Annotated in this window: 634 protein-coding genes, 5 tRNA genes, 7 pseudogenes and 1 riboswitch (1 of these 647 only partly in view); of the genes and pseudogenes, 307 read left to right on the top strand and 339 right to left on the bottom strand. The window is 63.8% G+C overall.

Going from position 1 to position 677,088, the window contains the following annotated elements; all coding sequences use genetic code 11:
* Positions 1-512: the 3' portion of a metallophosphoesterase family protein gene (locus IVB40_RS28245; protein ID WP_247357259.1), read on the top strand. 226 nt of this gene lie to the left of the window's left edge; the window shows 512 of its 738 coding nt (coding positions 227-738); its start codon lies beyond the left edge, outside the window; its stop codon occupies positions 510-512.
* An 85-nt stretch (positions 513-597) separates the two neighbouring features.
* On the opposite strand, the gene IVB40_RS28250 is transcribed toward IVB40_RS28245, so the two are convergent.
* A complete protein-coding gene (locus tag IVB40_RS28250) occupies positions 598-861 on the bottom strand; it encodes a hypothetical protein (RefSeq protein ID WP_247282708.1) in 264 nt (87 codons plus the stop codon).
* A gap of 560 nt (positions 862-1,421) precedes the next feature.
* Here IVB40_RS28250 and IVB40_RS28255 point away from each other — a divergent pair.
* Positions 1,422-1,688: a hypothetical protein gene (locus IVB40_RS28255; protein ID WP_247282706.1), complete on the top strand. Its 267-nt coding sequence runs from the start codon at positions 1,422-1,424 to the stop codon at positions 1,686-1,688.
* Between the two features lie 672 nt (positions 1,689-2,360).
* Here IVB40_RS28255 and IVB40_RS28260 read toward each other — a convergent pair.
* From IVB40_RS28260 to IVB40_RS28270, 3 genes are all read right to left on the bottom strand, one after another.
* Positions 2,361-2,576: a hypothetical protein gene (locus tag IVB40_RS28260; protein WP_247816955.1), complete on the bottom strand. Its 216-nt coding sequence runs from the start codon at positions 2,574-2,576 to the stop codon at positions 2,361-2,363.
* A gap of 351 nt (positions 2,577-2,927) precedes the next feature.
* Positions 2,928-3,344, bottom strand: a complete 417-nt coding sequence (locus IVB40_RS28265; RefSeq protein WP_247282732.1) for a DUF5681 domain-containing protein — start codon at positions 3,342-3,344, stop codon at positions 2,928-2,930.
* Between the two features lie 328 nt (positions 3,345-3,672).
* Positions 3,673-5,163, bottom strand: a complete 1,491-nt coding sequence (locus IVB40_RS28270; RefSeq protein ID WP_247816956.1) for a hypothetical protein — start codon at positions 5,161-5,163, stop codon at positions 3,673-3,675.
* Positions 5,164-5,550: 387 nt separating this feature from the next.
* On the opposite strand from IVB40_RS28270, the gene IVB40_RS28275 reads away from it, so the two are divergent.
* Positions 5,551-6,432, top strand: coding sequence for a hypothetical protein (locus IVB40_RS28275; protein ID WP_247282704.1), 882 nt, complete (start codon positions 5,551-5,553; stop codon positions 6,430-6,432).
* Positions 6,433-6,485: 53 nt separating this feature from the next.
* Here IVB40_RS28275 and IVB40_RS28280 read toward each other — a convergent pair whose 3' ends face one another.
* The 4 genes from IVB40_RS28280 to IVB40_RS28295 all read right to left on the bottom strand — a co-directional run bounded on the left by IVB40_RS28280 (position 6,486) and on the right by IVB40_RS28295 (position 10,040).
* Positions 6,486-7,796, bottom strand: coding sequence for a DNA methyltransferase (locus IVB40_RS28280; protein ID WP_247816957.1), 1,311 nt, complete (start codon positions 7,794-7,796; stop codon positions 6,486-6,488).
* A 101-nt stretch (positions 7,797-7,897) separates the two neighbouring features.
* A complete protein-coding gene (locus IVB40_RS28285) occupies positions 7,898-8,410 on the bottom strand; it encodes a tautomerase family protein (protein ID WP_247816958.1) in 513 nt (170 codons plus the stop codon).
* Positions 8,411-8,418: 8 nt separating this feature from the next.
* Positions 8,419-9,000, bottom strand: a complete 582-nt coding sequence (locus IVB40_RS28290) for a hypothetical protein (protein WP_247816959.1) — start codon at positions 8,998-9,000, stop codon at positions 8,419-8,421.
* Between the two features lie 524 nt (positions 9,001-9,524).
* Positions 9,525-10,040, bottom strand: coding sequence for a hypothetical protein (locus IVB40_RS28295; RefSeq protein ID WP_247529929.1), 516 nt, complete (start codon positions 10,038-10,040; stop codon positions 9,525-9,527).
* A gap of 181 nt (positions 10,041-10,221) precedes the next feature.
* Between IVB40_RS28295 and IVB40_RS28300 the strand changes: the two genes are divergently transcribed.
* A complete protein-coding gene (locus tag IVB40_RS28300) occupies positions 10,222-10,467 on the top strand; it encodes a helix-turn-helix transcriptional regulator (protein ID WP_247816960.1) in 246 nt (81 codons plus the stop codon).
* Between the two features lie 1,042 nt (positions 10,468-11,509).
* Here IVB40_RS28300 and IVB40_RS28305 read toward each other — a convergent pair.
* The 3 genes from IVB40_RS28305 to IVB40_RS28315 all read right to left on the bottom strand — a co-directional run bounded on the left by IVB40_RS28305 (position 11,510) and on the right by IVB40_RS28315 (position 23,992).
* Positions 11,510-12,190 (bottom strand): hypothetical protein, encoded by a 681-nt coding sequence (locus tag IVB40_RS28305; protein WP_247816961.1) that lies wholly within the window; start codon positions 12,188-12,190, stop codon positions 11,510-11,512.
* A 139-nt stretch (positions 12,191-12,329) separates the two neighbouring features.
* Positions 12,330-22,355, bottom strand: a complete 10,026-nt coding sequence (locus IVB40_RS28310; protein ID WP_247816962.1) for a VCBS domain-containing protein — start codon at positions 22,353-22,355, stop codon at positions 12,330-12,332.
* A 551-nt stretch (positions 22,356-22,906) separates the two neighbouring features.
* On the bottom strand, positions 22,907-23,992 hold the full coding sequence (locus tag IVB40_RS28315; RefSeq protein ID WP_247816963.1) for a helix-turn-helix transcriptional regulator: 1,086 nt from the start codon (positions 23,990-23,992) through the stop codon (positions 22,907-22,909).
* A 387-nt stretch (positions 23,993-24,379) separates the two neighbouring features.
* On the opposite strand from IVB40_RS28315, the gene IVB40_RS28320 reads away from it, so the two are divergent.
* The gene (locus IVB40_RS28320; protein ID WP_247816964.1) at positions 24,380-24,622 is read left to right on the top strand and encodes a hypothetical protein; all 243 of its coding nucleotides are present in this window, start codon (positions 24,380-24,382) and stop codon (positions 24,620-24,622) included.
* A 3-nt stretch (positions 24,623-24,625) separates the two neighbouring features.
* Here the strand turns inward: IVB40_RS28320 and IVB40_RS28325 are convergent, their stop codons facing one another.
* The 3 genes from IVB40_RS28325 to IVB40_RS28335 all read right to left on the bottom strand — a co-directional run bounded on the left by IVB40_RS28325 (position 24,626) and on the right by IVB40_RS28335 (position 25,672).
* Positions 24,626-25,012 carry a hypothetical protein gene (locus IVB40_RS28325; RefSeq protein WP_247816965.1) on the bottom strand — a complete coding sequence of 129 codons (387 nt, stop codon included), beginning with the start codon at positions 25,010-25,012 and terminating at the stop codon, positions 24,626-24,628.
* A gap of 220 nt (positions 25,013-25,232) precedes the next feature.
* Positions 25,233-25,487 carry a hypothetical protein gene (locus IVB40_RS28330; protein WP_247816966.1) on the bottom strand — a complete coding sequence of 85 codons (255 nt, stop codon included), beginning with the start codon at positions 25,485-25,487 and terminating at the stop codon, positions 25,233-25,235.
* A gap of 17 nt (positions 25,488-25,504) precedes the next feature.
* A complete protein-coding gene (locus IVB40_RS28335) occupies positions 25,505-25,672 on the bottom strand; it encodes a hypothetical protein (protein WP_247816967.1) in 168 nt (55 codons plus the stop codon).
* A 420-nt stretch (positions 25,673-26,092) separates the two neighbouring features.
* On the opposite strand from IVB40_RS28335, the gene IVB40_RS28340 reads away from it, so the two are divergent.
* Genes IVB40_RS28340 through IVB40_RS28350 form a run of 3 tightly spaced genes read left to right on the top strand, consistent with a single transcriptional unit; the run spans position 26,093 to position 28,684 of the window.
* A complete protein-coding gene (locus IVB40_RS28340; RefSeq protein ID WP_247816968.1) occupies positions 26,093-26,956 on the top strand; it encodes a YqaJ viral recombinase family protein in 864 nt (287 codons plus the stop codon).
* The gene (locus IVB40_RS28345) at positions 26,940-28,085 is read left to right on the top strand and encodes an ERF family protein (RefSeq protein WP_247816969.1); all 1,146 of its coding nucleotides are present in this window, start codon (positions 26,940-26,942) and stop codon (positions 28,083-28,085) included. Before IVB40_RS28340 ends, IVB40_RS28345 begins: the two co-directional genes overlap by 17 nt.
* Before the next feature lie 41 nt (positions 28,086-28,126).
* Positions 28,127-28,684, top strand: coding sequence for a hypothetical protein (locus IVB40_RS28350; RefSeq protein ID WP_247816970.1), 558 nt, complete (start codon positions 28,127-28,129; stop codon positions 28,682-28,684).
* A gap of 31 nt (positions 28,685-28,715) precedes the next feature.
* Here the strand turns inward: IVB40_RS28350 and IVB40_RS28355 are convergent, their stop codons facing one another.
* Complete coding sequence (locus IVB40_RS28355; RefSeq protein ID WP_256468204.1) at positions 28,716-29,687, bottom strand: GDP-L-fucose synthase; 972 nt, start codon at positions 29,685-29,687, stop codon at positions 28,716-28,718.
* Complete coding sequence (gmd, locus tag IVB40_RS28360) at positions 29,668-30,738, bottom strand: GDP-mannose 4,6-dehydratase (RefSeq protein ID WP_247816971.1); 1,071 nt, start codon at positions 30,736-30,738, stop codon at positions 29,668-29,670. Before gmd ends, IVB40_RS28355 begins: the two co-directional genes overlap by 20 nt.
* A gap of 879 nt (positions 30,739-31,617) precedes the next feature.
* Between gmd and IVB40_RS28365 the strand changes: the two genes are divergently transcribed.
* Complete coding sequence (locus IVB40_RS28365) at positions 31,618-34,704, top strand: hypothetical protein (protein WP_247816972.1); 3,087 nt, start codon at positions 31,618-31,620, stop codon at positions 34,702-34,704.
* A 556-nt stretch (positions 34,705-35,260) separates the two neighbouring features.
* Here the strand turns inward: IVB40_RS28365 and IVB40_RS28370 are convergent.
* From IVB40_RS28370 to IVB40_RS28390, 5 genes are all read right to left on the bottom strand, one after another.
* Positions 35,261-37,174 carry an HAD-IIIA family hydrolase gene (locus IVB40_RS28370; protein ID WP_247816973.1) on the bottom strand — a complete coding sequence of 638 codons (1,914 nt, stop codon included), beginning with the start codon at positions 37,172-37,174 and terminating at the stop codon, positions 35,261-35,263.
* On the bottom strand, positions 37,171-38,130 hold the full coding sequence (locus IVB40_RS28375; protein ID WP_247816974.1) for an SDR family NAD(P)-dependent oxidoreductase: 960 nt from the start codon (positions 38,128-38,130) through the stop codon (positions 37,171-37,173). The genes IVB40_RS28370 and IVB40_RS28375 overlap by 4 nt, the downstream gene beginning before the upstream one ends.
* Before the next feature lie 191 nt (positions 38,131-38,321).
* Complete coding sequence (locus IVB40_RS28380) at positions 38,322-38,918, bottom strand: SIS domain-containing protein (RefSeq protein ID WP_247816975.1); 597 nt, start codon at positions 38,916-38,918, stop codon at positions 38,322-38,324.
* A gap of 193 nt (positions 38,919-39,111) precedes the next feature.
* Positions 39,112-39,990, bottom strand: coding sequence for a class I SAM-dependent methyltransferase (locus tag IVB40_RS28385; protein ID WP_247816976.1), 879 nt, complete (start codon positions 39,988-39,990; stop codon positions 39,112-39,114).
* A gap of 135 nt (positions 39,991-40,125) precedes the next feature.
* Positions 40,126-41,331: a WecB/TagA/CpsF family glycosyltransferase gene (locus IVB40_RS28390; protein WP_247816977.1), complete on the bottom strand. Its 1,206-nt coding sequence runs from the start codon at positions 41,329-41,331 to the stop codon at positions 40,126-40,128.
* A 168-nt stretch (positions 41,332-41,499) separates the two neighbouring features.
* Here IVB40_RS28390 and IVB40_RS28395 point away from each other — a divergent pair, with 168 nt between their 5' ends.
* The gene (locus tag IVB40_RS28395) at positions 41,500-42,564 is read left to right on the top strand and encodes a glycosyltransferase family 4 protein (RefSeq protein ID WP_247816978.1); all 1,065 of its coding nucleotides are present in this window, start codon (positions 41,500-41,502) and stop codon (positions 42,562-42,564) included.
* A gap of 20 nt (positions 42,565-42,584) precedes the next feature.
* Positions 42,585-43,253: pseudogene (locus IVB40_RS28400) on the top strand (IS5/IS1182 family transposase); the annotation flags it as partial.
* Positions 43,254-43,498: 245 nt separating this feature from the next.
* On the opposite strand, the gene IVB40_RS28405 reads toward IVB40_RS28400, so the two are convergent.
* The 6 genes from IVB40_RS28405 to IVB40_RS28425 all read right to left on the bottom strand — a co-directional run bounded on the left by IVB40_RS28405 (position 43,499) and on the right by IVB40_RS28425 (position 48,470).
* On the bottom strand, positions 43,499-44,377 hold the full coding sequence (locus tag IVB40_RS28405) for a GHMP kinase (RefSeq protein WP_247816979.1): 879 nt from the start codon (positions 44,375-44,377) through the stop codon (positions 43,499-43,501).
* Between the two features lie 102 nt (positions 44,378-44,479).
* Positions 44,480-45,505 carry a class 1 fructose-bisphosphatase gene (locus IVB40_RS28410; RefSeq protein ID WP_247816980.1) on the bottom strand — a complete coding sequence of 342 codons (1,026 nt, stop codon included), beginning with the start codon at positions 45,503-45,505 and terminating at the stop codon, positions 44,480-44,482.
* Positions 45,506-45,606: 101 nt separating this feature from the next.
* Complete coding sequence (locus tag IVB40_RS35820) at positions 45,607-45,738, bottom strand: hypothetical protein (protein ID WP_256468205.1); 132 nt, start codon at positions 45,736-45,738, stop codon at positions 45,607-45,609.
* A 33-nt stretch (positions 45,739-45,771) separates the two neighbouring features.
* Entirely contained in the window at positions 45,772-46,308 is a 537-nt protein-coding gene (locus IVB40_RS28415) for a transglutaminase-like cysteine peptidase (RefSeq protein ID WP_247816981.1), read from the bottom strand.
* 733 nt (positions 46,309-47,041) lie between these two features.
* Entirely contained in the window at positions 47,042-47,317 is a 276-nt protein-coding gene (locus tag IVB40_RS28420; RefSeq protein WP_247816982.1) for a hypothetical protein, read from the bottom strand.
* Positions 47,318-47,516: 199 nt separating this feature from the next.
* Complete coding sequence (locus IVB40_RS28425; protein WP_247816983.1) at positions 47,517-48,470, bottom strand: ABC transporter substrate-binding protein; 954 nt, start codon at positions 48,468-48,470, stop codon at positions 47,517-47,519.
* A gap of 280 nt (positions 48,471-48,750) precedes the next feature.
* Between IVB40_RS28425 and IVB40_RS28430 the strand changes: the two genes are divergently transcribed.
* Both IVB40_RS28430 and IVB40_RS28435 read left to right on the top strand, forming a co-directional pair.
* On the top strand, positions 48,751-50,241 hold the full coding sequence (locus IVB40_RS28430) for an undecaprenyl-phosphate glucose phosphotransferase (protein WP_247816984.1): 1,491 nt from the start codon (positions 48,751-48,753) through the stop codon (positions 50,239-50,241).
* 189 nt (positions 50,242-50,430) lie between these two features.
* Complete coding sequence (locus IVB40_RS28435; protein ID WP_247816985.1) at positions 50,431-51,282, top strand: hypothetical protein; 852 nt, start codon at positions 50,431-50,433, stop codon at positions 51,280-51,282.
* Positions 51,283-51,345: 63 nt separating this feature from the next.
* On the opposite strand, the gene IVB40_RS28440 is transcribed toward IVB40_RS28435, so the two are convergent.
* Entirely contained in the window at positions 51,346-52,269 is a 924-nt protein-coding gene (locus IVB40_RS28440) for a glycosyltransferase family 2 protein (protein ID WP_247816986.1), read from the bottom strand.
* A gap of 771 nt (positions 52,270-53,040) precedes the next feature.
* On the opposite strand from IVB40_RS28440, the gene IVB40_RS28445 reads away from it, so the two are divergent.
* On the top strand, positions 53,041-54,300 hold the full coding sequence (locus IVB40_RS28445; RefSeq protein ID WP_247816987.1) for a hypothetical protein: 1,260 nt from the start codon (positions 53,041-53,043) through the stop codon (positions 54,298-54,300).
* A gap of 533 nt (positions 54,301-54,833) precedes the next feature.
* On the opposite strand, the gene IVB40_RS28450 is transcribed toward IVB40_RS28445, so the two are convergent.
* The 8 genes from IVB40_RS28450 to IVB40_RS28485 form a co-directional block, all read right to left on the bottom strand.
* A complete protein-coding gene (locus IVB40_RS28450) occupies positions 54,834-55,898 on the bottom strand; it encodes an acyltransferase (protein ID WP_247816988.1) in 1,065 nt (354 codons plus the stop codon).
* A gap of 294 nt (positions 55,899-56,192) precedes the next feature.
* A complete protein-coding gene (locus tag IVB40_RS28455; RefSeq protein WP_247816989.1) occupies positions 56,193-57,506 on the bottom strand; it encodes an O-antigen ligase family protein in 1,314 nt (437 codons plus the stop codon).
* Positions 57,507-57,697: 191 nt separating this feature from the next.
* Positions 57,698-58,504, bottom strand: a complete 807-nt coding sequence (locus IVB40_RS28460; RefSeq protein WP_247816990.1) for a hypothetical protein — start codon at positions 58,502-58,504, stop codon at positions 57,698-57,700.
* Positions 58,452-60,707 (bottom strand): polysaccharide biosynthesis tyrosine autokinase, encoded by a 2,256-nt coding sequence (locus tag IVB40_RS28465; protein ID WP_247816991.1) that lies wholly within the window; start codon positions 60,705-60,707, stop codon positions 58,452-58,454. The genes IVB40_RS28460 and IVB40_RS28465 overlap by 53 nt, the downstream gene beginning before the upstream one ends.
* A gap of 230 nt (positions 60,708-60,937) precedes the next feature.
* On the bottom strand, positions 60,938-61,642 hold the full coding sequence (locus IVB40_RS28470; protein ID WP_247816992.1) for a hypothetical protein: 705 nt from the start codon (positions 61,640-61,642) through the stop codon (positions 60,938-60,940).
* Between the two features lie 70 nt (positions 61,643-61,712).
* Positions 61,713-63,167, bottom strand: a complete 1,455-nt coding sequence (locus IVB40_RS28475; RefSeq protein ID WP_247816993.1) for an O-antigen ligase family protein — start codon at positions 63,165-63,167, stop codon at positions 61,713-61,715.
* A 23-nt stretch (positions 63,168-63,190) separates the two neighbouring features.
* Positions 63,191-63,898 carry a hypothetical protein gene (locus tag IVB40_RS28480; protein WP_247816994.1) on the bottom strand — a complete coding sequence of 236 codons (708 nt, stop codon included), beginning with the start codon at positions 63,896-63,898 and terminating at the stop codon, positions 63,191-63,193.
* 29 nt (positions 63,899-63,927) lie between these two features.
* Positions 63,928-65,130, bottom strand: a complete 1,203-nt coding sequence (locus IVB40_RS28485; protein ID WP_247819606.1) for a polysaccharide biosynthesis/export family protein — start codon at positions 65,128-65,130, stop codon at positions 63,928-63,930.
* Positions 65,131-65,389: 259 nt separating this feature from the next.
* On the opposite strand from IVB40_RS28485, the gene IVB40_RS28490 reads away from it, so the two are divergent.
* The 3 genes from IVB40_RS28490 to IVB40_RS28500 all read left to right on the top strand — a co-directional run bounded on the left by IVB40_RS28490 (position 65,390) and on the right by IVB40_RS28500 (position 67,755).
* Positions 65,390-65,965 (top strand): hypothetical protein, encoded by a 576-nt coding sequence (locus IVB40_RS28490; RefSeq protein ID WP_247816995.1) that lies wholly within the window; start codon positions 65,390-65,392, stop codon positions 65,963-65,965.
* 74 nt (positions 65,966-66,039) lie between these two features.
* Positions 66,040-66,315: a hypothetical protein gene (locus IVB40_RS28495; RefSeq protein ID WP_247816996.1), complete on the top strand. Its 276-nt coding sequence runs from the start codon at positions 66,040-66,042 to the stop codon at positions 66,313-66,315.
* Positions 66,316-66,474: 159 nt separating this feature from the next.
* On the top strand, positions 66,475-67,755 hold the full coding sequence (locus IVB40_RS28500) for a hypothetical protein (RefSeq protein ID WP_247816997.1): 1,281 nt from the start codon (positions 66,475-66,477) through the stop codon (positions 67,753-67,755).
* Between the two features lie 10 nt (positions 67,756-67,765).
* On the opposite strand, the gene IVB40_RS28505 is transcribed toward IVB40_RS28500, so the two are convergent.
* Entirely contained in the window at positions 67,766-68,389 is a 624-nt protein-coding gene (locus IVB40_RS28505; protein ID WP_247816998.1) for a transglutaminase-like cysteine peptidase, read from the bottom strand.
* 192 nt (positions 68,390-68,581) lie between these two features.
* On the opposite strand from IVB40_RS28505, the gene IVB40_RS28510 reads away from it, so the two are divergent.
* Both IVB40_RS28510 and IVB40_RS28515 read left to right on the top strand, forming a co-directional pair.
* Entirely contained in the window at positions 68,582-69,319 is a 738-nt protein-coding gene (locus IVB40_RS28510; protein WP_247816999.1) for a metallophosphoesterase family protein, read from the top strand.
* 59 nt (positions 69,320-69,378) lie between these two features.
* Positions 69,379-70,041, top strand: a complete 663-nt coding sequence (locus IVB40_RS28515; protein ID WP_247817000.1) for a hypothetical protein — start codon at positions 69,379-69,381, stop codon at positions 70,039-70,041.
* Positions 70,042-70,080: 39 nt separating this feature from the next.
* Here IVB40_RS28515 and IVB40_RS28520 read toward each other — a convergent pair whose 3' ends face one another.
* Positions 70,081-70,443 carry a hypothetical protein gene (locus tag IVB40_RS28520; protein WP_247817001.1) on the bottom strand — a complete coding sequence of 121 codons (363 nt, stop codon included), beginning with the start codon at positions 70,441-70,443 and terminating at the stop codon, positions 70,081-70,083.
* Between the two features lie 228 nt (positions 70,444-70,671).
* Here IVB40_RS28520 and IVB40_RS28525 point away from each other — a divergent pair, with 228 nt between their 5' ends.
* Together IVB40_RS28525 and IVB40_RS28530 are read left to right on the top strand one after the other, a co-directional pair.
* Entirely contained in the window at positions 70,672-71,064 is a 393-nt protein-coding gene (locus IVB40_RS28525; protein ID WP_247817002.1) for a hypothetical protein, read from the top strand.
* A 1,281-nt stretch (positions 71,065-72,345) separates the two neighbouring features.
* Positions 72,346-73,569, top strand: a complete 1,224-nt coding sequence (locus tag IVB40_RS28530) for a hypothetical protein (protein WP_247817003.1) — start codon at positions 72,346-72,348, stop codon at positions 73,567-73,569.
* Positions 73,570-73,589: 20 nt separating this feature from the next.
* Here the strand turns inward: IVB40_RS28530 and IVB40_RS28535 are convergent, their stop codons facing one another.
* From IVB40_RS28535 to IVB40_RS28545, 3 genes are all read right to left on the bottom strand, one after another.
* Positions 73,590-73,865, bottom strand: a complete 276-nt coding sequence (locus IVB40_RS28535; RefSeq protein ID WP_247817004.1) for a hypothetical protein — start codon at positions 73,863-73,865, stop codon at positions 73,590-73,592.
* Between the two features lie 205 nt (positions 73,866-74,070).
* Positions 74,071-74,487 (bottom strand): hypothetical protein, encoded by a 417-nt coding sequence (locus IVB40_RS28540; protein WP_247357162.1) that lies wholly within the window; start codon positions 74,485-74,487, stop codon positions 74,071-74,073.
* Between the two features lie 41 nt (positions 74,488-74,528).
* Complete coding sequence (locus IVB40_RS28545) at positions 74,529-74,804, bottom strand: hypothetical protein (RefSeq protein WP_247817005.1); 276 nt, start codon at positions 74,802-74,804, stop codon at positions 74,529-74,531.
* Between the two features lie 996 nt (positions 74,805-75,800).
* Between IVB40_RS28545 and IVB40_RS28550 the strand changes: the two genes are divergently transcribed.
* The 3 genes from IVB40_RS28550 to IVB40_RS28560 all read left to right on the top strand — a co-directional run bounded on the left by IVB40_RS28550 (position 75,801) and on the right by IVB40_RS28560 (position 78,575).
* Positions 75,801-75,974 carry a hypothetical protein gene (locus tag IVB40_RS28550; RefSeq protein WP_247282662.1) on the top strand — a complete coding sequence of 58 codons (174 nt, stop codon included), beginning with the start codon at positions 75,801-75,803 and terminating at the stop codon, positions 75,972-75,974.
* 562 nt (positions 75,975-76,536) lie between these two features.
* A complete protein-coding gene (locus IVB40_RS28555; protein WP_247817006.1) occupies positions 76,537-78,087 on the top strand; it encodes an EAL domain-containing protein in 1,551 nt (516 codons plus the stop codon).
* Positions 78,088-78,209: 122 nt separating this feature from the next.
* Positions 78,210-78,575 (top strand): VanZ family protein, encoded by a 366-nt coding sequence (locus IVB40_RS28560; RefSeq protein WP_247357165.1) that lies wholly within the window; start codon positions 78,210-78,212, stop codon positions 78,573-78,575.
* A 44-nt stretch (positions 78,576-78,619) separates the two neighbouring features.
* Here the strand turns inward: IVB40_RS28560 and IVB40_RS28565 are convergent, their stop codons facing one another.
* Entirely contained in the window at positions 78,620-79,018 is a 399-nt protein-coding gene (locus IVB40_RS28565) for a CHRD domain-containing protein (RefSeq protein ID WP_247357262.1), read from the bottom strand.
* A 196-nt stretch (positions 79,019-79,214) separates the two neighbouring features.
* Positions 79,215-79,499, bottom strand: coding sequence for a hypothetical protein (locus IVB40_RS28570; protein ID WP_247357166.1), 285 nt, complete (start codon positions 79,497-79,499; stop codon positions 79,215-79,217).
* A gap of 208 nt (positions 79,500-79,707) precedes the next feature.
* Between IVB40_RS28570 and IVB40_RS28575 the strand changes: the two genes are divergently transcribed.
* Together IVB40_RS28575 and galE are read left to right on the top strand one after the other, a co-directional pair.
* Positions 79,708-79,887 carry a hypothetical protein gene (locus IVB40_RS28575; RefSeq protein WP_247357167.1) on the top strand — a complete coding sequence of 60 codons (180 nt, stop codon included), beginning with the start codon at positions 79,708-79,710 and terminating at the stop codon, positions 79,885-79,887.
* A gap of 6 nt (positions 79,888-79,893) precedes the next feature.
* Entirely contained in the window at positions 79,894-80,886 is a 993-nt protein-coding gene (galE, locus tag IVB40_RS28580) for a UDP-glucose 4-epimerase GalE (RefSeq protein WP_247817007.1), read from the top strand.
* Positions 80,887-80,926: 40 nt separating this feature from the next.
* Here galE and IVB40_RS28585 read toward each other — a convergent pair whose 3' ends face one another.
* Positions 80,927-81,385 (bottom strand): hypothetical protein, encoded by a 459-nt coding sequence (locus tag IVB40_RS28585; protein ID WP_247817008.1) that lies wholly within the window; start codon positions 81,383-81,385, stop codon positions 80,927-80,929.
* A gap of 594 nt (positions 81,386-81,979) precedes the next feature.
* On the opposite strand from IVB40_RS28585, the gene IVB40_RS28590 reads away from it, so the two are divergent.
* Together IVB40_RS28590 and IVB40_RS28595 are read left to right on the top strand one after the other, a co-directional pair.
* Positions 81,980-82,651, top strand: a complete 672-nt coding sequence (locus IVB40_RS28590; protein WP_247468597.1) for a hypothetical protein — start codon at positions 81,980-81,982, stop codon at positions 82,649-82,651.
* A gap of 18 nt (positions 82,652-82,669) precedes the next feature.
* Positions 82,670-84,820, top strand: a complete 2,151-nt coding sequence (locus tag IVB40_RS28595) for an adenylate/guanylate cyclase domain-containing protein (protein ID WP_247817009.1) — start codon at positions 82,670-82,672, stop codon at positions 84,818-84,820.
* A gap of 35 nt (positions 84,821-84,855) precedes the next feature.
* Here the strand turns inward: IVB40_RS28595 and pobA are convergent, their stop codons facing one another.
* A complete protein-coding gene (gene pobA / locus IVB40_RS28600) occupies positions 84,856-86,028 on the bottom strand; it encodes a 4-hydroxybenzoate 3-monooxygenase (protein ID WP_247817010.1) in 1,173 nt (390 codons plus the stop codon).
* Between the two features lie 47 nt (positions 86,029-86,075).
* Here pobA and IVB40_RS28605 point away from each other — a divergent pair, with 47 nt between their 5' ends.
* A complete protein-coding gene (locus IVB40_RS28605) occupies positions 86,076-86,981 on the top strand; it encodes a helix-turn-helix domain-containing protein (protein WP_247817011.1) in 906 nt (301 codons plus the stop codon).
* 5 nt (positions 86,982-86,986) lie between these two features.
* Here the strand turns inward: IVB40_RS28605 and pcaG are convergent, their stop codons facing one another.
* Positions 86,987-87,613 (bottom strand): protocatechuate 3,4-dioxygenase subunit alpha, encoded by a 627-nt coding sequence (gene pcaG, locus IVB40_RS28610; protein WP_247817012.1) that lies wholly within the window; start codon positions 87,611-87,613, stop codon positions 86,987-86,989.
* A 4-nt stretch (positions 87,614-87,617) separates the two neighbouring features.
* Positions 87,618-88,405: pseudogene (gene pcaH, locus IVB40_RS28615) on the bottom strand (protocatechuate 3,4-dioxygenase subunit beta).
* 95 nt (positions 88,406-88,500) lie between these two features.
* On the opposite strand from pcaH, the gene IVB40_RS28620 reads away from it, so the two are divergent.
* From IVB40_RS28620 to IVB40_RS28635, 4 genes are all read left to right on the top strand, one after another.
* On the top strand, positions 88,501-89,430 hold the full coding sequence (locus IVB40_RS28620; RefSeq protein ID WP_247817013.1) for a LysR family transcriptional regulator: 930 nt from the start codon (positions 88,501-88,503) through the stop codon (positions 89,428-89,430).
* Between the two features lie 169 nt (positions 89,431-89,599).
* A complete protein-coding gene (locus IVB40_RS28625) occupies positions 89,600-90,844 on the top strand; it encodes an Lpg1974 family pore-forming outer membrane protein (RefSeq protein ID WP_247817014.1) in 1,245 nt (414 codons plus the stop codon).
* 145 nt (positions 90,845-90,989) lie between these two features.
* On the top strand, positions 90,990-92,294 hold the full coding sequence (gene pncB, locus IVB40_RS28630; RefSeq protein WP_247357174.1) for a nicotinate phosphoribosyltransferase: 1,305 nt from the start codon (positions 90,990-90,992) through the stop codon (positions 92,292-92,294).
* A 245-nt stretch (positions 92,295-92,539) separates the two neighbouring features.
* Positions 92,540-93,847: a GGDEF domain-containing protein gene (locus tag IVB40_RS28635; RefSeq protein WP_247817015.1), complete on the top strand. Its 1,308-nt coding sequence runs from the start codon at positions 92,540-92,542 to the stop codon at positions 93,845-93,847.
* A 14-nt stretch (positions 93,848-93,861) separates the two neighbouring features.
* On the opposite strand, the gene IVB40_RS28640 is transcribed toward IVB40_RS28635, so the two are convergent.
* Positions 93,862-94,482, bottom strand: a complete 621-nt coding sequence (locus IVB40_RS28640; RefSeq protein ID WP_247819607.1) for a TetR/AcrR family transcriptional regulator — start codon at positions 94,480-94,482, stop codon at positions 93,862-93,864.
* Positions 94,483-94,533: 51 nt separating this feature from the next.
* Here IVB40_RS28640 and IVB40_RS35925 point away from each other — a divergent pair, with 51 nt between their 5' ends.
* The 3 genes from IVB40_RS35925 to IVB40_RS28650 all read left to right on the top strand — a co-directional run bounded on the left by IVB40_RS35925 (position 94,534) and on the right by IVB40_RS28650 (position 99,272).
* Positions 94,534-94,800 carry a hypothetical protein gene (locus IVB40_RS35925; protein WP_346283303.1) on the top strand — a complete coding sequence of 89 codons (267 nt, stop codon included), beginning with the start codon at positions 94,534-94,536 and terminating at the stop codon, positions 94,798-94,800.
* Positions 94,801-95,151: 351 nt separating this feature from the next.
* The gene (locus tag IVB40_RS28645) at positions 95,152-98,556 is read left to right on the top strand and encodes an acyl-[ACP]--phospholipid O-acyltransferase (RefSeq protein WP_247817016.1); all 3,405 of its coding nucleotides are present in this window, start codon (positions 95,152-95,154) and stop codon (positions 98,554-98,556) included.
* Between the two features lie 5 nt (positions 98,557-98,561).
* On the top strand, positions 98,562-99,272 hold the full coding sequence (locus IVB40_RS28650) for an alpha/beta fold hydrolase (protein WP_247817017.1): 711 nt from the start codon (positions 98,562-98,564) through the stop codon (positions 99,270-99,272).
* Here the strand turns inward: IVB40_RS28650 and tcuB are convergent.
* Genes tcuB through tcuA form a run of 3 tightly spaced genes read right to left on the bottom strand, consistent with a single transcriptional unit; the run spans position 99,236 to position 102,794 of the window.
* Entirely contained in the window at positions 99,236-100,342 is a 1,107-nt protein-coding gene (gene tcuB / locus IVB40_RS28655; protein ID WP_247817018.1) for a tricarballylate utilization 4Fe-4S protein TcuB, read from the bottom strand. The two genes, IVB40_RS28650 and tcuB, sit on opposite strands and share 37 nt — an antisense overlap.
* A 4-nt stretch (positions 100,343-100,346) precedes the next feature.
* The gene (locus tag IVB40_RS28660; RefSeq protein ID WP_247817019.1) at positions 100,347-101,375 is read right to left on the bottom strand and encodes an esterase; all 1,029 of its coding nucleotides are present in this window, start codon (positions 101,373-101,375) and stop codon (positions 100,347-100,349) included.
* A 27-nt stretch (positions 101,376-101,402) separates the two neighbouring features.
* Positions 101,403-102,794 (bottom strand): FAD-dependent tricarballylate dehydrogenase TcuA, encoded by a 1,392-nt coding sequence (gene tcuA / locus IVB40_RS28665; RefSeq protein ID WP_247817020.1) that lies wholly within the window; start codon positions 102,792-102,794, stop codon positions 101,403-101,405.
* A gap of 155 nt (positions 102,795-102,949) precedes the next feature.
* Between tcuA and IVB40_RS28670 the strand changes: the two genes are divergently transcribed.
* Positions 102,950-103,645: a GntR family transcriptional regulator gene (locus IVB40_RS28670; protein WP_247817021.1), complete on the top strand. Its 696-nt coding sequence runs from the start codon at positions 102,950-102,952 to the stop codon at positions 103,643-103,645.
* Positions 103,646-103,658: 13 nt separating this feature from the next.
* Here IVB40_RS28670 and ybaK read toward each other — a convergent pair whose 3' ends face one another.
* The 8 genes from ybaK to mobB all read right to left on the bottom strand — a co-directional run bounded on the left by ybaK (position 103,659) and on the right by mobB (position 113,571).
* Positions 103,659-104,132 carry a Cys-tRNA(Pro) deacylase gene (gene ybaK, locus IVB40_RS28675; RefSeq protein WP_247282639.1) on the bottom strand — a complete coding sequence of 158 codons (474 nt, stop codon included), beginning with the start codon at positions 104,130-104,132 and terminating at the stop codon, positions 103,659-103,661.
* A gap of 240 nt (positions 104,133-104,372) precedes the next feature.
* The gene (gene fdhF, locus IVB40_RS28680; RefSeq protein WP_247817022.1) at positions 104,373-107,141 is read right to left on the bottom strand and encodes a formate dehydrogenase subunit alpha; all 2,769 of its coding nucleotides are present in this window, start codon (positions 107,139-107,141) and stop codon (positions 104,373-104,375) included.
* A complete protein-coding gene (locus tag IVB40_RS28685; RefSeq protein ID WP_247817023.1) occupies positions 107,138-108,847 on the bottom strand; it encodes an NADH-ubiquinone oxidoreductase-F iron-sulfur binding region domain-containing protein in 1,710 nt (569 codons plus the stop codon). Before IVB40_RS28685 ends, fdhF begins: the two co-directional genes overlap by 4 nt.
* Before the next feature lie 246 nt (positions 108,848-109,093).
* A complete protein-coding gene (locus tag IVB40_RS28690) occupies positions 109,094-109,381 on the bottom strand; it encodes a hypothetical protein (RefSeq protein ID WP_247817024.1) in 288 nt (95 codons plus the stop codon).
* A 92-nt stretch (positions 109,382-109,473) separates the two neighbouring features.
* The gene (locus IVB40_RS28695; protein ID WP_247817025.1) at positions 109,474-111,129 is read right to left on the bottom strand and encodes an OFA family MFS transporter; all 1,656 of its coding nucleotides are present in this window, start codon (positions 111,127-111,129) and stop codon (positions 109,474-109,476) included.
* A gap of 318 nt (positions 111,130-111,447) precedes the next feature.
* Positions 111,448-111,711, bottom strand: coding sequence for a sulfurtransferase TusA family protein (locus IVB40_RS28700; RefSeq protein WP_027567850.1), 264 nt, complete (start codon positions 111,709-111,711; stop codon positions 111,448-111,450).
* A 66-nt stretch (positions 111,712-111,777) separates the two neighbouring features.
* A complete protein-coding gene (glp, locus tag IVB40_RS28705) occupies positions 111,778-113,034 on the bottom strand; it encodes a gephyrin-like molybdotransferase Glp (protein WP_247817026.1) in 1,257 nt (418 codons plus the stop codon).
* A gap of 9 nt (positions 113,035-113,043) precedes the next feature.
* On the bottom strand, positions 113,044-113,571 hold the full coding sequence (gene mobB / locus IVB40_RS28710) for a molybdopterin-guanine dinucleotide biosynthesis protein B (RefSeq protein WP_247817027.1): 528 nt from the start codon (positions 113,569-113,571) through the stop codon (positions 113,044-113,046).
* Positions 113,572-113,779: 208 nt separating this feature from the next.
* Here mobB and fdhD point away from each other — a divergent pair, with 208 nt between their 5' ends.
* Positions 113,780-114,670 carry a formate dehydrogenase accessory sulfurtransferase FdhD gene (fdhD, locus tag IVB40_RS28715; protein ID WP_247282632.1) on the top strand — a complete coding sequence of 297 codons (891 nt, stop codon included), beginning with the start codon at positions 113,780-113,782 and terminating at the stop codon, positions 114,668-114,670.
* On the top strand, positions 114,615-115,292 hold the full coding sequence (gene mobA / locus IVB40_RS28720) for a molybdenum cofactor guanylyltransferase MobA (RefSeq protein WP_245287785.1): 678 nt from the start codon (positions 114,615-114,617) through the stop codon (positions 115,290-115,292). Before fdhD ends, mobA begins: the two co-directional genes overlap by 56 nt.
* A 7-nt stretch (positions 115,293-115,299) precedes the next feature.
* Here mobA and IVB40_RS28725 read toward each other — a convergent pair whose 3' ends face one another.
* Genes IVB40_RS28725 through IVB40_RS28735 form a run of 3 tightly spaced genes read right to left on the bottom strand, consistent with a single transcriptional unit; the run spans position 115,300 to position 119,256 of the window.
* Complete coding sequence (locus tag IVB40_RS28725) at positions 115,300-117,249, bottom strand: molybdopterin biosynthesis protein (RefSeq protein WP_247817028.1); 1,950 nt, start codon at positions 117,247-117,249, stop codon at positions 115,300-115,302.
* 12 nt (positions 117,250-117,261) lie between these two features.
* A complete protein-coding gene (locus tag IVB40_RS28730; protein ID WP_247817029.1) occupies positions 117,262-118,368 on the bottom strand; it encodes a molybdopterin-binding protein in 1,107 nt (368 codons plus the stop codon).
* Between the two features lie 54 nt (positions 118,369-118,422).
* The gene (locus IVB40_RS28735; RefSeq protein ID WP_247817030.1) at positions 118,423-119,256 is read right to left on the bottom strand and encodes a substrate-binding domain-containing protein; all 834 of its coding nucleotides are present in this window, start codon (positions 119,254-119,256) and stop codon (positions 118,423-118,425) included.
* Between the two features lie 399 nt (positions 119,257-119,655).
* Here IVB40_RS28735 and IVB40_RS28740 point away from each other — a divergent pair, with 399 nt between their 5' ends.
* Positions 119,656-120,549: a helix-turn-helix transcriptional regulator gene (locus IVB40_RS28740; RefSeq protein WP_247817031.1), complete on the top strand. Its 894-nt coding sequence runs from the start codon at positions 119,656-119,658 to the stop codon at positions 120,547-120,549.
* Positions 120,550-120,649: 100 nt separating this feature from the next.
* Positions 120,650-121,876 carry an ABC transporter substrate-binding protein gene (locus tag IVB40_RS28745; protein ID WP_027567841.1) on the top strand — a complete coding sequence of 409 codons (1,227 nt, stop codon included), beginning with the start codon at positions 120,650-120,652 and terminating at the stop codon, positions 121,874-121,876.
* A 70-nt stretch (positions 121,877-121,946) separates the two neighbouring features.
* Here IVB40_RS28745 and IVB40_RS28750 read toward each other — a convergent pair whose 3' ends face one another.
* Positions 121,947-122,924 carry a TAXI family TRAP transporter solute-binding subunit gene (locus IVB40_RS28750; RefSeq protein WP_247817032.1) on the bottom strand — a complete coding sequence of 326 codons (978 nt, stop codon included), beginning with the start codon at positions 122,922-122,924 and terminating at the stop codon, positions 121,947-121,949.
* 107 nt (positions 122,925-123,031) lie between these two features.
* On the opposite strand from IVB40_RS28750, the gene IVB40_RS28755 reads away from it, so the two are divergent.
* From IVB40_RS28755 to IVB40_RS28765, 3 genes are all read left to right on the top strand, one after another.
* Positions 123,032-124,006, top strand: a complete 975-nt coding sequence (locus IVB40_RS28755; RefSeq protein WP_247817033.1) for a tripartite tricarboxylate transporter substrate binding protein — start codon at positions 123,032-123,034, stop codon at positions 124,004-124,006.
* A gap of 379 nt (positions 124,007-124,385) precedes the next feature.
* Positions 124,386-124,461, top strand: a tRNA-Ile gene (locus IVB40_RS28760).
* A 147-nt stretch (positions 124,462-124,608) separates the two neighbouring features.
* Positions 124,609-125,382 (top strand): hypothetical protein, encoded by a 774-nt coding sequence (locus tag IVB40_RS28765; RefSeq protein ID WP_247817034.1) that lies wholly within the window; start codon positions 124,609-124,611, stop codon positions 125,380-125,382.
* Positions 125,383-125,563: 181 nt separating this feature from the next.
* On the opposite strand, the gene IVB40_RS28770 is transcribed toward IVB40_RS28765, so the two are convergent.
* Complete coding sequence (locus IVB40_RS28770) at positions 125,564-126,241, bottom strand: TetR/AcrR family transcriptional regulator (RefSeq protein ID WP_247817035.1); 678 nt, start codon at positions 126,239-126,241, stop codon at positions 125,564-125,566.
* A 114-nt stretch (positions 126,242-126,355) separates the two neighbouring features.
* On the opposite strand from IVB40_RS28770, the gene IVB40_RS28775 reads away from it, so the two are divergent.
* The 7 genes from IVB40_RS28775 to IVB40_RS35825 all read left to right on the top strand — a co-directional run bounded on the left by IVB40_RS28775 (position 126,356) and on the right by IVB40_RS35825 (position 132,630).
* Entirely contained in the window at positions 126,356-127,249 is an 894-nt protein-coding gene (locus IVB40_RS28775) for an NAD(P)/FAD-dependent oxidoreductase (RefSeq protein ID WP_247817036.1), read from the top strand.
* Positions 127,250-127,285: 36 nt separating this feature from the next.
* A complete protein-coding gene (locus tag IVB40_RS28780) occupies positions 127,286-128,041 on the top strand; it encodes an alpha/beta hydrolase (RefSeq protein ID WP_247817037.1) in 756 nt (251 codons plus the stop codon).
* 154 nt (positions 128,042-128,195) lie between these two features.
* Entirely contained in the window at positions 128,196-129,122 is a 927-nt protein-coding gene (locus IVB40_RS28785) for an NmrA family NAD(P)-binding protein (RefSeq protein WP_247817038.1), read from the top strand.
* 93 nt (positions 129,123-129,215) lie between these two features.
* Positions 129,216-130,079: a class I SAM-dependent methyltransferase gene (locus IVB40_RS28790; protein WP_247817039.1), complete on the top strand. Its 864-nt coding sequence runs from the start codon at positions 129,216-129,218 to the stop codon at positions 130,077-130,079.
* Positions 130,080-130,349: 270 nt separating this feature from the next.
* The gene (locus IVB40_RS28795; RefSeq protein WP_247817040.1) at positions 130,350-131,999 is read left to right on the top strand and encodes an amidohydrolase; all 1,650 of its coding nucleotides are present in this window, start codon (positions 130,350-130,352) and stop codon (positions 131,997-131,999) included.
* A 168-nt stretch (positions 132,000-132,167) separates the two neighbouring features.
* A complete protein-coding gene (locus IVB40_RS28800) occupies positions 132,168-132,395 on the top strand; it encodes a hypothetical protein (protein ID WP_247817041.1) in 228 nt (75 codons plus the stop codon).
* A 106-nt stretch (positions 132,396-132,501) separates the two neighbouring features.
* Complete coding sequence (locus IVB40_RS35825) at positions 132,502-132,630, top strand: hypothetical protein (RefSeq protein WP_007600646.1); 129 nt, start codon at positions 132,502-132,504, stop codon at positions 132,628-132,630.
* A 27-nt stretch (positions 132,631-132,657) separates the two neighbouring features.
* Here IVB40_RS35825 and IVB40_RS28805 read toward each other — a convergent pair whose 3' ends face one another.
* Complete coding sequence (locus IVB40_RS28805; protein WP_247817042.1) at positions 132,658-134,070, bottom strand: NAD(P)/FAD-dependent oxidoreductase; 1,413 nt, start codon at positions 134,068-134,070, stop codon at positions 132,658-132,660.
* A 246-nt stretch (positions 134,071-134,316) separates the two neighbouring features.
* On the opposite strand from IVB40_RS28805, the gene IVB40_RS28810 reads away from it, so the two are divergent.
* From IVB40_RS28810 to IVB40_RS28825, 4 genes are all read left to right on the top strand, one after another.
* On the top strand, positions 134,317-134,526 hold the full coding sequence (locus IVB40_RS28810; RefSeq protein WP_247282614.1) for a hypothetical protein: 210 nt from the start codon (positions 134,317-134,319) through the stop codon (positions 134,524-134,526).
* Positions 134,527-134,645: 119 nt separating this feature from the next.
* Positions 134,646-134,825, top strand: coding sequence for a hypothetical protein (locus IVB40_RS28815; protein WP_027568146.1), 180 nt, complete (start codon positions 134,646-134,648; stop codon positions 134,823-134,825).
* Between the two features lie 242 nt (positions 134,826-135,067).
* Positions 135,068-135,280: a hypothetical protein gene (locus tag IVB40_RS28820; RefSeq protein ID WP_245287811.1), complete on the top strand. Its 213-nt coding sequence runs from the start codon at positions 135,068-135,070 to the stop codon at positions 135,278-135,280.
* A gap of 100 nt (positions 135,281-135,380) precedes the next feature.
* Complete coding sequence (locus IVB40_RS28825; RefSeq protein ID WP_247357202.1) at positions 135,381-135,674, top strand: hypothetical protein; 294 nt, start codon at positions 135,381-135,383, stop codon at positions 135,672-135,674.
* Between the two features lie 242 nt (positions 135,675-135,916).
* On the opposite strand, the gene IVB40_RS28830 is transcribed toward IVB40_RS28825, so the two are convergent.
* Entirely contained in the window at positions 135,917-136,468 is a 552-nt protein-coding gene (locus tag IVB40_RS28830) for a TetR/AcrR family transcriptional regulator (RefSeq protein WP_247817043.1), read from the bottom strand.
* A 115-nt stretch (positions 136,469-136,583) separates the two neighbouring features.
* Here IVB40_RS28830 and IVB40_RS28835 point away from each other — a divergent pair, with 115 nt between their 5' ends.
* Complete coding sequence (locus tag IVB40_RS28835; RefSeq protein WP_247817044.1) at positions 136,584-137,441, top strand: oxidoreductase; 858 nt, start codon at positions 136,584-136,586, stop codon at positions 137,439-137,441.
* A 7-nt stretch (positions 137,442-137,448) separates the two neighbouring features.
* On the opposite strand, the gene IVB40_RS28840 is transcribed toward IVB40_RS28835, so the two are convergent.
* Entirely contained in the window at positions 137,449-138,246 is a 798-nt protein-coding gene (locus IVB40_RS28840) for an adenylate/guanylate cyclase domain-containing protein (RefSeq protein ID WP_247817045.1), read from the bottom strand.
* A gap of 116 nt (positions 138,247-138,362) precedes the next feature.
* Between IVB40_RS28840 and IVB40_RS28845 the strand changes: the two genes are divergently transcribed.
* Complete coding sequence (locus IVB40_RS28845) at positions 138,363-138,866, top strand: hypothetical protein (protein ID WP_247817046.1); 504 nt, start codon at positions 138,363-138,365, stop codon at positions 138,864-138,866.
* Positions 138,867-138,887: 21 nt separating this feature from the next.
* Here the strand turns inward: IVB40_RS28845 and IVB40_RS28850 are convergent, their stop codons facing one another.
* The 7 genes from IVB40_RS28850 to IVB40_RS28880 form a co-directional block, all read right to left on the bottom strand.
* Positions 138,888-140,075, bottom strand: coding sequence for an adenylate/guanylate cyclase domain-containing protein (locus IVB40_RS28850; RefSeq protein ID WP_247468489.1), 1,188 nt, complete (start codon positions 140,073-140,075; stop codon positions 138,888-138,890).
* A 141-nt stretch (positions 140,076-140,216) separates the two neighbouring features.
* The gene (locus IVB40_RS28855) at positions 140,217-140,801 is read right to left on the bottom strand and encodes a HutD family protein (RefSeq protein ID WP_247817047.1); all 585 of its coding nucleotides are present in this window, start codon (positions 140,799-140,801) and stop codon (positions 140,217-140,219) included.
* Positions 140,802-140,967: 166 nt separating this feature from the next.
* Positions 140,968-142,599, bottom strand: coding sequence for a hypothetical protein (locus IVB40_RS28860; RefSeq protein ID WP_247817048.1), 1,632 nt, complete (start codon positions 142,597-142,599; stop codon positions 140,968-140,970).
* An 11-nt stretch (positions 142,600-142,610) separates the two neighbouring features.
* Positions 142,611-143,978: a hypothetical protein gene (locus IVB40_RS28865; protein ID WP_247817049.1), complete on the bottom strand. Its 1,368-nt coding sequence runs from the start codon at positions 143,976-143,978 to the stop codon at positions 142,611-142,613.
* Between the two features lie 310 nt (positions 143,979-144,288).
* Positions 144,289-145,134: an SDR family oxidoreductase gene (locus IVB40_RS28870; protein ID WP_247817050.1), complete on the bottom strand. Its 846-nt coding sequence runs from the start codon at positions 145,132-145,134 to the stop codon at positions 144,289-144,291.
* Position 145,135: 1 nt separating this feature from the next.
* Positions 145,136-145,696 carry a carboxymuconolactone decarboxylase family protein gene (locus IVB40_RS28875; protein WP_247357214.1) on the bottom strand — a complete coding sequence of 187 codons (561 nt, stop codon included), beginning with the start codon at positions 145,694-145,696 and terminating at the stop codon, positions 145,136-145,138.
* On the bottom strand, positions 145,674-146,375 hold the full coding sequence (locus tag IVB40_RS28880; protein ID WP_247817051.1) for a TetR/AcrR family transcriptional regulator: 702 nt from the start codon (positions 146,373-146,375) through the stop codon (positions 145,674-145,676). The genes IVB40_RS28875 and IVB40_RS28880 overlap by 23 nt, the downstream gene beginning before the upstream one ends.
* Positions 146,376-146,479: 104 nt before the next feature.
* Here IVB40_RS28880 and IVB40_RS28885 point away from each other — a divergent pair, with 104 nt between their 5' ends.
* From IVB40_RS28885 to IVB40_RS28895, 3 genes are all read left to right on the top strand, one after another.
* Positions 146,480-147,469, top strand: coding sequence for a tripartite tricarboxylate transporter substrate binding protein (locus IVB40_RS28885; RefSeq protein WP_247817052.1), 990 nt, complete (start codon positions 146,480-146,482; stop codon positions 147,467-147,469).
* A gap of 40 nt (positions 147,470-147,509) precedes the next feature.
* Positions 147,510-148,046 (top strand): VOC family protein, encoded by a 537-nt coding sequence (locus tag IVB40_RS28890; RefSeq protein WP_219685325.1) that lies wholly within the window; start codon positions 147,510-147,512, stop codon positions 148,044-148,046.
* Positions 148,047-148,158: 112 nt separating this feature from the next.
* The gene (locus IVB40_RS28895; RefSeq protein ID WP_247357217.1) at positions 148,159-148,971 is read left to right on the top strand and encodes a class I SAM-dependent methyltransferase; all 813 of its coding nucleotides are present in this window, start codon (positions 148,159-148,161) and stop codon (positions 148,969-148,971) included.
* Positions 148,972-148,996: 25 nt separating this feature from the next.
* Here the strand turns inward: IVB40_RS28895 and IVB40_RS28900 are convergent, their stop codons facing one another.
* The 3 genes from IVB40_RS28900 to IVB40_RS28910 all read right to left on the bottom strand — a co-directional run bounded on the left by IVB40_RS28900 (position 148,997) and on the right by IVB40_RS28910 (position 153,539).
* Positions 148,997-150,553 carry a L,D-transpeptidase gene (locus tag IVB40_RS28900; protein ID WP_247817053.1) on the bottom strand — a complete coding sequence of 519 codons (1,557 nt, stop codon included), beginning with the start codon at positions 150,551-150,553 and terminating at the stop codon, positions 148,997-148,999.
* 356 nt (positions 150,554-150,909) lie between these two features.
* Positions 150,910-151,935: a fatty acid desaturase gene (locus IVB40_RS28905; protein WP_247282728.1), complete on the bottom strand. Its 1,026-nt coding sequence runs from the start codon at positions 151,933-151,935 to the stop codon at positions 150,910-150,912.
* Positions 151,936-152,102: 167 nt separating this feature from the next.
* Positions 152,103-153,539, bottom strand: coding sequence for an oligosaccharide flippase family protein (locus IVB40_RS28910; RefSeq protein ID WP_247817054.1), 1,437 nt, complete (start codon positions 153,537-153,539; stop codon positions 152,103-152,105).
* 305 nt (positions 153,540-153,844) lie between these two features.
* Between IVB40_RS28910 and IVB40_RS28915 the strand changes: the two genes are divergently transcribed.
* Positions 153,845-154,912, top strand: a complete 1,068-nt coding sequence (locus IVB40_RS28915; RefSeq protein WP_247817055.1) for an endo-1,4-beta-xylanase — start codon at positions 153,845-153,847, stop codon at positions 154,910-154,912.
* A 61-nt stretch (positions 154,913-154,973) separates the two neighbouring features.
* On the opposite strand, the gene IVB40_RS28920 is transcribed toward IVB40_RS28915, so the two are convergent.
* The 3 genes from IVB40_RS28920 to IVB40_RS28930 form a co-directional block, all read right to left on the bottom strand.
* On the bottom strand, positions 154,974-155,927 hold the full coding sequence (locus IVB40_RS28920; protein ID WP_247817056.1) for a DUF6492 family protein: 954 nt from the start codon (positions 155,925-155,927) through the stop codon (positions 154,974-154,976).
* Positions 155,928-156,022: 95 nt separating this feature from the next.
* Positions 156,023-156,817: an rRNA adenine N-6-methyltransferase family protein gene (locus IVB40_RS28925; protein ID WP_247817057.1), complete on the bottom strand. Its 795-nt coding sequence runs from the start codon at positions 156,815-156,817 to the stop codon at positions 156,023-156,025.
* Position 156,818: 1 nt separating this feature from the next.
* Positions 156,819-160,283 carry an AAA family ATPase gene (locus tag IVB40_RS28930; protein WP_247817058.1) on the bottom strand — a complete coding sequence of 1,155 codons (3,465 nt, stop codon included), beginning with the start codon at positions 160,281-160,283 and terminating at the stop codon, positions 156,819-156,821.
* A gap of 142 nt (positions 160,284-160,425) precedes the next feature.
* On the opposite strand from IVB40_RS28930, the gene IVB40_RS28935 reads away from it, so the two are divergent.
* The 4 genes from IVB40_RS28935 (at position 160,426) to IVB40_RS28950 (ending at position 169,147) form a co-directional block, all read left to right on the top strand.
* Positions 160,426-166,881 carry a non-ribosomal peptide synthetase gene (locus IVB40_RS28935; protein WP_247817059.1) on the top strand — a complete coding sequence of 2,152 codons (6,456 nt, stop codon included), beginning with the start codon at positions 160,426-160,428 and terminating at the stop codon, positions 166,879-166,881.
* 141 nt (positions 166,882-167,022) lie between these two features.
* The gene (locus tag IVB40_RS28940) at positions 167,023-167,193 is read left to right on the top strand and encodes a hypothetical protein (protein ID WP_162847227.1); all 171 of its coding nucleotides are present in this window, start codon (positions 167,023-167,025) and stop codon (positions 167,191-167,193) included.
* Positions 167,194-167,438: 245 nt separating this feature from the next.
* On the top strand, positions 167,439-168,170 hold the full coding sequence (locus tag IVB40_RS28945) for a 4'-phosphopantetheinyl transferase superfamily protein (protein WP_247817060.1): 732 nt from the start codon (positions 167,439-167,441) through the stop codon (positions 168,168-168,170).
* Entirely contained in the window at positions 168,167-169,147 is a 981-nt protein-coding gene (locus tag IVB40_RS28950) for an LLM class flavin-dependent oxidoreductase (RefSeq protein WP_247817061.1), read from the top strand. The genes IVB40_RS28945 and IVB40_RS28950 overlap by 4 nt, the downstream gene beginning before the upstream one ends.
* Before the next feature lie 138 nt (positions 169,148-169,285).
* Here the strand turns inward: IVB40_RS28950 and IVB40_RS28955 are convergent, their stop codons facing one another.
* From IVB40_RS28955 to IVB40_RS28965, 3 genes are all read right to left on the bottom strand, one after another.
* Complete coding sequence (locus tag IVB40_RS28955; protein WP_247817062.1) at positions 169,286-170,311, bottom strand: histone deacetylase family protein; 1,026 nt, start codon at positions 170,309-170,311, stop codon at positions 169,286-169,288.
* Between the two features lie 121 nt (positions 170,312-170,432).
* Complete coding sequence (locus IVB40_RS28960; protein WP_247817063.1) at positions 170,433-171,374, bottom strand: SMP-30/gluconolactonase/LRE family protein; 942 nt, start codon at positions 171,372-171,374, stop codon at positions 170,433-170,435.
* Entirely contained in the window at positions 171,331-173,403 is a 2,073-nt protein-coding gene (locus tag IVB40_RS28965) for a PQQ-dependent sugar dehydrogenase (protein ID WP_247817064.1), read from the bottom strand. The genes IVB40_RS28960 and IVB40_RS28965 overlap by 44 nt, the downstream gene beginning before the upstream one ends.
* A gap of 206 nt (positions 173,404-173,609) precedes the next feature.
* On the opposite strand from IVB40_RS28965, the gene IVB40_RS28970 reads away from it, so the two are divergent.
* The 3 genes from IVB40_RS28970 (at position 173,610) to IVB40_RS28980 (ending at position 175,863) form a co-directional block, all read left to right on the top strand.
* The gene (locus IVB40_RS28970; protein WP_007606355.1) at positions 173,610-173,843 is read left to right on the top strand and encodes a hypothetical protein; all 234 of its coding nucleotides are present in this window, start codon (positions 173,610-173,612) and stop codon (positions 173,841-173,843) included.
* A 9-nt stretch (positions 173,844-173,852) separates the two neighbouring features.
* Positions 173,853-174,029 (top strand): hypothetical protein, encoded by a 177-nt coding sequence (locus IVB40_RS28975; RefSeq protein WP_197031156.1) that lies wholly within the window; start codon positions 173,853-173,855, stop codon positions 174,027-174,029.
* Positions 174,030-174,273: 244 nt separating this feature from the next.
* Positions 174,274-175,863, top strand: coding sequence for a gamma-glutamyltransferase (locus tag IVB40_RS28980; RefSeq protein ID WP_247817065.1), 1,590 nt, complete (start codon positions 174,274-174,276; stop codon positions 175,861-175,863).
* Positions 175,864-175,865: 2 nt separating this feature from the next.
* On the opposite strand, the gene IVB40_RS28985 is transcribed toward IVB40_RS28980, so the two are convergent.
* From IVB40_RS28985 to IVB40_RS29000, 4 genes are read right to left on the bottom strand one after another with little or no spacing between them, the layout of a single operon-like run.
* Positions 175,866-177,152 carry an FAD-binding oxidoreductase gene (locus IVB40_RS28985; protein ID WP_247817066.1) on the bottom strand — a complete coding sequence of 429 codons (1,287 nt, stop codon included), beginning with the start codon at positions 177,150-177,152 and terminating at the stop codon, positions 175,866-175,868.
* Between the two features lie 12 nt (positions 177,153-177,164).
* Positions 177,165-177,896: an amino acid ABC transporter ATP-binding protein gene (locus IVB40_RS28990; RefSeq protein ID WP_247468427.1), complete on the bottom strand. Its 732-nt coding sequence runs from the start codon at positions 177,894-177,896 to the stop codon at positions 177,165-177,167.
* The gene (locus IVB40_RS28995; RefSeq protein ID WP_007600584.1) at positions 177,893-178,546 is read right to left on the bottom strand and encodes an amino acid ABC transporter permease; all 654 of its coding nucleotides are present in this window, start codon (positions 178,544-178,546) and stop codon (positions 177,893-177,895) included. Before IVB40_RS28995 ends, IVB40_RS28990 begins: the two co-directional genes overlap by 4 nt.
* A 31-nt stretch (positions 178,547-178,577) precedes the next feature.
* On the bottom strand, positions 178,578-179,336 hold the full coding sequence (locus IVB40_RS29000; RefSeq protein WP_247817067.1) for an ABC transporter substrate-binding protein: 759 nt from the start codon (positions 179,334-179,336) through the stop codon (positions 178,578-178,580).
* A 181-nt stretch (positions 179,337-179,517) separates the two neighbouring features.
* Here IVB40_RS29000 and IVB40_RS29005 point away from each other — a divergent pair, with 181 nt between their 5' ends.
* Positions 179,518-180,192 (top strand): XRE family transcriptional regulator, encoded by a 675-nt coding sequence (locus IVB40_RS29005; protein WP_247817068.1) that lies wholly within the window; start codon positions 179,518-179,520, stop codon positions 180,190-180,192.
* 96 nt (positions 180,193-180,288) lie between these two features.
* Here IVB40_RS29005 and IVB40_RS29010 read toward each other — a convergent pair whose 3' ends face one another.
* Both IVB40_RS29010 and IVB40_RS29015 read right to left on the bottom strand, forming a co-directional pair.
* A complete protein-coding gene (locus tag IVB40_RS29010) occupies positions 180,289-181,554 on the bottom strand; it encodes a D-amino acid dehydrogenase (protein ID WP_247817069.1) in 1,266 nt (421 codons plus the stop codon).
* Positions 181,555-181,624: 70 nt separating this feature from the next.
* Positions 181,625-182,959: an aspartate aminotransferase family protein gene (locus IVB40_RS29015; RefSeq protein WP_247817070.1), complete on the bottom strand. Its 1,335-nt coding sequence runs from the start codon at positions 182,957-182,959 to the stop codon at positions 181,625-181,627.
* 142 nt (positions 182,960-183,101) lie between these two features.
* Here IVB40_RS29015 and IVB40_RS29020 point away from each other — a divergent pair, with 142 nt between their 5' ends.
* Together IVB40_RS29020 and IVB40_RS29025 are read left to right on the top strand one after the other, a co-directional pair.
* Positions 183,102-183,650 carry a cupin domain-containing protein gene (locus tag IVB40_RS29020; protein ID WP_007606338.1) on the top strand — a complete coding sequence of 183 codons (549 nt, stop codon included), beginning with the start codon at positions 183,102-183,104 and terminating at the stop codon, positions 183,648-183,650.
* A 140-nt stretch (positions 183,651-183,790) separates the two neighbouring features.
* A complete protein-coding gene (locus tag IVB40_RS29025; protein ID WP_197031157.1) occupies positions 183,791-183,943 on the top strand; it encodes a hypothetical protein in 153 nt (50 codons plus the stop codon).
* Positions 183,944-183,985: 42 nt separating this feature from the next.
* On the opposite strand, the gene IVB40_RS29030 is transcribed toward IVB40_RS29025, so the two are convergent.
* From IVB40_RS29030 to IVB40_RS29040, 3 genes are read right to left on the bottom strand one after another with little or no spacing between them, the layout of a single operon-like run.
* The gene (locus tag IVB40_RS29030) at positions 183,986-186,241 is read right to left on the bottom strand and encodes a xanthine dehydrogenase family protein molybdopterin-binding subunit (RefSeq protein WP_247817071.1); all 2,256 of its coding nucleotides are present in this window, start codon (positions 186,239-186,241) and stop codon (positions 183,986-183,988) included.
* Positions 186,228-187,289 carry a xanthine dehydrogenase family protein subunit M gene (locus tag IVB40_RS29035; RefSeq protein WP_247817072.1) on the bottom strand — a complete coding sequence of 354 codons (1,062 nt, stop codon included), beginning with the start codon at positions 187,287-187,289 and terminating at the stop codon, positions 186,228-186,230. The genes IVB40_RS29030 and IVB40_RS29035 overlap by 14 nt, the downstream gene beginning before the upstream one ends.
* Positions 187,286-187,783 carry a (2Fe-2S)-binding protein gene (locus IVB40_RS29040; protein ID WP_247357236.1) on the bottom strand — a complete coding sequence of 166 codons (498 nt, stop codon included), beginning with the start codon at positions 187,781-187,783 and terminating at the stop codon, positions 187,286-187,288. The genes IVB40_RS29035 and IVB40_RS29040 overlap by 4 nt, the downstream gene beginning before the upstream one ends.
* 240 nt (positions 187,784-188,023) lie before the next feature.
* Here IVB40_RS29040 and IVB40_RS29045 point away from each other — a divergent pair, with 240 nt between their 5' ends.
* Entirely contained in the window at positions 188,024-188,665 is a 642-nt protein-coding gene (locus tag IVB40_RS29045; protein ID WP_247819608.1) for a TetR/AcrR family transcriptional regulator, read from the top strand.
* 2 nt (positions 188,666-188,667) lie between these two features.
* On the opposite strand, the gene IVB40_RS29050 is transcribed toward IVB40_RS29045, so the two are convergent.
* Positions 188,668-189,573, bottom strand: a complete 906-nt coding sequence (locus IVB40_RS29050) for a LysR family transcriptional regulator (protein ID WP_197031158.1) — start codon at positions 189,571-189,573, stop codon at positions 188,668-188,670.
* 93 nt (positions 189,574-189,666) lie between these two features.
* On the opposite strand from IVB40_RS29050, the gene IVB40_RS29055 reads away from it, so the two are divergent.
* Both IVB40_RS29055 and IVB40_RS29060 read left to right on the top strand, forming a co-directional pair.
* A complete protein-coding gene (locus tag IVB40_RS29055) occupies positions 189,667-190,083 on the top strand; it encodes a cupin domain-containing protein (protein WP_051462822.1) in 417 nt (138 codons plus the stop codon).
* Positions 190,084-190,149: 66 nt separating this feature from the next.
* Positions 190,150-190,551, top strand: coding sequence for a DUF4864 domain-containing protein (locus IVB40_RS29060; RefSeq protein ID WP_247357237.1), 402 nt, complete (start codon positions 190,150-190,152; stop codon positions 190,549-190,551).
* On the opposite strand, the gene IVB40_RS29065 is transcribed toward IVB40_RS29060, so the two are convergent.
* Complete coding sequence (locus IVB40_RS29065; RefSeq protein ID WP_027568191.1) at positions 190,548-191,813, bottom strand: MFS transporter; 1,266 nt, start codon at positions 191,811-191,813, stop codon at positions 190,548-190,550. The two genes, IVB40_RS29060 and IVB40_RS29065, sit on opposite strands and share 4 nt — an antisense overlap.
* A gap of 176 nt (positions 191,814-191,989) precedes the next feature.
* Here IVB40_RS29065 and IVB40_RS29070 point away from each other — a divergent pair, with 176 nt between their 5' ends.
* From IVB40_RS29070 to IVB40_RS29105, 8 genes are all read left to right on the top strand, one after another.
* On the top strand, positions 191,990-192,412 hold the full coding sequence (locus IVB40_RS29070) for a hypothetical protein (protein ID WP_245287812.1): 423 nt from the start codon (positions 191,990-191,992) through the stop codon (positions 192,410-192,412).
* 79 nt (positions 192,413-192,491) lie between these two features.
* Positions 192,492-192,776, top strand: a complete 285-nt coding sequence (locus IVB40_RS29075) for a hypothetical protein (RefSeq protein ID WP_027568193.1) — start codon at positions 192,492-192,494, stop codon at positions 192,774-192,776.
* 9 nt (positions 192,777-192,785) lie between these two features.
* Positions 192,786-194,207 (top strand): TolC family protein, encoded by a 1,422-nt coding sequence (locus tag IVB40_RS29080; RefSeq protein ID WP_247357239.1) that lies wholly within the window; start codon positions 192,786-192,788, stop codon positions 194,205-194,207.
* Positions 194,208-194,220: 13 nt separating this feature from the next.
* Positions 194,221-195,558: a copper oxidase gene (locus IVB40_RS29085; RefSeq protein ID WP_247357240.1), complete on the top strand. Its 1,338-nt coding sequence runs from the start codon at positions 194,221-194,223 to the stop codon at positions 195,556-195,558.
* Positions 195,559-195,593: 35 nt separating this feature from the next.
* The gene (locus IVB40_RS29090; RefSeq protein WP_027568196.1) at positions 195,594-196,049 is read left to right on the top strand and encodes a cupredoxin family protein; all 456 of its coding nucleotides are present in this window, start codon (positions 195,594-195,596) and stop codon (positions 196,047-196,049) included.
* Positions 196,050-196,065: 16 nt separating this feature from the next.
* The gene (locus IVB40_RS29095; RefSeq protein WP_247357241.1) at positions 196,066-196,368 is read left to right on the top strand and encodes a copper-binding protein; all 303 of its coding nucleotides are present in this window, start codon (positions 196,066-196,068) and stop codon (positions 196,366-196,368) included.
* Between the two features lie 348 nt (positions 196,369-196,716).
* The gene (gene flhA, locus IVB40_RS29100; protein WP_247817073.1) at positions 196,717-198,858 is read left to right on the top strand and encodes a flagellar biosynthesis protein FlhA; all 2,142 of its coding nucleotides are present in this window, start codon (positions 196,717-196,719) and stop codon (positions 198,856-198,858) included.
* Between the two features lie 294 nt (positions 198,859-199,152).
* Complete coding sequence (locus tag IVB40_RS29105) at positions 199,153-199,353, top strand: hypothetical protein (protein WP_247357243.1); 201 nt, start codon at positions 199,153-199,155, stop codon at positions 199,351-199,353.
* A gap of 299 nt (positions 199,354-199,652) precedes the next feature.
* On the opposite strand, the gene IVB40_RS29110 is transcribed toward IVB40_RS29105, so the two are convergent.
* The 6 genes from IVB40_RS29110 to fliI form a co-directional block, all read right to left on the bottom strand.
* A complete protein-coding gene (locus tag IVB40_RS29110) occupies positions 199,653-200,873 on the bottom strand; it encodes an FAD-dependent oxidoreductase (RefSeq protein WP_247357244.1) in 1,221 nt (406 codons plus the stop codon).
* 141 nt (positions 200,874-201,014) lie between these two features.
* Positions 201,015-201,974 (bottom strand): AraC family transcriptional regulator, encoded by a 960-nt coding sequence (locus IVB40_RS29115; protein ID WP_027568199.1) that lies wholly within the window; start codon positions 201,972-201,974, stop codon positions 201,015-201,017.
* A gap of 237 nt (positions 201,975-202,211) precedes the next feature.
* On the bottom strand, positions 202,212-203,270 hold the full coding sequence (locus IVB40_RS29120) for an anti-sigma factor (protein ID WP_027568200.1): 1,059 nt from the start codon (positions 203,268-203,270) through the stop codon (positions 202,212-202,214).
* Positions 203,271-203,337: 67 nt separating this feature from the next.
* On the bottom strand, positions 203,338-203,883 hold the full coding sequence (locus tag IVB40_RS29125; protein WP_027568201.1) for a sigma-70 family RNA polymerase sigma factor: 546 nt from the start codon (positions 203,881-203,883) through the stop codon (positions 203,338-203,340).
* A gap of 179 nt (positions 203,884-204,062) precedes the next feature.
* Positions 204,063-204,482 (bottom strand): flagellar export protein FliJ, encoded by a 420-nt coding sequence (fliJ, locus tag IVB40_RS29130; protein WP_007600546.1) that lies wholly within the window; start codon positions 204,480-204,482, stop codon positions 204,063-204,065.
* Positions 204,483-204,615: 133 nt separating this feature from the next.
* Complete coding sequence (fliI, locus tag IVB40_RS29135; RefSeq protein WP_106946294.1) at positions 204,616-205,941, bottom strand: flagellar protein export ATPase FliI; 1,326 nt, start codon at positions 205,939-205,941, stop codon at positions 204,616-204,618.
* A gap of 415 nt (positions 205,942-206,356) precedes the next feature.
* Between fliI and IVB40_RS29140 the strand changes: the two genes are divergently transcribed.
* The 4 genes from IVB40_RS29140 to IVB40_RS29155 all read left to right on the top strand — a co-directional run bounded on the left by IVB40_RS29140 (position 206,357) and on the right by IVB40_RS29155 (position 209,220).
* Positions 206,357-207,058 carry a response regulator transcription factor gene (locus IVB40_RS29140; RefSeq protein WP_007600544.1) on the top strand — a complete coding sequence of 234 codons (702 nt, stop codon included), beginning with the start codon at positions 206,357-206,359 and terminating at the stop codon, positions 207,056-207,058.
* Positions 207,059-207,227: 169 nt separating this feature from the next.
* Entirely contained in the window at positions 207,228-207,632 is a 405-nt protein-coding gene (locus tag IVB40_RS29145) for a DUF350 domain-containing protein (protein ID WP_027568203.1), read from the top strand.
* Between the two features lies 1 nt (position 207,633).
* Complete coding sequence (locus IVB40_RS29150; protein ID WP_247817074.1) at positions 207,634-208,056, top strand: hypothetical protein; 423 nt, start codon at positions 207,634-207,636, stop codon at positions 208,054-208,056.
* 3 nt (positions 208,057-208,059) lie between these two features.
* Positions 208,060-209,220 carry a glutathionylspermidine synthase family protein gene (locus IVB40_RS29155; RefSeq protein WP_247817075.1) on the top strand — a complete coding sequence of 387 codons (1,161 nt, stop codon included), beginning with the start codon at positions 208,060-208,062 and terminating at the stop codon, positions 209,218-209,220.
* Between the two features lie 48 nt (positions 209,221-209,268).
* On the opposite strand, the gene IVB40_RS29160 is transcribed toward IVB40_RS29155, so the two are convergent.
* The 6 genes from IVB40_RS29160 to IVB40_RS29185 form a co-directional block, all read right to left on the bottom strand.
* Positions 209,269-210,141, bottom strand: a complete 873-nt coding sequence (locus tag IVB40_RS29160) for a protein-glutamate O-methyltransferase CheR (protein ID WP_247817076.1) — start codon at positions 210,139-210,141, stop codon at positions 209,269-209,271.
* On the bottom strand, positions 210,138-211,340 hold the full coding sequence (locus IVB40_RS29165) for a chemotaxis response regulator protein-glutamate methylesterase (RefSeq protein ID WP_027568207.1): 1,203 nt from the start codon (positions 211,338-211,340) through the stop codon (positions 210,138-210,140). Before IVB40_RS29165 ends, IVB40_RS29160 begins: the two co-directional genes overlap by 4 nt.
* A 75-nt stretch (positions 211,341-211,415) precedes the next feature.
* Positions 211,416-211,781 carry a response regulator gene (locus IVB40_RS29170; protein ID WP_007600538.1) on the bottom strand — a complete coding sequence of 122 codons (366 nt, stop codon included), beginning with the start codon at positions 211,779-211,781 and terminating at the stop codon, positions 211,416-211,418.
* A 73-nt stretch (positions 211,782-211,854) separates the two neighbouring features.
* Positions 211,855-212,325 (bottom strand): chemotaxis protein CheW, encoded by a 471-nt coding sequence (locus IVB40_RS29175; RefSeq protein ID WP_247817077.1) that lies wholly within the window; start codon positions 212,323-212,325, stop codon positions 211,855-211,857.
* Between the two features lie 24 nt (positions 212,326-212,349).
* Positions 212,350-215,172: a hybrid sensor histidine kinase/response regulator gene (locus tag IVB40_RS29180; protein WP_247817078.1), complete on the bottom strand. Its 2,823-nt coding sequence runs from the start codon at positions 215,170-215,172 to the stop codon at positions 212,350-212,352.
* Between the two features lie 197 nt (positions 215,173-215,369).
* The gene (locus tag IVB40_RS29185; RefSeq protein WP_027565198.1) at positions 215,370-216,023 is read right to left on the bottom strand and encodes a histidine phosphotransferase family protein; all 654 of its coding nucleotides are present in this window, start codon (positions 216,021-216,023) and stop codon (positions 215,370-215,372) included.
* Between the two features lie 171 nt (positions 216,024-216,194).
* Here IVB40_RS29185 and IVB40_RS29190 point away from each other — a divergent pair, with 171 nt between their 5' ends.
* The gene (locus tag IVB40_RS29190; protein WP_247817079.1) at positions 216,195-217,022 is read left to right on the top strand and encodes a 3'(2'),5'-bisphosphate nucleotidase CysQ; all 828 of its coding nucleotides are present in this window, start codon (positions 216,195-216,197) and stop codon (positions 217,020-217,022) included.
* A 13-nt stretch (positions 217,023-217,035) separates the two neighbouring features.
* Here the strand turns inward: IVB40_RS29190 and IVB40_RS29195 are convergent, their stop codons facing one another.
* Positions 217,036-217,521 (bottom strand): YHS domain-containing (seleno)protein, encoded by a 486-nt coding sequence (locus tag IVB40_RS29195; protein WP_247819609.1) that lies wholly within the window; start codon positions 217,519-217,521, stop codon positions 217,036-217,038.
* A 139-nt stretch (positions 217,522-217,660) separates the two neighbouring features.
* On the opposite strand from IVB40_RS29195, the gene IVB40_RS29200 reads away from it, so the two are divergent.
* From IVB40_RS29200 to IVB40_RS29210, 3 genes are all read left to right on the top strand, one after another.
* Positions 217,661-218,266, top strand: coding sequence for a DUF1134 domain-containing protein (locus IVB40_RS29200; RefSeq protein ID WP_027565201.1), 606 nt, complete (start codon positions 217,661-217,663; stop codon positions 218,264-218,266).
* A 119-nt stretch (positions 218,267-218,385) separates the two neighbouring features.
* Complete coding sequence (locus tag IVB40_RS29205; RefSeq protein ID WP_247359232.1) at positions 218,386-219,684, top strand: hypothetical protein; 1,299 nt, start codon at positions 218,386-218,388, stop codon at positions 219,682-219,684.
* Positions 219,685-219,850: 166 nt separating this feature from the next.
* Positions 219,851-219,925 (top strand) — tRNA-Val (locus IVB40_RS29210).
* A gap of 400 nt (positions 219,926-220,325) precedes the next feature.
* On the opposite strand, the gene IVB40_RS29215 is transcribed toward IVB40_RS29210, so the two are convergent.
* The 4 genes from IVB40_RS29215 to IVB40_RS29230 form a co-directional block, all read right to left on the bottom strand.
* Positions 220,326-221,003: a hypothetical protein gene (locus IVB40_RS29215; protein ID WP_247817080.1), complete on the bottom strand. Its 678-nt coding sequence runs from the start codon at positions 221,001-221,003 to the stop codon at positions 220,326-220,328.
* Between the two features lie 54 nt (positions 221,004-221,057).
* Positions 221,058-221,540: a transcription elongation factor GreA gene (gene greA / locus IVB40_RS29220; RefSeq protein ID WP_247817081.1), complete on the bottom strand. Its 483-nt coding sequence runs from the start codon at positions 221,538-221,540 to the stop codon at positions 221,058-221,060.
* Between the two features lie 40 nt (positions 221,541-221,580).
* A complete protein-coding gene (locus IVB40_RS29225) occupies positions 221,581-222,093 on the bottom strand; it encodes a hypothetical protein (RefSeq protein ID WP_247817082.1) in 513 nt (170 codons plus the stop codon).
* 150 nt (positions 222,094-222,243) lie between these two features.
* Positions 222,244-222,582 (bottom strand): hypothetical protein, encoded by a 339-nt coding sequence (locus IVB40_RS29230; RefSeq protein ID WP_247282441.1) that lies wholly within the window; start codon positions 222,580-222,582, stop codon positions 222,244-222,246.
* A gap of 253 nt (positions 222,583-222,835) precedes the next feature.
* Between IVB40_RS29230 and IVB40_RS29235 the strand changes: the two genes are divergently transcribed.
* From IVB40_RS29235 to IVB40_RS29250, 4 genes are all read left to right on the top strand, one after another.
* A complete protein-coding gene (locus IVB40_RS29235; protein WP_007596464.1) occupies positions 222,836-223,069 on the top strand; it encodes a DUF3551 domain-containing protein in 234 nt (77 codons plus the stop codon).
* A 324-nt stretch (positions 223,070-223,393) separates the two neighbouring features.
* Positions 223,394-224,929: a heme peroxidase family protein gene (locus IVB40_RS29240; RefSeq protein ID WP_247817083.1), complete on the top strand. Its 1,536-nt coding sequence runs from the start codon at positions 223,394-223,396 to the stop codon at positions 224,927-224,929.
* Positions 224,930-225,192: 263 nt separating this feature from the next.
* Complete coding sequence (locus IVB40_RS29245; RefSeq protein ID WP_247817084.1) at positions 225,193-226,794, top strand: hypothetical protein; 1,602 nt, start codon at positions 225,193-225,195, stop codon at positions 226,792-226,794.
* A gap of 22 nt (positions 226,795-226,816) precedes the next feature.
* Positions 226,817-227,383 (top strand): hypothetical protein, encoded by a 567-nt coding sequence (locus IVB40_RS29250; protein ID WP_247282444.1) that lies wholly within the window; start codon positions 226,817-226,819, stop codon positions 227,381-227,383.
* A gap of 45 nt (positions 227,384-227,428) precedes the next feature.
* Here the strand turns inward: IVB40_RS29250 and IVB40_RS29255 are convergent, their stop codons facing one another.
* Both IVB40_RS29255 and IVB40_RS29260 read right to left on the bottom strand, forming a co-directional pair.
* A complete protein-coding gene (locus IVB40_RS29255; RefSeq protein ID WP_247817085.1) occupies positions 227,429-227,947 on the bottom strand; it encodes a hypothetical protein in 519 nt (172 codons plus the stop codon).
* A 37-nt stretch (positions 227,948-227,984) separates the two neighbouring features.
* Positions 227,985-229,532: an acetolactate synthase large subunit gene (locus IVB40_RS29260; protein ID WP_247817086.1), complete on the bottom strand. Its 1,548-nt coding sequence runs from the start codon at positions 229,530-229,532 to the stop codon at positions 227,985-227,987.
* 257 nt (positions 229,533-229,789) lie between these two features.
* Here IVB40_RS29260 and IVB40_RS29265 point away from each other — a divergent pair, with 257 nt between their 5' ends.
* Positions 229,790-230,368 carry a L,D-transpeptidase gene (locus IVB40_RS29265; RefSeq protein ID WP_027565212.1) on the top strand — a complete coding sequence of 193 codons (579 nt, stop codon included), beginning with the start codon at positions 229,790-229,792 and terminating at the stop codon, positions 230,366-230,368.
* Positions 230,369-230,437: 69 nt separating this feature from the next.
* A complete protein-coding gene (locus IVB40_RS29270) occupies positions 230,438-231,253 on the top strand; it encodes a DUF2927 domain-containing protein (protein ID WP_027565213.1) in 816 nt (271 codons plus the stop codon).
* A gap of 34 nt (positions 231,254-231,287) precedes the next feature.
* Here IVB40_RS29270 and IVB40_RS29275 read toward each other — a convergent pair whose 3' ends face one another.
* A complete protein-coding gene (locus IVB40_RS29275; protein WP_247817087.1) occupies positions 231,288-232,094 on the bottom strand; it encodes a class I SAM-dependent methyltransferase in 807 nt (268 codons plus the stop codon).
* Positions 232,095-232,197: 103 nt separating this feature from the next.
* Positions 232,198-233,325, bottom strand: a complete 1,128-nt coding sequence (locus IVB40_RS29280) for a threonine synthase (RefSeq protein WP_247817088.1) — start codon at positions 233,323-233,325, stop codon at positions 232,198-232,200.
* A 387-nt stretch (positions 233,326-233,712) separates the two neighbouring features.
* On the opposite strand from IVB40_RS29280, the gene IVB40_RS29285 reads away from it, so the two are divergent.
* The 4 genes from IVB40_RS29285 (at position 233,713) to IVB40_RS29300 (ending at position 237,188) form a co-directional block, all read left to right on the top strand.
* Positions 233,713-234,969 carry a GTP cyclohydrolase II gene (locus IVB40_RS29285; protein WP_007614497.1) on the top strand — a complete coding sequence of 419 codons (1,257 nt, stop codon included), beginning with the start codon at positions 233,713-233,715 and terminating at the stop codon, positions 234,967-234,969.
* 7 nt (positions 234,970-234,976) lie between these two features.
* Entirely contained in the window at positions 234,977-236,215 is a 1,239-nt protein-coding gene (locus IVB40_RS29290) for a URC4/urg3 family protein (protein ID WP_247817089.1), read from the top strand.
* A 55-nt stretch (positions 236,216-236,270) separates the two neighbouring features.
* The gene (upp, locus tag IVB40_RS29295; protein ID WP_007614501.1) at positions 236,271-236,900 is read left to right on the top strand and encodes a uracil phosphoribosyltransferase; all 630 of its coding nucleotides are present in this window, start codon (positions 236,271-236,273) and stop codon (positions 236,898-236,900) included.
* 78 nt (positions 236,901-236,978) lie between these two features.
* The gene (locus IVB40_RS29300) at positions 236,979-237,188 is read left to right on the top strand and encodes a hypothetical protein (protein WP_027565218.1); all 210 of its coding nucleotides are present in this window, start codon (positions 236,979-236,981) and stop codon (positions 237,186-237,188) included.
* Positions 237,189-237,203: 15 nt separating this feature from the next.
* Here IVB40_RS29300 and IVB40_RS29305 read toward each other — a convergent pair whose 3' ends face one another.
* From IVB40_RS29305 to IVB40_RS29315, 3 genes are all read right to left on the bottom strand, one after another.
* Entirely contained in the window at positions 237,204-237,695 is a 492-nt protein-coding gene (locus IVB40_RS29305) for a DUF305 domain-containing protein (RefSeq protein WP_247403599.1), read from the bottom strand.
* A gap of 102 nt (positions 237,696-237,797) precedes the next feature.
* On the bottom strand, positions 237,798-238,904 hold the full coding sequence (locus tag IVB40_RS29310) for a M48 family metallopeptidase (protein ID WP_247282453.1): 1,107 nt from the start codon (positions 238,902-238,904) through the stop codon (positions 237,798-237,800).
* Between the two features lie 3 nt (positions 238,905-238,907).
* Positions 238,908-240,062 (bottom strand): YjgN family protein, encoded by a 1,155-nt coding sequence (locus IVB40_RS29315; protein ID WP_247358077.1) that lies wholly within the window; start codon positions 240,060-240,062, stop codon positions 238,908-238,910.
* Between the two features lie 370 nt (positions 240,063-240,432).
* On the opposite strand from IVB40_RS29315, the gene IVB40_RS29320 reads away from it, so the two are divergent.
* Together IVB40_RS29320 and IVB40_RS29325 are read left to right on the top strand one after the other, a co-directional pair.
* On the top strand, positions 240,433-241,698 hold the full coding sequence (locus tag IVB40_RS29320; protein ID WP_247817090.1) for a cytochrome P450: 1,266 nt from the start codon (positions 240,433-240,435) through the stop codon (positions 241,696-241,698).
* A 92-nt stretch (positions 241,699-241,790) separates the two neighbouring features.
* Positions 241,791-243,065: a cytochrome P450 gene (locus tag IVB40_RS29325; RefSeq protein ID WP_247817091.1), complete on the top strand. Its 1,275-nt coding sequence runs from the start codon at positions 241,791-241,793 to the stop codon at positions 243,063-243,065.
* Between the two features lie 232 nt (positions 243,066-243,297).
* Here the strand turns inward: IVB40_RS29325 and IVB40_RS29330 are convergent, their stop codons facing one another.
* Positions 243,298-244,218 carry a LysR substrate-binding domain-containing protein gene (locus IVB40_RS29330; RefSeq protein ID WP_027565224.1) on the bottom strand — a complete coding sequence of 307 codons (921 nt, stop codon included), beginning with the start codon at positions 244,216-244,218 and terminating at the stop codon, positions 243,298-243,300.
* A gap of 124 nt (positions 244,219-244,342) precedes the next feature.
* Between IVB40_RS29330 and IVB40_RS29335 the strand changes: the two genes are divergently transcribed.
* The 4 genes from IVB40_RS29335 to mdlC all read left to right on the top strand — a co-directional run bounded on the left by IVB40_RS29335 (position 244,343) and on the right by mdlC (position 249,247).
* Complete coding sequence (locus tag IVB40_RS29335) at positions 244,343-245,512, top strand: acyl-CoA dehydrogenase family protein (protein WP_007614510.1); 1,170 nt, start codon at positions 244,343-244,345, stop codon at positions 245,510-245,512.
* A 9-nt stretch (positions 245,513-245,521) separates the two neighbouring features.
* Complete coding sequence (locus tag IVB40_RS29340; RefSeq protein ID WP_027565225.1) at positions 245,522-246,625, top strand: CaiB/BaiF CoA-transferase family protein; 1,104 nt, start codon at positions 245,522-245,524, stop codon at positions 246,623-246,625.
* A 15-nt stretch (positions 246,626-246,640) separates the two neighbouring features.
* On the top strand, positions 246,641-247,489 hold the full coding sequence (locus IVB40_RS29345) for a MaoC family dehydratase N-terminal domain-containing protein (RefSeq protein WP_247817092.1): 849 nt from the start codon (positions 246,641-246,643) through the stop codon (positions 247,487-247,489).
* A gap of 138 nt (positions 247,490-247,627) precedes the next feature.
* Positions 247,628-249,247 (top strand): benzoylformate decarboxylase, encoded by a 1,620-nt coding sequence (mdlC, locus tag IVB40_RS29350; protein ID WP_247817093.1) that lies wholly within the window; start codon positions 247,628-247,630, stop codon positions 249,245-249,247.
* A 173-nt stretch (positions 249,248-249,420) separates the two neighbouring features.
* On the opposite strand, the gene IVB40_RS29355 is transcribed toward mdlC, so the two are convergent.
* Both IVB40_RS29355 and IVB40_RS29360 read right to left on the bottom strand, forming a co-directional pair.
* Positions 249,421-250,215, bottom strand: coding sequence for an SDR family oxidoreductase (locus IVB40_RS29355; RefSeq protein WP_247817094.1), 795 nt, complete (start codon positions 250,213-250,215; stop codon positions 249,421-249,423).
* Positions 250,216-250,271: 56 nt separating this feature from the next.
* Entirely contained in the window at positions 250,272-250,967 is a 696-nt protein-coding gene (locus tag IVB40_RS29360; protein WP_247817095.1) for a hemolysin III family protein, read from the bottom strand.
* Between the two features lie 184 nt (positions 250,968-251,151).
* Between IVB40_RS29360 and IVB40_RS29365 the strand changes: the two genes are divergently transcribed.
* Together IVB40_RS29365 and IVB40_RS29370 are read left to right on the top strand one after the other, a co-directional pair.
* Positions 251,152-252,621 carry a YcjX family protein gene (locus IVB40_RS29365; RefSeq protein ID WP_247817096.1) on the top strand — a complete coding sequence of 490 codons (1,470 nt, stop codon included), beginning with the start codon at positions 251,152-251,154 and terminating at the stop codon, positions 252,619-252,621.
* Positions 252,618-253,646: a TIGR01620 family protein gene (locus IVB40_RS29370; RefSeq protein ID WP_247817097.1), complete on the top strand. Its 1,029-nt coding sequence runs from the start codon at positions 252,618-252,620 to the stop codon at positions 253,644-253,646. Before IVB40_RS29365 ends, IVB40_RS29370 begins: the two co-directional genes overlap by 4 nt.
* Here IVB40_RS29370 and IVB40_RS29375 read toward each other — a convergent pair.
* On the bottom strand, positions 253,555-255,219 hold the full coding sequence (locus tag IVB40_RS29375) for a glycosyltransferase family 39 protein (protein WP_247819610.1): 1,665 nt from the start codon (positions 255,217-255,219) through the stop codon (positions 253,555-253,557). The two genes, IVB40_RS29370 and IVB40_RS29375, sit on opposite strands and share 92 nt — an antisense overlap.
* Before the next feature lie 297 nt (positions 255,220-255,516).
* Between IVB40_RS29375 and IVB40_RS29380 the strand changes: the two genes are divergently transcribed.
* From IVB40_RS29380 to IVB40_RS29395, 4 genes are all read left to right on the top strand, one after another.
* Positions 255,517-257,250, top strand: a complete 1,734-nt coding sequence (locus tag IVB40_RS29380; RefSeq protein ID WP_027565233.1) for an adenylate/guanylate cyclase domain-containing protein — start codon at positions 255,517-255,519, stop codon at positions 257,248-257,250.
* Positions 257,251-257,385: 135 nt separating this feature from the next.
* Positions 257,386-258,585, top strand: coding sequence for a molybdopterin-dependent oxidoreductase (locus tag IVB40_RS29385; protein WP_247817098.1), 1,200 nt, complete (start codon positions 257,386-257,388; stop codon positions 258,583-258,585).
* Positions 258,586-258,596: 11 nt separating this feature from the next.
* The gene (locus IVB40_RS29390; protein WP_027565235.1) at positions 258,597-258,905 is read left to right on the top strand and encodes a sulfite:cytochrome C oxidoreductase subunit B; all 309 of its coding nucleotides are present in this window, start codon (positions 258,597-258,599) and stop codon (positions 258,903-258,905) included.
* A gap of 208 nt (positions 258,906-259,113) precedes the next feature.
* A complete protein-coding gene (locus tag IVB40_RS29395) occupies positions 259,114-259,314 on the top strand; it encodes a cold shock domain-containing protein (RefSeq protein WP_007596519.1) in 201 nt (66 codons plus the stop codon).
* Between the two features lie 171 nt (positions 259,315-259,485).
* Here the strand turns inward: IVB40_RS29395 and IVB40_RS29400 are convergent, their stop codons facing one another.
* On the bottom strand, positions 259,486-259,947 hold the full coding sequence (locus IVB40_RS29400; RefSeq protein WP_007596520.1) for an Lrp/AsnC ligand binding domain-containing protein: 462 nt from the start codon (positions 259,945-259,947) through the stop codon (positions 259,486-259,488).
* Between the two features lie 114 nt (positions 259,948-260,061).
* On the opposite strand from IVB40_RS29400, the gene putA reads away from it, so the two are divergent.
* The 3 genes from putA (at position 260,062) to IVB40_RS29415 (ending at position 265,191) form a co-directional block, all read left to right on the top strand.
* Complete coding sequence (putA, locus tag IVB40_RS29405; RefSeq protein WP_247817099.1) at positions 260,062-263,073, top strand: bifunctional proline dehydrogenase/L-glutamate gamma-semialdehyde dehydrogenase PutA; 3,012 nt, start codon at positions 260,062-260,064, stop codon at positions 263,071-263,073.
* Between the two features lie 114 nt (positions 263,074-263,187).
* The gene (locus IVB40_RS29410; protein WP_247817100.1) at positions 263,188-264,393 is read left to right on the top strand and encodes a CoA transferase; all 1,206 of its coding nucleotides are present in this window, start codon (positions 263,188-263,190) and stop codon (positions 264,391-264,393) included.
* Positions 264,394-264,543: 150 nt separating this feature from the next.
* On the top strand, positions 264,544-265,191 hold the full coding sequence (locus IVB40_RS29415) for a glutathione S-transferase family protein (RefSeq protein ID WP_247817101.1): 648 nt from the start codon (positions 264,544-264,546) through the stop codon (positions 265,189-265,191).
* Positions 265,192-265,200: 9 nt separating this feature from the next.
* Here IVB40_RS29415 and IVB40_RS29420 read toward each other — a convergent pair whose 3' ends face one another.
* The 3 genes from IVB40_RS29420 to IVB40_RS29430 all read right to left on the bottom strand — a co-directional run bounded on the left by IVB40_RS29420 (position 265,201) and on the right by IVB40_RS29430 (position 268,105).
* Positions 265,201-265,365: a hypothetical protein gene (locus tag IVB40_RS29420; RefSeq protein WP_197031092.1), complete on the bottom strand. Its 165-nt coding sequence runs from the start codon at positions 265,363-265,365 to the stop codon at positions 265,201-265,203.
* A gap of 99 nt (positions 265,366-265,464) precedes the next feature.
* Entirely contained in the window at positions 265,465-267,015 is a 1,551-nt protein-coding gene (locus IVB40_RS29425; protein WP_247817102.1) for a hypothetical protein, read from the bottom strand.
* A 94-nt stretch (positions 267,016-267,109) separates the two neighbouring features.
* Complete coding sequence (locus IVB40_RS29430) at positions 267,110-268,105, bottom strand: hypothetical protein (protein ID WP_247819611.1); 996 nt, start codon at positions 268,103-268,105, stop codon at positions 267,110-267,112.
* 289 nt (positions 268,106-268,394) lie between these two features.
* On the opposite strand from IVB40_RS29430, the gene IVB40_RS29435 reads away from it, so the two are divergent.
* Positions 268,395-268,766 carry a Crp/Fnr family transcriptional regulator gene (locus tag IVB40_RS29435; protein ID WP_247817103.1) on the top strand — a complete coding sequence of 124 codons (372 nt, stop codon included), beginning with the start codon at positions 268,395-268,397 and terminating at the stop codon, positions 268,764-268,766.
* Positions 268,763-269,575: an MBL fold metallo-hydrolase gene (locus tag IVB40_RS29440; RefSeq protein ID WP_247282469.1), complete on the top strand. Its 813-nt coding sequence runs from the start codon at positions 268,763-268,765 to the stop codon at positions 269,573-269,575. The genes IVB40_RS29435 and IVB40_RS29440 overlap by 4 nt, the downstream gene beginning before the upstream one ends.
* Before the next feature lie 157 nt (positions 269,576-269,732).
* Here the strand turns inward: IVB40_RS29440 and IVB40_RS29445 are convergent, their stop codons facing one another.
* The 3 genes from IVB40_RS29445 to IVB40_RS29455 form a co-directional block, all read right to left on the bottom strand.
* On the bottom strand, positions 269,733-270,230 hold the full coding sequence (locus tag IVB40_RS29445) for a TPM domain-containing protein (protein WP_247817104.1): 498 nt from the start codon (positions 270,228-270,230) through the stop codon (positions 269,733-269,735).
* A gap of 4 nt (positions 270,231-270,234) precedes the next feature.
* Positions 270,235-271,125 carry a YgcG family protein gene (locus IVB40_RS29450; protein WP_247817105.1) on the bottom strand — a complete coding sequence of 297 codons (891 nt, stop codon included), beginning with the start codon at positions 271,123-271,125 and terminating at the stop codon, positions 270,235-270,237.
* 132 nt (positions 271,126-271,257) lie between these two features.
* A complete protein-coding gene (locus IVB40_RS29455) occupies positions 271,258-271,860 on the bottom strand; it encodes a LemA family protein (protein WP_247282472.1) in 603 nt (200 codons plus the stop codon).
* 184 nt (positions 271,861-272,044) lie between these two features.
* On the opposite strand from IVB40_RS29455, the gene IVB40_RS29460 reads away from it, so the two are divergent.
* Genes IVB40_RS29460 through IVB40_RS29470 form a run of 3 tightly spaced genes read left to right on the top strand, consistent with a single transcriptional unit; the run spans position 272,045 to position 275,268 of the window.
* Positions 272,045-272,902 carry an enoyl-CoA hydratase gene (locus tag IVB40_RS29460; RefSeq protein WP_247817106.1) on the top strand — a complete coding sequence of 286 codons (858 nt, stop codon included), beginning with the start codon at positions 272,045-272,047 and terminating at the stop codon, positions 272,900-272,902.
* 5 nt (positions 272,903-272,907) lie between these two features.
* A complete protein-coding gene (locus IVB40_RS29465) occupies positions 272,908-274,056 on the top strand; it encodes an acyl-CoA dehydrogenase (RefSeq protein ID WP_247817107.1) in 1,149 nt (382 codons plus the stop codon).
* 15 nt (positions 274,057-274,071) lie between these two features.
* Complete coding sequence (locus IVB40_RS29470; protein ID WP_247817108.1) at positions 274,072-275,268, top strand: acyl-CoA dehydrogenase family protein; 1,197 nt, start codon at positions 274,072-274,074, stop codon at positions 275,266-275,268.
* A gap of 90 nt (positions 275,269-275,358) precedes the next feature.
* Here the strand turns inward: IVB40_RS29470 and IVB40_RS29475 are convergent, their stop codons facing one another.
* From IVB40_RS29475 to IVB40_RS29485, 3 genes are all read right to left on the bottom strand, one after another.
* Positions 275,359-277,683: a xanthine dehydrogenase family protein molybdopterin-binding subunit gene (locus IVB40_RS29475; protein WP_247817109.1), complete on the bottom strand. Its 2,325-nt coding sequence runs from the start codon at positions 277,681-277,683 to the stop codon at positions 275,359-275,361.
* Positions 277,684-277,825: 142 nt separating this feature from the next.
* Positions 277,826-278,701 carry a dihydrodipicolinate synthase family protein gene (locus tag IVB40_RS29480; protein WP_247817110.1) on the bottom strand — a complete coding sequence of 292 codons (876 nt, stop codon included), beginning with the start codon at positions 278,699-278,701 and terminating at the stop codon, positions 277,826-277,828.
* Positions 278,702-278,761: 60 nt separating this feature from the next.
* The gene (locus IVB40_RS29485) at positions 278,762-279,727 is read right to left on the bottom strand and encodes a VOC family protein (RefSeq protein ID WP_247817111.1); all 966 of its coding nucleotides are present in this window, start codon (positions 279,725-279,727) and stop codon (positions 278,762-278,764) included.
* A 194-nt stretch (positions 279,728-279,921) separates the two neighbouring features.
* On the opposite strand from IVB40_RS29485, the gene IVB40_RS29490 reads away from it, so the two are divergent.
* Positions 279,922-280,788: a S1C family serine protease gene (locus IVB40_RS29490; RefSeq protein WP_247817112.1), complete on the top strand. Its 867-nt coding sequence runs from the start codon at positions 279,922-279,924 to the stop codon at positions 280,786-280,788.
* Positions 280,785-281,156, top strand: coding sequence for a helix-turn-helix transcriptional regulator (locus IVB40_RS29495; protein ID WP_247403653.1), 372 nt, complete (start codon positions 280,785-280,787; stop codon positions 281,154-281,156). The genes IVB40_RS29490 and IVB40_RS29495 overlap by 4 nt, the downstream gene beginning before the upstream one ends.
* Here IVB40_RS29495 and IVB40_RS29500 read toward each other — a convergent pair.
* From IVB40_RS29500 to IVB40_RS29515, 4 genes are all read right to left on the bottom strand, one after another.
* A complete protein-coding gene (locus tag IVB40_RS29500) occupies positions 281,153-282,226 on the bottom strand; it encodes a HAMP domain-containing sensor histidine kinase (RefSeq protein ID WP_247817113.1) in 1,074 nt (357 codons plus the stop codon). The genes IVB40_RS29495 and IVB40_RS29500 overlap by 4 nt on opposite strands.
* Positions 282,213-282,905: a response regulator transcription factor gene (locus tag IVB40_RS29505; RefSeq protein ID WP_007596553.1), complete on the bottom strand. Its 693-nt coding sequence runs from the start codon at positions 282,903-282,905 to the stop codon at positions 282,213-282,215. The genes IVB40_RS29500 and IVB40_RS29505 overlap by 14 nt, the downstream gene beginning before the upstream one ends.
* A gap of 97 nt (positions 282,906-283,002) precedes the next feature.
* The gene (locus IVB40_RS29510) at positions 283,003-283,452 is read right to left on the bottom strand and encodes a hypothetical protein (RefSeq protein ID WP_247817114.1); all 450 of its coding nucleotides are present in this window, start codon (positions 283,450-283,452) and stop codon (positions 283,003-283,005) included.
* Between the two features lie 239 nt (positions 283,453-283,691).
* Positions 283,692-286,028 carry a Tex family protein gene (locus tag IVB40_RS29515; protein ID WP_247817115.1) on the bottom strand — a complete coding sequence of 779 codons (2,337 nt, stop codon included), beginning with the start codon at positions 286,026-286,028 and terminating at the stop codon, positions 283,692-283,694.
* 399 nt (positions 286,029-286,427) lie between these two features.
* Between IVB40_RS29515 and IVB40_RS29520 the strand changes: the two genes are divergently transcribed.
* Positions 286,428-287,540 carry a ring-opening amidohydrolase gene (locus IVB40_RS29520; protein ID WP_247464591.1) on the top strand — a complete coding sequence of 371 codons (1,113 nt, stop codon included), beginning with the start codon at positions 286,428-286,430 and terminating at the stop codon, positions 287,538-287,540.
* Positions 287,541-287,665: 125 nt separating this feature from the next.
* Positions 287,666-289,135, top strand: coding sequence for an amidase (locus tag IVB40_RS29525; RefSeq protein WP_247817116.1), 1,470 nt, complete (start codon positions 287,666-287,668; stop codon positions 289,133-289,135).
* A gap of 38 nt (positions 289,136-289,173) precedes the next feature.
* Here the strand turns inward: IVB40_RS29525 and IVB40_RS29530 are convergent, their stop codons facing one another.
* Positions 289,174-289,494: a hypothetical protein gene (locus IVB40_RS29530; protein ID WP_027565258.1), complete on the bottom strand. Its 321-nt coding sequence runs from the start codon at positions 289,492-289,494 to the stop codon at positions 289,174-289,176.
* A 147-nt stretch (positions 289,495-289,641) separates the two neighbouring features.
* Here IVB40_RS29530 and IVB40_RS29535 point away from each other — a divergent pair, with 147 nt between their 5' ends.
* Positions 289,642-290,550 carry a PaaI family thioesterase gene (locus IVB40_RS29535; protein WP_247817117.1) on the top strand — a complete coding sequence of 303 codons (909 nt, stop codon included), beginning with the start codon at positions 289,642-289,644 and terminating at the stop codon, positions 290,548-290,550.
* A gap of 67 nt (positions 290,551-290,617) precedes the next feature.
* Positions 290,618-290,983, top strand: coding sequence for a hypothetical protein (locus IVB40_RS29540; RefSeq protein ID WP_027565260.1), 366 nt, complete (start codon positions 290,618-290,620; stop codon positions 290,981-290,983).
* Here the strand turns inward: IVB40_RS29540 and poxB are convergent.
* The 3 genes from poxB to IVB40_RS29555 all read right to left on the bottom strand — a co-directional run bounded on the left by poxB (position 290,980) and on the right by IVB40_RS29555 (position 294,357).
* Positions 290,980-292,716, bottom strand: a complete 1,737-nt coding sequence (gene poxB, locus IVB40_RS29545) for a ubiquinone-dependent pyruvate dehydrogenase (RefSeq protein WP_247817118.1) — start codon at positions 292,714-292,716, stop codon at positions 290,980-290,982. The two genes, IVB40_RS29540 and poxB, sit on opposite strands and share 4 nt — an antisense overlap.
* 80 nt (positions 292,717-292,796) lie before the next feature.
* Positions 292,797-293,429, bottom strand: a complete 633-nt coding sequence (locus IVB40_RS29550; protein WP_247817119.1) for a 2-dehydro-3-deoxy-6-phosphogalactonate aldolase — start codon at positions 293,427-293,429, stop codon at positions 292,797-292,799.
* Positions 293,430-293,442: 13 nt separating this feature from the next.
* Entirely contained in the window at positions 293,443-294,357 is a 915-nt protein-coding gene (locus IVB40_RS29555) for a 2-dehydro-3-deoxygalactonokinase (protein WP_247817120.1), read from the bottom strand.
* Positions 294,358-294,598: 241 nt separating this feature from the next.
* Here IVB40_RS29555 and IVB40_RS29560 point away from each other — a divergent pair, with 241 nt between their 5' ends.
* The gene (locus IVB40_RS29560; protein ID WP_247817121.1) at positions 294,599-295,696 is read left to right on the top strand and encodes an LLM class flavin-dependent oxidoreductase; all 1,098 of its coding nucleotides are present in this window, start codon (positions 294,599-294,601) and stop codon (positions 295,694-295,696) included.
* A 57-nt stretch (positions 295,697-295,753) separates the two neighbouring features.
* Positions 295,754-296,308, top strand: coding sequence for a flavin reductase family protein (locus tag IVB40_RS29565; protein ID WP_247817122.1), 555 nt, complete (start codon positions 295,754-295,756; stop codon positions 296,306-296,308).
* Between the two features lie 78 nt (positions 296,309-296,386).
* Here the strand turns inward: IVB40_RS29565 and IVB40_RS29570 are convergent, their stop codons facing one another.
* The 4 genes from IVB40_RS29570 to IVB40_RS29585 all read right to left on the bottom strand — a co-directional run bounded on the left by IVB40_RS29570 (position 296,387) and on the right by IVB40_RS29585 (position 304,177).
* Entirely contained in the window at positions 296,387-298,255 is a 1,869-nt protein-coding gene (locus tag IVB40_RS29570) for a sigma-54-dependent Fis family transcriptional regulator (RefSeq protein WP_247817123.1), read from the bottom strand.
* Positions 298,256-298,365: 110 nt separating this feature from the next.
* Positions 298,366-301,671, bottom strand: a complete 3,306-nt coding sequence (locus IVB40_RS29575; protein ID WP_247817124.1) for a carboxyl transferase domain-containing protein — start codon at positions 301,669-301,671, stop codon at positions 298,366-298,368.
* 127 nt (positions 301,672-301,798) lie between these two features.
* A complete protein-coding gene (locus tag IVB40_RS29580) occupies positions 301,799-302,482 on the bottom strand; it encodes an aspartate/glutamate racemase family protein (protein ID WP_247817125.1) in 684 nt (227 codons plus the stop codon).
* A 12-nt stretch (positions 302,483-302,494) separates the two neighbouring features.
* Positions 302,495-304,177: a cache domain-containing protein gene (locus IVB40_RS29585; protein ID WP_247817126.1), complete on the bottom strand. Its 1,683-nt coding sequence runs from the start codon at positions 304,175-304,177 to the stop codon at positions 302,495-302,497.
* Positions 304,178-304,622: 445 nt separating this feature from the next.
* Between IVB40_RS29585 and IVB40_RS29590 the strand changes: the two genes are divergently transcribed.
* Together IVB40_RS29590 and IVB40_RS29595 are read left to right on the top strand one after the other, a co-directional pair.
* Positions 304,623-304,973 (top strand): hypothetical protein, encoded by a 351-nt coding sequence (locus tag IVB40_RS29590; protein WP_247817127.1) that lies wholly within the window; start codon positions 304,623-304,625, stop codon positions 304,971-304,973.
* An 11-nt stretch (positions 304,974-304,984) separates the two neighbouring features.
* On the top strand, positions 304,985-305,458 hold the full coding sequence (locus IVB40_RS29595; RefSeq protein WP_247817128.1) for a hypothetical protein: 474 nt from the start codon (positions 304,985-304,987) through the stop codon (positions 305,456-305,458).
* 3 nt (positions 305,459-305,461) lie between these two features.
* On the opposite strand, the gene IVB40_RS29600 is transcribed toward IVB40_RS29595, so the two are convergent.
* A complete protein-coding gene (locus IVB40_RS29600) occupies positions 305,462-306,061 on the bottom strand; it encodes a TetR/AcrR family transcriptional regulator (RefSeq protein WP_247817129.1) in 600 nt (199 codons plus the stop codon).
* Between the two features lie 110 nt (positions 306,062-306,171).
* On the opposite strand from IVB40_RS29600, the gene IVB40_RS29605 reads away from it, so the two are divergent.
* Complete coding sequence (locus tag IVB40_RS29605; RefSeq protein ID WP_247817130.1) at positions 306,172-306,549, top strand: tautomerase family protein; 378 nt, start codon at positions 306,172-306,174, stop codon at positions 306,547-306,549.
* Between the two features lie 2 nt (positions 306,550-306,551).
* Here the strand turns inward: IVB40_RS29605 and IVB40_RS29610 are convergent, their stop codons facing one another.
* Positions 306,552-307,502, bottom strand: a complete 951-nt coding sequence (locus tag IVB40_RS29610) for a GTP-binding protein (RefSeq protein ID WP_247817131.1) — start codon at positions 307,500-307,502, stop codon at positions 306,552-306,554.
* A 3-nt stretch (positions 307,503-307,505) separates the two neighbouring features.
* Positions 307,506-308,996, bottom strand: a complete 1,491-nt coding sequence (locus IVB40_RS29615) for an amidohydrolase family protein (RefSeq protein WP_247817132.1) — start codon at positions 308,994-308,996, stop codon at positions 307,506-307,508.
* A 903-nt stretch (positions 308,997-309,899) separates the two neighbouring features.
* On the opposite strand from IVB40_RS29615, the gene IVB40_RS29620 reads away from it, so the two are divergent.
* Entirely contained in the window at positions 309,900-310,925 is a 1,026-nt protein-coding gene (locus tag IVB40_RS29620; RefSeq protein ID WP_247817133.1) for an alpha/beta hydrolase, read from the top strand.
* A 96-nt stretch (positions 310,926-311,021) separates the two neighbouring features.
* Here IVB40_RS29620 and IVB40_RS29625 read toward each other — a convergent pair.
* Positions 311,022-311,096, bottom strand: a tRNA-Glu gene (locus IVB40_RS29625).
* Positions 311,097-311,324: 228 nt separating this feature from the next.
* Complete coding sequence (locus IVB40_RS29630) at positions 311,325-311,669, bottom strand: hypothetical protein (RefSeq protein ID WP_027565287.1); 345 nt, start codon at positions 311,667-311,669, stop codon at positions 311,325-311,327.
* On the opposite strand from IVB40_RS29630, the gene IVB40_RS29635 reads away from it, so the two are divergent.
* The 3 genes from IVB40_RS29635 to IVB40_RS29645 all read left to right on the top strand — a co-directional run bounded on the left by IVB40_RS29635 (position 311,668) and on the right by IVB40_RS29645 (position 314,325).
* Entirely contained in the window at positions 311,668-312,675 is a 1,008-nt protein-coding gene (locus tag IVB40_RS29635) for an RluA family pseudouridine synthase (RefSeq protein WP_247282498.1), read from the top strand. The two genes, IVB40_RS29630 and IVB40_RS29635, sit on opposite strands and share 2 nt — an antisense overlap.
* 217 nt (positions 312,676-312,892) lie before the next feature.
* On the top strand, positions 312,893-313,792 hold the full coding sequence (rpoH, locus tag IVB40_RS29640; protein ID WP_007596598.1) for an RNA polymerase sigma factor RpoH: 900 nt from the start codon (positions 312,893-312,895) through the stop codon (positions 313,790-313,792).
* Between the two features lie 191 nt (positions 313,793-313,983).
* Complete coding sequence (locus IVB40_RS29645; protein ID WP_027565289.1) at positions 313,984-314,325, top strand: hypothetical protein; 342 nt, start codon at positions 313,984-313,986, stop codon at positions 314,323-314,325.
* A 4-nt stretch (positions 314,326-314,329) separates the two neighbouring features.
* On the opposite strand, the gene IVB40_RS29650 is transcribed toward IVB40_RS29645, so the two are convergent.
* From IVB40_RS29650 to IVB40_RS29665, 4 genes are all read right to left on the bottom strand, one after another.
* Complete coding sequence (locus tag IVB40_RS29650; RefSeq protein ID WP_247282499.1) at positions 314,330-314,956, bottom strand: peptidoglycan recognition family protein; 627 nt, start codon at positions 314,954-314,956, stop codon at positions 314,330-314,332.
* A 34-nt stretch (positions 314,957-314,990) separates the two neighbouring features.
* The gene (locus IVB40_RS29655) at positions 314,991-316,202 is read right to left on the bottom strand and encodes a GGDEF domain-containing protein (RefSeq protein ID WP_247282500.1); all 1,212 of its coding nucleotides are present in this window, start codon (positions 316,200-316,202) and stop codon (positions 314,991-314,993) included.
* 581 nt (positions 316,203-316,783) lie between these two features.
* Complete coding sequence (locus tag IVB40_RS29660) at positions 316,784-317,395, bottom strand: LysE family translocator (RefSeq protein WP_247358035.1); 612 nt, start codon at positions 317,393-317,395, stop codon at positions 316,784-316,786.
* A gap of 56 nt (positions 317,396-317,451) precedes the next feature.
* Positions 317,452-317,826 (bottom strand): response regulator, encoded by a 375-nt coding sequence (locus IVB40_RS29665; RefSeq protein WP_027520278.1) that lies wholly within the window; start codon positions 317,824-317,826, stop codon positions 317,452-317,454.
* Between the two features lie 131 nt (positions 317,827-317,957).
* Here IVB40_RS29665 and IVB40_RS29670 point away from each other — a divergent pair, with 131 nt between their 5' ends.
* On the top strand, positions 317,958-318,794 hold the full coding sequence (locus IVB40_RS29670) for an SDR family oxidoreductase (protein WP_247358034.1): 837 nt from the start codon (positions 317,958-317,960) through the stop codon (positions 318,792-318,794).
* Between the two features lie 130 nt (positions 318,795-318,924).
* On the opposite strand, the gene IVB40_RS29675 is transcribed toward IVB40_RS29670, so the two are convergent.
* Positions 318,925-319,731: a lytic murein transglycosylase gene (locus IVB40_RS29675; protein ID WP_247817134.1), complete on the bottom strand. Its 807-nt coding sequence runs from the start codon at positions 319,729-319,731 to the stop codon at positions 318,925-318,927.
* Positions 319,732-319,906: 175 nt separating this feature from the next.
* On the opposite strand from IVB40_RS29675, the pseudogene IVB40_RS29680 reads away from it, so the two are divergent.
* Positions 319,907-320,845: pseudogene (locus IVB40_RS29680) on the top strand (OmpA family protein).
* A 590-nt stretch (positions 320,846-321,435) separates the two neighbouring features.
* Positions 321,436-321,672: a hypothetical protein gene (locus IVB40_RS29685; protein ID WP_007614643.1), complete on the top strand. Its 237-nt coding sequence runs from the start codon at positions 321,436-321,438 to the stop codon at positions 321,670-321,672.
* Positions 321,673-321,837: 165 nt separating this feature from the next.
* Here IVB40_RS29685 and rpoD read toward each other — a convergent pair whose 3' ends face one another.
* Together rpoD and dnaG are read right to left on the bottom strand one after the other, a co-directional pair.
* A complete protein-coding gene (gene rpoD / locus IVB40_RS29690) occupies positions 321,838-323,988 on the bottom strand; it encodes an RNA polymerase sigma factor RpoD (protein WP_247817135.1) in 2,151 nt (716 codons plus the stop codon).
* 377 nt (positions 323,989-324,365) lie between these two features.
* Positions 324,366-326,387 (bottom strand): DNA primase, encoded by a 2,022-nt coding sequence (dnaG, locus tag IVB40_RS29695; RefSeq protein ID WP_247403721.1) that lies wholly within the window; start codon positions 326,385-326,387, stop codon positions 324,366-324,368.
* Positions 326,388-326,577: 190 nt separating this feature from the next.
* On the opposite strand from dnaG, the gene IVB40_RS29700 reads away from it, so the two are divergent.
* Positions 326,578-327,141 (top strand): chlorite dismutase family protein, encoded by a 564-nt coding sequence (locus tag IVB40_RS29700; protein ID WP_247817136.1) that lies wholly within the window; start codon positions 326,578-326,580, stop codon positions 327,139-327,141.
* Here the strand turns inward: IVB40_RS29700 and IVB40_RS29705 are convergent.
* Positions 327,138-327,536 carry a gamma-glutamylcyclotransferase family protein gene (locus IVB40_RS29705; RefSeq protein ID WP_247817137.1) on the bottom strand — a complete coding sequence of 133 codons (399 nt, stop codon included), beginning with the start codon at positions 327,534-327,536 and terminating at the stop codon, positions 327,138-327,140. The genes IVB40_RS29700 and IVB40_RS29705 overlap by 4 nt on opposite strands.
* 45 nt (positions 327,537-327,581) lie before the next feature.
* Positions 327,582-328,493 (bottom strand): transglutaminase family protein, encoded by a 912-nt coding sequence (locus IVB40_RS29710; protein ID WP_247282505.1) that lies wholly within the window; start codon positions 328,491-328,493, stop codon positions 327,582-327,584.
* Positions 328,494-328,584: 91 nt separating this feature from the next.
* Between IVB40_RS29710 and IVB40_RS29715 the strand changes: the two genes are divergently transcribed.
* Entirely contained in the window at positions 328,585-329,391 is an 807-nt protein-coding gene (locus IVB40_RS29715) for an N-formylglutamate amidohydrolase (RefSeq protein WP_247282506.1), read from the top strand.
* Between the two features lie 11 nt (positions 329,392-329,402).
* On the opposite strand, the gene IVB40_RS29720 is transcribed toward IVB40_RS29715, so the two are convergent.
* A complete protein-coding gene (locus IVB40_RS29720; protein WP_247428549.1) occupies positions 329,403-330,023 on the bottom strand; it encodes a LysE family translocator in 621 nt (206 codons plus the stop codon).
* A gap of 166 nt (positions 330,024-330,189) precedes the next feature.
* On the opposite strand from IVB40_RS29720, the gene IVB40_RS29725 reads away from it, so the two are divergent.
* The 3 genes from IVB40_RS29725 to IVB40_RS29735 are packed head-to-tail and all read left to right on the top strand — an operon-like array spanning position 330,190 to position 331,476.
* Complete coding sequence (locus IVB40_RS29725; RefSeq protein WP_027565303.1) at positions 330,190-330,504, top strand: metalloregulator ArsR/SmtB family transcription factor; 315 nt, start codon at positions 330,190-330,192, stop codon at positions 330,502-330,504.
* Positions 330,497-330,967: an SRPBCC family protein gene (locus tag IVB40_RS29730; RefSeq protein WP_247817138.1), complete on the top strand. Its 471-nt coding sequence runs from the start codon at positions 330,497-330,499 to the stop codon at positions 330,965-330,967. The genes IVB40_RS29725 and IVB40_RS29730 overlap by 8 nt, the downstream gene beginning before the upstream one ends.
* Positions 330,964-331,476 (top strand): SRPBCC family protein, encoded by a 513-nt coding sequence (locus tag IVB40_RS29735; RefSeq protein WP_247358025.1) that lies wholly within the window; start codon positions 330,964-330,966, stop codon positions 331,474-331,476. Before IVB40_RS29730 ends, IVB40_RS29735 begins: the two co-directional genes overlap by 4 nt.
* A gap of 18 nt (positions 331,477-331,494) precedes the next feature.
* On the opposite strand, the gene IVB40_RS29740 is transcribed toward IVB40_RS29735, so the two are convergent.
* Positions 331,495-331,716 carry a hypothetical protein gene (locus tag IVB40_RS29740; RefSeq protein ID WP_247282510.1) on the bottom strand — a complete coding sequence of 74 codons (222 nt, stop codon included), beginning with the start codon at positions 331,714-331,716 and terminating at the stop codon, positions 331,495-331,497.
* 364 nt (positions 331,717-332,080) lie between these two features.
* Here IVB40_RS29740 and IVB40_RS29745 point away from each other — a divergent pair, with 364 nt between their 5' ends.
* Together IVB40_RS29745 and IVB40_RS29750 are read left to right on the top strand one after the other, a co-directional pair.
* Positions 332,081-332,887: a transglutaminase family protein gene (locus IVB40_RS29745; RefSeq protein WP_027565307.1), complete on the top strand. Its 807-nt coding sequence runs from the start codon at positions 332,081-332,083 to the stop codon at positions 332,885-332,887.
* Positions 332,887-333,078, top strand: a complete 192-nt coding sequence (locus tag IVB40_RS29750; protein ID WP_027565308.1) for a hypothetical protein — start codon at positions 332,887-332,889, stop codon at positions 333,076-333,078. The genes IVB40_RS29745 and IVB40_RS29750 overlap by 1 nt, the downstream gene beginning before the upstream one ends.
* Positions 333,079-333,105: 27 nt before the next feature.
* On the opposite strand, the gene IVB40_RS29755 is transcribed toward IVB40_RS29750, so the two are convergent.
* Positions 333,106-333,879, bottom strand: a complete 774-nt coding sequence (locus tag IVB40_RS29755) for a DUF2189 domain-containing protein (RefSeq protein WP_027565309.1) — start codon at positions 333,877-333,879, stop codon at positions 333,106-333,108.
* Positions 333,880-334,192: 313 nt separating this feature from the next.
* On the opposite strand from IVB40_RS29755, the gene IVB40_RS29760 reads away from it, so the two are divergent.
* Complete coding sequence (locus IVB40_RS29760) at positions 334,193-336,421, top strand: ATP-binding protein (protein WP_247817139.1); 2,229 nt, start codon at positions 334,193-334,195, stop codon at positions 336,419-336,421.
* Positions 336,422-336,435: 14 nt separating this feature from the next.
* On the opposite strand, the gene IVB40_RS29765 is transcribed toward IVB40_RS29760, so the two are convergent.
* The 4 genes from IVB40_RS29765 to IVB40_RS29780 form a co-directional block, all read right to left on the bottom strand.
* Positions 336,436-338,046, bottom strand: a complete 1,611-nt coding sequence (locus IVB40_RS29765) for an acyl-CoA synthetase (protein ID WP_247817140.1) — start codon at positions 338,044-338,046, stop codon at positions 336,436-336,438.
* 119 nt (positions 338,047-338,165) lie between these two features.
* The gene (locus tag IVB40_RS29770) at positions 338,166-339,302 is read right to left on the bottom strand and encodes an epoxide hydrolase family protein (protein ID WP_247817141.1); all 1,137 of its coding nucleotides are present in this window, start codon (positions 339,300-339,302) and stop codon (positions 338,166-338,168) included.
* A 221-nt stretch (positions 339,303-339,523) separates the two neighbouring features.
* Positions 339,524-339,979, bottom strand: a complete 456-nt coding sequence (locus tag IVB40_RS29775; RefSeq protein ID WP_247282516.1) for a GatB/YqeY domain-containing protein — start codon at positions 339,977-339,979, stop codon at positions 339,524-339,526.
* Positions 339,980-340,012: 33 nt separating this feature from the next.
* Positions 340,013-340,843: an alpha/beta hydrolase gene (locus IVB40_RS29780; protein WP_346283271.1), complete on the bottom strand. Its 831-nt coding sequence runs from the start codon at positions 340,841-340,843 to the stop codon at positions 340,013-340,015.
* A 44-nt stretch (positions 340,844-340,887) separates the two neighbouring features.
* Here IVB40_RS29780 and carA point away from each other — a divergent pair, with 44 nt between their 5' ends.
* Both carA and IVB40_RS29790 read left to right on the top strand, forming a co-directional pair.
* On the top strand, positions 340,888-342,078 hold the full coding sequence (gene carA, locus IVB40_RS29785; protein WP_247817143.1) for a glutamine-hydrolyzing carbamoyl-phosphate synthase small subunit: 1,191 nt from the start codon (positions 340,888-340,890) through the stop codon (positions 342,076-342,078).
* A 128-nt stretch (positions 342,079-342,206) separates the two neighbouring features.
* A complete protein-coding gene (locus IVB40_RS29790) occupies positions 342,207-342,728 on the top strand; it encodes a hypothetical protein (protein ID WP_247465916.1) in 522 nt (173 codons plus the stop codon).
* A gap of 123 nt (positions 342,729-342,851) precedes the next feature.
* Here IVB40_RS29790 and IVB40_RS29795 read toward each other — a convergent pair whose 3' ends face one another.
* On the bottom strand, positions 342,852-343,376 hold the full coding sequence (locus IVB40_RS29795; protein ID WP_027565316.1) for a DNA starvation/stationary phase protection protein: 525 nt from the start codon (positions 343,374-343,376) through the stop codon (positions 342,852-342,854).
* Between the two features lie 113 nt (positions 343,377-343,489).
* Here IVB40_RS29795 and IVB40_RS29800 point away from each other — a divergent pair, with 113 nt between their 5' ends.
* Positions 343,490-344,191 carry a class I SAM-dependent methyltransferase gene (locus IVB40_RS29800; RefSeq protein ID WP_247282519.1) on the top strand — a complete coding sequence of 234 codons (702 nt, stop codon included), beginning with the start codon at positions 343,490-343,492 and terminating at the stop codon, positions 344,189-344,191.
* A gap of 279 nt (positions 344,192-344,470) precedes the next feature.
* On the opposite strand, the gene IVB40_RS29805 is transcribed toward IVB40_RS29800, so the two are convergent.
* On the bottom strand, positions 344,471-344,842 hold the full coding sequence (locus tag IVB40_RS29805) for a helix-turn-helix transcriptional regulator (RefSeq protein WP_247817144.1): 372 nt from the start codon (positions 344,840-344,842) through the stop codon (positions 344,471-344,473).
* Between the two features lie 112 nt (positions 344,843-344,954).
* On the opposite strand from IVB40_RS29805, the gene IVB40_RS29810 reads away from it, so the two are divergent.
* The 3 genes from IVB40_RS29810 (at position 344,955) to greA (IVB40_RS29820) (ending at position 350,419) form a co-directional block, all read left to right on the top strand.
* On the top strand, positions 344,955-346,124 hold the full coding sequence (locus IVB40_RS29810; protein ID WP_247817145.1) for an MFS transporter: 1,170 nt from the start codon (positions 344,955-344,957) through the stop codon (positions 346,122-346,124).
* 144 nt (positions 346,125-346,268) lie between these two features.
* Entirely contained in the window at positions 346,269-349,733 is a 3,465-nt protein-coding gene (gene carB / locus IVB40_RS29815) for a carbamoyl-phosphate synthase large subunit (protein WP_027565320.1), read from the top strand.
* Between the two features lie 212 nt (positions 349,734-349,945).
* Positions 349,946-350,419 (top strand): transcription elongation factor GreA, encoded by a 474-nt coding sequence (gene greA, locus IVB40_RS29820; protein WP_007596674.1) that lies wholly within the window; start codon positions 349,946-349,948, stop codon positions 350,417-350,419.
* Between the two features lie 89 nt (positions 350,420-350,508).
* Here the strand turns inward: greA (IVB40_RS29820) and IVB40_RS29825 are convergent, their stop codons facing one another.
* Positions 350,509-350,988, bottom strand: coding sequence for an Lrp/AsnC family transcriptional regulator (locus tag IVB40_RS29825; RefSeq protein WP_007596676.1), 480 nt, complete (start codon positions 350,986-350,988; stop codon positions 350,509-350,511).
* Positions 350,989-351,253: 265 nt separating this feature from the next.
* Between IVB40_RS29825 and trxB the strand changes: the two genes are divergently transcribed.
* The 5 genes from trxB to IVB40_RS29850 all read left to right on the top strand — a co-directional run bounded on the left by trxB (position 351,254) and on the right by IVB40_RS29850 (position 355,122).
* Positions 351,254-352,219: a thioredoxin-disulfide reductase gene (gene trxB / locus IVB40_RS29830; protein WP_247817146.1), complete on the top strand. Its 966-nt coding sequence runs from the start codon at positions 351,254-351,256 to the stop codon at positions 352,217-352,219.
* A 5-nt stretch (positions 352,220-352,224) separates the two neighbouring features.
* Complete coding sequence (locus IVB40_RS29835; RefSeq protein WP_007614700.1) at positions 352,225-353,148, top strand: LysR family transcriptional regulator; 924 nt, start codon at positions 352,225-352,227, stop codon at positions 353,146-353,148.
* 461 nt (positions 353,149-353,609) lie between these two features.
* A complete protein-coding gene (locus IVB40_RS29840) occupies positions 353,610-354,518 on the top strand; it encodes a 4-hydroxy-tetrahydrodipicolinate synthase (RefSeq protein ID WP_247817147.1) in 909 nt (302 codons plus the stop codon).
* 179 nt (positions 354,519-354,697) lie between these two features.
* Positions 354,698-354,844, top strand: coding sequence for a hypothetical protein (locus tag IVB40_RS29845; RefSeq protein WP_166517545.1), 147 nt, complete (start codon positions 354,698-354,700; stop codon positions 354,842-354,844).
* 98 nt (positions 354,845-354,942) lie between these two features.
* On the top strand, positions 354,943-355,122 hold the full coding sequence (locus tag IVB40_RS29850) for a hypothetical protein (protein WP_027565323.1): 180 nt from the start codon (positions 354,943-354,945) through the stop codon (positions 355,120-355,122).
* A 76-nt stretch (positions 355,123-355,198) separates the two neighbouring features.
* Here IVB40_RS29850 and IVB40_RS29855 read toward each other — a convergent pair whose 3' ends face one another.
* Together IVB40_RS29855 and IVB40_RS29860 are read right to left on the bottom strand one after the other, a co-directional pair.
* Positions 355,199-355,876: a ParA family protein gene (locus tag IVB40_RS29855; RefSeq protein ID WP_007596685.1), complete on the bottom strand. Its 678-nt coding sequence runs from the start codon at positions 355,874-355,876 to the stop codon at positions 355,199-355,201.
* 448 nt (positions 355,877-356,324) lie between these two features.
* On the bottom strand, positions 356,325-356,687 hold the full coding sequence (locus IVB40_RS29860; RefSeq protein ID WP_027565324.1) for a hypothetical protein: 363 nt from the start codon (positions 356,685-356,687) through the stop codon (positions 356,325-356,327).
* 321 nt (positions 356,688-357,008) lie between these two features.
* Here IVB40_RS29860 and IVB40_RS29865 point away from each other — a divergent pair, with 321 nt between their 5' ends.
* Genes IVB40_RS29865 through IVB40_RS29875 form a run of 3 tightly spaced genes read left to right on the top strand, consistent with a single transcriptional unit; the run spans position 357,009 to position 360,040 of the window.
* Positions 357,009-358,169 (top strand): CaiB/BaiF CoA-transferase family protein, encoded by a 1,161-nt coding sequence (locus IVB40_RS29865; protein ID WP_247817148.1) that lies wholly within the window; start codon positions 357,009-357,011, stop codon positions 358,167-358,169.
* A 2-nt stretch (positions 358,170-358,171) separates the two neighbouring features.
* Positions 358,172-359,095, top strand: a complete 924-nt coding sequence (locus IVB40_RS29870) for a CoA ester lyase (protein ID WP_247817149.1) — start codon at positions 358,172-358,174, stop codon at positions 359,093-359,095.
* Positions 359,096-359,101: 6 nt separating this feature from the next.
* Positions 359,102-360,040 carry an AEC family transporter gene (locus IVB40_RS29875; protein WP_247817150.1) on the top strand — a complete coding sequence of 313 codons (939 nt, stop codon included), beginning with the start codon at positions 359,102-359,104 and terminating at the stop codon, positions 360,038-360,040.
* 289 nt (positions 360,041-360,329) lie between these two features.
* On the opposite strand, the gene tenA is transcribed toward IVB40_RS29875, so the two are convergent.
* The 5 genes from tenA to IVB40_RS29900 all read right to left on the bottom strand — a co-directional run bounded on the left by tenA (position 360,330) and on the right by IVB40_RS29900 (position 363,088).
* Positions 360,330-361,004: a thiaminase II gene (gene tenA, locus IVB40_RS29880; protein ID WP_247817151.1), complete on the bottom strand. Its 675-nt coding sequence runs from the start codon at positions 361,002-361,004 to the stop codon at positions 360,330-360,332.
* Positions 361,005-361,149: 145 nt separating this feature from the next.
* Complete coding sequence (locus tag IVB40_RS29885) at positions 361,150-361,710, bottom strand: HNH endonuclease signature motif containing protein (protein WP_247817152.1); 561 nt, start codon at positions 361,708-361,710, stop codon at positions 361,150-361,152.
* 18 nt (positions 361,711-361,728) lie between these two features.
* On the bottom strand, positions 361,729-362,277 hold the full coding sequence (locus tag IVB40_RS29890; RefSeq protein WP_247817153.1) for a hypothetical protein: 549 nt from the start codon (positions 362,275-362,277) through the stop codon (positions 361,729-361,731).
* 105 nt (positions 362,278-362,382) lie between these two features.
* Positions 362,383-362,459 (bottom strand) — tRNA-His (locus IVB40_RS29895).
* A 194-nt stretch (positions 362,460-362,653) separates the two neighbouring features.
* Positions 362,654-363,088: a phasin gene (locus IVB40_RS29900; protein ID WP_247358007.1), complete on the bottom strand. Its 435-nt coding sequence runs from the start codon at positions 363,086-363,088 to the stop codon at positions 362,654-362,656.
* A gap of 515 nt (positions 363,089-363,603) precedes the next feature.
* Between IVB40_RS29900 and IVB40_RS29905 the strand changes: the two genes are divergently transcribed.
* Positions 363,604-367,047 carry a PAS domain-containing protein gene (locus IVB40_RS29905; protein ID WP_247817154.1) on the top strand — a complete coding sequence of 1,148 codons (3,444 nt, stop codon included), beginning with the start codon at positions 363,604-363,606 and terminating at the stop codon, positions 367,045-367,047.
* A 223-nt stretch (positions 367,048-367,270) separates the two neighbouring features.
* Positions 367,271-368,440, top strand: a complete 1,170-nt coding sequence (locus tag IVB40_RS29910) for an AI-2E family transporter (protein ID WP_247817155.1) — start codon at positions 367,271-367,273, stop codon at positions 368,438-368,440.
* 90 nt (positions 368,441-368,530) lie between these two features.
* On the opposite strand, the gene IVB40_RS29915 is transcribed toward IVB40_RS29910, so the two are convergent.
* The 11 genes from IVB40_RS29915 to IVB40_RS29965 all read right to left on the bottom strand — a co-directional run bounded on the left by IVB40_RS29915 (position 368,531) and on the right by IVB40_RS29965 (position 379,624).
* On the bottom strand, positions 368,531-369,703 hold the full coding sequence (locus tag IVB40_RS29915; protein WP_247358004.1) for an acetyl-CoA C-acyltransferase: 1,173 nt from the start codon (positions 369,701-369,703) through the stop codon (positions 368,531-368,533).
* Between the two features lie 153 nt (positions 369,704-369,856).
* Positions 369,857-371,446, bottom strand: coding sequence for a phosphoglycerate dehydrogenase (gene serA / locus IVB40_RS29920; protein WP_247817156.1), 1,590 nt, complete (start codon positions 371,444-371,446; stop codon positions 369,857-369,859).
* Between the two features lie 133 nt (positions 371,447-371,579).
* On the bottom strand, positions 371,580-372,752 hold the full coding sequence (locus IVB40_RS29925; protein ID WP_247817157.1) for a phosphoserine transaminase: 1,173 nt from the start codon (positions 372,750-372,752) through the stop codon (positions 371,580-371,582).
* A gap of 79 nt (positions 372,753-372,831) precedes the next feature.
* Positions 372,832-373,023: a hypothetical protein gene (locus tag IVB40_RS29930; protein ID WP_247817158.1), complete on the bottom strand. Its 192-nt coding sequence runs from the start codon at positions 373,021-373,023 to the stop codon at positions 372,832-372,834.
* A 173-nt stretch (positions 373,024-373,196) separates the two neighbouring features.
* On the bottom strand, positions 373,197-373,661 hold the full coding sequence (locus IVB40_RS29935) for a GNAT family N-acetyltransferase (protein WP_247817159.1): 465 nt from the start codon (positions 373,659-373,661) through the stop codon (positions 373,197-373,199).
* A 25-nt stretch (positions 373,662-373,686) separates the two neighbouring features.
* Entirely contained in the window at positions 373,687-374,277 is a 591-nt protein-coding gene (locus IVB40_RS29940; RefSeq protein WP_247428425.1) for a glutathione S-transferase family protein, read from the bottom strand.
* A gap of 75 nt (positions 374,278-374,352) precedes the next feature.
* Positions 374,353-375,180: an outer membrane beta-barrel protein gene (locus tag IVB40_RS29945; protein WP_247817160.1), complete on the bottom strand. Its 828-nt coding sequence runs from the start codon at positions 375,178-375,180 to the stop codon at positions 374,353-374,355.
* A 167-nt stretch (positions 375,181-375,347) separates the two neighbouring features.
* Positions 375,348-376,175 carry an outer membrane beta-barrel protein gene (locus tag IVB40_RS29950; protein WP_027565342.1) on the bottom strand — a complete coding sequence of 276 codons (828 nt, stop codon included), beginning with the start codon at positions 376,173-376,175 and terminating at the stop codon, positions 375,348-375,350.
* 234 nt (positions 376,176-376,409) lie between these two features.
* Positions 376,410-377,657 carry an MFS transporter gene (locus IVB40_RS29955; RefSeq protein ID WP_247817161.1) on the bottom strand — a complete coding sequence of 416 codons (1,248 nt, stop codon included), beginning with the start codon at positions 377,655-377,657 and terminating at the stop codon, positions 376,410-376,412.
* 236 nt (positions 377,658-377,893) lie between these two features.
* Positions 377,894-379,237 carry a phosphoglucosamine mutase gene (gene glmM / locus IVB40_RS29960; protein WP_027565344.1) on the bottom strand — a complete coding sequence of 448 codons (1,344 nt, stop codon included), beginning with the start codon at positions 379,235-379,237 and terminating at the stop codon, positions 377,894-377,896.
* Between the two features lie 219 nt (positions 379,238-379,456).
* Positions 379,457-379,624 carry a hypothetical protein gene (locus IVB40_RS29965; RefSeq protein WP_007596725.1) on the bottom strand — a complete coding sequence of 56 codons (168 nt, stop codon included), beginning with the start codon at positions 379,622-379,624 and terminating at the stop codon, positions 379,457-379,459.
* 145 nt (positions 379,625-379,769) lie between these two features.
* Here IVB40_RS29965 and IVB40_RS29970 point away from each other — a divergent pair, with 145 nt between their 5' ends.
* A complete protein-coding gene (locus IVB40_RS29970; RefSeq protein WP_027565345.1) occupies positions 379,770-380,906 on the top strand; it encodes an alpha-hydroxy acid oxidase in 1,137 nt (378 codons plus the stop codon).
* Between the two features lie 210 nt (positions 380,907-381,116).
* On the opposite strand, the gene IVB40_RS29975 is transcribed toward IVB40_RS29970, so the two are convergent.
* The 8 genes from IVB40_RS29975 to IVB40_RS30010 form a co-directional block, all read right to left on the bottom strand.
* On the bottom strand, positions 381,117-381,740 hold the full coding sequence (locus IVB40_RS29975) for a hypothetical protein (RefSeq protein ID WP_027565346.1): 624 nt from the start codon (positions 381,738-381,740) through the stop codon (positions 381,117-381,119).
* Positions 381,741-381,755: 15 nt separating this feature from the next.
* Positions 381,756-382,382: a hypothetical protein gene (locus IVB40_RS29980; protein ID WP_247817162.1), complete on the bottom strand. Its 627-nt coding sequence runs from the start codon at positions 382,380-382,382 to the stop codon at positions 381,756-381,758.
* Between the two features lie 66 nt (positions 382,383-382,448).
* Positions 382,449-383,282 carry a shikimate dehydrogenase gene (locus IVB40_RS29985; protein WP_247817163.1) on the bottom strand — a complete coding sequence of 278 codons (834 nt, stop codon included), beginning with the start codon at positions 383,280-383,282 and terminating at the stop codon, positions 382,449-382,451.
* A 91-nt stretch (positions 383,283-383,373) separates the two neighbouring features.
* Positions 383,374-385,128, bottom strand: coding sequence for a SulP family inorganic anion transporter (locus IVB40_RS29990; RefSeq protein WP_247320704.1), 1,755 nt, complete (start codon positions 385,126-385,128; stop codon positions 383,374-383,376).
* 110 nt (positions 385,129-385,238) lie between these two features.
* Entirely contained in the window at positions 385,239-385,511 is a 273-nt protein-coding gene (locus IVB40_RS29995; RefSeq protein WP_007614761.1) for a helix-turn-helix transcriptional regulator, read from the bottom strand.
* A gap of 176 nt (positions 385,512-385,687) precedes the next feature.
* Complete coding sequence (locus tag IVB40_RS30000) at positions 385,688-387,736, bottom strand: elongation factor G (protein ID WP_247817164.1); 2,049 nt, start codon at positions 387,734-387,736, stop codon at positions 385,688-385,690.
* Positions 387,737-387,873: 137 nt separating this feature from the next.
* Positions 387,874-388,353: a DUF992 domain-containing protein gene (locus IVB40_RS30005; protein WP_027565351.1), complete on the bottom strand. Its 480-nt coding sequence runs from the start codon at positions 388,351-388,353 to the stop codon at positions 387,874-387,876.
* Between the two features lie 160 nt (positions 388,354-388,513).
* Positions 388,514-389,716, bottom strand: a complete 1,203-nt coding sequence (locus IVB40_RS30010; RefSeq protein ID WP_007596745.1) for a pyridoxal phosphate-dependent aminotransferase — start codon at positions 389,714-389,716, stop codon at positions 388,514-388,516.
* A 611-nt stretch (positions 389,717-390,327) separates the two neighbouring features.
* On the opposite strand from IVB40_RS30010, the gene IVB40_RS30015 reads away from it, so the two are divergent.
* The 6 genes from IVB40_RS30015 (at position 390,328) to IVB40_RS30040 (ending at position 394,220) form a co-directional block, all read left to right on the top strand.
* Positions 390,328-390,978 (top strand): glutathione S-transferase family protein, encoded by a 651-nt coding sequence (locus IVB40_RS30015; protein ID WP_007596746.1) that lies wholly within the window; start codon positions 390,328-390,330, stop codon positions 390,976-390,978.
* A 152-nt stretch (positions 390,979-391,130) separates the two neighbouring features.
* Positions 391,131-391,307, top strand: a complete 177-nt coding sequence (locus IVB40_RS30020) for a hypothetical protein (protein WP_197031094.1) — start codon at positions 391,131-391,133, stop codon at positions 391,305-391,307.
* Positions 391,308-391,344: 37 nt separating this feature from the next.
* Positions 391,345-391,539, top strand: coding sequence for a hypothetical protein (locus IVB40_RS30025; protein ID WP_155809328.1), 195 nt, complete (start codon positions 391,345-391,347; stop codon positions 391,537-391,539).
* Positions 391,540-391,668: 129 nt separating this feature from the next.
* Positions 391,669-392,481 (top strand): PAS-domain containing protein, encoded by an 813-nt coding sequence (locus tag IVB40_RS30030; RefSeq protein ID WP_247817165.1) that lies wholly within the window; start codon positions 391,669-391,671, stop codon positions 392,479-392,481.
* 66 nt (positions 392,482-392,547) lie between these two features.
* Positions 392,548-393,003, top strand: a complete 456-nt coding sequence (locus IVB40_RS30035; RefSeq protein ID WP_027565353.1) for a GNAT family N-acetyltransferase — start codon at positions 392,548-392,550, stop codon at positions 393,001-393,003.
* A 275-nt stretch (positions 393,004-393,278) separates the two neighbouring features.
* Entirely contained in the window at positions 393,279-394,220 is a 942-nt protein-coding gene (locus IVB40_RS30040; RefSeq protein WP_247817166.1) for an aldo/keto reductase, read from the top strand.
* Between the two features lie 18 nt (positions 394,221-394,238).
* Here the strand turns inward: IVB40_RS30040 and IVB40_RS30045 are convergent, their stop codons facing one another.
* The 3 genes from IVB40_RS30045 to IVB40_RS30055 form a co-directional block, all read right to left on the bottom strand.
* Positions 394,239-394,562: an antibiotic biosynthesis monooxygenase gene (locus tag IVB40_RS30045; RefSeq protein WP_247817167.1), complete on the bottom strand. Its 324-nt coding sequence runs from the start codon at positions 394,560-394,562 to the stop codon at positions 394,239-394,241.
* A 77-nt stretch (positions 394,563-394,639) separates the two neighbouring features.
* Positions 394,640-395,857, bottom strand: coding sequence for a DUF1501 domain-containing protein (locus tag IVB40_RS30050; RefSeq protein WP_247819612.1), 1,218 nt, complete (start codon positions 395,855-395,857; stop codon positions 394,640-394,642).
* 2 nt (positions 395,858-395,859) lie between these two features.
* Entirely contained in the window at positions 395,860-397,449 is a 1,590-nt protein-coding gene (locus IVB40_RS30055; RefSeq protein WP_247817168.1) for a DUF1800 family protein, read from the bottom strand.
* 114 nt (positions 397,450-397,563) lie between these two features.
* Here IVB40_RS30055 and IVB40_RS30060 point away from each other — a divergent pair, with 114 nt between their 5' ends.
* The 3 genes from IVB40_RS30060 (at position 397,564) to IVB40_RS30070 (ending at position 399,091) form a co-directional block, all read left to right on the top strand.
* Positions 397,564-397,761 carry a cysteine-rich CWC family protein gene (locus IVB40_RS30060; protein ID WP_247817169.1) on the top strand — a complete coding sequence of 66 codons (198 nt, stop codon included), beginning with the start codon at positions 397,564-397,566 and terminating at the stop codon, positions 397,759-397,761.
* Positions 397,762-398,015: 254 nt separating this feature from the next.
* The gene (locus tag IVB40_RS30065) at positions 398,016-398,612 is read left to right on the top strand and encodes a hypothetical protein (protein WP_247817170.1); all 597 of its coding nucleotides are present in this window, start codon (positions 398,016-398,018) and stop codon (positions 398,610-398,612) included.
* A complete protein-coding gene (locus IVB40_RS30070; protein WP_247817171.1) occupies positions 398,609-399,091 on the top strand; it encodes a hypothetical protein in 483 nt (160 codons plus the stop codon). The genes IVB40_RS30065 and IVB40_RS30070 overlap by 4 nt, the downstream gene beginning before the upstream one ends.
* A gap of 14 nt (positions 399,092-399,105) precedes the next feature.
* On the opposite strand, the gene IVB40_RS30075 is transcribed toward IVB40_RS30070, so the two are convergent.
* Positions 399,106-399,804 carry a glutathione S-transferase family protein gene (locus IVB40_RS30075; protein ID WP_247817172.1) on the bottom strand — a complete coding sequence of 233 codons (699 nt, stop codon included), beginning with the start codon at positions 399,802-399,804 and terminating at the stop codon, positions 399,106-399,108.
* 199 nt (positions 399,805-400,003) lie between these two features.
* On the opposite strand from IVB40_RS30075, the gene IVB40_RS30080 reads away from it, so the two are divergent.
* Entirely contained in the window at positions 400,004-401,119 is a 1,116-nt protein-coding gene (locus tag IVB40_RS30080; RefSeq protein ID WP_247357989.1) for an MBL fold metallo-hydrolase, read from the top strand.
* A complete protein-coding gene (locus IVB40_RS30085; RefSeq protein ID WP_247817173.1) occupies positions 401,119-401,724 on the top strand; it encodes an SCO family protein in 606 nt (201 codons plus the stop codon). The genes IVB40_RS30080 and IVB40_RS30085 overlap by 1 nt, the downstream gene beginning before the upstream one ends.
* 33 nt (positions 401,725-401,757) lie before the next feature.
* On the opposite strand, the gene IVB40_RS30090 is transcribed toward IVB40_RS30085, so the two are convergent.
* Complete coding sequence (locus IVB40_RS30090) at positions 401,758-401,988, bottom strand: hypothetical protein (protein ID WP_247817174.1); 231 nt, start codon at positions 401,986-401,988, stop codon at positions 401,758-401,760.
* Positions 401,985-402,764, bottom strand: coding sequence for a sulfite exporter TauE/SafE family protein (locus IVB40_RS30095; RefSeq protein WP_247817175.1), 780 nt, complete (start codon positions 402,762-402,764; stop codon positions 401,985-401,987). Before IVB40_RS30095 ends, IVB40_RS30090 begins: the two co-directional genes overlap by 4 nt.
* 125 nt (positions 402,765-402,889) lie before the next feature.
* Here IVB40_RS30095 and IVB40_RS30100 point away from each other — a divergent pair, with 125 nt between their 5' ends.
* The 4 genes and pseudogenes from IVB40_RS30100 to uvrB all read left to right on the top strand — a co-directional run bounded on the left by IVB40_RS30100 (position 402,890) and on the right by uvrB (position 407,531).
* Entirely contained in the window at positions 402,890-403,807 is a 918-nt protein-coding gene (locus IVB40_RS30100) for a LysR substrate-binding domain-containing protein (RefSeq protein ID WP_247817176.1), read from the top strand.
* A gap of 123 nt (positions 403,808-403,930) precedes the next feature.
* Positions 403,931-404,158: a hypothetical protein gene (locus IVB40_RS30105; RefSeq protein WP_247817177.1), complete on the top strand. Its 228-nt coding sequence runs from the start codon at positions 403,931-403,933 to the stop codon at positions 404,156-404,158.
* A 57-nt stretch (positions 404,159-404,215) separates the two neighbouring features.
* The gene (locus IVB40_RS30110) at positions 404,216-404,446 is read left to right on the top strand and encodes a hypothetical protein (protein WP_247817178.1); all 231 of its coding nucleotides are present in this window, start codon (positions 404,216-404,218) and stop codon (positions 404,444-404,446) included.
* A gap of 107 nt (positions 404,447-404,553) precedes the next feature.
* Positions 404,554-407,531: pseudogene (gene uvrB / locus IVB40_RS30115) on the top strand (excinuclease ABC subunit UvrB).
* Positions 407,532-407,595: 64 nt separating this feature from the next.
* On the opposite strand, the gene IVB40_RS30120 reads toward uvrB, so the two are convergent.
* From IVB40_RS30120 to IVB40_RS30130, 3 genes are all read right to left on the bottom strand, one after another.
* On the bottom strand, positions 407,596-407,961 hold the full coding sequence (locus tag IVB40_RS30120) for a hypothetical protein (RefSeq protein ID WP_247284281.1): 366 nt from the start codon (positions 407,959-407,961) through the stop codon (positions 407,596-407,598).
* A gap of 7 nt (positions 407,962-407,968) precedes the next feature.
* Positions 407,969-408,355 carry a hypothetical protein gene (locus IVB40_RS30125; protein WP_027565364.1) on the bottom strand — a complete coding sequence of 129 codons (387 nt, stop codon included), beginning with the start codon at positions 408,353-408,355 and terminating at the stop codon, positions 407,969-407,971.
* 120 nt (positions 408,356-408,475) lie between these two features.
* Positions 408,476-408,718, bottom strand: coding sequence for a hypothetical protein (locus tag IVB40_RS30130; RefSeq protein ID WP_247357983.1), 243 nt, complete (start codon positions 408,716-408,718; stop codon positions 408,476-408,478).
* A gap of 261 nt (positions 408,719-408,979) precedes the next feature.
* Between IVB40_RS30130 and IVB40_RS30135 the strand changes: the two are divergent.
* The 5 genes and pseudogenes from IVB40_RS30135 to IVB40_RS30155 form a co-directional block, all read left to right on the top strand.
* Positions 408,980-409,426: pseudogene (locus IVB40_RS30135) on the top strand (nuclear transport factor 2 family protein); the annotation flags it as partial.
* A gap of 218 nt (positions 409,427-409,644) precedes the next feature.
* Positions 409,645-410,085: a nuclear transport factor 2 family protein gene (locus IVB40_RS30140; protein ID WP_018453530.1), complete on the top strand. Its 441-nt coding sequence runs from the start codon at positions 409,645-409,647 to the stop codon at positions 410,083-410,085.
* A 213-nt stretch (positions 410,086-410,298) separates the two neighbouring features.
* Positions 410,299-411,216, top strand: coding sequence for a hypothetical protein (locus tag IVB40_RS30145; RefSeq protein ID WP_247817179.1), 918 nt, complete (start codon positions 410,299-410,301; stop codon positions 411,214-411,216).
* Positions 411,217-411,552: 336 nt separating this feature from the next.
* Entirely contained in the window at positions 411,553-411,975 is a 423-nt protein-coding gene (locus tag IVB40_RS30150) for a hypothetical protein (RefSeq protein WP_007614810.1), read from the top strand.
* A 283-nt stretch (positions 411,976-412,258) separates the two neighbouring features.
* Positions 412,259-412,396: a hypothetical protein gene (locus IVB40_RS30155; RefSeq protein ID WP_007614812.1), complete on the top strand. Its 138-nt coding sequence runs from the start codon at positions 412,259-412,261 to the stop codon at positions 412,394-412,396.
* 41 nt (positions 412,397-412,437) lie between these two features.
* On the opposite strand, the gene IVB40_RS30160 is transcribed toward IVB40_RS30155, so the two are convergent.
* The 3 genes from IVB40_RS30160 to IVB40_RS30170 form a co-directional block, all read right to left on the bottom strand.
* On the bottom strand, positions 412,438-412,584 hold the full coding sequence (locus IVB40_RS30160) for a hypothetical protein (protein WP_007596790.1): 147 nt from the start codon (positions 412,582-412,584) through the stop codon (positions 412,438-412,440).
* 198 nt (positions 412,585-412,782) lie between these two features.
* Entirely contained in the window at positions 412,783-413,265 is a 483-nt protein-coding gene (locus IVB40_RS30165; RefSeq protein ID WP_247817180.1) for a MaoC family dehydratase, read from the bottom strand.
* Positions 413,265-413,717 (bottom strand): MaoC family dehydratase, encoded by a 453-nt coding sequence (locus IVB40_RS30170; protein ID WP_247817181.1) that lies wholly within the window; start codon positions 413,715-413,717, stop codon positions 413,265-413,267. The genes IVB40_RS30165 and IVB40_RS30170 overlap by 1 nt, the downstream gene beginning before the upstream one ends.
* Positions 413,718-413,894: 177 nt before the next feature.
* Between IVB40_RS30170 and IVB40_RS30175 the strand changes: the two genes are divergently transcribed.
* Positions 413,895-414,191: a DUF4282 domain-containing protein gene (locus tag IVB40_RS30175; RefSeq protein WP_007596805.1), complete on the top strand. Its 297-nt coding sequence runs from the start codon at positions 413,895-413,897 to the stop codon at positions 414,189-414,191.
* Positions 414,192-414,238: 47 nt separating this feature from the next.
* Here the strand turns inward: IVB40_RS30175 and ychF are convergent, their stop codons facing one another.
* The 4 genes from ychF to IVB40_RS30195 all read right to left on the bottom strand — a co-directional run bounded on the left by ychF (position 414,239) and on the right by IVB40_RS30195 (position 417,262).
* A complete protein-coding gene (gene ychF, locus IVB40_RS30180; RefSeq protein WP_027565368.1) occupies positions 414,239-415,336 on the bottom strand; it encodes a redox-regulated ATPase YchF in 1,098 nt (365 codons plus the stop codon).
* Positions 415,337-415,341: 5 nt separating this feature from the next.
* Entirely contained in the window at positions 415,342-415,947 is a 606-nt protein-coding gene (gene pth, locus IVB40_RS30185) for an aminoacyl-tRNA hydrolase (RefSeq protein ID WP_018453522.1), read from the bottom strand.
* Positions 415,948-416,005: 58 nt separating this feature from the next.
* Positions 416,006-416,725: a 50S ribosomal protein L25/general stress protein Ctc gene (locus IVB40_RS30190; protein ID WP_027565369.1), complete on the bottom strand. Its 720-nt coding sequence runs from the start codon at positions 416,723-416,725 to the stop codon at positions 416,006-416,008.
* 285 nt (positions 416,726-417,010) lie between these two features.
* Complete coding sequence (locus tag IVB40_RS30195; protein ID WP_007596812.1) at positions 417,011-417,262, bottom strand: accessory factor UbiK family protein; 252 nt, start codon at positions 417,260-417,262, stop codon at positions 417,011-417,013.
* Between the two features lie 169 nt (positions 417,263-417,431).
* Here IVB40_RS30195 and IVB40_RS30200 point away from each other — a divergent pair, with 169 nt between their 5' ends.
* The 8 genes from IVB40_RS30200 to IVB40_RS30235 all read left to right on the top strand — a co-directional run bounded on the left by IVB40_RS30200 (position 417,432) and on the right by IVB40_RS30235 (position 425,000).
* A complete protein-coding gene (locus tag IVB40_RS30200; RefSeq protein ID WP_027520357.1) occupies positions 417,432-418,163 on the top strand; it encodes a dienelactone hydrolase family protein in 732 nt (243 codons plus the stop codon).
* 14 nt (positions 418,164-418,177) lie between these two features.
* On the top strand, positions 418,178-419,023 hold the full coding sequence (gene lgt / locus IVB40_RS30205; protein ID WP_247817182.1) for a prolipoprotein diacylglyceryl transferase: 846 nt from the start codon (positions 418,178-418,180) through the stop codon (positions 419,021-419,023).
* Between the two features lie 21 nt (positions 419,024-419,044).
* On the top strand, positions 419,045-420,163 hold the full coding sequence (locus tag IVB40_RS30210) for an SAM-dependent methyltransferase (RefSeq protein WP_247817183.1): 1,119 nt from the start codon (positions 419,045-419,047) through the stop codon (positions 420,161-420,163).
* Positions 420,160-420,927, top strand: coding sequence for a peptidoglycan editing factor PgeF (gene pgeF / locus IVB40_RS30215; protein ID WP_247428352.1), 768 nt, complete (start codon positions 420,160-420,162; stop codon positions 420,925-420,927). The genes IVB40_RS30210 and pgeF overlap by 4 nt, the downstream gene beginning before the upstream one ends.
* Positions 420,928-421,040: 113 nt before the next feature.
* Positions 421,041-421,655, top strand: coding sequence for a hypothetical protein (locus IVB40_RS30220; protein WP_247403876.1), 615 nt, complete (start codon positions 421,041-421,043; stop codon positions 421,653-421,655).
* Positions 421,656-421,848: 193 nt separating this feature from the next.
* On the top strand, positions 421,849-422,802 hold the full coding sequence (locus IVB40_RS30225) for a ribose-phosphate pyrophosphokinase (protein WP_007596822.1): 954 nt from the start codon (positions 421,849-421,851) through the stop codon (positions 422,800-422,802).
* Positions 422,803-422,940: 138 nt separating this feature from the next.
* Positions 422,941-423,969, top strand: a complete 1,029-nt coding sequence (locus tag IVB40_RS30230; protein ID WP_247403879.1) for a putative zinc-binding metallopeptidase — start codon at positions 422,941-422,943, stop codon at positions 423,967-423,969.
* Positions 423,966-425,000 (top strand): ATP-grasp domain-containing protein, encoded by a 1,035-nt coding sequence (locus IVB40_RS30235; RefSeq protein WP_027565376.1) that lies wholly within the window; start codon positions 423,966-423,968, stop codon positions 424,998-425,000. The genes IVB40_RS30230 and IVB40_RS30235 overlap by 4 nt, the downstream gene beginning before the upstream one ends.
* A 75-nt stretch (positions 425,001-425,075) precedes the next feature.
* Here IVB40_RS30235 and IVB40_RS30240 read toward each other — a convergent pair whose 3' ends face one another.
* Positions 425,076-425,654, bottom strand: a complete 579-nt coding sequence (locus IVB40_RS30240) for a 6,7-dimethyl-8-ribityllumazine synthase (RefSeq protein ID WP_247403882.1) — start codon at positions 425,652-425,654, stop codon at positions 425,076-425,078.
* A 76-nt stretch (positions 425,655-425,730) separates the two neighbouring features.
* Positions 425,731-425,890: riboswitch (FMN riboswitch) on the bottom strand.
* A 410-nt stretch (positions 425,891-426,300) separates the two neighbouring features.
* Between IVB40_RS30240 and IVB40_RS30245 the strand changes: the two genes are divergently transcribed.
* Both IVB40_RS30245 and proC read left to right on the top strand, forming a co-directional pair.
* A complete protein-coding gene (locus IVB40_RS30245; RefSeq protein ID WP_247357974.1) occupies positions 426,301-426,801 on the top strand; it encodes a YbjN domain-containing protein in 501 nt (166 codons plus the stop codon).
* Between the two features lie 190 nt (positions 426,802-426,991).
* Positions 426,992-427,819: a pyrroline-5-carboxylate reductase gene (gene proC / locus IVB40_RS30250; protein ID WP_247465795.1), complete on the top strand. Its 828-nt coding sequence runs from the start codon at positions 426,992-426,994 to the stop codon at positions 427,817-427,819.
* Between the two features lie 131 nt (positions 427,820-427,950).
* Here the strand turns inward: proC and IVB40_RS30255 are convergent, their stop codons facing one another.
* The 5 genes from IVB40_RS30255 to IVB40_RS30275 all read right to left on the bottom strand — a co-directional run bounded on the left by IVB40_RS30255 (position 427,951) and on the right by IVB40_RS30275 (position 432,131).
* Entirely contained in the window at positions 427,951-428,346 is a 396-nt protein-coding gene (locus IVB40_RS30255) for a hotdog domain-containing protein (protein ID WP_247817184.1), read from the bottom strand.
* A 181-nt stretch (positions 428,347-428,527) separates the two neighbouring features.
* The gene (locus IVB40_RS30260) at positions 428,528-428,812 is read right to left on the bottom strand and encodes a tautomerase family protein (protein ID WP_256378942.1); all 285 of its coding nucleotides are present in this window, start codon (positions 428,810-428,812) and stop codon (positions 428,528-428,530) included.
* A gap of 18 nt (positions 428,813-428,830) precedes the next feature.
* Positions 428,831-430,351, bottom strand: a complete 1,521-nt coding sequence (gene hisS, locus IVB40_RS30265; RefSeq protein WP_247465792.1) for a histidine--tRNA ligase — start codon at positions 430,349-430,351, stop codon at positions 428,831-428,833.
* Positions 430,352-430,401: 50 nt separating this feature from the next.
* Complete coding sequence (locus IVB40_RS30270) at positions 430,402-430,926, bottom strand: DUF2314 domain-containing protein (RefSeq protein ID WP_247284438.1); 525 nt, start codon at positions 430,924-430,926, stop codon at positions 430,402-430,404.
* Positions 430,927-431,048: 122 nt separating this feature from the next.
* Positions 431,049-432,131 (bottom strand): branched-chain amino acid aminotransferase, encoded by a 1,083-nt coding sequence (locus IVB40_RS30275; protein WP_027565383.1) that lies wholly within the window; start codon positions 432,129-432,131, stop codon positions 431,049-431,051.
* Between the two features lie 339 nt (positions 432,132-432,470).
* On the opposite strand from IVB40_RS30275, the gene IVB40_RS30280 reads away from it, so the two are divergent.
* From IVB40_RS30280 to IVB40_RS30290, 3 genes are read left to right on the top strand one after another with little or no spacing between them, the layout of a single operon-like run.
* Positions 432,471-433,010, top strand: a complete 540-nt coding sequence (locus IVB40_RS30280; protein ID WP_247817185.1) for a MarR family transcriptional regulator — start codon at positions 432,471-432,473, stop codon at positions 433,008-433,010.
* Entirely contained in the window at positions 433,007-433,738 is a 732-nt protein-coding gene (locus tag IVB40_RS30285; RefSeq protein WP_018453502.1) for a response regulator transcription factor, read from the top strand. Before IVB40_RS30280 ends, IVB40_RS30285 begins: the two co-directional genes overlap by 4 nt.
* 17 nt (positions 433,739-433,755) lie before the next feature.
* Positions 433,756-435,144, top strand: coding sequence for an ATP-binding protein (locus IVB40_RS30290; RefSeq protein ID WP_027520375.1), 1,389 nt, complete (start codon positions 433,756-433,758; stop codon positions 435,142-435,144).
* A gap of 105 nt (positions 435,145-435,249) precedes the next feature.
* On the opposite strand, the gene IVB40_RS30295 is transcribed toward IVB40_RS30290, so the two are convergent.
* Both IVB40_RS30295 and IVB40_RS30300 read right to left on the bottom strand, forming a co-directional pair.
* A complete protein-coding gene (locus IVB40_RS30295; protein WP_247284451.1) occupies positions 435,250-435,780 on the bottom strand; it encodes a DUF3617 family protein in 531 nt (176 codons plus the stop codon).
* Between the two features lie 42 nt (positions 435,781-435,822).
* Entirely contained in the window at positions 435,823-436,116 is a 294-nt protein-coding gene (locus IVB40_RS30300) for a hypothetical protein (protein ID WP_027520377.1), read from the bottom strand.
* A 182-nt stretch (positions 436,117-436,298) separates the two neighbouring features.
* Here IVB40_RS30300 and IVB40_RS30305 point away from each other — a divergent pair, with 182 nt between their 5' ends.
* From IVB40_RS30305 to IVB40_RS30320, 4 genes are all read left to right on the top strand, one after another.
* Entirely contained in the window at positions 436,299-436,763 is a 465-nt protein-coding gene (locus IVB40_RS30305; protein WP_027565385.1) for a hypothetical protein, read from the top strand.
* A gap of 114 nt (positions 436,764-436,877) precedes the next feature.
* Positions 436,878-437,570, top strand: coding sequence for a ribonuclease T2 (locus IVB40_RS30310; RefSeq protein WP_247817186.1), 693 nt, complete (start codon positions 436,878-436,880; stop codon positions 437,568-437,570).
* 52 nt (positions 437,571-437,622) lie between these two features.
* A complete protein-coding gene (gene rlmJ, locus IVB40_RS30315; protein ID WP_247403900.1) occupies positions 437,623-438,483 on the top strand; it encodes a 23S rRNA (adenine(2030)-N(6))-methyltransferase RlmJ in 861 nt (286 codons plus the stop codon).
* A gap of 249 nt (positions 438,484-438,732) precedes the next feature.
* Positions 438,733-438,948, top strand: a complete 216-nt coding sequence (locus tag IVB40_RS30320; RefSeq protein WP_007614865.1) for a cold-shock protein — start codon at positions 438,733-438,735, stop codon at positions 438,946-438,948.
* Positions 438,949-439,034: 86 nt separating this feature from the next.
* On the opposite strand, the gene IVB40_RS30325 is transcribed toward IVB40_RS30320, so the two are convergent.
* Positions 439,035-439,658 (bottom strand): outer membrane protein, encoded by a 624-nt coding sequence (locus tag IVB40_RS30325; protein WP_247817187.1) that lies wholly within the window; start codon positions 439,656-439,658, stop codon positions 439,035-439,037.
* Positions 439,659-439,908: 250 nt separating this feature from the next.
* On the opposite strand from IVB40_RS30325, the gene uvrC reads away from it, so the two are divergent.
* The 9 genes from uvrC (at position 439,909) to IVB40_RS30370 (ending at position 448,694) form a co-directional block, all read left to right on the top strand.
* Complete coding sequence (gene uvrC, locus IVB40_RS30330) at positions 439,909-441,978, top strand: excinuclease ABC subunit UvrC (protein WP_027565389.1); 2,070 nt, start codon at positions 439,909-439,911, stop codon at positions 441,976-441,978.
* 97 nt (positions 441,979-442,075) lie between these two features.
* The gene (gene pgsA / locus IVB40_RS30335; RefSeq protein ID WP_027565390.1) at positions 442,076-442,693 is read left to right on the top strand and encodes a CDP-diacylglycerol--glycerol-3-phosphate 3-phosphatidyltransferase; all 618 of its coding nucleotides are present in this window, start codon (positions 442,076-442,078) and stop codon (positions 442,691-442,693) included.
* Entirely contained in the window at positions 442,690-442,941 is a 252-nt protein-coding gene (moaD, locus tag IVB40_RS30340) for a molybdopterin converting factor subunit 1 (protein ID WP_247403906.1), read from the top strand. Before pgsA ends, moaD begins: the two co-directional genes overlap by 4 nt.
* Before the next feature lie 3 nt (positions 442,942-442,944).
* Positions 442,945-443,421: a molybdenum cofactor biosynthesis protein MoaE gene (locus tag IVB40_RS30345; protein ID WP_247817188.1), complete on the top strand. Its 477-nt coding sequence runs from the start codon at positions 442,945-442,947 to the stop codon at positions 443,419-443,421.
* Positions 443,421-444,380, top strand: coding sequence for a 50S ribosomal protein L3 N(5)-glutamine methyltransferase (gene prmB, locus IVB40_RS30350; protein WP_247403909.1), 960 nt, complete (start codon positions 443,421-443,423; stop codon positions 444,378-444,380). The genes IVB40_RS30345 and prmB overlap by 1 nt, the downstream gene beginning before the upstream one ends.
* A gap of 90 nt (positions 444,381-444,470) precedes the next feature.
* Positions 444,471-445,070: a phage holin family protein gene (locus IVB40_RS30355; protein WP_247817189.1), complete on the top strand. Its 600-nt coding sequence runs from the start codon at positions 444,471-444,473 to the stop codon at positions 445,068-445,070.
* 2 nt (positions 445,071-445,072) lie between these two features.
* Entirely contained in the window at positions 445,073-446,203 is a 1,131-nt protein-coding gene (locus tag IVB40_RS30360; RefSeq protein ID WP_247284520.1) for a YihY/virulence factor BrkB family protein, read from the top strand.
* Between the two features lie 142 nt (positions 446,204-446,345).
* Entirely contained in the window at positions 446,346-447,824 is a 1,479-nt protein-coding gene (locus tag IVB40_RS30365) for an EAL domain-containing protein (protein ID WP_247817190.1), read from the top strand.
* A gap of 15 nt (positions 447,825-447,839) precedes the next feature.
* Positions 447,840-448,694 carry a TIGR01459 family HAD-type hydrolase gene (locus IVB40_RS30370; RefSeq protein ID WP_027565397.1) on the top strand — a complete coding sequence of 285 codons (855 nt, stop codon included), beginning with the start codon at positions 447,840-447,842 and terminating at the stop codon, positions 448,692-448,694.
* Positions 448,695-448,814: 120 nt separating this feature from the next.
* Here IVB40_RS30370 and IVB40_RS30375 read toward each other — a convergent pair whose 3' ends face one another.
* Positions 448,815-449,210 (bottom strand): response regulator, encoded by a 396-nt coding sequence (locus tag IVB40_RS30375; protein ID WP_007596883.1) that lies wholly within the window; start codon positions 449,208-449,210, stop codon positions 448,815-448,817.
* 229 nt (positions 449,211-449,439) lie between these two features.
* Between IVB40_RS30375 and IVB40_RS30380 the strand changes: the two genes are divergently transcribed.
* The 7 genes from IVB40_RS30380 to arfB all read left to right on the top strand — a co-directional run bounded on the left by IVB40_RS30380 (position 449,440) and on the right by arfB (position 458,585).
* The gene (locus IVB40_RS30380) at positions 449,440-450,411 is read left to right on the top strand and encodes a bifunctional riboflavin kinase/FAD synthetase (protein WP_247465777.1); all 972 of its coding nucleotides are present in this window, start codon (positions 449,440-449,442) and stop codon (positions 450,409-450,411) included.
* Between the two features lie 202 nt (positions 450,412-450,613).
* Complete coding sequence (gene ileS / locus IVB40_RS30385; RefSeq protein WP_247465775.1) at positions 450,614-453,622, top strand: isoleucine--tRNA ligase; 3,009 nt, start codon at positions 450,614-450,616, stop codon at positions 453,620-453,622.
* Between the two features lie 157 nt (positions 453,623-453,779).
* A complete protein-coding gene (gene lspA / locus IVB40_RS30390; protein WP_247320846.1) occupies positions 453,780-454,274 on the top strand; it encodes a signal peptidase II in 495 nt (164 codons plus the stop codon).
* 97 nt (positions 454,275-454,371) lie between these two features.
* On the top strand, positions 454,372-455,097 hold the full coding sequence (locus IVB40_RS30395) for a hypothetical protein (protein ID WP_027565401.1): 726 nt from the start codon (positions 454,372-454,374) through the stop codon (positions 455,095-455,097).
* Between the two features lie 201 nt (positions 455,098-455,298).
* A complete protein-coding gene (locus tag IVB40_RS30400) occupies positions 455,299-456,690 on the top strand; it encodes a pitrilysin family protein (RefSeq protein WP_247403920.1) in 1,392 nt (463 codons plus the stop codon).
* Positions 456,687-458,054 carry a pitrilysin family protein gene (locus IVB40_RS30405; RefSeq protein WP_247817191.1) on the top strand — a complete coding sequence of 456 codons (1,368 nt, stop codon included), beginning with the start codon at positions 456,687-456,689 and terminating at the stop codon, positions 458,052-458,054. Before IVB40_RS30400 ends, IVB40_RS30405 begins: the two co-directional genes overlap by 4 nt.
* 114 nt (positions 458,055-458,168) lie before the next feature.
* Positions 458,169-458,585, top strand: coding sequence for an alternative ribosome rescue aminoacyl-tRNA hydrolase ArfB (arfB, locus tag IVB40_RS30410; protein ID WP_247817192.1), 417 nt, complete (start codon positions 458,169-458,171; stop codon positions 458,583-458,585).
* Between the two features lie 62 nt (positions 458,586-458,647).
* Here the strand turns inward: arfB and IVB40_RS30415 are convergent, their stop codons facing one another.
* The gene (locus IVB40_RS30415) at positions 458,648-458,956 is read right to left on the bottom strand and encodes a hypothetical protein (RefSeq protein WP_247284547.1); all 309 of its coding nucleotides are present in this window, start codon (positions 458,954-458,956) and stop codon (positions 458,648-458,650) included.
* A gap of 305 nt (positions 458,957-459,261) precedes the next feature.
* Between IVB40_RS30415 and IVB40_RS30420 the strand changes: the two genes are divergently transcribed.
* From IVB40_RS30420 to IVB40_RS30435, 4 genes are read left to right on the top strand one after another with little or no spacing between them, the layout of a single operon-like run.
* Complete coding sequence (locus IVB40_RS30420; RefSeq protein ID WP_247817193.1) at positions 459,262-459,648, top strand: c-type cytochrome; 387 nt, start codon at positions 459,262-459,264, stop codon at positions 459,646-459,648.
* Positions 459,649-460,044 (top strand): VOC family protein, encoded by a 396-nt coding sequence (locus IVB40_RS30425; RefSeq protein WP_027565406.1) that lies wholly within the window; start codon positions 459,649-459,651, stop codon positions 460,042-460,044.
* Positions 460,045-460,091: 47 nt separating this feature from the next.
* A complete protein-coding gene (locus tag IVB40_RS30430) occupies positions 460,092-460,640 on the top strand; it encodes a gluconate 2-dehydrogenase subunit 3 family protein (protein WP_247817194.1) in 549 nt (182 codons plus the stop codon).
* Between the two features lie 29 nt (positions 460,641-460,669).
* On the top strand, positions 460,670-462,238 hold the full coding sequence (locus IVB40_RS30435; protein WP_247817195.1) for a GMC family oxidoreductase: 1,569 nt from the start codon (positions 460,670-460,672) through the stop codon (positions 462,236-462,238).
* A gap of 138 nt (positions 462,239-462,376) precedes the next feature.
* On the opposite strand, the gene IVB40_RS30440 is transcribed toward IVB40_RS30435, so the two are convergent.
* Entirely contained in the window at positions 462,377-462,694 is a 318-nt protein-coding gene (locus tag IVB40_RS30440) for a ribbon-helix-helix domain-containing protein (RefSeq protein ID WP_027565409.1), read from the bottom strand.
* A 234-nt stretch (positions 462,695-462,928) separates the two neighbouring features.
* On the opposite strand from IVB40_RS30440, the gene mutL reads away from it, so the two are divergent.
* Positions 462,929-464,740: a DNA mismatch repair endonuclease MutL gene (mutL, locus tag IVB40_RS30445; RefSeq protein ID WP_247817196.1), complete on the top strand. Its 1,812-nt coding sequence runs from the start codon at positions 462,929-462,931 to the stop codon at positions 464,738-464,740.
* Between the two features lie 9 nt (positions 464,741-464,749).
* On the opposite strand, the gene rsmD is transcribed toward mutL, so the two are convergent.
* Positions 464,750-465,304: a 16S rRNA (guanine(966)-N(2))-methyltransferase RsmD gene (rsmD, locus tag IVB40_RS30450; RefSeq protein ID WP_247284559.1), complete on the bottom strand. Its 555-nt coding sequence runs from the start codon at positions 465,302-465,304 to the stop codon at positions 464,750-464,752.
* Positions 465,305-465,306: 2 nt separating this feature from the next.
* Complete coding sequence (locus tag IVB40_RS30455) at positions 465,307-467,478, bottom strand: pseudouridine synthase (protein ID WP_247357950.1); 2,172 nt, start codon at positions 467,476-467,478, stop codon at positions 465,307-465,309.
* A 119-nt stretch (positions 467,479-467,597) separates the two neighbouring features.
* Here IVB40_RS30455 and IVB40_RS30460 point away from each other — a divergent pair, with 119 nt between their 5' ends.
* Positions 467,598-468,056, top strand: a complete 459-nt coding sequence (locus tag IVB40_RS30460; protein WP_247819613.1) for a nucleoside deaminase — start codon at positions 467,598-467,600, stop codon at positions 468,054-468,056.
* Between the two features lie 124 nt (positions 468,057-468,180).
* On the opposite strand, the gene IVB40_RS30465 is transcribed toward IVB40_RS30460, so the two are convergent.
* Together IVB40_RS30465 and purD are read right to left on the bottom strand one after the other, a co-directional pair.
* A complete protein-coding gene (locus IVB40_RS30465) occupies positions 468,181-469,083 on the bottom strand; it encodes an alpha/beta hydrolase (protein WP_247817197.1) in 903 nt (300 codons plus the stop codon).
* Positions 469,084-469,266: 183 nt separating this feature from the next.
* The gene (gene purD / locus IVB40_RS30470; RefSeq protein ID WP_247817198.1) at positions 469,267-470,550 is read right to left on the bottom strand and encodes a phosphoribosylamine--glycine ligase; all 1,284 of its coding nucleotides are present in this window, start codon (positions 470,548-470,550) and stop codon (positions 469,267-469,269) included.
* 446 nt (positions 470,551-470,996) lie between these two features.
* Between purD and IVB40_RS30475 the strand changes: the two genes are divergently transcribed.
* On the top strand, positions 470,997-472,799 hold the full coding sequence (locus tag IVB40_RS30475) for an RNA-directed DNA polymerase (RefSeq protein WP_247817199.1): 1,803 nt from the start codon (positions 470,997-470,999) through the stop codon (positions 472,797-472,799).
* Between the two features lie 62 nt (positions 472,800-472,861).
* Here IVB40_RS30475 and IVB40_RS30480 read toward each other — a convergent pair whose 3' ends face one another.
* Genes IVB40_RS30480 through IVB40_RS30490 form a run of 3 tightly spaced genes read right to left on the bottom strand, consistent with a single transcriptional unit; the run spans position 472,862 to position 474,722 of the window.
* Entirely contained in the window at positions 472,862-473,161 is a 300-nt protein-coding gene (locus tag IVB40_RS30480; protein ID WP_247817200.1) for a transcriptional regulator, read from the bottom strand.
* Positions 473,161-473,715, bottom strand: coding sequence for a hypothetical protein (locus IVB40_RS30485; RefSeq protein ID WP_247817201.1), 555 nt, complete (start codon positions 473,713-473,715; stop codon positions 473,161-473,163). Before IVB40_RS30485 ends, IVB40_RS30480 begins: the two co-directional genes overlap by 1 nt.
* Positions 473,712-474,722, bottom strand: a complete 1,011-nt coding sequence (locus tag IVB40_RS30490; RefSeq protein ID WP_247817202.1) for an alpha/beta fold hydrolase — start codon at positions 474,720-474,722, stop codon at positions 473,712-473,714. The genes IVB40_RS30485 and IVB40_RS30490 overlap by 4 nt, the downstream gene beginning before the upstream one ends.
* A 137-nt stretch (positions 474,723-474,859) precedes the next feature.
* Between IVB40_RS30490 and xseA the strand changes: the two genes are divergently transcribed.
* On the top strand, positions 474,860-476,482 hold the full coding sequence (gene xseA, locus IVB40_RS30495) for an exodeoxyribonuclease VII large subunit (RefSeq protein WP_247817203.1): 1,623 nt from the start codon (positions 474,860-474,862) through the stop codon (positions 476,480-476,482).
* A gap of 268 nt (positions 476,483-476,750) precedes the next feature.
* Here the strand turns inward: xseA and IVB40_RS30500 are convergent, their stop codons facing one another.
* Together IVB40_RS30500 and IVB40_RS30505 are read right to left on the bottom strand one after the other, a co-directional pair.
* Positions 476,751-476,915 (bottom strand): hypothetical protein, encoded by a 165-nt coding sequence (locus tag IVB40_RS30500; RefSeq protein WP_106941443.1) that lies wholly within the window; start codon positions 476,913-476,915, stop codon positions 476,751-476,753.
* Between the two features lie 200 nt (positions 476,916-477,115).
* Complete coding sequence (locus IVB40_RS30505) at positions 477,116-477,940, bottom strand: dienelactone hydrolase family protein (protein ID WP_247817204.1); 825 nt, start codon at positions 477,938-477,940, stop codon at positions 477,116-477,118.
* Positions 477,941-478,115: 175 nt separating this feature from the next.
* Between IVB40_RS30505 and IVB40_RS30510 the strand changes: the two genes are divergently transcribed.
* Positions 478,116-478,343 carry a DUF2093 domain-containing protein gene (locus tag IVB40_RS30510; RefSeq protein ID WP_007596922.1) on the top strand — a complete coding sequence of 76 codons (228 nt, stop codon included), beginning with the start codon at positions 478,116-478,118 and terminating at the stop codon, positions 478,341-478,343.
* 109 nt (positions 478,344-478,452) lie between these two features.
* Here the strand turns inward: IVB40_RS30510 and lpxK are convergent, their stop codons facing one another.
* The 6 genes from lpxK to IVB40_RS30540 are packed head-to-tail and all read right to left on the bottom strand — an operon-like array spanning position 478,453 to position 483,992.
* Complete coding sequence (lpxK, locus tag IVB40_RS30515) at positions 478,453-479,469, bottom strand: tetraacyldisaccharide 4'-kinase (RefSeq protein WP_247817205.1); 1,017 nt, start codon at positions 479,467-479,469, stop codon at positions 478,453-478,455.
* Complete coding sequence (locus tag IVB40_RS30520; RefSeq protein WP_247817206.1) at positions 479,462-480,808, bottom strand: 3-deoxy-D-manno-octulosonic acid transferase; 1,347 nt, start codon at positions 480,806-480,808, stop codon at positions 479,462-479,464. The genes lpxK and IVB40_RS30520 overlap by 8 nt, the downstream gene beginning before the upstream one ends.
* The gene (locus IVB40_RS30525; RefSeq protein WP_027520420.1) at positions 480,771-481,484 is read right to left on the bottom strand and encodes a lysophospholipid acyltransferase family protein; all 714 of its coding nucleotides are present in this window, start codon (positions 481,482-481,484) and stop codon (positions 480,771-480,773) included. Before IVB40_RS30525 ends, IVB40_RS30520 begins: the two co-directional genes overlap by 38 nt.
* Positions 481,481-481,723 carry a DUF4170 domain-containing protein gene (locus IVB40_RS30530; RefSeq protein ID WP_007596929.1) on the bottom strand — a complete coding sequence of 81 codons (243 nt, stop codon included), beginning with the start codon at positions 481,721-481,723 and terminating at the stop codon, positions 481,481-481,483. The genes IVB40_RS30525 and IVB40_RS30530 overlap by 4 nt, the downstream gene beginning before the upstream one ends.
* A gap of 60 nt (positions 481,724-481,783) precedes the next feature.
* Positions 481,784-482,602: a 3'(2'),5'-bisphosphate nucleotidase CysQ gene (locus IVB40_RS30535; protein ID WP_247817207.1), complete on the bottom strand. Its 819-nt coding sequence runs from the start codon at positions 482,600-482,602 to the stop codon at positions 481,784-481,786.
* Positions 482,589-483,992 (bottom strand): TldD/PmbA family protein, encoded by a 1,404-nt coding sequence (locus IVB40_RS30540; RefSeq protein WP_027565429.1) that lies wholly within the window; start codon positions 483,990-483,992, stop codon positions 482,589-482,591. The genes IVB40_RS30535 and IVB40_RS30540 overlap by 14 nt, the downstream gene beginning before the upstream one ends.
* A 264-nt stretch (positions 483,993-484,256) precedes the next feature.
* Here IVB40_RS30540 and IVB40_RS30545 point away from each other — a divergent pair, with 264 nt between their 5' ends.
* The gene (locus tag IVB40_RS30545) at positions 484,257-484,775 is read left to right on the top strand and encodes a DUF6101 family protein (RefSeq protein WP_247817208.1); all 519 of its coding nucleotides are present in this window, start codon (positions 484,257-484,259) and stop codon (positions 484,773-484,775) included.
* Here IVB40_RS30545 and ubiA read toward each other — a convergent pair.
* Positions 484,772-485,704, bottom strand: coding sequence for a 4-hydroxybenzoate octaprenyltransferase (gene ubiA, locus IVB40_RS30550; protein WP_247357934.1), 933 nt, complete (start codon positions 485,702-485,704; stop codon positions 484,772-484,774). The genes IVB40_RS30545 and ubiA overlap by 4 nt on opposite strands.
* Positions 485,701-486,360, bottom strand: coding sequence for a hypothetical protein (locus tag IVB40_RS30555; protein ID WP_247284634.1), 660 nt, complete (start codon positions 486,358-486,360; stop codon positions 485,701-485,703). Before IVB40_RS30555 ends, ubiA begins: the two co-directional genes overlap by 4 nt.
* Before the next feature lie 210 nt (positions 486,361-486,570).
* Between IVB40_RS30555 and IVB40_RS30560 the strand changes: the two genes are divergently transcribed.
* The gene (locus IVB40_RS30560) at positions 486,571-487,323 is read left to right on the top strand and encodes a 16S rRNA (uracil(1498)-N(3))-methyltransferase (RefSeq protein WP_247817209.1); all 753 of its coding nucleotides are present in this window, start codon (positions 486,571-486,573) and stop codon (positions 487,321-487,323) included.
* A gap of 9 nt (positions 487,324-487,332) precedes the next feature.
* Here IVB40_RS30560 and IVB40_RS30565 read toward each other — a convergent pair whose 3' ends face one another.
* Positions 487,333-488,277 (bottom strand): helix-turn-helix domain-containing protein, encoded by a 945-nt coding sequence (locus IVB40_RS30565; RefSeq protein WP_247817210.1) that lies wholly within the window; start codon positions 488,275-488,277, stop codon positions 487,333-487,335.
* Between the two features lie 743 nt (positions 488,278-489,020).
* Here IVB40_RS30565 and IVB40_RS30570 point away from each other — a divergent pair.
* The 5 genes from IVB40_RS30570 (at position 489,021) to IVB40_RS30590 (ending at position 494,112) form a co-directional block, all read left to right on the top strand.
* Positions 489,021-490,172 carry an ATP phosphoribosyltransferase regulatory subunit gene (locus IVB40_RS30570; protein ID WP_247817211.1) on the top strand — a complete coding sequence of 384 codons (1,152 nt, stop codon included), beginning with the start codon at positions 489,021-489,023 and terminating at the stop codon, positions 490,170-490,172.
* A gap of 3 nt (positions 490,173-490,175) precedes the next feature.
* Entirely contained in the window at positions 490,176-491,153 is a 978-nt protein-coding gene (hisG, locus tag IVB40_RS30575; protein WP_247817212.1) for an ATP phosphoribosyltransferase, read from the top strand.
* A 100-nt stretch (positions 491,154-491,253) separates the two neighbouring features.
* Positions 491,254-492,300 carry a glycosyltransferase family 2 protein gene (locus IVB40_RS30580; protein ID WP_027565437.1) on the top strand — a complete coding sequence of 349 codons (1,047 nt, stop codon included), beginning with the start codon at positions 491,254-491,256 and terminating at the stop codon, positions 492,298-492,300.
* Positions 492,297-493,142 (top strand): ChbG/HpnK family deacetylase, encoded by an 846-nt coding sequence (locus tag IVB40_RS30585; RefSeq protein ID WP_247357930.1) that lies wholly within the window; start codon positions 492,297-492,299, stop codon positions 493,140-493,142. Before IVB40_RS30580 ends, IVB40_RS30585 begins: the two co-directional genes overlap by 4 nt.
* Positions 493,143-493,275: 133 nt before the next feature.
* Positions 493,276-494,112, top strand: a complete 837-nt coding sequence (locus IVB40_RS30590) for a DUF2076 domain-containing protein (protein WP_247357929.1) — start codon at positions 493,276-493,278, stop codon at positions 494,110-494,112.
* 72 nt (positions 494,113-494,184) lie between these two features.
* On the opposite strand, the gene IVB40_RS30595 is transcribed toward IVB40_RS30590, so the two are convergent.
* Positions 494,185-494,985: a L,D-transpeptidase gene (locus tag IVB40_RS30595; protein WP_247357928.1), complete on the bottom strand. Its 801-nt coding sequence runs from the start codon at positions 494,983-494,985 to the stop codon at positions 494,185-494,187.
* 315 nt (positions 494,986-495,300) lie between these two features.
* Here IVB40_RS30595 and IVB40_RS30600 point away from each other — a divergent pair, with 315 nt between their 5' ends.
* Positions 495,301-496,080, top strand: coding sequence for a protein phosphatase CheZ (locus IVB40_RS30600; protein ID WP_007614982.1), 780 nt, complete (start codon positions 495,301-495,303; stop codon positions 496,078-496,080).
* Between the two features lie 167 nt (positions 496,081-496,247).
* Here IVB40_RS30600 and IVB40_RS30605 read toward each other — a convergent pair whose 3' ends face one another.
* A complete protein-coding gene (locus IVB40_RS30605) occupies positions 496,248-496,769 on the bottom strand; it encodes a hypothetical protein (protein ID WP_007596953.1) in 522 nt (173 codons plus the stop codon).
* Positions 496,770-497,082: 313 nt separating this feature from the next.
* On the opposite strand from IVB40_RS30605, the gene IVB40_RS30610 reads away from it, so the two are divergent.
* From IVB40_RS30610 to IVB40_RS30620, 3 genes are all read left to right on the top strand, one after another.
* Positions 497,083-497,379, top strand: a complete 297-nt coding sequence (locus IVB40_RS30610) for a co-chaperone GroES (protein ID WP_007596954.1) — start codon at positions 497,083-497,085, stop codon at positions 497,377-497,379.
* A gap of 147 nt (positions 497,380-497,526) precedes the next feature.
* On the top strand, positions 497,527-499,158 hold the full coding sequence (gene groL, locus IVB40_RS30615; protein ID WP_027520435.1) for a chaperonin GroEL: 1,632 nt from the start codon (positions 497,527-497,529) through the stop codon (positions 499,156-499,158).
* 201 nt (positions 499,159-499,359) lie between these two features.
* Complete coding sequence (locus IVB40_RS30620) at positions 499,360-500,571, top strand: hypothetical protein (protein ID WP_027565441.1); 1,212 nt, start codon at positions 499,360-499,362, stop codon at positions 500,569-500,571.
* A gap of 127 nt (positions 500,572-500,698) precedes the next feature.
* On the opposite strand, the gene IVB40_RS30625 is transcribed toward IVB40_RS30620, so the two are convergent.
* Together IVB40_RS30625 and IVB40_RS30630 are read right to left on the bottom strand one after the other, a co-directional pair.
* A complete protein-coding gene (locus tag IVB40_RS30625; RefSeq protein ID WP_007614988.1) occupies positions 500,699-501,097 on the bottom strand; it encodes an META domain-containing protein in 399 nt (132 codons plus the stop codon).
* Between the two features lie 137 nt (positions 501,098-501,234).
* Entirely contained in the window at positions 501,235-502,899 is a 1,665-nt protein-coding gene (locus tag IVB40_RS30630) for an L-lactate permease (RefSeq protein WP_027565443.1), read from the bottom strand.
* 314 nt (positions 502,900-503,213) lie between these two features.
* On the opposite strand from IVB40_RS30630, the gene IVB40_RS30635 reads away from it, so the two are divergent.
* Positions 503,214-504,977 carry an ABC transporter ATP-binding protein/permease gene (locus IVB40_RS30635; RefSeq protein WP_247284643.1) on the top strand — a complete coding sequence of 588 codons (1,764 nt, stop codon included), beginning with the start codon at positions 503,214-503,216 and terminating at the stop codon, positions 504,975-504,977.
* 237 nt (positions 504,978-505,214) lie between these two features.
* Here IVB40_RS30635 and IVB40_RS30640 read toward each other — a convergent pair whose 3' ends face one another.
* The 5 genes from IVB40_RS30640 to IVB40_RS30660 all read right to left on the bottom strand — a co-directional run bounded on the left by IVB40_RS30640 (position 505,215) and on the right by IVB40_RS30660 (position 511,252).
* Positions 505,215-506,219 carry a TorF family putative porin gene (locus tag IVB40_RS30640; protein ID WP_247284644.1) on the bottom strand — a complete coding sequence of 335 codons (1,005 nt, stop codon included), beginning with the start codon at positions 506,217-506,219 and terminating at the stop codon, positions 505,215-505,217.
* A 415-nt stretch (positions 506,220-506,634) separates the two neighbouring features.
* Positions 506,635-507,036 carry a histone gene (locus tag IVB40_RS30645; protein ID WP_247817213.1) on the bottom strand — a complete coding sequence of 134 codons (402 nt, stop codon included), beginning with the start codon at positions 507,034-507,036 and terminating at the stop codon, positions 506,635-506,637.
* A 100-nt stretch (positions 507,037-507,136) separates the two neighbouring features.
* Positions 507,137-508,459 (bottom strand): glycolate oxidase subunit GlcF, encoded by a 1,323-nt coding sequence (gene glcF, locus IVB40_RS30650; protein WP_247403996.1) that lies wholly within the window; start codon positions 508,457-508,459, stop codon positions 507,137-507,139.
* The gene (locus tag IVB40_RS30655; RefSeq protein WP_027565447.1) at positions 508,460-509,695 is read right to left on the bottom strand and encodes an FAD-binding protein; all 1,236 of its coding nucleotides are present in this window, start codon (positions 509,693-509,695) and stop codon (positions 508,460-508,462) included. It abuts the gene before it with no gap.
* A gap of 63 nt (positions 509,696-509,758) precedes the next feature.
* A complete protein-coding gene (locus IVB40_RS30660; protein ID WP_027565448.1) occupies positions 509,759-511,252 on the bottom strand; it encodes an FAD-linked oxidase C-terminal domain-containing protein in 1,494 nt (497 codons plus the stop codon).
* 272 nt (positions 511,253-511,524) lie between these two features.
* Here IVB40_RS30660 and cycA point away from each other — a divergent pair, with 272 nt between their 5' ends.
* Positions 511,525-511,920: a cytochrome c-550 CycA gene (gene cycA / locus IVB40_RS30665; protein WP_247357923.1), complete on the top strand. Its 396-nt coding sequence runs from the start codon at positions 511,525-511,527 to the stop codon at positions 511,918-511,920.
* Positions 511,921-512,028: 108 nt separating this feature from the next.
* Here the strand turns inward: cycA and IVB40_RS30670 are convergent, their stop codons facing one another.
* On the bottom strand, positions 512,029-512,985 hold the full coding sequence (locus IVB40_RS30670) for an alpha/beta hydrolase (protein WP_247817214.1): 957 nt from the start codon (positions 512,983-512,985) through the stop codon (positions 512,029-512,031).
* A gap of 325 nt (positions 512,986-513,310) precedes the next feature.
* On the opposite strand from IVB40_RS30670, the gene IVB40_RS30675 reads away from it, so the two are divergent.
* Positions 513,311-513,493, top strand: a complete 183-nt coding sequence (locus tag IVB40_RS30675) for a hypothetical protein (protein WP_007596968.1) — start codon at positions 513,311-513,313, stop codon at positions 513,491-513,493.
* A 12-nt stretch (positions 513,494-513,505) separates the two neighbouring features.
* Here the strand turns inward: IVB40_RS30675 and IVB40_RS30680 are convergent, their stop codons facing one another.
* The 3 genes from IVB40_RS30680 to ykgO form a co-directional block, all read right to left on the bottom strand.
* The gene (locus IVB40_RS30680) at positions 513,506-513,766 is read right to left on the bottom strand and encodes a hypothetical protein (RefSeq protein ID WP_027565450.1); all 261 of its coding nucleotides are present in this window, start codon (positions 513,764-513,766) and stop codon (positions 513,506-513,508) included.
* 123 nt (positions 513,767-513,889) lie between these two features.
* Positions 513,890-514,531, bottom strand: a complete 642-nt coding sequence (locus IVB40_RS30685; RefSeq protein ID WP_027565451.1) for a tetratricopeptide repeat protein — start codon at positions 514,529-514,531, stop codon at positions 513,890-513,892.
* A 107-nt stretch (positions 514,532-514,638) separates the two neighbouring features.
* Complete coding sequence (gene ykgO / locus IVB40_RS30690) at positions 514,639-514,764, bottom strand: type B 50S ribosomal protein L36 (protein ID WP_006611362.1); 126 nt, start codon at positions 514,762-514,764, stop codon at positions 514,639-514,641.
* Positions 514,765-515,100: 336 nt separating this feature from the next.
* Between ykgO and IVB40_RS30695 the strand changes: the two genes are divergently transcribed.
* Positions 515,101-515,985, top strand: coding sequence for an amidohydrolase family protein (locus tag IVB40_RS30695; protein ID WP_027565452.1), 885 nt, complete (start codon positions 515,101-515,103; stop codon positions 515,983-515,985).
* Positions 515,986-516,097: 112 nt separating this feature from the next.
* On the opposite strand, the gene IVB40_RS30700 is transcribed toward IVB40_RS30695, so the two are convergent.
* Positions 516,098-516,445: a MerR family transcriptional regulator gene (locus IVB40_RS30700; protein ID WP_247284651.1), complete on the bottom strand. Its 348-nt coding sequence runs from the start codon at positions 516,443-516,445 to the stop codon at positions 516,098-516,100.
* Between the two features lie 84 nt (positions 516,446-516,529).
* Here IVB40_RS30700 and IVB40_RS30705 point away from each other — a divergent pair, with 84 nt between their 5' ends.
* The 3 genes and pseudogenes from IVB40_RS30705 (at position 516,530) to IVB40_RS30715 (ending at position 518,883) form a co-directional block, all read left to right on the top strand.
* A complete protein-coding gene (locus IVB40_RS30705; RefSeq protein ID WP_247817215.1) occupies positions 516,530-517,540 on the top strand; it encodes an NAD(P)-dependent alcohol dehydrogenase in 1,011 nt (336 codons plus the stop codon).
* A 92-nt stretch (positions 517,541-517,632) separates the two neighbouring features.
* A complete protein-coding gene (locus IVB40_RS30710; protein ID WP_247817216.1) occupies positions 517,633-518,364 on the top strand; it encodes a haloacid dehalogenase type II in 732 nt (243 codons plus the stop codon).
* A 41-nt stretch (positions 518,365-518,405) separates the two neighbouring features.
* Positions 518,406-518,883 (top strand): annotated as a pseudogene (locus tag IVB40_RS30715) (YbaK/EbsC family protein).
* Here the strand turns inward: IVB40_RS30715 and IVB40_RS30720 are convergent.
* Both IVB40_RS30720 and IVB40_RS30725 read right to left on the bottom strand, forming a co-directional pair.
* Positions 518,880-519,230, bottom strand: coding sequence for a hypothetical protein (locus IVB40_RS30720; RefSeq protein ID WP_247428130.1), 351 nt, complete (start codon positions 519,228-519,230; stop codon positions 518,880-518,882). The pseudogene IVB40_RS30715 and the gene IVB40_RS30720 overlap by 4 nt on opposite strands.
* A 94-nt stretch (positions 519,231-519,324) precedes the next feature.
* On the bottom strand, positions 519,325-520,308 hold the full coding sequence (locus tag IVB40_RS30725) for a tripartite tricarboxylate transporter substrate binding protein (protein ID WP_247817217.1): 984 nt from the start codon (positions 520,306-520,308) through the stop codon (positions 519,325-519,327).
* Positions 520,309-520,462: 154 nt separating this feature from the next.
* Between IVB40_RS30725 and IVB40_RS30730 the strand changes: the two genes are divergently transcribed.
* Positions 520,463-520,720: a hypothetical protein gene (locus tag IVB40_RS30730; RefSeq protein ID WP_027520456.1), complete on the top strand. Its 258-nt coding sequence runs from the start codon at positions 520,463-520,465 to the stop codon at positions 520,718-520,720.
* A 130-nt stretch (positions 520,721-520,850) separates the two neighbouring features.
* Here the strand turns inward: IVB40_RS30730 and IVB40_RS30735 are convergent, their stop codons facing one another.
* Positions 520,851-521,786 carry a LysR family transcriptional regulator gene (locus IVB40_RS30735; protein ID WP_247817218.1) on the bottom strand — a complete coding sequence of 312 codons (936 nt, stop codon included), beginning with the start codon at positions 521,784-521,786 and terminating at the stop codon, positions 520,851-520,853.
* Between the two features lie 117 nt (positions 521,787-521,903).
* Between IVB40_RS30735 and IVB40_RS30740 the strand changes: the two genes are divergently transcribed.
* The 3 genes from IVB40_RS30740 to wrbA all read left to right on the top strand — a co-directional run bounded on the left by IVB40_RS30740 (position 521,904) and on the right by wrbA (position 524,072).
* Positions 521,904-522,656, top strand: a complete 753-nt coding sequence (locus IVB40_RS30740; RefSeq protein ID WP_247817219.1) for an SDR family oxidoreductase — start codon at positions 521,904-521,906, stop codon at positions 522,654-522,656.
* A 35-nt stretch (positions 522,657-522,691) separates the two neighbouring features.
* Positions 522,692-523,390 (top strand): pirin family protein, encoded by a 699-nt coding sequence (locus IVB40_RS30745; RefSeq protein ID WP_027565463.1) that lies wholly within the window; start codon positions 522,692-522,694, stop codon positions 523,388-523,390.
* A gap of 82 nt (positions 523,391-523,472) precedes the next feature.
* On the top strand, positions 523,473-524,072 hold the full coding sequence (gene wrbA / locus IVB40_RS30750) for an NAD(P)H:quinone oxidoreductase (protein ID WP_247357909.1): 600 nt from the start codon (positions 523,473-523,475) through the stop codon (positions 524,070-524,072).
* A 41-nt stretch (positions 524,073-524,113) separates the two neighbouring features.
* On the opposite strand, the gene IVB40_RS30755 is transcribed toward wrbA, so the two are convergent.
* The 3 genes from IVB40_RS30755 to IVB40_RS30765 form a co-directional block, all read right to left on the bottom strand.
* Positions 524,114-525,259 carry a GNAT family N-acetyltransferase gene (locus IVB40_RS30755; protein ID WP_247817220.1) on the bottom strand — a complete coding sequence of 382 codons (1,146 nt, stop codon included), beginning with the start codon at positions 525,257-525,259 and terminating at the stop codon, positions 524,114-524,116.
* A gap of 65 nt (positions 525,260-525,324) precedes the next feature.
* A complete protein-coding gene (locus IVB40_RS30760) occupies positions 525,325-526,725 on the bottom strand; it encodes an O-antigen ligase (protein WP_247817221.1) in 1,401 nt (466 codons plus the stop codon).
* A 40-nt stretch (positions 526,726-526,765) separates the two neighbouring features.
* Entirely contained in the window at positions 526,766-527,830 is a 1,065-nt protein-coding gene (locus IVB40_RS30765) for a glycosyltransferase family 1 protein (RefSeq protein ID WP_247357906.1), read from the bottom strand.
* A gap of 247 nt (positions 527,831-528,077) precedes the next feature.
* Between IVB40_RS30765 and IVB40_RS30770 the strand changes: the two genes are divergently transcribed.
* On the top strand, positions 528,078-529,064 hold the full coding sequence (locus tag IVB40_RS30770) for a glycosyltransferase (RefSeq protein WP_247819614.1): 987 nt from the start codon (positions 528,078-528,080) through the stop codon (positions 529,062-529,064).
* A 15-nt stretch (positions 529,065-529,079) separates the two neighbouring features.
* Here the strand turns inward: IVB40_RS30770 and IVB40_RS30775 are convergent, their stop codons facing one another.
* Positions 529,080-530,108: a glycosyltransferase gene (locus IVB40_RS30775; RefSeq protein WP_247817222.1), complete on the bottom strand. Its 1,029-nt coding sequence runs from the start codon at positions 530,106-530,108 to the stop codon at positions 529,080-529,082.
* Positions 530,109-530,504: 396 nt separating this feature from the next.
* Here IVB40_RS30775 and IVB40_RS30780 point away from each other — a divergent pair, with 396 nt between their 5' ends.
* The 4 genes from IVB40_RS30780 to IVB40_RS30795 all read left to right on the top strand — a co-directional run bounded on the left by IVB40_RS30780 (position 530,505) and on the right by IVB40_RS30795 (position 535,394).
* Positions 530,505-531,305, top strand: a complete 801-nt coding sequence (locus tag IVB40_RS30780; protein ID WP_247817223.1) for a methyltransferase — start codon at positions 530,505-530,507, stop codon at positions 531,303-531,305.
* 291 nt (positions 531,306-531,596) lie between these two features.
* On the top strand, positions 531,597-533,969 hold the full coding sequence (locus tag IVB40_RS30785) for an exopolysaccharide transport family protein (RefSeq protein ID WP_247817224.1): 2,373 nt from the start codon (positions 531,597-531,599) through the stop codon (positions 533,967-533,969).
* Positions 533,962-534,768 (top strand): WecB/TagA/CpsF family glycosyltransferase, encoded by an 807-nt coding sequence (locus tag IVB40_RS30790; RefSeq protein ID WP_027565472.1) that lies wholly within the window; start codon positions 533,962-533,964, stop codon positions 534,766-534,768. Before IVB40_RS30785 ends, IVB40_RS30790 begins: the two co-directional genes overlap by 8 nt.
* Positions 534,769-535,052: 284 nt before the next feature.
* Entirely contained in the window at positions 535,053-535,394 is a 342-nt protein-coding gene (locus tag IVB40_RS30795; protein ID WP_247284666.1) for a hypothetical protein, read from the top strand.
* On the opposite strand, the gene IVB40_RS30800 is transcribed toward IVB40_RS30795, so the two are convergent.
* Positions 535,368-539,483: a GAF domain-containing protein gene (locus tag IVB40_RS30800; RefSeq protein WP_247817225.1), complete on the bottom strand. Its 4,116-nt coding sequence runs from the start codon at positions 539,481-539,483 to the stop codon at positions 535,368-535,370. The two genes, IVB40_RS30795 and IVB40_RS30800, sit on opposite strands and share 27 nt — an antisense overlap.
* Before the next feature lie 294 nt (positions 539,484-539,777).
* Here IVB40_RS30800 and IVB40_RS30805 point away from each other — a divergent pair, with 294 nt between their 5' ends.
* From IVB40_RS30805 to IVB40_RS30815, 3 genes are read left to right on the top strand one after another with little or no spacing between them, the layout of a single operon-like run.
* The gene (locus IVB40_RS30805; RefSeq protein WP_247817226.1) at positions 539,778-540,830 is read left to right on the top strand and encodes an Ldh family oxidoreductase; all 1,053 of its coding nucleotides are present in this window, start codon (positions 539,778-539,780) and stop codon (positions 540,828-540,830) included.
* A 36-nt stretch (positions 540,831-540,866) separates the two neighbouring features.
* A complete protein-coding gene (locus IVB40_RS30810) occupies positions 540,867-542,234 on the top strand; it encodes an LLM class flavin-dependent oxidoreductase (RefSeq protein WP_027565476.1) in 1,368 nt (455 codons plus the stop codon).
* A gap of 15 nt (positions 542,235-542,249) precedes the next feature.
* Positions 542,250-543,035, top strand: coding sequence for a fumarylacetoacetate hydrolase family protein (locus IVB40_RS30815; RefSeq protein ID WP_247817227.1), 786 nt, complete (start codon positions 542,250-542,252; stop codon positions 543,033-543,035).
* Positions 543,036-543,138: 103 nt separating this feature from the next.
* Here the strand turns inward: IVB40_RS30815 and IVB40_RS30820 are convergent, their stop codons facing one another.
* Positions 543,139-543,594, bottom strand: coding sequence for an Lrp/AsnC family transcriptional regulator (locus IVB40_RS30820; RefSeq protein ID WP_211396773.1), 456 nt, complete (start codon positions 543,592-543,594; stop codon positions 543,139-543,141).
* A 150-nt stretch (positions 543,595-543,744) separates the two neighbouring features.
* On the opposite strand from IVB40_RS30820, the gene IVB40_RS30825 reads away from it, so the two are divergent.
* Positions 543,745-547,194, top strand: a complete 3,450-nt coding sequence (locus IVB40_RS30825) for an indolepyruvate ferredoxin oxidoreductase family protein (RefSeq protein WP_247817228.1) — start codon at positions 543,745-543,747, stop codon at positions 547,192-547,194.
* Between the two features lie 75 nt (positions 547,195-547,269).
* Positions 547,270-548,694 (top strand): indoleacetamide hydrolase, encoded by a 1,425-nt coding sequence (gene iaaH / locus IVB40_RS30830; protein WP_247817229.1) that lies wholly within the window; start codon positions 547,270-547,272, stop codon positions 548,692-548,694.
* On the opposite strand, the gene IVB40_RS30835 is transcribed toward iaaH, so the two are convergent.
* Positions 548,689-549,600 (bottom strand): LysR family transcriptional regulator, encoded by a 912-nt coding sequence (locus tag IVB40_RS30835; protein WP_247817230.1) that lies wholly within the window; start codon positions 549,598-549,600, stop codon positions 548,689-548,691. The genes iaaH and IVB40_RS30835 overlap by 6 nt on opposite strands.
* A gap of 274 nt (positions 549,601-549,874) precedes the next feature.
* Here IVB40_RS30835 and IVB40_RS30840 point away from each other — a divergent pair, with 274 nt between their 5' ends.
* The 3 genes from IVB40_RS30840 to IVB40_RS30850 all read left to right on the top strand — a co-directional run bounded on the left by IVB40_RS30840 (position 549,875) and on the right by IVB40_RS30850 (position 553,278).
* Positions 549,875-551,056, top strand: a complete 1,182-nt coding sequence (locus IVB40_RS30840; RefSeq protein WP_247817231.1) for an HlyD family secretion protein — start codon at positions 549,875-549,877, stop codon at positions 551,054-551,056.
* A 114-nt stretch (positions 551,057-551,170) separates the two neighbouring features.
* On the top strand, positions 551,171-552,787 hold the full coding sequence (locus IVB40_RS30845) for an MDR family MFS transporter (RefSeq protein ID WP_247817232.1): 1,617 nt from the start codon (positions 551,171-551,173) through the stop codon (positions 552,785-552,787).
* 29 nt (positions 552,788-552,816) lie between these two features.
* Positions 552,817-553,278 carry a carboxymuconolactone decarboxylase family protein gene (locus tag IVB40_RS30850; RefSeq protein WP_007615070.1) on the top strand — a complete coding sequence of 154 codons (462 nt, stop codon included), beginning with the start codon at positions 552,817-552,819 and terminating at the stop codon, positions 553,276-553,278.
* Between the two features lie 127 nt (positions 553,279-553,405).
* Here IVB40_RS30850 and IVB40_RS30855 read toward each other — a convergent pair whose 3' ends face one another.
* The 6 genes from IVB40_RS30855 to IVB40_RS30880 form a co-directional block, all read right to left on the bottom strand.
* Positions 553,406-554,266 (bottom strand): D-amino-acid transaminase, encoded by an 861-nt coding sequence (locus IVB40_RS30855; protein WP_027565485.1) that lies wholly within the window; start codon positions 554,264-554,266, stop codon positions 553,406-553,408.
* Positions 554,267-554,364: 98 nt separating this feature from the next.
* Entirely contained in the window at positions 554,365-555,096 is a 732-nt protein-coding gene (locus tag IVB40_RS30860; RefSeq protein ID WP_007597027.1) for an amino acid ABC transporter ATP-binding protein, read from the bottom strand.
* Positions 555,097-555,104: 8 nt separating this feature from the next.
* The gene (locus tag IVB40_RS30865; RefSeq protein WP_027565486.1) at positions 555,105-555,797 is read right to left on the bottom strand and encodes an ABC transporter permease subunit; all 693 of its coding nucleotides are present in this window, start codon (positions 555,795-555,797) and stop codon (positions 555,105-555,107) included.
* A 4-nt stretch (positions 555,798-555,801) separates the two neighbouring features.
* Complete coding sequence (locus tag IVB40_RS30870) at positions 555,802-556,533, bottom strand: amino acid ABC transporter permease (protein ID WP_027565487.1); 732 nt, start codon at positions 556,531-556,533, stop codon at positions 555,802-555,804.
* Between the two features lie 115 nt (positions 556,534-556,648).
* Complete coding sequence (locus tag IVB40_RS30875; RefSeq protein ID WP_027565488.1) at positions 556,649-557,560, bottom strand: amino acid ABC transporter substrate-binding protein; 912 nt, start codon at positions 557,558-557,560, stop codon at positions 556,649-556,651.
* A 99-nt stretch (positions 557,561-557,659) separates the two neighbouring features.
* Positions 557,660-559,069, bottom strand: a complete 1,410-nt coding sequence (locus IVB40_RS30880) for a M20 family metallopeptidase (RefSeq protein WP_247817233.1) — start codon at positions 559,067-559,069, stop codon at positions 557,660-557,662.
* 241 nt (positions 559,070-559,310) lie between these two features.
* On the opposite strand from IVB40_RS30880, the gene IVB40_RS30885 reads away from it, so the two are divergent.
* The gene (locus IVB40_RS30885) at positions 559,311-560,690 is read left to right on the top strand and encodes an LLM class flavin-dependent oxidoreductase (protein WP_247817234.1); all 1,380 of its coding nucleotides are present in this window, start codon (positions 559,311-559,313) and stop codon (positions 560,688-560,690) included.
* A 117-nt stretch (positions 560,691-560,807) separates the two neighbouring features.
* Here IVB40_RS30885 and IVB40_RS30890 read toward each other — a convergent pair whose 3' ends face one another.
* The 5 genes from IVB40_RS30890 to IVB40_RS30910 all read right to left on the bottom strand — a co-directional run bounded on the left by IVB40_RS30890 (position 560,808) and on the right by IVB40_RS30910 (position 567,087).
* A complete protein-coding gene (locus tag IVB40_RS30890; protein WP_247817235.1) occupies positions 560,808-562,469 on the bottom strand; it encodes a thiamine pyrophosphate-binding protein in 1,662 nt (553 codons plus the stop codon).
* Between the two features lie 108 nt (positions 562,470-562,577).
* Positions 562,578-563,081: a GFA family protein gene (locus IVB40_RS30895; protein WP_247817236.1), complete on the bottom strand. Its 504-nt coding sequence runs from the start codon at positions 563,079-563,081 to the stop codon at positions 562,578-562,580.
* 156 nt (positions 563,082-563,237) lie between these two features.
* Positions 563,238-564,365, bottom strand: coding sequence for an alkene reductase (locus IVB40_RS30900; protein WP_247817237.1), 1,128 nt, complete (start codon positions 564,363-564,365; stop codon positions 563,238-563,240).
* Positions 564,366-564,522: 157 nt separating this feature from the next.
* Complete coding sequence (locus IVB40_RS30905; protein WP_247463014.1) at positions 564,523-565,386, bottom strand: outer membrane beta-barrel protein; 864 nt, start codon at positions 565,384-565,386, stop codon at positions 564,523-564,525.
* A 204-nt stretch (positions 565,387-565,590) separates the two neighbouring features.
* Positions 565,591-567,087, bottom strand: coding sequence for an aldehyde dehydrogenase family protein (locus tag IVB40_RS30910; RefSeq protein WP_247817238.1), 1,497 nt, complete (start codon positions 567,085-567,087; stop codon positions 565,591-565,593).
* Between the two features lie 195 nt (positions 567,088-567,282).
* Between IVB40_RS30910 and IVB40_RS30915 the strand changes: the two genes are divergently transcribed.
* Positions 567,283-568,128, top strand: coding sequence for an SDR family NAD(P)-dependent oxidoreductase (locus tag IVB40_RS30915; RefSeq protein ID WP_247817239.1), 846 nt, complete (start codon positions 567,283-567,285; stop codon positions 568,126-568,128).
* A 129-nt stretch (positions 568,129-568,257) separates the two neighbouring features.
* Here IVB40_RS30915 and IVB40_RS30920 read toward each other — a convergent pair whose 3' ends face one another.
* From IVB40_RS30920 to IVB40_RS30945, 6 genes are all read right to left on the bottom strand, one after another.
* The gene (locus IVB40_RS30920) at positions 568,258-568,464 is read right to left on the bottom strand and encodes a hypothetical protein (protein WP_007615092.1); all 207 of its coding nucleotides are present in this window, start codon (positions 568,462-568,464) and stop codon (positions 568,258-568,260) included.
* Positions 568,465-568,535: 71 nt separating this feature from the next.
* On the bottom strand, positions 568,536-568,949 hold the full coding sequence (locus IVB40_RS30925; protein WP_027565497.1) for a Rieske (2Fe-2S) protein: 414 nt from the start codon (positions 568,947-568,949) through the stop codon (positions 568,536-568,538).
* Positions 568,950-568,964: 15 nt separating this feature from the next.
* Entirely contained in the window at positions 568,965-570,077 is a 1,113-nt protein-coding gene (locus IVB40_RS30930) for an amidohydrolase family protein (protein ID WP_247817240.1), read from the bottom strand.
* Between the two features lie 14 nt (positions 570,078-570,091).
* The gene (locus tag IVB40_RS30935; protein WP_247817241.1) at positions 570,092-571,156 is read right to left on the bottom strand and encodes an amidohydrolase family protein; all 1,065 of its coding nucleotides are present in this window, start codon (positions 571,154-571,156) and stop codon (positions 570,092-570,094) included.
* A gap of 228 nt (positions 571,157-571,384) precedes the next feature.
* The gene (locus IVB40_RS30940) at positions 571,385-571,660 is read right to left on the bottom strand and encodes a YiaA/YiaB family inner membrane protein (RefSeq protein ID WP_007615098.1); all 276 of its coding nucleotides are present in this window, start codon (positions 571,658-571,660) and stop codon (positions 571,385-571,387) included.
* A gap of 40 nt (positions 571,661-571,700) precedes the next feature.
* Entirely contained in the window at positions 571,701-572,396 is a 696-nt protein-coding gene (locus IVB40_RS30945) for a PspA/IM30 family protein (RefSeq protein WP_247817242.1), read from the bottom strand.
* Positions 572,397-572,498: 102 nt separating this feature from the next.
* On the opposite strand from IVB40_RS30945, the gene IVB40_RS30950 reads away from it, so the two are divergent.
* The 3 genes from IVB40_RS30950 (at position 572,499) to IVB40_RS30960 (ending at position 576,385) form a co-directional block, all read left to right on the top strand.
* On the top strand, positions 572,499-573,101 hold the full coding sequence (locus IVB40_RS30950) for a TetR/AcrR family transcriptional regulator (RefSeq protein ID WP_247817243.1): 603 nt from the start codon (positions 572,499-572,501) through the stop codon (positions 573,099-573,101).
* 113 nt (positions 573,102-573,214) lie between these two features.
* Positions 573,215-574,669 carry a dihydropyrimidinase gene (gene hydA, locus IVB40_RS30955; protein ID WP_247817244.1) on the top strand — a complete coding sequence of 485 codons (1,455 nt, stop codon included), beginning with the start codon at positions 573,215-573,217 and terminating at the stop codon, positions 574,667-574,669.
* 96 nt (positions 574,670-574,765) lie between these two features.
* Positions 574,766-576,385, top strand: coding sequence for an ABC transporter substrate-binding protein (locus tag IVB40_RS30960; RefSeq protein ID WP_247817245.1), 1,620 nt, complete (start codon positions 574,766-574,768; stop codon positions 576,383-576,385).
* Here IVB40_RS30960 and IVB40_RS30965 read toward each other — a convergent pair.
* Positions 576,382-577,725 (bottom strand): glycoside hydrolase family 3 N-terminal domain-containing protein, encoded by a 1,344-nt coding sequence (locus IVB40_RS30965; protein ID WP_247817246.1) that lies wholly within the window; start codon positions 577,723-577,725, stop codon positions 576,382-576,384. The two genes, IVB40_RS30960 and IVB40_RS30965, sit on opposite strands and share 4 nt — an antisense overlap.
* Positions 577,726-577,912: 187 nt before the next feature.
* Here IVB40_RS30965 and IVB40_RS30970 point away from each other — a divergent pair, with 187 nt between their 5' ends.
* The 3 genes from IVB40_RS30970 to IVB40_RS30980 are packed head-to-tail and all read left to right on the top strand — an operon-like array spanning position 577,913 to position 581,715.
* Positions 577,913-579,415, top strand: a complete 1,503-nt coding sequence (locus IVB40_RS30970) for a DUF4173 domain-containing protein (protein WP_247817247.1) — start codon at positions 577,913-577,915, stop codon at positions 579,413-579,415.
* A gap of 12 nt (positions 579,416-579,427) precedes the next feature.
* Entirely contained in the window at positions 579,428-580,132 is a 705-nt protein-coding gene (locus tag IVB40_RS30975; protein ID WP_247817248.1) for a response regulator transcription factor, read from the top strand.
* The gene (locus IVB40_RS30980; RefSeq protein WP_247817249.1) at positions 580,129-581,715 is read left to right on the top strand and encodes an ATP-binding protein; all 1,587 of its coding nucleotides are present in this window, start codon (positions 580,129-580,131) and stop codon (positions 581,713-581,715) included. The genes IVB40_RS30975 and IVB40_RS30980 overlap by 4 nt, the downstream gene beginning before the upstream one ends.
* On the opposite strand, the gene IVB40_RS30985 is transcribed toward IVB40_RS30980, so the two are convergent.
* Positions 581,712-581,852, bottom strand: coding sequence for a hypothetical protein (locus IVB40_RS30985; RefSeq protein ID WP_007597071.1), 141 nt, complete (start codon positions 581,850-581,852; stop codon positions 581,712-581,714). The genes IVB40_RS30980 and IVB40_RS30985 overlap by 4 nt on opposite strands.
* A gap of 79 nt (positions 581,853-581,931) precedes the next feature.
* Here IVB40_RS30985 and IVB40_RS30990 point away from each other — a divergent pair, with 79 nt between their 5' ends.
* The 4 genes from IVB40_RS30990 (at position 581,932) to IVB40_RS31005 (ending at position 585,794) form a co-directional block, all read left to right on the top strand.
* The gene (locus IVB40_RS30990) at positions 581,932-582,501 is read left to right on the top strand and encodes an alpha-ketoglutarate-dependent dioxygenase AlkB (protein WP_247817250.1); all 570 of its coding nucleotides are present in this window, start codon (positions 581,932-581,934) and stop codon (positions 582,499-582,501) included.
* A gap of 231 nt (positions 582,502-582,732) precedes the next feature.
* Entirely contained in the window at positions 582,733-583,227 is a 495-nt protein-coding gene (locus IVB40_RS30995; protein ID WP_247817251.1) for a hypothetical protein, read from the top strand.
* A gap of 134 nt (positions 583,228-583,361) precedes the next feature.
* A complete protein-coding gene (locus IVB40_RS31000; protein ID WP_247817252.1) occupies positions 583,362-584,291 on the top strand; it encodes a carboxylesterase family protein in 930 nt (309 codons plus the stop codon).
* Positions 584,292-584,567: 276 nt separating this feature from the next.
* Entirely contained in the window at positions 584,568-585,794 is a 1,227-nt protein-coding gene (locus IVB40_RS31005) for an ABC transporter substrate-binding protein (RefSeq protein ID WP_247819615.1), read from the top strand.
* Positions 585,795-586,016: 222 nt separating this feature from the next.
* Here the strand turns inward: IVB40_RS31005 and IVB40_RS31010 are convergent, their stop codons facing one another.
* Positions 586,017-587,579, bottom strand: coding sequence for an adenylate/guanylate cyclase domain-containing protein (locus IVB40_RS31010; RefSeq protein ID WP_247817253.1), 1,563 nt, complete (start codon positions 587,577-587,579; stop codon positions 586,017-586,019).
* Positions 587,580-587,755: 176 nt separating this feature from the next.
* Here IVB40_RS31010 and IVB40_RS31015 point away from each other — a divergent pair, with 176 nt between their 5' ends.
* The gene (locus tag IVB40_RS31015; protein ID WP_247817254.1) at positions 587,756-588,847 is read left to right on the top strand and encodes an enolase C-terminal domain-like protein; all 1,092 of its coding nucleotides are present in this window, start codon (positions 587,756-587,758) and stop codon (positions 588,845-588,847) included.
* Between the two features lie 68 nt (positions 588,848-588,915).
* Here IVB40_RS31015 and IVB40_RS31020 read toward each other — a convergent pair whose 3' ends face one another.
* The 7 genes and pseudogenes from IVB40_RS31020 to IVB40_RS31050 form a co-directional block, all read right to left on the bottom strand.
* Positions 588,916-589,449: a RidA family protein gene (locus tag IVB40_RS31020; protein ID WP_247817255.1), complete on the bottom strand. Its 534-nt coding sequence runs from the start codon at positions 589,447-589,449 to the stop codon at positions 588,916-588,918.
* Positions 589,450-589,555: 106 nt separating this feature from the next.
* Positions 589,556-589,798: a hypothetical protein gene (locus IVB40_RS31025; protein WP_027565516.1), complete on the bottom strand. Its 243-nt coding sequence runs from the start codon at positions 589,796-589,798 to the stop codon at positions 589,556-589,558.
* Positions 589,799-589,812: 14 nt separating this feature from the next.
* Positions 589,813-590,286 (bottom strand): L-2-amino-thiazoline-4-carboxylic acid hydrolase, encoded by a 474-nt coding sequence (locus tag IVB40_RS31030; protein ID WP_027565517.1) that lies wholly within the window; start codon positions 590,284-590,286, stop codon positions 589,813-589,815.
* 118 nt (positions 590,287-590,404) lie between these two features.
* Positions 590,405-590,941, bottom strand: coding sequence for a DUF488 domain-containing protein (locus IVB40_RS31035; protein ID WP_247357870.1), 537 nt, complete (start codon positions 590,939-590,941; stop codon positions 590,405-590,407).
* 6 nt (positions 590,942-590,947) lie between these two features.
* Positions 590,948-591,164, bottom strand: a pseudogene (locus IVB40_RS31040) (DUF2945 domain-containing protein).
* A gap of 140 nt (positions 591,165-591,304) precedes the next feature.
* Positions 591,305-591,379: transfer RNA gene (locus IVB40_RS31045), tRNA-Val, on the bottom strand.
* A gap of 74 nt (positions 591,380-591,453) precedes the next feature.
* Entirely contained in the window at positions 591,454-591,813 is a 360-nt protein-coding gene (locus IVB40_RS31050) for a response regulator (RefSeq protein ID WP_007597092.1), read from the bottom strand.
* A 420-nt stretch (positions 591,814-592,233) separates the two neighbouring features.
* Between IVB40_RS31050 and IVB40_RS31055 the strand changes: the two genes are divergently transcribed.
* From IVB40_RS31055 to IVB40_RS31065, 3 genes are all read left to right on the top strand, one after another.
* A complete protein-coding gene (locus IVB40_RS31055; RefSeq protein WP_027565520.1) occupies positions 592,234-593,124 on the top strand; it encodes an N-formylglutamate amidohydrolase in 891 nt (296 codons plus the stop codon).
* A gap of 536 nt (positions 593,125-593,660) precedes the next feature.
* A complete protein-coding gene (gene hisN / locus IVB40_RS31060) occupies positions 593,661-594,443 on the top strand; it encodes a histidinol-phosphatase (RefSeq protein WP_247284704.1) in 783 nt (260 codons plus the stop codon).
* 75 nt (positions 594,444-594,518) lie between these two features.
* Complete coding sequence (locus tag IVB40_RS31065; protein ID WP_247817256.1) at positions 594,519-595,484, top strand: tripartite tricarboxylate transporter substrate binding protein; 966 nt, start codon at positions 594,519-594,521, stop codon at positions 595,482-595,484.
* A 42-nt stretch (positions 595,485-595,526) separates the two neighbouring features.
* Here the strand turns inward: IVB40_RS31065 and IVB40_RS31070 are convergent, their stop codons facing one another.
* Complete coding sequence (locus tag IVB40_RS31070; protein ID WP_027565523.1) at positions 595,527-596,417, bottom strand: LysR substrate-binding domain-containing protein; 891 nt, start codon at positions 596,415-596,417, stop codon at positions 595,527-595,529.
* Positions 596,418-596,506: 89 nt separating this feature from the next.
* On the opposite strand from IVB40_RS31070, the gene IVB40_RS31075 reads away from it, so the two are divergent.
* On the top strand, positions 596,507-597,259 hold the full coding sequence (locus IVB40_RS31075; protein ID WP_247427960.1) for a sulfite exporter TauE/SafE family protein: 753 nt from the start codon (positions 596,507-596,509) through the stop codon (positions 597,257-597,259).
* A 6-nt stretch (positions 597,260-597,265) separates the two neighbouring features.
* Here the strand turns inward: IVB40_RS31075 and IVB40_RS31080 are convergent, their stop codons facing one another.
* Positions 597,266-597,898 carry a LysE family translocator gene (locus IVB40_RS31080; RefSeq protein ID WP_027565525.1) on the bottom strand — a complete coding sequence of 211 codons (633 nt, stop codon included), beginning with the start codon at positions 597,896-597,898 and terminating at the stop codon, positions 597,266-597,268.
* Between the two features lie 246 nt (positions 597,899-598,144).
* Here IVB40_RS31080 and IVB40_RS31085 point away from each other — a divergent pair, with 246 nt between their 5' ends.
* Both IVB40_RS31085 and IVB40_RS31090 read left to right on the top strand, forming a co-directional pair.
* Entirely contained in the window at positions 598,145-599,941 is a 1,797-nt protein-coding gene (locus IVB40_RS31085; RefSeq protein WP_247817257.1) for a tetratricopeptide repeat protein, read from the top strand.
* Between the two features lie 175 nt (positions 599,942-600,116).
* A complete protein-coding gene (locus IVB40_RS31090) occupies positions 600,117-602,882 on the top strand; it encodes a di-heme-cytochrome C peroxidase (protein ID WP_247817258.1) in 2,766 nt (921 codons plus the stop codon).
* Between the two features lie 136 nt (positions 602,883-603,018).
* Here IVB40_RS31090 and IVB40_RS31095 read toward each other — a convergent pair whose 3' ends face one another.
* A complete protein-coding gene (locus tag IVB40_RS31095; RefSeq protein WP_247284709.1) occupies positions 603,019-603,966 on the bottom strand; it encodes an alpha/beta hydrolase in 948 nt (315 codons plus the stop codon).
* A 220-nt stretch (positions 603,967-604,186) separates the two neighbouring features.
* On the opposite strand from IVB40_RS31095, the gene IVB40_RS31100 reads away from it, so the two are divergent.
* Both IVB40_RS31100 and IVB40_RS31105 read left to right on the top strand, forming a co-directional pair.
* Positions 604,187-604,648: an Hsp20 family protein gene (locus IVB40_RS31100; protein WP_007597127.1), complete on the top strand. Its 462-nt coding sequence runs from the start codon at positions 604,187-604,189 to the stop codon at positions 604,646-604,648.
* A gap of 310 nt (positions 604,649-604,958) precedes the next feature.
* A complete protein-coding gene (locus IVB40_RS31105; protein ID WP_027565529.1) occupies positions 604,959-605,729 on the top strand; it encodes an alpha/beta hydrolase in 771 nt (256 codons plus the stop codon).
* A gap of 223 nt (positions 605,730-605,952) precedes the next feature.
* Here the strand turns inward: IVB40_RS31105 and IVB40_RS31110 are convergent, their stop codons facing one another.
* Positions 605,953-606,702 (bottom strand): hypothetical protein, encoded by a 750-nt coding sequence (locus IVB40_RS31110; protein WP_247817259.1) that lies wholly within the window; start codon positions 606,700-606,702, stop codon positions 605,953-605,955.
* Positions 606,703-607,193: 491 nt separating this feature from the next.
* Here IVB40_RS31110 and gltB point away from each other — a divergent pair, with 491 nt between their 5' ends.
* Together gltB and IVB40_RS31120 are read left to right on the top strand one after the other, a co-directional pair.
* Positions 607,194-611,927, top strand: coding sequence for a glutamate synthase large subunit (gltB, locus tag IVB40_RS31115; protein ID WP_247817260.1), 4,734 nt, complete (start codon positions 607,194-607,196; stop codon positions 611,925-611,927).
* Positions 611,928-612,072: 145 nt separating this feature from the next.
* Positions 612,073-613,524: a glutamate synthase subunit beta gene (locus IVB40_RS31120; RefSeq protein WP_247817261.1), complete on the top strand. Its 1,452-nt coding sequence runs from the start codon at positions 612,073-612,075 to the stop codon at positions 613,522-613,524.
* Between the two features lie 161 nt (positions 613,525-613,685).
* Here the strand turns inward: IVB40_RS31120 and IVB40_RS31125 are convergent, their stop codons facing one another.
* Both IVB40_RS31125 and IVB40_RS31130 read right to left on the bottom strand, forming a co-directional pair.
* Positions 613,686-613,952 carry a hypothetical protein gene (locus IVB40_RS31125; RefSeq protein ID WP_211396829.1) on the bottom strand — a complete coding sequence of 89 codons (267 nt, stop codon included), beginning with the start codon at positions 613,950-613,952 and terminating at the stop codon, positions 613,686-613,688.
* 12 nt (positions 613,953-613,964) lie between these two features.
* On the bottom strand, positions 613,965-615,731 hold the full coding sequence (locus tag IVB40_RS31130) for an outer membrane beta-barrel protein (protein ID WP_247817262.1): 1,767 nt from the start codon (positions 615,729-615,731) through the stop codon (positions 613,965-613,967).
* 191 nt (positions 615,732-615,922) lie between these two features.
* Here IVB40_RS31130 and IVB40_RS31135 point away from each other — a divergent pair, with 191 nt between their 5' ends.
* Complete coding sequence (locus IVB40_RS31135; protein ID WP_247817263.1) at positions 615,923-616,930, top strand: KpsF/GutQ family sugar-phosphate isomerase; 1,008 nt, start codon at positions 615,923-615,925, stop codon at positions 616,928-616,930.
* 101 nt (positions 616,931-617,031) lie between these two features.
* On the opposite strand, the gene IVB40_RS31140 is transcribed toward IVB40_RS31135, so the two are convergent.
* Positions 617,032-617,589 (bottom strand): carboxymuconolactone decarboxylase family protein, encoded by a 558-nt coding sequence (locus IVB40_RS31140; RefSeq protein ID WP_247284716.1) that lies wholly within the window; start codon positions 617,587-617,589, stop codon positions 617,032-617,034.
* A gap of 72 nt (positions 617,590-617,661) precedes the next feature.
* On the opposite strand from IVB40_RS31140, the gene IVB40_RS31145 reads away from it, so the two are divergent.
* Positions 617,662-617,997 (top strand): helix-turn-helix domain-containing protein, encoded by a 336-nt coding sequence (locus IVB40_RS31145; protein WP_247817264.1) that lies wholly within the window; start codon positions 617,662-617,664, stop codon positions 617,995-617,997.
* 111 nt (positions 617,998-618,108) lie between these two features.
* On the opposite strand, the gene IVB40_RS31150 is transcribed toward IVB40_RS31145, so the two are convergent.
* From IVB40_RS31150 to hemH, 4 genes are all read right to left on the bottom strand, one after another.
* A complete protein-coding gene (locus tag IVB40_RS31150) occupies positions 618,109-618,555 on the bottom strand; it encodes an NfeD family protein (RefSeq protein WP_247817265.1) in 447 nt (148 codons plus the stop codon).
* A gap of 70 nt (positions 618,556-618,625) precedes the next feature.
* Positions 618,626-619,627, bottom strand: coding sequence for an SPFH domain-containing protein (locus IVB40_RS31155; RefSeq protein ID WP_027565538.1), 1,002 nt, complete (start codon positions 619,625-619,627; stop codon positions 618,626-618,628).
* Between the two features lie 282 nt (positions 619,628-619,909).
* Positions 619,910-620,884, bottom strand: a complete 975-nt coding sequence (locus IVB40_RS31160; RefSeq protein WP_247357856.1) for an ABC transporter substrate-binding protein — start codon at positions 620,882-620,884, stop codon at positions 619,910-619,912.
* A gap of 25 nt (positions 620,885-620,909) precedes the next feature.
* Positions 620,910-621,947: a ferrochelatase gene (hemH, locus tag IVB40_RS31165; RefSeq protein WP_247817266.1), complete on the bottom strand. Its 1,038-nt coding sequence runs from the start codon at positions 621,945-621,947 to the stop codon at positions 620,910-620,912.
* A gap of 79 nt (positions 621,948-622,026) precedes the next feature.
* Here hemH and IVB40_RS31170 point away from each other — a divergent pair, with 79 nt between their 5' ends.
* Complete coding sequence (locus IVB40_RS31170; protein WP_247817267.1) at positions 622,027-622,425, top strand: MAPEG family protein; 399 nt, start codon at positions 622,027-622,029, stop codon at positions 622,423-622,425.
* A 110-nt stretch (positions 622,426-622,535) separates the two neighbouring features.
* On the opposite strand, the gene IVB40_RS31175 is transcribed toward IVB40_RS31170, so the two are convergent.
* The 3 genes from IVB40_RS31175 to IVB40_RS31185 are packed head-to-tail and all read right to left on the bottom strand — an operon-like array spanning position 622,536 to position 626,337.
* On the bottom strand, positions 622,536-623,621 hold the full coding sequence (locus tag IVB40_RS31175) for a nickel/cobalt transporter (RefSeq protein ID WP_247817268.1): 1,086 nt from the start codon (positions 623,619-623,621) through the stop codon (positions 622,536-622,538).
* Positions 623,618-624,256, bottom strand: coding sequence for a DUF1007 family protein (locus IVB40_RS31180; protein ID WP_247817269.1), 639 nt, complete (start codon positions 624,254-624,256; stop codon positions 623,618-623,620). Before IVB40_RS31180 ends, IVB40_RS31175 begins: the two co-directional genes overlap by 4 nt.
* On the bottom strand, positions 624,256-626,337 hold the full coding sequence (locus IVB40_RS31185) for a M3 family metallopeptidase (protein ID WP_247817270.1): 2,082 nt from the start codon (positions 626,335-626,337) through the stop codon (positions 624,256-624,258). The genes IVB40_RS31180 and IVB40_RS31185 overlap by 1 nt, the downstream gene beginning before the upstream one ends.
* Before the next feature lie 135 nt (positions 626,338-626,472).
* On the opposite strand from IVB40_RS31185, the gene IVB40_RS31190 reads away from it, so the two are divergent.
* The 5 genes from IVB40_RS31190 (at position 626,473) to IVB40_RS31210 (ending at position 631,287) form a co-directional block, all read left to right on the top strand.
* Positions 626,473-626,727, top strand: a complete 255-nt coding sequence (locus IVB40_RS31190; protein ID WP_007597166.1) for a hypothetical protein — start codon at positions 626,473-626,475, stop codon at positions 626,725-626,727.
* Positions 626,728-627,396: 669 nt separating this feature from the next.
* Positions 627,397-628,539, top strand: coding sequence for a type III PLP-dependent enzyme (locus IVB40_RS31195; RefSeq protein ID WP_247427912.1), 1,143 nt, complete (start codon positions 627,397-627,399; stop codon positions 628,537-628,539).
* Positions 628,540-628,671: 132 nt separating this feature from the next.
* Entirely contained in the window at positions 628,672-629,259 is a 588-nt protein-coding gene (locus tag IVB40_RS31200) for an N-acetyltransferase (RefSeq protein WP_247284725.1), read from the top strand.
* Positions 629,260-629,406: 147 nt separating this feature from the next.
* Entirely contained in the window at positions 629,407-629,796 is a 390-nt protein-coding gene (locus IVB40_RS31205; RefSeq protein WP_247817271.1) for a RidA family protein, read from the top strand.
* Positions 629,797-629,844: 48 nt separating this feature from the next.
* Entirely contained in the window at positions 629,845-631,287 is a 1,443-nt protein-coding gene (locus tag IVB40_RS31210) for a homospermidine synthase (protein WP_247817272.1), read from the top strand.
* Positions 631,288-631,400: 113 nt separating this feature from the next.
* Here the strand turns inward: IVB40_RS31210 and IVB40_RS31215 are convergent, their stop codons facing one another.
* From IVB40_RS31215 to IVB40_RS31265, 11 genes are all read right to left on the bottom strand, one after another.
* Complete coding sequence (locus tag IVB40_RS31215; protein WP_007597175.1) at positions 631,401-631,736, bottom strand: hypothetical protein; 336 nt, start codon at positions 631,734-631,736, stop codon at positions 631,401-631,403.
* Positions 631,737-631,837: 101 nt separating this feature from the next.
* Positions 631,838-632,554: an MgtC/SapB family protein gene (locus IVB40_RS31220; RefSeq protein WP_247817273.1), complete on the bottom strand. Its 717-nt coding sequence runs from the start codon at positions 632,552-632,554 to the stop codon at positions 631,838-631,840.
* A 30-nt stretch (positions 632,555-632,584) separates the two neighbouring features.
* Positions 632,585-633,604 carry a WD40 repeat domain-containing protein gene (locus IVB40_RS31225; protein ID WP_247819616.1) on the bottom strand — a complete coding sequence of 340 codons (1,020 nt, stop codon included), beginning with the start codon at positions 633,602-633,604 and terminating at the stop codon, positions 632,585-632,587.
* The gene (locus tag IVB40_RS31230) at positions 633,604-634,647 is read right to left on the bottom strand and encodes a GTP-binding protein (RefSeq protein ID WP_247284731.1); all 1,044 of its coding nucleotides are present in this window, start codon (positions 634,645-634,647) and stop codon (positions 633,604-633,606) included. The genes IVB40_RS31225 and IVB40_RS31230 overlap by 1 nt, the downstream gene beginning before the upstream one ends.
* 54 nt (positions 634,648-634,701) lie before the next feature.
* Positions 634,702-635,565, bottom strand: a complete 864-nt coding sequence (locus IVB40_RS31235) for a zinc ABC transporter substrate-binding protein (RefSeq protein ID WP_247817274.1) — start codon at positions 635,563-635,565, stop codon at positions 634,702-634,704.
* A 5-nt stretch (positions 635,566-635,570) separates the two neighbouring features.
* Positions 635,571-636,440 carry a metal ABC transporter permease gene (locus IVB40_RS31240; protein ID WP_007597190.1) on the bottom strand — a complete coding sequence of 290 codons (870 nt, stop codon included), beginning with the start codon at positions 636,438-636,440 and terminating at the stop codon, positions 635,571-635,573.
* Between the two features lie 6 nt (positions 636,441-636,446).
* Positions 636,447-637,202 (bottom strand): ABC transporter ATP-binding protein, encoded by a 756-nt coding sequence (locus IVB40_RS31245; RefSeq protein WP_247284733.1) that lies wholly within the window; start codon positions 637,200-637,202, stop codon positions 636,447-636,449.
* 2 nt (positions 637,203-637,204) lie between these two features.
* Positions 637,205-637,456, bottom strand: coding sequence for a hypothetical protein (locus tag IVB40_RS31250; protein WP_035961020.1), 252 nt, complete (start codon positions 637,454-637,456; stop codon positions 637,205-637,207).
* Between the two features lie 43 nt (positions 637,457-637,499).
* Positions 637,500-638,000, bottom strand: coding sequence for a hypothetical protein (locus tag IVB40_RS31255; protein ID WP_247817275.1), 501 nt, complete (start codon positions 637,998-638,000; stop codon positions 637,500-637,502).
* Complete coding sequence (locus IVB40_RS31260) at positions 637,997-638,608, bottom strand: permease (protein WP_247284735.1); 612 nt, start codon at positions 638,606-638,608, stop codon at positions 637,997-637,999. Before IVB40_RS31260 ends, IVB40_RS31255 begins: the two co-directional genes overlap by 4 nt.
* Positions 638,609-638,854: 246 nt before the next feature.
* Positions 638,855-639,451, bottom strand: a complete 597-nt coding sequence (locus tag IVB40_RS31265) for a superoxide dismutase (protein ID WP_007615200.1) — start codon at positions 639,449-639,451, stop codon at positions 638,855-638,857.
* A 238-nt stretch (positions 639,452-639,689) separates the two neighbouring features.
* Between IVB40_RS31265 and IVB40_RS31270 the strand changes: the two genes are divergently transcribed.
* The 3 genes from IVB40_RS31270 to IVB40_RS31280 all read left to right on the top strand — a co-directional run bounded on the left by IVB40_RS31270 (position 639,690) and on the right by IVB40_RS31280 (position 642,225).
* A complete protein-coding gene (locus IVB40_RS31270; RefSeq protein WP_247817276.1) occupies positions 639,690-640,217 on the top strand; it encodes a GNAT family N-acetyltransferase in 528 nt (175 codons plus the stop codon).
* Positions 640,218-640,299: 82 nt separating this feature from the next.
* A complete protein-coding gene (locus IVB40_RS31275; RefSeq protein WP_247817277.1) occupies positions 640,300-641,685 on the top strand; it encodes an MATE family efflux transporter in 1,386 nt (461 codons plus the stop codon).
* Between the two features lie 105 nt (positions 641,686-641,790).
* Positions 641,791-642,225 (top strand): DUF2147 domain-containing protein, encoded by a 435-nt coding sequence (locus tag IVB40_RS31280; RefSeq protein WP_027565559.1) that lies wholly within the window; start codon positions 641,791-641,793, stop codon positions 642,223-642,225.
* Positions 642,226-642,229: 4 nt separating this feature from the next.
* On the opposite strand, the gene IVB40_RS31285 is transcribed toward IVB40_RS31280, so the two are convergent.
* Complete coding sequence (locus IVB40_RS31285; protein ID WP_247817278.1) at positions 642,230-643,369, bottom strand: DUF3095 domain-containing protein; 1,140 nt, start codon at positions 643,367-643,369, stop codon at positions 642,230-642,232.
* 225 nt (positions 643,370-643,594) lie between these two features.
* Between IVB40_RS31285 and IVB40_RS31290 the strand changes: the two genes are divergently transcribed.
* The gene (locus IVB40_RS31290; RefSeq protein ID WP_247817279.1) at positions 643,595-643,972 is read left to right on the top strand and encodes a ribbon-helix-helix domain-containing protein; all 378 of its coding nucleotides are present in this window, start codon (positions 643,595-643,597) and stop codon (positions 643,970-643,972) included.
* Positions 643,973-643,976: 4 nt separating this feature from the next.
* Here IVB40_RS31290 and IVB40_RS31295 read toward each other — a convergent pair whose 3' ends face one another.
* From IVB40_RS31295 to IVB40_RS31315, 5 genes are all read right to left on the bottom strand, one after another.
* Positions 643,977-644,192, bottom strand: coding sequence for a hypothetical protein (locus IVB40_RS31295; protein WP_247817280.1), 216 nt, complete (start codon positions 644,190-644,192; stop codon positions 643,977-643,979).
* A 113-nt stretch (positions 644,193-644,305) separates the two neighbouring features.
* A complete protein-coding gene (locus IVB40_RS31300) occupies positions 644,306-645,028 on the bottom strand; it encodes an SDR family NAD(P)-dependent oxidoreductase (RefSeq protein WP_027565563.1) in 723 nt (240 codons plus the stop codon).
* The gene (locus tag IVB40_RS31305; RefSeq protein WP_247817281.1) at positions 645,021-646,403 is read right to left on the bottom strand and encodes a fatty acid--CoA ligase family protein; all 1,383 of its coding nucleotides are present in this window, start codon (positions 646,401-646,403) and stop codon (positions 645,021-645,023) included. Before IVB40_RS31305 ends, IVB40_RS31300 begins: the two co-directional genes overlap by 8 nt.
* Positions 646,390-646,635: an acyl carrier protein gene (locus tag IVB40_RS31310; RefSeq protein WP_007597226.1), complete on the bottom strand. Its 246-nt coding sequence runs from the start codon at positions 646,633-646,635 to the stop codon at positions 646,390-646,392. Before IVB40_RS31310 ends, IVB40_RS31305 begins: the two co-directional genes overlap by 14 nt.
* Positions 646,636-646,775: 140 nt before the next feature.
* Positions 646,776-648,590: a long-chain-acyl-CoA synthetase gene (locus tag IVB40_RS31315; protein WP_247817282.1), complete on the bottom strand. Its 1,815-nt coding sequence runs from the start codon at positions 648,588-648,590 to the stop codon at positions 646,776-646,778.
* Between the two features lie 261 nt (positions 648,591-648,851).
* On the opposite strand from IVB40_RS31315, the gene IVB40_RS31320 reads away from it, so the two are divergent.
* Positions 648,852-649,559, top strand: coding sequence for a GDSL-type esterase/lipase family protein (locus IVB40_RS31320; protein ID WP_247817283.1), 708 nt, complete (start codon positions 648,852-648,854; stop codon positions 649,557-649,559).
* Between the two features lie 44 nt (positions 649,560-649,603).
* Here the strand turns inward: IVB40_RS31320 and IVB40_RS31325 are convergent, their stop codons facing one another.
* From IVB40_RS31325 to IVB40_RS31345, 5 genes are all read right to left on the bottom strand, one after another.
* A complete protein-coding gene (locus tag IVB40_RS31325) occupies positions 649,604-649,873 on the bottom strand; it encodes a DUF3551 domain-containing protein (protein ID WP_247404245.1) in 270 nt (89 codons plus the stop codon).
* A gap of 33 nt (positions 649,874-649,906) precedes the next feature.
* The gene (locus IVB40_RS31330; protein WP_247817284.1) at positions 649,907-650,191 is read right to left on the bottom strand and encodes a DUF3551 domain-containing protein; all 285 of its coding nucleotides are present in this window, start codon (positions 650,189-650,191) and stop codon (positions 649,907-649,909) included.
* Between the two features lie 128 nt (positions 650,192-650,319).
* Entirely contained in the window at positions 650,320-652,197 is a 1,878-nt protein-coding gene (gene htpG / locus IVB40_RS31335) for a molecular chaperone HtpG (RefSeq protein WP_247817285.1), read from the bottom strand.
* Between the two features lie 123 nt (positions 652,198-652,320).
* Positions 652,321-652,734, bottom strand: a complete 414-nt coding sequence (locus IVB40_RS31340; protein WP_247817286.1) for a hypothetical protein — start codon at positions 652,732-652,734, stop codon at positions 652,321-652,323.
* 262 nt (positions 652,735-652,996) lie between these two features.
* Positions 652,997-653,596 carry a nuclear transport factor 2 family protein gene (locus tag IVB40_RS31345; RefSeq protein WP_247817287.1) on the bottom strand — a complete coding sequence of 200 codons (600 nt, stop codon included), beginning with the start codon at positions 653,594-653,596 and terminating at the stop codon, positions 652,997-652,999.
* Between the two features lie 190 nt (positions 653,597-653,786).
* Between IVB40_RS31345 and IVB40_RS31350 the strand changes: the two genes are divergently transcribed.
* Entirely contained in the window at positions 653,787-654,554 is a 768-nt protein-coding gene (locus IVB40_RS31350; protein WP_247817288.1) for an energy transducer TonB, read from the top strand.
* Between the two features lie 91 nt (positions 654,555-654,645).
* Here IVB40_RS31350 and IVB40_RS31355 read toward each other — a convergent pair whose 3' ends face one another.
* Positions 654,646-655,452 (bottom strand): response regulator, encoded by an 807-nt coding sequence (locus tag IVB40_RS31355; protein ID WP_027565571.1) that lies wholly within the window; start codon positions 655,450-655,452, stop codon positions 654,646-654,648.
* Positions 655,453-655,673: 221 nt separating this feature from the next.
* Between IVB40_RS31355 and IVB40_RS31360 the strand changes: the two genes are divergently transcribed.
* Entirely contained in the window at positions 655,674-655,904 is a 231-nt protein-coding gene (locus IVB40_RS31360; protein WP_027565572.1) for a NepR family anti-sigma factor, read from the top strand.
* Positions 655,904-656,452 carry a sigma-70 family RNA polymerase sigma factor gene (locus tag IVB40_RS31365; protein WP_007597240.1) on the top strand — a complete coding sequence of 183 codons (549 nt, stop codon included), beginning with the start codon at positions 655,904-655,906 and terminating at the stop codon, positions 656,450-656,452. The genes IVB40_RS31360 and IVB40_RS31365 overlap by 1 nt, the downstream gene beginning before the upstream one ends.
* 119 nt (positions 656,453-656,571) lie before the next feature.
* Here IVB40_RS31365 and IVB40_RS31370 read toward each other — a convergent pair whose 3' ends face one another.
* From IVB40_RS31370 to IVB40_RS31405, 8 genes are all read right to left on the bottom strand, one after another.
* Positions 656,572-657,270, bottom strand: a complete 699-nt coding sequence (locus tag IVB40_RS31370) for a nitroreductase (RefSeq protein ID WP_247817289.1) — start codon at positions 657,268-657,270, stop codon at positions 656,572-656,574.
* A gap of 139 nt (positions 657,271-657,409) precedes the next feature.
* Positions 657,410-658,654, bottom strand: a complete 1,245-nt coding sequence (locus IVB40_RS31375; protein WP_027565574.1) for an acyl-CoA dehydrogenase — start codon at positions 658,652-658,654, stop codon at positions 657,410-657,412.
* 137 nt (positions 658,655-658,791) lie between these two features.
* Complete coding sequence (locus IVB40_RS31380; RefSeq protein WP_247817290.1) at positions 658,792-660,036, bottom strand: acyl-CoA dehydrogenase; 1,245 nt, start codon at positions 660,034-660,036, stop codon at positions 658,792-658,794.
* Positions 660,037-660,050: 14 nt separating this feature from the next.
* Positions 660,051-661,178 carry an acyl-CoA dehydrogenase family protein gene (locus IVB40_RS31385; RefSeq protein ID WP_247817291.1) on the bottom strand — a complete coding sequence of 376 codons (1,128 nt, stop codon included), beginning with the start codon at positions 661,176-661,178 and terminating at the stop codon, positions 660,051-660,053.
* A 110-nt stretch (positions 661,179-661,288) separates the two neighbouring features.
* On the bottom strand, positions 661,289-663,160 hold the full coding sequence (locus IVB40_RS31390; protein WP_247817292.1) for an AMP-binding protein: 1,872 nt from the start codon (positions 663,158-663,160) through the stop codon (positions 661,289-661,291).
* 43 nt (positions 663,161-663,203) lie between these two features.
* Positions 663,204-664,010 carry an enoyl-CoA hydratase/isomerase family protein gene (locus IVB40_RS31395; RefSeq protein ID WP_247817293.1) on the bottom strand — a complete coding sequence of 269 codons (807 nt, stop codon included), beginning with the start codon at positions 664,008-664,010 and terminating at the stop codon, positions 663,204-663,206.
* A gap of 186 nt (positions 664,011-664,196) precedes the next feature.
* Entirely contained in the window at positions 664,197-664,955 is a 759-nt protein-coding gene (locus IVB40_RS31400; protein WP_007615252.1) for an SDR family NAD(P)-dependent oxidoreductase, read from the bottom strand.
* A gap of 66 nt (positions 664,956-665,021) precedes the next feature.
* Positions 665,022-665,624: a TetR family transcriptional regulator gene (locus IVB40_RS31405; protein WP_018453285.1), complete on the bottom strand. Its 603-nt coding sequence runs from the start codon at positions 665,622-665,624 to the stop codon at positions 665,022-665,024.
* 208 nt (positions 665,625-665,832) lie between these two features.
* Here IVB40_RS31405 and IVB40_RS31410 point away from each other — a divergent pair, with 208 nt between their 5' ends.
* A complete protein-coding gene (locus tag IVB40_RS31410; RefSeq protein WP_247817294.1) occupies positions 665,833-667,005 on the top strand; it encodes an acetyl-CoA C-acetyltransferase in 1,173 nt (390 codons plus the stop codon).
* Between the two features lie 147 nt (positions 667,006-667,152).
* Positions 667,153-668,697, top strand: coding sequence for an acyl-CoA synthetase (locus tag IVB40_RS31415; protein ID WP_247817295.1), 1,545 nt, complete (start codon positions 667,153-667,155; stop codon positions 668,695-668,697).
* Between the two features lie 17 nt (positions 668,698-668,714).
* Here IVB40_RS31415 and IVB40_RS31420 read toward each other — a convergent pair whose 3' ends face one another.
* On the bottom strand, positions 668,715-669,257 hold the full coding sequence (locus IVB40_RS31420) for a methylated-DNA--[protein]-cysteine S-methyltransferase (protein ID WP_247817296.1): 543 nt from the start codon (positions 669,255-669,257) through the stop codon (positions 668,715-668,717).
* A gap of 137 nt (positions 669,258-669,394) precedes the next feature.
* Between IVB40_RS31420 and IVB40_RS31425 the strand changes: the two genes are divergently transcribed.
* The 5 genes from IVB40_RS31425 to IVB40_RS31445 all read left to right on the top strand — a co-directional run bounded on the left by IVB40_RS31425 (position 669,395) and on the right by IVB40_RS31445 (position 674,312).
* Positions 669,395-670,213: an alpha/beta hydrolase gene (locus IVB40_RS31425; RefSeq protein ID WP_247817297.1), complete on the top strand. Its 819-nt coding sequence runs from the start codon at positions 669,395-669,397 to the stop codon at positions 670,211-670,213.
* A gap of 2 nt (positions 670,214-670,215) precedes the next feature.
* On the top strand, positions 670,216-671,028 hold the full coding sequence (locus IVB40_RS31430) for an alpha/beta hydrolase (protein WP_247817298.1): 813 nt from the start codon (positions 670,216-670,218) through the stop codon (positions 671,026-671,028).
* Between the two features lie 188 nt (positions 671,029-671,216).
* Positions 671,217-671,894 carry a GntR family transcriptional regulator gene (locus tag IVB40_RS31435; RefSeq protein WP_027565584.1) on the top strand — a complete coding sequence of 226 codons (678 nt, stop codon included), beginning with the start codon at positions 671,217-671,219 and terminating at the stop codon, positions 671,892-671,894.
* Between the two features lie 85 nt (positions 671,895-671,979).
* Positions 671,980-672,780, top strand: a complete 801-nt coding sequence (locus tag IVB40_RS31440) for a phytanoyl-CoA dioxygenase family protein (RefSeq protein WP_247290141.1) — start codon at positions 671,980-671,982, stop codon at positions 672,778-672,780.
* Between the two features lie 203 nt (positions 672,781-672,983).
* Positions 672,984-674,312 (top strand): Gfo/Idh/MocA family oxidoreductase, encoded by a 1,329-nt coding sequence (locus IVB40_RS31445; protein WP_247817299.1) that lies wholly within the window; start codon positions 672,984-672,986, stop codon positions 674,310-674,312.
* Between the two features lie 468 nt (positions 674,313-674,780).
* On the opposite strand, the gene IVB40_RS31450 is transcribed toward IVB40_RS31445, so the two are convergent.
* A complete protein-coding gene (locus tag IVB40_RS31450) occupies positions 674,781-675,758 on the bottom strand; it encodes a prolyl oligopeptidase family serine peptidase (RefSeq protein WP_247817300.1) in 978 nt (325 codons plus the stop codon).
* Between the two features lie 120 nt (positions 675,759-675,878).
* Positions 675,879-676,964, bottom strand: a complete 1,086-nt coding sequence (locus IVB40_RS31455) for an NAD-dependent epimerase/dehydratase family protein (protein ID WP_247817301.1) — start codon at positions 676,962-676,964, stop codon at positions 675,879-675,881.
* Positions 676,965-677,088 lie beyond the last annotated feature (124 nt).

Below are 677,088 nucleotides of genomic sequence, written 5' to 3' on the forward strand. Positions count from 1 at the left end.
TAGTTGAACGAAGCCGGCGGGGAAACTCGATTTTTCTCAAGGGAAACCACGAGGCATTTCTGGTGAGGGTTTTCGAAGACCCATCGTTGTTTGAAGATTGGATTCGCATCGGAGGCGCCCAGACGCTCATGTCCTATGGACTCGCGCCGCCAGACCTGAAGCGCGACGACCCGGCGTCGATCATGCGCGACTTGATCCGCGCAATGCCGGGGGAGCATCTGGAGTTCCTGGACGAACTACGCCTTAGTTTTACCTGTGGAGACTTCTTCTTTGTCCACGCCGGCGTTCGCCCGGGTGTCCCCTTGGCCGAGCAAAGCGAAAGCGACCTGCTTTGGATTCGCGAAGAATTCCTTCGGAGCGAGGAGCAGTTCAGCAAATATATCGTTCATGGTCACACGCCGGTGCGCACCGCCGAAATCCTGGCAAACCGGGTCAACATCGATACGGGCGCCTACGCGACGGGCAATCTGACTCTCATGAGCATACAAGGCAGCCGGATGCTCGCGGTATGACCAGCCCGGGATGACTGCCGTTCCGTCGGGGAGATTGTTCCTGAAGCGAACGGATGGCCTCGCAGTCACGGGCTAACGGCGTCACCTAGTTGAGCACGAGGGGCACTTCCCGTCCTGCTCGCGTGTCGGCCATCCAGTTGCGCCAGGCCCGCTCATGCTTGGCGTATAGCTCCAGCCATCGTTGTCCCGGCTTGCTCTGATCGAGGCGAAGGCCAGGGCCGAGTGGCGCGTCGGGCTTGTCCAACGTCTCGAACTCGATGGTTTCCGCAATCGTCAAACCGAAAAGCACACGCTGTCCTGTACCGTCCACGATGTAGCGTCGCGGTGCGTCCCTCATCGGCTGGGTCATGTCCTATGTCGCCTATGATCGTGAGAACCGAGGTGTCGCCCGCACCCTGGATGAGGCCTAAAAGGCACGTCGGGTGTGTCCGAATGCCGAACTGGGAGTCGATCGGGCCGTTCTGCGCGGCGTATCGGAGGGCTCGTTCGTCGTCGAGCGTTGCGGGCGCAAGGTCCGCAGCGCATAGCCCAACATGACGCCGGCGCAGAAGATCAAGGCGAAGACAAAAGCAGAAGCCATAGGAATCGTCCTGAAGAGTGCGGTGCTCATCAAGAGTGAGCAGTGTGTCCACATGATGATTCCCGATGACTCTCCTGGCGCCAAAAGATTGTTCAGGCCTGATCATGTCGTGAGCAGCAGCATCTGAGTTGTCGGCTCATCGGTAGCGCTGTCTTCACCAGCCCCAACGACAGGTGTCACCCTCAAGTCTGCTCTGCCCGAACCTTCCGGCTGGATTCGCGCACCTGAAAAGCTGGATTTCGCAGCCGTTCTATGGAACGATGCGCTTGCAACCTTTCACAGGCCGTCGCATTTTCTATTTCTCGCCCATTTCGAGAGGGATTGATCCAATGAACTTCCGCACCCTTGCTCCATCCATTGCTCTTTCTGTTCTTGGCCTTGCTTTGATAACGACCACAGCTTCAGCCGCGGAGCTTGCGCTGGCTCCTGCGCATCATCGGTCGGCCTACGTCCGAACCGGCTACGTGTTTTGGGATGATGTTTACCCGCCTGCGATCTATGGCCCCAACCTTCGCTCTGTCGAGGAAGTCGCGGCGCTCAAGGCGGAGGCGCGGCCTGTGTCGCAACGCTGGTGGGGGTATTGGTACGCTCGGTGAACGCAAAGCGTTTAGCGACCAGCCGTGTCAACCATGAATCGCCGCAACACCGGGCAGCCGGTGGCGGCGATTTTGTTTGAGCATGCCTGGCCCATCCAATCATGATCACCGCACGGGCGGCAGCATGAGGCTCAAAACAGCGGCGGCAAGTCTATGTTTTTTCGCGGGATACTGGCTGCAAGCGCATGCTGCGACCGCGGGTGAATGTGCCTTGCGGCCCGAACGCTTTGTACTGCTTTCCGACACCGTATATTGGGTTATTTCAATCCCAGCCGGGACGGAATGCCTGCAAGGCCTGCGCGGCAGAACTCAGCTTTTGGACGAAGTTAAACTGGCAGAGGCGCCCAGTGCCGGTAGCGTGACGATCGCCGGCCCGTCATTTCGCTACCAAGCCCCCTCACGTCCAGGAACTGACCGGTTCCGAATTGCCGTGTCGGGCGAAAACCGCAGGCAGCGCGGATCCTCGGTCATCGCTGTGGAAGTGACCGTCAGATAGGCCGTGCCGACTGGCGAGGAAGCGGAGCCAGAGCCCGCTGCCCCGGGCGGCTCGATAGAGAAATTGAGGCAGCTCAGCTCAGCCCGTGCCGCGTAAACTCAGTTCCGTCACGGAAGGCTCCTTACGGAAGGCTGCCGATTGCCGGCAAAGCCTGCGAGTTCCCGTCGAGAACGCTGCTACTTCGCCTGGGCGCCCCGGTCCCAAGGCCGCTTGCCATCCGCGCCCCGGTCCCACGGGCGCGCGGTTGGGGCGTCCTTCTCCTGCGTGGCGGCCTGCGCACGATCGGCCTGAACCCGTTCGCGATCGGTCAATGGGGCCTTCGCAGCTGGCGGTTCGGGCTGCGCCAATGCCGGCGTCGTGATGAGCAGCATCGCCAAAATGAATTTTTTCATCCCCGCCTTTAACACACCGGTCGAGGGCTGTCCGATCTATTCGGGGCCCTCCAAACGGAGCGGGATGAAGCTTCTCCTGTCGCCTGAAAAAAATCGCGCTCGATGGCCACCGTGGCGGCTGGCGAGAAAAGCTGGCGATTAACAAGGACTTGCGCGGCGCAATGGGTTTGCGAAGGAATGGCCGAACAGGCCCGAAACAGGCAGCTAACAGGAACTTAACAGGTGCCAAACACGCTCGGATCTGTCGCGGACGAGTCGCATCCCGACGGGCCTGTGCATGGCCAGCAGCAAGACAAAAAAAGGGAGCGCGAGAAGCGCTCCCAATTTGCGAGTGTGAAACGTCGAGTTTGTTTAAAGCAAGTAGTCCGGATCGATCTTCATGCGCAACAGCGCGAGCACGCGCTTATACTCATCCGTGACGTCTTCAGGAAACATCCGGATCCGGTCTTCGCCCTCGAAGATGAGTTCGAGACTCTTAAGCTGCGCCCGGACATGCTCCAGTGTGTAGCGCTCGCGCCTCTTGTTGTATTCGCAGATGGCCCGCATGTCGCCAGACACCGCCTTGATGACCAACTGCTTGTCAATGGCATGGTGCGCAGGGATCATCTTACGCTCATTGCCTTCGATGATCGGCACCAGCATTTCCGTCGCATCAAAAAAATCGCGCCGCATCTGACCATCCGAGATGGGATGCGACCGCTTCCGCGGACGGCCCTTTGGATTGCCAGTCGTGCCCTTGTCGAACTGTCCCTTGCTGTTGCGAGGCATGTCGTTCTCCTTGAACAATGGATTCAGGGAGGACCCACAAAAGAGAAATGGCGTGGCCCTCCGGGTGACCAAATCCCTGCACGCAGGAATTCGGACCCATCAGGCGTCACGCCATCATTTACGCACTACATGCCGGGTTTCGGCGTCACGCAAAGCCCATATGGGCCCAACCACAGCTCTCGTGCGAGGCAATTAACTTGTACCAAAATCTGCGATCTCAATCAAGTAAACCGGGCAGTTAGGCGCTTCATCAACGCTGCGCAGTGACTGCGCGACCTTGGCCTCAGCGGGCCTCAAAGAGCAGCAATGCTGCACCGAACTCTTTTCGTCATCGAACCCAGGAGGCTCCTTGGGGAGGCCTGTCCTCCACGGCCACGATCCCGCGGGCGGACGCGCTAAATCGCCGAACGATGTTGCGAAATTCCTCCGGCAGGTGCTCATACTTCGCGTCACGCGCAAATACAGTGACGGTGCCAGCATCGAGCAATGCTGCACGAACAGATCCATCGTGAATGGAAATCCAGACGGTTGCTTCCTTTATACCACCTTGATGCTCGGCATTGCCCGTCAAGACGAGGTCTGCGCCAATGAGCCCGATAGGGCTCATGACCGAGATGGAGTCCCGGAGCTTCTTCACTCGTCCGTCGCCAACAAGCTCTTGCAGCGCGCGCTTGACCTCGGGATCGTCCAGAACAGCATCATAAGTGTAGGTGCCGGCAAACGAGCTTAAGCGGCCGAGCTTGCCATTCTTCCAGTCGACAAATGGGCCATCTCGATCACTTGGCCGAGCTGATGGCGCCCCGCTCATGGCGAGATCAGCCTGCGTGCTCGTCACAGAGGCAACTTCAGTGCGGCTCACGGCAACGGAGGCAATCTCTTTCTCAAATCCTCCGTTTAAAACGGGATCAAAGTTGAACTCGAGCCTGGCATGCTTTGAGTCCGAGGAGGCTGAGGATACGCGGCAGGAAGACTTGTCGCGGCGGGGAGCAGCGCCCTCCAGAACCAGAACGCCATTCTGTCGCTTACCCGTGACCGGATAACCAGCTCCTTCGCAATTTGCCTTGAAGACGTAGGCGGTTCCGCTTAGCGCTCCGCCGGTCTCTTGCCCCGAAAAAAGAACAGTGTTCGGCTGTATGGGAAGGCCCTTTCGGGGCTCCTTGTAGCGGATCTCAATAAGCCCGCGCTCGGATCGGGTCAGCTCCACGATGGAGCCGTTATGGTCTAGCAGCTCGGAGGAAGCGAAATAGAGGTCTAGCCTGCTGACGTTGCTTCCATCAACGTCGGCCGCCAACGAAGGCTTGTCGATACCACATCGGAATAGCGGAACACGATCATCCGCCAGCTTGCGGGCGTTGTTTAGGGCGCTCACCCCCAACGCACCGAACGTTGCAACGGCGCAACTACCCCGATCTGTGACTTTCACAACCAAATATTCGAGGCGGCCAGAGTTACTGGCGCCCTCCCCGGCGGCCCGCCATCGCGCGATGATGGCCGCGAACGGGATGCCGTTTGACATCCTCCATTCAGCTCGCACGCCGATTGCGTCGATCGTTGTCCCGCTCCAGGAGGAATCGGCGGTCAGCTCTTTCTCCTGATTGGTCCGTCCGAAGCCTATGCCGCTCTCGCCCTCACCTCCCGAATAGACAAGTGAGAAGCCTGCAGGTCCAGGGCACCGCCATCCCACGGCCTCCCATTGCGCGGGCAGATTTTTGCAAGTTTCCCCTTTCGCCGGCATCAAAACGGATTCGGCGGCGATTGAAGGAGCCAAAGACAAGATAAGCAGGCCCGCGGTCGACGCGGTAAGGCTGAGAAGACGCATGCAATGTCCCACGAGGCAGACCGAGCGTCGCCCCGGTCAGGAATTCGATGTCCTGCGTACATTAGTGACGCGCATTGAACGCAGCGTTTGCCTGCCGCAGAAAATACCTCGCACCCGTGGGAGGTTCTTTTAACCAAGCGCTGGGGGCGAGCTTGGATTGAGCCAAAGATCGCCTGGACCGGGCGTTCTAGACCTCAGAGCTCGCGAAGCGCCGCGACATGGCCGAACAAGACCGGTCGTCAGTGGGTACGCCATTCCACAAATTGAGAGGGGCATGCGGCATTCAGAGGGCATCAACCTTCAGGACAACAGGCTGCACGGCTTAATGCAATCTTTGGCACTCGGCTCCCATCGTACGGCACATCAACAGGAAATGGTCTGACCGCGATGACCCAAGCCGTCCTCAAGCTTAAGAAAATCAACTCGCAACGCCTCCGATCGCTAGCTCTGAACGAATCTTGGCTCCAGCAACAGATTCTGGATGATCCCTCGCTGCTCGGACTTGGCGATTTGCAGGTGATCAAGCGGGAGCGAATCCAGGCCTCGGGCGGGCGCATCGACTTCCTGATGGCTGATTTCGAAAACGATACCCGCTATGAGGTCGAGGTGATGCTCGGCCCGGTCGACGAGAGTCATATCATTCGGACCATCGAATATTGGGACGTGGAGCGGCAGCGTTATCCGTCGCTGCAACATTGCGCGGTGATTGTCGCCGAAGAAATCACAAGCCGCTTCTTCAATGTCATTCGATTACTGAATCGCGCAGTGCCGCTGATCGCCATTCAGCTCAGCGCCTTCCAAATCGACAACGAAGTCGCCCTGCAGTTCATTCGGGTGCTTGATACCCACGAATTCAATCCGAATGGCGATGGCGATGAGCCGCAATCGCCGGAGGCCAATCGCGCCTATTGGGAAGCACGGACAAAGCCGGAACTTCTTGCCGTGGTCGATGCTTGCTGCTCGCTGGTCCCAGCAACAAGCGGTGAAGCGAAGCTGTACTACAACAAGTCGCATATCGCTTTGACTACGGGCGGCTATCTGTTCTGCTGGTTTTTTCCGCGGAAGGTGGCATCGCATTGCGCCGTTTGGATCAAGGTTGGCGCTACGGAACGGCAATCGATCATCGATAATTTGGAAGCGGCAGGACTGGAAGCGCTGAGCAAGGGCAAGGAATCCATCCGGATGAACGTCCGAATGGATGATATCCACAAGCACAGGAATGCTCTTATCGAGCTCTTTCGAAAAGCCGAGGAATGGTCGCAGCGCTGAGCTAGGACTTCGCCTTCGTCGCTGCGTCAGAAAGCCTGGGCGCAGAGCAATCCCTACTGCAGCGGGTCGGCGCGACGCCGCTCGATCTCCGTAAAGGTCTCTGCCGTCAATGCCATGGTCGCCGGCTGCCCCGTATAGGCCTGCCAGCGGCGGATGGCGACATCGACATACAGCGGGTCGAGCTCGATCGCGCGGGCCCGCCTCCGGCACTTCTGGGCCGCCATGATCGTGGTGCCGGACCCACAAAACGGGTCGAGCACGATATCGCCGCGGCGCGAGCAATCCTTGATGGCATCGATCACGAGTGCGGTGGGCTTGACCGTCGGGTGCATCTCGAGCTCGGCGTCCCTGCCCGACCGAAAGCTGTTCGCGCCGGCATAATCCCAGACATTGGTACGATAGCGGCCGTGCTTGCCGAGCTCGATCGTATTCAAATGCGCCGCCTGGCCCACCTTGTAGACGAACACCAGCTCGTGCTTGGAGCGGTAGAACGACCCCATGCCGCCATTGCTTTTGGTCCAGACGCAGACGTTCTTCAGCTCGGAATAGACCCCTCCGGTCGCCTTCAACACCTCGCCCAAATGACGCCAATCCATGCAGATGAAATGGATCGCGCCGTCCAGGCTCACCCGCGCCATATTGCCGAACACCATGGCCAGGAACCCGGCAAATTCGGCCGAGCTCATCTCGCCGGAGGCCATCTTGAATTCGCGATGCTTCACTGCCCCAAGCCCGCTGACATGACCATCGATCCGCACATTGTAGGGGGGATCAGTGAAGACCAGGCGGGCCTGGTCGCCGTCCATCAGATCGGCAAACGAAGCCGCATCGCACGCATCGCCGCACAGCAGACGATGCTCTCCGAGAGTCCAGAGATCTCCGATTCGCGACACCGCATCTGACCGGACCGGTGGAACCAGATCACTACGATCCGGCTTCTCGCGCATCGCTTCGCCATCGACCAAGAGATCAATCTCGGCAGTCTCGAAGCCGGTCACTTCCAGATCGAAATTGACCTCCGCGCCCGTCAGCTCGCGCCAGAGCACGCGCAGCTGGTCTGTATCCCAATCCGAGTTCAGCGCAACCTTGTTGTCCGCGAGCGAGAACGCGGTCTTCTGCGCGGGTGTCAAATGGCCGACCCGCAGCACCGGCACCCGCTCCAATCCCGCAAAGCGGGCGCCCTCGACCCGGCCATGGCCGACCAGGATCACCCCCTCCTCATCGGCCACAACGATGCTGTTGAACCCGAACTCGCGAATCGAGGCGGCGATCTGGTGCAGCTGCTTGCGCGAATGCCGCCTGGCATTCGCCGGGTTCGGCTTCAAATCGGCGATGGGCAGATGGTCAACGCGGAAATCACTCATGAGACCTCTCCAACAGACAAGGTCCCAACTATACCATGATCATATACTTCAGCTATACTTGGTGGATACATAGCCCGCGATCGCGACATTGGTTAATTCGGTCACCCCTTGATCGTGATCTCAACATCTTCGGGCCGCACGCCAAAGGTGGCCGCCAACGCTTTCTTCGCCTCGGCAATGGTGAGCCCCCCTCGCGCCTCATCAGAGCCGTTTGACGCGTCGGGCACCGGTTGAAACTTCAGCCGCTTGAGCTGGATTCCGAGCTGCTTCAGGCCAGCATAGGCGACCGGGTTGCGCAGCTCCTTGCGCCAGACATCCGCGACCGCAACGTCGGCGAACTCGGAGATTCCGATGTGAAAACGAGCCTGCCCTCGCGAGTTTTTAGTCTCGTCGAGAGGCGTGAGCGATGAAATTCGGCCGACCAGGAATGCAGTCCGAGGTGCGATGCCCTCGGCTTTGTTTTCCCAATCCTGCCGGCGGCAGCAGACGAGGTAGTGGCAGTGCTCGACACTCTTGGGACTGAGAACCCAGCCGCGCGACCCCGCGTGAGCCAAGATCTCTTGACGCGTCTCAGAGGTAAAGACGACCAGGGCGGCGTCATCGGTCTTGGTCATACCCGATTTCAATCCAATTCCTCAGGGCGGTCACCCGCGGACTCATTCTGGGCGCCGTGAGCGACCATCATCTCGTTTCCAGCCTTCTGGAGCAAGCGGCTCGGCTTCAAGGATCCGTAAGCCCCCCGTTCGTTCCGCGCGCCGTGCACCAGCAGAAGCAGCTTATCTGCAAGCTCTAAGGGATCGCGCAGTTTTGCGGCCTTGCAGAGTCCGACTACCCGCCGCCGCTCCGCCTGCCAATAGTTCTCGATTTCCTTCAACAAGGGATGATGCTTGAGCGGCTCGAACAATTCCGCCGCGGTGCGCGACAGCAGCACCGCGGGCTCCATCATGTAGCCTGTCTGATGTCCTTCGTAGGCGAGCCATTCCCGCAGCTGCGACACAGGATCGTTCGGATACTCCTCAGAGCGACCGCGCCAATATTCTTCCGCGTCCGCAACCAAAGACTTGATGAAGCGATCCACCAACGGATCGCCATGGCCGAAATACTTGATCAGGGTGTCCATGTTCGTATGCGCATCGTGAGCGATCAAGCTTGGTTCGACCCTGATCCCGAGCAACCGGAAAAACCTGTCGGCGGCTTCGATCAAACGCTCCTTGGCAGGCTTTTCGAACTGGGTCGGAGGCGACTGTACCTTTTTGGGAGGCTGATGCATCAAATTGGCTCCTCAGCAATGTATCCGCCAATTATAGCATGACTTGTGCCAATTCCCCTGTATCGGGCCGGCGCCGGTATTACAGCCCGCGTTTGGCCCGCGAACGGGTGAAAGAACGCCATCCAAGCCACTGAGCCGCACCTAAACCATTGTTTTCGCTTGAGATTTATCGCCATACAAACCATGGGCGCACCGCATAGGCTTCGCTTGAGGTGCGATTTAAAGGATTCCGGACCTGTCGGAGTGCGGGGAGCAGACAAATCTCCTCCACGGCCTTCCCTGGGGCTTGGCCAGGCTATCGACTTTTTCGCTCATAATCGGGCACGCCACGATCATCCGCGGCCGCCGCCACCCTGAACCCACCAGGTCAGGCGGCCGGCCTACAACGAGCGGCCTAATCGACTACGCGAGCTGCCGCTCGCCCCCAGGGGGGGGCGCGTCGTCTGTCGTCCCTGGAGCTAACCGAACAGCCTGGCGAGCAGCTGATCTGCACTATCGAGACGCTCAAAGCAGGCCTTGCCCAGGTCGCGATGCATCGGGCGCTCGGGCTTCAGCCCGGTACTATCGCCGCGGGAGTGCCGGCTGATCTTCGAGCCCAGATCCGGCAGCCTTGCTCCCGGCTCGCCACCGAACCAGAGGTAGCTCTCCAGCGCCAGCGTCCGCTGGTCGACCTCAAGCCAGACCACGCAGCCGCTCGGCTTCTCAAGCAGCCGGGTACTGACGGTCACATGCCTGACCGCGGACCCTGACAAGGTCGACTTCAACTGGACATGTCGAAGGATCCCGTTGGCTTCCAACACGATGTCGTAGCCGCCCCTATCGACCTCGCTCTTGAGCACCTCGATATCGTGGCAGCCCTGCTGCCAGCGGGCGGCCATGAGCTCTCCGAGAAGCAGATGAAACAGCGCCTGCTCGCGGATGCTCGAGGCGCGGGAGTGAGACGTAAGCGGATCCTGATGCAGTTCGGCCAGCACTGTGAAACTCCTTGAGTTTGGGATGCCCGGCCGCCATTGCGCTCCGCTGGCCGCACAAGTCCAGCGCGACCGCGCCCTTCGGCAGCCAGCTTCGCACAGCAGAGTTAATATTATCCTCTTTTGGGATAATCCCGTTCCAGGATCAGATTGACCGCCGCCCAATCGCAAGCCCCGGCGGCCAATGGAAAAATCCCTCAAATCCGCCGAATATGCCCGCCTCATCGCCCTTCTTGTCGCAACGCGACATAAGGCCGGGATCCGTCAGCAGGCACTCGCCAAGAAGCTGCGCAAGCCGCAATCTTTTGTGGCTAAATACGAGGGCGGCGAACGCCGGTTGGACGTCGTTGAGTTCATCGTCATCGCAGAAGCACTTGAGGCCGATCCGATGAAACTCCTGCGGCGGTTCGTGCGCGGAAGAAAACAATAGCTGTCGGGCAGGTACTGCTCCGATCGCGCCTAGCTTGGTCCGCGAAGCAGGATATGAGCCCTTCTTCACGAAGCGCTACTTGATTTCAGCTATGGGCTTTCATGTTTGCGACCGCTCAAGAGCTCTCAGCGTGGCCCGTGATGCTGGGCAACGTGTTGCTCACTCTTCGCTGAAAGGATTCCGGGCTCAGATCTTGAGAGGCAACCCAATAGCGCGGTTCGGGCAGCGGTCGGTTCAGATTGATGCTCGGAAAGCAAGAGTTCGCATGCCTGCGGTTGTGGTTGGACTCCCGCGTTAACAGATTGCTAACCGACTTTTACTAGGGTTCCACTGGCGGAACTTTGTTGGTCGTACCGCGCAAGGCGGCACGCAGCGTTGGTCAAGCACGTCGCAATAACATCTGCAACTATAGCGCTCATCCTCAGCGGCTGCGCCGGTACGCCCTCCGCAAGGATGACGTCTGTTGTTGCCTGGGATGGACTTGATCCCGCCCCCCATCTCGTTCCGATGAAAAAAAATCGTCAAGCGCCGAGGCCGTCGCAAGCGGGTGAGGAGCGCAATGTCGAACGCCAAAAGACAATCGCTACCCTGCGTCCTTATTCAGACGCGTGGTGGGTCGTACACGACGAAATCGAAGCCGAAAGCGACCGACAGCTGACCTCGAAGTTGGTTATTTGTCGAGGCTGCATCGTTCAGGATAGCGATGTAACGGGTTCGGTCCCATGATGCTGGAACTTGCATTGCTCGCTGCGGATTGAGGCACGAGCAGCAGGAACCTTGGCATGGCCAGCGATAGCTATCCGATTATCAAACGGTGGACCTCCGAAGACGAGCGGCAGTTGCGCGAAATGGTGGACCGAGGCTACCGACCATATCAGGTCGCAGTAGCCTTGGAGCGTACCCAAAAGGCAGTTCGCAATCGCGCAAACTCGTTGGGGCTAATGTTCGGACGGACTAGGCGACCCAACTCTGGAGCAGAATGAGCTTGGGTCGGCCGTGGGACGCGCCGACTTTCGCGCACGGCTGGCACCTCGCCTCCCGGTCAGTGCAGCAGGAAGTTGGCGTCGGTAAGCGTGCCAGTGTAGTTGACCAGATGAATCTCCATATCACCGGATCCGAACTGTCCGTCTCCATTAACGTCGATCTGCAGTGTGGCGTTCGCGCCGGGGCCATCGACGCGGGCGTCGGAATGCAGAGATCCGGCCGTCCCGTCGAAGCCGCCGGTGCCGACGAAATGGATCGGCCCGGTGAAGCCGTTCGGACCGGTCATGTTGGTGAAGACGAAGGCGTCGTTCGCGGCGTTGAAGCTGACGACCGTGTCGCCGTTTCCGGTCTGCGATTCGGCGGCGCTGTTGAAATTGAAGTTGTCCGCGGCAACGCTTGCCGTGATGTTGTCCGCTCCCATCCCGCCGGTCACCATCGTTGTTCCCGAGGTGTTGCCGATGGCGATGAAGTCGTTGCCGATGCTGCCGTTGACGGTCTCGGCGTTGACCACGATGACCGTTCCGGCGGTGCCGACGAAGTTGACGGTGTCGTTGCCGCCGCCCATGTCGATGGTGCCGAACGACTGCTGGGTCAGCGTCAGGACGTCGTCTGTTGACGAGCCGTTGATCTGGTTGATGTTGTACAGGCCGTCCAGCGAGTTCGTTCCAGCGGCTAGGGTGACGGTGTTGGTGCCGGGCCCGAGATCGATCGTCAGGCCGGTGACGTCGATGAGAAGCACCAGCGTGTCGTCGGAGGCGGGACCCGAGAAGTCGCTGGCGCTGACGCTGTCGACGCCCGTCAGCGATACTGAATTTAGTCCGCCTGCGAGGTTGACGTGGTCGGTGCCGGTGCCGAGGTCGATCGAGACGCCGGCAAGGTCATTGTTGAAGGGTCACGATGTTGTCGAGACTGTTGCCGACGATATGCTGGATGTTCAGGGCGGTCATCGAGAAGCCGCCGCCGCCGAAATTCAGCGTGTTGTTGCCGCCGGCCAGGTCGATGATACCGTTGTTGTCGAAGGTGAAGTAGCTGTTGGCCACGGTCAGGACATCGTCGGATGCCGTGCCGTTGACGTGCTGGATGCCGAACAGTTCGTTAAACGAGTTGCTGCCGGCGGCAAGGTTCAGGGTGTTGTCGCCCAGGCCCAGGTTGACGTTCATGCCGCCGCTGATGTTGTTCTGCAGCGTCAGCGTGTCGTTGACGGCCGTCCCGCTGAAGTCGGTGGTGGTGAGTATCTCGACGTTCGTCACGCTCAGCGAATTGAGGCCTCCGGCCAGCGTCATGTTGTCGGTGCCGTCGCCGAGGTCCACCACGAGGCCCGCGGCATTGTTGACCAGATTGACGTTGTCGTTTCCGGTGGTTCCCGTGACGTGTTCCACGTTCACAAGGTTCAACTGATAGAAGTTCGGGGAAGCGAGGCTTACGGTGTCGTTGTTGCCGGCTCCGAGGTCGATCTGGTGGCCGAACGCGTTGCCTCCGACCGCCAGGAAGTCGTCCGCTCCGGTCCCCAGGATCTGGCCGGCGCCGAGGTTGAAGGCTGAGATATCGACCGGGTTCAAGGCTGTTCCGGCGGTCAGCATAACGGTGGCGTCGCTGAACTGCAGGACCTCGATGGTGGTCAGGGTGTCGACGCCGTCGCGCGCCGCGCCCTGGGCGTCGGTGACCGTGGTGACGCCTGTGGTGCCGTTGGTTGAAACGGTGTACTGGCCGCGGCTGCCGGTGAAGGACGCCATGTCGGTGCCGGTGCCGCCGTCGAGGGCGTCGTTACCGCCCTGGCCGGTGAGCGTGTCGTTGCCACCGCCGCCGTTGAGGGTGTCGGCACCGGCGCCTCCGAAGAAAAATTCGTTGCCGGATCCGCCGGTGATGATGTCGGCGCCGTTTGATCCCTGGACCGAGTTGACGCCGCCGAGGATGGTGTCGACGCCGATCCCGGCGCCGTCGGAGGCCGCGATGCTGTGGGCGTTCCCAGTTGCGCCCGACAGATCGACCGAGACGCCGGACGCGGCCTGGGTATAGGCGATGCGGGTGCTGCCGTTGCCGGTGATGGTGTCGGCGCCGCCCAGTCCTTCGAACAGGTTGAAGGTGCCGGAACTGAAGGCTCCGGTATCGACGAAGCCCGTGGCGACGTAGGTGTCGGCCAAGTTGCTGCCGGTAGCGCTGTTGACCCCGGTGAAGGTGTCGTTTCCGACCGAGGCGCCGCCGCTGGCGGTGCCGGCCGCCATATTGATGCTGACCGCTTCTGCGGCGCTCGAGTAGATGACCCGGGTGTTGCCGTTGCCGGTGATGGCGTCGTTGCCACCGAGACCCTCGAACTGGCTGAAGGTGCCGTTGTTGCCGATATTGAGCGCGGTGCCGGTGCCGTAGGTGCTGGCGTTGAACGTATCGTTGAAGTTGGTGCCCTGGACTGCTTCGATCGACCGCAGCGTGTCGGTGCCGACCGAGGCGTCTCCGGTCACGGTGCCTGCCCCCATGTTGACGGTGATGGCGCCGGTCGAGAAGTAGATGTTGTTGTAGGTGGCGAGATCGAAGCCGCCGCGGCCGTCGATCGCGTCGTTGCCGGCACCGCCGTAGAAGGTCTCGGTGCTCGCGATGTTGCTGCCGAAGATCGTGTCGTTGAACATCGAGCCTTGGACGTTGTTGACGCCGCTAAAGGTGTCGTGCCCCGTCGAAGCATCGCCATCGGCGGTGCCCGTTTGGGGTGTGGCGCCGGTCTGCATGTCAACGACGACGCCCCCGGTGGCGTTGATGTAGGAAATCCGGGTATTGTTGTTGCCGATGATGTTGTCGTCGCCGCCCATGCCGACGAACTCGTTGAAGGTTCCGTTGGAGCCCAGGTTAGACCCGCTTGTGCCAGAGAAGCCAGTGGCGTCATAGCTGTCGGCCTTGTTGGTCCCGCGCACCGATTCCACGGAGCGCAGCGTGTCGGTGCCGACAGTGCCGTCACCGGTCACGGTTCCGGCGGCCATGTTCACGGTGATGCCCGAGGCCGTGCCCGGATCGTTGCTGTAATCGGCGCGGTCAAATCCACCGCGACCGTTGATGAGGTCGGCGCCGGCGCGGCCGTCGAAGATCTCGACGGTCCCGTTGGCATTGTTGCTTCCAAGCAGCGTGTCGGCACCTGCGGAACCGACGACGCCGGCAAACCCGGATCCGACGAGAATGTCGGTGCCGACCGTTGAATCTCCGGTTGCGCTGTGGGCCTGGAGGTCGACCGTGACGCTTCCGGTCGCGTTGGCGTAGGATATCCGCGTCAGCATCGCGCCCTGACTGTTGAAGGCGCCGCTGATGATGTCGGCGCCGCCGCGGCCCTCGAACTCGTTGAAGCCGATCTGGGTGCCGAGAATGCCGGTGTCTCCGGCAAATCCAGTGGCGTCGAACGTATCGGCATTTTCGCTGCCGACGATGCCTTCGATGCCGATCAACGTGTCTGACCCGGAGCCGCCGGTTACGGTGCCGGCAGCAAGGTTGACGGTGATGGCTGAAGCCGCCTCGGTGTAGACCGCGCGGTCGAAGCCCTGGCCGCCGTCGAGGATGTCATTACCCGCGAGTCCCTGCAGGCGGTCGTTGGCCTCGAGGCCCTGGATGGTATCATCGCTGGTGGTGCCGGTGAGGGTGTCCGGCCCTGAAGTGCCGACCACGAGGGCACCGCCGTTGACGGTGATCCCGATGGTCTTCTGGAACGAGAGGCCACCGGCGTCGGTGGCGACAACCGTGATCTGCTCCGTGCCGGTGGTCAGCGGGCTCGTGACGACGATGTTGCCACCGCTGATGCCGAACTGGCCACCCGCGTTGTCGGTCAGCGTGTAGCTGAAGGTATCGCCTGCGTCCGGGTCGAGCGCGGAGAGGGTGCCGACAACGGTGCCGCTGGCGGTTCCCTGCGGGATGACGGTGTTCGACAGCGAGATGTCGGTCGGGGCTTCGTTGATGTTGGTGGTCGCGATCGCGAAGGTCGTATCGTGGGTGAGTCCGCCGGCGTCGGTGGCGCGCACCGTGACGGAGTGGGACGTCGCCTGCTCGAAGTCCAGCGGGGCCGCGGTGACGAGGTTGCCGTTTAGAATCGCGAACAAGCCACCGGGATTGCTGGTCAGCGTGAAGGTGGCGCTGTCGCTAGCGTCGGGATCGAGCGCGGAAAGCGCCCCGACGACCGTGTTGGCTGCGCTGTTCTCGGCGACCGAGGAATTCGACAGCAGGACCGCCGTCGGGGCCTCGTTGACGTTGGTGGTGGAGATCGTGAAGGTCCGGTCGACCGAGAGGCCGCCGGCATCGGTGGCGCGCACCGTGATCTGGTGGGAGGCCGCCTGCTCGAAGTCCAGCGGACCCGTGGTGACCACCTGGTTACCGACCAGGCTGAACAGCCCGCCGCCATCGTAGATCATCTCATAGGTTGCCGTGCTTCCTGCGTCCGGGTCGACGGCGGTCAGGAAGCCGACGACGGCGTTGGCCGCGCTGTTTTCCGCGACCGTATTGTTGCTCAGCGTGACGTCGGTCGGCGCCTCGTTGACGTTGGTGACGCCGATCTGGAAGTTCTTGCTGAAGGTGGCGCCGGCCGTATCGGTCACCTGGACGGTGACCTGGTGGGATGCGGCCTGTTCGAAATCGAGCGGCGCGGTGGTGACGATCTGGTTGCCGTTGACGATGGCAAACAGGCCGCCGAGGTTGCTGGTCAAGGCGTAAGTGGCGCCGTCGCCCGCATCCGGATCCATGTCGGAGAGCAGGCCGACCACCGATCCCGGTGCGCTGTTCTCGGGGACGATTGCGGCGCCCGACAGCAGGATGTCGGTCGGCGCGTGGTTCGGGGTGATGACGGCGAAGTTGGCGTCGCCCAGGGTCCCGCTGAGGCCGTTCACGATGACGGAAATGTCGTTCGTGTCAATCACTCCGTCGCCGTTGACGTCGATCTGTATCTGCTGCTGTCCGCCGACATCGACGAGAATGGCTTCGGCGCGTGGCGTCGCCGCGGAGCCGTCGAGCACCCCTGAGACCATGAAATGCACCTGGCCGGCGGTGCCCGCGACGTTATCGAGCAGGAATTGGTCGTGCGCGGCGTCGAAGTTCGTCACGGTGTCGAGTGCGTAACCCGACGACGACTCGGACGCGTCGGTGTAGCGGATGACGTCGTTGCCGGCGCCCGCGGTGATGAAGTCCGCGCTTCCTCCCCCGGTGACGGTGGCGCCGACGGGGCCGGTCACCGTGATGAAATCGGTGAAGGCTCCGCCGTTGACGTGCTCGACGTTCGTGATGGTGACGCTGGAGGCTCCGACGAGATTCAGGGTGTCATTCCCGGCGCCGAGGTCGACGGCGGCGCCTCCGGCGTCGAACATGGTCAGCACGTCGTCGGACGCGCTGCCGTTGACGTGCTGGACGTTGTAGGTGGTGATCGAGTTGGTGCCGGCCGCCAGGTTCAGGGTGTTGTCGCCCTGGGCCAGGTCGATAATGGCGCCGGAAACGTCGTTGAGCAGCTTCAACGTGTCGTTCGAGGCAGGCGCGGTGCCGCCGAAGAAATCCGCGGATCCGATGCTCTGTACGTTGGTGACCGCGATCGAATTGCTGCCGGATGCGACGGTCAGATGGTTGTTTCCGCCGCCGAGGTCGACCGTCAGGCCGTCCTGGATGTTTTTCAGGACGTAGGAGTCGTCTCCGGCACTGCCGACGAGGTGTTCGACGCCTTGAAGCGACGCCGAGAGATACTGGCCCCCGAACTGCAGCGTATCGCTGCCCCCCTTGAGGTCGATCGACAGATCGTCGGTGAAGGTACCAAGTCCGCCAGCGACGACGAGGGTATCGTCGGATCCGGAGCCGTTGATGGTGTCGACGCTGAACACGTTTCCGAACGAATTCGCGCCGGATGCGAGATTCAGCGTGTTGATGCCCTGCTGCAGGTTGATGTTGACGCCGGCGACGTTGTTGCTCAGGGTCAGGACGTCGTTGGAAGGTGCGGCGAAATCGTTGGTCAGGACGGTCGCGGTGCCGATGACGGCGATGGTGTTGGCGCCCGAGGCGAGGTTCACGAAATCGGCGCCGCCGCCCGTGTCGACGGAGAGTCCGTTGGCGACCGTCGCCAGGTTGATGGTGTCGTTGCCGCCCGTTCCGACGATTTTCTCGACGCCCACGAGGCTGAGGTTATAGCCCCCGGTCACGCCCAGCATGACCGTGTCGTTGGCGCCGGATCCGAGATCGATCTGATGTCCGGACAGACCCTGGTTGATCTTGACGTAGTCGTCGATTCCAACCCCCGTCACCGAAACGAGGGGATTTGCGCCTGCGTTGAAGAACAGTCTGCCGTCGGAAAGGTCGATCGGAGCGGCCTGACTGCCGGACGCGACGAGGACGTTGGAATTGGTGAACTGCAGCATTTCCACGTTCGTGAGCGTATCGACCCCGTCGCGGTTGGCCGTCAGGTCGCTCACGGTGACCACGCCGGCGGCGTTGATCGCGACGGAGTAAGCCCCGCGCCCGTTGTTGTAGATGGCGACATCGCCGCCCGCGCCACCGTCGATGGCGTCGTTGCCTCCGCCGCCCACGAACATGTTGCTGTTCGCGTCGCCGATCAGGGTGTCGTCGAAGGCCGATCCCGTGGCGCTGAAGACGCCGGTGAAAGCGTCGGTGCCGATGCCGGCCAGGTCGCCTGCGGCGGTGCCGTGGGCGGTTCCGAGCGTCAGGTCCACCGTGACGGCCGCGGCCGCGCTGCCGTAGATGACGCGGGTGTTGCCGTTGCCGGTGATGAGGTCGTTGCCGCCGACGCCTTCGAACTGGTTGAAGGTGCCGTTGTTGCCGATGTTCGAGGCCCCGGACCCGGCCACGCCGTAGCCGACTGCGGTGTAGGTGTCGGCGTATCCGGTGCCCTGCACGCCCTCGATCGAGCGCAGCGTGTCGTTGCCGATGGAGGCGTCGCCCTGGGCGGTGCCGGCCGCCATGTCGACCGTCACTCCTCCCGTCACGAAGTAGCTGTTGTTGTAGCTGGCGACGTCGAAGCCGCCGCGCCCGTCGATGAAATCATCGCCGCCGTTGCCGGTGAACGTGTTGTTGGCGCCGTCGCCCTTCAGCGAGTCCGCGAAGTTCGAGCCCTGCACGGCGTTGACGCCGGTGAAGGTGTCGGTGCCGACGGAAGCATCTCCGGAGGCGGAGCCTGCCTGGAAATCGACGGTGACGCCCGCGGTGGCGTTGTTGAAGCTGATGCGGGTGTTGCCGTTGCCGGTGATGAGGTCGTTGCCGCCGTTGCCGGTGAACTCGTTGAAGGTGCCGTTGGAGCCGATGTTGAATCCCGACGTGCCGAAACCCGCCGCGTCGTAGGTATCGGCGAAGTTGGTGCCGCGGACCGCCTCGACGGAGCGGAGCGTGTCGTTGCCGACGGTGGCGTCGCCCGTGACCGTGCCGGCCGCCATGTGGACGACGACGCCCGTGGTGGTGGCCGGATCAGTGTTGTAGTCGGCGCGGTCGAAGCCACCGCGTCCGTCGATGAGGTCGTCGCCGGCCATGCCCGCGAACACCTCGACGCTACCGTTCGGGTTGGCGCTGCCCAGCAGGGTGTCGTTATGGCTGGAGCCCCAAGCGCCGTTGATCCCCGCGGTTCCGAACGTGTCGTGGCCGACGGACGCGTCGCCGTCGGCGAACCCCGCCTGGATGTCCACGGTGACGCCGGAGGTGGCGCTGACATAGGAGATGCGCGTCAGGGCGACCCCGAGCGCGTTGACGGTGCCGGTGACGACGTCGTTGCCCGCACCGCCCTCGAACTCGTTGAAGCCCACGGGAGTGCCGGCCACCCCGGAATCGCCGGTGAAGCCCGCCGCATTGTAGGTGTCGGCAAAACCGCTGCCGACGATACCTTCGACGTTGGTCAGAGCGTCGCTGTCGACGCCGGCGCCGGAGGCCTTGCCGGCCGCCATGTCGATGGTCACGCCTCCGGTCGCGTCGGAATAAATCGCGCGGTCGAAGCCTTGGCCGCCGTCGATGCGGTCATTGCCGGCGTTGCCGGTCAGCCGGTCGTTGCCCGCTCCGCCGAGCAGCACGTCCGCTCCGTCGCCGCCGGATATCTGGTCGTTGCCTTCGCGGCCGTCGATGGTGTCGATGTCCGGCGTTCCGGCCAGGAGGTCGCCGCCCGAAGTTCCGACCACGGGAGGAAGGACGGCCACATGGGCGGCTGCAACCTGGGCCGCCAGTGCGGTGGGGTCGGCGTAAGTGCTCTGGATCGCCGCCACCGCCTGGGCATCGAACTGGCCGGCGGCCGCGCTGGCGAGGTCCGCGGCGGCTGCGCCCTGCGCGACCTGTCCGGCCTGGGCTATCTGCGTAACGGTGGTGGCCGACTGGATGCTGTCGTTGGCCGCGCTGACCGTGCTGGTGACCAGATCGGCGGCCGCGCCGTTGACGCCGGAGTCGGAAACGATCACAGCGACCGTATCCGGGACACTGAGGTCGATGACGCCGGTTCCCGTGCCTGTGTTGGCCGTGGTTATGGCGCCGGCGATGGCGCTGAAGACGTCGGTCTGCGAAGCGCCGACCGCGGAAATCTGCGCGACGGTGCTTTGGACCTGGACTCCGGCCGACAGCACGTTCTGCGCACCGGCGGTGCCGGAGGCTGCCTCCGACACCGGGTCGAAATGGTTGATATCGATCGCGGTCGGATCAATGCCGAAGGCGGCGGCCACCTGCGTCGTCGCCGCGGTGGTCGACACGGGACTACCGGCGGCGGCCGCCGAGGCGATCACCGAGGCGACGAGGGTCGTCAGCGGCGTGACGACGGTCGAGCCCTCCGGCGCCTTGAGGGTGCCGTTGAAGGCAAGTCCGGTGGAGACGTCGATGCCGCCGGTCATGATCAGGGTGCCGTGGGCATTGTGGAGCGTAAAGCTACCGTCGGAACCGGTCGTCGCCGAGGCCTCGCCGTCGTCGAACTTGCCGTTGTCGTTGGCGTCGGCGAACACGAAGGCGCCGGCGATGTAGCCGTCGACCGCGCGCTGGCTGACCGCATGCTCGCTTCCCGTGACGTCGACGGTCAGGGGAGCGTTCGCGACGGCCTGATGGCCGCCTTCGATCGAGGCCACGGAAACGTGCAGCGTCAGCGTCCCGGCTTGGGCGTCCGGTCCCGGAACGAGCGCTAGCGTGGACAGCGTATTGAAGTCGGAGGGGACTTCCCAGTGCCCGTCCCCGGCGCCGTCGAGCACGAAGACGCCGTGGTTGAGCGTGAAGGTGTCCGGAATCCCGGTGATGACGACGATGCCGAGCGTGCCGCTCTCGATCGTGTGGGCGTCGATGTGAAGCGCGATCTGGGCGTCGTCGGCTTGTCCGGCGGCGGTCGCGACGTTCAGCACCGGCGCGTCCTGGGTACCGTGGATGGTGAACGAAACCGGCTTGGTGGTGCCGTCGATCGATGAAACCGTGAAGGTCTCGACCTTGACTTCGCCTGCGGCCAGGCCCTGAACCGCCGCGTTGTCGACGCTGTAGGTGTATTCGCCATCGGCGCTGATTGTCAGGAGGCCAAGGTTTCCCGGGGCGGGAATGACGACGGTACTGAAGAAGGGCTGATCGTGATCGGCGTCGGTGACCGTCAATTGGCCTGAGACCGACAGCTTCCCGACGCTTGCGTCCTCGGTGACATCGTTCTGAGTCGGAACGGATATGACAGCAGCGTCATCGGCGCCGTGAATTGTAACCGACACAGCCTGATGGGCGGAGCCGTCGATCGACGTGACCGTAAAGCTATCCGTAAGGGTTTCTCCGGCTCGAAGTTGCTGAATCGCAGCTTGGCTATCGTCGGCCACATAGGTCCAGTGGCCGTCTGAAGAAATCGAGAAGTGGCCGTATGAACTGCTCTTGTCGGATTGCGCGACAAACTCGGACTCGCCGGAGTCGGGATCCGCAATGTTCAGCGAGCCGCCGGCCACAAGATAGCCGTTCGATAAGGCGAAATCCTCCGTCACCTCTCCAGACGCCGTCCCACCGATCACGGCCACATGGTTCGCGTAAAAATCGATGTGATCGACGACATTGCCGGCCGAATCATAGGCCGTCCACTCCACAGGCTGCCAACTGGCGTCGAACGTCTCATGAGTCGAAACATAGGGCGAATTGGCAATGTGGTTGGTATCGACCGTGGCGCCTTTGAATTCCCAGTTTGAGCCGAACGATTGAGTCCAGTGGTTGTCCCCCTCCGAATACGTGAAGGTCGCGCCCTGGAATTGCCAATGCGCGTCGAAGTGCTGAACGGTTGTGCTGCCGTGCGAACTGGTCTGCACGTCCGCTGAGGTGAGCGACCAATTGTGATCGAACTGTTGGGTTGTCGTAGACCCGCCATCCACCCTTGTGGTCGTCGCCCCGAGAAAGTGCCAATCGGCATCGAAGTGCTGAACCGTGCTCGTTCCCTTCGACATGGACTCAACGTCCGCCGACATGAACGACCAATGTGAATCGAAGTGCTGCGTCGTCTTGGAGCCGCCATTGATGGTGATCGAGGTGGCGCCTAGGAAATGCCAACTAGCATCGAATTGTTGGGTTGTCGTCGAATCACCGTCTATGGTTACGGAGGTCGCTCCCAAGAATTGCCAGCTGGCGTCGAAATGCTGAATTAAGCTGGCTCCGTTCGAGGCCGACTCCACGTCTGCGGAGACAAACGACCAGTTGGAATCGAATTGCAGGATCGTCTTGGAATCGCCGTTGACGGTTGTCGCCGTCGCACCCGTGAAATGCCAATTGGAATCGAAATGCTGCACGGTGCTAGTACCGCTCGATGTCGACTGGACGTCTGCCGAAGCGAATGACCAATCCGAATCAAAGTGTTGCGTCGTGGTGAATTCGCCATTGACCGAAATTACTGCAGCCCCTTCAAAGCGCCAATCAAGATCGAAGAATTGCTCGACCGTTGCGTCGCCCGTCTCGGTCGAAACAAATCCATTCGAAGTCTTTTTGACCGTCATCGAAATTCTCCCATGCCAATATATTTCGGACCGAGGGCATCACAGCCCGCGAAAACATGTCGACCATCTCGAAATCCCGCCGTCGCGAGCGGTGAATACAGATCCGGCTTTCGCTTTTACGTTCAGCCTAGATCATGCTGAATAGTTTGAATTGACATCGCCGGAATCGCAGGAGCGCAAATCAAGAGCCCGCCGAGAATCGCGCGCCCGGCACTCGAGCAGTACGCGACATAGCCTCGGGTGTGATTGCGTGGTCCGAACAGACGTTTTCTCGCCCACGCAACAATTACCACGCAGCCAATTGCGGCTGTTTCAGACATGGCTCCCCCTGGCAGATTCACTGCTATTTCGCCTTGGCCATTTCGGATGGAATTGGGCTAGGTCGGTGCGCTAAGTGCCGGTTAATGATCCATTAGGTATTTGCAATCGCCGCTATATTCATCAGCCCGACGTTCGCGTCAAGCGACCAAGCATCGGTAGTTACACGGCAATCTTCACCCATTTGGGTCAGGAATTTTATCATAAGTTGTGCCGCAAAGACATTGCTATCGTCATCCGGGCAAATTGATCGTTTCACCCAATAGGCTGACAAGCTCCGCCTGCCGTTGCACGCCGGTCTTTGAAAAAACGGACTTGAGCTGGCTCCTGATCGTGTTGTGCGACAGTCCCGTCGAGATCGCGATTTCTTCGATTGAGCTGCCATCGGTCAACTGGCTGGCGATGCGCGCTTCGGCGGGACTGAGATCAAACAAGGCTCCCAGCAACTCAGGTGCGAAACTACTGTTCGGTACCACGGGCGTCACGAAAACGATCGATATCGCGCCGCTAAAAATATCTAGACCCGCACCGCGCAGCGGCAAGACATGTACGACCGACGGCGGCGCCCGCTTAGTTGCACCGACCGGAATTGATCGGCCCAAACTTCGCGCGGACGCACTGTTTCGCGCAATCGCCTGCATCAGCATTTCTTGCGCCGCCGGGCTCGCCAGCCGGATCATGTCGTTGGCGGCAACCTCAATGCCGGACCCCTGATGCGACAGGCCGGCGTTAACGGCAACGACTTTTCCCGAGTCTGTGACCGCGGCAGCGGGCAGGCCAATCATTTCAAGGGTGGCGACCGTAGTAGCGGCGCGGTCGAGCCCCAATCGCGCGGAAAGTAACGCGGCACGCGCCAGGTGCGGACGTAACTCGTCAAGCCGAGCCGCCACCTCACGCGGAACTGGCCCCTTCATGTTTGCCTTTTCGATCGAGAATACGAGTGTGTCGCCCGATGGCGACCGGATCGACGTGCCGACGCACCAACCCAGTCCGCGTGGCCGGAGAAGTTCGGTATAGTAGGCTGACGCTTCGATCTCTTCGATAGTCAAGGCGTCGAAGTCGGTCAAGAACCTCGGCTCATTCAGCGGAACGAGCCGTTTACCACGTGGATTGTCGAGAAACCATTTGCTTCGAGTCCACTCAACAACCACATGCTCGATCGCGGCGGAAGAGACCCATCGCGGTACGCCCGGACCGGCAGCGAACAGCAATGTACCCTCGGCATCGGCAAGTTCAGCCAGCCGGTCTAAAACGCCTTGCCATTTTTCGGGAACGATCGCCGCTTCGTAGATGTCGCTGATGAAAGGCTCGACAAGCACCGCACCCCCCGCTCCAATTTTCGTTGGACTCACTCTGCGAGGCCAGACAGTGCTCGTCAATCTGGAAGCTGCCTTAGGGTGAGCAAACAAGCTTAATGTCGTCGGATTGAAATCGCCGATCAGTTGGAGTCGACATTTTAAAATTGGTGTTTGTCAAAATCCCTATCATCAAACGACACTACACGAAGTGGACATAGCCGCTCCCGCGTTGAAGACCTGCGTTCCACGCCATGGCACTATTTCAGCGACATAAGACATCCTCAGAGACAGTCCGTACGCGATGCACTATGGGTCCAATTCTCCTAAGCTTAGGATGTGCTCCGATGATCCCTCGGGGAGCCACAGGGTTGCTCTGAAATGGCTGGATTTCTGTAACGACCGGAGCGCATGCGACGAGCGAATTGGTCAGCGAAGTCCGACTTCTATGAAAGCGGAACCGTTGATGAAGCCATCAAATCATGTTCTGCGAAATCCGTTGCCAAGCTGAAGGGCCAAAAAGAACGCCGGGCGGCACAGGCCTGCGCAGAGGCGAGCCGGGTGGTTGAGGCAATTCAGGTCTCAATGGAGATCGACCAGCTCATCTACAAAGTCGGACGGCGTCACGATGCTACAGCGCCCACCCTCTTGTGATCCCTAGTCCAACAAGCGTTTCAGGACACGCCGTTGCGCAGCCCGGGCCTCTCTCTCATAGCGTTCCAGTCCAGCAAGCCGCTTCGCCAGCTTCGGGATCGGGCATTCCAGCAACGCAATGAGCATGTCATAACGGGCTTGGCGGATGCGACCCAGCCACAGATTGGCACGGACAAGATCATCAATGCTCAACGAGCTGTTTTGCTGCGCCAAGCCTGCCGTGATCGCCCGCCCTAAGCAGCTGGAGCTAGCATCACGTTCCGCCTTCACGCGCGAGAGCCCATGTTGACGGGCATTGCGGCTCGACTTCGCTTTTCCCGTGTTTGTCTTGGGCCCTGTGCTTCGTTTGGCGTTCAGCCTGTTTGTTTCGATCTTTCGTTGTGACGTCATGAGGCTGCGTTCTCTGATGTCTGCTCTACGGGAGCGACCGTGGATGTGTGTCGCATAAAATCGGATCGTACGGCGCCTCGCGTTCCGACCTAGCCAGGTCGCACGCTTTCAGTGTGGATCCTGGGTTCCGGCGCTTTCGCTAAGTGCTAAACGGACTGCACCGACACTTGCCTCTGCGCTCGCAACGAACCCGGTCGGCACGCGGTACGCATCGAGTAATTTAAGTTGAGGAAGTCTTCAGCGATTCAATGGGCACCTCGCTTGCACCACTATTAATGTCGGTGCGTTTGGACCACGCGATGCGTTTGCAGTGAAGTTCGCGGCGTTCGATCTCCGAGGACAGTCGCTCCGCCCGCTGTCTCGCGGCGGCTCCGACTAGGCTCGTGCCAGCCAATGCGTCGGCCACAACTTCGTTTCGGATGAACTCGTACATCCGCAGGAGGAAATGATCGGAAAGGCCTTCGAAGTCGTTCATGGTAGGCACAATCGAATTCAGGAAATAATCCAGAGTATCAAACGAAAACCTACCCAGCCAAGCGCCACAATCCAAGCAATCATCGCCAGGCCGGCGGCCCCGAAGAAGACAAACGCCAAGAGATGGTCGCCGATGCGCCTTTGCCGGCTAGTCGGCTCATCGCTCTGCTCAGTTCGATCAAGCATTCTGACCTGCCCTTGGGAATTCAAGGAATTACAGGCCGCGCGATGGGACGACAAACGATAGCTGCGATTAACCTCACCGGTCAACGTTAAGGACTAGCGGAAGAGGCCGATCGCGCCCAGGAGGGAGACCCGGAGCCCTGCGTTAGTGCCAACCTTGAGGCGACGCCGATGCACTTTCGCCCGTATCATTGGCTTCGATTTGTCGATTTGCGCTGGAGGGGCCCGGATAGCCGATCGCGACGCCAATTTACAGACGATATGAGCAATATGATTGCTGCAGAAACGACTGGCATTCCGCCGCGATCGGAGCGTTACTGAGTCGGGCCGGGCGCAATGGCAGCGCCGGTATCTCGCCCCGCGGACGCGGGGCTTCAGGCAGTGCGGCGAGGAGCGCCGCTGTTCCTGGAGGAGGAGATACCCGTGCGTAGCTTACAGAGTGACGGCGTGGCCGAGCCACAGCATCCCATTATGCGTTTCAATCCGAATGATCGACGGCATTTCATCGGTGGTTCGGATGCCCGCATCATCATGGGACATAATCAGGAGAACCTCATCCGCCTTTGGCGGGAAAAGCGCGGCGAAATCGAATTGCAGGATCTCTCAGACAATCTGATCGTCCAGCTCGGAACTGTGACGGAGGTCTTGAACCGCGCCTGGTATCAACGCGCGAGCGGCCACACGGTTAAGGACATTCAGAAGCGCGTTCGTCATCCCATCCATAAATGGATGGCGGCAACGTTGGACGGGACGGTCGAGCAGACCGGTGCCGTCTTCGAAGCCAAGTTCATGCTGCCTTGGGCCTTTACGGAGGAAGCTGCGGCCGAGAAGCACATGGCCCAGCTGCAGCACAACATGTGGGTCACCGCGTCACGCAGCGCCGTTCTCTCGATCATCACCGGCGGCGGTAAATGGGTCGAGATCAAAATTCACGCCGATCCGCTCTATCAGCATCTCCTGCTCACGGCCGAAAAGAAGTTCTGGCGTTGTGTCCAAAGCGGCGAGCCGCCGATCCTCTTCAATATCGAAACACCTCGTCCAAGACTCGAGGCGGTGAAAGTCGTCGATATGTCGACCTCCAACCAATGGGCTGACCTGGCGGCGATCTATCTGCGGACGCGCGAGGCCCAAGGCGAGCACGAGACGGCCAAAACGGATCTGAAAAAGCTGATGCCGGAGGATGCCAAGGAGGCGACCGGCCACGGCATCAAGGCCAAGCGTTCGAAGTCGGGTGCGATCAGCTTCGAGGCTCAAGCAGCGGAGGGGTCCCATGCACCAATCCAGTGAGCGCATCGGGACCATCGCGGCCGCCCTTGCCCGAGCCCAGGCTGAACTGATGAATCCCGAGAAGACCCTGACGGCCGTCATCAGGTCGCCCTTCCCGCGCGAGGAGGACCGGACTTTCCGCTACGCCTCGTTGGCCTCTGGTCTGGACATCGTCCGCAAGACCCTGAGCCAGCAGGAGATCGCCACGATCCAGACCACCCGGATCGAACAGCCGACCGGGCAAATTCACCTCACCACCCTGCTAGCCCACGCCTCAGGGGAGTGGATCTCCTCGGACCTCCCGGTCTGCGCCTCCAAGGAGGTCGAGGCGCCGCATCGGATGGGGGCGGCGCTGACTTACGCCCGCCGCTATGCGCTGTTTGCCTTGGTCGGCATCGCCGGGGAGGACGATCTGGACGCCCCGGACCTCATGACAGGGTCTCCCGCTGCCATCGAACCGCAGATCCAGCTAGGACCGAAAGGCAAGCCGCACAAAGGCGTCCTGAACCGAGCTCCCGTCCTGCCGCCCGACCGCTCCGCTGAGCTGTTGGATCGGCTCTTGGGCGAGCTTGCCGTGCGAGAAGGCGGCGAGGACCTGCTCGCCTGGGCCAAGATCAGCCTCCCGCTCAAGAACACTCTTCTGGAGGCGGACGCCCGCCTGCTCGAGGCCGCCTACCAGAAGAGGTTCGAGGAAGCCGCCCTTCCCGATCTCGATTTAGCAGACCAACAGCCCGTGACAGCGATCAGACAGCGCGAAGTTGAGGGACCCGCCAACGCCTCGTCCCGAGCAGAGGTCGGCCTCGCCTTCCCGAAAGAGCTGCCTCGGAGACGAAGCAAGGATCACCTCGGCTTCATTCGCAGCCAGGGTTGTTTGGTCTGCCAGAAGACCCCCGCTGACGCGCATCACTTGAAATTTGCTCAACCGCGGACCCTGGGACGCAAAGTCAGCGATGAGTTTACCGTGCCGCTGTGCCGATCCCATCACCTATCCCTGCACCGGAACGGAGACGAAAGAGCCTGGTGGACCAATCTGCAAATTTCACCATTGCCCATTGCGAAGCAATTTTGGGATGCGAGCCCCATCCATGTGACACATGGTGTACCGGTCGCTCTACCGCCGCTCCATCCGCTGTCTGAGGCGCAAGGTTAATGAATGGTCCCGTCAACCTACCTCCGAGGTTGCGAAGTGTCTTGCCGCCTCAATTTGAAGCACTATGTCCTCCGCCTCAACTTCTGCCCGGAGAGAACATTGACCACTATTATGCAGTCCAGGCCGCGATCTTTTGCGATATAAATCCTCAATCTGCCGTCGAGTGGCTACTCGCTATCGACGTTGCCGAACTCTCGTGGGAGATGCAGCGCTACCGGGTACTGCGGCACAGGCTCCTAAACACCTATCGTCAGAAGGCTATCGAGATGACGCTTCGCCGCGTCGATCTCGCTGGTGTTATTCCGGAATTCCGGGATATTGCCGAGACCTATACCATGACTAACGCGTTGGATTGGCAACTGGATGCCTCTGCCGCACGGGATATCGAAGCCCGCCTTGAAACGCATGGCTTCGATCAGCACGCCATTAGCATGGAGGTTTACGTTCAGGCGCGCGAGATCATCCTGCTATTTGAATCACTCCTGAATGGAGCACAGCTTCGACGTCTATTGCTATTGAAGGAGATCAACAATGTTCGCCGGTCCACTATAGTGAATGGTGCCGGGGCGAGATCGCGCGATGAGGCTTCGTCTCAATAAGAGAGGTTAGGGCGCCATCTAAGGCCAACGCTCAACTATGGTCAGTTGGCACGAGATCATAGTGCAAGTTCGTCAGAAACGCGTCATACGCCCGCCGCAGTCCTTCACCGAGCGACGTCTGCACTTTCCAGCCCAGCCCAGTAAGCCGGCTGACGTCGAGCAGCTTGCGCGGGGTGCCATCGGGGCGTGAGGTGTCGAAGGTGATCTCGCCGCGATACTCGATCACGTCCGCGACCACTCGGGCGAAGCTGGCAATCGTGATATCCTCACCGGTTCCGATATTGACCAGCTCGGCAGCGGAGTAGGTCTTCATCAAATGTACGCACGCATCGGCCATGTCATCGACGTAGAGGAACTCGCGGCGTGGCGTACCGGAGCCCCAGACCGCAACGCTTTGGGCGCCGGCGACCTTCGCCTCATGGAAGCGCCGGATCAGGGCGGCGACCACGTGGCTATATTGTGGATGATAATTGTCCCCGGGACCGTAGAGATTGGTCGGCATCACGCTGATGAAGTCGCTCCCGTACTGATGGCGATAGGCCTCAGCCATTTTGATGCCAGCGATCTTGGCTATCGCATAGGGTTCGTTGGTCGGCTCGAGCGGACCCGTAAGCATCGACTCTTCCCGGAGCGGCTGGGCAGCGAGCCTTGGATAGATGCAGGACGAGCCGAGAAACATCAGTTTCTCGACACCGTTCAGATGTGCGGCGTGAATGACGTTCGCTGCGATCGCGATGTTGTCGTAGATGAATTCGGCGCGCAACGTGTCATTGGCGACAATGCCTCCGACCTTCGCGGCGCCAAGGAACACGATCTGTGGCCTCGTCTTTGCGAACCAATCGAACACGACAGCCTGATTGCAAAGATCGACCTCGCGCCGGTCGACAGTCACAAGCCTAACATCCTCTCGAGCGAGCCGGCGTAAGAGCGCACTGCCGACCATGCCGCGATGACCGGCGACATAGACGTTCTTTCCTTTTAGCTCAAACGGTATGCGTTCCACTTCCGGCGTTCCGTTTTGCTTGGGCTAGATCGCTAGCTACCATTTCCTCAACAAGCTGGGAAAAGGTTCGTTTCGGCTTCCAGCCGAGCTTCTCACGCGCTTTGCTCGCATCGCCCACGAGGAGATCGACTTCAGTTGGGCGAAAATAGGTCGGATCGATCTTCACCACCGTCTTGCCGCTCGTCTCGTCGATCCCGATTTCCTCGACGCCCTTCCCGCGCCAGGCGATACGACGGCCGACTTGCGCAAAAGACAGCTCGACCATCTCGCGGACCGAGTGCATCTCCCCGGTGGCGAGCACAAAGTCGTCCGGCTTGTCGGCTTGGAGGATCAAGTGCATACCCTCAACGTAGTCCTTGGCATGGCCCCAGTCACGTTTAGCCTCCAGATTTCCAAGATAGAGCGTTTCTTCCAGACCCATCTCAATGCGGGCGACGCCGCGGGTAATTTTGCGAGTTACAAAGGTCTCGCCGCGGATCGGACTCTCGTGATTAAACAAGATACCGTTGCTTGCAAACATTCCGTAGGCTTCGCGGTAGTTCACTGTGATCCAGTAGCCGTAGAGTTTTGCTACTCCGTAAGGAGAGCGCGGATAAAACGGCGTGCTCTCCTTCTGCGGAATCTCTTGCACGAGACCGTATAGCTCGGAGGTAGAGGCTTGGTAGAACCGCGCCTCATTCTCTAAGCCAAGGGTACGGATTGCTTCAAGCAGACGCAGCACACCGATTGCGTCGGCGTTTGCGGTGTATTCTGGGCTCTCGAAGCTAACAGCAACGTGACTCTGAGCTGCGAGATTGTAAATCTCGGTCGGTCTGATCTGCTGCACGAGGCGGATTAGATTGGATGAATCGGTCATGTCGCCATAGTGCATCAAAAACGGCACATTCCCGACGTGAGGATCCCTATATAAATGATCGACCCGCGCGGTGTTGAATGATGACGACCGGCGCTTGATGCCGTGAACGATGTAGCCGAGCGACAGAAGATACTCGGCGAGATAGGCACCGTCTTGCCCGGTCACGCCGGTTATCAGAGCAATCCTCTCTTGCATGTGTAAACCCGGTCCAATCAGTTGGAAGCGACCGCGCACGCTTGGATATCAACGCAACAGCGCCTAAGCGCCTTCGAGATAGTCGCTTTTGGACTTAACCGCAATCCAGGTCAACCCCGACATGGTGGCCAACTTACCAAGAATTTAGTAGTTGGTTTCAGCCGATCGCCTGCGGTCGCTTCGGACTATTTCCAAGTCGTCGCTAGCCTTATCGAGCTGAATTCGCCATCTAGCGGGCTGTTAAACTTGCCGCATATTTTCCAAATGGCAACTTCACGCAGACGGCAGAGTACGGAGTGAAGTCAGGCCGACGGTCCTATCAACGAGAGGTTCCGTCACTTGGCACGCTCCTGAGTTTGCCGCCTGGGCCTTTATCCAAACGCACCGTGGCGCATGTGAACCTCCTCCGAATGAGTGGACACCCGTAGTAGACTCGTTGAGCTTGGAGGTGTCGAATGGAAGATCCACGTCGTCATTTACAGAAGAGTACAGGCGCGAGGCCGTCGATCTGATGGTGTCGAGCCGCCGCTCGATCGCGGCGTACAATATGCTTCGCAGGCCTACCGCAACGCCCTGGTGGGGCCGCCATAAGAGCATCATAAGCCGCAAGGCCAATTACTACGAAAATGTCTCGATGGAGAGCTTCTCTCCATACCCTGAAGACCGAGCTCGTGCATCATCGCAACAACAAAATTCGCGCTGAGGCAAGGAGGCACAGGTCAAGCGCGCCCCACCGATTTGGCTGTATTCCTTAGACGCTCCGCCGCGCAGCCTACAAACTCTAAAATTTTAGGCATCATTTTTTAATTGTACTTAGAATCTTCCTGAACCGTTCCTTCGGACATCACTGGGCAATGTGCACTAGAACAGGAGATGCACATGCCGACCTACGTTAATGTCAAAGGCGAAGCGCTTTCATTGTCCGCCACACCTACAAGGCAGATGAGCAATACTCCCACTGCGGAGATCCAGACCGGCACTGCCGCCAATGAAGCGTATCAGGGCGCCGGCGGTGATCGGCTTGTCGGAGGTGCCGGCGATGACACGTATTTCCTCTGGGACAGCGCGTCGAAAGTTATCGAAAGAGCGGGTGAAGGCATCGATACCATTGACAGCCGGTACTGGGGGGCCGTGACGCTGCCGGACAACGTCGAGAATCTTCTGCTTAGTTCACCGGGATCAACGGCAGGTACCGGGAACGCCCTTAACAATATCATCATCGCGGGCGACGTGGGCGCAACGATAGACGGGATGGCCGGCGATGACGTTCTTGTTGGTGGACGAGGCGCCGATGTGTTCCGCGTTTCGGCCGGCAACGGTTCAGACACTATTATGAACTTCAAGCCAGGTTACGATGTCATTCAATTGCAGGGCTATGGCATCAGCAACTTTGCCCAGCTCACTGCACTCGGGGCTCAGGTCGGGCCCGATGTGATTTTCACATTTGCAAACCAAGAAAAGCTGTTACTGCGTGACGTCTCTCTGGCGAATTTAACGCCCTATGAATTTGGTCTGAAGCCGCCGGCGGTCGAGGCGCATTCGAGTGAGACTTTGCTGGCCGGACCTGGACAGTTTTTCAGCGCTCATGGCTACGGAATTCTGAATAACGTCTGGAATTCCGGCAGCATGGTTTATGGAAAGGACTATTCAATCGACAGCCTTGTCAATACTTCCGATGTTACGGCGGGCACCACGTTCAGCTGGTCCTTTCCCCTCGTCACCGAAGCATTCACGACGATTCGCGCCTATCCAGAGATTATCTTGGGTGTTAGCCCTTTTGGCGGCGGCAAGCCGATCGCCAGCGCGGGCGGATTCGCGCCCACACAAGTTAGTGCGTTGTCTGCACTGACGATCGACTACGATGTGAGCTACAAGGGCAACATAGGAGGCTTCAACGTCGCGTTCGACATCTGGCTCACAAATAAGGCGTATGGCGACGCATCGACGATCACGAACGAGATCATGATTTGGGTTCACAAGGGTGATCTCACACCGTGCGGCGACCTCATCGGCACTCTCCAAATTGGCACATCTTCTGCCAAGATATATTCGACTGGGACGGTCACCTCGGTGGCGCTCGATACCGATCAACCGGCTGGTGAAATCGACGTAACAGCAATCTTAGCTAAGCTGCAGCAGCTCCAAATTGTTGCTCCAAAATCCTATGTTGCATCGATTCAGCTGGGCTCCGAAGTTGCGTCCGGGGCGGGGTCGCTCACGATCAACAACCTTGATGTAGCCGTGCAAACTCAGAATCCAGACGGTTCAAAAACGCTGACAGAGATCACTGGTACTGAAACGACTTCTCACATCATAGCTGCTAAATTGACGACCGGGATCGACCTGTCGGGTGACGACCAAGTCCTTTACGATCCGTCTGCATCAACCGTCGACGGTGGTGCTGGAACCGACACCCTGATTGTGAAGGCTGCCGCAACAGTCAACCTTGGCAATTTCTCTTCTAGTCAGGTGGTCGGGGGCAACGCCTACGTCATGGGTTTCGAAAACGTTGATGCATCGGCGGCGACAGCCGGCGTCGTTCTCACCGCTTCTCCCTTCGGAAGCAACCTGAAGGGCAGCGCCCATGCTGATACCCTGACCGGCGGGGCGGGTTCAGATGTGTTGGATGGCGGCGCGGGCGACGACGTCATCGACGGCGGTGCCGGTGGCGATCGCCTCTCCGGCGGAACCGGCAACGATCGAATTGTTTACGATGCCGCCGACTATTCTATCGACGGTGGTGCGGGAACCGACACCCTGATCCTGAAGTCCGCGGCAACCGTCAACCTTGGCAATTTCTCTTCCAGCCAAGTGATCGGTGGTAACGCCTACGTCGCCGGTTTTGAGAATGTCGATGCATCAATGGCAACGGCCGGCGTCGGCCTCGACGCCTCTCCGTTCGGAAGCAACCTCAAGGGCAGCGCCTATGCCGATAGCCTGACCGGCGGGGCGGGTTCGGACGTGCTGGATGGCGGCGCGGGCGACGACGTCATCGACGGCGGTGCCGGTGGCGATCGCCTCTCCGGCGGAGCCGGCAATGATCGAATTGTCTACGATGCCGCCGACTACTCCATCGACGGTGGTGCAGGAACCGATACGCTGATCCTGAAGTCCGCGGCAACCGTCAACCTTGGCAATTTCTCTTCGAGCCAGGTGACCAGCGGCAACGCCTACGTCACGGGTTTTGAGAATGTCGATGCATCGATGGCAACGGCCGGCGTCGTTCTCAACGCCTCTCCGTTCGGAAGCAACCTCAAGGGGAGCGCCTATGCCGATACCCTGACCGGCGGAGCGGGTTCAGACGTGCTGGATGGCGGCGCGGGCGACGACGTTATCGACGGCGGTGCCGGTGGCGATCGCCTCTCCGGCGGAGCCGGCAATGATCGAATTGTCTACGATGCCGCCGACTACTCCATCGACGGTGGTGCAGGAACCGATACGCTGATCCTGAAGTCCGCGGCAACCGTCAACCTTGACAATTTCTCTTCCAGCCAGGTGACCGGCGGCAACGCCTACGTCACGGGTTTTGAGAACGTCGATGCATCGGCGGCGACGGCCGGTGTCGTTCTAAATGGCTCTCAGTTTAGTAATGTGCTGATCGGAAGCGGCTTTGCGGACGTTATTTTCGGTGGAGGGGGCGGTGATACGCTGACCGGCGGGGGCGGTGCGGACGTATTCCGATTTACGCAACTAACGTCAGGACAACTATCTACCATTACCGATTTTTCTCATACGCAGGGCGACAGAATTGATCTCTCCGCCATCGACGCAATTGCTGGAGGGCAGGACAATCCGTTTACCTTTATTGGAAATTCCAGTTTCCATAACCAAGCCGGCGAATTGCGCATCAATTTGATCAACGGTGGATCGATGGTCGAAGGTGACATTGATGGAAATGGGAAGGCAGACTTCTCAGTTTTCGTCGCTGCCACGACCGCGTTGAATCAGCACGATTTTATCCTTTGAAGACGACCCGACTGTTTTGCATGCCTGAAAAAATGAAATTCGAGCAGTTAGCGAGAAGTTTCTAACCGCTCTCGGTTGGCAAACAGCGCAAAGTCAGACCGGACTGGGTGGGAGCACTGATCGGCCGTTGCGACGTCAAAGGGCAACCGCACCGATGAGCGTTGTCCCACCCTTCTGGCCGTTCGACGAACTATTCATCCGGCAAAACCACCTTTCCGATCAGGGCAGGCGCGCTTGCCAACAATTTTGTTCTCAGATTCGATGCCAGCCCCAACGGCCGAGCGGAAGCATATCTTCAATCATCGCCTTTGTCTCTACCAAGAACCAGAGACGATGGCGGATCCGTGGGATCTCACGCCAACGCGCCGCCGTTACCTCCGGAAGCCAACTTTCGCGCTGGCGCTGCGTTCCGGGATCGCGCCCCTCGCGTTGGGTAGCTTGTCGGCGACCGCCTTCGCTGGCAGCCGGGTCGGTCAGCTGGCGATAGCCGACCTACTGACATTCGGATCGCTCTGCGCGATCGATCTTTGTTAGCCAACAACAACACATAACGAAATTACGATATCTTCCGACCGGAAACAATTGCATCTAGCGACAGAACAACGTCCGAGAATGAGCGCCCTGCCTCAACTAATTCAACCTCATCGGCCTGTCGTTCGTTGTAGATGCCGACTGCTTGTTGAGGTGTCGCTAGACCGCGATCAACAAGATCATCGATCACGCGCGTTCTGCGTGCGTCTTCGTCACCTGTAACGTAAAGCCGCCGTGTCGAACGCGCTGTCGGCCAATCCGCCAGAAGTGCGGGTACTCCTTCCAGAATAAGTATGCTTTCCTTGGATAGCTTTAGGTTGCCACCTTCGACCCGCAACCGCTTAGAACGATCGTAACCAGGCAGCGATAATTCGCAGCCGCTTCCCTCAAGCCAGCCGAGAAGCGATGCTTGAGCCTCAGCAATCCCATACCGTCCGTACACGCCGGTTCCACGATCCGCCTCGGGGAGTATCCATCGATCGAGAGAGAGAGACTGCACGTTGAGCCCGCGGCTCCTCAATTCTCTTTTCAGCACGCCCGTCAGAGTAGTCTTGCCAGAGCGAGCAGGTCCTCCGACCAAAATCAATTCTCCTGGGGCGACCTTCGACAACACCGAGCCCACTGCGTTGACAATCAGGGGATAAACATCAACGATCAAACGGACAGCTGCACCAAAGTCATGGGCAACGAAATCAGGTGCGACAGGATATTTGCCATCAGCACCGCCTTCGCCGGTCGCCACCAGTACAGAACTGACGCCGACGCGCTCCGCGGCCAGTAGATCACTTGTTGTATCACCTACCATCCAAGATCGACACGGGTCGATGTTCATCATTGCAATTGCCTTGACAAACAAACCCGTAGACGGTTTGCGACACTCGCAGGCGAACTTCAGCGAGGTCACTTCGCCAGGAAAGCCTGCGTCTGGATGGTGAGGGCAATAGAAGGTTGCGTCGAGATACGCTCCTTCCGCACCGAGCACGGATTCTAATCGATTGTGAATCTGCTGGAGTTCCTCGTCAGTACACTCCCCCCGAGCGACTACCGGTTGATTTGTTATCATGACAACCCGATACTCCGCATCGTTGAGGCGTTTCACGGCGGCAGGAACCCCGGGCAGCACCACCAGATCTTCTGGGCGGGAAATGTACCCTTTCAAAGCATTTAGGGTGCCATCGCGGTCAATGAAAACTGCACTCTGGGGCTTAGAGCGGCTGGCCCGGGCCACAACACCATTGCGGAGGTGGCCAACAACTTTGTCTAGCCTGGAGGGCGTACCGAGATCCTTGATATATTCGAAGCTCACAAATCCGTTAAGATGCGCGCCGGAAACCAGCATAGCCGGGAATAGATCCTTGGCAAAGTCACACGGGGTCGAGAAGCTCCTCCACGGCTCAAGCGCGGAACGCTCGACAACATAAAGAGCTGCATTGACCAAATTGCGAAGTTCTCTACCGGGAGCATGAGGGTAAGAATGGAACGCTTGAATGGCTCCGCTGCTAGCGAGCTCGACAAGATCTGAATCGGCTGGGTGATCGTTTGGATGCAGCAGAAGCGTCGCATCGGCACCGGCCATCTCGTGAGCAGCAATCATGTGCTCCAGATCGATGTCAAACAGTGTATCTCCATAGACAATTAAAAAGCGCTCGGCCAGCATATCAATACAAGCGAGTACGGCACCGGCGGTGCCCTTAGGTTCACCGTCGTGGACCAGCCTTACCTTGCAGCCAAAATCACGGCCTGAAACGAAAGCCTCGATCTGCTCAGCGGCGTGATTGACCAGCACGAAGACGTCGTCAACGCCGTGAGCGGCTAATGCTCGGAGTTGGCGTTCCAGGAGAGGAATGCCATCGACGTCCACCAAGGGTTTTGGGCGCCCATTCAGCCGTTCGGCCAAACGGGTGCCTTTACCACCCGCAAGTATCACCGCCTGTGTCAAGCGCCCACCTCCTGACAAGCGATCTCTTCGATAGCACGGCGCACGGCTTCGTCCGACCCAAGCGTTGGCGTCCAACCAGTTTCGACCAACTTACGTACGGAATAGCGGAAGCGCGGCACATCTCCTACCCAGCCTCGATTGCCTTGGCTGTATGCAATCATTGCCGTTGGCGACACTCGATCTCTTACAGCTTCAGCAATCATTCTCACCGTAACTCCCTTATCAGTGGGGCCAATATTGAATACTTGATAACGCCCCTTTAGGCGACTGATATGCATCATCGCTTCGATGAGATCATCGACGTGCAGATAGGACTTCTTCTGTGTTCCATCGCCCAGCACCTCGAGTCGGTTGGGCGTGGCCCTCAGCTTGCGGATCAAATCCAAAATCACACCGTGAGTGGCGGGCACCCCAACAACATTTGGAAAACGGAAAATATTCGCGCGCGGCAAATACGCCTCCACCGCCGCCCGTATTTGAGCCTCAGATGCAAGCTTCATTGCGCCATAGTTCGAGATTGGCTCAAGGGGGCCAACCTCTTCATGTATTTCCAATTCACCGAAATCACCGTAGATTGCCGAACTTGAGGCGAAGTGCAACTCCGGGATTTGAGCAAGACGCATTGCCAGCAACACGCCGAATGTTGTCAGAAAAGTTCGGTTAAGATCGATATGCGGGTCTGCAATGCCTGCCGGTATGTCCGAGTTGGCTGCCATGTGCCACACATGGGCTATTCGGTCCCCGGCATGTTTGATCGCATCAAAAAGAGCATCTGGATCCGAGCAATCGATCTGTCGAAACTGAAAACGTGGGTGCACCTCAAGCTCGGCGAGCAACTCAAGCTGGCCGCGCGACAAGTCGTCAACCGCAAGCACCCGCTCCCCATCCACCAGCAACCGACGCGCTAAGTTCACGCCAACAAAGCCGGCGCCACCCGTGATCAGATGTAAGGCCATCCGTCCCTCGCCCAGCTCCGCTGTCTCATTCCATAGCCACTACCCAAAACGAACGTCTCTGCATCGTCTGCAACCGAAGGATTGAAGATGGTTATTGGTACAAATGCCATACTTACAGATTGGTCGTTCTTGGGAAACCTATCGCAAGTTCAATCAAAATCATCGATGCAATCTCAAAAAGAACGCGCCATTTAGGGAGCGGCAATGCGCCTGGAGCCGACAGCAGCCTCTTTAACACCTCCGCAAAGACGCTGCATAACGATATGCCCGAAGACAGCGTGTATGTCCTCACAAATTTGCATATCATCGATATCCACCCAAACCGGATACTTTGCTAGTTTGCGTAGCTTTCCTCCATCGAACCCACAAAGGCCGATCGTCTCGCACCCAATCTCGTTCGCCAGCTCGACTGCTCGGACGACGTTCGCAGAATTGCCACTTCCCGAAATGGCAACAACAACATCGCCCCTACCCGCAGTGTGCTTCAACTGTTCCGAAAAAATTTCGGCATAAGAGACGTCATTAGCGTAGGCGGTGACCATGCCAACATTGTCCAACAACGTTCGACCATAAAATGGTCGGCCGCTGTGCATGGAAATCATCTTGCTCCAGTCGGTAATGAAGTGAATAGCCGTCATGGCGCTTCCACCATTTCCGAGTGTTATGATTTGCTTACCTCCTTGCCACGCGCGTTCAATCGCGCCAATGGAGGCCTCGACCTCAGCGCTATCCGTCATGTCAATAGCCGATTTCAGTTTATTAAAGTAGATTCGAGAATACTGCGTCATCAAGAAACTCCCAAGAGAAAGGTTAAACAGGCACACGGAGAACGCGACTTGAGCATAGCGAAGTGCCTCATCGAACAACAACGCTTCCGATCACTTAAATCAGCGCTCACAGCCGAATGCATCGAGAAAGCCGCCGCAGCTTGCTACATCAGAGGCGCGCCTACATTCCAACCAAGTCACAACCAGAGGACAATCACTCTTCGATCGAGAAGGCATCGTCATAGAGACTTGCCGGCGGCTTTTTAAGATCCACTGAGGATTTGGGTGTGGGCTGGCGACCGAGCACATAAATCGCCGGCGAATATGCGCGCAGGCCAGGCATACACGCGATCGCACGGTAAGCTGGACGGAGCCACCGCTTATCTGAGGTCGGCGATGGAAAAACACCCGCCTTAACGATATCAATACCAAGAAATTCATATAGCGCTTTAAGCTGAGACATCGTGTACTCGTGCTTATGGCGCCCTGCTGTGTCCGCACGGTAGCGCATGTAGATATTCTTGTGAAAGATCAGTCTAATTATGTTGGCGACTGAAGCGACATTGGGCACGGTAATGCACAAATAACCTCCCGGCCGCAGGACTCGGCGCATTTCACTCAGTAGCCGCCCCGGGAATCGGTCAAGGTGCTCAAGTACTTCACAGGCCGTCACAACATCGAAGCTGTCATCAGCGAAGGGGAGATTCTCGTTCTCAATATCCGAGTGATGAATATTGATAGCGCCGCAGCCGGAGTATACGGTACCTACCCCTTTTAGGGGATGTTCATCGTTGGTAAAATAGACCCCATCAGCAGAGCTCGCGCCATGAGCCAGTGCGCGGTAAAGAAGATAAAACGGAGACGCGCCAATATCGAGGACACGGCTACCTGGCACCTCGCTTTTCAAAAGATCGAACGTTCGATCCATGCGATCACGCGCCTTGCGCACGTAATCACCCCGAATGTGATAGGGCGTCGAGCGGATAAGATCTTTGTCGAAATACAGATGAAATCGGTCGCCCGTCGCATCCTCTGAAATCTGAGAATGCAGCGAAGGCGTCAGATTACTTCTTTCGTTTGCAGGTGTCAGCATCTCTACCAAGCTTTAGTCTTGAGAAGCGCAGCTTAGCGCAATTGATTTTCGACCGATACGGTCGCTATTTGCCGTTGTGAATTTAACGATAACACGAGCTGTCTGCGGCCTTTGTCCAATCAGACTTTGAACGCATCAAGCTCGCGCGCCAGACACATATTGACGGAACACCTCTATGAAGAAGAACCAAGACTCTACCATGTACCGCCTCCACAATCGTTGAGGCTCGAGCATCAGGCGAAAGGCCCATTCCATTCGAATATTTCTGACCCAAGTTGGGGCTCGCTCAACCTCACCGGCAATGAAATCAAATAGACCACCTACGCAGATTCCAACCGGAGCAACAGCCGGGATGTTCTCAGCCATCCAAAGTTCCTGCCTGGGATTACCCATTCCAATCATTACGATATCAGGCTGCAACCGAGCAATGCTCGCAGCAATTTCGTCAGGATTACGCTTATCCGCGTAGCCGTCATGCCACCCAACAAAATCGTGCCGGGGCCACCGCGCTTTGAAGACCTCTAGGACGCGCTCTGCCAACTCTCGCCGAGAACACACAAGATAGATGCGCAGAGAATGCACGCTGCGGTCGAGATAGGCCGGATATAAATCGGTTCCGTTCAGATTTTCCACATAGGGAAAACCATAGAGCAATTTGCTAGCTATATCGACACCAACGCCATCGTTGAACAGCAAAGAACTACGAAGAGCCTGAAACAGATCCCTGTTGCGAAGGCTTTTCTGCGCGAGATTCACGTTCAAGCCCGTCAGGCGCAAGCTTGTCCGTTTCCGAACAGCCGAGTCGAGGATCTCTATGGCCTCAAGTTGGGAGGCGACCATTGTTCGAATGCCTAAAATCGCGCGCCACTTCTGGCCCACGACGCACCGGTAAGCCATACCGATATCCGCGACTTCTTGGGCCGAATAAACATCTGACGACTTCAGGGGTTGCACACCATATTTCCGCAACTCAAGCTCGTCGGCCGATCCATCCATGAACACATACCCAATGTGTTTCGCTATGCGACGAATCCGGGACAGCGCACTTTGGGATTGAGCATCATTCTTCAGGCCAGGAAGCAATGTCGCAACAAGCCGTATTTTTCTGGGGGAGATCTCGCGCACCATGCGCAAAAGGAAGCCTACGCCCCCATGAAGATGGCACAAGTCCGCGCCGCAAAGATAGCCTGACAGCGACGAGCCTGATTCTTCAGCACTTATTATCTTAACATCGTCGCCAGCCCGCAGTTGGCTTTCCACCAGCTTGCGAATTTTATCCACATAGGTATCAGGGAGAGCCGTGCTATCGATGAGGTGGACAATGCGGAGTATCTGCTTCACAGAACCGTAACTGCACATGAGAAAAACGCGGTGAAATAAATTGATTAAGAAAACAGCTCCACAAGAGCATGTCATCTAGTGGTAGACCACTTAGCGTGTTTTTGCCAAACGAGCAATGTTGCACTATGAGAGTGTCGATTTCTTTAGCTTATTAACCATGAAGAGCATATGAAGTTAGTCATCGTTGGAGGGGCGCCAGGCAAACTGGGGGGGGTCGAGGCCTTTTGTGCTCGAGCTATAGAAGCTCTCGCCCAAAACGGCATCACTGATGTCAAACACATCCCAAGCGGCACTGCTTTCTTGACACTCGCCGGCCTTCCCGGCCTCTTCCGCGGGCTTGTCAAACTCGTGGGCACCCTTCGCGAACGGGCGGACTGCGTGTGGCTCCAGTACGTCAATCTTCCAGATCTTTTGTATTTGCTGCTCGCCAAGAGCCTTGGCATGACGGTCATGGTCACGCCGCACCTCGGTTCGAATTGGCGCTCGCAATCAAATCCATTTCTGCGTGCATTGAGTGGGCTTGTTCTCAGGCTCGCGGATCGCTTCGCGTTGATTTCGAAAACGCAGGAACTTGAACTCAATCTGCCCTCAAATGTCCCTCGCTCCGCGATACGGAATTTTTTGCCTCCCGCGATCCTGACCGATGCCGGAATAGATCATTTGCCTTCTCAAACGGAGGGACCCTTACGTTTGGTACACGCAGGTCGGCTATCAGCGGGCAAAGGAACCTTTCTCTTCTTGGAGGTATGTCACGCTCTTGCGCAGCGCAACGTAGCTTTTGACGCCAAAATTGCCGGCGATACGGACAAGGAGACGTTCGAGCAAATTCATCAGTTGATCGCTCGGTACAGCCTGGACAGTCGAATCAAGGTGCTTGGTCGCATTCCCGATAACCATCTGCTCTCACTATTGGAAAAGTCTGATGTGCTGGTGCATTTGTCAAAAATCGACTCTTATCCGTTGATAGTACTCGAATGCATCGCATTCGGAACTTTCCCTGTATGCATGGAGCTCGCAGGCGCACGCGATATGGTCGACACCTACACGGGCAAAATCGTGAGCCAGGCAGATCCCGTATCTGAAGCGAGCGCCTTTCTTGGCTCTGCTTCCGTCGAGGATCTCAGACGGATAACAGCGCTGGCCGCGAGATCGGTGCGCCGTGACTATCATTGGGATGAATGCGTGCGGCTTGTACGCACGGCTCTTGAGCAGACAATCGCTCCAGCAGATTAACGGTCGTGGTCAGTACCAGGCAGCTCGCCCTCAACTAGCATCAGCGCTGCTATGCCCACGCCAAGCAGTTCTAGCGCTCCAACCGGAACCTCAAGACGCTGTGGACCTATCTCGGCCGCGTAAACTGCGACATTGGCCGCAAGATCGAGGGTAACAGCGAGCTCAAGGCGGCGTTTGCAATGCTGCCGCAGGCGCGGCGCGTGCGCGAGTAGCAGCAGCAGCGTCATCGCGGGCCCAAGGTTTATTCCGTGCACGCGCCGAGATTGAATCATCGGCGATGGCAAGACCCACCGGCCTACGAGTTCGGCGTCAAAGTCTCCGTCGCCACCACGATTAGCCGGGCCCAGGGTGGCCAGTTGGTCGCCTAGGGAAGGCGCTGCCCGGCAATCCCCATGATGGTCACACGCTGGCCACCGCGATCCAGGATATGGAGGCGCTGGTCGGCAACACCATCGCACGCCCCCTCGCCGACAAGGCATACCGCGGCCACAAAGCGCCGCTTGATCAAAAGCTCAGGGTCTTCATCTCCGGCAGAAGCAAGGGGTGACGCCAAAGATCAAGCGAGAACTGCGCCGCAGGGCCGCCGTCGAACCCGCCATCGGCCATCGCCAGGCTGAGCGCACCTGATGGGCCGCGACTATCTCTGGTGCTGTCACGGCGCCGCCAACGCCGACCTTGCCGCCGCCGGCTAGGCCGCCCTATCCGTGGCTCGGCCTGTCACTGCCCGAATCCTCTCAGCCCTCACTGCCGCGGTTCAGACCGTTCCGACCTGAAACCAGAGTTCTTCACGGAAGACTAGTTAGGCAGCTGCCGGAGAGGACTTTCCGATGGGAGCTTCGACCCGAAGCCTTCCAATTACAATTAGCACCTTTATTCTAACGCTTTCGGTGATCTATCAAATTTCCGCGTCTGATTGAGCTTGCTCGCGTCACGACTATTCGGAATATACAATCGTCGTTCCAATTGGATCCAGGCGAACATCGTATGGCCTGTACTCGCTCAAGGCCGTGCAAACACTATCGCGCGCGCCGTCCGGCGCGTAGACCAGCAGAAAACCTGCACTGCCTGCTCCGAGCAACTTGCCGCCGGTTGCGCCGGCCTCCATCGCACGCTTATACGCATCTTCGATTTTCGGATTGCTTATCCCACTAGCCAAGCTGCGCTTTCTTTCCCACCCCTCACGAAGATAGGGACCAATCACGTCAATGTCGGTTGTAATCTCCGCACGCAGACTGCGGGCCTGGCGAACCATAGCCTTCAAGTTACTTTCGACGCTCTTGTTGGACATGAGCTGCTCGGTTTGCTCCTTCAACACAGCGCTCGCCGAACGCGTTCCTCCTAAGTAGAACATTACTAGGCCGTCCTCCAGTCGACGGCGATTTTGGTGTGAAAGAGGCACCGCTTCGCACGTCACGCTATCGTCCGTGTGGAATTCAATAAAATTGAGGCCGCCCAAGGCACAACCATACTGATCCTGCTTCCCTATAGGCTCGCCGAGCTTTTCGATCTCAATTTGGCATGCCTTCGCCGCAAGCACGTTTCGCGGCTCGTAGCGGCTCTGATAAGCGTTGCAAAGATTCAGCAGGCCCACGGTAAACGCGCTGGACGAACCAAGCCCAGTGCCGGCAGGAATATCTGCGCTTGAATTGAAGTCGACCCCCTTGATCCCGTAGTCGGAAAAGACTTGCCGCAAAATTCGATGTTCAATTTCACTAGTCTTTCGAACCGTCTCAGTCTTGGAGTATTTAAGTAGGTACCCATCGCTTTCAAAATAGTCGTGCATCGAAAGATACACATACTTTGCGATCGACATACTCAGCACGGCGCCACTGTGCTTCCGGTAGAATTCAGGAAGATCGCTTCCGCCTCCGCAAAAGCTAACTCGCAAGGGAGTTCGTGAGATAATCATTTTGTCCTATCTAACTAAGGTCCGGGCTCTGAAAGCAGAACTTGCAACACGTTCTCGGTTATGGTGAAGCCGTTCCACATGTCGAACAGTGTTCGCGGAACCCATGACGAGCGGAGTTCGTTGGTGGAGGCTTCGGGGCGCCAAGTCTAGGATTGATGAGCGACCAGTCGATGCTTTGCCGCCGGCCTGTTCGACGATGAAAGCCATAGGGTGGGCCTCGTAGAGTAGCCTAAGCCGCCCATTGGCGTATTTTTTTCGTGCGTCCGAAGGATAAAGGAAGATTCCGCCTCGGATGAGAATCCGGTAGGTTTCGGCAACCAGGGATGCGATCCAACGCATATTGAAATCTTTGCGAAGTGGGCCTTCCATGCCGGCAGTACATGCCCGGATGAATTCCTGAACCGGCGGCTCCCAGTGCCTGACGTTCGATGCGTTGATGGCATATTCAGCGCAATCAACCGGAATTTGAACACGGTCGCGGACGAGTTTGTAGATGCGACTCTTACGATCTAGAGTAAAGATGTCGACGCCGTCACCGAGTGTCAGAATTAATGAGGTCTGCGGGCCATAAACGACGAACCCAGCGGCGAGCTGCTCAGTCCCGGGTCCCGTGAATGGCTGAAGACCCGGCGTGTTTGGTAGAATTGAAAAGATCGTTCCCACCGTCATGTTGGTTTCGATATTCGAAGATCCATCCAATGGGTCGTAAGCGATCGATATCGGAGCCTCATCATCGGCCGACTCGGCCAACACGCATTCTTCGGAGATAACTGCTCCGTAATGAACCGAGGCAAGGTGTCGACGAATAATGCTGTCGCATTTGACGTCGAGGTCTTTTTGGTCATCCCCGTCGGCATTCTCTAGGCCGACGTTCTTACCGGAAACGCCGGCAAGCGCACCCTGTCCGATCAAATCCGATATTTCGATGGAAGCAGAACAAAACGCACGAACTGCTTCGACAGTCGCGGCGCGCAACGGATCGCGTTTAGCGTTTCGCTCGAGATACCAGGTCAGGGTCCGGTGTTCAGTCATGCGGCTTTTCTAACGGTCCTCTCTGTGGAAACCTATGGGATGGTCGCGGAAACGAGGAATTAGGCTTAATTACCGGGTCGAGCGCTTGCGCTTGGCCTCGGTTAAGAAGCAAACCGCGGCCAACAGCCCCACTTTTTCGAGGACATGCGCCAGAATGTGAAAGCGCGGCCAAGGCCGAAGCCGAGGAGCAGACCAAGAAAAAGCATTCCGTAGGCAAGGTTGTCTTCGGTCATTCGTGGTCTCCGCTGCCACGGGCCATACGCCAGCTATTTTGTGAGGACAGAGGTCATCCAAATATCCGGATTGGGACTTGCGAACCTGACAATCCGATAGCGATTTTCGACGTCATGGAGCTTGACGACTTCCTTTTGGAGATTGTCGAGCACCCAAATGGAGCCGTGCACAAACGCGAGTAAAACGAGGTGATGTTCCCCCGTTTTGCGAATGGCAACTTCGGCGAGACGGAGCTGCGAAGCTGGCCATCCGATCGAGAGCAGCGTATGTCGCTTCGACACCGCATAATCAGCGCAATCTCCATGACTGGGATAGAGGCGCCATCCGTCGCTGGATTGCCGGATCGGTGTAATCGCGCCATTCGCAAGAGAGTTTACGCTTTGGAGATGAAGCAATGCTGCTGCCTCATCCGGAAGTCTGCCGGTGGAACGGTTGCATTCCGCCGGATAGCTCCGACAGAACAGGGTGTACTCCATCGGGGGCAAGGCATAATTCGCTGCCGCTGAAGGGATGATCAGAAATTGAGCAATCATCGATGGCGCGAACGCACTCAGCAATCGAAATAACATCAATTCAACTCGCAATATCAGCCGCGTCTACAATGCTTCTCCAAAGCATAAGGCGTGCCAAAATGCTAGTGGCGGTCCCCGTCTACTCCCTTCAAGACAGGGGCCGCTCGCCTCAGGGCTGTGGCGCCCGCTCCTTGATCACGGCCAGGACGCCGTCGACGAACGCTTGGCATTCGGGGTAGGTCTTGAAGGTGCCTTTGTATCTACCGAACAAGAAGACCGTTCGGCCGTGGCCCTTGCCGTAAAAGTACTGCCCGACGTGTTGGCCGCCTTCATCTTTGAGTTCGATACTTTGGAGACCCTGAGCCGATTTGAGGTCCGTTTCGGGAAATCGTCACGTCTCAATCGACGAATTCATAAGCTTGCGTAATACCCCAAGCTCGCTAGCACAGGCGGAATACCACAGCCCCTCACCTTCGACGAAGGCAAGAAGTCGCAGCACACTTGACCACTCTGTTAGGTGAAACAAGAACCTCCGGCTTTAGGAGGGAAGAACCGTCTGCTGCCCGTGCCAGCGCAGCGGGCAAATCATTCATGAAATCTCTTGGGCCGAACTAATCAGTTGGATCACTATCGCATCGCTTTGAGATAACGAAGCAAACATCCACCAAACGCACCAACGCCGCATTAAACAGGCAACCTGCTTGGCAAACCGATACTTAAGGCGAGTTCCGGCATTTGGCGATGTAGACGAATTCTCAAAGCGACAGAACTCGAACGGCACCCGTCTGGATCAGTATGCGCGGCGCAGCACCGGACTAGCCAACGTAACGCAGACATGATCCCAGTACCAGCCATAGGGAGTCTCGACCCGCACCAGAGGACATCGACGACGCGGCACATAGCGGTAAGGGTAAGGATGAGCCCAGAAAGTGATCGGGGCCGTATAGCTGTCGCCAATCAGTAGGGCTGAACTCGCGCGCAATTGCATGGCGGCGCTGGCACCGCTCGACATACAGAGAGATGCAGCCAACGTCAAAAGAAAACCACGTACGAACGTCTTCAACATCCGAAAAGCTCCCTTACCCAACGGTACCCACAATCAATCCACGCCCCGACGAAGCCCTCGCAGAAGCAACGACCTGTGAATCAACCGGAATCGTCCTCAAAACATGGGTAGACTATCAAGTTTGAGGGGAGGAAGGCAACTGGCCCAACCGTGGAATTGGAACTTGAGACGAGATTGCGCGCACCTGTAGCCCTGCGTCCTAGTTCTGAATACCCCAAGCGCCCGGAGCAGCGAGATTGGGCGAGCGCCGGTAGACGTCCCGCAAGAACTGGAAGTTGACGGATTGGGCAAGCGGTACGGTCTCCTCGCCAAGCTTCCCGAAGATTAGGATATCGCGCAGCGTCCGCCAGCGGCTTTCGTCATAGTCCGCGACGCGGCCGCCTGTCGGCAGGACCAAGCTTCTTTGCTGCTGCAGCTCGAACTTCATTCGGTCAGGACTAAGCCTTTCCGGGTCAAAGTCGACCAGAATAGGTACGCTTCGTGCATAGTCACGATAGACGAAGTGCCAGCCTTTGATGAGACCCTCGAGAACTTGCGTGACTGCAGAAGGACGGTCATGTACCAAGTCGGAACTCGCGAAATAGACCAGTCCAGGGACGTGAATCCCATAATCCTGTGGCTTGATCACGTTCAATCGAATGTACGGTTCTGATGATGTTGCCTCTTGGCCGCTCGTCGTGATGATCGCATCCACCTCTCCGGCGCGCAGCGCATCCAAGGTATCCCGGTCCTGGATTTTGGTGATCTGGCTGCGCGGCAGTCCGAGTTGAGCCATCATAGCGTCAAAAACCACGTCTCCTTCGCTCGCCTTCCGATAACCAAGCCGCTTTCCAACGAGATCGGCCGGACGGCGTAGACCGGAGCTTTCCAAGGTAAGGATCACTGTGGGCGTATCGAGCAGGCTCGCCGCAAAAGCGGTCACCGGGACGCCGGTCCAAGCGGCAAGCAGAAACTTCTGCCCGGTCGTCACGCCTATGGCGCGTTTGCGGGCGACTGTTGAGACGAAATCGGGCACATTCGGATCGGCACGCAGTGTGACGTTTGAAGCAAAAAACCTCTCGCGTTGCGCTACCATTTCGCCGGCGAACCGCGCTCCCAAAGAGCCATCCACCAGGAAACTGATTTGCCCAGCAGCGTCCGACCCCGTCTCCACAGGCAGAGACTCCGGCCTAAGGGCCAGAATTCCCGTTAATGCGCTGACCGTGGCAGCGAGAAGGAACAGGGCAAGCCGCCGGAATAGGCGTCGTGCACTTCGCCGCGACCTTTTTCGGGACACTTGAAGCTTCCTGCCGTAGCGCCACGCGCGGGCCCTTCAATACACCCGCTAATATGACGAAGGTAAGGTTACTTTTCTCTGAAAAGTTAGTTAAACTTTGACTTTGCTAAATGGACTGCTAGACGAATCTTTTCCCAATTTCGGATTTTTCAAAAATATGACGCTCGCATCCTTTTCCAAGCAAAATTCCGAGATCCGGATTTCGGACGAGGTGATTGCAGACCCCTTGCATCCGAGATCGAGTTGGCTGCGGCCAGCGGTGGTCGAACGGCTGATGGTGATAGCGGACGGCCTGCTAATAATGATTTGCGGCATTGGCTGTGCGGCAATTTATCATCTTTTTTTCCTATCCACGCTTGGCAAGGCTGATATTTACGCAGCCGCCAGCCTGCTGGTAGCGATCAATTTCAGCCTACTGATTACGGTACAGCACGCGTACCGGCTGAAGAGTATCACTGATCTGCCGCGACAGTTGCAGATCACGCTAACAACCTGGACAGGCGTCTTTGCGGCGCTGCTCGCCATCGCCTTCACCATGAAGGTTAGCGACGCATTTTCCCGCGGCGCAACGATCTTGTTTTACCTGTTCGGCCTTGCCGCGCTGCTCGTCTGGAAAACTGCCGCTTCCCGTTGGATCGCTCGTTCGTTGCGCCGCGGCGCTTTCGCCAACAGCCGCGTAGTTATGATTGCCGAACTCGGCCTGCCGGCCTCATCCTCTGCGATGGTCGAGCTTTGCCAGCACGGCTACCGTGTGGTGCGCACACTTGAGATCCGGGCCAATGAACTCGCCTCCCCCCTCCTCATGTCGAAGATCGGCCCCCGCTTCGAAGAGCTGATTGCTTATTCGCGCGAGAACCAGATCGAGCAGGTGTTCCTCCTGATGGACTGGGGCCGCCAGCACGCCATCAACAGCATCCTCGACGGACTAAGGGTCCTACCGATCCCGGTGAACCTCGTGCCCGATGCAAATGTCTCGCGCTTTCTTAAGTATCCAAAGATCCATGCCGGCGGCACTTGGACGGCGGAGCTCAGACGCGCGCCCTTGAGCTGGAAGGAGCGCGGCTTAAAACGCGCGCTCGACCTCGTAGGCGCGTCAGTCGCCCTGTTCGTATTTGCGCCGATGATGCTGGTCACGGCCGTTCTGATCAAAGCGAGCTCGCGCGGCCCAGTGTTCTTTCGGCAGACGCGCAACGGCTTTGGCGGCCGCGCATTTCGTATCTACAAATTTCGAACCATGCACGTGCAGGAGGACGGGGACGGTCCGACCGTCGTACAGGCGACGAAGAACGACCCGCGCGTGACCTTACTAGGCAAATGGCTGCGCAAGACATCGATCGACGAGCTGCCTCAGCTCTTTAACGTACTGAGCGGCGACATGTCGTTGGTCGGCCCCCGGCCCCACGCCGCTGCCCACAATTCCAAATACGAGCAGATGATCGGCCACTACGCTTTTCGCCATCATGTCAAACCAGGCATCACCGGCTGGGCGCAAGTGAACGGACTTCGAGGCGAGACGAAAGATATCCGTTTGATGGAAAAGCGAGTAGAATTCGATCTCTGCTATGTGAACGACTGGACCATTTGGCTCGATTTGAAAGTCATCGCCCTTACCGTTCTGACCGTTTTTCGGCAGCCTCAAGCCTACTGACTACTGTTTCTCTCTTGCGCCTTCTATTCGTGCGCGTAAACGAGCTAATTTGAACGTGCCCGATCATTGTGGCGTACAATCCTACCTAAATCAGGTCAAACTCTAAGACGTGCAAGCTAGCAAGCTGCGCTCCTCAAGGCTGTTCAACGGTTAGGAGCCGCGATGCCAACCACTTACACTTGAAGTTACATGGAGGCACCTTTGCCCGCGCGACAGTTCTTCATGTTGTCTATTTCTTTGTTTCTCTCAATGCAGGAAACAGCAGTAAGCGCTGCAGAGCGTGAGGTCGTAACGGAAGATATGAAGCTTTATAGTTCAGTTCCGTTTGGACAAACGCCAGCCAACGGCTTCATCTATCTTAACAATACCTTTGGGCGGGGCAATTTAGTCAATGGCCTGGACTATATTCAGCGGCTCGTTGCCGTGCCTGCGACGTTTCCGATCGATGCCACCATCGAATGGGATTGGAAAGGAGGCCCCTGCTCAGGCTGCGGCGCCTTCGCTTATAGCTACCCCGTGATCAACTACGGCGGCTCCAACTACGACAACCCTTTCCACGTCATAGGCCCCTGGCCCCAACAAATTGAGCGCAATTCGGTTCTCAAAGTAACCTACGATGTAATATTGAATGGCAACTTAGACTCGTACGACACTCTACTGGATATTTTTGTCACTGCAGAACCAACTTCGGAAAACGGCGACTATGTTGCTGAGATTTCCTTCTTCCCTCAGTCCAATAATGCTCCGCTGTTGGGGAGGCCACACGAATTTTCCTTCGGCACAGCGTACGTCGGCAGCCAAGGCACTCCACCTCAGATTTGCATTTCACCGGTTATCGAGAACAAGCGGCGTAACATTCTTTCCGGCACGATCGATTTGAACGAAATTCTCAGGCACCTCGTCGCAACTGGTCACTTGAGCGGTAAAGAATGGTTGCGAGGTGTGCAATTTGGCGTGGAAGTCCAGGTTCCCGCAAAGTATAATTCTCCTCCTTACAGAGGCAGCATGACCATCAATAATCTTGCGTATGAGTGGAAATAGACTGAGCAGGGCCAGCACGGCGAGGCCGATCGCGCCGACCGACTTCGTGCTCTGACTAATCTCTTAACTGGTTCGATCGGGGACGGACCAATTCGACCGCTGTCCGCTTATTAACGCGCGAATTCTGTGCCTGAGACTGTCCCTTAGTAGCCAAATGACGGTGAACGCAAAAAGCTGTTTGGCAGTTGGCCGTCCGTGACGAAACGCCAGACGCAGGAACTGCAAGAATGCTCTATTTCGATCAGACGTTTCGACACCTTGGGTCGCGACAGTGAGGCAGAATCCACTGATTGCTCGCGGAGAAAGAAGATCTCCGACGGCTTCCACCCATTCCGCCGATCGTTGCCACGGGTAATGTCCACCAGCATAGTATATGACTAGCGGTTCTTGAACCGTCACCAAGCGAAACCCATGCTGCTTGATCGCACGAATTGCCAACTCCCATTCCTCATGACGACTTTCTCCAAAGCGCAACCTTTCGAAGATTGCTCGCGGCAGCATGAGCGACGACGTTTGCAGCATGCTCTCACCAGATTTAAACCAGGAGCTTCGCCCAAATAACCACTCGTCAATCGGTTTGTCGCCCGCGTAAGGAATGGCAGGTCGAATGAAACTCCCAAAGGGAGTCACTACGCGGGAAAGCGTCGTCACGATCACATCGGACGAGGCAGAGGCCACTGCCACTTGCCGCTCGAGCTTTTGATCAAGCCACTCATCGTCATCGTCTAAGAAAGCGACCCATTTTCCCTCGCACGCGGCGATTGCCGTATCCCGGGCTACTCCCGGCCCCCTCTTTTCTGGGTTCAAGACGTATCGCACTCTGCTATCAGGACAGTCATGAAGCACGTTAACGGACTTGTCATCGTCCCTTTCAATCGCGACAACGACTTCTAGATCGCCCATCGTCTGTCTCAAGGCACTCGCGAGAGCTCGCGCCAATAGCTTCGGTCGTCGATAGGTCGCTATCACAACGCTGACGTGCGGCATTCGCCAATTCCTGCTACCAAGCTTTACTTACCGCCTTATGCCGAGAAAAACGCATTCCTGCTGTAAGGCCTCACCAACATCATAGCGCACAGGAGACACCCTTAATGCCCACGTAGCCATTTCTAGCCGGAGCGGCCTGCGTCTCGGTTTCTAGCCTTAACAACCGGCTAGAATCCTGATTTTTCCTTGAGCCAGACCGATCTGTGTGCTTCTGATATGCACGACAAATAGCAGCGAGATCTTGCGAAGACAATGAAAGCGGCGACCTCTGGTAGGCATGACTGCCGATCGCTTATCGACCAGGTCTTAACAACATTCATCCCGTCAGCACACCTAGACGTTATTTCAATTTCTACGCATTGGGACCAAAGAGGATTTGAGAGAGTTGATCGAGCTTGCCAAGCGCTTGTCCCACAGTACCAACAAGGTCTTAATCTCAGGCCCCATCGTAGAGTACGATCAATCTCTCCCTCGCCTGCTCGTAGAAGCCAAGCTCCGCGGGATTCGGGAGGAGACATTCGCCGGTCAACATAGGCGGGCCGTTCAAGAGAGGCTCGATCAAGATTTCGCTCAGGCATTGAAAGCCAACCACTTAGCCTATTTTTCTGTACACTGTGCAACCTGCAACACGGACTGCGTGGTGTGGGCTTCCCCGATTCTCACCTCACTCGCTGCGGGTCCGCCTTTGTCGGAAAGCAATTGGTTCAGAGCTTGCTTTCGGCACCTCCAGATCAGCACATCAACTTACCTCTCGAACAGCCGATATATTCTTTGAGCAAAATCTTCGACCAGCCCCTTCTGCGTTACGCACTTGCCATTGGCGGTCCAATATCGGCAGCCGGCGTACAGTTCATACTTGCGTATGTTTTGCTTCACACCGTCGACGCATTTAGCTTCGGAGTATTTTCGTTTTACCAATTGGTAATTCAGTTAACGCTCGGCATTTCGAGCGCGCTTTACTGCGCTCCCTTGGCCCACGATTTCAACCAGGAGGCCGGATACGACGACCTCATCTATAAGACATCTGCGCTACTTTTCGCTACACTTACGTCGGCGATCCTTTGTGCTTCGCTATCACTGTCCGCCGACCCCACCAGCGGTATCGCGGTAGGCTTATTTGCTTTCTTTGCTCATCTACGCTGGTTCGCGCGAGCCCTCGCTTATGTAGAGCTAGATTGGCACAAATCGTTTCATTCCGACTTGGTTTTTGCACTGTCTCTGGCTTCTGTCGGACTTTGGCTTGTTTGGGACAATCATCTCAGTTTGAGCACAACCTTTGCGGCATACGCGTTTGCTGCGGGCGTGAGCCTAGTACCATTCGGCTTTGGTGCGCTGCTGGTTGATGCGCGCTCGTCGAGGTTTCATCATCTTCGCGACTATAGTCGGGTCTGGAAGAAATACTCGCGTCATGCACTCCTAGGGGTCATCACGACCGAGGCGACCAGCAATGCCCATGCGTACATGATCACACTCCTATCGGGCGCCTCAGCATACGCGCCGATTGCGGCAGCTGGTCTAGTCATTAGACCCATCACTCTTTGCGCGAACGCAATCACCGACATTGAACGACCCAGGATCGCGCAAGAAGTTGAACGCTCTTCCGAGAAGCTCTCGCATTCACTGACAACTTTTCGCGCGATTTTGTTTGCGGGATGGCTGGCTTCAGCGGGGCTTCTGTACCTCGTAGCATGCCAACGACCAAATCTAATATTCGGTGGTTATGACTTCGCAATGATGATTCACGCTTCTTCGATATGGCTTGTCATCTCGCTTTTTCGGTCTTTGGCACGACCTGAATCCGTGCTGCTTCAAGCGACCGGCCAGTTCGAAATTCTTGCGACGGCAAACGTCTTTGGTGGCGCGGTATCCGTCATCTCGTGCGGGCTACTTTTCCTAGTTTATGGCAGCGTAGCCTCGCTCTACGGAATTCTCCTCGGAGATCTGACTGCTGCCCTCATGACATGGAGTAGGGGAAGAGCTTGGCAGAAGCTCTTCCTCCAACAGCGTGTTCACCGCCAGCCCCCAAGTTGACGCCCGAAGGTTCCAAGTTTGGCGCAAGGGCAACACCCTAGCCACCTTGCTAGTTCGGGTGCAAATCCGGATTGCCCGCTTGCCATCACGCCCAAGAGCTTGCAGTTCTACACGCTCGGTCGCTCGGTCCCGTCATCGCCCCCCAATAACTCAACAGCTTTGCAGCGCGGCGCATTCACAGCGACAAGGCCTAGCGCGGCCCCAACGAGCTCGCACGCATTGGCCGGCACCCCAGTCAAACGCGATGGCCTGCCGCGAAGCGCTCCGGCAGCCAGGCAGCAACAGCGGTCTTGGACCTGGCCCGAATTCCAATTTCCAGGAGAACGGGTCGAAAATTGTGTTGGCGCGGTGATCTAGCCAGCACATCAGCGAGCCAGACTTGCGGATCGACACGGTCCATGTTGCAAATTCGATCAAAGTATAGACAGCAGTGCACGATAGCCGCCAGCGCATGATCACCAACCATTGTTGGCCGTCGTCAGTTTATCCAGCATCTGTAACCGACAAAACATTGCGGTGGGACCGAGCTCGCCTCATGCGGGCAACGGAGCACGGTCTGTCCGCCACTTCGCAAGCCTTCGACCGAGCCTAATGGAGGTTGCCTCAACATACCTGAAGACCATGCTGGCTACGAAGACCGACAGCCCCAGCGCCAGGAAGAGAAAAAGAAACGCTCCAGTCGCAGTTTCTGGCGTCACTAGTAACTCAACCATCGACGCGATCGGTTCGTGGAACAAATACAATGAGTACGACCATGCGCCCAACCGAAGGACCCAGCTAGATTGTTCAGCAAAGCGATCGCTCCACGACAAGATGAACACTGTGAATGCAGCCACTACTGACGCAATGGCGCCGATCGGGAACGCGTTAGAATAGCCGGGACCAATTTGACCGAACACACCACACACAAGAGGCAAAGTCGCTGCTATGGAAAGAGCCACTACGATCGACGCCGACCTTGCATGGTCAACACCGGCGAGGCTTAGACGGCACAACGATCCGAGAAGTAAAAACGATAGATTATACCCAAGAAACGATACGGGCACATCGTATCCAAATCTCAGCATAATCGCAGGAACAGCTGCGGAGGAAATGCCGACGACTGCCACTCCCGCAAGCATAGTTGGTCGCTCCAAGGATCCGCATACAAACAAAACAAATGCGACTCCGTAAAAAGCCAATTCGACGATAAGGGTCCAGTAAACGCCTGAGATCGCCGGTTCGCGGAATAATGGATAGGCCATCGTCAAATTTGCAAGGATTTGCTTTGCGCCCACAGTCGCTCCCGTTGCGGACAAAGCTGCAGTCGCTGCTAAGACAGCAAGCCAATATGCCGGATACAGCCGAAAAAGGCGGCTGACGACAAATTTCCAAATAGGATTCGGACCGCTGAAACTTAGCGGAATGACGTATCCGCTAATCAAAAAGAATAAGACTACGCCAAACCGCCCCCAATCAAAATAGTCGAGGCCGAGAGACTTTAACCATCCGATCTCTGATGCCGGCATCTGTCGCCAAATGTGCCCAAACAGATGTTGAATTAACACGACGCAGGCCGCTAAGCCGCGTAGCGCATCCAGGTTTTGCAATCTATGCAAGAAGTGCTACCTCTGTGTTCATGACGACGCGAATAAGAAGGCTTGGTTATGTCGCTCTTCGCTGCTTTCCGAAAGAGCCGCAAGCAGAGCGTTGGCTCGAGGTGCCGGCATCGACGCTTTATCAGACGGCATGCCCTGCCCCCGAGCAGCTGCTTGGCAGCATCGACACTCGCGGCGCTCTCTGCAATTCTCGATCTCGCGTTGAGGGGCTACCTGATGGCGGAGTTCGGTCATCATTGGCGGTGCCTCAGGCCGAATGGATTGCTCCATTTCGCCAAAGGAACTCGTTGTCTCTCATAGGCGCGAACCTCGGAACTGCTCTGCGGGTCGAAAGTGCTGCGTTGCGACAGCTACTTTTCTCCGGCTTTGTGATGAGAGCAGCGCGAGCGAGAAGCACAGCAAAACAAAGAGCGGGTTGTCGCGTTCCAGGAAAGATGTCTCTTGGAAGTTATGCAGGGCACAGAAGACGACAAGGGAGAATGCCATCGTGTGTCTGGCGCGATGAGATTCGTTGGTGCACTTTAATGCCTTGCCGATTGGGACAACAATTAGCGCGATCAGCACAAGCCCGAAGCCTACAATACCAAGTTGCGCGACGGCATCGAGATAGCCGTTGTGACCGACATAGATAAATTCTTCGATCCACTTTTGATCCGTGTAGGCGCTTATCAGGCTCCCGGAGCTAATATTCCAGAACGAGCCGTAGCCGGAGCCAAGCTCCCAGTTGTCGGCAATATAGGCCCCTAGTCCGCTCCAAATCATGCCGCGCCCGGTAAAGGCCTCGGGATCAGTAACGAAGCTCGTTATTTCCGGGAGATAACGAAGAAAGGCCGCAGCCCCGGCGGCGAAGATCACCGCCGAAGTCACCGCGAGTACGCGCGCAACAAATGCATTCCGGTAGAGGAAACGATACCCGAGGCCCAACAGGATGGCCGCAGGCACCAAACCAAATGAGGTTTTAGATTGCGTCTTGTACAAAAAGAAATATGCAAGGATAAGCATACTAAAATAGCCCCATCTCACCTTTGCTCGTTCAACGGCTGTAAAGAAAAAGATGATCGTCGCTGCTCCTGCGATCGCGCCGGCCGCGTTCTTCTCAATGTGCAAGCCTCTCCAATTTCCAACCAAGGCTTCTTCAAGAAAATCATATCCCTGAATTGCGTTCGGATGAACTACAACAGCAATTAGATCGGCAACAATGACAGCGGCTAGCGTTAGAGCTAGCAGTCTCTTGAAGCGTTCACGACCGAGCAGTGAAACGCTCAGAAAGCAGCAACCGACTACAATGCTCGTAAGCGTGATCCTGCGGAACGCAACTCCAGGATCAACAGCCCATGCAAGGCTCGCCCAACACCAGACGAGCAAAGCCAGGAGCGTCTTCGGCATCGAAAGCGACGCTGAGGGTGCTGATCGCAAGCTCAGCAACAGGCCACCGAAAATGGCAATATACGCAAGTTGGCGTAGAAAGTCACCGCCGCCCGCCATGTCTCCGTCATAGAGTTCAGCGGCCGACAAGGGATGAAGTCCCACGAAAACCAGAATGAGGAACAGAGCAACTAAGGTCCTCGGCAGCGACAGATCTGATTCAATGGCTGTAGATGAGCTCACCGCGGCACCTAAACTTGCAAAACAGAATACATCGACACGCCGTTCCTGAAGACCATGCTCAATAGCAAGCTTTTCCGAACTGCCTTGTTACGGCATGGCCCCAGGTATACTTTGAGCCCGAGCAGTACCAATTTGCTGTTAGGCGAACCGCGATCACAAGCACGAGGGACACTCTTGTTGCCCCTTGGCATTCATCGCCAAAACCTTTCATCAAGCTCAACGCCTGGCACGAACACCTTAACACCATCGCGCCAGAGCTCTCGAGCAAAGATCCGCCGCATCCCAATATTCGACCGCTCTAGACCTTTAAGAAGCAGTTGTTGCTCGACTGGGCCTTGACGGGTGAAGTTGGTCGCCGCTTCGGCGATAAACCCGCCATCTACTAAAGCGGCGAACTCCGAAATCGCGTATCGTTGCGTCGCTTCGTCCAACAGAGGGAAGATCGCGAGTGTTAAGCGGTTGCGCTGTAGCGCAATCCACCCCTCATTCGGTCCTTGAACATAAGACCGTTCCAGATAGCTGATATTCCCAAGATCAAGTCCGCGATGCGCTATCGATATCGAATAGAGCATCATCCAAAGGAGCGAGTCAGTCGGATTCATCGCGAGTGAGAACCTGAGCGTGTCCTCTGTCGCTTTCGCTTCTCGTTCTGCCTCCTCCGCGCTTTTTCGCTGTGTCGCCTCCTCGACAGCGCGCAGCTTTATTAGCGCCTTCGCGGACAGGAACTCAGGTTGCATCATCGTGCGGTCCGCGACATCCATGCGCACCATCATATCCGCCAGGACCACCGGGTTGAAGCGATCGTTTGCAACAATCCGCCTCGACAAATCGTGAGCCGGTGCTGTCTGCCAGAATGATGGCAGGGCGACCACAGACCAGAAGACGCCGGAAAGGCCTAGCGATAGCACCGGCACAGCGACGAGCATCACACGAAGGGGACTGACGCTATTCAACATATCCATACCGAGCGTAGTACTTTTCGTAGTAATGACGGCCATGATACGATTCGTAACGCGCGAGCAGCCTGGTATCGGCTTTGTTCAGGACTACCCCGAGCAGCTTTTCCTGAATTTCTGGCGCGCCGCGAAGGTGGTGCCGCACCACATCAATCCTGGTCTTGCCCCACTCCACCACAAAGATATAGGAATCGACGAACGGTGAGGCGACCCGCCCGTCGACAACAGGCGCAATCGGCGGCATATCCAGCACCACGTAGTCGAACTTAGAACGCAACTGCGCTATGAGATTGTGCATTGCCTTCGATGCGAGGATCTCGTTGGTGTGCAGAAGCTTTGAGGTCGCACCCGCCGGCAGGATCGCAAGCTTCGTCTCGGGATCGATTGTCAGGGCATCTTCTAGCTGAACCTTCTGTGCAATAACGTCGATGAGGCCAACTTGCGCGTCCGGCACCAACGCTCGCGATAATGAGGGATTGCGGAGGTCAGCGTCGATCAGGATCACCCGCGCTCCACCATGCGCCGCCAGCTGTGCGAGGTTTGCGGAGAGCGTACTCTTGCCCTCGTTTGGCAGGGTTGAAATAACCGCGAGCACGCGATTTTGGCGGACAATTGAGTTGAGATCCACCGCCACTTTCAACGAACGCACAGCCTCCGCGAAGCGCGAGAGAGGACTCTTCACGACATGGCGCAATAGGTCGGGCGTCCGTATATTGCTTTTCTTACCCAGCTTGCCGGCGAGCGCGGACGGCGCGGCCACCTCGCCCAGCGCTGGAACGATCGCGATACAGTTTGCCCCGAGCCCCTCCTCCACCTGGCCGGTTGTCCTGAACACCTTGTCGGCGTATTCGCGCAGGAGGGCCACGCCGAAGCTCAAGATCAAGCCGCCCAGCAACGCTCCAGACAAAATGAACATTGTTCTTGGATGGCTCTTCACCAACGGTGTTGTCGCCGCACTGATTACCCGCGCCTCGGTGATCGGGAAGGATTGCTGCTGAACCGATTCCATATAGCGCTGCAGGAAATTATCATACATTGCTTGGTAGGATTGCGCGTTGCTCTCCAATTCCCGAAGTCGAACTTGGGCCTGGTTAGTGAGCTGCGATTCTGAAATGGTACTGGCAAAGCTTGCTTTGATACTTTCTTCGCGCGTGAGCGCGATGTCGTAATCGCTTTTGTAGGATTGCTGAATGCGCTTCAACTCGTCCTGAATGTTCTTCTTGATCTCAGCCATCTGGGTGCGCAGGTTGACCGCTGCCAGATGATCGCGGCCATACTTGGCCGACCAGATGGATTCCTTCGAGGCGATATCGACATATTGCCCGCGCAGCTTGACAATAGTTTCGTTCTTCAGCGCGTCTGCAACGGAGGCGTCTGGGATTTCCTGCTTCACAATATCATTCGCACGGTCGAGTCGCGCCTTAGCTTCAGCGGTAGATGCTCTGGCTAGGACAAGCTGGCTGTTGACCTCGGCGAGCTGCTGCTGATTCATCAGCCCCTTACCGGTATCGACGATGTTATTGGCGGTTTTGAAGTCGACGACTGCGGTTTGCGCGACGGAAGCTTGAGTGCGCAGCTCCTTGATACGGTCTTGAAGCCAGACGCTGGCGCGGCGCGTCGCCTGGTACTTCGCCTCGAGCTGGTCGACGACGTAGGCGTCAGCGATCGCATTGGCGATCTGCGCTGCCTTAGCCGGGTCTTGCGAGGTAAAGCTGATCTCCATAACATACGTCCGGCCCAGTCGCTTGATCGTACGTTTTCCTGAGAACCGCCTCAACGCGCCGCGCGTCAACACGAATTCGGAAGTCGACGGCTGACCGCCAGAAAACAAGTTAGAGACCGAGCCCACAATTGCGCCGAGCAAGCCACCGCCGCCGGTGAATTCAGGATCCTGAATCAGATTCAGATCACGGATGACCGCGAGGCTGATGTTCTCTGAATTGAGTATCTCTACCTGGGTTTCGACGGTGGCAGAGTCGATCGCGACATCGCCCAGCATCGATTGGTGCTGGAATAGCTGCACCTTGCGGGTGTCGATAACCATCGACGCGGTCGAGGTGAACAGCGGCGCGGTAGTGAAGAGATAGAGCAGCGCCACGATCAAGCAAGCCAATACAATCGCGACCATGGTCGGGAACTGGCGCCTGACGATGTCGAGATAGGAGGTCAGGGTCTGCGATGCGGAGCCCTCGGCCTCGGCGAAATCATGATTGATCTCCGACGTCGGCTTGTTCACCTGCAGCATGAATCGATTCCTGAAATAAGACCTGACGCTATTAGATTAGGCTCGCGATCGACGATCCAAAAGCGCACTGGCTAGCCGTAACACAGGGCCGGCAAAGATTGAACGTAATCGGCCGCAATGCGACCGCGCCGCGGCTAAGCATCTCCTAGAAAGCTACACCAAAAAGTAAAGCGGCGCCTCAAGGCACCGCTTTGTGATTTCTGCTTGAGGCACAGCTGTGTGACTGAGGCTCAACGCACAGGGCTCGTGGGGGCGCTGGCCGCGCTTCCAACCGAGCCGCTGCCAATGCTGCTGCCGTTATTGGTCGTGCTGTTGTTGCCAAACGCGAAAAAGCCGTTGCTGCCACCGCCGTTCGCAAACCCACCCGTTCCCGTCGGGCCGCCCGAGCCGGTGCCGCCACCGCCACCGCCAGTCGCAGCAATCTGGACGTCGCCGGTCGCGGCTTGGTAGGCGGCGATGACGTCAGGATTGTTGGTACCGGCGATCGCGGCCTGGATCTCATTGGCGAAAGCTTGATCAGCCGAGGCGGCCATCCGCGCGACTTGGGCTAGGCCGGCAACGATCGCGCGCATTTGGTCCTTGGTCGTCGCGGGATCCTTCAGGAGCGCGATCAGGCCCGGAACAGTAGTCGGCTCCGAGGCGCCGAGGTCGCGTACGCGCGAAATCAGCTGCGGGCCTCCCGTCGGATATTGCTGCAACAGGCTGTTGGGGGAAGCTTTGAAATCGGAAATGACGGTGGCCGGCAGCTGGCGCTGCGGCGGGTAGACGGCGGCGCTGGCGGCCGCCGTGATCATCGCGGCCAGAGCCGCGGCGGTAGCCATGCGAAGCGCAATCTTGACAACGACCATAAATAAACCTCCAGAAATAGCTGTCCCGTTTGCGTCCTCGGCCCGGGCAAATGGCTGTGCGATGCAGGAAAGTAGCCGAAGCGACAAGGGCTGTCCATCTAGTTCTAAAGACTTCGTAAACGGCGCATCTGCTTGGAATGTAGATACTTTTGTGAAGCTAAACCATCCGGCCCGGCCTTGATGGAGGCTGCCGGTCCCTCGCCGGCTGGCGCCCGCCCTCGCGATGGGGGGCCTCCTTCGTGCGGAAGGATTGCGCCAATCCGACACCGAAAAGCGCAAAGAACGGAATGCTGTAGCCCGGCATCTGGAGAGTGAAGTCCAAACAAGAGTGAAGCAGCGACATGGTTGCGGTCGCGGCTGCGGCCAGAGGGATGATGACGTCGCGTCGGCGGCCGAACACGCCCCGTCCCAGCACGACGAATGAGACAGCCCAGCCGGACGAGATCAAGAGTGCCATGGGAATCCCGACCTCGGAGGCAAGCTCCAACGGTGTCGAATGGGCCAGCTCCCACACCCCGCGGATCGAAATATTCGGGCTGCGGTAAGGTGGAAAGGCCGACTGGAAAGTGCCCATACCGGTGCCAAACCACGGGTTGTCGGCTATTATATGCAGCGTAGATTTCCAAACCTCCACCCGTCCCTCATCCGCCAAGCCTAGCGAGTCGAAGCGGCTGTTGACACGTCCACCAAGCAATTCCAGCAGCCCCAGCGCTGCGCCTACACCGCAGGCGGACGAAATCCAGATCCCTGTCCTCGGCGGTAAATCATTCCGTAAGAATACAATGAAGGAAACGATCATCGCCAGCAATGACAGTCCAACGCCGGCGCGAGAGCCCGTCATGAACATCGCCATAAGGCAAATGAGTAATGCAACAAGCGGCGGCAGTATCTCGCCGGGAGGGATATCGGCGACATCCCTTAACAAGCGTTTCCAATTCGGGCGCCATGCAGGGATGAGTCGCCGAACCTGCTCTAGGATCAAAAGTATCCAGATCACCGCACAGGAGCCAAAATAGGCCGCCGCCGTGTTGCGGTTGATGAAAGTGCCGGTGACGCTGTTGAGATAAGCTGTCTTGTCGCGCCACAGGATCATGGTCGGCTCGATCAGGAACGAGGCAACGCCGTAGAGGGCGTAAGCCGCGCCCGAAATCGCGATAACCCACAGCAGTCTCCGCGCTCTCTCGCGGTCAGCGCCGACGGTGATGCCCAGGACAATAGAGAGGATGTTGGCAAGCGGAGCGCCCAAAGCAAAGAAAGCCTGGTTTTTTACAATGGAGGCCGACGGAGCGATCGGAATTTCCAACAGCTCGGAAGCTTTTTTCCAGGTTGGATTGAACGGGGCGACCCATGGACGGTCGGAAAGCTGCTCGTGTAGCACGAAGGCGTAGCCGGCAACGATGACGCCGATGCCCACGATCAGCCAGATATGTTGTCGTCGCAAGTCATGCGTCGGAGCGAAAATCATCGCAATCCCGAGACAAAGGCACCAGAACGCAATCGAGAGGTCGTTGGTCGAGCCAAAGGGAAGAGGCGCGGCGGCTACCACGAAATACAGGATGAATGCGGCCGGAAGGCTCCACGACCAGCGTATATGGGGAAGCCGAACGCGCATGGTCGGTAAAAGAAGCCTTCGCTCTAGAAGAAACAGTCGATCGGATAGATTTTCAGATCCACATTCAAACGGCTGCTCCGGGTCTGCGCCCGGAAGCCGTAAAATAACCCAAGGTCATCGCGTCCTGAATCGAGTTTTATTCCAGGGGTTAATTCATCCGGCGGGACCAGAAGCCCGATGTGGCGGTTGATGCCGGATATCTCGATTCGTCCGTCCCCCTCGCCGAAATGTCCCGCGAGCTGGGTCACCGTCACCTTCGGCAGCCCGCGACGCTGATGGCAGATCTCCTCCTCCCATAGCCTAGTCTGCTGGACCAGCGGCTTGCCGGCGCCATTGGGAACAACAATACCAGGGAAAGACGGACGCAGCATCCCGAAGAACTTGCTCTCCTTGGAGTTCGCCGACAGCCGGACGGTGAACGAGAGCTCGCCCTTGGCCCCGCGCAGGTGCTGCAAGATCGGGGCATCGGGTTCGGCAGAGACCACCACATCGATCCGATGGCGAAGTCCGAGCTGCTGAGTTTGCCCGGCAGCCTTCCTGAGTAGAGCAGGCTCCGTGACGAAAAGAGCCAATAAACACAATGCCTGCCGTCCAAACCGCATGACGCCTCGCAACAGCGCGGGGTGACCGATGATCGGCACGCCTTGGTCAGTGGTGCCTTGCTCCATAACCCGAACAGTACCGCTGTGATTGCTAAACGAAAATGGCACCGGGACAAAGCCCGGTGCCATCGTTTTCGCGGATCAGGTTGGCTCCCGCCTTACGGCGCCAACTTGATGTTGTTGCGGAAGATCAGAGCATCGTTGGAGAGATTCACCGCATCTCCGCCGGTCGCCATGATCACCCTCAGGAAGTTGAGGAACTTGGCAGTTTCGACGTTGCGCGAATTCGAGACATAGAGCACGTCACCAGTCTTCATCATGACCTTGGTGGCCAGGAAGAAGCCACCCGGATCCCGGAAGTTCACGTTGAAGATGACCGGGATAGTCTCTGAGGTGTACTTGCTGATGTCAACGCCGAGCTGGGCAGCAACCTCACGCGGCTCGCGGCGATAGAGATACACCGCAGCTGGATCGGCCTGACCATCCAGAAGACCGCCGGCCTTGCCCACAGCTTCGCCGAGGTTGATGCGCCATGCGTCGAAGTTGAACTCGCCGCTCTGGCCGCTGGCACCGAACGCCAGGAACTTCTGCTGTTCGCGATAGACATAGATGCTGTCGTCCGGACGAACATAGATGTTGTTCTCCGGGCTCATGACCAGATTTTCGAAAGGCACGGTCGCCCGCTTGCCGCCACGCTCCAGCATGACCCAGGTCTCGAAGCCCTGGCCCTTGATGCCGCCAGCGCGGGTGATCGCGTCAAGAACCTTATCCTTCGCACCCGCCGCACTCGCCGGGTAACGCGCCGGCGCATTGACCTCGCCAAGCACGCTGATGAGCTGCGTCCGCTGCGAGGACATCGCAACCACGACCTGAGGCTCAATGGCGCGGTTGGAGATCTTCTCAACGATGGCGCGCTGAATTTGGACCGCTGTGAGACCCCCCGCCTTGACCTGGCCGGCATAGGGCACAGTGATGAAGCCGTCATTGTCGACCGCCTGGTCCGGGATCGTCACGAAGTTACCCGGGCGAACGCCGGCTTCCGCCGGAATGAACAGACCACCCGCAGCCGCTTCGAAGATGGTGACGCTGACGATGTCGCCGATGCCGAACACGATGCTGGCGGGCGGGCGACGGTCGGTAAATACGCCAGCGAGCCCTTTCGGCTCGTGGGTGTGCAGGATTTTTACCGTAGCCGGATTGAGAGGGACCAGCTCGTAAGCTGGCGCACTGTCCGTCTGGATGTGGTTATTGACGTCGTCGGTTAGCGGTCCCGAGCCTGGATTGGTCGCACATCCCCCAAGCGCTAAGCCCACGCTCAAAAGCGCCAGCGTCAAAACACGAGTCGTCGCAAATGGATGCATGAATGCGCCTAGTGGTTCCCCAATTGACTCAATTCGTACGGGGTTGCGAGGAGTGCGACAAGACTTGCCCGGGCAAACAGCCCGGTTGCCCCTACGATCCGAGGACAACTGTTGCGTTCAAGTCACAGATTGGCGGACGAGTTAACCCATTGTGAACATTTGGTGTATTTTTGGTGCCTCTTGGCATGGCAATGTGCCTAGGAGGGGCCGTTTTTGTGATGCGGCTCTTCTGCTATTGAGCTCTGGAAGCACTCCCGAAATGGTGGATCCCTACGTGCCGGTTTTGGCTGTCGCACTTTTAGGTCTGCTCGGGTCCACGGTTGCCGCTGCTCCATCAAAGGGCGGTTGCGCTGTGGTGCCAGCACGGCCTGAGTTGGCCTGTCTCATCCAGGTCGCCAGTCCTGCCCCAACGTCCGTCTGGAAATTCACCCGCACCCAAGGCCCCAAGGAGGGCGAGAGCTTCGCTTCCATCTCCAAGACAGCCGTGACAATGCAGTCCGACCCGGAGTTCGCCGGCCTGATCGTCCGCTGCGCTCCCAAAGGCAAGATCGACGTGTTGTTGGCCTTGATCCGCCCGTTCCCGCCCAAAAGCCACCCCAAGGTCACGATCGCCTCCGCCACAGGAGGCGCCGTGACGGTCGACGCCAGCATGGCGGCGGCCGGTGCTGCCGTCCTTCTGCCGGACGAGGTCTCCGCCTTTGCCGCCGGTAAGTGGCAGACGACTCCCTCGCTTTCCGTGGTGGTGAAGGAAAGCGACACCGAGATCAAAGGCGTGGTGGCGCTGAACGGGCTGCGCGAAGCCTATAATTCTCTGGCGGCAAGTTGCGGCCAATAGACAAAATTTAGCCATACGACTTAAGGGTCTTTTTAGGGTGCGGAACCTAAGGTCCGGAGCACGGAGTGTTTCGGATGACCGAGTTTTTGATCTTCAGCTTTCTGGTGGGCGCAGTTCTGGGCCAACGCTTTCGCGTCCTGGTGCTCCTGCCGCTGACCTTCGTCATGCTGCTCGCCGCGATCCCGGTCGGCTGGATAGCCAATCTGGGCTTTCTTGACGGCCTGAAAGGCGTCGTGCTCGCGGCCATCGCGCTCCAGGCCGGTTATCTCTTCGGCTCGGCCGCCCGCTTTGCTCTCGCCGCCGGTCGTGCCGCCCGCGTGTTTGCCCGTCCGCTCAAGACCGCCCGATGACCTCTGTGGCGCATCAAGAGTCCGCCTGATCCCCGCAGGCGACGCTTCGTTGATGTGGGGTCGGGCTCGGAGCTGCGTTGGCTGCAGAGCTCTGTTTGAAAACTCGCCTCCGGCTTGTATGGTGGCCTGACCCTTTCAGGATTCCTTCCAGGCGCACGTTTGTCCTTCGCTTATTTTGCCCTCATCGTTTGCCTTGTTTCTGCATCCGCTCTCGAAATTGCCGGCGCCAAATTCGGCGTTCAGCTCGGGATGACGGCTACGGCCCTGGGGCTATTTGCAGCGGTCTTCAGCGCACGAAAGGCCGACTACGAGCACTATTTGCGTGCCACGGTCTGGGGCCGCTGGGTCCTGATCGCCATTCCCCTCGGCATCGCAGCACAGCTGGCGCCGCTATGGCTGAGTTGGGCGCATCCGATCTGGGCGAGCAGCCATGATGCTCTGGCTGGCCTGGCGCTTGGGCCAGTGACGGCGGATCTCGGCCTCACCCTGAATGCGCTGTTTCAAACTCTTGCAGCGATCTCCTTGCTCAGCCTGACAATCCTCGTGGTCCGTGACCGCAGCCGTGCCGAACTGGTGCTGTTCGTGCTGAGCGGAGTAACAGCGGTGTCGGCTCTGACCTTGGATTTGCGTCCGGTCTCGCCCGCCCTTGCAACCGCCGTTCCTTCCGACCTGGCGACAACGATGGCCGGTCTTGGCGTCATGCTTAATCTAGCCGTCATGCAGCTGGCCGCCGAGCGGGCCGAAACGCGCCACTCGCTCGTTCGTTCGGTCACCATCGGCCTTTGCGGCCTTGTAGGCGCTCTGGCCAGCGCGGTTGCGGTTTTTGGTTTGTCGGGGACGAACAGCGCGATCGCCGCGGCCTTTGGCCTCGTGTTGATCTTGCTGATCCTTGTCATTCGACGGATCGACCTATCGCCGTTGGCCGCAGGCGCGCTGTCCTTAGCCGCGCTGGTCGGAGCGATGATTGTCTTGAGCTTCCTGTTCGAAAAGAATGCGGGGCCGATTCTTTTGCGGGTTGTCCCGGATGTGGGGGTCGAAACCAGAGCCACACTTGAGCGAATGTTGGCCGACACGAGATGGTTCGGTGCGGGCGCAGGCACCTTTTCGGCCGTTGGCAGGATCTACCAAAGCGATGCTGGCGCGCCTTTGATGGCGCCCTCGACGGCTTTTGCCATCTTCGCGGATACCGGATGGATCGGTTTTTCCGCCGCGCTGCTGGCGGGCATGTTGGCTTTGGGACGCTTGTTTTTTGGGGCTTTGCAACGCGGCCGCGACTCGTTCTTCCCTGCGGCGGCCGCGGCCTGCCTTGTCTTCGCGCTGGTTGAGAGCTTCGCTGGCTCAGGACTGCTGCATCCGGCAGCAATCCTCTGTCTGTCAACGATCATGGGACTCGGATTGTCCCAAAGCATCACCCAGTCCGCACGCGGCACGGGTCATTAGTCGCTCGTCGTTAGACGTCGCGATCAGCGAGTGACGCCCAATAGGTCGGGTTCTTGGGCATTTGGATGCGGACCCACCGATAGGACTTCTTCGACCACGGCAGGATGTGCCCGGTGAGGTTATCCAGCACGAGATCGCCGGAGAACGTGCGCACCACCACGACGAGATGATGCTCACCCCAGGTCGTCACGACCTCGCTGAGCAACACCGACCGCGCCGGGAAGCCCTTGGCGATCAGATCGTGGCGTTTTGTCACGGCATAGTCGTTGCAGTCGCCGCTGGTGGGATGCAGCAGCCACTTCTCGCCGCGCAGCCCCTCCAAATTGGGCTCGGGTCGGATCGCGCTGTTGACGCGCCGATTGACCTCCTGAAGCTGGGCCATGCGCTCGGTCGTGAGCTTCAGACGACCGCCCCTGAACACGATTTGCTGCGGTCGCGGCTTACACTCGCCCTCGTACTTCAGGCAAAAGATCGTGAATGCCATCGGCGCCAAGGTCGGCTGGTCGAACTTGATGTACTGGATGGCGCCGCGCAACGCCGACGGCGCGCCGACAAAGGCGGCCTCGGCCTTGTGTTGAGCCGATCCAGCCAACAGAGCGGCGGCAATCGCCAGGAACTTTAAAGTCTTGCGCATGTCGCGCTCCCCATTTCTTGTTGGGGAAACGCTACGCGAGACGTCTTGAAATCCGGCTCAAAAGCCCAGCAATCCTTTAATCAAAACCGCCGCGCCTTCGTCAGAAACAATTAAGAATACCGACGCGTAACTTGTTCTGCTATGAGCGATCATGCCCTCCACTCATGACGCCAGACCCGATTCGACCAGCTGATGGGCCTTTCCAAGCGCTTTCGTAAGAACGTCAAGCCTCGGCTTCCCGACGGCGTGAGGATCTATGCCATCGGCGATGTGCATGGACGCGCCGACCTGCTTCAGTCGCTCTTAACCGTCATCGACGCCGATCTTGCCCGCTCCGCTCCCGAACGAGCGATTCAGGTCTTTCTTGGCGACTATGTCGACCGGGGCCCGGACTCGCGCGCTGTGATTGATCTCCTGATCGAGCGCTCGAAGTCGCATGAGACAGTGTGCCTCAAGGGCAATCACGAGGTGTTCCTGCTCGAGGTCCTCAAGGACCCGGCACGCCTGGAGGAATGGCGCCGCTATGGAGGCTTGCTGACCCTTGTTTCCTACGGCATCAACCCGACGATGAATCCGACGCCGGAACAGCAGATTGAATTGATCGAAGGGTTGAGGCGCGCGCTCCCGCCGGAGCATCTTTCGTTTCTTCAGCAGCTCCGCCCGTCCTTCGCCTGTGGCGACTTCTTCTTTGTGCACGCCGGCGTCAAGCCGGGCGTAGCCCTGGAACGTCAAAAAGAGGAGGACATGCTCTGGATCCGCGAGGAATTCCTCGAGTCCGAAAGACGCTTCGGCAAATATGTCGTCCACGGCCATACCCCGGTCAGCGTCCCGGATATCCGCTCAAACCGGATCAATATCGACACCGGCGCTTACGCGACCGGCAACTTGACCTTGCTCACGATCCAAGGCGATAGTCTGCTCGCAATTTAGGATTTTTGCAGAGTTGCTGGCCAACTCCCGCGCCTTCCGCGCGGACATCGAAATTCATCATGAGCCGCATGATCTTACTTCGCATCATTGGCGCCTGCATCGCAGTGATGTTGCTGCTTTACGCAGCATTGGGGTTTTACGGCGATCTCACGCGGTCGAACTTTCGCGCCAGCGATTTGTTCTTGGGCGAGTTTCCGCCCGAGAAGGTCAACGTAGCCGCTTCGGGCGTTCTGGCGCCGCTTTCATTCGACGGCGACTTGCTGGCGAATTATGCCGCCGCCAAAGCCGCGGACTTTCTTCACCATCCCGCAGCCGATACGAACAACAGGGCCACCGAGAACAAGGCGGCCCAAGACGTCGTTGTTGCGGCCCTGAAAGTATCGCCCATCCGGCCCGCGCTTTGGCTCACGCTCGGCACGCTGAAGGCGCAGGCGGGTGAGCTCGCGACGCCTGCAGTAAAAATGTCTTACCTGGCCGGCGCGGTGCCGATCGCCGTCGCCTTCGCACGGCTCCAAACCGTCACATCGAACGCGGCAGCAGCCGACGAAGAGATCAAGCTGCTGGCGCAATCGGACGTTCGCGCGGTGCTTGCCAACCGCTCTCGCTACGAGCAGCTTTTGATCGCGGCCTACCTGCAGGCCACGCCGCAAGGCAAGTCGCTGCTTCTGGACGCCACGCAGGGGAGCGATCCGAAGTTCAATCAGATTTTGCGGCGGTACTGACGTTCGAGCGCGACTTGGCCTGCTGGCTTGCCGACAATTTCAACGCGTCGCTTTTGGCACGATCGGCACGAAATCCTGCTCGCGGCGCGGTTGATCCGGTCGCCCCTGGTAGACGAACATACCCTGCTTGGTCGAGACGATGTCGCCGCGCTGCAGGCTGTCGTCGTTGAGGAGGCGTTCGGTCGCGACAAGGTCCGGATCCTCCGGGACCGGTTTATAGAGCTCGGGATGGTCCCGCCGCTCGCGCGAAACCTCCTTGGCTCGTCGCCGCGCATCTTCGATACGCTGACGCCATTCGTCACGGCTGACTTCCGGTTCGCTTGGTGGGAGATAGTCGTTAACCGAGGGCTCCGGCTCGGTCTGGGCAAAACACGAAGGCGGACTGGCGAGACCTAAGCCCATTGCACCGGCAACGGTCAGGACCGCTCCAGACAGCTGCCCAAGCCGCCTTGCATGAGCTCGTGAGGTGTGGGGTCTCGCGGTTCGCACGCTGTAACTCCAGGCAGAGCAACAAGAACGAGCAAGGGCCGGAAACTTCTCGTCCAGTCCATTCAATCTATACGTTTGCCGATTGCACGAAAGCCAAATCGCGGGCAAGCTTCGTGCTTTAGCTCGCGAGGGTATTGACCAGTGGTCCGCAACATTACTTTCCTAATTCTGGTGATCTTTTTAGGCACTCACTCTGCGACGGCAGGCCAGATCGAATACCCGCAAGTGATCCATACGCAATACGAAGCCGTTGATCAGAAGGCCGGCGGTCACTTCATCCTGTGGTCAGAGCGGGAAAAGATATTCTATGGCCTCGACCAGAAGCTTTTCCCGGGAGCTCGGTTTGTCGACATCACTCAGGTAACCCCAAGCGTGGGTTCGATCACACTGACCTATGTCGAGGTGCGGACCGTCAGCAGCACGACCTCGGACTATTTGTATCTGGCGGGAAATGTCCGCTTCCGCGTCAGTGGAATGGCTCTCAAGTCCAGCAACTTCCCCACTGGCGGCGGAATGACGCCTAGCGGACAATAGGCAGCAGCCGGTTCTCCTACCCTCCTCCAATGGCGAACCGATACAGTCTAAGACCTCGTTAGGTCATCGATGTTAACCTCGGACATCCGCTTAGGGATTGCCGAGAATGTGTCTAAGACCAGGATTGTTGATAGCTGCCTGCATCGCAGTCTGCGCGATGTTCAGCAGGACGGCTCATGCCAGCCCTCTCTGCGTCAAGGACCGAACGCCGTTTGCTCTGTCGGAAGATACGGTGAAGTGGATGATGACGATCCCGCCTGGAGCCGACTGCATCCAGGGGCTGCGTTGGTCGTATATGCAAATCTTCAACGTATCGCTCGTGAGCGGGCCCTCAAGAGGACAGCTGGCGCTGGTCGGATCCGGCTTCCGCTATTCAGCAGAGGCCGAAAGGCCAGGAGCAGACCGATTCACCCTTCTGATCTCGGGAAAAAACCGTCACGATTCTGGAACGTCGACGCTAGAGGTTGAGGTAAATCCCCCGCAGCAAATCCTCGGAGCTAATCCTCAATAGGCCGCCTTTTGCTTCGCCTAGCGCCTGTTCGACCCACTAGTCCGCGTTCTGTTGCCGTAATAGGGGCGCGCGCGCCCTCCACTGACCAGAGGCGGCTGAATCTGGCTCGGAATATTCCGCGTAGCCGTGCTCGGCGCGGGCTGCGAGGGATTGACGATAATTACATTTCGATTGGGGGTCGATGGATCATTGACACCCTGGGCCCGAGCGCTAGGGGCCCACGTGCTTGCCGTCATAAGAAGCGTAAACGCGGTCAGGACTAATCGTTTCATGAGATCTCTCCCAAGCGAAAACATCGGGAGGCGATCACCGTTCCTTCACGGTTGCTTGGGTCGTCATTGCCGAGGCACGGCGATCAACTTGCCGTCTCTCCAGACCCCCTGAGCCGCCATCCCGCTCGGCAGTTTGCCCGGCGCCAGGTTCCGGGTGGCTGTGGGTCGTGAGGCGCTCTGGGCCGTTTGGGTTTTCTTCGTAGGGGTGGTCAAGATGCTGGTGCTGGTCAAATTGGCCTTGTCCTTGGTCCCTTGTGCAAAAGAAGGTTGCACCAGGAGAGCCACAAACGTGAGTGCTATGAAACCGTCGCGCATGATCAAAATACCGGAAAGAGGAGCTTGTCGGACTGTCACAGCTTTCTGCCCAAAAGCAAGCCCCCGAAGCTGTTCGACGAGGGCTCTTGCAAGGCTGGCGTCAGAGCGGCTTTCGCCGAGATAGGATTTTGACGCGGAAAAGCCTAGCGAAACAGAGTGTTCCGGGTTACTTGATCGGCCTTGATGACCGACCCCAGCGACACCGCCGCCGGCGCGCCCAAGACGCACGCGATCAAGGCCGGGTTTGTGCGCCTCCTGTCCGGGCGGATTCGTGATATTTCCGGCGACCCGCGGCAGATCCGCGAAATCGTCTACGAGCTGGCTCGCATCAAGCTTCTGGAACAATTCACCCATGGCGACGCACGGGAATCGCGCGAGCTCCAGCAACTGCTCGAACGCGCCATCCGGGAGGTTGAGCTTTCGTTTGAACGCAAAGAGCGCGAAGCGCTGTCCACAGCGCCAGAGTCGGCGTTAGACGTCGCTTCGCGTCCCTCATCACTCAGTCCCCCGGCTCCTCAGCCCGTTCCGCATCTGGCGCCCGTTCCGCCTTCGCCGCCCGTCCCGACGCCTGCGGAAACAGGACGCGGTTCTGTCGCACCGCCAAGACCGCCCGACCGGTCTCAGCGAAGCGGCATCCTCAACTCCCTCATCCGATTAGCCGCCATCCTGGTCATCATTGCCGGCGCCAGCGCCGCCGTTACTTATTGGCCGCGGTTGAGAACACAATCCCTCGCATTGTGGCAGTCCGCGACGCTGTCCAAGAGCAGCTCGACAAGCCCCGAGCCTCAACCCAGCGTGGCAGTGACTCCATCGAGCGGTGAGAGCGTCGAACGGACACCGGATCAACCGAAGGAGCCGACGCCGGCTGCGCAACCCTCGATGCCGTTGCCGACAGCGTTTGGCGTCTACGCCCTGAGCGAGGGCCAACTCCAGGAGCTCAAGCCGGTCCCCGGGAAGATTCCGGACCGCCGTGTCGCGATCTCAGCAGCAATCACCACGCCCAGCGCGACGACCCTGACAAGCGGAGACGTCAGCTTCATTGTGTTTAGGCCCGACGGTGGTGTCGATGCGACCGGGACCGAGGTTCGGGTGGTCGCAAAAGTCTCCCGAGCGATGGGCGTCGATGCAACCGGGAAAGCGGCCATGGTCACCGCCGGCGACACTTGGGTCATCCGCAGCATGTCCTACCCTTACAAAGTAGGTCCGGTCGAGGATCAGCCGAGAATGCTATCGCTGCAGCCGGAGCAGGACGGCTTTACGCTTTCGCCGGGTCGCTACGTCGTGGTCGTCAAAGGTATGGGCTATGACTTCACCGTGGCCGGGACGCCGACTGATCCCAACCAATGCGTCGAACGTATCAATGCAACGAACGGCGCATTCTACTCCCCCTGCCCGCCGCGACGCTAAAGTGGCGCGACGCGTTTCGTTTATTTTTTGGCCTTGGCGTCTTTAGGCACGTCCGCCGGCGCATCATCGACCTTGCCGTTGTTCGCGACGCACTTGCTCAAATAATCGCGCCGCTCCTTGACTGTCCCCGCGCTGCCGGCAGCGGGATTGCCGACTTGCTTTGGGGGATAGGCCTTGGCCAAAGCTGCGTCGCATGCACGCGCTACTTCTACCGTGACGGCCGAAGCCGTTACTGGTGCGCCAATGGCGAAAACAAATGCCAATCCCATCGACGTTTGCAAACTTCTGGAGATCACCTGACTCGCTCCTTCAATCCGTCCGAGAACGCTGGACGGGACCTTATCAAAACCGGCAGAAGGGCCAAACGGCAAAGCGGCGCCGAATTGTCCCGTGGCAAAAGCTGCTCTGCGAGATAGTATGCTTCTCGGACCGAGATATCCATCGTGCCCCAGCCTGCCGCCTTTTACCAGACGGCAGGGACGCCGAGCCAAACCCGCGATCCTAGCTATTGAGCTGCGGCGGCTTCAGGTTGGGAAAACGCGTGAGCATCGCGGTCCTGACAAACCTCAGATGAGCGATGGTGCTTGCCAATTCCTTGAGCCGCCGCTGGCCGTTGGAGATGTCGGCCGCAAAGAGATCTTGATGATGGCTGTCGATCGGCTCCCGTTCGAGATATTCATCGGTGCCGTTGCCGAAGGTGACGGATGCACGCGCAAGTGCGTCATCAACGCGTCGTCCGAGGCCAACCTGCTCCCTCTCCGCATCGCGCAATGCCGCATCGATCGCGACCATGACGGCATCGATTCGAACACGATCCGTCTCCGCATCGCGCTCGATGGTACGGGCCTTGAAGCCCTTGTCCTCACGGCGGGAGCTGAGAAAATTGTGTGCGCGCGCTCTCAGGAACAGCTGAAACATTTGGGCCATCCCACGTTCGAGATTTGGACCGCTAACATCGATCAGACATAGTTAACAAAGCCTGAATCTTGTGGCTGCGCCGCCTGGCTTTGTGCGATCCAGGCCCGCCAGGCTCCTTCGTGTTTGGAATAGAGCTCAAGCCATCGAGCTTCGTCCACCGCGGCGGCTCCATCGCCCGGGCCGATTTGAACCATCTCTCCCGATGTCATGTCCAGCGCTTCGAACTCCGCCGTTTCCGGAAGCGACAGCCCTATCAACACCCGCTTCCCTTGCGCATCAACGAAATACCTGCGGGGCGCGTTATGCCTTTCAGTCATTCGAATGAGCCTCGTCCATGATCCAAGGACCTGGAAGATCTTTCAGGTGTCGATCATAGGCGCGAACGAAAACCATCAAAACAACGATGCAAATTATCGTGCCCAGCAATACAATCAGATACGTCATTTACGCCTACCCTAACGCGGGGCCCCGGAAAAATCGGAGCGGCTAAACTTTCGCTGTGAATCGAGATGTTCTAGGTGGCATTGGCTAGGCTCTCAAGAGCTGCGACAAGTTAACCTAACCGCACATGGTTATTTCGATCATTCCACAGAGATCGCTCGGCAAATAGCCAGGCGTGAAATGCCACCATCACGACTGCGACCGACTGCGTCCCGCCCCTGTTGCCGCGGGAGTATAGGGCGCGTAGAGACGATATCTTGCCGATCGCTTGCGCGAGCGCCACGCCCTCGCGCCATAGCCGCAAGCAAAACCGCCGGCGAAGATCGACCCCAAGACCACAATTGCCAACATTTGATCGTCCCGTTTTTGCGGCGCGTTCCTCCCATTGCATTTCATCTTGTCGTTGTGACGACATCAAGATCGGCACCGCTGAAAGTTTTGTCAGGCGATGATGAAGTTTGTGCAAGAACTGATTGAAGTTTGGTCGTTGCTCGATAGCTGGGAGGCTGGAAATGACAAAACGTCTCACTGATTGAAGTTAGATCCGGCCGGATGTTAATCCGGGTTCACGCAGTCCATGCAACCTTCAGAACCGGCGCCGACAATTCGGCTTCCACCCATTCAAAGCGCGGCAACGGTTGCTGATCAGCATTGACGCCTCCGTGGTAATACGGAGCCACGAAGTCCGGATTACGCGCGGTAAGGTTGAGCGGTTAGCTTAATCCGCGTTGTTTGTTGCGAACTCTCACCGATCGCTTATCCATCGTCTCACCGGGCTCCCCCAAGCTCGGCCCCACCCAAGCAAAGCCGTCGAGCGACATGGGTCCGCTTGGCGGCTTTGTCCTTGTCGCGACGAGAGGATGATTTCGGTTATGGCGCGCAAGCCCTGGTCGTTCAAGGAAGACCGCCGGCTGATGGAGTTGGCTAAGTCTTCAGCTACATTGGAGGAGGCGGCGAAACAGCTCGGACGCTCGCCCGATGCAATCAAGCGCATGGCCTTGCGCCTTGGTCTTGCATTGAAAACGAAGGCGAGCAAAAAGGCCTAGGGAGCGTGCGGTACTGTTCCGCCAACGACGCCATGGGACGACCGCGGGCGCTCGATCGGGTCGCAGGCGGAAGGCTCGAATCCAACCGCGTCAAATAAAACGTCCTCACCCTTTCTCGCCAGGGAACCAAACCAGCGCGCCCGCGTTCACCTCAACTTCATCGCGAGGTCTGGCCGTGGCACATCTTGCCATTTCCGTCATCCTGGTCTGGTTGGCTATCAATATCGCCTTCGTGGTCTTGCGCTTGCGAGCCGCCCGGCCACAGCATGGTGGCAGCACCCGGCAGGCTTCCATCGCGTCCTACAATCCCGCACCCGCTTCCCTCCGCCATCGGATGGGCCGCCACAACTTGGGAGCGGAAGGTTAAGAGGCATTTTTCGATAGGCTCCCCGGTGCGGGGGCAGACGGGTCTCTCGCCCGCCCCCGAAAGGCCGGTTCCACATGCCTCGTCCGGCCATTAAACCCTATCTTAGCCCCTCTCAACTAGCATCGGCCGACGCTTCCCTCTGTTCCGCCGGGCCGAATGAGATTGCAGCGACCGACTTTCGCATTTGCGGCGCTCGTGCTCGCGAGCACGGCCGCGTTCGGCTTGGCTGGCCACTTTTCGGCAACTTCGTTCATTCGGTACCAGCAGGCCCATCAGCTCGACGAATTGACCGAGGTTGTTCTGCGTCGCGCCGAATTTGCGGTCGACTTTGCCGGCGCGAGCTTGGGCGAACTTGCGCGGCGCGACCTTGCTGATTGCGGGCCCGCGACGCTGCAGGCGATCCGGCTCCACGTCTACCAACGTTCCGCAATCAAGGACGTGCGCCTCGTCAACCCTGATGGCTCGGTGATCTGTTCGGCCTATTCCGAAACGCTGGAATTCGACAAGGGATGGATCGACCGCCGCGATATGCTTCCCTCGCACGACAAGAACCTTTCGCTCTTCCGTGTTGAGCAATTCGGCGGCGATGCTCTGGGCGTGCTCAAAGACATCAACGGCAATGCCGCATTGGTCGCCATTCTTGGCGTCAACGCCAGCCTGTTCGACATCATGCCCGCCGAGTTGCGCGCCCATAGCGAAGTAATCCTCGCCTTGAGCAACGGCGAGAAACTTGGGGAATTCCTGCTCGATCCCGACAAAGCCTTGCAGGCCCCGATCGATCTCGACAAGAATTCCGCTCGATTCCCCCTCCATGCGACCATCCGCCTCGAACGCGGCATCCTCTCGACGTGGAACAGCGAGGCTTACTGGCCGACGCTGGCCGCAGCGATTGCAATCGGCGCGCTTTTCGGCGGGCTTTTGGCGCGGAGCCGCCGCATGGAAGGGCCCGTCGCAGATCTCGATCGCGGGCTGGCCGCGAACGAATTCAGGCCGTACTACCAGCCAATCTTCGACCTCAAGACTGGTCGGATCAAGGGCTGCGAGGTGTTGGCTCGGTGGCTCCTCAAAGACGGATCGGTCGTGCCTCCGATGAACTTCATCCCGCTCGCGGAATCCAGCGGCCGCATCCAGGTCATGACCTGGCAGATCCTGCGATCAGCGCTGTCGGATCTGCAGCCGCTGTTGAAAGTGAACAAGGATTTTAAGCTCTCCCTCAACGTCGTGCCAAAGCATCTCTTGAGCGCGGGCTTCATTGAAACGCTCCGCCGCACGGTCATGGCGGCGCAAGTCTCGGCGCGCCAGATTGTCATCGAGGTGACCGAGCGCGACGAGCTCGACGATCTCGCACGCGCCGCAGCCGTGGTCAGCGAACTCAGGGACTACGGGTTTCGCGTCGCCATCGATGATGTCGGCGTCGGTCATAGCGGGCTATCTCGGCTCAAGGGCCTGGGCGCCAATACAATCAAGATCGACAAATTTTTCGTCGACACGATCACCGTGGACGCATCGACTGCCACGATCGTGGAGATGCTGGTCGCACTTGCGAAGGACCTCCAAATGACGGTGGTTGCGGAAGGCATCGAGACGGAAGAGCAGGTCCGGGCGCTTATTTCATCCGGCGTAGAGGAGGGCCAGGGCTATCTGGTCTCCGCCCCGCTGCCCTTCCCGCGCTTCACCGAGTTGGTCGAGTCACGCCGCTTGGCGCAGAGCGCTAAATTGCCGACCGACGCGGTGTTGGTGGCCTGACAGGATTGAGCCGTTAACCCGAGACGGCAAAAACGCTCCGCACCGGGCCCCCTGCTCAATCAGCCTTAACGATACTCCCATCTTTCAACGCGGCCTGGCTCCCATCCGGCTATGGTCGTCCAATGCGCCGAAACCACCTTATCGCAGCCGCAGGAATCTGCTTCGCGCTCATCGTCTATGCCACGCTTGCGAGACTGGCGGGAAGACCCGTGCTTATCGGTCATCACGAGGCTTATTGGGTCGTCGTGATCGAGCGCTTCAGCGCCTACGGGCTGCTGGGATTTCTCTTGTCCTTCCTGTTGCCCGGTCGGCTCACCCTCGCATGCTCGCTTGTCGTGGCGGTCGCAATGGGGCTCGAAGTCCTGCAAGCAATGACGCCCGATCGTGATCCGGGTTTCCTGGACGTGCTGCAAAAAGCGGCAGGCGGGACCGTCGGGGTCCTCCTCGCTCAAACAATCCTGGCCTTCTTACCGAGACCGCCCTCCTGAGCAGATGCATGGCCTGCACGTCCGCATCGGGAAAGTCGCCGTCGCTATTTCGTCATCTGTCCGCGTAGTTCACCGCCCGGGTTCGCGGCCGTATGAATGTTGGCGTACCACTTCCCGGCCAGCAGATCCGCAGCCTGAGCTTCAGTGAGCGTCGCACTCCCCTGAATCGGGCTTTGGACCGTCTTGAACGGCAGCACGATGCCGGCGTTCTTGCCGGGCTCCACGGGGCCATGGAAATGTGCCCCCATGGCCGGCCCGGTCAAGCCGGCAAAGCTGACCGTATAGGTGAGGGTCTTCGCCTCGGTATCGTAGGTCGCCTCGGCCTTGCCTGTTCCAGGCGAGTTGTTCGGAGGCACTTCATTGCTGCCTTTGAGATCGGCCTGCAACTTCACCAGTTCTGCGTTTGCCGTTGCGGCTGTCATGATGATCAGCCCACCCAGCATCGCCGCTCCCAACAGTGTCGCGTAGCCTCGATCGCTGTCGTTCCTCATGGCATCCTCCTGCAGGCTCTGCGGCCCGCTGCGGTTAAACCCCGGCCCGCAATGGAAATTCCGGATAGAGATTTATGCCTGATTCGGAACAACTATCGCGAGAATCTCGGCTCCTTGTACCCGGAGCCTGATCGATCGCGTGCGGAGGCTAAGCCGAGCGGCGCTGGCCCGGGAACTGGTTCGGCGTCAGGAGTTCTGCCATCTGGCGATGGGTGGCCTGGAGCGCCTCGATGGCGCCGTCCAGATCAAAATCGGCGTCCCGGACAGATGCGAAAAATTTAGCCGTCAGCGCCAGATCGAGCTTGACGCGGGTTGCGCCATCGCGGCTTTTGCGACGGTCAAGTGACAAATGGATGGCCCGCATTCTGGCCTCGGCAGGCGTGCAGCCACTCAGCCCGGCCAGTTCGTCATAAGTCATCCAGATCTGTGCCATGTTTCAGTCACTCCTTTACTCGGCCTCAGCTTATTTTTCGTGCTTAAAGCTTCGGTTGCCGCCGCGCGCGCGCCGACCATTTCGCAGCGATAGGGTCAATGCGAGCTAAACGAAGAAGGACTATCGTGCCGAGCCCCGGTGGGTTGCATACAGCGAAGATCGATCTATGCTCAACCGATCGATCAACTGTTGAACTGAGGCAATCACATTGGGACAGATCACTTCGGAAGCCCTCTCCTTGAGTGATGTCTTGTCTCGTGACGCCACGCGGCATGTCCCCGCCTTCGGCAAACGTCCCGCATGGCTGACGCTTGCGGTGCTCGTGCTGTGTGCCGATTTGTTGCTGGCGGCGGTTGCCTGGATAATCGTTGATTTCGCTCTGAGGTAAGCACACATGAACGACCGACCGACTGTCCTCGTTACGGGAGGCGCGGGCTATATCGGCTCGCATGCCTGCCGCGCCCTGACCGCGGCCGGCTATCAGCCCGTCGTTTATGACAATCTGTCGACAGGTCATCGCGGCTTCGTCGCCGGCCCGCTGGTAACAGGCGATCTGCTCGACGGCGCCACGCTGGCGCGCGCCTTCGCTGAGCACAACATCACGGCGGTCATGCATTTCGCGGCGGCGAGCCTCGTCGGCGAGTCCATGACCGACCCGCAAAAGTACTACATCAATAATGTGCAGGGCACGCTGTCGCTCTTGCAGGCGATGCGCAATGCGGGTTGCCATCGTATCGTCTTCTCCTCGACCGGCGCCGTCTACGGCAATGCCGATTCCAAGGAACTGCCGGAAGACTTCCCCTGCGCGCCGATCAACCCCTATGGCGCATCGAAGTGGATGATCGAGCGCATGCTGGCCGATTACCGGTCGGCTTACGGCTTCGGCGCGTTCTGCCTGCGCTATTTCAACGCCAGCGGCGCCGATCCTGCCGGCGGCATTGGCGAATTGCGTGACAACGAAACCCATCTCATTCCGCGCGCCATGATGGCGTTACAGGGCCATGTGGATTTTGCCGTGTTCGGCGAAGACTACGACACGCCCGACGGCACCGCGATCCGCGACTACATCCATGTCACCGACCTCGCCGCGGCGCATGTCGCGGGGCTGAAACTGCTGGAACAAGAGCATGCCGGCGGCAGCTTCAATCTGGGCACCGGCTCCGGCTTTTCGGTGCGGGAAATCCTGACTGCCATCAGGCAGGAGACCGGGCGCGAGGTGCCCCACACCGTCAAACCGCGCCGCTCCGGCGATCCCACCTATCTGGTTGCCGATCCCTCCGCAGCGCGAAAAGTGCTGAATTTCGTGCCGCGACATTCGGATCTACCGACCGTGATCCGCACCGCCTGGGCTTGGCACCAGAGGGCTCATCCGCTTAAGCAGTCCTGACAACATCGTCGAAGTCGATCAGGCGGGATGAGACGTTGCCTTATGGTCTATTCCGTTCTGAACCAAGCGATCCCGGCGCAAACGGATGGCGCGATCGCGAACGGCCGTCGAGCCCCTTGGGCAGCTTGTCGGCATTGAGCTTCACGACCGCACCTCTGGTGTCGGGGGCCGGCACCTCGTCCTGGCTGTAGATCAGCGTCGCCTCGAAGGTCACATCGGGGGCCTGCTCGGCCGTACCGGAACAGGTCGCCATCGCGCCGCTGCACACGCCCGAGAGCTTGACCTCGACTTCGTCGAGCCCGAACACGGTCGGCGGACCCTCGGCATGTCGCCGCGTGGTCAGAACCGCCGTGAAGCGCTGCTCGTCGATTCGGTAAGAGCCGCCATACGTGAAGAAGCTGTCGCTGCCGGAGATTCGTCCCTCCGCCAGATGCACGACGCCCGTGCCCTGACCGCGCGGGGTCCTGAACCAGGCCGCGTATTTGCCGTCTCTCAGCATGAAAATATCCGCCGTAAAACTCAGAACGCATTTGCAACCAATACTGGGGCGCGACAATGATCCGCGCGGAGAGCATTCCGCCACGGTTAACACCCTGGAAAGCGAGCCAGTCAAATTGCTACCGACGCGCAGCGACGCGGGCAGCGCAGGCTCCTTCGCGCAGCGAAAGCTGGACCTCGTTGCATACCGCGTTAAAAACGATCGGCGTGCCGACCTCGTTTGGCAGCTTGCATATAACCGCTATCAACTCAGCCTTCGTGACAGCTAGCCTTCCTGTCGCGCTGGGAGGAAGTGGTCGAGGTCAGCAGGCGACGCCGTATCAGAAGACCGAGGCCACGCTCGCGCCCATTACAGGTATAGAGAGTGCAGCGGAGGGCCACCCGGTCGAGGCCGTCCCAGCCGAATGAAATTATCCATCCGGCCAACAGCTTGCCGGCGCACTGTTTTCTCCGGTCGCCGGTTTGAACCTCTTCCTGATAGAGTGCACCAATATCTGAGAGTGATTCCGGTCACACTTGCCTGGGCGTTTCGCTGCTAAGCATCGGCCCTGGACGGGGACCGGGCAAATATCGGTCGAACTGGATGAGATTTCCCATGAAAAGCCTGATCGGCGCTGTTGTCGGCGCGTGCTGTCTTGCTGCCCCCGCTTTGGCGGAGACCCCGGCCGCCATCGTCGAGGACGTGCAAGGCAAGGTCGACGGCGTCGCGTTCATGGATTATGTGGCGCCGGGCAAGATCATCAAGCTGGGCCCCAAGGCAACCATTACGCTCAGCTATCTCAAATCGTGCCAGCGCGAGACCATCAGCGAAGGCGTCGTCATGGTCGGCACCGAGCAGAGCACCGTGCAACTCGGCGAGGTCAAGCGGGAAAAGGTGCCCTGCGATACCAACGCGGCAAAACTGTCGGAGCGGGAGGCGAACCAGAGTGCCGCGACCACCTTCCGCACCATGCGGTCGGACGCCAAGGGCAGCGCTCCGGCCAAGCTGCCGACGCTCTACGGCATCGCGCCGTTGGTGCAGGCCAAGAGCGGCAGCACCCTGGTGATCGAACGCACCGATGGCAAGGAGCCCACCATCAGCGTTCCCCTCAAGAGCGAGACAATGGTCGGAGGCAAGTTCTATGACTTCGCCAAGGCCGGGAAGTCACTGACGCCGGGCGGCAGCTATCTCGCCATCCTCGGCGCCAAGCGTTACGCCTTCCAGGTCGATCCCAGCGCCACGTCGTCGCCGACGCCGATCGTCGGACGCCTGCTGCGGCTCGAATAGGCAGCTAGCGACGGGGCGATGCGGCGGATCGGCAGACGGGACATCGTTGCAGCGATCCTGATTGCGCTTCTTGCAGGCGCTATCGTGACGTCTCCGCCGTTGCAGACGCTGCAGGGCCTGTCGCTCGACATCCTCACGGCACTGCGCGGCAAGCTCGTCGGCGACCAACGAGATCCCGGGACATCACCGGTCGTCGTCGTGGCCATCGACGGCGAGACCTACGACACTCCGCCGTTCAAGGGATCGCCAACGCAGACCTGGACGCGCGAGATCGGCCGGGTTCTCGGCAGCATCGACGACGGCGGCGCCAAGGTCATCGGCTTCGATGTCATCTTCCCGAGCTCGATCGAGCAGTCGGAGATTCCCTTCGGCGACGCCTCGCTGGGCAGCCGCATGAGAGGCTTCGATCGGGACTATCTCATCGCCCTGCGGAAGCTTTCCGACAACGGCAAACTGGTGCTCGGTGAAATCCTGAGCAACGACCGTCAGGAAAGGCCCGACCGCGCCCAGCAATTGGCGGTGAGAAACAATATCCGCGCCCTCAACGTCCATACCGACACCGACGACGTGATCCGGCGGATGCCGCTGAGCTTCTCGATCGACGGCAAGCCGGTCCCCGCGATGGCGGTCGAGCTCGCCGCGCGCGCGCTCGCTGTAAAGCCCGAGATTGCACCGTCCGGAACGACCGAATTGTCTGGTTATGCAATTCCGAGCGCGGTACCGAATACACTGGCGCTCAATTTTCGAGGACTGGGCCGCGACATTCCGACTTTCTCCTTCGCCGATCTGCGAGCCTGCGTCGAAAAAGGCGACCGCGATTTCTTCCACCGCGCCTTCGGCGGCAAAGTCGTGCTGCTCGGCACCGCCCTGAATTTCGATGATCGCAAGCTCACCTCGATGCGACTGTCCGGCGGATATGACGGAACGCCGGGGCCACGATGCGCCCAGCCCGCTCCGGCAAGCACCGTACAAAAGGCCCGCAGCGACATCGCCGGTGTCTTCGTGCATGCCAACGCGGTGCGAAATCTGATCGAACGCGATGCGGTGACCGAGCTCGGCTTTCCGCTGCGGAGCATTCTCACCGTCGTGTTCGCAGCGATCGTGGCCTGCGCGGCCTGCGTGCTTGCACCGGGTGGCGCACTGATCGCATGGCTCGGCCTCACCGCGGTATACGCCGCCGTGGCCGTCAGTTCATTCGTCTATGCCTTGGCGCTGCCGCTGACGGAGCCGGCACTCGCAAGCCTTGCCGCGCTCGCGATGATGATCGGCTACCGTTTCGTGCTGGCCGATCGTGACGAGCGTTTCCTGCGCAAGAGCTTTGCGTTCTATCTCGCCCCCGAAGTGATCGACACCATGGTTGCCTCCGGCAAGATGCCGGCGCTCGGCGGCGAAATGCGCAACGTCACCATGTTCTTCTCCGACCTGAGCGGCTTCTCCTCCATCGCCGAGACGATGACGCCGGGCGAGCTGGTGACGCTGATGAACGAATATCTGTCGGCCATGACCGACATCATCGAAAGCCATGGCGGCTATGTCGACAAATATATCGGCGATTCCATCGTCGCCATGTTCGGTGCGCCCGCCGACGATCCCGCGCATGCGCGCCACGCGGTCAATGCCGCACTGAAATGTCACGCAAAGCTGGCAGAGCTCAACGCCGGCAGCGCCGCTTTCGCCGGCCGCGGCCTGTCGCACCGCATCGGGCTCAACAGCGGCGAGGCCGTGGTCGGCAATATCGGCTCCCGCCGCCGCTTCAACTACACCGTGATGAGCGACACCGTGAACGTCGCTTCGCGGCTCGAAGGCGCCAACAAATACTACGGCACCGCAATCATGGCCTCGGAATCGACGATGGCGCAGACCGGCGACGGCTTCGCCTGGCGGGAACTCGATGCGATCCGGGTGCTGGGGCGCGGCGAGGCGATCAGGGTATTCGAGCCGCTCGCGGACAAAGGCGCGGAGAGCGCCGGGCAGAAAAAAATCGCCGCGGCTTACGCGGAGGGGCTGGCCTGCTGGCGGGCGCGGGAGTTCGCGAAGGCGGCTGATGCGTTCGGACGAACGGCGGAAATGGATCCGGCGTCATCGCTTTTTGGCAAGCGCGCGGCTGCGCTCGCTACAAGTCCACCGGGGTCGGATTGGGCGCCGGTGAACATCTTAGAAGGAAAGTAGCGCGGCGTCGCACCGCTTTTCGGGTCCACCCCACGCTAGAACGGCAACCCCACATAATTCTCCGCGAGCAGACGCTGCGCCGTCTCGGACGACAGCAGATACTCCAGCTCCGTCTGCTGAAGCCTGTCTTCATACTCGGAACGGTCCGGGAAGCGATGCAGCAGCATCGTCATCCACCACGAGAAGCGTTGCGCCTTCCAGATCCGCGCCAGCGCCTTGGCGGAGTAGCCCTGGAGCCCGGAATCATCGTCGTTCTGATAGTGCGCGAGCATGGCGTGGTAGAGATAATAGATGTCGGAGGCGGCGCTGTTCAGCCCGCGCGCGCCGGTCGGCGGCACGATGTGGGCGGCATCGCCGGCGAGAAACAGGCGGCCGTAGCTCATCGGCTCGGCGACGAAGCTGCGCAAGGGCGCGATGCTCTTCTCGATGGACGGTCCCGTGATCAGGCGGCCGCCGACCTCGTCCGGCAAACGACGCTTCAGCTCGGCCCAGAACGCATCGTCGCTCCAGTGCTCCACCTTGTCGGTGAGCGGCACCTGGACATAGTAGCGGCTCAGCACTTGCGACCGCAGGGAACACAGCGCAAAGCCACGCTCGTGCTTCACGTAAATCAGCTCCGGCGACACCGGTTTCGTGCGCGACAGCACGCCCAGCCAGCCGAACGGATAGATCTTTTCGTATTCCCGCAGCACGTCCTTCGGGATCGACTTGCGGCTGACGCCGTGAAAGCCGTCGGCGCCGACGATATAGTCGCAATCCACTCGGACGGTCTCGCCATTCGAACGATAGGTCACGTAAGGCCGGTCCGAGGTCAGCTCATGCGGCGTCACGTCCTCGGCATTGTGCACAACGTTGCCGCCGAGGCGGTCGCGCGCCTCGTAGAGGTCGCGCGTCAGCTCGGTCTGGCCGTAGACCAGCACCGAATTGCCGCCGGAATGCTTGTGGAGGTCGATCTGGGAGAGCACGCCGTCATGGGCGATCTCGAATCCCTTGTGGATCTCGCCCTCGCGGTCCATCCGCTCGCCGCACTGAGCCTCGCGCATGAGCCTGGCGAAGCCGTGCTCAAGCACGCCGGCACGGATCCGGGCAAGCACGTGGTCGCGGCTGGATTTTTCCAGCACGACCGTGTCGATGCCCTTGAGATGCAGGAGCTGGGACAACAGCAGCCCGGACGGCCCGCCGCCGATGATACAGACCTGAACTTTCATATTGCGTCCTCCTCTGCACTTTCTTGCAGATTCAGCGCCGCTGACCGATGGAGGCTTTCGTCTTTGTCTTGTACTATTCGAACATGAGAAGCGCAGTCCCCGCCCCGGCGATCCGGGTCTACAATTTGTTCGGCGAGTCCGGCGATCTGCCCGATGTCGTGCATTGCGAGACGATAGCGTCGCGCTCGGTGCTGCACGATTGGACGCTGGCCGTGCACCGCCATGCCCGGCTGCACCAGGTGCTGCTGATCGACCGCGGCGGCGGCGAAGCCACGCTCGACGGGCGCGTGGTGCAGCTGAAGCCGATGCAGATCGTCAACGTGCCTGTCGGCCACGTCCATGGCTTCCGGTTCGTGCCTGACAGCCAGGGCTGGGTGCTGACCATCGCCGCGGAAATATTGGACGAAGCGCTGCTCGCCTCCGAAGGACTGCGCGGTGCCTTGTCGCGCTCGGCCGTGATACGTGGCACGCCGCAGATCCGGACCACCATGAAGCAGATCTTTGCCGAACACGCCGCGCGCGATTTCGGCCGGGCGCATGTGCTGCGCGCACTGTCGGCGGCCATGATCGGGCTGGTGGCCCGCGCGCTCACCGGCGAGAGCGGTGGCAACGGCACGGCTGAAAGCGGACTATTCCGCCGCTTCGAGGCGCTGCTGGAACAGCATCATCTGGAACGCTGGAGCGTTGCGGACTATGCGGGCGCGCTGTCGATCACGCCGACCCATCTCAACCGGGTGACGCGGTCAGCAACCGGCGACACCGCCTCGCACCTGATCCTCAACCGGCTGATCCGCGAAGCGCGGCGCAACCTCGTCTACACCAACTTGCCGGTCTCAACGATCGCCTATGCGCTGGGCTTTGAGGACCCCGCCTATTTCAGCCGGGTCTATGCCGCCGCCACGGGCGTGTCACCGCGCGCCTTTCGCGCGCAGCTCCACGGCGAGGAGACCTGAGACGATCACACGTCGAAGAACACCGTCTCCTCCGGCCCCTGCAAATTGATCGTGAAGGAGTACACGATCTTGCCGGCGCGTTCGCTGCGCTTTGCGATCAGAGTCGAGCGCCGGACCGGCTGCTCGATCAGGTTGAGCACGGGGTCGGCGGCGTTGGCGGCCTCTTCGTCCGAGAAATAGAGGCGCGTGTTCAGACCGATGTTGATACCGCGCGCGACGATCCAGACATTGATATGCGGAGCGCCTTTGCGGCCCGTCTTGTCGATGATCGCGCCCGGCTTGATGGTCTCGAAGGTGACGAGACCACTCTCGAAGTCGGAGCCGGCGCGGCCCCAGCCACGAAATTCCTCGTCAATTGCGCCGGTCGACCGGTCGGCCGGATGGTTGTAGCGGCCGGCCGCGTTGGCCTGCCAGATCTCCAGCAGCACGTCGCACAGCGGCGTGCCGCTGCCGTCGATCACCTTGCTCTCCAGCGTGATGCGTTCGCCTTGCGTGTTCGGCGTCACCAGCACGTTGGAGAAATTCTTCTCGAAAATGTCGAAGCCGGCCATGGCCGGGATCAACCCGATATGCACGTAGGGCCCGGCCGTCTGCGAGGCGGTTTCCTTGAGGTAGTTGAGCGGCTGCGGCATGGACCTAGTTCCCTGCGGTGCGATTTTCAAAGTAAGTGGAGCGCTGGCCGCGCAAGACGATGTCGAAGCGGTAGGCGAGCGAGTCGAACGGAGCCGATGCGTTGAGGTCGAGCGGCGCGACGAGACGCTCCAGCGCATCCTTGTCCGGGATCGTCGTCAGGATCGGGCAGACCGGGATCAGGGGATCGCCCTCAAAGTACATCTGGGTGATCAGACGCTGTGCAAAGCCCGAGCCGAACACCGAAAAGTGGATGTGAGCGGGACGCCAGCTGTTGACGTAGTTGCGCCAGGGATAGGGTCCCGGCTTCACCGTCCGGAAATAATAGTAGCCAGTGTCGTCGGTCAGCGCGCGACCGCAACCGCCGAAATTCGGATCGATCGGCGCCAGATACGTGTCCTTCTTGTGCCGGTAGCGGCCGCCGGCATTGGCTTGCCAGAACTCGACCAGCGTATTCGGCACGCCGCGGCCGGTCTCGTCCAGCACGCGGCCGTGGACGATGATGCGCTCGCCGACGGGATCACCGTCCTTGGCGTAGTTGCGGATCAAATCATTGTCGAGCGCGCCGAGGTCGTTGTGACCGAACACCGGCCCCGTAATCTCCGAGACCGAGTTCTCAAGCGACAGCAGCGCCTGCGCGGCGAACGTAGCACCGATGATTTGTAGCCCGGCGCGTGCGCGGGCGGATGCATGGAACGGTCGCGCTGGAAGAAGCCGCCGTCACCGAGCGGCGGCGTGAACGGCTCGGGGTGGTTGAGGCGGGGATCCCGCAAGGCTAGCGCCTGGGCATGCATCGGCGTTGTCTCTCCCTGTGGCGCTCCCGTTGGGGCGCACGGCTTATCGGGAGATGATGGCGCCGGCTATTCTCAAGATAAATAGATCGATTATAATGAATTCCATGAACAAAATCGATCATTTGGCGCTTGATGGCCACGCGCTGGAGCTGTTCCTGACGGTGCTGGAGGAAGGTTCGGTGACGGCGGCCGCAACGCGGCTCGGCCTGACGCAATCCGCGGTCAGCCACGCCCTCAACAAGCTGCGGCGGATCGTCGGCGATCCGCTGTTTGCCAAATCTGGCCGCGGCATTGTGGCCACGGCGCACGCCCAGGCGCTCGCGGCAAAGGCGCGAGCGCTGATCGACGAGATGCGGAGCTTTGCCGGCGGCGTCACGTTCGAGCCGGCGAGCGCGCAGCTTTCGCTGACAATCGCCGCGAACGACTTCCAGCGCGACCTGCTGCTGCCGCGGTTCTTCGATCATGTCGCCGCGCAGGTGACGAGCTTGAACCTGCGCGTGATCCCCTCGCAGTCGCCCTCGCCCGCGATGCTGCGCGAAAACCGCTGCGATCTGCTGATCACGCCGCTGCCGCCATCCGGCGTGGACATCGTGCAGAAGCGCCTGCTGCAAGACCATTACGTTTGTTACTACGATCCCAAAGCGCGTGCCGCGCCGGCAACGCGCGGCGCCTATCTCGCGGCGCGTCACATCACCGTGGTCTACACTGACAACGAGCGACTCGACTTCGATCGCCGGCTTGCAGCCAACGGTTTCCACCGCGACATCGCGATCTCCGTGCCGAGCTTCTCCGGCGTGCCGTCCTTCCTGCGTGGCTCGCAAATGCTGGCGAGCATGCCGAGCCTGCTGGCGCCCGGCGTGATGCACGGCTTCGCGCAGGTACGGATTCCGCTGGCCTCGCGCACGCGAACCCTGGCCGAGCTGCCGATGTTCATGGTCTGGCACCAGCGCTATCAGAAGGACCCGGCGCATCGCTGGATCAGAAGCCAGCTCGAGACGGTGGCGGCGACGGCCTCGCACCCCTGAACACGCGGGCTGCGGCGCATAAGCCACACCCAAGTCCGGAAACGACTCTTCGAATGCGGTAGCCGGTCGAGTTCAACCGAACGGTTGATGCACGTTGTGTGATTCCGCGCCACGGTCGCGCAACTGGTGCGACGAGGTGAATATAATGAAGAAGAATCTTGCGGCGCTCATGCTCGGCGCGACCGCGGCATGGACGGTCACCAGCGCCACCGCCGGAGAAATCGAAGACGTCAATGCGCGCCTCGAGGTGCTCGAAAGGCAGAACGCCGCAATCCGCAAGGAAAATGCCGCGTTGCGCGCGAACCAGCAGTTGCGCGAAGAGAATACGCGGCTGAAATCGCAAGGCGAACGCGCAACGAGCGAACCTGCCAGGACCGGGGCCCGATCACACCAGGACAATTCCGCATTCCGGGCGGTCACTGCTGTTTCGCAACAGGCCAGAAATCCGTTGCAGGCGTATGCCGCAGACCTACCGGTCAAGGCGCAACTGCTTGCCGGTCCGGGACAGTTCAGGGCCTGGATCGAAGGCGGCGCCATCTTCAGCGGCGGGGATCCGATATCAGACACTTACGGTCTCACCGGACAGTTCGACCTGACGCCAAAGGTCGGATGGGAAACGGCTACTGGCTTCGATTATCGCTTCGCCGGATCTCCCTGGCACATCAGCGGCCAGTTCCGCTACGGCGAGGGAGGCAAGAGCACCGGCCTGGACTCACTGACGCAAACAATCGTCGTTGGCGCTGCGAGCCAGACAGGCACGGAAATCTTCGCCAATACTTACAAGGAAACCCGCTGGCTCGCCGATCTCGCGGTGGGACGCGACATCGCCGGCAGCGGACCGAGCACGCTTCAGCTGAAGGGCGGCCTTCGCGTTGCCGAATTCGTCACCCGGAGCTCAAGCTCGGACGTTCAGGCCGCGACCAGCACTGGTGTTGCGTTGCCTGGCTTTCCGGCGATCACCAGCTTTTCCACAACGCTCTCGACATTGCGCGATACGCGCGCGAGCTTCCTCGGCGCGGGACCACTCATCGGTGTCGAGGGCTCGGTCCCATTTGGCGGCAAATGGTCGTTCGATTATGCCGGCGACGCCGCCCTGCTACTCGGCCGGCAGCAGTCGGCGACCAGTTCGTCGACCCTGTTCTCGGTAACGCCGTCGGTCCTTTCTCCCCTCTTTCCAGTCGCGAATACGCTCTCGACGAGCAACGATCGGTTGTTTGCCGGGGTGCTCAGCGCCGACATTCAGGTTGGCGTCTCCTATTGGATGACGCAGAACCTGAAACTCGGCGCAGGCTATCGGCTCGATGCGTTCATCAATGTGTTCAACCAGGCAGGCTCCTCCAACTCCGGTCTGACGCCCGACCGCTACACGCACGGCCCCCGCGTCACGCTCACGGGAGCGTTCGACGCCATGTAAGCCACCCGGACCGTCCGCAGACCGGTTCGCGAACGAGCTCTCGGAGCGATTTCGGACCGCCCTCGCGCAGCCGGATGCTCGGCGGTGGCCTGCCCTTCGCCAAATCCACTGGTTGCGCACGGGGAGCCACGCTAGAATTCCACCCATGACAGTGACCGACATTGCGAGCCGGACCTACAATCACAGCTGGCGGCTGGATCCCATCATCCGCAGCCTGCTTGATACCGACTTCTACAAGCTATTGATGTTGCAAATGATTCGGGAATCCTACCCGAATCAGCAGGTGACATTCTCGGTCATCAACCGATCGCGCCATGTCCGGCTCGCCGAAATCATCGACGAGGGCGAACTGCGCGCCCAGCTCGACCACGCCCGCACCATCCGCTTCACCAAAAAAGAGCTGATCTGGCTTGCCGGTAATACTTTCTACGGCAAGACCCACATGTTCTCGGCGGACTTCATCCGCTGGCTCGCCGAATTCCGGCTGCCCGAATACGAGCTGCGCAAGGTCGAAGGCCAGTACGAGCTGCACTTCCACGGGCCGTGGAGCCATACCACGATGTGGGAGATTCCTGCGCTCGCCATCCTCAACGAATTGCGCTCGCGGGCAGCGATGAAGGGCCGCGGCCGCTTCGAGCTCGACGTGCTCTATGCCCGGGCCAAGGCCAAGCTGTGGACCAAGGTGGAACGCCTGCGCAAGCTGGATGGCTTGCGGCTCTCCGATTTCGGCACCCGTCGCCGCCATGGCTTCCTCTGGCAGCGCTGGTGCGTGGAGGCCGTGAAGGAAGGCCTGGGCCCGTCCTTCATCGGCACTTCCAACGTGCTGCTCGCGATGGACAATGATCTCGAAGCCATCGGCACCAACGCCCATGAACTGCCGATGGTCGCGGCGGCGCTGGCCAAGGACGACGAGGAGTTGCGCTGGGCGCCCTATCGCATCCTCGACCAGTGGCGCCAGACCTATGGCGGCAACCTCCTGATCGCGCTGCCCGACGCTTTCGGCACCAAGGCTTTTCTGCGCGATGCGCCGGAATGGGTCGCCGACTGGACCGGCTTCCGTCCCGACAGCGCGCCGCCGATCCAGGCCGGTGAGGAGATCATCAAATGGTGGGAGCAGAAGGGCCGCAATCCCAGGGACAAGCTGCTGGTGTTCTCCGACGCGATGGACGTGGGCTCGATCGAGGAGACCTACCACCACTTCACCGGCCGGGTGCGGCTCTCCTTCGGCTGGGGCACCAATCTCACCAACGATTTCGTCGGCTGCACGCCGGACGGCTCGTTCAACCTCGATCCAATCTCGCTGGTCTGCAAGGTGTCGTCGGTCGACGGACATCCCGCCGTCAAGCTCTCCGACAATCCCGAGAAGGCGACCGGCCTGCCCTCGGAGATCGAGCGCTATTTGCGCGTCTTCGGCGACGCCGGCCGCGTGCGCAAACCGGTGCTGGTCTAGCGGCAGAGCATTCTCTCTCCATCAGGTAAGCCACTTGGGGCGAATGCGCGACATCGGCTCGCGATGCCGCGTCAGTTCCGGTTCGGCGGCATTTGCGACGATCTGCAAGCATCCACTTCACAACGCCTTCACCTTGCGACGCGGTCTCCTGGCATTTTCAAGTCGAGTTAAGCACCTTTGGCGCGTAATCCGCGTTATGAGCGGATCGCTCCGCTGGGGTCGTTGAGCGACTTGGGGAACGCAACGTGTTTCGCAGAACAGCGCCATCAACGAAGGGACGCAACTTCCTTCACGTCATCAAGCTCGTCTCGCCTTTCGTCACGGTCGTCCTGCTGCAGGCGGCGATCGCCGGATTCAGCCTGGAGGTGATGTCCTCGGTTCGCGCCTATGTCGCGGGCGAAGCGCTATGGTCCCGCTCGCAGAAGAACGCCGTCTATTTTCTCAATCTCTATCTGCATTCGGGCGACGCCAGCCAGTTTGCGCAATATCAGACCTCGCTGGCCGTTCCCATCGGCGACGAGTTCGCGCGCTGGGCGCTCGAGCGCGATCCGGTCGACGTCGAGGCCGCCCGCATCGGCTTCCTGCAAGGCGGCAACCATCCCGATGACGTGCCGGGACTGATCTGGCTGTTTCGCTACTTCAAACAGGTCAGCTTTCTCAAGGAAGCGATCCGCGAGTGGGCTGCCACAGACCCCATGCTGCTGGAGCTCAGCGTTTTCGGCGAGGTCATCCGGTCAGAGCTGAAGAACGGGCCCGTCCAGGACAGCAAGCGCCTGCAATTATTGTCGTCGCGGCTGTCAGAGCTCAACACCCAGTTCACGGTGCACGCCAAGCGGTTCTCCACCGTTCTCGGCGAAGGCTCGCGCGCCATCAAGATGACGCTGACTGGCGTCAATATCGTCACAGCCATGACGCTGATCCTGCTCCTGATCTGGCACACGCGGCGATTGGTGCTGCAACGACAGGCGTTCGAGGATGCCTTGCATGCCGAGAAGGAGCGCCTGGCCTGGCAGGCGTCGCACGACTGGCTGACCGGCTTGTCCAACCGCCGCGCGTTCGAGGCCCGCCTGCAAAGCGAGTTGGACGGCACCGCGGCGGGTTCGCTGGGCCTGATCCTGCTCGATCTCGATCAGTTCAAGGACGTCAACGACAGCTGCGGTCACCTCGCCGGCGACCGCCTGCTCCGCCAGATTTCGCGCCTCCTGCAGCAGGAGCGGGGGCCGCATGACCTGGTGGCCCGGCTCGGCGGTGACGAATTCGGCCTAATCCTTCTGCAATGCACGCCGTACGACGCCGTCGATATCGCCGAACGGCTGCGCCGGGCGCTCGAGCTATCCGTCTTCGCCTGGGACGATCATTGCTTTGCAGTGACGGCCAGCATCGGCGTTACCTGCATCAGCGACGGCAACACCACGCTCGAGGACGCGATGCGGCGCGCGGATGCCGCCTGCTATCGCGCCAAGGAGAACGGACGCAACCGTGTTCAGGTCGACAACGGGACGACGGACGTCATCGTCGTCACCTCTCGGCAACGCAAGTCCGCCAGCGCATAGCAGCGCTCAGCACTTTATCGTATGGGCAGAATCCCGAGCCCCGCGAGATGCGCATCCAGAAATTGTTCGACCTGCTGGCGCAGCATTTGCGGCGGTACGGCCACCATACGCTCTTCGAGGCCGAGCGAGATGATCCCGTGCACGGCGGAAAACAGGGTGCGTGACAGCAGCGCGATCTGCACGTCGTCTGCATTCGGAAGCAGCCGCACCAGGGGCGCATGCATCAGCGCGAAGGCGTCCATCACCATCTGAAGGATGTCATCGGGGTAAGGGCGGTCGTCCTCCATCCGATGCTCGAACAGCGAGCGCAGCAGATTGGCGTTCGTCGCGAAGAATTCGAGGTAGGTCGCGGCCAGCCCGTAGAGCTGGCGAACGGGATCCTCGGCCGGAACCTGGCCCAACCGCAACGTCAGCGCCTTAACGGTCTCCCGATTCACGGTCAGGATCACCCCGTCGAAGTCGCCGAACTCGTTATAGACGCTGCCAACCGAGCAGCCGGCGGCGTCCGCGACGTCCCTGACTTTCAACGATTTCAATCCCTTAGCCGCAATAGTGCCGCGAGCGATCTCCACGATCTGCTGCCGCCGGCGAGATTTTTTTCGATCTCGCAACGATTCATCTTGAACATTGTTCATTTTCAGGATACTCATTTGAACAATGTTCAAGTTAACCCGGAGACCTGCAAAATGCAAACCCTCGCTGTTGATATCGCTTGCACCTTCGTCGATGACGCCACAGCTCTCGTGACCGGATTTGGCCGCGCCCTCCTGCGGTTCGCGACGGGGCCGATCGATCGCATCGCAAATGCCTGCGACATTGCCGGCGTCCTGACCGAACGCCGCGCGACCTTCCGGATGTGGCGGGCCAACCGCGGCCGTGCCCGTCATGAAGGCCGCCGCATTAGCCTGCTCGGCCGCCTCTCGCCCTTTCGCCGCCTCGCCCACCTCACCTGAGGCGAGCGCAGCCGGCACGTTCGGGTCGCCCCGAATGCAATATCAAACCGCAAGGAAGGACTTACCATGTCCCGACATTCGAGCCGATGCCGCGGCCTTCGACGATGCGGTTCAGGTTTCCCTCAGCGCCCTGAGCAATATCCTGGCAGGCGCAGCCTGTCTGGATAAGGCCGCAACCGAACCATTGCGAACCAAACCACGCCACGCGGAGACCAACAGGATCGGAAGGTAAGCGCGCAGAGCAGGCCGGGGCGACTGTCGTCAACCCACAATAGCCCGTCGCATATCCTCTGGACCCAAAGTCCATCCGACAATGAAACTTCAGGCAGCCTTTCCAAAACAGGACTAGTCATGATCAGGGATTTGATGTCGTCACGCCGCTTCGCGCCGCTGTTCTGGGCGCAATTCTTCTCGGCGCTGAACGACAACGTGCTCAAGAACGCACTCGTCATCATCCTGCTTTACAGCGCCGCGACCGGCCACGGCGATGCGCTGGTGACGGTCGCAGGCGCCGTCTTCATCTTCCCCTATTTCATTCTGTCCGGGCTCGGCGGCCAGCTCGCCGACAAATACGTCAAATCCGTCGTCGCAAGGCGACTCAAATTCGCCGAGATCTTTGCCGCGGGCTTTGCCGCGGCCGGCTTCTTCCTGCACTCGGTGCCGCTGCTGTTTGCAGCACTCGCACTGTTCGGCGTCATCGCCGCGCTGTTCGGTCCCGTGAAATACGCGATGCTGCCGGACCAGCTCGAGCTCGGCGAGCTCGCGACTGGCAACGCGCTGGTCGAAGGCGCGACCTTCATGGCCATCCTGCTCGGCACCGTTGCCGGCGGCCAGTTCGTGGCCGGCTCCGCGCATATGGGCTGGGTCGCATCGGCCGTGGTCGTGCTGGCCCTGCTGTCCTGGGCCTTCGCCTCCCGCATTCCCGCGACGACGCCGTCTGCACCCGATCTGTCGGTCAACGCCAATCCGTGGACCTCGACGCTCGGCCTGCTGAAGACGCTGCACGCCGATCACCGGCTGTGGGACGGCACCGTGATCGTCTCCTGGTTCTGGCTGGTGGGCGCCATCGTGCTCTCACTGCTGCCGGCACTGGTCAAGGAGGTCATCGGCGGCACCGAGGGCGTGGTGACGTTGTGTCTCGCAATCTTCGCAATCGGCATCGCCATCGGCTCGCTGTTCGCCGCGAATCTGAGCCACGTTCGCCCGAACCTCGCGCTGGTGCCGATCGGCGCCATCATGATGGGGTTTGCCGGCATCGACCTCGCTTGGGCGATCGGCGTGACCGCCAAGGGCCAGGACATCACCGCCGCCGACTTCGCGACCTCGTTCGCGGGCCTGCGCATGCTGCTCGATTTCGTCGCTTTCGCATTCGGCGGCGGCCTGTTCGTCGTTCCGTCCTTCGCCGCCGTCCAGGCCTGGTCCGCCCCCTCCGAGCGCGCCCGCATCATCGCCGCCGGCAACGTGCTACAGGCCGCCTTCATGGTGGCCGGCTCGCTGTTCGTCGCGCTGCTGCAGGCCGGCGGATTGCACATCGGCTGGATCTTCTTCGGCCTCGGCGTCGCCAGCTTCGGCGCGGTCTGGTTCGTGCTGACGAAGTGGGGCAAGGAAGGCGTGCGTGACTTCGGCGGGCTGCTGTTCCGCGCGCTGTTCCGCACCGAGGTCCGCGGGCTGGAGAACCTGCCGCCTGCTGGCACGCGCATGCTGATCGCGCCCAACCATGTCAGCCTGATCGACGGGCCGCTGCTGCACGCCGTGCTGCCGATCGACGCGAGCTTCGCGGTCGATACCGGCATCGCCAAGGCCTGGTGGGCCAAGCCGTTCCTGCGGGTAGTCAAGCACTACACCATGGACCCCAGCAAGCCGCTGGCCGCGCGCGACCTCATTAAGCTTGTCGCCGCCGGAGAGCCGGTGGTGATCTTTCCGGAGGGACGCATTACCGTCTCCGGCTCGCTTATGAAGGTCTATGACGGCACCGCGATGATTGCGGACAAGGCCGACGCAGTCGTCGTCCCGGTCCGCATCGAAGGCGCCCAGCGCTCGCATCTCAGCTATCTCAACGGCAGCCAGATCAAGCGCTCGTGGTTTCCGCGGGTGACCGTCACCATCCTGCCGCCGGTCAAGCTTCCGGTCGATCCATCGCTCAAGGGCAAGACGCGCCGCAACGCCGCTGGCGCAGCACTTCAGGACGTGATGATCGACGCCATGGTGAAAAACGCCATGCTCGATCACACCCTGTTCGAGGCGCTCGGACACGCTTACCGCGATCGCGACACCGGCAAGGTCATCATCGAGGACGCGCTCGGCACCAAGCTGACCTATCGCAAGCTGATCCTGGGCGCGCAGGTCTTGAGCCGGAAGCTGGAGAACGGCACCGTCATTGGTGAGAATGTCGGCGTGCTGCTGCCGAACTCCGCAGGCGTCGCCGTCGTTTTCATGGCGCTGCAAAATATCGGCCGGGTGCCGGCGATGCTCAACTTCTCGGCCGGCCCGGTCAACGTCCTCGCCGCCATGAAGGCCGCACAGGTCAAGACCGTGCTGACGTCCAAGGCCTTCATCGAGAAGGGCAAGCTCGACAAGCTGATGGCCGCGATCTCCGCGGAAGTTCGCGTCGTCTATCTCGAGGATGTCCGCGCCTCGATCGGCACGGCCGACAAGATCAAGGGCCTGCTCGCCGGTACTACGCCGCGCGTCGTCCGCCAGGCGAGCGATCCAGCCGTCGTGCTGTTCACGTCGGGCTCGGAAGGCACACCCAAGGGCGTTGTGCTGTCTCACCGCAATATCCTCGCCAACGCCGCACAGGCGCTGGCGCGGGTCGATGCCAACGCCAATGACAAGGTGTTCAACGTGCTGCCGGTGTTCCATTCCTTCGGGCTGACCGGCGGAATGATGATGCCGCTGCTCGCGGGCATTCCGATCTACATGTATCCCTCGCCGCTGCACTACCGGATCGTGCCCGAGCTGATCTACCAGACGGGCGCCACGATCCTGTTCGGCACCGACACGTTCCTCACCGGCTACGCCCGCTCGGCGCACGCCTATGACTTCCGCACCCTGCGTCTGGTGATCGCCGGCGCCGAGGCGGTCAAGGATCGCACCCGGCAGGTGTTCATGGAACGCTACGGCATCCGCATCCTCGAAGGCTATGGCGTCACCGAGACCGCGCCGGTGCTGGCGATGAACACGCCCATGGCCAATCGCCCCGGAACGGTCGGCCGCCTGTCGCCGCTGATGGAAAGCCGCCTCGACCCGGTCCCCGGCATCGAGGAAGGCGGCCGCCTGTCGGTGCGCGGCCCGAACGTGATGCTCGGATACTTGCGGGCCGAAAGTCCCGGCGTGCTCGAACCGCTCGCCGAGGGCTGGCACGACACCGGCGACATCGTGGCGATCGACGCTGCCGGCTTCATCACCATCAAGGGCCGCGCCAAGCGCTTTGCCAAGATCGCCGGCGAAATGGTCTCGCTGTCGGCGGTCGAGAACATCGCGACGACCCTGTGGCCGCAGGCCGCATCGGTCGCGGTTTCGATCCCGGATCCGCGCAAGGGCGAGCGTATCGTGCTGCTGACGACGGAAAAGGGTGCCGAGCGCAGTGCAATGCAGGGCCAAGCCAAGGCCATCGGCGCATCCGAGTTGACCATTCCCGCGGCGATCATGGTGGTGGACAAGGTGCCACTGCTCGGCACCGGCAAGACCGACTACGTCACCGCAACGACGATGGCCCGCGAGCAGGCGTCTGGACCAGAGCGCGAGGTGGCATAAGCGAGATGCACGAGGTGCCTCAATCAGGCGACGCGCGATGCCCAGGAGTGGTTCTGCTTCACGGCATCGCGCGAACCTCGGCATCCATGAAAAGTCTTGAACGGGCGCTCCGGGCAAGCGGCTTCGCAACGCTCAACAACTATGCCAGCCGCCGCAAGCCGATCACCGCGTTCGCGGACGATATCCATCCAGAGGCTGCCCGCTTCGCCGAACGTGACGCGCCGCTGCATTTCGTCGCGCATTCGATGGGCGGTCTGGTGACGCGCGCCTATATCGCAAAATACCGTCCGGACCGGCTTGCCGGCGTGGTGATGCTGGGCACGCCGAACGGCGGCAGCGAGGTCGCCGATCTCCTCAGCCGATATCGCCTCTATAGCGCATTCTACGGCCCGGCCGGACTCGAGCTCACCACCACGTCCACGCCGCGGCCCGACGCCCTTCCCCCCGTGGACTATCCCGTCGGCGTGATCGCGGGAAACCGCTTCATCGATCCCGTCGCAGGTCTTTTCGTTCTGCCGAAGCCGAATGACGGACGGGTCTCGGTGCAAAGCACGATGGTTGCCGGCATGGCCGACCATATCGTCGTGAAGGCGTCCCATACCGGACTTCCGCGTCACGCCGCCGCGATAGAACAGACGATCGCTTTCCTGCGCGACGGCCGCTTCCGACCGTCTGAATCTCAGGAGCCTGCTTCACTGCGCCGCTCCTGCGCGTAACGCACCAGTGCTGCGAAGCGATAGATGCCGTGCACGAACTTGCCGTAGGGCATGGTGATGAAAAGCGCGAAAACTGCGCCCAAATGCAGCGCCAGCAGCGGGCCCATGGCGGCGGTGTTCCGCAAGAGCAGAAGCAGCATGCCGGTGAACCCGGTCAGGAACAGCATGGCGATGAAGCCGACATCCATGCCGTAGCGCTGCTCGTCGAGCAGCGCCGGATCGCGCCGCATCTTGGCGACAAACAGGCCGATCGGCCCGATGATCAGGCCGATGCCACCGAGCGTGCCGAGCACCACCGGCAGATCCCACCACGGATACGGCGCCTCGCGGCCGAGCAGATAGTGATACAGCGTGGCGACCGAGGTCGCGGCGAAGCAGAGCAGGAAGCCATAGAAGGTCAGGTGATGGAACAGCTTGCGCCGGTCGGTCGGCTTGTCATCCTCATTGTAGCAGCCGACGCCGCCACCGTGGAGATAGCGCAGCTCACCAGCGTCGCGTATCGCCTGAAAGATCGAGCGGCCGTCCGCACGGCCGCCGATCGGCGGACCGATATCTCGCCAGAAGGCACGCACGCTCATCACCAGCGCGAAGATCGCATAAAGGAAGGCGGCGCTGAACAACGCCGCCATCGCGTTGTGCGGCATCAACTTGTAGAACGCGCCGGGGCCGATGTGCACGCCAAACAGCACGCTGCGGTCGTTCAGGGCAGCGAAGCCGAGGATGAAGGCGGCCATGCTGAGCGCGGCGACGATGCTGATGACGAGACCGTTACGCGCGAAGGCACCGGACAGCGCGTGCGGCCAGGCATAGGCCGCGTAGGATTCTGCGCGCGCGATCGCCAGCGTCTGCGGGACGTTGACGTTGAATTCGTGCGGCGGCGAGAACTGGCAGTCGACGTAGCAGGCGCCGCAGCCATGGCAGAGATTGGCGAGATAATTGAGGTCGCCATCAGAGAAGGCGCGCCGCATCTCCATCGCGGGAAACACCGCGCAAAGACCCTCGCAGTAACGGCAGGAATTGCAGACCGTTATCAAGCGGTCGGCTTCGTCCAAAATTCTGGTTCCGTGCATGGCTTTACTTCGTCAGACCTTTGCCCTCGAGCCATTTCTGAATCAGGGCTGCGACCTCGAGGTTGTTCTTGTCCATCATCACCATATGCGAATTGCCTTTGATGCCGGCCTGTGGGAGATCGACGATGTCGACGCTGCCCCCGGCTGCCTTGATGGCGTCCGCAAAGGCGATGCCATTGGCGCGGATCTTGGGCCAGCGCGAATCGCGCTCGATATAGTCGCCGTAGATGATGAGGGTCGGGATGTTCTTCAGCACATCCGCCTTGGCGGGATCGCCGATGCCGGCCGGCTCGATCGCAATCAGCGCCTTGACCTTGTCGGGACGGGCTTGCGCGACCTTGAAGCCGAAGGTGCCGGCTTGGCTGTGGAACAGAAGCACCGAGGGGCCGACGCGATCGATCTCGGCGATATAGGCGGCGATGGTCGCATCGTCGGTCGTGGTCCAGCGCGGTACGTTCTGCTTGACGAAATTCTCGTAACCCTCGACGGGGAACTGGTTGCCCGGCAACAATCTTCGCTTGGCGGGATCGGGATCGTAGGAGTTCGGCCCATCGCCGATGCGGAAACGCTCGAACGGATTGGCCGTGGTCAGGAAGACCGGCTCGCCTTTGAAGGTATCGGGGTATTGCGCCCAGCCTGCGCGTCCGCGCTCTACCGCGTCGGAATTATAGACCGCCCACCCCTTGCGCAGAAAATAATTCAGCCAGCCTTCGCGTCCGTCCGGCGTGGTCTCGTAGGTGACGCCGGTCAATCCCCCGCCGTGCCACATCAGCAAGGGATAGGCACCCTTCTCGTTGGCGGGCAGGAAATACTGCACGTACATCTGCTCGACCTGATACGTGCCGTTGGGATCGACCTTGGCCGGCACGCCGCCGGGCGCGAACACGACCTCCCTCACCGGCTTGCCGGAAATTTCGACAAGGCGGCCGCCGACATGGAATGAACCCATGTCTCGCAGCGTGATCGGCTCGGCCGCCTGGGCGTGGCCGACGATTAGCAGCACCGCGATCGAAGCAATGACAATGCGTGACATGGTTTCTCCCAAGATCTTTTCTTCGTCCTAGTTCTTCGCGTGCCGTGCCGCTTCCCGTCCTGCAATCCGTCCGAACACGCTGCCGATGGTCATGCCCATACCGGCGGCATAGCCCTTGCCGAGCACGTTGCCGGCCATGATCTCGCCGGCAGCGAACATGTTCGCCGACGGCTTGCCGTCGGCCATCAGCATCCGCGCTTCCCTGGTCACGCGCGTGCCGAGATAGGTGAAGGTAATGCCGGGCCGCACCGGATAGGCAAGATAGGGCGGCGTCTCGATCCGCCGCGCCCAATGCGTCTTCTGCGGCGTGATGCCTTCGGTGCGGCAATCGTCCAGAATGGTGTGGTCGAAGGTGCCGGGCTGCACCGCGGCGTTGAATTCGGTGATGGTGTTTTCCAGTGTGGCCGGATCGAGATCGAGCTTGCCGGCGAGCTCAGCCACGGTCTGCCCGGCGATCGAAGGAAATAGCGTCGGCATGAAGCTGGTGACAACGGTCGAGTCGAAGATGATGTAGGCGATCTGGTCGGGCTGCGCGGCCACCAGCCGACCCCAGATCGCGTAGCGCTTCGGCCAAATGTCCTCGCCCTCGTCGTAAAAGCGCTGCGCGTGCTTGTTGACGACGATGCCGAACACGACCGAATCGTGCCTTGTGATGATGCCACCGTCGAATTTCGGCGCGCGGGCGTCGATCGCGACCGCATGGCATTGGGTGGGATCGCCGACCTCCTGCACGCCCTTGGCGAGCAGCATCTTCAGGATTGAGCCGCGGTTATAGGGCGTGCCGCGGATCAGGAAATTGTCGGCGGCGTCGCCCCAATATTGCTTCAGCCATTCGATGTTGGCCTCGAACCCGCCGGCGGCGGCGACCAGCGACGTCGCGCGTATCTCGGTGTCACCCTTGATCGGCCGCTTGAGGCGAACGGCGAGAAACATGCCGTCCTCGATCACGAGGTCGGTGACCTCGGCGTCGTATTCGACTTCGACGCCGAGCTTCTCGGCGGTGAGATAAAGTGCGTTCAGCATCGCGCGGCCGCCACCGAGAAAGAAGGAGTTGGTACGACCGAGGCTCAGCGTGCCGCCGAGCGAGGGCTGCCAGCGCACGCCCTGCTCCACGATCCAGTTCAAGATGTCCTTGGACTCGCGGATCATGTGCCGGGCGAGCACCTCGTCGGTTTGGCCGCCGGTGACGCGCAGGAGATCTTCCCAAAACTCCTCCTCGGTGTAGGGGCCGGTGAGGATTTCGGTCGCCTCGTCATGGGCGCAACGCATGTTGCGGGTGTGGCGCGTGTTGCCGCCGCGATAGAATTTTGGCGCGCCTTCGAGCACCAGCACCGATGCCCCACCGCGTCGCGCGCTGATCGCCGCACACAGCGCTGCATTGCCGCCGCCGATCACCAGCACATCGTATTTGCTGCTCATGCCGTCTGCCCGATGCGACGAAGTTGGAGACATTCTGCCCCGCCGGCGGCCCGGTCAATCCGGCTTACCATTGCGCACCTTTGTATACAAAGATATACAGAAATCCAGCAAGCGCCATCGCTGCATGGGCAGGATGCGCGAGCCCACGGGGACGCATGGCAAGACGCCCGACAAAGGTAGGCGGCTCGATCGCGCGCGGCGGCGGCGTGGCGCTCGGCGAAGCCGTGTTCCGCTCGCTCTGCGAGGCGCTGCAGGCCGGCAGCTACCGTGCTGGCGACCGCCTGCGCGAGGAGGAGGTCGCCCAGCGGCTGAAGGTCAGCCGCACCCCGGTGCGGGAGGCTCTCGGGCGGCTTGCGGCACGCGGGTTCGTCGAACCTGCCGGCGGCCGCGGCCTGATCGTACGCAACCTCGACATCTCGGAGGTGCTAGAACTCTACGCCATGCGCGAGATCATGGAGGGCGCCGCTGCCCGGCTTGCGGCCGAGCACGCCTCGACGCCCGAAATCGACGCACTCCGGGATATCGAGCAGGCCTTTGTCGAAGCCTCAGAGACCGATGCGGCCGAGACGGCAGGAGACATGGCAAGGCTCAACCGCGCCTTCCACGAAGCGATCTGCCGCGCCGCGCGCAACCGCTATCTCGATAACGCATCAGGCGAATTGCAGGACTGGATCGCACTGCTCGGTCCAACGACGTTCACGGTATCGGGCCGCCCCTCGACCAGCCACGGTGAGCACCAGGCCATCATCGAAGCCATCGCGGCTCGCGACGGCGGCAAAGCGGAGCAGCTCGCGCGCACACACATCCGCGAAGCGCTGCGCTGCCGGCTGAAGCTGTTGCAAAAGCAGTAGCAGAGCCCGGCGCTCAGGCGACCAGTTCTGCGGCAATCGCCTTCGAGACATCCCGCACATCGCCTGGACTGAGCCGCACCTGCAGTCCGCGCTGACCGCCATTGACGTACACATAGTCATGCGCAAGCGCGCTCTGCTCGATCACGGTGCGCACGGGCTTCCGCTGTCCGAACGGGCTGATGCCGCCAACCTTGTAGCCGGTGAGGCGCTCAGCCTCCGGCGGTTTCATCATCTGCGCCGACTTGCCGCTGAAAGCGGCGGCGAGCTTCTTCATCGAGACTTCCTGATCGGACGGGACGATCACGCAGACCGGCTTGCCGTCGACGAGCGCCATCAGCGTCTTCAACACGCGCGCGGGGTCTTCGCCAAGCGCAGCAGCCGCCTGGAGGCCGATGCTCTCGGCATCGGGATCATAGCCGTAAGCGTGGACGGTGAAGGCAACACCGGCGGCTGTGAGCGCGCGTGTGGCTGGGGTGGCTTTGGACATGGACGATGTCTAGCACCGCCATTGCGAGGAGCGAAGGGACGAGCACGGCGCAGTCTCTCCCCGAGTCGTCCTGGCGAAAGCCAGGACCCATTACCCCCAGGGAGGCGTTTGGCGCAGACTCTTAGTGCGGTACTGCGACCAGCTACAATCGATGGATCACGCGGTATGGGTCCTGGCATTCGCCAGGACGACGCCGGGATGTTGGATGGATCCCCGCGCCGCCTAACGACCGCCGCCGTCCTACTCCGCCGCGTCGCGTATTTCGGCGCGCTCGGCCCTGGCCGCGCAGAACTTGAACTCCGGGATCTTGCCGAACGGATCGAGCGCCGGGTTGGTCAACAAATTCGCCGCCGCTTCCGCGTAGCAAAACGGCATGAAGACCATATTCTCGGGAACGTCGCGGTCGGAGCGGACCTTGACCTCGACCGCGCCGCGGCGAGTCTCGAGCCGAATGAAATCGCCCGGCGCGAGCTTCTTCCTGTGCATGTCCTTTGGCGACATGAACGCGACCGCCTCGGGCTCGATCTGGTCGAGCACCTGCGCGCGGCGGGTCATGGAGCCGGTGTGCCAATGCTCCAGCACGCGGCCGGTCGAGAGCACCATCGGATATTCGGCGTCGGGGATCTCGTCCGGCGGGATGACGTGAGCCGGAACGATCTTGCCGCGGCCGCTCGCGGTCGGGAAGCCCGTGGTGAAGATGATCTCGTTGCCGGGCATGTCGGGACCATCGACGGGATAGGTGACCGCGCCCTCGCGGACCAGCCGCTCCCAGGTGATGTTCTTCAACGACGGCATCAGCTCGGCCATCTCGGTGAAGACATCGCCGGGACCGGCATAATTCCACGGCAGGCCCATGCGCTTGCCGATCTCCTGGATGATCCAGAGATCCTGCCGCGCATCGCCCGGCGGCTTGATCACCTGGCGCGCGAGCTGCACGCGGCGATCGGTGTTGGTGAAGGAGCCTTCCTTTTCGGCAAACGCCGAGGCCGGCAGGATGACGTCGGCGTGGAACGCGGTCTCCGTGACGAAGAGATCCTGGACCACGAGATGATCGAGCATGGCGAGCGCCTGGCGCGCATGCTGGAGATCGGGGTCGGACATCGCGGGGTTCTCGCCCTCGATATACATGCCCGTGATCTCGCCCGCGTGAATCGCGTTCATGATCTCGACCACGGTCAGACCGCGCACGGGATCGAGATCCTGGCCCCACAGCTTCTCGAAGGCACCGCGCATGTCGTCGCGGCCGACCGGCTGATAGTCCGGCAGGAACATCGGGATCAGACCGGCATCGGAAGCGCCCTGAACGTTGTTCTGGCCGCGCAGCGGATGCAGGCCGGTGCCGGGGCGGCCGACCTGTCCGGTGATCAGCGCCAGCGCAATCAGGCAACGCGCATTGTCGGTGCCGTGGACATGCTGGCTGATGCCCATGCCCCAGAAGATGATCGACGATTTTGCCCGCGCATAGGTTCGCGCGACCTCACGCAGGGTCTGCGCCGGGATGCCGCAGATCGGCTCCATCTTCTCCGGCGTGAACTCCTTGATCTTCTCCTTGAGGTCCTCGAACCCTTCGGTATAGCCGGCGATGTACTGGTCGTCGGTCAAACCTTCCGTGATGATCGTGTGGATCATCGCGTTCAGCATGGCGACGTCGGAGCCCGGCTTGAACTGCAGATGCTTGGTCGCATGGCGCGACAGCGTCTGCCGGCGCGGGTCCATGACGAACAGCTTTGCCCCATTCTGCTTGACCGCGTTCTTGATGAAGGTCGCGGCGACCGGATGATTCACGGTCGGGTTGGCGCCGATCACGATGATGACTTCGGCGTCCATCGCAGCCGAGAACGGCGCGGACACCGCGCCCGAGCTCAGGCCTTCGAACAGCGCCGCGACCGACGAGGCGTGGCACAGACGGGTGCAATGGTCGACATTGTTCGACCCGAAGCCGGTGCGCACCAGCTTCTGGAACAGATAGGCCTCCTCGTTCGAGCCCTTCGCCGAGCCGAAGCCGGCCAGCGCCTTCACGCCGTTGGTGTCGCGGATCTTGACGAGGCCCTTGGCCGCGATGTCGAGCGCTTCTTCCCAGCTCGCTTCGCGGAAATGCGTGAAGGGATTGGCCGGATCGACCTGGTCGTTGGAATCCTTCTTCGCGTTCGGCAGCCGAACCAGCGGCTTGGTCAGCCGATGCGGATGGTGGATGTAGTCGAAGCCGAAGCGGCCCTTGACGCAGAGACGGTTGTGGTTGGCCGGGCCATCACGCCCTTCCGCATAGATCACCTTCTCGTCCTTGACCTCATAGGTCACCTGGCAGCCGACGCCGCAGAACGGGCAGAGCGAATCCACCTTCTTGTCGGCATAGACGACACGGGTTTGCGCCTCATCCAGCATCACGGCCGGCATCAGCGCTCCGGTCGGACAGGCTTGCACGCATTCGCCGCAGGCGACGCAGGTGGACTCGCCCATGGGATCGTCGAAATCGAACACGATCTTCGAGCCGTGGCTGCGATAGGCCATGCCGATGACGTCATTGACCTGGACCTCGCGGCAGGCGCGCACGCACAGTCCGCACTGGATGCAGGCATCAAGATTGACGCGCATCGCCGGATGGCTGGCGTCGGTCGCCCAACGCTCGGCGGCGGGGAAGCGGCTCTCGGTGACCCCAGTGGTTTCGGCCCAGTGCCAGAATTTGGACTCCGGATCGTGCGAGGTCTCGCGCGCCGGCTGATCGGCGACCAGCAGCTCCATGACCATTTTTTGCGCGGACACAGCGCGCGCGCTCTCGGTCTTCACCTTCATGCCGACCGATGGCGTGCGCTTGCAGGACGCCGCGAGCACACGCTCGCCCTCGATCTCGACCATGCAGGCGCGGCAATTGCCGTCGGGGCGATAGTCGGGCGCGGGCGAATAGCACAGATGCGGAATCTCGCGGCCCTGACGTTTTGCAACTTGCCAGATCGTCTCGCCTGCATTGGCCTCGACCTGCTTGCCGTCGAGCTCGAACGTAATCTTCGTCATTCGGCCGCTTCCTTGAACTCGTCAGGGAAATATTTGATCACAGTGGACAGCGGATTCGATGCCGCCTGTCCAAGCCCGCAGATCGAGGCATCGCGCATCGCCTGGCTCAATTCGTCGAGGAGAGCGCGGTTCCAGACCGGTTGCTGCATCAGCAGTGCGGCCTTCTGGGTTCCGACACGACACGGCGTGCACTGGCCGCAGCTCTCGTCCTCGAAGAACTTCATCAGGTTCAACGCGGCCGCGCGCACGCTGTCCTTCTGCGACAGGATCACGATCGCGGCAGAGCCGATGAAGCAGCCGTATTTTTCAAGCGTGCCGAAATCGAGCGGGATGTCGTCCATCGCCGCCGGCAGGATGCCGCCGGACGCACCACCCGGCAGGTACGCATAGAACTGATGGCCGTCGGCCATGCCGCCGCAATATTCCTCGATCAGCTCGCGCACGGTGATGCCAGCAGGCGCGAGCTTCATGCCGGGATTGTTGACGCGGCCCGAGACCGAGAAGCTGCGCAGGCCGTGACGCTCATGGCGACCGTGGCCCTTCCACCAGTCGGCACCCTTCTCGACGATGTCACGCACCCACCACAAGGTCTCGATGTTGTTGATCAACGTCGGCAGCCCGAACAGGCCGACCTGGAATGGATAAGGCGGCTTGTGCCTGGGCAGGCCGCGCTTGCCCTCGATGCTTTCCAGCAGCGAGGATTCCTCGCCGCAGATATAGGCGCCCGCGCCGCGGCGCATGTGCAGCGTCGGAGCGCCCGGCGGGAGCTTTGCGATCTCGCGTTCGAGGATTTCGCGCGAGGCTGGATATTCGTCGCGGAGGTAAATGTAGATATCCGTGGCCTGCACCACGTGCGCACCGATCAGCATGCCCTCGAGGAAGCGGTGCGGATCGCTCTCGAGATAGACGCGATCCTTGAACGTGCCGGGCTCGCCTTCATCGCCGTTGATCGCCATCAGCCGCGGGCCTGGTTCACCAAGCACCGCACGCCATTTGCGGCCTGTGGGGAATCCAGCGCCGCCGAGACCGCGCAACGAGGCGTCGTCGAGTGCCTTCAGCAGGTCGTCCGTCGCTAGCTCGCCGGAGCGCAGGCGATTGAGCAGCTTGTACCCGCCGCCGGCGACATAGGCCTGGCAGCCGATATATTCGGGCAGATGCGCGTGGGTGTCACCAGCCTTCGCCGCCGCCGTGACACTGGCGACCGTCGCATGGTCAACAAAGTTGTGTCCGACTTCCGCGGCCGGCGCCGTGTCGCAACGACCGACGCAGGGCGCACGCACCACGCGGATGCCGGGACCGGACGCGTCCTGCAAATCGGCGAGCAGCTTCTCCCCGCCGAGCATCGCGCAGGTCAGCGAATCGCAGACGCGGATCGTCAGCGGCGCGATATCGGGCTCGCCTTCCTTCACCACGTCGAAATGCGCATAGAAGGTTGCGGTCTCGAACACCTCGGCGAACGCGAGCTTCATCTCGTCGGCGAGCGCGGCGAGATGCGCGGCCGAGATTTGGCGGTACTTGTCTTGGATCAGATGCAGATATTCGATCAACAGGTCGCGCCGCCGCGGCCTGTCGCCGAGCAGCTGCTCGATCTCGTGCGCGGCGGTGGGATCAACCTGCCGCCCCTTGGGCGTGGACTTGGCGCGCTTCCGTCCCTGGCCGGGATGTTCGAACTCGCGAACCTTGTGAACGTCGTCGTTGCTGCTCATGGAGACGTCGCGTTCTCTTTAAATGCGTAATCAGTCTAGGCCGGATCGCCAAAGCAATCAGCCTTCGTTTCCCGATTCGATCAGCGGAATCACCGGTTCTGCGTCCCGCCGACCAAGCCAAATTCGACGCAACTCTAGTCTCTGGTATGCCAGATGCAAGACAATTTAGAGCGTCTCTAGAATGATTTAGGAGGCAGGCGGTCGCCCGCCATGCCTCTTTACGCGTGCGCCAGACGGAACCCTATCTCAGGTCTTGCTCATGCACTCTTCGATGTAGAACCAGCGGTCATCGCCGGCGAGGCCCTTGGCCTTCACGTCGGCGCGGCAGGCTTTCAGCTTCGGCTTGTTGGCTGCCCATTTCGCCTTCATGTCTTTCAGCTTTTGCATGGTGAGTTTCATCTTGCCAGGCTTGGCTTCGGTCGTTGCAGCAGGCGCCGCCGGTGTCGTTGTCGTCTGCGCGGATGCGGCATGAAGGCCAGCGACGAGCAACACGGCCGCAAGGCAAATTCGAAGGCAAGTTCGGGTGCGAATCATTTCAATCCCCCTAAGTCCCATTCTTGATGATGTCTGAAAGGCCAACGAAGCGGGACGCCTGATGAGCATCCCGCTTCTGTCTCAACGGCGGATCAGAAGATCTTGACCGCGCTCTCCAATGTCTTCCAAACACCCCAAAGCAGGGGAACGCCCACAAAGGCCCAGAACAGCGCCGCCTTGGCGTCGAGCCCGCCAAATCCGATGCCGTAGGAGCCGTGCGGCCCCGCGGCGGCGGCGTTGGCGCTTGCCGCCTGCAACTTGGCGACATCAGCCTCCTTCATATGCCATTTCGAATCGACCGGCTTGATCAGGTAGTTGCAAATTAGGCCCGCGATCAGCATGGCGCACAGGATGTACATGGTGGTGTTGTAGAGTTGGTCGCGTGGCACGCCTGCCGCGAGTTGGAACTCGCGGATGTAGTTGACGACGACGGGGCCGATGATGCCCGCGGTGGACCACGCCGTCAGCAGCCGGCCATGGATGGCGCCGACGAACTGGGTTCCGAACATGTCGGCGAGGTAGGCCGGCACGGTGGCGAAGCCGCCGCCATACATCGACAGGATGATGCCGAAGCCAAGCACGAACAGCAGCTTCGAACCCATCGCCGCAAAAGTCGGCGCCAGCGCGTAGAGCACGATGCCGAGGATGAAGAACGTATAGTAAGTATTCTTGCGCCCGATCTTGTCCGACAGCGATGCCCAGAAGAAGCGGCCGCCGATGTTGAACAGCGACAGCAATCCGGCGAAGCCCGCGGCGATCGCGGCAATCTGCGCCTTCTGTCCCGCATCAAGCGCATTGAAGCCGACGCTAGGCAGGCCGATCAATTTACCGGCGAAGATCTCCTGGAGCATCGGCGAGGCCATGCCGATCACGCCGATGCCGGCCGACACGTTCAGGCACAGCACCCACCAGATCAACCAGAACTGCGGCGTCTTGTGCGCGTCGTTGAGATGGACGTTGGCCTTCGAGATCATCGCGTTGGCCTTCGACGGCGCGGTCCAGCCCTCGGGCTGCCAGCCAGGCGGCGGCAAACGATAGCGGAACGCGCCGATCATCATGAACACGAAGTAGATGACGCCCATGGTGACGAAGGTCTCCCAGACGCCGACCGAGGTCGGGGTCTTGAAGTAGTTCATCAACAGGTTCGCCAGCGGTGCGCCGATCATGGCGCCGCCGCCAAAACCCATGATGGCCATGCCGGTCGCCATGCCGCGGCGGTCCGGGAACCATTTCACCAGCGTTGACACCGGCGAGATATAGCCAAGGCCGAGACCGATGCCGCCGATCACGCCCGAACCCAGCCACAACAACCAGAGCTGATGGGTGTAAACCCCGATCGCACCGAGGAAGAGGCCGCCGCACCAGCACAGCGCCGAGACGAAGCCGGCCTTGCGCGGGCCCACGCGCTCCAGCCAGCCGCCCCAGACCGCAGCCGCGATACCGAGCAGCACGAAAAAGAGCGTGTACATCCATCCCATGCTGGCGACCTTCCAGTCGCAGCTGGTCGTGAACAGCTCCTGAAACAGCGACATCTCTGCGCACGCCTTCGGCGCGGTCACTCCGATCGCGCGCGACAGCGGCAGCCAGAAGACCGAGAAGCCGTAGGCCATGCCGATGCAGAGATGGATGCACAGGGCGGCCGGTGGCACCAGCCAGCGATTGAACCCCGCGGTCGCGATGGTCCGCTCGCGATCCAGAAAACCTGCGCCGGCACCCGAAAGTGTTCCAGCGCTCTCGATGGTAGACATGCATTCCTCCCCTGAAGCCGCCCTTCTGAACGGCCTGCCACGACGGTCCTGTTCCTCAGCCTGCAGCGCAGCCTTTGTCCCTGCTGCTCCGCACAATGATCGACGCGCGCCAGGATCGTCACGCGCATCCGAGACGTTAAACCCCTAACCTCGGGGGCTATGCCCGACGCCACGGCCGGGCTTCTTTCGATGGCCCATTTGCTCCGCATATCGCAGGCAAGACTCGACCTCCGCGTCTCGGCGGAGGAACTCAATTGGGGCAGAAGTGGTGATCGATGTCGATAGACAAAAGGTAGGTATCAACCGAGTGACCGCCGGCTAAGTGGGCGGCGCACCATTGAAATTTTCTATCGATCGATTGGCCTTCTCAATCAAGAACACGATACGCGCGTCGTTGCGCTCGGTGATCTCCACCGTGTCGCCGGTCTCTCGGATCAGGTTCGGAATGTCAATCACCGACAGGGGATCGGTGCAGTACACTTCGAGCTGATCGCCCGGCTGCAACGGCTTCAGCGCTTTGCGCGTCTTCAGGGCGGGCAGCGGGCATTTCAATCCGGTGAGATCGAGCGTCGTTCTGGTCATCGGCGCAACATGGCGGGAGGGGTCGATGGCGTCAACGCTTGGACAGCGCCAACATAGCACTCAGACTCAGAGCAAATCGGCATAGGACAAGAAACCCACGCTCTGCCCCGGCTCGACACGCGTAACCTCCTCATCGAGCTCGATGAGGCCGTCGGTGTCGACCAGAGAGGATAACAGCCCCGCGCCCTCGCGTGGAAACTTGATTGCCTCGAGTGCGCCGTCCTGCATGCGCCGCAAGGAGGCGCGAACATACTCGCGACGCCCCGCCTTCTTCTTGTAGGTGAACGCCGCGCGCACCGGGATCGGCAACGGCGGCGCCGGCAGGCTGCCCGCAAGCGCCAGCACCGTCGGCCGCACCACATGCACGAAGGTGACGAAACTCGCGACGGGATTGCCCGGCAATCCGATCAGCGGCGTGCCCTCGATGATGCCCATCGCCACGGGCCGTCCCGGCTTGATCGCCATCCGCCACAACACCAGCGAGCCGATGCTCTCGACTGCCGCCTTGACGTGATCCTCTTCCCCGGTCGATACGCCGCCGGTGGTGAGGATCAGATCGTGCGTGCCGGCGACTTGCTTGAGGCCATTCGCAAGCGAGATACGTTCGTCGCGCAAGATGCCGAGATCGCTGACGTCGCAGCCGAGCCGGCGCAGCATCGCCATCAGCATGAAGCGGTTGGAGTCGAACAGCTGCGAGGCCGCGCGCGGCTCGCCGGGCGAGGCCAGTTCGTCACCGGTCGAGAACACCGCGACACGGATGCGCCTGACGACGTCGAGCCTGACCAGGCCGAACGCCGCCGCGAGCGCGACATGCTGCGGCAGCAAGCGCTGGCCTGCGCGCAGCGCAATGTGGCCCTGGGGAATGTCCTCTCCCGCAGGGCGGACATTCGCACCCGGCTTCAGCCCCGGCGGCAGCACAATTCGGCCGGCATCGTCGACGCGGACGTCTTCCTGCATGAAGACGGTTTCGGCATCCGGCGGCATCGGCGCGCCGGTGAAAATGCGCGCGGTGTGGCCGGCCTTGATCGGCGCCAGTGCCAGACCGCCGGCCTGGATGCGGCCGTCGAGCGGGAGTGCCCGCTCGGCGCTATCAGGAAGATCTGCGTTGCGCACGGCGTAGCCGTCAACAGCGGAATTGGTGAAGGGCGGCAACGGCAGCGGCGCCGCGATATCTCGAGCCAGCACGCGCCCATCGGCATCGACCAGCGCCACGGTTTCGAGATCGACAATCGCGTTGACGCGCGTCGTGATCAGGCCAACGGCCTCGGCGACCGACATCATCGGTCCGCCGAAGGCAAAACAATCGTCCGACAGTTGCGCCATGGTGCCTCGTCAGCGCATCGCAGCGCTTTTCGCGACCGCTTCCTCGACCGGCATCGCCGCGCGCAGCAGCAATTCCGCGGCAGCGGCGATATCGTCGAGATGGACGGTCGGCAGTCGGGTTTCAATGGCAACGTCGGCCGCGATCCCGAAAATTCCGGGATCATCGGGAAACAGCAACGGCTTGTCGTTGGCGGCGCGATGCACCTCGATCTTGCGATGCGGCTCGCGCTTGAAACCCTCGACAATGACGAGATCGACGGCCGACAATTTGCTCAACAGTTCCGGCAGACGCGGCTCCGCCGCTCCGCGCAATTCGTGCATCAGCGCCCAGCGATTTGACGAAGCAACCAGCACCTCGGCCGCGCCGGCCTCGCGATGGCGCCAGGAATCCTTGCCGGGCACGTCGACGTCGAACTGGTGATGCGCATGCTTGATGACAGAGACGCGCAAGCCAAGCGCATGGAAATGCGGGATCAGCCGCGTCAACAACGTGGTCTTGCCCGCACCGCTCCAGCCTGCAAGGCCGATGACTTTCATTCCAGCTCCGTCTCCGCGAGCGACCCGGTCCTTGATGGAACCACCCTCTCCTCCGTCATTGCGAGCGCAGCGAGGCAATCCAGGAATGCATCCACGGCGGCAGCCTGGATTGCTTCGCTTCGCTCGCAATGACGAATAGGCGGCATTTCGTTCTCTCGCTAGCATGCTTATATCGGCTTGATCCGAATGTCATGCTAACGTCGCGGCCATGATGAAAATCGACAAAGCCCCAACGCCCCTGATCGTCCCTGACACGGACGACCCGCGTCTCACCGAGAGCGTGACCGGGACCGACCAGTCCGGCGCCAGGATCGAGATCAAGGTGCCGGTGGAGCGCCCCCTGACGCTCTACCTGAATTCGCAGGAGATCGTCACCATGATGACGATCGGCGACTATCCGGAGTATCTGGCGCTGGGCTATTTGCTCAACCAGAATATGCTGAAGTATAATGACGCGGTCACCGAGGTCGAATACGACGACGACCTGCAGGTGGTGGTGGTGCGCACCGAGCACCACACCAATTTCGAAGCCAAGCTGAAGAAGCGCACGCAGACATCGGGCTGCGCGCAGGGCACCGCCTTCGGCGATCTGCTGGAGGCGGTCGAGAGCGTCGCGTTGCCGAAGGCGGAGCTGCGTACCTCCTGGCTCTACCAGATGACCCAGACCATCAACACCATGCCCTCGCTCTATCTGGAGGCCGGCGCGATCCACGGCTGCGTGCTGTGCAGGGAGGGCGACCCGCTCTGCTACACCGAAGATGTCGGCCGTCACAACGCCGTCGACAAGATCGCAGGCTGGATGTACCGCCACGGCGTCGATGCATCCGACAAGATCCTTTATACCACCGGACGGCTCACCTCTGAGATGGTGATCAAGACTGTCCGCATGGGAATTCCGATTTTGGTGTCGCGCTCCGGCTTCACCGCCTGGGGCGTCGATCTCGCCCGGCAGGTGGGATTGACCCTGGTCGGCCGCGCACGCGGCAAACGGTTCATCGCGTTGTCGGGGGCAGAGCGCATCGTCTACGACCAGAACCTCGCTTATGTCGAGGAGGAATCGGCCAAGCACAAGCGCAAGGGTGAAAGTGGTGACGATTAGCTTTCCGACCACGCAAGGCGTGCTGCTCGCCGGCGGCCTCGCGCGGCGTATGGGCGGCGGCGACAAGCCGATGCGCACCATCGCCGGCCGCACCATCCTGGAACGCGTAATCGCACGCCTGAAGCCGCAATGCAGCGGCCTGATCCTCAATGCCAACGGCGATCCCGACCGCTTCGCTCCGTTCGGTTTGCAGGTCGTTGCCGACGACGTGCCCGGCTTTCCCGGTCCGCTCGCCGGCATCCTTGCCGCGCTCGACTGGACCGCGGCGAACCGGCCTGAGGTGGAATGGGTGCTCAGTGCCGCCGGCGACTGTCCGTTCCTGCCGCGAAATTTGATCGCGCGCTTGCATGAAGAACGCATCGCGGCGAATGCCGAGCTCGCCGTTGCGGCGTCAGGTGGCCAGTCGCATCCGGTGATCGGCTTGTGGCGGGTTGGCTTGCGCGACGAACTGCGTCACGCGCTGGTGGTCGAGGATCTCCGCAAGATTGACCGCTGGACCGCACGCTATCCGCTCGCGACGGTGACGTGGCCGACGGAGCCGCTCGATCCGTTCTTCAATGCCAACACGGTCGAGGATATCGCGGAAGCCGAGCGGCTGGCCGCACTGGATGCGGCGTCCTAACCAAGCTCTACGCCGGCCGGAATCCGGCCCGCTCCAGCGCGGCGCGCGCTTCGTCCGAACCGAGTGCGGCGAGAAAGGCCTGTACCGCAGGACGCTGCTTGCGCGCCGTCACCAACGCGAAGTCATAATGTTCCTCCGCGAGCGGAATGAAACCGAGGCCGACCGCATGGGCGACCGGCGCAATGGTCACGCCCCAGTCGACGCGGTGCTGTGCGACCGCCGCGGCCACCGCGTTGTGCGAGCGTGGCTGGTTCCAGTAGCCTTCCGGGCGCGCGCCACCGAGCAACCGCTCGATCAGGATGCGCGTGCCGGCGCCCTGGTTGCGGTTGACCATGATGCAGGAGGAATCAGCGAGCGCCGCGACGACGGCGTCCTTCGCGCTGTGGCCTTCGAAACGCTTGTCGCCCTTGCGAAACACGATGCCCTGCATCCGCCGCCAGCCTGGCACGAGCTCGAGCCCTTCGACGAGGTAAGGCGTATTGTAAGTCTCGCTCTTGTCGTCGAACAGATGGATCGGCGCCAGATCGCATTCGCCGCGCCGTGCCGCCGCAAGTCCGCCGAGACTGCCGACCGCGATCGAGCGCACGGTCAGGCCGGCATGCGCGAGTTGCGCCGTGACGAGATCGAGGCCGGTGCAATGGCTGCCGACGATCACGAGATCGGGCACCCGCACATGCGGCGTGAAAAGCGTCACTTCGGCTTCGCTCCCGGCCGGCATCTGGTCGGCGAGCGCGTCGATGCGCAGAAAGCCGTCGGCCTGCGCGAACGACGTGATCGCACCGGACCCCTTGCCGGAGGGATAGGCGATCAAGCCGTCCTTGCCATCTACCAGCGAGACCATGACGAATTCTGTGCGGCCGAGCTCGGAAGCAATGCGCACCGGCACAGTCGCGCTCACCCTGGCATCAGAACGCGGCGGCAGTCCGGCCATTTTGCGCAGCACCGGCACGATCATGTCGTGAAAGGTGAACATCGCCGAGGTCGGAAAACCCGGCAGGATCACGACCGGCTTGCCGTCGCACACCGCAAGGCACAGCGGCTTGCCGGGCTTGAGCGCAATGCCATGCGCGATGATGCCGGGCTTGCCGAGCCGGCCGATGATGCGATGGGAAAGATCGCCGGCGCCTTTCGACGTGCCGCCGGAGAGCACCAGCATGTCAGCGTCCGCCAGCGCACGCCGCATGGCGGCTTCGAGCTGGGCTTCGTCGTCGGGAATGGCGCCGAGGAAAACCGCCTCTCCGCCGTTCTCGTCGATCGCAGCAGTGACGATCGCGCCGTTGGTGTCGTAGATCGCAGCAGGCGCGAGCACCTCGCCCGGCTGAACCAGTTCATCGCCGGTGGAGATCACGGCAACACGAGGTTTGCGCACGACGCGCACCTCGGCAAGGCCGCAGGCCGCCAGCATGCCGACCTCGCGCGAGCCGATGATCGTGCCGGCGCGCAGCAGCGCCTCGCCGCGCGCGATATCGGACCCTGCGTAGGATATGAATTGCCCGGGCGAGGTCGCGCGCCGGACGTCGATCGCACCGGATCCCGCCGGCTGAGTATGCTCGACCATGACCACGGCATCGGCACCGCGCGGCAGCGGACCGCCGGTGGCAATCGGCGTTGCCGTTCCCGCAGCGACTTGCAGCGCCGGTACGGTGCCGCAGTGAATAGTCTCGCCATTCAATCCAAGGCGAACCGCCGCGCCTTCGCCGGCTGTCGCAAGGTCCGCTGAGCGCACCGCGAAGCCGTCGACATTGGAACGGTCGAACGGCGGTACGTCGATTGGCGCAGTGATGTCTTCAGCGAGCGACGCACCGAGCGCAGCACCGAGTTTGCGCATTTCACTCAGAAGCGCGCGCGGGAACAGCGCGCCCTCGAAGCGAGCCATGGCCTCCTCGCGGGAAAGGATTTTGAGGAACTGTTCCTGTTCGAGCGCGCTGCGGACTTGCGATTGCGGGATCATGGTCATGCTAAACCCATATCATTCCCACATCAGATAGGCATCGACCGGCGCGCCCGCTGCAAATCCCTCGTGACTGGCGGGAACAAGCAGCCATGCATCCGCGCGGGCAATTGCCTGGAGCGGCCATTCTCCTACCGCAAGTGGCACCCACGCATGATGTTCCTCGGCCAGCAGGACCATTTCGGCGATGCCGACGCTGGATGCAATTTTTCGCGCGAGCGGCAAGGTTACCTGTCGGCGTGGCAGCCGAGCCGACAGAAGGTCGACGAGCGGCAGCACGAGCGCGAGCCAGACCGCGAGCGCGTGATCCGGTGATCCGGGCAAGCCGACGACAGGAATCGTTCCGAGCCGCCCGATCGCGGCGGAGCGTCCGGGCTGGAGCGCAAGACCATGGGCGAGCACGTCACCATGCTGGGCCAGAGCGGTGACCGCTGCATCCTTGCGACCGACACCGCTGCCGCCGATCGTCAGCAGGAGATCGCAGGTGGGCGCCCCGAACGCTTCCGCGATCGATTCCGCGTCGCGCGCACCGGCCTCGCTCGTTTGCACATCCAGTCCTGCGGCGCGTGCGATGTCCGCAATCAGATGCATGGTCGCCGTTGCAGCTGGTACATTGACAATGCGCAGTCGCGGACGGCGCACGCTCAGCCGGTCCAGTCCGGCGGCACGCGCGAGCAACAGAGCGGCAGGACCAAGCGCATTCCCCTCTGCCGCGGCAGGCGTGCGTCCGTCGATGTCACTTCCCGCGCGCCGGACGCCCTGCCCCGGCACGCCCTCCGCCAACACCTGGGCGAGCGGACCAGACACCTCGACCGCGTCGGCATCGAGCACGCAGTCGCATCCCGCGGGCATTGCGTCGCCGGCATCGACCCAGGCCGGCGCTGTTCCGAGAGGCAGCGGTGAATAGGAGGACGCGCCGACCAGATCATTGGCGCACAATGCCCAGCCGTCCGCGGCAGCGACGTCACGAGACGGTCGGGCTGGGAGCAGCGGATTGCCCGCCGCGATGCAGCCGGCCGCTTCAATCAGCTGCAACTCCATCGGCGCGAGCGGATCAAGCCCTGTCAGCAACGCGGCGAGCGCGGTGTCGAGCGGCGTCAGCGATGGCGGCAGGCGCTGGGTCATGCGCCATGATGGACCATGCATCGCACGGTTTGGCAATCGCTGGCGATACGAACGTCAGCCGCCCGATTTGTCCGCGTTGGGGAAGAACAGCTGCTGTCCGTCGACCTTGTATCCGGCGATCGCCGCCTGCCCGCCGGGCGAGATCAGCCAGTCGACGAAGTCTTGCCCCAGCTCCTTCTTCACGTTCGGAAACTTCAAAGGGTTCACCAGCATCACGCCGTACTGATTGAGCAGCCGCTTGTCGCCTTCGACCACGATGTCGAGATCGCCGCGATCCCGAAAAGCGATCCAGCTGCCGCGGTCGGACAGCACATAGGCGTTCGCCGTGCGCGCTGCGTCGAGGGCGGAAGCCATGTCCTGCTTGGCTTCGCGATACCAGGCGCCCTTGGTGCGGGCGATGTCGATGCCGGCGACGATCCAGAGCGCGAGCTCCGCGGCATGCGTGCCCGAGCGGTCGCCGCGCGTCACGAACGGCGCGCCCTTGGCTTCGATCGCCTTCAGCGCGGTCGCGATGTCCTTGCCCTTGACGCCGGCCGGATCGCTCTTCGGCCCGATCAGCACATAGTCGTTGTACATCACGTCGAAGCGCTTCGCGGCAAACCCGTCGGCGACGAATTTCTCCTCCTGCGGCCGCGCATGCATCAGCACGACGTCGACTTCGCCCCTTCGCGGCCCCTCGAGCACCTCGTCGGCGCGCCGCGCGATCACGGTCACGTCGATGCCGGTCTTGTCACGGAAGATCGGCAGCAGGTAATCGAGCAGGCCGGACTCCTGCGTCGCTGTGGTCGTGGCGAGCACGATGGCGCGGTCCTCCGCGGATGACGCCGCAACGCCCGCGGCAAGGCCGCAGAGAAGTGCGAGTGCAACGGAGAGGCGGCGGACGGCCATGATCGGGTTCCCACTGGCTATGACGCGCTCATGATGATGATCGATTGCGCCGCACTCGTGACGCGTTTGCTCGTTGCAGCGTTGGATGCGGACAACAACAGATAGAGCGCGGGTCAAACCACTACCGGCGACAGACTTTACCCTTCGCGTCGGGCGCCGACGACTCGGGAAATCTCGGCAACGCGCGGAGCGGCACGCCGATTGCTGTTGCGCGCGACAGCCGCAAGATCCGTTCCGCGCGAGCGATTCAGGATCGTTCACCAAAGCAGAGATCGCGCGTGGGATGTGTTGCAAAGCAGCGAGATGATCGGGCATGGTCGTGGCGGACAAAACTGGAAATGCAGAATTCCACCTGCGTCGAACTCCAAAAAGAAGCAAGAATTTGCATAGGAATGCAGGATGGAATTCCTGACGACCAGCGAAGCCGCCGACTATCTTCGGCTCGGCGAACGCAAGCTTTACGAACTCGTCACCACCGGCGCGATCCCATGCACCAAGGTGACCGGAAAGTGGCTCTTCCCGCGGCACGAGCTCGACCTCTGGGTGCTGTCCGGACTGGCGCGTCCGGCCGGCATGCTGATCGCTGAGCCGCCGCCGGTCGTCGGCGGCAGCCAGGACGAGCTGCTGGATTGGGGTCTGCGCGAATCCGGCTCGGGCCTGGGATCGATGAGCGAGGGCAGCGCGCGCGGGCTCGAGCGCTTGCAGCGCGACGAGGTGATGGCCGTGGCCGTGCACTTCCACAGCCTCGATGCAGACGGCAATCTCGCCGCCGACGCCAATGCGACGGTCCTGCGTGACGCTCCGGACCTGCATGATGCATTGCTGGTCGCGTTCGTGCGTCGCGAGCAGGGTCTCGTGCTGCCACCGGGCAATCCCAAGCGGCTGCGCGGCCTTTCCGACGTGCTCGCGCTCGGGGCCAAGGTGGCGATGCGCCAACAGGGCACGGGCGCGCAGATGCTGCTCGATGTGCTGCTGAAGCGCGCCGGCGCCTCGACGCGCGATTTGCGCCGGATCGAGACGCCCGCCCTGACCGGGCCGGATCTCGCCGACATCGTCCGCGCGGGACAGGCCGATTGCGGCATCGCGACGCGTGCGTCCGCGCGCTCGGCCGGCCTTGATTTCGTGCCGCTGGTCTGGGAGAACTTCGACCTCGCGATGCGGCAGCGCAGCTATTTCCGCCCCGCCATGCAGGGCCTGATCCGGTTCCTCAGCGAAAAGCGGTTGCTCCAGCGCGCCGAGGAGCTGACCGGCTACGATCCCTCCCCGGCCGGACAAATCCGCTTCGCCGCCTGACGTTGACGCCCGCCCCCAAATAGTTGCAAAAGAAACCAATTCAGCCGGGCCATACCCGGAGGGCACACCGGCCAACGCGCCGGATCAGGGGAGGACAAGCATGAAGCCAACAAGATTTGGACTGCCGGTTGCTGCCGGCTTTGCAGCAACGTTCCTGGCGGCGCTGATGCCGGGCGCTGCGATGGCGCAGGTGTCCGACGACGTCGTCAAGATCGGCGTGCTCACCGACATGAACGGTCCGGCCTCGGCGCCGACCGGCCAGGGCTCGGTGACGGCGGCGCAGATGGCGATCGACGATTTCGGCGGCACCGTGCTCGGCAAGCCGATCAGCATCGTCGTCGGCGACCACCAGCTCAAGGCCGACATCGGCGGCGCGATTGCGCGGCGCTGGTACGACGTCGACCAGGTCGATCTGATCGTCGACGTGCCGGTCTCCGCGGTCGGGCTCGCGGTGCAGAACATGGCCAACGAGAAGAAGCGGCTGTTCATCACCCACTCCACCGGCACCGCGGATTTCCACGGCAAGTTCTGCTCGCCCTATGCGATCCAGTGGGTGTTCGACACCCGCGCGCTCGCGGTCGGCACCGCGGACGCCGTGGTCAAGCGCGGCGGCGACAGCTGGTTCTTCATCACCGACGACTATGCCTTCGGCCATTCGCTGGAGCGCGACGCCTCGGCGGTGGTGACCGCCAATGGCGGCAAGGTGCTGGGCTCGGTGAAGCCGCCCCTGGCAACGCCCGACCTCTCCTCGTTCGTGCTGCAGGCGCAGTCCTCCAAGGCCAAGATCATCGGCATCGCGGCGGGTCCGCCCAACAACATGAACGAGATCAAGACCGGCTCCGAGTTCGGCGTGTTCAAGGGCGGCCAGCAGATGGCGGCGCTGCTGGCGCTGATCACCGACATCCATGGCCTCGGCCTGCAGGCGGCCCAAGGGCTGTTGCTGACGACCTCGTTCTATTGGGACCTGGACGACAAGACCCGCGAATGGTCGAAGCGCTATTTCGCCAAGATGAACAAGATGCCGTCGATGTGGCAGGCCGGCGTCTATTCGAGCGTGATGCACTATCTCAACGCCATCAAGGAGACCGGCACCGACGATCCGCTCAAGGTCGCAGCCAAGATGCGGGAAAAGCCGATCGAGGATTTCTTCGCCCGCAACGGCAAACTGCGTGAGGACAATCTGATGGTGCACGACCTCTGGCTGGTGCAGGTGAAGACGCCGGAGGAGAGCAAATATCCGTGGGACTATTACAAGATCCTCACGACGATCTCGGGCGACAAGGCGTTCGGCCCGCCGGACCCGGCGTGTGCGATGGTGAAGAAGTGAGATTGGCGAATGGGGAGTAGCGAGTAGCGAATAGGGCAGACTCCATTCGCTACTCGCAATTCGCCATTCGCTAATTCACCACCCCGATCTCGCGAAAATACTTCATCACGCCGGGATGGATCAGCTCGGGCTTCGGCGCGGCGGCGACCGTGTTTGCGGCCGTGGTCTCGCAGGCCTGCGCGAGCTGCTTGCAGAATGTCGGCTCGACACCGTGAAGCGTCTTCGCGAGACGATAGGCGACATCGTCGGGCAAATCTTCGCGCGTCAGCACAAAGCTCCAGGACCCCAGCGAGGCGATCGGCTCGGATTGTTTCGGGTAGCTGCCGGCCGGCACGGTGAGCGGCTTGAGGAACGCGTGCTTGGCGCGGATGCGGGCGATCTCCTCGGCACTGGGCGCGATGAAGCGCGCACCTGATACGCTCGAGGCCACCGCCGCAAAACCGGGCCAGCCGATGCCGGCGCCCCAGAGTGCAGCGACGCGGCCGTCCTCGACCATCGCGGGGCCGTCGCCGGCGCGGTCGAGATAGATCGCCTTGAAGTCCTCGTCCTGCTTCAACCCGAGCCCATCGAGCACGTAGCGCGCCAGGATCGGCAGGCCGGAGCCCTTGGCGCCGAATGCGACGGGCTGACCGACGAGATCGCGGATGGTCTTGTAGGGACTGTCCGCGCGCACCACGAACATGCCGGGGTTGGAATAGATCGCGGTAAGGATCTTCAACCGTACCGGCGCGCGGCCGATGCCGGCGAAGGCTTCATATGCCGGCTCGCCCGCGACCAGAGCGAGATCGAGCTCGCCCTTCTCCAAGAGCGGAATGTTCTCGTTGCTGCCTTTGGTGTTGCGCGGGGCAATGGTGACTTGCGGATCGGCCGCGTTCATCGCTTGGGCAAAAGCGTTGCCATAGAGCGGAAAGCCGCCGCCGGGCGTCGCGGTGCCCAAGCTGATCGTCAGGCTGGGTGTCGAGGTCGGAATGGCGTTGCCTCCGGTTTGAGCGGCGGCGGGGCTTGAAAGCAGCACCGCGCCGAGAACAAGGGTGATCGCGAATCTCATGGTCGGTCCCGGCGGGGGCGCGTCAACATCGACTTGCGGCGATGTAGGCAGCGCCCCGATTTTGTGAAAGCATGCAGTCCAACGACAATAGAACAATGGGAGGCGTCATGTTGCGAATTTTGCGTAACAGTGTTTTCGGGCTGGTTTTCCTTTCAACGCTGTTGGGCGCCGCACCTCCCGCCGCTGCCGCTTATCCCGACCGTCCCGTGCACTGGATGATCGGCTTCTCCGCCGGCGGCCCGGTCGACATCGTGGCGCGGATCATGGCGAACTGGCTGTCGGACCGCTTCGGCCAGCAATTCATCGTCGAGAACAAGGCCGGCTCCGGCGGCAACATCGCGGCGGGCGCCGCGATCGCCTCGCCGCCGGACGGCTACACGCTGCTGTTCGTCGCGCCCAACAACGCGATCTCGACCTCGCTCTACAAGAAGCTGCCGTTCGACTTCCTGCGAGACACCGTGCCGGTCGCCAGCATCATGCAGCTCACCAACATGCTGGTCGTCTCCAACGCGTTTCCGGCGAAGACGGTTCAGGAGTTCATCGACTACTGCAAGGCCAACCCTGGCAAGATCTCCTTTGCCTCGTCCGGCAACGGCACCTCGGTGCACATGTCGGCGGAGCTGTTCAAGGTGATGACCAAGTGCGACATGGTGCACGTGCCCTATCGGGGATCTGCGATCGCCTTCCCCGACATCATCTCCAACAAGGTGCAGCTGATCTTCGACAACCTCCCTTCCGCGATGGAGCAGGCCAAGGGCGGCAACGTCCGCGCGCTCGGCGTCACCTCGCCGCAGCGTTGGCCGAGCGTACCCGACGTGCCCGCGATCGCAGAGACGTTGCCCGGCTTCGAATCGGTCGGCTTCTACGGCATCTCCGCACCGAAGGGCACGCCGCCTGATGTGATCGAGATCCTCAACAAGGCCGTCAACGAGGCGCTGAAGGACCCGAAGCTGGTCGCGCGCCTTACTGAAACCGGCGGCATCCCCAAGCCGATGACGCCGGCCGAGTTCGGCAAGCTGGTCACCGACGAGACCGAGAAGTGGCGCAAGGTGGTGGAGTTCGCCGGGGTCTCGGTGGACTAGGCCTCTGGAACTGCCGCGCGCCAGCGCTGCCAACGCGACATCGGAGGGGATCGGAAGACCCCTCCCAACAAAATGTGCGAAAACAACCCCATGCACAGTAGAAAGAGCAAGCGATCACAAGGGGTTACGGAATCAAAAAAACGAGCCCCCGCTGGCGCGATTGCCAGAGGGCGGGGCGAAGGCTCGGCGAGGGAGGGCTTGCTCCGTCGGGCAAAACAGGATTATAAGGGCATCATCGCAGAATTCGGGTTTTCAAAAATATCAGGCCTTGCGCGCCGGCGTTTCCATCCGCCAGACCCAGCATTGCACCCCCGCCTCCGTCCCTGTAAACGAACCGCGCACCGTTGCCGGCCGCAGCTTTCGCGGCCGTCTCGCGGCGGGGCCTGTAGCTCAATGGTTAGAGCCGGCCGCTCATAACGGTCTGGTTGCAGGTTCGAGTCCTGCCGGGCCCACCAGCCTTCGCTCGCTTCGCGAGCTTCGGCTAGGCAAGCCGGTGCCTCTTAGACTTTTTGATCGAGGACCGCGGGCCTGCGCGCGTAAACTGTCCTTGCCCTCGCTCAATGGTTGCGCTTGCATCGACTCTTTCGGCGGGGGAATTCAGCGTGCGTATTTTAGTCTTGGTGGCGGCTTGCGCCGCGCTCACCGGCTGCATGACGGCGGGCGAAACGGTCTCGTTCAAAGCTTCTAATCCACAGCAACAAGCTCTCATGAGGGATGGGCAGCCTGCTCTCGTCTCGCGGCAAAAGAGCTCCCTGGTCCTCGTTCGGCCGGCATCCCGACAGCTCCAAGCGAACGGCCGGCCCGTGTTCGTGGTCGGCATCAACAATCTCGGCCGTCAACCGGTCGAGTTTCGAGTCGGGCAAGTTGAAGCCGTCCAGCACGCCGCGGGGTCCGACTTCGAAATGAAGATCGTGACATACGAGATGCTTGTTCAAGAGGAGAAGAACCGGCAGGTCGCGGCTGCGCTTCTGACCGGGGTCGCCGCCGGCGCCAACGCCTACGGCGCATCGCGAGCAGGACATGGCACCTATACGACCCCAAGTGGCCGGACCGGCTCATTCTACAGCCCGACAGCCGCGGCGATCGCGCAAGGCAACGCGGCCGCACAAAATGACGCGATGATTTCCGGGACGATTGAAGCAGGTCAACGCAACATGGCCGTGCTCGAGCAAGCGGTGATCAAGGACAACACGCTCTTGCCCGGCGAATGGTACGGAGGCCAACTACACCTCGCGCCGCCCACTGATCAGGCCGGCGCGCAAAAGAGCTATACTGTGGTGATCACCGTAGGATCGGATCGCCACGTGATCGATGTGGCGCAAGGCGCGCCTGGGCGTGACAGGTCCAACTTGATCGATATCGCGGAACTAGGATGACCGTGCACTCAATGATGCGCTTCCGCTTTAATAGGCGTCCGGCGAGTTAAATGCACCGTCACCCTAATACCTCCATCCCTGTAAACGAACCGCGCAGCGTTGCCCGCCGCTGCCAAAATGGCCGTCTCGCGGCGGGGCCTGTAGCTCAATGGTTATTTTGACGACATCGGTCACGCACGATTCAAATTTCGTCTTTTGACCTTGGGGCAGGCAAATATCCGCCCACGTGGTCGTTGCCACCGTGCGCGGCAATGAACATGGCGACGGCCGACCGGCAATAGGATTCGATTTCGTCGTCGTCCTCTGCTCTCGCCTGATCGAAGCGTGCGATCATCAGGAGATCGGATCCTTTGAAAAGCGCGGCAAACAAGCGGGCGGACCGGAGAGGATCGGGCACATTCAGAAGCGCCTTCGCGTGCAACTGACGCAACAGGGCCTCGATTTGGGCGATGACATGCGCGGGGCGGGTTTCGTAATGGAGCTTGCTTAACGACTTTTGATTGGTCGTGTCGGCCATGATCATGGCTTCGACATTGCGGACATCTGATCTCAACAGCGTGCGAAGCAGGGATGATCCCACCGCCATGAGCTGATCTTCGGCCGAACCATCGACGCCTTCAAAAAGGGCCTGTGTAAACTGATGGCAGCCGGCCGCGATGGCCGCGCTGAACAGCGCCTCCTTGTTCTCGAAGTGTCTGTAGATGCTGAGCTTGGATATCTTCGCCCGCTGGGCGACCTTGTCCAAGGTCGTCGCTTGAAAACCCAATTCCACAAAGAGTTCGCGCGCGGCGTCAAGGATCGTTTGGCCAAGCGCCTCGTTGGCGGGCCGCCCGCGCCGTCCCTGTCTGTTTTCGGTCACCACAATTCCAGTACTTGACAGTATTCTAATACTTGAATTACGATACCACGCAGTGTCTGAAATATGCAAGCCATTGGGCAGGTTTCCACCTGTACTCCCACGGAGCCCATCACCATGGATGACGTCATCATCATCGGCGGCAGCTTTGCCGGTCTCGCCGGCGCCCTGCAGCTCGGCCGTGCCCGCCGCAAGGTCACCGTTCTCGATACCGGCCTGCCGCGCAACCGCTTCGCTGGCCACTCGCATGGCCTGCTCGGCCACGATCACAAGGCGCCGCTGGACATCTTGGCCGAGGCGCGACAGCAGCTGGCGCGTTATCCCACGATCAAGCTGGTCAGTGCCCGGGCCGACAGCGTCTCCGGCGCCATCGACGGTTTCTCTGTCCTCACCGGCGATGGCGAAAGCCTTGGGGCGCGGCGCTTGATGCTGAGCTATGGCGTCGCCGACCAGATGCCTGACGTTCCGGGCTTTGCCGAAAGCTGGGGGACGTCAATCGTGCCCTGCCCCTATTGCGACGGCTTTGAAGTCGCCGGCCAGCATTGGGGCCTCGTCTGGTCCGGCCCGCAGTCGCACAATCAGGCCAGGCTGTTCCTCGACTGGACCGACAAGTTGACTGTCTTTGCCGATGGTCGCGACATTCCGCCTGATATTAAGGCCGATCTGGCGCGCCGCAACATACCTGTCGTCAATGGCCGGATCACCGGGATCGCCCATCACGAGGGGCATATCGCCACCGTCAATCTCGATACCGGCCGCAAGGTCGCAGTCGACATCCTGTTCGCCCATCCGCGCACCAAGCCGTCCGCGAGCCTGCATGAATCACTGGGCCTCGCCACGGTGGATACGCCCGGCGGCATCGTTCTCAAGGTCGACGAGCGCCGCCAAACAAGCATGCCCGGCATCTACGCCGCCGGCGACCTCACCACGCCCTTCTTGCCCTCGGTCACCACGGCATCATGGCAAGGCGCGATGGCGGGTATCTTCGCCCAGCAGTCGATGCTGGTTTGAGATCAAAGTCCCTTTTACCCGAAATCAGGATCTCCGATGATCGACGACCTTCCCATTGTGCTCCTCCATGGCTCCGCCACCGGCTCCCACTCCTGGGCCGCAGTCCGCACGGGTCTGGAGGCGCGCGGCGCCAGGGCGTTGGCACCCGACATGCTCGGCTACGGACGGTCGCCGACACCGAGCGAGGCGTGGCAGCCAAAGGACGAGGTTTCCCACCTGCGCGGCTGGCTCGACATGCAGGGCGTCGGCGCGTTCCACCTCGTCACCCACTCACTCGGGGCATTTTTCGGACTTCACCTGCGGCTGGCCGTCGGGTCTCGCGTGGCGCGGCTCACGTTGATCGATCCTGTGGTCGTCAGCGTGCTGCGCGTGCTCGGGGAAGAAGACGCCCTGCGCGAGGGGCAGACCCTCTGCGATCGGTTCATGCGCGCGTGGCCGGATCACGGTGCGGCCGCCTGCCTGCTGGTGGAGCACTGGAGCGGCGCCGGCACGTGGAACGCGCTGGGCGAGAAGGGGCGTGCGCTGGTTACACGGCTCGCACCGCGGCTAAGGCTCGAGATGACCGCCAGCGCAGCCGATCGGACCACGCTCGCCGAGTTCACCTCGACCGCGGTGCCGACCTTGGTGCTCGTCGGCGAGCGGACGTCGGCCGCTCCGCGGTCGGTGAGCCGTCTGCTCGCGGGAGCGTTCGACGCCCGCACGGTCGTTGTCCCCGGCGCTGCACACATGATCCCGCTGACCCACCCCGCCGCGGTCGTCGAGGCGATTCACGCCGACATGGTGGCGTCGTGAGTCGCGCCGAGCAGAAACGGCACAGCCGAGACGCGACGTCCGCGGGCACTACCAATTCAACATCAGGTCCACGACTCGCCAGTGAAGTTGTTCGGTCACACCATTCTCGTCACCGGCACGAGCGCCGTTATTGGTCTCGCGGAGAAACCTTGACATGAAACACTCCCATCCCATCCTTGTCACCGGTGCCGCTGGCCAAGTTGGAGCGATCGGACCGAGCGTGACGAAGTCTCTGCTGGAGCGCGGGCTGAAGGTGCGCGCCATGGTCCGGCAGGATGACGGCCGGGCGGAATCGCTGAGGGCACTTGGTGCCGAGGTGATCGTCGGAGATCTGCTCGACCTGGACGCGGTGCACCGCGCCGTGGATGGCTGCAAGCGCCTGTACTTCAGCATGTCGGCCAGCGAGAAGTATCTCGAGGCTACGACGAACGTGGCGGCGGTTGCCCGGCACCATGGCGTCGAAGCATTCGTCAACATGTCGCAGATGACGGTCTCGGAGATGAGCATCCGCGAGACCGCGCGCAGCCCGCAGCACAAGCAGCACTGGCTGGCCGAGCAGGTGTTGCGGTGGAGCGGCTTGCCGGTGGTCACGATCCGTCCCACCGCCTTCATGGACGCGTTCTTCTGGCGATTTGCCGTTCCGACTATCACCGCTCAGAACGCGCTGATGTTGCCCTTCGGAGAGGCAAAGACGTCGCCAATCGCCGCCCACGATGTTGCGCGGTGCGTGACAGAGGTGTTGGTGAATCCCGAGTCTCACCTTGGAAAGGTTTACGAACTGACCGGTCCCCGTGCGGAGACTCTTCGCGAGGTCGCCGAAGATTTCACAAGAGTCTTGGGGCGTCCAATCACCTACATGAACATTCCGTTGGAACCGTGGCTGGAGAGCCTGCGATCCTTTGGCGCATCCGCACACGTGGTCGCGCACTTGGAGTCGATGGCACTGCTGCACCGGGACGGCCGATACGACCGATCCTCGGACGATGTGAACCTGCTGACCGGTGTGTCGCCGATGTCGGTCGAGGACTTTGTGCGCGCGCATCGGGACGACTTTCAGAAGGCAGACGCGCGCAAGCCGTAATCTTTCGCTTATAGGCCGGATGAACTGCATCGTCTCGGAAGTCCCCGGCGGTCGCCACTGCTTCCAGTGACCGGGCCAGAACAAGGACATGTCATGGCAAAGCACAATGCCGATCAGGTCGCCGACTGGAATGGCCAAAGCGGGGAGCGCTGGGTCGCCCACCAGGCCCGGCTCGATGCCAGGGTGGCGGTGTTCGGCCAGGCCGCGATCGAAGCCGCAGCGCCCGCCACGGGCGAACGCGTGCTGGACATCGGCTGCGGCGCGGGCGCGTCGAGTCTGGCTCTGGCCGCCCGCGTCGGCGCGGGGGGCTATGTGCTGGGCGTAGACATATCCGAACCGCTGATCGGCCGAGCGCGCGCGCTTGCGCCACCGGATACGCCGGTCCAGTTCCGAGTGGCCGACGCTGGCAGAGCCGAGCTGCCCGAGGGCGCGTTCGACATCCTGTTCTCGCGTTTCGGGGTGATGTTCTTTGACGATCCTACGGCGGCGTTCGCTCATATGCGCCGTGCGCTCAAGCCGGGCGGGCGGGTCGCTTTCGTCTGCTGGCGTGGTGCGGCCGAGAACGATTGGGTGCGGTTGCCGATGGACGCGATCAAAGGCATCGTCCCGCCGACGGCGCCGCCCGATCCCGAAGTGCCCGGCCCATTCTCGTTCGGCGACCGGGGGCGGGTGGTTCGCATCCTGATGGCGGCCGGCTTCACCGATATCGCTATCGCGCCCTTCGATGTTTCCATCCCGTTTGGCGAGGGCGAGACGCGGGACGCGGCGGTCGACGACGCGGTGAAGATGACGTTCGAGGTCGGCCCGCTAGCGCGCGCGCTCGCTGATCAGCCCGACGACATCCGCGCCCGCGCCTCGGCCGCGGTTCGTGCCGCCTTCGCGGGACGCGCCGGCGAGCGTTCGGTGATGATCGACAGAGCGACCTGGATCGTCACGGCGCGCAATCCGGCAAGCTGACAAGGGATTAGCAGGGGAGACGCCCCGCTCGGTGCAAAGCGAGTGAGGCTGCCGCGCGGAAGCCCATCGGGCGAAGGCGGGCTGCAACATCAATTGCTTGAGCCGTTACCGAACTTTCCAGTGGACCGGCTGATTTTGTTGGTGCCAGACGTGGTCAAGATCACGACACTCCCCGTTGCGACACGCGATGTCCGCGAGCGCATCCAGCGCCGGATGTGTGGCGTCGCACCCGCCTCTCTCATTCCTGCCTCTCTCATTTCGGGACTGAACATGCGCAAGCTTCTGGCGATTCTGGTGATCTCGTGCTGGGCCAGCTTGGTTCACGCACAAAAGGCCGACCTGATTGTCACGAACGCAAAAATCGTGACGCTGGATGCCGCGTCGACGATCGCGCAGGCTCTCGCCGTCCGCGACGGCAAGATCGTCGCGATTGGCGGCAACGATGCCGTGGAAGGCCTGGTCGGGCCCGCGACGCGCCGCGTTGACGCAGGTGGACGCACGATCATCCCGGGATTGATCGATTCGCATATTCACGCCGTGCGCGCCGGATTGACCTACGCAACCGAGGTCAACTGGATCGGCGCGAAGACGATTCCCGAGGCCATGGAACGCTTGCGCCAGGCGGCCAAAGCGCGGCCGGCGTCCTGGATCATCGTGGCCGGTGGCTGGAGCGACTTGCAATTTGCGGAGAAGCGGCGGCCAACGCTCGCCGAGGTGATGTCGGCCGTTCCCGACAATCCGGCTTACATCCAGCTGTTCTATTCGGCGGTGCTGATGACGCCGAAAGCGCAGCAAGCGCTCGGGATGTCCGCGGATCAGTTGCCGGCCGGTATCACGGCCGAACCCGCCGCGTCGGGCGACGGCACGGGCTGGCTCAACGGCTCCATTGTCAGCATCTCCGCACTGTTCGATCGACTGCCGAGGCCGAACTTCGATGAGAATGTCGCCGGGACCCGGCAGTTCTTCACGGAGCTCAATCGTCTTGGCGTGACCGGGATCGTGGATCCCGGCGGCTTCAGCATCTATCCCAGCCACTATGCCGCCCTGCAAAAGCTCTGGCGTGACAAATCATTGTCGGTTCGCGTTGCCTTCAGCCTGTTCGCCCAGAATGTCGGCGCGGAATTCGAGGAATACAAGAACCTCACGCCGTTCCTGCCGATGGGATTCGGCGACGACATGCTGCGGTTCAACGGACTAGGCGAGCGCATCACCGGCGCCATGTACAACAACAACGCGCCCGACGCGGCCGCCAAGGACAAGTTCCGCGAGATCATTCGCTGGGCGGCCAAGCAAGGGCTGACCGTCACCATCCATTGGCAGGAAGACAAATCCGTCCATCACCTCCTGGACCTCTATGACGAGGTCAACAAGGAGACGCCGCTCGCGCCGCTGCGCTGGTCCATCGCCCATCTCGACAACACCTCGCCCCAAACGCTGGCGCGCATGAAAGCCCTCGGTGTCGGCTGGACCATGCAGGACGCGATGTATCTCGGCGGCGACCGTATCGTGGCGCAGGCCGGCGAAGCCGCGCGCAGCATGCCACCCATCGTCACGGCGTTGCGCACGGGCGTCCATGTCGGAGCCGGCACGGATGCGCATCGGGTCGCATCCTACAATCCGTTCGTGGCGCTGCAATGGATGCTCGACGGCAAGACCGTCGGCGGACTCTCGACGCGCGGCCCGGACGAAACACCCAGCCGCGAAGATGCCTTGCGCCTCTACACCGTGGGAAGCGCGTGGTTCTGCTTCGACGAGACCCGGCGCGGCACGTTAGAGACCGGCAAGCTCGCCGACTTCGCGATTCTCGATCGGGATTTCATGTCCGCCCCCGTCGAGCAAATCGGCGCCACGGCGTCGCTGCTGACGGTCGTGGGCGGCAAGGTCGTCTACGCCGCGGATGCTTTCTCGGGCGCGAAATAGAAGCTGGAGGCCTGAAGGCGAGCATCTGCCCTGCGGGCTACGCGGCAGCCGCGCGGAAAACGAGGGGCGACGCGTGGTGTCCGGCGCAGCCTGAACGAGGTGAGAGCAACTAAACCGCAGATCCGGCATTATCCCCGCGCTACGGAGCCGTTTCGCGGAGGTCTGACGATGGAAGACCAGAATCGGATGACCCTGGTTTTGAGTGCTATCGCCCTCGCCGTTGCCATCGTGGCCACGATCACGATGGAGCGCGTCAACATGCCTGCGGTCAGCAACGACGCAGCTCCCGGAACAGTTGGACTCGCCAGGCCGCACCCACCGCTGGACCGCGCGGCCGGTGAGCCGATCCAGACGGTCGGCGGCCCGTCCAGCGCGAGTATTCGCGGACGTCCCTGATCGAACGCCGGGATTACGGCACAGCACTCTTGATGATTTCTGCCGCTTTCGCGGGTTCAATATCCTATACAAGGCGCCCGTCCCCCTCCCGCGGCAGGAGCCATCCATGACCAGTGAAAAAGGCCCGAACATCAAGAAGAAGCAGAAATGCAAGAACTGCGAGGGCAAAGGCCTGCTCAAGAAGGGCGACAAGGTGGTGAAGTGCCAGCGCTGCAAGGGCACGGGCGTGCGGTGACGATGGGTTGATGACCGCCCCGCCGCGCTAATTCGCGCGGACGCCGCCGGCAAAGTGCTTCTCGACGATGTATTTCGAATGGGCGACGATCGGCTCGACCAGCTCGAAGTCGGTGGCGCCGCCGACGTAGAACGTGCGGTCGGCGCCCTGCATGCGGGCGAGGTCGGCATAGATGCCGGTCTTGATCTGGTCCGGCGTGAAGTGCTGGAAATAGGTGAACTCGTCGAACGTGTGCCAGCGCGGCTGGCTGGTGTCGATCGTGCCGCCGAGCAGTTTGGTCAGTCGCTTGACCTCCGCGATGACCTCGTCGCCGGTCTGCTGGTCCCTGGGGCGCGTGTAGAACTGCGTGAACATGTTGCCGCTGTCCTGGAACTGCCGCGCGACGGCCCATGGCGTACCCTGTGCGGTGAGCGGCAGCACCGGCGCGACCGGCGCATCCATCTTCATGTCGATCCAGAACGTCGTCATGCAGTACGGATTGAACGTGATCTCGTGATTCACTTTCTGCTCCGCGGCATTGGGAGCAAGGCCGAGCTGCGCGAACACGTCCTTCGTCAACGGACAGGCGAGCACCAGATAGTCATAGAGCTTGCTGTCCTTGACGATCTTGAGCTCGTTCAGATCCTGCTCGGGATACTCCATGTCGATCCGGACGCCGGCCGCCGTGCGCTCGATTTTGGTGATGTTGACGTTGAGCCGGACGTTGAAGCGCCAGGACACCCGTTCCCACAGCCGCTGAAACCCGTCGGTGAAGCGCCGCGGCCAGCTCCCGATGATCCAGTTGACCGGGCCGAGGCCGAACACCATCGGAAAGAACGTCCGAACCGACATGTAGCGCAGCGCATAGGGCGTCGCGATGTCGTCGAGCTGGCCGTAGCCCATGATCGTGATCGGAAACTGGAACAGGGTGGCGAGCGGCATCAAATCCTGTTTTGCGAGCCAGAACTTGAAGTCGACGCAGAGCTCGGGGCGCTCGTGGATCTTGTCGAGATAATCAGGCGCGTCGATGACGCCGCTCAGCTGCCAGCGAATATAAAGATATCGAACCGCCGCCCAGAGGAAAGTCCACACCGAGATCGTGGACTTGGTGCAGGGATCGTAGAGCACGGCATCCCTGAGCGATCGGTAGGTGAAGCTGTTGCCATCCGGCGCGATGTCGATCGAGGTATAGGGCTCTTCGGCATAGGTGGTGGCGCCGACCTCCGCCGCGATCGCCAGCGTCTCCTGGTAGGCCCAGGTGACGTAATTGGCGCCGAGGTCATAGCTCATGCCGTCGACGGTGAGACTCTTGCAGAGCCCGCCGATCTGGCCGAGCTTCTCCAGCACCGTGACGTTGTGAAACCCGTTCTTCGACAGGAACCATGCGGTCGACAGGCCCGCCGGGCCCGCGCCGATGATTGCAATGGTCGCGTGGCAGTCGACTGCGTCGATGCGGGTCATGGGTTTTCCAGGGTGAAGCGCGGATGTGTCGGGCCGATCCCGACGATGACGCCGTGACGCGGCGGCATCATTCAACTTGAGATCGACCATGAGCCGGCATGCATACTGATGGTTTTCCGGCCGCGACGCAAGCTGTGGTTGTGATCGATTCCGCCATCCCGCAAATGGGAGCCGTCCCGGCGTGTGCAACCTCGATTGGCACTTCCTGCGGCAAGGCGCGTTGCGGTCTTGTCGAAGGAGATGCAGATGACCAAGACCGACGCGCAAGGCGCCAAGACCGGGACATCGCCGACGGATTCGGCAGCGCTCAACCCCGGCGATGAAGCCGCACCGGGGACGACGGGCACCGGCGAAGACGTGTGCCCCGATTGCCATGGCAAGGGACGGATCGACGGCGCGCCCTGCGCGACGTGCGGCGGCAGCGGCACCGTGATCCGGGCCGTCGGCGGGGCCTGAGCAAAGCGCGGGAGCGCGGTGCTTGAGCCAGGCTGTGGCTTTCGATCGCAGCTTCATTGTTCCAGCAACGAACAGCCTGCATCCGTGTTTTCGGGATGCGAGACACAATGAGGCGCGCCATGACCAGGGATCCCGGACTGAAGCCCGACGATTTTCCCATCGAAGCCGACAAGGACAAGCTCAGGACCCACAAGGGCGAGCCGGTCGCCTCGGCCGAGTCGGAGAAGATCGCGGATCAGATCGCCGAACGGCTGAACGAGCATGCCCACCGGGAAGAGCAGGATCGTTGGTCGGCCTAGACGCTTCGCCTTGCCCGGCATCAATCCGGGAAGAGCAATGCCGATAGGAACGGCTTTGTAGGAACGACCTGGGGCCGTTGCGTATTGGGCCGCGCCGGGTCGTTGCGATTCCGGCACTGGCGGCCTCGGCTCGAAGCCCCGCCCCCGGGCCACAGGCCGGGGCCGCCTGATGGGGATCAGCCCGTCATCTTAACCCGTCATGGAGCGCTGCGCGAAAGACCATGGAGGCGCCCACACCAGGGATGCAAAACCCGCTTCGACAGGCGCGGCTCTACGGCTACCTGATCGAACGCGAGGGCGCGCTGTTTCATCCCGGCGGCGGCCACCCGCTGTGCAGCGCAGGCATGACGCGACGCATGATCGAGGCTGGCTGGCTGGTGAAAGCCGGCGACCACTATGAGCTGACGCCGCAAGCGCAGGAAATGATCGCCTCGCGCGCGATGAGTTCGGGGTAGTCGTCGGCGCTGGCGCGGCATTTCCGCCCCCGCGCAGGAACGGGTGCGTGCCGAGATCTTTGCCTCGGCACGACATGCGACGTCAAGCAAAGGAGCGCACATGAAAAAGCTGGTTCTCGCGGGGCTCGTTGCGGCTCTCGCATTTCCTCCTGCCGCATTCGCGCAAGGCGCGGGTGCCTCCAGGACCGGGTCGAGCATCGACTCGCCGGGCACCGGCGGCACGACGGGAGCGGGAGCCTCCAGCCTCAACACGTCATCGGACAACAATGGCGGCGGCGCGAACGCACCGGCCAAATCGTCGACGACGCGGCCAGGCGACAACGACACAAGGCAAACGCAAGGAGGCCAGCAGGCCATCCCAGGTTCCGGCTCCACGGGAGCGAACCGCAAATAGGCGCGCCGCGAACGATTGACCGATTGCCCTCACGCTAAAGGCCCGGATGATGATCCGGGCCTTGTCTCGTCACCACCAGGGATCCCAATAGGGCGGCGGAGCGTAGGCGTAAGGCACATAATAGCCCGCCGCACGACGCGCTGACCATAGTAGCCGTAGGGCGGGCCATAGTAGCGCGGGCCATAATAGGCATCGGCCGGAATTTTATTCCGGCCTTTCGGCGCCCCCGCCGAGGCGCGCCCTCACCCCGCCAGCGACTTCCTCGTCGCGCGAAGAATATCGTCCGACAGCTTGGGATCGTCCACGGCGCGGGCGAGCACGAGGGCGCCAACCATGGATGCGGCCGCCGCGAGCGCCTTGTCCTCGCGCTGGCGCGGCTTCAGCGTGGCGGCCATCCGGCTGCTCAGCAGCGCGATCGTGCCGCGCACGCCGGCGGTGAAGCGCTGCCTCAGGCCGCCGCCTTGACGCGACACCTCACAGGCGAGCGCAGCGAAGGGGCAGCCGGCGGCGGGATCGTCGCGATGCCCCGGCGAGAGATATTGCGAAACATAGTCCTCGAGCGCGAACGCCTCGGGCAATTCCTGGCCTTTGGCCTCGATCGCATGGGCCACGGCTTCCTCGACCAGCCGCTCCTTGGAGCCGAACTGGCTGTACAGGCTGCCGTGGGTCATTCCGGCCGCCTCGGCGAGCGCGTCGACACCGACACCTGCGATGCCGCGCTCCCGCAGCAGGCGCGAGGCGGTCTCGAGAATATGCTCGCGATTTTTGGCGGCCTGTTCCTTTGAGACGCGCATGGGACCGATCCTTAGAGGCGGGGCTTGACTTTTATAATTACGATCGTCATCTATATCAATAGTTACGATCGTAATCAAACGATTTCAGGCCCGGTAGTGGCGTCGGAGAGGCATTATGAACAGGATTACACCGAAGATCGCGCTGGTGACCGGCGCCTCCTCAGGCATCGGCCAGGCCACGGCGGAGCGGCTCGCGAACGCCGGCTACAAGGTGTTCGGCACCAGCAGGCGGGGCGCGCAGCCGGGCAAGCAGGCGTTCGAGATGCTGGCTCTCGACGTCACCAGCGATGCATCGGTGGAAGCCGCCGTCGGCGAAGTGATCCGGCGCGAGGGCCGCATCGACCTGCTCGTCAACAACGCCGGTTTCGGCGTTGCCCCTGCCGGCGCAGAAGAGAGCTCGATGGAGCAGGCGCGCGCGATTTTCGAGACGAACTTTTTCGGCCTGATCCGGATGACGCGCGCCGTGGTGCCGCACATGCGCCGCCAGGGAAATGGCCGCATCATCAATATCGGCTCGGTGCTCGGCTTTCTGCCGATGCCCTATGGCGCGCTCTATGCCGCGACCAAGCACGCGGTGGCGGGCTATTCGGAATCGCTCGACCATGAACTGCGCACGCGGGGCATCCGGGTCTCGGTGGTCGAGCCCGCCTACACCAAGACGCCGTTCGACGCGAACTTCATGGAGCCCGACGCCACGCTCGACGAATATCGCGAGGCCCGCGCCGGCGTGACCAAGCGGGTGAACGAGGTGATGGCGACGGCCGAACAACCCGGCGTCGTGGCCGAGACGGTGCTGAAGGCGGCGAGCGCGGCGCGCCCGCAACTCAAATACGCGGCCGGCAGCCTTGCGAAGCGCCTGCGATTGCTACGCAGGTTTGCGCCCGCAGCCCTGGTGGATGCCGGGATCCGAAAGGATTTGCGGCTCGATGCGACGGCGGCGCCGCAGCCCGCCCGCCCCGCGCGGGCGTTCTGAGGGCGACTCAGCCCTCCACCCGCCACAGCCGCCAGCGCTCCGGCACGCCCTTGAGCTGGTGTACGCCGTGATCGGCGAAGCGGATCCCGGACTGCGTCGTCAGCAGCTCCTTCACCGCGCTGGAGACCAAGACCTCGCCGGCGCGAGCCTTGGCGGCGACGCGGGTGCCGATGTGAAAGGCGAGGCCGACCGCCTCGGTGCCGCTCACGGTGTATTCGCCCGCATGCAGGCCGACCCTGATCTCGAGGCCGAGCGTACGCACCGCCTTCTGGATCGCGGCCGCGCAACCGATGCCGGCAGCCGGCGTCTTGAACGTCGCCAGCACGCCGTCGCCCGTTGTCGTGACTTCCTTGCCGCGCGAATTCTTCAGCTCCTTGCGGACCGCCGCGTAATAATGGCCCATGATCTTGGTCCAGCGGACATCGCCGAGCTTTGCAGCCTTCGCGGTGGAGCCGACGATATCGACGATCAGGATCGTGGCGAGCGCTCGCTTGAGCTCGGTGCTGCCCGCGGCCTGTCGGCGCCGCAGCACGATCGCGCCGGCGAGAGGTTCATAGTGATGGTTGCGGCGCCGCGCGATCGCCGCCTTGGCGTAATCCTGGGCACGCTGGGCGCTGCCGCAGCGAATGGTCTTCTCCTGCGGCAGACGGGTCCAGTAGACCTTTCGTCCGTCACCGGCGCCCTGGACCTCCACGGCGCCCCATTTCAGGAGGATCGCCGTGCCGACGCGCCGGACGCACCACGCCTTCGACGTGTAACCCGATACGTTCGACTGATGGACTCCGATGCGGAGGAATTTTGGCATGAACGTGCGGCCGATCGAAGCAACGTTTGGGCGACCCAGGGTCAAGCGTAGTGACACACTCCGGCATTGGCAATACGATCCGCGGTCTAGACCTGTTCATTTCAAACCAGTGCAATATGCAAAACTATTTCCGCGCTTCTTATGAAGCCGCCCTGTTGTCGGCCGCGCTCGCAATCGTCGCCTTGCCCGACATGGCGCGTGCGCAGTCGGGAAGCGCCGGCGGCAGCATCGGCAATGACGAAAAATCGCTGTCCGGTTCGCGCGAGACGCCGCGGACGGCCGAGCCTTCGAAGCCGGCACGGCGCAGCAAGCCCGCGGACGACGAGCCGCGCCGCGCGCCGCAAAAGAGCGGCGGAGGCAGCAATCTCGACGGAGCATGGGTTCTGACCAGTGTCGGCACGCCCTGCGGCACCTCCTCCGACACGGTGGTCATCACCGGCGGCAAGTTGGTCGGACAGTACGGCACCGCTCAAGTCAGTCCGAACGGCTCCACCTCCGGGGTCGGTGCCGCCGGAAGCCTGACCTGGACCATGTCCGGGCGGTTCTCAGGCCGCAGCGGCTCCGGGTCGTTCCGGCGATCCGATGGATGCGTCGGAAGCTGGACCGGATCGAAACAGTGATCGTCGCATATCGGCTTTGCCTCACCCCTGATACGCAAACAGCTCGATCGGCTCGCTGAAGCCGCGCACACCGTGCTCGCCAACGCGCTCCAGATCGAACTGGCCGCCGACGAGATCGGCGAAGTCGCGTGACAGCAGCACCGTCTTTCCCAATTGCTTGGTCAAGGCTTCGAGGCGCGAGGCCATGTTGACGGCGGGACCGATCACGGTGAAGTCGAGCCGGGTGGACGATCCGATATTGCCGTACATGACGTCGCCGACATGGACGCCGATGCCGTAGTTCAGCGGCGCGCGGCCGGTGCCGTCGTTGCGCGCGTTCAACGCGATCATGGCCTGACGGGCTTCGGTGACGGCATGCAGCAGGTTTGCGCCGGCCTCGGGCTCGCTCAGCGGAAAGATGGCGAGCAGGCCGTCACCGATGAATTTCAGGATCTCGCCGCCATGCCGCGCGATCGGCTCCGACATCGCGTCGAAATAGTCGTTGAGCAGATCGATGACGTCGTCACGCGGCCAATTGTCGGAAATCTTGGTGAACTCGCGCAGATCGCAGATCATGATCGCGGCGCGCACCGTCGTGCCGGTGCCGCGCCGCGTGGCGCCGGCCAGGATGAGCTCGCCGGCGTGGGAGCCAACATAGGTCTCGAGCAGCGTTCGCGCCAGCCGGTTCTTGATGCGAATCTCGCTGACCAGCGCCAGCACAGGCAATATGTTCTTCAGGGCGGCGACATGGGCGTCGTCGAAACCGCCGGGCCTGTCGGTCGCGAAGGTGACGAGATGGCGCTTGCCAAGCGTATGATAGAGCGGCCAGGCCACATAGTCGGTCAGGCCCTGCGCGCGCATCTCGCGATAGAGCGCGTGCTTGCGGCCGAGCGCTGGGTCCTGCTCGAGATTCTCGCGCACCTCGGTTGCGCCGTCGAACATTTCGTTGGCGGGACTGCCGATGTATTCGGACCGCTCGCGGACGTCGTAGTCGACCCGCGCAATCTCCGCCTCGCGCATGCCGTCGGCCCACATGAAGCGGGCGCCCAGCCATTGCGGATGCTGGATCAGCACGTGAACCGTCGACCGCGCCAGCGGAATGCCGGCCTGCTGAAGCCGGATGCACATCTCGGCAAAGATCTTGTCGATGAAGCGCTCGTCGCGCGTGCCGTTGATCAGCCAATCGACGACACCGTCGGATAGCGTGGCGTTCTTGTCTCGCGCGGTCATATCTGCCCGTTCATATCGTGGCTGCCCATATCGTGCTCTGGGCAGCGGCTGCATCAGGGCAGATATCGTGCTCCGGCGCGACGGCGTCAACCTAGCCAGTTGCACGGATTGTGCGCACCGCTCCGGCGGCGGGAACGCGGTTCAGCCGACGATCTGAATAGAGCTCAGCACGGCCAGCCCCGACACAAGCGCAAGCGTCGACGCCCCCGTCAGTTCGACCTTCAACGTGTTGTCGTGCGAAATCGAAAAATCCGTGCCGTCGAGACGGATGCCGCAGTCGCCGCGCGCCGCATAGATCAGATGCGTGCCGGCGGACAATCGCCGCTCACCGGGCGCCTTAAGCGCTTCGAGCTCAAGCGCCACCGCACCGCGCCGGCCCATCAAATTCACCACCTCGACTGGCCCTTCCTCGAGCCTGGTCACGATCTCGAGTTCACCGGTGAATCGCACCGTCGTGAACGGCTCGCGCTCGTCTAATTCCTGGGTGGGCGATTTCAGCACCAGCCCGCGGCCGCCGACCACCATTTGCAAACGGTCGATGCCGGGCATATGGGAGAACGGCCCGGGTGCCACGATTGGCGTGGCCGCGAAGCGCCACAGCAGGCTGTCCCAATCCTTCACATTGGACTCAGCGCGATGGGCATCCGCGATATCGGTAAAGATGCCGCCGCCGTTCTTCCAGGGCGAGCGGGTATAGTCTTCGGATTTCAGCAGTGTGGTTTTCATGTTCTAGAGGCCGTCCGGGAGACACAGGTGGGCCGATTTGTTCACGCGCATCATGCGCGTGACGTGGCGGCTTTACCAATCGTCAACACAAATTGCCAACCTTGCCAACCTGATATCTCATGCACATCTCCATGCCTTGGCGAAGCGAAGCATCGCGGGGCTGCCTTCATTTCACGCCATTGAGACGCACCAGCTCAAATCCGTGAAAATGCTCTGCGTGGTAACGCCGTTCGCAGGTCCCTCCGCAAGCTCCCTGCGACTCTAGTGTTTGAAGGCGCAAGCCGTGTTCGCTGCCGACGTCCTGTCGCACAAACAAGCGAATGTGATGGGATGGTAAATTGAGCGCATCACCCCATTGAAGGGCCTCCAGCGTCTTCAGCGGACGTGTGATCTTGTAGGCATTGCTGGTACCGAACGCGCCGACGCCCCACACCTGCGCAATGAAGCCGGAGCAATCCAGACCAGTCGTGTGCGGCGTCTTGTCTTCGATCTCGCTGCAAATATTGCCGGCGGCGAACCCGTTCTCAAGCTCAGTCTTGATTTTGCCGAGATCACTCTTTCCGTCCCAATTGTACGGCACGCCCGTCATCTGTTCGCCCACCTTCGCTCGCTTGAGATGGTGCGGCAGTTCGAATGCGTGGGCTTCATCTTTCGCTCCGAATGTGCAGTTCACCTGCTGCCCGGCCACGAGATTTCCGGCCTTCACGCTCCAGGGAAAATTCATGATCTTGCTGGCGGCATCCTTCATTTCTGCGACAGGACGCACACTCCTTCCTCCAGCCTCGAACTTCGCCGGCGCGTCGAGCAGCCCTGGCGGTTCGCCGTTCGCAGTGTCGCCAAGAGGCGCTGAAATGAGCGCCCGGTCACTGACCGCCCGGATTGCATTGATCGTCTGCTGTCCGGCTGCGAGCGGCGCTCTCGTTCTATGTTGCGTCGTCTCTGCGGCCAGCACTGGGCGATAGACGTAAACCCCCTTGCTGCGACTTCCTTTGGCAGCAAGAGGAAGCACCGCGAGCACCGAGCCATCCGTATCGACCGTGACGTAACGACCGAACGGAGTCTTGAAGAACTCGTCAAGCGGCAGCGTGGTGGCTGCGATCCGCCGGCCGTCCTTGTCGTGCTTGCCTACAACGAGCGTCACCCGGATCACGGCTTTCTTGCCAAGACCTCCGCGATCACCATCCCTGACTTCCGCGATTTGTAACTCGCGTGAAAGCGAATATGCAAATCCCTGCCCATCCACGCCCAGAAACGTCGCCGACGTCGTGATGTCAGGCGTCAAACTGAAGATTTCGAGTTCGCCGTCGAAGCCCGCTCCGTTCTGCGGCTTCAAACCCTTGCGTCTAAAATTCCGGTTAATCAGCTCAGGCGGGGCGAGGTCGGGATCGTTGACAACGACCTGCGTCTTCGCAATCTCCGGCAAGGCCGACGGTGCGACCGTCCCACGCGGTAGCACGATCTTGCCGGCACCACCCTTGTCGATCAGAACCGTCCGGTCGGGAAACTGGCGCACGATCTCGACGCGAAAGCCTTCCGGTATCTTTGCGATGCCCTGGCTCGCGCCGGCATCATCGAGAAACATCACTGATCCGCTTGCATGATCGAAGACGGCGACGAGCTTGGGCGCGATGGAGACAATGTCGCTTGGTGGTTCGCCATTGAAGCTCGTCTTGAACGGCTTTACCTGATCGAGATCCCTCGCTCCGGCATGACCTGCCGGCGTCGCGCGACCAATTTGCACGGTCGCGAGAGCCAAGCCTGTGGCACAGCCGACGCTCACGAACAGTCGAAGAAGCATGGAATTCCCCCTCATCGAGCCAAGGACGCGATACAGCTTTTGAATCGCTTGCGCGCGGCATCCAGGTCGCTGCTCGACGCCCAGGCGAGGAATGCTGCCTTCGCTTTGCCGGCAACCGTCCCCGGCGAAAAGTCAAATGACTTGTCGCCACTCGCGGGCGGCGGCAATTTGAAAGCGGCTCTGGTACCTGGCAGCAGGAGCAGGTGGATCGGACGGAGGGGCTGATACGGTTTGCCCAGCAGGTTCCCTCGATAGGAGAGCGGTCGTGGATATTGTGCTCCCGCCTTGTAGCCGAGGCTGAGCGTGCGATTGAAAGCTATGCTCGCCTCGCCGAGCTTGCCTTTTGGTCCACCATCGCTGACGACGCCGAAACTCCACTTTTCGGTGGTGGGATCGTAACCGACGACAATGTCACCGATCGCGGCATGCAGGTCTGCAACGTCGTCGGGCGAAAGGTGTCCGCCGGGCAGCACCAAGCCCGGCAATTTTTCCGGATCGACGTTGACCGGAACTGAACATGTCATGTCTTCTGCGTTCTCCGGATCTGGAGCGTGCGCCGCAAAGCGGTCCAGCGACGTCTTGTTGACCAGAAAGCCGGCATAACGACCGCTTCTTCGGATGCAAAGCTTGTTGCCATCGTCCGAAGCGATGATCGCCCGCTTGAAACAAACCTGGCAGATTGTCCTAAGACAAGGCAGGCAATTATAGGTGGCAGCGTCGAGTGGCGACCTGAGCGCCGCGGCGAGATCGCCCGAGCGTCTGGCTGCGAAAAGCTCTAAATCTGGGCTTGTGAAGATATCTGTGAAACTGGAGAAGTAACTGAAGAGGCTGGGCCTCTGCGGCGGATCGAGGTTGTTGCCAAAATCGTCGCCGAGCTTGTAGGCGACATCCGCGCGCGGATCGTAACGACTTGGGCTGATCCCGAAATTGTTGTTCTCGGAAACGAAGCGTGAAAACACTGTGTAATATCGCGCTATCCGCGTCTTGATCTCGTCATTGCTGAGTCCGTCCTCCGACCATGCTATTTCCGCGCCATCTTCGAAAACTCGCGTACCGCCCGAGGGCATATCGTTGAGCGCGTATGCCGCACCGCGCGGATCGAGGAGGTGGTAGGCTCGCGGGGAGCCGTCACTGTTGACATTCATTTCCTCGTCACGCTGGTCGGTCGATACGACGATCGATGGCGTCGCCCCGTGCCCATACCGCAGCGGCAGCGTGCGCTTTGGATCGGCGGTGAGCGTGACTTCTCCCTTGCTGAGATCCGAACAGTCACTCGGCGCAGGCTCTGCGTGCACGCTTGTCGAGAGCGCATATCCGTACGCTAGCGCAACCAAAAGAGCGACCGCGCTTTTGCAGACGCCCGTCCTGCAACGTTCCATGACTTCCCCAGCCCCAGCGCAGCTTCCCCGCAACGACACTAGCAGGGCATCCAACACAACTCCAGCGCGTATGGGGGCTGGCGACGGGAAGCCGGATGGAAGCTGAGTGCCTTCTGCTGGCAGCCGGGGCAAGAGGGAGCCACCGGGTCGTTTGGTCGCTTAGGACGGCCGCAAGAACGCCTTGCCGCTGCTCCCTCACACTTTCGCGTCCAGCGGCGATCTGCTGCTTAGCGCGTTGACGAGCCAATCCACGAACGGGCCGGATTTTCAACCCGCTCATGCTTCGACCCATCCGCGCTGCGGATCGATCTCACATCCCGCTCAGGCCGCTATCGACCGCGAGCGTCTGCGCGGTGACGTAGACGCTCTCGTCCGAGAGGAAGAACAGCACGGCATAGGCGATTTCCCAGGCGGTGGCCTGGCGGCCGAACGGGACGTGGCCCTTGCCGCGCGAGGGGCGGCCGGCGCCGGCCTCGCGGCCGTTCGGCGTGTCGACGAGGCCGGGATAGACCAGGTTGGCGCGGATGCCGCGGCGCGACCCGAGATGGGCGATGTTGCGCATGAGGCCGCCGAGCGCGGCTTTCGATGAATCATACACCGCCATCTGCGAGCCGGCTTTCAGCGCGGCGATGGAGGAGATGAAGACGATCGATCCGCCGCTGTCGAATTTCGGCAGGCCTGCGCGGCAGCACAGCATCGGGCCGCGAACGTTGACGTCGTAGATCGCATTCCACTCCTCGGGGCTGACGGCATCGAGCCCGACCTTGCCGAAGGTGCCGATGTTGAGCACCATGCCGTCGAGCCCGCCCATGGCGCGATGCGCCTCGTCGATCATGCGCAGGACGTCGGCCTCCGACGTAACGTCGGCGGCAATCGCAAAGGCTTCGCCGCCTTCGTCGGTGATGCGCTTGACGGTGTGCTCGGCCGAGGTTCGGTTGAGGTCGGCGACCGCAACCTTGGCGCCCTCACGCGCGGACAGAATGCTCATGGCGCGGCCGTTGCCGATCGGATCGGTGGCGGCGTCGAACACACGCTGGCCACCGCCGACGATCAGGATGCGGCGGCCCCTAAGGCGTCCCCTCCCCGGCGCTTCGCCCAGCGACTCCGCACTCGGCGGGCGGACGTAACGGTCCCGCTTGCTATCGGTATCCGTCATCTCAGGCGCCCGGCTTCTTGCCGCCGTCATAGACCGCCATGCCGGCCGCGGGATCGAGATCGGTTTCGGTCGCCTCGGTGACGCGCGCCATCATCATATAGAAGCCGAGGGCGACGATGGATTCGACGATCTCCTGGTCGCTGAAATGTTCGCGCATGGCGGCGAAGATCGCCTCGGGAACGCGGACGTTCTCGACCACTTCGCGGCCGAATTTCAGCAGCGCGCACTCGGCCTCGCTCAAGCCGGCGGCATCGTAGTCGGCGCGCTCGACCGCATCGATTTGTGCTTGCGTGCAGCCGACCCCGAGCGCGATCGGCACGTGCTGGCGCCATTCATAGGCGCCGCCTTCGAGCTGGGCGGCCTGGAGGATCAGGAGCTCGCGACTGACCGCGCTGAGCTTCTGCTTGTGCAGGATCGAATTGCCGAGCCGCATCGCCGGGATCATGTTGGCCTCGGCGTGCGCCATCATGCGGAAAATATTCAGCTTGACCGGCATGCGGTCGAACGAGGCGCGGATATCGCCGCTGGTGGTCTCCGGATCAATCAGGGGTAGCCTTGCCACGATTCTCTCCCTTGGCTTTTCGTTTCTTGTTGTCTCGCGTCCCGCCATCCGCCGCGATCAGCGACAGGAAGAAGGCGAGATAGCGGTCGATCGCCTCGATCACCTTCGGCCGCGGCGACGGTGCCGCGCCCATCACGTAATGCTCGAGACGGATGTAGATCAGCCCGGCGGCGAACAGCCGCGCGGTCTCGCGCGGGTCCGGCGTCGAGATCAGGCCGGCGAGCGCAAAGCCGCGGAAATAATCCGTCATCATGCTCTGCTCGCGCGCGTAGAAATGATCGGCGAATTTGGCGCGGATGCCGGGCACGCGGTTGCGCTCGGCGGTGATGACTTTCTGGAACTGGTGCTCGCGCGGATCGGACCATTGCTCGACGAGGTCCAATGCAAACTGCCGGCAGAACGCGGCGGGCTGGCGCGCGAGCTGCTTGTAGCGCGGCTCCTCCAGCCGGCTCGCCGAACTGGCCGGACCGTGCTCGCTGACGATGGCCTCGAGGATCGCGGCCTTGCCGGCGAAGTGATTGTAGAGGCTGCTCTCGCGAATGCCGACGCGACGCGCGAGCTCGCGCATCGAGGCGCCGCCATAGCCGCTCTGCGCGAACAGATCGAGCGCCTCGGCGAGGATGCGCGCGCGGGTCGTGGGCGCAGCCGCTTCCGCCGCGCTGGTGGTGTGGACAGCCATGCAACTTGACTAACGAACGATCGTTCGCTAGTCAATCGTACGAACGATCGTTCGTTTCAACTCCGCTCTCAAAGAAGCGGAGAGCAATCTGGGGAGACTGGGTCATGGCGCGCTTCGTCCATTTTTGTCTGCTGCGCGCCGCGACATTGTCATTGGTCGTAACGTCCTCGGCAATGCTGCCTGCGCGCGCCGAGGACCCAGCCGCCTATCCCACGCACAAGATCAGGATGCTGTTGCCGTATGCGGCTGGTGGCGGCGGTGACGTGATTGGGCGGCTGCTCGGCGACAGGATGGCCAAGACGCTCGGACAGAGCGTCTATATCGAGAACCACACCGGGGCTGCCGGCACGCTCGGCACCCAGATGGTCGCGGCGTCGGCGAACGACGGCTACACCATCACCGTCGGCGGCATGACCACCCATGTGCTGGCGCCGGCGATCTATCCGAAACTGCCCTACGATTCGATCAAGGATTTCACCACGATCGGGCGCATCGGCACGTCCTCGATCATGCTGGTGGCGACCAAGGATTTTGCGGCCAACGACATCAAGGGCCTGATCGCGCTGGCCAAGAAGGGCGAGCCGATCCAGTACGGAAGCTGGGGCGTGGGCTCGACCGGACAATTCTGCGCGGAAATCCTGATGCAGCAGACCGGAATCAAGATGGACCACGTGCCGTTCAACGGCATCGCCAAACTGGCCGGCGATCTGCTCGGCGGCCACATCTCGCTGGCGACACTCGACATGGCGACCGCGACGCCGCTGGTGAAAGACGGTTCGATCAAGGCGCTGGCCGCCTGCGGCGAGCGTTCGCCGAGCCTGCCGGATGTCGCCAGCTACAAGGAACAAGGCGTGCCGTTCGACCGCAGCCTGTCCTGGGCGATGTATGCGCCTGCGGGACTTGCCGAGCCGATCGCAAGAAAACTGTCGGCGGCACTGAAGGACGCGCTCGCCGATGCCGAGGTGAAGCAGAAGCTGCTGGGGCTCGGCATCACGCCGCAATTCGTGCCGGGCGACGAGCAGCGTGACATCAACGCGCGCGACATCGCGGCCTGGAAGCAGGTTGCGAAGGACGCGCACATTGAAGTGAAGTGAATCGAGATCAGGTGAACGAGGTGACAACGGGGGCGCCGATATGAGCCGCATCTTCGGCGCGGTGCGCCAGAACGGATATGTGGTGCGGGACATCCACGCCGCGATGAAGCACTGGATCGAGGTGATGGGCGTCGGTCCGTGGTACTACATGGACCGCGTCAAGACCGACTGGTTTCGCCATCGCGGCGAAAACTCTGCCGTCGAGATGAGCATCGCGCTGGCCAATTCCGGCGATCTCCAGATCGAGCTGATCCAGCAGCGCAACGACGCGCCCTCGCTGTACAGGGAGTTCCTCGAGTCCGGCCACGAAGGCCTTCAGCACATGTCCTACTGGAGCCACGACTACCAGGCGCTCTACGACAGGGCGCTCGGGCTCGGCTACAGGATCGGCCACGAGGGCCAGATCGGCGGCGACAAGGGGCGCTTTGCCTATTTCGACACCCAGGCCCATCCGGGCACCGTGATCGAGATCTCCGACATCAGCGGCACCAAGGGGCCGTTCTTCGAGAAGGTCCGGCAGGCTGCTTTGAGCTGGGACGGCACGCGGCCGATCCGCGAGGTCGGTGGGAGCCGATGACGCCAGCCCGCAAGGCGATGCAGGAATCGGCCGGGTTCACCGCGCTGCTGGCGCGGTAGACGGCAATCCATGGTAACGTGAGCTTCGTGTCCGGACCTTCAGCGAGGCAAGCATGTCCAACACTGACAAGGTTTTCGCCGGCTCGATCCCAAAGCTCTACGACGAATATCTGGTGCCGATGATCTTCGCCGTCTACGCCGACGACATCGCAAGACGTGTCGCGGCCCGATCTCCTTCCGTGCTGCTCGAGATCGCGGCAGGCACCGGCGCCGTGACGCGCGCGGTGGCGGCGGCGCTGCCGCGCGGCGTCCGTTATGTCGCCACCGACCTCAACGAGCCGATGCTCGCCGTCGCGGCGCAGCGTCAGGCAGATGACGATCGCATTTCGTGGCGCCAGGCCGACGGATCGGCCCTGCCCTTCGACGATGCCGCCTTCGACGTGGTCTGCTGCCAATTCGGCGCCATGTTCTTTCCGGATCGCGTCAAGGCTTTCGGCGAAGTGAAGCGCGTCCTGAAGGATGGCGGCACGTTCGTGTTCAACGTCTGGGATCGCATCGAGGACAATGTGCTGACGCATGAAGCAACCGTCGCACTCGAAAAGCTGTTTCCCGACGACCCGCCCCGTTTCATGGCCCGGACGCCGCACGGCTATCACGACAAGGCGGTCATCAGAACCGACCTCGAACGCGCAGGCTTCCGTGACATATCGATCGAAACGCGAGCTGAAATAAGCCGCGCGCCGTCGCCCGAGCACGTCGCGATCGCGCTCTGCCAGGGCACGCCGCTGCGCAGCGAGATCGAGGCACGCGATGCCAGCAAGCTTCAGGCTGCGACCGACATCGTCGCCGAGGCGATCCGAACGCGCCATGGATCCGGACCGATCGAGGGCAAGATCCAGGCTATCGTGATCGAGGCGCGGCGATAGTGGCGGACTTCGATCTGTCCGCCTCCTACCAGAAGCCCCGCTGCATCGGCTGTGCCGGCTGATAGTATTGATACTGGCCACGCCGGCGCGGATTGACGGGCTGCGGGTTCGGATCGCGCTGGAAGAAGAAGCCGAAACCGTTGCCGCCATTGTCCCAGCCGTCGTCGCTCGCCATGGCCATCGGAGGCGCGGTCGGCTTGCGCGTGATGAAACCGCCCTGGGGCTGGTTGCTCAGCACCGCGACGAACTCGGTGCGGTAGTTGGTTTCGCTGCTCAGCGGCTCGTCCGAGATGATGATCGAGGACCGCGGCAACGCGGTCGGCGCGATGCGATCGAGCACCTCCTGCGGGATGGTGATGCGATCGAGCGCGTTCCTGGCGTTGTCGCCGTCTTCGATCGTGACCACGCTCCAGCGCAGGCCAGTATCGTTCTTCGCCATCGCCGTGAAGATATGCGTGCCGAGCGGCTGGTCGGGATTGCGGATCGTGACGGGAACCTCGATGCTGGTGTCGAACACCTCGCCGCCGCCGTCCGGTGCCGGCTTGTGCGTGTTCCGCCGCACATAGAGCTTCTGCGTCGCGCGGCTGATGTAGACCGAGACCGGTTCGAGCGCGAGCTTTGCGTCGGTCGCAGCCTTCACGGCGTCGGCCTTCCTGGCCGCTGCCGCCTTGGCGGCCTCTTTCGTGGCAGCCACCGCGTCGCGCTTCGGCTGTGCGGCGGCCTTGGCGGCATCGAACTGCGTCGCCGCGTCGGCGGCCTTGGTGGCGGCCTTCTGCTTCAGCTCCTCGGCCTTGGCGCGGGCCTGATCGGTCTTGGCGGTCGCGAGCTGCTTGTCGGCGAAGGCGAGCTCGGCGTCAGCGCGGGTCTTCTGCTGTTCCAGCTTGCGCAGCGAGGCCGGCAGCGAGGCCGCCTCTTTCGCGGCCAAAGTCGCGGCCTTCTTGGCCTCGTCGGCCGTCCTTGTGGCCTCCTCGGCCTCGCCGGAGAGCTTGCCGATCTGGCCCGGCGCCGCCGCAATGGCGTCCCGCTTCGGCATGAACAATGCGGGATGAACGATGTCGATCGGAGCCGCGTCGTTCGGCGAGATGATCACGCGCATCCCGATGTTGGTCTTGTCGAACAGGCCCTCCGCGAAGCCGAACGGCATCCGCACGCAGCCATGCGAAGCGGCGTAGCCGGGCAGCGGCCCGCCATGCAGCGCGATGCCGTTCCAGGTGATGCGCTGCATGTTCGGCATCCAGGCGTCGTCATACATGGTCGAGTGATGGTCCTTGTCCTTCTCGACGATGGCGAAAACGCCGGCCGGCGTCTCGCGTCCCGTCGTGCCGGTGGACACCGGCGCGCGAAAAATCCAGCCCTCGGCGTCATAGAAGGTGACCTGCTGGCTTTTGATCGAGACGATCGCCATGATCGGTTCGCCGGCCTCGCGGGGCGCCACCGCCTCGGCCGGCTGACGCGCCTGCTTGGCCGCGGTCGCCGGGCCCACGGCCGCAAAGGCGAGCATCGCCGCCAAGGTCACAATTCCGGGAGGCCCCCAACGCCGCATCGCCACGGTGGATTGCGCCGTTGTCATCAGGTTTCTCATGCCATCCTCGGTCGAAATGCCAATCCGCCGGTCATTGATCAGATTGCGATCATTGAATTAAGAAATCGCAGCCGCCTTACGTTCCGTCTGTGGCGACATTCGGCACGTTCCGGCGATAAATCTCATATACGACGGTTGACGCAGGCGGAAGGGCGGCGCGCGGCCGAAGCTCGCGCTCTATCGCTGCGACAGAATGACCGAGGTCGGTGACACGGCTGCCAGCGCCTCACGTCGGACGGCGAGGCCACCTTGAACGGGCGCAGAACGCCCATCGCCTTCCGATCGCGCGGATTCACGCCATTCGGCGGCCGCGCGGGGGCGGTGTAAGCGAAACCGCTGGGGCCAAGGCCGCCTTTTCAAACAAGCTTGGCTCCCTTTCCAAACAAGGCCGCCTCTCCAAAGGAGACGAGCCGCTGCCGCTCCTCGTCCCACAAGGTCAGCCGCACGGTCCGCAAACTCTGGAGCAGCGTAATCCGCCCGACACCAGCGAACTGCGGATTGTCGCGCAACACGTCCTGCAAGCGATAGTAGGGAATTCGACTGGACAAATGATGGATGTGGTGGACGCCGATATTTGCCGTGAACCATCGCAAGACGGCCGGCAGTTGGTAGTGAGAGCTGCCGTGCAGCGCGGCGTCGTGAAAATTCCAGGTCTCGTCGTGGGCCCAGTGCGTGTGCTCGAACTGATGCTGGACGTAGAACAGCCAGACACCGATCGACGCCGCCAGAACAATGATCGGCAGATGCACGAGCAGGAACGGCCCATAGCCGACCAGCTGGATCATGGTGACGACGAGAACCGCGAGGGCGATGTTCGTGCCCATCGTGCTCAGCCAGGGTTTCCAGCCGCGACGCATCATCCCCACCGGCAATCGGTGCTTCAAGATGAACAAATACGAGGGGCCGACGCCAAACATCACCAGGGGATGTCGATACAAGCGATACAGCGTCCGACGCCATCGAGACCGCCCGAGAAATTCACGCGTGGTCAGCGTATCGATGTCGCCCAAGCCCCTTTGATCGAGATTGCCGGAGTTCGCATGATGGCCTGCATGGTTACGCCGCCAGTAGCCGTATGGCGTCAGTGTCATCACGCCGAGGGCACGGCCGACCCAATCGTTGGCAACGCGGCCGCGGAAGAACGAGCCGTGTCCGCAATCATGTTGGATCATGAAGAGGCGGACCAGCAAACCCGCCGCGGGCACCTCAAGCAGCAGGGCAAACCAATAGCCCTGGTCCAGAGCGGCCCAGATCAGAGCCCAGATGACAACGAACGGTATCGCCGTAATCGCCAGTTCGAGGACACCCCGCGCATTGTCGGGCTCGCGATAGCGGGCGAGCAACTGCGCCGATGCGCGGATTTCCGGTATTCCTTGGGTCATAGTCTGCTCTGCTCCCGACATGCGGCCCAAGAAGCACGGTTATGGCCAAGGATGCAACAAAATCGCCCACCACATGGACAGCTTCCGGCCGAAACCGAGCCATCGCCAAGTCAAGCGGCCCTTTCAGGGCTTCAGACGGTGAGGACGAGCCTCGTCAGACGCCGCGGCTAAACGCCTAACGCCTTCCGATTGAAGGTTCGCAGGAAACGCAACGACAGCGTCCGGACATTTGCGACGTTCAGCAACCACGCTGCGGCGGCATAAGCGAGGCCGCCCGCAAGGCTCACAACCATGAGCGGGACGAGGCCGATGCCATTGACCTGGGATCGTGCAACGAGAATCGCAGCCGCCATCGCCGCGGCGGAGACGGCAACGCCGGCGAGGCGGTGGAGGTCGAACGGAACCGGATGCGCGCGATGCATCAGGGCGACGGCAACGAGGAAGCCGATCGCCTCGGTCGCAAGCGTTGCCAGCGCCGCGCCGTAGAGGCCATGGCCGGCCACCAGCACGAACATCAACGCCACGCTGACGACCAGCGTCAGGAACGACTGCGCCGCCAGCATGAACGGCCGCTCGGCAAGCTGGAAGCTGATCTGCACGTAGAATTGATTGGCGATGCCGAACAACCGGGCGAGCACCAGGGTCGGCAGCAGCGCCGATACGCCGGCGCGGAAGTCGACGCCGACGAGTGTGCCGGCGACCTGGTCGGCTGCGAGCGCGAGCCAGACGGCGACGGGCGCGACCACGACGAGCAGAAGTTCGAGGCTCTCGGTCAGCCGCTTCCGCGTCGTCTCGTTGTTTTTCTCCGACAATGACCGGAACACCAGCGGCACTGTTGCCGCAGCGACGCTGGAGGCGATCATGACCATGAACTGTCGCGGCAGATCGGCAGCGACGCCAAAGATGCCGGCGGCGTCCTTGCCGAGCAAATATGCCACGATGAGGCGGTCGCAGGCCGAGTAGACCGCGACGGACAATCCGGCCAGCGTCAGCGGCAGGCCGTAGCGTGCGAGCTGCACGAACTGGCTGCGCTGAAAACGCGCGATCCTGGTGCGGTCACCGACGAGGTTCAGGATAATCCCGGCAAGCGAACCCAGGCCGAATGCGGCGAGCAGTCCCAGTCCACCCCAGCCGAGCCAGATGCCGAGCAGGCCGAAACCGACGCTCGACACGCTGCGCACGATCGAGATCGCCGCGAATCTGTAAGGGCGCAATTTTGCGCGCTCGAACTCCTGGCCGACATCGACGGCATTCGCCATGATCGCGACGAACATGCTGGCAAGCAGCAGCCCGACGCTGAGATCACTGCGGAACAGGAAGACCAGCGGCGTGGTGGCGCAGAGGACGGCGACGGTAAGCGCGAAGGCGACCATTGCGGTGCCGCGGAAATCCACCTCGGCCGACATCGCCTGATAGCGCGACACCGACAGCTTGATCCAGGCGAAGAAGATCGCACCCAGAATGCCGGCCAGGCTGATGCCGACGACATAGACGCCGTACTCCGCCGGCGTGAGCAGCCGCGTGTAGGCCGTGACGGCGAAGAAGCCCACCGCCGCAGGCAGGATGTAGGCGACGAGATAAATCGAGAAATGGCGGTTCAGCATGCGAGCACGGGACCGGCAACATTGTTGCGAGTGTGACGGCCGTTCATCAATTGGACCATGGCGGGACGAACGAATTGCGCCGCAGCATCCCTCAAGAGTGTCACATAAGTCTGGAGATCGGGCGGCGAATGCGGCTTTGAGGCCGCTTTCGCGGGTTAGCGTTAAATTTGCCCTTCCCTGACGGCGGCACGGCCACCGAAAGGAACCGTGATTTCGCAGATGGCAAAGTTAACCCAACGAGGGGAAACCCCGGCGTTGCAAGGCGTCGCTTGGTACGATGGTGCGTTGGCTCGATAAGGAATGCCGTGACCAGGCTCGACAGACGCGAATTTCTCCTCGGCAGCGCCGCCGCACTTGCGGCGGGCGCATCGGCGTCCGCAGCGCCGGCGTCGAAACTCGCCCAGCGCCATCAGGGATTTGGTGCCGCGGCCACGCTCTGGGACCTGCAAGCCGATCCCAGGCTCGGCGAAGCCATCAGCACGTATTGCACGCAGGTGGTTCCGGTGCTCGAGCTGAAATGGCCGATGCTGCGTCCGGACGCGCACACCTTTGCCTTTGAACGCGCCGACGCGATACTGGATTTCGCCCGGCAGAACGACCTGACGATGCGCGGGCACGCGCTCGCCTGGTATCACGATATTCCGGACTGGACCAAGCAGATCAAGGATGCCAAGGGCGTCGAGCGCGCCTATGTCGACCACATCGGCACGGTCGTCTCCTATTACAAGGACAAGCTGACGTCGTGGGACGTCGTCAACGAGCCGATCCCCGACAATCCGCGCAGTCCAAAAGACCGGCGCGACTCGTTCTGGACGCAGCATCTGGGCAATCGCTGGATTCCGCTGGCGTTTCGCACGGCGGCCGCGGCCGACCCCTTCGTCAAGCTCGCGATCAACGAATATGACATCGAGTCGGCCAAGGACACGTTCATTGCGAAGCGCGCGGCCTACCGCCAACTCATCATGGAGCTGCTCGACCAGGGCGTGCCGCTGCACGCCGTGGGACTGCAATCGCATCTGCATGCCGAGCTCGAGATCGACACCCATGGGCTCGGCGAATTCGTCACCGAGCTGCGCGCCTGGGGCCTCGAGGTGTATGTCACCGAGCTCGATGTCGACGACCAGAAGCTGACGGGGACGCCGGCGGAGCGCGATGCCATCGTCGCCAAGCGCGTCGACGATCTCCTGACCGCGATCTCGACCAGCGGACCGGTGCGCTCGATCCTGACCTGGGGTCTCTCGGACCGCTATAGCTGGATCAACGGCACCTTTGCCCGCGCCGACAAGCAGCCGAACCGTCCTCTGCCGCTCGACGGCGAGTTCAAGCCGAAGCCGTTCATGAACGTGATCAACAAGTTCACGAGGGACACTTAAACGGCTTTATTTTGAGCATGATCTTTTCGGAAAACCGCTGCACACTTTTCCGGATCATGCCCTAGCGCGTCTTCGTCGGTGCTTCGAACTCAACCGCATCGCCCATGTGATCGGGCGAAAGGCTCGGACTACGACGGTCGCGCGAGCTGAGGCGGAACACGTCGCGGATGTCGTCGATCGAGGTCGACGAATAGGACTGGATGCACAGCGCCACCTGGTCGGGCGAAGCGGCGCGCATCATCGCTTCGATGGCCGGGCGGTCGAGGCGCGTGTCATCCCAATGCGAGACCGCGATGCTATCCTCGGTGACCCGATGGGTGGCCCGATGCGCGGGCGCGTTCGCGACGAAATGGCCGTACATGAGATATTCCGAGAACTTCTTTTTCCGGCACAGCGCCAGAACCCAATTCAATCCCGTCGCCGACTTGATCGCGTCGGTCATCGCGCGCGCGGTGTCCTTGTCCCACACCAGTGCGTTGCCGACATAGTCGTCCGCGGGGAAGGACCTTTCCTTGATGCCAAGGAGCTGATCGACGGTGCGGAGCCACAGGACATGCAAGGGGTGGGCGGCGTCGATCCCGTTGCGCGTGACGAACAGCGGCGTCTTCTCGCCGCCGGCATACTGGCCGACGTCGAATTCGCGGAAGAACAGATTGTCCGAATCCAGGATGCAGACGCGCTGCTCGGGCGCATTGAGGACGCCGGCGATCTTGAGGATCTGCTGGATGTGCCAGCCATGAACGGGTGACGACAGCAGCGACAGCCAGACGCGCCGTTTGCTGATGAACTGCAGAGCCGGCGGCAGCGCCCACAGCCATTTCGGCAAATAGCGCGAGGCCGGAACGATGACACGCTTGTCGGAAGCGAACCGCGCGAACAGCGGCAGATCCTCATCGTTAACGAGAACATAATGCCGCGTGTAGCCCGTCAACCAGGTGTCGATGCTCTCGCTGAGCAGCGAAAAACGCTCGATATCCTTGGCGTAGCTGGCGGTCAGCAGGGCAACGGAATGCATGGCGCGCGCTCGTATGGCGATCAGGCCGTACTCATAGCGGCGCCGAGGCGCGTTGAATACTTACATTCGCAATCAAGGTAAAATGAAACGAATCATTAGCCATCCGACGGCAGCCCCTGCTCGATGCCCCGAAAGCGCAGCGGCGCCAGCGCGGAGGCGCGCTGCCACCAGTCGGCGACGCGGTCGTCGAGCGCGGTCACGCCTCGACCCTGACCGGGGAAGATCCGGATCTGCTGCACCGCCTCGGCTTCGAACCCCTTGCCCTTGCGGGTGATCTTGAGCGCGGCGCCTTCGCGGTCCCGCTGGGTCAGCGGCACCAGAAGCCGGCCGCGCGGACGAAGCGACCGAAGCCAGAGCGGATGCGGCTGCGAGAAGCCGGCATGAACGATGATCACGTCGGCGGGTTCGCCGATGTCCTCGCATCCGTCGCCATGGACGACCGCGACGTTGCGAAAGGCGCCAAGATAGGTCGCGGCGCGCGCCGCAAGCCGCTCGTCGCATTCGATTGCCTGCACCCTGCCCTTGGGGCCCACGATCTTCGACAGCACGGCCGAGAAATAGCCGAGCCCGCACCCGATCTGGACCACACGGTCTTTCTCCCCGACGTCGAGCACATCGATGAAGTGCGCCCACAGGCTCGGCAGTCCGGTGTCGAGCTTGCGGCGCGCATCGATCGCGACCAGCACATTGTCCTGGAGATGAACGGGATCGGCATCCGGCGTCAGCCGATAGAAGCGCGCCGCCTCGCTCTTGATGCGCCAGGGTCCCTTCGCCAGAAACTTTTCGCGCGGAACGGTGGCGAGGGCTTCTAGCAGGCGCATTGAGGAGATCTGCTCGCGCTTTGCGATCAGCTCCACGTAACGCGCACGCGCGGCGGCAAGATCACTCATCTCACGGGATCGACTGTGCACGAACAGGCGCGTCCGCGCCGAGCTCGTCGATCAGTTGCATCGCCTGTTTCAGGTCCGGCGTGGAAAAGCCCTCGCTGAACCTGCCGACGATCGGTACGAGCAGGAGACGAGCGTGCTCGCGCTTGCCGGCTTGGTGCGACAGGCGCGCGAGGCTGACGGCGGTGCGAAGCTCCCACGACAGCGCGCCCTGCTTGCGCGCGATCTCCAGCGACAGGTTGAACAGGTCCTCGGCCTCCTGCACCGAGGCCGGATCCCCGTCCAAGAGCGTGATCTCGCCTTGCAGGCGGTAGACTTCGGCGAGGTAGGAGTGATCGCCGGTCCGTCTTGCGGTCGCGAGCGCACCGTCCAGCGCGCGCAAGGCGGCATCGCGCATCCCGACCTTGGCGTAGGCCTCCGCGAGCAGGCAGCGGAACCAGCAGCCGGCGAGCCAGGAATCCATCGCTTCGTATTCGTCGAGACCGAACCGCATCTGACTGAGGCCTTCGTCGGCCTCGCCGAGCTGCGCCAGCGCCCAGCCGCGCAGGATCGCGGCCTGCTGCTTCCAGTGCAGGAAATTGTGCTCGGTGGCGATGATCATGGCGCGGTTGGCGTGGTCGCGCGTGCCCTCGACATCGCGCAAATGCTGACAGAGATAGGCGCCGAACACGAGCGCGAAGGCGAGCGTGAAGGGGTGGCGGATCTTCTCGGCGTTCGCGATCGCCTGCTCGCTGTGCTGGCGCGCCGCGTCGGGCCGGCCGAGGAACCACAGGAGATAGCCGAGATAGGACAGCGAGACGACGCCGGGATCGGTGCCGTGCCGCTCCATCAGATCGGAGTGCAGATCGGGGCTGTAGAGGTTGATGCAGCGATGCAGATGGTGCTGGGACACAGCAAAGCGCCCGCGATAGAGCATGGTCATCGCGATCGAGCGATGCGCCTCGATCAGATAGCCGGTCTGCTGTGCCGGCAGCGTCCCCTCGTTCAGCCGCTCGCGCTTGGCGAACTTCAACAGCTCGACGCTGAGATCGTGCGCGCGGGTCAGATCGGCGCGGATGAAATGACAGACCCAGAGCCCGCGCGTGGCGGCGAAGGCCTTTTCGTCGTCGTCGAGCTGCTGGCCGAGCTCGAGGGCGCGGACGTAGTTCTCCTCGACCTCCTGCACGGCATAGCCCTTGGCGGCGATCAGCGCGTTGCCGAGCGCGATGCGCAGCTCCAGCTCCATCTCGTCGGCGCCCTGCATGCGCGCATTGGCCTGCACGACGCTGAGGCCGCGGCGCAGATGGCCAATCGCCTCCAGATTGGCGCCGCTCTTGGCCGCCTGCTTGCCGGCCTTGAGCCAGAAGCTGGCAGCGCCCTCGCTCTGGCCGGATTCGGTCAAATGATGGGCAAGCAGCTCCGGTTCGCGCTCGGTCTTCTCGGGATACATCTCGGCGAGCACCTGGGCGATCCGGGAATGCAGCTTGCGTCGCTCGCTGTGCAGCAAGCTCGCATGCGCTGCGTTCTGGATCATCACGTGCTTGAAGGAGTAGAGCGCGTCGGGCGGGTGGCCGCGGCGCATGATCAGCCCGGCCTCCTCCAGGTGATTGAGCGCGGCCTCGATCTGTTCGGCGGGCGTGTTGGCGACCGCGTGCAGAGTCTCGTAGGAGAATTCGCGGCCGATGGTGGCGCCGATCTGCGCGATCCGCTTGAATGGCCCCATCCGGTCCAGCCGCGCCATCAGCGAGTCCGTCAGCGTCGCCGGGATCGCGAGCTGCCGCCACGGGCCCGACAGCACGTAGCGCCCGTGCCGTTCGGTCAGGAGGTTGGATTCGAGCACCGTCTTGGTCAGCTCCTCCAGGAACAGCGGCACGCCGTCGGTCTTGACGATGATTTCCTCGATGACTTCCTTGGGAAGCTCGCGTCCCGCCACGCGCTCGACCAGCGTCGCGCGCAACTGCCGGCTCAACCGGCTCAGGACCAGGGTCGTGATATGCGAATGGGCGTTCCAGCTCGGCTGGAATTCGGTCCGCGCGGTGATGATGACCAGGATTGCCCGGTTCTGTGCCCGGTCGACCAGGAGATCGATCACCTCACGGGATGTCGGGTCGATCCAGTGCAGATCCTCGAATGCGATCACCAGCGGCTGCTCGCGCGCAAGGCCGAGGAAATGATTGACCAGCGCCGCGACGGTCGCATCCTTTTGCTGCTGCGGCGACAGCTCCAGCGGCGGATAGTGGTCACCGGTCGGAATGGACAACAGCGCGGCAAGCAGCGGAGCAACCTGCTCGATGTCGCCATGAGCGGCAGCGATCGCGGTCTCCAGGCTCGCCAGCGACTGCACGGACGCATCCTCGCGATCGAGACCGAGAGAGAATTTGAGCTGCTCGGCGAACGGATAGAACGCCGTGGAGGTGTAATAGGGCGAGCACTGGAACGAGACCTGTCCATGGCGGTCGCCCGCGATCCGCTCGAAGATTTCCTGGATGATGCGCGACTTGCCGATGCCGGGCTCGCCGAACTTGACCACGACCTGGCCCTCGCCGTCCTTGGCCTGCTGCCAGCGCCCCATCAGCAGCGCAATCTCCTCCTCGCGGTTGACGAGCGGGGTCAGCCGCGTGCCCATCGCGGCGGCGAAGCGGGTCTCCACCCGCGAGGCGCGCATCACATGCCAGGCCTGGGCTTTCTCCGAGATGCCCTTGAGCGCGTGGACGCCGAGATCGCGGTAGTCGAACTTCCCCTTCAACAGCGACTGGGTCGACGTGGAAATCACCACACCGTTGGGCGGCGCCAGGCCTTGCAGGCGCGCGGCGAGATTGACGGTTTCTCCGACCGCGGAGTCGCGCTCTTCGGTGCCCTGTCCGACGAGGTCGCCAACCACGACGAGACCGGTCGCGATGCCGATGCGGACGGCGGGTGAGTGGCTGAGCGCACCACGCGGCTCGATCGCGCGGGCGGTCGACAGCACCCGGACGATTTCCAGCCCCGCTCGCACGGCGCGCTCGGCGTCGTCCTCATGTGCGGTCGGATAGCCGAAATAGACCAAAATACCGTCCCCGACGAAGCGGGCGGCAAAACCTTCGTAATGCTTCACCACGCGGACACAGGTTTCGCGGAAGCTCGCGATCATGTCGCGCACGTCTTCCGGATCGAACTGCACCGAGAGCGAGGTGGAATCCACCATGTCGCAGAACATGGTGGTGAGCTGACGCCGCTCCGCGCCGACCTCCGTCCGGATTTGCGGGCGCGCCGTCCCGTCGGGCTTCTCCGCGGTTTCGGCCCGGAACAACGCGGTCATGGCCCGCTGGAGCCGCTTCCGATCGCCGAGTGGCAATCCGAGCTCGACCAGATCGGATTCGGTCAGGTCTCCCATGACATCGAGATCGAGACGGTGCTGCGCGAAGAGATCGGTATAATGGCTAAGACCGATACCATCGAGCCAGCGCTTCAGCCCGCCTTCCGTTCCCGTGCCCGGCTCATTCTCCAGCATGGTGATTCCGCCCGACCAATCACTCCGTCGAAGGGCTCAGGGCCCCGCAACCACAGATTTTGGGGCCAAAACTTCACCTCAGACTGGACGCGTTCCCTAACTTCTTGGAAGAATAGCCCAATCGGATCAAAAGGGAACGGAATTGTCGGACGTCACACGCCCAACGCCGCAGGAATTGGCCAGCGCGACGGCCGAAACGAAGATATTCGCGGATATCGGCGGCCTTCTCGATTTCCATGCCCGCAAGAGGCCGGCAGCCCCCGCCCTCCTCGCCCCAAGCCGGCCGGTCCTCAACTACGGCGGGATTGGCGCGCGGACGCAGGATCTCGTCCGCACGCTGCGCGGGCTTGGCATTACCCCTGCCGACCGTATTGCGGTTGCGCTGCCGCGCGGTGCCGACAGCGCACTGGCGTTGATCACGGTCGCCTCAAGCTGCGCTTGCGTGCCCGTCAATCCCGATCTGACGGCGGACGAGCTGCAACGCTATTTCAGCGAATTGAAGCTGAGCGCGCTCGTCACCCGGGCCGACACGAACTCGGCGGCCCGCGATGTCGCCAAGGTGCTCGATATTGCCGTGATCGATTTCGTGCCAGGGTCGCAAGACGATCTCGGCGGCTGCACGTTCGTCGGGCCGGCGGTTGGACCGGCGAGCAGCAGCGGCGCCTCGCGCGGCGACGACGACGCGTTCATCCTGCTGACCTCGGGCACGGCGGCGCGACCGAAGATGGTGCCGCTGACGCATCGCAATGTGTGCCTCTCCGCCTACAACGCCGGCCGCGTGCTGTCGCTCGCGTCCCACGATCGTCTGCTTAACGTCCTGCCGCTGTTTCACGCCCATGGTTTGATTTCCGGCCTGCTGACCGCGCTGGCCGCGGGCTCCAGCGTGATCTGTACGGAAGGTTTCGACGCAGCCTCCTTCTTCGGCTGGATGCGGCAGCTGCAACCGACCTGGTACACGGCAGTGCCGACCATCCATCGCGCGCTGCTGACGGCGGCCGAAGCCAACCCCGATCTTGCACGATCGTCGTCGCTGCGCGTGATCCGCTCCGCCTCGGCGTCGCTTGCGCCTGCGATCCTCGACGGGCTGGAAACGACGTTCGGCGTTCCCGTGCTCGAAACCTACGGCATGACGGAGGCGGCCTCGCAGATCGCGGCCAACCCGTTCGAGCTGCGCAAGGTCGGATCGGTCGGCCGCGCCGCGGGCCCGGAGATCGCTGTCATGGACGAGACGGGCCGCGCGCTCGCCAGCGGCGAGCACGGCGAGATCATGCTGCGCGGACCGAACATGAGCCGCGGCTACTACAATGACGAGGCGGCGACGCAGGCTGCCTTCCGCAACGGCTGGTTCCGGACCGGCGATCTCGGTTATCTCGACGCCGACGGCTATCTCTTCATCGTCGGCCGTATCAAGGACGTCATCAACCGCGGCGGACAGAAGATCTCGCCGCTGGAGGTGGAAGAGGTTCTGCTCAGCCATCCGGCGGTGCTGGAGGCCGGCGTGTTTGCCGTCCCGCACCCGAAGCTCGGCGAGAACGTCGCCGCAATCGTGGTGCTGCGGCCGAATTCCGAGGCGACCTCGGACCAGTTGCGCCAGTTCGCCCGGAAACGGCTCGCGGCCTACAAGGTGCCGAGCCTGATCCGCAGCGTGGCGACGCTGCCGAAAGGCGCCAGCGGCAAGGTCAAGCGCAATGCGCTGGCCGAGCTGATCGCAACGATGGGCGGCGGCGAGGAGGAGGCGCGTCTGCCGCGCAACGCGCTGGAGACCGAGCTCGCCGGGATCTGGGCCGATTTGCTGGAGCTGCCGCGGGTCGGAAGCGATCAGGACGTCTTCGCGCTCGGCGCCGACTCGCTCGCGGTGACGCAGATGCGCTCGCGCCTGCGCGAACGCTTCAACGTCGATTTCTCGTTCGAGGACGTTTTTGATTGCGCCACGGCCGCAGCGCTTGCGGCCCGGATCGAGACCGCCGCAATTCATCGCGAAACGATGTTGCCGGCCTGGCGCCAGGCCGTGAAAGCAGACGCGCCGCTGTCGTTCCAGCAGCAGCGGATGTACGTGCTCTCGCGACTGGACCCCACGCGCTACAATTATAACGTCGTCGAAGTCGCGCTCCTCAAGGGTGGGCTCGATGTCGCCGCACTTTCTACCGGCCTCGCTGCGGTGTCGGCGCGCCATGAGGCGTTGCGGTCGGTCATCGTCGAACGTGAGGGCGAGCCGGTGCAGCTTGTGCTGCAATCGCCGCCGCAGTTCGAGCGGATCAAGCTCAAGGCCTGCCCTGCGGACAAGCGGGCCGCTGTGGTCAGGCGCGAAGCGCTCCGGCTCGCGCAACATCCGTTCGACCTCGCGCACGAGGCGCCGCTGAAGGTCACGTTGCTCTCGTTCGACAAGAGCAGCCACGCGCTCGTGGTCAACGTCCATCATCTCGTCACCGACGGCTGGTCGCAGCGGCTGTTCTGGGAAGAACTCGCCGCCCATTATTCGGCAGCGCGCAAGAACGAGATGGCGGCGCTGCCTTCGCCAGCCTTCCAGTATCGCGACTTTGCGCTCTGGCAGCAGAGCTGGGCGCAGACGCCGGCCGCCAAGGAGCAGCTCGATTACTGGCGGACGCAGCTCAACGGCGTCACCACACTGCCGCTGCGGACCGACCGACCAAGGCCGGAGGTCTGGAGCGGCCACGGTGCCCGTCACTATCTCGAATTCTCCAAAACCCTATCGGCCGACCTGCGTGCGCTGAGCCAGAACCAGGGCGTCACGCCCTTCATGACCTTGCTCGCAGTCTTCCAGTGCCTGCTGTTCCGTCACACCGGACACGAAGATGTCGCGACCGGCTCGCTGATCGCCAACCGCAACCAGATCGAGAGCGAGCGCCTGATCGGATTGTTCGCCAACACCCTTATCTTGCGCAATGATTTTGGCGGCGATCCCAGCTTCGGCGACATGTTGCGCCAGGTACGGCAGGTCACGCTCGATGCCTATCGCAACCAGGACCTCCCGATCGAAGAGGTCCTGCGCGCACTTCAGATCGCGCGAAGGAGCGACGGCAATCCGCTGTTCCGGATCATGTTCATCCTCCAGAATGCCTCGATCGAGGCGGCATCTTTCTCCGGTCTGTCGACGCGGCGGATCGAGATCGATCCAAAAGTGGCGCGATTCGACATCACGCTCGAGCTGGTCGAGGCCGACGGCCGTTTCACCGGCTTCTTCGAATACGCCACCGATCTGTTCGACGCGGCGACGATCGAGGGCATGGCCGCTCAGTTCAAAACCCTGCTCAAATCCGTCATCGCCGATCCCGAGCAGCGCATCTCTCACTTGGCGCTTCTGACCGAGACCGAACGCCGGCATCTGCTGGCGCAGGGCCGGGGCGTGCCGGCCAATTTCGCCACGCGCGGCAATCCGAGCGAACGTTTCGACCACCAGGTCAAGAAGACGCCGAACGCGATCGCCGTGTCGGACGGCTGCACATCCTTGAGCTACCGCGAGCTGGCGCGCCGCAGCCAAGCGGCCGCGCGCTGGCTGGCCCGCGAAGGCGTCGGCGCCGAGGCCGTGGTCGCCTTGCTTGCGGAGCGCGGACCCGACCTGCTCGCCGCGATGATCGCCGTGCAACGCGTGGGCGCTGCCTTCCTCAATCTCGATCCCGACCAGCCGCCGGCACGGCTCGCAACCATCCTCGGATCGAGCGGCGCCCGCATGCTGCTGACCGGACGGGCGCAGTCGTCCATGGCGGAGGCGCTGCTCGAACCGCTGGTCGAGCGCATTCCAATGGCCGGGCTCGAGGATGCGATCGCGCCAGCGTCGACCAAGCCGGCCCGCGCGGCGCGGCGCGCGGCTTCGAGCCTTGCCTATCTCATCTACACCTCCGGGTCCTCCGGCGCGCCGAAGGGCGTCATGATCGAGCAGCGCGGGCTTTCGAACCATCTCGCCTCGCTCATCTCCGAGCTGAACCTCTCGCGCCGGGACGTGATCGCGCAGACCGCGCCGCAGAGTTTTGTCATCTCGGTATGGCAGTTCCTCGCAGGGCCTATGGTCGGCGCGCGCGTCCATGTCTGCGGTACCGCGATCGTGGGAGACCCGATTTTGCTCGCGCGCGAGATCGAGCGCGAGGGCATCACGGTGCTGGAGATCGTCCCGTCGCTGCTGCGCGTGATCCTCGATCGCATGGACGAGGCACCGGTCCGACGCGCCTTTGCGAGGCTGCGCCTTCTGATCTCGACAGGCGAGCCACTGCCCGTCGATCTCTGCAACGCCTGGTTCGCCCGCTGCCCGAAAGTGCCGCTGATCAACGCCTACGGTGCGTCGGAATGTTCCGACGACGCCTCGCTGCATCGCCTGACCAAGGCGCCGCCGACCACGACGGGCAACGTCCCCGTCGGCGCGCCGCTGCCGAACATGCAGCTCTACGTGCTCGACGCAAGCCTGCAGCCGCAGCCGGTCGGCGTGACCGGCGAGCTCTGCATCGGCGGCGCCGGTGTCGGCCGCGGCTATGTCAACGATCCCGCGCAGAACCGGCAGCGCTTCCTGCCCGATCCGCTCTCGCGCAAAGCAAGCAGCCGGCTGTACCGGACCGGCGACCTCGCCCGCCGCCGTGCCGACGGCACAATCGAATGCCTCGGTCGCGCCGACCATCAAGTCAAGGTCCGCGGCTACCGAATCGAGCTCAAGGAGATCGAGAACGCGCTTGCCGACCATCCGGATGTGCGCGCCGGCATCGTCGAACCGCGTCGCGAAGCGAGCGGCGATGTCAGGCTGATTGCCCACATCGTCGCGAGATCCGGCAGCCGGAGCAGCGCCAGCGAGCTGCGCGACTTCCTGAAGAGCCGACTGCCGGGCCATGCCATCCCGTCCGCGTTCCTGTTCCTGGACCAGGTGCCGCTCAATGCCCATGGCAAAATCGACCGGAGCGCGCTGCTGGCGCCGGCGCAGCAGGAAACCTCCGGACCGGATGCGACTGTGCCGGCGCGGCGCTTCACCGAAAAGGTGCTGTCCGACATCTGGATCGACCTGCTGAAGGTCGAGAGCCTCGGCGTGACCGACAACTTCTTCGACCTCGGCGGTCATTCGCTGCTGGCGGGCCAAGTCATGGCGCGCGTCGCCCGGGCGCTTGGCGTATCGCTGCCGATCAAGACCATCTTCGAGGCACCGACGATCGACGAGCTTGCCCGGCGGGTCGACGAGGCCGTGGCGGCAAAGCCGCGCAAGCCGGCGGCAAGTTTCGCAAGGCTGGCTACAGCGAGCCTGGCCGAAGGCAGCCCTCCCACGCTCTCGATCGCGCAGGACCAGATGCTGCGGATCGAGCAGAATCTTTCGGGTTTGCCGCTGTTCAACCTGCCTTTCGCCTTCCGTTTTCAGGGGCCGCTCGATCTGGCCGCCCTGGTGCAGGCGATCGACGACATCGTGCGCCGGCACGAATCGCTGCGGACCCATTTCGGCTGGAGCGGCGGGGAGCCCGTCAGCCACGTCGCCGCGCCCGGCGCCCTCGGCCGTGTCCTGACCGTCGAGACGATCGGCGACGGTCAGCCCCACAACAACAAGCGACGCAAGGCGCTGGAGCTCCGTAAGATCAATCTCCTGATCGAACAGGAGACCTATGTCCCGATCGACATCACGCGCGCGCCGCTACTGCGCGCCCGGCTGTTGCGGCTCCACGATGACGATCACGTGTTGCTGCTGACTTTGCACCACGCCGTCGTCGACGGCTGGTCGATCGGCGTGCTGTTCGAGGAATTGTCCAACCGCTATGCCACGCTGGCTGGCTATCCGTCGGTGCCGCTGCCGAAACAGCCGCCGGCCTTTTCGGACGTGGCGCGCTGGCAGCGCTGGTGGTGCGGGACCGATGCCGCCCGCCGTCAGGCCGCTGAATGGACGGAGAATTTGCGCGGGGCGGCTCCCCTCTTCGAGGGCGAATCAAGGCCGGGCTCGTCCAGGGGGCACCATCCGGTCAGTTTCGAGCGTGAGCTGATCGGCCGGCTCGCGGCCTTCGCCGGCCAGCACAATTGCACGCTGTTCATGTGCCTGCTGACCGGCTTGAAAGCCCTGCTGCTGGCGCGGACCGGCCGCCACGACATCTCGATCGCCACTGCCATGGCCAATCGCGCCCAGCCGGACACCGACCGGATCGTCGGCCCGTTCGAGAACACAGTGATCGTTCGCACCAAAATCACGCCGGAGCTGTCGTTCGCGCAGGCCGTGGCCCTGGTCCGCCAGAGCGTGCTTGACGCGCATGCGCGCCAGGAGCTGCCGTTCAACATCCTGGCCGACCATCTGGAGCAGGAGGGGGACAATCCAGCCTCGCTGCTCCAGGTCTATTTCACCCTGCAAAATCCGCTGCGCCAACCGCTCGATCTGCCTGATCTCACGACAGGATCGATCGGCAACATCGCCCGCGAAGGCCAGCCGGTGCTGCCGATCGACCAGACCTGGCTGTCGCTAATGCTCAAGGAGCGGCCGACGGGAATCACCGGTTCATGCAATTACAAGAGCGAGCTGCTCGACGGCGCTACGGTCGGCCAGTGGATGGAGGATCTCGTCGCGCTGCTCGGGGCTGCTCTCGTCCAACCCAATGCGCCACTCGGCCGGCTGCTCAATCGCAGGGCGGCATGACCGACCGCAGAGCACGGGCGAATACGGGGTCACTCGTCAAAGCTGTGAATGACCAAGTTGCATCTTGATTATTTGGCGCCATCGCGCAAGATTATTCTCGCGTTTTGATTTGGACGATTATTTTCAACCGGGGAGTTCGTTATGGGTTTCATCAAATTTACCAAAGGCACCTCCCTGAGCGACAAGGACCGCAAGGCCCTGCAGAAGTTGCTCGGCGCCGAGAAGAAGAAGCTGCAGTCCGCGCTGAAGGACGTCGACGCCAGCATTTCGATGCTGGGCGGCTCCAAGAAGTCCAAGAAGAAGAAGACGTAAGACTCGTCGGCCGGGACGCCGCACGAGCCTTCAGGCTTCAGTTTTCGGGCTTCAGTTTTCAGATTTGGCCGCTCGCGTGTCGAGTTGGGGTCTAGCACAAGCTTGCGCCCGTAAACCGGCCAGCAATCGACAAGGATTCGCCCGAGTGGACCGCTAGAAGCGGTCCGCTCACCTGATTCTTGCTCAGTTGATTCTTCCGTCATGGCAGGGGATTTGGCCCCGGCCTGACGCCATGGGCCCAATTGATGGCAGACGACAGAATTGAACTGTTTGTCGGACTGATCGAGACTTTTGACGCGCCGGATGGGGTTGATGCGTGCCGGCGCTTGCTCTCGGTCGACGAACGGGTACGAGCCGGCCGCTTCATGTTCGAGCGGCACCAGCGGCAATATATTTTCGCGCACGCGATGTTGCGCCTCGCGCTCTCGCACGCCGCACCTGATGTCGCCCCCACCGACTGGTCATTTGCGGCCGGGCGTTACGGGCGGCCGTTTGTCGCATCGCCCAAGACCTCGAGCACGCTGCATTTCAGCCTGTCGCACGCCGACGGCTGCGTCGCCTGCGTCGTATCGGGGCATGAGACCGTCGGCGTCGACGTCGAGACCGTGTCGCGTCGGGTGGCGCCGCTGTCGACCGCGCTTCGGTTCTTCGCGCCGGAAGAGGTCGAAACGCTGCGCGGACTGCCGGAGCCCGCCGCGACCGAGCGCTTCTTCGACTACTGGACGCTGAAGGAAGCCTATCTGAAGGCCAGGGGTTTCGGCCTCAATCTGCCGCTCGACGCCTTCGCGATGCAGGTATCGCGCGAGGCCATCGAGATCAGCTTCAAGCCCGATATCGCCGACGATCCGGAAGGCTGGCGATTCCAGCTGATCTCGCCGTCGCCCTCGCATCGTCTCGCGATCGCCGACGGCTCCCGCGCCACCGGCGGCCTTCCCATCACCCGCAATGCATGGCCGCTGCAGGAGGCGGCTGAATGACACTGCCGCGGCTGCGCGTCTTTCCCGCGATTTCGCGCAACCGCGATCCCAAGAAATATGTCGGCGAGCTGATGCGAGTGGCGCAGTTCGCCGACCGCAACGGCTTCGAAGGCATCCTGCTGTTCGAAGGCAACGACGTGTTCGTCGAGCCTTGGGCGATGGCCCAGCACATCATCGGCGAGACGATGAGGTCCTCGCCGCTGATCGCCGTCAATCCGGTCTACATGCACCCGTTCACGGCGGCAAAATTCGTCTCGTCCTTTGCGCAGCTCCACGGCCGCAAGGTCTATCTCAACATGATCACGGGGACGGCGGTCAGCGATTTGCAGGGGCTCGGCGACGAGCAATCGCATGCCGACCGTTATGTCCGGCTCGGCGAATTCGTTGCGCTGATGCGCCAGCTGCTGGCAAGCCCGCGGCCGGCGACTTTCGAGGGCCGGTTCTACCGCGCGAGCAACCTGCAACTGCGGCCGCGCCTGCCGCCGGAGCTGATGCCGGAATTTCTGGTCGCAGGCCAGTCCGAGCCGGCACAGCGCGTCGCAAAGGAAACTGGCTGCATCAAGATGCAGATGCTGCCGCCCGATCTCGATCTCGGCCTCGATGTATCAGGCGTGAATTTTGGAATTTTCGCCCGCGAGGGACGCGAGGAGGCACGGCAAGCGGCAAAGGCGCGTTTCCGCGATAATGCTGACGATCGCGAGCTGCTCGTGCTCACGGTGGAGAACAGCGATTCCGTGTGGAAACGGCGCCTCTACGAGGGCCAGAGCGGCGAACTCGCGGACAATGGCTATTGGCTGCTGCCGTTCCTGACCTTCCAGGCCGACTGCCCCTACCTCGTCGGCAGCTACGCGGAGATCGGCGCGAAGCTGAAGGAGTTTGCCGCCAAGGGGCTGACCACGATCATGCTCGACATGGTCGCGGACGAGACCGAGATGCAGCACGTCTGCAAGGCGCTCGCGGCGAGCGGGATGTTTTGAGTTGTTGATGAAGTCGACCTAACCATCCACATCGTCATTGCGAGCATAGCGAAGCAACCCAGAGTCCCTCCGCGGAAAGATTCTGGATTGCTTCGCTACGCTCGCAATGACGGAGAATGATGGGCTACTCAGCGAGCATCACCGCGCCTCTTCGAATCCGGCCAGCACCGAGGTCAAATTCGCGCCGAGAATATCCGAGAGATAGCCGCCCTCCTGCACGAACACCGTCGGCAAGCCCATCTTCGCGATGGCCTGTCCGATGCGGCGGAAGCCGGGCGTAGTGACGGCGAGACCCTTCAGCGGATCGTGCTCGGAGGCGTCGAGGCCGAGTGCGATGACGAGGGCACCGGGCGCAAAGGACTCGATCGCCTTGCGTGCGACGTTCATTGCCTGGATGTAGCCGTCATCGCCGGTGCCGATCGCCAGGGGAATGTTGAGGTTGGCGCCGAGGCCGGGACCTTCGCCGCGCTCATGCGCGTAGCCCCACACGTAAGGATAATAGGCGACGGGATCGGCATGGATCGAGACCGTGTAGACGTCCGGCCGCGCATAGAAGATTCCTTGCGTGCCGTTGCCGTGATGGACGTCGACGTCGAGGATCACGACACGCTCGTGCCTCTGCCGCAGATGCGCAGCCGCGATCGCGCTGTTGTTGAGGAAGCAGAAGCCGCCGGCCATGTCGCGATAGGCGTGATGGCCGGGCGGCCGGCAAAGCGCATAGGTCGCATCCTCGCCGTCCATCACCATCTGTGCCGCGGTGACCGCGACGTCGGTCGCAGCGCAGGCCGCGGCCCAGGTGCCGGGGCCGATCGGCGCCGCGGTATCGGCGGTGTGCCAGCCGAGCTTGCCGATGATATGGGTGGGATAGGTCGCGGCATGGCGCACCGGATGGATATTGCCGATCATCTCCGGGCCGGAATCGCCGAGCGCGGTCCAGGCCTCCCAGGCCTCGCTCAGGAACGACAGATATTCCGGACTATGGATGCGCGCACGCGGCTCCTGCCCGAATGTGGTTGGCTCGACCAGTTGGTGCTTGCCGTCCTTGAGCCCCTTAAGCAGGCGGTCGGCACGCTCGGGCTGCTCGGTGGTACGCTTGACCACGCCGCGAACCAGGAAGAATTGCGGATCGTGGCTGCGGTGCAGTTCGGTATGGACGGCTTTCACTCGAACACTCCGTGGTCGCTTTGACGGTGCCACAGATGTCTAAATCCCCGCGGCGGAGAGATGCAAGCAAGAAGAATGCCGCCCCTGTCGCCCTGCGCCGCAAGCAGATCGCTCGTGAAGCTCAGCAGCGCCCGCGCTGAAGGCAGTGCTCGCGGCCCTCTTGGTCGGTGCGGAAAGCCTCGACGAAGCCGCCCTGACGCTGGGTGACGAAGATCGTCTTGCCGTCGCGGCCGCCGAAGGCAAGATTAGTCGGCTCCTTCGCCCTCAGCGCGATCTCCCGCTCGACCGCGCCATTGGCCTTCATCAACGTGATCGTGCCCTTGAGGATGCGCGCGACGTAGAGGCGGCCGGCCACGTCGGTGCGCAGGCCGTCGACGGTGTCGGGCTGAAACGCCTTGACGAGTTTTGGATTGGTGAGCTCGTTGCCGCCGACCGTGTAGGACCAGATCTGGCCGCTGCTGGATTCCCCGACATAGAGCGTCTTGTCATCAGGGCTGAGATCGATGCCGTTGGTGGTGCCCATCGCGCGCGGCGCCGACATGAGCTGTCCCTGCACCGTTCCGTCGGCTCCCTTCGCGATGCGCCAGATGTGGCCTTCGCGACCTTTCCAGTTCGGATCGCTCGCGTAGATCGTGCCGTCGCGGGCGATGGTGATGTCGTTGGGCTGGTTCATCTCGTCGGAGTGAAACCAGATGGCCGGCTCGGTCGATCCCTTCGGGATCGCGAAGATGTTGTGCTTCTTGTAGTCGGCGATGAACATGGTGCCGTCGCGCGCGAAGCGGATGGCATTGCCGGCGCTGCCCTCGGGCAAAGCCGTGAACGGCTCGGACGCCGCGCCGCCGACAGGCAGCTTGCCGATGGTGCCGGGCTTGCCGAAATTGACGACGAAGAGATTGCCGTCGAGATCGGCGGCCGGCCCTTCGATGCCGAACGTGTATTCGCCTGATGGCGTCACCTGCACGCTTTCGAACAGTTTCGTTTCCGCTCGGACCGGTGCCGTCGCAAGGACGAGAACAACGCTACTGCACAGGCACCAGAAATTCCTGCCGGATGTAATAGCCATCGCCGTCGCTGCACTCGCCATTCAGATAGGGATCGGCCGGCCGGAAGAAGCGGCTGAAGCCGGGTTTGTCTACAGCGTTCCTTTGTGTCACGACGACGACCTTGGCGGCCGGTATTTCGCCGCATTCCTTGTTGGTTTTGCCAAAGAACTTGCGCTGCGGCGGGCCGGACCTGATCCGCATCCGGATGCCTGGAACCATTTTTGACACCAGCAGATCCGCCGTGTCGAGCAGGCGCGTGTAACCAGGCTCGGCCTTCGGCAGGCCTTCGCCACCCGGCGGCATCAGCTTCTCCGCGCCTACCCCGCGAAGCCGCGTGCGCAACTTGCCGGAGTCGGGATCACCAGGATAGATCCAGCCATCCTGCGCCAGCATGAAGCGAAGCACCGTCGCGTCCTTCTGAGCGTCAGATTGGCCCGGCTTCAGGCCGAAATCCGAGTGACAGCCGACGCAATGCTTTTCGACGAGGCCCTTGCGCAAATTGGTGAGCCGGACGCTGTTCGGCGCGTCCCTGGCCACGAAGACCGCCAGTTGATCGATCAGCGCCTGGCTCCGCATGTCGCAGGGCAACGGCGGCGGCGCATCGCCCGCGGCGCGGTCGATCCGGATCACGGTCTGGTTCTTGTCCTCGACCAGCCAGATGGCGCCGTCCTCCGCGACCGTCATGCCGACCGGGGCGCCTTGCGGCCGGGCGCCGTTGACGCGGTGCCAGCCTGCGATCAGCTCCTCGAACGGCGCGGCGGCGACGTCGCCGCCCTCGGTCTGAAAGCTGTGGGTCGGATCGGCCGCGCAGCTGACATGATAAGACACCGGCGCCGGGACGGGCTTCGGGAAGCCGTGGTCGTCGACGTCATAGACGATGACGCGGCTGCCCGTCGGGCGATAGCCATGCAGGCCAACCAGCAGCTTGCCTTCGAGCTCCGGAAATTTCGCCCCGTGATAATAGAGCATCGCGAGCGGCGCGCCGTGCGGTGGAAGCAGCGAGAACGGCGCCTTGTAGAGAGCGTTGGCGGTGCACAGCGCTTTGTAGACCCCCGACTGCAACACGATCCTGAATTCGGGACTGGGCGTCGACAGATCGTAGCAATAAGGCCAGCCGTAATGCCTGCCCGGCTCGATCGCGTTGATCTCCTCGTTCGGCTTGAAAATATCGGGCAGGTCGCGGCCGTTCTCGCCTTGCAGGAAAGCATAGCCCGCATCGGGGAAGCTCGGATGCAGTGCCAGCGCCATCGAGTTGCGCAGGCCGCGCGCATAGACGCTGTGCGGCGGGTCGGTCTCGCCAGGCTTCAACGCCGGAAAGATACCGCCCGGGGGCGGCGTGAACAGCCAGATCGACGCCATCGCGGAAGCGCCCTCGGCCGCCGCGCAAGATCTCGTGATCGGCGCCGGCGTGATGCAGTCGTCGCTGTGCGAGCCGATGTTGACGAACAGCCGGCCGTTCTTATCAAAGACAAACTGCTTGAGTGGATGCGCGCTCTCGTCGAGCTTTGTGCCATCGGGCAATGTGACCCGGCGGCCGGGCATGTGACGGACGATGGTCTCGACCGTGTCGCGCGGATTGTCGGCGAGCGGATCGAACCGGAAGATCGTCTCCGTGCTCGAGGCATAGAGCTTCTTGTCCGGGCCGATCACGAGACCGAACGGATATTCGATTGCAGTCAGCAGCTCCTTGAACCGCTGTCCCTGGGGCGCGCGCGGGTCGAGCAACAGCAGCCGGCCATCGGTATGGCCCCAGCCCGCCATGTCGGCGACCACGAACAGGTCACGACCGGGCACCTGGATGATCGAGCGCGGGAATTTCAGCCGATCCTCCTCGCTGGCGACGAGGCCGGCGCAAAATCCCGCCTTCATGTCGATCTGGATTCTGGGAAAAGCCAGATCGACACTGCCACAGGTCTCCGTGCCGATCGCATAGCCGCTCTTGCGGACCGGTTCTGATGAGCCTACCGAGGTGAGGGTCAGGAGGACCACCAAGGCGCCCGCGCATGCGCGCAGGCTTCGGCTTTCACGCCAGAATGTGAGGTGGTTCACGGCGCCTCCCGGACTTTCCGTCCAGGGTTGTTCCATGCCGTGGGAATGCCGTCCAGTTGATCAACACCCGCTTGTGATCAAACCGGCAGGGGGCTTGGCGCCGACCAATCTCCGTAGATTCCCTTACCGGGCTCGACCCGAATGTTTCGCGAAGGCTTGGAATGGTATCGGTTTGCCGTCCCAATCGCTCCCAATAGGAGACGCATATGGTCCAGGTCTATTTTCACTGCTCCAACTTGGACGGCACGCTGATCGATCGCAGCGGCACAGCCGTGACCAACCTGACCGAGGCGCGCGACCGTGCCGCCCAGATCATGAACGCGATGATCCTGACGCCCGGCGCTGAGGATTGGCGCGACTGGGTGATCCATGTCAGCGGCTCCGACGGCGAGGAGATCTTCGATCTCCCCTTCACTGCCATGCTCGGCAAGCCGCACTGAGGTGATGCCATGTTGCTCGCGTCACTGACCCTGCTCCGCCAGCCCCTGAACTTCGTCGCCAGCAAATGGCAGACGCTGATGCGGGTCGCGGGCAATCCCTACCGCCCCGAGCTTCACTACATGCGCGGGCCTGGCCCGAAATGGCACGCCAAGTATCAGGCCAGCCGGCTGGATCGCGCGCGCTGAGCCCTGCGGCTCCTGCTTCCCACTGATCGGTTTCTCAATGCGTCATGCCCGGGCCTGTCCCGGGCATTCTCGTCTTGGCATCTACGTCTTGCCGACTGCGCCTCCCCCGCCTGTTTCACACCAGCCATGCCACGCCGCCCTTTCGATGTTCTCGGTGGGGGCGATGTGCCATTCTTCGCGCGTTCCGCCGAATGCGGAGCTCAGCGCAACGAAGCCAAACCGAAGACAGCACACAGACATCATCATGCCTCACCAGTTCAGCCACGCCCAAACCGTCCGCAAGCCCGCCATCACATCCAAAGGCGGCATCGTCGCCGCGCAATCGCGGCGGGCGGCCGAAGTGGGGGCGCAAGTGCTGGCAGCGGGCGGCGACTGCGTGGATGCGATCGTCGCCACCACCTTCGCGCTCAACGTGCTGGAGCCCTGGAACAGCGGCATGGGCGGCGGCGGCGCGATGGTGCTCTACCGTGCCGCGGAAAATCGCTATGAGGTGATCGACTACGGCATGTGCGCGCCGCAAAGCCTGCGCACCGCAGACTATCCACTCAGCGGCGAAGGTGCGGCTTCCGACCTGTTTCCCTGGCAGCGGGTCAAGGACGACCGCAATATCCACGGCCCCGGCTCGATCGCCGTGCCCGGAGTCGTCGCCGGCATGGAGGAGGCGCATCGCCGCCACGCCAGGCTGCCGTGGAAAGATCTCGTCGCGCCGGCCGTCGCCCTCGCCCGTGAAGGCCTGCTGGTCGACTGGTGGACCACGCTGACGATCGCGGCATCGGCGGCCGATCTTCGGCGCTATCCGGGAAGCGCGGCCACGTTCCTGAAGGATGGCCTGCCGCCGAGCGCGCCATGGGGCATCAAGTCCGAGACGCGGCTGCCGCTGGACGCGCTGAAGGCGACACTGGCGCACCTCGCCGACGCCGGTCCGCGCGATTTCTACCAGGGCGACCTCGCCAGAAGCATCGCGTCCGACATCAAGGCTGACGGCGGCGCGCTATCGGTGGAGGACCTCGCCGCGTTCCGAGCCCATCTGCGCGATCCGCTGGCGATTCCCTATCGCGGCGGCAAGGTGTTTGCGACGCCGGAGCTGACGGCCGGACCGACCATGGCGCATGCGCTGCGCCTGTTGCAGCAGAACCTGAAGCCGGGAAGCGCGCCCGATGCAGCCGCCTACGCCGAATATGCCGCCGCGTTGCAATCGGCCTATCGCGAGCGGCTCAAGGACATGGGCGATGCCCATGGCAAGCGCTCGCTCGGCGCGGACTATCTGGCGCCCGCCTGCACCACGCACTTCTCCGTGGTCGACCGCCACGGCAATATCGCGGCGGTGACGCAGACGCTGCTGTCATCCTTCGGCTCGAAATACGTCACGCCGCACACCGGCATTGCCATGAATAACGGCATCATGTGGTTCGACCCGACGCCGGGCACCACCAACTCGCTCGCCCCTGGCAAGCGCTGCCTCACCAATTACACGCCCGTCATCGCCGAGGCCAAGGACGGCAGACGGCTCGCGGTCGGCGCCTCCGGCGGTCGCCGCATCCTGCCGTCGGTGATGCAGATCGTGTCGTTTGCGATGGATTTCGGCATGGATCTCGATGCCGCGATCCACCAACCGCGCATCGACGCCAGCGAAGGCGCGATCGTGATCGGCGATACCAGGTTGCCGGCGGACACACGCGAGATGCTCGCGGCGCGATTCGACTATGAGGAAGCGCGGGTGCAGTCCTTGCCGCAGAAGTTCGCCTGCCCGAGCGTCGTGATGCGCGACGGCGACACCAATTCCGGCGCGGTCGAGATCTTCCAGCCCTGGGCCGACGCGGTGGCGGAGGGCTGAGCCTAGATCCCCAGCCGGTCGCGCACGCGACCAGCGATCACTGCCGTCGTCACGCCGACCGGCCAGAAGGCATGCATCGGGATCGGCTTGATGCCGGTGACGGGCATGTCGATCTCGGTCTTGGCGCCGCCGATCAGACGCCGCGCGAGCTGCGCGCCCATGGCCGTCGAGAGCGCGACGCCGCGGCCGTTGCAGCCGAGTGAGATCAGGATGTTGTCCGCGGGCTCGTGCACATGTGGGTAATGATCTTTGGTGATGGCGAGCCGGCTGTTCCAGCCATGGGTCCAGACAACGCCCTTGAGCTGTGGCCATAGCCGCTCGGCGTATCGCATGAGATAGGCGACGTCGCGCGGCGAACTGATCCAGCGCATCGGGCCGCGGCCGCCCATCAAGAGGCGGTTCTGCTGATCGATGCGGTAATAGACGGTGATGTGGCCGCTCTCGTAAAGGACGGGACGCGCCGGCATGATCGAACGGGCCACGTCGTCAGACAGCGGGGCCGTGGCCGCGATCGAGGAAAACACCGGCACGATGGTGCGGCGAAGCGCCGGCCAGAGATCGTCGGTAAAACCGTTGGTCGCGAGCAGCACCTTGTCGGCATGCACCACCGCGCGCGGCGTCTCGATGCGCCAGCGGCTGCCTTCGCGACGGAGTGATAGTGCGGGTGTTTCGCCATACACCTTCGCGCCGGCGGAAATCGCGGCGCGCGCGAGGCCGCGGGCATAGCTGAGCGGATGCAGATCGCCGCCGCGGGTATCGAGCATGGCGCCGATGTAGCGATCCGTGCCGGTCATCTCGCGCAATTGCTCGCGATTGAGGTACGACACCGGCATGCCACGGGCGATGCACTGCTGTGCGGTTGTCTCGATCGCGGCGGCGCTGGCCTCGTTATAGGCCGCGCGCAGCGTACCGTTCTGCCGCGCTTCGCACGGGATCTGGTAGCGGCGGATTAAATCGTGGGTGAAATTTGTCGTGCCGTATGAGAAGGCGACCATGCGGCGGCCGAGCTCGACGCCAAAATCGGCTTCGATCTGATCGGGGTCGTGCTTCAGTCCCGGATTGGTGTGGCCACCATTATTGCCGGATGCGCCCCAGCCCGGCTCCTGCGCCTCCAGCACCAGCGCCTCGACGCCCTGCTCCGCCAGATGCAACGCGGTGGACAGCCCGGTGTAGCCGCCGCCGATAATGGCGACCGAGACCCTCTTGTCGATCTCGAGCGGCGGCGTGGCCACCGGCGCAACGGCGGTGTCGGCATAGAGAGACGGCGGCAGAGGCAGGCGCGTGGTCATGGCGAAGACCGATCAGAGCGGATGCAGCACGCGGCGCAGAAAATCCTGCGTCCGCGCATGCTGCGGTTGGTTGAGCACCGATTTCGCCGACCCCTGCTCGACGATGACACCGCCGTCGATGAACAGCACGCGGTCGGCGACATCGCGGGCAAAGCCCATCTCGTGGGTGACGACGACCATGGTCATGCCGTCGTCGGCGAGCTTGCGCATCACGCCGAGAACGTCGCCGACCAATTCAGGATCGAGCGCCGAGGTGGGTTCGTCGAACAGGATGGCCTTGGGCTGCATCGCCAGCGCCCGCGCGATCGCGACACGTTGCTGCTGGCCGCCGGAGAGCTGCGGCGGATGTTCGTTGGCTTTCTCGGCAAGGCCCACCTGGGCGAGCAGCGCGCGGCCACGCTCGAATGCGGCAGCGCGCGGCTCCTTCTTCACATAGAGCGGACCTTCGACCACGTTCTCCAGCACGGTCCGGTGCGGAAACAGGTTGAAGCGCTGGAACACCATCGAGACCTGGGTGCGGACTTGCACGATCGACGGCGCGTCGCGGTCGACCTTCAATCCCTCGACGCTGATCTCGCCGCGGTCGTAGCTTTCGAGACCGTTGATACAGCGCAAGATGGTGGACTTGCCGGAGCCGGAGGGGCCGACGATGCAGACCACCTCGCCCTTCTGGACGGACGCCGTGATGCCTTTGAGCACCTCGTTCTCGCCAAAGCTCTTGTGGACGTCGGTCAGCTCGATCATTTCTTGCCGGCCCGCTTCTCGAAGTGACGGACCAGCAGGATCAGCGGAATGCTCATGGTGAGATACATCAGCGCAACCATCGTAAACACGTTGGTGTTCTTGAAGGTCGAGGACGCGATCAGCTTGCCCTGAAGGGCGAGCTCGGCGACCGTGATGGTCGAGGCCTGCGAGGAATCCTTCAGCATCATGATCATGACGTTGCCGTAGGGCGGCAGCACTATGCGCACCGCCTGCGGCAGCACGACCCGGCGCATGGTCAGCCACCAGCCCATGCCGATCGATTGCGCCGCCTCGATCTGCCCCTTGTCGATGGCCTCGATGCCGGCGCGGAAATTTTCCGCCTGATAGGCCGAGTAGGCGATGCCGAGCCCGAGGATCGCGGCCTGCAACGCGCTGAGCGTGACGCCGAGATCAGGCATCACGAAGTAGAGGTAGAACAACAGCACGATGATCGGAATGCCGCGGATCACGTTGATCAGGCTGGCGCTGAGCAGCGACAGGACGCGGATGCCGGAGACCCGCATCATCGCCCAGACGAGGCCAAGCACCGTCGAGAGCAGCAGCGAGCCGATCGTGACGACGATCGTCAGCACGACGCCGCTCATCAGGATCGGGAAGAATTCGGCCGCGTCGTGCCAGAAGCCTTTCATCGATCAGCCTTCATCGATTGGCCGCTGGCGATCAACCCTGTGCCTTCAGGCCCCATTTATCGAGGATCTTGTCGATGGTGCCGTTGGCCTTCAGCTTGGCGAGCGAGGCGTTGATCTTGCCGAGCAGCGCGGTCTCGCCCTTGCGCACGCCGATGCCGACCGAGCCGACGGTGACGGGCTTGTAGCCGTCGACCAGGCGCACCTCGGGGAAGCCGCCCTGCTTCAGATTGTAGGCGAGGATCGGATAGTCGGCGTAACCGGCCTTGAGGCGGCCGGTGTTCACGTCGCGCAGGATGTCGGGGATGGTGTCGTAGGCCTTGACGTCGGCGAACAGGCCGGACTTCTTGAGCGCGTCGACGAAGGCGGTGCCTACCTGGGCGCCGACCGTCTCACCCTTCAGATCGTCCTGGGTGGCGTAGGCCTTGGTGTCGCTCTTCGGGACCACGAGGCCTTCGCCATAGGCGTAGATCGGGTCGGAGAAGTCGACGACCTCCTTGCGCGGGGCCGTGATGAACATCGCGGCCGCGATGATGTCGATCTTGCTCGATGTCAGAGACGGGATCAGCGCCGAGAACTGCATCGGCTCGATCTGCACGTTGAAGCCGGCATCCTTGCCCACTTCAGTGACGAGATCGACCATGATGCCCTGGATGGAATTGGTCTTGGTGTCGAGGAAGGTGAAGGGAATGCCTGTCGGCGTCGAGCCGACCTTCAGCACTTGCTGCGCCGAAGCCGGCGCTGCTGCGGCAATCGCGAGTGCCGCGACCGCGGCGAGACCAAAACGCTTCATCGCATCCCCCTTGGGCCCGGCCGATGGCGGCGCTCGCAGATCTCGTCATCGCAGACGTTGCGGGCCAAGCCGTTTCGGCCTATTTTCACCAGTATGAAAATTTGGTCACACTTTCGCGGCCGTTGCAAGCGGTTTTCATGCACATGAAGGAAGTGGTTTTGACGTGAGCGGTGGCAAGAGAATGCGCAGGCCGGCCGGCGCAAAGCCGGCGAAGAAGGTGCAGATAAAGGTGAAGGTGAAAGCCAAGGCCAGCACCAGGGCTGTCGCCAAATCGGCCGAGCCGGCGATGGATGTCGCGGTCGGCCGCCGCATCCGCGATCTCAGGCGGATCAGGCAATTCTCGCTCGAGACGGTCGCCTCGCGCACGGAGCTTTCGATCGGCTTCCTCAGCCAGATCGAGCGCGGCCTGTCGTCGCCGTCGCTGCGCGTGCTGGCCACGCTCGCCGACGTGCTCGGCGTCGGCATCGCCGCGCTGTTCGGCGCGAGCCCGAACGCCGACGGTGCATCCGACCAAATCGTCACGCGCGGGCTGCAACGGCCCGAACTGAAGCTCTGGCGCACCGGCGTGTCGAAGCAATTGCTGAGCCCGGCCAGCGCCGACAACCGGCTCAATCTATTCCTGGTACATCTGGAGCCCGGCGGCTCCACCGGCGACGAACTCTACACCCATGACGGCGAAGAAGCCGGCCTCATGCTCGAAGGCGAGATGATGCTGACGGTGGACAGCGAGACATGGTCGCTGAAGACGGGCGACAGTTTTCGGTTTGCAAGCCGGAGGCCGCACCGGTTTTCGAATCCGGCCGAGGATGCCAAGGCGGTGGTGCTGTGGGTAAATTGCGTGACGGGGACGGGGTAGCGGCCGTCATTGCGAGCGCAGCGAAGCAATCCAGGGTCTTTCCGAGGAGGCAGTCTGGATTGCTTCGCTTCGCTCGCGATGACGGGAGGATTGAACTTAACCGAACCGGTACTTGTACCGGTCCACCGTCAGCGCACTCACATCAATGTCCGGCTTCTTGCCCGACAGCATGTCGGCGAGCACGCGGCCGGAGCCGCAGGACATGGTCCAGCCGAGCGTGCCGTGGCCGGTGTTGAGGTGAAGGTTGGCGTATTGCGTCGGGCCGATCACGGGCGGGCCGTCGGGCGTCATCGGGCGCAGACCGCTCCAGAACGTTGCCTTGGAGAGATCGCCGCCGCGCGGAAACAGATCGGTCAGCGAGTGATCGAGCGTGGCGCGCCGCGCCTCGTAGAGCTGGCTCGAGAAGCCCGAGATTTCGGCGGTGCCGCCGACGCGGATGCGATTGCCGAGGCGCGTGATGGCGACCTTGTAGCTCTCGTCCATCACGGTCGATTCCGGCGCGCCGGAAGCGTCCTTGATCGGCACCGTGATTGAATAGCCCTTCACGGGATAGACCGGCAGCGAAATATCGAGCGGCGCGACCAGCCGCGACGACCAGCTTCCGAGCGCGAGCACGTAAGCGTCGGCCTGCAACATACCGGCGCTGGTCACGACGCCGCTGACGCGCCCGCCGTCGGTGACGATGCGGTCGATGCTGGTGTTGAACATGAAGCGCACGCCGAGCGCTTCGGCATGCTTGGCCAGCGCCTGCGTGAACATGTGGCAGTCGCCGGTCTCGTCCTGCGGCAAACGCAGTCCGCCCGCGAACTTCTCCTTCACGCCCGCCAGCGCCGGCTCGGCCGCGATGCAGCCCTCACGGCTGAGCACCTCGAACGGCACACCGTATTGCTTGAGCACGGCGATGTCCTCACCGGTGCCGTCGAGCTGCGATTGGTAGCGGAATAGCTGCAGCGTGCCCTGCGAGCGCTCGTCATATTGAATGCCGATGTCGCGGCGCAGGTCGCGCAGGCAATCGCGACTATATTCCGCGATCGGGATCATCCGGCTCTTGTTGATCGCGTAGCGTTCGCTGGTGCAATTGCGCAGCATCTTGAGCAGCCAGACCCACATCACGGGATCGAGCTTCGGCCGGATCACCAGCGGGCCGTGCTTCATCAGCAGCCATTTGACCGCCTTCACCGGTACGCCGGGACCGGCCCAGGGCGAGGAATAGCCGGGCGACACCTCGCCGGCATTGGCAAAGGAGGTCTCGAGCGCCGGTTCGGGCTGACGGTCGACGACCGTCACCTCGTGGCCGGCACGCGCGAGGTAGTAGGCAGAGGTGACACCGATGACACCGCTGCCGAGGATCAGAACTTTCACGCTTGGTCAAACTCCCGCGGCATCACGCTCGCCGCTGCAAGAGGGAACTCCGCAACGGCGAGAGCAATTATCAGGCCACCCGCTTGATGGCATCGCCGAGGATCGACACGATATCGTCGATGTGGCTCTTCTCGACGATGAGCGGAGGCGACAGCGCAAAGCTATCGCCGCTCATGCGGAAGTACAGCCCGCGATTGAAGCAGTCGACCATGACGTCGTAGCCACGCACGCCAACCGTACCGTCACGCGGCGACAACTCGACCGCGCCCATCAGGCCGCAATTGCGGATATCGACGACATTGGGCAGGCCCTTCAGCGAATGCAGCGCATCGCGCCAGTATTCGGAGATCGACGCACCGCGCGTCAGCAGGCCTTCGTCCTTGTAGATGTCGAGCGTGGCGATGCCCGCGGCGCAGGCGACCGGATGCGCCGAATAGGTATAGCCGTGGAACAGCTCCATCGCGTTCTCCGGGCCGACCATCAGGCCGTCGTGAACCTTGCGGCTTGCGAACACGGCGCCGCAGGGAATGGTGCCGTTGGTGATGCCCTTGGCCGTTGTCATCATATCGGGCGTGACGCCGAAGAAGTTGGCGGCGAAGGGCGTCCCGAGCCGGCCGAAGCCGGTGATGACCTCGTCGAAGATCAGGAGGATGCCGTGCTTGTCGCAGATCTCGCGCAGGCGCTGGAGATAGCCCTTTGGCGGCGGCAACACCGCAGTCGAGCCCGGCACCGGCTCGACGATGACGGCAGCAATGGTCTCGGCGCCGTGCAGGGCCACCAGCCGCTCGAGATCATCGGCGAGCTCGGCGCCATGCTCGGGCTGATCCTTGGCGAAGGCGTTGCGGGTGAGATCATGGGTGTGGCGGATGTGGTCGACGCCCGGCAGCAGGGTGGCGAAGGCGCGGCGGTTGGCGACCATGCCGCCGACCGAGGTGCCGCCGAATCCGACGCCGTGATAGCCGCGCTCGCGGCCGATCAGGCGGGTGCGGCTCGCCTGGCCGTTGGCGCGATGATAGGCGAGCGCGATCTTCAGCGCGGTGTCGACCGACTCGGAGCCGGAATTGGTGAAGAAGATGCGATCGAGGCCCTTCGGCGCGATCTCGGCCAGACGCTCGGCGAAGTCGAATGCCAGCGGATGGCCCATCTGGAACGACGGTGCGAAATCCAGCGTCATCAGCTGGCGCTCGACGGCGGCGGCGATCTGCTTGCGGCCGTGGCCGGCATTGACGCACCAGAGGCCGGCGGAGGCGTCGATCACCTTGCGGCCGTCGACAGTGGTGTAGTGCATGCCTTCGGCCGAGGAGAACAGGCGGGGCGCCTTCTTGAACTGCCGGTTGGCCGTGAACGGCATCCAGAACGAGTCGGTCTTGATGGTGTTCGGAATCTGATGAAGGGTCACGGCCATGCTCCTTTGCTGACCGGATACCACAGGCACGGCTGCGAAAGCGCAACAAGTCCTTTTCTGATGGCCTGCAAGCCATTGATTTGACTGAGGCTGCCGGTCCATATTTGCGCGATCCGCAACACCTGCAACACGGGACAGGGACATGAGCGTCGATATCGGTGGACGGCTGCGATTCATCCGGGCGCGCCAGAAGCTGTCGCAGCGCGAACTCGCCAAACGCGCCGGCGTCACCAATTCGACGATCTCGCTGATCGAATCCAACCAGATGAACCCGTCGGTGGGGGCGCTGAAGCGCATCCTCGACGGCATCCCGATGGGGCTCGCCGAGTTCTTCGCGCTGGAGCCGGAGAGCCGGCGCAAGATCTTCTACCGCGGCGAAGAGCTGACCGAGGTCGGCAAGAAGCCGATCTCCTATCGGCAAGTCGGCGACAATCTGTTCGGTCGCAGCCTGCAGATCCTGAAGGAGCGCTATGAGCCCGGCAGCGACACCGGGCGCGTTCACCTCGTCCATGACGGCGAGGAAGGCGGCATCGTGATCTCGGGAAAGCTCGAAGTCACCGTCGAGGACGAGCGCCGCATTCTCAATCCCGGGGATGCCTACTACTTCGAGAGCCGGCGTCCGCATCGCTTCCGCTGCGTCGGCGGCAAGCCGTGCGAGGTGATCTCGGCCTGCACACCGCCGACGTTTTGAAGTTGTCCGCAATCCTACGGAGCCACCGGTATCTTACGGAGGTTGAGCCATCTCAATTTCCGCAGCCTGATCCTCTATATGTTTCGAGCCATAGCCAAGCAGCCTCCGCTTTCCGGAGCCGCTTCGTAACAGGGCTCGCTATGAAGATCACGCTCGCAAATGCAGAGGCCGCACTCGATGAAGTGCAGCGCGACAGCGACAAGCTCCATTCGGAGGAGCTGCGCAAGACCATCGCGAATTACATCGAGTCGCAGCGAGAGGCTCTCAAGGCTCTTCGCAAGAAGCTGCACTAGCAGGCGGGGAGCGAGACGGGCTCGCCCGCCGCTGCTTGAAGGCTACGTCAGCAACTCCTCGATCCGGATCGGGAAGCGGCGGACACGCACGCCCGTCGCATGCCAGACGGCGTTAGCGACTGCCCCTGCACTGCCGGTGATGCCGATCTCGCCGACACCCTTGATGCCGAGCGCGTTCACGTGCGGATCGTGCTCATCGACCGTGATCACGTCGAGCGGCGGCACGTCGGCATTCACCGGGATATGGTACTCGCCGAGATTGGCGTTCATGATCCGGCCGGTGCGGCGGTCGGTGATGGCTTCCTCGTGCAAGGCGAAGGACAGGCCCCAGATCATGCCACCGAACAGCTGGCTCTGCACCATGCGCGGGTTGACGATCCGTCCCGCGCCGAAAGCGCCGACCATGCGGGTGACGCGGACCTGGCCGAGTTCGGGATCGACCTTCACCTCCGCGAACACCGCGCCATGGGCGTGCATCGCATACTCCTCCATCGCCGTCGGATTCGGCGCGCCGGTGCCGCGCGCCTCGACCTCGGCCACGCCTGCGCGCGCAAGAATCTCGGAGTAGCTTTCGCCGCGGCTCTCGTCGTCGCGCCGGATCAACCTGCCATCGCGCGCGATCACGCCGGCGTTGCCGGCGCCGAACAGCGGCGAGTGCTCGTCACCGGTGGCGAGATTGGCGAGTTTCGCAATCACGGCCGCGCCTGCGCTGTGGATCGCGGCACCCGCGGTCGCGGTATGCGCGGAGCCGCCGGCAATGCCGGCGTCGGGCAGGTCGGACGACCCCGCCTTGAACTCGACGCGGTCGATATCAAGCCCGAGTTCGTCGGCCGCAATCTGCGCCAGCGCCGTCCAGGCACCCTGCCCCATGTCATGCGCGCCGATCTCCATGGCACCGGAACCGTCGCGGCGAAGCACGGCACGCGCCTCGGCCTGGAACATCAGCGCCGGGAACGTGGCGGTACCCATGCCCCAGCCGACCAGAAGGCCGGCATCGTCGCGCATCTGCCGCGGCTGGAGCGGTCGCTTTGCCCAGCCGAAACGCGCCGCGCCTTGCTCGTAACAGGCCCGCAACGCCTTGGACGAGAACGGCTTGCCGGTGATCGGCTCGACCTCGGCATAGTTCTTCAGGCGGAACGCAAGCGGATCGATGCCGCAGGCCCAGGCCATCTCGTCGATCGCGCTCTCCAGCGCGATCGAGCCGGTCGCCTCGCCGGGCGCGCGCATGAACAACGGCGTGCCGGTGTTGACACGCACGGCGTCATGCGAGGTGCGGATCGCAGGTGCCGCATAGAGCGTGTGCGAGGCATCGGCCGCGGGCTCGTAGAAATCGTCGAACGTGCTCGACACGGTGCGCGCGTGGTGATCCAGCGCTGTCAGGCGCCCCTCGCCATCGGTGCCGATGCGCAGCCGCTGCCGCGTCGGCGCGCGATGGCCGACCGGGCCGTACATCTGCTCGCGGCGCAGCACCAACTTGACCGGTTTGCCGACGAGCTTTGCCGCCATGATGCCGAGGACCGGCGGGCCGGCCATGAGTCCCTTCGAGCCAAACCCGCCGCCGAGGAACGGGCTGCGGATGTGGATCTTGTCGTGCGCGATGCCGAACAATTCGGCAACACGCGCCAGCGACAGCATGAGACCCTGGGTCGGCATGTCGATCTGCAGGTTGTCGCCATCCCATGCAGCCACGATCGCATGCGGCTCCATTGCGTTGTGATATTGCGGCGGCGTTTCGTAGACCGCGTCGATCCGCTTCTCGGCCGACGCAAGTCCCGCCTCCACATCGCCGCGATGATTTTCCGTGGGGTTGCCGACTCCGACGACCGGCGGCACGAAGCTTTCACCCGCGTCGAGGCCGATGAGCGCGGGCAGCGTCTCGTAGCGCGGCGCCAGCAGCGCGGCGCCTTCCGTGGCCGCCTCGAGCGTTTCGGCGATCACGACGGCGATCGGCTGGTTGGCGTAGCGGACTTCATTGCTCTGCAACACCTCCATCCGGAACACGAAAGGATTGGTCTTGATCTCGGGATCAATCGCGAGTTCAGGCTTGTGGTCTGGCGTCATGACATCGACGACGCCGGGGTGGCGCTTGGCAGCAGTGACATCGAGCGAGGTCACGCGGCCGCGCGAAATGCTGGCGACGGCCATCACCGCAAACAGCATGCCGGGCGGATGATTGTCGGCGGCGTAGGTCGCCTGGCCTTGGACCTTAAGCACGCCGTCGCGGCGGGTCAGCGGCTGACCAATGCTGGAGCCATGGCGCAGATGAGCGGGCGCGCTGGTGAGATTAAGCTCGGGCATGAATGGCTCCGGACGTCGAGGCAAAGGGAGAGGCCGGCAGCGCGGGGATGCGCACGGGCGTACCGGCGGCAGCGAGGCTCAGCGCGCGCACGATGATGCGGCGCGCGAGCTCGATCTTGAAGGCGTTGTCGCCGGACGGTTTTGCGTCGGCGAGCGCGCGCGAGGCGGCTTCCTGGAAAGCGTCCACCGTGGGCGCGACGTTCCTGAGCACGTCCTCCCCAGCGCGGGCGCGCCAGGGCTTTGCGGCGACACCGCCGAGCGCAAGCCGCGCCTCCGCGATCTTGCCGTTCTCGATCCGCAGCGCGGCCGCAGCCGAGACGACGGCAAACGCGTAGGACGTTCGATCGCGGACCTTGAGATAGCGCACATGCGCGGCAAAGCCCCGCGCAGCGGGCGGCAGACGCACCGCCACGATCAGATCTCCCGGTTCAAGCGCCGATTCACGCTCGGGCGTATTGCCGGGCAGGCGATGCAGCTCGTCGAGCGCGATCTCGCGCCGCCCCTTCCTACCCTCGATCTCGACGATTGCATCGAGCGCGACCAGCGGCACGCAGAAGTCGGACGGATGCGTGGCGATGCAGTTTTCGCTCCAGCCGAGCACGGCGTGGGTGCGGTTCTCGCCGTCACGCGCGTCGCAACCGCTGCCGGCCTCGCGCTTGTTGCAGCGGCTGGCGGTGTCATAGAAATACGCGCAGCGGGTCCGTTGCAGCAGATTGCCGCCGACGGTCGCGGCATTGCGCAATTGCGCCGATGCGCCGGAGAGCAGCGCTTCGGCGACGGCCGGATAGGACTTTGCGAAGTCAGCGTCATGCGCAAGATCGGCGTTGCTCACCAGTGCGCCGATACGCATACCACCGTCGGCGAGACGCTCGATCCGATCGAGGCCGTCGAGATGGGTGACGTCAACCAGACGATCCGGACGGCTGACGCCGCCCTTCATCAGATCGAGCAGGTTAGTGCCGGCGGCGAGATAGGCGGCGCCCGGCTGCGCGGCGGCGGCGACGGCCTCGGCGACCGTGGCCGGCCTGACGTAATCAAACTGCTTCATGCGGAGCGCCTCTGGTTGGATTCGTCCATGCCGGCCTGCGCGTCGAGCACGGCATCGACGATGCCGGCATAGGCGCCGCAGCGGCACAGATTGCCGCTCATGCATTCGCGAATGCGCTCGGGATCGTTGCCGGCCTGCGCCTCGCTCATCATGCCGATCGCGCTCATGATCTGGCCGGGCGTGCAGAAGCCGCACTGAAATCCGTCATGGGCGATGAAGGCGGCCTGCACGGGGTGAAGTTGCTCGCCGCGCGCGATGCCTTCGATTGTGAGGATGTCGGCGCCGTCATGACTGATCGCGAGCGCGAGGCAGGAGTTGATGCGCTTGCCGTCGACGAGAATGGTGCAGGCGCCGCATTGGCCGCGGTCGCATCCCTTCTTGGTTCCGGTCAGATGGAGGCGCTCACGCAGGAGATCGAGCAGCGTGACGCGCGGATCGTCGAGGACGAAGTCGCGCCGCGCACCGTTCACGGTGAGGCTGATGGAGTGGTTCATACAAGGCTCCGATCAGATATGGACATGAGTGATCGCGCAGCGCGCCACCGCCGTGGCCGCCGTCGACATGCGCCCCCCGAACATCATCCGGGGCAACGACTTCAGCGAAGATACGGAGGCAGCCTCCGCTTAACAAGGGCCGGCGGGAAATATTTGGAATTCGTCAAAAGCCCGTGCGCATCAACGCGATGCAGCCCCACAAGGGTTCAATCTAACCAATTCGTGATCTACATTGCGTGGATGGACGACCACACCACCGACCAGACCCGGAAGCCCCGCGCCGATGCCGTGCGCAATCGCGAGCGCGTGCTTGAGGCCGCAAAGGCCGTGTTCAACGCAGGTGGTCCCGAGGCGAGCCTGGAGGCGGTGGCAAGACGTGCCGGCGTCGGCATCGGCACGCTGTATCGGCATTTCCCGACGCGCGAGGATTTGTTCGAGGCGGTGTACCGGCGCGAGGTCGAACAGCTCAGCGAGCTCGCCGAGCAGTTGAAGAACGGGGACCCGGTCGATGCGCTCAGGCGCTGGCTGCACTCAGGCGTCGAGTTCGTTGCCACCAAGAAGGGCATGGTCGCAGCCTTGGCACTCGCGGTGCAGAGCGGGTCGGAGTTGCATGCCTTTTCCTTTGAGCGCCTGACCAAGGCGATCGGCTCGCTGCTCGACCGCGCAGCCGCGGCCGGCGCGATGCGCGCAGACATAAGTCCCGAGGACTTGCTGCGCGCGTTCTTCGGCATGTGCTACATGCACGACCAGCCCGGCTGGCAATCCTCGGTGCTGCGGATGCTCGACGTGTTCGTCGACGGTTTGCGGGTGCAGCCCGTGGTGAAGGCCAAGGTCCGCGTGGCCGCCAAGCCCGCGAAGCCGGCTGCAAAGCGGAACCGATAGCGTCACCCTGTCAGGATCGGCCTCAGTGCCTCGCGGTGATGCACGATGAAGTCGAAGAAGGCCGCGATCCGCGGTACACGCCGGAGATCGGGATGCGTCAGGATGCGCCAGCTTCGCGTCAATTCCGGAATCGGGCCAAGGACGCACACGAGATCGGCTTCGGCATCGCCGAGCGCGACGGGAAGCGGACCGATGCCGACGCCGGACTTGATCGCGGAAACGAGGCCAAGCACGCTGTTGACGCGCGCAGCCATCTGAGCATTGGGCGCGACCTCCTTCAGCCATGGGACGGCGCGGTGCTTGGAGAGGGATTCGTCCAGCCCGACCAGCAAATGAGACGTGAGGTCCTCGACACGATCCGGGCTGCTGTGCCGGTGAAGATAGTCGCGGCTGGCGTAAACCGCCCAGATCGACTCGGCGATCTTGCGTCCGACCAGCTCGTCGTCGGTATCGCCCGAGCGAAAAGCGATATCGACCTCGCCCTTCGACAGATCGAGATAGCCATCGCTCATCACGAATTCGACCCGCAGCGAGGGATGCAGCGTGTGAAAGTCGCCGACGAGGCCGGACTGGATGAGCCGGGCGACAATCGGCTCGGGACAGGTGACGCGGATCACACCCTTCATGTCCTGCTCGGCGTCAGCCGTCCGACGCTGGAAGTCATCAATGGTGGCTTCGACCCGTTCGGCATAGGGCAGCATGATGTGACCGAATTCGGTGAGGCGGTAGCCGCTCGGCTGACGCATCACCAGTGCGCGGCCGACCCGCCGCTCCAGCTCCTCAAGCCGCCGCTGCACGGTCGACTGGCTGAGGCCGAGCGCCTTGCCGGCGGCAATGGTGCTGCCATGCCGCGCGACCGCCAGGAAATATTTGAGGTCGTTCCAGTCGAACATGGAGCGATTATGCACTTCTGCGGCCGCCGGCCGCAATGTTGCGGCTGCCGGGCCCGAACCGCGGCACCTAGGTTGGTGTCTTCAGCGACTTTAGAATGGAGACTTTGGATGCGCCCCCATTTCACTTTCGGCGCCGTAATCGTTCTGGGATGGTCGACCGCAGCCACTGCGCAGGACCATCGGACACAGGACATCGCCAAACCGAATCTGGTGCTTCAACAAGTGGTTGAGGGCTTGCCGAAGGACGAGAAGCAGTCCGTGCGGGTGATGACCGCGTCGTTCAAGCCGGGCGACAAGACGGTCCATCATACCCACCGCTTCCCGGTGACCGTCTACGTGCTGGAAGGCGCCTTCACACTCGAACTCGAGGGCAAGCCGCCGCTGACGGTCAAGGCCGGCGAGGCAATGGTGGAACCGCCGAACGTGGCGATGACCGGCTACAATCGGACGACGGGCGAGACCAGGGTCGTGATCTTCTATGTCAGCGCGGTCGACACGCCTTTCCTCGACCCGCTGTCGCATTAGGCTGTTTGCCCGAACATCCGCGTGGCGATATCCTCGCTGACCGGGATGACCAAGCGAGGTTTTGCCATGCGTGTGCTCCTTGTCCTGATTTTTGCGCTGCTGGCTGGCGCTTCAGCACGCGCCGACGATGTCGCGACGGCACAGGATATCATCCGCGCCCAGGAGCAGGCATTCGGCCGCGACGACGCGCGCGCGGCCTACTCCTACGCCGCGCCGGCGATCCGGGAGATCTTCCCCGCGCCCGACATCTTCATGTCCATGGTGCAAAACGGCTACCCGCCGGTCTATCGGCACAAGAGCTTTGAATTTGGCGACAGCAAGAGCGAGGGCAGCCGCATTGCCCAGCACGTCCATATCATCGATGCCAATGGCGAAGCCTGGGAAGCGCTCTACACGCTCGAGCAGCAGGCGGACGGCAGCTACAAGATCACGGGTTGTTCGCTGCTGAAGGCGGGACAGGCAGTCTAGGTCGCAAAACCCGGGCCGGTCCTGACGGCATTCATCCGCGAGCGGATCAGCAGCGTCAACACGATGCCGATATTGAGTGCGTTCCACGCCACGCCGTTGGTGAACGCCGCTGCGTAGGAGCCCGTGGCGTCGAAGATGACGCCCGAGACCCAGCCGCCGAACGACATGCCGAACACGGACGCGAAGATCACGATGCCGACTCGGGTTGCGGCCTCGCTCGCAGGCATCGCCTCGCGCACGATGATGGCATAGCTCGGCACGATGCCGCCCTGGAACAGGCCGAACATCGCGGAGATCAGATAGAGCGAGGTCAGGCTGTCAAAGAACAGGTAGAATACGAGCGCGAAGCCCTGCGCCAGCGCACCGATCAGAAGCGTCGGGATGCCGCCGATCTTGTCGGCGAGATAGCCCGAGCCGATCCGGCTGACGATGCCGCAGGCCATCATCAGCGACAGCATCTCGGCGCCGCGCGCCACGCCATATCCGAGATCGCCGCAATAGGCGACGATATGCACTTGCGGCATTGCCATGGCGACGCAACAGGAAATGCTGGCGATCGAGAGCAGCACCGTCAGCGTGTTGGTCGAGAGCTTGAGGTCGACCCGCGGCGGCGCTGCATTGGCATGATCGTTGACCTTGTCGTGGCCCATCTGCGCGCGCAGGACCAGCACCAGGATGGTCATCAGGCTGACGCAGACGAGGCCGATGCCGATATGAGTGAAGCGCCAGCCGATCGTCTGCATGCCCGTGCTCACGAGCGGCGGCCACATCGTGCCGGCGACATAATTGCCGCTCGCGACGATGGTCACGGCCAGGCCGCGATAGCGCTCGAACCAGTGCGAGGCCTCCGCCATCAGCGGCGCGAAGGTCGCGGAGGTGCCGAGCCCGATCAGGAAATACGCCGCCACGAACTGCCAGAGCTGGGTGGACAGACCCGCCAGCACATTGGCGACCCCGAGGAAGGCGATGCTGATCGCCATCGCCGCCACGATGCCGAACCGGTCGGTGATCCTGCCGGCGATGACGCCGCCAAGCCCGAAGCCGAACATCATCAGGGTGAAAGCCAGCGACACCGCACCGCGCGTCGCGGAGAATTCGGCCTGCACCGCAGGAATCATGACGACGATCGCCCACATGCCGACGCCGCCGATCGAGCCGATCAGAAGCGCAATGACGAGGCGCACCCAGGCCTGACGCGAATCAGGGGTGAATGCTTCGGGTGTTTGTCCTGATTGATTTGGCGCGTGCACGGGCGGGACCATGGCCCGCGGATCACCACAGGGTCAACCATTGTGGCGCGATATTGGGCATGCACGGTGCACTGCGGTAAGATGGAGCTTGGCGAACGCGCGTTTTGCCATTATTTTGCAAATGAGCGCATGCAACATGGCGGCGCGGAGAGCATGTCGGCGGAATGTTGCTGCGATTGACACGATCGATGCGGATCAAGGTGGGGCGCTTCATTGCCCTCGCCTATCTGTTCTGCGTGCTCGCGCCGGCCGCAAGCCTCGCCTGGGGTAGCGCTCCAGCACCGTGCCTCGACGATGCGCTTGTCGCCGACCGCGTGCCGGTGCATCACCAGATGCAGGCCGGCCACACGCATGACGGCGCCTCGCATGACCACGCCGGGCCGCATGCGCATCACCAGGCCGCCGCGCAGGACGCGCCCCCGGCCCCTCATCATCACGGCGGCAAGGGTACGGCGGGACCGTGCTGCGCGATGATGTGCGTGAGCGCGTTGCCGGCCGACCTGCCCAGCGTCGCAAAGCCGCTTCAGCCGGTTTCCGCCTGCTCGCCCGAGATCGTGGCCAGCCTGCACAGCGCGGCGGCGCCCCTGCACTACCGCCCTCCCATCGCCTGATCTGACACACGACGACGTCAGGCCGAGCGCGCATCCGCGCGCGCGAGCCTGTGGTCTCCAGACAGATCAGGGATGACTCATGCTTACGCTTTCCGGGGCGAAGTCCGCCGCTGCATTCGCGGCGCGGGGACGACACTTTCGATTCAATTGGCCGCTGCTGGCCGCGACTGCATTGGCGTTATCCGGCTGCATGCCGGCAACGACACGAGTCGCCGGCGCTGATCCTGCCGATCCCACGGCCAAGGTCGCGCGCGCCGGCTATCGTTCGACGATTGCGCCCTACACCAGCCTGCGGCCCGCGACGCCGGCACCCTGGCGCGAGCGCAACGAGAGCGTCGCGCCGCAACCCAAACAAGACCGGTAGGAGCGCGCCATGACACACCGTCTCGCGCCAAGCCTGCTCGTTCTTGCCTCGCTCGGCTTGTCGGGCTGTGCGGCCTTCTCGCCCGACAGCGGCATGAATGCCGTCTCGGAGCTGACGAGCCAGACCATCAAAAAGGATGTCGCCTTCGTGCGGACGGCCGAGGGAGCCGGCGCGGTCGACGCGCGCGCTCGCCAGTTGCTGTCGCGAACACTCAGCGTCGAGACCGCCGTGCAGATCGCACTGCTCAACAACAAGGGGCTTCAAGCCGCCTATAACGAGCTCGCGCTGGCCGAGACCGATCTCGTCGAGCAGAGCCTGCCGCCCAACCCCGTGTTCTCGGTCTCGCGGATCTCGGGCAATGGCGCCAGCGAAATCGAACGTCAAATTGTCGGCGACATCCTCGCGCTCGCCAGCCTGCCGTTCCGCTCGGAGATCGCCCGCGACCGTTTCCGCCAGGCGCAATTGCGAGCTAGCCTCGCGACGTTGCGGCTTGCCGCCGATGTCCGCCGCGTCTATTGGCGCGCCGTTGGCGGCAACGAGACGGTGGCGTTGCTGACGGATGCGAAGGCGACGGCGGAATCGACCGCACAGCTCGCGGTCAAGCTCGGCGAAACCGGCTCGATCAACAGGCTCGATCAGGCCCGTGAACAGGTGTTTTACGCCGAAACCACCGCCGACCTCGCCACCGCGCGACAGACGGCGACGAGCGCGCGCGAAAAGCTGGCGCGCCTGATGGGGCTGTGGGACGGCGGCCTCGACTTCCGGCTGCCCAATCAACTGCCGCCGCTGCCGCGCCGGCCGCAGGCTTTGCCGTCGATTGAAGCCGACGCGGTCGCCCATCGCATCGACCTGCAGATCGCGCGGCTCGAGCTGACGGCGCTGGCGAAGTCGCTGAACCTCACCGAGGCGACGCGCTTCGTGACACTGCTCGATCTCGCCGGCATCTCCCGCCGCACCCGGGATCCGGAAGGCGCGCCGTTCCGCGAGCGCGGCTTCGACGTGCAGTTTCAGATCCCCATCTTCGACGGCGGCGAGGTGCGGGTGCGGCAAGCGGCGGAGACCTACAATTTCGCCTTCAACCGGCTGACCGAACGCGCCGTGAATGTACGCTCCGAAGCGCGCGATGCTTATCGGGTCTATCGCTCCGGCTACGACATCGCCAGCCACTATCAGCGCGAGATCATCCCCTTGCGAAAGATCATCACCGAGGAGATGCAGCTCCGCTTCTCCAGCATGCAGGTCGACATTTTCGCGCTGCTCACCGAGGCGCGACAGCGGCTCGCGTCGCTGCGCGGCGCAATCGATGCCAGGCAAAGATTTTTCCTTGCCCAATCCGACTTGCAGACCGCCGTGAACGGCGGCGGCGCGCCCGCTGACGGCGACAATTCAACCACTCTCGCCGCGGCAGCGCCTGCCGATGGCGGTCACTGACATGGAGGCCAACATGTTTTCTCGCCGAGGATTTTTGGGTAGCGCCGCGCTCGCCGGCGCATCCGTCGTCAGCGGCCGCACACAGGCCGCCTCCATTCCGGAAGCCCCGCACATGGACAAGGTGGTGATGCAGCCGCCACTGCACCCGATCAGTGGGCCGGACTATCGCCCCGTCGTCACGCTGAACGGCTGGTCGCTGCCGTTCCGGATGAACGGCGACTGGAAGGAATTTCATCTCGTCGCCGAGCCCGTGGTGCGCGAATTCGCCGAGGGCATGAAGGTGAATCTGTGGGGCTATAACGGCCAGTCGCCGGGCCCGACGATCGAGGCCGTCGAGGGCGACAAGGTCCGCATCTTCGTGACCAACAGACTGCCCGAATACACCACCGTGCACTGGCACGGCATGATCATTCCCAGCGGCATGGACGGTGTCGGCGGATTGACGCAGCCGCACATCCAGCCGGGGAAAACCTTCGTCTACGAGTTCGAGATGAGGAAGAGCGGGACCTTCATGTACCACCCGCATTCCGACGAGATGGTGCAGATGGCGATGGGCATGATGGGCATGGTCGTCGTGCATCCGCGCGACCCGAGCTTTCGCCCGGTCGACCGCGACTTCGTCTTCGTCATGAGCACCTATCGCGTCGATCCCGGCACTTATCTGCCGCGCGTCAACGAGATGACTGACTTCAACATGTGGACCTGGAATGCGCGGGTGTTTCCCGGCATCGATCCGCTGCCGGTCAGGCTCGGCGACAAGGTGCGCGTGCGCATCGGCAATCTCAGCATGACCAACCATCCGATCCATTTGCACGGCCACAGCTTTGCGGTGACCTGCACCGACGGCGGCTGGATTCCGGAGAGCGCGCAATATCCGGAGACGACGACGGACGTACCGGTCGGCGCTGTCAGAGTGTTCGACGTGCTCGCCGACAACCCCGGCGACTGGGCGTTTCACTGCCACAAGTCGCATCACACCATGAATGCGATGGGACACGACATGCGCAACATGATCGGGGTGTCGCGCAAGGATCTCGCCAAGGCCGTCGGCAAGCTCGCGCCTGACGGCATGGCGATGGGCTCGACCGGCATGGCGATGGGCAACATGGAGATGCCCGCGCCCGACAACACGCTGCCGATGATGACCGGCACCGGTCAGTTCGGCCCGATCGAGATGGGCGGCATGTTCACCGTGATGAAAATCCGCGAGGGCCTCGCGCGCGACGATTATCGCGATCCGGGCCCCTACCAATTCCCGCAAGGCACCGTCGCCTACGAAGTCACGCCGCCGGCCCCGGAGCCCGTGCGGCAACAACCAGGCGGACCGCCGATGAAGAACATGAAGATGTGAGCGTTTCGATGAACCACCACCAACTGGAGACACCAATGAAGACGACGATCAAGCTCGGTCTCGCGCTGGCCGCGCTTTCCACCGCGCCGGCCTTTGCCCACGACCAGCACGGGCACGGCACCTTTTCGGCCGGCGAGCCCGGCGATCCCAAGAAGCCCGCGCGCACGATCGAGATCCTGCTGAACGAGATGGACTATGCCCCCGCCAGGATCGAGGTCAAACGCGGCGAGCAGATCCGCTTCGTGCTGCGCAACGTCGGCAAGGAGGACCATGAATTCCTGCTCGCCACCACCAAAGAGAATCTCGCGCATGCGGTGGAGATGAAGAAGCATCCGCACATGGAGCACGACGATCCCAACGGTGTCAGGCTCGCACCGAGCAAGACAGCCGAGATCCTCTGGAAGTTCAGCAAGGCCGGCACGTTCGAATTTTCCTGCCTGATACCCGACCACCGCGACTACGGCATGGTCGGCCACGTCACCGTGAAATAACGCAAGGGAGGTCACCATGAATCGCATCATCCGCATCGCCGCCGCACTGTCGCTGGCCGTCGGCCTTGCCACAGGTGCCCTGGCAGCCCAGGGCGCCGCCATCAGCGGCGAGGTCAAGAAGATCGACGAGGGCGCCGGCAAGATCACGCTCAAGCACGGGGCCGCGAAGAACCTCGGCATGGATGAACCCATGACCATGGTCTACCGCGTCAAGGACCCGGCCGTGCTCAAGCAGGTGAAGGTCGGCGACAAGGTGACCTTCGAAGCCGAGGAGGCGACTTCGGGCTATACGGTGACCCGGATGGAGAAGGCGAAGTAGGGCTACTTGCTCCGTCCGCCGATTTCGGCCCCAGACGCTTCCACAAGTCATGGCCGGGCTCGTCCCGGCCATCCACGCCTTCGGCGAGACAAGCCGGGCATGACGACTGCTTGCCTGCCAGATGGCCGAAATACCCCGGTCAGCCCCCATGCCGCAGCCTTTATTAACCGTTTGCTAACCATACACCCGGCAAGAATTGCCCAGTGGAGTCGAGTGTCGTCAGCCGCGTAGAACGGGGATTGCCCTGTGGACGCCAGTGCGGTGCCTCACTTTCGGAACGGCGGCCCTTCGGCCGCCGCGCAGACATTTGGGGCGCGCGGACGGCAGTCGCGCGGAGGGGCAGCTACCATGGTCGACGTCACCGCGGGACAGGGCGTAGGCGGCACAAACGCCGGTTTCCCCACCCTCGCCGAGATCGGCAACATCCTCAAGCGCGGCGATATCGCGCTGGCGCTCGGCGTCCTCACCATCCTGGTGGTGCTGATCCTTCCGCTGCCTGCGATCGTGCTGGACCTGTTCCTGGCGATTTCGATCACGCTCTCGATCCTGATCCTGATGACGTCGCTGTTCATCCAGGCGCCGCTGGAATTCTCCGCTTTCCCGACCGTCCTGCTGATTTCGACCATGCTGCGGCTGTCGCTGAACATGGCCTCGACCCGGCTGATCCTGTCGCACGGGCACGAGGGCACGGATGCCGCCGGTCACGTCATCGAGGCCTTCGGCAGCTTCGTGATGGGCGGCAATTTCGTCATCGGCATCATCGTTTTCGCCATCCTGATCATCGTCAACTTCGTCGTCATCACCAAGGGTTCGGGCCGCATCGCCGAAGTCGCGGCGCGCTTCCACCTCGACGCCATGCCCGGCAAGCAGATGGCGATCGACGCCGACCTCTCCGCCGGCCTGATCGACGAGGCCGTGGCCAAGCAGCGGCGCAAGGATTTGGAGGACGAGAGCGGCTTCTTCGGCGCCATGGACGGTGCCTCCAAATTCGTCCGCGGCGACGCCATCGCCGGCCTCCTGATCGTCTTCATCAACGTCGTCGGCGGCATGATCATCGGCGTGGCGCAGCAGGGCCTGTCCTTTGCCGACGCCGGCCGCAGCTACACGCTGCTGACCGTGGGTGACGGCCTCGTGACCCAGGTGCCGGCGCTGATCGTTTCGACCGCGGCCGGCCTGCTCGTCTCCAAGGCCGGCGTGTCCGGCGCCGCCGACAAGGCGCTGATGAAGCAGTTCTCCGGATATCCGCAGGCGCTGGCGATGTCCGCGGCGGTCATGCTGGTGCTGGCGGCCCTGCCGGGCATCCCGACCCTCCCCTTCCTGGCGCTCGGCTCCGGCGCCGGTGCGCTCGCCTGGCACGCCCGCAACCGCAACCGGGCAAATGCCAGGGCTGAGGAAGTTGCGAAGACCGCACCTGCGCCGGGAACGCCGGGTGCAGCCGGCTCCGCTGCGGCGGAGGAGCCGATCTCCGCGGCGTTGAAGATCGACGACCTCAAGATCGAGCTCGGCTATGCCTTGCTGCCGCTGGTCAACGGTCCCGACGGCACCGATCGCCTCACCGAGCAGATCAAGGCGCTGCGCCGCTCGCTCGCGATCGAGATGGGTTTCGTGATGCCCGCCGTGCGCATCCTCGACAACGTCCAGCTCGAAGCCAACACCTACATCATCAAGATCAAGGAGGTCGACGCCGGCACCGGCAAGATCTGGCCGAGCCAGTTCATGGTCATGGACCCCGGCGGCAGCCAGGTGCAGGTGCCCGGCATCCACACCACCGAGCCGACCTTCGGCCTGCCCGCGACCTGGGTCGATGCCAGCCTCAAGGAGGAGGCCTCGCTCAAGGGCTATACCGTCGTCGACGCCGCGACCGTGCTCTCGACCCACCTCACCGAGCTGCTCAAGGCCAACATGTCGGACCTGCTCTCCTATGGCGAGGTGCAGAAGCTGCTCAAGGAGCTGCCGAAGGAGCAAGGCGAGCTGGTCAAGGACATCGTGCCGGGACAGGTCACCGTCTCCGGCATCCAGCGTGTGCTGCAGCTGCTGCTCGCCGAGCGCATCTCGATCCGCGACCTCTCGACCATCCTCGAAGGCATCGCCGACTCGCTCGCCTTCTCGCGCAATCCGGCTACCATCGTCGAGCACGTCCGCGCCCGCCTGGCACGGCAGATCTGTGCGCAGAACACCTCTTACAGCGGGTATCTGCCGCTGATCGCGCTGTCGGCGCGGTGGGAACAAGCCTTCGCCGAATCCATTATCGGCCAGGGCGAGGAGCGAAGCCTCGCGATGCAGCCCTCGAAGCTGTCGGAGTTCATGACCGGCGTGCGCGAGGCCTTCGAGCGCGCCGCCCGCGAAGGCGAGGCCCCGGTGCTGGTCACCTCTGCGGCAATTCGTCCCTTCGTGCGTTCCCTGGTCGAGCGGTTCCGGGCCCAGACGACCGTGCTGTCGCAGGCTGAAATCCACCCCAGGGCGAGACTGAAAACGGTCGGAAGCATCTGATTTGCCTTAAGAAGCCGTGTGTTTTTTGGCCACATGCAAATGGTTTTTAAGCTTTTGGCGCCTTGCCGATCAACGGTCGGGAAGGCGCCTGACAGACACATTACAGCTTTGAAATAATTGCAAAATTGCACGATCTAGAGCCGTTTTTGATCGCGGCTTCTCACGTCCTGTCACGCTCTTGTGATCGCCTCTTGGGAACGAATCCTCCCAATACTAGGTTGTTGGGCACCGGAAGAATGAACCTGCCCAAACACGCAGGCGACTACTTCGGGTAGATGGCGGCAGGAGCCTTCCATGAACCACTCGATTTACAGCGCAGATCGCTCGACCCACCTCAAGATCGTGGTTGTCGCGCTCGTTGCCGGCATCGCGGTGGCGGGTCTCGGGATCACCGCGCGTACGAGTTCAGATGAAGGCCTGACCCAGACCGCTCGCGTCATGAAGGCCGGCAAGCCGATCGCTATCACCAGTGCGAACGTGTCCCTCGTTCGCTAAGGAGATTTGAGTTTCAGGAATTCACGCGGCTCTTTATCAGCCCCCCAAAGTCGCCACGTGGATATGTAGACGACCCCAACCCCAAGTCGACTACAGAAAGCGCCCGCCCCCCACGGGCGCTTTCTCATGTCCGGGGTATGCCGTCATCGTGAGCGCACGCGCGTCCAGCTCCGTCATTGCGAGGAGCTGTTGCGATGAAGCAATCCAAAACCCCTCCGCAGAGACATTCTGGATTGCTTCGCTACGCTCGCAATGACGAAGGAAAACGTACCGCAGTCACCCCCCAACGGGCACCGATACTACCGCGCCCCATAAGTCGGCGGCGGCGCCTGCACGGTTGGCGCAGCTGCCGCGAACAGCTCGTCCTTGCGCCCCGAGAGCGGCGGATAGATGCGCCTGCGGTTGATGGTCTGCTTGGTTGCCTTCGCGGCGGCGCCAGTGGCGCGGACTTCGCGGTCCCACCCTTCCGTATAGAGTGCGCCCCAGCCGCCGAGATCGAGCACGGTCACGTACCAGTCGATCCGGAGCGGCAGCATCGGCAGGCCCGCGAGATCGGCGACCACATTGTGGCCGGCGAAGCGGCCCATGGGACGCGCGAACTGGCAGGACATCACGGTCGGATGCAAGCCGTCGACCACGCTCGAGGCGACGTCGCCGGCCGCGAACACGCCGCCGACATCCGCGACCCGCATCATGGGATCGACCAGAAGCCGTCCAAGGCGATCGCGTGCGTCCGGGAAGCTCGCGGCCAAAGGGCTCGCGCGCATCCCCGCACACCAGATCACCGTCCGCGTCGGAATGAACTCGCCCGAGCTCAGGCGCAGGCCGGCGGCCTCGACGGAGACGACGCGGACGCCAAGCCGTGTCTCGACGTCGAGCGAGGCCAGCGCCGTCTCGATGACGGGACGCGCATGCGCGCCGATCGTGGCGCCCACCACAGGATTGGGATCGACCAGGATAATGCGGCGGCTGCCCGTGATGCCGGCGCGCGCCAGCCTGTCGGGCATCTCGGCCGCGACCTCGATGCCGGTGAAGCCGGCGCCGACCACGACGATCGTCGAGCGCCCCGGTGCGGGCACGCTGCGTCCGAGCGAGGTGAGATGATCCTCGAGGTGCAGCGCTGCTGCATAAGTGTCGACGTCGAAAGCATGCTCGGCAAGGCCGGGAATGTCGGGACGCATCACTTCGCTGCCGAGCGCCAGCACCAGCCGGTCATAAGCCAGCGTCTCGTCGCCGCCACCCGTGACCAGCGAAACCTCGCGCCGTGCCGGATCGATGGCTTCGACCTCGCCGATCCCGTGACTGACGCCGATCGGATCGAGCAGTTGCGGCAGCGGAAGCGCGACCTCGCTGAGATCGGCCTCGTAATTGCGGACGCGGATGTTGTGATACGGATTGCGATCGATGACACGAATCTCGATGTCACCGCCGGACGCGCCGATCTCTTCGCGCTTGCGTGCGGCACCGATGGCCGCCCACAGACCTGCAAACCCGGCGCCGAGCACGACGATACGCGCCATGTCCGTTGACTGCATTTCCCAAGAGAGCGACGAGGAAGCGACGAACGATCGAGCCGTCTGACCGCGCAGACAGATATAACTCATCCGGCCGGGCGGACCAACTGCGGTGGCACCGGCGCGCCGCACAAATTCTCGGCGCGCTCAGGCCTCGCGCAGTTCCGACGGCGTCGCGGCAAAGCGCTTGCGGAAAGCGCGGTTGAAATAGGACAGATCGGAGAAACCCGACGAATGCGCGATGTCGCTGATCTTGCGGGTCCTGGCGCGGGGATCGCCGAGCAGCTTGCGCGCCTGCAGCAGGCGCTGTTCCAGCACGAACTCGGTGAAGGTCGTTCCGGCCTGCTCGAACAGGCGCTGGGCCTGGCGCGGGCTCAGGCCGGAGCGCGTGGCAATCTCGGACAGGCAGAGATCGTTGCGGCCAAGCGCAGCCATCACGTCGGCGCGCATGAGATCGAGACGGGCCGCCGCATGACCTCGTCCGCGCGCGAGACTTGCATGCTCGGCGTCGGTGCCGAGCAGGAGGCCGACGAGATCGACCATGTGCTGCGCGGTGAGGCGCTGGCCGACGGCGTCGAGATGCGGCGCATGATGGGCGGCAAGGGAGTGGTAGCGCAAGATCGTCTCGGCGACCGCGCCGTCCGAGAGGACTTGCGACAGCTTGTCCTCGGCACGCGGATTGATGTCGAGCAGCGCGCGGCGCGGCATGCGGATGGTGGTGAAGCGATCTTCCTCGGTGTGACCGACGGTGCCGGTGATGCCCATGTCGACGAGCACCATCTGCGCCGGCGCAAGCTCCACCGCATGGCCGTTCTGCCCGACGCGGACGAGACCCGCATGCGCCGCGATCAGGACGAGATCGTCGCTGCCGTCGGCAAGGTGGCTTTGGGTGCGTGAATATTGCGCGGAGGCGCCTTCGGGAATGGCAAGCGCGATATTGTCGACCACGCTGACCTGGAGCCGGCAATCGATGCTGTCGCCCCGGCTCGGCCCGATATCCAGGCCGCAGGCCCCGAAAGTCCGCTCGCGCCAATGTTCGAAGGCCTGGCCGTGTGGCAATCCCGCGTATTGGTGAATGAAGATGCCCGACGTTTTCGTTGCATCCATCTGATTTCTCGCCCCTCTCCGGCACCATGATTGGCGGCGCCGACTGCAAATTCCGGGCATTTGACGCCGCGAAACGCGGAGAGGTTCAAATCGGGGGCGGATTTGGCGGGATTTGTCGGAAGACGACGGTGGGACGGACCGTGGCGACAGGTTTACGCACTTGTAGGCCCCATGGAGCAAAGCGGAATACAGGGCAGTGGTCCCGGATTGCGCTGCGCTCCATCCGAGCTACGACGATTACTTCTTGGCGGGCGCCTGCGGCTGTGACGGCGGCACGGTCTCGATCAGCTTGCCGGAAAACACCGGCGCCGAGGTCGGCTGGCCGTTCGGCGAACCGCCCGCCTGCTCGACGGTGACGGCGTAGGTCGCACCGTTGACGACGTCGGCATCGTACGAACCAAGCACCGGCCGTGCGGTGAAATCGCCGGCGCCGATCACGCCGAGCGAGCGCGGACGCGGCAGCTTGTCGGAGATCAGCCAGAGCTCGAAGCTCTTGCCGGGCTCCGGTGTCGCGCCGACCTTGCGCACCGTAAAGTTCTTGGTCGCACCGTCGATGGTGAGGATGAAGGCGGGACCTCCGCCCTGGCCCTGCAACAGCGCGACATATTGCGACGATACCGGGAGCGGCGCCGGTGTCTTCACCTCGACCGTCTGGATGCGCGCTGGCGGTCGCAAGCCGCCCGGCAGCGCGTCGGGCAGGAAGATCTGAAGCGACAGCGTCACGAGCAGCGCGGCCGCGAGCGCGCCGACGGCGGATGCGATGGTGCGCCAGCGCTTCACGCGGCCCTCGAGCCGGATCACGTTGCTGTTGTCGGCAACCGGCGGCGGTGGCGCACGCACGACATCCGGGTTCGGCGCGTGGACCTGCGGCATGAAGATCGGCACGACGTCGGGTATCGCATCGGACTCAAGTCGCGCCGCGGCGGGCTGCTCCACTTCGGGAGGCTGCGGCGGCGGTTGCTGCATAGTCTCCGACGGCACCTGCGGAGGCATGGTGTCGGGCGAGGAAAACTCCGGCACGAGTGGCGGCGGTGCTGCGTCCGGCAGCGCTGGCGGATCCTGCGCAAAGCCGGTCCGCGCGAGCTCGGAACTGATGTTCTCCCACACGATCGGACGCGGCTCGATCGAGCCGACCATCTGGTTGAGGACGCCGAGGCGGAATGCCCACGCCTGCACCAGATCGGCGAACCCCTTGTCCACCGCCATCATGGTCTCGACCTGCGCGCGCTCGCCGGCGTCGAGCGTGCCGAGCGCATATTCCGCGGCGAGCGCGATATGGTCCTCCGTATAGGCCATCACTTGCGGTCCAGACCCACCCTCACCGTACGAGCTCTCATAGCCCAAGCCTTCATAGTCCAAGCCCTCATAGCCCGAGACATTCGCGAATATCCAACATGCTGCGCCGAAGCCACGTCTTCACCGTGTTGACCGGCGCCGCGAATTTCTCCGCCAGTTGCTCGCGGCTCCAGCCGTTGTAATAGGCGAGAAGCACGAGCCTCTGACGGTCCGGCTCGAGCCGGCCGATACATTCGAGCAGCCGTCTCAATTCCTCAGTCATCTCCCGCCGCGCCAGCGGATCGGGGCTGTCGCTTGCGACTTCCATCGCCTGCGGCTCTTCCTCGATGGAGACTTCCGTCTTCTTGCGCACGATGTCGATGGCGCGGTTGCGCGCGATCGACGCCATCCAAGTGATCGGCGACGCGAGAGCGGGATTGAACTGGCCGGCGCTGTTCCAGATCTTGACGTAGGTCTCCTGAATGACCTCCTCTGCGAGATCCTGTCGGCGCAAGATACGGAGCACGACGCCATAGAGTTTCGCGCGCGTGGCGACGTAGAGGCGCTCGAACGCGGCCTGATCGCCCTGCGCCACCGCCCCAATCAGCCCGACCAGCTCTGCTGGCGTCAGCATTCAGCCCCCCAATGCGCAGCCCGTCGCGTTCCGCGCAGGCCCTGGCACTCCGCCACCATAGCGCGCGACAAAGCCGACCACCAAGGGGGCGCGGCGGCACACTGTGGACAGCACATGCAAAAACCCGGACCCATGGGGTCCGGGTTCTGCAAATTCTCGCAGGTCTGGCGGCTAGCGTCTCAAGCGACGGCGCCCATGCGGGCACGCATCAGGCCGATGCTGTCGAGATCGGCCTGCTCGCGGGCGTTTTCCTCGGCGCGTTCGCGGGCTTGATCGCGCTCGTCGAGGAGCTCGACCTTCTTCAGCTCCTCGAAGGCTTCGGCCAGTGCAGCCTTGGCTTCGTCGAGCTGGCCCTTCAGCTCGTCGGCCGAGCGGGTCAGGTTCTCGCGACGCTGGATGGCAGCCTTGGCATAGGTCGGATAGGCGAAGTGCGAGGGATCGTTGATCCCGGCGCGCTCCTGCTCGGTCGAGATCTCGCGTTCAAGATCGGTCGACATCCGCTGGAAGTCGGCGATCATGGTCTCGATCTGGCTGACCCGGCGGCGCTTCTCGTCGACCTGAAACTTCTTCAGGCGGATGAGGGTATCACGTGACTTCATCGACTCGTACTCCCCAGAAGTCCCTTGGCTGCAAGAAACACACACATTGGGACAACACCGGTCTCCCCACAGGCCCGACGGGGGCCAAGACCGGCTCTGCTACTCTGTGGGATGGGATGATGACGGGACAAAGTTAGCGTTCCGTTTCCAAATTGCCGAGGATTTGCGCCAACTGGCGGTAGCCGTCCGCCAGCGATGCATTTTCATCCTTGCGCTGGCGCAGGAAGGCCTCCAGCGGCTCGTGCAGGCGGATCGCCTCGTCGACCTCGGGGCTGGAGCCGGCGCGGTAGGCGCCCAGACGGATCAATTCCTCCATGTCGGCATAGGTCGCCATCACCGCCCGCGCCTTCTGGATGGTCGGCCAGAACTGCGGGTCGGCCGATTTCGGCATGGTGCGGGAGACGGATTTGAGGATGTTGATGGCGGGGTAGCGGCCGCGCTCGGCGATCGAGCGCTGCATCACGATGTGGCCGTCAAGGATGCCGCGGACGGCATCCGCGATCGGCTCGTTATGGTCGTCGCCATCGACCAGCACCGTGAAGATCGCGGTGATGGCGCCCTCGCCCAAGCCCGGGCCGGCGCGCTCCAGAAGCTTCGGCAGCTCGGTGAACACGGTCGGCGTGTAACCCTTGGCGGTCGGCGGCTCGCCTGCGGACAGGCCGATCTCGCGCTGGGCCATGGCAAAGCGCGTCACCGAATCCATCAGGCAAAGGACGTCCTGCTCTTCGTCGCGAAAATATTCGGCGACCGCGAGCGTCAGATACGCGGCCTGGCGGCGCATCAGCGCCGGCTCGTCGGAGGTCGCGACCACGACCACGGAACGCGCGAGGCCCTCCTCGCCGAGGTCGTCCTGCAAGAATTCCTGCACCTCGCGGCCGCGTTCGCCGATCAGCCCGATGACGCTGACGGCGGCATCGACGTTGCGCGCAAGCATCGACAGCAGCACCGACTTGCCGACGCCGGAGCCTGCGAAGATGCCCATGCGCTGGCCGCGGCAGCAGGTCAGGAAGGTGTTCATCGCGCGCACGCCGAGATCGAGCGGCGCGCCGACGCGCTTGCGCGAGTGCGCCGGCGGCGGCGAATTGCGGTACGGCATCGGCGCCGGGCCCTGCGGCAGCGGCCCCTTGCCGTCGATCGGCTCACCCAGCGCATTGACGACGCGGCCAAGCCAGGCCGCGCAAGGCCGCACCTGATTTGCGGCATTGGCGATGACGGCCTTGCAGCCGCGCCGCACGCCGTCGAGGCCGGCGAACGGCATCACGACGGCGTTGTTGCCGGAGAAGCCGATCACCTCGCAGGGGATGGAACGGTTGCCGCCGGTCTCGATCACGAGCCGCGCGCCGACCGACATCGCGTGGATCGGTCCGGCCACCTCGACCATCAGGCCGCGCACGCCGACGACACGGCCATAAATATTGATGCCGTCAATATCGCCGATCTGTTCGGCAAGAGCCTTCATTAGAGGGCCTTCATGAGGTGATCGCCTTCATAATCCGGGGCTTCGTGGCGAAAACCTTAAGTTTCGCCATATTTCTGAACGGCGCTTAACTTCGTGTTTACCCGCATCGTTAATCATTGCGTCACTGTCTTTGTGACTGAGCGTGGCTCCCCTTCAGAAGAAGGCTGAGTCGCGGGAGTCGGTTAGGCCCGTCTCTTAAAGTGGAACTTGAACGCAACCGGATAACGAAAGCTGCTTCGCACACAAGACCTTAGGGCGATTCGACGAAAATTGCATCTACAGGGCTTGCGTTCCAGAATCAGAATTTGTTAACCATCTGTTGTCAGGATCCGAATCAGTTGTTCAAAGGCGTTTTGTTGTGTGCCGCGAATGCGGCCGACCTGACGCCCAGGAGCGGCGACTATGGGGAACTGGCATGCGCGTTTTGCTGATTGAAGATGACAGCGCCGTCGCGCAGTCGATCGAGCTGATGTTGAAGTCTGAGAGCTTCAACGTCTACACGACCGATTTGGGGGAAGAAGGCGTCGATCTCGGTAAATTATACGATTACGACATTATCCTTCTCGACCTCAACCTGCCCGACATGTCCGGCTACGACGTGCTCAAGCAGCTCCGGGTCTCCAAGATCAAGACACCCATTCTGATCCTCTCCGGCCTCGCCGGCATCGAGGACAAGGTCAAGGGTCTCGGCGTCGGCGCCGACGACTACATGACCAAGCCCTTCCACAAGGACGAGCTGGTTGCCCGCATCCACGCGATCGTGCGCCGCTCCAAGGGTCATGCCCAGTCGGTCATCCAGACCGGTGACCTCGTCGTCAACCTCGACACCAAGACGGTGGAAGTCGGCGGCCAGCGCGTGCATCTGACCGGCAAGGAATACCAGATGCTGGAGCTGCTCTCGCTCCGCAAGGGCACGACCCTCACCAAGGAAATGTTCCTTAACCACCTCTATGGCGGCATGGATGAGCCCGAGCTGAAGATCATCGACGTCTTCATCTGCAAGCTCCGCAAGAAGCTCGCGAATGCCTCGGAAGGCCGCAACTTCATCGAGACCGTTTGGGGCCGCGGCTATGTGCTGCGCGAGCCGCACGAGGTCGAAGAGCGCATTCCCGCCTGATCCTGGGTTTACCCGCGAGCCCTTCGGGGCTTGCTCCTCCCAGCCTGGACCCCGCCGCGAATGGCGGGGTTTTGTTTTTTGGGGACACGAACGCGGCCTCATCGTCCTGCCGCCGTTGAACCGCTATCCTTCCCCCGCCGACGAATGGTCGCTGCACGATGGGGGAACGATGATCCTGCAATCACTCGCCGGCCTGCCCGCCTTCCTGGTCTATTTCTGCACCGGGCTGATCGCGATCGTGACGTATCTGTTCGTCTACACCCGCATCACGCCCTACAACGAATTCCAGCTGATCCGGGACAACGAGCCGGCCGCGGCGATCGCACTCGGCCTCAGCCTGCTCGGCTTCGTGGCGCCGCTGGTCAGCGCCATCGCGCATTCGGCCAATGTGCTGGATTGCCTGATCTGGGCGGTCATCGCGCTGATCGTGCAGATCATCGTGCTGTTTCTGGTGAGGGTGCCGGTGCCGAATCTGCCGGCGCGGATCGCGGCCGGCGAGCTCGCGCCCGCGATCTGGCTCGGGCTGTCCTCGCTTGCCGCGGGCCTGCTCAACGCCGCCTGCATGATCTACTGACATGGCCGACAAGCCCTCCAAAAAGGAGTTCGGCAAGCGCCGGCCGGCGGCCGGACCGCCGCCTGCACAACAGCCGGTGAAGCGCTCCCGCCATGTCGCGCTGCTGGTGATGGGCACGATTGCGGTCGGCACCACCGCCTACACGCTGAGGCCGCGGCACAATTGCGAGCCCTCCGCTACCGGTGCGATAGTCCCCGGCGCCACGGTCCCCGGAGCCGCGCCGGTGCAGGCGAGCACCGCCTGCAGCAGCAGAAGCAGCTCGTCGGGCGGCGGCGGCAGCTCGCGCTGGTCGTCGCGATCAAGTTTCTTCAGCAGCGACTCCTCGAACCATTCCTCGTCCGGAACGTCATCCGATTCAGGCTCCGGCGGCGTGAGCCGCGGCGGCTTCGGCTCGTTTGGCCATGGCTTCTCTGGCGGCAGCTGACCCATGCAACGCATCGTCTGCCCCGAGCGCGACGACTGGCGACAGACCGCCGAACAATGCGGCTTCGCCTTCCACACCATCGACGGCGAGCGCTATTGGGACGAGCGCGCCTACTACGCCTTCACGCTCGACGAGATCGAGCGCGGCATCGAGACGCCGACCGGCGAGATCGACGCGATGTGCCTGGAGCTCGCCGGCCGGGTCATCGGCGACGAGCGCCATCTGCAGCGCTTGAAGATACCGGACGCGTTCTGGAGCCTGATTGCCGAGAGCTGGGCACGAGACGACCGCAGCCTCTATGGCCGGCTCGATCTGAAATTCGACGGCAAGGGACCGGCAAAGCTGCTCGAATACAACGCGGACACGCCGACCTCGATTTTTGAAGCCGCTGTGTTTCAATGGACCTGGCTCGAACAAGCGATCGAACGGCGCATCATTCCGTCGCGCGCCGACCAGTTCAACTCCATCCACGAACGACTGATCGAAGCCTGGAAGCAGATTGCAGCTAGCCGCCATGTCCATCTCACCGGCACCACGGGCAATGAGGAGGAAGCCGGCACGCTCGCTTATCTCGAAAACACAGCGCGCCAGGCCGGACTGGCAACCACGCTGCTCGACATCGAGGCGATCGGCTGGCGCAATGACGCCGGCGGCTTCGTCGACCTCGACGACCGCGACATCGCGCTCGCCTTCAAGCTCTATCCCTGGGAATGGATGTTTCACGACAGCTTCGGCGCAAAGCTCAAGGACGCACCGACACGCTGGATCGAACCGCCGTGGAAGGCGGTGCTCTCCAACAAGGGCATCCTGCCGCTGCTTTGGGAGATGTTTCCGAACCATCCCAATCTGCTGCCGGCGTTCTTCGAGGACGATCCGCGGGCAGCCGAGCTCGGCAGTTCCTATGTGCGCAAGCCGCTGCTGTCGCGCGAAGGCGCCAATGTCACGCTGGTAGCAGGCGGAATGCCGCTCGACGAGCAGGCAGGCCCCTACGGCGCCGAAGGATTCGTGCGGCAGGCGCTCGCGCCGCTGCCGAACTTCTCAGACTTCTATCCGGTGGTGGGAAGCTGGCTGGTCGATCAAGAACCCTGCGGCCTGTCGATCCGCGAGGACGAGAGCCCGATCACCGGCAACGGCTCGCGGTTTCTGCCCCATGCGATTTTGTGAAGTGCCTCTTCTTCCCTTCTCCCCTTGTGAGAAAGGGAAGAACGCATCTCACCGCGCCGCTGCAACCTTCAACGACGGCGGCATCAAGCCGCCCATCGGGCGGCCGGAGCGCGTCGGGTTGAGCTGATAGAGACCACGACGGTCGGCGATCGGGCGAAACGCGTCGGTGATGCCGACGACGGATTCGGCGGCGCCCAACAGCAGCGTACCATCAGCTTCCAAAACCTTCGCCATGCGCTCGAAGATCACGGCCTTGGTGTCCTGGTCGAAATAGATCAGCACGTTGCGGCAGAAGATCACGTCGAACGTGCCGAGATGGGAGAAGTCCTGCAACAGATTGAGCTGGCGGAACTGCACCATCGCGCGGATGTCGGGATTGAGCTGCCAGACCTCGCCCGCTTGCGTGAAGTATTTCATCAGGTGCTGGATCGGCAGGCCGCGCTGCACCTCGAACTGGCTGTAGACGCCGGCCTTGGATTTCTCCAGCACCTCCTGCGACAGATCGGTGGCGACGATCTCGATGCGCCAGCCGGCGAAGGCTGCGCCCATCTCCTTCACGCACATCGCGATCGAATAGGGCTCCTGTCCCGTCGACGAGGCCGCCGACCAGATGCGCAGCGACTTGCGCGCCGCGCGCGCCCGAAGCAGCCCCGGCAGGATCGTTTCGCGCAAATGATCGAACGGGATCTTGTCGCGGTAGAAGAAGGTCTCGTTGGTGGTCATCGCCTCGACCACGTCGCTCGCAAGCCGCCCGTCGCCATTCCTGATCTTCAGCACGAGATCGGGAATTCCGGCGAGGCTCGCCTTGCGGGCCAGCGGCAGGAGCCGGCTCTCGACCAGATACTGCTTGTCCGGGGAGAGATCGAGGCCGGAGCGCTCTTTCAGGAATTTGCGCAGATAGTCGTAGTCAACCGGCGTCACGAGCGGTCTCCCGCGAACAGGCGATTGACCCGGCTGCCGATCTGGTTGAGCGGCAGGATCGCCGCGCAGATGCCGGCATTGGCCGCTGCGCCCGGCATGCCCCAGACCACGCTGGAGGCTTCGTCCTGCGCGATCACGCTGCCGCCGGCGGCGACGATGTCCTTGCCGCCGCGCATGCCGTCCGAGCCCATGCCCGTCAGGATCACGGAGAGGATGGCGCCATGCCAGATGTCGATGGCGGAAGTGAACAGCGGATCGACCGCCGGCTTGCAGAAATTGACGGCGGGACCGTCGTCGAGCGCGATCGCCACGTCGCCGCCGCTACGCACGACGCGCATGTGCTTGCCGCCCGGCGCAAGATAGATGCGGCCCTGCTTCACCGGCTCGCCGTCGACGGCTTCGGCTGCCGGCTTGCGGCTCGTGCGTGCCAGATGCTCCGCGAGAATGGTGGTGAAGGTGGGCGGCATGTGCTGGGTGATCAGCACCGGGACGCGGTCGATCACGGGACCGAGCTCGGCGACGAGCGCCATCAGCGCCTGAGGACCGCCGGTCGATGAGCCGATCAGCAGCACCTTCGGTGCCTGGGTCGAGAACGGACGCGTGGACAGCGGCGAGGACGACGACGGCGCATGCAGGGCCGGAGCCGCTGCGGACGCGGCAGGCCGCGCGACAAGCGGTCCACGTGCAGCCGGAGCCGGGCCCGCGGGCGCGAGCGGCGGGCTCGCAACCGCGGGCTTGCGGCGCAGCCGTGCACCGAGGTGGCGGATTTTCTGGATCAGGTCGTGATGGAAGATGTCCGCAGCCGACGCCTCGCGCGTCGATTCCGGCTTCGGGATATAGTCGGCCGCGCCGAGCGACAGCGCCTTGAAACTGATCTCCGCGTTGCGGCGGGTCAGCGTCGAAGCCATGATGATGACGAGATCGCGCTTCTTCGCCAGCAGTTGCGGCAGCGCGGAGATACCGTCGAGCTCGGGCATTTCGATATCGAGCACGGCAACGTCGGGGTTGATGCGTTCGATCTGGTTGACCGCCTCGAGCCCGGTACGCAGCGACGCCGCGACCTCCATGTCGTGCTCGGCACCGATCCAGCGCGAGATCAGACCACGGATGACGACGGAGTCATCGACGACCATCACCCGCAACGGTCCGGCTTCCCGCGACGAGCCCGGGGTCGAATTACCTGCGAACGCAACACTCATTACTCACCAACTCAGACTGAAACGGTCAGTTGAAAACAAACGCCGAAGGAGCCGTTCAGCCTCCGGGGCGGTCGCTCAGATAAGGCCGACTTCCTGGAATTTCGCCGTCACGATGTCCTTGTCGAAAGGCTTCATGATGTACTCGTTGGCGCCCGCGTGCAGCGCGCGCGCGATATGCGCGACGTCGTTCTCGGTGGTGCAGAACACGACCTTGGGCTGGTCGCCACCAGGCATGCGCCGGAGATGGCCGAGGAACTCGTAGCCGTCCATCACCGGCATGTTCCAGTCGAGCAGGACCGCATCGGGCAAGCCGCGCTTGCAGGCCTCCAGCGCCTTCTCACCGTCCTCGGCTTCGAGGATCTGGAAGTCGAGGCCTTCCAGGATCCGGCGCGCAACCTTGCGGATGACGCTGGAATCATCAACGACGAGACAAGTTCGCATGTGAACCTCTGCTTCTCCCCCTTTTTGCGGGGGCACTTCCAATTGCAGGTACGTCGGCGGATGTGCCGGCGTATCAGGCCGCCATCATCTCGGGCGCGAGCTCGAGGACGCGATCGACGTCGAGGACGACCATGAGCTGGCCGTCGAGACGGTGGACACCGCCGGCGAGCTTGGCCATGCGGGGGTCGAGATTGACGGGGTTTTCTTCCATGCCGTCCTCGGCGAGCCGCAGCACTTCGCCGATCTGGTCGATCAGGAGGCCATAGGATTCACCGCGCAGGTCGACACCGACCGCCATCGGGACCTTGCCGTCCTCGGGCTTGGGCAGGCCGAGCCGGGCGCGCATGTCGACCACGGTGACGATGCGGCCGCGCAGGTTCAGCACGCCCGCGATCTCGCGCGAGGACAGCGGCACGCGGGTGACGCGCTCGGGCATGAACACGTCCTGGACGCGGGAGATCGGCAGGCCGAACAGCTGGCCGCCGATCATCGCGGTGACGTATTCGACCATGGCGCCTTCGCCGGACTGGGTCTTCTTGGTCATGTGCGTATCTCCTGATCCCGCTGGTTACGCTGCTGCGCGGCTCAGCTCGGAGGCACCGGCGGCGCCTGCGGTCTGTTCCTTCAGCGCCGCGATCAGACCGGGACGGTCGAACTTGGCGACATAGTCGTGGAAGCCGGCCTGACGGCCGCGCTCGATCGCCGCCGGCGACACCAGCGCGGAGAGCCCGATGATCGGCATCGCGCCCAGATTGCTGTCGGAGCGGATGGTCTCGGCAAACTCGAACCCGTTCATGTCGGGCATCTCGATGTCGGTCAGGACCACGTCGAAGGTCTGCGCGCGCAGCGCGGCCAGGCCCTCCTGCGCGGTCGGCGCGGTGCGGACGCGGTAGCCGGCGGCCTTGAGCACCGGAGCCAGCATGTTGCGGAAGAACGCCGAGTCGTCGACCAGCAACACCGATTGCGAGTGCAGCGACGGCTTCATCTCCTTGCGGGTGAACCAGTCGGAGAACGCCATCGGCAGGAAGTGGCCGACGTCGATCACTTCGGTGGCCTGGCCCTTGATCACGGCCGAGCCGAGAATGCCGGAGGAGGATCCGCCGACCTCGATGTTGAGCCGTTCCTCGACGATGTCGATGATCTCGTCGACGACGAGGCCCATGGAGCGGCCGTCATCGGAGAACACCAGGATCGGCTGGGCGCCCTGGCTCGCGATGGTGACGCTCTCCATGGCAACGAGCGGCATCAGCTGCTCGCGGTACTGCACCATGTAGCGGCCGTTCGAGAACTCGATCTTGTCGGCCGGGAGCTCTTCCAGGCGCGTGACGAGCCCGAGCGGGACCGCCTTGGGCTGGGACGAGCCGGCGCGGAACACCAGCAGCGAGGTGGTCTGCTCGCCGCTTCCGATGCTGTGCGTCCCGTTCTCGTTGTTCATGTCATGGGCCGAGGAGCCGGCGGCGCCGAGCGCCTTGGCAATGCCGTTGGGGTCGATGATCATGATGACCGCGCCGTCGCCCAGGATGGTATTGCCCGAGAACATGTCGATGTGACGCAGTTTCGTCGACATCGGCTTGACCACGATTTCTTCGGTGTGGAACACGCCGTCGACGACGATGCCGAAGGTCTGGCTGCCGACCTGGGTCACCACGATGAAGCCGTTCTCGGGATCGGAGACGGCGCCGTCGTCGATCTTGAGCAGCTTCTTGAGGTGGATCAGCGGCAGCAGCTTGTTGCGCAGCCTGAGCACCGCGGTGTCCTTGATGCGCTCGATGCGGTGCTCCGAGTTGGCGCGGGCCCGCACCAGCTCGACCACGGAGAGCTGCGGGATCGCAAAGCGGTCGCCGGCGGCTTCCACGATCAGCGCGGAGACGATGGCGAGCGTCAGCGGGATCTTGATGGTGACGGAGGAGCCTTCACCGGCCACCGACTTGATGTCGATGGTGCCGCCGATCTGGTCGATATTGGTGCGCACCACGTCCATGCCGACGCCACGCCCCGACACCGAGGTGATGGCGGCAGCGGTCGAGAAGCCCGGCGCGAAGATGAACTTGTGGATCTGGGCTTCGCTCATCTTCTCGAGCTCGGCCTCGGTGACCAGACCTGAGGAGATCGCCTTGGCCTTGATCCTGTCGGTGTTCAGGCCGCGGCCGTTGTCGGCGATGCAGATGATGATGTGGCCGCCCTCGTGATAGGCGGACAGGCGGATGGTGCCCTGCTCGCCCTTGCCGCCGGCGAGACGCTCGGCGGGGGTCTCCAGGCCATGGTCGGCGGAGTTGCGCACCATGTGGGTGAGCGGGTCCTTGATCAGGTCGAGCACCTGGCGATCGAGCTCGGTGTCGGCGCCGTGCATCTCCAGCTCGATCTGCTTGCCGAGTTCGCTCGAGAGGTCGCGAACGATGCGGGGCAGCTTCTGCCAGGCATTGCCGATCGGCTGCATGCGCGTCTTCATGACGCCTTCCTGCAGCTCGGCGGTGACGTTGGACAGCCGCTGCAACGGCACCTTGAACTCGGTGTCCTCGTTGCGGCGGGAGATCTCCAACAGCTGGTTGCGGGTCAGCACCAGCTCGGAGACCATGGTCATCAGATGCTCCAGCGTATCCACGTTGACGCGGATCGACTGGTTGGCGATGCTGGCTCCCTCGCCGGCGCCCTCGTCGGCGATCGACTTCTTCGGCGCGGCCTTGTCCTTGGGCGCCTTAACTTCCTTGGCTTCCTTGGCAGCGTCCTTGGCAACAGCCACTGGCGCTTCAGCGGCAGGCTGGGGCTCGGCCTTGACTTCGGCTTTGGCAACGGGGGCCGGGACTTCGATCGCGGTCTCGCGGAAGGCGCGCTCGAGCTCGTCGAGCGAGACTTCGCCCGGACGCAGCGGACGCTCCAGGCTCTGGTCGGCCAGCACGCCGGAGGTCGGCGCGGCTTCAGCGGCGACAGGCGCTTCCGGCACCAGCGGCGGCGCTTCGGCCACGGGAGCAGCAGCACCGGCCGCCATCGGCTGCGCCGAGCCTGACATAGCGGCCATGCCCTGCTCGACCATCGCTTCCAGCTTGTCGATGAGGTCGCGGTCGGTACCCTCGGGCTCGGCTTCGGTCGCCTCCAGCCCGGCCAGAATTTCCTTGATGCGGTCGATCGAGGACAGGATCACCGTCACCGCCTGCCCGGTCACCGGCATGCCGTCACGGAATTTGCCCATCAGCGTCTCGCCGGCATGCGCCAGCGCTTCCAGCCGCGGCAACCCGAGGAAGCCGCACGTGCCCTTGATGGTGTGGACCAGGCGGAAGATGTTATCCAGGATCTTGGCGTTGTTCGGCTCCTGCTCGAACTTCACCAGCTGATTGTCCACGGTGTCCAGGCTCTCGCTGGTTTCCGTCAAAAACTCCCGCAACAGATCATCCATGAAAACAGGCCTTCATACAGGGAGGGCGCGCACACAAGACGTGATGCGCCAATTCGGAATGGGGCCAGCTTCACCGCAAAGCGTTTAATATTGGTTGAGTATGTGGAAAAGAACGGAATCAACAAAGAGATAAGGCGCTCCGGACAAGCCGAAGCGCCTCGTAAAGATTCGATTAACGTTTGAGAGCGGCGGCGTGTCTACGACGCGATAATGGTGATGGCCTCGCCTTCATGCGCGAGCCTCACGGTCAGCCCGCAAGCCTCTGCCAACAGCCGCGTATAATAAGGCTGGATCGCATGTGCATCGGCGGCCGGGCCGCGCTCGCCGCTCAGGAGCTCGGAGATGTTCTGCGGCAGGCGCGCATTATGTCCGGTCGCGGTGATGCGGAAGCTCATCGTCTCGCCCTCGCCGATCGGATCGATCGTCAGCGTGCCGCCGCGCGGGATCGTGTGCTGCGAAACGACCAGCATGTTGAGCAACAGCTTGACGCGATTCTTCGGCAGCAGGATCCGCGGCAGATTCCAGGTGATCGAGCACTTGCCGTCCTCGATGTGGCCGCGCGCCATGGTCTGGGCATCGCCGAGATCGATCTGCGCGCCGGACGAGCCGGCCGCACCAAAGGCAAGACGGCAGAACTGGAGGCGGGCGGAGGCGGTTTTCGCGCTCTTGCGAATCAGGTCGAGTGCGAACTCGCGGTCGTCGGGCTTGGGATCGTCGTCGAGCACTTCGAGCCCATTGACGATGGCGCCGACAGGGCTGATGAGATCGTGGCAGACCCGCGAGCACAGCAGCGCAGCGAGTTCGAGCGCATCTGGAGCGGCAACGGTAGCGGGTGACGAAGCGTCAGACATAAAGGGTTCCTGGAATTGCACGGCGCGGACGCGGCGAATCAAGCATGCTTGACGAATGCCGCAGGTTCTAACATTCGCAAGCCCATGGCAGCTAGCTTGCGATCGGTTCGAAGCGGCCCTAATGCCGCGGCGAATCACTCAAGCAGGGATGGAATTGCCGATGAATGAGGCATGCAGGTGAAACGGATCATCGACGGCGCGGCCGCCTCCCACCTGATGGAGCCGCTCACCGCGCTGGTGGTGAAGGCGGGCGAAGCCATCCTCGCGGTCAACCGCGCGGCGATGCGGGTCGACGGCAAGCAGGACGGCTCGCCGGTGACCGAGGCCGACCTTGCCGCCGACCGCATCATCGCGGACGGGCTGGCGCAGTTCGCGGGCGACATCCCGACGCTCTCGGAAGAGCGGACCCAGCTCGCCTCGCCGCCGTTCCGCGACAGCTTCTTTCTGATCGATCCGCTGGACGGCACCAAGGAGTTCGTCGCCGGGCGCGACGAATTCACCGTCAACCTTGCCCTGGTGACATCGGGCGTGCCGCTGCTGGGCATCGTCAGCGCGCCCGCACTCGGGCTGCTCTGGCGCGGCATCGTCGGCCGCGGCGCCGAGCGCGTCAGGTTCGACGGCGCGACGATCGGCGCTGCCGAGCCGATCCATACCCGCAAGTTGCCGCCCCTGGGCGAGCCATGGATCGCCGCGGTGAGCCGCTCGCATGGAGATCCCAGAACCGAGGCCTTCATCGATCACCGCCCCAACGCCGTCAGAAAGACGGTCGGCTCGGCCGTGAAATTCGGCCGGATCGCGGAAGGCAGTGCCGACATCTATCCCCGCTTCGGGCCCACTTGTGAATGGGACGTCGGGGCCGGCTACGCGGTCGTGACCGCAGCCGGCGGCAGCGTAACCGACGGCAAGGGCGGCGCGCTCCGCTTCGGCGAGCGGCACGATGGCGGCTTCATCGTCCCGGAGTTCATCGCCTGGGGTGACCCGCAGGCGGCAAGAGTCTGACGTCGTAAGGGCGCTACTGGCTGAGCTTGTCCTGGAGGGCCGGCCAGCGCTTGCCCACCTCGTAGAGGAAGCGCTCGGGGTTGGCGGCGAAGCCGTCGCGATTGGCTTCCCGGCTGAACAGATAGAGCCGCTGCGCCGCGATCGCGAAGAAACGGGGGTTGCCGGCGATGGTGACCCCGCGGGCGATATCGACCGGATCGTAGCCGCCGAACTGCGGCCCGTAGACCTCTGGATGAGCCAGGAAAGAGGCCCGGTTGCCCTCGTTCCGAAAGCGCCAGACTGCGCCCCACAGGTTCGCCTCGAATTCGGCCGTTCCCTGCACCGCCGCGCCAGCGACGAAATAGGCCACGGGGTCGAAGCCCTCGATCGCCACGCCGCTGAAGCGGTTGACGACGATCCGCTCGGTGGTGGCCGCCTGCGCCGGCCCCCCTGCGCAGAGGATCCAAATGCCCGACAGCATGCAGACCAGAAGGCCGATCAAGGCAATTCCGGGGCGCAAAGGGCTGGCTTCCTGCCGTTCTGCCGTCATAGTTGCTGCGGATAACATCCGAGTCGAGGGGACATCCGGCGCAACCTAGAGCCGTGCCTGTTGGCGTCAGGTTAAGGAAGCGACCGGATTCGATACCAGAGGTTCTTTTATGACTTTCGCATCACGCCTTGCCGCAGTCGCGCTTGCCGCGATGGTCGGGTGGATCATTCCGGCTTCCGCCCAGCAGCCGCCGCCGCCCGATTTGCCGCCGCCGCAGCGGACCCAGACGCCCAGCACCTATGGGCCGGACGAACTCGTGAACGCCGGCCACCGCTTCTTCGGCAACGTCTCGCGCGGTCTCGCCTCGATCATCGAGAAGGCGGTCAGCCAATGGGGCCTGCCCAACGGCTATATCCTCGGTGAGGAGGGCTCCGGCGCTTTCGTCGCCGGCCTGCGCTACGGCGAAGGCACGCTCTACACCAAGAACGCCGGCGACCTGCGCGTCTACTGGCAGGGTCCCTCGCTCGGCTTCGACTGGGGTGGCGACGGCGCGCGCACCATGACGCTGGTCTATAATCTGCCCGCCACCAACGCGATCTACCAGCGCTTCGCCGGCCTCGACGGCTCGGCCTACATCATCGGCGGCTTCGGCATGACGGCGCTAACCGCTAACAACATCGTGCTGGTGCCGATCCGCTCGGGCCTCGGCCTGCGGCTGGGAGCCAATATCGGCTATTTGAAATTCACCCCGCGCGCGACCTGGAACCCGTTCTAGCGTTCCGCTTTCCCCTCCGGCGACGGATCAAGGTTAACGACATGTCGGGGCTGGCTTTTTGCCGGCCCCGCATGCAATGTCCTTGGTAAATTTTTCCTTAGCTTTGGGAGTTCTGGCCCATGGTCGAACCGATCATGTACCTGGCGATCGGTTTCCTGCTCTCGATGCTGTGCGGGCTCGCGATCGTGCCGCTGGTGCATAACCGCGCCGTGCGCCTGACCACGCGCCGGCTCGAGGCCGCCACGCCGTTGTCGATGGCCGAGATCCAGGCCGACAAGGACCAGCTCCGCGCCGAATTCGCCATGTCGGCGCGACGGCTGGAGATGAGCGTCGACCAGCTCAAGAACAAGACCACGAGCCAGCTCGCCGAGCTCGGCAAGAAGAGCGACGCCATCAACCGCATGAAGATCGAGCTCGGCGAGAAGAACGCCACGATCTTCGCGCTCGAAGCGCGCGAGAAGGCGGTGAAGGAGCAGCTCCGCGCCACCGAAGAGGAATTCAACACCAAGACCGCAGCCCTGCGCGCCGCCGAGCTCGCGCTGACGGACAAGCAGGGCGAGCTCGCAAAGATCAATTCCGAACTGTCGGACCGCTCGATGATGGCGGAGAGCCGTCAGGTCGAGCTGGTCGCGGTCCGTGCGCAGATCGAGGAGCTGAAGAACCGCGTCGGCGACGCCGAGAAGGAATTTGCCGCGACGCAGGCGCGGCTGGCGCAGGAGCGCACCGAATCCGAGACCGCCTCGCGCGAGCTCGGCGACGCCCGCGGCCGCGTCGAGAATCTGAGCCAGCGCGTCACGGACCTCGATCGCCAGCTCATCGTGCAGGTGAAAGAGGCCGAGATGCTGTCGGGCCGTGTCGGCGATCTCGAAGGCCGCCTGGCCACGCAGGGCAAGCTGCTCGCCGAGCGCGACTATGAGAACAACCAGCTCCGCCAGGCCAATGAGAGTTCCGAGCGCACCATCAAGGAGCTGCGCGTCGAGATCGCGGCCTTGAGCGGCGGCAAATCGTCGGCCGCAATGGAATCGATCCGCGCGGAAAAGACCGCGCTGGAGGAGCAGCTGCGCACCGCCCGCGACGAGCGCGCCAAGCTCCAGCGCGACATCAACGCGATCCAGCAGCAGGCCGAAAGCTCTTGGGCGACCGAGCGGATGGAGAACGCGCTGCTGCGCGAACGCATCAACGACATCGCAGCCGAAGTGGCCAAGCTCGCGATGCAGCTCGAAGGCCCGAACTCGCCGATCGAAGCCCTGCTCGCGGCCGAGGCCGGCCAGCCGCCGAGGCCGGCGCCGCGCCCGGCCAATGACGCCCCGACCAACGGCACGGCCGCAGGCACCCTGCCCGAAGGCGGCGGAACACTGGCCGAACGCATCCGCGCGCTCCAGGCCCACGCCTCCCGCGCCCGCCAGCAGGGCGCGTAGGCGGCTCCAAACGGTCTGACCGCCGAATTGCGCGGTCTGCGGAAGGTTTCCGGGCCGCTTTTAACGTCTTCGGGCGCCTCGAAACTTGACACGTTCGGCCCGCACTTCTAAATCGCGGGCTCCAAAGCGTCGGTGGCCGAACTCGGGCCGCCTGCATGATGGTTTCGGGTGCATAGCTCAGCGGGAGAGCGTTCCCTTCACACGGGAGAGGTCCAAGGTTCGATCCCTTGTGCGCCCACCATCCACCTTCCTGAACCCTGCTGATTGCGGCCCCATCGTCGACGCCTGCAGGCGTGTCGGGACCGTCTCAATCGAAAATGTCGAAAACAACCCCATGCACAGTAGCCGACCCCAGTCGGACCAATTGGGTTACAACCATACTATTTTTCCGAAATCGGATTTGACTTGCCGGGCAAAACACCGGCATGATGGCATCGTCGCGGTGGCCTGAGCGGGAAGTATTGGGTCATCGCCCTTGCGCATCAGCTTTTTGTTTTGCGCATGATCTCCCCTCGTCATTGCGAGCGTAGCGAAGCAATCCAGAGTCTTTCCGCGGAGACAGACTGGATTGCTTCGCTGCGCTCGCAATGACGAAGCAAGGGGTGAGACCGCGCCGGCTGACGCGCACGCCACCTCGAGCTTCAAGCCGCCCGCGCCGGCCGCCAGGCCCCGTAGAGACCGACGAGGGTCCCGATGGCGACCAGTGCTGCGGCCAGCAGCAGCTGCAATTCCCCGTCGTCGGTGGTGCCTACGGACGACACGAGCCTGGTCACGACGACGAACAGAACGCCCACGGAGGCTGCTGCGCCCACGCCGAGATAGGCGAGCTCGCGCGTCAGGTTGCGGCCGAGAAGTCCGAGTGCCGTGAAATACATCGCGCAGGCGTTGGGATGAACGAACAGGGCAATGCGCGCGTAAGGACCGTAGGCGTCGAGGAGGGTCTCACACCGGTTCAGTGCCGCCTTTGAGGCGACCCGCTGCAACAGCGGTCTGAAAAAACGAGCCTGCCCGTAACTCAGGACGGCGCCGACGATGATAGCCAGCCACGCCACGATAAAAACGGAGACGTCCGCGGGCTTCGGATTGAGCGCCACGGACATCAGGATAAGAGCGGTTCCGGGGAAATAGCCAAAATACGGAAAGACCGCCTCCAGCAGCACGCAGACGAATATGAAGACCGGAAACCACGCCGAACCGGTTGCATCCCGGACGATGGCGTTCAGGTCGAAGAGATCAGTCTTGTACAGGACGAGATACATGCACATGGCCAACCCGGCCAGCGCGTAGAACGGCAACGCCCCCGACAGAAACCGCCTCATCCAGCTATCGCGCCTTGTTGCGCGGACACAGTGGAAACCATCGATAAACGTCCCCTACCCAATCGACAAAATCTCGATCTCCTGCGCACCCGACCCCACGACATCCCCGACCGCCTTCCCCATCAACGACTTTGCCACCGGCGCCACGAACGAGATCGTGCCGGCCTTGGGGTCGGCTTCGTCCTCGCCGACGATGCGATAAGTTTGCACGCGGCCATCTGCGCGGCTGAAGGTCACCGTGCTGCCGAAGGCGACGGTGTCGGTCGAGGCTGGGGCGGGAACGACCTGCGCCGTGCGCAGCCGTTCGGTGACATAGCGGGCATCACGCAAGGGCACCGCCGATTGCCGGCGCTTTTCGTTGACGTCCTCGATCGCCTGCGCGGCTTCATAGGCCTCGCGCGCGTCCTGAAGCTGTCTTTGCAGCGCCTGCAAGCCCGCTTCCGTCACGAGGTTCGGATGCGGCGAGATCGGCCGATCCGGCAACAGCGTCTCGGCGGCGGTTTCCGCGCTCTCTTCTTTGGTAAAGGCAACGCTCAAGTCGAAAATCCTGTCGAACTGTTCGGGCTCACGGCCACGATCATATCTCAAGTTCGACGAAACGGCGCAGCTTGAAGACGATGTCCGGCATGGCCTGGCGGAACCGCGTGGCATCCCGGAATGTGGTCGAGAACGGCGCGAAGGTGATCATCGCGTTCCAGTGCCTGTAACCATAGACCGTCACGGAGGCGCCGGTCGCCGGAAAATTCTCGAGCTTGCGCAGTTCACCCAGGACGAGATCGGCGATCGCTTCAGCAGGCAGCAATTGCTTGCCATCAGGCGTCGTGGCGATCTTCGCCGGCGGCTCGACCGGCTTCGCGGCAGCCGGCGTCGCATCGGGCGCGTCCCCGGAATCATTCTCCGAGTTGTTCTCGAGCTTGGCCGGCGGCGTATCGGGGGCGGGCTCGACCAGCTCAAACCCGTTCGTCGGTGCTGTCGGCGGCGGAACCTCGATGAGGGGCGGCGGCGCGACACTTTCTGCGGCGCGCTTGTTGCCTCCCAGGATGCTGCTGATCATGGCCACAAGGCCAGCATCCCTCACGTCGTCACTCATTACTCCCCCAAGGCTTCGGCCTACTCTAGCACCGCTCGCGCGGACCGCCACTGGGGATGTATGGCCGGATTCCGCCCGGCCAAGGTCCTAATTTTACGCGATGGCACCGGCGGCGCGACGCCCGATCACGCCGCGCCGCCGTGCGATCCGTCACTGCTTATCGAACGGAACGTATTGCTGGTACTGCTTGGGCACCGAGCTGCGGTAGCGCGCGGGCACCGTGCCGCTGTCGACCGAGTGGTCAATCTCCTGCTGCCGCGTCATCTTCTTCTTCGCCGGCTTCTTCGACGCACTCTTCTTGGAGTCGGTCGGCTGGCTGGAAGCGTCGTTGGTTGCGCCCGGCGCGGTCGTCGTCGCTGCCGGCGCGGCGGTTGTCGCCGCAGGCGCCGCGGTTCCGGCGGCGGCTGGTGCGCCCTGCGCCAACGCGAGCGGTGTCTGCATGAGAAGCGCCAGCGCTGCTGTCGCAGCCAGCAAGTATGATTTCTGCATTAGAACCTCCAAAAGACCTGATCCGAATAAGGCAAGCGTAGTTCTCCGGGATCGACGCGTGCAAGTCCGCTCACGATAGGCCGGAACCCCGTCGTGAACTGTGGCCGAGATCACATTGCGGCGGCAAGCTGCGTCATGATGTGCCTTGTCGCGAACGCAAGGCATTCCGGCGACACCAACACAGGCATGACTTTGCAGCAGACGAGCCAGGCTCGCTGACATTCCCACCCACTCGCTCACGAAGGAGACTGACATGCGTCGCACCATCCTCACTCTCGCATCGCTCGCGGCCCTGCTGGCCGTAGCATCCCCGGCAGCCCAGGCACATCCTGCGAACGATCGATATTGCATCCAGGGCCGCTCGTGGGGTTACCCCGGCAATTGCCAGTTTGCGAGCTATCAGCAGTGCCTCGCCACCGCGTCCGGCACGTCGTCCTATTGTGGCATCAACCCGCGCTACGCGTTCTCGCAGCAGCGCGACTACTGACGAATTGGCGGCGTGCGCGCATGACGCGCGCGCCGCCACAATTTTTGCGTGAAGCCGATCCATTTCGCCGACGCCTCGGCGAATTGAAACTGTGCGAACCCGCCTGCGTCCGTCGATGACGAGAATGTTATCCGTCATCGCCACGAGGAAATTCACGATGCGCAGCCGTGGCTTGCGGGAAAGCCGCACCTACCGAAAATTTCGATCCCGGGCAATTGTGATCCATCTCGCTCGTGACAAGCGTGATCGCGCCTAGGCTGCAAACCCCAGCGCGAGAAACTTGAGCCCGAACTGTTTCATTCGATTTTTCAGGAAGGTGTTTCAATGAGCAGCCGCCACGCAATTGTTCCGCGCGGTCTGAACGCAACGCGTTCGCCGCTTTCGCAAGGCCGCTTCGGCCGCATGTTCCGCAAGCTCGCACCGGCCAAATTCGGCCCGAACGATTCCGGCACGATCGCAAACCTGTCGGCGCTCGCCGACAAGATGATCGCCGGCTTCGACGGGCCGAAGGACGGGCCGGACGCGGAAGAGAGCGGCATTCCTTCGCTCTACACTTATTTCGGCCAGTTCGTCGACCACGACATCACCTTCGATCCGGTCAGCTCTCTGACCAAGCAGCAGGATCCCGACGGGCTCGTCGACTTCCGCACGCCGTCGCTCGACATGGACAATGTCTACGGCCGCGGTCCGAACGACCAGCCCTACATGTATGACGGCATCAAGTTCCGGCTCGGCGAGAAGGTCACCGGCGCGGGCGTGCCCGATGCCGTCGACCTGCCGCGCTTCAAGGGCCGCGCGCTGATCGGCGATCCCCGCAACGACGAGAACAGCATCGTCTCGCAATTCCAGGCCTTGATGCTGCGCTTTCACAACCGCATGGTCGACGACAATGACAGCCTGTCGTTCGAAGACGTGCAGCAGCGCGTTCGATTCCACTATCAGTACGTGGTCCTGAACGACTTCCTGCCGCGCATCGTCCACGCCAGCGTGCTGGACGAGCTGAAGACCGCAGGTCACTACGACCGCAGCAAGCTCGCTTACTACCATTGGAAGACCTATCCGTTCATGCCGGTCGAGTTCTCGGTCGCGGCCTACCGGCTCGGGCACTCCATGATCCGCCCCGGCTACCGGCTCAACGACGCGGCCAACATGCTGCTGCAGATCTTCCCCGATCCCAACAATCCCGACCACAACGCACTGACCGGCTTCCGTGCGATGGGACCGGGACGCGCCATGGACTGGGGCCGCTTCATCGATCTCGACACGCGCCCCTATGGCGTCGAGGACGACGACACCAATCCCGACAACAAGAGGCGGCTGCAGTTCGCCTATCGCATCGATGCCTCGCTGGTGGACCCGCTGCGCAAGCTGCCGCCGGAAGTCGCCTCCAATCCGGCGTCGCTCGCGCTGCGCAATCTCGAGCGCAGCTGGCGGCTCGGCCTGCCGTCGGGCCAGGCCGTCGCCAGGGCGATGAACCTGACGCCGCTGAGCGACGACGAGATCATCATCGGCAAGGCCGTCGACGAGCCCGGGACGGGCGATCCGCAGGTCAAGATCGCAACCATCGCGAACGGCGTGTTCGCCGGCAACTGCCCGCTGTGGGCCTACATCCTCGCCGAGGCGCGGCAAAACGCGACGGACATGGCAATCCCCGCCACCGGCGGGCCCGCCACTGTCAGGACACCGCAGCTCGGACCGGTCGGCGGTCGCATCGTCGCCGAGGTCTTCCTCGGCATGATGTTCGGAGATAATTCCTCCGTGCTGTCGCTCGACCCGCAATGGACGCCGGTGACCGGCTCCGGCTTCGCGCTGAAGGACCTCGTCGCCTACGCGCTCGGCCAGGGCGATCCGCTGCATTGAGCGGGTGAGGGACGATGATGCAAGGCCGCTCGTCGTGCGAGCGGCCTTGTGGCCCACTCGCCTCGACGCGCGAGCGGATGGATCCTGGCAGGCGTGCTTCCCTAACGCAAATCTGTCCGCTTCCTGTTGACTCGCATGTCGAATGGAGAAATCCTTTAGCAACGCAGTTGCCATTGCCAATCTCAGCAGTACGAACTTCGGCGCCCTCGGTTTTATCGGCGCCATCTGACCAGATTTATTCTGAACAGAAAACGGAGGGGCCGATGCGCGCGCTCGCCTTGAGAACCATTTCTCTTCTCGCCCTCGCTACCCTAGGCTCGATTTCCGGCACGCCTGCCGCACGCGCGGAGGACGGGGCCGACGAGCAATTTGGCAAGGTGCACTTCCAGACGTCCTGCAACGAGGTGGCGCAGCGCCGCTTTGATCGCGGGATGCGTTATCAGCACTCGTTCTGGTACCGGCCCGCAAAGGAAATTTTCGAGGAGACGCTGCAGGCCGATCCGGAATGCGCGATCGCCTATTGGGGCATTGCCCTGAGCCTGCTGTACAATCCGCATTTTGCCGCGCCGAAGGAAAACCTCACCGGAGGTCTCGCCGCGCTGCAGAAGGCCAAGGCACTCGGCGCCAAGAGCGAACGCGAACGTGACTATATCGACGCGCTGCTGGCCTTCTATTCGGGCGACGAAAAGGCGACGTTTGGCCAGCGCGCGCAGTCCTATCTCAAGGCAACCGAAGCCGTCGCCGCGCGCTATCCCGATGATGACGAGGCGCAGATCGCCTACGCCATCACGCTGAATGTCACGGCGTCACCAAACGACAAGTCCTATGCCAACCAGCTCAAGGGCGCCGCTATCCTGGAGCCGATCTTCAAGCGCCAGCCGCGGCATCCCGGCGTCGCGCATTACCTGATCCATCTCTATGACTATCCGGCGATCGCAGGGCAAGGACTCGACGCTGCAAAGCGCTACTCCGAGATCGCGCCGGCGGCACCGCACGCCTTGCATATGCCGTCGCACATCTTCACGCGCGTCGGCTACTGGAACGAATCCATTGACGCCAATAGCCGTTCCGCCAAGGCTGCCAAGGAGGGCAAGGACCCCAGCGAGCAGCTGCATGCCGACGACTATATGGTCTACGCGCTGCTTCAGCTTGCGCAGGACAGCCGAGCCAGCGACGTCATCGCGGACATGATTGCGACCACTGGCTATGCGCCGGCTGTCCGCGCCGGTCCCTACGCGATCGCGGCCAGCCAAGCGCGCTATATGGTCGAGCGCGGTGATTGGCAGGGTGCTGCCGCGCTGAAGGTCGAGCCGAGCCGGTTTGCCTATGTCGACGCCATCACCTATTTCGCCCGCGCCCTTGGCGCCGCGCGCTCCGGCAATGCAGACGCGGCAACGGCGGACATCGCCAAGCTGGCGGAGTTGCGGGACAAGCTGCAGCAGGACAAGGACGCTTATTGGGCCGAAATCGTGGACATTCAGCGGCAGGTCGCTACAGCCTGGCAGCTCAACGCCTTGGGGAAACAGGCGGATGCGTTGGAAGCGATGCGCCTTGCCGCCGATGCCGAAGACAAGACCGAAAAATCCATCGTGACGCCGGGTCCGCTTGCCCCCGCACGCGAGCTTTACGGGACCATGCTGCTCGAACGCGGCATGGCGACGGAGGCATTGGTCGCGTTCGAAAGCACGATGCAGAAGGAGCCGAACCGCTTTGGCGCGACGATCGGCGCCGCTCACGCGGCCGAGAAAGCGGGGGATACTGTGAAGGCCCGCCAGTATTACGCCAAAGTCGTCGAAACGGCGAGAAATGGCGACTCATCTCGGGAAGACCTCGCGGCCGCACGAAAGTTGATGGCTCAGAATTAGCAAAGGTGCCGCGGCAACTTCCATGCGCCTGACAAGCAAATTCGTTGCAATCAGCGCAGCCAGTGCGCTGCTCTGCGCAGCCGCGGCGCTCTGGATATTGCGATCCGGCGAACCGGCACGCGCAACAGCGGCCTCCGGCGAGGTCCGCCCGGTGTGGACGGAAATCGACTGGCCTTTCGGCGCGGATCCCTGGGGGAAGGGAAAGGCGTTTCGCTGCAAGGCCGAAGATTGCGGCGGCGAGGTCCAGCTCTACGTTCGCCCCAAGCTCGGCTTTTGCAATTGCGCCACCGGCGTTGCCGACGACGGCGACCTCGAACAGATGGGCGACCTGGCGCTGATTGGGAAGGCAACGCCGACGGCTGCCGGCCGAGAGATCGTCGTCGGTCCGATGCGCGGCCGCAGCCGGGCATATCGCGTTGAGGGGAATCCGAAGGCCGCGCTCTCACTCGCCTTCAATCAACGCTGCGACATGGTGGCCGCGACGGCTTTGCTCGCACCGGGCGCGACCGCGTCACTGGAGCCGGCGGTGCTGTCATTCCTCAATAGCGACCGCATGCTGAAATGGGCTGAGATCGCGCTTGGGTTATGACTCAAAGCAATAGCTGAATTAAAGGCGACAATCTCGGCACGCGCCTTACCGCGCAGCCCTCAGGCCGATCTCCTCCAGCCGCGTCGCGAACCAGCGCGACAGCGGCTGATCGAGGACGCCGCTGACATAGACTTCCGAGATCGTCACATGGTCCTTGTCCAGCACCAGCAGCACGCCGATCCAATACGCGAACCAGACATGCGCATCGGTCAGCGCCATCAGCTTGTGCTGGTCGTGGTCGAGTGCGGTGTGATTGCTCGCCTTGCGGATCTCCACGGTGAGCAAATTGTTCGGGATCTCGCGCTGATGCACGACGACGTCAGGGTAGATCGACTTGCCCAGATGATCATCGGTCGAGATGATGGTGCCGTGCGGCAGATGCAGCGTACGCTCGCCGAGCCGGTCGTAGTTGCAGTCGACCGACCAGCCGGAGAATTGCTTCTCCAGATACACGGCGAAGCGGTGCGTGATGGCACGCTCGCCGATGTCCTTCTCGAACAGGAATGCTTCCTGGGCGTAGAAGTCCCGGAGCGCCGCGATCACCTTGTTCAGCTCGGTCTGCATTTTGCCTCCGGGCCCTCGGCGCTCCTGATGCGGTGCCCTACATCTGGACTTCGATCAGCCGCGGTCCGGGCTCGGCGACGGCCTCGGCCAGCGCCTTGTTGAACTCGTCCGCGTTGGTGACGGCGCGGCCGGGCACGCCCATGCCCTTGGCCAGCGCCACGAAATCCAGCGTCGGCCGGTCGAGCCGAAGCATGTCGTTGGCACGCTGGCCGGGCTCGCCGGCGCCGACATTGTCGAACTCGCCGCGCAGGATCTGGTAGATGCGATTGGCGAACACGATGGTGACGATGTTGAGGTTTTCTCTCGCCTGCGTCCACAGCGACTGGATCGTGTACATCGCACTGCCGTCGCCGACCATGCAGATCACCTTGCGATCCGGGCAGGCGATCGCGGCGCCGATCGAGAGCGGCGTCGAGAAGCCGATCGAGCCGCCCATGTTCTGGAGCCAGTCATGCGGAGCAGCCGCCGCGGTCGGCGGGAAGAAGGCGCGCCCGGTGGTGAGGGATTCGTCGACCAGGATCGCATTCTCGGGAATCGCATAGGCGATCGACTGGGCGATCGAGGCGTGGGTCAATGCGCCGGTCGGCTTGAGCAGCTCGGCCGCGGCCTGCTGCTTGACGTCCTTCGCGCTGGCCTTCACCGCGCCGGCGAGCGCTTCCAGCGCCGCGACCGAATTCTCACCCCAGGAGGTCATGCGATGCACGTCGCAGCCCTCGGGCTTGAGGATGCTCGGCTTGTTCGGATAGGCGAAGAAGGCCACGGGATCGTCGGACTCGACCAGCACGATATGGCGGAACCTCGCCAGCATCTGCAGCGCGTTGTCGATCACGTAGTGGATGCGATCGATCGAGAAGCGGCCGCGGCCGCGCGCCATCCTGGGACGGAAGGTCGGGCCCATCACGGTGCAGCCGGTCTTGGCGGCGATACGCTCGGCCAGCGCCAGGCCCTGCTCGCTCAGCGCACTGCCGGTCATCAGCAGCAGCGTGCCCTCGCCGTCGCCATGCAGGATCTTGGCGGCCTGCTCGACTGCCTGCGGCGAATAGCTCGCGCGCTGCTGCTCGGCCGGAACCTCGGCGATGCCGTCCGCTTCGTTCCAGGCGGTGTCGGCGGGCAGGATCAGGGTCGCGATCTGCGGCGGCGCGCTCTTGGCGGCGGCGATCGCCGCGGCACCATCGGCGGCGACCGATTTGGAGTTCGGCGAGGTCCGGACCCAGGACGACATCGGCCGGGCCAGGCCCTCGATGTCGGAGGTCAGCGGCGCGTTGTAGCCGATGTGGTAGACGGCGTGCTGGCCGACGATGTTGACGATGCCGGAATTCGCCTTCTTGGCATTGTGCAGATTGGCAAGGCCGTTGGCGAGGCCGGGACCGAGATGCAGCAGCGTCGAGGCCGGCGTGCCCTTCATGCGGAAATAACCGTCGGCGGCGCCGGTCACCACGCCTTCGAACAGGCCGAGCACGCAACGCATGCCGGGCACGCGGTCGAGCGCTGCGACAAAATGCATCTCGGAGGTGCCGGGGTTGGAGAAGCAGACGTCGACCCCGCCCTTGACCATCGTCCGCACCAGACTTTCCGCACCGTTCATCCGTCAGCTCCCGCAACCGGCAATGTTCCAACAATCCGTCCGATCAATCATTGTTCGCTCGTCTCGTCAAAGCAATAGCCGGCATCGCCGCCCTGCGATGCGCCCGTTTGGCTAATGCTTTCCGGCAAATTGGCATGGTTGCCGATTTGGTAACGCCATTCATTAAGGATGCCTCCCTCACGGTGGCGTGGCTTGCGGAAAGCTCGCAAATATGGCCTGTGACTTCAGTTGAATCGATTTTTTTGCTGGGGGAAACAATGATCCGGTTTTTTGCCGCGCCGATTGCCGCCATCGCACTGCTGTCGGCGACCGCCGGCGGCGCCTTCGCCGAGGAGTTCGACTCCCGCGACATCATGGGCGGCGGCCCGAATTTCTTCCGCGGCGGCTCGAGCCCGGTTCCCCGCACCACCGTCATGTACAACGGCAATTACGCCCCCGGCACGATCGTGGTGAACACCTCGGAGCGCCGGCTCTATCTGGTGCTCCAGAACGGTCAGGCCCTGCGCTACGGCATCGGTGTCGGCCGCGACGGCTTCCGCTGGGGCGGCGTGCACAGGATCACCGCCAAGAAGGAATGGCCGGACTGGACGCCGCCGTCGCAGATGTTGGCGCGCCGGCCGGACCTGCCGCGTCACATGAAGGGCGGCGTCGAGAATCCGCTCGGTGCGCGCGCGATGTATCTGGGCTCGACGCTCTATCGCATCCACGGCTCCAACGAGCCGGAGACGATCGGCCAGGCGGTGTCCTCGGGCTGCTTCCGCATGACCAACGACGATGTCACTGACCTCTACGGCCGCGTCGGCGTCGGCACCACTGTGGTCGTGCTGAACAACTAGCAGGAACCGGCGGGCGCGTGGATATGCGGTCTTGTGCGTCGGTTCCGAATACGGCAGCGTCGCCTGGCAATGAGCGCATTGGCCCCGTCTTCGTCCGGCTTTCGCATCGCCCTGCTGGCGCTCGCCACCGTCGCGTTTGCCCCTGACACCGCTACCATCGCCGTCGCGGGCGAATTGCCCGCGATCGCCTCGCGCCAGCGCGCCGAGAAGAAGAGCTTTACCGACGGCGAAATCGTCGATGGCTTTCTGAAGACGGCGTTCGGCGCCGAATACCATCTTGCCGGCCGCGTCGACCGCATCCGCAAGTTCGACGGACCGGTGCGCGTGTTCGCCGAGAGCGACCGCGCCGACCGCAAGGCGCAGCTCGCAAAGGTCGTGGCCGACATCGGCAAGCGCGTGCAGCATCTCGACATCGCCATGATCGACAGCAGCGAGGCCGCAAATGTGCGGGTGAAGCTCGTGCGCGACCGCGATCTGTTCCGCACCATCTCAAGCTTCTACGGTGCGGAGAAGGCCCGAGAGATCCGCACCTCGCTCGATCCGCAATGCCTGTCAGGGTTCCGCAAGAACGACAATTTCGAGATCGAGCATTCCGACGTCATCCTCACCGTCGACAACGGCGATTTCACCTTCCTCGACTGCGCCTATGAGGAGCTGCTGCAATCGCTCGGCCCGATCAACGACACCGCGAGCGTGCCCTGGACCATGTTCAACGACAACGTCTCGATGGGCTATTTCGACGTCTACGACCAGTACATCCTCAACCTGCTCTACGATCCCCGCATCAAGGCCGGCATGACCATACAGGAGGTCAAGGCGGTGCTGCCCGGCGTGCTCACCGATGTGCGCATTTGGGTGAAGCGCGTGAACGATCTGAAGGAATAGAGGCTCTTCCCCCGCAAGGGAGAAGAGAAAGCAGTCACACCTTCCTCGACTTCGACATCAGGAATTGCTGGCGCATCACGTTGTTGCTTCCGTCGTAATATTCGGAAATCAGCGCCTCGAACTCGTTGCGAAAACTCCGCAGCCTGTCCGGTTCGTCCTTGTACTGGGCAATGAGCTTGATCAAAGGGCCGATCGTCGTTTCCATGGTGCGGCGGAAATGCTGCGGGCTGAGTGCGGACGGCGTCATGATGTCCATGTCGAAGGCGACGTCCTTCACTTTCCCTGCGAGACGTTCGGCGACGATCTTGGGATCGCCCCACGACACCGGTGATGCCACGCCCTCGGGCGGCGGCAGATGGCGGCCGATCAGCGCGAACATCCGTCCGACATAAAGATGCGGCGGCCAGGTGGAGAAGGCGATGGTGCCGCCGGGCTTCAGCACGCGCAGCATCTCGCCGATGGCGACCTCGGGACGCGGCGCGAACATGTGGCCGAACTGGCTGAGCACCACGTCGAACTCGTTGTCGCCATAGGGCAGGCTTTCGGCGTCGCCCTCGGCAAAGTCGACATCGAGGTTCGCCAGCTGCGCGTGCTCGCGGGCGCGATCGATCAGGACCGGCGACAGGTCGAGGCCCCTGACCTTCGCACCGCGGCGCGCCGCCGTGATCGCGGCAACGCCGGTGCCGCATCCGACGTCGAGCAGCCTTTGGCCGGTCGCGACCCCGGCGAAGCTCACGAGCTTGGCGGCCGAGGGTGTCGTGAACACTTCCATCGGCGTGAACAGCGACCAGGCTTCCTTCTGGACTGCCTTGAAACCAGCAAACGGGTCTTGATCGGGCATGGAACTCTCCCTTCGCTCGACGTCGGTTTCCATGAGGCTGACGACGGATGCCAAAGGTTCAACGCGGTCCCATGACGGCGATGGCTTCGCCTCCTTGGCGCGCCTATTGCACGAGATCGGCGACGATGGTCGCAGCCTTGAGGCCGGTGCCGGTGAGGACGGCGACCGTGGTCTCGTTCGCCTTGATGGCACCGGTGGCGGATAGTTTGTCCAGCGCGGCGGCAGCACTGGCGCTGGTCGGCTCGGCGAACAGGCCCTGCCGCGCAAGGCGCCGCAGCGCTGCGACAATCTCATCCTCGGTGAGCGCGACGGTGCCGCCGCCGCTCTCGCGCAACGCGCCGATGATCTCGCGCAGGCGCAGCGGATGCTTGATCGCGGTGCCTTCGGCGATGGTCTTGTTCACCTCGCGCGCGACAGGCGTATCGACGCCCGCCTTGAAGCTCGCATCGATCGGCGAGCAATTGAGCGGCTGCGCCGTAAACAGGCGCGGCAGCCTGGTGATCTGGCCGGCTTTCAACAGCTCACGGAAACCAAAGGCGCAACCGAGCAGAGAGCTGCCGGCGCCGACCGGGACGATGACGTTGTCGGGGGCGCGGAAGCCGAGATCCTCCCAGATCTCATAGGCGAGCGACTTGGTGCCTTCGAGAAAGAACGGCTGCCAGTTGTGGCTGGCATAGAAGGTCTGGCTGGATTGCCGGATGGCCTCGGCCTCCGATTCCTCGCGCGGGCCCTCGACCAGCTGCACCGCCGCGCCGTAGGCGCGGACCTGCGCGATCTTGGCCGGTGACGTCGATGCCGGCGCGAGAATCTTCACACGCATGCCGCCGGCGGCACCGAGACCCGCCATCGACGAGCCGCCATTGCCGGACGAGTCCTCCAGAATGGCGTCGACGCCGATCTGCCGCAGGAACGACAGCATCACGGCGGAGCCCCGGTCCTTGAAGCTGCCGGTCGGGTTGAACCATTCGAGCTTGAAGAACGGGCGCAGCTCGCCCCAGGCCTGCTGCACCAGCGGCGTGCAGCCTTCGCCGAGCGTGATCGGAGTCGTGATCTCGACCGGCAGCGCCGCCCGGTAGCGCCAGAGCGATCGCGTGCGCGGCTCGATCTCCTCCCGCGATATCCCGGCCCCCGGCGTCACCAGCAGCGGCGTGCGCTCGTCCGAGCACCAGCGCGGCTGGTCCAGCGGATAGAGCTTTCCGTTGCGAGGGTCGATGTAGGTAGCGGCGGACATGGCGGTCTCCCGGGCAGGCGATAGGGCAAAGGCGATCTGGGCGTTTGGTTTGATGACACGTTTTGTCCGGAAACTCGACGCCCGCCACGCCAACCGTGCCGCGCCTCTTGAAAACTAGAAAACCATAATTACTTCATAAGCTTACTGCGATAGCGGCGAGGTCCGCCAGTGCGGTGGCGTGGCACTTGGGCAGGCGCTGCCGGGTTGCGGGATGACGGGAATTTGGCCGCGAGCCGCCCCGCCCCGCGCAGCACGATTAACTTGTCTGTCGCGACTGCCCGCTACAATATGTTGGATTGAGCTCGCGCCGCCGGTGTTCCGCATCGGCAGCGCGACGAGCCAAGGCCCGTCCGAGCGGCGGGCCGTTGGCTTTTTAGGAGTTTGGTCATGAGCCGCGCGAACCGTACCGACCACATCCGCCTCACCTCCCATCCGGAGCCGGGCAGGACAGCTGCCTTCCCGATCCACTGGGGCGCCGCCGACGCACGGGCCCGCGGGCCGATCATCGGCACGGTGTCGCGCGCCGGGGATCGCAACGTGATCGGCAGCCATGGCGGCTCCTATGCGATGTACCGCGCGCTCGCGGTGTCCGCCGGGGCGCTCGATCCGATTCGTAGGCCCGATCTCACCAACACGTTTCCCGCGGCGACCATCGGGCCGTTCCCGCAATGGAGCGATCCCGCCAAGATCGTCGCGCTCGATCCCTGGGGGCATCTCGTCGCCGAGAATTTCGGCAAGGACATCGCTGAGGGCATCGATATCAGGCCGAGCATCGCGGTGACGCGGGCGCGGCTGGACCTGCCGGAGATCCGCGAGGCGCTCGCCGCCAAGCGCCTGCGCGCCGACGGCGACGTCGTGCATGCCAATGGCAGCGTGTCGGTGGTGAAGATCGCGATCGATCCGGTCTGGTATCTGCCGGGCCTTGCGGAGCGCTTTGCGACCAACGAGACCGAGCTGCGGCGCACGCTGTTCGAGCAGACCGCCGGCATGTTCCCCGAGCTGGTGACCCGGCCGGACATGAAAGTGTTTCTGCCGCCGATCGGCGGCACCACCGTCTACATGTTCGGCGACGTCACCAAGCTGCCGGACCATCGCACCAAGATCACCTGCCGCGTGCATGACGAGTGCAACGGCTCCGACGTGTTCGGCTCCGACATCTGCACCTGCCGCCCCTACCTCATTCACGGCATCGAGGAATCCGCGCGCGGCGCGCAGGAGGGCGGGCTCGGGCTCGTGATCTACAACCGCAAGGAAGGCCGCGCGCTCGGCGAGGTCACGAAATTCCTGGTCTACAACGCGCGCAAGCGCCAGGAAGACGGCGATGCCGCCGCCGCCTATTTCGAGCGCACCGAATGCGTCGCCGGCGTCCAGGACGCGCGCTTCCAGCAATTGATGCCCGACACCATCCACTGGCTCGGCCTGAAGCGCATCGACCGCTTCCTCTCGATGAGCGACATGAAGCATGACGCATTGACCTCGCAGGGCATCGACATCGTCGAGCGCGTGCCGATCCCGCCCGAGCTCATTCCCGCCGATGCCTATGTCGAGATCGCCGCGAAGAAGGCCGCCGGCTATTACTCCACCGACATCGCGCCGGAGAAGGACGTCGATGGCGTGGTCGGGCGTTCGCTGGAAAAATACTGATCGATTGATGGCAGACGCTTTGGAATTGCCGGCCCGTTCGCTGCTCAGCGCAGCAGCGGTTCGCGCGCGTGCCGGCGAGATGTTCGAGATCGGCCTGAACGACGGGCTGACGCATTTCACGATCGATCTCGATCGCATGGATGGCGTTGCCGACGCCGTTCTCGCCGTGACGCGCGAGGCCTATCCGACGCTGGAGATTCCGTTCCATGCGCGCTGGCGGCATTTCGTGCTCGGCGGCGTCGATCGCTGGGCGCGGCTTGCGGATGCGGCGTCGTGGCCCGATCGCGCGGCGCGGGCACGCGCGGAGTTCGACCTTGCCATCGTCAGCGTGCTGCTCGATGCCGGCGCGGGTGCGGCGTGGCGATACCGCGACGCCGTGACGGGACAGAGCATCGGCCGATCCGAAGGACTCGCGATTGCAAGCCTCGACATGTTCGCGAGCGGTCTTTTTTCCCGCGATCCCCGCGCGCCCTTCAGGGCCGATGCGGACATCCTTGCTAAACTGCCCCTCGCCTCCCTCATATCCGCCTTTCAGCTGAGCGATGCCAATCCGCTGCTCGGGCTCGAAGGGCGGACCGATCTGCTGCGACGCTTGGGCAAGCTGGTGACGGAGCGCGTGGACGTGTTCGGCGCGCACGATACGCCGCGGCCGGGCGGGTTGTTCGATCACATCGCGGCACAGGCGAAGGGCGGCGCTGTTCCCGCACCCGCGATTCTGTCGGCGGTGCTGAACCAGCTCGGACCGATCTGGCCGTCGCGACTGGAGCTTGCCGGAATTCCGCTCGGCGATTGCTGGCGCCATCCGGCAATCAAGGCCAACGATGCGACCTCGGGCCTCGTGCCCCTGCACAAGCTGTCGCAATGGCTGAGCTATTCGCTGATCGAGCCGCTCCAGCGCGCCGGGTTTGACGTCACCGACATCGACGGCCTGACCGGGCTTGCCGAATACCGCAATGGCGGCCTATTCGTCGATCACGAGGTGTTGCGCCTGCGCGACGCCGCCGACGCCGAGCGTGCGCATGCGGTGGACTCCCTGCTCGTCGTTGAGTGGCGCGCGCTGACCGTGGCGCTGCTGGACCGGCTCGCCGAACTGGTCCGCGCCAAACTCGGCCGCACCCCTGAGACATTGCCGCTCGCCAGCATTCTGGAAGGCGGCACCTGGGCCGCGGGCCGCGCCATCGCCTTCGCGCGCCGCCCCGACGGTTCGCCGCCGCTCAAGGTGATCAGCGACGGGACCGTTTTCTAACGCGTAATCCAGACGCGTCGCATTGCGCATCGATCAATTTCAGGAGCATCCCGTCATGCAAGGCGTCACGATCGTCGATCATCCGCTGGTGCAGCACAAGCTGACCCTGGTGCGGGACAAATCGATCTCGACCAAATCGTTTCGGGAGCTGATCAAGGAGATCGGCATGCTCCTGTGCTACGAGGTGACGCGCGACCTGCCGCTCGCCGATACCGTCATCGAAACGCCGCTGGCGACGATGCATTCGGCCAAGATCGCGGGCAAGAAGCTGGTCTTCGTGCCGATGCTGCGCGCCGGCACCACCTTCGTCGACGGCATGATGGATCTGGTGCCGACGGCGCGCGTCGCACATATCGGCCTCTATCGTGAGCCGCACAGTTTTGCGGCGGTCGAATACTTCTTCAAGTCGCCGTCCGATCTCAGCGAACGCCTGGCGATCGTGGTGACGCCGGTCGTTGCGACCGCCAACACGGCTGTGGCCGCAATCGACCGGCTGAAGGAGCGCGGCGCCAAGGACATTCGCCTCGCCTGCCTGATCGCCGCCCCCGAAGGGCTCGAACGGCTGCGCGGACTGCATCCGGACGTCCCGATCTGGACGGCCGCAGTCGACGAAGGTCTCGACGAGAACGGCTTTATCCTGCCGGGCCTCGGCGACGCCGGCGACCGCGCCTACGGCACAAGATAAGCGTCGGCCTGCAAACCGCGTCACATTAGGAACAGCTTCGCTCGCGCAAGGTTTTCCTGCTCTACCATGGAGAGCACGATGACCTATCAGGATGACCGCAGAGCAGACAGAGCACGCCGCAACAGCCCGGTGGGCTGGGCGATCGGGGCGATCTTCGTGATCGCTGTAGTCGCAGCCGTCTTCTTCTACAATGGCCGCGACGTCGGTCCGCAGACCACAACCACCAGTCCGAACAACGCGCCGAGCGTCACCACGGGCTCAACCAATCCGACCGCCCCGGCAAAGTGATACGAGGCCGCTCCGTCAGGTCGGCGGCCGCGGAGGCAGATCCTTCGCATCCGCGGGCGCGGGCTTCTCCTTGAGGTCGGCGATCAACCGTTCCATTTCGCCGATCTCCCGCACCTGGGCTTCGATGATGTCGTCGGCCAGCTTGCGGACTCGGGGATCCCTGATGTGCGCGCGCTCGCTGGTGAGAACCGCGATGGAATGATGCGGGATCATCGCCTGCATATAGGCAACGTCGGTCACGGTCTGCTGGCTACGAACGAGCCAGAGCGAAACCGCAAACACGACAGCGCTGGCAGCCAGAATGGCGACGTTCGCCGTACGGTTCCTGTACATGCCCCACATGAAAGCGAGCATCACGGCGGCCATGACCGCGCCCATCAGCAACGCCATCCACGTCCGGGTCTGGCTGTACCAGACGTGATCCAGAGCGAAGGTGTTGAGATACATCAGAGCGAACATGATCACGGTGGAAGCCGCGATCATCGTGACGAAACGACCGTAAGCCATGAGGAACTTCCCGCTGTCTATCGGGGATAACCAGACGCCGACGGATCGTTCCTCGCCGATTGGTGATTTGGCGCGGGGCCCGACGCGTCCGCAGCAAGAGATTCAGATCTTGCCGCTGCCGCAGATCCCCTTCAGCGCCTGCCACTCCGCATCCGTCAGCAGCGGCGGGCCGCTAGCGGGGCGATCCTCCTTCGTCATGCGCGCGAGGCGGTCCTCGGTCAGCGGATGGCTCGCCAGGATCGACGCGAGGCCGCCGCCTTCCTTGCCGGTGATGCGGAACATCAGTTCCGCCGCGGGTTTGGGCGAGCGGCCGAGCTTGTGCATGATCTCGATGGCAAACGTATCCGCAGCGGTCTCGGCCTCACGCGAATAGGACGCCTCGACCACGCTGCGCGAGGCGAAGATCACGGCGCTCGAGCCGGTGACGTCGCCGAACAATAGGCCGATCAGGAACGAGGTGCCGCCGTTATAGATCAGGCCGCGCATGTTGTCGTAATGCTTGAGATGACCGAGTTCGTGGGCGAGGATGCCGGCAAGCTCGTCCGGGCTTTCGGCCTTGTCGAGCAGGCCCTTCAGCACGAAGACCTTGCCGCCCGGCAGCGCGAACGCGTTCGGCACCGGAGTCGGCAGCACGCCCGCGGTCATGGAATCGTCGTCCAGGCCGGCGGCATCGCGCAGGCGGTTGACCAGCTTGATGAAGGCCGCCTTCCCCGCCGCATCCTCGCACGCATTGCGGCCGAAGATGGTCTTCACCTGAACCTCCGACGCATCGCCAATACGGCGCTCGATCGGTTTCGGCACCAGCGGCGCGAGGCGGTCGGCCGCGAGCGGCACCCCGAACAGCACGACGCAGACGATGGAGACGGCGGCTGCCATCGACCAGCCGACGATCTTTGCGACGCCACGGCGCGAGGTCTGGTGGTCGTCGAGCCGCATGCAGCGCGCGGTCACGTCCGAGGCGAGCACAGCGTCGCGGATTTCCAGCCGCGCCAGCGGCGGCGCGGAAGCGCAGGCGAGCCGCAAAATGCCAGGCGGGCTGTCGGCCCGGCGGATGTCGGCATAGGCCCAGCGAACGGGCGCACCCTCTTCGAGAATCTCGAGCGCGTCACTGAGCGTCAGCGTCACCTGCCGCCTGCGGCTCGACACGCCGTCGAAGAAGATGGTCGGCTTTGCGGATTGCGCCGGGGCCTCAGCGAATACGTCACTCACAGCTCAGAATCCCGCGACATCGAGTCCATCGGCAAAGCCTTCGCCCAGCGCGCTGGCAAGCTCGGCGCTGCCGCGCACATCCGCGGCTGCGGCGATGTTGTGCACATCGACCGTTTCCAGCACCTTGGCCCAGAGATCGCGCTGGAGATAGACCCGCATGACGATGTTGAGGGCCAGGGCGAGAGCGAGGTAGCCGATGACCATCATCACCAGTGTCGGGATGCTCTTGCCGGCATTGCCGGGCCCCAACGCCTGCTCGACCGAAAGACCACTCAGCGTGACCACGAGCATGGTCGCTCCGCCGATATAGGCAGCGAAGATGGCCGAGAGCAGCGTCCACCAGCCGATCACTTTCCAGTACAGGCCGTAGAATGCGTTGTGCGGCAGTTGCGAGGACAGGCTGACGTCGCCGATGCGGATGCCGTCGAGCCACCAGCGCCACTCGCGCGCCTTGAATTCGGCATAGAAGAACGGCGCCAGCGGAAAGATCACCATTGCGATCGGGCTCAGCAGCCACAGCCACCAGGCGCGCTTGAAGAACGTCCAGCCGTCGGCTTTGAAATCGCCGCGCAAATCGCCGTAATGAGTGTGCCGCATCTTGTAGCGTTCGAGCGAGGCCTCGCGCCACGGCAATGCGAGCCCGAGCGTCAGGAACACCAGCAAGCCCCACAGCATGGCGCGGAACGAATAGGCCCAGCCCGATCCGTCCATCCAGAACCGCACGCCGCGCCAGACCGTGCGCGTCAGGCGATAGCGCCGCGCGCGAAAGATCGCAAACTGACCGAAGGCGTAGAAGCTGATGAACAGCGGCGTCGAGGCAAAGCCCTGCCAGCGCTCGAACTCGATACCGACAAGGAAGTAAGCGAGGTAGATCGGCACCAGAATCGCGAGCGCGAACAGGAAGCCGACCAGGAGCTCCTTGGCCCGCCCGGTATATTCGGCGGCGTCGCCATCAACCGCGGTGTTCGCCCACAGATGACGGCGGATGTCGGTGACGAGCCAGAACCGGTAGAAGCCGAAGGTGACGAGCTCGAGCATGGCACCCTTGGTGACCAATTTGCGAAACTCGGTACGGTTGCCGGTGAAATCGACCCGCGTGGGCGGCAGCGGCGGGGGTAAGGGTTCGGAGCCGATGGGGGCCCATTGCATGTCGTTCACGGCGGCAACCTCGGGGTGCGGACCTGGTTCGATCAAACTTATAGATCAGAGATTAGTCGATCCCCAAGATGGGCGGGTTCGATTTAGCTCGATTCCGGTCGATTTCTGGCACGATTCCACGGCCGAGGGCGTGCGCGAGATCACGTTGTTGGATCAATGGCCTCGTAGCCCGGATGGAGCGCAGCGCAATCCGGGACAGCGGCAGTGGCGGACCGAATCCCGGATTTCGCTCCGCTCCATCCGGGCTACATCACACCCATGTGGCAAAACTCGCCCTTGCTCCGGCGCAGACAACCGGCTGTAATTGCAAATCAAATACCGCAGCGCAGAATTCAACGAGAACGCGCGGTTCATGTCAGGGAGAGCGGTCATGCATGGGACCATCGAAAGCGCGGCGAAGCTCGACGCGTTACGCGCACGCGCAACGTCACTGCCGCTGGAGCAGTTCGATCCGGGCGACCCCGAGCTGTTCAGGACCGATACGTTCTGGCCCTATTTCGATCGCCTGCGCCGCGAAGATCCCGTGCACTATTGCAAGGACTCGATGTTCGGCCCGTATTGGTCGGTGACGCGCTACAACGACATCATGGAGATCGAGACCAATCATTCGGTGTTCTCCTCGGCCTCCTCGCTCGGCGGCATCACCATCCGCGACATCGATCCGGAACTGCGCCGCGAGAGCTTCATCTCTATGGACCCGCCGCGTCACGTGGCGCAGCGCAAGACCGTGGCGCCGATGTTCACGCCGACGCATCTGGACAATCTCGCGCTGAGCATCCGCAAGCGCTCGGCCGAGTGCCTGGACAATCTGCCGCGTGGCGAGGTGTTCGACTGGGTCGACCGCGTCTCGATCGAGCTCACCACGCAGATGCTCGCCGTGCTGTTCGACTTCCCCTGGGAGGACCGGCGCAAGCTGACGCGCTGGTCGGACATCGCGACCACCATTCCCGGACCCGACGGCCTCGTCGCCACCGAAGACGAGCGTCAGGCCGAGCTGACGGAATGCGCGGGCTATTTCGCGCGGCTGTGGAAGGAGCGCATCGAGCAGCCGCCCAAGAGCGACCTGTTGTCGATGATGGCGCATGGTGCCGCGACGCGCGACATGGACGCGAAGAACTTTCTTGGCAATCTCATCCTTTTGATCGTCGGCGGCAACGACACCACTCGCAACACCATGTCCGGATCGCTCGACGCACTCAGCCAGCATCCGGAGCAATATCGCAAGCTGCGCGAAAACCCCGCGCTGCTCGACAGCTTCGTGCCGGAAGTGATCCGCTGGCAGACGCCGCTGGCCCATATGCGCCGCACCGCGCTTGCGGACTTCGAGTTCCGCGGCAAGCAGATCAAGAAAGGTGACAAGGTCGTGATGTGGTACGTTTCGGGCAACCGCGACGCCGACGCGATCGAAAAGCCCTACGAATTCATCATTGACCGCGCCCGCCCGCGCACGCATCTCTCGTTCGGCTTCGGCATCCACCGCTGCGTCGGCTTGCGGCTTGCCGAACTCCAGCTCAAGATTATCTGGGAAGAGATCCTCAAGCGATTCGACCACATCGAGGTGGTCGGCGAACCCAAGCGGGTCTATTCGAGTTTCGTGAAGGGTCTCGAAACCTTGCCGGTGAAGATCGCGGCTTAGATTCGCAAAGATGAGTTCGACACGTCCACAAGGAAGCTGCGCCCCCTCTCCCGCACGCGGGAGAGGTTGAGCAAGCAACTGGAGCAACCACCATGAACATCCAAGCGCCGGTTCAAATGGACAGGGCCGAACGCATGCGCAGGGCGCGCGAGGAGGCCTATGCGACCCCGCTGGCGCAGTTCCACCCGGGCGCGCCAAGGCTGTTCCAGGATGACACCCTGTGGCCGTGGTTCGAGCGGCTGCGCAAGGAAGAGCCGGTGCATTACTGCACCAACGCGCCGATCGAGCCGTATTGGTCGGTGGTGAAGTACGACGACATCATGCATGTCGATACCAATCACGGCCTGTTCTCCTCCGACTCGACGCTCGGCGGCATCGGAATCCGCGACGTGCCGGAAGGTTATGACTGGCCGAGCTTCATCGCCATGGACCAGCCGCGTCATTCGTCGCAGCGCAAGACGGTGTCGCCGATGTTCACGCCGACTCATCTGGACGAGCTGGCGAAACTGATCCGCCAGCGCTCGCAGACCGTGCTCGACAATCTGCCGCGCAACGAGACCTTCAATTTCGTCGAGCGGGTCTCGATCGAGCTGACGACGCAGATGCTCGCCACCCTGTTCGACTTTCCCTGGGAAGAACGGCGCAAGCTGACGCGCTGGTCCGATGTCGCGACCGCGCTGCCCAAGAGCGGCATCGTGGCTTCGGCCGAAGAGCGCCGTCGCGAGATGGATGAATGCTACGCCTACATGTCCAAGCTCTGGAACGAGCGCGTCAACTCCGCCCCGCGCAACGATTTGTTGTCGCTGATGGCGCACAACGACGCCACGCGGTTCATGGATCCCGACAATCTCATGGGCAACATCATCCTGCTCATCGTCGGCGGCAACGATACCACGCGCAATACCATGACGGGCTCGGTGCTGGCGCTGAACGAGAACCCGGAGCAGTACGACAGGCTGCGCGCCAACCCGGAACTGATCGATTCCATGGTGCCCGAAGTGATCCGCTGGCAGACCCCGCTCGCGCATATGCGGCGCACCGCACTGCAGGACACTGAAGTTGGCGGCAAGCACATCAAGAAGGGCGACCGCGTCGTGATGTGGTACGTCTCCGGCAACCGCGACGAGGAGATGTTCGAGCGGCCGAACGAGTTCGTCATCGATCGCCCGCGGCCGCGCACCCACCTCTCCTTCGGCTTCGGCATCCACCGCTGCGTCGGCATGCGCCTCGCCGAGCTCCAGCTCAAGATCGTCTGGGAAGAGATGCTGAAGCGCTTCGACCGGATCGAGGTGGTCGGCGAGCCCAAGCGGATCTATTCGAGCTTCATCAAGGGGTATGAGTCGCTGCCGGTGAGGATTCCGGGGTAGGCTCATCCTCCGTCATTGCGAGGAGCCCTTGCGACGAAGCAATCCAGACTGCCACGGCGGAAAGATTGCTGGATTGCTTCGCTGCGCTCGCAATGACGAGGTTTCGGCGACTTGTGCGCCTCGAGGCCCCAGCGGTGAACGCGGGAATACCCTGCTATAAAATTCCGGCATGACAGCTCGCGCCAGATGCGAAGGCGAGATCGCGCGCGACTGGTCTACGACACCGGCACATCTAACTCAACCTGATGTCCCACACGCCTTCCTTGCGGCAGGCGGCGACTTCCTCGCGCAGGAGGGCGGTGACTGCAACCGAGGCCGTCGAGACCGGACGGTCGATCGGAGAGGCGAATATGAGCTCGCGCGTCATCGGCTTCGAGACGACAGCCGTTTCCAGCCGCCCATCCGCGACCTCGCCGTGGACCGACGAGGGCGGCAGCAGCGCGAAGCCGAGGCCTTCCTCGACGAGACTCGTGAGCACGCGGAACGAATCCGCTTCGAGCTGGACGTTGAGCTTGATCTTGCGCTGGGCCGCCGCATGCTCGATCAGCGCACGGAGGCCGTGGGAATGACTGGGCAGCACCAGCCGTTGCCGCAGCAGCCAGCCGACATCGACGCTCTTCTTGCGCGCGAGGCCGCAGCCGCGCGGACCCACCGCGACGATGTTGTCGCGACCGAGGCTCTCCACGTTGAGATGCAGATCGGCGGAGCGGCCGTAGAGGATGGCGAGATCCATCTCGCCGCGGTGCAGCCATTCGACGAGATGGCCGCTGTAGCTCTCGACGATGCGCAGCGAAATGCCGGGAAATTTCTCGACGCAGCGCCGCGCGAAGCGCGCCGACAGCACGCAGCTCACGGTCGGGACCAGGCCGAGCACGACCTGGCCGGACGGCGGCCCCTTGGACGACTGGATGTCGTCGCGGATCTGGTCGATCTGCCGCACGATGCCGGAGGTGCGCGCCAGCAACAGGCGGCCGGCATCCGTAAGCACCATGCCGCGGCCGTTGCGGGTGAACAATTCCGTACGCAGTTCGTGTTCCAGGAGCTTGATCTGCCTGGACAGCGCGGGCTGCGCCACACGCAACGTGTCGGACGCCTTGGAGAGGCTGCCGAGCTCCGCCACGCAACTGAAGGTCCTGAGCTGACGGAAATCCATGCTTGCCAATCCTGGAAGGCTACTCCATACGCTATAGCAAATGAGCATAGGGGGCTGGCATTGTTTTCACAACGCCAGAGGATCGGCCGGCGTTATCTTAACTGCCGCACATACGGGAAACCCCATGAGTGAAGAACACCACACCGAAGATCACGCCGACATCCGCGAAGCCGTCGCAAAGCTCTGCGCGCAGTTTCCCGGCGAATACTGGCGCAAGCTCGACCGTGAGATGGCCTACCCCAAGGCTTTCGTCGACGCGCTGACCGAGGCCGGCTATCTCTCGGTGCTGATCCCCGAGGAATATGGCGGCGCAGGCCTGAAGCTTTCTGCGGCCGCCGCGATCCTCGAAGAGATCCAGCGCGCGGGCTGCAACGGCGGCGGCTGCCACGCCCAGATGTACACGATGGGCACCGTGCTGCGGCACGGCAATGACGAGCAGAAGGCAAAATACCTGCCGAAGGTCGCGAGCGGCGAATTGCGGCTGCAAGCCTTCGGCGTCACCGAGCCGACCAGCGGCACCGACACCACCTCGCTGAAGACCTTCGCACGCAAGGACGGCAATGCCGGCTACGTCGTCAACGGCCAGAAAATCTGGACCAGCCGCGCCGAACATTCCGACCTGATGCTTCTGCTGGCGCGCACCACGCCGAAGGACCAGGTCAAGAAGCGCACGGATGGACTTTCGGTGTTCATCGTCGACATGCGCGAGGCCAAGAACAAGGGCCTCGAGATCCGCCCGATCCGCACCATGATGAACCACGCCACCACCGAAGTGTTCTTTACCGACATGAAGGTGCCGGCGGAGAATCTGATCGGCGAAGAGGGCAAGGGCTTTCGCTACATCCTCTCAGGCATGAATGCCGAACGGATCCTGATCGCGGCCGAATGCGTCGGCGATGCCAAATGGTTCATCGCCAAGGCCACCAACTACGCCAAGGAGCGCAGCGTTTTCGGCCGGCCGATCGGCCAGAACCAAGGCATCCAGTTCCCGATCGCCAAGGCCTACGCCGCGATGCGCGCGGCCGAATTGATGGTGAAGGAAGCGACGCGCAAATACGAGGCCGGGCTCGACTGCGGCGCGGAGGCCAACATGGCAAAAATGCTCGCAGCCGATGCGTCGTGGGAAGCGGCGAATGCCTGCGTCCAGACCCATGGCGGCTTCGGCTTCGCCGAGGAGTACGACGTCGAGCGCAAATTCCGCGAGACGCGGCTCTATCAGGTGGCGCCGATCTCGACCAACCTCGTGCTGTCCTTCATCGCCGAGCACGTGCTCGGCATGCCCCGCTCGTACTGAGGCAGCACCATGGGAGCACTTGACGGGATCAGGGTGATCGCGGTCGAGCAGGCGGTGGCGGCCCCGTTCTGCTCGTCGCGGCTGGCGGATGCCGGCGCGGAAGTGATCAAGATCGAGCGGCCCGAAGGCGATTTCGCCCGCGGCTATGACGCGGCGGCCAAGGGCCAGAGCAGCTATTTTGTGTGGCTCAACCGCGGCAAGCAATCGGCGGTGGTCGATCTCGCCACCAAGGAAGGCTGCGCCGAGCTGGAGCGACTGATCGCAAGCGCCGACGTGCTGATCCAGAATCTCAAGCCGGGCTCGATGGACAAGCTCGGCTTTTCGCGCGAGCGGCTGCTGAAGGACTATCCAAAACTGATCTCGTGCACGATCACCGGCTATGGCGACGAGGGCCCCTATGCGCACCGCAAGGCCTACGACCTCCTGATCCAGGCCGAGAGCGGCCTTGCCTCGATCACCGGCAATCCCGACGGCGCCTCGCGCGTCGGCATGTCCATCGTCGATGTCGCGACCGGCGCCACCGCGCATGCGGCGATCCTGGAGGCGCTGATCGGGCGCGGACGCACCGGCAAGGGCGCCGACATCCGCATCTCCATGTTCGACGTGATGGCGGACTGGTGTACCGTGCCGCTGCTCAACTCGGAAGCCGGCAATCCGCCCAAGCGCATGGGCCTGCGCCATCCCTCGATCGCACCCTACGGCGTGTTCACGTCCAGCGACGGCAAGGACATCCTGATCTCGATCCAGAGCGAGCGCGAGTGGAAGACGCTCTGCGCGAAGGTGCTGGACCAGCCGGATCTGCCCGCCGATCCGCGCGTTGCCAACATGGTCGAGCGCGTGCGCAACCGCGACTTCACCGACAAGACGGTCGCGGATGCCTTCGCCAGGATGACGCGCGACGAACTGCTCAAGCGGCTGTCCGATGCCGACATCGCCTTTGCCGAGGTCAACACCATGGCGGACCTCACCAAGCATCCGCATCTGCGCCGCATCGAGGTCGACACCCCGCAAGGACGTGTCAGCTATCCCGCGCCGGCGCCGATCATCGTCGGCGAGACGCGCAGCTATGGTGCCGTGCCGGCGATCGGCGAAAATCCCCAATCCAAAAAATAACAAGAGCGAGGCGTCATGACCGAGCAGCTCGACATCGATCATCTCAGGCAATGGATCGGCCGCAGCGAAGAGGCCACCGACACCGTCACCGCGCAGCTCGTGAAGGGTTTGCGCGCGACGCTGTTCCAGGAGGTCGGTTCGCCCAAGCCGGGCGATGCGGCGCCGTTCACGGTGCATTGGTGCCTGGCGCAGCCGGTGTTTCCGATGTCGATGCTCGGCCCCGACGGCCACCCCACCCGCGGCGGCTTCCTGCCGCCGGTGCCGCTGCCGCGCCGGATGTGGGCCGGCGGCGAGATCGAGTTCCTGCAGCCGCTGCGCGTCGGCGATGAATCGACGCGGAGCTCGCGCATTGCGGACGTGCAGGTGAAGACGGGATCGACCGGCACGCTGTGCTTCGTCTCGGTCGAGCACAGCATCTCCTCGCCGCGCGGCATCGCCATCCGCGAGCGGCAGGACATCGTTTATCGCGAGATGACGACCACGTCCGCGCCGGCAAAGGCGCCGCCTCCGCCGCCGAAGGCGCAGCATCGCGAGACCCATGTCTCCGATCCCGTGCTGCTGTTTCGTTATTCCGCGCTGACCTTCAACGGCCACCGCATCCACTACGACCGCGACTACGTCACCAAGGTCGAGGGCTATCCGGGCCTGATCTTCCACGGACCGTTGCAGGCGACGTTCATCATCGAGATGGCCGCGAAGCTGCGCGGCGGCAAGGCGCCGAAGAAGTTTTCGTATCGCGGGGTGCAGCCGCTGTTCGAAGGCTCGGAGTTCTCCATCAACGCCAACGAGACCGCTGATGGCATGGAGCTGTGGACCGCGAACGCGGAGGGGCAGCCGACGATGAAGGGGACGGCAGTGTGGTGATAGTCTCTCCTCGTCATTGCGAGGAGCGAAGCGACGAAGCAATCCAGACTGTCACCGCGGCGGCATTCTGGATTGCTTCGCTGCGCTCGCAATGGCGGCTGGGTTAGCAGCGCCGACAAACATCAGGGAACAGAAACCATGGCGAAGAACGGCAAGAGCGGCAGCAAATCCGTCACCGTCAAGCAGGCGACACTCGACCTGCTGCGCTCCTTCGGCATCAGACGCGTGTTCGGCAATCCCGGCTCGACGGAGCTACCGTTCCTGAGCGACTGGCCCGACGACATCGACTACGTGCTGGCGCTTCAGGAGGCCTCCGCGGTCGGCATGGCCGACGGCTACGCGCAGGCGACGCGCAATGCCGGCTTCGTCAATCTGCATTCGGCCGCCGGCGTCGGCAACGCGCTCGGCAACATCTATACCGCGCATCGCAACCAGACGCCGCTGGTGATCACCGCGGGCCAGCAGGCGCGCTCGATCCTGCCGTTGCAGGCATTCCTGTATGCGGAGCGTGCGTCCGAATTCCCGCGGCCTTATGTGAAATACAGCGTCGAGCCGGCGCGGCCCGAGGACGTGCCGGCCGCGATCGCGCGCGCCTATTACACCGCGATGCAGCCGCCCTGCGGGCCGACTTTCGTCTCGATCCCGGTCGACGATTGGGCGCATGCGGCAGCTCCCATCGAAGCCCGCAAGGTCAGCCGCGAGATCGGGCCCGAGGCTGACGCGATGAAGGCGCTGGTCACCGCGCTCGCTTCAGCCAAGCACCCTGCCCTCGTCGTCGGCCCCGGTGTCGATCGTGCCGGCGCGGTCGAACTGATGGTGCGCGTGGCCGAGAAGGCCAGGGCCAGCGTCTGGGTCAGCCCGTTTTCGGCGCGCTGCTCGTTCCCGGAACGCCATCCCCAGTTCGCGGGCTTCCTGCATGCCTCGCCGGCGCAATTGTCAGACGCGCTACGCGAGCACGACCTCGTCGTCGTGATCGGCGCGCCGGTGTTCACCTTTCACGTCGAAGGCCACGCCGCGATCTTCGATGGCGGCGCGACGATCTTTCAGATCACCGATGACGCGGATGCCGCAGCGGTTACGCCGGTCGGAACCAGCATCATCGCGACGATGAAGCCGGCGCTCGCGATGCTGCTCGACCTCTTGCCGGAGAGCAAGCGCGCACCGAAGGGGCGAACGCCGCCGCCGGCGCCGCAGGCCGCCGATCCACTGCCGGTCGAATTCCTGCTGCATTCGCTGTCGCAGGCGATGCCGGACGGCGCGTCGCTGGTCGAGGAAATCCCCTCGCACCGTCCGGCGATGCAAAAATTCATGCCGATGCGCGGCCAGGATAGTTTTTACACCATGGCGAGCGGCGGCCTCGGCTACTCGCTGCCGGCCGCGGTCGGCATGGCACTCGGCAAGCCGAACAGCCGCACGGTATGCCTGATCGGCGACGGCTCGGCGATGTATTCGATCCAGGCGCTGTGGACCGCCGCGCAGCGCAAGCTGCCGCTCACCATCGTCGTCATCAACAATTCCGGCTACGGCGCGATGCGCTCATTCAGCCAGGTGATGCAGGTGCGCAACGTGCCGGGACTCGAGTTGCCGGGGATCGATTTCGTCCGGCTCGCCGAGGGCATGGGTTGCCATGCGGTGCGGGTGAGCAAGGCGGCCGAGCTGGGCGAAGCGCTCAAGCGCGGGATGGCATTCGAAGGGACCAGCCTCGTCGAGGTGATCGTGGATTCGGCGGTGCCGGTGCTGTACGGGCAGAAGCATTAGGGGCGCACTGCGCTTCATGCCGTCGTCCTGGCGAAAGCCAGGACCCATTACCCCAGGGAGTAGTTTGGCGAAGACTTGTCGTTCGGTACTGCTACTAGGGCAAGATCGGTAGACCTCGCGGTATGGGTCCTGGCTTTCGCCAGGACGACTCCGAAATTGTGGACCCGCCTTCCCTACGTCCCGAACTCGTCGCGCATCTTCGCCTGGATCTTGGCCATGCCGCCGATCCAGCGGTCGTAATTCTCGGTCTTCTTGCGCATGTAGCCGAGCACCTGCGGATGCGGCAGGATCAGGAACGTCTCCTGTTCGAGGCCGGCGAGCACGTCCTTGGCGACCTGCTCGGGCGAGAGGTCGCCGTCGCCGGATTGCGGGCCCTTGGGGATCGAACGCAGCATGTTGGTATCGACGCCCTGGGGGCAGAGGATCGAGACACGGATGTTGTGCGCCTTGTGAGAGATCGCGAGATTTTCGGCAAAGCCGACCGCGGCATGTTTGGTGGTGGAGTAAGCCGGGCTGCCGACCTGCGACAGCAGGCCCGCGGCCGAGATCGTGTTGAGGAAATAGCCGCCGCCGCGCGCCTTCATGCGCGGGATCAGATGCCGCGCCGCATAGACATGCGCCATGACGTGGATAGCCCAGCTGCGCTGCCACGGCTCGTCGGAGGCACCGCCGGCATTGACCGACATCGGGTCGAAGCCGCCGCCGATGCCGGCATTGGAGCAGAACAATTCGATCGGGCCGAACTGCCGCTCGGTCTCCTCGATGACGTGGGAAATATCCTTTTCCTGCGCGACATCGCATTTGAAGGCCGCGCCATCCACCGTGGCAGCGACCGCCCTTGCGTTGTCCGCGTCCATGTCGGCGACGACGACCTTGGCCGCACCGGCCTTGTGAAAGGCTTCGCAGAGCGCCTTGCCGATGCCGTTGGCGCCGCCCGTGACGACCACGACCTTGCCGGTCACCTGCATGCGACGTCTCCTCTTGTCTTATACCGTTTTGGCTTATTCCGCTTCGCGGAGCTTGCTCAGCTCAACACGAGGTCGAGCACCGCGGTATAATGGCACGCCGCGCCGGCCAAGACAAAGCCGTGCCAGATCGCATTCTGGAAGCGCAGCCGCCGCCAGGCATGAAAGATCACGCCAAAGCTGTAGAGCAGTCCACCCGCAAGGATGAAGCCCAGCACCAGCGCAGGCAGCGCCTTGACCACGGAGTCGTAGAGCATGATGCCGCTCCAGCCCATCGCGAGGTAGATGCCGACCGCGACGCGGTCGAACCGGCCGGGGTAGAGAAGTTTCAGCACGATGCCGAGGAGTGCCACGCACCAGACGCCGGCGAGCAGCACCAGCGCGACCCCACTGTCCTTCACCTCCAGGATGAACGGCGTGTAGGTCGCCGCGATCAGGAGATAGATCGCCGAATGATCGAAGCGCCGCAGCAGCCATTTGGCCGGCGAGACCGGCCAGAGATTATAGGTCGCCGACAACACCAGCATCGAAAGCAGGCCGGCGACGTAGATCGAGACGCCGACGATGTCGGTCGCGTCGGCAAAGAGCACGGTCAGCACCACCAGCACGGTCGCGGCAATGATGCCGCAGAGCACGCCGATCGCGTGGATCACGCCGTCTGCGATCAACTCGGCGCGGTCGTAATGCCAGCCGACCGCGTCGGCGGCTGCGTGGACGGAGGAGGATGCGAGCTGTTTCAATTGGAAGACGGTCATGGCAATCCGCAACGTGAGTTAATACCCTCTTGTATGGGTGTTTCGGGATCGGCGCGTCGTTCAAACGGCTGATTTGCCGAGAAAGACGGTGGAAGTATGAAGCTTGATTTTCCTCAGGCAGTTGCCACTTTTGTGACTAGTCCGTTTTGCGTATCCGCCCTCGCCCGGGATTCCCAACGTTCATATGGCATTTAGTTTCCAGGATATGGTCGAAGAAGCGCGCCTATCGGCGAGGGCGCTGATCGACTATGGCGAGCACTTCTTCAACCCGACGGTGCGGCTCGGGGTCACCGGCCTGTCGCGGGCCGGCAAGACGGTGTTCATCACCGCGCTGATCCACGGTCTGACGCGCGGTGGGCGGTTTCCGGTATTCGAGGCCTATTCATCCGGGCGGATCGCGCGGGCGCATCTGGCGCCACAGCCGGACGACGCCGTGCCGCGCTTTGCCTATGAGAGCCATTTGCGCGCGCTGATCGAGGAGCGGCGCTGGCCGAGCTCGACTGTCGACATCAGCGAGCTCAGGCTCGTCATCGACTACCAGCGCCCGAACGGCGCCGACCGCACGCTGACGCTCGACATCGTCGACTATCCCGGCGAGTGGCTGCTCGACCTGCCGCTGCTTCAGAAGAGTTTTGAGCAATGGTCGGCCGAAAGCCTTGCGTTGTCGCGCGAGGCGCCGCGCGTCCATCTGGCCGCGGACTGGCACGCGCATCTCGCAACGCTCAAGCCCGAGGCGCGCGAGGACGAGCAGGCGACGCTCACGGCCGCAAAGCTCTTCAGGGGCTATTTGCAAGGCTGCCGCGACGAGCGGTTTGCGATGAGCCTGCTGCCGCCCGGCCGCTTCCTGATGCCGGGCAATCTCGCCGACACACCGGCGCTGACCTTTGCGCCGCTCGACGTGCCCGCCGGCGGCCAGGCACCGGAGGGATCGCTCTGGGCGATGATGGTGCGCCGCTATGAGGCCTACAAGGACGTCGTGGTGCGGCCGTTCTTCCGGGATCATTTTGCCCGGCTCGATCGCCAGATCGTGCTGGCCGACGCGCTCGCCGCGTTCAACGCCGGCCCCGAAGCGCTGCACGATCTCGAAGCCGCACTCGCGGGCATTCTCGACTGCTTCAACATCGGCCGCAGCACGATCCTCTCCGGCCTGTTCCGGCCGCGGATCGACCGCGTTCTGTTCGCGGCGACCAAGGCGGATCATCTGCATCATTCCAGCCATGACCGGCTCGAGGCCGTGCTGCGCCGCGCAGTCACCCACGCGGTTGCGCGCGCGGAAACTACCGGCGCTGCGATCGACGTCGTCGCGCTCGCCGCCGTCCGCGCCACGCGCGAGGCCCAGGTCGCGCATGGCCGTGACAAATTGCCGTCGATTTTGGGAACGCCGGCCGCGGGCGAAAGCGCCGGCGGCGAGTTCTTCGACGGCAACACCGAGGTGGCAACCTTTCCGGGCGACCTGCCGCTCGATCCCGAGCCGCTGTTCAACGGCACCGATGCGTTCCGCGGGCTCTCGACCGAGGCCGCCGACAGAAGCGATTTTCGCTTCCTACGCTTCCGCCCGCCAAAGCTCGAACGCGAGGGGGCTGACCAGCCGGCGCTGCCTCACATCCGCCTCGACCGTGCCTTGCAGTTCCTGATCGGAGACAAATTGTCATGAACGACCGATCAAAGTCACGGCGGCCGGCAACGTTTCGGCTCGACGACCCCGGTGTTGTCGTCACCGAAGCCGACGAGACGACCCGGCTCGGTCGCACCACCATCCAGATCACGCCGGAGCCCGATCCGGCGAATTTGCCGGTGCCGATCGCAGCGACGCTTCCGGCGCGGCGCGGCTTTCCCTGGGGCGCATTGTTCTGGTCCGGCGTTGCCGGGCTGACGCTGCTCGGGGTCGGACTCGGCGTCGTCCGTCTGATCGAGGATCTGTTTTCGCGCAGCGAAAGCCTCGGCTTCGTCGGACTGGCGCTTGCCTTTATCACCGCGCTTGCGCTCGCGGTGGTGACCGGACGCGAGGCGTTCGGGCTGGCGCGGCTGGCAACGATCGAAAAGCTACATCAGCGCGCGGCCGCCGTCCTTGCCAGCGACGATCGCAAGGAGAGCCGCATCATCGTGCATGATTTGCTCAAGATCGCGCATCAGAACCCGCAGCTCGCGCGCGCCCGTGCCGCACTGGAGAGCCACACCGGCGAGATCATCGACGGCGCCGACATGATCCGGCTCGCTGAGCGCGAATTGATGTCGCCGCTGGACATCGAGGCGCGGCGGCTGGTGTCATCAGCCGCGCAGAAGGTCTCGATCGTCACGGCGGTTTCGCCCCGCGCGCTGATCGACGTGTTGTTCGTGTTCGTGGCGTCGCTGCGCCTGATCCGCCAGCTCGCTTTTCTCTATGGCGGCCGTCCCGGCGCGCTCGGCATGATCCGCCTGCTCCGCCACGTCATCGCCCATCTCGCCATCACCGGCGGCATGGCGGCGAGTGACAGCCTGGTGCAGCAGATGCTCGGCCACGGCATTGCGGCGAAGCTGTCGCAGCGGCTGGGCGAAGGCATGCTGAATGGATTGCTGACGGCGCGGCTGGGCCTCGCCGCGATCGACGTCACCCGGCCGCTGCCGTTCGCGGCACTGCCGCCGCCGAAGCTGTCTGATCTCGCGACGGATCTGCTGCGGAAGAAGGACGAGGAGGAGTAGCGTTCTGTTTGCCGTCCCACGCTTGCGGGGAGACGAACGCCAGCACGCGCCACTGGAACAGCGGCGAGTTCGTCGGCGGCGACAGCTCCGGGGTCCAGCCTGAGAGCTTCTCCAGCACATAATTGTCCATCACGAGACCGCGCCAGCGGCGTTCGACTTGACCAAGCGACTCGCGCTTGGCGGGGATGTTCTCCCACAGCGATGAGCGGTTGTCCGGCTCGCGTCCGACATAAATGCCCGCGTGGTCCTTGATCCGATCCATGCCGGGATCACGAAAGTCCTGGAAGCGGCCGCGCTCGTTGAGCTCAATCACGGGCACGCGGCCCCTGAACAGCCAGCGCATCATGGCATAGGTGCGATAGTCCGTGGTTGCGATCCAGGTCGCGCCGGTCTCGTCCAATGCGGCCTGTGCGCGCGCGGCGACCTGCTCGTAGCCGGACTCGGCACCGATCGGATCGATCTTGCCAAGTAAATTCCACGGCGCGGCGACGTAGTAGAAGAACACGATGACGACAAAGGCGATGCCCGAGACCACCGCCGTGTTGGCCCAGAACAGCGACGCCCTGACCATCCGCGCCGATCTTCCTTCGCCCGACAGCATGGTGAGGTTGACAGCGGCGGCGGCGAAACCCACCGGCCACATGAACATCGGCCAGGTGTCGCCGACGCGTAGGGTCAGGGATTTCGCGAGGAAATAGAGAAACGGCACCAGGACCGCGGTCGACAACAAAATCGCGACCGGCTCGCGCGTGCGATAGCCACGCCACGCCGTCATCACCACCCCCGTCAGCACCACCGGCAGCATGACGAAGCCGACCAGTCCGAATTGCAGGCCGATGTAGTCGCCGAAGGTGCGGAGCGAGATGCCGTAGCTGGTGGTGGCGCGCACGCCCTGGAAGCGGATCGCGGCCCAGTCGTGCTGCACGTTCCAGATCAGGACAGGCGAGAACACAGCGATTGCGATCAGGACCGCGAGATACGGATAGGGGCTGCGCAGCCAGCGCCAGCGCCAATCCGGCACCAGCAGAAAGGCGGCAACCGCCGGCGCGAACATGATCACGGTGAATTTGGACAGCATCGCCAGCCCGGCGAACAGGCCGGCCGCGAGCCACCAGCGGCGATCGCCGCCCTGCGCAAGCCGCACCAGGCACCACATCATCGCCACCGCAAACGGGATCATGGCGACATCGGGCGCGACCTTGGCCATTAGCAGGCCGTAATAGAGCGCGGCCTCCGGCATCAGCACCGCGAGCACGACGGCGCGCACATCATGGGTGAGGCGGCGGACGATATCTGCGAGCAGGAGCTGCGTCACCAGCATCGCGACGATGCCGCCGAAGCGCACACCGAGCGGGGTGTCGCCGAAGATCGCGGTGCCGAACCGGATCAGCCAGGCGATGCCGGGGGGATGATCCAGGAAGCTGAGCGCCGTCTCCTGCGACCACGTCCAGTAATAGGCCTCGTCCGTACGCAGCTCGATTGCGGAGGCGTAGACCATGCGCAGCAGCGTCATCGCAGCAATGATCGCCGCGGCCATGACGAGCGGCCGGCGCGCCGCGCCTACGGGGGGCATCGTGATGTCGGGAGCTGTCGTCACGGCGGCGCTTTTCGCCAACCTCGGAGGGGGAGTCAATGTTGGGGACGGATCGACCTATTCCGCTGTCGCGATCCCAGCCCCGACGAGGAGACTGTGGGGTGGGCAAAGCGAAGCGTGCCCACCACAAGTGCCTATGGTGGGCACGGCGCCAAGGCGCCTTTGCCCACCCTACGATTTCGTCACCCTGCCGCGGATGTGATCCCGCAAGCTGGCCATCCCCGGAATTAAACGCGACGCTGGCTGTTCTCCTTCATGAACTGATACAACAGAATCATGGCCGCTACCGCATCCTCACGATTTTCCGAGCTTTCCCGCGCCATCAGCGTGCGCCAGGTGCGGCTGGTCTGCGGCGTCATCCTGTTCGCCTATGTGGTCAGCCATTTCCTCAACCATGCGCTCGGCAACATCTCGGTCGATGCCATGGAGATCGGGGTCTACTACCACACTCTGTTCTGGCAGTTCCTGCCGGTTGCGATCACGTTCTACACGGCGGCGCTCACGCATATGGGGCTCGGCATCTATGCACTGTATCAGCGCCGGCAGTTCCGCTGGCGGACGGTCGAGCCGCTGCAGCTCGTCCTGGGCTTGAGCATCCCCGCGCTGGTCATGGGGCACGTGATCGGCGTGCGGCTCGGCCAGACGCTGTACGGGCACCAAAAGCTCTATCCGCAGGAACTCTATCTGTTCTTCGTTGCGTCGAACCGCATCTGGACCATGACGATCCTGCTTCTCATCGCCTGGGTGCACGGCTGCATCGGCATCTATTTCTGGCTTCGTCTCAAACCGTTCTTCACGCGCGCGGCGCCCTATCTGCTCGCGGCGGCCGTGCTGATCCCGACGCTGTCGCTGCTGGGTGTCTACCAGGGTGGCCGCAGCGTCGAGGTCGAGGCCGACGACGGGGAATGGCGGACGCATAATCTCACGCGCCGCCAGGTCGGCACGGCTGCCGAGGCCACGACGCTCGACCGCATCACCGGCGGCCTCACCGCCGGTTATCTCGGATTGCTCGCCTTGGCGCTGGCCGCCCGCGGCGTGCGGGCCTTGCGCGAACGACGTGGTGGCATGATCGCGCTGTCCTACGGCAACGGCAAGACGGTGCGCGTCCCGAAGGGCCTCTCCGTGCTGGAGGCGAGCCTGCGCCACAATGTGCCGCATGCCAGCGTCTGCGGCGGCCGCGCCCGCTGCTCGACCTGTCGCATCCGCATCATCGGCGATCATGACGCCCTGCCCGAGCCGTCGCAGCGCGAGGCGTTCGTGCTCACCCGCGTCGGCACCAGCGACCCCTCGATCAGGCTCGCCTGTCAGCTGCGGCCGACGTCGGATCTCTCCTTCTTCCAGCTCTTCACCGCGCATACCCTGACGGCGAGCACACAGGCCTCGACGCCCGCCAGAATCGGCCAGGAGCGCTATCTCGTCAGCCTGTTCGTGGACATGCGCGGCTCGACGCAGCTGGCCGAGAAGCGGCTGCCGTTCGACACCGTGTTCATCGTCAACCGCTTCCTCGGCGCCGTCTCGCAGGCCGTGATCGAGAATGGCGGCCAGCCGAACCAGTTCGTCGGCGACGGCATGCTGGCGCTGTTCGGACTGAGCGCCGATCCGCAAGAGGCCTGCCGGCAGGCGCTGAAGGCCGCCGCTGGCATCGCCAGGCAAATCGACGATCTGAACGAGCTCCTGAGCCACGATCTGCGCCAGCCGATCCGCTTCGGCATCGGCATCCACGGCGGCGAGGTCATCATCGGCGACATCGGCTATCGCGATCACATCGTATTCACGGCGCTGGGCGATGCCGTCAACGTCGCGGCCCGCCTCCAGGACATGACCAAGACACTGGCCTGCGAAGCGATCGTCTCGGAGGAAGTCCGCCGCACCGCGGGCCTTGCCGACGATGCGCTGCCGCAGCAGGAGGTCGCGATCCGCGGCCGCGACGAACCGATGGCCGTGCGCGTCGTCGCGGACGCGAGGGAGCTGTCGGCACTCGTCGACCACGGCGAACGCGTCGCGGCGTAACACCGGCTTGCTGCAACGCAACGGCATGGGCCTGCTGCGAAAGCACGAATTGACTTCATCCGAGTCGTTACGACAGATGAGTGCGAGATCGCGGTGATGACCGTGATCCACCGAAAAGCTCCGGGAGGAGACCACATGTTCGATCGACGCGACCTGCTCAAAGGAGCGGGCCTTGCCGCTGTTGCGACTGCACTGAACTCGACCAAAGCGTTGGCACTCGACACCGTCGCCCTGCCCTTCGCCAATGGCGAACGACCTTTGGTGAAATATCCGCAGAAGCGGCCGATGATCGGCCTGACCAGCCGCCCGCCGCAGCTCGAGACGCCGTTCGCGGTCTTCAACGACGGCCCGATCACGCCGAATAACGCGTTCTTCGTGCGCTATCACCTGTCCGACCTGCCCTACAGTCTCGACCCCGACAAGTTCACGCTCGAGGTCAAGGGCAAGGTCGACAAGCCGCTCAAGCTGTCGCTGAAGGACATCAGGAAGATGAAGGCGACCGAAATCGTCGCCGTCAACCAGTGCTCCGGCAACAGCCGCGGCTTCCTGGATCCGCGGGTGGCCGGCGGCCAGCTCGCCAACGGCGCGATGGGCAATGCGCGCTGGCGCGGCGTGCCGCTGAAGGCGGTGCTGGCGATGGCGGGCGTGCAGAGCGGCGCCAAGCAGGTCACCTTCAACGGCATGGACGGTCCGGTCAGCGACAAGACGCCCGACTTCGTCAAGGCGCTCGATATCGATCACGCCAGCGACGGCGAGGTGATGCTCGCCTATGGCATGAACGGCGAGGACCTGCCGTTCCTCAACGGCTTTCCGCTGCGCCTGATCGTGCCCGGCTATTTCGGCACCTATTGGGTCAAGCACGTCAACGAGATCACCGTCATCGACAATGTCTATGACGGCTTCTGGATGAAGTCGGCCTATCGCATTCCGGACACGCCGAACAATGCGGTCGAGCCGGGCACCGCACCGAAGGCGACGATCCCGATCAACCGCTTCACTATCCGTTCCTTCATCACCAGCGTACCCGACGGAGCCAAGCTGAAAGCAGGCGGCACGACGCTGCGCGGCATCGCGTTCGACGGCGGCAAGGGCATCAAGGAGGTCGCGGTCTCCACCGACGGCGGCAAGACCTGGACCGGCGCCAAGCTCGGCAAGGACCTTGGCAAATACTCGTTCCGTGAATGGACGCTGCCGGTGAAGCTCGCGGCGGGCTCTCACGAGATCAAGGTGCGCGCCACCGGCAATGGCGGCGAAACCCAGCCGGATACGCCGCGCTGGAATCCGGCGGGTTACTTGCGCAACGTCGTCGAAACCGTCCGCGTCACCGTGGCTTGAGGGGAATGATCATGCAGCGCACCGCTCTTCTCGCCATTTCGCTCGCGCTCGCCGCCGTGGTGGGTTCTGCACTTGCAGCACCGGTCAATTACAAGACCCCCGATGAGGTCGCGGCGTTCAAGCCCGGGCCCAATCTTGAAGTCGTGCAGGGCAATTGCAGCGCCTGCCACTCCGCCGACTACATCAACACGCAGCCGCCGATGAAGGACAAGAAAGGTTTCTGGCAGGCCGAGGTCACCAAGATGATCAAGGTCTATGGCGCGCCGATCGACGATGCCGATGTCGGCAAGATCGTCGATTATCTGGCCGCGACTTATTGACGGATGGCACGCGGCGCGCGGACCAAGTGACCGCGAAACGGGCAAATCCGGCAAAAACGCCGCGAAGTTGAGCGGAATTCGGCGAAAGGCGGATGTGGTTTGAGCTACCAAGCCAGCCACATTCCGCGTATCGTATTAGGACCGAACCGGCCGGTTGGCGGGGACTGGCGGTTCGCGATCTCGGAGGAAGACCCGCGGAGAAGTCGTGATGGCTAAAGGTACGGTCAAGTGGTTCAACCCGACGAAGGGTTATGGATTTATCCAGCCTGCGTCGGGCGGCAAGGATGTGTTCGTGCATATCTCGGCAGTGCAGAAAGCCGGTCTGTCGTCCCTGAACGAAGGACAGACGGTGGAATATGAAGAGATCGCAAACCGAGGCAAAAGCTCCGCAGAGAACCTCAAAGTATAAGCCCGGCGGCTTTCGCTAACTCCCGGATCGATCCGGGAGCCGGGCCAAGAAAATTTCAGAAGACGGTCAGTGCATTCGACGACAGGCGTTGCGATTGCACACGGAGAACTATTTGTCCCGCGAAGATCGCCCGTTCAACGCCACAGCAATGACAATCGCGACAGCACTTCGTTAGTCCACCGGCAATGGTGCGTCGCGCTTGATCTCTTCCATCACCGCATAGGTTCGCGTTTCGCGCACGCCGGGCATCGACAGCAAGGTCTCGCCGAGGAAGCGCCGATACGCGGTCATGTCTGCCAGCCGCGCCTTCACAAGATAGTCGAAGCCGCCGGCAACCATGTGACACTCCAGCACCTCGGGCGCGAGTTTCACCGCGCGGGCAAAACGCTCGAAATTATCAGGCGTGGTCTTGTCGAGCAGCACTTCGACGAACACCAAGAGCCCAAGGCCGAGCCGGTGCGGGTTGAGCCGCGCCCCATAGCCCTCGATAAAGCCCTCTCGCTGCAAACGCTTCAGCCGCTCGCCGATCGAGGTCGGCGACAGCCCGATGCGTTCCGCGAGCTCGACATTGGCGATTCGCCCGTCCTGCTGCAAAATCGAGAGGATTTTCCGGTCTGTGCGGTCTAGTTCCACAGTTTATGAGGCCAAATGGCTGTGAGGCTTCATTTCCTAAGCCAGATCAGCTAAATTGTCTATCGAGCTAAGGTAACGCCGGCATTATCCTGGATTGGAGCCACAGGACACGCCATGCCGAACATTCCGCCTCCCTTCTCCGCAACCTACACGCCCGATGATGCCGATATCGCCGCGCGCCTTTTGCCGTCTGCGCATCTCGGCCCGCCGCAGGAGGCGCGGATCGACCGCACCGCGACGCGGCTGATCGAAGCCATCCGCAAGCGCGACGATCGGCTTGGCGGCGGTCTTGGCGGGGTAGAGGACATGCTGCGGGAGTTCGCGCTCTCGACAAAGGAAGGCCTCGCCTTGATGGTGCTGGCGGAGGCACTGCTGCGCGTGCCGGACGCGCGCACCGCCGACCAGTTCATCGAGGACAAGCTCGGCGAGGGCGACTTCATCCACCACGAGACCAAGTCCACGGCCTTCCTGGTCAACGCCTCAGCTTGGGCATTAGGCCTCTCGGCGCGGGTGATCCAGCCCGGCGAGACGCCCGACGGCACCATCGGCCGGCTGGTGAAGCGGCTGGGCGCACCCGCCGTGCGCACCGCCACGCGCCAGGCGATGCGGCTGATGGGCAATCATTTCGTGCTGGGGGAGACCATCGCGCAGGCCCTGGAGCGGGCCCGGCCGCGCTCGGGTGAGAGGGCGCGCTATTCCTTCGACATGCTCGGCGAAGGCGCACGCACGGCCACCGACGCCAGGCGCTATTTCGACGCCTATGCCAGTGCCATCGAGACGATCGGCAAGGCGGCCGGCAACCATCCCCTACCCGACCGGCCCGGCATCTCCGTCAAGCTCTCGGCGCTGCATCCGCGCTTCGAGGCGATCAGCCGCGACCGTGTGATGGCTGAACTGGTGCCGCAACTGCTGGACCTGGCTCAGCGCGCCAAGGCCCATGATCTCAACTTCACCGTCGATGCCGAGGAAGCCGACCGGCTGGAATTGTCGCTCGACGTGATCGCGTCAACGCTCGCCGATCCCTCGCTTGCCGGTTGGGACGGATTTGGCCTCGCGATCCAGGCTTATCAGAAGCGCGCCGGCGACGTGATCGACTATGTCGATGCGCTCGCCCGCGCGCATGGTCGCAAGCTGATGGTGCGGCTGGTCAAGGGCGCCTATTGGGACACGGAGATCAAGCGCGCGCAGGAGCGCGGGCTCGACGGCTATCCCGTGTTCACCCGCAAGGCGATGACGGATCTGAACTATGTCGCCTGCGCTCAAAAGCTTTTGAGTCTGCGGCCACGGATCTTCCCGCAATTCGCCACTCACAACGCGCTGAGCGTCGCGACCGTGCTGGAGCTTGCCGGCGTCAACGGCGGCTTCGAATTTCAGCGCCTGCATGGCATGGGCGAGGCGCTCTACGAGCAGCTCGCCAAAGATCACCCCGAAATCGCCTACCGCACCTACGCCCCGGTCGGCAGCCATCGCGACCTGCTCGCTTATCTGGTGCGGCGACTGTTGGAGAACGGTGCCAATTCCTCCTTCGTGGCACAGGCGTCCGATTACCGCGTGCCGGTTACGGCGCTGTTGCAACGCCCGGCGGATGCCGTCGTCCGGCCGCAGCAGGCGTCCCATCCGAAAATTCCGCTGCCGGGCGATCTGTTCGCACCGGAACGGCGCAATTCGCGCGGCGTCGAATTCGGCGCGCGCGCCGCGCGCGAGCGGTTGCTGACCGAGGTCAAGGCCGAGACGATCGACTTCAAACCTGTCACTGAGGCAACGCCGGATCAGGCCAATGCGGCAGTGGCTGCAGCGCGCGCCGGCTTTGCCGCCTGGAGCCGGACACCCGCAGCCACGCGCGCGGCGGCGCTGGAGCAGGCAGCGCATCTTCTGGAGAACCGCGCGCCCCATTTTATCGCGCTGCTGCAACGCGAGGGCGGCAAGACGCTCGACGATGCGCTGTCGGAGCTGCGCGAGGCCACCGACTTCTGCCGCTATTATGCCGCGCAGGGCCGCAAGCTGTTCGGCAACGATGTGGCGATGCCGGGTCCGACCGGCGAAAGCAACGCGCTTGCCATGCGCGGCCGCGGCGTCTTCGTCGCGATCTCGCCATGGAATTTTCCGTTGGCGATCTTCCTCGGCCAGGTCACGGCCGCGCTGATGGCCGGTAACAGCGTGGTGGCCAAGCCCGCAGAGCAGACCCCGCGCATCGCGGTCGAGGCGGTGCGGCTGCTGCACGAAGCCGGCATCCCCGCAACCGCGCTGCACCTCGTCGCCGGCGACGGCCGCATCGGCGCCGCGCTGACGGCGCACCCCGATATCGCCGGAATCGTCTTCACCGGCTCCACCGAGGTTGCGCGCAGCATCAACCGGGCGCTGGCGGCCAAGGACGGGCCGATCGTGCCGCTGATCGCGGAGACCGGCGGCATCAACACCATGATCGCGGATGCGACTGCGTTGCCCGAGCAGGTCGCGGACGATGTCGTCACCTCGGCGTTTCGTTCCGCCGGCCAGCGCTGCTCGGCGCTGCGGCTGCTGTTCGTGCAGGAGGACGTCGCCGACCGCATGATCGAGATGATCGCGGGCGCGGCGCGCGAGTTGAAGATCGGCGACGCCAGCGACGTCGCGACCCATATCGGCCCGGTGATCGATGTCGAGGCCAAGCAGCGCCTCGATGCGCATATCGCACGAATGAAGAGAGAGGCGCGGCTGCACTTTGCCGGCACCGCGCCGAAGGGCTGCTTCGTGGCGCCGCATATTTTCGAGCTTGGGGATGCCGGCCAGCTGACCGAGGAGGTGTTCGGCCCGATCCTCCACGTCGTGCGCTACCCTGCCGAAAATCTCGAACGCGTCCTGCAAGCCATCGAGCGCACCGGCTACGGGCTGACGCTCGGCATCCATTCCCGCATCGACGATACCATCGAGGCGATCGTCGACCGCGTCCAGATCGGCAACATCTACGTCAACCGCAACATGATCGGCGCCGTCGTCGGCGTGCAACCGTTCGGCGGCAACGGCCTGTCCGGAACCGGCCCGAAAGCCGGCGGCCCGCACTACCTCGCGCGCTTTGCGACCGAGCAGACCGTGACGATCAACACCGCAGCAGCCGGCGGCAACGCTGCCCTGCTCGCAGGGGATGAGTGAGGCGCGGCGAGGAGCGTTGCATCCCGCCGAAACATCGGTCTAATGCTGCCCGTGACGTGGCCCTCGCCAATTCCAGCGCGCGGGAAACAACACGAGTGAGGGAGCAATTCCGCGATGGAAAAGGGCATTTTTGCAGGGCTCAAGGTGCTGGATTGCGCGAGCTTCATCGCAGCACCAGCGGCCGCGACCGTGCTGTCGGATTTCGGCGCCGATGTCGTCAAGATCGAGCCGCCCGGTGCCGGCGATCCCTACCGCAACCTGCCCAACATTCCGGGCTATCCGACCAGCGAGCACAATTTCGCCTGGCTGCTGGAGGCCCGCAACAAGAAGAGCATCGCGCTCGACCTCGCAAAGCCGGAAGCGCAGGCCGTGCTCTACAAGCTCGTGGAAGAGGCCGACGTCTTCATCACCAACATGCCGCCGCCGGTGCGCACCAAACTCGGCATTACCTACCACCACCTCGCCCATCTCAATCATCGCCTGATCTACGCCTCCTTCACCGGCTATGGCGAAAAGGGCGAAGAGGCCAACAAGCCCGGCTTCGACAGCAACGCCTATTGGGCACGCTCCGGCCTGATGGACCTCGTCCGCGCCGACACCGACACGACGCCGGCCCGCTCGGTCGCCGGCATGGGCGACCATCCCTGCGCCATGGCGTTCTACGGCGCCATCGTCACCGCGCTGTACCAGCGCGAGAAGACCGGCAAGGGCTCGCATGTCGCCTCCAATCTGATGGCAAACGGCGTGTGGGCTGCGAGCGTACTGGCGCAGGCAAAGCTCTGCGGCGCCAAGTTTGCCGAGCGGCGGCCGCGCGAACGCGCGTTGAACGCGGTCGCCAACCACTATCAGTGCAAGGACGGCCGCTGGCTGATCCTGTCGCTGCTGAGCGAGGAGAAGCAGTTTCCGACGCTGGCCAGGTGTCTCGGCCGCGAAGACCTCATCACCGATCCGCGTTTCGCTACCAAACCCGACCGCCACGCCCGATCCGTCGAGCTGATCAAGATCTTCGACGAGACCTTTGCAACCAGGGATCTCGCCGAATGGCGCAAGATCCTCGACGGCAACGGGCTGGTGTTCGGCATCGTCGGTATCCTGGACGACATCCCGAACGACAAGCAAATGCTCGACAACGAGGTGCTGGTGCCGTTCGAGAACGACACCATGCTCACCATCTCCAGCCCGATCTGGATCGACGGCGCCAAGAAAGTGCAGCCGCGCAAGCCGCCCGGCGTCGGCGAGCACAGTGACGAGATTTTGCGCGGCGCGGGATACGACGAGGCCGCGATCAAGCAGCTGCGGTCGCAGGGGGCGGTGGGGTAGGCAATACGCTGCCACAACCCCGTCATTGCGAGCGCAGCGAAGCAATCCAGAATCCCGCCGCGGACGCATTGCTGGATTGCTTCGCTACGCTCGCAATGACGATGTCAGGAGATCGCGGTATAATAGTCGGCAAAGTAATCGCGAGGTCCCATGCCCAGCTACCGCCTGCACTACTTCCCCGAATCCGGCAACAGCTACAAGCTGGCGCTGATGCTGACGCTTTGCGGCGAGAGGTTCGAGCCGGTCTGGACCGACTTTGCCGGCGGCGTCACGCGCACGCCGGAATGGCGCAAGAGCGTGAACGAGATGGGCGAGATTCCCGTGCTCGAGGTCGACGGTGTGAAGATGACGCAGACCGCGCCTCTCCTGCTCAAGCTTGCCGAGCAGTACGGGCGTTTCGGTGCCGAGACCGAGGAGGAAAAGTTCGAGCTGCTGCGCTGGCTGTTCTGGGACAACCACAAGCTCACCGGCTACATGGCGACCTACCGCTTCATGCGCGCCTTCACGCAAAGTAACGATCCGCAGGTGCTGAAACACTTTCGCAGGCGGCTCGAAGACTTCCTCGGCATTCTCGACGGCCATCTCCAGCACAATGAATTCGCGATCGGCACCAGGCCGACCGTCGCCGATATCTCGATGATGGCCTATCTGCACTATCCGAGCGACGAGCACGGCTTCGATTTCGCGGAAAGCTATCCCGCCATCCACGCCTGGCTTGGCCGCATGGCCGCACTGCCCGGGTGGAAGCCGGCCTACGAGCTGCTGCCCGGCAAGCGGATGATGAACTACGCGAAGTGAGCGTGCCGACTACTTCAGCGCCAGCCAGCCGAGCGTGAACAGGATTCCACCGATGATGACGACGACCGTGACAGCCCAGGTGCTGACGCGGATGCTGCCGGTGACCTGCTTGGCCTCTTCATTCTGCGCGATCTCGCGATTGCGCTCCTTGTTGGCTTCGCTGGAGTCCGTCATGGGTCATCCAAACCGGTTGTGGGCTTTATCTTGCGCGTGATCTTCGGAAAACCGCTGCACACTTTGCGCTGGCGCGGCCCTCCAGGTCCGGATCACGCGCTAACGCGTCTTGATGAAGCACATGCCGATGCGGCGCGAGGCCGCGGCAGCCTGACAGGTCAATCCTTTAGCACAGTTCCATGACGTAAAACTCCTGTCGGCCGATCCCGATCCCGCATTTTCCAGGGAACAATGCGCGCCCCAGCCGTCCTGATATTCGGTCCCGGCCAGCTCAGTGCTGCCGCGGGTCTGCGGCCGGCTGGCAAATCCACGTGAGAAATCAGGACGTTTGCCTGCGGCCATCGCAATCAGGATGTCGCGGCGGCGGACCTGGTCGCCAAGAAAATGCGGCGAGACCGGCACGATGGCGGCATTGGACGGCTTGTCCGCAAGCCAGTCGACGCCTGGGAAATGAAAGCCGCCGATGCCGCGGGTCTGGTGGCACCCGGCGCAGGTGATATCGTTGAGGCGGCGCTGGAAGCCCGCGACCGAGCGGACGTTCTGCAGATCGATGCCACGCGCCGCAGCCTGCTTCAGCGCACCAACCACGTCGTTGTCGGAGAAGACCGGCTCGCCTTGTCCCTCTCCGTTGCCCTCCCCTTGCATCATCCCGAACTCCGGCTGCAACGGAGAAGCATCGAGGCCGGCGGGCGTCGGCACGATTGCAGCCTTGGCCAGGAATTTCTCCGGGATCAGCACCGTCCCGCGATCGAAGTCGCGAAGATGGTCGGGCGCAAGCAGCCAATCCCTGAAGTCGCGCCGGAGATCATTGTCGGCGAGAATGCGGTCGCGGTCGATCTGGTTCTCCAGCGTCGATTCCGCGAACGTCTTGGAGGCGGCGTCGTACTTGAACACCTTGAGCAGATAGTCGGAGCGGAAATCGTGCAGCGCCGATTTCGCTGCAACCGAGATCTGAACGTTGGTCTCGATGCGATCGAGCATCGCATCGTAAGGGAAGAAGTCGCTGCCGATCAGCCCCTGCCAGTCGCCATCGCCGAGCCAGCGTCGCGCGACCTCGGCGCAGGTGATCGGCTTGCCGCTCCCGTCCATCTGGCGCGCGTCGCGCGCCTTCATCACCAGATTGAGCGTCATCGGCAGCCGCGTGGCTGTCCTGCCGCCGTCCGGTTTGGTCTCGAAACGCGCAAGACGATAGATCAGCCTGATCTCGCCGCAAGAGTCTTCCGAGACATAGGCCCGGTCCATGCGGTTGACGATGCCGGCCAGCACGAAACGGGTGTCGCGGGATTTCAGATTGGCGCGATCGAACAATTGTACGTCGAAGCCCTCGCCGACGCCGATGGTCTCGGTCGAATATGCCGCCTTCTGCCGCGCGACGTAGCGGTCGATCTCGGCGTCGATTGCGGGGCGAATTTCCTTGAGCTGCGACAGCCACGAAAACATCAGATCGGTCGTCAGCGCAAAGTTCGCGTTCCGCTCCGGCCACAACAGGCGTGAGATCGTGAGCGCATCGTGCTGGTCAAGCTCGCGCAGGAGATCGGGATCGGTGATCGCCGTGCCGCGTGCCAGTTGCGCGTTCTCCGCGGCCAACAACGACACGATGCCGCCGAAAAATACGGCAGCAGCAACGAGAATTCGCAAGGCGCGGCTCATGCCTCAGGTAACACCGCGCAGGGACGACTATTCAAGCAAAAAGGCGCTTCACCTGGTGGTGAAGCGCCTCTTCGAAAGTCGGATGACGAGCGGCTCAGCGCGCGACGATCAGCCCTTTGCTGGTGACGACCACCCAGCGGCCGTCCTGACGGCGGATCGCATCGACACGGCCAACGCCCGGGATGGGGTCACCGGCATAAACCTCGTAGAGCCCACCGCGGCCCTCGACCAGTGCACCACCGTTGGAGACGTCGCGCAGCACCCAGCCTTCGACCGTCGGCAACCGGCCGACCTCGGTCTTGGGTACAGCGGGAGCCGGCGCAGCCGCCGCGGTCGCAACCTGGGCCGGTGCGATCGAGCCGGTGGTCTCACGGGCCGGCACGGCGGCTGCGGCCTGGGCGGGCGCCGCCGGCGGAGTGGCGCGGAGCTTGTCAACAGTCTCGGACAGCTTCGCGATTTTGGCCATCGGCTCGGCCTGGGCCTTCTCGAGCTTGTCGAGACGGTCGTTGGTCCGGTTGAACTGGCCGAGGCCGGTCTTGGAGGTGTGCTCGACATTGGCCTTGAGCGCGACGACATCGGCATCGATCCGGGCGACCGAGGATTCCAGCGCGCTGGTGTCGGCGACCTGTGCCGGCGCGGGGCTTGCGAAGTGCATCATCCCTGCGGTCGCGAGCGCGCCGCTGATGGCGCCGACACTGGCCGCAATCGCCACCACCGCGGCCATCGCCGACAGGCGGCGCTTGCCGCCGGCCTCGCGCGGCTCGTCCGCCTTCACATGCGGCGCAAACTCCTCACCGTCCCAAGACCGCTCCGCGGGTGCCATGACGATGAGCTTGCCGGGCTTTGGCTCGGACCTGGTTTCGGGCTTGGGCTCGGCTTTGGTTTCGAACTTCGGCGTCTCGATCCTCGATGCCTCGATTTTTGGGGGCTCGACCTTGATTGGATCGGGCTTGACCGGATCAGGCTTCGGCGGCGTCTCGTGGTCGGGGGCAATCGAGGGGGCCTCGATGCCGGCAGCAGCCTCGATGGCCTGCGGCACGGTCGCTGCGGCTTCGACGACGCCAGTATCCTGGGCGGCCTGCTCGGGCATTGGTTCGCTCACGGCTCAAATACTCCAGTCTCGGTTGACCTTTTGGTAACTTTCATTGCTTGCGAATTCCTTACCTGCGGACCCGCTTACCAAAATTTTAGGAACTCATCCGGGGCCGAATTGAGCCGGGAAAGTGGAACCGGTGTGACGGCGTGCAACAAATCGTCAGCCGATGCTGCCCTGCGGTAAGGCACGCTCTGGCCAGAACAGGCTGTTTGCCCGCCCCTGTTACCCCGCTAACATGACTGCCTGTCAGCCAGAACGGCTGCAGAGGCCCTTGGGGGGTGTCATGACGATCGAGAAGTGCATCAACGAGTTTGACGTCGATGACATCATCTTCGAGGAAGGCTCGACCGGCCGCGAGCTGTACGTTGTCCTCGACGGGGAGGTCGAGATCGCCAAGTTCAGCGGCGCCAGCAAGACCAGCATCATCAAACTCGGCAAGGGCGAATTCTTCGGCGAGATGGCCGTGATCGACGGCTCCGCACGTTCGGCGACGGCGATCGCGGCGGCGCCGAACACCAAGGTGATGAGGGTCAACCACGCCCGCTTCGTCTATCTCGTCAGCCAGCAGCCGGCGTTTGCGCTGATGGTGATGGATGCGCTGTCGAAGCGCCTGCGCGCCGCCAACGCGGTCAGCTACCGGGCGGCCCAATCATGAGCGACGGCAAGCCGACGGCCTTTCCGGTCCTGATGAAGAACGACACCTGCTCGCTGATCCAGGCGGCGGACGACGTCTACCAGATCCGTTTCTCCAATCGCGCCGCCAATGTCTATCTCGTGCGCGGCTCGGCGCGGACCATCCTGATCGATACCGGGCTGTCCTCGAATTATGCGGCGATGGTCGAATGCCTGAACTTCGTCGGCTGCCCGCCGGAGAAGATCGACATGGTGGTGCTCAGCCACGAGCATCTCGACCACATCGGCGCGGCCTGGCACTTCAACGAACGCCGCACCTTCGTCGCCGCCCATCGCCTCGCCGCCAACAAGATCATGCTGCGCGACGACTTCTCGATGCTGCGAAAGATGTTCAACGAGCCGAACGTGCCTGTTAATATCGACATCTGGCTCGAAGAAGGCAATCTGATCGACCTCGGCAATTTCCGTCTCAACGTGATGCACACGCCCGGCCACACCTCGGCCTGCATCACGCTGTTCGATCAGGACAAGGGGCTGTTGTTCGCCGCCGATACGCTCATGCCCGGCGGCGTGATGGGCGGCGTGTTCGGCTCGGGCAGCATCGCCGACTACATCGAATCGCTGGAGCGGCTGAAGGGGCTGGACTCGAAGATCCTGCTGTCCGGGCACGGGCGCCTGTCGGACACACCGCAGCAAGACGTCCGCATCGCGATTGCTAGGTCGCATGGATTGCTGGACGACACCGCGCAACTGTTCGACGCGCTTGATGCGCGCTCGAACTTCGAGCCGATCATGCAGTCGGTGCGGGATCTGAACAAGCTCGATGATTAGGTGGGCTGGCGGCTGCGTGTGCCTTTTTGCAAAAGAAGCACGGCGCTTCAACATCGTCATTGCGAGCGCAGCGAAGCAATCCAGAGTCTCACCGCGGAGACAGTCTGGATTGCTTCGCTACGCTCGCAATGACGGAGTGTAGGGTTATCAGCCGGGACTACATCACCACCGGCGCATCCGGCAGCTCGTTCGCATGGGGGCCCTGCGGCGGGAAATGCTTTGCCAGCTCGCGGGACACCGCCTCGATCCCGCCGATCACGCCGCGCTCGAATTGCCCTGACCTGAACTCCGCCTCCATCGCGCGGCAGATGCTCTCCCAGCCCTCGGCGCCAACCTTCGCATTGATACCGCGATCGGCGATGATCTCGACATCGCGGTCGGCGAGCAGGAGATAGATCAGGACGCCGTTGTTGTGTGCGGTGTCCCAGATGCGCAGCTGCGAGAACACGTCGAGCGCCCGCTCGCGCGCCGGCTGGTTGCGAAACAGCGGGCCGCCATCGAGCGCGCCTTCGACCACGAACCGCACCTGGCCGGAATGCATGGCTTCGCCACGCTTGATCGCCTGCTCGATGCGGTCGAGCACGTCTTTCGGAAACACCTGCTTGGCACGCCAATGATGCTGGAGCAGATGCCGGGTGATGCGCCTGATGCTCATGAACCTACCAGCTCCCCGAAGCACCGCCGCCGCCAAAGCTGCCGCCACCGCCGCTGAAGCCGCCGCTCGACGACGACCCGCTGCTCCAGCCGCCGGATGACGAGCCGCTCGACCACGAGCCGCGACGCGAGGATCCCGTGCCCGATCCCGCCCCAAACAGATCGGCAATAAACGTCAGGACAGCGCCGAGCAAACCGACACCCAGTCCAATGACCGCAGAGCCGATCACGAACCAGGCGATGACACCAACGATCGCTCCGGTTATCCCCGAACCGAACAGCCGCCCGAACATGGAGCGCAGGATGCCGCCGATGACCAGGGGGCCGAACAGCAGAAAGAAAAAAAGCGGCTCGATGTCGTTCCAATCGCCGAAATTCACGCTCCGCGAGGGCGTCGGCAGCGGCTCGCCATCGATGACGCGGATCATGCGATCGACGCCCGCCGTGATGCCGCCGGCGAAATCGCCACTCCTGAATTTCGGCGTGATGGCTTCGTCGATGATGCGCCGCGACGTGACGTCGGTGAGCGCGCCCTCGAGGCCGTAACCGACCTCAATGCGGAGGTGCCGGTCGTTCTTGGCCACCACGAGGATAGCGCCGTCATCGATCTTCTTGCGTCCGATCTTCCAGGCCTCCGCAACGCGGATCGCGAACTGCTCGATGGTCTCCGGATCCGTCGTCGGCACGATCAGGACGACGAGCTGGCTGCCTTTGCGGGTCTCGAAGTCCTGCAGCTTTTGCGATAGCGCGGCGATGTCGCCACTCGAGAGCGTGCCGGTCTGATCGACCACGCGGCCGGTGAGCTGGGGTATGGCGACGTCGGCTGAGGCGGGAAGCGCAAAGGTGAACAGGAGCGCGACCGTGATGGCAACACGCCACCACACACTCGCTGTCATCGCCCGGCTCGACCGGGCGATCCAGTATTCCAGAGACGCCAGCGGGATACGGTGAAGCCGCGGCGTACTGGATTCCCCGCTTTCGCGGGGAATGACAGTGGCGGGTGGGGCATGCATCGGGGTCGAAGGCACTTACTTCGATGGCGCCGGATTGAAATCGACCTTCGGTGCGGTCGAGATTTCCTTCTCGTTTGCGACCGAGAAGTTCGGCTTCTCCTTGTAGCCGAACATCATGGCAGTGACGTTGCTCGGGAACGAACGGATGGTGACGTTGTAGTCCTGCACCGCCTTGATGTAGCGGTTGCGCGCCACCGTGATGCGGTTCTCGGTGCCCTCGAGCTGCGACATCAGATCCTTGAACAGCGCATCCGACTTGAGCTGCGGGTAGTTCTCGGTGACCACGAGCAGCCGGGACAGCGCGCCGGAGAGCTCGCCCTGCGCCGCCTGGAATTTCTGGAATGCGGCGGGATCGTTCAGCACCTCGGGCGTCGCCTGGATGCTGCCGACCTTGGCGCGGGCATTGGTGACGCCGAGCAGCACATCCTTCTCCTGCTGCGCAAAACCCTTCACCGAGTTGACGAGGTTGGGCACGAGATCGGCGCGGCGCTGATACTGGTTCACGACCTCGGACCAGTTGGCCTTGATCTGCTCGTCCTCGCTCTGGATCGCGTTATAGCCGCAATTGGTGAGGCTCAACGAGGCCAGCGCCGCCAGCACGGTCAGGATCTTGCGCATCAAATTTCTCCCGGTGGAATCGGGCGCAAGCTACCAGATTGCGCGCGCGAGATGCCAGACATCTTGCGTCCTGGCCGTGGCCTGTGAAAAGCGGCCGATGTACGCAAGCCTCTTGCTTAATCCTGGCTGTAATAGTCAACTTGAGGGAACAATAATGCCAGGTCGGGAACGCCAGGGGAACGCGATGAGCTCGTTCGAGACCATCCTCGTGGAGAGGCCGGAGCCGGCGATTGTCCGGGTCGTGATGAACCGGCCCGACGCGCGCAACGCGCAGAACCTGCAAATGACCTACGATCTCAACGCCGCCTTCGATCATCAGGCGGTGCAGGACGACGCGGTCAAGGTGATCATTCTCGCCGGCAATGGTCCGCACTTCTCCTCAGGCCATGACCTGCGACCCGGCAGCAAGAATGAAGCGGGCGTGGATTTTCCGCCGATCGGAAATTGGGGCGGCTTCGCCGAAGCAAACGCTCATGGCCGCTACGCGCGCGAGCAGGAGATCTATCTTCAGATCACGCGGCGCTGGCGCAACCTCGCCAAGCCGACCATTGCCGAGGTGCACGGCAAATGCATCGCCGGCGGCCTGATGCTGGCCTGGGCCTGCGATCTCATCGTCGCCAGCGACGATGCGCAGTTCTGCGATCCCGTGGTCACCATGGGTGTCTGCGGCGTCGAATGGTTCGTGCATCCCTGGGAGCTCGGCCCGCGCAAGGCCAAGGAATTTCTGTTCACGGCCGACGCATGGAGCGCACAGGAGGCGCACCAGCTCGGCATGGTCAACAAGGTCGTGCCGCGCGCGGAGCTCTCATCACAGGTGCTGGAGCTGGCACGCCGGATCGCATCAAAGCCGTCCTTTGCGCTGAAGCTGACCAAGGAGGCGGTGAATCGTTCGGTTGACGTGATGGGCCAGCCCGTCGCGATCGACCAGGCCTTTGCGCTGCATCAGCTCTGTCACGCCCACAATCTTCAGGAATTCGGCATGATTGTCGATCCATCCGGCCTGCACCCCTCCGTGCGCAAGCCGCCAGCGGCCGCGGAGTAGACGGGATGGATCTCAATCTCACCGACGAGCAACGGCTGCTGCGCGAAAGCGTGGGGCGCTTCGTGGCCGAAAGCTACGATGCCGATCACCGCCGCAAGATGGCGAACGATCCGCTCGGCTTCAGTCCGGCGGTGTGGAAACAATTCGCAGAACTGGGCTGGCTGGCGCTGCCGATTGCGGAAGAGTTTGGCGGGCTCGGCGGCAGCGCGGTCGAGATCGGCATTTTGATGGAAGCCTTCGGCCGCGGGCTGGTGTCGGAGCCGTATATCGCGACGGTCGTGCTTGGCGCTGCGTTGATCGAGCGGTGCGGCAGCACGGCGCAGAAGCAGGCAATCCTGCCGAAGATCGCGGACGGATCGTTGAAGCTCGCGTTCGCGCATTCCGAGCGCGCGGCGCGGTTCGATCTTGCCAAGGTTGCAACCACCGCTCACAAGACGGCGCAAGGCTGGCGCCTGGCCGGCAGCAAGATTGCCGTGCTCGACGGCCATGCCGCGGACGAGATCATCGTCTCCGCGCATGTCCATGATCATCAGGGGCCATCGGGACGGATCGGCCTGTTCCTGGTGCAGGCGACGACGCCGCGTGTTGCGATCTCCGACTACGAGCGGCTCGGCGGCGGGCGCGCCTGCAACATCGAGCTGTCGGATGCGCAACTGCCGGAGGATGCCTTGCTCGGCAATGGGCATGACGCGCTGCCGGCCATCGAATGGGCCGTTGACCGCGTCATGGCCGCGCTTGGCGCCGAGGCCGTCGGCATCATGCAGGTGCTGCTGGACACCACGCTGGAGTACACAAAAATTCGAAAGCAATTCGGCCGGCCGCTCTCGGCCAACCAGGTGATCCGCCACCGCCTCGCCGACATGGCGGTGCAGGTCGACGAAGCGCGCTCGATTGCGCTGCGCGCCGCGCTGAAGGTCGACGCCGATCCGGTTGAGCGCGCGCGGGCCGCATCGGGCGCGAAGGCGAAGATCGGCAAATCCGCGCGTTTCGTCGGCGAGCAGTCGATCCAGCTTCACGGCGGCATGGGCGTCACCGAGGAGCTCGAGGTCGGCGCTTATTTCAAGCGGTTGGTCGCGTTCGACACGTTGTTCGGCGGCAGCGCGCACCACTATGGCCGCCACGCCCGGCTTGGCCGCGCCACCGTGCCGGCCTGACACAAGGAGCGCATCATGGACCTGTCGTTCAATGCCGAGGAGCGCGCCTTCCAGGACGAGGTGCGCGGCTTCATTGCCAAGAATCTCACCGAGGAGATGAAGCGCGCGACCGCGCTGACGCCGTCGGTGTTCTCCGACCCCGATATCGGCATGGCCTGGCAGCGCACGCTGCACAAGCAAGGCTGGGGCGCGCCGGGCTGGCCGGTCGAGCATGGCGGTCCCGACTGGACGCCGGCGCAGCGCTGGATCTTCGAGACTGAAAGCGCGCGGGCCGGCGTGCCCAACGTCAACGTGATGGGCGTGAAGATGGTCGGCCCCGTCATCATCGGCTTCGGCTCGGCGGAGCAGAAGAACTTCTACCTGCCGCGCATTCTGTCCGGCGAGGATTATTGGTGCCAGGGCTATTCCGAGCCGGGCTCCGGCTCCGATCTCTCCTCGCTGAAGACGCGCGCGGTGCGCGACGGCGACGACTACATCATCAACGGCACCAAGATCTGGACCACGCATGCCCATCACGCCAACCGCATGTTCGCGCTGGTGCGCACCAGCGACGGCCCGCGGCAGCAGGATGGCATCAGCTTCATCCTGATCGACATGAAGACGCCGGGCATCACGACGCGCCCGATCCTCACCATCGGCGGCGACCACGAGGTCAACCAGGTATTCTTCGACGACGTGCGCGTTCCCGTGGCGAACCGCGTCGGCGAGGAAGGCAAGGGCTGGACCTACGGCAAGTATCTGCTCGAGTTCGAGCGCGGCTCCGGCATTGCGTCGGCAAAATTGCGCGAAGGGCTGAAGGCGATCGCGGATCTCGCCGAGTCCGACTTGACGGGCCGCGCGATCGACAGTGCTGATATCGCGACGCGCATCTCCGAGGTCGAGGTCGACATCGACGCGCTGGAGATGACCGAGCTGCGCGTGCTGTCGGCGCTGCAGACCGGACAGAATCCCGGCGCGGTGTCGTCGATCCTGAAGCTGCGCAACAGCGAGATCCGGCAGGCCGTGACCCGGCTCGGCGCAGACGTGATCGGCCATGAAGCCCTCGCGGTCGAGCCGATGCGCCCGCTCTACAGGCTCAACCACGAGCCGGCGATGCCGGAGGAGATGCTGACGGTGGTGCCGGAATATCTCAACGGACGCGCCTACACGATCTTCGGTGGCACCTCGGAGATCCAGCGCGATATCATCGCGAAGATGATGTTGGGGATTTAGCGCGAACTTTTTCCTCACCCTCGGTGTCGTCCCGGCGAGGGCCGGGACGACGAGTTGGATTTGTGGCGACAGCCAGCACGAGAATGGCCGCTAACCGCCCACCTTCGCGTCCTTGATCGCCTGCCAGATCTTCTGCGGCGTCAAGGGCGTGTTGAGCTGGGTGATGCCGAGCTCGGCGAGCGCATCCATCACGCCATTGGTGACGCAGGGGGGGCCGCCAATGGCGCCGGATTCGCCGCAGCCCTTGGCGCCAAGCGGATTGGTGCGGCAGGGCGCGGAATCATCGAGCGTCACCACGATCGGCGGAACGTCGTCGGCGCGCGGGATGCAGTAGTCCTGGTAGCTTGCGGTGAGCAGCTGTCCGTCGGCATCATAGGACACGCCCTCATACAGCGCCTGGCCGATGCCTTGTGCGACACCCCCATGGATCTGGCCGGTGACCAGCATCGGGTTCACGGCGACACCGACGTCGTCGACGGTCGTGTAGCGCACGACCTTGGAGACGCCGGTCTCCGGATCGATCTCGACCTCGCAGATATGGGTGCCGTTCGGCCAGCTCGGACCATCGACCTCGCCTTCGGAATCGACGCTGAGTTTTGCGCCGCTCTCCTTCTCTGCAATATCGAACAGGCTGATGCGGCGGTCGGTGCCGACCACGGTGAGCATGCCGCCCTGGTACTCGATGTCTTCGATCGAGGTCTCCAGCACGTTCGCCGCCTTCTCGCGCGCCTTCTGGATCAGATCGTTGGAGGAGACCGCGACCGCCGTGCCGCCGACGAACAGCGACCGCGAGCCGACGCTGCCAAAGCCCGTCGCCAGATCGGTGTCGCCCTGGACCACGTCGATCTTGTCCATGGCAATGCCGAGCGTGTCGGAGATCATCTGGGTGTAGGTGGTCTGCAGCCCCTGCCCCATTGCCATGGTGCCGGAATGCAGGATGACGCGGCCTTCCGACGTCGCGTGCAAGCTGACCTTCTCGGTGTGGGCGCGGCCGCCGGTCCATTCGATATAGGAGGTGAGCCCGCGGCCGTAGAGCAGGCCCCTTTTCTTCGCAGCCTTCTTGCGCGCGGCAAAGCCGTCCCAGTCGGCGAGCTTCACGGCGCGATCGAGCATGTGCGCGAAGGCGCCAGAATCGTAAACCTGCCCCGCCGCATTGGTATAGGGCAGTTGCGCCGGCTTGATGTAGTTGGCTTTCCGGATCGCGCGCGGATCCATGCCGATTTTTCGTGCGGCCGCGTCGAACAGGCGCTCGACGATGAACACGGCTTCCGGGCGACCCGCACCGCGATAGGCGCCGACGGGCGCGGTGTGAGTCATCACCGACTTTACCTCGAAATGCACCAGCGGCAAATCGTAGACGCCGGTCTGCACGAACGGCCCCAGCACCAGCGGAATGATGTTGGCCGCGCCCGAGGAATACGCGCCGGTACAGCCGATCGAGCTGACGCGATAGGCCAGCACCTTGCCTTTCTCGTCGAGTGCGAAGGAAGCGGTCGAGGTCAGATCGCGGCCATGGGTGCCGCCGACGAATTCGTCGGTGCGGTCCCCGCGCCAGCGGATTTTTTTGTTCAGCTTGGTTGCGGCATAGGCGACGATGCCGTCCTCGGGATAGAGGTTGGTCTTCTGGCCAAAGCCGCCGCCGATATCGCCGACCAGCACGCGAACGCTGTCCTTCGGACGCTTCAGTACGGCCTCGGCCAGCACGTCGCGTGTCGAGGCAGGCGTCTGCGACTGCACATGCAGCAGGAGGCGGCCGGATTTCTCGTCGATCTCGGCAATGGTCGAGCGCGGCTCCATGGCTGACGGCACCAGGCGCTGGCTGACGAGATCGAGCTCGACGGTATGCGCCGCCTTGGCAAAAGCCTCGTCCGCCTTGGCGGCATCGCCGTAAGCCATCGCGCCGACGACGTTGTCGGGCGCCTCCGGCCACACCAATGGCGCGCCGGGCTTGACCGCCTCGACGGGATCGACCACCGCCGGCTGCACGTCATATTGGACCACGATCGCTTCGGCCGCGCTCTGCGCGTCGGCACGCGAGGAGGCCACTACGGCGGCCACGGCCTCGCCGGCATAGCGTACGATTTCGTGCGCCAGCAGGCGGCGTGGCGGCACCGTCATCGGCTTGCCGTCGGGGCGCTTGAAGATGCTCAGTGTCGGGATGACGCCGATGTCGTCCTTGACGAGGTCGGCGCCGGTGTAGACCGCGGTCACGCCGGGCATCGCAGAGGCGGTGCCGGCGTCGATCGAAACGATATTCGCGTGGGCATGCGGCGAGCGCAGCAGGTACAGCCACAGCGCGCCATCTTCCGGCTTGTCATCGATGAACTGCCCCTTCCCGGTGAGCAGTCGCTGGTCTTCCAAACGCTTGACGGGCTGCCCCGCTCCGAAACGCAAATTGCCGGGAAGAATGTTCATTCCGTGGGGTCCCTTAATCTCTCAAATGCGGCCGCCTTTTAGCGGATCGACGCATGCGAGGCCAGCCGCGGTTGGGCGGTATATCCACGATTTCGTCATGCCGGGGCATAGGCGAGCGGAAGCGAAGCCGTCCTATGGACGCCTAGCCTAACTCCCGCAGGGCCGCTTCCACGATCTTGCGCGCATCGGCGGTGAGTGCGGCCTGCGGCGGGACGGGATCGCCGACGTCGTAGCCCTGGAAGGCCAATCCGGCCTTGATGCAAGCCGCCAGGTTGAAGCGGGCAAAAGCCTCGTTGATGCGCCATAGCCTGCGCTGGAGCGCCATCGCCTCGTCCCAGCGACCGGCCTTGCAGAGGTCGTAGAGCGCGACGCTCTGGCGCGGGATGATGCAGGCGGGCCCCGCCATCCAGCCGAGCCCGCCGATCAGCATCACGGCAGCCGGGATGTGGGCGGAGGCCGAGAACACCCGCAAGGCATCGCCGCAGCGGTTCATAATCGAGAGCAGCCGGCCGGTGTTGGTCGAGGCGTCCTTGATGTAGCCGATGCGCCGATGTTCGGCGAGGCGCGCGATGACGTCGAGGGTGAGATCAGAGCGCTGGAATTGGGGATTGGTGTAGATGACGACCGGGATGTCCACGGCATCGGCGATGGCGCGGAAATAGGATTCGATTTGAGCGTCGGCGAGCGGGAAATACGCTTCCAGGATCGCCAGAATGCCGTCGGCGCCGAGCTTCTGATACGCTATCGCCTGCGCCACCGCGTCAGCCGTCGAGGTGGAGGCAACGCCCGCAACCACAGGCACACGTCCCTTTGCCGCTTCGATCGTGGCCTGCACCACCGCGGTGCGTTGGGCGGCGTTGAGATAGGCGAACTCGCCGGTCGACCCGAGCGGGGTCAGACCATGGACGCCGGCGCCGATCAGATCGTCGCAGAGCTTTGCGAGGACGTTCGTCCGCACCGCGCCGTCGGCATCGACGGGCGATACGAGATAGGGGAAGACACCGCGAAAATCGGGCATGTCAGGGGACCCGGAGACTGATTTGCACCTGACGGGTCTTAGCAACGCCGGCGCAGGCGATCAAACCCTGATCAGCCGCACCCGCGTGCCCCAGGGATCGATCGCCTCCACGCCATTGGCCAGCGCCGTGACTTTCGCACCGCCCTTGCGCAGGCGCTCGTCCTGCGCGGCAAGCAGGTCCGGCTTCTCCGTCACCAGCGAGAACCAGGCGAGCCCTGTTGCCTGATCGTCGCGTTGGCCGGCACCCTGGCTCTGCCAGACGTTCATGCCGAGGTGATGGTGGTAGCGGCCCGACGACAGGAACGCGGCACCGTTGCGGCTGCGGGTCGGGTCCAGGCCGATGGCACCGTGATAGAAGAGCTCGGCCTGCGCGAGATCGCCGACGCGCAGATGCATGTGGCCGATGCGCAGACCGTCCGGTGCCCTGGCATAATCGGCCACGCGCGTATTGGTCAGCGACAGCAGGTCGGGAATGTTGAGCTCGTCGGCCGCCATCTTCACGCTGCCCTCGCTCCACTGCCATTGCGAGGGATCGCGGTCGGCATAGACCTCGATGCCGTTGCCTTCGGGATCGTCGAGATAGACGGATTCGCTGACGAGGTGATCGGCGAAGCCCGAAAGCGGCACGCGATGCGAAGCGGCTGCCACCAGCCAGCGCGCCAGGTCCTTGCGGGTCGGCATCAGGAAGGCGGTGTGGTAGAGGCCGGCGGCGTTGCGTGGTTCGATCTCGGCATCAGGACGGGCCTCCAGCACCAGTAGCGTGATGCCGGCCGTGCCGAGCCTTGCGGCAGTTGCCGAGCGCTCCATCACGGTGAGGCCGATCACGTCGCGATAGTAGTCGGCGACCTTGTCGAGGTTCTTCACCCGGAGCGTCACCATGCCGACCCGCATCGGCGTGCGGCTGGCGTAGGTCGGCCCGCCGCCCTGCGGTGCGCCCTCGGCGCGCGCCGCGCCCGCAGCCGCCATTGCCAGCGAGGTGGCGCCGGCGAGTTGAAGCAGGGTGCGGCGGGTGAGGTAGATGGTCATCGGTCAGGCTCGCTGAAAATCGTGAAGGCGGCGCAATTTCGCGATTGCTACACGTTCCCGTGAGCGGCTCCCAATCACATGTTCGTCGGCAGTGGTCGTATGAATCAGCTTCCCTGCTCATTTCCTGGCCATGCGGCCAGTTACGCGATCGCCCGCGACATCCCAGATTGAGGGCAGCTTTACAGGAGCCTCCCATGACCGAACCCACCCCCCTGTCCTCGCTGTCGTCCGCGCTCGCGGATGTGGTGGCGCGCACCGCGCCGTCCGTCGTCACCGTGCATTCGCATCGCTCCCGCGCCACCGGGTTCGTTTGGAAGCCCGGCCTGATCGTCACCGCCGACGAGGCGCTGGCCGATGAGGGGGACATCGAGATCGGCCTCCCCGACGGCAGCACCGCAGCCGCCACGATTGCAGGCCGCGACCATACGACGGATATCGCGCTGCTGCGCGCCGATAGCGCGCTGACCCCGGCCAAGCTGGCAACAATTGTCCCGCCCCTCGGCGCGTTGTCGGTCGTCGTCGCCACCAACCGCGATACGCCGAGCGCCGCGCTCGGGATGGTGTCGCTGTCCGGCAAGAGCTGGCGCTCCTTGCGCGGCGGCGACATCGACGCGCGGATCGAGATCGATGTCCGCTTGCGCTCCAGCCAGCAGGGCGGCCTCGCGCTCGATGCATCGGGCGAGGCCTTCGGCATGGCCGTGCTAGGCCCGAGGCGTGTGCTGGTGATCCCGACAGCGACGATCGAGCGGGTCGCGGCACAGTTGGAGGCCCGCGGCCGCATCGCACGCGGGTATCTCGGCCTCGGGCTGCAGCCGGTCCGGCTCGACGACGGCGTCGGCGCGATGGTGATGAATGTCGACAAGGCCGGTCCTTCGGCCGCGGCCGGCATTCGCCAGGGCGACGTCATCGTCGCCGTCAACGACCAGAAGCTGTCCGGCGTACGCGCGCTGTCGCGGACGCTGGGTCCGGCGAGCGTGGGCGCGGTGGTCGATATCGCGGCGCGCCGGGGCGGCGAGCCGGTCAGCTTCAAGGTTACGATCGGCGAGAGGCCGCCGGCGTGAGCGAGGACATCGCGCCCGAGATCGTGTTGGCTTTGGACATCGACGATCCCGCCCTCGCCGATCGCCTGGCTGCTCTGCTCGGCAATATCGCCGGGCTTCGCCTCGCCGAACCCGGCGAGAAGGCCGCAGCGGCGATCGTCACGCGCGATCCGCGCATCATGCCTGAGGACATCGCGCTGACACAGCGCGAGCTCGATGTGCTGGCGTTGATGGCGGAGGGTGGCTCCAACAAGATGATCGCGCGTCAGCTCGGCATTTCCGTCCACACAGTGAAATTCCATGTCGGCTCGCTGCTCGACAAGCTGGATGCCACCGGCCGCACCGATGCGGTGGCTCATGCGGCACGCCGCGGCGTGATCGAGCTCTAGGGCGGGTGCGGCGGGAAGCTGAGCTGGACCGACAGGCCCGGCGCGTTGTCGTGCAGGGCAATCTCGGCGCCATGGAGGCGAGCGACCGCGGCGACCAGGCTTAAGCCGAGGCCGTTACCGGGCGTGTAGCGGCTCTGCTCGAGCCGGTAGAAGCGCTTGAACACGTGATCGCGCTGATCCGCCGGAATGCCCGGACCGTCGTCGACGATCGCGATCACTGCCCCCTCGTTGGCACTGCGGCAGGTGACGGTCACCTGCCCGCCCTTGCAGCCGTGCTTGATTGCGTTATCGACGAGATTGGCGACGGCGTCGAACAGAAGGTCGCGATCGCCAATAATCGCCACCTCGCGGTCGCCGCCCAGGCTGAGCCGCGTCGCGACCTGTTCGGCGGCGGCATCGTAGAGTTCGACGACCTCGCCGGCGATTTCGGCGAGATTGAGGGTGCGAAACGCGCTGCGGCGGGCGCGGGTCTCGATCTCCGAGATGCGGGTGATGGAGGCGAACATGCCGAGCACGGCGTCGAGATCGGCGATGGTGTCGCCGATCAAGACCGCGTCGGCCTCGCCGTTGCGCGGGGCGTGATAGGCCTTCTCCAGCCGGCCGCGCATGCGCGTCAGCGGCGTGCGCAAATCATGGGCAACGTTGTCGCTGACCTGCTTGACCTCGCCCATCAAAGTCTCGATGCGGTCGAGCATCTGGTTGAGGTTTTCGGCGACACGGTCCCACTCGTCGTGACTGCCGCGCAAGGGAATGCGTTGGTCGAGGCCGGACATCATGATGGCGCGGCTGGTGGCGTTGATCTCCTCGATTCGCCCGACCGTGCGGCGCGTCACCAGCACCGCGGCGAGCCCCGCGAGCACCAGCATCAGCACCGCGACAGCGACCATTGCGAGCTCGATCATCGCGGTGAAGCCGCTGTGATCGCCGGCATCGCCGACACGGTTCTGCACATAGGCGATCGTGCCGAAATAGACATAGGCCATGATCGCCGCGACGATCAGCCCGAACGCCGCGATCGCGATCAGCGCCAGACGAAAGGTCGAGGAGCGGAGCGTTTTAGCCAGGAGCACGGAGACAATATCCGATGCCGCGGATGGTGTGGATCAGCGGATAGGCCTGGGCATCATCGACCTTGCGGCGGACGCGACCGACATAGACGTCGATGATGTTGGTGGAGGGATCGAAGTGCAGATCCCAGACATGCTGGAGCAGCATCGCACGCGAGACGACGCGGCCCTCGTTGCGGACGAGATATTCGAGCAGCTGGAATTCCCGCGGCAACAGCGGAATCTTCCGGCCGCGGCGGCTCGCGCTCCGCGCGATCAGGTCGATGGCGAGATCGCCGACCCGCAGGATCGTCTCCTTGGCAACGGTGTCGCTGCGCCGGCCGAGTGCCTCCAGCCGCGCCAGCAATTCGGTGAAGGAGAACGGCTTGACGAGATAATCGTCGCCGCCGGCGCGCAAGCCGCGCACGCGGTCGTCGACCTCGCCAAGTGCGGAAATGATCAGGAACGGCGCGGCGATGCCGTCGTCGCGCAACTGGCGCATCACGCTGATGCCGTCGATGTCGGGCAGCATGCGGTCGATGGTGATCACGGCATAGTCGCGCGCGGCGCCGTGGCTGAGGGCTTCGCGCCCCGTGGCGGCGAGATCGACGTCGTAGCCAGAAATCGTCAGCTCCTCGACGAGTTGGCCTGCGGTTTCCGCATCGTCCTCGACGACCAGAATGCGGCGGTGACCTCCGGACATGACAAACTCCGCGCGACGATCGCCACCAGACTATCCCGTTCCGGGGCTGAGCGGAACCGCCCGATGACGATCGCGACAATGGTGCGGTACGGCGATGCTAGTACCAAGAGTCTCCGCACACATTGACCCATTGCCACCCATAGGGCGTCAAGCTCCTGCGCCAGCAGCCGTCATTGTAGCCGGCATAGTAATAGGGCGCACCGAAGACGGCGAAACGACGGAAGTGATGGTGGTGGAAGGCATGGTGGCCGTGCCAGCCGGCACCGGCAAAGCGTTGTCCGATCGCGCCATGCGCAAAGCGTGGTCCACCGAAGCCTGCTCCGCCAACATGGGCAAAGCGCGCACCGCCCATGCCGCCCACATGCATGCCGCCGAAGCCACCGGCGTGCATACCGCCACCGAAATGCCCACCACCGCCGAAATGTCCGCCACCGCCGAAGCCGCCATGTCCGCCACCACCGCCACCTCTGGCGAGCACCGGTGAAGCGAGCGCCATCACCGCTGCGATCGTCACCGCGGTGAGGCCTTTGAGAAGCCTGTTGTCCATCGAAGCATCCTCCGTGCTGCGCGGCGATATTTCTACCGCGCGAGAAGGATCAGATGAGAGCAAGGGACAGGCGCCTTCAACTTACAAACGCGCCAGATTCTGACGCCGGTGTTAGGGAGAGGACCCGCTCTCTCGTGGTCATTGCGAGGAACCCTTGCGACGAAGCAATCCAGAGTCCCGCTGTGGAAAGATTCTGGATTGCTTCGCTGCGCTCGCAATGACGACGCGGATAGAAGAAGCTACGCCCGCTTGCCGCCGTTCTTCTCCGCCGCGCGGCGCAGCGCTTCGGCGAGTGCGCCGCCGCCGGAAGATTCCTGCTGGCGCGGGGTCGACGATGTCATGCGGGAGGGGTTGCGTGAGCTGTTGTCCCGCTGCATGCCGGGCGCGTCCTTCTTGGCGCCAACCTCGTCGTCGAGGCGCAGTGTCAGCGAGATGCGCTTGCGCGCGACGTCGAAGTCTAGCACCTTCACCTTGACGATGTCGCCGGGCTTCACCACCTCGCGCGGATCCTTGATGTAGGTCCTGGACATCGCCGAGATGTGCACGAGGCCGTCCTGGTGCACGCCGATGTCGACGAAGGCGCCGAACGCGGCGACGTTGGTCACGGTGCCCTCGAGGATCATGCCCTTCTTGAGGTGCTTGATCTCCTCGACGCCATCCATGAACACAGCGGCCTTGAACGCCGGACGCGGGTCGCGGCCGGGCTTCTCGAGCTCGCGCAGGATGTCAGTGACGGTCGGCAGACCAAACGTCTCGTCCACGAAGTCTTTCGGCTTCAGCGTGCGAACGATGTCGCTGCTGCCGATCAGCGCCTTGATGTCGCTCTTGGTGGCGCCGAGAATCCGGCGCACCACCGGATAGGCTTCCGGATGCACGCCGGAGGCGTCGAGCGGATCCTCGCCGCCGAGGATGCGCAGGAAGCCCGCGCACTGCTCGAACGCCTTGGGGCCGAGCCGCGGCACGTCCTTCAGCGCCTTGCGCGACTTGAACGGCCCGTTGGCGTCGCGATGTGCCACGATGCTCGAGGCGAGGCCGGAGCCGACACCCGACACGCGCGCGAGCAGCGGAGCGGACGCGGTGTTGACGTCGACGCCGACGGCGTTCACGCAGTCTTCGACCACGGCGTCGAGCGATTTGGCGAGCTTGGCCTGGCCGAGGTCGTGCTGATACTGGCCGACGCCGATCGCCTTGGGCTCGATCTTGACCAGCTCGGCGAGCGGATCCTGAAGCCGCCGCGCGATCGACACCGCGCCGCGCAAGGTGACGTCGAGATCAGGCAATTCCTCCGAGGCAAAAGCGGAGGCCGAATAAACCGACGCGCCGGCTTCCGACACCACGATCTTGGTCATCTTCAAGTCGGGCAGGCCCTTGACGAGGTCGGCCGCGAGCTTGTCGGTCTCGCGCGAGGCGGTGCCGTTGCCGATCGCGATCAGCTCGACGCGATGTTTCAGCGCGAGCTTGCCAAGGATCGCAAGCGCCTCGTTCCACTGCCGCTGCGGCTCGTGCGGATAGATCACGGCGGTATCCACCACCTTGCCGGTCGCGTCGGTCACGGCGACCTTGACGCCGGTGCGGAAGCCGGGATCGAGGCCCATGGTGACGCGGGTGCCGGCTGGCGCCGCGAGCAGCAAGTCGCGCAAATTGGACGCGAACACGCGCACGGCCTCGGTCTCGGCGGCATTCCACAGCCGCATGCGCAGGTCGATGTTGAGATGCACCTGGATCTTGGTGCGCCAGGCCCAGCGCACGGTATCGATCATCCAGCGGTCGCCGGCGCGCTTGAGGTCGGCGATGCCGAACCGCTTCATGATCTTCAGCTCATAGACGCTCGGCACGCCCGGCGGCGATGGTTCGTTCTCGGCCTGGATCTGCAGATCGAGGATCTCTTCCTTCTCCCCGCGGAACATCGCGAGGATACGGTGCGAGGGCAGCTTCGTCAGCGGCTCGGAGAACTCGAAGTAGTCGGCAAACTTTTCGCCCTCGGTCTTCTTGCCGTCGCGCACCTTGGATGCCATGCGCGCATTGGTCCACACCTCCTCGCGAAGCGCGCCGATCAAATCGGCGTCTTCGTCGAAACGCTCGACCAGGATGGCGCGGGCGCCGTCGAGTGCCGCAGCGGCATCCGCAACGCCCTTCTCTGCATTGACGAAGGCTTCGGCGACGACCTTCGGATCGTTGGTGGGCTCGGCCATGAGCTGATTGGCGAGCGGCTCGAGGCCGGCTTCCTTGGCGATCTCCGCCTTGGTGCGGCGCTTCGGCTTGAACGGCAGATAGATATCTTCGAGGCGCGCCTTGCTGTCGGCGGCGAGAATGGAGGCTTCCAGCGCGGCATCGAGCTTGCCCTGCTCGCGGACCGATTCGAGGATGGCCTTGCGGCGGTCCTCGAGCTCGCGGAGGTAACCCAGGCGCTCCTCCAGCGTGCGCAATTGCGCGTCGTCGAGCGCACCGGTCGCTTCCTTGCGGTAGCGGGCGATGAAGGGAACCGTGGCGCCGCCGTCGAGCAGCGCCACTGTCGCCTCGACCTGCTCCGCCCGAACCCCAAGCTCCTGCGCAATTTTCTGGTTGATATTTGCCACGCGAGAACCCCTCTATCCAATCACGCATCGCGGAGGCGAACCACCGGCTGCGGGACGCCGCTTATGGACCAATCGGGGTTGATTCATCAAGGTGCAGCGGACAACCGTCGACAAGGGATTTTTTGTCGAAGCGATGCGATCTCGCCACAATCGTGGGTGCGACGCAGACGGCGCACATATCCCCGTCGTCCTGGCGAAAGCCAGGGCCCATACCGCGTGATTCATCGATTGTGAGCGGTAGGCGTACCGAACGATGAGCCTTCGCCAAACTGACTCCTGGGGTAGTGGATCCTGGCGTTCGCCAGGACGACGATGGGGATTGCCTTGACACCTTGACAGACACCCTCGTTCAACGGCTGTTTTGTTCGCCGGGCTCCTGAACCCCATGTGAGGACTATAATGCGTACCACGTCGGTCGGCGTCATTAGAATCGCCACCAAAGGCCCCGGCGACGTCTCCGGATTGATCAGCATGATCGGCTCCGGCGCGATCGATCCGACATCCATCCTGGCGATCCTCGGCAAGACCGAAGGCAATGGCGGCGTCAACGACTTTACCCGGGAATATGCCGTTGCCGCGCTGTGCACGGCGCTGGCGCCACGGCTCGGGCTGTCGCCGCAGGAGGTCGAGCAGCGCATTGCTTTCGTGATGTCCGGCGGCACCGAGGGCGTGCTCAGCCCGCACATTACAGTGTTCACGCGCAGGCAAGTCCCGCAGCGCCCGGCAGGCATCTCCGGCAAGCGCCTGAGCATCGGCATGGCGCAGACGCGGGATTTTCTCCCTGAAGAGCTCGGGCGCTCCGCTCAGATCACGGAGACAGCCGAGGCCGTGAACGCCGCGATGGCGGATGCCGGCATCGCCGATCCCGCCGACGTCCACTTCGTGCAGATCAAGTGCCCGCTGCTCACCAGTGAGCGCGTCGCGGCGGCGAACGCGCGCGGCCACAAGACGGCGACGACCAGCGCCTACAGTTCGATGGCCTATTCGCGTGGCGCCTCCGCGCTCGGCGTTGCGGTCGCGCTCGGCGAGATCGCAACCGACGTTCATGATGAGGACGTGCTGCGACGCTACGATCTGTTTTCGAACGTCGCCTCGACCTCATCCGGAATCGAGCTGATGCACAACGTCGTCATCGTGCTCGGGAATTCGATGTCCTCGACGAGCGAATTCGAGATCGGACATGCCGTGATGAGCGATGCGATCGACGCTGCCGCCGTGCTCGCGGCGCTGGAGAGCGTTGGGCTCCGTGCCGCGCCGCAGACAACGACCGGCCGCGAGTTCGTCAACATTTTCGCCAAGGCCGAGGCCTCGCCTGACGGCAGCGTGCGCGGCTTCCGCCACACCATGCTGGAAGATACCGATATCAGCTCGACGCGCCACGCCCGGGCTGCCGTTGGCGGGTTGATTGCCGGCCTTGCCGGCACCGGGGCAGTCTATGTCTCCGGCGGCGCCGAGCATCAGGGCCCCGCCGGCGGCGGGCCGGTCGCGGTGATCGCAAAGCTCTCGAATTGATGCGCGCGCATGCAATGCGGGATTACCTCTCCATCCGGCGCAACCCTGCCCTTCGCGCCGCCTCAGTTGATTAAAGTGTTTCCGTGCGAAACTAAGATGGCGCCGCACGAAGAGGTTTGGATCGCATGACTTTCCCGATGAGCTGGAACGAATGGGCGCAGCACGATGGCGTGGGGCTGGCGGCGCGCGTCCGCAAGGGCGAGCTCACGGCAAAGGAATTGGCGCGCCAGGCCGCCGCGGGCGTTGCCAAGGTCAATCCGGCACTGTCGGGCGTGGTCGAGCTGTTCGATGACGTGATCGCCGATCCGGCCAAGGACGGCGCCAATCTCGCTGGCCCGTTCGCAGGCCTGCCCTTCCTGATGAAGGACCTCGGCCCGACCATGAAGGGCCGGCTCCAGGAGATGGGCTCGCTGCTGATGCGCGGCAATCGCGCCAGCGCCGACACGTTCCTGACCGGCAAATTCCGCCAGGCCGGACTGAACCTGATCGGACGCACCACGACGCCGGAATTCGGCGTCTGCAGCTCGGCCGACAATCCGGCCGTCTATGTCACGCGCAATCCCTGGGATACCGACTACACCACCTGCGGCTCGTCGGCCGGCAGCGCCGCGATGGTCGCGGCCGGCGTGGTGCCGATCGCACATGCGACCGACGGCGGCGGCTCGATCCGCATTCCCGCCGGCGTCAACGGCAATATCGGCCTGAAAGTCTCGCGCGGCGTATTCTCGCTCGCACCGCACATGTCCGATCTCACCGGCCTGGTCTCGATCCAGGGCTGCCAGTCGCGCTCGGTGCGCGACACCGCCGCCTTCGTCGATCATGCAAGGGGAGCGGCGCCCGGCGAGTTCATGCCGTTCTGGACCACGGCGCAGCCCTATTCCGAGATGATCAAGCGCGATCCGTCAAAGCTTCGCATCGCGCTGTCGCACAGCTGGGGCGACTACACCGCGACACCCGAGATCGCCGCCGAACTGGCAAAGGCCGGCCGCTTCCTCGAAGGCCTCGGCCATCACGTCGACTACGCCCTGCCGGAGCTCGACTTCCGCGCCGCGTTCGAGGCGCAGACCACCTGCTACATCTCGAATTTTGCGGTGGTGATCTCCAACATGCTCGCCGCGCGCGGACTGGAACGTCCGCCGGAAGACCTCATCGAGCCCATGAATATCAGGATCTGGGAAGCCGGCCGGCGTACGAGCTTCGCCGAGCGGGCGAAGATGCAAGGTGTGTTCAATACGACCTCGCGCGCCTTTGGCGCCTTCTTCGAGCAGTGGGACGTGATCCTGACCCCGATCACCGCGCTGCCGACGCCGAAGGTGGGCACCCGGGAGTATCTCACCATCTCCGACAATCCTGACGTGCTCGACTGGTTCGGCAATCTCTGGCGCTTCTTCGCCTTCACGCCGCTCGCCAATCTCTGCGGCATGCCGGCGATCTCCATGCCGATGGCCACGCAGAACCACGGCCTGCCGCTCGGCATCCAGGCGATCGCGAAACAGGCCAATGACGGCCTGCTGCTGCAACTCGCCGCCCAGATCGAGCGCGCGCTCGACGGCAAGTGGAACGACGGCAGGAAGCCGAAGGTGCATGTGAGCTGAGTGAGTTGATCGCATTAACTTGCGATCCGCTAACTGCCTCAGTTCTTCACCGAGGGAATTTCCTCCGGCCGGGGCTGCTGCTGGCCCTGCTGGTACATTGCCAGCGCCTTTTCGAGCGCTTCGCGCAGCGCCAGCGCGGCGGCCACGCTGCAACGCAGATGCGCGGTCTGAACGACGTCGACCCTGACGGCGGCGCCGACCGGCATCAACAAATTGGCCGCAAGCTCGATCTGGATCGCGCCGTTGTGGTGGCCGAAGCAGGATGCACCGTCGAAATAGATGATCGGCGCCCGCTCCGAGCTCGAGGTCGAAATGATGACGGGCCCCTGGCTGGTGGCGGGCGTTTCGGGATCGGCCATGGGCGCTCCTTGCGGCTAGTCGAACGAACGAGGCGCCCACCATCGTTGCTTCGGCCCGCCCTGTCGAGGCCAAACCGCCCCGGCACCTGCCGTGGGACGCGCATCCGGGGTTTTGCGCCGCGCCCGCCACTGGTCTAGAACGTCCTCATGCCCAGCTCACCGACCACACTTTCGTTCGAGGACCTCGCCGAGGCGATCAAGGGTCGCCGCTCCGATTACGGCCAGATCAGCGGGCTCCAACTCGACCGCTTCGCGCCTCGCGAGGCCTGGTCCAGCCTGCCCTACCGGCCCGTGTTCGTCGGCGATACCGAGACCGGCGTGCTGCATGGCGGCGTCGTCACCGCGATGCTGGACGAGAGCTGCGGCATGGCGGTGCAACTTGCGCTCGACGGCACGAGCGCGATCGCGACGCTCGATCTGCGCATCGACTATCAGAAGCCGGCGACGCCGGGCCTCGACATCAAGGCGCATTCGGTCTGCTACCGCACCACGCGTTCGATCGCCTTCGTGCGCTCGACCGCCTATCAGGACTCCGAGGACGATCCGGTCGCGACCGCCACCGCCTGCTTCATGATCGGTGCCAACCGCACCAACATGCTCGCAGACCGCAGGATGGACTCCCGCAACATCCCGACGCTGGAGGCGCCGGACGATCCGGAAGGCCCGTTCGCCAACAGCCCGTTCGCGCGCTGCCTCGGCATTCGCGTCAACGACGACGACACACTGACGATGCCGTTCTCGCCAAAGATCATCGGCAACCCGATCCTGCCTGCGATCCATGGCGGCATGACCGGCGCCTTCCTCGAGACCACCGCGATCTTCGGAGTGGCGCGCGAACTCGGCGCAGCCGCGCTGCCCAAGCCGATCGGACTGACCGTCAACTATCTGCGCTCGGGCCGCGCGCTCGACACCTTCGCCAACGTCTCGATCGTGAAGCAGGGCCGGCGCATCGTCGCCTTCGAGGCGCGGGCCTGGCAGGACGATGCGAACAAGCCGATCGCCACCGCCTTCGGCCATTTCATGCTGCGGCCGACGCCCGGAAACGACGAGGAATAGGCGCATTTTCCCTTGACGGCCAGGGTCTGGGCCACAACGATAGCATGTTCCCGCGAGAGGTATTGGGTTGCGGCATCCGCTCGACATCGTCGCCATGTTCGCCGCGCTCTGGCTGCTGGCAGCGATGGTGCTCGACGCGCTGACGCCGAAGGAGCTGACGACGGTGATGATCGGCATCGCCATCGGACCCGCCGTCGTCATCACCGCCGTGTTCTACTATCTGCGCTGCCCGCGCACCGATTTCGCGGTGATGTTCGCCGCACTGTGGCTGATCTCCGACATCGGCATCGCGTTCATCTCGCCGGCGCAGCTGCCGCATTTCCTGATCGCGCTCGGCTTCGTACCGGCGCTGCTGATCGGCATCGTGCTGCACTGGCAACGCTTCCAGCGCCGCCATGAGCGGCTGCCCGTGCCGTCGGTCAAGCGGGGTTAGCGCGGCAGCAAATTGGTCTTGGCGAGATCGACGACCTCGTCGCCGCGGCCGTTCATCACGGCGCGCAGGACCCAGAGGCTGAAGCCCTTGATCTGCTCGGGCGTGATGGTCGGCGGCATCGACAGCTCCTGCTTGGCGGTGACCACGTCGAGCAGCGCCGGTCCGTTGTGGGCCAGCATCTCCTTCATCGCGCCCGGGAGCTCGCCGGGATCCTCGACGCGCCTTGCGAAGATGCCCATGGCGCGCGCCATTGCCGCGAAGTCCGGATTCTCCAGATCGACATTGGTGTCGACGAAACCGGCCGCCTTCATCTCCAGTGCGACGAAGCCGAGCACGCCGTTGTTGAAGATGACCACCTTCACCGGCAGCTTCATCTGCGTCAGCGTGATCAGATCGCCCATCAGCATGGTGAAGCCGCCGTCGCCCGAGAGCGAAATCACCTGGCGGCCGGACTGCGCGGCCTGCGCGCCGATCGCCTGTGGCATGGCATTGGCCATCGAGCCGTGCACGAACGAGCCGATCAGCCGCCGGTGGCCGTTCATCTCAAGATAGCGCGCGGCCCACACCGTCGGCGTACCGACATCGGCGGTGAACACGGCATCATCAGAGGCGTGGTCGCTGATGACCTTGGCGAGATATTGCGGATGGATCGGTTTGCTGCCCGGCGTGCCCCTCGCGAGCGAGTCCAGGCCCTCGCGCGCTTTCTTGTAGTGCGCGATCGCATCGTCGAGATGCCTGCGCTGCGTCTTGGCCTTGAGCAGCGGCAGTAGCGCCTCGATGGCGAGCTTGACGTCGCCGACGAGGCCGAGATCGATCTTGCAGCGACGACCGAGATTCTCCGGGCGGATGTCGATCTGGGCGACCTTCGCATCAGTCGGGAAGAACTGCTTGTAGGGAAAATCAGTGCCGAGCATCACCAGCGCGTCGCAGGCGTGCATGGCGGCATAGCCGGAGGAGAAGCCGATGAAGCCGGTCATGCCGACGTCGTAGGGATTGTCGTATTCGACGTGCTCCTTGCCGCCGAGCGCATGCACGATCGGGCTCTTCAAGGCTTCCGCGAGTTGCATCAACGGCGCATGCGCACCGGCGCAGCCACGGCCGCAGAACAAGGTGATGCGCTTGGCGCCGTTCAAGAGGTCTGCGAGCGCCTTCAACTCATCGGCCTGCGGCACGACCTTCGGCGCCGACAGTGCAAGGCCACGCGCCGTCGACAGCGCGCGCTTGGGTGGGCTGCGGAAGGCGACGTCGCCGGGCATGGCGACGACGGCAACGCCGCGCATGCCGACCGCCGCGCGGATCGCGTTTTCCAGCACATAGGGCAGCTGACTCGGATCGGAGACCAGCTCGCAATAATGGCTGCACTCGCGGAACAGGTTTTGCGGATGCGTCTCCTGGAAATAGCCGCTGCCGATCTCGGCCGTCGGGATTTGCGCGGCGATCGCCAGCACGGGAACGCGGCTGCGATGGGCGTCGAACAGGCCGTTGATCAGATGCAGATTGCCGGGACCACACGAGCCCGCGCATACCGCAAGGCTGCCCGTCATCTCCGCTTCCCCGGCAGCGGCGAAGGCCGCGACCTCCTCGTGCCGGACATGGATCCATTCGATCGTGCCGCGCCGCCGCAGCGCTTCGGTCAGCGCATTCAGGCTGTCGCCGACGATGCCGTAGATGCGCTTGACGCCAGCCTGTTCGAGCGTTGCCACGAACAGATCGGCCACGTTGTTGATTGCCATGTCGGTCTCCTGATCTCGCTTCTGCGGCAAGATAGGATAACGCGCAACAGTGACGGCATCACGGCTTGTTTATTGCTGCTTCAGTCTTTCGCAATCGCCCGATCGTAGGCCGCGATCGTCAACTTTGCGCGAGCGGCAACCTCCGTTGCCGTCATGCCGGGCTTGTAGAGGCTGGAGCCGAGCCCGAACGCGGTGACGCCGCCCTTGATATACTCCGCGAAATTCTGGTCGGAGACCCCGCCGACGGCGGCGATCATCACGCCGGCCGGCAGCACGGCACGGATCGCGGCGATGCCGGACGCGCCGAGCACGCTTGCCGGAAAGAATTTCAGGCCAGAGGCGCCGGAGCGCGCGGCCAGCAGCGCCTCGGTCGGCGAGAACACGCCCGGTAGCGTGACCATGGCGTATTGGTGCGCACGCGTGAGCACCTGTGTATCGACATTCGGCGACACCGTCAGCTTGCCGCCGACATCGTTGAGCCGATCGACATCCGCTGTGGTCAGCACCGTGCCGGCGCCGATCAGCACGCCGGCCGGCGCGAGCTTGACGGCGATGGCGATGGAGCGGAACGGATCGGGCGAGTTTAACGGGATTTCGATCGCGGTCATGCCGGCCTCGATCAGCACGCCGACGATGGCCTCGGCTTCCTCCGGCTTGATGCCGCGCAGGATCGCGACCAGTGGCCGTTTCATCGCCGGAAAGGGAACACTCATCTCGACTATCCTCTCATTTCGTCCAGATCGCGCCAGCCGCCATCGACAGACCGCGGCGGACGGCTTCATCGGCATCGACCGGCTTCACGGTGACCGACAGCGCGTCGAAAGCCAGCCTGTACAGCATTGCGAGCCGCCCCGAGGCAATCAGCGTGATTCCAGCTTTCGGCATCGCGCCGGAGAGCCCTGCCGCCAGTTCGACGCCGATCAACGTGCCTGACAGCGTTTCGCGCGCCGCGGCCGGTGTGCCCCCGAACAGGAGCTGACGCGACCGCGCGCCGAACAGAAAATTGGCGGCGAAGGCCGGTGCTTCGTACGCGGCCTTCACCGCAGCCTGGAAGCTCGTGACATCCTCGGCGTCTTCGGCGCCCGCGACCGCAAGCGACAAAATCGTCTCGCGCGACACGACGCTGAAGAGCTCGCCGGTGATAAAGGTAGAGAAATGCGCGACCATATCGTCCTTCAGGCGCACCCATTTCGAATGCGTTCCGGGCATGCAGACCAGCGATTCACCGGCGGCATTGAGACCGAGCGCGCCGAGCAGCTGCGTCTCCTCGCCGCGCATCACGTCCGGTGCTTTTGCATCGCGCTGCGCGATACCCGGCAGAATGCGGATGTCGCGCGCTTCGCCGGACACGCGCGCCGCCTGCTTCAGAACAGCGGAGAGTGGCGCGGGCGTATCGACATAACCGGCCTCGATCCAGCCGGTACGCGCGCCGGCCATGCCGCAGACGAGGACAGGCAGATGATCGGGCGCCTCGACTGCCGCGAGATGCGATTGCAGCACGGCGGCAAAGCCGGCCTTCGCGGCCACCAGCATGCCCTCGTCGCTGCGGCGCTCAGCGAGCACCTCGCCGGCGCGGTCGATCAGCCAGAGCCGGAAGCTGCTGGTGCCCCAGTCCACCGCGACATAGGCAGGTTCGGTCATCTCAACGCGTATCCTCGTCTCACCGCCGAGACGCCGTCTCGCGACAATGAGACGGGGCCCCCGCAAATCTGCCCCGGGATATCGGCTATTGCTGCCGCAAACCAGCCTTTTTTCGCGGGTCTGGGGCGCCGTTCGCGGTGGCACACCGCTTGCGAAGAGGTGGCACACCGCTTGCTAAAGCGTTCCCGCTCACGTCCGTGAACCGCGCAACAAGACGCGTCAACATCAGATGAGGAAACCCATGGAGATCGGTTATTTCACGATGCCTTCGCACCCGCCGGAGTGCGGCCTGAAGGAAGGGAACGACTGGGACCTGCAGGTCATGTGCTGGCTCGACGAGCTCGGCTATCAGGAGGCCTGGGTCGGTGAGCACCACACCGCGCCCTGGGAACCCAATCCCACGCCGGATCTGCTGATCGCACAGGCGCTGATGCAGACCAAGAATATCCGCATCGGACCGGGCGGCTTCCTGCTGCCCTATCACCACCCGGCCGAGCTCGCCAACCGCGTCGCGATGCTCGATCACCTCTCCGGGGGACGACTCAATTTCGGAGTTGCGGCCAGCGGCCTGCCAAGCGACTGGGCCATGTTCAACGTCGACGGCATGAGCGGACAGAACCGCGACATGACGCGCGAGGCGCTGGAGATCATTCTGAAGATGTGGAGCGATCCCGCGCCCTGGACCTACAAGGGCAAGTTCTGGACGGTGACCAAGCCGGACACGATGTTCGATTTCCTCAAGCCGCACATCAAGCCGTTGCAGACGCCGCATCCGCCGATCGGCGTCGCCGGACTCTCGAAGAATTCGGACACGCTGAAGCTCGCCGGCGAGCGCGGCTTCATCCCGATGAGCCTCAACCTGAACCCCGCCTATGTCGGCAGTCATTGGGATTCGGTCGTAGCAGGTGCCGCCAAGACCGGACGCAAGCCGGACCGCGCGGATTGGCGGCTGGTGCGCGAGGTGTTCGTCGCCGATACCGACGAGGAAGCGTGGAGGCTCTCGACCGGCGACATGATGGGCCGGATGATGGGCGAGTACTTCCTGCCGCTGCTCGGCCATTTCGGGTTCAAGGACTATTTGAAGCACGCGCCCGACGTGCCCGATAGCGATGTCACCGTCGAATATTGCGCCAAGCGGAACTGGATCGTCGGCTCGCCCGCGACCGTCGCCGAGAAAATCGAGAAGATCTACGAGGAGGTCGGTGGCTTCGGCGTGCTGCTGGTGTTCGGCTTCGACTACAAGCACAAGGCGGAAGCCTGGCATCACTCGCTGTCGCTGCTGAGGAACGAGGTGATGCCGCGCCTGAAGCATCTCGGCTCCGCGCAGAAGGCGGCTTGACCCGACGCGGGTGCGGCGCGATCGTGCCGCACCCGCATCCATTTCGGAGATTTCCGCGTGACGGTGGACGCAAAGGAATTCAAGCAGGCGATGCGCCAGTGCGCGGGCGCCGTGGCGCTGGTGACGGTCGGTGCCGAGCACGGTAAGCGCACGGGGCTGACGGTCACCTCGGCCTGCTCACTGTCGGACTCACCGCCATCCCTGATCGTCTGCGTCAACCGCAACGCCAGTGCGCACGCGCGTATCCGCGAGGAAGGCGCGTTCGCGATCAACTTCCTGCATGAGGACCACGCTCTCCTGGCGCTCACCTTCAGCGGCCAGAAGGGCGTCAATGGCGACGACCGTTTTGCGTTCGGGGAGTGGACGCGCGGGGTGACCGGCGCGCCGGTGCTGAGCGACGCGGTCGCCGCATTCGACTGCGTGCTGGCGCAGGAATTCGAGACGACGACGCATTCGATCTTCGTCGGCGAGGTGCGCGGCGCATCGCATTCCGACGGCGCGGCGCCGCTGGTGTATCTGCGCAGCAGCTTCCACGTCCCTCACGAAATCCGCGGCACCGTAACCGTCGGCGATCTCGACTCACGACATCTGAGCTGGAGCGATTTTTCGTAGGAGCGGCGGCGTTGATGGTGCGCTCTTCCTTCTCCCCTTGCGGGAGAAGGACGAATGTGCGCCGCACGCAGTTGAGGACTACTGCGTCGTCTCGATCTTCAACAGCTTGATCTTACGATAGAGCGTGGCCCGGCTGAGCCTCAGTGCGCGCGCCGCTTCAGTTACACGGCCGCCATGCTTGCGTAATGTCTCCACGATCGTGGCGCGCTCCGCCGCGGCCAGATCCGCTTCCACCGCCCTTCCGCCAAACGGTGGCAGATCGAGATCGGCATCGGTAATCACGCCGTCCTCCGCCGTGCAGCCGGCGAGCCGCAGCACATGTCGGAGCTGGCGCATGTTGCCGGGATAGGGATAGGCCGCCAGTTGCGCCCAGGCCTCGTCCGAGAGGGAGCAGTTCGGCGCTTCCTCGCGCGCGATCTGGCGGATGACGTCGTCGCGGTCGGCGCGCTCGCGCAAGGCCGGCAGCCGCACCTCCATGCCGCGCAGACGGAAATAGAGGTCGGTGCGGAAGGCGCCCTCCTCGGCCATGCGGCCGAGATCGCGATGGGTGGCGCTGATCAGGCGAATGTCGACCGGCACGGGCTTCAGCGCGCCGAGCGGCCACACTTCGCGGTTCTCCAGCACGCGCAACAGCCGCGTCTGCAGCGCGATCGGCATGTCGCCGATCTCGTCGAGGAACAGCGTCCCGCCGTCGGCCTGCACGATCAGACCCTTCGAGCCGTCGCGGCGCGCGCCGGTGAAGGCACCGGCCTCGTAACCGAACAGCTCGGCATCGATCAGGCTTTCCGGCATCGCCGCGCAGTTCAGTGCGACATAGTTGTGGCGCGCGCGATTGCCGGCTGCGTGAATGGCACGGGCGAACACATCCTTGCCGACGCCGGTCTCGCCGTGCAGCAGCACCGGCAGATTGCGATCGCCGATGCTTCTAAGTCGCTTCACGCTCCTGATCAGGCCGGGATCGCGGCCGGCGAGCCGCTGCAGAGCATCGAAGCGATCGACCTGTGCATCGCGGCGCGGCGCGAGCGGACGGCTCGAGACTCTCGCTCGCAGCGGCGGCGCGACATGGCCATGCCCCAACGGAGTGCCATCGGCCCGGCGCAGCTCGACGAGATCGTCTGCGTCGCGCGCGGCGGGATGGTCGAACTTGACGTAGCGCGACAGATCGATGCCGGATGCGATCAAGCCGTCGGTGAGACCCAGCAGCGCGCGCGCCGAACGGCAGGCGCCGACGATGCGGCGATCGTCGTCATAGGCGAGCAGGCCGCTGCCGCCATCGCCCGGTACGGTCGCGATCCATGCGTTGCGGAAATGACCGCGGAAGATCGCACCCTCCATGCGCCGCGTCGCCTCCATCGTCACCGCGAGCGCGAGCTGATGCGCGGTGCGCTCGAGGTCTTCGCGGCAGGAAGTGATGTTCACGGCGCCTGCGAGCCGTCCGGCCTGGTCGAACAGCGGCGTCACGGCGCAGGAAAACATGTGCCACTGCGCGCGAAAATGCTCGTCGCGATGCACCAGGATCGGCTTCTGCTCGGCGAGCGCGGTACCGAGCCCGTTGGTGCCTTCAAAAGCCTCGGAAAAATTCGACCCCGTGTAGATCTTCCAGTCCATGAACAGTCTTGCGTCGGCCTCGCCGGGCAGACGGCTGAACAGCATGGTTGCGTTCACGTCTGCCAGATTGACGCAATAGCCGGCATCGCGCAGCACCCGGGCGAGGTCGTCGAGCTCCGGCGTTGCGAGCCGGATCGTCTCTTCCATCGGTTCGGCGACGTGACGGATCTCGGCTTCGGTGAGCGTCTGCGGCGGCCCCTGACGGGCGGGATCGAGCTTGTGGCTGACCAGGCAACGCCGCCAGGAATTGGCAATGCGCGAAGAGGCATCGACGTCGGCCACGTGATTGGCGACGGACAAGACGCGGGCGACATGGTTCGAGGCCGAAAGGCTGGCCATCGCGGACGTCTCCACCCTATATTATTGTGCAAAGTCTGGCACCGCAGGCGGGGATGTCAATCGGGAACCAGGAAGGCGGCGAAGCGCAAATCGGAATTGCTGCACCGCCCTCACCACGTATCGATGCACGGCCGCTTCTTTCCATTCCGCGCCGGCGGCTTCGGCACCGAGCGCAGGCCCGCCATGATCCAACGCCGCGTCTCGGCGGGATCGATGACGTTGTCGATCTCGAACACGGAGGCGATCGAGACAGCCTTGCCGTTGGCATAGAGCTCGGCGACCTTGTTGCGATGATAAGTCTCGCGCTCGGCGGGGTCGGCGATCGCCTCCATTTCCTTGCGGAAGCCGAGGCGGACGTAACCCTCCAGGCCCATGCCGCCGAATTCGCCGGTCGGCCAGGCCGCGGTAAAGAACGAGGCGTGGAAGCCGCCGCCGATCATCGACTGCGCCCCGAGCCCATAGCCCTTGCGCAGCACGATGCCGAACAGCGGCACAGTCAGGCTCGCGCCCGTCACGAACATGCGCGAGACGTGGCGTACGATCGCCGTCTTCTCGGCTTCCGGACCGACCATGAAGCCGGGCGTGTCGCACAGCGAGACGATCGGCAGATCGAAGGCGTCGCAGAGCTGGAGGAAGCGCGCGGCCTTGTCGCCGGCATCTGCGTCAATCGCGCCGCCGAGATGGCGCGGATTGTTGGCGATCAGGCCGAACGGTCTGCCCTCGATGCGGATCAACGCGGTGATCATGCCGACGCCGTAATCGCGGCGCAGCTCCAGCACGGAATCCTTGTCCGCGACGAGGTTGATCACGTCGCGGATGTCGTAGACGCGCAGGCGGTTCTCGGGGATGGCGCGGCGCAGCAGCCGCTGGTCGGCGGCCTGCCAGTCCGTCACCGCCCCCTGGAAATAAGACAGATATTTTTGCGCAACACGCGTCGCCTCCTCCTCGTCCTCGACGAGAATGTCGATGACGCCGTTCGGCGACTGGAACGTAACAGGCCCGACCTCGGCCGGGTGATAGATGCCGAGCCCGCCGCCCTCGATCATCGCGGGGCCCCCCATGCCGATCGAGGCGTTTTTGGTGGCGATGATGACATCGCAGCAGCCGAGCATCGCGGCATTGCCGGCGAAGCAGTAACCGGAGACCACGCCGATGACCGGCACGAGACCCGAGAGCCGCGCGAACTGCACAAAGGATGGACCATCGAGGCCGGTCGTGCCGAGCCGATCGGTATCACCGGGCCGGCCGCCACCGCCTTCGGCATAAAACACCAGCGGCACGCGCCAATCTTCCGCGAGCGTCAGCATGCGGTCGATCTTCTTGTGGTTCATGTGGCCCTGCGTGCCCGCGAGCACGGTGTAGTCATAGGCCACGACGATGCAGCGACCGCCTTCAGGGCCGAACTTTTCGGCGTTGACGGTCGCGACGCCCATGACGAGGCCGTCGGCCGGCGTGTTCTTGACGAGATCGTCGAGCTTGCGCCGGCGCCGCTGCGCCGCGATCGCAAGGCTGCCGTACTCCATGAACGAGCCGTCGTCGACGAGCTGCGCGACATTCTCGCGCGCGGTGCGCTGATTGGTGTTGCGGCGGCGCTCGACCGAGGCAGGGCGATTTTCGTCGAGCGTGTTGGCCTGGCGCGCGATCAGTTCGGCGAGATCGGGACGGATCTGGTCGAGATCGATATCGGTTTCCGTTGCCGACGCGTCCGCCGCAACGTCGAGCGGCTCCAGATACATGATCGGCTCGCCATGCATCAGCGTGTCACCGTCGCCGGCGAGTAGCTGCATGACGCGGCCGCCCTGCTCGGCCATGACCAGATGTTCCATTTTCATGGATTCGATCACGGCGAGCTGCTGGCCCGGGCGCACGACCTCGCCTTCCTTCACCTGAATAGTGGCAATGGTGCCTTGCAGGGGCGCCGCGACCATTACCGTCCCTTCGGGCACGGTCTGTGCCGTATGCGCCTCGGTGCCGGGACCGCCGCTTCGCTCCGTTGCCACAAAATAGAGTGGTTTGGCCGCGCCATCCGCGGCTTCGACGAGCTTGCCGATATTGCGATCGATGAAGTCTGTCGCGATCCGGTTGGACCGGAAGTCGGGATGCGCCAGCACGGCCTGGAGGAAGCCGATATTGGTGATGACGCCGTCGATCCGAAACTCGCGCAAGGCACGCGAAGCCTTGGCGACGACGTCGTGCCAGGCTTCACCAGGCGTATGCACGATGACCTTTGCCAGCAGCGAGTCGAAGGCGGCGCTGGTCTTGTAGCCGGCATAACCGAAACTATCGACGCGGACGCCGGGGCCTGACGGCGGCTCGAACACGGCAAGCACGCCGCCGGTCGGGTGCGTCGCCCCTAGCTCGTCCAGCGTCTCCATGTTGACGCGGAGCTGCATGGCATAGCCGCGCGGCTTCGGAATCGAGCCTTGCGCCAGGCCGACCGAGGCAAGCGAGGCACCGGCGGCGACCGCGAGCTGGGCGCGGACGAGGTCGAGACCCAGCACCTCTTCCGTCACGGTGTGCTCGACCTGGAGCCGCGGGTTGGCCTCGATGAAGGCAAAACTGTCTTCGGCGGCGCCGTCGACCAGGAACTCGAACGTGCCGAGATTGTCGTACGACGCGGCCACGGCGAGTTGCTTCGCCGCCTCGATGATACGGCCACGCAAGCCGTCGCCGAGCGACGGGCTGGGCGCCACCTCGATCAGCTTCTGGTGCCGGCGCTGGATGGTGCATTCGCGTTCCCAAAGATGAGAGATCGCACCGTGGCGGTCGCCGATGATCTGCACCTCGATATGGCGCGCTTGCCGGATCAACCGCTCGGCATAGACGCCGTCGAAGCCGAACGCGGCCTTGGCCTCGGACTGGCAGCGCGCGTAGGCCTCCGCCAGATCGGCAGCGCGCTCGACCACGCGCATGCCGCGCCCGCCGCCGCCGGCCATCGCCTTGATCACGATCGCCGCGTTGCTGCCGAGCGAGGCGAAGAACGCCGCGATGTCCTCCAGCGAGGACGGCCCGCTGGTGCCGGCAATGATCGGCACGCCGCAGCGCTTTGCCAGTTGCCGTGCCGCCACCTTGTCGCCGAACAGTTCGAGCGCCGTCGGCTTCGGCCCGACGAAGGCAAGGCCAGCGTGGGCACAGGCCGTGGCGAATGCAGCGTTCTCGCTGAGGAAACCGTAGCCGGGATGCACGGCGTCGCAGCCGGACGCCATTGCCGCCTTCACCACGGCCTCGATGTCGAGATAGGCCCGTGCGCCGCGGCCGGGGATTTCAACGGCCTCATCGGCAACCCGCACATGCAGCGACAGCGCATCGTCCGCGGGATGGATCGCAACCGTTGCGAGGCCGGAATCGGCTGCGGCGCGCGCGATGCGGATGGCGATCTCGCCGCGATTGGCGATCAGGAGCTTCTTGAACGACATGCAGCGTCTCCATGCCCGCGTGCCCAGGCGCGGGTCGGCAGGTCCGATGGTTCTGCTTCGTCACTTTAACCGAGGCCGTCAAGGGCAAGAACGCCGGTCGCGACGACCGTTCCCGCGGGCCGGAATTTCAGTCGGTCGCTTGCGCCGTGATGAGGCGAATAATCCGCGCCACGGCAGACGGGATCGGGGCGATGATCGGCACGGTGAACATCGGCTGAAGCTCGCGCGCAGCTTCGCCCAGCGGCCCGCCGCCGATGATGACGGCCTCCGCGCCATCCTGCGCGATGCAGGCCTCGACCGCGCCGGCGAGCGCTGCGCGCAGCCGCGCCGGATCGCGCATCAGCTCCTGCGGATCGCCCTCCGCGAAGCGGACGCCGGTGTAATACGATCGCAGCCCCAGCGCGTCCGGCAAGGCGTCGATCTTCGCTTCCAGCAGCGGCGTCGTGGTCGCCACGCCGAAGCGGCGGCTGTTCTCGGCAGCTGCCAGCATCGAGGACTCACCGATGCCGACCGCGGGCAGTTCTATCGCGGCTTTGATCCCGGCCAATCCGGGATCGCCGAACGCCGCGACGATGATGCCGTCGCATGCATGCCGGTTCGACTGCGCGATCTCCAGAACTTCGGTGGAAGCTGCATCCAACGCATCCGGCGTCACGATCATTTGCGGCGCGCGCGTTGCGGTCGCGCCGTCGATGTCGAAGCCGTCCACGGTGGCCGACCTCGCGATGGCGACCATCATCTCGGTGGTCGCCACGGAACTGTTTGGATTGATCAGGAGAATGCGCGCGCGCCGATAGGAAGTTTGGCCCATCCCCCTGCTATACTAAGCCGCCCGCACCCCTGCAACGAAAGCGCTGACCTCGTCTTCCAGCGATTGCAGCTTCTGCGATAGCCGGCCGCTCGATTGCAGCACGAGGCCGGCGGCCTGGCCGGTCTCCGCCGTCGCATCGGTCACACCCGAGATGTTCTGCGAAACCTGGTCGGTGCCGGAGGCGGCCTCCCTTACGCTGTTGGCGATCGCCGCGGTCGCGGCGCCCTGCTCTTCGACCGCTGCGGCGATCGACGAGGAGATCTCGTTGACCTCCATGATGGTGCTGCGGATGCTCTCGATGTTGCCGACGACCTGGTTGGTCTCGGCCTGGATCGCGGTGATCTGCGCGCCGATCTCGTCGGTCGCCTTCGCGGTCTGGCTCGCCAGCGACTTCACTTCGCTTGCCACCACCGCAAACCCCTTGCCGGCCTCGCCGGCGCGCGCTGCCTCGATGGTGGCATTGAGCGCGAGCAAATTGGTCTGCGAGGCGATCTGGTTGATGAGGTCGATGACCTCGCCGATCTTGTGCGCGGCGGCAGCCAGCCCCTGCACGGTGTCGTTGGTGCGCTGACCGTCGGCGGCGGCCTTGTCGGCGACCGTCGCGGCCTGCGCGACGCGCTGGCTGATCTCGGTGATCGAGGACGACAGCTGCGCGGCGGCGGAGGCCACCGTCTGCACGTTGCTCGAAGCCTGCTGACAGGCGGTGGCGACGAAGCTCGCGCGGTCGGTCGCCTTGTTGGCGGTTTCGGACATGCCCTGCGCGGCCTGCTGCATCGCGCGCGCCTCGTTGAAGACGTCGCGGACGACGGCCTGAACGTTCGCCTCGAACTTGCCGGCGAGATCGGTCATCGTCCTGCGCTTCTCCTCGTCGGCCTTCTGCTTCGTCTCCTGCTGTTCAGTGTGCATCCGGCCGACCTCCGCAGCATTGTCCTTGAACACGGCCAGCGCCTTGGCGAGCCCGCCGATCTCGTCGCGACGGTCGGTATGGGGCACGTCGAACGCGCTATCGCCGGAGGCGAGGCGCTCGGTGAGCGCGGTGATCTTCGCAAGCGGCCGCGTCACGCTGCGGCCGATCACGAAGGAGGCGCCGAGCACGAGCACGAACACGACCAGGCACACCAAGGCGAAGGTCATCGCATTCTGGCGGAAGACGGCGTCGACGTCGTCGAGATAGATCCCGGTGCCAATGATCCAGCCCCAGGGCGCAAAGCCCTTCACATAGGAGATTTTCCCGACCGGCTGGTCGAAGCCGGGCTTCGGCCAGAGATAGCTGTAGAAGCCCGCCCCCTGCTTCTTGACGACGTCAACGAAGCCGACGAACAGCGCGTTGCCGGACGGATCCTTCATCCCGGAGAGATCCTTGCCGTCGAGCTCCGGCTTGATCGGATGCATGACCATCTTGGGGGTCATGTCGTTCAGCCAAAAATACTCGACCTTGTCGTAGCGCAGGCTCTTGATCTCCGCGATCGCGGCGGCCTGCGCCTGCTCGCGTGGAAGCTTTCCTTCGCTCTCGAGCTTCTGGTAGTGCGCCAGGATGCCGTAGCCGACGTCGACCATGTGCTGCGTCTTGGCCTCACGGTCCGCGATCATCTGCGCGCGCAGCGTCGAGAGCGCGATCGGCGCCAGCGCGATCATGCCAAGGAGGCTGATGCCGACAATCAGGACCAGCTTGAAACTGATGCGGGAGAAAAACATCGGTGCTCGCAAGATTTGGAAGGGCTGATATGCCAGTTTATCCCGCGTCCCTTAGCAAAGCTTTAAGCATTCGGTTCCCGCAAAACCCCGCAAACTCCGTAGGATCCTACCGGCATGCCCCGGACGGCCTGGCAGGTTCACGAGGCGGGCTGCATCCGAGATGCGAACTCTTCAAAACTAGAAGACCTCGACATCGCCCCTCCGAGCGTTGACTTGCAGGGGGCTCCGACGGAACGATCGCGTAGATCATCAGCGCCAGCCCGGGGCGCGGGCGCAGCCGGAGGCCAGAGGCTCAATGCATCAATCGACATCGACAGGGTCCCTCGACCTTCCGGCGCTGAGCGCGGCGGAGCGGCTCTTCATCTGGGGATTTCGGGCCAAGGCACGCAGCGGAAGCGCTGTTCCCACCGCGGCCGACATCCAGCAAGTGTACGACCATTTTCGCGTGGGCGACGCCGTGCCGTCGCTGGAATCCATCATCGAGATCCTTGCCTGCACGGCGCATACGGCGATCGCGGTGCACTGCCCGACCTGCCCGCGCATGTCCGACAGCGAGCACGGGATGTTGCGGGCAATCGCCGCCGCGCAGAAAGAGCGCGATGATATCGCGCGCGAACAGTTCGAATGCTGGCTACCGCCGGTCAGCGCCGATTGGGCTCTCGCACCCGTGCGCGGGCTTGCAACGATCTTCCGCATGGCGGGTCTCATCCTGCCCGACCGACACGTTCCGTCTTTCGACCACGACCGGACAATGGCGATGAAGAGCTGGCTGGTCGGAAGCCCCACGTTGCACTGACGAGATCGCGCATGATGCAGGACAGTTGCGGCGCTGTGTCTGTCACGGAAGCCGGCCAGGCGCGGCTCTGTCCGCTTCGGGTCGCGCTTGCGACGCGGCCTGACTTCGAGAGCTACGATGATTTTGGCCGCGTCACGCTCTCGCTGTTCCGGTTCATCGCTGCCGCCTATGCGACCGGCGCGGCCGATTGCTGGGAGGCGGCCTATCGCTTTGCCGACGAGGCGCCTTGCATCGCCGACAGCCCGCTGCTGGTCGCACGCGTTGCCGCGCTCGTCAGAATCCTGCGCAGCGGTCGGCCCTGCCAATTGTGCTTCATGCCGCCGTCGTGCCGGCGCCTGTCGAAGGACGAGGCGGAATTGATGCGGCTGCTGGCGGTGGCGCGCGGCAACCAGCCAGGTGAGCTCGAATCTGCCGTTTGCCAGTTCGTCGGCGACGAGAACGGGATTGCGACAACCAGGGCGGTTAACGCGCTCGCGGTCTGCTGACACCTAGCCGCCCTTCTTGCCGAGCACGAGATCGATGGTGAGGGACGCGATCTTGCGCAGCTGCGGCTCGTCGCCGAAGGCGCGTTCGAGCACGGCGAGGCCGCGCGTCACGGTGATGATGTGCAGTGCCGCGGCCGCGGAATTGCCGCTGAACTCGCCGCGCGCCGCACCCGCCGACAACGTCTCCTGAACCAGAACAGTGATGCGCGAGATGAGATTCGCGAAGGCCTGCCGCGCCTCCTCGTCCAGCCCCTCGCCTTCGGCCGCGCCGAGCTCCATCAAGCCGCGCGTGGTCGGACATCCCCGCGGCGGCGAGCCCGCGCGGAAGTTGCTGATGGTCAGGTCGAAGAACGCGGTGAGGCGCTTTCGCAAGCTGCCCGCACCGAGCGCCTTTTGCAAAGCGACGAGATAGTCTCCCGCATAGCGCTCGTACGCCTGCAGGAATAGCGCCTCCTTGCTGCCGAAGGCGTTGTAGAGGCTGCCGCGCTGCACACCGGCGTCGCGCGCGATGTCCGACAGCGAGGTGCCGCGCACGCCCTTGCGCCAGAACTGGTCGAAGGCGATGCGCAGGACATCGTCATGGTCGAATTCGCGCGGCCTCAAGCTTTGCTCCCGCCAGGCATATTTGACACGATGTCAAAAACATGTTTTCTTGACGCCGCGTCAAAAACAAACTGGGGCCCACGCAGCCTTTCGTCAATGAGGAATTCGCGATGCCTCTCCTCCACATCTCGATGCGCGCCGGAAAGCCGGAAGCCTACCGGAAGGCGATCCTCGACGGCCTCTACCGCGCCATGCGCGAGGCGCTGAACGTCCCCGAAGGCGACGAGTTCATGACCATTAGCGAGCTTTCGCCCGCGAACTTCCGCTGCGGCAACGCCTCCGGCGTCACGCGCAGCGACGATGCCGTGCTGATCCAGATCACCGTATTCGCCTCGCGCACACCCGAGCAGAAGAAGGCCCTGTACCGGCGGATCGCGGATCTGCTCGGCGAAAACCCTGGCATCCGCCCCGAGGACGTGTTCGTCAACGTCCTCGATGCGCCCGCGGAGAACTGGTCCGTCGGCCACGGCGTTGCGCAATTCGCTTGAGCTTATAGCTTCACCGATCCAACGCACGTCTCCATGATCCCGTCGAGCTCCGCCTTCGAGAGCACCCCGAGCTCGGCGATGAAGACGATCCGCGCGCGCGGCAGAGCGGTGGCATCACCAACGGCGAGCCCGGCTTCACCCGGCGCCAGCGTGGCGCGGCCGGCGGCGAATTGAAACACCATCTGGCGCCCGGGCTGCTCGACGGTCTCGAACAGGCCTTTTGCCCGCGCGAGTTTTGGCGCAAGCCGGCCGATCGCCTGCTGCAGGCGGGGCAGCGAGATCGGCTGGTCCGAGGTCCAGCTCAGCGTTTCGAAGCGTTGCTCTGCCGGCCGTCGCGGTCCGGACTCGCGTCGCGCGGGGGCCCGATGGACGGTCGCGGGAAACAGCAGCGCGGACGGAATCTCGCCGTGCGGCGCATCGACCACCACGGCAGGAACGCGCTGCGCGCGGATGGCCTCGCGCATCCGCCCACCCGCACCCTCGTCCGCCAGATCCAGCTTGCTCAGCGCCACGATGTCGGCGACGCGCAGCTGCGAACGATGCAGCGCGTCGTCCAGGGCGGCGGGCGGTGTCGTCGCGTCCATCACGCAGAGCACGGTTTCGAGCGGCGCCTCACGCAGGATCACGGGGTCCATCAAATTGCGGACGATGTCGGCGGGATCAGCGACGCCACTGGTCTCGATGACGATGTACTCCGGTTTCGGATCACGCCGCAGCAGCGTCGCGAGCGTGCGCAGGAGGTCGCCCTCGAGCGTGCAGCAGATGCAGCCATTGGCGAGACTAACCACGCCGTCGCTCGCACCCGCGATCAGCTCGGCATCGATGTTGATCGCACCGAAATCGTTGACTACAGCGGCGATCCGCCGCCCCTCCGCATGCGCCAGCAGATGGTTCACGACAGTGGTCTTGCCGGCCCCCAAGAAACCCGTCACCAGGAGAACGGGGACCGGCATGTCTCAGCCTCCGACGACGGGGCGGCGCACGGGACGGCCGGGCCGCGCCGCCACGTCCAGCACACCATCGCTGATTAGTATCTCGCCGCTGACGATCAGATGCCGCACGCCTTCGGACGGGCGGTTCATCGCCGTGAAGGTCGCACGATCCGAGAGCTTCTCGTAATCGAACACGACGATGTCGGCATCGGCGTCCTTCGCGAGCCTGCCCTTGGCGCGCATCGCGGGCGTGCTCTGCGACAGGATCTCCGCCGGGATCAGCGCGCATTTGCGTACGCCTTCGAGCAGCGACACGGTCTTGCGCTCGCGCACCCATTCGCGGATGAATTTCGTGAAGCAGCCGGCCGATCGCGGATGCGAGGTGGCGTCATCCGGCAGCGGCCAGGCATCGCCGGTGTAGGTCTTGCCGTCCGACGTCGTCCACGGCATCGCGTCGGAGGCGATGGCGCCGCCGGGATAGAGCACCGACATGTCGAGGAGGTCGCGGTGATGCGCATTGTTCTCGGTGTCGAGGATGTGCCACAGCACCAGCGACGACGGCTCGTCAGCCTGCGCCTTCAGGAGCTCCTCGCGATCGCTGAAGCGATGGCCGTCGGTGACCCGCTGCACGGAATCATAACCGGTGCCGTTGCGCTCGACGAATTCGGGGTCGCCGAAGAACGCAGCCGCCAGCACGGTCGAGCCGGTGCCGTAGGGATAGGCCTCGACGGTGATGGGCAGGCCCTGCGCCTGCGCTTTCGCGATCAGCACGCGGCAGCGCTCGACGTCGGTCTTGCTCGACGAGTTGAAATGGCAGATGTGCATGCGCGCGCCGGTGGCGCCGGCATAGCCGATCAGGCGGATATAGGCTTCCGCCGCGCTCTCGGGGTCGACGCGCGACATGTAGGCGACATGCGTGAAGGTCGGCACGTCCTGCGTGGCCGCGAGCTGGCAGACCGCGGTCAGCTCCTGCACGCCGGCGCCCGGCGCATAGGCATTCAAGATGCCGATGCCGATGCCGCCCTCGTTCAGGCCGCGCGAAAGGCGCTCCAGAATGCCGGCGACCTCCGCATCGCTCGCCACGTTGTCCATCCAGCGGCGATCGCGCATGGCGTTGCCGAACGCCTCCAGCGAGCTCTCGGCGTTGGAGCCCGTCATCGCGCCGATGCGCGCGAAAGCCCAGTTGGTGGCGGCGCCGTAATTCAGCACGCGTCCCTTCCGCGCCTGGCGCTCATACCAGGACCCGACCGGGAGCACGCCGGCTTCGAGATCTAGCGTCGTCGTGACGCCGTCGAACGCCTGCATGCGATCCGCGGGGAGCGACTGGCCGTGCGCATGAAGGTCGATGAAGCCGGGCGCAACCACGAGCCCCGTCGCGTCGATCACCCGCTCGGCACTGCCGAGCCCCGTTCCGACCGCGGCGACCTTACCGTCCATCACCGCCACATCGCCAATCGCGTCCATTCCGCTGGCGGGATCCACCACCCGACCGCCAGAGATCACCAAGCCGCTCATATCGTCACTCCCTCACGCTGAATTCGCATCAAGGCAGATTCCCGGAGGGACGACCACCTCCACCGATGCCGACGCATCATGCTCGCAAGGGAGGCTCGAAAGGGAGGCTCGAAGGGAGGTCAATTCACATGCGGGTCGCGGATACGCGCTCACAGTCTCGCGGCAGGTTTGCCCGAGCTATGCTTCTCGCTTCACCCCTCGAGAAGAAAGGGCGCAGGGAAGACCGGGTGCCGGCTGGCACCCATAAAAACCCCCATGCGAACTGATTGCACACGCGATGCACAGGGGAGCCACAGGGCAGCCGAGACCAGGCCTTCCCTGCGCGATGCTTTGACGGTCTATGCCGTGCTCTCCCCGGAGACGAGTTCCTTCTTGCCTCGGTCACCTCCACGAAATGCTCAGCACCGCGCCGGTTGAGACGCGCTGACGCCTTCGCAAAGGCTTGACCGTAGCAACGACGGCCAGGACCACACGGTTTCGCCGTACGCGAGCTTCCTGCTTCGCCTCACGGCTTCGCAGGACATGCCTGCTTCGCCAAAAGCGCCGTCCGTCGATGCGGTTCGTGCCATGCTCACGAGGTTCATCTCGCCCTGCAAGCAAGCCCGCCTTTAACGCCGACCGCGTCCACCGCAATTCCCAACCCGCGTTCGTGACGACGTACGACCGCCCCTTTTGTGGGCTGGGATGGCCGACACATACGACATTTCCGAATTTCGGCAAAGTGGAATATTTTTGATATGACGGGTTGACTTGCGTTTGCGTCTGTTTCGCCCGGCCGTCGGAGACGACGGACGCCACGACCGTGCAATGGACCGCGAAGCAGCTCCGCCGTCTTCTCGCCCCCATTGTCATTCACGAAGTTAGATGGGGCGCTACGGTGGGCAAAGTTCCCAAAGGTTTTGTGTGATCGCTCGACCTCTTCTGCATCGCGACCCTCGTCATTCTATTTCGCGCCGCGCTCTCCTCGGCCGATTTATGTCGGCAGGGACCGCCCTCGCGCTCGGCGGATGCGCCGGCTTGGGTGCGACCGGGGCGCGTTTCGACGCGTCATCGCTATCCCTTGACCCCACATTGCTCGTCATCACCACGCGCAAGCCGGTGAACGGCGGTCGCACGAAGCCCTGGTTCGGGCCGGAGCGCGCGACGACCATGACAGTCGCGCGGGCGAAGCTGGGGGCGCCGGACGAGAGCCGCCTTTCTCTGGCCTCGGTTGGACTTGGCGATTGGCGCCTTGATCGGCTCGAACCGGTGTCGGCAGACGTTGGCGATCTCGTTGCGCAGGCCGGCGGAGGAGACGTGCTGATCTATGTGCACGGCTTCAAGCAGACCTTCGAGACGGCGGTGCTGGATGGCGCCCATCTCTCCGATGGAATCAAGTTCCGCGGCCGGACCATGGTGTTCTCCTGGCCCTCCAAGGCAGGACTGTTCGACTATGCCTATGACCGCGACAGTGCGATGTGGTCCCGCGACGAGTTCGAGCGCGTGCTCTCCGCCCTCGTGTCGGCGCCAGGCACCGGCCGCGTGAACATCGTTGCGCACAGCATGGGAACCATGCTGTCGCTCGAAAGCCTGCGTCAGCTCTATGCGCGATACGGCGACACAGTGACGAGCAAGATCGGCGCGGTGGTGTTTGCCGCGCCCGATATCGACATGGACGTGTTCTCGTCGGCGATCCACCGCATCGGTCCGCTTGCCGGCAAGATCACCGTGATCGCCTCCACGAACGATCGCGCCCTGGCCCTGTCGGGACAGATCGCAGGTGGAATGACCAGGGTCGGCGCCGCCGAGAAAGCCGTCATCGCGCAGCTCGGTGTGCGCGTGGTCGATGCTTCGCAGGAGGGCTGGGGCATCATCAACCACGATCTGTTTCTGTCGAATGCAGAAGTACAGCGGGTGATCCGCCGCTCGATCGACGGCACGATCGCTTAGGAGAGCGCCCGCGCCGAGCCGTGCGAACTGCGCACGCCGGTTGGGGCTACAAGCGGAAATGGCCGGTTTTCGAAGTGCCCAGTCTGGCAGGAAAAATGGCGCTCCCTAGGGGAATCGAACCCCTGTTTCAGCCTTGAGAGGGCCGCGTCCTAACCGCTAGACGAAGGGAGCGTGAGGGAGAGGACATAGCCTCGAATTTTGCCGGCGGCAAGCGGGGATCGAGGGGATTCAAACGCCCAATCGGCGTCGTCCTGGCGAAGTTCAGACCCATCGCCCCGTGTGGCGATGGTTAAGGCGAACCGAGTAACGATCTCGTTCACGCAACCGGGTTTCGGTGGTTATGGGTCCTGGCTTTCGCCAGGACGACGGCTGAGGCGGGTTCCGCGCCCCAGCCCCGCCTTACGGCTCATTGGCGAATTTCAGCTTTCCGGCCGGCCGCAAGGTGTGGGCATCGAAGGTGCGGATCTCGGTGACGCCGCCGACGTCGAGCGTGATCACGAGCCGGTCGCCGGCGACGCCGCTCGAGACAATTTTGGCGCCCTTCGGCAGGGTGGCAATGACGTCGCCTGCCGGCTCGGGCGCCCTTCCCTCCGACTTGAAAAGGCGGTAGCCCACCGCGATCAGCACGGCGCAGATTGCCAGCGCCGTGGTCAGCCCCGCGATCAGCATCATCCGCCGCACCCGCGCGAACAATGCGGCCTGCTCGGGGCTCGGTTCGGGAACAACGGTATCAGACGTCGTCATGGAAAATTCTGGCTCTGCGCAAAGGTTGGAGGTTGTCGTCGAAGGCTCCGAGGGATCGACCCGGCTCGACCGCGTGCTGGCGACGCACCTTGCCGAGCTGTCGCGATCGAGGCTGAAAGCCCTGATTCTGGCGGGCGCGGTGAGCCTCAGGGACGCCGCGATCCGGGACCCCGCTTATCACGTCGCCTCCGGCGATACGATCACAATCGACGTGCCGGAAGCGGCCCCGCCGGAGCCGAAAGGCGAGGATATCGCCCTCGACATCGTGTTCGAGGACGACGACATCGTCGTCCTCAACAAGCCGAAGGGGCTGGTGGTGCATCCCGCGGCGGGCCACGAGACCGGCACGTTGGTCAATGCGCTGATCGCCCATTGCGGCTCATCGCTGTCGGGTATCGGCGGGGTGCGCCGGCCCGGCATCGTGCACCGGCTGGACAAGGACACCACGGGGTTGATGGTGGTCGCCAAGAACGACCTCGCGCATGCCTCGCTCACCGCGCAATTCGCCGACCACGGCCGCACCGGGCCGATGCGGCGCGGCTACATGGCTTTCGCCTGGGGGCTGCCGGGCCGCCATCGCGGCACCGTGGACGCGCCGATCGACCGCCACCCGCATGCGCGCGAGAAGATGGCGGTGCGCCAGGGCGGCCGCGAGGCGGTGACGCATTGGGAGCTTCTGGAGAGTTTTGCCGGGCGCGACGGCAAGCCGATCGCGACGCTGCTCGCCTGCGAGCTCGAGACCGGGCGCACCCACCAGATCCGCGTCCATCTCGCCCATATCGGCCACCCCCTGATGGGCGACGCCGTCTACGGCCCGCACTTCAAGACCAAGGCAAGCCAGCTGAGCCCCGAGTCGCAGGCCGTCCTGGCTGCGCTGGGCCGGCAGGCCCTGCACGCTTACCTGCTGGTATTGGAGCACCCGAGGACTGGAGAATTACTTCACTGGGAGGCGCCTCTGCCGGAGGATTTGCTTCTCCTCCAGGGGGCCCTGAAAGCGGCGCTATGACGCAGGCCGCTTCAGAAATGCTTTACATTACAAAAAGTTATAGCTGCCACACGGGGACGTGACGTCAGCAATCCTTCCCTTTTTGCGTCCCGATGGAGTATATTGCGCTTGCGTTGAAGACCAACGCGGAACATCGCAGCACCGATCGGCTTTAACCAAGCGGTCGTCTGCCTGGCCCGCCGCTATCGGGGGCCTGAACCTGTTTGGAGGGCGCACTATGGCCCGTACAGCTACCCTGCCGGTCCTTAATGGCGAATCCGGCCTTTCCCGTTACCTCGGCGAAATCCGCAAGTTTCCGATGCTGGAACCCCAGCAGGAATACATGCTCGCCAAGCGTTGGCGCGAGCACGATGATCGTGACGCCGCGCACCAACTCGTCACCAGCCATCTCCGTCTCGTGGCCAAGATCGCCATGGGCTATCGCGGCTACGGCCTGCCGATCTCCGAGGTCGTCTCGGAAGGTAATGTCGGCCTGATGCAGGCAGTGAAGCGGTTCGAGCCCGAGAAGGGCTTCCGTCTCGCTACCTACGCGATGTGGTGGATCAAGGCGTCGATTCAAGAGTACATCCTGCGTTCGTGGTCGCTCGTGAAGATGGGCACCACCGCGAACCAGAAGAAGCTGTTCTTCAACCTGCGCAAGGCGAAGAGCAAGATTTCCGCACTGGACGAAGGTGATCTCCGCCCCGACCAGGTGGCCATCATTGCCAAGCGTCTCGGCGTCACGGCTCAGGACGTGGTCGACATGAACCGCCGCCTCGGTGGCGACGCGTCGCTCAACGCTCCGATCCGCGACGACGGCGAGGCCGGCGAATGGCAGGACTGGCTGGTCGACAATTCGCCCAACCAGGAAGCCATGCTGGCCGAGCACGAGGAGTATGATCATCGCCGTGACGCCCTGAACGGCGCCATGGGCGTGCTCAACCCGCGCGAACGCCGCATCTTCGAGGCGCGCCGCCTCGCCGATGAGCCGATGACGCTGGAAGACCTTGCTGCCGAGTTCGGCGTGTCGCGCGAGCGCGTCCGCCAGATCGAGGTCCGCGCCTTCGAGAAGGTGCAGTCCGCGGTCAAGGGCACGATCGCCAAGGCCGAACAGGCCGCGCTGGAAGCCGCGCTCTAAGCGCGAGGTTTTTAGCGCCAGAGATTGGCGGATCGACAAGAGACAAAAAGCCGGCGGCAACGCCGGCTTTTTTGTTTGCGTGTGAGGCGCAGCATGTTCGCGGGGACGCGGACCATGCATCTTGAACCCGCGCTGCCGGTCGACCGACCAAAAGCATCGGGCCGACAGCATCAAGAGAACGGACACCACCCGTGTCGATCATTCTGCAATCCACCGTCGGCGGCTTCTCCGCTCAGTTCATGCGCAAGCTGCCGCTGGTCGAGCAGGCCATGCGCGACCACGGGCTCGAGCCGTCGGAGTTCGTGATCTCGAAGGACTACGCCTCGACCGCGACGATCCCGCTCATGGGTCCGTTCTTCTTCAATTACAGCGTCTACTTCGGCGACGAGACATTCACGGTCACTGAGCCGAACGACATGGTGTTCCTGGACTACTTCTTCAAACGCGTGCTGGCGGTGGATGACCCACCGGAACTGCCGCGGCGACCGGGCTTGATCCGGCGGCTGTTCGGCTGGATGTCGCAACCGGTGTAGCTCGTCACTCCCCCCAAATCCGCGCCAGCGTCGCGAGCCAGCAGCCTTCGCAATAGCGGGCGTCCTTGTAGTCGATCCAATTGTGCGCATAGACGTGGTCGAGCGGGATGCCGTAGCGCGCGCGCAGGATCTGGACGAGGATCTTCCATGCCGCGACCTGCGCCGCGGTCGGTCCCGTCGTGACGTCGGGATAGTTGCCGGCGAACTCGACGCCGATCGAATTGTCGCGCACCACCTGGCGATAGGTCGGCTTGTTGTCGATGTATTTGTTGTCGTTGCGGTTGGCGCCGTCGCCATGGGTCGGCACCAGGTTTTCCGCGACCGCCCAATAGACGGTGCCGTCGGTCTCGACCCACAATGTGACGCCGCGACGCGTGGGATTCTTCGCTTGCACCTCGGCACCGCCCCGCGCCGAGCCGGCCGGTCCCTCGGTCTGGTGCACGATGATGTTACGCCACGGTTTTGCGTTGCCGACGTCGCCCCATGGCGCCAGCCACACCATCTTCAGGCCGGGAATGTCGGGCGTGCCGGAGGCGCGCGCGAGCTTAGCGAGCTCGGCGTCGGTCGCAGCGGCAGGTGCGATCAGAATGAGAGCGGCGAGAACGGCCGCGAGCAGGCGAGAGATCATCATGCGGGTCCAGTGCGGACCTGACGTTAGCACGCCCTTACGCGAATTTGCGCAAGGCCTCGCCGGGACCGACCGGGTCAGGCATGAGCGGCGGCGCCGGATCGTGGACGGCAAAGTCGTTCTTGCCGTTCTTCTTGGCGGCATAGAGCGCGTGGTCGGCATGCGCGATCAGGCGGTCCGGAAACTGGCCGACGCCGCGGTCCCACTGCGCCACCCCGATCGAGATCGCGATCGGAATGTCGATGCCGGTGCAGTTGACGGCATCCTGGCGGCAGACCTCGAGCACGCGGCGGGCGATCGCAGCCGCCTCGCGCAAGGTCGACGACGGCAGCACGACGCAGAATTCGTCGCCACCGGTGCGGGCGAGCATGTCGCCGGGCCTCAAGCGCGTCTGCGCCATCAGGGTGAAGTGCTGGAGGCAGGCATCGCCCGCGGCATGGCCGTGGGTGTCGTTGATGGTCTTGAAGCCGTCGAGATCGATCACCAGCAGCGAGAACGGCTCGCTGCTGCGCTCGGAGCGGGCGCATTCTTCACCCAGCCGCTGCAACAGGTGCCGCCGGTTGGCGACACCGGTGAGATCGTCGAGCAGCGCGAGGTCGGCAACCTCGTTGCGCAGGCGGTCCATCGCCATCAGCAGGAAGCCGAAATTGAGCGTCATCGAGAGGAACAGCAGGCCCAGCACCATGACGGCATGAGACTGCCCGCCGGCGACCGACGAGAAATCGCCGCCGAGCAGATTGCCGATCGCACGGGCCGCGAAGATCGCGATGATGGTGATGATCACGATGCCGGAGAGCCGGGCTCCCGGGCTGGCGCGGCCTTCCGGCGGCGACAGCAGCAAACGCAGCGACAGCGCCAGCGGCAGCCCCTGACCGAGCGAGTAGCTGAGCATGCGCAGCTGCATGTGATCGTATGCGACCATGAAGAACACGACGCCGCCAAGGCTGAGAATTCCGGTGGCGGCCATGACGCGCCAGGACACCGGTTGCCCGTAGAAGCGCTGAATGCCCATGGCGGCAAGGCAGCTCGCCGCGATGACGCCGGCGGCTCCGAGCAGAAGCGGGACAGGCGAGACGACGAAAAGGCGGATCAAGGCCGCCATCGTGCCGGTCGCGCCGACGAAGCACGATGCCATCCAGAACCGTGCGGCCGCGAATTTCGGATAGGAGCGCGTCACGTAGGCCCAGATCAGGCCGAGCGCCAGGAAGTTGACGACGAACACGGTCCAGAGTGTCGGCACGTTCAGCATGGCGCGCGCCACAAGCGCAGCATCGCGCCCTCTGTCCCTGCCAGCTGTCCGTCCATGACCCGTCCCCGTTTTCTTGCGGAGACAATGCGGCCGTCGCGCTTAACGGAGTCTCACTGCGATCCGCGAAAGCATGCCTTTGGTTTTGGATTCATGAACGGCCGGCGCATTGTCGGATCGTTAGGCATGCCGACGCCGCCGGATTCGCGAGCCAAAATCACCCGAAAATGCATCTGAGCTGTGGATAACGCGATGACACCGATGTGACAGCGCGGGGCAGAAGCGCGCGAATCTGCTGAGCTTGTCATCGAGGATGTTGCGAGGCTGGCCCTCCGCCGAGCATCCCTCGTGTCGCGTTTCACCATTAACCCTGAAGAGGATCCTATGGCTAAGAAAGCGAAGAAGGCGAAGAAGGCGACGAAGAAGAAGGCCAAGAAGGCAGCGAAGAAGAAGTAACGAGGCTTCTTATTCTTTGCCCGGGTGGAGCTCGCTCCGCCCGGGCGTCGGGTGAGGGTTCTGAGTTGGAAGATGGCGGGCGCAAGGCCCGCTTTTTTATTGGCTCCCGCGTTGATTGGCTGGAGAAGCTATCGCTCCGCGAAGGCCAGCTTGGCGCCGAGCGCGGCGAAGCCGGCGGCAAAACTCCGGCGCAGCCAGGCCATGACGCGCGGGCGGGAGATGACGCGCTCGCGCACCGAGGCTGCGCAGAGCCCGTAGACCACGAACACCGCAAACGTCATCGCCATGAAGGCGCCGCTCAATTCCAGCATCCGCGCCAGCACATGGCCCTCGTCCGCGGCGATGAACTGCGGCAGAAAGGCGAGGAAGAAGATCGACAGCTTCGGATTGAGGATGTTGATCAGAAAGCCGGTCACGATCACCCGGCCGGCCGAACGCTCGCGGATCTCGCCGTCCACCGCCAGCGCCCCGGTCTCGCGCAGCGCCTGCCAGGACATGTAGAGCAGATAGGCGACGCCGCACCATTTCAGCGCGGCGAAGGCGAGCGCGCTGGTGTGGAGCACGGCGGCGAGCCCCAGCATCGCGGCCGTCATGTGCGGCACGATCCCGAGGGTGCAGCCGAACGCGGCCGCGATGCTCGCGCGCGAGCCGCGGGTCAGCGCGGCCGCCAGCGTGTAGAGCATGCCGGTGCCGGGCGAGGCGACGACGATGAGCGAGGTGAGCAGGAAGGACAAGGTCATGGACCGACCTTATCACCGCGCCCCGGACCACGAAAGCCGGCCTGCCGGATCGACCGTCAGGACAGCTGCGCGATCTCGGCCTCGCGGAGCACGTCGAGCGGCGCCCAGGGCTTGGCCCAGAACTTTGCGCCGTTCGGCAAGGGCTGCATCAAGGGGCGGCCGGAGGTGACGACGATGTCGAGCTTCGGGTTGCGGTCCTTGGCGACATGCGCGAGCTCGACGCCGTTCATGCGGCCGGCGAGTTGCACGTCGGTCATCATCAGGCAGAGCGCGCCGGCGCTCTTCTCCAGCACAAGCTCGGCCGCCTCGGCGCTCTCGCACTGAATGACGTCGTAGCCGCTTTCTTCGAGAAGAAGACTGAGCATCTCCCTCTGCATGAGGTCGTCTTCCACGATCAGTGCGGTGGCGCGAAATGGCTGTGCTTGTCCCATCGGCGGCTCCCAATGCTGCCTGTCTTCATCAAGTAACGTAGGTTAAGGTGGGAACCGCCATGCGGTTCGGTTCCAATATGAAAAAATGTAAATCATAGTTCCGCTCGAGAGGCTCGACGGGGGGGATCATCATGACTGCAATCCGCGGCGCCGCCGCCATCACCGGAGCGGCAAGCGGCATCGGCCGCGCGCTGGCGATCGAGCTTGCGCGGCGGGGCTGCGATCTCGCGCTCGCCGATCGCGACGAGCCCGGGCTGAAGACGCTCGCGGCCGAGATCGGAGCCGCATGCAAGGTCAGCCTGCATCGCGTCGACGTCAGCGAGCCCGACGATATCGCGCAGTTCGCGCGGCAGGCGACCATCGCGCATCCCGCGCTCGGCATCGTCGTCAACAATGCCGGCGTGGCGCTGATGGGCTCGTTCGATGAGATCGACCAGGCGCAGATGGACTGGCTGTTCGACATCAATTTCTGGGGCGTCGTGCACGGCACGCGCGCCTTCCTGCCGCATCTGAAGACGCTGGGCGAGGCGCACATCGTCAACCTGTCCTCGATCTTCGGCATCATCGCCCCGCCCGGACAGTCGGCCTATGCTGCGGCGAAATTCGCGGTGCGCGGCTTTTCCGAGAGCGTGCGGCACGAGCTTGCAGTCGCGGGCAGCCCTGTCAGGCTGTCGGTCGTGCATCCCGGCGGCGTCGCCACCGCCATCGCCCGCAATTCTCGCACCGGGGTCGGCGTTACCGACAACGCACGCCGGTCGCAATCGATCGAGCGGTTCGAGAACGCGGCAAAGACCACGCCGAGAGATGCCGCGCTGCGCATCATCAAGGGCATCGAGAGAAACGAGCCGCGCATCCTGATCGGCAACGACGCCCGCTTCATGGATCTCCTGCAGCGCTTCCGCCCGGCAACGTACTGGGCACCGTTGCAGCGCAAGCTGGAGAGGATGGCGAAGGGGCTGGCGAAGTAGGTCAGGGGCGCGGCACTGTCTCCGCTCGTCATCGCGAGGAGCGCAGCGACGAAGCATTCCAGACCGTCTCCACGGAAAGATTCTGGATTGCTTCGCTGCGCTCGCAATGACGACTGTGGTTAGCTCCCCCTCACTGCCCCGCCAGCCGATCGGCAAAATACCCGATCGTCTTGCGATAGATCACCGCTCTATTCCATTCGCGCATGGCCTCGAAATTTGCGGTGCCTTCGCCGTAGGGCTGGCCCATCTTGAAGCCGCTGGTGTGGAGAAGGTTCGCAGTCGAGGCGAGCACGTCGGGGACGCTGTGGCGGAGATCGACGTGGCCGTCGCCGTCGAAATCGACGCCGTACTTGATGTAGGAGGACGGCAAGAACTGGGTCTGGCCGATTTCGCCGGCATAGGCGCCAATGAGGTCGCGCAGCGGCAGGTCACCGCGCTGCACGATCTTCAGCGCCGCAAGCAGCTCGCCCTGGAATAGCTCGGTGCGGCGGCAATCATGCGCCAGCGTCGCCAGCGTGCGGACCACCGGCAGCTTGCCGATGTCGCCCTTGCCGAAATCGCTCTCCAGGCCCCAGATCGCGACCAGGATATATCGGGGCACGCCGAACTGCTGCTCGATGCGCGACAGCAGCGCGGCATGGCGCTGCAACAGCGCCTTGCCGCCATTGATGCGGCCGGGGCCGACCCGGGTCGAGACGTACTGCTCAAAGCTCTTGTTGAAGGTGTAGCGCTGGCGTCGGTCGAAGGCGAGCACCGCGCCATCCTGCCGCACACCGCTGAGCGCCGCGCTGGTCACGCTCGCCGAGACGCCGGCAGCTTGCGCTTCCGCGGTCATGCTGGCGACAAAGCTGTTGAAGTCTCCGCCGCAGCGCGCGGCTTGCGCCGATCCGCCGGCCAGACAGGCGATGAAGGCGATGGCCAAGGCGTATTTCGACATTCGGATGAATCCTACAGGGAATGGGCGGGAGAGCAGCGCGCGATCATGCCCGGGAACCGGATTCGCGTCAAAGCGGCAAATCCTCGCCAGAACCGATCGCTGCCTGCCTGCGACAAATCAAATGCGCTCGCCCCCTCCCCAACCGATCGAGATGACCATGCCTATGCGGATCTCCATGCTCATGTCCATGTCGCGCCGGATCCTCGCCGTCCTCGCCTTGCTCTCCCTCACCCTGACTGCCGCTTCCGCGCAGACGCGCGATGTCGCCGGCAGCCGCGACTATCCCGGCATCGGCCGGTTCGCCGGCAGCGTCATCACCGGTTATGTGATGAAGGATTTTGACGCGGCGCGGATGCAGGCGGCTCCCTTCAAGGACGGCCAGCCCGTCGATGCGCGGCGGCTCGAGGGCCGCGTCTTTCGCATCGCCTATCGCACCAATCCCGGCCCCTCGATCCTGGAAGTGTCGCGCAATTTCGAGACGCAGCTTGCGAAAGCCGGCTTCGAGACCCTGCTCGCCTGCGACACCGATGCCTGCGGCGCCATTCCCTTTACCGAAGCCGTCGACACGCTGCCGGTCCCGCAGATGTGGGTCGATGGTTTCAACTATCGTTACTACGCCGGCCGCAAGACCGAGGGCGGGCGCTAGACCTTTGCCAGCGTCCTGGTAAGCCAGAACAATCAGGACATCACGGCGCAGGTCACCGTCGCCGAGCTCGGCGCCATCGCGAACAAGATGGTGGATGCCGCCGCAATGGCGAAAGGGCTTGGCGAGACCGGCCACATCGCGCTCTACGGCATCTATTTCGACACCGACAAGGCCGTGCTCAAACCGGAAAGCCGCCCGACGCTGGAGCAGATCGCAAAGCTGCTGACGAACCAGCCGCAGCTCAACGTCTTCATCGTCGGCCACACCGACAGCCAAGGCGCCTATGAGTACAATCTCGACCTGTCGAAGCGCCGCGCCGAAGCCGTCGCAGCCGAGCTGGTGAAGAACTTTCGCATCGCGCCGACGCGATTGCGCACAGCCGGCGTTGGATTGCTGGCGCCGGTCGGCCCGAATGCAACGGACACCGGCCGCGCGCTCAATCGGCGCGTGGAGCTGGTGGCGCCGTGAGATTGGTGCATGCTGCGCGCGCAGCATGATGGGAACAATGTGAAGGCGAAAACGGATTAACATATGTTAGTCAGCGCAACTTCTGCACGCGGAAATACGTGCAGGCAAACGCGTTTTCTAACAAGGCGCGCGCCGGTCTCATTGCGAGAGCAGGAAATATGAACAAAGTGATTTGGCCATCCAAGCAATTGCTTTGGCGCTGATCGAAACGCGATGTCGCGACCGCTGCATATCTGATGCGTTCGCTACGACATCGCAGCGCCAACGATTTGCCTTGCCACGGCATGGCGCCGGTTATAAACTTCTATTCTAGGTTGTCGCCCCGCCAGCCCCGGGCGACACTGAAGACCAAAATAAACGGCGGGCTTCGCGGCCCGCCGTTTGTTGAGGCAAGGGTGAGACAAGGGTCTCCTCGAAGGAGCGCATCGGGTTTTACGAAGCGCTGGACGTTCCACCCGACAGCCAGGCGCCTCGCAAACGGGCTCGTCGATCGATCGCAGGCGGTTCTGCCGCTGCAGGGCCGGGCACCGGCCTCCGGAAGCCTGCCAAAGTCATTTGACTATGGCCCCCTGATCGACGAAAAGCCGGCCATGGCCAAAAAACCCGGAACCAATCCCAAGGGCGAATTCGCCTTTTTCAACGTCTTCTATGAAGACGGCTCCCAACGCTCCAACCGGCGCGTCCCCGCCGAATTGCTCGGCGGCCTCGACGGCGACGAGCCGGCCCGCGCCTACATCATGGAGCAGGACCGCGAGATCGCCGAAAAATCCGGCCGTCCGGCGCTGGAGATCAAGAACCTCGAGCGGGTCGGCGCGAAGAAGAAGTAGGTTCAGCCCCATCCCCGCCATTGCGAGCGAAGCGAAGCAATCCACGTCTCCACATGCTGCGCGATGGATTGCTTCGCTTCGCTCGCAATGACGGGGCGAGAGCGGAAGCTAAAACAAAAACGGCGGGCCTTGGCCCGCCGTTTTGCTTTGAATCGATGTTCGCGATCAATTGTCCAAGAAGCTCCGCAGCTTCCGCGACCTTGACGGATGCTTCAGCTTGCGCAGCGCCTTCGCCTCGATCTGACGGATACGCTCTCTCGTCACCGAGAACTGCTGGCCGACTTCTTCCAGCGTGTGGTCGGTGTTCATGCCGATGCCGAAGCGCATGCGCAGCACGCGCTCTTCGCGCGGGGTGAGCGAGGCCAGCACGCGCGTGGTGGTTTCGCGCAGGTTGGACTGGATCGCGGCGTCGATCGGGAGGATCGCGTTCTTGTCCTCGATGAAATCGCCGAGGTGTGAATCCTCTTCGTCACCGACGGGCGTCTCCAGCGAGAGCGGCTCCTTGGCGATCTTGAGGACTTTTCGCACTTTCTCCAGCGGCATGCCGAGCTTTTCGGCCAATTCCTCAGGAGTGGGCTCGCGGCCGATCTCGTTGAGCATCTGGCGCGAGGTGCGCACGATCTTGTTGATCGTCTCGATCATGTGCACGGGGATGCGGATGGTGCGCGCCTGGTCGGCGATCGAGCGGGTGATCGCCTGCCGGATCCACCACGTGGCGTAGGTCGAGAACTTGTAGCCGCGGCGGTACTCGAACTTGTCGACGGCCTTCATCAGGCCGATGTTGCCTTCCTGGATCAGGTCGAGGAACTGCAGGCCGCGGTTGGTGTATTTCTTGGCGATCGAGATCACGAGACGGAGGTTGGCTTCCACCATCTCCTTCTTGGCCTGGCGGGCTTCGCGCTCGCCCTTCTGCACCGAGTGCACGATCTTGCGGAACTCGATGATCTCCAAGCCGGTCAGCGCCGCGAGCTGATGCACCTCGTGGCGGAGGTCCTTGATGCGGTCCTTCTCGTGATGGACGAAGTTCTTCCAGCCCTTGGCCGATAGCTTCGAGACACGGTTGAGCCAGCGCGGATCGAGCTCCGAGCCGGTGTAATTGCGCAGGAAGTCCTCGCGCGCGACGCCGTGGCTGTCGGCAAGGCGCATCAGGCGACCCTCATGCGAGACGAGGCGCTTGTTGATGTCGTAGAGCTGCTCGACGAGTGAGTCGATACGCGCCTGGTTCAGGCGCAGCGACTTCACCTCGACGATGATCTCGTCCTTGAGCTTGCGGTATTTGCGCTCCTGGTGCGGCGAGAGCGAGGGCCCATGCGAGGTGCTCTCGAGCTGGTTCTGGATGTCCTGTTCCTGAAGCTTGCGCAGCTTCTTGTAGCTATCGGCGATCTTGTCGAAGATCTCGACGACCTTCGGCTTGAGCTCGGCCTCGATCGCCGCAAGCGACATCTGGTTCTCGAACTCGTCGTCCTCGTCCATGTCGGCTTCGGCGGCGGACTCCGCGGGGTCCTTCGCGGCTTCGCCGGCATTGCCGGGCGCAGGCGCGGCGCGGAACGGGGTCGGCGCCGGCGGTGCGGCGGGCGGGGCGACATGCGCGGGCGCGGCGCCGGTGGCCTGGCCGCCTTCGGCCGGCGCTTCACCGGTCTCGCCGTTCGGACCGGCGATCATCGCGTTGTTCATGCCGGCCTTGGCGTCGGGCCCGGCATAGGTTGCTTCGAGATCGATGATGTCACGAAGGAAGATCTTGCCTTCGTTGAGCTCGTCGCGCCAGATGATGATAGCCTGGAAGGTCAGCGGGCTTTCGCACAGCCCTGCGATCATCGCCTCGCGGCCGGCCTCGATGCGCTTGGCAATCGCGATTTCGCCTTCGCGCGACAGCAGCTCGACGGTGCCCATTTCGCGCAGATACATGCGCACGGGATCGTCGGTGCGCTCGCCCGGCTCGCTCTTCTTGACCTCGGTGACGGCCTTCTGGGTGACTTCGACGAGTTCGTTGTCGGTCTCGTCCTCGCCGCCCTCGTCCTTGTCCTCCTCGCCTTCGCTATCGTCGGCTTCGGTGACGTTGATGCCCATGTCCGAGAGCATGGACATGATGTCCTCGATCTGCTCGGGAGAGGTCTGGTCGGACGGCAAAACTTCGTTGAGCTGATCGAAGGTCACGAAGCCGCGCTTCTTGGCCTGCTTGATCATCTTCTTCACGGCCGCGTCGGACAGATCGAGCAACGGCGAGGGCGCGTCCTGGGAGTCCTTCTCCGGCGCGTCCGCTGCCTTGTCGTCTTTTTCCTTGTCCTTCGCCTGCAGCGTCTTTGCCTTGGTGGCCATCCATTGCTCCTAAACGCGTTTCACACAGACGTTCGCCGCGCCCGCGTGAAATCACTTGAACCTGTTGCTCGATGCTCTCGCTTCGTCAGATCTCGACACGGAAAGGGCGGCGCGGACCTCTTGTCGCCACCCCCGACCTTTCACTCGCCGGATTTGCCTAACGCTTCGTAGAGCCTCTTTGTCGCAGCGGTTGCAGGTGTAGTGCCAACAGCAATTGCGCGGATTCATTCCTGACGCGTCTGTTCTGCCTGCGGCCGCCTGGTGGCCAAAGTGCTACAAGACCGTTAAGCCTCGATTAACCCTGTTTTTGCCGCCAAACCTCGGATTTGGCGAGTCTTTTAGCGGTTCAGGCCTCGGCCGTCCGCATGATTCTTTCATCACACGCTCTTCTGGAACCGGCCTGACAGCTCGCCAAAACCCTCGATCAGGGCCTCGGTGCCGTCGACTTCGCCTATCCGAGCCTTGACGTCGCGCAGCCACGCCATGTTGGCCTCGCTGGGATCATCCCCCAAGGCCAGCTCGGCGTCTTTCAGCTCTCTAAGTAGTGAATGGTACTGCCGATGCAAGGCGACCAGCTGATGCCAGGTGGAGAGAACGTCGTCCCGTGCGGCGCCCTCGCGGGCGCCCCACACCGCCGCCGTCGTGATGCCGCCCTCAACCCTTTGAAGAGCCTGCGAAAATCCACCCTTCTCGAGGTCGCTGCGCATCTTCTCGGCCAGCTCGCCGGGGTCCGGCGAATGGTGATGGTCGTTGGCAAAAGCGGCGATGATGCCGGCCCTGAGCTTATGGACCTCGGGATGGGCGAGCTCCAGGGCCGCGACTTCCTCGAGGTGATCGTGCAGCAGCCAGGGGTGGTTGATCAGGATCTGCAGGATCAGGGCCTCCCGGCGGGAGATGGCGCTGCGCTGGCCGCGCATGATCGGGCTTGCCGCGAGCTGCGCGCTCGCCGCCTGATAGGGCCCCGAGGGCAGCTGGATCGGACCGGGCGGGCCGCGGCGGCCGCCAAATCCCTGGCCGAATCCTTGGCCGCCGAATCGATTCGCGCCTCCCCCACCGCGGGGCTGGAACTGACGGCCAGCCGAGCCGGGGCGGAAATTGCCACGGCCGCCAAAGCCGCCGCGCCCGCCTTCGGGGGCAAAGGCGCGCTGAAGCCGCTCGGCAAGATCCTGCCGATAATAGCGCCGCACCACCTCGTCGCGGATGCCATTGGAGAGCTCCTTGATGCGCGCCTCCAGCGCGGCGCGGCGCTCGGGCGTGGCGAAATTGCCGCCTTCGAGCTCGCGCGACCAGATCATCTCGGCGAGCGGACGCGCCGCCGCGATCACCTCCTCGATTGCGCCGCGACCGCCGGAGCGCACGAGATCGTCGGGGTCCTGCCCCTCCGGCAGCAGCGCGAAACGAAGACTCTTGCCGGGTGCGAGGAAGGGCAAGGCGAGATCCGCGGCACGATAAGCGGCCTTCTGGCCGGCGCGGTCGCCGTCGAAGCAGAGGATCGGCTCGTCCGCCATCTTCCAGAGCAGCGCGAGCTGGTTTTCGGTAAGCGCGGTGCCGAGGGGCGCCACGCTGCCGGCAAAGCCCGCGGTGACCATGGCAATGACGTCGACATAGCCCTCGACCACGACCAGGGCGCTGCCGTCATGGGTGGCTTTGCGCGCCGTCTGGTGGTTGTAGAGATTGTCGCCCTTGTGGAAGAGCGGCGTCTCCGGCGAATTCAGGTACTTGGCCGGAACGTCCTTCTCCAGCGCGCGGCCGCCGAAGGCGATGACGCGGCCGCGCAAATCCGTGATCGGAAACATCACGCGGTCGCGGAAGCGGTCATAGGGCACGGGGATGTCGTTGCCGGCCACCAGCATGCCGGTCTCGACCATGTCGTCGACGGAGACGCCGAGCTTACCGAGATGCTCTTTCAGCGCGAAACGATCTGGTGGCGCATAGCCCAGCCGAAACTGCAATTGCGTCGCCGGCGAGATCGCACGGTCGGCGAGATAGCCCCGCGCCTTGGCGCCGACGCGCGAGGCCAGCGTCTCGGCAAAGAACTTGGCCGCGAGATCCATCACGTCGTGCAGCGAGCGGCGCCGCTGCTCCTGACGCGCCGCATCCGGCGTCACCGCCGGCAGCGGCAGGCCCGCCATATTGGCGAGTCGCTCCACGGCCTCCGCGAACGGCAGGCCGTCGGTCTCCATCATGAAGCTGATGATGTCGCCGTGCTTGCCCGAGGAGAAGTCGTGGTAAAAGCCCTTCTGGTCGTTGACGTAGAAGGACGGCGTCTTTTCCTGCTGGAACGGCGACAGCCCCTTCCACTCCCGCCCCGCCTTCTTCAGCTTGACGCGCTTGCCCACGACTTCGGAGACCGAAAGCCGGGCACGCAGCTCGTCGAGGAATTGGGGCGTGAAGCGCATGGGCTCTGTGTAACGCGAAACCGTGTGAGTCGGGCGAAGGGATCAGGGATATAGGGACGACCCGTCCAGAAGTCAGGTTTGTCAGGCTTATACGCGCTGTTCACAGCCCTTCTCTCTTCCGGGGCGCGCGGAGCGTGAGCCCGACTGCCAGAGGCCTTGAACCCGCCTCGGTTCCACGCTTCCATGGGCGATGTTCAGGACCTTCCGAGGCGGCCAGAGTGGGGGTTGGCGCATCACCTCGATTTCGCCTGTGACGGGCGAACCCCTCCCCTTCATGCCGGCGCTGTCGGTCACCGACAGCGAGGCCATCGCATTGCCCCTGGTGCCCTCGCGCAATGCCTGGCGGCTGGTCGGCGCCGCGAGCAACTTGCGCTACACCGAGCGCGCCGAGAAGCAGCAGCTCGCGGCCGTGCAGGCCGGCCTCGGCCGGCTGGAAGCGACCAGCGCGGCGCTGATCCCGATCCGCAAGTCGCAGGCCTGGTGGGATCTGACCCAGGAAGAGCGCCGCAGGATCTTCGAGGACAAGTCGCACCACATCGCGAGCAGCCTGCGCTTCCTGCCTGCGATCGCGCGCCAGCTCTATCATTGCCGCGACCTCGGCGGGCCTTTCGATTTCCTGACCTGGTTCGAATTCGCGCCCGCGCACGCCTCGCTGTTCGAGGAGCTGGTTGCGATGCTCAGGCGGACCGAGGAGTGGAGTTATGTCGAGCGCGAGGTGGACGTGCGCGCGGTGAAGGAAGTGCTGTCGGCCTAGTGATCGAGGAAGCGGCCGGATTCGATGCGCGGCAGATCGGTGACGGGCCAGTTGTAGATGTAGGTCCAGGCCGGTGCCGTCACCCCGTCCGCGCCTGTCACGTCGACCAGTCTGCGCAGATATTCGGTCGGCTCCGGAAAGCCCTCGCCGCAGGCTTCGTACATGTCGAGCTCGCGCAACAGCTCGTCGGGCACGCCCAGGTGAAAGAGTTCGCCGTGGACGCGGTCGGACGGCACATCGGAGAGCAGCAGCCCCGGATAATGCTTCACCAGAACGAGCCGGCCGCGGCAAGTCGCTTCACCCAGAAAATCAGCGTGGCCCGCAAGCAACCGCGCCATCGGATGGTCGAAGCCGCGCATCAGCGTGCCGTAGACGAAAAGACGATCGGAGGTCATGGCCTTCTATAACCGTCAATCGGCAGCGTGCAAATCGCAGCAGATCTACGAAGCCTCAGCCTCGAGTTTCTCACCGCTGCGCTGCTCGTCCGACACCACCCTGATGGTGACGTCCATGGCGTCGAACGCGCCCGCAGCGCCGATATAGACGCCGTGCAGCGGGATCGCCTGGCGCGGATCGCGTGCGACCGCGACGCGGATGAGGTCGCGGGTGCCGACGATGCCGTTGGTCGGATCGAATTCAATCCAGCCCGCGCTCGGCAGGTAGACCTGCACCCAGGCATGCGTCGAACCACCGCCGACATGGCGCTGCTCGATATCCTCCGGCAGGAAGATATAGCCGGAGACGAATCGTGCGGCGATGCCGAGATGGCGTAGCGCCTCGATCATGAACAGCGCGTAGTCGCGGCAGGTTCCGCTACCGGACTGCAAGGTGTCGAGCGGATGCTGCGTGCCCAGCTCGTGGCGCTTGCGGTACTTGAACCGCTCGCGGATGCCGTGGGTCATGCCGCTCAGGATCTTGAAGGTCGGCGTCGGCGCGTCCTCGTCGAGAAAGCCGCGCGCCCATTCCGCGATCTCGCCGTCGGGATCGGTGTATTGCGGCGTGATGTAGTGGACGAGGTCGGGAAATTCCTCGTCATCATACGCGAACGGATAGAAATAGGCCGAGTCGTCCGGCGTCAGCGCGAACTCCTCGACCGGATTGTGCTCGACGGTGACGTGCCAATCGAAGACCAGCGTGTCCGCGCGCTCGTCGAAATTCGCGATCGCGACGGAATTGCCGAACACGTCGTGGATCCAGTGCAGCGACATCGGCTCGGGCGAGATCTCGAGCCTGGAGTCGAGCACGCGCAGATCATGCCCGTCGCGCGGACGCAGCATGATCCTGTGTTCGCCGAACGCCACCGGGCGGGTGTAGCGATATTCGGTCTTGTGATGAATCGTCAGCAGCGGCATCGTCAGGCAATCATGGTGAGGTCGGGCGGACCAATCTATAGCAATCCCGCCCGATTCTTCGGGGTGACTGCTGTTTCATTAGGCAATCAGGATGGCTTTAGACACAATCGAGGCGACCAATCAACTCCTCAGCGAGGGTGACGTCCCCCCAGTGCACGAGGTGAATGCGCAAGGGACATCGCCTTTTCTGCTCACCTCGGACCACTACGGACGGGTCCTGCCGCGTGCGCTCGGCGATCTCGGCGTCGCGGGAGGCGAGCTGACGCGGCATATCGCCTGGGACATCGGCATTGCGGGGGTCGCCGACCGGCTCGCAGAGATGCTGGGCGCACATCTGATCGCCCAGCGCTATTCGCGGCTGGTGATCGACTGCAACCGCCCGCCCGGCGCCGTGAGCTCTATCCCCCTGATTTCCGAAGCAACCGCGATCCCGCGCAACGAGGGAATTTCGGAGCAGGAGCGCAAAGCGCGCCGGCGCGAGATCTTCGAGCCCTACCACCGCCGTATCGAGGCCGCGATCGACCGCCGCGTGCACGACAAGTGGCCGACAGTGCTGGTTTCGCTGCACAGCTTCACCCCCGTTTACGCCGGCGTCGCGCGCCCCTGGCACATCGGCGCGCTCTACAATCGCGACACCGTGCTGCCGCAGCTGCTGCTCAGGCATCTGCGCAGAGAGAGCGATCTCGTCGTCGGCGACAACGAGCCCTACGCGGTCAACGACCTCACCGACTACACCATCCCCGTGCATGGCGAAGCCCGCGGCCTCGTCAACACCGGCATCGAGATCCGCCAGGATCTGATCGCGGACCAGTCCGGCCAGCAACAATGGGCCGAGCGGCTGGCGAGGATTTTTGCGGAGATCGAGCTGGAGCTGCGGGCAGAGAGGCTTATCGACTAGCCTGATGGCGGTTATTTTGCCCTGGTCAACGCCAGCCAGATGCCGCCGCCGATCATGAACCCGCCGGAGATGCGCGACATCATGCGGGTGCGGCGAGCTGAAAAGAACTTTCGGGCCCGCCCCGCGGCGATGGCGTAGAGCGCGTCCGTCATCACCGCAGTGACCATGAAGGTTGCGCCCAGCAGCGCGACCTGCGGGAAGTGGTCGCGATTCATGTCCATGAACTGCGGGATGAAGGCGCCGAAGAACACCAGCACCTTCGGGTTCGACAGCAGCACCAGGAAACCTTGCAGGAAGAATCCGCCGCGCGGCGGCGCCGGCGGCTGGTCGACATTGACGCCCTCGACCGGTGCCCAGATCAGCTTGATGCCGAGCCAGACCAGATAGGCGGCGCCGGCAAAGCGCACCCAGTCGAACCAGTAGCCCATGGTCGCCATCAGCGAGGTCAGGCCAACCGCGACGATGCCGATGACGATTGCGAGACCGGCCTGCGCACCGGCCACATTGGTCAGCGCCGCACGCGTGCCGTGGCGCAGCCCGTTGGCGATGACGAGAGTGACGATCGGCCCCGGCAGCAGCGCCAGCGCGATGCAGGCGGCAAGGAAGGCGAAATAGGCTTGCAGAGACATCATGGGGAGGACTCGCTGAGAGCGGTTTGGAGCATTAATGCATGACACTCAATGTCCGTCCAGCGCCGCAGCTCCCACGTCTTCATCTCCGGTGTCTGCCGGAACACGAGCCGCGCGCGATGCATCACCGTCTTGACAAGCAACCATTTGGTTGCATATTATCGTCGCCATGGATGAGGTCTTCAAAGCGCTCGCCGATGCGTCACGACGGTCGCTGCTCGACAGGCTTCACACCAGAAATGGCCAGACGCTGAACGAGCTCTGCGAAGGCCTCGCGATGACGCGCCAGGCGGTGACCAAGCACCTTGCGATTCTGGAACAGGCCAACCTGGTCACGACCATCAGGCACGGCCGCGAGAAGCTGCACTATCTCAATCCGGTTCCGATCCATCAGATCGGCGAGCGCTGGATCAAGAAATTCGAGCGCGGCAAGCTCGCCGCACTCGGCGAGTTGAAACGCCAGTTGGAGAAGCGTGATGAGTAAGCCGCAATTCGTCTATGTCACCTACATCGAGACCACGCCAACGAGGCTGTGGGAGGCGCTGACATCAAGCGAGTTCAGCAAGCAATACTGGTTTGGCACCGAGGTCAGGTCCGACTGGAAAATCGGCTCCCCTTTCGCGCTGCTGCTGGACGGCGAGACCACCGATTCCGGCGAAATCCTAGAAGCCGATCCACCGCGGCGGTTGTCCTACAGCTTCAAGCACCAGAAATACGAAGAGCTGCGCGGCGAACCGATCTCGCGCGTCGTGTTCACCATCGAACCGTTCGGCTCGCTCGTGCGTTTGACCGTGCTGCATGACGGCTTCGTCGAAGGCGGCAAATATCTCGGCGCCGTTTCCAACGGCTGGCCGGCGATCCTGTCCGGTCTCAAGAGCCTGCTGGAACGCGGCAAAGTGCTGGCCATTCCGCGCGCAGCCCTCAACAAGGGATTCGATGCAAGATGAACCTCGATCAGTTCAAGCCGCTCACCGTCTATACGATTTACATCGCCGCGACGCCGGAGCAGGTGTGGGAGGCGCTGACCTCCGCCGAGTTCAGCCGCAAATACTTTTCCGGCTTTGCGGTTGAGATGGAGCCAAGACTCGGCGGCAAATTCATCGTGCGCGCGCCTGATGGATCGGAACACATCTCGGGCGATGTGTTCGAATACGATCCACCGAACAGGCTGACGGTGACGTGGAACGTCAACTGGCCCGACCTCGTCGCGAAGCTCGGCACCACGCTTGTCACTTATGAGATCGAACAAGCCGGCGAGGCCGTCCGCCTCACCATGAGCGAACGTCACGACCGCCCGCTCAGCGACGACATCCTTTCCGGCGGCCGCACCGGCTGGCCCGCAATCCTGTCGGGGCTGAAGAGCCTGCTGGAAACGGGCAAGGCGCCGCAGATCAAGATGGCGCCGCCGGCGCAGATGCTGGAAGCGTTGAGGGCGATGGGGATCAAGACGCCGTAGCGGACGAACCCTGCGCCGTCACCGCTTCTTCTTCACCGGCGGATTGATTTCGTCGATCTTGCGACTGCAATCCGCTTCCGAAACGTGCGGGCCCGAGACAAAGGTCCCGCTGACCTTGATCGCGTACCAGCCCGACTCGACGCCGAGTCGGAGCGCTTCTTCTGTCTTGACGTGCCGTGGCGAGAGAGCTTGCATCGGTTGAGTTTGCATCGGGTGCTTTCGGTTGGCGTTCGATCTCATGATCGAATCGCGGTGAAACCTTCAGGCGTCCGCGGCACGGGCGTGCCGCGTCCGCCTCACCGCTGGAGCGGGCAATATACGCAACGACCGCTGTTGCGACGTCGCGATGAGTCGGCTCCGCCAGTGCGAGGGAATGAGGCGCTTCACGTCGCGCGAATAGTCGTGGCGCTGCATATGCGCAGAGACGACAGGTTCTTTCCGACGTTGTCGGCACCGTGCGCGCAATCGCCGCAATTAGCTATCGTTTTCTCGCCCGTGCCGCGCTTTTGAAGCGCTAATTGCCGTTCGCGACCGAATAAGCCGTCGAAGCCTTGTGATCGGCCGCTTCGTAGCCATGTTGGGAGCCTAGCCAAGGGAAAAACGTATGAAGCTCCGCGTCGGGTTTGAGATGCTGTACGAATTCCCGCAGCCCACGCCTATGATCATGGTGTTGGGCACGCACTTCACCCGCGCCTCCGATGTCATCGTGCCCGACCTGGTGACCACCAGACCCTCGGTGCCAATCACTCCCTATCGCGACCTCTTCGGCAATTGGTGCAGCCGTATCGTAGCGCCGGCCGGTACCTTTCGCCTTGCCGGCGATGGGGTCGTGAGCGACAGCGGCCTGCCCGACCCGGCGTTTCCGAACGCAGTTCAGCACGCCGTCGAGGCACTGCCGACCGACACGCTCGTCTATCTGCTCGGCAGTCGCTACTGCGAGACCGATCGCCTGTCGGATATCGCATGGAAATTGTTCGAGCACACGCCGCCCGGCTGGGCGCGGGTCCAGGCCATCTGCGATTTCGTTCATCGTCACATCGCCTTCGGCTATGAGCACGCGCGCGCAACCAAGACGGCGCGGGAAGTCTACGACGAAGGCAAGGGTGTGTGCCGCGACTATGCTCATCTTGCCATCGCGTTCTGCCGCTGCATGAACATCCCGGCGCGCTACTGCACCGGCTATCTCAGCGACATCGGCACGCCGAAGCCCTGGGCCGTGGGAGATTTCGCCGGCTGGTTCGAGGCTTATCTCGGCGGAAGCTGGCACATGTTCGATCCCCGCAACAACACGCCGCGGATCGGCCGCGTGCTGATCGCGCAAGGACGCGATGCCGCGGACGTCCCGATCACCCAGACCTTCGGTCCGAATAAGCTGCTCAATTTCAAAGTATGGACCGACGAAGTTGCCTGATGACAGACAGTAGCGTTGCGCTTAGCGCAGATGAATTTGCGTCGCTGGCCGAGATCGGCAAGGGCAAGGCGCAAGGCGAAATTCCGCAAGCGCACGGCGAGCGGCTGACCAACCTCGGTTATGCGGTCAGGCGCCTCGGTGAACTCGAACTGACCTCATCAGGCGAGCGCCGGCTGGCAACGGGCGAATAGTTCGCTGCCGTTGCGTCCGGCTCACTGTTACGCCACCGGCACCACGATCCGCCGATAAAGATGCCAGGTCGCGTGCCCGAGCACGGGCAGCGTCACCACCAGCCCCAGAAAATACGGCAGCGCCGAGACGATCAGGACCATCACGATCACCGCGGCCCAGCCAATCATCGGCAGCGGGCTGGCGACGACCGCGCGCACGCTTGTCACCATCGCCGTGACGAAATCGACCTCGCGGTCGAGCAGCAGCGGAAACGACAGCACGGTCAGCGAAAACAAGATCAGCGACAGCACCGCGCCGACCGCGTTGCCGATGCCGAGGAACAGCAAGCCCTCGTTCGTGGTCAGCACCACCGTCATGAACTCCTGCAGGCTCGAGAACGAGGCATGCAGGCCGAGCAGCAGCGCGATCAGAAGCCGCACCTGGTACATCCAGACCACGAAGACGAACAGCGTGACGAAGGCCATCCAGCCGATCTCGCTGCGCGCGCGCACGGCCGACCAGATCGCGCCGGGCGAGACGGGCTCGCCGCGCTCGCGGCGACGGCTGACTTCATAGAGCCCGATCGCCACGAATGGCCCGAGCAGCGCGAAGCCGGCGGCCAGCGGATAGACCAGATAGACCATGCCGAACGCGGTGAAGCACAGCATGATGGCGATGCCGCCGGTGGCGTAGAGCGCGCCGAAGCAAAGGCCGTAAAGCGGCAGCGCCTGGAAATCACGCAGGCCCTCGACCAGCGCCTCGGCGATGTCGGTCGCCGCGACGGGACGCACCACCGGATCGACCTTGCCCGAAATGGACATCAGCTCCCTCCTCCTTAGCCGGTGCGATCTCCGTCGCACGCGGATGACCTCGATCTTAGCGTCCCCGCGGCCGGCGCGCACGCGCGAGTTGACGGCCGGACGACGGTATCCCGAGGCCGCCGGCACAGACCCGAGAAAGCCATCGCGCCGTCGGCGGCGCTCCTTTCGAGAAGCTCATCCGTGCTGCAACTAGCTCGAAATCTTTCCCCGTCGAGGACTTTTTCGGCCCGTTGCCTATGGACTGAACGGAGCGTGGTGCCGCAAATTGGGTCCTTGAACGAGCGCGCGATGACCAGATTGGACCGTCCGACCGATGAGCTTGCGTACCCGGCTACTGATACTCGTCATCGCGGCCATGCTGGTGCCGGCGAGCCTCGTCGGGCTCCGTTTCGTGCAGAACCGGAGCAGTGAAATCAACGCCGCCCTGGCCAATCTGGCGGCCTCGGCCGACGACATTGCCAGCGATCTGAGTGAGAAGATTCAAGGAACCGCGCAGCTTCACTACGGTCTGGCCCGCGCGCGCGACCTCGACACGCGCGACAAGGCGGCGTGCTCGGCGTTTCTATCGGACGTGCGCGAGGAATACCCTCAGTTCACGGGAATCCTGACCATCGATCCGGACGGCAGCCTGTTCTGCGACTCGCTGCGGACCAACCGCACCCTCGATCTGAGGGATCGAGCCTATTTCAAGCAGGCCCTGGTCTCGCGCAGCGTCGTGGTTGAGCCGGTATTCGGCCGGCTGACCGGAATATCGGTGCTCCAGATTGCATATCCGGTGCGATCGGAGGCGGGCGCTCTGAAGCTGGTGCTGCTCGCCTCGTTCAACCTGCGCAAATTCGCCGAGTATCACCACAAGCGGCTGCTCGCCGAGAAGGATGTCCTGCTCATCGACGCCAAGGGCACCGTTCTCGTCGCCCCCTCGACAGCCGGCTGGACCGCGCCCGTGGGCGCGTCGATTGCGGGATCCGACCTGCTCCGCTTCGCGACGGCTCCCGATCAAAAGGCATTTCAGGAAGTGACCGATCGCGACGGCCGCACGCAGGTCTGGGCCGTCGCCCACTCGCCTTCGATCCGTGATGCCGGCCTCTTCATCCTGGTCGGACGGTCCAAGGACGGACTGGTCGCGGCGGCGAATCGCCGGCTCTACGAGGACATGGCGATCCTCGCGGTGGCCTTGCTGCTGCTGCTGGCCGGCGTATGGATCCTCGCAACCGTGAGCGTCGGGCGCCAGGTCGGGCGACTCGCCAGCATGGCGAAGCGACTCGGGCTCGGCGATCTCAGCGCGCGAATTCCTCCACCCCATCCGCGCGGCGAGCTGGGGGGATTGATGACCCTGCTCAATGGCACTGCCGAGTCGCTCGAGCAGCAACGCGCGGCCATCGCGGACCTCAACCAGAAGCTCAGCCAATCCCAGAAAATGGAGGCCATGGGTCAGCTCACCGGCGGCGTGGCGCATGACTTCAACAATCTCCTCACCGTCATTCTCGGCAATTCGGAACACCTTGCCGACAGGCTGGCGGGGAACAAGGAGTTGCACCGGATCGCCGGCGACATCGCAACAGCCGCCGAGCGCGGCTCCGACCTGACGCGGAGCCTGCTCGCCTTCGCGCGCAAGCAGCCCCTGAGGCCGCGAGACATCGACATTAGCGAGAAGATTCAGGAGATGGAGGCGTTGTTGCGCCGGCCGCTGGGCGAGCACATCGAATGCGCTTTCGTGCTCGAACCGGATGTGGGGTTGACCAGCGTCGATCCCGGCCAGCTGACGACGGCCCTGCTCAATCTCGTGCTCAACGCGCGCGATGTCATGCAGTTGGGCGGCAAGCTGACCATCGAGGCGCGCAACGTGTCGCTCGGTGAATCCGACTTGGACATCAACGCCGAACCGCGACCGGGCGACTATGTCATGGTGGCCGTGACCGACACCGGCAGCGGCATGACTGCCGAGGTGGCGAGCCGGGCGTTCGAGCCGTTCTTCACCACCAAGGAGGTCGGCAAGGGGACCGGGCTCGGCCTGAGCATGGTCTACGGGTTTGTTCGGCAGTCCGGCGGGCTGGTGCAGATGCAGTCCGCACCGAGACAAGGCAGCACCGTCAGGCTGTTCTTTCCCCGCCTAGCGGCACCGCCAAACGAGGACGCCTCACCCGCCGAAGGGATCGTCACGCGCGAAGGAAGCGAGACCATTCTCGTCGTCGAGGACGACGACATGGTTCGGACTTATGTCGAAAGCGAGCTGAAGGCGCTCGGCTACCGCGTCATCACGGCCGCAAGCGGCCCGGCGGCGCTCGACTTGTTGCGCCAGTCCGCGGACATCGACCTGCTGTTCACCGACGTCGTGATGCCCGGCGGCATGTTCGGGCCGGAGCTTGCCAGGCAAGCAATCCAGTTGCGGCCCGGGCTCAAGGTGCTCTTCACCTCCGGCTACAGCCAAAATCCGGTCAAGGCGCCCGACGGGATCGGCGATGCCCGCATCCTGACCAAGCCGTTCCGGCGGCGAGACCTCGCCGCGATGCTGCGATCCGCGCTGTCGACGCCGCAGCGGTGAGATGACGATGTGCTCTACCCGAGCGCTCGCAGCTCGCGCCGCAGCACCTTTCCGGTGGCGGTCATCGGCAGTGTCTCCGCGAACTCCACGAAGCGCGGGTATTCGTGGGCGGCGAGTTGCACCTTGACGAACTCCTGGATCTCGCGCGCGAGTGCGTCGCCGGCGGCGAAGCCCGGGCGCAGCACGATCCAGGCCTTGATCGATTCAGTGCGGATCGGATCGGGAATGCCGACCACCGCCGCCATCGCCACCGCCGGGTGCTTCATCAGCGTGTGCTCGATCTCGGACGGACCGACGCGATAACCGGCGGTGGTGATGACGTCGTCCTCGCGGCTCACGTACCAGAAGTAACCGTCCTCGTCCTGCACGCCGAGATCGCCGGTGAGCAGGAACTCGCCAGCATATTTCTTCGCCGTCGCCTCCGGATTGCGCCAGTATTCGAGCATCGTGCAAGGACAGGGTTGGCGCACGCCGATGATGCCGCGCTGGCCACGTGGCTGCTCCTCGCCTCTGTCGTTGACGATGCGAACATCGAAACCCGGCGTCGCCTTGCCCATCGAACCGGGGCGGATCGGAAACAGATTCGCGTTGCTGCCGATCACGAGATTGCATTCGGTCTGGCCAAACACCTCATGCGCGTCGACGCCGAAAGTCTCGCGCACCCAGCCGAGCAGCTCGCCGCCGAGGGACTCGCCGCCGGTAAAGATGCTGCGCAGCTTGACTCCGGAATGCGTCACGCCGGCCTGCCGCATCAGCTTCAGCGCGGTCGGCGGCAGGAAGACATTGCGCACGCCGAGATCGGCCATCATCTGCATCGCCGCTTGCGGCTCAAACTTTCGCGCGCGGTGGCCGACCAGGGGAATGCCGTGATACCAGAACGCGAACAGGCCGTTGATGAGGCCACCGATCCAGGCCCAATCCGCCGGCGTCCACATCAGATCGCCGGGGCGCGGCAGGAAGTTGTGGCACATCTCGACATTGGGGAGATGCCCGAGCACGACGCGGTGTGCGTGCAGCGCGCCCTTCGGATTGCCTGTCGTGCCCGAGGTGTAGATGATCAGCGCGGGATCGTCTGCAGACGTGTCCACCAGCGTGAAGTCGGGCGATGCCGCCTTGACAGAATCCCAGAACGATGTCGTGCCCGTCGGCGTTCGTTCGGCAACGATGTAGACATTCTTCAGCTCCGGCAGACGGTCGCGAATCTTCGAAAGCTTCTCCCAGCCCGCCTTGTCGGTGACGATCGCCTTGGCCTGCGAGTTCGACAGACGGAATTCCAGCGCGTCTTCGCCGAACAGCGCGAACAGCGGAATGGAGATCATCGCCGAACGGAACGCGGCCATGTGCGCGATCGGCAGCTCCAGCGACTGCGACAGGAACACCGCGACGCGGTCGCCGCGGGCAAGACCATCTGCCTTCAGCACATTGGCGAAGCGGCGCGACATCTCCGCAACTTCGTCAAAGGATGTGCGCGTGATGGCGCCGTTCTCGTCGAGATAGACCAGCGCCAGCCGGCCGGTGCCGTCGGCGTGGCGATCGCAGCAGGCCTCCGCCAGGTTGAAGCGCGCCGGGATCTCCCAGTGGAAATTGCTGTAGAGTTCGTCATAGGTGTTGGCTTCGGTGAGCATGGTCGTTTCCCGGCAGCGTCGTCTTGACCGGACTTGTCCCGGCCATCCACGTTCTTGTTTGACCCGAGTTTAAGGGCGTGGATGCCCGGGACAAGCCCGGGCCTGACGGAGAATGCGTCTCAGCGCACCGTCCGGAAGAACTTTCTGACCTCGCCGACATACAGCTCCGGCTGCTCGAATGCGGCGAAATGGCCTCCCTTCTCCATCTCGCTCCAATGCGTGATGTTGCGGAAGTTCGGCTCCATCCAGCGCCGCACCGGCGTGATGATCTCCTTGGGGAAGACTGCCACGCCCGTCGGCACCTTGACGACCGGCGAGGTCCGGCGCTTGCCGAAGCTTTCCCAATAGAGCCGCGCAGACGAGGTCGCCGTCTCCGTCGCCCAATAGAGCATGACGTTGTCGAGCAGTTCGTCCTTGGTGAAGATGTTTTCGGGATGACCGTTGCAATCGGTCCAGGCCCAGAATTTTTCCAAAATCCAGGCCGCCTGTCCGCTCGGCGAATCGGTCAGAGCGTAACCGAGTGTCTGCGGCCGCGTCGATTGCTGCTTCGAATAGCCGGAGTCGAGGTCGACATAATGCTTGAGGCCGGCGAGCGCGCGCTTCTCTTCCGGCGTCGGTTCGCCCTCGACTTTCGGCGCGGCGTTGAAGGCGAGCGTGACGTGGATGCCGGCGCAATGCTCGCCGTCCTGCATGCCAAGCGAGGTCGTCACCGCCGAGCCCCAGTCGCCGCCCTGCGCGCCATAACTGATATAGCCGAGCCGGTCCATCAGCTTGGCCCAGGTCGCGGCGATACGATCGACGCCCCAGCCGGTGGTGTTCGGCTTGCCGGAGAACCCAAAGCCCGGCAGCGACGGACAGACGACATGGAAAGCATCGGCGGGATTGCCGCCATGCGCGACAGGATCGACCAGCGGCGCGATCACCTTCTGGAATTCGACGATCGAGCCGGGCCAGCCATGGGTGATGATCAGCGGCAGCGCCGACGGCTCCTTCGAGCGCGCATGCAGGAAGTGGATGTCGAGCCCGTCGATCTCGGTGGTGAACTGCTCGAAGCGGTTGAGTTTTGCCTCGCGCGCGCGCCAGTCGTAGCCATCAGCCCAATAGGCGCAGATCTCCTGGATCCATTTCAGCGGCGCACCCTGGCTCCAGTCGTCGACCAGCTCCGCCTCCGGCCAGCGCGTGCGGGCGAGGCGCGATTTGAGGTCGGTGAGAATGTCGTCGCTGATGGCGATGCGAAACGGCTTGATGGCAGTCATCGGTTGCTCCCGATTTGTCTATCGGGAGAGAGTAGACCGAACGGGCGCCGCATCAAAGGTGCACCCTTCTTCCTTGTGGGAGAAGGTGGCGCGAAGCGCCGGATGAGGGGTTTCTGTCGGCAAATTCTTGTCGTGAGAGTGGCACACGCGCAGCGAGACCCCTCACCCGTCTCACCGCTACGCGGCGATCCCCCCTCTCCCACAAGGGGAGAGGGCAAGAACTAGCCCGTCAGAGCAGCCTTCACCAAACCGGACGCCTTGCCGAAATCCATCTGGCCGGCGTACTTCGTCTTCAGCACGGCGATCACCTTGCCCATGTCCTTCATGCCGGCGGCGCCGGTCTCGGCGATGGCATCCGAGATCGCCTTCTTGACGTCGTCGTCCGACATCTGCTTCGGCAGATACGCCGAGATCACCGCGATCTCCTCGCGCTCCTGCGCCGCGAGCTCGGCACGGCCGCCCTTCTCGTAGAGCTCGACCGATTCCTGGCGCTGCTTGATCATCTTCTGAAACACGCCGAGCAGGTCCGCGTCCGAGAGCGGCGGCTTGCCGCTGCCGCGCGCCTCGATGTCGGCGTTCTTGATGGTCGAATTGACCATGCGCAGCGTGGACAGCTTGCGCTCGTTCTTGGCCTTCATGGCCTCCTTGACCGCATTGTTGATGTCGTCGCGCAGCATGATCGTGCTCCCCTAGCATATCCGAGGCCTGATCTAGGCCGTTCGCGGCCCTGAGACAACCGGGGGTCCCAGCCATTCGACCAGCGCGCGCACCGTCGCCGCGGGCTGCTCCGGCTGCGGCAGGTGTCCGCAATCCTCCAAAACGACGAGCCTTGCACCGGCAATGCCCTCCGCCATCTCCTTCGAGAGTGCGTTGGGAATCGTGTTGTCCGCATCGCCCGTCAGCACCAATGTCGGGCATTTGATCGTCGCAAGCGTCGGCCGTGAATCCACCCGCGCGATGATCGCGGTCTGCTGTCGCAGATAGCCTTCGACGCCGACGTCCTCGCCCTGCTCGTGGACGAGCTGGCGAATTCCGGAATCGTCGCGGCGCGAGGGATGCACCAGTTCGGGAAACATTTCCTCGCGCGCGGCACGCAGCTCGCCGCGCCTGGCCCGCTCCATCAGACCGCGGCGGCGCGCGGTCGCCTCCTCCGTGTCGGGCCGCGCCTGGGTGTTGATCAGCGCCAGCTTTGCTACCCGCTCGGGTGCCTGGCGCATGATCTCGAGGGCGATGTAGCCGCCCATGGAATGACCGGCGAGCGCGAAGCGCGGCGGCGCCTCGCTCAGCACACGCCGGGCGATCGCTGCCATGCTGTCGTCGCGAATATGGTTGGCGACCATCACCGGGCCGAACCGCCAGAGCGACGGGATGACCGGCGCATAAATCCGGGCCGAGGAAGCTAATCCCGGAACCAGCAGAATCGGCATCGTCTGGTCCATTATTGCCTCCCAAGCCCCCGAATTTGCCGGAAATTGTGCCGCGGAGCTTAGGGACCCAAGGCGACCTGTCAAATATGCAAAAACGCATGTGAATCGGCGCATCTCCGCTTTGACGTCGGCGCCCGCGGGGACTATGAACCGGGCTCATGACACAACATGATAACGATCACGCTTGGCCGGACCACAAACCGACCGCGCTGTTGGTGCTTGCCGATGGCACGGTGCTGGAAGGCTTTGGCCTCGGCGCCGAAGGCCAAGCCGTCGGTGAGGTCTGCTTCAACACCGCGATGACCGGCTACGAGGAGATCCTCACCGATCCCTCCTATGCCGGCCAGCTCATCACCTTCACGTTCCCGCATATCGGCAATGTCGGCACCAATGACGACGACATCGAGACGGTGAACATGGCCGCGACGCCCGGCGCGCGCGGCGTGATCCTGCGCACCGCGATCACCGATCCCTCGAACTACCGCGCCACCAAGCACCTCGACCAGTGGCTGAAGGCCCGCGGCATCATCGGCCTGTCCGGCATCGACACCCGCGCGCTGACCGCGCTGATCCGCAACAAGGGCATGCCCAACGCCGTGATCGCACACGCCAGGGATGGCGAGTTCGACCTGCACGGCCTGAAGGAAGAAGCGCGCGAATGGCCCGGCCTCGAGGGCATGGACCTCGTGCCGATGGTCACCTCCGGCCAGCGCTTCACATGGGACGAAACGCCCTGGCTCTGGGACAAGGGCTTTGGCCGTCAGGACAAGCCTGAGTTCAACGTGGTCGCCATCGATTACGGCATCAAGCGCAACATTCTGCGCCTGCTCGCCGGCGTCGGCTGCAAGGTCACGGTGGTGCCGGCAACGACGTCATCCGAGGACATCCTGGCGATGAAACCGGACGGCGTGTTCCTGTCGAACGGTCCCGGCGATCCGGCCGCGACCGGCAAATATGCCGTGCCCGTGATCCAGGACGTGATCAAGTCGGGCACGCCGACATTCGGAATTTGTCTCGGCCATCAGATGCTCGGCCTCGCCGTCGGCGCCAAGACCAAGAAGATGCACCAGGGCCATCACGGCGCCAATCATCCCGTGAAGGACGAGACCACCGGCAAGGTCGAGATCACTTCGATGAACCACGGCTTTGCCGTGGACGAGAGCACCCTGCCGACGGGCGCGACGCAGACCCACATCTCGCTGTTCGACGGCTCCAATTGCGGCATCCAGCTCGACGGCAAGCCGGTGTTCTCGGTGCAGTACCACCCCGAGGCCTCGCCGGGTCCGCGCGACTCGCACTATCTGTTCCAGCGTTTTGCGGATCTGATGCGGCAGAAGAAGAGCGCGTAAGGCGCGCGCGCTCTTTCGCAACTAACGTCATGACAAAGAGCCCGGGCCTGGTCCTGGGCTTTTTTCGTCAAAGGAACGCTGCTTAGCTCCCTTCGTTGATCCCTGCTACGCTCACGCAGGAGCCCCTTATGTCCGTCGTCCGCGACAATGCCGAGCCGCTCGCCATCGTGTTTGAGGATGACGGGCTCGTGCCGAACAATATCCTCCCCTTCCTGGTCTACCAAGCCGCGGTGAAGCTCGATTCCAGACAGCCGGAAGAGACGATCGAACGCTTGTTCGAAGCGAACGGCTGGGGCGGCACGTGGCGCAATGGCGTCTTCGACTATCTGCATTATCACGCGACGGTGCACGAGGTGCTCGGCGTTGCGCGTGGCAGCGCGCGCGTCCGCTTCGGCGGCGACCATGGCCAGGAGCTGGAGATCAAGGCCGGCGACGTCGCGATCCTGCCCGCCGGCACAGGTCACCAACGCATCAAGGCGAGCGAGGATTTCTGCGTGATCGGCGCTTATCCGCCGGGTGCGAAGATGGAGGTCACCCGCGCAACGCCCGAGAACCACGCGAAAACGCTGAAGACGATTCCAAACGTCGCGCTGCCGCCGGCCGATCCGGTGACGGGGAAGGACGGAGCGTTGATGCGGTTGTGGCGGTAGCTACAAAGACGGTGCCGTAGGGTGGGCAAAGCGAAGCGTGCCCACCAAACAGTTTGAACTGCGGATAGATGGTGGGCACGGCGCGCGAAGAGCGTGCCTTTGCCCACCCTACGACAGCGTCACCTACGCCTCGTTCGCGCCCTCCTGTCTCGTAGCTTCGAACAGGAACCAGGTGCGGCGCTCGGTCTCGTCGATGAAGTTTTCGAGGATGCTGGCGCTGGCGACGTCACCGGCGTCGTCGCAGACCTCGTGTGCCTTGCGCATTGCCGCGGCGACATGCTTGTTGTCCTGCATCAGCTCGCGCAGCATCTCGCGCGGCGGGACATAGTCTTCGTTGTTGTCCTTGATGGTCTGAAGCTTGGCGATCTGCCCGATCGACTTCAGCGTGACGCCGCCGATCTTGCGGACGCGCTCGGCGAGCTGGTCGGTGGTGGCGAAGATCTGGTCGGACTGCTCGTCAAGCAGCAGATGATAATCGCGGAAATGCCGGCCGCTGATGTGCCAGTGGAAATTCTTGGTCTTCAGATACAGCGCGAACGCGTCTGCCAGAAGCACGTTGAGCGCCTCCGAAACCTTGTTGACCGCCTGGGACGACAGATCGGTGGGTGTATCGAGGTCGGGCGAGACCTTTTGTGGGGCTTTGCTCACGGGAAACCTTCCTGTTAGGACGCAGATATTGACGGCGCGCCGCCGCACCCCTAACGCAGGCGGGCAGCGCCGGTTCCTTCAGCGGAACCGTTTAGCCGGGGCCCTCGAATACCATGGACGATTGGATCGATTACTACGACTCGACGCACACGATCTATGTCAGCAAGCTGCATCGCGACTTGCACTTCCAGATCATCGCCCGGGACATCATCGGCTACATTTCTTCGCCCGAGGCGACCGTGCTCGACTATGCCTGCGGCGAGGCGCTGTCGGCGAGCCAGGTCGCGGCTGTCTGCGGCAAGCTGATCCTCGCCGAGCCCGCGCCCGGCGTGCGCGGCCGGTTGATCGCGCGGTTTGCCCCGAACACGAAAATCCGCGTCCGCTCGCTCGATGACGTCCACAACATGCAGGAGCAGTCGATCGATCTCGTCGTGATGAACTCGGTCGCGCAATACATGGCGCCGGACGAGCTCGACGCCGCGCTCCTCAACTTCCGCCGCATCCTGAAGCCCTCCGGCAAGCTGGTGCTCGGCGACATCCTCCAGCCCAATGTCGGCATGTTCAGGGACGTCACAGCGCTACTCAGCTTCGGCCTTCGTCACGGCTTTTTGAAAGATGCGCTGATCGGGCTGATCAGCACCGCGTTGTCGGATTACCGTCAGCTGCGCACGCGCATCGGGCTGCAGCGCTACAGTGAGGAGGAGATCACCGCCAAGCTCAAGACCGCCGGCTTCACGGTCCAGCGCGCTCACCGCAATATCGGCCACAATAGCTGGCGCATGACGTTCGTCGCGCGCCCACCATTAGTTCGGTAAACCTCTCGGATTCGGTAAGCTTCCTGAGTTCGTTAAGCATAACGTCTGCCTGAGGTGGCTTGTCGCACCCCGATCAGTAATGATCGCCGCGGCCCGGTGGCGGAAGTGTCTACGCGAGGGCGATGCATCGCTCTTTATCCTGGTTCAAATCCAGGCCGGGTCTCCACGCTTCGCCCTGCGGGGCTACGCGTGATGCAGCCACGCGAGACCCGAAGGGACGAAGCGTGTCCGGCGTAGCTTGAGCGAAGCGCAAGCGAAGACGGACTGGCCGCCCAATCCTCAATCAGCCTCAACCACATCGCGCTCCGACAGCAGCCGCAGCCGGTCGGCATCCTTTGCCGCGGACGTGATGACGGCATCAAGCAGGCCCGGAAAGCGTGCGTCCAGATCGTCGCGGCGCAGGCGCACGAACCGGTTGGTGCCGGCGACGCGGGTCTGCATCAGGCCGCATTCGCGTAGCTTGGCGAAGTGATAGGCGAGATTCGACTTGCCGCTGAGCGCGTTGAAGTCGCCGCAGCAGAGTTCGCTACTGACAGGTTCCTGCTGGGCGAGCTGGTACACGATCGCCAATCTGATCGGATCGCTCAGGCAATCCAGGACCATCGGCAGTTCGATCTGCTCGCGGGTAGGGTGAGGAGGCGTGCGGCTCATGGTCTGAAGAGCATAGCGAAATGGCCTCGATGTTCAATAGTTCTTGAACTAATTGACTCCCGACCCGGTCCCACCGATAGTTCAATAAACGTTGAACATAGGGACTTTCCTGATGAGCGTATTCTGGCTGGCCTTGGCGGCCTTTGCGATCGGCACGGAAGGCTTTGTCATTGCTGGGCTTTTGCCGTCGATCGCAACCGACCTGGCAATTTCCGTCCCCGCCGCCGGCCAGTTGGTCACGGCCTACGCCCTCGCCTACGCGGTCGGCTCGCCGATCCTGGCGGTGACGCTGAACAATATCGACCGCCGCACCGTGCTGGCCCTGGCGCTATCGACTTTCATTGCCGGAAACCTCGCGGCCATGGTGGCGTCGAATTACGCCCTGTTGCTGGCCTCGCGCATGCTGATGGCGTTGGGCTCCGGGCTGTGCATGCCGACCGCGCTGGCCGTATCCGTGGCCGTCGCCGCGCCGGAGCGGCGCGGCCGCGCAGTGGCACTCGTCACCTCGGGCCTCACGGTTGCGACCGTCATCGGCGTTCCGCTCGGCAATCTCGTCGGCAGCCTGCTCGGCTGGCGCGCGACCTTTGCCATGGTCGCCCTGATCGGCGCCGTTGCGCTCGCCGGCCTCCTGCTCGGCCTGCCCCGCGGCCTGCCGCGCAACACAGCCTCGCTCAGCGATCGGCTGGCGGTGGCGCGTCACCGCAATGTCCTGGTCGCGCTTCTGATCACGATTTTATGGGCGCTCGGCGGCTTCACCGTGTTTACCTATTTCGCGGTCCCGCTGCACGGCCTTGGATTCGACGCCTCGCAGATCAGCCTCGCGCTGCTGGTGTTCGGCGGCGCGGCCGCGATCGGCAACATGCTCGGCGGCGTCCTGGCCGACCGGCTCGGCACGCTCGCCACAGCAGGTCTCGGGCTTGCCGGCATGGCCAGCGCGCTGATCCTGCATTCGCTGGCCCTGAAGCTGATGCCGGGACAGGCGCATTATGCGGTGCTGGGCGCGATCTTCCTCTGGGGCATCTCGGGATGGGCGTTCTACCCGGCTCAGGTCGCCAGCATCATCCGGATCGAGCCGCAGGCCTCGATGATCGCGCTCTCGCTCAACGCCTCGGCCATGTATCTCGGCTTTGCGATCGGCGGAGCCTTGGGCGGCGCCGTGCTTGCGGCGTGGAGCCCGGCGGATCTGGGCTGGGTCGGCGGATTGAGCGTTTCGGCGGCTCTTCTGGTCCATCTCGCCCGCGGCTGGCAGGCCCGGCCAAAACCCGTCAAAATTGCCGGTTGATGGGCGTTTTTCGGGGTTTCGCCGCCCTGAAAACTGGTCTAAGACCCACCCCGCGCGCGAGGGGGACCAACGCGCTCTCGGCCAAAGGGACGCGCAGCAGGCGCGCCCTTTTTTTGTGCCCAAATTCCACTTCGGCGAGAGTTGATGCCCAAACGTACAGACATCACCACCATCCTGATCATCGGCGCCGGTCCCATCGTGATCGGCCAGGCCTGCGAGTTCGACTATTCGGGCACCCAGGCGGTGAAGACGCTGAAGGAAGAGGGCTATCGCATCGTCCTCGTCAATTCCAATCCGGCCACCATCATGACCGACCCGGAATTGGCCGATGCGACCTATATCGAGCCGATCACGCCCGAGATCGTCGCGAAAATCATCGAGAAAGAACGTCACGTCATTCCCGGCGGCTTCGCGCTGCTGCCGACCATGGGCGGACAGACCGCGCTGAACTGCGCGCTGTCGCTGCGCCAGCAAGGCACGCTCGACAAGTTCGACGTCGAGATGATCGGCGCCACCGCGGACGCGATCGACAAGGCCGAGGACCGCCAGTTGTTCCGCGAGGCCATGACCAAGATCGGGCTCGAGACGCCGAAGTCGCGGCTCGCCAACGCCTCCGCCCTGAAGAAGTCCTTCCGAGACAAGTACCAGGCCGATCGCGCAAAGGCATCGGGCGCTGCGCTCGAAGAACTCGAGCGGCAGTGGACGCTCGGCGAGAGCGACCGCCGCAAGCGCTATCAGGAATATGCGCTCGGCCAGGCGCTGATGGCGCTATCCGAGATCGGCCTGCCCGCGATCATCCGCCCCTCCTTCACCATGGGCGGCACCGGCGGCGGCATCGCCTACAACAAGGAAGAGTTCCTCGACATCATCGAGCGCGGCCTGGATGCGTCTCCCACCAACGAAGTGCTGATCGAAGAATCCGTGCTCGGCTGGAAAGAGTACGAGATGGAGGTGGTGCGCGACAAGAAGGACAATTGCATCATCGTCTGCTCGATCGAGAACCTCGATCCGATGGGCGTGCACACCGGCGATTCCATCACGGTGGCGCCGGCGCTGACGCTGACCGACAAGGAATACCAGATCATGCGCGACGCCTCGCTGGCGGTGCTGCGCGAGATCGGCGTCGAGACCGGCGGCTCCAACGTGCAGTTCGGCGTCAATCCCGAAGACGGCCGCATGGTCGTCATCGAGATGAATCCGCGCGTGTCGCGTTCCTCCGCCCTGGCTTCGAAAGCCACCGGCTTTCCGATCGCAAAGGTCGCCGCCAAGCTTGCGGTCGGCTACACGCTCGACGAAATCGCCAACGACATCACCGGCGGCGCCACGCCAGCCTCGTTCGAGCCGACGATCGACTACGTCGTCACCAAGGTGCCGCGTTTCGCGTTCGAGAAATTCCCCGGCGCCTCCACCACGCTGACCACGTCGATGAAGTCGGTCGGCGAAGTCATGGCGATCGGCCGCACCTTCCAGGAAAGCCTTCAGAAGGCCTTGCGCGGGCTCGAGACCGGCCTCACCGGACTCGACGAGATCGAGATCGAAGGTCTCGGCCGCGACGATGACAAGAATGCGATCCGCGCCGCGCTCGGCACGCCGACACCGAACCGGCTGCTCCAGGTCGCGCAGGCGATGCGGCTCGGCTGGTCGGACGAGGAGATCTTCAATTCCTGCAAGATCGATCCGTGGTTCCTCGGTGAGATGCGCGGCATCGTCGACATGGAAGCGAAGGTCCGCAAGAACGGCCTGCCGGGCAACGCCTTCGGCATGCGCACGCTCAAGGCCATGGGCTTCTCCGATGCCCGGCTTGCGGTGATCGCGGAGACGACGGAGGCGGAGGTCACGGCGAAGCGCCACGCGCTCGGCGTTCGCCCCGTCTACAAGCGCATCGACACCTGCGCGGCCGAGTTCGCTTCGCCCACGGCCTACATGTACTCGACCTATGAGGCGCCGTTCGCGGGCGCGCCTGCGGACGAGAGCTCGCCGTCCGACAAGAAGAAGGTCATCATCCTCGGCGGCGGCCCGAACCGCATCGGCCAGGGCATTGAATTCGACTATTGCTGCTGTCACGCCTGCTTCGCGCTGCACGACGCCGGCTACGAATCCATCATGGTCAACTGCAACCCGGAGACGGTGTCGACCGACTACGACACTGCCGACCGGCTCTATTTCGAGCCGCTCACCGCCGAGGACGTGCTGGAGATCATCGCAAAGGAACGCACGAACGGCACGCTGCATGGCGTGATCGTGCAGTTCGGCGGCCAGACCCCGCTCAAGCTCGCGCGCGCGCTGGAAGCCGCCGAAGTGCCGATCCTCGGCACCTCGCCCGACGCCATCGACCTTGCGGAAGACCGCGACCGCTTCAAGCGGGTGCTCGACAAGCTGCGGCTGAAGCAGCCGAAGAACGGCATCGCGTATTCGGTCGAGCAAGCGCGCCTGGTCGCAACCGATCTCGGCCTGCCGCTGGTGGTGCGCCCGTCCTACGTGCTCGGCGGCCGCGCGATGCAAATCATCCGCGAGGAGAACCAGCTCAGCGATTACCTGCTCGGCACGTTGCCGGAGCTGGTGCCGGGAGACGTCAAGGCGCGCTACCCGAACGACAAGACCGGCCAGATCAACACCGTGCTCGGCAAGAACCCGCTGCTGTTCGACCGCTATCTGTCCGATGCGACCGAGATCGACGTCGACTGCCTCTGCGACGGCAAGGACACCTTCATCGTCGGCATCATGGAGCACATCGAGGAAGCCGGCATCCATTCCGGCGACAGCGCCTGCTCGCTGCCGCCGCACTCGCTGGACGACAAGATGATCGAGGAGCTGGAGCGGCAGACCCGCGAGCTGGCGCTCGGCCTCGACGTCGTCGGCCTCATGAATGTGCAATACGCCATCAAGGACGGCGAGATCTACGTGCTCGAAGTCAATCCGCGCGCCTCGCGCACCGTGCCCTTTGTCGCCAAGGTGGTCGGTACGCCGGTCGCGAAGATCGCGGCGCGGATCATGGCCGGCGAGAAGCTTGCCGATTTCAAGCTGAAGAAGGCGAAATTCGACCATGTCGGCGTGAAGGAATCGGTGTTTCCGTTCGCCCGCTTCCCCGGCGTCGATACCGTGCTCGGCCCCGAGATGCGCTCGACCGGCGAGGTCATGGGCATCGATCGCTCCTTCGCGGTGGCGTTCGCCAAGAGCCAGCTCGGCGGCGGCACACGAGTGCCGCGCAAGGGCACGGTGTTCGTCTCGGTTCGCGAGAGCGACAAGACGCGCATCACCGAGGCCGTTCGCGAGCTGCATTCGCTCGGCTTCAAGGTGCTGGCGACATCGGGCACGGCCCGCTTCCTGACCGACCAGGGCATCCCGACCGAGAAGGTGAACAAGGTGCTGGAGGGCCGGCCGCACATCGTCGACGCCATCACCAATGGCGAGGTCCAGCTCGTCTTCAACACCACCGAAGGCCCGCAGGCGCTCGCCGACAGCCGTTCTCTGCGGCGCGCGGCCCTCTTGCATAAAGTGCCGTATTACACCACTCTTTCCGGGGCCGTGGCGGCCGCGCAGGGCATCCACGCCTATCTGGGCGGGGACCTTGAGGTTCGGACCCTGCAGAGCTACTTTTCGGAAACCTGATCGCGAGCGGGAGGCCCAACCTTCCGCTAAGTGATTGGCGATGAAGCCACTATGGCCGGAGGAACTGTCCGGCCATATGGTTGTTCTGTTCCGGCGCCAAGCCCATATGAACGTTCGGCGGCACGCGCGTTGAGCCCCCGGACAGACTGACGAATCAAGTTGCGTGCGCGTTGACATGTCAGGGCGCGCGCGACCGAAGGACGAGAGAAGAGATGGAAAAGGTACCGATGACTGCGGGCGGCTTTGCCGCGCTCGGGGAAGAACTGAAGAAGCGCCAGTCGGAGGACCGTCCGCGGATCATCGAGCATATCGCCGAGGCGCGCTCGCACGGAGACCTGTCGGAGAACGCGGAATACCACGCCGCGAAGGAAGAGCAGTCCCACAATGAAGGCCGCATCGCCGAGCTCGAGGACAAGCTCGCGCGCGCCGACATCATCGACATCTCGAAGCTGTCCGGCGACACCATCAAGTTCGGCGCGACCGTGACACTGGTCGACGAGGACACCGAAAAGAAGACGGTGTGGCAGATCGTCGGCGAGGTCGAGGCCGACGCCAAGAAGGGCCGCATCTCCATCACCTCGCCGCTCGCGCGCGCGCTGATCGGCAAGAAGAAGGGTTCAACCGTCGAGGTCAACGCACCCGGCGGCGCCAAGGCTTATGAGATTACCAAGGTGGAGTGGCGGTAACGATTTGCCGTTGCGTGTGATTTGAAAAAGGCCGCGCACTGCGCGGCCTTTTTTGTATCTGCGTGTTGCTCGCAATGACGGAGGAGACGCTACCTTCGTCCCCTCACATCGAGCGGCACGGCCGCCTCGTATTTCGAATTGTGCAGCACCAGCGAGGTCCGCACGTTGCGAACGTGCGGGGCGGCGGTCAAATGGGTGACGAAATCCTGGAAGGTGGCCATGTCGGGTGCGACGCATTTCAGGATGAAATCGACTTCACCCGACAGCATCCAGCACTCGCGCACCAGCGGCTCGGCGCGGACGAACTCCTCGAAGGCGCGCAAATCCGCCTCGGCCTGGCTGGAGAGGTGCACTGCGGCAAACACCGTGACGTCGAAGCCGAGCTTGCGCGCGTCCAAGAGCCCGCGATAGCCATGGATATACCCCTCCTCCTCCAGCGCCCGGACTCGGCGCAGGCAGGGCGGTGGCGAAATGCCGACGCGCTTGGCCAGCTCGACATTCGTGATTCGACCGTCGGCCTGAATCTCGGTGAGAATTTTCAGGTCGATCTCGTCTAGGTTCCGCGACACGTGATTGGAACTCCTGGCCTTTGCGGCGGTATTGGTGGCTCTGTCGCAATCCTCATAGCGCAGACCACGCACTCGGCGCAATTTTATTGCGCGTGCAGCGCAATCGACTTTTGTTCCCTGTTGGAAAAATCCGCCGACAGGGAATGCAATTCTTGCATAGCTCACCAGAAGGCTTAGATTACCTCTGATATTTCAGCGCCTCCGCGAGGCCTCCCGGCACGTTCCGCGCCCGCGCTGCAGTCCCCCTTGAAAGGCATCTGTCGAAATGTCCGCCGCTGTCCATGCAAAGGTCGTCATCATCGGCTCCGGCCCCGCCGGCTACACAGCGGCGATCTACGCCGCGCGCGCGATGCTTGAGCCGATCCTGATCCAGGGCATCCAGGCGGGCGGCCAGCTCACCATCACCACCGACGTCGAGAACTATCCGGGCTTCGCCGACGTGATCCAAGGCCCCTGGTTGATGGAGCAGATGGAGAAGCAGGCGCTGCATGTGGGCACCCAGATCAAGACCGATCTGGTGACCAAGCTCGACACCTCGCAACGCCCCTTTCGCCTGACCTGCGATAGCGGTGATGTCTATCTCGCCGACACCGTCATTCTCGCCACCGGCGCCCAGGCGCGCTGGCTCGGGCTGCCGTCCGAAGCGAAATTCCAGGGCGGCGGCGTGTCGGCCTGTGCCACCTGTGACGGCTTCTTCTACCGCAACAAGCAAGTCGTGGTGGTCGGCGGCGGCAATACCGCGGTCGAGGAAGCGCTGTACCTCACCAACCACGCCTCGCAGGTCACCATCGTGCATCGTCGCGATCACTTCCGCGCCGAACGCATCCTGCAGGAGCGCCTGTTCAAGCACCCGAAGATCAAGGTGATCTGGGACTCGGCCGTCGACGAGATCTGCGGTACCGAGAACCCGAACAAGGTCACCCATGTGCGACTGAAGAACGTCAAGACCGGCGCGTTGACCGATGTGCCGACCGACGGCGTCTTCGTCGCTATCGGGCATGCCCCGGCGACCGAGCTCGTGGCCGGGCAGATCAAGCTGAAACCGTCGGGCTATGTCGAGGTCGCCCCGAACTCCACCGCCACCTCGGTGCCCGGAATGTTCGCCGCCGGCGACGTCGCCGACGAAACCTATCGTCAAGCAGTCACGGCGGCCGGCCTGGGCTGCATGGCAGCGCTCGAGGCGGAACGATTTTTGGCCCTGCGCGCCAGCGAGCGCGCGGCAGCGGAATAGACATCATGGCAAGAACACGCGACGGATTTACGGATATGGATTGGGACAAGCTGAAGGTGTTTCACGCCGCGGCGGAAGCGGGCAGCTTCACGCACGCGGGCGAGCAGCTCGGCCTGTCGCAATCGGCAGTGTCACGCCAGGTCTCGGCACTGGAGCAGGAGCTCTCGGTCTCGCTGTTCCACCGCCACGCCCGCGGCCTGATCCTCACCGAACAGGGCGACCTCCTGTTCCGCACCGCCCATGACGTGTTCATGCAGCTGCAGGCGGCGCGCGCGAAGCTGACCGACAGCCGCGAGCGGCCGAGCGGCGATCTCAAGATCACCACCACGCCCGGCGTCGGCATCAACTGGCTGATCCCAAGGCTCGGCGAATTCACCGCGCTCTATCCGGAGATCCGGATCTCGCTGATCGTCACCGACGAGGAGCTTGATCTCTCGATGCGCGAGGCCGATGTCGCGATCCGCACTCGCAAGCCGACGCAGCCGGACCTCATCCAGCGCAAGCTGTTCGCGATGGGCTTCCACGCTTATTGCTCGCCCGATTATATCAAGCGCTTCGGCACGCCGCGCACGCTGGAGGAGCTCGACTCCCACCGCATCATCACGCTCTCCGACGGCAACTTCGCGCCGCATCTTCAGAACCGCAACTGGCTAGTGGAAGCGGGGCGCAACGGCTCGGGTCCGCGCGAAGCCTATTTCAGGGTCAACAACATTCTCGGCCTCGTCCGCGCCTGTCAGCAGGGCCTCGGCATCGCCGCGCTGCCGGACTATCTGATCGAAGAACAGAGCCGCCTCGTGCAGCTGTTCGGCGAATCGGATTCGATCCAGCTCGATACGTATTTTGTTTATCCGGAAGAGCTGAAGACGGTCGCGCGCGTGCAAGTGTTCCGCGACTTCGTGGTGAGCAAGGCGCAGCGCTGGCCGTCCTGATTTCCGCATGTCTGACATGCGGCTTGGACGCTTGATGCATGGCGCGAAGCTAGCCCATAATCTCTTCACGCTGAGCCTTCGCGTTGCGCATTTGTCCCCCTCCTCCAGTGGCGCGGGAGTTCAGTAATCCCTCTTGGAAGGTGATTGTGTCGGCCTCACGTGGCCAATACCTTAAGCCGGGCTCGATCGAGCCCGGCTTTTTTTTGCGGATCCGGCCATCGCCCTCCGCGTGTATTGACAGTTCCATGCTTACCCCGCATCATTTGCGAATGATCACGAAGTCGTGCGCAATCTCGTCGCAGGCAGTCGCCTCGAAAAAAGGCCCCCATCTGGGGACCTCGGATTTTTGCGCGCGCTAACAGCCTTCGTCATCGCGAGCCGAAACTTCGAAAACCCCGCCGCCTGGACGGGGTTTTTTCATGTGCCCCATCTCAGGGTTTTTCCCGAGAAGGAGATGGAACATGACCGGACTACAGGAACAATTGCACGGGCTCTGGCTGCCGCTGGTGACGCCGTTTCGCGACGGCGCCCTCGACGAGAGGTCGCTGCGGCGGCTGACACGGCATTACAGCGGACAGGCCGTCGACGGCTTCATCCTGGGGGCGACCTCCGGTGAAGGCATGACGCTGCGCGACGCCGAGCTCGAACGCCTCGTCGCCATCGTGCGCGACGAGCTGGCCATCGGCCACAGCAAGATTCCGATCTGGCTTGGACTTTCAGGTGCGGACACGTCGCGGCTGAAGGAGCGTCTCGACGCGACCGCGGACTGGCCGATCGATGGCTATCTGATCGCGAGCCCGTATTATGTGCGGCCGTCGCAGCGCGGGTTGCTGGCGCATTTCGAGGCGCTCGCCGATCACGCCGCCTGGCCACTCGCGCTCTACAACATCCCCTATCGCACCTCGGTCAACATCACCAACCAGACGCTGCTGCGGCTTGCCGGGCATCCGAACATCATCGGCCTGAAGGATTGCGGCGCGAGCCGCGAGCAATCCATCGCGTTGCTGCGCGACAGGCCCGCGGACTTTCGCGTGCTGACCGGCGAGGATGCGAATTATTTCGAGGCGCTCAGCGACGGTGCCGACGGCGGCATCGTGCTGTCAGCCCACCTCGAGACCGCGACGTTTGCGGCGGTCCATGCCGAGCTGAAGCGCGGCGACCATGATGCAGCGCTGGCGCGCTGGCAGGAGGTCGCGGACCTGACGCGCCTGTTGTTCACCGAGCCCAGTCCCGCGCCGGCAAAATACTGGCTGTGGCGCACGGGCCTGATCGACAGCCCCGAAGTGCGCCTGCCGATGGTGGAGGTCGGCAGCGAACTCGCCGTCCAGCTCGACCGCGAGATCGAGCGACGCATGCAAGTCGCGGCGTAGCTGATAGCCCCTCACCCCACCCTCTCCCCGTAAGAACGAGGAGAGGGAGTGGGAGAGCGGAGCGCGTGGTTAACCGCGCCCCAACGGCCTTCGCTGCTGCCGCATGGCGCGTCCACGGCTCGTTTACGCAATCGCGCCTATCGTCTTCATTCAAAGTCTTTTCAAATGGGGGAATGATCATGGGGCAGCGCATCCGTCCGACGGCGGCAGACATGTTCGCGTCGGCCGATTTCTTGCGGGGTATTGTTGTGGTGTCGTCGTTCGGTTTCTGGGCGGTGATGCTCGGCCTGATGCCGGTGCTGGTGTTTCGGGTCTGGCTGGCGTGATGTCAGCGCACGTCCGGATGGTTAATCCGTGGTAGCACCTATGTTCGAAAGCGCGCGAAACTGCGACCCGGAATTTTAAAATATCTCACGTAGCGTTCATGCCCATAAGCGAAGAAATCGCGGGGGCGTTTGTGAATAGTCATAACGAAGTGGCGTCGCATTACGACGCTGGACAGCAGGGCTTCACCACCGAGGACATTCTCTGGGCCGCCGGCATCTGGTCGGTGATCCTCACTTTGTCGCCGGTGATCGTGTTCTACATGCTGATGGTAGCCTAGCTTCCATAGCAATCTCCAGGAACGCAAAACGCGCGGAGGTCCGCGCGTTTTTCGTCCGGGGAATGATTTATGAAAATTACGCCGCCTGCTTGTGCATTGCGCCGGAAGCCGACGCCGTGCCGCGAATAGCCTTCACCGAACGTTCGATCGCCGCCCACAGCCTTGCGATTTCCTGAGCCGCACGACTCTCGGCCTGATATTCCCGCGCGCCCTCGCCGTGGCTCAACGCCATCAGCAGATCCGAACGGTTGGTGATCTGACCGCCCCACACCGGAGCACGGAACTTCGCCAACGCTTCGCGGGCGATGGTGACGATCGGGCTTTCGGACTCATCGCGGCGCGCCGGCGCACCGTTGAGCACGACCGCGTAGGGCTTGCGCGCCGCACGGCACATCTGGATGGTTTCCTGCACCGCGTTGACGTCGAACACGCCGGGACGGGCGGGTATCACCACCATGGTGGCATTGCGGATGGCGTCGTCGACGACGGCCGACAGGTTCGGCGGCGTGTCGATCAACACCCATTCATAACCGTCGCGCTTGGCAGCGGAGACGATGCCGCTGACCGAGTTCACCGCGGATTTGATCGGCGGCTCGTTGGTGCCACGCAGCTTGTGCCACAGCGTGAGCGAGCCTTGCGGATCCGCATCGACGAGCAGGATCGGCTTGGTCGCCTTGATCTGCGCGGCAAGATGCGCGGCCAGCGTACTCTTGCCCGAGCCACCTTTACGCGATGCAAAAACAATAACGTTCATACCTCTGCCTCCAGATTGACCCCAGGCAGCGAAAATGAATCACCGCGGTGATTCGGGAAAGAAAAATTTATCATAAGTTATGCTGGCGCCATGAAATAACAAAGCGCGTTGGCTTTTGAGTCACACTGCTGCGTGCGACGACGGCCTCACGCCAGCAATCGTGCGTTTTTTGAGCAGTGCGGCGGGAAAAAACGGAATGCAACCTCGCCGGGCAAACCGTTCCGCGACTCGTTTCCATCCCCGCGCGGTCGTAATTGTCGCAAGCATCCGCACGCGGAAGGCGAACAAAACGAGTCCGGTGGCTGGTGTGGGGCTGATGCCTGGGTCAGTTTGACTCAAGGGGACAGCAAACGAGAAGTCGGACACGCAGATGCCCGGGACTTCAAACGCACTGCGCGCTGTGGCCCGGGCATGGTCGAGTTTCAAAAAGGGAACGTCGTGCTCGCGCTCAGCCTTCGCTGGCTTTCTTCTTCTTGGCCGGCTTGGTGCTCTTCTTCGCCGTCCGGGCCGAGCTCTTGGGCGCGATGCTGGTCGGCTTGCCGGCGCGGGGCGCCGCCGCCATGCCCGGCTCCGGTCCCGGCCGGAAGAAGGCCCGGCACTGCGGCGAGAGCTGCGACTTCTTCTGGATCATGCAGGCGGTGATGGCGTCGACGTTCGGAACGAAGTCGCCGCACAGCCGCATCGCATCGGGCGTGCAGGCCTGCTGCTCCTCCTGGGAGTAGGCGAAGCCTTCACCCGGGTGGATCAGGACGGCCAGGGCCATCCCCGTGATCGCGGCAGCGAAAGATTTCTTGAAACGGAACGCCGGCATCGATCCCCCCAAATGTCGAGTCGGAGACGATAGTGGGTGAACGGGGGTTCGTTGGCAACCGAGGCGAGATGCGAAAGCCGGGACGTGTGCGGTCTCGGCAACAGGGCCCCCTAAAACAAAAACCGCGAAAACAACCCCATGCACAGTAGCCAAGTCCATGTTGGAATTGAACTTTGCGGATCGCGATTTGCGGATTTTACGAAATGAAGTTTGACTCGTCGGGCAAAACAGGGGCATCATGCCATCGTCACAGAACGTGCGTGGGGTGGTCGGCTTGTCTCCTGCGCTGGTCGAAAGCGTGAGCGGGACGGAGACGATTGCATGGAGCGGAATGAGGCGGAGCTGCCGCTGTCGGGGGTGACGGTGGTCTCGCTCGAGCAGGCGATTGCGGCTCCTCTTGCCAGCCGGCATCTTGCGGACTGGGGCGCACGCGTCATCAAGATCGAGCGGCCGGGCGATGGCGATTTCTGCCGCGACTACGATCACGTGATGAACGGGATGTCGAGCCAGTTCGTCTGGACCAACAGGTCGAAGGAAAGCCTCGCCATCGACATCAAGAGCCCTGAGGGCCAGAAGGTGCTCGAGGCCTTGCTGCCGCAGGCCGACGTCTTCATCCAGAACCTGGCGCCGGGCGCGGCGGAGCGGCTCGGCCTCGATGCCGCATCGCTGCTGCGAAAGTTTCCCCGGATCATCGCCTGCGACGTGTCGGGCTATGGTGCGGGCGGACCCTACAGCAACAAGAAGGCCTACGATCTCCTGGTGCAGTGCGAGGCCGGTGTCCTCGCCATCAACGGCACCGAGGCGGAGCCCGCCAAGGTCGGACTTTCCGTGGTCGATATCGCCACCGGCATGTACATCCTCAACGGCGTGCTGATGGCGCTGTATCGCCGCGAGCGCACCGGCAAGGGCACCGCCTTCCAGGCCTCGCTGTTTGATTCCATCACGGACTGGATGAGCTATCCCGCCTTCTACACGCAGAGTACGGGCCGGCCGCTGCCGCGCACTGGGGCAAGGCACGCAACGATAGCGCCGTATGGCCCTTTCCGCGTCGGCGACGGCAATACGATCTTCTTCGGCATCCAGAACGACCGGGAATGGCGATCGCTGTGCGCCATCGTGCTTGGCGAGGCCGCCTTTGCCGATCACCCCCGCTTCCGCACCAATCCGCTGAGGATGCAGAACAGGGACGATCTGCAGATCCATATCGAGCGGCGTTTTGCCGCGATGAGCAGCGACGAGGTGCTGCGGCTGCTCGACGAGGCCTCGATCGCCAACGCGCATCTGAATTCGGTCGAGGCGTTCCTGGAGCACGAACAGCTCCGCTCCCGGGTGCAAACGGTGGGCTCTCCATGCGGACCGGTGATGAGCTTCCTGCCGGCGCTCACCATTCCCGGCCTGTCGCCCCGGATGGATCCGGTGCCTGACGTCGGGCAGCACAACCCGTCCATCCTGCGCGAGCTCGGTCTCGCAAAGGAGACATGACGATGGCCCCTCAGCGGCCGACGCGGGTTTATCTGGCCGTTCCCGCGCATCGCTCCCGTCTCGTCGCCAAGGCGGCTGCCTCGGCCGCGGATGCAGTGTTCATGGACCTCGAGGACGCGGTGCCGCCGTCCGAGAAGAGCGCGGCGCTGGAGGAAGCGGCGCAGGCGCTGTCCTTGCTGGACTGGGGCAGCAAGGTCGTCGCGGTCAGGCTCAACGCCGTCGACAGCCCCTTCATCGCGCAGGAAATCCGCAAGCTCGCTGCGCTGCCCAGGCTGGATTCGGTCATCGTGCCGAAGGCGGAGCGGGCGAGCGACATCGCCGCCATTGCCGATCAGCTGCGCGCGGCCGCGCCGGATCGCTCCTCGCCTGTCGCGCTCGACCTGCTGATCGAGACCGCGCTGGGTCTCGTCAATGTCGACACGCTCGCCGCCGCGCATGACAGCGTCGCCGCCCTTCATCTCGGCGTCGGCGATTTCGCGGCGTCGATCGGCGCCCGTTCCTCCGAAATCGGCGCCTCGCCGGACGACTACCGCCACGTCGGCTCCGCTGAGAGCGGCTATGCCTCCGTCCCGCTCGATCTGTTCGCCTATCCGATGATGCGCCTGCTGGTGGCGGCGCGCGCGTTCGGCCTGCGCGCCATCGACGGTCCGTGCGGCGCGTTTCGGGATGCCAGACTGACTGAAAGCAGCGCGCTCAAGGCGGCCGCGATGGGTTTTGACGGCAAGCAGGTGATCCATCCCGACCAGATCGAACCGACGCTACGGGCGTTCGTCCCGTCGGAGACCGAACTCGCGCACGCGCGGCGGGTGGTCGAGGCGATGGAGCAGGCCGAGGCGCAGGGCCAAGGCGCGGTGACGCTCGACGGCAAGATGATCGACTATGCCAATGTCCGCATGGCGCGCAGGATCATTGAGATGGGGTCGTAGCGGCGCATGGCCACCGTGCTGATCGTCGCGCCGGTATTCGCGCTGATCGCGGCCGGCTATGCCGCGGTGCTGTTTCGCTTCGTCTCCGAGAGCGCGCACAAGGGCATCTCCGAATTCGCCTTCAGCATCGCCATTCCGGCGCTGCTGTTCCGCACCATCGTCGTGTCGGAATTCCCCGATGTCAGTCCCTACAGGATGTGGGGCGCCTATTACGGCGCGCTGGCGATCACCTGGCTCGCGGCGCTGGCGCTGTCGGCCCTGCTGCGCGCGCGGCGCGAAGACCGCGAGGACGGCGTCGTGTTCGCAATCGGCTCGGTCTACGGCAACATCGTGATGCTCGGCATTCCGCTGACGCTCTCGGCGCTGGGCAACGAAGCGGCGGGACCGATGGCGCTGATCCTGTCGGTGAACACGCCGCTGCTCTGGCTCTGCGGCATCCTGCAGATGGAGCTTGTCAGTCGCAAGCAAGCCGGCTCGCCTCTGGCGGTGATCCGTCCCGTGCTCGCGGATCTCGCGCGCAATCCGCTGATGCTGGGGATCGGTTTTGGCGTCGTCTGGCGTTTTACCGGCCTCGGTCTCAATCCCGTCGTCGACCGGACCATCGAACTGCTGGCGCAGGCGGGATCGCCAGCGGCGCTGATCGCGCTCGGCATCAATCTCTTTCGTTTCGAGGTCAAGGGCGAGATGGTGAGCGTCGTGGTGATGAGCGCGCTCAAGCTGCTGGCGATGCCGGCGGCGGCGTTCGTGCTGGCAAAGCTGCTCGGCCTTCCGCCGGTCGCGGCCGGCGTCGTCGTGCTGTTCGCGGCAATGCCGACCGGCGCCAACGCGTACATCTTCGCGGTTCAGTACCAGCGGCTGGTGAACCCGGTGTCGGGCGCGGTGGCGCTGGGCACGCTGCTGGCGGCGGTGACATTGCCGATGGTGGTGTGGGTGCTGACGAGGTGAGGCGTCAGAGGCTTGGAGCGCGCCGCACCACCTCCCGAATATCCAATCAGCGCAGGCCCACGAACGAGAGCACCGCACCAATCACGACGACGAGTCCGACCAGATAGATAATTCCGTTCATGTCTTGGCTCCTCAGCGTTGTCAGCCCTGCCGCAGGTACAAACACTCCAGGTCATGAAAAGGTTCGGCCTTGCTCGATGCCGATTTCTCCTGAAATGGGGGAACGAAAGCGACCGATCCTGCGTCGTGGCGTGCTGAGCCCTCGCCCCCATCCTGACTGCCGAAAGAGCTATTGAACACGCTGGCCCGCGCGCCAGGCCATCTCCCAGAAGTCTGCCTCGAGTCGGGTGGCTTCCTTGAAGATCGCCATCAGCTCCGCCTCGCGGGCCGGCGTGGCGTAGAGATCGGCGAGATGCTCCATATGCGTCCGCGCTTTGGCAGCGACCTCCTGGTACGGCGCGCCGGCGTACTCGGCGATCCAGACGCGGTAGGCATTCGTCGCGGCGTCCGCGAGGGGGAGCGAGGCGAGCCGCGTCGCGATCTCCGCGTACCCGATCACGCAGGGGGCAAGCGCCACCTTGAGTGCCAGCAGGTCGCCGCGCATTCCCGCGTCGAGCACGTAGCGTGTATAGGCCAGCATCTCGGCCGCCGGAGGGGCCTGCTCAAGGTCGGTCGGGGACAGACCCCAATCGGCACAGAGCTTCACATGCAGGTTCATCTCGACATCGAGGATGGCCGAAAGGCCGGCCGCCGCCTCGCGCATGTCGGCAAGTCTGGGCGACTTGTAGACCGCGAGCGCGTAGGCGCGAGCAAACTCGATGAGGAACAAATAGTCCTGAACGAGGTAGTGACGAAACGCCGCTTCGGGGAGCGAGCCGTCCGCCAATCCGTTCGTGAAGGGATGCTCGGTGTAAGCCCGCCACTCAACGGATGCTGCTGTCTTCAGACGCTCGAAGAAACTCACGATCTTTTTAGCCCGGCTTGCTTGTCGATGAACGCCCTTGGTTCGCTACCGATAGCGCATTGCGGTCCGAGGAGCTACGGTGACCGAAATTGGCTTTGAGTAGCGTCGCGGATGGGGCGCTCCCGCGTCGAGAGCTTTGCGCCTGTCACCGCAATTCCAAGGTTGCTTGGAACCGCTTTTCCAATGCTACGCATATCTGATCGGCATCTTCTTGGGCGCGGTCCATTAGTTGCCCGATTTCCGCGAGCTTCTTCCAGTACCCATCCCACAGCTCAGCGCCGGCGGCCTGGCGCATTTCGTCCGCTGTCAGCGACGGCTTGTCGACAGTTCCAGCGAACGCCGCTAGTAATGCGATCCGCTCGGCGGTGCCCGGCTTGTTCTTTCGAGTCGGTGAATTCTTGGCTGTAGTGCTCTCCATCCAAACTCGCCAGTCAGACGCACCTTTGGACTGATTGCACGGACCACATGAGGGCACAATGTTCTCTGCGGTGTGAAAGTAGCCGGAAGGTCGACTACCACTCACGATCGCTCGAAAATGATCTTGGTCGGTCGCCGCTTGTCCGCAGTAAACGCATGCCTTTGAATCAATGTTAAAGCGGTCGTAGAGCGCAGCCTGCGTATCCTTGTCTACTTTTCTCGGAATGATGGCTTGAACAAACACTGCCGCTAGGGACGACATTCGGTTGCGGATTTTTGGTCGGCCCATTCGCTGAATCTCCTCCTGTTAGCGCACTAGCTCTTCCTGTACCCTCATCGCACTCGCATCGACGCGTGCTTTCAGCTTGTCGGCATCGAGCCCGATGTTCTGCACCTGATCCATCGCGACCTCCTCAAGATCGTTCGCGAGTTTGCCGAAGAATTGCTGATCGGCGAGCAGGTCCTCGAACACGGCAGCGCGCCGCTTGACCGATATTGCCTCTTGCCCGCGCTCGCGCCAGAAATCGTGCGCGAGGTAGTTGCGCCGTCGCAGCGCGTCATCGACCCGCTTCTCTAGCGCTGGCTCGAGCGTGATGAAATCTTTGACGCCGCCCTTGGCCTTAAACAACTGGCCCATGGTCTTTTCGTGCTGCTCGGCAAGATACTCGTCGAGCATGCGCTCCATCGTGTACGCGTCGTACTTCGATCCCCCGTTTGCCTTCGTTTCCTCGCGCATCCGCTTTATGAAGTCGGCAGTCAGGATCAAATTGGACAGGACGCCCTCGACGTTAACGCCAAACGAGAACGTCTGCCCGAACTGGGCATAGACATCCTTCATTTCGAGCTCGTCATCCATCAGAGACCAGTCCATGTCGCCGGGCCATGAACGTAACCAACTCCAAAGGCGTCGGAGCCCTCAATCTTGGGGCGGCCAATCGGCAAATTGTGCTGAGATTTCAAGTGGTACAGTTGGGTGGGCTCGAACCACCGACCTCCTGTTCCACAGACAGGCGCTCTAACCAACTGAGCTACAACTGCATCCTTGCGAGCCGCGCCTCTGGGCGCCCTGAAAGGGCCTTGACCTAAGGGGGGCTGGACGGGGCGGAAACTAGGTGCAACGGCCGTTTTTGGCAAGGCCGCAAAACCCGATAATCGCGCCTCGGACAACGTTATTTCCAAAGCAAAACCCGGGCTCTAGGCCCGGGTTTCTTAATCTCAACAGCCCGATCCGCTCAGGCGGCAGGCGTGTAGAGCTTGGCGGCAGAGGCCTTGATCGGCTCGGCGGCGGCAGTGGCCGCGCGCTGGGTGATCTCGGCGAGCTCCCGGGCCTGGGCCTGGAAGGTCTCGAGCTGCGTCCTGGAATGGTTGGTCCACAGCGCGAACGCATCCTGCGGCGCCTTCACGCTGAACAGCTCCTGGGTGAAGTCGAGATGGGCCTTGGTGTTGGCCTTCGCGAACTCCATCAGCTTGGCGGTGTATTCGCTGACGCCTTTGTGGGCGGACGCGAACACGGCCTCGACCGTGCCGTTGTGGGTTTCGGCGGCGTCCTTAAACTTGGCATAGCTCTCGCGGGCTTGCGACACGCCCTTTTCGGCGAACGCACGCATCTGCTCCGGAACTTCGAACGGAATGACGGAGGCGGAGAATGGATCAGTCGTACCTGTCATTGGGTATCCCTCACACTAAATGGAAAAACGGAGTGAGCCTTTTCGGCAGCGCCCGCCGGCCAATTGGGTGACGGAAGCGAAGACTGGAAACATAAAACGAATGATGGCTCGCCCAGCGCGGCGACCATGCCTGCCTAAAATGTCAACATTGTGCAACGCAACGGGCTTTGGGGTGCATTGCGCAAATTTAATCGCGGCGAGGATGAGGTTCCGGGGCTGGGGAACCGGTGGTTGAGGTAATAGGGTGGCCTTTGAGCACCCGCCTTGTCCTGGAGCCGACCGCTGCGCGGATTGGCTGGGCGGCATAGGTGCTGCCCGACGCGGGCATCTGAAGGATGGGGATGCGACCGGGCTACGGCTTGCGGGCCCCGCTACATTAAGGTTATCGCGGCTTTAGGCCTTGCCCCGTAGGCTGGGACCGTGGACCTGCCCGCGGCTGCGGGCGATACTAACCCTTTCTTAAGGCTGTCATTCCGGCAGCCTGATGCGCACAAGTGGGACGCGAAGCCGGTCGGATGACGAGTTCGGATTTCCAGTTGCGAGGCGTGGGCGATCCCCGGCTGGCCGTGCACGCGACCTCGCCGCTGCCCGTCTGGCTCTGGTCGATCGACGGCACCCGCGTGCTCTGGGCCAATCCGGTCGGCGCAAGGCTGTTTGGCGCGGCCCATGCCACGGCGCTGGCGGACAGGATTTTCGGGCCCACCGACAGCCACCGCCGCCAGATCATCCGGCTGGCCGGCCGGCTGCCTGCGAACGGCGCGATCCGGCTCGAACGGCTGCGCGGCTTCGGGGCGCGGCTCGGCACGCTGATGACCTGCGCCTGTGCCCGGCTCGACTTCGCCGACGGCGGCCAATTCTTCCAAGGATCTGCCGTGCTCGTCACCGCGATGGACCCGGGCTTGCGCACCATGCCGCTGGTCGAACGCCTGCTTCGTCTGGTCGACGGCGCCAAGACGCCGATGGCGGCGTTCGCGCCCGACGGCCTGTTCGTCGGCGCCAGCGAAACCGCCCGCACCCTGCTCGGCTTCCGCGATCTCGGCGAGGCCGGCCTCGAACAGGCGCGCAGCGATGCGCTTCGCCAGGGCCGCGCCGAGACGCCGATCGGCATCGGCCAGATGGTGCTGCAGCGGGTCGGCAGCGGCGCCGATGTCGGCCTGGTCGCGCTGATCGAGCCGGCCGCGCAGCAGGCGGCGCCTGCGACTGATCACGTCGAACCCCAGGCAGCTGAAGGCATCGCGCGCGAAGACATCGCTCAGTCCGAGCCTGCGCCGCCCCCTGCTCCAGCCGCCGTGCCGGAGCATGTGCAAGCAGCGCCGTCGCATGAGGCGCCATCCGAAATCGCGCTGTTCGACGCCTTTGCCGAGCCGGTCGACGCGCCGGAAGCAGAGATCGTGACGATCCAGCAGGCCGTCGAGGAAGCGGCCGAAGCCGTGCCCGCCGAGGTCGAACCGAAGACTCCGGTTGAGGAGAAAACTCCGGTTGAAAACTCGGCCGAAGCCATGGTGTCGCCGCAGGCCGCGCCGACCGTAACAGGCATGGTCGAGCCGCCGTCGGGCCATGAAGAGCCGCCCGCACCGCGTCAGCATCCGCTGCGCTTCCTCTGGAAGGCGGATGCAGAGGGCCGCTTTGTGCTGCTCTCCGACGAATTCATCCACCTGATCGGTCCGCGCACGGCCGCCGGCTTCGACCGCCCCTGGCGCGAGATCGCCGACGCATTCGCGCTCGACCCTGAAGGCCGCGTGGCGCAGGCGCTTGCCAGCAAGGACACCTGGGCCGGGATCACCGTGAACTGGCCGGCCGACGGCGGCGAGCATCTGCCGGTCGAGCTTGCCGGGCTTCCGGTTTATGATGGCGAACGCAATTTCGCGGGCTTCAGGGGTTTTGGCGTCTGCCGCGATCTCGATGGCCTCAACCGGCTCGATGCGCTCAGGCGTTTCGAGCTGTTGGCTGAACCGGCGGCACCGCAAAGCCTGCCGGCCGATGTGGTCGAGCCGGAGCCCGAACCCGAGCCCCAGCCAGTGCTAGAGGCGCCGCCGCCTCCGCCGATCGAGCCGCCCGCACCTGAGCCTGAGCCTGAGCCTGAGCCTGAGCCTGAGCCTGAAGCCGAACTGCCCGAACCCACAACCGACGCGAATTCACATCCAACCGATCCGGAAACGCCAGTGGAAACGCCTCCCAATGTCCTGCCGTTCCGCGCGCCCGGCGACACGCGATCGCCGACGCTGACGCCGGTCGAGAACAGCGCGTTCAACGAACTCGCCCGGCAATTGTCCGAGCGCCTCGAACGCGACAAGGAAACCATCGCGGCATCGGCCGAGCCGCCGGATGCGGAGATCGCGCCCGAGGCGCCGACGCCGGAGCCTGAGCCTGAGACGCCGCACGCGCCGGCCGAATGGCTGAGCGAGCCCGCGCCGCCCGCGCATGGCCACAGCACGCGCGACCGCGCGCTGCTCGACCTGCTGCCGACGGGCATCCTGATCTACCGGCTCGACCGCCTGCTCTACGCCAACCCGGCGTTTCTCGCGCGCATGGGCTATGCCAGCCTGAGCGCACTGGAGAATGCCGGCGGGCTGGACGCGCTCTATGTCGAGCCGGGCGTGTCCGCGGCCAGCAGCACGTCGCAAGCAGGCACGCCTGTCACGATCAGCGCGACGCTCGCCAATGGCGAAGCGCCGCTGCCGACCACCGAGGCGCATCTGCACGCGATCGACTGGGACGGCGAGAGCGCGCATGCGCTGATCTGCGCGCTGCCGCAGGCAGCACCCGCTGCGTCCGTCATCGCCGAGACCGTCGCCGCCGAGACCATTGTCCCCGAGATCTTGCCCACCGCGCCCGAGCCCGACGCCGGCGAGGCGGCGGCGGAAGATCTCGCTGCGATCCTCGACACCACGGCCGAGGGCATCGTCATGTTCGATGCCGAAGGCAACATCCACGCCTGCAACCGCAGCGCCGAGGCGCTGTTCGGCTATGACGGCGAGACGCTGATGCAGCAGAATCTGGTGACGCTGTTCGCGCCGGAGAGCCAGCATGTCGTCATCGACTATCTGGAAAACCTCAAGAGCCAGGACATCGCGAGCCTGCTCGACCACGGCCGCGAGGTGCTGGGACGCGAGAAGAAGGGCGGCGTCATTCCGCTCGCCATGATCATGGGCCGCACCAGGCCTGACGGCCCGAACTTCTTCGCCGTATTCCGCGACCTCTCGCACAGCAAGCAGGGCGAGAGCGAGCTGACGCAGGCGCGACGTCTGGTCGAAGGCACGGCGAACGCCAAGGCCGACATGCTGGCGCGGATCAGCCACGAGATCCGCACGCCGCTGAACGCCATCATCGGCTTCTCGGAGGTGATGATCTCGGAGCGCTTCGGCACGCTCGGCAACGAGCGCTACGGCGAGTACATGAAGGACATCCGCGCCTCCGGTGAGCGCGTCATCGCCATCATCGACGACCTGCTGGAGCTGTCGCGGATCGAGACCGGCAAGCTCGACCTCAACTTCGCCAACCTCAACCTCAACGACCTCGTCGAGGCCTGCGTGGTGGTGATGCAGCCGCAGGCCAATCGCGAGCGCATCATCATCCGCACCTCGCTCGGCCATGCGCTGCCGCAGGTGAGCGCGGATGCGCGCGCGATGCGGCAGATCACCATGAACCTGATCTCGAACTCGATCCGGCTCGCCAGCGCCGGCGGCCAGGTCATCGTCTCCACCGCGCTCACCGACCGCGGCGAGGTCGCACTTCGCATCCGCGACACCGGCCACGGCCTCAGCGAGCGCGAAGTCGCCGCCGCGATGGAGCCGTTCCGGACCCCGCCGCCCGGCGACGCCGAGGACAATTCGGCGCTGAGCCTGTCGCTGACCAAGGCCCTGGTCGAAGCCAACCGCGCCCGCTTCAACATCAAGAGCGCGGCGAACTCCGGCTCGCTGATCGAGGTGGTGTTCGCACCGGCGCTGGCGCAGGCTTAAGCGGCGAACGCGATTTCCTGCCCGCGGTGCACGCCCGCGGCCGCGCTGCGGGCGGCCTCGTGCCGGGCGGCTTCGGCCGAGCCGCGCCCGACGAAGGGCGCCACCTCACTGCAACTTCTTCCCGGGCGGAACTGAAGCCCCTTGTTGCGGCTTGAAGCCGGGACCCAGCGTTTCTCCTGCTGATCAGTTCGACACTGCAGCTCCCGCACCCCAGTGATCTCAAATGGCCGAACGAGCGAAATCCGTGGCACCGAAGCAGCGTTCGCCCAAGCGGAGCGACGCCGTGCGGAGCGAAGGCGGCCCGAACACGACCGAGCGAAAGCCGCTGCCCACGGGTGCGGGCGCACGCATGAACGCACGGGTCGTGCTTGCCCTCGCGCTCGTCGCACTGGCGTTGTGGACGGCGGCGGGATTTCTCCCCGCATTGATCTGGGCCGCGATTCTCGCAACCAGCCTGTGGCCGCTCTACACCAAGTTTGCGGCACGCGTGAGCTCCGGCCGGTCCAGCCTGGCCCCGCTGGTCTTCACGCTCGTCGTCGCCCTCATCCTGTTTACGCCGATGTCGCTTGCCGTCTATCAGATCGCGCAACAAGGCGATCTGCTCGTGGGCTGGATGAAACAGGCCGGAGAGAGCGGGATCGAAGTGCCCGATTGGCTCGCGCGGCTTCCGATCGCCGCAGGGAGCATGGCGCAGTGGTGGCGCAGCAATCTTTCCGATCCCAAAGCCGCGACCGCATGGCTGAAAAGCGTCAATGCAGACAACGCATCGGAACTGTTTCGAACGTTCGGCGGACAGCTGCTTCACCGCATGTTTCTTCTGTTCTTCTCGCTGGTGGCCTTGTTCGTCCTGCTGCGCAACGGCCGGTCGATCTCGGGCCGCGTGCTGGAAACCTGCGATCGGCTTTTCGGCGAGGCGGGAGAGGGTCTCGCGGAGCAAATGGTCGATGCGATCCGCGGCACGGTGAACGGCACGGTGCTGGTCGCCGCGGGCGAGGGATTATTGATCGGCGTGGCCTATTTCGTCGCGGGCGTGCCGCATGCCATCGTATTCACGATATTGACGACGGCGTTCGCCATGCTTCCGTTCGGCGCCTGGCTGGCCTTCACCGCCGCGGCGCTGGTCCTGATCTCCGGCGGAGGCAGCGGCTTCGCAGCCGCGGGCGTCTTCTTCTGGGGCGCGATCGTCATGTTAGCCGGCGATCATTTCGTATGGCCGACCCTGGTCGGCGACTCGGCGCGGCTACCGTTTCTGTTCGCGTTCGTCGGGATCTTTGGAGGCCTGGCTGCCTTCGGCCTCCTGGGCTTGTTTTTAGGCCCAGTGATCATGTCGGCGTTGCTGGTGGTCTGGCGCGAATGGGTGTTCCGACCTGTCGCAACCGAGAAGAACGGTTGAGTTGCCGCGGGCGAATCCCCAAGCACGCCAGAAAGCAAAAGGCACGGCGTTTGCGGCGCCGTGCCCTTCGCATTCAATGAGGCGATCGCCTCAGCTGTAGATCTCGAACAGTCCCGCGCCGCCCTGGCCGCCGCCGATGCACATCGTCACGACGCCCCACTTGGCCTTGCGGCGCTTGCCTTCCTGGAGGATGTGGCCGGTGAGGCGCGCGCCGGTCATGCCAAAGGGATGGCCGATCGCGATCGAGCCGCCGTTGACGTTGTACTTGGCGGGATCGATGCCGAGCTTGTCGCGCGAATAGAGACACTGGCTGGCGAAGGCTTCGTTGAGCTCCCACAGATCGATGTCGTCGATCTTCAGGCCGTGACGCTTCAACAGCTTCGGCACGGCAAAGATCGGGCCGATGCCCATCTCGTCCGGCTCGCAACCCGCCGCCGCCCAGGCGACGAAGCGGCCCATGGGATTGAGGCCGCGCTTCTCCGCGTCCTTGGCTTCCATCAGCACCACGGCCGCGGCACCGTCCGACAATTGGCTGGCGTTGCCCGCCGTGACGAACTTGCCGGGGCCCCTGACGGGCTCGAGCTTGGCGAGACCTTCAAGCGTGGTCTCGGGCCGGTTGCACTCGTCGCGGTCGACGACGTAGTCGACGATCGACTCGGCCTTGGTCGCCTTGTCGACCACTTTCATCTTGGTCTTCATCGGGACGATCTCGTCCTTGAACTTGCCCGCCTGCTGCGCCGCGGCCATGCGGCGCTGCGACTCCAGCGAATATTCGTCCTGATATTCACGGCTGAGGTTGTAGCGCTCGGCGACGATGTCGGCGGTGTCGATCATCGCCATGAAGATCGCCGGCGCCGTCTTGAGCAGCTCGGGATCGATCGATTCTTTCGGAGTTCCGCCGCCCGGCATCGAGATGCTCTCGACCCCGCCTGCAACGATGCAGTCGGAACCGTCCGAGCGGATCGAGTTGGCGGCCATCGCAATGGTCTGGAGACCGGACGAGCAGAACCGGTTCACCGAGACGCCGCCGGTCGATTTCGGCATTCCCGCCAGCAGCGCGGCCTGGCGGCCGATGTTCGGCGCGCCATGGGCGCAATTGCCGAGATAGCAATCCTCGACATAGTCCTTCTCGACGCCGGCGCGCTCGACCGCGTGCTTGATGGCGTGGGCCGCGAGCGACATCGGCGGGGTGATGTTGAACCCGCCGCGGCCGGATTTCGCGAGGCCCGTGCGTGCATAGGAAACGATGACGGCTTCACGCATTGTTTTCTCCCTTTTCGAACGATTTTGAACGGAGCGTCGGTCGACGTCTTCTCGGCGCCATTGGTACACAAAGTGCAGCGGTCGCGGGAGAAATAAAAACGCCGCCCTCGCGAGAGGGCGGCGTTGTTCCGCGGGTCGGAATATGTCGGCGTATCAGAACGTCAGCGCCTTGACCTGCTTGACCTGCGGCAGGGCCTGCACCTTGGCGAGCAGATCGGCCGGCACCGCGCCGTCGACCTCGATCAGCGCGATGGCATCGGAGCCCGGCGCGACGCGGCCGAGATGGAAGGTCGCGATGTTGATCTTGGCATCGCCGAGCAGGCTCGCGAACTTGCCGATGAAGCCCGGCTTGTCCTCGTTGGTCACGTAGATCATCGACTTGCCAAATTCAGCGTCGACGCGGATCCCCTTGATGTCGACCAGGCGCGGCTTGCCGTCGGCATAGACCGTGCCCGAGACTGACCGCTCCTGCCGCTCGGTGGTGACGGTGACGGTGATCAGGCTTTCATAGTCGCTCTGGGCGGCGCGCACGATCTCGTCCACCACCATGCCGCGCTCCTTGGCGACGACGGGCGCGGAGACGACGTTGACCTCGCCCAGCATCGGCCGCAGCAGGCCGGACAGCACGGCGGAGGTGATCGCCTTGATCTTCATCTCGGCGACGTGGCCCTCATAGGTGATCTCGACCTTGAGAATGCCGCTCTCGGTGAGCTGTCCCGCGAACGAGCCGAGCTTTTCGGCCAGCGCGATGAACGGCTTCAGCTTCGGCGCCTCTTCCGCCGTGATCGAGGGGAAGTTGACGGCATTCGAGATCGCGCCGGTGAGCAGGTAATCCGACATCTGCTCGGCGACCTGAAGCGCGACGTTCTCCTGCGCTTCCGTGGTGGACGCGCCGAGATGCGGTGTGCAGATCACGTTGGGATGACCGAACAGCACGTTCGCGTTGGCGGGCTCCTCGACAAAGACGTCGAAGGCGGCGCCTGCGATGTGCTTGGAATTCAAAGCGTCGACCACGGCCTGCTCGTCGACGAGGCCGCCGCGGGCGCAGTTGATCAGGCGCACGCCCTTCTTCATCTTGGCGATCGCGGCTGCGTCGATGATGTTCTTGGTCTTCTCGGTCAGCGGCGTATGCAGCGTGATGAAGTCGGCGCGCTTGAAGAGGTCGTCGAGCTCGACCTTCTCGACGCCGATGTCCCTGGCGCGCTCCGGCGACAGGAACGGATCGAACGCAATCACCTTCATGCGCAGGCCGAGCGCGCGGTCGGCGACGATCGAGCCGATGTTGCCGCAGCCGACGACGCCGAGCACCTTGCCGGTGATCTCGACGCCCATGAAGCGGTTCTTCTCCCATTTGCCGGCCTGGGTCGAAGCGTCCGCCTGCGGAATCTCGCGCGCCAGCGCCAGCATCAGGGTGATGGCGTGCTCGGCGGTCGTGATCGAATTGCCGAACGGTGTGTTCATCACGATGATGCCCTTGGCCGTGGCGGCGGGAATCTCGACGTTGTCGACGCCGATGCCAGCGCGGCCGATCACCTTGAGATTGGTCGCCTTCTCGAGGATCTTCGCGGTCGCCTTGGTCGCCGAGCGGATCGCGAGGCCGTCGTAATTGCCGATGATCTCGGCGAGCTTGTCCTTGTCCTTGCCGAGATTGGGCTGGAAGTCGACCTCGACACCGCGGTCCTTGAAGATCTGAACGGCGGCGGGAGAGAGCGCGTCGGAAATGAGAACTTTGGGTTTGGTCATGGGAATGATCCCTGATGGTCGATAAATCTGAGACCGTCATCCGCGGCTTGACCCGCAGAACCATTCTCTTCGATGGCTGGCCGGGTCAAGCCCGGCCATGACGAGATGAGATAACGCGACGAGCGAAGCCTGCTTACGCCGCCTTGGCGAGCGTGGCCTTGGTCTCGGCGAAGGCCCAGTCGATCCACTGGGTCAGCAGCGCGACATCGCTGGCTTCGACGGTGGCGCCGCACCAGATGCGCAGGCCGGCGGGCGCATCGCGGTAGTAGGCGAAGTCGTAGCCCGCGCCCTCTTTCTCGACCAGCGCCACCAGCTTCTTGGAGAAGTCGGCCTGCGTGTCCTCCGAGAGCGAGGTGATCGCGGGATCGGTGAACTTCAGGCACACCGAAGTGTTGGAGCGGATCGCGGCGTCCTTGGCGAGGAAGTCGATCCAGGGCGTCTTCGCCTTCCAGTCGGCGAGCACCTTGGTGTTGGCGTCGGCGCGCGCGATCAGCGCCTTGAGGCCACCGATCGACTTGGCCCAGTTCAGCGCGTCGAGATAATCCTCGACGCAGAGCATCGACGGCGTGTTGATGGTCTCGCCGACGAAAATGCCTTCGTTGATCTTGCCGCCCTTGGTCATGCGGAAAATCTTCGGCAGCGGCCAGGCCGGCTTGTAGGTTTCGAGCCGCTCCACGGCGCGGGGCGACAGGATCAGCATGCCGTGCGCGGCTTCGCCGCCGAGCGCCTTCTGCCAGGAGAAGGTGACGACGTCGAGCTTGGCCCAGTCGAGCGGTTGCGCGAACGCGGCCGAGGTGGCGTCGCAGATGGTCAGGCCTTCGCGAGTGGCGCTGATCCAGTCGGCGTTGGGCACGCGCACGCCCGAGGTGGTGCCGTTCCAGGTGAAGACGACGTCGGACTTCGGATCGACCTTGGAGAGGTCGGGGATCTCACCGTAAGCCGCGTTGAGCTTGGTGACGTCCTTGAGCTTCAATTCCTTGACGATGTCGCTGACCCAGCCCTCGCCGAAGGATTCCCAGGCGAGCGTGGTCACGGGCCGCGCCCCCAGCATCGACCACAGCGCCATCTCGACAGCGCCGGTATCGGAGGCCGGCACGATGCCGATGCGATAATCGGCGGGCACTTCGAGCACCTCGCGCGTCAAATCGATCGCGAGCTTGAGCTTGGTCTTTCCGACCTTCGCGCGATGCGAACGGCCGAGCGCTGCGTCCTTGAGATTTTGGGCATTCCATCCGGGGCGCTTGGCGCAGGGGCCGGAGGAAAAATGCGGCACGTTCGGCCGCGAAGCGGGCTTCGCTACAGTCATCGTCTACCCTTCCAGATAGTAAGCCTCCCGTTGGGGGGAGGTGTCCCGCCGCGGCAGATACGGGAATCGGGAAGACCAGTCAAGGAAGTTCCGGAGCCTCACGCGCGAGTGATGGCGCCTCCGGTGTGATTTTGGGGGATTCGACCACGGCCAGCGCGTTCAGCAAGTCCGTGGCATCGTTGATCAATTGCGCGGCGCGGCGGCGGCTGCCGACTTTCAAAATGCATTTGTCATTGGCCTGCACGACGTAGTCGTTGCCGACCTTGATCATCGAATAGCTTGTCATCGAAATCCCCGAACCGATCGAGCCCGGTTTCAGACGCTCGCGTAGCACCGTTCGTTCCTGGTTCCATGTGAACGTCGAACGGGTAGTTTATCAGCTCTTAACACGAACGTATGCGCGATCCGATTTCGCTGATTGCGCAAGGCTCATGGCGCGCTGCGTCAAAAGCGGACAGTCATGCCGACGTGACTCGCGGTGAACCCAAGCCGCTTGTAGAAGCGCTGCGCATCTGTTCGCGTCTGATGTGTGAGCAGTTCGACCAGATTGCAGCCGCGCGCTTTCGCTTCCGTCACCGCCCATTGCACCAATTGCTCGCCGATGCCGCGGCTGCGGCAATCGGAAGCAACGCGGACGTCTTCGAGCAGACCCCGCCGGCCGCCTTGCGAGCTGAGACCCGGCAGGATCGCGAGCTGCAGGCAGCCGACCACCCTGCCCTCGCTCTCCGCAACCACCAGCTGGAGATTTTGATCGCGCTCGACCCGCGCGAATGCCTCGTAATAGGACGCAGGCAACGGGTCTTCCACGCGCTCGCGTGCGCGCCCGAGATGATCGTCGGCGAGCATCGTCACAATCGCAGCAACGTCCTCGCGGCGCGCGGGACGAATGGAGACGGATTCGGCGTTCATGAAGTTACTCCTGCCTCAGCGCGCCTTAGCGCGCCTTGGGAAGCCCGAGAAAGGTCTCGGCTTCGCCGATCCAGCGGCGGATCGCGGCATAACGACCGAGATCGAAGCCGCCTTCATGCGCAACGCGGGTATAGGCGAGCAGTGACACCTCGGCGAGCGAGACCGCATCACCGGCGAGGAAACGGCTGCCGGCGAGATGCTGCTCCATGCGGTCAAGCGCCGCATAGCCGCGCTTGACCTTTTCAGGATCGAGCTCGGAGGCGTCCTTGCCGAGATAGACGAGCTGGAAGCGGCACACCGCGATGTAGGGCTCGTGGCTGTATTGTTCCCAGAACAGCCATTCGTCCATCTTGGCGGCGGTGAAAGCATCGCGCGGAATGAGCACGCTGTCGCGCGCGAGATAGCGGATGATGGCATTGGATTGCGCCAGCGTGCGGCCGTCGTCGAAAGCGACGGTGGGCACCTGGCCGGCACCATTCATCTCGAGGAATTGCGCCGTGCGGCTTTCGCCCTTGCGAGTGTCGATCTCGATCCACTGGTAGGGCAGTGCGAGCTTGTCGCAGACCCACTTCACCTTCAGACAATTGCCGGAATTGGTATCGCCGTAGATCCGCATCGCTGCCCCCCGCGCATTCGGCGACAGAGCATCAGGACGGAGGCGGCCTGTCAATCGGCGCCGCGCGCCGGCGCGTCAGAACTTGTAGCCGAGACCGGCGCGAACGGTGTTGATGCTGGTGTCGACCGCCGAGCTGAAGCGGATGTATTCGTATTCACCGCGGAAGAACAGGCCACCAACCAGATTGACGTCGACGCCAAGACCGGCGGTGTAGCCGTAGATCAAATGGTTATGCTGGGCATCCGTCGAGCTCAGCAGCACGAGTGGAGTATAGGTGCCGAGTTGGGTCGCGCTGATGCGGTCCTGCGCACTGACCGTGCGGATGATGTCGGCATTCCCAAGTGCGAGACCCGCGAACATGTAGGGCAGAAAGCATCCCCAGGCGTAAGCTGCGCGGCCGCGGAATGTCGCCATGTCGCTGATGTTGATCGATGACGTGGAGGTCGCCGTGACGTCGTGAAAATTGCCGTCGGACAGGGCGACGGGGCTCACGCGCCGCTCCGACGCTGACGCCGTTCCACCAAACTTGCCGTGCAGGTAGCTGAATTCAAGGCCGAGTACGACGTCGTCCCACTGGCCATTGTAGCCGACGAAAGCGCCGTAGCCGCTGGTACGCTGCGAAGCCTTGCCAAGTCCGAGGTTCCACTGCGATACACCCATCGAACTTTCGATCAAGGTATCGGCCAGCAACGCCGCCATCATGTTGCGCGTCGAGCCGTTGAAGTTCTCGTCCGACGAGCCATAGCCGCCCTGGGCGCCGATATAGCTGCCCTGCCAGTTGACGTTGGACTTGCTCAAGCCGTCGGTGAAGCCGCCGCGCAGGATGGGAAGATCGGAGAGATCGGCCGCATGCGCCGCAGAGACCGTCCCCAACATCGCCGCCGCCAACAAAAGCCTACGCATCGAACGCTCCATCGAACTCGAACTTTCAGCCGTGATCATGGCTCGTTAACCTTAACCAATGGTTGCGTCGCAGCCTTTCGTCGCCGCCCGCCATGAAAAATACGCAAAGCGAAACGGCGCGGGATGATCCCGCGCCGTTAAGAAGTCCTAACCGATCAGGCTGGCGATCAGCCCTTGGTGACGAGCGGCGGCATATAGGCCGGCGGGCTGTTGAGATCCCAGCGCACGCCGAGCTTGACGTCGTGCGAGGTGAGCTCCTTGATCTTGATCGTTGACGGACCCGAGGCGCTGTTGTCGAACAAGCGATAGTTGCCGGGCGCGGCGTCGCCGAGGTTCATGTAGCTGTAGGCCAGTTCGACGGTGAACCCGGGATTGACCTTGTAGGCGAGACCGGCGTGGGCGGCCCAGGCGAGGTTCCACTTTCCGTTGTCGGCGAAGTAAGCGACGCTGTTGTTGAGCCCCGGGCTGTACGACACGCCGTCATCGCGGAAGCCGCTGATCTTGTTGTAGGAGCCGCCGACACCGGCGCCGATGAACGGGGTGATGCACCACCAGGTGCCGAGATCGACATAGGCATTCGCCATGACGACCCATTCGGATTTGCTGCCGCTGTAATTGTTGACGCCGACGAAGCCGGGTCCAATGACGTTGTCGCTGCCGTGCAGATTGGCCCTGCCCCGGTACTGGCCGATCACGTCGCCACGGAACCAGTTGTTGAAGCGGTAGCCGACGCCGAGATCGAACAGCGTCGCCGAGTCGAAGCCGAGTCCCTCCGTCGTCTTCGTAAACCCAGGCGCTACGGCGCCCTCGATGCTCTTGGCGCGCTGGTTGGTCATGCCGACGTCGCCGCGCAGATACCAGCCGCCGAAGTCGGCGGGCGGTGCCGGGGGCGCGTACATCGGAGGGGGCGCCGCGATCGGCATGTCGGCGGCGAACGCCATCGAGGAGATCAGGGTTGCCGCACCCGCGGCAAGGAGAGACTTAACGCTACGCATTGGCTTCGTCCTTTTGGCCGGTGAGGCAATACGGCGCCTCACGTTCTGGAAACTCACGGCCCGGACGATGCCAGCAAATGTTTAAGCGCCACTTAACCCTAATTTTTAAGGTTGATTTTTTCTAACCGCTCACGCGCATGCGGGGCGAGCGTTGCAAAAATGCAGCGCAAATGCGACGCCGTCGCCGCATGTCCTAACGATGTATGAAGCCGCGCTGCGGCAAGACAGGATATGTTAACGCGCGTGCCGCGGTAGCTTGGGCAGGAACACCGCAAGCAGGCCGATCGCCGGCAGATAGGCGCAGACCTGGTAGACGAACGCGATCGAGGTGTGGTCGGCGAGCTTGCCGAGCACGGCGGCGCCCAAGCCGCCGATGCCGAACGCGACACCGAAGAACACGCCGGAGATCATGCCGAAGCGATGCGGGACCAACTCCTGCGCGAACACGATGATCGACGACGTCGTTGAGGAGATGATCAGGCCGATGATCACGGACAGCACCGCGCTCGCATAGAGCCCGGCATAGGGCAGCGCCAGCGTGAACGGCAGCGCCCCCAGGATCGAGATCCAGATCACGATCTTGCGGCCGAAGCGATCGCCCAGGGGACCACCGAGAAAAGCCCCGACCGCATTCGCCGCGAGGAAAATGAAGAGATACATCTGCGCGGCTTGCGTCGACACGCCGAACCGGTCGATCAGATAGAAGATGTAGTAGCTCGACAGGCTCGAGACGTAGAGCTGTTTCGAGAACAGCAGCGCGACCAGCACGAGGAGCGCAACGACGACGCGACGCGAGCTCGGCGCGTCGGAATGGGCTTGAGCCACCGCGGTCTTCTTCGCCTTGATCTGCGGTTCGTACCAGCGGCCGATGCGCCAGAGGATGAGGATCGCGAGGAAGGCGATCGAGGAGAACCAGGCGATGCTGCCCTGCCCGAACGGCACGACGATGAGCGCGGCCAGCACCGGTCCCATCGAGGTGCCAAAACTGCCGCCGAGCTGGAATACCGACTGCGCAAAGCCGTAGCGGCCGCCGGAGGCGAGCCGCGCGATGCGCGCCGACTCCGGATGAAACACCGCCGAGCCGAGACCGACCAGCGCGGCGGCGACGAGGATGACGAGATATTGGTGGGCGGCACTGAGCAGCAACAGACCGAAGAAGGTCGAGGCCATGCCGATCGACAGCGAATAAGGCTGCGCCTTCTTGTCGGTGTAGTGGCCGACCACCGGCTGGAGCAGCGAGGCCGTGAACTGGAAGGCCAGCGTGATCATGCCGATCTGCGCGAAGTCGAGCGCGTAGGTGTCCTTCAGGATCGGATACACCGAGGCGATCAGCGACTGCATGGTGTCGTTGAGGAAGTGCGAGAAGCTGATGCCGGCCAGCACGACATAGGCCGGCCCTGCGGCCTTGGCTGCTCGTGCCACGTCGCTGACGATGACGGGTTCGGTCAGCGCTTCCTCTGAGACGACGACAGGCTTGTTCACTGGAGCATCCCGGCGGGCGCGGCAGATTGCCGCGACAAGCTCATTACGATGCAGGGAGTGGTGGAACCACCGCCAATCGCAAATGGCTGCGATGCATCTCTTACCTCTCCGCGAGTCCGGAATCGTAGGGTGGGCAAAGGCGCACTTGCGCCGTGCCCACCATCGACCGACAGCGCACAGAAGCGGTGGGCACGCTTCGCTTTGCCCACCCTACGATACTGTGGTCGAGGAAGAGCTTACGCCGCGGCCTGCCCGAGCGCCGAGACGATGGTATCGACGACGTCCTCGACCAGGATGCGATCCTCGCCCTCGCCCATGACGCGGATCACCGGCTCGGTGCCGGAGGAGCGGATCAGCAGGCGGCCGTGGCCGTTGAGCCGCTGCTCGCCATCGGAGATCGCCGATTTGACATCGGAATTGTCGAGCGGCTTGCCGCCCTTGTGACGAACGTTCTTCAGGATCTGCGGCAGCGGATCGAAGCGGTGGCAAACTTCCGACACCGGGCGACGCAGCTTCTGCACCACGGCAAGCACCTGCAACGCGGCAACGAAGCCGTCGCCCGTGGTGGCGTAGTCGGACAGGATGATGTGGCCGGACTGCTCGCCGCCGAGATTGTAGCCGCCGTTCAGCATCTGCTCGAGCACGTAGCGATCGCCGACCGGCGTGCGCACGAGATCGAGGCCCTGCGCATTGAGGAAGCGCTCGAGCCCGAGGTTCGACATTACGGTGGCGACGATGCCCGATCGCGACAGCCGGCCGTCTTCCTTCCAGCTCTGCGCGATCACCGCGAGCAGCTGGTCGCCGTCGACGATGTGACCGCGCTCGTCGACCAGGATGACGCGATCGGCGTCACCGTCGAGCGCGATGCCGATGTCGGCGCGCATCTCGCGGACCTTCTTCGACAGCGCTTCCGGCGAGGTGGAGCCGCATTCCTTGTTGATGTTGAAGCCGTCGGGCTCGACCCCGATCGGAATCACGTCGGCGCCCAGCTCCCACAGCGCTTCCGGCACCACCTTGTAGGCGGCGCCATTGGCGCAATCGACCACGACGCGCAAGCCGTCGAGCGACAGATCGCGCGGCAGCGTGCGCTTGGCGAATTCGATGTAGCGGTCATGCACGCCGTCGATGCGGCGGGCGCGGCCGAGACTGGCGCTCTGAGCGAGACGCTTGTCGATGGGCTCGTCGAGCAGCTGCTCGATCTGCTTCTCGACGTCGTCGGAGAGCTTGAAGCCCTGCGGGCCGAACAACTTGATGCCGTTATCCTCGAACAGATTGTGCGAGGCGGAGATCATCACGCCGAGATCGGCGCGCATCGACTTGGTCAGCATCGCGACCGCCGGCGTCGGCATCGGGCCGACCAGCAGCACGTCCATGCCGACCGAGGTGAAGCCCGCCACCATGGCGTATTCGATCATGTAGCCGGACAGGCGGGTATCCTTGCCGATCACGACCCTGTGGCGGTGGTCACCGCGCTGAAACGCCAGGCCTGCGGCCTGGCCGACCTTGAGCGCGAGCTCCGGCGTGATCAGTCCGTTGGCGCGGCCCCGGATCCCGTCCGTCCCGAAATATTTGCGGCTCATATCGTCCCCCACGCGACAACCAAGGATCCCCAATACAACCTGCGGGTGCCCTGGCGGGACCCGCATCCCTGATTTGCTGAGGTCTTATAAAGCCATCGCGGCTAACTTGGCTTCAAAAAATATGATGAATCATTACGGAACCGGGCAGGCCCCGATGCTGATAACGTCTTGTTAACATTATATTTCCAGCGAGGACGCCGGAACAGGGCGGAATCGCGCCTAGTCCGAGCGCTTCACATGGCCGTCCCCGCGGCTCGGCGCCGGCTGGGTGACATTGACGGGATCGGAGCCCGGAAAGGTCTCTTCCAGACCTTCCTCCAGCGCTTCCTCGAGATCATGCTTCTCCTTGATCTCCTCCGGCGTCGGTCCGGTGTGCGGCCTGGTCATGGCGCCCTCCTCTCCACAAAGGATTTGCAAACGATTTGGCTGTGCATCCAACCATGCTAGATGACCCCTCGATCTTCCGATGCAAGACTCATCCGCTACTTCCGATGCAGACTCTTCCGATACAAGACGGGCCGGGGAAACGTTCATGAAGCACATCACCTGTATCGACGATCTTCGCACACTGCATCAGCGCCGCGTGCCGAAGGCGTTTTTCGATTATTGCGACCGCGGCTCTTACGCCGAGGAAACGCTGCGCGCCAACCGCGATGACATGCAGGCGATCAAGTTCCGCCAGCGTATCCTGGTCGACGTCTCCAAACGCGACACCGCCACCACGATCCTCGGCGAGCCCTCGACCATGCCGCTGATGCTCGCGCCGGTGGGCCTGCTCGGCATGCAGCATGGCGACGGCGAGATCCATGCCTGCCGCGCCGCGCAAGCCGCCGGTATCCCGTTCACGCAGTCGACGATGTCGATCTGCTCGATCGAGGACATCGCGGCCAGTGTCGAGAAGCCGTTCTGGTTCCAGCTCTACGTGATGAAGGACCGCGGCTTCATCAAGGAATTGATCCAGCGCGCGATCGCGGCGAAATGCTCCGCGCTGGTGCTGACCGTCGATCTCCAGGTGATCGGCCAGCGCCACCAGGACATCAAGAACGGCATGACGGTCCCGCCGGAATGGTCGCTCTCGAAGCTATTGGATTTCGCCAGCAAGCCCGCCTGGGTCTCCGGCGTGCTGCAAGGCAAGCGCCGCACCTTCGGTAACATCGCCGGCCATGTGAAGAACACCGGGGACCTCAATCGCCTCGCGGAGTGGACGGCGTCGCAATTCGATACGTCCCTGAACTGGAAGGACGTCGAGTGGGTCCGCAGCATCTGGCCGGGCAAGCTGATCATCAAGGGCATTCTGGACGTCGAGGACGCCGAGGAAGCCGCCAAGACCGGCGCGCAGGCGCTCGTCGTATCGAACCATGGCGGCCGTCAGCTCGACGGCGCGCCGTCATCGATCGAGGTGCTGCCCGAGATCGCCGAGGCGGTCGGTGACAGGATGGAGATCATGTTCGACGGCGGCATTCGTTCCGGCCAGGACGTGATGCGCGCGCTCGCGCTCGGCGCAAAGTCCTGCATGATCGGCCGCGCCTACGCCTATGGCCTCGGCGCCGGCGGCCAGGCGGGCGTCGCCAAGGCGATCGACATCATCCAGAAGGAGCTGCTCACCACCATGGGCCTGTGCGGCGTCAACAGGATTGACGAGATCGACGAGCATATCATCGCGATGTGAACCGCAGCGGTGTGGCAAAAAGCAACCGCTTCAAACTCAGCCGTCGTCCCGGCGAAGGCCGGGACCCATAGCCACAGCGAGTAGTTTGGCGAAGATTGGTAGTTATTCAACCTTCGCGCGGTACTGAGACCTGCGCCCAACGATAGATCACGCGGTATGGGTCCCGGCCTTCGCCGGGACGACACTGAAGATGTCGCCGCAGCAGCACCCTTACATCGGCGGCGTCACTCCGTCGCGGCCGACATTGACCCGGTTGGCTTCCAGCGAACCATCGTCCTTCTTCACCGCACCGAAAATGATCAGCTTGGCGCCGGGCTTGAGCTCGGATTTGTCGCTGGCCACGAAGGTGACGATCGGCGTGTCCGGGGGCACCACGACTTTCTTCTCGCCGTCCTTGTACTTGACCGTGATGTTCTGGCCGTCGGTGCCCTTCACCGTCTGCGCCACGGTGGCGTTGGTCATGGTCGAGTTGGCGCGCGCATCCCAGGGACGAAAACCTTCGGCCGCGCCGCGCTGGTTTTCAGGGAAGATGTGCACCGCGATCGCCTTCTGGGTGCCGTCGGGCTCGGGCATTCCGGTGACGCCGATATAGGAGCCGTCCTTGATCTCCGACAACGACGTCTTCACCACCGCGAAGACGGCGACGTTGTCGGTCATGCGCACCTTCACGTCGCTGCCTTCGCGGGTCTTGATTCCGAGCGTGTTGCCGTCGACGCTCTCGATGGTGCCGCGGATGCGGACCGTCGGCGTCTGCTGCGCCAGGGCGGATGACGTGACGATGCAGGCGGCGAATGCGGCCACGCCAACGCGTGATATCCAGCTTCTCTTCGACATGTTGTTATTCTCCATTTACATCGGCGGCGTCAGGCCGTCGCGGCCGACGCTGACGCGGTTGGTTTCGAACGAGCCGTCCGGCAGCTGCTTCATGAAGGCGATCACCTTGGCGCCGGCCTTCAGATCGGATTTGTCGCCGGGCACGAAGGTCACCACCGGGGTATTGTCGGCGACGAACACCTTCTTCTCGCCGTCCTTGTACTTGACCAGCAGCGTATGGCCGTCATTGCCGACCACCCTCTCCGACACGGTCGCATTGGTCATGCTGGAGTTGGGCTTGAGGTCATAGGGGCGCGAGCCCTCGCCGGTGCCGCGCATGCTCTCCGGAAACACGTGGACCTCGACCGCGTTCGCGCCGCCGTCCGGTCCCGGCACGGTGGTGGCGCCGACGAAGGAGCCGGGCTTGATGTCGGCAAGTGAAATCCTGGTAATGCCCGACACGTTCACGTCGGAGGCGATGTGCAGCTTGACGTCCTCGCCGCTGCGCGCCTTGACCTGCATCGTGTCACCATTGACGCTTTCGATCGTGCCGCGCACGCGCGTCGGCACCGGCGCCCTTTGCGCAAGTGCGGAGAGGGTCGAGACGGCCACCATCGCGACGGCGATGAGCGGACGTGTGAAAGTTGCACGGTGAACAGACATGATGGTCTCCGATTGCGCCCTATTGTCCCTACGGACATAGAACTCCGGAGGTTACGCGCTATTCTCTCAAGTCTTTGTGAGATCGGCCTCGACCAGCGCGCGCAGCTCGGCCGTGACCTGCGGCCGCTGGCCGAACCACAGCTCGAAGCCGCGGACCGCCTGATGCAGCAGCATGCCGAGCCCGTCGGCGGTTTTCAGCCCGCGCGCCTGTGCGGCCGCGAGCAGCGGCGTCGCCAGCGGGACATAGACGAGATCGGCGACCACGGCGCCATCCGGCAGGCGCGCCACGTCAATGTCGAGTGAAGGCTGGCCGTCCATGCCGAGCGAGGTCGTGTTCACGAGAAGGTTTGCACGCGGCAGAATGTCGTGGATGCTGTCCCACGCAACAGGATGCACGTTCGGCCCGAACTGCCTTGCAAGCATCTCGGCCCGGGCGATGGTGCGATTGGCGAGATGGACGCAGCTGATGCCGCGTTCGAGCAACCCGAACACGATGGCGCGCGAGGAGCCGCCGGCGCCCAGCACCAGCGCCTCTTCGGCTCCGTCCCAGCCGGGCGCGCTGGCATCGAGATTGCTGATAAAGCCCTCGACGTCGGTGTTGGTCGAGTGCAGCTCGCCGTCCGCAAACCACAGCGTGTTGGCCGCACCGACCGCCCGCGCGCGGGCATCGGGCGTCGAGAGCTCAAGCACGCCCTCCTTGTGCGGGATGGTGACGTTGGCGCCGACGAAGCCGCGCAGCGACAGCCGCAGCACGAAGTCGCGCAGATTATCGGGTGGAACCGCCTCGATGACATAGCCGCCCTCGATATCGAGCGTGCGCAGCCAGTAACGATGGATCAGCGGCGAGCGCGAATGCGCGGCCGGCCATCCGATCAGACAGGCTGCGGGAGCCTTGGTCACGGTCGTCCTCCCCTGGGGTCGTTTCGGAGGCGATCCATTTCGCGTCCCGCAAGCCCTGTCAAGCGCGGGCCGTCTCGGGAGAGGCTCGACGTCAGGTCGTGCCCGCCTCACCGGCCGCGGGCTGCGCCGCGCCACCCTTGATGTCGGCGACCGCACGCGCGATGGTCTCGCGATAGCGGGCGCGTGGCGGCGTGACGCCATGGGTGAGCAGCGCGCGGCGCACCGCAGGCGACGCCCCCGTGATGAACAGCCGGATGCCCTGGCGGTGGGCCTTGGCGGCGACGCGGCCGAGCACGTTGGCCGCGGTCGAATCCAAAAACGGCACCGCGGCGAAATCGACCACGAATCCCTTGCGCTTGTCGGCGATGCCGTCGAGCACGCTGCCGATCGCCGAGGCCGCGCCGAAGAAGAACGCGCCGGTGATGCGATAGACCAGCACGTCGCGATCGACCGCGAGCGCGGGGTCGTAAGGCACGCGCTCGCCATTTTCGTCGTCGGGACGATCGGCGGCCACCATCGGCGAACGTTCCTCGATGCCCGTCATTTCCGCCATGCGATGGATGAACAGCACCGCGCCAAGCGCGAAGCCGACCAGAATCCCCTCGGTCAGATCGCGGAAGATGGTGAGCAGGAAGGTTGCGAGCAGCACGACGGCATCGCCCCATGACGAGCGCAGCAGCGTCGCGAATTCGTGCTTCTCCGCCATGGTCCAGGCCACCACGACGAGCACGGCGGCGAGCGCGGCCAGCGGGATGTAGCTCGCGAGCGGCGCTGCGATCAGCATGAACAGCAGCAGGAAGATCGAATGCAGCATGCCCGCGAGCGGCCCCCGCGCGCCGGCGCGGATGTTGGTCGCGGTACGCGCGATCAGCCCGGTGACACAGATGCCACCGAACAGCGCCGCGCCGACATTGGCGGCGCCTTGCGCCACCAGCTCGCAATTGGAGCGGTGACGGCGACCGGTCATGCCGTCGGCCACCACCGCCGACAGCAGCGATTCGATGGCGGCGAGCAGCGCGAAGGAGATCGCATCGGGCAGCACGGCGGTCGCCTTCGCGAGCGAGAATGCAGGCAAGGCCGGCGAGGGCAGTTCGCGCGGAATGCCGCCGAAGCGCGAGCCGACGGTCTCGACCGGCAGCGACAGCACGGCACATGCGACCGCCGCGAGCACGACCGCGATCAGGATGCCCGGCCAGGACGGCAGCCAACGTCGCAGGCCCGCGATGATGGCAATGCTGACGATCGCGACCGCGACGGCCGACGGATTGACGGTGTGCAGGCCGCCGGCAAGCGCGATCAGTTTCGGAACGAACTCGCTCGGCTCCTTCGCGAGGAGCGTGATCCCGCCGAGATCGCGCAGCTGGCTGGCGAAGATGATGACGGCGATGCCGGCGGTGAAGCCGACCGTCACCGGATACGGAATGAACTTGATATAGGTGCCGATCCGCAGGAAGCCCGCCGCGATCAGGAACAGGCCCGCCATCAGCGTCGCCAGGATCACGCCGTCGACCCCGTGACGGTCGGCGGTCGCCGCAACCAGCACAATGAAGGCGCCGGCAGGACCGCCGATCTGGAACCGGCTGCCGCCGAGCAGTGAGGCAATGAAGCCGCCGACAACGGCGGTGTAGAGTCCGCGGTCCGGCGTCACACCCGAGGCGATCGCGATCGCCATCGACAGCGGCAGCGCGACGATCGCAACCGTGAGGCCCGCGAACACATCGGCGCGGAAATCCGATAGGCCATAGCCCTCGCGCCATACGGTGACGAGCTTTGGCAGATAGAGTTCGGTGAAGGTCGGCCGACGAAGCTGGTGCAGCTTGCCTGCGTGTTCGCCTGTGATGCTCATTTCAGCAAAATGCTCCGCTGCCCACGACGCTCCGATGCATCGTGCGGCCGCGTAACGGGGCGCGACGGTGCGTTAGTTAAGACTGCTTCCGAGCATGATCATTTGCGGGATCACGCCCCCACCCGACGCGGCGGCCCCGGCTCCTTGAGCCGAACGCCACGTCCGCCGCCTTCGCTGCGCGCCTGTTCGCCGATCAGCTCGACGCCGGCCCGATCAAAGGCTTCGACCACCTTCATCAAGGTCTCGACCACGCCACGGACGTTGCCGGTGCTCGCCTCCATCCGCTGAATGGTCGGCAGCGATACGCCTGCAAGCTCCGCCAAGGCCCTCTGGTCAATGCCGAGCAGCGCGCGCGCTGCCCGCATCTGGAACGACGTGATCACCTTGGCCTCACGTATGAACGATTATAAATGATGTCTGGAGCATGCACAATGATGTAAAATACATCAAGTTGAGCCGAACGCAAGAGGGCCCTCGCCGCCACGTGTTCCGCGTCGCCCTCTCCCCGTACGAACGGAGAGAGGGCGAGAGCAGTACGTGCCTCACTGCGAGAGGCAGCTCACGCCGCGTGCTGATGCGCAGCGATGATCTGGTCGGCGGCGCGCCCCGTGACTTCGGCCATGTGGTCGAACTGGCGGGTGAAGCTGCCGGCGCCTGCCGTGGCCGAGCGCAGCTCGACGATCAACTCGCCGATCTCGGCTTCCGGCATCATGGCGCGGACGCAGTCCCATCCGCTCCAGCCGTCGCGGGTGTCGAAGCCGAGGATCTGGCCGCGACGCGCCGACAGGATCGCGTTGATCTTGGCGGTGGCGTCGGTCGGGCAGACGATCTCGACCACGTGGACCGGCTCCAGCAGCACCGACTGGCATTGCGGCAGGCCTTCATTGAGCCCGACCCGCGCCGCCGTGCGAAAGGCGAGGTCGGAGGAATCGACGCTGTGATAGGAGCCGTCGGTCAGCGTCACCTGCAAATCGGTGACCGGGAAACCGAGCGGGCCACGCGCAAGCCCGTCGACGACGCCCTCTTCCACGGCGCCGATATAGTTGCGGGGCACCGCACCGCCGACCACCTTCTCGGCGAACCTGAAGCCCTCGCCGCGCGGCAGCGGCCTGATGTCGAGCACGACATCGCCGAACTGGCCATGGCCACCGGACTGCTTCTTGTGGCGGCCGCGCTGGACGATCGGCTTGCGGATGGTTTCCTGATAGCCGATCGCGGGTGGATGCGAGGCGACCTTGACGCCGAAACGGTCGCGTAGTCGCTCGCTCGCGACGCGCAGATGCATCTCGCCCTGCCCCCACAGCACGGTGTCGTGAGTCTGCGCGTTCATCACGAAGACGAGCGAGGGATCCTCCTCGTGCAGCCGCATCAGCGCCTGGCCGAGCTTGACGTCGTCCTTGCGGTCGGTGGCCGCAACCGAGATCGCGAGCACCGGCGGAGTGGGTTCGCTGGCGGCGAGCGCTGCCGGCTGGGTCTTGCCGTTCGAGACCGTGTCGCCGGTCTTGATCGGGTCGAGCTTGGCGAGCGCCACCGTGTCGCCGGCTTCCGCCGCGGCACGCTTGGTGTCGTAGGCTCCGGTGACGGCGAGGATGCCGGAGATGCGGCTGGCTCCGCCGGAGGAGGATTGCAGGGTGGCACCGTCGTCGAGGTGGCCGGCGAGTATCCGTGTCAGCGACAGCTTTCCGCCGTGCTGCGAGTGCAGCGTCTTAAAGACGAAGCCGAGGGCGTCCCTGGTCTCGGGAACGCCGAGTCGTTTTGCGGTCTCCGCGATACCTGGCGCCTCGTGGCGCAACGCTTTCATCAAGCGCAGCACGCCGTTTTCGCGGGCGGCGGCGCCGAGCAGCACGGGGCAGATCAGCCCGTCGCGCAGTTCGCGGGCGAGATCGTCGAACACGGCATCGCGCGGTGGCGGAATGTCCTCGAGCAGCTGCTCCATCAGCGCATCGTCGTGATCGGCGAGCTTCTCCAGCATCGAGAAGCGGGCCTCCTTCTCGCGATCGAGATCGCCGCCTTGAAGCGCGACCACTTCGGAGGCCTTGTGCTCGCGGTAAATGAACGCGCGCTCCAGCGCGAGATCGACGAAGCCCTCGATCAGCTCGTCCTTCCAGATCGGGATCTGGCGCAGCACAAGCGGCACGCGCGAGGCGGGCTGGAGCATCTCGAGCGTCTCGCGGATGCGCTTGTTGGCGCGGTCGATCTTGTTGAGGAACAGGAAACGCGGGATCTTCAGCTCCTCCAGCTCGCGCAGAATGATCTGAAGCTGCGGCAGCTTCTTCTCGTCGGCTTCGCAGACCACGATTGCGGCATCGACCGCGGGCAGCGCGGCGCGCATGTCGTGGGCAAATTCGACGGAACCGGGACAATCGAGGAAGGTGTAGCTGTCGCCCATGAAACTCGTGGTGACGGCAGTCAGCCCGACGGTCATCTTGTGATGACGGGCCTCTGGCGTGGCGTCGCCGACGGAGGTTCCGGCATCGACGCTGCCGGCGCGAGGGATTGCGCCGGTTCGTGCCATGATCGCTTCGAGAAGTGTGGTTTTACCGCTTTGGAAAGGGCCCACCAGCGCGATGCACCGTGGACCTCGGGGACTTCTGACGTCTTGTCCCATTCGCCGCCTCCTTGGTGTGGAGCTCGGCCCATGATTGGGTCGGCAAACGCCGATGCTCTGCCCGTCCCCGAGATTTGGCAAGCATCAAACGTCGCTGCGGTGCGTCGTCGGTGAGATCAGGTCTTAACGGCCAGCTCTTAACGACCGGGGCGAAGTTCCAGGCTCTCGAGCCCGGCCGCGACGTTGAGGCCGACCTGACCCTGCACGCTGAGCGGCTGGAGCGCGATTGAATTGTTGGAGCCGCCGACCAGCACGTTGCCGCCGAGGCCGACACCAACGGAGGCGCTTCCCTGCGCACCGGCGTAGTTGCCGGCGAGGTCGCCCGGTCCGAGTCGGTTCACCGGCGCGAACACGCCCCACGCCAAAGCCGTCTCCTGGGTGATGCCGATATCCAGACCGACCTTGCGGATGGTCGCGACGTAACGGTCGTCCGGCAAACCATCGACCCGCAGCACGCAACCGAGATGGGTCACCGATCCCACGATGAAGCCCACGCTGGCGCCGCCGCGGCATTCGAGCACGCCCACCTGCACCATCCGCGATTGCGCGCTGGCGCCCGCAACCGAGGCAACGAGGCTCGCAACGGCAAGCCCGGCGAGGAGGAGTGAACGGCGCATGAAAATCTCCGGCGATGAATGCGATGCGAGCATGGGGGCGCGGCACACGCCGCGCGATGGTCTATGCCACAACAGTTCCGGTGGCGCCAGATCGCGCAGACTTGAAAGAAAAAGGGCCCGCATTGCGCGGGCCCTTTGATGTTACTTCATGTCTGCGAGTTCAGCGCAGATTGCCGCAGAAGCGCTGGATGCGCTTGCAGGCGTCTTCGAGGTCCGAGGTCTTGGTTGCGTAGGAGATGCGGAACGCGGGTCCAAGGCCGAAGGCCGAACCCTGCACCACGGCGACGCCTTCGGTCTCGAGCAGCTCGGTCACGAACGTCTCGTCATTGTCGATCACCTTGCCCGACGGCGCGGTCTTGCCGATGGTGCCGGCGCAGGACGGATAGACGTAGAAGGCACCCTCGGGACGCGGGCACTCGATGCCCTTGGCCTGGTTGAGCATGGAGACGACGAGGTCGCGGCGCTCCTTGAAGACCTTGTTGTTGGCGGGAATGAAGTCCTGCGGACCGTTCAGCGCCTCAACCGCGGCCCATTGCGCAATCGACGACGGGTTCGAGGTCGACTGCGACTGGATCGTCGACATCGCCTTGATCAGCTGCGCCGGGCCGCCGGCATAGCCGATACGCCAGCCGGTCATGCAATAGGCCTTCGACACGCCGTTCACGGTGAGCGTGCGGTCGTAGAGTTTCGGCTCGACCTGCGCGACCGTGGTGAACTGGAAGTCGTCATAGACGAGATGCTCATACATGTCGTCGGTCATCACCCAGACGTGGGGATGCTTGACCAGCACGTCGGTGAGCGCCTTGAGCTCGGTCCTGGTGTAGGCAGCTCCCGTCGGATTCGACGGCGAGCACAGGATCACCCATTTGGTCTTCGGCGTGATCGCGCGCTCGAGCGCCTCGGCCTGGAGCTTGAAGCCGGTCGCGGCGGTGCAGACCACCGGCACCGGCTCGCCACCTGCCAGCGCCACCATCTCGGGATAGCTGACCCAGTACGGCGCGGGGATGATCACCTCGTCGCCCGGATTAATGGTTGCCATCAGCGCGTTGTAGAGCACCTGCTTGCCGCCGGTGCCGACGATGATCTGGTTCGCCTTGTAGACGACGCCGTTCTCGCGCTGAAACTTGGCGATGATGGCTTCCTTCAACTCGGGAATGCCGTCGACCGCGGTGTACTTGGTCTTGCCCGCTTCGATGGCGTGGATCGCGGCCAGCTTGATGTTGGCGGGCGTGTCGAAGTCGGGCTCGCCGGCACCTAAGCCGATGACGTTGCGGCCCGCCGCTTTCAGCGCACGTGCTTTATCCGTGACCGCGATGGTCGCGGACGGCTTCACACGGTCGAGCGCAGCGGCAAGGAAGGACATCGTCATCTCCTGACAAGCGTCGTGAACCCTTTGGCTTCACGACTCCGATTGTGGGAATGAGCCACCCTAAAACGAGTGCCGTTGCACCGCAAGAAACTTCGGTCCGATCCCGCAAAAGTTTACGTTTCTGGCGCGCATCAAGCCGTGATTTCCCGCAATTTTCCGCAACTTTGCCAGGCAAATCCCACATATCCGACAAGGCGTGTCCTCGGAGCAATTTTGGCGGGTTGATCGCCGCGAAATCCAGACCGTCGTCATGCCCGGGCCTTGTCCCGCCTGCGCGGCCGAAGCCGCTTCGGTGCGGCGAAGGCCCGGGCATCCGTTCTGCTGCTGCGTAGCTCAGACGTGGATGGCCGGGTCAAGCCCGGCCACGACGAAGCGCGAGCGCTTGCGCTACACCAATGCAGGCGCCTTGCATCCGCGTGGTGACGCAAGCGTGAACTGAGTTGGATGGTCGCACGGAAATGATCTTCCGCCGCATTGCAATGCGGTAGGGTTTTCGAGTTTTTCTATTGGCCGGGTCTTGCGGCGGATTCGCATCGGCATCATTGTTTAGCCGCGTTGCGAGGCAACAAGCGCCGCGCCCTCCCGTCTTCCGGAATCTCCTCAGAATGTACAAGCTCTATTCGATGCAGCGCTCGGGCAACAGTTACAAGGTCCGCCTTGCGCTGGCGCTGCTGAACTTGCCTTACGAAGCGGTCGAGGTGGACATTCTGCGCGGCGAGAGCCGCACCCCGGATTTCCTGGCCAAGAACCCATCCGGTCAGGTGCCGCTGCTCGAGGTCGGCGACGATCGCTATCTCGCCGAGTCCAACGCCATTCTCTGGTACGTCGCCGTCGGCACGCCGCTCGCGCCGGAGAACCGCATCGATCGCGCCGACGCGCTGCAATGGATGTTCTTCGAGCAGCACGCGCTGGAGCCGAACATCGGCGCGGCCTATTTCTGGCTGTCGCTGGTAAGGGGCGGCCGCGACCTGCAGACTCATTCGCTGGAGGACTGGATGGAGCGCGGCTATGGCGCGCTCCAGGTGATGGAGAATCACCTCAAGACCAACGCCTATTTTGCGGCCCGGCAGCTCACGGTCGCCGACATCGCGCTGTACGGCTATACCCATCTCGCCGACCGCTGCGACTTCGACCTCTCGACCTTCCCGGCGATCCGTGACTGGCTCAAGCGCGTGGAAGCGGCGCCCGGCTTCGTCGCAATGGACTGGCGGCCGGCCGACATCGAGGATCCCGCCAGCATCGCCGCTGGCGCCTGAGGGATCGCGCTCTGGCGAATAGCGGGCATAAGGGTCACCATTGCCGCAATCTCGCCATTTTCCCTCGATTGGCCGCCGCAATATTGCCGATTGCAACAGTGAAATTGTTCGATGTCGCGGGTGATTCGCTCGCGCGTTGAAGGATTTAGACCATGATTCGGGTGTCCGGCACGGCAGGCTTTCAGGGCCCACCCGCTACCGTTTCGTCTTCCCGGCTGACCAATGCGGTCGCGGCCTCGCTCGCCGTCGCCGCGCTCTCGCTATGCCTGATCGTCACCCTGACGGTGCTGTCGACCAAGGCGACCATGGCGATGGGCCTGCCGGTCTGATTCCCGCTTCATCCTGGACCCGCCTTCAAGGCGCCGCGTGGCCCGCACCGACCGGCATCGCGACAGGATTTCGATGAAATCACCTGTGGTCATCGTTGCAATCACCCTGACCGCGGCCATCCTCGTCGCGGCATCGCTGTTGATCTTCGTCGGCACACGCAAGGGCCAAGGGACGTCGACGCTGAATGCGCCTGCGCTGCAACAACGTCTCAGGCACGCGCATTTGGTCTAAAATCATCCGAAAGCTTTGCGCGTGAGCCAAAGCGCACCTTAAGCACACGGCGCGAAACCGCATCGCAACGGCGCAATGTTCGGTCAGTGTTGCCGCCTTACCTCGTTCAGGAAGGAGCGAGACAGGCCCATGCGGTTGGGATGGCGTGCGATCTCCGGTCCGGCGCTGACGGCAGCGACTTTGCTGCTGGCGATGTTTTTCGATCGCTTCGTCCCCATTCCCTCGCCCGCGCCGCTGCTCGTCTGCATCGTGGCGCTCGCCGGCGCGCTCTCGGGTCCCGCTTCCGCCGTCGCCAGCGCAGCTATCGCCGTCATCGGCGCGGCATTGCTGCTCCTCAGCCAGCACGGCGTTTCAGGCCTGACCACGGCGGATATGATCCGGCTCGGCCTCCTGGCGGCGGCCGCCGCGGGCACCGCAGGCATCACCGGCCTGATGCGCCAGCGGCTGCTCGGCACGTTTGCCGCCGAGCGTCGGAGCCACGCCATCGCCGCGCGGCTGTCGGCCGCGCTCGACCAAGTCGATATCGGCATCGTGCTGCTCGACGCCGAGACGCGCGCCGAATTCATCAACCGCGCGTTCCGCCATTATTTTGCGGTGCCGAACGACATCGCCGACGGCAAGCCGCCGTTCATCGCGCTGATGTATCACGGCCGCGACACCGGCGCGTTCGAATTGCCCGAGGACGAGCTCGGCACCTTCATCGCACAGCGCATGGAGATGGTGCGGATCGGCGATGCCACGCCGATCAACATCGCCTTGCGCAATGGCGAGGTTTTGCGCTTCGTCTGTGCCGCGCTGCCCGATGGCGGGCGCATGCTGAGCTACACGCCCGTGACCGACCTCGTGCGCCACACCGATGCGCCGTCCCGCGCCGACTATTACCGCTCACTGCGCGATCCCGCAGGCCGCAAGCTGATCCGTTATCTGCGCGTCGCGGAGTGATGCGCGATTGATCGACGCATCCATCATCACGTTTGAAGGACGCCTCATCGATTGCGGGAATTTCATATGTCGCTCACCATTCGCCCCGTCACCAGGCAGGACTACGATCAATGGGTGCCGCTCTGGGACGGCTACAACGCCTTCTACGGCCGCTCCGGCCCGACCGCGCTCTCGCCCGAAATCACGCGCGTGACGTGGCAGCGCTTTTTCGATGCCTATGAGCCGGTGCACGGATTGGTCGCCGAGAGCGACGGCCGCCTGCTCGGGATGACGAATTACCTGTTTCACCGCAGCACCACCGCGATCGAGCCGTCCTGCTATCTGCAGGACTTGTTCACGACCGAGGACGCACGCGGCAAAGGTGTCGGCTCGGCGCTGATCCACGGCGTCTACGAGCGCGCGAAGCTCGCAGGCTCCCCGCGCGTGTACTGGCAAACGCATGAGACCAACGTCACGGCGCAGGGTCTGTACGACAAGGTCGCCGAGCGTTCCGGGTTCATCGTCTATCGCAAGATCTTCTGATCGTCGCGACGCGGGGCCTGTGGATAACTTTGCCTGTCACCCGCGCGTAACATAGCGGGACTAGGCTGCAGCTGCGTCTGATCAGCCCCCCGTCACCGATCAAGCGCCCCAAAGCGGTCCCCGTCAGTCGCCGCGTCTGACAGGGGCCGCATTTTTTTGTCGGCAGTCGTTGTCCGCAGTTCCTTGTCAGCATGGCAGCAACGCGGCGCGCGGCTTGCTGCAGCGGCGCAGCGCAGTCACAATGCGCCCCTGCCTATCTCCGACAGGGATCTCCCATGGAAATTCGTAATCTCGGCGCCTCCGGCCTACGCGTGTCTGCGGTCGGGCTCGGCTGCAACAATTTCGGCCAGCGCACGGATTTGGAGACCTCGCGCAAGGTGATCCATCGCGCGCTCGATCTCGGCATCACGCTGTTCGACACTGCCGACATCTATGCCGGCATGGGCGGTTCGGAAACGGTGCTCGGCACCGTGCTCGGCGACCGCCGCAAGGAGATCGTGCTCGCCACCAAATACTCAAAACCGATGGCGACCGACGGAACCAAGCAGGGCGCTTCGCGCCGCTACATCATGAACGCAGTCGAGGCGAGCCTGACGCGGCTCAAGACCGACTATATCGATCTCTATCAACAGCACGATTACGACCCGCTGACGCCGATGGAGGAGACGCTGCGCGCGCTCGACGATCTCATCCGTCAGGGCAAGGTGCGCTACATCGGCAATTCCAACTTTCCGGCCTGGCGCATGGCGGAAGCCGAATTCACCGCGCGCGCGATGAATGTCAGCCGCTTCGTGTCCTGCCAGGATGAATACAGCCTGCTGGTGCGCGACATCGAAAAGGACCTGCTGCCGGCCGCACAAGAGTACAAGCTCGGCCTCCTGCCGTTCTTCCCGCTCGCAAGCGGGCTCCTCACCGGCAAGTACCAGCGCGGCGCGGCGGCCCCGACCGATACGCGCTTCGGCAAGGTACCGGCGTTACGCGACCGCTACGTCACGCCGCGCAACGAGGACATCGTCGAGAAGCTCACGGCATTCGCGAAAGCGCGCGGCCACAGCATGCTCGAGCTCGCCTTCTCCTGGCTCGCCGCGCGCCCGCAAGTGTCGAGCGTGATTGCCGGCGCCACCCGCGTCGCGCAGGTCGAGGAGAACGTGAAGGCGATTGCGTGGAAGCTCAGTGCGGAGGAGATGGCGGAGATCGACAAGATCACGCTGGGCTGATCGTTGCGAAGTGGCGCGCTACTTGGCGCCATGTCCGACCGTCTGGATCACCTCGAAGCCCTCGAACTGGGGATGGCCGAGATAGGTCGGCTTGGTGTCGCCGGCCCGCGCATGCGCGGCACGAAAAGCATCCGATTTGGTCCAGGCCTCGAACGCGGCGTGGTTGGCCCAGATCGTGTGCGAGGCGTACAGTGTGTGGTCCTCGAGCTCGGGGCCGCGCAGCAGATGAAACTCGACGAAGCCCGGCACCTTGTCCAAATGAGTATCGCGCGAAAGCCAGACCTGCTCGAAGGCGGCCTCGGAGCCCTTGACGACGCGGAAGCGGTTCATGGCGATGTACATGGGGATGGTCTCCTGATGTTCGGCTAATCATGTCGTCATTCCGGGACGCGCCGCAAGGCGCGAGCCCGGAATGGCAGTCAGGTAACCAGCCCCTTCATCGGACGTGCGCTTGCGCTATCCGGAAACACCGTCTCGGCCAGCACGCGATCCGACAGGCCGAACTGGCCCTGCAGCACGCCCTTGATCACCGAGCGCAGATCGGTGGTGGGCTTGAGGTCGCGGGCCTCAAAGAGGTTGGCGGGCTTGAGGCCGGGCCAGTCGGCAATGACGCGGCCGCCCTTCACCGCGCCGCCGGCGAGCAGCGCGATCGTTCCCGTGCCGTGATCGGTGCCGTCGGTGCCGTTGATGCGCGCGGTGCGGCCGAATTCAGTGGCGACCACCACGGCGGTGTCGCGCCAGCGTTCGCCGAGGCCGCCTTCGAATTCGGCGAGCGCACCGTCGAGCCCGCCGAGCAGGAAGGCGAGGCGACCGACCGGCCCGCCTTCATTGGCGTGCGTGTCCCAGCCGTCGAACGCGAGCGCTGCGATGCGCGGGCCGTCGTCGGACGCCATCAGTTTTGCGGCGCCGCGCGCGACTTGCCGCATCTGCGCGACCGCATTGCCGGGCTTCGGCTTCATGTCGTCGCCGCTTGCGGCCTTTTCCAGCGCAAGGCCCTGCGACAGCACGGCCGCCAGCGCGGGATCGCGGTGACGATAGAGCTCGACCAGACGCATCGCGGTGTCGTCATCGGCTTGCGGCAGCGCCACCGGCGCCCAGCCGACGGTCGGCGCATTGCCACGCAGCACCAGCGGCGTGGTCGGGCCGACGGCAAGAGCGCTCGACACCCGCTCGCCGCGCGGCAGCGCTTCCAGCGCGCGGTTGAGCCAGCCGGATTGCACGCGCCCCGGGCCGGCGTAGCCGCTTTCGAGCACGTCCTGACCGTCGAAATGCGAGCGGTCGCGATAGGGCGTCGCCACCGCGTGGATCACCGCGGCGTGCTTGTCGCGATACATGCGTGCGAACTCGGGCATCGCCGGATGCAGCGCAAAGAACGTATCGAGCATGATCGCGGGATGGGCGCCGTCCGCGGTGAGCGCGATCGCCCCGTGCAAGCCGGCATAATCGGGATCGCCGACCGGCGCGACGGTCGAAAGCCCGTCAAGCGCGCCGCGCAGGATCACCACGATCAGCCGGGGATCGCGACCATCAGCCGCGCGCGCGAATTTCGGCAAATACGCCCAGGCCGCGAAGGACGCGCCGCCGAGCAGGAGGCCACGGCGCGAGGTGAGGAGCCGGTTCTCGACGCAGTCGATCATCATCATCTCCTCTGCATTTCCGGCGACATCAACAGCAGCGCCAGCGCCTGCTGCCGCGACTCCGCCCGCTCGATGGTGCGGCGCGTTTCGATCGAGGCCGCATCTGCGGCCGCAAATTCCAACAAATCGAGCGGATCGATGTTGGGTCCAAGCCGCGCGCCCATTTGCGCGGCAATGTCGAGCCGGAGCTTGATGCCTTCGGGCGCCGCCCACGCGGCGCTGGTATCGGCGAAACCATTCGGGCCGGCCGGCGACCACAGCGGCTGGCCCAGCAGATTGAGGTTGTTGAGATAGGCGCCGGGATCCTCCGGCACGCGCGCGAGCAGCCGGCCGCTCGCGACCAGGAAATCATAGGGGCTCCGCATCTTCGTCAGCGGCGCCTTCCACGCCTCGTCGGACTCGACCAGTGCGGTTGCGAGCGCCTTGAGATCCCCGTCGGTCTTGATAAAGACATCGCGCAATCGCGCCACCAGCGCCGGCGGCGGATCGTCGGCGACGAAATGGCGAACGAATTTGGTGGCGATGAAATTCGCGGTCGAGGAATGGCGTGCGATGTCCGCAAGCGCGGCTTCGCCCTGCGCAAGGCCGGTCGGCTCGTAGGTCCTGCCGAGCAGCATTTGCGGCCCGGGCTGGTGCGCATTGACATTGAACACGAACGAACCGGGCACCCCCAGCTGTCCCTGCCGGCCGGCAAAGGTCCAGCCGGTGATGATGCGCGCGAGCGAGGTGACGTCGTCCTGCGTGTAGCCGCCGCCGACACCGAGCGTATGCAGCTCCATGATCTCGCGCGCGAGATTTTCGTTGAGCCCGCGCTTGCGGTTCTGGCCCGCGCGCGAGTCCGGTCCGAGCGATTGCTGGTTGTCGAGGAAGAACAGCATCGCCGGATGCTGCTCCACCGCCTTCAGCATGTCGGCGAAACGCCCGAGCACATGCGGCCTGATTGCCTCGCGCTCGAACGCGCCGGCCCATATCCGTGCCAGCTCGTCTTTGCTGGCGGAGATGCAGAAATGGTTGGACCAGAACACGACCAGACGTTCGGTGAAGCCGCATTCGACCAGGGTCGCGCGCTGCAACCGCGCCAACGCTTCGGCGCGAAAGGTCTTCTGGATGACGTTGAGCGGCTGCGGGGCGGGTTTTGCGGCAGCCGGCCCGGCCGCGTTGGGCTGCATGCTGTCCGGCTTGGCCATATTGTCCGCCGGCTTGTTGTCAGTCGGCTTATTGTCAGTAGGCTTGGACTCAGCCATCTGGCCGGCGATCTCGGTTGCCACGGCGTTCAGCGAGAGATTGCGGCGCGGTCCGAGCTTCTGATCGACCGGCGCTTGCGACGGCGCCTCGGCCGGCGCGCCGGCTTTGGCGGCGGCCTCGCGCGCCTGCTTGACCTGGTCCTGATAGGCGAACACGGCCTGCCCGAGCTGCGGCGTGGATTGCAGGCCCGGCGCCTCCAGCAGCACCGCGTTGGGGCGGGCGAGTTCCGCCTTCACAAAACCGCGAGGATCGGAGGCCGCGTTGATGAGATCGCCGGATGCACCACCACGGGCGCCGAAGCCGAAACGGTTGAGCGCGACGAGCGCGGCTTGCGAATCGCGGGCCATCGATGTGTCCTTCGCGCGTTGCCAACCGCTTTCCTGATACGTGCGCGAGGCCTAATATACCGCAGCGGGAGATGAACCCGGCATGAAAATGACAGCCCGGCTTTTGCGCAAATCATGACAAATCCGCAAGACATTCCAGTGCAGGAAGCGCGCCGCCTCGCCTGCTCCCGCTGCGGCACCGAGTTCGGCTGCGACCTCTCGGGCACCTGCTGGTGCGCGGAAGAAACGGCGCGATTGCCGATGCCGGTCAAGGGCGAGGATTGTTTGTGCCGGGCGTGCCTGCGCGAGGCGGCCGTCGGAGCTGGCAAGTGACCGAAGATAGCGCGTTTGGCTACCGTCATTGCGCGCGGTCACCTCACTCCGAAGGCCAACATTAGATTCAGGTCCGCAACGCCAGAGACGTTCCCGACCAAACATCCACGCTCTTTCCGCCGGCCGTTTGGGCGGAACCCCAAAATCGCATGATCTCTTTAGACTGCCTTTACCTTCTCGGGCTGGAACTCGCGGATTAACGCTAGCCTTAACCAGACACGGCTAGGTTGCGCGGCGTCAATTCGAGTACCCACATGAGCCGGTTCATTTTATTCACCTGCACGGCCTTCGTCACGACTTTCGTCGGCTTCTCGTGGGCGTTGCGTGGATTTCCCACCTATTCCTTTTCGCTGATCGGCGAGCTGAAGCCGACACTCAAAGCGACATTCGGTGACGACAGCGCCAAAGCCTATGAACGCAAGATGTGGGAGGCGGAGCACACCGCACAGAGCGACAAGGATCCAAAGCTCGACGCGCTGCGAATGGATGCTTTGCAGGCCGGCACCGCCTACGCCATGTCGCCTTGCGATGACACGATGAAAGCCAACCTCATTGCGGCCACGTCGGCCTATGCGCGTGGCTATATGAAGATCTACGACTGTCCGACCCCGGCCATGGGAATGTTCTGCAGCGAAAAGAAGCGCGACCAAGCCAACGCGGTGCATTCGACGCCGCTCGACGTACGCGTCAAGGCTGCGCTCGCGGAAGCCTTTGAACAGAAGGGTGTCGTTCAAGAGGATTTCCCAGCGGAAATCCGTCTTACAGTGCTGGCCTTCGCCGGTCCGGGCCTATGGTCCAATCCATCGCCCGTGTGCCTGCCACGGCAACTTGCGACGGCGAGCCGCAGATGAGCCGTATCTGGTTCGTCGTCTGGGCAATCATCATCTGGCAGGTCGCAGCGTGGGCGTTCGCGCCCGAGCCGAAGGCTCGGCAAGCCGCCCCGATGGACGGACCGGGGTATGGCACAAATGAAAAATACTCGGTGGACGGTAGGGCGAGACAGCGTGAGAGCGCAATCGCCACGCTGGAACGGCCCTATGGCGCACGTTGCACGGGCGAGGGCCGACAGCGGTTCATCAGCGGCCTCGACGAATACTATTATCAGCGGCAAAATCAGATGGAGCGCTATCCCGAAACATTCGGCAAACCCGGCGCCGATTACATCGCGAAGCAATGGACGACGGGGGAGGACCTGCGCATCGATCGCCTGACTCAAGAAGCGTATGCGCAAGGCTATCTGGCGCTCGCTGATTTGAACAACGTCGCGCGCAAGATGGTCGAAGCCGTGGTGAGGAATGAGCGCGTGACGGGGAACGCCTGCGCGGGATAAAAGCCTGCGCTCGCTCAGACAGCGTGCCCCGGTGACTTCCGCGCCGTGCCGTCGAACGCATCCAGCAGCTTTTCGCGCCAGGTGTAGACCGGGTCGTCCGCTTCCAGGAGCTTGAACGGGCTCGTCACGCGCGCCCACTGAAAACCACCGAACACGATGTAGTCGGCATAGTTCGGTGCGGCGCCGCCGATGAAGGGCTGCTTCTTCAGGGTCTGCCGCATCTCCTCGAGCGATTTGCGGAAGGCGACCACGGCGGCATCGCAGCTGGCCATGATCTCTTCCAGCGTCTTGCCGCCGAAACGCGCCTCGCGCGACTGGCGGAAATAGGCGGCGTCCACCTCGTCCAGATTCTTCGGGATGTCGGCGATGATCAGCGGAAAGATGCCGCCGACGATGGCGATGTCGCCCCAGGCGTTGAGCATGCGCGCCATGGCGCGGCCACCCTCGCCGCCGAACAGCGACGGACGGTCCGGAAACTTGTCTTCGAGATAGGTCGCGATCGCCCAGGAATCGACCACCGGCTGGTCGTGATGCAGCAGCACCGGCACCTTCTCCGAGCCGTGCGGCGCAATCGCGCTTTTCTCGGTGAAGCGCCAGGGCAGCGTTTCCGCCGAAAGGCCCTTGTGTGCCAGCGCCATCCGCGTGCGCCAGCAGAACGGGCTGAACGGTCGCGAGGCGTCGGTGCCGACGAGTTCGTAAAATTTGAGTGACATGGCTGGTCCCGTTGCTGCGGTTTGCGAACAGAGTAGCCGTCATAGCTACGAGCGCAAGAAAGCGGTCTTGCCGCCATGGCCTGGGTGTGACCGGCAACCAGTTACCTCGCCCGCGCCGGCGCCGAATCTGCTCGCGGCTTGTTGAGCTGGCACTGGATTGGACCTAAGCTCGGGCATTTCAAGCTTTGGGAGGCATTACATGACCACATCCATTCCACGGCGCGATTTCCTTCTCGGCTCGGCAGCGCTTGCCGGCGCCGCGGCCGCCAATGCCTTCACTTGTGTCGAGATCGCGAGCGCAGCGCCGATCACCGTCCCGACCGTCGACAAGCTTTCGATGCGCGTACTGGTGGATTCGAGCTTCGATCTGTTCTTCCGTCCCAAGCAAATCAACGGCGTCTCGATCACGCCGGCCGCGCGCGGCAGCGACTTCCGCAAATCGCTGCACAACGAATGGGGCCTGTCGCTCTGGTTGGAATCTGAAGGCGGCGGCAACCAGCGCACGCTGATGCTGGACTACGGATACACGCCCGAGGTGCTGCTCAATAACATGGCGTTGATCGGCGTCGATCCGGCCAAGCTCAACGCGCTGATCGTCAGCCACGGTCACTACGATCATTTCGGCGGTCTGAACGGCTTTCTCGATAAATTTCGCGACAAGCTGCCCGCCGACATCAAGCTCTATGCGGGCGGCGAGGATAATTTCTGCCATCGCGTCAATCCGACGCCGACGCAGGGGCAATTCGCCGATTTCGGCACCCTCGATCGCCGGTCGCTCGCGGCGCAGAAAGTGACGACCGTGCTATGCGAGACGCCAACAGTAGTCGCGGACCACGCTTTCACCACCGGCAAGATCACCCGCCGCAGCAGTGAACGCGTACTGCCAAACACCCTGGTCGAGTTTGGCATCAAGGATGGGCTGGGCTGCAACGTCGGGCATTACCTGCCGGCAGAGATGGAAGGCAAGATCGTGCCGGACGAGCACATCCACGAGCACGCCACCTGCTTCAATGTGCGGGATCTCGGTCTCGTCGTGATCTCGTCCTGCGGCCATGTCGGCATCGTTAACTCGGTGAAGCAGGCGCAGGAAGTGTCGGGCATCCAGAAAGTGCACGCCGTCGTCGGCGGGTTTCACCTCGGTCCCGCGCCCAAGGACTACCTCGCGCAGGTCGTGAGCGAGATCAAGGCGCTCAACCCTGACGTCGTAGTGCCCATGCATTGCAGCGGGCTCAACTTCGCACAGGAAGCCAATGCCCAGATGGAGGGCAAGGTGGTGGTGACGACGACAGGCAGCCGCCTCACCTTCGGGCTGTGATGCGACCTGCCGGCGCCTGGCTGTACGTGACGCTGGCGCTTGCCTGCGCGGGAGCGGCGCAGGCGCGCTCGGCCGCGGAGACCATGGACATCCTGATGTGGAATCGGGAGCCGGTCGGCGGCCCGTTCGAGCTGATCGACCAGACCGGCAAGCCGCGCAGCGACCGCGACTTCCGCGGACGACTGATGCTGGTCTATTTCGGCTTCACCTATTGCCCTGACGTCTGCCCCACCGACCTGATGGCGATCGGACAGGCGCTCGAGCAGCTCGGGCCGGACGCCGAAGCCGTCCAGCCGGTCTTCATCACCCTCGACCCCGAACGCGACACGGCTCAGCATCTTGCCGAATATGTGCCGCTATTCCATCCGCGGCTGCTCGGGCTGACGGGCAGCCTCGACGCGATCGGGGCAGCGGCAGAGGCCTACAAGGTCTATTTTGCCAAGATCCCGATCGGCAAGGACGCCGGCGACTACACAATCGACCACACTTCCTTCATCTACCTCATGGACGGCTACGGGAAATATCTCGGCTTCTTTCCGCCGGGCACCTCGGCCGAGCGTATGGTCGAGATCATCCGGCCACGCCTTGCGGCGCCTCCGCGGTAGCGCTCGGGTGAGAGCTAGCATGAAGCAACATGCTCACCGCCCGTTCGTGCGCAGCAGCTTCTCGCCGTCCTCCGTCACCGCGATGATCCGCCCCATTCCGGGGAGCGTCTCGCGCGCGACATAGCCGCGGTCGGCGGCGTCTTCCCAGATGGTGAGGCGCGGGCACGAGGTCTTCCAGGTCGCGATCACCTCGGCATAGGCGCGCGGCTCGCGCGCAACCCATTCGACGAAGTCCAGCACCAGCGGGTCGGCAGTCTCGCTCATTGCAAACCTCCCTTCTCGAAGGCCGCCAGCACGGGCGTGCGGACCAGCAGCCAGCTGCCATAGGCGACGTAGTAGCAGGCGATGGTGGTGATCAGCTTCATCGACCAGGCCACGAATTGCTGGTCGGTCATGGCTTCGAGGATGCGCCGCGCCAGCGTGGTGCCGAACATGGATGCTGCGATCGCGACGGCCGCGAGCACGGGATCGAGCGTCGCGGCCTGGTCGATCACGCCGCCGAAATAGATCAGCTTGGTGAAATGGCTGACGAGCTGGCACATCGCCTTGGTCGCCACCTTCTCGCGCCGGCCGAAATCGCCGCCGAGGAAGAAGGTGTCGAGCAGCGGTCCCGACACGCCGGTCATCAACATGAGGCCCATGCAGATCGTGCCGTAGACGGTGCCCTGCCAGAGACGGTCGGGATCCGGCTTGACGTTCGCGGGCAGCAGCCGCGCCATGAACGGGGTGATGCCGAGCAGCAGCAGCGCGACCGGCTTGTCGGGCACGTAGCGCGTGAGCGACCACGCCGCGAGCGCGACGGCCGCGCCGACCATGTAGTTTGCGACCGGCCGCCAGCGGATATGCGCGCGCCAGAGAAAGGCCCGCCAGCCGTTCGAGGCCATCTGCGTGATCGCATGCAACACCATCGCGGTCGGCAGCGGCATCAGGGCCAACAGCACGCCGATCAGGATCAGCCCGCCCGCCATCCCGAACAGCCTCGACAGGAACGCGGTGCCGACCATCAGCAATCCAAGGGCAGCGATCGTGATGGGCGTCACGTAAAAATCTCCGGCTGGCCTTCTCCCCGCTTGCGGCGCGAGCGAAGAGAAACGTGCCCCGCTTGCGCCGTCTACGCAAACTGAGTTATCTTAGCCTGGCATCAGCTTTCCTGAGGGTCGGTCATTTGCGGCGCTTGCTGTTTCTCAACGGCATCAAGGCATTCGAAGCCGCGGCGCGGGCCGGCAGCTTTGCCGCGGCCGGCCTCGAGCTGAGCGTATCGGCGGCGGCGGTCAGCCGCATGGTGCACATCCTGGAAGAACGGCTCGGCGTCGCGCTGTTCGAGCGCAAGGCCAACAAGCTGCTTCTCACGCAGGCGGGCCGCGCCTATCAGAGCGGGCTGACCCCGATCTTCGACGCGCTCGCAAGCCTCACCGCCCAGGTGACGGCGCCCTCGAGCGTCCGCGTGCTCACCATCGGCATCGGCCACACCTTCGCGATGCGCTGGCTGATCCCGCGCCTGTCGGAGTTTCGCAACGAGGAGCCCGACATCGAGGTGCGCTTCACCACAGGCGGCGCGTCGGTGCCGTTCGGCGAAGACTGGAGCTGTGGCATCCAGCTCGGTACCGGCGACTGGCCCGGGCTGGTCGCCGAGCCGCTGTTCGCCGGCGACCTCACGCCAGTCTGCGTGCCTCGCCTGGCTTCCTCGCTGAAGCGCCCGGCCGATCTTAGGGGATCGAGCCTGATCCGCGTCGCGCATTCGCCCGAGGACTGGCCGATCTGGCTCAAGGCCGCGAACCTCGCGCGCATCAACGCGCGGGGGCCGGAGTTCCAGTTCTACGGCCAGGCGCTTCAGGCTGCCGCCGACGGGCTCGGCATCGCCATGGGCATCCGGCCCTATATCGACGACGATCTCGCCGCCGGTCGGCTGGTCGCGCCATTCGACCTCTCCGTGCCCAAGGGCATGCGCTGGTACCTGCTCTATCGCAGCTTCCAGACCGAGCAGCGCGACTTTGCCGCGTTCCGCCGCTGGATCATGCGCGCCGCGTCGGAACCCGCCGCCCGTCCGGTCCGGCGGACCGGCCGCACCAGCGCGCGGAACTGACGCTGCAGCCGTCCTTGGGCAAAAAAGCCCGCCGCTTGTGAACGGCTTCACATCCTGAAATCCGCAAATGTGGTCCCCTGACCCTCCAACAAGGCGCTCGAACAAAACATTTTGGGGACTGCAATGACGACCCTCTACGACGGCTTTGACATCGAATCCTTCGAAGCGGGCAAGGGACTTTGGCACGCCCGGATCCGGCGTGCCGATTTCAGCCCGGTTGCCATCGACGGCGTGCTGTTTCCGGCCATGGAAGTCGGCTTCGCCTGGCCCGATCCCGATGCCGCGATTGCCCATGCCAAGCATCACATCGATCGCTTCCGCCGGCGGGCCGACGACAGCGAGGACGAATAGGCGAGCGGGACTGCAGGCGAACAAGGAACGGCGCAGGGTCAAAGGGGGAAACCGGTCATGTCAGTCATCGAATTCGAAGACACGCCGCGGCCGAGGATTTACACCCACAATGTGCTGTCGAATTGCCCGGAATGCGACGGCGATCTCACGGTGCTCCGCGTGATCGGCGGCCGTGCCGGGTGCGAGTATTGGGCCATGCGCTGCACCGATTGCGGCGGCATCCACCTCGACATCCTCGAGCCGCGTCAGGCGGCCGGGGACGACGAGGGACCGTCGCCGGCGGCCTGATCGCAAGATCCGGCGATCCAATCCTGCTGCCAACCTGCTGTCAGCAGTCTGATCCGGGAGGGGCATTCGCTCTTTATTGCGAGGCGGACTCGCCCCATATTCGGAGCATGGCGAAGAAAACTGCTTCCTCCGAAAAATCCGGAAAATCCCCCAAGACCAAGGCTCCGAACGCGAAGGCGCCCAATTCCAAGGCGTCTCGCCCCGACGTGCAGCCGATCGGGCCGGCGCTGGCCGAGTTGCTCAATCCCGCAATCAATCGCGGCGATGCCGGGCTCGGATCGGGCACCGGCCTGCAGCCGCCGCCGGACAATTCGCGCGACCGCCGCTCCGGGGGCGAGGCCGCCGCGCATCGCGCGCGGACCTCGACGCCGAAGGAGTTTCCGCAAGACAATACACGGCCGATGCCGCTGCGGCCCAATCCGCAGCCGCCCGGCGCCCGCGACGCGGGCTTCGACGAGGCACCGCAGGCCAATTACGGAACCGCGGCCACGATCCCGACGCTCGATCCGGAACTGGCCCGTCAGCTCGGCCTTCCCACGGAAGAGGACGATGCCGAAGCCCTGGCGCGTCCGCCGCGCAGCAAGATGGAGGCGCTCGGCGTCAAGGCGACCGCCGACGCGCTGGAATCGCTGATCCGCGAGGGCCGGCCGGAGTTCCGCAAGGACGACGGCTCCACCAGGGTGTGGACCCCGCATCGGCCGCCGCGTCCGGAAAAGTCCGAAGGCGGCGTGCGCTTCGAGATCAAGTCGCATTACGAGCCGCGCGGCGACCAGCCGACCGCGATCGCCGAGCTGGTCGAGGGCATCAATCGCAATGACCGCTCTCAGGTGCTGCTCGGCGTCACCGGCTCCGGCAAGACCTACACCATGGCCAAGGTGATCGAGGCCACGCAGCGCCCCGCCATCATCCTGGCGCCGAACAAGACGCTCGCCGCCCAGCTCTATGGCGAGTTCAAGAGCTTCTTCCCCGACAACGCGGTCGAGTATTTCGTCAGCTATTACGACTACTACCAGCCCGAAGCGTATGTCCCTCGCACCGACACCTACATAGAAAAGGACTCCTCGATCAACGAGCAGATCGACCGCATGCGCCACTCGGCGACGCGCGCGCTGCTCGAACGCGACGACGTCATCATCGTCGCCTCGGTGTCCTGCATCTACGGTATCGGCTCGGTCGAAACCTACACCGCGATGACCTTTGCCCTGAAGAAGGGCGAGCGCATCGACCAGCGCCAGCTCATCGCCGACCTCGTCGCGCTGCAATACAAGCGCACCCAGGCCGATTTTACCCGCGGCACCTTCCGTGTCAGGGGCGACGTCATCGACATCTTTCCGGCGCACTATGAAGACCGCGCCTGGCGCGTGAACCTGTTCGGCGACACCGTCGAGACCATCGAGGAGTTCGACCCGCTCACCGGCCACAAGCAGGACGAGCTCGAATTCATCAAGATCTACGCCAACTCGCACTATGTGACGCCGCGCCCGACGCTGGTGCAGGCGATCAAGTCGATCAAATCCGAATTGAAGATGCGGCTGGACCAGCTCCACGACCAGGGCCGCCTGCTTGAGGCCCAGCGGCTGGAGCAGCGCACCACCTTCGACCTCGAGATGATGGAGGCGACAGGAAGCTGCGCCGGCATCGAGAACTATTCGCGCTATCTCACCGGGCGCCTGCCCGGCGAGCCGCCGCCGACGCTGTTCGAATACGTGCCCGACAACGCGCTGGTGTTCGCCGACGAGAGCCATGTCACCGTTCCCCAGATCGGCGGCATGTTCCGCGGCGACTTCCGCCGCAAGGCGACGCTCGCCGAATACGGCTTCCGGCTGCCCTCCTGCATGGACAACCGTCCGCTGCGCTTCGAGGAATGGGACATGATGCGGCCGCAGACGGTCGCGGTCTCGGCCACGCCCAGCGCCTGGGAGATCAACGAGAGCGGCGGCGTGTTCGTCGAGCAGGTGATCCGCCCGACCGGCCTGATTGATCCCCCGGTCAACATCCGCCCGGCGCGCACCCAGGTCGACGATCTCGTCGGCGAGGTCCGCGCCACGGCCCAAGCCGGCTACCGCTCGCTGATCACGGTGCTGACCAAGCGCATGGCGGAGGATCTGACCGAATATCTGCACGAGCAGGGCATTCGCGTCCGCTACATGCACAGCGATATCGACACCATCGAACGCATCGAAATCATCCGCGATCTGCGCCTCGGCGCGTTCGACGCGCTGGTCGGCATCAATTTGCTGCGCGAAGGCCTCGACATTCCCGAATGCGCGCTGGTCGCGATCCTCGACGCCGACAAGGAAGGCTTCTTGCGCAGCGAGACCTCGCTGATCCAGACCATCGGCCGCGCCGCGCGCAACGTCGACGGCAAGGTGATCCTCTATGCCGACCAGATGACGGGCTCGATGGAGCGCGCCATCGCCGAGACCGATCGCCGTCGCGAGAAGCAGGTCGAGTACAACACGGCGCATGGCATCACGCCGGAGAGCATCAAGAAGTCGATCGGCGACATCATGAACAGCGTCTACGAGCGCGATCATGTGCTGGTGGAGATCGGCGGCCACGACATGACCGACGACGTCATCTCGATCGGCCACAATTTCGAAGCCGTGCTCGGCGATCTCGAGACCAGGATGCGCGAGGCCGCCGCCGATTTGAACTTCGAGGAAGCCGCGCGGCTGCGCGACGAGGTCAAGCGCCTGCGCGCCACCGAGCTCGCCGTGGTCGACGATCCCACCGTCAAGCAGCGCACGGTGCAGGGCAAGGCCGGCGCCTATGCGGGCGCGAAGAAATACGGCGACGCCGCCAATTTGCCGGTAAGCGCCATGAAGAAAAAGACCGTGAGCTCCGCGCTGAAGGCGAGCGGCGGCGGCAGCGGCTCGAAGGTGCACAAGCCGCATCTCGACGAGATGCACGGCCCGGAATCCCTGCCCTATCGCGCCGACCGCGCGCTGCCGTCAAAGCCGTTCGGCGGCGAAAGCCGCATCATCCAGCCGACGGACTCAAGGCAGTCGGGGCCGGAGTTCGGGCCATCGCCGCGGTCGAGCGGAGGGCGCCGGGGCATAGGGGTGGGTGGAAGAAGAGGTAGGGGGTGCAGAGCGCCGGCGCCGCCGATGGTTGTTCATGGCGGCGAGAATGATGAGAACGCGAGCTCACCCAACGCTTGCCGCCAGCAGCGACAACAGCAGCACTGAGGCCACTAATTGCATCGACGTCGCGGGCTTGGCGCGCCAGCGGGCGATCTTGTCGGAGAAGGACAGGCTGGCGTCGAAGAACAGCGGTTCGTAGGCGTTCTTTGCAAATCCCGGGAATGTCGATCCTGCCCAGATGGAGAGGAAGCTGTAGAAGGTCGTCGCCATGGTGATGGTGAGCATGGGATTGCCGCCATGATGGTTGCCCAGGAGCTTCACCATCAGGGACGCCGCGGCAAAGATTGGAAATCCCTGCAGGATCGCGGTGAGCGCAAAGCCTTCGAGCCAGTTTAGCGGGCCCGATTTCGACGCGGTAATGAAGGGCATGATGCGATCACCCCACGCTCGCCGTCACCACGGCCATCACGGACAGCAGCAGCACGATGGTCATGAGTTGCAACGAGGCGACCGGTTGGGTTCGCCATGCCGTGATCTTGTCGGTGAGCGACAGATGGGCCTCGAAGAACTTTGGTTCGTAGACGGTCTTGAAGAAGGTCGGGAAGCTCGGCCCGAAGGTCACCGCAAGCAGCGCATGGGCGAGCGAAGCGATGGCGACAAAGATGGCGACGCCGGGATCGCCGACCAGGTCGTGATTGCCGACCAGCTTGAGCAGGAAGGCGGCGGCGGCGAAGGTCGGGAAGCTTTGCAGCGTCGCGGTCAGCGCGAGGCCTTCGAGCGCGTTATGCAGGCTGGACTTTCTGACTCTAGCGATGGCGGCCATGGCACGTCTCCCTGAGGACATGCGGATGAATCTAGCCGCCATCAGGAGGGCCTGATGTGAGATGCGTCACGCCCATTTCCTCTGCGGGAACAAGGCGCGCGCGCCCCGAATGACCAGGGGTTACAGCTTGCCCTGCCCGTTCACCTGGCTCTGCTGTTGCTGCCGCCTCTCCTGCTCTTGCTGCTCCTTGGCATGGTGGCGGCCGTAGAGGCAGCCGGCGGCGGCGCCGAGGACGCCGTGATGGCCGGCATAGTGGCCGGCGACACCGCCGACGACGGCGCCCTTGATGCAGCCCTTGGCGTTGGCGGCGGAAGTCGCGCCACAGATGAGAAGTACGGCGGCGATGGCGGCGAGGGATTTCATGGATCGATGTCTCCGGATGCGGTCTTGCGACCTCAACAGGCACGGGCACGTCCCGGTTCCGCGTTCGCTTCCTGCGTCCACGCCAGCCACGCGAATTCGTGCAGGCGCCCGGTCGCTCAACCCTCAATTGCAGTCATGAACCTGGCATTGCGCTTGCGCGTCATACGTCTGCAATATTCCCTGTGGGTTTGCGGATTGCCGGTATCCGAGGCCGCGCATTAGCTCGGCGCAAGCTCCACACGGCCAATGAGGACGGGCGGAATGACGGTCGAGAAGCTCAATCGCCAGCGTGTGCTGCATCTGCTCGACGCGATCGCGCGCAGCGATCTCGAGGCGGCGCTGTCGTGCTGCACCGACGACGTCGACTTCCTCACCCACGCGCCGATCGACGTGCTGCCCCACATGGGCCCCTGCCACGGCAAGCAGGAGCTCGGCGAATTCTGGCGCACCGTGCAGGAGCGATACGCCGAGATCCGCTACGAGGTGCCGCAGATCATCGCCGAAGGCGACGCGGTCGCGGCCTATCTGCGCGTGTTCTTCAGGAAGCGCAGCAACGACCGCATCATTCAGGTCGACATGGCCATATTCTACACTTTCCGCAACGGCCAGGTGGCGCAGATCCGCGAGATCATCGATTCCTACGACCTGGTGCAGCAGGTGCTGGAACGTGAGATCGGCCCGCTGATCGTGGGCGAGCGGGTGGACGGGGCCTCTCTCCAAACCGGCCCGGACCGGGAAAATACGGGGTTCTATTGTAAATCTCACACGCCGCGATCAATTGTGCATTGCGAAAACGTGAATTGCGTTTTGGCCGAATTGGCGTATTTTGTTCGTATACAAATGAGTTGAGCGACCCCGCGGCACCTATCCTGTGCGCTTGGGGTTGTTTTTCGTTTTTTCGCAAGCCAGCTTCAGGACTGCCCAAAATGACAGAGCACAGCCTCTGGCGTTTCTCGCGAGCATTGCACCGCGCGATCAACGACCGGCATTTCGAGGACATCGAGGCCCTGATCGACGAGGACGTCGAGTGGGCGCTCTACGGCCCGATCGACATGTTTCCGTTCCTCGGCGCGCGCCAGGGCAAGGACGCCGTGCTCGACGTCATCCGCCAGTTCGCCGACAACTTCCAGGTCCGCCGCTTCGACCGCGAGAGCATCATGCTGGGCGTTGATTCCGCCGCCTCGATGCTGCGCTATTCGCTGACCGCGCTGGATTCCAGCAAGCCGATCAGCTTGCGGGTGGCGCAGTTCGCCCAGTTCAGGGCGGGCAAGCTCACCAGCATGCGCGTGCTGATCGACACGTTTGATCTGGTCGAGCAGGCACTCGGCCGCGCCATTCATCTGCCGAAGATGACCAGCGTCGGCTGAACGGAACACCAACGGGCCCCGCTGTTCGGGACCGATGGCTGATGCTCTCGGCGACGCGTCCTGGCCTCCAGCCCCGCCGGATGCAATCGTGGAGAAGCTCGCCATCGGGCGCGCGCCTTTCGCGCGGCCCGTTGGTTCGCGTTTGTTGGAACCGCCACAATTTCGCAACGATGGTTCCGCATCCTCGGCGGGACTGGGCTGACGGGCAGGACGATGGAATTCGCGACAGGGTTTGGCTGGACCAGGCTGCCGATGCTGGCGGCCGCTTTGATCTTGGGCTCGGTGCTGACGGTGTCGGCGCAGATCATTCCGCCCTTCTCCCCCGGCCCGGCCGCAGCGTCCGACGACGAGGCCGAGGGGGCGGAGGCCCCCGACGTCAACGACCCCGACGTGCTGAGCGGCATCGACGTCGACAAGCTCGACTGGGGCCAGCTCGCGATCGACGCCGGCACGCTCAACGACATCATCGCCGCCAAGAAGCGCGCCCAGGCCGCCGCCAAGGACGGGCTGAACTGGGCGACGAACGCCAACGCCAACGGCTCCTCGGCGGTGACTGTGAAGCAGTCGGTATCCTCATTCTGGGACGCCCGCATCGGCGCCGACATGACGGTGACGAGCGAGCCGCGGACGATGTCCGAGCTGCTGGCGCAGAAGGCCACCAATGGCGGCAGCGTGCCTCAGTCGTCCGGCAGCGCCTGGGCGGCCGCGACCGCGCCCGGCGCGGGCGCGATCTGGGACAAGACCGCTGTGGAGGCCCGCGTCGATCCCGGCGCCGAACAGAGCAAGCTCGGGGCCTCGCTGACCAAGTCGGTGCCGCTGACGGGCGACACGTCGCTGACGCTGCAGAACGGCTACAGCGTCAACCAGCAGGGCACCATGGCGCTCCCCGGCGTCGGCGGTCACATCACGCGCAATTACGAGACCGACCAGTCGGCCAAGGTTACCCTCACCGACACCGGCACCAGCATCACCGCAGGCCAGTCGCTGTCGACCACCGACGACAAATGGCTGCGCAAGGTCGGCGCCGAACAAAAGCTCTTCGACAACGTCACCGTCTCCGGCTCGGTCGGCGAAACCTCGCAAGGGGCGATCAACAAGAGCCTGACGGCGGGTTTCAAGAAGAGCTGGTAGGTCGGCGCGAATCTTTCTCCTCATCCTGAGGAGCGCGCTTGCGCGCGTCTCGAAGGATCGAGGCCCCCGCGGCGACAGCCGGGCCTGCATGGTTCTCGCGGCTGTGCGCAGCACCGTCCGCCGCGCGCTTCGCGCTCCTCACCATGAGGAGATTGGTTCCCTCTCCGCGGACAGCATTCAGACTCCCGTAACCATACGCCACGGCAAAGCCCACGAATGGACCGCCCTTGCCGCACCTCGGCCAAGTTGCGGCCAAAATCCGACGCCCTAGTCCCAGACTGACGTCGTCGTGCGGGGGACACTCGCGCTGCGCTCAACGCGAACAGGGGAACAACGATGAACGCCATGCGTCCGGAAAAGACCGAAGGCACCGAGACCGAGACCATCGACACCAACCTCGCCGCAGTGACGGAAGTCGAAGCAGGCATCCGTGACTTCGTCCGCAACGACATCGCCTATCTGCGCCGTCCGGCAGCGACCGCCACGGACGCGCCGCCGCTCGACCCGAGCGCGGAGGCCACCGTCACCAACGTCAACTCGCTGATCCAGCGCGTCGCCGGCACCTCCCTCGCCGAGATCGAGAATTTGATCTCCGAGCTCGAGAGCCTGCGCGACCTGCTCCACGCCGAAGGCCAGCGCGTCCAGCGCGAGATCTCCGGCTACGCCCAGCTCAGCCAGGCCGCGATGAAGTCGACCCGCATGATCGCCGACAACGTCTCGCAGTGGAAGCGCGCCGCCGACGGCCTGCGCAACAGCTGATCGCTGACATCACGCATCACCAGCCGCCGCGTTCCGAAAGGGGCGCGGCGGTTTGGATTCGTGGGTGTGCGACGGTGCGCACGCGCCCCATGAAAAGTGTCTTCACCCGCGAAAGCGGGTGATCCAGTATTCCAGAGGCAGCGAGGCTAGAACCGAGAGCCCCCGGCGTACTGGATGCCCTGCTTTCGCGGGGCACGACAGCGGAGGATTTTGAACTTCCCGCATCCACCCGGCGACTAACGCCAAGCGCTCTTGCCATCGCGGCCGGGCCTGGGGACATGTCATGGAAAGCATTCGGCCCGACACCACGGACCCGATACCGCTACGGCCCGCGCCGAACCAGTTCGGCACGATCATGTTGCGTTTTGTCGGATTGCTGGCGGTTGCGATCGCGATCTTGGCGTTCGTCTATAGCCGCTGAAGGCGGAGGCCGCGTTGCGGCCCCGCGGAGTTAACGAAGTCTTACCGGGCGGCTTCCACGGTCGAAGCTTCCAGGGTGTAGGCACCGTCGGCATAGCCCTTCACCACCATGCCCGCGACCAGCATCACGGCCAGCGTCGCGGTAGCAAAGATGAATCCGACCAGCTTGAGTGCGCCGCGGTCTGCCATGGTCCTCGTCCCCTGTACTCTGCCCAGTTCGTTCAAATAGACAGCGACAGGTTCATAATTGGTTAGCAACTCGATGGTTCCGCGAACTGCTTCGCGGGAAAACCATGTTGCGCAGGCTTATGGCAGCCACCCGGAATCGCGTCCATAGCGCGGGGGCAACACTCGCGCGCTGTTTTTGCCGTTCATCCTGGAACGAATCTAACCGCCGTTCGCACGCATCGGCACGAAAGCACTGGCGGTGATGGCGTAGACGTCCTCGCCGCGCTGGTTGGTGCCGGTGGTGCGCGCGGTCAGGATGCCCCAGCCGGGTCGCGAGGCGGAGCTGCGCTTGTCGATGACGACGTTGACGTAGGTGACGATGTCGCCGGCGAGCACCGGCCTGATCCAGCGCAGGTCGCGAAAGCCCGGCGACGGACCCCACACCGCGACCTCCTCGCCGCGCGAGGCGGCTTCCCGCGCCAGACGCTGGCCGTCGGCGACAAGCAGGCTCATGCAGGCTGAGCCGACATGCCAGCCCGAGGCCGCGAGCCCGCCAAACAGCGAGTTCTTGCCCTCCTCCTCGTCGAGGTGAAAACGCTGCGGATCGAACTTTGCGGCGAATGTCTTGATCGACTCGGCCGTGAACGTATAGGCGCCGATCTCGCGGCGATGCCCAGTCTCGATCTCCTCGAAAAACGGCATCAGACCGCTCCCTCGCGCCGCTTGATCAGGATCGGCGACGTCATCTCGCACAGCGCCTGCCCCGCCGCGTTACGCACGGTGCATTTGAACTTGACGATGCCGAGCTCCGGCCGGCTCTTCGAGGTGCGGGCCTCGACGACGTCGACGTCGAGCATGAGGTCGTCGCCGGGTCTGAGCGGCGACAGCCAGCGCACCTCATCGACGCCGGGAGGTCCCAGCGAAGCGGCGCGGGTAATGAAACCGTCGGCCATCATCCGCATCATCAGCGAACAGAGATGCCAGCCCGAGCCGGACAGGCCGCGCAGCATGCTTTTGCCGGCGGCCTCCTCGTCGAGGTGCATCGGCTGCGGATCGAACTCGGCGGCAAAGGCCACGATCTCGTCCCGCGTGACATGGCGCGGGCCGAACGTTCCGAACCGGCCGGGCGGGAAATCTTCGAAGGTCAGGGTCATCTTGGGAAAGGTTTGAGGGAATGACAGATTGTGGCCGCACTTTGCGGCAATCTCAACCCGCCGGCCCGCATGGCTCGTGCTACATTCGGCGCACGGCGTTGGTCTTGAGTCGGATCGAGCAGGGGCCGCGATCCATTTGCAAGGCCCGACAACACCTGAATTGCCCTGGGGAGAGCAATGTTTTCATTCAGCGACCTGTTTCAATGGGACCGCTTCATCACGCCGACGATCATCAAGACCTTCTACTGGCTGGTGATCGCGCTGATCTGCCTGTTCGGCCTCTCCGGCATCTTCTCCGGCCTCGCGATGATGGCGATCAGCCCGTTCGGCGGCTTCCTGATGCTGCTGTCGTCGATCGCGAGCGTCGTCGTCGGGATCGTGTTCTCGCGCATCATCGCGGAGCTGATCCTGATCATTTTCCGCATCAACGAGCATCTCGGCGCGATCAGGGATCAGGGCGGCGGGGTACGGTGAGGCTTCCGTGTCCCGGACGGTGCGTCCGGGGGACGAACTCCGGAATCTTACGTGTTGAACCTGAAATGCATCACGTCGCCGTCGGCGACGACGTATTCCTTGCCTTCGAGGCGGAGCTTGCCGGCATCGCGGGCGCCGGCTTCGCCGCCGAGCGTGATGTAGTCCTCATACGCGATGGTCTCGGCGCGGATAAACCCCTTCTCGAAGTCGGTGTGGATCACACCGGCCGCGCCCGGCGCCTTGGTGCCGCGATAGATGGTCCAGGCACGTGCTTCCTTCGGGCCCACCGTGAAATAGGTGATGAGGTCGAGCAGCGTGTAGCCGGCGCGGATCAGGCGATCGAGGCCGGCCTCCTCGAGACCCAGCGTCTCCAGGAAGTCGGCGCGTTCGTCACGTGAGATGGTGGCGATCTCGGACTCGATTTTTGCCGAGATGACGACGGCAATGGCGCCTTCCTTGGCAGCCTGGTCCTGCACCGCCTTCGAGAACGAATTGCCTGATGCGGCCGAGCCTTCCTCGACGTTGCAGACGTAGAGCACGGGCTTGGACGACAGCAGGCCGAGCATGCCGAAGGCGCGCTCCTCCTCCGCCTTGCGCTCGACGAGGCGCGCGGGCTTGCCCTCGCGCAGCAGCACCAGGGTGCGATTGACGAGGTCGAGCTGCTCCTTGGCGTCCTTGTCGTTGCCCTTGGCCTTCTTGGACAGATTGTCGACGCGCTTCTCGAGGCTGTCGAGATCGGCGAGCATCAGCTCGGTCTCGATGGTCTCGATGTCGGCGAGCGGGGCGATCTTGCCCTCGACATGGGTGATGTCGGAATCCTCGAAGCAGCGCACGACATGCGCGATGGCGTCGACCTCGCGGATGTTGGCGAGGAACTGGTTGCCGAGGCCTTCACCCTTGGACGCGCCGCGCACGAGGCCGGCGATATCCACGAAGGTCAGCCGGGTCGGGATGATCTGGCCCGACTTGGCGATCGCTGCGAGCTTGTCGAGCCGCGGATCCGGCACCGCGACCTCGCCGACATTCGGCTCGATGGTGCAGAACGGATAGTTCGCCGCCTGCGCCGCGGCCGTCTCGGTCAGCGCGTTGAACAAGGTCGATTTGCCGACATTGGGCAATCCGACGATCCCGCATTTAAATCCCACGAGCGTTATTCCTTGCCGTTGTCGTCCTTGGTCAAAAATCCCTTCGCCTGCATGGCGAGGTGCACCCTGTTGGCGAAAGTCGCGTCGGTGCCTTTGGCAACCAGTGCCGCGTGCTCGGCCACCGCGTCGCAGAGCGTCGCCACCCAGTCGTTGTCGGCTTTAGCGAAGTCCGACAGCACGTGGCCGTGCACCAATTCCTTGACGCCGGGGTGACCGATGCCGAGCCGCACCCGGCGGTACTCGTTGCCGATATGGGCGGAGATCGAACGCAGGCCGTTGTGGCCGGCGATGCCGCCGCCGATCTTCACCCGCACCTTGCCCGGCGGCAGTTCGAGCTCGTCATGGAATACGGTGACGTCGCCCGGCGCGATCTTGAAGAAGCTTGCCGCTTCCTGAACGCTGCGGCCGGAGTCATTCATGTAGGTCATCGGCTTGAGCAGGATCACGCGCTCGGTGCCGAGCGTGCCTTCCGAGGTCTCGCCCTGAAACCTGCGGCGCCAAGGCGCGAAACCATGACGCCGCGCGATCTCATCGACGGCCATGAAGCCGACATTGTGCCGGTTACGTGCGAATTTCGGGCCGGGATTGCCGAGCCCAACAAACAGTCGCATGACGCGGCGCGCCCCTCGCTCGGCGCGCGGTCAGGGACCGCGCGCCAGCTTTGAGAGATTACTTCTTCTTGTCGCCGCCGGCGGGAGCCTTGGCAGCCGGGGCCTTGGCAGCCGCTGCCGGAGCAGCAGCACCCGCAGCCGGAGCAGCACCAGCCGCCGGAGCAGCAGCACCCGCAGCCGGAGCAGCAGCCGCGGCCTTCTGCTCTTCGGCGTAGCCGGACGGCGGCACGATGGTGACGAGGGTCGCGTCCTCGGCGGTCAGCGCCTTCACGCCGGCCGGCAGCTTGATGTCGGAGAGATGCAGCGAGTGGCCGATTTCGAGCGACCCGACGTCGGCCTCGATGAACTGCGGGATGTTCTCCACGCCGCACTCGAGCTCGATCGCGTGCGCAACGATGTTCACGGCGCCGCCGCGCTTCACGCCGGGCGAACCTTCAGCCTTCACCACGTGCAAGGGAACGCTGATGCGGATGGTGGCGCCTTCGCCGAGCCGCATGAAGTCGACGTGGATCGGGAAGTCCTTGACCGGATCGAGGTGGTAGTCGCGCGGAATCACGCGGTGCTTGTTGCCTTCGAGGTCGATGTCGACCAGCGTGGTCAGGAACCGGCCGGCGAGGATGCGCGAGCGCAGTTCGCGATCGTCAACCGAGATGGTCAGCGGGGGCTGGTTGTTGCCGTAGATCACTCCGGGCACTCTCCCGGCGCGACGCTCAGCCCGGGCGGCCCCCTTGCCGCTCTTCGGACGTGCGGTCGCCTTCAATTCCTTGACGGTCGCCATAACGTTAAGTCCTTGTTTTTGCAAAAGTTAATGGGCCGCAACGCGGCCCATGGCATACGCCGCAGCAAGCCTCCAGGGGTGCGGGGGCTGCGGACGTGGCGGGCTTTTACCCGGAAGACGCGGAAATGACAAGGAGAATGGGCTGCCGGAAGGTGTCGGTAGCCCGGACGGAGCGCAGCGTGATCCGGGACGTACGCCGCTGGAACACCCCGGATTGCGCGAAGCCTGTCATCGGGCGGCGCTTCGCGCCGACCCGTTGGCTCCATCCGGGCTACGATTCCCTCCCTACCCGCCGAGCTTGGCCTCCAGCGCCGCGATGCGCGCCTTCAGAGCCTCGTTCTCCTCACGCGCCAGGCGCGCCATGTCCTTGACCGCCTCGAACTCCTCGCGCTTGACCAGGTCCATGTCGCGAAGGAATTTCTCGGCCTGGGTGCGCATCACCGTGTCGAACTCGCGCTTGACGCCCTGCGCGGCACCGGCGGCGTCGTTCATCAGGCGGCCGATCTCGTCGAAAAACCGGTTGTTGGTCTGGGTCATGTCGGTCTCCTGGCGGCTTTCGATGAACTCTGCGCGAACGCGCGGGAAGACAATGGCAATCCGTTTGGGCCGGTTCAAGGGCCGATCGGCGGTATCCTTGTCATGCCCCGGTTTCCTTGCAATCGTATTCAACGTCCCTGCATAAGAAGAATCACAAAAGGCGCTCGAGATGATCGACCAGCAGATCGCGATCCCCACCAAGGACGGTCACACCGCAACCTTCATCAGCCATCCCGAACGCGGCGGGCCGTTTCCGGTCATCCTGTTCTACATGGACGCGCCGGCGATCCGCGAAGAGCTGCGCGACATGGCGCGCCGGCTCGCGACATCGGGCTATTACGTGATGCTGCCGAACCTCTATTACCGTTCCGGGGTGATGGAGCTCGGCGCGCTGCCGGCCGATCCGAACGCGCCGGAGCGGAAGCGCATGTTCGCGCTGATGGGATCGCTCACGATCCCCATGATCATGGACGACACGCGCGCGCTGCTGACCTATGCCGAGGGCCAGGCGGCCGCGAACACCAAACTGATCGGCACCGTCGGCTACTGCATGAGCGGCCGCTACGCCGTCAACGCCGCCACGCATTTCCCCGATCGCGTCAAGGCCGCCGCCTCGGTCTACGGCACGCAGCTCGCAACCGACCAGGACGACAGCCCGCATCTCGCGGCAGCCAAGACCAAGGCCGAGCTCTACTTCGCCTGCGCCGAGACCGACATCTACGCGCCCGCCGAGATCATCGAGAAGGTGAAGCAGGGCATGAGCGGCGCCAAAGCCGAAGTCGAGATCTATCCCGGCACCCATCACGGCTTCGCCTTTCCCAAGCGTCCGGTCTATGACCGCGACGCCGCCGAGCGGCATTGGGAGCGTCTGCTGGCGCTCTATCGCCGCAATCTCGTCTAGACATAGAAGGCGCGATGCCCTTTCTGCTCATCGACTTTCCCGCCTTCAAGCCGATCGCGATGGAGATCGGCCCGTTCGCGATCCGCTGGTATGCGCTGGCCTATATCTGCGGCATCGTGTTCGGCTGGCTCTATGCGCGCTCGCTCCTGAAGAAGGAGCGGCTGTGGGGCGGCCCGGCGCCGATGTCGCTGCTGCAGATCGACGACTTCATCCTGTGGGTCACGCTCGGCATCATCCTCGGCGGCCGCACCGGCTATGTGCTGTTCTACAATCTGCCCTTCTTCATCGACCATCCCGCCGCGATCTTCAGGCTGTGGGAAGGCGGCATGTCCTTCCACGGCGGCTTCCTCGGCTGCGTCGTCGCGGTGATGTGGTTCGCCTATCGCAACCGCATCTCGATCCTGTCGCTCGGCGACATCACCACCGCCGTTGCTCCGGTCGGGCTGCTGCTCGGTCGCATCGCCAATTTCATCAACGGCGAATTGTGGGGCCGCGCCACCGACCCGGAGCTGCCCTGGGCGATGATCTTCCCCACTGATCCCACCCAGCTGCCGCGCCATCCGAGCCAGCTCTACGAAGCCGGCATGGAGGGCATTTTGCTGTTCACGGTGCTTGCAATCATGATCCGCTTCGGCGCCCTGAAGCGGCCGGGCATGATCCTCGGCGCCTTCATCCTGATCTATGGTCTGAGCCGGATCGCCGGCGAGCATTTCCGCGAACCGGACGTCCAGCTCGGCTTCCTCTGGGGCGGATTAACCATGGGCATGCTGTTGTCGATCCCGATGCTTATTGTCGGCCTCGTACTTATTGTATTGGCAGTGAGGCGCGGTGCGCCCGAGCCCGCAGGGGCTATTCGTTAATTCCTTTTGAGAAGATAGGCCGTGACCGACCAGCCGTTACTCGACGAGATCAAGGCGCTGATCAAATCCTCAGGCCCCATGCCGGTCTGGCGGTACATGGAACTGTGCCTGATGCATCCGCGCTATGGCTATTACGTCTCGCGCGATCCGTTGGGACGAGAAGGCGACTTCACCACCGCGCCGGAGGTCAGCCAGATGTTCGGCGAACTCCTGGGCCTGTGGACCGCCTCGGTGTGGAAGCAGATGGGCTCGCCGCAATTCCTGCGGCTGATCGAACTCGGTCCCGGCCGCGGCACCATGATGGCGGATGCGCTGCGTGCGCTCCGCGTGCTGCCGCCGCTCTATCAGGCGCTCCATATCCACATGGTCGAAGTCAATCCGGTCCTGCGCGAGCGGCAGAGTGCGACGCTGTCGGGCGTCCGCAACATCGCCTGGCACGACAGCATCGACGACGTGCCCGAGGGACCGAGCATCATCCTCGCCAACGAATATTTCGACGTGCTGCCGATCCACCAGATGGTCCGTCACGAGAACGGCTGGCACGAGCGCGTGATCGAGGTCGACGCCAACGGAAAACTTCAATTCGGCGCGGCGGCCGAGCCGACGCCGCGCTTCGAGGTGCTGCTGCCGCCTCTGGTGCGCGCCGCGCCCGTCGGGGCCGTGTTCGAATGGCGGCCAGATGCGGAGATCATGAAGCTCGCCAGCCGCGTGCGCGACCAGGACGGCGCCGCGCTGATCATCGATTACGGCCATCTGCGCAGCGATGCCGGCGACACCTTCCAGGCGATCGCGCGCCACACCTTCACCGATCCCCTGAAGGCGCCGGGCCAGGCCGACGTCACGGCCCATGTCGACTTCCAGGCGCTCGCGCGCGGGGCGGAGGACGTCGGCGCCCGCGTGCACGGGCCGGTGACCCAGGGCGATTTCCTCAAACGCGTCGGCATCGAGACCCGTGCAGGCGCGTTGATGCAGAAGGCGGCGCTCGACGTCGCCACCGACATTTCAATCGCGCTCAAGCGACTGACTGAAACCGGGCGCAGCGGCATGGGTTCGATGTTCAAGGTGCTCGGCATCTCCGAGCCGCGGTTGACGGGGCTTGCGGGCCTCAGCGATCTCGAACGCGCCGGAGACGGTTCATGACGGTTGCCTCCTCGCTGCTGTCGGCGGTGCCGGGCCTGCGCCACGCCTTCTTCACCCGGGAGGGCGGCGTCTCGGGCGGCATCTATTCCGCGCTGAACGGCGGGCTCGGCTCCAACGACGATCAGGCCCTTGTCGCGGAGAACCGCCGTCGCATGGCCGAGCATGTCGGCGTCGCGCCGGAACGCTTTCTCAGCCTGCACCAGATCCATTCGCCCGACGTGCTCGTGGCCGACGCTCCGTGGCCGAGCGGGCCGCGGCCCAAGGGCGATGCGCTGGTGACGAAGGTGCCCGGCATTGCGCTCGGCGTCTCCACCGCCGATTGCGGGCCGGTGCTGTTCGTCGATTCCGAGGCGGGCGTGATCGGGGGCGCTCATGCCGGCTGGAAGGGCGCGCTCACCGGCGTACTGGAGCAGACCATTTCAGCGATGGAAAAACTCGGCGCCTCGCGCAGCGGCATCATCGCCGCGATCGGCCCGCTGATCCGCCAGGACAGTTATGAAGTCGGCAACGAGTTCGTGGCGCGCTTCATCGAGGCGGATGCGGACAACGCCATGTTCTTCATCCCGTCGGTGCGCGAAAGCCACGCGATGTTCGACCTCGCCGGCTTTATCCGCAGGCGTCTGGAAGCCGCGGGCATCCTGATGATCGACGATCTCGGTCTGGACACCTACGCCGACGAACGCTTCTTCAGCTACCGCCGCTCGGTGCATCGCAAGGAGCCGGATTACGGCCGCCACGTTCACGCGATCGCGCTCGAAGCGTGAACACAAGGGCAACCCCGTGTCATTCCGGGGCGATGCCTGCGCGCGATGACAGTGGCCTGTGGCGCACCCGCCCTAGACCTTAATCGATTTTAACGATATCGCTGCCCTCCATAATGAGGGACGCGTCATTCATCTTGCGCCGCGCGGGTTCGCGCGTGCTGGCGGTCATGCTGCTGACGGCTGCGACCGCGCTTGGCGGCTGTGCCGGTGGCGGTGGTGCCGCGAACTCCTATGCGATGGCGCCGAGCGCCGGCTCCGGCGCGACAGTGGCGTTCGAATCGATCGACGGGCCGCCACCACAAGTGTTCGACCGCATGGTCGGCGTGCTCGACACCGAATCCAAGCTGCGCAGCCTGTCCGTGGTCTCCCGCGAGGGGACGGCTGCCTACCGCGTGCGCAGCTACCTCTCCGCCCAGATCGTGCGCGGCAAGACCGTGATCGCCTGGGTCTGGGACGTCTACGACGCCAACCAGCAGCGGGCGCTGCGCCTTTCCGGCGAGGAACCGACCGCGGCCAAGGGCGGCCGCGATCCTTGGAGCGCGGCCGACGACCTCGTGCTGCGGAAGATCGCCCAGGCCGGATTCAGCGGACTTTCCAACATGATCAACGGCACGCCGGATGCGCCGAACTCGGCTCCCGGCTTGCGCGGGCCGGCCGTGGCGAGCGTGATCCCGGAGGCTCCGGCGGCCGAGATGCCGGCCTCGGCGCTGGGCTATGCCGAGCGATAACCCCCGCGAAACCACGGCCCCAATTTCCGGCCAAACCGTTGGCCGGACTCGGGATTTCGCAGGGAAAACGTAGCGTCCCGGGTTGCCATTGCAGCCCCCGGCCTGATATTTCCTCGCCCGTCGTAACCGTGCTTCCAGTGGGTATTGTTTGATGTTGAACATCGTGTCCAGCAAAGCGCGGGAGGAAGCGTCCATGTCGGCCAAGAACGGCTCCATCAAGCTCGTCGCCGGCAACTCCAATCCGGCTCTCGCGCAGGCCATCGCGCAAGGTCTCGACCTGCCGCTGACCAAAGCGGTGGTACGGCGCTTCGCCGACATGGAGATCTTCGTCGAGATCCAGGAGAACGTGCGCGGCTCGGATGCCTTCGTCATCCAGTCGACCTCGTTCCCGGCGAACGACCATTTGATGGAATTGCTGATCATCACCGACGCACTGCGCCGCTCCTCGGCGCGCCGCATCACCGCTGTGCTGCCCTATTTCGGCTACGCCCGGCAGGACCGCAAATCGGGTTCGCGCACGCCGATCTCGGCAAAACTCGTCGCCAATCTGATCACGCAGGCCGGCGTCGACCGCGTCATGACGCTCGACCTGCATGCCGGCCAGATCCAGGGCTTCTTCGACATCCCGACCGACAACCTCTACGCCGCGCCGCTGATGGTGCGCGACATCAAGGACAAGTTCGACCTCTCCAGGACGATGGTGATCTCACCCGACGTCGGCGGCGTGGCGCGCGCACGCGGCCTCGCCAAGCGCATCAACACCCCGCTCGCGATCGTCGACAAGCGCCGCGAGAGGGCGGGTGAATCCGAGGTCATGAACGTGATCGGTGACGTCGCCGGCTACACCTGCATCCTGATCGACGACATCGTGGACTCCGGCGGCACGCTGGTGAACGCCGCCGACGCGCTGATCGCCAAGGGCGCCAAGGACGTCTACGCCTACATCACCCACGGCGTGCTCTCCGGCGGCGCGGCCGCCCGGATCACAAACTCCAGGCTGAAGGAGCTGGTGATCACCGACTCGATCCTGCCGACCGAGGCGGTGAGTAAGGCGCCGAACATCCGCACGCTGCCGATCGCCAGCCTGATCTCCGACGCGATCGCGCGCACCGCGGCGGAAGAGTCGGTGTCGAGCCTGTTCGACTGAGGTTTCTTACCTTGCCCCGCTTGCAGGGACAGGGAGTGCGAGCGTCTACGTCCCTTACGAGGCAGCCCCCGGGTTGTTGCCAACGACCGCCCATGACATCATCCGAATCCCGAGTCATCTCTGCCCTCTGGATGCCCGATGCCACGCCGGAAATTTGCCTGGGAGAAGCTGTCGGATGACGAGTTGCTCAAGCAACGCCTCTCCAGCCTGAGGGTTACGGTCGAAGGCACCTGGCTCGAGGATTGCGTCAGCACGCTCTATGAGGAGCTGGAAGAACGGGATATCCGGCTGCGGCCGCACACCTGGATGTCGAGCGAATGGTTCAGTCCGGGCGGCGTTCCCGGCATCGCCATTCCGTTCTATCTCGCTCATCCCCGCCTGATGAAGCTCGAGAAGAAGATGATGTTCGACGTCGAGGGCGGAACATGGCGCGAGTGCATGGCCATCCTCCGTCACGAAGCGGGCCACGCGATCCAGCACGGTTACCAGCTGCAGCGCCGGCGGCGCTGGCAACAGCTGTTCGGCCCGTCGTCGAAACACTACCCGCGCTACTACCGGCCCAATCCGGCGAGCAGGCGTTACGTCCAGCATCTGCGGCTGTGGTATGCGCAGAGCCATCCGGACGAGGATTTCGCCGAGACCTTTGCGGTGTGGCTGCGGCCCCGTTCGAACTGGCGGACGCGATATGCTGGTTGGCCGGCGCTGAAGAAGCTCGAATATGTCGACGAGCTGATGGGCGAGATCGCGGGAAAGCGGCCGCCGATCGCGACTCGGGAGCGTGTCGATACGCTGGGTCGGCTCAGCCAGACGCTCGAAGAGCACTACAAGAAGAAGCAGGCGTTCTACGCCTTCACACCCCCCAAGACCTACGACCGCGATCTCTCCCGGCTGTTTTCAGCCGATCCACGGCATCACCGCTCAAAGCCGGCTTCGGCCCTGATCAGGCGCCACCGCTCCCAGATCAGGCAATTGGTCTCGCGATGGACCGGCGAGAATCAGCTTACGCTCGATGCCGTGCTTGACGAGATGATCTCTCGCTGTCGCGAGCTCGATCTGCGTGCCGTCGGCCCTGAACAGAAGCTCGTTCTCGACTTCATCGTCCTCGTGACCGCCAAGACGATGCACACGATGTTTGGCCCGTCTCGACGAAAATGGATCGCGCTATGAGACGTCTGCGCATTCTGGTTCTCATGCATCCGGACTTCCTGCCTCCGGACTCCTCCGACGGATACAGCCCGCAGGAGATCAATGCGTGGAAAACCGAGTACGACGTGGTGAGCACCTTGCGTGCCGCCGGCCACGAGGTTCGACCGCTCGGCGCGCAGGAGGAAATCAGGCCGGTGCGCGAGGCGATCGAGGAGTTCAAGCCGCACGTGGTTTTCACGTTGCTGGAGGAATTCCACAACAACGTCGCCTTCGACCAGCACATCGCGAGCTATCTCGAACTGATGAAGGTCCCTTATACCGGGTGCAATCCGCGCGGCCTGACCCTGGCCCGCGGCAAGGATCTGTCCAAGACGCTGGTGCATCACCGCCGGATCGCCGCGCCGGCCTTCGCTGTCTTCCCGATGCGCCGCAAAGTGAAACGCCCGACGCGTCTTGCGCTGCCGCTGATCGTCAAGAGCCTGAACATGGATGGCTCGTTCGGCATCTCGCAAGCCTCGATCGTCGACACCGACGAAAAGCTGGCCGAGCGGGTTGCCTTCATCCACGAGCGGGTCGAATCCGCCGCCATCGCCGAGCAGTTCATCGAGGGGCGAGAGCTTTACGTCGGCGTGCTCGGCAACAACCGCTTACGTGTTCTGCCGATCTGGGAGTTGAAATTCGGCAGCATGGGCGGCCGCTCGTCACGGCATATCGCCACTGAGAAGGCCAAGCACGACACCGACTATCAGGAGAAGGTCGGCATCGTCGACGGGCCTGCGAAGGATCTGGCGCCGGAAGTGACCGCCAGGATCCAGCGAGCCGCGAAACGCATCTACCGGGCGCTTGGCCTCGACGGTTACGCGCGCATCGATTTTCGTCTCACCGCCGACGGCACGCCGTATTTCATCGAAGCCAATCCCAATCCCGAGATCGCCAAGAGCCAGGAGTTCGCGACGGCCGCTCTACATGACGGGCTCAAATATCCGGCTCTCCTGCAGCGCATCCTGGCCCTCGGGATCAGCCGCGCCAAGGCAGGAGTGTCACTGGGGTGATGACGCGACGATCGCCCCTCATCCTTCGAGACGCGCTTCGCGCCCCTCGGGATGAGGGATGGTCGTTGCGCTGCGTTACACGATTCCCGCGGCGACCTGGCCGCGCAGGCGTTCGAGCCCGAGCAACGTCTCCGCGCAGGCGGCCGCCACCTCGACGCCCTTGATCGCAAAATGCCTGCGGAAGAAATCGTAGTGCACCTCGGTCTCGTGGAATTGCTGCGGCGTCAGCACCGCGGAGAACACGGGCACCTCCGTGCGCAGCTGCACGTCCATCAACGCCTTGATCACGGTGTCGGCCACGAACTCATGGCGGTAGATGCCGCCGTCGACGACGAGGCCGGCCGCGACGATCGCGGTGTAGCGCCGTGTCTTGGCGAGGATCTGCGCATGCAGCGGGATCTCGAACGAGCCCGGCACCTCGAACACGTCGACGTGATTGAGGTGGCGCGCTTCTGCCTCCTTCACGAAGGCGATACGGGCCTCCTCGACCACGTCGCGGTGCCAGCAGGCCTGCACGAAGGCCACCCGCTGCGGTTTCGCGAAGCGCGGATGGTCGGGCGCCGGCTCGTGTGGAACCGGCGGTGGCGTTTGGGTTGGTTGGGATGTTTCGGCTTTGGAAGTTTGGACTTGGGTATCTTGCAACATCTGATTCATGGCTTTCCTCAGTTAAGGACCAGAATCAGGGCACACGGAACGACAAACAGCCGCATCCTGCGATGCGTCTGCCACCGACCGTTCTCTTTCATCCGGACTTTAACCGTCGGCCTCGGAGTTGCACCGAATCTGCTGACCCTTCCCCTCAGCAACAGACTTTGAGGAAGGCGCTCGCGGGCTTAGGCCTTACGGCCCTTACCGCCGGTGGGGACTTTCACCCCGCCCTGAGAACATCGGCCGCCCGGAATGAACGGCCTGACCGAAATATGACGCCGGTTGGGGGCCGCGGCAAGCGGGTTCCGCATGGGAAAACCGCATGGTCCCATGCCGCTATAGTGGTCCAGTCCGTACGGGGCGGAATTAACGATTGGAGGGCTATCGGCGAATCCGATTCCGGTTTGTTCTTTTCCGTCCGGCTCGGCCTCCCCCGCGTTAATAATTGTGGCGGAGATGAGCTGTGGACGAACGAGTCCTGACTTGTGGACGGACTCGGCAGCCAGTTGCGCAGATTCCGCAAATCACATCAGTTGATCCGCGACAAGCCCGCGCTGATCCGAACGGATCGCCTTACCAATATTAAGGGAGCGCGCGCCGGACCAACCGCGTGCGTATCAAAGACAACAAAAAGGCAAGAGGTCGAGACGGCATGTCCCTGCTCGAAGGCACTATCGATTCCAAAAACCATCCGCTCGCGGTGGTCGAGGATATCGCTGCCAGCAACAACTGGCCGTTCGAACGCTCCGGCGAAGACGAACTCACGATTGTCTCCAAGGGACAATGGACCGACTACCAGATCTCCTTCACCTGGATGGGCGAGATCGAGGCGCTGCATCTGGCCTGCGCGTTCGACATGAAGATTCCGGTTGCGCGGCGACCGGAGGTGCAGCGGCTCGTCGCCGCCGTCAACGAGCAGTTGTGGGTCGGGCACTTCGACCTGTGGACGACCACCGGCATGATCATGCACCGGCAGGCCCTCGTGCTGCCGGGCGGGCTCACCGCCTCCACCGGGCAATGCGAAGCCATGCTCGCCGGCGCCATCCACGCCTGCGAGCGCTATTTCCCGGCGTTCCAGTTCGTGGTGTGGGCGGGCAAGTCCACGTCGGAAGCCATGGACGCGGCGATGTTCGACACGGTGGGCGAGGCGTAGTTTTCTTGTCGTCCCGGCCTAGTGCGCATTGCGCACGGGGGGCCGGGACCCATACCGCGTGATTTCGCTTGTGGCACGCTGCTTGTTGCCAACACCTCCATCCACTAAAACCGGTTGTGGTTATGGGTCCCGGCCCTCCGTGCGCAATTGCGCACTAGGCCGGGACGACACTGAGTTTGTGGTAACGGCTATGACGAGCAACGGCACTCTCGAAAACATCACCGGCACTATCCTGCTCGCCGGCGCCGGCAAGATGGGCGGCGCGATGCTGACCGGATGGCTTTCGGGCGGGCTCGATCCGCGCCGCGTCGCGGTGATTGATCCACACATCTCGGCCGAGATCACCGCACTTGCCGCCAAGGGGGTTGCGCTCAATCCTGATGTGACGACGGCAGGCCAGGTCGAGACGCTGATCGTCGCGGTGAAGCCGCAAATGTTCCGCGAGGCCGGCGCCAAGCTGAAGCCATTCCTCTCCGACAAGACCTCGGTCGTGTCGATCATGGCGGGAACCACGATCGCCTCGCTCGAAGAGGTCTGCGGCGGCGCGGTGGTGCGCGCGATGCCGAACACGCCGGCCGCGATCGGTCGCGGCATCACGGTGGCTGTCGCCGCGAACAACGTCAGCGCACAGCAACGCGCTGTGGCCGATGCGCTGCTACGCGCCACCGGCTCGGTCGAATGGGTCGACGATGAGAGCCTGATGGACGCGGTGACCGCGGTGTCCGGCTCGGGCCCGGCCTATGTGTTCTTGCTGGCCGAAGAACTCGCGCGCGCCGGTGTCGAGGCGGGCTTGCCCGAGGCGCTGGCAACGAAACTCGCGCGCGAAACCGTCGCCGGCTCGGGTGAACTTCTCCACCAGTCGGAGCTTGCCTCCGGCACGCTACGCCAGAACGTCACCTCGCCCGGCGGCACCACGGCCGCGGCACTCGGCGTGCTGATGGGCGAACCAGGCCTGCGCGATCTGATGATCCGCGCGATCGCGGCGGCGACGCAGCGGTCGAAGGAATTGGCGAAGTAAGGAAGCTATCCCCTCATGGTGAGGAGCGCGAAGGGCCGTCTCGAACCATGCAGGCCCGGCTCTCGCCTGTGGCGATCCTTCGAGACGACCGCTGCGCGGTCTCCTCAGGATGAGGGCAGAGCAAGCGGCTGCTACGTCGTCCCCAGCCGCTTGTTGAACATCGCTACATTGACGAGCCCGCGCGCGTGGCGGCCTTCGCCGAGTTTTCGCGTGCCCTCGAAGGCCTCGACCTCGAAGCGGATGACGCGGCGCTCTACCGCAATGACCTTCGCGGTAGTCCGCACCGTCGCGCCGACAAGGGCTGCTGCAAGATGGCGGATATCGACCTCGGTGCCGACGGTGACCCAGCCGGGCTGAAGCGCCGCACGAATCGCATCGCACGACGTCATCTCCATTTCCAGAATCATCATCGGCGTCGCATAGACCATCGGCATGCCGGGCACGAAATGCCCGACCGTGCGCTCCACCGGCACCACCAGCGTGCGCTCGGCGCTCATGCCGACCTTGATGAAGTCGCGTGCGTCCATGGGGCCTCCCCCCGTCGTCCTGGACAAGCGCAGCGAAGCGAAGCGCCGATCCAGGACCCATTACCCGACTGAACATTGTCATGAGCGGCCTAAACCACGACCCGCCGTGACAACTGCCGCTTGGGGTAATGGGTCCTGGCTTTCGCCAGGACGACAGTTGCGTTTGCAGCTAGAGCGCGGGCTACTTCTTCGCAGCCGCCGCGCGCTCCACGAACGTCTTGCCGCCCTTCATCTTGTGGCGGAGCGGGGCTTCATTGATCTGGATGACGACGGCGTCGGCATCGACGCCGAGATTCTTCACCAGCGCCTGGGTGATGTCGCGCATCATGCCGGCCTTCTGCTCGTCGGTGCGGCCTTCGGCCATGCTGACAGTGATCTCAGGCATTTTTCTCTCCCTTGGGCCGAACACCGGCCATTGACGGGCGCCATCAAACAGGAGGCGGATGCCCGGGACAAGCCCGGGCATGGCGGCGTCAGCGAATAGCTAGCCCCAGCTCACGTCATGGCGCGCTAGCACCTCGCGAACTTTGGCGACAAGATCGGCCTCGCTGCACGAGAACTGCGCCGGGCGGCTCTCACGCCATTCCTGGTTGGAAGCGATCGCGGCTGCCGCCTTCGCGCCCTCGATCAGATCCTTGATCTGCACCTCGCCACGCGCTCTTTCATCCGAGCCCTGGATGATGACGCAGGGCGCATTGCGGCGATCGGCATATTTGAGCTGGTTGCCCATGTTCTTGGGATTGCCGAGATAGAGCTCGGCGCGGATGCCGGCGGTTCGCAACGATGCGACCATCTTCTGATAGTCGGCGACGCGGTCGCGGTCGAACACGGTGACGACGACGGGGCCGAACCCGGGCTTCGTGTCGAGCTTGCCGAGCAGCGTCAGCGCGGCCTGAAGCCGCGACACGCCGATCGAGAAACCGGTCGCCGGCACGGGCTCGCCGCGGAAGCGCGAGACCAGGCCATCGTAGCGTCCGCCGCCGCCGACCGAGCCGAATCGCACCGGTCGGCCCTTGTCGTCCCTGGTCTCGAGCAGCAGTTCGACCTCGTAGACGGGGCCGGTGTAATATTCGAGGCCGCGCACGACAGAGGGGTCGATCTTGATGCGATCCGCACCGTAACCCGACGCCGTCACCAGTTTCGCGATCTCTTCCAGCTCGCTTACGCCGGCCTGACCGACTTCGCTCTTGGCGAGATAGGTTTCCGCCGCGGCAATGGCCTCTTTCCAATCGTCGCGCGGTTTGGTGATGGCGAGAACGACGTCAGCTTCCGACGCGCTTAGATTGGCGCCCTTCGTGAAGTCGCCCTTGCCTTCTTCGCCTCCATCCCATCTGCCGGGACCGAGGAGCTTGCGAACTTCCTCGGCGGGAAACTTATCGAGCTTGTCGATTGCGCGCAGCACGGTGAGCCTGCGCGCTGCGTTCTCTTCGCCGCCGAGCCCGATGGCTTCCAGAACGCCGTCGAGCACCTTGCGGTTGTTCACCTTCACGACATACGAGCCGCGCGCAATGCCCAGCGCCTCCATCGTGTCGGCCGCCATCATGCAGATCTCGGCATCGGCCGCCGGCGTTGCCGAGCCCACCGTGTCCGCATCGAACTGCATGAACTGGCGGAAGCGACCGGGACCCGGCTTTTCATTGCGGAAGACGTAGCCGACCCGGTAGCTGCGGTAGGGCAACACGAGAGCGTCGGTGCCGTATCGCTCGCCGACGTAGCGGGCGAGCGGCGCGGTCAAATCGTAGCGCAGCGAGATCCACTGCTCGTCGTCGTCCTGGAACGAGAACACGCCCTCGTTCGGACGATCCTGGTCGGGCAGGAACTTGCCGAGCGCATCGGTGTATTCCATCGCCGGCGTTTCCACAGGCTCGAACCCGTAGAGCTCGTAGACGGTGCGGATCTTTTCCACCATCTCGCGCGTCGCCCGGATCGCGGCGGGATCGCGATCCTCGAGCCCGCGCGGCAGGCGCGCCTTCAGTTTCTGGGGTTTTTTGGATTTTTCGGCCATGCGCGGCATTTACCAGCCGACGCGCGAAGCGGCAACTGCCGGGTAGGCCCTTACGGCTGCTCCATCCGTGCCCGCAGCGCATCGGCATCCGCTTTCGGCAGCGACTTCAGCGTTGGCTTGATGGTTTCGCCGCCGACGATCTTGCCGTTGCGCATGAACATCCAGTCCGAGATGTCGGCTTCAGTGAATTCGACCTTGTCGCCTGCCCGCTTGCCCGGCAGATCGCGTGGCTCGTTGGCGAAGAGGCCGGAATAGCCCCCATTGGGTAGCTTCTTCACCTCGGCCATCCAGATGTGCTCACCGCCTTTGCGGGTCGAAAAGTGCACCTTCAGGGCGTGCCCCGTTTCCGACGGTTTCGGCGCCTCGTAGGAGGCCCAGAAGGTCGGTAGCGTGCCGCGGGCGCGCGCGATCGCGGTGTTCATCTCCGGATCGGTGTTGCGCACGTCGACGACGGGCGAACGGCCCTCAGCGGAGACGTCCGGCTTGGGGCCGATGGTCAGGATGCCAAAGACGGTGACGCCGGTGATTGCGGCGAGAACGACCCATTTCAGGGACTGGGGAAGAGTGGATGTCATGATCGCAATGTCCGGAAAACTCGATGTCCAGGTATTCGAGGTCTCGGACTTTGTCGCACGATCATCGTGTCGCGTTCATTGCGCCTCTCTCTCCCCGCGAGCGGAGAGAGAGAGGGCAAAAATCAAGACAGATTGCGGATCCAGTTATGCGGATCGTTGGTGCGGCCGTACTGGATGTCGACGAGCTGCTTGCGCAGGCCCATGGCGACGGGGCCGGCGGCGCCGCCGCTGATCTCGAAATCGCCGCTCACTGAGCGCACCGTGCCGATCGGCGAGATCACGGCGGCCGTGCCGCAGGCAAACGCCTCCTTCAGCTTGCCGCTTGCCGCATCCTTGCGCCACTGGTCGAGCGAATACGGCTCCTCGCGCACGGTTTTGCCGGCGTCTTTGGCCAGCGCAATGATGGAATCGCGGGTGATGCCGGGCAGGATCGTGCCGAGCGGCGGCGTCGAGAGCGAGCCGTCGTCGAACACGAAGAACACGTTCATGCCGCCGAGCTCTTCGATGTAGCGGCGCTCGATCGCATCGAGAAACACGACTTGGTCGCAGCCGTGCTGGATCGCTTCGGCCTGGGCGCGCAGGCTTGCGGCATAGTTGCCGCCGCATTTGACGGCGCCGGTGCCGCCGACGGCAGCGCGCGTGTAGTTCTCGGACACCCAGATCGAGACTGGCGCGGGGCCGCCCTTGAAGTAGGAGCCGACCGGCGAGGCGATCACCGCGAAGATGTATTCGGACGACGGCTTGACGCCGAGGAAGGTCTCGCTCGCGATCATGAACGGGCGCAGGTAAAGGCTGCCCTCGCCGCCCGGCATCCAGGCGCGGTCGATGCGCACGATTTGCTCGACGGCCTCGATGAAGACGTCTTCGGGAAGCTGCGCCATCGCCATGCGGTCCGCCGAGTCCTTGAAGCGCCGCGCATTGGCGTCGGGGCGGAACAGGTTCACGCCGCCGTCGTCGCGCTTGTAGGCCTTGAGGCCTTCAAAAATTTCCTGGGCGTAGTGCAGGACGGCGCCGGCCGGATCGAGCTGGAAATTGGCGCGGGCCTCGACACGCGCCTCGTACCAGCCGCCCTTGGCCTGGTTGTAGCGGACCACCGCCATGTGATCGGTGAAGACCCGCCCGAAGCCGGGGTCCACCAGCTTGGCGACCCGATCCTTCTCGGGGGTCGGATTGGATGCGGGCTGGATGTCGAATTTCATGCTCATGTCCTTGCCTCCCGCTGCCGGTAGCGGCGCCGTTGTGGCACCCACCTGCCCCGATTTGGGCCCGGCTGGCTCAATTGGTTTCTGGCCGGACCGCCGCCAGCCTTGTTACGGCCGGTTTCCGTGGCCAGCATGTCACCGAGGACATGCTTTTGCGGAAGACGGAAGTCCAGTATGTTTTGCCGAAATGCCGTTCGACAATCGCACGGTTGATCTGCTCCGGCCGTCGCCGCCTGTCTGGCCCACTGGGGCCGCCTTGCTTCGATGCCCACCCGACGCGAAACGATCTAAAATTTCGTACGGGCCGATCGTTTTGTAACATTGAGACCAAGATACGTCAATATGCCTGACATAAATTTCGCGACTCCTTCTCAAGACGCTGCCGGGCCGCGGCCGGCCGCAGACGACGGAGGCAATTTGCGCTGGGATATCATCGAACTGCTGTTCTTCGCCTATCGCGATTTCGTCGGCGATCCCGACCAGGAACTGGAGGCGTTCGGCTTCGGCCGGGCCCATCACCGCGTCATGCACTTTGTTTATCGTTATCCCGGCCTCAAGGTCGCCGACCTCCTCAACGTCCTGCGCATCACCAAGCAATCGCTCGGCCGGGTGCTCAAGCAGCTCCTGGACGAGGGCTATATCGTCCAGAAGACCGGCGACAATGATCGCCGCCAACGCCTGCTGTTTGCGACACCGAAAGGCGAGGCGCTGGTGCAGAAGCTCGCCGGTCTCCAGACCACGCGCATCACCAAGGCGCTCGCCGAGATGGCGCCGCAGGATGCCGAAACCGTCAAGCGCTTCCTGCGCGCAATGATCGACCGCGACGATCCCGACAAGGTGCTCGAAACGATCTTCGCCACCGTCAATCAGGACAAGGAGTGACCGTGCCGCTCGCTGCCACGCTCGCACGCCCGCCGGCACGCCCCGCCGACGATGCTCCGCATCTCCTGCTGGTTGACGACGACCGCCGCATCCGCGACCTGCTCTCGCGCTTCCTTGCCGGCGAAGGCTATCGCGTCTCGACCGCCGCCAGCGCCAGCGACGCCCGTTCCAAGCTTTTGGGCCTGCACTTCGACCTCTTGATCCTGGATGTCATGATGCCCGGCGAGACCGGCTTCGATCTCGCCCGTTTCATCCGGACTTCGTCCTCGGTGCCGATCGTGATGCTGACAGCGCGGCATGAAGCCGAAGCGCGCATCGAGGGCCTGCAGATCGGCGCCGACGATTACGTCGCAAAGCCGTTCGAGCCGCGCGAGCTTGCGCTGCGCATCAACAACATCCTCAAGCGCGCTGCGCCGCCGCCGCAGGCCGCTGCAGTGGAGAAGATCGCGTTTGGCCCGTACATCTATCACCTGGACCGCGGCGAACTGCGCCAAGGCGAAGACGTCATTCACCTGACCGACCGCGAGCGCGAGATGCTGCGGATCCTGTCGGAGACACCGGGCGAGACCGTGCCGCGCAGCGCGCTAACCGGCAATGGCAGCGTCAACGAGCGCGCCGTCGACGTGCAGATCAACCGCTTGCGGCGCAAGATCGAGACCGATCCCGCCAATCCGCTGTTCCTCCAGGCCGTGCGCGGCATCGGCTACCGGCTGGTAGCCTCTCCATAAAGAGTGAAGCGCCACCGATGAGCACGATCGATAGCGGCCTGACGCTTTTGAAGAGCGCCGCCGGCCGCGTCTCCGCCGCCAATGGCTGGATGGGCAACGCCTTCAAGGGCTGGATGCCGACCGGCCTTTATGCGCGTGCGCTGCTGATCATGATCGTGCCGATGGTGATCCTGCAATCGGTCGTCGCCTTCGTGTTCATGGAGCGGCACTGGAACACGGTGACACGGCGCCTGTCGGCCGCGGTGGTGCAGGACATCGCCGCGCTGATCGACGTCTACAAGGGCTATCCGCAAGACAAGGATCGCGACCAGATCCGCCGCATCGCGCAGCAGCGCCTGGGCCTCGTCGTCGATTTCCTCCCGGCCGGCGACATGCCGCCGCCGGGACCCAAGCCGTTCTTCTCGCTGCTCGACCAGACGCTGTCGGTGCAGCTCGGCCGCCAGATCGGGCGCTCCTTCTGGATCGACACGGTCGGCCGCTCCAATCTGGTCGAGATCCGGATCCAGCTCGACGACGCCGTGATGCGCGTGTTCGCGCAGCGCAGCGCCGCCTATGCCTCGAACTCGGAGATCTTCCTGTTCTGGATGGTCGGAACGTCCTCGATCCTGCTGATCGTCGCGGTGCTATTCCTGCGCAACCAGATCAAGCCGATCCTGCGACTTGCCGACGCCGCCGAGAGTTTTGGCAAGGGCCGCGAGGCGCCGAATTTCCGCCCGCGCGGCGCGCGCGAGGTGCGGCGCGCGTCGGTCGCCTTCCTCGAAATGAAGTCGCGCATCGAGCGGACGATGGAGCAGCGCACCGCGATGCTCGCCGGCGTCAGCCACGATCTGCGCACGATCCTGACGCGGTTCAAGCTCGAGCTGGCGCTGATCGGCGACAGCCCCGAAATGGAGGGCATGCGCAAGGACGTCGACGAGATGTCGATGATGCTCGAGGACTACCTCGCGTTTGCTCGCGGCGATTCCGGCGAGCAGTCGCAGCCGACCGACATGGCCCAGGCGCTCGAGGAGCTGCGCAGCGACGCCGAACGCCACGGCCACACGGCGACAGTCGCATTCAACGGGCTGCCCGTGGTCACGGTGAAGCCGGCCTCGTTCAAGCGCTGCCTTGCCAACCTCGTCACCAACGCCGCCCGCTACGGCAAGAGCATCGCCATCACCGGCCAGCGCGATCACCGTTATTTGACCGTGACGGTTGACGACGACGGGCCGGGCATTCCCGCCCATTTGCGCGAAGAGGTGTTCAAGCCGTTCCTGCGGCTGGACAACGCCCGCAACCAGGATGAAGGCGGCACGGGCCTCGGCCTCGCGATCGCCCGCGACATCGCCCGTTCGCATGGCGGCGACATCACCCTTGGCGACAGCCCGATGGGCGGATTAAGAGCGAGCGTGCGGATACCGGTGTAACCGGTGATGTAGCCCGGATGGAGCGTAGCGAATCCGGGATTCTTTCTTCGCGATCGATGCACCGGTCCCGGATTTCGCTTCGCTCCATCCGGGCTACGATCTTCCTTACTTCGGCAACAGCGCTTTCAGCTTGTCCATGTCACGCACGTTCATCTTGAAGCCGCCGGGCATCACGATGTCGCCGGGCTTCTGGTCCGGCTTGCAGGCGCCCAGCCATTTCGCTTCGAGCTGCATGGTCGTGTCGCGGCCTGCCGCGCCGGCGGCGCCACCTTGCGCGTGCGACGACGTCTTCACCGTATAGGCCGAATTGAAATCGCCGGTGATCTCAGCATGCGAGGTCGTGCTGATGCCGGCGACATTGCACTCGGAATCGCTGACATAGCCGGTCGCGGTCTTCTTGATATCCTGCTTGGCGCAGATCTGCTTCGCCATCGGGGAGATGTTGTTGTTCATCTCCTTGTCGACGGTCTCGTCGGTGCAGTGCTGCATGGTCATCTCGGGCACCGGCGTGCCGGTCCTGACCATCTTCAATTCCCACAGGCCCGCCTTGCGCACCGGCAGGTCGTCAGCGCGGGCGCTGGCTGCCGACAAGACGAGGCAAAGTGCGGAGCCGAGCAAAGCGAGTTTGCGCGTCATGTCGGAAGCTCCCGGCTGCGATGGCGGCGTTGCGAAAGCGCCTCAGTAGAGTGTGCGGATCGGCTGGTCGGCCGCGCCATAGGGCACCCAGCGGCAGGAGAACGAGATGTAGCCGCCCTCATAGGCCTGCACCGCCAGGAATTTGGCGACCTTGCCATAGCGCGCGCAGTGATCGACCGCGACCTGCCGCGCATCGACCTGGGTTGCCATCGAATAGGCGATGATGCCGCCAGTGTCGTTGCCCTTGAACGGGGGCACCGGAAGCAGATCGGCGCGCGCCGACTGGCTCGCCATCATACCCAAGGCAAGTAGGCCCGCGGCCGCAATGATTCGCATTCCCGTCACTCCGATTGGTTGGCGGCAGTTTACGGTGTCGGCGCGGCGGTGGAAAGAACGGATGGTCGGTCCAACGCAGCATTGCGGTCAACTCGTCGGCAAGTGTTGCCGCGCTGCACTTGACCTCCCCCGGCCTTCGCGGCACCGTCCGACCCTTGCAGATCATGCTGTCTGGATCATCCATGCGCGCCTCGACCTTCCTGAAATCGCTCCGCTTTGCCGCCGTGCTCGGCCTCCTGTTCGGGGCGCTGTCGCTCGGTGAGGCCAGGGCCGCCAATCCGCTGGAGCTGAATTTCTGGCTGAGCGGGCCGCGTTATGACGGCAACGTCTCCGAATGCGACCGGGCGCTGCCGACGATCGCCAGCCAGTTCTGGGAGAAAGAAAGCTCGTTCTGGAATTCCTCGTTGAAGATCACCGGCTTCGCCGCGGTTCACGAGACCGCGTTCCGGCCTTGGGCATCGGATAACATCCCCCGCCGCTATTGCACCGGCGAGGCCATGCTCACGGACGGCAAGATGCGCAAGGTGCACTTCTCCATCGTCGAGGATGGCGGCTTCGCCGGCTACGGCCAGGGCGTCGAATGGTGCGTGGTCGGGCTCGACCGCAACTGGGCCTACAACCCGGCCTGCCGCGCCGCCAAGCAATAATTGCTCTGATCCGGACCCATCAGGCGGCCCAACGATGGTCGCCCGAAATTTGTTCTTGAAATGTTCCTATCGCCTGCTAGGCTCGTCTGCACAGTCTAGTTGAGGGGCGTCGCCATGTTTCATTCCAGATTGCACTCGTTCTCCCGCCTGATGATCTCGCTGACGCTTGCGGCCGGGCTGGCTGCACTGGCCGGCGGCGCAAAGGCCCAGGACAAGCGGCAGAACACGCCCGGCGAATTCGATTTTTATGTGCTGTCGCTGTCGTGGTCGCCCTCCTTCTGCGAAGAGGCGGCGGAGCGCGGCGGCCGCTCGCAGACCCAGTGCAGCGGACGGCCCTACGCTTTCGTGGTGCACGGTTTGTGGCCGCAATATGAGAACGGTTTTCCGGAATATTGCCAGCGGCCGTCGCCGCGGCTGAACCGCAGCATCGTCTCCTCCATGCTCGATCTGATGCCGGCGCCGGGGCTGATCTTCAACGAATGGGACAAGCACGGCACCTGCTCGGGGCTCGCCGACCGCAGCTATTTCGAGACGATCCGGAAGGCGCGCGCCGCGATCAAGATTCCGGCCGAATATCTCGATCTATCGCAGGCCAAGGCCGTGGCGCCGGCGGAAGTGGAGGAGGCCTTCATCAAGGCCAATCCGGGCCTCAGCAATGCCGCCGTCTCGATCACCTGCAACCGGACGCGGCTATCGGAAGTCCGCATCTGCCTCAGCAAGGACTTGCAATTCCGCGCCTGCGAGGAGATCGACCGCCGCGCCTGCCGTCGCGACCAGGTGGCGATGCCGCCGATCCGGGGTGGGTAGCCCAGGCGTCGTGCCTCTTTGCTCAGGGCCTCACGTGGCGTAGTGCTCTTGCATGAATTATCGCCACGCCTTCCATGCCGGCAGCTTCGCCGATGTCATCAAGCACATCGTGCTGGCGCGCATCATCACCTATCTCCAGGACAAGCCGGGTGCGTTCCGCGTCATCGACACCCATGCCGGCGCCGGCCTCTACGATCTCGAAAGCGACGAGGCGCGTCGCGGCGGCGAGTGGCTGACGGGCATTGCGCGGCTGATGCAGGCGCGGCTGTCGAACGACGCCATGGCGCTGACCAAGCCCTATCTGGACATCGTCCGCGCCTTCAATCCGAAGGGCGAGCTCAAGGCTTACCCGGGCTCGCCGCTGATCGCACGCGGCCTGCTGAGGCCGCAGGATCGCCTCTTGCTCTGCGAGCTCGAGCCGAAGGCGCGCAAGGCGCTGATCGGTGTGCTGCGCCACGACGAACAGGCCCGCGTGGTCGACCTCGACGGCTGGATGGCGCTGCCGGCTTTCGTGCCGCCGAAGGAACGGCGTGGGCTCGTGCTGATCGATCCCCCGTTCGAGGCGAAGGACGAGTTCGAAAAGCTCGAAGAGGCCTTCTCGACGGCTTTCGCGAAATGGCCGACCGGTATCTATGTAATCTGGTATCCCGCCAAGAGCCGGCGCGCCACCGACGCGCTGGTGCAATCAGTGGCGCGGCTCGCAGCCGCAGCAAAACCGCCGGGAAAATGCCTGCGCCTCGAATTCAGCGTGGCGCCACAAGCCGACGGCGCAGCCCTCACCTCCAGCGGGCTCTTGATCGTCAATCCCCCTTACACACTGCACGGCGAGCTCAAGACGATCCTGCCCGAGTTGGAAATGCCGCTCGGCCAGGGGGGCGCTGCCAGATTCCGATTAGAGGTGCCAAGGCCGTAACACTCCGGCATCTTGGGAAAAATATGCAGGAGCGGTGGTCAATCTGCAGAGAACCGTATTATGCTGTTGCGGTGACTGGCTTTACGTTCCGCTTCCGCGAATGGTTGCGGCGGAGTGAAGGCCTAAGAAAGATCCAGTCGGACCGAATGGTCTGCCCAAGGATGGCCAGCTCCCGGGCTTCGTAAGGCCCGGTCATGTCGTGACGTGCGTCTGCGTCACGACGGAGGAGCAATGAGGGGGAGTTTCCCGATGGCCATGACGGGAACGGTCAAGTTTTTCAACGGTGAGCGCGGCTACGGATTCATCAAACCGGACGACGGGGGCCGCGACGTCTTCGTGCATATTACTGCTGTGGAGCGGGCCGGACTGAAGGACCTTGCCGAAGGACAGCGTATTACTTTCGAAGTCGAACCGGACAAGAAGGGCAAGGGGCCGAAGGCGGTCGATTTGGTCATCCTTCCCTAGCGAGTCCGACGCGAAACACCGGCGCAAAAAAAATCCCGGCCGCGAGCGGCCGGGAGGCTGTAGTCCGGTATTTTCTTCTTTGGGTATCAGAAGTGATAGTTCACGCCTGCGCGCACAACGCTGGCGCTATAGCCGTTTGACACGCCTGTAATCGCGAACTGACTCGTCGACAGATCGATGTAGAGATATTCGAGCTTGGCGCTCCAGTTCGGCGCGAAACCAACTTCCGCGCCGGCACCGATGGTCCAGCCGGCGCTGGTATGCGACTCCGTCCAGCCGAACGTCTGCGCGCGCAGCTCGCCGAAGGCGAGGCCCGCCGTGCCGTAGAACAGCACGTTGCTGAGGGCATAGCCCGCGCGGCCGCGCAGGGTGCCGAACCACGGATTGGAGAACTTCCACGGCGCGAAGGTGTCGTCGGCACCAGCGGCCTGGATGTCGCCCTCGACGCCGAACACCCACGGGCCGTTCTGGAAATTGTAGCCGGCCTGAACCCCGCCGACGAAGCCCGACGGTTTTGCGGGATTGTTGTTCACCGAGCCCCATTCGTAGCCGAGATTGGCACCGAGATACGGACCGGCCCAGCTATAGGCGTTGAGCGGCTGATTGACCGTGTAGGGCGCACGCTGCCCGTAATTGAGATCGGCGGCCCCTGCCGAAGCCGTCCAGCCGACTGCAGCCAACGCGGCTGCGCCCACAACGAGCCTCTTCATCACATACTCCAACGCAACTGCCGTCACCGGCGCGATGCCTGCGCCGCCGCGCGAGGCAAAACCGCATGGTTACGGAACCACCACTATTTCGCGTAACATTTATCGAGAGTTTTAAGTTAAAGGCCTGTTAAGCCGGGTTACCGCGCTGTTAACAGGCTTAAGCAAGCGTTACCGGGAACTGCGCCGCCATCCTGTGCGTGCTGCACGGCCGGAACTTCAAATCGGCACCCGCAACGCCTAAATTCGCACCATGGTTCACGATTCCACCGACAATCCGGACGACGCACGCGCGCGCAAACCCGTGCGCGGCAACGCGCCCGACGTCCCGCCCCAGGAGACGGAAGCGGCGCCGCCCGACCTCGATCCCGCCACAGCAAACGGGGACGACGAGGACGACGCACGGCTGCCGGACATCCTGGAAGAGAGCGGCACGGTCGGCGAAGAGCCGCTGGCGACCGGCCACGAGGCGATCGAACGCGCGGTCCGCCTCGCCCCCACCTCGCCCGGCGTCTACCGCATGCTCAATGGGAATGCCGACGTGCTCTATGTCGGCAAGGCCAAGAACGTCAAAAAGCGCCTGTCGAACTATGCGCGCCAGAGTGCGCCGCAGCCGGCGCGCATCCTGCGCATGATCGCCGCCACAGTTACCGTGGAAATCATCTCGACCCACACCGAGACCGAAGCGCTGCTGCTGGAGGCCAACCTCATCAAGCAGCTTCGGCCGCGCTTCAACGTGCAGCTGCGCGACGACAAGTCGTTTCCCTATATCCTGATCACGGGCGACCATTGGGCGCCGCAGATCCTGAAGCATCGCGGCGCGCAGACGCGGCCCGGTCGCTATTTCGGCCCGTTCGCCTCGGCCGGCGCCGTCAATCGCACCATCACCGCGTTGCAGCGCGCATTCCTGATCCGCTCCTGCACGGATTCCTTCTTCGAGAGCCGCTCGCGGCCCTGCCTGCTCTACCAGATCCGCCGTTGCGCCGGCCCCTGCACCCGCGAGATCGACTTCCCCGGCTACACGACCCTGGTGCGCGAGGCGAGCGACTTCCTGTCCGGCAGGAGCCATGCGGTGAAACAGGAGCTTGCCGCCGAGATGGAGAAGGCCTCCGGTGAGCTCGAATTCGAGAGCGCCGCGCTCTACCGCGACCGCCTCGCTGCGTTGTCCGCGATCCAGTCGCAGCAGGGCATCAATCCGCGCACGGTGGAAGAAGCCGACGTGTTCGCCATCCACCAGGAGGGCGGCTTCTCATGTGTCGAGGTGTTCTTCTTCCGCACCGGGCAGAACTGGGGCAACCGCGCCTATTTCCCGCGCGCGGAGAAGACGTATACGCCGGAAGAGGTGCTCGGCTCCTTCCTCGCCCAGTTCTATGACGACAAGCCGCCGCCGAGGAACATCCTGCTCTCGCACGAGATCGAGGAGAGCGAGCTGCTCGCCAACGCGCTGTCGATCAAGGCCGGCCGCAAGGTCGAGGTGTCCACGCCGAAGCGCGGCGAGAAGAAGGAGCTCGTCACCCACGCGCTCACCAACGCGCGCGAGGCCCTGGGCCGCAAGCTCGCGGACACCGCGACGCAGAGCCGCCTGCTGGACGCCATGGCCACGACCCTGAGCCTGCCGCATGCGCCGAAGCGGATCGAAGTCTACGACAACAGCCATATCCAGGGCACCAACGCGGTCGGCGCCATGATCGTCGCCGGCCCCGATGGCTTCGTCAAAAACCAGTACCGCAAGTTCAACATCAAGTCGGAAGGGATCACGCCGGGCGACGACTTCGCCATGATGCGCGAAGTGCTGGAGCGCCGCTTCAAGCGCCTGATCAATCCGCCCGAAGAGGGCGCAGCCAAAACCAAGGACGACGACTTCCCGCAATGGCCCGATCTCGTAATCATCGACGGCGGCCGCGGCCAGCTCAACGCGGTCCGGGAGATCTTTGCAAATCTCGGCCTGACCCAGGTGGCGCTGATGTCCGTGGCCAAGGGGCCGGACCGGGATGCCGGCCGCGAGACCCTGTTCATGCCGGAGCGCGAGGCGATCAAGCTGGAGCCGCGCGACCCCGTGCTCTATTTCATCCAGCGCCTGCGGGACGAGGCGCACCGCTTCGTCATCGGCTCGCACCGCAAGCTGCGCAAGAAGGACATCCGCGAGGCCGGCTTGCAGGAGATTCCGGGCATCGGCCCGTCACGCAAACGTGCCTTGCTGCATCATTTCGGAACCCTGAAGGAGATCGAACGGGCCTCGATCACCGATCTCGGCAAGGTTCCGGGGGTGAGCGCCGAGAGCGCCCGCAGGATTTTCGAGTATTTCCACCCTCAGCCGAGATGAAATAAAAGGGGGCCGCGGTCATATGGTCGTCGCATCCCGCACCCCATTTGGGAGCGGAACGGTTGACCTTGAGGCTGCAGCGGTATTGGTAGGACGGATGAACATCGCCACGACACGAGGGACCACCAGCCGCGCGATGTCCCTCCCGAACATCCTGACCTACGGCCGGATCGCCGCGATCCCGGTCGTGGTCGGGTGCATCTACGCACAGTCGATCATGGACGGTCCGCTGTGGCTGCGATGGGTTGCCGTCGCCATTTTCATCGCGGCTGCGGTCACTGATTACCTCGACGGCTATTACGCGCGGATCTGGAATCAGCAATCGGCGTTCGGCCGCATGCTCGATCCGATCGCCGACAAGCTTCTGGTCGCCTCGTGCCTGCTGATGCTGGCCGCCGACGGCATCATTCACGGCTGGTCGCTGTGGGCCGCCATCGTGATCCTGTGCCGCGAGATCCTGGTCTCGGGCCTGCGCGAATATCTTGCCGCGCTGCGCGTCAGCGTGCCCGTGACCAAGCTTGCGAAGTGGAAGACGACGGTTCAGCTCATCGCCATCGGCTTCCTGCTGGCCGGTCCCGCCGGCGATGAGGTGGTGCCCATGGTCTCGATGACCGGGCTGGCGCTGCTCTGGGCCTCGGCGATCCTCACCATGTACACCGGCTACGACTATTTCGGCGCCGGCATCCATCACCTCATCAAGGAGGATGAGGGATGAAAGTGAAGTACTTCGCCTGGGTGCGCGAGCGCGTCGGCAAGGCCGAGGAGACCATCGAGCCGCCCGCGACCGTGCACACGGTGGAAGAGCTGATCGCCTGGCTGTCTGGCCAAGGCGAAGCCTACGCCTACGCGTTCGAGAAGCCGAAGGTGATCCGCACCGCGATCGACCATGCCCACGTCAAGTCGGACGCCGCGATCGCGGGCGCTCGCGAGATCGCGTTCTTCCCGCCGATGACCGGCGGCTAGACCATGCCCGCCACCACCTGTCCCGTCACCATTCGTATCCAGCAAGACGATTTCGACATCGCGCGCGAGATCGCGGTGCTGACCGGGAACCGCACCGACATCGGTGCAGTCGTGAGCTTTTCCGGCATCTGCCGCGGTGACGAGGACAGCGCCAAGATCGCCGCGCTCTCGCTCGAGCATTATCCGGGTATGGTCGAGGAAGAGATCAGGCGCCATGCCGACGAGGCCACCTCGCGCTGGCCGCTCAACGGCGTCACGGTGATCCATCGCGTCGGCCGTTTCATGCCCGGCCAGAACATCGTGCTGGTGCTGACCGCCTCGCAGCACCGCCAGGCAGCGTTCCAGGCAGCCGAGTTCCTGATGGATTATCTGAAGACCAACGCGCCGTTCTGGAAGAAGGAAGAGAGCGCCACCGGCACCGGCTGGGTCGAGGCCCAGGCCCGCGACGATGAAGCCGCCGCACGCTGGACCCGATCCTGATGGCAACGACATCCAAAAAGACCGTGCGCGGCCGCGCCGCGCCAAAGCTCGCGAAAGTGGGGCGCGGCGAGCTTCTCACGCTGATCGATTTCGTCCGCTATGCGGTGAGCCGCTTCAACGAGGCCAAGCTCGCCTTTGCCCATGGCACACCCGATCCGGTCGCGGAAGCGGCCTTCCTGGTCTGTGAAGCCCTGCATCTGCATCCCGAGCAGTTCGAGATTTTTGCCAACGCGCGAGTCGCGGACGCCGAGAGCAGGACCATCATCGATCTCATCCATCAGCGCGTCACCACCCGCAAACCGGCCGCCTATCTCGTCAACAAGATCTACATGCGCGGCCTGCCGTTCTATGTCGACGAGCGCGTCATCGTTCCCCGCTCCTTTATCGGCGAGCTCTTGGAATCGCATTTCGGCGGCGACGGCGAAGCCGGCTCGCTGATCGACGACCCCAGCGCGGTCGAACGCGTGCTCGATCTCTGCACTGGGTCGGGATGCCTCGCGATCCTCGCAGCGCATCATTTTCCGAATGCCACGATCGACGCCGTCGATATCTCCAAGGGCGCGATCGACGTCGCCAGACGAAATGTCGGCGAATACGGGCTCGATGACCGGATCAGCCTGCATCGCGGCGACCTGTTCACCCCGCTCGGTGACGCCAAATACGACCTGATCATCACCAACCCGCCTTATGTCGATGCCGAAGGCATGGCGGCGCTGCCGCCGGAGTGCCGGGCCGAGCCGAAGCTCGCCTTTGACGGCGGCGCCGACGGTCTCGACGTGGTGCGCCGGATCCTGCGCGACGCGCCCGGCCATTTGACGCCGGATGGCGGGCTGATCTGCGAGATCGGCCGCGGCCGCGAGCTCGTCGACGAGGCCTTTCCTGAACTACCGCTGCTCTGGCTCGACACCGAGGACTCCGAGGGCGAAGTGTTCTGGATCGCGGCAGCCGATCTCGGCTGATCGATCACGACGGGCAGACCTCGTCGGAACAAGTCAAATACCGCCACGTTCATCCCCCGACGAATTTTCTCGCACTCGGAGGATCACCGCATGCTTGCGCCATCGGGCGAATTGCTGCGCGCCGGCGTCGCGCTCAAGCTCAACCATCTCAAGCGCGCCGCCCAATCCTATGCCCGCGACCGGAGCAATCAAGCCACGGGGCGCATGACGTCTTACGCGACTGCGGCCGGACTGCTCGCCGTTGCGGGCTTGTTCGTCGTCGCAGCCTTCTTTGTCGGATTGATCGCCCTGTACCGCTGGGTTGCGATCCATTACGGGCAATTCTGGGGATTCGGCGCCGCCGGCGGTGTCCTCCTGGTCCTGGCCGCCGCCTGCGCCGGCGTGGCCATGGCTCAGATGAAGCGCAAGACCAAGCCGATCTTGCCGCTTGCCAGCCGCCTACGGGTGGCGATCGCCACCCCGCGCATCCCGCGCGGAACGGTGAAGCAGGCCGTGAAAGAGGTCGCGACGACAATTCCCCTCGCGCCGCTCGCGCCGGGCGAACGGGGACAAGACCGAGCACATGGCGGCAGCACGTGGCCGGCTCGGTCCAACCGGCCCGTGCAACTCGGGCTGATGCTCGCGGCCGTTGGGCTGGTCGGGCTGACGGCCGCGCGCCGGCGGCGTCACGGCCACGGAGCGGATACCTGAAAATGCCTCTGCGGCGCGCCGAGCAATTCGACAGCTGGCTGTTAGTGGCAGCCACGACCGTGTTCGTGCTCACCGCGGAACGGTATTTCCAGGATTCTGGCCTGATCCGGCCGGGACCTCCGCAAGACCACCGCAACGGCGAGGCGAATTCGCCGGAAACGAGCCCGACGGGCGCAGCCTCGCAGCCCGGCCGCGGCCGCCGTGCGAAAAGCCCGTTCGCGATCCCGTGGGCAGGCTGGAAGGACATCCTCTGGCGCACCTATCAGCGCATCGACGAGGATCGCCTGCTCGCGACCGCCGGCGGCGTCGTCTTTTTCGGGCTGCTCGCGATCTTTCCCGCCATCACAGCTCTGGTTTCATTCTATGGCCTGTTCGCCGATCCCTCGACGATCAGTTCCAACCTGCATTCGCTCGCGATGATGCTGCCCGAGGGCGCGTTCCAGATCGTCGAGGACCAGGTGGCGCGCGTCGTGTCGAACGGCGGCGCCACCCTTGGTGTCACTTTCCTGTTTGGACTCGTGCTCGCGATCTGGAGCGCCAATGCCGGCGTCAAAGCCATCTTCGACGCCCTCAACGTCGCCTATGAGGAGCGTGAAAAGCGCAGCTTCATCCGGCTGAACACGGTTTCGCTGGCCTTCACGGTCGGTGGCATCGTTGCCCTGCTGCTGATGGTGGGCACCGTCGTCGCCTTCCCGCTTGCGCTCAACCACCTCGGCATGGCGCCCGAAAGCAAGCTGATCGTGGCGCTGGCGCGATGGCCGGTGCTGTTCGTCATTCTCCTTGCGGCGCTCGCCATCCTCTACCGCTTCGCGCCCAGCCGCGACGCCCCGCGCTGGCAATGGCTGAGCCCTGGAGCGGTAACGGCGGCGATCCTCTGGATCGCCGGCTCGGCGCTGCTGTCCTGGTATCTCTCGGAATTCGCCAATTACAATGCGACCTACGGCTCGCTCGGCGCTGCGATCGGCTTGATGATGTGGATGTGGATGTCGGCCATCGTCATCATGTTCGGGGCCGAACTGAATTCGGAGATCGAACGGCAGACCCTGCGCGACACGACCGCCGGGGCGCCCAAGCCGCTTGGCACCCGCGAGGCGGTCTCAGCCGACACGGTCGGCGCTGCGGCGCCATCCTGACTCCGAGATCGGGCCGCTATCCCCTCGAATCAACAATGATGTTAAGCTCATGCCGCTTGGGGGAGCATGCGGCGTGACGGGATCGAGACGCCACCCGTGTTTTCCCGGTCAGGCAGTCAGCTCTTGAGGCGTAGCGCGCGGCATGATTCGTATTTCGACGATCTTCATCGCCATCTGCATGGTTCTGGTCGCCGCCTCGCTTGGGCTCGTGCTCTACGCGGTCGCCGGCATCAGCGGAACCGAATCCGCGATCGTGGCGCTGACGGCGCTGACCTTCCTGATCCTCTACAATGCAGTGTCGATGCGACTGCGCGACCGCAGCGACGTCGGTGGCCAGATCGCCGATCTTTCGCGCGGCACCGCCGACCTCGCCCGCCAGGTCGCCGAGTTCGGCCGCCGGCTCGCCACGATCGAAGCACGCATCGCCTCTTCCAATTCGGCCAACTCCGACCGCATCCAGTCGGTGGTCGGCGAGATCAACGAGCTCGGCGGACTGGTCAGGCAACTCGCCACCACCGTGTCGGCCCACGAGGATCTGATAGCCGGCAACGCGCCGGTGCCGGCCCCCGCGCCGGTCGCAAGGCAGGAGCCGGAGGCGCCGCTCGACCTAATGGCCACGCTTGAGGAGGAGCGGCCGGCTGCTCTTCCCCCGCTTCCCGCGCCGCCGCCGTTGCGGCCGGCAGCACCGGCGATCCAGACCCAGACCGTCAATCCGGTTCAGACCTCCAACGGCCGCAACCAGACCCAATTGCTGGCGACGCTCCGCAACGCGATCGACGAGAACCGCATCGACATCTTTCTCCAGCCGATGGTGTCGCTACCGCAGCGCAAGGTCCGCTTCTACGAGGCGGTGACGCGCCTGCGCGACGAGCGTGACCAGCTGGTCGCGGCGGAGGAGTTCATCAGCATCGCGGAGGCCTCCGGCCTGATCGGGCGCATCGACAACATGGTGATGCTGCGCTGCGTCCAGGTGCTGCGGCGCCTGATGGTACGCAACAAGGAGGTCGGCGTGTTCTGCAACGTCGCGGCTTCCACGCTCGGCAATTCCACGACCTTCGCGCAATACCTCGATTTCCTCGAAGCCAACCGGGCGCTGGCGCCGTCGCTGGTGCTGGAATTCAAGCAATCGACCTTCCGCAATCTCGGTCCGGCCGAGACCGAAAATCTCGCCGCGCTCGCCCAGCGCGGCTTCCGTTTCTCGATCGACCATGTCACCGATTTGCGCATCGAACCGCGCGAGCTCGCCGATCGCGGCGTGCGCTTCATCAAGGTGCCGGCTTCGCTGCTGCTCGACCCCAGGCAGGCTTCGGCCTCGGACATCCACCCTTCCGACCTTTCCGACCTGCTCGGCCGCTTCGGCATTGACCTGATCGCCGAGCGGATCGAGGGCGAGCGCGCCGTGATCGACCTGCTCGATTATGACGTGCGGTTCGGCCAGGGGTTCCTGTTCGCGCCGCCCCGGCCATTGCGGCCGGAGGGGCCATCTGCTACCGCCGCGCCGAACCAGGCACAGGACACTCAGGGATCCAATGGCTCCGGCACACCCAGCTCAAGCGCAACGTCGGCTGCGTCTGCGCCACAGCGCGTCACCGGCAACGCCGCGCTCGCGCGCCGCATCTGATCGGCCGCACGTATCATGACCACGCTGCATTTCGCTGAAAGCCTGCGTGAACTCGTGGCGGGCGTGGATGTCGTGCTCAGCGATATCTGGGGCGTGGTCCATAACGGCCTCGAATCCTTCCCCGAAGCCTGCGAGGCGCTGCATACCTATCGCAGCCGCGGCGGTACGGTCATCCTGATCACCAACGCGCCGCGCCCGGCCGACTCCGTGCAGCGGCAATTGCGCAAGCTTGGCGTGGCCGACGAGACCTATGATGCGATCGTGTCTTCAGGCGACCTGACGCGGCTCTATGTCGCCGACCATCCCGGCCGCAAGATGTTCTGGCTCGGCCCGGAGCGCGACAACTCGATCTACCGCGGCCTCGATGCGGTAATCGCGCCGCTGGAGGAGGCGGATTACATCGTCTGCACCGGTCTCTACGACGACGAGACCGAGACGGCAGAAGACTATCGCGGCATGATGCTCAAGGCGCGCGAGCGCAAGCTGACGCTGGTCTGCGCCAACCCCGACATCGTGGTGGAAAAGGGCGACCGCCTGATCTATTGCGCCGGTGCGATCGCGGAGCTCTATCGCGAGCTCGGCGGCGAGGTGATCTTCTACGGCAAGCCGCACCGGCCGATTTACGAGCGCGCGATGGCGCTCGCCGGCGAACGCCAGGGCCACCAGATCGACCGCAAAAAGGTGCTCGCGATCGGCGATTCCGTCCGGACCGACCTCACCGGCGCGCGCGAGTTCGGCATCGATTGCCTGTTCGTGACCCGCGGCATCCATGCCGAGGAGTTCGAGGGTCTCGACCAGCTCGACCCGGCTTCGGTGCTGGAATTGTTCGGCCATCCGCCGAAGGCGCTGATGCGTGAACTGAAGTGGTAGCGAGTTGATCGTCATTCCCGCTTGATATGGGGCATCGATTCCGGAACGACGAACCCGACGCAGAAAGCCCGGGACAATCGCCCGGGCCTTCCGAATTCAACCGATGGCTTCGATCGCGCCTTACGCGCTTGCCATGTCCGGGAAGACCGCCTCGATCTTGGTCTTCAGCGTCGCCGCGTTGAACGGCTTGACGATGTAGTTGTTCACGCCGGCCTTCTTGGCCGCGATCACGTTCTCGGTCTTTGATTCGGCCGTGATCATGATGAAGGGCGTGGTGGCGAGGTTCGGATCTGCGCGCACTTCGCGCAGCAGGTCGTAACCCGTCATCGGCTCCATGTTCCAGTCGGAAATCACGAGCCCGTACTTCTTGCCGCGCATCTTGTTCAGCGCTGCCGAACCGTCGCTTGCATCATCGATATTCTCGAAGCCAAGCTGCTTCAGGAGGTTCCTGATGATACGGATCATGGTGCTGTAGTCGTCAACCACCAGAACCGACATCGACAAATCAACCGCCATCTCGACTCCCCCAACGCAAACCCAGGAAATATTTACGATCGGACCTGCCGGGCCGGAGCCCCGCGGTTCCACGCCCAAGGACTAGCACCAAGGCGTTAAACAGCGCGTTAACTGGGAACGCCCCCGGTGGACTGAAATCGCTTTCGATGCGGCTGCCCCTCCCGCTTGACTTCATCCGGCCCGTCGCGCCACGGTCCCGGCCGGTCCCGCCGGTTTGAGAATTCCCCTGATGGCTCCGCATTTTACCGTTATCCGCGACACCACGCCGGACTCTGCCATTGCAAGGGGTGCCGTGGTCGCGATGGGCAATTTCGACGGCGTTCATCTCGGCCATCGCGCCGTGATCGCCGCAGCCATGGAAATGGGCAGGATCCATGGCCGCCCGGCGCTGGCATTGACCTTCGAGCCGCATCCGCGCCGGTTTTTCAGCCCCAACACCCCGCAATTCCGCCTGACCGACGAGCGGGCCAAGCTGCGGCTTCTGGCCGGCACCGGACTTGACGGCGCCGTGGTCATGACCTTCGACAAGTCCCGCGCCGGGACCAGCGCGCAAGACTTCATTCACCATGACCTGATCGGGCGCCTGGGCATCGGCGGGATCGCCGTCGGCTACGACTTCCACTTCGGCAAGGGTCGGGTCGGCTCGCCGAGCCTCCTCGTCAACGAGGCGCCCCGGCTCGGCATCGAGGTCGACGTGCAGCCGCATGTCGATATCGACGAGCGGCCGGTCTCGTCCAGCGCGATCCGGATCGCGCTCGCCGAAGGCCAACTCGACGAGGCCACGGCCATGCTCGGCGCGCCCTGGTTCATCACCGGCGAGGTCATCCACGGCGAGAAGCGCGGCCGCGACCTCGGTTATCCCACCGCCAACATCCGTCTCGATGCCAATTGCGGCCTCAAGCACGGCATCTATGCGGTGCGGGTCGGCCGCGGCGCGGAGCGGCTGGACGGGGTGGCAAGCTTCGGTCGCCGCCCGACGTTTGATAATGGCACGCCGCTGCTGGAAATCTTCCTGTTCGACTTCAAGGGCGATCTTTACGGACAGACACTCGACTGCGCCTTTATCGGCTTCATCCGCGAGGAGCTGAAATTCGACGGCCTAGAGGCCCTGATCCGCCAGATGGACGACGATTCCGCCCGCGCCCGCGCCATGCTCGCCGCCGCCCCGGACGCGTTTCCGAGGCTTGGCGTCATCGATTGAGGTCGGAAACCGGCCCGCCGAACCTTTTGCGCTTCCCCCGCCCCCCTGCTATGGAGAGCCCATGTTTGCGCGGCGCATCATAGGGATTAGCGGCCCGGCTTCCGCCTGAGCTTTCGGCTCGGCGCAAGACCGGGATGTTGTCGTTTCACCCGCGATTCCGCATCGCCATCCGTTCCCGCGCCCTTCCGAGCCAGTCAGCCTCATGTCCGACAAGCCACAAAAGTCCCAAAAATCCGAAGCCAAAGACTATTCGAAAACCCTGTTCCTGCCGCAGACCGAATTCCCGATGCGCGCCGGCCTGCCGCAGCGCGAGCCGGAGCTGCTGAAATACTGGAACGACATCGGCCTTTACGACAGACTGCGCCAGGAAGCCCAGGGCCGCGCCAAATTCGTGCTGCATGACGGCCCGCCCTACGCCAATGGCAACATCCATATCGGGCACGCGCTGAACAAGATCCTCAAGGACGTCGTGACCAAGAGCCAGCAGATGCTCGGCTTCGACTCCAACTACGTGCCCGGCTGGGACTGCCACGGCCTGCCGATCGAATGGAAGATCGAGGAAGAGAACTACCGCTCCAAGGGCAAGCAGAAGCCCGACTTCCGCGACTCCGCCGCGATGGTGGCGTTCCGGAAAGAGTGTCGCGCCTATGCGACACACTGGATCAACGTGCAGCGCGAGGAATTCAAGCGCCTCGGCATCATCGGCGACTGGGATCATCCCTATCAGACGATGAGCTATCCCGCGGAGGCGCAGATCGCCCGCGAGCTGATGAAGTTCGCCGCCAACGGCACGCTGTATCGCGGCTCCAAGCCGGTGATGTGGAGCGTGGTCGAGAAGACCGCGCTCGCCGAGGCCGAGGTCGAGTACGAGGACTACACCTCCGACATGGTGTGGGTGAAGTTTCCCGTCACGTCCCCGGCACATGGTGCGCTCGCCAATGCTTCGGTCGTGATCTGGACGACCACGCCCTGGACACTGCCCGGCAACCGCGCGATCTCGTTCTCGCCGAAGATCGCCTACGGCCTCTACAAGGTCACGGATGCCGCAGCGGACAATTGGGCGAAGACCGGCGATCTCGTGATCCTGGCTGATGCGCTTGCCGCAGAGGTGTTCAAGCAGGCGCGCGTCACGGCCTATGAGAAGGTGCGCGACATTCCCGGCGACACGCTGGACGCCGTGGAGTGTGCCCATCCCTTGCGCGGCCTCGATGGCGGTTACGAGTTTATCGTGCCGCTGCTCGCCGGCGAGCATGTCACCGACGATACCGGCACCGGCTTCGTGCACACCGCGCCGAGCCACGGCCGCGAGGATTTCGACGTCTGGATGGCCAATACCCGCGAGCTCGATGAGCGCGGCATCTCGACCGCGATCCCCTACACTGTCGACGAGAACGGCGCCTATACCGCGCAGGCCCCCGGCTTCACCGGCAAGCGCGTGCTCAACGACAAGGGCGAGAAGGGCGATGCCAACGAGGCCGTGATCAAGGCGTTGATCGAGGCCGGCAAGCTGCTCGCGCGCGGCCGCCTCAAGCACCAATATCCGCATTCATGGCGCTCGAAGAAGCCGGTGATCTTCCGCAATACGCCGCAATGGTTCATCGCGATGGACAAGGATGTCAGCGAGAATGGCCACGCCAGGAAGGGCGATACGCTGCGGGCCCGCGCGCTGCAGGCGATCTCGGTCACGCAATGGGTGCCGCCGTCGGGTGAGAACCGCATCAACGGCATGATCGCCAATCGTCCGGACTGGGTGATCTCGCGCCAGCGCGCCTGGGGCGTTCCGATCGCCGTGTTCGTGCGCGAGAAGAGCGACGGCTCGGCCGAGATCCTGCAGGACGAGATCGTCAATCAGCGCATCGCCGAGGCCTTCATGGAGGAAGGCGCCGACGCCTGGTACATGGACGGCGCCCGCGAGCGCTTCCTCGGACCGCGCGCGAAGGAAGACTGGAAGAAGATCGACGACATCTGCGACGTCTGGTTCGATTCCGGCTCCACACATGCTTTCGTGCTCGAGGATCGCCAGAACTTCCCGCAGCTCGGCAACATCGTCCGCAAGGTCGATGGCGGCGACGACACCGTGATGTACCTGGAAGGCAGCGACCAGCATCGCGGCTGGTTTCATTCCTCGTTGCTGGAAAGCGCCGGCACGCGCGGCCGCGCGCCATATGACATCGTGCTCACCCACGGCTTCACGCTCGACGAGAACGGCCGCAAGATGTCGAAGTCGATCGGCAACACCGTTGAGCCTCAGAAGGTGATCAAGGATTCGGGCGCGGATATCCTGCGTCTGTGGGTCTGCGCCACCGACTATGCCGACGACCAACGCATCGGCCCGGAGATCCTGAAGAACACCATCGAGACCTATCGCAAACTGCGCAACACTGTGCGCTGGATGCTGGGAACGCTGGATCACTACAAGCCGGCCGACGCAGTCGCGCCCGCCGACATGCCTGAGCTCGAACGGCTGATGCTGCACGAGCTCGCGGTCCGTGCTGCCGCCGTCCGCAAGGCCTATCAGGAGTTCGACTACAAGACCGTGGTCGCAACCTTGTCCGCCTTCCTGAACAGTGAGCTCTCCGCGTTCTATTTCGACATCCGCAAGGACACGCTGTATTGCGATCCGCCGTCCTCGCCGACGCGCAAGGCGGCGCTGACCACGATCGACCTGTTGTGCAGCTCGATCCTGAAGTGGCTGGCGCCGATCCTCAGCTTCACCGCGGAGGAGGCCTGGCGCATGTACAGGCCTGACGCCGAGCCCTCGGTGCACCTGACGCAGTTTCCCGACGACCTCGAAGGCTTGCGCGACGACAAGCTCGCCGCGAAGTGGGAAGCGATCCGCAACGTCCGCCGTGTCGTCACTGGGGCGCTTGAGCTCGAACGCGCCGCCAAGAACATCGGCTCGTCGCTGGAGGCCTCGCCGGTGATCTATGTCGCCGACCGCGACATGCTGGCGACGCTCTTCGACACCGACCTCGCCGAGATCTGCATCACCTCGAACTACGAGGTGCGCGAGGGCGAGGCGCCAGCGTCTGCGTTCCGACTCGATACCGTGCCCGGCGTCGCCGTCGTGGTGGAGAAGGCTGTCGGCACCAAATGCGCCCGTTCCTGGAAGATTTCGCCGACGGTGGGTGAAGACCCCGAATACCCCGACGTCACCCCGCGAGATGCCCAGGCGCTACGCGAATGGAAGGCGCTGGGGGTCAGCATTTAGGTCTCACCGTCGTCCTGGCGAAAGCCAGGACCCATTTCCACCGTCGCCAATTGCGCCGAAGGCTGATGACCACAAGTCTTTCAAACAACGACCGCCTCGGCGTATGGATCCTGGCTTTCGCCAGGACGACGACGGAGCGTGTTGTGGCCGACTGCCCATGACCCCGCTCCGCGCCGGCATCCTCGCGGCCCTGGTCACGCTCGTGGCCGACCAGGCCTCAAAGCTCTGGCTGCTGAACGTGTTCGACCTTGCCCGTCGCGGCGCGGTCGAGGTGACCCCGTTCTTCGACCTGGTGCTGGCCTGGAACATCGGCATCAGCTTCGGCTGGCTCCAGAACGACGGTCAGGCTGCGCAAATGGCGCTGATGGCCGTGAAGGTCCTCGCGGTGGTTGCGCTGGCGATCTGGATGGCCCGCTCCCACACCCTGCTGGCAACCATCGCGCTCGGCCTGATTATTGGCGGCGCCATCGGCAACGGCATCGACCGCCTCGCCTATGGCGCGGTGGTCGATTTCGCCCTGTTTCACATCAATATTGGCGGAAATACCTATAATTGGTATGTGTTCAACCTTGCGGACGTGGCCATCGTTGCTGGCGTGGCGGCGCTATTGTATGATTCCTTCCTGGGGGTACCCGCCGCAAAAGCGCCCTGATCCCGGCCGATACGGACCGGCAGGCGGAACCTTGCTTTTGCGAGGGATTATGCCGCGCGAGAGCGGCAAACTGCCACATTTTGGAACAGGTACAGTGATGCGCAGCTCGAAGACCAGCGGTTCGATGGTTGAAGACCCCCGGCAGGGGTTCTGGCGGGCGTTGAAATTGTCCGCTGTCGCGCTCGGCATCGGTCTCGTCATGTCGGCTGGCGCCGCCCGCGCCGGTGACGACGGCGAGGACGACGACGACATGACCTTCGAAGAGAAGCTCATCGACAATCTGATGTCGGGCATCGGCGCCAAGAGCATGGAGAAGAAGGGTATCGAATACCGCGAGCGGTCGCCGCTGGTGGTGCCGCCCAAGCTCGACCTGCCGCCGCCCGCCGGCGTTGAAGCCAAGAACGCGCCGAACTGGCCGAAGGACCCTGACGAGAGACGCCGCAAGGAGGCCATCGCGCAGCGGAAGAAGGCCGTCAAGGCCACCGAGAGCTGGCAGGCAGGCCGGGCGTTGTCGCCCGCCGAGATGGAGGTCGGCAGGACAGCCGCACCCGAGCGCACCAGCAATGATCCTATTCAGCCGGGCACCAACGGCAATCCGTCGCTCAGCCCCGCCCAGCTCGGTTTCACCGGCGGTCTGTGGGGCATGATGTCGAACAACAAAGGCGAGGCCAAGCAATTCACGACCGAGCCGCCGCGCCAGTCGCTGGTCGAGCCGCCGCCGGGCTACCAGACGCCGTCGCCGAGCTACGCCTATGGCGCCGGCGAGGACAAGACACGGCGGACCTATTTCGACATCATGTCCGGCAAGGACAAGGAACAATAACCTCCTGCCCGTTTGCGACATCCCGACAGACGTGGTCCCGCGCCGGCGGCTCGTGCGCGCCGGACGCGGTCCTTAATTGCTTATCAGTAACTTGCGCCCGAGTTGAGTTCTCTGCTTCGTGACGCGAAGCGTTTGCCGCACGGTGTACCATGCCGGGCCTCCGAGCCGGACATCCGGGCTCGGCCTTTCATAAGGATCATAATGTCCTCTTACCGATCGGCTGCCCGCCTCCTTGCCGCGCTGCTTTCGACGAGTGTCCTCACGGCCGGCGCATCCCTTGCGCAGACCACGGTGACATCGGCTCCGCCCGCCAGCTTCACGCTCGGAAACGGCATGCAGGTCGTGGTGATTCCCGACCACCGCACGCCCGTCGTCACGGAAATGATCTGGTACAAGGTCGGCTCGGCGGACGAGACGCCGGGCAAGTCCGGGCTCGCGCACTTCCTCGAGCACCTGATGTTCAAGGGCACATCGAAGCATCCGGTCGGCGAATTCTCCCAGACCGTGCTCCGCGTCGGCGGCAACGAGAACGCCTCGACTTCGGTCGACTACACCAACTACTACCAGCGCGTGCCGCGCGAGCAGTTGCCGACCATGATGGAGTTCGAGGCCGACCGTATGACCGGCCTGATCCTCAAGGACGAGAACGTGTTGCCCGAGCGCGACGTCGTGCTCGAAGAATACAACATGCGCGTCGCCAACAATCCAGACGCACGGCTGAACGAACAGATCATGGCCGCGCTTTATCTCAACCATCCCTACGGCCGACCGGTGATCGGCTGGCACCAGGAGATCGAGAAGCTCGATCGCGAGGATGCGCTCGCCTTCTACCGCCGCTTCTACGCGCCGAACAACGCGATCTTGGTGATCGCCGGCGACGTCGAGCCCGCCGACATCCGCCCGCTGGTCGAGCGTAATTTCGGCTCCATCCCGGCTCAACCCGCGATCCCGGCACGCCGCGTCCGCCCGCAGGAGCCGGAGCCCGCGGCGCCGCGCACCGTGACCCTGGCCGATCCGCGCGTCGAGCAACCCGGCCTGCGACGCTATTACCTGGTGCCCTCGGCGACCACGGCCGCGGCCGGCGAAAGCGCGGCCCTCGACGTGCTGGCGCAACTGATGGGCAGCGGCAGCAATTCCTATCTCTACCGCGCGCTCGTGGTCGACAAGCCGCTCGCGGTCTCCGCCAGTGCCAGCTATTCGAGCATCTCGCTCGACCCGACCCAGTTCGCGATCTCGGCTTCGCCCAAATCCGGCGTCAGCTTCGCCGAGGTCGAGCAGGTGGTCGACGGCGTCATCGCCGACATCGCGCAGAACCCGATCCGCGCCGAGGATCTCGAGCGGGTCAAGACCCAGCTCATCGCCGAGGCGATCTACGCCCAGGACAACCAGGCGGTGCTGGCGCGCTGGTATGGCGGCGCATTGACCACAGGCCTGTCGATCGAGGACATCCGGAGCTGGCCAGATCGCATCCGCGCCGTTACCGCCGAGCAGGTCCGCACCGTCGCGCAGAAATGGCTCGAGAAGAAGCGCTCGGTGACGGGCTATCTGATCAAGGACACCGGCGCCGCCAAGCGCGAGGAGAAGCGTTCGTGACCTATCCCTTCCTTCGACGTGTCTCATTCTCCCTCGTCACCGGCGCGGCACTCGCGCTTGCTACCGTCTCGCCGTCGCAGGCGGCGGCAAAGATCCAGCATTTGACCTCGCCGGGCGGCATCGAGGCCTGGTTCGTGCAGGATGCGACCGTGCCGTTGATCGCCATGGAATACTCCTTTGCCGGCGGCTCGGCACAGGATCCCAAGGACAAGTCGGGCGTCGCCAATCTGGTCGGCGATCTCCTCGACGAAGGCTCCGGCGATCTCGATTCCAAGACTTTCCATGAGCGGCTCGACCGCCGCGCCATCGAGCTCTCCTTCAGCGCCACCCGCGACACCTTCCGCGGCAGCCTGCGCATGCTGCGCGACAACAAGGACGAAGCCTTCGACCTGCTGCGAAGCGCGCTGACCTCGCCGCATTTCGAAACCGCCGATGTCGAGCGCATCCGTTCGCAGGTGATCTCGGGCCTGCGCCGCGAGACCACCAACCCGACCTCGCTGGCGAGCCGCAAATTCCTGGAGGTCGCCTTCGGCGATCATCCCTACGGTAGGCAGTCCAACGGCAACCTCGACAGCGTTCCGACCATCACGGTCGCCGACATGAAGGATTATGTCGGCCGCGTGCTCGCCAAGGACACGCTGAAGATTGCAGTGGTTGGCGACGTGGATGCCGATACGCTCGGCAAGCTGCTCGACCACACGTTTGGCAGCCTGCCCGCCAAGGCCAATCTCGTGCCGGTCCCCGACGTCGAGGCCGCCAAGCCGCCGCAACGCGCTTTCGTGACGCTCGACGTGCCCCAGACCGTGATCACCTTCGGCGGCCCCGGAGTGAAGCGCAGCGATCCGAACTTCATGGCGGCCTATGTTGTCAACCACATCCTCGGCGGCGGCGGGTTGTCCTCGCGGCTCTATCGCGAGGTGCGCGAGAAGCGCGGACTGGCCTATTCGGTGTTCGAATCGCTGCTCTGGATGGAGCATTCGGCGGTCTTCATCGGCAATACCGGCACCCGCGCCGACCGTGCCGGTGACACCATCGACGCCATCGATAAGGAAGTGCGCCGGATCGCCGAGGAAGGCCCGACGCAGAAGGAGCTCGACGAGGCCAAGTCCTACCTCAAGGGCTCGCAGATGCTGGCGCTCGACACCTCCTCGAAGCTCGCGCAGGCGCTGCTGCAATATCAGCAGGACAAGCTGCCGATCGACTATATCGAGAAGCGCAACGCCGTCGTGGATGCGGTCACCATGGACGACGCCAAGGCGGCCGCAAAGCGCCTCTGGGGCCAGGGCCTGCTGACCGTCGTCGTCGGCCGCGCTCCGCAGGCCGCGGCGCAACCCGCAGCCGCACCGGCGACGAAGTCGAACTGACGTCTTCCATACGCTTCCTGAAATGGCCGGGCTCGCCCGGCCATTTGCATTTCGGGGCGCCATTGCCGAACTTGGGCGTCCGGGATATGTCCGGGCATCACGAATGGTGCCACCATGCTGCGGATATCCCGCGATCTCGTCATCGACGAGGACGACATCGAGATCGGCTTCGTCCGCGCCTCCGGCCCGGGCGGGCAGAACGTCAACAAGGTGGCGACCTCGGCGCAATTGCGCTTCGACACCCGCAAGCTGACGCTTCCGGAGGATGCCGCGCTGCGCCTCGCCCGGCTCGCAGGGCAGCGCATGACCAAGGAAGGCGTCATCGTGATCCAGGCCCAACGCTTCCGCACCCAGGAGCGCAACCGCCAGGACGCCATCGACCGCCTTACGGAGATGCTCGGAGAAGCCATGATCCGGCCGAAGCCCCGGCGCGCGACAAAGCCGACCTTTGGCTCCAAGCAGCGCCGGCTCGAGGGCAAGAAACACCGCAGCGACATCAAGTCGAAGCGCGGGCGCGGTTTCGACGACTAGCAGAGACTGCAAAAGAACTCCGGCCGCAGGGCGACCGGAGTTCTGCCGTCTCACTCCATTGGCTAGTAGCGCTTGCCCGTGGCTGCACCGCCCGGCGCGGAATCGTCGGCGGTCCCTTTGTGTGCAGCACTGCCCGTGGTGCCAACCGTGCCCCTGGTGCCCTTCGTCGGCTTCATGCCCGTCGTCTCGCCCGCCGTGCCCGGCTGGGCATTCATCTCCTCGTCGCCGCTGCCCATCGTGCTACCTTGCATGGGTTTGCTTTGCACGGTGCCGCTAGGCTTGGCGCCAGACGACGTACCTTGCGCGAGAACAGGTGTCACAATGAGGGCCGAGACGGCGCATGCGATTGCGGAGGTCTTCACCAACTTCATCCATTTCTCCTGGATTTTCGCGATGATCGGTTCGGCGGCTTGATGCGCCGTCCGCCTGAGCCGAACCAATCCATCGCGTTACGAGCTCGAACGGCGCGACCGCAATGCAACCTGTCTCGTGTGGTGATCGTTTAGGGATTTGACGGCGGTTTCGCGGAATTGTCCTCCGCATATACGGCAGCGCGGAACAACGCACCCGCGTGCACCTCCGCACGCAGCGAAACAGCCCGCTACTACCACCGCATGTTTTGCCGCGCCTAGAGTTTGCGCACGCTGAATTGACGTGGACGGGCGGACTTTTGACGATGCGCGCGATCGTGCTGGGATTGTGCACCGCGATGGTGCTGGTGGTGCGGGTGGCCGAGGCGCAGATGCCCTTGCCGGCTGCAAAGCCGCCGGATGGCGCAACACTGTTCAAGCAGCAATGCGCGGTGTGCCACACCACGAACCTGTCAGAACCGGTGCGGCAGGGTCCGCCGCTGGTCGGGATCGTCGGGCGGCCCGCCGGCAAGCTCGAAGGCTTTCACTATTCAGAGCCCCTCGCAAAAGCAGCCTTCGCCTGGGACGAGACGAAGCTCGACGCATGGCTGACCAATCCGCAAGCCATGATTCCCGGCGTGGTCATGGTCTACCGGCAGGCGAAGCCGGAGACGCGCGCCGCCATCATCGCCTTTCTTAAGGAGCAGAACTGAATGGCAAAGCCGGTCCATTCCATGATCCGCGCACTCGACGAGGCGCGCTCACTCGACTTCTACAGACGGGCCTTTAGCCTGGAAGTCACCGAGCGTCTGAAGTTCGCAGACTTTGCCCTGATCTATCTGCGTCACCCCTCCTCACCCTTCGAGTTGGAGCTGACGGTCAATTTCGATCGCAAGGAGCCGTATGCGCTCGGCGACGGCTACGGACATCTCGCCGTGGTGGTCGAGGATCTCGATGCCGAACATGCCCGCTTCGAGCGCGAGAAGCTCGCACCGGGTCAGCTGCGCGACTTCAAGCACGACGGCAAAACGCTGGCGCGCTTCTTCTTCGTCAGCGATCCCGACGGCTACAAGATCGAGGTGATCCAGCGCGGCGGACGTTTCAACTGATCGAATCACAAGAATTCAAATCCCAAAAAAATCGAAGGAGGAATGCCATGAGAGAAGTCGATCGTCGAAGCAAGCACAGCCGCCGCGTCTTTCTCAAGGGCGCCGCGACCGCCGTGCCGGTCGCGGCAGTCGCGACCAGCATCGCCGTCAGCATCGAGGGCGCATGGGCTGACGAGACAAGCGCGCTTTCGCCCGCGACGATGAAGACGCTGCTGAAGGTAGCACGCGATATCTATCCGCACGACGTCCTCGGCGACAGCTATTACATCACCGCGATCAAGCCGTGGGACGGCAAGGCGGCGAAGGATCCCGCCGTCAAGTCGCTGATCAGCGACGGCATCACACGGCTCGATCAGAATGCGCGTGATCGCCACAAGGTGGCTTACGCTGAAGTGCCCTGGGAAGCCGATCGCGTGGTGCTGTTGAAGGAGATCGAGCAGAGCGACTTCTTCCAGAAGGTGCGCGGCGACCTCATCGTCTCTCTCTACAACCAGAAGGAGGTCTGGCCGCGGTTCGGCTACGAGGGCTCCTCCGCCGAGCACGGCGGCTACATCAACCGCGGCTTCGCAGACATCGACTGGCTGCCGAAGGCTTAAGGCCCACCCAACGGTTCAGGAGAACGCATATGGCAAAATTCGATCTGAACGACTCCGGCGTTGTGGTGATCGTCGGCTCCGGTGCCGGCGGCGGCACGCTGGGCAACGAGCTTGCGCAGAAGGGCGTCAAGGTGGTCATCCTCGAAGCTGGCCCCCGCATCGAAAATCAGGACTTCGTCAACGACGAGTGGGAGAGCTTCTCTCAGCTCGCCTGGACCGATGCGCGCACCACATCCGGAACATGGCGCGTCGCAAAAGACTTCTCGGGTCTTCCCGCCTGGATCGTCAAGGCGGTCGGCGGCTCGACCACACATTGGGCCGGCGCATCGCTGCGGTTCGACGAGCACGAGTTCAAGGTGAAGAGCACCTACGGCAACCTTCCCGGCGCCAACCTGCTGGACTGGCCGGTCACGCTTGCCGAGATGGAGCCGTGGTATGCCAAGGCCGAGAACAAGATGGGCGTAACTCGCACCAATGGCATTCCCGGACTTCCCGGCAACAATAACTTCAAGGTGATGGAGGCCGGCGCGAAGAAGCTCGGATACAAAACCGTGCACACCGGCAACATGGCGATCAACAGCCAGCCACGCGACGGCCGCGGCGCCTGTCAGCAGATCGGCTTCTGCTTCCAGGGCTGCAAGTCCGGCGCGAAATGGTCGACGCTTTACACCGAGATACCCAAAGGCGAGGCGACCGGCAATCTCGAGGTCCGTCCCGCGAGCATGGCGGTCAAGATCGAGCATGACGCAGGCGGCAAGGTCACCGGCGTGGTGTACGCCGACGAGACGGGCGCGATGCAGCGCCAGAAGGCCCGCATCGTTGCGGTGGCCGGCAATTCGATCGAAAGCCCGCGGCTGCTGTTGAACAGCGCATCCACGATGTTTCCCGACGGCCTCGGCAACTCATCGGGCCAGGTCGGTCGCAACTACATGCGCCACATGACCGGCAGCGTCTACGCCGTCTTCGAGAAATCGGTGCACATGTATCGCGGCACCACCATGGCCGGCATCATCCGCGACGAGGCCGCAAATAATCCGAAGCGCGGCTTCGTCGGCGGCTACGAGATGGAGACACTGTCGATCGGCCTGCCCTTCATGGCGGCGTTCCTCAACCCCGGCGCCTGGGGACGTCCGTTCACCGCAGCGCTCGACGGTTATCCCAGGATGGCCGGCATGTGGCTGGTCGGCGAGGACATGGCGCAGGAGACCAACCGCATCACGCTCGATCCGACCGTGAAGGACAAGTTCGGCCAGCCGGTCGCAAGCGTGCACTTCGACGATCATCCCAACGATCTCGCGATGCGCGCGCACGCGTACAAGCAGGGCGCTGCGGTCTACGATGCCGTCGGAGCCACCGTGAGTTATCCGACACCGCCCTATCCCAGCACGCACAATCTCGGTACCAACCGGATGAGCGAGAAGCCCAGAGATGGCGTGGTCAACAAGTTCGGGCAAAGCCACGACGTCAAGAACCTGTTCGTCTCCGACGGCAGCCAATTCACCAGCGGCGCAGCCTGCAATCCGACGCTGACCATCGTTTCGCTGGCGATCCGGCAGGCGGATTACATTGCCGGCGCGATGCAGAAGAAAGAGATCTGACGCCCGACGTCCATCGGCTCGGAATGGAGCACACCGTTCCCTCCCCGCCATTGCGAGCGACGCGAAGCAATCCAGAATCCCACCGCGGTGACGGTCTGGATTGCTTCGTCGCAAGAGCTCCTCGCAATGACGGAGGGGCTATTCAGCCGCATCAAGAATGGGTGCGACGGCGACCTTGAAATCCCGTACCGGCGCCAAGCTCCGGGAGCGATAGATCAGGCAGGAGCAGCGCAGCAACGAGGCAAAATTGTTGACCTCGCCGTGATGGTCGAGCACCTCGTTGTAGAGCGTCGTCAGGAATTTGCCGACGCTCATGTTCTCCTTGGCCGCGATCTCCTCCAGCGTGTCCCAGAACGCCATTTCCAGACGGATCGAGGTGCAATGCCCACCGATCCGCAAGGAGCGGGTCTGGGATTCATAGTCGCGTTGGGGCTGATGCGCGAAGAGATGGCACATGGCGTCCTCCCGTCCTGTTGCCGTTTTTTCGCGATGCTACACCGCAGCCCGGTACCCCACAATCGGGACGGCAGCCGGAGATCGATCCATCCCGGTTGCGCGATTTTCTCGAACGTCCAATCCCATCAATGCGATAGACAGCCCTTTTCCCCAGGCCGCCACGTTCCTGTTGCCCAATACATGCTTTTGACGCAACACGGCTAAGAATAGCGTCCCGAATCTGAAATCGAACTCATGCCCGTCCGCCAATTACCCGAACAGGTCGTCAACCGCATCGCCGCCGGCGAGGTGGTCGAACGTCCCGCTAGCGTGGTCAAGGAACTGGTCGAGAACGCGATCGATGCCGGCGCGAGCCGGATCGACGTCTTTACCGATGGCGGCGGGCGCCGGCGGATCGGCATCACCGACGACGGCGGCGGCATGACCGCCAAGGACCTGTCACTGGCGGTCGAGCGTCACGCCACCTCCAAGCTCGACGACGAGGACTTGCTGCAGATCCGCACGCTCGGATTCCGCGGCGAGGCGCTGCCCTCGATCGGCTCTGTGGCGCGGCTCGCCATCACCACGCGGCACGCCGGCGAGCCGCACGCCTGGGCGCTCAATGTCGAGGGCGGCGAGAAGTCCGAGATCATGCCGGCCGCGCTCGCGCATGGCACGCGGGTCGAGGTCAACGACCTCTTCTACGCGACGCCGGCGCGGCTGAAGTTCTTGAAGACCGACCGGACCGAGGCGGAAGCGATCCGTGAGGTGGTGCGGCGCTTGGCGATGGCGCGCCCCGAAATCGCCTTCACGCTCGCGGGCGAAGAGCGCGCGCCGGTGACCTGGGCTGCGGCGCTGCCCGGCGTCGCCGGTCGCCTGACGCGTCTCGGCGACATCCTGGGGGCAGAGTTCCGCAGCCATGCCATCGAGGTCCATGCCGAGCGCGAGGGCGTGGTGGTCGCCGGCTATGCCGCAGCGCCCGCGCTGACCAAAGCCAACGCGCTCGGGCAGTATCTCTTCGTCAACGGCCGCCCGGTGCGCGACAAGCTGATCCTAGGGGCAGTCCGCGGGGCCTATGCCGACTACCTGCCACGCGACCGCCATCCGGTGCTGGCGCTGTTCGTCACGCTCGATCCGCGCGAGGTCGACGCCAACGTGCATCCGGCCAAGACCGAGGTGCGGTTTCGCAACGCCGGCCTCGTCCGCGCGCTGATCGTGCACGGATTGAAGGAAGGGCTTGCACGGGAGGGCCGGCGTACGGCGGCTAACAGCGGCGAGAGCGCGCTGTCGTCGTTCCGCCCCGCATTCACGCCGCGCCCGGCAAGCTGGGACTGGCGGGCGTCGCCATCCGCCCCGGTCGCGCCGATGCCGTCATTCGACGGCTCCGCCGTGCCGGCATTTACCGAACGCGCCCAAGCGGCGTTCGACGTCGGCGCACCCAGCGCGGACGTGCGGATCGAATCCCAGCCGGTCAGTGACCTGGTCGACCGCCCGCTCGGCGCTGCGCGCACCCAGATCCACGAGACCTATATCGTCTCGCAGACCCGCGATGGCTTAATCATCGTCGACCAGCACGCCGCGCATGAACGCATCGTCTACGAGCGGCTGAAAGCCTCGCTGGCGGAGAACGGCGTGCAGCGGCAGATCCTGCTGATCCCGGAAATCGTCGAGATGGATGAGGCCACGGTGGAGCGCCTGCTCGAGCGCAGCGAGGAGCTGGGGTCGTTCGGCCTTGCAATCGAATCCTTCGGCCCCGGCGCGGTGGCGGTGCGCGAGACGCCGTCGCTGCTGGGCAAGGCCAACGCGGGCGGGCTCTTGCGCGATCTTTCCGAGCACATGGCCGAGTGGGACGAGGCGCTGCCTCTGGAGCGCCGCCTGATGCACGTCGCCGCCACCATGGCCTGCCACGGCTCGGTGCGCGCCGGCCGAAGGCTGCGGCCGGAGGAGATGAACGCCCTGCTCCGCGAGATGGAGGACACCCCGAACTCCGGCCAGTGCAATCACGGCCGCCCGACCTATGTCGAGCTGAAGCTGTCGGATGTCGAGAAGCTGTTCGGGCGAAGGTAATCTTGGAAGTTACGGCCGCTTCAAAAACACGAACTCCGTGTCGTCATAAGCGCGCCGCTCCAATTCCTCGAAGCCCTCCGGCGTGACGAACTGCGCAACCTTTGCCTCTTCCACGACGAGCAGCGCGCCCGGCGTCAGCCAGCCGCCGTCGCGCAAGCTCGCAAGCGCCTTCTCCGCAAACCCTTTGCCATAGGGCGGATCGAGAAACACCAGCGAGAACGGCTCGACCGGATGCGCAGGACCAAGATCGGTCGCATCGCGGCGATAGACTTTTGTCACGCCACCCAAGCCCAGCGTCTCGACATTATTCCGCAGCAGGGCGCGCGCTTCCGCGCCATTGTCGACGAACAGCACGAATTTCGCGCCGCGTGACGACGCCTCGATGCCAAGCGCGCCGGTGCCGGCAAAGAGATCGAGCACGCGCGCATCCGCAATCGGATCGTCATAGGCGTGCACGAGGATGTTGAACACGGACTCGCGCAGGCGGTCCGCCGTGGGGCGAATGTCGCGCGAGGACGGTGAGGCCAGATTGCGCCCCTTCAAGCGACCGCCGACGACGCGCAACGTCAGTCCTCCTTCGGCGCCAGATCGCGTTTGCCGTGGTAGCCGCGCTTGGGACGGCGCGGCGGGCCGTAGCCGCTCGCCTCAGCCTCGTTGCGCTCGCGCGCTTCCTCGCTCCCGGTGCGTTGCACCAGCACGCGGCGGCCCTTGCGGTCGTTGATCACGCCGCGCTTGGTCGCCGGCTTCTTCTCGCGCGGCGCGTCGTCTCCCTCATGCGAGGCAGATTTCTGCGGCACGTCGAACTGCGCGCCCGATTTCTCGATGATCTTTTCGCCGAGCTGGTCGCGCAGCACGCGGGACTTGATCTCCTCGACCTGGCCTTCGGGGACCTCGCCGAGCTGGAACGGGCCGTAGGAAACCCGGATCAACCGGTTCACCTCGAGTCCCAGATGAGCGCAGACGTTGCGCACTTCGCGGTTCTTGCCCTCGCGGATCGCAAAAACCAGCCAGACATTGGCGCCCTGATCACGCTCCAGCGTGGCGTCGATCGGACCGTATTTGATGCCCTCGATCTCGATGCCGTTCTTCAGCTCGTCGAGCTGCGCCTGCGTGACGTCGCCATGGGCGCGGACACGGTAGCGGCGCAGCCAGCCGGTGTCCGGCAGTTCGAGCGTGCGCGCGAGCCCGCCATCATTGGTGAGCAGCAGCAGGCCCTCGGTGTTGAAGTCGAGCCGGCCGATCGAGATCAGCCGCGGCAGACCTTCGGGCAAATTGTCGAACACGGTCGGACGCCCCTCGGGATCGTCATGGGTCGTCATCAGGCCGCGCGGCTTGTGATAGAGGAACAGCCGCGTGCGCTCGCGCTCCGGCAACGGCTTGCCGTCGATGGTGACGACATCGTTCGAGGTGATGTCGAGCGCAGGCGAATTGATCACCCGGCCGTTGACGCTGACGCGGCCCTGCGTGACCATCTCCTCGGCGTCGCGGCGCGAGGCGAGGCCCGCGCGCGACAGCACCTTGGCGATACGCTCGCCGGCCTTCTTCGGCTTGACCTCTTCCTCGCGGCGCGGCCGCCGCTCGGAATCACGATCGCGCTCGCGATAGGCGCCGCGACCACCGAAGGCCGGACGCTTCTCGAAGATCCTGCTCTCGTCTTCGTTTTCGCGGCGTGGACGATCGCCGGAACGCTCTTCGCTGCGGGGATGCTCATGCCAGTCGGAGCGGCCCTCGGAACGCTCGCGCGGACGATCGAATTTCGGGCGATCACCGCCGCGATCGAACCTCGGACGATCATCGCGCGGACGATCGAACTTGGGACGATCGAATTTGGGGCGCTCGCGGAACGGACGGTCACCCGATGTGCGATCGTCGCGCGAACGCGAAAAGCGCGGACGGTCGTCGCCGCCGCCTTGCCGATCGTCGCGCTTCTGCCAGGGCTTGTCCTGACCACGGTCGCTGCCGCCGAAATCCTTGCGCGGACCCTTGCTGAAGTCCTTGCGCGGCGGCCGGTCGCCGCGCGGGGCCGCATCGCGCTTCTGCCAAGGTTTCGAATCGCTGCGCTCGCTGCGATTGCGGTCCGGTGCGCCGCGCGAAAACTTCCGCTCGCCGTCGAACTTGCGTTCCGGACGGTCGCCACGCGGCGCGTAAGGTCGTTTGTCGCCAAACTTCGCGTCACCGGTTCGGCCGGCCGGACGGGAATCGTCGCGATCCCTGCGCGGCGGACGGTCATCACGCCCATAGGACGGGCGATCACCGCGCGGCTTGAACGGCCGCTTGTCGCCATCGCGCGAGGGGCGATCAGAAAATGGGCGGTCGCCACGGGGCTTGAACGGGCGCTTCTCGCCGTCGCGCGACGGACGATCGGAAAACGGACGGTCTTCACGCGGCTTGAAGGGACGATCGCCACGCGGCTTGAAGCTGCGCTCGCCACGATCTTCGCCGCGCGGCCGGTCTTCACGCGGCCGGTCTTGGCGCGGCCGGTCTTCGCGATTGAACTTCGGGCGGTCGCTGAAGTCGCGGCGCGGGGCATCGCCCTCCTCGCGGCGGCGGAAGGGACGGCTGTCGCGGTCGCCGCGGGGCGGGCGGGCGTCGCCTTTGTCCCCGGGAGGGCCGCGCTTGGCGAACTTCTTGTCCGGTCCGCGTGGCTTGCCGGAGCGGCCCTTGGCGGGGCCGCCCTTGGCCGGGCCGCGATCACGCCGGCCGCGGGAATCGTTGTCTTTGTCGCTGTCGCGAGGCATGAATAATCTCACTCAGGGGGTGGCCAGAAAGCATTGTGCGCGCTCGTCTCGAGCCGCATGCTCAGGCAAATTCGGTAAGCACTTCTGCTGAAGGCGCAGCTACTAGCAGGTTTCTCGCGATGATACGAGGCTTGAAAGCCCCCTCTTTCATGGATTTGGCGCTCAAAACGGCCGAAAACGCCGGAAAGGCGGGCGAAGTTCCGATCGGATGCGTCGTGGTCCGCGATTACGAGGTCATCGCCACCGCGGCGAACCGGACGCTGACCGACTACGACCCCACGGCTCATGCCGAGATCGTTGCGCTGCGCGAGGCGGCCAAAAAGATCGGCAGCGAGCGCCTGGTCGACTGCGACCTCTACGTGACGCTAGAGCCGTGCACCATGTGTGCGGGCGCGATCTCGTTTGCAAGGGTGAGGCGGCTTTATTACGGCGCCGCCGACCCCAAGGGCGGCGCGGTTGAATCAGGCGTGCGGTTCTTCACCTCGCCGACCTGCCATCACGTCCCGGATGTTTATTCCGGGGTCGGCGAAAGCGAGGCGGCGCGGATGCTCAAGGACTTCTTCCGGGAGCGGCGCTAGGTCGCCGCACACCGCTGTCATGCCCCGCGAAGGCGGGCATCCAGTACGCCGCAGCTTATCGATTCAACAAGCACCGTCTCGGAATACGGGATCGCCCGGTCAAGCCGAGCGATGACAGTTGGGCCTAAACAGCAAAGAACTCGCGCAACGCCTTGGCGGTCACGTCGGGGTTTTCCTCGGTGAGGAAGTGTCCGGAATCCACCGGCATGCCCGCGACGTTGGTCGCCCATTGCTTCCAGATGTCGAGCGGGGTGGCGGCGGCTTGCGCCACGCCGGCATTGCCCCACAGCGCCAGCATGGGAATCGTGATCTTCTTGCCGGCCTCGAAATCGGCCTTGTCGAGATCGTAGTCGAAATAGGCGCCGGCGCGATAATCCTCGCACATCGCGTGGACGCGGGCGGGATCGCGGAACGGGGCGATGTAGTGTTCGAGCGCACGCGCGTCGATGGCGTCCAGCGTCTTCGACCTGGTCTGGCTCGCCATCTTGAAGCGCAGGAAGAACTCGCCATTGCTCGAGATCAGTGTCTCCGGCAGCGGATAGGGCTGCGCCAGGAACGTCCAGTGATAGATCTTCAGCGCGTAGGCGCGGTTCATCCGCTCCCAGTAATTATAGGTCGGCAGGATATCGAGCACGGCAAGCTTCGACAGCCGGCCGGGATGATCGAGCGCCAGCCGATACGAGACGCGGCCGCCGCGATCGTGGCCGGCGAGCGCGAAGTGCACATGGCCGAGGCGCTCCATCGCCTCCACCATCGCTTTCGCCATCGCGCGCTTGCTGTAGGGGATGTGCAGCGCATCGCTCTCGGGCATGTCGGACCAGCCGTAGCCGGGCAGATCGGCGATGATCAGCGTGAACCGGTCGGCCAGTTGCGGCGCCACGCGGTGCCACATCACGTTGGTCTCGGAGAAGCCGTGCAGCAGCAGCAGCGGCGGTCCCTTGCCGCCGACGCGGGCGAAGTTGCGCCCGAAGGAGGTGTTGATCCATTCGGAGGCAAAGCCTGGATAGAGGTCGGCGAGATCGGACATCTTCTGCATCCTTATCTGTCAGTGCTGGATTTGCTCAGTCTTGAGAATGCCCCAAAACAAAAAAGTCGAAAAACAACCCCATGCACAGTAGCTAAGTTCAACAGCCGCCTACACAATTTCGGAGTGCCGTCGGGCGGGGCCGCTCATTGCGCGCGCGTGCGAAAAAAGCCTGTCAGCGCTCGCTCAGATCTTGGCCTTCTCGGCATCCACCGCCTGCCAGCCGATGTCGCGGCGGCAAAAACCTTCCGGCCAGTTGATGCGGTCGACGGCCTGATAGGCGCGCACCTGCGCTTCCGTCACGGTCTTGCCGAGCGCGCAGACATCGAGCACGCGGCCGCCATTGGCGAGGATGGCGCCGTCCTTCTCGACCGTGCCGGCGTGGAAGATCTCGGCGGTCTCGACCTCTGCGGCGTCATCGAGCCCCTCGATCCGCGTGCCTTTCTGATAGTCGCCGGGATATCCCTTCGCCGCCATCACCACCGTGAGCGCGGCCTCCGGATGCCAGCGCAGATCGAAATTCTTCAGCTGCCCGTCGCAGGCGGCGAGGAAGGCCGGCACGATGTCCGACATCATCCGCAGCATCAGCACCTGGCACTCGGGATCGCCGAAGCGCACGTTGAACTCGAATAGCTTTGGGCCCTGCGTCGTCAGCATGATCCCGGCGTAGAGGATGCCGCGGAACGGCGTGCCGCGCTGCTTCATGCCTGATACCGTCGGCAGAATGATCTTGGCCATGATCGCGTCGTGGATCGCAGGCGTCACCAGCGGCGTCGGCGAATAGGCGCCCATGCCGCCGGTGTTCGGGCCGACGTCGTGGTCGAACACGCGCTTGTGGTCCTGGGCGGACGCCAGCGGAATGGCGGTCTCGCCGTCGCACAGCGCGAAGAAGCTGATCTCGCGGCCCGGCAGAAACTCCTCGATCACGACCTCCGTGCCGGCCTCGCCGAAGGCGCCCTCGAACATCATGGCGATGGCGTCCTCGGCCTCGCGCACGGTCTTGGCGACGACGACGCCCTTGCCGGCGGCAAGGCCGTCGGCCTTCACCACGATCGGCGCGCCCGTGCTCTGGACGTAGGCACGCGCATCATCAGCATTGGTGAAGCGCTTGTAGGCGCCGGTCGGAATGCCGAATTCGGTGCAGAGCGCCTTGGTAAAGCCCTTCGAGCTTTCGAGCTGGGCGGGGATCCTGTTCGGCCCGAACGCCTTGATGCCGGCGGCGGTGAGGTCATCGACGATGCCGGCGGCCAGCGGCGTCTCCGGGCCGACCACCACGAGGTCGACCTTGTTGGTCTTGCAGAAGTCGATCACGGCGGCATGGTCGGCGATTTCGAGTGCCACGCATTCCGCCTCGCGCGCGATCCCGGCATTGCCCGGCGCGCACCAGAGTTTGGTCACCAGGGGAGAGGCTGCGATCTTCCACGCCAGGGCATGTTCGCGGCCGCCGGAACCAAGCAGGAGAATGTGCATCGATGGCTCGGATTGAGGGGTTTGCTGGGGGCGGAGGTCGCACGAATCGGGGCGGGTGTGAAGGGGGCTGGCCCCGAACTCCCCGCCATTCCGGGGCTCGCCGCTCAGGCGCGAGCCCGAATTCATCGGGACTACATGCGCAGACGACCGGCGATGATGCGAAATTTATCTTCGCTTAGCCACGATGGGCTGTTGATCCCCGATATGCGTCTGCGAGTGCGGCCAGCCTCGTCATGTATCCCAATCAGCAGGACGTCGACTACGAACTCCGGTTGGAAGGCACGGAGGTGATCTTCGATCCAGCTCAGGAGTAGTCCTCCTCCCAACCCGCACTAAGGTATCAGGTATCGCCCCCGCGGGATTGACCGGCCCGCCGAGGTGTAGGACAGCAGCGTTGCGCGTGTTAGTAGAGGCTGCCCCAAATTTCACGAGACGGCTTAACCGATATGTACTCGCCGAAGTTTTCTCTAAAAATAGCCGACCTCCGCAAAGTAATCGGCGCAACGCAGCTTAAGATAGTTTGGAAGGCGCAAGTACGGGACGCAATGCGCAGGCAACCAATTCCCGATCCGCTCGAAAATCTCGACTTTCACGTCCGACTAGATGCAAACTGTGCGGCAATAGAAGCTGAAATTTGTTCGGCCTCATACGCTCCGCGTCAGCCCTTGCGTTTCTTAGCTGAGAAGTCGAAGGGGCTGTGTCGGCAGCTTGTTGTGCCGACTGCCAAGGACGCCTTGGTTCTTCAGGCTTTATCAAATGCTATCTGGAACGAAGTCAAGCTGCAGGCGCCGAGCAAGAAGTCCTTCTATGCACCAGCGGACCACAGCTTCTCGAAAATCATCAAGGGGCAAACCGCAGAATACGGCTCACTATCAGCGTGGCTAGCTTTCCAGCAGACGATTTTTGGTTTCACCGATACTAAGAAATTCTTGGTAGTTACCGACATAGCGAACTACTACGACTTCATCTCGTACGAGCATCTAAGGAACGTACTGGCGAGCCTTTCGGTCGTGAAAGAGCATGCGCTCGATCTGCTGATTTACACTCTCTCGAGCATGCTTTGGCAGCCGGACTATATGCCCCGTGTTCCCATTGGCTTGCCCCAGATGAACCTTGATGCTCCGCGTCTCTTAGCGCACTGTTTTCTGTTTGAAATTGATAGGCTGCTAGAAAGCATTCCGAATGCGGACTTCGCAAGATTTATGGATGATATTGATATCGGAGTTGACTCGATCTCGGAGGCCCGTGAGATCATAAGAAATCTGGACCTCGCGCTACAAACTCGTCAGCTTCGATTGAACTCGGGCAAGACCAGAATTTTGACGGAGATCGAAGCGCGTAAACACTTCAAGATCAGGGAAAATGAGTGGTTAAGCGCCTTATCTGACCGTATTGCAGCTAAAAGAAAGACGAAGAGTTCGATATTCAACGAGCGTCGAAAGATTGAGATTAGTATTCGAGTTGGCCTGAAGCGTGGCGCCTTCTCGTCGGGCAACGGGGACAAGGTGCTTAAGCGTCTTCTCAACTTGGCTCGCGACACATCGGCGCAAATCTCCGACGAAAATTTTTCGCTCATTTTGGCGAATTGGCCGTCGTTGAGACATGCACTTCTACAGTGGTGGCAGGCACATGTATCTCCTGCTCTCAAGCTCAACTTGCTTACGCAAATCCTTCAAGATGGCCATCTCGTAGATGACGCGTCCCTTGTCGAAATCGCCAGTGCCATTGTGGCGGCACGTTTGCCGGACAATAGTTGGGTACGTGGACACATCAAACAAACGCTAAGTGGTCTCGGTTCTTCGTCTATATGGAGCTTGTATGCCCAAATCTGGCTTGCTTCGAAGTACTCATCGAACGATGAACTCATGGCAATAATTGAGACGAAGGCCTCCATGTGGGGAAGCAACGAGCATCTCACCCGACTAGTCGCGGGGATGTTTTGCAGATTTGTTGGCTCTCCGCTTCAACCAAAGTTTGAGGCAATACTTCGCAAGGCAGGGGGCTTTGCTACCTCAAGTGTAACGCTGTTTCACTATGAGCTTGCTAATACCGTTGCAGGCTTCACAGCCATCAGAAAATTCATCGTTGCTCACAACACTTCACTTCCAAATCGCATTTCGCACGCAAAATTTTTGATGCTCCTCTCGCTCCTTCGGAACGCGGGCATTGCGCCGGTGGCAGTAACCCAATTGAAAACCATCCACGCAGTCGCTCTAACGGACCCATTTTACGCTCACCTTGTACCGTAAGCAGCCTTGCCAATGGGCTAAATCTGCTTTCCGCAGAAACTCTGACAGGCGACCGATTTCTTTTACCCCTGCCGCCCCGCAATTATCTCCTGCAACGTCGAAACATGCCGCGCAAACGCGCCTCGGCCGGCGGCGGTGGCGGTCACCGTGGTCTGCGGCTTCTTTCCCACAAAAGCCTTCTCCACCGACACATACCCCGCCTTCGCCAGCGTCTCGATATGCGCGCCGAGATTGCCGTCGGTCGCGCCGGTGAGCTTTTTCAGCCGGGAAAACTCCAACCCTGCGGCGGCTGGCAGCGCGTTCAGCGCTGCCATGATCTTCAGCCGCAACGGCTGGTGGATGATGTCGTCGAGTTCGGCCATCAGATCCGCCGCATCCAGAGCCCGCCGAGGATCAGGCCACCGCCGTTGACAAAGGCCATCCAGAGCGGAAACCCCTCGCCGGTGTAGAAATAGCCGATCAGCGTCAGCGCGGAGATGCCTAGACCGATCGCAATGAAGGCATAGCCGAACCAGAGACCCGCCAGCGTATAGAACAGCATGAAGTAGAGCGGCCAGAACGTACCCAGCTGGCGCGGACCGAAATGACCGAGCACGCTGGTGCAGAGATAACCGAAGGCGAAGAACAGCACGAACACCAGAAGCAGTCTGACGTTGAAGGCGGTGCCATGGGGGTGATGCGGCGGATTGAAAATGCGGAGCGCAACCAGACCGCCGGCGCCCAGAACGTCCACGGCAACCCAGGCGTAGACCGCATAGACCGGCCAGAGCCAGGTCACGAGATTGCCCGCGAACACCAGGACGCCCCACCAGACGGCAGCATGGCTCGCCAGCTCGTAGAGCTGCGATTGCTTCACGCGCTGGACGATGTCGTCGATATCGGCCAGCGCTGCGGACGCCTCCTTGCTGTCGATCATGACTGCCCCGCCCCGCGCGTTGCCACATCCTCGGCGACGATCGAGATCGCCTTCGGGTTGGTGACGATACCCATGTGGTTGATGCCGTCGATGATCTTGACATCGACCGACGGCTTGATGGCCTGCACGGTCTCCGCGTATTTATCCGAGATCATCATCTCGTCGTCGGCGCCGCCGAAGATCGTGATCGGATGCGTTACCGCCGCAAGATCGACGCGATAGCCGCGCGTCGCGAAATTGCGCGTCAGGCGGTCGGAATAGGTGGAGACGAGATACTTTGCCGAACTCGCCGGCACGGCGAGAGCGAGCACCGGAAGCTGCGCGCAGCAGTCGATGCCGAGCTTGCGCAGGGTGGCGAGCCCAAGAAAGCGCGGCAGGTCGAAGTTGGCCCAGCCGCCGGCACGCGGCTTGTTGGTCGGCGCGTCATAGCCGAGGTAGGGCGCCAGCAGCACCGTGCGCACGAACATGTCCTGCATGATCGGCGTCGCGGCGACGCGCAGCGAGAAGCCGGCGCCGGCGGAGTGGCCGATCAAGGTGAGCGGCAGATCCGGCGCGCTCTTGCGCAGCTCGGCGACGAAATCGACGAGGTCGTCCTCGAGCTGGCCGACATAACCGATGTCGCCGCGCGTGCCGGAGCCGCCATGGCCGCGGGTGTCGAGCGCCCAGGTCTCCACCCCGCGCGAGGCGATCGCATGGGTCAGCGCATGATTGACGGTGCCGCTGGAGCCGGAGGAGCCGTGGATGAAGATCGCGCCACGGCCCGTTACGGCTCCAATGGGGGCGTAGTGGCGGAAACCGATCCAGGTGCCGTCGCGGGCCTGAAAGCGTTCCAGGGCCGGCAGCGTGGACCAGTCGATGCCCTTGGCGGAGTCGGAGACCGATCGCATCTCCGGCGGTCGTTCCAGTGGCGTTGCAATCATCGCGGCCAGAATCAGCGCGACACCGCCGGCCGCACACAAGACCCATTTCAGTCCGCTCAAAACGCCGCGCAGCAATCGAATGGCCATGATCAATTCTCCTCAAATCGGTTCAATATAGAGTACTCTATAGTATAGAGTACTCTTCTGGTCAATCCCCGGATTGGCGCCGCGCGGCGAAAATCCTTAACGTCGGGTCTGACCCCAAAATGCCGAATCGTTTGCCGATGCCGACTGCAGAGCCTCTGCTCAACACCCCCGAATTCACCGTTTCCGAGCTCTCGCAGTCCCTGAAACGGACGGTGGAGGACACCTATGGCCATGTCCGGGTCCGCGGCGAGATCTCCGGATTCCGCGGCGCGCATTCCTCCGGCCATTGCTATTTTGCGCTCAAGGACGAGAGCGCCAAGATCGAGGCGGTGATCTGGAAGGGCGTGCACGGCCGCATGCGCTTCAAGCCCCAGGAGGGGCTCGAGGTCATCGCCACCGGCAAGCTCACGACCTATCCGGGCTCCTCGAAATACCAGATCGTGATCGAGGCGCTGGAGCCGGCCGGCATCGGCGCCCTGATGGCGCTGATGGAGGAGCGCAAGCGGAAGCTCGCCGCCGAAGGCCTGTTCGACGAGGCGCGCAAGCAGCTTCTGCCGTGGCTGCCGGAAGTCATCGGCGTGGTGACCTCGCCGACCGGCGCCGTGATCCGCGACATCCTGCATCGCCTGGAGGACCGCTTTCCCCGCCACGTGCTGGTGTGGCCGGTGAAAGTTCAGGGCGAAGGTTCGGCCGAGCAGGTCGCGGCCGCGATCCGCGGCTTCAATGCGCTGCCGGAGGGCGGCAAGATTCCGCGCCCCGACGTGCTGATCGTCGCGCGCGGCGGCGGCTCGCTGGAGGATCTGTGGTCGTTCAACGAGGAGATCGTGGTCCGTGCCGCTTCCGAGAGCATGATCCCGCTGATCTCGGCCGTGGGGCATGAGACCGACATCACGCTGATCGATTTCGTCGCCGACAAGCGCGCGCCGACGCCGACGGCGGCGGCCGAGATGGCGGTGCCGGTGCGCAGCGATCTCTTTGTCGAGGTCGGCGATCTCGGGCGACGCACCCGGTCCTGCTGGCAACGCGGCCATGAGAGCCGTCGCAGCGAGCTGCGTGCCGCCGCGCGCGCGCTGCCGGCCGCCGGCGATTTGCTGGCGATCCCGCGGCAGCGGCTGGATTCGGCGGGCGCGTCCCTGCCCCGCTGCCTCAAGGCCAACACCCACGCGCATTTCCGCCGGTTCACCGCGGCCGGCGCCAAGCTGACGCTGCGGGTGCTGCACGGCCAGATCTCGCAGGCCGATCATCGCCTCACCGTGTGCGGCGAGCGGCTCGGACTATCCGCGCGCTCGCTGTTGCGGCGGCGGCGCGACCGCTTTGCCGGACTTGAAGTGCGCCTGCGCGCCTCAAAGCTCTCCAATGCGCAGGCGCAGCGCAACGCGATTCACCGCCAGCGCGAGCGCACACATCGTCTTGCCGAGCGCGCGGGCCGCGCGCTGGTGACGCTGTTGCAGCGGCTCGATGCCCGCGTCGAGAACAGCGGCAAGCTGCTCTCCGCGTTGTCCTATCGCGGCGTGCTCGCGCGCGGCTTTGCGCTGGTGCGCGACGAGGCCGGCCATCCCCTGCATTCGGCCGACAGCGTCGGGCCCGGCGCAAGGGTCGAGATCGAGTTTGCGGATGGCCGCGTGGGTGCGACCGCGGATGCGGATCGTGCAGCACCGACGGCAAAGCGCTCGCCATCGCAAGCGAAGCCGGCGGCGCAGGACGCCAAGCCTGCGCCGAAGCGCGTGGGCAAGCCGGTGGATCAGGGGAATTTGTTTTAGAGGCGCGAGGGCGTCGCGCCACCCTCAGTGTCATTCCCCGCGCAGGCGGGGAATCCAGTACGCCGCAGCCTCTCGATGAGCCACTGACGTCTCGGAGTACTGGATCGCCCGGTCAAGCCGGGCGATGACAGCGAGAGTGTGGCACGGGCACGCAATCCCAAGCTCGTCATTGCGAGGAGCCCTTGCGACGAAGCAATCCAAGAACCCCTCACCGGAAAGTCTGGATTGCTTCGCTGCGCTCGCAATGACGGTGTGGCAGCAGCCCGCCCTACCGGCAGGACAAGCCCGCGTCGATCGTGGTCCAGAAGCCGCAATGTTCCGGCGCACGCATTGGCGCGCCGGCATGGGCTTCGAACAGATGGGCTTCGAACAGGAAGACCGCGACGGTGAAGACGATCAGGGCGGAGGAGAACAGGACGAAGCGATTGCGCATGGGATTGCGTTTAATTGACATCGTGGTCGAATGATGGCGTCGTCACGGGCTGAAACCGCATTGAAGCGCGATCCGTAGAGTCACGGTCGGCCATTTCCGTGCAGGGCGGTGGTCGATGCGGGGCTGTCCGCTGTTGTTCCCAAGGGCGGCCCCGCCTTCGCTTCTCACGAGCTACGGCGCGGCGAGCCCTCATCCCGAGCCTACCGCGCCAGCCACTCCGCGACTTCCTTCTGCGACTCCGCGCGCGCTGCCGCATCGGTGCCGAGATGGCCGTGCTCGGGCGCGGCGGCATCAAGGCTGCCGGCGGCGGCGTGCAGCGGCGTGTTGGCGCGGTCGAAGTCGTGATAGGCGCCGGGATAGACCACGATGCGCGCGAGCGCGCTGCGGCCATGCGCACCCTCGACCATCTGGCGGCAGGCCGGCGGCGACGAGACGTCGTCATTGCCGCCGATCAGCACCAGCGTCGGCACCCGTGTGCTCCACCCTAGCCCTGCGGAAATCCTGCAGTCCGGATAGAACGCGATCGCGGCGCGGAAATCAGGGCCCACATCGCGCGCCAAGCTCTGCGGACGCACGGCCCAGAGCAGCGCGCTGGCGCCATTGGCCCATCCCATCAGGCTGACGCGGTCGCGCGCAACCCAACTCTGCCGCATCAACCAGGCGCGCGACGCCGCGATGTCGGTGACGCGTTCGCGCCGCGCCTTGACGTGGATCTCCTTGACGCGGCATTGCGGCCCGAGTTCGCGCGAGCCGTAGCTGTCGGGAAAGAGTACGGCGTTGCCGGACTTGAGCAGCCGCTCGGCCCAGTCGCGATAGCGCGGCAGCACGGAATCGGAATGGCCACCGAGCCCGCCGCAGCCGTGCAGCGCGATCACGGTCGGAAACGGCCCCGTGCCCTCGGGCTTGTAGAGCTGCGCATGCAGCACGCCGGACGCCAGCGGAATCTCGACCGGCTGCGGCGCCGGCGACGCTTGCGCGGCCGACATCAGCAACGTCAGGAACAGGGCGGTGAACGGAAGGCGCATCGAACTTTGCCGTTGGATCCTTCGCTCAAGCACTATCACGCGGAAACGGCGCCAAAACATCACAAACCGGTGGGTTTACCGGGCGGACAAGCCACCCTATCTATGCTACATCCCGTCCAACACATCGTGCCCTCCAAGGTGATCCCGGAGCGGCCTTCCACGGAGACTTTCGACCGTGCTGAACAAGTTCGGCCCCTCGGGCCATGGCGAAGCGCAGGTGCAGTATCTCGACGGCGATTTCCGCGTGATCTCGCCGGGGACCTTCGTGCGGTGCGCAATCACCGATACGCGCATCCCGCTCGACGAGTTGAAATACTGGAGCGTGGACCTGCAGGAAGCCTACGCCACGCCGGCCGCCGTGCTCGAGCGGCATTACCCGGGCGCGCCCAAGCCGCAAGCGTGAGGCGGCGGACAGCAACTTCATCGAATTCTCCTGATCGTCTGAAAAGATAGGAGCTTGCGATGAATGGCGCCTGAATGTCCTCGTCGCCCTGACAGGACGACAGTGGGTTTCAGCGCCTTGAAAAGCGCCGCTCGCGCGCCTTGTAGAGATGATCGCTGATCAATTGCCGGAGCGCAGCCGGGTCGTCGAACTCGAGCTGGACGGCGAACGGCACGATGCCATCCGGCACGCCTTCGCGGCCGTGCAGACGGGCGAGATCCTTTTCCGTCGTCACCAGCGTCAGCTGCTCGCGCCGCGCTTCCGCAGCGAGGGCCGCGATCTCGTCGTTCGAAAACATGTGATGATCGGCGAAGGCCCGCGTAGCCGCGACCTCGATGCCGCTGGCGCGCAACGTGCGAAAAAACCGTTCGGGATCGCCGATGCCGGCGAACGCGAACACCGGCTTGCCCAACAGTCTTGCGATCGATCCGGCGTCGGGTTTCAGCCGCGCGCGCAGCTCCGGCTTGTTGCGCCTGGCAAGCTCGGCGGCGACATCGTCGGCGGCGCGGCCGCCGCCGATCACGACCAGCGCGTCGGTGCGCGCGAGCTGCGCCTTCAGCGGCGCACGCAGGGGACCGGCCGGAAACACTTTGCCGTTGCCGAGGCCGCGCTCGCTGTCGATCACGATCAGCGAGGTGTCCTTCAACAGACGCGGGTTCTGGAAACCGTCATCCATCAGGATCACGGTGGCGCCTTGCGACTTCGCCAGCACGACGCCGTCGAGGCGGTCGCGCGCAACTGCAACAGGGACGTCGCGCGCCATCATCAGCGGCTCGTCGCCGATGTCGGATGCGGTGTGACGCATCCGGTCGACCATCACCGGACCCTTGAGGCTGCCGCCATAGCCGCGACTGAGCACCACCGGCGTCTCGCCGAGCTCGCGCAGGAGCTTCGTCAGCGCCAGCACGGTCGGCGTCTTGCCGGCGCCGCCGACATGGTAGTTGCCGACGCAGATCACGGGGATGCCGGCGTCGACGCCCTCGCGCAGCATCCGCCGTTCGGTGATCGCGCCATAGAGCGCACCCAGCGGCCCCAATGCGTACGATTCGAGGGAACGTGGCCGGTACCAGAAGGCCGGCTCACGCATTGGCGGCCCCCATCTCGATCCGCAACTGCAGAAGATAAGGCTCGAGCGCGGTCATGGTGCGGTTGAGTGCGCCGCCGAGATCCTCGACCACGCCGGCGCCCGACTGCTGGATCTTCTGGCGCAAGGCAGGATCGGCGAGCAGCTGGCCGAGTTGCTTGATCAGCAGCTCCTGCGTGTCGGCCTGGCGCGCGCCGCCGCTGTGATCGAGCGCCTCGTAGACATCGGCAAAATTGAAGACGTGCGGACCATGGACGATGGCCGCGCCGAGCTTGATCGCTTCGATCGGATTCTGGCCGCCATGGTGGATCAGCGATCCCCCCATGAACACGATGTCCGAGAGGCGATAGAACAGGCCGAGCTCGCCCATGGTGTCGGCGATATAAACGTCGGTGGCCGCCGTCGGCAGCTCGTCGCGCGAGCGCAGGGCCGGCTTCAGGCCGGACGCCGTGATCAGGCCCGTGATCGAGGAGCCGCGATCCGGATGGCGCGGCACGATCACGCTCAGGAGCTGCGGGAAGAAACCGCTGAGGCTGCGATGCGCCGCCACCAGCATCTCCTCCTCGCCCGGATGGGTCGAGGCCGCCACGATGATCGGACGCCCGCGCGTCATCGCCAGCAGCCGTTCGAGCTTGGCGGGATCGGCCGGCGGCGCGGGAACGTCGAGCTTGAGATTGCCCGTGGTGACGACGTCGCGGCCGCCGAGCGCCGAGAAGCGCTCGGCATCGGTCTTGGACTGCGACAGACAAATGTCGAACCGCGACAGCAGCGCCGAGATGGTGCCCTGCATGCGGCGCCAGCGCGGGAACGAGCGCGGCGACATCCGCCCGTTGATCAGCACCATCGGCACGCGACGCGCGGCGCCGGCCAGGATCAGGTTCGGCCACAGATCGGATTCGATGAACAGCGCCAGCGACGGCTTCCAATGGTCGAGGAAGCGCGCGACATAACGCGGGGAATCATACGGCACGTATTGATGGATGACGTCGGGCGGAAAGCGCTTTGCGACAATGGCAGCCGACGTGACCGTGCCGGAGGTGAGCAGAATGCGCAGGTTCAGATCGCGCAAGCGCTCGATCAGGGCCGCCGCGGCGAGGACCTCGCCGACGCTGGCGCCGTGAATCCAGACCAGCGGACCGTGCGGCCGTACGTCCCGGGACAGGCCCCGCCGTTCGCCGACGCGCGCGGGATCTTCCTTGCCCTGCTTCAGGCGCCGCTTGATCAGCACAGGCGCGAGCGGCACCAGGCCGCGCGCCAGGCGCCGGTACATCCGCAGCGTCAACGGCAGCGAGCCGGGCAGCGATTTAGGCATCTGCAGGTCCCGGCCGGCCGAGTTGCGCATAGGCGCGGCGGGTCGCCTCGTTCAAGGTCTCCTCCAGCTCGAGCCGCAGCGCTTCCATGGTGGCGGCGTTCGCATCCGGCGGAACGTGGATTTCCTTGATGCCGACCAACGCGCCCCGCCCGAACGGCAGGTTGATGGTGGTGCGGTCCCAGTTCTTGAGCCGGACGAAGCGGCTGGTCGCCATCGCAAAAGGCATGATCGGCCGCCCCGATTCCCGTGCGAGCATGATGATGCCGAGCCCGGCCACGCGCGAGCGCTTGGGGACGTCGGCGGTCAGCGCGACATTACAACCGTCCTGGAGCGTCCGCACCATTTCCTTGAAGGCACCGACCCCGCCTTTGCGGTGAAACGCGCCGCCATGGTCGCCGGACCCGCGGATGGTGCCGATGCCGAGCCGCTCGGCGGCAATCGCGTTGAACTCGCCGTCGCGGTGACGGGAGATCAGGACCCTGGCCTTGTACCAGTCCTTGTTCTTGATGAAGGGGGTGAGGAAATGCTGGCCGTGCCAAAACGCGAAGATCGCCGGGATCTGCGGTTCGACGCGGTCATAGACGTCAGGCGGATCGAACGTGAATTTGTTCGTCCGCCAGACCAGACGCAGATATTCGGCCGCCAGGATTCCGACGGCACGCTGGACGAAGCTGCTCCTCAGCGTATTGCGAAGCAGCTTTTTCAACGCGCCGGTTCTTGATTCGGGTCGAGCAGCCGGTGGAGATGGACGATGAAATAGCGCATCTGCGCGTTGTCGACCGTGCTCTGCGCCTTGGCGCGCCAGGCGGCGTGGGCGGTCGCATAGTTCGGATAGAGGCCGACGATCTCGACGTCGTCGAGGTTCTTGAAGGTGTTGTGCTCGAGATCGACGAGCTCGCCGCCGACGACGAGGTGGAGCAGTTGTTGCGGGGCACTATCTGGCATCGGTTCTGTTCCTAACGGGCTGCCCGGCAAAGCAGTGTTCGACAAGCACGAGAAAGCGCTTCACGGCAAGGGGCGGTTTCGAAAATGCGAGACAATGTTCGCATGACGATCGCGACCCGCTGCCACCAGCACCCCATGCGTGACTTGCCGGCGGTTATAGAGGATGGGATCTCCGGAGAGATCACTCATCCTACCATCGGCTTCCTGCACGATCAAATCCGCCGCCGCAAGGTCCCAATCATGACTGTTGCCGCCGGCAAAAGCCGCATCCAGCGCGCCGTGGGAGACCCGGCACAGCCGCAGCGCGAGCGAACCGATTCGCGGATGCAGCTTGATCTCGCCCAGTGACGGCTTCAGGCGCTCAACAAGGGGCTTCGGACCCGCGACCCGCGAGAAGTCGAGCTCGGATCCCGCCGTCGCCCGCACCGGCACCTCATTGAGGGTCGTGCCCCCGCCGCGGGCGGCGAAGAAGAACTCATCGCTCGTCGGTGCGAACACCGCAGCCAGCACCGGCGAGGCATCCTCGACCAGCGCGACGCTGACGCACCATTCGTCATGGCCATTGAGGTAGTTGCGGGTGCCGTCGATGGGATCGACGATCCAGGTCAGTCGCCGCGACAGCCGCACCTCGTCGTCGGCGCTCTCCTCCGACAGCCAGCCATAGTCGGGCGTCGCCGCGCGCAGGCGAGCTTCCAGGAGATCGTTGACGGCAATGTCGGCTTCCGAGACCGGCGAGGACGCGCCCTTGGTCCACTTCTTCAGCTCGGTGCGGAACATCGACTGCGCGAGTGCGCCCGCCTCCCGCACCGTCTCTTGCAGCAGCGCCGCGTCGCGCGTCAGGATGGCTTCGCCTGTTGCGTTCGCGTCAACGTCCGCCAAGCGTCAAACCCTCGATGCGCACCGTCGGCGCATTGACGCCGTAGCGGAACTCGAGATTGTTCGCCGGCTGCATCGACTTGAAGATCTCGAATAGATGGCCGGCGATCGTCACCTCGCTCACGGGATAAGTGAGTTCGCCGTTCTCGATCCAGAAGCCGGAGGCGCCGCGACTGTAATCGCCGGTGACGCCGTTGACGCCCGAGCCGATCAAATCGGTGACGTAGAAACCCTGCTTGATGTCGGAGATCAGCTCGGCCGGCGTCGGCGTGCCGGGTTCAAGGTGCAGATTATACGGCCCCGGCGACGGCGAGGAGGAGACGCCGCGATGGGCGTGGCCGGTGGTGGTGAGACCGAGCTCACGCGCGGTGGCGCAATCGAGCAGCCAGGTCGTCAGCACGCCTTCGTCGATCAGCGCGATCTTCTTCACGGCGACGCCTTCGGCATCGAACGTCTGCGAGCGCAGGCCGCGTTTGCGCAGGGGATCGTCGATGATGCGGATGTTCTTGGCGAACAGCTGCTGGCCGAGCTTGTCCTTCAGGAAGCTGGTCTTGCGCGCGATCGAAGCACCATTGATGGCGCCGACGACATGACCGACCAGCGAGCCCGCGACGCGCGGATCGAACACCACAGGCACCTTGCAGGTCTCGACCTTGCGCGGATTGGCGCGCGCCACGGTGCGCTCGCCCGCGGAACGGCCGACGATCTCCGGCGAAAGCAGATCGGCACCATGCGGCGCCGAGGTGAAATCGTAGTCGCGCTCCATGCCGGTGCCGTCGCCGACAATGGCGGTGGCGGAGATGCCCTGGCTGGAACGCAGATAAGAGCCATGGAAGCCGGTGCTGGTGACGAGCACCATGCCGCCCATGCCGGCGGAGGCCGAGGCGCCGCCGGATTTGGTCACGCCCTTCACACCGAGCGCCGCAGCCTCGGCTTCGAGCGCGCGGCGCTCGAGTTCCGAGGTCGCGGGCACGTCGGGGTCGAGCAGATCGAGATCGGGGAAGTCGCGCGCGAGCAGTGCGGGATCGGCAAGGCCGACATATTTGTCGTCGGGTGCAACACGCGCCATCGCAACCGCTCGCTCGGCAAGCTTGGTCACCGCATCGCCGCTGGCGTCGTTTGTCGAGACCACCGCCTGGCGCCGGCCGACCAGCACGCGCAAGCCGACATCGTCACCCTCGGAACGTTCAGATTCCTCGACCCGGCCGTCGCGGACCTCGACGCCTTGCGAGACGCCGCGCACGGCGACCGCATCGGCCGCATCCGCGCCGGCGCGCCGGGCAGCCTCCACCAGCCGCTGCGCGAGATCGGAGAGCGCAGACTGATCGAACAGGTCGCGACCGGCTGTGGACGAATCCTTGGGCGAAAGCGTCGAGCTTGGTGAAGGGTTCACAAACGAAATCCTGTTGGGGCGGGCTGCGGGACCGGAACCCACAGATGTGCCCTGATCGCGCGGACTTCAAGCATTTTCAGCCCACCAAAAGCTCAGATTCGCAGCTTGCGCGCAACGTCTCGTCAATCATGCGTGCCAAGGTCTTGTCAATCATGAGCGGCGGTGAGGTTGGATTAACCAGCCTTTTTAAGCGGTTTCGGAAAGGCTCGCGCTAAGGTCCTCACATCGACCGGGAACATAATCCCGGCGGGGAGAACGAAAGCCGTGAGGCGTCAAACAGCAACAAGCGGGATCGCTCCCGCCGGGTCGAGCCGCTCCCTGCGGCTCGACCCCCTTTCCCTTCCGGTCCGCTTCGATGCGCATGATCCGCGCGCCGACGGTTATGTCCGGCAGATCGAGCTTCATCGCGAACGTGTCGTGCTGCGCCGTGCAGTCCGCGGCATGCAGATGGCGATCAACGTCCGCGTCAGCGACTTCATCGGCGTCGCGCTGCGCGGCAACGACGAGGCCCAGAGCCTCGTCCTGGTGCATCGCGATCCCTCGCTCTCCATTCCGCTGCTGGTCAGCGCCGATGGCGACGAACTCGTTGAGGCCTGGGCGATCTGGAGCGAGCTGTTTGCGCTTCCGCAGCTCGACGAAGGCGCACGCAAACCCGCGCCACGCCGCCGCCGCGCCAACGCGATCTGCGACCGCCGTCCAAAATTTCTGATGCGCCGCCGCACCGGTGTCGCACGGGAATTGTCGGTGCATCGCGATGAGCGCGAGATCATCGCGCGGAGTTAAGCCGCCCGCATCACCGCGTCGGCCAATAACCCCGCAAACAACAACAGCCCCGCATCGCGGTTCGAATAGAACAGGCGCTTGCAGAGTTCGCCGTCGCTGATATTCAGCCGCGCGATCTGCGAGGCCAGATGCACGGCGAAGGCTCCAAGACCGAGCCAGGCCGGCCAGCGCGCATCGCCCGACGCCAGCGCCACGCCGATCAGCAGCACGGCCAGGCCGTAGAACAGGATCAGCGCCTGGTGCGTATGCGCACCGAACAGGCGCGCGGTGGACTTGATGCCGATCAGCGCATCGTCCTCGGCGTCCTGATGCGCATAGATCGTGTCATAGCCGATCACCCAGGAAATCGCGCCGGCATAGAGCACGAGCGCGGTGACGTCGATGCGCCCGAAGGTGACGGCAAATCCCATCAAGGCGCCCCAGGAGAACGCGAGCCCAAGCACGATCTGCGGCCACCAGGTGATGCGCTTCATGAACGGGTAGATCGCGACGATCAGCAATGAGGCGATGCCGGTCAGGATCGCGAAGCGGTTGAACTGCAGCAACACCACGAGCCCGATCAGCGCCTGCGCGACCATGAAGGCCAGCGCCTGCTTCGCGCTCACCTGGCCCGACGGCAGCGGCCGCGAGCGGGTGCGCTCGACCTTGTCGTCGAGGTCACGGTCGGTGATGTCGTTCCAGGTACAGCCTGCCCCCCGCATCACGAAGGCGCCGATGAAGAACAGGACGATGGTGAGCGGCAGGCCGCGGACGTCATGCGCCATGCCGGCGGCGAGCGCCGCCGACCACCAGCACGGCATCAAGAGGAGCCAGGAGCCGATCGGACGATCGAAGCGGGACAAGCGCAGATAAGGCCGCGCCCATTGCGGTGCGCGCGTATCGACCCAGTTGCCGGTGGAATCGGCAACGCGGGCGGATGTGTCGCTCATCGGGTCAGGACGTTGCCGTTGAGTGTGTCGAAGGTGCTGCCGCCCTTCTTGCCCGCATTGGCCTCGGGCGCCGAGGCCGAACCCAGCACTTCGCTCAGCGACGGACCGGCCGGACCGCGCGGCTGGTTCTGCATCTGCTGCGCAACATTGCAGACCTTCGCCGCCATGGCCTCGGTGTTCTTGTGGCCGTCCTTCATCTGCGCGCCGACCTGCGCCGGAATCCCGCACTTCGAGGCGTTGGCCTCGATGTACTTGATCATCTTGGTCTCGGCCTGGCTGAAGTTGCGGATCAGCTTGCAGGCCTCGTCAGGCGGGGCGTGACGGTCGCTCGCGGCCTTGATCAGCTTGCCGCGCTTTTCGGCATCCTCGCGCAGAGGCATGAAGGCCTTCATGCAGTCCTCGCCGGGACCGGCTTGCGTCGGCGGGGCCGCGCTGAAGGCGCCGGCGCCACCGACGGGCGCGGCGCCGTTCACGGGGAAGGACGATTGCGGCGCGCCGCCGACGGAGGCGACGGGCGCCGACCCGTTCACGGGCGGAAACGCGGAACTGGTTGGGGCCTGGCCCGGCAGCGGCGCGGGGAAACCCTGCGCATAGGCACAAACGGCGCCCATCGTGACCATGGCGGCAGTGATCGGAACCATCAAATGACGGATCATCAAGGCAGTTTCTCCGGCAGGAGCTTGCGGGGTTCGGCGTCTTCCCAATTGAAGCGCAACCAGCGTGCTCGCGATTTTACGATTCCCGCCGGCCCTTAACAACCCGTTGAATAGGGCAGGAGCGCGGCGCGCCGACGCACCATTTTGGCAAAATTTACCCCGAAAGTACTGCTTTCGGCTAAGAACGGCGCCAAATCGGACCTTTGAACCATGCCCTCCCACGATTTCCGCGGCCCTCGCCTGTTCGTCGATGCCCCCCTCGCCCAGGACGGCAGGATCGAGCTCGACCGCGACCAGAGCAATTATCTCGGCAATGTGCTGCGGCTTGCCGCCGGGGCCGAGGTCTTGGCGTTCAACGGCCGCGACGGCGAGTGGCAGGCCGCCATCGAAGGCCGCAAGCGGCCGGATGGCCTCGTCATCCTCCAGCAGACCCGGCCGCAGGACCGGCTGCCCGACCTCGCCTACGTCTTCGCCCCGCTCAAGCATGCCCGGCTCGACTACATGGTGCAGAAGGCCATCGAGATGGGGGCGGCCTCGCTTCAGCCGGTGCTGACCCGGTTCACCCAGGCTTCCCGCGTCAACACCGAGCGGATGCGCGCCAATGTCGTCGAGGCGGCCGAGCAATGCGGCATTCTCAGCATCGCCACTGTTGCCGAGCCGATGCCGCTGGAGCGCTTCCTCAGCCAGCGCGCCGCGGGCCGCCTGCTGATCTTCTGCGACGAGGCGGCGGAGCTCGAAAACCCCATTCAGAGCCTGCAAGGCGCAGGCGCGGCGGAGGGAATCGACGTGCTGATCGGCCCCGAAGGCGGCTTTGCCGAGGAAGAGCGGGCGCTGCTGCTGCGGCAGCCGAAAATCCTGCGGCTGGCGCTGGGACCCCGGATCATGCGGGCCGACACGGCCGCAGTGGCCGCGCTGGCGCTCGTGCAGGCGGTGCTGGGCGACTGGGCTGGCGAACGCGGCTAAGGCACGTTGCTATTCGCCTCGTAGCGATCGGTTCAGGGTCTCCGAAGGCAACTCTCCGAAAGCCTCTCTGTAGCTCGCTGCGAACTCGCTGAGATGCCAGAAACCATGCGCAAGCGCACAGGACTTCACACTCCGGCCCGCTCGACCGGTGCGCAGTTGCTTGCGCACCGACCAAAGGCGCAAGACCCGGCTATAGCGATGTGGGCTCATGCCGCAGATGGCCCGTGTCGCACTCTGGAGAGTCCGGACCGACACGCCCGCCTGCTCCGCAAGTTCGGTCGTCTTGTGCCAGATCATCAGATCGCGCCGAATCAGTTTCTCCATATCAGCTACGATCCGGCGATAATGCTCGGTGGTGGATGAGACAGGTCCGCTTGCGACGCTGGACCAGATCGCCGCGTCCATCGTGCTGAGCAGTGACTGTTCGACAAATTTTTGCGAAGCTGGCTCGTTCAAGAAGTCTGGGTCATTTGCTGCGGTTTCAAGCGAGATCGAGATCAGACGGCGCAGCGAGGCAAGCACGTCCGGCGCCGGATTCAGCAAATGGCATCCATCGCCCAATTCAGGCAATGGCTCCCGCCCGGATGGACTGAAGTAGACCACTGCCAGCAGACGCCCCTCCGGCTCATGCACCAGGCAATCTGAATCACCTTTCAATACGAGGACAGAACCGCCCATCGATTGTCCGTTGATGCGGGCAGAGGTCACGTGATCCATCGGTACCGCCACTGCGGCAGCATTGGTGAACTGATAGCCTCGAATGATCCGGGGGAAGGTTTTCAACAGCGACAGGGTCAGGGTCGGCAAGGTGAGCCGGGCACGCATGATCGCTGTCACCCCGGCCGACAACGGCATGCTCGATGCGCCGGCGTATTTCTCGGTCTCGCCGAAATGATCGATGTCATACGAATTGAGCTCGAGCGCCGAGGACGGCTTGAGATCCTGGAACGACATCAAGCGATCCGCCGCTCTCTTTTGCATTCCCTCGCGAGCAGGGACTAGACGGCTTTGATCCATGTTCTGCTGCTTACTTGGCCTTCTTCTTGGAAACGGCGATTTAGCGCCACGCAAATCATCCGGCCCGTTGACGCCGGCGCGCCGCAGTCGCGGAGCATTGAGATGGCATGAACGATCAGAAGGTCGAGTGGATCGAATTCGTCTTAGTGCCGGAACATGTCGCAGATCGAAAACAGCATATAGGCCAGCGTGTGTCGCGCGACCGGATACCATCGGTTGCGTTGCACATGAATCGGAAACCAACTCGCATTGTAAACGAAGGCTCTGCGAACGGATCGTCCCCCTACCCAAATTGAGTATGCTACCGGTGGAGCATTCTCGAACTGGCTGAGCAGCTCGCGGATGGATTGAGTCCCAGGAGGCCGGAGCTTCCCGCCCCAGGCGACCCATTCCTCGTGGAAGCGCCCCGGAGACGTCCTTGGCCCGAAATGAATGGGGGTGAGGTGAGCCTCCCTACCTACCTGGGTCGATTGCAGCGGGATGAACAGGTGCTATGTTACCCTAGTTGGCGCCGGGACCTGATTAGGCCGCCGCCTCCTCTGATCACCGCGCCTCGCTCCGACGCTGTTGAGCGATTGATCCTTTGGAGGTCGAAACCGCTTTCGGGCCATGCTAAGGCCTGCGGCAATTCGCTCCCTTGCTTGCCCTGCCCGGTTCCACCGGGACGATGGACCCCTGAGATGACCGCGACTGCCACCTCACATGCTGCCGGTTCCGCCGCCTGGGCGGATACGCTGCTGCTGTCGTTCGCGCAGGCCGGCTATGTCAGGGCCGAGCCCGCGATCCTGCAGCCGGCCGAACCGTTCCTGGATCTCTCCGGCGAGGACATCCGCAAGAGCCTGTACCTGACCACGGACCTTTCCGGCGAGGAGCTCTGCCTGCGCCCGGACCTGACGATTCCGGTGGCTCGCGATTACCTCAGCTCTGGCCGAGCCGGCCAGCCGGCCGGGTTCAGCTATCTCGGTCCGGTGTTCCGCTACCGCAATGGCCAGAGCAGCGAATTCCTGCAGGCCGGCATCGAATCGTTCGGCCGCCAGGACCGCGCCGCAGCCGACGCCGAGATGCTGGCGCTGGCGCTGGAGGCGACCGCCGCGTTCGGCGTCCGCGACGTCGAGATCCGCACCGGCGACGTGGCGCTGTTCAACGCGCTGCTCGACGCGCTCGACCTCTATCCGGTCTGGCGCCGCCGCCTGGTCAAGGATTTCAACCGCAAGATCAGCCTGGAGCAGGATCTGGAGCGGCTGGCGGCCGCAACCACCGCGACCCGCAGCGAATATGAGGGCGTGCTCGCGGCGCTCGCCGGCTCCGACCGCAAGGCGGCACTCGCTTTCGTCACCGATCTGATGTCGATCGCCGGCACCACCAATGTCGGCGGCCGCACCACCGCCGAGATTGCCGACCGCTTCCTCGAGCAGTCGACACTGAAAGGCGGCGCGCTGCCGCGAGAGGCCATCGCCGTGCTCAAGCGTTTCCTGTCGATATCGGGTAACCCCGACGACGCCGTCGCCGAGCTGCGCGCACTCACCAATGATGCAAAACTCGACCTCAGTGCTGCGATCGACCAGTTCGAAAGCCGGGTCGGCTTCATGGCGGCGCGCGGCATCGATGTGAAGGGGACGCGGTTTTCGACCGCGTTCGGGCGCGGGCTCGACTACTACACCGGCTTCGAATTCGAGCTGCATCACCGCGGCAACGGCGCCGAGCCGCTGGTTGCCGGCGGCCGCTATGACGGGCTGATGACCCAGCTTGGATCGGCCGAGCCAATCCCCGCGGTCGGTTTCTCGGTCTGGGTGGATGCGCTGACCCGGATCGGCCGCAAGGTGGGAGCTTAAGTCATGAGCGCGCCATTCGTTCTGGCCGTTCCCTCCAAGGGCCGCCTGCAGGAAAACACCGAGGCCTTCTTCGCCCGCGCCGGGCTCAAGCTGTCGAAGGCGGGCGGCGCCCGCGACTATCGCGGCACGCTCGCAGGTCTCGACAATGTCGAGGTCGCCTATCTCTCGGCGAGCGAGATCGCCTCGCAACTGTCCCGCGGCTCGGCGCATCTCGGCGTCACCGGAGAGGATCTGGTGCGCGAGACCATCGCGGACGCCGACAAGCGCGTCTCCCTGATCGAAGGCCTCGGCTTCGGCTATGCCGACGTCGTCGTCGCGGTGCCGCAGGCGTGGATCGACGTCCGCACCATGGCCGACCTCGACGACGTCACCACCGGCTTCCGCGAGCAGCATCACATGCGCATGCGGGTCGCGACCAAGTTCGTCAACCTCACCCGCGCCTTCTTCCAGAGCCAGGGCATCACCGATTACCGCATCGTCGAAAGCACGGGCGCGACCGAAGGCGCGCCGGCCGCCGGCAGCGCCGAGTTGATCGTCGACATCACCACGACCGGCGCGACCCTCGCCGCCAACGGATTGCGGGTGCTCGACGACGGCGTGATCCTGCGCAGCCAGGCCAATCTGGTCGCCTCAAGAGACGCCGATTGGTCGCCGCAGGCGCGGGAGACCGCGCGAATCATCCTCGATCACATCGCGGCGCGGGCGCGGGCCAACAAATACCGCGAAGTCCGCACCCGCTTCCGCCAGTGCGACGCGGCCATGCTCACCGAGGCCCACGAGCGCTTCGGCGTCGAAGCCCCGTTCGGCGGGCCGACCTCGTCAGGCATGCTCACACTGCACTGCCCGCCGGGCCAGCTCTATGCACTCGCGAGCTTCCTGCGCACCCATGGCGCCGAGACCGTCTCGGTGGTTTCGCTGGATTATGTTTTCGACCGGGACAACCCGCTGTTCGCCAGGCTCGAGGCGTTCCTGCGGCAGTGAGCCCAAAGTTTGTTGAGCAATTCCGTTCAGCGTAGCGACAGCAAACGGCAGCTACCATATGCTGTTGAGATGACCTTGAACGCCTCTGGAACCTTGATCGATGACGCTGGGCTCTGACGTTTCCGGCATGACGACCATCGCGGCAAGCACCGCCGCGAACGGACTGTCGATTGTCGTCCCGCTCTACAACGAAGCGGCGGGCCTCGCCGCCCTGCACCAGCGCATCTGCGATCTCGCAAAGACCTTGCGTCAGCGCTATCGCTTGGCTTGCGAAGTCGTCTATGTCGACGACGGCAGCGCGGACGCGACGCTGTCGATCGCCCGCTCGCTGCCGGCCGACGCGGTCGACGTCCAGGTGGTGTCGCTGTCGCGCAATTTCGGCAAGGAGGCCGCGCTGATGGCCGGCCTCGACCATGCCCGGCTCGGCGCGGTGCTGTTCATGGACGGCGACGGCCAGCATCCGCCGTCGCTGGTCGAGCGACTGGTGCGGCACTGGATCGAGGACGGCTACGACGTCGTCTATACCGCCAAGGCGCATCGCGACAACGAGCCGTTCCTGCGGCGGCTCGCCGGACGGGGCTTCTATGCGCTGATCAATTGGGGCGCGCGCCAGAAGATTCCCGAAGACGCCGGCGACTTCCGCCTGCTGTCGCCGCGCGCGGTGGCAGCACTGAGGCAGCTGCCGGAGCGCAACCGCTTCTTTAAGGGCCTCGCGAGCTGGATCGGCTTCCGCCAGATCCGCGTCGATTACGAGCCCGCGCCGCGCACCCATGGCGTGACAACCTTCAGCGCCGCGCGTCTTCTTGGTCTTTCGATCGAAGGCGTCACCTCGTTCTCGGTGGCGCCGTTGCGCTTCGCCAGCCTGCTCGGCGTGATCCTCGCCGGCGGAGCGTTCCTGTTCGGTCTGTCGATCCTGTGGGAGGTCTTGACCACCGGCAAGCAGGTGCCCGGCTATCCCTCACTCGTGATCGGCCTGATGACGATCGGCGGCGTGCAGCTCATCATGATCGGCATCGTCGGCGAATATATCGGCAAGATCCTCTCCGAGCTGAAGGCGCGCCCGATCTACTTCGTCGCCGAGCACAGTGAAAAGCATTTCGAGACCGACAAGGCTGACGACGCCTCGAAGAGGACGGCGGCCGAATGAACGCGGCCGCGCCGCCGCGGCGGATCTGGCTCTGCGCCGACGATTACGGCATCAGCCCGGGTGTCAATCGCGCCATCCGCGACCTGATCGAACGCGGCCGTCTCAACGCCACCTCGGTTATGATGGTGGGACCTGCGGTCGAGCGCAGCGAGATCGAAGCCCTCCAGACGGCAGCGCAAGCGAGCCCGCGCTGCGCGATCGGATTGCACGTGACATTGTCGGCACCGTTCCGGCCGCTCACCATGCATTTCCGCCCACTCGACGGCGACATGTTTCTCCCGTTTCCGAAGCTGCTGCGCGCGGGTCTTGCGCGAAGGCTCGACCGCGAATTCTTTCGCAACGAAGTGAAGGCGCAGCTGGCAGCCTTCGCGGAAGGGTTCGGGCGCGCGCCTGACTTCGTCGACGGCCATCAGCATGTGCAGCTCTACCCGCAGGTGCGCGACGGCTTTATCGACGCAGTCGCCGAAGTCGCGCCAAAAGCCTGGGTGCGCCAAGGCGGCCGCGACCTGCCGCTGATGCAGCGGCTGGCTTCACCGAAAGCCATGGTGCTCGATATCCTCAGCGCGCAATTCCGCCGCCGTGCCGGCAGCGCGGGCCTCAGCTTCAATCCCGGCTTCGCCGGCGCCTATGATTTCACGCAGGCGGCCGATTTCGGCGAGCTGATGCGGCAATTTCTCGAAGGCCTGCCGGATGGCGGCCTCATCATGTGTCATCCCGGCTTCGTCGACGACATCCTCACTGGGCTCGACCCGATGACGGATGTCCGCGAACGCGAGCACGCCTATCTCGCCGGCGATGCTTTCGCGCGCCTGCTGACGGACAGCGGCGTCACGCTGGGGTGAAACCGACAGTTTGCGAGAAAGCCGCCCTCCGGGCAGCTTGTCGCATACCGAAATTTAATCCAGCCGGCACTGTTGGGGCCACAATGGAACCCTACATCTTCCTCGCGCTTGTTTTGCGCGAGGGAGACTGACCATGACGCCGCAGGAACGCCAGCTCGTCGACGAGCTTTTCGACCGGCTTTCGAAACTGGAAAATGCACCGCGCGATCCCGACGCGATCGCTGCGATCTCCGACGGCCTGCGCAAGGCGCCTGGCGCGATCTATGCGCTGGTGCAGACCGTGCTGTTGCAGGACGAAGCGCTGAAGCGCGCCCATGCCCGCATCCAGGAGCTGGAGGCGGCGCAGGCGCCCGAACAGGCGCAGTCCGGCGGTTTCCTGGACACCATGCGCGACACGCTGTTCGGCGGGGGTCCGTCGCGCGGCTCGGTTCCGAACGTGCCGCCGCGTGACTCGCGGCCGGTGTGGAACAGCGGCCAGGCGATGCAGCAAAGCCAGCCCGGTTATGGCCAGCCGCCCTACGGGCAGGCTTACGGTCAAGGTCCAGGTCAGGGCCCCGGTCAGGGCTATGGCGCGCCGCCGGTCGGCGGTGGCGGCGGTTCGTTCCTCGGAACGGCGGCGGCAGCCGCGGCCGGCGTCGTTGGCGGCTCGCTGCTGCTCTCCAGCATCCGCGGCATGATGGGCGGATCGCATCAGCAGGCCTTCGGCGACACCAATGCCCTGGGCGACCGCAGCGCTGGTGGAAGTCCCTGGAGCGGCAGCGATCAGTCCGGCGGCTCGCTCGCGCGTGATGCCGGCCTCGACGACATCGGCGCGAACCGCGGTGATGCGTCCCGGCAGGGCTTCGCCGACCACGCTTCGAACGACGACCAGAACTACAACGATCAGAACGACAATGACGGCGGCAATGTCGACCTCGCCGACGACAGCGATTTCGGCGGCGGAGATGATGGCGGCAGCGATTACGCCTGACGCTTTTTATCCTTGCTCCAAACCAGAACGGCCGCCGATGAGGCGGCCGTTTTGGTTCCGAGCGCTATGCGCCTACATCACGATGACCTTGGTGCCGACATTGACGCGGCCGTAGAGATCGATGACGTCCTCGTTGCGCATGCGGATGCAGCCCGAGGAGACGTTGGTGCCGATGGTCCAGGGCTCGTTGGAGCCGTGGATACGGTAAAGCGTCGAGCCGAGATACATCGCGCGCGCGCCGAGCGGATTTTCCGGGCCGCCTTCCATGTGCCTGGGCAGATCGGGGCGGCGCGCGATCATTTCCGCCGGCGGCGTCCAGGCCGGCCATTCGCGCTTGGCCGTGATCGACTTCACGCCGGACCAGGTGAAGCCGGGACGGCCGACGCCGATGCCGTAGCGCATCGCCCGGCCGTTGCCCTCGACAAGATAGAGGAATTTGTTCGGCGTATCGACCACAATCGTGCCGGCGCCTTCATTGCCGCTATAGTCAACGAGTTGTTTCTCGAATCTCGGGTCGAACTGACGCTGCCGCGGATCGACCGCCTCCTGCTGAAGACCTGCGCCCTGCGTCTGCGGCTCGCCCATCGGCGGCAGGCGGCGCTGGTCATAATAACCAGGCTGCTGCTGATACATCGGCTGCTGCGGAGCGTAGGCCGGACCGCGACCGGGCCCGTCACCGAACATGAACTCGATGAAGCCGCCGCCCATGTTCGCATTGGAGGCGACACGCACCGGCGCAGGCGGCACTTGCGGCTGATAGAGCACCGCGGGCGGATCGTTCGGCACGCTATTGTCGAAGGCGCTGGCGCTGTTGGCGCCGGCAATGAAGGTGCAAGCGCTGCCAAGCAGCGCGACAGACATTTTCTTGAACATCGACGTACTCTGTACTGTTTCGTCTAGATCACATGCGTCGTGGCGAGCTGACCGCTGATCCGCATCCGCGACGTGGTCAATAAAGAGCAAAAGCCGTTTTGTTTGGTAAACGGAAACGCCATTTCGATTCACCACGTCGTCGGCAGCGGTGCAATTTGGCGATCAGCGTTTATTTTCGATGAACGCCTTGCACGCATGGTTAATCGCCCGTTTGCAAGCCGTCGCACACAACCGAGACGACAGTTCCGGCTGTGAACTTCGTGTTAAATCGCTTCTGCCTACAAAGACGCGTGAGTGAGGTGGGGGGAGTTCTTGATGGCTATTCACCGCAAACGTTTTCGTGTCGAGGAGGCTATTGTCGGCGAGATGCCCAGCCCCGAAATGATTGAGGAGGCTGCGCCGATGCATAGCGAGATCATGGCCGAGTTGCGTGCGATCCGTGCACAGATGGCGAAGGGCACCGCGCCCTTGTCCGGCAGCGCCGCCATGGCGGCGATCGACGCCTCCACTGCCCACGAGCTCTCCGAAGCCCGTACCATGCTCGATACTTACCGGGCGCAGATCGAGCAGTGCGAGAAGCTGAAGGTCGAGCTCGACCTCATCCACGACGCCATCGACCGCACCAAGCGCGAGATCGCGACACTGCACGGCAAGAGCTTCGACGGCGGCGAAATGGCCAAGGTCAATGGCGAGCTCGGCGCGGTCGTCGGCGGCACCGAACAGGCGACCCAGCAGATCCTCGAAGCCGCCGAGTCGATCGACCAGGCGGCCAGCGCGATGGCCAAGGTGCAATCGGCCGATCAGCAGAAGCGGCTGGCCGACGATATCCAGGAACGCGTCATCTCGATTTTCGAAGCCTGCAACTTCCAGGACCTGACCGGCCAGCGCATCAGCAAGGTCATGAGCACGATGAAGTTCATCGAGCAGCACATCAATTCCATGATGGAGATCTGGGGCGGCGTCGACGCGATCAAGTCCCACGTCGTGCCGCAGGTCGACACCCGCAGCGATGACGACAAGCTTCTCAACGGCCCGAAGCTCGCCGGCGACGTCGGCCACGCCTCGCAGGACGACATCGACGCGCTGTTCGACTGAGCGGACGCGACACTACGGAAAAACAAAACGCCGGCGCAAGCCGGCGTTTTTTGTTTTGGACGTCATTGCGAGCGAAGCGAAGCAATCCAGACTGTGTCCGCGGAGGCAGCCTGGTTGCTTCGTCGCTTCGCTCCTCGCAATGACGAGTGGCTAGGCCGGCGCCGCGACTACGCCCTCGGCGCGCAGCGGACGTAGACCATGTTGCCGTAGCGGGTGGCAGCGTCCTTGTCGATGAAGCGGGTGATGAGGACGCGGCCGTCGAAGGAGACGATCTCGCGGTCCTGCTCGCCGGGCGTCGGACCCGCCGGCCCGATATAGTTCTTGCCGCTGGGCGAACCCTTCAGCCGCAGCTCCTGCGGTGTTGCCTGGTCCGCCAGATGCATGATCACGCCGCCGGAGGAGCCGGCGGTGATCACATAAGGATTTTTGCATTGAGCCCGGGCGGCAGCCTCGGTGCGGGCGCGGTCGGCCGGGTTCTGGAACGAGGCGAGGCCCCAGCGCCCGACGATCTCGTCGGCGCGGATCGAGGCGGGCATTTCCGGACCGGTGCCGGGCTCGGCCTCGGGGGGCGGTGAGGAGGAAGAAAAGGACGGCAGGCTCATGCCGCCGCCGCAGGCGCCAAGCAGCAGCGCCAGGCAAGAAGCCGCCGCCAGATTGGCGACCGTGCGCGCGTGAGCTGAACTGATCATGGCATTCCCCCGGACAAAACCATGGCCGCACCCCTTCCGCAGCCAAGCGCAAAACCGCTGCCGGAGCAATGACGTCCTTTAATACGCCGGCGCCCCGAACAAGTTTCCAATGTCACCATCCTATATCCGTCTCACCAATCGCTTAACCACCTTTGCTTGACAGGATCGCGGCCAAGCCATATTCCCGGGCGGACCATTAGCACTCTGAAAGATGGATTGCTAACGCGCGCCGATCGATCCTCAAGAAGGGTGGACGGCAGCGCCGCCCGCCCACTTTCACTCCTTCCGAAGCGAGCCTCCAAAGGGAAACGTCATGACTAAATCCAAATTTCGTCCGCTGCATGACCGTGTCGTGGTCAAACGTATCGACGCCGAGTCAAAGACCAAGGGCGGCATCATCATTCCGGACACGGCCAAGGAAAAGCCGTCCCAGGGCGAAGTCGTCGCCGTCGGCCCCGGTGGCCGCGACGAGGCCGGCAAGCTGATCCCGATCGACCTCAAGGTCGGCGACCGTGTGCTGTTTGGCAAGTGGTCGGGCACCGAGGTCAAGATCGACAACGATGAGCTCCTGATCATGAAGGAGTCGGACATCATGGGTGTGATGGCCTAAGGCCAGACGCCTGAACGGCCGCTGAATGCATGCCCGGGTCACTCGATCCGGGCATGCATCATTCCGCCGGGTTCGATCGCGGACCCCGGGAATGAGGCGACCCAATAAGCAAGACACATCACGAAAAAAGAAGAGGAATTGCAGACCATGGCTGCCAAAGACGTCAAGTTTTCCGGAGACGCGCGCGATCGCATGCTGCGCGGCGTCGACATTCTCGCCAATGCCGTCAAGGTGACGCTCGGCCCGAAGGGCCGCAACGTGCTCATCGAGAAGTCGTTCGGCGCGCCCCGCATCACCAAGGACGGCGTCACCGTCGCCAAGGAGATCGAGCTCGAGGACAAGTTCGAGAACATGGGCGCCCAGATGGTGCGTGAGGTCGCCTCCAAGACCAACGACCTCGCCGGCGACGGCACCACCACCGCGACCGTGCTGGCCCAGTCCATCGTGCGCGAAGGCGCCAAGTCGGTTGCCGCCGGCATGAACCCGATGGACCTCAAGCGCGGCATCGACATCGCGGTCGCCGCCGTCGTCAAGGACATCGAGAAGCGCGCCAAGCCGGTCGCCGCCTCCTCCGAGGTCGCCCAGGTCGGCACCATCTCGGCCAACGGCGATGCCGCCATCGGCAAGATGATCGCGCAGGCGATGCAGAAGGTCGGCAACGAGGGCGTCATCACCGTCGAGGAGAACAAGTCGCTCGACACCGAGGTGGACATCGTCGAGGGCATGAAGTTCGACCGCGGCTATCTGTCACCCTACTTCGTCACCAACCCCGAGAAGATGACCGCCGAGCTCGAGGATGCCTACATCCTCCTGCACGAGAAGAAGCTGTCCGGCCTGCAGGCGATGCTGCCGGTGCTGGAAGCCGTGGTGCAGTCTGGCAAGCCGCTCGTCATCATCGCCGAGGACGTCGAGGGCGAGGCTCTGGCTACCCTGGTCGTCAACCGCCTCCGTGGCGGCCTGAAGGTCGCCGCCGTCAAGGCGCCGGGCTTCGGCGACCGCCGCAAGGCCATGCTCGAGGACCTCGCGATCCTCACCGGTGGCCAACTGATCTCCGAAGACCTCGGCATGAAGCTCGAAAACGTCACGGTGAAGATGCTTGGGCGCGCGGGCAAGGTGGTGATCGACAAGGAGAACACCACGATCGTCAAGGGCGCCGGCAAGAAGCCGGAGATCGAGGCCCGCGTCGGCCAGATCAAGGCCCAGATCGAGGAAACCACCTCGGATTACGACCGTGAGAAGCTCCAGGAGCGCCTCGCTAAGCTCGCAGGCGGCGTCGCGGTGATCCGCGTCGGCGGTGCCACCGAGATCGAGGTCAAGGAGAAGAAGGACCGCGTCGAGGACGCGCTCAACGCCACCCGCGCCGCGGTGCAGGAGGGCATCGTTCCCGGCGGCGGCGTCGCGCTGCTCCGCGCCAAGAAGGCGGTTGGCCGTCTCACCAACGCCAATGCCGACGTCCAGGCCGGCATCAACATCGTGCTGAAGGCGCTGGAAGCCCCGATCCGCCAGATCTCCGAGAACGCGGGCGTGGAAGGCTCGATCGTCGTCGGCAAGATCCTGGAGAACAAGTCCGAGACCTTCGGCTTCGACGCCCAGACCGAGGAGTATGTCGACATGGTCGAGAAGGGCATCATCGACCCCGCCAAGGTGGTGCGCACCGCGCTCCAGGACGCCGCCTCGATCGCCGGCCTGCTGGTGACCACCGAGGCCATGGTCGCCGAGTCGCCGAAGAAGGACGCCGCGCCCGGCATGCCGGCCGGTGGCGGCATGGGCGGCTTCTAAGACCGATCCTTAGCCCACAGTGTTGCGAAGGCCGCCTCCGGGCGGCCTTCTTTTTTGGCAATCATGGCCCGTGCTTTCCAATTCAACCGGCGGCCAAAACCCACTACGGTGACGCCCGATTCGAATTGTTTGGGCCTGATCTCAACGGAAAACCACTTCACACTTTCCGGATCATGCCCCATTGCCCCGGGGATTTCGTCGATGCGCGCGCTTGTGTTTTGCTCCACGGCCGTTCTGGCGGCTCTGCTTGCAGGTTCGCCTGAGGTCGCATCCGCCCAGATGAAGCTGGCGCCGAAGGCCACGGCGCCCGGCGGCGTCGAGACGCGCTATTTCACCTCGATCGACGGGCTGATGGATGGCAATGCCGACGTGATCCTGAAGGAGACACGCCAGGGCAAGACCGTCACCGCAGCCGTGCTCGACGTCTGCTATCCCGTCGCGAAGAATTCCGACCGCAAGGACCGCTTCGTCGTCAATCTCCAGGTCGCGGGCCAGAACCTGACGGGTACGACGCAGAGCCTCGGCGCGAAGGCGCCGGTCACCGTCAAGCTGCTGCGCAAACAGGCCGGAGACACGTTCGAATTCCGCGGCCAGATCAGCATTGGCCAGGCCGTGACCGAGGTCACCTCGCCCGACAATTCCGATCTCAGCGAGAAGGAATTCCTCGACAACCAGACCTCCGACGACGGTATCACGCCGCAGCCGAAGGATTTCACCGACGTCTCGCCGGAAGCGATCGCGGTCAAGGTCAAGCTGGATGCCGCGACCGAGTTCCTGAAGAGCCTGAAGGGCCAGGACGTCGAGGTGACGCTGGCGAGCCTCACCGTCGGCTGCGACGCGTTGCGCGCGGGCGAGCAGACCATCAACATGTCGGTCGATCCGGAGCGCGCCGGTGCGCTGCTGGCAAAATTCAAGGCGACGCCCGGCGTCACCGCCGCGGGCTGGACCGCGGGCATGACCGAGATGGACCGCACCATCCGCATTGCCGCCGCCGACTGGCGCGAGGGCGACAAGATCAACCGCGACAAGCTCGCGGCCGCGGTGGCTGGCGTGCTGAGCAGGACGCTCGCGGCAAAGCCGGTCTCGCAAAGCTTCAACCCGGCGACCGGCAAGCTCAAGCTGGTGTTCAAGCGGCCGAACCAGGACTTTCCCGCGCTCGAGCTCACCGACACGATCGAGGTTGCGGGTCTCGTCTCGCCCGACAAGCCGGGCACGACCGACAAGCTCATGCTCTGGGTCGGGAGTCCAGCGACCACGACCACCGACGAGAGCAGCGGCGCCAAGCTCAATCTCTCAGACGAAGCGACGGCCGACGAGGAAGGCGATCAGCCCGACGACAACGGTTCGGTCGAGGCGCTCGCCAAGGAGCTGAAGGGCCAGCGATGGGACGCCGACAAGTCGGTGTGGAAGTAGACGCAGACACCCCCTGTCAGTCATCGCCCGCGAAGGCGGGCGATCCAGTACTCCGAGACGGCCGTGGTTGAATCGATAGGCCGCGGCGTACTGGATTCCCCGCTTTCGCGGGGAATGACAGCGGTGGCTAATTTCCGTTGACCCGAAAGCGCAGCGGCTTGGGGCCGACGAGCGTCAGCACGTCGCCCTGGCGCTTCCAGGTCTCGACGCTGCCCAGCGCTGCAACGAGATCGTCGTCGGCCTGGGCCCTTGCGGGCGGGCAGGAGCGGTCCTGGATCTGGCCGGGGACGAAGATCACGGTGTTGCCGGCGACCGAGAACTGGCCCTTGCCGCCCTTGCACCAGAGCTCCAGCACGACCTCGCCATTGTCGCCGATCTCGATGTTCGGAATCCGCTTCGAGCCCGGCTGCGGCAGCGCCTCCAGCGTCATCTCGGTGCCGAACGGAAAACCGTCCTCCGCACGCGCGAGCGTGGACATCGCGAGCATTGCAACCGCCGCACACACCGTCTGCCTGAACGAAACCATGAAACCTCTCGACCGACCTGATTTGCGGCACCTTCTATAAGACGGCGGCGCCGTTGAGAAGGTTCGCGCATACGCGACGCAAAAATCCCCGCGGGGACGAATCCGCGGGGATTTGCTTCGAAGCGAATTGTGACCTGCTACTTCAGCACCATCGCCGTGAACGGCCAGACATAGGCCTGCAACGTCACGAACACGCCGACCAACGAGGCCAGCACGATCGAGTGCCAGAACACGAAGCGCAGGATCGTGCCTTCGTGCCCGTACCAATTCGTCGCAGTGGACGCGACCACGATCGACTGGGCGTCGATCATCTTGCCCATCACGCCGCCGGACGAGTTCGCCGCGGCCATCAGGATCGGCGACAGGCCAAGCTGCTCGGAGGTGATCTTCTGAAGATTTCCGAACAGCACGTTGGAGGCGGTATCCGATCCCGTCAGCGCCACGCCCAACCAGCCGAGCAGCGTGCCGAAGAAGGGATAGAGCACGCCGGTTGCAGCAAAGGCGAGGCCGAGCGTCGCGTCCACGCCGGAGAGCCGCGTCAGCGTGCCGATCGCGAGCATCGCCGAGATCGTGATCAGCGAGATCGCGCACAGCCGGATGGTGCGGCCGTACTGAATCACGAGCTTGCCGGGTCCGACGCCCATCAGGAAGCCGGAGATGATCGCGGCAATCAGCATGCCTGTGCCGGTGAACGAGAGATAGGTGAAGCCGAACACCGCACTCTCTTTCGTCGGCCCTGGTGCGACCGGCGGCATCTTGTTGATCATCTGATGCAGCTCGGGAACGGGGTAGTTCCAGGTGAAGATCGAGTTCGCCCAGGTCTTGAAGGCACCGTTGCCCCAGATCAGCATCACGATACAGACGATGATCCAAGGCAGCAGCGCGCTGAACATCTCGCTCTGCGTGAGCGGCGTCTTGTCGAGCGGTTTTGCGGCCGCCATGGTGGAGGTCGATTCATCACGGCTGCGCAGCGCCGGCGACAGCCAGAGCTGCCTGGGCTGCCACACCTTCAGGAACAGGATCAGCGCGCCCATCGAGATCAGCGACGCACCGATGTCGACGATCCAGGGGTTGACGAAGTTCGAGATCACGAATTGCGGGACTGCGAACGACACGCCGGTGACGAGAATCGCTGGCCAGACGTCCTTCATGCCCTTCCAGCCCGCGAACGCCCACACCACCCAGAACGGCACGATCAGCGAGAAGATCGGCAACTGCCGTCCGACCATCGCGCCGAGGATGTAGGGATCGAGCCCGGTGACCGAAGCGAGGCCCTGGATCGGCGTACCCAGCGCGCCAAAGGCGACCGGTGCTGTGTTGGCGATCAGCGACAGGCCGGAGGCCGCGAGCGGCGAGAAGCCGAGGCCGATCAGGACGGCACCGGTGATCGCGACCGGCGTGCCGAAGCCCGAAGCACCCTCGAAGAAGGCGCCGAACGAGAACGCGATCAGCAGCAATTGCAGCCGCCGGTCCTCGGTGACGCCGCCGACCGCGCGCTTGAGCAATTCGAAGCGTCCAGTGGTCACCGTCACCTGGTAAAGGAAGATGACGTTGAGAACGATCCAGCCGATCGGAAAGAAACCGGTGACGATGCCCAGCACCGAAGCGCGGATCGACATGTTGGCCGGCATGGTGAAGACGAAGATCGTGATCAAATTGGCCACGATCACGGCGATGACCGCCGCGATATGAGCCTGGACGCGGCCGCTCGCGATCAGGACCAGCAATGTGACGACAGGGACTGCCGCCGCGATCGTCGACAGCACAGGGCTGTGCAACGGGTCATAAACTTGATTCCACATGATCTTCCTCCCCCACGCATGTGTGCTGCAGGCGGCCCGCGTGGACAGCCGATCCTGCTTGACGCTGGAAGCGATAACCCCCGAGCTGGACGCGAATTCCTCGCGAATGCAGCGGTTCCCGTCCGCTCACAAGCTCGCGAAATCCCGAAGGCCCCCACCCCGCGCCGATGCGCCCCATGCTAGGGTTGCAAGCTGCGACAAGCCAACGCAAATTGCAGGACTTGCGACTTTAGTCTAAGCGCGCCGATTTTCGCCATCGTCCCAAGTCTTTGGCCCCGGGCAGTTGTGCACATCCCCTCAGGAGACAGAGCTCTGTGAAGAACATCAGCGCCACGCTCGCGATCGTCTGGCGAATCGCCGCCCCGTATTTCCGGTCGGAGGACAAATGGGCCGGCCGCGGCCTGCTCGCCGCTGTCATCGCGATGGAGCTGGCGCTGGTCGCGATCGACGTCCTGGTCAATCAATGGCAGAACCGGTTCTACAGCTCACTGCAGGCAAGTGACTGGGATAGTTTCGTCAGGGAGATCTGGATCTTCATCGGCCTCGCCTCCGCCTTCATCGCGCTGGCCGTCTACAAGCTGTATCTGAACCAGTGGCTTCAGATCCGCTGGCGGCAATGGCTGACCCGGCACTATCTGGGCGAATGGCTGCAAGGCGCCACCCACTACCGCATGCAGCTCAAGGGCGATGCGGCCGACAACCCGGACCAGCGCATCACCGAGGACGTCAAGAATTTCGTCGAGCAGACCCTGACCATCGGTCTCGGCCTGCTCTCGTCGATCGTGACGCTGTTCTCGTTCGTGATCATCCTTTGGGGGCTTTCCAACGCCGCGCCGTTGCACCTGTTCGGCGCCGATCTCATGATCCCCGGCTATCTGTGCTGGGGCGCGCTGGTCTACGCGATCTTCGGCACGGCGCTGACGCACTGGATCGGCGCCCCGCTGGTCAATCTCAATTTCGAGCAGCAGCGCTATGAAGCCGACTTCCGCTTCAATCTCGTCCGTGTCCGCGAAAATTCCGAGCAGATCGCGCTGCTCAAGGGCGAAGGCGCCGAGCGCGGCCGGCTGCTGGAGCGCTTCGGCTTCGTGATCGGCAATTGGTACGCCATCATGAGCCGCACCAAGCGCCTCACCGCGTTCACCGCGAGCTATCAGCAGGCCGCCGTGATCTTTCCCTACGTGCTGGTGGCGCCGGCCTTCTTCGCCAAGAAGATCCAGCTTGGCGACATGATGCAAACCGCGTCCGCCTTCTCCAGCGTACAGGGCGCATTGTCGTTCTTCGTCACGGCGTACCGATCGCTGGCGGAATGGCGCTCGATCGTCGCCCGCCTCGACGGCTTCGAGATGTCGGTCGATGCGGCCGCGCACCTGCCGCCGCACGAGCCTGCGATTGCCCTCAAGGCCGCCGGCGGCAATCGCAATATCTCTCTCGAACAGCTCTGCGTGAACCTGCCGAGCGGCACGCCGCTGGTCGCCGCCGACGCGTTCTCCGTCCAGACGCCGGAGCGCGTGCTGGTGACCGGACCGTCGGGCTCCGGCAAGTCGACGCTGTTCCGGGCCATCGCCGGCATCTGGCCGTTCGGCACCGGCAGCATCTTCGTGCCGGAAAAGGCGAAGCTGATGATGCTGCCCCAGCGCCCCTATTTCCCGGTCGGCGTGCTGCGCGACGCGGTGGTCTACCCGGCCGCGCCGGGCGCGTTCGAAACCTCACGCGTCAGGGACGCGCTGATCGCGGTCGGGCTGCCCGACCTCGCCGAGCGGCTTGAGGAGGACGGTCATTGGAACCGGATGCTGTCGCTGGGCGAGCAGCAGCGCCTCGGGCTCGCCCGCGCGCTGCTGCACGCGCCGGACTATCTGTTCCTGGACGAGGCCACGGCCTCGCTCGACGAACCGTCCGAGGCCCGCCTGTACCGGTTGCTGGCGGAGAAGCTGCCACAGGCCACCCTCGTCTCGATTGGCCACCGCTCGACGCTGGAAGCCTTCCATACCCGCAAGGTGACGATGGTGAAGCACGGCGCGATCCACGTCCTCGGTGACGGTGGTGTGCCGGTCGAGAAGGAGCCGAGCGCGGCACGCTGAGACGGTCCGACCAACCCTGAGGCTATGGCCCTTCGTTGCGGCCATTCTTCGACACGCCCGCCTTTGGCGGGCCCTCAGGATGAGGTCTGTCCTCGCGGTGAAATCCGTGCCCCCTCATGGTGAGGAGCCCGCCGGAGGCGGGCGTCTCCAACTATGCAGGCGCCCCGGCCTGCGCCCAAAAGCAAAAGGGCGGCAGGCTTGCCCTGCCGCCCTCATCAAGTCGCTTCGGGAAGAAGCTTACTTCAGGTTGCTCATCGCCGTCAGGTCGAACGACAGCTTGGCAATGCCGGCCGCGCCGCACCAGTTGGAGCCAGCGCCGCCCGGATTGATCGCGGTGACGTTGGTGGTGCCGGTGGCGTTGAAGGCGCTGGTGAAGGCGTTGCAATCACCCTTGTTCAGGTCGGTGTCGGAGTAACGCAGGTCCAGCGTGAACACCTTGTAGGTGAAGCCGATGCCGATGTTCCAAGTGTTGTAATCCTTGTAGGGGATGCCGTTGGCGAAAACGGTGCCGACGCCGGTGCCGTAGAAGGCGTCCGAAGTACCGAACCACTGCCGGCCGAACTCACCCGACACGTACATGCCCATGCCGGAGGGACCAAAGGCCGTGCTGGGCGCCGTGTATTTGGCGGTCAACGAAGCGTAGTTGCCCCAGGCACCCGAGTTCAGGAAGTTCGGCGAGTAGTACTCGGTCGCGCCGACCGTGAAGCTGTCGTTGATGGTGTAGTTCACCTTGCCGTAGACTTCGACGAAGCTGACGTCCTTCTTCATGACGTTGCCGTCGGCGAGGAAGATCGTGGTCGTGCTGACGCCGCAGACGTTGCCGCCGGGAATGCCGCCGGTGAGCACGTTGTCGGCGCAGCTTCCACCCGGATACAGGTAGCCCCAGACGCCGATGTCGAACGCGAAGGCGCCGAAGGTCGGGCGGATACCGCCGTAGATGTCGACTTCAGCAGCGGCACGATTGGCGAAGGAGATGCTCTCGGCGGACACGCCGACGTAGAGCTGGAGGTCCTTGTTGATGTTGTAGCGCGGCTCGAAATAGGCCGCGACCGACGGCTTGTGGTTCGACTGCGTGACGCCGCGGAAGATGTAGTCGCTCATGATGGCGCCGCCGAAGGCGATATCCCAAGGGTCAAACGCGACCACCGGCGGGGCCTTCAGTGCCTTCACTCGCATGTCTGCCGCGAAAGCCGAGCCCGTCACCATTGCCAGCGCCGTTGCCAACAAAGCCACTTTTTTCATTTCGATCCCCATCACCAGTTCTAAGACCCCAGCCGGATCCCGGAAGCCCCGGAACGCACGACCTGATTGCAAATTTCGTAACTGCGGCAATCTGGATGGAGCGGCGTAAACCGAGAAGCAAAAAACGCGGGCATCTGCCGACTTTTTGGGCGTTCTGACGATTCCACGAAAGGTTGTCAGCCTGTGTGTCTTCTCGACCACATTATTTGCATTGCAAAGTGCACTGGCAGGCCCGGGTTAGTACGGGCCCGGCGGTACCGTGCTGGCCGCGCCACGAATCAGGCTGCTCCAGGACAAACACGCCGTCACGCCGATGCAAAAAGGCCGCAGCATCACCGCTGCGGCCTTCCTGTCGTCGATCATGGTCGTCGGATTGGATCCAGCCTTTGGCCTAATCTTGGGCCTAACTTTGGGCCTAACCTTGTCCTTCGGCCGGCGTCGTTTCCGCAGAAGACGAAGGCATCGCCCAGCTTGTCTCGGCGGCGGGCTCGGGAGCCGGAGCTGCCGGCGTTGACGGCTTCGGCGCGGGAGCTGCCTTCGCCTTCTTCGGCGCCGCTTTTTTCGCAGCCTTCTTGGCGGCCTTCTTAGGGGCAGCCTTCTTAGGGGCAGCCTTCTTAGGGGCAGCCTTCTTAGCGGCTTTCTTGGCCGACTTCTTGGCGGCCTTCTTCGGCGCGGCCTTCTTGGCAGATTTCTTTGTGGCTTTCTTGGCAGACTTCTTCGCGGACTTCTTGGCTGCCTTCTTTGAGGTCTTCTTCGCCGCTACCGCCTTCTTGGCTTTTTTGGCCTTCTTGCTTTTTTTCTTCTTCGCTTTCGCCATCGTGGTCCTCCTGTTGCCGCCGAACAATGGTCGATCCGGGCGTCTTCAGCCGTCACCTCCGGACGAAAGCTCAGCCCTCGAAAGCTCAGTCTTCGAAAGCTCAGTCTTGCGCGTTCAATGCCGGCCGCGACCCGCCCGTAGCCCAATCGAGAAGCTCAATCGTGTGTACGACCGGAACTGACGTGCCACTGGCAATCTGCACCATGCAGCCGATATTGCCTGCGGCAATCATGTCCGGCTTGACGCTCGCGATGTTGGCGACCTTGCGATCACGCAACCGGCCCGCAAGCTCGGGCTGGAGAATGTTGTAGGTCCCCGCCGAACCGCAACACAAATGGCTCTCCGGCACATCTTTCACCACGAATCCATTATTGGAAAGCAATTCTTTCGGAAGGCCCGTGATTTTCTGTCCGTGCTGCAACGAACACGCAGAGTGATAGGCGACGACGATGTTGTCCTGTCGCGCGGTGGCCACGAGTCCAAGGCCGGCGACGTATTCAGTTATGTCCTTGGCGAGCGCGGAGACCTTCGCCGCATCGGCGGCAAACGCAGCGTCCTCGCGCAGAAGATAGCCGTAGTCCTTGATCACGGTGCCGCAGCCTGACGCCGTCACCAGGATGGCGTCGAGCCCCTCGCCGGCCGCTTCCGCGCGCCACGCCGCGACATTGGCGCGAGCCCGCCCCAATGCGTCCTGGTCGTTGCCGAGGTGATGGGTCAGCGCGCCGCAGCACTGCTCGTCCCTGACGAGGACGACCTCGATGCCGTGGCGCGTGAGGAGACTGATGGCGGCCTGGTTGATGCGCGGGGCCAGCACCTGCTGGGCGCAGCCCTGGAGCAGCGCGACCCGGCCGCGCTTCTTGCCGAGTGCCGCGAACACACTGCCGGCGGCGGGCCCCGGTGGCGGCAGCCGGTCCGGCGCCAGCGCCAGCATCGCCTTGAGGCGCAGGATCAGGCCGGGTGTCGCCGACGGCCGGGGCGTCGGCAGGAACGCGGCCAGCGGGCGGGCGAGCCGCGCCAGCCACATGCTGGCGCGGAAACGCTGCGGGTGCGGCAGGACGAAGGCCAGCACCCGGCGCAGCAGCCGCTCGGCGAGCGGCCGCTCGTAACGCTGCTCGATCCTGACCCGGGCCTGATCGACCAGATGCATATAATTCACCCCCGAGGGGCAGGTCGTCATGCAGGCCAGGCACGACAAGCAGCGGTCGACATGTTTGACCACTTCGGCCGTCGGCGTCTGGTCCTTCTCCAGCATCTCCTTGATCAGATAGATGCGGCCGCGCGGGCTATCGAGCTCGTCGCCAAGCAGCACATAAGTCGGACAGGTTGCGGTGCAGAAGCCGCAATGGACGCAGGCGCGCAGGATCTTGTCGGCTTCCGCGATGTCGGGATCGGCGAGCTGCGCGAGTGAGAATTCGGTCTTCATTCAGCAAGCGTCCCGCGTCAGCCGGCCCCGGTTGAGGATGGTCTTCGGATCGAAACTGGCGCGGACCCGCTCGCTCAACGCGGCAAGGCCAGGGGCCTGCGGGTGGAATACATCGATCGCGCGCCTGATGTCCTCGGCCGCCCGGATCAGCGTGGCGTGCCCGCCGGCCGCATTCACACGTTCGCGCACGGCCGTGGCATGCGCGTCCGGCTTCGGTGGCAACGCCGCCCAGATCAGTCCACCACCCCAATCGTAGATCACGTCGCCGCCGGTCTCGCGCGCCAGCAGCGTCCCGAGCGCCGCGCCCGACGCGGGCGGACAGACGATCCGCCAAACCGGCCAAGCCCCCAACGTGCCGTCAGCCGCGAACGGCAGGACGTCGCGGATCGTGGTCCATAGCGCCGCTGACACCGTGTCCTCGACGAGCGTTGCGGTTCCGAACGGCGCCAGCAATTCGCGCAGCGAGCCGGCACGGTGGGCGGTCGAGGCGGTAATGCCCTCAAGCCGCAGCACGGTCAGCGCCTCGCTTTGGCCTGCGATAGCGCCGAGACCTTCGATCTTGGTCCGGAACGCCGATGTCGGCAGATGCGCGGCCCCCGAGACGTCGAAGGGCGAGCCGAGCGCCGCCGTCATCGCCTTGTTGGCCGCGGCATCGTCGAGGCCGCGCAGCAACAGCGTCCGCTCGGCCTCCGGCTTCGGCATCACCTTCAGCGTGACCTCGGTCATGACCGACAGCGTGCCCCAGGAACCGGCGAGAAGCTTGCAGAGGTCGTAGCCGGTGACGTTCTTCACCACCTTGCCGCCGGTCTTGAAGCTATCGCCGAAACCGGAGACGGCATGCGCCCCGAGCAGATGGTCGCGCGCCCCGCCCGCCTTGATCCGGCGCGGACCGGCCAGGCCAGACGCAATCATGCCGCCGATGGTGCCGAGCGCGGGCGTGCCGAGCAGCGGCGCGGTGTTCATCGGCTCGAAGGCGAATTGCTGGTTCTTGGCATCGATCAGCGACAGCACGTCGGCCAGCGGCGCCCCGGCCTGGAGCGTGACAATGAGTTCGTTGGGCTCGTAGGCGGTGATGGCATTCAGCGCGGAGACGTCCAGCACGGCGTTGGTCGCCATCGCATGGCCGATGCCGCGCTTGGAGCCATGGCCGATGATCTCGAGCGGCTGCTCATTGGCAATCGCCGCGCGCACCACCTCTTCGACGTCGTTGGCGTCTCTGACCTTGAGCGTATCCACGCCTGTAGCGGGTAACGAAGTTTGCAGCGAAAATCAAATTTGGCGCGTTGCAGCGAGGCGACTCTAGAACCGCGGAATGTCCGGGAATGCCAGCTTCCCGGCGTGGACATGCATGCGGCCGAGCTCGGCGCATCGGTGCAGGGTCGGAAACACCTTTCCGGGATTGAGCAGGCCTTGCGCATCGAAGGCGCATTTCAGGCGCTGCTGCTGGTTGAGGTCGATCTCACTGAACATCTCAGGCATCAGATCGCGCTTCTCGATGCCGACGCCGTGCTCGCCGGTGAGCACGCCGCCGAACTCGACGCAGGCGCGCAGGATGTCGGCGCCGAAGGCTTCGGCGCGCTCGATCTCGCCGGGCTTGTTGGCGTCATAGAGGATCAGCGGATGCAGGTTGCCGTCGCCGGCATGGAACACGTTGGCGCAACCGAGCTGGTATTTTTCCGATAGCTCGCGGATGCGCGCCAGCGCTTTCGGCAGCGCACCGCGTGGGATGGTGCCGTCCATGCAGAGATAGTCCGGCGAGATGCGGCCGACGGCGGGGAACGCGGCTTTCCGGCCGGCCCAGAACAGATTGCGCTCGGCCTCGGAGGTCGAGATCTGGCAGGTGGTCGAGCCGCAAGCGTTCGCAATCGTCTCGACCCGCGTGATCAGCTCGTCGACCTCGATCTTGGGACCGTCGAGCTCGATGATGAGGAGGGCCTCGACATCAAGCGGATAGCCGGCATGGACGAAGGCCTCCGCGGCGTGGATCGCGGGCTTGTCCATCATCTCCATGCCGCCGGGAATGATGCCGGCGCCGATGATGCGCGCCACGCATTCGCCGGCCGCCTCGACTTGCGCGAATCCGACCATAAGCGCGCGCGCCGTCTCCGGCTTTTGCAGGATGCGCACCGTGATCTCGGTGATGACACCGAGCAGGCCCTCCGAGCCGGTGATGACGCCCATCAGGTCGTAGCCTGTGTTCTCCGCCGATTTGCCGCCGATGCGCAGGATCTCCCCGCTCATCAGCACGATCTCGCAGCCGAGCACGTTGTTGGTGGTCATGCCGTATTTCAGGCAGTGCACGCCGCCGGAATTCTCCGCGACATTGCCGCCGATCGAGCAGGCGATCTGCGAGGACGGATCCGGCGCGTAGTAGAACCCGGCATGAGCGACGGCCTGGCTGATCGCGAGGTTGGTGACGCCGGGCTCGGTGACGACGGCGCGGTTGTCGAAATCGATCTCGCGGATGCGCTTGAACTTGCCGAGGCCCAGGAGCACGCCGTCTTCCAGTGGCAGCGCGCCGCCGGACAGCGAGGTGCCGGAGCCACGCGGGACCACCTTGATGCCCTGCCCTGCACAATATTTCAGGACCAGCGAAACCTGCTCGGTCGTGTCGGGCAGCACCACGACCATGGGCGGCTGCCGATAGGCCGTTAATCCGTCGGATTCATAGGCTCGCATCTCGGCGGCGCTATCGATCACGCCTTCGCCCGGTACGATTGCGCGCAATGCAGCCACGATTTCGGCGCGGCGCGCGAGCACGGCCTGGTCACTCGCGGGCATCATGATGGCCATAACATTTCCTTCATGGCATATCGTTCCGGCCGAGGCCGCACGATCGATTTGTCGCGGTAAATCAACCACGTCCGCGGTGGTTTGGGTAGGCCATCCGAAAGTCAGATCGACGATCTTGCGCGAGTTCGCTCTGGGACAAGTAGGAAATCGTGAAACCTGCCATGGTTTGGCGGCTTGTCCAATCTGAGCAGGCCTGCCAAAACCGGCAGGTCCGACCATTGCCGATCAGGCATGCAACTGACCAGCCCCAGGGAAGAAACGAAGAGCACCCGATGACAAAACTGATTTTTGGCGCATTGACCATCCTCACCGCGATTGCCACCGCACCCAGCGCGATGGCGCAGGACGTCGCGGCCGGCAAATCTTCGTTCAACAAATGCCTGGCCTGTCACGCGATCGGCGAAGGCGCCAAGAACAAGGTCGGCCCCGAGCTCAACGGCCTCGACGGCCGCAAGTCCGGCACCGCGCCGGACTACAATTACTCCGACGCCAACAAGAATTCCGGCATCACCTGGAACGAGGCCGTGTTCAAGGAATACATCAAGGACCCCAAGGCCAAGATCCCCGGCACCAAGATGGCTTTCGCCGGCATCAAGAACGAAAACGAGATCAACAATCTCTGGGCCTATGTGTCGCAGTTCGACAAGGACGGGAAGATCAAGCAGTAAGCGCGTGCGAGGCGGTCGCTGGAGCTTCGGTTCTGAACCGAAGCTCCAGCTTCTTGTTTTGACGCGTTTTCTTCACGCAAACCGGCATCCACTTCGCTCGAAAACGCTCTAATCGGCGGCCGCCTGCGCCGGGACGATTTTCCCGATCAGCGTCTCGATCTCGGTCTTCACGAGATCGGGCACCGCGTTCTGCACCATGTGGCCGAGATCGGGCAGCACGATCAGCTTGGCGTTCTGCACGGTGGCGGCGAACGGCCGCGCGTGAATGTCGGTCTTCACTGTCTTGTCGGGTTCGCCGGCGATGATCGTGACCGGCGCCGATATCTCGCCGTAGCGCGCGACCTGCGCGGCGACCGCTTCCTTCAGCGTCACCAGATCATACGCATTGGCGATGAACTCGCGCGGGCGCAGCAGCAGCGGCGTCGCGGAGTCCTGCACGAAACCATCCGGCATCATTTGCGGCAGGAAGACGTTGCGCGCGCCGGGCTCGCTCAGGAAATAGCCCAGCGGCAGGGTTATGGTGTAGGCGAGCAGCGGGCCGATCACGGGCGTTGCGATGATCTCGTTGTAGCGGCCGACGCCGCCGCGCCAGGGATGTGTGACGGGCGCGAGCATTACAAGGCCCGCGACGCGGCCGGGATAATCGAGCGCCAACCGCGCGCCGAGCGCGCCGCTCCAGGAATGCACCACGAAGACCGCGCGATCGATCCCGAGCTTGCCGAGCGCCTCATCGATCATCCGCGCCTGGACCTCCGGGGTCGAATCCTGCCGCCGCGCCCGCGTGCTCCAGCCGTGGCCGGGACGGTCGATCAGGATGACGCGGTGGTTCCTGGCGAGGAGATCGCCGAGCGGCCGCCGCATCGCTTCGAGGTTTGAGCTCGCGCCGTGCAGCATCACGACCGGCAGGCCCGAATCGCGCGGGCCGATATCGACGAGGTGAAGCACGGCACCATCGACCTCGATCATTCGGCCCTGCGGTGGAAACGCGCGCTGCACGGCGAGGACGCCGGCCTGCGTGACCAGCGCCAGCACAAGCAGCGCGGTCACGACTGACATCACGATCATGGATGGAATCCGGGCGATCCAGGGCACAGGGCAGTTACGTGGCTTGCGGGCGGCAGTTTCGCCCGGGGAGCCCCCGCGCTCCACTTGAAATGCCGGGGCTGTGGATATGTGCATAATTCAAGCGGGAAAAACGCAATCAAATCAATGCTGCTCCCCGGAGCACGCAGGCTTCGAAAGGCTTCATGCCGTCGTCATCGCGGCTTCCTTATAATCGCCACGGTCGGTTCCGCCATTTAGACGCGGGTGGGCGCCGATCGTGCTCGCAACCCTCGGGGATGCGGGAAAGACCGGCAGGATTTATCCTGATTTGAACCGGAGAATTTCGATGAGCCTGAGGTCCAAAGATACTGCGATCGACGAGATCGTGGCAAGCTGCCACGGCGACCTGCGCGGTGCCGTGCGCGCGCTGCTGCTGATCAACGAGCACCTCGAGACGGAGCTTGCAAAGGCTTACGCCGCAGCGGTCGATCGCGGCCTCGCCGAGCGCGAAGGCAGCGTTTTGCACTAGGTTGCTGTCGACTTAGTTCGTGCCGTCCTCGTCCTTTTCCTCGTCAGGCGTGGGTGCGGGACAGGCGCGGATGGTCGAACGGGCAAGCTTGGCGTCGGCCTTCGATTTGTAAGGACCGTCACCGAACCAGACATCGCCGATGATCACGGGATTGCTGGTCACGATGTTGCATTTTCCGGTGGCGCGATTGCCGACCACCCAGAACAGTCCGTCGGCGAGGCTCACCGTGCCCGGCGCCAGCAGCAATATACCTGCAAAGATCAAACGCTTCATGGCTGTGCTCCCGCCATGAAGGTAGGCCTGCGGCGGGGCAACCCAAACCCTCGTAACGCGGCGCGTGTCATCGTGGTTAATCGGCTTACGCCGCATTCGCTCGAGCAATGATCGACTTGTCCGCTAAATATCGCGGCCTTCGACCTTCTCCGTCAGCGCCTTGACCTGGTCGGGGATCTTCTCGAGGTGCGGATTGACGGCGAGCGCTTTGCGGTAGGCCTCGAGTGCGCGTTTTTCGTCGCCGACCTCCTGCATGATCATGCCGAGGCCTGCGAGCGCGCCGAAATGGCGGGGCTCGCGGATCAACACCTCGCGAATATCGGCGAGCGAGCGGCCGTAATCGTTCTGCATGTAGTAGAGCGTCGCGCGACGATTCCAGGCCTCGATGTAGTCGGGCCTGAGCTTGACGACCGAATCCAGCAGCTTGATCGCAACCTCGATCTTCTTTGCGTCGACCGCGGTCTTGGCCCGCGCCATCAGCAGCGCCGCGGTGTCGCTCGGGGTCTGGATCCAGATCGCCCAGATCCGCGCCTCGACGTGCTTGGCGCTGGCCTCGTCGGGCGCGGCTTTCAGCGCGCCGAATAGGAAATCGAGATTCTTGGTGCGATCGACCTTGGGCAGCTTGGCCGGCGCTTCCGGAAGTTTCTTCTGCTTGCCGGGCGGAGTCGGTGGATCAATCTGCTGTGCCAGCGCCGGAGCGAGTCCGGCGGCTCCCAGTACGAGAGCCAGACACAGGGTGCGCGCGATGAAGAATCTCACTGCCATGGTCGAAGTCTAAACGCGCAAAGCCGCCCTTGCAAAGCAGGGGCGGCGTCAAACTCGTGTGAGACCGTGGTCTTGCGGGGCGCGCGCGGGCGTCCGGCAGGGCGAAATCAGCCCTGGCGAGCCTTGAAGCGGCGCTGCACCTTGTTGATCACATAGACCCGGCCCTTGCGGCGGACCAGGCGGTTGGCGCGATGGCGACCGCGCAGCGATTTCAGCGAGTTACGGACCTTCATGGCAGAATCCTGAACGTTCGAAAGGCCGTGTTCGGCACTACCGTTTCGGCACGCGCGAATGAGGCAAAATGAGATTTTCCCGCTGGCGGACCGACCGCCCGGGACGGGGCGGTTCTTAAGGCATGGGAGGACCGGATGTCAATGTTAACTGCCCCGATCCCACCCACCAAATTCTGGAAAACAACCCCATGCAAAGTAGAAGCGGCCGGATCGGCCCAATCTGGCGCGGACGACGCCTGTCCTACAACGCCTGGTCCCACAATGCCTTGTCCCACAATGTCTTGCCAAGTTCGTTATATCATATAATCAATTCGGCAACCCGTCGGGAGGAAACCCATGCCGAAGCTGAAGCTGCCGAACATTGACGACGTCGTCGCCATCGACATCCACACCCACGCCGAGGAGCCCTGCGGCACCCATCCCGACGACGGCTATGACGATTTTCAGGCGCAGATGGCGGACTATTTCAAGTCGCCGCACAAGCATCCGCCGACCGTGCCGGAGACCGCCGCCTACTACCGCTCCAAGAACATCGCCGCGGTGATCTTCCCGGTCGACGCCGAGCGCGAAACCGGCTTCCGCCGCTACAAGAACGAGGAGATGCTGGAGATCGCCTCCGACCATCTCGACGTTCTCATCCCCTTCGTCTCGATCGACCCGCACAAGGGCAAGCTCGGGGTCCGCGAGGCGCGCAAGCTGATCGAGGAATACGGGGTGCGCGGCTTCAAATTCCATCCGACCATGCAGGGCTTCTACGCCAACGACCGCATGGCCTATCCGCTCTATGAAGAGATCAACAATGGCGGCGCGATCGCGCTGTTCCACACCGGCCAGACCGGCGTCGGCTCCGGCATGCCCGGCGGCATGGGGATGCGGCTGAAATATTCCAACCCGATGTACATGGACGACGTCGCGGCCGATTTCCCCGACCTCAAGATCATCCTCGCCCATCCCTCCTTCCCCTGGCAGGAGGAAGCACTGTCGGTCGCGACCCACAAGCCCAACGTCTACATCGACCTCTCGGGCTGGTCGCCGAAATATTTCCCGCCGATCCTGGTGCGCTACATCAACTCGATCCTGCAGGACAAGATGCTGTTCGGTTCGGACTGGCCGGTGATCACGCCCGACCGCTGGCTGTCGGATTTCGCCAAGATCGAGATCCGCGACGAGATCCGGCCGAAGGTGCTGAAGGCCAACGCGCGCAAGCTGCTGGGGATCTAGGCGCGTACTCGTCAGCGCGTCGAGGGCTTCGACGCTGCTATCGAAGCCCTCATGCTCAGGCCCTCAAGGCCTAAGACTTTGGCGCGGTGAATCCGATAGCCGTTGCGTGCGATCAATTCACGCTTGCCAGATAGCCCGCCAAAATTGTCCGGCTTTGGCTGAGCGTCTCGATACGTTCGTCGATCAGGCCGACCTGCTGCTTGAGTATTTTTCGCAGCTCGTTGCACGGCGTGAAAGCCGGATCGTTGTTCCGCACGCAGGGGAGCAACCGCTTGATGGTTTCGAGCGTCATCCCGGCGCCGCCGAGCATCTTGATGCGCCGCACCGTTTCCTCTTCGGCCTGGCCGTAATCGCGATAGCCGGAGTTCGTCCGCAGCGGCGCAAGCAGTCCCTCGCCTTCGTAGTAGCGCAGCATTCGGACGCTGACCCCCGTCCGCCGGGAGAGTTCGCCGATCTTCATCTGAAGCCTCTTGACCCTGACAGCACTGTCAGACCCTACAGACTTTGCTCGTCCAAGTGAATGCCACTTGTGAAGGGAGCAACGATGAAAGCCTACCATTTGAATAGCCATGCTGGTGCTGGCCGCCTTGCGCGCGTCGAAATCAGCAAACCCGAACCCGCCAATGGCGAGGTCCGCATTCGGGTCGAAGCGGCAAGTCTGAATTACCGCGACCTCCTGATCCTCGACCGTGCAGGCCAAGGCGAGCTCAAGGGCCGCGTGCCACTCTCCGATGGTGCGGGTGTCGTTGACGCCATCGGCGCCGACGTCGCGCAATGGCGACTCGGAGACCACGTCGCCGGATCTTTCTTCCGCGATTGGATCTCGGGGCCGTTCAAGTCCAGCTATATTCCGTCATCCCTCGGTGGCAACACGATGGACGGAATGCTGGCTGAGTATGTCGTGCTGCCGGCGACCGCGCTGGTCTCAGTGCCGGCGCATCTGTCCGCGGTGGAGGCAGCGACCCTGCCCTGTGCCGGCGTCACGGCTTTCCATGGCCTCATCGCACGCGGCGGGATGCGCAAAGGCGACACGCTGTTGGTCCAGGGAACAGGCGGCGTCGCGCTGTTCGGGCTTCAATTCGCGGTGGCGCTGGGGGCGCGTGCGATCGTGATATCCTCCTCGGATGAAAAACTCGCCCGCGCCAAGGCGCTGGGCGGCTCGATCCTCATCAACTATCGCGAGACGCCTGACTGGGATGTCGCCCTGATGAAGGCGACGAATGACGCCGGGGCCAGTCATATCCTCGAACTCGGCGGTCCCGGCACCTATGATCGATCGCTGCGATCGGTCGCTTCGGGTGGCAAGATCGTCCAGATTGGTGTCTTGACGGGGTTCGGTCCCAAGCCCGACCTCGCGCGCCTTCAGTGGGAGAATGCCGACATCATCGGTGTCACCGTCGGATCGGTCGAACACTTTGCCGCGATGAATCGCTTCCTGACCGAACACGCTATCCACCCGATCGTCGATCGGATCTATGGTTTCGATGAGGCACCCGAAGCGTATGCGCACCTGCGGACCGGCTCACATTTCGGCAAGGTCGTGATCAGGCTTTAGAAACCAGGGCCCAAGTCGCGATTCCGTCTTGGACCGATTTCGGGGCGCCTTGTATAGTCCGTGGACCGCAACGATCCCGGAGGACAGGTCAATTGAGCCTCAAAGCCGTTGTCTTCGATGCCTACGGAACGCTCTACGACATCCAGTCGGTCGCCGAGATCACTGAGGATGCGTTTCCGGGCTACGGTGAGATCATCACGCAGGTCTGGCGGATCAAGCAGCTCGAATACACCTGGTTGCGCTCGCTGATGCGGCGCTACCAGGACTTTGCAGCCATCACGCGCGACTCGCTTGCCTATACGCTACGCGTGCTCGGGCTCGCTTACGAGAACGAGGCATTCGAGCGCGTGATCGAGAAATATCTGCATCTCGATCTCTATGCAGATGCGACGGCCGCGCTCACGACTCTAAAACCGCGAAAACTCGCCATCCTCTCCAACGGCAGTCCGGATATGCTGAATGCGCTCGTGCGCAACTCCGGCCTCGACGCTCTGCTCGACGCCACGATCAGCGTCGACGCGAAGAAGATCTTCAAGCCGAGTCCGGAAGCCTATGAGCTGATCGGCGAGGTGCTCGGCACCGCGCCGGATGAGGCGCTGTTCGTCTCCTCCAACCCCTGGGACGTCGCGGGCGCGAAAGCGTTCGGACTGAACGTTGCCTGGATCGAACGGGTGACGCCCGAAGCGATGGCGCTGGCTTGCGTCGAGAACGAACTCGTGGCACCGCTGACGATGTTCAAGGCGATCCGCACCCAAATGGACGAACTCGGATTTGCGCCCGATTATCGCGTCCGGGCGCTCTCGGAGCTGCCAAGGATTGCTTAGGCATCGCCGCCCGCCCATAAGTCTGGAATGAGCCGACCTGAATGAGCCTACAATCCGTTCGCGCCTTCTTCGCTGAAAAAGCCCCCCGACATATCAGTCATCGAATCCCCGATCAGCTCCGCGACAGTGGCGCTGGCCGCCGAAGCCTATGGCGTCGAACCCGGAATGATCGCCAAGACGCTGTCGTTGCGGATCGGCGAGCGCGTGATCCTGATCGTCGCGGCCGGCACCTCGCGCATGGACAACAAGAAGGTGAAGGCCGCGTTCGGCGGCAAGCCGAAGATGCTGGGACTGGAAGAGGTCGCGGAGGTCACCGGCCACGAGGTCGGCGGCGTCTGCCCGTTCGGACTGAAGGCGCCGCTGCCGGTCTATTGCGACGTCTCGCTGAAAGCGTTCGACGTGGTGGTGCCGGCCGCTGGCTCGACCCACAGCGCGGTGCGCATCACGCCGGAGCGGATGGCCGAGCTGACTGCGGCGGAATGGGTCGATGTCTGCGAAGTCAGGTCCGAAGCGCCCTAATCATCCTCGTCGTAAGGCCGGGGCTGGGTCGCCGGAGGCGGTGGCGCATTGTTATATCGAGGCGCCGGCGCGGCGCGATTGCCCGGAACTTGCTGCTGCGGCGGCATCTGGTTGTTGGACTGGAACACCGCGCGACAACCGCTGGAGAGCTGGGGCGTGTTCTGCCGCAAGCAGGCCGTAATGCGGCTCACATCAGGGATCTGGTCGCTGCACAGCCGCCACACATCCGGCGTGCAGGCCATCTGCTGCTCCATGGTTCCGCGATACTCTTCAGCGGATGCAGCGCCCTGCGCGACGATGCCGCCGATCGCAAGCGCCACACCCAGCGCAATCCGCTCTGTTCGCATGTCCGATTCCTTCGCGAGTCTCTCGAATTCTCTTCAATCAATGAGACGCGGAGAGGTTCTGGACCACAAAAAATTGTGAAAACGGGCCAGGAACCTATTCTACCTTGCCGATCTTCTTCACTGCCGTAATCAGCCGCGCGCTATCGGCCGCCACGAACTCGGCAAACGCCGGCGCGTCCTGATAGGCAACGAGGCTGCCCGACGTTTCGAAGGCCTTGAGCACGTCCGGGCTCGTCATCACCTGCGCCATCGCCTCGCGCAGGCGGGTCGCGATCGGCGCCGGCAGCGCGCTCTGCGCAAACAGCCCGGCCCAGATGTACATCTCGACGTCCTTGTAGCCGAGCTCCTGGAAGGTCGGTACATCGGGGAAGCTTGCGATGCGCTTGGCGCCGCAATTGCCGAGCACGCGCAGCTTGCCGTCCTCCACTTGCGGCTTCAGCGTTCCCGGTGCGGCGGCGATCGCCTGCACGGTGCCGCTGAGCAGCGCGGTGAGCGCCGGACCGGCGCCGCGAAACGGCACATGCAGCAGCTTGATGTCGGCGCTGTTTGCGAACATTTCCATCGCCACATGCAGCGTGCCGTAAGGTCCCGACGAGCCATAGGTGATCTGGCCGGGACGCTTCCTGGCATCCTCGACGAAATCCTGCGCCGTCTTCCACGGTGCCGAAGCCGGCACGGCGAGCAGGGTGGGATCGGCCAGCACCCGCGCGATCGGCAAGAACTGCGAGATCTCATAGGCGACCGGACGGTCGAACAGCCGGTCGGCTTCGGGCAGCACCGCGAGCGAGGACAGTGTCATCAGCAACGTGTAGCCGTCGGGCTCGGCGCGCGCCGCCGCGGCGTTGCCGACGGATCCACCGCCACCGCCGGCGCGGTTGTCGACGATGACCGCCTTGCCGAGGATTCGCTCCAGCGCCTGTGCTACCGGGCGCGCCGCGAGGTCCGCCTGGCCGCCGGCCGGAAACGGCACGATCATGGTGACGTTGCGCGCGGGATAGGCTTGCGCGAAAGCCGCGCTCGACAACGCAGGCAACAACGGCAATGCGGCAGCGGCGCGCAGGACATCGCGTCGATCCATGGCAGATTTCCCCCTGTTTTCTTATTTCGGTGCCAGCCTAGCGTGACCGCCCGCAAGAACAAGCCGTGCGGCGGGATTAACGAAGCATTATCCATGTTCCGCCCGGTCAGGAACGCCCCCCGGACTCTACCGTTGCCTCGCAGGGAGTGGAGCGATGAATAGACTTCAGACCATTGACGTGGCGCTGGACGAGATGCTGGTGAATCTCGCCGCTATCGTTTTGCGGCTTTCAAAGCCCGACGTGACGCGGACGCCGGAAGCGCGACGCGCCTTGGCGCAATCCGTGCATCAATACGCAGTCTGCGCGAAGCGCTCGCGCGATCCGCGTGTCCATGATTTGAAGTCGCAGTTGGAAGAAACGTTGAAGCCGAACTTGCGCGTGGTCGCGCGTAATGATGTGACGGTGTCTTAGTCCAACTTCGTTCATTGCGAGCGAAGCGGAGCAGTCCAGAACGCCTCCGCGGAGACATTCTGGATTGCTTCGTCGCTACGCTCCTCGCAATGACGAGGTCGCTGAAGCCGCTCGTTCTACGATAACTTTGCTACGACGACTTTGCCTTTCCGCGCACTTGCCGCTTGCACGTACCCGGCAGCTTCGCCGCGAGAAAATCGCCGAGCGCCTCGACGCGTGCAGGGCGCGGGCCGCCAGGTGGCGTCACCAGATGCACGGCGCCTTCAACCTGCTTCCAGTCCTTCAGGACCACCTCGACCTCGCCGGAGGAAATGGCCTCGCCGACGATGAATTCCGGAAGGTCGGCGATGCCGAGGCCGGCGATCAGCGCCGGCATTACCGCTTCGCCGTTGTTGACGCGGAGCTGACCGCCCGGACGCACGCTGGCCTGCTCGCCGGCCGAATTGGTGTAGTGCCAGACGTTGGGCGTCGAGAGATAGGCGTAGCTGAAACATTTGTGCTCGGCCAGATGCATCGGATGCGTCGGCCGTCCGTATTGCTTAAGATAGGACGGCGCCGCCACCGTAAAGCGCGGCATCGTGAAGAGCCGCCGCGCAATCAGCGAGGAATCCGGCAGCCGCGCGATCCGCACCGCCATGTCAAAGCCCTCGCCGATCAAATCGATGGTCGCATCGCTCAGGTGCAGATCGACCGAGACCTCCGGATAAGCCTCGAAGAACTCCGGCAGCAATGGCGCCACCGCCTTGATCCCGAATGTCATGGGGACGGCGAGCCGCACCAGGCCCCGCGGCGCTACCGACTGCGCCAGTGCTTCGTTCTCCGCCGCCTCGCCGTCGGACAGCAGGCGCGTCGCACGCTCGGCGAGCTTATGCCCGGCATCGGTCAGCGCGAGCCGGCGTGAGGTACGGTTGAACAGCCGGGCGCCGAGCCGCTCTTCGAGGCGCGTGACCGCCTTGGACACCGTCGCCTTGGACATCGCGAGTTCGCCCGCGGCCCCCGCAAACGACCGTAATTCCACGACTTTTGCGAAAATCGCGAGTGCCTCGAAATCGGGGAGTTTGGCCATAGAAGGGGATCCAACCGGGCTGTTTAAGGAAACAATGCGTTTCAACAGTTTCTATTTCTATACCACAGGCGGAGGCTTATCCAAGGGTCATCAGAAATTCAGGAATGGAGAAGTCCAATGACCAAGAAGCTCTCAGGCAAGGTTGCCCTCGTCACCGGCGGCTCGCGCGGTATCGGCGCGGCCTCTGCCCGCGCACTCGCCGATCTAGGTGCGGACGTCGCCATCAGCTATGTCGCCTCGCCCGAAAAGGCGGAAGCGGTCGTCACCGAGTTGAAGGCCCGGGGCGTCAAGGCGCGCGCCTTCCGGGCGGACCAGGCCTCGGCCAAGGACGTGACGCAGCTCGTCAACGACGTCGCGAAGGAGTTCGGCCATCTCGACATCCTCGTCAATAATGCGGGCGTCGCGAGCGGCGGCGCGATCGACGATGCCAATGCCGACACGGAAGCGCTCGCCCGCCAGGATGCCATCAACGTGCATGGCGTGATCGCGGCGATCCGCGCCGCTTCGCAATTGATGGGGGAAGGCGGCCGCATCGTCACCGTCGGCTCGATGCTTGCCGACCGCGCCTCGTTCCCGGGTCTTGCAGACTACGTCGCCACCAAGGCCGCCGTTGTCGGTTACACCAAGGGCGCAGCCCGCGACCTCGGCCCGCGCGGCATCACCGTGAACGTGGTGCAGCCCGGCTCGATCGACACCGACATGAATCCGAAGGACGGTGGTGAGTTCGCCGAGACCCAGCGCAAGCAGCACGCGCTGCAACGCTTCGGCCGCCCCGAGGAAGTCGCGGCCGGAATCGTCTTCCTCGCAAGTCCGGAAGCCTCCTTCGTCACCGGCACGGTGCTCAACGTCGACGGCGGTTTCGGCGCCTGATCAAGGCGCCGCCCGCTCAACAAGGAATTACGCAGATGATCGAACTCAGACCCTTCGCAAAGCTCGGCGGCGCCGATCACGGCTGGCTCAATGCCAAGCATCATTTCTCCTTCGCAAGCCATTATGACCCCGACAACATGGGTCACGGCGCCCTGCGGGTGTGGAACGATGACGAGATCGCGCCCAACACCGGCTTTCCCGCCCATCCCCACGCCAACATGGAAATCATCACCTATGTGCGCGAGGGCGCGATCACTCATCAAGACAGCCTCGGCAACGAAGGCCGCACCGAAGCGGGCGACGTGCAGGTGATGAGCGCCGGCAGCGGCATCCGCCACTCCGAATACAATCTCGAGCCGACCAGGACACGCATCTTTCAGATCTGGATCGAGCCGACCGCGCGCGGTGGCCAGCCGACCTGGGGCTCGAAGCCGTTTCCGAAAGGAGACCGCTCGGGCAAGCTCGTCACCATCGCGAGCGGCTTCGAGAATGACACGGACGCTCTGCCGATCCGCGCCGATGCGCGGGTGCTCGCCACCACGCTGAAGGCGGGCGAGAGCGCGGAGTACGCGCCGGACAAGTCACGGCACCTTTATCTCGTGCCCGCGGCGGGGTCAGTCGAGATCAACGGCGTGCGCGTCAACGCCCGCGACGGTGCGGCGATCCGCGACGAGGACAGGCTGAAGATCACGGCACTGGAAGATTCCGAGATCGTGCTCGTCGACGCGGTTTAGCAACGCCTTCGTCATGCAGGCTTTGTCCCGGCATGACGCTCCCGACACCGACGCATCAAATCTGCATCCAACGGAGACCATCATGACCAAAGTTCTCGTCCTTTATTATTCCGCCTATGGCCACATCGAAGCGATGGCCAATGCCGTTGCGGAAGGCGCGCGCGAAGCCGGTGCCACCGTCGACATCAAGCGCGTGCCCGAGCTGGTGCCGGCCGAGGTCGCCAAGGCGTCCTATTACAAGCTCGACCAGACCGCCCCCGTCGCGACGATCGAGGACCTCGCAAACTACGACGCAATCATCGTCGGCACCGGCACCCGCTTCGGCCGCATGGCCTCGCAGATGGCGAACTTCCTCGACCAGGCCGGCGGTCTCTGGGCCAAGGGCGCGCTGCACGGCAAGGTCGGCGGCGCCTTCACGGCGACCGCGACCCAGCATGGCGGCCAGGAGACGACGCTGTTCTCGATCATCACCAACCTCTTGCATTTCGGCATGGTCGTGGTCGGCCTGAACTACGGCTTCGCCGGCCAGATGAAGCTCGACGAGGTCACCGGCGGCGCACCTTACGGCGCCACCACGATCACCGGCGGCGACGGCAGCCGCCAGCCCAGCGCCAACGAGCTCGGCGGTGCGCGCTATCAGGGCCGCCAGATCGCGGAGACAGCCAGGAAGCTGCACGGCTGAGCTACATGGCTAAGCTGCACGTCTGATGGAGGGAGCGCCCGTCAGCGCGTCCCCTTGCCAATCGCCTTCGCCGCAAGGGCAGCGAGCCTGGGATGACGGCGCAGGGCCTGGGCGGCGTGGTCACGCCACGCGAAGGGCACGCCGCGCCAGGAAAGCGCGGAGCTGACATCAGTCAGCGGCACCGGCTCGGCGCCGAAGCGGCGCTTGTAATCCTGGTTGCCGATGCTGAGGTCGAAACGCCGCACGCCATCTGCATGCAGCGCCGCCATGGTGCGCTCGGTCACGAGCAGCCCCGGCGAGCAGTTCGACCAGGAATCGCCGGCATGGCTGATGCGCAGCAGGAAATAGGCCGCACCGAACCTGACGCCGAACGTGGTGGCGACGACGGCCTCGTCGCAGACCAGGGCCGAGATGACGGCATAACCGTCCGCGACGCCCTGACGCGCGACCTCGCGATAGAACTGCGCATGGGTTTCGTCATTGAGGACGAAGCGCGATCCAAGCTTTCGCATGCGCGCCTGCTGCTGGGCATCCATCACGTCCAGCAGCTCGCGCGCACGCGCGACATCGGTAGCGATCTCGAATCGCGCGCCGGCGTGACGGTTGAAGACGCGCCAGCAGCGCGGCATCTGCATGCGCTTGATCGAGGCCTGGTAATCTTCATAGTCGTCGCCGGTCAGCACGACGTTGCCGTTGAGCGAGCAGGACCCGACCCGGCCGAGCGACACCAGCGGGTTCGGGTTGCCGCCGATCTGGGCCGGCATCTTCTTCAGGCGCAGCAAATCGAAGCGGTCCGGCAATGCGCGCAATGCGTCGATCAGCGCCTTGCCGATCACCTCCGTCGCCGCCGCGTCCAACGCGGCATCGAGCGCCAGGATTGGCGCGTTGTTGTCGGAGACGCCGAGATCGGCGAATTCGACGATGCGGATGCCGCGCCTGAGGTGGCTGATCATCGGCACCATTGCGATGTCCCTGCCGGTCGTGGCATCGGAGATGAATGCAATCAGCGGCGAGAGATCGTGGAACGCCTCGTACCAGGCGCCGAGCCAGTAGCCATGCTGGAATGCAGTGCGATGGCCTGCGTTCAGGCGCGATGCGGCCCGCGGCCAATCACGCACGAAATCGACCGCGATTCCCGACGCGCTGGACACAAGATCATCTGGTTGCTCGACGCTGAGGATCGTCATCCGCGGGACATGCGATTACTGGGTGTTTCCAGATAGATTATGTTTTGTCGCGGCCACAAGTGACCTCACGGCTTATCGTTAAGCCGATGCAACTGCGGCGGCACCGGCTGCGACAAGTCGTCCGGTTCCGTTTCCGCGACGCATTGGAACCTGGCCAGGAAGTGCAGGCCGGCCACGGCAACTGCGAACATGAACCAGATCGGATTTTGCCGTTCGAGCAGGAAGGTCTCGGTGGCCCCGTAGTACAGGCCGAACAGCCACACGGTCAGGAACAGCTTTGCCAACGCACCGCTGCGGTTGTGAGTTCGGGCCGTCTGGAAATTGCCTAGCGGCGCGAGCACGAAGACGAGGATCACCAGCAATAGCCCCGGCAGGCCGATCGTGACAGCGAGGTCGAGATAGCTGTTGTGGCTGTGCGCCGCGCTCGTCGCCCATTCGGCGCCCTGGGCGGTCTGCCGCGCGGTCACGTCGTCCCAGAACGCGGCGTAGCCGTGACCGATGATCGGCTTCTCGGCGACGGCTGCGAGCGCGAACTCCCAGATGGCGGAACGGCCGGTGAAGGTGGGATCGAGTGGAAGCAGCCGCGTCATCGCCCCGAGCGCCGGGCTCAGGACGCTGCCGACCGTCAACAGGTTCATCACGATCAGCGGCACGAAGCAAATGATCCGCTTCAGCCACAGGCTCGGTGTGACGCAGACCAGCGAGGCGAGCGCGTAGATCGCAAGACACAGCACCGACGACGTCTTGCCGCCGGTGAAGATCAGGAAGAGTCCTGCCAGCGCGGCGATGGCCGGCCCCATCACGAACGAACCAATGGCAGACAAGTAAATGCCGACATAGATCAGGATGGTCATCACGGGCGAAGCGATGTTCTTGTGGCCGAAGCTTCCGCGCCAGTCGCCGGCCAACTGCGGCTCGGTGACGTCCATTGCGGTGTGCATCGAGTATTGCGGCGCGAGGAAGACGCCGAGATAGCAGAGCGTAAGCAGTGCGAGCGCGGCGCCGCCAAGACACAGATTGAAGCTACGCTGCGTCGGCGGCAACAGCGGCAACAACACCGCGAGCGACATCACGCTGGCCGCGAGCACGAAGCGCTGCATCGAGACTCCGCGATTCTCGGAGAAGACGATGTTGATCACCAGCCAGCCGACCAGGCAGAGATGCAGTGGCGTCACCAAGGTCTTCAGCGCGGGCGCATCCGTTGCGGCGACGAACAATACCGCGACCACGGCCAATAAACCCCAGGAGACATAGGTGAGCGCCATTCGCCCGCCGACCACGGTGGTGACATCCTCATTGCGCAGGTCAGGAAACGGATCGAGCGTCACCAGCACGAGGAGCAGGGCTGCGACTGCGACAAGGCAGCGCGCCGCCCGCGCGGCGTTGACCCCCGCAAGCCCAACGCGCAGGACGTCGCCGAACGATCGGGCCTCGACGTCGGTCATGTCAGTGGCGCTGCGATCCATGGCTCGAGGTTGGTGGTGAAGCCGGGGGAAGCTCGAAGTCCTAGCCGATCCCTGTTAAGCATCCGTCAACCAGTCCGCCGGAGCTCTGCGGCGCCTGCTGCCGCACGATGCTCCGCGCGATCTCGTAATATTGCAGGGCACGCTGTTCCAGCGTGAGGTTGTCGAGCACGAAGCCGCGCGGATCGAACGTATCGGCGGCGCACCCGGCCCAGAAATCATCCCAGCCCGCCTCAAACCCGGCGATGTCGACGAACTTGGCGCCGCAACGATCGTCCCAGTACGGCACCGACGACACCGGCGCGAACTGAACGCGATGCGGATAATAATCGGGGTCCCGCCAGGGGCCGCCGGGATCCCAGGCCAGCACCGGCACGCCGCAAGACAATGCCTGCTGGTAGGCAATGCCCTGGCTCTCATTCTGGCAGAGGAAGATCATCGCACGCGATTGCGCGAGCGCGGCCCGATAGTCTTCTTCCTTGTAGCTGCCGTAACGCAGCTCGGTGAACGAGCGGCCTTCCCTCGTGAGCCGGGCGCGGACGGGTTCGATCAGCTCCGCCGCGTAGCGCTCGCGATCCCAATGCACCTTGTCGTAGATCAGGACATCGACGCTCTTTTGCGGCGTCGGCGACGGCGCCCAGAGATCCGTGTCGATGCCGATCGGCCAAGCCTCCGTGTCGGGCCAATGCGGTCGATACATGTCGGCGTACCACGGGCCGGGCACCACGACCTTCTTGACCGGCAGGCGCTTGAACAGGTCGGGATCGTCGAGTGGATGATTGTGGGCGGCGACGCCGAGCAGGATCGGATTTTTCCAGGCGAACTTGTCGAGCAGGAAGGTGCGGCCGATGATGCAGGCGAGTTCGCCCGGATGCCGCGCGATGTAGCCATAGTCGTTGACGCGATAGCGGATACCGAGCCGGTCGAGCCCCGCACAGAGATTGAGGAACACGCGGAGCTGCCCGCTCATGCGCGGCTCGCCGAGCAGCATGCGACGCGCCATGCGCCGCAAATGCCGATCGCCGGGAAACCAGCGATCGTCCTTGTCCTCGTAGAACAGGTTGAGGACCATGTCGTCGGGATCGTAGTCGAATGTCTTTGCGGGCACTGGGGTCCATCCGCGGCGGCCTGATGCGCATTCTCGCATGGGACCGGCTGCCGCACTCTTCCAAATTTGCCACAGGCTTAATGCCGGCGGCTTAACGCTAATTGACGAAACCAGCGCGGCGTTAGCCTTCACGGCGACGTTTTTTTCCCAATGCGAGTATCATTCGCGACGGCCAAGGTTGCGATCGATCGCATTGCCAACGCGCCAAAGCGCCCTGGTTAACAGACGGTTAAAGGCGAGACGTATCTTGATCACCGCGGAAGAAATTCTCGAGTTGCCCGCCACATCGCGCGTCGTTCCGGCGGCGCGCCTCCCGCTGCAAGTCGGCTCAACCACATCGGTTTCCGTCGTCATTCCGGCCAAGAACGTTGCGGCCTATGTCGGCGAAACCCTCGCCAGCGCACTGGCTCAGGCTGAGGTCAGCGAAGTGATCGTCGTGGACGACGGCTCGACCGACGACACTACCGCCATCGTCCGCGCCATTCGTGACCCGCGACTGCGCCTGATCACCAACGGCGCCGCCGGCGTATCGGCAGCGCGCAATCTCGGCGCGCACCATGCGAGCAGCCAATGGCTGCTCTTCCTCGATGCCGACGATCGCCTGCGGCCCGGCGCCGTCGCGGCGCTGCTGGCGGCTGCGCGTGGCGCGCCACGAGCGGTTCTCGTCTACGGCGACTACAACACGATCGACAGCGAGGGACGGCAGATCGGCCGACGGGATCTGCTGAAAGGACGCCGCAAACCGTCCGGCGACGTGCTGGCGCGGCTCGCGGCCGGCAACTTCATCGTCAATGGCGGCATTGCGCTGGCACGTGCAGAGGCTTTCCGCGCCATCGGCGGCTTCGACGTCTCGCTCAGATATTGCGAGGACTGGCACTGCTGGTGCCGTCTTGCCGCGATCGGCGAATTCGAATTTGCGCCGAACCTGCTGCTCGACTACCGCCTGCACACGGCCAACACCATGAACGCGGCGGTGCGGACGCCACAGGATTTCTTTCCGGCGATCGCGCGGGTGTTCGACGACGGGCTGATCATGGCGCGATTGCCAGCGGGCATGGCAGCCGGGCTGCGCCAGGCCGCCGAGGTTCATCTCGTCACGTATTCGGCGATGCAGGCGGTCCGCTTCGGCAGATATCGCCAAGCCTTCGCCTGTCTCGGGATGGTCGGGCGCCGCTCGCTCAAGTCGCTGCCACGCTCCGCAGTCAGGGTCGCCCTCGCCTGCTTTGGTATTTAGCCCGCCGGCTCGGCGTCAGGACACGATCTTGGAGGCCTCGTAGGGCTTCGGCTCGATGCCGAACGCGGCGAGCAGCGAGCCGAGCGCGACCATCACGGGATGCATCGCGACGACGGCCTTCGACGATTTCAGCAAAGCGGCCGCGCGCACCAGCGACAGCGGCAACCTCCCGAGCATCTGCGCAAACACCCACACGTGCGCCGCCGCGCCCTGCGCGGCCTTGGCCTGCACGCGATAATTGATCGCGCCGATGCGCAGGCCTCGCTTCACGATCCAGCCGAAACTGGTGCGGCTTTGCGGCACCGTCTCGGTGATGACTGCCTCCGCCGTCCAGTGGAACGTCATGCCGGCATCGCGGCACCGCACGAAGAAATCGCAGTCACCGCCCCCGAGGAAGTTGAAGCGGGGGTCGAAGGCGGGACGGGCGAACCTCTCGAACGCCGCACGCGTGATCAGGCAATTGCCACAGCCGTAGATCAGGGGCACAGCGCCGCTGTAATCATAGGCGGGACAGAAAACGGGGTGGCGCGAAAGCCAGGGCATGCTGCGGTCCTCGAAGACCGGCAGCACCGGCCCGCCGACCACATCGGCGCCGGTCGCCTCCGCGGTGCGGACCATCAGCTCGAGCCAATCGGGCGAGGCGATCTCGTCGTCGTCGATCATCAGGAACCGGGCGGCGGCGGGAAACATCGCCAGCGCCGTCTCGAACGCGGCATTGATCGCCTGGACGTTGCCTTGCCGTTTCTCGACCAGGCAGACACCCTGAAGCCTGCCATCGGCGAGATATTCCGCTGCCACCGGCGCGCTTTCGCGCCGGCCCGCATCGTTCTCGACCATGACGACGGCGAAGGAGCGCGGGGTGCGCTGGCTGGCGAGCGAGTCCAGCGTCAACCGCAGATGCTGCGGGCGGCGGAAGCAGGGGATGCAGACGACGATACCAACCGACAGGTCGATAATCCGGGAGCTGGCCGCGATCTCCCGGTTGGGATCGCGCACGGCATCCGAGATACGCGTGGCGGACAGGTCTGTCGGGATCAATGTCATGACGTTCTAGATGTCCGAGATAGATTGAAAAAGCCCTGCTTCGATCCAGAGGATCAGCGCCGTCCCACGACGGCACATCGCCGCGGGACAGGCACGTCCCAAAATGAACGGCCGGTTTGAGCCTCGCGACGGCGCCACGCCGCCGATTTTCCGCCATCCATGCACTTAACTGCTTCCGGGTGTTTCTGCTGCGAAACCTTGCGCGCGTAATACTGCAATTCGCGGTCCGCCGTGCCGATGGCGGCTGGCGCGGACGATACCGTAGTTAACGCACATGCTCATTAACCTGACCGTAAGCACTGCGACGGGTGAAGCGTCGCGGCATCGGATTTGCTCTACGGGTACACGAGATTTTTCCTGTAAATTTAAGTCGAACAAGCGCGGTCGAAAAAAAGAATGAACAAGCCAGCCACGATCGATTTCGCGACAGCCACGGCGGTCCAAATTCCCGCGGCCATTGCACACACTCAGGCGCTGCACGATCTCGTCCCCGGTGAAGCCCGCGATAGCCTGCTCGCCGTTCACGACGTGCTGCGCCGCGAACTGCCGCAGGGCCAGCTCGCCACCTACGAAGCCGGAGGCGGCTCGTGCAGCGTACTGCCACCGGAATTGCTGAGCCGCAGCAAGGTCACCGTCGTCGACATCGACGAGGACCAGGTTCGCAACAACAGCTACGCGGACGAAGCGATCCTCGGCGACGTCCAGACCTACCGCTTCGGGCGCGAGACCTTCGATCTGGTGATCTGCTACAACGTGATCGAACATCTTCCCAACGTCGACGCCGCACTCCTGAATTTCCGCGATGCGCTCAAGCGCGGCGGGATGATCCTGATCGGCGCGCCCAATCCGCGTTCGCTGTCCGGGGTCGTCACCAAATACTCGCCGCACTGGTTCCACGTCTGGTTCTACCGGCACATTCGCGGCATCAAGGATGCCGGCTTGCCGGGCGAGCCGCCGTTCCCGACCTTCTTTCATCCCTTGGTGTCGCTGCCGGCGCTCGAAGCGTTCGCCGCCGCCAACGGCCTCGAGATGATCTACCGCCGTGAGGTCGAGAGCCCGCGCTATCCCGAGATGCGCCGGCGCAAGCCGCTGTTCGCGGCCCTGGTCGACGCCGGCGCCGCCGTGCTCAACGCCGTGCTCCCGCGCGGGACCGACGTCCGCCGCGGCGATTATCACGTCATCCTGCGGAAAAGCTGACGGCCATGGTGCGCGCGCGGCCGATGGCAAGACCAGCGAACCCTCGCGGCCACGACGCACGCGGTAACGAACCGTTAATCTCTGAAGGACCGCGTCATCGCACGCGTCACGACGACGCGTCGAAGAGTGGCATGCGCTTAAACGCTTTGTTTGCCATTTCGGTGAATAGTCCCTCAATGAGTATGGTTAATTTTCCCTGTTGCGTTGAGTGGGCACCTATATCTGAGGTGCGTGGCGTAGAGCGAAGAGTACCCCCTCAGCACGCGGCACTTGGAATGAAAGCTGGGGATCATGCTTGACTATAACCAGCCGGTAGACCGGGCCAGACCGGAGGCCTCGCAGCAGCGGCCTCGGGCCAGTTTCAACGTGCTGGAGCTGGTCAATCTGCTCTGGCGGCGGAAGATCGCGATTGCCGTTGCCGCACTGCTCGGTGCGACGCTTGCCGTCACCGTGGGCAAGAGCCTGGCGCCCCGCTACACCGCCACCGCCCAGCTCTATGTCGACCCGCGCGAGCTTCAGCTCGTCGATCGCGAGCTAACGCCTCGCGCGCAGGACGTCTCCGGCATGTCGATGGTGGTCGAGAGCCAGGCGCGCCTGATCACCTCCAACAGCGTGCTGCTCCAGGTGATCCAGCAGGCCGATCTGGACAAGGACCCTGAATTCGGCGGGGCCGATGGCAAAGGCGTGATGTCGTCGCTGCTCGGCCTGATCGGCCTTCAGCCCCACGCGCCCTCCGCCACGGAGAAAAAGGAAGTGCAGCTCGCCGCCCTCGAGGCGCTGAACCGGCACATCACGATCCGCAAGACCGAGAAGAGCTTCATCGTCGACATCGAGGTCTGGTCGACCGATCCGGCGAAAGCGGCGATGCTCGCCAACACGCTGACCAGCGCCTACCTCGCGGAATCCCGCAACTCGCAGGCGTCGGCCGCACGGCGCGCCACCAACGATCTCTCCGGCCGCCTGAAGGAGCTGCGCGAGCGGCTGCGCAACGCCGAGACCGTGCTTGCGACCTACAAGGCCCAGAACAATTTCGTCGGCACCCAGGATGCGCTGATCAGCGACCAGCAGCTTTCCGCCAGCAACCAGCGGCTTTCCGCCGCCCGCGCCGCGACGATGGACACGCAGGCGCGCCTCGACCAGATCGAGGCGAGCCGACGCACCACGGCAGATGCAGGCGCAAACTCCGAGGCGCTGCAATCGCCGACCATTGCCAACCTGCGCGCGCAATATGCCGACGCGCGCAAGAAATATGCGGAGCAAGCCGGCGAGCTCGGCCCGCGTCATCCGGCGCTGCGCCAGACCGAGAAGCAGGTCGAGGATCTCAAGCGCACCATCAACGAAGAGATCGACCGCTTCGCCCAGTCCGCCAAGAACGATTTGACGCGCGCCCGCGACTTTGAAGCCTCGCTCAGCCGCGCGCTGGAGGCGCAGAAGCGGCAGAGCGTCCAGCTCAGCCAGGCCGCCGTGCGCCTGCGCGAGCTCGAGCGCGAGGCCGATGCCAGCCGTGACGTCTATCAATCCTTCCTCAAGCGGTCGCGCGAGACCGAGGAGCAGGAGACGCTGAACACCTCGGCGGCCCGCATCATCGGCGAAGCGACGGTGCCGCAGCGGCGCTCGTTCCCGCCGGCGATGAGCCTGTTCGCCATGATCGGTTTCATCTTCGGCGCAATCGCTGCATCAAGCTGGTTCGTCGCGGCCGAACTGGTGTTCGCCGGTGCGTTCGTGCCGGCACCGGCGCCGGCCCGCCCCAATCGTACTCCGTTGCCGCAAGCTCCGCGAGCTCCAGAGCCTTCGCGGGCGCCGGAGACTGCCCGGGCCCAGCCGGTCTCGCGAGCCCCGGAAGTCGCGGACGCACTGCCGGAACTCGCCGCCCCGCCGCTGCAACCTTCGATGGTCGAGAAGCCCCTGATCGAAAAGCCGCTGATCGCGCGCCTGCAGGAGGCCGACGTCATCCACACGCTTGGTGCCATTCTCGCCACCGGCGGCGGCATCGACCTCACCCGGCTGGGCTGGCCGACGCTGCGCCCCGGCTTTCCACTGACGACGCTGCTCAACGCCTGGCGCGACATGCGCGCTACGGCGGCCCGGCGCGCCGGCGGAAAGACAATGCCGGTCATCGCGCTCGTCGGTGCCAGCGAGACCACCGGGCGCAGCGTGACGGCGCTCAATTTCGCGCTCGCGGCCGCGCGCGACGGCGCCCGGGTGCTGATGATCGACGCCGACCATCAGGCGCACTCGCTCTCGAACAAGGTCAACCGTCCCCGCAAGAGCGAGCCGAGCAAGGTCGGATGGCTTTCGATCGGCAGTAAGGCCGCACGCGAGATCAAGACACTCAACGGCATCTCGGTATTGCCGGCCGTCGAAGGCGACGCTGGCAAGGCCACTGACGCCATCCGCAAGGCCATCGAGCAGGCGCGCTCCGCCGGCGGCTATGACCTCGTGATCCTCGACGGCCCCACGGCGCCACTCACGGCCGGCAGCCGTAAGCTGCTCGATGATGCCGACGCGCTGGTGGCGGTGTTGCCGACCAGCCTCGACATCAACGACGGCCTGGAAGAGATATTGAGCACGCTCGGCCGCGCCGAGCGCAAGCTCGTCGGCGTCGTGCTCGACGAACTCACCCCTATGGCCCAAGCTCGCCAACGAGGCAGACAATATGCTTGAGCGCCGCATCAATCTCGATGGCCGGGCCGCAACCGCCGACGTGCCGCGGATCACCATCGGCGGCCTTCGCATGGCCGCGCTCGACCTGGAAGCGACCGCAGATTTCATGATCGAGGCGACCGATCCGCGCCATCGCATCGGCCGTCCGCTGCACCTGACCTCGGCCAATGGCGAGGTCCTGGCGCGATGCTCGACCGAACCGGAGACCGAGCGCCTGTTCCGCGGCGCCGACCTCATCAACGCCGATGGTCAGCCGCTGGTGGCGGCGTCAAGGCTGCAATCCTGGTTTCCGCTGCCCGAGCGCGTCGCCACGACGGATCTGTTTCACGTCGTCGCGCGCAAGGCGGAAGCGGTCGGCCGCACCTTTTACATGTTCGGCGCGAGCGAGGACGAGAACGCCGCGGCGGTCGAGAACGTCCGGAAGATGTATCCAAACCTCAAGATCGTCGGCCATAGCCACGGGTATCTCCGTGGCGATGCACTGCGCGCGAAGGTCGACGAGATCAACGCGCTAGCGCCGGATTATCTCTGGGTTGCGCTGGGCGTGCCAAACGAGCAGGCCTTCGTCGAGGAATTCACGCCGCATCTCACCAATGTCGGCGTCATCAAGACATCCGGCGGCCTGTTCAACTTCTTGTCGGGAAGCCGCGCCCGCGCGCCGCGATGGATGCAGAAGATCGGGCTGGAATGGGCCTGGCGCACCTTGCTCGAGCCCCGCCGGCTGTTCTGGCGCTATCTGACCACCAACCCTCGCGCGATCTATCTGCTGTTCAGCCGCAACGGGCCCTTCAATCGCTGAGTTGACAACGACATGACCGCAGCCGGTTATCAGCCCCGCCTGCGCTATTTCAACGCCAGCGGCGCCGGTATTGCGCCTTGCGGGTCGGGCTCATAAGCGGCTAAAGAGACTGTCACAGTCGGCGTCGGCAACTTTCCCGGGCGCCGCATGTTTTTGTATGGCCGTCGACACAAGCGGCACAATCGGCTCAGCCAATAGTGCGAGCCAGCTTTTCAAAGCGAAGGCCACGATCGAGTCCGCGCATCGGCCTGCTTTCAGGCGCGACCCAAGGGAGCACGGAACGAATGCATCAGGCCGCAAGCCTGCAATTCGAGCGCATGATGGACGAGCTCGTCCTCTGGCATGCCGTGCCGGAGGCCGAACGATCGCCGGCGCCGGCCTGGTGGTGGGGTCCGGCGATGGCGGTGCTCGATACGCACGAGCCGATGCGACAGGTGTGGTGTCGTGAGCTCGGCCTTGGCGACGGCTCGAGCGTTGCCGAAGGCGCGCATGTCCTTATCACGCTCTTCGCCGAACAAACCTCACTTCCGTGGCCGGATGATTTTCCACGCAAGGCGGAGATCAGGGACGAGGACGTCCGCGAGCTGCACCCACAGCCATCAGACGACAGCGCTTTTCAACCGTAGCGCCGCGGCCGCGGTGGCGGCATGGTCCCGCTCCGGCTGGAGCGGCGGCGCGCCGGGCAGCTCCATCGGCCGCAGCAGCTCGGCCATCTGCCGCGCCGGAACGGGCTTGGAGATCAGGAAGCCCTGCATCTCGTCGCAGCCATGGGCGCGCAGGAACGCCTCCTGCTCGGCGTTCTCGACGCCTTCCGCCACCACGGTCATGCCGAGCGCCTTGCCCATGCTGATGATCGCCTGCGCGATCGCCTGATCCTCCGCATCCTGCGGCAAGTCGCGCACGAAGGAGCGGTCGATCTTGATGGTGTCGATCGGGAAATGCTTCATCAGCGACATCGACGAATAGCCGGTGCCGAAATCGTCGATCGCCAGGCGAATGCCGCGGCTCTGGATGGCGTCGAGCACCTTGAGCGCGCGCCCGACGTTGCGCATCATCATGCTCTCGGTGACTTCCAACTGGAGCAGCACGGGCGACATGCCGCTGGCGGCCAGCGCCTCGTCGACGTCCTGCAACAAATGCTCGTCGACAAACTGCCGCGGTGACAGGTTGACCGCCATCGACACCGGCAACAGGCCGAGGCGCTGCCAGGCCATGGCCTGCGCGCAGGCCTCCTTCACCACCCACCGGCCGATCGGCACGATCAGTCCGGTCTCTTCCGCAAGCGGAATGAACTGCGCCGGCGAGATGCTGCCGAGATCGGGGTGCGTCCAGCGCAGCAGGGCTTCCACGCCCGTGATCTGGCCGGTCTCCATGTCCACCTTGGGCTGGTAGTTCAAAGTGAACTGATTCCGCTCCAGCGCCCGGCGCAGCGCGCTCTCCAGCGACAGCCGCTCGATCGACTGCGTGTTCACTTCCTTGGAGAAGAAGCGATAGCCGTTCTTGCCGTCCTCCTTGGCGAGATACATCGCCATGTCGGCGTTCTTTGTCAGCGTCAGCGCGTCGGCACCGTTGGCCGGATACATCGCAATGCCGATGGAGGCGGTGGTGTGGCACTCGTGGCCGGCCAGCTCCATCGGCTTCGCGAGCACGCTGAGCAGTTCCGTCGCGATACGCTGGACGTCGTCGATCTCGCCGCACTGGTCCAGGATCACCACGAACTCGTCGCCTCCGAGGCGCGCCACCACGTCGCTCGCTCGCAGCGCGCCGCGCAATCGGTCGGCGACCTCGAGCAGGAGCAAATCACCCGCCTCGTGGCCGAGCGAATCGTTGATGACCTTGAACCGGTCGAGATCGATGAACAGCACCGCGAAACGATGGTCATGGCGCTCCGCCGCATCGATTGCCGCGCGCAACATGGCGCTGAATGTCTCGCGGTTAGGCAAATTGGTCAGGCTGTCATAGGAGGCGAGATGCTCGATCCGTTCGTCGGCCTTGTTCTTCTCGTCGGCGCGATCGAAATTCTCCATCGCGAAGGAGACGTTTTCGGCGAGACGCTGCAGCAGTTCGACGAACTCGTCGGTAAAGGCGGCAGGCTCCGTCGACATGTAGATCATGACGCCAACCGCCTGGTCGTGGGCGACCAGCGGGAATGCCGCGCCCGAGCGCGCGCCGTCGTCGCGGACGATGGCGTGGAAGGCGCGGACGCGATCGTCGTTGAGATAGTCGTTGCTGATGCATGGCTGGCGCGTGCGGAAAGCCGTGCCGCTCATCCCGCGGCCTTCCGGGCGATCGGGATCGATGGAGAGGCGGACGGTGCGGGTGGTGTCGGACGAAGGCCCGGCGCTGGCGACGATTTCCAGCTGGTCGCTGTCGGCGCTCGCGAGCGCGATGGTGGTCGAGGTGAATTTTGCGCCATTGGAGGCGGCAAGGCAGACGAGGTCGAACAGTTCGGCGCGCGACTTCGCTCGCATGATCGCCTCGTTGGTGGCGCTCAGCGCCGCAAACATGCGCGTCAGGCGTTCCTTCTGCGCCTCGGTGCGGGCCTTCTCCTCGGCACGATCGAAATTATCGAGGGCGAAAGAGACGTTTTCAGCCAGGCGACCAAGCAGCTCGACCAGATCGGGTGTAAACGTATTCTCTTCCGGTGCGAGGAAAAGCAGGATGCCAATAGGCTCCTGGCCGCCCCGCAGCAGTGGGAAGCTGGCAGCAGCCCGGGTTCCATCCTCGACCGCCTTGGTATGCCAGTGCACCGATCGCGGATCATTCAGATAATCGTTGATGACGCTGGCCCGGCGGGTCCGCAGCGACATCCCTATGATCCCTTGGCCCTCAGGATGGTCGGCTGAAACACAGCAGGTGCGTCCCACCATTCGTTCCTGAAGGCGTCCCTTGACGGCGACCACCCGGACAAGTTCACGTCTGTCGTCCATAATCCCGATTGTCGCGGAGGCGAACACCCCGCCCAGCACGGCGGCCTGGCACGCGACCTCGAACAGCTCCTCGCGCGTCTTGGCGCGCATGATGGCTTCGTTGGTCGCGCTCAGCGCCTCAAACATGCCACTCAGGCGATCACGCTGCTTGTCGGCCCGCGCTTTTTCGTCGGCCCGGTCGAAATTCTCGAGCGCGAAGGCGACGTTGGCCTGGAGCTTGCGCAGCAGCTCGACGAATTCGTCCGTGAAAGTGCCGCGCTCGCGCGAGTTGAACAGGAATACGCCTTCGACCCTATCGCCGTTGAACAGTGGCAGCGCGGTCGAAGACGCAATGCCGTTACGACGCGCGCTGGCGTGCCAGGGCTCGAGGCGGGCGTCGGCCAGGATGTCGTTGCTGATGCAAGGCTGCCGCGTCCGGAACGCAGTGCCGGTCAGCCCACGTCCCTCCGGCACGTTGTCGCTGACCGGCAATCTGAAGGTTCGTACCTCAGCGGCGTTCGGTCCAAAGGATGCGACAACGCGAAGCAGTCCCGCGTCGGCGTCGAGCAACGCGATCGAGGTCGAGGCGAACTTCGCGCCCTGCACCGTGGCTTCGCAAACCAGATCAAACAGTTCGCTGCGGGACCTTGCCCGCAGAATGGCCTCGTTCGTCGCGCTTAGCGCCGCGTACATGCGCGCCAGCCGTTCCTCCTCCAGGGCGATCTGGGCCTTCTCCTTGTCGCGGTCAAAGTTCTCGAGCGCAAAGCATACGGTTTCGGTCATGCGTAGCAACAGTGCGACGATGCCTTCGTCTTTCGCCCAGGCTTTGCTCACGAAGAAAAACAGCACGCCGATGCTGGTGCCGCGCTTGATCAAGGGAGCAGCCACGCAGGCGACGGCGCCGGCATTGACGTTGGCCTGCTCCCAGGTCGTCCCCTTGGTACGATTGACGAGGTCCTCCTCGACGATCGCTTTCTGGGTCCGGAACACCTCACCGGAGATGCCCTTGCCGTAGGGACTCTCCGGATCAATCGAGTAGCGCGACTGTCTGATCAGATCCAGATTACGTCCGGTCGCTGCCACCGGCGTCAGCCATTCGGACTCCGGCTCGTGCAGCAGAACGAAAGTGCCAAGCGACTTGCCGCTATACACAGCGGCGTCGCAGACTCGCTGGTACAGATCCTGCTCGGTGCTGGCGTGAAGAATTGCTTCATTCGTCGCAGTGAGGGCGCCGAACATGCGGTTGAGTCGCCGCACTGCCCGCTCGCCATCCAGCCGCGCCGTCTCGCGCGCGAAATTCTCCAGCGCATGTGAGATATTGGTCGACATCCGCTCGAACAGCGAGACCATCGCCTCGTCGAGCGTACCTGCCCCCGAGCGCGTCACGTACAACACCCCGATACTGCGACCGCCGCAGATCAGGGGAAGCGCCGCGGCTGCGCCGACACCCGCCCCGGCCGCGCCCTCGCGCCACGCGAGCGAGCGAGGATCGTTCAGGTAATCGTTGCTGATGCAGATCCCCTGGCTGCGAAAGGCTTCGCCGCCGACGCCCGATCCCTCCGGCGTGCCGGCCACCGTGGTGATCTCGATCGCACGCAGCCGCGCAACGTCGTCGCCGCAGCCGGCCGCAAACCGCATCCGCTGGCCATCCGGCTCCGCCAGGAACACCGCGACGGCCATGAAGTCCCCACTCGAAAACCCGGCGTCGCAGACCTTCTGGTACAGCTCGTCCGGCGACTTCGCGTAAAGGATGGCTTCGTTGATGTCGCTCAACGCTGCGAGTGTGCGCGCGAGGGTCGTCTGCACGATCTCAACTCCCCGGCATTTCTGCCATTTTCTCCCGGGTAGCTTTATGAAGGCGATGGCCTAAGTGGGGGTTATTGGTTCCCGCAAACCGTCGATCAAAGTGAACGAGCTGCAAACAGCTGTCGCGAAACTGTCAAAAGTCGCTGTACTGGATGGCGGTTTCGGCCAAAGACGCGCTCCCTTTACGAATTTGCAGCCCTGTATTGGTTTACGGGAGATTGATATCGCATCTGTGCTTTGAGACGATGCCCTCAAGAACCAGAGCCCCCCAAGGGCGAGACCTGAGGAAACGCCATGCCGATCGTTCGGGCCGACCGCCTCACGCGAATCAGCGCCGCGCTGCTTCGTGCCGCCGGGGCTTCCGAGGAAGAGGCCGACGCGGTCGCAGGCGGCTGCGTCAAAGCCAATCTCGCCGGCCACGATTCCCACGGCGTGATCGCCATTCCCACCTATGTCGACCGGATCAAGGCCGGCCACATCGTGCCCGGCGCCAAATGGACCATCGTGCAGGAATCGCCGACGACGACCGTAATCGACGGTCAGTGGGGGTTTGGCTTCCACGTCAACGCCAAGGCGATGGCGTTGACGATCGAGAAAGCGAAGACGGCGAATGTCGCCGCCTGCACCGTGTTCCGGCAAAGCCATGTCGGCCGCCTCGCCGCCTATCCGTTGATGGCGATGCGCGAAGGGATGATCGGGATTGCAACGGCGGATTCCGGCCGTTCGCCGAAGCATGTGGCGCCGTTCGGCGGCAAGGAGGCACGGCTCGGCACCAATCCGATCTCGATCGCGGTGCCGTCCGATCTCGATGCGCCGTTCTACCTGGACATGGCGACCTCTGCGGTCGCGGCCGGCAAGATCCAGCTCGCGGTCGCCCGCGACGAGGAGATTCCGCCGGGATGGATCATCGACGCCGAAGGACGACACACCACCGATCCGACCCAATACCGCAAGGGCGGCGCGCTGCTGCCGCTCGGCGGCACCGAGGGCTACAAGGGCAGCGGTCTCGCCGCCATGGTCGAGGTCCTGTGCGGCCTGCTCACCGGCCTCGGTTTCGGCGTCGAGCCCACGGGCCGGCACAATGACGGCTGCTTCATGGCCGTGTTCAACGTCGCCGCGTTTCGCCCGCTGCAGGAGTTCAAGCGCGAGGTCGCCGAGTTCGCACACTATCTCAAATCAACCCCGCCCTCCGAGGGCAGCAAGGGCGTGTTCTATCCCGGTGAGATCGAGGGCGTGCGCGAGCAGCAGCGCCTGCGCGACGGCATCGAGATCGAGGATGCGACCTGGGAAAAGCTGCGCGCGCTGGCGCGCGAGTACAGGCTCGATACGGTCCTCGACCTGGCCTGACGGATTTCGGCCTGACGCAATTCGGAGAACAGCAGCATGACGCGGCAGATGGTACTGGTCGGCTTCCTTCAAGCCCAGAACTGCACGAATTTGCCGAGCTCGTGGCGTCATCCGGACTCGCGCGACGATTCGATGTCGGCGGACTATTATCAGGAGATCGCCAAAATCCTCGAAGCCGGCAAGTTCCACATGGCCTTCTTCGACGACCGGCTGGCGATGCCGGACCGCTACGGCAACGATCACGCCCACACCGTCGAATACGGCATCCGCTGCGTGAAGATGGATCCGCTGATCGTGCTGACGACGATGGGCATGGTTACGGAGAAGCTCGGGTTGGGGGCGACTGGTTCGACGACTTATTTCGAGCCCTTCGACATCGCCCGCCGCTTCGCAACGCTCGACCTGATGTCGGGCGGACGCGCCGGGTGGAACGTCGTCACCTCGCTCAATGACGGCGAGGCACACAACATGGGGCGGGACTCTCATCCCGAACATGATTCTCGCTACGACCGCGCCGACGAATTCATGGAGATCGTGCTCGGCCACTGGGATACCTGGGAAGACGGCGCGCTCATCATGGACAAAAAGAGCGGCCGCTTCGCCGATCCAGCCAAGGTGAAGCGGCTCGATCACAAGGGCCCATTCTACAAGTCGCGCGGTCCCTTCACGGTGCCGCGCTCTGATCAGGGCCATCCCGTGATCATCCAGGCCGGCGCGTCCGGCCGCGGCCAGCGCTTTGCAGGACGGTGGGGCGAGGTGATCTTCACCGCTGCACGCAATCTCGCCGCCGCCAAGGAAGGCTATGCGTCGGTGCGTAACGAGGCCGCGAAAGCTGGCCGCGATCCGGAGGCGATGTTTCTCTGCAACCTGACGACACCGGTTTGCGCCGCGACCAAAGCCGAGGCCGAAGACAAGATGGCGCTGATCAACAAGCTGCCGCTGCAGATCGACGCGCTGTCGCTGCTGGCCGAAGCGCTCAACTACGATTTCGCCTCCAAGGATCTCGACGAGCCGCTGACGACGGAAGAATTGAAGAGCATGCAGGGCATTCTGGGCATCCGCGACGGCGTGCTCAAGAACTCCGGCAAGAGCAATCCGAGCGCGCGCGACTTCGTCACCTTCTCCGGCCGCGGTCAGGTCCAGGATGCGATGGTTGGCGGCCCCAAGGAGATCGCAGACAAGCTCGAAGAAATGTTCGTCGAGCGCGGCTGCGACGGCTTTGTCATCGCCGCGACCTATGTGCCCGGCTCCTATGCCGATTTCGTGCAACATATCGTCCCGGAATTGCAGCGGCGCGGATTGTTCCAGAAGGAATATCGCGGCAAGACGCTGCGGGAAAATCTCGGGCTCAAGCGGCCGGCTGCCGGCGACTGGAAAGTGCAGCCGCGCGATGCCGCGGAATAACAACGGAGACACGGCATGCGCTGGCTGAAATTCACCGCCACGGACAAGACGTCCTGGGGGATCGTCGAGGGTGACCAGGTGATCGCGATCGAGGGCGATCCCTTCGGCGAATGGCAACGCACCTCGCGCACGCACCCGCTGTCGCAGGTTAAAATCGAGATGCCGCTGATTCCGCGCACCTTCTACTGCGTCGGCTTGAACTATCTGAAGCATCTGAAAGAGGCCGCCGACAAGCGCGGCGAGGTGCCAGCGGTGCCGGACAGACCCGAGATCGGCTATCGCGCCCAGAATGCGCTGATCGCACATGACGAGGAGGTCATGATCCCGTCCTTCGCGACGGACAAGATCCATTATGAAGGCGAGCTCGTCGTCGTCATCGGCAAGAAGGTCAAGCATCTCACCAAACAGAATGCCATGGATTGCGTGTTCGGCTACACCATCGGCAACGACGTCAGCGAGCGGAGCTGGCAGAAGGCCGACCGCAGCCTGTGGCGCTCGAAGAACGCCGACACGTTCAAGCCGATGGGCCCGTGGATCGAGACCGAAGCCGACCTCGACAAGATGGAAACGATCGTCTGGGTCAGCGGCAAGGAGACCAACCGCTTCCACACCAACGACATGATCTTTGGCGTGGTGCCGTTCCTGGTCGAGCTGACCAAATACTTTACGTTATGGCCCGGCGACGTGATCTGGATGGGAACGGATGGAGCCTCACCTGATATCAAGCATGGCGACGTCGTGGAGATCGACATCACCGGCATCGGGACGCTGCGGAACAGGTTCGTGCGGGAGGAGCGGTGATCCTCATCCTGAGGAGCTTGCGAAGCAAGCGTCTCGAAGGATGAAGGCCCGGTTGTGGTGTCGCGCTTCGAGACGGCCGCTACGCAGCCTCCTCAGCGCAAGCTCAAAACGGCAGCGCCACGCCCGTCTTGATCTCTTTCAGCACCACGTTGCTTCTGACATAGCGAATGCCGGGAATGCGGAACATGAAGTCGTCGAGGAATCTGTTGTAGGCCGCCATGTCCTGCACGACGACGCGCAAATGGTAATCGGCATCGCCCGTGGTCGCAAAGCACTCCAACACCTCACGCCGCGTGGTCACCCGCGCGACGAACTCGTCGACGAATTTTGCGTCGTGCCGTTCCAACGAGACGTGGAGGATCGCGGACATCGCAAAGCCGGCCTGCTCGCGCGCCACCAGCGCCGCATAGCCCTGGATGGCACCGCTCTCCTCCAACGCGCGCACCCGGCGCCAGCAGGCCGAGGTCGACATGCCGACCGCGTCGGCGAGTTGCTGGTTGGTCGCGCGGCCGTCCTTCTGGAGATAGGCGAGAATCCGCGCGTCTTGGTCTTCGATCATGGAACGCCAAAATGGATTAATCTACCGCTCTGTAAACTAAATCGGGCAATTCTACCACAATGTATGTTCTATTCGGGAAAATAGGTAGGACCTACCAGTCGTCCAGGCCTACCCTTCTCCCATGGCAAGGAGATGCCGCGGGAGGTCCGCATGGACGCCATTTCGTCACTCGACGCCTACGAGCTTTCCGACCGCTACGATCGCGAAGTGGGCCGCGTCTTCCTTACAGGCACGCAGGCCATCGTCCGCATTGCGCTCGACCAGGTGCGGCGCGACCGTGCCGCGGGGCTGAACACGGCGGGCTTCATTTCGGGCTATCGCGGTTCGCCGCTCGGCGGCATCGACCTCGAACTGTGGCGCATCCAGGAGCGACTGAAGCGGGACCGCATCGAATTCCTCCCGGCAGTGAACGAAGACCTTGCCGCAACCGCCGTGCTCGGCTCGCAACAGGTCGAAACGCAAGCCGACCGCGAGGTCGATGGCGTGTTCGGGCTCTGGTACGGCAAGGGCCCCGGCGTCGATCGCTCCGGCGATGCGCTGAAACACGGCAACGCCTACGGCTCCTCGCCGCATGGCGGCGTGCTCGTGGTCGCCGGCGACGACCATGGCTGCGTCTCGTCCTCGATGCCGCACCAGTCCGACGTGGCTTTCATGAGCTGGTTCATGCCGACGCTCCACCCCGCAAGCGTCAGCGAATATCTGGAATTCGGCGAATATGGCTACGCTCTGAGCCGCTTCACCGGCATGTGGGTGGGCTTCAAGGCAATCTCGGAGATCGTGGAATCCGGCGCCTCCGTCGCGCTGCGCCCGCCGCGCGCCTTCCACACGCCGGACTTCACGCCGCCGCCCGGCGGCTTGCACTATCGCTGGCCCGATCTACCCGGCCCACAGATCGAGGAGCGGCTGGAGGCGAAGAAGCATGCGGTCTACGCCTTCGCCAAGGCCAATCCGATCGATCGTCACATCTACGACATCCCGGGCGCCACCTACGGCATCGTCACCACGGGCAAGGCGCATCTCGATCTGATGGAAGCGCTGCGGCTGATGGGTCTCGAGGAAGCAGCCTGCCGCAGCATCGGCATCGACATCTACAAGGTCGGAATGGTCTGGCCGCTGGCGCTGCATGACGCGATGGCGTTCGTGAAGGGCAAGCGCGAGATCCTCGTGGTCGAGGAGAAGCGCGGCATCATCGAAAGCCAGTTCAAGGAATATTTTTACGATTATCCGGGCGAAAAACCCGAGCGCATGGTCGGAAAGCACGACGAAACCGGCGCGCGGCTGATCTCCTGGATCGGCGAATTGTCGCCGCGAGCGCTCGCTGGGGTGCTCGCACGCCGTCTCGATCCGATCTTCCCGGGCCTCAATCTCGCCGCGCGCGCAGCCGGCTTGATGCCTGAGGCCGCGCGCACGATCAACGTCTCTGGTGCGACGCGCACGCCCTATTTCTGCTCGGGATGCCCGCACAATACATCGACAAAGGTGCCCGAGGGATCGAAGGCGCTAGCCGGCATCGGCTGTCATTTCATGGCGAGCTGGATGGACCGCGAGACCTCGTCCCTGATCCAGATGGGCGGCGAAGGCGTGAACTGGGCGGCCTCGTCACGCTTCACCGGCAACAAGCACATTTTCCAGAATCTCGGCGAAGGCACCTATTATCATTCGGGCTCGATGGCGATCCGGCAGGCGATCGCGGCCAAAGCCAACATCACCTACAAGATCTTGTTCAACGATGCCGTCGCGATGACCGGCGGCCAACCGGTCGACGGCCCGATCAGCGTCCACGCCATCGCGCACAGCGTCCGCGCCGAGGGCGTCGCGCGCGTCGCGCTGGTGTCGGACGATCCTGCGCAATTTTCACCGGGAGACCTGCCGGTCGGCGCGTCCATCCATCCGCGCGAAGAGATGGACAGCGTGCAGCGCGAGCTGCGCGAAATCTCGGGCGTATCGGTACTGATCTATCAGCAGACCTGCGCGACAGAGAAACGGCGTCGCCGCAAGCGTGGACAGATGGCCGATCCCAAACGCTTCACCTATATCAACGATCTCGTCTGCGAGGGCTGCGGCGACTGCTCGGTTGAATCCAACTGCCTCAGCGTGGAGCCCAAGGAGACGCCGTTCGGCCGGAAGCGCCGGATCAATCTCTCATCCTGCAACAAGGACTTCTCCTGCCTCAACGGGTTCTGCCCGAGCTTCGTCACCGTCGAGGGCGCGACGCGCCGGAAGAAGGGCGCGAGCCGGATCAACCCGGTCGGCCACGCGGCCGCGCTTCCGCTGCCCGCGCCCGCACCGCTCGACCGTCCCTATGATCTGCTCGTCACCGGCGTCGGTGGCACCGGCGTGATCACGGTCGGCGCGCTGATCGGCATGGCGGCGCATCTCGAACGAAACGGCGTCTCGGTGCTGGATTTTACCGGCTTTGCGCAGAAATTCGGGCCGGTGCTGAGCTACATCCGATTGGCTGCATCCCCCGACGCGTTGCATCAGGTCCGCATCGACCAGGGCGCGGCCGATGCGCTGATCGGCTGCGACCTCGTCGTCAGCTCCTCGCCAAAGGCATCCGGCACCTATCGGAAAGGCACGCGCGCCGCGGTCAACACCGCGGAGATGCCGACCGGCGACGTCGTCCGCTTCCGCGACGCAGATCTCGCCTCACCTGCCCGCCTGCGCGCGATCGGCCAGGTGATCGGCGACGGCAATCTCGACACCATCAACGCCAACGCGCTGGCCGAGCGCCTGCTCGGCGATGCCGTCTATGCCAACATCGTCATGCTGGGCTTTGCCTGGCAGCACGGACTGCTGCCGGTCTCGCTGTCGGCGCTGTTGCGAGCAATCGAGCTCAACGGGGTCGCGGTAGAACGCAACAAGCAGGCTTTCGCCTGGGGCCGGATTGCAGCGGCCGATCCCAACTTCTTGCCGAAGATGGACGACGCGCCCAAAGCAGAGACGCTCGACCAGCTGATCGACCGCCGCGCCGAATTCCTCACGGCCTATCAGAACGATGCGTATGCAACGCGCTATCGAGCACTCGTTGCAAACGTTCGCAAGGCCGAAGCCAAACTGAATAGCGGAGCATTGACCGAAGCGGTCGCGCGCGCGCTGTTCAAGCTGATGGCCTACAAGGACGAATACGAGGTGGCACGGCTGCACATGCAGAGCGGCTTCCTCGACGTGTTGAAAGGCGAATTCGAAGGCGAATTCAGCATCCAATATCACTTCGCCCCGCCGTTCCTGCCGTCGAAGCGCGACGCCCGCGGACGTCCGCGCAAGCGCGCCTTCGGGCAGTGGATCCAGATGCCGCTTGCCATGCTGGCGCGATTGAAAGGATTGCGCGGGACGCCGTTCGATCCGTTCGGCTACACGGCGGAACGGCGCGCGGAGCGGGAACTGATCACCTGGTACGACGGCGTCATCAGACGGCTGCTCGGCGGGCTCGACGCGGCGCATCTGCCAAGTCTGGTCGCCATTGCAAAAGCGCCGATGGATATCCGGGGCTACGGGCCGGTTAAGGACGCCGCGATCGGGAAGGTAAAGGCCGAGGTCGAGCGGCTGTTCGCCGAGCTCGACGCGCCATCACCTGCAAAGATGCGCGCCTACGGTTGACGGGGCGCCGACGAAGCTTCAGCCTCTGGAGCCGAGGCGCGCCCTGATGGCGCTCCTGCAACGGGGTGACGCCTCATGGATTTCGACCAGTTGACCCTGACCCAGGCTGTGGCCGACCTCCGCGCCGGAAAAATCACGAGCACCGCACTCACGACGGAAGCTCTCGCCCGCGCCACGGCCAATGCCGATCTGAATGCCTTCGTCACCCTGGACGAGGCCGGCGCCCTGAAAGCTGCGGCCGCATTCGACGCGAACGACAACAAGGACAAGCCGCTCGGCGGCGTTCCCATCGTGATCAAGGACAATATCGAGGTCGCGGGACTCCCCTGCAGCGCGGGAACGCCAGCGCTAAAAAATTACGTTCCGAGGGCCGACGCGCCGGTGGTCGCAAAGCTGCGCGCGGCGGGCGCGATCATCATCGGCAAAACCAGCATGCACGAGCTCGCCTTCGGCATCTCGGGCTACAACACCGCATTCAAGACCGGCGCGGAGTTCGGCGTGCGCAACGCCTATGACCGCGCCCTGATCGCCGGCGGCTCCTCCTCCGGAACGGGCGCCGCGATCGGCGCACGGATCGTCGCGGGCGGGCTCGGCACCGACACTGGCGGATCGGTCAGGGTTCCCGCCGCGCTGAATGGATGTGCCTCGCTCCGCCCGACGGTCGGACGCTATCCGCAGGCTGGCATCGCGCCAATCTCGCACACCCGCGACACCGCGGGTCCGATGGCAGCGACCGCGGCGGATGTCGCGCTGCTCGACCGCGTCATTGCAGGTGGCGATGCCGTTCAGGCGGCCGATCTGAGGCTGGTGCGGATCGGCATCGTAAAGACGATGCTGAGCAATCTCGACGCCGACACCGACGCCGCATTCCAGGCAGCCCTCACGAAAATGAAGACGCAGGGCATCACGATCGTTGAGATCGAGATGCCGCATCTGGCCGAACTCAACGTCCAGGTCGGCTTTCCCGTCGCGCTGTACGAGGCCTATGACGACATGGTGGCCTATCTGGCGCATAGCGGCACCGGCATCACCATTGACGCACTGGCGCGGGAGATCGCGAGCCCCGACGTCAAGGGCACCTATGACGGCCTCGTGATCCCGCGCAAGCTGCCAGGTCCAGACAATACGCTGGTCGATGCCGAGCCGATCTATGACGCGGCCATCAGGTCCGCGCGACCCGCCCTGCAGGCGCTCTACGGCAAGACCTTTGCGGACAACCGGCTCGATGCCATCGCCTTCCCGACCACGCCGCGTATCGCCATTGCCTCCAATCCCGATTCCAGCAGCCTGGAGAATTTCGCCCTGTTCATCCAGAACACCGATCCCGGCAGCAATGCCGGCATTCCCGGCATCCAGATTCCGATCGCGCTCGGCGCCCGGAGCAAACTGCCGATCGGGCTTGAATTGGACGGCCCCGCGGGCAGCGATCGCGGCCTGCTTGCGATCGGCATGGCACTCGACGCCGTGTTCGAGCGATTGCCGCCGCCGCGCCAATCATGAATACGGATTGATCAGCTTCTGCTGCTCGGCGCTGTGATGCACGAGCATGTCGATGAAAGTCCTGACCTTCGCCGACAGATGATGCCGGTGCGGATAGACGGCGTTCATCGACATCTCGACCGGCCGGTACTCGGGCAGCAGGCGAACGAGCCGACCGGCTTCGAGATCGTCCCGAACGAGAAAACCCGCCATCAGGCAGACGGCACCGCCTTCCAGCGCCACCTTCCGCAAGGCCTCACCGCTGTTGGTGATGAAGCTGCCGGAAATCCGTACCGATGCCGGCGCGCCCTTGCGATCGAAAAAGCGCCAATCGTCGCCGAAGGGATAGTTCAAATGGCGCCCGCAATTGTGCGCCGTGAGCTCATCGAGCTTCTGCACGCGACCGTGCTTGTCGAGATAATCGTGCGAGCAGCACAGCACGTGACGCCAGGTGGCAAGGCTGCGGACGATCAGGCTCGAATCCGGCGGCGCGGTCATGCGCAGGGCAACGTCGTAGCCTTCTTCGATGAGGTCGATGTCCGCTTCGCCCATGCGCAGATCGATCTTGAGCTCTGGATAGGCCGACAGGAGCTTCGCCAACACGGGCGCGACGAACGGCACCATGTGCGTGGCGACGTGGATCCGCAGCGTCCCGCGCGGTACCGACTGCAATTCGCTCGCAATGTCGTCGGCCTGTTCGATATCGGCGAGGATCTGGATGCAGCGGTCGTAGTAGGCCTTGCCGATCTCGGTGAGATTGACCTTACGCGTGGTGCGCTGAAGCAGCCTCACCCCGAGCCGGTCTTCCAGCGCCTGAACGTGATTGCTCACCATCGTGGTCGACATGTTGAGCTTGCGGGCTGCTGCAGAGAAGCCGCCGGTCTCGACCACCCGGCTAAAGACTTCGAGGCTCGTCAATCGGTCCATGCCGACTGATTATCCGCTGTTGGTCGATAATCGCAAGGAATTCTGTCCGATTATCCGTCAGATTAGCTCGCGCGGGATGGCGGAGGGGTTAGCCGCAATCCTGCGACAGAGGCGGCAATCGCTCTGGGGCAGTCGCACCTCCGGCTCGGTAGACCATACGCGAAGGCGGGATTCCCGGACTATCCACTCTCAGCGGATAATCCTTCCGGTATTTCGCCGATTATCGATCGCGCGAAAAAGACCGATGGTCTCAGCCACCCGACAGGAGACTGCCATGTCCGAGATGCCCCGCACCGAAAACTTCCAGCAAGCGACTGAGGTACTGCAAGCTTCACCGCCGGTGCCGGTTCGTGGTCCGACCCGGAATATGGTTCGACGGGCGGCGTTGGCGCTCGCGTTCCTCGCGGGCACAGCAGCGATTGTCCATTACGGACACGACTACTGGGTCAACGGCCGTTATCTCGAGACAACCGACGACGCCTATGTGAAGGCCGACTCCACGATCGTCGCGCCAAAAGTCTCGGGCTACATCGCCAAGGTGCTGGTCAGCGACAACGAAAAGGTCAAAGCGGGCCAGCTGCTGGCGAAGATCGACGACCGTGACTTCAAGGCGGCGCTCGACCAGGCCCGCGCCGATGTCGCTGCGGCGGAAGCGTCGGTGCGCAACCTCGACGCCCAGCTCGAACTCCAGCAGCCGATCATCGAGCAGAGCACGGCCGATGTCGCTGCTGCGGACGCGAATCTGAAATTTGCGCAGGAGGAGCGCGCCCGCTACGACGATTTGATGAAGTCGGGCTCAGGCACGATTCAGCGCGCACAACAGACTGACGCCGCGTTGCGCGCCAGCAACGCGCAACTGCAACATGCCAGGTCGGGCCTCGTGGCCGCGCAACGCAAGATCGACGTGCTCACCACCCAGCGCGCGCAGGCGACAGCCCAGCTCGAGCACGCGCGCGCGGTCGCGGAGCAGGCGACCCTGAATCTCTCCTACACCGAGATTACCGCGCCGGTCGACGGCACGGTTGGCGCCCGCTCACTGCGCGCGGGACAGTTCGTGCAAGCCGGCACGCAATTGATGGCGGTGGTGCCGCTCGATGCAGTCTATGTCGTGGCGAATTTCAAGGAGACGCAGCTCACTCATGTCCGCGCCGGCCAACCGGTCGAGCTGCACGTCGACAGTTTTCGCAATCAGACCCTGCGCGGCCATGTCGACAGCCTGTCGCCGGCGAGCGGCCTTGAATTCGCACTGCTGCCGCCCGACAACGCCACCGGCAATTTCACCAAGATCGTGCAACGGGTGCCGGTGAAGATCGTGCTCGACGACCACAGCCTGACCGGGCTGCTGCGCCCCGGCATGTCCGCGGCGCCGACTATCGACACCAAACAGGCCGTCATGGCCGAGCGCGAGACGGCCAAGCGCCTCGCCGATAATGCGGCGCGACCCAACGGAGGCTAAAGGCCGGCTCCGGCAGCAATATCAAGTCCTGCCGGATGATCCTTCCCACGCTTCCCGATGATCGAAGCCATCCGCCCGATGCATCCTGTCTCCGTACCCGAGACGAGGCCCTTCATGAGCACGCTCCAACCCGCCCTGAACGCCGCTTCCGCCGCCAGCCTTCCTGCTCCGACCGCGGCCGCCACGCCGGTGGTTTCCACCAAGACCTGGATTGCCGTGATCGGCGCGACACTCGGCGCCTTCATGGCGGTGCTGAACATCCAGATCGTCAATGCCTCGCTCGCCGACATCCAGGGCGCGATCGGCGCCGGCATCGACGATGGCGGCTGGATCTCGACCTCTTATCTGATCGCGGAGATCGTTGTCATCCCGCTCTCGGGCTGGCTGGCGCAGGTGTTCTCGATCCGCATTTATCTGCTCACCAACGCGGTCCTGTTCCTGATCCTGTCGGCCGCCTGTGCGCTGGCGCAGGACCTGCCGCAGATGATCGTGCTGCGGGCAGTGCAAGGTTTTACCGGCGGCGTGCTGATTCCGATGGCGTTCACGCTCATCATCACATTGCTGCCGCGCGGAAAGCAGCCGGTCGGCCTTGCACTGTTCGCGCTGTCGGCGACGTTCGCGCCCGCGATCGGCCCGACCATCGGCGGCTATCTCACCGAAAATTTTGGCTGGCAGTACATCTTCTACGTCAATGTCGTCCCGGGCGGGATCATGGTCGGCATGCTCTGGTACGCGCTCGATGCAAAGCCCATGAAGCTTGCGCTGCTGCGCGACGGCGACTGGGCCGGCATCATCGCCATGGCGATCGGACTGTCGGCGCTGCAGACCGTGCTTGAGGAAGGCAACAAGGACGACTGGTTCGGCTCGCCCGTCATCGTCAAGCTGTCCGTCATCGCGGCCGTGGCGCTGACCGCCTTCCTGATCATCGAGCTGACCGTGAAGAAGCCGCTCCTCAACCTGCGCCTGCTGGTCCGCCGCAATTTCGGCTTCGGCATGCTCGCGAATTTCCTGCTGGGAATCGCGCTCTACGGCTCGGTGTTCATCCTGCCGCAATATCTGGCTCGCATCCAAGGCTATAATGCCGAGCAGATCGGCATGGTGCTGGCATGGACCGGCCTGCCGCAGCTCTTGCTGATCCCGCTGGTGCCGCGCTTGATGCAGAAGCTCGATGCGCGGCTCATCATCGGCGTCGGCTTCGTCCTGTTCGCGGCCTCCAACTTCATGAACATCTACATGACCGGCAACTATGCCGCCGATCAATTGCTCTGGCCCAATGTGGTTCGTGCGATCGGCCAGGCGCTGGTGATGGCGCCGCTGTCTGCGGTGGCGACCTCGGGCATCGAACCGGAGAACGCGGGCTCGGCCTCCGGCCTGTTCAACATGATGCGCAATCTCGGTGGCGCCGTCGGCATCGCGCTGTTGCAGACCCTGCTGACCAAGCGCGAGCAGTATCACTCCAACGTGCTGGTGCAGTCGGTCTCGCTGTTCGAGCAGGCGACGCGGACGCGGCTGGAACAGCTCACCCAATACTTCGTCAATCACGGCATTCTCGACCGGGCGGACGCGTTGCATCGCGCCTATGTTGCGATCGGCCATATCGTGCAGAAGCAGGCCTATATCCTCGCCTTCAGCGACACCTTTTATCTGCTCGGCGTGGCACTGATCGTCGCGCTGATCGCCACCCTCTTCCTGAAGAAGGCCGGCCCCGCCTCGGCCGGCGGCGCCCACTGACATCACCCCAGCAAGCAAGGAGAACGACCATGAAACCCCGCATGAATTTCTACCAGGCCGCACCCGACACGATGAAGGCGCTGATGGCGCTGGAAGAGCAGATCCAGTCGACCGGCCTCGAGAAATCGCTGATCGAGCTCGTCAAGATCCGCGCGTCGCAGATCAACGGCTGTGCCTTCTGCATCAACATGCACACCGAGGACGCCCGCAAGCGCGGCGAGACCGAGCAACGCATCTATCTACTCAACGCCTGGCGCGAATCGCCGCTCTACACCGACCGCGAGCGCGCGGCGCTGGCCTGGACCGAATCAGTGACGCTGATCTCCGAGACGCACGCGCCTGATGACGTCTACGAGCAGGTCCGCGCGCAATTCTCCGATGCGGAGACGGTGAACCTGACCATGCTGATCGGCGCCATCAATGCCTGGAACAGAATCGCGATCGCGTTCCGTGCGGTTCACCCGGTGAAGGTGAAGGCGTCGGTGGCGTAAGATGTTCTCAGCTGTCATGCCCCGCGCAGGCGGGGCATCCAGTATTCCAGAGACAGCGAGATTAATCACCGCCCGCGCGGCGGACTGGATCGCCCGCCTTCGCGGGCGGTGACACCGAGTGCGCCGCTTAAACCGCCGTCGCTTTGGCGAACTCCACGTAGATCTCGCGCAGCCGCGCGGCAAGCGGGCCGGGCTTGCCGTCGCCAACCTTCTTGCCGTCGATCGCAACCACCGGCTGGACGAACAGCGACGCCGAGGTGGCGAAGGCTTCCTTGGCGGCGAGCGCCTCGGCGACCGTGAAGGAACGCTCCTCGACGCGGAGCTGACGCTCTTCCGCCAGCGCCACCACCGCCTTGCGGGTGCAGCCCGGCAGGATCGCGTTGGAGTTCTTGCGGGTCACGATGACGTCGTCCTGGGTCAGGATGAACGCCGAGGACGAGCCGCCTTCGGTGACGTAGCCGTCTTCCAGCATCCAGGCCTCGCCCGCACCGGCTTCGGCCGCGGCCTGCTTTGCCAGCACTTGCGCGAGGAGTGCCACGCTCTTGATGTCGCGCCGCTCCCAGCGGATGTCGGGCACGGTGATCACGTTGATGCCGGTCTTGGCCGAGGCGGCGTTGATGATGTCCTTCTCCGACGTGAACATTACCAGGCTCGACTTGACGTCGCCCTTGGGGAAGGCGAAGTCGCGGCCCTTGTCGGCGCCGCGGGTGACCTGGAGATAGACGAGGCCGTTCTCGACCTTGTTGCGCGCGATCAGCTCCTTCTGGAGCTCGGTAATGCGCTCGACCGTCTCGGGCAGCTTCAGCTGGATCTCGCCGACCGAGCGCTCCAGCCGCGTCAGATGCGAGGCATTGTCGATCAGCTTGCCGTCGAGCACGGCCGAGACCTCGTAGATGCCGTCGGCAAACAGGAAGCCGCGATCGAGCACCGAAATTTTGGCGTCCGAGAGCGGGACGAATGAGCCGTTGACATAGGCGATCGGATCCAAGGCAGGTCTCCTGGCGGGAAGAGAGATTTGGTGCGGTTATACGGGATTTAGCGACGCCCTGAAACCCGCCTTCGGCGCATCCCGGAATAACGCGAGAATTAGTGCGACAGGATCTTCGACAAGAACTTCTGCGCGCGGTCGCTGCGGGGCTTGCCGAAGAAATCGTCCTTCGGAGCGTCCTCGACGATCTCGCCGCGATCCATGAAGATCACGCGGTTGGCGACCTTGCGGGCAAAGCCCATCTCGTGGGTGACGACCATCATGGTCATGCCCTCATGGGCAAGGTCCACCATGACGTCGAGCACCTCGCTCACCATTTCGGGGTCGAGCGCCGAGGTCGGCTCGTCGAACAGCATGACAATGGGATCCATTGCGAGCGCGCGAGCGATCGCCACTCGCTGCTGCTGGCCACCGGACAGGTTCGCGGGATACTTTTGCGCCTGCTCCTTCAGGCCGACGCGCTCCAGCAGCTGCATGCCTTTTGCCATCGCCTTGTCGCGCGACCGGTCGAGCACCTTCTGCTGTGCGAGACAGAGATTGTCGATGATCTTCAGATGCGGAAACAGCTCGAAATGCTGAAACACCATGCCGACACGCGAGCGCAGCTTGGGCAGATTGGTCTTGGGATCGTTGACCTTGGTACCATCGACGCTGATGTCGCCTTTCTGGAACGGCTCCAGCGCGTTGACGCATTTGATCAGCGTCGACTTGCCTGATCCCGACGGACCGCAGACCACGACCACCTCGCCCTTGGTGACGCTGGTGGTGCAGTCGGTCAGCACCTGGAAGCTCGGGCTGTACCATTTGTCGACGTGGCTGATCTCGATCATGACAAACTCTATCGAATGATGGCGATGCGCGCCTGCAGGCGGCGAACGCCGAAGGACGCAACACAGGAAATGGTGAAGTAGACGATCGCTGCGAACAGATACATTTCGACCAGACGGCCGTCGCGCTGCGCGACCTTGCTCGCGGCACCGAGGAAATCGGTGATCGACAGCACGTAAACCAGTGAGGTGTCCTGGAACAGCACGATGGTCTGCGTGATCAGCACCGGCAGCATGTTACGGAAGGCCTGCGGCAGCACGACGTAGCGCATGGTCTGGGCGTAGGTCAGGCCAAGCGCGTTGGCTGCGGCCGGCTGACCGCGCGAGATCGACTGGATGCCGGCACGCATGATCTCGGAGAAGTACGCGGCCTCGAACAAGATGAAGGTGATGAGCGAGGACGCGAACGCGCCGACACTGATCGGGCGCGACGCGCCGGTCACCCACTGCCCGATATAGGGCACCAGGAAGTAGAACCAGAAGATCACCAGCACCAGCGGCAGCGAGCGCATGAAGTCGACATAGACCCCGGCGATGCGGCCCAGGATCTTGAAGCCAGACAGCCGCATCAGCGCGATTGCCGTGCCGAAGATCAGGCCGCCGAGCGCCGCAAGTCCCGTGAGCATCAGCGTGAACGTCATGCCCTCGTAGAACAGATAAGGCAGCGTGCGGCGGATCACGTCGAAATCGAAATTGCTGAACATGGTGCTATTTCCCCGTGATGTAGCCGGGGATCGCGACGTAGCGCTCGAGGAAGCGCATTGCGGTCACGACGACGGCGTTGACGAGGAGATAGAGAAGGGTCGCGGCGGTGAAGGCCTCGAACACCTGGAACGAGAATTCCTGCATCGAGCGCGCCTGTCCGGTCAACTCAAGCAAGCCGATGGTGATGGCCACAGCCGTGTTCTTGATGGTGTTGAGGAACTCGGACGTCAGCGGCGGCAGGATGATGCGAAACGCCATCGGCAGCAAGATGTAGCGATAAGCCTGCAAGGTCGTCAGGCCGAGCGCGGTCGCCGCCATCTTCTGGCCGCGTGGGAGCGATCCGATGCCCGCCTGCAACTGCACGGCGACGCGCGCCGACATGAAGAACCCGATGCCGATCGCCGCCGTCCAGAACGGCGCATTCGGCAGCTGCTTCAGCCAGAGGCCGGCAGATTTCGGCAGCAGTTCCGGCAGCACGAAGAACCACAGGAAGAGCTGCACCAGCAGCGGCATGTTGCGGAAGAATTCGACATAGGCAAAGCCGAACCAATACGCTCCCTTCGACGGCAGCGTGCGCATCACGCCGACGATCGAGCCCATGATCAGCGCGATGATCCATGCGAGCGCGCCCGTCTTGAGGGTCAGCACCAGGCCCGACAACAGCATGTCGAGATAGGTGCCGGTCCCCATCGGGTTCGGCTCGAAGAAAATTCCCCAGTTCCAGTGGTAGTTCACGTGTCCCCCGCGCGAACGCGCCAGTCATGGATGTCCTGGCGCCTATGCAAATGTCCGGCCACCTTGGAGTCAAGATGGCCGGACACGATCCGGATCGAAAGATCGCGGTTATAGCTTACTTATAATCGTCCGGGTTCGGCGAGTCGGTCGGCTTGGCGAACTCGTTCTTCAGCTCGGCCGAGATCGGGGTGTTGAGGTTCAGACCCTTCGGCGGGATCTTCTGAGTGAACCACTTCTCGTAGATCTTCTGGCCTTCCCCCGAAGTATAGAGCGCTGCGGTCGCCGCATCGACCACCTTCTTGAACGCCGCGTCGTCCTTGCGCAGCATGATGCCGTAGGGCTCAGGCTTGGAGAACGCGTCCTTGGAGATGACGTAGTCGTCGGGCGACTTCGAGCCGGCAACGAGGCTCGCGAGCAGGATGTCGTCCATCACGAAGGCGACGGCGCGGTCGGTCTCGACCATCAGGAAGGATTCGGCGTGGTCCTTGGCCGGGATAATGTTGGCGCCGAGGCTTTTCGCAACATTGGCTTCGGTGAGCTGCTTGATGTTGGTGGTGCCGGCGGTCGAGACCACCGTCTTGCCCTTGAGATCGTCGATCGACTTCAGGCCGCTCGACTTCTTGAAGACGTAGCGGCTGGCGGTCAGGTAATGGGTATTGGTGAAGGCAACCTGCTTCTGCCGCTCGGCATTGTTGGTTGTCGAGCCGCATTCGAGGTCGATGGTGCCGTTGGCCATCAGCGGAATACGCGTCGCCGAGGTCACGGGATTGAGCTTGACCTCGAGCTTGTCGAGCTTGAGCTCCTTCTTCACGGCGTCGACGATCTTGTAGCAGATGTCCATCGCGAACCCGATGGGCTTCTGGTTGTCATCGAGATAGGAGAACGGGATCGAGGAGTCGCGGAAGCCGAGCGTAATGGCGCCGGTGTCCTTGATGTTCTTCAGCGTGCCGGTCAGCTCCTCGGCCCCGGCCTGGCTGACAGCGAAGGTCGCGGCGAGCGCGAGGCCGATGCTACGGAAATGTTTCACTTTTGGGTCCCCTTTCAGGATGATGCCGGCGGGATGCAAGCACAAATTGGATTGGAATAGAATGTGACTTTTGGCTGGATCGCGGCTCCGGTTAACGGCTCAGGTCGGCGGGCGCGTTAGCGGGCTTGTTAGCGGGCTTGGCAATTCCCCGAGATCCCAGAACAGGCCGGCCATCACCGTCAAGGCCTCTTCGGTCAATGGCAGCAGGATGTGCTCATTGGGCGCATGCTGGGAGCAGCCTGGATAGGAGTGCGGCACCCAGATCGTCGGCAGGCCCAGGATCTCGGAGAACACGTCGTTGGGCAACGAGCCGCCGAAATTGGGCAGCACCGCCGGGACCTTGCCGGTGGTCTGACGAACCGAATCCGCCGCCCATGTGATCCAGGGGCTGTCGAAATCCGTGCGCGAGGCGGCAAAGCTCTGCGCCGCCCGCACCTCGACCATCGGAAAGCCCTTCTGTGCCAGATGCGCGCGGATCGCCTCGATCAGCCCATCGATCCTGGTGCCGACCACGAAACGCAGTTGCAGCACGGCATTGGCGTGGCCGGGAATGGCGTTGGCCGGCTTCTCGATATTGCCCGACGACATCGCCAGCACTTCGAGCGTGTTCCAGGCGTAGAGCCGCTCGGCCGCCGAAAGACCCTCCTCGCCCCAGCCTTCGGCCAACGCCGGCTCGTCCTCGGTCGGCACCACCTGCACGTCCGCAAGATAACTGCGGATCTGGTTGGTGAGGCGCGGCGGCTTCAGCGCATCCAGCTGAAGGCGGCCGTGGCCGTCGACCAGCGTCGAGATCGCGTTGACCAGAATGGTCGCGGGGTTGGCGAGCACACCGCCCCAATTGCCGGAGTGATGGCCGCCGTCGCGAAGGTTCACATCGAGATGAATGCGGATGCCGCCGCGGCAGCCGAGGAACAGGGTGGGACGGTCGGCGGACAGGCGCGGCCCGTCGGAGGCCATGAACAGATCGGCCTTGAGCGCATCGCGATTGAGATCGCAGATCTTGCCGAGATCCGGCGAACCGATCTCCTCGCCCATCTCGACGATGAACTTGGCGTTGAAGCCGAGCTTGCCGCCGCGGGCCTCGCGTACCGCGCGGAGTGCGGCCATGTTGATGCTGTGCTGGCCCTTGTTGTCGGCCGTGCCGCGACCGTAAAGACGCGTGCCCGAAACCGTGGTGCGCCAGGGATCGCGGCCGTCGCGCCACTCGCCTTCCATGCCGTCGACGACGTCGCCATGGCCGTAGATCAGCACGGTCGGCGCCGTCTCGCTCTCGTGGTGTTCTGCGAACAGGAACGGCGCCTTGCCGCTGGGAGATTCGATCATCCGGCTTTGGAAATCGAGCGCGGCGAAAGCGGGCACCATCTCCTGTTCCAGATAGGCGCGCAGCTCGACGCTCCGGTTCGGATTCTGGCTCTCGGTCCGGTAGGCGACGCGACGGTCGAGTTCAGCGAGGAACGCGCCGGATTTGAAATCGTCACGGGCGCGGGCGATGGCATCGGCTCTGGTCATTATTTTCTTTTTTAGGTTGCGAGGCGAAGAAGCATACCCGATACGGGCAGGCCTCCGAAAGTGGCGGGGACTTCGATAGTCTTGGGATTTCGTTCTTGCTCTCTTGAGATTGGCTTGCCAAGCGCGGCAGCGCCGCTGATTTTGGCCTTGCCAACGTCGCGCTATATGCAAGAACTTCGCCAAGTTCGGGCGCAGCTCTATCATTCGAAGAGCGCCCGGTACAGGGCGCCGGGGGACCATCATGGCCAAGCAGATCAGGCTCAATGCATTTGCGATGAATTGCGTCGCACACCAGTCACCGGGCTTGTGGACCCATCCGCGCGACCGCACTGCCGAATATAACCGCCTGCCCTACTGGATCGATCTTGCCAAAACGCTGGAGCGCGGCCGTTTCGACGGGCTGTTCCTGGCCGACGTGCTCGGCGTCTATGACGTCTACGGCAACAGTCCTGACGCAGCCTTGCGCAATGCAGCCCAGTCGCCCTCGAACGATCCGCTGCTGCTGCTGTCGGCAATGGCGGCGGTCACGCAGAATCTCGGCTTCGGCGTCACCAGCAATCTTTCCTTCGAGCCGCCCTATCCGTTCGCGCGGCGGATGTCGACGCTCGATCATCTTACCGAGGGGCGTATCGGCTGGAATGTCGTCACCGGCTATCTCGACAGCGCCGCGCGCGGCGCCGGCAAGGACAAGCAGATCGGGCACGACGACCGCTACGAGATCGCCGACGAATATATGGAGGTCGTCTACAAGCTCTGGGAAGGAAGCTGGGAGGACGACGCCGTGCTGCGCGACCGTACGCGCGGCATCTTCACCGATCCCACAAAAGTTCATCGCGTCAACCACGAGGGCGCCAACTACCGCATCAACAACACGATCCATCTGAGCGAGCCGTCGCCGCAGCGGACGCCCGTGCTGTACCAGGCCGGCACCTCGCCGCGCGGACGGAGGTTCGCGGCACAGCACGCCGAATGCGTGTTCATGTCGGGACCGTCGGCCAAGGTGATCGCGCCGCGGGTGTCGGCGATCCGTCAGGAGGCCGCCGCGTTCGGCCGCAATCCGGCGGAAATCCTGATGTTCTCGATGATGACGATCATCCTCGGGCGGACGGAGGCCGAGGCGAACGAAAAATACGCCGACCATCGCCGCCACATCAGCCCCGAGGGCGCGCTCGCGCTGATGTCGGGATGGACCGGAATCGACTTCTCCGGCTACGAGCTCGATCAGCAGGTGCGCCATGTTCAGAACGATGCCGGCCGCAGCGCACTCGATAACGTCACTCGGGCCGATCCCGATCGCGTCTGGACCGTGCGCGACGTCATCGAGCATGTCGGCGTCGGCGGCGCCGGTCCCGTCGTGGTCGGCACGCCGGAGATGGTCGCGGACAAGATCGAGGCGTGGTTCGAGGCGACCGATGTCGACGGCCTCAACGTCGCCTTCGCGATCTCACCCGGCGATTTCGAGGACATCGCCGACATGCTGGTGCCGGAGCTGACGCGGCGTGGGCGGTACAAGGCCGAGTACGCGCGGGGCACGCTGCGGGAGAAGCTGTTCGGTGACGGGCGTGCAAGGCTGGGTGCGCCGCATCCGGCGGCGGGGTACCGGGTGGGGAGGAAGGGATAGAGCCACCGCTCTCCCCGTCATTGCGAGCGAAGCGAAGCAATCCAGAATTGCTCCACGGAGACAGTCTGGATTGCTTCGTCGCAAGTGCTCCTCGCAATGACGGTGGAGGCACCTGCCCTACACCTTCCCGTCCACCATCACCTCGATCAGCTTCGTGCCCGGCCGATTGAATGCCGACGCCATCGTCGCCTTCAACTCTCGGGGATCGCTGACCTTGATCGCCTCGCATCCCAACGCCTTCGCCACGCCCGCGAAATCCACCGGGGGATCGACGAAATCCATGCCGACGTAATTATCGTCGCCATGGAAGGCGAGCAGGCGCTGCTTGATGATGCGGTAGCCGCCATTGTTGGCAATGACCACATTGAGCGGCAGCTTGTGATGCGCCGCCGTCCACAGCGACTGGATCGAATACATCGCGCTGCCGTCGCCGGAGAAGCAGACGACGGGGCGATCGGGATTGGCGATGCTGGCGCCGACGGAGGCCGGCAGGCCCCAGCCGATGCCGCCGGAGGCAAGGCCGTGATAGCCGAAGCGGTCGCGGTGCGCACGCAGTGCCGTGATCTGGCGGCTCGAGGTGAGGCCTTCGTCGACGAGGATGGCATTGGCTGGCATGGCCTCGACCATCTGCAGCACCAGCCAGTCCGGATCGATGGGGCTGCGGTCGGCGGCTTTGCCGATCTGCTCGACCAGCGCGGTACGCCTTGCGGTCCAGTTCTTGGGCGCGAGCTCGGCGAGACGTTGCCTCGCACGTTGCGCCAGGGCAGCACCGCCCATCTCCTTCAGCACCGGGATCAGCGCGCGCAGCGTTTCCTTCAAATCCGCCTTCAGCGCGATCTCGGCGCCGTAGTTCTTGGCGATCTCCCAATCGCCGAGGCCGATCTGCACGATGCCAAGGCCCTCCGGCAGCGCATCGACCTCGCTATAGACCGACATCCGCAGGGGATCGCCGCCGAGCGCGATCAAGAGGTCGTACGGCGCAAGCGTGTCGCGCGCGACTTTCTGAACCCGTGCCAGCGTGCCGACGAAGCTCGGGCTCTCCGAGAGGAAGTGCGAGCCGTAGGGCGTCGAGGATTGGTACGCAGCCGCGCCCAAAAGCTCGGCGAGTTCGGCGGCCTCCTTCAGCGCATCGCTCTTCACTACCTCGTCCATGGTGACGATCACGGGACGCTCGGCCCTCAGTAGTCGCGCGGCGAACGCCTTGAGTGCCTCATCCGATGGCCTTGTGCGAGCGTCGATGCGGGTGGAGCGACCGAGATCTATTCCGGCCTCGCTGTTGAGGATGTCGCCGGGCAACGAAATGAACACCGGCCCGGTCGGCGGCGTGGTCGCGACTTTTGCGGCGCGGCGCACGATGCGCGGCAGATCCTCGAGCCGGGTCACCTCGACCGCCCATTTCACCAGCGGCTCGGCCATGCGCACCAGCGGGCCGTAGAGCACCGGCTCCATCAGTCCGTGGCCCTGCTCCTGCTGGCCCGCGGTGAGGATCATCGGCGTGCCCGTGAACTGGGCGTTGTAGAGCGAGCCCATCGCGTTGCCGAGGCCGGGCGCGACATGGACGTTGCATGCGACGAGCTTTCCGGAGGCGCGGCTATAGCCATCCGCGATCGCCACCACCAGGCTCTCCTGCATCGCCATCACATAGGTGAGATCGGGATGGTCCTTCAGCGCGTGCATGATCGGCAGTTCGGTCGTGCCGGGATTGCCGAACAGATGCGTGATGCCCTCGTCCTTGAGCAGCGCGAGAAAGGCGGAGCGGCCGGTGATCTTGTTCTTCATGTTTCCTCCAGAGGCGGACGTTGCCGCAAGGCAGGAAGCATGATGGCCGAAATCGCGGGAGGCGCGCAAGGAAGCGCGGTCATGGCTGCGTTGCGTGGGCGCAGCACGCTACATCTCCTCGCGCCCCAGCTCGAACGGATCCTCGCCGCCCGCCCGCTTCTTCTTTTTCGAGCGCTGCCAGACCACACCGGGAAAGCCCTTCAACGGTACCAGCGGCTCGCCGGTATAGGTCCATTCCTGCAGCTCCTCGATCGCAATGTGATAGAGCGGCTGGCGGCCGGTGCGTCCCCTAAACAGCGCACGGGGGATGTTGACCATGTGCGGCCCGCGCGGGCGCTCATATGCGATCGGCGTGCCGCAATGCGCGCAGAAGCTGCGCGCGGTCTTCGTTGCCTTGTCCTCGTAGCGCGTCAGCGCCGTCTTGCCTGCGGTGATGCGAAACCGTTTCTTCCAGCTTCCGACATAGGTTGCATAGGCGGCGCCGTGGGCGCGACGGCTGGCGGCGGAGTGATCGTGCCAGGCCCAGCGTGCGGGAACGTCAATCTCGAAGGTGACCTTGCCGCAGAGGCATTGGCCGGTGGCAACTCCTGCGGCGGCTGCGGCTTTGGCCATGGGTGCTTCCCTCATCGCTCGCAATGACGGAATTCGTGGTGTCCGTCGGGGCAACACAATAACTCCGTAGCCCGGATGAGCGAAGCGACATCCGGGAAGACCAGAGCTTAGGTGAAGACCCCGGATATCGCTTCGCTCAACTGGGCTACAGCAGTGTCAGACCGGCGTCAGCTCGTCATACACCGGATAGTCCGTATAGCCCTTCTCCTCGCCGCCGTAGAACGTCGCACGGTTATACGGCGTGAGAGGGTAGTCGTGCTGCAGGCGGCGCGGCAGATCGGGGTTGGAGATGAAGATGCGGCCGAAGGCGATGAGGTCGGCGTGTCCCTCTGCGATAGCGGCGTTCGCCGTCTCGGCCGTAAACCCGCCTGCCGTCATCAGCACGCCGCTGTAGAGCGGGCGGAATAGCAGCATTGCCGACGGCACGTTCTGCCAGTTGACTTCGGCACGCCCGGAGCCGCTGGAGCGCGGTTCGATGAAATGCAGATAGGCAAGACCGAGCTTGTCGAGCGCCTTGACCACGTGCGTGTAGAGCGGCATCGGATCGGGCTCGCCGGAATCATTGGCGATGCCGTGGGGCGACAGCCGCACGCCGACGCGGCCCGCGCCCCAGACGTCGATCGCCGCCTGGGTCACTTCGAGCAGAAGCCGCGCGCGGTTCTCGATCGAACCGCCATATTGATCGGTGCGCTGGTTGCTGCGTGATTGCAGGAATTGCTCGAGCAGATAGCCGTTGGCGCCGTGGATCTCGACGCCGTCGAAGCCCGCGGCCAGCGCGTTCTTCGCACCCTGCCTGAAGGCCTCGACGATGCCCATGACCTCGTTCGTCTCCAGCGCGCGCGGCGTCTCATAGTCGGAGATCTTGCCGTCGGCGGTCATTGCCTTCATGCCTTCGGCCTTGATCGCGATCGCCGATGCCGAGACCGGCAGCTCCCCGCCGTGGAAGGAAGAATGCGAGACGCGGCCCACGTGCCAGAGCTGGAGAAAGATGATGCCGCCCTTGGCGTGCACGGCGTCGACAACCTTGCGCCAGCCCGCGATCTGCGTCTCCGAATAGATGCCGGGCGTCGCCGGATTACCGCGACCATGCGAGAGCACAGGCGAGGCCTCGGCAATGAGCAGGCCGCCTTGGGTGGCGCGCTGACCGTAATATTCGGCATTGAGCGGCCGCGGCGAAAAGCTCTCGCGCTCGGCTCGCATGCGCGTCAACGGCGCCATCGCGACGCGGTGCGCGAGCTTGTACGGACCGACCTGCAACGGTTGAAACAACGCCTCGAATTTCATTCCGGCCCCAAAATGATTGGATGAGAGGACGGGGATCATAAGAGAAAGGTCCGCAGCTCGGAAGCTGCACGGGGGAATGGCTGGCCAGCCAAAAGAGGCGGCGAATAAAAGAAGCCCCGGGGCCGGGCCCGGGGCTTTCGTCTATTCGGATTGCAGGTCAGTATTTCGCAACGACCGCGCCTGGGCCGAACTTGTAGTTCAAGCCAACACGCGCGATGTGGCCCGTGAAATTCGCGGTAGAGTCAAAGCCACGCGCCGGGCCGGGCGTGAACGGGAACAGCGGATTGAAGATGGTGTATTTCTCGCTGCCGAGATCGTAGTAGAGATATTCGAGCTTGACGCTCCAGTTCGACGCAATGCGGTACTCGCCGCCGCCGCCGACCGTCCAGCCCACGCGCCAGCTTTCCACCGCGCCTGCGCTACAGATCACATTGAGGCAGGGTGTGCCGCTCCCACCCGTGGGATCCACGATCGACGTCGACGCCTTGACATGCCCATAGGCAAGACCGCCGGTCGCGTACAGCATCAGGTCGGGCACGACGGTGGCACCGATCCGGCCGCGCACGGTCCCCAGCCAGTCGACCTTCTGATCTTGCGTGGTCATGATCGTCGGGAAGACCGGCAAGGTTCGGGTCACCGTTGAGCTACCCTTGATGTCGGCCGCCGCAATATCGGCTTCGACGCCCCACACCAACGAGCCCGTCTGCACATTGTAGCCGGCCTGCAAGCCGCCCAGCACACCACGCGCGTCTGTTGCCAGCGAAGCCGGGACAAGGCCGCCCGCCAGTGCGACGTCGAGCACGCCCGCAGTGAAGACCGGATCATGGGGCGCGAGATTGTTCGCACCATCGCCCCACCCATACCCGACATTCACGCCGGCGTAGAAGCCCGACCAGTTGTAGGCAACGGGCAGTGGCGGCGCCTTGTACGCAGGCGCACGTGCGGTCATATCGGCCGCAAGAGCGGGCTGCGCCGAGGCGACGCCCAAAGCCACAAACACGATCGGAGCAAAGCGAAGCATTATCGAGATTCCAATTCCGAAGATTGAAGTTGACCAGAACTAACCGGCCGACATTCGAAATGGGATAGCAAGCCTTGCAAAATCGCGGACAACGCGAGCTTTCAAAATCGCATGTAGCGTCCGGGCAACAACCTTTGGTCGCCGCAAGCGGACTCGCGTCGCCGCAGGCAAGACCGATCGCTGAAGTCCGGACGCGATGGCGCGTCAGGCCGTCTTGATCCAGACGGCCTTCACGTTGAGATATTCCTCGACGTGCTGCTTGCCGGATTCGCGGCCGTAGCCGCTCATCTTGTAGCCGCCGAAGGGCACAGCCGGGTCCATCGCCTGGTAGCAGTTCACCCACACCGAACCGGCACGGAGCCTCTTCGCGACCGCATGCGCCTTGCTGACGTCCCGCGTCCAAAGGCCCGAGCCGAGACCGAACGTGGTGGCGTTGGCGCGCTTGACCAGCTCGTCCATGTCCTTGAACGCGATTGCCGAGATGACGGGACCAAAGATCTCCTCTTGCGCGATGCGCATATTGTCCTGGACGCCAGCGAACACCGTCGGCGACACGAAGAAGCCTTTTGCAAGCGCGCCTTCGGTAACGCGGCCACCGCCGGCGAGCGCCTTGGCGCCTTCCTTCTGTCCGATGTCGAGATAGCTGGTGACGCGCTCGAGCTGCTGCTCGGACACCAGCGGTCCGATCTGGGTGTTGGGATCGAGGCCGTTGCCGACCTGCAGCTTCTTGCCGAACTCGGCAACGCGGCTGACGAATTCCTCGTAGATCGGCTGCTCGACGAACAGCCGGGTGCCGGCGCTGCAGATTTGCCCCGAATTGGCGAACACCGCCATCGCGGCGCCCGGCACGGCCGCATCGAGATCGGCATCCGCGAACACGATGTCCGGCGACTTGCCGCCGAGCTCAAGCGAGACGCGCTTGAGGTTGCCGGCCGAGGCGCGGATGATCGACTGGCCCGTGACATGCGAGCCGGTGAAAGCAACCTTGTCGACGTCGTGGTGCGAGGCAAGCGCGGCGCCCGCGGTCTCGCCGTAGCCGGGCACGACGTTGATGACGCCGGCCGGAACGCCCGCCTCCATCGCGAGCTCGGCGATGCGCAGCGAGGTCAGCGGCGCCTCCTCGGCGGGCTTGAGCACGACGGTGCAGCCGGTCGCGATCGCCGGACCGATCTTCCAGATCGTCGCAGTCAGGGGACCGTTCCAGGGAATGATGGCGCCGACGACGCCGATCGGCTCCTTCAGCGTGTAGGAAAAGATCTCGCCGGGCAGCGAGTTCTCGATGGTCTCGCCATGAATCGCGGTGGTCTGGCCGGCATAATAGCGCAGCATGCCGACAGCGCGCAGGCGATAGGCACGGGTACGGCTGAGCGGCGCGCCCATGTCGAGCGTGTCGAGCTGCGACAATTCGTCGAAATTCTTCTCGACGAGGTCGGCAAGCTTCAGGAGAAGGTTCTGCCGCTCGAACGGCTTGACCTTGCTCCAGGGACCTTCGAAGGCGCGGCGGGCGGCAGCGACCGCGCGATCGATGTCTTCCTTGTCGCCCTCCGCCACTGTTGCAAGCAGTTCGCCGGTCGCGGGGTTGTGGGTCTCGAAGCGCTTGCCGGAGGCAGCATCGACCCACTTCCCGTCGATCAGCATCTGCTTGTAGGACCCGTTGGCGAACGGATGGCGCGTGATCGGAATAGCCTGCGACACAGCCATGGCTGAACTCCCTGTCGAATGATTGATTGGTTCGATCTGGGCGGGATCGTCAAGTCGATAGAATACTGCGATGCCGGACAGGCGTAAAGGAGAGGCGTAAAGTCGGCGCGGAACGAAGACCTCCCATGCCGACTTGTGCAGGGTCGCGCGAGTGCCATGTTATGGCACGACCGAGCCCCTCCCCGGAGACAATCCATGCCCCACCCCGCCATCGTCAAAGACAATGTTGCCGTGATCACCGGCGGTGCGTCCGGCATCGGATTCGCCGCCGCCGCAGCCTTCGCGCGCGACGGCATGAAGGTGTGTATCGCCGATGTGGATCAGGCGGGACTGGCGGATGCCGCGACAAGACTCTCATCCCTGACGTCCGCCACACACGTGATGACCTTCGCGATTGACGTCAGCAAGGCCGAGGGCGTGACGGAACTGGAGCGCGCCGTGCGCGAGCGCTTCGGCGGCACCGACATCCTCATGAACAACGCGGGCATCCAGCCCGGCAGCACGCTGTTCGGCGAACCCGACAACTGGCAGCGCATCATCGGCGTCAACATGTGGGGCATCATCAACGGCTCGCGCATCTTCGCGCCCAACATGGTCGCGCGCGGCAGGGCGGGGCTCATCATCAACACCGGCTCGAAGCAGGGCATCACCACCCCGCCCGGCGATCCCGCCTACAACGTCTCCAAGGCCGGCGTGAAAGCTTTTACGGAAGCGCTCCAACATGAGCTGCGCAACACTGCGGGTTGCCGCATCACCGCGCATCTGCTGATTCCCGGTTTCGTCTTTACGGGCCTTACCGCGAAGGGCCGGACGGAGAAGCCGGCCGGCGCATGGACTGCCGAGCAGACCGTGAATTTCATGCTGGCTCGGCTGGAGGCCGGCGATTTCTACATCCTGTGCCCGGACAACGACGTCCCGCGCGCGCTCGACGAAAAGCGCATGCTGTGGGCCGCCGGCGATATCGTGGAGAACCGCCCGCCGCTGTCACGCTGGCATCCGGACCATGCGGATGCATTCGCGAAATTCGTGGAGGGGGATTAGGCTGTTTGATCCTCATGGTGAGGAGCGCGGAACGCGCGTCTCGAACCATGCAGGTCCGGTGGGCCTCGATCCTCCGAGACGCCCGCTCCCAGCGGGCTCCTCAGGATGAGGGTTTACACAGGGGGCGCTCTACAGCGTCTCTTGCTGATGCCCGCAATTCTTGCAGGCGAACTTGATGCGGGTTTGCCCCTTTGGCGCCTGCACACGGTTCGGGGCGCCGCATTTGCCACAGACGGCCTCGATGCGGGTATCGCCCTGCTTGACGACGACGGTTTTCTTTTCCATCGATTCGCGGATCAGGCGCTCGGCCTCCTCACGCAGGGATTGTTTCGACAAAGCTCGTCTCCGCCATAAATGCGGGCGAGGCTTATCCCACCTGCGGCGAAATCACAATCCGAAACGGCTGCTCAGACCTCGACAATCACGTAGCTGTCCTCGACATGCACCGGAAACGTCTCGGCGACATACGGACCTTTCTGGAGTTCCTCGCCCCGCTCCACCGCGACCGGATATGACCTAATCTTGACGCGCTTCGGGTCGAACCAGGATTGGCCGTTGCGCATGTCGAACTCCCAGCCATGCCAGGGACAGCGCAGCATCTCGCCGACGCGCGAGCGCTGATAGATGCCGGGCTCGGGCGAGGTCAGTCGCGCGACACAGGCCGCTTTCTCCAGCGGCGCGCCTTCGTGCGGACAGCGGTTCAGCAAAGCGAAGAACTCGCCATTGACGTGGAACACGACAATGTCGCGGCCGGCGACATCGACGACCTTGTTGCCACCGGGTGGGATCTCCGAGGTGGACGCGACGATGTGACGGGCCATACCGTGCAGACCTCCTCAGAACTTGTAGACCGCGCGGGCATTGGTGCTGAAGATCTTCTTTCGCTCGACTTCCGTCAGCGGCGTCTTGAAGACGAAGCGCGGATCGTCGAAATCCCAGTGGGGGTAGTCCGACGAGAACAAGAGACGATCGATGCCGACCCATTCGATCAGCGAGCGCAGGTGCCGGGCTTCGTCAGGTTCGTCGATCGGTTGCGTCGTGAACCAGAAATGCTCGCGGACATATTCTGACGGCTTGCGCTTGAGATGCGGCACCTCGCTGCGGAAGCGCTCGAAATGCTGGTCCATCCGCCACACCGCGGACGGGATCCAACCGAAGCCGCCCTCGATGAAGACGAACTTCAATTTTGGAAAGCGCTCCGGAACGCCCTCGATCACGAGGCTGGCAAGCTGCGCCGCAATCGTGTGCGCGTTGGACTGGTGCTCCTCGACATAATAGGACGGCCAGCCGCCACCGGTCGGCGCATGCCCGCCATAGCCGCCGACATGGATGCCGAGCGGCAAGCCCAGCGCCTGCGCACGTTCGTAGATGGGCCAATAGCGGCGGCGGCCGAGCGGCTCGTTGGCGCGCGGCGAGACGTTGATCTGGACGTACTCGCCGATTTTCGCGCAGCGTTCGATCTCGGCAATGCCGAGATCAACGCCGTCCTGGCCGACCAGGATCGAAGCTTTCAGACGCGGGTCGCGATGCGACCAGAACGCCAGTTGCCAATCGTTGATGGCGCGCTGGATCGCGGCGCCGAATTCGAGGTTCTGCTGCGAGAAGATGAAGAGATCGAGCACCTGCAAAATCCCGAACTCGACGTCGAGCGGATCGAGATGCTGCTTCTGCATGAAGGCGAGATCCGAGCCGGGCGGTCCGCCGGTCGGCGGCCAGGCATCGCGGCGCGCGATCAGCGGCGAGGAGCGCGGATAGGGCGTGGTGAACAGATAGGGCGTGCGCAAATGGCTGCCATATTCCTTCAGATGCTGCTGCCAGCGTTTGGGCAAGAACTCGTTGAGGTCGTCGGGCGAATGCAGGCTCGGATGGACGTCGCAATCGACGATGCGCAGCCGCGAAGCGGCGGGCTTCTCGTCTTCCCGCAGCGGGCGGTCGATGACCTCCTCCATGCGAACCTCCAAAGTCAGTTGGCGAGCGACAGCCGCGGAAACGTCTCCAGCGGGTTGTCGACGCACATCTTCGAGATAATGCTATTCGGCAGGTTCGGCGGGATCGGATCGTCGCCGTCGAACTGCCAGTGCGGATAGTCGGACGCGAACAGGAACATCTTTTCCGAGCCGATCTGGTCGATGATCTCCTCGACGCTTCTGGCGTCGCCCGGCGCATCAAACGGCTGCATGGTGACGCGGAAATTCTCGCGAATGATCTCAGCCGGCTCGCGCTCGACCCAGGGCACCTCGACGCGCACTCCGCGCCAGGTCTTGTTGGCGCGCCACATGAAGGCCGGCAGCCAGCTTACGCCGGATTCCATCAGCACGACCTTGAGGTTCGGAAACTTGCCGAACACGCCCTCATAGATCAGGCTCAAGATCTGCGCCTGAAACGCCTGCGCCTCGATGAAGTAATATTCGTAGCGGTGCGACGGCCAGCCAGCCGAACTCGGCGCCTGCCGATATTGCGTGCCGGCGTGGATCGCGAGCGGCAGCTTGTACTTTTCCGCGAGCCGATAGACCGGCCAGAAATGCCGCCGTCCCAGCAGCGTCTCGCCCTGCGCCAGCACGAGGATCGAGACGAAGCGGTGATCGCCGGCGCGGCGCTCGATCTCCTCGACCGCCAGATCCGGGTCCTGCATCGGCACCACGATCGAGGCACGCAAGCGCGGATCGCGCGACAGCCACTCAGTCGCGATCCAGTCGTTGATGGCCTTGCAGAAGTCGGCCGCCATGTAGGGATCGAACACGGCCTGCGCGCCATAGAGCACGTTGAGGATCGCGTGACTGGCACCCAACTGCTCGAATGCGCCCTTCTGCACCATCGCAAGATCGGAACCGGGCTTGGCGCCGTTCACCGGGCGCCAGTCGGCGCGGCCCGCCAGCGGCATGCTCGGCGGATAGGAGGTGAGATCGAGTCCATCGATGGCGCGGCTCACCACCTGCTCTTTCCAGTGATCGCTGAGATAGGGCAGTAGCGTCGTGCGCGTGCCACCAACCGCCGGGTGGATGTCGCAGTCGATCCGCGTCGCTGCCATGAGGTTCCTCGCCGAGATCTTGTAAGCACATCTTATTGGCGGCGTTCTTGTGCGCCGCCTGTGAAGACTGCCCCTGCCCGTGCGGTTGCGCAAGAGCGCACGCCCGCGCGATCGTCATGGCTCTGTTGCATTTCGCAGGCGCGATATGAGGTGTGGCGAAATGCGTTCCGGCGCGCAAGGCAGCGGAGCGACTTGCTCCGCTGCTTCCTTGCGCAATGGCCATGCCTATCAAGCCGCCTTGGAGACTTCCATCAGCAGACGTTCCGCCTTGGCATCCTCGATGCGGTTCACCATCCGGCTGCTTTCATGATTGTCGCGGACCGTCTTGGTCAGGGTGATGCAAGTCTGGATCAGCATGACGATGCCCATGGTGAGATAACCCTTCATCCAGAGGTCGATCGGGAGGAAGAAGATGCCGATCGCGATGAGGAAGGCGGAGGCTGCGAAGGACACGTAAGTGAAAGTCACCCAGGCGCCGCTGTGGGGCTGGCCATTCTGGTTCACGATGGTCTCCTGTCGGTTCGAATGATGATGAGGTTTGGGATCAGGCAGTCGGCGTGCGCTTGGACTTCAACCGCGCCAGCACGTCGTCCGCGGTCGTCTTGAGCCGGGGGCCAAAACCCTGCTCGGCGAGTTTTTCGGCGATGGCGAGCGGACCGGTGGCCGCATCGAGCTCGACCAGCGCGTCGTCGGCGGCCTGGGCTTCCATCTGCCGCTCACGAAGACGCCTCAAAGTGCTCTCCGCCTCCGGCAGTGTGGATTCGTAGGGGCGTGCCGCCTCGATGCCGCTGCGGCGAAGCGAGCGCACCGCCTCCGAGGCACGGGCGACGCGGCGGCCGCGGTCGAGCTCGGTGATGCGGGCCTGCGCGCTTGCGACGTGCCGCTTCAGCCGCGCGATTTCGGTTGCGAACAGCGCACGTGCCGTCAGTGCCGCATCGCGATCGGCCTCCAGGCCTGCGATGGCTTCGGCGGCATCGTTGGCGAGATCCTCGCGGCCGCCATCGAGCGCCGCTACCGCGCGCGTCTCGATATCGGCGATGCGGGCGACGGTCGCCTCGAGCTTGCGGCCTTCCTGCTGGTCCTGGGCGATCGCCAGCGCCAGCGTCCGTTTGCCACGCTCGACGGCGGCGGCCGCGTCGCGCATCTGTTGATCGAGGATCAGAAGGGCCGTCCGGTCCTCCAGCTCCTCGCCGGCGGCGGCCACGCTGCCGCGGAAAAGTGTCACTACGGTCTTGAACATCTGAAGCTCCCTGTTATGAGCGTTGCTCACAGACGGTTTGTAGCAAGAAACTTGAACATCGTTCAATAAATATTTGAGCAATGCTCAGAAATTTGATCGCGGATGACTAAGGCATTGGAACGCCGAGAGAAACTTCGATTCGATCTGATCCTGGCGGCGGAACGAATGATCGCCGAGAGGGGATTGGCGGGCCTAAAAACCCGCGATCTCGCCCGCGAGATCGGCTGCGCCAACGGCGCGGTCTACAATCTCGTCGCCGATGTGGATGAGCTGATCCTGCGCGTGGGCTCGCGCACTTTGCGTCGGCTCGACCAAGCGCTGAGCACAGCGGAAAGCGCGGGCGAGCCGTCGCCACAGGCGACCCTGGTCCGCATCGCCCTCGCCTATTGCGGTTTCGCCGCGGAAAATCTCGAACTGTGGCGCGCGCTGTTCGAGCACCGCATGGAAGCCGACAAGCCCCTCCCCGACTGGTCCATCGACGACCAGCTGCAGCTGTTTCGCCACGTCTACGAGCCGCTGGCCGCGCTGTTTCTACAACGCAGTCGGGAGGAGCTCGGCATCACCGCGCGCAGCCTGTTCTCGGCGGTGCATGGCATGGTGGCGCTGGGCCTGGAGCAGAAGCTGGTCGCGGTACCGCTGCCGGCGCTCCGGAAGGAAATCGCGGGCCTGGTGCGCGCGATGATTGACGGACTGATCGCGGTGTAGAGGCCGGGACAGCACAGCTCAACTGTCGGCCACGCCTGACTAAAATTTCACCTGTCGCGGCGCATGCAGCGCGCCTAGCTTCGCGAGGTTCACGCCTCTCTCGGGAGCCTCCCATGCCCCTCCTCATCCGCGGCGGCACCGTCGTCAATCATGATCATTCGCGCCGTGCGGACGTGCTGATCGACGGCGCGACCGTCGTCGCGGTCGGGCAATCGCTCGATGCGCCGACGGGGTGCGAGATCATCGATGCGGGCGGCGCTTACGTCATCCCGGGCGGCATCGATCCGCACACCCATCTCGAAATGCCGTTCATGGGCACGGTCACCGCGGACGATTTCGAATCGGGAACCAAGGCGGCGCTGGCCGGTGGCACCACCATGGTGGTGGATTTCTGTCTGCCCGATCCAGGCCAGTCGTTGCTCGCGGCCTATCAGGAGTGGCGGCACAAATCCGAGAAGGCGGCCTCCGACTACGGCTTCCACATGGCGGTCACGTCGTGGTCGAAGCAGATCCATGACGAGATGGAGACCGTGGTCAAAACCTACGGCATCAACACCTTCAAGCACTTCATGGCCTACAAGGGCGCGCTGATGGTGAACGACGACGAGCTCTACAACTCGTTTGCTCGCTGCGCCCATCTCGGCGCCACGCCCGTCGTGCATGCGGAGAACGGCGACGTCGTCGCCCTGATGCAGGAGGCGCTGATCGCGCACGGTGTCACCGGGCCCGAGGGACACGCTTATTCACGACCGCCGGAGGTCGAGGGCGAAGCCACCAACCGCGCCATCATGATTGCCGACATGACGGGGACGCCGGTCTACATCGTGCACACGAGCTGCCGCGAAGCGCATGAGGCGATCGCGCGCGCACGTGCGGCGGGCAAGCGCGTCTATGGCGAGCCGCTGATCCAGCACTTGCTGCTCGACGCGGGTGAATATCAAAACAAGGATTGGGATCATTCCGCGCAGCGCGTGATGTCGCCGCCGTTCCGCGACAGGTCGCATCAGGATAGTCTTTGGGCCGGCCTGCAAGCCGGCTCGCTGCAGGTGGTCGCGACCGACCACTGCGCCTTCACCACCGAGCAGAAGCGGTTCGGGCTCGGCGACTTCAGGAAGATCCCGAACGGCACCGGCGGCCTCGAAGATCGCCTCGCGCTGCTGTGGACCGCGGGCGTCACGACGGGGCGGCTGACGAAGGAAGAATTCGTCGCAGTGACCTCTGCGAACATCGCCCGCATCCTCAACATCTATCCGCGCAAAGGCGCGGTCGCCATCGGCTCGGACGCGGATATCGTGGTTTGGGATCCCAAGGCGAGCAGGACCATCAGCGCGAAGCGGCAGATGAGCCGGATCGATTACAACGTGTTCGAGGGCTTTTCATGCACCGGCGGACCGGCGGCGACACTGTCGCGCGGCCGCATCGTCTGGAAAGATGGCGATCTGCGCGCCGAGGCCGGCGACGGCCATTATGTCGAACGCCCGGCGTTCTCGCCCGTGCATGTCGCCAATTCCACCTGGAAAGAGCTGACCGCCCCGCGCGCCGTGAGCCGCGGCGCGGTGACGCCGTAGGATCGAAGATCCGCGCAGCATGCGACGCCGTGAAGCGCGGCTGATGGCATGCGCCTTGCCTCTTTAGGGTGCAAATCTCTCAAGAGTGAGGCTCCCATGAGCGCATCATCTTTCAACCTAAACCGCCGCGGCGTGCTCGGCGGTCTCGGCCTTGCCGGAATGACCGCCCTCGCTCCGCGCTTTGCCTCGGCGCAGGGGCGCAGCGAGACGCTGCTGGTGGTGCAGGAGCTCGGGCCGAACTCGCTCGACATGCAGGGCGTCGGCTCCAACCAGACCGTGAACGGGCTGTCCTGGAATTGCTACGATCGCCTGCTGAGCTACGCCTCCAAGAACTTCCCCGACGGTACGCTGTCTTATGACCGCGAAAAGCTCGCGCCTGAACTCGCCGAGAGTTGGGAGGTTGCAGCCGACGGCATGTCCTGCACGTTCAAGCTACGGAAGGACGCCAAATTCCACGACGGTACGCCGGTCACGGCGAAAGACGTCAAATGGTCGTTCGACCGCGCGGTGAAGGTCGGCGGCTTTCCGACCTTCCAGATGTCGGCGGGATCGCTGGAAAAGTCCGAGCAGTTCATCGTGGTCGACGACCACACCTTCCGCATCGACTATGTGCGCAAGGACAAGATGCTGCTGTTCAACGTCGCGGTGGTCGTGCCCTTCATCATCAACTCGGAGCTCGCGAAAAAGAACGCGACGTCGGAAGACCCGTGGGCACTGGCATGGCTCAGGAACAACGAGGCCGGCGGCGGCGCTTACAGGATCGAAAGCTGGAAGCCGGGCAGTGAGACCGTGCTGGCGCGCTTCGACGATTGGAAGAGCGGACCTCTCCCGAAGCTCAAGCGCGTGATCGCGCGCGACGTCCCCTCCGCCGGCACTCGCCGCGCCATGCTGGAACGGGGCGATGCGGATATCTCTAGCGGCTTTGCGCCGCGTGACTTCGAGCAGATCATCAAGGAAGGCAAGGTCAAGGTCTCCGGCGTGCCGATCCCGAACGCGCTCTGGTCGGTCGCGCTCAACACCGCAAAGCCGCCGTTCGACAATGTGAAGCTGCGCCAAGCGGTCGCCTGGGCGATGCCTTATGAGCAGATCCAGAGCAGCGCGTTCTTCGGACGTGCCGTTCCCATGTATGGCGGAGTAGCAGACGTCTCAAAGCCGGTCTGGCCGCAGGCGTTTCCCTACGTCACCGATCTCGACAAGGCCAAGGCGTTGATGAAGGAGGCGGGATTCGAAACCGGCTTGGAGACGACGTTGTCGCTCGACACCGGCACCGCCACGGTCGGCGAGCCGACCGCGATCCTGATCCAGGAAAGCCTGGCCAAGATCGGAATCAAGGCGGCGATCGAAAAGATTCCCGGCGCGAACTGGCGCACCACGCTGAACAAGAAGGAACTGCCGCTCGCGCTGAATCGTTTCAGCGGCTGGCTCGATTATCCCGAATATTACTTCTACTGGAATTTCCACGGCAACAACTCGATCTTCAACATCTCCTCCTACCAGAACAAGGAAATGGACGCGCTGATCGACAAGGCGCGGTTCACCACGGATGCCGCCGAGTACGACAAGGCCGTGAAGGATTTCATCGCGCTCTGCATGCGCGATGTTCCCGTCGTCCCGCTCAACCAGCCGATCCACGATGTCGCCATGCAGAAGGGCATCACCGGCTACGAATTCTGGTTTCATCGCGAGCCTGACTACAGGCAGTTCGTAAAGGGCTAGTTTTGGCGGGCGACGCTGACGGTGCTTGAGACGGCTCGCGCCTGCTCGGACGGGAAACCCCGCGCGAGCCGCGCCTCGCTCGCGCGCAGCATCGCCGTATCGAGCTTGCCGTGCCGCGATCCATCCAGGGCGCAAGCGAAAATCCGGTAGAACTGCGCGCCGTCATAGGCGACCAGCAGCAGATCGACGCCCGCGTTGATGGCCTCGACCACGGCCTGGCAGACGTCGTGCTGGTAGATCGCGCCCATCACGAGATCGTCGGTCATGACGACGCCCTGATAGCCCCATTTGTCGCGAATAATCCCCTCGACGACACGCTTCGAATGCGAGGCGGCGCGATCGGGATCGACGGCCGTGAGCGTGACGTGGCCGACTATGAGCGCGCTGCGCGAATGCGACAGCACCTCGCGGAACGGAAGCCAGTCGGTTGCTTCCAACTCCTTCACCGGCGTATCGAGATTGGCGCTGAAATGATGCGTGTCGGTGCGCACGCGCCCGATGCCGGGAAAATGCTTGAGCGTGGCGCCGACGCCGGATTGTTCCAGCCCGCGCACATAGGCGCTCGCGATCGCGCCAACGACGGTCGGATCGGTCGCAATCGCGCGCTGACCGATCAACGTGTGAAAATCGAGGCGATTGCGCCGGCCCGGCGGCTTGAGATCGAGCACCGGTGCGAGATTGAGGTTGACGCCGAGCCCGGCGAGGTCACGACCGTGGATGCGGCCGAACTCTGCCGCTTTGGCCTGCTGGTCATCGGGGGCAAGCCCGGCAAGCGTCGCCAGCGCCGGCAGCTTCGTCAGCGGCGGCGCAAGATGCCCGACGATGCCGCCCTCCTGGTCCGCGGCGACGACCAGCGGCGGCAGGCCGGCGGCGCGCCGCTTGTCCTGTAGCGCCGCGATCTCGGCACGCAGCGCCTCGACTGTCCGGCCCCGGATGTTGTGCCGGGTGACGTAGACACCGCCGATCAAGCCTTGCTCGGCGAGGCGCGCGACCTCCGGGAGGGAGGAATAGCCGACCATGAAGTGAGGTCCGAGCTGACCCGCCTCGGCCGCACTGGCGGCAAGAACATCGTGCTTGCGCAGTTCGAATTTCAGGTGCGCCGCCGACATCAGGAGCGGCGGAACGCACCAGAGCATGACGAGCAGCTTGCCGGCGGTTGTGCACCAACGTCCCCTGCGCAGCAGCACGATGACGATCACGATGCTTGTGACGACAAGCGCGATGTTTCCGGCGCCGCGCAGCACGAGCAGATAGGGATCGTTCTTGTTAGCGGCCGCAAATGCGACGAGAGGGGCGGCCAGCCAGAGCAGGATGAGACCGGTGCGGTTGAGGAGCTGCATGATGCGTCACGCCCAAGGTGATGTATGCATCGCACCTATCAAAGCGATTTGCGCCGCGTAAGGACTAAAACCGCGCCTGCACATAATCTGCAAAAGACTCCTGAAGCCGTGCAGACGACGATCCCGCCTTCTGCACAAACGACGTTCAGACTTCGTGATGCCACCATTCACGAAAGGCCATTTGGACATGACGAGCCTGGCTACGACGTCGACGACGGAAATCAAACCGATCAGGCCTTCGGCGCTGTCGGCAAAGCTCGCGTTGGCATTGGTGCTCGCCGCGCTCGCCGACTTTCTGCTCTACGGGCAGCGATTGGGGCTGTCACTGGTGATCATGGCCATCGCGATCGCCTGCGCCTCGCTGCTCGCCAACCACGCGACGCTGGATCATCGGCGTGCTGCGATTGGCGGCGCGATCGTTGCGCTTGGTCTCGTTCCGGCCGCGGAAGAGCTCAACACGCTCTCGTTTCCAATCCTCGTGGCAGCGCTGGTCGTCGCCCTCCTGCTCGCGACCAATCCGGAGACGACCGGGCTCGCCGACCGCACCCGCGCGCTGCGAAACTTTGTCCTGATCAATCCCTTCAGGGTCTTCCCCGATGCACTTCAAATCTTCAACATGTCGGCACTCACCCGGAGCATCGCACTCTGGTTTCTGCCTGCAGCGCTGAGCACGGTCTTCATCGCACTGTTCGCCGCGGCCAATCCATTGATCGAGCAGTGGGTGTTCCTGCTCAATCCAAAGTGCATCCTCGACTATGTCAGCTTCCCGCGCGTGCTGTTCTGGACCATGATGCTGGCGCTGGTCTGGCCGTTCATCCACGTTCGCTGGCGGCGCAGGACGATTGCCACCACGACGGTCGTCGATGGCCCCGTGCACCCGCCGCTGCCGTCCCAAGTCTCGGCTCAGTTCCTGGGCCCCTCCACCATCCTGCGCTCGCTGATCCTGTTCAATCTGCTGTTCGCGGCGCAGTCCATTCTCGACGGCATCTATCTCTGGGGTCATGTCGCGCTGCCGGCCAACATGACTTATGCCGCCTATGCCCATCGCGGCGCCTACCCGCTGATCGCCACCGCCCTGCTCGCCGCCGCCTTCGTGCTGGTGGCGATGCGCCCAGGTGGACCGGCCGAAAAATCAAAGGTGATCCGGCTGCTGGTCTACTTCTGGGTCGGGCAGAATGTACTTCTGGTCGCGTCCTCCATCCTCCGCCTCGACCTCTACGTCGACAGGTACATGCTGACCTATTGGCGCATCGCCGCTTTCATCTGGATGGGGCTGGTGGCACTCGGGCTGATCCTGATCGTGGCCCGCATCGCGCTCGACCACACCAACCGGTGGCTTGTCGGCGCCAATCTGATCGCGTTAGCGATCGTGCTCTATACTGTCTCGCTGGTGAACTTCGACGCGTTCATTTCCGACTACAATCTGGCGCACAGCAGTGAAATGTCGGGCAAGGGCATGATGATCGATACCGACTACCTCCTCACACTCGGACCGCAGGCGCTGCCCGCGCTCGACAAGGTAATAGCCCATCGCAAGGGCGACGACTGCCTTGCGCGGCGCCGCGATCGGCTTGTAGAAGCTCAGCGGCTGAACATGGTCTGGCGGGCCTGGAGCTTTCGGAGCTGGCGGCTGCAGCGCCGGCTCGATGCTGGGGCCAAAAGCCAGCCCGGCAATCAGCCGGCAGGCTGAGCGGAGAGATTCTTGGCGCATCGCATTCTCATCGTCGACGACGAGGGCCACATCCGCGAGGTCATCCGCGTTGCGCTAAAGAAGGCCGGCATGGACGTGATCGAAGCGCGCGACGGCAAGGAGGCGCTGAGCCGCTTTGCCACCGACAAGCCCGATCTCATCGTGCTCGACATCGGCATGCCCGAATTCGACGGCCTCGACGTCTGCCGCGAGGTGCGCAAAGGCTCCGACGTGCCGATCCTGTTCCTGTCGGCGCGCGACGAGGAGATCGACCGCATCCTCGGCCTCGAGATCGGCGGCGACGACTACGTGACGAAGCCGTTCAGCCCGCGCGAGCTGGTGGCGCGGGTCAACGTCATCCTGCGCCGTCTCGGCCCGCGCAATGGCGAGGCCAAGGCGGGGCCGTCTGCACTCGCGCAAGGCGGCCTGTTGATCGATCCCGAGCAGCATGTCGCGTCGTTCGCCGGCACGCCGCTAAAGCTGACCGCGATCGAGTTCGGCATCTTGCGCGCGTTCCTGACCCGGCCGAGCTCGGTGTTCAATCGCGAGCAGCTGATGCGGGCCGCCTACCAGCTCAACATCCAGGTCTCCGACCGCACCATCGACAGCCACATCCGCAACATCCGCGCCAAGCTCGCGGCGCTGGCCTGCGACAATGTCATCGAGACCATCCACGGCGTGGGCTTCAAGCTCGGCCGCTGCGAGAAAGAGGCATGAGCGCGGCGCCGGACAAATGGCGGCCGTCGCTCACCCTGGTGATCTTCACGGTGCTGGCGACCGTCGGCGTGCTGCCGCTGGTCGGCCTGTTCTTCTTCCGTCTCTACGACAACCAGCTGATCCGCCAGACCCAGGCCGAGCTGATCGCGCAGAGCCGCGTGCTCGCGACGATCTACGCGCAGGAGATCACGGCGCGGCTCGACAGCGGCCTGACGCTCGGCGCCGAGGTGCCGACGAACGTGCTGCCTGATCCAGGCGACCAGGTCACCCCGATCCGTCCCGCGCTTGACCTCACCGCCAACGACCTGCTGCGGCGGCGGCCAGAGGCGCAAACCGCTCCACAGCCGCCGCAGCCCGTCTATGTCGAGATCGGCGCAAAGCTGACGCCGATCATCCGCGAGACCCAAAAGGTGACGCTGGCAGGCTTTCGCATCCTCGATCCCCAAGGCGTGGTGATCGCCGGGCGGCAGGAGGTCGGGCAGTCGCTCGCCCACATCGAGGAGGTCGCGGACGCGCTGCATGGGCAATACCGCGCCACCCTGCGCAACCGCGTGCCCGACAAGCCGCCGCCGTCGATCTATTCCTTCAGCCGCGGCCTCGGCGTCCACGTGTTCTCGGCAATGCCTGTCATCGTCAACAACCGCGTCGCGGGGGTGATCTACACGACGCGGACGCCGAGCAACATCTTCGACCATCTCTATCAGGAGCGGGCGAAGTTCGTGCTGGCGGGGCTCGCCGTGGTTCTCGGCACGATCGCGATCGGCCTCGTATTCTCGCGCACCATCACGCTGCCGATGCGCGAACTGATCGATCGCGCCACCAGAATAGGCCGCGGCGACCGTGAGGCGTTCAGGCCGCTCCGACACTACGGTACGCGCGAGTTCGCGCAGCTCTCACACAGCTTCCTCGGCATGGCCGAACAGCTGGCGCGGCGCTCGGACTATATCGCGACCTTCTCGGCCCACCTCACCCACGAGCTGAAATCGCCGCTGACCTCGATCAAGGGCGCCGCCGAGCTGTTGCAGGATTCGGTTCAGGGCAAAGCGGGCAGCCTGACGCCGGCCGAGCAGGAGACGTTCATCGCCAACATCCTGTCCGACACAAAGCGGCTGGAAGCGATGGCGCAGCGGCTGCGCGAACTCGCGCGTGCCGAAAGCCTGCCGCAAAACGAGCGCACGGAATTGGCGCCGGTGATTGCCGACCTCAGGAGCCGATTTCCGGCGAGCTCGATCGAGGCCAGCGGCAGCCTCGACCTGATGATCGGCATGTCGGCCGAGAAGGCGCTGATCGTGCTGTCGCATCTCGCCGACAATGCGATGCGGCACAAGGCTGGGGCCATCAGGCTGGAGGCGATCGACGAGCGCACGACCCTGCGTCTGACCGTGACCAATGACGGCGAGGCGATTTCGGCGCCGAACCGCGACAGGATCTTCGACGCGTTCTTCACCACCCGCCGCGACCAAGGCGGCACCGGGATGGGGCTCGCGATCGCGCGCGCGGTGATGGCGAGCCATGGTGGCTCGATCAGGCTCAAGCCGACCGATCAGGGCGCGGCGTTCGAGCTCCAGTTTCCAATGGGCTAGATCGCGAACACCCAGGCGGCGACGATGGTGCCGATGGTGACCAGACCGGCGATGGTCCAGCCGGCGGCGTATTCCAGCTCAGGATGACCGGTCGCCCGCATGATTTCTGCCGGATCGGCGGTATGCTTCTCTGCCATGACAGCCTCGCACGTTACTTTCCGCGTCATATGTAAGTCGCATCAGCCACCATTAGGTTCCATCACGGAAATGCGAGGAATGACGCAGCTTGGTTTGTTCGCCGATCCGCAAGCAGGGCCTGCCGGCCTTCGCTATGCCGACGACTTCGTCGAGGCCGCCGTCGAGCAGGCGCTCATCTGCCGCATCGCAGCATTGCCGCTCCAGCGCTTCCAGTTCGGCGCCTTCGAGGGCAACCGCCGGGTGGCGTCCTTCGGCTATCGCTATGACTACACAGAGCAGCGGCTGGCCGAGGCCGAGCCGATCCCGGACTGGGTCGTCCCCGTCACGCGGCATGTCGAGGCATGGGCGGGGCTTGCCGGCGGCAGCGTGCGGCAGGTGCTCTGCACCGAATACGACGCCGGCGTCGGCATCGGCTGGCACCGCGACAAGCCGCATTTCGACAAAATCCTCGGCCTGTCGCTGGGCTCGTCCTGCAAATTCCGCTTCCGCCGCCGTAGCGGCGACAAATGGGAGCGTCACACGCTCGAAGCCTTGCCGCGCTCGCTTTACATGATGGACGGCGAGGCGCGGTCGCAATGGGAGCACAGCATCCCGCCGGTCGAGGCGCGCCGCTATTCCATCACCTTCCGGACGATGAAGCAGGCCTGACCGGCCGGCCAAACAAAAAAACGCGAAAACAACCCCATGCACAGTAGAACGGCCGTGTCGGCGCGAGGCTTGGCCCCGCGGCGTAACCGTTTGACACCTCGGGGCAAAACAGCCGCACCGCGCAAAGGCCCAAGGCCCGGCGAACTTGCCTTCCAATTCGCGTTTACATGCTAAACTGGTTCTACGCGCCGCCCGGAAGGGAAGCCGCGATGGCAGGCCCAGGGAGGCAAAATGAAAGCCGGTCGATTGATCCTCGCCTGCGCCCTCGTTGTCGGAACTGCCTCCGGCGTCGCCGATGCATCCGACGCGACGCCCGCAAAAGTCTCGGGCTCGACGGCGCTGGCGCTCGCGGGGGTGATCGCGCCGCTGTCATCGGTGCTGTCCGGCGCCGAGAAGAAGGCAATGGCGATGCTGTTCGCCGCCAACAGCGACATTCCCTACAAGAAGCCGATCGTGGTGACCGCCGATCGAATCGTCTGTCGCGCCGGCAATGTCGACATCACCATCCGGAACTGCGAGGTCACCTTCGGCAAGAAGACCAGGACGGTGAACGGCTCCACGGCCGGCGAGATCTTCGCCACCGAAGCCCTGGCCGGCATTCCGTCCGACGGCGCCGCAGGATCGAATTTCGAGAGCCTGACCAAGCTGAGCTGCACGATCGACCCCAACGCCATCCGCCGGAAGGACGGCAGCGGCGCGGAGTGCACGTTCCAGCCGGGGAATTGAACCACGCGTGGAGGACGTGCCGAGAGAACCATGGGTGCCGTGAAATCGCCTCATGACCAGCTAACTAATAAGGCGAATTGAAAAGACGGGCCAAACGCGCGAGCCCATATCGGGCACGCAGGGCCAACACCGACATGAAGAATTTTCTCGCATTTTTTCTGATTCTGGGCGTGACGGCAGCCTCCGCACACGGCCCCTTGCCGGCGCGGCCGGCCGCGCCGTCCGATCTCGTCCGGGTCGGCCTCACCGACAACGACACCACCGCGGGCGGCACCGCGCGGCTGTGCGAGCAGGTCACCTTCTCGCGCGGCCTGCGCTACGGCGAGAGCGAAGCCAATGTGCTCGATGTCGCCACCGCCACGACCAAGGCGGATACGCCGCGGCCGGTGCTGCTGTTCGTGACCGGCGACACCTTCACCGGCGACCGCGCCGCGCCGGAGCTGTCGCGCCAGATCCAGGACCAGGCCATGTGCTTTGCCGCCCGCAACGACATGATCGGCGTGCGCGTCAACTACCGGCTGGCGCCCTCGGCGACGTGGCCAGCGGGTGCGACCGACGTGGCGGCGGCGCTGTCCTGGGTCCACGGCAATATCGACCTGTTCAACGGCGATGCCCGCGAGATTGTCGCGGTCGGCTACGGCGCCGGCGCCTTCCATGTCGCTACCCTGCTGGCCCATCCCGAACTCCAGACCGACCGCGCCGATGTCGCGGCGGTCGTGCTGGTGTCCGGGGTCTACCGCGCCGGCAAGGACGCGAGCGACAGCGAGAAGGCCTATCTCGGCAGCGACGCCAGCCAGTACAACAAGCGCTCGGTCTTCCCTGGCATCCTCAATGTCGACGTCCCGATCGTGCTGGCCTGGGCTGCGGATGATTCCGCCGGCATCACGGCGCAGGGCGAAACCTTGAAGAAGACGCTCTGCGGCGCCGGCCATTGTCCGCGTAGCGCGCTGCTGCGCAGCCGCGACGGCATCGCGAGCGCCTTCGGCCTCGACGGCACCGGCGACAGCCTCGCCGAGCCGACGCTGCTGCTGGCGCATCAGCTCGAGGCGCGCGGGCTGCCGTAGCGGTGTTGCGGACGCAGCTCCTGCAACGTCATGGCCGGGCTTGTCCCGGCCATCCACGCCTTCCTCGCGGCACAAAGCACGTGGATGCCCGGGACAAGCCCGGGCATGACGACCTCTTGCAGCCCGTCAGCACGCCTGTCGCTTTCGCCCGGGCTGCGACGCGCCGCATCGCGGCGCGCCAACCGGCCACAGCTTTGACAAACGCTTGACGTAGATCAACTCGCCTTGCTGCGGACTGAGCCGACCTCGTTGGGGGCCAACGACAAGGTGTTGAGCATGCGCGTCACCGGCAGGATGCTGTTCGTCTCGATGATCGCCTTGGCCTCGCTCGGAGCGATGTCGCAGCAACAACACTCGGATCAACCCATCGCCGACAACGAAATCCGCATCGGCAATGTCATGCCGTATTCGGGACCGCTCTCGGAGTTCGGCGCTATTGGCCAGGCGGAAGCGGCCTATTTCGACATGGTCAACGCGCGCGGCGGAATCAACGGCCGCAAGATCCGCTTCATCACGCGCGACGACAATTCCGATCCGATGACGGCGCTGGAGCTGACGCGCAATCTGGTCGAGACGGACGACGTGCATTTGATGTTCGGATCGTTCGGCACACCGGGTAATCTCGCCACGCGCTGGTATCTGAACGCAAAGAAGATCCCACAACTGTTCGTCGCCTCCGGCGACGAGGAGCTGAGCCAGGCCAAGGCGTTTCCCTGGACCATGGGCTGGCAGCCGTCGTTCCGGTCGGAGGGGCGCATCTACGCCAACTATCTCCAGGCCTATTATCCCAGGAAGAAGATCGTGGTGCTCTGGCAGAACGACCAGTTCGGGCGTGCGCTTCTCAAGGGCATGGAGGAAGGACTTGGCGAACTGAACCGTCTCGTCCTCGTCGACATCGCCTTCGACATTGCCGATGAGCATCTCGACGGACACGTCTCGATCCTCAAGCGCGCCGGCGCCGATATTTTCGTCTTTCTCGGTGTACCGTCGACGGCGTCCAAGGTGATCAAGCTGGCGGCGGCAATGAAATGGCGCCCGGTCTTCATCGTCAACGACGCCTCGGCCTCGATCGCAAATGCGATGGCGCCCGCAGGCCTGGAGAATTCCTCCGGCGTGATCTCGGCGGCTTTCCTCAAGGATCCGAGCGATCCCGCGTGGAAAGACGATCCCGCCATGAAGGACTGGTTCGCCTTCATGGACAAATACCATCACGACGAAAGCACCAACAACAGCGCCGCGCTCTATGGCTACGCCGCGGCCGAGGCGCTGACGCAGGTGCTGAAGCAATGCGGCGACGATTTATCGCGCGAGAACATCATGCGTCAGGCGGCTTCGCTGAGGAATTATCAGCCCTCGGTCGCCCTGCCCAACATCAGGATGAACACCTCGCCGACCAGCTACCTGCCGATCAGGCAGATGCGGTTGGTCCAGTTCGACGGCCGTTCCTGGCAACCCTTCGGCGACGTGATCGAGACGGCGTTTACGGAAGGCGCGGCGCGGTGAGTTGCTTCACGCTGGCAGCGGTAGCGCACGGAGAAAACGTGACTAGGAGCTCGCCCGCGGCCATCCTTCGAGACGCCCGCCTAGGCAGGCCCTCAGGATGAGGTCGCGTTTTCGCAGCGAGAAATCCGACCCTCATGGTGAGGAGCCCGCCAGAGCGGGCGTCTCGAACCATGCAGGCCGAGCACGTTCGACAACCTCAACTGCGACTGCGACAGCCCTGCCTCACACCGGCTTCAGCGAGGCCAGCGCGTTCTCCAGCAGCGAGCGCACCCGCGCTGCGTCGCCGGATTTCACTACCGCGGGGTCGAGATAGAGCTCCAGCCCGGGGGCACGCTCGGTAATGATGCCGCTTGTCTCCACTGAAGCGTCGTTCAGCGCATCCACGGAGTACGGAATCACTTCGCGGCTGATGCCTTTCATCGTGATCGCGGGCAGCGCGTGGGCGCGGACGATGTCGCTGACCAGCGCAAAGGTTTCATAGCTCAGCACGATGCCGCCGGGCTCGGCGATCGATTGCAGGCGCGCGGCGAGGTTCGCCTCCGCACCGATGATGGTGTAGTCCATGCGATCGCTGCTGCCGAAATTGCCGACATTGCAATAGCCGGAATTGATGCCCATGCGCGCCTTGAACGGCAGCTCGATGCCGGAGGCGCGCCATTTCGCATTGAGCTCGGTGAGGCGGTGCTGCATGCGCCAGGCCATCTGGAGGCAGGCCTGAGCGTCGGCGCGGTCGCCCTTGGTCTCGGGATCGCCGAAGAAGATCAGCATGGCATCGCCGATGAACTTGTCGATGGTGCCGCCAAATTCGTGGGCGACCGCCGACATCTCGGTGAAATATTCGTTGAGGAGCTGGGTCAGCAACTCCGGCTGGAGCCGCTCCGCCGTCGCGGTGAAGTTCTGGATGTCCGAGAAGAAGATGGTGAGCTTCTTGCGTTCGGTGTGGATGGTGACGTCCTTCTGGCCAGAGAAGATGCTTCGGTAGACCTGCGGCGGAATGTAACGCGAGATCTTCATCGAGAGCGAAGCCAGGAAGTCGTTGGCGGATTCGAGCTCCCTGTTCATGCCCTTGATGCGGCTCGCCTGGCGGCGCTGCAGCGAGAGAAACGACAAGCCGCTGCCGGCCGCGATCAGGAAATAGGCCAAGAGGAATTTGAACGAGAAGATGTTGGCGGCGATCGGCTGGGCGATGATCACCTCCTGGATGCCCCTGACGTCACCCACCTTCCAATCCTTCTTCGGACTTTCAGGGTGGCTGTTGTGGCAGCTGACGCAGGCCGGGCCCATCGTCACCGGAGCGATCAAGCGGACCTTGTCGTTGAACAGCGAGGTCTCGGTCTCGACGATCTTCTGCTCGGGATCGTTGCGAAGCGATTCGAGCGCATCCTTCTCGAACTTGTCGAGCTGGTGCGGGGCGCGATTCTGGAACGGGAAGTCCGAAACGAAACGGTAGGTGATGTTTTCCTGCTGCGCTCCGATTACCCGCCCGAGCTCCAGCGACAGCGTGGCCGGGATCGGGACCCCGCCGGGGACGGATTCGTAGTTGTGAACCACCCTGGTCGTGCCGTTCGGATTGGCGATGATGCGCCCGACCACGTTGGTCGCGTAATAGCTGCGCACGCTCGTGATCACCGAATTCAGGTCGATCGCCTGCCGGCGCAGCGCGGTCTTGCTGAGTTCGGTCAGGTCCAGCCACACTGCGAGCGGCAAAGCGAGCAGGAGGAAGGCGACCGCGGCACCGGTCAGGATGCCACTCTTGCGCTGTTCTTCGGAGATCTCTTGCTTCACTCTTTGGCTCCGTGATGAGCGTTCTTGTCTCGAACTCGGGGGATGCGGAACAGAGCCAATAAACGCGCTCCCGCGCAACCCCATTTTATGGTGGTCGCGCCAAGCGGCTTTTCGTTTCATGGCGAATGTTTAAGATCGGCATTAATCTGCATTCACTCCACCGGGAGATCCATCAAATGACCGAGACCATCCGTATCAAGCGCTTCAATGCGCGCCCCGTGATCGTGCCGATGAACCTCCCGCTCAAAACCTCGACCGGGGCTGTCGCAAAGGCGCCGCTGGTGCTGATCGACTGTGAGACCGACCTGGGCGCGCGGGGGCACGCCTATCTGTTCTCGATCACCCCCTCGGCCTTGAAGCCGCTGACGGCGATGGTCGCGGAAATGTCAGAGCTCGTCGCGGGCGACGAGCTGCTGCCCTTCGAGATCGAGCGCAAGCTGACCCAGCGCTTCACGCTCTTGGGTCTGGCCGGCCTGCAGCGGCTGGCGCAATCCGGCATCGACATGGCGGCATGGGACGCGCTGGCCCGCGCTCGAAGCCTGCCGCTGGCGCGCCTGCTCGGCGGCGCGCCGAAACCGGTTCCGGCCTACAATTCGAAGGGGCTCGGCATCATGCCGGCGGGTGCCGCGGTGGAGGAGGCCCACAAGCTGCTGGCCGAGGGCTTCCAGGCCGCAAAGATCCGCGTCGGCCGTCCCGATGCGCGGGAAGACCTGAAGGTGGTGCGCGCGGTGCGCAAGGCCGTCGGCGACGAGGTGACCTTGATGTGCGACTACAATCAGGCGCTGACGGTCAGCGAGGCCATCCGCCGCGGCGAGATGCTCGACGACGAGGGGCTCACCTGGATCGAGGAGCCGATCCGTCACGACGACTATTCCGGCTGCGCCCGCATCGCGGATGCGCTGCGCACCCCGGTCCAGATCGGCGAGAACTTTGACAGCGCGTTCGCGATGCAATCCGCGCTGTCGGCGGAAGCCTGCGACTACGTGATGCCCGACGTGCAGCGCATCGGCGGCGTCACCGGCTGGCTGCGCGCCGCCGCGCTGGCGCATGCCGCAGGCATCGAGATGTCGACGCATCTGTTCTCGGAAGTCAGCGCGCATCTTCTCTGCGTGACGCCCACCGCGCACTGGCTGGAATATGTCGATTGGGCCGACGCGGTGCTGGCGACCCGTTTGCAGATCAAGGACGGCTTTGCCCTGCCAAGCGAGGAGCCCGGCAACGGCATTGCGTGGGACGAGGCCGCGGTGAAGAAGTATCTGGTCGAATAGGCCGCGTTCGTCGCGGCGCATCACATCGCGGACTTCGGAACCTGACGATCACCGAGCGAACATGCCATCTACGACCGAACAGTGGCAATCATACTCAGCTCGACCGGTGCGCCCCGCGGCAACTCGGCGACGCCAACAGATGTACGCGTATGACGGCCGCGATCACCTAGGCGCTCGATCAGCCGGTCGGAGGCGCCGTTCATGACTTGCGATTGCTGCGTAAATCCAGGCGCCGAGGCGATGTATCCAACGAGCTGCAAGACCTGGACGATCTTGTCCTCTCCGCCTGTTGCGTGGTTGATGGCCGAAATGCAGAGATCAGCGCAGAGTGCAGCAGCTTCCTGTGCTGCGGCGACATCGACACCTGCGCCGACTTTGCCTGAGTACAGCAGGTCTTCGCCGCGACGCGGCAGCTGACCACTGACATACGCAATTCCACCATGGATGATCACCGGCAGGTAGTTGCCGCCGGGCTTGTTCACGCTGCTCATTTCGGTAACCTGCCTTCTTTCCACATCCGCGGTGAGCGATACAGTTTCGCCGAATGCCAGGTTCGCCGCCGCGAAGGATCGGACAATGGCAGGCGGCGAGTCACGGATCAAGGCAGCGCCAGGCGGCACGTTCGGGCCAGCATCAAGCCGCTATCCGACCGGATTGAAGGACCTGCTAGGCGGGCCGAAGAAGGCGTCCCCCTGAGAGGCGCCCGCGTTACCACGTCTCCGCGCCCGGAATCTTCCTTCGTACCGCCATGCGCTGGATCCATATGCAGCGACGCACGGATCTGTTGGAACGGCCGACCGCCGAGATCCCCTCGCCGGCCTGAAGCAACGGCGCCACGTTTTCGCGCAGCACACGACAGCGCTGGAGCTCGGCCTGCCAGTCGATGGCGGCTGCGTCGGCCCGCGACGCAATCAGCGACAATACAGCTAGGGCAAGACAGCCCGTTCGCATGGGTCGGAGTTCCTTCACCGTGATCCGCCCGGATCGCGCCGGTAGCGGAAGTCGCAATGCGGAGCGCCTTGCATGATGGTCTGCGTTCGCGTCAGCGCGACGTCGGGGCCGAAACCTTCGGCGGTCGCAAAGTCGGCGGTGCAGACCAGGAGAAAGCCGAGCTTGGGCTCGCCCAGCGCCTTGTAGAACTCGGCATAGGCGCATCGCTTCACATCAAGCGCGAAGACGTCCTCGGTCTGCTCGACAATATTGTAAGCGAGCGCGTCGTCACGGGCATAGGTCTGGAAGGCGGAGGACACCGCCTTGCCGAGATTGTTCTCGTTCTTGGCTTTCCAGAATTCCTCGCCGAAACCGCGATAGAGATCGCCGAGCGCCTTGCGCACCAGCGCATTGGCATGCGTCTCGCCGAGCTCGGCCTGGAGCGCCTTGACCAAGGGCACCAACACCTGCGCCTGGATTCTGACCTGTTCGAGCACGGAAATGCTCATGGCAAACTCACGTCGCGGACCAAGAGGATCATAGATCCTATGGGTGACGGGTAGCGATAACCCACTCCCCCAGAGGATCACGGACTGCAGCAATCATAGCCGCGAATAGCACGATTTGCTAACTTTCCGCGGGATAAACCAAGCGGCCGTCAGCCATCATGTGCGCCGCCGGATTCATCTCGGCCAGTTTGACCTCCCCGGGTCCCGTAATGTGAAACACGCTCTCGCCGCCGGCGAGCAGGTAATCGGTGATGATCCGCCGGTGGCAGCGCCACCATACCGTCTCGGCACACATGATGGCGCATCGCTGCGCCTGCCCGAGTTCGCGCAGATGCGCGAGCCCCTCGCGAAAGCTCTCGCTCACCGCATAGTCGGCATAGTTGTGAAAGCTGTCGTTCTGCCAGAAAGCATTGGTCTCGCGCGGTATCTCCCGCTTGCGGCTGCGCAGGCCGCCGAGCGAGGCGATATGCTCATAGTCGACCGAAACGGCCCCGAGTGCTTGCGACAGGGCCTCGCGATTGTATTGGGGATTGGTGCGCGAGCGGGGCACGGTGCGGACGTCGACGAGATGCGTGACGGACACGCTCTGCAACAGGACAACGAATTCACCGATTGGACGTGTGCCGTGGCCGATCGTGAAGAATGGGTGAGCCATCGCCCGTCAGCTCCGGAGCAAGTGCAACGCCCGGCCCTTATGCAAGGCGACGTGATCGGTCTTGTCGCTTTTGATCTCGTATTGCGGATCGTCGGGGCTGGCATGGTGGACGTAGCCCTTGTACTCGACGTCCTTTGGTGTGCACGCGGAGGATGTGGCCGCGCACCCGGCCGGCCTCGGAATTCCAGCTGACATGGTCGCCACGCTTGAACACTTTCGGCATGGCGAACCAATGCGGGAGCGCGTCTGGACGTTCCAGGCTGCGGAGCAGAACGCCCCAGTCCGTCTACGCTCTTCGAGCTACGCCGGACACGCTTCGCCCGAGAGGTCTTGGCTGTGCCACGCGAAGCCGAAGGCGAAGCGTGGTGGGCGCGACAGGGATCGAACCTGTGACCCCTACCATGTCAAGGTAGTGCTCTCCCGCTGAGCTACGCGCCCTAGATGTCGTCTAGATCGGGTCGGGTCCCTATAACGGCTCACGGGAGCCGGTGCAAGGACGGAAGGGGGCCGATTTAGGCCGCCAGCATCTTGTTCACTTCGCTGACCAATTCGCGCAAATGCACGGGCTTGGACAGCACCTTGGCGTTCTTGGGGGCGTCCGAATCCGAGTTCAGGGCGACCGCGGCGAAGCCGGTGATGAACATGATCTTGATGTCGGGGTCGAGTTCCGAGGCCCGGCGGGCGAGCTCGATGCCGTCCATCTCCGGCATCACGATGTCGGTGAGCAGCATCTCGAACGGCTCTTCCCGCAGCCGCTGATAGGCGGCCATGCCGTTATCGTGGGACGAGACCTGAAAACCGGCGTTTTCCAGCGCCTTGACCAGGAAACGGCGCATGTCGTTGTCGTCTTCGGCGAGCAGGATCTTTGGCATGGCGGAAATGTCGAATCCCCAGAGGATATCAGCGGAGGTCACTAAGCCCGACGGAGGGTAAATTTGGGGTGAAAATCTTTACCGTCCGCAGCTCGCGCTGCCGGACTCTTGTGAACCGGAATACGGCATGAAGCAATCGAGCCGTACCTGCCGGTCCCCACCTCGCTGCCCGCAGGGTTAAGACATGTTCCAGCGCAGATCTCATCTTTTCGCTTGGCAGGATGGTTGCGATTCCGGACAATGACGACACATAAGAGCCGCCTGATCGGCCGAATCAATGCGTTAAGGCCGGTGCTGGGCTTGTTGGATCGTGCGGCGCCAAGGGCGAAGCCTGATACGGAGAGGCGAAGCCTGATACCAAGGGGCGAAGCCTGATTGCCAAGGGATGAAGCCTGACACCAAGGGACGAAGCCTGAGAAGATGACCCGGTTTGACGGCGACAAGTCGCCCGCCTTCGAGATCGTTGAGCCCGCGCAATGGCGCGCGCCGATTATCTTCAACTCGCCCCATTCCGGCTCGACCTATCCGGACGAATTCCTCAGCGCCTCCAGGATCGACCTGCCGACGCTGCGGCGTTCCGAAGATTCCTTCATGGACGAGCTGATCGGCCATCTCAGCGAGCGCGGCTTTCCGACCGTGCGGGTCAACTTTCCGCGCTCCTATGTCGACGTCAATCGTGAACCCTATGAGCTCGATCCCCGGATGTTCACCGGGCGCCTGCCGAGCTTTGCCAACACCCGCTCGATGCGGGTCGCCGGCGGGCTCGGCACCATTCCGCGCGTGGTCGGCGACGGCCAGGAGATCTATCGCGAGCGCATCCTGGTCGACGACGCGCTGGGGCGGATCGAGACGCTGTACAAGCCCTATCATCGCGCGCTGCGCCGGCTGATCAACAAGGTGCACCAGATGTTCGGCACCGTCGTGCTGGTCGACTGCCATTCGATGCCCTCGGTCGGCGTCTCCCGCGACGAGCCGCGGCGGCCCGACATCGTGATCGGCGACCGCTACGGCACCAGCTGCACGCCGCTATTGCCCGACCGGGTCGAGGAGACCATGGCCGGGCTCGGCTATTCGATCGGCCGCAACAAGCCCTATGCCGGCGGCTTCATCACCGAGCATTACGGTAACCCGGCGAGCGGCCTCCACGCCGTGCAGCTCGAACTCAACCGCGCGATCTACATGGACGAGCGGCGGCGCGAGCGCAGTCCGCGCTTTGCGCAAGTGGCGTCGGACTTCGGCGTGCTCGCCGACGTGCTGGCGACCACGGTCCCGTTCGGCGATCTCGGCCCGTTCCAGGCCGCGGCGGAATAAGCGCGACGTTTTCTGCGAATGATTGTGTTGGGTGCGATCAGCGCGAACGCGTTTCGCGGCGCGCATTGAAATGAAAGCCCACGCTGAAAGAAATGAGAGGCTGAAAGAAAAAAGGGCCGCTTCTAATGAAGAAGCGGCCCAAGTCTAGGGAGGAAACGCCCAAGGAGGGCAGCAGTAACGCGAGAAGCGCTACCGCACCGCAACAATATGCGGCCGCGACGCACAAAGTGCAAGGGCTTTCGAGCAGTTTCCCATGCAATGAGGACATAGCTCGGTTGCTTCCAGAGAAACCCGGATTCAGTTCCTTTGATAAGTAAATTCAATGGGTTGATAATCATTTGCATACCAACGAGGCAGATCCGGAACTAAGGTTTCAACTCAATGATCGATATTTGCCCAGCGGGTGTCTTGACGAGGCGAACGCTTCCCGCATCCAAAATACCAGCGTGCAAAAGCAAGACAGCGCTGCACGATCCTTCCGATTTGAGCTAGGCAGGAGTGAGCTTCACCCGACTTTCGCTTTTTGAGGATACGCCGTGACGGTGATCGATTTCTCCGCCTTCATCGGACGGCTCGCCACCGCCTCCGGCGAAACCATCCTGCCGTTCTTCCGCACCTCGCTGTCGATCGAGGACAAGAGCAAGACCAAGGATTTCGACCCCGTAACCGAGGCCGACCGCGCCGCGGAGGCGGTGATGCGGCGTCTGATCAAGGCCAACTTTCCCCAGCACGGCATCGTCGGCGAGGAATTCGGCAACGAGCGCGAGGATTCGGATTACGTCTGGGTGCTCGACCCCATCGACGGCACCAAATCCTTCATCGGCGGCTTTCCGATCTGGGGCACGCTGATCGCGCTCCTGCACAAGGGCACGCCGGTCTACGGCATGATGCACCAGCCCTTCATCGGCGAACGCTTTTCCGGTGACAGCGGCTCGGCTCATTATAATGGCCCCTCCGGCGAGCGCCGGCTCCAGGTCCGGCGCTGTGCTTCGCTGTCGGAGGCGACGACCTACACCACCAGCCCGCTGCTGATGAACGAGCGCGACCGCGCCATCTTCGGCCGCATCGAGAAGGGCGCGCGGCTGTCGCGCTATGGCGGCGACTGCTACTCCTATTGCATGCTGGCGGCGGGTCACGTCGATCTCGTGGTCGAGACCGAGCTGAAGCCTTACGACATCGCAGCCCTGATCCCCATCGTGACCGGCGCCGGCGGCGTCGTCACCACCTGGGAAGGCAAGCCGGCGCAGGGCGGCGGCCGCATCGTCGCGGCCGGCGACGCCAGGGTTCACGAAGAAGCACTGAAACTGCTCAACGGATAGGCGATTTATTGTTTGCGCATGATCCTCTCGGAAAACCGCTGCACACTTTTCCGGATCATGCTTCAGGGAGCCTGCATGACCAACCGGCGCACGCTCCTTCTCGCGGCCTTGCTTCTGTTTCCGACACTGGCCTGCGCCCAGAATTTCCCGGCCAAGCCAATCAAGCTGATCGTGCCGTTCCCGGCCGGCGGCCCCAACGACATCATCGCGCGGGTGATCGGCCAGCGCATGTCGGAGCTGTCAGGGCAGCCGGTGCTGATCGACAATCGCGGCGGCCAGGGTGGCGTCCTCGGCACCGATGCCGTCTCCAAGGCTGCCCCTGACGGCTATACCATCGCGATCTCCTCGGCCGGCGCGCTCGCCATCAGCCCGAGCATGGAGCGGGTCGCCTACGATACGCTCAACGACCTCACGCCGGTGACGCTGGTCGCAACCGTGCCGGAAATGTTGGTGGTGGCGACCAATGTGCCCGCAAAGGACATCGGCGAATTGATCGCGCTCGCCAAGGCGCAGCCGGGAAAACTCAACTTCGCCTCCTCCGGCCCCGGCAGCCTGCCGCATCTCGCCGGTGAATTGTTCAAGCTGACGGCCAGGATCGACATCGTGCACGTGCCCTATCGCGGCGCGGCGCCGGCCGTGAACGATCTGCTGGGCCAGCAGGTGCAGATGACGTTCCTGGATCTCCCCGTGCTGCTGCCGCAGGTCAAGGCGGGCGCCCTGCGACCGATCGCAGTTGGCTCCGCCGAGCGTTCGCCGACGGCGCCTGATGTGCCGACCACCGCGGAAGCCGGCTTTGCCGATCTGCGCATCGAGAACTGGTACGGCATGGTCGCGCCGAAGGGCACGCCGAAGGAGATCGTCACCGCGCTGCATGGTCTGGCCACGAAGGCGATGGCGGATCCCGCGGTGAAGGAAAAGCTCGCCGCCCAGGGCGCAGCGCTGGTCGGCGACGAGCCGGAGCACTTTCGCACATTCATCGCGGAGGAGACCAGGAAATGGGCAAAGGTGATCAAGGAAGCTGGCGTGGAGACGGCGAAGTAACTGTGTCTTGCCCCTCCTGAAGGGGCGGAAAAATCTTGGAGCTCACACCGCCGCAGCCCGCAAATGCTCCACCAGCATCTTGGCCGGGCGCGGCAGGGTCTTGAAGCTTCGCGCGCAGATCACGAGTTTGCGGTTGGCCCAGCTATCGCGCAGGCGGACCATGGCGAGCGGCATCAGTTTTGCGCAGCGGCGGGCTGCGGCTTCGGGCACCAGCGCGACGCCGACATCGGCGGCGACCATCTGGCAGATCGCATCGAAGTCGCGCAGGCGCGCGCGGTAATGCGGCCGCATGCCGAGCCGGGCGGCGTGCTTCGAAATATGCACCTGAAGCGCGGTGGCGCTGGTCAGCCCGACGAACTCGCAAGCACCCGCCTCCTGGAAATCGATCGCGCGGCGGCCCGCGAACGGGCCGCGCCTGGACGTCACCAGCGTCAGGCGATCCTCGCTGAAGGCGAATCGCTCGATATGATCGGGCAGCGCGTGCTCGGCGGCGAAGCCGAGATCGGCCGCGCCCGCAGTGATCGCGGCCGCGATGTCGGTGCTCTCGCGCTCCTCGATGTCGATGGCGACGTCGCGGTGCTCGCGCAGGAAGCCGGCAAGCGCCTTCGGCAGATGCTCCGAGAGGCCGGAGGTATTGGCGAGGAAATGCACGCTCGCGCGCACGCCGCTGGCAAAGCCGGCGAGATCGCCGCGCATGGCGTCGATCTGGTGGATGACGAGACGGGCGTGATCGAGCAGGCTCTCGCCGGCCGCGGTCAATTCGACGCCGCGGCGCCCGCGCTTGAGCAGCGCGACGCCGAGTGCATCCTCCAGCCCCTTGATGCGCGCGCTGGCCGAGGCCAGGGCCAGATGCGACCGCTCCGCGCCGCGGGTGATGCTGCGCTGGTCGGCGACCGCGATGAACAGCTGGAGGTCGACGAGGTCGAAGCGCATCCCGGGTCCCTTCAGCCTTCGTTTCAGACGAAGGTTTTCTCCGTAAGCTACAGATTGTGCCGAAGCGCGGCATCGGTCAATGTGCAGATATGATCGACCCGCTCCTCGTTCTCATCGCCGCCGTTTTCCTGATTGCCGGATTCGTCAAGGGCGTGGTCGGACTCGGCCTGCCGACGGTGTCCATGGGCCTGCTCGCGGTGAGCATGGCGCCGAGCCGCGCGATCGCCATCGTGATCGTGCCCGCCATCCTCACCAACATTTGGCAGACTTTCGTCGGCCCCCATTTGCGCGATATCCTGAGGCGGCTGTGGCCGCTGATGATCGGCACCGTGATCGGGTGCTGGCTCAATGCCGGCGCGCTCACCGGTCCGCATGCGCGCTACGGCACGATCGTGCTCGGCATCCTGCTCGTCATCTACGCGATCATCGGGCTGAACAAATTCCAGTTTCACGTTGCGCCAAAGAACGAGAAATGGGTCGGCGGCGTGGTCGGCTTGGTCACCGGCGTGATCTCGGCCTCGACCGGCGTGCAGGTGATCCCCTCGATGCCGTTCATGCAGGCGATCGGCATGGAAAAGGACGAGCTGGTGCAGGCGCTCGGCGTGTTTTTCACGACAGCGACACTGGCGCTCGCCTTCAACCTCACCGCCGGCGGATTGCTGACGCCGGCCAACGCGGTGCCGGGCGCCGTCGGCATGGCCTGCGCGTTTGCCGGCATGTATATCGGCCAAACGGTGCGGGCGCGGATGCCGGCGGAAGCGTTTCGCCGCTGGTTCCTGATCGCGATGATCCTGCTCGGCCTCTATCTCGCCGGCAGCGCGCTGCTGAAGGAATTCGCGTAGAGGACGTTACCGCGTCTCCAGCATGGCGACGCGAATGCCGAGATAGATGAAGAGGCCGCCGAGGGCACGGTTGACCCAGGCGACCGCGCCTTCGGAGCTCCGCAAGCGGTGGGCGGCCTTTGCCGCGAACGCCGCCAGCACCAGGCACCACAGCGTTCCCGTGCAGATGAAGATCAGGCCGAGCGTCAGGAAGGCGAGCGGCTTGTGCGCCGAGTCGGCTGCGACGAATTGCGGCAGGAAGGCCAGGAAGAACAGCGCGACCTTGGGATTGAGCGCGTTGGTGAAGACGCCCTGGAGGAAAACCCGCCGCAGCGAGCTCTGCACCGGCTCGTCGATGGCCGAGGCCAGCACCGGGCGCGACCACAGCATCTGAAGCCCGGTCACGACGAGATAGGCCGCTCCGGCCAGCTTCAGGATCGAGAACGCGGTCGACGAGGCCATCAGCAGGGCCGAAAGGCCGATTGCCGCGCCCGCGACGTGGAAAAAGCAGCCGCAACTGATGCCCAGCGCGGCCGCGGCGCCACCTCGCCAGCCCAGCTGCATGCTGCGGCCGATCACATAGACCGTATCAGGCCCCGGCGTGATGTTGAGCAGCACGCCTGACAGGACGAAGAGCCAGATTTCGTGAATGCCCAGCATGTGTGACGTGCCTCCGTCGCCCAACCATGGCCCAAGAGGCCGGCTTAGTGGGTTCGCTCGTCCCCGTCCACTGCCGGGATTGCCGAGGATTTACCTCGAATTTGCAATGCGGTTCGTACTTTCGCTCAGCCTCATCTGCTCTATAAGGAACGGGTTCTTTGAACGCGGGATTCGAGGCGACTGCCACGCCGTGGCCGGTCCTCGATTTCTTCCAAGTCTCTTGCAAGTCTCTTGGAGCTCCGGAATATGGAAAGACGTCTGGCTGCCATTGTCTGCGCCGATGTCGCCGGCTATTCGCGCATGATGGGCACCGATGAGGCCGGCACCCATGCCGCCTTCAAGGCCCATCGCAGCGCGATCCACCCCATCATCCTCAATCACGGCGGCCGCGTCGTCAAAAACACCGGCGACGGCTTCCTGCTGGAATTCCCCTCGATCGTCGGCGCCACCGAGGCCGCGATCGCGATGCAGACGCTGATGGCGGAGCGCAATCACCATCTGCCCGCCGATCGCGCCATGCAATTCCGCCTCGGGATCCATATGGGTGACGTCATCGCCGACGAGGACGAGGTGTTCGGTGACGATGTCAACATTGCCGTCCGCCTCGAAGCCGTGGCGAGCCCCGGCGGCTTCGCGATCTCGGCCAAGGCCTACAAGGAGGCCAGCAAGCATCTCACCGTGCCGCTGGTCGATGCCGGCAACCACCGCTTCAAGAACATCAAGGATCCGATCGGGGTCTGGACCTGGACACCTGAGGGTGCACCGGCGCTTGCGCCCGCGCTGAGGGAGGCATCCGCCCTCTCGCAGCAGTACCGCACCGCGATCGTCGGCGTGCTGCCCTTTGCCAATCTCAGCGACGCACAGGACGAGTATTTCTCCGACGGCCTGACCGAGGATCTGATCCACGCGCTGTCGCTGCAATCCTTTTACCGCGTGCTGAGCCGCAACTCGACTTTCGTGTTCAAGGGCAACAACGTCAGCACCCGCCTGATCGCGCGGGAGATCGACGCTAGCTATCTGATCCAGGGTTCGGTGCGGCGTGCCGGAGCCAAGATCCGCGTCACCGCCGAGCTGATCGCGCCGGAGACCGGCGAGCAGCTCTGGACTGGCCGCTACGACCGCGACATCGGCGATCTCTTCGCGATGCAGGACGAGATCACCACCAACCTGTCCGCCGCCATCGCCACCGAGATTGTCCGGGCCGAGGCCTCGGCGCCGGCCCGGCTCTCGACCGATGTCACCGCCTGGGACCGCTTCCTCAAAGGGCTGTCGCACTATTATCGGCAAACCAAGGAAGACCTGGCCATCGCCGTCGACCTGTTCCGGGAGGCCATCAGGCTCGAGCCCAAGCTGTCGATTGCGCACGCCTATCTCGCCACGATCCAGATCCAGAGCATCCAGTTCGGCTGGGTCAAGGGCACGCGCGAGATGTGGGCCGAAGCGATGAAGCTTGCCGAAACCAGCGTCCGGCTCGATCCGCGCTCGTCATTTGCGTTCTCGATCCTGTCCTGGACCCACGCGCTGGAGGGCCATTACGAGGCCGCGATGGACGCCGCCAAGCGCGCCGTCGCGCTCAACCCCTACGACAACGGCGCGCGCGGCGTGCTCGGCATCTGCCATTTCGCCATCGGCGAGCACCGCGAGGCGATCGAGCTGTTCTCGCTGGCCGCACAGCGCGACAACAGCGATCCGCGCTACCAATGGGCCGCGCTGAACGCCTTCAGCCATTATCTGCTGGGCCAATATGACGCGACCCTGTCATGGGCTCGAGAACAGCTCTACATCAACCCGAACCATTTGCAGGCGCTGGCAATCCGCGCCGCGGCGCTGGCGCAATTGGGGCGGGGCGACGAGGCGGTCGAGGCGACCCGCGTGCTCATGGCGAACTACCCGACTCTCAATGTCGACCGCCATTTGCGCAATTTCCACTGGAAGCGGCCCGAGGACCTCGCCCATTACCGCGCCGGACTCTTGAATGCGGGTGTGCCGTTCGGCAAACTGACCCTGGTCTCGAGCGACGTCAAACGCGTCGCCGAATCCTGAGGGCCAGCCGCGGCCACGCGGCAGTGTCCCCTCCGCCTTTATTGACACGACAGTGAATTCAGCCACACTCCGCTACACGCTGAAGTAGTATAATGTGTTGTCGGTTTGTCAGGACTTTCCGCGCTCTATCGCCGCGTCTGTATTTCACGATTCGCCGTTTTCAGGATTTTGGGCCATGCATGACTCTGCTCCGAAGCCCCCCTTCGACCCCTCGATCCAGGTCTCGCCGAACAATCCCTGTCCATTCCTCCGCGGCCTCGTCGGCGAGGGGTTTGTTGACGGCGGAACCGTCCCGCTCGGCACGCTGTCGCAAACGATCGCGAATGCGAGCGGCGAGACCGGGCTGAAGAAGGTCTCGGCCCGCATCCAGGTCCGCGGCGTCGCGCTTATCGCCAACGGTCTGGGTCACATCCTGAAGAGCATATTTTCCGGCGCGCAGCTCGACGCGTTGCGTGGCGGCCCCCTCGACAAGCGCGGTGCCGGCTCGCGCGTCCTCGGCGTCGACGGCAACGTCGATGAGGGCGAGCTTGCGCGGTTTGCGAGCTTCGGCCGGACCTACCAGGATCCGAACGGCGGCGACTCCGAGCCGGGTCTCAACGCCTCGGAAATCGGCGTCTTCATGCACGACAACCTCAAGCGCGCCGGCAGCGCCGCGCGCTGGTACTACCCTCTGCTGATGAAGTTCGAGTGGCCGATCCTCCTGAAGATCGCGGGCAAGGGCGCGGGTGAGGACCGCTATCTCAGCGTGGCCGACGTGCGCACTCTGTTCAACGAGCGGCAATTCCCTGCTCGCATCAACCAGCGGCTCGTATCGCAGCCGGTGCTGTCGACCTGCCAGCGCGTAGTGCGGGGCGCTCTCAAGGTTGCGGCCCTGCTCATCGCCCTCGGTCTCGCCTTGCTCGTTGCGGTCGCCGAATTCCCCGACCAGGTGCGCGCCATGCTGCCGCAAAAGGGAATTCTCGTGAATCTCCTGCCGCCGCCCTTGCCCACGGTCCCCGAGACGAAGGCGGCCTTTTGGCTCGAACAGAACTGGTCGCTGAAGGACAGGCACTGGTTTCACCACGCCAGTCAGGGCACCGCGACTTTCCCGGTGCCTTACGAATGGTTCATGGCGCTGGAGCAGCCGCGCCTGCATTTGTTCTCGCGGCCAGGCATGATGACGGACAGCGCCTATCTCGAGCGCTTCGGGTTCATCCCGAGCCCGCAGTCGATCCAGACCGATGCGACGTCACTGCGCCGCTTTGGCTACGCCAATGTCTACGAGACGACGCAGGCGCCGGACTGGTCGACTAGGTGGACGCCGGCGGAGAACGTCGACGGCCTGCCGGTCGGCTTCGCACGGATGACCGGTGTCATCGATCCCGCGACGGGCCGTCGCGAAGAGGACAAGATCGGACTGACCTGCGCGGGCTGCCATACCGGCCAGATCCACTACCAGGGCGTGGACGTGCGTTTCGACGGCGGTCCGGCCATGACCGATCTGAAGAAGCTCGAACTCTCCACCGGCCTGTCGATCGCCTACACGCTTTACGTGCCGTTCCGCTTCCAACGCTTCGCCGATCGCGTGCTCGGCCCCGATGCCAGCAAGGCTGACCGCGCCGCGCTCAAGCAGAAGCTCAGCGCGATCGGCAACTTCCTGATCGACTGGGCGAAAACCCAGCAAAAGACGATTGAAGGCAAGAAGACCTGGAACGGCCGGCAGCAGAGTGACACCGAGGAAGGGTTCGGTCGCCTCGACGCTCTCAATCGCATCGGCAATCAGGTTTTTTCGCAGGATCTCGCGCTGAGCGGGATCAAGGGATTCGAGAAGAACCTGCACGCCCAGGACGCCCCGGTCAGCTATCCCCCGATCTGGACCGTGCCCTGGTTCAAGTTCGCCCAGTACGACGCCTCGATCGAGCAGCCGCTGATCCGCAACGCCGGCGAAGCCCTCGGCGTGACGGCGCTGCTCAATCTGTCCGACGCCTACCCTGAGGACAGGCTGTGGCGGTCCTCCGTTCATATCAACACGCTCGGCTGGATCGAGGACATGCTCAGGGGGCCCGATCCGTTCAAGACGGCCGATCCCTCCACCGGTCCGAAGTTCGGCGGCCTGCTGGCGCCGAAATGGCCCTCGCAGATCCTCGGCGACAATTGGAGGCTCGATCAGAAGAAGGTCGACAACGGCCGCAAGATCTACGCCGAGATGTGTTCCGGATGCCATCTGCCGGCGATCGACACCCCGGCTTTCTGGTCTTCGGGACATTGGGAGCCCAGCGGCGACAGCAAGGTGCTGAACGCGGTGACGATCCCCCTCGACGAGATCAAGACGGATCCCGAACAGTCGCTCGTGCTCAGCAACAGGATCGTCGATCTGCCCGGCTTCCTGAAGGTGAATACGGCCGACCTCCAGAAATGGTGGCAATGCGACGTCTCGACCGCAAGCTCGCCGACCGAGATGGTGTATGCGCTCGGGCTGATGACGGTGGTGGATCTCGTCGCCCGCAAATGGATGGACGACGAGAAGACTCCGGACGCCGAGCGGGCGAAATTGTGGAATCTCGCGCGCAAGAACTGCCTCAATCCGGTGGGGGGAGCACGCTATCGGGCACGGCCGCTGAACGGCATCTGGGCCACGGCGCCCTATCTGCACAACGGCTCGGTGCCGTCTCTCTACTGGTTGCTCAAGCCTGCAAGCGAGCGCCCGCAAAAATTCTGCATGGGCCGCCGCGACTATGATCCCGTGACCGTCGGCTTTGCGGTCACCGCCAACGAGAAGTGCAAGACGGGTGAAACCGAGTTCTCGGCCGGGTCGGACAAGGATCCGATCCAGGGCAACAGCGTGCTCGGCCATTCCTTCGAGCGCAAGCCGGGCGAGCAAAAACGTCCCGGCGTGATCGGCCGCGTGTTCAAGGACGACAACGAGCGCTACGATCTGATCGAGTATCTGAAGACGCTGTAGCGAGTGATTCTACTTCCTCGTCATGGCCGGGCTTGTCCCGGCCATCCATGATCTGCCTCACGGCGCTAAGAACGTGGATGCCCGGGACAAGCCCGGGCATGACGTCGTGTGGTCGCAGGGAAGCATCGCTCCCCCCTCACTTGAACAGCGGCGTGCCCGGCACGAAGGCGTCGAAGGCCGCCCAGAATTGGGAACGGTAGCGGTCTTGCTCCTGGAGTATCTCGTGCTTGGCACCGGCGATCACGAGATGGGAGCCGGCGCGCAAATGATAGGCGAACTCCTCGATCGCCGCGATCGAGACCACGGTGTCGCTGGAGGCCGCCAGCATCAGGATCGGTTGACGGATATCGGACGGGTAGTTCTTGCCCTTGAAGGTGTTCATCGCGCGGAAGGCGGTATCGGCCCAGGCGACCGTCGGTGACGCGAGCCCGAGGGTCGGATCCTCCTCCAGGATCGCGGCATTGCGCGCATAGCGCACGGGATCGCTGGTCAGCGGATTGTTGATGAAGGGATTGAGCCCGGTGATCTGGTCGGTGCCGCCGGGGACATAACGGCCGCCCATCCCCAACACGCGCATCGTCTTCAGCAGCGCCCGCGCCGGAAACGAGGTGGCGCGGCCGGGCAGGTCGATCATCGGCGCCGACAGCACCATGCGGTCGAACCAGCGCTTGCCCGCATGCGCCACCCGCAGCATCACCGTGCCGCCCATGGAGTGGGCGAGCGCGAAGAAGGGCGGCGGGCAATCCGGCAGCACCACCTGCTGCACGAAGGTCTCGACGTCGATCTCGAAATCGGCGAAGTCGCGGACATATCCCTTGCGCGGATCGCGCAGGCGGCGCGAGGAGTGGCCCTGCCCGCGCCAGTCGATCATCGCCACCGCAAAGCCGCGGTCGCGCAAATCGCGCACGGTCTCGAAATATTTTTCGATCTGCTCGCTGCGTCCGGTGAAGACGCAGACGGTGCCCTTGCGGTTCGCCGGCGGCGCCCAGCGCGCAAAGCGCAGCTCGACCCCATCAGGGGTTTTGATGGTGCCGCTGACGACGTCTTCGGGAACGGGATTGGAGGGTATCGAGACCAGCGTCATGATGGGGAGGGCTTGGGCACGAAGTGCTGCAAATCAGGGGGCGGGAGCGCCGAAAAGGCTAAGTATCCGCCCTCTTGAACGCCGTTCTCGTCAACCCATATCACCTTGGTGCAGGCCGCTACCAGTGTTTCGGAACCGGAACATCAGGCTGCACACAGACGAAAGCCCGGCCCGATTGGCGGGCGGGTTACTCAACAGTCGCTCAATGGAGGACTTGACCATGCGTACGTACGACCTGACGCCCTTCTACCGTTCGACCGTCGGCTTCGACCGCCTCTTCAACCTGCTCGACCAGGCCGGTTCGGACGGCAGCCCCGGTTATCCCCCCTACAACATCGAGCGCACCGGCGAGAACGACTACCGCATCACCGTTGCGGTCTCGGGCTTTGCCAAGGATGAGCTCTCCATCGTCGCGAAGGAAAACACGCTGACGATCAAGGGCGAAAAAGTCGCCAACGAGAACTCGAAGGCCGAAGTGCTGTACCGCGGCATCGCCGCGCGTGCTTTCGAGCGCGCATTCCAGCTTGCCGATTTCGTGCAGGTGAAGAACGCCTCGCTCGAGAACGGGCTGCTTCACGTCGACCTCGTCCGCGAGATTCCCGAGGCGAAGAAGCCGCGCCAGATCGCGATCAACACCGGTGCGCAGGGCGCACAGGTGATCGAGAACTCGGTAGCCGCGTAAATCACGGACGCCACTTCCAGGTTGCGAAAACGCCCCGGTGCCCCGGGGCGTTTTTTTTGCGTGTTCAGTCGTTGGCTCGCGAAAGCTGCAAGTAGCCGCAAATCCTGCGGCCGGCAGCTGGTTTTCGGTTGAAATCGAAATACAGGTTTGGGTCTGTTGTTCTACGTTACCCACACACCGCATGAGCTCGCCTGCGTGTCTCGTACGCGCCCGACCAAGGCGGTTGTCACAGGTGAGTGACCAAGCGTAACGCCGCCGCTCCGCACACCGTCCTTTGAATATCGAACACAAAATGAGACGGAGAACGATCATGACACTTTGGCGCAGCCTTTTCGTCGCCGCGAGCCTGCTGGCGGCCCCCATCAGCCTTGCTCACGCACAGACCCCGCAAACGGTGAAGGCCAAGAACATCGTGCTGGTACACGGCGCCTGGGCCGACGGCTCGAGCTGGTCGGAGGTGATCCCGATCCTCCAGGCCGCAGGCCTCAACGTAACTGCCGTGCAGAATCCGCTGTCGTCGCTGTCGGACTCCGTCGAGGCGACCAAGCGCGCGCTGGCCGAGCAGGATGGTCCAACCGTGCTGGTCGCGCATTCCTGGGGCGGCACCGTCATCAGCCAGGTCGGCAACGACCCGAAGGTCACTGGCCTCGTCTATGTCGCCGCCCGCGCACCCGATGCCAACGAGGATTTCGTCGCCCTGTCCAAGCAATTCCCCGCGGGACCGGTGCGCACCGGCGTCGTCGAGCGCGACGGTTACACCAGGCTCTCGGAAGACGCCTTCCTGAAGTATTTCGCCAACGGCGTGAAGCCGGAGCAGGCGAAGGCGCTCTACGCGGTGCAATGGCCGACGGCCGCCTCGATCTTCGCCGGTCGCACCACAGAGGCGGCATGGCATTCCAAGCCGAGCTGGTACGCGGTGTCGAAGAGCGACGACACCATCAATCCCGATTTCGAACGCTTCCTCGCCAAGCGCATGAACGCCACCACGATCGAGCTCGACGCCGGCCACCTCTCGCTGGTGTCTCATCCGAAGGAGGTGGCGAATTTGATCCTGGAAGCGGCGGGGTATGGGCGGAGCTGAGCGGCGCTTGTCATGGTGCAAGGGCGCCTGAGTGCTCAGGCGCCTTTTGTTTTGCTCCGCTCTCTCCCCAACGTCGTCCTGGCGAAAGCCAGGACCCATTACCCCAAGGGGATGTTTGGCGAAGACTCCTCGTCCGGTACTCACACCACGAACAATCGACAGACCTCGCGGTATGGGTCCTGGCTTTCGCCAGGACGACACCGTTGGTGTGATGCGTAGCGTCCTAATCCAGCCCCTGCGCTGCCGGCATGTCCTGTGTCGGCAGGATGGTTGGAGCAGGTTTGGCCAGACCGACGGTTGGAGCAATGACCTGCGGCGCGGCCTCGGCGGGCTTTGCCGGCACGGCCGCCACGGTCTGCGTGGCAGGTTGAGCCTGCGCTGCCGGCTGCGTGGCCGGCTCGGCCGGCTTCGCCGCTGTGACCGGCATCTCGCCGCGCGGCGGAGCCGCCTTGGGCAGCGGCACGGAGCGGCTGGCGACATGCGGGATCGGGGCCGGTGGGCGGGGCGGACCACTGCGGATCATCGTCGGCGGCGGCAGCGCGCTTTGCGGCCGGTAAGGCGCAACCGCAGGCTGCTCGTAGCCGGGCGCCATGCCGTAGGCGTCGGCAGCCGGCATGAAGCGCAAAATCCTTCCGTCGCGGGCATCGATCACGAGCCGGCCGTCCTCCCCGCGGCGGTCGATCACTGCGATGGTGTAGACACCGCCGCGCAGGCGCGGGATGCCCAGTGGAGAGAAGCCGTTCTCGCGCAGCACCGCGTAGACCTCGGTCGACGGCAGTAGCACCGGGGCCGGCCCGCGTTCTTCGTAGCCATAGCTGTAGCGCGGCGGCGGCGGCGCGGCCTCCGGCGACGCATAGGGGCCGTCGAAATCCGAGACCGCGATCATCGCCCCTCGCGCTGGAACCTGCGCTTGAGCCGCGGTCGCGGCCAGCGCCAGCGTGGCGGCGGCCACACATCCTGTGAAAAACTTCATGGTCAAGACGCTCCTGTCAGGCCCCGGATGGATCGCGCTCTTTCGCTTCTTGCGGCGTGGCGCGTCTTCCAGAGGGTTGATCCGAAGTTTCATTGGGGATTCCGGCGTCGGCGGGGCCGGATCAGGGCGTGTTTGCTTCTAAACCGGGGCCGCGCAACTTTTGGAAAGCGATCGATTGATCTATGGGGAATCGGGACTTGCGCGCGCTTGTGTGATAGACAAAAATTTGGCAAGGTGACGGTTAGGACAGGAAGACTGTCTCAATTTTGCTTGCGGTTCCGGCATAGGGATTGCAACGAAAGTCGGTGCTTTCGAGCGCCAAGAAGGCAACAGGCAAAGCCGTTCTCGGGGACGAAGAACGCCTTGGCCTGAATTTAAGAAAATGCGGCTCGCGAGCGGACGAGCGGTGACCCAGAAGCGGGTGCCGCGGGACGCCCAAGGTGCGCCGAAGATGGCGGTGAGGCAGCTTGCCGCATGGAGAGGACGAGAACATGAACGGGTCGCAAGTCGAGCGCGGAAACATCGTGGCAGAACAACTGTCGGCGACGATCGCCTCGAAAACGGCCGATCCGATTCAGGAACACAATTCACGGCCGCCGGCCGTAGGCCTCTACGATCCCAGCCTGGAAAAAGATTCCTGCGGCGTCGGCTTCATCGCCAACATCAAGGGCCAGAAGTCGCACGAGATCGTTGCGGACGCGCTCAGCATCCTCTGCAACCTCGAGCACCGCGGCGCCGTCGGCGCCGACCCGCGCGCCGGTGACGGCGCCGGCATTCTGGTGCAGATCCCGCATGCTTTCTTCAGCCGCAAGGCGAAGGAGCTCGGCTTCGCGCTGCCCAATCCGGGCGAATACGCCATCGGCGCCTTGTTCATGCCGCGCGACACCGCGTGGCGCAACGTCATCAAAAGCATCATCGCCGACCAGATCAAGGAAGAGGGCCTGACGCTGCTCGGCTGGCGCGACGTGCCGACCGACAATTCCTCGCTCGGCGTCACCGTGAAGCCGACCGAACCCGCCTGCATGCAGGTGTTCATCGGCCGCAACGGGACCGCCAAGACCGAGGACGATTTCGAACGCCGGCTCTACATCCTGCGCAAATCGATCTCGCAGGCGATCTATCAGCGCCGCGACCGCGGCCTCGCCGGCTATTATCCCTGCTCGATGTCCTGCCGCACCGTGATCTACAAGGGCATGTTCCTCGCCGACCAGCTCGGCAAGTACTATCCCGATTTGCACGAGAAGGATTTCGAGAGCGCGCTGGCGCTCGTGCACCAGCGTTTCTCGACCAACACCTTCCCGGCGTGGTCGCTGGCGCATCCCTACCGCATGATCGCGCATAACGGCGAGATCAACACGCTGCGCGGCAACGTCAACTGGATGGCGGCGCGCCAGGCCTCGGTGAGCTCCGAGCTGTACGGCAAGGACATCAACCGGCTCTGGCCGATCTCCTACGAAGGCCAGTCGGACACCGCCTGCTTCGACAACGCGCTCGAATTCCTGGTGCAGGGCGGCTACTCGCTGCCGCACGCCGTCATGATGATGATTCCGGAGGCGTGGGCCGGCAATCCCTTGATGGATGAGAAGCGCCGCGCCTTCTACGAATATCACGCAGCCCTGATGGAGCCGTGGGACGGCCCCGCCGCGATCGCCTTCACCGACGGCCGCCAGATCGGTGCCACGCTCGACCGCAACGGCCTTCGGCCGGCGCGCTATCTCGTCACCAAGGACGACCGCATCGTGATGGCGTCCGAGATGGGCGTGCTGACGATTCCCGAGGACCAGATCATCACCAAGTGGCGCTTGCAGCCCGGCAAGATGCTGCTGGTCGATCTCGAGCAGGGCCGCCTGATCCCCGACGACGAGATCAAGGCCGAGCTCGCCAGAAGCCATCCCTACACGGAGTGGCTGGAGCGGACCCAGATCGTGCTGGAAGATCTGCCGAAGGTGCCGACCACCGGCGTGCGCTCCAACCTGTCGCTGCTCGATCGCCAACAGGCGTTCGGCTACAGCCAGGAAGATATCACCATCCTGATGACGCCGATGGCCTCCACCGGCGAGGAAGCCGCAGGTTCGATGGGCAACGACACGCCGATCTCGGCGCTGTCGGCCAAGGCCAAGCCGCTGTTCACCTACTTCAAGCAGAACTTTGCGCAGGTCACCAATCCGCCGATCGACCCGATCCGAGAGGAGCTGGTGATGAGCCTCGTCTCCATCATCGGACCGCGGCCGAACCTGTTCGACCTGCAAGGCCTAGCCACCACCAAGCGCCTCGAAGCGCGCCAGCCGATCCTGACCGACGCGGACCTCGAAAAGATCCGCTCGATCTCCGAGGTCGCTGAGTCGCACTTCAAGTCGCGCACGCTGGACACCACCTTCCACGCCGGCCTCGGCGCTGCAGGCATGGACCAGGTGCTGGACGAGCTCTGCGCACGCGCGGAGAGCGCGGTGCGCGAGGGCGTCAACATCATCATCCTGTCCGACCGCATGGTCGGCACCGACCGGGTTCCGATCCCGTCGCTGCTGGCCTGCGCCGCCGTGCATCATCATTTGATCCGCACGGGATTGCGCACTTCGGTCGGCCTCGTCGTCGAATCCGGCGAGCCGCGCGAAGTGCATCACTTCGCCTGTCTCGCCGGCTACGGCGCGGAAGCGATCAATCCTTATCTGGCGTTCGAGACCATCATCGCGATGAAGGACCGCCTGCCCGGCTCGCTCGACGACTACGAGATCGTCAAGCGCTACATCAAGTCGATCGGCAAGGGCCTGCTCAAGGTGATGTCCAAGATGGGCATCTCGACCTACCAATCCTATTGCGGGGCGCAGATCTTTGACGCCATCGGCCTCAAGGCGGAATTCGTCGGCAAATTCTTCGCCGGCACCCACACCCGCGTCGAGGGCGTCGGTCTTGGCGAGATCGCCGAAGAGGCGGTGCGCCGTCATGCCGACGCGTTCGGCGATGCCCTCGTTTACAAGACTTCGCTCGATGTCGGCGGCGAATACGCCTATCGCAGCCGAGGCGAGGACCATGCATGGACCGCCGAGTCGGTGGGGCTGCTGCAGCACGCCGCGCGCGGCAATTCGCTGGAACGCTACCGCGCTTTCGCGAAGATCCTCAACGAGCAGTCGGAGCGTCTCCTGACGCTGCGCGGCCTGTTCCGGATCAAGAACGCGGACGAAGAGAAGCGCAAGCCGATACCGCTCGACCAGGTCGAGCCGGCCAAGGACATCGTCAAGCGTTTCGCCACTGGCGCGATGAGCTTCGGCTCGATCTCGCGCGAGGCGCACACCACGCTCGCGATTGCCATGAACCGGATCGGCGGCAAGTCGAACACCGGCGAAGGCGGCGAGGAAGCGGACCGTTTCAAGCCGCTGCCGAACGGCGACAGCATGCGCTCGGCGATCAAGCAGGTCGCCTCGGGCCGCTTCGGCGTCACCACGGAGTATCTCGTCAACTCCGACATGATGCAGATCAAGATGGCGCAGGGCGCAAAGCCCGGCGAAGGCGGCCAATTGCCCGGCCACAAGGTCGACGCGACCATCGCCAAGGTCCGGCATTCGACGCCGGGCGTCGGCCTGATCTCGCCGCCGCCGCACCACGATATCTACTCGATCGAGGATCTGGCGCAGCTCATCTACGACCTCAAGAACGTCAACCCGGATGGCGCAGTCTCGGTCAAGCTCGTCTCCGAGATCGGCGTCGGCACCGTGGCCGCGGGCGTCGCCAAAGCGCGCGCCGACCATGTCACCATCGCGGGCTTCGAGGGCGGCACCGGCGCTTCGCCGCTGACCTCGATCAAGCACGCCGGCTCGCCGTGGGAGATCGGTCTCGCCGAAACCCACCAGACGCTGGTGCGCGAGCGGCTGCGCAGCCGCATCGTGGTGCAGGTCGACGGCGGCTTCCGCACCGGGCGTGACGTCGTGATCGGCGCGCTGCTGGGCGCCGACGAGTTCGGCTTCGCCACCGCGCCCTTGATCGCGGCCGGCTGCATCATGATGCGCAAGTGCCATCTCAACACCTGCCCGGTCGGCGTCGCGACCCAGGACCCCGTCCTGCGCAAGCGCTTCACCGGCCAGCCCGAGCATGTGATCAACTACTTCTTCTTCGTCGCCGAAGAGGTCCGCGAGATCATGGCCTCGCTCGGCTTCCGCAGCTTCAACGAGATGATCGGCCAGGTGCAGCTGCTCGACCAGACCAAGCTGGTCGCGCACTGGAAGGCCAAGGGGCTCGACTTCTCCAAGCTCTTCGTCAAGCAGAAGGAAGAGAAGGGCCAGAAGATCTATCACTCCGAGCGCCAGAACCATCATCTGGAAGCGGTGCTCGATCGCACGCTGATCGAGCAGGCGACGCCTGCGCTCGACCGCGGTGCGCCGGTGAAGATCGAGGCCAAGATCAACAGCACCAACCGCTCCGCGGGCGCGATGCTGTCGGGTGCGGTCGCCAAGATCTACGGCCATGCGGGCCTGCCGCATGAGACCATCCATGTCAGCCTCAAGGGCACCGCGGGCCAGGCCTTCGGCGCGTGGCTGGCGCAAGGCGTCACCTTCGAGCTCGAAGGCGAAGCCAACGACTATGTCGGCAAGGGCCTCTCGGGCGGCAAGATCATCGTCAAGCCGCCGGCCAACAGCGGCATCGTGCCGGAAGAGAGCATCATCGTCGGCAACACCGTGATGTACGGCGCCATTCAAGGCGAGTGCTACTTCCGCGGCATCGCCGGCGAGCGTTTTGCCGTGCGCAATTCCGGCGCCGTGGCGGTGGTCGAGGGCGCGGGCGACCATTGCTGCGAATACATGACAGGCGGCATCGTGGTCGTGCTCGGCAAGACCGGGCGCAACTTCGCGGCCGGCATGTCGGGCGGCATCGCCTATGTGCTGGACGAGACCGGCGACTTCGACAGGCTGTGCAACATGGCGATGGTCGAGCTCGAGCCGGTGCTGTCGGAAGAGCTGATCAACGCCGGCACCTATCATCACTCCGGTGACCTCGAGGCGCACGGCCGGGTGGACGTGTTCAAGGACCTGCTCGCCTCCGACGTCGAGCGGCTCCACGTCCTGATCACGCGCCATGCCAAGGCAACCGGCTCCAGGCGTGCCGCCGACATCCTGGCCAATTGGAAGGACTGGCTGCCCAAATTCCGCAAGGTGATGCCGGTCGAATACCGGCGCGCGCTGCGCGAGATGGCCGCCAACGCGGACGCCGAGCCGAAAATCGCGATCGGGGCCTGAGCATCACACCCCGTCATTGCGAGCGTAGCGAAGCAATCCAGACTTTCTCCTCCGATGCGGACTGGATTGCTTCGAAGCTCACGCTCCTCGCAATGACGACGAGAGAGAAACACAACGAATTTAAGCGGCAGGGACTTCGGGTTTAATGGGCAAGATCACGGGTTTTCTCGAAATCGAACGGCATGACCGCAAGTACACCCCGGTCGCCGAGCGCGTGAAGCATTTCCACGAGTTCGTCGTTCCCCTCTCCGAGAAGGAAACGCGCGACCAGGCCGCGCGCTGCATGAATTGCGGCATCCCCTATTGCCACGGCACCGGCTCGGTCTCGCCCGGCACGCCCGGCTGCCCCGTCAACAACCAGATCCCGGACTGGAACGACCTCGTCTATCAGGGCAACTGGGAAGAAGCCTCGCGCAATCTGCACTCGACCAATAATTTCCCGGAGTTCACGGGGCGCATCTGTCCGGCGCCGTGTGAAGCCTCCTGCACGCTCAACATCGACGACAACCCCGTCACCATCAAGACAATCGAATGCGCGATCGTCGACCGCGCCTGGGACAATGGCTGGCTGAAGCCGGAAGTGGCGGCCGTGAAGACCGGCAAGAAGGTCGCGGTGATCGGCTCGGGTCCGGCCGGCATGGCCTGCGCACAGCAGCTCGCGCGCGCCGGCCACGACGTGCATCTGTTCGAGAAGTTCGCCAAGGCCGGCGGCCTGCTCCGCTATGGCATTCCCGACTTCAAGATGGAAAAGAACGTCATCGACCGCCGGGTCACGCAGATGGAGGGCGAAGGCGTCACCTTCCACTACAACAGCCATGTCGGCGTCGACGGCAATGTCGACCCCCGCGAAATGCTCAACGAGTACGACGCCGTGGCCCTGACCGGCGGCGCCGAAGCGCCGCGCGACCTGCCGATCCCCGGCCGCGACCTCGCCGGCATCCACTACGCCATGGACTTCCTGCCGCAGCAGAACCGCCGCGTGTCCGAGGAACCGTTGAACGGCGTCCAGGAGATCCTGGCCGGTGGCAAGCATGTCGTCGTCATCGGCGGCGGCGACACCGGATCCGACTGCATCGGCACCTCGCTGCGCCAGGGCGCGCTCTCGGTGACCCAGCTCGAGATCATGCCGGCCCCGCCCGAGCACGAAAACAAGGGCCTGACCTGGCCGAACTGGCCGCTGAAGATGCGGACGTCCTCCAGCCAGGCCGAAGGCGCGGTCCGCGAATTCGCCGTGCTGACGCAGAAGTTCACCGGCGAGAACGGCAAGGTCAAGAAGCTGCATTGCGTGCGCGTCGACGACAAGTTCAAGCCGATCGCCGGCACCGAGTTCGAACTCGACGCCGATCTCGTCCTGCTCGCGATGGGCTTCGTCCATCCCGTGCACGAGGGCCTGCTCAAGATGCTCTCGGTCGAGCTCGACCCCCGCGGCAACGTCAAGGCCAATACGCTCGACTACCAGACCTCGCGTCCGAACGTGTTCACGGCCGGCGACATGCGCCGCGGCCAATCGCTGGTGGTCTGGGCCATCCGCGAGGGTCGGCTGTGCGCCCGGTCGATCGACACGTTCCTGATGGGGAAGACGGATCTGCCGCGGTAGCTGCTCGGCTCGCTGCCAGATTCACAAAACGGTGTCATCGCCCGCGAAAGCGGGCGATCCAGTATTCCGAGACAGTTGTGATCTACCGAGAAGCCGCGGCGTACTGGATGCCCCGCATTCGCGGGGCATGACAGCGGAGTGGGTGGCGAGGGCGGCGGGCCTCAGCCCAAGACGTGCGGAAAGTGCTGCGCGTCCCACTCGTCAAGCCGGAACAGCACCTTTCCGTATTCGAGAAGCTTGTCGTTCGGTCGATAGGGACGCGTCGAAACTTCAACGTCCGATGCTACTTCACTTGGCATTAAGTGAAAATGTTCGTTGGTCTCACTCAGGGCGAGCAGTTTTTTGACGAGAAGGTCGCGACCTTCGGGATTGAGCCATAGCTCGAATTCACCAACCGAATTGATGTCTAGAGTAATTCGAGCTGCCACGGCGGCCTCCTTCTAGTTCTGCAGCCTCACCCCGACCATCACCACGGTCCCCTGCGAACTCGAACCCGGCTGGTTCGAATCCAGGATGTCGTGGCGGAGCGTGCCCTTGATCCAGATGTTGCGGTTGAGCTTGTAGATCAGATTGCTTTCGAACGAGTAGGTCTTGTCGTTGCGATTCTGGCCCTGGTAGTCGTAGGTGCCGTAGGTGAACTTGCCCACTGCCGTAAGCCAGCGGCGGAAGTCGTGATCGACTTCGGCGGCGTAGGTGTGCACCAGCACGCCGGAGGAGCCGGGGATGGTGGTCTCGGCGATCTGCGTGTCGGTGGCGAATTTCACCGTGGTCAGGCCGCTTGCATTCCAGATCAGCGAGCCCGAGGTCAGGAAGCCCGCGAGCTGGCTCAGGCGCGGATCGACATAGTTGCGCGCGGAATAGCCGACCGAGACCTCGCCGGTGAGGATCCGCGAGAACTCGAAGGACGTGCCGACCTTGGCGTAGCCGCCGTTCGAATCGCGGAAGAAGCCGTTGCGATCGGCGGCCCGGTCGTGGACACGGGTGTCGCCCTGGATCTCGACGAACGGCTTCAGGCCCGGCTTGAGATCGTAGGAGAAGCGCCCCACGCCGCCATATTGGTTGAAGTCGCGGTCATCGTTGCTGAAGGTCGAGCCGTCGGTGAGTTTTGAGTTGGTGTAGGCGGTGCGATCCGCGGTGGCGCCGGCCGCGACCTGGAAGCGGTTGAAGGTCTGGTCGAAGCCGACGGTCGTGCCATAGGTCGCGTAAACAGGATATTTCTGCAGACCGGCCTGCACGTTCGGGCTGCCGGGATTATCGGTGGCGAGCCGCAGGCGCAGTTGCGTGGTCAGCTTGAGATCGCGATTGACGTCGATGCGGCCGTCGACATGGCCGTTGAAGTCGGGGCGGTCCACCTCGACCGGCGAGGGCGAGGCAAAGCCGTCGATCGTCGCCGGCATGTTGTTGGTGTAGCCCGAGAACGAGCCGCGCAGATCCGCGACCAGCGCGTGGCGCTCCCAGTCGGACGCCACGAGGAGATCGGGCGCGACCACATAAACCGGCGAGCCGACCGGCTTGCTCAGACGCGCCGGATTGGTGTCGTAGCCGGTGGAGAGCTCGAGCCCGCCCTTGATCAAGAAGCTGCCGGCATAGTCGCCGACCGCGCCGAATGCATCGTCATCGATCTTGAGGCGGCGGCGCAGCGGCTGGCCGGGCACGTTGCCGGCCATCGCCGGGGCGACCGGAGTCTTGTGCGCCGTCTCGGAGGGCGGCGGCGCGATGCGTGGCGGGCCGAGCGTTCGCTCCGGCGTCGCCGGCGGCACCGGCGAGCCGGGGCCGACCGGACGCTTCGGCTTCGCCTGTCCGGGATAGAGCTTGGGCTGCTGTCGCTTGCGGTTGAGCGAGTCGTAGCCGGAAGCGCTGGCGCCATTGGCGGCGGGCAAGCCGTAGATCGGGACCTGACCGGTCGGGCTTTGGTTGGTCGGGTTTTGGCCCACGCGCGCCGGCGTCTGTTGGCGTTTGCGCAAATCGGCGTTGGGATCGGGCAGTGTCGGCAGCGCATCCGACGGTGCCTGCGGCACGCCCGCGGTACGGCGCGTCGGCAGCGTGTCGGGCGAGGCGAAGCCACCGCGGTTGGGACTGAACAGGTCTGGGGTGAGGCTCTGGGCGGCCACTGGGGCGCTTCCAAGGACCGTCAGCGCAAAGCACGGCAAAGCCGCGCGCAGGAAATGCGCGCGTTTGCTCCGGCTCGTGCCTGGAGACGACCCCACGATGGAAGAACTCCAACGAAATCAAACACTTTCGCGATCGCCCCCACCGATCGGCGGGAACCATCGTTAATGGAGTTAAAACAATTATGGTTAACGACCGGTTGAGGGCTGGGGAGCCCTCGTCGCCTCGAAGGCCCTGGCGTGCTAAGCAGACGCCAACGGGCAAACGCCCCTCCTCCCTGGACCAGAACATGCCGAGTTCGAAACCGCTGATGACCCAATCATCCGGCCCCATTCCCGACAGCGTCGAATCCGCACTCCGCACCCTGGAAACGGAGAGCGGCGGTATCAACGCGCTCGCCGCCGCCCTGCGCGGCCCGCTTGGCGCGAGCTTCGCCAACGCGGTCGATCTGATCCGCAACGCAAAGGGCCGCGTCATCGTCACCGGGCTCGGCAAGTCGGGCCATATGGGTCGCAAGATCGCGGCAACGCTGGCCTCGACCGGCACGCCCGCCTTCTTCGTCCATGCCGCCGAAGCCGGTCATGGCGACCTCGGCATGATCACGCCCGACGATGTCATCATGGCGCTGTCCTGGTCCGGCGAGCAGCCGGAGATGAAGACGCTGGTGAACTATTCGGCACGGTTCGCCATTCCCATGATCGCGGTGACGTCGAACGCGGCGTCCTCGCTGGGACAAGCCGCCGACATCGTGATCGAGCTGCCGAAGGCGCGCGAGGCCTGCCCGCACAATCTGGCGCCGACCACCTCGACCCTGATGCAGGCCGCGATCGGCGATGCCATTGCGATCGCGCTGCTCGAAGGCCGCGGTTTCACCGCGCTGGAGTTCGCGCATTTCCACCCCGGCGGCAAGTTAGGGGCGATGCTGAAATTCGTCCGCGACTACATGCGCACCGGTGCGGAGATCCCGGTCAAGCCGCTCGGCACCAAGATGTCGGACGCGGTGATGGAGATGTCGGCCAAGGGTCTCGGCTGCGTCTGCATCGTCAACGATGCGGCAGAGGCCGTCGGCATCATCACTGACGGCGATCTACGCCGCCAGATGCGGCCGGACCTGCTGGCGGCGTCGGTCGACGACATCATGACCAGGCAGCCAAAGACCGTGCCGCCCTCGATGCTCGCCACCGAGATGATCGAGGTGCTTAACACCCGCAAGATCACGACGCTGGTCGTGACCGAGGCGGACAAGGTGGTGGGCATCGTGCACCTGCACGATCTGCTGCGGGCGGGCGTGGCTTAAGACACGCTTTCTCCGCTCGTCATTGAGAGCGCCGCGAAGCAATCCAGACTGTCACCGCGGAAAGACTCTGGATTGCTTCGCTACGCTCGCAATGACGGTGGTTAGAGCAACGCCGGAAATCTTGCCGCCGTGTCCTCCAGCGGCAGCCGCAGCCCATTCGCCAGATACGACACTGTGCGGTAGAAGCCGCACAGCAGCATGATCTCCAGGATCTGCGCCTCGTCGTAATGCGCCGACAGCGCGGCGAACTCGGCGTCGTTAAAGGTCGCGCGGTGATGCAGCGCGTCGACGGCGGCGATCAGCGCCTGCTCGGCCGGGGACCAGCACGGCGACCTCGCATCGCCTCGCACGGTGGCGTGCACTTCCTCCTCGGTGAGTTTCGCTGGCCCGGCAAAGACCGCGGCGTGCACGCCCCATTCATATTCGCATTGGTTCAGCGCGCAGGTGCGGTCGATCACAACCTCGCGCTGCCGCAACGAGAGCGGGCCGGGATCGAGCAGGCCGCCGGCGCGAAACTTGTCCCAGGCGCGGGTGTGGCCCGCCATCACCCGGAACAGCAGCAGCGGCGGCGCACCGCGCATGATGCGGTCGAACTGCGCCTGGATCTCCGGGGGATAAGGCGGGGTGAGCGGGGCAATGCGCGGTGTGGCCTGGGACATCGGCCGCCTCTCTTGCTACATTTACTGTAGCAGTACGCTACACTATTTGTAGCATCACGCAAGAGGGCGGCGATGGCGAAACAGACCACTTCGAGATCGCGCGGCGTCCGTAGCTCGCGCACCCGGCCTGTCATGGTGCTGCTCGACCTCCTGGGACGACGCTGGAGCCTGCGAATCCTGTGGGAGTTGCGCGACGCCCCCCTCACCTCGCGCGCATTGCGAGCGGCCTGCGACGAGGCCTCGCCGACGGTGCTGCAGGCGCGGCTGGACGATTTGCGCGAAGCGGGGTTCGTGGAGCTCGGCGAAGCCAGCGGTTACGGGCTGACGGCGCTGGGGCGGGAATTGTGCGAGACGTTCATGCCGCTGCATAGGTTTGCGGAGCGGTGGCGAAGCAAGAGCGGCGCGTAAGTCTGGCCATGCCGTCCCGACAAGCTTGTCATTGCGAGCGAAGCGAAGCAATCCAGACTGTCGCCGCGGAAAGATTCTGGATTGCTTCGCTTCGCTCGCAATGACGGCGACCTAAGCCGCCGCCACCGTCAGATTCGCACCGTCGACCTGCACCACCTTCACACGCGTGCCCGCCGGCGTATCAGGACCTGCGACGCGCCAGACGGTGTCGCCGATGCGCATGGTGCCGTTGCCGTCGACGATCGGCTTCTCCAGCGTGAACTCGCGGCCGAGGAGCGCATCCGCGCGCTTGTTGAGGAAGGGGCTGGCGGCAATTGCATCCGGCTTCGGCCGGGCGAGCCGGCGCCAGACCGGCACGGCGGCGGCGGCGAAGATCGCGAACATCACGAGCTGGATCTGCCAGGATATCGCTACTCCGAACGAGATCAGCCCGACCAGCAGCGCGGCGAGCCCGAGCCAGAACAGGAACACGCCCGGCGCCAGCACCTCCAGCGCCATCAGGACGAAGCCGAAGATCAGCCAATTCCAGGTGCCGAGCGATACGAACATGTCGGTCATGACACGACCTCTTTGCAATGGCGCATGCCCTCGTCGGAAAACCGGTGTCCACTTTTCCGGGGCATGCGCTTTACCCCTGCCGCGGCGGCACCGCCGGCGGCGTGCTGCCGGTCGTCGGCACCGCCCCGCGACGAGCGGCGGCAGCCGCGGATGCCGCACTCTCGCCGAACGTCGCCTTGGCGATCTCGCCGATGCCGGCGAGCGAGCCGAGCATGCTGGTGGCTTCGATCGGCAGCATGATGATCTTCTGGTTCGGAGAGTCCGCGAACTGGCCGAACGCCTTGATATACTTGTCGGCGATAAAATAGTTCAGCGCCGCGACGTCGCCCTTGGCGATGGCTTCACTGACCATCTGCGTCGCCTTGGCCTCGGCTTCCGCCGACCGCTCGCGTGCTTCTGCGTCGCGGAAGGCGGCCTCGCGGCGACCTTCCGCCTGGAGGATCTGGCCCTGCTTGGCACCCTCTGCGCGCAGGATCTCGGACTGGCGCGCACCTTCAGCCTGAAGGATGTCGGCGCGTTTGACGCGCTCGGCCTTCATCTGTCGGCCCATGGCTTCGACGAGGTCCGCCGGTGGCACGATGTCCTTGATCTCGATACGATTGACCTTGAGGCCCCAGGGCGAGACGGCGGCATCGACCACACGCAGCAGGCGCTCGTTGATTTCGTCACGGTGCGACAACACCTGGTCGAGATCCATCGAACCCATCACCGAGCGGATGTTGGTCATGGTCAGCACGGTGACGGCCTGGGTCAGGTTGGAAACCTCGTAGCTCGCCTTGGCGGCATCGAACACCTGAAAGAAGGCGACGCCGTCGACCGTCACGGTGGCGTTGTCCTTGGTGATCACCTCCTGCTCGGGGATGTCGATCACCTGCTCCATCATGTTGATCTTGCGTCCGACGCGATCGAAATAGGGCACGATCAGATTGAGCCCGGGGCTCAGTGTCTGGGTGTATTTGCCGAACCGCTCGATGGTCCAGTCATAGCCCTGCGGTACCGTTTTCACGCCGGCAATCAGCGTGACGATGACCAGCAAGACCAGCACAATTGCGAAAATGTCGAAACCGCTCATATTTCCTCCAAGGCGGGAAAGATTGTCGGGAAAAGGCCTTTTCCGCGCTGTCATTGGTCGGGATCACGACCCCAAGGGTTCAGTAAAGCGTTCAGTAAAGAGTTCAGAAGATTCAAGGCTCAGCGGTCGTGCCTGATTTCGGCATCGGCAGGATTCTACACAAGACGCCGGGAGAGGGAATGGTCGCGATTATGTATTTGCGAGGCGCTCTTGAAAGCGTGCTGGCGTAGACCTAGCGCCGACGTTAACGAATCCGGCCATGCCGGCCGTCGCAGCCGAATCCTACTCGATGACCTCGTTCGCGGTTGCGAGCAGGCTTGGCGGAAGCGTGACGCCGATCGCCTTCGCAGTCTTCAAGTTGATCGCGAGCTCGAACGTGGTGGGATTCTGGACCGGCAAGTCGGCCGCTCGCGCACCCTTCAGGATGCGATCGATATAGGAGGCGGCGCGGCGGAGCTGCTCGGCGCTATCGGTACTGTAGGACATCAAGCCACCCTCGTCGACGAAGGTGCGGCTCCAGAACACCGCCGGCACGCGCGCTTCATTGATCGCCGCCAGCAGAAGCGCACGGTTGGACATGGTGAAGAAGTCCGGCAGCACCAGTAGGCCGCCGTCTTTCCGTAGGGCCAGGGCGGCGATCGAGGCCGTGTCATGGACCGGCACGGGCTCCACCGTCACATCGAGCGCGCGGCCGGCGTCCTCGATCGTACGCAGCATCAGCGGCGCGAACGGCGCGGTGGCGGGATTGTAGACGACCAAGACACGGGACGGTTTTGGCGTGACCTGCGTCAGCATCTCCAGCCATTTGCCGGCCAGCGGGCCGTCGTAATCGGTGAAGCCGGTGACATTGCCGCCGGGATGGGCGAGATTCTGGACAAAGCCCTGGCTGACAGGATCTGTGACGACGGCGAAAACGATCGGGATGGTCGTCGTGCGCCGGCGCAGCTCCTCGACCGAGGGCGTGCCGACCGCAAGCAGGATGTCGGGCTTGAGCGCCACGAGTTCGTCGGCGAATTGCGCGATCCGTGCGCGGTCGCCGCCGCCGTTGCGCCAATCAATCTTGAGGCTGTCGTGCTCCTTCCAGCCATGGCCGGCAAGCGCCTCGACCAGGACCGCGCTACGCGTCTGACCGATCGCATCGTCGGCCGCAGTGACCGAGAGCACGCCAAGCCGGCGCGCCGCATTCGTTTGCGCCAGCACCGAGGCCGGCAGCGCCGCAATCACCCCAAGAAGCGCCAGAACCTCGCGGCGGTTCATGGGGCGCTCCTCGGATCCAGGCTCACTAGATCCAGCCCTGGAGCTCGCGCAGCACCAGCGTTCGGATCACATCCATGCCGGGGTCGCTGTCGTTGAGACAGGGGATCGCGGAAAACTGCTCGCCGCCATTGTGCTTGAAGATCTCGGCATTCTCCTGCGCGATCTCCTCCAGCGTCTCGAGGCAGTCGGCGGAAAAACCCGGCGTGATCACCGCGATGCGGCGCACGCCCTCTTTCGCCAGACGCTCCATGGTCTTGTCGGTGTAGGGCTGCAGCCACTCGTCGAATCCGAACCGCGACTGGAAGGTCAGCAGCAGCTTTGTCTCATCCATGCCCAGCCGGCGGCGCAGCGCCTCTGTGGTCGCGACGCATTGGCTCTGATAGGGATCGCCCTTGTCGACATAGGCCTTCGGCATGCCGTGGAATGAGGCGACGATCAGCTCCGGCTTGAAGGGCAGGCTCGCCAGATGCGTCTCGATCGAGGTGGCGAGCGCCTCGATATAGGCTTCGTCCTCGTAATAAGGCGGCGTCACCCGCAGCGTCGGCTGCGCGCGCAGCCGCGCAAGCACGCGAAACACCTCGTCGCAGACGGTGGCGGATGTCGCAGCCGAATATTGCGGATAGAGCGGTACGGCAAGGATGCGATCGCAGCCCTTCGCAATCAGGGCATCGATGCCCGACTTGATCGAAGGATTACCATAGCGCATCGCCCACTCCACCGTGACCTGGTCGCGGTCCGAAAGCATGGCCGCGAGCCTGTCGCTCTGCGAGCGCGTGATGGTCTTGAGCGGCGACTCGTTCTTCTCGGTGTTCCAGATCTTGAGATAGTCGCGCGCCTTGGCGCGGGGGCGGGTGCGCAGGATGATGCCGTTCAGCACCACCTTCCAGATCAAGCCTTGATTCTCGATGACGCGGGCGTCCGAGAGGAACTCCTTCAGATAGACCCGCACGCCGCGCGCGTCGGCGGTATCGGGCGTGCCGAGATTGACCAGGAGTACGCCGACGCGCGAGGGGGCGGGCCGCGTGGCCGGCATCGCGGTCTGGCTGGGGGCGATTGTCATCATGATCCGTTGCGTCGCGCGTTGTTCCGAACTTGTCAAGATTGGGGCGGTTTCGCTAGGGTCAGTACACAGGGGGAGAACCATGACGCTGGCGGAATGGTGCATTTTCGGGGCGCTACTGCTCTATCTCTTAACGATCGTCTCGATCAAATGGATCAGATTTCGCGGCTTCGACAATTCGCGGCCGCGCGATCCAGCTTTCTTCGAGGACGCCATCGCTCAGCGCGCGCTCGGCGCGCATCAGAACGGGATCGAGACCTTTCCGTTCTTCGCCTTTGCGGTGCTGCTCGCCGAATACAGGGATTCGCCGCAGCGCCTGATCGACGAGCTCGCGGTGCTGTTCCTGATCGTACGGATCGCCTATGTGCTGACCTATCTCGGCAACCGCCCGACGCTGCGCTCCATTCTCTGGAGCATCGGCTTTGCGATCAATCTCGGGATCTTCTTCATGCCAGCGTTGAAGCAGTTCTTGCCGGTGTGACACCTTTCCTTCCTTCTCCCCTTGTGGGAGAAGGTGGCGCGAAGCGCCGGATGAGGGGTTCTGTCCGCGGCGCGGCGAGCCACCCTCTCCACAAGGGGCGAGGGAAAAACTCAGAAACACGTCGTCCGTTCGGCCGCGACGTAGCCCAACAACAGACCCGCGCCGAACAGCAGCACGACGCCGGCGGCGGCGAATTCGATGCCGCGCATGAACAGTGCGCCGCCGCCGTCGCGTCCGGCGCTCAGGCGGGCGGCGATGTCCTTGGCGGAGACGGCGACCACAGCGATGGCCGCGACCGTGATCGCGGTGCCGAGCCCCATCAGCAGGGTCGCGGCAATGCCGGCCCAGAACAGGCCCTGGGCCAGCGCGAACACCAGCACCAGGATCGCGCCCGAACAGGGGCGGATGCCGACGGTCAGGATCGCGGCAAAGCCGCGTCCCCAGCCACCGGGGCCGGCGAGTTCGCTCGGCGTGGGGCCGTGGGAATGGCCGCAATGCTCGTCGTGAACGTGGTCATGCTCGTGGTGATGATGGGCCTGGGCGTGATCGTGGCCATGATGATCGTGCGCATCGTGATGGTGGTGATCATGCGGCACGCCCGCGATCGCCGGCACCGGCTGAACCGCCTGCAGCGTACGGATGAAAGTGCGGCCCTTGACCCAGACCAGGCGCAGGCCGAACAGCGCGATCAGCGCGTAGCTTGCGATCTCGATCGCGCCTTCCGCCCTGCACATGGTCTTGGCGGTCGCATTCAGCACGCAGGCCGAGATGCCGACGATCAGGATGGCCACCAGCGACTGCATCAACGCGGAGGCAAACGACAGCACGATGCCGCGCCGGGCGGTCTCGCGATTGGCGACGAGATAGGAGGCGATCACCGCCTTGCCGTGCCCGGGACCAGCCGCGTGGAAGATGCCATAGGCAAACGAGATGAAGAGCAGCGTCCACACCGCGGAGCCATCGGACTTCGCGGCGCGGATGGTCGCCGACATCTGGCGATAGAATTCCGACTGTTTTGCCAACAGCCAGCCGATCAAGCCGCCGGCCTCGGGCTGGGCAGCTTGTGGCGAACGCGGCGCGCCGAACGGGTTCTGCGCGAGGAGATCGTGGAGCGCCGCATCGGTCACGCCCACGACGAGAAGAACGCCGGCGCAGACAGCGAGCCCGCGTGCCATGGGCGTGAGTTGCGGCTTCAAGGGCAATCCACCGTGATCTTGTTGGCGAACATCATGCCGAAATTGGAATTCTCGCCGTTCATAAAAGTCTGCTCGTTGAGCTTCTGAGCACTCGCGGTGCCGTCGCTCGGCCGGTCAAGTTTCATCTGGCAGCCGCCGGGCGCGCCGACCAGCTTGACCGGATTGTCCTTGGCCATCTGGAAGTCGATGAAGAAGGAGCGGTCGAAAACTTCGAGCACCAATTGCCTGGACTTGACCGGGTTCTTCAGGGGCAGCGTGAAGTGCAGGGTCAGGACCGTATCCTTGTAGTCGAGGAAGTAGTCGACCGGCTCCTGAAATCGCTCCTTCTTGCCGTCGGCTCGCGCGAAGGTGAAGTAGGCATATTCCTTCAGCGACTCGACATTGGTCTGCGCCAGTGAACCCAGCTCCTCGCGCGTATAGGCACCCTTGGCCTTGCTCTCCAACCCCTGCACGGCATAGGCCGAGAACATGTCGTCAAACGTCCAGGCGTGGCGCACGCCGGTGATGGTGCCGTCCTCGGCGTAGAGCAGTTCACTGGTCGCGGTGATCCAGACATGCGGATGCGCCTGCGCCGCGCCTGCCGCGAGCGACAGGGCGACGGCGAGCAGCAGCCCGAACAGGGCGCGCATGCCCATCAGGCCGCCTTCGGAGCGTCGAGCAGGCCGCGGCGGCGCAGCAGCGCGTCCGGCTCCGGCGGCCGGCCGCGGAAGGCCTCATAGGCGGCTTCTGGATCAACCGATCCGCCGCTCGAGTAGATGTCGTCGTGCAGGCGCTTTGCGACGGCGGGATCGAAGATGTCGCCGGCTTCCTCGAATGCACCGAAGGCGTCGGCGTCCATCACCTCAGACCACATGTAGCTGTAATAGCCGGCGGCATAATGATCGCCGGTGAAGATGTGACCGAATTGCGTCGGCCGATGACGCAGCGAGATTTCCTCGGGCATGCCGATCTTTTCCAGCTCGCGTCTCTCGAAGGCGCGGACATCCTGCGCGGCGGAGGCCGGCTGGGTGTGGAACTCGAGATCGACCAGCGCCGAGGAGACGAACTCGACGGTAGCAAAACCCTGGTTGAATTTTCGCGCGGCGAGGAAGCGTTGCAGGAGGTCGTCCGGCAGCGGCTCGCCGGTCTGGTAATGGCGCGCGAACTGCTGCAGCACCTCCGGCCGCTCCTGCCAGTGCTCGTACAGCTGCGAGGGTAGCTCGACGAAGTCGGTGAATACTGAGGTGCCCGACAGCGACGGATAGGTCACGTTGGAGAGCATGCCGTGCAGGCCGTGGCCGAACTCGTGGAACAGGGTGCGGGCGTCGTCAGGCGACAGCAGCGAGGGTTCCCCATCCGCGCCCTTGGAGAAGTTGCAGATGTTGAGGATCAGCGGCGCGACCTCGCCGTCGAGCTTCTGCTGGTCGCGCAGCGATGTCATCCAGGCGCCGGAGCGCTTCGACGGCCGGGCGAAGTAGTCGCCATAGAACAGCGCCTTGTGCTTGCCGTCCCGCCCCTTCATCTCCCAGACCCGGACGTCCGGATGCCAGACCGGCACGTCCTTGCGCTCCTCGAAGGTGACGCCGAACAGGCGCGTGGCGCAGTCGAAGGCGGCGGCGATCATGTGGTCGAGCGCGAGATACGGCTTGATCGCCGCGTCGTCGAAATTGGCGCGCTGAAGACGCAGCTTTTCGGCGTAGAAGCGCCAGTCCCAGGGCGCGAGCTTGAAATTGCCGCCTTCCTCCGTGATCAGCACCTGCATGTCGTCGCGGTCGGCGAGCGCCCGCGCCCGCGCCGGCTTCCAGACCCGCTCCAGAAGGCCGCGCACCGCTTCCGGTGTCTTGGCCATGGAATCCTCGAGCCGGTAGGCCGCGAAGGTCGGGTAGCCCAGGAGATTGGCGCTCTCCTCGCGCAGCTTCAGGACCTCGACGATGGTCGCGTTGTTGTCGTTGGCATTGCCGTTGTCGCCCCGCGCGGTGAAGGCCTTGTAGACCTTCTCGCGCAAGTCACGCCGGGCCGAGCTCTTCAGGAACTGTTCGACCGAGGAGCGCGACAGCGTGACGATGGCCTTGCCGGCCATGCCGCGTTCTTCTGCCGCAGCCTTGGCGCTGGCGACAAAACTCTCCGGCAGGCCCTGGCGGTCGGCTTCGCCGAGCTCCATGAACCATTCCTGCTCGTCGCCGAGCAGATGATGACTGAAGCTGGTGCCGAGCTGGGCGAGCTTCTCGTTGATCTCCGCCATCCGGGTCTTGGCCTCTTCGGAGAGGCCGGCGCCGGAGCGGTGGAAGCGGGTGTAGGTGCGCTCGAGCAGGCGGAGCTGTTCCGGCGTCAGACCGAGATTGGCGCGGTTCTCGTGCAGTTGGGCGATGCGGCCAAACAGCACGGCGTTCATCATGATCGGATTCCAGTGCCGCGCCATCCGCAAGGAAACCTCCTTGTCGATCTCCAGGATGGCTGGGTTGGAATGCGCCGAGACGAGGTCGTAGAAGACCGACGCGACCTTGCTGAGCAGCTTGCCCGAGCGCTCCAGCGCCGTGATGGTGTTGGCGAAGTCGGCCGCGGTCGGGTCGCTGGTGATCGCTGCGATCTCGGCGGAGTGGTCGGCGAAGGCCTGCTCGAAGGCCGGGAGGAAGTGCTCCGGCTTGATCTCGTCGAAGGGCGGGGTCGCAAACGGCGTCACCCAGGCCTTCAGCAGCGGGTTGGTCTCGGAGTCCGTAGTTTGGCGGGGTTCTGACATTACAAGTCCCGATTTGTGGCTCGATTGTTGCGGCCAGCTATAGCACGCGATGGGGCTTTTTTGGGCCATTTGCCCTTGCTCCCGGCTGCCTTTTCGGGGAGATTGCGGCCCTCCAAGCCTAGGACCCCTGAGCTCATGAACGCGACCTCCTCGTCTTCCCGTCGGATCGTCTGGCCGAGCGTCATCACCGTCATCAGCGCCGCCATCCTGATCGGCGCCGAGGTGTTCGGCGCGGCGTTTGCCGGCGGCTGGGCGCTCGCGATCCTGTTCGGGCTGGGCGAGCAGGGCACGCACATCCTTCAGGCCGCGCTGTTTGCACTCGGCGTGCTCGTGATGACTGCCTTCATCCGCGCCGCTCAGCGCGTCGAGCCGTTCACGAAGCGCGGCTGAAGCGGGTAGGCGTGCGAGAGACACGCGCGCAGAAAACTTAACGCGCGTTCATCTTCCGCGTCGCTCGCGCAACACTGCGCAAGCAGATGTTAGGCAATTCTGTTCGCAGTCTAAAAAATCTCTTGCGAAGCAGAGTCAAAACACTTATGTGCGGATTGCCCAATTTCGCACGTGCCTGTGGTCGTGTGTCAGTCGGTAGGTATCCGGACAAGAGGCCGGACAGCCGCCAAGGGGTGAAGAAGCCGAGGGGCTCTTCGGAAGTGTGGAAGTCGGAAGGCTCATAGCCGGAAGACGAAAGCAAACCCGGAGCGTCCAGCATCTCTCTCAAAGAGATGCCTTGTCGAAGGTGACTTTGCTCTTTGCAACCGTGACTGGCAGCCGGAGGCGAACCGGCGCACCCCGCTCTCAACGGGGGACGCGACTTAAAGCAACGACGGATCGGGCTTTTTTGGTCTCTACCGGCAGTCCAACGCCGGCGCGGGCTACTGAAAAGGCTTGTCCTTCATTGCCAGGTGTGCGGGCGGGAACATTCCCAACCAATCCACGGCAGCACAGTCTGATGTGAGTCTTTGGCTCGTCGCGCCTCCATCGCGCGATCTGGCCGGAGCGCTCTTATCCGACGTCATTTTTTGAACGGATCCCCGTCGCTGGGCCGTTTGGGAGAGTGCTATGACCGACCGTATCCAGGAATTCCTGCGCAACCGCCGCAGCGAGGGCCTCGACACCGAACCGTGCCTCGTCGTCGACCTCGAAGTCGTGCGCGACAATTACCAGACCTTTGCCAAGGCGCTGCCCGACAGCCGCGTGTTCTATGCCGTCAAGGCGAACCCGGCGCCGGAAGTGCTGACTTTGCTCGCCTCCATGGGCTCCTGCTTCGACACCGCGACTGTCGCCGAGATCGAGATGGCGCTGGCCGCCGGTGCGACGCCCGACCGCATCTCCTTCGGCAACACGATCAAGAAGGAGCGCGACATCGCGCGCGCCTTCGCGCTCGGCATTCGGCTGTTCGCGGTCGATTGCACCGCCGAGGTCGAGAAGGTCGCCCGTGCCGCGCCCGGCGCAAAGGTGTTCTGCCGCATCCTCTACGACTGCGCCGGCGCCGAATGGCCGCTGTCGCGCAAGTTCGGCTGCGACCCGGAGATGGCCGTCGACGTGCTCGACGTTGCCAAGCGTCTGGGCCTGGAGCCGTGCGGCATCTCCTTCCATGTCGGCTCGCAGCAGCGCAAGGTGAAGGCGTGGGACCGTGCGCTGGCGATGGCCTCGCAGGTGTTCCGCGACTGCGCCGAGCGCGGCATCAACCTGACCATGGTCAACATGGGCGGCGGTTTCCCGACCAAGTACCTGAAGGACGTGCCGCCGGTGGTGACCTACGGGCGCTCGATCTTCCGCGCGCTGCGCAAGCACTTCGGCAACCAGATTCCGGAGACCATCATCGAGCCGGGCCGCGGCATGGTGGGCAACGCCGGCATCATCGAGTCCGAGGTCGTGCTCATCTCGAAGAAGAGCGACGAGGACGAGGTGCGCTGGGTCTATCTGGACATCGGCAAGTTCGGCGGTCTCGCCGAGACCATGGACGAGTCGATCCGTTACGCCATCCGCACCCCGCATGACGGCGCGGACATGACGCCGTGCGTGCTCGCTGGGCCAACCTGCGATAGCGCCGACGTGCTGTACGAGAAGAACCCGTATCCGCTTCCGGTGACGCTCGAGATCGGCGACAAGCTGCTGATCGAAGGCACCGGGGCCTATACGTCGACCTACTCGGCGGTGGCGTTCAACGGCATCCCGCCGCTGAAGACCTACCATATCTGATCGCCTCTCTTTCCGAGGCCTGACGAACCCGGGAGCCGGCTTGCCGGCTCCCTCCCTGACATTTCGATTTCTGACGACGCCTTGGACCGGCGTGCTTTGGGCACGTCCGTTTCAAGCGGGGACTGACGCGCCATGACTGCTCTTCGGAAGACACAGGTTGATCCCACTTCGAAAGCCGCTCCGTTCGCGATCCGTGCGGAGCGTGCGGCCGACGTTGCGATGCGTGAAGCGCTGCTCGATGCGTCCTTTGGCGAGAACCGCCATGGCCGCACCTGCCAGCGCCTGCGTGACGGACGCGCACCCGCAGCCGGCCTCGCGCTGACCGCGATGCGCGAGGGGAAGCTCGTGGGAACCGTGCGGCTGTGGCACGTCAGCGCCGGAGGCAGGCCCGCTCTGGTCCTCGGACCGCTGGCGGTGGACCCTGCCTGCCGCGAGCTCGGGATCGGCGCCGCGCTGATGCAACAAGCGCTGGCTGCCGCCCGGGCGCGCGGGCATGCCGCCGTGATCCTGCTCGGCGATGCCCCTTATTACGCCCGCTTCGGCTTCTCCGCCGCCAACACCGGCGAGCTGTCGCTGCCTGGTCCGTTCGAGCGCGACCGCCTGCTGGCGATCGAATTCCATGCCGGTGCGCTGGATGGCGCCGAGGGGATGATCGTCCCGACTGGCGCGGCCCTACCCAAACGGAGGGTAGTTCGCGGCCTCGAGGCGCGCGCGGCGTAAGGGATTGCCATGATGGCGCCGACCCCGCCGCGTTAAGCGGCAACGCCCGGCTGTGCCTGCGTTAGGCTTCGTTCCTTTGGGGTTGCGCAGGCCGGCAAATTGCCCCTAAACCCCACGAAATTCCTCTTCAGTCGAGGCCCACGACCAATGTCCCGCCGCCTGATTTCCACCGGCTCCCCGTTCGAGAAGACCGCCGGCTACAGCCGCGCCGTGATCGACGGCGAGTTCGCCTTCGTCGCGGGGACCACCGGTTACGACTACTCCACGATGACAATGCCGGCCGATGTCACGAGCCAGTCACGCAACTGCTTCAAGACCATCGAAGCTGCCCTGAAGGAGGGCGGCTTCGAGATGGCCGACATCGTCCGCGTGACCTACTACATCACCGACATCAAGGATGCGGACGCGCATTTCGCGGTCTGCGGCGAAGTCCTCGGCGAGATCCGCCCGGCCGCCACGCTTCTCGTCGTCTCGGCGCTCTACAAGCCCGAGATGAAGGTCGAAATCGAAGCCACTGCCAAGCGCCGCAGCGCCTGAGCCATCCCCCACCATTTGTTCGCCAGCATGTTCCGGAGAAACCATCCCATGAGCCCCGCCTCGCAGATCTACGCGAAGATCACTGGTCCCATCGTCATGGTCGGCTTCGGCTCCATCGGCAAAGGCACGTTGCCGCTGATCGAGCGGCATCTCGATTACGACAAGTCGCGCGTTACCGTGATCGATCCGAAGGACGAGGGTCGCAAGGCTCATTGCGAGAAGCACAATGTGCGCTTCATCCAGAAGGGCGTGACCAAGGACAATTATCGGGAGTTGCTGACCCCGCTGCTCACTGAGGGCGGCGGCCAGGGCTTTTGCGTCAATCTCTCGGTCGACACCGGCTCCACCGACATCATGGAGCTCTGCAACGAGCTCGGCGCGCTCTACATCGACACCGTCAACGAGCCCTGGCTCGGCTTCTATTTCGATTCGTCGAAGGGCCCGGAGGCGCGCTCCAACTACGCCCTTCGCGAAGCGACGCTGGCTGCCAAGAAGGCGCGCCCCGCGGGCTCGACCACGGCCGTCTCCTGCTGTGGCGCCAATCCCGGCATGGTCTCGTTTTTCGTCAAGCAGGCGCTGCTCAACGTCGCCGCTGACCTGAAGCTCAATGCGCCCAAGCCGAAGACCAAAGCCGAATGGGCGGACTTGATGCGACAGGCCGGCATCAAGGGCATCCACATCGCCGAACGCGACACCCAGCGCTCCAAGAAGCCGAAAGAGCCCGATGTCTTCGTCAACACCTGGTCGGTGGAAGGTTTCCTGTCGGAAGGCGTGCAGCCATCAGAACTCGGCTGGGGCACCCACGAAAAATGGATGCCCGAGAATGCGCGCACCCACGAATCCGGCTGCGGCGCCGCCATCTATCTGATGCAGCCCGGCGCCAATACCCGCGTGCGCACCTGGTGCCCGACCCGCGGCGCGCAGTATGGCTTCCTTGTCACCCACAACGAGTCGATCTCGATCGCGGACTATTTCACCGTGCGCGACGCATCGGGCACGGCGGTCTATCGGCCGACCTGCCACTATGCCTATCATCCGGCTGACGATGCCGTGCTGTCGCTGCATGAAATGTTCGGCCGCGCCGCTAAGATGCAGGAAAAGCACCATATCCTCGACGAGAACGAGATCGTCGACGGCATCGACGAGCTCGGCGTGCTGCTGTTCGGCCATGACAACAATGCCTATTGGTACGGCTCGCAGCTCTCCATTGAAGAGACCCGCAAGCTCGCGCCCTACCAGAACGCCACTGGCCTGCAAGTGACCTCCGCCGTGCTCGGCGGCATGGTGTGGGCGCTGGAAAACCCGAACGAGGGCATTGTCGAAGCCGACGAGATGGATTTCGACCGTCTGCTGGAAATCCAGCTGCCCTATCTCGGCCCGGTGAAGGGTTTTTATACCGACTGGACGCCGCTGACGGATCGTCCGGGACTGTTTCCGGAAGACATCGACACCAGCGATCCCTGGCAGTTCCGGAACGTTCTGGTGCGGTGATTATGCCGTCATGCCAGGACTTGTCCCGGGCATCCACGCACTTTCTTTCTCGCGACTCCAAGAACGTGGATGGCCGGGACAAGCCCGGCCATGACGCCACAACTGGCAGCTAGCTACTTCCTCTCGATCGGAGGCGCGATCTTCTCGGCTGGCGCCGGCGGCAATGCTGGTTTAGCCGCGCCCGCAGCGCCCTGCGTCTGCGGGTCGGGTCGCGCCGGCTCTGGGGCGGGCGTGGTCGGCCGGTCGCCGCCGGGCTTGGCTTCCGCGGGCTTGTTCTGATCGTCGGACGGCGTGCCCTGAAGGGGCTGCGTCGCCTGGGCCGTCTGCATCCGAGTCTCGGCGCGGATTTGCGCCAGCGACATGCCCGAGACCACAACTCCTGCTGCGAACAGCGAGCAGGCAACCATCAGGTCGAGCTTCAGTCTGCGCTTGTCATATTGGCCGGGCATGTCGATCACCGCCTTTGTCCGTGGGATCAACGAAATCGCCGGTCCGCGGTTCCCTGCCCGCGGGGGCGGGAACTCGGCGGCTGCGCGCCCAATTGCCGCGCTCAGTCCGTGGTGCTGACTTCCCAGGTGGCGTGGCGGACGCCGGGCAGGTGCTGGAGATCGGTGGCCACTGCATTCAGCTCGTTTGGATCGACGGCGCTCGCGACCAGCTTTGCCTCGATCTCGATCAGATCATCCCCGGTTTCGACCATTTCGATATCGGCCACCAGATATTTTGCGCTCTCGAGTTTCTCAACGAGCCGGTCACGCATGTCGGGCAAGGCGTCCGATGCGACCGCGAGCTTGAAGTAATAGGTCGCCTCGGAGGTCTTCTCGTTGAGAGGGATGCGGTTGATGGCGTTGACCAGCGGCCGCAGCATGGTGTTGCCGGCAATGACGAAGACGGTGAGCGCCGCGGCCTGCGCGACCATGTCGGCGCCGGCGCAGGAGCCGACCGCGGCCGAAGCCCACAGCGTCGCCGCGGTATTGAGCCCGCGCACGTCCATGCCCTGCTTCATGATGACGCCGGCGCCGAGGAAGCCGATGCCCGAGACGACGTAGGAGATCACCCGCACCGCGCCGTCGGCGCCGGTCAGGTGCATGGCGAGATCGACGAAGGCGGCGGCGCCGACCGCGACCAGCACGTTGGTACGCAGGCCCGCGGTGCGCTGCCGGTACTGCCGCTCAGCCCCAATCAGCGTGCCCAGCACGAACGCCGTGAACAGGCTGACCAGCGTGTCCGCGAAGTCAGCGATCTGGAAGGTCGTCAGAAACCGCATGGCCCCATCTACGGTCGGAACGATGACAGATTAAAGCTCCAGCAGGCCGCCGTCGCCATTTTCGTCGGCGAACGCCAGCAGCGTCCCCTTGGCGTTCCAGGCGAGCGCGGCCACCGGCGGGGTGCCATTGCGGCGGACGAGGATCTCGGCGCCGTCCTCCAGACGCACCATCAGCACGGTGCCGTCGCTGTAGCCGGCGGCGAAGATGTCGTTCCTGGGATGGCAGGCAACGACCGACACGCGCGCCTGGAGCGGCGCGAGCATCGCAGGCTCCTTGCCCATCGGGCCGTCCTTGCTGGCGAACGGCCATATGATGACGGTGTCGGCGCCCGAAGTCGCGAGCCCCTTGCCGCCCGCGCTCCACGACATCGAGCGGACGCGGCCGGGATAGCCGGTCATGCGCATGTGCCTGTTGTCGGCAAGCCGCCAGCCGTGCAGCGCCGATTCGTGCATCGTGGTGACCAGGAATTTGTTGTCCGGGCTGAAGGTGACGCCGAGATGCGAGCCGGCCCAGGGAAGGAATTCCGCCGATCCCGCCATGTTGGGAAACCACAGCGTCGCGCCGTTGTAATGAGCAATCGCGAGACGCTGGCCCTTCGGCGCAAACGCGAGGCCGCCGACGGTCGAGGGCACCTCGAGCGACTTCTCCTCGCTCGTGCCGCTCTTGAAGAAAGCAGTCTTGCCGGCCGACCAGGCGTAGGCACCGTCCGGATGCAGCGCCACCGCGTCGATCCAGCGCCGCTTCGGGTCGGAGGCAAGCAGCGTCACCTCGCCCTTGGCGTCGAGCGATAGGACTTTTCCATCGTCGCCGCCCATCACGAGGCGCTTGCCGTCGGAGGCGACCGAGAGAATGCCGCCGCTGTGCGCGGCGACCTTGCTGATCTCGCCCTGGCCATCCACGAACGCGACAGTCTCCTCGCCGCCGACGAAGGCAGCGCGGGGCCCAAGGAAATGCACGGAGGTCACGACCATCCCGAGCGCGAGCGGTTTGACGCGCTCGGTGACGGAGACGATCGAGGCGGAATCGGCGGGCGGCGTAAACTCTTTCATCACGAGACGATGCAGCTCTCAAAACCTTGGCGAATGAGATCTTGCGGCAATTCGCGGCCGATGAAGACGAGGCGGCTCTCGCGCGGTTCGCCGTCCTTCCACTTCCGCTGGTGGTTGCCCTCCAGCATCATGTGGACGCCCTGGAAGACGTAGCGGTCGTCGTCGTCGTGGAAAGCGAGGATGCCCTTGGAGCGCAGGATCTTGCCGCCCTCGACCTGCACCAGGTTCTGGAGCCAGGGCATGAACACGTTCGGATCAAGCGGCTTGTCGGTCTTGAGCGACAGCGATTGCATGTCCTCGTCGTGATAGTGCTTCAGGCCGTGGCCGTGATCATGATCGTGATGATGGTCGTGACCGTGGTGATGATGATCATGGTCGTGGTCCTCGGCATTCAGGAAGTCCGGCTCGATGTCGAGGATGCGGTCGAGATCGAAGGCGCCGCGGTCGAGCACGTCCGCCAAAGCCACCGAGCAGCGCTCGGTGCGGTGCAGCTTCGCATAGGGGTTGATGGCGCGGATGCGGGCCTCGACCTCGGCAAGCTCGCCCTTGGTTACGAGATCGGTCTTGTTCAGCACGATGACGTCGGCAAAGGCGATCTGGTTCTTGGCCTCGGGCGCGTCCTTGAGACGGTCGGACAGCCACTTGGCATCCGCGACCGTCACGACCGCGTCAAGGCGCGCGTTCTTCTGCACGTCCTCGTCGACGAAGAAGGTCTGGGCCACCGGTGCCGGATCGGCAAGACCGGTGGTCTCGACGATGATGGCGTCGAACTTGCCCTTGCGCTTCATCAGGCCTTCCATGATGCGCACGAGATCGCCGCGCACGGTGCAGCAGATGCAGCCGTTGTTCATCTCGAACACTTCCTCATCGGCGCCGATGATGAGGTCGTTGTCGATGCCGATCTCGCCGAATTCGTTGACGATGACGGCGTACTTCTTGCCGTGGTTTTCCGACAGGATGCGGTTCAACAGCGTGGTCTTGCCGGCACCGAGATAGCCGGTCAGGACGGTCACGGGAATTTTTGGGGCGGTCGCTTCAGACATAACAACTCCGGACTTCGGGCTTTTCGCGCGACGCGAGGCGGGGTGGCCCCTGCCCTAATGGTCAAGCGCGCTGGTCAGGGCCTTTATATTGTGCCTGACCATATCAATGTAAGTGGGTGCAGGCCCCTTTTCGCCGGTCAAACCGTCCGAAATCAGGGTCCCACCGACTTTTGAGCCGGTCTCCGCCGCGATCCGCCGGATCAACCGGTCGTCGCTGATATTTTCCAGGAACACGGCGGGGATTTTTTGGGCCTTGATCTGGCCGATGATGGTGGCGATGTCCCGCGCGCTGGGCTCGGTTTCCGTGGAGACGCCGAGTGGCGCGATGAACTGGACGCCGTATTCGGCGGCGAAATACCCGAAAGCGTCATGGGTCGAGATCACCTTGCGCCGCTCTTGCGGGATTTTGGCCACGGCTTCGCGGACCTCGCGGTCAAGCGTTTCGAGCTTTTCCAGATAGGCCTTGGCCTGGGCGCGGAAGAACTCCGCATCATCGGGGTCGGCCGCAGCCAGCGCATTGGCGATGTCGGTGACATAGATTTTGGCGTTGGGGACGGACTGCCAGCCATGCGGGTCTGCTGCAGAGCCGAGCTTAAGCGGCGCGATGCCGGCGCTCGCGTTGACCACCTGCGCCTTGCTGCCCGAGGACTGCACGAGGCGCGGCAGCCAACCCTCGAGACCAAGTCCGTTGACGACAACGAGCTTTGCGTCCGCGATCCGCTTCGCATCGCTTGGCGCGGGCGTGTAGACATGGACGTCGCTGTCGGCCCCGACCAGCATCGTCAGATTGATCCGGTCGCCCCCGACATTGCGGACGAAATCGGCGAGGATCGAGAAGCTCGCGACGACCTTCAGTTGCTCCGCGGCGTGCAGCGGCGAGGCAATCAGCAGAAGCACACAAAGCAGGATGCGCCGCATCGCTATCACGCTTCCAGATGCCGGCCGGGAAACAGCTGCCTGACGACGCCGCCGACCCGGCCGAACAGGACGGAGACGGTGTAAAGCGCGCTCGCCACCAGAATGATCGCCGGGCCCGAGGGCACACGGGTCTGGAACGACAGCACGAGGCCGGCATAGCCGGAGACGGCGGCAGCGACGACCGCGATGCAGATCATGACGGTGAGATCGCGCGACCAGAACCGCGCGATGCCGGCCGGCAGGATCATCAGACCGACCGCGAGCAGCGTGCCGAGCGCCTGAAAGCCGTTGACGAGGTTGATCACGACCAGCGCGAGGAAAGCGAGATGCGCAGGCCCGCCAGCCCGGCTCACGGTGCGCAAGAACAAGGGGTCGACACTTTCGATCACCAGCGGCCGGTAGATCACCGCGAGCACCAGCAGCGTCACCGTGGCGTTGAAGGCGACGACCAGCAGCGTCTGGTCGTCCATCGCGAGAATATTGCCGAACAGCACGTGCAGCAGGTCGATATTGGTGCCCTTGATCGAGACGATCGTCACGCCCAGCGCCAGCGATGCCAGATAGAAGGTCGCGAGCGAGGCATCCTCCTTCAACCCGGTCGAGCGCGCGACGAGGCCTGCGAGGATTGCGACGGCAAAACCTGCGATCAGGCCTCCGGCCGTCATCGCGAACAGATTGAGACCTGAGAGCAGAAAACCGACAGCGGCGCCGGGAAGGATTGCATGTGCCATGGCGTCGCCGACCAGGCTCATCCGCCGCAACATCAGGAACACGCCGATCGGCGCACCCGCGAGCGACAGCGCGATGACGGCCGCAAGCGCACGTCGCATGAACTCGAATTCGGTGAACGGGCCGATCAGCGCATCATAGAGCATCGGATATCAAGCCGCCCGTGAGCGGGCATCATCGGCCGAGCAGGCGGCGGCGCTGTCGTCGAAGGCTTCGCACATCCGCATCGCGACCATCAGGTTTTCCGGCGTCAGCACCTCCGCCGTCGGCCCCCACGCCACGGGACCGCGCGCCAGCACCAGCGTCTCGCTGAAATGGGTGCGCACCATCTCCATGTCGTGCAGCGCGGCGAGCACTGTGCGGCCCTCGCCATGCCAGTGCTTCACCAGCGTCAGCAGATCAGCCGTGGTCTTGCTGTCGATGGCGTTGAAGGGCTCGTCCAGCACGATCAGCCGCGCGTCCTGGAGCAGTACGCGCGCGAACAGCACGCGCTGCATCTGGCCGCCCGAGAGTGTGCCGATCGGGCGGTTTTCGAAGCCGTTGAGGCCAACGGAAGCGATGGCGCGGAGGATCTTTTCCCGCGCCGCCTTGCCGATGCCGCCGAACAGCCCGGTCCCACGCCACAGCCCGGTGGCAACGAAGTCCAGCACCGAGATCGGGAAGCTGCGGTCGATCTCCGCGCTCTGCGGCAGATAGGCGATATCGCGGCTGTCGAGCCCGCCGAGATGGATGCTGCCGTCGAGCGGCCTGAGGATGCCGACGATGCCGCGCAGCAGCGTCGACTTGCCGGCGCCGTTCGGGCCGATCACGGCCAGCAACGCACCCGGCGCGACCTCACCATTGAGGTGGTGCACGGCCGGATGGCGGTCATAGCCGAGCGTAACGTTGTGGAAATGCAGCGCCGCCATGGTCACCTCATCGCCAGGAAGACCACGCCCCAGAGCACGGCGCAGACCGCGAGCGCGGCCGCGAGGCGGGCGGCCATCGTCATGCGCAGGATCGACCAGTGCGCCGCCTGAGCCGGATGCGGAGAGGCCGCATCGTGGACATGGGCGTGGGTGTTAAGCGGGTGGCTGTGATCGTGTCCGTGCGAATGCCCGTGATCATGGGAATGGCCATGAGCATGGTCGTGATGATGGGCTGGGGACGCGGCGGGAACCATGCCGAAACGTTATATTATAACATTACCCCTGTCCACGCCGGGCTCAAGGCTTGCCAATCACCATGGAAATGGCGGCGGCGACGAACGGGAACGGCAGCGAGACCGCACAGCGGAACCAGACGAAACGGGCCGGCATGAAGGGAATTTCCCACAAAATCACCCGCTGGAAGGCAAACAGCGCCCAGGCGACGACATAGGCGACCACCTGCGGCACCCCACCGCCCGATTTCAGCGCCACCGTACCGATGGAGAACCCGATCACCGGGCCGCCGGGCGTCGCGGCCCCGGCGACCACGGCAGTCGCGACCCCGAGCCAGCCGCTGTCCGGGCCTAGCCAGCCGCTGATCACCTCCTGCGGGATGATGGCGGCGATGTAGCCGGAGCCGATCACCCCCAGCGCGATCCGTGGCACGATGTTGATGAAGTCCATCGAGCCTTCGCGCAGCGAGGCCTTGAACACCGGTGGGCCGCGGCGATAGGCGATCAGGCCAACGCCGAACACCGAGCCCCACAACAGGATGTCGATCAGAAGCGCGGCGCTCAATTCTCGTCGTCCTTGGTGGCCGGCTTCGGATAGAGCCGGACATAGACGAAGCGGCCGAGCGCGCCTGCGAGCACCGGCAACGGCAGCGAGATGACAATGCGCCATAGCGTGAAGTCGGTGCCCATGATCGGGATTTCCCAGGCCACGGCCCGGCCATAGCCGATCAAGGTCCAGCTCACGACCATGGCGATGGTGGCACCGAAATCGGCGCCGACCGCGAGCAGCGCACTCGCCACGGGATAGGCGGTGAAGGGACCGCCGGGCAGGATCGCGCCGAAGGCGGTGCCGATCAGAAGGCCTTTCAGGCCCGATTTCGGCCCGAGCGCGCGCGACACTTTTTCGTGCGGCAGGATCTCGGAGATGAACGCACCGAGCAGGCAGCCGGCCAGCACGCGCGGCAGGATGCCGCTGAACAGCGAGAGATCGTGGGTCAGTATGTCGAGAACACCGTCGGTGCCGTCACGCCGCCAGACCAGACCCGCGCTCACCGCCACCAGCGCTGCGATGATGATGGTCGACCAGCCGATCGGCTTGCGCACGCGGCCCGGCCGCGGCTCGGATTCCGCGTCCTCGGCGGGCGCCGGGTCTTTCGGGGAGGGTTCTGACAACGGGCGCGTTCGGCTCGAGGGTGATGCCCGTCCTGATTAAGGGCGCCGCGGATGCGATGCAAACAGTACGATGACGGGAGCGATGCGCACCTCGCGCAGAGCCATGCGAGGCGAAGTGCGAATTCCGCACAGCAAAAAGGCGGCCGCGCCTGCGACCGCCTTTTCAATTCCGTCATTCCGGAGCGGCAAAGCCGACCCTGGAATGCGTGAAGCCCCGGGCCCTGTCGAGCTCAGGCCTTGTCGAGCTCAGGCCTTGTCGAACAGGGACTCGACGTATTCCCAGTTCACGAGGTTCTCGACAAACGCCTTCAGATAATCGGGACGGCGGTTGCGATAGTCGATGTAGTAGGAGTGCTCCCAGACGTCGCAGCCGAGGATCGGGGTGGCGCCGTGCACCAGCGGATTCTCGCCGTTCGGGGTCTTGGCAATCTCGAGCTTGCCGTTCTTGACCTGGAGCCAGCACCAGCCGGAGCCGAACTGGCCGACGCCGGCCGCCTGGAAGTCGGTCTTGAACTTTTCGAAGCCGCCGAGGTCCTCGTTGATCTTCTTCTCGATCTTGCCCGGCAGCTTGGTGCCGCCGCCATTCGGCTTCATCCAGCTCCAGAAATGGATGTGGTTGTAGTGCTGGCCGGCATTGTTGAACACCGCGGGGTTCTTGCCGAACGAGCCCTTGACGATCTCCTCAAGGGACTTGCCTTCCCATTCGGTGCCCTTGAGCGCGTTGTTGCCATTGGTGACATAGGCCTGATGATGCTTGTCGTGGTGGAATTCGAGCGTTTCCTTCGACATGAATTGTCCGAGGGCGTCATAGGCGTAGGGGAGTGGGGGCAGCGTAAAGGTCATGGGTGTTGTCCGCGACTGATGGGGGAACGAGACTTAACGGTCACCCCTTATAGAAGGTTCCGTGGCCGTTAAATACCGCGATTTTTCCAAAAGGCGCAGTGCGGCGGCTTGGCCGGATTGCATAAAATCGTCGCAAGGATGTCGGGCGTTTCAACCAGGCCGTAAAATATCATTGCCTTTGAGGTGCTTATGGCAGAACGAAACGCACCGACGGCGCGGAGATGCGAAAGAGAGAGCGATGAGCATCGAGATCGACATTTTGAACGGCGACGCCTCGTGGCGGATGGCGGAGCCGCTGCATCAGGCGGTCTTCGGACCTGATATCGTCGGGAAGCAGCCCTGGGCTCACGTCAAATGGGCCAATGCCGACCTACGCGTGCTGATCGAGACGCCCGAGGATGGTCTCGTCTGCCACGTCGGCATCTACTTCCGCACCGTCACCTGGAATGGGCAGAAGGTTCACATCGGCGGCATCGGCGGCGTCTGCACGCGGGAGGACCGGCGCGGCCGCGGCTATGCGACCATGGCGATCGATGCCGCGGTGCATACCATGCGCGCCAACGAGGCGGTCCGGTTCGCGCTGCTGTTCTGCGAGCCGCACAATGTCGGCTTCTACGAGGCCCGCAGCTGGCTCCCCTTCAAGGGCGAGGTCTATTGCGAGCAGCCGGAGGGGCGGATCCGCTTCACTCACATGGCGCCCTATGTCTGCAACATCGTCAGCGCGCCGACACTTGGCACTATCGACCTCTGCGGCCTGCCCTGGTGAGCCCTGCGTGAGGCGCGGCTGGTGCCGGGGCTGCGCGCCATATAATATGTCGGCCATCATCTAATATTCCGCGCGGTGACACATGACGATCGACGCCTCCCTGGACGCCGTGCCGCCGCCTGCCCCGGTCGCCTCCCCCATCGCCAGTCTTTTGACGGCACCGATCCTGCCGACGCTGCTGCGGCTTGCGATCCCCAACATGATCGCGATGGTCGGCAGCACGTTGGTTGCGATCGCCGAGACCTCCTATATCGGCCGGCTCGGCACCATCCCGCTCGCAGCGATCGCACTGGTGTTTCCGTTCGCCATGCTGACGCAGATGATGAGCGCGGGCGCGATGGGCGGCGGCGTCTCGTCTGCGATCAGCCGCGCGCTCGGCGCAGGCGATCGGACCCGTGCGGCGACGCTGGCGCTGCATGCCGCCATCATCGGCCTCTGCGGCGGGCTTTTCTTCACGGTGACGATGCTCGTCTTCGGCCGCTCGTTCTTCACGCTGCTGGGCGGGCGCGAGCGCGTGCTCGAGGAAGCCAGCGGCTATTCGCAAATGCTGTTCTCCGGCGCGGTCGCGATCTGGCTCGTCAACACGCTGGCCTCGGTGATCCGCGGCACTGGCGACATGCGCCTGCCCTCGATGGCGCTGATCGGGACGAGCGTGCTCCAGATCGCGCTCGGCGGCACGCTGGGGCTCGGCCTGTTCGGTATGCCGCAATTCGGCATGCCCGGTGTCGCCGCCGGTCAGTTGATCGCGTTCACCTGTGCCGCGATCTTCTTCCTCTGGTATCTCTGGTCCGGCCGCAGCCGGCTGCCGCTGGATTTCCGCGCCTTCCATTTCGATCGCGCGTTGTTCTTCGACATCCTCAAGGTCGGCGCGGTGGCCTGCCTGTCGCCGCTCCAGACGGTACTCACCATTTTGATCTTCACCAAGATCCTGGCGACCTTCGGCACCGAGATGCTGGCCGGTTATGGCATCGGCTCGCGGCTGGAATTCTTGCTGATCCCGATCACCTTCGCCTTCGGCATCGCATCGGTGCCGATGGTCGGCATGGCGATGGGCGCCGGACAGGTGAAGCGCGCGCGGCGCGTGGCCTGGACCGCGGCCGCGGCCTCGGGAATCACGGTCGGCCTGATCGGTGTCGTCATCGCGCTCGATCCGTCACTGTGGGTTTCGCTCTTCACCAGGGATCCCGGCGTTGCCGCCGCCGCGCACAGCTATTTCCATTGGGCCGGCCCGACCTTCGTGTTCTTCGGCATGGGCGTGTCGCTTTATTTCTCCTCGCAAGGCGCGGCGCGCGTCGGCGGTCCCGTGCTCGCCTCCACCGCGCGGCTTCTGATCGTCGCGATCGGTGGCGGCGGCCTCATGATGGCGCAGGCTCCGGCCTGGACCCTGTTCGCGCTGGTCGGCGGCGCCATGGCGGTGTTCGGCCTATCGACCGCGGCCTCGGTCGCCTTGGTGCGCTGGGGCAAATGAGCACAGGTCAATGCACGCAGGCAAATAAACGCGGGAATGTGATTCCATCCAGCGTTGCACTATCCTGCTAGGCTGCTATGGAGGCGCTCCACTTTGGGGCTCTCCATGACTTCCAGATTCGCTGCTCTCATCGTCCTTCTGGCTGCGCTCCTTGGCGCGACTGCCGCCCATGCGCAGAGCGCCGACGGGACCTGGCTGACCCAGGCCGGCGACGCCCGCGTCAAGATCAGCAAATGCGGCGGCGGCATCTGCGGCAATGTCGTCTGGCTGCGTGAACCCCACGACACCGCGACCGGCCAGCCCGCCACCGACAGCAAGAATCCCAATCCCGCCCTCGCCAGGCGCCCGATGATCGGCTTGCCATTGTTCAGCGGCATGCAGCCGTCAGGGCCGAGCAAATGGTCGGGTCAGATCTACAATGCCGACGACGGCAGCACCTACGCGAGCAGCGTTACCGTGACCTCAGCGGATTCGCTGCGGGTTGAGGGTTGCGTTGGCGCGCTCTGCGGCGGCGAAACGTGGACGCGCGCGGGGCGCTAGCGCTTCACGCCATCATCGCCTTCAGCGCCGTCGCCGCCGAAGCGTAGCCGCCCCGCGCACCGTCGATGAAATGGACGTGGTCACTGCGCAGCGCGGACGGGGTGAAGCAGGTCATCATCGCTGCGTCCTGCTGGTGGAGGCCGTAACGCACGATGCCGTCGCGCGCGGCAGTCGCGAGGCGATCGCTGAGGGCGCGTTCGAGCTCCGGCGTACAGTCGAGGATCATGCGCAGGCCGTCGTCATATTTGCGGAAGTCGGAGTTCTCCACGACCTGCCGCTTATAAAGCTTCGGCACGAAGCCGCCGACCTTGAGATTGAAGCGCATGATCAGATAGACGAAAAGCGTATAGGCCAGCACGCTGGCGCGGCGTGCGAGCAGCGGACCTCCGCGCTTGGTGCGCGCCTCATAGTCCAGCCCCTGCGGCGGCCATGTCAGCGGCGGACCTTGCGGCGGCACGGGCCGACCGGCATCCGGACTGCGCTCGACGAGATGGATGATGTCCTCGATCACCTTGCGGAATGCCGAGGGATCGGCGCCCTGGGTCGGCATCACCAACACGGACAGGATCAGGCCGCGCGCCGCCGGAATGACCTCGAAGCGGCAGGACAGGCCGGAGAGATCGGGCTGCGTGCCCGCGGGCGCTTCGGTGATCGCAAACTCGCCGCGCTTCATCGCGGCGTCGGCCCAGGCGAGCCCGCCGCCCGAGAACATCGCATATGACAAATTGGCCGAGGGACCAAAGCGCGCGACGCGCACGTCGAGGCCCTGCGCGCGGATGGCGCTCACCGGCACCAGCGCGACGCGCATCCCCAAATCGAGATCTTCCCGCACCCAGGTCGCGGTCGCAGCCAAAGCCTCGCGGGCCGGCTCGAGATCGCCGGGCGCGACCGCAAAACTCGCGCCGTCGCCGCCGAACACGAAGGGAAATTCGCGTCCCTCCAATGCGTTCGTCACCGCCGCGATCACGGCGGCACCGGCCATGTTCACCGCCTTGTAACGCTGCGCCGCGATGGCCTTGGTCGAATCCACGATGTCGGCAACGCCGACGCTCCAGTCGTCGGGCAGCGGCGAATACAAAGCGGGGTCCATCAGGCTGGTGAAGCCGCGAAAGACCGGAATGCCGCTATAAAAGGCTGATGTCATCGGATGATGCCGGATGGTTGGGACGCGCGTCCAAAAGACATACGTAGCAGGATCGATCCGGGTTCGCCGGGGGGCGCGCCCTTGCAACCATTGGCCGAAATGGACCCGGACAACAAGATGAGGGCGCGCTGCAATGCCACAGAAGGTCATTGATCGGCATCAAACAGCGGGCCGCAAATGGCGTCTAGTCTCGATGATCTGACATGATTGCGCGGGAACATCGACGTGTCCGACTTCAACGAGAAGGACTCCATCGCTCCGGTACGCCGGCGCACCGGGCGTGATCCCATCAGCGCGGTGAAGATGCCGGAAAGCCTGACCGCGGCCGTCGATAATTGGGCCGAAGCCCATCACCTGTCGCGCTCGGATGCTATCCGCATGCTGGTCGAACTGGGCCTGAAGGTCGCGCCCCCGGCACTCCCGCCAAGGCACCCGCTCGCCTCGGATGCCACCAGGATCGAAGAGCTCGCAGTGCATGAACTCGAGGGGTTGCTCGATCCTGCCCTCTCTGAGGACGAACGCGAGCGCCGGATCCGCCGTCTGACCGATGGCCCGCCGGAGTTCTCACACGAACGGATTGACCTGCCGAAGCACCGGACCTGAATGTCTAGTGCAGCTTCTCGTCCTGACGCTTGCGCAGCACAGAGGCGGGAACGTCATGGCAGCCGACAAGGCGCACGAATTTCTGCGGATACATTTCGTAACCGTGATCACCGGAATTCTGATGAGACATCGGCTCGCAGTGAACAGGCTGGCCGTGAACGTCGCTTTGCTGTGCGGAAGATAGCTTTGCCGACGCCTTGCCCAGGTTCGAAGCGGTCATGGACTGCTCCCTATCGATTAGGGCAGATCGATATCGATTGCGCGGCATCTTACGACCAAATCCGGATGATGTCATTGCGCCGGATCAATGCAATTGTGGCGATGGAGTTCCGCCTACGCCGTGTTGCCCGCGTCGACCGTGAACACGCTACCCGTCACATTGCGACCGCCCTCGCCCAGCAGATATTCCACCATGCGCGCGACGTCGTCGGTCTCCGGCAGGCGCCGCAGCGCGCTGCGGCCGGCGATGCGCTTGCGGCTATCGTCGGAGAGATTGTGCGTCAGCTCGGTGTCGATGAAACCGGGCGCGATCGCGTTCACGGTGATGCCGAGCTTGCCGACCTCGCGCGCGAGCGAACGGGTGAAGCCGGTGGCGGCGGCCTTGGTCGCACCGTAAACCGAGAGGCCGTTATAGCCGGTGGTCGCGATGATTGAGGAGATGTTGATGATACGGCCGGCACCGTCGGCCATCATCTGGCGCGCGACATATTTGGTGAGAATGATCGGCGACAGCACGTTGAGCTGCACCAGCGCCTCGATCTCGGAATTGTGCATGGTCGCGAGCAGGCCTTCGGTGCCGAGGCCGGCATTGTTGACGAGGCCGTAGATCGGGCCGAATTCATCGCGCACGAGTTTGGCATAGGCCGGGATCGCGTCGATCACGGCGAGGTCACAGGCGCGGAAATGCAGGCGCCCTTCCGACCCGGCGATCGCCGCCGTGAGCTCGTCGCTCTCGCGCCGCGCGGCCGCGATCACGTTGTAGCCGGCATCGACAAGCCGCTTGCCGATCGCAAGGCCGATACCGCGGCTACCACCCGTGACGAGAACATTATGCATCGGTGCGCGCCAGTTTGCCGGCCGGGGTGACGTCGAGCGCCTCGACGAAGCGGATCACCGCCGGCACCTTATGGGACGCGAGCTGCGCGCGGCACTGATCCAGGATCTGGGCGCGGATCTCTTTCGCGCGCGCCGGATCGGTGCCGTCGGCGAGGATCACGTCGGCAACGACGATACCGCCGGTGATCGGGCTCTTGCGTGACTTCGCCCGCGACATCCGCACGTCGGGATGACGGTTGATCACCGCCTCGATCTCTTCGGGGTGAACCTTCAGCCCACCGATATTGATGATGCCGCCGCGGCGGCCGACGAAATAGTAGCGGTCGCCACGCAATTCGACGATATCGCCGCTGTCGACAAATCCGTCTGCATCGGTGAGCGCAGCCGCGTGGCGGCCGATGTAGGCGTGCGCCGTGCGCGTCGAGCGGATGCGGAGCGAGCCGTCGATGACCTTCATTTCGACGCCATTGCGGTTGCCGAGATAGTCCGCCGGAAAGCCTTCCAGCCCGTCATTGACGGCAAAGCCGACGCCCCCCTCGGTCGATGCATAGGCATGGCCGACGGAGGAATTCGGGAACGCCGCTTTGAGGCCGTCCAGCACCGCCTGGTCGGCGATCTCGCCGGAGAGGCGGACATAGCGCGGCGCGAACTGCGCGGCCGAGCCGCTCATCAACAGCTTGCGCCAGTGCGAGGGCGTGCCGGAGATGTGGGAGACGCCACGCGCGTTCAGCCGCGTGACGTGATCGCCGAGCGCCTCATGGGGATCGGACAGCACCATCGAGCCGCCGGAGAGGACGGCGCGGAGGAATATCTGCAGGCCGCCATAGCGGCGGATGTCGTAGAACGTCGCCCATACCGGCGCGGGTCCGCGCGCCGGGCCTTCGGCGACGATGGCGCCGGTGAGTGCTTCCAGCGTATGGCCGACGATTTTCGGCACGCCCGACGTGCCCGAAGTGAGCATCAGCCATTCCGTGGCGCGTTCGGTCCTGGCCGGCGTGGTAGCCTGAGGCGGCAATTGTGCGGTGACGACGAGCGGCACGCCGGTCTCGGCCAAGCGATCGGGCTCGTCGGTGACGACGGCATCGATCCCGGCATCCGCCATCAGCGCATCGAGATGCGCGGGGTTGAGATCGGGCGGGCACAGCAGCATGCGGCGCGCAATACCGTCGAGCTCGATCATGGCAAGGCCCGATCGGAGCTGGTCGGATACTTTCAGCAGCACCGCGCGGCCGGACAGCTCGCCCAGGCGGCCACCCAGGACCGTCTGCGACAGGATATCCGTCAGCGACACGACATCGTGCGCGTCCGACAGCGTGCGGCCGGTCAGCTCCGCGCCGAGATGGTCGCGAAGCGCAAAGATCTCACGCGGGGACATTTTCGTAGGCCCGCACGAAATCGCCCACGGTGGCGGGGAACGCTGCGTCCTCGGAGATGGTGAAGGGGTCGACGCCGGTCTCGTCCTCGAGGCGCGCCACCAGGATGGCGAAGGCGAGCGAGTCGAAGCCCGTCTCGTGCAGCGACAGATCGTCCGAGAGCGCGGGAAGCGCGACGTGCTGCTCCTTGGCGATCTGCTGGATCGCTTCAATGACCTTAGACCGTACCGACATGGCTGGCTCGCTTCTGTTGTCGTTCGTGTTGCGGCGGCTCTTGATGACCGCCTCCCTTGGCCGTTTGTTTACCCGACAGAAGTAAATGGCTTCTTGGACAATTCGGATAAAATTGGACCTATCTCCGAATTTTCGGGCGGCTAAATCCGGATCGCCCCCTTGTTGATTTGTGTATAGAGCTCCGAATCGAGCGCAACATAGGCGCAGGTCTTCGGGTCCAGCATGAACAGCGGATCGGAGACCGCGCCCGGATCAAATCCCTCGCGCGCGAGCTCGCCCTTTTTCTGCTTGAACGTCTCGGTCGCATCGAGCTCGCGCGAGATGCGTATGAAGACGGGGTGAGCATAGGCCGGCAGGCGCTGAGCGAGATGGGCGGGCAACGCCTCGACGTCAAAGCCCTCGTTCACCACGACCGCGCTCATGCCGGCGCGGCCATCGGTGCCGGGGATGTTGACGCCGTAGGTGGTGGCATCGATCACGCCGGTGAAATCGCGTACGGCGTCGTTGACCTCCGAGGTCGCGACGTTCTCGCCCTTCCAGCGAAAGGTGTCGCCGATGCGATCGACGAAGTGGAAGAAGCCCTTCTCGTCGAGCCGCATCAGATCGCCGGTGCGGAACCAGGAGTCGCCCTTGGTAAAGACATCGCGCAGGATCTTCTTCTCGGTCTCGCTCGCCTCGGTGTAGCCCTCGAAGCGGCCGCCGCCCTCATCCGCCGTGCCGATGCGGCCTATGGCTTCGCCGGGCTCGCCGCGCGCGCAGGCGATGCAAAATCCCTCTGCATCGCGCAGCGGCGCACCATTATCGGGATCGAGCTTGACGAGACCGGCAGGGAAACGATGCGCGAGCAGCGGCGGGACGCGGCCGATCGCGCCGGGCTGGCCCTCGACGTTGAACAGCGAGAAATTGCCTTCCGTCGCCGCGTAGAATTCGAGGATACGCGGAATGGCGAAACGCGCCTGAAAATCGTCCCAGATGTCACCGCGCAGGCCGTTGCCGCAGACGAGCCGCAGGCGATGCCGGTTCTCGTATTCCGACGGCGGCGCCTTGAGCAGATAGCGGCAGAGCTCACCTATATACTGGAACAGCGTACAGTCGTGGCGCACGATGTCGGGCCAGAAATTCGACGCTGAGAATTTTTGCGCGATCACCACCGAGCCGCCGGCGGCGAGCATGCTGCATGGCGCAACGATGCCGCCGACCGAGTGGAACAGCGGCAGGCAATCGTAGAGCCGATCCTGCGGCGTCGCGCCGGTGAGGCCGGCGAACCAAAAGCCCCAATTGAGGATGCGGCGATGGCTGATGCTGGCGGCTTTCGGCAGGCCGGTCGTCCCGGACGTGTAGATCAGCAGGGCCCGGTCGTGGATGGTGACGTCGCCACGCTCGTCCGGCGAAAGCGGCCCGTCATCGAGCGCGGCAAGCGCGACATCGATCGCACGTTCGCTGCGGGCATCGCCATGGGTCCAGACCTTTGCTTCCGTCTTCAGGTGGGGCGACGCGCCATCCAGTGCATCCTTGAGCTCGTGCGCGACGATGATCTGGGCGGGTTTTGCGACTCCGATGCAATGCGCGAGCGACCGGCCGACGAGCTTGGTGTTGATCAGCGCGACCACACCCCCGACGCGGCTGATGCCGAGCCAGGCCGCGACATAATCGATGCCGTTCGGCATGATCAGCGCGACAGTGTCGCCCTTGGCCACACCGACCGAGCGTGCCCACCGCGCATAACGATTGATGCGTCTTGAAAGCCCCTCATAGTCGAGGCTTGCGTCATCGGTGGCCAGCGCAATGCGATCGGGCTGGCGCTGCGCCCAATCATCGACGACGTCGGCGAACAGCCGGCCCGGCAACGTCTCGATCCGTGCGGTGAGCTCGATCGCCTTCAGCCAGATTTTCGAAGCCGAAGGTGCGCGCGCGGCTTTCGGTTGCTCGATGACGCCGGTTGTCATGCCGTTCATTCTTTCGGAACGTGTCTGCTGGTGCCCGGCAGCTTAGCTCGCACGCCCTGCCCAGGTGTTAAGAGACAGGGTAAAACCGGGTTAGTGCGCGATTAACTCTAGTCATCCTTTACCAAACCGGATGCGATCGACGTGCGCGCGGCCTGGCAATTCTTGCGACAGCAGAGCCGGGGCGCGCTGCGCGGGAGGCTATGCGGCTCCGGGCAAACGGGTTAGGCTTTTTGACCCTGCATTGTCCGGATTGCGAAAGGGAGACGACCTGTGGCTCTCGACTCGTCTGAGTTTCCTGTCCAGGTCGCGCCGTTCGAGCAGCCGCTGACCCATTTTGCCAGTCGCCTGAAGGACAGGCAGGTCAAGGTGGTCGCGATCGGCTCGTCGAGCACGGCGGGCGAAGGAGGCATCGCTCCCTATCCGCAGCGGCTGCTGGCCGACCTTCGGATACGATTTCCAAATGCCATGATCGAAGTGGTCAACCGGGGCGTTGGCGGCGAAGAGGCCCCTTTGGAGCTGAAGCGGTTCGATCATGACGTCTTCGATCTCAACCCCGATCTCGTCATCTGGCAGGTCGGAACCAATTCAGTGTGGCAATCCACCGATCCGCCCTCGTTCAAGGACACCACGCACGCCATCCGTGAGGGTGTTGACCGACTGCTCGGCGCCAAGCGGATCGACGTGATCCTGATGGACCTGCAATATGTGCCGGCGCTGCTGACACCGGCCAAGGCCGACAAGGCGGACGCGATGGTCGCAGCGATCAGCGAGATCGCACATGCAAAAGGGGTCAACGTCTTTCGTCGCTTCGCGCTGATGAAGGGCTGGCACGATGTTGCAGGAATTTCGTTCGACCGCATGGTCGACCCGGGCGACGATAGCAGGCTGCACGCAAGCGACTGGACCACGGACAAGATGACCTGGCAGTTGACCGACGCGATCGTCACCGCGGCCAACAAGGCGCCTCACGGCAGCTAGTCCTGCATGCTCCGTCGGATTGATGGCCGAACGGGCGGTGAGCGCTAGCCGCCTCGCTTATGTCGCAAGCGCGGCGGCGGTGCGTTGAACGGATAATACGGATTGAGATCGCAGCTGGCGGAGCGGCCTGAAGCGGTAGCTTGGCACTGCGGCACTGAGGTGAAGGAGCAATCGTACCACTCTCCGCCACCGCCGTTCGCACCGGAATAGACGTGCATGCAGACGGGATAGCGCGGATCGAAGGTCTGCGCATGCGACGGCGCGGCCGTGAGCAGGGCACCGACGGTCATGATCAGGCCGAATAAGCGACGCATAAGAATTCCCCCTGAAAGCCGCATTGCGGATCGCTAGTGCACGTTCTTGTGGCGCCGGCGCGGCGGCGGCGGCGGGGGTTGGTCGAACGCATAGTAGGGATTGACGTCGCAGCTTGCAGAGCGGCCCGAGGCCGTGGCGCGGCACTGCGGCAGCGAGGTGAAGGAGCAATCGAAATAATCGCCGCCGCCCCCGCCGAAGCCGCCGGGCGTATAGACGTGCATGCACACCGGATAACGCGGATCGTAGGTCTGGGCGCTGGCATCTGCCGCCACGAACAGCATGACAATTGCGGTGAGGGTCAGGATCGGCAAACGCATGGAGAAATCCTCGAATCTGTCATGTCGGCGGCCCGGATGCCGGCCACCTCGTATGGCATAACACCACAGCAGAGGCGACCGTTCCTGCGCGTAAATGACGGCAAGGTGAGTGCGGTGCACTGCGCCCGCTACCCGCCGAGCCCTTGCAACACCAGCCGGTTCAATCTTGCCGCAAACGCCGCAGGGTCTTCCGGCAGTTCGCCGTCCAGGATCTGCGCCTGTTCGAGCAGGAGCAGGCTGAGATCGTCGACCGCCTTCGAGCCGGCCCGAGCCTTCGTGATCGCCGTGACCAGCGGATGGCGCAGATTGATCTCGAGGATCGGCTTGGTGCGCATGCCACGGTTCTGCTGCGCCAGAATGCGCTCGAGCTCGCGGCTCGGGCCCTGGCTGTCGGCAACGAGGCAGGAAGCGGAGCTGGTAAGGCGCGTCGAGGCCTTGACATCGCTGACGCGCTCGCCGAGCGCGGCCTTGATCACCGCAATGGTGGCGGCCTCGTCGGCGGCAGGCTCGTCCTTTTTCGTCTCGTCCGCCTCGTCGACGCGTGGGATCAGGTCGAGGTTGAGATCGCCCTGGCTCAGCGACTTCAGCGGCTTGCCGTCGAATTCCGATGGCATCGACGTCCAGAAGGCGTCGACGGGATCGGACAGCAGCAGCACTTCGATGCCGCGCGCAGTCGCCGCCTCGAGCCGGGGGTTCGACTTCAGCCGATCGATGCTGTCGCCGACCAGATAATAGATCTCGGTCTGGTTCGGCTTGAAATCGGCGATGACGTCCTTCAGCGAACGCTTCTCGCCCGAGGTCGTGGTGAAACGCGACAGCGCGAGCAGCTTTTCGCGGCGTTCGAAATCTTCGTAGATGCCTTCCTTCAGCACCGCGCCGAAGGCCTCCCAGATCTTCGCGAAGTTCTCCGGATCCTTCTCCGCAAGGCTTTCGAGCTCGGACAATACGCGGGTCGCCACGGCCTTGCGGATCTGTGCGAGCTGCGGATTGTTCTGAAGCATCTCGCGCGAGATGTTGAGCGGGAGATCCTCGCTGTCGACGACGCCGCGGATGAAGCGGAGGTAGCCCGGCAGAAGATCGGCATCGTCGGTGATGAAGACGCGGCGGACATAGAGCTTGACGCGTCCCTTGCGGTTCGGCTCGAACAGATCGAACGGCTTGGTCGAGGGCGCGAACAGCAGCACGGCATAGGAGTAACGCCCCTCCGCGCGATAATGCAGCGTCATCGCGGGATCGTCGAAGGCGGAGGCGATCTGCTGATAGGCCTTCTTGTAGTCTTCCGGCGTGAGCTCGGATTTCGAGCGCTGCCACAGCGCGCTTGCAGAATTGATCTGGCGCGGTTCGCCCTCTTCAGGCACGAGCTCGATCGGGAAGAGGATGTTGTCGGAATACGCGCCGACGATACGCTCGATCTCGTAGGCTTCGAGATATTTCTTCGCATCATCCTTGAGGTGCAGGACGATCTCGGTGCCGCGCTGCACGCGGGTCGCATCCTCCTCGCTGGCACGCGCGATCTCGAAGCCCGACCCGCCTGTGGACGTCCAGGTCCAGACGTCGCTCTCGCCGGCGCGGCGGCTGACCACGACGATCTTGTCGGCAACCATGAAGGCGGAATAGAAGCCGACGCCGAACTGGCCAATCAGGCCGAGACCATCCTTGGCCTCCTTGAGCTTCGACACGAAGGCCTTGGTGCCCGAGCGGGCGATTGTGCCGAGGTGGTCGATCAGCTCCTGCCGCTCCATGCCGATGCCATTGTCAGCGATCGCAAGCGTTCCGGCCGTCTTGTTCGGAATGATCCGGATCTTGGGCGCGTCGCCCTCGCCCAGCAGCGCCGGACTCGCGATCGCCTCATAGCGCAGCTTGTCGCAGGCGTCCGATGCGTTGGAGACGAGCTCGCGCAGGAAGATATCCGTCTCGGAATAGACGGAGTGCACCATCAGGTGCAGAAGCTCGGAAACCTCGGCCTGGAAGGGCTGCGTATGCACAGCCGTGTCTGACGTCGTCATGCGTTTACCCGGTCAATCGAAAGGGAAAGAAACCCGGGATATAACGCGAGGGGGCAGGGGATCAAGTGACGTCAGCAACCGCCCTCCGGGGCGGAGGCCGACGTGTCCGTGGCAAAATGCCGATCAGGTCACACAGCGACCGGGCTGGAGCAGCTTTGCGACCTCGGTCAGGGAGCTGACCATCGGCTCGCAGGCGATGGTCGGCTTTTTGCGGCCCTGCTTCTGGTCCGGTAGCAACACCGGCGGCTTGGCGTTACCGGTCTCGATCGCCGCGGGGACCCGCAGCAGCACCGACGTGTCGGCGAGATCGTTCAGCCGCATCGACACGGTACGGGTTGGAACCTCCGCCTGCTTGATATCGGTTAACCGGTCGGCTTTGCTGGAGCGATTCACGTTGTGGCCCGGCTTGTCAGCGACCGCCTGCCAGCGGTCGGCCAGATCATGGCCGGAGGCCAGCTGCACGGCGCCCACCTGAACGGCGCCGAGCGTCGCGGCGAGCGCGACGGCGCCTAAAAATACCTTTTGGATCTGTGACATGGCTGTCGGTCCCTCGCCCCATGGCGATCGCGGGAACAACGCGAGGAGAGGACCGGGAGTTCTCAGTCGTTAAGATCACTTAACCGTGTGCGCAAAAGGCGCGCCCTCGCGAAAAATTCCCACGAAAAATTTCGCAACCGCCTGGAACGACTTTCGCGGACGGGAGTCGTCTCAACAGCCGGCTATTCCCCCCTGCCCCATAAGCCGGCGACGTAGGGCGCGACTGTGGTGATGCCAGTCGCGCCTTACTTTTGTCTGGCGTTCAGTTCGCCTTTCCCGCGAGCCACTCCCGCCCCTCCCCATAGAGCTTCTCGACCTCGGGCCCGGTCAAGCCCGGCATGTCGCGCTTGACCTTGTAGCCGATCAGCTCCTGCATGTAGGCGAGGTGGCGGTAGCCTTCGGGCAGCGCGGCAAGGGCTTTCTGGTCGAGCTGAAGTGTCGCGGCGGGGTCGACCGGGTCGATCCGGTCCTTCTCGTAGATCGGCTGGCGGCGGACGATGCCCCACGCGCCTGACCGCTTTTCCAGGAAATCGTAGAAGCGCCCGGTGCAAACGACGTCGCAGGGCACGTCGTGCACCGGCGCGCGCTGCGAGATGGTCATCTTGGTCTGCGCGATGGCGCGCGGCCCCTCGAGATCGATGCTGGTGCCACCTAGGAAATGCAGGATGCGGACGCCCTTGGCGAACCCCTCCTGGCTGACCCGCATGAAATCCCGCGCCGGCCCCTGAAACCAGGTGGCGGACATCCAGCCTTCTTCGTGCCAGACCGTGGCAAAGCGCTCCCAATCGCCGGCATCGCGCCACACCGCCCAGTTCTCGACGAGGTCGCGAATGGCAAGGCGGTCGAGGAGTTGCTGGTCCATGATGCGAAATCTCCTGGAGGCTTGAAGCGGCGATGGATGTCATCGGCCGAGGTATCAACGGGCAATTGGGTTGCCGTCAAGCGCGCACGATGCTTCGGGGGCGTTCGAATTGCCCACAGCCAGTCCGCGCGGTACGAGCAACCAGCCTTGCAATCAACCTGACCGCGACTAGTATTCGTATTCGATGCAAATGAAATTCCCCGTGCTGGCCGCGCTTCTCGGATTGCTGGCGGCTTTCCCTTCCCGAGCGCAGACCGATTCCGTCCAAGCCTGGAAGATGAGACTGGCTGCGCACATCGCGAGCAGAACTTTCTTCCCGCTTGCCGCGATGGGGCAAACGGGTGAGGCCAGGGTTGCATTCGTTATGGATCGGTCCGGCAAACTAATATCGCGGACGCTGGCAGAGAGCGCCGGGTCCCAATCGCTCGATGCTGCTGCGCTTGCGATCGTCGAGCGCGCTCAGCCATTTCCGGAAGCGCCTTCGGAACTGACGGAGAGCTCGTTCTCTTTCACAGTCCCGATCGTCTTCCGAGGCCGCCAATTCCAGGTGCCGCCCTCCGGGTTAGTGCTGAGCAGGACGGGTCCCGCCCTCACCGAGGGCGACGCAATGGCTACTTGGCGCAAGACGGTAACCGAGCATGTCTGGCGCAACAGGGCGTTTCCGCCGGAGGCGATGGGTCACAGAGGCGATGCCGGCGTCGCATTCGTGGTCGACCGCTCGGGCAAATTGATCTCGCACGCTTTGGTGGAAAGCACAGGCTCCCCGCCGCTGGATGCGGCAGCGCTCAGAATGGTCGAGCGAAGCGAGCCATTTCCGAAGCCACCGCCCGAGGCGAAGGACGACCTCCAGAAGGTGACCATCCTGATGACTCTCGATGGAACGCAACCGATGGGTGGGGCATGGACGGACGAACCCAAGTTGAAGGCCAAGCTTAACAGCATCTGCCGAGGCTGCTGAATAGAGTGCCGGCGAACAAAAGACGGCGGGCCTTGCGGCGCGCCGTCCTCTTGTCCGCGATGGGAGCTTCCTTACGTTGCAAGCGCCTCCCTTACGCCGCCGGTACCTTCGGCGCGCGGTTGCGGGAGTTGCGCTGGAAGAACAGCGCCTGGCTCGCCACCGCCGACACCATCGCCGGCTGGAACGGTTTCGAGATCAGGAACGCCGGCTCGGGGCGCTCTCCGGTAAGGAAGCGTTCCGGATACGCGGTGATGAACACCACCGGCACCTCGAAGGTGCGGAGCAGCTCGTTGACGGCGTCGAGGCCCGACGAGCCGTCGGCGAGCTGGATGTCGGCCAGGATCAAGCCGGGCCGCCTGTTCTTTGCCAAGGCGACCGCATCGGCGTGGGTACGGGCGACGCCGACGACATTGTGGCCGAGATTCTTCACCAGGCTTTCGAGGTCCATGGCGATGAAGGTCTCATCCTCGATGATCAGCACGTCGGTGGCGATCTCGGCGGCCATCTCACGGCCTGCGGCATCCGCGAGCCGGCGCGTCTCGCCGACGTCGGTGCCAAGAATGTAGCCGACCTCTTCCTCCGAAAATCCCTCGAGCGAGAGCAGCAGGAAGGCTTGCCGCGGCAACGGCGTGATGTTCGAGAGCCGCCGCTCCGGCGGCATCGGCAGGTTCGTCACCTCGGAATCGTCGTTGACGGAAACGGAATTCCAGATCTGGGTGAACAGCCGGAACAGGCCGGCGCGCGGCCCGTGGCTCTCGTCGAGCACCGACGGATCTCCCAGCATGGCTTCCAACATGGCTGCGACATAGGCGTCACCGGAGGACTGGCTGCCCGTCAGGGCGCGTGCGTACCGGCGCAACAACGGCAAGTGTTCAGCAACAAGCTGTGAACGGGACATCCCCACTCCATATCATCATCGGGCCGACCTTGACGTGCAGGCGTTAGGCGGGGGGCCCGGGTTCCCCTGCTGGGCTGATTACGCCTCAGCCTGAGAAAAGTTCCGCATGGGGGCGGAACTTTTTCTCGCAGCTCGCATTGTGCCTATCCAGGGAACGGCTCCCGGTTGAGAGAACTTCTCGATTTTACAGTCACTTAACTCGGGGAAACGTGGAACAGGTCATGAAAGATCTCAAGTCTCAAGCCAGCAAAAGCACGACCCCCGGCAAGGGAGGGCTCACTCCGGAGATACAGTCCCGGATCGGGCACCAGCTGCGCGCCATGTACGACGACGTGGTGCGGCAGGGGGTTCCGGACCGGTTCGCGGAACTGATCAAGAAACTTGATGCGCCGGGAGCGGCACCCCAAGTGGAAAATGGTGGCGGCTCTAACGACAACAATGGGAGGGATTGATGCCTCTCACGGACTCCCTGCGTAACGACATCCTGGCGGCCGTGCCCAGTCTGCGCGCGTTCGCCATCTCGCTCAGCGGCAATGCCGACCGCGCCGACGATCTGGTCCAGGAGACGCTGTTGCGCGCGCTCGCCAACATCGATTCGTTCCAGCCCGGCTCCAATCTGCCGGCGTGGCTGTTCACGATCCTGCGCAACCTGTTCCGCTCCGACTATCGCAAGCGGCGGCGGGAAGTCGAGGACGCCGAAGGCAACTATGCCAAGACGCTGAAGACGCAGCCCTCGCAGAACGCCCATCTCGAGTTCGAGGAATTCCGCACGGCGCTCGACAAGCTTCCGCAGGACCAGCGTGAAGCGCTGATCCTCGTCGGCGCCTCCGGCTTCTCCTACGAGGATGCGGCTTCGATCTGCGGCTGCGCGGTGGGCACAATCAAGAGCCGCGTCAACCGTGCGCGCTCCAAGCTCGCGGCGCTGCTCTATGTCGACGGCGCCGAGGATTTCGGGCCCGACGAGACCATTCGCGCCGTCATCGGCGGCAGCGGCGGCTGACCGCCGGCGTCAATCGGACCGAGACCGCGATGAAGGCGGCCGCTTCCGCGGCCGCCTTCGCATGTCTCAAGTGATCATGTCTGAAGCGTGAAACTTGATGCGTGCCTGCGTCGCCTCGATCACTCGTCCACGAAGGTCACGGTCTCGGCCACGCTCGCACGCGACGTGCGGTAGCTGTTGACCTTGTGGGCGTGGTCGGCATAGCCGAACGAGATACCGCAAACGATGCGGCGATCATCACGCAGATTGAAATGGCGGCGGATCAGGCCGGAGTGGCGCGCGAGCGCCGCCTGCGGAATCGTGCCGAGCCCGAGCGCCTGCGCGGCCAGCATGAAGTTCGAGACATAGGCGCCGCAATCGATCGCACCGTAGATGCCGAGCGGCTCGTCGGTGTGGATGATGGCCACATGCGGCGCGCCGAAGAAATTGTAGTTCTCCAGCGCCTGCTTGGCATAGGCCATCTTGTCTCCGCGCGCGATGCCGAGCGTGTTGTAGAGCTGAAAACCGCTCTGGCGACGGCGATCGAGATAGGCGCCGAGATATTCGCGCGGCGGCGGGAAATCATAGTCGTCCCCGAGACCGCCCGAAGCCTCCTTGTAGATCAGCTTGCGGAAACGCTCCTTGGCCTCGCCGCTGGCGATGACGACCTGCCAGGGCTGGCTGTTGCACCAGGACGCCGTGCGCTGCGCGGTCGTCAGCAAATGTTCGATCGTCGCGCGATCGACCTCCTTGGCCAGGAAGGCTCGTACCGAGTAGCGCTCGTTGAGTAGCTCTTCGAGTACGCCGATGCGGTCGTTTTGCTTTACTTGTGCGTCCATGGATCAACTCGCGCCTTCTCTTCGTAAGGTGGGCAAAGGCGCATAGCGCCGTGCCCACCGACAGACTTACCTCGGCGCATCTGCGCATGGTGGGCACGCTTGGCTTTGCCCACCCTACAAGATACAGCGAGAGACTAGATCACCGTCCCTTGGTCGGGATCTTGTTGTACGGCACGTCCTTGTCGACGCGGATGTCGCCCGGCAGTCCCAGCACGCGCTCGGCGATGATGTTGCGCAAAATCTCGTCTGTGCCGCCCGCGATGCGCATCGAGGGCGAGGACAGCAGCATCTGCTGAAACTGGCCCTGAACGGTTTCCTCGTCGCTGCCTGTGAGAACGCCGGCCGCGCCCTGGAGGTCCATGGCGTAGGTTGCGATATCCTGCAGCATCATGCCGGACACGAGCTTGCCGATCGAATTCTCCGGCCCCGGCCGTTCACCCTTGGACAGTGCCGAGATCGCCCGGTAGCTGGTGTATTTCAGCCCGTTCGACTTCACCGCCCAGCTCGCGAGTTTTGAGCGCACGGCGGGATCGTCGATGGCGAGGCCATCCTCCAGCATCAGATTGGAGCAGAACTCGAACATCTCGGGGACGCCGGTCGCAAGCCGCGAGCCGATCGACATCCGCTCGTTCATCAACGTGGTCAGCGACACGCTCCAGCCCTCGCCGACGGCACCGAGGCGCTGGCTGTCGGGAATGACGACGTCGGTGAAATAGACCTCGTTGAACTCCTGCATGCCGTTGGCCTGCTTGATCGGACGCACCTCGACGCCGGGGCTCTTCATGTCCAGGAAGAACATGGTGAGCCCCTTGTGCTTGGGCACATTGGGATCGGTGCGCGCGATCAAAAGACCGTAGTCGGAATAGTGCGCGCCGGAGGTCCAGATCTTCTGGCCGTTGACGACCCAATTGTCGCCCTTCTTCTCCGCGCGCATGCGCAAGCCCGCGACGTCAGAGCCCGCCGACGGCTCGGAGAAGAGCTGGCACCAAATCTCCTCGCCCGCGGCCAGCCTCGGCAAATGGCGCCGCTTGGCGTCCTCGCTGCCAAAAGCCATCACGGTCGGGCCGCACATGCCCTCGCCGATCTGGAACGGCTGCGTCAGCTTGCCATAGACGCCTTCCTCCTGCTGCCAGATCACCCGCTCGATCGGCGTCGCACCCCGGCCGCCATATTCCTTGGGCCAATGCAGGCAGGCCCAGTTGCCTTCGGCCTTCTTCTTCTGCCAGGCCTTGCCGACATCGACGATGTCGTGGTTGGCGAGCCGGATGCGGCCGAGCGAGGATTTTGACAGCTCGGCCAAAAACTCCTTCGGCGCGTTGGCCTCGACCCATTTGCGCGCGGTCTCGCGGAATGCGGCTTCCTGCGGGGTGTCGTCGAAATTCATGGCGGACCTCTTCGTTCTTGCTCTGTCTTAGTCCCTCATGGTGAGGAGGCGCGCAGCGCCGTCTCGAACCATGTGGCCTCAGTCGGGCCTGCATCCTTCGAGACGGCGCGTTCCGCGGCTCCTCAGGATGAGGATCATCAGCCTCTTCCTTTCGTCGGGATCTTGTTGAACGGCACGTCCTTGTCGACCCTGATGTCGCCGGGCAGGCCCAACACCCGCTCGGCGATGATGTTGCGCATGATCTCGTCGGTGCCGCCTTCGACACGGGTGCCCGGCGCGCGCAGCAGCATCGCCTGGAAGCGGCCGGCGAGTTCGGCGTCCTCGCCGCTGACCACTCCGCCCGCGCCCTGCAAGTCCAGGGCATAAGTCGCGACATCCTGGATCATCGAGCCCGCCACCAGCTTTCCGATGGAATTTTCCGGTCCCGGGCGCTCGCCCTTCGACAGCGCGGAGATCGCGCGCATGCTGGTGTATTTCAGCCCGCTCGCCTTCACTGCCCAGTTCGCCAGCTTCGCGCGCACCGCACGATCCTCGATGGCAGGGCCGTCGTCCAGCATCAGGTCCGAGCAATAATCGAACAGCTCGGGTAGGCCGGTCGAGACGGCCGCGCCGATCGCGCTGCGCTCGTTCATCAGCGTGGTCAGCGAGACGTTCCAGCCGTCGCCGACCTCGCCGAGGCGCTGGTGATCGGGAATGCGGACGTTCGTGAAATAGACCTCGTTGAAGTCGGAAGCGCCGCTCGCCTGCTTGATCGGCCGCACCTCGACGCCCGGGCTCTTCATGTCCAGGAAGAACATGGTCAGGCCCTTGTGCTTGGGCACGGTCGGATCGGTGCGGGTGAGCAAAATTCCGTAGTCGGAATAGTGCGCGCCCGACGTCCAGATCTTCTGGCCGTTGATCACCCAGTCGTCGCCGTCCTTTTCCGCGCGGGTTCGCAACCCAGCGACGTCGGAGCCGCCGGCGGGCTCGGAAAACAGCTGGCACCAGACCTTTTCGCCGGAGGCGAGCGGCGGCAGATAGGCGCGCTTATGCTCCTCGCGCGCGAACGCCATCATGGTCGGCCCGCACATGCCGTGGCCGATGATGAACATGCGGGATAGCTGGCCGAACGGCCCCTCTTCCTGCTGCCAGATCACACGTTCAATCGGCGACGAGCCGCGGCCACCATACTCCTTCGGCCAGTGCAGACAGGCCCAGCCGGCATCGGCCTTCTTCTTCTGCCAGGCCTTTGCAACGTCGAGGATGTTGGCGTTCTTCAATTGCGTGCGGCCGAGGGAGGATTTGCGGAGCTCGTCCTCGTATTGCTTCGGTGCATTCGCACCGATCCAGGCGCGCGCGGTGGCGCGGAATTCGGCTTCCTGCGGGGTATCGTCGAAGTTCATGACGTTGCCTTTGCCTACGCCGCGTTCTTCTTGCGCATGCGGTCGATCAACTGGTCTTCCCAATAGGACAGACTGCCGAGCCCCAGCGCCATGGCGTTGGCGCGGCGGTAGTACATGTGGCAGTCGAACTCCCAGGTGAAACCCATGCCGCCGTGAACCTGGATGTTGTTCTTGGCGCAGTGCTGAAACGCCTGCGTTGCACTGATGCGCGCGGCTGCAGCCGCTTCCGGCAATTCGCCTGCATTGGTCGAGAGCGCCCAGGCGCCGTAATAGCTGTTGGAACGCGCCAGCGTCGCCGACACGTACATGTCCGCCAGCATGTGCTTGACGGCCTGGAACGAACCGATCTGTCGGCCGAAGGCGATGCGGTCGAGCGCATAGTCGCGGCCCATCTCCAGCGCGCGGTCGGAGCCGCCGACCTGCTCGAACGCGCAGAGCACCGCGGCGCGATCGAGCACTTGAGTCAAGATGCTCCAGCCTTCGCCGGCCGCACCCAGCGGCTCGGCCTTGCAATCCCTAAAAGTAATCTCGGCCTGCCCGCGGGTCGGATCGAGATTGGTCAGGCTTTTCACCTCGACGCCGCCGTCCCTGAGATCGACGATGAACAAGGAGATGTCGCCGTCGCGTCCGCTCGATCCCGTGCGTGCCGCGACCACCGCGAAGTCGGCGATCGCGCCATCGGCGACCGGCTTCTTGACACCGTTGAGCATGCCATTGGCAGCCGTGAGCTTGACGTTCTTCGGTGACGGATTGCCTTTTCCCTCGAACAGCGCCAGCGTTCCGATCGCCTCGCCCGAGGCAATCGCCGGCAACCATTTCTTCTTCTGCGCGTCGCTGCCCGCGATCAGCAGCGCTTCGACTGCGAGATAGACAGTGGAGGAAAACGGCACCGGCGCGTTCGCCCGGCCCATCTCTTCAGCGATCACGCAAAGTTCGAGATGACCGGCGCCGGCGCCACCAAAGTCCTCTGGGATTGCAACACCGAGAAAACCCATCTCGGCGAGCCCCTTCCACAGCTCCTTGTCATACGGCGCCTTGCCGTCGAGAACTGCGCGCACCGCCTTTGGCGAGCATTTCTCAGTGAGGAATTTGCGCGCCTGATCGCGGAGCTGCTTCTGGTCGTCAGAGAAATCGAAGTTCATGGCGCGTATCCCGTTACTGTTGTTCTGTAGGTGGGTGGAGCAAAGCGATACCCATCGAGTGTCTGACTACGAGCGATGGGTTTCGCTGCGCCCTACCCATCCTACGGTGTTCATTTCAGCACGATCACATCCTGGTCGGGCTTGTCAGCATAAAGCCGCTCAACCAGCGCGGCACGACGTTCCAAGCCGGCGCGCTGGTTGATGTAGCCCTTGTCGGTGAGCTCGTTGCCGTCGATCGAGGGCGGCTCCGCCATCAGCATGGCGCGCGCGATGATACGGCTGCTGGCGCCTTCGCACTCCTTATTGTGGGCCTCCAGTCCGCGCCTGAAGCAAGCGATCACCTCGGGATGCTTCACTGCATCATCGAAGCTGAGATCGGGGTTGCCGGCGAGCTGGCGGCAGGCATGCAGGTTCGGCCAGGCCAGCAGGCCGATGAAGGCGCGATCCTGCCCCGCGACCAGCGCGTCATGGACGACAGGCGTTGCCGCGGCGATCGCATCCGTGCGCAGCGAGCCGACATGGACGAAGGTGCCGGTGGTCAGCTTGAAATCTTCCACCACGCGCCCGGCAAAGATGATGCCCTTCACCGGATCAGTGTCGTCGACGAAGACGCCGGCGTCACCGATGCAGTAAAAACCTTCCTCGTCGAACATCTTCTTCGTCAGGTCAGGCTGGCCGAAATAGCCCGGCGTGACGTTGACGCCGCGCAGACGCAGCTCGTATTTCGAGCCGCAGGGCACCATCTTCAACTCGACGCTGGGGAACGGCAGGCCGATCAGGCCGACGCGCTCGGTGTCCCAATAGGTGCCGGTCGAGGTGGGCGCGGTCTCGGTCGAGCCCCAGCCGGTGTAGAACACGATGCGCTCACCGGTGGTCTTCACGGCGAGGGCCTGCATGCGGTCGTAGAGATCATCCGGCAGTCGCGCGCCGCCATAGGCCATGATCGAGAGGTTCTTGAAGAAGGATCGGCACAGCGCGTCGTCCTTCTCCATGGCGGCGGCGAGCGCGGCATAGCCCGCGGGGACGTTGGCGTAATAGGTCGGCGAGATCTCGCGCAGATTGCGCAGCGTCTCATCGAACTGGCCCGGCATCGGCCGGCCGTCATCGATATAGAGCGTGCCGCCATCGACCAGGATCGGGTGGAACGCCGCATTGCCGCCCATGGTGTGGTTCCAGGGCATCCAGTCCAGCATGGTCGAGATCGGACCGCCGGGATCGCGCGGCCGCACCTGCATCATCATCGCCGCATTGGCGCACATCATCGCTTGCGTGTTGATGACGGCCTTGGGCATGCCGGTCGAGCCTGACGTGAACAGCAGCTTGCCGACGGTCTCAGGCGCGATCTTCGCGATCGACGCTTCGACATCGGCCGTCACGGCCGTCGCCGCGAGCTCGGCAAAGCTGACTCTCGCGATACCCTCACAGGGCCGCAAGACGTGAACCACGGTGACGCCTGTGAGATCGAGCGCTTTCAGCGCCTTCTCGAAGGTCGGGCCGTCCTGCACCATCACCACGCCCGGCTTGATCAGGTCGAACAAATATTTCAGCTTGACGTGATCATGGCTCATCAAGGAGTAGGCCGGCGAGACCGGCGCGGCCGGGACGCGCGCCTGCATCGCCGCCTGCGTCATCAGCGCGTGCTCGATCGAATTGCCGGAGAGGATCGTGACCGGGCGACCGTCAAGCGCGAGATTGAGCAGGCCTTGCGTCAGCGCATCCACGATGCGCTTGGCCTCCCCATAGGACACCTTACGCCATTCGCGGTTAGGGCCGCCGCGCTGGGCAAGCCAGATCCGCTCGGGCGCTTCCTTCGCCCATTTTGCCAGCGAAGCCGGGATATGCTTCTCGTAGGCCTGCAGCGGGATGCGCGACTTCAGCACCACCGTGCCGTCGTCGCGGCGCTCGACATCGATGTCGCGCGCCAGCCACTCGACCTTGCGAAAGGCGGGCTTCGTCATCACCGCCGCCGCGCTTCCACTCATTTTGCGTCTCCCGGAATTTCTCGTCCTTTACGGATCTTCATTGTCAGCGCCTGATATAGACAGGCTTTCGCTTCTCAAGGAAGGCCCTGATGCCTTCCGAAAATTCCTCGGAGCGGCTGCACAGAACCTGGTTGCGATCCTCCATCGCGATCACGGCTTCCAGCGATCCGGCATCGACGCTCATGTTGAGACATTCTTTGGACAGGCGTAGGCCCACGGGCGAGGCCGTGATCATCGCGTCGACATAGGGTTCGGCGGCCTCATCGAGCTTGTCCTCGTCGACGACCTCGGAGACCAGCCCGACCGCGAGCGCCCGCTCGGCGCCGATGAAGCGTCCCGTGAGGATCAGCTCCGAGGCCACAGAGACACCGACAAGGCGTGGCAGGAAATAACTGGTGCCGATGTCGCAGCCGCCAAGGCCGAGCTTGATGAAGGCGCAGTTCATCCGCGCCGATCTCGTCGCGATGCGGATGTCGGAGGCGAGCGCCAGCGCAAAGCCGCCGCCGGCCGCCGCGCCCTGCACCAGCGCGAGGATCGGCTGCGGACAGCGCCGCATCAGCATCACGATGTCGGCGATGCGCCGCTGCGAATCCAGCGACTCGGTGACATCAGGCGGCTCCTGCTGGCCGGCACGGCGCGCCATCGCCGCCTTGAGATCGAGTCCCGCGCAGAAGTTCTTGCCGGCGCCCTTCAGCACCACGACGCGCGTATCCCGGTTGCGCTGGACGCCCTGGAAATAGACGTTGAGCGCGTCGATCAACGCAGGATCGAGCGCGTTGAGGTGTTCGGGACGATTGAGCGTCACTGTGTCGACGCCGTCATTTTGCTCGATCAGCAGCGGTTGGGACATGAGGCGCCTCGTGCTTGCCGCCATTCGCGGTGCCGATTGCTACGCCCTCTCCCCTTGTGGGAGAGGGCGTGTACGCTGCGAACCCGGAATTCGCTTGGGTGAGGGGTCTGTCTCCGTGGATAGAGACCCCTCATCCGGCGCGCTACGCGCGCCACCTTCTCCCACAAGGGGAGAAGGGAGGAAGAGCTACCGCGGCGCCATGCGGATCGCGCCGTCGAGGCGAATGGTCTCGCCATTGAGCATCGGGTTCTCGACGATGTGCACGGCGAGCGAGCCGTATTCATTGGCGTCGCCGAGACGCGCGGGATGCGGCACCTGGGCACCGAGGCTCTTGCGGGCCTCTTCGTTCAAGCCCATCAGCAGCGGCGTCAGGAACAGGCCGGGCGCGATGGTGTTGACGCGGATCTTCTGGCTCGCGAGGTCGCGCGCGGCCGGCAGCGTGAGACCGACGACGCCGCCCTTCGACGCCGCATAAGCGATCTGACCGATCTGCCCTTCGTAAGCCGCGACCGACGCCGTGTTGACGATGACGCCGCGCTCTTCACCGACCGGCTCGATCGTGACGAGGCGCTCGGCGAACAGCCGCAGGCAGTTGAAGGTGCCGATCAAATTGACATTGATGATGCGCGCGAACTTTTCCAGCGGGTAGACGCCATCGCGGCCGACGATGCGCTGCGAGCCGCCGATACCGGCGCAGTTCATCAGCACGCGCGCAACGCCGTGCGCGGCTTCCGCCTTGGCGATCGCCGCCTTGATCTGCTCCTCGCTGGTGACATCGGCGTGAAGCGCGATGCCCTTCACTTCGGCGGCAACCTTCTCGGCGTTTTCCTTGCTCTGGTCGATCACGCCGATCTTGGCGCCCTTGGCGGCCATCGCGCGGGCGGTCGCGGCACCAAGGCCCGACCCGCCGCCCGTGATGAGAACGGCTACGTCTTTCAACTGCATCGCTTGTACCTTTCCTCGAACCTTTTCCTTGGGCGTTTCTTCTCTAGACTTCTGCGTTCTGGCCGGTCATCCGGCCGCGGCAGCTTCCTCGATATTCGTGAGAATGCCGCCGCAGATCAGCGTTTCCATATGCTTGATGTATTGCCGGCAAACGTCGTCGGTGACCGGGCCGACGCCGGTCGCGCGTGACATCGCGTGCCGGCCGAAGAACAAATGATCGCAGGCGCCGATCAGGCTGGTGTAGAACAGCACCGGATCGGTGGCGCGGAATTCGCCCTGACTGACGCCTTCGGCGAGCAGGCGGCGATGGAAATCCAGCAGCGGTGCCACGAAGAATTTCGAGACTTCGTCCGCGGAGCCCGCGACGCTCTCGTGCAGCAGATAGTGGATCAGCCGGTTCATATACGGAAACCGGTGATAGGCGCGGATGATGCCGCCGATATGCAGCTTCAACTTGGCGGTCGGCGTGATCGGCTGCGCCAGCAGATACTCGAGATTGGACAGTTCCGTCCCCGCGTCGCGCTCGAGCAGCGCCAGCAGCAGGCCGTCCTTGTTGCCGAAGTGATATTTGACCAGCGCGGCGTTGGCACCGGACTTCTGGGCGATGTCGCTCAGCGAAATCTCGATCGAGGAGCGTTCGATCATCAACTCGCTCGCGGCCACGAGCAATTTCTCTGCTGTGGAATTCTTTCCGCTGGGGAGCCGGTTCGGTACGCTGGTAGTCACGGAGATCCCTGATTTTGGCGCGAGAGCGGCCGCAGATAAGCGCAAGCAGCGCCTCTCCACAAGAGTTAATTGATCGATTGACTAAACGACCAGTCGCCCCTTAAATCCGCCCGACAAGCAACCGTTCAAAATAATCCAGGGAGAAACCGACATGGCCGAGGCTTATATCGTCGCCGCCGCGCGTACCGCCGGCGGGCGCAAGGGGGGCCGCCTCGCCGGATGGCATCCGGCCGATCTCGCCGCGAAGGTACTGGACGAGCTGGTTGACCGCACCAAGGTCGATCCCGCGCTGGTCGAGGATGTGATCATGGGCTGCGTCATGCAGGTCGGCGAGCAATCCAACAATGTCGCGCGCAACGCGATCATGGCCTCGAAACTGCCGGAGAGCGTGCCGGGCACCTCGATCGACCGCCAATGCGGCTCCTCGCAGCAGGCGCTGCACTTCGCAGCCCAGGCCGTGATGTCCGGCGCGATGGACGTGGTGATCGCCGCCGGCGTGGAATCGATGACACGCGTGCCGATGGGCCTGTCGTCGCAGCTTCCCGCCAAGAACGGCTTTGGCAATTACAAGAGCCCGGGTATCGAGCACCGTTATCCAAACATCGTGTTCAGCCAGTTCACCGGCGCCGAAATGATGGCCGAGAAGTACGGCCTCTCCAAGGATGAGCTCGACCAGTACTCCTACAACAGCCATCAGCGTGCGATCGCGGCAACGCAGGCCGGTCACTTCAAAAAGGAGATCGTGCCGCTCGAGATCACCCGCGCCGACGGGTCCAAGGACACCCACCACATCGACGAAGGCATCCGCTTCGACGCCACACTCGACGGCATCAAGGGCGTCAAGCTGATCGCCGAGAACGGCAAGCTCTCCGCGGCCAGCGCCAGCCAGATCTGCGACGGCGCCTCCGGCGTGATGGTGGTGAACGAGCGTGGCCTGAAGCAGCTTGGCGTGAAGCCGCTGGCGCGCGTCCACCACATGACGATGATGGGCGGCGATCCCGTGATCATGCTCGACGCACCGCTGCACGCCACCAAGCGCGCGCTGGAGAAGGCCGGCATGACGATCGACGAGATCGACCTGTTCGAGGTCAACGAGGCCTTTGCCTCGGTGCCGACGGGGTGGCTCAAGACCACTGGCGCTGATCCGGAACGTCTCAACGTCAATGGCGGCGCCATCGCGCTCGGCCATCCGCTCGGCGGCTCCGGCACCAAGCTGATGACGACGCTGGTGCATGCCTTGCATCAGCGCGGCAAGCGCTACGGGCTCCAGACCATGTGCGAAGGCGGCGGCATGGCGAATGTGACGATCGTGGAGCGTCTGTAAGCTCCCACGTGTCCCGGACGCGCTGCAGCGTGAAACGCTGCGGCGCAGAGCCGGGACCCATGCCTTACAATGGACCCCGGATCTGCAGCGCACCGCTACGCGCTGCGCTGCGTCCGGGGAACATCACTCCTAGCCGTAAACAGAGACATGACTCACCCCTCCATTCACGCTCGCGCCACACCCGACAAGATCGCCTATCAGATGGCCGGGACCGGCAAGGCGATTACCTATCGCGAGCTCGACGAGCTTTCGAACCAGGGCGCGCACCTGTTCCGCTCGCTCGGGCTGAAGGCCGGCGACCACATCGCGCTGCTGATGGAGAACCGCCTCGCCTTCATGGAGATCTGCTGGGCTGCGCAACGCAGCGGGCTCTATTACACCGCGATCAGCCGCTATTTGAAGCAGGACGAGATCGACTACATCATCGCCGATTGCGGCGCCAAGGTCGTGATCACCACGCCGAAATGCGCCGACCAGATCAAGGCCCTGATCAAGGGTGCGGCCGGCGAGCCGGTCTTCTACATGATGGACGAGCCGCAAGCCGGCTTCCGCTCCTACGACAAGGAAGCCGCCGCGCAGCCGACAACGCCGATCGACGACGAGGTCGCCGGCTATGACATGCTGTATTCGTCCGGCACCACCGGCCGGCCCAAGGGCATCAAGAAAGCATTCGAGGGCAAGCCGATCGACGAGCCAAACGCGTTTCTGCGCGTCCTCTGCGCCAGCATGTGCGGCATGAACGACGAGACCACCTATCTCTCACCGGCGCCGCTCTATCACGCGGCTCCCTTGCGCTTCAACATGATGGCGATCCTGCTCGGCGGCACTTCCATCATCATGGAGCACTTTGACGCCGAAGATTTCCTGAAGCTGGTCGAAAAATACAAGGTGACCCACGCGCAGCTCGTGCCGACCATGTTCGTGCGCATGCTGAAGCTGCCGGACGAGGTCCGCAACCGCTACGACGTCTCGACCCTGAAGGGCGCGATCCACGCCGCCGCGCCCTGCCCGGTCGAGGTCAAGGCCAAGATGATCGAATGGTGGGGGCCGATCCTGATCGAGTATTACGCGGGCTCCGAAGGCAACGGCGTCACCGTCTGCAACTCGAAAGAATGGCTGGAGCACCGCGGCAGCGTCGGCCGCGCCGTGGTCGGCAAGATCAAGATTCTGGACGAGAACGACGAGGAGCAGCCGACGGGCGAGATCGGCACGGTCTATTTCGCCGATGCGCCGGTTTTCACCTATCACAACGATCCCGAGAAGACGAAGAAGGCCTACAACGCAAAAGGCTGGTCGACGCTCGGCGACGTCGGCTATCTCGACAGTGACGGCTTTCTCTTTCTCACCGACCGCAAGTCCTACATGATCATCTCGGGTGGCGTGAACATCTACCCGCAGGAGACCGAGGACGTGCTCATCACCCACCCCGAAATCGCCGACGTCGCCGTGTTCGGTGTACCGAACGAGGAGATGGGCGAAGAGGTCAAGGCGGTGGTGCAGCCGCACGATCCCAAGCGCGCCGGCAAGGAGCTCGAGGCCGACCTGATCGCCTACTGCAAGAGCCGCCTCTCGACGATCAAATGCCCGCGCTCGATCGATTTCGAAGCCGAGCTGCCGCGCACGCCGACCGGCAAGCTGGTGAAGCGGCATTTACGCGACAAATATTGGCCGAAGGCGACGGCGAAGATCTAGCCCGCGGCGTCATCGCCTCAGTCGAACAAGCTCGGCGTGTGGTTCACCAGCGCGCCTTCGATCTCCAGCATCTTCAGCTTCGTCACCACGCCGCCATTGGCGGAGAAACCGCCGGGCTTGTTGCCGGCCGCCAGCACGCGATGGCAGGGCACGACGATCGGGCACGGGTTGCGGCCGAGCGCCTGGCCGACGTCGCGCGACAGCTCGACACCGCCGAGCTGCTTGGCGATGTCGCCATAGGTGACGGTCTTGCCCGGCGGAATGGTGCGGGCGATCGCGTAGACGCCACGGTTGAAGTCGGGCACGCCGTCGAGGTCGAGCGGGATGTCGGTGAGGTCATCCGGCTCGCCGGCGAGCAGCTTTGTGATGCGATCGATCGCCTGCTGCATTTCGACGGTCGGTTCGGCTTCGCTGGCGTCGGCATGGCGCTGGCTGATGCGGGTGCGGATCTTCGCCTCGCCGCCCATCGGCAGTTGCGTGCCGTTGATGCCGCGCGGACCCCATGCGATGGCGCACAGGCCGATCTTGCTATCGAACAGGGCAAAATGCTGGTCGGTCATGGTTTGGTCCCTGGCTTGCGTTCCCTCGCATGCCCCCAATGTGAACTGAGCTCAAATCTAGGCTTGGAAATAGTTGCGATCCACCCGGTTTCCGGGAATCTTGCACAGGAGTTCCGCCCCCTGTTCGCGAGCCCAGAATGCAAAGCCTCCACGTCAACGGATACGACATGCCCTATCTCGACGTGGGCGAAGACCGAGGCCGGCCGCCGCTGGTCTGCGTGCATGGTTCGCTCAACGATTTCCGTGTCTGGGGCTGCGTGCTCGGGCCGCTGTCGCAGCGGCACCGGGTGATTGCTGTCAGCTTGCGGCACTTCTTCCCGGCGCAATGGGATGGCGTCGGCGACACCTATTCGATCGCCCAGCATGTCGACGACGTCATGGCCTTCCTTGAAAAGCTCGACCTCGGCCCGGTTGATTTGATGGGCCATTCCCGCGGCGGGCACATCTGCTTCCGCGTGGCGCAGCGGCGGCCGGAGCTGCTCCGGCGGCTGGTGCTGGCCGAGCCCGGCGGCGAACTCGATGCGAGCCTCGACCCCGATTATGCCGGCGGTCCCTCGCCGCTGCTGGCGCGGTTCACGGCCTCGGCCGAGAAGATCGCGGCCGGCGACATTGACGGCGGCCTTGCCGTCTTCGTCGACACGCTTGAAGGCGCCGGCACCTGGCCGCGGCTGCCGGCGCTGGTGAAGCAGAATCTGCGCGACAACGCTTTCACGCTGATCGGCCAGGTCCGCGACAACCGCCCGCCATTCTCGAAGGCGGACGCGGAGTCCATTACGATGCCGACGCTGTTCATCCTGGGCGCACGGACCAAGGGCCTGCTGCCGAAAGTGCTGCATGCGCTCGCCGCGCATGTGCCGTATTCCAGGACGACGGTCATCCCGAACGCAACGCACCCGATGTTCGAGCAGGCGCCGCAGAAATACTCCGAAGTGGTGCTGGATTTTCTGGCGGGCTGATCATGCAGACATTTCGTATCAATGGTTACGACATGGCCTATCTCGAAGTGGGACGAGGCCCGCCGCTGGTCTGCGTGCACGGCACGCTCGGCGATTTCCGCACCTGGTATTCCGTGCTCGGCCCGCTGTCGAAATCCCATCGCGTGATCTCGGTCAGCCTGCGGCATTTCTTTCCCGAGCACTGGGATGCCGTCGGCGACGACTACAAGATGGCCCAGCACGTCGCTGACGTGATCGCCTTCATCGAGCAGGTCGAACCCGCGCCGGTCGATCTGATGGGCCATTCGCGCGGCGGCCACATCGCGTTTCGCGTGGCGCAGTCGCGGCCGGATCTGTTGCGCAAACTGGTGCTGGCCGAGCCCGGCGGCGATCTCGATGCCAGCCTGCCGGTGCCCGCAGGCACGCCCGCGCATCCGCCGCTGGCGGCGCGCACGGCGCGCTCGGTCGAGATGATCCGCGCCGGCGACATCGAGAGCGCGCTGCAGAACTTCTACGAAGGCATCGAAGGCGACGGCACATGGCGGCGCGTGCCGGCGGCGGCGAAGCAGCAATTGCGCGACAACGCGATCACCTTCCTCGGCCAGATCAACGAGCAGCGCAGGCCCTACACGCTCGCGGACGCGCAGGCGATCAGGACCCCGACTCTCCTGATCGGCGGCGGCGCGACGACGGGGAGCCTGTCGGTGATGTGGCGCGTGCTGGCCGCGCACATCGCGGGCGCCAAGACGGTCGTGATCCCCAATGCCGGGCACTGGATGTTCGAGCAGGCGCCGCTGGAGTTCGGCGAGGCGGTGAACGCGTTCCTGGCGGAGTAGGCGGCCTCACATCTCTTTTCCTTGAAAACAACCCCATGCACAGTAGCCGAGCCGAGCAATATCAATGGCTTGGCGAAGCGCAAAAACAGGGTCGGACGCCGCATTGGCCGCGCTTGACGCCCTTATCCTCTCGCCGTATCTTCGAATACGGAATTCCGTATTCTCTGTTGGCCTTCGGAGCTGCCGGCGTGATCCCTCTCGACCCGCTTCCAAACCTGATCGACCAGGTCTATGCGCGCATCCTGGAGGCGATCTCCGACCGCACGCTGCAGCCCGGCCAGCGAATCCGGCAGAACGAGCTCGCCGACAGGCTCGGCGTGTCGCGCCAGCCGGTGTCGCATGCGCTGCACCTGTTGCACCGGCAGGGACTCGTCGCGGAGAGTGGCCGGCGCGGCTTTGAAGTCACCCAGCTCGATCCCGCACGCATCCGTCAGCTCTACGAGGTGCGCGGCGCGATCGATGCGCTGGCGGCACGGCTTGCCGGCGAACGCGCCGCAAGCGATGCGGCGGGACGCGCGCGGCTGGAGGCGGCCCTCGCCGCCGGGCGCGGGATCGATGGCAAGACCACGCTCGCCGAGCTGATCGCGCTCGACGTCGAGTTTCATCGCGCGATCTATCGGCTCTCCGGCAATCCCGTGATCGAGGAGACGATTACTCCGCAATGGCCGCATATGCGCCGCTCGATGGCGACGGTGCTGTCCGAGCTCGATTATCGTGGCAGCGCCTGGGCCGAGCATGCCGACATTGCCGGACACATTCTCGCGGGCGACGCGAAGGCGGCCGAGCGTGCGGCGCTTGCGCATGCGCAGACGGCTGGACGGATGACTGAGGAGAGATTGAGGGCGACGGAAGAGGCGGCCGCGTAGCAGCCACCACCGCCAAAGACGTGGATGGCCGGGTCAAGCCCGGCCATGACGAGCGATAACAAAAATTAAAACAGGAGGACGCGCCATGAAACTGTCCCAGGAGCAATTGGAGTTCTTCCACCGCGAGGGCTGGCTGTTCCTGCCCGAATTGTTCAGCCCGGAGGAGGTCGATCTTCTCGCGCGCGAGGCGGTCGCCATCTATGACGCAAACCGGCCGGAAGTCTGGCGCGAGAAGAGCGGCGCGCCGCGCACCGCCTTTGCCGCGCATCTCTACAACGAGGCCTTCGGCATTCTGGGTGCGCATCCCCGCATGATCGACCCGGTCGAGCAGCTGTTCGGCGAGCAGGTCTACATGCACCAGTTCAAGATCAACGCAAAATCCGCCTTCACCGGCGACGTCTGGCAATGGCACCAGGATTACGGCACGTGGAAGCGCGACGACGGCATGCCAGAGCCGCGCGCGATGAACATCGCGATCTTCCTCGACGAGGTGATGCCGATCAACGGCCCGCTGATGCTGGTGCCGCAGAGCCAGAACGCCGGCGACCTCAAGGCCTCGCACGACCTCGCGACGACCTCCTATCCGCTGTGGACGCTGGACGAGGAGACCGTGACGCGCCTCGTCAAGCAGGGCGGCATCGTGGCGCCGACCGGCAAGCCGGGCGGCATGCTGATGTTCCACGGCAATCTCGTGCATGGCTCGGCGGGCAACATCACGCCCTACCCGCGCAAGATCGTGTACCTGACGCTGAACGCGGTTTCGAATTACATCCGCACCCCGACGCGGCCGGAGTACATCGCGCATCGCGATTTTGCGCCGATCAAGACGGTGAAGGACGACGCGCTGGTCCGGCTCGCCCGTGCGCCGCGGCAGGCGGCGGAGTAGACTTACTCGCAAAACATCCTCGGTCGTCGTGGCCGGGCTTGTCCCGCCTGCGCGGCCGAAGCCGCTTCGGCGACGCAAAGGCCCGGGGATCCACGCCTTGAGACGATCGCTGCCGGCAAGACGTGGATGGCCGGGTCAGGCCCGGCCATGACGATCTGATAGAAACACGCCCCTCACCAATTTCTGCCTCGCAGGACCGTCCCATGAACCTCTTCCGCCTCCTCCAGGCCCGCGCTTCCGCCGGCAAGCCCGTCCGTGTGGCGCTGATCGGCGCCGGTAAATTCGGCTCGATGTTCCTGGCGCAGGTGCCCCACACGCCGGGACTGGAGGTGCCCATCATCATCGACATCGATCGCGACCGCGCGCGCGAGGCCTGCCGCACCGTGGGATGGGACGCGGCGCGGATCGCCGCCACTGTTTTCACCGACGACGGCGCGCGCGCCATTGCCGGCGGCGCGATGGACGTGGTGGTGGAGGCGACCGGCAATCCGGCCGTCGGCATCAAGCACGCCCGCGCGGCGATCGCGGCCGGCAAGCATATCGTGATGGTCAATGTCGAGGCCGACGTGCTCGCGGGTCCGCTGCTCGCCGAGGAAGCCCGCAAGGCCGGCGTGGTCTATTCGCTCGCCTATGGCGACCAGCCGGCGCTGACCGCGGAGATGGTGGATTGGGCTCGCGCCACCGGTTTTCACGTGGTCGCCGCCGGCAAAGGCACGAAATATCTGCCGGCCTATCACGACGTGACGCCGGATGGCGTCTGGCAGCATTACGGGTTGTCCGCGGGCGAGGCGCAATCGGCCGGGATGAATCCCCAGATGTTCAACTCCTTCCTCGACGGCACCAAATCGGCGATCGAGATGGCCGCGATTGCGAACGCCTGCGGACTGGACGTGCCTGCAGAGGGTCTGCTGTTTCCACCCTGCGGCGTCGACGACCTCCCGCATATCATGCGGCCGCGCAGCAAAGGCGGCGTGCTGGAGCGATCGGGCGTCGTAGAGGTGGTCTCCTCGCTCGAGCGCGACGGAAGGCCGGTGTTTCGCGATCTGCGCTGGGGCGTTTACGTCGTGCTCGAGGCGCCGAACGACTACGCGGCCGACTGCTTCAGGCAGTACGGCCTGAAGACCGACGGCAGCGGGCGCTTCGCGGCGATGTACAAGCCCTACCATCTGATCGGCCTCGAGCTGAACATCTCGGTCTTGTCGGCAGCCCTGCGGGGCGAGCCGACCGGGCAGCCCCATGGTTTCCGCGGCGACGTCGCCGCCGTGGCAAAACGCAATCTGCGCGCCGGCGAGATGCTGGACGGCGAAGGCGGCTACACGGTGTGGGGCAAGCTGGTGCCGGCGGCCGCGAGCCTCAAGGCCGGCGCGCTGCCAATCGGGCTGGCGCATCGGCTGAAGCTGAAGCACGACGTCGCCCATGGCGAGCTCGTGCGCTGGAGCGATGTCGAGTTCGACGCAGACAACGAGACGGTGAAGACGCGGAAGGCAATGGAAGCGGCGTTCGCAAGCGCAGATCAGGCCGCGCGTTCATAAATCGAAATTGGTGGATCAAAGCTTATGGGGGCAGCCCGTCAACGTGTCATGTATAAAACACTACAAAAAACACTGCCACGATGAAAAGCAGTTCGATGCTGGAAACGATTTTGTCAACTGCCCCAGGCTTTTGGGAAACGCCGTCTGGCCCTTTGCCCAAACCATAGCGCAGCCGCCGCAAGCCCGATGAAAAGGCAAAGGCCGGTTAAGAACGTCCACATGATCTTCTCGCCACGCACCGTAACAGTGCACCGATCCGCGCATTGTTTTCAAGGACTCAGTATCCGAACGGACGCAGGGTAAGCCTGTTCAAAAAAAGTCCACAATGGGTCAATCGCGTTGGTTTCGAGCTCAGCCGCAAACTTCCGGTCAGCCCCTGTGAACTGACATGTAGCTGCCCCACGTCAACGGAAGCGATGGGCCAATCAGCGACATTGGCAGGCCCGCGCGGCCCACCTACTGCGACGTCTACTGGTTTTCACCAAGGTGCTTACGGAAAAAACCAATCATCTCAGCGTGAAGCTGTTGATGAAAATCGTTGCGGTTGAAACCCGGCGCATCGGTGCAAGCCGTCGGATTACCCTGCACTTCCTTCGGGCTGCAGGTGGCAAGGAAAGAGAAGTGTTTGGCGTTTGTTACGAAGTGATAATCCAGCATCGGAAGCCGTTGTTTGACCGCTGCCGCACAGCATCCAGACAGGCCGTCAGCGTTTTGGGCGACGTCGGAACTCCACAACTGCACCGGGACCGCTACATCCTTCAGGTCCTTCTCTGGGAACACAAATGCCGGATATGGATCAACGATGACAGCGGCCCTCACGCGCGGATCGGACGTGACTGGCTGACTGGGTGCCTCACCGCTCTCAAGCTGCTTACAGGCCAACAGGCTGGACGTCGCGCAATTGGGCAGGCCCTTTCGCAAATCGGGATTACCACCGACGACAGCAAGACCCGTATAGCCACCAAACGAAAATCCGTAGAGACCAATACGCCGAGCGTCGATGCGCGCCGCGTCGGGCCAACTATCGAGCATGTAGTCAATCAGCCGCTTAATGTCCGCAGGCCGCTCCACCAGCACAGAAAGGCTATCGGTACGGCTAGTGTCGCGCCAAGTGTCACCGGGATGATTGAGCGCAGCGACGACAAAGCCCGCGTCGGCCAAGGCCGCCGCAGTGTCATGGTGGCCGCCGAACCATCCTCGCCTGCCGTGCGATATCACGATGAGGGGAAGCTTTTCGCCTGTCACTGCGCATCCGGGGACTGCGAGGAAAATGGCGCCACGGGCATCCAGTTCTCGCGGGGTCTCCGCACAAGGTGTCCAAACAAGCAGCCTGATCCCCGGTCCCGCCCCGTCAGCAGGAATGTCAAAATTTTTGACCCCCGCCGCGTTCGCCACCGCCAGTTCAAGGAAGAAATAGAGAGCAGACAATAAAATAACGCGACGCATTCTTGGCTCCGCGCGGGCAGAGGACCTTCACAATGGCTAGTTGAACCAGCCGATTATGTCGCCTTCGGGTCACAAACTGACTTGGGCAACCATCCCCGACATATCGGCTTTGGTTCTGCCTCAAGGCAGCAGCCGCTCTTGCTTCGCCTGCCTGAACCACTTCCGGAACATATCCTCGGTATCCATCATCTCGGTGAAGCCGGCGCGGTTGATCTTCACGGTCGAGACGATCGAGGGCGGACCGGATTCGGTCTGGCCGTAGCGCAGGCTGTAGTCGGCGTATTGGAACGAGAGGCCGACGAATTCGGCCAACGCAGGCGATGCAAGGTCGTGCTTGCGGCGCAACGCGTCCCAGGGAGCGACCCAGCTCGGGAATTCCCTCGCGAGCGACAGCGGGACCGGCCTGCCCGGCTTCATCTCCAGCGCGTCGGCGACCGCAGGCCAGATGTTCTCCCAGGTGAAGACGTCGCCATTGGTCACGTTGAAGGCCTCGTTCCGCGCGGCCTCGGCCTCGCCCGACCAGGCAATGGCGCGGGCGAGGAGATCGACATCGACGGCCTGCCCCACCCGCGGGGCGCCGCCGGGGTAATCGAGCGGTCTGCCCTGCTCGCGCAGCATCGCGGCATAGACGCCGAGCGGCGGGATCAAATCCATGGCGCCGCCCATGGCGAGGCCGACGATCAGCACCGGCCGCAGAATGCTCCAATGCCAGCTCTTGCCGGTCTGGAGGTCGCGCAAGAAGTTTTCCTGCGCCCAGTAGAAGTTGGGCTGCTCGTACATTTCGGAGCGGCCTTCGCGGGCCGGCACAGCCAAGGGGCGAACGTGGACGCCGTAGGCCTTGGTGCCTTGCAACACGGCGACATGCCTGAGGCGGGGCGCCACAGGCTCGAGCGCACCCATCAAATTGCGCAGCATCAAATCGTTGGTCTTGATCTGCTGCGGGTCGCGCCAGCCGTCGACGAGCTGCGGCGCCTCGTAGAGCGCGGCGTAGATCAGATGCGTTGCGCTGCTCAGTTCCGATGCGGCGCGCTCGCAATCCGCTGCACTGGTCAGGTCGATCGGGACATGACGGGCACCATAGAGGTCGCGCGGCTTCCGCCGGGACAGGGCAATCACATCGCACCCTCCCGCCAGGCCGAAGTGTCGCAACGCGGCATTGCCGACGAGACCGCTCGCTCCGGCGACCACGACTTTCTTGCCCGTCATGCGCGAGCCTCCCTGGTTTTGGCGCGACTGAATAGCAGATCGCGTGCAGGCCCGACTTGCGTCAGGCCGGTGTTCGCAGCTGCGAGGCGCCGATGAGGCTTGATTCCGGCGAAGCGCCCGGTCA

It is taken from the genome of Bradyrhizobium sp. 40 (assembly GCF_023100925.1).
Lineage (GTDB): Bacteria > Pseudomonadota > Alphaproteobacteria > Rhizobiales > Xanthobacteraceae > Bradyrhizobium.

What these genes read in the sequence shown, in the direction of transcription:
- IVB40_RS31145 (WP_247817264.1), top strand. Translation starts at nt 617,662, where the DNA reads ATGGCGAAACAGACCACTTCGAGATCGCGCGGCGTCCGTAGCTCGCGC.
- IVB40_RS30345 (WP_247817188.1), top strand. Translation starts at nt 442,945, where the DNA reads ATGCCCGCCACCACCTGTCCCGTCACCATTCGTATCCAGCAAGACGAT.
- IVB40_RS30700 (WP_247284651.1), bottom strand. Translation starts at nt 516,445, where the DNA reads ATGAAGATCGGCGAACTCTCCCGGCGGACGGGGGTCAGCGTCCGAATG.
- IVB40_RS28795 (WP_247817040.1), top strand. Translation starts at nt 130,350, where the DNA reads ATGCGCAAGCTTCTGGCGATTCTGGTGATCTCGTGCTGGGCCAGCTTG.
- IVB40_RS30555 (WP_247284634.1), bottom strand. Translation starts at nt 486,360, where the DNA reads ATGATCCGTCATTTGATGGTTCCGATCACTGCCGCCATGGTCACGATG.
- IVB40_RS28375 (WP_247816974.1), bottom strand. Translation starts at nt 38,130, where the DNA reads ATGGCCTTACATCTGATCACGGGTGGCGCCGGCTTTGTTGGCGTGAAC.
- IVB40_RS31420 (WP_247817296.1), bottom strand. Translation starts at nt 669,257, where the DNA reads ATGACCGACCAGCATTTTGCCCTGTTCGATAGCAAGATCGGCCTGTGC.
- IVB40_RS29475 (WP_247817109.1), bottom strand. Translation starts at nt 277,683, where the DNA reads ATGAACATTCTTCCCGGCAATTTGCGTTTCGGAGCGGGGCAGCCCGTC.
- tcuA (WP_247817020.1), bottom strand. Translation starts at nt 102,794, where the DNA reads ATGAGCAGCAAATACGATGTGCTGGTGATCGGCGGCGGCAATGCAGCG.
- IVB40_RS29175 (WP_247817077.1), bottom strand. Translation starts at nt 212,325, where the DNA reads ATGACCAAGAAGACCCAGTCCGGCGAAGGCGCCATGGTCGAATACGTC.
- IVB40_RS28855 (WP_247817047.1), bottom strand. Translation starts at nt 140,801, where the DNA reads ATGAAAACCACACTGCTGAAATCCGAAGACTATACCCGCTCGCCCTGG.
- pobA (WP_247817010.1), bottom strand. Translation starts at nt 86,028, where the DNA reads ATGAAAGTTCAGGTCTGTATCATCGGCGGCGGGCCGTCCGGGCTGCTG.
- IVB40_RS29705 (WP_247817137.1), bottom strand. Translation starts at nt 327,536, where the DNA reads ATGACCTCCGATCGTCTTTTCGTCTACGGCACGCTGATGCGCGGCTTC.
- IVB40_RS30355 (WP_247817189.1), top strand. Translation starts at nt 444,471, where the DNA reads ATGCTTGCGCCATCGGGCGAATTGCTGCGCGCCGGCGTCGCGCTCAAG.
- IVB40_RS29670 (WP_247358034.1), top strand. Translation starts at nt 317,958, where the DNA reads ATGACTGCAATCCGCGGCGCCGCCGCCATCACCGGAGCGGCAAGCGGC.
- IVB40_RS30640 (WP_247284644.1), bottom strand. Translation starts at nt 506,219, where the DNA reads ATGAAAAAAGTGGCTTTGTTGGCAACGGCGCTGGCAATGGTGACGGGC.
- IVB40_RS28790 (WP_247817039.1), top strand. Translation starts at nt 129,216, where the DNA reads ATGGCAAAGCACAATGCCGATCAGGTCGCCGACTGGAATGGCCAAAGC.
- IVB40_RS28285 (WP_247816958.1), bottom strand. Translation starts at nt 8,410, where the DNA reads ATGACCAAGACCGATGACGCCGCCCTGGTCGTCTTTACCTCTGAGACG.
- iaaH (WP_247817229.1), top strand. Translation starts at nt 547,270, where the DNA reads ATGGATTTCGACCAGTTGACCCTGACCCAGGCTGTGGCCGACCTCCGC.
- IVB40_RS31105 (WP_027565529.1), top strand. Translation starts at nt 604,959, where the DNA reads ATGACACTTTGGCGCAGCCTTTTCGTCGCCGCGAGCCTGCTGGCGGCC.
- IVB40_RS31400 (WP_007615252.1), bottom strand. Translation starts at nt 664,955, where the DNA reads ATGCAGTTGAAAGACGTAGCCGTTCTCATCACGGGCGGCGGGTCGGGC.
- IVB40_RS28330 (WP_247816966.1), bottom strand. Translation starts at nt 25,487, where the DNA reads ATGAACGACTTCGAAGGCCTTTCCGATCATTTCCTCCTGCGGATGTAC.
- ykgO (WP_006611362.1), bottom strand. Translation starts at nt 514,764, where the DNA reads ATGAAGGTCCGTAACTCGCTGAAATCGCTGCGCGGTCGCCATCGCGCC.
- IVB40_RS29840 (WP_247817147.1), top strand. Translation starts at nt 353,610, where the DNA reads ATGACCGGACTACAGGAACAATTGCACGGGCTCTGGCTGCCGCTGGTG.
- IVB40_RS29630 (WP_027565287.1), bottom strand. Translation starts at nt 311,669, where the DNA reads ATGACGACGTCTGATACCGTTGTTCCCGAACCGAGCCCCGAGCAGGCC.
- IVB40_RS30990 (WP_247817250.1), top strand. Translation starts at nt 581,932, where the DNA reads ATGACGCAGCTTGGTTTGTTCGCCGATCCGCAAGCAGGGCCTGCCGGC.
- IVB40_RS28740 (WP_247817031.1), top strand. Translation starts at nt 119,656, where the DNA reads ATGGAATTCCTGACGACCAGCGAAGCCGCCGACTATCTTCGGCTCGGC.
- IVB40_RS28385 (WP_247816976.1), bottom strand. Translation starts at nt 39,990, where the DNA reads ATGCTGACACCTGCAAACGAAAGAAGTAATCTGACGCCTTCGCTGCAT.
- IVB40_RS29140 (WP_007600544.1), top strand. Translation starts at nt 206,357, where the DNA reads ATGCGCGTTTTGCTGATTGAAGATGACAGCGCCGTCGCGCAGTCGATC.
- IVB40_RS29525 (WP_247817116.1), top strand. Translation starts at nt 287,666, where the DNA reads ATGACTTTCCCGATGAGCTGGAACGAATGGGCGCAGCACGATGGCGTG.
- IVB40_RS28475 (WP_247816993.1), bottom strand. Translation starts at nt 63,167, where the DNA reads ATGCGCGTTCGGCTTCCCCATATACGCTGGTCGTGGAGCCTTCCGGCC.
- IVB40_RS29280 (WP_247817088.1), bottom strand. Translation starts at nt 233,325, where the DNA reads ATGTCCGCCGCTACCTACATCGACCCTCGCAACGGAAAGCTCTATCCG.
- IVB40_RS29970 (WP_027565345.1), top strand. Translation starts at nt 379,770, where the DNA reads ATGAAGCACATCACCTGTATCGACGATCTTCGCACACTGCATCAGCGC.
- IVB40_RS28465 (WP_247816991.1), bottom strand. Translation starts at nt 60,707, where the DNA reads ATGCTGCAGGTGAACAAGCCGACGTCGGAGATCAATCATGATTTCGCC.
- IVB40_RS30905 (WP_247463014.1), bottom strand. Translation starts at nt 565,386, where the DNA reads ATGCTTCGCTTTGCTCCGATCGTGTTTGTGGCTTTGGGCGTCGCCTCG.
- IVB40_RS29455 (WP_247282472.1), bottom strand. Translation starts at nt 271,860, where the DNA reads ATGCGCAAGATCCTGACCGTGCTGGCGGCGCTGGCCTCGTTGAGCCTC.
- mdlC (WP_247817093.1), top strand. Translation starts at nt 247,628, where the DNA reads ATGGCGAAGAACGGCAAGAGCGGCAGCAAATCCGTCACCGTCAAGCAG.
- IVB40_RS29155 (WP_247817075.1), top strand. Translation starts at nt 208,060, where the DNA reads ATGCAACGCATCGTCTGCCCCGAGCGCGACGACTGGCGACAGACCGCC.
- IVB40_RS29865 (WP_247817148.1), top strand. Translation starts at nt 357,009, where the DNA reads ATGGAGCGGAATGAGGCGGAGCTGCCGCTGTCGGGGGTGACGGTGGTC.
- IVB40_RS29410 (WP_247817100.1), top strand. Translation starts at nt 263,188, where the DNA reads ATGGAAAAGGGCATTTTTGCAGGGCTCAAGGTGCTGGATTGCGCGAGC.
- IVB40_RS30030 (WP_247817165.1), top strand. Translation starts at nt 391,669, where the DNA reads ATGCGGTTGGGATGGCGTGCGATCTCCGGTCCGGCGCTGACGGCAGCG.
- IVB40_RS28275 (WP_247282704.1), top strand. Translation starts at nt 5,551, where the DNA reads ATGACCCAAGCCGTCCTCAAGCTTAAGAAAATCAACTCGCAACGCCTC.
- IVB40_RS28405 (WP_247816979.1), bottom strand. Translation starts at nt 44,377, where the DNA reads ATGTCGATCGCAAAGTATGTGTATCTTTCGATGCACGACTATTTTGAA.
- IVB40_RS30490 (WP_247817202.1), bottom strand. Translation starts at nt 474,722, where the DNA reads ATGGCCATTCGATTGCTGCGCGGCGTTTTGAGCGGACTGAAATGGGTC.
- IVB40_RS28750 (WP_247817032.1), bottom strand. Translation starts at nt 122,924, where the DNA reads ATGAGATTCGCGATCACCCTTGTTCTCGGCGCGGTGCTGCTTTCAAGC.
- IVB40_RS28395 (WP_247816978.1), top strand. Translation starts at nt 41,500, where the DNA reads ATGAAGTTAGTCATCGTTGGAGGGGCGCCAGGCAAACTGGGGGGGGTC.
- IVB40_RS29420 (WP_197031092.1), bottom strand. Translation starts at nt 265,365, where the DNA reads ATGACGGACTCCAGCGAAGCCAACAAGGAGCGCAATCGCGAGATCGCG.
- IVB40_RS30520 (WP_247817206.1), bottom strand. Translation starts at nt 480,808, where the DNA reads ATGCGCAACTCGGCCGGCCGGGACCTGCAGATGCCTAAATCGCTGCCC.
- IVB40_RS31155 (WP_027565538.1), bottom strand. Translation starts at nt 619,627, where the DNA reads ATGAGCGGTTTCGACATTTTCGCAATTGTGCTGGTCTTGCTGGTCATC.
- IVB40_RS29900 (WP_247358007.1), bottom strand. Translation starts at nt 363,088, where the DNA reads ATGACAGGTACGACTGATCCATTCTCCGCCTCCGTCATTCCGTTCGAA.
- IVB40_RS30985 (WP_007597071.1), bottom strand. Translation starts at nt 581,852, where the DNA reads ATGGCAGAGAAGCATACCGCCGATCCGGCAGAAATCATGCGGGCGACC.
- wrbA (WP_247357909.1), top strand. Translation starts at nt 523,473, where the DNA reads ATGACCAAAGTTCTCGTCCTTTATTATTCCGCCTATGGCCACATCGAA.
- IVB40_RS29755 (WP_027565309.1), bottom strand. Translation starts at nt 333,879, where the DNA reads ATGTCCATTTCGGGCAAGGTCGATCCGGTGGTGCGTCCCGTCGCGGCG.
- IVB40_RS29950 (WP_027565342.1), bottom strand. Translation starts at nt 376,175, where the DNA reads ATGCGTAGCGTTAAGTCTCTCCTTGCCGCGGGTGCGGCAACCCTGATC.
- IVB40_RS29875 (WP_247817150.1), top strand. Translation starts at nt 359,102, where the DNA reads ATGGCCACCGTGCTGATCGTCGCGCCGGTATTCGCGCTGATCGCGGCC.
- IVB40_RS30050 (WP_247819612.1), bottom strand. Translation starts at nt 395,857, where the DNA reads ATGATCGACTGCGTCGAGAACCGGCTCCTCACCTCGCGCCGTGGCCTC.
- IVB40_RS31190 (WP_007597166.1), top strand. Translation starts at nt 626,473, where the DNA reads ATGAACGCGACCTCCTCGTCTTCCCGTCGGATCGTCTGGCCGAGCGTC.
- IVB40_RS29005 (WP_247817068.1), top strand. Translation starts at nt 179,518, where the DNA reads ATGCGCAGGCCGGCCGGCGCAAAGCCGGCGAAGAAGGTGCAGATAAAG.
- IVB40_RS28820 (WP_245287811.1), top strand. Translation starts at nt 135,068, where the DNA reads ATGCAAAACCCGCTTCGACAGGCGCGGCTCTACGGCTACCTGATCGAA.
- IVB40_RS28685 (WP_247817023.1), bottom strand. Translation starts at nt 108,847, where the DNA reads ATGAGCAGCAACGACGACGTTCACAAGGTTCGCGAGTTCGAACATCCC.
- IVB40_RS30475 (WP_247817199.1), top strand. Translation starts at nt 470,997, where the DNA reads ATGTACTCGCCGAAGTTTTCTCTAAAAATAGCCGACCTCCGCAAAGTA.
- IVB40_RS28660 (WP_247817019.1), bottom strand. Translation starts at nt 101,375, where the DNA reads ATGTCACGCATTGTCATTGCTTCGATCGCGGTGCTGCTAATCGTCGGC.
- IVB40_RS28800 (WP_247817041.1), top strand. Translation starts at nt 132,168, where the DNA reads ATGGAAGACCAGAATCGGATGACCCTGGTTTTGAGTGCTATCGCCCTC.
- IVB40_RS30695 (WP_027565452.1), top strand. Translation starts at nt 515,101, where the DNA reads ATGCCGAAGCTGAAGCTGCCGAACATTGACGACGTCGTCGCCATCGAC.
- IVB40_RS31275 (WP_247817277.1), top strand. Translation starts at nt 640,300, where the DNA reads ATGACGATCGACGCCTCCCTGGACGCCGTGCCGCCGCCTGCCCCGGTC.
- IVB40_RS31085 (WP_247817257.1), top strand. Translation starts at nt 598,145, where the DNA reads ATGGAAAGACGTCTGGCTGCCATTGTCTGCGCCGATGTCGCCGGCTAT.
- IVB40_RS30570 (WP_247817211.1), top strand. Translation starts at nt 489,021, where the DNA reads ATGACCGCGACTGCCACCTCACATGCTGCCGGTTCCGCCGCCTGGGCG.
- IVB40_RS30645 (WP_247817213.1), bottom strand. Translation starts at nt 507,036, where the DNA reads ATGGCGAAAGCGAAGAAGAAAAAAAGCAAGAAGGCCAAAAAAGCCAAG.
- IVB40_RS28780 (WP_247817037.1), top strand. Translation starts at nt 127,286, where the DNA reads ATGATCGACGACCTTCCCATTGTGCTCCTCCATGGCTCCGCCACCGGC.
- IVB40_RS31110 (WP_247817259.1), bottom strand. Translation starts at nt 606,702, where the DNA reads ATGAAGTTTTTCACAGGATGTGTGGCCGCCGCCACGCTGGCGCTGGCC.
- IVB40_RS31230 (WP_247284731.1), bottom strand. Translation starts at nt 634,647, where the DNA reads ATGTCTGAAGCGACCGCCCCAAAAATTCCCGTGACCGTCCTGACCGGC.
- IVB40_RS29365 (WP_247817096.1), top strand. Translation starts at nt 251,152, where the DNA reads ATGGCATTTAGTTTCCAGGATATGGTCGAAGAAGCGCGCCTATCGGCG.
- IVB40_RS30305 (WP_027565385.1), top strand. Translation starts at nt 436,299, where the DNA reads ATGCGCGCCTCGACCTTCCTGAAATCGCTCCGCTTTGCCGCCGTGCTC.
- IVB40_RS29660 (WP_247358035.1), bottom strand. Translation starts at nt 317,395, where the DNA reads ATGACCTTGTCCTTCCTGCTCACCTCGCTCATCGTCGTCGCCTCGCCC.
- IVB40_RS30505 (WP_247817204.1), bottom strand. Translation starts at nt 477,940, where the DNA reads ATGCGCCTTCCGTTCACCGCCCTGTTCCTGACGTTGCTGATGTCGGCC.
- IVB40_RS30960 (WP_247817245.1), top strand. Translation starts at nt 574,766, where the DNA reads ATGAGCGCATCATCTTTCAACCTAAACCGCCGCGGCGTGCTCGGCGGT.
- IVB40_RS28530 (WP_247817003.1), top strand. Translation starts at nt 72,346, where the DNA reads ATGACCGACCCCAGCGACACCGCCGCCGGCGCGCCCAAGACGCACGCG.
- IVB40_RS28860 (WP_247817048.1), bottom strand. Translation starts at nt 142,599, where the DNA reads ATGCTTCTTCGACTGTTCGTGAGCGTCGGCTGTGCCACAGGCTTGGCT.
- IVB40_RS29270 (WP_027565213.1), top strand. Translation starts at nt 230,438, where the DNA reads ATGAGCGCATTGGCCCCGTCTTCGTCCGGCTTTCGCATCGCCCTGCTG.
- uvrC (WP_027565389.1), top strand. Translation starts at nt 439,909, where the DNA reads ATGGTTCACGATTCCACCGACAATCCGGACGACGCACGCGCGCGCAAA.
- IVB40_RS31360 (WP_027565572.1), top strand. Translation starts at nt 655,674, where the DNA reads ATGAAAGATCTCAAGTCTCAAGCCAGCAAAAGCACGACCCCCGGCAAG.
- IVB40_RS28785 (WP_247817038.1), top strand. Translation starts at nt 128,196, where the DNA reads ATGAAACACTCCCATCCCATCCTTGTCACCGGTGCCGCTGGCCAAGTT.
- IVB40_RS29930 (WP_247817158.1), bottom strand. Translation starts at nt 373,023, where the DNA reads ATGATCAAGGTCGGCAACGACTACGTCGTGCAGGCCAATGACAAATGC.
- trxB (WP_247817146.1), top strand. Translation starts at nt 351,254, where the DNA reads ATGTCCGCCGCTGTCCATGCAAAGGTCGTCATCATCGGCTCCGGCCCC.
- IVB40_RS29665 (WP_027520278.1), bottom strand. Translation starts at nt 317,826, where the DNA reads ATGGGACAAGCACAGCCATTTCGCGCCACCGCACTGATCGTGGAAGAC.
- IVB40_RS31235 (WP_247817274.1), bottom strand. Translation starts at nt 635,565, where the DNA reads ATGCGGCGCATCCTGCTTTGTGTGCTTCTGCTGATTGCCTCGCCGCTG.
- IVB40_RS30970 (WP_247817247.1), top strand. Translation starts at nt 577,913, where the DNA reads ATGACGAGCCTGGCTACGACGTCGACGACGGAAATCAAACCGATCAGG.
- IVB40_RS29380 (WP_027565233.1), top strand. Translation starts at nt 255,517, where the DNA reads ATGGCCGCTACCGCATCCTCACGATTTTCCGAGCTTTCCCGCGCCATC.
- IVB40_RS31340 (WP_247817286.1), bottom strand. Translation starts at nt 652,734, where the DNA reads ATGTCACAGATCCAAAAGGTATTTTTAGGCGCCGTCGCGCTCGCCGCG.
- IVB40_RS28650 (WP_247817017.1), top strand. Translation starts at nt 98,562, where the DNA reads ATGCACGAGGTGCCTCAATCAGGCGACGCGCGATGCCCAGGAGTGGTT.
- IVB40_RS29585 (WP_247817126.1), bottom strand. Translation starts at nt 304,177, where the DNA reads ATGTTTTTCTCCCGCATCAGTTTCAAGCTGGTCCTGATTGTCGGCATC.
- IVB40_RS29605 (WP_247817130.1), top strand. Translation starts at nt 306,172, where the DNA reads ATGCCTCTCCTCCACATCTCGATGCGCGCCGGAAAGCCGGAAGCCTAC.
- IVB40_RS29935 (WP_247817159.1), bottom strand. Translation starts at nt 373,661, where the DNA reads ATGAACGCCGAATCCGTCTCCATTCGTCCCGCGCGCCGCGAGGACGTT.
- rlmJ (WP_247403900.1), top strand. Translation starts at nt 437,623, where the DNA reads ATGAATTATCGCCACGCCTTCCATGCCGGCAGCTTCGCCGATGTCATC.
- mobB (WP_247817027.1), bottom strand. Translation starts at nt 113,571, where the DNA reads ATGAAAGTCATCGGCCTTGCAGGCTGGAGCGGTGCGGGCAAGACCACG.
- glp (WP_247817026.1), bottom strand. Translation starts at nt 113,034, where the DNA reads ATGGCGCAACTGTCGGACGATTGTTTTGCCTTCGGCGGACCGATGATG.
- IVB40_RS30485 (WP_247817201.1), bottom strand. Translation starts at nt 473,715, where the DNA reads ATGATCGACAGCAAGGAGGCGTCCGCAGCGCTGGCCGATATCGACGAC.
- IVB40_RS30860 (WP_007597027.1), bottom strand. Translation starts at nt 555,096, where the DNA reads ATGATCGAGATCAGCCACGTCGACAAATGGTACAGCCCGAGCTTCCAG.
- IVB40_RS30735 (WP_247817218.1), bottom strand. Translation starts at nt 521,786, where the DNA reads ATGGCCAAACTCCCCGATTTCGAGGCACTCGCGATTTTCGCAAAAGTC.
- IVB40_RS29885 (WP_247817152.1), bottom strand. Translation starts at nt 361,710, where the DNA reads ATGGGCCGACCAAAAATCCGCAACCGAATGTCGTCCCTAGCGGCAGTG.
- IVB40_RS29260 (WP_247817086.1), bottom strand. Translation starts at nt 229,532, where the DNA reads ATGAACGGTGCGGAAAGTCTGGTGCGGACGATGGTCAAGGGCGGGGTC.
- IVB40_RS28510 (WP_247816999.1), top strand. Translation starts at nt 68,582, where the DNA reads ATGGGCCTTTCCAAGCGCTTTCGTAAGAACGTCAAGCCTCGGCTTCCC.
- IVB40_RS28300 (WP_247816960.1), top strand. Translation starts at nt 10,222, where the DNA reads ATGGAAAAATCCCTCAAATCCGCCGAATATGCCCGCCTCATCGCCCTT.
- IVB40_RS31325 (WP_247404245.1), bottom strand. Translation starts at nt 649,873, where the DNA reads ATGCGTCGCTTATTCGGCCTGATCATGACCGTCGGTGCCCTGCTCACG.
- IVB40_RS29105 (WP_247357243.1), top strand. Translation starts at nt 199,153, where the DNA reads ATGAACCACTCGATTTACAGCGCAGATCGCTCGACCCACCTCAAGATC.
- IVB40_RS30060 (WP_247817169.1), top strand. Translation starts at nt 397,564, where the DNA reads ATGACAAATCCGCAAGACATTCCAGTGCAGGAAGCGCGCCGCCTCGCC.
- IVB40_RS29905 (WP_247817154.1), top strand. Translation starts at nt 363,604, where the DNA reads ATGACGAGTTCGGATTTCCAGTTGCGAGGCGTGGGCGATCCCCGGCTG.
- IVB40_RS30110 (WP_247817178.1), top strand. Translation starts at nt 404,216, where the DNA reads ATGTCAGTCATCGAATTCGAAGACACGCCGCGGCCGAGGATTTACACC.
- IVB40_RS31440 (WP_247290141.1), top strand. Translation starts at nt 671,980, where the DNA reads ATGAAACTGTCCCAGGAGCAATTGGAGTTCTTCCACCGCGAGGGCTGG.
- IVB40_RS30625 (WP_007614988.1), bottom strand. Translation starts at nt 501,097, where the DNA reads ATGGTTTCGTTCAGGCAGACGGTGTGTGCGGCGGTTGCAATGCTCGCG.
- tcuB (WP_247817018.1), bottom strand. Translation starts at nt 100,342, where the DNA reads ATGCACGGAACCAGAATTTTGGACGAAGCCGACCGCTTGATAACGGTC.
- IVB40_RS29070 (WP_245287812.1), top strand. Translation starts at nt 191,990, where the DNA reads ATGCGGATCAAGGTGGGGCGCTTCATTGCCCTCGCCTATCTGTTCTGC.
- IVB40_RS28325 (WP_247816965.1), bottom strand. Translation starts at nt 25,012, where the DNA reads ATGACGTCACAACGAAAGATCGAAACAAACAGGCTGAACGCCAAACGA.
- IVB40_RS31100 (WP_007597127.1), top strand. Translation starts at nt 604,187, where the DNA reads ATGCGTACGTACGACCTGACGCCCTTCTACCGTTCGACCGTCGGCTTC.
- IVB40_RS30885 (WP_247817234.1), top strand. Translation starts at nt 559,311, where the DNA reads ATGGCCAAGCAGATCAGGCTCAATGCATTTGCGATGAATTGCGTCGCA.
- IVB40_RS29430 (WP_247819611.1), bottom strand. Translation starts at nt 268,105, where the DNA reads ATGCCCGAGCAGGCCGCCCAGGATACTGGCGTCGTCGAAGCCGCAGCG.
- IVB40_RS29610 (WP_247817131.1), bottom strand. Translation starts at nt 307,502, where the DNA reads ATGCCGGTCCCCGTTCTCCTGGTGACGGGTTTCTTGGGGGCCGGCAAG.
- IVB40_RS30950 (WP_247817243.1), top strand. Translation starts at nt 572,499, where the DNA reads ATGACTAAGGCATTGGAACGCCGAGAGAAACTTCGATTCGATCTGATC.
- IVB40_RS28980 (WP_247817065.1), top strand. Translation starts at nt 174,274, where the DNA reads ATGCCTCACCAGTTCAGCCACGCCCAAACCGTCCGCAAGCCCGCCATC.
- IVB40_RS29170 (WP_007600538.1), bottom strand. Translation starts at nt 211,781, where the DNA reads ATGCGAACTTGTCTCGTCGTTGATGATTCCAGCGTCATCCGCAAGGTT.
- IVB40_RS30070 (WP_247817171.1), top strand. Translation starts at nt 398,609, where the DNA reads ATGAGCCGTATCTGGTTCGTCGTCTGGGCAATCATCATCTGGCAGGTC.
- IVB40_RS31135 (WP_247817263.1), top strand. Translation starts at nt 615,923, where the DNA reads ATGCCGAGTTCGAAACCGCTGATGACCCAATCATCCGGCCCCATTCCC.
- IVB40_RS30040 (WP_247817166.1), top strand. Translation starts at nt 393,279, where the DNA reads ATGGAAATTCGTAATCTCGGCGCCTCCGGCCTACGCGTGTCTGCGGTC.
- IVB40_RS30230 (WP_247403879.1), top strand. Translation starts at nt 422,941, where the DNA reads ATGCCACGCCGGAAATTTGCCTGGGAGAAGCTGTCGGATGACGAGTTG.
- IVB40_RS29180 (WP_247817078.1), bottom strand. Translation starts at nt 215,172, where the DNA reads ATGGATGATCTGTTGCGGGAGTTTTTGACGGAAACCAGCGAGAGCCTG.
- IVB40_RS28920 (WP_247817056.1), bottom strand. Translation starts at nt 155,927, where the DNA reads ATGCATTCCGTTGCCCTGCTGACCGCCAGCTACGCCAAGGATATCGAG.
- IVB40_RS28775 (WP_247817036.1), top strand. Translation starts at nt 126,356, where the DNA reads ATGGATGACGTCATCATCATCGGCGGCAGCTTTGCCGGTCTCGCCGGC.
- IVB40_RS31005 (WP_247819615.1), top strand. Translation starts at nt 584,568, where the DNA reads ATGCGCGTCACCGGCAGGATGCTGTTCGTCTCGATGATCGCCTTGGCC.
- gmd (WP_247816971.1), bottom strand. Translation starts at nt 30,738, where the DNA reads ATGCAAGAGAGGATTGCTCTGATAACCGGCGTGACCGGGCAAGACGGT.
- IVB40_RS29990 (WP_247320704.1), bottom strand. Translation starts at nt 385,128, where the DNA reads ATGAGCATCACAGGCGAACACGCAGGCAAGCTGCACCAGCTTCGTCGG.
- IVB40_RS30280 (WP_247817185.1), top strand. Translation starts at nt 432,471, where the DNA reads ATGCCTGACATAAATTTCGCGACTCCTTCTCAAGACGCTGCCGGGCCG.
- IVB40_RS28890 (WP_219685325.1), top strand. Translation starts at nt 147,510, where the DNA reads ATGAGCCGCATCTTCGGCGCGGTGCGCCAGAACGGATATGTGGTGCGG.
- IVB40_RS29085 (WP_247357240.1), top strand. Translation starts at nt 194,221, where the DNA reads ATGTTTTCTCGCCGAGGATTTTTGGGTAGCGCCGCGCTCGCCGGCGCA.
- IVB40_RS35820 (WP_256468205.1), bottom strand. Translation starts at nt 45,738, where the DNA reads ATGACCGAAGACAACCTTGCCTACGGAATGCTTTTTCTTGGTCTGCTC.
- IVB40_RS28320 (WP_247816964.1), top strand. Translation starts at nt 24,380, where the DNA reads ATGCGACGAGCGAATTGGTCAGCGAAGTCCGACTTCTATGAAAGCGGA.
- IVB40_RS30155 (WP_007614812.1), top strand. Translation starts at nt 412,259, where the DNA reads ATGGAAAGCATTCGGCCCGACACCACGGACCCGATACCGCTACGGCCC.
- IVB40_RS28905 (WP_247282728.1), bottom strand. Translation starts at nt 151,935, where the DNA reads ATGACCCAAGGAATACCGGAAATCCGCGCATCGGCGCAGTTGCTCGCC.
- IVB40_RS29775 (WP_247282516.1), bottom strand. Translation starts at nt 339,979, where the DNA reads ATGCTGCGCGACGACATCAACAATGCGGTCAAGGAGGCCATGAAGGCC.
- IVB40_RS28885 (WP_247817052.1), top strand. Translation starts at nt 146,480, where the DNA reads ATGGCGCGCTTCGTCCATTTTTGTCTGCTGCGCGCCGCGACATTGTCA.
- IVB40_RS30065 (WP_247817170.1), top strand. Translation starts at nt 398,016, where the DNA reads ATGAGCCGGTTCATTTTATTCACCTGCACGGCCTTCGTCACGACTTTC.
- IVB40_RS30165 (WP_247817180.1), bottom strand. Translation starts at nt 413,265, where the DNA reads ATGCCGTTTTTCGAGGAGATCGAGACTGGGCATCGCCGCGAGATCGGC.
- IVB40_RS29385 (WP_247817098.1), top strand. Translation starts at nt 257,386, where the DNA reads ATGTTCGATCGACGCGACCTGCTCAAAGGAGCGGGCCTTGCCGCTGTT.
- IVB40_RS28735 (WP_247817030.1), bottom strand. Translation starts at nt 119,256, where the DNA reads ATGGCCGTCCGCCGCCTCTCCGTTGCACTCGCACTTCTCTGCGGCCTT.
- xseA (WP_247817203.1), top strand. Translation starts at nt 474,860, where the DNA reads ATGCCGACTGCAGAGCCTCTGCTCAACACCCCCGAATTCACCGTTTCC.
- IVB40_RS30725 (WP_247817217.1), bottom strand. Translation starts at nt 520,308, where the DNA reads ATGGATCGACGCGATGTCCTGCGCGCCGCTGCCGCATTGCCGTTGTTG.
- IVB40_RS31055 (WP_027565520.1), top strand. Translation starts at nt 592,234, where the DNA reads ATGACCCGGTTTGACGGCGACAAGTCGCCCGCCTTCGAGATCGTTGAG.
- IVB40_RS30675 (WP_007596968.1), top strand. Translation starts at nt 513,311, where the DNA reads ATGAGCCTGAGGTCCAAAGATACTGCGATCGACGAGATCGTGGCAAGC.
- IVB40_RS28745 (WP_027567841.1), top strand. Translation starts at nt 120,650, where the DNA reads ATGAAGCCAACAAGATTTGGACTGCCGGTTGCTGCCGGCTTTGCAGCA.
- IVB40_RS28570 (WP_247357166.1), bottom strand. Translation starts at nt 79,499, where the DNA reads ATGGCACAGATCTGGATGACTTATGACGAACTGGCCGGGCTGAGTGGC.
- IVB40_RS29800 (WP_247282519.1), top strand. Translation starts at nt 343,490, where the DNA reads ATGGACGATTGGATCGATTACTACGACTCGACGCACACGATCTATGTC.
- IVB40_RS31300 (WP_027565563.1), bottom strand. Translation starts at nt 645,028, where the DNA reads ATGCATAATGTTCTCGTCACGGGTGGTAGCCGCGGTATCGGCCTTGCG.
- lpxK (WP_247817205.1), bottom strand. Translation starts at nt 479,469, where the DNA reads ATGCGTGAGCCGGCCTTCTGGTACCGGCCACGTTCCCTCGAATCGTAC.
- IVB40_RS29145 (WP_027568203.1), top strand. Translation starts at nt 207,228, where the DNA reads ATGATCCTGCAATCACTCGCCGGCCTGCCCGCCTTCCTGGTCTATTTC.
- IVB40_RS30365 (WP_247817190.1), top strand. Translation starts at nt 446,346, where the DNA reads ATGATTCGTATTTCGACGATCTTCATCGCCATCTGCATGGTTCTGGTC.
- IVB40_RS29760 (WP_247817139.1), top strand. Translation starts at nt 334,193, where the DNA reads ATGAGCTTGCGTACCCGGCTACTGATACTCGTCATCGCGGCCATGCTG.
- IVB40_RS29025 (WP_197031157.1), top strand. Translation starts at nt 183,791, where the DNA reads ATGAAGATCACGCTCGCAAATGCAGAGGCCGCACTCGATGAAGTGCAG.
- IVB40_RS30740 (WP_247817219.1), top strand. Translation starts at nt 521,904, where the DNA reads ATGACCAAGAAGCTCTCAGGCAAGGTTGCCCTCGTCACCGGCGGCTCG.
- IVB40_RS29240 (WP_247817083.1), top strand. Translation starts at nt 223,394, where the DNA reads ATGAGCAGCCGCCACGCAATTGTTCCGCGCGGTCTGAACGCAACGCGT.
- IVB40_RS30400 (WP_247403920.1), top strand. Translation starts at nt 455,299, where the DNA reads ATGTCCTCTTACCGATCGGCTGCCCGCCTCCTTGCCGCGCTGCTTTCG.
- IVB40_RS28730 (WP_247817029.1), bottom strand. Translation starts at nt 118,368, where the DNA reads ATGACCCAGCGCCTGCCGCCATCGCTGACGCCGCTCGACACCGCGCTC.
- IVB40_RS30565 (WP_247817210.1), bottom strand. Translation starts at nt 488,277, where the DNA reads ATGTCGTTCCAGGATCTCAAGCCGTCCTCGGCGCTCGAGCTCAATTCG.
- IVB40_RS29685 (WP_007614643.1), top strand. Translation starts at nt 321,436, where the DNA reads ATGGCCAAAAAACCCGGAACCAATCCCAAGGGCGAATTCGCCTTTTTC.
- hisG (WP_247817212.1), top strand. Translation starts at nt 490,176, where the DNA reads ATGAGCGCGCCATTCGTTCTGGCCGTTCCCTCCAAGGGCCGCCTGCAG.
- IVB40_RS30900 (WP_247817237.1), bottom strand. Translation starts at nt 564,365, where the DNA reads ATGAAATTCGAGGCGTTGTTTCAACCGTTGCAGGTCGGTCCGTACAAG.
- IVB40_RS31425 (WP_247817297.1), top strand. Translation starts at nt 669,395, where the DNA reads ATGCAAAGCCTCCACGTCAACGGATACGACATGCCCTATCTCGACGTG.
- IVB40_RS31210 (WP_247817272.1), top strand. Translation starts at nt 629,845, where the DNA reads ATGAGCCCCGCCTCGCAGATCTACGCGAAGATCACTGGTCCCATCGTC.
- IVB40_RS30835 (WP_247817230.1), bottom strand. Translation starts at nt 549,600, where the DNA reads ATGGACCGATTGACGAGCCTCGAAGTCTTTAGCCGGGTGGTCGAGACC.
- IVB40_RS29790 (WP_247465916.1), top strand. Translation starts at nt 342,207, where the DNA reads ATGTCCGTCGTCCGCGACAATGCCGAGCCGCTCGCCATCGTGTTTGAG.
- IVB40_RS29075 (WP_027568193.1), top strand. Translation starts at nt 192,492, where the DNA reads ATGCTTACGCTTTCCGGGGCGAAGTCCGCCGCTGCATTCGCGGCGCGG.
- IVB40_RS29185 (WP_027565198.1), bottom strand. Translation starts at nt 216,023, where the DNA reads ATGTCTGACGCTTCGTCACCCGCTACCGTTGCCGCTCCAGATGCGCTC.
- IVB40_RS30015 (WP_007596746.1), top strand. Translation starts at nt 390,328, where the DNA reads ATGTACAAGCTCTATTCGATGCAGCGCTCGGGCAACAGTTACAAGGTC.
- IVB40_RS29700 (WP_247817136.1), top strand. Translation starts at nt 326,578, where the DNA reads ATGTTCAGGACCTTCCGAGGCGGCCAGAGTGGGGGTTGGCGCATCACC.
- lspA (WP_247320846.1), top strand. Translation starts at nt 453,780, where the DNA reads ATGACCCCGCTCCGCGCCGGCATCCTCGCGGCCCTGGTCACGCTCGTG.
- IVB40_RS29360 (WP_247817095.1), bottom strand. Translation starts at nt 250,967, where the DNA reads ATGACCGTCTTCCAATTGAAACAGCTCGCATCCTCCTCCGTCCACGCA.
- ubiA (WP_247357934.1), bottom strand. Translation starts at nt 485,704, where the DNA reads ATGAGCGACACATCCGCCCGCGTTGCCGATTCCACCGGCAACTGGGTC.
- IVB40_RS29255 (WP_247817085.1), bottom strand. Translation starts at nt 227,947, where the DNA reads ATGCAGACCGAGCTGAACAAGGTGATCGCGGCGCTCCGGGACTTCTAC.
- IVB40_RS30275 (WP_027565383.1), bottom strand. Translation starts at nt 432,131, where the DNA reads ATGAGCATGAAATTCGACATCCAGCCCGCATCCAATCCGACCCCCGAG.
- IVB40_RS30530 (WP_007596929.1), bottom strand. Translation starts at nt 481,723, where the DNA reads ATGCCAGATAGTGCCCCGCAACAACTGCTCCACCTCGTCGTCGGCGGC.
- IVB40_RS30045 (WP_247817167.1), bottom strand. Translation starts at nt 394,562, where the DNA reads ATGTACATCGCCATGAACCGCTTCCGCGTCGTCAAGGGCTCCGAGGCC.
- IVB40_RS31385 (WP_247817291.1), bottom strand. Translation starts at nt 661,178, where the DNA reads ATGAACTTCGATTTCTCTGACGACCAGAAGCAGCTCCGCGATCAGGCG.
- IVB40_RS29390 (WP_027565235.1), top strand. Translation starts at nt 258,597, where the DNA reads ATGCAGCGCACCGCTCTTCTCGCCATTTCGCTCGCGCTCGCCGCCGTG.
- IVB40_RS28995 (WP_007600584.1), bottom strand. Translation starts at nt 178,546, where the DNA reads ATGAAAGGCTTCTGGCACGACGCGGCCGAATTCTTCCCGATCCTGATG.
- IVB40_RS31195 (WP_247427912.1), top strand. Translation starts at nt 627,397, where the DNA reads ATGACCGACCGTATCCAGGAATTCCTGCGCAACCGCCGCAGCGAGGGC.
- IVB40_RS29765 (WP_247817140.1), bottom strand. Translation starts at nt 338,046, where the DNA reads ATGCTCACCGAAGCCAACACCTATGACGAACTCTACAGCAATTTCCAC.
- IVB40_RS29395 (WP_007596519.1), top strand. Translation starts at nt 259,114, where the DNA reads ATGGCTAAAGGTACGGTCAAGTGGTTCAACCCGACGAAGGGTTATGGA.
- IVB40_RS29325 (WP_247817091.1), top strand. Translation starts at nt 241,791, where the DNA reads ATGAACATCCAAGCGCCGGTTCAAATGGACAGGGCCGAACGCATGCGC.
- IVB40_RS30930 (WP_247817240.1), bottom strand. Translation starts at nt 570,077, where the DNA reads ATGGAGGAGGTCATCGACCGCCCGCTGCGGGAAGACGAGAAGCCCGCC.
- IVB40_RS28270 (WP_247816956.1), bottom strand. Translation starts at nt 5,163, where the DNA reads ATGCGTCTTCTCAGCCTTACCGCGTCGACCGCGGGCCTGCTTATCTTG.
- IVB40_RS29290 (WP_247817089.1), top strand. Translation starts at nt 234,977, where the DNA reads ATGGCAGACGCTTTGGAATTGCCGGCCCGTTCGCTGCTCAGCGCAGCA.
- IVB40_RS31205 (WP_247817271.1), top strand. Translation starts at nt 629,407, where the DNA reads ATGTCCCGCCGCCTGATTTCCACCGGCTCCCCGTTCGAGAAGACCGCC.
- IVB40_RS30760 (WP_247817221.1), bottom strand. Translation starts at nt 526,725, where the DNA reads ATGGATCGCAGCGCCACTGACATGACCGACGTCGAGGCCCGATCGTTC.
- IVB40_RS28870 (WP_247817050.1), bottom strand. Translation starts at nt 145,134, where the DNA reads ATGACGGATACCGATAGCAAGCGGGACCGTTACGTCCGCCCGCCGAGT.
- IVB40_RS30000 (WP_247817164.1), bottom strand. Translation starts at nt 387,736, where the DNA reads ATGGGACAAGACGTCAGAAGTCCCCGAGGTCCACGGTGCATCGCGCTG.
- IVB40_RS29225 (WP_247817082.1), bottom strand. Translation starts at nt 222,093, where the DNA reads ATGAGTGACGACGTGAGGGATGCTGGCCTTGTGGCCATGATCAGCAGC.
- IVB40_RS29570 (WP_247817123.1), bottom strand. Translation starts at nt 298,255, where the DNA reads ATGGCCAGCCTTTCGGCCTCGAACCATGTCGCCCGCGTCTTGTCCGTC.
- IVB40_RS29595 (WP_247817128.1), top strand. Translation starts at nt 304,985, where the DNA reads ATGATGCAGGACAGTTGCGGCGCTGTGTCTGTCACGGAAGCCGGCCAG.
- IVB40_RS29745 (WP_027565307.1), top strand. Translation starts at nt 332,081, where the DNA reads ATGAAGCTCCGCGTCGGGTTTGAGATGCTGTACGAATTCCCGCAGCCC.
- IVB40_RS30600 (WP_007614982.1), top strand. Translation starts at nt 495,301, where the DNA reads ATGGCTATTCACCGCAAACGTTTTCGTGTCGAGGAGGCTATTGTCGGC.
- IVB40_RS30745 (WP_027565463.1), top strand. Translation starts at nt 522,692, where the DNA reads ATGATCGAACTCAGACCCTTCGCAAAGCTCGGCGGCGCCGATCACGGC.
- IVB40_RS31295 (WP_247817280.1), bottom strand. Translation starts at nt 644,192, where the DNA reads ATGACCGCTTCGAACCTGGGCAAGGCGTCGGCAAAGCTATCTTCCGCA.
- IVB40_RS29485 (WP_247817111.1), bottom strand. Translation starts at nt 279,727, where the DNA reads ATGACCATCTACCTCACCCGCCGCACCCTGCTTCAACTCGCCGGCGCC.
- IVB40_RS29375 (WP_247819610.1), bottom strand. Translation starts at nt 255,219, where the DNA reads ATGCCCCCCGTAGGCGCGGCGCGCCGGCCGCTCGTCATGGCCGCGGCG.
- IVB40_RS31315 (WP_247817282.1), bottom strand. Translation starts at nt 648,590, where the DNA reads ATGAACGGCATGACAACCGGCGTCATCGAGCAACCGAAAGCCGCGCGC.
- upp (WP_007614501.1), top strand. Translation starts at nt 236,271, where the DNA reads ATGCAAGGCGTCACGATCGTCGATCATCCGCTGGTGCAGCACAAGCTG.
- IVB40_RS28540 (WP_247357162.1), bottom strand. Translation starts at nt 74,487, where the DNA reads ATGTTTCAGCTGTTCCTGAGAGCGCGCGCACACAATTTTCTCAGCTCC.
- IVB40_RS30235 (WP_027565376.1), top strand. Translation starts at nt 423,966, where the DNA reads ATGAGACGTCTGCGCATTCTGGTTCTCATGCATCCGGACTTCCTGCCT.
- IVB40_RS31415 (WP_247817295.1), top strand. Translation starts at nt 667,153, where the DNA reads ATGACTCACCCCTCCATTCACGCTCGCGCCACACCCGACAAGATCGCC.
- IVB40_RS30995 (WP_247817251.1), top strand. Translation starts at nt 582,733, where the DNA reads ATGAAAGCCGGTCGATTGATCCTCGCCTGCGCCCTCGTTGTCGGAACT.
- IVB40_RS31270 (WP_247817276.1), top strand. Translation starts at nt 639,690, where the DNA reads ATGAGCATCGAGATCGACATTTTGAACGGCGACGCCTCGTGGCGGATG.
- IVB40_RS31160 (WP_247357856.1), bottom strand. Translation starts at nt 620,884, where the DNA reads ATGAACCGCCGCGAGGTTCTGGCGCTTCTTGGGGTGATTGCGGCGCTG.
- IVB40_RS30415 (WP_247284547.1), bottom strand. Translation starts at nt 458,956, where the DNA reads ATGAAGTTGGTGAAGACCTCCGCAATCGCATGCGCCGTCTCGGCCCTC.
- IVB40_RS31120 (WP_247817261.1), top strand. Translation starts at nt 612,073, where the DNA reads ATGGGCAAGATCACGGGTTTTCTCGAAATCGAACGGCATGACCGCAAG.
- IVB40_RS30370 (WP_027565397.1), top strand. Translation starts at nt 447,840, where the DNA reads ATGACCACGCTGCATTTCGCTGAAAGCCTGCGTGAACTCGTGGCGGGC.
- cycA (WP_247357923.1), top strand. Translation starts at nt 511,525, where the DNA reads ATGACAAAACTGATTTTTGGCGCATTGACCATCCTCACCGCGATTGCC.
- IVB40_RS29555 (WP_247817120.1), bottom strand. Translation starts at nt 294,357, where the DNA reads ATGACCGAACCTGCCTATGTCGCGGTGGACTGGGGCACCAGCAGCTTC.
- IVB40_RS29650 (WP_247282499.1), bottom strand. Translation starts at nt 314,956, where the DNA reads ATGATGATCTCTCGCCTGCTCGCGGCCGTTCTCGCCGCTCTCATTCTG.
- carB (WP_027565320.1), top strand. Translation starts at nt 346,269, where the DNA reads ATGCCCAAACGTACAGACATCACCACCATCCTGATCATCGGCGCCGGT.
- IVB40_RS29445 (WP_247817104.1), bottom strand. Translation starts at nt 270,230, where the DNA reads ATGAGCATCAGGCGCATCACCCGGCATCTGCTCCAGCATCATTGGCGT.
- IVB40_RS29780 (WP_346283271.1), bottom strand. Translation starts at nt 340,843, where the DNA reads ATGCGCCGATTCACATGCGTTTTTGCATATTTGACAGGTCGCCTTGGG.
- IVB40_RS28420 (WP_247816982.1), bottom strand. Translation starts at nt 47,317, where the DNA reads ATGTTGAAGACGTTCGTACGTGGTTTTCTTTTGACGTTGGCTGCATCT.
- IVB40_RS30965 (WP_247817246.1), bottom strand. Translation starts at nt 577,725, where the DNA reads ATGCAGCTCCTCAACCGCACCGGTCTCATCCTGCTCTGGCTGGCCGCC.
- IVB40_RS28590 (WP_247468597.1), top strand. Translation starts at nt 81,980, where the DNA reads ATGAAAAGCCTGATCGGCGCTGTTGTCGGCGCGTGCTGTCTTGCTGCC.
- IVB40_RS29080 (WP_247357239.1), top strand. Translation starts at nt 192,786, where the DNA reads ATGACACACCGTCTCGCGCCAAGCCTGCTCGTTCTTGCCTCGCTCGGC.
- moaD (WP_247403906.1), top strand. Translation starts at nt 442,690, where the DNA reads ATGAAAGTGAAGTACTTCGCCTGGGTGCGCGAGCGCGTCGGCAAGGCC.
- IVB40_RS29330 (WP_027565224.1), bottom strand. Translation starts at nt 244,218, where the DNA reads ATGGATTTCCGTCAGCTCAGGACCTTCAGTTGCGTGGCGGAGCTCGGC.
- IVB40_RS31000 (WP_247817252.1), top strand. Translation starts at nt 583,362, where the DNA reads ATGAAGAATTTTCTCGCATTTTTTCTGATTCTGGGCGTGACGGCAGCC.
- pncB (WP_247357174.1), top strand. Translation starts at nt 90,990, where the DNA reads ATGACAGTGACCGACATTGCGAGCCGGACCTACAATCACAGCTGGCGG.
- IVB40_RS30755 (WP_247817220.1), bottom strand. Translation starts at nt 525,259, where the DNA reads ATGACGATCCTCAGCGTCGAGCAACCAGATGATCTTGTGTCCAGCGCG.
- IVB40_RS30225 (WP_007596822.1), top strand. Translation starts at nt 421,849, where the DNA reads ATGTCGGCCAAGAACGGCTCCATCAAGCTCGTCGCCGGCAACTCCAAT.
- IVB40_RS28430 (WP_247816984.1), top strand. Translation starts at nt 48,751, where the DNA reads ATGACGCTCGCATCCTTTTCCAAGCAAAATTCCGAGATCCGGATTTCG.
- IVB40_RS28865 (WP_247817049.1), bottom strand. Translation starts at nt 143,978, where the DNA reads ATGGAACGTTGCAGGACGGGCGTCTGCAAAAGCGCGGTCGCTCTTTTG.
- IVB40_RS31280 (WP_027565559.1), top strand. Translation starts at nt 641,791, where the DNA reads ATGACTTCCAGATTCGCTGCTCTCATCGTCCTTCTGGCTGCGCTCCTT.
- IVB40_RS28550 (WP_247282662.1), top strand. Translation starts at nt 75,801, where the DNA reads ATGGCGCGCAAGCCCTGGTCGTTCAAGGAAGACCGCCGGCTGATGGAG.
- IVB40_RS30395 (WP_027565401.1), top strand. Translation starts at nt 454,372, where the DNA reads ATGCGCAGCTCGAAGACCAGCGGTTCGATGGTTGAAGACCCCCGGCAG.
- carA (WP_247817143.1), top strand. Translation starts at nt 340,888, where the DNA reads ATGACACAACATGATAACGATCACGCTTGGCCGGACCACAAACCGACC.
- IVB40_RS30260 (WP_256378942.1), bottom strand. Translation starts at nt 428,812, where the DNA reads ATGCCCGGGCTTGTCCCGGGCATCCGCCTCCTGTTTGATGGCGCCCGT.
- IVB40_RS30730 (WP_027520456.1), top strand. Translation starts at nt 520,463, where the DNA reads ATGAATAGACTTCAGACCATTGACGTGGCGCTGGACGAGATGCTGGTG.
- IVB40_RS30845 (WP_247817232.1), top strand. Translation starts at nt 551,171, where the DNA reads ATGAGCACGCTCCAACCCGCCCTGAACGCCGCTTCCGCCGCCAGCCTT.
- IVB40_RS30325 (WP_247817187.1), bottom strand. Translation starts at nt 439,658, where the DNA reads ATGAAGAGGCTCGTTGTGGGCGCAGCCGCGTTGGCTGCAGTCGGCTGG.
- IVB40_RS31025 (WP_027565516.1), bottom strand. Translation starts at nt 589,798, where the DNA reads ATGCGAACGGGCTGTCTTGCCCTAGCTGTATTGTCGCTGATTGCGTCG.
- IVB40_RS28960 (WP_247817063.1), bottom strand. Translation starts at nt 171,374, where the DNA reads ATGGCTATTACATCCGGCAGGAATTTCTGGTGCCTGTGCAGTAGCGTT.
- IVB40_RS29275 (WP_247817087.1), bottom strand. Translation starts at nt 232,094, where the DNA reads ATGCCCGATCAAGACCCGTTTGCTGGTTTCAAGGCAGTCCAGAAGGAA.
- IVB40_RS29975 (WP_027565346.1), bottom strand. Translation starts at nt 381,740, where the DNA reads ATGTCGAAGAGAAGCTGGATATCACGCGTTGGCGTGGCCGCATTCGCC.
- IVB40_RS31035 (WP_247357870.1), bottom strand. Translation starts at nt 590,941, where the DNA reads ATGGCTCACCCATTCTTCACGATCGGCCACGGCACACGTCCAATCGGT.
- IVB40_RS31090 (WP_247817258.1), top strand. Translation starts at nt 600,117, where the DNA reads ATGCATGACTCTGCTCCGAAGCCCCCCTTCGACCCCTCGATCCAGGTC.
- IVB40_RS30500 (WP_106941443.1), bottom strand. Translation starts at nt 476,915, where the DNA reads ATGCGCAATCGCTTCGTCCTGTTCTCCTCCGCCCTGATCGTCTTCACC.
- IVB40_RS31225 (WP_247819616.1), bottom strand. Translation starts at nt 633,604, where the DNA reads ATGAAAGAGTTTACGCCGCCCGCCGATTCCGCCTCGATCGTCTCCGTC.
- IVB40_RS31285 (WP_247817278.1), bottom strand. Translation starts at nt 643,369, where the DNA reads ATGACATCAGCCTTTTATAGCGGCATTCCGGTCTTTCGCGGCTTCACC.
- IVB40_RS31200 (WP_247284725.1), top strand. Translation starts at nt 628,672, where the DNA reads ATGACTGCTCTTCGGAAGACACAGGTTGATCCCACTTCGAAAGCCGCT.
- IVB40_RS28930 (WP_247817058.1), bottom strand. Translation starts at nt 160,283, where the DNA reads ATGCTGGAGAATGAGCCGGGCACGGGAACGGAAGGCGGGCTGAAGCGC.
- IVB40_RS28265 (WP_247282732.1), bottom strand. Translation starts at nt 3,344, where the DNA reads ATGCCTCGCAACAGCAAGGGACAGTTCGACAAGGGCACGACTGGCAAT.
- IVB40_RS30270 (WP_247284438.1), bottom strand. Translation starts at nt 430,926, where the DNA reads ATGACATCCACTCTTCCCCAGTCCCTGAAATGGGTCGTTCTCGCCGCA.
- IVB40_RS29055 (WP_051462822.1), top strand. Translation starts at nt 189,667, where the DNA reads ATGCGCCCCCATTTCACTTTCGGCGCCGTAATCGTTCTGGGATGGTCG.
- pth (WP_018453522.1), bottom strand. Translation starts at nt 415,947, where the DNA reads ATGCGACTGTTTGTTGGGCTCGGCAATCCCGGCCCGAAATTCGCACGT.
- IVB40_RS29635 (WP_247282498.1), top strand. Translation starts at nt 311,668, where the DNA reads ATGGAAAATTCTGGCTCTGCGCAAAGGTTGGAGGTTGTCGTCGAAGGC.
- IVB40_RS29470 (WP_247817108.1), top strand. Translation starts at nt 274,072, where the DNA reads ATGGACCTGTCGTTCAATGCCGAGGAGCGCGCCTTCCAGGACGAGGTG.
- IVB40_RS30295 (WP_247284451.1), bottom strand. Translation starts at nt 435,780, where the DNA reads ATGACGCGCAAACTCGCTTTGCTCGGCTCCGCACTTTGCCTCGTCTTG.
- hydA (WP_247817244.1), top strand. Translation starts at nt 573,215, where the DNA reads ATGCCCCTCCTCATCCGCGGCGGCACCGTCGTCAATCATGATCATTCG.
- IVB40_RS30785 (WP_247817224.1), top strand. Translation starts at nt 531,597, where the DNA reads ATGCTTGACTATAACCAGCCGGTAGACCGGGCCAGACCGGAGGCCTCG.
- IVB40_RS28250 (WP_247282708.1), bottom strand. Translation starts at nt 861, where the DNA reads ATGACCCAGCCGATGAGGGACGCACCGCGACGCTACATCGTGGACGGT.
- IVB40_RS30055 (WP_247817168.1), bottom strand. Translation starts at nt 397,449, where the DNA reads ATGGCCCGCGATTCGCAAGCCGCGCTCGTCGCGCTCAACCGTTTCGGC.
- IVB40_RS28835 (WP_247817044.1), top strand. Translation starts at nt 136,584, where the DNA reads ATGAACAGGATTACACCGAAGATCGCGCTGGTGACCGGCGCCTCCTCA.
- IVB40_RS31015 (WP_247817254.1), top strand. Translation starts at nt 587,756, where the DNA reads ATGACCGAGACCATCCGTATCAAGCGCTTCAATGCGCGCCCCGTGATC.
- IVB40_RS29015 (WP_247817070.1), bottom strand. Translation starts at nt 182,959, where the DNA reads ATGGCCGTGACCCTTCATCAGATTCCGAACACCATCAAGACCGACTCG.
- IVB40_RS30150 (WP_007614810.1), top strand. Translation starts at nt 411,553, where the DNA reads ATGAACGCCATGCGTCCGGAAAAGACCGAAGGCACCGAGACCGAGACC.
- IVB40_RS29020 (WP_007606338.1), top strand. Translation starts at nt 183,102, where the DNA reads ATGAGCGTCGATATCGGTGGACGGCTGCGATTCATCCGGGCGCGCCAG.
- IVB40_RS31095 (WP_247284709.1), bottom strand. Translation starts at nt 603,966, where the DNA reads ATGACGCTGGTCTCGATACCCTCCAATCCCGTTCCCGAAGACGTCGTC.
- IVB40_RS28345 (WP_247816969.1), top strand. Translation starts at nt 26,940, where the DNA reads ATGCACCAATCCAGTGAGCGCATCGGGACCATCGCGGCCGCCCTTGCC.
- IVB40_RS29940 (WP_247428425.1), bottom strand. Translation starts at nt 374,277, where the DNA reads ATGCGGATCTACGGCGATACCAATTCCGGCAATTGTCTGAAGGTGAAG.
- IVB40_RS30590 (WP_247357929.1), top strand. Translation starts at nt 493,276, where the DNA reads ATGACGCCGCAGGAACGCCAGCTCGTCGACGAGCTTTTCGACCGGCTT.
- IVB40_RS29165 (WP_027568207.1), bottom strand. Translation starts at nt 211,340, where the DNA reads ATGAGTGTTGCGTTCGCAGGTAATTCGACCCCGGGCTCGTCGCGGGAA.
- IVB40_RS28910 (WP_247817054.1), bottom strand. Translation starts at nt 153,539, where the DNA reads ATGCTGAACCGCCATTTCTCGATTTATCTCGTCGCCTACATCCTGCCT.
- IVB40_RS29230 (WP_247282441.1), bottom strand. Translation starts at nt 222,582, where the DNA reads ATGCAGAAATCATACTTGCTGGCTGCGACAGCAGCGCTGGCGCTTCTC.
- IVB40_RS28480 (WP_247816994.1), bottom strand. Translation starts at nt 63,898, where the DNA reads ATGGCACCGGGCTTTGTCCCGGTGCCATTTTCGTTTAGCAATCACAGC.
- IVB40_RS29065 (WP_027568191.1), bottom strand. Translation starts at nt 191,813, where the DNA reads ATGGTCCCGCCCGTGCACGCGCCAAATCAATCAGGACAAACACCCGAA.
- IVB40_RS29190 (WP_247817079.1), top strand. Translation starts at nt 216,195, where the DNA reads ATGCAGGTGAAACGGATCATCGACGGCGCGGCCGCCTCCCACCTGATG.
- IVB40_RS30190 (WP_027565369.1), bottom strand. Translation starts at nt 416,725, where the DNA reads ATGGCGACCGTCAAGGAATTGAAGGCGACCGCACGTCCGAAGAGCGGC.
- IVB40_RS30425 (WP_027565406.1), top strand. Translation starts at nt 459,649, where the DNA reads ATGGCAAAGCCGGTCCATTCCATGATCCGCGCACTCGACGAGGCGCGC.
- proC (WP_247465795.1), top strand. Translation starts at nt 426,992, where the DNA reads ATGACGAGCAACGGCACTCTCGAAAACATCACCGGCACTATCCTGCTC.
- IVB40_RS29090 (WP_027568196.1), top strand. Translation starts at nt 195,594, where the DNA reads ATGAAGACGACGATCAAGCTCGGTCTCGCGCTGGCCGCGCTTTCCACC.
- IVB40_RS29215 (WP_247817080.1), bottom strand. Translation starts at nt 221,003, where the DNA reads ATGAGGCGGTTTCTGTCGGGGGCGTTGCCGTTCTACGCGCTGGCCGGG.
- IVB40_RS30080 (WP_247357989.1), top strand. Translation starts at nt 400,004, where the DNA reads ATGACCACATCCATTCCACGGCGCGATTTCCTTCTCGGCTCGGCAGCG.
- IVB40_RS29095 (WP_247357241.1), top strand. Translation starts at nt 196,066, where the DNA reads ATGAATCGCATCATCCGCATCGCCGCCGCACTGTCGCTGGCCGTCGGC.
- IVB40_RS30145 (WP_247817179.1), top strand. Translation starts at nt 410,299, where the DNA reads ATGGAATTCGCGACAGGGTTTGGCTGGACCAGGCTGCCGATGCTGGCG.
- IVB40_RS30890 (WP_247817235.1), bottom strand. Translation starts at nt 562,469, where the DNA reads ATGAAGAACAAGATCACCGGCCGCTCCGCCTTTCTCGCGCTGCTCAAG.
- IVB40_RS30140 (WP_018453530.1), top strand. Translation starts at nt 409,645, where the DNA reads ATGACAGAGCACAGCCTCTGGCGTTTCTCGCGAGCATTGCACCGCGCG.
- IVB40_RS35925 (WP_346283303.1), top strand. Translation starts at nt 94,534, where the DNA reads ATGCAAACCCTCGCTGTTGATATCGCTTGCACCTTCGTCGATGACGCC.
- IVB40_RS29320 (WP_247817090.1), top strand. Translation starts at nt 240,433, where the DNA reads ATGCATGGGACCATCGAAAGCGCGGCGAAGCTCGACGCGTTACGCGCA.
- IVB40_RS29035 (WP_247817072.1), bottom strand. Translation starts at nt 187,289, where the DNA reads ATGAAGCAGTTTGATTACGTCAGGCCGGCCACGGTCGCCGAGGCCGTC.
- IVB40_RS29675 (WP_247817134.1), bottom strand. Translation starts at nt 319,731, where the DNA reads ATGTCGAAATACGCCTTGGCCATCGCCTTCATCGCCTGTCTGGCCGGC.
- IVB40_RS28280 (WP_247816957.1), bottom strand. Translation starts at nt 7,796, where the DNA reads ATGAGTGATTTCCGCGTTGACCATCTGCCCATCGCCGATTTGAAGCCG.
- IVB40_RS30175 (WP_007596805.1), top strand. Translation starts at nt 413,895, where the DNA reads ATGTTTTCATTCAGCGACCTGTTTCAATGGGACCGCTTCATCACGCCG.
- poxB (WP_247817118.1), bottom strand. Translation starts at nt 292,716, where the DNA reads ATGGCAATCAACAACGTGGCCGATCTGTTCGTGGCAACGCTCGAACAG.
- IVB40_RS29490 (WP_247817112.1), top strand. Translation starts at nt 279,922, where the DNA reads ATGACCGAACCCACCCCCCTGTCCTCGCTGTCGTCCGCGCTCGCGGAT.
- hisS (WP_247465792.1), bottom strand. Translation starts at nt 430,351, where the DNA reads ATGGCCGAAAAATCCAAAAAACCCCAGAAACTGAAGGCGCGCCTGCCG.
- IVB40_RS31220 (WP_247817273.1), bottom strand. Translation starts at nt 632,554, where the DNA reads ATGCGGTTTCTGACGACCTTCCAGATCGCTGACTTCGCGGACACGCTG.
- IVB40_RS30790 (WP_027565472.1), top strand. Translation starts at nt 533,962, where the DNA reads ATGCTTGAGCGCCGCATCAATCTCGATGGCCGGGCCGCAACCGCCGAC.
- IVB40_RS29945 (WP_247817160.1), bottom strand. Translation starts at nt 375,180, where the DNA reads ATGCGTAGGCTTTTGTTGGCGGCGGCGATGTTGGGGACGGTCTCTGCG.
- IVB40_RS30005 (WP_027565351.1), bottom strand. Translation starts at nt 388,353, where the DNA reads ATGCGCCGTTCACTCCTCCTCGCCGGGCTTGCCGTTGCGAGCCTCGTT.
- IVB40_RS28725 (WP_247817028.1), bottom strand. Translation starts at nt 117,249, where the DNA reads ATGACCATGATCCCGCAATCGCAAGTCCGCAGCGCGCTCGAACAGGAA.
- IVB40_RS29560 (WP_247817121.1), top strand. Translation starts at nt 294,599, where the DNA reads ATGGAGATCGGTTATTTCACGATGCCTTCGCACCCGCCGGAGTGCGGC.
- mobA (WP_245287785.1), top strand. Translation starts at nt 114,615, where the DNA reads ATGTCGAGGAGGAATCGGCCAAGCACAAGCGCAAGGGTGAAAGTGGTG.
- IVB40_RS29520 (WP_247464591.1), top strand. Translation starts at nt 286,428, where the DNA reads ATGCGTACCACGTCGGTCGGCGTCATTAGAATCGCCACCAAAGGCCCC.
- IVB40_RS28690 (WP_247817024.1), bottom strand. Translation starts at nt 109,381, where the DNA reads ATGATTCGCACCCGAACTTGCCTTCGAATTTGCCTTGCGGCCGTGTTG.
- IVB40_RS29200 (WP_027565201.1), top strand. Translation starts at nt 217,661, where the DNA reads ATGACTTTCGCATCACGCCTTGCCGCAGTCGCGCTTGCCGCGATGGTC.
- IVB40_RS28925 (WP_247817057.1), bottom strand. Translation starts at nt 156,817, where the DNA reads ATGAGTGATCTTGCCGCCGCGCGTGCGCGTTACGTGGAGCTGATCGCA.
- IVB40_RS31265 (WP_007615200.1), bottom strand. Translation starts at nt 639,451, where the DNA reads ATGACCTTTACGCTGCCCCCACTCCCCTACGCCTATGACGCCCTCGGA.
- IVB40_RS30035 (WP_027565353.1), top strand. Translation starts at nt 392,548, where the DNA reads ATGTCGCTCACCATTCGCCCCGTCACCAGGCAGGACTACGATCAATGG.
- IVB40_RS31395 (WP_247817293.1), bottom strand. Translation starts at nt 664,010, where the DNA reads ATGTCCCAACCGCTGCTGATCGAGCAAAATGACGGCGTCGACACAGTG.
- IVB40_RS30200 (WP_027520357.1), top strand. Translation starts at nt 417,432, where the DNA reads ATGATCGACCAGCAGATCGCGATCCCCACCAAGGACGGTCACACCGCA.
- IVB40_RS30130 (WP_247357983.1), bottom strand. Translation starts at nt 408,718, where the DNA reads ATGAAATCCCTCGCCGCCATCGCCGCCGTACTTCTCATCTGTGGCGCG.
- IVB40_RS28990 (WP_247468427.1), bottom strand. Translation starts at nt 177,896, where the DNA reads ATGATCGAGCTGACCGACGTCCACAAGAGCTTTGGCGAGAACGAGGTG.
- IVB40_RS31310 (WP_007597226.1), bottom strand. Translation starts at nt 646,635, where the DNA reads ATGTCGGTACGGTCTAAGGTCATTGAAGCGATCCAGCAGATCGCCAAG.
- IVB40_RS29450 (WP_247817105.1), bottom strand. Translation starts at nt 271,125, where the DNA reads ATGACAGCGAGTGTGTGGTGGCGTGTTGCCATCACGGTCGCGCTCCTG.
- IVB40_RS31455 (WP_247817301.1), bottom strand. Translation starts at nt 676,964, where the DNA reads ATGACGGGCAAGAAAGTCGTGGTCGCCGGAGCGAGCGGTCTCGTCGGC.
- IVB40_RS29855 (WP_007596685.1), bottom strand. Translation starts at nt 355,876, where the DNA reads ATGAACGTTATTGTTTTTGCATCGCGTAAAGGTGGCTCGGGCAAGAGT.
- IVB40_RS29125 (WP_027568201.1), bottom strand. Translation starts at nt 203,883, where the DNA reads ATGCTGACGCCAGCAGAGCTGGTCGGGCTGATTGGGGCGGTGGCGCAG.
- IVB40_RS30925 (WP_027565497.1), bottom strand. Translation starts at nt 568,949, where the DNA reads ATGGCCCGTCACATCGTCGCGTCCACCTCGGAGATCCCACCCGGTGGC.
- IVB40_RS28950 (WP_247817061.1), top strand. Translation starts at nt 168,167, where the DNA reads ATGACACTGCCGCGGCTGCGCGTCTTTCCCGCGATTTCGCGCAACCGC.
- IVB40_RS31070 (WP_027565523.1), bottom strand. Translation starts at nt 596,417, where the DNA reads ATGCGCTTCGACCTCGTCGACCTCCAGCTGTTCATCGCGGTCGCCGAC.
- IVB40_RS28255 (WP_247282706.1), top strand. Translation starts at nt 1,422, where the DNA reads ATGAACTTCCGCACCCTTGCTCCATCCATTGCTCTTTCTGTTCTTGGC.
- IVB40_RS30580 (WP_027565437.1), top strand. Translation starts at nt 491,254, where the DNA reads ATGACGCTGGGCTCTGACGTTTCCGGCATGACGACCATCGCGGCAAGC.
- IVB40_RS30300 (WP_027520377.1), bottom strand. Translation starts at nt 436,116, where the DNA reads ATGCGAATCATTGCGGCCGCGGGCCTACTTGCCTTGGGTATGATGGCG.
- IVB40_RS29575 (WP_247817124.1), bottom strand. Translation starts at nt 301,671, where the DNA reads ATGTCGTTCAAGAAGCTCCTGATCGCCAATCGCGGCGAGATCGCCATC.
- IVB40_RS28670 (WP_247817021.1), top strand. Translation starts at nt 102,950, where the DNA reads ATGGCAAGACGCCCGACAAAGGTAGGCGGCTCGATCGCGCGCGGCGGC.
- IVB40_RS29530 (WP_027565258.1), bottom strand. Translation starts at nt 289,494, where the DNA reads ATGGCCGATCCCGAAACGCCCGCCACCAGCCAGGGGCCCGTCATCATT.
- IVB40_RS29300 (WP_027565218.1), top strand. Translation starts at nt 236,979, where the DNA reads ATGACCTATCAGGATGACCGCAGAGCAGACAGAGCACGCCGCAACAGC.
- IVB40_RS30895 (WP_247817236.1), bottom strand. Translation starts at nt 563,081, where the DNA reads ATGGCCAAAGCCGCAGCCGCCGCAGGAGTTGCCACCGGCCAATGCCTC.
- IVB40_RS35825 (WP_007600646.1), top strand. Translation starts at nt 132,502, where the DNA reads ATGACCAGTGAAAAAGGCCCGAACATCAAGAAGAAGCAGAAATGCAAG.
- IVB40_RS29345 (WP_247817092.1), top strand. Translation starts at nt 246,641, where the DNA reads ATGACCGAGCAGCTCGACATCGATCATCTCAGGCAATGGATCGGCCGC.
- IVB40_RS31180 (WP_247817269.1), bottom strand. Translation starts at nt 624,256, where the DNA reads ATGGGCATGCGCGCCCTGTTCGGGCTGCTGCTCGCCGTCGCCCTGTCG.
- IVB40_RS31050 (WP_007597092.1), bottom strand. Translation starts at nt 591,813, where the DNA reads ATGCCAAAGATCCTGCTCGCCGAAGACGACAACGACATGCGCCGTTTC.
- IVB40_RS31450 (WP_247817300.1), bottom strand. Translation starts at nt 675,758, where the DNA reads ATGCGTCGCGTTATTTTATTGTCTGCTCTCTATTTCTTCCTTGAACTG.
- gltB (WP_247817260.1), top strand. Translation starts at nt 607,194, where the DNA reads ATGAACGGGTCGCAAGTCGAGCGCGGAAACATCGTGGCAGAACAACTG.
- IVB40_RS29550 (WP_247817119.1), bottom strand. Translation starts at nt 293,429, where the DNA reads ATGAGTGTTCCCTTTCCGGCGATGAAACGGCCACTGGTCGCGATCCTG.
- IVB40_RS29235 (WP_007596464.1), top strand. Translation starts at nt 222,836, where the DNA reads ATGCGTCGCACCATCCTCACTCTCGCATCGCTCGCGGCCCTGCTGGCC.
- IVB40_RS29250 (WP_247282444.1), top strand. Translation starts at nt 226,817, where the DNA reads ATGCGCCTGACAAGCAAATTCGTTGCAATCAGCGCAGCCAGTGCGCTG.
- IVB40_RS30255 (WP_247817184.1), bottom strand. Translation starts at nt 428,346, where the DNA reads ATGGACGCACGCGACTTCATCAAGGTCGGCATGAGCGCCGAGCGCACG.
- IVB40_RS28380 (WP_247816975.1), bottom strand. Translation starts at nt 38,918, where the DNA reads ATGACGCAGTATTCTCGAATCTACTTTAATAAACTGAAATCGGCTATT.
- IVB40_RS30850 (WP_007615070.1), top strand. Translation starts at nt 552,817, where the DNA reads ATGAAACCCCGCATGAATTTCTACCAGGCCGCACCCGACACGATGAAG.
- IVB40_RS31240 (WP_007597190.1), bottom strand. Translation starts at nt 636,440, where the DNA reads ATGCTCTATGATGCGCTGATCGGCCCGTTCACCGAATTCGAGTTCATG.
- IVB40_RS29835 (WP_007614700.1), top strand. Translation starts at nt 352,225, where the DNA reads ATGGCAAGAACACGCGACGGATTTACGGATATGGATTGGGACAAGCTG.
- IVB40_RS28595 (WP_247817009.1), top strand. Translation starts at nt 82,670, where the DNA reads ATGCGGCGGATCGGCAGACGGGACATCGTTGCAGCGATCCTGATTGCG.
- IVB40_RS30720 (WP_247428130.1), bottom strand. Translation starts at nt 519,230, where the DNA reads ATGCGAACAGAGCGGATTGCGCTGGGTGTGGCGCTTGCGATCGGCGGC.
- greA (WP_007596674.1), top strand. Translation starts at nt 349,946, where the DNA reads ATGGAAAAGGTACCGATGACTGCGGGCGGCTTTGCCGCGCTCGGGGAA.
- IVB40_RS29040 (WP_247357236.1), bottom strand. Translation starts at nt 187,783, where the DNA reads ATGAACCACTCCATCAGCCTCACCGTGAACGGTGCGCGGCGCGACTTC.
- IVB40_RS31365 (WP_007597240.1), top strand. Translation starts at nt 655,904, where the DNA reads ATGCCTCTCACGGACTCCCTGCGTAACGACATCCTGGCGGCCGTGCCC.
- IVB40_RS29845 (WP_166517545.1), top strand. Translation starts at nt 354,698, where the DNA reads ATGGGGCAGCGCATCCGTCCGACGGCGGCAGACATGTTCGCGTCGGCC.
- IVB40_RS28805 (WP_247817042.1), bottom strand. Translation starts at nt 134,070, where the DNA reads ATGACCCGCATCGACGCAGTCGACTGCCACGCGACCATTGCAATCATC.
- rpoD (WP_247817135.1), bottom strand. Translation starts at nt 323,988, where the DNA reads ATGGCCACCAAGGCAAAGACGCTGCAGGCGAAGGACAAGGAAAAAGAC.
- IVB40_RS30630 (WP_027565443.1), bottom strand. Translation starts at nt 502,899, where the DNA reads ATGTGGAATCAAGTTTATGACCCGTTGCACAGCCCTGTGCTGTCGACG.
- IVB40_RS28410 (WP_247816980.1), bottom strand. Translation starts at nt 45,505, where the DNA reads ATGACTGAACACCGGACCCTGACCTGGTATCTCGAGCGAAACGCTAAA.
- IVB40_RS29115 (WP_027568199.1), bottom strand. Translation starts at nt 201,974, where the DNA reads ATGGATGCAACGAAAACGTCGGGCATCTTCATTCACCAATACGCGGGA.
- IVB40_RS31075 (WP_247427960.1), top strand. Translation starts at nt 596,507, where the DNA reads ATGATCGACCCGCTCCTCGTTCTCATCGCCGCCGTTTTCCTGATTGCC.
- IVB40_RS29860 (WP_027565324.1), bottom strand. Translation starts at nt 356,687, where the DNA reads ATGCCGGCGTTCCGTTTCAAGAAATCTTTCGCTGCCGCGATCACGGGG.
- IVB40_RS30465 (WP_247817197.1), bottom strand. Translation starts at nt 469,083, where the DNA reads ATGTCCGATCTCGCCGACCTCTATCCAGGCTTTGCCTCCGAATGGATC.
- IVB40_RS28975 (WP_197031156.1), top strand. Translation starts at nt 173,853, where the DNA reads ATGTTGCTCGCGTCACTGACCCTGCTCCGCCAGCCCCTGAACTTCGTC.
- IVB40_RS29740 (WP_247282510.1), bottom strand. Translation starts at nt 331,716, where the DNA reads ATGAGATCGAACGCCAACCGAAAGCACCCGATGCAAACTCAACCGATG.
- IVB40_RS28505 (WP_247816998.1), bottom strand. Translation starts at nt 68,389, where the DNA reads ATGCGCAAGACTTTAAAGTTCCTGGCGATTGCCGCCGCTCTGTTGGCT.
- IVB40_RS30685 (WP_027565451.1), bottom strand. Translation starts at nt 514,531, where the DNA reads ATGGCAGTGAGATTCTTCATCGCGCGCACCCTGTGTCTGGCTCTCGTA.
- IVB40_RS30980 (WP_247817249.1), top strand. Translation starts at nt 580,129, where the DNA reads ATGAGCGCGGCGCCGGACAAATGGCGGCCGTCGCTCACCCTGGTGATC.
- IVB40_RS29505 (WP_007596553.1), bottom strand. Translation starts at nt 282,905, where the DNA reads ATGTCCGGAGGTCACCGCCGCATTCTGGTCGTCGAGGACGATGCGGAA.
- IVB40_RS28970 (WP_007606355.1), top strand. Translation starts at nt 173,610, where the DNA reads ATGGTCCAGGTCTATTTTCACTGCTCCAACTTGGACGGCACGCTGATC.
- IVB40_RS29735 (WP_247358025.1), top strand. Translation starts at nt 330,964, where the DNA reads ATGAACCTCGATCAGTTCAAGCCGCTCACCGTCTATACGATTTACATC.
- IVB40_RS29850 (WP_027565323.1), top strand. Translation starts at nt 354,943, where the DNA reads ATGCCCATAAGCGAAGAAATCGCGGGGGCGTTTGTGAATAGTCATAAC.
- IVB40_RS30560 (WP_247817209.1), top strand. Translation starts at nt 486,571, where the DNA reads ATGCCCTCCCACGATTTCCGCGGCCCTCGCCTGTTCGTCGATGCCCCC.
- IVB40_RS31065 (WP_247817256.1), top strand. Translation starts at nt 594,519, where the DNA reads ATGACCAACCGGCGCACGCTCCTTCTCGCGGCCTTGCTTCTGTTTCCG.
- IVB40_RS28815 (WP_027568146.1), top strand. Translation starts at nt 134,646, where the DNA reads ATGACCAGGGATCCCGGACTGAAGCCCGACGATTTTCCCATCGAAGCC.
- serA (WP_247817156.1), bottom strand. Translation starts at nt 371,446, where the DNA reads ATGACCAAACCCAAAGTTCTCATTTCCGACGCGCTCTCTCCCGCCGCC.
- pgeF (WP_247428352.1), top strand. Translation starts at nt 420,160, where the DNA reads ATGACGGTTGCCTCCTCGCTGCTGTCGGCGGTGCCGGGCCTGCGCCAC.
- IVB40_RS29535 (WP_247817117.1), top strand. Translation starts at nt 289,642, where the DNA reads ATGCCCAGCTCACCGACCACACTTTCGTTCGAGGACCTCGCCGAGGCG.
- IVB40_RS30105 (WP_247817177.1), top strand. Translation starts at nt 403,931, where the DNA reads ATGACGACCCTCTACGACGGCTTTGACATCGAATCCTTCGAAGCGGGC.
- IVB40_RS29480 (WP_247817110.1), bottom strand. Translation starts at nt 278,701, where the DNA reads ATGCCCGATTTTCGCGGTGTCTTCCCCTATCTCGTATCGCCCGTCGAT.
- IVB40_RS31390 (WP_247817292.1), bottom strand. Translation starts at nt 663,160, where the DNA reads ATGAGTGGAAGCGCGGCGGCGGTGATGACGAAGCCCGCCTTTCGCAAG.
- IVB40_RS31140 (WP_247284716.1), bottom strand. Translation starts at nt 617,589, where the DNA reads ATGTCCCAGGCCACACCGCGCATTGCCCCGCTCACCCCGCCTTATCCC.
- IVB40_RS29725 (WP_027565303.1), top strand. Translation starts at nt 330,190, where the DNA reads ATGGATGAGGTCTTCAAAGCGCTCGCCGATGCGTCACGACGGTCGCTG.
- IVB40_RS28985 (WP_247817066.1), bottom strand. Translation starts at nt 177,152, where the DNA reads ATGACCACGCGCCTGCCTCTGCCGCCGTCTCTCTATGCCGACACCGCC.
- IVB40_RS30320 (WP_007614865.1), top strand. Translation starts at nt 438,733, where the DNA reads ATGGCCATGACGGGAACGGTCAAGTTTTTCAACGGTGAGCGCGGCTAC.
- IVB40_RS29370 (WP_247817097.1), top strand. Translation starts at nt 252,618, where the DNA reads ATGAACGACCGATCAAAGTCACGGCGGCCGGCAACGTTTCGGCTCGAC.
- IVB40_RS29805 (WP_247817144.1), bottom strand. Translation starts at nt 344,842, where the DNA reads ATGAGCCGCACGCCTCCTCACCCTACCCGCGAGCAGATCGAACTGCCG.
- IVB40_RS30780 (WP_247817223.1), top strand. Translation starts at nt 530,505, where the DNA reads ATGAACAAGCCAGCCACGATCGATTTCGCGACAGCCACGGCGGTCCAA.
- IVB40_RS29510 (WP_247817114.1), bottom strand. Translation starts at nt 283,452, where the DNA reads ATGGACAACAGGCTTCTCAAAGGCCTCACCGCGGTGACGATCGCAGCG.
- pcaG (WP_247817012.1), bottom strand. Translation starts at nt 87,613, where the DNA reads ATGCCGCAGCCGCTCAACTACCTCAAGGAAACCGCCTCGCAGACGGCC.
- glcF (WP_247403996.1), bottom strand. Translation starts at nt 508,459, where the DNA reads ATGAAGACCGAATTCTCACTCGCGCAGCTCGCCGATCCCGACATCGCG.
- IVB40_RS30620 (WP_027565441.1), top strand. Translation starts at nt 499,360, where the DNA reads ATGCGCGCGCTTGTGTTTTGCTCCACGGCCGTTCTGGCGGCTCTGCTT.
- IVB40_RS30380 (WP_247465777.1), top strand. Translation starts at nt 449,440, where the DNA reads ATGGCTCCGCATTTTACCGTTATCCGCGACACCACGCCGGACTCTGCC.
- IVB40_RS28335 (WP_247816967.1), bottom strand. Translation starts at nt 25,672, where the DNA reads ATGCTTGATCGAACTGAGCAGAGCGATGAGCCGACTAGCCGGCAAAGG.
- IVB40_RS31370 (WP_247817289.1), bottom strand. Translation starts at nt 657,270, where the DNA reads ATGGACGCACAAGTAAAGCAAAACGACCGCATCGGCGTACTCGAAGAG.
- IVB40_RS28900 (WP_247817053.1), bottom strand. Translation starts at nt 150,553, where the DNA reads ATGAGAAACCTGATGACAACGGCGCAATCCACCGTGGCGATGCGGCGT.
- IVB40_RS29655 (WP_247282500.1), bottom strand. Translation starts at nt 316,202, where the DNA reads ATGCTGAACGTGCCGACACTCTGGACCGTGTTCGTCGTCAACTTCCTG.
- galE (WP_247817007.1), top strand. Translation starts at nt 79,894, where the DNA reads ATGAACGACCGACCGACTGTCCTCGTTACGGGAGGCGCGGGCTATATC.
- pgsA (WP_027565390.1), top strand. Translation starts at nt 442,076, where the DNA reads ATGAACATCGCCACGACACGAGGGACCACCAGCCGCGCGATGTCCCTC.
- IVB40_RS29580 (WP_247817125.1), bottom strand. Translation starts at nt 302,482, where the DNA reads ATGGGCCAAACTTCCTATCGGCGCGCGCGCATTCTCCTGATCAATCCA.
- IVB40_RS30805 (WP_247817226.1), top strand. Translation starts at nt 539,778, where the DNA reads ATGCCGATCGTTCGGGCCGACCGCCTCACGCGAATCAGCGCCGCGCTG.
- IVB40_RS28695 (WP_247817025.1), bottom strand. Translation starts at nt 111,129, where the DNA reads ATGTCTACCATCGAGAGCGCTGGAACACTTTCGGGTGCCGGCGCAGGT.
- IVB40_RS28940 (WP_162847227.1), top strand. Translation starts at nt 167,023, where the DNA reads ATGGGTTTCATCAAATTTACCAAAGGCACCTCCCTGAGCGACAAGGAC.
- IVB40_RS29415 (WP_247817101.1), top strand. Translation starts at nt 264,544, where the DNA reads ATGCCCAGCTACCGCCTGCACTACTTCCCCGAATCCGGCAACAGCTAC.
- IVB40_RS30085 (WP_247817173.1), top strand. Translation starts at nt 401,119, where the DNA reads ATGCGACCTGCCGGCGCCTGGCTGTACGTGACGCTGGCGCTTGCCTGC.
- IVB40_RS30090 (WP_247817174.1), bottom strand. Translation starts at nt 401,988, where the DNA reads ATGAGCGAGACTGCCGACCCGCTGGTGCTGGACTTCGTCGAATGGGTT.
- IVB40_RS29770 (WP_247817141.1), bottom strand. Translation starts at nt 339,302, where the DNA reads ATGACTGCCATCAAGCCGTTTCGCATCGCCATCAGCGACGACATTCTC.
- IVB40_RS30880 (WP_247817233.1), bottom strand. Translation starts at nt 559,069, where the DNA reads ATGACCAGAGCCGATGCCATCGCCCGCGCCCGTGACGATTTCAAATCC.
- IVB40_RS30455 (WP_247357950.1), bottom strand. Translation starts at nt 467,478, where the DNA reads ATGCCTCGCGACAGCGACAAAGACAACGATTCCCGCGGCCGGCGTGAT.
- IVB40_RS29060 (WP_247357237.1), top strand. Translation starts at nt 190,150, where the DNA reads ATGCGTGTGCTCCTTGTCCTGATTTTTGCGCTGCTGGCTGGCGCTTCA.
- IVB40_RS29110 (WP_247357244.1), bottom strand. Translation starts at nt 200,873, where the DNA reads ATGGCGCGTATCGTCGTGCTCGGCGCCGGGTTTGCAGGTCTGTGGGCG.
- IVB40_RS31345 (WP_247817287.1), bottom strand. Translation starts at nt 653,596, where the DNA reads ATGGACCAGCAACTCCTCGACCGCCTTGCCATTCGCGACCTCGTCGAG.
- IVB40_RS29925 (WP_247817157.1), bottom strand. Translation starts at nt 372,752, where the DNA reads ATGACTGTAGCGAAGCCCGCTTCGCGGCCGAACGTGCCGCATTTTTCC.
- IVB40_RS29980 (WP_247817162.1), bottom strand. Translation starts at nt 382,382, where the DNA reads ATGTCTGTTCACCGTGCAACTTTCACACGTCCGCTCATCGCCGTCGCG.
- IVB40_RS28645 (WP_247817016.1), top strand. Translation starts at nt 95,152, where the DNA reads ATGATCAGGGATTTGATGTCGTCACGCCGCTTCGCGCCGCTGTTCTGG.
- IVB40_RS29205 (WP_247359232.1), top strand. Translation starts at nt 218,386, where the DNA reads ATGGTCGAACCGATCATGTACCTGGCGATCGGTTTCCTGCTCTCGATG.
- IVB40_RS30670 (WP_247817214.1), bottom strand. Translation starts at nt 512,985, where the DNA reads ATGATCGTGATGTCAGTCGTGACCGCGCTGCTTGTGCTGGCGCTGGTC.
- IVB40_RS28640 (WP_247819607.1), bottom strand. Translation starts at nt 94,482, where the DNA reads ATGAACAATGTTCAAGATGAATCGTTGCGAGATCGAAAAAAATCTCGC.
- hemH (WP_247817266.1), bottom strand. Translation starts at nt 621,947, where the DNA reads ATGATGACAATCGCCCCCAGCCAGACCGCGATGCCGGCCACGCGGCCC.
- IVB40_RS29030 (WP_247817071.1), bottom strand. Translation starts at nt 186,241, where the DNA reads ATGCCCGAGCTTAATCTCACCAGCGCGCCCGCTCATCTGCGCCATGGC.
- IVB40_RS30310 (WP_247817186.1), top strand. Translation starts at nt 436,878, where the DNA reads ATGTTTCATTCCAGATTGCACTCGTTCTCCCGCCTGATGATCTCGCTG.
- IVB40_RS31170 (WP_247817267.1), top strand. Translation starts at nt 622,027, where the DNA reads ATGACGCTGGCGGAATGGTGCATTTTCGGGGCGCTACTGCTCTATCTC.
- IVB40_RS30585 (WP_247357930.1), top strand. Translation starts at nt 492,297, where the DNA reads ATGAACGCGGCCGCGCCGCCGCGGCGGATCTGGCTCTGCGCCGACGAT.
- IVB40_RS30120 (WP_247284281.1), bottom strand. Translation starts at nt 407,961, where the DNA reads ATGCCCTTCATTACCGCGTCGAAATCGGGCCCGCTAAACTGGCTCGAA.
- glmM (WP_027565344.1), bottom strand. Translation starts at nt 379,237, where the DNA reads ATGAGCCGCAAATATTTCGGGACGGACGGGATCCGGGGCCGCGCCAAC.
- IVB40_RS28565 (WP_247357262.1), bottom strand. Translation starts at nt 79,018, where the DNA reads ATGCTGGGTGGGCTGATCATCATGACAGCCGCAACGGCAAACGCAGAA.
- IVB40_RS29440 (WP_247282469.1), top strand. Translation starts at nt 268,763, where the DNA reads ATGAGCGACGGCAAGCCGACGGCCTTTCCGGTCCTGATGAAGAACGAC.
- IVB40_RS31245 (WP_247284733.1), bottom strand. Translation starts at nt 637,202, where the DNA reads ATGGCGGCGCTGCATTTCCACAACGTTACGCTCGGCTATGACCGCCAT.
- groL (WP_027520435.1), top strand. Translation starts at nt 497,527, where the DNA reads ATGGCTGCCAAAGACGTCAAGTTTTCCGGAGACGCGCGCGATCGCATG.
- IVB40_RS30480 (WP_247817200.1), bottom strand. Translation starts at nt 473,161, where the DNA reads ATGGCCGAACTCGACGACATCATCCACCAGCCGTTGCGGCTGAAGATC.
- IVB40_RS30245 (WP_247357974.1), top strand. Translation starts at nt 426,301, where the DNA reads ATGTCCCTGCTCGAAGGCACTATCGATTCCAAAAACCATCCGCTCGCG.
- IVB40_RS29460 (WP_247817106.1), top strand. Translation starts at nt 272,045, where the DNA reads ATGAGCTCGTTCGAGACCATCCTCGTGGAGAGGCCGGAGCCGGCGATT.
- IVB40_RS30705 (WP_247817215.1), top strand. Translation starts at nt 516,530, where the DNA reads ATGAAAGCCTACCATTTGAATAGCCATGCTGGTGCTGGCCGCCTTGCG.
- putA (WP_247817099.1), top strand. Translation starts at nt 260,062, where the DNA reads ATGCCGAACATTCCGCCTCCCTTCTCCGCAACCTACACGCCCGATGAT.
- IVB40_RS28545 (WP_247817005.1), bottom strand. Translation starts at nt 74,804, where the DNA reads ATGACTGAAAGGCATAACGCGCCCCGCAGGTATTTCGTTGATGCGCAA.
- IVB40_RS28755 (WP_247817033.1), top strand. Translation starts at nt 123,032, where the DNA reads ATGTTGCGAATTTTGCGTAACAGTGTTTTCGGGCTGGTTTTCCTTTCA.
- prmB (WP_247403909.1), top strand. Translation starts at nt 443,421, where the DNA reads ATGGCAACGACATCCAAAAAGACCGTGCGCGGCCGCGCCGCGCCAAAG.
- IVB40_RS30420 (WP_247817193.1), top strand. Translation starts at nt 459,262, where the DNA reads ATGCGCGCGATCGTGCTGGGATTGTGCACCGCGATGGTGCTGGTGGTG.
- fdhD (WP_247282632.1), top strand. Translation starts at nt 113,780, where the DNA reads ATGATGAAAATCGACAAAGCCCCAACGCCCCTGATCGTCCCTGACACG.
- IVB40_RS29265 (WP_027565212.1), top strand. Translation starts at nt 229,790, where the DNA reads ATGATCCGGTTTTTTGCCGCGCCGATTGCCGCCATCGCACTGCTGTCG.
- lgt (WP_247817182.1), top strand. Translation starts at nt 418,178, where the DNA reads ATGCCCTTTCTGCTCATCGACTTTCCCGCCTTCAAGCCGATCGCGATG.
- IVB40_RS28365 (WP_247816972.1), top strand. Translation starts at nt 31,618, where the DNA reads ATGCCGACCTACGTTAATGTCAAAGGCGAAGCGCTTTCATTGTCCGCC.
- IVB40_RS30440 (WP_027565409.1), bottom strand. Translation starts at nt 462,694, where the DNA reads ATGTGCCATCTCTTCGCGCATCAGCCCCAACGCGACTATGAATCCCAG.
- IVB40_RS30220 (WP_247403876.1), top strand. Translation starts at nt 421,041, where the DNA reads ATGAGGGACGCGTCATTCATCTTGCGCCGCGCGGGTTCGCGCGTGCTG.
- IVB40_RS28945 (WP_247817060.1), top strand. Translation starts at nt 167,439, where the DNA reads ATGGCAGACGACAGAATTGAACTGTTTGTCGGACTGATCGAGACTTTT.
- IVB40_RS28585 (WP_247817008.1), bottom strand. Translation starts at nt 81,385, where the DNA reads ATGCTGAGAGACGGCAAATACGCGGCCTGGTTCAGGACCCCGCGCGGT.
- IVB40_RS30160 (WP_007596790.1), bottom strand. Translation starts at nt 412,584, where the DNA reads ATGGCAGACCGCGGCGCACTCAAGCTGGTCGGATTCATCTTTGCTACC.
- IVB40_RS28880 (WP_247817051.1), bottom strand. Translation starts at nt 146,375, where the DNA reads ATGGCTGTCCACACCACCAGCGCGGCGGAAGCGGCTGCGCCCACGACC.
- IVB40_RS29425 (WP_247817102.1), bottom strand. Translation starts at nt 267,015, where the DNA reads ATGAGCCGCGCCTTGCGAATTCTCGTTGCTGCTGCCGTATTTTTCGGC.
- IVB40_RS29045 (WP_247819608.1), top strand. Translation starts at nt 188,024, where the DNA reads ATGGACGACCACACCACCGACCAGACCCGGAAGCCCCGCGCCGATGCC.
- IVB40_RS30010 (WP_007596745.1), bottom strand. Translation starts at nt 389,716, where the DNA reads ATGTCCTTCCTTGCCGCTGCGCTCGACCGTGTGAAGCCGTCCGCGACC.
- IVB40_RS29285 (WP_007614497.1), top strand. Translation starts at nt 233,713, where the DNA reads ATGAGCCGCGCGAACCGTACCGACCACATCCGCCTCACCTCCCATCCG.
- IVB40_RS28625 (WP_247817014.1), top strand. Translation starts at nt 89,600, where the DNA reads ATGCTCGGCGCGACCGCGGCATGGACGGTCACCAGCGCCACCGCCGGA.
- IVB40_RS29870 (WP_247817149.1), top strand. Translation starts at nt 358,172, where the DNA reads ATGGCCCCTCAGCGGCCGACGCGGGTTTATCTGGCCGTTCCCGCGCAT.
- IVB40_RS31445 (WP_247817299.1), top strand. Translation starts at nt 672,984, where the DNA reads ATGAACCTCTTCCGCCTCCTCCAGGCCCGCGCTTCCGCCGGCAAGCCC.
- IVB40_RS31330 (WP_247817284.1), bottom strand. Translation starts at nt 650,191, where the DNA reads ATGCGTTTGCCGATCCTGACCCTCACCGCAATTGTCATGCTGTTCGTG.
- dnaG (WP_247403721.1), bottom strand. Translation starts at nt 326,387, where the DNA reads ATGCGCTTCACGCCCCAATTCCTCGACGAGCTGCGTGCCCGGCTTTCG.
- IVB40_RS28850 (WP_247468489.1), bottom strand. Translation starts at nt 140,075, where the DNA reads ATGACCGCGCGAGACAAGAACGCCACGCTATCCGACGGTGTCGTCGAT.
- IVB40_RS31410 (WP_247817294.1), top strand. Translation starts at nt 665,833, where the DNA reads ATGGCCGAGGCTTATATCGTCGCCGCCGCGCGTACCGCCGGCGGGCGC.
- IVB40_RS31305 (WP_247817281.1), bottom strand. Translation starts at nt 646,403, where the DNA reads ATGTCCCCGCGTGAGATCTTTGCGCTTCGCGACCATCTCGGCGCGGAG.
- IVB40_RS28495 (WP_247816996.1), top strand. Translation starts at nt 66,040, where the DNA reads ATGACCGAGTTTTTGATCTTCAGCTTTCTGGTGGGCGCAGTTCTGGGC.
- IVB40_RS29000 (WP_247817067.1), bottom strand. Translation starts at nt 179,336, where the DNA reads ATGAAGCGTTTTGGTCTCGCCGCGGTCGCGGCACTCGCGATTGCCGCA.
- IVB40_RS28460 (WP_247816990.1), bottom strand. Translation starts at nt 58,504, where the DNA reads ATGGCCGTCATTACTACGAAAAGTACTACGCTCGGTATGGATATGTTG.
- IVB40_RS30020 (WP_197031094.1), top strand. Translation starts at nt 391,131, where the DNA reads ATGATTCGGGTGTCCGGCACGGCAGGCTTTCAGGGCCCACCCGCTACC.
- IVB40_RS28895 (WP_247357217.1), top strand. Translation starts at nt 148,159, where the DNA reads ATGTCCAACACTGACAAGGTTTTCGCCGGCTCGATCCCAAAGCTCTAC.
- IVB40_RS28515 (WP_247817000.1), top strand. Translation starts at nt 69,379, where the DNA reads ATGAGCCGCATGATCTTACTTCGCATCATTGGCGCCTGCATCGCAGTG.
- IVB40_RS29915 (WP_247358004.1), bottom strand. Translation starts at nt 369,703, where the DNA reads ATGCGTGAAGCCGTCATCGTTTCCTATGCACGCACGGGCCTCGCGAAA.
- IVB40_RS29730 (WP_247817138.1), top strand. Translation starts at nt 330,497, where the DNA reads ATGAGTAAGCCGCAATTCGTCTATGTCACCTACATCGAGACCACGCCA.
- IVB40_RS30865 (WP_027565486.1), bottom strand. Translation starts at nt 555,797, where the DNA reads ATGTTCAGCAATTTCGATTTCGACGTGATCCGCCGCACGCTGCCTTAT.
- IVB40_RS30660 (WP_027565448.1), bottom strand. Translation starts at nt 511,252, where the DNA reads ATGGCCATCATGATGCCCGCGAGTGACCAGGCCGTGCTCGCGCGCCGC.
- IVB40_RS28310 (WP_247816962.1), bottom strand. Translation starts at nt 22,355, where the DNA reads ATGACGGTCAAAAAGACTTCGAATGGATTTGTTTCGACCGAGACGGGC.
- IVB40_RS30195 (WP_007596812.1), bottom strand. Translation starts at nt 417,262, where the DNA reads ATGACCCAGACCAACAACCGGTTTTTCGACGAGATCGGCCGCCTGATG.
- IVB40_RS30910 (WP_247817238.1), bottom strand. Translation starts at nt 567,087, where the DNA reads ATGGCTGTGTCGCAGGCTATTCCGATCACGCGCCATCCGTTCGCCAAC.
- IVB40_RS28840 (WP_247817045.1), bottom strand. Translation starts at nt 138,246, where the DNA reads ATGCCAAAATTCCTCCGCATCGGAGTCCATCAGTCGAACGTATCGGGT.
- IVB40_RS31080 (WP_027565525.1), bottom strand. Translation starts at nt 597,898, where the DNA reads ATGCTGGGCATTCACGAAATCTGGCTCTTCGTCCTGTCAGGCGTGCTG.
- IVB40_RS30360 (WP_247284520.1), top strand. Translation starts at nt 445,073, where the DNA reads ATGCCTCTGCGGCGCGCCGAGCAATTCGACAGCTGGCTGTTAGTGGCA.
- IVB40_RS28700 (WP_027567850.1), bottom strand. Translation starts at nt 111,711, where the DNA reads ATGACCAGAACGACGCTCGATCTCACCGGATTGAAATGCCCGCTGCCC.
- IVB40_RS28440 (WP_247816986.1), bottom strand. Translation starts at nt 52,269, where the DNA reads ATGCCGCACGTCAGCGTTGTGATAGCGACCTATCGACGACCGAAGCTA.
- IVB40_RS30915 (WP_247817239.1), top strand. Translation starts at nt 567,283, where the DNA reads ATGCCCCACCCCGCCATCGTCAAAGACAATGTTGCCGTGATCACCGGC.
- IVB40_RS31185 (WP_247817270.1), bottom strand. Translation starts at nt 626,337, where the DNA reads ATGTCAGAACCCCGCCAAACTACGGACTCCGAGACCAACCCGCTGCTG.
- IVB40_RS31215 (WP_007597175.1), bottom strand. Translation starts at nt 631,736, where the DNA reads ATGCCCGGCCAATATGACAAGCGCAGACTGAAGCTCGACCTGATGGTT.
- IVB40_RS29750 (WP_027565308.1), top strand. Translation starts at nt 332,887, where the DNA reads ATGACAGACAGTAGCGTTGCGCTTAGCGCAGATGAATTTGCGTCGCTG.
- IVB40_RS30460 (WP_247819613.1), top strand. Translation starts at nt 467,598, where the DNA reads ATGATACGAGGCTTGAAAGCCCCCTCTTTCATGGATTTGGCGCTCAAA.
- IVB40_RS28415 (WP_247816981.1), bottom strand. Translation starts at nt 46,308, where the DNA reads ATGTTATTTCGATTGCTGAGTGCGTTCGCGCCATCGATGATTGCTCAA.
- IVB40_RS31375 (WP_027565574.1), bottom strand. Translation starts at nt 658,654, where the DNA reads ATGAATTTCGACGACACCCCGCAGGAAGCCGCATTCCGCGAGACCGCG.
- IVB40_RS28810 (WP_247282614.1), top strand. Translation starts at nt 134,317, where the DNA reads ATGACCAAGACCGACGCGCAAGGCGCCAAGACCGGGACATCGCCGACG.
- IVB40_RS31250 (WP_035961020.1), bottom strand. Translation starts at nt 637,456, where the DNA reads ATGGTTCCCGCCGCGTCCCCAGCCCATCATCACGACCATGCTCATGGC.
- IVB40_RS29120 (WP_027568200.1), bottom strand. Translation starts at nt 203,270, where the DNA reads ATGGCCTATACGGAGGACCATATCGCGCTCGCCGCGGAATATGCGCTC.
- IVB40_RS28605 (WP_247817011.1), top strand. Translation starts at nt 86,076, where the DNA reads ATGGAGGCTTTCGTCTTTGTCTTGTACTATTCGAACATGAGAAGCGCA.
- IVB40_RS31150 (WP_247817265.1), bottom strand. Translation starts at nt 618,555, where the DNA reads ATGACCGACATGTTCGTATCGCTCGGCACCTGGAATTGGCTGATCTTC.
- IVB40_RS29890 (WP_247817153.1), bottom strand. Translation starts at nt 362,277, where the DNA reads ATGGATGACGAGCTCGAAATGAAGGATGTCTATGCCCAGTTCGGGCAG.
- IVB40_RS30595 (WP_247357928.1), bottom strand. Translation starts at nt 494,985, where the DNA reads ATGTTCAAGAAAATGTCTGTCGCGCTGCTTGGCAGCGCTTGCACCTTC.
- IVB40_RS30075 (WP_247817172.1), bottom strand. Translation starts at nt 399,804, where the DNA reads ATGTCACTCAAATTTTACGAACTCGTCGGCACCGACGCCTCGCGACCG.
- IVB40_RS30815 (WP_247817227.1), top strand. Translation starts at nt 542,250, where the DNA reads ATGCGCTGGCTGAAATTCACCGCCACGGACAAGACGTCCTGGGGGATC.
- IVB40_RS30935 (WP_247817241.1), bottom strand. Translation starts at nt 571,156, where the DNA reads ATGGCAGCGACGCGGATCGACTGCGACATCCACCCGGCGGTTGGTGGC.
- mutL (WP_247817196.1), top strand. Translation starts at nt 462,929, where the DNA reads ATGCCCGTCCGCCAATTACCCGAACAGGTCGTCAACCGCATCGCCGCC.
- IVB40_RS30680 (WP_027565450.1), bottom strand. Translation starts at nt 513,766, where the DNA reads ATGAAGCGTTTGATCTTTGCAGGTATATTGCTGCTGGCGCCGGGCACG.
- IVB40_RS30240 (WP_247403882.1), bottom strand. Translation starts at nt 425,654, where the DNA reads ATGAATCAGATGTTGCAAGATACCCAAGTCCAAACTTCCAAAGCCGAA.
- IVB40_RS28490 (WP_247816995.1), top strand. Translation starts at nt 65,390, where the DNA reads ATGGTGGATCCCTACGTGCCGGTTTTGGCTGTCGCACTTTTAGGTCTG.
- IVB40_RS29710 (WP_247282505.1), bottom strand. Translation starts at nt 328,493, where the DNA reads ATGCCGCTGCTGACGATTCATCACAAGACCGAATATCGCTACACCCGC.
- IVB40_RS30290 (WP_027520375.1), top strand. Translation starts at nt 433,756, where the DNA reads ATGAGCACGATCGATAGCGGCCTGACGCTTTTGAAGAGCGCCGCCGGC.
- IVB40_RS28830 (WP_247817043.1), bottom strand. Translation starts at nt 136,468, where the DNA reads ATGCGCGTCTCAAAGGAACAGGCCGCCAAAAATCGCGAGCATATTCTC.
- IVB40_RS30430 (WP_247817194.1), top strand. Translation starts at nt 460,092, where the DNA reads ATGAGAGAAGTCGATCGTCGAAGCAAGCACAGCCGCCGCGTCTTTCTC.
- IVB40_RS30610 (WP_007596954.1), top strand. Translation starts at nt 497,083, where the DNA reads ATGACTAAATCCAAATTTCGTCCGCTGCATGACCGTGTCGTGGTCAAA.
- IVB40_RS29965 (WP_007596725.1), bottom strand. Translation starts at nt 379,624, where the DNA reads ATGACCAGGCCGCACACCGGACCGACGCCGGAGGAGATCAAGGAGAAG.
- IVB40_RS31430 (WP_247817298.1), top strand. Translation starts at nt 670,216, where the DNA reads ATGCAGACATTTCGTATCAATGGTTACGACATGGCCTATCTCGAAGTG.
- fliI (WP_106946294.1), bottom strand. Translation starts at nt 205,941, where the DNA reads ATGAAGGCTCTTGCCGAACAGATCGGCGATATTGACGGCATCAATATT.
- IVB40_RS28620 (WP_247817013.1), top strand. Translation starts at nt 88,501, where the DNA reads ATGAATTCCATGAACAAAATCGATCATTTGGCGCTTGATGGCCACGCG.
- IVB40_RS28825 (WP_247357202.1), top strand. Translation starts at nt 135,381, where the DNA reads ATGAAAAAGCTGGTTCTCGCGGGGCTCGTTGCGGCTCTCGCATTTCCT.
- flhA (WP_247817073.1), top strand. Translation starts at nt 196,717, where the DNA reads ATGGTCGACGTCACCGCGGGACAGGGCGTAGGCGGCACAAACGCCGGT.
- IVB40_RS29465 (WP_247817107.1), top strand. Translation starts at nt 272,908, where the DNA reads ATGGATCTCAATCTCACCGACGAGCAACGGCTGCTGCGCGAAAGCGTG.
- IVB40_RS30775 (WP_247817222.1), bottom strand. Translation starts at nt 530,108, where the DNA reads ATGACATTGATCCCGACAGACCTGTCCGCCACGCGTATCTCGGATGCC.
- IVB40_RS31350 (WP_247817288.1), top strand. Translation starts at nt 653,787, where the DNA reads ATGAAATTCCCCGTGCTGGCCGCGCTTCTCGGATTGCTGGCGGCTTTC.
- rpoH (WP_007596598.1), top strand. Translation starts at nt 312,893, where the DNA reads ATGGCCCGTACAGCTACCCTGCCGGTCCTTAATGGCGAATCCGGCCTT.
- IVB40_RS30825 (WP_247817228.1), top strand. Translation starts at nt 543,745, where the DNA reads ATGGACGCCATTTCGTCACTCGACGCCTACGAGCTTTCCGACCGCTAC.
- IVB40_RS29615 (WP_247817132.1), bottom strand. Translation starts at nt 308,996, where the DNA reads ATGAGCGGCTTGGTGATCTCTGGCGGTCGGGTGGTGGATCCCGCCAGC.
- ileS (WP_247465775.1), top strand. Translation starts at nt 450,614, where the DNA reads ATGTCCGACAAGCCACAAAAGTCCCAAAAATCCGAAGCCAAAGACTAT.
- IVB40_RS30435 (WP_247817195.1), top strand. Translation starts at nt 460,670, where the DNA reads ATGGCAAAATTCGATCTGAACGACTCCGGCGTTGTGGTGATCGTCGGC.
- IVB40_RS29715 (WP_247282506.1), top strand. Translation starts at nt 328,585, where the DNA reads ATGGCTTTAGACACAATCGAGGCGACCAATCAACTCCTCAGCGAGGGT.
- IVB40_RS29335 (WP_007614510.1), top strand. Translation starts at nt 244,343, where the DNA reads ATGAGTGAAGAACACCACACCGAAGATCACGCCGACATCCGCGAAGCC.
- IVB40_RS30820 (WP_211396773.1), bottom strand. Translation starts at nt 543,594, where the DNA reads ATGATCGAAGACCAAGACGCGCGGATTCTCGCCTATCTCCAGAAGGAC.
- fdhF (WP_247817022.1), bottom strand. Translation starts at nt 107,141, where the DNA reads ATGACGAAGATTACGTTCGAGCTCGACGGCAAGCAGGTCGAGGCCAAT.
- IVB40_RS30945 (WP_247817242.1), bottom strand. Translation starts at nt 572,396, where the DNA reads ATGTTCAAGACCGTAGTGACACTTTTCCGCGGCAGCGTGGCCGCCGCC.
- IVB40_RS31380 (WP_247817290.1), bottom strand. Translation starts at nt 660,036, where the DNA reads ATGAACTTCGACGATACCCCGCAGGAAGCCGAATTCCGCGCCACCGCG.
- IVB40_RS29355 (WP_247817094.1), bottom strand. Translation starts at nt 250,215, where the DNA reads ATGCAGGTGACCGGCAAGGTCGTGGTCGTCACGGGCGGCGCCAACGGC.
- IVB40_RS29150 (WP_247817074.1), top strand. Translation starts at nt 207,634, where the DNA reads ATGGCCGACAAGCCCTCCAAAAAGGAGTTCGGCAAGCGCCGGCCGGCG.
- ybaK (WP_247282639.1), bottom strand. Translation starts at nt 104,132, where the DNA reads ATGTCCAAAGCCACCCCAGCCACACGCGCGCTCACAGCCGCCGGTGTT.
- IVB40_RS29245 (WP_247817084.1), top strand. Translation starts at nt 225,193, where the DNA reads ATGCGCGCGCTCGCCTTGAGAACCATTTCTCTTCTCGCCCTCGCTACC.
- IVB40_RS28260 (WP_247816955.1), bottom strand. Translation starts at nt 2,576, where the DNA reads ATGAAAAAATTCATTTTGGCGATGCTGCTCATCACGACGCCGGCATTG.
- IVB40_RS28520 (WP_247817001.1), bottom strand. Translation starts at nt 70,443, where the DNA reads ATGGGCTTAGGTCTCGCCAGTCCGCCTTCGTGTTTTGCCCAGACCGAG.
- purD (WP_247817198.1), bottom strand. Translation starts at nt 470,550, where the DNA reads ATGCACATTCTCCTGCTTGGTTCCGGCGGCCGCGAACATGCCCTGGCG.
- IVB40_RS28435 (WP_247816985.1), top strand. Translation starts at nt 50,431, where the DNA reads ATGGAGGCACCTTTGCCCGCGCGACAGTTCTTCATGTTGTCTATTTCT.
- IVB40_RS29435 (WP_247817103.1), top strand. Translation starts at nt 268,395, where the DNA reads ATGACGATCGAGAAGTGCATCAACGAGTTTGACGTCGATGACATCATC.
- IVB40_RS28485 (WP_247819606.1), bottom strand. Translation starts at nt 65,130, where the DNA reads ATGCATCCATTTGCGACGACTCGTGTTTTGACGCTGGCGCTTTTGAGC.
- IVB40_RS28845 (WP_247817046.1), top strand. Translation starts at nt 138,363, where the DNA reads ATGCAAAACTATTTCCGCGCTTCTTATGAAGCCGCCCTGTTGTCGGCC.
- IVB40_RS30795 (WP_247284666.1), top strand. Translation starts at nt 535,053, where the DNA reads ATGCATCAGGCCGCAAGCCTGCAATTCGAGCGCATGATGGACGAGCTC.
- htpG (WP_247817285.1), bottom strand. Translation starts at nt 652,197, where the DNA reads ATGACGACGTCAGACACGGCTGTGCATACGCAGCCCTTCCAGGCCGAG.
- IVB40_RS29720 (WP_247428549.1), bottom strand. Translation starts at nt 330,023, where the DNA reads ATGATGTCTCTGCAAGCCTATTTCGCCTTCCTTGCCGCCTGCATCGCG.
- IVB40_RS28560 (WP_247357165.1), top strand. Translation starts at nt 78,210, where the DNA reads ATGCGCCGAAACCACCTTATCGCAGCCGCAGGAATCTGCTTCGCGCTC.
- IVB40_RS29910 (WP_247817155.1), top strand. Translation starts at nt 367,271, where the DNA reads ATGGCCGAACGAGCGAAATCCGTGGCACCGAAGCAGCGTTCGCCCAAG.
- IVB40_RS30170 (WP_247817181.1), bottom strand. Translation starts at nt 413,717, where the DNA reads ATGACCCTGACCTTCGAAGATTTCCCGCCCGGCCGGTTCGGAACGTTC.
- IVB40_RS29340 (WP_027565225.1), top strand. Translation starts at nt 245,522, where the DNA reads ATGGGAGCACTTGACGGGATCAGGGTGATCGCGGTCGAGCAGGCGGTG.
- IVB40_RS29305 (WP_247403599.1), bottom strand. Translation starts at nt 237,695, where the DNA reads ATGGCTTACGGTCGTTTCGTCACGATGATCGCGGCTTCCACCGTGATC.
- IVB40_RS31355 (WP_027565571.1), bottom strand. Translation starts at nt 655,452, where the DNA reads ATGTCCCGTTCACAGCTTGTTGCTGAACACTTGCCGTTGTTGCGCCGG.
- IVB40_RS29810 (WP_247817145.1), top strand. Translation starts at nt 344,955, where the DNA reads ATGAGCGTATTCTGGCTGGCCTTGGCGGCCTTTGCGATCGGCACGGAA.
- IVB40_RS31030 (WP_027565517.1), bottom strand. Translation starts at nt 590,286, where the DNA reads ATGAGCATTTCCGTGCTCGAACAGGTCAGAATCCAGGCGCAGGTGTTG.
- IVB40_RS30605 (WP_007596953.1), bottom strand. Translation starts at nt 496,769, where the DNA reads ATGATCAGTTCAGCTCACGCGCGCACGGTCGCCAATCTGGCGGCGGCT.
- arfB (WP_247817192.1), top strand. Translation starts at nt 458,169, where the DNA reads ATGCTGCGGATATCCCGCGATCTCGTCATCGACGAGGACGACATCGAG.
- IVB40_RS30840 (WP_247817231.1), top strand. Translation starts at nt 549,875, where the DNA reads ATGTCCGAGATGCCCCGCACCGAAAACTTCCAGCAAGCGACTGAGGTA.
- IVB40_RS30125 (WP_027565364.1), bottom strand. Translation starts at nt 408,355, where the DNA reads ATGGCCGCCATCGCTAGAGTCAGAAAGTCCAGCCTGCATAACGCGCTC.
- IVB40_RS30810 (WP_027565476.1), top strand. Translation starts at nt 540,867, where the DNA reads ATGACGCGGCAGATGGTACTGGTCGGCTTCCTTCAAGCCCAGAACTGC.
- fliJ (WP_007600546.1), bottom strand. Translation starts at nt 204,482, where the DNA reads ATGAAGTCACGTGATACCCTCATCCGCCTGAAGAAGTTTCAGGTCGAC.
- IVB40_RS30375 (WP_007596883.1), bottom strand. Translation starts at nt 449,210, where the DNA reads ATGGCGGTTGATTTGTCGATGTCGGTTCTGGTGGTTGACGACTACAGC.